Origin of the sequence: Pelagibius sp. CAU 1746 (assembly GCF_039839785.1) — a bacterium.
In the GTDB taxonomy this organism is placed as follows: domain Bacteria; phylum Pseudomonadota; class Alphaproteobacteria; order Kiloniellales; family Kiloniellaceae; genus Pelagibius.
Genome location: NZ_JBDOQT010000001.1, coordinates 167,945 through 1,064,188, shown reverse-complemented (window position 1 = coordinate 1,064,188; position 896,244 = coordinate 167,945). Strand labels below are relative to the sequence as shown.

The following is an 896,244-nucleotide window of genomic DNA, read 5'->3' as shown; positions in this document are numbered from 1 at the left end:
GCTCCAGGGTGCAGGCCGGGGCGAAGAGCGTCAGCGACTTCACCGGCAGCCCCAGTTCCACCAGCACCGGCAGCAGGTGGCCGAGGAAGATGCTGCCGGCGCTGTGGCCGACCAGATGCAGCTCCGCCTTACCCTCCAGCTCCGCGAAGGCGGCGGCGATGCGCGCGGCGGTGTAGCGGGCGCCGCCGTTCGCGTCGGAGGCCCGCATCGCATTGTCCTTCATCTGGCTCCACACCGGCCTGCCCAGGGGCCGCGAGGCCAGTTCCACGCCCTCGTCCAGCAAATCGAAGAAGCGGTCCTTCATCTTGTCGGCCCAACCCTCGAAGCGGCCGCGGCGGAAGGCGTCCTGGACGATGCCTTTCACGGAATCGAGGAAGCCCGTCTCCCACATGAAGTGCAGCGGATAGATCTGGTTGCCGAGGAAGTAGGGCTGCATGGAGGCGATGCGCGAGGCCGAGGCCTTTTCGTTGTTGAGGCCGCCGTGGCAGTAGATGGCCAGCTTCTTGGGGCCGGCCCAGTCCTTGGAGGTTTTCTTGAAACCGCCGAGCACCACCTCGTCGACCTCCGCCTCGTCGCTGGAATAGATGCCGGACTGCGAGAAGCGGCCATCGTTGCCCAGGTTCACGAAGTGCGGGCGGATGGTGTCCAGCACCACCGACTCGTCGGGAATGAAGCCGAACTCCGAGGCGCGGCCGTGCACCAGGGAGCCGCCGTCGGCGAAGCTCAGCGCCGGCACGCCGAGGCGCGCCACCCAGCAGTCGAACGCGTTTTCCAGCCAATCGTCGTAACCGATGTGGCAGAAGCCCTTGGCGCCCCAGCGCGGCCCCCAGGAGTTCTGGATCCAGAAGCCGCGGTCGTCGTAACCGACGATGGCAAAAGCATGGCCGCCGATCTTGGTCTTGCTGTAGGGGATGATCCCGTCATTGCCGACCTGCTGCCAGCCCTCGTGGACCGAGGCGCTGGCGTAGAGAATGCCGGCCTCGGCCAGGGCGGCCTGCATGTTGTTGAGGTAGAGATGGCGCACCCGGTAGTAAGCGCCCAGCGGCTGGTTCAGCGCATTGCGCTGGCGCTGCGGCGTCAGCTTGCCCGGCTTGCGCGCATCGTAGGGCCAGTCGCCCCAGGTGCAGACGCCGTGGCGCGACCAGCCCTTCATGGCGCCGCGGACGGAAGAACCGTCGTAGTTCTCGCCCTGCCACTCGTCGTAGCGCTTGGCCATCTCGTAGAGCATGCGCGCGCTGGCGCCGTTCTCTTTCTTCTTATAGGCGTTACGCCGGGCGGCGGTGAAGTCGGAGCGGTTGTGGTGCAGGAAGTTCACCACCGCGGCCAGGCCGAAGCCCGTGCAGGCGCCTTCCTGCCCCTGGTCCAGGATGACGGGCACGAAGGCGCGGTTGTCGATCCTGAAAGGCAGCTCGAAGAGGCCGCTTTCGTAGACCAAGTCGCGCAGATCGAGAGGATCCTTGACGACGCCCCCATAGGTCTTGCCGTCGCCGTTCTGTGATCTCGGCATCACACACCTCCCCTTCGATGTCTTTGCGGATTGGGAAGAGTGTCCGGTCAATCGCCTTGCGCCGTCAAGCAGCCTAGCGCCAAAGAGCCGCCGCTACCTCTTAAGGAGCGCGAGGAGGCGCTGCGGCTGTGGCGTAAGAACTCCTTCTCTCTCTTCAACGCCGGAGAGCTTTCCGGCTGCCGTGGGCGCGCGATCCCGAACGCCGCACGGAGCGACCGCCGACCCGGGACCCGGGAATCGCCCGACCGTTACGGCGGCACCGTGAATCGGGTTTCTCGACCCTGCCGGACACTCCGGAGCATGACGAAAAAAACGACGGTCGCATGAACCGGGAAGTCGCCGGAATTCCTGGATGGAATCGGGGGCGTGGCAAGCCGGCCGCGGACCTGCGGCCTTTGCGCGCTTGACTCCTCGAGGCCTCGGGCGGCAAATGGCTCCCTGTTCACCGGCGGCGGCAACGTATTAAAAAACCGACAAATTTTAGCTATCGGTCAGGACGCCCGGCCTTCGCAAAAGCGAAGGAAACCTCCGTCGCCAGGGCGCCCGACAGGGTTATCGGCCAAGTTCGCCGCCGACCGCTCCAGGGGGTTGAGCCTTCATGGCTTCTACTGCGAAACAACATTTCTCGGAGCGCGAGCAGCTCCGGTGCTTCGACCTGTTGAACACGCCGATCTGGATCTTCGACGTCGAGCGCCATGCCGTCTGGTGGGCCAACCGCCGCGCCCTGCAATTCTGGCGCGCGCAAAGCCTGGACGAACTTCTGGCGCGCGACTTCGCCAGCGACAGCCCAGCGGTGCGCCAGCGCCTCGCCCAGGTGATCGCCAAGACTCCGCCGGGCGAGGTGGCGAGCGACACCTGGACGCTTTATCCGAACGACACGCCGGTGACGGTCCTGCTGGCGATGACGCCGGTGACCGTCGAGGACGGCCGCGACGCGATGCTGATCGAAAGCTCGGCGCCGCTGGATCTGCACAGCAACGAGGAAGCCCTGCGCCTGCTGGAGGCCACCCGCTACACCTCGCTGATGGTCAGCACTTTCTCGCTGGAAGGCCGCCTGCTGTCACGCAACCCGGCCGCCATCGACACCTTCGGCAAGAGCAACGAGAAGAAGGACGCGGCGGACAACGACCTCGACCGGCAACTCGGCGATCCGCAGGTCGCCGAAGCACTGCGCCAGAGCGTGTCCGGCGGGCATCCCTTCGCGCGCGACCTCAAGGTGCGCACCGCCCAGGGGCCGCGCTGGCATCAGGTACAGGCACAGCGCGGCCGCGACCCGCGCACCGGCGAAGGCGTCATCGTCGTGACGGAGACCGACATCACCGGGCGCGTGCAGGCGGAGGCCCGCCTCGCCAGCCTCAATTCGGAGCTGGAAAAGCGCGTGCGCCAACGCACCGCCGCCCTGGAGCGCAGCAACGAGGAAGCCATCGAAGCCCGCTACGAGGCCGAGCGCGCCAACCGCATCAAGTCCAAGTTCCTGGCCAACATGAGCCACGAGCTGCGCACGCCCTTGAACGCCATTCTCGGCTTCTCGGACATCATCCGCCTCGGCGTCTTCGGCCCGATCAACGAGCGCTACCTGGAGTACGTCACCGACATCAACGCCTCCGCCCTGCATCTGCTGGGCCTGATCGACGGCCTGCTCGACCTGGCCAAGATCGAGGCGGGCAAGATGATGCTGCAGGAATCGGAGCTCGACCTGCGCGCCCTCTTGAATGAGACGCTGCAAATGATCGCCGCCACCAACCAAGGCAATGGCAAGGAGCTGAGGCTGGAATGCCCGCTGCCCGAGGTGCCGCTGCTGGCCGATGCGCGCCTGATAAAGCAGGTGGCGCTGAACCTGCTGTCGAATGCGGCCAAGTTCACGCCGGAACAGGGGTCCATCACGGTTGCGGTGCGCCCGGGCGGGGCCACGGAGAGCGGCGGGGAGAACGGCGGCCTGGAGGTGCGCTTCACCGACAACGGCATCGGCATCGACGCCGGCAAGCTGGACCTGGTGTTCCGCCCCTACGAGCACAACGCCAGCTTCGCCGGCGGCGTGAAGAACACCGGCCTGGGCCTGCCCATCGCCCGCTCCTTCGTCGAGCTGCACGGCGGCTCGCTGCACCTGGAAAGCAAGCTCGGCGAAGGCACCACGGCGGTGCTGCGCCTGCCGGCGGCGCGGGTGCTGACGCGCAGCGCCCCCCTGGCCGGCGCCGGGCGGATGGCGGCGGAGCACTGACGCCCCGCGCCCGGCCCAGCCGGGGGCCGCGGGAGGATTCGCCGGACTAGAGTAGATCAGGGTCGGCCGGAATCGCCGAAGGCGATCCACCGGCCCTGTGAATCCGGTCTAGGTGGCGGCGAGCCTTTCCCGCGCTTCCTTGGCGAGGCGCACCAGCAGCGGCCGCAGTTGCTCGGGGGCGCCCGGCGGCGTTTCGAACCAGAGGCGCTCGACGCGGTCCCCCAGGGCGAGGTCGAGGCCTTCGGGATCGAGGCCGGTCAGCAGCCAATCGCCGGCCGGCGCCCGGCAGAAGGCCCGGGCGTAGAGCGCCACGGCCTCGGCATGATCCGCGTTCATGTGGTCGACCGCGCCGGCTTCGAAGTCCGCCAGCTCTTCCAGGCCGGTCATGTCGATCAGGAGGTCCGCCGGCGTCATCGCGTAGGCCCGCCCGAAACCGCCGTTGAGACTGGCGCGCGCGACCTCCAGGCGCCAGAAACTGAAATCGGGGAAGTCGACGTAGAGCCCGGCCTTGGGGTGGCGGGCCAGGTAGCGCCGCTTCAGGCGTTCGCGCGGCCCCGCCGGCCCGATCCGCCCGGCCCTGCCGATGAGGGTGAGGCGCGGATGGGCGAGCGGATCGCCCTTGCCCGGTTCGCCGAGCAGGATCGAGCAGCGCGGATCCTTCAGCAACGCCTGGGTATGGGCCGAGAGGGTCGAGGTGAGGATGACCGGCGCACCGTCCAGGTCGGTCGCCAGCGCCGTGCGCGTCGCCAGGGGGCCGCCGGTCTCCGGATCCAGGGTCGCCAAGGCGCCGTGGCGGGCGCGGCGCAGCAGGTCCTTCGCCAGCCGCCGCGCCTCGGCGTCGACCGGCAGCAGGGGATCTTTCTTTTTCGCGGGCCGGGCCATGCCGCCACTATAGAACCGGGCCCGGGCGCAGGAAAATCCCGTTCCGCGCATCCACCGGCGGATTGGGCTATACTGGCCGGGACAGAAGACAAGCGAGGCAGTGCATGCGTCCGACGAAGCGCGACGAGCTGATCGACAAGGCGCTGAAGACGTTCTACGCCAACGGCTTCCACGCCACCGGGATGGACCGCCTGGTGGAGGAGACCGGCATTTCCAAGACCTCCATGTACAAATACTTCCAGAGCAAGGAAGCCTTGATCCTCGCGGTGTTGCAGCGCCGCGACACGGAGTTCCGCGACTGGCTGTTCCGGCGCATGAGCAGGCTGGGCAAGACTCCGCGCGGGCAGATGCTGGCCATGTTCGACGCTTTGGAGGAGTGGTTCGAGGAACCGGGTTTCCGCGGCTGCCTTTTCGTCAAGGCGGCCTCCGAGTACCAGGACCCGGAGCACCCCATCCATGCCTTGGCGGCGACCCACAAGGCGCTGATCTACCGCCACCTGCACGGCCTGGCGGTGCAGGGCGGCGCCGGCGATCCGGCCCGGCTGGCCCGCCAGCTCCTGGTGCTGAAGGAAGGCGCCATCGTCGCCGCCCAGGTTGAGGGCTGCCGCGCCGCCGCCGCCCAGGCCAAGGACGCGGCCATGACCCTGCTGGACAACGCCCTGGCCCACTAGGTCCGGTCAAGCAGCGGCGGATCAGCTTTCCGGCTGCGCCACCCTGGAGAGCTGGGCCTCGATGGCCTTGGTCACCTTGGCGGCGGTGGGCTTGGTGGTGGTGGCGAACCAATCGACCAGCGCGCCGTCCGGGCCGATGAGGTACTTGTGGAAATTCCAGCGCGGCTTGGCGGCGAAGCCGAGCTGCGCGGCCGCCCAGCGGTAGAAGGGATGGGCCGCTTCGCCGACCACCTGCTCCTTGCTGGTCAGCGGGAAGTCGACGCTGAAGTTCACCTCGCAGAACTGCTTGATCTCCGCCTCGCTGCCCGGCTCCTGGCCGCCGAAGTCGTTGGAGGGCACGCCGAGCACCACCAGTCCGCGGTCGCGATAACGCTCCCAGACCGCCTGAAGACCTTCGTACTGCGGAGTGAAGCCGCAGCGCGAGGCGGTGTTCACCAGCAGCACCACCTTGCCCTTGAACTGCGACAGCGGCAGCGGCTGGCCCTCGATGGAGGTGAAGGCGAAATCATGGGCCGACGCCGCCGGCTCCGCAGCGGCCGCCGGGCCGCCGAGAGGTCCGGCGGCCAGGGCCAGCAAGGCGAACAACAGCAATCTGGGCGGGGAGATCTTGAACGGGGAGAAGAACATGCGGGGGCTCCGCCGGTTGCGCCTGGGACACCCCATCAGATAGGGCGGAGGGCGGCGGGATCAAATCGCCGCGCCCCGCAGGCCGCGCGGGCTTGCGGCTCAGCCGGCCGGCTCCAGAGCGATCTTGGCGGCGGCGACTTGACCCTGGTCCAGCGCCCGGAAGGCCTCCAGGCCGCCGGCCAGCGGCCGCCGCTCGACCCAGCCCAGCGCACCGAGGCGCCCGGCAGCCAGGGCCGCAAGCGCCTGGGCGAAGTCGGTCATGGTGTAGGTGTAGGTGCCGATGAAGGTCACTTCCTGCAGCGTCATCTTGCGCAGGTCGAGCCCGCCCGCGCCGTCGCCCAGGCCGATGTGCAGGATGACGCCGCCGGGCCGCACCCAGCGCGAGGCGGCCTCGCGCGTCGCCGCGTAGCCGACCGCGTCCATCACCAGGTCGGCGCCCGATTCTCCCGGGTCCTCGCCGGGGTCCGCTGCCTGGGGATCGAAGACCTCGAAACCTTCGGCGGCGACGGTCTCGCGGCGCAGGGCGTTGGTCTCCGCCACCGTCACCCGGGGGCAGCCGAAGGCGCGCAGCGAAAGCGCCGAGAGCAGGCCGATGGCGCCGCCGCCGATGACCAGCGCCCTCGTCTCCGCGAGCGGACGGTGCAGGGCGCGGGCCGCGGTGACGACGCCGTGCCAGGCCGTCGCCGCCGGCTCGGTCAGGGCCGCCTGCACGGAGGAAAGGTCATCGGGCACCGCCAGCAGGTTGCGCTCTGGCGCCGTCACCAACTCGGCGAAGCCGCCGGGGCGGTTCATCGACATCATCTGGCGCGACGGGCAGAGGTTGCCGCGGCCTTCCAGGCAATAGGCGCAGCGCCCGCAGGAGACCAGGGGGTTGATCACCACGCGCCGCCCGGCGCCCGTGCCCTCGACGACGCTACCGACAGCCTCGTGCCCCAGGATCAGCGGCGGCTTGCGGCGCTCGTCCTTGCCGTGAAAGGCATGCATGTCCGAGCCGCAGATGCAGCAGGCCTCGACCCTCAGCAGGGACTCGCCGGCGCCGGGCCGCGGGTCCTCGACCTCGCGGTAATCCAGCGCGCCGGCACCGGTATAGACGAGCGCCTTCATCTCTCCTCTCTCATTTCGCGGTAAAGCCTCCGTCGACGTAGATGACCTGGCCGGTGATGTAGGCAGAGGCGGCGGAAGCCAGGAAGATGGCGATGCCGTCCAGGTCCTCCAGGCGCCCGTTGCGCCCGATGGCGGTCTGCGCCGCCAGGGCGGCGACCCGTTCCTCGTCCTCGAAAACCGCCCCGGTCAGCGCGGTCGGAAAAAAGCCCGGCGCGATGGCGTTGGCGGTGACGCCCGCACCGGACCAGGCCTCGGCCATGGCGCGGGTGAGCTGTGCCACCCCGCCCTTGGAGGCGCCATAGGCCATGCCGTTCGGCATGGCGCGCTCCGACTGCAGCGAGGCGATGTTGATGATGCGCCCGTCGCTCTTGTCCTTCATGCCCGCCACGCAGGCCCGCGCCAGGAAGAAGGGGATGGTTAGGTTGAGGGTGATCGTGCGCTCCCAGCTCTCCGGCGTGATCGCCTCCGGCGCCTCGCGCAGGTTGATGCCGGCGGCATTGACCAGGATGTCGGGCGGCCCGAAGTCGCCGGCGGCCAGCCGCGCCACCTCCTCCATCTCCGCCGGGTCGGCGAGATCGCGGGCCAGGCCCGCCGCCCTGCCGCCGGCCGCCTTGATGGAAGCCACCGCCTCGCTCAACTGCGGCGCACGGCGGGCGACCAGCACCACCGAGGCCCCGGCGCCCGCCAGCGCCTCGCCCAGGCGCCGGCCGATGCCGCTGGAACCGCCGGTGACCAGCGCCACGCGGCCGGAGAGGTCGAAGAGGCCCGGACCGCCCGCCATGCCCTAGGCCGCCGCCGTGTCGAACTTTTCCTCGGGGAAGTACTTCTCCAGGCGGTCGTCGCCGGTGCGCGCGTGCGCCTCCATGCCTTCCAGGCGGGAGATGCGCGCCGTCACCGCCGCCACCTCGCGGTTGGCCTCGCGGGTCATGCGCTGGTAGGTGACGGTCTTGATGAACTTGTGCACCGAGAGCCCGCCGGTGTAGCGCCCTGCGCCCTTGGTCGGCAGGATGTGGTTGGTGCCGGAGCACTTGTCGCCGAAGGCCACGGTGGTTTCCTCGCCCAGGAACAGCGAGCCGTAGTTGGCCAGGTGCTGCAACCACCAGTCCAGGTCTTCGGCCTGCACCTCCAGGTGCTCGGGCGCATAGCGGTCGGAGGCGGCGCAGGCCTCCTCGCGGCTGCCGCAGAGCACCACCTCGCCGTAGTCGCGCCACGCGGCCTCTGCGGCCTTGCGCTGGGTCTCCGGCAGCTTGGCGATGAGTTCCGGCATCAGGGCCATGACGTCCTCGGCCAGCTTGCGGTCGAGCGTGACCAGCCAAGCCGGCGAGTCGGGGCCGTGCTCGGCCTGGCCCACCAGGTCGGAGGCGACGATGCGCGGATCGGCGGTGGCGTCCGCGATCACCAGGATCTCGGTCGGCCCGGCGAAGAGGTCGATGCCGACCTGGCCGAAGAGCATGCGCTTGGCCTCGGCGACGAAGCGGTTGCCCGGTCCCACCAGGATGTCGGCGGGATGGCCGGTGAAGAGACCGTAGGCCATGGCGGCGATCCCCTGCACGCCGCCCAGATTCAGGATGTGGTCGGCGCCGCAGAGGTCCATGGTGTAGAGGATGCCCGGATGGATGCCGCCGTGTTCTGCCGTGGGGACCGAGCAGGCGACGATATTCTCCACGCCCGCGACCTTTGCGGTGGCGATCGACATGATGGCCGAGGCCACGTGGGCATAGCGGCCGCCGGGCACGTAGCAGCCGGCGGTCTTCACCGGGATCAGGCGCTGGCCGGCGAAGAGCCCCGGTGACAGCTCGGTCTCGAAGTCCTGCACCGAATCGCGCTGGCGCTGGGCGAAGTCGCGCACCCGCCGGTAGGCGAAGTCGATATCGGCCTTCAGCTGCGCCGGCACCTTGGCGGCGGCCTTCTCGATGGCCTCGCGGCCGACCAGGATGTCGCCTTCCCACCTGTCCAGCTCGGCGGCGTAGCGGCGCACCCGCGCCTCGCCGCCGCCACGGACCTCCTCCAGCATCTCGGCGACGATACGGCGGGTATCCGCCTCGCCGCTGCTCGGTTGTTTCTCGGCTTTTTTCAGGTACTCGATCGCCATAGCGGCCGCCCCACAAGGTTCTTCGAAAGGTGCATGTAAGCGTTTACATAATATGTGCCGGACAGCCCCTAGAGACAAGGGTTTCCGTGGCTTTCCGCCGTGAAAACCCGACTCAGAGACCGGCCGGACCGGGGATTCTCAGTAGATGGCCCAAAGCGAGAGCGCCGGCACGAAGGCGAGCAGCAGCACCACCGCCAGCATGGACAACACGTAGGGGATGGCGCGCCGCGCAATGCCCATGACCGGCTCCCCGGTCAGCCCCGCCAGGACGAAGAGGTTGAGCCCCAGCGGCGGCGTCACGAAACCGACGCCGAGCGAGGTCACCATGAAAATGCAGAAGTGGATCTCGTTCATGCCGATGCTCTCGGCCAGCGGCAGCATGATCGGCGCCAGGATGACGATGTTGGGCGTGGTCTCCATGACGCAGCCGGCCAGGATGAAGATGCCCAGCATCAGCAGGACGATCATCGTCGGGTCCTCGGTCACGGCGGTGATCGACTGCACGAAGGTCTGCGGCACCTCCAGCGCGGCCAGCGCCTGCGCCAGCGGCAGGGCAAAGGCGATGATCGGCACGATGACGCCGTTCACCTTGGCCGAACTCAAGAGCATCTTGGGGAAGTCGTCCAGGGTCAGCGTGCCCTGCAGCAGGCCGATGACGAGGGTGGTGACCACGGCGACGGCGGCCGCCTCGGTCGGGGTGAAGACGCCGGAGTAGATGCCGCCCAGGATGATGAAGGGGATCATCAGCGCGTACTTGCCGGCCCAGACCGCGCGCAGCCAGCGCTGGAAGGAGAAGGCGATATCGGAGGCTTCGTAGCCGCGCCGCCGGTTGATGACGACGTTGGTCAGCATGATGGAGACCATGATCATCACGCCGGGCACGGCCGCCGCCAGGAACAGGGTCGAGGCGGAGATGCCGAGGATGAGGCCGATGATGATGTAGGCGATCGACGGCGGGATGAGGATGCCCGTGCAGGCCCCGGAAGCGACCAGGGCGCAGGCATAGGGCCGGGGATAACCGGCCTCCACCAGGCGCGCATAGGTGATGCGGCCCACCGCCGCCGCCCCCGCCGCGTCCGAGCCGGAGATGCAGGCGAAGAAACCGCAGCCCAGAATGGTCGACGTGCCGAAGCCCGTCTTGAGGCTGCCCATGGTCGCCTCGGCCACGTCGAGCAGCTTGCCGGAGAGGCCCGAGCGCACCAGCACGTCGCCGGTGAGGATGAACAGCGGAATGGCGATGAGGGCGAAGGTGTCGATGCCGGAGAACAGCGCTTCCCCGAAGAGGGTCAGCGGCAGCACGTCGGTCATGACCAAGAGGCCGATGGCGCCGAAACCCAGCGCCACCCAGACCGGCACGGCGAGGCAGAGCAGCACGACGATGGCCAGGAGCGGCAGGCCGACCTCCCAGCCCAGTTCGGTCGAAGCCTCGGGAATGCCGTAGAGTTGGTACATCTTTCTGCGCGCCCCTAGTCGAACAGCTTGCGGCCGGTGAAATGCGGCCGGCCTTCCCGCAGGTCGCCGATGTCGCGCCAGATCGACTGGCCGAGCCGGATCAGCATGACGGTGAAGCCGAAGGGTACGGCGATGAGAAACCACACGCGCACGATGCGCAGGCCGTCGGTGACGTTGCCGAACTTCCACGACACCAGCACCGGATCGAGCGACCAGTAGATGGCGAAGCAGGCCAGCGCCACCGTCAGCAAGTCGGCGAAGAGATAGACCAGCGCCGCGCCGCGCGGCGGCAGCAGATGGGTGATGACGTCGATACGGATGTGGGCACGGTCGCGCACCGCCACGGCGGCGCCGATCCACACGAGATAGATGAAGGCATAGCGCGCGGTCTCCTCTCCCCAGACCGAGGAATAAAGCAGCGCGAAGCGGCGCACCACCTCGAGGGCGATGACCAGGACGATGAAGCTGTAGAGAAAGAGGAGCAGCCAGCGCTCGGCGTTCTCGTCCAGCCACTTCATGGCCTCACGCATGATCCCCCTCTCGTCCTCTGGCGCTCAAGCCGGATTGGAAGGGGGCGGCTTGCGCCGCCCCCTCGCCGGGTCCAGACATCCGGAGCGTGGCGGCGCTCAGACGTCATGGACGCGGTACATACCATCGGTGTTGGCCGCATCCAGCAGCTTGTTGAAGGTCTCGATCGAGCCGCCGAGTTCCTTCTTCCAATCGTCCCACTCGGCGCGCTGGTGGCCGCCGGCCTCGGCCCAGGCAGCGATCTCGTCGGCGCTGGGCACGTAGTACTGCACCCCGGCCTTGGCCATCTCCGCCATGGCGAAGGCGCGCGAGGCCGGCACCTGCGCCAGATTCTGCTGGAGCGTGACTTCGCTGGCGAACTCGATGCCTTCGCGCACCGCGCTGGGCAGGCTCTTAAGCCATTCCAGATTGCAGGAGTAGACCTGGCTGTCGGGCACCGGCGCGTTGAAGGTGACCCAGGAGAGAATGTCCTTGAAGCCGAAGGCGTAAAGCGCCTCGACCGCCGGGTCGAGCGCGTCGGCCACGCCCTGCTTGATCGCCGCCGGCGTCTCGCCCCAGGCCACCGGCGTCGGATTGGCGCCGATCAGGCGGTAGTACTGCTGCAGGATCTTGGAGCCCGGCACGCGGAACTTGATGCCCTGCAGATCCTCCGGCGTCTTGATCGGGCCGTCGACGCCGCGGCGCAGGGCCGTGGTGCGCGGATCGATGCAGAAGTAGAACAGCGGCTTGAAGCCCTTGGCCTCGACGCGGCTGTTCACCTCCTTGTTCCAGGCATCGGAGGTTACCAGGTTGATGAACTTCTGGTTGGGGCCGACCCAGTAGGGGATGTTGATCAGGTCGACCGCCGGGGCGAAGGGCGCGAAGTTGGAAAGCGAATGCTGCGCCGCCTGGATGGTGCCGGCCTGCACCTTCTCCACCAGCTTGGTGCCGACGCCGAGCTGCCCGCCGGGGGCCAGCTTCACGTAGACGTGGCCGTTGGTCAGGTTCTGGATGTTCTCTTTGAAGTTCAGCTGCATGATCGGATAGGAGCGCGTCGTGCCGATCCGGTAGGCCGTGGCGATGGTCATGGTTTCCTTCGCCGCCGCCTGCCGCTCCTTCTCCTCGGCCGCCGTCTGGGCCAGGGCCGATTCGCTCATCAGCGTGTTGGCGCCGAGGGCGACCAGCGCCGTGGTGGCACCGTAGCGCTTTGCCGTGCGAAAGAACTCGCGGCGTTCCGGCATGCCCAGGGCCGGCAGTTGGCTCTTCTTCTCCATGTCATCTCCTCCCGTTTCTTGGTGGTCGTTCGTTGCCGTTGAAGTCGTTTGGGGCCTAGCCGTCGCCGTCGCGCGAGCCCACCGCCTTTTCACGCGCCAGGGCCGCCAAAGTGAAGCACAGCGCCGAGAACAGCAGCAGCAGGAATTCCGGCACGTCGGGCAGCAGGAAGGGCAGTTCCACCGCAAAGAGGATCTGCGCCTTGCCAAGCAGCACGTTGAGGCAGAACAGTAAGAAAAGCAGCGCGCAAACCCTTATCAGCCAGCGCGCACGCCGGGCGCTGGTCTGGTCGACCACTGGCCTGCGTCCTGACGGACTTTCGGAGTTCGCCGGCATGTCCCATCCCTGGGCAAAGCACCCCGCCGGCCGCTTTGCGCCGCCGCCCAGGGCCTTGCCTTGTTATTCGCCCGGGTGTCCACCCGTCCCCGCACCGCCCCGGCGCGAAGTAAGCGTTTACATTATTGAGCCCAGTTTAGCGAAATGCAGCCCGGTCCTGTCAACCGGGAATCTCGACGAGAGGCACCTCCGCGGTCTTTTTTTGTCTGGTTGACCCGGCCCTTTCCTTGGGAAAAGATGGCCGCGAGCAAGAATGCAACCCGCTACAATCCTGGGGCCACTGTCCCCGCCTGGGGGAAGGGGCTTGAGCAAGCGCTTACAGAAACGCAGCAAACGCAACGAGCAGCCGCCGGCCACCTTGAAGGATGTGGCGGTCCGGGCCGGGGTTTCCACGGCCACCGTCAGCCGCGTCCTCAACGCCCAGGGCAGGGTCAACCGCGAGACCGAGGCCAAGGTGACGGCCGCCGTGGCCGCCCTCGGCTATGTGCCGCACGCCGCCGCGCGCGCCCTGGCCTCGCGCCGCTCGCGCACCATCGGCGCCGTGACCGCCGCCCTCGACAACCCGATCTTCGCCAAAGGCATCCAGGCCCTGGAGCACCGGCTGGAGCAGTCCGGCTACGGCCTGCTGGTGGCGTCTTCCAACTACGAGCCGCAGCGCGAACTCAAACAGGTACGGACCATGGTGGAGCGCGGCATCGACGCCATCATGCTGCAGGGCGACAACCACCTGCCGGAGGTCTACCTGCTGCTTCAGCGCAAGGGCATCCCCTATATCAACACCTGGGTCTACGACGCCGCGGCGCCGCATCCCTGCTGCGGTTTCAACAACGAGACCGCAGGACGCAGCATCGCCGAATACCTGCTGGATCTCGGCCATCGGGAGATCGCCATGGTCGGCGGCATCACCACCGGCAACGACCGGGCGCGCGGCCGCATCAAGGGCGTGCGCACGGCCTTGCAGGCACGCGGCCTGGACCTTCGCCCCGAGCGCCTGGTGGAGCGCCCCTATACCATCAGCGACGGCCGCGACGGACTGCGCGAAATCCTGGCGGCGCCGGGCACGGCCCCGCGTCCCACCGCGGTCATCGGCGGCAACGACCTGCTGGCCATCGGCGTCATCCTGGAGGCCCAGCAGTCCGGCCTGACGGTGCCGGGCGACCTCTCGGTGGCCGGCTTCGACGACATCGAGCTGGCGGCCAACATCGCCCCGGCGCTGACCACCGTCCATGTGCCGGTGGAGGACATCTGCACCCTGGCCGGCGACTTCCTGGTCGCCCGCGTCGAAGGGCGCCCGGCGCGCGACCACCTGGCCCTGGAAGCGCGCCTCGTGGTGCGCCAGTCGACGGCGCGGCCCGGCGGGCGGCGGTGATGCGGCTGCGCGAGACCACCGAGGCCGACCTTCCCGCCATCCAGCAGGTCCACCGACAAGCCTTCGGCCAGGAGGAGGAAGCCGCACTGACCGGCGCCATCCTGGCCGACCCCACGGCCGAGCCGGTGCTCTCGCTGCTCGCGGAAGAAGACGGCGAAGTCCTGGGCCATGTGCTGTTTTCCGGGGCTCGCCTCAGCGATCCGCAGAGCGGCCGCCGGGCCGCCATCCTGGCGCCCTTGGCGGTCGCGCCCGGCGCACAGGGCAAGGGGACCGGCGGCGCGCTGGTCCGGAGCGGACTGGAGCGCCTGCGCGAGGCCGGCGTTACCCTGGTCTTCGTGCTCGGCGACCCCGCCTACTACAACCGCTTCGGCTTCGCGCCCGCGACACCGCAGGGGCTCACGGCGCCCTATAGCCTTCCCAAGGCCTACGCCGAGGCCTGGATGGTGCGGGCCTTGCGCGACGGCGCCCTAGGTGAGGCGCGAGGCAGCGTCATCTGCTGCGACGCGCTGATGCGGCCGGAGCTGTGGCGGGAATAACCGCTAGATCTCAAAAGGTTTGAGCAGACTCACAGGGCCGGTGGATCGCCCTCGGCGATTCCAGCCGGCCCTGATCTGCTCTAGTGCGTTGCGGGCTACTGCGCGGCCAGTTGGAAGGGCTGCTCGGATTTTCCGGCGGCGCCCTTGGCGCCGTCCTCGGGCAGCAGCAGGGACAGCAGCGGCGGAATGATCGCCAGGGTCAGCAGCGCCGAGAGGCTGAGGCCGCCGATCACCACCGAGCCGAGGCCGCGGTAGAGCTCCGAGCCCGCGCCGGGAAAGACCGCCAGCGGCAGCAGGCCGAAAGTCGAGGTCAGGGTCGACATGAAGATCGGCCGGATGCGGTTGCGCGTGGCCTGCAGGATCGCCTCCGAGGAGTCCATGCCGCCACGGCTGTTCTGCAGCGCCTGATCGACCAGCAGGATGGCGTTGTTCACCACGATGCCGATGAGGATGACGAAGCCCAGCATGGTCAGCATGTCGAGCGGCTGGGCGACGTAGGTGTTGAGCGCGGCGAGGCCCAGCAGACCGCCGGCGGTGGCCAGCGGCACCGAGAGCATGATGATCAAGGGATAGACCAGACTCTCGTAGAGGACCGAAATCACCAGATAGACGATGATCAGCGCCACCACCAGGTTGAGCTGCAAGGCGCCCCAGGTTTCCGAGAGATCGTCGGCGGCGCCACTGAGGCTGAGCTTCATGCCGGCGCCGAGGGCCCCGGCCTCCAGCGGGGCCACCACCTGCTCGCGCACCACCTCGATTGCGTCCTGCAGGGGCATCGACTTGGGCGGCGTGATGATCACGGTGATGGCGCGTTCGCGGTCGACGTGCAGGATCTCGGTGGGCCCGCTGGTCAGCTCGATGTCGGCCAGGGAATCGGCGGGCAGCACCAGCCCGGTGCCGGTGACGATGGGCAGGGCGTTGATGCCTTGCGTATTCGTGACCAGCCCCTCCGGCCCCATGAGCGTCACATCGATGCGCCGGCTGCCCAGGTTGACCTCCGCGACGCGGGTGCCGTCGTTCATGGTGTCGATGGAGATCGCCAGATCGCGGGCCGTCAGCTTGGCCTTGGCCAGCCGGCGCAGGTCCGGCGTCACGCGGATCTCGGGCGCGCCCAGCTCCAGGCCCGGATCGACGCGCACCTGCAGCCCGCGGGTGCCGGCGAAGGCCTTCTCGACCAGCTCGTCGGCCTGCCCGGCCACGGCGATGATGTCCTCGATCGCCGGACCGGTCACGTTCAGGTAGATGGTGCGCGAGCCGCCGATGGAGCGCCCGAAGATCGAGGACTGGGAGACGAAGCCCCGGGTGCCCGGGTCCGCCGAGACCGCCTTCTTGAGGATCGGCACCAGTTCGCCGGCGCGGTCGATCTCGGTGGCGCTGGCGCCGACGAACATGATGTTGCGCAGGGCGACGAAGAAGAAGTTCTCGATGTGCGGCGGGTCGCCTTCCTTGGCCGCTCCCTGTGCCTCGCTGAGCCAGTAGGGCCTGGTCGCGGCTTCGATGCGCTCGGCCAGCTCGAAGGTGGTGGCGAGGTTGTAGCCGGGCGGGGGCTGGACGCGGGAGAAGACGAAATTGCGGTTGCCGTCCGGCAGGTAGTCGAGGCGCGGCATGAAGAGATAGGTGGCCAGCGCCGCCCCGCCGCAGATCACCGCCACCACCCCCAGGGCCGCCATGCGGCTGGCGATGACCCGCCGGACGACCGCCAGCACGCCACGCACGAAGAGCCCCGCCAAGGGGTCGATGACCGGCAGGCGGAAACGCTTGGCGAAGTCGTTCTGCGCCGCGCCCTTCGTCTTCCTGGCACCCCCCTTCTTGTTGGCCAGCATCTTGTTCGAGAGCGTGGGGATCACCGTGATGGCGACCAGCAGCGACAGCAACACCGAGACCGAAATGGCCACGGCGATGTCGCGGAACAGCTGGCCCGCCGGCAGGTCGAGCAACAGTATGGGGATGAAGACCACGACGGTGGTCAGCGCCGAGGCCAGAATCGCACCCCAGACCTGGCGCGCGCCTTCGCGCGCCGCCGCGGCCGAATGCGCGCCGCCCTGGCGCAGGCGGAAGATGTTCTCCAGCACCACGATGGCGGCATCGACCACCATGCCCACGGCGAAGGCGATGCCGGCCAGGGAGATGACGTTCAGCGAGCGCCCGACCAGGGCCATGGCCACGAAGGTGGCGATGACCGAGATGGGGATCGAGACCACCACCACCGCCGTGGCGCGCCAGGAGCGCAGGAAGAGCATGAGGATCAGCGCGGCCAGCGCACCGCCGACGAAGATGTTCTGCTCCACCAGTTCGATGGCGGATTTGATGTAGATGGTCTCGTCATAGAATACGACCAGTTCGACCCCTTCGAAGCGCAGCGGCCCTTCGTTCAGCTCGCGCACCGCCCGGCGCAGCCCCTCCATGGTCTCGATGACGTTGGCGCCGCCCTCGCGCACCACGTTGAGGCGGATCATCGGCTGGCCGTTGAAGCGCCGGTTGCTGGTCGGGTCTTCGTAGTCCAGGCGCACCTGGGCGATGTCGCCTACGGTGACGTCGGCCAAGCGTCCGCCGCCGGAGGGCCCGCTGCCCGGGTCGTAGGTGGTCTGCAGCACCACGCTGCGCACCTTCTCCACCGTCGCGGTTTCGGAATCGGTGCGCACGATGTAGCGGCGCTTGCCCTCCTCCACCGCGCCGGCGGTCAGCGTGACGTTGGCGTCGCGCAGGGCCTGCAGCACCCGCGGCACGGTCAGCCCGTAGCCCGCCAGAACCGCAGGTTCGACGATGACCTGCAACTCGCGCGCGCTGCCGCCGGCGTAGTCGACCTGAGAGACGCCGGGCACGCGCTGCAGGCGGTCGGCGACCACGTCCTCGACCAGGTCGCCGTAGGTGTCGATGTCGCGGCTATTGCCGTCCAACCGCGTCATCGCCAGGCGGGCGATGGGCACGTCCTCCGAGCCGGAAGTGCGGATCGAAGGCTCGCCGGCTTCGGCCGGCAGGTCCGAGACGTTGCCCAGCCGGTTGGACACCAGCATGAAGGCGCGGTCCATGTTCTGGCCGATGTTGAACTCCAGGGTGATGCGGCTGCGCCCGAGGTCGGAATCGCTCGACATCTCGGCCACGCCCTCGACCCCGGCGAGTTCCTCTTCCAGGCGGTTGGTGATCTCGCGCTCGACCTCCAGGGGCGAAGCCCCGGACCAGGAGGTGGTGACCTGCAGCACCGGACGGCGCACGTCCGGGGTGAGCTGAATGGGAATGGTCTGCAGGGCGACGAGGCCGAGCGCCAGGACGATGAGCACCCCAGCGGCCACCGCCGTCGGCCGCCTGATCGCGAAACCGATGATATCCATTCAGTTGCTACCCGCCAAAGCCGGCCACCCGAAGCCAGCGCCAAAGATTATGCGGTTGCTTTTCGATCTAGCGCAACGGCTAGCTGCGGCAAGCGGCAGCGCCGGAATCGCGGAAATCCGCCGGTTTCCTTGCAGGTTTGTACGAAGGCGGGGCAGCGGCCATCCCCACCGGCGCAGCCTGCGGCACCGGGGACCTAGTCCGCCGGGTCCGGGATCCAGCCGACGGCGACGGCGCCCTCGACCGGCGGCGCGACGGCGCGCGCGAAGATCGCGCGCTTCAGCTCCGCGGCCTGCCAGTCGGGATGGGCCGCCTTGAGGCGCGCGGCCAGGGCGGCGACGCGCGGCACCGCGAAGCTGGAGCCGGAGCCCTCCGCCGGCTGGCCGTCGAACCCGGTGACGCGGCGGTGTTCCGCCGGCACCAGCAGGTCGACGCTGACCGCGCCCCAGTTGGAGCCGGGCGCCGGGAGGCCCGTGGCATCCGAGGAGGTCACCACGATCATGTTGTCCAGGGACAGGCTGGCCGGATAAAGCGGGCGCCCGCCCGCCCCGCCCCCTCTGGCGTCACGGGCATCGATGTCGCGGCCGTCATTGCCGGCGGAGGCGACGAAAAGCAGCCGCGGATGAGCCCGGGCCGCCGCCTCGAAGGCCAGCCAGTCGGCCTGCTTGGTGCTGCCGAGCGGCAGCATCACCACCGCGGCCCCGGCCTCGGCGGCGGCGGCCACCACGTCGCTCATGCGGGACATGTCCGGACGCGGATAGCGGAAGGGCGCCAGCCGCGCCGCGGGCGCCTCGGCCAGCAACTGACTCGCCACCTCGGTACCGTGGCGGATCGGGAAGAAGGGCGAACGGCTGGTATCGCCGTCGAAGGGCCGCGGGTCCAGGTCCCAGAAGTCGTAGCCCAGGCTGCGCCCCGCCGCGTCGCGGGCCAGGCGCGATGCGATCTGCGGCAGCAGGTAGTTCACGCCGCTGTCGACATGGGCGACGGTCACGCCGCCGCCGGCGCCCGCGCCCGGCGGCGCCGCGGGAACCGGCTCCGGGACTGCCTCGGGAACTGGGGGATCCAGCGGTTCGCGCCCGGCGACGGTCGTCAGGTCGGGCGCCAGCAGCAGCAGTTCGGAGGCGGTGCCGCCGCGATAGCTGAGCGCGCGCGCCAGTTGCAGGACGCAGTCGCCGCCGGTCAAGGCCAACAGCAGCGGGCGGTCGCTGGAAAGCACCCGCGCCTCGATGGCCAGGCGGCGCAGGACGCCGCCGGGCCTGAGCGCCGTCACCTGCAGCGCCAGGTCCGCCGCGCCGTTGACCAGGCGGATCTCGCGCCGCAGCCAGGCCTCCGGCGGCCCCGTCTCCTCGACCTCGCTCAGCAGATAGCCGGGCAGGCGCGTTTCCAGCAGCTCCGGCGCCTCGGCGCCGTCGGGGCAGAGCGCGCCGGCGGCGGCGCGCACCGCCTGCGCGGCCTCGCGGGGCGGCGCCGCGGCGGATGGTCCGGCCAAGACCGTCAGCAAGGCAGCCGCCAGGAACAAGCGGCCGCCACCTCCATCCCGCAGGTATCCCGGCCTGGTGCGGCCGCGCATCGCGCTCTCCGTGCATGAAAGAGACCCGACTTCGCCACAGGCGGCGCGGCGGCACAAGGAGGTTCTATTTGTGCCCGGCAGGCAATGATCCCTTTCCCGAAGGCCGCATTTTCTTTCTCCGCCCAAGGCTCACCTCTAAGACCGCCCTTCTTCCGGGCCCTGAAACAGCCGGCCCGGGCGCCGCCGCCGAGACGAGGAGACAGCCATGACCGGAAGTGCCGCAGCCGTTTTGCCCCGCGAGCCCCAAGCGCCATCCATAGCGGCAGTGACGGCGCCGCTGAATTTCATCGTTCCCCAGGCGGAGAAGCCGGTGCTGGAAAGTTCCGCGCTGACCGGCGGCGCGCCGCGCGAGCTTTTCGCCACCACGGCGCGCGAGGTCGACATCCTGGACCTGCGTCCCTTGGCCGAGTCCTTCTCGCTGGATCGCGAGGGTTTTGTCCTGCGCCAGGCACCGACCGCCGTCGACGACCCCTACGACGACCGGGCCGTCGAGGCGATCTACTATTCCGAGATCGAGGCCCTGCTGAAGCGCGAACTGGGCGCCAGCCGCGTCGCTGTCTTCGACGCCACCCGGCGCTCCGACGCGGCGGCCGGCGCGGCCAACCGCGACGGCGCGCGCGGCCCGGCCGGGCGGGTGCATGTCGACTACACGGCAACCAGCGGCCCGCGCCGCGCGGCGGACGTGCTGGGCAAGAGCGAGATGGCGCGCCTCAGCGCCCAGGGCGCGCGCATTGTGCAGGTCAACGCCTGGCGGCCGATCCGCGGCCCGGTGCAGCGCGCGCCCCTGGCCCTGGCCGACGCCGCCAGCGTGCGGCCCAGGGCGCTGGTCGCCACCGACCAGATCTTCCCCGACCGCGTCGGCGAGATCTATCACCTGGCCTACGAGGAAGGGCAGCGCTGGTTCTACGCGCCGGAGATGACGCGCGAGGAGGTGCTGCTGATCAAGGGTTGGGACAGCCTGGACGACGGGCGGGCCCGCTTCACGCCGCACAGCGCCTTCACGCCGCCGCGGCAGCGCAGCGACGCCCCGCCCCGCGAAAGCATCGAGATCAGAACCTTCGCGGTCATCGAATAGAGCCGCGGCCCCGCGCCTTCAGTCGTGACGGCTGAAGGCGCCGTGCCGGGCGCCGCGCGTCAGCTTGGCGAAGTCCTCCGCCGTCACCTGCAGCAAGGTGGCGTGGTCGCCGCCTTCGAGGTAGGCCTCGGGCTGGCCGGCGAGACTGTCGTCGACCACGGTTTCAAGCCCGTAAGGCGTCCCCATCGGCGGCACCGCGCCCAGCGCGCAGTCGGGAAAGGCATCGGCGACTTCATCCTCGTCGGCCAGCCGCAGCTTGCGGCCGGTCAGGCGCGACAGCCGGTCCATCTCCAGGTGATGCGAAGCGGGGATCACGGCAAGCAAATAGCCTTCGGCATCCTTCACCAGAACACCCTTGGCCACGCAATCTCCCGGAACGTGGCTCGCCTGCGCAGTGCGCGACGCCGAGAGCGTTTTCTCGTGCGTCACGGTCTGGGGCTCGACCCCGTTTTCCCGGAGATAGCTTTGCAGTGTCGACGTGATCGTCATGGTCTTACCCTCCGATCCATTGCGACCTGAAAAGTTTAGAGCCTTTTACGGCCAAATTGAACCATTCTGCCGGAGTGGGTTTGCGGCAAGGTCTAGGGGTTTGGCGCCGGCCATAGCGGCGCTATGGCCAAGGCGAAGGCCGCCGACATTGGTGCAAAACCGCCCGGCCCTTCGGGTTTGCGAGCGGCAGGCGCCCGCTGCGGCGGCAGGCTGGCCCGATGCGCCGTATCGCGCTGCGCCTGTCTCCTGACGGATCGCCGCACCGCTCGCAAACAGAATTGATTCAATTTGACCGTAAAAGGCTCTGGAACCGCCGCAGACGCGAATCAATTGCCGCCGCTGCCGTAGGGGCGGGTCAGCACCTCCAGGAGATGACCGTCGGGGTCGTTGAAGTAGACGCCGCGGCCGCCGTCGTTGTGGTTGATTTCACCGGGGCGCTGCCTGCCCGGGTCGGCCCAGTACACCAGTCCCCGTTCGGCGATGCGCACGAAGACGGCGTCGAAGTCGTCCTCGCCGATCAGGAATGCGTAGTGCTGCGGCGCGACCTCGCCCTCCTTCTCCAGGAAATCGAGTGACACGCCGTTGTCCAGTTCCACCACCAGGAAGTGAGAGAAGGACGCGGGCGCCGGCCGCCCCAGTATCTCGGCCAGGAAGGCGGCCGACTTCCGCTTGTCGTTGCACCAGACGATGGTGTGATTGAGTTCGATGGTCATGGAGACCTCGCTTGGGAAGAGCGCCGCGCGGCCGCGAGCCGTTCTTCGCCATGAATATTGCACAGCTTGGACAAGTAATATAATCGAGCCCCTCCGGATGATCGATACCGGACGGACCTCGACGCCCGTTCCGGCACGACGCAGGTGCGGTATTCTTTGCGACAGAAGGTGGAACATGGCCAACGACAACGACGAATACGTTTACGACGAAGCGACGGGCGAATGGCGTCCGGCCGCGGAGATGGCCGCCGCCGCCGAGGCCGATGAGGCCGCGGTCCGCGATGCCTCCGGAAATATTCTCGCCGACGGCGACTCGGTGACCCTTATCAAGGACCTGAAGGTGAAGGGCGCCAATCAGACCCTGAAGCAGGGCACAGTGATCAAGTCGATCCGCCTCACGGACAACGATCAGGAGATCGACTGCCGCTACGAAGGGATAAAGGGCCTTGTCCTGCGCACGGAGTTTGTCCGAAAGCGCTAAAAGGCCGCCGCCTTTCCGCGCCAAGGCAGCGAGGATCAAGGCCTTGGCATGCCAACCATGGAGGGTGGAAGGATGACTCCCCGGGATCCCGGCGTCCTTGCGCTGATCTGTCTTCTGCTGGGCGCCTGCGCCGCCGATCCCGGGCAGCCGACCGCCAAGGCGCAGACGACGGTCACCGGCGCCCTCACCTACCGGGAGCGTATCGCCCTGCCGCCGGGCGCTACCGCGCGGATCACCTTGAGCGACGTCTCCATCGCCGACCGCGCCGCGCCGCTCTTGGCCGAGCAGTCGATCGACCTCTCCGGACAGCAGGTGCCCATCGACTTCACCCTGGACCTGTCGCGCAGCGATCTCGATCCACGCGGCCGCTACGCGGTGCGCGGCAGCGTCCTCGATGCCCGGGGGCGGCTGCTGTGGACCACCGACACGACGCACCTCATCGATCCCGCGCAGAGCGCCAACCACCTCGGCCCGCTGATGCTGGTGCCCACCGCAGCGGCCGAAGACGCTGCGGCGGCGGATCGCCTGCGCGGCGCCGAATGGCGGGTGGAAGACATCGGCCGGCGCGGCATCGTCGATTTCTCCCGCGTCTCGATGACTTTCGGTGGCGACGGGCGCATCACCGGCCTGACCGGCTGCAACAGCTATTCGCTCACTTACAGGATATCCGGCGGCAGGCTGTCCATCGGACAGGGGGCCAACACGCTGCGCGCCTGCCTGCCGGCCCTGGACGATCAGCAGCGGAGATTCCTGCGGATACTCTCCCAGGTTTCCCGTTTCGAGTTCACCGAGGACGGCGCGCTGATTCTCTCGACGCCGGAGGGCGAGGCCCTGACGGCCCGTCGCTAGATCAGCCGCCGCGCGGCTTGGTCCGCTCGGGAGGGAAGATCAGGGAAATCCGGCTGCCTTCGCCGGGCGTGCTGACGATGCTCAGCCTGCCGCCGTGCGCCTCGATCATGCGCTTGGTCAACGTCAGGCCCAGGCCCGTGCCCTGCTGGGCCTGGGTATAGGAATCGTCGGCGCGGGTGAAGGGCTCCAGCAGATGCGGCACCTGATCCACCGCCATGCCGATCCCATTGTCCGCCACTTCCAGTTCAACACCGCCGCCGGGCCCGACTTCGGCACGCAGCGTCACACGGCCGCCGGCGGGCGTGTATTTCACCGCATTGGAGAGCAGGTTCAGCAACATCTGGCGCAGCACGCGGGCATCGGCCAGCAGCGCCGGCAGCGGCCCGGCCTCCTGCGCCAACTCGATGCTCTTTTCGACCGCCGCCGGGCGCACCAGCCGCAGGCAGGCCTCCGCCATCTCCGCAACATCGACCAGTTCGTCGTCGATTTTCAAACGGCCGACATCCAATGAAGTCATGTCCAGGATGTCGTTGATGATCTCCAGCAACTGCCGGCCGGCGCTGTTCAGGTCGCCCGCGTATTCGACATACTTCTCGTGGCCCAGCGGGCCCAGAAGCTCATCGCGGAAGACTTCAGAGAAGCCGATGATGGCATTCAGGGGCGTGCGCAGCTCGTGGCTGACGTTGGCCAGGAACTGGGACTTGCTGCGGTTCGCCGCATCGGCCTGGATGCGGGCCTCGCGCAGATCCTTCTCACGCTGGATTCGCCGGGAAATGTCGCGGAAAAATCCCACCAGCATCGGCGTGCCGCCGATCACCGTCGGGCGGGCGACGATCTCCACCGGGACGACGAGTCCGCAGGCTGTCTGGATTTCGGCCTCGGGCACCAAGACCCGGCCCTTCTCGATGTGCTCGCGGAACAGCCGGCTATAGGTCTCGCTGGTGCCGCTGGGGTGCAGCTCGGTCTGGTGCAAACCCAGCAGATCTTCCGTGGGGCAGTTGAACAGTTCGGCCGCGCGCGCGTTGACATCGGTAATCCGCCCGCTTTCCGCGTCGGCCAGCAGGATGGCGTCGCTGCAGGCATCCAGGATGGCGCGGTGCTTCTCCTCCGACGTCGCGAGTTGGCGCTGCCACCGACGGCGCTCGGACACGTCGCGCAGGATCGCCGTCACCGCCGGCGCGCCGCGGCGGGCATCACCGTGCTTCAGGATCGTCGCCTCGGCATGAAATTCGCTGCCGTCGCGGCGCCTGCCGATGATCTCGCCACGCTCTCCCATGAAGCGGCTGGCGACGTTCTCGCCGAGGAAACGGTCGAGATGGCGGTGATGACTGTCGCGAAAGCGCGCCGGGATCAGAATATCCAGCGGCTGGCCGACGATGTCGTCCTCGGGATAGCCGAAAGCCATCACTGCCGCGGCGTTGACCAGCACGATGCGGCCGCCGTCGTCGATGGTGATCACCGCTTCGGCCATGTGCTGGAAAATTTCGGAAACCGTAGCGTGGTTACTGTCGGTCATGGCAAAGCACCGGCGCCCAATGACGCTTCACTCTCTTGAGTTCAGGGATATTCGAAGCAAGCATTCACACAAAACCGTTAACGGAGAGATAGCGAAGCGGTCGAAAGACATGTGCGCATCACGTTAGAGCTTCCCGGCAAGGGGAAGCGCCTTCAACGCCAGCTCCTTCAACCCAGCTCCTTCAACATTGTCGTGGCGTGGCCGAACCCGAAGACAGGCCGCAATATGCCGGCCGAGGAGGTCGATTGCGCCTTGAAACCTTGCCGCTCGTAGAGCGCCCGGGCGCGGGGATTGCCGTCGATCACATCGAGGCGGACCCGGCTCAGACCGGACGCCGCCGCATGCCGCTCTATGGCCGCCAGCAGCGCCGTGCCGATGCCGAGACCTCGGGCCCGCGCCTCCACGAAGATCCCGTCCATGAGCAGCGTATTCTCGTCACATGACCGCTCCAGCGCGCCGGCAAGCGCCGCCCGGACAAGGCCCCCCAAAATTCCGTACGCCTTGACCATGCTCGCGAAGGAGCCGCCCACGAAGGCGCCGCTGGGCGTCTTGAAGCCCGCGGCGCCGAGGAAGCGATTGTCGCTGGAAACCGCGCTGACGGCGTAATCGGGGTCCATCACCTGCCGGATGAAGGCCGTCGCCTTGTCTCGAGGCCCGAGCGGATAGCGCAGCTTGCGCGAGAAGGCCTCCCAGTAGCCGGCGACGGCTTGCTCCCGGTGTTCGGGGCGGAGCCCCGCTTCTATCCGGAACCTGGATCTTTCCACCTCTGCCCGCCCCATTGGCCTTGTCTGTCTATCCAGCAATATGGGTACGAAGGGGAGGGCGTGCAATTGAAGCGGCGGCGAATCCGGCAGGCCTTCGGAACCGGCATTGCCGCGTTGGCCGCCGCCGCCGTTTTCCTGCCATTGTAAGATCGCGGCCTCAGCCGATAGTCGTAAGAGTCCATCGCATTCGCGGTGAACGATCCCCCAGTCGTGTCATGATCCTACCCGCTGCGGCGCACGGCCTGCCGAAAGCCGGCCCCTACAAGACGCCATCGATCGGCCAGTTGCCTTGGCACGGGTGGCCTTGGCACGGGTGACCTTGGCACGGCACGCCGGGGTTCTTGATCGTCGGCCGCGACGCCTTCGTCCCCGGCTCAATCGAGAAGATTTGTAGATGGGTCGCAGCCCGCACGCCGCTTGGAAGGCCGAGGGATCGAACCCTCCCGGCAATCTCGCGGGACTCTTCTTGGAAATGGCGGAGAGGGAGGGATTCGAACCCTCGGTACGCTCGCGCGCACAACGGTTTTCGAGACCGCCCCGTTCAACCACTCCGGCACCTCTCCGCAACATCGAGGCGCGGCGGGGGCCTGAGCCGGTCCCGCCGCGAACGGCGCGCCCTTACTAGCGAAGCGCCGCCGCCCTGGCAAGGGCCGCCTGACGCCCCGCGCCTCGGCGATAATGCGCAGGGCGCTGGGACCTCGTATAATGGGTCCCATGCCGCACCGTACCCCAGACACCGCCGCCGGACGAAAGGACCTGCGGGAGATTCCGCTTCATGCGGTGGACGGGCCGGGCGACCTGCTGCGCCTGGAGCCGGCCCGCCTGGCCGCGCTGCTCGCCGCCGCCGAGCGGCGCTACCCCCGGGCCGGAATCGCGCTGGCCGACCACCTGTCCCGGCGCTGGCTGGAGCGCAGCGCCAATCCCTATCTGGCGGAGATCGGACAGGTGGCCGCCGCGCTGGGCCGGCCCGGCGCCCACTTCCTCAACATGAGCTACGAATGGGCCTGCACCTGCAGCGTCGGCCCCACCGCCGACGGCCGCGCCAGCCGCCTGACCCGGGTGCTGGACTGGCCCTTCGAGGGCCTGGGCGCCGAGCTGGTGGCGGCCCGCCAGCGCGGTCCCGCGGGGGAGTGGATCAACATCACCTGGCCGGGCTTTTCCGGCAGCATCCAGGGCCTGGCGCCCGGCCGCTTCGCCGCCGCCTTCAACCAGGCCCCCCTGCGCCGGCGCAGCCCCAGCAAGGCCGTCGACTGGGCCTGCGACCGCTACGGCCTGTGGCGGTCCCGCGCCCTGCCCCCGGCGCATCTGCTGCGCCGGGTCTTCGACGAGGCCCGCGACTTCGCCGCCGCGAAGGCCATGCTGGCGGAGACGCCGCTGGCCCTGCCGGCGATCTTCTCCCTCGCGGGCTGCGGCCCTGACGAGCAGGCGGTGATCGAGCGCCTGGAAGACCATGCGGTCGTGCACCAAGGCCCGCAGGTGGCGGCCAACCACTGGAACGCCGCCGAAATGCCCCGGGCGCGCGCCCGCGGCACCGTCTCCGACCGCCGCGCCGCGGTGATGCGCGACCAGGCCGCGGCGGCGGGCCCCGACCTGGCCTGGCTGCAGCCGCCGGTGCTCAACCCCACCACCCGCCTCGCCCTCTACGCCGAGCCGGCCGGCGGACGCCTGGTTGCCCAGGGCTTCGAGGCTGGGTGTTTCGAGGCTGGGGGTTTCGAGGCCGCCGGTCCGGACCGGGCCGTCGCGGCGACGACGGTCACCGAGATCGCCTGTTAACCCTTTCCGGATGCCGTCCGCCGCCGGGTGCAAGACGCCCGGAAGGCGGGCCGCCAAGGGCCCGGAAAGAGGCGCAAAATAAGGCCAGAATCGCGTTGACAGGGCGGGCGTGAGGGCTATAGTGCGCGCCCATCGACCGTGGCTCCCTGGGCCGCGGCGCTTCATTTTGGGCCTTCCCGGCGGCGGCATCCGCGCCGGAAGGTCTCCAAAGGCTAGAAATTCGGCCGAGAATTAGGCGAGCCCGCGAAAATGTTTGCAGTGATCAAGACCGGCGGCAAGCAGTACAAAGTCGCTAAGGACGACGTGATCGTCGTCGAGAAACTGAATGGCGAGACCGGCGAGGTCGTGGCCTTCGATTCCGTGCTGATGGTCGGCGAAGGCGCCGAGACCAAGGCCGGCGCGCCCTTCGTCGAGGGCGTCTGCGTGGCTGGCGAGGTCATCGAGCAGACCCGCGGCGACAAGGTGCTGGTCTTCAAGAAGAAGCGGCGCCACAACTACCGCCGCACCGCGGGCCATCGCCAGGATCTGACGGTGGTGAAGATCACCGACATCCTGACCGACGGCAAGAAGCCCGCCGCCAAGCCGAAGAAGGCTGCCGCCCCGAAGACGGAAGAGGGCGAGGCCGAAGCCAAGTCCGAGCCGAAGAAGGCCGCCGCCAAGAAGCCGGCGGCGAAGAAGACCGCGACCAAGAAGGCGGCCGGTTCCGAGACCGGGGCGAAGAAGGCGGCTGCCAAGAAGATCGCGACCAAGAAGGCTCCCGCCAAGAAGGCCGCGGCCAAGAAGAAGGACGACTAAGCCATGGCACATAAAAAGGCTGGCGGCAGTTCACGCAACGGACGCGATTCCGCCGGACGCCGCCTCGGCGTCAAGAAGTTCGGTGGCGAGGCCGTGGTGCCCGGCAACATCCTGGTGCGCCAGCGCGGCACCAAGTTCCATCCGGGCCGCAACGTGGGCCTGGGCAAGGACCACACCATCTTCGCCAAGATCGAAGGCGCGGTGACGTTCGAGACCAAGCGCGGCGGCCGGACCTATGTGTCCGTCGATGCCGCTGGGCAGCCGTCGCCGAACGCCGCTGAATAAAACGCCGGTGGGCCCCACCGGGCGCCCATCTGCTAGCAGCCGAGACGAAGGAGGGAGATGGGTCGCCATCTCCCTTTTTCTTTGCCCTCTTCTCCTTGGGCTCGGCAGGAAAGTACTTTTGAGATGACCGTCCGACTGGACACCGAACACCTGATCCTGCGGCCCTTCGAGGCCGAAGACGCCGAGGCCGTCCAGGGCTATGTCGGCCTCTGGGAAGTGGCGCGCATGACCTCGCGTATCCCCCACCCCTATCCGCCGGGCGCGGCGGCGGAATGGATCGCCGGCCACCAGAGCCAGCGCGACAGCGGCCAGGAACACACCTTCTGCCTGGTCCTGAAGGGGGCGAACGACCAGCCCATCGGCGCCGCCTCGCTGCGCTTCCTGGAGAAGGGCAACTGGGAGATCGGCTACGTGCTGGCGCCCGACCATTGGGGCCGCGGCCTCGCCACCGAGGCGGCCAAGGCCCTGGTCGTCCTCGGCTTCGAGAAGTTGGGGGCCGAGGCCTTGCAGTCCGGCCACTTCGCCGACAATCCCGCCTCCGGCCGGGTGCTGGAGAAAACCGGCTTTGCCGCCAACGGCATCGCCCGGCAGTGGAGCGAGGCGCGCCAGGACTTCGTCGACTCCAACCGCTTCCTGCTGACCCGCGAGACCTGGGAGAAAGCACGCCGAGCCGCGGCCGGCGGGAACCCGGAGCCAGGGTCGTGAAGTTCCTCGACGAAGCCAAGATATTCCTCAAGAGCGGCGACGGCGGCAACGGCTGTATGTCCTTCCGCCGCGAGAAGTACGTCGAGTTCGGCGGTCCCGACGGCGGCGACGGCGGACGCGGCGGCGACATCGTCTTCGAGGCGGTGGACAGCCTCAACACCCTCATCGACTTCCGCTACCGCCAGCACTTCAAGGCGCCGCGCGGCGAGGGCGGCAAGGGAAAGAACATGACCGGCGCCGCCGGCAAGGAACTGGTTATCAAGGTGCCCGCCGGCACCCAGGTGATGAGCGAGGACAAGGAGACGGTGCTGGCCGACCTGACAGAGACGGGCCAGCGCCTGGTCTTCCTGAGGGGCGGCGACGGCGGCTTCGGCAACACCCGCTTCAAGTCTTCCACCAACCAGGCGCCGCGCCGCGCCGACCCCGGCTGGCCGGGCGAGGAAATGTGGGTCTGGCTGCGCCTGAAACTGATCGCCGATGCGGGCCTCGTCGGCCTGCCCAATGCCGGCAAGTCGACCTTCCTGTCCGTGGTCTCCCGCGCCAAGCCCAAGATCGGCGACTACCCCTTCACCACCCTGCACCCCAACCTGGGCGTGGTGCGGATCGGCGAGAGCGAGTTCATCGTCGCCGACATCCCCGGCCTCATCGAAGGCGCTCACGAGGGCAGCGGCCTGGGCGACCGCTTCCTGGGCCATATCGAGCGCTGCGGCGTGCTGCTGCATCTGATCGACGGCACCCAGGAGGACGTGGTCGCGGCCTACCGCACCATCCGCGAGGAACTGGCGGCCTACGGCGGCGGCCTGGAGGAGAAGACCGAGGTCATCGGCCTCAACAAGGTCGACGCCCTGGACGAAGAGGAACGCGCCGAAAAGCAGGCGGCGCTGGAGAAGGCGTCCAAGGAACATGGGGGCGGCACCGAGGTGCTGTGCCTCTCCGGAGTCTCGGGCGAGGGCGTCGACGCGGTCCTGGCGAAGCTCCTGACCCACATCGAGGCGGAGCGGCTGAAACGCGCGGAAGACGAGCCCGCGGAAGAAGGCTTCCGGCCATGACCAGCCTGCCCGACCAGGGCCATCACCCCGCCCTTGCCGAGGCGCGCCGCCTGGTGGTGAAGATCGGCTCGGCCCTGCTGGTCGACGACGACGGCCAGATCCGCCGTCCGTGGCTGGACGCGCTGGCCGACGACGTGGCGGCGCTGATGAAGCGCGGCTGCGAGGTGCTGCTGGTCTCCTCCGGCGCCATCGCCGTGGGGCGGCGCCACCTGGGCCTGACCCACAAGGCGCCGCGCCTGGAGGAAAAGCAGGCGGCGGCGGCCACCGGGCAGATCCGCCTGGCCCACGCCTACCAGGAGTCCCTGGCCCGCCACGACATCACGGTGGCGCAGATCCTGCTGACCCTGGAGGACACCGAGGAGCGGCGCCGCCACCTCAACGCCCGCTCCACCCTCAACACCCTGCTGCGCCTCGGCACCCTGCCGGTCATCAACGAGAACGACACCGTCGCCACCACGGAGATCCGGGTCGGCGACAACGACCGCCTGGCCGCCCGCGTCGCCGCCATGCTGGGCTGCGACAGCCTGGTGCTGCTCTCCGACATCGACGGGCTGTACAGCGCCGATCCACGGCAGAGCCCGGAGGCGGCCTTCATCCCCGAGGTCGCCGAGATCACGCCGGAGATCGAGGCCATGGCCGGGGTCGCGCCGACCGGCTATTCCTCCGGCGGCATGGTCACCAAGCTGACCGCGGGCAAGATCGCCACCGGCGCCGGCTGCCGCATGGCGATCGCCGACGGGCGGCGCCTGCATCCCTTGAAGGCCGTCGACGAGGGCGCGCGCTGCACCTGGTTCCTGGCCTCGGTGGAGCCGCGCACGGCACGCAAGCGCTGGATCGCCGGCAGCCTGAAGCCCAGCGGCAGGCTGGTCGTCGACGCCGGCGCCCTGAAGGCGCTGAAAAGCGGCAAGTCGCTGCTGCCCGCCGGGGTCACCGCCGTGGAGGGCCGCTTCGAACGCGGCGACGCGGTGCTGGTCTGCGACCCCGCGGGGCAGGAGGTGGCGCGCGGCCTGGCCGCCTATTCCGCCGCCGACGCACGCCGCATCCTGGGCCACAAGAGCCGTGAAATCGAAGCCATTCTCGGCTACCGTGGCCGGGAAGAGCTGATCCACCGCGACGACTTGGTGGTATCCTAACAGCCTGAAGTTATTGCCTTAAACGGGAGAACCGAGCCATGCCCGCCGAAGCGGCCCTCAAGCAGGAAGACCTCCAGAGCACCATGACGGCGCTCGGCGGGGCGGCCCGCGACGCCGCCGCCAGGCTGGCCCTGGCCGACCCGGAGACCAAGACCCGCGCCCTGAAGGCCGCCGCCGCGGCGATCCGCGCCGGGGCCGACAGGATCGCCGCCGCCAATGCCAAGGATATGGCCGCCGCGCGCACCAAAGGCCTGACCCCGGCCCTGCTGGACCGCCTGGAACTGACGCCCGAGCGCATCGAGGCCATGGCCAAGGGCGTCGAGGAGGTGGCCGAGCTGCCCGACCCCGTGGGCCGCGTGCTGGCCGAGTGGGAGCGCCCCAACGGCCTGAAGATCGCCCGCGTCTCGGTGCCGCTGGGCGTCATCGGCATCATCTACGAAAGCCGGCCCAACGTGACCGCCGACGCCGGCGCGCTGTGCCTGAAATCCGGCAACGCCGCCATCCTGCGCGGCGGCTCCGAGAGTTTCCATTCCTCCGGCGCCATCCTGGACTGCCTGCAGGCCGGGCTGAAGGAAGCCGGCCTGCCCGAGGCCGCCATCCAGCGCATCCCCACCACCGACCGCGCCGCCGTCGGCATCCTGCTGACCATGAGCGACGACGTGGACGTCATCGTGCCGCGCGGCGGCCGGGGCCTGATCGAACGCATCCAGCGCGAAAGCCGCATCCCCGTGTTCAGCCACCTGGACGGCATGGTCCATACCTATGTACACAGCGCCGCCGATCCGGAGATGGCCTTGAGCGTCGTGGTCAACGCCAAGATGCGGCGCACCGGCATCTGCGGGGCGACCGAGACCCTGCTGATCGACGCGGCCCTGGCCGACACCCTGCTGCCCAAGCTGCTGCAAGCGCTGCATCAGGCCGACTGCGCCATCCGCGGCGACGCGGTGGTGCGCCGGGTCATGCCGGAAGCCGAGGCGGCGACGCCCGAGGACTGGGACACCGAGTACCTGGCGCCGATCATCGCGGTGAAGGTGGTCTCCGGACTGGACGAGGCCATCGCCCACGTCAATGCCCACGGCTCCCACCACACCGAGGCCATCGTCACCGGGGACGCCGCCGCCGCGGCCCGCTTCATGAACGAGGTGGACGCCGGTATCGTGATGCACAATGCCTCGACCCAGTTCGCCGACGGCGGCGAATTCGGCATGGGGGCCGAGATCGGCATCTCCACCGGAAAGATGCACGCGCGCGGCCCGGTGGGCGCGGAGCAGTTGACCAGCTACAAGTATAAGGTGCAGGGCCAGGGCCAGATCCGGCCCTAACCCGGGACACCGGCACCGTCCGGCGACACCTTAAACCCGGCCGCCGGAAGCGACGGAGGGGTTTGTACGTTGACATATCTTCTGTGGCCTATTTAGCTTGCCAATTTGGAGAAGGCGCGATATTGCGCCCATGCCGAAGTCAAGACAGCACGTCAAATTCGGCTACTGCAGGGAGACTATTTAATGAACAAAACGCTTAGCACGACCGCGCTCGGCCTGATTCTGGCCGCCAGCGTGACCGCCGCCGCCGAGGCGAAGACCCTGGTCTTCTGCTCGGAAGGCAGCCCGGAGGGTTTCAACCCCTCGCTGTACACCGCCGGCACCACCTTCGACGCCTCCTCGCGCCAGGTGTTCAACAAGCTGGTCGAGTTCACCACCGGCACCACCAACATCGAGCCGGGCTTGGCCGAGTCCTGGGACGTCTCCGACGACGGCCTGGAGTACACCTTCCACCTGCGCAAGGGCGTGAAGTGGCAGACCACCAAGGCCTTCACCCCGTCGCGCGACTTCAACGCCGACGACGTGGTCTATTCCTTCGCCCGCCAGTGGGACAAGAACCATCCCTACCACGGTGTGTCCGGCGGCGCTTACGAGTACTTCAACGGCATGTCGATGCCCGACCTGATCAAGGACATCGTCAAGGTCGACGACTACACCGTGAAGTTCGTGCTCAACCGCCCCGAAGCGCCGATGATCGCCAACCTGGCGATGGACTTCGCCTCCATCCTCTCGGCCGAGTACGCCGACAAGATGATGGACGCCGGCACGCCGGAGAAGGTCGACCTGGAGCCGGTCGGCACCGGTCCCTTCCAGCTCGTCGCTTACCAGAAGGACGCGGTGATCCGCTACAAGGCGCACCCGGACTACTGGCGCGGCAAGGCGGACATCGACAATCTGATCTTCGCCATCACGCCGGACGCCAGCGTGCGCTACCAGAAGCTGAAGGCCGGTGAGTGCCATGTGATGCCCTACCCGAACCCGGCTGACATCGAGGCCATGAAGGCGGATCCGGATGTCAACCTGTTGCAGCAGGAAGGCCTGAACGTCGGCTACCTGGCCTACAACGCGTTGAAGCCGCCCTTCGACAACCCGGCGGTGCGCAAGGCTCTCAACCTGGCCATCAACAAACAGGCCATCATCGACGGCGTCTTCCAGGGTGCGGGTAAAATCGCCAAGAACCCGATTCCGCCGACCATCTGGTCCTACAACGAGGCCACGGTCGACGACGCCTACAATCCGGACACCGCCAAGGCGCTGTTGAAAGAAGCCGGCGTCACCAACCTGAAGACCAAGATCTGGGCGATGCCGGTGCAGCGTCCCTACAACCCCAATGCCCGCCGCATGGCTGAACTGATCCAGGCCGACTGGGCCGCCATCGGCGTCGAGGCGGAGATCGTCAGCTACGAGTGGGGTGAGTACCTGGAGCGCTCCAAGAGCAAGGACCGCGACGGCGCGGTGCTGCTGGGCTGGACCGGCGACAACGGCGATCCCGACAACTTCCTGGCCGTGCTGCTGGGCTGTGACGGCGTCGGCGGCTCCAACCGCGCCCAGTGGTGCCACAAGCCCTTCGAGGATCTGATCCAGAAGGCCAAGACCGTGAGCGACAACGACAAGCGGACGGATCTCTACAAGCAGGCCCAGATCGTGTTCAAGGAGCAGGCCCCTTGGGCGACCATTGCGCACTCGGTCGTCTTCAAGCCGATCCGCAAGGAAGTGAAGAACTTCAAGATCGACCCCTTCGGCGGTCACGTCTTCTACGGCGTCGACATCGAAGAGTAATCCGAGCGTAGAAGTAAGCCGAACGGGAGGAGCCAAAAGCTCCTCCCGTTCGCGCATCGGCACCAGACCAGGATTTCATGCTCCGCCTTCTCGTCACCAAACTCGCGCAGCTGATTCCGACCTTCTTCGGCATCACCGTGCTGTCCTTCGCCTTCATCCGGCTGTTGCCCGGCGATCCGGTGACGCTGCTGGCCGGCGAGCGCGGCGTGACGCCCGAGCGCCACGCCGAACTGATGACCCAGCTCGGTTTCGACAAGCCGATCTGGCAGCAGTATCTCCTCTATGTTGCTGACATCTTCCAGGGTGACCTCGGCAAATCCCTGGTCACCAAGCAGCCGGTGCTGCAGGAGTTCTTCACCCTCTTTCCGGCGACGCTGGAGCTGTCCTTCTGCGCCATCATCTTCGCCACCGTCATCGGCCTGCCCGCCGGTATCATCGCCGCGGTGAAGCGGGGTTCCTGGTTCGACCACACCCTGATGGGCGTCGCGCTGACGGGCTATTCCATGCCGATCTTCTGGTGGGCGCTGATCCTCATCATCCTGTTCTCTACGCCGCCCTTATCGTGGACGCCGGTGTCGGGACGCATCGACATTCTCTACTTCTTCGACCAGCCCACCGGCTTCATGCTGATCGACAGCCTGCTGTCCGGTGAAAAGGGCGCCTTCCGGTCGGCGCTCAGCCACCTGATCCTGCCGACCATCGCGCTGGGCACCATCCCCTTGGCAGTCTTCGCACGCCAGACCCGCTCGGCCATGCTGGAAGTTCTGGGCGAGGACTACGTGCGCACGGCGCGCGCCAAGGGTCTGGCGCCCTGGCGGGTCATCGGCCTGCACGCGCTGCGCAATGCGCTCATCCCGGTCATCACGGTGATCGGCCTTTCCGTCGGCGTGCTGCTGGCGGGCGCCATCCTGACCGAGACCATCTTCGCCTGGCCGGGCATCGGCAAGTGGATGGTCGATTCCATCTCGCGGCGCGACTACCCTTCGGTGCAAGGCGGCCTGCTGTTGATCGCGGCCATCGTAATGATCGTGAACATCGCCGTGGAACTGCTCTACGGACTCATCAACCCGCGTATCCGGCACCGGCGCTAGGGGGAAGAACATGACGGCTCAAGACCCCTCCGTTCAGGCGTCCGGCGCACGGCGCAACATCCGCGCAGAGCGCCTGCGCGAGTTCTGGCATTACTTCTCGGAGAACAACGGCGCCGTCGCCGGACTGGCCGTTGTGGTGGTGCTGATCCTGCTCGCCGTCTTCGCCGACGTTGTGGCGCCGCATTCGCCAATCCATCAATACCGTGGTCACTTTCTCGTACCCCCGGTGTGGATGGAGGGAGGTTCCTGGGAGTTCATCCTCGGCACCGATGCGGTCGGCAGAGATATCCTCTCACGCCTCATTCACGGTGCCCGCTATTCCCTTTACGTCGGGTCCATCGTTATCGCCATCGCCTTCAGCGCCGGTATTACACTGGGCCTTATCGCCGGCTTCTTCCGGGGCACCACGGAAGTCCTCATCGCACGGGCAATGGACATCATCCTCGCTTTCCCGTCGATCCTGCTGGCCCTGGTGCTGGTCACCCTGCTGGGTCCCAGCCTGACCAACGCCATGATCGCCGTCGCTGTCGTGGTGCTGCCCCACTTCGTGCGCCTGACCCGCGCCTCGGTGATCTCCGAGAGCACCCGCGACTACGTGACCTCGGCCAGGGTCGCCGGGGCGCGCCTGCCGCGCCTGATGTTCGTCACCGTGCTGCCCAACTGCATGGCGCCGCTCATCGTGCAGGCGACCCTCAGCTTCTCCACCGCGATCCTCGACGCCGCCGCCCTCGGCTTCCTGGGTCAAGGCGCCCAGCCGCCGACCCCGGAATGGGGCGCCATGCTGGCCGACGCCCGCGAATTCATCACCCGCGCCTGGTGGGTGGTGACCTTCCCGGGCCTCGCCATCCTCATCACCGTTCTCGCCATCAACCTCTTCGGGGACGGGCTGCGCGACGCGCTGGACCCGAAGATGAAGCGTTCGTGAGGTTGGCATGAGCCTGCTCGAGATCCGCAATCTCTCGGTCGACTTCCAGACCGCCCACGGCCTGTTCCGCGCCGTCGATTCCGTCGACCTGGACATCGCCAAGGGCGAACTGGTCGCCATCGTCGGCGAGTCCGGCTCGGGCAAGTCGGTCTCCATGCTGGCGCTCATGGGCCTGCTGCCCTGGACCGCCAAGGTGACCGCCGACCGCCTGGCCTTCGACGGCCGCGACCTCCTGACCATGCCGCCCAAGGAGCGGCGCCAGATCATCGGCAAGGACATGGCGATGATCTTCCAGGAGCCGATGACCTCGCTGAACCCCTGCTTCACCATCGGCTTCCAGATCACCGAATCGCTGAAGACTCATATGGGCGGGTCGCGCGCCGAGCACCGGCGCCGGGCTATCGAACTGCTGGAGCTGGTCGGCATCCCGGCACCGGAGACGCGGCTTTCCGCCTTCCCCCACCAGATGTCCGGCGGGATGAACCAGCGCGTCATGATCGCCATCGCCATCGCCTGCAACCCGCGCCTGCTGATCGCCGACGAGCCGACCACGGCCCTGGACGTCACCATCCAGGCGCAGATCCTGGAGCTGCTGATCGAGCTGCAGCGCGAACGCGACATGGCCCTGGTGTTGATCACCCACGACATGGGCGTGGTCGCCGAGACCGCCCAGCGTGTCACCGTGCAGTACGCCGGCCAGCAGGTCGAAAAGCAGTCGGTCGAGGGCCTCTTCAACGATCCGCATCATCCCTACACGGCCGCCCTGCTGGCCGCCCTGCCGGAGCGCGCCACCTCCAAGCGCCTGCCGTCGATCCCCGGCGTGGTGCCGGGCCAGCTCGACCGGCCCGGCGGCTGCCTCTTCAATCCGCGCTGCGGCTTCGCGACGGATCGCTGCCGCCAGGAGGCGCCGGCCATCAACGGCGGCGCGCTGTGCCACTACCCGCTGAGCCACGGCGTGCCCCAGGGGCATCCGGGGGAACATCCCCAACGCCAGGGAGAAGACGCATGAGCGCCCCCCAGACGAAACGCCCCACAGGACGCCCGACCGGACGCCGGGTGCTCGAGGCCCGCGACCTGGCCCGCCACTACAAGGTCGGCGGCGGGATCTTCTCCGGCGGGGCGACCCTGAAGGCGCTGGACGGCGTCGGCTTCTCGCTGACCGCCGGCAAGACCCTGGCGGTGGTCGGCGAATCCGGCTGCGGCAAGTCGACCCTGGCGCGTCTCGTCACCCTGATCGAGCGGCCGACGGCGGGCCACCTGTTCCTCGGCGACGCCAACGTCACCCAGGCCAAGGGCGAGGAACAGCGCAAGCTGCGCCAGTCCGTGCAGATCGTCTTCCAGGACCCCTACGGCTCGCTGAACCCGCGCCAGAAGATCGGCACCATCCTGGAGGAGCCGCTGCTCATCAACAGGAAGATGTCGGCGGCCGAGCGCCGCGCGGCGGCGGAAGCCATGATGGCGCGCGTCGGCCTGCGCCCCGAGCACTACGAGCGCTACCCGCACATGTTCTCCGGCGGCCAGCGCCAGCGCATCGCCATCGCCCGCGCGCTGATGTTGAACCCGGACATCGTGGTGCTGGACGAGCCGGTCTCGGCCTTGGACGTGTCGATCCAGGCGCAGGTGCTGAACCTGCTGGCCGACCTGCAGGAAGAGTTCGACCTGGCCTACCTCTTCATCTCCCACGACCTCTCGGTAGTGCGCCACATCGCCGACGAGGTCATCGTCATGTACCTGGGCCGTCCGGTGGAACAGGGGCCGCGCGACGCCGTCTTCGCCAATCCGCAGCACCCTTACACCCGCGCCCTGCTGTCGGCCACGCCCAAGGCCGACCCCTCCCAGAGACGCCAGCGCATCAAGCTGTCCGGCGAGTTGCCCTCGCCGCTGAACCCGCCAGGCGGCTGCGCCTTCAACCCGCGCTGCCCCTATGCCAACGAACGCTGCCGCACAGAGCGCCCGTCCCTGCTGGCAACCGGCGGCACGACGGTGGCCTGCCACGCGGTGGAGGAAGGCCGTCTGGAGCCCGAACTCCCGGCCCAGCCCTCCGCCTAAGCCTCGCTTTTCTTTAGGACTTGTCTCCGGCGGCCGCCTGGTTTCTGATCCTGGCGCCATGAAACCGGACGTCGAAATGCCATGACCGCGCCGCTCCCCTGCCTGACCCCGGCGGAGCTTGGCGGCGAGTTGTCCGGGCAGCTGCCGCCGCCGGGCGCCCGCATCGGCCTGCTCGGCGGCTCCTTCAATCCGGCCCACGACGGGCACCGGGAGATCTCCCGCGAGGCGCTGACCCGCCTCGGCCTCGACCGGGTGTGGTGGCTGGTCTCGCCGCAGAACCCCCTGAAATCGCCCGCGGAGATGGCGCCCCTGGCCGAGCGCCTGGCCCGGGCCCGGGCCGCCGCCGGGGACCGCCGCATCCTGGTGACCGGCCTGGAGACCCGCCTGGGCAGCGCCTATACCGCCGACACCCTGCGCGCCCTGACCCACCTGCTGCCGCGGGTCCATTTCGTCTGGCTCATGGGCGCCGATAACTTAATTCAAGTTCATAAATGGCAGGACTGGCCACAAATCTTTAATACCCTACCCGTTGCGGTTTTCGACCGCCCCTCCTATTCTTTAAGAGCGTTGTCAGGTAAGGCGGCGCGTGCTTTTGCCCGGTACCGGCTGAAAGACAGCTCGGCGCGGCGCCTGGCGGAGGCGAGGCCGCCGGCTTGGGCTTTCATCCGTTGCCGCTTGAATCCCCAGTCAGCGACCGAAATCAGGGCCCGCGCGCCGCTGTCCCCGTCTTCTTTGGGGGTAACCGGCGGGCGACTGGCCCCCGGCGACCACAAAGAGGAGAATTAGGGTCATACTCCAAGAGACCAAGGCCCCCCGGGCCGACCTGCAGGACGCTCTCGCCCACAGCCGGCGCCTGCTTTCCGTAGTTCAGTCGTCCCTGGAAGACGACAAGGCGGACGACATCGTCGTCATCGAACTCGCCGACAAATCCAGCATCGCAGATTTCATGGTGATCGCCTCCGGCCGCTCGGCCCGGCAGGTCGGCGCCATGGCCGACCATCTGCGCGAGAAGCTGAAAGCCGAAGGCGTCCACGGCGTTGCCGCGGAAGGGCTGGAGCGTTGCGACTGGGTGCTGATCGACGGCGGTGACGTGATCGTCCACCTGTTCCGGCCTGAGGTGCGCAACTTCTACAATCTGGAGAAGATGTGGGGCGTGAACCTGGCGCCGGCCGGCAGCGAAGCGGAGCTGGGCGCACCGGTGAACTGACGCCTTAGGCAACTGACCCGGGCGAGCGAGAGACGGGCCGCGCCCGAGGGGCTGCCTGAGCCCGGTCAATCCTGGTGCAGGCGCCGGCCCGCGGTGCGGGGGGAAGGATGCGAATTACCCTGGCGGCCGTCGGCCGGAACAAGGCCGGCGCCACGAAGGAGCTTTACGAGCTCTACGCCGCGCGGCTGCGCTGGCGCATCACCCTGAAGGAAGTCGAGGAACGCCGGCCCCTGCCGGCCGAAGCGCTGAAGCAGCAGGAAGGCGAGCTGCTGCTGGCGGCGCTGCCGCAGGGTGCCAGGGTCATTGCCCTGGACGAAGGCGGCAAGGAGATGACCAGCCGCGATTTCGCCGCCCTGCTGGGGCGCTGGCAGGACGAAGGCGTGCAGGACCTGGCCTTCGTGATCGGCGGCGCCGGCGGCCTCTCCCGGGCCACGCGCCAGGCCGCCGACGTCATTCTTTCCTTGGGCCGCATGACCTGGCCCCATATGTTGGTGCGGGGCCTGCTGGCCGAGCAGCTGTTCCGCGCCGAGAGCATCCTCGCCGGACATCCGTACCACCGGGACTGAGCGCCCCCCCGGAGTTGACCGAGACAACCGAGCCGTCAGATTAGCACCATGACCGATACGAACGCCCATCCCGACAAGCCGCGCCCCGTGGTGCTGTGCATCCTGGACGGCTGGGGCCATCGCGAGAGCTGCGAGAACAACGCCATCTGCGAGGGGCCGACGCCGAACCTGGACCGCCTGTTCCAGGAGGAGCCGCACGCCCTGGTCGACGCCTCCGAAGGCGAGGTCGGGCTGCCCAGCGGCCAGATGGGCAACTCCGAGGTCGGCCATATGAACCTGGGCGCCGGGCGCGTGGTGATGCAGGACCTACCGCGCATCGACGCCGCCATCGCCGACGGCAGCTTCGCCGGGAACCCCGTGCTGAGCGAGGCCATCGCCAAGCTGAAGGCCTCCGGCGGCACCGCCCACGTCATGGGCCTGCTGTCGCCCGGCGGCGTGCACTCCCACCAGGACCAGATCGCCTATCTGGCCGAGACCCTGGCCGAGGCCGGCGTGCCGGTGGCGGTCCACGCCTTCCTGGACGGCCGCGACACGCCGCCGCGCAGCGCCCTCGACTATCTGAAGGACTTTCAGAAGAAGGCCCCCAAGGCGACCCTCGCCACCATCTCCGGGCGTTACTACGCCATGGACCGCGACAAGCGCTGGGCGCGGGTCGAGAAGGCCTTCGCCGCCCTGGTGAAGGCCGAGGGCGAGCGGGCCGCCGGCCCCCTGGCCGCCGTCGAGCAGAGCTACGCCGCCGGCACCTCCGACGAGTTCGTGCTGCCCACCATTGTGGGCGACTACGCCGGCATGAAGGACGGCGACGGCCTCTTCATGGCCAACTTCCGCGCCGACCGCGCCCGCGAGATCCTGGCCGCGCTGCTGGATCCGGGCTTCGACGGCTTCGACGCCGGCAGGCGGCCCGCCTTCGCCTGCGCCCTGGGCATGGTGGAGTATTCGACGGAACTGAACGCCTTCCTCACCACCCTCTATCCGCCGGAGGAGCTGACCCAGACCCTGGGCGAGATCGTCGCCGCGGCCGGCAAGAAACAGCTGCGCATCGCCGAGACCGAGAAGTACGCCCACGTCACCTTCTTCTTCAACGGCGGGCGCGAGGCGGTCTTCGACGGCGAGGAGCGCATCCTGGTGCCCTCCCCCGACGTCGCCACCTACGACCTGAAGCCGGAAATGTCGGCGCCGGAAGTGACCGACAGGCTGGTCGAGGCCATCGCCTCCGGCACCTTCGACCTGGTGGTCGTGAACTACGCCAACGGCGACATGGTCGGCCATACCGGCGATCTGGCCGCCGCCATGAAGGCGGTCGCCACCGTCGACACCTGCGTCGGCCGCCTGGCCGAGGCGGTGCGCGCGGCCGGCGGCTGCATCCTGCTGACCGCCGACCACGGCAACGCCGAGCAGATGAGCGACGAGACGACCGGGCAGGCACATACCGCCCACACCATGAACAAGGTGCCGCTGCTGCTGATCAACGGGCCGGAGCGCGCCCGCGACCTCGCCGACGGGCGGCTGGCCGACATCGCGCCGACGCTGCTGGACCTGATGGGCCTGCCCCGCCCCGGCGCCATGACCGGCCGCAGCCTCATCGGCCGCGGCGCGGCGCGCGGCGAGGCGGCCGCGGAATAGCCTTGAGCAGCCACCCCCAGCGGTATCGTGCCTGCCGGACTCTCTCCGGCGCCCTGCTGCCGCTGCTGCTTGCGCTGGGACCGTCGTTCTCCGCCGCGGCCCAGGACCGGAATCAGAACCTGGAAGAGCTGGAGCGCGCCCTGGCCGAGGACAAGGCGCGGGCCCAAGCTCTGGCCGCCGAGGCCGAAGCCCTGGCCACGGAGGTCGAGGCGCTGCGCGCCAAGGCCATCGCCGCCGCCAAGCGCGCCCAGGATCTGGAAAGCGAGATGACGGCGACCGAGCGCCTTCTGGAGGATTTGAAGGCGGAGGAAACCGCCAAAGCCGCGGCCCTGGACGAAAGGCGCAAGCAGCTCGGCCGCACGCTCGGCGCCCTGCAGCGCCTCGCCCTGCAGCCGCCGGAGGCCGCCCTGGCGCGCAGCGAGACGCCCGTCGAGTCCGCCCGCGCCGCCCTGCTGCTGCGGGTCGCCATCCCCAAGCTGGAAGACCAGGCCGCCGCCCTGCGGGCCGAGCTGGGCGACCTGGCGGTGGTGCGCGCGCGCATCTCCATCGAACGCGACGACCTGGCCGCCGCCGCCGCTTCACTGGGCAGCGAGCGCGACCGCCTGACGGCGCTGCTGGGCCGCAAGTCCGAGCTGCAGGAAACCGCCGAGGCCGAGCGCAGCGCCGCCCAGCAGCGCGTCGCCAGGCTGGTCAAGGACGCCCTCGACCTGCGCGAGCTGACGGAGCGGCTGGAGGCCGAGTCCCGCGCCGCGGAGGAGCGCCGCCTGGCCGCCGCGCACCGCCGCCAGGAGCAGTTGCGCCGCGCCGCCGAGCAGGAAGCCGCCCGCCGCGTGGCCCTGGAACGGCAGCAGGCCGAAGCCGCCGCGCGCGCCGCCGCCAAGGCGCAGCAGGCGCGCGAAGCCGCCGAGGCCGCCTCACGGCAAGTTGAACAGGATAACCCACAGGTCGCCCGCCTGACCCGCCCGGCCTCCCTGCGCCCCTTTCCGGAGGCCGGGGCCAGCCTGACGGTGCCGGTGCGCGGCGAGGTCGTGCGGCTCTACGGGCAGGACAGCGATACCCCGGGGTCCACCGACAAGGGAATCTCCATCCGGGCGCGTCCGGGAGCCCAGGTGGTTGCGCCCTTCGACGGGAAAATCGCCTATGCCGGGCCGTTTCGCGGTTATGGGCTTATCTTGATCATCGACCATGGCGGGCGATATCATACGATATTGGCCGGTTTCGATCGGATCGACGCCGTGGTCGGGCAGTGGGTATTGGCCGGCGAGCCGGTCGCGCGGATGGGCGACACGGCAGGCAGCAGCCCGGAGCTGTACTTGGAACTCCGCCGCACAGGGCAGGCCATCAATCCGCTCCCCTGGTTGGCGACAAACGACGACAAGGTGCGAGGTTAATGCGCAAACTCCAGATCGCGGCCATCGTTGCCGCCCTCCTGATCGCTGTGCCGCAGTTTTCGCCGGCGCAGGAAAACTCGTCCGACACCTACCGGCAACTGAAACTGTTCAGCGATGTCTTCGAGCGCGTGCGCGCCGACTACGTCGAGGAAGTGACCGACCAGCAGCTCATCGAGTACGCCATCCAGGGCATGCTCTCCACGCTCGATCCGCACTCCAGTTACCTGAACGCCGAATCCTTCGGCGACATGCGGGTGCAGACCAAGGGCGAGTTCGGCGGCCTGGGTATCGAGGTCACCATGGAAAACGGCTTCGTCAAGGTGGTCTCGCCGATCGACGACACCCCGGCCTTCCGCGCCGGCGTAAAGCCGGGCGACTTCATCACCCACCTGGACGGCGAGCCGATCCTGGGCCTGACTCTGAACGAAGCGGTTGAGAAGATGCGTGGCCCGGTGAACACCGACCTGACGGTGACCATCCGCCGCGAGAGCCAGGAACCCTTCGACCTGACCATCACCCGCGACGTCATCAAGATCCAGTCGGTGCGCAACCGTATCGAGGACAACGTCGGCTACATCCGCGTCACCACCTTCAACCAGCAGACCATGCCGGGCCTGGAAAAGGCCTTCACCGAGATCAAGGCCGAGGCCGGCGGCGACCTGCGCGGCTACATCGTCGACCTGCGCAACAACCCCGGCGGCCTGCTGGATCAGGCGGTCGAGGTCTCCGACGCCTTCATCGAACAAGGCGAGATCGTCTCCACCCGCGGCCGCGTGGCCGAAGATTCCCAGCGTTTCAACGCCACGCCGGGCGACCTGGCCGACGGCCTGCCGGTGGTGGTGCTGATCAACGGCGGTTCGGCCTCGGCCTCGGAGATCGTCGCCGGCGCCCTGCAGGACCATCGCCGCGCCATCGTCATGGGCACCCGCTCCTTCGGTAAGGGCTCGGTCCAGACCATCATCCCGCTGGGCCTCAACGGCGCCATGCGGCTGACCACGGCGCGCTACTTCACGCCCTCCGGCCGCTCCATCCAGGCTCTCGGCATCGACCCGGACATCCTGGTCGAGCAGGCCACGGTAGAGCAGGCCGAGGCGGCGCGCCCCGGGCGCCGCGAAGCCGACCTGCGCGGCGCGCTGACCAATCCCAACGAGCGGAACGGCGTCGGCGAGCAGCCCAGCGACGAGGCAGCGGAAGACAGCCATGTGCTCTCCGAGGCGACGGAGAAGGACTACCAACTGGCCCGCGCCTTCGACCTGTTGCGTGGCCTGGCGCTTTATAATCAGCGGGTCGTGAACTAAAAGGAAGGTTCACATTCGTTGATTCGGCGCGGAGTCGCGCCGCAAGAGGGGCCGGTACCACTTCGATGAAGCCACGTCGCCAATCAGCTTCGCGACGGCAGGGACGCCGCCTGGGCCCAGACCGCCGGTGCGGCGGGCACAGACGGCGCCCGGTCTGAGAACGGCCGGCCTTGGATAGCTTTCTCGCCAACCGAGGCCTGCTGCTGACCGCCTGGTTCGTCGTCCTGGCGGCCCTTGGCGGTGCCCTTGCCCTCGCCTTGTTGCAGCCGCCCCCGGCGCCCCGGACCGAGCCGGTGATCCTTGCCCTGCCCGGAGCGGGCGGCGCGGGAGCGCCGGACAGCGAGGAAGCGGCGGCGCGGCAGGCCGGCGCCGAAGCTCCCTTGCCGGCTCCCGGCCCCGAGCATTCCCCCGCGCCTTCCCCCGAAGCCGGCCCTGAAACGACGGCAGAAACGACGGGCGAGGCGGCGGGCGAAACGCCCCCCGAGGCGGGTAGCCCGCCGGTGCCGCCGCCGGCGGCGAAAGCGGCAGCCCCCGAGGACGAGCCGCGGGAAGCGCCCGAGACGGCGCCCGAGCAGGCCCCGGCCGCCGCCGCGGCCCCGCCGCGGCCCGAACCGGCGGCACCTGCGGAGACAGCGCCCGCAGAGGCGCCAGCCGCCAAGGACCAGGCCGGACCTCCGGCCGGCACTGCAGACGGCGGACAGCCCCCGAAGACGGAGAGCGCCCAGGCGGAGAGCGCCCAGGCGGCACCCGCCGCGGCAGAGCCCGCTCCCGAAAACCCCGCCCCCGAAAGCCCCGCCCCCGAAAGCCCCGCTGCCGGGAGTTCCTCATCCGGGAAAGCCAGCACCGAAGAGGCGGAGGCCGGAGAACCCGATTCGGGACAGGTCGCCGCGATCCCCGTCATCCCGCCGGCGCCGGAGCAGCTGCCCTATTGGGAACGCTACCGCCAGCCCTTCAACATGGCTGACGAGCGCCCGCGCATCGCCGTGGTGCTGACCGGCCTCGGTATCTCCGACGGTGCGACGGAAACAGCGATCAACAGGCTGCCGCCGGCGGTCACGCTCTCCTTCAGCCCCTATACCCGCGGGCTGGAGCGCTGGATCGCCCTGGCACGCTCGCGCGGCCACGAGGTCATGATCGACCTGCCGATGGAGCCCGCGACCTTTCCCAACGAAGACCCGGGCCCGCAGGGGCTTCTGGTGAAGCTCAGTGCCGAGGAGAACCTGGACCGGCTGGACTGGGTGTTGAGCCGCGGCAGCGCCTATGTCGGCGTCGCCGGCGCCCTGGGCTCGCGCTTCACCGCCTCGCGCAGCGCCATGGAACCGATCCTGCAGGACGTGAAGGCGCGCGGCCTGATCTTCCTCGACCGGCGCACGACGCAGGACTCGGTGGTGCCCGAGCTGGCGCGCGAGATCGGCCTGCCCAGGGCGATCAACAACCGCTCGGTCGACGAGCGCCAGGCCAGCCGGGTCGCCATCGACGCCCGCCTGGCGCAGATCGAGCGCATCGCGCTGAGCGAGGGCTATGCCGTCGCCATGGCCCAGCCCTATCCCGTCACTTTGGAGCGCCTGGCCGAATGGGCGACGGAGCTGACGGCGCGCGGCTACGTTATCGCGCCGATATCGGCGCTGGCCGATCAGCAGAAAACCTTCTGAGGACGCGCCCATGCCGAGCCCCGAGGAGATCGCCAAGCTGCCCTACCGGCCCTGCGTCGGCATGCTGCTGCTGAACGGCGACGACAAGGTCTTCGTCGGCCGGCGCATCGACACTGCCAGGGAGGGCGACAACATCTGGCAGATGCCCCAGGGCGGCATCGACGAAGGCGAGACCCCGCAGGAAGCCGTGCTGCGCGAGATGGAGGAGGAGATCGGCACCGCCAAGGCCGAGATCGTCGCCGAAAGCCGCCAGTGGCTGCACTACGACCTGCCCGGCCACCTGGTCGGCAAGGTCTGGAAGGGCCGGTACCGGGGCCAGAAGCAGCGCTGGTTCGCCCTGCGCTTCATGGGACGGGACTCCGACATCGACCTGGCGACCGAGCACCCGGAGTTCGACGCCTGGCAGTGGGTCGAGCTGGAGGACGTGCCGGGCCTGGTCATCCCCTTCAAGCGCGACACCTACCGCGCCGTGGTTTCGGAGTTCCGGGACCTGCTGGGACGGCGCTAGTCGGCTTTCAACCGACCTGGAGCCCACCCCCCTCCTAACCTCCCCCCATCAAGGGGGGAGGGAAAAGCAGAAGGCCAGGTCGGATTCACAGGGCCGGTGGATCGCCTTCGACAATTCCAGCCGACCCTGATCTGCTCGAGGCACAGCAAGTAGTCCCCTCCCCCTTCGATGGGGGAGGGTCAGGGCGGGGGTGACAGCCTTGCGGCCGCCAAGCCGTTCAGTGGCGTTGCGCCTCTGCCTCAGGCCGCGGCCAGCCGGCGGCCGCGCCAGCGGATGAAGCCGAAGGCGGCGCGGGCGGCCAGGCCGGCGGTGCGGCCCTGGGGATTGAGGCCGGCGGCCTTGAAGATCATCGCCACGGCGCGGCGCACCTGCGGCTCGCGGTAACAGGCCATGGCCCGCTTCATATAGGCGCGGCCGTGGATATTGCGATCGTAAGGCGCCGCCGGGTCTTCATTGGCGGCGTAGAAGGCGTAGGCCAGCTCGTCGTCCTCGCTCTCGCCGATGCGGCCCAGCGCGACGGCAAGGCGTTTCCATCTGCCGATGTTCTCCTGCTCCAGGTAGCGGCGCAGGTGGGTGTAGAACAGCTTGTAGTGGCGCAGCTCGTCGGCGGCGATGTGGCGGCAGACCTCGCGCAGCACCGGCTCCTCGGTGGTGGCGCCGATCGAGGCGTAGTAGGAGGAAGTGCCGACCTCGACGATACACCGGGCCACCAGTTCGCCGGAGCGCGAGCCGCGCACGGAATCGGTGGCCTCCAGCGGGATTTGGTAGCCCGCGCGGAAGCGCGCGAAGCTCTCTTCGAAGTCGAAGCTGTCGTCGGCCAGCTTGGCCCAGCGCGCCAGCGCCGCACCGTGCTGGATCTCCTCCTGGGCCCAGGCATCGGCCGCCGCGTGGAACCCGGCGTCGTCGGGAAAGACGTTGCGCAGATAGGTGGCGTAGTCGGCGCTGTTGTACTCGACCATGCTGGCGGCCTTGACGATCTTCACCAGCTCGGGGTCGGCCTTGGCGGGATCGAAGCTGTGCCAGGGGATGTCGTCTAAGGTCCAGTGACCGCCGGTCATCGAAAAGGCTCCGCCAAACGATTAGGGTTCAAACGATCAAAGTCGAAGGGGTTGCGATCCAGGATTGCGGGGAAACCTCAAGGAATCTCTAGCGCCGCCGCGTCCGTGACGCTTTTGCGAAACCGCAGCCTATCTAGAAGACTCTGCCGAATCAACGGCTTCCCGTGAAACAGGCCGCAGGGCACTGAAGCGCAACGGCTTTCCGCCCCGCAGCAATGCGGGGCCCGGGACGTGGGAATCGGGTGAAAGTGCGGGAAAGCCCGGACGGCGGCGATCAGCCGGCCGCCCGCAGCAATTCCTCGGCAACCTTGACCTGACGCTCAGCCGCGGCTTTTTCGCCGGCGTCCTTGGCGTCCAACAGGTCGTCCTTGGCGTTCGAAAGGCGCTGCTCGGCCGCCGCCCGGTCGATCTCGCCGACCGGCAGGGCTTCCTCGGCCAGCACGGTGCAGCGCGCCGGGGTGACCTCGGCGAAGCCGCCGGCGACGAAGATCCGCTCCGTCACGCCGCCGCCGTCGTGCACCTGGATGACGCCGGGACGCAGGGTCGAGATCATCGGCGAGTGGCGTTCGAGAACGCCGAAATCGCCCTCCTCGCCCGGCACCACGACCATGTCGACCTCCTGGGAGAGCAGCAGGCGCTCCGGGGAGACCAGTTCGAATGCGACTTTAGCTTCGGCCATCGTTGCGCCGTCCGTTCGTTATCGAGTCTTTGGCGAAGCGGCCCCTAGGCCGCGTCCGCCGCCAGCTTGCGGGCCTTCTCGACGGCCTGCTCGATCGCGCCGACCATGTAGAAGGCGGCTTCCGGCAGGTGGTCGTACTCGCCCTCGCAGATGCCCTTGAAGCCGCGCACGGTGTCCTCGATGGAAACCTGCACGCCCGGCGATCCGGTGAAGACCTGAGCCACGTCGAAGGGCTGCGACATGAAGCGCTGGATCTTGCGCGCGCGAGCCACGGTCAGCTTGTCTTCTTCCGACAGCTCATCCATGCCCAGGATCGCGATGATGTCCTGCAGGGCCTTGTAGCTCTGCAGGATGCGCTGAACTTCGCGGGCCACGTTGTAGTGCTCCTCGCCGACGACCTGCGGGTCGAGAATACGGCTGGTGGAGTCGAGCGGATCGACGGCCGGGTAGATGCCCAGCTCGGCGATCTGGCGCGACAGCACCGTGGTCGCATCCAAGTGCGAGAAGGAGGTGGCCGGGGCCGGGTCGGTCAGATCGTCGGCCGGCACGTAAATGGCCTGCACCGAGGTGATCGACCCCTTCTTGGTGGTGGTGATGCGCTCCTGCAGGATGCCCATGTCGGTGGCCAGCGTCGGCTGATAACCCACCGCCGAGGGAATGCGGCCGAGCAGGGCCGAGACCTCGGAGCCCGCCTGGGTGAAGCGGAAGATGTTGTCGACGAAGAACAGCACGTCCTGGCCTTCCTCGTCGCGGAAGTACTCCGCCTGGGACAGGCCGGTCAGCGCCACGCGGGCACGCGCGCCCGGCGGCTCGTTCATCTGGCCGAAGACCAGCGCCACCTTGGAGTCGCCCTCCAGGTTGATAACGCCGGACTCGATCATTTCGTGATAGAGGTCGTTGCCCTCGCGGGTCCGCTCGCCGACGCCGGCGAAGACCGAGTAGCCGCCGTGGGTCTTGGCGACGTTGTTGATCAGCTCCTGAATGAGCACCGTCTTGCCCACGCCGGCGCCGCCGAAGAGGCCAATCTTGCCGCCACGGGCGTAAGGGGCCAGCAGGTCGACGACCTTGATGCCGGTGACCAGCATCTCGGCTTCGGTGGACTGGTCGGCGAACTCCGGCGCCTCGCGGTGGATCGGGGCGTTGTGCGAGGCGTTCACCGGGCCGCGCTCGTCGATCGGCTCGCCGATCACGTTGATGATGCGGCCCAGCATCTCCGGACCGACCGGCACGGTGATCGGGCTGCCGGTGTCGGTGACCTCCTGGCCGCGCACCAGACCCTCGGTCGCATCCATGGCGATGGTGCGCACAACGCTATCGCCCAGGTGCTGGCCGACTTCGAGGACCAGACGCTTGCCGTCGTTGGTCGTCTCCAGCGCGTTGAGGATCGGCGGCAGGTCGCCGGTGAACTGCACGTCCACCACCGGGCCCATCACCTGGGTAATCTTGCCAACGAGGTTTGCTGCCATCTTCTTGCTCCTTGGTGCCGGCCGCCCCTTGGGGTCAGCCTGCCGTCCACCGTTACATCGCTTCCTTAGCGGAAATAATTTCGATCAGTTCGCCGGTGATCGCGGCCTGACGCGTGCGGTTGTAGATCAGTGTCAGGTTGTTGATCATGTCGCCGGCGTTGCGCGTCGCGTTGTCCATCGCGGTCATGCGCGCGCCGTGCTCGCTCGCCGCATTCTCCAGCAAGGCCTTGAAAACCTGGATGGAGATGTTGGTCGGCAACAGCGCGGTGAGGATTTCCTCCTCGCCCGGCTCGTACTCGTAGACCGCGCCGTCGAGGCCGTTGCTCTCTTCCCCTTCCTCGGCCTTGGGCGGCGCGAAGGGAATGAGCTGCTGCGGCGTGACGATCTGCGAGATCGCGGAGCGGAACTCCGCGTAGATCATGGTGCAGACGTCGAACTCGCCGGCTTCGAACATGCCGACGACGCGCTCGCCGATGGACGAGGCCTTCTCGAAGTTGAGGGCCGGCTTGGCCACGTCCTCGATGGTATCGACGATCATCGAGCCGTAGTCGCGGCGCAACTGGTCGCGCCCCTTGCGGCCGACGCAGAGGATCTTCACCGTCTTCCCGTCGCTGACGAGACTGCGGATGATCCGCCGCGCCTCGCGCACGATGGAGGTGTTGAAACCGCCGCAGAGACCGCGGTCGGCCGTCGCCACCACGATCAGGTGGGTATCGTCGCTGCCCGTGCCGGCCAGCAGCTTCGGCGCTCCGGCCTGCCCGGCGGCTGCCGCCGCCAGGGAACCCAGCATGCGATCCATGCGCTGGGCATAGGGGCGCGACGCCTGGGCCGCTTCCTCGGCGCGGCGCAGCTTGGCCGCCGCCACCATCTTCATGGCGGAAGTGATCTTACGCGTCGACTTGACGCTGTCGATCCGCACCTTGAGGTCTTTAAGATTCGGCATTCGCCGTGCCCCGCTCCGCTTTTTTTAGTCGGTCGCCCGGTCTGAAATCAGGCCGCGAAGGTTTTCGCGAAGCCGTCGAGGAAGCTCTTCAGCTTCTCGCTCGTCGCGTCGGAGATCGACTGCTCGCTGCGAATGGCCGACAGGATGTCCGTGCCCTCGGCGCGCAGCTTGGCGAGCAGCTGCTGCTCGAAAGCCGTTACCTTGGTGACCGGAACGCCGTCCAGATAGCCGTTCACGCCGGCGAAGATCACCGCCACCTGCTCCTCGACCGCGAGCGGCGAGTATTGCGGCTGCTTCAGCAGCTCGGTCAGGCGCGATCCCCGGGCCAGCAGGCGCTGGGTCGCGGCGTCGAGGTCGGAGGCGAACTGCGAGAAGGCCTCCATCTCGCGGTACTGCGCGAGCTCCAGCTTAATGGTGCCGGCCACCTGCTTCATCGCCTTGATCTGCGCGGCCGAGCCGACGCGGCTGACCGACAGGCCGACGTTCAGCGCCGGGCGGATGCCCTTATAGAAGAGGCCGGTTTCCAGGAAGATCTGGCCGTCGGTGATCGAGATCACGTTGGTCGGAATGTAGGCCGAGACGTCGCCGGCCTGGGTTTCGATGATCGGCAGGGCGGTCAGGCTGCCGTTGCCGGCGGCGTCGCCCATCTTCGCCGCGCGCTCCAGCAGGCGGGAGTGCAGATAGAAGACGTCGCCCGGATAGGCTTCGCGGCCCGGCGGGCGGCGCAGCAGCAGCGACATCTGGCGGTAGGAGACGGCCTGCTTCGACAGATCGTCATAGATGATGACCGCGTGGGTGCCGCTGTCGCGGAAGAACTCGCCCATGGTGCAGCCGGTGTAGGGCGCCAGGAACTGCAGCGGCGCAGGCTCGGAGGCCGTGGCGGCCACGATGATGGAGTATTCCAGCGCGCCGTTGTCTTCCAGGATCTTCACCAGCTTGGCGACGCTGGAGCGCTTTTGGCCGACGGCGACATAGATGCAGTACAGCTTCTTCGACTCGTCGTCGCCCTGGTTGATCGGCTTCTGGTTGATGATGGTGTCGAGCGCGATGGCGGTCTTGCCGGTCTGGCGGTCGCCGATGATCAGCTCGCGCTGGCCGCGGCCGATGGGGATCAGCGCGTCGATAGCCTTGAGGCCGGTCTGCATCGGCTCGTGCACCGACTTGCGCGGGATGATGCCCGGCGCCTTGACCTCGACGCGGCGCCGCTCGGTGCTTTCGATCGGGCCCTTGCCGTCGATCGGGTTGCCCAGCGCGTCGACCACGCGGCCCAGCAGGCCGCGGCCCACCGGCACGTCGACGATCTCGCCGGTCCGCTTGACCGTGTCGCCTTCCTTGATGCCGCGGTCTTCGCCGAAGATCACGACGCCGACGTTGTCGACTTCCAGGTTCAGCGCCATGCCCTTGATGCCGCCGGGGAATTCGACCATCTCACCGGCCTGCACATTGTCGAGGCCGTAGATACGGGCCACGCCGTCACCGACCGAGAGCACCTGCCCCACCTCGGCGACATCCGCCTCGTTGCCGAAGTTTTCGATCTGGTCTTTCAGAATGGCGGAAATTTCCGCGGCGCGGATGTCCATCATCCGACCCCTTTCATGGCGAGTTGAAGTCTTTGCAATTTGCTACGCAGCGAAGAGTCGATCATGCGGCTGCCGACTTTGACGACGAGACCGCCGATCAGCGCCGGATCGACCTTCAGGTCAAGCTGAACCTTACTGCCGACGGCAGAGCGCAGAGCCTCCAGGAGGGCGGCCTGCTGTGCGTCCGACAGGTTGCGGGCGGCGGTCACCTCGGCGGTGATTTCGCCGCGGCGCTGCGCCAGTTCTGAGAGGTAGGCCTCGATCATCGCGGGCAGCGCGAAGAGGCGGTGGTTATCGGCCACCACGAGGACGAAACGGCGGGTCAGTTCCCCGATTCCGGCCCTCTCCATCAGCGCGGTCATGGCCTTGCGCTGCTCCTCACGCGAAAACACCGGGCTGTCGAGCAGCCGGCGCAGATCTTCGCTTTCCGCGATCAACGAACGCAGCGCCTTCAGGTCGTCGGCGACCTGATCCAGCAGCTTCTGCTCGTCGGCTAGATCGAGCAACGCGGAGGCATAGCGCCCCGCCAGGTCGCTCATGCTCGTGATATCACCAGCCAAGCCCGATGTCCTCGAAGTCCTTGTTGACGCCCTGGGTTTACCCCTGCCCGCGCGGCTGGCCCGTTATCAGATGAAACAACGACATCCGGGCCTTACACAGGGCGGGGAAGCCGCCCACGAGCGCGCGTTTGGTATCATAGGAGCCTGGGCGTTGCAAGGCGGGTAGGAGCGACTTTTTGCCACTTTCTCATCAGCGGTTTACGGCGCTTCCCCAGGACGATTTCCGCGGCGTTTCGCGGGGATGTCGCGGGACATCCGGCGGGCCGCTGCCCGCCTCCCGGGCCGGGCCGACTGGCCTCCCGGCAAGGGCATGGATCTGCCGCTTTTTTCATCACTTCCGGCGCCTGCCGCCAAGCCGGGCAGGCCGGCGGCCCCGGCGCACGGCGGCCGACAGCTTCAAAGAAAGCTGTAGGGGTCGATATCGACCTGCAGGCGCACCGCAGAGGGCAGCTTCACCTGGCCCAGCCAGTGGCGCAGCAAAGGCTGCAGGCGAAAGCCGCGCGGCGCCTTGACCAGGAAGCGCCGGCGATGCCGGCCGCGCAGCACCGCCAGGGGCGCCGGCGCCGGACCCAGGACCGTCACGCCCCTATCGCCGCGGGGGGCGGCCTGGGCCAGGGCGCGGGCCGCCTCGTCGACCTGGCGGGCGTCGGGCCCGGAGAGCACCAGGGCTGCCAGACGGCCGAAGGGCGGCAGGCCGGCGGCCCGGCGCGCCGCCGCCTCGGCCTCGAAGAAGGTATCGCGCCCCCGTTCCTCGGCCCCCGCCGCCAGGGCCTGCATCACCGGATGCTCGGGCTCGGCGGTCTGCAGGAAGACCCGCCCGCGGCGTTCGGCGCGCCCGGCCCGCCCTGCGACTTGGTGGAGCAGTTGATAGGTGCGCTCGGCCGCGCGCAGGTCGCCGCCATAGAGGCCGAGGTCGGCGTCGACCACGCCGACCAGCGTCAGATGCGGAAAGTGGTGGCCCTTGGCGACGATCTGGGTGCCGATCAGCAGGTCCACCTCGCGGTCCTGTACCGCACGCACCAACGCTGCGGCCGCTTCCGGCCCCGAGAGGGTGTCGCTGGTCATCATCCCCTGGCGTGCCTGGGGAAAGAGCGCCGCGGCCTCCTCGGCCAGTCGCTCGACCCCGGGTCCACAGGCGGTCAAGGTGCCCTCGGCGCCGCACTCCGGACAGGCCGGCGGCAGGCGCGAGGCATGGCCGCAGTGGTGGCACTGCAACCGCCCGGACAGGCGGTGCTCGACGAGCCAGGCCGTGCAGTTGGGGCACTGCAGGCGGTGGCCGCAGGCCCGGCAGAGGGTGAGCGGCGCATAGCCGCGGCGGTTGAGGAACAGCAGCACCTGCTCCCCGGCGGCCAGGGTCTCGGCGATCGCCTGGCGCAGCGCGCCCGACAGCCAGCCGGGGCCGACCCCCTCCAGCTTCGGCGGCTTGTCCTCGCGCAGGTCGACCAGGGTCACTTCCGGCAGCACCGCGCCGCCGTGGCGCTCCGGCAGGTGCTGCGCCCGGTAGCGGCCCGTCCGCACGTTGTTCAGGGATTCCAGCGACGGCGTGGCCGAGACCAGCACCGCCGGGACCGCGCCCAGTTGCGCGCGCACCACCGCCATGTCGCGGGCGTGGTAGGTGACGCCGTCCTCCTGCTTGAACGCGCTCTCGTGCTCCTCGTCGACCACCAGCAGGCCGAGGTCGGGATAGGGCAGGAAGAGCGCCGAGCGCGCGCCCACCACCACCGGGGCCTTGCCCTGGGCCGTGGCGCGCCAGGTGGCGCGGCGCTGCGCCGAGGTCAGGTCGGAGTGCCACAGCGCCGGGGCGACGCCGAAGCGCCTCTCGAAACGCTCCAGCCATTGCGCCGAGAGCGCGATCTCCGGCAGCAGGACCAGGGCCTGGCGCCCGGCGGCGAGGGCCGCGGCGATCGCCTCGAAATAGACCTCGGTCTTGCCCGATCCGGTGACGCCGTCCAGCAGGGTGACGGAAAAGGCTCCTTCCTTCACCGTCTCGCGCAGGGCATCGGCGGCCGCGGCCTGCTGCACGGACAGCGCCGGGCCCGGGTGTGCCGGATCGGGTGCCTCGAAGGCCGGCTCCCGGATCAGTTCCACCTCCTCCAGAACGCCCGCCTCGGCGAGGCCCTTGACCACCGAGGTGCCGACGCCGGCGGCCTGGGCCAGCTCCGCCAGGCTGCGCGCCGGCCCCTCTTCCAGCTCCGCCAGCACCCGCTTGCGCGCCGGCGTGAGGCGCAGCCCTTCCGCACTTGACGCCTCGTCCCGCCGATAGAGCGTGATGGGGCGCGGCGGCTCCAGCGCCGAGGGCGAGGACAGCGCCATGCGCAGCACCGCGCCCGGCGCGGCCAGGGTGTAGTCGGCAACCCAGGCGAGGAAGCGGCGCGCCACCTCGGTCAGCGGCGGCACCGGACAAACCTCGAGAACCGGGCGCAGCTTTTCCAGCGGCACCTCCTTGCTGCCGGCAGCCTCGCCCCCGGCAGGCGAGGCGTCCAGCGGCTGGTCCCAGACCACGCCGGCCAGCTCGCGCTGGCCCAGCGGCACCCGAACGACGCTGCCCGCTTGAACCGGCGTTTCCTCGGCCAGCTCCGGCGGCACCAAATAGTCGTAGGGCCCGGTCAGCGGCAGCGGCAGCAACACCGCGACGCGGCACGCCTGTCCCTCCTCGGGAACAAGGTCGAGCGGCAGGGTGGCAGTGCTGGTATGGCGGTCTGGCATCCGCTACACTCTAACGACGCCGGCAGGGGCGGCCAACGCCCGGCTGCGGCGCCCTTGCAGGTTCCTATTCGATGCAGGCACGCCCGCTGGCGACGCAGCGGAGCGGCGAGGGCATAGAGGCAAGAAGGACAAACCCGGTAGCATGAAATTCTTTATCGACACCGCCGACATCGCGGAGATCCGCGACCTGGCCGAGACCGGACTGGTCGACGGCATCACCACCAACCCCTCGCTGGTCGCCAAGAGCGGCCGTGACTTCTTCGAGGTGCTGAAGGAGATCTGCGAGGTGGTTCCCGGCCCGGTCAGCGCCGAGGTCACCGCCACCGACTTCGAGAACATGCTGAGCGAGGGCCACGCCCTGGCGAAGCTGGCCGACAACATCGCGGTCAAGGTGCCGCTGACGGTCGACGGCCTGAAGACCTGCAAGGCATTGAGCGACGACGGCATCAAGGTCAACGTGACGCTGTGCTTCTCCGCCGCCCAGGCGATCCTCGCGGCCAAGGCGGGCGCCGCCTTCATCTCGCCCTTCGTCGGGCGACTGGACGACACCGGCGCCGACGGCCTGCAGCTCATCGCCGAGATCGTCGAGATCTACAACGCCTATCCCGAGTTCCAGACCGAGGTGCTGGTCGCCTCCGTGCGCCACGTCGGCCACGTGATCGAATCGGCGAAGATGGGCGCCGACGTCGCCACCATCCCGCCGGCGGTGCTGCGCGCCATGTACAAGCATCCGCTGACCGACAAGGGACTCGACGCCTTCCTCGCCGACTGGGCCAAGACCGGCCAGAGCATTCTGGGCAAGGACGAACGCCGCAGTGCCTGAGAAGGAAATGCCCGGGAAAGAGGTTTCCAAGACCGCCGCCGGCGCCGGCAAGGCCGGGAGCAAGACCGGTGAAGGCAGAGCGGCCGCCGGGCCGGCGCAGCCGGTCTCCGGCGACCAGGTGGCCGCCTACCTGCGCCGCCATCCCGCATTCCTGGCCGATCACCCGGATCTTCTGGACGTCCTGACGCCGCCGGCGCGCGACTGCGGCGCCGGCGTCGTCGACCTGCAGCAGTTCATGGTGCAGCGCCTGCGCGGCGAACTGAACGACATGGCACAACTGCGCGACGACCTGGTCGCCACCGGCCGCAGCAACCTGGCCACTCAAAGCCGGGTGCACGAGGCCATCCTGGCGCTCTTACGCGCGCGCAGCTTCGCGGAGTTCGTCGAGACCATCACCACCGACCTGGCGGTGATCCTGGACCTGGACGTGGTGACCATCGGCGTCGAGCAGGCCGCCGAGGGCGTCACCTGGAAGCCCACCGCCGGCGTCTATTGCCTGGAGACGGGCAGCGTCGACGCCCTGCTGGGGCCGAACGGCAACCTGCTGCTGCGCGAAGACGTCGCCGGCGACCCGGCGATCTTCGACGGCGCCGCCGGGCTGGTGCGCTCCGACGCGCTGATCCGCCTGAAGATCAGCGACAACACGCCGCCGGCGCTGCTGGCGCTGGGCTCGCGCCAGAGCGGCGCCTTCCATGCCGGCCAGGGCACGGAGCTGCTGGCCTTCCTCTCCCGCGTGCTGGAGGTCACCTTCCGCAAATGGCTGCACCTGCCGAGCGAAAGCTGAACCCAAGAGCACGGTCGGGGAAGACCCCGACCGCCGCCGCCTTTCCCGCCGCTGGGGACCTGCAGGCGGCGCTGCGCGACTGGCAAGCCTGGCTGCGGGACGAAAAGCGGGCCTCGCCGCACACCTGTCTGGCCTACCAGCGCGACCTCGCCCACTTCCTTGCCTTCACGATGGAACACCTGGGCCAGGCGCCGGCGCTGGCCGACCTCGCCCGCCTCACCACCGGCGATTTCCGCGCCTGGCTGGCCGCGCGCGCCGGCGCCGGCCTTGAGCGGACCTCCACCGCCCGGGCGCTGTCCAGCCTGCGCGGCTTCTTCGGCTGGCTGAAGCGCCGCAGCCTGGCCGAGAACACGGCGCTGGCCGCGCTGAGCACGCCGAAGGTGCCGAAAGCCGTGCCCAAGGCGCTGACCGCCGCCGAGGCCGAGGAGGCCATCGCCACGGTGGCGGAGCTCAGCGACGACGACTGGATCGGCAAGCGCGACGTCGCCGTGCTGCTGCTGCTCTACGGCTGCGGCCTGCGCATCGGCGAGGCGCTGGGCCTGACCCGCGCCATGGCGCCCAAGGCCGGTCAGGACTCCCTGCTGGTCACCGGCAAGGGCAACAAGCAGCGCATGGTGCCGCTGCTGCCCGTCGTGCGCGAGGCCATCGCCGACTACCTGGCCGCCTGCCCCTTTCCGCAGGACGGCGACGCGCCGTTGTTTTTCGGCAAGCGCGGCGGCCCGCTGGGGGCCCGGCAGGTGCAGCAGCGGATGCGCGACCTGCGCCTGCTGCTCGGCCTGCCGGAAAGCGCGACGCCGCACGCCCTGCGCCACTCCTTCGCCACCCACCTGCTGGCCGGCGGCGGCGACCTGCGCGCCATTCAGGAACTGCTGGGACACGCCTCCCTGGCCTCCACCCAGCGCTACACCGAGGTTGACGTGGCCGGCCTATTGGAAGTCTACGACCGGGCGCATCCGCGGGCGCAAAAACGCTAAGCGCCGCCGCGCCGGCGCTGAAAAAGCCAGCGCTCCATCTCCGGGACGAAACGCACCTCTTGGAATCCGAACTTCGCGAGAACGCGGCAAGAGGCCGTGTTCTCGGGCCGGGCGAAAGCCCGGACCTCCGCCAACTGCAGGACGTCGTCGGCGATGCGGAGAGAGGCTGCGACCAGTTCGCTGGCATAGCCCTGCCCCCAGACGTCGGGATGGAGGCTGTAGCCAATCTCTATACCCCAGCCGGGATCGAAGGGATCTTCATAAAGCCCACCCCAGCCGACGGTGCGGCCGTCAGCCTTGTCGATCACGGCCCAGGGCGCGCAGCCGTCGCGGCGCCGGCGCCGCTCGTGGACCGCGATGCGGCGCCGGCACTGTCGCAGCGAGCGATCGACGTGGGTGTGGCGCATCGCTTCGGCATCGCCGAGAAACACAAAAAGCGCCGGCACATCCGCTAACCGCGGCGGGCGCAGCAACAGCCGCGGCGTCTCAAGTTCCATGGCAAAATCAGCCCCTCGTCGTATAGGGGAAGCTTGGCATGGAATTGCGCCATCTGGTTGAGAAATCTGCTCTTTCGAGAAAAATCGTCGATCAGGCTACACGTTTCGGCCAGATGAACCGTATAAGCTACGACACCGACAGAGATCCGCAGGCAATCCAGTAAGGAGAGATCGCCCCATGGTCCGTATTCTGGCAGCCGTCCTCATCCTGCTGCTCGCCGCCGCCGGCCCCGCGCTGGCCCAGGGCAAGAGCAACGGCAAGGGCAAGGGCAACGGCAATCCCGGCAAGCCCAACGACGGCATGGCGACCGAAGACGTTGTCGAAGGCGTGACCGCCGGCGTGCTCGGCGCCGTGCTCGGCGACGACGAAAAGCGGATCATCCGCGACTATTTCGGCGAGCACCCCAAGGCCGCCGGCAAGGTGAAAGAACTGCCCCCGGGCATCCGCAAGAAGATCGCCCGCGGCGGCACCATGCCGCCGGGCATCGCAAAGCAGGTCCTGCCCGACGGCCTGCACCGCCAGTTGCCGCAGCGCGACGGCTACGGCTACGAGATCGTCGGCACCGACGTGGTGCTGGTCGAGAACGCCACCCGCGTGGTCGTCGACGTGCTGAGAGACGTGCTGCGCGGCAACTGACCCCAGAGCGACCCAATAGGAACGCGGCCGCCCGGTGATCGCCGGGCGGCCGTTTTCCATTCAAGGCGGGGATACCTTCCCGCCCGCTTCACGCTCCGCCGCGGCGGCCCAACAGAAAAAGCACAAGCGGGCCGGTCAGCACGCCGAGGCCGAGCAGGCCGAAAGCCAGGCCCCAGGCCAGGCCGGCGCCGCTGCCGCCGCCCAGGTCCAGCACCACGCCGAAGGCCAGCGGGGCGACGAAGCCGCTGCCGAAGCCGAGCAGGGAGTGCAGCGCCATGGTCGCGCCGCGGCGCTCCGGCGTGGCGGCGATGACCGTGCCGGCGGTCAGGGCGCCGGAGTCGGCCATGACGACGCAGCCGTAGACCACCAGCAGCACGCCCAGCAGCCAGAGCGGCGCGGCGGCCAGGAAGCCGATGACCAGGGAGATGGCACCCGAGGCGATCATGAAGCCGGCGATGGAGCGCCGCCGCCCGAAGGCGGTGGCGATCTCATTGCCGAGAATCGAGGCCGGCATGCCGATCAGCAGGATCACCGTCGCCACCTGGGTCGGCGTCCAGGGCCCGGCGGCGAGCTCCGGCTGCCGGGCGAAGACGAAGACCAGGAAGGCGACCAGCCAGGCGCGGAAGCCGAAGAGTTCCCAGATGTGCGCCGCATAGCCCAGGGTGTAGGCCAGCGCCGCGCGGTTGCGCAGCACCGGGCGGAAGTCGAAAAGACCCGCCTCCTGAGGCGGCGCGGAGCGGCGCGGCAGGGGGCGCACGAAGGCGGCGACCAGCACGAAGGAGAGAAAGGAGCCGAGGGCGGCGGCGAAAAAGGCGGCGGGCCAGCCCGCCAGGGCCTCGGCCTCGCCGGCCACCAGCACCGACAGGCTGGCGCCGATGCCGAAGAAGGCGGTGTAGACCGCCACCGCGCGCGGCCGGCGGCGCTCGTCCAGGCGGTCGGAGAGGAGCTTCAGGCCCACCATGTAGGTGCCGGCCAGGCCGACGCCGCCCAGCATCCGGAAGGCCATGGCCGTCCACAACCCCTCGGCCAGGAGCGCAAAGCCCAGCGCGGCCAGACCGCCCAGCAGGCAGGAGGCGAGATAGACCCGGCGCGCGTCCAGGCGGTCGGTCACCGTGACCAGCAGCGGCACCGCCGCCGCGTAGCCGGCGTAGTAGATGCCGCTGATCCAGCCGGCCTCCGTGCCGCTGAGCCCCCAAAGCGGCTGAAACACCGGGATCAACGCCGGGAAAGCGGCGTTGTTCAACATGCCCAGCACCTGGGTGGCGCAGAGCAGCGCCACCAGGCCCCAACCGCGCGCCTTGTCCTGACTCCCGCTTGCTTGCGTCATCCGTCCCCGGCCGAACCGCCGCCAAGAGACGCCGGCACGAAAAGTTTAGCCATTGCCCGCCCCGCAAGGCGCTGAAGGCTGTTATACTCCGCGCCATGACTCCCGCACTCGTTATCTTCGATTGCGATGGCGTTCTCGTCGACAGCGAAGCCATCGCCAACCGCGTCATGGCCGAAGCCATTTCCGCGGCCGGCCTCCCCATCACCTACGAGGAATGCCGCGCGCGCTTCGTCGGCGGCACCCTGCAGCGAGTGATCGACACGGTGGAGCAGTGGCGCGGCAAGCCGCTGCCGCCGGGCTGGAAGGAAGACTTCGAGACCCGGCGCAACGCGGCTTTCCGGCGCGAACTGAAGGCGGTGCCCGGTGCAGCGGTGGCGGTGGAGACCATTCGCAACGGCGGCACGCCGGTCTGCGTCGCCTCCTCCGGCTCTCTCGAGAAGATAAACCTGACCCTGGGGCTGACCGGGTTGAAGGCCTACTTCGGCGACAACCTCTTCTCCGCCGCTATGGTGGCGCAGGGCAAGCCGGCGCCGGATATCTTCCTCTACGCCGCCGAGCAGATGGGCCAGGTGCCGGAGAACTGCGTGGTGGTGGAGGACAGCCTGCTGGGCGTCACCGCCGCCGTCGCCGCCGGCATGCGGGTGTTGGCCTATACCGCCGAGGCCGAAGCCGACGCCCTGAAGGCTGCCGGCGGCCAGCCCTTCGACGACATGGCCGCACTGCCGGAGCTGATCGGCATCACGCCGGCCCTCAACCCGGTCGAGTAGCCCGCCGGAAACGGGCCGCGCGTCAGGAGTGGATGGCGCGGCCGTCGGCGGCCAGGGCGGCTTCCTTCACCGCTTCGCCCATCGAGGGGTGGGAATGGCAGGTGCGGGCGATATCCTCGGCCGAACCGCCGAACTCCATGATGGTGACGCATTCGGCCAAAATGTCGCCGGCCAGGGGCCCGACGATGTGCACGCCCAGTACCTTGTCCGTGCGCTTGTCGGCCAGCACCTTCACCACGCCGTCGGTGTCGCCCACGGCGCGGGCGCGGCTGTTGGCCATGAAGGAGAACTTGCCGACCTTGTAGTCGATGCCGGCTTCCTTCAACTGCTCCTCGGTCTTGCCGACGCCGGCCACCTCCGGCCAGGTGTAGACCACGCCGGGCACCAGGTTGTAGTCGATGTGGCTCTTCTGGCCGGTCATGCGCTCCACCGCGACGACGCCGTCCTCCTCGGCCTTGTGGGCCAGCATGGGGCCGGGCACGCAGTCGCCGATGGCGTAGATGCCGTCGACCGAGGTCTTGAAGTTCTCGTCGACCTGGATGACGCCGCGGTTGTCCATGGCAACGCCCAGCTCCTTGAGGCCCAGTCCCTCGGTGAAGGGCCGCCGCCCGATGGCGACCAGCACCACGTCGGTCTTCAGTTCCTCCGCCTCGCCGCCCTTGGCCGGCTCCAAGGCGAGCGTCACGCCGCCTTTGCCGTTCTTGGCGCCGGTCACCTTGGTGCCCAGCTTGAACTTCAGGCCCTGCTTGCCGAGGATGCGCTGGGTCTGCTTGGCGATGTCGCCGTCCATGCCCGGCAGGATGCGGTCGAGGAACTCCACCACCGTCACCTCGGCGCCCAGGCGCGACCACACCGAGCCCATCTCCAGGCCGATGACGCCGGCGCCGATCACCACCATCTGCCCCGGCACCTTGTCGAGGGCCAGCGCGCCGGTGGAGGTGACCACCTGCTTCTCGTCGGTCTCGACGCCGGGCAGTGGCGTCGACTCGGAACCCGTGGCGATGAGGATGTTCTTGGCGGAGAGGGTTTCCTCGCCGCCGTCGGCCAGCTTCACCTTGACGCTGCCCGCGGCGGGGATCGATCCCCAGCCCTTCACGTAGTCGACCTTGTTCTTCTTGAACAGCATCTCGATGCCTTTGGTCAGGCCCTTCACGACCTCGTCCTTGCGCGCCATCATCGCAGCCACGTCGAGGGCCAGGCCCTCCACCTTGATGCCGTGCCCGGCGAAGTGCCTGGCCGCGTCGGCATACTTCTCGGAGGACTGGAGCAGCGCCTTGGAAGGAATGCAGCCGACGTTGAGGCAGGTGCCGCCCAGCGCGCCGCGCCCCTCGACGCAGGCCGTCTTCATGCCGAGCTGCGCGGCGCGGATCGCGGCCACATAGCCGCCGGGACCGCCGCCGATCACCACCAGGTCGTACTGCTTGTCGCTCATGATGTCTTCTTCCTCGGGCGCGCTGGGACAGGAGTAGTCCGGAATTGCGCCCAACATGCCGCAGCCGCCCCGAAGGAACAAGACTGCAGGGGCGGCGCAAGGGACGCAACAGCCATTCGCCCTTTGCGTGGGTCTGGTCTAAGCTGCCCATAGCACAGATCGGCAAGCAGTGAGCCCATGGAGTCTCCAATAACCAGGCAGCATGACAAGAAAGCCCTCTATCTCGGCTGCACCCGTTTTCTGTCACTCGATCCGCCTCCCGGTCCCAAGGAGACCTTGGCCGGGCTCGCCGCCTACCTCCCTGATGGCACTGCCGCGGACCATTACGGCGGCGGTGCTTTGCTGGAAGGCTTCGAGCAGCGGATCGCCGATTTGCTCGGCAAGCCGGCAGCGGTCTTCGGGCCGAGCGGCAAAATGCTGCAAAACGCAGCGCTCCGGGTCTGGGCCGACCGCGCCGGGCAGCGCAGTGTCGCGCTCCATCCCCAGTGCCATATTGCCGCCGACGAGGCGGACGCCTACCGCGAGGTCTTTGGCTTGGAGCCTGTCTGGCTGGGAGAAAGGGAGAGGCTGCCAGGCACTGCCGACCTAGAGGCCATCATCTCCCCCCTGGGGGCCGTGACTCTCGAGCTGCCGCTGCGGAACATCGGCTGCCGCCTGCACCCTTGGGGAGAACTGGAGGCCTTTGCCGCTCTCTGCCGCGCGCGGAGCGTCCCATTTCACGCCGACGCGGCACGCCTGTGGGAAAGCCAACCCTTCTACTGCCGCAGCCATGCCGAGATTGCCGGGCTTTTCGATTCGCTTTACGTTTCTTTCTACAAAGGGCTCGGTGGGTTGGCGGGCGGCGCGCTGGCTGGCCCGGAAGACCTGGTCGAGGAAGTACGGATTTGGCAGCAGCGCTGCGGGGGTCGGTTGCGCCGCCTCTTCCCCTACATCGCCTCAGCCCTACAAGGGCTCGACCAGCGCCTGGAGCGCATGCCGCTCTATCACGAGAAGGCCAAGGTTATCGCCGCTGCTCTTGCCAGACTGCCCGGGGTAGTCGTTACCCCCGACCCGCCACAGGCCAATGCCTTCCATGTCACCCTGGAAACCGCCGGGGGCGATCTCATGGAAGCCGCCCTCGACGTCGCCGCCGAGAGCGGATTCTGGTTCTTCGACGAGCCGCTGGAGTCTCCGGACGAAGGGCTCGGGCGCTTCGAAATCACCATCCGCGAAAGCGCCATGCCCCTCAGCGAGACGGAAATCACCGAAGCTGTTCGGCATCTGCAGCAGGCGCTTGTGCAGCGGCGGCGGCCTGCACCAGGCGCGGCCTGACAGCCGGCTCAGCGCAGGGACATGAGGCGGATCGTTGTGCGGGGGTCGTCCTGGTAGACCGGGCCCCCGGCCGGGTCGAGCCCGACGTCGCGCAACTGCGCGGGCGTCAGCGCCGCCAGGGCGCGCCGGGTGGCCGCGCGGCGCAGATAGCGCAGCAGATAGTCGGAGATCGGGGCCGGCGTCGAAGGCCGGCAGGGGCTGGCGGTGAAAATCGCGGTGTTGGCCATGGTTTTGCTCCGGGTTCAGGGGTCTGTGCTTCTCGGCGACGGTCTTGAGGATCGCCCTAGGGCGTTTGAAGAGAGGGCTGCCTGGCGGGAAAGGCCGGTGAAAAATCATGACCGCTGCGTGAAATTTGCGTAAAATCGACCTGGAGCGCCGCCCCACGCCCCGATCTGCAAAGGTCTCGCACATGCCCCTCGCCCTGTTCGGCGGCATCACCGTCACCACCCCGGCCGGCGCAGCCGTCGCCCTGCCGACCCGCAAGACCGCCCTGGTTCTGGCGGTGCTCGCCCTTCAGGCCGACAAGGGCGCAACCCGCGACGCCCTGGTGGAGTGGATCTGGCCGGAACGCGCCGAGGGCCAAGGCAAGTCCAGCCTGCGCCAGGCCCTGACCGCCATCCGCAAGGCCCTGCCGGCGGTTTTGGACGGCGCCGCCCTGGAGACCGAGCAGGACACGGTAAAGCTGAACGGAGGGGAGGACCTCATCGACCTGCGCCGTTTCGAGCAGCAAGCACGGGCGGGCGGACGCGGCGCCCTGGCCGAAGCCGCCGCCCTCTACCGCGGAGAACTGCTGGAGGGCATCCCGCTCAACGGGCCGCTGGAAAACACCGTGGCCGCACTGCGCGCTCAGTTGCGCCACGAGGCGCTCCATCTGGCCGAGCGTTTGAGCGAAGAGGCCGGGCTATCGAAAAGCGAGCGGGCTGCCTGTGAAGCTTTGGCGAACCGGCTGCTGGCCACGGACCCGGCGGCCGAGGCGGCGCACCGCGCCCTCATCCGCCTGCGCCTCGCCGAAGTCCAGCCCAACGCCGCGCGCCGGCAGCTGGAACGTTGCGTGGAGGCGGTGCAGCGTGAACTCGGCGTCGCCCCCGAGGCCCAGACCCTGGCTCTGCTGGAAACCGGCGGCCCGGCGCCCGGCCGCGGCGCAACGGCCGGTGACGCGGCGTCCGCAGCGCCGAAGTCCACGCCGGGCCCGGCCGACCCCCCCGCCGCCGACCGGCACGGCCAGCCCAGCGTCGTGGTCATGCCCTTCGACGACCTGGGCGGCCGGGAGGGCGACTTCTTCGCCGACGGCGTGGTCGAGGAAATCACCTCGGCCCTGTCGCGCATCAAGGACTTCTTCGTCATCGCCCGGCAGTCGGCCTTCACCTACAAGGGCCGCTTCGTCGACGTGCGTGAGGTCGGGCGCGACCTCGGCGTGCGCTACGCGGTGGAAGGCACCGTGCGGCGCGGCGGCGAGCGGGTGCGCATCACCGTGCAGCTTGTGGAGACGGAAAGCGGCCGCCAGCTCTGGTCGGAGCGCTACGAGGACAACCGCTCGGAGCTCTTCGAGCTGCAGGACCGCATCGCCTCTCAGGTGGCCGGCGCCATCAACCCCTCGATCCGCGCCTCGGAGATCGAGCGGGCGAGGCAGACACCGCCGGAGGATCTGCAGGCCTACGACCTGGTGCTGCAGGCCCTGCCGCACTTCTGGGCCCACCGCAAGGAAGACAACCTGAAGGCCCTGAAGCTCTTCGACAGGGCGCTGGAGCGCGATCCGGACTATGGCGTGGCCCTGGCCTTCAAGGCCTGGTGCCATGCCCAGCAGGCCTGCTACCTCTGGACCGGCGACCCGGCACGCGAACGCGCCCAGGCGGTCGCGGCGGCCGAGCAGGCCGCCCTGAAAGTTCAGGACCACGCCACCGCCCTGGCCGCCATCGGCGCCGCTTACGGCATGACCACCACGGACCTGGCGCGCGCCGAGGGCTTTATCGAGCGCAGCCTCGCCCTCGACCCCAACAACGCCTGGGGCTGGATGCGCGCGGGCTGGCAACGGCTCTTCGCAAAGGACTTTAAGACGGCCACCGCGAACTATGAGCGGGCGCTGGCCCTCAGCCCCCTCGACCCCTTCACCTTCAACATGCATTTCGGCCTCTCCATTGCCGAGGCGGAACAGGGCCACTACGAAAAGGCGATCCGGCTGGTCGAGCAGGGGCTGCGCGAGGGACCCGGCGTGACCTGGGCTTACCGCATGCTGGCGGCCTATCACGCGCAGCTGGGCAACATGGAGAAGTCCGCCGAGGCCATGAACCGCTTCCTGCGCCACTATCCGGGGGTGACCATCGAGTTCATGCGCCAGAGCCTGCCGCCCTCCCTGCACGACAGCACGCCCGCCTACTGGGAGGGGATGCGCAAGGCCGGCTTTCCGGAGAAGTAGGGCGGCGGCTCAGTTGAGCAGCGGCCCCTCGTCGCTTTCGGGAAGGCCGGCTTCCTTGCCGGCGGGCAGGGTGAGGTTGAAGCCGGCGCCCTTGGCGGGATCGAGGGGGGCCAGGGTGGCGACGAGGCCGCGGCGCTTCAGGTCCAGCAGGTGGCGGCCGAGACGGCCGAACAGGGTCTCGCCGCTGTCGGGAGTTGCCGGGTCGATGCGCAGCAGCACCGAGCGGCCGACGTCGCGGAAGCGCTGGCGTTCCACCATGCGGTCGACGGAGGCGACGGCGTGGGCCAGGTCCAGGCCGGTCAGGTCCAGCTCGTAGTCGGCCTCGCCCTGGCGGTCGAGCAGACGCTCCAGGCGCCGTCCCTCCGACCCGCTGAGCCCCCCGTCATCGCCCGGGCCGTTGCCGTTCCCGTCGCCCTTGCCGGCCATTACATGCCGATCAAGAGGCGCTGCGGATCCTCGATGGCTTCCTTGACGCGCACCAGGAAGGTGACGGCCTCGCGCCCGTCGATGATGCGGTGGTCGTAGGACAGTGCCAGGTACATCATCGGGCGGATCTCGACCCTGCCGTCCACCGCCACCGGGCGCTGCTGGATCTTGTGCAGCCCCAGGATGCCGGACTGCGGCATGTTGAGGATCGGCGTCGACATCATGGAACCGAAGACGCCGCCGTTGGTGATGGTGAAGGTGCCGCCGGTCATCTCGTCCATGGAAAGCTTGCCGTCGCGGCCCTTGGCGGCCAGTTCGCCCAGCGACTTCTCGATCTCGGCGAAGGACTTCCGGTCGCAGTCGCGCACCACCGGCACCATGAGGCCGTTGGGCGTCGAGACCGCCATGCCGATGTCGTAGAAGTGGTTGTAGACGATCTCGTCGCCGTCGATGCGCGCGTTGACCGCCGGCAGTTCCTGCAGCGCGCCGACCACCGCCTTGGTGAAGAAGGAAGAGAAGCCGAGCTTCACCCCGTGCTTTTTCTCGAAGGCGTCCTTGTACTGACTGCGCAGGGCCATGACCGCGCTCATGTCGCACTCGTTGAAAGTGGTGAGCATGGCCGCGGTGTTCTGCGCCTCCTTCAGGCGGCGCGCGATGGTCTGGCGCAGCTTGGGCATGCGCACCCGTTCCTCGCGCTTACCGGCAGAGGCCGGCGCGGCGGGCGCCGGGGCGGGCACTGAGGCAGGCGCCGGGGCGGGCGCGGCGGCAGCCGGCGCCTGGGAGCGAAGGGGGGCGGCGAGCGGCCGGCTCTTGCCGTCCAGGAAGTTGACCACGTCTTCCTTGGTCAGGCGGCCGTCCTTGCCGCTGGCCGGGATCACCGCGGGGTCGAGCCCCTTCTCCTCCACCAGCTTGCGTACCGCGGGGCCGAGGTCGCCGACCGCAGAACCCTCCAGGAAGGACATGAGATCGGCCTTGGTGATCTTGCCGCCGGTGCGCTGCGCAGCGGCGGGGTCGAGCGTCTTGGCGTCACCGGGCGCCGACGCCGCGGGCACCGCGGCCTTGGGCGCCGCGGGCACCGCGGCCTTGGGCGCCGCGGGCTGGGGCGCTTCGGATGTGGAAGCCGTGGCTTTGGCGGCGGGCGCGGCCCCGCCCGCAGCACCGGCGGAGAACACGCCGAGCAGGGCGCCGACCTCCACGGTCGCGCCTTCCTCTGCGGCGATGGACTGCAGCGCGCCGGCGGCCGGGGCGTTGACCTCCAGCGTCACCTTGTCGGTCTCCAGCTCGACCAGCGGCTCGTCGGCGGCCGCGGCCTCGCCCGGCTGTTTCAGCCACTTGGCGACCGTCGCCTCGCTGACCGATTCGCCCAGGGTGGGCACCACCAGGCCCATGGCTTTGCCGTTGCCGCCGGCGGCGGCCGGGGCGGCGGGAGCCGGCGCGGGCTCCTCCTCGCGGGCTTCGGCTTTCGGGGATTCCGCTTTCGGCGCAGCGGCCTTGGGCGCAGGCGCGGCGCCCTCGCCTTCGCCGATACGGCCCAGCAGGGCGCCGACTTCGACGTTCTCGCCCTCGCCGGCGATCACCTCCGCCAGCACGCCGGCTGCCGAGGCGTTCACCTCCAGCGTCACCTTGTCGGTCTCCAGCTCGACGAGCGGCTCGTCGACGGCGACGGCCTCGCCCGGCTGCTTCAGCCACTGGGCGACCGTCGCCTCGCTGACCGACTCGCCCAGGGCGGGCACCACGATATCTGTTGCCATTCCTCTCTCACTCTCTCGGGCGGGCGTTTCCAGGGGTCGGCGCGATTACTCGGCGGCCTGGCCTTTGCCCCCCATCCGTGCCTCGGTCTGCACCTTGCGCGATTCGATTCGGCCCATGCGCTTCTTACCCAGCGTGAGGGCATCGTCAAGCAGCGCGGCCTGCTCGTCGACATGGCGCTTGTGGGAACCGGTCGCCGGCGAGGCCGCGGAGGGCCGCCCAGCATAGCGCGGGCGCGGCTTGTCGAAGCCGATACTCTCGGCCACTTCCTCGATGAAGGTGGAAACGAAGGCCCAGGGCCCCATGTTGCGGGGTTCCTCCTGGCACCACACCAGATCGCAGTGCTTGTAGGGCTCCAGTTCCTGGGCCAGTGCGTCCACCGGGAAGGGGTAGAGCTGCTCCAGTCGCAGGAAGTGGATGTCCTTGACGCCGCGCTTCTCGCGCTCCTCCAGCAGGTCGTAGTAGACCTTGCCGGAACAGAGCACCACCTGCTTGGCGTCCTTGGGCGCGCTCGGCACCTTGTCGCAGTAGAGCACCCGGTGGAAGCAGCTTCCCGGGCCGAAGGACTCCAGATCCGAGACGCAGCGCTTGTGGCGCAGCAGCGACTTCGGCGTGAAGACGATCAGCGGCTTGCGGAACTCGCGGTGCAACTGGCGGCGCAGGACATGGAAATAGTTGGCCGGCGTGGTGCAGTTCACGACCTGCAGGTTGTCCTCGGCGCAGAGCTGCAGATAGCGTTCGATGCGCGCCGAGGAGTGCTCCGGCCCCTGCCCCTCGTAACCGTGCGGCAGCAGCATGACCACGCCCGAGAGGCGCAGCCACTTGGACTCGCCCGAGGCGATGAACTGATCGATGATGATCTGCGCGCCATTGGAGAAGTCGCCGAACTGCGCTTCCCAAGCCACCAGGGCACGCGGCTCGGCCAGGGAGTAGCCGTACTCGAAGCCCAGCACCGCCAACTCGCTGAGCGGCGAGTCGACGATCTCCAGGCGCGCCTGGTCGTCGCGCAGATGGGCCAAGGGCTTGTAGGTTTCCTCGGTCTTCTGGTCGATCAGCGCGGCATGGCGCTGCGAGAAGGTGCCGCGGTTGCTGTCCTGGCCGGAGAGGCGGACCGGATGGCCCTCCACCAGCAGGGTGCCGAAGGCCAGCGCCTCGGCGGTCGCCCAGTCGATATCCTTGCCGGTCTCGATCATCTTGCGCTTGGCGTCGAGCTGGCGCTGGATCTTGCGGTTGAGGTTGAAGTCGGCGGGCACCTTGGTCAGGCCCAGGCCGACCTCTTTCAGCACTTCCGGCGCCACCGCGGTCTTGCCGCGCCGCGGATCGAAGCCGCGCGCCACGTCGAGACCTGTCCAGGCGCCCTCCAGCCAGTCGGCCTTGTTGGGCTTGTAGGCCTTGGCGGTCTGGAAATCCTGCTCCAGACGGTCGTTCCACTCGGTGAAATCGCCGTCGACCTCGTCCTGAGTGCAGGTGCTCTCCTCGACCAGCTTCTGCCCATAGACCTGGCGCACCGTGCGGTGCTTGCCGATCGCCTTGTACATCAGCGGCTGGGTGAAGGCCGGCTCGTCGCCCTCGTTGTGGCCGAAGCGGCGGTAGCAGAACATGTCGATGATGACGTCCTTGTGGAACGTCTGGCGGAACTCCGTGGCGATCCGCGCGACATGGGTCACGGCTTCCGGGTCGTCGCCGTTCACGTGAAAGATCGGCGCCTGGATGATCTTGGCCACATCCGAGCAATAGGGGCCGGAGCGCGAGTTGATCGGATTGGTGGTGAAGCCGATCTGGTTGTTGACGATGAAGTGGATGGTGCCGCCGATGCGGTAGCCCTTCAGCTCGGAAAGATCGAGCGTCTCCGGCACCAGGCCCTGGCCCGCGAAGGCTGCGTCGCCGTGCATCAGCAGCGCCATGACCTCACTGCGGTCCTTGTACTTGCCCTGCTCCTGCTTGGCGCGGACCTTGCCGACCACCACCGGGTTCACCGCTTCAAGGTGCGAGGGGTTGGCGGTCAGCGAGAGGTGAATGCTGTTGCCGTCGAACTCGCGGTCCGAGGAGGTGCCCAGATGGTATTTCACGTCGCCCGACCCGCCGACGTCCTCGGGGTGGGCGGCACCGCCCTCGAACTCCGAGAAGATCGCCTGGAAGGGCTTGCCCATGAAGTTGGCCAGCACGTTGAGGCGGCCGCGGTGGGGCATGCCGATGACCACCTCTTTGAGGCCGAGCTGGCCGCCGCGCTTGAGGATCTGCTCCAGCGCCGGGATCATCGACTCGCCGCCGTCCAGCCCGAATCGCTTGGTGCCGGTGTACTTCTTGTTGAGGAACTGCTCGAAGGCCTCCGCCGCGGTCAGGCGCTCCAGAATGGCGCGCTTGCCGTTGACGGTGAAGTCCGGCTGGTTGCGGATCGATTCGATGCGCTCCTGGATCCAGGCCTTCTGCGCCGGGTCCTGGATGTGCATGAACTCGACGCCGATCGGCCCGCAGTAGGTGGCGCGCACGACTTCGACGATCTTGCGCAGCGAGGCGGTTTCCAGCCCCAGCACGTTGTCGATGAAGATCGGGCGGTCCATGTCCGCCTCGGTGAAGCCGTAGCTGCGCGGATCGAGCTCCGGATGAGGCTCGATCTTCTTCAGGCCGAGGGGATCGAGGTCGGCTTCCAGGTGCCCGCGCACGCGGTAGGCGCGGATGAGCATGAGAGCACGGATCGAATCCAGGGTCGCGGCCCGCACGCTGGCGTCGTTGACGTCCGCTCTCTCGGCCCCCGCCGCCAGGCCGGCCGCCGAAACAGAGCCCGCGGCAACGGCTACGGCGGCGCCAGGGGCGCCGCCGTTCAGCTTCTCGATCACCGCTCTGGCTTCGTCATCCAGGTCTGCGAAGAAGCTCCTCCACTCTTCGTCCAGAGATCCCGGATCCTGGATGAACTTGTGGTAGAGATCCGCAAGCATAGCCGCCTGGGATTCCGAATAGATCGTCATAGCCTTTCCCGGCCTGGGCCGGGCGAACCCAACCCCAGGCCGCCTTCCGCGTGTGGTGCTGCTAGCCCATAGCCTGCAGCATGGTCGAACCAAGACTGGCCGGTGAATCCGCCACCAGGAAACCGGCCGACTTAAGCGCTTCGATCTTGTCGCCGGCGCCGCCCTTGCCGCCGGCGATGATCGCCCCGGCATGGCCCATCCGGCGGCCCGGAGGCGCCGTAACGCCGGCGATGAAACCACAGATAGGTTTCTTAACCTTTGACGCCCGGTAGAATTCCGCGGCCTCTTCCTCTGCCGTTCCGCCGATTTCACCGATCATGATGATACCTTCGGTCTTGGGATCGGCAAGGAAGGCCTCCAGGCAATCGATGAAATTGGTGCCGTTCACCGGGTCGCCGCCGATGCCCACGCAGGTGGTCTGCCCCAGGCCGGCGGCCGTGGTCTGGGCCACGGCTTCATAGGTAAGCGTTCCTGAGCGCGATACCACCCCGATCTTGCCGGCCGAGTGGATATGGCCCGGCATGATGCCGATCTTGCACTCGTCCGGGGTGATGATGCCCGGGCAGTTCGGGCCGATGAGCCGCGAGGAGGACCCGGCGAGGGCGCGCTTCACCTTCACCATGTCGAGCACGGGAATGCCCTCGGTGATGCAGACGATGAGCTCGACCTCCGCGTCGATAGCCTCCAGGATGGCGTCACCCGCGAAGGGCGGCGGCACATAGATGACGCTGGCATTCGCGGCGGTCTTTTCAACCGCCTCGGCGACCGTGTCGTAGACCGGAAGGTCCAGATGGGTGGAGCCGCCCTTGCCCGGGGTCACGCCGCCGACCATCTTGGTGCCGTAGGCGATGGCCTGCTCGGAGTGGAAGGTGCCCTGGGCGCCGGTGAAGCCCTGGCAGATGACCTTGGTGTTCTTGTCGACCATCACGGACATTAGGCAGCCTCCCGCACGGCCTTGACCACCTTCTCGGCGGCATCGGCCAGATTGTCGGCAGAGACGATCGGCAGGCCCGAGTCGGCCAGGATCTTCTTGCCCAATTCCACGTTGGTTCCCTCCAGGCGCACCACCAGCGGCACGTGCAGTTCCACTTCCTTGGCCGCCGCGACCACGCCTTCGGCGATCACGTCGCAGCGCATGATGCCGCCGAAGATGTTGACCAGGATGCCCTCGACGTTGGGATCGGAGAGGATGATCTTGAAGGCCGCGGTGACCCGTTCCTTGGTAGCGCCGCCGCCGACATCCAGGAAGTTCGCCGGCTCGCTGCCGTACAGCTTGATGATGTCCATGGTGGCCATGGCCAGGCCGGCGCCGTTGACCATGCAGCCGACCTGCCCGTCGAGCTTGATGTAGTTCAGCTCGTGCTTGGCGGCCTCCAGCTCCATGGCGTCTTCTTCGTCCTCGTCGCGCATCTCGGCCACGTCCTTGTGACGGAACAGCGCGTTGTCGTCGAAGTTCATCTTGGCGTCCAGGGCGATGACCTCGCCGCCGCCGGTCACCACCAGCGGGTTGATCTCGACGATGGAGGCGTCCAGGGCGATGAAGGCGTTGTACATGGCCATCATGAACTTCACCGCCGCGGAGACCTGCTTGCCCTCCAGACCCAGGCCGAAGGCGATCTTGCGGCCGTGGAAGGGCATGAAGCCGGTGGCCGGATCGATGGCCAGCTTCAGGATCTTCTCCGGATGGGCCGCCGCGACCTCCTCGATCTCCATGCCGCCCTCGGTGGAGGCCATGAGGGTCACCCGGCTGGTCGCCCGGTCGATCAGCATGCCGAGATAGAGCTCGCGGGCGATGTCGCAGCCTTCCTCGATATAGAGGCGCTTGACCTCCTTGCCCGCCGGGCCGGTCTGCTTGGTGACCAGGGTGTGCCCCAGCATCTTGCCGGCGTTGGCCTTGACCTCGGCGACGGACTTCACGACGCGCACGCCGCCCGGTCCTTCCGGATCGTCCTGGAACCGGCCGGCGCCGCGGCCGCCGGCATGGATCTGGGATTTAACGACCCAGAGCGACCCGCCCAGATCGTTTGCCGCTTTCTCGGCTTCCTCAGGCGTAAAAGCAACCGCCCCCCGGGGCACCGCTACACCGTACTTCGCCAACAGGCTCTTGGCCTGATACTCATGGATGTTCATTGACCGTCGCTTCAGTTTGGTTGGTGAAGATCAGGCATACCGGACAGGGCATTCCCAAGTGTTGTTCATGTAATCGCGTGAAACCCGCGCCGTCCCCCGCAATCCTCCGGCGCTTTCGCCGGATCCTCATTCAGGCCGGCGCAAGCGCCGGGATCGCTGTGTTCGAGCAGTGTCCGGGACCCGCGTTACCTTACCACCACGCACCCCCAGCGCAACCAGGCGAAAGCCTTGAAAAGTGCCGTTTTTCGGTCCGAAATTCGGCCCAGTTCCGGGCTTTATTTCAATCCAGTTGCGACAGACCTCTTGTTTCCCAACTACTTCTTCTTCGCTGCTTTCTTACTGGTCTTTTTAGTTGACGACTTCTTTGCGCCGGCCTTGCCCGCGGCCTTCATCATGCCCTTGCAGGTGTCGACCAGGCCGGAGACGGCGGCCACGGACTTGTCGAGCATCTTCTGCTCGGATTTGTTGAGATCCAGTTCGACGATGCGCTCGACGCCCTTGGCGCCCAGCACCACCGGCACGCCGACGTAGAGGTTCTTGATACCGTACTGGCCGCTCAGGTGAGCGGCGCAGGGCAGCACCCGCTTCTTGTCCTTCAGGTAGGACTCGGCCATGAGGATGGCCGAGGAGGCCGGCGCATAGAAGGCCGAGCCGGTCTTCAGCAGGCCGACGATCTCGGCGCCGCCGTCGCGGGTGCGCTGGACGATCTGGTCCAGGCGGTCCTTCTTCAGCCAGCCCATCTTGATGAGGTCCGGCAGCGGGACGCCGGCGACGGTGGAGTAGCGCGGCATCGGCACCATGGTGTCGCCGTGGCCGCCCAGCACGAAGGCGCTGACGTCCTCCACGGAGACGTTCATCTCCTCGGCCAGGAAGTAACGGAAGCGTGCCGAGTCCAGCACGCCGGCCATGCCGACCACCTTGTGGGCGGGCAGGCCGCTGGCCTGCTGCAGCACCCAGACCATGGCGTCGAGGGGATTGGTGATGCAGATCACGAAGGCGTTGGGGCAGTTCTTCCGGATGCCCTCGCCCACCGCGTTCATCACCTTGATGTTGATGGCCAGCAGGTCGTCGCGGCTCATGCCCGGCTTGCGCGCGACGCCGGCGGTGACGATGACCACGTCGGCGCCCTTGATCGCCTTGTAGTCGCTGGCGCCGACGAACTTCGCGTCGTAGGCCTCCACCGGGGTCGACTCGGCCAGATCCAGCGCCTTGCCCTGCGGCACGCCGTCGATGATGTCGAAGAGGACGACGTCACCCAGTTCCTTCAAGCCGGCGAGCAACGCCAGGGTACCGCCGATATTGCCGGCGCCGACCAGCGCGATCTTATTGCGAGCCATGTTTTTCGTTTCCCCCATCGGTGAGAGCGGTCGAGAAAAGGAAGCCGTCCGAGGGCTCCCGAGAGAACCTGTTGGGCACCGCGGGGCGCGGTCTTTCGTTGCGCTGCGGCATCGCCCGGTTTCCTAGCGCGATTCAGCAGCCGTCGCAAGGCGACAGGGCCAGGAATTTGCAGATGCGAAACCCCAGGGCGGCAAATCGGCCTTCCTCAGGTCATATGCGCCTTGGCGATATAGTCGGCCGAGCGCATTTCCTGCAGGCGGCTGACCGTGCGCTGGAATTCCACCGCCCCGTCGCCGGAGGAATAGAGGCGCTCCGGCGGCGCCTCGGCGGAGACCACCAGCTTCACCCGGTGCTCGTAGAGGGCGTCGATCAGGGTCATGAAGCGCCGCGCCTCGTTGCGCTTCGCCGCCGAGAGCTGCGGCACGCCCGACAGCACCACCGTGTGGAACAGCCCGGCGATGGCCAGGTAGTCGCCCGGCCCCAGGGGCCGTTCGCACAGCCCGGCGAAGGAAAAACGCGCCACGCCGCGCGCGGCCAGCGGCACCGGGATCTCGCGGCCCTTGTAGATGACCTGGTCCGGTGCCGCCGCCGCGCCTTCCGTCAGCTCGGCGAAGGCCTTGTCCAGGGCCGCCTCGGCGCGCGGCCCCAGGGGCGCGTGGTAGGCGGTGATGTCCTTCAGGCGCTTGAGGCGGTAATCGACGCCGCTGTCGAGTTCGAGAACGTCCAGGCGCCGCTTCACCAGCGCGATGAAGGGCTCGAAGCGATCGCGCTGCAGGCCGCCCTCGTAGAGACGGCCCGGGGGCCAGTTGGAGGTGGCGACGACCACCACGCCCTTGTCGAAGAGAGTCTCGAAGAGACGTCCCAGGATCATGGCGTCGGCGATGTTGACGACGTGGAACTCGTCGAAGCAGAGCAGCCAGGCCTCCTCGGCCAAGGCCCCGGCGATCACCGGCAGCGGGTCGCCCTTGTCCTTGTTGGCCGGGTCCTGGCGCCAGGCGTGCAGGCGGTCCTGGACCTCCTGCATGAAGGCGTGGAAGTGCACCCGGCGCTTCTTCTCCAAGGGCGCCGTGTCGAAGAAGATGTCCATCAGCATGGACTTGCCGGTGCCGACGCTGCCGAAGATGTAGAGGCCCTGGGGCGGCTCCTCGCGGCGCCGCGCCAGGCCCAGACGCGCCTTCCAGCCGCCACCGCCGCCGGCCGGCCGGTAGCCGCGCAGGGCGTTGTGCAGGGACTGCAGCTTCTCCGCCGCCAGTTCCTGGCCGGGGTCGTGGCGCAGATCGCCCTCGCGGCGCCGCGCGCGGTAGGCCGCCAGCGGTCCGTCAGGCGTGTCCGATTCCGGTCTTGCACCCTGCCCCATGGCGCCGTTGTTTAAGCCAAAGCCGCCCGCAGGGGAAGAGCCAGCCCCCAAGGCCAGCCCCGGCGCCGGGGACCGACGCAGTCCCCTAACGCCCGCCCGTCACGCGCAGCACGGCGCCGTTGGTGAAGGAGGCCTTCCCGCTCAGCAGCCAGAGCACCGCCTCGGCGATCTCCTCGGGCTCGCCCGGGCGGCCCATGGGTGTCTGCGGCGGCAGGGTCTCCAGGCGGTCGGGCAGGCCGGAATCGGCGTGCAGCTCGGTGCGGATGAGGCCGGGAGCCACGGCATTGACGCGCAGGCCGTCGCGCGCGTTCTCCTGCGCCAGGCCCAGGGTCAGGGTGTCCACCGCGGCCTTGGAGGCGGCATACCAGACGAAGGTGTCGGCGCTGCCCAGGGTCGCGGCGCCGGAGGAGATGTTGACGATGGCCCCGCCCCGGCCGCCGTGGCGCCGGGCCATGCGCCGAACCGCCGCCTGGCAGCACCACATGACACCCAGCACGTTCAGTTCGATGACGTCGCGCAGGGTCTGCGCGGACGCCTCTTCCAGCTTGCCGGCGCGCCCGGTGATGCCGGCGTTGTTGACCAGAGCCCCCAGCGGCGGCAGCGCCGCGTCGACAGCGGCGAACAGCCTTTCCACTTCCTCCTGGCGCGCGACGTCGGCCTGCAGCGCCACGGCCCGGCCGCCGGCACTTTCGATCTCCTCGACCACCGCCTCGGCGGCCGCGGCGTCGCTGCGGTAGTTGACGCAGACCGCGTAGCCGGCGGCCGCCCCCAGCCGCGCCACGGCGGCGCCGATGCCCCGGCCGCCGCCGGTCACCAAGAGCGTTTCCGCCATCGCAGCGCCTCCCCTCGCTATTCCGCGGCGGCTTGCGGCCGCGCCCCGCGCGCTCTCAACAGCACCAGCAGATTGCCCATCATCACCAGGGCGACCCCGGCCAGCGCCGTGGGCGTCCAGACATAGTCTTCCACCACCGTCGAGATGGCCAGGGCGACCAGGGGGAAGAGCACCGTGGCGTAGGCCGCGCGGTCGGCGCCGATGCGCCCCAGCAGCGTGAGGTAGGCGCCGAAGGCGAGCACCGAGCCGCAGAGCGCCAGATAGAGCAGGCCGCCCAGGTAGGCCGGCGCGGTGTCGAGAATGAAGGGAGCGCCGCCGAGCAGCGCCAGCAGGTACATGCCGGCGGCGCCGTAGGCCATGCCCCAGGCGTTGCAGGACAGCACCGGCAGGCCGAGCATCTGGGCCCGCGCCGAGGCGATGTTGCCGAGCGAGAAGCACAGCGTACCGGCCAGCGCCAGCAGCAGCCCCAGGCTGCCGTCGTCGGCGAGGTCGAAGCGGCTGACCTCCGGCCAGAACAGCACGACGATGCCCGCGACCCCCAGGCTCGCGGCGGCTAGGGTGCGCGGCGCCGCGCGGCGGCCCAGGAGGATGCGCCCGTTGATGATGTTCATCACCACCGTCATCGAGAAGACCACCGCCAGCAGGCCGGAGGTCACGAAGGCGGCCGCCCGGTAGAAGAAATAGAAATTGAAGGAGAACATGCAGATCCCCATGGCCGCCATCAGCAGATGGACGCGCAGGCCGAAGCCGAGCCGCTGGCGCGCGGCGCGCGCCCAGAGGAACACGACGGCGGCGGCCAGCGTGAAGCGGTAGGCGACGGAGACCTCCGGCGCCACCGGCCCGACCTGGTACTTCATGACGATCCAGGTCGTGCCCCAGATCAGCACCGTGGCGCCGTAGAGTCCCAGGTCGAAGAAAGGCGAGTTGCGCATGGGCGGGGCGCTTTTCCGCGGGCTTGGCTGGTCGTGACAGGTTTGGAGCCCGCAGCGGAGAGAAAAGGCCGCGGCGGGTGGCGGCAGCATAGCCCGGCCCCGGAAAGACCGACAACAAAAGCATTGTCCGCCGACAATGCGCCCGCCACCATTGCGCCTCCTGTCACCGGCAAGACGGCACCATGTCCCTGGTTCTCTATGAAAGGCTTTGCGCCGACGACCGGCGGCCCAGCCCCTTCTGCTGGCGCGCGCGCCTGGCCTTGGCCCACAAGGGCCTGACGCCGGAGCTCCGCGCGATCGGGTTCACCGAAAGCGAGGAGGTCGCCTTCAGCGGCCAGGCCGAAGTGCCGGTGCTGATCGACGGCGACGCGGTGGTCCACGACAGCTGGGCCATCGCCTGCCACCTGGAGGATGCCTATCCAGAGGCGCCCAGCCTCTTCGACGGGCCCGGCGGCCGGGCCCTGTCGCGCCTGGTCAATCACTGGGTGGATCACAGCCTGCAGCGCGCCCTGGCGCCGATCCTCTCCCCCTATCTGCTGGCGAGCGTGCGGCCCGAAGACCGCGCCTACTACCGCCGCAGCCGGGAGACCCAGTTCGGGATGACCATGGAGCAGCTCGCAGTGCGCCGTCCGGCACTGCTGGAGGCCCTGCACCCGGTGCTGGAGCCGCTGCGCCAGAGGCTGGCCGAGACGTCCTTCCTCTGCGGCGAACGTCCCGCCTATGCCGACTATCTCGTCTTTGGGGAATTCCAGCTCGCGCGCTCGGTCTGCGACGTCGATCTCCTGGGCGCCGACGAGGGGGCGCTGCGCGGCTGGCGGAGCTGCATGCTGGATCTCCACGGCGGCCTGGCCCGTTCGGTCACGGCCTTCGAGACCGCAGCCTAGAGGTTCGCGGCCTAGAGCTTCCCGGCCTAGAGATTCACGGCCTGGAGGTCCGCCGCGCCGCCGCGGCGGCTCAGACCACCGGGTCCTCGGCGAGCAGCACCGGCACCGTGCTCCAGCCTTCGCCGGAACTCACCAGGCAGGTCGGGCCGTTGGGGATGGTCACGATGATGGTCCAGCTTCCCGAAGGACTGGCCAGCACTTCCAACAGGCTGCCGGTCGCGGTGACGCCCCGGCTGACCGGCTGCTCCTCGTAGCGGCTGGACAGGCGCTCGAGCACGGCCTCGCGCGCGCCGCAGGTCGAGGGCTCGGCGGCAGCGGCCGGGGCCGGCTGGCCGACGAGGGCCAGGATCGCGGCCAAACCCAGAAAGACCGCCGAAACCGGAGCGGCAGCGGCCGCCAAACGGCGGCGGACGTCGCGGGATGACTGGGTCTTGGACATGGCTTGGCCTCCTCTTCCTCACCTCCGGCGCAGCATCTCGAGACAAAAGCCGGCGGCGGAGCGCCCGGATGGCCCGGGCTTCGGGTGTCACTATCCCTTGGTCGCGGAAAAGGCGCGGTGGGTTTTGCCACACGGCAAAAAAAAATTCCTTCTCAGGAAAACAAACCTACTTCGCGCCGTTGCCGGAGGAAGGCCGCCTCATTCGGCGGCGTTTTCCACCGAGGCGGCAAAGCGCCGCTCCATCTCGCGGCGGCAGGCGACGGTGGCGTCGCCGGCATCGACGATCACGTCCTTCCAGGTGAGGCTCTGACCGCGGGGCACCGGGCGGGCCAGCTTCACGCCCTGGGCGAGGCCCAGCGGCAGCCCGCCGGCGGCCAGGGACTCCGCGGCCGGGCAGAGCTTGCCCCAGACCGTGTAGCCGCCCTCGCCGTCCAGCGTCTCGCCGGCCTTGAGGTCGCGCTTGGCCGTGGCCACCACGTCGCCGCGCCAGTCGCGCGCCGTGCCGGTGGCCTGGCCGTGCAGCGCGGCCTGCGCCACCGAGATGCCGAGTTCCAGCCCGATCAGGTGATAGGGCTTGTACATCGCGGCATAGCGGCCGCTGCTGTCGGTCGCGAGGCCGTACTCCCGGAAACAGCGCCGCGCATAGGCGGTCGGCGCCTCGAAGACCACATAGACGCCCCAGCGCAGGTCGCGTTCGATGGCGCGGCCGTCGCGCTCCAGGCTGGAGATCACCTCGACCTGCCCCTTGTGGGCCAGCACGCCGCCCTCGCTCAGCGGCTTCAGCACCTCGGCCAGGTCGTCGCAGGACACCGGCGGGAACTCCAGGCCGCCGGCCGCCGGCGCCAGGGCGCAGGCGTTGGCCACGGCGGCCATCTCGATGGCCGACTTGGTGCCGTCCATGAAGGAGTTGAACATCTGCGCGTTCATGCCGCCCTTGGCTGCCTCCTCGGCGGTGATGCCGTAGTGATCCCAGACGTCGTCGGGCGTCAGATCGTGGTAGCTGGGCAGGTACTTGGTGCCCTTGCCGGCGGCGACGACCTGAAAGCCGCAGGTCCGCGCCCAGTCCACCATCTCGGCGATCAGCGCCGGCTGGTCGCCGTAGGCGAGGCTGTAGACCAGGCCCGCCTCCCGCGCCTCGGCCGCCAGCAGCGGTCCGGCCAGGGCGTCGGCCTCCACGTTGACCATGACCATGTGCTTGCCGCTCTTCCGGGCGAGGCGCGCGTGGCGGATGCCGGCGGGCGGATGGCCGGTGGCATCGATGACGACCTCGATCTCCGGCGCCGCGAAAACCGCCGCCGCGTCGTCGGTCACCCAGGTGGTGGCGTCCTTCAGGGCGTCGCCCAGGCCGCCGGCGCCATACTGTTCCGCCGGCCAGCCGGTGGCCTGCAGCGATTGCCGCGCCTTTTCGACGTTCAGGTCGGCGACGATGGCGACATGGAACCCGGGGGTGAGCCGCGCCTGAGCCAGGAACATGGAGCCGAACTTGCCGGCGCCGATGAGGGCGACGCGGATCGGGCGGTTCTCGGCGGCGCGCGCCTGGAGAAGGTGGTGCAGGTTCATGAGGCTTCCTTACCGCGCGACTCTTGAGCTGCGGCCAGCGCGCTGAGGCAGTCGTCGGCCAAGGGCTCGATGGGGGTGAAGTCACGGTGGGCCACCCACTCCGGGCGTTGGAAACGGCGGATGTGGTTGTCCACGTGACAGAGGCTCAGATAGACGATGGTGCGGCCCCAGGGGCTGATGTTGGGCGGGCTGGCGTGCACCAGGTTGCAGTGGAACATCAGCACCGAGCCGGCCGGGCCGGTCGGCGCAACGACGCCCCCCGCCTCGGCCAGGCGCGTCACCGTCTCGCGGTCCAGCGTCCACAACGGGTAGGAGGTGGTCTCCAGGTCGTGCCCGGCGGCCTGGACGCCCTGTTTGTGGCTGCGCGGGATGAAGATCAGCGGCCCGTTGGCGGCGGTCACCTCGTCCAGGAAGACCGAGATGTTCATGGCCCGCGGCTCCGGCATCTCGTCGTCGCGCGCCCAGGTGCCGTAGTCCTGATGCCACTGCCAGACCTCGCCGTCGAAGGCCGCCTTGGCGTTGACCTTGTACTGGTGCAGGTAGACCGGGCCGTCGAGGATCTGCATCACCGGCTCCACCAGGCGCGGGTGCAGCCCCAGGCAGCGGAAAGGCTCGCTGTAGCTTTGCGCGGCGAAGGCGGTGCGCGGCACGCCGGAGCTTTCGCGCCAGACCTCCTCGCGGTCCAGTCCGTAGACCCGTGCCGCCTCCCGACGCAGCAGGGCGGTTTCCTCTTCCGAGAAGACGCCGGGCAGGAAGAGATAGCCTTCGCGGTCGAATTCCTCGAGTTGTGCGGGACTGAGTTTCATGGCGGCGCTCCTCCATCGACCGGCGGCCTGTCTGATCCGCCGGGATCTGCCGTGTCGCCTCTTCCGGGCCCTGGCTCCGATTAGCTTTCCGCAGCCGCCCACGCTTGGCAACCGCGTTTCGGGAATGCGAGACCTTTCCATTCGGCATGGGGGCCGCTATCTAAAGAGGTGAACAAAACCCCAGGATGAAAGAGGCGGAGAATGGACGAAGAAGTCTTCAACATGGAACTGCGCAAGTTCCTGAAGAAGGTCGGCGTGACCTCCCAGCGCGAGATCGAGAACGCCGTGCGCGCGGCCCTGGAAGGCGGCAAGCTGAAAGGTTCCGAGACCCTGAAGGTGAAGGCCGTGCTCTCCATCGAGGGCCTGGACCTCAGCCACGACATCGACGGCGAGATCAAGCTCGGCTGAAGCCCTTCCGTCCGGCGCTCACCACAGCGCCGGCTTGGCCACCATCAGGACGATGACGACGGCGAGGCAGCCGAAGCCGACCCAGCCGAGCCGCACCCAGAGCCGGAAGCGGTTGAGGAAGGCCTCGGGCAGCCCGCTGTTGCTGCGCAGGGCCAGCGCCGCCAGCTTCGCCATGTCGATCTGCAGCGCCACCACCACCAGCCAGGCGACGCCGGCAACGCCGTAGAGCAGGTAGCTGACGAGGAGCCAAGGCTCGGCGTAGCCGTAGCCGGCGAGGTGGACCAACCACAGGCCGCTCGCCGGCTGCAGCACCGCCGCCGGCGTCGTGAACAGCCAGTCGGCCAGCACCACCTGGCGGGCGACGCGGGCGATGCCCGCGACGTCGGCGCTGCGGCAGGCCGTGTACATCTGAAAAGCGGTGCCCAGCCCGACGCCGTACAGCACGATGGCACTGACGATGTGCAGGCCCCTGGCGACCAGATAGGCATCGGGCAGATAGGCTTCGGGCAGATAGACGTCCATCAGCGCTCCTCCGCCAAGATGCCCTGCACCAGAACCAGCACGAGGATCGGCAGGTTCTTCACAAGCGGCCCGAAAGGATCGCCCCAGAGGTGCGGCGCGATGACGGTGAGCACGAATGTGTAGCCGACGATCACGGCGAGTTGTACGGCAAGGGTCGCACGCGGCCGCCAGTTCGCGGCGAGAAGCCCCGCGATGGCGAGATCCAGCAGCGCCGCGGCCAGGGCCAAGGCCGTAGCGAGAACCGGCGGAAAACCTGCAGCGCCCAGCAGCGGCACGGCGAAGGTGCCCATCGTCCACAGACCGAGCAGGCCCGAAACCAGCCACAGCAGCACCAGCACCGCCCGCAGCAGCGGGCGCAGCAGGTAGAGGCGGGCGTGCCAGAGGTCCTGGGTCTGGGCCGGGCGGCGGCGCAGGCTTTCGGCCAGGGTAGCGGGCCGGAAGCCGATGGTCTCGATGAAGCCGGTCTCCTGGCCGACGTTGCCGTATTCGATCTGCTTCAGCGAGGTGGTGGTGAGCGGGCCGCGCCCGAAAAGATCACCCAGGCGGCACAGCAAGCGGACGAGCGCCAGGGGGATGTGCAGCGGGCGCGCCGGCGGACGGCCCAGCCAGGCGCGGTAGCGGGCAACAATGTCTTTCACCGTCTCGGCCTGTGGCCCCACCGGCTCCAAGGTGCGCCGCGCCAGGTCGGCGCGCGTCAGGCACTCCAAGACGGTCCTGGCGAGGTCTTCGACGTGCAGCGGCCGGAAGGCCTGCCCGCCCCGGCCCACCAGCGGCGTGACGAAGGGGAAGACCGCCAGGGCGCGCAGCATGGCGGTGCCGCCGTAGGCGCCCTCGCCGTAGATCAGCGAGGGGCGCAGCACCACCCAGTCGAGGTCGAGGCCGCGCAGGTGGTCGTCGGCCTGCTTCTTGGTGCGGGCGTAGTCGGTGCCCGCCGCGTCGTCGGCGCTGATGGCGGAGATCTGGATGACCCGCCTCACCCCGGCTTCCAGACAGGCATTGTAGAGCGCCGCCGGGGCCAGGTGGTGGATCGCCGCCATGTCCTGGCCGCGCCCGCCCTGCAGCACCCCCGCGCAGTTGATGACGGCGTCCACGCCGGCCAGGCGCGGCCGCCAGTCCGCCGGCGTGACGTCTCGGTTCAAGTCGGCGGCGACGGTTTCGATATCGGGAAAGCGCGCCGCCAGTGCCGCCGGATCGCGCACGGCGGCGACGACCTCATGCCCCGCCGCGATCAGCGCGGCGGTCAGATGGGCGCCGATGAACCCGTTGGCGCCGGTCAGCAGAACACGCATGGAGCCCCCCAGGAACCACTTCCAGGGAGTCTAACCCCAAACTACGCGCCCCCCAACTCAATCAAGGGCAAAGGCGGGCGGCAGGGGCAGGTTCTTTTCCGCCATGACCTGGCGGGCGCGGTCGGGATAGTCGGTGATGATGCCGTCGACGCCCAGGTCGATGAGCGAGGCCATGTCGGCGGGGTCGTTCACCGTCCAGACCACGACGCGCAGGCCCAGCTTCTGCGCCTCCTTCAGGTCCGCCGCGGTGAGGTCGCGGTAATAGGGCGACCAGACGGCGCCGCCGGCGCGGGCGACGGCCTGCGGCGGGGTCACCTCCGCCCAGTCGATGTCGAGACCGGCCAGCCAGGGCGAGGGTGCGGGGCCGCCGCGCCCCAGGTTGTCGAGCCACTTCTGCTCGGCGGTCAGGTAAACCGTCGCAATCCCCGGGGCGTGCTTCTGCACCGCCTGCAGCGTGCGCCAGTCGAAAGACTGCACCGCCGCGCGCCCGGTGACGCCGGCATCCTTCAACACAGCGATCAACGCCTCGGCGAAGGCTTGCGGGTCCGGGGACTCCTCCGGGGCCTGCGGCGAAATCTTGGTTTCGATGTTGTAGCGGATGATCCCGCCGGAAACCTCCTCGGCGCGGGCCAGCACCTCGGCCAGGGCCGGAATGCGCACCCCGTCCAGACGCGCCTGCTCGGGATAGCGCTCGGCCACGCGGCTGCCCGGCTTGGCGCTGCCGATGTCGTAGGCGGCGAGCTCGGCGGCGGTGAGCGAGAGGATCGCCGGAGGCGCCTCCATCGCAATCCACACCCCCGCCGCGTCGCGGGTGCGCGGCGGCGACAGAAGGCGGTCGTGATGCACCACGACCACGCCGTCGGCGGTCATCACCGTATCCAACTCCAGGGTGGTGACGCCCAGGGCCAAGGCCTTCTCGAAGGCCGGCAGGCTGTTCTCCGGCATCAGGCCGCGCGCGCCGCGGTGGCCCTGCAAATCGAAAGAGGGCCGATCGAAACCTTGCGGCTGCGGCGCGCGGGGGAAGATCACCGTGGCGAGGCCGGCGGCCAACAGCAGCAGGGTAAAGGCGATCCAGAAGCGCGAGCCGCCGGAAAGGCCCGATTTGCGTTTTGGGGGCCTCGATTTGGCGATCTTGTCCAGCTTCCGCGTCATGGGGCTCCCGCTATCCCTTGTCCTCCAGCGCCCGGCGCATCCAGGCGCCGGTCTGGCGCACGAGCGGCGCCTCGGCTTTTTCCAGCACCGCCGTGGCGGCGGCGAACTGGCCCGCGGTCTTATTTTGACTGAGCTTGGCCTTGGCTTCCAGCCGGCTCACGGGAATTTCAAAGGCGACCAGGCCGCGCTGCATCCCGGCCAGGAACTTCTCCGTCAGCCCGGCGGTGGACCAGGCGGGATCGAGCCCGGCCTCCTGGGTCGCCACCAAGCGGTCGAGCAGGGCGCGCACCCGCGCCGGCTCCTCGATCACCTTGGGCAGGCCGTAGGCGTGCACGGCGACGTAGTTCCAGGTCGGCACGTTGGGCGGGCCCGCACCGTACCAGGCCGGCGAGATGTAGGCGTGCGGCCCCTGGAAGATCACCAAGGCCTCCTGTCCCGCTTCGGCCAGCTTCTCGAAGTCGCGCCACTGCGCATTGGGCCGCGCCATATGCGACAGCAGGGTGCCCTGCTCCCCGCGCCCGGGATCGTAGAGGAACGGCAGGTGGGTCGCCTGCGGCACACCCTCGGGCGCCGTCACCAGCAGGGCGAAGTCATAGTCCCGAATGACCTCGGCGATGCGCTGCGGATCGTTCAGGCGGAAAGCCTCGGGAACGTACATGGCAAGTCATCCGTCACTGATAGGAGCGGCAAAGCTTAGGCGGCGGCGCGGCGCCGCGAAAGAGCCAGTCTAACCTTGCTCGGGCGGTCCACTCGCCACCCTTGCCGCCTTGGCCGGACCGGCTACCAGCCGGTAAAGCAGCACCGTCGTCACGGCGTAGATGAGGCTGAAGGGCAGCAGATTGCCGTCGGCCAAGTCGCGGTCCTCCAGCAGCACCCCCACCATCTGCCCGCCGAGCAGCAGAGGAACGAGGGCCAGGAGCAGTCCCCGCACACCCGGCAGCAGGCGGCAGGCCAGCGGGATCAGCGCCGCCAAGGCGACGGCGAAGACCATCAGTTCGGGGTTCGCGAGGGGGATCAGCAGAAGCGCCGGGTGCGAGAGGATGCCCGCGGCGAGGACGGTGGCCAGCGCGCCGCAGCCCCCCGCCAGAATGACGGCGACAACGATTCGAATGTTCATCGCGAAAGGTTAGTCGAGAGCGGACAGCGCCGCCAGCCGCCTTGTCATGAGGCGCGGCCGCCCGCCACCAGGCGATGAACGATCAGCGCGGTCAGCGCGTAGACGAAGGTCAGCGCCAGCAGCACCTGCCAGGCCAGCAGGGTCTCGCCGCCGAGCTTGGAGGCGGCGGCCGGCGCCACGGTCAGCGCCACCAGCGCCAGGAAGGCGCCCCGGGCATCGGGCAGGAAGCGGTAGATTACCGGCAGCGGCAGGGCGAAGAAGACGCCGACCAGGTAGAACCCGGGCTTCGCCAGCAGCTCCAGTTGCGCCGGATCGACGAAGAGCGCGGCGGCCAGCGCGTAGGCGGCCATGCCGGCGACGCCGGCCAGCAGCAGGGCGAGAGCGGTCCTGGGAGTCATGCTCTAGTGATACGGCGCTTGAGCGGCAAAGGCCAGCACGCCGCAGCGAAGACTCAGCCCTTGCGCTCGACCATGAGCTTCTTGATCTCGGCGATGGCTTTGGCCGGATTGAGGCTCTTCGGGCAGGTCTTGGTGCAGTTCATGATGGTGTGGCAGCGGTACAGCCGGAAGGGATCTTCCAGCTGGTCGAGCCGCTCGCCGGTCGCCTCGTCGCGGCTGTCGGCGATCCAGCGGTAGGCCTGCAGCAGGATGGCCGGGCCCAGGTAGCGGTCGCCGTTCCACCAGTAGCTGGGGCAGGAGGTCGAGCAGGAGAAGCAGAGGATGCACTCCCAGAGGCCGTCCAGCCGGGCGCGCTCCTCCGGGCTCTGCAGGCGCTCGCGCTCCGGCGCCGGCGTCTCGGCCTTCAGCCAGGGCTCGATGGAGGCGTACTGCGCGTAGACGTGGGTCAGGTCGGGCACCAGGTCCTTCACCACCGGCATGTGCGGCAGGGGATAGACCTTCACCTCGCCGTCGACGTCGCTCAGGTACTTGGTGCAGGCCAGCGTGTTGGTGCCGTCGATGTTCATGGCGCAGGAGCCGCAGACGCCCTCGCGGCAGGAGCGCCGGAAGGTCAGCGTCGGATCGATCTCGTTCTTGATCTTGATCAGCGCGTCCAGGACCATCGGCCCGCAACTGTCGACATCGACCTCGAAGGTATCGACCTTCGGATTCTCGCCGTCGTCCGGGTTCCAGCGGTAGACCCGGAAGGTCTTGGTGTTCTTGGCGGCTTCCGGCTTGGGCCAGGACTTGCCGGCGCCGATCTTGGAATTTGCGGGAAGGGCGAACTCGACCATCGGATTCTTTCTCTTGCGGGCTCTCGCGGGCTCTCTTCAGTACAGCGCTCTTAGTAGACCCGCGCCTTGGGCGGGAAGGTCTGCACTTCGTTGGTCAGGGTGTTGAGGTGGACCGGCCGGTCGCCGAAGCTGACGTTGCCGTCCTCGCCGCACCACACCAAGGTGTGCTTCATCCAGTTCTGGTCGTCGCGGTCCGGGTAATCCTCGCGGGCGTGGGCGCCGCGGCTCTCCGTGCGGTTGGCCGCCGACTCCATGGTCACCTTGGCCTGGAACATCAGGTTGTCGAGCTCCAGGGTCTCGACCAGGTCGGAGTTCCAGATCAGGGTGCGGTCGCTGACCTTCACTTCGGGGCGCTTGGCCCAGGCGGCCGTCAGCTTCTCGGCGCCCTCGGCCAGCGATTCGCCGGTGCGGAACACGGCGGCATGGGACTGCATGGCGCGCTGCATCTCGTCGCGCAGCGCCGCGGTGGGCACCTCGCCGTCGGCGTGGCGCAGGCGGTCGAAGCGGTCCAGCGCTTCGTCGCCGGCGCCGGTCTGCAGCGGCGCCTGCTTCTCGCCGGGGGTCAGGATCTCGGCGCAGCGCTTGGCGGCGGAACGGCCGAAGACCACGAGATCGAGCAGCGAGTTGGAGCCCAGGCGGTTGGCGCCGTGCACCGACACGCAGGCCGCCTCGCCGATGGCCATGAGGCCCGGCACCACGGTGTCGGGGTTGCCGTCCTTCAGGGTCACCGCTTCGCCGCTGTAGAGCGCCGGAATGCCGCCCATGTTGTAGTGACAGGTCGGGATGACCGGGATCGGTTCCTTGGTCACGTCGACGCCGGCGAAGATGCGCGCCGACTCCGAAATGCCCGGCAGGCGCTGGTGCAGCAGTTCCGGCGCCAAGTGCTCCAGGTGCAGGTGGATGTGATCCTTGTGCTCGCCGACGCCGCGGCCGTCGCGGATCTCCATGGTCATGGCGCGCGAGACGACGTCGCGGCTGGCCAGGTCCTTGGCCGAGGGTGCGTAGCGTTCCATGAAGCGCTCGCCCTCGGAGTTGGTCAGGTAACCGCCCTCGCCGCGCGCGCCCTCGGTGATGAGGCAGCCGGCGCCGTAGATGCCCGTCGGGTGGAACTGCACGAACTCCATGTCCTGCAGCGGCAGGCCGGCGCGCAGCACCATGGCGTTGCCGTCGCCGGTCTGGGTGTGGGCGCCGGTGCAGGAGAAATAAACCCGCCCGTAGCCGCCCGTCGCGATGATCACCATCTGCGAGCGGAAGCGGTGGATGGTGCCGTCATCCAGATTCCAGGCCATGAGGCCGCGGCAGACGCCGTCCTCCATGATCAGGTCGAGGGCGAAGTATTCGATGTAGAACTCGGCGTGCTGGCGCAGGCTCTGCTGGTAGAGCGTGTGCAGCATGGCGTGGCCGGTGCGGTCGGCCGCCGCGCAGGTGCGCTGGGCGATGCCCTCGCCGAAGTGGGTGGTCATGCCGCCGAAGGGGCGCTGGTAGATCTTGCCGTCCTCGGTGCGGCTGAACGGCATGCCGTAGTGTTCCAGCTCCAGGATCGCCGGCACGGCCTCGCGCACCATGTATTCGATGGCGTCCTGGTCGCCCAGCCAGTCGGAGCCCTTCACCGTGTCGTACATATGCCAGCGCCAGTCGTCCTCGCCCATGTTGCCGAGCGAGGCGGAGACGCCGCCCTGCGCCGCCACGGTATGGCTGCGCGTCGGGAAGACCTTGGAGATGCAGGCGGTCTTCAGGCCGGCCTCGGCCAGGCCCAGGGTCGCGCGCAGGCCGGCGCCGCCGGCGCCCACCACCACCACGTCGTAGGTGTGATCGATGACTTCGTAGGACTTGGTCATAACTGGAGCCTTACGCGCGGGTGAAGAGCAGGGTCAGGACCGAAAGTACGGCCGAGAGGCTGAGCACGACGGTCAGCGCCTTGACGAAGAGCAGCAGGGCGATCTTCGCGCCTTCGCCGTGGACGTAGTCCTCGATGACGACCTGCAGGCCCAGGGCCGCGTGATAGAAAGTCGCGACGATCAGCAGGATCAGCAGGCCGGCAACCACCGGCGAGGCGATCCAGGCGGCGACGGCCGCGTAGTCGGCGCCGATCAGGCTCACCACCGCGCCCACGAACCAGATGGTCAGCGGAATGAGCGCCAGCGCGGTGAGACGCTGCGCCCACCAGTGGCCGGTGCCGTCCTTGGCGGAGCCGAGGCCGCGCACGCGGCCGAGCGGAGAACGCAGGTTCGGTTGATCGTTCATGGGCTCAGGCTCCCCCCATCATGGCATAACCCAGCGCCCAGGTCGCCAGGGTCAGCACCACCGAGGCGCCGACGGCCATCCAGCCGCTGCGCGTCGCGGCCTCGATCTCGAAGCCGTAGCCAGCGTCCCACACCAGGTGCCGGATGCCGTTGCAGAGATGATAGAAGAGCGCGAAGCTCCAGCCGAACAGCAGCAGCCGTCCGACGAAGGAACCGATCAGGCCCTGGGCGGTGGCGAAAGCCTCCGGCCCGGACGCGGCGGCCACCAGCCAATAGGTCAGCAGCAGGGTGCCGAGGGCCAGCGCCACGCCGGTCAGCCGGTGCAGGATCGAAAGTGTCGAGGTGATCTGCGGACGGTAGACCTGCAGATGCGGCGAAAGGGGCCGGTTGGACGAGATCATGCGCTACCTTCGGGCTCGATGCCTGTTTCTTCTGCCGGACTGCTTGAGGTTCCGCGCCGAACGGACGCAAGTCTAGTGGGGAACGCTCAAGAGGGACTTAGTCTTATCGCTGGCGTGTGATTTAGACCGCAGCGCAACATAAGTCAACGCGAGGCCCCGCCCCCACCCCAAGTCCCGGCCTCAAGTCCCAGGCCGCCGACAGACCCCTCCACCTGCCCGGTTTCCTGCGCCGCAGCCGCGCCGCCCCCAACCTTCGGGCGAAGGCCCGCCAGCGTGCCGCAACGCCAAAGATAACCCCGCCGCCGGCCGCCTGTGGATAGAGTTGTGGGCAAGATGTGAAGGATATGTGTGCTTTAAACGAAACTATACACAAGAATTTCCCGTTCGCCGGCAATTTTCTATTGTCGCTCTCGGCGTTTCGGGCGAGCATTTTCCTGCACGTGAAAGCGCCGGAACACGGCGGGTGCGGCCCTCTCCAAGAGCTTCGGCTCCACGGAGATGCAACTCGGAGGGCCAGGGACTTTCGGGTCCCCGGTCCGGACGGGAAGCAGCGGTCTCGGGGGAGCTTCGGTTCCTCCCGGCCTTCGGAAAGACGGATTTTCGGATCGGTCCCCTTCGAAGGTGCAGCGGCCCTCGGGCCGGAGATCGACCGGCTGCGGCGATCCCTTCGGGGATCCCGATAGCCGGTTGGGGACGCCCTGATCGCGATCCGGGGACGGAAGGCTTCTTCGGGAGTTGTCCGTCCGGCACCGGAAGCCGGGTTGCCCTGCAGATCCCGGGTTTCGGATGGGAGGTGCCGGTCGTCCTTCGACCCCGCACTTTCCGGCGATGGCGGCGCCCCTTCCCCGTGTCGGGGCGCCCGCCAGTCCGGGACCACGCAGCTTCCTCGCGAAGCTGCAGGACGGTCTCATCGGCCAAGGAAGGCATCCGCAAGGACGCCGACCAGGCCCGGAAGGCCGCCGCGCAAGCGGAGGTTTTTCGGAGACCCGATGACGGGAGGCGTGCTTCGCGCAGCCGCCCCGTGCGGAAAAAGATCCCCCGGGATCCCAACCGCGCCCCGGACAGGCCCGAACCGGCCCGCGGAGGCTTGCCTCTTAAGGAAGGTCCGGGGTGTTCGCTGGAAGTCGGAACTGGAGGCGCCGAACGGCCCGCCCGGGTGGGTTCGCTCCCTTCGGGGAGGTCAGCGATCTCGCTGCGCTTTATCGGTCACGCCAGGCCCGGTATCCGCGCGCGAATGCTGATCAAGAAGTCACTCGCCGCCGCGATCACGCTGAGCTGGATCCAGCTCTTGAGGCGTCGGGTAGTGCCCTCTCTTCCGGGGTACGCCGCAACGGGGGTCTCCCCCGCTGCACCCGGCGCCTCACTCATTACAGCAGCGATTCTGCCGTTTCAACTAAATTTTGTGGCCGTGCCGCGAAACCGCACCAGATGTCGGTGTGGGCGACTCGGGATCACACCCTTCGAGACGCGCTGCTGCGCAGCGCTCCTCAGGGTGAGGCCTGCACATGACTCTCATACTGAGGAGGCGCGCCAGCGCCGTCTCGAAGCATGTGACGCCGCGCCGAATCTAGCGCGGCAGCAGCACCGTGTAGTCGAGATCCAGCACCACCGCCGGGTCGTAGCGCAGCTTGCCGCCCTCGCCGGCCGCCTTATAGGGGAAGTCGGCGCAGGCGCGGTCCTTGGTCGCCACCGTGCGCAGGCGCAAGGCGCCGAGGTCGCTGCGCCCCGGCAGTTCCAGCCTGTCGAGCACTTCCGACCAGGCGTAGATGGTGTCGCCGGCGAAGCTGGGCGCGGCGTGGCTGCCGGCGTTGATCGCGGCGACCTTCACCGCGTTGCCCAGGCCGTTAAAGCTCAGTGCCCGGGCCAGAGAAATAATGTGGCCGCCATAGACGATGCGCCGGCCGAAGCGGCCCCGGCTTTCGACGTGCTGGTTGAAGTGGACGCGCGCGGTGTTCTGGTAGAGGCGCGTCGCAAGCTGATGCTCGGCCTCCTCGATGGTCATGGCGTCGCCGTGGTCGATCTTCTCGCCCACTGCGTAGTCGCCCCAGCGGTGCGGACTGCCCGCCGCCGACATGTCGAACTTGGAAAAGTCGAGGCCCTCGGGTACCGCGAGGTCTTCGGGCGCCACGGCCTCGGGCAGGTCCGGCAGCACCGGCTCCGGCGCCGGCGCGCTCTCGTCGCGCTTTCGCACCATGACCCAGCGCGTGTACTCCATCACCGCCGCGCCGCGCTGGTTCACGCCGCGGCTGCGCACGTAGACCACGCCGGTCTTACCGTTGGAGTTCTCCTTCAGGCCCACCACCTCGCTCTCGCTCGACAGGGTGTCGCCGGGATAGACCGGCTCCAGGAAGCGGCCGCCGGCATAGCCCAGGTTGGCGACGGCGTTCAGCGACACGTCGGGCACCGTCTTGCCGAAGACCACGTGGAAGGCCAGCAGGTCGTCGACCGGCGCCTGGAGCAGGCCGCAGGCCTGGGCGAAGGCGTCGGAGGACTGCAGCGCGAAGCGCCCGCCGTAGAGCGCGGTGTAGAGCGCCTGGTCGCCCGCCGTCACGGTGCGCGGCGTGGCGTGCTTCAGCACCTGGCCGAGGCGGAAATCCTCGAAGAAATTGCCCCGATTGTTTTTGGGATCGCTCTTCGACATCTTACGCCGCCGCCTCGAGTTCCTTGATGGCCTCGGAGAGCCCGACCAGGCGCTGGGCGTTTTCCACGTGCAGGTTCTCGATCAGCTTGCCGTCGACCACGACCACGCCCTTGCCTTGCGCCGTGGCTTCGGCATGGGCAGCGATGATCTTGTGCGACCAGTCGATCTCCTCCTGCGAGGGGGCGAAGACCTCGTTGGCCTTGGCGATGGTCTTGGGGTGGATCAGCGTCTTGCCGTCGAAGCCCAGTTCCTTGCCCTGGCGGCAGGAGGCGGCGAAGCCGGCGTCGTCGGAAAGGTCCAGGTGCACGCCGTCGGTGATGGCGATACCGTAGGCGCGCGCCGCCAGGATGCAGAGGCCGAGGCTGGTCAGCACCGGAAGCCTTTCAGGCGTGTGCGCGGCCTGCAGGTCCTTCACCAGGTCGGAGGTGCCCATGACCAGGCAGGTGATGCGCTTGGAGGCGCCGGCCACTTCCTGGGCGTTCAGCATGCCGAGCGGGGTTTCCATCATGCACTGGATGCCCATGGTCGCCGGCGCGCCGGCCGCGTCCATCAAGGCTTCCAGCTCGTGGATCATGGCCGCGGTCTCGACCTTCGGCAGCAGGATGGCGTCGGCGCCGGAGGCCGCCATGGCCTTCACGTCGTCCTTGCCCCAGGGGCTGTCCAGCGGGTTCACCCGCACGGCGATCTCGCGCTTGCCGTAGCCGCCCTCCTTCAGCGCGGCGGCGATCTGCGCGCGCGCGGTCTCCTTGGCGTCCGGCGCCACGGCGTCTTCCAGGTCCAGGATCAGGCCGTCGGCCGGCAGGCTGCGGCCCTTTTCCAGGGCGCGGGCGTTGGAGCCGGGCATGTAGAGGACGGAACGGCGCGGGCTGGCGGCGGTCATGTGCGGTATCTCCCAGCGTGGTCTTGTTCGGCCGCCCACGGGCGCGTTTTCCGCACCTGCGAACGCGACAGGCGACTATAAACGATGGCCGGCCTGTGGCAAGCTGCCGCCCGCCGGGAGCCCGCAAACCGGCGGAAAGCAGGCAAAGGCGCCCGATGAACGTGATCTCCATCCAGTCCCACGTCGCCTACGGCCATGTCGGCAACTCGGCGGCGGTCTTCGCGCTGCAGCGCCTCGGGATCGAGGTCTGGCCGGTCCACACGGTGCAGTTCTCCAACCACACCGGCTACCCGGACTTCCAAGGCCAGGTCTTCGCCGCCCAGGAGATCGCCCGGGTGATCGACGGCCTGGAGGCGCGCGGGGCGCTGGCGCGCTGCGACGCCTTGTTGTCCGGCTACGTGGGCGACCCGGCCCTGGGGGAAGTGATCCTCGACGCCGCGGCCCGCATCCGCGCCGCCAATCCCAAGGCGCTATGGACCTGCGACCCGGTGATGGGCGACCACGGCAAGGGCCTCTTCGTGCGCGAGGGCGTGCCCGATTTCATGACCTGCAAGGCCCTGCCCGCCGCGGACGTCGTCACCCCCAACCTCTTCGAGTTGGAGATCCTGGCCGGGCGGAAGCTTCGCGACCTGGCGGAGATCCGCGCCGCCGCCGAGGGATTGCTGGCCCCCGCGCAGGGCCGGGGCCCGCAGGCCATGCTGATCACCAGCCTTGCCGCGGACGAGGGCGAAGTGGCGATGCTGGCGGCGAGCGCGGAAGGCTCCTGGCGCGTCGCCTGCCCGCGCCTGCCGATCACGCCCAACGGCGCCGGCGACGCGGTGGCCGCTCTCTTCCTGGGCTTCTATCTGAAAAGCGGATCGCTGCCCGAGGCCCTGGGCCGGGCCGCCTCGGCGATCTTCGAGGTGCTCGAGACCACCTTGGAGACCGGCGAGGAGGAACTGCAGCTCGTCGCCGCCCAGGACTGCCTGGAAACCCCGCGGCGGACGTTCACAGTGGAGACTTGCTAGTCCATGACGCTCACCTTTCGGCAGATGATCCCCGGCGACATCCCCGCGGCGCTGGACGTGCGCTTCTCGACGGTGGAGAACGCCATCACCCTGGAGGAACTGGACCGGGGCTACGGCATCACCCCGGCCTCCCTGGCGGCGAGCCTGGAAGCCGACGTCCGCGGCTGGCTCTGCGAGGACGGCGGCCGGGCGGTCGGCTTCGCCATGGCCGACCGCTCGAACGGCGAGATCCAGGTCGTGGCGGTCCGGCCCAGCCACGAGGGCCGGGGCATCGGCAAAGCCCTGTTGGAGCGTGTCACGGAGTGGCTGTTCGACAACGGTTACAGCGAAATCTGGCTGGGCGCGAATCCCGACCCGGCGGTCCGTGCTTCCGGCTTCTACAAGAAATACGGCTGGCGCCGGACGGGCGTCATAAAACGCGGCGACGAAGTGCTCAAACTGCGCAAAGCGGACCGTGTCGGGTGATCGCCCCCCCCCAGCTCACGACCCCTAACTCACGACCCCTAACTCACGACCCCTAACTCACGACTTGGCAGCGGCGCCACAGCACCGGCTCGCCGCCTTCGGTCGACACCAGGATCTCCTCCTCGTTCAACTGGCGCATGGCAATCGCCTGGCCGGCGCCGGGATCGCCGGGCGGCACGACGTAGGAGAAGGTATGGCGCCGATAGTCGCCGGTGGTCTGCGTGCCCGCCGGGGTGACGATGATGGACCCGGCGATGCTGAAGTGCGCCGCCTCGGTGGTGGAGCACCAGTCGCCGTCGATGGCGTCGGCCAGCGCCGGAGAGGCCGGCACGGCGAAGAGGACGGCGAGGAAGACGCTTCTTACGATAGACTGAACGGACATCGCCGCCTCCCGCTTCGTGAGAACCCGACAACCGTTTCCGTGACCCGGCAAGGAGTATAACCCGAAACGGCGGCCCGGCAGGCAGCAGAAAGCGGATGGCAGAAAGCGGGCGGCAGAAAGCGGGCGGCGAGAGAAGGCCGCAGCCGCCGCGTCAGGCGATGGCCATGTCCACTTCGCGGTGGCGGCCGAGCTGGCCCATCCAGTCATGGAAGCGCGGGTCGCGCTTCAGCTGCCAGCCGTAGTGGCGCTTCAACGCCGCGACCAGGCGGCCGCCGCGGCCCAACTGCTCGTCGGCATAGCCGACCATGACGGAGTTCGGCCAGGCCCGCGGCCGGATTTCCCTCAAGCGTTCGAATATCCGTTCTTCCGCGTCCTCGGCATGGACCTGCGCCAGCAGCGACAGCATCGCCGCGGTCGAACGCGACACCCCCATGTAGCAATGGACCAGCAGATGGCCGTCTTCCCGCGCATCGCGCGAGGCCGCCAGCTCCTCGCCGAAATGCAGGATCTCGGCGACATGCTCGGGTGTCGGCATGATCTTGCCCTCGGCCGGATCGATGATGTCGTGGAACCTCATGATCTTGCGGTGATGGTCGTCGAAAGCCTCGAAGGCCTCGATGTCGGGCCAGCCGGGATCGATCAGCGTCAGCACATGGGTCACGTTGCTTGCGGCGTGCTCCGGCAGTTCTTCGACGCCGCAGACGGTCAGGACGGAAAGAGCGATGGGTTTCATACGCGGCCTTCTTTCAGCGGAACGGCGGTTCTTCGGAAACCGCTTCAGTGGTCGGAACGGTGCAGAACCTTGTCAGCCAGGCCGGTGTCGTAGGCCAGGGCTTCGGCGGTGAGCAAGGCCCCCATGGGGAACATGGAACGCAGCAGGCCCTTGCGCTCCAGCACCGCGAAGACGTTGGGGTTGGCGAGCCCGCTGGCGTCGCGCCCCAGCACCACGGCGTCGCCGACATGGAAATGGTCGCCGTGGGCCGCCGGAAAGTTGGAGACGAAGACGCTGCCTTCCTCGTCGCCGGGCTGGGCATGGTTGGGGCTGCGCGCCATCTGCTGCAGCAGCGTCAAGGTCTTGAGCTGCAGGGTGTTGAGCTTCAGCGGGTTCTTCTTGGCCATGTCCGAATGGTTCCTTCTTCGGCTTCACGCCCGGCGGCTGGCGCCGGCGAGCAGGCCGGCGGCGGCCAGCAGCAAGCCACCGGTGATGCGGTTCATCCAGCTCGCGCGATCGCGCAGCAGCGGCGCGAAGCACTTGCCGGAGACGACGTAAACCAGTGCCGCGAAGACCTCGCCCACCAGGAAGGTCGCGCCCATGACCGCGAACTGCGGCAGGGCCGGCTCGCCCGGCACCAGAAACTGCGGGAAGATGGCGGTGAAGATGAGGATCGCCTTGGGATTGCCCGCGGCGACCAGGAACTCCTTGCGCGCCAGCTCGCCCAGCGAAGACGTCTTCTCCGGAGCCTCGCCGCCGAAGGAAACGCCGCCGCCGGCGCGCAGCGCCTTGACGCCCAGATAGACCAGGTAGGCGACGCCCGCCCACTTGATGACCTGGAAGGCCAGCTCGGAGGCCGCCAGCACCGCGCCCAGGCCGACGGCGGCGATCGCGATCATCACCGCGAAGGCGGCGATGCGCCCGCCGACCGCAACCAATGAAGCGGCGACGCCGTAGCGCAGGCCGTTGGTCAGCGCCATGAGGTTGTTGGCGCCCGGCGAAAGGCACAGCAGCACCGCCGCCGCCAGGAAAACCGACCAGGCATCGAAAGTCATGGCCTCTGTTCCGAAAAAGACTGCCGGGCACGCGCAGCGGCGTGCCCGGCGCAACGTCCGGCCTGGTTAGGCAGGAACCTTCAGGTAATCGTTCACCAGAGTTTCGCCGATCTGCACGGCGTTGAGCGCCGCGCCCTTGCGCAGGTTGTCGGCGACCACCCAGATCGACAGGCCGTGCTCCACCGTGGGGTCGCTGCGGATGCGGCTGACATAGATGCTGTCCTCGCCAGCGGACTCCTGCGGCGTGACATAGCCCTCGTCCGCTCGGTGGTCGATGACGATGCAGCCGGGCTGGGCCTTCAGCGCCGCGCGGGCCGCGTCCTCGTCGATGGGGTTCTCGAACTCGATGTTGATCGCCTCGGCGTGGCCGACGAAGACCGGCACGCGCACGCAGGTGGCGTGCACCTTGATCGCGGGGTCGAGGATCTTCTTGGTCTCCACCACCATCTTCCACTCCTCCTTGGTGGAGCCGTCGTCCATGAAGACGTCGATGTGGGGGATGACGTTGAAGGCGATCTGCTTGGTGAACTGCTCGGGCTTCACCGGCTCGTTCACGTAGATGCCGCGGGTCTGGTTGAACAGCTCGTCCATGCCTTCCTTGCCGGCGCCCGAGACCGACTGGTAGGTGGCAACCACGACGCGCTTGATCTTGGCCAGGTCATGCAGCGGCTTCAGCGCCACCATCATCTGGATGGTCGAGCAGTTGGGGTTGGCGATGATGTTCTTCTTGGCATAGCCGGCCAGGGCCTGGGGATTCACCTCCGGCACCACCAGCGGCACGTCCGGGTCCATGCGGAACTGCGAGGTGTTGTCGATGACCACGGCCCCGGCCTTGCCGGCCTTGGGCGAATACTCGGCGGAGATCTTGGCGCCGGGCGAGGAGAACACCAGGTCGGTGCCCTTGAAGTCGTAGGTCGCCAGGTTCTGCACCTTGACGGTATCGTCCTCGCCGAAGGAGACCTCGCTGCCCACCGAGCGCTCGGAGGCCAGGGCCACGATGTCGTCGATGGGGAAATCGCGTTCGGCCAGCGTCTTCATCATCTCGCGGCCGACGGCGCCCGTCGCGCCCACTACTGCTACTTTGTATCCCATGTCCTCTTACCTATTCATGCCTTTCGCATTTTCAGCTGTTATGCTTCTCCGGCGTCAGCCGGCTCTGAAACCCTTGGCCCCGAGATGACTCGAAGCTCCTCCGTCCGCTCCGGCAGCTACCGCGAGTTTTGGCCGCGCTATCTGGGCGAACACCGCCGCGCGGCGACCCGCGCCCTGCACTACGCCGGCACCTGCCTCGGCCTCTTCCTGCTCGCCGGAGCCGTCGCCGCCGGCGACTGGCGTCTGGCGGCGGCCGGGCTGATCTGCGGCTACGCCTTCGCCTGGGCCGCCCACGCCTTCGTCGAGCGCAACCGGCCGGCCACCTTCACCCACCCCTGGTGGTCCTTCATCAGCGACTTCCGGATGCTCTTCACATGGTTGGCCGGCGGCCGGCCCGCAAGCCGCAGCCAGCCAGCGCGCCGCCAGGAGCGCGAATAAGCTTCCTTCGCTTTCGCCTGATTGTTTTCCGCCTGGGAGCCCCCCTAAGGAGAAAGGCCGCCCAGAGGGACGGCCTTTCGTAACGTCCATGGGGTCTCGCGCCTAGTTCGGAGCAGTCGTCGTAGTGGTGGTGGTCACCGGAGTGGACTGCTCGGCGTCTGCGGTAACGATCGGTTTGGAGGTGCTCTGAACGGACTGGACATGGCCAGCACACTCCGCGGCGGCAATCCCCGCGAAGCCGACGACACCAGCCGCGGCCATAAGGGCGGTAAGGGTCTTCTTCATTGCACAATCTCCCACCGGAGCTTTCGGTTAGCTGCGGACTTTAGTCGGCCTGCCCCGCTCCGTCAATTGACGGATTCGTGACGCCGCCGCCCCCAGCGCCCCCCGAGCGGCCTTCAGCCCTGGGATTCCGCGACTCTCAGGCCGCGCGTTGATCGAGAGCGGCCAGGATGGCGTCGCCCATCTCGCTGGTGGAAACCACCGGCTGGCCCGGCTTGGCGATATCGCCGGTGCGCTTGCCCGCGGCCAGCACGTCCTGCACCGCCTGCTCGATGAGATCGGCGTCGTCGCCCAGGTCGAAGGAGTAGCGCAGCATCATGGCGAAGCTGAGCAGGGTGGCCAGCGGATTGGCCTTGTTCTGGCCGGCGATGTCCGGGGCCGAACCGTGTACCGGCTCGTAGAGCGCCATGCGGCGGCCCGCGGCGTCCGCCGCGCCCAGGGAGGCCGAAGGCAGCATGCCCAGCGAGCCGGTCAGCATGGCCGCGGCGTCCGACAGGATGTCGCCGAAAAGGTTGTCGGTGACGATGACGTCGAACTGCTTGGGGTTGCGGACCAGCTGCATGGCGCAGTTGTCGGCGTACATGTGGCTGAGCTCGACCTCCGGGAACTCGGCGGCGCCCAGCTTGGTCACCTCCTCGCGCCACAGCACGCCGGACTCCATGACGTTGGCCTTCTCCACCGAGCAGAGGCGGTTGCCGCGCTTCTTGGCCAGGTCGAAGGCGACGCGGGCGACGCGCTGGATCTCCGGCGTGGTGTAGACCTGGGTGTTGATGCCGCGGCGGGTGCCGTCGGGCAAGTCCTCGATGCCGCGCGGCTCGCCGAAGTAGATGCCGCCGGTCAGCTCACGCACGATCATGATGTCGAGGCCGGAGACCAGTTCCGGCTTCAGCGCCGAGGCGTCGACCAGGGCATCGAAGCAGAGCGCGGGGCGCAGGTTGGCGAAGAGCACCATGTCCTTGCGCAGCCGCAGCAGGCCGCGCTCCGGCTTTTGGGCGAAGGGCAGGTCGTCCCATTTCGGCCCGCCGACGGCGCCCAGCAGCACCGCGTCGGAGTTCATCGCCTTTTCCACCGTGGCGTCGCTGACCGGCGCGCCCTCGGCGTCGATGGCGGCGCCGCCGACCAGGCCCTCGTCGATGTCGAAACCGACCGAGCGGCGCTTGTCCATCCAGTCGACGACCCGGCGCACCTGGGTCATGGCCTCCGGGCCGATGCCGTCGCCGGCCAGGATCAAAAGCTTCTTGTTGGACGCCATCTTTCGCGTCTCCTCCCTAACGAATGTCGGCCCTCGCGGCCCGTGGATACCGAATGCCGGCCCGAGGCGGGCCGTGCGAATGCAATGACGGGGAAGCGGCGGCCGGACACGGCCGCCCGCCCTTCGTGGTGGAACCCCTCAGGCCCAGGGCTGGGCCGTCTTCCGCTTCTCCTCGAAGGCGGCGATCTTGTCTTCCTTCTGCAAGGTCAGGCCGATGTCGTCCAGGCCGTTCAGCAGGCAGTGCTTGCGGAAGGGATCGATGTCGAACTTGATGGTGCCGCCGTCGGGGCCGGTGATCTCCTGCTTCTCCAGGTCCACCGTGACGATGGCGTTGGCGCCGCGCGAGGCGTCGTCCATCAGCAGGTCCACCTGCTCCTGCGGCAGGGCGATGGGCAGGATGCCGTTCTTGAAGCAGTTGTTGTAGAAGATGTCGGCGAAGCTGGGCGCGATGACGCAGCGGATGCCGGCGTCGAGCAGCGCCCAGGGCGCGTGCTCGCGGCTGGAGCCGCAGCCGAAGTTCTCCCCGGTCACCAGGATCTGGGTGTTCCGGTAGGCCGGCTGGTCGAGCACGAAGCCATCCTTCGCCTCGCCGTTCTCGTCGAAGCGCATCTCGTAGAACAATCCCTTGGAAAGCCCGGTGCGCTGCACCGTCTTCAGGAACTGCTTCGGGATGATCATATCGGTGTCGATATTGACCAGAGGCATGGGGGCAGCGACCCCGGTGAGGGTAGTGAACTTTTCCATCGATCCGCATCTCCTTGGGCGGCGGCCCGCCGCACGCCGGCCGCCCTCGGCTGGAGCGGCGGCGGCGTCGGGTGCCGGAGGCGGATCATAGAAAATCCCGCGCAAAGGTCAAAACCTTGCTGCGCAGGACCGCCGCAAGCTGAAGGGGCCAGCAAAGAATGGTATTTCGGAGAGACCGGAAGGCCGACCTTTAGGCCCTGGGTCCTAAGGACTCAGGAGCCCCAGTAGCGCACCCGGCCGGTGTCGACGTGGACGAAGCCCGACTTGCTGTACAGGCCGACGCCGCCGACCTGCAGGGCGCGCGCCGTCTTGTGCAGGGCCTTGAGGTCGCGCTCGGGCAGGCGGATGTCCGTGGCCATGCCGCGCATGTGCAGGGAGCGCTTGGCCACGCCGTTGCTGTTGGAGGCCAGCGTGGCGTTGGTCTTGGGCGAACGGTAGCCGGAAATCAGCTCGAAGGGGGCCTTGCTGTCCATCCGCCGGCGCAGGGCGTAGAGCAGGTCCAGCAGCTTGGGGTCCATCTCCCAGACCTCCCCTGTGCGCCAGTCGCGCAGCGCGTGGTTCAGCCGCTGCAGCCCCTCGGGCTGGAGGATGCCGTCGCGCAGATAGGTCGCGCCGACTTCTTCCCCGGTGTGCAGGTTGTGGAAATCGAGGCTGCGCGTGCCCGGCAGTTCCTTGGCCGCGAAAGCCAGATCGGGAAGCAGGGTCACGGTGGAGAGGGCCGCGGCCCCCGCGGCAGTGCCGGTGAGAAAACGGCGGCGCGTCAGCGCGCCCGTCAGCAAGGAAGGGGAAGCCTTCAGGTCCATGCCGCCTCAGGTCCTCTTTTCAGCGGGTCCGGTTTTGTTCCGCCCCCAGATTGCGCCCACAATCACGAACGGAGCGTTAACGAATTACACAATTTGCCGAGTCGAGGCAACGCGGCAGGGAAAATCCGCTGAAATCCTGGCCTCCGCCATCATCGTGCGCAGGCAGTAGACCTGAGCTTTCCGGCAGCAATAAGGCGAAAAAGCCGGGAAATGGTTAACGCCGGAGGAAGGCTCCGCGCCGCCCGCGGTCAGCGCAGCCGGCCCGCGCGCGAGCCCGAGAGCGCCCGGACCAGGGCCGCGTCGCGTTCGTAGATGTCGCTGCGGAAGTGCACGCTGCCGTCCTTGTTGACCCAGGAGGTCAGGTAGGTGATGTGCACCGGCAGCGGCTCGCTCAAGGTGACGATGGTGCGTTCGCCCGAGGCGATGGCCTCCTCGATGCGCGCCCGGTCCCAGCCCTGGGTGGCGGACAGCACGTGTTCGGCCAGCAGCGGCGGGTTCTGCACCCGGATGCAGCCGTGGCTGAAGGCGCGCTCGGCGCGGCTGAACAGCGACTTGGCCGGGGTGTCGTGCAGATAGATGTTGAAGCGGTTGGGGAACATGAACTTCACCCGTCCCAGCGCATTGCCCTCGCCGGAGTCCTGGCGGATCTTGTAGGGAAAGCTCGCCTTGCTGACCTGCGACCAGTCGATGGACCGCGGGTCGATCACCGTGGCCCCGCTGCTCCAGTCGCTGAACAGCACGTAGTTGTTCTGCGACAGATAGGAGACGTCCTGCTGGATCTTCGGCAGCAGTTCGTTGCGCGCGATCGAGGGCGGCACGTTCCAGTAGGGATTGATCTCCACATAGGTCATGACGTGGCTGAAGATCGGCGTGCGGTGGAAGGGCTTGCCGACGACCACCGGCATATCCAGCAGGGTCCTGGGTTCGTCGACCAGCTTCAGCAGGAAGTCGGCGAGGTTGACGAAGATGTAGCGCTGCCCCAGGTCGTCGGGCATCCAGCGCCGCCGCTCCAGGTTCAGGATCATCTGCTCGATGCGCCTTTCGATGGGCACGTTGAGCTCGGCCAGGGTCTTCGGCCCCACCGCGCCGTCCTGGGCCAGGCCGTGGCGGTACTGCATCCACTTGACCGCCGTCTCCATCTGGGCGTCGTAGAAGTTCGCATCGCCGCCGTTGGCCGCCAGGTCGTTCTGCGGCTTCAGGTCGCCGACCAGGCGCAGACGCTGGCGCAGCAGCCCGACGCGCGGGTCGCTCATGCCCGGCTTCAGGGTGTCGCCCTCGGGGATCGGCTGCCAGCCGCCCTGCAGGGCCAGGGCCCGGTATTCGGCCAGCGCCACCTTCTGACGGTCGTAGCGTACCGTCTGCGGCCGGTAGGCATCGATGAAGCTGTCGAGATCGCCGGCCTCGGAGGCCGCGGTCAGAACGTCGGCTTTCTGCACCTCCTCACGGAAGACGAAGAGCTCCGGGTCGGCGACGTGCGGCGTGGTACGGCCCTGGCCCAGATCGGCGGCGTAGCGCACCAGCCCGAGGCTCAGCAGCACCTCGAGGCGGGCGAGGTCTTCCGTCGCCGTGGCGCCCAGCAGCGCCTTCACCTGCCCGGCGCGGTAGTCGGCGGGGTCGAGGCCGTCCAGGTCGGCGGCGATCAGCAGGTCGGAGAGCTTTTCCGCGCGCGGCCCGGCGGCGTCATCCAGTATCCACAGCGGACGATGCGCCCGCGCCCGGTAGAACCGCTCCAGCACCGTGAGGGTCTGAACCTCATCGTCGGTGCCGGCGGCGGCGATGCCGCTGCTCAATTCCCGGGACAACGCCAGCGGCAAGGCCTCGGCAGCCGCGGGACGCGGCCCCAGCGTCACGGCACCGGCGGCCAGAACCATCACCACCAAAGAGAAAACCCACGCGGCCTTGCGCAGCATGATCGCTCGTTCCCTTCATTTCCACGCGGCGGAACAACTCCGCCCTATAGGATCACAGCGGCCGCTTCCATGCCACCCCGGCTCCGGCAACCTAAAGGCGCAAACGGCCGGAAACCGCCGGCTCATTGGGAGTAGCGCCATATCGAACAGGGCGACACCACCGGCAGCAAGGACGGTCGCACCCTCTACCGGCGCAGCTCCTCACCGACCGTCAACTCGGCCGCGAGGTCATGGGCGTCGTGCAGGGCGGGTCGATATCGGGGCACTTGGGGCGGCAGAGAGGAATGGTTATATGACAGAGTGGCGCTGACGATTTTATTGGCCCGACGCGTCGCCAAAGCTAGCGCATCCCCAGAGACTGCGTCGTTTGGAAATTTTCACGATACCGCAACGGGCTTAACCCCAACCTGCGCTGGAAAACACTGCGCATCTGCTCTGGAGTGCCGAAACCGCAGTCAAATGCTATCGCTTTAAGCGCGAAGTCGGTTGCTTCAAGTAGATTCCGGGCATGATCCAGACGAATGCTTTCGATGAAATCGTGTGGAGTGATGCCAAGCTCTTTTACAAAAAGCCTGGCCATGGTGCGCGTGCTCGTTCCGGCAATGGAGGCAAGGCGTTCCACCGGAAATGGCTCGCTCAAATGCTCAATGACATAGGCTTGAACTTTACCCAAAGGTGTCATTGGATCACTTGATGGCAGCAGTAGCGGGCTGAATTGGGATTGACCGCCTTGGCGCTGAGCTACGACCACCAAGCGTTTTGCGCAAGCAAGAGCGACCTGTTCGCCGTGATCTTCTCTAACAAGCGCTAACGCAAGGTCGATGCCCGCTGTTACACCGGCCGAAGTCACAAGACGACCATCGCGAGCAAATATACGATCATGCTCGACGCGAGCCGCAGGAAACTTATTCTGGAGACTGTCGGCATTCTGCCAGTGCGTTGTAACAAGTCGGCCGTCGAGCAATCCGGCATGGCCAAGGATGAACGCGCCCGTACATATTGAACCGTATCGTTCTGCCCGTACGCCCCACTCTTGAAGCCAAGCCACCATGCTTTCATCACGGTGGCGCTCCGCCAAGGTCGGCCCACCGGCAACAAGAACAGTATGAAAAACACGGGCCGCCTCTTCGAAACTGCAGTGCGCAGCTAAAGACATCCCGTTGGAGCCTTGGATGAGCGCAGTTGTTTCGGCAAGAACCAGACAACGATAGCCATCGTCTTCGTTCAAAAAGCGATTTGCTTCCGCGAAGACATCAAGTGGTCCTGCAACATCGAGGCACTGCACCCCCTCATGGATGATCAGTGCAACGTCTTTTGTCGGCATAACCACCCTCCTGCCGTCGCAACCATCCCCGAATAGGGGCTGGGCAGGATATATATCCAACATGGCAGAAAATCCACGGTCGCCATGATTGCAGCCAACAAGACTCCTCTCGATAACGACCTAAGCCACACAAGGGCGATCCCTCGCATGCGCCACGGCACGGTCCGTGGACTGTCGGACGCCCTTCTTGATAGGAGAGGAATGATGGCTGACACTTTTCGCTCTGCGAGCGTCAACGGAATAGCGGTCCCCGATAGCTACCTTGGCCGCGCCATTACCGAGTTTGTTCGAGATACTGAAAGCGAGCTCCTGTTCAATCATTCCAGCCGCGTCTTCTTTTTTGGCGCGCTTGCCGGACAGCAGCGGAACCTCACCTGCAACCTCGAACTGCTTTATGCGGCGACGATGTTTCATGATATCGGGCTTATGCCTTCGCACAGCAGCGAGAACCTCCGCTTCGAAGTCGATGGCGCCAATGCTGCGCGCGCCTTTCTTCAAAGCTACAATGTTGATCCATCAGATATTGAAAAAGTCTGGACCGGCATCGCGCTGCACACCACTCCCGGTGTACCCGAGTTTATGCATCCGGTGGTGGCGCTGACCACGGCGGGCGTGGAGATGGATGTGCTCGGCCTGACCTACGATCAGTACTCCGATAGTATTCGCGATGCAGTCGTTGCTGCATTTCCGAGAGCGCCGCACTTCAAGGAAGACATCATTCAAGCATTCTACGACGGGATCAAACACAAGCCCCACACAACGTTTGGAAACGTTAAGGCCGACGTGATCGCAGACAAAAGCCCAGATTTCCATTACGGAAATTTCTGCTCCGTCATCCGCTGTTCTCACTGGGAGGCTTAGCTCATTGGGGTCAGTCGATGGATCGGAAAGCGTGACTATTGCGTGGACGGCCAGCGTCCTTGATGGACTGCCACCGGGAAGTTCCTACATCGCTCGGAGGCCCTATTTCCATGGCATCTTGGGAGTAGCGCCATCCGGCGCCGTCGGGCGGCACGGGCCCTAGCCGCCTCGCCGGTTGATGGGATAGCCGCTTGCGGGCCCCCGCCACGGCTGGATCAGCATGCGGTCGAGCCAGAGATCGCGGCGCGTGCGGAACTGCTCGATGCCGATGGTCATGGCCTCGTGGCCATCGCGCGGCTGGTCCCGGTAGGTGCCGAGCAGCCGGTCCCACCAGGGCAGATTGAAGCCGAAGTTGCTGTTGGTCTCGTCCGGGTGGATGGAGTGGTGGACCCGGTGCATGTCGGGGGTCACGACGACCCGGCGCAGCACGCGGTCCAGCGCCGGCGGCAGCTTGAGGTTCGAATGATTGAACATGGCCGTGGCGTTCAGCAGCACCTCGAAGACCAGCACGGCCACGGCCGGCGGCCCCAACGCAGCGACCACGGCGAGCTTGATACCCATCGACAGCAGGATCTCGAGCGGATGAAAGCGCAGGCCGGTGGTGACGTCGAATTCCAGGTCGGCATGGTGCATGCGGTGCAGCCGCCACAGCGCCGGCACGGCGTGGAACATCACGTGCTGCAGATAGATGGCGAGGTCCAGCAGCACCACCGAGGCGATGAAGGCGAGCCAGCCCGGAACCTCGAAGACGTTGAAGAAGCCCCAGCCGCGCGCCTCGGCCGTCAGGGCCAAACCCACGGCGACCACCGGAAAGACGAGGCGCAGGATCACGGTATCGAGCACGACGATGCCGAGGTTGCCGGTCCAGCGGAGGAGGCGCGGGATCTCGCGCCGGCGGCGCGGCAGCGCCGCTTCGGCCAGCGCCAGGATTCCCAGTACGCCCAGGAACAAGGCGATTCGCAGTATGGCTTCGTTGGCCAGCAGGAAGTCGGTCATGGCCGTCCTTGCCGGCGCAGCGCCGGAGCTCCCGCTACAGGTCCCGCACGTCGGTGAGGTGGCCCTTCACCGCCGCCGCCGCCGCCATGCCGGGGCTCACCAGGTGGGTGCGCCCGCCGCGGCCCTGGCGTCCTTCGAAGTTGCGGTTGGAGGTGGAGGCGCAGCGCTCGCCCGGCTGCAGCCGGTCGGCGTTCATCGCCAGGCACATGGAACAGCCCGGCTCGCGCCATTCGAAGCCGGCCTCCAGGAAGACCTTGTCCAAGCCCTCCTGCTCGGCCTGCTCCTTCACCAGGCCGGAGCCCGGCACGACCAGGGCCTGCACGCCCTCGGCCACCTTGCGGCCCTCGGCCACCGCCGCCGCCTCGCGCAGATCCTCGATGCGCCCGTTGGTGCAGGAGCCGACGAAGACCTTGTCGATCCTGATGTCGGTGACCGGCATGTCGGCTTGCAGGCCCATGTATTCCAGAGCGCGGATCATGGCCTGGCGCTTGTTCTCGTCGCGCGCCGATTCAGGGTTGGGCACGCGCCCGGTGACCGCCACCACGTCCTCGGGGCTGGTGCCCCAGGTGACCTGCGGATCGATCTCGGAGACCGCGAGGGCGATTTCCTTGTCGTAGCGCGCACCCTCGTCGGAAGGCAGCGAGCGCCAATAGGTCAGCGCCTGTTCGAAGGCGCCGGCCTTGGGAGCCATGGCGCGGCCCTTGACGTAGTCGAAGGTGGTTTCGTCCGGCGCGATGAGCCCGGCCCGGGCGCCGCCCTCGATCGACATGTTACAGACCGTCATGCGGCCTTCCATGGAGAGGTCGCGGACCGCCTGGCCGGCGTACTCGATGACGTGGCCGGTGCCGCCGGCGGTGCCGATCTTGCCGATGATCGCGAGGATCAGATCCTTGGCGGTGATGCCGAGCGGCAGGGCGCCCTCGACCGTGATGCGCATGTTCTTGGCCGGCGACTGGATCAGCGTCTGGGTGGCCAGCACATGCTCCACCTCGGAGGTGCCGATGCCGAAGGCCAGCGCACCGAAGGCGCCGTGGGTGGCGGTGTGGCTGTCGCCGCAGACGATGGTCATGCCCGGCAGGGTGAAGCCCTGCTCCGGGCCGATGATGTGGACGATGCCCTGGCGGTGGTCGTTCATGTCGAAGATCGGCACGCCGAAGTCGGCGCAGTTCTTCTCCAGCGTCTCGACCTGGATACGGCTTTCCTCGTCTTCGATGCCCTTGGAGCGGTCGGTGGTCGGCACGTTATGGTCCGGCACCGCCAGCGTCGCCTCGGGGTGGCGCACCTTGCGCCCGGCCAGGCGCAATCCCTCGAAGGCCTGGGGCGAGGTCACCTCGTGAACCAGGTGGCGGTCGATGTAGATCAGGCAGGTCCCGTCATCCTGGCGCTCCACCACATGGCTGTCCCAGATCTTGTCAAATAGCGTACGCGGCGCGGACATCTCTCTCGTTCCTTACGTTGCCTGCCTGGCCTCGGTGCCAGCCTGATTATCCCTTTCGGCCTTCGCCCGAACGACCGGGCGCGAGCGGGGCGGGAGCATAGCGCCCCACCGGCAGACAGAAAAGAGCCCGCCCGGTCGAAAAGCGCGGCGATGCGGCCCTCCGAAACGAAAGGAGCCCGCCGGCCTGCTGATGAAAAGCAGGCGGGCAGGCCCCCCGAAAGACGTCTCGGACCCGCGCCCGGCGAGGGCGCCCGGCCGGAAAGGCGTTAGCCCTCGGCCTTCGCCGCCTTGCTTCTCTCGGCCTTGGCCTGGGCGGCTTCCTCGCGCGCCGCGGCCTCCAGCTTGCCGCTGTGGCCGGTGGTCTGCTCGCGGATGCGCGCGGCCTTACCGGTGCGGCCCCGCAGGTAGTAGAGCTTGGCGCGGCGCACGTCGCCGCGGCGCACCACCTCGATGGAGTCGATCCGCGGGCTGTAGAGCGGGAAGACGCGCTCGACGCCTTCGCCGTAGGACAGCTTGCGCACGGTGAAGGCCGAGTTCAGGCCGCGGTTGCGGCGCGCGATGCAGACGCCCTCGAAAGCCTGGATGCGCTCGCGCGTGCCCTCGACAACCTTCACGTTGACGCGCAGGGTGTCGCCCGGAGCGAAGACCGGCGGCTCGCCCTCGGCGGTCAGCTTGCCAATCTGCTCGCTCTCGATCTGTTCGATGAGGTTCATGACTCTCTATCCTTACTGTCGCCGGCGCGTCAGCCCCGGCCCTTCGTGTAGCGCGCCCAGAGATCCGGGCGGCGCAGTTTCGTAATCTCCTCCGCCCGGGCCCGGCGCCACTGGCGGACTTTCTCGTGATGCCCGGAGGTCAAGACCTCGGGCACCTTGCGGCCCTGCCACTCGGCGGGCCGCGTGTAGAGGGGATACTCCAGCAGCCCCTCGAAACCTTCCGCCCCGAACGACTCCTCGTCCGGGCTGGTCACGTTCCCCATGACGCCCGGCAGCAGACGGACGACCGCGTCCATCAACACCAGGGCCGCCGGTTCGCCGCCGGACAGGATGTAGTCGCCGACGGAAACCTCCAGGACGTCGCGGGCCTCCAGGACCCGTTGATCGACCCCCTCGTAGCGGCCGCAGAGCAAGGTGACACCCGGCCCCGCCGCCAAATCCCGCACCAGGTCCTGCGTCAGCAGGCGCCCCCGGGGCGAGAGGTAGATGACCGGCGCCTTCCCGACCGTCGCCCGGTCATCCGAACTGTCTTCCGGCGCCCACTTCTGCGCGGCGGCGGCCAGGGCCGTATCCACCACGTCGGGGCGCATCACCATGCCGGCGCCGCCCCCAAAGGGGGCATCGTCGACGCTGCGGTGTTTATCGCGCGCGAAATCCCGGATGTCCAGGACGTCGAGCGACCAGATCCCGCCCTCCAGGGCCTTGCCCGCGAGGCTCTGCCCCAGGGGCCCCGGAAACATCTCCGGGAAGATCGTCAGGACCACCGAGCGCCATGCAGCCATGGGACCTCGCAACCACTCTTCCGGCCCGACAAAACTCCCCGGCGGGCGCACACAACCGCCGAAGCGGCGCTTTATGACCTCCGGGACCGGTTTTGTCCAGCCTTTCCAAGGTCCGGCGCGGCACTTTCCGAGCCCCGGAACTTAACCCCGGAGAAGTTAAGTTTCAGGCTCTTCCTCCGCTCCCGGCCGCGCGCCTTCCGGCGGCACCTCGATCTCCGCCGGCGGCAGCGCCACCAGGCGCCCGCCGGCGATATCCACCTCCGGCACCACGGCCCGGGTGAAGGCCAGCAGCAGGGTCTTCCCGCCGCCCTTGCCGTCTCCCTTGCGCACGACCTCCAGGAAGTCGCCGGCGCCGTAGTTCTCCACCGCCGCCACCTTGCCCAGTTCCCGGCCTTCCGGGTCCTCGACGCTGAGGCCGATCAGGTCGGCGTGGTAGAAGGTCTCCTCCTCCGCCAGCGCCGGCAGGGCCGAGCGTTCGACGTAGAGCTCGGTGCCGTGCAGGGCCTGGGCCGCGTCGCGGTCGCCGACCCCCTCGACCTTCGCCAGCACCACGTCCCGCTTGCCGGGGGCCGGACCGGTCACCTGCAGCGTCCAGCGGCGCCTGCCGGCCTTGTCGCTGACCGGGCCGTAGGCCGCCACGTCCTCGGGGGCTTCGGTGAAGGTCTTGACCTTCACCAGGCCGCGCACGCCGTGCGCGCCGACCATGACCCCCAAGCAGACGAGATCGGGGCCTGCGCGGTCCTCAGCCATCGGCCCGGGCCTCTCCCCGAACGGGCACGCCGGCCGCTACTCGGCCTTGGCTTCCTCTTCGGCCGCAGCCTCTTCCGCAGGGGCCTCTTCCGCAGGGGCCTCTTCCGCAGGGGCTTCCTCGGCGGGCGCCGCGGCCTCGGCCGCCGCTGCTTCCTCGGCCGCCTTCTTGGCCTCTTCGGCCTCGGCCGCGCGCTCCTGCGCCTTCTGGCCCGGCAGGTGCTTCTTGGTCTGCTTCGGGATGTGGCGCGCCGGACCCAGGTCGACGGCGGCCAGGAAGCGGGTCACACGGTCGCTCGGCGTGGCGCCGACCGACAGCCAATGCTTGGCGCGCTCGGTGTTCAGCACCACGCGCTCCGGATGGTCCTTGGCCAGCATCGGGTTGTAGGAGCCGATGCGCTCGATGAAGCGGCCGTCGCGCGGGCTGCGCGAGTCGGCGACGACGATGCGGTAGTAGGGGCGCTTCTTGGCGCCGCCGCGGGACAAACGGATCTTCAGGGACATTCTGTTACTCGCTTTCTGATCGGATGGTCTTCTGTGTCTCGTGAGGTTTCTCTATGGCATCAACCGAAGGGATTTCCGCCGCCCAGCAGGCCGCCAAGCCCGCCGCGCATCATGCCCTTCTTGCCCATCTTCTGGACCCGCTTCATCACGCGGGTCGCGTCCTTGTGCTGCTTCAGCAGCTTGTTCACTTCCTGCACCGTGGTGCCCGAGCCGGCGGCGATGCGCTGCTTGCGCGAGGCCTTGATGATCTCCGGCTTCTGGCGTTCCTTGGGTGTCATGGAGGACAGCACCGCCAACTGGCGCTTGACCATGCCGTCGTCGACCTTGGCGTTCTTGATCTGCTGCATCTGCGCCGAGTTCATGCCCGGCAGCATGCCCATCATGCTGGAGAGGCCGCCCATCTTCTGCATCTGCTGAAGCTGCTTGGCGAAGTCGTCCAGGTCGAAGGTGCCCTTCTGCAGCTTCTTGGCCAGCTTCTCGGCCTCTTCGGCCTCGATGGTCTCGGCCGCCTTCTCGACCAGGGAGACCACGTCGCCCATGCCGAGGATGCGCGAGGCCACGCGGTCCGGGTGGAAGCCCTCCAGGGCGTCGAGCTTCTCGCCGACGCCGATCAGCTTGATGGGGCAGCCGGTGACCGCGCGCATGGACAAGGCCGCGCCGCCGCGCGCATCGCCGTCGACGCGGGTCAGCACGATGCCGGTGAGGTCGACCCGCTCCTTGAAGGCGCTGGCCACGGTGACCGCGTCCTGGCCGGTCATGGCGTCGGCGACCAGCAGGCTCTCGTGCGGCTTGGCGGCGTCGCGCACCGCCGCCACCTCGGCCATCAGCTCCTCGTCGATGGCCAGGCGCCCGGCAGTGTCGAGCATGACCACGTCGTAGCCTTCCAGGGCGCCGGTCTGCATGGCGCGCTTGGCGATGGCCACCGGCGGCTCGCCGGGGACGATGGGCAGGGTGGCGACGAAGGCCTGCTCGCCCAGGACCTTCAACTGCTCCTGCGCAGCCGGGCGGCGCACATCGAGGGAGGCCATGAGGACCTTCTTCTTCTCGCGCTCCTGCAGGCGCTTGGCGATCTTGGCGCAGCTGGTGGTCTTGCCGGAGCCCTGCAGGCCGACCAGCATGATGCCGACCGGCGCCGTGGCGCGCAGGTCGATGCCGACGCTCTCGCTGCCCAGGGTCTCGATCAGGTGGTCGTGGACGATCTTGACGACCATCTGGCCCGGGGTGACGGAGCGCAGGACCTCCTGGCCGACCGCCTTCTCGCGCACACCCTCGACGAAGTCCTTCACCACCGGCAGGGCGACGTCGGCCTCCAAGAGGGCCACGCGCACCTCGCGCAGGGCGGCCGTGACGTCCGCCTCGCTGAGCGCGCCGCGGCGCGTCAGCTTGTCGAAAACGCCTGAAAGCCGTTCTTGAAGGCTATCGAACATCGGGTGTCAGTCAGTCCTGAATTACATCAAATCGCCAACGCACTTCGCGCCAGTGCGCGAAACTCGCGGACTGGCGGGGCCGCCCCAAGCGGATGGGGCTTTGAGCCGGTCAAGTCACCTTGGCCTGAATGGCGCGGAACTTAAGGGGCCGGGAGCCCAAGGTCAAGCCCGGGAATCCGGCCAAAACCCGGATCCCGAGACGAAAACGGCCGCCCTTACCTGGCCCCCGGACGAATGACGGGCGGCGAAAGCCCCGGAAACGAAAGCGGCCGCCCTTGCCTGGCTCCCCAGACAAAAGATAAGGCGGCGGACCGCCGCCAAACGAAAACGGCCGCCCTTACCTGGGCGGCCGGATCGAAAAGCTTTTCGGTCTTTTCAGGACTGTCGGCTTTGGAGCTTAGTCAGCGGCCTGAATGTTCACCGCCTTGGGGCCGCGCGGGTCGGCCTGGACTTCGAAGCTCACCTTCTGGCCTTCGACCAGCGGGCCCATGCCCGAACGCTCGACGGCGGAGATGTGGACGAAAACGTCCTTGGAGCCGTCCTCGGGCGCGATGAAACCAAAGCCCTTGGTGGTGTTAAAAAATTTCACGGTTCCCGTGATCATGGTCTGGGTCTTCCTTCGAACTTCAACGTAGTGCGTCCCGGAACATTGCCGCCCGGGCCGGGTGAAGACACAAAAATGTCGGGGAAGACTCAGGGACGGACGTTCATCGATGTAGGCCAAGAGCCTGGAGCGATGTACCGAGCCTGCGGCTTCTGACCTTCCGTGTCCGTCACCGCGTTAACACCTAGAGTGAGACGCGACGGAAATCAACATGAATCACGCTATTTTTATCCGCTAATCCAAGCGGATAAAGCCACTTTTTTGCCCCATGGCGAAGCAGAAGCCCCGGATTCCCCCACGAATCGCGTCCGTAGAGCATCGCACACCGGGAACAACCTTTCCGCTAGAACACCCTGCCGAGCGCGCGAAGAGGCCGGGACGACGCCGCCCCGGCCCCTGCCCGCTGCATGCTATTGCGTGTTCTGCTGCCCGTTCCGGGGCGCCGCCCGGCGCTCGGCCAGGGCCAGGCGCAGGTCGCGGACCATAGCCTCAACTTCGCCGGTCAGGTTCTCCACCGCGCGGACTTCGGCCTCGCCGCGGGCCTGCGCCTGCACCGCCGAGCTGTTGCCGGAGGTGGTGAGGCGGTAGCTGGGCTGGGCCGAGGTCGCCGAGGCGGTGCCGTAGGTATAGCCATTGCGCACGTCGACCAGCACCGCCTGGGCGGCCCCCTCGGCTTTCACGTCCTCGGTGGGCAGGAAGAAGCCGATCAGGGCGACCTTGGTGATGGCGAGCACGTTGTCGGTGCCCTCGGAGCTGCCGAAGGTTTCGTAGATCAGCACCGCGTCGACGTGCTGGCGCGCCGCGCCCAGGCGGATGCGGCGGACCGTCTCCGCGAGGCCGCTGCGGTAGGTCCGGCCCCCATCCCGCTGGTCGACCGCCCGCTCGGCCGGCGTGGCCAGGGCGCTGATCAGCGGCGAAATCGGCACGAACTCGCCGTAGCCGCTGCCCAGGCGCTCGGCAAGACCGCGCCAGGCCGCCGCTTCTGCCGCCGGCACCGGCACCAGCCCGCCCCGGTCGATGCGCGCCAGGCCCAGGCGGGCCGGGAAGCGCAGTTGCGGCTCGACATTGGCCGCCGCGGCGATCTCGGCGTCGACGGACCCGGCGGGCCCTGCGTAGGCGCCCGCAGGCGCCGCCTCGGGGCCGGAAGCCGCCGCCGGGGTGCCGTAGCCGTCCAGATAGCGCGTGCCGGAGGTGGTCTGGATCTGGTTGGCGCAGCCGGCGAGCAGGGCGACGAGGCCGGCCGTCACGGCCCCCCTTGCTGCCAGCGAAATCAAACGTTTCATAGTCATCTACTCCCCCTTGGATCGGCGCGCGGCCCCCTGCCCGCGCGCGATACGTCATCGTGACGCCACAAACGCGCGGTAAGAGGGCGGGAGCGTGGCGGTTTTGGGGCAGAACGCGCAGGACAGCCCAGCGCCGGTCTCCCTGGACTTATCGGCCCCCGCGGCCATATAACCCCGCTATGAGCAGCCGCCCCTTCATCAAGATGCACGGGCTGGGCAACGACTTCGTGGTCGTGGACGCCCGGACCGAGCCCTTCGCGCTGACGGACGCCCTGGCCAAGGCCATCGCCGACCGCCGCGAGGGCGTGGGCTGCGACCAGCTGCTGATCCTGGAGCCGCCGGCGAACGGCAGCGCCGACGTCTTCCTGCGCATCCGCAACCACGACGGCGGCGAAGTCGGGGCCTGCGGCAACGGCACGCGCTGCGTCGCCGCCCTGGTCATGGGCGAGCTGGGGCGCGAGGCGATCACCATCGAGACCAACGCGGGCCTGCTGCGGGCCAAGGCCGCCGGACCCGGACTCGTGACCGTGGACATGGGCGAGGCGCGGCTCGGCTGGCAGGACATCCCGCTCGCGGAAGAGCGCGACACCCTGCATCTCGGCATCGACAACGGCCCCCTGGCCGACCCGGTGGGCGTCAGCATGGGCAACCCCCACGCGGTCTTCTTCGTCGAGGGCGTGGAGAAGCTGCCGCTGGCGGAACTGGGCCCGGCCCTGGAGCACCATCCCCTCTTCCCCGAGCGCGCCAACATCGGCGCCGCCGAAGTCATCGGCGAGGACAAGCTGCGCCTGCGCGTCTGGGAGCGTGGCGTCGGCGAGACCCGCGCCTGCGGCACCGGCGCCTGCGCCGCCGCCGTGGCCGCCGCGCGCCGCGGCCTGACCGGCCGCAAGGTGGAAGTCGTGCTGACCGGCGGGCCGCTGACCATCGAGTGGCTGGAGAACGGCCACGTGGAGATGACCGGCCCGGTCGCGACCTCCTTCCACGGCGTGCTGAACGGGGAGTTCCTGGCGTGACGTCTCCCCAGAACAACGGACCGCGCATCCTCACCTTCGGCTGCCGCCTCAACGCCTATGAGTCGGAGGTCATGCGCGGCCACGCCGAGGCGGCGGGGCTAGAAGACGCGATCATCGTCAATACCTGCGCCGTCACCGGCGAGGCCGAGCGCCAGGCGCGCCAGGCGATCCGCAAGGCACGGCGCGAGAACCCCGAGGCGCGCATCATCGTCACCGGCTGCGCCGCGCAGATCGACCCCGCGGGCTTCGCCGCCATGACCGAGGTCGACCGCGTTCTCGGCAACGAGGAAAAGCTGAAGGCAGAGTCCTTTCTCGATGAAGACGCGCCGCGCGTTTCGGTGAACGACATCATGGCCGTCACCGAGACGGCGCCGCAGCTCATCGACGGTTTCGCCGAGCGCACCCGCGCCTTCGTGCAGGTGCAGCAGGGCTGCGATCACCGCTGCACCTTCTGCATCATCCCCTACGGCCGCGGCAACAGCCGCTCGGTGCCGCTGGGCGAGGTGGTGCGCCAGGTGCGCAATCTCGTCGACCAGGGCACCGCCGAAGTGGTGCTCACCGGCGTCGACGTCACTTCTTATGGCGGCGACCTGCCGGGCCAGCCGAAGCTGGGCCAGATGGTCCGCCGCCTGCTGGCCCAGGTGCCGGACTTGCAGCGCTTGCGCCTCTCCTCCATCGACGCCATCGAACTGGACCCGGACCTGAAGCGCCTGGTCGCCGAGGAGCCGCGCCTCATGCCGCACCTGCACCTCTCGCTGCAGGCCGGCGACGACATGATCCTGAAGCGCATGAAGCGCCGCCATTCGCGCGCCGAGGCCGTGGCGCTTTGCGAAGAGCTGCGGGCGCTGCGCCCCGACGTCGTCTTCGGCGCCGACCTCATCGCCGGCTTCCCGACCGAGACCGAGGCGATGTTCGAGAACTCCCTGAAACTGGTCGAGGACTGCGGGCTCACCTACCTGCACGTCTTCCCCTATTCGGCGCGCAAGGGCACCCCGGCGGCGAAGATGCCGCAGCTGCCCATGGCGGTGCGCAAGGAACGCGCGGGGCGGCTGCGCAGCGCCGGCGACGCGGCCCTGGACCGCTTCCTCGAGTCACAGGTCGGGCGGACGGCCTCCGTCCTCATCGAAAAGCAGGAGACCGACGGACGCTTCCTCGGCCGCAGCGAGACCTTCGCGCCGGTGCTGCTCGACAGCGCCGAGATCGGCGCCGTCGTCGAGGTGACCGTCACCGGGCGCGAGGGCGACAACCTGCTTGCGGCACCCCTGCAACACAAGCTATCCCCCGCAGCGTGAGCGATACGACCCAAGAGAAAAAAGGCGGCTGGTTCCAGCGCCTGAAGACGGGCCTGACCCGCTCGTCCTCCAAGCTGGGCGACGGCATCTCCGGCATCTTCACCAAGCGCAAGCTGGACGACCAGGCGCTGGAGGAACTGGAAGAGCTGCTGATCACCGCCGACCTGGGCGTGACCACGGCGGCGAAGCTAACCGCCGACCTGGCCAAGACCCGCTTCGACAAGCAGGTCGACCCGCAGGAGGTGCGCGAGGCCCTGGCCGCCGACATCGCCGGTATCCTGGAGCCGGTGGCCCGGCCCCTGGCGCTCGACCCGGCGAAGAAGCCCAACGTGGTGCTGGTGGTCGGCGTCAACGGCTCCGGCAAGACCACGACCATCGGCAAGCTGGCGACCCACTACCGCCGCGAAGGATTGTCCGTGCGTCTCGCCGCCGGCGACACCTTCCGCGCCGCCGCCATCGAGCAGTTGAAGATCTGGGGCGAGCGCAGCGGCTGCGCCGTGGTCGCCGGCAAGCAGGGCGCCGATGCGGCGGGCCTCGCCTTCGAGGCGGTGGAGCAGGCCAAGGCCGCCGGCGACGACCTGCTGCTGATCGACACTGCCGGGCGCCTGCACAACAGGGCCGAGCTCATGGCCGAGCTGCAGAAGGTCGCCCGCGTCATCAAGAAGGTCGAGCCCGAGGCGCCGCACCACGTGGTGCTGGTGCTCGACGCCACCACCGGCCAGAACGCGCTGACCCAGGTCGGCACCTTCAAGGAGTTGGTCGAGGTCACCGGCCTGGTCGTCACCAAGCTGGACGGCTCGGCGCGCGGCGGCGTGCTGGTCGCCCTGGCCGAGAAGTTCGGCCTGCCGGTCCACGTGATCGGCGTCGGCGAAGGCGCCGAGGACTTCCGCCCCTTCACCGCCCGCGACTTCGCCCGCGCCCTGGTCGGCCTGGATCAGAACAAGTAGCTGCTCGAACGAGCGATTGACCTCGTGCTTCGAGACGCGCGCTGCCGCGCGTTACTCCCCCGTCGTCACCCTCGGGCTTGACCCGAGGGTCCAGGGCCATCCGCGCAGACGCCGCCCTGGATGCTCGGGTCAAGCCCGAGCATGACGAAATGAGGGAAGGCGCACGATCCCGCGAAGGCTGCTTAGGCCGCCGCCTCAAACGGCGTTCTCGGACCCGGCGGGATCAGCGCGGGGTTGGTGACGCCCAGGTCGTCGTAGTAGTGGCGCTTCACGTGGTTCAGCTTCACCGTCGCGGCGACACCGGGCCCGGCGTAGAGGCGCTGCGTATGCGCCGCCAGCTTCGGGTAGTCCGACAGGCGTTTCAGGTTCACCTTCAAGGCGCCGGCATAGACCGCGTCAAGGCGCACCAGCGTCGGGAACAGCAGCCAATCCGCCTCGGTGGCCCAGTTGCCCAGCAGGTAGGGCCGGTCGTCGCCGAGCAGGCCTTCCAGATGGTCGAGGGCGGCGAAGAACTCCGCGACCGCGGCATCGAAGGACTCCTGGTCGGCGGCGAAGCCCGCCTTGTAGACGCCGCCGTTCACCTTGCGGCGGATGAAGCCGCCCAGGGCGTCGATGTCGTCGCGCAGGCGCGCCGGGTAAAACGTCAGGTCGCTATCGCGCAGGCCGGCGAAACCAAGGTCCAGCATGCGCATGATGTCGGCGGATTCGGTGCTGACGATGGTCTTGGTCTCGCTGTCCCAGAGCACCGGCACCGTCACCTTGCCGGTGAAATCCGGCGCCGCCTTCACGTAAAGCTGCCACAGCGCGTCGAGGCCGTTCGCGCCGTCTTCCGTCACTTCGGGAAAGCAGGGATCGGGTGTGAAGGTCCAGCCGCCGGGGCCGCTCCAGCGCGGATGCGCCACCCACATGGGGAGAACCTCCTCCAGGCCCAGCAATGCGCGGTAGAGGATGGCGCGATGGGCGAAGGGGCAGGCGTAGGAAACGTAGAGGTGATAGCGCCCGGCCCTGGCGGGAAAGGCCGCGGCCGGATCGGCGTTGACCCAGCGGAGGAAGAGACCCTCGGGCTGGGCCGCGCGGGCGGCGTCATAGGCGGCGCGGTCTTCGACGGGCGAATGCCAGACGCCGTTGATCAGGGCTTTCATGTTCTTGTTCCTTCCGAAAAAGAAGGGCCGCGCGCCGCCGATGCTTTGGGGGAAAGCAGGGGGACCGGCAGCACGCGGCCCCGTTTGGTCCGCTTGAGGTGTTCCCGCGTGTGACGGGCAAGGCCTGCCTTGGAAGGGCGCTTCAGGCCGACGCCTTCTGGGCCGCCCGCTGCGACGCGGTCAGCGGCAGATTCACCGCATGGGCGCCGGCGCCCAGCAGGGCCTGCACGCCGAGGGCGACGATGAGAAAGACCGGGTACTCCCAGCCGCCGCCCTCGTTGGAGAAGACCCAGCCGTTGCCGGAATGGAACCAGACGGCGCCGATCAGCACCGGCAGAACGCCCAGGGCGACGAGGCGCACCTGGATGCCGAGGATGAGGGCGATGCCGCCGACGACCTCCGCCAGGATGGTCAGGTAGGCGAAGCTGCCGGGCAGGCCGATGGATTCGTAGAAGCCCACGGTGCCGGGAACGGTGAAGACGATGACCTTCAGCACCAGGCTGTGGGCCAGAAACATGAGCCCCAGGGCGACCCGCAGGACGAGGGCGGCGTAAGGGGCGGTTTTGCTATCGATCATGAGATTTCTCCTCTTCGCGCGCGCCTCCGCTGGCGGAAGATCGCGTCGGCTGGTCGTGCGAAGAGAGATATGATTTGCCTTTGCGCACGTCGATAACCAAAATAAACAAACCTTCATTGCATTAATGCAAACAACCAAAACCCGCGGCCGCCGCCCATGACCCCCACGCCCGACATCACCGGCGACCTGCGCACTCTCCTGGCCATCGCCCGCGAGGGGACCCTGGCCGGCGCGGCGCGGCGCCTGCGGGTCAACCACTCCACGGTGTTCCGCCGCCTGGCCGCCATCGAGGGCCGGCTCGGCGCCCGCCTCTTCGAGCGCCAGGGCGGCAGCTACGTCACCACCGCGGCCGGCGAGGATCTGCTGCGCACCGCCGAGCGGGTCGAGGCCGAGGTGGAGGCGCTGGAGCGCCGGCTCAGCGGCCAGGACCTGAGACTGACCGGCAGCCTGCGTCTCACCGCGCCGGACGACCTCGCCGAAGTCATGATCATGCCGGCGCTCGGCGACTTCACCGCGCGCTATCCCGACATCACGGTTGAACTAATCGTCGACAACCGCATGCTGAACCTGACCCGCCGCGAAGCCGATGTCGCGCTGCGCCCCACGCGCCGCCCGCCGGAGACCCTGGCCGGGCGCCGCGTCGCGGGGGTCGCCAGCGCGGTCTACGCCGCCGCCGCACTTGTGCCGCCGGACGCGGAAACGCGAGACCGAGAGCACTGGGCCGGGCAGCGCTGGATCGCCTGGGAGGAAGGCGCCGGCCCGCCGGCCGCGGCGCGCTGGATCGCCGAGAACACCGACCGCCACGACATCGGCTTCCGCTCCAACTCCCTGCTCAACCAGGCCGGCGCGGCGCGCGCCGGGCTCGGCCTGGCGCTGCTGCCTTGCTTCCTCGGCGACGGCAATCCTGCACTGCGGCGGCTCGGCGCGCCGATTCCCGCCCTCGATACCGAGCTCTGGCTGCTGACCCATCCCGACCTGCAGCGCACCGCGCGCATCCGCGTCCTCTTGGACCTGCTCTACGAGTCGCTGCGCCGGCAGCGCGCACTCCTGGAAGGCGAGCGCGCGGGGGCACCGGCTTCTTGAAGCAGGCGCCCCCGCGCCTCATCTAAAGCCGCAGCAGCCAGGACCGGGAAGGGGAGCAACGGCGTGACGGAAAATCCGACGGCGGCGGCGCAGCCGCAACAGGCGGCGCCTTCCCGCCTTCAGGGCTTCATCGAGTCGGTGGCCTTCCAGCGCAGCATCACCATCCTGATCCTGCTCAACGCGGCCATCCTGGGCCTGGAGACGTCACCCCGCGCCATGGCGGCGGCCGGCGGCCTGCTGGTTGCGCTCGACCGCCTCATCATCGCCGTCTTCGCCGCCGAGATCCTGCTGAAGCTCTGGACCTACCGCCGCCGCTTCTTCGCCGACCCCTGGAACCTCTTCGACTTCGCCGTCGTGGCCATCAGCCTGGTGCCCGCCTCCGCCGCCTTCTCGGTGCTGAGGGCGCTGCGCGTGCTGCGGGTGCTGCGCCTGGTCTCCGTCGTGCCTTCGATGCGCAAGGTGGTGCAGGCGCTGCTGGGGGCGATCCCCGGCATGGCCTCCATCGTCGCGCTGCTGGCGCTGCTCTATTACGTCTTCTCGGTGATGGCGACCAAGCTGTTCGGCAGCGCCTTTCCGGAGTGGTTCGGCAGCATCGGCGCCGCGGCCTACTCGCTGTTCCAGATCATGACGCTGGAGAGTTGGTCCATGGGCATCGTGCGCCCGGTCATGGAGGTCTATCCCCTGGCCTGGGCCTTCTTCGTGCCCTTCATCCTCATTACCAGCTTCGCCGTGCTGAACCTCTTCATCGCCATCATCGTCAACGCCATGCAGAGCCAGCATGACGCCGAGAACCAGCAGGCGCTGGCCGAGTTCAGCCGGCAATCGCACGGCGACGCGCAGCGCCTGGAAGACGACCTGAAAGAGCTTCGCGCAGAGCTGCGGACGGTCCGCCGGCTGCTGGAGGATCAGCGCTCCGGCGAGACGCCTTCGCGCAGCCGTTCCTCGAAGGTGGCCTCGGAGTCCGCGCAAGGCCGGTAGATCGACAGGGCATAGGCGACCGCGCCGTCTCCCTTCAGGACGGCCCGCGCCGGATTGACCTCCAGGTGCCGGCGCACCACATCCAGCAATTCCTCCACGGTCTCGTCGCCCTTTAGGCAGGCCTGCAGCCCGTCGATGCGCGCCGAGGCGCCGCCCAGCATATCGGCCACCGCCATGACATAGCCGGCGCAGCGCGCCCGATCCGCGGGCTCGGCCGACTTGCAGTCCTCCAGCAGCTCGGCGCCGCTGCGGTAGCGCGGCTGTTCGTGGGCGAAGAGAGGGTCGGCTGACCGCGCCGGCGCGCTGAGGCCTGCGCACAGCAACAGCCCGAGGACGAAGGGCGCGAACCGGTTTCTGCAGTCTGTCATGGCGCGGTCTCCTTCGGCTTTCCGTTTCCGGCAGCACAGGCCGCTAGGGATGGCTGAACCCGCCATCCTCCCCTGGAGGATTGCCGCGCGGCGCGAAGACCCGCTGGTCCCTTACGGCGCGGTAGTCCTTGAGTGCCCAGTGTACCGAGGGAAAGGCGAGTTGGTCCCAGGGAATGTCCCGCCAGTCGAAAAGGTCCAGCTCCAGCGTCTCCGGCCCCGCCGCCACCTGCGGCGAGGTCAGGCGCGCCCGGAAGATCAGTTGAACCTGCGAGATTCGCGGGATCGAATAGACCGCCAGCAACTGGTCGATCTCCAGGCGGGCCCGCGCCTCCTCCCAGGCTTCGCGGCGCGCGCCCTCTTCCGCCCGCTCGTTCAACTCCATGTAGCCGGCCGGCAGGGTCCAGAACCCCCGCCGCGGCTCGATGGCGCGCCGGCACAGCAATATCCGGCCCTCCCAGGCGGCGACCGAGCCGACGACGATCTTGGGATTCTCGTAGTTGATGAAGCCGCAGTCGGCGCAGACCAGCCGCGGGCGGTCGTCGCCCTCCGGCACCCGTTGCTCGAAACGCGCGCCCGTCGCGCCGCCGGCGGCGGGAGTTGTCGCGAAATCGTCGGAAGCGCCCATGGCGTCATGGTGGCCCAGGGCGGGCGGCACGACAAGAAAGCGCGGGAAAAAAGACGCAGCCCGGACGCGGGGAAGCGGTCAGACCTTGAGGTCGACGAAGCTGCCGCGCGGAATGGTCTTGGCGACCCCCAGGTCAATCCCCGGGTCAATCCCCGGGTCAGTCCCCAGGCTGGCCGCCGGATCGGAGCCGGCTCCCTCGGCTGCCGGCACCGGCCCCGCCGCCACGGGCGCGGCGGCCACGGCTCCGGCCTTCGGCCCCGCAGGAGCGCCCGGCGACTCGACGCCCAGGGCCTTCATCATGGCCAGGGAAAGCGTGGAGAAAGTGGCGGATCCGGTTTGCATGAGCCCAGTATTTTCGCTCGCCGGTTAATGCCGCGTGAATCCCTCGACCGTAAAAATACTCGTTAAAGTGGAAACAATAATCATTCCTTCATTCAACTTAATCACAATTACTAAGCAGAGATTTCCGAAACCTACGGACCTCGGTTTTCCCGCCCGCAATTCGGCGAACCTCCAAATTCGGCCTTAAACTTTTGACAAGAAAAGATTATTTTGACATCGATCGAGATCGCAGGCGGCGCCCGAAATGGCGGCTGCCGCCCAGCCACAGCATTCGCCGAGGCCTAATTCCTTGCAGGACGATGATTACTTTACCGGGTCCAAGGCAAACCCCTAGAAGAAATAAAGATCAAACTTCACATTGTTTTTACCTTAATTTACTATTTCTTGCGGGGGAGCGGTCGTCTTGTCCGAATCGCTAAAGGGGACCCGGGGAAGACAACACGTCGCCGGGCCTGTGGTTGGGGTTCTCATGGTGAGGCTCCGGCACGGATCGGACCGGGCGGCCGGGGAAATCGGGAAGAGCTGAATGAACGATCAGGATCAGGATCTTCATTCTCTGTTACAGCTTGCGCTGGACAAGTCGATTGAGGGTCGCGAACAGCTGACGACGCGCATCGCTCAGTTGTCCCTCGAGCGCGAGCACATGCTGAGCGATCAGGAACGCGACCTGATGTTCGACATCCTCGACAAGCTGATCCACGAATTCGAGGTTCCGATCCGCCAGCGGCTGGCCGAGCGCCTGTCCCGCAACGCGGCGGCCCCCCACGCCCTGATCGTCGCCCTGGCCAACGACGAATTCGCCGTCGCCCAGCCGGTGCTGCTGCGCTCCACCCTGCTGTCGGACGAGGAGCTGATCCGCATCATTCAGCACCGCAGCCGCCAGCATCAGATCGCCATCGCCCGCCGCCGCGACCTCAGCGAGGCCGTGTCCGACGAACTGGTCAACACCCAGGACAGCGACGTGATCACCGCCCTGCTGGAGAATCAAAGCGCGCGCATCTCCAAGGCCACCCTGGCCTATCTGGCAGAGCAGGCCGAGCATATCGACAGCTACCAGGAACCGCTGGTGCGCCGCCAGGACCTGACCGCCGAGTTGGCGGCCCGCCTCTACTGGGTCGTCGCCGCCAGCCTGCGCGGCGAGATCCTGCAGAACTACGACATTCACCCCACCGCCCTGGACGACGCCCTGGAAGGCAGCGTCCTGGACAGCGTGGAGGACTATCGCAACGGCAACGGTCCGAGCGATAACTTGGAGAAGACCGCCGGCGAGCTGGCGCGGTCCATGGCGGCCGAGCGCCCCGTCAACGCCGCGCTGCTGATCAAGACGCTGCGCCAGGGGCAGGTGCCGCTCTTCGAGGCGCTGTTCGAGGAGTGGACCGGGATTGCAATGCCACGGCGCGCCGAGGTGCTCTACGGCCCGGGCGGCGAGGGCCTGGCGATCGCCAGCCTGGCCATGGGGGTTTCGAAGCAGGACTTCGCCACGCTGTTCCTGTTGAGCCGCAGCGCCGGCTCCGGCGGGCAGAAAACCTCGCCCGGCGACCTGGCGCGGGCGACGCGGCTGTTCGACAGAACCAAGCGCGAGGACGCCCAGCACGTGCTGCGCAGTTGGCAGCGCGATCCCGGATTCCAGGCCGCGGTACAGGATCTGGAAATGAACAAGACACGACGTACGGGCATCAAAGAAGGCAGGGGTTAAACGGGGCCGGTGACGACGGATGTAGGCAAACCCAAGATGGTGGCACGCAACGCCGAGTCCGGCGGGGCGCCGAAAGCGGTGTCTCTGCCCAAGGCTCCGGCGATGGAGCCCGCCAGCCACAGCCAGAACCTCGAGGAGCTTCTGGGTATCCTGCAGAACGAACTGCTGGAGGAAGGGCCGCCGACCTGTATCCTGGACGGCGACGGCTCGGTGATCTACGCCAACAGGGGCTACCACAAGATCGCCGAGGCCCTGGCCGCGGCCGACGCGGCGCCGACCCCAACCACACTCGGCCTGCTGCCGCAGGGCGGCGACGCCACGCCTCTCGCCGTCAGCCAGGAACACAAACTGATCATCGACGGCCGCACCGAATACTACCGCGCCAAGCGCCGGCCGATCCGCGGCACCGACGGCGGCCTGCGGGCCACCGCCGTGGTCTATGAGCCGACCACCAAACTGAAGGCCACGGCCACCGCCCTGGTGCAGGCCACCACGCGGCTGGACGACACCACGCGGCTGGTCTCCGACTGGGTGTGGGAAACCGACCGGGACCTGACCCTTACCTTCGTCTCGCCGCGCGTTCACGACGCGCTGGGCTATCACCCGCGGGAAATCATCGGCCGCTCGCTGAACGACCTGCCGCTCGAGCGCACGCCCAAGCTGCTGTCCCTGACCACCAGCGAACGCCACACCCCCTTCCGCGACGTCGAGATCGAGGTCAAGCACCGCAACGGCGAGGCGCTGCTGTTCCGGCTCAACGGCCTGCCGGTCTACTGCCCGGACAGCGGCAACTTCCTCGGCTACCGCGGCACGGCGGAGAACATCACCGCCCTGCGCCAGCGCGAGGACGCGCTGATCAGCGCCAAGGAGAGCGCCGAACTGGCCAACCGCGCCAAGACCGAGTTCCTGGCCAACATGAGCCACGAACTGCGCACCCCGCTGAACGCCGTCATCGGCTTCTCCGAGATCATGGAGAGCGAACTTCTGGGGCCGCTGGGCAGCGCCCAGTACAAGAGCTATGCCGCCGACATCCACGAGAGCGCGCAACACCTGCTGACCCTGATCAACGACATACTCGACGTCGCCAAGATCGAAGCCGGCGCCCACGAATTGCGCGACGAGGAGGTCTGCCCCTACGACATCGTCAGCGCCGTCGAACGCCTGGTCGCCGAACGCGCCAAGCGCGCGGCGCTGAGACTTTCGACGAACCTGCCGGAGGGCCTGCCGCGCCTCAGGGCCGACGAGCGCAAGCTGAAGCAGGTGCTGCTGAACCTCATGTCCAACGCCATCAAGTTCACGCCCGAGCAAGGCCACGTCGACCTGGCCGCGCACCGGGGCGTCGACGGCAGCTTCATCTTCGAGGTGAGCGACACCGGCATCGGCATCGCGGCGGAGGACATTCCCCGCGCCTTCGCCCCCTTCGAGCAGGTCGACAGCCGCCTCAGCCGTCAGTTCGAAGGCACCGGCCTGGGCCTGCCGCTTTCCGACGGCTTCGTGAAGCTGCACGGCGGCAGCCTGAAGCTGGAAAGCCAGCCCGGCGTCGGCACCAAGGCCATCGTCCGCCTGCCCCCCAACCGGGTTATCTGAACGCCGCGTCCTACATTGGAGTCACGGAGACGGCGGATCGCCTTCGGCGAGTCCGGCCCACCCTGATCTGCTCTAGCCGCCGTCCGGCCCGCCGTCCAGGCCGCCACCCAGCCCGCTGCCGAGCCCGGCGAGCAGCCGTCGCAACTCGGCGGCGCGCACGGGCTTGGCGACGACGCCCGCCATATCCAGGGAATGGGCCTCCCCCAAGAGCCGCGCCGCGTCGCGGATGCGCGGATCGAAACCGCTCATCAGCAAGATCCGGGCGCGGCTGCGCTGCTTGGCCAGGAAGCGCAGAAGCTCAATCCCGTCCGTCCCGGGCATCACCAGATCGAGGATCACGACCTGCGGGTCGACTTGCCGGTAGAGCGAACCGAAGTCTTCCGCATCGGTGGTGAAATGCATCGAGTAACCGAGCTCCTCGGCAATATGCCGGACGAAGGCGCCGATAGCCGCCTCGTCGTCACACATGAGCAGTCGCGGTGCGATCATGAACCATCTTCCTCGAACCGGAAAACCTCGCGCAGCTTGCGCGCCAGATCTTTCTTTCTATAGGGCTTGCTGAGCAGAATGCCGGCCAGGGCGGAGCCATGCCCGTTTTCCAGAGCCGCCTCCGCGTAGCCGGAGGTGAAGAGAACTTTCAGACCGGGACGCAACAGCCGTGCCTTCTCGGCCAGCACCGGCCCGGACATACCGCCCGGCATGACGACGTCGGTGAACAGCAGATCGATACCGTCATCGCCGGCCAGAAGCTTCAGCGCCGCCGGACCGTCGCCGGCCTCGACCACCTCGAAACCGAAACTGCGCAGGTTGTCGACTGCCACCTTGCGGACCTGCGCACTGTCCTCGACGACCAGGACCTTGGCGTCGAAGCGCACACTTTCGACATCCGGCGCGCGCGGCGCCGCCGCACCCACTTCCTTCCGGCCGGCGGAGGGCAGATAGAGCCTCACCGTCGTGCCGTGCCCAAGCTCGCTATAGATCTTCACGTGCCCGCCCGACTGCTTGGCATAGCCGTAGATCATGCTGAGGCCCAGCCCGGTTCCCTTCCCCTGCTCTTTGGTGGTGAAGAAGGGTTCGAAGACCTTGTCCAGATTGCTTTCCGCGATGCCGCTGCCGTTGTCGGAGACCGCCAGCATGACGTAGTCTCCGGGCGCGACCTCAACGTTCCGGGCGGCGTAATCGGCGTCCAGCGATTTGTTCGCCGTCTCGATGGTCAAGGTTCCGCCATCAGGCATGGCGTCCCGTGCGTTGATCGCCAGGTTGGCAAAGGCCGATTCGAATTGTGCCGGGTCGGCGTAGGCCGCGCGGAGATCCTCCGCGAACCTCGTTTCGATGGTCAGCCCCTCACCCAGCGTCCGGCGCAACAGCCCTATGGTGTCGCGCAGCCGTAGGTTCACGTCAAAGGCCTTGGGCTCCAACGGCTGGCGGCGCGAGAAGGCAAGAAGCTGGCGCGTCAAGCCGGCGCCCCGCAGGCTGGCGTCGAGCGCCTGCTGTGCCAGTTCCGCCTCCCGCCCCTCTTCGCCGAGGCTCTCGATCAAGAGATCGAGATTGCCGATCGCGACCGTCAGCAGGTTGTTGAAATCGTGCGCCAGCCCACCGGTCAACTGCCCCACCGCCTCGATCCGCTGGGCGTGATGCAACTGGGCCTCCAGCGCCTTCCTCTGGGTAATGTCCTCTTGGATACTGATGAAGTGCGTGATGCGCCCTTCGTCGTTGCGGATTGGCGCGATAGTGGTCGACACCGAAATCAGGCTGCCGTCCTTGCAGCGGTTCTGGAACTCGCCATGCCAGTCCCGACCGGCGCGGATCGTCTGCCAAAGGCGCGCGGCGGCCTCGTCACTCAACTTGCCGGACTTCCATAGCGAGGGACGTTGGCCGATCACTTCCCCCGCGCTGAAGCCCATGCGCTGCAGCAGGCTGGTGTTGGCGTACTCTATGACTCCTTCCGCATCGGTCATGACGATCAGGTTCGCGCTGTGGTCCACCGCATGGGAGAGCTTGCGCAGCGTCTCCTCGCTGCGCTTGCGCTCGCTGATATCGCGGATCACCACCATGAAGGTGGTCTTGCCGTCTTCTTCCAGCCTGCTGACCGCAGCCTCGACGGGAAATTCCTCTCCGTTCTTGCGGCGCGCGGATATCTCGATGTGGTCGCCAACCTTCGGCGGCGGACTGGATTTCCCTTCGGGGTGCTTCGGGCGGCAATGGCGCGCGATCACGTAGGGCGCCGGCAGCAGGAGGTCCAGCGACTTGCCCAGCATCTCCTGAGGGCCGTGGCCGAAGAGCGCCTCGGCCGCGCGGTTGTAGACGGTGATCCGCCACTGCCCGTCCGTCGCGATGATGGCGTCCGGCGCCATCGCGAGAATTTCCTGGAACCGCCTTTCGGCCATGGCCCGCTCGGCGCGGTCGCGTGCCTGCTCGCGGCGGGCCTCAGCCTCGCGAAGCTCCCGCTCGATGGCCGGCACCAGGCGCTTCAGGCGATCCTTGACGATATAGTCCTGCGCACCCGCCCTCATGCCTTCGACCGCCATCTCCTCCGTGAGGGTCCCCGAGACGAAGATGAAAGGTATGTCGAGGCCGCGTTCGCGCAGCATGGCCAAGGCCACCAGGCCGTTGAAAGTGGGCATGGTGTAGTCGCAGAGGATCACCTCCCAGGGCTGGCTGTCCAGGGCCTCGGCGAAAGCCTCCGCAGAGGAAACGCGGCGGCACTGGGGGTCGTACCCGCCGCGCTTGAGTTCCCAGATCTGCAGGTCCGCGTCGTCCGCCGAATCTTCGACGAGAAGCACGCGTATCGGCTTGCCCATTCAGGTATCCTCCGACCGTCAGCCCGGCTGGCGTTGCGGAGTCTCGTTGAGCAGCAGCCAATAGAGCCCGAGTTGACGGGCGGCCGCCAGGAATTCGTCGAAGTTGACCGGCTTGCGCACATAGCTGTTGGCGCCCAGGCTGTAGCCCTCCACGATATCCTGTTCCTCCTTCGACGACGTCAGGATCACCACCGGCAGCAGCCGCGTGCGCTCGTCGGCACGTATTTGCCGCAGGACCTCCAGGCCGCTCACCTTGGGCAGATTGAGGTCCAGCAGAACCACCTGCGGCAAACCGGCGGGGTCGCGGCCCTGGTAGGCCTTCCGGGCGAAGAGATAATCGAGCGCCTCCGATCCGTCGCGCGCCACCACCACTTCGTTGCGGATGTTGTTCTTGGCAAATGCGCGAAGGGCTAAAGCCTCGTCGTCGGGATTGTCTTCCACCAACAGGATGACTTTCGGGGACATCGCTTAACCTCTGCCAAATCTTTGGTCCAAAGTGAAATAGAAGGTCGCACCCTCGCCGACCTCGCTTTCAGCCCAAATGTCGCCGCCATGGCGGCGCAGAATACGCAGCACGGTGGCCAGTCCGATGCCCGTACCGGCGAAGCTCTGGTCGTCATGCAAGCGCTGAAACGGCTGAAACAGCTTCTCGGCATAGGCCATATCGAAGCCGGCGCCGTTGTCGCGGACGAAATAGTGGGTCACGCCGTCATGCACGCCGCAGCCGAACTCGATGCGCGCCGGCGTCTTCCGCGCCGTGAACTTCCAGGCGTTGCCCAGAAGGTTCTCGATGGCGATCCGCAGCAAGCGGACGTCGCCCCTGGCCGCCACAGACCCGTCGATGACGAAATCGGCCAGGCGATCGGGCTCGCGCGCGCTGAGATCCTGCACCACGGCCTGCGCGATGGCGCCGAGATCGACATCCTGCGGATTCATCTCGCTGCGGGTAACGCGCGACAACATGATGAGGTCGTCGATCAGCAGGCCCATGCGCTGGGCCGCCCGGCGCACGCGGTTGAGATAGTCCCGCCCTTCCTCACCCAGTTGCTCGGCGTAGTCTTCCACCAACGCCTGGCTGAAGCCGTCGATGGCGCGCAGCGGCGCGCGCAGGTCATGGGAGACCGAGTAGCTGAAAGCCTCGAGTTCCTGGTTCACCGCGGTCAATTCGTTGTTGTCGCGGACCAGCCGCTGGTTCAGTTCCTCGATCTCGTGATGGATCCGCCGTTGCTCGGTAACGTCGCGCACGGCGGCGATGATCAGCGCGCCTTCTTCCATGTCCACCGGCGACAGACTGATCTCCACCGGAAACTCGCTGCCGTCGGCCCTCTGTCCGAAGAGTTCCTGCCCTTCACCCATGGGGCGCGTGCGCGGCTCCGCCGCAAAAGCCCTGCGGCGGCTGACATGGCCGCTGCGGAAGCGTTCGGGGACCAGGGCCTCGACCGGCTGCCCCACCAAGTCGTCACGGGAATAGCCGAACAGCCGCTCCGTCTGCGCATTGACCAAAACGATGCGTCCCTCGGCATCGGCGATGACCACGGCATCTGGGGCCGCTTCCAGCAGCGCCCGGAAATGGTTCTCGCGCGCGACGCTGCGCGGTTTCACAGTCCACCTTCCCGGCGGCGGGGCGCCCAGGCGGAACGGCTCGCGCGGCGGCGGGCACCGGGATCGGTGGATGCGCCATCAACCTGCGCCGGCACGAAGTGACCTAACGATGTGCCTTGCGCCCTTCGTCCTTCGAACACAAACACCTCAAAAAATACACTCTGCAAACTCTCCGGGCTCTTCTGGCGGAGGGAACAGATTCACCATCGCCGCACATCCCTGCCTGCCGCATCGGACTCACCCCCGGCGCGCAGGCCCGATGCCTCCCGCCAGCCAGGCGGGTATTCTGACCCAGCATCCGAGTCGTTTTCTAGAGAATTTTGTCCGCATAGCGGCATTGCGCGGATAGCTGTGGTCGAAAACCACCGAAATAGTTAGCTTTACCACCGATGAGCGCCCGCGACGATTGGTTCAAAAAGACCGACTCAAATACTCAGCATTCCCAGGCCTTCGGTTCTCCACGCGCGGCCGCGCTGGCCGGAATGCGCGACAGCGTCGGCGTGCCGATGCTGGTGCTGGGCTCCTCCTACCTGGGGTTCGGCTCTCTGGTGGAGGGGGCCGGCCTCAGCGTCTGGCTGGGGATCTTCTCCACCTTCACCGGCTGGGCGCTGCCCGGTCAGATCGTGGTGATCGAGCTCTACAGTCTCGGCAGTTCCCTTCTGGTGGTGGCGGCGGCGGTGGCCATGACCAATGCCCGCCTGCTTCCCATGACCGTCACCCTCATGCCCTATCTGCGCGCGCCGGGCACGCCGCGCTGGCGCTACTATCTCGTCTCCCACTTCGTCGCCGTGACCGCCTGGGCGGCGGCCATGCGACTCTGCCCGCGCCTGCCGGAGAACCAGCGCCTGCCGTACTTCGCCGGCTTCGGCGTCGCCCTCTGGTCCATGTGCCTGGTGACCACCGCCGCCGGCTATTACCTGGCCGGCGGGCTGCCGGGCTTCGTCACCCTGGGCCTGGTGTTCCTCAACCCCATCTACTTCATGCTGGTCTTCGTCGCCGACGCCCGCCACCGCGCGCGTATGCTGGCGCTGGTCCTGGGCGCCCTGCTCGGCCCGCCGCTGCACCTGCTTTCCGCCGACTGGGGCCTGCCCGTCACCGGCGTGGTGGCCGGCAGTCTCGCCTTCGGGGCCGACCTGCTGCTGCCGTCCAAGACGAGAGGCGGCGGCCGTGCCTGAGAACGCAGCTATGAACGCCCCGCTTTGGGCCCTGACCCTGATGATCGTCGGCGCGCTGGCGACCTATTTCTGGCGCGCCTTCGGCGTCGCGCTCTCCGGGCGCATCGACACCGCCAGCCGCCTCTTCGAATGGGTCACCTGCGTCGCCTATGCCCTGCTGGCCGGCCTCATCGCCCGCATGATCCTGCTGCCCAACGGCCCCCTGGCCGAAGCCGCCTCGCCGGACCGCATCGCCGCGGCGGTCGTCGCCCTGGCCATCTTCTTCCTCACCCGCCGCAACATCGGCCTGGGCGTGGCCGCCGGGGCTGGCGCGCTGGTGCTGATGAGCTGGGGCCGCGGCCTCTTCTAGCGCTTCCGCCCGGGCCGCCGGCGCCTGGCGCCCTTGCGCCCGGCCGGGGTGCGCCCTATACCCAAGGGAGCACGTCGCCCCCTTGGAGGCACACAGCGGAGCTAAGCGGCCCAGGCGTATGACCTCTCTTCTCGACAGCTTGCTCGCACCGGTCGGTAGCGAAACCTTCTTCCGGGACTACTTCGGCAAGAAGCACCTGCACGTGAAGGGCACGCCGGAGCGCAGCGCCGCGATCATGACCCTGGCGGGGCTCAACTCGCTCATGTCGATGACCTCCGTCTGGTCGCCGCAGACCCTGAAGCTGGTCATGGACCGCAATCCGGTGCCGGTGCCCGATTACTGCACGCGCACCCTGGCGCTGGGCGGCGACGGCAGCGCGCTGCGCCCCGACCCGGACCTGGTGCAGGACTGGATCGGCAAGGGCGCCTCGGTGGTATTGAACGACATCGACGCCCTGGCGCCGGGTGTGCGCCAGTTCGCCAACGAACTGCAGGAGGCGACCGGCGGCAGGAGCCAGGCCAACGTCTACTTCTCGATGTCGCAGCACCAGGCCTTCGGACCGCACTGCGACGTACACGAGGTCTTCGCCGTGCACTGCAACGGCGAAAAGGTCTGGAACATCTACGAGAACCGCGAAGATACGCCGATCAACCACCCCAGCTTCCAGTTCGGCGACAGCGAAAGGGAGCGCCGCGCCGGCGAAGTGGCGGAGAAAGTGCTGATGCAGCCGGGCGACCTGCTCTACATTCCGCGCGGCCTCTATCACGACGCCCTGGCCTCGGAGAACGGCGCCCTGCACATCGCCTTCGGCGTCACCCTGCCCAAGCCGCTGGACCTGCTGGGCATCATCTGGGAAGCGGCGGTGCTGGACCCGGAGCTGCGCGCCGACCTGCCGCACAAGGCCGACGACGAGGCGCTGGGCAAACTCTTGAAGAAGATCGGCAAGAAGGCCGAGCAGATCCTCGCCGGCAAGGCCGCGCGGCAGGCCGCCGTGAAAGCGGTCGAAGACTGGCCCTACGAATTCAAGAGCTACGACCTGGTGAACCAGGTGAAGATTCCCTGCGCCCCGGCCCTCGCGCGACAGACAAGTCAGGCCGCCGGCGCGGGCGAGAGCTACCGCGTCAGCAAGACCGTGCGCGTGGTGCAGCAGAACGGCCGCCCGGTCCTCACCGACGGCAAGCAGCACGTCGAGGTGCCGGGCGACATCGCCAGCCAGGTCAGCTTCATCATGAGCCGCGACACGGTGAGCGCCGCGGCGCTGAAGTCTCAGTTTCCCGAGATGACCGAGGCCGCCGTCGCCGAGCTGATCCAGAACATGAAGGCCATGCGCGCCATCGGCTAGTATCTCTTCCCCGCCCTCGGCGAGGGAGGGGCCCAAGCAAAAGCGGGGGGATGAGAGGGAACGAGGCAACTCTATCGTCAAAGGCCCGGCAAGACTGCTGCCTCCTCGCCCGGCTTCGGCTAAACTCGCCTCGCTCGCCAAGCCCACGCACCCCTCGCCCGAGAGGGGAGAGGAAAGGAAGAAGTGATCACCGGTGACGTGAACCTGCCTCTCATCCTGCTGGCCGCGCTGATCGCGACCGGAAGCCCCGGCCCGGCGACCCTGGCCATCGCGGGCACCTCCATGGCCTCCGGCCGGCGCTATGGCCTGGCCCTTGCCGCCGGCGTCACCACCGGCTCGCTCACCTGGTCCATCGCCGCGGCGGCGGGCCTCAGCGTCGTCATGCTGGCCAACGCCTGGGCCTTCGAGGCGATGCGCTACCTCGGCGCCGCCTACCTGATCTTCCTGGCCGTGAAGTCGGCGCGCTCGGCCCTCAAGCCCGACGCCCCGGCGGCGACGAAGATCCTCGCCCCGACGCTGACCGCGGCCTACCGGCGCGGCCTGCTGCTGCATCTGACCAACCCGAAGGCGATCCTCTTCTTCGGTTCGCTCTACGCGGTCGGCGTGCCGGCGGGATCTTCGCCCGCCACCCTGGCCGTGGTCATCGCCGCCATCGGCATCCAGAGCCTCGTCGTCTTCCACGGCTACGCCCTGCTGTTCTCCAGTCCGCCGATGACCGCCGGCTACGCCAAGCTGCGCCGCTGGTTCGAAGCGGTCTTCGCCGTCGCCTTCGCCGCCGCCGGCATCAAGATCCTGACCGCGCGGCTGAACTAGCCTGCCCCGCTCCCGCAAGGGGAGCGGGGATACGATCAGGCCACGCTTTCCAGCACCATCGCACCAGACGGGACGTCACAAGAACGCCCGCCCGATCGTCAATGGGGGAGCAATCAACCACGGACAAGGCATAGGCATGCAAAGAACGACCCTATTCCGACCGGCAACAGCAATGGGAGTGATGTCAATCATGCTGATCTCGGCTTCATCGGACGCGAGCGCCCAGGAAACCAAAGCCACGACCGCCATCGTCAACCCCGCAGGCCTCTACGACCCAGCCCCGAACGGATACAGCCACGCGGTCGTCGCCACGGGCGGCAGCCGTATCGCCTATATCGCCGGCCAAGGGGGCGAAGACGCGAACGGCAAGCTGTCGCCGCAATTCTCGGATCAGGTCGAACAGGCCTATGCCAACCTGCGCAGCGCGCTCGACGCCGTGGGTGCGAAGCCCGGCCAGGTCACGAAGATCACGACCTATGTCGTCGACTACGACCAATCCAAACTCGGTGCGATGACTGAGGCCGTGAAGCAGACCTTCGGCGACGCCTTGCCGGCGCAGACCCTCGTGCCCGTGCCGCGCCTCGCCCTCGATGGGATGCTCTTCGAGGTCGATGCCGTGGCCGTTCTCGACTAGGGCCGATCAGGGCCGGCGGGAACCGCCGAAGGCGATCCATCGGCTCTGTGAAGCTGCTCTATGCCTTCGAGATCGATCGGATTCACACGATTGGACGGGGCCACATTGCGGCTCCGTCCAATCGTGATCCGACCTAGATCAAGCCGCGTCTTCCAGGGCCTTCACGCCGGGCAGGGTCTTGCCTTCGAGCCATTCCAGGAAGGCGCCGCCCGCCGTCGAAACGTAGGAGAAGTCGTCGATCGCCCCGGCGTGGGCCAGCGCCGCCACGGTGTCGCCGCCGCCGGCCACGGTCAGCAGCTTGCCGTCCCTGGTCAGCTTGGCCGCCGCCTGGGCCACCGCGTTGGTCGCCGCGTCGAAGGGCGGAATTTCAAAAGCCCCCAAGGGTCCGTTCCACACCAGGGTGGCGCAGGCCGCCAGGCGCTTGGCCAGATGCTCGGCCGTCGCCGGGCCGCAGTCGAGGATCATCTTGTCCGCCGGCACCGCCTTCACCGAGACCGTCTCGTTGGCGGCGCCGGCCTTGAACTCGCCGGCCACCACCGCGTCGGTCGGCAGCACCACGTCGCAGCCGGCGGCCTTGGCCTTGGCGAGGATGTCTCTCGCCGTCTCCGCCAGGTCGTGCTCGCAGAGCGACTTGCCGACGTCTACGCCGACGGCGTTCAGGAAAGTGTTGGCCATGCCGCCGCCGATCACCAGCACGTCGACCTTGGCCACCAGGTTGCCCAGCAGGTCGAGCTTGGTGGAGATCTTGGCGCCGCCGACGATGGCCGCCACCGGCCGCTTCGGCTTTTCCAGCGCCGCGGCCAGATGCTCCAGTTCCGCCTGCATAAGGCGCCCGGCCGCCGCCGGCAGCAGGCGCGCCACGCCCTCGGTGGAGGCATGGGCGCGGTGCGCGGCGGAGAAGGCGTCGCTCACATAGGCATCGCCCAGCGCCGCCAGGGCCTCGGCGAAGTCCGGGTCGTTGGCCTCCTCGCCCGCATGGAAGCGCAGATTCTCCAGCAGGGCGACGCCACCGTCCTTCAAACCCTTGGCGACCGCCTCGGCGGGCGCGCCGATGCAGTCTTCGGCGAAGGCGACCTCCTGGCCCAGCACCTGGGAGACGGCGGGCACAAGCGGCTTCAGCGACATCTCCGGGTTCGGCTTGCCCTTGGGCCGGCCGAAGTGGGAGAGCAGCAAGACCTTGGCGCCCTTGGCCGTCAGGTCCCGGATGGTCGGCGCCGCGCGCTCGATGCGCGTCGCGTCCGTGACCTTACCGTCGGCCATGGGCACGTTGAAGTCGACGCGGAGCAGCACGGTCTTGCCGGCGACATCCAGGTCGTCGAGGGTCTTGAACTTCGGCATCGGGGGCCTCGCTGAGATTAACGGGACGGCGCGCCTTCAGGCAGCTCTTAGTCGGTCGAGCGGGCCGGAGTTTCGCCAAAAGCCGCGCCGCGGGCAAGCGGCGCGGCGGCAATCAGGCCATCGCGGCGGCCGCTTGACCTTCCAGGTGCTGGACCAATTCGGCCGGCAGCGCGAGACGGCCGGCCAGGGCCTCCAGATAGGCCTGCTCCATCGGATGATCGGGATCTATGGCGATGCGCGAGGCCAGCCACAGCTCGGCGGCCTGTTCCGGCCCCTGGGCGAGCCCGGCGATGTCCTGCAGGCTGGGGGGCTTGGCCAGGGCGTCGAAGACGAAGCCCTTGGCCTCTGCATCCAGCGGCAACTGGCCGACCTTGTCGAAGATGGTCTTTTGCTCCTCGGGGCCGATGTGGCCGTCGGCATTGGCGGCCGCGATCATGGCCAGCACCAGCGCCAGCTCGAAGGGGCGCCCGTCATTGGCCGGCGCGGTTTCCGGCAAGAACCTGGAACCCGCCGGCGGCGGCGCGCCGGGGAGTGTCGCCGGAGCCGGCGCGGCGCCTGCCTGCGGCGCCTGCTTGCCGGCCTGCCAGTTCTGGTAGGCCTTGAAGGCCAGCGCGCCGAGCACCGCCGCGCCACCGTAGCCCACGGCGCCGCCGGCCAGCTTGCCGACGGTCTTGCGCGCCTTCTTGCTGCCGATCAGAAGCCCCAGCACGCCGCCGGCGGCGAGCCCGCCAGCCACACCGCCCATGCCGCTGCCGGCCAGCCTTTCCTTTGCGCTGTCCACCATGCCGCCGGCCGACCGGCCGGCCTGGGGGCCGAGAAACTGTTCAAGAAGACTCTGGGGATTCATCGACTCTCTCTCCGCTCTCTTGCGTTCGAGAGATCAGATAGGAACGCGCGGCGCCGGCCGCAATCGAAAGCGGACGTCAGACCGCCTGCCCCGCCGCGTGGCCGGAGGACCAGGCCCACTGGAAATTGTAGCCGCCGAGCCAGCCGGTAACGTCCAGGCACTCGCCGATGAAGTAGAGGCCGGGAACCGACTTCGCCTCGAAGGTCTTGGAGGAGATCCCGTCGGTGTCGACGCCGCCGGCCGTCACCTCCGCGGTGCGGTAGCCCTCGGTGCCGCCGGGCTTCAGGCGCCAGCGGTTCAGCCTCTCGCCCACCTGGCGCAGCTTCTTGTCGGAGAGGTCGGCCAGGCGTCCGTCGATGCCCGCCTCCTCGCAGATCATCGCCGCGAGGCGGCGCGGCAGCCATTCCGACAGCAGGTTGTGCAGTTCCAGTTTCGGCTTGTCGCCGCGCGCTTGGCGCAGTTCCGCGAAGGCGTCGCGGCCGGGCAGCAGGTCGACAACGATCTCCTGGCCCGGCCGCCAGTAGCTGGAGATCTGCAGGATCGCCGGGCCGCTGAGGCCCCGGTGGGTGAAAAGCAGCGCTTCGCGGAATGACACCTTGCCGCAGGACACCACCGCCTCGGCGGAGACGCCGCTCAAGGGTTTCAGTTGCTCCAGCACCAGCGGGTCGAAGGTAAAGGGCACCAGCGCCGGGCGCGGCGGCACCACCTGGAGGCCGAACTGTTCCGCCAAGTCATAGGCGAAACCGGTCGCGCCCATCTTCGGGATCGACGGTCCGCCGGTGGCGACCACCAGGGACTCACAGTCAAAGTCGCCCTTGTCCGTCGCGACCTGGAAGCGCGCCTCGCGCCGCTCGACCCGCGTCACCGCCGTCTCCGCCATCAACTCGACGCCGGCCGCCGCGCAGTCGCCCAGCAGCAGATCGATGATCTGCTGCGAAGAACCGTCGCAGAACAGCTGGCCCAGCGTCTTCTCGTGCCAGGCGATGCCCGCGGCCTCGACCCGCGCGAGGAAGTCCTGCTGGGTGTAGCGCTTCAGCGCCGAGACGCAGAAGCGCGGATTGTCGGAGAGGTAGTTCGCCGGGGCGCAATGGAGGTTGGTGAAGTTGCAGCGCCCGCCGCCGGAGATGCGGATCTTCTCCGCCGGCTTCTTCGATTTCTCGATCACCAGCACCGCGCGGCCGCGCCGCCCCGCCTCGATGGCGGCCATGAGGCCGGCAGCCCCGGCGCCGAGGATGATGACATCGAAGCTGCGCAAGTCGTCACTCCACCGGATAGGGGCCTTCAGCGAAGACCTCGGCGTGGTAGCTCTTGGAGCCGATCTCGCGCGCCAGCGCGCTACCAAGCGGGCGGCCCGCTGCCAGATCCGCGACGACCTGGGCGAAGTCGTACGTTGGGCGCCAGCCCAGCTCGTCGCGCGCCTTGGCGTTCACGTAGACCCGGTCGAGGGACGGAAACATCCGCCAACCGTGCGCGGCATAGAGGTTTTCGTAGGCCGGCACAAGGCGGCGCACCACTGCGGCAGCATCGCGGCGCAGCTCAGGCAGATCATCGGGCCCGAAGGGCGTAGTCGCGCTGACGATGTAGCGCCCGAAGCCAAGGGCCGCGGCGCGTTCGGCCGCCAGCAGGTGCACCGTCACCGCATCCTCGATGTCGACCCGGCGCGCCAGGAACTCGTTCGCCTTGACGTTGGCATCCGCATAGCCGTCCCGCATCGCCGGGCTGTCGTCGGGCTCCGGAAAGAAGCGCGACGTCCGCAGCACCACGACCGGCAGGCCGAAACGGCGATGGAAAAGCTGGCACAGATTCTCGGCCGCCGTCTTGGTGACGCCGTAGATGTTCTTCGGCACCGGCGCCACCTCCTCGGTGATCCAGGCCGCGGGCTCACCGGGCGGCGGCACCAGAGCATCACCGAAAACGCTGGTGGTGCTGGTGAAGACGAAGGCCCCGACGCCCGCCTCCACCGCTTCTTCCAACAGGTTCAAGGTGCCGGTGATGTTGGTGTCGATGAAGTCCTGGCGGCTGTGCGTCGCCACATGAGGCTTGTGCAGCGTGGCCGCATGATAGACCGTCGCAACGTCCCGCAAGCAGCGACGGACGAAGGCCCGGTCGGTCAGCGAACCTTGCCGGGTCGTACAGGGCGAGGCAAGGATGTCCAGGCCCTCGACCTGGTCCCCGCGCTGCCGCAGGCTGCGCACCAGCGCCTCGCCCAGATAACCTGCGCTGCCTGTAACCAGTACTTTCATTGCAACTCTGCGTTCCAGGGAAACCGGACCCGCACCATGACCGAAACACACGCCGACGACCAGAGTCTGCTGCAAGCCTTGCGCCGTGAGTTGACCGCCTGTGCCAAGGCGGGCGAGACGGTCACCTATCAGGACCTGGCCTGGCGCGTCGCCTTTCCCGGCCCCCATGCCATCCACCGCCTGACCGAACTGCTGGAGGCCCTGGTGCGCGACGACCATGCCGCCGGGCGGCCGCTGCTGGCGGCCCTGGCGGTCAGCCGGGCGCAGAGGAACGCCGCGGGCGACGGCATCCCGGGCCGCGGCTTCTTCCAGCTTCTGAACCAACTGGGCCGCTATGCGGGGCCCGACCAGGGGCCCGAGGCCGCCGCTTGCCATGCGCGCGAATTGCAGGACGCCCTGGCCTACTGGCGCTGACGCTTTACTTGACATGCGGTCGCAACCGGCGTTTTAATCCCGGCCCTCGGGGGTCCGCGATCTCCCCGTCAGGCGGCCAGTCCGAAACGGTGTGCCCAAGAATCGCGTTCTGGTCCTGCTTGAAGGAAGGAACGCGCATGCCTGACCAAACGCTGATATCACCACAAGAACTTTTCGACCGCCTCGGCAGCGCCGGCGCGCCGCGCGTTATCGATGCGCGCATCGAGGAGGATCTCGCCGCCGACCCCCGCCGGCTTCCCACGGCCCTCAACCGCCCCGGCCTCGCCGCCGCAGAGTGGGCTGCCGAATTTGCGGGCGAAGAGGCCGTCGTCTACTGCGAGCGCGGGCTGAAGATCAGCCAGGGCGCCGCCGCCTGGCTGCGGCACGCGGGCGCCCGGGCGATGGTTCTGGAAGGCGGCTTCCAGGGCTGGATCGCCGCCGGCCTGCCGCTGATCCCGCAAGACCGACTGCCACCGCGCGACGCGCAGGGCCGCACCCTCTGGGTCACCCGCGCCAGGCCGAAGGTCGACCGCCTGGCCTGCCCCTGGCTGATCCGCCGCTTCGTCGACCCCGATGCGGTCTTCCTCTACGTCGCGCCGTCTGAGGTGGCGGCGGTGGCCGAGCGCTTCGGCGCCGCGGCCTTCGACATCGACGGCGCCTTCTGGGGTCACCGCGGCGAGGGCTGCAGCTTCGACACCATGGTCGAGGAGCTCGGCCTCGCCACCCCGGCGCTGGAGCGCCTCGCCACCGTGGTGCGCGGCGCCGACACCGGGCGGCCGGAACTGGCGGCGGAGTCCGCCGGACTGCGCGCCGCCTGCCTGGGCCTGTCGCGGCGCCACGCGGACGATCTGGCGCAGCTCGAGGCCGCCATGGCACTCTACGACGCCTTCTATCTCTGGGCCCGCGACGCGGCGGCCGAGACCCAAGGCCGGCCGCGCGCCGCGCAGGAGATCCGCCATGCCCAGTAGCACCTCAGCCCTGGAAACCGAACGCCTCGGCGCCGACGGCCGCGCCTGGCCCAGCTTCGGCGAGGCCGTCGCGGTCTGGGGCCGCGTGGCGGCGCTGAGCTTCGGCGGGCCGGCCGGGCAGATCGCGGTGATGCACCGCATCCTGGTGGAGGAGAAGCGCTGGCTCGGCGAGGCGCGTTTCCTGCACGCGCTGAACTTCTGCATGCTGCTGCCCGGCCCGGAGGCCCAGCAACTCGCCGTCTATATCGGCTGGCTGCTGCACCGCACCGCCGGCGGCCTGATGGCCGGCCTGCTCTTCGTGCTGCCGGGCATGCTCGCCATCATGGGGCTCAGCGTGATCTACGCGCTCTACGGCAACCTCGGCGCGGTGGCGGCGCTGTTCTTCGGGCTCAAGGCGGCGGTGCTCGCCATCGTGCTGCAGGCGGTGGTGCGCATCGGCCGGCGCGCCCTGAAGAACCCGGTCATGGTGGGGCTGGCGGCGGCTTCCTTCGTCGCCATCTTCGGCTTCGCGGTGCCCTTCCCCGCCATCATCCTGGGCGCCGGCCTGATCGGCGCCCTGGGCGCGATGAGCGGCCTGAGGGCCTTTGCCGGCGGCGGCGGCCATGGCACCGTCGGCAGCAGCCAGGTGGACGACGCCCAGACCATCCTGGGCGTGGAGGTCCCCGGCCACGCACAACCCGCGCGCCGGCGCACGCTGAAGGTCGCGGCGCTGCTGCTGTTCCTCTGGCTGGCGCCGACCGCGGCGCTGCTCGCGCTGCTGGGGCCGGACAACGTGTTCAGCGACATCGCGCTGTTCTTCAGCCAGATGGCGGTGGTGACCTTCGGCGGCGCCTATGCCGTGCTGGCCTACGTCGCCCAGGCGGCGGTCGACACCTACGGCTGGCTGGCCCCCGGCGAGATGCTGGACGGGCTCGGCATGGCGGAGACCACGCCGGGGCCGCTGATCATGGTGACCCAGTTCGTCGGCTTCATGGGCGCCTTCCGCGATCCCGGCGGCCTGACGCCGCTGGCCGCCGGGGTGCTGGGCGCGCTCCTGACCACCTGGGTCACCTTCGCGCCCTGCTTCCTGTGGATCTTCCTGGGTGCGCCCTACATCGAGCGGCTGCGCGGCAACCCGGCGCTGTCGGCGGCGCTGACCGCGATCACCGCCGCCGTGGTCGGAGTCATCCTGAACCTGGCGCTATGGTTCGCCCTGCACGTGGTCTTCCGCGAGGTCGTGCCCTTCCAGCACTTCGGCCTGGACCTCTCCCGGCCGGTGCTCACCTCCATCGACTGGGCGGCGGCGGCCCTGGCCGCGGCCGCGCTGCTTGCCGTGTTCCGCCTTCGGGTCGGCACGGGGCTGCTTCTGACCGCCGCCGCAGTGACAGGGCTGGCACTGCACGCCGCGGGCATCGTGGCGCCCTAGAGCCCAGTCGCGCGCCACGGGTCCGCCGTGCCATACTGCGGGGACCGGAAGGAGATCCCTATCATGGCCGCCGAGCCCGCAAGACGCCGTACCCCCGACAAACCCGGCAGGCAGCGCCTGGCGCGCGGGGAGCGGCGCCGGCACTTGCTGCAGGCGGCTGCGGAGTTCTTCGCCGAAGCCGGCTTCGAGGGCACGACGCGGGCGCTCGCCGAACGGCTCGGCGTCACCCAGGCGCTTATCTACCGCTACTTCCGCTCCAAGCAGGAGCTGATCGACGCCGTACTGGCGGAAGTCTTCGGCGAGCGCTGGAAGCCCGAATGGGACACTCTGCTGGCGGATACCGAGAGGCCGCTGGAAGAGCGCCTTGCCGATTTCTACATTGCCTATCATGCCCAGAGCACCGCACTTTCCATGCGGCTCTTCGTACGCAGCGGACTGGACGGGCAATCACTTCCCGGTCGCCACGGCGCCCGCCTGACCGAGCGCATCTTCGCCCCGGTGATAGCCGCGCTGCGCAGCGAAGCCCGCCTTCCCGGGCTATCCGAGAAGAAGATGATGCGCGGCGAGCGGGAGTTGGCCATGACGCTGCACGGCGCCGTGGTCTTCCTCGGCATTCGCCGTCACGTCTATCAGATGCCCATGCCGAAGTCCGTCGACGATGTCATCCGCCTGCAGGTGGAGACCTTCGTCGCCGGCGCACGGCAGTCGATCGTGAAGCTTCACGCAGCCGCCGCGGACTCCGGCCTGGCGGTGCCGCAATTGACGCCGCGGCGGCGGCGCGGATAGAGGCCCCCGCATCTGCGGCTTGCGTGCGGAGGTGAGGTTAAGCCGGTACCGCGGCGGAGAAATCTCCTCATGTTGAGGCGCAGCGGCAGGCGCGCCTCATCGCCCTGCGGGCAGGCCCCGTCTCAGCGCTTCAGGTCATCGACGTATTTAAAGAACGTGAAGGTGTAGTCGCGTTCGGCGCGCGACTGGTGGCAGTTGAAGCAGCCTTCGTAGCGTGCCGGATCACTGTGCTTCAGCTTGCCGGTCGCATCGTACCAGGCGTAATCCCAGTCGCCGTTGCGCTTGCCGGCCGGGAAGGCCGCGCCCCAGCCCGTCCGCTTCTCCATGACGAAGACGTTCCGAACTTCCGGCGCGGCGATGAAGCGGCCCTCGGCGTCACGCCGGGGCGTCTCGCCGTCCAGTTCGGCGGGATGGTCCTCCATCACCAGCACCGTGCCATCGGGCAGTGGCGCGCCGGCCTGCGCCGCCTCAAGCGCCGCCGGGTTCACGTAGAAGAAGCGCTTCGTCTTGCGGTCCGGGCGGTCGATGTCCAGATAGCGCACGAAGGTATCCTGGTAGCCGGCCGGAAAGGCGACACGCTCGGGACCGGCCGCGGCGCCGCTGGCCGACAATAAAAGACCCGCCAGAACCAGCGCCATGGTGCGTTTCATCCTCACCTCCCTCATGGCTTGACCTGCACCGCAAGGCGCATCGCCGAATGGATGACGCATTCCACCTCGAACGCGCCGGCCTTGCCGAGAGGCAGTTCGGAACTGCTGCCCGGCGCCTGCTTGCCCAGATCGACGCCATGGCCGGCGGTCGGCACGAAGACGTTGTGATCGACGGCATCATCGTTGAGGAAGACGAGACGGTCGCCGACCCGCGCTTCGACCTTCGCCGGCACATAATTGGCGCCCTCCATCCGCACGGTGACCTCGGCCGCCTGCGCGGCGACAGGCGCGGCGGCAAGCAAGACAGCGAAACTGACAGACGGATATCGGCGCATGACGGGACTCCCCAAATGGGCCTTGGAGAGGGGAGCTTCGATCTGCGTTGCATAAGTTGTCAATTGACAACTTAGTGATGTTGCATCGCAGCGGCGCGGTCGCCTGCCGGGCGCGGCGGCTTGGCGATACTGAGAAGAGCAGCCTGGAGCCGTCGCGCAGTTGCGGCGGTTGGGCGGCGCAGGCCGCTCAGCCCATCGCCGCGGTCTCCTTGGAATCGCGGTGGCTCACCTTGTCGAGGTGCAGCGTCACCAGCGCGGTGCCGATCCAGGCGGCGTTGTAGAGGACGCCGCAGAGCAGCATGAGCTCGCCCGGCAGCGGCCCGATGGCCGCGCGCTCCACCAGCTCGGTGAGACCGCTGACCGGCACCGGATGGATGACGATCTTGCCTGAATAGGCAACGGTCTGGATCAGCAGGATCCAGACGTAGTTGCGGCGCAGGCGGCGGCCGACCGCGCGCAGGAAAGAGATATGATAGTGTGGTGTTAGATAGTCCGCCGCCAGGGTGTCCTGCCAGCCTTCTTCGGTGTGCAGATCGCCCTCGCGCAGCATGGGGGCGTAGAAGTGCGTCTCCATCCAGCGCGCCCTGGCCCGCCAGACGTTGAAGTAGCGGTAACGCCGGGCCTCCAGGATCAGGAACAGCGTCACCAGGATGCCGACGAGGACCAGCGGCACCGGCGAGGCCTCCCTGGAGGAAAAGGTGATGGACAGGGCGATGCCCAGGGTCACCACCGACCAGTTGGTCGTGTTGTCCAGGCGGGTGCGCCAGATGGTGCTGCGGTAGACCTCGGCCCTATAGAGGTGCGCCAGCGCGCCGATGTCGGCGGTGCTGAAGCTGCGGGGCTGCTCCGTCGTCTCTGCCAAGGGCGTAACCACGGTATTCCTCCCCTTCATCGTTGTTCTTGCGGGCAAGCTTAGCACCCTTCCCCGAAAGCGCGGAATCGACGGGGCGGCGCAGTGGCGCTAAGGTGTGCGCCGCCGAGACGGCGGGAATCGAGAGATCATGCTGCACGACATCAGGGGATTGCCGCAGACCGCGGCCAGCGCCGAGGCCCTGCGCGCCTTCGACGCCACGGTGGAAGCCTACCTGAGCTTTCAACTGGCCACCGGCGACCGGCTGAAGGAAACCCTGACCCTGGATCCCGGCATGCCTCTGGCGCACTGCCTGAAAGGCTGTTTCCTGCTGCTCTTCGCCAAGCGCGACCTCGCCGCCCGCGCCGCCAAGGCGCTGGCCGACGCCACGGCAGCCGGCGAGCGGAACGGCCTGACGCGGCGCGAGACGGACCACCTGACGGCGCTGGACACCTGGCTGAGCGGCGACATGCAGGCCGCGGCCGCCTGCTATGACGCCATCTTGATCGACCATCCGCTGGACATCGTGGCCTTGAAGCTGGCGCAGTACCTGCACTTCTACCTGGGCGACGCGCCGGCCATGCGCGGCTCCGTCACGCGGCCTTTTTACGCCTGGGACGACGACGTGCCCGGCTACGGCTACCTGCTGGGCCTGAAGGCCTTCGCCCTGGAAGAGTCCGGCGACTACGCCGGCGCCGAGGCCGCCGGTCGCGAAGCCGTGGAGATCAATCCCGTCGACATCTGGGCGGCCCACGCCGTGGCCCACGTCATGGAGATGCAGGACCGCGCGGCAGAGGGCGCCTCCTGGATCGACGGGCTGGAGACCGCCTGGGGCGGCTGCAACAACTTCGCCTACCACGTCTACTGGCACCGCTGCCTCTTCCTGCTGGACCAGGGCCGTGTCGAGGAGGTGCTGGCGCACTACGACGGCAAGGTGCGTGGCGACCGTTCCGAGGACTACCTCGACATCTCCAACGCCGTCGCCCTGCTGTGGCGCCTGCAGCAGCGCGGCATCGAGGTGGGCGACCGCTGGGACGAACTGGCCGACAAGGCGGCGGTCCTGGGCCGCGACCACATGCTGATCTTCGCCGACGCCCACTATGTCATGGCGCTGGCCGCCAAGCAGCGCGGCGGCGAGGCCAAGGCCCTGCTGGACAGCCTGGCCCGCTTCGCCGGCGGAGACGGGACCGAGGCGGAGGTCGCGCGCGACATCGGCCTGCCGCTGGGCGAGGCCATCCTGGCCCATGCCGCCGGACGCTACGGCGAGGCGGTGGAGACCCTGCTGCCGCACCGCCGGGCGCTGAAGCGCCTGGGCGGCAGCCACGCCCAGCGCGACCTCTTCGAGCAACTGCTGATCGACGCGGCGGTCAAGGCCGGCCGCGCAGCGGTCGCCCGCGCCCTGCTGTCGGAGCGCGCCGAGACCCGCCGGGCCAACGCCTGGAACCGCGAGATGACAGCCGCGGCGGCACAACTGGCCGCGCAGTGAGAACGACACCATTCGGAAGGAAAAGACCCCATGCCCCGGCCCAAGGACCATCATTATCAGGCCAAGCTGACCTGGACCGGCAGCGCCGGCGGCGGCACCACCGACTACCGTAGCTACTCGCGCGAATACCGCGTCGACTTCCAGGACAAGCCCTCCCTGACCGGGTCGGCCGACCCGGCCTTCCGCGGCGACCCCAAGTTGCACAATCCCGAGGACCTTCTGGTGGTGGCGCTGTCATCCTGTCACATGCTGTCCTACCTGGCACTGGCGTCCCTGGAGGGACTGGAAGTCGTCGCCTACGAGGATCAAGCCTCCGGCACCATGCAGCAGGAGGGCCGCGGCGGACGCTTTACCGAGGTCATTCTGCGCCCCCGTGTGGTCCTGGCCCCCGGCAGCGACCTGGCGCGGGGCGAGGCCCTGCACGAGGACGCCCATGCCACCTGCTTCATCGCCAATTCCGTGAACTTCCCGGTCCGCCACGAAGCCGAGATCTCCTGCGCCTAACCCGCTTGATCCCTGGCGAATGCCGAAGCCAGGCGACAGACTCCGGGCTTAGGCTATGATAAGACGGTCAAAACGGCGATGAGGGGGGCCGGAATGCCATACTGCAGCCGGCGGAGAGCGACGTGAGCGCCGCAGAGGATCTGGACCTCGACGGCGGACCCGCCTCCGCGCTGAAGCTGCGGCGCGAAGGCGAGACCCTGCGCCTGGAGTTCGCCGGCCCCTGGACCACCCGCGAACTGGCGCGCCATGACGACGCCCTGCGCAGCCTGGACCTGCAGGGCGCACGGGCGGCGGTGGTCGATCTGAGCGCCTGCAGCGCCATCGACAGCGCCGGGGCCTGGGTGCTGGACCGGACGCTGGGCGACCTGAAGCGCCGCGGCGCCGAGGTCTCCCTGGTCGGCAGCTCGCCGGCGATCGAGACCCTGCTGGGCACCGTCGCCAGAAAGCACATCGAGCTGCCGCCGCCGCCCCGTCCAGACAACCCGATCATCGCCATCACCCTGCGCCTGGGGCGGGAAACCGTCCGCATCGGGCGCGAGGGCACCGAGTTGCTGTCCTTCCTCGGGCTCACGGTCATCGTCTTCCTGCGCTCGCTGATGATGCCCTGGCGCATCCGCCTGGTGCCGCTGATCGCCCACATGGAGCAGACCGGCCTCAACGCCCTGCCCATCGTCGGGCTGATCTCCTTCCTCGTCGGCGTGGTACTGGCCTACCAGGGCGCCGACCAGCTTGCGCGCTTCGGGGCGCAGATCTTCACCGTCAACCTGGTCGCCATCGGCGTGCTGCGCGAGATGGGCATCCTGCTCACCGCCATCATCGTGGCCGGGCGTTCCGGGTCCTCCTTCACCGCGCAGATCGGCACCATGAAGGTGAACGAGGAGGTCGACGCCATGCAGACCCTGGGGCTCGACCCCATGGAGGTCCTGGTCATGCCGCGCGTCTTCGCGCTGGTGCTGGTGCTGCCGCTGCTGACCTTCTACGCGGATCTCATGGGCCTCTTGGGCGGCGCGGTCATGGCGACCGTGGTGCTGGACATCTCCTTCTTCCAGTTCGTGCGCCAGCTCAGCGACGCCGTCACCCTCTGGACCTTCTGGGTCGGCATCATCAAGGCCCCGCTCTTCGCCTTCATCATCGGCATGATCGGCTGCTATGAGGGTCTGCAGGTCTCGCGCAGCGCCGAGTCCGTCGGCCGCCAGACCACCCGCGCCGTGGTCGAGTCGATCTTCCTGGTCATCGTGCTCGACGCCCTCCTGTCGATCTTCTTCTCGATCATCGGGGTCTGACCATGAGCGACTCCGAGATGCGGAACGGCAGCGGGCAGGCCAGCCCGGATCAGATCGGTTCGGGCCGAATCCGCCGTGGTGAAGAGGTCCTCTCGGTCACCGGCCTGCGGACCCAGTTCGGCCCGGCGGTGATCCACGACAACCTGGATTTCTCGGTGCGCGCCGGCGAGGTCATGGGCGTGGTCGGCGGTTCGGGCACCGGCAAGTCGGTGCTGATCCGCACCATCATCGGACTCAACAAGCCCCGCGCCGGCAGGATCGTGCTCTTCGGCCAGGACGTCGCCGCCCTGTCTCCGCGCGAATGGCGCGCCATGCAGTCGCGCTGGGGCGTGCTGTTCCAGGACGGGGCGCTGTTCTCCTCGCTCACCGTGGCGCAGAACATCGAAGTCCCGATGAAGGAGCACAGCGACTTGCCCCCGGCGCTGCGCCGGGAACTGATTGAGGTGAAGATCGCCATGGTCGGCCTGCCGCCGGACGCCGCCCATAAATTCCCGGCCGAGCTGTCCGGCGGCATGCGCAAACGCGCCGGCCTGGCCCGCGCCCTGGCGCTGGACGCCGACATCCTGTTCCTCGACGAGCCGACGGCCGGACTGGACCCCATCGGCGCGGCGAACTTCGACGGCCTGATCGGCGACCTGCAGCGCGCCCTGGGCCTCACCGTGGTCATGGTCACCCATGATCTCGACTCGCTCTACGCCATCTGCGACCGGGTGTCCGTCCTGGTGGACAAACGTGTTAAGGTGGGCACCATCGAAGAACTGATGCGCGAGCCGGACCCCTGGATCCAGGAGTACTTCGGCGGCCCGCGCGGGCGCGCCGCCGCGACGAGCGCGGGACAGGGCGAGGGACACGCCGGCGGGCACGCCGCGCCGGAACACGGGGTTTAGGAAGGGGCATCCGAAAGAGGTCATGGAGACACGCGCCAACTACATCATGGTCGGCTTCTTCGTGCTGCTGCTGGCCTTCGGCCTGCTCGGCTTCGTGCTGTGGCTCGCCAAATTCCAGTTCGAGCAGGAGTTCGCCCGTTACGACATCGTCTTCGAGAGCACGGTGACGGGCCTGAAGGAAGGCAGCGCCGTGCGCTATAGCGGCGTGCGCGTCGGCGAGGTCATTTCCGTCGACCTCGACCCCGACCGTCCGACGGCCATCCGCGTCACCATCGAGGTGCAGAAGCGCACGCCGGTGCGCGCCGACAGCAAGGCGACCCTGGAACTGGAAGGCCTGACCGGCGGGCGCTACGTGCAACTGACCGGCGGCTCGCCCGGATCGCCGCCGCTCGAACCGCCGCCGGGGCGCGCGGTGGCCGAGATCTCCGCCGGCACGTCCTCCTTCGAGCAGGTGCTGGAGGACGCACCGGAGATTCTGGAAAACGTCAACATCCTGCTGCTGCGCGCCCAAGCCCTGCTCAGCGAGCGCAACCTGAAAAACGTCGAGCAACTGATCGCCAACCTGACCGCTGTCACGGGCGCCATCGCCGAGAACCGGGACGACATCGACGCGCTGATCGACAACGCGGCCCTGACCATGGAGAACCTGCGCGACGCCACCGGCAGCCTGGAAACCATGGCGGCCTCCATGGACAGCAACGTCACCCGCCTGACCGAGCGCGCCGACGCCACCATGGCCGCCTTCGAGGACATGGCCGGCGGCATCGACCGCGAAGTGACCCTGACAGCCGAGGACGCGCGCGGACTCATCGCCAGTCTGCAGGTGACCGCCAAGAACCTGAGCGGCGCGACCAACGAGCTGCAGGCCATGATCGCCGAGAACCGCGAGCCGATCCGCGACTTCTCGAACACCGGCCTTTACGAGCTGACCAACCTGCTGACCGAGGCCCGGGACCTGATCGTCGTGCTCAACCGCGTCACCACCGAGGTCCAGCGCGACCCGGCCCGTTTCATCTTCGGAGATCAGCAGCAAGGCTATGAGGCAGAGCAAGGCTATGGCGGACAATAAAGCTGACACCCCCTTGACGGGCCTGGAGCCCCAGGCCGACCGGCAGCCGGGCTGCGGGCGGCGCAGTTTGCTGCGCGCCGCCGCCGCCTTGCCGGTGATCGCCCTGGCGCCGGGCTGCAGCCTGCCGGTTCCGGGCCAGGGCCCACCGCCGGAGCTGTACCGCCTGACCCCCAAGAGCACCTTCCGCGGCGACCTGCCCCAGGCGAACTGGCAGTTGATCCTGGAGACGCCGATCGCCAATGCCGGGCTCAACACTACCCGTATCGCCCTGCAGCGCCGGCCGACGCAGTTGGAATACTACGCCCGTTCCGGCTGGGCCGACCGCGCGCCGGTCATGATCCAGACCCTGATGATCGAATCCTTCGAGAATTCCGAGAAGATCGTCTCCATCGGGCGCGAGTCCGTCGGCCTGCGCGCCGATTTCATCCTCAAGTCCGAACTGCGCGAACTGGAAGCGGTCTACGACAACGGCGGGCCGCCGGAGGCCTGGGTCGGCCTCAACGCCAAGCTGGTGCAGATGCCGCGGCGCACCATCGTCGCTTCGCAGTCCTTCGAGAGCCGGATCGCCGCGGAGGCCGACAACCTTCCCGTGATCATCGACGCTTTCGACCAGGCCCTGGGCAAGGTGCTGCGCCAACTGGTCGAATGGACCCTGGTCGAGGGTGACCAGGCCATCCGCCGCCCGCGCTCCTGACCCTTTGCGGGCAGCGCCCTCGGCCGGGACCCCCGTAACTTAACACCCGTGGTAAACGAAAGGTTGCCATTAGGAAAAAGCTTACCTTTTCCTGGCAGGCTCGGAGGGTCACCAGTTAAGGGGTTCTCCACGACATGACTGAAATCAACGACCTGCGGGAGCGAGTCGAGGCGGCCGAACAGCGGTTTGGCCTGATGGATGAACAGCAGCGGCACTACAGCGAGCGCGTGATCGGCCTGATCGAGACGATCGAGGCACAGCTCGCCGCGGCGCGCAGCGAGATCGAGAGCCAGATCGCGGAGAACCAGCGCCTCTCCCAGGAGAACGAGGAACTGCGCGGCATGCTGCACTCGGTCTTGCAGTCGATCGAGCAGAAAACCTTCACCGAAACCCTGCAGAACCTGGAGTCCCGGGTCTGCGCCCTGGTGGAGGGCGCGGGCGCCCGGACAGCCGGCGCCGCGGCGCCCGAAACGGTGCAGGAAGAGGAAGCCCCCGACCTGGAAGCCCCCGACCTGGAAGCCCCCGACCTGGAAGCCGTCGTGGAGCCGGAGGAGCCGGCCGGCGAGGAGGCCGAGTCTCCGCTGATTATCGAGGCGGCGCCCGACGAGGAAGCGGAAGCCGAGGCGGCGGAGATGTTCGAGACGACCGACGAAGCCTCCGCAGAGGATGCCGCCGCGGAAGACATGACGGCTGAAGAGATGGCCGATGACGACGTGACCGGTGACGACATGGCCGGTGACGACATGGCCGGTGACGACGTGGCCGGTGACGACATGGCCGGTGACGACGTGGCCGGCGACGACGTGGCAACCGGGGAGACGATGGCCGAGGAGGCCGTGGCAGAGGCGGCCCCCGGGGAAGCGGACATGGAAGGCGCCGCCGAAGCTGTAGGCGAAGAAGACGAGGCGGGCGACGTCGACATGGCCCCCATGGCCGCCGTGGCCGAGAGCGACATCGCCGAGCCCTTCGAGACCACCCCGGAAGCGGCGATGGAGGACGTGGCCTTCGAGGACGACCCCATGGCCCTGGCCGAGAGCGATGATGAAGCCGAAGGCGGCGGGACCGTGGCATCGGAGATGGCCGTCCCTGAGCCCGAGATGGCCGAGCCCGAGGTGATGGACGCCGGCACCGCCGAAATCGAGGCCCCCGAAATCGAGGCTGCCGAAATCGAGGCTGCCGAAATCGAGGCCCCCGAGGCCGAGATGGCGGAGCTGACGGAGAGTGAGGCCCAGGACGAGACCCAGGACGAGGGCGCCCCGACGGTGAAGGAGATCATCCGCCGGGTCGGCGACCTGGCGCGGGAGCTGGAAAAGGCCGAGGCGCAGCGCAAGGCGTCCCTGAGCGGCGCGGCCGCGGCAGATGCCGGCGAAGCCCCGGCTGCGAGCGGAGATCCGGACGAGATGTCCGACGCGCCGCCGCTGGATCACGCCGCCAACGGCTGACGCCGGAGCCCGGACCCCTGGAAGCGGAGCGGCCCCCTGCGGGGCCGCTTCTTTTTTGGGCGACAGCCGGGGCGGTTACGGGCTATCACCGGGGCCGGCCCGCAATCCCCGGAAGATCCGATGACCGCTCCACAGATCGACTTCGCCTGGGGCCGCGCCGGTCTGGCGGCGCTGCTCGACAGCTGCGATGTCTTCATCATCCTCGACGTGCTGTGCTTCACCACCTCCGTCGACGTGGCCGTCGCCCACGGCGCCGAGGTGCTGCCCTTCCCGCTGGAAAAGTACGGCGCCGACGAAGCGGCACGCCGCGGCGAGGCGGTGCTGGCCAAGCCGCGCGCCGAGGCCGCGGGCGGGCCCAGCCTGTCGCCCGCCTCCCTGCGCAGCCTCGCGCCGGGCACGCGCCTGCTGCTGCCTTCGCCCAATGGATCGGCGCTCTCGGCCATGGTGCGGGAAAAGCGCGCCTTCGCCGCCAGCCTGCGCAACGCCACCGCCCTGGCCGCGGCGGTGCAGGACGCAGCGGCGCAGGGCGCGGGGGGACGCATCGCTGTCATCGCCGGCGGCGAGCACTGGCCCGGCGGCGCCCTGCGCCCGGCCATCGAGGACCTGTTGGGCGCCGGCGCCGTCATCGCCCGCCTGCAAGGCCGCCTCACTGCCGAGGCCCGGGCCGCCAAGGCCGGCTACCTGGAGCTGAAGAGCGAGATTCCGCAAACCCTGCGCGGCAGCCGCTCCGGGCGGGAGCTCATCGCCGCGGGGTTCTCGGAGGACGTCGAACTGGCGGCCCAGGAAGACGTCAGCGCGACCGTACCGGCCCTGGTCGACGGCCGCTACGTCGATAGCGCGAGGTCAGCTCGCGGCGGCTAGCTGCGCCAGCGCAGGGTGCATTCCTTGATGGGGTTCTCGAAGGGGCGGCCTTCCTCGGCGGCGCGCAGCCATTCCCGCTTCAGACGGTAAAACCACTTGGCCTGGGTGTCGGCGTCGTCGATCAGCATGAGGCTGGGATCGTGCGCCAGACCCTCCTGCTGCATGTCGACCACGCGGCGGTCCTGGGTCAGGAAGACGTTGGCGAGATAGCGCGCCAGCGGCTTCAGGGGAGCCGTCCAGGGCAGCGTCCAGTAGAGCGCCTGATGCACCACGGTCTGGCTGTCGTTGATCGGCGTGATCGCGGTCAGGCCCGCGGCGCGGTGCTTGTCGCCGTCGATCAGCTCGACGCGCAGGCCCGGCAGGGCGTAGCTGATCTCGGTGGTCACGCCCCTGCCGAGCAGGTGATAGACCCGGTTCTGCGGCGGCAGCGCATGGCGCTTCATGCGCCAGCCCAGCGGCGCCGGCTCAAAGTGCTTTTCCTTGAGACGCAGCTTGGTGGCGTTCTTCTTCCACCACCAGGAGGTATGCACGAAGGCGGCGTGGGTCGGGTCCATGAGGCCGAAGGCGGCATGGTCGGCCGAGCAGTCGAAGACCTGGGAGATCGAGACCTGCGGCGCGGCCTTGCCGAAGTTCGGCAGCTCCGGCGGCGCCGGCAGGTCCTCCAGGTCGGCGCGCGGCAGGCGCGCGGACTTCTCCGGCAGGTAGACCCAGATGTTGCCCTGCACCTCGCGGCAGGGATAGGCGCCGCAGCGGATGCGGCTGACATCCATTTCCTGCCCCGGCGTCAGGGAGGGGATCTCCGTGCAGCGGCCGTCGGCGCCGAAGCGCCAGCCGTGATAGCAGCAGGCCACCTCGGCGCCGTCGAAGCTGCCGTGGGACAGCGGAATGCCCCGGTGCGGGCAGATGTCGCGCAGCGCGAAGACCTCGCCGCCGCCGCCGCGGCAGATCAGCACCGGCTCGCCCAGCAGAGTGAGGCCGGTCTTGCCGCCGCGCGGCAGATCCCTGCCCGGCAGGGCCAGGTACCAGAAGTTCCGCAGAAGCGGCTGCGCGGTTTCCAGCATCGCTCTCTCTCGTTCGCGTCGGGGCCTGACATACACCATCGCCACCGCCGATGCGAGGGGGCCGATGCGAGGGGCCGATGCGAGGGGGGGCCGCCTTGCCGCCGGGCGGCGGCCTCCCCATATCTCCTCCATGACGACCCCTCGCACCGGGCGCGACGTCGTGCCCTATACCGCGCCGGAGGACCCGAAGAACCAGGACCCGCGCGTGCTGCGGCGCAACGCGGACAAGGTGGAGCGGGGTTTCTGGGTGAAGCTGCGGCGCAGCCTCGGACAGGTGCCTTTCCTGGAGGAGGCGGTCAGCGCCTATTACTGCGCCTTCGACCCGCGCACCCCGCGCCCGGTAAAGGCCATGCTGCTGGCCGCCCTGGCCTACTTCGTGGTGCCCAGCGACATGATCCCCGATTTCGTCGCCGGCCTGGGCTTCACCGACGACGCGACGGTGCTCTTCGCCACCCTGCGGATCGTCTCCGGCCACATCAACGAGCGCCACCGCGACGCGGCCCGCCACCGCCTCGCCGCGCTCGGCCTGCGCGGGCCCGCCGCCGCGGCGCAAACCGCCGACCCGGAACAGGGTAGGGAGTCCTGAACCCGGCCTAGGGCCGGCGCGGCCCGTCCTCAGGCTGCCGGGGCGGCGGCGCGCCGCCCGCCGCCCACCGCGCCTGCGTCTGGGCTGCCTCCCGCCGGGCGGTGTAGAACGCCGCGCCGACGATGACCGCCGCCCCGACCAAGGTCCAGAGCCCCGGCAGTTCGGAAAAGAAGTAAAAGCCGATCAGGCCCGCGAGCAGCAGTTTCAGGTAGTCGAAAGGCGCGACGAAACTGGCCTCGCCCGCCCGGTAGGCGCGGATGATCATGGCCTGGGAGGCAACCCCCAAGGCGCCGACCGCCACCAGAAGACCCCATTGCTCCAGGCTGGGCGGCCTCCAGGTGAGGAAGGCCGGCAGTGCCGTGACCCCCAGCGACATGAGGCAGAAATAGGTTAGCATGGTGGTATGGCTCTCGCCCGCCGGCAGCCGCTTCACCAGGATCACCGCCAGCGCGATGCCGAAGACCGAGGTCAGCGCCACGAGGGCTGCCGGATCGAAGGCCGCCGCGCCGGGGCGCATCATGATGAGCACGCCGATGAAGCCTACCGCCGTGGCGAGCCAGCGCCGCCAGCGCACGGCCTCGCCCAGAACCAGCACCGCGAGAAGGGTGACGAAAAGCGGCTGGGTGAAGCTCAGCGCCATGAACTCGGCCAGCGGCAACTGTCCCACCGCGTAGAAGCCGCAGATCATGGCGGCGGCGCCCGAGAAGGCGCGCAGCCCATGGATGCCGGGGTGACGGGTGCGCAGGGCGCCCGGCCCGGCGCGCAGCAGAAAGGGCAGAACCAAGGCGAAGGAGAAGAGCGCGCGGGCGAAGGCGACCTGGAAGACGTCGAGCCCCCCGCTTCCCGCGTGGCCCGCCACCAAGGTCTTCACCACCGCGGAATTGACGGTGAAGCCCAGGCTGGCGGCGATCATCCACAGGGCGCCGCGATGATTGGGCGACAGTCGCAGCCAGGCTCCGGAGATCCGCGCCGCGGCGGCTCCGTAGAGCCCGCCCCGGCCATGCCCCTTCCCTTCGGTCATGGACGGCCCTGGACCGACTCCGCACCGGCCCGCAACGTCGGCCGCTCGCGCGCCACCCGCGCCTCGCGCTGGGCGATGTAGATGGCGGCCCCGGCGATGACCGCCGCACCGACCCAGGTCCAGACGTCGGGCACTTCGTCGAACAGCAGGAACCCGATGACCGCGACGAAGGGCAGGCGCGCGTAGTCGAAAGGCATGATGGCGGAAGCATCGGAGCGGGCGAAGGCGCGGGTGAAAAAGATGTGCGCCGTCACCGCGCAGGCGCCGATGAACAGGCCGAGACCCAGTTCCGGCAGGGTCGGCCAGCGCCAGACGAAAAGCGCCGGCACCAGGGAGAGCGGTGTCAGCAGCAGGTTCATGTAAAGGACGACGGTCGCCGGCGCCTCGCTGCGCGACAGCGATTTCACGAAGAGCACCGAGACCGCCATGAAACCGGCGGCGACCACCGGCAGGGCCATGACCGGCGTGATTTCGACGAAGCCCGGCCGGACAATGATGACCACGCCCAGGAAGCCGATCGCCGTGGCGGTCCAGCGCCGGGCGCGCACCACCTCGCCCAGAACCAGCGCCGCCCCGGCGGTGGCGAAGAACGGCACCGTGAAGTTCAGCGCCACCGCCTCGGCCAGCGGCAGGTAAGCCACGGCGGAGAACCAGCACAGCATGGCGCTGAGGCCGAAGGCGGCGCGCCAGAAGTGAGTCTTCAGGCGCTCCGTCTTGAGCCCCACCCGCCCGTGGCGCGCCAGCCAAGGCAGCATAATGCCGAGCGCGAAGACATTGCGGAAGAAGGCGATCTGAAAGGGGTGCATGCCCCCCGCCCCCTCAGAGGCGGTGCCGTCGCCCAGCAGGCGGATGGCTCCGTTCATGACGGCAAAGAGAAAGGCGGCCGCGATCATATAGACCGCGCCCTGCAGCGGCGCGGAGAGCGGACGGCCGCGCGGGAAGAAGGACCGAGAGGAAGACATTCGCCGGCCATCTTAGGGTCAGGCCGAATCCGTCACCACCCCCAGGGTTGCAGGACAGCCATGCGGCGCGGCGCGAACGCCGGCAGCGCGCGCTTGCAATCTTGCCGAGGCGCGGCATAAACCAGACCGGCAGCCCCTCGGGGCACCGGGCACGCCTTACGCCACCCAGGGATGCTCTGGGAGTAATTGGGGGAGAACCCGGGGAGCGATCCCTGGATCGGCGCAGGGCGCTTGGCCATACTGGCGTCCCGGAACCGACAGCAGAACCACGGGCCTCGCTCCGCCGCCGGGGCGGCGCGCCCCGAGCGGCGACAAGAGACTACTGGGAGATCAAGATGACCGGACCGCTGTGGCAGCCTTCCGAAGCGCGGGTCGCGGAAGCCAACCTGACCGCCTTCATCGCCTGGCTGAAGTGGGAACAGGGCCTGGACTTCGCCGGCTACGACGACCTTTACGCCTGGTCCGTCAGCGAGCTGGAAAAGTTCTGGACCGCGGTCTGGGACTTCTGCGGCGTCATCGCCGACCCCGAACGCGGACCCGTGGCGGTCAAGGCCGACAAGATGCCCGGCGCGGCTTTCTTTCCGGAGGCCAAGCTCAACTTCGCCGAGAACCTGCTGCGCCACGCCCTGAACACCCCGGGCGACGACAGCGACGCCCTGGTGTTCTGGGGCGAGGACAAGGCGAAGCGCCGCCTCTCCCACCGGGAGCTCTACGAGCAGGTCTCCCGCACCGCCCAGGCGCTGGCCGCCGAGGGCGTCGGCCCCGGCGACCGGGTCGCCGGCTTCATGCCCAACATGCCGGAAACGGTCGTCGCCATGCTGGCGGCCGCCTCGCTGGGCGCGGTGTGGTCCTCCTGCTCGCCGGACTTCGGCGTGCAGGGCGTGCTGGACCGCTTCGGCCAGATCGAGCCCAAGGTGCTGTTCTGCCCCGACGGCTACTACTACAACGGCAAGACCATCGACTCGCGCCCGCGCATCGCCGAGTTCACCGCCCAGCTCCCGAGCCTGAAGAAGATCGTCGTCGTGCCCTATATCGGCGCGTCCGACGTCTCTTCGATCGACCGGGCGGTCACCCTGGACGATTTCGTCGCGCCCTTCCCGGCCGGCGAGATCGCCTTCACGCGCATGCCCTTCAACGCGCCGCTCTACATCATGTTCTCCAGCGGCACCACGGGGAAGCCGAAGTGCATCGTGCACGGCATCGGCGGCACGCTGCTTCAGCATCTGAAGGAACTCATTCTGCAGTGCGACGTGAAGCCCGGCGACCGCGTCTTCTACTTCACCACCTGCGGCTGGATGATGTGGAACTGGCTGGTCTCGGCGCTGGCCGCGGAGGCGACGCTGCTGCTCTACGACGGCTCGCCTTTCGCGCCCGACGGCAACATCCTCTTCGATTTCGCCGACGCCGAGAAAATGACGCTGTTCGGAACCTCGGCGAAATACATCGACGCGCTCAACAAGGCCGGGCTCGACCCCAAGTCGACCCACGACCTTTCCAGCGTGAGGCTGATGACCTCCACCGGCTCGCCCCTGGTGCCCGAGGGCTTCGACTACGTCTACCAGCACGTCAAGGACGACATCTGCCTGTCGTCCATCGCCGGCGGCACCGACATCATCTCCTGCTTTCTCGGCGGCAACCCCATCGGCCCGGTATGGCGCGGCGAAATCCAGCGCCGCTGCCTGGGCATGGCGGTCGAGGTCTACGACGACGACGGCAAGCCGCTGCGCGGCGAGAAGGGCGAGCTGGTCTGCGTGAAGCCCTTCCCCTGCATGCCCATCGGCTTCTGGAACGACCCCGACGGCGCGCGCTACCGCGCCGCCTACTTCGAGACCTATCCCAACATCTGGCACCACGGCGACTTCGTGGAGCTGACCGAGCACGAGGGCATCGTCGTCTACGGCCGCTCCGACGCGACCCTGAACCCCGGCGGCGTGCGCATCGGCACGGCGGAGATCTACCGCCAGGTGGAAAAGCTGGAGGAGGTCGAGGAGGCCATCGTCATCGGCCAGGACTGGGAAGGCGACGTGCGCGTCGTGCTCTTCGTCAAGCTGCGCCCCGGCGTTGTGCTGGACGACGCGCTGACCGCGCGCATCAAGACGCAGATCCGCAACGGCTGCACGCCGCGCCACGTGCCGGCCAAGGTGGTGCAGGTGGCCGACATCCCGCGCACCAAGAGCGGCAAGATCGTCGAGCTGGCGGTGCGCGACGTGGTGCACGGCCGCCAGGTGAAGAACAAGGAAGCGCTCGCCAACCCGGAAGCCCTGGATCTCTACAAGGGGCTGCCGGAGTTGAGCGCCTGACGCCCCGCGAATGGCCGCGTTCCCGCAGCCGCCCCTGACCCCGCCGCTGAACCCGGTGGCGGCGGCGCTCGAGCCCTCGAAGATCGTCGAGGTCTGGCAGATGGGCTTCGAGATCGAAGACCTCATCGCGCTCTACGTCGGCGAGGGCGACGAGCCCACCCCCGCCTTCATCAGCGAGGCGGCGAGCCGCGCCCTGCGCGAAGGCCATACCTATTACACGCCCAAGCACGGCCTGCCCGCGCTGCGCCGGGCGCTCACCGCCTATCTGGCGCGCCACTTCGGCGCCGCCGTCGGGGAGGAGCGAGTGACCGTCACCTCCTCCGGCATGAACGCCATCATGCTGACCCTGCAGGCGGTGCTGACCGCCGGGGCCAACCTGGTGGCGCCGACGCCGGTCTGGCCCAACGTGCTCTCGGCCGCCCGCATCGCCGGCGGCGAGGTGCGAACGGTGCCCATGACGGTGCTGCCCGAAGGGGGCGTGGCGCTGGACCTGGAGCGTCTCTTCGCGGCCTGCGACGACAAGACGGCGGCGATCTTCCTGGTCTCCCCCTCCAACCCGACGGGCTGGGTGATCAGCGAGGCCGAGCAGCAGGCCGTCCTCGACTTCTGCCGCCGGCGCGGCATCTGGCTGATCGCCGACGAGGTCTACCACCGCTTCGTCTTCGACCCGGCGCGCTTTCCCAGCGGGGTCGCGCCCTCCTTCCTGCAGCTCGCCGCGCCCGAGGATCCTCTGGTGGTGGTCAACTCCTTCTCCAAGGCCTGGTGCATGACCGGCTGGCGCCAGGGCTGGCTGGTCCACCCCGCCGCGCTGGGGGCCGTGTTGGGCAACCTCATCGAGTACAACACTTCCGGCGGGCAGAGCTTTCTGCAGCACGGCTGTCTGGCCGCCCTCACCGAGGGCGAGCCTTTCGTGGAGGCCCTGGTGGCGCGCTGCGGCCAGGCCGCCGAGCTGGTGTTCCAGGGCTTGGCGGCCCTGCCCCGGGTCAGCCTGGCGCGCCCGGCCGGGTCCTTCTACTGCTTCTTCCGGGTCGAGGGGGTCGACGACAGCCTGGCCTTCGCCAAGCGGATTCTGACCGAGACCGGCGTCGGCCTGGCCCCCGGATCGGCCTTCGGGCCGGGCGGCGAGGGGCACTTGAGGCTCTGTTTCGCCGGCTCGCCGCAGCGTTTAGGCGAAGCTTTGGAGCGCCTCCGACCCGTTTTGTCCTGAACGCGACAACACATTGAAATTGTTAAGGTAAAATGAAATTGAGCTATGCTGCCGCTGCATAGTTCTCCTGATCAGGCGGCATTTGTCTCCCTGCATATAAAGGCCTATCTCCCCCTCAAGAGATTGGGATAACCGGTGGCCCGGGTGGAGCGTTGGCTTGCAGGCAACGCCGAGAGCGGACCGCCAAGACAAAGGAGACAGGACCATGGCCAACATGATCTACACGGCTCGTCCTTACATGCCCGGCCAGGCGGTCGTGGGCCTGCTGGGCCGCGCCCTCATGGCCGCTTACGATTTCGCTCTCGACCTGCGCGACGCCTACGTGGCCGAACGCAAGGCCCAGAAGCTGATTCAGGCGACGCGTCACCTGGACAGCCGCCTGCTGCGCGACATCGGTCTGGAGCACGGCGCCAGCTAAGGAGGTCATCCCCCGGTCCGGCCCTGGATGCCGGACCCCGGGACGCGACAGCCACGAGATAGAGGGCGGCCCCTGGCGGGCCGCCCTTTGCTTTTGCGCGCAAGGGCCCGTTCCCGGATCGGAGGCCCTCAGGGCGCGTAGCGGATCAGCAGATGGTTGAGGCCGCCCAGCACCTGGTAGAGCTGGTCGAACTGGGCCTTGAAGTGATCCCAGTCCTGGCGCGGATCGAGCTGCTCCAACGCCTTCTGAATCTCGCCCAGGGTGGTGTTGCCGTCGATCCAGGGCAGCACCGCGGTGGCCAGACGCGGCAAAGGGAACTTCAGCGCCAGGCCATCGAACTCCCCCTTCAGCATCAGGTCGCGCTGCACCGCCTTGGCGAGCTGCGCGCCGTCGAGCACGCGCAAGACAGGGATGGCCTCCGGCCCGTCCGGCCAGGCCAGGGTGTCGGCGGCCGGGCGTCTGGAGACATAGAAGACGTGGGTCTTCAGGTTGCCGGCCAGCTTCTCGGCGACGGCGGCACGGCCTTCCGGCGAGAGGCCGGCGAGCTGGCGCAGCAGCACCGGATCCTTCAGGTAGGTCGCGGGATCGTAGCGCAGCGGCTCGATGAAGGAGATCAGGTTGAGACCGGCGCCGCGCAGCAGTTCGGCGATCTCCTCCACCTTGTAGGAACGGTCCTGGCTATGCAGCAGCAGGTCGACAAGTTCGGCGTCGCTGCCGCTGTGGTCGCGCAGCACCGGGTTCCGCGCGAAGAGGTTGGTCGCCGGCAGATTGTTCAGCAGGCGCCGCGCGTGGCTCACCTGCTCGCCCAGCGGGCGGTCGCCGGCCAGCTTGCGCAGCACCTCCTGCAGGGCATAGACGCCGCTGCGGCCATAGGTGCCGTAGACCATGATCCCCATGCCGCCGTCCGGGGCCAGCGCCCCGGTCAGCGCCGCCAGGCCCGCCTCCGGCTCGGCCAGGTGGTGCAGCACGCCGCAGCAGTCGATGTAGTCGAAGCTCCCCAGGTCGAGCCCGGCGAGGTCGAGCAGGGAGCCGGTGACGAAGCGGATGTTGGTGAGCTTGCGGGCGGCCGCGCGCGCCTCGGCGATCTTGCGCGACGCCGCCGAGAGGTCCAGGTAGACCACCTCCCCCGCCGTTCCCCCCGGCCCGGCCGCATCGGCGAGCTGCTGGGCCAGCATGATGGTGGCGTCGCCGGTCCCGCCGCCGGCCACCAGGGCGCGGAAGGGCCGGGTGAAATCGCGCCGCCCGCCGAAGAGATAATGGTTCACCTCGCGCAGATTGCTCGGCGAACCGACGATCAGGCGCTTGGCTTCGTCGGCGGGGTCGCGCGAGGGGTAGGGATAGGCTTCGTACTGGTCGCGAACGCTGTCGGTCATGGCTTCTTCGATGGCGGGAAGGGCGTGCGCCGAGGCATCCCTCTCCTCGGCCCCCGGAACGGGGAGTTTAGGCCGCGCCGGTGGTGAGGACCACCTTGCCGGTGGAGCGCCGTTCCAGCAGCAATGTCATGGCCTCGGCGGCCCGGGGAAGGTCAAGCTTGTGTGAAACGTGTGGCCTGAGAAGGCCCGCCTCGACCCAGTCGAACAACTCGCGGAATTCCTCGGCCAAGCGCGCCGGCGCGTGCTTGCGGTAGGATCCCCAGTAGACCCCCATGACCGCAACGTTCTTCACCAGCAGGATGTTGGCCGGGATCTGCGGCACGCGCCCGGCGGCGAAGCCGATGACCAGCAGGCGCCCCGACCAGGCGATGCAGCGCAGGGACGCGTCGAAGACATCGCCGCCGACGGGATCGAAGACCACGTCGGCGCCCTTGCCACCGGTGATCTCCTTGACCCTTTCGCGGATGTCCTCTTCGCGGTAATCGATCAGATGGTCGGCGCCGTGCGCTTCCGCCACGGCCAGCTTGTCGGCCCCGCCCGCGGTGGCGATCACCGTGGCGCCGATGGCCTTGCCGATCTCCACCGCAGCCAAGCCGACGCCGCCGGCCGCGCCATGCACCAGCAGCACTTCGCCGGGCCGCAGGCCGGCGTGCCAGCGCAGCGCGCAGTGCGCGGTGCCGTAGGTGATGGGAAAGCCCGCCGCCTCGGCCCAGCCGAAGCGCGCGGTATCGAGGCTGTCGGGCAGCGCGAAGACATCGCCGGCGCGCGCCAGCGCCGCCTCGGCGTAGCCGCCGAAGTCGGTCAGGGCCATGACGCGCTGGCCCTCGCTCAGGCCACCGACCCCGGCCCCCAGGGCGCGCAGACGGCCCGCGACCTCCAGGCCCGGCGAAAAGGGAAATTCCGGTTTCTCCTGGTACTTGCCGGCGATCATCAGCGTGTCGGCGAAGTTGACGCCGGCGGCGGCGACGTCGATCAGCACCTGGCCGGGTCCCGGCTCCGGCAGTGGGCGGTCTTCCAGGGCCAGGGTTTCAGGGCCGCCCCAGGCGCGGCAGGTCATGGCTCGCATGTCGCTTGGACCTCAAGTCGGATCGGGGAGCGTCGAACTAGAAGGGGATGTCCGCCGCGGGACGGATCTCGCCCACGGTGAGCCCGGCGCGGTTCAGCACCGGCGCGGTGAGGAGGCCGCCCAGTGCGGCGGCTTGGTCTTCGCCGAGAATTCCGAAGTGGCTGAGCAGGCGTCCCATGAGAATCTCCGCCGCGCGCCCGGCACCGTCGTCGACCTTGATGGCGGCCCCCAGGCCCAGCTCCGGAAAGGCGGCGCAGTAGACACCCTCGGCGCCGGTCTTGATCAGCGCCCTCTCCCCTGTCAGCTCCATCACCCGGGTGTCGAAGCAGCCGGTCCCCGACACCATGAAGGGATGCGCCGCCACCGCCTTGCGGATGCGCGCGCAGGCCGCCTGGCGCGGCTCCGGCTGGTCGTCGGGCGCGCCCAAACGCGCCATGGCAAGGGCCATGTTGCCGAGCGGGATGCCGATCACCGGGATGCCGCAGCCGTCGACGCCGCGCGGCGCAGCGGAGAGGTCGAGGCCGGTCATGGCCTCCAGCACGCCGAGGATTCGCTGCTGCACCGGATGCTCGTACTTCACGTAGCCTGCGGTCGGCGCGCCCAGGTGCTTCGCCAGAGTGAGGAAGCCGCTGTGCTTGCCAGAGCAGTTGTTGTGCGCCTGGGTGGCCGCGCCGCCGGCGGCCAGCAGTTCGATCAGCGCCGGTTCGTAGCCCGGCAGCTGCGGCCCGCACTCCAGATCGTCGACGGAAAGCCCGAGGCGCGCGAGCCAGCCCGTGGCCGTCTCCACGTGGCGCGGCTCCCCTTTGTGGCTGGCGCAGGCCAGCGCCAGCTCGGCCTCGGAAACGTCGAAGGCGTCGGCGGCGCCGCTTTCCACCAAGGCGATGGCCTGCAGCGACTTGATCGCCGAGCGCGCATAGACCGGGCGCTCATGGCCGCCGGCGGACAGCGCCACCTTGCCTTCGACATCGACCACCGCCAGGGCGGCGCGGTGGCGGCTTTCCACCTGGCCGCCGCGGGTCACCTCCACCAGCAGAGGATTGGCGGCGGCACTTTCGGTCGAGGGAAGGTCAGAAGACATCGCTTGAGATCGTCAATTTCGGAGGAGCTTCGGGGGTGCCGCGGGCGGCGAAGCAGCTTGCCTCCCCGGCCCTGGCCATGCAAGTTCTCCCGCCATGCGAGGATACTTTGCCATCGGCGCCGAACGGATCAGCAAGCCCATGAACCTGGGCGCCCTGATGCGCTCCGCCCACGCCTTTGGGGCCAGCTTCTTCTTCACCATCGAGCCGGCCTTCAACGCCCAGGAGGTGAAGCTCTCCGACACCTCCGATGCGGCCAAGCACCTGCCGCTCTACACCTATCGGTCGGTCGCGGAGCTGACGCTGCCGCGCGGCTGCGCCCTGGTCGGGGTGGAACTGACCGAGGACGCGGTGGAATTGCCCTCCTTCTTCCACCCCCAGGCCGCGGCCTACGTGCTGGGGCCGGAGCGCGGCAGCCTGTCGCCGGAGCTGCAGGCGCGCTGCGACCACCTGGTGAAGATCCCGACCAGGTTCTGCGTCAACGTCGGCACCGCCGGGGCCATCGTCATGTACGACCGCCTGATCAGCCAGGGCCGCTTCGCCCGCCGCGCGGTCAACCCCCGCGCCACGCCCGAGCCCCTGCCCAAGCATGTGCAGGGCGCCCAGGTCATCCGCACGAAAAAGGACGGCTGAGACAGCCGCCCGGCCGCCACAACGCCGGCTACGAAGCACTTTCGCAGAAGCGTTCCGGACCACCGCTTCCGGGAAGCCGTCAGATACTGGCAACGTGCGTGTCGTTGGCCGGCTTCAGCGGGCCGTCCAGGTAGACGAGGCAGAGACAGCCTTCGCCCGGAAGCCCCACCGGCGTGTGGGTGATGCGGGCATCGACGATCCAGGCATCCCCCCGCTCGTAGCTGCCGTTGTCATCGGCAAAGCCGCCCTGGACGATCACCGTGGCCTCGATGCCGGCGTGGCTGTGGCGCGGCGCCGAGGCACCCGGCGCGAGGCGCACCAGGGCGACCTCGACACCCGGCGGCCAAGCTCCGGCAGCGGCCGAGCGGGCCGGCCGCAGAGGCGTCGACTCCACCCCCGGCGCCAGCGGCTGCCAATCCAGGCTCTCCAGCGCATCGCCGAGATAGGCACGCAGCGGCGGCGGCAGCAGGCCATCGCCGCCCTCCTGCCCCGACTCCAACCCCGACTCCAGCCCCGACTCCAGCCCCGACTCCGGCGCCACCCCGCCGGCGGCCCGGGGATCAACGAATCGGGGATCGGCAGCCCGGCAGGCCGGGCAAAGCGACAGGTGAGTGGCCACCAGGATCGCCAGTCCCTCCGGCAGGCTGCCGGCGGCGTAGCCGAGCAGCAGTGCCCGGTCGAAATGATAGCGCGGCAAGCGTGCAGGCTCGGTCATGTCTCTGCACGCTCCCGGGCGCTCCCCGCCGGGGCGTTCCCCGTCAGGACGTTCGGCGCCTTGCGCAGGCGGCCCGACGGCCGCTCGGCCCCCTGGGCGCGCCGCCCTCGGGCCTGGTTCTCGAAATAGGCCATCCTGACCAACTCCGCCTGTTCTTCCGGCAAGACCTTGCCGGCCTCAGCCGCCAGCCCCCGCTCCGGGGGTCCCGCCACCGCCGCCTCCGAACGAGCCGCCCCCCGAATGGGCCGGGGCCGAATGAACCGGGGCCGAATGGGCCGGGACCTCGTGGGGTCCCCGGGCCGCGCGGACGCGGCCATCCGGCAAAATCGGCGGTCCTCCAAACGGGGGGTGGCGGCGCGGCTGCTCAATCCTATAATATCCGCCATGCTCAAGAATAACATCCCATCACCGCGGACCATGCTGCCAAGACATCTCTCATCCCTGCTCGCGCCCCTGCTTGTCGCCTGCGCCTTCTCGGCCGGCCTGCCGGCCGGCGAGGCCCGGGCCCAGTCGATCGAGCGGCTCGGCGACTACTCGAACTGGAGCGCCTTCAAGTACCTGGAGGACGGCAAGCCGATCTGCTTCATGGCCAGCGAACCCACCAAGGCCGAGGGGAACTACTCCAAGCGCGGCGAGATTCACGCCATGGTGACCCACCGCCCCGGCGACAACCGGATCGACGAGGTCAGCATCCAGGCCGGCTATCCCTACAAGGAAGGCGCGCCGGTGGAAGTGCAGATCGGGTCCATGAAACTGCGCCTCTTCACCGAGCGGGAGTCCGCCTGGACGGTGGACAAGGACACCGACAAGAAGCTGGTGCAGGCCATGATCAAGGGCAGCACCATGACCGTCCAGGGCACCTCCGCGCGCGGCAACAACACCAAGGACACCTACTCGCTGTCCGGCTTCACCCGGGCCTACCAGGCGATCAGCCAGGCCTGCGGGCTGTAGAGCAGATCAGGGCCGGCCGGATTCGCCTCAGGCGATCCCCCAAGGCTCAATGGGACCCTGTGAATCTGCTCTATACTATTGGGATAGATCGGATTCACACGGTTCGATCTAGGCGGCGCCGATCCGGGGGCTCCACGGGGGCTCGTTGAGGGCCTGCCGGGCCGCAAAGGGCTGGTTTTAACCTTGCGAAGGGCCTATCTAACGCCCCATGAGCCAGCATGCCGAAGCCTTCGCCCCGCCCCCTGAAGCCTCAGGAAACGCCAGGGGGGCCGCCCACGACGGGAAACGCAACCTCGTCGGGCTGTCGCGCGAGCAGCTTGCGGCCGAACTGGCCGCCCTGGGCGAGAAGCCCTTCCGCGCCAAGCAGCTATGGCACTGGATCTATCACCGCGGGGTTACCGACTTCGCGGAGATGACCAATCTGGCCAAGGATTTCCGCGCCCGCCTGGCCGAGACCCACGAGGTGCGCCGGCCCGAGGTGGCGGTGGCCCAGGTTTCCAAGGACGGCACCCGCAAGTGGCTGCTGCGCCTGGCCGACGGCCAGGAGGTGGAGACGGTCTACATCCCCGAGGAAGACCGCGGCACGCTCTGCGTCTCCAGCCAGGTCGGCTGCACCCTGACCTGCAAGTTCTGCCACACCGGCACCCAGCGCCTGGTGCGCAACCTCTCGCCGGCCGAGATCGTCGGCCAGATCATGGTGGCGCGCGACGGCCTGGGCGAATGGCCCGGGGACGATTCTGGGGCCCCGGCCGAAGGCCGCCTCATCACCAACATCGTGCTCATGGGCATGGGCGAGCCGCTCTACAACTACGTCAACGTGGCCACGGCGATGAAGATCGCCATGGACCACGAAGGTCTCTCGGTCTCCAAGCGCAAGATCACCCTGTCGACCTCCGGCGTGGTGCCGGAGATGGAGCGCTGCGGGCGCGAGCTGGATGTGAACCTTGCCGTCTCGCTGCACGCGACCGACGACAAGACCCGCGACCACATCATGCCGATCAACAAGAAGTATCCGCTGAAGATGCTGCTGGAGGCCTGCCGTACCTATCCCGGCACCCACAACGCCCGGCGCATCACCTTCGAGTACGTCATGCTGAAGGGCGTGAACGACAGCGAGGAGGACGCGCGGCGCCTGATCAAGCTGCTGAAGGGCATCCCGGCCAAGGTGAACCTCATCCCCTTCAACCCCTGGCCCGGCAGCTTCTTCGAGTGTTCCAGCAAGGCGACCATCACGCGCTTTGCCGACATCCTCTCGGCCGCGCACATCTCCAGCCCCGTGCGGGCGACCCGCGGCGAGGATATCCTGGCCGCCTGCGGCCAGCTCAAGTCCGCCTCCGAACGCAAGAAGAAGAGCGAGCGCGAGACGGCGGCCCCACCAGAAGCTCGACCCTAGTTCCGCGGCGAATGCCGAGCCAGCCCCCACTCCCCTTAGATGTCCCGGTTCTTGGCAAAAATGCAATCTCGACCTAAGATTGCTGTCATACGATTCAGTATCAACCGTGGATCGGGGTCGTTTTGGGTTTCCATACCGGTGACTTCCTTACCGATATAGCCATCGATACCGCCATTTTGGCGGTTCTGTTCCTTTTTCCTCTCTGGCGCATTTTCTTCCGCACCGGGATGAACCCGGCGACATCTCTTCTTATCCTCATCCCTTTCGCCGGGTGGCTGGTAGTCGTGTTGTTGCTCGCCTTCGCAAGGTGGCCCAACGGCAGGACCGAGGAAGCTCCGGAGCCGCCGCAATGAGCGAAGGCCTTCTCATTGCTCTGTTGATCAATCTGCCGGTAATTGCGTTCTTGGTGGGCCTTCATGCGCCCATTGCCAAGCGGGCGGGATTCTCCGGCTGGTGGTGTTTGGCCATGCTGGTTCCCGGGGTGAACGTAATCGTCGTATGGCTCTTTGCCTTCATCCGCTGGCCGAAGCTGGACGGGCCCGAAGGCGCAGAAGAAGGGGCCGCCCGGCCCTGAGGCATCCGCCTTGCCCTAACCCGCTCTTTGCCTATACTCCGCGCGGATTTCCAGTCAGAGGCTCTTCTCCACCATGTCCGACATCAAGAAAGTCGTGCTCGCCTATTCCGGCGGCCTCGATACCTCCGTCATCCTGAAATGGCTGCAGACCACCTACAACTGCGAGGTGGTGACCTTCACCGCCGACCTGGGCCAGGGCGAGGAGCTGGAGCCGGCCCGCAAAAAGGCGGAGATGCTGGGCATCAAGCCCGAGAACATCTACATCGAGGACCTGCGCGAAGTCTTCGTGCGCGACTACGTCTTCCCGATGTTCCGCGCCAACGCGGTCTACGAGGGCGTCTACCTGCTGGGCACCTCCATCGCCCGGCCGCTGATCTCCAAGCGCCAGATCGAGATCGCCCGGGAGACCGGGGCCGACGCCGTGTGCCACGGCGCCACCGGCAAGGGCAACGACCAGGTGCGCTTCGAGCTGGGCTACTACGCCCTCAACCCGGACATCCACGTCATCGCCCCCTGGCGCGAGTGGGACCTGAACAGCCGCACCAAGCTGATCGACTTCGCCGAGAAGCACCAGATCCCCATCGCCAAGGACAAGCGCGGCGAAGCGCCCTTCTCGGTCGACGCCAACCTGCTGCACATCTCCGCCGAGGGGAAGGTGCTGGAGGATCCCTGGGACGCGCCGGAGGAATACGTCTTCTCGCGCAGCGTCTCGCCGGAGGAGGCGCCGGACCGGCCGACCGTCATCACCATCGATTTCGAGAAGGGCGACCCGGTGGCCGTCGACGGCGAGGCGCTGTCGCCCGCCGCCCTGCTGACCCGCCTCAACAAGCTGGCCGGCGACAACGGCATCGGCCGCCTGGACCTGGTGGAGAACCGCTTCGTCGGCATGAAGAGCCGCGGCGTCTACGAGACCCCGGGCGGCACCATCCTGCTGACCGCCCACCGGGCCATGGAGTCCATCACCCTCGACCGCGGCGCCGCCCACCTGAAGGACGAGCTGATGCCGCGCTATGCCGAGCTGATCTACAACGGCTTCTGGTGGTCGCCGGAGCGCGAGATGCTGCAGGCGCTGATCGACAGGAGCCAGGAAAAGGTCAACGGCTCGGTGCGCCTGAAGCTCTACAAGGGCAACGTCATCGTCGAGGGCCGCAAGTCGCCGGACTCGCTCTACTCCATGGAGCACGTGACCTTCGAGGAGGACACGGTCTACGACCAGCGCGACGCGGCCGGCTTCATCAAGCTGAACGCCCTGCGCCTGCGCCTGCTGAACCGCCAGAAGCGCTAGAGCCGCAGACTCGCAGACCCGCAGGGCCTCAAAACCTCGAAAAAGGGACGGTTACTCCTGGGGGGCGTCGCCACCCTCGGGGGCCGGCTGGCCGAAATTGGCCTCGCCGGTGGGATCGGTCTCGACCCGCTGCGCCATGACCTCGAAGGCCTGGGCGTTGTTGTCCATGTGCTCCTTCAGGGGCGGGTTCTGCTCGCCCACGGAACGGAAGAAACCGGCGGCGTCACGCAGCAGGCGCGCAGCAATTTCAGCATTGGTAGCCATCGTTGCTCCAAATCAAAGTCGTTCGCAATAAATAGGGATTGGTCTCGGCGGCAAGTCTAACATGCCCGCAAAGGCCCTGTCGCCCCTAAGGCGAAGATTTTCGCGGGATATCTGCCGGCTAGCCCAGCAGCGCCCGCAGCGCCACCACCGCCAGGCAGCCCCCGGCCACCGCGACGATCAGCGGCAGGCGCAGCGCCAGAAGGACCGTCAGCAAGGCTGCGCCGCTTTCTGCTGCGCCGGTGGCGAAGGCCATGGGCGCGATGATGGCGGTGAGAATGGCGCCGGGCACCGCCTCCAGGGCGCTGGCCATGCGCCCGGTGACGGTCCTGCGGCGCACCAGCCAGTAGCCGAAGATGCGCGTGAAGTAGGTCGAGGCCGCCATGGCCAGGATGGCCGCCAGGCTGAGGGGATCAAGCTGCATTGCCGCCCTCCCCGGCCGTCTCGCGATAGCGCTCCGGCACTTCGGGCGGGGGCTGGAAGGCGCCGACGAGCGTGCCCGCCAGACCGCCGAGGGCGATGTACCAGACCCCCGGCAGCAGGGCGTGGGCGGCGACGGCGACCAGGGCGCTGGCCAGCCAGGGGGCGAAGCTGCGCTTGCCCTTCCACAGGCTGACCAGCAAGGTCAGGAAGACTGCGGTGAAGGCGAAATCGAGGCCGTAGCGCGCCGGGTCCCGCAGCACGCCGCCGAAGATCGTCCCCAGGGTGGTACAGGCGATCCAGCCGAAGTACAGCGGCAGGGCGAGGCCCAGATAGTAGGCCGGGGTCACCCGCCCCTGGTTGGGCGTCTTGGCCGCGCGCTTCAGGGCGAAGGCCCAGTTTTCGTCGGCCATGAAATGCAGGCCGCCGTAGATCTGCCCGCGGCTCCAGCCCTTGAGGAAGGGCGCCAGGGCCGCCCCCATCAGCACGTGGCGCAGGTTCACCATGAGGGCCGTCGCACCCAGCAGGACGATGCCGGGCGGCGAGGTCCAGATCTCCACCGCCACGAACTGCGAGGCCCCGGCAAAGACAGTGGCGCTCATGATGGCCACCTCGAGCGGGGAGAGGCCCTTCTGCGCCGCCAGGGTGCCGAACAGCAGGCCGTAGACCACCACCGCCACCAGCAGCGGCAGAATGGTCAAAACTCCGGCCGTAAATTCACCGCCGCTTTCCTTGTGCGTCATACCGCTCCCCGGATGGGATTTGCGAAAGCGGCCAAGGTGGCGCTTCGGCGCGCGCCGGTCTTGCATGAAATTGCGCCCTTCGGGCCCCGCAGCCGAATTCGCCAAAAAGAAGAATTGTTGTCACAATAATTCTCCTGTGACGCCGGCCCTATAGCCGCTAGGCTCGCTGGAATCGCGGTCAAACTGCAGCGGCTTGCGGCTCAAGGGGGTGCTGTAGAGATGGTGATGTCCGAAATCTCCGTCGAGCGCGTGGCAGAGGCGATCGAACACTATCTGTCGACAGGCCGCGGCAAGGCCGCGATCGCCAAGGCGCTGGATTTCGAGGTCAAGGATCTGCAGGTGCGCCGCTCCCCTGCGGAATCCGACCTGCCGATGGAGGAACTGCGCCTTACCCTGCGCTACTGGCAGACCCTGCCTCAGGTCGGCCGGGTGGCGAACGTCATGAAGATCGAGCCCTTCGAACTGCGCCGGGCGCTCGGCTACCTCATGCTGATCGACGTCGGCCAGGGCGCGGCCGACTTCCGCTATGCGCTCTATGGGACCAAGATCGCGAAAGTCGCCGGCTTCGACATGACCGGCAAGACGGTGTGGGATATCGCCACCTCCTCGACCGTGCAGACCTTCTTCGCCGCCTGCTACATGGCGGTTCGCGCCCGGCCCTGCCCGGTCTATACGGTGCACAAGGCGCCGCCGCAGATCACCGCCAGCCATTGGCACCGGCTGATCCTGCCGCTTGGCGAGGGTGGAGAGGTGAGGCGCTTCCTGGTCTGCAACACGCCGATCCAGCACGGCCAGCTCGTCTGACCCCGTCTCGTCCCGGTCGCCGCCGGCACGGCCCCCGGGAAGCGCCGCATCCTTCAGGCGGCGGCGCGCGTCCCCCGGCGGTATTGGCCGGGCGTGGTGCCGGTGCAGCCCTTGAAGGCGCGCGAGAAGTGGCTCTGGTCGTAGAAGCCGCAGGCCAGCGCCACTTCGCTGAGCGGCTCGTCGCCGCCCAGCAGCAGCTTGGCGGCGGCGATCCTGCGATGGGTCAGATAGGCGTGGGGCGTGACCCCGACCTCGCGGCGGAAGGCGCGCAGGAAATGATAGCGGCTGAGCCGCGCGGCCCCGGCCAGATCGTCAAGGGTCAGGTCTTGCATATAAAGATCGTCGATAAGGCTCCTGGCCCGGCGGATCGGCCCCGGTTCCTGGCCCGGGCGGCGGGCGCGCGGCGCGCTGACGCTGTGGCGGCCGACCATGAGGGCCAGCGCCGCGGTGAAGGTCTCGTCGACCGCCAGCTTGTGCGCGCCCGCCTGGACATGGGCCTCCATGAGGACGTGCGCCTCGCCGAGGAGCGCGACGGCCTCCGGGTCGTCCATCACGGCCTCGCGGAAAGCGGGGAAGCCCGCCGGGCGGTCCTCCAGCTCGTCGGCGATGTCCTGCATCAGCGCCACCGAGGGGTAGATCATGCGGTAGGCGAAGCCCTCGTCGGCCGGAGCGCCGTCGTGCAATTCATCGGGATTGACCGCCACCAGGCTGCCGGCCGGCGCCACGTGACGGACACCGCGGTAGGTGAAGGCCTCGGCGCCGCCGACGATGACGCCCAGCGCGAAGGTGTCATGCACATGGGGGGCGTAAGCATGGCGGTAGAAGCGCGCCGTCAGGCACTCCAGGTCGTCGAAGCGCTTCTCGCGCCAGAAGCAGACGGAATCCGCCCCCCGGCGCGGGGCCGCGGCGTTTCCCGGTGGCTCCTGCCGTTCCCCGGCCGAGCGGGCATAGGCTGTCTGCTGGTCGATCGCCATGGCCCCAGTCTAGCCGATGCCGGCCCGCCGGCCTTGCAGGAAATTGCCGGGGCGCGAAGGCGACGGCCCGGCCCGGCGGCGCTGGAGCAGATCGGGGTCGGCTGGACTCGCCGAAGGCGATCCGCCGGCCTCGTGACGCTGCTCAATACCTTTGAGATAGATCGGATTCACACGATCAGAGCGGCAGCGGCGAGACCCCGATGAAGCCCCGGTGGAGGTGCAGCAGGGCGGCGTAGACCGCCAGGCCCAGCAGCGGGCGCCACCAGCCGATGCCGCGCCAATCCACCACCGTGCGGCGGCTCAGGACGGCGCCGAAGGGCAGCACGCTGGTGGTCAGCTTCATCGGCCCCCAGGCCGCGCCCAGGCCGGCCTCGCGGCGCTGGTCGATGTGACGCATACCGCCGAAGCTGAGCACGGCAATGCCGCCCATCATCACCATGGAAGCGAAATCGCCGTTGGCCAGCAGATGCGACAGGGCCCAGAGCCCGGTCCCCCAAAGAAAGGGGTGGCGGGTGATGGAGAGGATGCCCACGGCGGGCGAGCCCGGAGCGCCGTCGAGAAAGCGCTCGCCGCCCACCATGGTCGGGCCCGGACTGGTGAGCCCGGCAACCAGCAGCACGGCCGCCAGCGGCATGACCAGCAGCGGCACCCAGGCGAAGGCCGGCGCCGGAGTCCAGACGGCCAGAAAGGGCGCGCTGCGGTAAGACAGGATCATCCAGAAGAGGGCCGCTCCCATGAGCGCCGAATAGGACAGACGGAAGCCTTGAACACCCAGGCGCTGCGCCAGAAAGGGGCGGATCGGCCGGGCGGAGAGCAGGAAATGGCCGCCCACGAAGGCAAGGGTGGCGGCCACCAGGGAATTCGTCGCATCGAGCATCCCCCGCACTATGGTCAGCGGCCGCGCCGCCGTCCAGCGCAGATCGCCCTCTCGGATATGGCCCCGGGCCGGCGGCTATGCTAAGCAGCCGCCCCCGCAAAGAGATCGAAGCGATGACCGAGAACGAAGAAACCAGGCCCGATCCGGTGGCCTTGAAGATCCTGGAGCTGCTGCAGGACGGCGGCCCTGATCATACGGTGAGCCCCGACGACGTGGCCCGTGCCTTCGCCGAAACCCGGCGCAAGAAGAGCGACCCGCCCGACGTCTGGCGGCGCTACATGAACGCCGTGCGCCAGCAGGCGGTGCACCTGGCCCGCGCCGGCCGGATCGTCATCCTGCGCCGCGGCGAGCCGCAGGACCCCCACGCCCCCATCAAGGGCCTGATCCGCCTCGGCCTGCCGAAGTAGAAGAACGCAGCAACGACGCTCGACGGTCAGGCTGTCACCCCCACCCTAACCCTCCCCCATCAAAGGGGGAGGGAATGACTTTCCTGCGGCAGCTCCAACTGCCCCTCCCGCCTTGATGGGGGGAGGTTGGGAGGGGGGTGGCTCTCGGTCTGTTCGAGTGAGTCTAACCCAACTCCGGCGCCGGGATGCCCGCCTGGCGGCAGGCGGCGGTCACGGTGTTGGCCAGCAGCACGGCGATGGTCATGGGGCCGACGCCGCCGGGCACCGGGGTGATGGCGCCGGCGACCGCCGCCGCCTCGTCGAAGGCCACGTCGCCGACCAGGCGGGTCTTGCCGCCACCTGCGTCGATGCGGTTGATGCCGACATCGATGACGGTGGCGCCGGGCTTCACCCAGTCGCCCTTCACCATCTCCGGGCGGCCGACGGCGGCGACCAGGATGTCGGCGCCGCGGCAGACGGCGGGCAGGTCCTTGGTGCGGCTGTGGGCGACGGTGACGGTGCAACTCTCGGCCAGGAGGAGCTGGGCCATGGGCTTGCCGACGATGTTGGAGCGGCCGACCACCACGGCGTTCAAGCCCGAGAGGTCGCCCAGGCGGTCCTTCAGCAGCATGAGGCAGCCCAGCGGCGTGCAGGGCACCAGCGGCGCCTCGGCCCCCTTGCCCCCGGTCATCAAGCGCCCGGCGTTGATCACGTGGAAGCCGTCGACGTCCTTATCGGGGTCGATGGCGGCGATCACCGTCTGGCTGTCGATCTGCGGCGGCAGGGGAAGCTGCACCAGGATGCCGTGCACGGCGGGATCGGCGTTGAGCTCCGCCACCTTGGCCAGCAGAGTCTCCTGGCTGGCCGAGGCGTCGAGCTTGTGCTCGAAGGAGTTCATGCCGGCCTCGAGGGTCTGCTTGCCCTTGGAGCGCACGTAGACCTGGCTGGCCGGATCCTCGCCCACCAGCACCACGGCGAGGCCCGGGGTCAGCCCCTGCTCGGCTTTCAGTTTCTCGACCGCGGCGGCGACACGGCCGCGCAGGCCGGCGGCGAAGGCCTTGCCGTCGATGAGGGCGGCGCCCCCTTGCGTCTCTCCGGCAGGAACTGCGGTGCTGCTCACGATTGCTTACTCCCTCTGCTTGTCAGTTACGGCGGCGCCAGTTCATCCGAGCCGGCCGGCCGGCACCCTTCCGATTGCGCCGCCGGCTGGTCCAGGCCCGTCAGCCCCCACCCTTCAACCCAGGCTCTTCAATCCAGCCCCTTCAATCCAGACCGGCCAGCCAGTCTTCGAGATCCCGCCGCAGCGCCGCCGGGTCGCCGGCCACCGCCAGGGTCTTGCGCCGGTCGCTCTGTCCGGCCACCAGGCTCAAGGCCGACTTCGGCAGCTTCCAGGTTTTGGCCAGCAGCTTGATCAGCGCGGCGTTGGCCTTGCCGCCCTCCGGCGGCTCGGTGACCCGGAGCTTCAGGACCGCCGCGCCGTCGTCCAGCACCACGACGCCGTCAACCTTGGCCCGGCTGGCCCCCGGCTGCAGGCGCAGCTCGACCAGCAGGCAGTCCCTGCCATCGCGGAAGGGGCCGCCCCGAGAAAGCTCAGAGATGACCGCCTCCTTACAGCCCGCTTTGGAAGAGCGCTATCCGAATGTTCTGCAGCACCATCTGCAAGAAATAGATGACGAGGATCAGGATGATCGGCGAAATGTCGATGCCGCCCAGGTTGGGCATGAAGCGGCGGATGGGCCTGAGCGCCGGTTCCGTCACACGCCAGAGGAACTCGCCAACCATGGACACCACCTGATTGCGGGTGTTGAGCACGCCGAAGTGCACCAGCCACGACAGGATCGCCGAAGCGATCACCATCCAGATATAGATGTCGAGGGCAACCATGACGATAAGAATGAGGGGGTCCAGAATGATCATCGGCCGGCTTTTCAACCCCTAAGCTGAAGGACGGAAAGACTTCGGAAACCAGTGGCCGCTACCCTACCCAGCGCTTGGGCCGGAGACAAGCAGCCGAACCACCCGGAAAAGCCGGGAACAGGCTGGGAATCGGGCGGTCAACGCACCGCTTGACAGGACAGGGCCTTGTCCACATTATCCGCCCGCCCGAGGTTGATTTCCCGTGAAATCGGCCTTCGGTCCATCCCATGCCCGGCGAATTGCCGCCGCGGCGCCCAGTTGTGGGGCTGTAGCTCAGATGGGAGAGCGTCGCGTTCGCAATGCGAAGGTCAGGGGTTCGATTCCCCTCAGCTCCACCAACTCCCCCTCTTGAAGACAGCGGCGACTTGCAACGACGGCGGCCCCGTACGGCAACCGGCCCCGAGCGGATTCCGCCCAGCCCGCGCCGGCCCGGCGCCCTGATCGCCGAAAGCGACGTCACAAGACGGCGCGCCCGCTCGTCATTTCTGGAGAGTCCCTGCCCGCGTCGGCGGGGCGCACCAGAAGAGGAGCCCAAGACCATGTCCACCCCAGTCCTAAAGTCCCGTCGCCGCCGTGCCGCCTGCGCGACCGTCGTCCTGCTTGCCGCCCTGCCGGCTCTCACCCTCCTGAAACCCGCAGCGGGCGAAACCCCAGGCGCTCAGGTGGCGCCCGTAGGATCACACGACCTGGGCAACGTGCCGGGCAAGAAGCTGACCGCGGTGGTCGTGACCTACCCGCCGGGCGGCAACTCGCCCGCCCACCATCACGCCGGCAGTGTCTTCGCCTTCGTGCTGTCGGGGGAGATTCGCTCGCAGGTCTCGGCGGACGGGCCGGTGAAGGTCTACAAGGCCGGCGAAAGCTTCTTCGAGCCGCCGGGCAGCCGCCACCTGGTCAGCGCCAACGCCAGCGCCACCGAAGAAGCCAGTCTGCTGGCCGTCTTCGTCGCCGAAACCGGCGCAACCCTGACCACTTTCGACGAGTAAGCGGCCGGGCTTGCTCAGGGCGTGCGGATCTTGTGGGTGAAACGCAGGATGACGAACTCGGCCGGGCGCAGCGGCGCCACCCCGACCAGGACGATGAGGCGTCCCTTGTCGATATCGTCCTGGGTCATGGTCGCGCCCAGGCCCACGGCGACCGTGAAGGCCTCTTCCGGCTTGGCGCCCTGAAAGGCGCCTTGCCGCCAGAGCGCGTGGAGGAAGTTCTCGATCGAGGCTTTCAAACCGGCCCAGGTGGCGGGCTCGTTAGGCTCGAAAACCGCCCACTGGGTGCCCGCGTGGATCGACTGCTCGAGAAAGATGAAGAGACGGCGGACGTTGACGTAGCGGTACTCGTTGTCGTTGCCGGCCAGGGTGCGGGCGCCCCAGACCAGGGTGCCGCGCCCGGCGAACTTGCGGATCGCGTTGACCGACTTGCCGCCGGCGGGATCGACGTTCAGCGCCTCCTGGAAACCGTCGCTCACCGTCACCGCGGGGCCGCTCACTCCGGCCAGCGCGTCGTTGCCCGCCGGCGCCTTCCAGACGCCCCGCGTGGCGTCGGTGCGGGCGTAGAGGCCGGCGACCGCGCCCGACGGGGGCACCGTGGCATAGGCACGCTTCAGAAACCGCCGGACCGCGTCGTAAACCTCCGGCTCCCGCCTGGCGAGGGCGAGCCGGCGGTCGTCGAGAGGTCGTCCGGCGGCGGCGCCCCGCTGCCGCCGGCTCTCGCGGCCATCCTTGGCCACGGTGACGACCTCGAAGCGTTTCAGCATTACGCGGGCTTCGGTGGTGCGCAGCGGCAGACGGCTTTCCAGGTAGGGAAAATAAGCGGCGCCGAACTGCCTCTGCCGGCCTCCGCCAAGGCGGGCACGGAAATCGGCCTCGACCGCCGCCAGGTCGTCAGTGCCGCCCGGCAGGGCGCCCGGAACCTCGGCGACGGTGAAGCGGTCGCGCGTTTTGGCGCAGGCGTCCAGCGCCGCCTGCAACACCACCGCGTAGTCCGCCGCGTTCAGCTTCACCGCATCGGACAGGACCAATAGCGTCGGCCCCTTGATCTTCTTCAGCTCGGCAAGCGCGGCCAGGAAGTCGTCCGCGCTCGCCCGGCCGTAGCGCCCCAGGGAATAGACGAAACAGCGCCCACCACCGTTCCTGAAATAGAGCTGCAGCGCGTAGTTCATGAAGTGGCGCGGGACGCTGCGCCGGCGCGGCCAGTCGACCTCGACACCCAGCAGCCGGCCACGGGCGTCGACGCGCTTTTCCACGGTCAGCGTCACCGGATGGATCGGCGCCTCGCCGAAGTGCGCCTGGTAGTCGCGCAGCGCGGCGACCTCGACGGCGCTGCCGGTCAGGTCCTCCCTCTGCGGTCCCTGGGCCTTCTCGGTGTAGCCGATGAAGACGGGAACGGCGGTTTCCACCGGCACGATGGGCCGTGCCCCGCCGGGGACCTCTTCGACATAGACTCCCGGAGCGAGATATTCCGGCATCGGACACCTCCTCCCGTCAGGCTGCCTGGCGAAGCTTGCCTTTGTCCTTGGCCTTGCCGGAGACATCCTCGCGCGGGCGCAGGTGGGCGAACCAGCGCCGCTCCAGCAGCTTGAAGCCGCCGACGATAAGGAAAGTGAGGCAGAGGTAGAGCGCCGCCACCGACAGGAAGGCCTCGTAGGGGCTGAAGTAGCGCGAGTTGACGATGCGCGCCGCGCCGGTCAGATCGACGATGGTGATGACGCTGGCGATCGCCGAGCCGTGCAGCATGAAGATGACCTCGTTGGAGTAGGCGGGCAGGGCGCGGCGGAAGGCGCTGGGCAGGATGACCCGGGTGTAGGTCTGCGCCTTCGACATGCCGCAGGCGCGCGCCGCCTCGATCTCGCCGTAAGGCGTGCCGTCGATGGCGCCCTTGATGATCTCCGTGGTGTAGGCCGCCGTGTTGAGCGTGAAAGCAAAGAGCGCGTACCAGTAGGCGTCGCGCAGGAAGTCGACTTCGCGGCTGAGCTCGATCATGAACTGCAGCTGGCCCAGGCCGTAATAGATCAGGAACATCTGCACCAGCAGCGGCGTACCGCGGAAGAAGTAGGTGAAAGACCAGACCGGAAGATTCACCAGCGGATTGCTGGAGGTCCGCAGGATCGCCAAGGGAATCGCCATGGCCAGGCCGATCACCAGGGAAGCGGACACCAGCTTCACCGTCGTCACCAGCCCTTCCAGGTAGAGGTCGTAGTTCTCCAGGATCGGCCCGAAGTCCATGGCTCAGACCCTCCGCACGCCGACGCTGTAGCGTCTCTCGGCCCAACGCAGCCCCCAGATCGAGACGGTGGTGAAGGCCAGGAAGACGAAGGCCACGAAGAGATAGAAGACGAAGGGCTGGCGCGTCGAACCGCCGGCCTGCCCGGCACGGAACACCATCTCGTTCAGACCGATGACGGCGACCAGGGCGGTCGACTTCATCAGCACCAGCCAGTTGTTGCCGATGCCCGGCAGCGCGTGGCGCATCATCTGCGGTATCAGGATGCGCGAGAAGACCTGCACCCTGGTCATGCCGTAGGCGTAACCGGCCTCCAGCAGCCCGACGGGCACCGCCAGGAACGCGCCGCGGAAGGTCTCGCCCATATAGGCGCCGAAGATGAAGCCGATGGTGAGCGTTCCCGCGACGAAGGGATTGATGTCGATGTAATCCCAATCGAAGTAGGCGCCGATGGCGTTCACCGTCACCTGGCCTCCGAAGTAGATCAGCAGCATCATCACCAGGTCGGGCACACCGCGGATCACGGTAGTGTAGACGCTGGCGAGCGAGAGGGCGAGGCGCGACTTGGACAGCTTGGCCGCGGCGGTCACCAAGCCAAGCACGATGGCGATGAGCGCGGAGAGAATCGACACCGACACGGTGACCAGCGCTCCTTCGAGCAGGAACGGCAAGCGGGCGATCAGCTCGTCCATTGCTCTTCCACTTCCTCTCCCTCGCCAGAAAGAAAGACGCCACCGCCGGCGATACGACGGTGGCGTTCTCTCAAACGGACATCAAGGCTGCCTTAGCTGCCGTAGACGTCGAAATCGAAGTACTTGTCCTGAATGGCCTTGTACTTTCCGTTGGCGCGGATCGCCTCGATGGCCTGATTGAACATCTCGCGCAGGTCGTCTTCGCCCTTGCGCAGGGCGATGCCGGCGCCGTCGCCGAAGTACTTCGGATCGCTGAAGTCCGGCCCCACGAACTCGTAGGCCTTGCCGTCGTCGGTATCCAGGAAGCCGCCCTGGATGGCCACGGAGTCGGCCAGCAGCAGATCGAGGCGCCCGGCGACCATGTCGAGATAGGCCTCGTCCTGGGTGCCGTAGCGCTTCACCTCGACCTCGTCGCCGTAAACTTCGGTCACGAAGTTGTCGTGGATGGTGGCGCGCTGCACGCCCACGGTCTTGCCCTTCAGGCCGTCCTTGGTGATCTCGATGCTCGAGCCCTTCTTGCGCACGAACTTGGCCGGGGTGTTGTAGTACTTGTTGGTGAAGTCGACCTTTTCCTTACGCTCCGGCGTGATCGACATCGAAGCGACGATGGCGTCGTACTTGCGCGCCTGCAGCGCCGGAATGATGCCGTCCCAGTCCTGGGTCACCAGCTCGCACTCCACCTTCATCTGATCGCAGAGCGCGTTGGCGATGTCGATGTCGAAGCCGACCAGCTTGCCATCCGCCGTCACTTCGCTGAACGGGGGATAGGCGCCTTCGACGCCGATGCGAACCTTCTTCCATTCCTTGGCGTCGGCCTGGATCGCCCCCAGGGACGAGCCGATGGCCAAAGCGGCGACGAAGACCGCGGAGAAAATCTTTTTCACGAGTTGCCTCCATTTGCTTTTTCGATTTTGATTTTGTCCTGAACGGACGATGAAGGACAGCCGGTCATTTCAAGGTGCCCTCCAAGAACTGTCTGAAACGCGCCGAGCGCGGAGCGGTAAAGACCTCCTGCGGCGGCCCCTGCTCTTCGACGCGGCCTTCATGCAGGAAGACCGTCTCGCTGGAGACCTCGCGTGCGAAGCCCATTTCGTGCGTGACCACGATCATGGTGCGGCCTTCCTCCGCAAGACGGCGGATGACCCGCAGCACCTCGCCCACGAGTTCCGGGTCCAGGGCCGAGGTCGGTTCGTCGAACAGCATCACCGCCGGATCCATGGCCAGCGCGCGGGCGATGGCGACGCGCTGCTGCTGGCCGCCGGAAAGGTGCGCGGGATAGTAGTCGCGGCGGTCGTAGAGGCCGACCTTCTGCAGGATCTCGCCGGCGTAGTCGATCGCCTCGGCCTTGGGCCGCTTCAGCACGTGGACCGGCGCTTCGATGACGTTCTGCAGGACCGTCATATGGGACCAGAGATTGAAGCTCTGGAACACCATGGCCAGGCGCGCGCGGATGCGCCGGATCTGTTCGCGGTCCTCGGCCTCCAGCCCGCCGCCGTACTTGGCCGGCTTCAGGCGCAGTTCCTCCCCCGCGACGACGATGCGCCCGGCGTTGGGCCGCTCCAGCAGGTTGAGGCAGCGCAGGAAGGTGCTCTTGCCGGAGCCGGAGGAGCCCAGCATGGCGATGACGTCGCCTTCACGCGCGGTCAAGGAAACGCCCTTCAGAACCTCCAGGTCCCCGAAGGATTTGTGAATATTTTCCGCAACCAGTGCCGCCGTGGCGGCAGCCGACCCGGACAACTGGTCCGCTAACACCAAACCCTTAAACCCCCTGTGGGATGCGCCTATTGCTGGCGCTTTGGCCTCGACGGTACGGCAGGCCTTTCACGATGCCAAGGAAAAGGTGCCGTCCGGGCGCGGCCTGGCGGGCGCCAGGCCGGCGAAGCCTCGGCGATCGGCGGCGCAAGGCCGGAATTTCCCGCCCCGGTGCCGAAACCGCCCGCCGGCGCGCTAGGGCAGTTCCCGGCGCAGGCCTTCCAGGCGCTCGCTCAGCCCGGCGCGCTCGGGCGCCCCCTCCGGCAGGACGGCGATCTGGGCCTCCGCGGCGGCCAGCGCCTCCTTTGCCTCGTCGGGCTCACCCAGCACCAGGTGAGCACGGGCCAGGCGCAGCCATCCGTCCGCATCCGCCGGGTCCGCGGCCAGGCGATCGGCCAGGCGCGCGACCATGGCGCGAATGAATTGCTGGCGCTCCTCCACCGACATCTCCTGGGCCGCTTCCACGTCGGCGGCCGAGGGCCCGGGCGCGGCGCCGGCAGGCGGCGCTTCCTGCGGCCCCTGGGGCCGCGCGGCGAGGACCGGCGGCTCGATGCCCGCCTCCTGGGCCGCCTGAGCGACCTGTCGGCGCAGCAGGCCGAGCATCGGCGAGTCGGCCGGCAGGTCCTCGGCAAGCCCCTTCCAGACCCCTATGGCCCCCTCCAGCCGCCCGTCCTGCGCCATGGCGAGGCCGGCGTAGTAGCGCGCGCGGGCGTTGCCCGGGTCGGCCTCGATGGCGGCGGCGAAGGCGAGGCGCGCCGCCTGCCCGACGCGGCCCTTGTCCTGGGCGACGAGGCTCTCTCCCAGGGCGGCGTGCAGGGCGCCGGGCGCCGGCCCCTGCTTCTCGACCTCGGCGATGGCGGCGCGGTAGACCTCCGCCGCCTGGCCGAAGCGGCCGGTGCGGGCATAGACCTGGGCCAGGATCAGCCGGCTTTCGATGTCCTGCGGCACCGCTTCGATGCGCTCGAGCAGGCGCTTTTCCAGCAGCCCGACTTCGAGCGGGCCGCCGGGATCGCGCCCGGCCAGCGGCAGGCCCGGCAGGTCCGGCGTGCCGAGATGCAGGTAGAGACCAAGCCCGACCGCCGGTGGCAGGGCCACGATCAGCAGCACGGCCAGGCGGCGCCAGGTGGCACCGCTTGTCCCGCCATCGCGCCTTGCGGCGCCCCGGGAAGCGCCGTCCTCGGTCTGAAGCAGACGGCGCCCGATTTCCCGGCGCGCCGCTTCGGCCTCGTCCTTGTCGATCAATCCGCGTTCGAGGTCCTGCTCCAACTCGGCGAGCTGGTCGCGGTAGACCGTGCGGTCGTAGTCGGCCGCAGCCGGCGCGGCGGCGCCCTTGCGCAGCAGCGGCCACAGCAGCGCGACGACCAGCAACGCGGCCATCGCGGCGGCGAGGATCCAGAACATCATTCTTTAGTCGGGTCCTCTTCGTCGAGCAGGCGGGCGAGGCGCACTTCCTCCTCGGCGCTGAGGCGCGGCGGCTGCGCCGGCGCGGCGCGGAGCTGCCGGAAGTAGACGAAGACGCCCAGCGCGCCGAGCGCCAGCATCACGAAGGGGCCGAACCACAGCAGATAGGTGGTGGGCTTCATCGGCGGGCGCAGCAGCACGTAATCGCCGTAGCGCGCCACCAGGTAGTCGAGCACCTGCCGGTCGCTGTCGCCGGCGACCAGACGCTCGCGCACCAGCAAGCGCAGTTCGCGCGCGATCTCCGCATTGGAGGAATCGATGGACTCGTTCTGGCAGACGACGCAGCGGATCTCGGCGGAAAGGTCGCGGGCCCGCTGCTCCAGCACCGGATCGTCCAACACCTCGTCCGGCTCAACGGCCCCCGCGGCGCCCGCCAGCAGCAGCGGCAGAACGCACGCCAGCGTTTTCAGGAGGCCGTGCCTCATGAGCGCAGCTCCTCCAGCAGCGGCTTGACCTGACGCTCGATCACATCGGGCACCAGGGGGCCGCGGTGGTGATAGCGGATGCGCCCTTCGCGGTCGACGACGAAGGTCTCCGGCACGCCGGTCACGCCCCATTCCACGGCGGCGCGGCCGGGGTCGGCGCCGATACGGGTGTAGGGATTGCCCAACTCGGCCAGCCAGGCGGCGGCGTCCTCCGGCTTGTCGCGGTGGTTGATGCCGTAAAGCGGCACGCCGGTCTCCTCCGCCAGGTCGGTGAGGAAGGCGTGTTCGGCGCGGCAGGGCACGCACCAGGAGGCGAAGAAGTTCACCAGCACCACCTGGCCCTTGCCCAGATCGGCGGTGGCCAGACCCGGAACGCCGACCCCCGGCACCGCCGCGAGGTCGAAGCCGGGAGTCGGCCTGTCGATCATCACGGTGGGGATGTTCTTCGGATCGCGCTCCGGCCCCAAGCCCCAAAGGAAATAGCCGGCCACCACCAGGAAGATGAGCACGGGCAGCAGGAAAAGAAGACGCTTCGTCATGGAACGATGATCCGCCGTCGGTTACGCCGCGGCCGGGCGCGTGGTGGATTTGCTCTGGCGGCGCGGCGCGCCGACGCGCAGGCGCCGGTCGCTGAGCGAGATCAGCCCGCCGGCCATCAGGGCCAGGCAGCCGATCCAGATCCAGGGGACCAGCGGTTCGTGATAGACGCGCACCGTCCAGCCGCCCTGGCCGTCGGCGTCGCCGATCACCGCATAGAGATCGGCGAACAGGGTGGTGCGGATCGCGGCCTCCGTGGTCGGCATGGCCCTCACCTGATAGACGCGCTTCTCGGGAAACATCTGGGCGATCTCTTCGCCGCCGCGGGTCACCGTGAAGCGGGCGCGCTCGGCCTTGTAGTTGGGCCCGTCCAGCTTGCCGACGCCCTCGAAGAGCAGGCTGTAACCCGCGATCTCGATGCTTTCGCCGGGCCTGAGGTTGGTCACCACCTCCTGCTTCCAGACCGAGGAACCGATCATCCCGGCCATGGCGACGGCCAGGCCCGCGTGGGCCAGCGTCACGCCGTGGGCGGCGCGCGGCAGGCTGCGGGCGCGGCGCCAGGAGTCGCCCGGCCTCGCCCGGAACAGCTTGACCCTGTCGGCCCATTCCACTAGGGCGCCGAAGAACAGCCAGGCGGCGAGGCCCATGGCGGCCACCGCCAGGATCGGCCCGCCGCTCTCGAGGTACCAGGTCAGCCCCGCAACCAGCAGCGCCGCAAGCGCGGCCAGTTTCAGGCGCAGCAGCGCAGCGGCCAGGTCGGCGCGCTTCCAAGGCAGCATGGGGCCGATGGCCATGAGAAAAATCAGCGGCACCATGAGCGGCACGAAGGTGGCGTTGAAGAAAGGCGGGCCGACCGACACCTTGGAGCCGTCCAGCGCCTCCAGGAACAGCGGGTACAGCGTGCCCAGAAAGACCGCGGCGCAGGCGGCGGCGAGAAAGAGGTTGTTGATCACCATGCCGCCCTCGCGGCTGATCGGCGCGAAGAGGCCGCCGGCCTTGAGCGAGGGCGCGCGCAGGGCAAAGAGGGTGAGCGAACCGCCGATAGCGATGGCCAGGAGCAGCAGAATGAAGAAGCCGCGCTCGGGGTCGGTGGCGAAGGCGTGCACCGAGGTGATGACGCCGGAGCGCACGATGAAAGTGCCGATCAGCGACAGCGAGAAGGTGAGAATGGCCAGCAGGATGGTCCAGACCTTCAGCGCGTTGCGCTTCTCGACCACGATGGCGGAGTGCAGCAGCGCCGTGCCCAGCAGCCAGGGCATGAAGGAGACGTTCTCCACGGGATCCCAGAACCACCAGCCGCCCCAGCCCAGTTCGTAGTAAGCCCACCAGGAACCCAGCGCGATGCCGCCGGTGAGAAACGACCAGGCGAGCAGCGTCCAGGGCCGTACCCAGCGCGCCCAGGCGGCGTCCACCTTGCCCTCGATCAAGGCGGCGATGGCGAAGGAAAAGGCCAGGGAAAAGCCGACGTAGCCGGCGTAGAGCATGGGCGGATGGAAGGCCAGCCCCGGGTCCTGAAGCAGCGGGTTCAGATCCTCGCCGTCCAAGGGCGCCGGGAAGACGCGCTCGAAGGGGTTGGAGGTGAAGAGCGTGAAGGCCATGAAGCCGATGCCGATCCAGGCCTGCACGCCCAGGACCCGCGCCCGCAGGCTGGGCGGCAGGTTGCCGCCGAAGACCGCCACCGCCGAGCCGAAGAGCGCGAGGATCAGGATCCACAGGAGCATGGAGCCCTCGTGGTTGCCCCAAACGCCGGTGATCTTGTAGAGCAGCGGTTTCGCCGAGTGCGAGTTCTGCACCACGTTCAGGACGGAAAAGTCGGATGTGACGTAGGCATTGGTCAGCGCGCAGAAGGCGAAGACCACCAGGAAGAGCTGGGCGACGGCGGCGGGACCGGCGAGCGCCATCCAGGCGGCATGGCCGCGCGCCGCGCCGATCATCGGCAGGCTGCCCTGCACCAGAGCCGCGGCCAGGGCCAGGATCAGCGCGAAGTGCCCCAATTCGATGATCATTGGGCGCCCTCCGCCGTTTCACTGCCCTGCCACTGTCCGGACTCCTTCAGCGCGTCGACGACTTCGCGCGGCAGGTAGTTCTCGTCGTGCTTGGCCAGCACCTCGCGGGCCAGGAAGGTGCCGTCGGTCCCCATGTTGCCGACGGTGATCACGCCCTGCCCTTCGCGAAACAGGTCCGGCAGGATGCCCCGATAGCTGACCGGCACCGATTGGGCGCCGTCGGTGATCCGGAAGGTGACGCTGAGCCCGTCGGTGGACTTCAGCACCGTGCCCTCCTCCACCAGGCCGCCCAGGCGGATGCCGCGCTCGGGCGGCGGCGGCGAGGCGGCGATCTGGCTGGGGCTCTGGAAGAGGTCGAGATTGTCATCGAGGGCCGTCAGCACCAGGGCCGTGGCGCCGCCGAAGACCAGCAGCGCGGCGACGACGATATAGAGGCGGCGGCGCTTGCGGGTCATGGCCGGGCCTCCCGCGGGCCAGCGTCCGGCTGCGGCGACTGCTCCCGGGCGGCGGGTTCCTCCTGCGCGGGGCGCTGGCGGCGCTGACGCTGGGCGCCACGCGCCTCCAGCTCGGCCAGGCGGCGCTGCCGGCTGTGCAGTTGACGCAGGGTCGCGACCAGCAGGCCGGCCATGATCACCAGCGTCACGACCAGCGAGGGCCAGACGAAGGCGGCGTAGCCGCCCATATCCAAAAATGCCGTCGTTTCCTTCATCCCTCTCCCGTCCGGGACCTTCCCGGCCCTTCTCGCGGGGCGGCGCCGCCGTTGCCGGCGGCGGCCGTCGAGGCCCAAATCTAGGGGCTCGACCCCGCGGCGTCAGTCTCTATTCGCATGAGTGCGACCGAATCGCGCAGCTTCCTTCGTGGTTAGATCCCTCTAGCCCCGTGCCGTCTGTCCTTGAACCTCGGCCGCCTTCACCGTCGCCAGGTCGAGGGCGCGCAGGCGCGCGGCGATCAGTTCGCTCTTGATGCGCAGCAGAGCGATGGTGAGGTAGTAGAGCTTGAAGCCCACCGCGACGATCAGCAGCGGCCACAGCATCGAGGGGTGAATGGTCGGGCCGTCCAGGCGCATCACGCTGGCCGGCTGGTGCAGGGTCGACCACCAGTCGACCGAGAACTTGATGATCGGGATGTTCACCACCCCCACCAGGGCCAGGATCGCCGCCGCGCGGTAGCCGCGCTGGCTGTCCTCGAAGGCGTTCAGCAGCGCCATGTGGCCGAGGTAGAGGAAGAACAGGATCAGCATCGAGGTCAGGCGCCCGTCCCACTCCCACCAGGTGCCCCACATGGGCCGGCCCCAGAGCGAGCCCGTGACCAGGGTAAGGAAGGCGAAGCCGGCGCCGACCGGCGAGGAGGCCTTGGCCGCCAGGTCGGCCAGGGGATGGCGCCAGATCAGCGCCACGGCGCTGGCCACGGCGATGGCGACATAGATGAACATGGCCATCCAGGCCGAGGGCACGTGGACGTACATGATGCGCACGCTCTCGCCCTGCTGGTAGTCCGCCGGGGCCTCGAAGAGCGCCAGATAGAAGCCGACGCCCAGCGCCACCACCGCGCCGGCGGCGGCGAAAGGCAGGACGCGGTCGGCAAGGCGGGTGAAGCGCGCCGGATTTGCGAAGCGGTGCATAGCTGCTTTCCTAAAGGCCCCCTCTATTTAGTGCCTTGAGCCAAGTCATGCCAGCACTGGGAAACCGCGCGCGCGCCCTGAAAATCATCCCCAATAGGATTTTGATCCGGGACCGGGAGTTCGCCGGCTGTCCTGCGGCTACTCCACCGCCTGGCGGAGGGCGGCGGCCCCGGCCAGGGGGGTGATCACCAGCATGACCAGCAGCACCGCGCCGAGCAGCAGCAGGTGCGGGCGCGCCGTCAGCCCCAGCAGGGCCGCGTCCGTGGCCCCGACCCCGAAAATCAGCGCCGGGACATAAAGCGGCAGCACCAGCAGCGGGATCAGCACCCCGCCGCGCCGCGCCCCCAGGGTCAGCGCCGCGCCGACCGCGCCGACCAGGCTGAGGGTCGGCGTGCCGAGCAGCATGGCCAGCAGCAGCACGCCGAGGCCCGAGAGATCCATATTGAAGAGAATGGCGAGGAGCGGCGCCGCGGCGATCAGCGGCACACCGGTGGTCAGCCAGTGGGCCAGCACCTTGCCCAGCACGGCCAGTTCCAGCGGCAGGGGGGAGAGCAGCAGTTGTTCCAGGCTGCCGTCCTCGAAGTCGGCGAGGAAGAGGCGCTCCAGCGACAGCAGCACGGCGAGCAGCGCCACCACCCAGATGATGCCCGGGGCGATGCGCGCCAGCAGGTTGGGCTCCGGCCCGACGCCGAAGGGGAAGAGCGCCGCGGTGAGCACGAAGAACAGCACCGCCAGCCAGGCGTCGGCGCTCTGGCGCAGCGCCAGGCGCAGGTCGCGGGCGACGATGAGCGCCAAGCCCCTCATGATGACTTCTCCCTCACCATACCATCTCCGGCAAAGGCGGCGGCGCCAGGGCGTCCATGGAAAGACGGAGCGGTTCGGTGAGGTGCAGCGCCGTATGGGTCGCCACCACCACCCGGCCGCCGCCGGCGCGGTGCGCGGCGATGGCCTGGGCCAGGCGTTCCACCGAGGCGTGATCGAGACCGACCGAGGGTTCGTCCAGCAGCCAGAGGTCCGCGGGCGCGGCGACCAGGCGCGCCAGCGCCAGACGGCGGCGCTGGCCGGCGGAGAGCAGGCGGCCCGGCACGGCGGCCAGCTCGGTCAGGGCGAAACGCTCCAGCGCGTCGTCCAGGGCGGCTTCACCCCCCCTGAGATCGGCCCAGAACCGCAGGTTCTCGGTGACGTTCAGCACCGGCTTCACCGCGTCGAGATGGCCCAGGTAGTGCAGCCGCTCGGCATGCTCCTCCGGCGCCTCGGCGATCGCCCGGCCGCCCCACAGCAGTTCGCCGGCGGCCGGCTTCAGCAGGCCGCCCATGAGGCGCAGCAGGCTGGATTTGCCCGAGCCGTTGGGTCCGGTCAGCAGCAAGGCCCCGCCCGGCGGCAGATTGAAGGAGAGGTCGGCGAAGACATCGCGGCCGCCGCGCCGGCAGTGCAGGGATCGACCTTCGAAGTTCGCCATGAGGTGGGTGGACCGAAGTGGATGGGCCGCAGTGGTTGGATCGTCGGGAGGGTCCGCCGGCGGCCGCGGAGAGAGGCCGCAGGCGCACAGCAAACCGAGGCCAGGGGTATAGCAGATCGGCGGCGCGGCGCACCAGCCGCACGCGGCAGGGGTCCAGCCACACCGGATCCGAATAAGTGCGGATATGAATTTCTTCCGGTGGTTGATACCGAAAATTAACCACAAAGGCCCAGACTGGTGACCTGCCCGGACCCCGGGCGGAGGTTCTGAGAACAGCCCCAAGAGGCCCTCGCGATGTCGGCAAGACCCATCATTCTGGCCGAAGACAACGACACCCTGCGGCGCATGTACGCCGACATGCTGGAATCCGCGGGCTTCAGCGTCATGAAGGTCGCCGACGGCGAAAAGGCCATCGGCATGCTGCACAAGGTGTCCAACCCGCAGCTCATCATTCTCGACGTCATGATGCCGCGCCTGGACGGGATCGAGACCTGTGCGCGGATCCGCAAGATGCAGGGCCTGCACCCCTCGCCCATCCTCTTCCTCTCCGCTCTCGACAACCCCGACACCATCCTGGAGTGCCTGCAGGCCGGCGGCGACGACTACCTGGTGAAGTCGGCGCCCATGACCGAGATCCTGGAGCGGGTGCAGTTCTGGTCGCGCAGAGGGTCCTCCGACGAAGGCTCCGAACGGCGCAAGAAAGCCATCAGGGAACTGCAGGCCCTTTCCGAGGAATGCAACGGCGCCGACGCCATCCAGGTGGTCGAGGAGATCACCGCCGAACAGGCAACGGTCAACGAGCTGGCCTCCTTCATCGGCACCCACAGCGCCGGCTTCGGCGAGGAAGAACCCACCATCTTCCGCTTCGGCTATGTGGTCGGCCTGGTCCATGCCTGCGTGCAGCAGGACATGCAGAACGAAGGCCGCTTCAACCGCTTCCTGCGCAACCTCATCTACAAAACCAACCTGGTCGACCGCCAGGAGATCGACGCCATGCTCGACAACTACGAGCGCATCGCCAGCCAGAGCCAGTTCCAGAAGGGCTGGATGCGCGGCCGCGACGACGCCCCCAAGGTGGGTCTCGGCGGCTTCGGCGAACAACCGGCATAGCGGCGGAGCGCAGGGCCTGATGAACGGCACCGAGACGATCCTGCTGCCCGCCTGGGTGTTGATCGGCGGCGCCGGCCTCGGCCTCCTCCTTGGCGCCCTGCTCACCGCCCAACTGCTCTTCGCGCGGCGCCAGGCCCTGCGCCTGGACGCCCTGACGGCAGCACTTGACGGCGGCGGCGGCGCGGAGGCACAGGCCGGCCCGAACCTGCAAAAGCGGCTCGACGAGGCCCTGGCCGGCCTGCGCCAGGCCAGCGAGCAGGCGCTGCGCGCGGACCAGGCCAACGAGGCCAAATCCGCCTTCCTGGCGCGCATGAGCCACGAACTGCGCACGCCGCTGAGCGCCATCATCGGCTTCGCCGAGATGATCGAGCAGCAGTCCATGGGGCCCATCGGCAATCTGAAATACAGCGGCTACGCCACCGACATTCGCCAGTCGGGCCAGCATCTGCTGGGCATCATCAACGACATCCTCGACCTGTCGAAGGTCGAGTCCGGCCGTGAGACGCTGCACGAGAGCGTCATCGAGCCGGCGGCGCTGATCTCGAACGTCGAGGTGCTGTTGAACGGACGCCCGCAGGACGCCGGCGTCGCCTTGAGGTTCGACTGTCCCGAGGGCTTGCCGGCGGTCAAGGCCGACAAGCGGCGGCTGACGCAGATCCTGGTGAACCTGCTGGCCAACGCCATCAAGTTCACGCCCGAGGGCGGCACCGTGATGCTGCGCTGCTGGGCCACCGAGGGCAGCGGCTTCGTGTTCCAGGCCGTCGACAACGGCGTCGGCATCGCGCGCGAGGACATTCCGCAGGCGCTGGCCGTCTTCGGCCAGGTCGGCAAGCTGCCCGAGCAGGAGGCCAAGGGCACCGGCCTGGGACTGCCGCTGGCCAAGGCTCTGGCCGAGCTGCACGGCGGCACCCTGGATCTGCAAAGCGAGCTGGGCAAGGGCACCACCGTGACCCTGCGCCTGCCCGCCCACCGCATCGTCGCGCGGCGCGGTGCGGAAGGCGCCGCCGCCTGACCGCCAAAGCACGGGAATGCCGAACCGCCGAGTTCAACCCTGCGGCCCGTGTTAACGGGGGCCGCCGCGCAGGCCCCTGCTTCACGACAATGAATTGGACAAAAAAAGCGGGCGGTCCCGCTTGGCTTGGGGTACGCAACCGCCCGTAGTTGGAGCTTTCCGGAGAAAAACGTTTCCGGAGAAATTCGGGGCGGCCGCGCTTGGTCGGGGCAGTCGGCCGCCCCTTAGTACCAGCCATTTCGGGGCATCTATCGAGGCAGGCTGGGCTCCTCTACAGAGAGGGGAAGTCTCCGTGAGTATCAAGATAGGTGGCGAAGGTGTCGGCTTCTGGCCGCAAATGCGGCGATATTGTGATTTTTCGCCTGCCGCGAAACCCCTTGTTTCTGCGGCTTCACGGCGGGGGCCCGCTGCGGCTAAAATCGCCGCCATGAGCCCTTTCCGCACCCTCGCAGCCCTGCTTGCCGGTCTGCTCCTGGCGGCCTGCGCCGCCGCCCCGCCAACGCAAGGCCCGGCGCCGGCGACAGGGAACGGCGACGCCGCCGGGACAGGCGTGCGGGCGGTGGAGGCCTATTACGCCTACGAAGGCCTGCCGGCGGGCTGGCGGCTGGATTCGGTGACCGCCCGCGACGACGGCGTCCTCGTCATGGTGGGGCTTTCCGACCGCCTCTGGGCCTATGAGCGGGCACTGCCGGGCGGCGCCCGGCCCGCCTTCTTCTCCGCCATCTGCCCGGCGCTGCGCCATCCGGTCTGGGAGCTCATCGGCAGCCGGAAGGACATCGTCATCGAGGCGCGCGACCGCCCGCAGTCCAGCTTTCACGTCTCCTGCCGCAAACACGCGCCCAAGGGCGCCTGAGGCTGCGGATCAGTCGTAGCTGCGCTGGTCGTCGATGACCTTGCCGTCGTTGGGCAGGCTACCCGGCGCGACCAGTTCCACCGCGCCCTTCAGCTTGCAGGCCTCCTGCAGGCTGGCGGCGATAGCCTCGCCCAGAGCCTCATCGCCCCCCGAGACTTCGCAGTGCAGGATCATGGCGTCGCTGTCGTCCTGGCGGATCACCACCAGGCGGGCGCGGGCGATCTCGCGGTGGCGCTTCAGCACCGCCGCCACCTGGGCCGGCTGCACGAACATGCCCTTCACCTTGGCCGCCTGGTCGGCGCGGCCCATCCAGCCCTTGATGCGCGGCGCCGTGCGTCCGCAGGGGCTGGCCCCCGGCAGGATCGCCGAAAGGTCGCCGGTGGCGAAGCGGATCAGCGGATAGTCGGGATTGAGGGTGGTCACGACCACCTCGCCCACCTCGCCCTCGGGCAGCGGATCGCCGGTGCCGGGGCGCAGGATCTCGACGATGATGTGCTCGTCCAGGATCATGCCCTCGCGGGCTTCCGACTCGTAGGCGATGAGGCCCAGGTCGGCGGTGGCGTAGCATTGCAGCACCGCGACTCCGCGCTCGGCATAGGCTTGGCGCATCTGCGGGAAGAGCGCGCCGCCGGAGACCAGCGCCCGGGTGATGGAACCGCAGTCGACGCCCAGTTCGTCGCCCTTGTCGAGCAGCACCTTCAGGAAGTCCGGCGTGCCGGTGTAGCCGGAGGGCCGGAAGTGGGCGATGGCCTGGACCTGCTGCTCCGAGTTGCCGACGCCGCCGGGCACCACGGCGCAGCCCAGGCTGCGCGCCGCGCCGTCCAGCATCCAGCCGCCCGGCGTCAGGTGGTAGGCGAAACAGTTGTGCACCACGTCGCCGGGGCGGAAGCCGGCGGCGAAGAGAGCGCGTTCCAGGCGCCAGAAGCCGGCCCGCGCGGTGTCGAATTCGTAGATCGGACCCGGCGAGGCGAAGAGGTGCGCCGCCTGCCCGGCCGCCCCCTCCTTTCCCAGGGCCGCAAGGCCGCCGAAGGGCGGCGCCGCCGCCTGGCGCTCCATGAGGTCGGACTTGCGGGTGACCGGCAGGGCGGCCAGGGCGGCACGGCTCATCACCTCGGCGGGCTCGACCCCGGCCAGGATCTCGCCATAGCCCGGCGCCCTGGTTTTGGCGTGATCGATCTGCGCCGGCAGCGCCGCCAGAAGGGCCGCCTCGCGGTCTTGCGGCGCGCGGGTTTCGAGCGTGTCGAAGTATTCCATGGCAGCAGCCTAGACCCGCACCGGCGTCAGAGCCAGCGCTTGCGGCGCTTGTAGTGCTTCACGTCGCGGTAGGACTTACGCCCGCCGGCGGAGAGGCCGAGGTAGAATTCCTTCACGTCCTCGTTCTCGCGCAGCTTGTTCGCGTCGCCGTCCAACACCACGCGGCCGCTTTCCAGGATATAGCCGTAGCGCGCGTAGCGCAGCGCCACGTTGGTGTTCTGCTCGGCCAGCAGGAAGGACACGCCCTCCTCCTCGTTCAGCCGCTTGACCGTCTCGAAGATGCCCTCGACAAGCTGCGGGGCGAGACCCATGGAGGGCTCGTCGAGCAGGATCATCTTGGGCCGGCTCATCAGCGCGCGGCCGATGGCGCACATCTGCTGCTCGCCGCCTGAGGTGTAGCCGGCCATGGATCCGCGCCGTTCCTTCAGGCGCGGGAAGTAGGCGTAGACCATCTCCAGGTCGGCCTGCACCGCACCGCGCCCGTCGGCGCGCGTGTAGGCGCCGGTGAGGAGGTTTTCCTCGATGGTCAGGTGCTCGAAGCAATGGCGGCCTTCCATGACCTGCACCACGCCCGACTTCACCAGGTCGTTGGGGGTCAGCGCGTCGACGCGCCTGCCCTCGAATTCGATGGAGCCCTTGGTGACCTCGCCGCGCTCGGCGCGCAGCAGGTTGGAGATCGCCTTCAGGGTCGTCGTCTTGCCGGCGCCGTTGGCGCCCAGCAGGGCCACGATGCCGCCCAGCGGCACCTCCAGGGAGACGCCCTTGAGCACCAGGATGACGTGGTCGTAGATCACCTCGATGTTGTTCACCGAGAGAATCGGCGCGCCGGGGGCGCTGTCCGGGGCGGGCTGGGTCAGACTGGCGGCGTCGCTCATGGCATCTGGCAATCGCTAGAGAGTGAGAGGTTCCCGGGGCTTGGGGGCGCGGGGGCGGTCCGCTGGACCGCCCCCTTGCCTCGAAGGTCCCCCAAACGGCTTCGGGGGTGCGGAAAACGCACGCCGTATCAGCTGCAGCTGCGCGGCGTGATGCCCTTCTCCTTGGCGTACTGGGCCGCCGATGCCTCGTAGGCCGGACGCAGGGCGTCGCGATTCGGAGAGATAAAGTCCGTGATCGCTTGCCACTTGGAGCCGTCCCACTGCTGCACCAGGGCGGAGCCGCCGCCCTCGTGGTCGGCGCAGGTGATCTTCACCGGACCGAGCAGGCCGGACATTCCGGCCGCGTCGATCGCCTCCTGGGTGATGTCGAGATGCTCCATGCCCCATTGGATCTGCTCGCCGGTCAGCGGCTTCACCCCGAACTCGCTCTGGGCGATGCGGATCGCCTCGGTGTAGAAGAAGGCATTCACCAGGGCGCGGTTGTAGAGCACCGTGCCGATGTTGGCCTTGTCGGCGACGCCCTTGCCGTCGGCATGCATCTTCTCGATGTCCTTGAAGACCGGCGCCGAGGTGCCGACGCCGGTGATGTTCAGCGACTTGTAGCCCTTGGCCGAATCGCCGGCGGGGGTCACATCCGCCTCGGCCCCGGACCACCAGACTCCGACGAATTTCTCCATCGGAAAGCCGACGGCGGCCGCTTCCTTGATGGCCGTGGAGTTCATCACGCCCCAGCCCCACATGAAGACCCAGTCCGGACGCAGCTGACGGCCGATCTGCAGCCAGGTCGCCTTCTGCTCCAGGCCGGGATGGGCGACCGGATAGGCCGAGAACTGGAAGCCCTCTTCCTTGGAGAGACGCTCCAGGGTCGCGATCGGCTCCTTGCCGTAGGCGGAGTCGTGATAGACCAGGGCGATCTTCTTGCCCTTCAGGCTGCCGCCGGACTCCTTCTTGGCGTACTGCACCATCACGTCGGCGCCGGCCCAATAGGTGATCGGCATGGTGAAGACGTAGGGGAAGACCGTGCCGTCGGAAGCGTCGGCGCGGCCGTAACCCATGGAGAGAACCGGAACCTTGTCGTTGGTGGCACGGTCGATCAGCGCATAGGTGATGCCGGTCGAGTAGGGATTGACGACACTGGCGCCGGTCGGGCCGTTGCCCTTCAGGCGCTCGTAGCATTCCACGCCGCGGTCGTTGTTGTACTGGGTCTCGCACTCTTCCCAGGAATACTTGACGCCGTTGATGCCGCCGTCGCGCGTGTTGACGAGCTGCATATAGTCGTTGAAGCCGTCGGCGATGGGAATGCCGTTCGGCGCATAGGGGCCGGTGCGATAGACCAGCAGCGGCACGAACTGTTCCTGTGCGGCCGCCAGTCCCGGCAGGGCAAGGGAGCCCGCCAGCATCGCCGCGCCGAGGGTAGCGAGGCCAAACTTCTTAAAACTCATCCTAAGTTCCTCCCGGTTTTTTCGCCCTTTCCAAGGGCTTGGTTATTCGATCCTAGGCTAACATCGCCCCCTGCCGCTGGCCAGCGGCGGCGCGAAGACAGATCAATAGGGGAACGGCCAGAGCCGCAGCTTCTCCTTGCCGATCTGCCACAGCCGGGCCAGGCCGTGCGGTTCGACGATGAGGAAGAAGATGATGAGCGCGCCGAAAATCATGAACTCCAGATGCGAGACCAGCTCGACCGAGATGTGCAGGCCGAGGGCCGCCGGCGCGTTATTCAAGAGGATCGGCAGCAGCACGATGAAGGCCGCGCCCAGGAAGGAGCCGAGGATCGAGCCCAGCCCCCCGATGATGACCATGAAGAGCACCTGGAAGGAGCGGTCGATCTGGAAGGCCAGCGCCTCCACCGAGCCGGTGTAGACGAAGGCCCAGAGCGCGCCTGAGATGCCGATGTAGAAGGAGCTGATTGCGAAGGCCGAGAGCTTGGCCCAGAGCGGCCGGATGCCGATGATCTCCGCGGCGATGTCCATGTCGCGGATCGCCATCCAGGACCGCCCGGTGCGGCTGCGCACCAGGTTCTTGGCGACCAGCGCCAGAACGGCGACGAAGACCAGCAGGAAGACGTACTTGGTGGCCGGGCTGGCCTCGTTTCCGGTGACGAAGTAACCCGGGAGCACTTCCAGCGGCGGCGCCGAGATGACCCCGGAAGGGCTGTAGTTCGTCCACCAGGGAAACTTGTTGAACACCCACACCAGGAAGAACTGCGCGGCCAGGGTGGCGACGGCCAGATAGAAGCCCTTGATGCGCAGGGAGGGCAGGCCGAAGAGCACGCCGACGCCGGCGGTGCCGAGCCCCGCCAAGAGGAAGACCACGACCACGTGCAGTTCGGGAAAGGCCGTGGCCAGCTTGTAGGAAAAGAAGGCGCCGCAGGCCATGAAGCCGCCGGTGCCCAGCGAGAGCTGGCCGCAGTAGCCGGTCAGCAGGTTCAGCCCCAGGGCCGCCATGGCGAAGACCAGGAAGGGGACGAAGATGGTGGTGAGGAAGTAGTCGTTGGCCAGCGCCGGCACCGCGAAGAGCGCGACGAGACCGAGCAGCAGCAGGCCGAGGCGGTCCTGGCGGATGGGAAAGATCGCCTGGTCGGCGCCGTAGCTGGTCTTGAACTGTCCGGCTTCGCGATAAAACATGGTGTCTAGATCCGCTCTATGATCTTTTCGCCGAACAGGCCCTGCGGCCGGAACAGCAGGAAGCCCAGCGCCAGCATGTAGGCGAACCAGTCCTGCACCGCCCCGCCGACCAGCGGGCCGAGGAAGACCTCCGCCACCTGCTCGCCGGCGCCGATGATGAGGCCGCCGACGATGGCCCCGGGGATCGAAGTGAAGCCGCCGAGGATCAGCACCGGCAACGCCTTCAGCGCGATCAGCGCCAGGGAGAACTGCACGCCCGCCTTGGAGCCCCACATGATGCCGGCGACCAGCGCGACGATGCCGGCCACCGACCAGACGATGGCCCAGATGGTCTTTAGCGGAATGCCGACCGAAAGTGCCGCCTGATGGTCGTCGGCCACCGCGCGCAGGGCGCGGCCGACCCGGGTGTACTGAAAGAAAACCGCCAGCACCGCGACCAGGGCGGCGCCCACCAAGGCGGCCACAAGGTCGAAGGAGTTTATCTGAATGCCGTATTCGAAGACGCCGGTGAGGATCGTTATCCCGTCCTTCGGAATGCCGATGTCCAGGACCTTCACGTCGGAGCCCCACAACAACTGCCCGAAGCCGTCGAGGAAGTAGAAGATGCCGATGGTGGCCATGAAGAGGATGATGTGCGGCTGGTTCACCATGGGCCGCAGCACCGCCTTCTCAATAACGATGGCCAGCACCACCATGGCCGCGGCGGCCAGGATGAAGGCCAGGGTCCAGTGCAGGCCCATCTCGATGAAACCAACCATGGTCAGCGCGGCGAAGAGCACCATGGAGCCCTGGGCGAAGTTGAAGACACCCGAGGCCTTGAAGATCAGCACGAAGCCCAGCGCCACCAGGGAGTAGAGCACGCCCTGCAGCAGGCCGGCGGTCAGGACCTCCAGGTAAAACGCCCAATCGAAGAACAGGGAACTGCTCAGCATTGCCATTCCCTGCAGGCCGAGACCGATGGCGGCGATCAGCAGCGGCACCAGCAGCACCCAAGCCCCGACACGCATGGCTGAAGCATTCATCCCGGCATCTCCCTAATGACTGACGCCGAGGTAGGCATCGATGACGTCCTGGTTGGCGCGCACCTCGTCGGGCGAGCCGTCGGCCAGCTTGCGGCCGTAGTCGAGCACCACCACCCGGTCGGAGATGTCCATCACCACGCCCATGTCATGCTCGATGAGGGCGATGGTGGTGCCGAACTCGTCGTTCACGTCGAGGATGAAGCGGCACATGTCCTCCTTCTCCTCCACGTTCATGCCGGCCATGGGCTCGTCGAGCAGCAGCAGGTCCGGCTCCATGGCCAGCGCCCGGGCCAGCTCGACGCGCTTCTGCAGGCCGTAGGGCAGACGCCCCACCGGCGTCTTGCGGATTGCCTCGATCTCCAGGAAGTCGATGATCTTCTCCACCACCTCGCGGTGCTCGATCTCCTCGCGCTGGTTGGCGCCCCAGTAGAGCGCCTGCAGGAAGATGTTGCTTTTCATCTTCAAGACGCGCCCGGTCATGATGTTGTCCAGGGTCGACATGCCCTTGAACAGCGCCACGTTCTGGAAGGTGCGCGCGATGCCCTGCTTGGCGGCCAGGTGCGGGCGCATGGCCCGGCGCTCGGCGCCGCGGAACATGATGCGGCCCTGCTGGGGGTGGTAGAAGCCGTTGATGACGTTCAGCATCGAGGTCTTGCCGGCGCCGTTGGGGCCGATGATGGCGAGGACCTCGTGCTCGCGGATCTCGAAGGAAATGTCGGTCAGCGCCTTCACGCCGCCGAAGGACAGCGTGATGTTGTCGACCTTCAGCAAGGTGTCGCCGATTTGCTTGTCGCCGTAGGTCATACGCCACGCCCCCTGCTCAACACACCGCTTGTCATGCTCGGGCTTGACCCGAGCATCCATCCCGACGCTTCACCCCTCCGTGCGGAGGGCACCATGGACCCTCGGGTCAAGCCCGAGGGTGACAGCCGTGGAAAGGCAGGCGTCTTGCGATGCCGGGCGGAAATGGAGAGAAGCACCATCACCGTCAGCTCGCTTTCTGCATGGCCGGGCTCACGGGCGCGGTTTCGACGTCGACGATCCGCAGGTCGGCCTTGATCATGCCCTTGCGGCCATCCTCGAAGGTGACCTCGGTCTCGATGTAGGCGCTGTCGGCGCCGGAATAGAGTGCTTCGATCAGCGGCTGGTAGCGCTCGGCGATGAAGCCGCGGCGCACCTTGCGGGTGCGCGTCAGCTCGCCGTCGTCGGCATCCAGCTCCTTGTGCAGCACCAGGAAGCGGCGGATCTGGCTGCTCGCCAGCCGCGGGTCCGCGGCCAGGTCGCGGTTAACCCGCTCGATGTGAGCTTTGATGGTCTGGATGACCTGCGGGTGCTCTGCCAGCTCCTGGTAGCTGGCATAGGGCACGTTGTTGCGTTCCGCCCAACTGCCGACCGCCACCAGGTCGATGTTGATGAAGGCGGCGCAGAAGTCACGCTCGTGGCCGAAAGCCACCGCTTCCTTGATGTCGGGGAAGAACTTCAGCTTGTTCTCCACGTACTTCGGCGCGAAGAGCCCGCCGTCGTTGAGGCGCCCGACATCCTTGGCGCGGTCGATGATCTTGAGGTGGCCGTTGTCGTCGAAGAAGCCGGCGTCGCCGGTGAGCACCCAGCCGTCGGGCGTCTTGGTCTCGGCCGTGGCTTCCGGGTTCTTGAAGTACTCGACGAAGACGCCGGGGCTGCGGAACATCACCTCGCCGCTTTCGGCGATCTTGATCTCCACGTCGATGGCCGGCTTGCCGACGGTGTCGGCGGCGATCTCGCCGTCGGGCTGGATGGTGATGAAGACACTCGCCTCGGTCGAGCCGTAGAGCTGCTTCAAGTTCACGCCCAGCGCGCGGTAGAAGTCGAAGATGTCGGGGCCGATGGCCTCGCCCGCCGTGTAGGCCAGGCGGATGCGGGTGAAGCCCAGGGTATTCTTCAGGGGGCCGTAGACCAGCAGGTTGCCGAGGGCATAGAGCAGGCGGTCGCCGGCGCTCACCGGTTTCTTGTCCAGAATGCGCGTGCCGCAGCGCCGGGCGACCTCCATGAAATAGCGGAACATCCGGCGCTTCAGCCAGCCGGCGTCCTCCATGCGGATCATCACCGTGGTCAGGATGTTCTCGAAAATCCGCGGCGGCGCGAAGAAATAGGTCGGCCCCAGCTCGCGCAGATCCTGCATCACCGTGGCGCTGGATTCCGGGCAGGCGACGCAGAAGCCGGCGACGTAACTCTGGCCGTAGGAAAAGATATGATCGCCGACCCAGGCCATGGGCAGATAGGCCATGGTCTCCTCGGCGGCCGTCAGATGCTCCAGCCTCACGCCGTTGGCCGCCGTCTTGATGACGTTGTCGAAGCTGAGGATCACGCCCTTCGGCTTGCCGGTGGTGCCGGAGGTATAGAGGATGATCGCCGTGTCGGCGCCTTTGCTCTTGGCGATCTCCCGGTCGTAGAATTCGCCGTGGATCTTGTTGTAGTCGCGCCCATCGGACTGCACCGCGTCGAAGTGATGCAGAAAGGGCTGCGTGTAGTGGCGCATGCCGCGCGGCTCATCGTAGACGATCTGTTCCAGCCGTGGACAGCGCTCCTTCACTTCCAGCAGCTTGTCGACCTGCTCCTGGTCCTCGACCACGGCAAAGCGCGCCTCGGCGTGCTCCATCACGTAGGTCATCTCCTCGGCCACGGAGTCCTGGTACAGCGGCACCGGCACCGCGCCGATGGCCTGCACTGCGGTCATGGTCCAGTAGAGACGCGGACGGTTGTCGCCGACGATGGCAACCTTGTCGCCGCGCTGAACGCCCAAATTGAACAGTCCCGCGGCGAGATCGCGAATCTCTTCGGCGACCCGGCCCCAGGTGTAGGTCTGCCAGATGCCGAAGTCCTTTTCGCGGATCGACGGCGCGCCGGGCCGCGTCTTGCGCTGATACTCCAGCAGCTTGGGAAAAGTGTCGATGTCCGGCGGCGGCATCCCCTCGGTCCTGGGCGCCGCGCTCATGGCCTGACGCTCCGTCGGGCCGACGATCCGTTGCGGCGCTGCGCAGACGCCGCTTCGGCGCCCCGGCGGGGCGCCAGTTTCGCGCACAGCTCCGATGGTTGCACCATCACGTAGCCGAGCCTCCCTTGTTGCTTTCCGTTTTTCGTTCGTTTTGTTGCGGGTTTTCCCGCCCGGAAAGCTGTAAAAGCCTATGCGGTCTTTGACCGAAAAATCAATACTCTAGGGCTGGGTTGCCGGCGCGTCCTCCCAGAACGCGCGGGGGTCCTAAGCTCCCGAGATAACCTCCCCTCTTGTAACTGTCTCCTTCGCTCCTCGCCCGCAGCCCAATTTCCAGAGATGGGCCCTACTTCATGGTGGGGATCGAGAACTCCGCACCTTCCTTGACGCCGGAGGGCCAGCGCGAGGTCACCGTTTTGGTCCGCGTGTAGAAGCGGAAGCCGTCGGGGCCGTGCTGGTTCAGGTCGCCGAAGCCGGAGGCCTTCCAGCCGCCGAAGGTGTAGTAGGCCAGCGGCACCGGGATCGGCACATTGACGCCGACCATGCCGACGTTGATGCGATCGCAGAAATCCCGCGCCGTGTCGCCGTCGCGCGTGAAGATCGCCGTGCCGTTGCCATAAGGGTTGTTCATCGTCAGGTCGAGGGCATCGTCGTAAGCCTTGGCGCGCACCACCGAGAGCACCGGGCCGAAGATCTCTTCCTTGTAGATGTCCATGTCGGTGGTCACCTTGTCGAAGAGGCATCCGCCAATGAAGAAGCCGTTCTCGTAGCCCTGCATGGAGAAACCGCGGCCGTCGACGGCCAGCTCGGCGCCCTGGGCCACGCCGCTGTCGACCAGCCCCTTGACGCGGTCGCGCGCCGCGGCGGTGACCAGCGGGCCCATGTCGACGTCGTCGCCGGCGGTGTAGGGGCCGATCTTCAGGCTCTCGACCCGCGGGATGAGACGTTCCATCAGGGCGTCGGCGGTTTTCTCGCCGACCGGCACGGCCACGGAGATGGCCATGCAACGCTCGCCCGCCGCGCCGTAGCCGGCGCCGATCAGAGCGTCGACCGTCTGGTCCAGGTCGGCGTCGGGCATGACGATCATGTGGTTCTTGGCGCCGCCGAAACACTGCACGCGCTTTCCGTTGGCGCAGCCGCGGGTATAGACGTACTCGGCGATCGGCGTCGAGCCGACGAAGCCGACGGCCATGATGTCCGGATGGTCGAGGATCGCGTCCACCGCCCCCTTGTCGCCGTTGACGACGTTGAGGATGCCGGCGGGCAGGCCCGCCTCCATCATCAGCTCGGCCAGCATCAGCGGCACCGAGGGATCGCGCTCCGAAGGCTTCAGGATGAAGGCGTTGCCCGCGGCGATGGCCGGGCAGAACTTCCACATCGGGATCATCGCCGGAAAGTTGAACGGCGTGATGCCCGCCACCACGCCCAACGGCTGGCGCACCGAGTAGATGTCGATGCCGGGGCCGGCGTTGCCGGTGTACTCGCCCTTCAGGTGGTGCGGGACGCCGAAACAGAACTCGGCGACCTCGAGGCCGCGGATCACGTCGCCCTTGGCGTCGGGGAAGGTCTTGCCGTGCTCGCGCGACAGCGCCTCGGCCAGCTTGTCCATGTCGCGGTGCAGCAGCTCGACGAACTTCATCAGCACCCGCGCGCGGCGCTGCGGGTTCACCGCGGCCCAGGCCGGCTGGGCTTCCTTGGCGTTGGCGACGGCGGCGGCCATCTCCTCTTCGCTGGCCAGCGGCACCAGCTTCTCGGCCTCGCCGGTCGCAGGATTGAAAACCTCGGCCGTACGTCCGCTCGTCCCCTTGACGTGCTTGCCGCCAATGAAGTGTGTGAGTTCCTGCACCTTGGCTGTCCTCCCGACTGCGCTGCGACCGTTTGCGCCGCGCCTGCCCGGCGCGCCCGGCTTCAATTCACCTGCGATCTCTCGATCCGCCAAAACAGCGGCTGTCTTGCGTAGTACATTCTTCTATGCGCCTAAACCGCCATTTTGTCATTTTCATTTTGCATTTCTGCAACAATGCGGCGAGCATAGATCGCAAGAACGCAAAGATTATAGCAGATCGGGGCCGGCTGAAATCGCCGCGGGCGACCCTTCGGCCCCGTGAACCTGCTCCCGACGATTGCAGTAGACCGGAGTTACCCAGCCCGATGGAACCGGCGGCCGGCGCCGCCAGGCTGAGGCCCGATCCGGCAGAAGGCGAGACGATGCGCTGGGACGACTTGAAGTTCTTTCTCGCGGTGGCGCGGACCGGGCAGCTGACCACCGCCGCCAAGGGCCTGAAGGTCGACAACGCCACCGTGGCGCGGCGCATCCGCGCCCTGGAGACCGACCTGGACGCCCAGCTTTTCGACCGCAATCCAAAGGGCTACAGCCTGACCGACATGGGCCAGCGCCTGCTGCCCTCGGCCGAGGCCATGGAGGTCACCACCCTGCAGGCCCAGGCCCAGGTGCAGGGCCGCGACGAGTCGCTGGAGGGCGTGGTGCGCCTGGGCGCTCCCGACGGCTTCGGCAGCTTCTTCCTGGCCCCGCGCATTCACAAGCTGGCGCGGCGCCATCCCAAGCTGGAGCTGCAGCTTGTGGCCATGCCGCGAATCTTCAGCCTGGCCAAGCGCGAGGCCGACCTGACCATCGCGGTCACCCGGCCGACCTCCGGGCGCCTGCTGGCCGCCAAGCTCACCGACTATCAGCTGCGGCTCTACGCGGCGCCCGACTACCTGAAGGAGAACCCGCCGATCCGCGGCCTGGAGGATCTGTCCCACCACGCTATGATCGGTTACATCCCGGACCTGATCTTCGATCCCAAGCTGGACTACATGCCCAACTTCGGGCGCAAGGTGGTGCCGCAGATTTCCAGCTCCAACCTCATCGCCCAGCTCTACGCCACCCTGGCCGGCGCCGGCATCTGCATCCTGCCCGACTTCCTGGCGGGCCAGCAGAGCGGTCTGCAGCCGGTGCTGCGCAAGACCTTCTCCCTGACCCGCACCTTCTGGATCGTCTCCCACGAGAACACCGCCGCCCTGCGCCGCATCCGCGAGACCATCGACTTCATCAAGGACGAGGTGCGCGAGAACAAGGATATCTTCTAGTCGTCCCGTTACCTTAGCTCCCGCGATGCCCTCAGAAGCCATGCCCTCGGAAACCGTCGCCTCCTCCGCCCGCGAGAATCTCTTCCTCGATCTCTCCCTGCCGAACGGCGAGCTGCGCCTATCCGCCCGGCGCATCGGCGATGCCGGCCGGGGTCCGACCCTGGTGTTCCTGCACGAGGCGCTGGGCTCCATCGGCCAGTGGAAGGGATTTCCCGAAGACCTGGCCGCCGCCAGCGGCCTGCCGGCGCTGGTCTACGAGCGCCAGGGCCACGGCCGCTCCGCGCCGCTCACCCTGCCGCGCCCGGGCGACTACCTGCGCCACGAGGCCGAGGTGGTGCTGCCCGCGGTGCTGGCCGCAAGCGGCATCGAGCATCCAGTCCTCTTCGGCCACAGCGACGGAGCCACTATCGCCCTGATGTGCGCCGCCGCCTTTCCGGAGCAGGTGGCCGCCTGCATCGTGCTGGCCCCGCATGTGACGGTCGAGGAGGTGACCCTGGCCGGCATCCGCGCCGCCGAGGCCGACCCGCGGGCCCCGGAGATCCGCCGCCGCCTCGCCCGCTATCACGGCGACGGCGCCGAGGACCTGTGGCGCGCCTGGACCGAAACCTGGCTGCGCCCGGGCTTCGACGCCTGCGAGATGCGCGCCGATCTGCCCCGCATCGCCTGCCCCGTCCTGGCGATCCAGGGCGAGGACGACGCCTACGGCAGCGCCGACCAGATCGCCCTCATCGCCGCTGGGACCGCTGGGGCCGCCGGGGCCGCCGGTCCGGTGGAGACCGTCTTCCTGCCCGCTTGCGGCCACCAGCCCCACCTGGAGCAGCGCCCGGCGGTGCTGGAAGCCGCCGGCGCCTTCCTGGCCCGGGCTATCTGAGTCAAAGGGGGCTGACCGCCCGGCCCTGGAACCGACGGGGCCTCACCCCCCGGAAGCCGCGACTTTCCGGGGGGTCTGATCCCCGTAAAACGGCATGGACAAGTCGCTGGCGGCGAGTATTTTATCGCCCATATTCCCAAACGTGAGCTCCCGCGAGACGGTCGCAACCGGTCGCGGGGCACGCCGGTACCCCAGCCTGCCGCAACTGCCAAACCGGCAGAGACGGTAGGAAGGTTTTCCGGCGGCCCAACGCAACCGAAGGAGAGATGCTCATGCCTTCCAAAGATACCCTGAAGACCCGCCGCGACCTCGAGGTCGGCGGCAAGACCTACAGCTACTACAGCCTGGAGGCCGCGGCCGCCGAGATCGGCGACGTCTCCCGCCTGCCCTATTCCATGAAGGTGCTGCTGGAGAACCTGCTGCGCTACGAGGACGGCAACAGCGTCACGGTCGACGACATCCGCGCCATCGGCCAGTGGCTGAAGGACAAGCGCTCCGACCGCGAGATCGCCTACCGTCCGGCCCGCGTGCTGCTGCAGGACTTCACCGGCGTGCCCGCCGTGGTCGACCTGGCCGCCATGCGCGAGGCGCTGGAGAAGCTGGGCGGCGACCCCAAGAAGATCAATCCGCTGTCGCCGGTCGACTTGGTCATCGACCACTCGGTCATGGTCGACAACTACGGCAGCGACGACGCCTTCAAGAAGAACGTGGAGATGGAGTTCGAGCGCAACGGCGAGCGCTACTCCTTCCTGCGCTGGGGCCAGACCGCCTTCGACAACTTCCGCGTCGTGCCGCCGGGCACCGGCATCTGCCACCAGGTCAATCTCGAGTATCTTTCCCAGGTGGTCTGGACCAAGGACGAGGACGGCAAGACCGTCGCCTATCCGGATACCCTGGTCGGCACCGACAGCCACACCACCATGGTCAACGGCCTTTCCGTGCTGGGCTGGGGCGTCGGCGGCATCGAGGCCGAAGCGGCCATGCTGGGCCAGCCGGTCTCCATGCTGATCCCCGAGGTCGTCGGCTTCAAGCTGACCGGCCGGATGAAGGAAGGCACCACCGCCACCGACCTGGTGCTGACCGTGGTGCAGATGCTGCGCGCCAAGGGCGTGGTCGGCAAGTTCGTCGAGTTCTACGGCGACGGCCTGGACCACCTGTCCCTGGCCGACCAGGCGACCATCGGCAACATGGCCCCGGAATACGGCGCCACCTGCGGCATCTTCCCGGTCGACGAGGAGACCATCCGCTACCTGACCTTCACCAGCCGCGACCCGGAGCGCGTGGCGCTGGTCGAAGCCTACGCCAAGGCCCAGGGCATGTGGCGCGACTCCTCGACCCCCGACCCGGTCTTCACCGACACCCTGGGGCTGGACCTCGGCAGCGTCGAGCCCAGCCTGGCCGGCCCCAAGCGCCCGCAGGACCGCGTTGCCCTGTCCGGCGTCAAGGCCTCGGCGGAGAAGGCCCTGGCCGACATGGGCGGCGGCGAGTCGCAGCCCCTGGCCGGCCCTTCAGGAAGCAATGGGGACGAGACCTTGGACCCGGCTGACGTGGTCATCGCCGCCATCACCTCCTGCACCAACACCTCGAATCCCGCGGTGCTGGTCGCCGCCGGCCTGCTGGCCAAGAAGGCCAATGAGAAGGGCCTGACCCGCAAGCCCTGGGTCAAGACCTCGCTGGCGCCGGGCAGCCAAGTGGTGACCGACTACCTGGAGGCCGCCGGCCTGCAGGAGCATCTCGACGCCCTGGGCTTCGAGCTGGTGGGCTACGGCTGCACCACCTGCATCGGCAACTCCGGCCCCCTCGACGCGCCGGTCCAGGACGCCATCGACAAGGGCAATCTCTCTGTCTCGGCGGTGATCTCCGGCAACCGCAACTTCGAGGGCCGCGTCCACCCCATGGTGAAGCTGAACTACCTGGCTTCGCCGCCGCTGGTGGTCGCCTATGCCATCGCCGGCTCGCTGAAGGTCGATCTGCTGAACGATCCGCTGGGCAACGACAAGGACGGCAACCCGGTCTTCCTGAAGGACATCTGGCCCTCCAACCAGGAGATCAGCCAGGTGATCGGCGACGTGCTGACCCCGGCCATGTTCAAGGCGCGCTATTCCAACGTCTTCGAGGGCCCGGAGGAGTGGCGCCAGATCGACGCCGGTTCCGGCATGACCTACCTGTGGAACTCCGCCTCGACCTACGTGCAGTATCCGCCGTTCTTCGAGGAAATGAAGGCGGAGCCCGAGGCGGTGGGCGACATCACCGGCGCCCGCGCCCTGGCCAAGCTGGGCGATTCGATCACCACCGACCACATCTCCCCGGCCGGCTCCATCAAGAAGGAGAGCCCGGCCGGCGACTACCTGCTGCAACACCAGGTGCGCCCGCTGGAGTTCAACTCCTACGGCGCGCGGCGCGGCAACCACCAGGTCATGATGCGCGGGACCTTCGCCAACATCCGCATCAAGAACGAGATGGTGCCGGGCGTCGAGGGCGGCTTCACCAGGCACCTGCCCGGCGGCGAGACCATGCCGATCTACGACGCGGCCATGAAGTACGCCGAGGAGGGCGTGCCGCTGGTGGTCATCGGCGGCAAGGAGTACGGCACCGGCTCCTCGCGCGACTGGGCGGCCAAGGGCACGCGCCTGCTGGGCATCAAGGCGGTGATCGTGGAAAGCTTCGAGCGCATCCACCGCTCCAACCTGGTGGGCATGGGCGTGCTGCCGCTGCAGTTCACCGGCGGCGCCAGCCGCGAGAGCCTGAAGCTGACCGGCGAGGAGACCTTCGACGTCACCGGCGTGGCCGGGGGCATCAAGCCGCGCATGGAGCTGACGCTGACCATCCACCGCCCGGACGGCTCGTCGGAGCAGGTGCCGGTGCTCTGCCGCATCGATACCGCCGACGAGGTGGAGTACTACAAGAACGGCGGCATCCTGCACTACGTGCTGCGCAACCTGATGAAGGCGGCATAAGCCGGGCCTTCACAGGCCCGCTACAAAACGGGCGCCCAAAACGAGAAAGGCCCCTGCCGACGGCAGGGGCCTTTTTCATTGGAGCCAAGAAGGCTCCGGAAGCCTGAAGCAGCTTACTTCAGCTTCTTGGAATGCTTGGCGGCCTCGTCCTTCAGCGCCTTGCCGGCGGTGAAGCGCGGCTGCAGGGTCGCGGGCTTGGCCTTGAAGGTCATGGCCTCGCCGGTGAAGGGGTTGGTGCCCTTGCGCGCCTTGGTCGCCGGCTTAAAGCGCATCTTGAGACGCCCGAGGTGGCCCATCGGCACGCTGCCCGGCACGGTCTTCTTGGTGTCCTTCAGCGCAAGATCCGACATGACCGGCCAGAGCGCATCGAGGAGCTTGCTGGCGTCCCGGCGGCTGAACTCGCCCCACTGATCGCCGAGTGCCTTGGTCAAAGCCTTGGCGTAGGCGTCGGCCAGTTGCGTCTTCGTCACTGTCATACTCTTTTCCCCAAATGTGATCCCGGTGAAATGCGGGAGTGGTCTGAACATTGCCGGTGATGGCGGATGCGGCCTGCTTACGTAGGTTAGGGTTAATGAATCGTTAAGGGAAGCACTGAAACGCGCAAAGACCGCCGGCGGCGGCCGGTGTGCTTCTTTTTTGTGCCGGGAAATACGGGACTGACGCTTCGCGGCCGAAGCCGCTAACGCTTCACAGGGTCTTGGGCAAAGCCCTGGGCAGGGACTTGAGCAGTGGCCTGGGCGGCGGCGCGGCGGACCTGCGAGAGGAAGCGGTCGAAGACCTGCGCGGTGGCGCGGTTCAGGGCGACGATGGAGGCTTCCACCGACCCGTCCTCCGCCGGCTCCTCGGCGCTGAAGGTCTCCACCACCAGCACCCGGTCGTCGGTCAGCCGCAGCAGGGCCAACTCGATCTCCACGAAAACCCTGGGCGGCCCGCCGCCGAGCAGCCGCTCAAGCCGCCGCACCTTGCCGCTGACCTGGTAGTCGGCGCGGATGCGCACGTCGGGCGTGACCACCTGGCTGCAGATGCCGCTGCGCCGCAGGTAGGTCACCATCTGGTCCTGAAGCATGCGCGGCGGCGCGTCGTTCCAATAGTGGTAGCTGTGCTGCTGCAGCTCGTAGGATTCGCCGCTCTCGCTGTACAGCAGCGGGCGTTCGCGCAGCAGGCCGTCGGCCTGCAGCAGCTCCACCGTCATGATCCCGGCCAACGGCACCCCGGCGGCGCCCTGCTCGGGAGTCGGCACCAGCAGGCGGTAGTAGTGGTCGCGCGGCACCGGCGGCGCCGAGCCGAGGCAGCCGGCCAGGAGCGGCGCGGCGCAGGCGAGAAGGATCAGGCGCTTCATCAGTTGTCCCCCCGTGACCGGGAGCTGGTGGCCCGGGAATTGGCAGACGGCGTCTCGACGCGCACTTCCTCGGGCGCCGAGCCGCCCAGCAGCAGGCTCGGGTTCTGCCGGATCAGCCGGCTGAATTCGTTCATATTGCGGGACGTGCCCGCCAGGTTGTGATTGATGCTGTCGATGTTCTGGGCGATGGAGCGCAGGATGTAGCGGGTGTCGTCGAGGGCGGCGTTGACGTTGCCCTGGTTGTTGTCGACGACGTCCTCCAGCGCGGTCACGATGCCGTCGAGCTGGACCAGCGTCCCCCGCACCGTCTGGGTGATGGCGACCAGATCCTGGGAGACCGTATTCACGTTCTCCACCGTCTGCTGCACCTCCGCCACGTTGCGCTCCGAAAGGAGCTGCTGCACCGAGGCGAGGGTGACGTTCAGCTCCCGCAGGAAGGCCTGCAGCTCGCCGGTGATCTCCGGCACCCGCCCGCGGGTGTCCTCGGCCACGGCGTTGAGCGAACCGATCATCGGCGCCACGCCGTCGTCGAGCAGGTGGTTGGCGTTGTCGACCAAGGCGGTCAGCCTGTCGAGCAGCGGCTTCAGGCCCTCGCGCGACAGCTCGTTCACCTGGCCGGCGACGCTGGCCATGGCGGCGAACATGTCGGCGGCCGGGGCCGAAGCCATGCGGGCGCCCGGCTGCAGCGCGGTGGCGGCGCTGCCGCGCTGGATCTCCACCGTCTTGGCGCCGAGGAACTGGGAGCTATGGATCCGCGCCACGCTGTCGGCGGGGATGACGAAGCCCTCCTCGACCGAGACCTCGAGCAGGAAGACCGTGGCGCCGTCCTCGACGATGGGCTCGATGGACTCGACCTGGCCGACGGGAAAGCCCTCGTAGCGCACCTGGGTGCCGAACTTCACGTCGGCGACATTGTCGAAGACGAGGGAGTAGCTGTCGCGCGGGCCCGTGCCGCCGCTGAGCAGCACCGTCGCGCCGATGGCCGCCGCCACCATGGCGGTGACGAAACCGCCGACGGCGGCGTAGTTCAATCCCTGATGCCGCATGATTCTATACCGCTCCCGCGTCTTGGTTCTTGCCGCCCGATCCGGCGACAGGCGGATGGAGGCCGTCCGCAGGCCCCGCCTCGCCGGTGAGCCGCCGGAGGTAGGCCTCTGCATCCACCTCGGCGCTTTCCGCACGGCGGTTGAGAAGGTTCTGGATACGCGGGTTGCCGGAGCGCCGGATACCCGCGACGTCGTCGACCAGGAGGATGCGCCCCTGGTCCAGCACCGTGATGCGGTCGGCGATCTTGAAGGCGCTTTCCAGTTCGTGAGTCACCACGACGATGGACATGTTCATGGCCTCGCGCAGCTTCAGGATGAGGTCATCCAGCGCCGAGGAAACGGCCGGATCCAGGCCGGCCGAAGGCTCGTCGAAGAACAGCAGCGCCGGGTCCATGACGATGGCCCGCGCCACGGCCGCGCGCTTGACCATGCCGCCGGACAGCTCGGCCGGCATCAGCGCCCCGGCCCCGGCGAGGTTCACCACCTCCAGCTTCAGGCGGGCCATGATCTCCATGGTCTTGCGGTCCAGCCGCGTGTGCTCGCGCAGCGGCAGCATGATGTTGTCGAGCACGTTCATGGAGCTGAACAGCGCGCCGCCCTGAAAGGCGACGCCGATGCGCCGGCGCAGGCGCTGCAGCTCCCTGACCGGGGCGCCGGCGATGTCCGTGCCCAGCAGCTCGACGCGGCCGGCGGTCGGGCGCATGAGGCCGACCAGATGGCGCAGCAGGGTCGACTTGCCGGAGCCGCTGCCGCCCATGATCACCATGATCTCGCCCGGTGCCACCGTCAGATCGATATCGTGCAGCACCTGCCGGGCGCCGTAGTGCGCCTGCAGGCCCTGGACCCGGACGACCGCGTCCCGGGTCGTCTCCAGCAGCGGGGTTTCCTGAGCGACGGCTGCCATGGGCCTACCCCGCGGTCACGACGAAGGCGAAGATCATGTCGACCACGATGATCGCGGCGATGGACTGCACCACGGCGCGGGTGGTGCGCCGGCCGACGCCTTCGGCACCGCCGTCGGCCAGGGCGCCGTTGACCGCCGAGACCAGCGCCACCAGCGCGGCGAAGAGCACGCTCTTGCCCAAGCCGTGCGCCAGGTCGTTGACGGAGAGCGAGGCCACCACGTCGGCGGCGTAGGCGGCGAGGCTGATGTCCAGCTCCGCGGTGACGAAGAGACCGGCGGCGCCGAGCGCGACGATGTTCGCCCACATGGTCAGGCAGGGCACCACGATCATCATGGCGAAGAGCGCCGGCGCCACGAGGAAGCGCACCGGCGAGACGCCGATGACGCGCAGGGCGTCGACCTCCTGGTTGATCATCATGGTGCTGAAGCGCGCCGCCAGCGCCGAGCCCGAACGCCCGGCGACGAGGATGCCGACGATCAGCGGCGCGAACTCCCGCACCACCGAGAGCGCGATGCCCACCGTGGCGAAGGACTCGGCGCCGAAGAGCCCCAGGCTGTAGAGGCTCTGGATCGCCAGCATCATGCCGATGGTCGCTGCCAGGACGGTGGCGATGGGCAGGGCCTCGACGCCGATCTGCATCATCTGCGCGACCACCGCGGCAAGGCGCACCGGCTGGCGGCGCGCCGGGCCGAGCACGGCCCAGAGCACGGCTTCCAAAAAAAGCGCGCCGGCGAAGCCGACTTCCTCCGCGCCGCGCGCGACGCCCTTGCCGATACCTTCCGCGACCCGCTGCATTGCCGGCTCCTAGGCTTCGCCCGCCAGGGCGGTGGCGAGGTCCGGATGGATCGCGAAGACCGTGTCGAGGCGCGCCAGCTCGAAGACGCGCAAGGCCTGGGGACTGACCGCCACGAGGCAGAGGCCGGTGCCGCGCTGCTTGGCCCACTGCAGGGCCTCGACCAGGCTGGCGATTCCGGAGCTGTCGATGTAGGTCACCGCCGAGAGGTCGACGAGGACGTCCTTGCTGCGCTTCACGCAGTCGAGCAGCAGGCGCCGCGCCTCCGGCGCCCGGTCCAGGTCGATCTCTCCGGTGAGGCTCACCACCAGATTGCCGTTCACTTCACGGACCGCTTCGCTCATTTGGAGGGATCCTTTTTCTTGGACATCTGCAGCACGTTGCCGACTCCGCTGGGCGAGCGCCCGAAGTCCGTGGTGTCCATCAGGTTCTGGATGAAGTAGGTGCCGAGGCCGCCTGGCCGGAGGTCGCGCAGCGCGCGCGGCTGGACCGCCGCGGGCGCGACGGCCGGGCCGAAGTCGGTGACGCGCAGGATGATGCTGTCCGCGTTCTGCAGGATGTCGAGCAGGATGGGACCGTCGCCGCGGCCCTCGTAGGCATGCAGGATGACGTTCTGGCAGGCCTCGCCCACCGCCAGCACGATGTCGTGGGCGCCCGCCTCGTCGAAGCCGCAGAAACGCGCGGCGCTGCGCACCAGGTCGCGCACCATGACCATGCGGTCGCTGCGCGCCGGAATGCGCAGCTCCAGCAGGTATTCCGCCTCGGGCGTGGTGACGGCCACCGCGGTCATGGCGCCTCCTGCCGCCGGGCGGGCGCCTCGAGGCCGGCCTCCGCGGAGACCCAGGAATCGTCGATGGCCAGCACCGTCAGGTCGTCGCGGGCTTCCCAGCCGCCGTCCTGATCCAGGGTCGCCAGCAGCGCTTCCAGGCGCTGGGCGAGCGGCGCCTCGGCCAGGGACTCGATGAGCAGGACCAAGCCGTCGACGCCCAGTTCCTCGCCGCTCTCGTAGCGGTATTCGGTGAGGCCGTCGGAGAAGACGTAGAGCTCGCCGCCGTCGAGGTCGATATGCTCCTCGCGCGGCCGGTTGGACGGCAACATGCCGAGCGGCGGCATCGAGGCCTCGAAGGAAGCGTAGCTGCGGTCGCGGCGGCGCAGCAGCGGGGGCTGGTGCCCGGCGTTGGCCAGGCAGACCTTGCCGTTGGCGAGCCAGTAGTGGCCGGCGACCATGGTCACGAACATGCCGCGCGAGGCGGTCTCGAAAAGCTCGGCGTTGATGGCTTCCAGCAGGTCGCCCGGGGCGTCGATGCGCTTGCCCAGGCAGCGGAAGAGGCTGATGGTCTTGGCCATCAACAGGGCGGCGTTCAGGCCCTTGCCGGAGACGTCGCCCAAGGCGAAGGCGATGCGCGCCTCGTCGAGGCGGTAGAAATCGAAGAAGTCCCCGGACAGCTTGCGCGCCGGCAGGTTGACGCCCCAGATCGGCTGGTGCCCGGCGGTGCATTGCGGCTGCAGGCTCTGCTGCAGATCCGCCGCCATCTCCAGGCTGCCGCTGAGCTGCCTCTGCTCGGCAAGGCGTTCGCGCAGCGCGGCATTGGCCAGGGCGAGCTCGGAGATCCCGCGCAGCGCCCGGTCAAAGGCCTTGCCGCCCGGCTGCGGCGACGCCGCCAGGGCGGCATCCAGCAGGGCGGCGGGATCGCCCGCCGCCGCCAGGCGTCTGCTCAGATCGCCCAGAAACTCCAATTGTCCGGAGAGGCCTTCACCGGACTGCCCGGCGGCCTCGACGTTTCGCTGTTCCGACATTGCCCCGGCGCGTACTGCTGACCCTCGTGCGGCAGGCATGCGTGCTGCAGGCGTGCTGCGCCGGCGATTTTACTTTCCAGAGGTTAACCTTCCCTTTGGGCCCGCCTCCTCGGCAAGGACGTCGCGGAAAATACAACTTTAGAGCGTAGTTTCGGGAGAAGCTGCCGCGGAGACTTGCCCGGCGCGCGCTAAAGCAAGCGATCGCTGGCCCAGAGAACCGCCTGCGAGGCGCCATAGGTCATCGACACCAGGGCGCAGAGGAAGCCGGCGACGGCAAAGGCCGGGCGTTCGGAGGCACCGATGATGCTGATCAGGCGCTGCAGGGCCGGCGAAGCGAGTTGCAGGATGCGCAGGAGGAAGGCCGAACCGACGAAGCAAATCCACAGGAACGACGTGACGTAGGTCGAAACCCCCAGGATGACCAGGAATCCGCCGATCCCCATCAGGTCGTCGACCGGCGTGAAATCCGGTTCGCCCAGCAGATCGAGCAGCGGCTCGAAGATATCCCCATGGCTCTCGGCGAAGCTGAAGATGACGCCGACGGTCAGGGCGTAGATCAGGGTGGTGAGCAGCAAATCCAACAGCGACAGGAAGAGGATTCCCAGGAAGCCGCGCCCCTGGCTCCACCGCATGATCCAGAAGGTTTCCTGCAGAGAAAGGAAGTCGGCGATGAGGTTGATGACCGTCAGGACCACCATTCCGCTGGCCATGCCGCGCAGCAGAATATGGAAGCCGGGCTCGGCGAAGATCTGCAGCACGTAGGCGACCAGCACCATGGCCAGCAGGGTGGAAAGAAACGAGGCCACCAGGCGGCGGCGCGAGAAGAAGCGCGCCCCGTAGATTGCCTTGAAGAGGCCGAGGAACCATTGATTGGACGCTTCGGTCGCGGCGAAGACGTCGAGCTCCCTGAAGCGGCCGCGGAGTTCCTTGGTCGCCTTGCGCCACTTGCTCACCTCTTCCTCGGTCAACAGGAAATCCACGGCGAAGGCGAGGAAGAGAATGAGCAGCAGGGTCATGACCAGGAAGACCATGGCTCAGCTCCCCCCCGCGCCGGCGGCCCCGGCAGGGCTATCGCCCCCCTCGCCGCCGAAGAAACGCTGGCTGATCTGCTTGGCCGCGTTGATCGACTGAATGAAGGCGGGCCAGCCGAACCCGGCGCCCAGCGCCAGCAGTGTGCTGCCGCCGTCGCTGCCCACGAAGTGGCCGACGCCGCTGCCGGTGACGGTGTAGAGGACGGAGTAAACCAACACCCTGAACCGGAGGCTTCCCGAACTGCGCAGGCGGTTGCCCCAATAGAGCACCTGATGCCCCCCGGCGCCGATGCAACCGGCGAGGCCGTGCTCCCCGGCGTAAAGCGCCAGGAACTCCCACAATGTCAGATCCGCGGCCGCTTCCATCGGCCTTCTTCCCCACCTTTTGGGAGGTCCTCTCCTTGGAAGATCCTCTCCCCCGGGCCGCAAAGGCGAATCCGCCGGCGACCGTCCCGCCTCAAGCATACAACAGCGCTCTTTCGGGGAAACCCCGCAAGGGGGCTACCGCCAAAGGATAGGGCCGGGCTCCGCCGCGGCTCACCCAAGGCGGACTATCCGGCCAGCGCGCCGAGCGATGCCGGCAGGCTCTCGATCGTCCCGCCGCTGAGCCGGAACAGCGCGTCCTGGGGTTCGGCCATCTTGAAGACATCCCCGCTGGGCGCACCGCTGTAGAGCGCGCGCAGGACGCGCCCGGCGAGGCCGTGGCTGACGACGATGAGCCGCGCGTCTTCCGGTTGCTCGGCAAGCCAGGCGCCGACCCGTTCGGCCACCAGCGCGTAGCTCTCGCCGCCGGGCACCCGATAGTTCCACTTGTCGGCCTCGCGGGCCCGCCACTCGTCGGGATGGAGGTCCTCGACCTCAGCGAAAATCTCACCCTCCCAGGAGCCGAAACCGTGCTCCATGAGGCGCGGCTCCTCGACGATCTCCGCCGGGTCGCTGCCGATGACCGCGGCGACGCAGCGCGCCGTGGCCAGCGTCCGGCCCAGGGGACTGGAGACCAGGGTGAACCCGGACGCCTCGCCGGCCGCCCGGCGCAGCGCCCCGCCCATGGCCACCGCCTGGGAAAGGCCGCGTTCGGTCAAGGGCGAATCACGGTGGCCCTGCAGCCGCCCCTCGCGGTTCCATTCGGTTTCGCCGTGCCGCAGGAGATAGATCATCGCGAGAATCCTGATGAAGAGGCCCTGAAGGAGCGCTGAAGAAGCCCTAAGGAAGAAGGAGTCCGGCACGGGCGGCCGCACCCCCCACGCGCTCCGCGCGTCGCAAGGGGCGTCAAACCAATTGCCAGTGGCATCCCGGCCATGTCCTACAACATCTTGAGGGAACTTGCAGCTTTCCGTTAGGATCGCCGCGCCGTTCTCCGGGGGCCGCACCTTGCGGCCGCGCGCGGCACCCCAACGAACGAGGCTATGGCTCCGCTGCCGCTATGACTCTCCTGACGGTCACGCATACGACGGTCTACCGCTACCGCAGGCCGGTACGCTTCGGCGAGCACCGCCTGATGTTCCGCCCGCGCGACAGCCACGACCTGCGCCTGGCCGAATCGGCCCTGACCATCTCGCCGGCGGCGGAGGTGCGCTGGATGCACGACGTCTTCTCCAACTCCATCGCCATCGCCTCCTTCGAGGAGGCGGCCGAGGAACTGCGCTTCGAGAGCCGCATCGTCATCGAGCACTTCGGCCTGGAGAACCCGGATTTCGTCATCGAGCCCTACGCCCAGACCTACCCCTTCAGCTATCCGGCCGAGGAGATTGCGGACCTGGGGCGTTCCGTGGAGCGGGACTACCCGGACCCGGAGCGCAAGATCGACGCCTGGGCGAAGGGGTTTCTCAACGGCGGCGGACAGGTCGGCACCCAGGATTTGCTGGTCAACATCACCAAGGCGATCCACGAAGGGTTCAGCTACTCCCGGCGCTATTCCCTGGGGACCCAGACGCCCGTGGAGACCCTGGAGAAGGGCGCCGGCACCTGCCGCGATCTGGCGATGTTCATGATGGGCGCGGTGCGCGCCCTGGGCCTGGCGGCGCGCTTCGTCTCCGGCTACCTCTACGATCCGGCGCTGGACGAGACCCTGCCCGGCGGCGCGGTCCAGGACGCAAAGCCGGACGATCCGATCCGCGGCGCCGGCGACACCCACGCCTGGGTGCAGGTCTACCTGCCCGGCGCCGGCTGGGTGGAGTTCGATCCGACCAACGGCCTGGTCGGCGGCGCCAACCTGATCCGCGTCGCCGTGGCGCGCGAACCCTTCCAGGCGGTGCCCCTGCAGGGTACCTACTACGGCACCGCCGAAGATTTCATCGACATGGACGTCGAGGTCCGCGTGGTCCGCGGCGGCTAAGGCCGCAGGAATTCCGTCCGCGATCAAGGCAATATCCTGACCGGACCGTCACCCGAACGTGACTGGCCCGTGAGCGTGGAACTCCGTAACGTTCTTCCCCATGAACCCACGACCCTTTACGCCGCGATCCTCCTCACGCCGAAACCCCGCGCTCAGCGTCTTGAGCGCCCTGGCCCTGGCCGCCGCGGCGGGCCTCGCCCTCTGGGTGGCGGAACCGGCCCGCGAGAGCCAAGCCGCCGCCGAGGACAACCAGCCGCTGCAACTGGCCGAGGGCACGGGCGCCAAGCGCCCCGTGGTGGTGGAGCTCTATACCTCCCAGGGCTGCAGCTCCTGCCCGCCGGCCGACGAGCTGCTGGGCGAGCTGGCGGCGCAACCGGGCGTCCTGGCCTTGTCGTTCCACGTCGACTACTGGGACTACATCGGCTGGAAAGATCCCTTCGCCGCCGCGCAGTACACCGAGCGCCAGCGCGACTACGCCGCCAAGCTGGGCCTGCGCTACATCTACACGCCGCAGATCGTGGTGGACGGGCGTCACGACGTGGTGGGCAGCAAGCGCCGCGCCGTCGCCCGCGCCATCGAGGACTCCGCCAAGAGCGCGGCGGCCGTGACCGTGACCCTGGACGAGAGCGACGGCGGCCGGGTGCTGCTCTCCGCCGGAACCGCGCCGGCCGGCGGCGCCACGGTGTGGCTGGTCACCTTCGACGACAGCCACCGTACCGACGTGGCGCGTGGCGAGAACAGCGGCCGCGCGCTGACCAACAGCAACGTGGTGCGCGAGCTGACGGCCCTGGGGAGTTGGGCCGGCGAAGAAAAGAGCTTCCCGCTGGACCTGGCCGCCGCCCGCGCCGAGGGCCGCGGCGGCTGTGCCGTCATCGTGCAGCAGGGCCGCGGCGGACCGATCATCGGCGCCGCGATGATCGACCTGGACGGCGCGGAGGGATAGTGCCGCGCGCAAGCGCCGACACCCATGACCGGCCGAACACCTGCCCTACACACTCTAAGTTTGCCCTGCCCACTCCAATCGTCACCCTCGGGCGTAACCCGAGGGTCCAGGGCAAGCGCTCCGTCACCTGCCCCTGGATCCTGGCTCGCGCTCGCTGCTGCCCGCTTGGCCGGGATGACATCCTGAGTGGACTAAGGGGAGGCTGAGTGGACTAAGGGGAGGCTGAGTGGACTAAGGGGAGGCTGAGTGGACTAAGGAGAGGCGCGCGCTAACCCGCCAGCAGTCCCTTTTCCACCAGCTTGGAGAGACGTTGCGAGAAGGCCGCCGCATCGGGCAGCGGCTCGCCCTCGATGATGCGCGCCTGATCGAGCAGCAGCCAAGCCGCGTCCTCCACCGTCTGGCCCGCGCCGTCCTTGCCGACCTGCCCGGCCAGCGCCTTGACCAGCGCGTGGCCGGGATTGACCTCCAGGATGCGCGAGGACGTCGTGTCGAGTTGGTGCTGCGCTTTCAGCATCCGTTCGAGATGCATGTCGAGGTCGCCGTCGTCGGCGACCAGGCAGACCGGGCTGGAGGTCAGGCGCTTGGAGGCGCGCACGTCCTTCACCGCGTCTTTCAGCGTCAGCTTCACGAAGGCGATGAGGGAATCGATCGCCGGGTCGGCCGCTTCCTTCTTGTCCTCTTCGCCCTCTTTCTTTTCGCCCTCGTCGCCGATCTTCTCCAGGTCGACGCCGCCGCGGGTCACCGACTTGAAGGGCTTGCCGTCGTAGCCGGGCACGGTGGAGAGCCAGAAGTCGTCGACCGGGTCGCTCAGGAGCAGCACTTCGACGCCCTTGGCGGCGAAACCTTCGAGCTGCGGACTCTTCGCCAGCGCCTCGGGGTCGTCGCCGGTGATGGTGAAGATCGCCTCCTGGCCCGGCTTCATCTCCTTCACGTAGTCGGCGAGGCTCACCAGTCCGTCGCGGGTGGTGGAGCGGAAACGCGCCAGCTCCAGCAGATTCTCGCGCTGCTGGCCGTCCTCGTAGAGGCCTTCCTTCAGCACCGCGCCGAAGGCGTTCCAGAAGGTGGCATAGTCCTCGGGCGCCTTCTCCGCCTTCTTCTTCAGTTCGCCCAGCACCTTCTTGCAGATCGCCTGGCGGATCTTGGCGAGGCGCGGATTGTTCTGCAGCAGCTCGCGGCTGACGTTCAGTGGCAGGTCCTCGGTATCGACGATGCCGCGCAGGAAACGCAGATAGGGCGGCAGCAACTCCGAGCAGTCGTCGGTGATGAAGACGCGCTTCACGTAGAGGCGCACGCCGGCCTTGCGGTCGGGGTGGAAGAGGTCGAAGGGCTTCTGCGAGGGAATGAACAGCAGGCCGGTGTATTCCATCACGCCCTCGGCCTTGAAGTGCAGGCGCAGCCAGGGGTCGTCGAAGGTGTGGCCGACGTGGTGATAGAACTCCTTGTATTGCTCCTCGGTGATCTCGCTCTTGGGCCGGGTCCACAGCGCCGAGGCGGCGTTCAGGGTCTCGTCGGCCTCGTCTTCCTTCCTCGACTCCAGCACCACCGGCACGGCGATGTGGTCGGAGTAGGTGGCGACGATCCGGCGCAGGCGCGCGGGGTCGAGATACTCCGTATCCGCCTCGCGCAGGTGCAGGACGATGCGGGTGCCGCGTGCCGGGGCGTCGGCCTCCTCGGCGACGGTGAATTCGCCCTTGCCGTCGGAGCTCCACTTCCAGCCCTTGTCCTCGCCGGCGCGGCGGGTCGAGACCTCGACCTTCTCGGCCACCATGAAGGCCGAGTAGAAGCCGACGCCGAACTGGCCGATCAGGTTGGCGCCCTCGGCCTTGCTCTCCAGCTGCTGGACGAAGGCGGCGGTGCCGGAGCGCGCGATGGTGCCGAGATTCTCGATCAGCTCCTCGCGGTTCATGCCGATGCCGTTGTCGGCGACTGTCAGGGTCTTGGCGGCGGGGTCGGCCTTGAGGCGGATCTTGAAGGAGGTGTCGTCACCCAAGAGGTCCGATTGCGTGAGCGCCGCGTGGCGCAGCCGGTCGCAGGCGTCGGAGGCGTTGGAGATCAGCTCCCGGAGGAAGATCTCCTTCTCCGAGTAAAGCGAGTGGGCGACGATGTCGAGAAGCCTGCTGACCTCGGCCTGAAAGCTAAGATGTTCTTCCGCCATTACCTTTCCGTCCGTCTCTTGCTGTCCTTCTGTATCCCCCTGGCGCGGCTGGGTTTCCAGGGGGCGCGGTCTCCGGCGATCCCTTGCTGTCCAGGGGTATCGGGGCCGCGACCGCGTGACATATGTGCGCAATCCATGTTGACTGCAAGTCTCTTGGCCGCCCGGACGGGGCACGCAGGGAGCCGGAAGGGGGAGCGGACGCCATGGCGGAAGAGCGCAAGACGGCGGAGCGGGCGAAAGAGCGCGCGGAGATGCTGCGCCTCATCGACGCGGAGGTCGCCGAGACCGCGCACTGGCTGGGCAAGGACAAGCTGGACCCGCGGGTCCGCGAGGCCCTGGCCCGCACCCCGCGCCACGCCTTCGTCCCGCGCATGGAAGAGGCCTATGCCTACGAGAACCAGCCGCTGCCCATCGGCCTGGGCCAGACCATCTCCCAGCCCTATATCGTCGCCATCATGACCGACCAGGCGAATATCGGGCCGGGCAGCCGGGTGCTGGAGGTCGGCACCGGCTCCGGCTACCAGGCGGCGGTGCTGGCCGAACTGGGCTGCGAGGTCTGGTCCATCGAGACGGTGCCGGAGCTGGCCGAGGCGGCCGCAAAGCGCCTGAAGGAGCTGGGCTACGGCAAGGTGCACTGCCGCCGGGGCGACGGCGCCAAGGGCTGGCCGGAGGCGGCGCCCTTCGACGCCATTCTGGTGACCGCCGCGGCCACCGCCATCCCGCCGGCCCTGATCGACCAGTTGAAGCACGGCGGGCGCATGATCATCCCGCTGGGGCCGCCCGACGGCGCCATCCGCTTCACCTCCACCCAGGACCTTCTGCGCATCGAGAAGGCCGGGGACGGCAGCGTGACGAAGCAAGTCGTCCTGCCGGTCGCCTTCGTGCCGTTGATCACGCCGCCCGAAGACGCCGCCCGGGAGGAGAATGGGGGCGAGGACTAAGCCCCCAAGAACCGACCCGAAATCGTCACGCTTCTGCCATAGGAATTCCCAAGGGAACACTTGCAATGGGGCGATAAAGCCCCGATTCTCTGAGGTATTATGTCGCTCTTCGCGCAAGGCCGTGTGACCGCCGTCCTCGGCCCCACCAATACCGGCAAGACCTATCTGGCGATCGACCGCATGCTCGGCCATTCGAGCGGCATGATCGGCTTTCCCTTGCGCCTGCTGGCCCGCGAGAACTACGACCGCATCGTGAAGATCAAGGGCGCGGCGCAGGTCGCGCTGGTCACCGGCGAGGAAAAGATTCTGCCGCCGGGCGCGCGCTATTTCTGCTGCACGGTGGAGTCCATGCCGGTCGACCGCCCGGTCTCCTTCCTGGCGGTGGACGAGATCCAGCTCTGCGCCGACCCGGAGCGCGGCCACGTCTTCACCGACCGCCTGCTGCACGCCCGGGGGCTGGCCGAAACCATGTTCCTGGGCGCCGAGACCATCCGCCCGGTGCTGCAGAAACTGGTGCCGGAGGCCGAGTTCGTCACCCGGCCGCGGTTTTCCACGCTCACCTACACCGGCCCGCAGAAGCTGACGCGGCTGCCGCCGCGCTCGGCCGTGGTCGCCTTCTCCGCCGCCGAGGTCTACGCCACCGCCGAGCTGCTGCGCCGCCAGCGCGGCGGCACCGCCGTGGTGCTGGGCGCGCTCAGCCCGCGCACCCGTAACGCCCAGGTCGCCCTCTTCGAGGCCGGGGAGGTCGACTACCTGGTGGCCACCGACGCCATCGGCATGGGCCTGAACCTGGACCTGGACCACGTCGCCTTCGCGCGCCTGCGCAAGTTCGACGGGCGCGGCCGGCGGCGGCTGACCGCCCCGGAGATCGGCCAGATCGCCGGGCGTGCCGGGCGCCACATGAGCGACGGCACCTTCGGCACCACCAGCGAGATCGGCCCCCTGAGCGAGGAGCTGGTCGAGGCGGTGGAGAACCACAGTTTCGACCCCATCTCCTTTGTGCACTGGCGCAACGTCGAGCTGGACTTCCGCGACCCGGCCAGCCTGTTGAAGAGCCTGGACCGCCATCCGCCGCGGCCCGAGCTGCTGCTGGTGCGCAACGCCGAGGACCAGATGGCGCTGGCCACCCTGGCGCACGACCCGGAGATCGGCCAGCTCGCCACCTCGGCCGATTCCGTGGCCCTGCTGTGGGAGGTCTGCCAGGTGCCGGACTTCCGCAAGATCCTGTCCGACCACCACGTCCAGCTTCTCTCGCAGATCTACACGCGGCTGATGCGCAACGACCTGCGGCTGCCGGAGGACTGGGTCGGCGGCCAGCTTCAGCGACTGGACCGTATCGACGGCGACATCGACCACCTGATCCAGCGCATCGCCCATGTGCGCACCTGGACCTACATCACCCACCGCGGCGACTGGCTGGAGGACAACGGGCACTGGCAGGGCCGCGCCCGCGCCATAGAGGACTCGCTGTCGGATGCCCTGCACGAGCGCCTGACCCAACGCTTCGTCGACCGCCGCACGGCGGTGCTGGTACGCCGCCTGCGCGGCGAGGGCGAGCTGATCGGCGCAGTGCGCAAGAGCGGCGAGGTGCTGGTCGAGGGCGAGTTCGTCGGCCGCCTGCAGGGCTTCAACTTCCAGCCCGACGAGGAAGTGACGGGCGAGGACGCACGCCCCCTGCTGACCGCGGCGCGGCGCGCGCTGACCGGCGAGATCCCCCGGCGGATCAAACAATTGGAGCAGGACAACGACGGCGCCTTCACCCTGGTGGAGGACAAGCTGGCCTGGCGCGGCACTCCCTTCGCACGCCTGGCCGCCGGCGACACCGTGCTGACGCCGCGCATCGAGGTGCTGGCCAGCGACTTCCTGGACGGGCCCGCCCGCGAGCGCCTGCGCAAGCGCGCCATCGCCTGGCTCAGCCGCCATATCCGAAACCAGCTAAAGCCGCTCTTCGCCGCCCAGTCGGCCGAACTGACCGCACCGGGCCGCGGCCTGCTGTTCCAGCTCGTCGAGGCCCTGGGCACCCTGCCGCGCCGGCCGCTGAAGGAGCAGCTCGCCGCGCTCACCAAGGCCGACCGCAAGGCTCTGGCGGCGCTGGGCGTGCGCCTGGGTGCGGTCAGCCTGTTCCTGCCCAAGCTGCAGCAGCCGCGCATTCTGGCGCTGCGCGCGCGGCTCTGGTCGATCCGCCAGGGCTGCCCCCTGCCCGCGCTGCCGCAGGAGGGCGCCAAGACCTTCGACCTGGCCGCCGGGCCGGGCGAAACCTATGCCGGCGTGCCGAAGCTGGAAGACTTTTGCCACGCCATCGGCTACCGCCGGGTGACGCGCAAGAGCGGCCCGGCATTGGCGGTGCGCGCCGACGTACTGGAGCGCCTGTCGCGCGAAGTCTTCAAGCGGGCAACGACGGAACCCAAAGCCCCGGCGCCTGATACCGAGCCGGCGGAGGACGCGGCGGCGACGGCAGAGGCGCCTCCTGCCGAGACTCCCGAGGTCGAGGTGGCCCAAGTTGAGGAAGCTGGGGTCGAGGAAGCTGGGGTCGAGGAAGCCAAGGCCGAGAAGCCCAAGTCCGAGAAGACCAAGTCCGAGAAGACCAAGGCCGAAAGGAAACCGCGGAAGAACCTCCCCATCGTCGCCGACGCGGCGCTCTGCGCGCTTGCCGACTGCAGCGAGGCGGATATGGAAGCGCTGCTCTTCGCGCTCGGCTATCGCCGCCAGGGCAGCCGCGACGGCGTCACCACCTTCGTGCGCAAGGGCCCCCGAAAAGACAGGGGTAAGGACGGGGGCAAGGAAAGCGCCGCCCGCCGGAAGGCGAAGCCCAAGGCGCGCGGCGAGCCCGGCGCGGAGGCCCCGGCCGAAGCGCACGGCAAGGCCCGGCCCAAGAGCAAAGGCAAGCCCAGGGACAAGGGCCCCCGGGACAGGGGGAAGGGCAAGCTGCTGGACAAGGCGGCCATCGCCGCGCGCAAGGCGCGCCAGGAGGAAGCCCGCCGGCGCGAGGAAAAGCGCATGGCCGACTCGCCCTTCGCGATCCTCAAGCAACTCTCGCTCGGCGGCGAATGAGCGACGCCGGCAGCCCTCAGGACAGCGCCAACCCGGCGAGCCCCGATCAAGCCAGCCTGCGCGCCGACAAGTGGCTGTGGTTCGCCCGCTTCTTCAAGAGCCGCAGCCTCGCCACCCAGATCTGTCAGGCCGGCAAGCTGCGCCTCTCCGGCCAGGGCGTGATCAAGGCCCACACCAAGGTGAAGGTGGGCGACGTCCTGACCTTTCCCCAGGCGCGCCACATCCGCGTCATCAAGGTGCTGGCGCTCGGCACCCGCCGCGGCCCGGCCAGCGAAGCGCAGGCGCTCTACGAAGACCTGAAGCCGCCGGAAGCCGAAAGCCGCCTGCCCAAGGGCACGCCCGACGCCCTCGCTACGGCGCAACGCGAGCCGGGGAGCGGCCGCCCCACCAAGCGCGACCGCCGCGCCTTGGAGAAGCTGCGCGACAACGAATAGAGTGCGCTTGCGCGATACGGAATAGGGCGCGTTTGCGCAAGGAAGACTGAAGCCGCGCTTCCCCGCCGCTGGGGGCTCTCCTAAGATGGCGCATGCCCGACGCCGCCGCCCTTGCCGCCATCGCCGCCGTCTTCCTGCTCGCCGGCACGGTGAAGGGGGTGGTCGGCTTCGGCCTGCCCACCGTCGCCCTGGCGCTGCTGGCCGTCGCGTTCGGCGTGCCGCAGGCCATGGCCCTGATGCTGGCGCCGGCTTTCGTCTCCAATATCTGGCAGTCGGTCGCCGGCGGCGGCGCGGTTCAGGTGCTGCGCCGCATCTGGCCCTTTCTGCTGGCCGCCGGCCTCTTCATCTTTCTGGGCGCCCTGGCGCTGACGCGCGTCGACCTGCGCTGGCTCTCCGCCCTGCTGGGCGCCGTGCTGATCGTCTACGCAGCGGTCAGTCTCGCCGGGCTGCACTTGCGCCTCACCGCCAGGCAGGCCCGCTGGGCCGGCCCCCTGATCGGCGCGGTGAACGGCGTGCTGACCGGCATGACGGGATCCTACGTAGTGCCTGGCGTGCTCTACCTGCAGGGCATCGGCCTGCCCCGCGACCAGCTGATCCAGGCCATGGGCATGCTGTTCCTCACCTCCACCCTGGCGCTGGGCCTGGCGCTGGGCGGCAACGACCTGCTGAACGCCGAACTGGGCCTGCTGTCCGCCGCGGCTCTGGCGCCGGCCCTGATCGGCATGGCGCTGGGCCAGAGGCTGCGCCGGCGCCTGCCGGAGCCGCTGTTCCGCAAGGTCTTCTTCGCCGCGCTGCTGCTGCTCGGCGCCTACATCATCGCCCGCGCGCTGTGAGGCTGGCGCGCCAGACCCTTTGCTGAGGCCTAAAGCTTGTCGCGCAGCGAGTAGTACAGCATGCCGACGACGAGGCTGGGCCAGCGCAGCAAGGCGCCGCCGGGAAAGCGCGGCGTCGGGATCTCGGCGAAGACGTCGAAACGCTCGGCCTGGCCGGCGATGGCTTCCGCGATGACCTTGCCCGCCAGCGTGGTCAGGGCCACGCCCTGCCCCGAGAAGCCCTGGGCATAGAAAACGTCCTTCTCCAGACGCCCGAAGGCCGGAAGGCGGTTCATGGTGATGGCCACCTTGCCGCCCCAGGCATAGTCGACGGCGACGTCGGCCAGTTGCGGAAAGACGCGCAGCATGCATTTGCGCACCAGCCCGGCGATATCCCGCGGATAGTTCATGCGATAGCTCTCGCCGCCGCCGAACAGCAGGCGGTGGTCGGCGGAGAAGCGGTAATAGTCGATCACGTATTTGCTGTCGGCCACCGCCGCGTCGTTGGCGATGAGGGTACGGGCGCGGGTCTCGCCCAGCGGTTCCGTCGCGATGACGAAATTGTTGATCGGCATGATGGTGGAGGTGATCGGCGGCGCCAGCTTGTCCAGGTGGCCGTTGCAGGCCAGCACCAGAAAGCCGGCCGACACCCGGCCCGCGGCCGTGCGCACCGCCGGCTTGCCGTCCCGCCGGACGATCTCCAGCGCCGGCGACATTTCGTGGATCGCCGCCCCCGCCTGCCGCGCCGCCCGGGCGAGCCCGAGGACGTAGTTCAGCGGATGCAGGTGCCCGGCGTCCGTGTCCAGCGCGCCGCCGTGGTAGCCGTCGCAGGCGACCAGCTCGCGCAGTTCCTCGCGGCTGAGCGCGCGGATGTGCTGGTAGCCGTAGTCGTCGCGCAGGGATCGCGCGTGGTCCTGCATCTCCTTGGCGTGCGACGGCTTGATGCCGGCGTGAATGATGCCCGGTTTCAGGTCGCAGGCGATGCCGTGGCGGGCGATGCGCTGTTTCACCAGCGCCTTCGACTCCTCGCCCAGTTCCCACAGCAGGCGCGCGCGGTCCTTGCCGACGATCTTTTCCATGCTTTCCGGATCGACGCGCTGGCCGCCGGAAAGCTGTCCGCCGTTGCGCCCGGAGGCGCCCCAGCCGACGCGCTGGGCCTCCAGCACCACCACCTTGTAGCCGCGCTCGGCCAGGTGGAGAGCCGTGGCGATGCCGGTAAAGCCGCCACCGACGACGCAGACGTCGCAGGCGACCTCGCCCTCCAGCGGCGGGGCGGTGTGCAGCTCCCTGGCGGTGGCCACGTAGTAGGAGCGGGGATAGGGCGGGATCGGCTGCGGCGTGCTCACGGTCAATTCGGCTTTCTCGGCATCCGGCGCTTCTAGCTTTGCTTGACGAACCAGACGGCCAGGTTGTTGGCGGGCAGCTCGGCGATCCGCGGCGCGGCGAAGCCGGCCCCGGCCGCCAGTGCGGCCACGGCCTCCAGGTCGCGCACCCCCCAGGCCGGGTTGCGGGCACGCAGTGAGGCGTCGAAGGCCTCGTTCGAGGGGGCGGTATGGGCGCCGCCGCGTTTGAACGGCCCGTAGAGGAAGAGGCCGCCGCCCGCGTTCAGAACCCGCGACGCCCCGGCGACCAGACCCTCGGCCGCCGGCCAGGGCGCGATGTGGATCATGTTGCAGCAGACCACCGCGTCGACGGGCCCGTCCAGCGGCCCGGCCGGCGCCAGCCAGTCCGGCCGGGTGGCGTCGAGGTCGAGCGGCGGCGCCAGGCTGCCGGGGCCGCCGGCCGCCAGATGGTCGTCGCGGTAGGCGGCGATGCTGGCCCGGCTTGCCGGCTCCGGATCGCTGGGCAGCCAGATCAATCCGGGAAAGCGGCCCGCGAAGTAGAGCGCGTGCTCGCCGCTGCCGCTGGCCACCTCCAGCACCCGCCCGCCGGCCTGGACCTCGGGCGGCAGCCATGTGGCCAGGACCTGCGCGATCGGCACGCGGTTGCGCTGCGTCGCGGGCGCGTGCAGATGGCCGCCGCCGGAAATCCCGCCCGGTTCCCCGGCCGGGTTCCCACGCGTTTTCGCACTGGGCGGAACGCTGTTGTCGGACATGCTCTGGGCCTTTCGATCAGACGCTAGCTATGCCAGGGCCCCAGGGTCCGGGCAAGGCCCAAAGACCGCAAGTTCCCTGGGGTTGCACGCCCTGGCGGGTGGTGATAACCAGTGCCGTGCTTCAGAAACTGAAAGCTTTATGGGGCGAACGTTCGGGCGCGGACAACGCGGCCGGCGGCCACGCCGACAAGCTGCAGCTGGCGACCGCCGCGCTGCTGATCGAAGCCGCCGAGATGGACGCCGACTTCGGTGCCGAGGAGCGGGCCACGATCACCGAACTGGTGGAGCGCCGCTTCGGCCTCAGCGCCGAGGAGAGCCGGGCGCTGGTCCGGGCGGCCAGCGACAAGGTTCAGCAGTCGGTCGAGGTCTTCGGCTTCACTCGTGAGATCAAGAACGCCTTCTCGCCGGAAGAGCGGATCGAGATGATGGAAATGCTGTGGGAAGTCGCCTACGCCGACGGCGCGCTGCACGACCTCGAGGCGAACCTGATGCGTCGCCTGGCCGGTCTGCTGCACGTCAGCGACCGCGACAGCGGACTGGCGCGTAAGCGCGTGCTGACCCGGCTAGGCCTGGAGGACTGACCCGCCGGCGGCCGGCGAAGGGCCGCGGGGCCGTTGGAAAGACAACTGCTGGAGTGCCGCCGCCGGGCGGACGCATGAGGAGAGTGAAGTCGATGACCTATGTCGTCACCGAAGCCTGCATCAAGTGCAAGTACATGGATTGTGTCGAAGTCTGCCCCGTGGACTGCTTCTACGAGGGGGAGAACATGCTTGTGATCCACCCCGACGAGTGCATCGACTGCGGCGTCTGCGAGCCGGAGTGCCCGCCCGAGGCCATCGTGCCCGATACCGACCCTCAGGCGGAAACCTGGCTGGAGTTGAACCGGGACTACTCGGACAACAAGTGGCCGAACATCACCCGCAAGGGCGAGGCGCCGGCCGACGCCGACGCGCACCGCGACGAGGCCGACAAGTATAAGAAATACTTCTCCGACAAGCCCGGCAATACCGACGGCTGAATGCGGCAGAAGAGCGCCGCAGACCCGGTGCCGGGCCGCAATAGCGCTGGGATTAAAGTCTTTAGTTAATTCCTGTGGATCAAATCACCGGGGGCCGCGGTATTAACCACCGCGGCCCTTGCTGCCGCTGAGTCCCAGTGTTTCCAAGAAAAACAACGTCCTTTCGCAACTGCGGTAGTTGTTTTTCCACAGCCTGTGTGATAAATTAGTTACATGAAAACCTGAGCAACAGCGGCGCGCCGTCGGGAAGCCGATGGCGCGGTTGTTCGTTTCGTCTCCCGTTCTTGCGTAAGGACCGCCAAGGGGCCGCGCGGGGACGGAAAGGATGTGGCGGCCTCCGGGCATCCCGCGGGTGGGGCTTGGCGGCCAAGACGGCGACCTGGCATTGCGCAGTGAGCGCATCGCGCTGTGCGACGGTCCTGGACAGGCGGTGAGGATATTTTCGGTCGGGCGTGACATTCCGTAGAGGGGGTGCCTCGAGCGAACCAGATGCCGATTGGAGAGAGAGCGGAGCATGGCAAAGAGCGAATACGGTGAAGGCGATTACGTAGTTTACCCGACCCACGGCGTCGGCCGTGTGCTGGGGATCGAGACGCAGGAAGTCGGCGACATTACTCTCGACCTGATCGTCATCAAGTTCGAAAAGGACCGCATGACCCTGCGGGTGCCGGTGGAAAAGGCCGCGAATTCCGGCCTGCGCAAGCTGTCCAGCCGCAAGATGATGGACACCGCGCTGACCACCCTGAAGGGGCGCAGCCGCGCCAAGCGCACCATGTGGAGCCGCCGCGCGCAGGAATACGAAGCCAAGATCAATTCCGGCGATCCGGTGTCCATCGCCGAGGTGGTGCGCGACCTGCACCGCAGCGCCGACCAGCCGGATCAGTCCTACAGCGAACGCCAGATGTATCAGGCGGCTCTCGACCGCCTGGCCCGCGAGCTGGCCGCCGTCGAGAAGATCGACGAAACCGCCGCGGCCCTGAAGCTGGAAAAGATGCTCGCCGCCTAAGCGCGACCACGCGACCTTCGGCAACCGCCCTGTTCTCGCAAGCGAGAGCAGGGCGGTTTCTTTAGGGCCAGCCCCCTCCTTCACAGCAAATTGTCCCCGACAAAACCGGCGAATCGTGAGACTCTGCCGGCGGGGTCACCAACCATCCGAGGATCGAGCGCCGCCACTATGGGGGATCGGCAAAAGTTCACGATTCTGCGCAGTATCCGGCGTGGCGCTCCCCACCGGGTCTGGGCGGTCTCCTCCATTCACGGCGAGGTCGAGGCGCTGAACCGGCTGCACCGCGAACTGACCGGGCGCCTGCGCTACGGCGACCGCCTGGTCTATCTGGGCAACCTGATCGGGCGCGGCCCGGCGGTGACCGCCACGCTGGACGCCCTGCTGCGGTTCCGCAGCCTCTTCATGGCGCGGCCCGACGCCTTTGCCTGCGACGTCGTGCATCTGCGCGGCAGCCAGGAGGAGATGTGGCAGAAGCTGCTGCAGTTGCAGTTCGCCACCGACCCCCGGGCGGTGTTGCAGTGGATGCTGGACCAGGGCGTCGCCGCCACGCTGGAGTCCTACGGCTTCAGCCCGGCCGAGGGGTTGCGCGAAGCCGCCGCCGGCCCACGCCAGCTGACCCGCTGGACCAGCGCCCTGCGCCAGGGCATCCAGGACCACCCCGGCCACTGGCAGCTGCTGGGCGGGCTGCGCCGCGCCGCCTACAGCCCGCCGCCGGGCCAGGAGTCCGGACCCTCCCCCCAGGGCCTGCTGTTCGTCAACGCCGGCCTGGACCCCGACCGTCCGCTGGAGGCGCAGAAGGACAGCTTCTGGTGGGGCAGCAGCGGTTTTTCCGGCCTCGCCACCCCCTATGCCGGCTACCGCCGGGTGGTGCGCGGCTTCTGCCCGCAACATCCCGGCCTGGAGCTGGGGGATTTCACGGCCACCGTCGACGCCGGCTGCGGCTTCGGCGGCCCGCTGCTGGCCGCCTGCTTCACCGAGCAAGGCGAGCTGATCGAGCAGATCGAAGCCTAATCGCAGGTTAGCTGTGCGTTTCCCGCAACCCCTACCGCGATTCGGCCACCCGGATTCACAACTTAATCGGGAGTTCGCAATCAACAAATCGCGAGCCGTGTGGTGATCCATAGCCAAGTTGCCTAGGCATGCCCTAGTGTAATGGTCGGGTAATTGCCGGGAGGCCCGTCGCGGGGGGCCACGCCGGGCGCAGCACTTTGGGAGACGGCAAGCATGCCTCAATTCGAAGACTCGCAGGCTCAGAGGGCCCAGGCCCGGTTCATCCGGCAGTCCATGGCCGAGCCCCTGCTTTCCCGCGACAGGGAATACCACCTCGCCCGGTCCTGGCGCGAAGACGGCAACGAGGATTCCCTGCAGGAGCTGATCCGCGCCTACACGCGCCTGGTGGTCTCCCTGGCCGCCAAGTTCCGCAACTACGGCCTGCCGATGAGCGACCTGATCCAGGAAGGCACGCTGGGCCTGCTGCAGGCCGCCAGCCGCTTCGAGCCGGAGCGCAACGTCCGCTTTTCGACCTACGCCTCCTGGTGGATCCGCTCGGCCATGCAGGACTTCATCCTGCGCAACTGGTCGATCGTGCGCACCGGCACCACGGCATCGCAGAAGACCTTGTTCTTCAACTTCCGCCGCCTGCGCGCGCGCATCGAGGAAGCCTCGGGCCGCCCCTTCGACGACGACGGCCGTCAGGCCGTCGCCGAGGAGCTCTCGGTGCCGCTGGCCGACGTGAACCACATGGAAGGCCGCCTGGCCGTTGCCGACCAATCGCTGAACGTGCGCATCGGCGAGGACGGCGAGACCGAATGGCAGGACCAATTGACCGACGAGCGCGCCAATCCGGAAGACCTGGTGATCTCCATCCACGACGGCCTGACCCGCAGCGAGTGGATCGAGCAGGCCCTGCTGGAACTGAGCCAGCGCGAGCAGGCCATCATCCGCGCCCGCCGCCTGAGCGACGACTCGGCGACCCTGGAGGAGTTGGGCCAGGCTCTCGGCGTCAGCAAGGAGCGGGTGCGCCAGCTCGAGCAGCGCGCGCTGCAGAAGATGAAGAGCCTGCTGCTGGAGCGGGTCGGCCGCCCGGCGGACTTGTTCGCGGAAGTCTGAGAGATCGGACTTGTTCGCGGAAATCTGAGAGAACGGACCTCTTCGCGGAGTCCTAGGGGAGCGGACCGCCGCCGCCAGGCGCGGGCGGCACCCCTTCGCCGCGCAGCCGGAAGACGCTGATCTTGCCGGCGCGCCCGCGCATCTGGTGCGCCCCCAGATCCTCCACCCGCCAGGCCGGGCCCAGCAGTTCGCGCGTCGCCTCCGACAGCAGGATGGTCGCCGCCTGCCCGTCGGCCCCGGCCTCCTTGCCGAAGGCTTCCAGCCGGTTGGCGACGTTCACCGTGTCCCCGATCAAGGTGTAGTTCACCCGTCCCGGCGCGCCGATGTTGCCGACGATGGCCGGGCCGGAGTGGATGCCGATGCGGATACGCACCGGCGGCAGACCCTCCGCCGTCCGCGCGCGGTTGTCGCGTTTCAGCGCCGCGTCGATGGCCAGCGCCGCCCGGCAGGCACGCTCGCCGTGATCCGGCTGGTCGTCCGGCGCGCCCCAGAAGGCCATGACGGAATCGCCGATGTACTTGTCGAGGGTGCCGCCGGTGGCCTCGATCTCGGCGGCCAGCAAAGCGAAGTGGTGGTTCAGGAAATCGGCCGTCTCGCGCGGCGTCAGCGCCTGGCTGGCGGCGGTGAAGCCGACGATGTCGGTGAAGATCACCGTGACCTGCCGCTCCTCCGACTCGACGCCGCCCTCGCCAAGCTGGATAAGCCGCAGCACCAGGCTGCGCGGCACGTAGGTCTCGAACCAGCGCAGGCCGGAGAGCATGGAGTTGAAGGCCCCGGCGGCGCTGTCGAGCTCGCGAAAGGCGCTGCCCTTGGCCGGAAGCACGCTGCGGAAATCGAAGGTGCTGACCGCCCGTGCCGCCTCCGCCAAGTCGCGCACCGGCCGCGCGATCTTGCGGCCCAGCACCACCGCGATAAGCAGGGACAGCACCAGGATGGTCAGCCCGACCCAGCTCGCCAGCACCAGACGGTCGGTCTCCGAGGAATCGATCTCGCTGCCGCGGACGTAGACCCCCATATAGAGCTGCCGGGGGCCGTAGCCGCCGACGACCCGGTAGAGGTAGTAGACCTCATCGTCCGGCAGGGGACGCCAATGGCCGAGCAGCGAGCCGTTGAAACCTTTCAGCAGGTCCAAGGGCCGCCGGTCGTCGCTCCACAAGGCCGCAAGCAGAGGGTCGCCGATTTCGTCCAGGCCCGGCAGCGGCTTGTCGGAATCCAGTCCCAGTCCCTTGCCGCCGTCGATCAGGGCGGGGTCCGCCAGCACCTTGTCGCGCCCATAGAGGATGAAGGGATGGACCCCGGTCTGCAGGGCGTAGTTGTCGACGAAGATCGACAGGGCCTGCACCGAGACCACGGAGGAGACGACGCCGATGTAGCGCCCCTGGTGGACGACCGGCGTGGTCACGGCCAAGTGCGGCTGCTGCAGCGAAGGCACCCAGAAAACCCCGCCCCACTGCGTGGGCGTTTCGCTGCTGGTCGCAGCGACCAGCCGCCGGATCTCCGGGTCGCTCTCCGACTTCTCGTAGAGGCGCAGGATGCCGTCGGCGTCGCGGCCGACCCGCAGCGACCAACCCTCCTGCGTGAAGAACCCCATGCCGGTGACCTGCGGCGCGGCGGCCAGCGCCCCCAGCATGGCATCGCCCAACTGGCCGCGGTCGCCGGGATCGATGTCGCCCTCCGCAATGATCCGGGCAAGAAACTCCGACTGGTCGCGCGCCGCGCCCAGATGGATGTCGATCCGGTCGATAAGGCCGGCGACCGCCGCATCGGCGGTCTGGCGCAGCAGGGCGACGGTGTTCTTCTGTGCCGTGCCGAGCGCGACAAGCAGGACCGCCGAGACCGCCACCAGCACCAGCAGCCCGAAGCCGGAGATCAGCACCCCGGCGATGGTCGGCCGCCAGCCGCGGCAGGCCGCCGCTTCACGCGCTCTGCGGTTGGCCGCGCCGCCGCCGGATGCTGGTTCGGTCATGCAGGGGCGCCTATTCGACCACGATCTTGACTTTGTCCCCGGCCCGCAGCGCCGAGTCCCGGCTGAGGCCGTTGAGCACCAGGAAGCGCTGCAGGTTCTCCGCGCCGAAGGGCATGCGCGCGGCGATGCGCGAGGCCGTATCGCCGGACTGCACCTGGTAGATGCGGAGGCGCCGCGGCTTCAGGGCCGCGGCCTCGGCGTCGGAGAGCTTGCGGAAGCTGTAGGTGGTCTCGCGGAACGGGCGGTTCAGAGCCGCCGTGCGGTCGGAGGCGGAGAGGAAGAGGAAGCGGTAGATGACGCGGCTGTCGTAGCGCACCGCCAGCAGGCGGTAATCCTTGCCGTTGCCGGAGAGCGTGCCGGTCGCCGCCGGCATGCCGTTGATGGTGAGCGCCTCGACGCCGCCGAGGCTCACCTTGGCGCCCCAGACCCGCGTCAGATAGTCGGTCATCGAACCGCTGTAGGGCTTGGGCGCGCGGTCGAACTGGATCGCCGCCTTGCCTTCCCCGTCGCGCGCGATGACCGCCTGGGGCTGGTTGTAGAGGCGGAAGCCGGCCGGCACCTCGAAGGCGAACTTCAGCTTGGGATGGGCGAAGCTGCGGCCGCGGATGTAGCCCTCGTCCGCCTTGTCGCCGTAGATCATGCCGTCGATCTTGCTGAAGTAGAGGTTCCGCGCCACCAGCGGTTCGTCGACCGGCTGCGCGCCGGACTGCGCCAGGGCGCGTTCGATGCGGTCGGCGGTGCGCGGATGGGTCTGCATGATGTTGAAGGCGTCGGCCTTTTCCGGCTGGCCGGCGAGCTCCGCTTCCAGGCGGCTGTGCGCCTGGAGTTGCGTGAGGAAGCCGGCCATGCCCGCGGTGTCGTAGCCGGCGCGCGCCAGATAGCGCCCGCCCAGCATGTCCGACTCGAACTCCTGGTCGCGCGAATAGCTGCGCAGCACCAGCGCGCCCACGGCGCCGCCGGCCTGCGCGGCCTCGCCGCCCAGCAGCACGCCCAGGCCGACCCCGGCGATGTTGGCGGCCACGGTCTGGCCGTAGCGCTCTGCGGTGTGGCGCGCCGTCACGTGGCCGATCTCGTGACCCAGCACGCCGGCCAGCTCCGCCTCGCTGTTGGCCAGGGCCAGCAGCCCGCGCGTCACGTAGACGTAGCCGCCGGGCAGGGCGAAGGCATTGACGATGGGGGTGTCGAGGATGGTGAAGGTGAAGTCGAGGTCGGGGCGCTCGGAGGTCTTGGCCAGAAAGTCGCCGACGCTGGTCACGTAGCGGTTCAGTTCCGGATCGGCGTAGGCGCCGCCGTACTCGGCGACCACCTTGGGGTGCTGCTCGCGGCCCATCTCCGCCTCGCCCTCCTCGGAGAGGCCGCCGGTGAAGATGGTGCGCCCGGTGCCCGGCGCGGTGGCGCAGGCCGCCAGCAGCGGCAGCAGCAGCAGCGCGGCGATCAGGCCGCGCAGCCGGCCCAGCTTCGAGAAGCCGGACATCAAGAAGCCGGACATCAAGAAGCCGGGCCCCAAGAAACCGGCTTGCGAAAAGAGGGTGCGGAGCAAAGCGATCATCAGTCTTCCAGCTCTTCGATCTGTTCCGGGTGGGTCACGCCGATCATCGGTCCGTTGCGCTGCTTCAGCCAGCCGCGCACGCGCACCCTTTTGCCTTCGTAGCCTTCGGGGTCGATGCGCGCCTCCTCGAACGCCCGCCGCGCGCGGTGGTCGAGAGCGATGGTGAAGTCGCTGCGCCAGTCCGCGCCGAAGTTCAGGTAGGTATTGCGCCCGCCGCGTCCAACCGCCGACACGCGGCCTTCGACCAGCTCGAAGCCGCCGAGCCAGCGCCCCGCCTCCTCGGCGCTGCGCACCGCATAGTAGGGATCGGCCCAGATGCCGCGCCGCGCCGCCCGCGCCTCGCGTTCCAGGGCCAGCATCTCGGCGACCAGCGCCCGGTTGTCGGAAAAGCTGTAGACCCGCGCCAGGCCGGCCTTCAGGATCTCGCCCTGGATCCAGCGGCCCTCGGCGTCGAAAAGATGGGCCAGAACCCGGCCGTGGCGGTCGCCGCGCCGCCCGCCGAAGCCCAGCGAGAGCGTCTTGCCCAGGGTGAGGTCCTCCAGGAAGGCCTGGGCCTCGGGCGACAGCGGCCAGGCCTCGAAACCGGCGCGCCCCAGCGGCAGCTTCGGCGCCTGGATGCCGACCAGGCGGATTTCCCGGCCGTCCCGCAGGATCAGGGTGTCGCCGTCGACGACATCGACCACGTCGCCGCCCGCGGCCGGTTCCAGGGCGTTGAAAAAGGCCGCCGGCATCTCGGCGCGGGCCGGCAAAGCCGCGAAAAGCGGGGCCGGCAGCAGCAGCAGAATGGCCAGAAGGGCGGGACCGAAACGCGACATGGCGGCGAGTTTAGCAGGGCGCCGCGGCCGGGGCTAAGCCGGAAGAAGAGTTGGCAGTGCCGGGGCCGCTGCGATATGAGGGTAGAGAGGGGGAGCCGAAAAACCCATGGACCCAGCCCGCCCGATGCTTGCACAAGACCTGTTTCCGCCGACCGAGCCCTTCGCCGAGGGCCGGATCGACCTGGACGGCCACCACACCATGTACTGGGAGGTTTCCGGCAACCCGGAAGGCCGCCCGGTGGTCTTCCTGCACGGCGGCCCGGGGGCCGGGGCCGGGCCGGACCACCGCCGCTTCTTCGACCCGCGCCACTACAAGATCGTGGTCTTCGACCAGCGCGGCGCCGGGCGCTCGACGCCGCTGGGCTCCCTGGAGAACAACACCACCCAAGACCTCATCGCCGACATGGAGCGGCTGCGCAACCACCTGGGCATCATGCGCTGGCACGTCTTCGGCGGCTCCTGGGGCTCGACCCTGGCGCTGGCCTACGCCCAGACCCACCCGGAGCGCACCTCGGCGCTGATCCTGCGCGGCATCTTCCTGGGCGGCAAGGCGGAGGTCGACTGGTTCCTCTACGGCATGGGCCGCATCTATCCGGAGCACTGGCGCAACTTCGTCGCCTCCATCCCGCCGTCCGAGCGCAAGGACCTCATGGCCGCCTACGAGAAGCGCCTGAACGACCCCAACCCCAAGGTCCACCTGCCCGCCGCCCGCGCCTGGAGCGTCTACGAGGGCAGCTGCTCGACCCTGCTGCCCAGCCCGCAGACCGTGGCCGCCTTCGGCGAGGAGCGCCACGCCCTGGGCTTGGCGCGCATCGAGGCGCACTACTTCAAGCACGGCGTCTTCCTGGAGGAAGGCGCGCTGATCAAGGGCGTCAACCGCATCCGCAACATCCCGGCGACCATCATCCAGGGCCGCTACGACATCGTCTGCCCCATCACCACCGCCGACGCCCTGCACCAGGCCTGGCCCGAGGCCGACTACATGGTCATCCCCGACGCCGGCCACTCGGCCATGGAGCCCGGCATCCGCCGCGCCCTGGTCGCCGCGACCGAGCGCTACAAGGCGGTGGAATAGGGACGCCGCGACCCTTCGAGACGCTTGCTGGCGCAAGCTCCTCAGGGTGAGGCCCAGGCAGAACCTCATGCTGAGGAGCCCCGAAGGGGCGTCTCGAAGCAGGGGAAGCCGCCACGATCCGCCCCGCATTGCCTAATCCGGCGCTATGGCCTATCAAGAAGCGGCGTTTTCCGGCCCGAAAGCCGGGAAAACGCCGCTTGGCTGGCCCCGTAGCTCAGTTGGATAGAGCGACAGATTCCTAATCTGTAGGTCGCAGGTTCGAATCCTGCCGGGGTCACCACCCTTCGCCCTGCGGGCTTCGGGTGGCAAGCCACCCGGTGCCGCATCTTGGGCGAAGGCGTGTCCGCCGAAACTTCAGCGCAGGCGGGCTGCTTGCAGTTCGTTGTTTCGTCATCATTCCCTCCCTCCCCCGGAGCCTTGCCATGGCCCCCGACCCCACCACCGTCGCCAGCGCCGTGGCCGAGATCGAGGCGGCCTTCGGCGATCTGACGCCGCCGGGCGACGGTGCCCTGCTGCATCCGCGCTGCAGGGACGACAACGACATCGCCGAGTTCTACGGCGCGCCGCGCTGGCAGGACCTGCCGGGCGACCTTCTGGTGCGCAACTACGCCGCGCCCTCCTTCTTCAGTGCCGCCGGCTTCCGCTATTACCTGCCGGCCTTCATGGTGTGGTCGCTGCAGAACGCCGAGAGCCCGGAATACCTGGCCGAGGCGACCCTGCGCGCCTTCGATCCGGGCCCGCAAAGCGACCCGCTGCACGCCTTCCAGGCCTCCAAGTTCGCCCTTTTCGACAGCGCCCAGCGCCGGGCGGTGGCGGCCTTCCTGGAGGCATTGCGCGGCGAGGGCGAGCTGGGCGAGATCGCCGAAGAAGCGCTGAAGTACTGGAAATGACACGGGAAAGGATGGCGCGGAGGGCCGCCGATCCGCGCTAGACTGGCCGCCCCGACCGAATCCGCCAGGAGGCCGCCCCATGAAGACGGAAGTCAGCTTCCGCTCCGCGCGGTTCCGCCCCTACCTGCCCGAGGACTGCCAGGTCAATCCCGGGCGCTACGGCGCCGAGCTGGCCTACTGGCTGTCGCGCGAGCTGGCAGGGCGCGGCGTCGTCACCTCCTACCCCAACTTCGAGGACTGGGGCTGGTTCCTGGAATACATCACCGAGGCGGGCGAGGAGTACTGGCTGTGCTGCGGCAACGAGGAGGACAGCGACGAGCGCTGGGTCTGCTTCCTGGAGCCCAAGGGCCGGGGCCTCTTCGGCCAGAAGAAGGCGGTGCCGGAGCACGCGGCCCCGCTGATGGAGGCCCTGGGGCAGGCACTGGAGGCCGAGCCCGGTGTCGAAGACCTGGCCTGGAGCGACGAGCCGGGGGAGCCGGAGTAAGGCTCCTGCGCGAAAGGCCCGGCGCGACAACTTGACCGCAGACGGCGCGGAACGCCGCCGCTAAGCTCCCGGCCATGCGCAGTCTCTGGATCCTGATCGGCCTGCTGGGCCTCGCCGCGGTGGCGCTGGGTGCCTACGGCAGCCACGGCAGCGCTTTTGCCGACGCCGACCGCCAGCGCGTCTTCGAGGTCGCGCTGCGCTATCACCTGGCGCACCTGCCGGCCCTCGGCCTGGCCGCCCTGATCGGCAGCCTGAACCCGGCGGCGGCGCGCCGCGCCGGCATCGCCGGGACGCTGTTTCTGGCCGGCATGGCGCTGTTCTGCGGCTCGCTCTACCTGAAAGGCCTGGGCATCGCCGAGCTGACCAACCCCACGGCGCCGCTGGGCGGCGGCCTGCTGATGGCCGGCTGGCTGGCGCTGGCCTGGGCCGGGCTCGGCCTGCTGCGGCGCTGAGGCGCCCTTTCCCGCCCCCCGTCTTCCCCCTCTCTCGTCAAGAGGGGGCGGCTCTGCTATAGAGCCCCCGCAATTTCAGGACGGGCCGCCCCCGGCATAGGGCGGGCGGCAAGACAGACGAGAGGAACGCAGTTATGGACGTGAAGGGGCTTGCAGCGATCGTGACCGGCGGCGGGTCGGGCCTGGGCGCGGAGACCGCCCGGCACCTGGCGGCGGCCGGGGCCAAGGTGACGGTGCTGGACGTGAACATCGAGGCCGTCGAAGAGGTGGCCAAGGAGATCGGCGGCCTGGGCCTGACCTGCGACGTGGGCAGCGCCGAGGCGGCGGAGACCGCGGTTGCCGAGGCCCGTGCCGCCCACGGCCCCTGCCGCGTGCTGGTGAACTGCGCCGGCATCGCCCCGGCCAAGCGCATCGTCGGGCGCGACGGCCCCATGCCGCTGGAGAACTTCGAGCAGGTCATCCGCGTGAACCTGATCGGCAGCTTCAACCTGCTGCGCCTCTGCGCCGCCGACATGCTGGGCAACGACCCGGTGAACGACGACGGCGAGCGCGGCGTCGTCATCTCCACCGCCTCCATCGCCGCCGTCGAGGGCCAGTTGGGCCAGGTCGCCTATGCCGCCTCCAAGGCCGGCATCATGGGCATGATGCTGCCGGCGGCCCGCGAATTCGCCAAGAACGGCGTGCGCGTGCTGACCATCGCCCCGGGCCTGATCGGCACCCCGCTGCTGCTGAACATGCCCCAGGAGGTGCAGGACAACCTGGCCGGCCAAGTGCCCTTCCCGCACCGCTTCGGCCACCCGGCCGAGTACGCCAAGCTGGTCCTGCACATCTGCGACAACACCATGCTGAACGCCGACACCATCCGCCTGGACGGCGCCATGCGGATGCAGTAGGGGCGCTGCCGCCCGTCGGACGCCCCACCCCCCTCCTAACCTCCCCCCATCAAGGGGGGAGGGATTTGATTGAAGCCCCTCCATAAATGATCCCCTCCCCCTTGATGGGGGAGGGTCAGGGTGGGGGTGACTCCCGGTGTTGACATAGTGGTTTCCAGGGGGCTTCACGGCCCCACCCCTCAGACGCTAAGCTTCCGCCAAGCAAGAAGAACATCTTGGAGGAAGCCATGCCGGGCGAAGCCGCGCCGCAGAGCGGTTCATCGATCTACAAGCACATCGCCCCGCGCCCGCTGTGCGGCGCGCTGGGCGCCGAGATCGCCGGGATCGACCTGTCTCAACCCTTGAGCGACGAGGTTTTCGCCGAGATCGAGGCGGCCTTCCACGAGCACATCGTGCTGGTCTTCCCGGATCAGGACTGGACGCCGGGCCAGCAGGTCGCCTTCACCGCGCGCTTCGGCCCGGTGGAGGAGCATCCCCTGAAATCGCGCCCCGGACTGCCGGAGCACCCGGAGGTGCTGGTGCTGGTGAACAAGCCCGGCAACCGCGGCCCGCGTAACGACATCTGGCACAGCGACATCTCCTTCGACGAGACGCCGCCGCTGGGCTCCGTGCTCTACGGCCTGCAGGTGCCCGAGGGCTACGGCGACACCATGTTCTGCAACATGATCGCCGCCTACGCCAACCTCTCCCCCAAGCTGCAGGAAGTGCTGCGCCCCCTGCGCGCGCTGCATTCCGCCGCCGGCCTCGCCGCGCGCAACAACGCCGGCGACACCAACGCCAACGCCATCGCCCAGGTGCCCGACCCGGTTTCACACCCGGTGGTGCGCACCCATCCGGGCAGCGGCAAGCTGGCGCTCTACGTCAACCCCTGGTTCACCCAGTGCTTCGAGGGCATGACCGCGGAGGAGAGCCGCCCGCTGCTCGACTTCCTGGCCGCCGAGGCGACCCGGCCGGAGAACGTCTACCGCCACCGCTGGCGCCAGAAGGACGTGATCATGTGGGACAACCGCGCGGCCATGCACTACGCCGTGCGCGACTACGACGAAAACCGGATCCGCGTCATGCACCGGACCACGGCGCTGGGCGACCGGCCGGTGTAGGTCGCGGACGAGCAGCGCAGACTGCAACGATACCCCCCCACCCTAACCCTCCCCCACAAGGGGGGAGGGAAAGTCGTCGCAGCACAGCTATCCCCTCCCCCTTGACGGGGGAGGGTTAGGGAGGGGGTGAAGGCCTCACTCGGCGAACTTGTCGATGCGCTTGGCGAGCTTCACGTCGAGGTCGGAAAGGCCGTCGCAGTCGTGGGTCGTCAGGGTGATCTCCACCCGGTTGTAGACGTTGAACCACTCCGGGTGGTGATTGAGCTTCTCGGCCGCCAAGGCGACCCGGTTCATGAAGCCCCAGGCCTGGCTGAAAGTCTTGAACCGAAATGTCTTTTTTAAGGCATCCCGGCCCTCCACCAGCGCCCATCCGGGCAACTCCTCCGGCAAGGCGGAGCGCGCCTCGCCGCTTAACCTTTCCGCCATCAAGACCTCCAGAAAAACGAAATCACTCAAGTAAGGTTAACCGAAGTTGACTCTGCTTGGACTCCCGGTCAAGCCGCGCTAGGGTGACCTTCAACAGGACGCGAAATTGGGAACGGTTATGGCACAAATGCACGATGTCGGGCGTTACACGACACCGCCAGAAACCCAGCACTTGGAAGCGCTGGCCCGGGAGGCTTATGCCGAAATCCCGGAAGAGCTGCGCCAGGCGCTGGGCAACGTGGTGATCCGTGTGCTCGACTTCCCCGACGACGACACGTTGGAGGAGATGGACTGCGAGTCGCCCTTCGATCTGCTGGGCCTCTACCGCGGCGTCGACCTGCAGAACAAGTCGTCGCTGGACGTGCCCGACGATCTGGACATGATCTACCTCTACCGCCGCCCGATCCTCGACTACTGGTGCGACAGCGGCGAGGATCTGGCCGAGGTGGTCAAGCACGTGCTGGTGCACGAGATCGGCCACCACTTCGGTTTCTCCGACGACGACATGGACCGTATCGAGCGCACGGTCTGAACGAAGCGCAGAAGTCTGAACGACGCACGGCCCGCCCTCACCGGCGGGCCGTTTTCTTTTGGGACGAACACACCGCCTTCTCCGTTTTCTCCACGGTCACCCTCGGGCTTGACCCGAGGGTCCATGGGCGACACCCGGCGCAAACCTCTCAAATGGATCCTCGCATCAAGTGCGAGGATGACAGTCGGAGGTATGGCAAAGTCAGTGCGCCCGTTCCTGCTCTACGCCGGACAGCAGCTTCGGCGAAACAGATGACGGCTGCGCAGCAGGCGCAGGCAGAAACCGGAAAGCAGCAACGTGAGCAAGTTCCCGGCGGAGATCTTCATGCACATGATGGTCATCCTTCCGCGGCGACGAAGCCCAGGGCCTGTTTCGCGGTGCGCAGCGTGTGCTTGCGCCTCAGCGGCTCGTTGAGGAAGCGGTTCACCGCGGCCAGCATCGCCGGCACCCAGGGCGCGTCCGGCGCCGCCGTCACCTCGGCCTTCACCGCAGTGAGCAGCTTCACCAGGTGGATCGAGACGATGTACTCGAACCTGCCGTGGTCCAGCACCCCCTTCAGAGACCCATCGAGAAAGGCCTGCGGATCCTCCACCCGCCAGGGCGACTCGTCGAGGGCCTTGTCGACGAAGCCGGCGTTGCGGCCGACGAAGCAGCCGATCTGCAGCAGGCCCTGCGGCCAGAACTGCGGATGGCGGCCGCAGAGCGTGCGCACCGCGTTGGCGAAGGTGAGGGCGTGGGTGAAGTCGAGCCAGCTCACGTTCAGCGACACCGGCTTGTCGCTCGCGAACATGATGTCCATGTCGAAATGCAGGAACTGCCAGCAGGCCGCGCCGAGGAGCGCATCGTAGAGCGCGCGCCGGTCGCCGGAGGAGGCGTTCACCCGCGCCAGCACCTTGGGCACCGAAAGGCCCAGCAGGTCGTTCGCCCCGATCGCTTGCTTTCCCTGCCCGTCCCAGGCCGCCAGCGCGGGCCCATAGGCGCGGAACTCCGGGATCAAATCCTCGCGCGTCGCATAAACCAGGGAGCGCACGAGGCTGAGCAGCAGCGGCTCGGCCGCCTCGGGTCCCAGGCGGTCGAGAAGCTCGCCGGTCTTCTGCACGTAGATGGCGGCATGGCCGAAGTCCTGGTAGTGGGCCAGCGCCGCCTCGGCCAGGGCCGGCTCCAGGTCGCGGAAGGTCAGGCCCGCACCCAGCGCGCCGCGCAGCCGCGCGACGGCGGCGGCTTCGTCCTCCGCCTCGATGGCGGCGACGAAGGCCCCGGCATCGTAGGGCAGGCTTTCCTGCGGGTAGGGATAGGCCGGCTCGCGCAGCGTGTCCCAGGCCAGGTGGCCGACGATCTCCACCAGGGGCACCAGGCGCTCGGCCTCGCCGGCGGCGTAGTCGTCGCGGATCGCCAGCCAGTCGGCGGCGCCGGCCTGCGCGTGACTGCAGCCGAACTCGAAGCGCTCGGCGGTCCAGGAAAAGGCGGCGCGCAGGGCGTCCAGCGGGTCGGCGCCCGCCTTCTGCAGGCGGGAGATCTCGCGCGCCATGCGGTCGTACTCGTGGCGGCGGAAAGAATCGCGCAGGCTGTTCAGCGCCGCGGCCGCCACCTCCCCGGCCGGCGGATCGGCGATGTCGACCCAGACCTCGCCGTCGATGATCTCGACCGGGTAGCGGCGCAACTTGTCGCCGCCCACCAGGGTCTCGCCCCCGGCCAGGTCGAATTTCCAGTTGTGCCAGTTGCAGGTGAGGATGCAGCCCTTATCAAGGCTGCCTTCCATCAGGGGATAGCCCTCGTGAGGGCAGCGGTTGTTGCAAGCGAAGACACCCGCCGCGCCGGCGAAGACGGCGATCTGCTTGCCTTCGGCCTTGAAGAGGTGGCGCCCCTTTTCCAGCAGTTCTTCCAGCGGGGCGACGTGAACCAGCGACGAGGCGCTTTCCTCAGCTACAGCCGTGGGGGGCAGGGCCATGGACATATCTCCTCCACCTACTTTCGAAAGTATTTTCTTTCGAAATACCCTAAGCCCGAGTCTTGTGTTTCTCAAGAAAAAACTTTAGAAAGACTCCATGAGCAACCGTAACGCCGTTCCGGCGGAAAAGCGCAGCCGCCGCGCCCTGATCGACAGCCTGAAGCAGGACGGCCCGCAGGACGCCGCCAGCCTGGCCCGCCGCCTGGGCGTCTCCGCCATGGCCGTGCGCCAGCACCTCTACGACCTGGAGGCCGAGGGCCTGGTGACCCACGAGGCCGAGGCGCGGCCCGCCGGTCCCAAGAAGACCGGCCGCCCGGCCAAGCTCTGGGCGCTGACCCCCGCCGCCGACCGCTTCTTTCCCGACGGCCATGCCGACTTCACCGTCGGCCTGATCAACTCCATGAAGCAGGTCTTCGGCCCGGAAGGACTGGACAAGCTGCTGCAGCTGCGCGCCAAGGAGCAGACCGCCAGCTACCGCGCGCGCATGGACAAGCAGCCGAGCCTGCCGAAGAAGCTGCAGGCGCTGGCCGAGATCCGCACCGCCGAGGGCTACATGGCCGAGGTGCAGAAAGCGAACGGCGGCTACCTGCTGATCGAAAACCACTGCCCGGTCTGCTCGGCCGCGGCGGCCTGCACCGGCCTCTGCAACATGGAGCTGGAGGTCTTCCGCAAATCGCTGGGCCGCGGCTTCAAGGTGGAGCGCAGCGACCACATCCTGGCCGGCGCGCGGCGCTGCGCCTACCTGGTGACCCGCAAGGACTGAGCCAGATTATTTCCGGTCATTGGCTTTAAATGGAGGGGGAGTCACCCCCACCCTAACCCTCCCCCATCCAAGGGGGAGGGAACGGTTTGTTGCGATGTCTTTCAGATCATCCCTCCCCCCTTGATGGGGGGAGTTAGGAGGGGGGTGAAGTGCGCAAGCGGCAAATGCCCAGCTAAGCCACCAAGCGCTTCACCCGCTTGCGCAACTCCGGCAGCAGGTCTTCCTCGAACCAGGGGTTCTTCTTCAGCCAGACGGTGTTGCGCCAGCTCGGGTGCGGCAGGGGCAGAAAATCCGGCAGGGCGTCGCGCCAGTGGCGCACGGTCTCGGTCAGGGTCTTCTGCCGGCGTTTGCCGAGATAGTGTTTTTGCGCATACATGCCCACCAGCAAGGTCAGCTCCACCTTGCGCAGCCCGGCGCGCAGCGGCTCGTGCCACAGCGGCGCGCACTCCGGGCGCGGCGGCTTGTCGCCGCCCTTGGCGTCGACGCCGGGATAGCAGAACCCCATGGGCACGATGGCCACTCTGGTCTCGTCGTAGAAGACCTCCTCGGGGATCCGCAGCCAGTCGCGCAGCCGCTCGCCGGAACGGTCGTTCCAGGGAATGCCCGTCTCGTGAACGCGTGTGCCCGGCGCCTGACCGACGATGAGCAGCCGTGCGCTGGGCGCCGCGCGCACCACCGGGCGTGGGCCCAGCGGCAGGTGTTCTTCGCAGGCCCGGCAGGCGCGCGCCGCGGCGACGATCTCTTCCAACGTCCGCTCGGGCGACTTGTCAGGCACGGGAGCCGCTGCTTCTCAAAATCTCGTCGACAAAGGCCGGCACCTCCAGGCTGGCCGGACCGTGATGGCACTCGGCGAAGAGGGAGGCGCCCTCCGAGGGCTCCAGATTCACCTCCACCGTGTGGGCCCGCCCATTGCCCCGCGCTTCGGCGACGAATCCCGCGGCCGGATAGACGTTGCCGGAAGTGCCGATGGAGACGAAGAGGTCGCAGGCCGCCAGGGCGTCGTAGATGCGGTCCATCTCGAAGGGCATCTCGCCGAACCACACCACGTCGACGCGCAGCGCGCCCTGGGCCCCGCAGGCCGGGCAGCGGCTGTCGCGGGACATCGGTTCGCGCCAGGGGCTGGCCTCTCCGCAGACCAGGCAGCGCGCCTTCAACAGCTCGCCGTGCATGTGGATGAGGTTCTTCGAACCGGCGCGCTCGTGCAGGTCGTCGATGTTCTGGGTGACCAGCAGCACCTCGCCCGGCCACTCGGCCTCCAGGCGGGCCAGGGCGGCATGGGCGGCGTTGGGCCGCACCTCCGCCGTCAACAGGGTCTCGCGGCGGTGATTGTAGAAGGCATGGACCCTGTCGGGGTCGCGGGCGAAGGCCTCCGGCGTCGCCACGTCCTCGATGCGCACGCGCGCCCAGAGCCCCTCCGGATCGCGGAAGGTGTCGAGCCCGGATTCCTTGGAGATCCCCGCTCCTGTCAGGATAACGATACGCCGGCTGTCCATACCTGGCTGACGGTCTTGGTCCCTGGGTTCGCCGCGCGGCGGCCTGCGGTTGCGTGACGCGAGGAGCGATGATAGACGAAACCCCGGTCCGGGATACAGCCACATCGTCGTGACCGGCGGTTTCGCCGTCGGCCAGCCAGCTTTGGAGGGCGCGTGACCTACAGAATTCTCACCGTCTGCACCGGCAACATCTGCCGCTCGCCCTCGGCCGAAGTCATCTTGCGCGACCACTTGGCCGCCGCCGGCCTGGGCGGGACGGTGGAGGTCGATTCCGCCGGCACCTTCGACTACCACGTCGGCGAGCCGCCCTCCGAGCCGGCCGTCCGCCTTGCGGCCAAGCGCGGCTACGACCTCTCGCCGCTGCGCGCGCGTGAAGTGGCGCCACAGGACTTCACCACCTTCGACCTGATCCTGGCCATGGACCGCGGCCACCTGCGCAAGCTCACCGCCCTGCAGCCGCCGGGCTCGACCAGCCGCCTCGATCTCTACCTGGAAGTGCTGCCGGAAGCCGGCATCGACGTGGCCGACCCCTACTACGGCGGCGATGCCGATTACGCCGCCATGCTGGACGTCATCGAAGCCGCCGCGCCGGCCTGGGTCGCCCGGCTCCGCGAAGAGCTGCTGGAACGGTCGTGACTCTGGGCGCGGCGGTGGCGGCGGCCTGCGGCGCGGAACCGCTGCGCGCCACGCCGCTGATCGGCGGCTGCATCGCCGAGGTCTACCGCCTGGACTTCGCGGACCGTCCGCCCCTGGTCGCCAAAGTCGCCGCCCCCAACGATGCCGGTGGCGGCCTCGCCATCGAAGGCTTCATGCTCGACTACCTGGCGGAGCACTCGGCCCTGCCGGTGCCGGCGACGCGCCATGTCAGCGAAGACCTGCTGCTCATGGATTTTATCGATCACCGGCCCGGACACGGCACAGCCGCCGAGGTCGACGCCGCCGAGCGCCTCGCCGCGCTGCACGGCATCACCGCGCGGGAGTATGGCTTTGAGCGCGATACGGTGATCGGCGCCCTGCCGCAGCCCAATCCCTGGACCGAGAACTGGTGCGACTTCTACCGCGAGCGGCGCCTGCTGACGATGGGCCTGGTCGCGCGGGAGTCCGGGCGTCTGCCGGCGGAGACCCACCGCCACTTGGAGCGTTTTTGCCTGCAGCTCGAGAACTTCATCGACCAGCCGCCGGCCCCCGGCCTGGTGCACGGCGACGTGTGGAGCGGAAACGTGCTGTTCGGCCCAGAAAAGGACGGGGGCCGCGTCGCCGCCTTCATCGACCCGGCGATCTACTACGCCGACCCGGAGGTGGAGATCGCCTACATCGAGCTGCTGTCGACCTTCGGCGCCGCCTTTCACCGCCGCTACCGCGAGCTGCGGCCCCTGCGGCCGGGCTACGATGAAGGCCGGCGCGACGTCTACAACCTCTTCCCGCTGCTGGTCCACACGGAGATCTGTGGACCCCCCTATGCGCAAATGGTGCAGGACATCCTGAGCCGCTACGGGTAGGTATGAGGATGACCAACACTTCCAGCACCGCCGCCGCCGACGAGCGGGTCGGCCTCGGGATCGGCTGCGCCGTGATCGGCATGCTCGGCATGGCGATCATGGACACCTGCGCCAAGTTCCTGGGCGAAGGCTACGCCGTCAGTCAGATCGTGCTGGTGCGCAACGGCATCGGAGCCCTGGCGGTCTTCGCCTACGTGATCGTCTCGGGTGCCGGCCTGTCCAGCCTGACACCCCGGCGGCCCGGACTCTTGGCCCTGCGCAGCCTCTTGAACATCGCCGCCGCCTTCCTGTTCTTCACCGGGCTGCGCTATCTGCCGCTGGCCGACGCCTTCGCCGTGGTCTTTGCCGCGCCGCTGTTCATCACCGCACTGTCGGTGCCGGTGCTGGGCGAGCACGTCGGCCTCCGCCGCTGGGCCGCAGTCGCCATCGGCTTCCTGGGTGTCCTCGTCGTCGTGCAGCCGGGCACCACCAGCTTCCGCGTCGAGGCCTTGCTGCCGCTCTCCGCCGCCATGGCCTATGCCCTCTCCATGCTGGTCGGGCGCAAGCTGACCCGCGACCTCTCCACCGCCGCCATCATGTTCTGGCCCAGCGTCGCCGCCGTCCTGGTCACGGCGGTAATGATGCCGGCCCAGTGGCAGACCCCCGGCCTGCCGGACTTCGGCGTCTTCCTGCTGATGGGAATCATCGGCACCGCCGGCATGTCGCTCATCACCCAGGGCTACCGCCACGCCCCGGCGGCGGTCATCGCGCCCTTCGACTACACGGTGCTGGTTTGGGGCGTGATCTTCGGCTGGGCCATATGGGGCGACATCCCGGCGCCCAATGTCTGGGCCGGCGCCGCCATCCTGGTCGCCAGCGGCCTCTACATCCTGCACCGCGAGACCCGCAAGCCCAAGCCGGTGCAGCCGCCCGCCGGCCCCCTGGGCCCGACGTCCTGAGGGCTAGTCCAGCGGGTAGACCGCTTCGGGCGAGTAGATCGCGCCCTCGTGGGAGAGGTAGCTGGAATAGAGCGTGAAGCCCGTCACCTCGAAAGGGGGCGCGCGGAAGAGCGAGCGTTCCGAGAAATAATCCCTCAGCTTCTCGCCGGGGTGCGACCTGAAGCGCGCCAGGGTGACGTGCGGCTTGAACTTGCGTTTTTCCGGCGGCTGGCCGGCGCGGCGCACCGCCTGCTCGACCTTGGACTGCAGGCGCTCCAGCGTCTCGTTGGGCTCGACCCCGACCCAGACCGAGCGCAGACGCCGGTCGTCGCCGAAGTCCCCGACCCCCGCCAGGGTCAGCGCGAAGCGCCGGCAGCGGATGCCGGAGAGCGCGGCGTCGATGTCCTCGGCCTCGTCGCCGTCCACCTCGCCGATGAAGCGCAGGGTGAGATGCAGGTTCTCCGGCGCCACCCAGCGCGCGCCCGGCAGCCCGCAGGCGAGACCGGAGAGTCTGTCGCGCAGGTCGTCGGGCAGGGAGAGGGCTACGAAGAGTCGCATGGCTGAAAGAACCTGTTGCCGAGAAGGGCCGCAAGAAAGCGAAAACGATTGGCAGGACGCCGACCCCGGGCCGGGCCGTCAGGGGCAGGGGTAGGTGTAGACCTTGTGGATCGCCTCGATGGCTTCCAGCGTCTCCTCGTCGAGGCTCACTTTGGCAGCCTCGATGTTGGTCTTCAACTGCGTCATTTTCGTGGCGCCGATGATCGCCGAGGTGAGGAAAGGCCGCGACAGCACGAAGGCCAGCGCCAGCTGCGCCGGGTCGAGCCCCCGCTCCCTGGCCAGCTCCACATAGGCCGCCGTGGCGGCGTCGGACTGCGGGCCCTGGTAGCGGACGTTCTCCGGCCACAGCCGGCGGCGCGAGCCTTCCGGCCGCTGGCCGCCCAGGTACTTGCCGGTCAGCGTGCCGGCGGCCAGCGGCGCATAGGCCAAGAGGCCGAGGTCCTCGCGCATCGCGATCTCGGCCATGCGGGTTTCGAAGCTGCGGTTGAGGAAGCTGTAGGGGTTCTGCACCGAGGCCATGCGCGGCCCCTTGCCCTGCTCCGCCGCGGCAAGGAAGCGCATGGCGCCCCAGGGGTTCTCGTTGGACAGGCCGACATGGCGCACCTTGCCGGCCTTCACCACCGCGTCCAGGGCCTCCAGGGTTTCCTCGACCGGCGTCTCCTCGGCGCCGTCCTCGTGCGTGTAGGCCAGGCTGCTGAAGTCGTTGGTCGCGCGGTCGGGCCAGTGCAGCTGATAGAGGTCGATGTAGTCGGTCTTGAGGCGCTTCAGGCTGGTCTCCACCGCGGCGGCGATGTGCTTCCTGTTGAACCGCGTCTCGCCGCCGCGGATGTAGTGGAAGCGCTTGGGGTTGGGGCCGACGATCTTGGTGGCGATCGTCACCTTGTCGCGCTTCCCGCGCGCGGCCAGCCAGTTGCCGATGATCTCCTCGGTGCGCCCGTAGCTGTCCTCCTTGGTGGGGACGGGATACATCTCGGCGGTGTCGATGAAGTTCACGCCCTGGTCGAGGGCGTAGTCCATCTGCTCAAAACCTTCGTCCTGCGTGTTCTGGACGCCCCAGGTCATGCTTCCCAGGCAGATGGCGCTGACCTTGATGCCGGTGCGGCCGAGCGGACGGTATTCCATGATGTTCCCCTTCAGGCAAAAAAGCAGCGCCGCGAGGCCTCGTCGCGAGGACGGCGCTGGAATCGAAGACTTCGCTAAAGCAGCAGCGTGAGCACGCCAGTGTAGCCGTAGAGCCGGTTGTTGCTGATCTCGCCGTTGGCGAAGAAGCCGGTGAGCGGCATATCCCCGAACGTCTCGCGGATCAACCTCAGCTCTTCGGAGTGCGGGCCGAAAAGATGGCGCCCGCGCGCCACGCAGGAGAAGTAGAGCGCCCCGCGCGGCGCGCCGCCGGCGCGTTCGCGCAGGTCTTCCAGCATGCGCTTCAGGTCGGCGCGCGCGGTCTGGTGGTCGCGCCGGCAGAAGCCCAGGCGGTCGCCCGGCCTCACCTCGGCGCCGATCTGCAGCCAGCCGCGTTCGAGGTCGAGGCCGATAATGTTACGAACCAGGTAGTCGCCGGTATCGCTGCCCGGGATCGGCAGGGCGGCTAAGATATAGCCGCCGATGCGGCGCAGGTCGCGCGCCAGCAGCTCGCCCACGTCCTCGCGCAGCACGTCGAGCGCCGGCCGGCCATCCAGGGCGGAGACGATGCCGGGCCCCTCCACCGACGTCACCTCGTGGTTGCCGCCGATCGGGGCGCAGCCCTGGGACAGGCCGGTCACCGCCATCTGCCGGGAGCTGAAGAGAACGCCGGAGACGCCGCCCTCGCAGAGCTCGCCGGCGACCTGGGGGAAGCCGTCGCCCGAGGCGGTAAGCCCGCCGACCAGAAAGGCGGAGCTGGCCTCGGCCAGATCTCCGACGATCCCCGCGATGGCAGGATTGCGCGGGTCGCCGTGAACCACGCCCAGCATGGGCCGATGCCGGTCGATCCAATCGCCGTGAACGCGGGAGAAGCCTTCCAGGCCGCCGCGCGGGGCCTCGGCGACCGTCGCGAAACTGCGGAAGCCGTCTTCCGGCAGCGCCGCGACCAGCAGGGAGAGGGCCGGGCGGTCGTAGAACTCCACGCCGCTGGCCATCACCCCCTCGCCGACGGTGCCGACCCAGTGCCGGATTCCGCTGCGCTCGCGCAGGAAGGTGACGATGCTGCCCAGACTTTCCGACAGCGAATCGGTGGCATAGACGAAGCCGAGGTTGGCGCCTTCCGGCAGCTCGCCCAAGGCCTCCAGACAGCCCTTGACCAGCGGCCCCCAGGCGTCGGGCGCGGCGTCCTCGGACTCCTCCAGCGCCGCGTGGGCGGCCTTGTAGCGTCCCGCGCGCAGGGACCCGCTTTCCAGGAGAGAGGATGCCGCCATCCGTGGCGCCTCAGTTCCCGGCGTCCGGGCGCTGGGCCAGATCGCGGGCCTCGAGCAGCCGGACCACGTGCGGCTTGATGCGCTTGACGATCTCCGCCACGCCCTCGGCGTTGGGGTGGATGCCGTCCGCCTGATTGAGGGAAGGGTCCATCGCCACGCCGTCCAGGAAGAAGGGATAGAAGGGAGCGTCGTACTTCTTGGCCAGGCGCGGGTAAACGGCGTTGAAGGCTTCGCCGTACTCGCGGCCCAGGTTGGGCGGCGCCAGCATCCCGGCAATGAGCACCGGCAGCCCCTCCTCGGTGAAGCGCGCCATGATGGCGTCCAGGTTGTCGAAGGTCGCTTGCGGGTCGAGGCCGCGCAGGCCGTCGTTGGCACCCAGTTCCAGGATCACCGCGTCGGGGTCGTCGGCCAGCGCCCAGTCGAGCCGGGCGAGACCGCCGGCGGTGGTATCGCCGGAGTTGCCGGCGTTCATGACCTCCACGTTCAGGCCCTCGGCCCGCAGTGCAGCTTCGAGCTGCTCCGGGAAGGTCTCGCCCGCGGGCAGGCCATAGCCGTGGGTCAGGCTGTCGCCGTAGGCCATGAGCCGCACCGGCTCCGCCGCCGCGGCCGCGCTGCCCGCGAGCAGCGCCGCCAGCAGGGCGAGGGCCCGGCCCGTCGTTCGCAAGCAAGCGGTCTGTCGGGAGAAACGCATTCTACACTCTGGCCACGGAGAGAGCGCCCCACCGCGGGGCCTTGCTGGAGGAATCTTGGATTTTCAAGAGGTAAGGCCTCAGCGTCCGCGGATCAAGCGGCCGGCGGCCACCTTCTCCCTTCGCGCCGCCACCGCCGGCCGCCGCCAAAGCCCCGCGCGGGGACCGCAACACGTTGAATTTCCCGGCAATCGGGCCATATGGCATCAAGGCCGCCTAACGGAAGTGATCATGAGCCTGCGCGATTCCACAAGCATCCCCCAACCGGCCGCCCCGGCCCCGCGATCCGATCCCGAAACCGCGATGATTGTTCTGGCCGGGGTCGAACTCACCCTGCCCTCGGCCGCCGGTCCGGTGCACATCCTGCGCGGCCTCGACCTCTGCGTCGGGCGCGGCGAAACGGTGAGCGTGGTCGGCCCCTCGGGCTCCGGCAAGTCCTCCATGATGATGATCATGGCCGGCCTGGAGCGCGCCAGCAAAGGCGAGGTGGCGGTCGCCGGCACCCGCTTCAACGGCCTGGACGAGGATTCCCTGGCCCGCTTCCGCCGCGACGCCGTGGGCATCGTGTTCCAGGACTTCCACCTGGTGCCGACCATGACGGCGCTGGAGAACGTCGCCATTCCCCTGGAGTTCGCCGGCCGCGCCGACGCCTTCGCCCGCGCCGCCCAATGCCTGGAGGCGGTCGGCCTGGGCCACCGTCTGACCCACTATCCCGGCCAGCTCTCCGGCGGCGAGCAGCAGCGCACGGCGCTGGCCCGCGCCTTCGCCGCGGGGCCGGACCTGCTGCTGGCCGACGAGCCCACCGGCAACCTGGACGGCGAAACCGGCCAGCAGATCATCGAGCTGCTGTTCCGGCTGCAGGCCGAGCACGGCACCACCCTGGTGCTGATCACCCACGACCCGCAGCTCGCCAGGCGTTGCGCGCGCTCGGTGAAGCTGCTCGACGGCCTCATCGTCGGCGACGAGACCAACGGCGGCGCAACCCTGTGAGCGCCGCGGCCGAGCGCGGCGCCGCCGGTCCGGCCGCGCCAAGTCAGGGCCCCTGGCCGCTGGCCCTGCGCCTGGCGCGGCGCGAGCTGCGCGGCGGCCTGAGGGGGTTCCGCATCTTCCTCGCCTGCCTGACCCTGGGCGTCGCGGCCATTGCCGGTGTCGGTTCGGTTTCCGAATCCATGCTGGCGGGCCTGCAGCGCGACGGACGCATCCTCTTGGGCGGCGACATGGACCTGCGCCTCACCCACGTCGCGGCCGGCCCCGAGCAGCTGGCCTTCCTGAACGGCCGCGCCGCCGTCTCGCGCGTCGCCGAGATGCGCGCCATGGCCCGCGGCCAAACGGCGGACTCGCGCCGCGTACTGGTGGAACTGCGCGCCGTCGATAGCCTCTATCCGCTGTTCGGCGCCGTCGAGATGACTCCGGCGCCGGGCTTTTCCGACGACCTCGGCGCGGCCCTGGCCAAACGGGCCGGTCCGGACGGCAAGGAGCATTGGGGCGCGGCGATCGACCGCAGCCTGCTGCGCCGCCTGGAGGTCGCGCCCGGCGCCCTGGTGCGGGTCGGCGACATCGACTACCGCATCGCCGCCGTGCTGGAGCGCGAGCCCGACCGCACCTCGCGCGCCTTCACCCTGGGGCCCACCTTCATGGTCGCCCATGACAGCCTGGCCGACACCGGCCTGGTGCAGCCCGGCAGCCTGATCCAGCACCACTACCGCCTGCGCCTCGATGAGGGGGTGAGTCCCGCCGCCATGCGCGCCGCCCTGGGCGAGGCCTTTCCGGAGGCCGGCTGGCGCATCCGCGACACCACCGAGGCCGCCCCCGGCATCGGCCGCTTCATCAACCGCCTGACCCTCTTCCTGACGCTGGTCGGCCTCACCGCGCTGCTGGTCGGCGGCGTCGGCGTCGGCAACGCGGTGCGCAGCTACCTGGACGGCAAGACCGCGACCATCGCCACGCTGAAATGCCTGGGCGCCCCCGGCCGCCTGATCTTCCAGGTCTACATGGCGCAGATCCTGGCCCTCGCCCTGATCGGCATCGTCATCGGCCTGGTCCTCGGCGCGGCCTCCACCTATATCGCCGCCGGCGTGGTCGGCGACGCCCTGGGCTGGGAAGCCGAGCTCGGTCTCTACCCGCTGCCGCTCTTGACCGCCGCCGCGTTCGGCCTGCTGACCGCGGTCACCTTCTCGCTGTGGCCGCTGGCGCGCGCGCAGAGCGTCGCCGCCGCCAGCCTGTTCCGCGACCTGGTGACCCCGGCCTCGGCCCGGATCACCGCCAGCACGCTGGCGGCGCTGACCGTCTTCGGCGGCCTGCTGGCGGGCCTGGCCATCCTCACCGCCGCCGACCGCTTTCTGGCGGTCTGGTTCGTGATCGGCGCCGTCGGCGCGCTGCTGCTGTTCCGCCTGGCGGCCTTGGGCATCATGACCCTGGCCCGCCGCCTGCCGCGCCCGCGCCGGCCCGGCCTGCGCCTGGCGCTCGCCAATCTGCACCGTCCCGGCGCGCCCACCGGCTCCGTCGTCATGTCGCTGGGCCTCGGGCTCACCGTGCTGGTCGCCATCGCGCTGATCGAGGGCAATCTCTCGCGCCAGGTGCGCCAGAGCCTGCCCGAAGAGGCCCCCGGCTTCTACTTCATCGACATCCAGCCCGACCAGGTGGACGACTTCAATGCGCTGGTCACCGGTTTTCCCGGCGTCAAGGAGGTGGAGCGGATGCCCATGCTGCGCGGGCGCATCGCCGCGGTGAACGGGGTGCCGCCGTCCGAGCTGCAGATCCCCGGCGAAGTGAAATGGGTCTTCCGGGGCGACCGCGGCCTGACCTGGATGCGCGCGCCGCGCGCGATCGACAAGATCACCGCCGGCGAATGGTGGCCGCCCGATTACGACGGCAAGCCGCTCGTCTCCCTGCACGACGAGGTCGGCCGGGCGCTGGGCATCGGCCCCGGCGATACCTTGACCATCAACATCCTGGGCCGCGACGTCGAGGTGACCATCGCCAACCTGCGCGAGGTCGATTGGGCGCGCCTGTCGATGAACTTCGTGATGATCTTCTCGCCCGGCCTGCTGGAGCGGGCGCCGCAGAGCCACATTGCCACGGTGAAGGCCGAGGCCGCCGCCGAGGATGCGTTGGAAATCGCCGTCACCGACCGCTTCATCAACGTCTCCTCGATCCGCGTCAAGGAGGCCCTGGAGCAGGTCGGCGAGCTGATCGGCCAGATCGCCGTCGCCGTGCGCGCCATCGCCGCCGTGGCCCTGGTGGCCGGCGTGCTGGTGCTGGCCGGGGCCGTCGCCGCCGGACACCAGCGGCGGGTCTACGACGCCGTGGTGCTGAAGGTGCTGGGCGCGACGCGGCGCGGCGTCGCCCAGACCTTCCTGCTGGAATACGGCCTGCTGGGGCTGGTCACCGCCACCATCGCCGCGGCCGTCGGTACCCTGGCGGCCTTCCTGGTGCTGACCGAGGTCATGCGCGCCGACTTCGTCTTCCTCCCCGGGGCGGTGATCGCCACCGCCCTGCTGGCCACGGCGATTACCGTCGGTTTCGGCTTCGCCGGCACTTGGCGCGCCCTGGGCCAGAAAGCCGCCCCCCTGCTGCGCAACGAGTAGCCTTGCGGCGGGGCGCCGGCGCCGGAAGCGGCAAAGCTGAAACCACAGATGGGAACTGTGGTTCAGCGGCTTGAATTCGCAGCAAAATTTACGCACAAGCCATGCGAAAATCGGTTGATTCGGCCTCCCCACCTGCCAATATTAGGGACGAGTTCTCTGGGCTGGCGTGGCCCGTTGACCGCGCCTTGGAACGAAAGGGTTTTTTCAGATGGCTCTCGGTGACCGCAGATACATGTCGCAGACCCAGGCGCAGACGCGCGCCGGCGAATACGATGAGGGCCTGCGCAAGTACATGCTGGGCGTGTACAACTACATGGCCATCGCCATGGGCATCACCGGCCTGGTCGCCTTCGCGACCGCCCAAAGCCCGGCGCTGCTGCAGGCGATCTACGGCACGCCGCTGCAATGGGTCGTCATGCTGGCGCCGCTCGGCTTCGTGCTGTTCCTGTCGATGCGCGTCCACAAGATGTCCGCCTCGGCCGCGCAGCTTACCTTCTGGGTATTCTCCGCCGTGATGGGACTGTCGCTGGCTTACATCTTCATTGCCTATACCGGCGCCTCGGTCGCGCGGATGTTTTTCATCACCGCCGGCGCCTTCGCGGGCCTCAGCCTGTTCGGCTATACCACCAAGAAGGATCTGTCCGGCATGGGCAGCTTCCTGATGATGGGCCTGATCGGCATCATCATCGCCTCGCTGGTGAACCTGTTCCTGCAGTCGCCGGCGATGATGTGGGTCATCTCGGTGGTCGGCGTGCTGGTCTTCGCGGGTCTGACCGCCTATGACACCCAGCAGATCAAGAACATGTACTACGCCGCCGACAGCGGCGAGGTCGCGACCAAGAAGTCGATCATGGGCGCCCTGCGTCTCTACCTCGACTTCCTCAACATGTTCCTCTTCCTGCTGCAGCTCTTCGGCAACCGCAACTAAGCGCCGCCGAGCAGCGATCTGGACGAAGACGAAGGCCCGGGAGATACTCCCGGGCCTTCTGCTTTGCGAAGCCCACAGAAAGATGGCGGCCACCCGATGCGGCGGGCCCGGCCGCAGCCCGAGATAGCGAACCTTGCCCCCCACCCACTCCCTTGCCCCCGCCCGCACGACCCAGGGCATCGCCCTGATGACGCTGGCCATGCTGTCGATCCCGGTTTGCGACGGCCTGGCGAAGTATCTCAGCACCGGCTATTCGCCGCTGTTCATCAGTTGGGCGCGCTATGCCGTCGCCTGCCTCATCGTCCTGCCGGTGGCGGTGGGCGCCCACGGCCCGCGGATATTTCCGGCGGAGCAGCGCGTCTTCCACCTGCTGCGGACGGTGTTTCTGGTGACGGCGATGACGCTCTACTTCCTGGCCGTCGCGGAGATCCAGCTTGCCACGGCCATCAGCGCCTTCTTCGTGGCGCCGATCATCGCCATGGCGCTGTCCATCGCCGTGCTGCGCGAACGCATGACCTGGCGCAAGGGCCTGAGCCTGGCCATGGGATTCGCGGGGTCCCTGGTCATCCTGCGCCCCGGCGGAACCCTGGAGCCCGGCATCCTGCTTGCCCTCGGCGCCGGCCTGTTCTTCGCGATCTACATGATCGCCACGCGGCAGGCTTCGCAGGCCAGCGATCCGATCAAGACGCTGACCTTCCAATGCGTCGTGGGGATGGTGCTGCTCAGCCCGCAGGCGCTGCTGACCTGGACGCTGCCCAGCCAGGCCGACCTGCTGTTCTTCGCCGGGCTGGGGTTGTTCTCCGCGTTCAGCCATTTCCTGTCGATCGCCGCGTTCCGGCTCGCCGACGCCTCGACGCTTTCGCCGCTGGTCTATCTGGAGCTGGTCGGATCGGCAGCCATCGGCTTTCTGGCCTTCGGAGACCTGCCCGGCCCGGCAACGGTGGTCGGCGCCGCCCTGATCGTCACGGCGGGACTGATTCTGCTGCAGCGGCGCAAGACCGTGGCCGAAACCCTCTAGCGGCGCCAGGAAGCCGACGCGGTCAGATGCAGCGCCCGCCGTCGACTTCCAGAGTGACGCCGGTGAGGAACTCCGCTTCGTCGGACGCCAGGAAGGCGGCGGCGTGGGCGATGTCCTTGGGCGTGGAGAACCGGCCCAGCGGAATGGTGGCCTCGAACCGCTTGCGGTTCTCCGGCGTGTCCGGCACCCCCATGAAGGTCTCCATCAAGGCGGTCTCGCCGATCACCGGACAGATGGCGTTGACGCGGATATTGTCGGGCGCCAGTTCCACCGCCATGGACTTGGTCAGCACGTTCACCGCCCCCTTGGAGGAATTGTAGACCGTAAGGCCGGGGCGCGGCCGCAGCGCGGCCGTCGAGCTGGTGTTGATGATGCAGCCGCCGCCCTGGGCGCGCAGCAGGGGAATGGCCTCCAGCGCCGCCAGGTAGATGGCCTTCACGTTGACGGCGTAGATGAGGTCGAATTCCTCCTCGCTCACCTCGGTCATCGGTTTGTTCTTGTGGGCGACGCCGGCGTTGTTGACCAGCACGTCGAGACGTCCGTAGGTATCCAGCGCGGCGCGCATCATGGTCGCCACGTCGGCCTTGTCGGTCACATCCGCCTTGAGGCCGATGGCCGCGCCGCCGTCCCGGTCGATCTCCGCCGCGACCGCCTCCGCCGACCCGCCGTCGATGTCCGCCAGCACCACACGCCCGCCCTCGGCCGCGAAGAGCCGCGCGATGCCGGCGCCGAAGCCCGACCCGGCGCCGGTCACCACCGCCACCTTTCCCTGAAGCCGCATAGCCGTCTCCTCCCCAGAACGCCGTTCTTCCCGCGGAGCCGCGTCGGCGCCCTTTGGCGCCCATTGGCGCCCATTGGCGCATTGAACCACGATCGGGACGGCGCCGCTATCGCTGCCCGCCGCCGGGACGCCGCAACGCGGCGAGCGGCGCGGCGCTCCCCGCCGCCCAAGGCGGTCCGCGGAACGATCCGGGGTGAGCTTACAGGATGCTGTCGCTGAAGCCCGGCGGGCTCCAGCCGGCGCGCCAGTCCTCCAGCGGCACCACGTGGGCGGCGCGGCCGTTGTCCTCGAACCAGCTGTCGACGGCATAGATCCGCTTGGTCTTCAGCTCCTCGATGACGGCGGTCTGGTGCGGCCAGGCGCCGTCGATCAGCGCCCCGCGCCCGGCCCAGCCTTCGAGTTTGTGCCACTTCAGATAGCCGGCCTTGGCCAGCAACGTCAGGTAGACCGACGTGTTGGTGGTCTCGTCGACGCAATCGAACTGGTCGTTGCCGCTCATGGCGTTGAAGGTGCCGCCGCGGTCTTTGGAGGTCCCGGCCTTGCGCCCCACTTCGGTTTCCAGAAGGCCGATGGCCGTGGCGATGCGCCCGCGCTCGATGGCGGCGCTGGCGGCCGGTTCGGCGAAGAGGTCGGCCACCGGATCCCATTCCAGCGGGGTGAGGCCGACCTGCGAACGCAGGCGGCAGCCGTGGCCGTGGCAGATGGTGAAGGCGTCGATCCTGGGCCCGGCGACCTCGCGCTCGGCCATCATCTGGTCGTACTTGCCGCCCGGCGTCGAGCAGGCGGCCAGCGCGGCGGCCATGGCCGCCGCCAGCAGGCCGGCGAGCAGCAGTGGTCGCCTTACGGGTCTGAAAGCCATAAACGGATCCCCTTCCGGTCCCCAGATTTGCGCCGCATTTAACCACCCGGCGCAAGGAAGCGCAAAACAACTGAGGTGTTACCGGGCCGCGGGCGGAGGCGCCGGCCGCCGTTTCGTGCTTTACTCCCGATCGGCGGGTCGAGGACGGCCGGCGGGCCACAAGGAGGGAGACCACTCATGCGCTGGAGCAGGCGCCGCGAGGCTTTTCGCGCCATTTTCGCCGGAGACCGCTGTGTCCACCCCGGCTCCGTGTTCGATCCGCTCTCGGTGCGCATCGCCGAGGAACTGGGCTTCGAGGCCGGCATGTTCGCCGGCTCCGTCGCCTCGCTGACGGTGCTGGGCGCGCCCGACCTCATCGTCCTCACGCTCAGCGAGTTCGCCGAACAGGCCTACCGCATCAACCGCGCGGGCGAACTGCCGCTGATGGTCGACGCCGACCACGGCTACGGCAACGCCCTGAACGTCACCCGGACGGTGGAGGAACTGGAGACCGCCGGCGTCGCCGGGCTGTCCATCGAGGACACGGCGCTGCCGCAGCCCTTCGGCGCGGCGGGCAGGACGCAGCTCATCTCCGTCGAGGAAGGCGCCGGCAAGATGCGCGCGGCGCTGGCCGGGCGGCGCGACCCCAAGCTGATGATCTTCGGACGCACCTCGGCAGCCTCCGTCACCGACGCTGACGACGCGGCAAGGCGCAGCGCCGCCTATGAGGCCGCCGGCGTCGACGCCATCTTCCTGGTCGGCGTGAAGACCAAGGCGCAACTGGAGACGGTGCGAGCTGCGGTGAAGCTGCCGCTCATGATCGGCGGCGCGGGGCCGGAGATCATGGATCTCGACTACCTCTCCGGCATGGGCGTGCGGATCTGCCTGCAGAGCCACGCGCCCTTCATGGCCGCGGTACAGGCGGTCTACGATACCCTGAAAGCGCTGCGCGAAGGGACCGCGCCCAAGGACCTGCAGGGCGTCGCCCCGCCGGAGTTGATGAAGCGCCTGACCCGCGACGCCGACTACAAGGCGCGCATGGAGGATTGGCTGGGCTGAACGGAAGGAGAGGAATGGTGCCGCCTGGGTGACTTGAACACCCGACCCTCGCATTACGAATGCGATGCTCTACCAGCTGAGCTAAGGCGGCACTGCGGCCGGATTCCTTGAAAAGCGGAAAATCCGGCGGTTCCTGGGCGCGGACATTACGGCGAAGCCGCGCTGCGCGCAAGTCCCGACACTTCCTGCCGGAACCCTCCTCTTAGCTAAGGCTTCCGCCTTAAGCCAGGGTTAACGCTCGGCGCATTCGGCGCACGGCCTTCCCCAGCAACCTATCGGCGCGGCGGCAAATAGCCTTCCACCGCCGCGGCCTCGGAATCGTCGCCCTCCTCCTCGGCCACGGGCTTGGGCGCCGCCGGGGCGGAGCCGTCGCCGGCCGCCTGCGGTTCGGCCGGCTTCACCCGGTCCGGCGGGCCCGGCAGCGGCGTCACTGCCGGCAGGCCCCTGGACGGCGTATCGGCCGCCGGCGAGCCGGCGAGCCGGCCGCTCTCGGGCGGCGCCTTGACCGAGCCGGGCGGCGCCTTGGCGGCGATCTGCAGCACCTCGCCGCCGCCCAGGCTGACCGGGCCGACATGGCGCGGCACCCGCCAGGTGAGGCTGTCGAAGCTGCCGCAGGCCCCGCAGTCGGCGCTCCAGTCCGTCGCCACGGCACCGCAGGAGCCGCAGACCCAGGCCGGATCCGGCGGCGCCGCGGCAGCGCGCTCCAGCCAGCGCCGCGCCGTCGCGGTGTCCTTGTGCTCGGCCTCCTCCAGGCGCGCCATGAGGCGGCAGACCCGGGCGCGCGGCGGATCCTCGCCTTCCAGCTTCACCAGCGCGCCGAGGTGACGCCGCGCCTCGCCCCAGAGTTCGGCCTCCAGGTTGGCTTCGGCCAACGCCAGATGGCTTTCGCGATGCGTGGGATTGAGCACCGCCAGTTTGGTAAAGCGCTTCACCTGCTCCAACGGCTTGGCCTCCGGCGCGGCGTCCCGGTAGACCGCCGCCAGCTCGGCGCTGGGCGTGCGCGGCCAGGACCGCTCGACCACCTTGGCCGCCTCGCGCCAGGCCTTGCGCTCCACCGCCAGGCGCGCGTGCAGCAGCGCCGCGGCCAGCAGGTCGGGAGCGCTGCGATCGGCCAGGCGCGACTGGGTGAAGGCCTCCTCCTTCTGGCCCTCGGCCAGCAGGCGGTGGGCCTTGGCCAGGGTGATGACGGCGCCCTTGTGCTCGGCCTCGGCCTTGTCCATCGCCTTGATCTTCACCGCCTGCTTCAGCGCCCGGGCGGCGCCGTCCAGGTCGCCGGTGCGCTCGCTGAGCTGGAAGAGGTTGGTCACCACCCAGGGTGTCTTGGGCCGCATGGCATGGGCCTGGCGCACGTAGCCGAGGGCGCGCTCGTTGTCGCCGGCGCGCAGCGCCTGCATGAGCAGGCCGCGCAAGCCCAGGAAGCGGGTTTCCGGCTTCTCCAGCATGGCGTTGAAGTACTTCTCGGCCGCCTTCTCGTCGCCGCCGAGCTGCGCCGCCTGGGCGGAGAGCAGCAGCGTGATGGGCGGATCCTCCAGCAGCTCGTCGGCCTTGCGCGACCAGCGCGCGGCCTCCTGCGCGTCGCCGGCGGCCACCGCGACCATGCCCTGGCTCAGCGCCTTGTAGCCGCGCTTGCGGCGGCCCGAGGCCAGCGCCTGGCCGATGCGCCCGGGCGTGCCCAGGACGGCACGGACGATGCGGTAGAGCAGGACGACGGCGGCGGAAAAGACGATGGCGGCGATGATCAGGAAGCCGATCGGCGGCTCCAGGCGGTAGCCCAGCCACTCGATGGACACCTGCCCGGGATTCTGCGCCAGCCAATAGGTGGCGAGAATGGCGGCGGCGGCGAGAACCGCAAAAACGATGGCGCGGCGCATGGTTCAGCCGCCCGCCAAGGTGGAAAAGCGCTGCGATACCAGGGCGCCCAGAGTACTGACCGCGCGGTCGGCGGCGAGGCGCGCCTCGGCCTCGGCACGCCACTTGGCCGCCGCTTCCGCCGCCGCGCCGTCCAGCCCATCCAGCTCCGCCAGGGCCCCGGCGAGATCGCCGTTGTTGAGCTTCACCTCGGCGCGCGCGGCCACCGCCGTCGGCTCGGCTCCTTCGACCAGCCCCACCGGGCGCAGGTTCACCGCCTCGGCCATGCGGCGCAGCACACCCGCCGACCAGCCCTCGCTTTCCTTGCCGACCTCGATGGCGGCGATGCGGCGCGCCACGTCGGGGAACCCGGCCTGCAGGTCGAGAAGACTGGGCAGGCCCGCCGAGGCGCGGCGCTCCAGGGGTGCGATCACCGCATCCAGAGCCGGGTCTTCGCCGGCCAGGTTCTGCAGCATGGCGAGCGGCTGATCGTAGGGGCCGGACCCGCGCAGCGCGTCGCGCAGCTGCAGCATGGCCAGCAGCATCAGGGTTTCGCGGCTGCCCGGCGCGGCCTCGCGCGCCGCCGCGGCGGCGCCCAGCGCGTCCTCGGCTTCGGTCAGGCGCTTGGCCAGATCCGACTGGGCGGCGAGCAGGTCGTCGAGGCGCTGGGCTTCGCTGGTGAGGCGGCTGGAAAGCTCGGGCGAGGGTGCGCCGGCCTGGCTGCGCAGCGACGAGAACTCCTGCTCCAGGGCCGCCAGCCGGTCGGTCAGGCGCGCCATCTGGCCGTTGAGGGACTCCAGGGCGGCGCGGGTATCCGGATCCTGGCCGCCGCCTTGGGAGACGGCGGATTCCACTGTGGCCAGGCGCTCGCTGAGGCCGGAGAGCGCGGCCGAATTGTCCGCCGGAATCGCCGCCTGCAAATCGTCCAGGCGGGTTTCCAGGGCCGCCAGAGCCTCTGCCGTCGCCCCGGCCTGGGCGCCGGCCGCACCGTCGATGAAACCGATCCAGTAAGGCCGCGTGTAGACCGTCGCCGCGGCCACGCCGGCGGCGAGCGCCACGCCCAGGACGAGGCCCGGCAGGACACCGCCCCGGCGCTGCGGCGCCGGGGCCGCCGCTTTCGGGGAGTCGGACTTGGACGCCGCCGAGGCCGCGGACATGCCGCCCGTCTTGGCCTCCGGCTTGCCGCCAGCTTTCTCGCCAGCTTTCTCGCCAGCTTTCTCGCCAGCTTTCTCGCCAGCTTTCTCTGGGGCCTTGTTGGGGGCCGTCTCGGACTGCTTGCCGGCGGGTTTCATTTCAGCGGGGTCTTTGTCGGCCACTGAGGTTGCCTTTCCTTCGATCACCTGCGGCTGCGCCGGCGCGCCTTCACTGGGCGCCGATGCCCGCAGCACCGCGGGATCGATGTTGATGGAGTTCTTCTGCGCGGCGGCGCGGATCTGGTCGTGCCGGTTGGCGGGAATCGCGCTGCGCTCCTTCCAGCCCTGCACGGTGGACACCGCCAGCCCCAACTGCTTGGCCATCGGGCGGATGCCGCCGAAAGCCTCGATGATGCTCAACGCCGGCGCCGCTTCCGGCGGCTGCGCCGTGGTGTGCTCGTCCGTGTCTTTGCCGTCGGATGCCGTCATGGTTCCCGCGTGTCGTACCTTCCCTTTGGTCCCGTCCCTGCGCCCTGCTCCGGAACGCCGGGTCGTACGCCCCTTTGTACGCCTCCGGCGCGTACGTTGCAGCGCAAAATTATATCCGCGGCCCGCGTTCACCCGCCAGGGCGTCGAGGGCGGCCAGGAGAGACTCCTGTTCGGGCCGCGCCGCGACCACCCTGCGTGCCCAGGCAAGCCCCGAAATCTGCGCCGCGACGGCCTCGCTGAGGCAGATCGCGGTCACCGCGCGGCAGGCGTGCGACAGTTTCGCGGCCGCGACCAAGCTAACAAAGGCGGCGGCCGTCCGCGGCGAGAAAAATGTGGCTGCATCGATCAACCCTTCGTTGAGCGCAGAGGTACAGGCCGCGCTGAGGGCCGGCACCGGGCGGGCGTCGTAGAGCACCGCGCGCAGCACCGTGAAGCCGGCCGCCGCCAGAGTGCCTTGCAGGTCGCCGGCCGGCTTGCTGGCGGCGGAGTGCAGCAGCGGTCCCGCCGCCGGATCGAGGCGGGCCACCACCAGGGCCGCCAGATCGTCGACGTCGCCGGCCGCCGAGGTGACCTGCGTGAAGCCCAGGTCGCGGCATTCGGCGGCACTGGCATCGCCCACGGCGAAGACCGGCAGGTCGCGGCGCGCGTCCTGCGCGGCGAAGGCGCGCGCGCCGTTGGCGCTGGTGATGAGCAGCGCCTGCGCGGCGGCGTGGCCCGGCGGCCAATCAACCTCGCCGCGCGGGGCGATGGTCAACAGCGGCTCCTGCAGGACCGCGTGGCCGCGCGCCTCCAGCGCCGCCACCAGGGCGGCGGCATCCTCACGCGGCCGGGTGACAAGGATGCGCATCCCCGCGGCTTCCCTCAATGCCCCGTGATGACGGCGAAGAACTCTGGTCCCCCGGCGGCCTTCAGCCGTTCGCCCAGATCCTTGCCGAGGGCGGCCGCCCTTTCCACGGGGCCGGAGATCTCCGCGGCATGCACCTTGGTGCCGTCCGGCAGAGCGACGAGGCCGCGCAGGCGCAGGGTCTTGCCGCCGTCGCCCAGCTCCGCCAGGCCGGCGATCGGCGTCTTGCAGGAGCCGTCCAGTTCCGCCAGGAAGGCGCGCTCCGCCGTCACCCGCGCGGTGGTCTCGGCACAGGAGATGGCGTCGAGCCAGGCCCGCGCGCGCGCGTCGTCGGCACGGATTTCCAGGCCGATGGCGCCTTGACCGACCGCCGGCAGCATTTCTTCCGGCTCCAGCGCGCCGGTGATCTTGTCGGCCTCGCCCAGGCGTTTCAGTCCGGCCACCGCGAGCAGCGTCGCATCGACCTCGCCCGCCGCCAGCTTGCGCAGGCGCGTCGCCACGTTGCCGCGGAAGTTCACGACCTTCAGGTCGGGACGCGCGGCGAGAATCTGCGCCTGCCGGCGCAGCGAGGCGCTGCCCACCACCGCACCCAGCGGCAGGTCGGAAAGGCGCGGCCCGTGCGGCGAGAAGAAGGCGTCGCGCACATCCTCGCGCGGCAGCATATGCTCGACCGTCAGGCCGTCGGGCAGCCAGGTCGGCACATCCTTCATGGAATGCACGGCGGCGTCGATCTCTCCCGCCAGCAGCCCCTCTTCGATCTCCTTGGTGAAGAGGCCCTTGCCGCCGATCTCCGAAAGGGCGCGGTCCTGGATCTTGTCGCCGGTGGTCTTGATGGCGACGACGGCGACGGCGCTCTCGCCGGCCAGCTCGGGATGGGCCTCGCCCAGGCGGCGGCGCACTTCATGGGCCTGGGCCAGGGCCAGCGGCGAGCCTCGGGTGCCGAGGCGCAGAAGAGGTTCCTTGCTCATGGCGCTATGCTTTAGAGCATGCGCGCGGGGAAGAAAACCGCCCTGCTCGCGGCCATAGCCATTTCGCCATCGAGGCAGTAATGTCCGCACGCCATGACGAAGCCGTCCGAAGATTTGCCTGAAAACCTCGTGGTCCTGGGCATCGAGACCTCCTGCGACGAAACCGCCGCCGCGGTGGTCAGCGGCGCCGGCGCGGCCCCCGGCGAAATCAGGTCCAACCTGGTGCTGTCGCAGCTCGACGAGCACCGCCCCTACGGCGGCGTGGTGCCGGAGATCGCCGCGCGCAGCCACATGGACCACATCGACCGCCTGGTCGAAGAGGCCATGGAGCAGGCCGGCCTGACCTTTGCCGAACTGGACGGCATCGCCGCCACGGCGGGGCCCGGCCTCATCGGCGGCGTCTTCGTCGGGGTCATGACCGCCAAGGCCATCGCCCTGGCCTGGGAGAAGCCCTTCCTGGCGGTGAACCACCTGGAGGGCCACGCGCTGAGCGTGCGCCTCAGCGACGGCATCGGCTTCCCCTACCTGCTGCTGCTGGTCTCCGGCGGCCACTGTCAGCTTCTGGCGGTGGAGGGGGTCGGCCGCTACCGCCGCCTGGGCGGCACCATCGACGACGCCCTGGGCGAGGCCTTCGACAAGACGGCGAAGCTGCTGGGCCTCGGCTATCCCGGCGGCCCGGCGGTGGAGCAGGCGGCCGAGTACGGCAACCCGGAAGCCTTCGACCTGCCGCGCCCCATGCTGGGGCGCCCTGGGCTCGACTTCTCCTTCTCGGGCCTCAAGACCGCCCTGCGCCACGCCGCCGAAAAGGCCGGCGTGCTGGGCGGCGGCGGGAACGATCAGACCCGCGCCGATCTCGCCGCCTCCTTCCAGGCCGCGGCCGGCGACATCCTGGCCGAGCGCTGCACCAAGGCGTTGGAAACATTCCAGCAGGACTACGGCACCGCCGGACCACTGGTGGTGGCCGGCGGCGTCGCCGCCAACCGCAGCCTGCGCGCGCGCCTGGAGAGTGTCGCCGCCGCGGCCGGCAGCCGCCTGGTGGCGCCGCCGCCGAAGCTCTGCACCGACAACGCGGCGATGATCGCCTGGGCCGGGGTCGAGCGCCTGGCCTTGGGACTCACCGACCCCCTCGACTTCGCGGCGCGTCCGCGCTGGCCGCTGGAGAGCCTGAGCGCGCATGGCTGAAGCGCCGCTCACGGCCGCCCCCCTGACCATCGCCCCCCTGACCATCGCCGTCGTGGGCGCCGGCGCCTGGGGCAGCGCCCTGGCGCACGTCTGCTGCGGCCCGCAGAAGAACAGCGGCGACCGCGTGCTGCTGTGGGGCCGCGATGCCGAACTGGTCGCCACCTTGAACGCACGCCACGAGAATCCAGCCTACCTGCCGGGCATTCCCTTGGCCGAGGCGATCGAGGCGACCGACAGCCTTGCCGACCTGGCGGCCGCCGGGCTCTGCCTACTGGTGGTGCCGGCCCAGGCGCTGCGCGAGGTCGCCGGGGAACTGGCGGGCGTGCTGCAGCCCGACGTGCCGGTGGTGCTCTGCGCCAAGGGCATCGAGGCGGAGAGCGGCAAGCTGATGACCGAAGTCGCCGCCGAGGTTCTGCCCGGACGGCCCCTGGCGGTGCTTTCCGGCCCGACCTTCGCCGCCGAGGTGGCCCGCGGCCTGCCCACCGCCGTGACCCTGGCCAGCGGGGACCGGGACCTCGCCGCGCGCCTGGCGGTGACGCTGGGCAGCCGCAGCTTCCGCCCCTACCTTTCCGACGACCCGCTGGGCGCCGAGATCGCCGGGGCGGTGAAGAACGTGCTGGCCATCGCCTGCGGCATCGTCGCCGGGCGGGCGCTGGGCGACAACGCGCGCGCCGCGCTGATCACCCGTGGCCTGGCCGAGATGTCGCGCCTGGTGCTGGCGCGCGGCGGCAAACCGGAGACGCTGATGGGCCTGGCCGGCCTGGGCGACCTGACGCTGACCTGCACGGCGACCCAGTCGCGCAACTACAGCTTCGGCGTGGCGCTGGGCCGCGGCGACGACGTGGCGGCCGCGATAGCAGCCAGCCGGGGTGTGGTGGAGGGCCGCTTCTCGGCCGCCGCGACCTTGGCCATGGCCCGGACCTTCGATGTGGAGCTGCCGATCTGCGCGGCGGTGGACGCCGTGGTCAACCACGGCGCCGCGTTGGACGAGACCATCGCCGCCCTGCTGGCGCGGCCTTTCAAGGCCGAGGGCTTTTCGGCATAGTGTCGCGCGCCGCCGCGAGCCCCGCGGTTCAACATCACACCTCTTGGCGTTCCGGGGAGAGCCTGCCATGAATTTCATTCTCTATTGCCTCGACAAGCCAGGGCACGGCCAGGTCCGCGCCGACAACCGCCCGGCGCACCTCGACTACCTGAAGAGCAAGCTGGATCAGATCGTCATCGCCGGGCCCATGACCAGCGACGCGGGCGACGCCGTGCTGGGCAGCATGCTGGTGATCGAAGCCGCCGACCGCGCCGAGGCCGAGGCCTTTGCCGCGTCGGACCCTTACGCCAAGGCCGGCCTCTTCGAGAGCGTGACCATCAACGCCTACAAGAAGGTGCTGCCCTGATGGCCTACTGGTTGATGAAGTCGGAACCCGGCACCTGGTCCTGGGACGACCAGGTGAAGGCCAAGACCACCGGCTGGGACGGGGTGCGCAACTATCAGGCCTCCAACAACATGAAGGCCATGGAACTGGGCGACCTCGCCTTCTTCTATCATTCGGTGAACGAGAAACGCATCGTCGGCATCGTCGAGGTGGTGAAGCTCTACTACCCGGACCCGACCGACGAGAGCGGACGCTTCGGCATGGTCGACGTGAAGGCGGTGCGCCCCTTCGTCGAGCCGGTGACCCTGGCGCAGATCAAGGCCGAGCCGCGCCTGCAGGACCTGGCCCTGGTGCGCCAGTCGCGCCTTTCCGTGCTGCCGGTCGGCAAGGCGGAGTGGGCGCTGATCTGCAAGATGGGCAAGACCCCGCAAAAGTAAGCTTCCCCCGATGACCCATCCACCCCAATGAGCCACCCCTTGGCCGGCACCGCGCTCTGCCGTCTCGAGGAGATCGAGGACGGCGAGGGCCGCGGCTTCGAGATCGGCGCCGGGGCGCAAGCCCTGTCGCTCTTCGTCGTGCGCGAGGGCGAGGCCGCCTATGCCTACGTCAACGCCTGCCCCCACCAGGGCACGCCGCTGGACTGGGGCGGCTTCGACGGCTCCGGCGGCCGCTTTGTCAGCGAGGCCAGCGGCAACATCCTCTGCGCCACCCACGGCGCGGAATTCCGGCTGGAGGACGGCACCTGCCTGGTCGGCCCCTGCCTGGGGGCCAAGCTGCAGCCGGCCGCGGTCACCCGGGACCCGGACGGGCTGCTGCGCTTCCAGGGCCTGGGCAAGGCGCCGGACCGCTCTTAAGGCCTGGACGGCTGGCAAGGCCTTGTTTTCAAGGGCCGTTGCGGAAATAATCGCGGCAAGTCCAAGAAGACGGCAGAAGGGCAGCAGGCCGTCCAGTCTTTTCGAACCTAGCAGGGAGGCCGGTCGTTCCATGTCCGAAAACTCAGTATTCCCCGTGCCCGCAGAAATGGCCGAAAACGCCTGGTGCGACGAAGCGGGCTACTTCAAGCTCTATGAGCAGTCGATCGCCGACCCGGAGGCCTTCTGGGGCGAGCACGGCAAGCGCATTCACTGGTTCAAGCCCTTCACCCAGGTGAAGGACGTGAACTACGGTCCCGGCGAGGTCTCCATCAAGTGGTTCGCCGACGGCACCACCAATGCCTGCTACAACTGCGTCGACCGGCACCTGCCCGCCAAGAAGGACGACACCGCCATCATCTGGGAGGGGGACAGCCCTTCCGAGCACAAACACATCAGCTACGGCGAGCTCTACGAGAACGTCTGCCGCCTGGCCAACGCCCTGAAGGCGCGCGGGGTCAAGAAGGGCGACCGGGTCACCATCTACATGCCGATGATCCCGGAAGCGGCCTACGCCATGCTGGCCTGCGCGCGCATCGGCGCCATTCATTCCGTGGTCTTCGGCGGCTTCTCGCCCGATGCCCTGGCCGGGCGCATCCTGGACTGCGAATCCAACTGCGTCATCACCGCCGACGAGGGTCTGCGCGGCGGCCGCAAGGTGCCGCTGAAGGCGAACTGCGATGCGGCGCTGAAGGACTGCCCCGGCGTCGAGACCGTCTTCGTCGTGCGCCGCACCGGCGGCAGCATCGGCTGGGAGGACGGCCGCGACGTCTGGTACCACGAGGCCTGCGCCGCGGCGAGCGACGACTGCCCGGCCGAGGAACTGGACGCCGAAACGCCGCTCTTCATCCTCTACACCTCCGGGTCGACCGGCAAACCGAAGGGCGTGCTGCACACCACCGGCGGCTACACGGTCTACGCCGCCATGACGCACCAGTACGTCTTCGACTACCACGACGGCGACGTCTACTGGTGCACCGCTGACGTCGGCTGGGTCACGGGGCACAGCTACATCGTCTACGGCCCCTTGGCCAACGGCGCCACCACGCTGATGTTCGAGGGCGTGCCGAACTACCCCGACGCCTCGCGCTTCTGGGAAGTCTGCGACAAGCACAAGGTCACCATCTTCTACACCGCGCCGACGGCGATCCGCGCGCTGATGCGCGAGGGCGAAGGCCCGGTAAAGAAGACCAAGCGTTCCTCGCTGCGCCTGCTGGGCTCGGTCGGCGAGCCGATCAATCCGGAAGCCTGGCTGTGGTACCACAACGTGGTCGGCGACGGGCGCTGCCCCATCGTCGACACCTGGTGGCAGACCGAGACCGGCGGCATCCTGATCACGCCGCTGCCCGGAGCCACGCCCTTGAAGCCCGGCTCGGCCACGCGCCCCTTCTTCGGCGTGCGCCCCGTGATCGTCGATGCCGACGGCAAGCACCTGGAAGGCGCCACCGAGGGCAACCTCTGCATCGCCGACTCCTGGCCCGGCCAGATGCGCACGGTCTACGGCGACCACGAGCGTTTCATACAGACCTACTTCGCCACCTATCCCGGCAAGTACTTCACCGGCGACGGCTGCCGGCGCGACGCCGACGGCTACTACTGGATCACGGGCCGCGTCGACGACGTCATCAACGTCTCCGGCCACCGCATGGGTACCGCCGAGGTGGAGAGCGCCCTCGTCGCCCACGAGAAGGTCGCCGAGTCCGCGGTGGTCGGCTACCCGCACGACATCAAGGGCCAGGGCATCTACGCCTACGTCACCCTGAACGCCGGCGAAGAACCGAGCGACGACCTGCGCAAGGAACTGGTGCAGTGGGTGCGCAAGGAGATCGGCCCCATCGCCTCGCCGGACCTGATCCAGTGGGCGCCGGGCCTGCCGAAGACGCGCTCCGGCAAGATCATGCGCCGCATCCTGCGCAAGATCGCCGAGAACGACTATTCCAATCTGGGAGACACCTCCACGCTGGCCGACCCCGGCGTGGTCGACGACCTGATCGACAACCGCATGAACCGAAGCTGACCGCTTCCGCCATCGCGGCAGGAACGAAAGCCGGCCCCTCATGCAGGGGCCGGCTTTTTCTTTGCCCGCTTCCCGTTTCCAGCCGCGGGGGGCTTTGCTAACCTCCCTACCGCCTTTGGGAAGGGGAAAGTCTGGTGGAAAAGCGCGGCGCGAGAACGTCCCGGCGGGGAGCGACAGGCAGGCTGGCCGTCCTGGCGGCGGCGCTGGCCCTGGCGGCCTGCGCCGGCGAAGCGCCGGACGACGGCAGCGGCCGGCCGATCAACTTCCCGCGGGAGTCCCAGGCCATCGACCTGGCGGAGACCGACCTGACCCTGCCGCTGGACAGCCCGCTGGAGATCAACGCCGTCAGCGAGCGCGTCGGCGAAGGCCAAGTCTTCGAGAACATCTACGCGTTCCACAAGGTCAAAGGCTACCTGCGCAGCTCCCGCGTGATCTTCGGCCACTTCAGCGCCAAGACCTCGCGCAGCCTGCGCCACCAGGGCTTCTTCGAGGCCTTCGCCGGCGACCGCCTCTCGGCGCGGCGGGAAGACGCGCGGGCCCTCGGCCCCATCTACCGTTTCCAGAACGGCGACAGCCACACCCAGGGCTTCTACGCCGTCACTGAGGAAGTCACTCTTCTCGACCGCTGCTTCGTCGCGCGCGTCGGCTTCCTGCTGGTCGACTACGCCAGCGTGAAGCGCGAGCCGGATTCCGTCGACACCATCGTCGAGGTGTTCCTTTGCGGTGAGCTGCCGCCGCAGCAGGTGCTGCTGGATTTCCTCGCCCAAGTAAAAACCGTCGACGACCGCGAAGCCTACCGCCGCAAACTCTCCAAGCGCGCCATCGGGACGATCTGATTCAGTTTGCGCCCCGCAGCGCCTCGCCCAACCGCCTAGCGCCACGCTCGATCTCGCCTTCCGGCACCGCGGCGTAGCCGAGCAGCAGGCCCTGACTCCGACTCCCCCTGGCCGGCTTCCCCATGAAGTAGTCGCTGAGCGGCGACACGGCGACGCCGGCCTCGGCCGCCTTCGCCGCACAGCGCTGGTCGTCGAGGCGCCGTGACAGTTCCGGCGTCGGCCAGGCCATGAGGTGCAGGCCGGCGTCGTCGGCCGGCACCTGCAGCAGACCGTCCAGGTGGCGCTGCGCCGCCGCCACCAGCGCCTCTTGCCGCGCGGCGTAGAGCCGGCGCATGCGGCGCACGTGGGTGGCGAAGTGGCCTTCCTCGATGAAGGCGGCGAGCACCGGCTGCAGCACCACCGTCGGCTGGGTGCCCAGCGCGCTCTGCGCCGCGCTGGCCGCGTCGACCAGGCTCTCCGGCACCACCAGATAGCCGATGCGGATGGAGGGGAAGAGCACCTTGGAGAAGGAGCCGACGTAGATCACCCGCGCCGCCTCTTCACGCCCCCCTTCTTGACGGCTGGCCGCGAGACTGAAGAGCGAAGCCAGGGGCCGCCCCGCGTAGCGGTACTCGCTGTCGTAGTCGTCCTCCAGGATCCAGGCGCCGGCCGCGCGCGCCCATTCCAGCAGCTCCAGGCGGCGGGCCAGCGACATGGTGGTGCCCAGGGGATAGTGATGGGTCGGGGTGACGATGGCCGCGCGGGCGCCCGGCGCACACCGCCGCCCTTGCGAGACCATCAGGCCTTCACCGTCCAAGGGGACCGGCACCGCGTCGGCGGCGGCGGCGATCAGCGGGCCGCGGATGCCGGGGTAGCCGGGCTCCTCGATCCACACCTTGTCGCCCGGCTCCAGCAGCAATTGGATCATCATGTCGAGCGCCTGCTGCGCGCCCGTGGTGACGATCACCTGGCGCCAGTCGCAGGTCATGCCGCGGAAAGTGGCGAGGTAGCGGGCGATGGCCTCGCGCAGGGCCTGGAGCCCGGCGGGCGTGCCGAGGCGCAGCAGGCTGGCCGAGGGATGGCGCCAGAGGCGGCCATGCAGCCGCGTCCAGATGCCGAAGGGGAACTCCAAGGTCTCCGGAATGCCCGGCAGGAAGGCGCGCTCCGGCCCGTGACGGCGGCGTCGCAGCGCGGTGAGGGCGCTCCCGCGCGCCGAGAGCAGGGTTTCGGGATCTTCCGTCCGGACCGCGACCTCGCCTTTTTGCGGCCGCGCCGGGGCCAGGCCCAAAAGGTCTTCCGGCAGCACCCGGCAGACGAAGGTGCCGGAGCCGGCCTGGCCTTCCAGGTAGCCCTCGCTCAAGAGCTGGTCGAAGGCGCTGACCACGGTGTTGCGCGAGCAGCCGAGCTCCGCCGCCAGGGCGCGGCTGGAGGGCAGGCGGCTGCCCGGCGCCAGGCCGCCGGCGAGGATCACCTCGCGCAGCTGGCCGTAGAGCTGCTGCTGCAGGGCGGTGGCCGAGCCCCGGTCCAGCGCCAGGGACAAGAGAGGCGTGCGGCGGCGGCCGGGCAGCGGCGCCGCTTTCCCGTGAGCGTATGCCGGGCGGGCGGTCATGGCGGGGATCCTGAAGCGGTACTGCAAAAAATCAGAAAGCGGATCTTTTTACCGAACCACTATGGCCCTAGCTTGCCCGCCGTACCACCGAAAAGACCGCTCCGGACCCGACCATGACGACGCCCAGCCTGGACTTTCCACCGACCGACCATACCCGTATCAAGCGGTCCCGCGAGCGCGCCCGCTATGACCGCGAGACGGTCCACGCCATCCTCGACGCCGGCCTGCTGTGCCATGTCGGCTACGTCATCGACGGCCAGCCCTACGTGACGCCGACCGCCTATTGGCGCAAGGAGGACCGCGTCTACTGGCACGGCTCCTCGGCCAGCAGGATGCTGCGCCACCTGAAGGCCGGACCACGCGTCTGCTTCACCGTGTCATTGATGGACGGCCTGGTGCTGGCGCGCTCGGGCTTCCACACCTCGGTGAACTACCGCTCGGTCATGGCCTTCGGCGAGGCCGAGGTGGTCGAGGATCCGCTGGAGAAGCTGGTGGCGCTGGAGGACATGATGGAGCGCATCGTCCCCGGGCGCTGGCCCGAGCTAAAGCCGCCGACGGCGCAGGAGCTGAAGGCCACCACCGTGGTCTCCCTGAAGCTGGAGGAGGTCGCCGCCAAGGTGCGCGACGGCGGCGCCAACGACGAGCCGGAGGACCTGGACCTGGGCGTCTGGGCCGGCGTGGTACCGACCGCGACGGTCATCGGCGCGCCGCGCGACAATCCGGACCTGAAAGCGGGGATCGCGCAGCCGGAGAACCTGGGACTGATCAGCATCGGCTGAGCGGCGGCTTCATGCGTCGAGACGGCGCTGACGCGCCGCCTCAGCATGAAGTCGCAATTCTCCCGCCTCACCCTTGCGGGAAGCGCGATTGCCGCAGCACGCGCCAAGGGTTATCAGCGGGTATGACCGAGAAAGCCCAGACAGATCCCGCCACCGCGGCGCGCAAGCGCCCCGGCCCGGGCGGACCGCGTGGCGAGTTGCACGGCCTCGCCGCCTCGGGGCTCTTCGTCGTGCTGTGGAGTACCGGCTTCATCGGCGCCAAGCTGGGCCTGCCGGATGCCGAACCGCTGACCTTCCTGACCCTGCGCTTCGCGCTCGCGGCCCTGCTGCTGCTCTGCCTCGCCCTGGCCACCCGCGCGCCCTGGCCGCGCAGTCCGGGCCAGGCCCTGCATCTCTGCGTCGCCGGGGTGCTGCTGCACGCGGTCTACCTGGGCGGCGTCTTCTCCGCCATCTCCCTGGGGGTGGAAGCCGGGATCTCCGCCTTGATCGTCGGCACCCAGCCGGTGCTGGTGGCCGCGCTGGCAGGCCCGCTGCTGGGCGAAAAGGTGACGCGTCGGCAGTGGCTGGGCCTGCTGCTGGCCATCGCCGGCGTCACGCTGGTGGTCTGGCGCAAGCTGGAGGCCGGCTACGGCACCCCGGGCGGCGTGATGCTCTGTCTGCTGGGGCTCTGCGGCATCACCTTGGCAACGCTCTACCAGAAACGGTTTTGCGGCACGGTGCCGCTGCGCAGCGGTTCGGTGATCCAGTATGCCGCCGCCGCGCTGGCCTGCGGCCTCGGCGTGCTGCTCTTCGAAGACGGGCGGGTGACTTGGAGCGGCGAATTCGCCTTCGCCCTGGCCTGGCTGACCCTGGTGCTGTCCTTGGGCGCGGTCATGCTGCTCTATTGGCTGATCCAACGCGGCGAGGCGGCCCGCGTCTCCAGCCTGTTCTTCCTGGTGCCGCCGGTCACCGCCCTGCTCGCCTGGCCGCTGTTCGGAGAGACCTTCGGTCCCCTGGCGCTGACCGGCATGGTGGTGACGGCCGCCGGCGTGGCGCTGGTCAATCTGGAAAAGAAAGGCTGAGGGAAATCGCGCCCCGGGGCTGCAGGCGGCTTAGAAGTCGACGCAGATGCCCTTGCGCTCCCAGTCGCCGTAACGCGTCGGCTCCGGCCCGCTGGGGCCGCCCAGTTCCTTGGGCTTCTTGCCATCTACTTTCAGCGCGCCCTTGGTCGCAGTCCTGGTCGCAGTCTCGGCCGCGTCCTTCTGCGCCTCCTGCAGAGGTTCCACGGGCGCCTGGCGCGGCTTGGGCTGGCGGGCGGTGAACTTGCCCTTGGCGTTGTGGCTCATGGCCCCTTATATGGCACCGCCGAGGCCCACCGCCAAGTCTTGAAGCGCCCCGCGCCACCGCCTACCTGATGGAAGCAGAAGAACGGCAACCCCTTGGGACTCCCCGGATTTCAAGACCCTGAGCAACCTGGCATGAGCTGTCTGGCATGAACTCTTTGCGCACCGCTATCCTGATGGCGGCCATGACCGGCCTCTTCCTCGCCGTCGGCTTCCTGCTGGGCGGCACCGGCGGGATGATCATCGCCCTGCTGGTGGCCGTCGCCATGAATGCCTTCGCCTACTGGAACGCCGACAAGATGGTGCTGCGCATGTACCGCGCGCGCCAGGTCGACCGCGCGAGCGCCCCGACCCTGGTGGGCATCGTCGAGCAGTTGGCCGACAACGCCGGCCTGCCCATGCCGCGCGTCTACATCATCGACGACCCGCAGCCCAATGCCTTCGCCACCGGGCGCAACCCGGAGAACGCGGCGGTGGCCGCCACCACCGGCCTGCTGAAGCGGCTGACCGCCGAGGAAGTCGCCGGCGTCATGGCGCACGAACTGGCGCACGTGAAGAACCGCGATACGCTGACCATGACCATCACCGCGACCATCGCCGGCGCGGTCTCCATGCTGGCCAACTTCGGCCTCTTCTTCGGCGACAACCGCAACAACCCGCTGGGCATCTTCGGGGCCATCCTGATCATGATCCTGGCGCCGCTGGCCGCCGCCCTGGTGCAGATGGCGATCTCGCGCACCCGCGAGTACGCCGCCGACCGCGCCGGGGCCGAGATCTGCGGCCAGCCGCTGTGGCTCGCCTCGGCCCTGGAGAAGATCGAGCGCGCGGCGCGCGGCATCGACAACCGCACCGCCGAGAGCAACCCGGCGACGGCGCATATGTTCATCATCAACCCGCTGCACGCCCACAACATGGACGGCCTCTTCACCACCCACCCGCGCACCGCCAACCGCATCGCCCGCCTGCGTGAGCTGGCCGCCGAGATGGGCCGGGCCGCCCCGCCCAGATCACGCCCCTGGGGCTGATTGCTGTCAGACGCTTGCAGTTGCGGGGGCGAGGCCTTACAGCCTAGCGCCATGACCCAGAACCCCAAGCGTCCCGGCAGCGGGAACCTCGACGTCCGGGGCCTGAACGCCCGCAAGACCGCCCTCGCCCTGCTGCGCGAGGTGCTGGACCAGGGCCGCCCGCTGGACGAGGCCCTGGCCGCCAATCCCTATATCGCCAAGCTGGAGGCGCGCGACCGCGCCTTCGCCCGGCTGCTGCTGGCCACGGTGCTGCGCCGCCTGGGCCAAATCGACGCCGCCCTGGCCGGCTGCCTCGACCGGCCGATCAAGGCCAAGGACGTGATGCTGCAGCACATCCTGCGCCTGGGCGCGGTGCAGCTGCTGTTCCTGGAAACCCCGCCCCACGCGGCGGTCAGCACCGCCCTCGACCTGGCCAAGGGCCCGCGCCTGGCCGGGCAGCGCGGCCTGCTGAACGCGGTGCTGCGCCGCCTGTCGCGCGAGGGCAAGGAGATCGTCGCCGCGCAGGACGCCGAACGCCTCAACACCCCGGACTGGCTGTGGCAGCCCTGGGCCGCCGCCTACGGCGAAGCCACGGCGCGCGCCATCGCGGAGGCCCACCTGGGCGAGCCGCCGCTGGACCTGACCTGCAAGAACAACCCCGAAACCTGGGTGGAGAAACTGAACGCCGAGCTGCTGCCCGGCGGCAGCTTGCGTCTCACCGCCGGCCAGGGCGACGTGGCGCGCCTGCCCGGCTACGCCGAAGGGGCCTGGTGGGTGCAGGACGCCGCCGCCGCCCTGCCCGCGCGCCTGCTGGGCGAGATTTCCGGCAAGACGGTCATCGACCTCTGCGCCGCGCCCGGCGGCAAGACCGCGCAGCTCGCCGCCGCGGGCGCCGAGGTCATCGCGGTGGAGCGTGCCGAGGGCCGCCTGAAGCGACTGCAAGAGAATCTACAACGCCTGAAACTGGGCGCCGCCACGGTGGCCGCCGACGCCGCCGCCTGGCAGCCGCCGGCCCCGGCCGACGCGGTGCTGCTGGACGCGCCCTGCTCGGCCACCGGCACGCTGCGCCGCCACCCGGACATCGCCTGGCTGAAGGATGGCCGGGACGTCGCCGGGCTGATCCGCGCCCAGGATAGGCTGCTGGCCCAGGCGGTAGAGATGGTGAAGCCGGGCGGTCTGCTGGTCTACGCGGTCTGTTCGCTGCAGCCCGAGGAAGGGCCCGAGCGCATCGCCGCCCTGCTGGCATCGGACGCCCCGGTCGAGCGCGTGGCGGTGACGCCCGCCGAGCTGCCCGGCCTGGAAGCCGCGATCACCCCGGAGGGCGACCTGCGCACCCTGCCCTGCCACTGGGCGGAGAGAGGCGGGCTCGACGGATTCTACGCCTGCCGCCTGCGCCGCCTTTGAAGCTCTCCCCCTAGCTCTCCCGCTCGGTCACGATGGCCGGCGGGATGACGATCAGCAGGGTGTTGTTGTCGCCGCGATAAACCTTGCCGATCATCAGCTTACGGATCTGCGGGATCTGCTCCAGCATGTCGACGCCCACATCGGTCAGCGACTCCGCCTGCTCCGGCGCGGTCGCCAGCGCGACGTCGAGCGCAGAGGCCTCGCCCAGCAGCATGCGGTTGATGATGGGAACCGTCCCCAGAGCGGCGAGTTTCCCTGGATCGACCTGCTTAACCTCGGCCTTGCCCTTGGGGACGTACTGATACTCGCCGTTGAAGACGATGATGTCGAAGTCCTCCAGGCGCCGCTCGCCCTTCAGGGCCACCGCCACGTTGCCGTCGCCGGTACGGTAGACCGAGCCGACCTCCAGCGATTTCACGAAGTGGTTGGCATTATAGGTCGTCGCGAAGACGCTGCCGAACAGCCCACCGATGCCGTCGCGGCTCTGGCTGGTGCGGCTGATACCTTGATTCATCTGCACTATGTAGGTGAGCTTCCGCATCATCAGAACGATGTAGACCGCCCGCATCTGCGCATTGCTGTTCAGCAGAATCGGCAGGACGGTCATGGCGGACACCGAGGGCGCGCGGCCGCCTTCGCCGGCGCCGCCGCCGTTGTCGCGCGCCCAGGCGCCGGCGGGTGTTTGCAGGACCAGCGCGGCCGTCATAACGGCCACGATAAAGACTCGCTTGAACATGGATTTGGCTCCTCTCCCTGGAAGCTGGATCGATGGCTCGATGGCTCGATGGTTCGGGTGGATCGGTCTCGCGGGCGACAGGTCTAGGCAGGCATCACTCCGCCCCGTCGCCGGCGATGATCGAAGGCCGGATGAACAGGATCAGCTCGTCGTCGTAGTCGTGCACGCTGCCGCGGAAGAACTGCCGCAGCAGCGGCACGTCGGCCAGCACCGGGCTGTTCTCCTGCACCTCCGGCAGCGACGTGGCGGTGAGGCCGCGCAGCACGGTCGTCGTGGCCTCCGGAGCCTGACCGTTGGCGGCCTGCCGAACCGAGGGAAGCTCGCCGAGATCGCCGAGATCGAGCGTCGAGGCCGCGGCGGAGTCCCATGATCCGGTCGGCGTGGCGCGGTACTTGCCGTTGACGACGCCGAGCCCGCTGTCGTCGACAGCGACCTCGTCGCCGATGAAGGCAACGAGGCTTCCGTTGCCGGTGCTGTAGACCGTGCCGACGCGGTTGCCGTCGTTCAGATCATCGGCCCGCAAGGGACGGCCGAAGAGGCTGCCCAGCAGCGGCACCTCGCTGACGTCGACGCGGTCCAGGTTCTCGAAATCGATACCGAAGCGGGTTTGCTTGATGGCGATGAAGCGGGTCTGGATGACGACGATGTTACGGATGTCTTCCCGGAGGCCGCCGCCCCGGGTGAGCGCAATGTAGTGCCGCTCCGGCATCTCGTGGCGCGACTGGGTGTCCCTGCCTTCGTTGCCGTCATTGCCGCCCTCTTCGCCTGCCGCGCCGGACGCCGCGAATGCCAGCAGCAGCGCCGCCACGACCGCGACGGCGCTCCGCCGCAAGGCGTGCGCGCGCAGGCTGTCTCGGATTTCCCCCATGCAGTCGACCCTCCCCCAAGGGTGCCGTGCCGCGATGATAGCAGATTTTGCCGCGCCGCGGGCACCCAAGGGCCGGGCGGGGCGCCGGCTACCCCCTTTGTGTGCGCTTCGCCGCCTCCGGATGTCTAAAGAGGGGCCGCAGGGCCTTCGGCTTGCGGGGGCGGGGCCTTGCTGATACCTAGAAAGCGCAAGCGCCATCACCTTACGAACGAAGCGGGACTCGCGCCCTATGCAGCAAGCCGTGCGGATCGCCCCCTCCATCCTGGCCGCCGATTTCGCCCGCATGGGCGAGGAAGTCCGCGCCGTCGCCGAGGCCGGCGCCGACTACATCCATGTCGACGTCATGGACGGGCACTTCGTGCCGAACATCACCCTGGGCCCCGACATGGTCGCGGCGCTGAGGCCCTACACCGACAAGATCTTCGACGTGCACCTGATGATCTCGCCCATCGACCCCTATATCGAGGCCTTCGCCGAGGCCGGCGCCGACATCATCACCGTCCACCCGGAAGCCGGGGCCCACCTGCACCGCACCCTGCAGTTGATCAAGAGCCTGGGCAAGAAGGCCGGCGTCTCCCTCAATCCCGGCACGCCGGCTGACGCGGTCGATCCCGTCATCGGCGACGTCGACCTGATCCTCTGCATGAGCGTCAACCCCGGTTTCGGCGGCCAGAGCTTCATCCCGGGCAGCCTGGCCAAGATCGAGGCCCTGCGCCGCAAGATCGACGACAGCGGCCGGGACATCGACCTGGAGGTCGACGGCGGCATCAACGCCGAGACCGCGCCCCAGGCCATCGCCGCAGGCGCCGACGTATTGGTGGCCGGCAGCGCCACCTTCAAGGGGGGGCCGCAGGCCTACGCCGGCAACATCCGGCGGCTGCGCGGCGAAGGCTGACACCGCGTGGCGGAGCCGCCGCAGACCACGCGGCGCCTGACATTGAGAGAACGGGCATCAGGGGACCGGCGTGAGGAGACCGCAGTGAGGAGACTGCAGTGAGGAGACTGGCGTGAGGAGACTGGCGTGAGGAGGCTGGCGTGAGTCCGGGCGAAGGTCTCATGGCGAGCGGCAAAACGGGAACCGGAAAGGCGCAGAAGCACCGCGGCGGCCGGCGCGGCGGCGCGCTGGGCCGCGGCCTCGAGCGCATCGAAGCCTGGACCGCCCTGCCCCGCAGCCTGGCCCTGGGGCGCCTCGCCTATCTCATGAAACGCCCGCTCTTCGCGCTGCCGCAGATGCCCGGGCCCTGGCGCGGCAATCCGCCGGCCGCCGCGGTCCTGGCACCGCCGGACCCCTGGCCCGGCAACGCCCAGCGCGGCGGCGCCATCCTGGACGACAGCTTTCACTTCCTGGGCCGCAGCCTGATCAAGCCGGCGCCGCCGTGGAACCCGGTGGGGGTCGAACGGGCCTGGCTGGAGGCGTTGCACGGCTTTTCCTGGTTGCGCGACCTGCGCGCCGCCGGCGGCGACAACGCCCGGCGCAAGGCCCGCGCCCTGGTCGGCGACTGGATGGAGGCCAACCGCGCCTGGACGCCGGTCGCCTGGCATCCGGTGGTGACCGGCAGCCGCCTCGCCCACTGGCTCAGCCAGTACGAGTTCTTCGCCGCCAGCGCCGAGATGGAGTTCCGCCAGCGCCTGCTGGCCTCGGCCGCGCGCCAGGCGCGCCACTTGGCCGCCGTGCTGCCGGCGGGCCTGAGCGGCGCCGGCCTGGTCAGCGCCGCCAAGGGCCTCTGCATGGCCGGGCTCTGCCTGCCCGACGGGACGCCCTGGCTCAACCGCGGCCTGGCCCTGCTGGCCGCGGCCCTGGAAGCGCAGATCCTGCCCGACGGCGGCCAGCGCGAGCGCAGCCCGGCGCTGCTGCTGTCGGTCCTGCGCGACTGCATCGACCTGCGCGCCGCCCTGCTGGCCGCGGGCAGGGAAGTGCCCGCCGACCTGGGCCTGCGCATCGAGGGGATGGCCGCCATGCTGCGCCTGCTGCAGCACGGCGACGGCGGCCTGGCGCTGTTCAACGGCGCCAACGAGGGCGAGGACCTGCAGATCGGCCTGGTGCTGCAGCGCGCGGCCAGCGGCAAGGGTCCGCTGCTCAGCGCACCCGCCAGCGGCTTCCAGCGCCTGCAGGCCGGGCGCAGCCTGGTGCTGGTCGACAGCGGCCGCCCGCCGCCGCCGGGCTACGACGCCCAGGCCCATGCCGGCACCTTGAGCCTGGAGATGTCGGTCGGACGCGAGCGCCTGATCGTCAACTGCGGCGCCCAGACGGGAAGCGCCGGAACCGCGGGTGCGGGGGATTGGGCCGCGGCCCAGCGCAGCACCGCCGCGCATTCCACCCTCACCGTGGCGGACACCAACTCTTCCGAGGTCTTCACCGGTGGCGGCCTCGGCGCGCGCCGCGCCAACGTCACCTGCCGGCGCCACGAGGACGAGGGCAGCGTCTGGCTGGAAGCCAGCCACGACGGCTATCAGCCGATCTTCGGCGTCACCCACCACCGCCGGCTCTACCTCTCCGCCAACGGCGACGACCTGCGCGGCGAAGACCGGCTGAGCCGCGAGGCGGAGGGGACGCCGAAGGAGAGAGCGCCGCGCGATTTCGCCATCCGCTTCCACCTGCATCCGGAGGTTCAGGCCATGGCGGCCCAGGACGGCCGTTCGGTGGTGCTGCGCCTGCCCAAGGGCGGCGGCTGGCGCCTGCGCAGCGCCGGCGCCGCGGTGGCGCTGGAGCCCAGCGTCTACCTGGGCCAGCCGGGCCAGGTGCGCCGCAGCCAGCAGATCGTGCTCAGCGGCAGCCTCGGCGACGGCGAGGCCACGGTGAAATGGGCCCTGCAGCGCCTGGAAAGCGCCCGCTGAGATGCTCGCCGCGCAATCGCCGCACGTCGTCGCCGGCCTTCAATGGCTGATCCTGGCGGCCCTGTTGACGGCGCTGGCGAGCTGGGCGGCAAGCGGCGCGGTGCTGCGCCTGCTGCTGCGCTGGCGCGTCGTCGACCGGCCCAACCACCGCAGCAGCCACGACCGTCCGAAGCCGCGCGGCGGCGGCTTGGCGGTGGTGCCCGTCGCCCTCGCCGCCTGGATCGTCGCGGGCCTGGCCACGCAGACCGCCGGAACCGCGTTTTGGCATGCCATTGCGGGGGCCGTGGTGCTGGCCGCCATTTCCTGGGCCGATGATCTGAAGTCACGGCCCGCCAGCCTGCGCCTGGGTATCCAGATCGCCGCCGTGGTCTTCGGCCTCTGGGCGCTGGCGCCCGACCAACTGGTGTTTCAGGGGCTGCTGCCGCTGCCCGCCGACCGGATACTGACCGCCTTGGCCTGGCTGTGGTTCGTGAACCTCTTCAACTTCATGGACGGCATCGACGGCATCACCGCGGTGGAAACCGCCAGCATCGGCGGCGGCCTCTGCGCGGCCGCCCTGCTGCTGATGCAGCCGCCCCCCGAGGCTTTCCGGGGCGCTGCACTGGCCGCGGCCGCTCTGGGGTTTCTCTACTGGAACTGGGCGCCCTCGCGGATCTTCCTGGGCGACGTCGGCTCGGTGCCGCTGGGCTATCTGCTCGGCTGGCTGCTGATTCTCTCCGCCGCGGCCGGGCAGTGGCCCGTGGCCCTGATCCTGCCGCTCTACTACCTGGCCGACGCCACCTGGACCCTGGGCAGGCGGGCGCTGCGGCGCGAGAGGGTCTGGCAGGCGCACCGGGAACATTTCTACCAGCGCGCGGTGCAACGGGGCTTCAGCCACGCCGCCGTCGCCGGGCGCATCGCTCTCTGCAACGGCGTCCTGATCGCCCTGGCGCTCTATGCCGCCGGCAGCGAAAACCCCGCCGCCCCCTGGATCGCCTTGGGGCTTGCCTTGCTTGCGGTTATCTTCCTTCTGGTTATGCTTGCCCGGCAGAGGCCGCCGGCGCCGCGCACATGAGGATCGGCCGGGCCGATGCCGCCGTTTCGGGCGGAAAGCATAAGGTTCTGGACCTGAAAGCATGAAATTGGGCTCCTCGAAGTTTCCCCGCCAGCTCGTCGCCTTCCTGCACGACCTGGCGATGGCGGCGGCGGCCTTCATGATCGCCCTGCTGCTGCGCCTGGGAAACGAAGCCTGGTCCTCGCTCCTGACGACGCTGTGGCCGTCCATGCTGCTGTTCACCGCGGTCTGCGGCGTAGTCTTCCTGACCACCGGCCTGTACCGCGGCGTCTGGCGCTACGCCTCGATGAACGACCTGGTGGCGATCATCAAGGCGGTCAGCCTGTCGCTCGCGGTCTTCCTGCCGCTGACCTTCCTGGTCACGCGCCTGGACAGCCTGCCGCGCTCCTGGCTGGTGATCAGCTGGTTCGTGCTGATCTTCCTGCTCGGCGCGCCGCGCATGCTCTACCGCGTGTTCAAGGACCAGGGCTTCCGGCACCTGCTGGAACGCGACCGCCACCGCCGCGTGCCGGTGCTGCTGGTCGGCGCGGGCGACGCCGCCGAGACCTTCATCCGCGAAATGGCGCGCGACCGCGACGGCCCCTTCGAGGTGCTGGGCACCATCGACGAGAAGGGCACGCGCATCGGCCGCAAGATCCATGGCGTGCCGGTGCTGGGCCAGTTGAGCGACCTGCCGGAGGTCTTCCAGCATCTGGCCAAGCGCCAGCGCAAGCCGCAGCGCGTGATCCTGACCAAGCCGCTGGAGCGCGACGAGGTCGACTTCGTGCTGGAGACTGCCGACGGCCAGGGCGCCACCGTCGCCCGCCTGCCGCGGCTGACCGATTTCAGCGGCGGCGTTGAAGAACGCCTGCAGATCCGTCCCATCGCCATCGAGGACCTGCTGGGCCGCACCCAGACCAAGCTGGACCGTCCGGCCATGCAGCGCCTGATCGAGGGGCGGCGGGTGCTGGTGACCGGGGCCGGCGGCTCCATCGGCAGCGAGCTGGCGCGCCAGATCGCCGCCTTCACGCCGGCGCAGATCACCCTGTTCGATGCCTCGGAATTCAACCTCTATTCCATCGACATGGAGCTGGGCGAGCGCTTCGCCGAGGTGCCGCGCCTGGCCCTGATCGGCGACGTGCGCGACCGCACGCGCGTCGAACGCCTCTTCGCCGAGGCCAAGCCCGATCTGGTGTTTCACGCCGCGGCCCTGAAGCACGTCCCCATGGTGGAGTTCAATCCCCTGGAGGGTCTGCACACCAACGTGCTGGGCACGCGCAACGTCGCCGACGCCTGCCGGCGCAGCGGCGTCGCCGCCATGGTGCTGGTCTCCACCGACAAGGCGGTCAACCCGCCCAACGTCATGGGCGCCAGCAAGCGCCTGGCCGAGAGCTACTGCCAGGCGCAGGATCTGCTGCGCCAATCCGGCGGCAATGCGTCGGAAGGTGGCACGCGCTTCGTCACGGTGCGCTTCGGCAACGTGCTCGGCTCGACCGGCTCCGTGGTGCCGCTGTTCCAGCGCCAGCTCGCGGGCGGCGGGCCGCTGACCGTCACCCACCCGGAGATGACGCGCTACTTCATGACCATCCGCGAGGCGGTGGAGCTGGTGCTGCAGGCCTCGGCGCTGGGCACCGAGAGCCCGCCCCGGGAAGCCGGGCGCATCTACGTGCTGGACATGGGCGAGCCGGTGAAGATCGTCGACCTGGCGCGCCAGATGATCCGCCTGGCGGGCCTGAAGCCCGATAAGGACGTGGAGATCCGCTTCACCGGCCTGCGTCCCGGCGAGAAGCTGCACGAGGAGCTGTTCCATGGCAACGAGGCGCTGATGCCGACCAGCCATCCGGGCCTGCACCTTGCCACGCCGCGCACCGCCGACGCCGAGCTGCTGGGCCGCAACCTGGACGAACTGGCGGGCCTCATCCGGCAGGGCGAGCAGGAGGAGGCGCTGCGCCTGCTGCAACGTCTGGTGCCGGAGTTCCGCGGCGGCCGCGCGGACGATCGCCGCAGTGCCGCCGCCGGCGCCTGACCCCCGCACTTGACCATTCCCGCCGCGCCACTTACACAGCGCGGCATTCGTTCCATACCATTCCGAACCCACGTTCGGTCCACCGCCTAGGACAACCGCCTGCAGGGGAGCAGCCCACCTATGCCTGTCGACACGCCCACGCCGATCAAGCGCGCGCTCATTTCGGTCTCCGACAAGACGGGCCTGGCCGACTTCGGCCGCTTCCTGGCCGGCCAGGGAGTCGAGATCCTGTCGACCGGCGGCTCCGCCAAGGCGCTGGCCGAGGCCGGCGTAGCGGTGGTGGAAGTGGCCGCCCACACCGGCTTTCCGGAGATCATGGGCGGCCGGGTGAAAACCCTGCACCCGACGATCCACGGCGGCATCCTGGCGCGGCGCGACGACGAGGGTCACGTCGCGGCCATGCGGGAGCACGGCATCGCCGGCATCGACATGGTGGTCTCCAACCTCTACCCCTTCGAGGCGACGCTGGCCTCGGGCGCCGACTACGACACCTGCGTCGAGAACATCGACATCGGCGGCCCGGCCATGGTGCGCGCCTCGGCCAAGAACCACGACTTCGTCACCATCGTCACCGACCCGGCCGACTACGCCGAGGTGCAGGCGGAGATGACCGCCAACAACGGCGCGGTCGGCGCCACCCTGCGCCGGCGCTTGGCCAAGACCGCCTTCGGCCACACCGCCGCCTACGACGCCATGATCGCCGGCTGGCTGGCGAAGGAACAAGGCGAGGCCTTCCCCGAGCGCCTGATCTTGTCCGGCCGCAAGACGCAGGATCTGCGCTACGGCGAGAACCCGCATCAGCAGGCCGCCGCCTATGCCGCCGGCCCGGCGCGCCCCGGCGTGATCGGCGCCACCCAGCTGCAGGGCAAGGAGCTGAGCTACAACAATCTGAACGACACCAACGCCGCTTTCGAGCTGGTCGCCGAGTTCGAAGCGCCGACCGTCGCCATCATCAAGCACGCCAACCCCTGCGGCGTGGCCAGCCGCGACAGCCTGTCCGCGGCCTACGCCGAGGCCCTGGCCTGCGATCCGGTCAGCGCCTTCGGCGGCATCATCGCCGTCAACCGCAGCCTCGACGCCGCCACCGCCGAAGAGGTCGCCAAGCTCTTCGCCGAGGTGGTCATCGCCCCCGAGGTCGACGAGGCCGCCAAGGCGGTGCTGGCATCGAAGAAGAACCTGCGCCTGCTGGTCACCGGCGCCCTGCCCGACCCCTCCGAGCCGGGCATGGTGACGATGCCGCTGGCCGGCGGCTTCCTGGCCCAGAGCCGCGACAACGGGCGCCTGGACCCGGCGGCGCTGAAGGTCGTCACCAGGCGTCAGCCGAGCGAGCGCGAGCTGGCCGACATGATCTTCGCATTCCGCGTCGCCAAGCACGTGAAGTCCAACGCCATCGTCTATGTCCGCGACGGCGCCACCGTCGGGGTCGGCGCCGGCCAGATGAGCCGCGTCGACTCCTCGCGCATCGCCGCCTGGAAGGCGCGCGAGGCCGCGCCGGAAGGCCAGACGCCGAAGACCGAGGGTTCGGTCGTCGCCTCCGACGCCTTCTTCCCCTTCGCCGACGGGCTGCTGGCCGCGGTCGAGGCCGGCGCCACGGCGGTGATCCAGCCGGGCGGGTCGATGCGCGACGAAGAGGTGATCGCGGCCGCGGACGAGGCGGGCCTGGCGATGGTCTTCACCGGCATGCGCCACTTCCGCCATTAGGATGATTACCCGGGAGTATTCCCGGCGGCTTTGTGGCAGGCTTTAGGGTGATGTTCAGGCTTGGCCGCTATCGTCGCGCCAGGAGACCCGAACGATAACGGAGTCGGCGGCGGTTCCGCCGCCCGGCTCACCGAGCCTCGAGTGGCCAAGGCCTGTCATGCCGAAACTGAAGTGGGACAGCATCAACGTCCTGGTGGTGGACGACAACGCCTTTATCCGCAATCTCATCATCTCGACGCTCCGCGTCCTGGGCCTGACCAACATCACCGACATGGGCAGCGCCCGCGAGGCGGTCGACCGGCTGAAGCTCAGCCGCAAGGATCCGGCGGGCGCGGGCATCGGCAGCATCGACATCATCTTTTCCGACTTCGTCATGGCGCAGGTCGACGGCCTGCTGTTCCTGCGCTGGGTGCGCACCAGCAAGGACGCGCCCGACCGCTTCACGCCTTTCGTCATGGTTTCCGGCGCCGCCGACCAGGAAGCCGTCGAGGCCGCCCGCGACGCCGGACTGACGGAGTTTCTGGCCAAGCCCTTTTCGGCCAAGTCCCTGAGCGACCGCGTGCTGGAGGTGATCAAAAATCCCCGCCAGTTCGTCCTGGCTCCGGGGTATTTCGGTCCCGACCGGCGGCGCCAGGAGCGGCCGACGCTGTGGAGCGCCGGCGATGAAGCGAGCGGCGGGGGCGGCAAGGACCGCCGCACCACCAAGGCGTCGGAGATCCAGGTGATCCATGCCTTTTCCAACGTCCGCACGCTGCGCGACGACGTGCGCGCCATCTATTTCAGGCCGGCCAACCGCCTGCGCGACAAACTGGGCCCCAACGCGCTGCGCGGCCAGATCGACTTCGATCCCCTGGTCATCCAGGCGGCCGAGACCAAGGTTCAGGAGCTGGTCGGCGACTACTCTGTCTGGGTGCAGCGCTACGTGGAACAGATCACCGCCGCCTATCGCGCCCTCTCCCGCAAGGACGGCGCCAGCCACAAGCATCTGCTGACCATCAACGCCGTCGCCCACGAGCTGCGCGGCCAGGGCGGCATCTTCGACTACCCCCTGATCACCTCTTTCGGAAAGACCCTCTGCGAGGCGACGTCCGACAGCGGCGTCGAGATCACCGAGAACCGGCTGAGACTGCTGGAAGCCCACATCGACGCGATCCGCCTGGTCTTCACCAAGCAGGTCCGGGGCAGCGGCGGCGACGTCGGCGCAGCCCTGCTGAAGGACATCGAAACCGCGGTGAAGAAGTACAGCGAACCGCGCAAGCCGAAAGCGCGCAGCTAACGCAGGGCCCCTACATCAAGGGCGTGCAGAGCCGGGAGTCTTTTCTCTCTCATAGCGGTAATTGACGCCCAGTAAGCACCTACAAATTGTAGGCAATTTTTCATACATTCGAACTAAGTTGGACAGGAAGTCCTTCGCGCCGCCGCCTCGATGCGCGGCGGTGCGTCGTCGGATCATTCCAAGTGGTATTCGTCGCGCGCCAATACCCCGGGAGCCGCGTTCCTTCCCCGCCGAGTATTTCATGCCGCAGCCCCCAGGGTCATCATGCTGAAGCTGAATTGGGACAACATCACCATCCTGGTGGTGGACGACAACACCTTCATGCGCAACCTCATCGTCTCCACCCTGCGCATGCTCGGCATCGGCAATATCGTCGCCCGCTCTTCGGCCACCGCGGCCATCGAGTCGCTCAGCGAAAGCCGGCGCAACCCGATCGGCGCCGGCTTCGGCACCGTCGACATCGTTCTCTCCGATTTCGTGATGGAGGAGGTGGACGGCGCCCTCTTCCTGCGCTGGGTCCGCACCAGCAAGCAGGCGCCCGACCGCTTCGTGCCTTTCGTCATGCTCTCGGGCGCCGCCGACCAGCGCATCGTCGAAGCGGCGCGCGACGCCGGCGTGTCGGAGTTCCTGGCCAAGCCGTTCTCCGCCAAGAGCCTGGGCGACCGGATCCTGGAGGTCATCAAGAATCCGCGCCAGTACGTGCTGGCCCCCGGCTACTTCGGCCCCGACCGGCGCCGCCAGGACCGGCCGGCGAACTGGGGCTATACCGGCGACTACAGCCAGCCGGAGAAGAACCGCCGCGTCACCGAAGCCTCGCAGATTCAGGTGATCCACGCCCGCGCCAACATCCGCAGCCTGCGCGACAACGTACGCGCCATCTACTTCCGCCCGGCCAACCGGCTGCGCGACAAGCTGGGCACCAACGCTTTGCGCGGCCAGATCGACTTCGACCCGCTGGTCATCCAGGCGGCCGAAAACCGCATCCAGGAGATGGTCGGCGACTACGCCGTCTGGGTGAAGACCTACCTCGACACCATGACGAAATCATACAAGGCGCTGGTGAAGAGAGAGGAAGAACCCAAGCAGCACATCGTCAACATCAACCAGATCGCCCACGAGCTGCGCGGCCAGGGCGGCATCTTCGACTACCCCCTGATCACCTCCTTCGGCAAGTCGCTCCACGACGCGACGCTGGACAGCCGCGGCAAGGTGACCGACAACCGGCTGAAGCTGATCGAGGCGCACATCGACGCCCTGCGCGTGGTCTTCAACAAGCAGGTGCGGGGCGATGGCGGCAAGGTCGGCGCCGAGTTGCTGCAGGACATCGAGCGGGCGGTGAAGAAGTACAGCGAAGGCCCCACCAGCGGCCCGATCTGAGCGCCGCCGCCGCGCGGCGTTTCATTCGGCGAAGCGCTCGACCAGAAAATCGACGAAGCTGCGCACCCTGGCGGAGAGATGCCGCCCCGGCGGATAGACCGCGTGGATGGCGCTGTCGGGCCAGTGGTGCGTGGGCAGGATGCGCTGCAGGCGCCCGGCCTTGAGGTCCGGCCCGATGATCCACAACGGCAACAATACAATCCCCAGGCCCGAGAGCGCCGCCTCGCGCAGCATCATCGGGTTGTTGGTCTCCAGCTTGCCGCTCACGGAAACGAAGCTTTCCTGTCCCGCTTCGTCGACTAGGCGCCAGTCGTGGCGCTGGGCCCGGTAGGTGTAAATGAGGCAGTCGTGCCCCGCGAGATCCTCCGGGCGCTCCGGCGTGGGGCGGCCGGCCAGATAGGCCGGCGCCGCGGCGAGCACCCGCCGGTTGGCGGCCAGGCGGCGGCCGACGAGACTGGAATCCTCCAGGTCGCCGATGCGCAAGGCGAGGTCGAAACCCTCCTCGACCATGTTCACGAAGCGGTCGTTGAGGTCGATTTCCAGCGTCACCTCGGGGTGGCGGGCAATGTAGTCGGGCAAAGCCGGCAGGAGGTGCAGGATGCCGAAGGCCGTCGGCAAAGTGACGCGCAGCCGCCCACGCGGCACCGCCTTCAGGCTGGAAACGCTTTGGGCGGCGTCCTCGAGGTCGGCCAGGATACGGCTTGCGCGCTCGTAGAAGGCGGCGCCCTCCTCGGTCAGGCCGAGGCGGCGGGTGGTGCGGTTGAAGAGCCGCACCGAGAGGCGGTCCTCCAGGCGGCCGATCTGCTTGCTGACCGCCGAGGGGGTCAGATCCAGCGCCCGCGCCGCGGCCGAGAAGCTGCCTTCCCGCACCACCCGCACAAAGATCGGAAGTCCTTCCAGCGTGTCGCTCTGCATCGAATTCTTTCCATAGAGGAACAGATCATATTCTATTTCGATGAATTATCAATTCAGCGGAACGCCTGTAGCTTCTGAATCCGCCCATTCCGGCCAGAAGGAGTCCCGCTCATGTCCGTTCATCCGTCCGCTCATCGCCCCGCATTCCGGCAGCCCGGCCCGGCGGCACCGACGAGCCGGGCCGAGACCGAACGCCTGGTGGCCCGCGGCCGCCGCCTGCAGGGAGAAGCGCTGCGCGCGGGCTTCCGCGGGGTCTTCCGGCACCTCGTGGGAGGCTGCAGCCTGCGGGCCCTGCGTCTCAACGGATCGCGCCAGCCCTGCTGCTGAAGAACGGACCTAGAGCAGACCAGGGTCGGCGGGAATCGCCCAAGACGATCCACCGGCCCTGTGACCCTGCTCGACGCCTTTGAGATAGACCGGATTCACACGATGATCCGATCTAAGGCGCCGGGCGCTGCGGATCGCGGATGCTCCACATCAGCACCAGCCCGGCCAGGAAGAAGACCAGGATCGTCGCCATACCGACGCGCTGGCTGTCGGCCCAGACCGTGACCCAGCCGACCAGCGCCGGGCCGAGGAAGGCCGTCACCTTGCCGGAGAGCGCGTAGAGCCCGAAGAACTCCGCGTGCAGCTGCGGCGGCGCGATGCGCGCCATGAAGGAGCGGCTGGCGGTCTGCGCCGGGCCAATGAAGGCGCCGATGCCGCAGCCCAGCAGGTAGAACCACAACTGGCTTTCGACCAGCAGGATGGCGCCGCCCAGCAGGATCAAGGCCGCCACCGAAAAGAGGATGGTGAACTTGGCGCCCACCAGGTCGTCGATCCAGGCAAAGGCGAAGGCGCCGAGGCCGGCGGTGACGTTCAGCAGGATGCCGAAGATCAGGATCTCCTTGAAGCTCATGCCGAAGCTGCCGGCGGCGTAGATGCCGCCGAAAGCGAAGAGGGTGTTGAGCCCGTCGGTGTAGAGCATGCGCGCCAGCAGGAAGCGGCCGGTCTGGCGCTGCTCGGGCAGCAGCTTCAGGGTACGCCACAGGCTGGCCAGGCCCTCGCGCACCGCGCGCCCGGTCTGAAAGGGCGGCGCAGACTCGCGCACCACGGCGAAGAGCGGCAAGGCGAAGACCGCGAACCACAGGCCGACGAAGGGGCCGGTGATGCGGAGCTCCTCCGCACGCTGCTTGTCGAGGCCGAAAAGCGGCGTCTCCGGCAGCACGAAGAGGAACAGGCAGGCCGCCAGGCAGGCGATGCCGCCGACGTAGCCCAGCCCGCCGGCCCAGCCCGACAGCCGCCCCAGGTGGCTCTTCGGCGCGACCTCCGGCAGCATGGCGTTGTAGAAAACGTGGCCGAACTCGAAGGCCGTGTTGCCGACGGCGACCAGCAGCAGGGCCGGAACTACGAAGCCCGGGTCGGGCTCGATCCACCACAGCCCCGCCGCGCAGAAGATGGCGACCAGCGAGAAGAACCCGATCCAGGGCTTGCGCCCGCCGCCCTGGTCGGCGATGGCGCCGAAGATCGGCGCCATGACCGCGAGGACGACACCTGAGAGCGAGAGCATGAGACCCCACTGCCCGGTGCCGGCTTCCGGCGTCTCGGCCACGGCGCGGGCAAAGTAGGTGGCGGTGACGAAGGTGATGATCACCGTCGGGTAGGAGGAGTTGGCCCAGTCGTAGAGACACCAGGCGACGGCGGCGGCGCGGCGGCCGCGCCAGCGCAGCGGGTCGGCCGCCTGGTCCGAGGAGGCTGGTGCACCGGAAACCATCTGAAACCTCCCCGACGGCCGCGGCGGAGCGCGGCGAACCAAGTGAATGCGCCCTGAGATCAGGGGCTAGCAGCTTTCTCGGCAGCGCTCAAGCGGTGTAGGCTGCCCAGTCAGAGTCATCACAGCCAGAGTCATCACAGCGCGAGGACCCCCAATGCTGATCGTCACCACCGATGGGATCGAAGGCAAGAAGGTCGCCGAATACCTGGGCATCGTCTCCGGCGACTGCATCGTCGGCGCCAACGTGTTCCGCGACGTCTTCGCCCGGGTGCGCGATGTGGTGGGCGGGCGCGCCGGCGGCTACGAGGCGGCGCTGCGCGGCGCCAAGGAGCACGCCATCGAGGACATGATCGCCGAGGCCGAGGCGGCCGGCGCCGACGCCGTGGTCGCGGTCGACCTGGACTACGAGGTGGTCGGCGATTCCATGCTGATGGTCTCGGCCAACGGCACCGCCGTCAAGCTGGGTTAGGATGAAGTTCGGCTAAACCCGGCCCCTCATCCCGACACCATCGACTTGAGCTGGCGGTTGGCCACCGCCAGCATGGCGAAGTCCGGCGTGCCGGAGGCCTTGAGTTCCTCCAGCAATTGCTCGGTGCGCGCCACCAGCGGCGCGCGGCTTTCCGACCAGGCGGCGATGATCTTGTCGGTTGCCGCCTTGGCCTTGCTCTTGGCCGAACCGCTGCCGTTCAGGACCCGCGTGGTCAGCTCGCTCTGATGGCCGTAGAAGTCGTCGATGATGGCCGTCACCGCCAGCTTGTCCCAGGCGGTGTCGGTGGGCAGCGACTCGGCCGAGCGCCGCAGCCAGTCGAAGCCGAAGCGGTAGCCGATGGTGTAGTAGGCCTCGGCGACCATCTCCACCGGCAGCTTCAGGTTGCCGGCGATGCGCACCACGTCGCAGACCGGCTTCAACAGGGCGAGGCTGGCGACGCGGTGCGCCAGGGCCTGGGGCGCCCCCTGCTCGACGAGTTGCGCCGTGCGCTGGCCGAGCAGTTCGATATCGGCCTTGGAGAGCAGAGAATCGAGACACCCGATCAGCGTGGCAACGCCTTCGCCAAAGCGGTCGATCTCGGCGGCGATGTCGAGGGGCATGCCCATCTCGCGCAGGAACCACACGGTCTCGCGCTCGATCAGGCGGCCGCATTCGACCAGCATGCGCGACTGCACCAGGGCCGGTGCCTTGTTGTCCAGCGCCTCGATCTGCGCCCAGATCTCGCGCATGCCGAAGATCTCGCGGGCGATGACGTAGGCCTTCACCACCTCTTCGGGCGGCATTCCGGTCTTTTCGCGCACCTCGTGCACGAAGTTGATGCCGACGCGGTTGATCAGGTCGTTGCTGACCACAGTCACCACGATCTCCCGCTTCAGCCGGTGGCGTTCGATCTGCTTCGAATAGGGCGCGCGCAGCGGCTTGGGAAAGTAGGTCTCCAGGTCGGCGGCGAAATAGACGTCGTCCGGCAGGTCGGACCGCAGAAGATCATCGTAGAGCACCAGCTTGGAGTAGGACAGCAGCACCGCGATCTCGGCCCTGGTCAGGCCCTCGCCGCGCTTCATGCGCTCCAGCACCTCCTCGTCGTCGGGAAGGTATTCGATGCGGCGGTTCAGCAGGCCTTCCTTCTCCAGCGCGCGCATGAAGCGCGCGAAGCGGTCCAGCAGGTGCCCGCCGAGTTGATGGGTGACGGTGATGGCCTGGCTCTGCAGGTAGTTGTCGCGCAGGCACTGTTCGCCGACCTCGTCGGTCATCTTCTCCAGCAGCTTGTCGCGTTGAACCCGGGTCATTTCGCCGGCCTGCTCGACGTCGCCCAGCAGAATCTTGATGTTGACCTCGTGGTCGGAGCAATCGACGCCGGCGGAGTTGTCGATGAAGTCCGTATTGCAGCGTCCGCCGGCTTCGCCGTACTCGATGCGGCCCAATTGGGTGACGCCCAGGTTGGCGCCTTCGCCGATCACCTTGGCGCGCACCAGCTTGCCGTTGACGCGCAGTGCGTCGTTGGCGCGGTCGCCGACGTCGACGTTGCTCTCCTCGCCGGCTTTGATGTAGGTGCCGATGCCGCCGAACCACAGCAGCTCCACCTCGGCCAGGAGCAAAGCCTGTATCAGTTCGTTGGGCGTGACGCTGTCCTTGGCAATGCCGAAGGCGCGCTTCATTTCAGGCGTCACCTTGATGGATTTGGCGCTGCGCTCGAAAACGCCGCCGCCCTTGGAAATGAGCTCCGCATTGTAGTCGGTCCAGGCCGAGCGCGGCAGCTTGAACAGGCGGTTGCGCTCGGCCCAGCCGCGCGCCGGATCGGGCGTCGGATCGACGAAGATGTGCATGTGGTTGAAGGCGCCGATCAGCGCGATGTGCTTGGACAGCAGCATGCCGTTGCCGAAAACGTCGCCCGACATGTCGCCGCAGCCGACGCAGGTGAAGTCTTCCTTCTGGCAGTCCTTGCCCAGTTCGCGGAAGTGGCGCTTGACCGACTCCCAGGCGCCGCGCGCCGTGATGCCCATCTTCTTGTGGTCGTAGCCGGCCGAGCCGCCGGAGGCGAAGGCGTCGTCCAGCCAGAAACCGTAATCGGCGGAGACGCCGTTTGCGATGTCGGAGAAGGTCGCCGTCCCCTTGTCGGCGGCGACCACCAGGTAGGGATCGTCGGCGTCGTAGCGCGTCACCTTCTTCGGCGGCACGACGCGGCCGCGCTTCAGGTTGTCGGTGATGTCCAGCAGGCCGCGAATGAAGGTCTTGTAGCATTCGATGCCGGCGGCCAGGAAGGCCTCGCGGCCCGCTTCCGGAGGCGGCGGCTGCTTCATGACGAAGCCGCCCTTGGAGCCGACCGGAACGATGACCGTGTTCTTCACCTGCTGCGCCTTGACCAGACCCAGCACTTCGGTCCGGAAGTCTTCCAGGCGGTCGGACCAACGCAGGCCGCCGCGCGCCACCATGCCGAAACGCAGGTGCACGCCTTCCACCGCCGGGCTGTAGACGAAGATCTCGCGCAGCGGCTGGGGCTGCGGCAGCTCCTCGATGGCGCGCGAGTCGAACTTGAATGAACAGTAGGTCTTCTCGCTGCCGTCGGCGGCAGGTTGGAAGAAGTTGGTGCGCAGCGTGGAGAGAATGAGGTTCAGGTAGCGGCGGATGATGCGGTCCTCGTCCAGGTTGGAGACCTGATCGAGCTGCCGGTGAATCTCCGCCACCAGTTTCTTGACGAGCCTTTGCGAGCCCTTCTCTGCGGCCGGGTCGAAGCGCGCGATGAAGAGGTCGACCAGATTGCGCGCCAGCTTGGCGTTGCGCGTCAGGGTCGCCTCCATGTAATCCTGGCTGAAGGGGATGCGCGCCTGGCGCAAGTACTTGCAATAGGCCCGCAGCACGATGACCTCGCGCGCCGTCAATCCGGCGTGCAGAACCAGCTTGTTGAAGCCGTCGTCTTCCATGCGGCTGTGCCAGACGCGGGCGAAGGCCTCGTGAAAGGCGTCGCGCACGGCCCCCAGGTCGATCGGCACCTCGCCTTCCGTGACCATGTCGAAGTCGTGGATCCAGACCGGCGAGTCCACCTCGGCCAGCTCGATGTCATAGGGCACCTCGCCGATTACCTTGAGCCCCATGTTCTCCAGCATCGGCAGGATGTCCGACAGCGGCACCGGTTCGCCAAGCACGTAGATCTTGAAGTGCAGGACATGGGCCGCCGCGCCTTCGGGGCAGTAGAGGTGCATCGCCAGGTCGCCGCTGGAGGTCGCCTCGTCGATGCTCTGGATGTCGCAGACCGCGGTCTGCGGAGAGAAGTGGCGCTGATAGCTGGGCGGGAAGGCCCGCTCGTAGCGCCTGAACGCCCGGATCCCGCGCTGCTCGCCCAACTCCGAGACCAGCGCCTCCTCCAGCAGGTCGGACCAAGACCGCGACGCCTCCTCCAGACGGGCTTCCAGGTGCGGCAGCTTTACGGCTGGAATCTTTCCCGGCTTGGTGCGGATGATGACATGCAGGCGGGCCAGCGCCTCGTCGCTCATCTGCGCCGAGAAACTGGTGCAGTGGCCGTCGTAGGCCGCCGCCAGCAAGGTCTGCATCCTGCGCCGCAGGCTGGTGTCGTAGCGGTCGCGCGGCACGTAGACCATGCAGGAGACGAAACGTTCGAAAGGGTCGTGGCGCACGAAGAGCGCCGTGCGCTGGCGTTCCTGCAGGTGCAGTACGCCGACGGCGATCTGGTGCAGTTCCTCGACGGAGATCTGGAACAGCTCGTCGCGCGGATAGTTTTCCAGGATGTGCGTCAGCGCCTTACCGTCGTGACTGCGCGGCGAGAAGCCGGAAAGCTGCAACACGGCGTCGACCTTCTGGCGCAGCAGAGGGATCTCGCTCGGCGAGCGCGAGTAGGCCATGGAGGTGAAGAGGCCGACGAAAAGCCGCTCCCCGGTCACGTTGCCGGCGTCGTCGAAGGTCTTGACGGCGATGGTGTCCAGGTGCACGGCGCGATGGACGGTGGCGCGGTGGTTGCCCTTGGTGATGCGCAGAAGCTGCGGCTGGCGCACGAAGTCGCGCACCTCCGGCGGCAGCTTGCCGAGATTGCGCAGGCCGTCGAAGACCCGCACTTCCGGATCGCGCAGCACGCCGAGGCCGCGCGCCTTGTGGATCTTGGTGACCGCATTGCCGCCGCGGCCCTGAAAGCTGAACTCGCGGTAGCCCAGGTAGGTGAAGTGATCGTCGTCCATCCACCGGAGGAACTCCAGGCCCTCGGCGATTTCCGCCACCGGCAGCACCGGCGGCTTGGTCTCCAGGCCCTTGATCACCTCGCGGCAGCGTTCGCGCATCACCGCCCAGTCCTCGACCGCCGCACGGACATCCCGCAAGACGGCCTCGATGCGCGCCGCGATCTCGGCCAGACGCTTGTCCGGCTGTTCGCTGATCTGGATCTGCATCGCCGATTCGCCGCCCGGCGCCGGGGTTCCGGGCCCGGCCTTCGCCGCCCGCTTGGCCTTGGGGTCGATCAGCTCGACCAGCTTGCCCTTGACGTCACGGCGCAGACTGACGATGGGGTGGATGACCAGGCGCACGTCGATTTCATTGCGGTTGATCTCCGCGGTCACGGAGTCAACGAGGAACGGCATGTCGTCGTTGATGATCTCGATGATGCTGTGCGGCGATTCCCAGCCGTGGGTTTGCGGATCGGGGTTGTAGGCGCGCACGCTGGCCTTGCCCGGACTGCGCTGCTGCAGGCTGTCCCACATCGCCAGCGCCCCGCCGGCCAGATTGTCGGCCGACTCGCCGCGCAGGTCGCTGGGCGGGACGTTCGCGAAGAACTGCCGCACGAAGACCTCCGCGCGCTTGGCCTTGGCCGCGCTCAGACGCTTGCCGACCGCCTGCACGATCTGGCCGATGAGTCGGGACCGCGCTTGCGCGCTCTTGTCTGCCATGACGTTTCCTTCTGCCCCAGTTTCTTGACCTACCCGCTTTGCCGCCGGCGCCATGAGTCGCCCCGGCGGCGGCACCGACCGCCGCGTTGCGATTCAAGCCACCTGGATCACAAGCTAAACCATTCCCGCACCGAAATCTAAGGGGCGAAAGCGCCGCGGCGGGAGAAGCCGGTGGAAAACCGCCCGCGCCGCCCACCGGGCGCGCCGCCCGGCTCCGCCGCGGTCCGGCCGGAACCGTTTCGTTGAATCCCGGCCCTTTCCAATCCCGCCGGATGCCCTAAGTTCCTGTACGGGTGTCCGCGACGGCGGGCCGCAAGAAGAAGGGCCGGCCGGGAGCGCCGCAGCAGGGACGTTTTGGCAGCATGGACGTTTTAAACGACATCCTCGACACCCTGGAACTGAAGGGCGCGCTCTATTTCCGCACCGATTTCTCCAGCCCCTGGGCCGTCGCCGTGCCCGACTATGCGCAGGCGGCGCGTTTTCATCTGGTGATCCAGGGAAGCTGTCACGTCCGTCTCGCCTCCGGCGCCGCGGTGGACCTCAGCCCCGGCGACCTGGTGCTGATCCCGCGCGGGCGCGGCCATGTGCTGGCCGACAGCGCGCAGCGCCAGGCCACCGACCTGGAGACGGTGCTGAAGGACAGCGGCTACGGCGGCGAAGGCGCCTTGGTCGTCGGCCAGGGCGACCCGCGGGCCTCGACCCAGATGGTCTGCGGCCACTTCACCTTCCGCGCCGCCGCCGAGCATCCACTGCTGCGCGCACTGCCGGAATCCCTGGTGATCACCGCCGCCATGCGGGCGCGCGAGCCCTGGCTGGACGAAGTGCTGCGCCTGGTGGCGCGGCGGGTGTTCGCCGAGGAGATCGGCAGCGCCGCCGCGGTCACGCGCCTGTCGGAAATCGTCTTCATCGAGGTCTTGCGGATCGGCGTCGAGCAGTGCGAGGAACTGAAGCGCATCGTCGATGCCTTCCGCGACCGCCAGATCGGCCGCGCTCTGCAACTCATCCACGCCCAGCCGGGCGATACCTGGACCGTCGACCGCCTGGCCGCCGAGGCCGGCATGTCGCGCAGCCGCTTCGCCGAACGCTTCAGCGCCCTGGTCGGGCAGGGCCCCATGGCCTATCTGGCCGACTGGCGCCTGCAGAAGGCCCTGGCGCTGCTGGAGCGGGGGCCGGCCAGCAGCGTGCAGCAGGTGGCCAGCCAGACCGGCTATAAGTCGCCGGCCGCCTTCAGCCGTGCCTTCACCGGCAAGTTCGGGGTCGCGCCCTCCGCCTACAGGCGCCGCACCGCCTGAGAGCCCTTCTGACGATTCTTTGCAGATCGTCCCGAATAGGCTGCCGTTTGTCCCGCTTTTTCCTGCGCGGATTGATCTATAGTCCTGCCCGACCCAATTTCCCCCTGTCGGCTGAAAAACGCCTCTGAGCTATGCCAGACAGGGGGGACCGCCCGTCCCGCGCGCCGCCGACCGCGCGGCGGGCAAGGCATCCCCTTACCCTCAAGGAAAGGAAAACCAGATGCCCCGCAAACTGCTTCTCACCAGCGTCGCCCTGCTCACGGCCGTGGCCGCGGGCTGCGCCTCTGCCGACGAGAAGGCCATGAACGACCTGGAGATCGCTCATACGGCCTACACCGCCGGTAACCTGGATATCCGCTATGCGCACTTGGCGCTGGCCGTGTCGGAAAACCAGATGGTGCGCGACTTCGCCGCCACCATGATCCGCGACCACACCGCGGTGAACGACGAGGCCGTGGCGCTGATCACCAAGCTGAACGTGACGCCCCAGGACAACGACCTGAGCCAGGCCCTGGTCAAGGGGGCTTCGGAAAAGCGCGCCGAGCTGATCGCCCTCAAAGGCCATGCTTTCGACTGCGCCTATGCCACCAACGAGCTGGGCTACCATCAGGTCGTCAACCAGACCGTCGAGGGCAGCTTCATTCCCCAGGCCACGGTACCGGAGCTGAAGAGCCTGCTGTCCGACGCGCTGGTGACCTTCAAGGTTCACGAAGGCCATGCCGAGAGCATGGTCACTTCGCTGAACTGCGGCTGAGTCATGGCGCGCACCGCCGTCACGGCGCTGCTCGCCCTGCTGTTCGCCGGGCTGGCGTTGGGAGGGCTCTCGGGCTCTTCCGGCGCCACCGGCGGCGGAGCGTCCCAGCTGCACCGCGTGGTCATCGAACGCTTCACCTTCCAGCCGCAACGCCTGGAGGTGCGGCCCGGCGACAGCGTCGAATGGGTGAACCGGGATCTCGCCCCGCATACCGCAAGCGCCGAAGACGGCGACTGGGACAGCGGCGAGCTCTCCAAGGAAGCCACCTTTCGCACCACCTTCAGCAGCGCCGGAGACTTCGCTTACTTCTGCGCCTTCCATCCCATGATGCGCGGCGAGATCGTCGTCGCACCCTGACCTCCCCCTCTCCAATCATAGGAAAACGACCATGACCCTGATCGATCATGCCAGCGTCGGCGTGCCCGACATCGCGGCCGCCCGCAAGTTCTACGACCCGCTGATGAAGGCCTTGGGCTGTGACTGCCTGGCCGCCCTCGACGGGCTTGCCGCCTACGGCACCACCGTGCCGCAGTTCGTCATCATCCTGCCCTTCGACAAGCAGGCGGCCAGCGCCGGCAACGGCACCCACATCTGCTTCGCCGCCGCCAGCCGCGAAGCGGTGGACGCCTTCTCGAAGGCCGCCCTGGACAACGGCGGCAGCGACGAAGGCGCGCCGGGCCCGCGCCCGGGCTACCCCAAGGCGGACGTCTATGCCGCCTTCGTGCGCGATCCCTTCGGCAACAAGCTGGAAGCCATCCACAACGGCTTCACCGCCTGACGGCGGCAGGGGGCTTCACCGCCTGACGGCGGCAGGGGGCTTCACCGCCTGACGGCGGCAGGGGGCTTCACCGCCTGACGGCGGCAGGAGCCTTGCCCCCTAAGGCCTGACTGAAGAGGTGGAGCTAGAAGCTCTCGACCCAGGGGCGCAGCTCCACCTCCCAGGTCCAGGCCGAGCGATGCTGGCGTGCCGCCTGGAAATAGGTCTCCGCGATGGCATCGGGGTCCAGCAGGGCGTCGCGGCCGTCATCGGGACGCGCCGCCGAGCGGATGCCGCCGTCGATGACGAAATGAACCACGTGAAGTCCCTGGGGCTGCAGCTCGCGGGCGAGCGACTGGGCAAGGCCCCGCAGGCCGAACTTGCCCATGGCGAAGGGCGCCGATCGCGGATAGCCCTTCACGCTGGCCGAGGCGCCGGTCAGCAGGATGGTGCCGCTGCCGCGCTCCAGCATCGGCGGCACCACGGCGTTGCAGACCAGATAGCCGCCGTAGCACGACACCAGCAGGGCCCGCTTCACCGCTTCGGGGTCGAGCTCCGTGAAAGGGCCGCGCTCGCGGCCTGAGGCATTGAAGAGCACCACATCCGGCACGCCCAGGTCCCGCGCCACCGCCCCTGCCATGGCGTCTACGCTCGCGCGCTCCGTGACGTCGCAGGGATAGGTCCCGGCATTCAGCTCGGCGGCCAGCGCGGCCAGCTTGTCGGTGTTGCGCGCCGCCAGCGCGATCCGCGCGCCATCCTTGGCGAAGCGCCGCGCCACCGAGGCGCTGAGCCCCTCTCCGGCGCCCACGATGAGAACGGTTTCGGCCATCGCTCAATCCTCCTTTCACATTGCGGCGGGGAAAAGCCGGGACGGGCCTTTGACGCGTCTCGGCCTCGCATTGCGCCGTCATCTCAATATCTAGGGGGCCGTGGCCCTCAGACCAGGGCTGTGTGCAACCGCCGGCCGCGGCAAATATATATATCGGGCACGATCAAATCGTGTAACAGATGCAGGATCGCCTCCTGGCGACGCCTGCGCCGCCTCCCAACCAGGCCTGCGCACCATCGGCCCGGGCCGTCATTCGAGGACGAGACGACGCGAAGGAAGAACGCCATGGCCGCGAAGAATAGCAACCCTCTGGAACTGGAAAGACAATTCTGCTTTGCCGTCTATTCGACGGCGCACGCGCTGAACCGCGCCTATAAGCCGCTGCTGGACCGCCTGGGCGTGACCTACCCGCAGTATCTCGTCCTGCTGGCGCTGTGGGAGGAGGACGGCCGCAGCGTCGGCAGCCTGGGCACTCAGTTGATGCTGGACTCCAGCACCCTGACGCCGCTGCTGAAGCGCATGGAGGCCGCCGGCCTGCTGCGCCGCGAGCGCAGCCGCGAGGACGAGCGGCAGGTTACCATCCGCCTGGCACCGAAGGGCCGGCGGCTGCGCGAGAAGGCAAAGACGGTGCCGAAGGCAGTCCAGGCCGCAACGCAATGCAGCGCCCGTGAGCTGGACCGGCTGCGCGAGCGCGTCGCGGCGGTGCGCGACGCCATCCTGGAGACGGTGGAGACGGATTAGGCAATCACCCCTTGGGCCGGATGCGCTGCAGCAGATCCCAGACCGGGATCGCGCTCAGGCCGCCGATGACCCCGGCGACGTAAGGCGGCAGGGCGAAACCGAAGACGGCGTTCCAGATCAGGCCGGCGATGTAGCTCGCCGCCAGCATCACCAGGATCGTGATGAGAAGACGCTGCCAGAGCGGCAGGCGTGGCTGGGACATGACATGACCTCTCGGCGGGAAAGGGGCCTTCTTTGTCCGACGCTTTGCCCCTTCCTGTCAAACGGGGCCTGTCAAACGACCTTGCAGGCTGGAACGGGGCCGGCATGGCAATCGCCGCGCCCGCGCCTATATCTTGGAGTCTTCCCGCCGCGCGAGGCCCCATGCCGCAAGACACCGCACCGCCCCTGCCCAGCTTCTTCGTGCCGCACGGCGCCGGCCCCTGCTTCTTCATGGACTGGTCGCCGCCGGACGCCTGGGACCGCATGGCCGCCTATCTGCGCGGGCTGGCCGCCGGGCTGCCGGCACGGCCAAAGGCGGTGCTGGTGGTCTCCGCCCACTGGCTGGCGCCGGCCTTCACCGTCACCAGCGCCGCCGCGCCGGAGCTGATCTTCGACTACTACGGCTTTCCGCCGCACACCTATCAGCTGACCTATCCGGCCCCGGGCGATCCGGCGCTGGCCGCGCGGATCGCCGCCCTGCTGCAGGACGCGGGGCTGCCCGCCGCCGAGGACGACAAGCGCGGCTTCGATCACGGCGTCTTCATTCCGCTGAAGCTGGTCCTGCCCGAGGCCGATGTGCCGGTGGTGGCGCTGTCTCTGCGCGCCGACCTGGACCCGGCCGCGCACCTGGCCGCCGGGCGCGCCCTGGCGCCGCTGCGCGGGGAAGGCGTGCTGATCCTCGGCTCGGGCATGAGTTTCCACAACATGCGCGGCTACGGCGATCCGCGCTTCACCGCGCCCTCGGAGAGCTTCGACGCCTGGCTGACGGAGCATGCCGCCGACCCGGCGGCCCGCGCGCAGGCGCTGGCGGCCTGGACCGAGGCCCCGGGCGGCCTGGAATCCCACCCACGCGGGCAGGAGGAACACCTGCTGCCCCTCATGGTCGCGGCCGGCGCCGGCGGCCCCGGGCGGCGCGACTTCACCGACCGGGTCATGGACGTGGCGCTCTCGGCCTTCCGCTTCGACTGACCTCCCGCCAACCCCGCCCGGCGCATAGCCGCCCTGCGTCGCGCGGACGGTGCAAAGACGGGTCAAGTCGTGCTATCGAACCGCCGCATCATAAGCGTGCGGCCGGGAAAGGCCGTGTTCGCAACAGGGCCTGTTCTGGGAGTTCCACCGTGACCGAGACCATCTGCATTTCCCCCGTCGACAACAGCGAAGTCGCGCGCCGCCCGGTGGCCGGCGACGGCCAGGTGGAGGCGGCCTTCTCGCAGGCCCGCCGAGCCCAGCGCGACTGGGCACGCCTGCCCATCGCCGAGCGCGCGCGCTACTGCAACGCGCTGACCGACGCCATGCTGGCCATGAAGGACGACATCATCCCGGAGCTGGCCTGGCAGATGGGCCGTCCGGTGAGGTTCGGCGCCGGCGAGCTGGGCGGCTTCGAGGAGCGCGCCCGCGGCATGATCGGCATCGCCGAGCAGTCCCTCGCCCCGGTGGTCCCCGACCCCAAGGACGGCTTCAAGCGCTACATCAAGCGCGAGCCCCTGGGCGTGGTGCTGACCATCGCACCCTGGAACTTTCCCTACCTGACGGCGGTGAACTCCATCGTCCCGGCGCTGATGGCCGGCAACGCCGTGGTGCTGAAGCACGCCGCCCAGACGCTGCTGGTGGGCGAGCGCTTCCAGCAGGCCGCCGACAAGGCGGGCCTGCCCGAAGGCCTCTTCACCAACCTCTGCCTCAGCCACGGCCAGGTGAGCAAGATCATCGCCGCGCGCCTCGCCGACCAGGTGAACTTCACCGGCTCGGTCGAGGCCGGCAAGGTGATCGAGCAGGCCGCCGCCGGCCAGTTCATCGGCGTCGGGCTGGAGCTCGGCGGCAAGGACCCGGCCTACGTGCGCGCCGACGCCGACATCGACTTCGCCGCCGAGAACATCATGGACGGCGCCTTCTTCAATTCCGGCCAGTCGTGCTGCGGCATCGAGCGCGTCTACGTGCACGACAGCCTCTTCGACCCCTTCGTCGAGAAGTTCGTCGAGCTGACCCGCGGCTATGTGCTGGGCGATCCGCTGGACCCCGAGACCACCCTCGGGCCCATGGTGAAGACCTCGGCCGCCGACTTCGTGCGCGGCCAGATCGCCGCCGCCGTGCAGGCCGGCGCCACCGCCCACCTGGACCCCCGGGATTTCGCGGCCAACAAGGACGGCACGCCTTACCTGGCCCCGCAGGTGCTGACGGGCGTCACCCACGACATGTCGGTGATGCGGGACGAGAGCTTCGGCCCGGTGGTCGGCATCATGAAGGTCTCCGGCGACGAGGAAGCCGTGCGCCTGATGAACGATTCCGACTTCGGCCTGACCGCCTCGATCTGGACCCGGGACCTGGCCGCGGCGGAGGCCATCGGCGGCGAGGTCGCGACCGGCACGGTGTTCATGAACCGCGCCGACTACCTGGACCCCATGCTGGCCTGGACCGGCGTGAAGGACACCGGACGCGGCGCCACCCTGTCCCAGGTCGGCTACGAGATGCTGACCCGGCCCAAGTCCTTCCATCTGCGCCATACGGCGTAGATCAAGAATACAGTCTTATTCGTCGGCAACACTGCGGGGATCGAAGGGCAGGTCGCCCAGCTCACGCTGGGTCATCGCCCGCAGAGCCGGATGGGCCAGAGGATCGCGCCGCCAGTCGGCCTCGCAGGCGGTCCGCGGGGTGCACCGCGGCCGTCCAGGGAAGCCGGGCCAGCGCAGCCAGGGGATCTGAATGCTCCAAACCATGGCTATAATTTTCTAATAGACCTATACCTATTTCACTGCCGTTTTTCACTGAACCTCTATAGATTTTCTATATGAGTGAGCTGTCGCGCCTGCATCTCAACGCGCTCCGGGCGGTGGAGGCCGCCGGCCGCCTGGGCAGCCTGACCGCCGCCGCCGAGGAGCTGGGCGTGTCCCTGGGCGCGGTCAGCCAGCAGGTGCTGAAGGCCGAGGCCCAGCTGGGCCAGGCCGTCTTCGTCCGCGGCCCCAAGGGCCTGGAGCCGACCGCCTTCGGCGGCCAGGTGCTGGCACACCTGCATGAGGGCTTCCGTCACCTGACCGCGGCGGCGGCGCTGGGCCGCGACGAGACGGCCAACACCCTCACCGTCTCTGTGCCGCCGATCCTGGCCGCCAAATGGCTGGTCCCGCGTCTCAGCCGCTTCACCAAACGGGCACCGGAACTGAGGCTGCGCATCGACGCCTCCACCGGGCTGACCGACCTGGACCACGCCGGCATCGACCTGGCGGTGCGGATCGGCAGCGGCAGCTGGCCCGGCGTCACGGTGGCGCACCTGCTGGACCAGGTGGTGTTCCCCCTGTGCAGCCCGGCGCTCGCCGAATCCCTGACCCGGCCCGAGGACCTGGCCCGGATTCCGGTGCTGCGCGACCGTGGCGCCATGTTCACCTGGGAGGCCTGGCTGGCGCCGGAGGGGCTGAGCGGCCTGGAGCTGACCGAGGGGCCGCTCTACTCGGACGCCGGCCTCTGCCTGCAGGCGGCCATCGCCGGGCAAGGCGTCTTCCTGGCTTGGCCGACCCTGGCCGCCTATGCCCTCGCCGAGGGCCAGCTGGTGGCGCCCTTTCCCGGCCGCCACAAGACCGGCTACGCCTATTGGCTGGTGACTTCGGCGCAGCGCCCGAAGGCCGCCAAGGTGCAGAAGTTCGAGGCCTGGCTGCGCGAGGAATTCGCCGCCTTCGCCGAAGATGATGAAGCGCCCTGAGCCCCGGGCCGGAGATCACCCCGAAACGCAAAAGGCGGCCCGAAGGCCGCCTCTTTTGCATCTGCCCTCTCCCGAAGGAGGGGAATTGGAGCGGGCGATGAGATTCGAACTCACGACCCCAACCTTGGCAAGGTTGTGCTCTACCCCTGAGCTACGCCCGCACCGGAAGCGGGGAAATACCCGCTTTCTGAGGACTTTGCAAGCCCCTCTTTGAAGGGACTGCAGGCCACCCGCGAAGGGGCCGGAGGCCAGACTAGGCGCTGAGTGCTACCCAAGGCTTAAGGGCCCGGAAAACAGGGCGAAAGCGGCTGAAAATCGCCCCGGCCCGTGCCCCGCAGGGTGACAAAGAGGCGCCAGTCTGCTACGGCCCCAGGCGACGAACGGCTCAAGAAAAAGGCTCCGGAAGAGGTGGAAGATCATGCCCGAGACTGAGAGCGCCACGGACGCGCTGCCGACCTCGCCCGAGGCGCTGCTGGCGCGCCTGGACGAGCTGGGCATCGCGGCGCGGACCGTGGCCCACCCGCCGGTCTACACGGTGGAAGAAGCCAAGGCCCTGCGCGGCGAGCTGCCCGGCGCCCACATCAAGAACCTCTTCCTGCGCAACAAGAAGGGCAGGATGTGGCTGGTCACCTGCCTGGAGGACCGTGAGGTCGACCTGAAGGCCCTGGGACAGCGCCTGGAGGCGGGCCGCTTCTCCTTCGGCAGCGCCGAGCGCCTGATGACCTATCTGGGCGTGCTGCCCGGTTCGGTGACACCCTTCGCGGTGACCAACGACAAGGGCTGCGAGGTCACCATGGTGCTGGACAGCGGCGTCATGGAGAGGGGGCCCGTAAACTGCCACCCGCTGGTCAACACCATGACCACCGCCGTCTCTCCGGAGGACCTGATCCGCTTCCTGGAGGCCGAGGGCCACGCGCCCCTAATGTTGGATATGGGCGGCGCCGGCTAGCACCGGACACCCTTGCGGGCGGGTGGGCTTGCCCTCGGACCCGAAAGCCGCCATTTATGGTGTGGAACTGCCCGCAGCGGCCGGAAAATCCGGCGGCGGGCCTCAAATCAGCAGGCAGGACGGAAGACAAGCATGGAACCGATCATCGGCGGACCGAACGGCCCTGGCGGCCCTGGAGCCCCGGCGCAAGCCGGCGCCGACGTTATCAAGGACAGCGATCAGCAGGCCTTCGCCCAGGACGTCATCGACGCCTCCATGACGGCGCCGGTCATCGTCGACTTCTGGGCCCCCTGGTGCGGTCCCTGCAAGCAACTGGGCCCGATGCTGGAGAGCGCGGTCAGAGCCGCCGGCGGCGCCGTGCGCATGGTCAAGATCAACGTCGACGAAAACCAGCAGCTTGCCGCCCAGCTGCGCATCCAGTCGATCCCCACGGTCTACGCCTTCTTCCAGGGCCAGCCGGTCGACGGCTTCCAGGGCGCGCAGCCGGAAAGCGAGATCAAGGCCTTCGTCGAGCGCCTGCGCAAGGCCGGCGCCGCGGGCCAGGGGCCGAGCCCCATCGAGCAGGCCATCGAGCAGGCCCAGGGCGCGCTGGAAGCCGGCGAGGCCGACACCGCCGCGGCCATCTTCGGCCAGGTCCTGCAGCACGACGCGGAGAACGCCGAGGCCCTGGCCGGGCTGATCGCCTGCTACCTGGCCAAGGGCGAACTGGAAACCGCACGCGAGGTCTACGAAGGCCTGGACGACAAGCTGCGCGCCAACCCCGCCTTCGCCTCCGTCGCCGCGCAGATCAATCTGCAGGAGCAGGCCGCCGAGGCCGGCGAGATCCCGGCGCTGATGGAAAAGGTCGCCGCCGACCACAACGACCATCAGGCGCGCTTCGACCTGGCCATGGCCCTGCAAGGCGCCAACCAGCGCCAGGCCGCCGCCGACGAGCTGCTGGAGATCATCCGCCGCGACCGCAACTGGAACGAAGAGGGCGCGCGCAAGCAGTTGGTCACCCTCTTCGAAGCTTGGGGCCCGACCGACCCGCTGACCATCGAAACCCGGCGGCGCCTGTCGTCCCTGCTGTTCGCCTGACCCCGCTTTGGCATAGCCAGATGTTGTTATGAGCCGCACCGCCTTCGATCCCGCTTTCGAGGACCTGCCGAAAGTTCTGCCGATCTTTCCGCTGGACGGCGTGCTGCTGCTGCCCGGAGGACGCCTGCCGCTCAACATCTTCGAACCGCGCTATCTGGCGATGTTCGACGACGCCATGGCGAGCAACCGGCTGATCGGCATGATCCAGCCCTGCGACGAATGCCGCGGCGAGAAAGCGCCGAAGGTCTACGAGACCGGCTGCGTCGGCCGCGTGACCTCCTTCAACGAAACCGACGACGGCCGCTACCTGGTGACGCTGTCGGGCCTGATCCGCTTCGACGTGGCGCGCGAGCTGCCGGCCGGCAGCTACCGACTGGTGGAGCCGGACTACGCGCGCTTCGCCGAGGACATGGAAGAAGACAAGGGCGAGATCGACCGCGAGCGCCTGATGAAGGTCTTGAACGCCTACTTCGAGGCCAACTCCATCGAAGGCGACTGGGAGGCCATCGAACAGACCAGCGACGAGCGCCTGGTGACTTCGCTGGCGATGATCTGTCCGCTGGGTGCGCCGGAGAAGCAGGCGCTGCTGGAGTCCATGACGCTGACCGAGCGCGCCGAGGCGCTGACCGCCATCATGGAAATGGCCACCCACGACCACGACGGCGCCACCGAAACCAAGCACCACTGACCGCAAGTCCCCGCGGAGATATCAGGAACAGGCCCATGACCCACACCGTCGATCCGAAGCTGCTGGAAATCCTGGTCTGCCCGCTGACCAAGGGGCCGCTGGAATACGATGCCGAAGCCCAGGAGCTGATCAGCCGACAGGCGCACCTGGCCTACCCGATCCGCGACGGCATTCCGATCATGCTGGTCGACGAGGCCCGCCAGATCGATGACTGACGGGGCGGCGAGCAACGGGGCGGCGGGCGGCGGCAAGACCCTGCGGGAAGAGGCCGCCCAGGACTTCGACACCGAGCACTGGCCGACGGAAATCCGCTACAGCGCCGCGGACAAGACGCTGCATGTCGCCTTCGACAACGGCGCGGCCTTCGCCTACCCGGCCGAGCTGCTGCGCGTCGAAAGCCCCTCGGCCGAAGTGCAGGGCCACGGGGCCGGACAGAAGCAGACCGTCGCCGGACGCCGCCACGTCGGCATCATGGAGATCGTGCCGGTGGGCAACTACGCGGTGCGCATCAAGTTCGACGACCTGCACGACAGCGGCATCTTCTCCTGGCAGTACCTCTACCGCCTGGGCCGCGACAAGGACGCCCTGTGGCAGGCCTACCTCGAGTCCCTGGAAGCGCGCGGCTTAAGCCGCGACCCCTGACAACCAGACCTGAACGCTGGCCTGATTCCGCCGCCCGCCGCGTCGCGGGAGGGCAAGACTGGCCCGCCCCCTGTGCCAAGCTGAGGCGCCGCTTCAGTCAGGAGGGAAAGCCAAATCATGGCGCCCGACAGCCTGCGTCCCGAGAGCCTAACACACAGCCCCGTCGATCTGCCGGCGCTGCGCGCCTGGCGCCTCGATCGCCTGCGCGAAGAGCTGAAGGCGCGCGACTATGCCGGCGCCCTGCTCTACGACCCCATCAACGTCCGCTATGCCTGCGACGCCCGCAACATGGCGGTGTGGTGCCTGCACAACGCCGTGCGCTATGTCTTCGTGCCGACAGAGGGGCCGCTGGTGCTCTTCGACTTCCACAACTGCGGCCACCTCTCCGCCGGCAACGAGGTCATCGCCGAGGTGCGCCCGGCCATCGCCTGGCATTACTTCGCCGCCGCGGAGCGCGGCGCGGAGCTGGCCGGGCGCTGGGCGGCGGAGATCGCCGGGCTGGTCGCGTGCCACGGCGGCGGCAACCGGCGCCTTGCCGTCGACAAGTGCGACTTCCGCGGCATCGACGCGCTGCGCGCCCAAGGCGTCGCGGTCTGCGACGGCCAGGAAGTGCTGGAGCGCGCGCGCCGCCTGAAAGGGCCGCAGGAGATCGCCTGCCTGCGCGCCTCGGTTGCCGTCTGCGCCGAGGCCATGGGCGCGATGCGCGCGGCCCTGACCCCCGGCATGAGCGAGAACGAGCTGTGGTCGATCCTGAACCAGGTAAACGCCGCGCGCGGCGGCGAGTGGATCGAGACAAGGCTGCTGGCCGCCGGCGGGCGCAGCAATCCCTGGTTCCACGAATGCGGCGAGGGGATCATCGAGGCCGGAGACATGGTCAGCTTCGACAGCGACATGATCGGCCCCCACGGCTACTGCGCCGACGTTTCGCGCGCCTTCCTCTGCGGCGACGGCAGGCCCCGCGACGAACAACGCCGCCTCTATCGCCTAGCCGCCGAGCAAATCCACTTCAACATGGACTTGCTGCGGCCCGGCCTCGGCTACCGCGAACTGGCCGAGCGCGCCTGGAAGCTGCCGGCGAGCTGCCAGGCCAACCGCTATTCCGTCGTGGTGCACGGCGTCGGGCTCTGCGACGAGTACCCCTCCGTGGTCTATCTGCAGGACTACGACGCCGCCGGCTATGACGGCGTCTTCGAGGCCGGCATGGCGGTCTGCGTCGAGAGCTACATCGGCGAGGAAGGCGGCCACGAAGGCGTCAAACTGGAGCAGCAGGTGCTGATCACCGAGACCGGTGTGGAGCTGCTGTCGACCTTCCCCCTGGAAGAGGCGTTGCTGGGCCGCGAGATCTAGAGGGCTCCGCCCTTCATCCCCTTTTACTAAAGGGACTCGCCCTTCACCAGGCGCGGCAGGTCGCCGACCAGGCCCATGGCGTGGCGCATGAAGAAGCGCTTCAGCGGCGGCACGCGGTCGACCGCGGCGAGGCCCAGGTCGCGCAGCAGACGCAGCGGCGGCAGGTCGTTGGAGAACAGCCGATTCAGGGAATCCGTCGCGGCGATGAGCGCCATGTTGTCGAAGCGCCGCCAGCGCTGGTAGCGCTCCAGCACCGTGGCGTCGCCGATGTCGAGGCCGAGGCGGCGGGCATCGACGATGCATTCGGCCAGCGCCGCCACGTCGCGCAGGCCGAGGTTCAGGCCCTGCCCGGCGATGGGGTGGATGCCGTGCGCCGCGTCGCCGATCAGCGCCAGGCGCGTGTCGATATAGCGCTCGGCGTGCAGCAGCGACAGCGGGTAGGACCAGCGCCGCCCGCCCCACAGCGACAGCCGGCCCAGGGAGTCGCCGAAGCGGCGCTGCAGTTCCGCAGCGAAGGCCGCATCGTCCAGCGCCATCATGGCCGGGATCAGGCGGCGCTTTTCGGTCCACACCAGCGAGGAGCGGTGAACCGGCTTGCCGCTCTCGTCGGGCGCGTCGGTCATCGGCAGCAGCGCGAAGGGACCCGAGGGCAGGAAGTGCTCGTGCGCCACGCCGTGGTGCGGCCGGCTGTGGGCGACGGTGGCGACGATGCCCGTCTGGCCGTAGTCGATCTCCATCGCCTTGATGCCCGCCGCCTCGCGCTGCGCCGAGCGGCGCCCGTCGGCGGCGACCAGCAGGCGCGCCTTGATCAGCGCGCCGTCGGCCAGGCGCGCTTCAACGCCGCCCTGCCGGCGCGTCACCTCGGCAAGCTGCGCCGGGGCGCGCAGATCAAGCGCCTTCAACGCCCGCACGCGGTCCAGGCAGGCGCGGCGGATCGCCGTGTTTTCGACGATGTGGCCCAGCGGCCGGGCCGCCGCCGGATCCGCGGCCACGTCCCCGCTGGCGAAGTGCAGGTGCAGAGCCGAGGCGCCGCCCCGCCGCAAGGTACCTAACCGTCCGTCGGAGATGCGGATGTCGAGGATCGGCGCCGCCGCCGGCAGCATGCCCGGCCACAGCCCCAGCACCTCCAAGGCCTGCTGCGAACCGCGGGCGATGGCCGAGGAGCGGCCGTCGAAGGCTTCCTCGCGGAACAGCGCCGGGTCCTGGTGATCGACGGCCACCACCTCCAGGCCGGCCTCGGCCAGGGCCACGGCGAAGGTCAGGCCGACCATGCCGCCCCCGACGACCAGCACTTCGACATCCCGCGCCGCCGTTTTCGAGGCTGCCTCGCCCTGTGCCATGATTTCCTTCCTTTCCCGCAGAGACCGCAGCTTTACGCCCCGGGGCGGGCTTGTCCAGACACCGCTTGTCGCAGGCCGCCGCGCGCCCCCTTGCGCCGGCCCGCGGCGTTAGAATGCACATTTTTTAATCATGCTGTGATTTGTGCACAACAATTCATCTTACCTGATCGCGATTGCCGGCCCGGCGTGTTGGTGGGAGTCGCCCGGAACGGTGGATTCCCGCCGTTTTCCCGCCGCCGGTGCCATTTGGCACGCTTCTTGACTCTGCAAGGTCCGGGAGCCGGCGTTTTTTGGGCGGCGGCACAGCTATCTGGGTTCGGCCCGGCGGGCGGCACAACTGCACCGGGGACCGCCTGGAGCTCACCGGTGCGACAGCGGAAGAGGGGATACCGGCGCATGAAGATGGTGATGGCCATCATCAAGCCGTTCAAGCTGGATGATGTGAGAGAAGCCCTCACGGGGATTGGAATCGAAGGCCTGACGGTCAGCGAAGTGAAAGGCTACGGCCGCCAGAAGGGTCAGACCGAAATCTACCGCGGCGCGGAGTACTCGGTGAACTTTCTTCCCAAGGTGAAGATCGAGGTCGCCGTGTCCGACGACACCGTCGGGCAGGTGGTGGAGACCATTCAGAACTCGGCCAATACCGGCCGGATCGGGGATGGAAAAATCTTTGTTCTCGACGTCGGCCACGCCGTGCGCATCCGCACCGGCGAGACCAACTCCGAGGCTCTGTAGGAGGGATTCAGGGATATGAAAGTCATGGGTACTTCTCTTGGCCGCGTGTCGGGCGGCCGCAGGCTTGGCCTGGCGGGCCTGGCCGCCGCAGCCGTGCTGGCCGCCAGCGCGCCGGCCCGCGCGGAGGTCTCCGCCGAGACGGCCTTCGTCTTCAACACCTTTTCGTTCCTGGTGAGCGGCTTCCTGGTCATGTGGATGGCCGCCGGTTTCGCGATGCTGGAATCCGGGCTGGTGCGCACCAAGAACACCGCCACCATCTGCCTGAAGAACATCGCGCTCTATTCGGTCGCCGGCATCATGTACTACGTCATCGGCTACAACCTGATGTACGTCGATGTCTCGGGCTTCATCGGCTCCTTCAGCCTGCTCTACAACACCAGCCCCGCGGAACTGGCCCTGCTGGGCGCCGACGAGGCGACGCCGGAGCTGATCGCTGCGGTGACCGACAACGGCTACTCGGTGATGTCCGACTGGTTCTTCCAGATGGTCTTCGTCGCCACGGCGGCCTCGATCGTCTCCGGCACCCTGGCCGAACGCATCAAGTACTGGCCCTTCATGATCTTCGTGGTCATCCTGACCGCCTTCCTCTACCCGATCCAGGGCTCCTGGACCTGGGGCGGCGGCTGGCTCAGCGCCATGGGCTTCTCCGACTTCGCCGGCTCGACCATCGTCCACTCCGTGGGCGGCTGGGCGGCGTTGACCGGCGCCGTCATCCTGGGCCCCCGCAAGGGCAAGTTCGGCGCCGACGGCTCGGTCCACCCGATGCCGGGCGCCAACCTGCCGCTGGCGACCCTGGGCACCTTCATCCTGTGGCTCGGCTGGTTCGGCTTCAACGGCGGCTCGCAGCTCGCCCTGGGCTCGGCCCTCGACGCCGCGGCCATGGCCATCGTCTACGTCAACACCAACATGGCCGCCTGCGCCGGCGTGGTCGCCGCGATGGCGCTGACCCAGATCATCTACAAAAAGATCGACCTGACCATGGCGCTGAACGGCGCCATCGCCGGCCTGGTCGCGATCACCGCCGGCCCGGACCTGCAGAACCACTTCCTGTCGATCGTCGTCGGCGGCATCGGCGGCGCGCTGGTGGTCTTCGCCGTGCCGCTGATCGACAAGCTGAAAATCGACGACGTGGTCGGCGCCATCTCCGCCCACCTGGTGGCCGGCGTCTGGGGCACCCTCGCGGTCGGCATCTTCGGCTCCGGCAGCCTGGTGACGCAGGTCGTCGGAATCGCCGCCGTCGGCGTCTTCATGATCGTCACCAGCACCATCGTCTGGCTGAGTCTGAAGCACACGGTCGGCATCCGCGTCGACGAGGAGGCCGAGGAGATGGGCCTCGACAAGGCGGAGCTGGGGATGGAGGCCTATCCCGAGTTCGGCCACGGTTCGCAATCGCTTTAGAGGGACTTCCCTCTAACCGGGTTTCACCGAAACCCGTCCGATAATCGGCTTCCTGCTGGAATACGATTATCCTCTGCCAAGACTGGGCCTGGGAGCCATCGCTCCCAGGCCCTCTTTTTTGCCCGTTTTTTCGCCGCATTTCGGCACTAGCCTGGCCTTTCCCCCGCGTCCGGGCCGCGGCCGCCAAGGCTTGTCGCGCCTAGGCCGCACGGATAGAATCCGGTGGAGTCGTTTGCGTTCTGTACCCTCGTGCAACGAGGCGCCGCGCCGCCGTGGACATCGCCACCGGCTTAGGCAGCCCGGCCGACGACGCCCCCACCGGGAAATCGGGGGAGAAATCCCGGGAGCAGCTCCAGGAAACCATTCGGAACCGACGCGTCTTGTCCGATCGCCGCAGTTTTCAAGCCTTCCACCCCTTCGCCAGGTTGAGCCGCCTGCTGGACTCCCATCCCGCGGGCCACGACAGGCCGATCCTGCTGTCCATCGGCGAGCCGAAGAACCAGCCCCCGGCCTTCGTGACCGAGGAGATCGCCGCCGCGGCGACGAAATGGTCGAGCTATCCGCCGCCGCGCGGCACCCCGCAATACAACGGCGCCTGCGCCGACTGGCTGACCCGGCGCTACGGCCTGCCCCGGGGCATGATCGACCCGCAACGCCACGTCCTGCCGCTGCCGGGCAGCCGCGAGGGCCTGTTCTTCGCCGTGCTGTCGGCGGTGCAGGACCACCAAGGCGCCGCGCCGCCGGTCGTCCTCATGCCCAATCCCTTCTACCACGTCTACGCCGGCGCGGCCGTGGCCATGAGCGCCGAGCCGGTCTTCGTGCCGGCGACCGCCGAGACCGGCTTCATGCCGGACTACGGCGCGCTCGATCCCGCGCTGCTGGACCGCGCGGTCTTCTGCTTCCTGAACTCCCCGGCCAACCCCCAGGGCGCGGCGGCGGACCGCGGCTACCTGGCCCGCCTCGTCGCGCTGGCGCGCCGCCACGACTTCATCGTCGCTTTCGACGAATGCTATGCGGAGATCTACGACACCACGCCGCCGGCCGGGGTCCTGGAAGTCGTCGCCGAGAGCGGCGGCGCGCTGGACCACGTCCTGGCTTTCCACTCTCTCTCCAAGCGGTCCTCGGCGCCGGGGCTGCGCTGCGGTTTCGCCGCCGGCGACCCCGCCCTGATCGACAAGCTGGACGCCGCCCTGCGCGTCGGCGGCGCCGGCGTGTCCCTGCCGATCCTCGCCGCCGGCACCCGGCTGTGGCGCGAGGAGGCCCACGTCGAGGCCAACCGCGACTACTACCGCCGCAACTTCGCGCTGGCCGAGCGCATCCTCGGCAACCGCTTCGGCTTCCGCAAACCCGATGGCGGCTTCTTCCTGTGGCTCGACGTCGGCGACGGCGAGGCCGCGGCGCTGAAGCTGTGGCGCGAGGCCGGCGTGCGCGTCGTGCCCGGCGGCTACATGAGCGAGCCCGGCCCCGACGGCGTCAATCCCGGGGCGCGCTACATCCGCGTCGCCCTGGTCTACGACGCCGCGACCACCGAGGAAGGCCTGAACCGCATCGTCGAAGTTCTTGGCGACGGGGTGCCGGAGGATGGGGCGCCGGGCGACGGCACGGCGGCCGGGCGCGCCGCGCCGCAGACTGCGGCGGCGGAGGGCTAGGCCATGGTTCTGCGCTCCAACAGCTCCCCCCGCGAAGGGCGCACCACGCTGCTGCCCAGCGGCACCAACGAGTTCTTCAGGAAGCGCGCCATCGAACTGGGCGGCGGCATCCTCTCGGTCTTCGCCTTCGCGCTGCTGCTCGCCTGCCTGACCTACGACCCGCGGGACCCGTCGTGGAACGATTCAACCGGCGGAGCCGTAAGCAACCCGCTGGGGGTCTTCGGCTCCTACAGCGCCGACGTCATGATGCAGTCCCTCGGCATGGCCGCCCTGCTGGCGCCGCTGGTGCTCTTCGCCTGGGGCTGGCGTCTGCTGCGCGAACGCCGGCTGCCGACACGCTGGTGGTGGCGCCTGGCCGCCTTCCCCGCCGGCCTCGTCGCACTGGCCATGGCGCTCGAGTCCTTCCCGCGCCCGGGCACCTGGCCGCTGGACAACAAGCTGGGCGGCTTCGTCGGCAACCTGGCGCTGGGACAGATCCATGACCTGACGGCACTGCCGGTCTGGCTGCTGGCCCTCATCGCCTTCCCGCTCGGCCTCGCCGCGCTGTTCTTCGCCCTGGGCCTGACGCCGGCGGAGTGGCGTCTGCTGCGCGGCGGCGCGGCCTGGGTCTTCGGCGGCGCGCGCCGCGGCCTGATCAGCGCCATGGAACGCCAGAAAGCCGTCGAGCCGGGCGAGGCGCGGGCCGCCGCCCGGCGTCAGCGCCGCGAGCCGATCCTGGACGAAGACATGGAGGACGACGGCGGCGACACCCTGGCCCCGGCCCTGCGCCGGGCGGCCGCGCGCGCCGACGACGAGGAAGACGCCGAGCTGATCGCCGCGCCGCGCAAGAAGGCCACGCCCGGCAAGCGCGCCAGGTCGGCCGCCCAGGGACGCCTCGACCTGGGCCCGACCGGCGTCTACGAAACGCCGCCGCTGACCTTGCTGGACCTGCCCAAGGGCGCCGGCAGGGGCGAGGGCCTGAACCGCGACGCCTTGGAGAAGAACGCCCGCCTGCTGGAGACGGTGCTGGAGGACTTCGGCGTGCGCGGCGAGATCGTCAAGGTGCGCCCCGGCCCGGTGGTCACCCGCTACGAGCTGGAGCCGGCGCCGGGCACCAAGACCAGCCGCGTGATCGGCCTGGCCGACGACATCGCCCGCTCCATGAGCGCGGTCTCGGTGCGCGTCGCCGTGGTGCCGGGCGACAGCGTCATTGGCATCGAACTGCCCAACGCCAAGCGCGAGACGGTCTACCTGCGCGAGCTGCTGGCGGCGGAGGACTACGAGAAGAACAGCGGCAAGCTGCCGCTGGTTCTGGGCAAGGACATCGGCGGCAATCCCTCGCTGGTCGACCTGGCGCGCATGCCCCACCTGCTGGTCGCCGGTACCACCGGTTCGGGCAAATCGGTGGCGATCAACGCCATGATCCTGTCGCTGCTCTACCGCCTGGGTCCCGACCGCTGCAAGTTCATCATGGTCGACCCCAAGATGCTGGAGCTGTCCGTCTACGACGGCATTCCGCACCTGCTGGCCCCGGTGGTGACCGAGGCCAAGAAGGCCGTGGTGGCGCTGAAGTGGACGGTGCGCGAAATGGAGGAGCGCTACCGCGCCATGTCGCGCCTGGGCGTGCGCAACCTGGAGGGCTACAACGCGCGCGTCGAGGAGGCACGGCGCAAGGGCGAGGTGCTGACCCGCAAGGTGCAGACCGGCTTCGACCCGGAGACCGGCCAGCCGATCCACGAAGAAGAACCCTTCGACCTGGAGCCGCTGCCGCTGATCGTGGTGGTGGTCGACGAACTGGCCGACCTCATGCTGGTCGCCGGCAAGGACGTGGAGGCGGCGATCCAGCGCCTGGCGCAGATGGCGCGCGCCGCCGGCATCCACCTGATCGTCGCGACCCAGCGCCCTTCGGTGGACGTCATCACCGGCACCATCAAGGCGAACTTCCCGACGCGTATTTCCTTTCACGTGACCTCGAAGATCGACAGCCGCACCATCCTGGGCGAGCAGGGCGCCGAGCAGCTTCTGGGCCAGGGCGATATGCTTTACATGGCCCAGGGCGGGCGCATCCTGCGCGTGCACGGGCCGCTGGTCACCGACCAGGAAGTCGAAGACGTGGTCGCCTTCTTGAAAAAGCAGGGGGAGCCTTCCTACATCGAAGCCATCACCGACGAGGGCGAGATGGATCTCGACGGCGGTGGCGGCGGCGGCGGCCTGGGCGGCGAGAGCAGCGGCGACGACCTCTACGACCGGGCGGTGGCGGTGGTGCTGCAGCACCGCAAGGCCTCGACCAGCTTCGTGCAGCGTCACCTGCAGATCGGCTACAACCGCGCCGCGCGCATCATCGAACGCATGGAGGCCGAAGGTTTGATCTCAGCAGCGAACCACGTGGGCAAGCGCGAAGTGCTGCCGCCGGGCGGCGGCGAGGTATGACGGCGCGCACAGATCTGCGCCGGCGTCTGCTGGGCGCCTTGGGCGCCGCTGCGCTGCTGCTGGGAGCCGCCCCGGCGGGCCTGGCCGAAAGCCGCGCGCAGACCGCCGCGCTGTCGCCCGACGACGTCGCCGCGGTGAGCCGCGTCGAGCGCTATCTGAACGAGATCCAGACCATGCAGGCGCGCTTCGTGCAGGTCTCCTCCAACGGCGCCTACGCCGAGGGCGAGGTCTACCTGGACCGGCCCGGGCACCTGCGCTTCGACTACGACCCGCCGACCCCGGTGCTGATGATCGCCAACGGCTTGTCGCTGCTCTACTACGACAAGGAACTGAAGGAGGCGACTTTCCTGCCGCTGTGGGAAACGCCCCTATGGTTCCTGATCCGCGAGGAAGTGCGCCTGGACGAGAACGTCGAGATCGTCGCCATCGAGGAAGCGCTGGGCACCCTGCGCCTGACCCTGCGCGACGCCGACACGCCGGACGGCGGCGCAGTCACTCTCATCTTCAGCGACGACCCCTTGATCCTGAAGAAGTGGGAGATCACCGATCCCCAGGGCATCGAGACGCAGGTGTCGCTGGTCAATCCGGTCTTCGGCGTGGAGGTCGATCCCGACCTCTTCAAGACCGGCGACCTGGAAGTCTGGCAGGGCGGCAGGAACCAGGACCGCTAGGCCGCCACACCGCCCCGCAAGGACAGCGAGACGGCCCCTCCCTTTATGGAGGGGCCGATTTTGCTTTTCGGATCTGCGTGGCTTGGCGGAACCGCTTAGAAGTTAAAGCCGTACTTATTGTTGGTCTCCTTGATCTCGGCGACCGCGTTGTTGTGGTCGGCGAAAAGCAGGATGCGGTCGCCGGGGCGCGCCCGCTTGTTCAGCTCGACCTTCACCCAGACGAACTGGCCGGCCTTGATCGGCGGAACCGGCGTCGTGGCCGCGCCCGAGTTACCGTTGGCCATGTTCACGCTTTGCAGCAGGGCACCCGGGGCATTGGCGGCGCCCGCGTTCTTCACCTGGACCATGAACTGGTTGGTCGTACCGCCGATGGCGCTGGCATGCAGGATCAGGAAGTCCGGCTTGGGGGCCTGCTTCTGAAAAGTCGGCGCGGGCGGGGTCGGCTGCTGCGGCTTGACGCGGGTCTGAGCCGAAGCATCGACGGCGGAAGCCAGGGCAATAGCGCCCATCAGCGCCAGGGTCACGATACGCATTGAATTTTTCCTCTGGTTGATTTTCAGCGGCGGCATTGCCTGTTATGGAGTGGTAGTCGCCGGCGCCGCCGGGAGGGTTCAAAAAAAAATTTCTCGCGGGACCCGGAAAGCCTCCGGGCCGGCGCGAGAGGCGGCGGAGAAGGCTGCCGGCCCTCCCCGGCCCTTCGGGGAAAAGCGCGAAGCGGCAGAGGGGATGCAACCCTGCCCCGCAGGTTGGGCGCTTGTCAGGGCCACCGCCCGGCGCTACCTAATTCGCCATGACGAAAGCCTCTCCCCTGCCGCTGGTCGGCGTTCCGGCCTGCGTGCGCGACGTCGACGGCCAGCCGTTCCACACGGTGGGCGACAAGTACGTCCGCGCCCTGGCGATCTCCGCCGGCGTCGCGCCGCTGATGATCCCCTCGCTGGGCGAGGATCTGTTGGAGCTGCGCCGCCTGCTGCGCAGCTTGGACGGCGTGATGATGACCGGCAGCCCCTCGAACGTGCACCCCAGCCACTACGGCCAGGTGGAAACGCCCGAGGCCGAGCCTTTCGACCCGGCGCGCGACGCCACCAGCCTGGCGCTGATCCGCTTGGCCATCGAGGAGGGCGTGCCCCTGCTGGTGATCTGCCGCGGCTTCCAGGAGCTGAACGTCGCCCTGGGCGGCACGCTGCACGCGCGCGTCCACGAGGTTCAGGGCCGCATGGACCACCGCCGCCCCCAGCACCCCGAGCTGGACGTGCAGTACGGCCCGCGCCATCCCGTGAAGCTGCGTGCCGGCGGCCCCTTCGCGGCCCTGGCCGAGGCGGCGGGGATCGGAGGCGAGCTGATGGTCAATTCCCTGCACTGGCAGGCACTGGATCGCATCGCCGAGCGGCTGGTCATCGAAGCCGAGGCCGAGGACGGCACGCCGGAGGCGGTCAGCGTGAAGGACGCCAAGGCCTTTGCCCTGGGCGTGCAGTGGCACCCCGAATACAAGGCCTGGGAGAACCCCTTTTCGCGCCAGCTCTTCGAGGCTTTTGGCGCCGCGGCGCGGGCCCGTGCGGCGGGCCGGCCTTCCGACGACGTCTTTCCGCTGGCGGCCCTGGGACAGGCCTGAGCCGGCGTCCGGATAGGCCGCGAAAGGACCACCCCGCAGCGCCCCTTCGGCCTCGGCGGAGCGGACGCCGCCTTGAGGTAAAGGGGGCTTTCGCGGGACCGGCGGCTGCCATGCAGAAATTCGGCCGCCGCCATGCAGAAGTGAGATTGTAAAGCGGGCAAGCGCACCTAAATTAAAGCTAACAGCTGGCGCCGCAAAGGCGCCGGCCACTGCGGAAGGATGCATTCCCCTGCCTTCCTTTCGCTTCTCCGCGGAGAAATGGAACGCCCGGATCCCCCCCGACCGGGCGTTCCACCGTTTTCGGCCCTCATCCGCCCTTCATCACCGTCGAAAAGCCCGCCGCCGGCTTCATTCCATCGGGCAAAAGCTCTACCCTGGCCAGCCGCCGCGGTGGCCGGAAAGGGACGTCATTTCCGTTCCGGAATGAAAAATCGAATTCGTTTCGCATCCGTAACACAATTCCTTCCCGCCTGGAGTCCTTCCATGCCGCTTCGCATCGCCACCTGGAACGTCAACTCGGTCCGCCAGCGCCTCGATCACCTGGCGCGCTTCTGCGAGCGCTACGAGCCGGACGTGCTCTGCCTGCAGGAGATCAAGGTGCAGACCGAGGACTTCCCGCTGGAGAAGCTCCAGGACATGGGCTTCCCCCATGCCGTGGTTCACGGCCAGAAGGGCTATAACGGGGTCGCCATACTGTCGCGCCGCCGCATCGCCGCGCCGCGCAAAGAGGTCTGGTGCGCGCGCGACGACTGCCGCCACGCCGCGGTGACCGTGGGCGGCATCGAGCTGCATAACTTCTATGTCCCGGCCGGCGGCGACGTTCCGGACCCGAAACAGAATGACAAGTTCGCCCACAAGCTCCAGTTCCTCGGCGAGATGGCGGCCTGGGCGCAGAAGGACAAGCTCGCCGAGCGCAAGGCGGTGATCGTCGGCGACCTGAACGTCGCCCCGTTGGAGCACGATGTCTGGAATCACAAGCGCCTGCGCCGCAACGTCGGCCATACGCCGGTGGAGGCCGAGCACATGGCCCGGCTCTGGGCGGCCGGCGGCCTGACCGACGTCGCCCGTTATTTTGTTCCGGAACCGGAACCGCTTTACACCTGGTGGGGCTACCGCTTCGCCCAGTCGGTGGCCAAGAACTACGGCTGGCGCCTGGATCACGTCCTGGTCACGCCGCCTTTGAAGAACCGCCTGAAATCATTGGAGATCGTTCGGGAGACACGGACCTGGGAAAAGCCCTCGGACCACGTGCCGGTCGTTCTGGACCTGAAATGATCGGCAGCCCGGCGGCCCGTACGTACGGCTGGTGCAGATCAGGGCCGGCCGGCATCGCCCAAGGCAGATCCACCGGCCCTGTGAATCTGCTCTATGTCGTTGAAATAGATCGGATTCACACGATGTGGCGGAACCGCCCCGTGGCGCCGCCTATTCGTGATCCGATCTAGCTGGCCGCCCCGGACCAGAGGTACATGAAATAGCGCCCGGCCTGTACGCCCGGCGGCAGCGGCAGGATCTCGGCCTGGGGCAGATTTAGTTGCTGATCCGAAACGATGACGCCCCCGGGCGCCATCACGGCGGGCAGGCGGGCGGAGATCATCGCCGCCGTCTCGGCATCCCGGACCGGGTCGCCGCTGCCCAGGTCGGCGTGCACCAGGGCTACCGCGCCGGCAAAACGCTGCGCCGCCGCCGCCAGGGTCTCGGCGATGTCGCCCTTCCGCAGGTGCGCCGCATCGGGAATGCAATCGGGGTGGGCCGAAACCTGGCGCTCGAAGACGAAGATCTCGCGCTCGGGACAGGCCTCGCGCAGGTGGTCATAGGTCCGGCCGTTGCCCAGACCGAGCTCGAAAACCGGCCCGGGGAGCTCGGCCACCATGGCAACGGCGCGGTTGAGGCAATCCCGCTGGGCCTGGAGGCGGCGGAGAAAGCTGTCGAGACGGCTCACCGCGCCGCCTGGACTTCGCGCAGTTGGGCCGTGGTCTGTTCCAGGCGGTGCGCCAGCACGCGCATCACCTCGACCCCCATTTCGGGGAAGTCCATGAGCATGCGGAAGAAGAGGTCCGCGGTGATGCGCAGGGTCGTCAGCTCGGTGGCCGCCTGCACCGTGGCCGTGCGCGGGATATCGCAGAGAATGGCGATCTCGCCGATGATCTCGTTTTCCGAGAGGGACGCGACGCGCAGCGGGCCGTTGGCCGCGTTGATCAGCACGTCGGCGGTTCCCCGAAGGACGATAAAGGCGGCATCCCCCCTTTCCCCCTGCTGGAACAGCGTCTGCCCCGGTTTGTAGGTCACGCGCTCGCTGGCGAAGGCCATCAGCTTCAGCTTCGCCGGGTCGATCTTCGCGAAGATCGGAATGCGCCGCAGGATATCCACTTCCTGATCGATGCTCATTTCCTGCTCCCTCGTACCTTCCCTGTTTGCGGACCCGTTTTCCTGAACCCTGGGGTCCTGTTTTCGCGGCCGCCGCGCAGGGGGGCGGCCCGGTTGCGATGCCCTCGCCTATTCCGCCGCGACCAAGTCCTTGAAGGCCGACTCGCGCTGGGTCAGCTCGCCGTAGCTGCCCTGTTCGACCAGGCGACCGTCGCGCATGACGAGGATGGTGTCAAAAAGCGACGCCAGCTCCGGGCGGTGCAGCACCCAGATGACGCCCTGCCCCTGGCGCAGATCGAGGAGACGCTCGACCAGCCGGTGCTGCCCGGCGCCGTCCATGGCCGCCGCGGCCTCGTTGATGATCAGCAGGTCGGGGCGTTTCAGCAGCGCCCGGGCCAGGGCCAGCTTCTGGCGCTGGATGGCGCTGAGGCGCACGCCGCCCAGGCCGACGTTGTAGTCCAGGCCGGCCTCGATCACGGTTTCGCGCAGACCGAGATCGTCCAGCACCTCGGCCAGGGTGTCGCCGATGATCTGCTCGGCGCCGGCCTGGCCGAAGGCGAGGCGGCCGAAAAGGATGTTGTCCTGCAGCGAAGCGGCCGCGTTGTAGGCGTCGGCGCGATAGAACTCCACCGCGTCGGGCAGATCGCGCTCCAGACGCTCGGCCAGGCGCTGACGCGCGGCGACCAGGCGTTCGGCCATGTCGCCGTCGACCAGGCCCAGGCGGTGGCGCGCCTCGACGTAGTTGAAAGGCAGGCCGAGCAGCAGCTCGCGCGCCGCCTCGTCGAGCGCGTCGACGCCGGAGCTTTCCACCCGCGTGACGATGGTGCGGAACTCCGGCAGGTCGTCGTCGCTGATGAAGCTGAACTGCTCGAAGAAAGGGTGGCCCGGCGGCAAGTCGGCGAAGATCTCGACCATCGTCTTGGCGATGGTGACGCCCATGCCGATGAAGGCGTCGGTCAGCCCGGCGTCGCGCAGCACGGCGGCGACGACGGCGTTCTGGGCCAGCGCCTTGGAAGCGAATTCGGGGCTTCGCGGCGTGCCGAACAGCAGGTTTTCGGCGACGCTGGCGTTGCCGTTGTAGCTGTCGGCTTCGAAGCGCACCACCAGGTCGTCATTGCCGCTGGACTGCAGGCGTTCGATCAGCGCGGCGCGCGCCATCAGGATGCTCTCGGCGACCCCCGGGCTGCGCTCGGGGTCGATGGTACCGGTCAGCCCGAAGCGATAGGCATCGCCCTTCAGGTCGACCACGGCCAAGACCTCCAGCAGGCGGGCGTTGATGTCCTGCGGACCTTCGGCGCCCGCGGCCGCGTAGTCGATCCAGTCGGCGTTGATATCGAGGTCCGGGTTGCCGGCGCGCCTGGCCTCCACCAGGTCGTCGTGGCTGATCGCCCGTTCGGGATCGGCCGGCCGCAGCGGGCGGTGCTTCAGGCCGTAGAGCAGGTTGTCGCGCAGCGAGCCCGGGAAATGGTAGGCGCTGGGCCCGACATAGGCCATGCGCCGACCGGTCACCGCCGTGGGCAGGCGCTCGATGTCGCGGCCGTCGATGCGCAGGCTGCCGGAGCTGGGCCAGACCAGGCCCGAAAGCATGTAGCTGAGCTGCTCGGTGCCGCTGCCGCTGGGGCCGACGATGGCGACGTGCTGGGTGACGTCGATGGTGAAATTCACCGCGCGCACCAGCGGCTGGTCGGCGTCGTCCAGCAGCGTCAGTGCCGATGCGGTGATCTGACCGCTGAGCGGCGGCCCGGCATCGTTGTCCGTCGACTGCTGCGTCGCGTCGATGAGCTGCGGCGGCTGGAACTGGCCGATGACCTGCTCGTACTTGATTTGCACGTCGAGGCGCTGCTGGTCCCAGTCGATCATCTCCTTGATCGGCGAGGGCAGATCCTTATAGGCGGCGATGACGGCGACAAGGGCGCCGATGTCGAGGTGGCCGGAGATCGCCAGCAGCCCGCCGCCGGCGTAGAACACGAAGGGGGTGACCTGGGCCAGCAGGTTGTTGAGGAACTTGACGAAGAACTTCCGCTGATAGATTTCGTAGCGGATCTTGAAGATGCGCCCCAGGCGCGAGGCCAGGTCGGCGCGCTCGTAGTTGGTGGCGTCGTTGGCCTGCACCTCCACTCCGCCGTCGATGATCTCCCCGATACGCCCGGCGAGCTGGCGCGCGGTGAGCTGACGCTCGCGGCCCAGCACCAGGATGCGCCGGCGCAGCCGGGGGATGAGGAAGGACTGGAACATCACCACGCCTGCCGCCACCAGCCCGAGCCAGAACGACTGCACCATGATGAACAGCATGGCCGTGGCCGCCTGGCCGCCGAGAAACAGGGGCGTGGCGAAGGCGTCGCCGATGAAGCCGCCCAGCGGCTCCACCTCGTCCTTGATCATGGTGGCCATTTCCGACGGCTTCACCCGCTTCAGGTGCGGCAGCGGAAAGCGCAGGATGCGGTCGGCGAGTTCGAAGCGCAGGCGGCGCAGCAGGCGCTCGCCCATGCGGCCCTTGCGGGTGTTGATCACCAGCTTGAACATGCCGTTGACCATGACCAGCGCCAGGAAGGAGAAGCTGAGCCCCAGCAGCATGTCCCGCTGCACCAGGTCGATGCCGTCGAAAAGGGTGACGGGAGCGCCGAAGAGCGTTTCGCCGTAAGGTAGATCGATCCGGAAAAGGGCCTGGGTCGAACCCGGAGATTCGAAGCCCTGGCCCTGGATGCCCTCATTGACGATCTGCTTCGGCAGATTGAGGGAAAAGTAGTAGAAGGGCAGGGATGTCACCACCAGCAGCAGGATAATCAGCTGCTCGGCCCGGCTGTGGCGCCATACGTACTTGAAAATATTCGGTTCCATGGACCCTCGTTGCCGGGTGGCGGCGAGGCCCGCCCCTGCAGGCGCCGCCGGACGTGCGAACTTCGCAACTTAGTCCATGATCCGCCGGAAATGAAACATTCTGGACTCCGCATGGGAGGCCCGAAACCGCCGGAGTGTCCCGGGAAGGATACGTCAGAGCGCTCTTCCGGCCCGCGCGCCCCTGTGCCATAGTCGCCGCGGCAGACCGCGAAGAGGGAGATGGCGGCATGCAGGACGGCCGGAGAGGCAAGCGCGTCCTTATCTACAGCCATGACAGCTTCGGTCTGGGCCACCTGCGGCGCTGCCGCGAGATCGCCCATACCCTGGCGGAGGCACAGCGCTCGCTTTCGGTGCTGATCCTCTCCGGCTCGCCGATCATCGGCTCTTTCGATTTCCGCTCGCGCGTGGATTTCGTGCGCGTGCCGGGCGTGATCAAACTGCGCAACGGCGACTATACCTCCCTGGCGCTGCACATCGACGTCGAGCAGACCATGGCCATGCGCGCCTCGATCATCGAGCACACCGCCGAGGCCTTCGAGCCCGACCTCTTCATCGTCGACAAGGAGCCCCTGGGCCTGCGCGGCGAGGTGGAGGGCACGCTGGCCATGCTGCGCGAGCGCGGCACCCCTTGCGTCCTGGGCCTGCGCGACGTGATGGACGAACCCGGCCTGCTGGCGCCGGAGTGGGAACGCAAGCAGGTGGTGCCGGCCCTGCAGCGCTATTTCGACGACATCTGGGTCTACGGGCTGCCGCAGGTCTGCGATCCCCTGGAAGGCATCGAGCTGCCGGATTCGGTGCGCAAAAAGATGACCTACACCGGCTATCTGAAGCGCAGCCTGCCGAAGGTCAGCCCCCATGTCCCGCTGGAGAAGATCGAGGACCCCTTCCTGCTGGTCACCGTCGGCGGCGGCGGCGACGGCGAAGCCATCATCGACTGGGTGCTGCGCGCCTACGAGAGCGACCCCAAGCTGCCGCACCCGGCGCTGCTGGTGCTCGGCCCCTTCATGAAGGGCGAAGCGCAAAGCGATTTCCAGGCCCGCGCCGCGCAGTTGGACAACGTCGAGGCCGTTACTTTCGAGACCCACCTGGAAAGCCTGATGGACCGCGCCATCGGCGTGGTCTGCATGGGCGGCTACAACACCTTCTGCGAGGTGCTGTCCTTCGACAAGCGCGCCGTGGTGATCCCGCGCTCCATGCCGCGCAGGGAACAGCTCATCCGCGCATCGCGCGCCCAGGACCTGGGGCTGGTGCAGATGCTGCGCGACGACGGCACCCGCGACGCCCACCTCATGGCCACGGCGCTGCGCAACCTGCCGCAGCAGCGCCGGCCGTCGGAGGTGGTGGTGCCGGGCCTGCTGGACGGCCCGAAAAACGTCGTGCGCCTGGCGGAATACTGGCTGGAGCACGGCGCGAGCCAGCTCAGCGTCGCCGAAACCCCGACCACCGGCCGGCTGTGACAGCAGCCTAGGTGACCGCCGCATGACTCAGGAACACGACAGGCCGCAAGGACGGAGCCTGCGAGGCCACGGCGCCGCGGCGGTCATCCTCAAGGGCTACCCGCGCCTCTCGGAGACCTTCATCGCCCAGGAGATTCTGGCCCTGGAGCGCCGCGGTTTCACCCTGCGACTCGTCTCCCTGCGCCATCCCACCGACCGCAGGCGCCATCCGGTGCATGACGAAATCCGCGCCCCGGTCAGCTACCTGCCCGAATACCTCTACCAGGAGCCGCTGCGCGTCCTGCGCGGCTGGTGGCGGGCCCGGCGCCTGCCCGGCTACCCGGCGGCATGGCGCGCCTTCCGGCGCGACCTGCGGCGCGATCTGACGCCGAACCGCCTGCGCCGCTTCGGCCAAGCCTGCGTGCTGGCCGCCGAGCTGCCGGCCGAGGTTACCTGGCTCTACGCTCATTTCCTGCATACCCCCGCCTCGGTGGCGCGCTATACCGCGCTGATGACCGGCCTGCCCTGGAGCGTCTCCGCCCACGCCAAGGACATCTGGACCATCCCGGACTGGGAGAAGCGCGAGAAGCTGGCCGAGGCCGAGTGGCTGGTGACCTGCACCCACTTCGGCGCCGAGCATCTGCGCAGCCTGACACCAGTCCCCCGGCGCGTCCGCCTGCTCTACCACGGCCTCGACCTTGCCCGCTTCGCCGCGGCGCCGCGCCCGGCGGGCCTGCGCGACGGCAGCGACCCGGCGGAGCCGGTGCGCCTGCTCTCGGTGGGCCGGGCGGTCGAGAAAAAGGGCTACGACGTGCTGCTGCGGGCGCTGGCCAGGCTGCCCGAGGGCCTGCACTGGCGCCTGACCCATATCGGCGGCGGCCCGCTGCGCACGGCGCTGGAGCGCCAGGCGGCCGCCCTGGGCCTTGACGGACGCATCGCCTGGATGGGCAGCCAGGCCCAGGAGGAGGTCCTGCAGCAATACCTTGCGGCCGACCTCTTCGTGCTGGCCAGCCGCATCGCCGGCGACGGCGACCGCGACGGCCTGCCCAACGTGCTGATGGAGGCGCAGAGCCAGGGGCTCGCCTGCCTGGCCACGCGGGTGGCAGCCATTCCCGAGCTGATCGAGGACCGGCGCAGCGGCGCCCTGGTGCCGCCCGACGACCCCGAGGCCCTGGCCGCCGCCCTGGCCCGCCTGATCGCCGCGCCGGCCGAACGGCGGCGGCTGGGCGACGCGGGACAGCAGCGCATCCGGGCGGATTTTGATATGAAGGGCGGCATCGACGTCCTGGCGGGGCTGCTGCCGGCACCCCTCGGGCGCCAAGCCGCCGAATAACCCGCCCCTTATCCAAGAGAGCTTGTCCCGGACCACCATGCGCATCGCGTTCTATGCCCCTTTGAAACCGCCGACCCACCCCAACCCTTCGGGCGACCGGCAGATGGCGCGCATGTTCGTTCAGGCGCTGGAGCAGGCCGGGCACGAGGTGGAGCTGGCCAGCCGTCTGCGCAGCCGCGAGGCCGAGGGCGACGGCCGGCGCCAGGCCCGCCTGCAGGCGCTGGGCGCCAAGCTCGCCGACCGCCTCATCCGCCGCTACAAGAAGCTTCCCGCGCGCCGCCGCCCGCAGCTGTGGTTCACCTATCACCTCTACTACAAGGCGCCGGACTGGATCGGGCCCAAGGTGGCCAAGGCCTTGAAGATCCCCTACGTGGTTGCGGAAGCCTCGGTCGCCTACAAGCGGGCCGACGGCCCCTGGGCGGCGGGCCACAAGGCGGTGCTGGCGGCGCTGGAACAGGCGGCGGCGGTCATCACCCTCAACCCCTTGGACGCCAAGCTGATCCCCGACCCGGCCAAGGTGCATCTGCTGAAACCCTTCATCGACACCGCGCCTTTCGAAGCGGTGCGGCCGCTGCGCGAGGACTATCGGGCGGTGCTGGCCAGCGAGCAGCACCTGGACCCCGAGCAGCCCTGGCTGCTGGCCGCGGCGATGATGCGCCCGGGCGACAAGCTGAAGTCCTATCAGATCCTGGCCCAGGCGCTGCGCGCCATCCCGGACGTTCCCTGGCAGCTGGTGGTGGCCGGCGAAGGCCAGGCCTACGACGCGGTGGTCCAGGCCTTCACCTGGGCGATGCCGGCGCGGGTGCGTTTCCTGGGGCTGGTGCAGCCGGAGGTCATGCCGGCGCTCTACGCCGCCTGCGACCTGCTGGTCTGGCCGGCGGTGAACGAAGCCTTCGGCATGGCCCTGCTGGAGGCCCAGGCCGCCGGCATCCCCGTGGTCGCCGGGCGCAGCCCGGGGGTCGAGAACGTGGTCGCCGAAGGCGTCACCGGCTATCTCGCCGATCCGGGCCTGGCCACCTTCGCCGCCAGCGTGCGCGAAATGCTGTCCCAGAAGGCGAGCCGCATTGCCATGGGCAAGGCCGCCCCCAAAGTGATCGCCGAGCAGCACAGCCTGAGCGCCGCCGCCAGGCGGCTCAACACCATCCTGGCCGAAGCGAGCAACCCTTGAGCCGCCTGCTGCTGATCCGCCACGGCCCCACCGCCTGGAACGAGGCCGGGCGCATCCAGGGGCGCAGCGACCCGCCGCTGTCGCCGGCCGGGCGCGCCGAGGTGGAAAGCTGGCGGCTGCCGCCCGAAGCCGAAGGCGCCCGCTGGATCTGCAGCCCGCTGACCCGCGCCCGCGCCACCGCCGAGATCCTGCACGGCGCGCCGGTGCACAGCGAAGCGCTGCTGATCGAGACCGACTGGGGCGCCTGGGAGGGCCGCACCCTGGCCGAGCTGCGCGACGAGCTGGGCCCCGAGATGGCCGACAACGAGGCCCGCGGCCTGGACTTCCGCCCGCCCGGCGGCGAGAGCCCGCGCGACGTGCAGCAGCGGGTGCGGCCCCTGCTGGCGAAGCTGGCCCAAGAGACCTCCGGAACCGTGATCGCGGTGACCCACAAAGGCGTCATCCGCGCGGTCTATGCCCTGGCCAGCGGCTGGGACATGCGCGACAAGCCGCCGGTGAAGCTGCGCAACGGCTGCGCCCAGGGCTTCACCCTGGCCGCCGGCGGCCGGCCCGAGATCGACAGCCTCAATCTGCCGCTGCAAGCCTCATGACCGAACGCGCCCCCGAACGAGCCGACGTCCTGCTCTACGTCCAGCACCTGCTCGGCATCGGCCACATCCGCCGCGCCGCGGTGCTGGCCCGCGCCTTCCAGCGGGCCGGGCTGAAGGTGGTCTTCGTCACCGGCGGCTGGCCGGTGACCGGGCTGGGCCTGGACGGCATCGAAGTCGTGCAGCTGCCCCCGGCGCGCACCCAGGACGAAAGCTTCGCCGTCATCCTGGACGAGCACGACCGGCCGATCGACGAAGCCTGGAAGGCGCGGCGCCGCGCGCTGCTGCTGGAAGTCTACCGCCGCTGCCGCCCGCGGGCGGTGATGATCGAGCTCTATCCCTTCGGGCGCCGCAAGATGCGCTTCGAGCTGGACCCCCTGATCGAGGCGGCCCGCGCCGACAGCCCGCCGGCGCTGATCGCCTGCTCTCTGCGCGACATCGTCAACCGGCCGGAGCGCGCGGAGAAGACCGCCTGGATGGTCGACCGCTTCACTCGGCTCTTCGACATCGTCTACATGCACGGCGACCCGCGCTTCTTCCGCCTGGAGGACAGTTTCCCGGAGAGCGACGCGGTGGCCGAGCGCCTGCACTACACCGGCTACGTGACCGAGGCCGGCCGGGCCGCCGCCGCGGCGCGGCAGTCGGACGACACCACGGGGCGCGGCGAGGTTGTCGTTTCCGCCGGCGGCGGCGCGGTGGGCGCGGCGCTGCTGCGCACGGCCCTGGCGGCACGCGCACTGTCGCCCCTGGCCGAGGCGCCCTGGCGCCTGCTGATCGGCCCCAACATGCCCGAGACCGATTTCCGGGCCATCGCCGAGGCGGCCCCGGCAGGAGTGATCGTGGAACGCGCGCGGCCCGACTTCGTGGCTCTGCTGAGCCGCGCCCGGCTGTCGATCAGCCAGGGCGGCTACAACACCCTGATGGAGGTGCTGGCCACCGGCGTGCCGGCGGTCATCGTGCCCTTCGCCGGCGGCAGCGAAACCGAGCAGACCCAGCGCGCGGAGGTGCTGGCGGCGAACGACCTGATCACCGTCGTCGCCGAGGACGGCCTCTCCCCCGCCGCCCTGGCCGCCGGCATCGCCCGGGCGCTGGCCCAGGGCGGCGCCCACGGAAAAACCCCTTTCGAGCTGGACGGCGCCGCGGAGACCGCGCGGCATCTCATCGGCCGGATGAAGGAAGCCGCCGAATGACGGCAGGAACGACGGAACACGCGGCCTGGACGGCCCTGGAGACGGAACTGGACGCCTGGGCGGCGGCCGGGCGCGCGGCGGAAGTCTGGTGGCGCGACGACGACGCGGCCGCCCCCTCCCCGGCGCTGGAGCGGCTGCTGGAGCTGGCCGCCCGCCAGGCCGCGCCCCTGGCTCTGGCGGTGATTCCCGCCAAGGCGGAGGATGCCCTGGCCCGGCTCCTGGACGGCCGGCGGGCCGACATCGCCGTCTTCCAGCATGGCTTTGCCCATGCCAATCATGCCGGCGGCCTTGCGCAGCGGGGCGCCAAGAAGTGCGAGCTGGTCGACCCCGCGGCGCGCCCGGCGGTGCTGGACGAACTGCGCCGCGGTCGCGAGAGCCTGTCCCGGCGCTTCGGCCGGCGCTTCCTGCCGGTGCTGGTGCCGCCGTGGAACCGCATCGCCGCGGCGCTGCTGCCGCGCCTGCCGGACCTCGGCTTCACCGGGCTTTCCTGCTACCAGGCCCGCGCCGCCGCCGAGGCGGCCCCGGGCCTCACCCAGGTGAACTGCCATCTGGACCTGATGCAGTGGCGGCCAGAACGCCGTTTCCTGGGGGCCGAGGCCGCGCTGGGCCTGCTGAGCGGGCACCTGGCGGCCAAGCGGGAGGGCCGGGCCGACCCCGGCGAGCCCAGCGGCATCCTCAGCCACCACGCGGTGCACGACGGCGCGGCCTGGGACTTCCTGGGCGAGCTGCTGGCCCGCCTCGCAGGGCACCGCGCCGTCCGCCTCGCGCCGCCGGCGGCCGTCTTCACGCGGGAGGTGGCGGGATGAAGCTGCTTCGCTATCCGCCGCGCGCGCTCTACGGCGACTATCTGCGCAGCACCGCCGGCGCCTTCGTCGGCTTCGGGGTGCTGCTCGCGGTGCCGCCGGGACCGGTCGTGCTGGTCATATTCGGCTCCGTGGCCGCGCTTTTCACCATTTTCGGCCTGCGCACCGTCCACCGCCACAAACTGCGGGTGGCCGTCACCGAGGACGAGATCGCCTGCCGCGGCGCCACGACCAAGGTCATGCCCTGGGACGAAATCGAGGCCATGAAGCTGCGCTATTTCGGGTCCCGGCGCGGCAAGCGGCGGCCGCGGAGCGGCGGGTTCATGCAATTGACGCTGAAAGGCGGAGGCGGCGCCATGACCTTCGAATCCTCCCTGGAGGACTTCGGCTGGCTGGCCGGGCGGGCCGCCGCCGCCATGCGGGCGCGGGGCCTGGCGCTGGACCCGGCGACCGGCAGCAACCTCATCGAGCTGGGGATCGACCCGGCCGGTGAGGACGAGGACCGGGAAGGCGGAGAACCCGGCAAAAGGGGGTAGCGGCGGCGCGGGATCACCTGACGGGTGCGATTCACCGCCAAACGTCCTATAAACGCAGCGCGGGCCTACGAAAAACCTACAAGTAGAACCGGCGGGATTTGACAGGGGACAGGGAACGAAGGTGCGGGACCTGCTGCGCATAAGGGATCTGCGGATCAGCTTCGATCTGCCGGAAGGCCGGCTCGAAGCGGTGCGCGGCGTCAGTTTCCGGGTGCCCCAGGGCAAGACCGTCGCCTTGGTCGGCGAGTCGGGTTCCGGCAAGTCGGTGGTCAGCCAGGCGATCATGGGGATCCTGCCGCGCAGCGCGCGCATCGACGCCGGACGCATCCTGTTCCACGACCCCGTGCTGGCGGCCGACCGTGCCGAGACCATGATCGACATCGCCGGGCTGCACCCCGAGAGCGCCGAGATGCGTTCGATCCGCGGCGGGCGCATCTCCATCATCTTCCAGGAGCCCATGACCTCGCTGTCGCCGGTCCACACCGTCGGCAACCAGATCTGCGAGGCCCTGCACCTGCATCGCAAGGTCGGCGAGGCCGAGGGCCGGGCCCTGGTCACGGACATGCTGCGCCTGGTCGGCTTCCCCGACCCGGAAAAGGCGATGAAGACCTATCCCTTCGAGCTGTCCGGCGGCCTGCGCCAGCGCGCCATGATCGCCATGGCCCTGGTCTGCCGTCCGGCGCTGCTGATCGCCGACGAGCCGACCACCGCGCTGGACGTCACCATCCAGGCGCAGATCCTGAAGCTGATCAAGGACCTGCAGGCCGAGTTGGGCATGGCGGTGCTGATCATCACCCACGACCTGGGCGTGGTGGCCAACGTCGCCGACGAGGTGGTGGTAATGTACCACGGCGAAGTCATGGAACGCGGCGCCCTGGAGGACATCTTCCACGATCCGCAGCACCCCTACCTGAAAGCCCTGCTGCGCGCGGTGCCGCGCTTCCACATGAAGCCCGGCGAGCGCCTGGTGCCGATCCGGGAAATCCGGCAGCGCGACGACAGCGCCTTCCTGGGCAAGAACAAGGCGCACGACAATCACGGCGGCGGCACCCTGCTGAAGGTGGAGCACGTCAGCAAGAACTTCACCATCCGCAAGGCCGGCCTGTTCAACAGCGACAAGGACGGCAGCCTGCTGGCGGTCGACGACGTCAGCTTCACGGTCCGGCGCGGCGAATGCCTGGGGCTGGTCGGCGAGAGCGGCTGCGGCAAGACCACCCTGTCGAAAATGATCATGCGCGCGCTGCAGCCGGACAGCGGCAGCATCGTCTTCATGGATCGGGAGGCCGGCGAGACCGACGTGCTGCGACTGGCCGGAGACGATCTCATGGCCTTCCGCCGCAAGATCCAGTTCGTCTTCCAGGACCCCTTCTCCTCCCTGAACCCGCGCATGACCGTGGGCGACATCCTGGCCGAGCCGCTGCTGATCCACGGGATCGGCACGCCGGCCGAGCGCCGCGGGATCGTCGAGGAACTGATGGGGGTCGTCGGCCTCAACCGCAACCATATCCGGCGCTATCCGCACAGTTTCTCCGGCGGCCAGCGCCAGCGCATCGGCATCGCCCGCGCCCTGGCCCTGCATCCGCAGTTGGTGATCTGCGACGAGCCGGTCTCCGCCCTCGACGTATCGATTCAGGCGCAGGTGCTGAACCTGCTGAAGGATCTGCAACGCAACCTGGGCCTCACCTACATCTTCATCAGCCACAATCTGGCAGTGGTCGACTACATCGCCGACCGTATCGCCGTGATGTGCCGCGGCCGGCTGGTCGAGGTGGCGCCGCGCGCGCAGCTTTTCCGCGCGCCGATCCATCCCTACACCAAGGCCCTGCTGGCCGCCGTGCCCGAGCCGAGCCTGGACCAGCGCCTCGACCTCACGGCGCTGATGCAGGGCCGCGCCTCCGAACCCGCGGCCTGGCCCGAGCCCTTCCGCATCAGCGGCGACAGCCGCCTGGCCATGATCGAACTGGGCGAAGGACATTTCGTGCGCGCCCAGGAAGAAGCCAGCGAGGAGCTGGCCCACCGCTACGGAGAGATCCTGTCCTCTCTCACATCACCGCAGAAAGCCGAAGTCTGATCTCATGCTGAGCTATTTCGCCCGCCGCCTCCTGGTGATGATCCCGACCCTGCTGGTGATCAGCCTGGTGGTCTTCGTCATCATCCAGCTGCCGCCGGGCGACTATCTGGAAACGCTGATCAGCGAGATGCAGGCCCAAGGCGAGAACGTCGACCCGGCGCGCATCGCCTTCCTGCGCGAGCAGTACGGCCTCGACCGGCCGCTGATCGAACAGTACTGGGTCTGGCTCCTCGGCCTGCTGCACGGCGACCTCGGCTATTCCTTCGAGTTCGAGCTGCCGGTCATCGACGTGATCGGCGACCGCTTCTGGTTCACCGCCCTGCTGGCCCTTTCCACCACGCTGTTCACCTATATCGTCTCCTTCCCCATCGGCATCTACTCGGCGGTGCGTCAGTACTCCGCGGGCGACTACGCGGCGACCTTCGTCGGCTACTTCGGCCTGGCGATGCCGAACTTCCTCTTCGCCCTGGTTCTGCTCCACTACGCCAACGTCTGGTTCGACCTGTCGATCGGCGGCCTTATGGACCCCAAGTATCTCGACGCCCCCTGGTCCCTGGACAAGGCGATCTCGGTGATGAACCACCTGTGGATCCCGATGATCGTCATCGGCACCTCCAACACGGCGGCGATGATCCGGCGGCTGCGTGCCAACATGCTGGACGAGCTGCAGAAGCAGTACGTGGTGACGGCGCGCGCCAAGGGCCTGTCGCCGGTGAAAGCGATCCTGAAGTATCCGCTGCGCATGTCGCTGAACCACTTCATCGCCGACATCGGCCAGATCCTGCCCGCGGTGATCTCCGGCGCCGCCCTGGTCTCCGTGGTCATGGACCTGCCGACCAACGGGCCGCTGCTGCTGCGCTCCCTGCAAAGCCAGGACATGTACCTGGCCGGCGCCTTCCTGATGTTCGAAGCGGTGCTGGTGGTGATCGGCGTCTTCGTCTCCGACGTGCTGCTGGCGCTTCTGGATCCGCGTATCCGTCTGGGCGAGGGAGCGACGAAATGAGCGACCGCGAACTCCTGCCCGGCGAACGGCTGGATCACTACGTCAACGAGGCGCCTTTCGATCCCTATCGGGTCGAAAAGCTGACGCCGCAGCAGGAGCGCTACTATCAGGCCAGCGAGTGGCGCATCATGTGGTGGCGCTTCTGCCGCCACCGCGTCGCGCTGTGGTCCGGCATATTCCTGTTGCTGGTCTACGCCACCGTCGTCGTCTGCGAGTTCGTCGCGCCCTACAACCTGCACAGCCGCGACATCAAGCACATCTACGCGCCGCCGCAGGCGCTGCACCTGTTCCATGAGGGCGAGTTCGTCGGCCCCTTCGTCTACGGTTTCGACACCGAGATGGACATGGAGAGACTGCAGCGCGTCTACAAGCCGAACACCGACAAGGTGCAGCCCCTGCGCTTCTTCTGCCGCGGCGACGCCTACAAGTTCTGGGGCCAGTTCGAGGCGGACCTGCACCTCTTCTGCCCCGCCGAGCGCGGCACCGCCTTCCTCTTCGGCACCGACCGCCTGGGCCGGGACATGCTGAGCCGCATCGTCTACGGCGCGCGCATCTCGCTCACCATCGGCCTCATCGCCGTCGCCATCTCCTTCGTGCTCGGCGTCGCCATCGGCGGGGCCGCCGGCTACTTCGGCGGTTTCGTCGACGCCCTCACGCTGCGCTCCATCGAGATCATCCGCTCCTTCCCGGAGATCCCGCTGTTCATGACCCTCTCGGCGCTGCTGCCGGTGACCTGGAGCCCCATCGGCGTCTTCGCCGGCATTTCGGTCATCATCGGCTTCCTGGAGTGGCCCGGCCTCGCCCGCGCCGTGCGCGCCAAGATCCTGTCATTGCGCGAGGAAGACTTCACCACCGCCGCGCAGCTCATGGGCGCCTCGCCGGCCCGCATCATCGGGCGCCACCTGCTGCCCAGTTTCACCAGCCACCTGATCGCCTCGGTGACGCTGGCGATTCCCACCGCGATCCTGGGCGAAACCGCGCTGTCCTTCCTCGGCATCGGGCTGCGCGCGCCGGTCACCTCCTGGGGCGTGGTCTTGAACGAGGCGCAGGACATCAGCGTGGTCGCGATCTTCCCCTGGCTGATGCTGCCGGTGGTGCCGCTGTTCCTGGTGGTGCTGGCCTTCAACTTCCTGGGCGACGGCCTGCGCGACGCCGCCGACCCCTACAAGTAAGACCTCATCCAGGGCGCGATAATCGCCCGGCGCCCTTAGGGCGCGATAACCACCCGGCGCCCTTAGGGCGCGATAACCACGAGATCAAGCGGCGCGTCGACCCCGGCCACCTCGACCGCCGCGGCCTGCGGCTTGTCCGACGCCGGCGCATAACCCTGGGCGATCGCCTTTTCGTAGCTGGCGCGGTCGCAGAGCGCGCGCACGCCGAGTTCCTTGTTGTGCTTCTCCAGCTTGGCCGAGAGGTTCACCGCCTCGCCGATGACGGTGTACTCAAGCCGGGTGTCGTCGCCCACGGCGCCGAAGAGGATCGCACCGGTGGCCACGGCGCCGTTGACCTGCGGGCAACTTCGCCCCGCCAGCGCGCATTCCCTCTGCCACTCGGCCGCGGCGGCGACGATGTCCTCCAATGCGCGCAGAGCGTCTGCGGCGTAGCTCTCGGAAGGCTGCGCCGCGCCGAAGGTCGCCAGGATCCCGTCGCCGAGGAACTTGTCGATGCTGCCGCCGTGGCGTTGGATCACCGGCACCATGCGTTGCTGGTATTCGTGGAGCAGGCGCATGACCTCCTCCGGCGGCGCGGCGGCGGCCAGGCGGGTGAAGCCGCGCATGTCGAGATTGAGGATCGCCGCTTCGCGCATCTCGCCGCTGCCGGCGCGAATCCGGTCTTCGGCGCCGGTGATGCGCTCGGCGATTTCCGGCGCGAAGAAACGCGACAGCTCGCGCGCCGCGCTGCCTTCGGCGGTGGCGCGCACCAGCAGGCCCTTGGCGCGGGCGAGCGCCGCGGCGATGAGCGCGGTGACCACTAGGATGGAGATGATCTTGTCGAACTCCGCGCCCAGCAGCACCGTGTTGGAGGTGAGATAGGCGACGTAGTCGCGGGTGATCATGGTATCGGCGGGGTCGGCGTAGACCACGTAGGCGATGAGCGCGCCCCAGCCGAGCGCGGCCAGCAGGCCGGCGAGCACGACGAAGCGGGCGTCGAAGCGCAGCGCCCGCAGCGCGATGAAGATGAAGACGTAGAGCAGCGTCGGCGCCTTCAGATAGAACGACGGCGGCTGCATGTACTGAATGTGGAACGACCAGATCAACACCATCAGGAGAGTGATGTCGACGAAGACCGAGGCGGCCAGCGCCCAGTCCGGCAGGCGGCCGAGATGCGCCCAGGCGGCGCGGATCAGCGTCAGCGCCAGATAGATGCCGAGCGCCCAGGGCACCGGTGCGAAGTCCAGCTCTTCGGGTTTCGGCGACAGAAAGTAGAGCGTGCCGAAAGTCAGCACGATACCCAGCTGCACCCAGGAAATGAGGCGCTCCGTCGCGTCCTCCTGGGCGCGCACCGCCGCGCGTACCCGCTCCGGCAGGCCGGCCTCCGGATCCTTGCGCCACCAGCTCAACATGCCGTCTTCCTCTTCGCCCCTCGCCCCCGGCGCACCCGCAGGCATGGCCGGGCCGCCGCGCTGGACCGGATATGGCGGCGGCGGCCCTTCACCTGCACGTCACTTCTGCGTGACCGGCGGGCGCCGCCGCGGCCTGCCGCAGCGTGAGACGTTCACGGGTGTAGAACGAGGCCTTCCTGGGCCACCACCGTACCGGGCCGCAGGGCCGTCGCCTGCTCCGCCACCCGATCCATAAAGGCATCTTCGTGGCCGGGGTCGTGGTGGAAGATGACCAGCCGCTCGGCCCCGGCCTTGTCGCAGAGGCGCACGCCCTCCTGCCAGGTGGAATGGCCCCAGTTGCGGTACTTGGGGAACTCCTCATCGGTATAGGTGCTGTCGTAGATCACCAGGTTGGCGCCTTCGATCAGCTCCAGAATGTTGCGGTCGGGCTTGCCCTCGACGTGCTCGGTATCGGTGATGTAGCAGATCGACCGGCCGGCGAAGTCGATGCGGTAGCCCGTGGCGCCGTTGGGGTGATTGAGCGGCGCGGTGGCGAGACGCACGCCGGGCTTGGGCTCCAGTACGTCGCCGGCGGTGAAGTCATGGAAAGTGACGTTGGCCGCGAAGATCTTCGGCGGCACGGGAAACAGCGGTGCGTTCATGAACTGCACCAGCACGTCGTGCAGGGTGAGTTCCGGCACCAGATGGCCGGCCCACAGGCGGATGCGGTTGCGCTTGTCGAACAGCGGCGCGAAGAACGGCAGACCGACGATGTGGTCGTGATGGGTGTGGGTCAGGAAAATGTCGGCTTCCAGGGCGCCGTTCTCGCAGAGCTGCTTGCCGAGCGGACGCAGGCCGGTGCCGGCATCGAAGATCAGCAGCTTGTCGCCGCAGCGCACCTCCAGGCAGGAGGTATTCCCGCCGTATCGCAAATAGCTGTCGCCTGGACAGGAGATCGAACCGCGGGTGCCCCAGAAACGAACAAAAAAATCAGAACCGTTCTGCAAAATGCCAGTATCCCTTTGGCCCGACACTCTATATCAAGGCCTGACAATCTAGGCCCGATTGCCCGGCCGGCCAGTAGAACCTCTTTGCGATAATTGCGGTACTCTAACCTCTTGACCGAGAACGCCCCAACGAAATTTGGGCCGCTCCCGAAGCCGCCCCTAAGGCCACTGGGCGCCCTGGCGTGAGCGCCGCGCCGCGGACCGGACTGACCCTTGTGGCGCTGGGTCTCGCCCTCGTCGTCTATGCCGCCTTCAGCCAGTTCAAGCTTCCAGTTGTCCTGCCGGTAATGTTGGACACCTATGGTTATGGGCGGGTGCTGGCCGGCGGCTTCATGTCGATCTTCGCCGTCTTCGGCATCCTGCTGTCGGTGCCCATCGGCCGCCTGGTCGCCCGGCGCGGCGCGCTGCGGCTGGTCATGGCGGCCCTGCCTCTCATGGGCCTGGGCACCGCCGTCTGCCTGCTGGCGCCGGAATCCGGAACGGTGATGCTGGTCGGGCGCGGCCTGGAAGGCGCCGCCTTCGCCACCCTGGCGGTGGCGGGCCCGGCGCTGGCGACCGCCAATGCTGCGCCACAGCATCGCGCCCTGGTGATCGGCCTGATCGCCGCCTGGATGCCCAGCGGGCAACTGATCGCCACGCTGCTCGGCCCTCTGGCCCTCCACACCACCGGCTGGCGGGGCCTCTGGTGGGTCGGGCTGCTGCTCGCCGCGCTGCTGGCCGCCTGGACCTTCGTCATGCTGCGCAGCGGGCCGCGCGGGACCACGCGGCGCGCCGGCGACGGCGCCGCGCCGGCGGCGGCCTGGACCGGCACGCAGTGGCTCTCGCTGCTCCTGACCGGCGGCGCCTTCATGCTGTGGAGCGGGCAGTATCTCGCCTACATGACCTGGCTGCCGGCCTATCTGGTGGAGGAGCAGGGCCTGGCCGTCGACAGCGCGCTCTACGGCTATCTGATCCCGGTCGTGCTGGTCGGGGTTTTCAACATCGCCACCGGCATCCTGCTGCAGCGCGGCCGCAAGCCGCAGCACCTGCTGTTCGGCGCCGTGGTCATCCAGGCGGGAATCTGGTGGCTGCTGCCGGTGACCGGCAGCGGTGCGAGCGGGATCGTCTCCTTGGTCGTCTACGGCGTGACCTCGGGCATCGCGCCGACTTGCCTTTTCGCGCTGTCGGCGCATCTGGTGGCCAACCCGAACGAAACCGCGCGCGCCTTCGGCGTCACCATGACCGGGCGCAACCTGGGTGTTCTGGGAGGGCCGCTACTGCTGGCCCTGGCGGTCGAGTTGAGCGGCGGCTGGCTGGCCGGCAGCCTGCTCTTCGCCGGCCTCACCACCCTGGCGGTTGCGGTCTGCGGCCTGCTGCTGGTCATCGTGCCGCGCGTCGAAGCGCAGCAGCGACATCCGGCGACGGGCGCCGCGGGTTAGCGCGCCCGGCAAAAGGCCTCAGGGAACGAGGCGGTAGCCGCCCGGTTCGGTCACGAGAATCTCGGCCGACGAGGGATCTTCCTCGATCTTCTGACGCAGCCGGTAGACGTGGGTTTCCAGGGTGTGGGTGGTGACCCCGGCGTTGTAGCCCCAGACCTCCCCCAACAGCTTATCGCGTCCGACGACGGCATCCCCGCTGCGGTAGAGGTACTTCAGGATCGAGGTTTCCTTCTCGGTCAGGCGCACCTTCTTCTTCGACTCGCCGTGGGTCAGCAGCTTGGCGCTGGGGCGGAAGGTGTAGGGGCCGATGGTGAAGACCGCGTCCTCGCTCTGTTCGTGCTGGCGCAGTTGCGCGCGCATGCGCGCCAGCAGCACGCCCAGGCGAAAGGGCTTCGTCACGTAGTCGTTGGCGCCGGCGTCGAGGGCCAGGATGGTGTCGGCGTCGGACTCCGCGGCGGTCAACATGATAATCGGCGACTTGACCCCGCCGCGCCGCATCAGGCGGCAGACCTCGCGCCCATCCATGTCGGGCAGCCCCACATCCAGCAGGATGAGGTCGTAATAGTCGGCCTTGGCCTTGTCCATGCCCTCGGCGGCGTTCGCCGCTTCGGTCGTGTCGAACTCTTCGTGCAGCCGCAGCTGCTCGCTCAATGAGTGGCGAAGCGCCTCGTCATCGTCGATCAAAAGGATTTTCTTGCCGCTTGCGCCGGTCATCTGCGACATCCGATTCCCAAACCCACCCGAAACCTGTGATTTCCTCAGATAGCACCGCTACCCCCGGGGTTCAAGGCAACCCCCGGTGGAGAGACTGCTGCACCGCAATATGAAGGGCGTGATCGCACTGCGCCAGAGCGTCGACCGCGCTGAAGTGATGCAGCCCGGTCATGTCCACCTCGCCCAGCGGCAGGCCGCGCGCCTGCCAGGCGGCGGCGTACTCGGCGTGCTGGCGCAGGAACTCGCTGGTCTCTTCCGAGCCCACGGCGAGCAGCAGCGGCGGCGCCCCGCCAGGCCGGCCGGCGGCCGGCAGGCAGTGCAAGGGGCTCCAAGGTGCGGCTTCATCAGCAGCGATGTGCAGAACCTCGTTGTGATAGCTGAGCCGGATGGGCTCCAGGTCGTAGACGCCGGAGATCGAACAGCCGCCAGCCAGCAGCCCGGCGGGCAGCCCCGCCTCGAAGGCCGGCCAGTCGGTGGAAACCGCCATGGCCGCCAGGTGGCCGCCGGCCGAATGCCCGGCCACGACGATGCGGGCCGGGTCGACGCCATAGGCGCCGGCGTGGCGGTGGAGCCAAACCAGGGCGCGCCGCGTTTGGGCGATCATCTCGCCGATCGTCGCCGCCGGCGCCAGACCGTAGTTCAGACTGGCGAAAGCGACGCCGCTGTCGACGAAAGCCGGCGCCATGTAGCTGTAGTCGCCCTTGTCGAGCGCCTGCCAGTAGCCGCCGTGGATGAAGACCAGCAGCGGGGTGCCGTCAGCGCCCTCCACGGGAAAGAGGTCGAGGCGCTCGGCGGGACCGTCGCCGTAGGCCAGGTCGAGATGGGCGGAGAGGCGGTCGCGCACGGCGGCGCTGTCGCGCGCCCAGCGTTCGAAGAACTGCGGATGCTCCGGCCAGCGCGCGCGCAGGTTCAGCTCGCCGTCCAGCGCCGCCTGGTCATAGTCTCGAAACACCGGAATACTGCCGTTCTCTTCGCTCGCCATGGGTCAGGTCCTCTCCCCCTTCGGTCGCCGGCCTCTGCACTCCGGACATCAGGTTCCGTCCGGCGGCCCGCAGACTCATTCCGCCACCGAAACGCTGGCGTTTTCCGGCGGCGGCACTTATGTGTTGCGTGGAACGGCGTCCCGCCCCCCTTCGCAGGGTTCGGGGATGCCCGGGCGGCGCCACCGTGACACAGGGCCGCCCGGCCCGTAAAGTGACTATCGAGACCCCGGCGAGACCCCGGCGAGACCCCAGCCAAGCAATGCAGCAACCCGCCAAGACCCCGAAAACGCTAGACGCCGCCGTGCTTCAGACGGTGGAGCGCGCACTCGCCGAGTTGCGCCGCGGGGCCAGCGTGGTGCTGCACGACTGGTCCGGACAGGGCGCCGTCGTGCAGGCCGCCGAGGAGGCCACGCCGGAAGGCCTGGCGGCGCTCGCCAAGCTGACCGGCACCGAGCCGATGCTGCTGCTCACCGCGCGCCGCGCGCAGGCCCTGGGGTTGCCGGAAGCCGAAGGCTTGATCGCCAGCGGCGGCGTCATGGCGCTGGCCCTGGAGGAGCAGAGGGCCGAGAGCATCCGCGCCCTGGCCGACCCGACCAGCCCGCAGGACGCCGCCCTGCGGCCGCGCCGGATCGTGACGGCCCCGGCGGGCCTCGACGTTGCCGCGGTGGAGTTGACCAAACTGGCCCGCCTGCTGCCCGCCGCCCTGCTGGCACCCCTGCCGAAGCAGCCGGTGCAGAGCCCGGTCGCCTGGGCCGACGCCCGCGACCTCATGGCGGTCTCGGCGGCCAATGTGACCGAATACCGCTACGCCGCCGCGCGCGGCCTGACCCAGGTGGCCAACGCCGCCGTGCCGCTGGCCGGAGCCGAGCAGGCCCGCATCGTCGCCTTCCGCCCCGACGACGGCGGCATGGAGCACCTGGCAATCATCGTCGGCGAGCCCAAGGCCGACGAGCCGCTGCTGCTGCGGCTGCATTCGGAGTGCTTCACCGGCGACCTGTTGGGCTCGCTGCGCTGCGACTGCGGCGACCAGCTGCGCGGCGCCATCCAGGCCATGGCCGAGGCCGGCGCCGGCATCGTACTGTACCTGATGCAGGAAGGCCGCGGCATCGGCCTGGTCAACAAGCTGCGCGCCTATACCCTGCAGGACCGCGGCGCCGACACCCTGGACGCCAACGAGCAGCTCGGCTTCGACGCCGACGAGCGGGTCTACCTGCCGGCCGCTCAGATGCTGCACCACCTGGGCTTCCGCAAGGTGCGGCTGATGACCAACAATCCGCAAAAAGTCGCCGCGCTGGCCCGCTTCGGCATCGCGGTGGAGGAGCGGGTCGAGCACAGCTTCCCCTCCAACGCCCACAACGACTTCTACCTGGCCACCAAGGCGGCCCGCTTCGGCCACCTGTTCTAGCCGCGCCGCGCAGGTTGGGCGGCAATTCTCGCCCGCCGCCGCGCCTCCGCACCGGGCAGATGCTGCCTGAAGCGCCGGAGCGCTACGAATAACCTCTTGATAAAGCATCATAACGGCCTCTGGCCCGCTTCTTGCTGATAAAGCGGTCGGAGGATCTATGGTCGATTTGGAATTCGTTGGCGATTATCGCAACCCGCAGAAGCTCACTGCGCGGCAGCGCGAGCTCGGCTTCGATGGGCAGAGCGACGGCGACTTCTCCTTCGACGACTTCCTCGACATCATCAATCCGCTGCAGCACATCCCGCTCGTCTCCACCCTCTACCGCGAGATCACCGGCGACGAGATCGGCCCTGCCGCCCGCATCCTGGGCGATACCCTGTTCGGCGGGCCCTCCGGCTTCATCGCCGCCGCCGCCAATGCCTTCTACGAGGAAGTCGCTGGGGAAGACTTCGGCGCAAGCGTTCTGGCCTTCTTCGGCGGCGAAGAGAAGGCCGCCGATCAGCAGTTTGCGGGCAGCGACGTTCCCGGCGGCGGGGCCGCTTCCGATCCGGCGGCCGCCGTCCCGGCCGGGCTGGTGATTCCGGCCGCCGCGCCTCTCGCCACCGCAGCGGGGCCCGCCACGGCCCCCATGCCGCACAGCGGCAGCCCAAGCCACAGCCCGAACTCCGGCGTGAGTTCGGGCGAGCTGCCGCCTGCGGAGGAGTCCGCCATGACGGGCATGCTGACGGGACAGGACGCTCTGAACGCCTTGTTCAACGACCTGCGCCGCAGCCCGGCGGCGGGCCCGGCGATGCCGACGGCCGCCGGCACAGCCGAAGCGATGCCGCTGCCGCAGCGCGGGTCCGCCGCGAAGTCCTATCCTTTACCGCCGCGCGCCCAGCCGCCCGCTCCAGCGCCTGAGCGCAGGGCCGAAGCCGCCTCGCATCCGCTGATCATGGCCCAAGGTGCGGCGGAGGCCGACGTGGCCCAGCGCATGATGGACGCCCTCGACAAGTACCGCCTGATGAGCCAGGCCGGCGGTTCCCCTGACGCCGCGAGCCCCGCCGACAAGCCCGAAGAGGCCGCCTGGCGCCGCGACCCGGATCCAAACGATCCCTGGCGGTTCGATCCGGCAGTCCCGCCCGGCGGCTCGTGAGGTGCTTTGCGCGGGCGCCTGATCGTGTGAATCCGATCTATCTTTCAGGCATCGAGCAGAGTTACGGGGCCGGTGGATCGCCTTGGGCGATTCCCACCGACCCTGATCTGCCCTAAGAGATAACCCCTGGCCGGGCGCAGCCCGCCGCGGTTAGGCTGGCAGCCATGCCGGCCGATTCTGAAACACCGTCATCACCGGACCTGACCCCGCCGGGCCTGGCCCCGCCGGACCTGAGGGTCCGCGTCAGCCAAGGCGAGGCCTGGGCTCAGTGGGGCGACCGCAGTTTTCGCTGCGCCATCGGCCGCGGCGCCATCGCCCGGAAAAAACACGAAGGCGATGGCATCACGCCGGTGGGGCGCTGGCCGATCCGCCGCGTGCTCTACCGCGCCGACCGGGTGGCGGCGCCCGAAACCTCGTTCGACTGCGCTGCCATCGGCGCCGACGACGGCTGGTGCGACGACCCGGCGGATCCGGCCTATAACCGGCCGGTGCGCCTGCCCTATGCCGCCAGCCACGAGCGCATGACCCGCGACGACGGTCTCTACGACGTGGTCGTGGTGCTGGGCCACAACGACGATCCCGTGGTGCCCGGGGCCGGCAGCGCCATCTTCCTGCATGTGGCGCGTGAGGACTATGGGCCCACCGAGGGCTGCGTCGCCTTGGCGTTGCCGGATCTGCTGGAGGTGCTGCGAACCGCCGCGGCCGGCAGCGCGGTGAAGGTGCTGGCGCCCCGCGAGACATGACCGGAGCCGGCGCAGACCTTTGCCCGCAGCTTTTTTCGCATTGAACGCAGTCACCAATTGCCGGCGCCTTGCATAGCGCCCAAATAGCGCAGAGAGACCATCAGGAGGCTGAGCCATGGAGCGACGGCTTGGACACGGCCGAAGCGGCCGCAGATCGGGCGGATCGAGGATATCCCTAGGCCTGGCCGCGGCCGGCCTGCTCGGCCTGGCGGGCTGCGCGGCGACCGGCGCCGGCGGCGCCACCGTCTACTTCACCGACTTCACCGCGGGTTACGTCCCGGTCAGCGTTGCCGCCGCCGGGCCGCTGCTGGTGGAGACCTACGGCGGCCCGGGGCCGAACCTGACCCAGGAGGCGGTGTCGTCGGCCACGGTTCAGGGGCTGCGCCGCTACGGCCCGCCGTGGATGCCGCGCAACTACACTGCCAACCCGCAAGACGTGGCGCGTCCCGCCTATCTGCTGCGTATCGCCTACGGCGTGCCCAAGAGCTTCAACGGCCGAACGCTCTGCGCCCCGGAGATGGGTGCTGCCGCCCTGGAGGCCGCGCGCGGAGCGGCGGACAAGGACGCAACTCGGACCTTGGCCGGCCTGTGCCGCGGCAGCCGGGCCGTGGCCTATGCCGAGGGGTCGCCCGGCGTCAATCCGGACATCGGCGGGGAGCGTTTCGCGGAGTTCGTGGGCCTGCTGGGGCGCAAATTGATGCCGCGCCGCAATCCGGTGACCGAGGACGACTGCATCTGGCGACGCTGCGACTAAATCGGATCACGATTAGACGATAGGGAAGGCAGTGCACTCAGTCCCGCGCGGGGCGCGCGCCGAAGATCCCAGTGCCGACCCGCACCAGCGTCGCCCCGAAGCGCACCGCCGTCTCGTAGTCGCCGCTCATGCCCATTGAGAGGCCGTCCAGGCCGTTGCGCCGGGCGATCTCGCGCAGGAAGGCGAAGTGCAGCGACGGCTCCTCGTCGACCGGCGGGATGCACATGAGGCCGCGGACATCGAGGCCGAGGTCGCGGCACTCGGCGACGAAGGCGTCGGCCGCCGCCGGAGCGATGCCGGCCTTCTGCGGCTCCTCGCCGGTATTCACCTGGATGTAGCAGGCCGGCGCCGCGCCCAGCTTCGCCGCCTCCTTGGCGAGGGCGCGAGCCAGTTTGGGGCGATCCACCGTCTCGATCACATTGAAGAGCCGCAGCGCATCCGTCACCTTGTTGGTCTGCAGCGGGCCGATGAGGTGCAGGCGCAGGTCCGGATGCGCGGCCTTCAAGGCCGGAAACTTGCTTTGCGCTTCCTGTACCCGGTTCTCGCCGAAGACGGTCTGACCGGCGGCGAGGGCCAGCTCGACCGATGCGGCCGGATGCACCTTGCTGACCGCCACCAACGTCACCTCGGCAGGGTCGCGTCCGGCTTCCTTCGCGGCGGCGGCGATGCGCCCGCGCACGTCTTCCAGACGATCGGCGATAGCGTTGTGCTGGGGCTCGGCCATGGGTCGCTGTTCTCTTCGGTCTTGGGCCTGATGATAGTGGCGGCGGGAGAGGCCTATAAGTAGCCGAAACGCTTCATCTGCGCGGCGTGGTCCTGCTCGATGCGGGCAACCTGTTCGGGCGTCAGCTTTTCGCGCCAGCCGCCCGACCGCCCTGAGCGGAAAAAGCGTTCGCTGTGTATCGAGCGTTCCGCGAAACCTTCGCTGTCCTCGAGTCTTTGTAGCTGATCGAAAGCAGAAAACTCCATCGCCTTTCTGATACGCGCGGAATCGCTGGCGATGCCGAAATGCCGGGCGACGCGGCCGAATTGATCCAGGGGATCAGCCAGCAAATCCTCGTAACGCACGACGAAGATTCCCGGATGGTTCCACTTGGTCCAGGACTCGACGTGGTTGGACCAGCTGCTCTGGCGCTCATGGACGATGAGCCCGGCCATCGGCGCACAGGTCCCCTGCGGATCGTCCATGTAGGCGATCGTCTCCTCCAGGGTCTTGCCGAAATGGTCGGCGGCGGAGATCGCCACGTCGCGCGGGTCGCGGATGATGTAGACCGCACCGAAGGTCGCCTTCATGGAAATGATCGGGTGGCCGAAATCCTCTCCCAAGTAGCTGTGGGTCTTCATCGGCACAATGTTCTTGTTGAGTGCGACGACCCGTTCCTGGGCGCGGGTGCGCAGCGGCGCGATCTCCTTGGGCTCCAACTCGGCGACGGGCTTGTCGGTGAAAGGCTTGAACCACATTTCCGCCGGCTCGCCGGGGCAGAGGTCTCCAATCTGTTTCAGCGGCAGCGGCTCCGCGGGATCGGAGATGAGATTGGCCAGAAAGGCGCGCATCCAGGTGTTGCCGGACTTGGGATAGGAGGCCAGCCAGAGAATACCGGGCACCGTCAGGAAACCTTCTGCTGCTGCGCGAGCTCCGGAGGCAGGTAGCCGAAGCGGCGCATCTGCACGGCGTGGTCCCGTTCGATGGCGGCCACCTGACCGGCGCTCAGCTTGTCGCGCCAGCCCCCGGATCGCCCGGAGCGGAAGAAGCGCTGGCTGTTCACCGACTTCTCGATGAAGCCGGTTTCCGCCTCCTGCTTCTGCAGGGTCTTGAAGGATGAGAAAGCCACGGCCTGCTCGATCCTTGCATCGTCGTTGGTGATTCCCAGCTTGCGCGCGACGCCTCCGAAAACGCCGATCGGGTCGGCGAGCATATCCTCGTAGCGCAGCACCTGCAGCGGCGTATGCTTCCAGGAGGTCCAGGACTTCACGTGTTCCGACCAACTGCTCATGCGCTCGTAGACGGTGTTGCCCGGAAGGCCGCGGCCCCGTGTGGTCTTGTCGTTCATCATCTCGATCGCCTGGTCGACCGTCAGGCCGTAGTGGTCGGCGGCGGAGAGCACCACGTCGCGGGGGTCGCGGACGATATAGATGACGCCCATGGTGGCCTTTACGGAGATCGTCGGATAACCGTAATCCTTGCCGCAAAAACTGTGCGTTTTCATCGGGATGATGTTCTTGTTCAGGCGCACGGCCTGTTCCTGGGCCTTGGTGCGCAGGGCCGCGATTTTCTTGTCGCTCAGTTCGCTGACCGGCTTGGAGGCCACGGGCTTGAACCAGACCTCGTTGGGTTCGCTGGAGCAGACCTCGTTGATGCGCCGCAGCGGCAGCGGTTCCGGCTCGTTCAGAATCAGGTTGGCCAGGAAGACCCGCATCCAGGTGTTGCCGGACTTCGGATAGGAAGCGAGCCAGAGTATGCCTGACATGACGTGTCTTGAACCCTGTAAGTGATACGAGTGACGGGCTGTCGAGGCCGGCCCGAAGCCGCGGGCCGCCGCGGCTCCCGGCAAAGCGGCCGGCCCGCCGCCCTCCCTCTAGGCAAATGCGCCCCAGGATGCAAGGGTCACGGCGCCGAGGGTTAACGAGGCGTTTAGAATTCGCCTTTTAGGAGTTGTTGCTTGGATCTAAATAACGCATAAGGCGCAGACTCGCTCTACATCGGGGCGGCAACCGCCGCGCCGAAGTCGTTGGGTTCGCGGCTAAAACACTCACTGTTGCCGAGAAAACACAGTGTGTCGGAAAAACAACTTAACAGCGCTGCCAAGCCTTGCGATCCGCAGCACAGCCTAGTACCAACAGGACATCCCGTGGCTTGGGGTACCCACAATAGACACCGTATTTGGAGCTTTTCGGATGAAAAACGTTTTGATGGCGAGCAGCGCCATTGTCGGGGCCGCGGCCCTGGTGGCCAGCCCGGCTGCCGCGCAGGAGCTCGAGCTGTCTGGCTTCCAGCAGTTCATGGCCTCCGGTGGTGACTCTGACTTCGATTCTTCGGATCGTGGCTTTGCCTTCTCGACGAACACGGAAGTGCACGTCAAGGGCTCGATCATGGCCGACAACGGCATCACCTTCGGCTTCCGCGTGGAGTTCGAGGCTGATCCCACCAGCGATACCAATGGTCAGTCGGACACCGTTGCTGACGAAAACAGCATCTGGGCGTCGGGCAACTTCGGTAAGATCGAGTTCGGCAACAACGACGGCGCCGAAGACACCTTCATGGTCAACGGCTCGAACTCCGGCGTTGATTACGGCGGCGTCGGCAACCCGACCTCGAACTTCCTGAGCTCGGCCTACACCGGCCTGGTCCGCACCTCGGTGGACTTCGTCGGTGGCGTCGATACTTCGGACGCGACGAAGATCACCTACACCACGCCGAACTTCAACGGCTTCAGCGCCGGCCTCAGCTACACGCCGGATACGTCCGACGGCAGCGATGGCAACCGCTTCAACAATGCTGATTCCTCCGGCGTTCACGACAACATTGGCATCGGCTTGGGCTATGACGGCGAGTTCAACGGCGTCGGCATCGAGCTCGGCCTCGTTGGCGCCTTCGGCCAGGTCGACGCTGAGCCCGAAGATACCGTCTACGGTATCGGCGGTGGCGCGGCGATCAGCTTCTCCGGCTTCACCATCGCGGCCGGCGCTGTCTGGGACGACCTTGACGGCAACGGCGGCGAAGGCTACGCGGTCGACCTGGGCATCGGTTATGCGACCGGCCCGTGGAACTTCTCGATCAACGGCATCTACGCCAATGACGAGATCGAGATTTCCGGTGTCGAGCTGAGCGACGTCGATCTGCTGGGTGGTTCGGCCAACGTCAGCTACAACCTCGCTCCGGGCGTGAGCGTGTTCCTGACCGGCTTCGTCGGTGAGGAAGATGGTGACGTCCTCGGCGTTGACGTTAACAACGACATCGTTGCGGTCACCAGCGGCTTGAAGCTCTCCTTCTAAGCCAAGACCCTACGACGTCAGTCGTTTGATGGGGCGGCACCTTCGGGTGCCGCCCCATTTCTTTTGGCCCTCCCCGAGCCGCCCCCGGTGACGGCCCGACTGCCCCAGGCGGGCGCCCCCCCCCCAAGGGCCAAGGATTTGGCCCCATTTCTCTTTTGCCCGCTTCTGGGCCCTATGATATCTACTCGAAGGAGATTTCGCGGCCGCCGTCGCTGAGGAGACGCGGAGCGGTCGCCCTTTGCAGCACGCAGGGACATGGAAACGATGAAACCGACCGCCTTTGGGACGACCCTTGGCAAGAATTTCGCCACCTGGCGCTGGCTGACCCTTGGCCTGGCGCTGACCGTCGCCGGCTGCGGCCTGGGCGGCGAAGCCAAATACCGCGACGAAACGGCGGAAAAGTACGAGGAAACGCGCGGGTCGGTCCTCGGCAACGACCGCATCGGCATCAACAACGATGCGGACCGTCCGGACGCCAGCGGCGGCGATTCAGGTATCGGCGTTAATTCCTATCTGTGGCGCGCCTCTCTGGACACCGTTTCCTTCATGCCATTGGCCTCGGCCGATCCCTTCGGCGGGGTGATCATCACCGACTGGTATTCGCCGCCGGAATCGACCAACGAGCGGTTCAAGATCAACGTCTACATTCTCGGCCGCGACCTGCGTGCCGACGGGGTGCGCGCGGCCGTCTTCCGCCAGCTGCGCGACCCGCAAAGCGGCAGCTGGATCGACGCCTCGATCGAGCAGCAGACCCCGACCGACATCGAGAACGCCATCTTGACCAAGGCGCGCCAGCTCCGCATCGCCTCGAGCCAATAGGCCAGCGGCCCGGCGGGGTCCAGCCGGCGGCGGTTCCGGAGCCGGCGCTCTCCTTCCACTTCGCTGCTGCCCGCGCCCGGGCGCCGGCGCACGTCAGCTTCACGGCGGGGCTCCATCCGCCACAAAATTCACGACCTGAGATGAGCCGTTACAACGCCAAGGAAACCGAGGAGAAGTGGCAGAAGCGCTGGGAAGACGCGCGCTGCTTCGCCGTCGAGGAGGACCCTTCCCGGGAAAAATACTACGTCCTGGAGATGTTCCCCTACCCCTCCGGCAAGATCCACATGGGCCACGTGCGCAACTACACGATCGGCGATGTGGTGGCCCGTTACAAGAAGGCCAAGGGCTTCAACGTCCTGCACCCCATGGGCTGGGACGCCTTCGGCCTGCCGGCGGAGAACGCCGCCATGGAGCGAGGCGTCCATCCGGCGAGCTGGACCTACGACAACATCGCGACCATGCGCGATCAGCTGAAGCTGATGGGCCTGTCCCTCGATTGGGACCGCGAGATCGCCACCTGCCATCCCGGCTATTACGCTCAGCAGCAGCGCCTCTTCGTCGAGATGATGAAGAAGGATCTGGTCTACCGGAAGGAATCTTCGGTCAACTGGGACCCCGTCGACCAGACCGTCCTGGCCAACGAGCAGGTCATCGACGGCAAGGGCTGGCGCTCGGGCGCGCCCATCGAACGGCGCAAGCTGTCGCAATGGTTCTTCAGGATCACCGCCTTTTCCGACGAGTTGCTGGCCGCCCTCGACGGGCTGGAGCGCTGGCCGGAGAAGGTGCGCCTGATGCAGCGCAATTGGATCGGCCGCTCCGAGGGCGCGACCGTCCGTTTCGAGATCACCAATCACTCCGGAGGCCGCCACGACCGCCTGACGGTCTTCACCACGCGTCCGGACACTCTGTTCGGCGCCTCTTTCTGCGCCATTGCAGCGAATCACCCCTTGGCCGCGGAGATCGCAGAGACCAACCCGGAGGCCGCGGCCTTCATCGCCGAGTGCAACCGCCTGGGCACCAGCGAGGAAGCCATCGAGACGGCGGAGAAGCAGGGTTTCGACACCGGCCTCACCGTGCAACACCCCTTCGTGGCGGATCTGCAGCTGCCCGTCTACATCGCCAACTTCGTGCTGATGGAATACGGCAGCGGCGCCATCTTCGGCTGTCCTGCGCACGACCAGCGCGACCTGGACTTCGCGCGCAAGTACAAGCTGCCGGTGATCCCGGTGGTGTTGCCGCCGGACGCCGACGCGGCGACCTTCGAAGTGGGCGACGAGGCCTTCACTGGCGACGGCAAGGCCTTCAACTCCGGCTTCCTGGACGGGCTGGGCGTGGCCGAGGCCAAGCGCGCGGCGATCGACAAGCTGGCCGCACAGGGCGATGGCGAAGGCACCATCCAGTATCGCCTGCGCGACTGGGGTATCTCGCGCCAGCGCTACTGGGGCTGTCCGATTCCGGTGATCCACTGCGCCGGGTGCGGCCCACAGGGGGTGCCGGCCGAGGATCTGCCGGTACGGCTGCCCGACGACGTGACCTTCAACCGCCCGGGCAATCCGTTGGTGCATCACCCGACGTGGAAGCACACCACCTGCCCCAAGTGCGGCGGCGCGGCGGAGCGCGACACCGACACCATGGACACCTTCGTCGATTCCTCCTGGTACTTCGCACGCTTCTGCAGCCCGCGCGCCGAAGCGCCGTTGGAGCGTGGCGCCGTGGACTACTGGTTGCCGGTCGACCAGTACATCGGCGGCATCGAGCACGCGATCCTGCATCTGCTCTACGCGCGTTTCTTCACCCGCGCCCTGGCCGAGGTGGGATATGTCGGGGTGGCCGAGCCCTTTGCCGGCCTGTTTACCCAGGGCATGGTGTGCCACGAGACCTACAAGGACAGCGACGGAAAGTGGCTGTTCCCCGAGGAGGTCGAAAAGACCGCCGACGGCGGTGCGCGTCTGGTCGAAGGCGGCGCGCCGGTGTCGGTCGGCCGCGCCGAGAAGATGAGCAAGTCGAAGCGCAACGTCGTCGACCCCGAAGCCATCATCGGCACCTATGGCGCCGACACCGCGCGCTGGTTCATGCTGTCGGATTCGCCGCCCGAACGCGACATGGAATGGACGGACGCCGGCGTTGAAGGCGCCTGGCGCTTCACCCAGCGTCTGTGGCGGCTGGTGAACGAGAACCTGGAGAACCTGCCGCCGGTCGGCGCGCCCTTGCCGGGCGACCTCTCCGACGCCGCGGTCGAGCTGCGACGCGCGGTGCACAAGACCGTCGATGCCTGCAGCGACGACCTGGAGCAGTTCCGTTTCAATCGCGCCGTGGCGCGGATTTACGAGTTGGCCAACAGCCTGGCCGCCTTCAAGGCGGCCGACGCCGCAGGGCTCTGGGCGTTGCGCGAGGGCTTGGAGCTCGTCGTGCGCCTGATCGGCCCGATGATGCCGCACCTGGCCGAAGAGCTTTGGGCGCAGCTCGGGCACGACGGTTACCTGGTCGATGCGCCATGGCCCACGGCGGTTGCCGAGCTGGTGAGCGACGAGAAAGCCACACTGGCGGTTCAGGTCAACGGCAAGAAACGTGCTACCATCAGTCTGTCGGTCGACGCGGCGGAAGAGGATGCCAAATCGGCGGCGCTGGCCGAGCCGGCCGTGCAACGCGCGATGGACGGCAAGGCAGCGCGAAAGGTCATCGTTGTAAAGAACCGGATCGTCAATGTCGTGGTCTAGAAGAACGATTTGCAGTTTGGGCTTGGGCACCATTGCGACGGCCGCCATCGGCGGGCTGAGCGGTTGCGGCTTCCAGCCGCTGAACGCAAGGCAGGACGATGGAGGCTCGGTGTCCGCCAACCTGTCGACGGTGCGCATCGAGCCGCTGCGCGACCGCGTCGGGCAGCAGATGCATAACTTCCTGCGCGATCGGCTCAATCCTCAAGGGCAGCCGGTGTCGCCGAGCTACCGACTGGCCGTGCAGTTGACGGAGTCCTTGAGTGAACTGGGCGTGCGCCGCGACGAGACGGCGACGCGTGCCAACCTGCGCATCGACGCCAAGTTTTCGCTGTTCGATTTCGGCGGCGGCGAAGCGCTCTTTTCCGGAAGCTCCAGTTCCACCACGAGCTATGACATCTTGGAAAATCCCTTCGCCACCACGGTGTCGGAAGAAGACGCGCGCGACCGGGCGCTTGGCGAAGTCGCGGACGACATTCAAACCCGCCTGTCGATCTACTTCTCCTCAACGTAACCGCGGAGCGGGACGACGGTGAAGCTGAACGCGAAGCAGGCCGAAAGCTTTGTGCGATCTCCCGATCCGGCGGTACGCGCGGTCCTGCTGTACGGTCCCGACGCGGGCTTGCGCCGGGAGCGCAGTGCTGCGTTGCTGGCGAAGATCGTCGACGATCCGGCCGATCCCTTTGCCGTCAGTGAGTTGACCGGCGCGCAGTTGGCCGAGGATCCGGCTCGGCTGGCCGATGAGGCGGCGGCGCTGGTGTTCGGCGGTGGTCGGCGCTTCGTACGCGTACGCGATGCCGGCGACAAGGCGACCGCGACGGTAAAGGACTTTCTGTCGGGATCGCCGGGCGACGCCTTCGTGGTCATCGAGGCCGACGATCTGCCGGCGCGCTCGACTTTGCGCAAGCTCTTCGAAAGCGACAAAGCGGCAGCGGCTCTTGCCTGTTACCACGATGACAGCCGCAGCCTGGAGGCGGTGGTGCGGAGTTTTTTTGCCGATGCCGGGTTGGCGATCGGTCGGGATGCCGTCGCCTTCTTGAGCGCGCACCTTGGCGGAGACCGCGAGTTGACCCGGCGGGAGCTGGAGAAGGTGCTGCTGTTCAAGGGCGCCGGCACCGGCGAGGTGACGCTGCAGGACGTCGAGATCTGTGTCGGGGATTCGGCGCTGCTCAGCCTGGACGACGTCGCCTTGGCGACTGGCGCCGGGAATCTTCCGGCGCTGGAGCGCGCAGTGGCGCGCAGTTTCACGGAGGGCAACTCACCGATCAGCCTGCTGCGGGCGGCAGCGCGGCACTTTCAGAGAATTCATGCGGTGGCCGGTGCCGGCGGCGCGGTGGACGATGCGATGAAACGCCTGCGTCCGCCGGTGTTCTGGAAGACGGCCGCTGCGTTCAAGGCCCAGGCTGAGGCTTGGCGCCCGGCGCAGCTCGCCCGCGCCTTGGAAAGACTGCTGGAAGCCGAGGCGGCCTGCAAGCGCACCGGGGCGCCGGCGGAAACCCTGGCTTCGCGGGCGCTGCTGGAGATCGCCGCCAACGCGCCGGGACGCCGGCGGCGCGCCGGCTGATTCTGCGGAGAGTTCTCTGCCTGATCGGGATCAGGTGTTGGCCGGCGGCATCTGGTTCAGCCGATGCAGGACATCGTCCAACTGCTCCAGGGTCCGGTAGTGAATGGTCAGCGAACCGCCATTGCCCTGAAAGTTGATGCTCACCTTAAGACCCAGCAGGGCGGTGAGATCGCGCTCCAACGCCAAGGTGTCGGTGTCCTTGCCCTTGTCGGCGTCGGCCGGCTTGGCCGCCTTGGGTCCGGAGGGGGCGGCCTTGGCGCTCTGCACCAGCTTTTCGGCCTGACGCACGTTGAGGCCGCGGCTGATGATCTTTTGGGCCAGCTCCTCGGCGTCGTCGCAGCCGATGAGGGTGCGGGCATGACCGGCGGTCAGCTTGCCTTCGTCCAGCAGCAGTTTCACGCCCTCGGGCAGACCCAGCAGGCGCAGGGTGTTGGCGATGTGGCTGCGGCTCTTGCCCAGGGTGCGGGCCAGGTCTTCCTGGGTATGCTGGAACTCGTCGATCAGACGTTTGTAACCCTCGGCCTCTTCCAATGGGGTCAGGTCTTGCCGTTGGATATTCTCGACAATCGCCAGTTCGAGAGATTCGGCGTCGGTGAGATCGCGGATGAGAACCGGAACTTCGTGCAGCTTGGCGATCTGGGCGGCGCGCCAGCGGCGTTCGCCGGCGACGATTTCGAACTCGTTGGGCCGGTCCGCCAGGCGGCGCACAAGGATGGGCTGCAGAATACCTTGGGCCTTGATCGACTCCGCCAGGGCGTTGACCGCGGCTTCGTCGAAATGATGGCGTGGCTGGAAACGCCCCGGGCGCAGGTGCTCGATCGGCACGGTCTTGGTGGAGCGCACCTTGTCGAGCGAGGCGTAGTCCTCGTTCTCTTCGCCAAAAAGGGCGGCCAGGCCGCGGCCCAGATTGGTGCGCTTGGCGTGATCCGATGATGGCCCGTCAGTCATGTCGCAGTCTTCCCCATCCCGGCCGAGACCTCCCCCGCATGCGGGCGCCTCCCGGGATCTCGCAGCATCGCGGCGCTTACGCGCAGGCCCCTTCAGCCCGCCATGGCGCCATCGGTTTCATTCCGCTATCGGAATGAATAAATACATGGTTCACCGAAAGAGTCTAGCCTAGGACGCCAGAGCCGGCTCGCCGGCCAGGTCGTTCTCCCGCTGCAGGATCTCCCGCGCCAAGCGGATGTATGCCTGGGCGCCGGCGCAACGCATGTCGTACAGCAGCACCGGCTTGCCGTGGGACGGCGCTTCTGAAACCCGCACGTTTCGGGGGATCATGGTCTTGTAGACCCGGTCGCCGAGATACTCGCGCACATCGGCGGCGACCATCTCGCAGAGATTGTTGCGGCGGTCGAACATGGTCAGCACCACGCCCTGCAGCGTCAGAGCCTGGTTGAGCCCGCGGCGTACGCGGTCGATCGTCCGCATCAGGTGGCTGAGGCCTTCCAGGGCATAGAACTCCGCCTGCAGGGGCACCAGCACGGAGTCCGCCGAGACCAAGGCGTTGAGGGTCAGCAGGCCCAGGGCCGGCGGACAATCGATGATCACGAAGTCGTACTTGCCGCGGGCGGCCTGGATCGCATTGCGCAGCCGGTACTCGCGCTGCGGCACGTCGATCAGTTCCAGCTCGGCGCCCGAGAGATCGACGCCCGAAGGCACGATGTCCATGCCCGGCACCAGGGTCTTGGTCACTGCCTCGGCGATCGGCATGGCGTCGAGCAGCACCTGATAGACGCTGTGGCTGCGCTGATCGCTCGCCACGCCCAAGCCGGTGCTGGCATTGCCCTGCGGGTCCATGTCGATGATCAGGACCTGCTTGCCGCAGGCGGCCAGAGCCGTCGCCAGGTTGACCGTCGTCGTGGTCTTGCCGACCCCGCCCTTCTGATTGGCGACAGCAAGAACGCGGGTCGCGGCCGAAGTTGGCGGGATCGACCCACGCTCCGGACTGGCTTCAATATGTTGTAGGTTCAAGACGCTCCATCCCCAAGAGATAGAAGTTTGAGACGCAAGATTGAACCCTCGGGATCTGTCTCGCTCTCAAAGCGGTCTATCTGCAGTCTCCACTTTTTGCCCGCCTCGGTCAATTCTTCATCGACCCGTCTGCCCTTGAGAAAGAGCCCGACAGCGGCTTTATCCCCACCTTTCGGCACCAGGAATCGCTCCGTCAGGGCCAGCAGCCGCGGCAGAGGCGCGAAGGCGCGGCAGGTCACCACGTCGACGGCGGGCAGCGCCGCCGCCAGCGCCGGACTCTCCACGCGCAGGGGATGGATCTCCACCGGCGCGCCGGTGACCCGCGCCACCTCCCGCAGGAACTGCGCCTTGCGCTGGTCCGCCTCCACCAGATGCACCACGCCGCAGCCCAGCAACGCCAGCACCATCCCCGGAAAGCCGGCGCCCGCACCGACATCGAGAATAACCCGCCCCTCAGGACCAGGCGTCTCCGGCAGGTGGTCGCGCAACTGGGCGGAGTCGAGGAAGTGACGGCGCCAGAGATCGTCCAGCGATCTTGGACTCACCAAGTTGATGGCGGCGTTCCATTTGGCGAGAAGGGCCGCATAGCCGAGGAACCTGTCCAGTGTTTCACGTGAAACAGCGAGACGATCCCGAAATTCCTCTGGGCTCAACGGCGTAGCTGCACCGCCCTTGGCAGCGGACATCCCCTGCCCTCAGGCCGCCGAGGGCCGCGACGGCGCGGCAGCCGCGGCACCGCGCTTCTTCACATGCCGCAGCAAGGCCATAATTGCTGCCGGCGTCACGCCGGGGATTCGCGCCGCCGATCCCAGGGTCGCCGGCCGGCTCGTGGTTAATACCTGCCTGATTTCATTGGAGAGACCGCCCACTGCGGCGTAGTCGAGGTCGGCCGGCAATTCCAGCGCTTCGTCCTTGCGGAAGGCGCGGACGTCGGCGTCCTGCCGGGCCAGATACCCCTGATACCGGCCCTCGATCTCGATCTGCCGCGCCACTGCCGGCTCCAGAGACCGCAGCTCCGGCCAGATTTCCGCGAGGCCAGCCACGTCCAGCGCCGGGTAGCGCAGCAGTTCGAAGGCACTGCGCCGTACGCCGTCCTGATTGATGGCGACCCCGGCCGCCGCCAGGCTGTTGGGAGTCGCCGTCAGGGACTCAGCCAGGGCCCGCCCCGCCTCCAGCGCCGCCATGCGGGCCTCGAAGACCGCGCGCCGGGCCGGACCGACGCAGCCCAGTTCGAGCCCCTGGCCGGTCAGGCGCTGATCGGCGTTGTCGGCCCGCAGCCGCAGACGGTACTCGGCCCGGCTGGTGAACATGCGGTAGGGTTCGCTGACGCCGCGGCTCACCAGATCGTCGATGAGGACGCCGATGTAGGCCTCCGCACGGTCGACGACGAAAGGCTCCCGGGTGCCGCCGGCCCGCAATGCGGCGTTGAGGCCGGCGATCAGCCCTTGGGCCGCCGCCTCCTCGTAGCCGGTGGTGCCGTTGATCTGCCCTGCCAGAAACAGCCCCGGCAGGCGCCGGGTCTCCAGGGACACCTTCAACTCGCGTGGGTCGACGTAGTCGTACTCGATGGCATAGCCCGGCTGCAGCATCACCGCGGCCTCGAGGCCCGGGATGGTCTTCAGCAGGGCGAGCTGCACGTCCTTGGGCAGCGAGGTGGAAATGCCGTTGGGATAGACCGTCGGATCGTCCAGCCCTTCCGGCTCCAGGAAGATCTGGTGCTGGCCGCGCTCAGCGAAGCGCACCACCTTGTCCTCGATCGACGGGCAGTAGCGCGGTCCGACGCTCTCGATCTGGCCGGAATAGAGCGGCGCCCGGTCCAGGTTGTCGCGGATCAGCGCGTGGCCGGCTTCGGTCGTTGCGGTGATATGGCAGCTCACCTGCGGCCGGGTGATGGCCGCCGTCAGGCTCGAAAAGGGCTCCGGGTCCAGGTCGCCGGGCTGCTCGGACAGGCCCGCATAGTCGATGGTGCGGCCGTCAAGGCGCGGCGGCGTGCCCGTCTTCAGCCGTCCGAGGGCGAAGCCGGCCCGCGCCAAGGTCGCGGCCAGGCCGACGGCCGGCGCCTCGCCGACCCGCCCGGCGGGGATCCGCTCCTCGCCGATATGGATGAGCCCGCGCAGGAACGTGCCGGTGGTGAGCACCACCGCAGCGGCCCGCAGCTCCTGCCCCGCCGCCGTCACCACCCCGCAGCAGACCCCGCCGTCACCGATCACCAGGTCTTCCACCGCCGCCTCGACGACGGTCAGGCCCGCCTGCCCGGCAAGCGCCTCCTGCATGGCCTGGCGGTAGAGCGCCCGATCCGCCTGGGCGCGCGGTCCGCGCACGGCCGGTCCCTTGCTGGCGTTGAGCATGCGGAACTGAATCCCGGCGGCATCCGCCACCCGGCCCATGAGTCCGTCGAGGGCATCGATCTCGCGCACCAGATGGCCCTTGCCGAGACCGCCGATGGCCGGATTGCAGGACATGATGCCGATACTGTCGCGGCGGTGAGTGACCAGCGCCGTGCGCGCACCCAGGCGCGCTGCAGCCGCCGCGGCTTCGCAGCCGGCGTGTCCGCCGCCCACGACGATCACATCAAAGGTCTTGGTCTCAGCCATGACTGCCCCAGTTGGGTCCGGCCATCCTCACGTTGCCGCGGGTTATAGCAGGCCGCCGGCCCCGATCAAGACCGGAACAGGCGGCCTCGCGGCCCAGCGGCATCCCCTACCGCCCCTCGGTGCCGGCAATGTTTCACGTGAAACATCTAGTAGGACCCCCTACTACTTGCCGATACAGAAGTCAGAGAACACAATATCTAGTAGGTCTTCCACGTCGACCCGCCCCGTCACCCGGCCCAACGCCCGCAGCGCAAGCCGCAACTCCTCGGCCACCAGTTCGGGCAACTCCGCCGACCGCCCCCGCGCCAAGGCCTCCAGACAATCCTCCAGCGCGCGGCGGTGACGATGCCGGGTGATGGCCGCCGCGGCCTCGGCACCGCCGAAGCTCTCCCCCGCCAGGGACACCAGCCGCTCCAGCACCTGGTCGAGGCCAGTCCCCGTCTTGGCCGACACGGCGATCGGATCCCAGTCGCCGAGCCGCCGGCCCAGCCCTCGCACCGCCTCGGGCGCGCAGAGATCGGCTTTGTTCAGCAGCACCAGGGAGCGGCTGTCGTGCAAGGCCGCCACTCCGTCCAGCACCGCTTCGTCGCTGAGCGCCGCGTCCAGATCGACCAGCAGCAGCTTGATGTCGGCGCGTTCGGCGCGCTCGCGGGCCCGCGCCATCCCCGCCCGCTCGATGGCCGCTTGCGGTTCGTCGGCCTTCTCCAGGGCGCGCAGCCCGGCGGTATCGGCCAGCGTCACCGGGTAACCGCCCAGGTCCAGGTGCACCTCGACGATGTCGCGGGTGGTCCCGGCCGTTTCCGAAACGATGGCCACGTCGCGCCGCGCCAGGGCGTTCAGCAGCGACGACTTGCCGGCATTGGGCGCGCCGAGAATCACCGCAGAAAGCCCCTCGCGCAACCGCTCGCCGCGATGCCGGTCGTCCAGCGCCGCGGCGATCTCGGCCGCCACGGCCTCCGCCTCCCCCAGCGCCGCCGCCCCGAGATCCTCGGGCAGCTCCTCCTCGACGAAATCGATGGCCGCCTCGAAGTGCGCCAGCACCCGGGTCAGCCGCGCCGCCCAGTCGCCGATCCGCCGCGCCAGGCCGCCCTCCATCTGACGCAGGGCCTGGCGGCGCTGAGCCTCGGTCTCCGCGTCGATGAGGTCGGCCAAGCCTTCGACGGCGCTCAGGTCCAACTTGCCGTTGTCGAAGGCGCGCCGCGTGAACTCGCCGGCTTCGGCCGGGCGCAGCCCGGGCTGCCCCGCCAAGGCCTCCAGCGCCGCCGCCACCACGGCGCGTCCGCCGTGCAGCTGCAGCTCGCCCAGGTCCTCGCCGGTAAAACTGGCCGGGCCGGGAAACCACAGCAGCAGGCCGTGGTCGATCACGCTTCCCGCCGCCGGATCCATGATGCGCCGCAGCACGGCCCGGCGCGGCTCGGGCAGCGGATCGCCGGCCAGCGCGCGCAGCGCGGCACCGCTTTGCGGTCCGGAAATCCGGATCACCGCGACACCCGCGCGGCCCGGCGCCGTGGAGGGCGCGAAAATGGTCTCGTCGGTCATGACATTGCGGGCCTCTGGGGCCTTCTGAAGACTCTGCGTCCGGCGGCGGCCTTGCGCTATTCGTCCGGCGGCGTCTCGTCGCCGGGCTTCAGCATCAGGCGGGCCACCCGGCCGCCCTGCAACAGATGCGTCTGCAGGATCTCCTCGGCATCCTCGATGCTGCGATAGTGATACCAGACGCCTTCGGGATAGATCACCATGACCGGACCCAGCTCGCAGCGGTCGAGGCAGCCGGACTGGTTGATGCGCACACCCTCCAGGCCCAGTTCCTTGGCGCGCGCCTTCAGATAATTGCGCAGGCGCACCGATCCCTTCTCCTTGCAGCAGCCGCGCTCGTGTCCCGGCGGGCGCTCGTTCATGCAGCAGAAGACATGGCAGCGGAAATAGGGATCCGGATCGTTCCGGGCGCCTGTCCCGGCATCCCGGTTCAGGACCTCCTTTTTCACGGTATCATCCATAACTTATTGTTTTTCCTCTTTCTTTCCAGCTCCTCCGCTGGACATCTGGGCCCAGAAAGCCTTCTGCAGCTGCTCCCAGCCCTGCAGCCCGGCCGGCAACCAGGTCTTGAAGAGCTGCTCCGGTTCCATGGCCTGCAGGTTGGCCATCATCCGCTTCTGCAGTTCGGCCATCAGCGCCTCCTGCATCGGCGCCACGTCCGGCAGGCCCAGAAAGGCGCGCGCTTCCTCCGGCGTGCACTCAATATCGATGTGAATCTTCATCGCCGTCGCCCTTCCCTGCATGAGATCCCCGGAACGCAACTCTGCGGCAGGCGCATCCGGGGACTGCGTTCCCCGCGTCCGGCCACGACAAACCCATTCAGCATTTGTGGTTGAGCCACCAAGGGCCTACGGCCCATATAGGAAATCCGAGACTACATGCCAGCCACCGGCCGCCGCAATCCCCCCGGGCAGAATCCAGGGGCGGCAGCCTTATCCGCACGGCCTCACGGCGCAGCGCCGAGAAGGGACACATCCGCATATGGCCGAGGCCGACGCCCCCCGGACCGAGTCCTCCCAAACCGGCGGCAACCGCCTGGGCGGGGAGACCAGCCCCTACCTGCTGCAGCACCGCGACAACCCCGTCGCCTGGCGGCCTTGGGGCGAGGCGGCCTTCGCCGAGGCCCGCGCGAGCGGGCGGCCGGTCCTGCTCTCCGTCGGCTACGCCGCCTGTCACTGGTGCCACGTCATGGCCCACGAGAGCTTCGAAGATCCGGACATCGCCGCGCTGATGAACGAGCTCTTCGTCAACATCAAGGTCGACCGCGAGGAACGCCCGGACGTTGACAGCATCTATCAGTCCGCTTTGGCGCTGCTCGGCGAGCACGGCGGCTGGCCGCTCACCATGTTCCTCACGCCCGAGGGCGAACCCTTCTGGGGCGGCACCTACTTCCCGCCGGAGCCGCGCTACGGCCGCCCGGGCTTTCCCCAGGTCCTGAGGGCGGTGGCGGAGATCTACGCCAACGACAAACCGCGCATCGAGAAGAACACCACGGCGCTGAAGGACGCACTGAGCAAGCTGTCGCGCAACCACCGCGGCGACGCCATTGCGCAGAGCGCCCTCGACCAGGTGGCCGGGCGTCTGCTGGGCGAGGTCGACCAGGCCAACGGCGGCATCGGCGGCGCGCCCAAGTTTCCGCAGCCCAATGTCCTGAAGCTGCTGTGGCGCGCCTGGAAGCGCAACGGCGATCCGGCTCAGCGCGACGCCGTCGACCTGACCATGACCAAGATGGCTCAAGGCGGCATCTACGATCATCTGGGCGGCGGCTTTGCCCGCTATACCGTCGACGCCTACTGGCTGGTGCCGCACTTCGAGAAGATGCTCTACGACAACGCCCAGTTGCTCGAGGTGCTGACCTGGCTGTGGCAGGACACGCGCAACCCCCTCTACGAGCAGCGGGCGCGCGAGACCGTCGGCTGGGTGCTGCGCGAGATGATCGCCGACGGCGACGGCAGCGGCAGCGCACCTTGCGGCGCCTTCGCGGCCAGCCTGGACGCCGACAGCGAAGGCGAGGAAGGCAAGTTCTACGTCTGGAGCGCCGAAGAGATCGACGCCCTGCTCGGCGCCGATGCCGGCCTCTTCATGCAACACTACGACGTGCGCCCCGGCGGCAACTGGGAAGGCAAGACCATCCTCAACCGCTCGGCCGCCCCGGGCCTGGCCGACGCCGCAACCGAAGCCAGGCTCGCCGCCTGCCGGGAGAAGCTGCTGGCGGCGCGCAGCCAACGGGTCTGGCCGGGCTGGGACGACAAGGTCCTGGCCGACTGGAACGGCCTGATGATCGCCGCCCTGGCCGAGGCGGCGCCGGTCTTCGGCGAAGCCGCCTGGCTCGACGCGGCCGAGACCGCCTTCGCGTTCGTCGCCACGCAGATGGCGCGCGACGGCCGGCTCTGCCATGCCTGGCGCCACGGCCGGCTGAACCACCCGGCGACCCTGGACGACTACGCCAACATGGCAGCCGCCGCCGTTTCCCTCCACGAGGCGACCGGCAAGGCCGCCTACCTGGCCCAGGCCGAGGCCTGGTGCGAGACCCTGGACCGGCATTACTGGGACGCCGCCAACGGCGGCTACTTCCTGACCGCCGACGACGCCTCCGGCCTCATCGTCCGCACCAAGACGGCCTACGACAGCGCCACGCCGTCCGGCAACGGCACCATCCTCGCGGTTCTCGCGCGCCTCTTCTATCTGACCGGCAAGGCCGCCTACCGGGAGCGGGCCGAGGCTCTGGCCACCGCCTTCTCGGGCGAACTGCTGCGCAATTTCTTTCCTCTGGCCAGCCTCCTGAACGGTGCCGAGATCCTGGAAAACGCCCTGCAGATCGTCATCGTCGGCCCACGCGGGGCGGCCGAAACCGACACCCTGGTGGAAACGGTCACCCGCCACTGCCTGCCCAACCGGGTCTTGCAGGTGCTGAGCCCCGAGGACGATCTGCCGCCGGGCCACCCCGCCGCCGGCAAGGGCCAGGCCGGCGGGAAAGCCACGGCTTATGTCTGCCGCGGACCGAACTGCTCCCTGCCGATGACCGACGCCGACGCCCTTGCCGAAGCCCTCGCCCCGCGCGAAGATCGTGCATGACCCGTCATCGCCTCACCGTCCAGACCGACAGCGGCCCGGTGATCCTCACCGAGGAAGATGGCGCCATCGTCGCCGTGACCTGGCATAGACCGGGGCGCAGTGCCGCGCCTCCGCAGGAACCCGGGACGACTCCCTTGCTGCACGACGCAGCGCAGCAACTGCGCGACTACTTCGCCGGCGCGCGCCGGCAATTCGACCTGCCGCTGAAGCCGCGCGGCAGCGAATTCCACCGCGCGGTGTGGCGTGAGATGCTGGCCATTCCCTACGGCCAGACCAAATCCTACGGAGACCTGGCAAAGGCGACCGGCAGCATCGCGCGCGCCGTCGGCACCGCCTGCGGCGCCAACCCCATTCCGATCTTCATTCCCTGCCACCGCGTGCTCGCCGCCGACCGGCAGCTCGGCGGCTTCTCCGGCGGCGAGGGGCCCGAGACCAAGGCCTTCCTCCTGACCCTGGAAGGCGCCTGGCCGGTGCAGCACGCCCTGCCTCTCTAACACATTCCCGGCACCGGCGCCGTCCGGCACTGCGCCGGGTCCGGCTTTCGGCTAGGCTGGAGCAGATCAGGGTCCGATGGACTCGCCGAGGGCGATCCAACTACCCTGTGAGTCCGCTCTATGCTTTTGAGTGAGACCGGATTCACAGGTTCAGTCGGCAAGATGTAGCGGCGGCCGGCAGGATGCCTCCAAGCGGCCAAGACCGATGCACAAACCGATGCGCAACAAGGGAAGCAAACAAGGGAAAGGCCATGGCTGAACTCACCATCAAAGTGCCCGGCGGCAGCTTCAACGCCTACCTGGCTGTGCCCAGGCAATTGGACGCGGCACCCGGTGTCGTCGTCGCCCAGGAAATCTTCGGCGTCAATCGGGTCATGCGCGAAACCTGCGACTGGCTCGCCAGCCAGGGCTTCGTCGCCATCTGCCCCGATCTTTTCTGGCGTATCCAGCCGGGCATCGACATCACCGACAAGACCAAGGCGGAATGGGACCGCGCCTTCGAACTCTTCAACCTCTTCGACGTCGACAAGGGCATCGAAGACATGAAAGCGGCCTTGGCGGCGCTGCGCGTCCACGACGCCTGCACCGGCAAGGTCGGCTCCGTGGGCTACTGCCTGGGCGGCAAGATCGCGTTCCTGATGGCGACACGCTCGGACACCGACGCCAGCGTCGGCTACTACGGCGTCGGCCTCGGCGACCTGCTGGGCGAAGCCGGCAACATCTCCAAGCCGCTGATGCTGCACGTCGCCGAGAAGGACCAGTTCTCCTCGGCGGAGGAGATCGCCAAGGTGACCGACACCCTCGCCTCCCACGCCAATGTCACCGTCAACGTTTACGGCGGCCAGGACCACGCCTTCGCGCGCCCGGGCGGCGAACACTACAACCAGGCGGCGGCGACCCTCGCCAACGGCCGCACCGTCGCTTTCTTCAAGGAGCATCTCGCTTGATGGTCAAGGCAATCCGCATTCACGCACCCGGCGGCCCCGAGGTCCTGAAATACGAAGACGTGGAAGTGCCGGCCCCCGGGCCCGGCGAGGTGCTGCTGCAGCAGAAAGCCTGCGGCTTGAACTACATCGACGTCTATCACCGCATGGGCGCCTACCCGCTGCCCTACCCGGCCGCCATCGGCATGGAAGGCATGGGCGTGGTCGAAGCCGTCGGCGGCGGCGTCGAGGCCTTCAAGCCCGGTGACCGCGTCGCCTATGCCGACATGCCGCCGGGCGCCTATGCCGAGGCGCGGATCATGCCGTGGCACCGCCTGGTGAAGCTGCCCGACAGCATCGACGACCGGACCGCCGCGGCCATGATGCTGCAGGGCATGACGGTGGAATATCTCATCCGCCGCACCTTCAAGGTTCAGAAGGGCGACACGGTGCTGTTCCATGCCGCCGCCGGCGGCGTCGGCCTCATCGCCTGCCAGTGGCTGAACCACATCGGCGCCACGGTGATCGGCACGGTGGGCTCGGACGAGAAGGCCGAGCTCGCCAAGGCGCATGGCTGCGACCACACGATCAACTATCGCGAAGAGAATTTCGTGGAGCGCGTGAAGGAACTGACCGACGGCAAGGGCGTCCCCGTCGTCTACGATTCCGTCGGCAAGGACACCTTCGAGGGCTCGCTCGACTGTCTCAAGCCGCGCGGCATGATGGTGCTCTTCGGCGCCGCCTCCGGCCCCGCGCCCTCGATAGACCCGAACCTGCTGAACAAGAAAGGCTGCCTCTACCTCACGCGCCCCAGCCTCATGGTCTACAACAAGGAGCGCGCGGAGCTCGAGGCCTGCGCCTCGGCGCTCTTCGAGGTGGTGACCTCCGGCAAGGTGAAGATCGAGGTGAACCAGACCTATCCCTTGAGCGAAACCGCCCAGGCGCACCGCGATCTGGAGGCGCGCAAGACCACCGGCTCCACCGTGCTGCTGCCGTAGGGGCTGCTGCCGTAACGAAGAAGGAACAGGAAATGGCCAAGGGATACTGGATCGCGCACGTCGACGTGCATGATGCCGAGGCTTACAAGAAGTACATCGCGGCCAACGCGGAGGCTTTCAAAGAATATGGCGCGCGCTTCCTGGTGCGCGCCGGCCAGTCCGAAACCGTCGAGGGCAGCGCGCGCAGCCGCAACGTGGTGATCGAGTTTCCCAGCTACGACGCGGCGCTGGCCTGCTACCGCTCGCCGGCCTATCGGAAGGCGATTGCCTTCCGCCAGGACGCGTCGCAAGGCGACCTCGTCATCGTCGAAGGCTACGACGGCCCGCAGCCGGGCGACTGATCCGCGACCCGCAGCCGCAAGACGTGAAAAACCCGGAGCGGGATATTCGCTCCGGGTTTTCTTTGTGCGCGATCTTCTCGCGAACGAACGATTCCGGACTACTGGTTCATTGAATCGAAGAAATCCTGGTTGGTCTTCTGGTGCTTCAGCTTGTCGACCAGGAAGTCGATGGAATCGGTGACGCCCATCGGCATGAGGATGCGGCGCAGCACCCACATCTTCGACAGGGTGCCCTTGTCCACCAGCAGCTCTTCCTTGCGGGTGCCGGACTTGCCGATGTCGATCGCCGGGAAGGTGCGCTTGTCGGCCAGCTTGCGGTCGAGGACGATTTCGCTGTTACCGGTGCCCTTGAACTCTTCGAAGATGACTTCGTCCATGCGGCTGCCGGTGTCGATCAGCGCGGTGGCGATGATGGTCAGCGAACCGCCTTCCTCGATGTTGCGCGCCGCGCCGAAGAAGCGCTTGGGGCGCTGCAGCGCGTTGGCGTCGACACCGCCGGTCAGCACCTTGCCCGAGGACGGCACCACGGTGTTGTAGGCGCGCGCCAGGCGGGTGATGGAGTCCAGCAGGATCACCACGTCCTTCTTGTGCTCGACCAGGCGCTTGGCCTTCTCGATCACCATCTCGGCGACCTGCACGTGGCGCTGCGCCGGCTCGTCGAAGGTGGAACTCACCACCTCGCCCTGGACCGAGCGGTCCATGTCGGTCACTTCCTCCGGGCGCTCGTCGATGAGCAGCACGATGAGGAAGATCTCCGGATGGTTCTTGGCGATGGACTGGGCGATGTTCTGCAGGATCATCGTCTTGCCGGTGCGCGGCGGGGCGACGATGAGGGCGCGCTGGCCCTTGCCGATCGGCGCCGTCAGGTCGATGACCCGCGGCGTCAGATCCTTGATGGTCGGATCCTCGACTTCCAGCTTGATGCGGTCGTCCGGATAGAGCGGCGTCAGGTTGTCGAAGTTGATGCGGTGGCGCGAGTTCTCCGGCGGATCGAAGTTGATCTGGCTGACCTTCAGCAGGGCGAAGTAGCGCTCGCCGTCCTTGGGCGAGCGGATCTGCCCTTCCACCGTGTCGCCGGTGCGCAGGCCGAAGCGGCGCACCTGGCTGGGGCTCACGTAGATATCGTCCGGCCCGGCCAGATAGTTCGACTCGGGCGAGCGCAGGAAGCCGAAGCCGTCCTGCAGGATCTCCAGCACCCCGCCGCCGTAGATCGGCTGGTCGTTGTCGGCCAGGTGCTTAAGGATCGCGAACATCATGTCCTGCTTGCGCAGGGTGCTCGCGTTCTCGATTTCCAGTTCCTCGGCAAAGGCCAAGAGATCGGCCGGACTCTTGGCTTTCAGTTCTTGAAGGTTCATGGGCGCTTACGCCTGTGCTCGCATTAGTCGGAAAGGGGAAGGTTTTTGGATCGGGCCTGGACCAGAGCGCTTGCTGCTAGAGAAGGTGCCAGGAATGCGGGATAAATCCGCAGAGCGGGGAAGGTTTGTAAACTGCAGCCTACGCTTGGCTGGTTACCTATTCGTTAACCATATATGGGACGGACGTTGCCGGACGGCAAGGTTCAGAAGATTCCAGAGCGTTAATGCAAGGCGGCGCGGAAGTCAAGCGGCGGGAGCCGGCAATTCGACGGCACCGGCCGGCGCGGTCAGAACGGCTTCACCACCGCCAGGACCACGATCCCGACCATGAGGACCGCCGGCACCTCGTTCATGATGCGGTAGAAACGCTCGGAATGCCGGTTGGCGTCGGCCTCGAAGGCCTTGCGCCAGCGCGCCGCCATCATGTGCAGGACCGTCAGGACCACCAGCAGGCTCGCCTTGACGTGGAACCAGCCGCCATGCCAGGCCTCGATGTTCATCATCAGCATCAGACCCAGGCCCCAGGCCAGGATCATCGAGGGGTTCATGATGCCGCGCAGCAGGCGGCGCTCCATCACTTTGAAGGTCTCGGACTGCACCGAGCCCGGCTCCGCCTGGCAATGGTAGACGAAAAGCCGCGGCAGGTAGAGGAAGCCGGCCATCCACGAAATCACCGCCAGGATGTGCACCGCCTTGACCCAAAGATAGGCCTCGCCCAGAAATCCTGCCATAACCCTCTGAAGTCCCTTGTATTATTGTTTCAGGAGCCCGCCGCCTGGGGGCAGCCGCGCCACTGCGCCGGGCAGAGGCGCCCCCCCGCCTGCGAACAGACGGGCCGCTCCGACCCGGTGGCGGCGACCACCAGCTCGCCCAGGCCCTCGATGAAGGACGCATCGGCCATGACCGTCGGCACCCGAAGATAGCCCGCCGCCCCGGCCTTCTCCGCCAGCTCCCGGTACTCGATGTCCAGCTCCACCAGGGTCTCCGAGTGCTCGGAGACGAAGGCGATCGGCACCACGATGATGCTGCGTTCCTCCCGCGCCGCCCTCTCGATCTCCTCGTCGGTCGCCGGGCCGATCCATTCCAGAGGACCGACGCGGCTCTGATAGCAGACCTGGTAGTCCAGGTTCACCTCGCCCAGGCGGCGTACCACCGCGGCGACGCTGCGCTCCACCTGCCACTGGTAGGGATCGCCCTGTTCGACGATTTTCTTCGGCAGTCCATGGGCGGAGAACAGCACACGCGGCGGCTTTTCCTGACCGGCTTCCCGCAAGGCGTCGCGAAGGCGCTCCACGACCGCCTCCACGAAACCGGCCTCTTCCGGGTAGCAGCAGACGGCGCGGCTCGGCGCCGTCACGCCCGCCGCCTCGGCCTCGCGCTGCCATTCCTTCAGGGACGACGCCGAGGTTGTGGTCGAGTACTGCGGATAAAGCGGCAGCAGGATCACCTGATCCGGCGCGAAAGCGGCCACCTGTCGAGCCGTCTCCTTTGCCCGCGGATGCCAGTAACGCATGGCGATGAAGACATTCACCTCGCCCAGGCCGCGTTCCTTCAGCACCTTGGCCAGGGCCTCCGCTTGAATTTCCGTGTTGGGCAGCAGCGGCGAGCCACCGCCCATCTCCCGATAGATCTCCTCGGCCACCGGCGCGCGCTTCCTGGAAATGACCTTGGCGAGCAGCCAGCGCAGCGGCAGCGGCAGGCGGATGATCGCGGGGTCAAAGAAGAGATTGAACAAGAAGGGCCGTACGGCTTCCCGGCGATCGGGCCCGCCGAGGTTGAACAGCACCACCGCCGTCTTGCTCATGCCGCGCCCTCGTTCACCATCCGCCGGCGCCCGGCCAGGCACGGATCTGCTCCATCAGTTGGGCGACGTGCTCCGGCGGGGTCTGCGGCACGATGCCATGACCCAGGTTGAAAACGAAGGGACCGCCGGACAGCTCCCGCAGGATCGTCTCCACAGCCGCGCGCTGGCTCTCGCCGCCGGCAACCAGCGCCAGGGGATCGAGATTACCCTGAACGCAGACCTTGGGCTGAAGCACCTCCCGCGCCCAACCCAGCGGCACGGTGGTATCGAGACCCAGGGCATCGGCTCCGCTCTCGGCGGCATAGGTCTGGTAGAGCAGCCCCGCTCCGCGCGGAAACAGGATCACCGGAACGCCGGGCCGCTCCGCCTTCAGACGCTTCACCAGCGCCTTGGCCGGCTCCAGGCACCAGCGCCGCAGCTGCGCCTCCGGCCAGACCCCGGCCCAGGAATCGAAGATCTGCACCGCCTCGGCGCCGGCATCGATCTGAGCGATCAGGTAATCGCCGGTCGCCGCCACCAAGAGATCGATGAGACGCTGCATGGCTTCCGGATCGCCGTAGGCCCAGCGCTTGCCCGCGGCGAAGTCCTTGCTGGAACCGCCTTCCAGCATATAACTGGCGACCGTCCAGGGCGCTCCGGCGAAACCGATCAGCGTGGTCTCTGCCGGCAACTCGCGGCTCAGACGCGCGACGGTCCGATAGACCGGCGCCAGGCGCTCGTGTAGGGCCGCAGGGTCCAGGCGGTCGAGGTCCGAAGCTTCTTCCAGCGCTTCCAGGCGCGGCCCGACGCCTTCCTCGAACCAGACCTTCTGCCCCAAGGCGTGGGGCACCACCAGGATGTCGGAGAACAGGATCGCCGCGTCGAAGCCATAGCGCCGGATCGGCTGCAGCGTCACTTCCACCGCGTAGTCCGGGGTGTAGCAGAGATCGAGAAACCCCTCCGCCCTGGCCCGCAGTTCCCGGTATTCCGGCAGATAGCGCCCGGCCTGGCGCATCAGCCATACCGGCGGCCGCGCCAGGGTTTCGCCCCGCAGGGCGCGCAGCATGGTCTTTTCGGCGTTGCGAGAGGTTTCGGGAGCTTGGGTCATCGAAATCAGGGTCTGCAATCCGTTCTTGCCGCTGTCTTTCCGGAGGTCTCAAGGCCCGACAAGATGGACTTTTCCGCGGTCCGAGCAAACCCCCCTTCTTCCTAAAAGATTTATTAAAAAGCTTAGGGTGATTGTTGTTGATCCCTGTGAATCCTGGGGATTGCCGATGACCTGTGGATTATCCCGCGAGTCTTCCGCAGGTCCGCCGCGGTGTTCTCTACCTGTGGGCGGATGACGGCAAAAACCAGGATGATCCCATGCCTTGCGCCAAATCCGCCGGCAGGGGATAACGGGGAAAAGAACGAGAGACAGGCGTTCTATCCCAAAGCGGCGCGGCCTGTGGGGCGAAACTGTCCGGAACCAAAGAATGCTCTGGAGCACTGCGAGGCAGAGGTGAGGGATTTTTCCGCGAAGCGGATTGAAGGGCGGTTTGTCCCCGCAATTCGCACGAACAAGGCATTTCATGCACAGCCGTTTCGGGGCCTCGGCGGGTTTCTCCCTGCGCTGGAGTCGGCTGCATGACGGTTCATCATATGCACCTCGTTTCCGATGCGACGGGCGAGACCATCAACTCCGTCGCACGCGCTTGCCTGGTTCAATTCGGCGGCGTCGAACCGATCGAGCATGTCTGGAGCCTGGTGCGTACCCGCGGCATGATGACCAAGGTCCTGCAGGGTATCGAGGCCAGCCCCGGCCCGGTGCTTTACACCATGGTGAACCGCGAACTGCGCGACCAGCTCACCTCCTGCTGCGCCTCGCTGGGCCTGCCCTGCATTCCGGTCCTGGATCCGGTGATCCACGCACTCGCCAACTATTTCGGCGTCGAGATCCGCGGCACGCCCGGGCTGCAGCACGTGCTCGACGCGGAATACTTCAGCCGCATGGACGCCATGACCTTCGCCCTGGCCCATGACGACGGCCAGCACTGCAGCGACATCGACAAGGCGGACATCATCCTGGTCGGCGTGTCGCGCACCTCGAAGACGCCGACCTGCATGTATCTGGCGAACCGCGGCATCAAGGCCGCCAACGTGCCGGTGGTGCCCGGCTGCCCCATGCCCGAGGAACTGCTGCACGCCAGGGGCCCGCTCATCGTCGGGCTCACCAAGGAGGCGAGCAGCCTGGTTCAGGTGCGCCAGAACCGCCTGCGCATGCTGACCGACGACAGGCAGGAAACCGACTACGTGAACCTGGAGGCGGTGCGCCAGGAGATCGCCCAGGCGCGGCGATTCTGCGTCGAGCACGGCTGGCCTCTGATCGACGTCACCCGCCGCTCCATCGAGGAAACCGCGGCGACCATCATGAACTACTACGCCAAGCACGTCGGCGCGGAGGCGTGATGGCGGGAGGTGCGGAAGGTCCGGCCACTCTTATGGCCGCCGCACCGCCGCCGCTGGTGCTGGCCTCGGCCAGCGCGGCGCGCGCGCAGATGCTGCAATCCGCCGGGCTGGACGTGCATCTCCAGGCCGCCGCGGTGGACGAGGACGGCGTGAAGGCCTCCCTCAGGGCCGAGGGCGCGACGCCGGCCCAGGTGGCCGAAACCCTGGCCGAGTTGAAGGCGCGGCGCGTGGCGGCGAAGCATCCCGGCGCCTTGGTCATCGGCGCCGACCAGATGCTCTCCTGCAACGATGTCTGGTTCGACAAGCCGCCCGACCGCGACCACGCCGCCGCTCAACTCCGGGCGCTCAGCGGCAAGACCCATAGCCTCTGGACCGCCGTCTGCGTGGTGCGCGACGGGACCCGCATGTGGCACCACAACGCCGCTGCCCACCTGACCATGCGCAAGCTCAGCGACGCTTTTATCGAGGCCTACCTGACAGCTTCCGGCCCCACGGTCACTGCCTGCGTCGGCGCTTATCGGCTCGAGGGCCTGGGGGCGCAGCTCTTCGACGTGGTCGAGGGCGACTTCTTCACCGTGCTGGGCCTGCCGCTGCTAGCGCTGCTCGACTTCCTCCGATTGAACAAGGCCCTGCCGACATGACCGTCTCGCTTCTCCCCCTCTCCGGCAAAGCGAAGGTCGCGGGGCTCATCGGCTGGCCGGTTTCGCACTCGCGCTCGCCGCGGCTGCACGGCTACTGGCTGGCCGAGCACGGCATCGACGGCGCCTACGTGCCCCTGCCGGTGCAGCCCGACAGGGTGGAGGCCGCGGTGCGCGGCCTGGCCGCCGCCGGCCTGCGCGGCGTGAACGTCACCATACCGCACAAGCAGACGGTGCTGGCGCTTTGCGACGAGGTGGACGACACCGCCCGGCGCATCGGCGCGGCCAACCTGCTGACCTTCGACGGCGAGAAGATACGCGGCGCCAATACCGATGCCTTCGGATTCATGGAGAACCTCAAGGCGGGCTCGCCCGGCTTCGACGCCAGCCGGGCCCCGGCGGTGCTGTTGGGCGCCGGCGGCGGCGCGCGCGCCGTGGCCGTGGGCCTGCTCGACGCCGGCCTGCCCGAACTGCGCCTGTGCAACCGCAACCGCGCGCGCGCCGAGCGCCTGGCGGAAGATCTCGGCAGTTCGGCAAGGGTCGTCCCCTGGGAGGATCGCGGTGCAGCGCTGGCCGGCGCCGGCCTGCTGGTCAATTCCACCAGCCTGGGAATGAGCGGTCAGCCGGCGCTCGAACTGTCCCTCGACGGCCTGGACTCCGCGGCCGTGGTTTCCGATCTGGTCTACAGTCCGCTGGAGACGCCGTTACTGGCGGCCGCACGCGCCAAGGGCTGTACGGCCGTCGACGGCCTCGGGATGCTGCTGCACCAGGGCCGGCCCTGCTTCGCCGCCTGGTTCGGTCCCGATCCCCGGGTAACGCCGGAGCTGCGCAGCTACGTGCTGGGGGGGGACTAGTGGCCGGGCCGGGCGCCATGCTGGTCGTCGGGCTGACGGGGTCCATCGGTATGGGCAAGACGACCGCCGCCACCATGCTGCGGCGCCTCGGCCTGCCGGTTCACGAGGCCGATGCGGCCGTTCACCGGCTGATGGCGCGTGGCGGCGCGGCGGTGGACACCGTGGCGGCCGCCTTTCCCGGTGTCGACAAGGACGGCGCCATCGACCGCGGCCGCCTGGCGGCGAAGGTCCTGGGCGATCCCGCCGCCTTGAGCCGGCTGGAAGGCATTCTCCACCCCCTCGTCCGCGCCGAGGCGCAGGCCTTCCTCGCCAGGCAGGCCCGCCAGCACCGGCCGCTGGCGGTGCTCGACATCCCTTTGCTGTTCGAGACCGGCGGCGATGCCCTCTGCGACGCGGTTATCGTGGTCTCGGCCCCGCCGGCGGTTCAGCGCGCCCGGGTGCTCGCCCGCCCGGGCATGACCGAGGCGAAGCTGCAGGCCGTGCTCGAGCGACAGATGCCGGACGCGGAAAAGCGCCGGCGCGCCGATTTCGTGGTGCAGACGGGCCTGACCAAGGGCCACAGCTTGCGCCAGCTCACGGCCATCGTCACACTGCTGCGGGAAGAAGCCCGGCGCCGCCGCCGGCGCAAATCGGGAAACCGTCCGGGAAAACGTCATGCGTGAAATCGTTCTCGACACCGAAACCACCGGCCTGGACCCGGCGGCCGGCCACCGCATTGTCGAGATCGCGGGGCTGGAATTGCTGCACCACATTCCGACCGGGCGGACCTATCGCGAGTACATCAACCCGGAACGCGACATGCCGGAAGAGGCCGAGCGCATTCACGGCCTCAGCGAGGACTTCCTGAAGGACAAGCCGGTCTTCTCGGAGGTTGCCCAGAGCTTCCTCGACTTCATCGGCGACGCCAAGCTGGTCATCCACAACGCCAGCTTCGACATGAAGTTCCTCAATGCCGAACTGCGGGACGCGGGCCACGAGCGGCTTTCCATGGAGCGCGCCATCGACACCGTCGCCCTGGCGCGGGAGCGTTTTCCCGGTGCCCAGGTAAATCTCGATGCGCTCTGCCGGCGCTTCGAGATCGACAATTCGGCGCGCACCTTTCACGGCGCGCTGCTGGACTGCGAGCTGCTGGCGGAGGTCTACCTGGAACTGCGCGGCGGCCGTCAGCCGGGCCTGGTGCTGGAAAGCCAGCGCAAGACGGTCCGCGCCGCCGCCCCCGTCAATCGCGAGGTACGGCCGCCGCGGCCCCACGCGGCCAGCCCTGGGGAAAAGGCCGCGCACGAAGCCATGCTGGAAAAACTGAGCGACCCGCTCTGGCGCGCCTGATCGCCGTGCGGGAACTCAGCCCCGTCTCCAGCCCCGTCCTCAACCCTGTCCGTTGGCTCCGTTCGCGGGGGTTTCTTCGCCGCCCTTCTCGGCGGCGGCCTCCGCCGGCTTGCGGCTCATGTAGAGCTGGGCGAAGTCTATCGGCCCCATCATCAGCGGCGGGAAGCCGCCGTCGCGGGTGTCGTCGGCCAGGATGGCGCGGGCGAAGGGGAAGAGGTGACGCGGCACCTCGATCATGATCAGGTGTTCGCGCAGCTGCTCGGTCAGGTCGGCGCCCAGGCTCACCACCGCGGCGTAGTCGAGCTCCACCAGAAAGGCCGCGGTATCGCCGATCTTGGCCTCGGCGCGCAGCGACAGCACGACTTCGTAGACCTGATCCTGAAGCTGCGTCGGAGTCACGTCGACGCTGACGTTGATGTCGGGCTTGCCGGATCGCATGCTGCCGTAGATGCCCGGCGCATTGGGGTTCTCGAAGGAGTGGTCCTTCACGTACTGGGTGTTGATGGTCAGCTGCGGCTGAGCGGCTTCTTCGGCCATATCCGGCTCCTTTGATCGCGAGGCGGCTTGGCTATCACGGATCGCCCAGGGAAACAACGGGGCGCGGCAGCCGCCGGGCGCGCCTTGCCGCGGCCTCAGAAGGCCGGGGCGGCCGCTCCGCCGACCGGATCGAAACGCAGGGCGACGCCATTGCCCACCGCTTCGCCGGTCAGACCGCGGATGAAGCCCCAGTGGCTCACCACCAGCAGTCCGTCCCAGGCGTTCTCCGCCAAGTGGCTGTCTCGAAAGCCGCGGCAACGCTCGGCCAGGGCGGTTTCGCTCTCCTCGTCTTCCGGCCACCAGCGTTCCGGCAGGTCGCCGAAGCTGAACCGCGGCCAGCGGCGGGCCAGTTCCGCGCGGTGGCTGCCCACGTCGCAGGAGAAGGAATAGCGCTCGCGCACCCGGGGATCGATGCTGACCGGCAGGCCCAGGGCCTCGGCGATGATCTCGGCGGTGTGCAGGGTGCGCCAATAGGGGCTGGCGACGATGCGCCGGACGCCGCAGTTGGCCAGGCTTTCGCCGGCCGCCCGGGCCTGGCGCTCGCCCTCCTCGGTCAGGCGCGGGTCGACGATCCCCGGGTCGATGCGGGTCTTGGCGAAATGAACGTTGAAGTGGGACTGCCCATGGCGCACCAGGATCACCGGCCAAGCCTCCTCAGGTCCGAGGCGTTCCGGCCGTCTTCGCCGTCCTTGCCGCCGTCCGAGGAAAGGTCTTCGTAGTCGCCGTCGATCACCGGACCGCGTCCAGGGCCCTGACGGGGGCCCTGCCGGGGGCCGCCGCCTCGCGAATCGTCCCTCCCCGGACCATCGGGCCGGACCTCGACCCCGTCGACGAAGACCCGGGCTTCGCCGCGCGCGGCCTTGGCGGCGATATGGCGGGCGATCATCAGGCGCAGCAGTTCGCGTGCCGGCGGGACGAACAAAAGCAGACCGATCGCATCGGTGACGAAGCCCGGCACCAGCAGCAGCGCGCCGGCCAGCACCAGGCAGACCCCTTCGAACATCTCGCGGGCCGGCAGCTGGCCCTGGTCCATCTGGGCGCGGGCGCGCGTCAGCGCGGCCAGGCCCTGGGTGCGCAGCAGCAGGGACCCGGCCAGGGCCGTGGCGACGGTGGCGGCGATGGTCGGCCAGACGCCGATCGCCTCGCCGACCTGGATGAAGACCGCGACTTCCAGCAGCGGCAGGCCTATAAAGAGGGCCAGGAGAATGAGGGCCATACTTGCTCTTTCCCTACCAATTACCTACATAATGCGCATCACCCGGCGGCAATGCCAGCCGGACCGCGGCCGTGCCCGCCCCGGGTTGCCTTTATGGGCGCGCCTCAACGATTGTGAACGGATGAGCGACGGCACTTTCATAGAAATAGTCATTCTCGCTGCAGTCGCAGCCTTTTTTATCCTCAAGCTCCGTTCGGTGTTGGGTAAGCGGACCGGTCACGAGAAACGACCGGACTTTGATCCTTTCACCCAGGCCGAGGATCGTAAGGGCGAGAGCGGCGACGACAAGGTGGTCCAGCTTCCCGACCGGGCCGGTGACCGCGGGACCGGGCGGCCCCTGGCCGAGGACGAGGTCTTCGAGGCCGCGCGCGAGGAAGCCGAGGCGCCCGAGGAGGAGATCGCCGACACCCCCCTGGCCGCCGGCATCACCCAGATCAGGCTCGCCGACCGCGATTTCGATCCGCGCCAGTTCGTTTCCGGCGCGCGCGCCGCCTTCGAGATGATCATCGGCGCCTTCGCCCAGGGCGACGTGAAGACCCTGCGCCCGCTGCTGGCCAACGAGGTCTACGACGACTTCGCCGGCGCCATCAAGGAGCGCGAGGAGAACAAGGAAACCCTGGAAACGACGCTGATCGGCATCACCTCGGCCGAGATCATCGAGGCCGAGATGCAGCAGAAGACGGCTTTCGTGACCGTGAAGTTCGTCTCCGAGCAGGTCAACGTGACCCGCGACGCCGAGGGCCGCATCGTCGACGGCGATCCCAACCATGTCGCCAAGGTCACCGACATCTGGACCTTCGCCCGCAACACCCGCAGCCGCGACCCCAACTGGGCGCTGGTTGCCAGCCGCAGCCCCAACTGAGCCCCGCCCGATGGGCCGCATCGGGACCGGAATGAAAGCCGCGCCGCTGGCCGGCGCCTTGCTGTTGGCGGGGCTGCTGGCCGCCTGCGAACGCGAGGCGCCGCCGGAAAAGCCCGCCGAACCGCCGAAAGCCGAGGTTGAACTGCCGCCGGCGGAACCCACCCTGCTTTTGGAGCCGGTGGGCTTCGCGGCCCTGCCCGGCTGGGAGGCGGACGAGGTGGCCGCCGCCCTGCCGGCGCTGACCCGTTCCTGCGGGCGCTTGCTGGCGCAGCCCGACGGCCGGGCGGTAGGACCAGATGCCCTGGCCGGCACTGTCGCCGACTGGCGCGGCCCCTGCGCGGCTCTGCGGCAGATCCCGGCGGGCGACGATCCCAAAGTGCTGGATGCGGCGCTGCGTCAGATCCTGGAACGGCATTTCCAGCCCTTCGCCGTTTCCAACGCAGGCAAGCGCGAGGGCCTCTTCACCGGTTATTACGAAGCCGAATTGAAAGCCGCCGCCGGCCCCGACGCCCCCGGCGCGACGCCGCTCTACCGGGTGCCCGACGATCTGGTGACCGTCGACCTCGCGCTTTTCCGCGCCGATCTGCGCGGCGAGAGGCTGGTCGGCCGGGTCCGGGACGGCCGCCTGGTGCCCTACATGACCCGCAAGGAGATCGATGCCGGGGCGCTCGCCGGGCGCGGGCTGGAGCTGGTCTGGGCGGCCGACCCGGTGGACGCCTTCTTCCTGCACGTCCAGGGGTCGGGCCGCGTGGTCTTCCCCGACGGCCGGGTCACGCGGGTCGGCTTCGCCGGCTCCAACGGCCACGCCTTCTACGCCATCGGCCGGGCCCTGATCGACGAGGGCGCCATCGACCGCAAGAGCGCCTCCATGCAGAAGATCCGCGACTGGCTGCGCGCCAACCCGGAAAAGGCCAAGGAGGTGATGCAGCGCAACGCCCGTTACATCTTCTTCCGCGAGATCACCGGCGAAGGCCCCATCGGCGCCCAGGGCGTACCCCTGACGCCGGGCCGCAGCCTGGCGGTGGACTCTTCCCTGCTGCCGCTGGGCGTGCCGCTCTACCTCGACACCACCTGGCCGGCTTCGGACCGGCCGCTGCGCCGCCTCATGGTCGCCCAGGATGTCGGCAGCGCCATCAAGGGCGCGGTGCGCGGCGACTTCTTCTGGGGCTCCGGCGAGCCGGCACTGGAGCAGGCCGGGCGCATGAAGCAGCGCGGCACCTACTACCTCTTCCTGCCCAAGGCCGTTGCCGAGCGCCGCAAGACCGCGAGCTGACGCGCCTCTCGCGCGAATTCACCTGTCTTCTTGAACGAGACGCGCGCATCGCGCCTAGCCAAAGGGGCGAGCGGGCCGCTAAAAAGAGCGTATTGCGCGCGCCAAGGCCGCGACCGCCCGCGGCGCGAAACGATGGTTGTCAGGTTCGGACGGGGATTGGGAATGGAGTCTTTTTGGCACGGGTTTGCGGCCTTGGCGATGATCGGTGCCGTGGCGTCGGGGTGCAGCGGCAACTCCGATGCCTCCCGCTCGCTGACCTTCGATGCGACGAGCGATACGGCAATCGTCATCCTGGGAACCAATGTGACGCGCGAGCAGCAGGAGGAGATCAGGGCCGGCAGGAGCTTCTCGACCTTCTGGGTGGAATACGATCCCGTCACCAAGCGCCTGGTTCCCGATGGCGCAACCTTCGAGACCTCCATCGTGGCCAGCGCCTTCTCGGATGAACCGGCCTATCTCAAGCCGACGGTCTCCGTCCTGCAGGTCCGGCCCGGAGACTATGCGCTCATCGGGGCCGGGTTTCCCCACCTGATGAGCACTTTTGTTCGTTCCAAGGACGGGCTGAAGGATGACAAAGGCAGGGGCCAGTCCTGGCACTTCACCGTCGACCCGCGGCTGCACATCGATCCTTCCGCCGAGGTAAGCCGCAACAATCACCTCTTTTCCGTCGCGGCGGGCGAAGTCCTCTACGTCGGGCACTTCGAGTTCGTGAAGTGGGACTACATCGACAGCCTCCGGGGGATCAACTACTTCCAGGACGAAGCCGCAGCCCGTCAGGCGCTGTCGGCCTATCCGAAAATTTCCGGGGTGATGAGGACCTTCGATCCCGCCAAGCCCCCGCAAGAGGTGCGGCGATGGTGAAACCGTTGGCACGCGCGAATCTGTTGAAGGGAGCTCTGGCTGTCGCTCTGCTTTTGGGCGCCGCGGCCTGCGGTGCCCCGGCGATGCTCGACCGCACCAGCCACTTCGACGCCGCCAGCGACAAGGCGATCGTCCTTCTCGGTGGCGGCATCGTCTGGGCGGAAGACTTCCGTGACCCGGACAGGAGCCTGACTCTCCACTGGCAGGAGTTCGACCCCGAGACCCTGCGTCTGGTGCCGGGCGGCAAGGGCTTTGCCAGCCTGATCCGCGATTCCGTCCGGCTGCATCGCGGCGATCCCTATCCGCCAGCCCGGGTGCAGCAAATAGATCCGGGCACCTATGCCCTGGTCGCGGCCGGAACGGGCCAGTTCAAGACCCTGTATGTCGCGCAGCAACAGCGCTATCGGAACAAGTGGGGGCTGACTTGGGACAAGGACTCCTACATTGACCCCCTGGAATACATCGATCCTCAGGCGAAGTTGGTCTATGGGCAGAATTCTCTCTTCTCCGTCCAAGCGGGCCAGATCGTCTATCTGGGCCACTTCGAATTCTTCCGCGGCAGCAAATACCTGGGCAGCTTGGCGGGGCCGCGGCGATTTGAGGACATAGCTGCGGCGCGGGCGGCCCTTGCGGCCTATCCGGGAATTTCCGGCCCGATGATCGTCGCCGATCCAGCCAAGCAGCCCCAGTTTCCCCAGTCCACATCGCGGTGACGCCTCTCTAACAGCCTCCCGCCGCTTGCTTTTCCCAAGTGGTAATACCATTATCCCCGAAAGCCCCAAGGGCTGGATTTGGGAGGATCATTCATGGCTGATGCATCGCTGGCCGAGGGGCATCCGCGCGTCGGACTTTTCGTGACCTGTCTGGTGGACCTGATGCGCCCCTCCGTCGGTTTTGCGGCGGTGAAGCTGCTGGAGCGGGCGGGCTGCAGGGTGGAGGTGCCGCAGGCCCAGACCTGCTGCGGCCAGCCGGCCTACAACTCCGGCGACCGGGCCGACACCCGGGCGATCGCGGAGCAGACCATCAAGGCTTTCGAGGGCTTCGACTACGTGGTGGCGCCCTCGGGCTCCTGCGCGGCCATGATCCGCGAGCACTACCCCAGCCTCTTCGAGAAAGATGCGCAGATGCAGGCGGCGGCCGAGGACCTGGCCGGGCGGACCTGGGAACTGGTCTCCTTCCTCACCGACGTGCGCGGCCTGGCCCGGGTCGACTCCCGCTTCGAGGGCAAGGTCACCTACCACGATTCCTGCTCCGGCCTGCGCGAGCTCGGCGTCCAGGCCCAGCCGCGCAAACTTCTCGGCACCATTGCCGGGGTGGAGCTGACCGAGATGGTGGAGCACGACGTCTGCTGCGGCTTCGGCGGCACCTTCTGCGTGAAGTATCCGGACATCTCCAACAAGATCGTGACATCCAAGACCGACAACATCATCGCGACCGGCGCCGGCACCCTGCTGGCCGGCGACCTGGGTTGCCTCATGAACATGGCCGGCAAGCTGCAGCGGCGCGGCGCGGACGTGGAGGTGCGCCACGTGGCCGAGGTGCTGGCCGACATGATCGATCAGCCGCCCATCGGTGAAGCCGGGGCTGGCGGTGCGGCCGGCGAAGGGAGCGACTGAGCGCCATGCAGAGCACTTCCCACGCCTTCAAGGACAACGCCCGCGCGGCGCTCGCCAACCAGACGCTGCAGAAGGCGATGAAGCACGTGAAGACCGGCTTCATCGACAAGCGCGCCAAGGCCCGCGCCCGCCTGCCGGAGTTCGATGCCCTGCGCGACGAGGCGCGCGACATCAAGAACCATACCCTGGCCAACCTGGATTTCTATCTGGAGCGCTACGAGGAGAAGGTGACCGCCAGCGGCGGCCAGGTCCACTGGGCCGCCACCGCCGAGGATGCGGTCAAGGCGGTGCTCGACATCTGCCGGCGCGTCGAGGCCAAGGTGGTGACCAAGGGCAAGTCGATGATCTCCGAGGAGATCGCCCTCAACCAGGCCCTGGAGACCGCCGGGCTGGAGGTGGTCGAGACCGACCTCGGCGAATACATCATCCAGCTGCGCAAGGAACCGCCGAGCCACATCATCGCGCCGGCGGTGCATCTGACCAAGGAACAGGTGGAGGCCGACTTCCGCCACCATCACACCGAGCTGCCCTCCGAGCGCCAGCTCAGCGAGCCGGTGCAGCTGGTGGCCGAGGCGCGGCGGATGCTGCGCCGCCGCTTCCTGGAGGCCGACGTCGGCATCACTGGCGCCAACTTCCTGGTGGCCGAGACCGGAACCTCGATCATCGTCACCAACGAAGGCAACGGCGATCTGACACAGACCCTGCCGCGGGTCCACATCGTGGTCGCCAGCCTGGAGAAGGTGGTCCCCAACCTGGAGGACGCCAGCACCATCCTGCGCGTCCTGGCGCGCTCGGCCACCGGCCAGGAGTTCTCTTCCTACACCACGCTCTCCACCGGGCCGCGCCGTCCGGACGACCTGGACGGGCCGGAGGAGTACCACGTCATCCTGCTCGACAACGGGCGCTCCAACATGCTGGGCGGCGACTTCCAGGACATGCTGCGCTGTATCCGCTGCGGCGCCTGCATGAACCACTGCCCGGTCTATCACGCGGTCGGCGGCCACGCTTACGGCTGGGTCTATCCCGGCCCCATGGGCTCGGTGCTGACGCCCAACCTGATCGGCGTCGACGAGGCCGGCCACCTGCCCAATGCCTCCACCTTCTGCGGGCGCTGCGAGGCGGTCTGCCCCATGCGCATCCCCTTGCCGAAGATGATGCGCCATTGGCGCGAGCGCGAGTTCGAACGCCACCTCTCCCCGCCGGCGGTGCGCTTCGGGCTCGGCCTCTGGGCCTTCGTCGCCCGCCGGCCCAGGCTCTACCACTTCCTCACCGGCTGGCAGGCGCGCCTGCTGGCTCATTTCGGGCGCGCGCGCGGGCGCTTCGATGCCCTGCCGCTGCTGCGCGGCTGGACCAAGCACCGCGATTTCCCGGCGCCCGAGGGCAAGACCTTCCAGCAGCTCTGGGCCCAGCAGCAGCAAGCAGGGCGGCAGAAAGAGAAAGTGGCCCGATGAGCGGTTCCAAGCAGCAGATCCTGGCGGCGGTGCGCCGTTCCCTGCGCCGCGAACGGCCGGACGAGGCGACGCGCGCCGAGTTGGAGCAGCGCCTCGCCGCGCCGCGGCCCAACCTGGTGCCGCAGCGTGCCCAGGTTTCCCACGCCGAGCAACTCGACCTGCTCGAGAAGATGTTGAACGAGGTCTCGGCGACAGTGGTGCGCCTGGATGACGAGGCCGAGGTGCCCCGGGCGGTGGCCGACTACTTGAAGAACGAGAACCTGCCGTCGCAGGTCCGCATGGCGCCGCGCGACGACCTGCGCAAGCTGCCCTGGGACGGCCAGCCGCTGCTGGAGATCGCCGAAGGCATCGCTACGGCCGAGGATGCGACTTCGGTCACCGGCGCCTTCGCGGGGATCGCCGAGACCGGCACCCTGATGATGGCCTCGGGCCCCGAGGCGCCGATCACCCTCAACTTCCTGCCCGAGAACCACATCGTGGTGCTGCGCGCCTCCCAGGTGACCGGCACCTACGAGGAGGCCTGGGTGCGGCTGCGCGAACGGGCCGGGCCGGGCGAGATGCCGCGCGCGGTCAACATGATCACCGGCCCCTCGCGGTCCGGCGACATCGAGCAGACCATCCTGCTGGGCGCGCACGGTCCGCGCCGCCTGCACGTGCTGCTGGTCGACGACCGCGACGCGGCCGCGGGCTGAGGCGGCCCGAAGTGGCGGCGGCCCGGCTGAGGGTGAAGGGGCGATGAGCGGCAAGCGCAAAGGGCCTCCCCTTTCGTCCGAGGATCGGCGCCTCTGGCGGCATGTGGCGGGGCAGATCAAGCCGCTCACCGGGCGCGACCGGCTCCATTCGCGTGCCGTCGAGCTGCTGCAGGACGCGGCGGCGCCGGCCGCGGAATCCCCGGCCGGCAAGCCCAAGCGCCGCGCCGCGGCGACCGCGCCGCAGCCTCCCGCGCCGGCCGCGCTCTCGTCCCGGCCCCGCCCGCAGCAGGATCTGACCCACGGCAGCCGCGCCGATATCGACCGCCGCAAGGCCGAACGCCTCAGCCGCGGCAAGCTGCCCATCGAGGCGACCCTAGATCTGCACGGGCTGCGTCAGGCCGAGGCGCACCGCCGCCTGGAGCGCTTCCTGGCCGAGAGCCAGGCCGCCGGCAAGCGCTGCGTCCTCATCGTCACCGGCAAGGGCCTGCACAAGGAGGAGGGCGGCGTGCTGCGCGCCAACGTGCCGCGCTGGCTGAACGAGGCGCCCAACCGGGCGAAGGTTCTGTCCTTCGACTATGCCCAGCAGAAGCACGGCGGCACCGGCGCCCTCTACGTGTTGCTGCGCCGCCGCCGCTGAATTCCCGCGCCGCCCCGCCCTCTTTCGCGCCGGAACGAGGAATCGCCTTCCGTTGCGGAACCCGCTAAACTGTGATCCGGTTATGCGCCAGGCAATTTCGTCTGGGTGACAGCGGGGTCTGCCATGCCGCACCTGAAAGGGTCCTGTCACTGCGGCGCCGTCACGTTCTCCGTGTTTTCACGCGCCGCGGTGCCCTACATGCGCTGCTACTGCTCGATCTGCCGCAAGACGGCGGGCGGGGGCGGCTATGCCATCAATCTGTCGGGCGTCTACGCGACCCTGAAGGTCGAGGGCGAGGAACACGTCAGCGTCTACCAGGCGCGCGGCGCCGGCGGGGCCGGACCGGACGAGCCCAGTCCGGCGCGCCGCCACTTCTGCAAGCACTGCGGCTCGGCGCTCTATGCCTACGATCCGCGCTGGCCGGAGCTGGTGCACCCCTTCGCCTCGGCCATCGACACGCCCCTGCCCGCGGCGCCGGAGAGTGTCTTCATCATGCTGGATTCCAAGCCGGGCTGGGTGAAGCTGCCGCCCGAGGCCAAGAGCGCCAACCGTTACGCCGAATACCCCGAAGAATCCCTGGCCGAGTGGCACCAGGCCCACGGCCTCTATGACCAGTCCGAGCCCGGTGACCAATAAATGACTCCTTTTGGGGAAAAGCTGCGCGCCATCCGCGCCGCCCGCGGCCTGGCGCTGAAGGACATGGCCGCCGGCCTGCAGGTCTCGCCGGCCTATCTCTCGGCCATGGAGCACGGCCGCCGCGGCAAGCCGAGCCGCCGCTTCGTGCACCGGGTCTGCCAGTTTCTCGGCATCATCTGGGACGAGGCGGAGGAACTGCAGCAGCTCGCCGACCTGTCGCATCCGCGCGTGGTGGTGGACACCGCGGGCCTCAGCGCCAAGGCGACCCTGCTGGCCAACCTGCTGGCCGAACGCGTCTCGGCGATGGACGAGACTTCGCTGGAGCGGCTGCTGGAGCAGGTCGATCCGGCCGGCAACTGGCGCGGGGCGCTGGCGAAAACCGGCGGCGAAGGCGGGGAGGACTGAGGCTCCCGATGATCCGCCCTGGCGACGCCGGCAGGATTCCCGAACCGCAGCTGCGCGACCTCTATCTCTATTGGATCGGGAAGAAGGATGGCCGGGCTTGGCCGGCGGGCGGCGACATCGACACCGCCGAACTCGGCCCGCTGCTGCCTTACGTGATGCTGGTCGACGTGCTGCAGGACGGGCGCCGCTTCCGCTTCCGCCTGGTCGGCGCCGACGTCGCCATCGGCGTCGACCCGACCGGCAAGCTGCAGCACGAGGAACTGCCCGAAGGGATCTACCGCGACCACATCACCGCCCTCTTCAGGCGCGGCGCGGCCGGTCCCGGGGCGCTCTACAGCCGCAGCGCCTACGGCTATACGGAGATCGAGGGGCCGCGCGGCATCAGCCGCCTCTTCATGCCGCTGGCCAGCGACGGGCGGACCGTCGACATGATGCTGGTCGGCCAGACCGCCGAGCGCAGCCTCAGCCAGGGCCAGTCGGCCTGGAAGGCCAACCCGCCGACCATCACCGAAGAGATCGAGTTCCGCCTGTTGTGAGCGCCCGGCGAAAACCGTCTGGCGCCTCGATTGACCTCGTGCCTCGAGACGCCCGCCGGCGCTCGCTCCTCGGCATGAGGCCGATCAGTCCATGCTCCCGACCTCACCCTGAGGAGGCGCTTTAGCGCCGTCTCGAAGGGTGGACAGCCGGCTCGAGGCTGTTTTCTGCAACGAGCCAGCTTTCAGAGAATGAACTTCGAGAGGTCGGCGTTCTTGGCCAGCTCGCCGACGCGTTCGCGCACCATCGCCGCGTCGATGACGATGGTCTCGCCGCCGCGGTCGGTGGCGGTGAAGGAGATCTCTTCCAGCAGCTTTTCCAGCACCGTGTGCAGGCGCCGCGCGCCGATGTTCTCCACCGAGGAATTGATCTCGGCGGAGAGGTCTGCCAGGGCGTCGATGGCCTCCTCGGCGAAGTCGAGGGTCACCTCCTCGGTCTCCATCAGCGCCTTGTACTGGCGGATCAGGCTGTTCTCCGGCTCGGTGAGGATGCGCTTGAAGTCGTCGCGGCTGAGGGCGTCCAGCTCCACGCGGATCGGCAGGCGGCCCTGCAGCTCGGCCAGCATGTCCGAGGGCTTGGCCATGTGGAAGGCGCCCGAGGCGATGAACAGCACGTGGTCGGTGCGCACCGGCCCGTGCTTGGTCGCCACCGTGGTGCCCTCGATCAGCGGCAGCAGGTCGCGCTGAACGCCTTCGCGCGAGACGTCCGCGCCGCCGCGTTCGGCGCGCGCGGTGATCTTGTCGATCTCGTCCAGGAAGACGATGCCGTTCTGCTCCACCGAGGTGATGGCGCCGTTGATCACGGCCTCCTCGTCCAGCAGCTTGTCGCTCTCCTCGGCGATCAGCACATCATAGGACTCGGCCACGCTCATGCGGCGCTTCTTGGTGCGCCCGCCCATGGCCTTGCCGAAGATGTCGCCCAGATTGAGCATGCCCATGGAAGCGCCGGGCATGCCGGGAATCTCCATGGTCGGAAGCTGCATGCCGGCGCTGTCCTGCACCTCGACCTCGACCTCCTTGGCGTCCAGCTCGCCCTGGCGCAGCATGGTGCGGAACTTCTGGCGGGTGTCGGCGCTGGCGTTCTCGCCGACCAGGGCGTTGAGCACCCGCTCCTCGGCGTGCAGCTCGGCCTGGGCCTTGACCTGCTGGCGCTGGCGCTCGCGGGTCATGTGAATGGCGGCCTCGGTCAGGTCGCGGATGATCTGCTCGACATCGCGGCCGACGTAGCCGACCTCGGTGAACTTGGTGGCCTCGACCTTGATGAAGGGCGCCTGGGCCAGCTTGGCCAGGCGGCGCGCGATCTCGGTCTTGCCGACGCCGGTCGGGCCGATCATCAGGATATTCTTGGGCAACACCTCCTCGCGCAGCTCCTCGGGAAGCTGCTGGCGGCGCCAGCGGTTGCGCAGGGCGATGGCGACCGCGCGCTTGGCGTCGTTCTGGCCGACGATGAATCGATCCAGCTCCGAAACGATCTCGCGCGGGGTGAAGAAGGACGAGGAGGTCGTGGAGGTACTTTCGGTCATGGCGCTCCGAGCCTCAGGCCTTTGAGTCGCCGCTGCCGGTGGAAGCGGCGCTGCTGGGCAGGCTCTCGATGGTGATGTTTTCGTTCGTATAGATACAGATGTCGCCGGCGATCTTCATGGCCTTGCGGGCGATGGCCTCGGCGTCCAGGCCGTCGACGTCGATCAGGGCGCGCGCGGCCGACAGGGCGAAGGATCCGCCCGAGCCGATGCCGATCAGGCCGTCCTCCGGCTCCAGCACGTCGCCGTTTCCGGTCAGCACCAGCGAGGTGGTGCCGTCGGCCACGGCCATCATGGCTTCCAGCCGGCGCAGGTAGCGGTCGGTGCGCCAGTCCTTGGCCAGCTCCACGCAGGCCCGGGTCAGCTGGTGGGGATAGGTCTCCAGCTTTGCTTCCAGGCGCTCGAAGAGGGTGAAGGCGTCGGCCGTGGCCCCGGCGAAACCGGCGATCACGTTGCCCTTGCCCAGCGGGCGGACCTTGCGGGCGTTGGACTTCATGACCGTGTTGCCGAAACTGACCTGGCCGTCGCCGGCCACCACGACCTTGTCGCCCTTGCGGACCGAGAGGATGGTGGTGCCGTGCCACTGTTGGGGGGAATTGTCTGACATGGACTGTCAGATGGGCGAAACGGGCGGCCGGGTCAAGCCGGATTTCAGGTCCGACATCCCGGCGGACCGCGGAAAATGGCGGCTTTTCCCCGCTTCGAAGGGGCCGTGATCGGCGCTGGCGTCCCCCCGCCCTTCCTGATAAAACGGCGCCTTCGTTGAAAGACCTGTCAGCCAAAGGACCCGCTTTCGGGCGGTCGGAACGATATGCGCCGGGCAACCATTGAGCGAAACACCCAGGAAACCAGGATCATCGCCACGATCGATCTGGACGGCACGGGCGCCTACCAGGTCTCGACCGGCATCGGTTTCCTCGACCACATGCTCGAGCAGCTTTCGCGCCACAGCCTGATCGACATCACGCTGAAGGCCGAGGGCGACCTGCATATCGACTACCACCACACCACCGAGGACAGCGGCATCGCCCTGGGCCAGGCCTTTTCCCAGGCGCTGGGCGAGCGCAAGGGCATTTGGCGCTACGGTTCGGCTCTCATCCCCATGGACGAGACGCTGACCCGGGTGGCGCTGGACGCTTCCAACCGGCCCTACCTGGTCTGGAAGGTGGACTTCAACCGCGACAAGCTCGGCACCATGGACACCGAGCTGTTCAAGGAGTGGTTCCAGGCCTTCGCCCAGAACGCCGGCTTGACGCTGCACGTGGAGAACCTCTACGGCACCAACAACCACCATATCGTCGAGTCCTGCTTCAAGGCCCTGGCCCGCGCGCTGCGCGAAGCCATCCAGATCGACCCGCGCAAGGCCGACGCCGTGCCGTCGACCAAGGGCTCCCTCTAGACGGTCCCCTTAGAACGGGCGGCTCTTCCGGAAAACGGCGGCCGCCCCGGATCGCCAAACGCAAGGATCAAGAAGGTCTCCCATGACCGTTGCGATCATCGACTATGGCTCGGGCAACCTGCGTTCGGCCGCCAAGTCCCTGGAGCGCGCCGCCGCCGAGGCGGGCGGCGGTCCGGTGCTGGTGACCGACGACCCCGAGGCCCTGCGCCGCGCCGACCGGGTGGTGCTGCCGGGCGTCGGCGCCTTCGCCGACTGCCGCCGTGGCCTCTATGCGGTGCCGGGCATGGTCGAGGCGCTGGAGGAAATGGTGATCCAGCGGGCGCACCCCTTCCTCGGCATCTGCGTGGGCATGCAGCTTATGGCCACGCGCGGGCTGGAGCACGGCGAGCACCAAGGCTTCGGCTGGATCCCCGGCGACGTGGTGGCTCTGGATCCGGCGCCCCAACCTGAGTCGGAAGCGCCGCTGAAAGTGCCGCACATGGGCTGGAATGCGCTGAACCTGCGTGACAGGACTCATCCCCTGGTAGCAGGTTTCGGCGGGACACCCTATGTGTACTTCGTGCACAGCTATCACCTGCGTCCGACCCACGAGGCCCAGTTGCTGGCCAGCGTCGACTACGGCGGGCCGGTGACCGCCATGGTGGCGCACGACAACCTGGCCGGAACCCAGTTCCACCCGGAGAAGAGCCAAAGTGCGGGTCTCCGGCTGCTCGCGAATTTCTTGAGGTGGAGTCCATGACCGTGAACGATTCGAGCGCAAGCATCACCATGGATCGCTTGACCGGTTTTCACGGACCGGACCTGCACGACCTCTGCGACGCGGCCGACGCAGCGATCCAGCACGGCGGCGGCTTCGGCTGGCTGACCCCGCCGCCGCGCCAGACCATGGAGGCCTATTGGCGCGGCGTGCTGCTGGTGCCGGAGCGCGAGCTCTTCGTCGGCCGCCTGGACGGCACCATCGCCGGTTCGGCCCAGCTGGTGCGCCCGCCGCGCAACAACGAGGCCCAGAGCCTGACCGGCCAGCTCACCACCTTCTTCGTGGCGCCCTGGGCGCGCGGTCATGGCCTCGCCCCGGCGCTGGTCGCCCGCGTCGAGGAAGCCGCCCGAACCAACGGCCTGCGCGTCTTGAACCTGGACGTGCGCGAGACCCAATCCCGCGCCATCGAGGTGGTGGAGGAAGCCGGCTTCGTGCGCTGGGGCACCCATCCCCACTACGCCTGGGTCGAGGACCGCTGGGTCACCGGCTACTATTACTACAAGGACCTGCACGGCAACGGCGCCCTCCCCGAAGGGACGGCTCCGCAAGACGCCTAGGACGACGAGCGATGATCCTCTTCCCCGCCATCGACCTGAAAGACGGCCAGGCCGTGCGCCTGCTGCGCGGCGAGATGGAGAGCGCCACGGTTTTCAACGACGACCCGGCGGCCCAGGCCAGGAGTTTCGTCGAGGCCGGCTTCCAGTGGCTGCACCTGGTCGACCTGAACGGCGCCTTCGAGGGCAAGCCGGTGAACGCGCCCGCCGTCGAGGCGATCCTCAAGGCTATCGACATTCCCGCGCAGCTGGGCGGCGGCATCCGCGACATGGCAACCATCGAGCGCTGGCTCGACCTGGGCCTGCGGCGCGTCATCCTCGGCACCGTCGCGGTGAAGAACCCCGGGCTGGTGCGCGAAGCCTGCCGCGCCTTCCCCGGCCAGGTGGTCCTGGGCATCGACGCGCGCGGCGGCAAGGTCGCGACCGAAGGCTGGGCCGAGGTCAGCGAGATCGAGGCCCTGGACCTGGCGCGCCGCTTCGAGGACGCCGGGGCCGCGGCCATCGTCTACACCGACATCGAGCGCGACGGCGCGCTGCAGGGCGCCAACGTGGAAGCGACCCGCGCCCTTGCCGAAGCGCTGGAGACGCCGGTTATCGCCTCGGGTGGCGTCGCTTCTCTGGACGACCTCGCCGCCTTGCTCGCCATCGAGGACTCGGGCATCGAGGGCGTGATCTCGGGCCGCGCGATCTACGACGGGCGGCTCGATCCGGCGGCGGCGCTGGCGCTGCTGGCCGGCCCGCAGAGTGGAGCCGCCTAGATGCTCTCCGTGCGCGTCATCCCCTGCTTGGACGTGAAGGACGGCCGCGTGGTCAAGGGCGTGAACTTCGTCGGCCTGCGCGACGCCGGCGATCCCGTCGAGCAGGCCCAGGTCTACGACGCCGCCGGCGCCGACGAGCTCTGCTTTCTCGACATCACCGCCAGTCACGAGGACCGCGGCATCCTGCTCGACGTGGTGCAGCGCACCGCCGAGCACTGCTTCATGCCGCTGACCGTGGGCGGCGGCGTGCGCACTCTGGAGGACATCCGCCGGCTCCTGCTGGCCGGCGCCGACAAGGTCTCCATCAACACCGCCGCCGTGCACAACCCGGACTTCGTGCGCGAGGCGGCGGAGAAGTTCGGCAGCCAGTGCATCGTCGTCGCCGTCGATGCGAAGTCCGTGGGACCGGAGAAGTTCGAGATCTTCACCCACGGCGGGCGCAAGGAAACCGGCATCGACGCGGTGGAGTGGTCGCGGCGCATGTGCGCGCTCGGCGCCGGCGAGATCCTGCTCACCTCCATGGACCGCGACGGCACCAAGGAAGGCTATAACCTGCCCCTGACCCGCGCGGTCTCCGACGCGGTGCCGGTGCCGGTCATCGCCTCGGGCGGCGTCGGCACCCTGGAGCATTTGGCCGAGGGTGTCATCGAAGGTCATGCCTCGGCCGTGCTGGCCGCTTCCATCTTCCACTTCGGCACCTACTCCATCGCCGAGGCCAAGGCCTGCCTCGCCGCGCACGGCCTGCCCGTGCGTCCGGTCGAACCGCAGGCCGCCTAGAGAAAGACGAAGGTCATGTCCAAGGATGCTCTGAACGGTTCGCTTCTCGATGCGCTCTACCGGGTGATCGAAAGCCGCCGCGGCGCCGATCCGGAAAGCTCCTACACCGCGAAGCTGCTGCACCGCGGCCCGGCCAAGATCTGCCAGAAGGTCGGCGAGGAAGCGGTGGAGACCATCATCGAGGGCGCGCAGGGCCGCAAGGATGGCGTGGTCGGCGAGTCCGCCGACCTGCTGTATCACCTCTTGGTGCTCTGGGCGGCCAACGGCGTGAAACCGGCCGATGTCTGGGCGGCGCTGGAAGCGCGTCAGGGCACTTCCGGCCTTGCCGAGAAAGCATCGCGCACGAAAGAATAGTGCGCGACTTAATTGGAGAGAAGCGTCATGGCCTACGACGACGGCAACATCTTTGCAAAGATCCTGCGCGGTGAGATTCCCTGCAACAAGGTCTACGAGGACGATCACGTCCTAGCCTTTCACGACATCCAGCCGCAAACCAAGGTGCATGTGCTGGTCATTCCCAAGGGCGCCTACGTCTCCTTCGCGGACTTCTCGGAAAAGGCCTCGGAGGCTGAGATCACCGGCTTCTTCCGCGCCGCGGGCAGGATCGCCAGGGACCTGGGCCTCGACGGCGACGGCTACCGCATCCTCGCCAACACCGGCGTCCACGGTCACCAGGAGGTGCCGCACTTCCACCTCCACCTCTTCGGCGGCCAGCCTCTCGGCTACATGATCAAGCCGCCGCAGGTATGAGGAGCTTCGGATGGACACGCCGCTCGCAGCGAAAGCGCATCTCTTGACGGATTTCCGGGTGGCCAGTGGCAAGGCCACGCTGGAGGGTGTCGAAGCCGACGGTGCCGCCGGTCCCGCCGCGGTCTTCCTGCACGCCGGCGTCGCCGACAAGCGCATGTGGGAGGCGCAGCTCGCCGCGCTTGCCGGGTCGCGCCGCGCCGTTGCCTACGACCGCCGCGGCTTCGGAGCTACACGCTACAGTCCCGAGATCTTCTCCCAGGTCGACGACCTGTTGGCGGTGCTGGACCAGCGTGGCATCGACAGGGCCGTGCTGGTGGGCTGCTCCCAGGGCGGGCGCATCGCCATCGACTTTGCTCTCACCTACCCGGACCGCGTGGCCGGCCTCTTTCTGGTCGCTCCGGCGGTGACCGGCGCACCTTCGCCGGAGGATTTCCCGCCGCCGGTCGAGGCGCTGCTGCAGCTGATGGAGGAAGCCGAGGAGGACGAAGACCTCGAGCGCCTGAACCTCCTGGAAGCCTGGATGTGGCTCGACGGTCCGGGCAGCGAGGAAGGCCGCGTCGGCGGCGCGCTGCGCGAGCTCTTCCTGACCATGAACGGCGCGGCGCTCTATGCCGAGGATCCGGGGCGCGAGACCAACCCCGCCGCCTTTCCGGTGGCCTACTCCCGCCTCGCCGACCTGCAGACGCCGGCCCAGGTGATCTGGGGCGACGGCGACTTTCCGCATATCCAGCAGCGTTGCGTCCACCTGGTCCAGGCCCTGCCCCAGGCAACCGGCAGCGTCATCCCCGGCACCGCCCACCTGCCCAACCTGGAACAGCCGGAAGCCTTCAACGAAAGCCTGCGGGATTTCCTGGAAGGGCTTTGACACCACTTGTCATGCTCGGGCTTGACCCGAGCATCCATTGACCCGCGACTGGGTGGTGGCACCATGGACCCTCGGGTCAAGCCCGAGGGTGACGACGTGGTTGCGGTGCTGCTGCGCCTTTAGATTCCGCCCGAAGGCCCCACCTCCACCTTGCGCCAGAACACGTAGTGCGTTCCGGTGCGCGGCGTCTCGAAAAGCGCGCCGATGGCCTGGAAGCCGTGGCGCTCATAGAAGGTCTGCGCGACGGTGCGCCCGTTGCACCACACGACGGCGCCGTCCTCGCCGCGCGCCGCCAGCCGCCGGGCCAGTTCCTCGACACCGAATTCCAGAACCCGGCCGCCGAGACCCTTTCCTTGCACTGAAGGGTCGCTCGCCATACCACGCAGGCGCCATTGCGCGGGGCCGAAGACCTCGGTGTAGTCCGGCTGCGCCTCGGCCATGAAGCCGGCGGTGCTGACCACCTTTCCACCCTGCAGCGCGCCGACATGGAAATGATCGTCCGCTGCGATATAGGGCGCCGCCGCTTCGGCCGGCGTCATCCAGGGGCGCAGCACGGCGCGGCGCAGTTCGAAGGTCTCGTCGAGACCGACGAGCTGGATGGAGGTGTCGGCGGAGGTATCTGGCAGGGTCATGCCGCTGCCTTTAGCGCGGAACGCGGCACGCCGCAATCGCCTTGGCTTCGCGGGGCGGGTCCGTCGGCGGCGTCCCGCCGCGACCTGCCGCTTTTCCGAAATATCGAAAGGCCGCCAGCAGATTTCCCGCGAAGGTTGGAAAAGGCGCACTTGATGGCCCGGAACGCCGCCCTGCCGGTTGCCTGCCGTGCCGTGCGGCGACAGAATCGTGTTGTTTGGGACCGGAGGGGGACGGCGTGATGGCGCGACCCGGCGACAAGGGACCGACGGGCGGGGACGTAAGGCTGGCGCGCTCAGAGGGCGCGGCCGGCCCTGTCGAGATCACCTCGCGGCGGATCGAGGAGCTGAGCTCTCCACGCCTCAGAGAAACTTTCGCGATCTGGGGGGCCAAATGCGGCGGCCCGGAGCGGCTGCCCGCCGCCGGCGGCTTCGACATCCTCGATTACCGCCCTGTCATAGGAAATCTCAACCTGCTCGATGTGGAAAGGGATCCGCTCGACTTCGTCTTCCGGGTCCATTCGGCCAACGGCGCCACCTACGTCGGCCGCGACCTGACGGGGCGCTCGATCGAGGACTACCCCAACCCCGAATACCGCGACTTCGTGCGGGCGGTCTTCACCCAGGCCACCTTGTCCAGGCAGCCCGTGATCCTCATCGAGGAGCTTCTGACCGCCGACAACCGCCGCATGAGCTGGGAAGGCCTCGTCCTGCCGCTGCAGGACGATGGCGGCGAGGTCACGCGCCTGATCGTCGCTTTCGAAATCATGAACTGAGGCGGGCCGGAAGAGAGTCTAGCGGCCGAGGGCGTCGCCGGCCTTGTTCATTGCGCCGCTGGCCGCCTCGCCCAGGTTCTTCATCGACTCCGTGACCGAGGACCCGCTGCCGGCGCTGGAAGACGCGCCGGCGCGATCGGCGAAGTAAGCCTCGATCTCGGCGCGGTACAGGATGCCGCCGACGACCAGGGCGGCGGCGAGGCAGAGCATCAGAAATTTCATGACGGCCTCCGGCCCTAATTCTGCGCCGCCCGGAAGGCTTTGTCATGCCGCAAGGATTGAGGTGCTTCGGCGCAGGCCTGCGCCCTCACCGCCCCGGCAGCGTTCTGCGATAGGTCAGCGCCTCGGCGATCTGCGGGCGGCGGACGGCCTCGGCGCCTTCAAGATCCGCCAGGGTGCGGGCGACGCGCAGGACGCGGTGGTAGCCGCGGGCGGAGAGCTTTAGCGCCTCGGCGGCCTGGGTCAGCAGCTCGCGGCCCTCGGCGTCGGGCGCGGCGATCTCCTCCAGCAGCCGGCCGTCGGCTTCGGCGTTGGTCCGCGGGCGGCTCTCTTCCGGCAGGTTTGCAAAGCGCGCGCTCTGGCGGGCGCGGGCGGCGGCGACACGCGCGGCGACCACGGCGGAGTCCTCCGCCGGCGGCGGCAGCGAAAGGTCGGCGGCGCTGACCGCCGGCACGTCCACGTGCAGATCGATGCGGTCGAACAGCGGGCCGGAGATCTTGGCCTGGTAGTCGGCGGCGCAGCGCGGCGCGCGGGCGCAGGCGCGTGAGGGATCGTCCAGGTAGCCGCAGCGGCAGGGGTTCATGGCGGCGACGAGCTGCACGCGCGCCGGATAGGTCACATGCGCGTTGGCGCGGGCGACGGAGACGCGGCCCGCCTCCAGCGGCTGGCGCAGGGCCTCCAGGGCGCCGCGCTGGAACTCCGGCAGCTCGTCGAGGAACAGCACGCCCAGGTGGGCCAGCGAGATCTCTCCCGGCCTGGCCCGCAGGCCCCCACCCGCGAGAGCGGGCAAGGAGGCCGAGTGGTGCGGGTCGCGGAAGGGGCGCTGGCGCAGCAGCTTGCCGCCGGTGAGATTCCCGGCGACGGAATGGATCATCGAGACTTCCAGCGCCTCGGCGGGGGAGAGCGGCGGCAGGATGCCGGGCAGGCGCGCGGCCAGCATCGACTTGCCCGCCCCCGGCGGCCCCGCCATCAGCAGGTTGTGGCCGCCAGCGGCCGCGATTTCGAGCGCTCGCTTGGCGCTCTCCTGCCCCTTGATGTCCTTCAGGTCCGGGCCGCCCGGCTCCATTTCCTGCAGGGCGGGCGCCGGGGGCGTGAGCACCTGGCTGCCCTTGAAGTGGTTCACCAGGGCGAGCAGCGAGGCCGGGGCCAGGACCTCCAGCCCCTCGGCCCAGGCCGCCTCGCCGCCCTGGGCGGCCGGGCAGATCAGGCCGCGTTCGCGGGTCAGGGCGTGGATCGCCGCCGGCAGCACCCCGGCGACCGGGGAGATGCGGGCGTCGAGCGACAGCTCGCCCAGCGCCGTGTAGCCGGCCAGCTCGTCGCCCGGCAGCACCCCCATGGCGGTCAAGAGGCCGAGGGCGATGGGCAGGTCGAAGTGGCTACCTTCCTTCTGCAGGTCGGCGGGGGCCAGGTTCACGGTGATGCGCTTGGGCGGCAGGGCGAGGCCCAGGGCCGAGAGCGCCGCGCGCACCCGCTCGCGGCTCTCGGCCACCGCCTTGTCGGGCAGGCCGACCAGGGTGAAGGCCGGCAGGCCGTTGCCCATCTGCACCTGAACGTCGATGTCCAGGACGTCGACCCCGGCAAAGGCGACAGTGGTGATGCGGGCGGTCATGGCCAATGCTGCAGGGCCAGCCACCACCCCGCTTCCAGCCGGCGTCGATAGAATACGATCTCAGTCCCCATCTGAGCGTCATCCAGCGAATCGACGATTTGCTCCCGATGTTGAGGCGCCCCAAACACGAACTTCTTGTAGTCGGCGTCTCCGGCCCAACCGACACTCCAATATTCGATCGACACTTCACATTGGTTGTTTGCGTCGACTACCGCTTGCACTCCCTTGGCGTCGATCTGCTCGAACAGGGCGTAATATCGGCCCCGCTCTGCATCACTGACCATTGGGCGGGACCACTCCGGGTCCATCATGACCACCTGAGAGCGCAGGATCTCTTGAGCGGAACCTATGTCTGCTTCCAATCCGTCGCGGCGGGTCTTCTCGCAAATCCTCATGCGGATTTCCTCGAAAGCAGACCTTTGAGCCTTAAACAGATCGATCATCTGTTGATCCGATGGCGGAGTGTTGTCGCACCCGGCCAGCAGGGCTGCGAGGGCGAGAATCCAGACAATGTCGAAGCCGCGTTTCATCATGGGACGATCTTGTCCGGACATTTCGACCATCCCATGGCGAAGGCGGGCCTCTTTCGCTGGCTTCCTGTCGGCCGCGCCGGCTTCCCCAAGGTTCTGGAAAGGGGCGGGATGGTCAATCATAGGTAGAAGCCGCCGCGCGGCCAAAGAGATTTCCTCCTGCCCCGGGCGGAGCGGAAGAATCTTTTGCGGTTCTCTGCCAAACTGTCACAGATCAATCATGGTTAACGCTGCGGAAGCTATGTTAGCGTCCGTAGTGTTACGGCTGTCGGGGAGTTCCGCCCCTCGCCTTTGCCGCGCGGCCGCCCGCAGGGGAACCGCAGCATGCCGGCAGGGCCGAAGCGGGGAACGCAGCCGAGGTTTGGGACTTTTCTTGAAAGCTGGGGGGACCAGAGAGGACCGGCGCGCCGCGCCGGCCGAGTGCAACCCTATGGACGCAGGAGACTGCTCGAGATGGCCAGCACCCCTACCCCGAACGAACCCACCACCAAGAAGGCCGGGTCGGCCAAGGTGGCGCCGAAGAAGGCCGCGCCGAAGGCCTTTGCCAAGACGGCGCCTGTTGAGAGCCCGGGCCAGATCATCGCCGAACGCTACCGCGACACCGCCTACGAGGCCCTGGTCGGCAGGAACGGCGAGAACGTCTCGGCGGTGATGAGCGCCGGCGAGGCCGTGCTGGCCGGCATGGCCGAGGTCAGCCAGGAGATGATGACCTTCGCCGGCGACCGGCTGCGCCAGGACATGGAGGTCGCCGAGGACTTCGCCCGCTCCAAGTCGCCGGAGGAGCTGTTCGAGAAGCAGTGCTCTTTCGCCCAGCGTGCCGCCGAGCAGTACGCCGCGGAGACCAGCAAGCTGATCGCCATGTTCGCACGCATCCAGCAGTCCTGCTGGGCGCCCGTGCGCGAGCGCACCAAGGAAACCCTGCACGGCCTGAACGGCGAGGAAGAAGAAGCCGGGAAATAGGCTGCGGGGGTTCACCCCCACCCTAGCCCTCCCCCATCAAGGGGGAGGGGATGTCTTGTTGAATTTGCTCAAAATCAGTTCCTCCCCCCTTTGATGGGGGGAGGTTAGGAGGGGGGTGAGCGCCCTACACGCTCGGTGTCGTGTGGCCGGCGCCGTAGCGCTTCTCGATGACGTCCCAGATCTGCGCTTCCAGGCAGACGTCGTCGAAGCGGTTGATCTCCTGCAGGCCGGTCGGCGAGGTGACGTTGATCTCGGTCATGTAGTCGCCGATGACGTCGATGCCGACGAAGATCAGGCCGCGCTCCTGCAGGGTCGGGCCGATGGCCTCGCAGATTTCCATCTCGCGTCCGGTCAGCTTGGCCGGCTCCGCGCGGCCGCCGGCGTGCATGTTGGAGCGCGCCTCCCCCTTGGCCGGCACCCGGTTGATGGCGCCGGCCGGGTGGCCGTCGATCAGGATGATGCGCTTGTCGCCCTGGCGCACCTCGGGCAGGTAGCGCTGCACGATGATGGGCTCGCGGTAGAGATCGGTGAAGAGCTCCAGCAGCGCGTTCAGGTTCTCGTCCTCGGGCCCCAGGTGGAAGACGCCGGCGCCGCCGTTGCCGAACAGCGGCTTGACGATGATGTCGCGGTGCTCGGCGCGGAAGGCCTCGACCTCGCGCTTGTCGCTGGTAATCAGCGTCGGCGGCATGAGCTCGGGGAAGTGGGTGACGAAGAGTTTCTCCGGCGCGTTGCGCACGTGGACCGGGTCGTTCACCACCAGGGTTTCCGGATGCACGTGCTCCAGCAGGTGCGTCGCGGTGATGTAGGACATATCGAAGGGCGGGTCCTGGCGCATCAGCACCACGTCCACCGTCGCCAGGTCGACGCTCTGCGGGCCTCCCAGGGTGAAGTGGTTGCCCTTCTCCCGGCGCACCTCCAAGGGCTGCATCCGCGCGTAGACGCGGCTGTCCTTCAGGCTCAGGTGCTGCGGCAGATAGTGGAAGAGGCCGTGGCCGCGGCGCTGCGCCTCCAGCGCTAGGACGAAGGTGCTGTCTCCCTCGATGTCGATGGCCTCGATGGGGTCCATCTGAATGGCGACCGCCAGACTCATTTCTCGATTCCCGTTCGTTGTCTTTCGAAGGTCAGTTGAGCTGCGTGCGCAACTGCGCCAGCAGCTCGGCGATTTCCGCGCGCCCCGGCTCCGGCCCGGACAGCTCCAGATAATGCTCGAAGGCCATGATGGCCGCACGCATGTTGTCGAAGTGGGAGTGCAGGATCCCCGCCTCGCGCCACAGCTCCGACCGGTCGGGGGCGATCATCAGCATCGACTCCAGGACCTCCAGGGCCTCGCCGGAGCGCTCCTCCCGGATGAGGCGCAGCTTGATGTTGTTCTGCAGGCGCAAGAGGATGTCGCGGCTGCCCAGCGGCGCGGTGTGCTCGGGCCTCAGCTCGGCGTCGCTGCCGGCCATGACCTTCAGCATGGCGCGCAGCGCCGCGGCGTCGCGCGTCTCGCCGCCATTGAAGGGGTCGATGATGAGGCGCTGCCCGCCGAAGTCGAGGCGCAGCAGAAAGTGGCCGGGGAAACCGAGCCCGCACATCTCCCAGCCCTGGGCGCGGGCGGCGTGCAGGTAGAGGATGCCGAGCGCGACCGGAAGCCCGCGGCGCCGGTCGATCACCCGCATCAGGTTGGCGTTCATCAGGTCGTCGTAGGTTTCGCTGTCGCCCTGGTAGCCGTAGCGCTCCACCAGCACCGCGTTGAGTACCGCCGCGCGCCGGACCAGCGAAGTCTCCGCGCCTTCCCTCGCCGCCATGTCTGCGACGTCGCGCTCCAACAGCGTGAGGTGATGGTGGTAGCGTTCCAGCCCCAACTGCGGCCGGTCCAGCGCCGCCAGCAGCAGGCCGGCCCGGGCGATGTCGATCTCCGTATCTTCCTGACCGCCGACGCGGCGCAGCCGGCTTTCCAGATCCCGGCGGTTGCTTGCGCTCGACCAACTCATGAGAAGTTTCGGGGCTCGCTGCTGAGGTTCACAAAAGCGGTATCACGAATGCCGCGCCGGGTCGTCCTTCAACAGGACGTAGCTGACGACGCGGCGCACGTAGGCGATGTCCTTGGCATGACCGACCACCCGGTCCAGCTCGGCCTGCGACTGCGCCACGCCCATCAGGTAGATCACCTGGTTCACGGTTTCGACGGAATAATCGATGGAAGAAACATCCCGGTCGAAAAGCAGGGTAGTCTCCAATTCCGTCGTGATCCAGGTGTCGCGGGCGGCGTTGGACAGGGTGGAGGTGTCGTTGATCTCGATCTCGTTGATCACCTCGCGCACGCCCGGCGCCTGCCAGGCCAGGCGCACCGCCTCGATGCGCTGTTCGGGCAGGCCGACGTTGCCGCTCAACAGAACCCGGCCTTCCTGCACCTGAAGGTTCACCTTGCGGAAGATATCCTCGTCGGCCCGGAACCAGAGGTCGTTGATGGCGATGCGGATTTCGGTGTCGGCGACACTGCGGCGGAAGCCCTTTTCCGTCTGTGCCGCGGTGGCGCCGACCGCGGCGCCGCCGGCGGCGGTCCCCCAGAAGGTGCAGCCGCCGAGGGCGAGCAGCGGCAGCAGCGCGAAAAGGGCAAGGAAGGAACGGCGAAGACTCATGAAGGGCGGCCACCTCGCGGGTCGGGAATTTCCGAAGAGTCGCTGTGCCTGGCGCAGGGCCGGGCGGCGCTGGGATCGTGAGAGCGTTCTAATGACTGCCTTCGTATTAAGGCAAGCCCACCGGCATGGAATCCTTGGGGCTAGAAGGTGTCGGCCTTCCAGGCGTCCTTGATATGGTGCGGCAGGCGCCGCGGCACCAGCAGCAAGGCGTCGAAGCGCAGCTCCAGCCGCGCCAGCTCCGGGCGGCGCTGCAGGTAGGCCTGGGCGGCGTGCACCACCCGGCGCTGCTGACGGCGGCGGATCGCCTCGCCGGCCTCCACCAGCTTCGCCCGGCGTTTCACCTCGACGATGGCCAGGGTGCGGCCGCGCCGCGCGATGAGGTCGATTTCCCCCACCGGGACGCGAAAGCCCCGCTCCAGGATGCGGTAACCCTGCAGGCGCAGCCACCAGGCGGCGATGAGCTCGGCGCGCCGGCCCCGCGCGTAGGCGAGACGGCGGCCGGCGCGGGTCATGACTCGCCACCTTCTTCTTTTGGGCCGCCCTCTTTGGCCAGCTCCAGCGCGCGGGCGTAGACTTGCCGGCGGGGCAGACCGCTGGCCGCGGCCACCGTGGCGGCGGCGTCGCGCAGGCTGGCATGGGCGAGGGCGCCGGTGAGCGCGCGGTCCAGATCGAAGTCCTCCTCCGCCGCGCCCTCGGCGGGGGGACCGACGACGATGACGATCTCGCCGCGCGGCGGCCCGGCCTCGCCGTAGTGGGCGGCCAGTTCCGCCAGAGATCCGCGCCGCACCTCTTCGTGCAGCTTGGTCAGCTCACGCGCGACGGCCGCCGCCCGCGGGCCCAGCGCCACGGCCATGTCGGCCAGGCAGGCGGCGACGCGCGAGGCGCCTTCGAAGAAGATCAGGCTGGCGTCCAGCGCGCGCAGGCCCTGCAGCGCCTGGCGGCGCGCCGCGCCCCTGGGCGGCAGGAAGCCGCCGAAGAAGAAGCGGTCGCTGGGCAGGCCGGAGAGCTGCAGCGCCACCAGCGGCGCGGAGGGCCCGGGCAGCGCCGTCACGGCCAGGTTCTCGGCGATGGCTTCGCGCACCAGCTTGAAGCCGGGGTCGGAGACCAGCGGCGTGCCGGCGTCGGAGACCAGGGCGACGGCCTCGCCCGCCGTCACCGCGTCCAGCAGGCGGCGGCGCTCGCGCGCGCCGCTGTGGTCGTGATAGGCGGTCAGCGGCGTGGCGATGCCCTCGGCGCTCAGCAGTTTGCGGGTGACCCGGGTGTCCTCGCAGGCAATGCGGTCGGCGCGGCGCAGCACGTCGAGGGCGCGCCGGCTGATGTCCCCCAGGTTGCCGATCGGCGTCGCCACCAGGTACAGCCCGGCGGCCAGGCCTGCTTCGGCGCCCTCTTTCCGCTCCACTTCCGGGGCCCCTTCGGGGGCCTGCGGCGGTTTACTTCGCGACGCCGCCTCGTTAGGCTCAGCGCTCTCCGTGATAGATGGATGGGTCTTTGGTTTTGCTGACATCAGGGCCGCACCGGGGCTTTGCGCCGAAAGCTGTTGGGTTTCTGGGGTGGCGGTCTTTGCTTGTGGCGGGGCTGGCCTTCACGCTGGCCGCCTGCGCCTCGCCCAGCGTACCCACGCCGGAGCCGGAGGCGCAACCGCCGAACGTGCCCGAGGTGCCGCAGGCCGGGGAGACCGGCACGCCGCCCGAAGAGCCCTTGCCCGAGGCGACCGAAGAAACGGTCGCCGAGCCCCGGCAGGTCAAGGTCGGCTTGCTGCTGCCGCTGAGCGGCGCGCGCGCCGATGTCGGCCAGGCGATCCTCAACGCCGCCCAGCTCGCCCTCTTCGAGCTGGCCGGCGATCGCTTCGCCCTGGTGATCCGCGATACCCGCGGCACGCCCCAGGGCGCCGCCGCCGCCGCCCAGGCGGTCTTGGACGAAGGCGCCTCGCTGATTCTCGGTCCGCTGTTCTCGACCTCCGCCCAGGCGGTGCAGCCGGTGGCCGCCGCGGCTGCAGTGCCGATGATCACCTTCTCCAACAACACCGCCATCGCCGGCCCCGAAACCTTCGTCATGGGCGTGACCCCGAGCACCCAGGTGAACCGGGTCGTCGACTACGCCGCGGCCCAGGGGCTCAGGCGCTTTGCCGTGCTGGCGCCGGAGAACGAATACGGCAACGTGGTGGTGCGCGCCCTGCAGGAGGCGGTGTTCCGCAACGCCGTGGAGCTCAGCCGCGTGGTCTACTACGACCCGCGCACGACGGACATTTCCGCCGAGGTCCAGGTGCTCGCCGACTTCAACCAGCGCCGCGCCGCCGCCGAGGCGCAGCGCCGCGACCTGGAAGGCCGGACCGACGAGGCGGCCCAGCGCGCCCTGCAGCGCCTGCGGGGCGTGGAAACCGTGGGCCTGCTGCCCTTCGACGCCATCCTGTTGCCGGCCAGCGGCCAGCAGCTGCTCTCGGTGGCGCCGCTGCTGGCCTATTACGATGTGGACCCGGCGGAGGTGCGCTTTCTCGGCACGGCGTTGTGGGAGGATCCGACGCTCCTGCGCGAGCCGACCCTGCAGGGCGGCTGGTTTCCGGCCCCGCCGCCGGCCCTGTGGAACACCTTTCGCAAGCGCTATGAAGACAGTTTCGGCGACAAGCCGCCGCGCGTCGCCTCGCTGGGCTACGACGCCGTGGCGCTGGCCGCCGTCCTGGAACAGCGCGCCGCTGCCGGCGGTTCCTTCCTGCCTTACTCGGTGGAGGACATCACCCAGGCGCTGGGCTTCGCCGGCATCGACGGCATCTTCCGCTTCCTGCCCAGCGGCGAGGTGCAGCGCGGCCTGGCGGTCCTGGAGATCCGGCAAGCCGGGTTCATCGAGCGCGACCCCGCGCCGCGCGCCTTCCCCGCCGGCATCAACTAGAGAGACCTAACCCAGCAGGTAGCCCAGCAGGGCGTCGAGGCGCTGGCGTCCGGCGGCGGTGGCGCGCAGGCCGGCCGCGTCGACTTCCAGATAGCCCTCCCCGGCAAGCTGCTGCAGCCGTTCCGCCGGCAGCAGCTCCTCCGGCCCCGCGCCCAGCTCGCGCTGCAGGGCGGCGCGGGAAATGCCCTCGGTGAGCCGCAGGCCCATCATCACCATCTCGGCAAGGCGCTGCTCGGGCGTGACGGCCTCGGCCTGGCGCCAGCCGTGGCCCTGGCGCTCCACCAGGTCGAGCCAGGCTTCCGGGGCGCGGTGCTCGCGAGTCGCCCGCTTGGCGCCGTCGAAGGTCAGGCGGCCGTGGGCGCCGGGGCCGACGCCGGCGTAGTCGCCGTAGCGCCAGTAGGTCAGGTTGTGGCGGCACTCGGCCCCGGGGCGGGCGTGGTTGGAGATCTCGTAGGCCGGCAGCCCGGCCTCTTCCAACTGCCGGGCGGTGGCCTCGAACAGCGCCGCCGCGGCTTCTTCCTCCGGCAGGATGAGCTCGCCGCGCCGCCAAGCGCCGTGGAAGACCGTGCCTTCCTCGATGGTCAGTTGGTAGAGCGAGATGTGTTCCGGCCCCAACGCCAGCGCCTCGGCCAGCTCGGCCTGCCAGGCCGCGGGGCTCTGGCCGGGCCGGGCATAGATCAGGTCGAAGGAGAGGCGCGGGAAGGCGGCGCGCGCCAGCTCCAGGGCGCCCAGCGCCTCGGCGGCGGAGTGCTGGCGGCCGAGGAACTTCAGCGCTTCGTCGTTCAGGGCCTGCACGCCCAGCGACAGGCGGTTGACCCCGGCCCGCGCGAAGCCGGCGAAGCTCTCCGCCTCCGCCGAGGTCGGGTTGGCCTCCAGGGTGATCTCGGTGCCGGGGGCGAGGCCCCACAGCGCGTCGATCTTATCGATCACGGCGGCCACGGTCTCCGGCGGCATCAGCGACGGCGTGCCGCCGCCGAAGAAGACCGAAGTGACCTCACGCGGTCCACTCTTCTCCGCCGCGTGCTCCAGGCCGGCCAGCAGGGCGGCCCGCCAGCGCTCCTGGTCGACGGCCTCGCGCACGTGGCTGTTGAAGTCGCAGTAGGGGCACTTGGACCGGCAGAAGGGCCAGTGCAGGTAGACACCGAAGCCCGCCTTGGCGGCGCCAGTCATGACCTCAGACCTTTTCCAGCAGGGCCTCGGCCAGCAGTTCGAAGGCCCGGGCGCGGTGGCTCATCCGTTCCTTCTTGTCCGGGTCCATCTCGCCGAAGGTGATGTCGAAGCCCTTGGGCTGGAACATGGGGTCGAAGCCGAAGCCGCGCGTGCCGCGGATCGGCCAGACCAGCGTGCCTTCCACGCGGCCCTCGTAGGAGGCCGTCTCGAAGATACCGCCCTGGCCGTCCGGCCAGGCGACCGAAAGGTTGCAGCAGAAGACGCCGCGGCGGTCCGGGCTGTCGCCCAGTTCCTCGTGCACCCGCTTCATGGCGACGAAGAAGTCGCGCCCGGGCCCGGCCCAGCGCGCGGTGAAGATGCCCGGCTGGCCGTTCAGGGCCGGCACTTCCAGGCCGGAATCGTCGGCGATGGCCGGCAGGCCGGTGGCCACGCAGGCGGCGCGGGCCTTGAGGACGGCGTTTTCCTGGAAGGTGGTTCCGGTCTCCTCCGGCTCCGGCAGGCCCAGGTCGCCGGCCGAGAGCACCTCCAGGCCGAAAGGCGCCAAGAGGGCGGCGTTCTCGCGGTACTTGCCCTTGTTGTGGGTCGCCAGCACCAGCTTGTCGCCGGGTTGAAAAGGGCGCGGGGACATCTTCTCCTCTTTCGGGCCTCTCTCGGGCCTCTCTCTTCGGCTTTTCCTGCTCAGGCCAGGCCCAGGGCCTTGGCCTGGTGGCCGCAGAGCTCCTTCACACCCTGCTCGGCCAGGTTCAGCAGCTCCTCGAACTGCTGGCGGCTGAAGGGTGTCTCCTCGGCGGTGCCCTGCACCTCGACCACGCCGCCCGCGGCGGTGAGCACGAAGTTGGCGTCGGCCTGGGCGGTGGAGTCCTCGGCGTAGTCCAGGTCCAGCACTTCCTTGCCTTCGAAGATGCCGCAGGACACGGCGGCGACCTGGTCGGTGAAGGGCAGCGCCTCGATGGCGCCGATGTCCTTCAGGTGCTGGAAGGCCAGATGCAGGGCCACGTAGCCGCCGGTGATGGCGGCGGTGCGGGTGCCGCCGTCGGCCTGGATGACGTCGCAGTCGACGCGCACCTGGCGCTCGCCGAAGGCGGTCAGATCGGTGACGGCGCGCAGCGAGCGGCCGATCAGGCGCTGGATCTCCTGGGTGCGCCCGCTCTGCTTGCCGCGCGCGGCCTCGCGGTCGGTGCGGCTGCCGGTGGAGCGCGGCAGCATGCCGTACTCGGCCGTCACCCAGCCGCGCCCGGAGTTGCGCAGCCAGGGCGGAATGGATTCCTCTATGGAGGCGGTGCAGAGCACGTGGGTGTCGCCGAAGCGCGCCAGGCAGGAGCCCTCGGCGTACTTGTTGACGTTGGTCTCCAGCACGATGGGGCGGAGTTGGTCGACGCTACGGCCGGAAGGACGCATGAAATCTACCTCTTTGGGGCCCCTTCGGGGCGCTTGCGGCGGGAATTGGGCTGCGGGGGCACCGTTTCGGGACCCTCCGGCGGCGCGCAAGCTAGACCATGCGGCCCCCAACGTCCAGTTGGCGGAGGCTCCGCAGGCGAATTCGCGCCTTGCGGCCCGCGTTGACCCCCGCCCGGGGCCTCACTACATTCCGAGAGTAATGACCAAACCGCTCGACGCCGCCGCCAAAGCCGCAGCCCTCCGGGGCCTCAACGACCGTTCGCGCGAGGTTCTGCGGCACATCGTGGACGCCTACGTGGATACCGGCGCCCCCGTCGGCTCGCGCACGCTTTCGCGCAGCCTCGGGCTGGGGCTGTCGCCGGCGACCATCCGCAACGTCATGGCGGACCTGGAGGATCTCGGCCTGCTCTTCGCGCCGCATACCTCCGCCGGGCGGCTGCCCACCGACATGGGCCTGCGCCTCTTCGTCGACGGCCTTTTGGAGATCGGCAACCTGACCCAGGACGAGCGCGCGCACATCGAGGGCCAGGTCGCCGCCGAGGGCCGCTCGCTCTCCGAGGTGCTGGAAGAAGCTTCGGAGACCATCTCCGGCCTGTCGCGCTGCGCCGGCCTGGTGGTGGCGCCCAAGCTCAGCGATCCCTTGAAGCACATCGAGTTCGTCTCGCTCGGCCCCGGGCGCGCCCTGGTGGTGCTCATCTCGGTTTCCGGCGTGGTCGAGAACCGCATCATCGACGTGCCGGCCGGCCTGCCCGCCTCCTCCCTGGTGGAGGCCAGCAACTACCTCTCCGCGCGCCTGACCGGGCGCACCCTGGAAGAGGCGCATACCGACATCTTGAAGGAGCTGGAGCAGCAGCGCGCCGAGCTGGACCAGCTCACCTCGCGGGTCATCGAGCGCGGCCTGGCGAGCTGGGGCGGTAGCCAGGGCGGCAAGAGCGGCGCCCTCATCCTGCGCGGACAGTCGCAGCTGCTGGAGGACGTGACCGCGCTGGAGGACCTGGAGCGCATCCGCCAGCTCTTCGCCCTGCTGGAAACCAAGGACGCCCTCATCCGGCTGCTGGACCTCACCGGCGGGGCGGAAGGCGTGCAGATCTTCATCGGCGCGGAGAACGAGCTCTTCGGCCTGGCCGGCTGCTCGATGGTCATTGCGCCCTACAGCAATTCACAGCAGAAGGTCGTCGGCGCCATCGGCGTCATCGGCCCGACGCGCATCGACTATGCCCGCATCATCCCCATGGTCGACTACACAGCCAAGGTGATCGGCCGGCTGGTCGGGTGACCCCGCGCCGCCCGCCGCGATCACTTCCCAAGGAACGACAAGCGTAAGTTTGGAAAGGAGCAGCCGTCCCGTGATGGCTCAGGACAAGAAGCAGGACCAGGAAAGCGGCCCCGAGGCCGAAGATCAAACGACCGCCGCCGGCCCCGCGGACAGCAGCCCGGCGGACAGCAGCCCGGTGGACACCAGCGACGAACCGCTGGTCGATCTCTCCAACATGAAGCGCGCTCACGACCTGTCGCCGGACGAAGATCCGGTGACGGTGCTGGAAGGCGAGGTGGCCTCGCTGAAGGATCAGCTGCTGCGCGCCATGGCGGAGACGGAAAACGTGCGCCGCCGCGCCCAGCGCGAGCGCGAGGACGGCGTGAAGTACGCCGCCGCCGCGGTGGTGAAGGACTTGCTGGGCGTCGCCGACAACCTGCAGCGCGCGCTGGAGAGCGTGCCGGAAGAGCTGGCCGAGCAGAACGAGCCGGTGAAGAACCTGCGTCTCGGCGTCGAGATGACCCAGAAGGAGCTGCAGACCGTCTTCGAGCGCCACAACATCCGGGTGATCGAGCCCCTGGGCGAAAAGCTCGATCCGCACCTGCACGAAGCCATGTTCGAGGTCGAGGATCCTGACAAGCCCGCGGGCACGGTGGTGCAGGTGATCCAGGCCGGCTATCGCCTGCACGACCGCCTGCTGCGCCCGGCCCGCGTCGGCATCTCCAAGGGTGGGGCCCGGTCGAATGGCGGGTCGAATGGCACGCCCGAAGGCGACGCCGAGCCCGGCGGCACCGTCGACACCTCGGCCTGATCCTGCTGACAGCGCCTCGCCCTTCGAGACGGGCCGTCCGGCCCTCCTCAGGGTGAGGCTTGAGCCTGAAATGTCGGCCTCATGCTGAGGAGCGAGCGAAAGCGAGCGTCTCGAAGCACGAGGTCGACTCTCCCCGATGCCCTCAGCCGGCCTCCCCCGCCGGGCGCGTGACCCGGCGCAGGGTGAGGTTGATGCGCCCGCCATCCGGCCAACCGTTCTGGGCGAGCAGGCGGCTGGAGCCGCCAAGCACCCGGTCGACGCCGTGGTAGGCGCGCCGCGCCGCGCCGCTGAGTATCATTACGTCACCGGAATGAAGCTTCAGGGAGCGCGTCGGCCCCCGGCGTTGGGCTCCGCCCAGGCGAAACACCGCGGAATCGCCCAGGGAGAGCGAGACCACCGGGGCGGCGAAGGTCTCCTCGTCCTCGTCCCGGTGCAGGCCCATGCGGGCCTCGGGCTCGTAGAAATTGATCAGGCAGCACTCGGGCCCGGCGGGATAGTCCGCCACCTCGGCCCAGATCCGCTCCATCGCCGCCGGGATCGCCGGCCAGGGCTGCCCGGTCTTCGGGTGGTGCGTGACGTAGCGGTAGCCCGTTTTGTCGGAAAACCAGCCGTGGCTGCCGGCGTTGGTCATGCGCACCGAAAAGGGCCGGCCGCTCCTGGGCATGGTCGGGCGGTAGAGCGGCGCTTCGGCCAGCAGGGCGCGCAGCTCGGCCACCAGGGCGGCCTGGGCCTCGGCGTCGAGATAGCCCGGCAGATAGCGGAAACCCTCGGCGAATTCGGCTTCGGTCATCGCGGCTCAGTCCCGCTCCTTCTCCCGCCGGCGCGCGGCGCGGCGGCCCAGCAGGCGGAAGACCCAGTAGAGCGCCAGGCAGAGCACCGCCATGCCCAGGCCGGCATTGGCCAGGGCGCGGCTGCCGAAGAGCGCTTCGCCGGTCAGGGTGACGAGCGCCCCGACGATCACGCTGGCGGCCAGAACCGCCAGGATCATGCGGTAGAGGGCATCCTGCCGGGGGTCCGGCGGCGGGTCTTCAGAGGACCGGCGGTTTTCCGGGGGTTCGGGCATGGGTTCTGCTTTCGTTGCCTCTGGCGCGGCGGCCGGCGGCCCGTTACCCCCCGAAAACAGGGCTTTAGGGCCTGAAATCTGCCCCCTTTGCGACTTGCAGCGGGGCGCTGGCTGCTTATATAAGCCCAGAACCCATGGTCATGAACTCTCATTGGCGGGGATCCGCCGGGCGGTGCCGTTGCAGCGGGCTGCCCAAGGGGTCTGCTGATCGAAGTGAGGAGCAAAGATGAGTAAGGTAATCGGTATCGACCTCGGCACGACGAACTCCTGTGTCGCGGTCATGGATGGCAAGGACGCCAAGGTCATCGAGAATGCCGAGGGCGCGCGCACCACGCCGTCGATGGTCGCCCTGACGGACTCCGGCGAGCGGCTCGTCGGCCAGCCGGCCAAGCGCCAGGCGGTGACCAATCCGGAGAACACGCTGTTCGCCATCAAGCGCCTGATCGGACGGCGCTTCGACGATCCCATGACGAAGAAGGACATGGGTCTCGTCCCCTACAAGATCATCAATCACGACGGCGACGCCTGGGTCGAAGGGCAGAGCAAGGAATACAGCCCCAGCCAGATTTCCGCCTTCATCCTGCAGAAGATGAAGGAGACGGCGGAGAGCTATCTGGGCGAGCCGGTGACCGAAGCGGTGATCACCGTGCCCGCCTACTTCAACGATTCCCAGCGCCAAGCCACCAAGGACGCCGGCAAGATCGCCGGCCTCGACGTGCTGCGCATCATCAACGAGCCGACCGCGGCGGCGCTGGCCTACGGCCTGGACAGGCAGGGCTCCGGCACCATCGTGGTCTACGACCTGGGCGGCGGCACCTTCGACGTCTCGGTGCTGGAGATCGGCGACGGCGTCTTCGAGGTGAAGTCGACCAACGGCGACACCTTCCTGGGCGGCGAGGACTTCGACGCGCGCATCATCGACTATCTGGCCGACCAGTTCAAAAACGAGCAGGGCATCGACCTGCGCCAGGACAAGCTGGCCCTGCAGCGCCTGAAGGAAGAGGCGGAGAAGGCCAAGATCGAGCTGTCCTCGGCCAACCAGACCGAGATCAATCTGCCCTTCATCACCGCCGACGCCTCCGGGCCCAAGCACCTGAACATCAAGCTGTCGCGCGCCAAGCTGGAATCCCTGGTCGACGACCTGGTCGCCCGCACCATGGGCCCGGTGAAGGCCGCCCTGAAGGACGCCGGCGTCTCGCCGGGCGAGATCCAGGACATCATCATGGTCGGCGGCATGACCCGCATGCCGAAGGTCTTCGAGACGGTGAAGTCCTTCTTCGGCAAGGACCCGCACCGCGGCGTGAACCCCGACGAGGTGGTGGCCATCGGCGCGGCCATCCAGGGCGGCGTCCTGAAGGGCGACGTGAAGGACGTGCTGCTGCTGGACGTGACGCCGCTGTCGCTGGGCATCGAGACCCTGGGCGGCGTGATGACCAAGCTGATCGACCGCAACACCACCATCCCCACCAAGAAGAGCCAGGTCTTCTCCACCGCCGAGGACAACCAGCAGGCGGTGACCATCCGGGTCTTCCAGGGCGAGCGCGAGATGGCGGCGGATAACAAGCTGCTGGGCCAGTTCGACCTGGTCGGTATTCCCTCGGCGCCGCGCGGCGTGCCGCAGATCGAGGTCACCTTCGACATTGACGCCAACGGCATCGTCAACGTCGGTGCCAAGGACAAGGCGACCGGCAAGGAGCAGACCATCCGCATCCAGGCCTCCGGCGGTCTCAGCGACGACGAGATCGAGAACATGGTCAAGGACGCCGAGGCCAACGCCGAGAAGGACAAGGCGCGGCGCGCGCTGGTGGAAGCGAGGAACCATGCGGAATCGCTGATCCACACCACCGAGAAGACGCTTGCCGAGGCCGGCGACAAGGTCGCCGCCGCCGACAAGTCCGCGGCCGAGGCGGCGATCGCCGAGTTGAAGATCGCGGCCGAAGGCGAGGATGTCGAGGCGATCAACGCCAAGATGCAGGCCTTGCAGGAAGTCTCCATGAAGATCGGCCAGGCCCTCTACGAACAGGGTAACGCCGAGGCTTCCGGCGAGGCTGCCGGTGCCGGCGGCGATGCGGCCGGCGAGAGCGAGACCGCGCAGGGCGACGACACGGTCGTCGACGCCGACTTCGAAGAAGTCGACGACGACAAGAAGGGTCAGGCCTAAAGAGCGCCGGTCATGACGAAGCAGGCCGGACAGAGGCGACCGCTGCGCTCATCGCGCCCGCCCCTGTCCGGCCTTTTCTTTGTCGGTGATCCGTGCGAAGGGCTGGACGTGCGACCCGAGCTGTGGGGGCAGCAGACGAAGCCGTGAAAGACTATTACGAAACACTGGGCGTGGCGCGCGATGCCGATGCCGGCGCGCTGAAATCCGCCTACCGCAAGCTGGCCATGCAGTATCACCCGGACCGCAATCCGGGAGATGCCGAGGCCGAGGCGAAGTTCAAGGAAATCAACGAAGCCTACGAGATCCTGAAGGACTCGGACAAGCGGGCGGCCTATGACCGCTTCGGCCACGACGCCTTCGCCAACGGCGGCGGCGGTCATCCGGGCGCCGGCGGCTTCGGCGGATTCTCCGCCGGCGGCTTCGCCGATATCTTCGATGAGATGTTCGGCGACCTCATGGGCGGACGGCGCGGCAACGCCGCGGCGCGCGGGTCCGACCTGCGCTACAACATGGAAATCTCGCTGGAGGACGCTTTCCACGGCAAGACCGCACAGATCCGCGTGCCGACCTCGGTCACCTGCGACGATTGCAGCGGTACTGGCGCGGAAGGCGGCGCCCAGCCGGTCTCCTGCCAGACATGCAGCGGCAATGGGCGCGTGCGCGCCCAGCAGGGCTTCTTCACCATCGAGCGCACCTGCCCCGCCTGCCAGGGCGCGGGCCAGGTGATCGACAAGCCCTGCCGCTCCTGCGAAGGCGCCGGGCGCGTACACCGCGAGAAGTCGCTGCAGGTGAACATCCCCGAGGGCGTCGAGGACGGCACCCGCATCCGTCTCGCCGGCGAGGGCGAGGCCGGGATGCGCGGCGCGCCGCCGGGCGACCTCTACATCTTCCTCTCGGTGGCGCCCCATCGCCTGTTCCAGCGCGACGGCGCCAACATCTACTGCCGCGTGCCGCTGCCCATGACCACGGCGGCGCTGGGCGGCGCGGTGGAGGTGCCGACCATCTCCGGCGGCCGCGCCAAGATCACCGTGCCCGCCGGCACCCAGACCAACCAGCAGTTCCGCCTCAAGGGCAAGGGCATGCCGGTGCTGCGCTCCAAGGCCGTGGGCGACATGTACGTCGAAGTCGGGGTCGAGACGCCGGTCAACATGACCAAGCGCCAGAAGGAGCTGCTGAAGGAGTTCGAGGAAGCCGGCGAAGGCCGCGACACCTCGCCCGAGTCCTCCGGCTTCTTCGCCCGGGTGAAGGACTTCTGGGAAGACCTGACGGACTAAACCGTCATCGCCGCTTCGTTTTCTCGTCGACGCGCTTCTGGAAGGAGGCGGCGGTGACGACGACGCGTTCGTGCCGGCCCTCGCCGATCAGGTCCATCTCGTCGCGCGCCTCGACGGCGAAGAGCAGCTTGCGCCCCTGAACCTCGACCAGCCTGGCTTCCGCCTTCACCGTCATGCCGACCGGCGTCGCCGCGATGTGCGTCACGTCCAGGTGCGTGCCCAGCGACTGCTTGCCCTCGGGCAGCAGGTGCTCGACGGCGGCCAGCGCGGCCTCCTCGATCAGGGTGATCATCTTCGGCGTCGCCAGCACGGCGATGCGCCCGGAGCCGATGCGCGGCGCGGTGTCGCTGGTGCCCACCACCATCTCCGCGTGGCCGGTCAGTCCAGGTTCGATCTTCTCCAAGAGGTCATCCTTCTTCGGGGGGCGGGCCGCGGAGTCTATCCAGAAATTTCAGAAAACGCCCGCTCTTTCATAGGCTTGGTCTAACTGCCGGACCAGAGGGCGTCACTCGAAAGTGACGCTCAATCCTTCCAGGCCCAGGTCGCCGTAGTCGGAGGTCCAGGTCTCCCCCGGCGCGACGGGCCAGGCGTCGGTGATGGTGCCGGTGGTGACGGTCTCCCCGGCGGCCAGCGGCGGGAACTGCGGCAGCGTCGCCAGCACGCGGGCCAGGTCGGCCAGTGCCAGGGCCGGGCTGCCCAACACGTTGGCGCCGACGCCGCGGTCGACCGCCTCGCCGCCACGCGCGAGCGTCGCCTCGAAGCTCGGCAGCAGGGCGGCGATCTCCGCCCGGTTGTCCTCGGTGACCGGCAGCGGCCTGCCGACGACGAGGGCGCCGTGCAGGCCGAAGGCCGCGGTGCAGTCGGGCGCCTTGAAGCGCCAGCCGGGGAAGTGGCACTGCACGATCTCGAAGCCCGGCGCGATGGACTCGACGCTGGCCAGAACGTCCAAGGGGTCCTCGCTCACCGGCACCGGGCCGGCGAGCTTGAACACCACCTCGGGCTCCAGGCGCGGCTGCACGAAGCCGTGCAGCGCCAGCCTTGCCTCGCCGCCCGTGGCCTGGTGCACCGTATGCGCCCAGATATGCGCGCACATGGGCTGGGAGACGTTGTAGCGCGGCCAGAGGGTGCGGTTGGTGAAGCCGATCTTGCGCCCCACCGCCTGCCAGCCCTGGGCGCGCCGCCGCGCTTCGATCTCGGCGAGGACGGCGTAGGCCCGTTCCACGGTGAAATCCGGCTGCGTGGCGGTGACCGGCTCCACCAGGGCCGCCGCATCGTAAGCGGCGATCAGCCGTCCGGCGACGTCCCGCAGCTCTGCGTCTTTGTCGGCCATCGCTGCCTTTCCTTTCTTCAGCCCTGCCGCGGCAGGTAGTCGTCCGACCACTTGAGCGTCGCGTTGAAAGAGATGCTCACCCGCTTTTCGTCGGACAGGTTGGGGTGGACGAAGTGCAGCAGAAAGGCCGGCCATAGCAGCAGGTCGCCGGCCTGCGGGCGGTGGGTGAACTCGGCCTCGATCTGCGCATCGTCGCGGATCGCCGTCATGTTGGCCAGGCCGCGCGGGTCGTAGAAGGTGATGGCGCCGGGGCGCAGGTCCGGCCGGTTGTCCGGCAGCGCCTCCCCGGCCGGCGGCATTGCCACGTAGTAGGTGCCGCTCAGATAGGCGTGGGGGTGATTGTGCGGGTCGTGGTAGTCGCCGCGCCGGTTCACGTTGGCCCAGCCCTGCAGGCTCCAGTTCACCGGGTAGGTCAGCCCCGCGTGCTTCAGATAGTCGATGATGGTCTTATTGATGCAGTCGCGCAGCCAGCCGATGGCCGGGTTGTCGACGGTCAGGATGTTGCCGGAGCGGTAATCGGTGGTGAAGTCCTGCTTTCCCTCGCCGGTCTTCCCGGCCTCCATCGCGCTCACCAGGCGCAGCAGCTCGACGTTGGCCAGGTCGTGGCTCGGCAGGCTGCGGCGCAGCAGGGTCGTCGGCCAGAGCTGGGCGAAGCCGTCGGAATCGAAACTCGGCGCGGGCATGGCAGGGCCTTCCTGGACGCGGCAGGGGGAACCGCCGCGAGCAAGCCACCGCCCGGCCCCGGCGTCAAGGTCCCGGCGGCAAGTGCCGCCCCTTGGGGGCGCCCTGGCGCCTTTGTCGCCGGCACCAGGCATGCTAAACCGGCGGGCAAGCAAGAGATGTCCTTTGGAGAGGCGCGATGACTCCCCCCTTCCGCGTGGCCGTGGTCGGCTGCGCCGGCCGCATGGGCCGCATGAACCTGACGACCATTCACGCGACCGAGGGCTGCGTCATTGCCGGCGGCAGCGACCAGCCGGGCAGCCCGGCCGTCGGCGCCGACATCGGCAGCCTGATCGGTGTCGATCCGCTGGGCGTCACCGTCACCGACGATCCGGTGGAGCTCTTCGCCCGGGCCGATGCGGTGATCGACTTCACGACGCCCGAGGCGACCCGCCGCCACGCCGGGCTGGCCGCCCAGGCCGAAGTGGTCTACGTGGTCGGCACCACCGGCCTGACGCCCGAGGACCAGGCGGTCATCGACCAGGCGGCGATCCAGACCGTGGTCGTCCAGTCCGCCAACATGAGCCTGGGGGTGAACCTGCTGCAGATCCTCACCGAGCAGGTGGCCAAGGCGCTGGACGCGGACTACGACATCGAGATCGTCGAGATGCACCACCGCCACAAGGTGGACTCGCCCTCGGGCACGGCGCTGATGCTGGGGCAGGCCGCCGCCGCCGGACGTGGCGTGAACCTGGATGATGTGGCCTGCAAGGCGCGCGACGGCCAGGTCGGCGCAAGGCCGCGCGGCGAGATCGGTTTCGCGACCCTGCGCGGCGGCGACGTGCCGGGCGAGCACTCGGTGATCTTCGCCGCCGAGGGCGAGCGCCTGGAGCTGAGCCACAAGGCCGGCAGCCGCGGGATCTTCGCCAAGGGTGCGCTGAAGGCGGCGCTCTGGGGGCGCGGCCGCCACCCGGGGCTCTATTCCATGCGGGACGTGCTGGGGCTGGCGGACTGAGCGGGGCTCAGGCGGGCCGGCAGGCGGCGCGGGCGCGCACCAGCGCCGCGCGCAGGGCCTCGGCCACCTCGGCGCGCTCCTCCTTGGTCAGGAAGCTGCCGATGGCAAGACTCTGCCCGTGGGAGCGCAGCACCAGTGGGCTGTCGTGGCGCGGCGGGTCGGCCAGATCGACCTGCAGCCAGTAGGGTTGGAACTCCCAGCAGCGGCTGCGGCCGCCGGGCCAGGTGCGCCGCACGGTCAATGTCCGGGGCGTCAGCTGCAAGGTCTCGACCATCCGGCCGCTGCGGTAGCTGGCCTTGAAGGCCAGGTAGATCAGCAGCACGTCGGCGCCCAGGAAGCCGATCACCGGCCAGGCCCCGGCCAGCCAGAAAGCCAGGCCGCCGGTGAAGCTGATGGCGCAGACGCCGGCCATGAGCAGCAGAAAACCGCGCGGCGAGAGGCTGCGGTGCGGGCGCAGTTCGGCGTCGAAGAGGGTCTTGTCCCGGGCCTCGGGCGGCGGGTTGTCGCCCGGGGCGCGGGAGGGGCCGCAGGGCGCTTCGACGGGTGCGGGTCGGCAGATGGCGGTCATGTAAACAATATAGGCGGGGGCCGGATGCTCTTCAAACGAGGCGGCCCACTAGATCGGATTCACGGGGCCGATGGATCGCCTTGGGCGATTCCAGCCGACCCTGATCTGCTCTAGCCGTCATCGAGCCACACTCAAGTCTTACTTTCGGAGTCGATCCGGCTACACTCGCCCGCTTGAGAAGAGCAGCGGGAAGCCCAAGAACACGCAATGAAAAAAGCCGATATCGTCACCTTCTTCGACCGCCTCGCCGCGGCCATGCCGGAACCCAAGGGCGAGCTGGAATACGTGAATTCCTATACCCTGCTGGTGGCCGTGGTGCTCTCGGCCCAGGCCACCGACGTGGGCGTCAACAAGGCGACGGGCCCGCTGTTCCAGAAGGTCACCACGCCCGGGCAGATGCTGGACCTCGGCGAGGCGGGGCTGAAGGACTACATCAAGACCATCGGCCTGTTCAATTCCAAGGCCAAGAACGTCATCGCCCTGTCGCAGGCGCTGATCGCCGAGCACGGTGGCCAGGTGCCGGCCGACCGCGATGCCCTGGAGAAGCTGGCCGGCGTCGGCCGCAAGACCGCCAACGTGGTGATGAACATTGCCTTCGGCGCGCCGACCATCGCCGTCGATACCCACATCTTCCGGGTCTCCAACCGCACCGGGCTCGCCCCCGGCAAGACGGTGCTGGCGGTGGAGCAGAAGCTGGAGAAGGTGGTGCCGCCGGACCGCAAGCTGCACGCCCACCACTGGCTGATCCTGCACGGGCGCTACGTCTGCAAGGCGCGCAAGCCCGACTGCTTTGCCTGCGTGGTCGCCGATCTCTGTGCCTTCAAGGGCAAGACGACCCTGGAGGCGCCGGCCCCGAGAAAGACAGCGGCCAAGAAGACAGCGGCGAAGAAGACAGTGAAAAAGAAGAAGCCGGCCCCGAAGAAACCGGCGAAAGCCAGGAAAGCCGCGGTGCGGAAGAGCTAGGAGGTCAGCTGACCGGCGCGGCTTGGCGGGCGCGCAGCAGCTTGTTGAGGCAGGGGCGCGCCTCCTGCACGGCGGCGGAGGCTTCGTCGCGGGCCTCCAGGTAGGAGACGGTGTAGCGCTGGCCCGCCGCATAGAGCACCACGTCGAAGACGCAGCCCTGGGCGCTGTACTGCCAGATCTCGGCCGGGTCCTCGCGGCGGATCAGTGCCGGGTCGCCCAGCAGGGCCGCGACGCCGCCACGGTCCAGGCCCATCAGTTGGTCGGGGTCGTCGTCGATCGGCGGCTCCGGCGCGCGCCGCGTGACCTGCGGTGCGGGCTCGCGCGCCGCCGGGCTCGCGAGCGCGGGGGCCGCTTTGGGCGCTGGCGCCGGAGAGGAAACCGAGGTCTGGGGTGGATCGTTGCGGGCGGTCTGGCAGGCACTCACCGTCAGGGCGGTGACGACCAGCAGGGCGGAGGATCGCAGCAGGCGGTTCATGGGGCTTTTCGTCGCTCGCAGGATTTCAGCCGAGGCGGCTCTTGCTCTCGGGGTCGTTGGCATGGGCCAGCTTGGGTCCCTCGCCGTGCGCCGGACGGCCATCCAGCCGGCCAACCTGGACCGCGCCGTCAAGGCTGTCAATGTCGCCGGAAAGCCGCGCGCCGCGCGCCATTTCCAGTTCGGCATAGCGGATCTTGCCGCTGACCCGCCCGGTCGGGGTGATGCTCAGGGTGCCGGTGACGGTCAGTTCGCCCTCGAAGGTGCCGCTGACCTCGCAGTCCTCGACCTTGGCATTGCCCTTGAACAGGCCGGGTTCGCTGATTTCCAGGCTGTGGCTGTCGCTGAGATCGGCTTCCACCTTGCCCTCGACCACCAGCTTCTCGCAGGTCTTGATCTCGCCGGCCAGGCAGATCTCGCGGCCGACCACCAGCTTGCGGCCCTCGACGCCGCTGGGCAGGCGTCCTTCCGGGCGCCGTGCCGGGGCCTTGCCGCCACTGCCGCCGGCGCCGCCACTGCCCGGGGGCGTGGACTTGACGGCCGCGGCTGCGTTGGACAGCCCTGTCTGGGGCCGCGCCAGGGTCTCCTCGCCCCCCGGCGGCACGCCCGCCTCCGCCAGATTCGGCGCGGCGGGTTCGCTGGGAGAGGTGGGACCTTTGCGTTTGCCAAACATAGACTGTCCTTTCCGGTTGCCCCGCCCGATATCGGCGGCCCCTGGCGGCCCCCTGGAGAGCGGGCCGGCCCGGCTGTGGCTCCGCAGTCTAGGGCGCAACCCTTACGATATGGTTGGCGCCCGTTAAGGCTGGCGGCGCCGTCCGGCGGCGCTGCGGGCGCACTAGACGGTCCGGCGCCGCAGATCCTCGAAGGTGTGCAGCATGAAGGCGGTGGCGATGATCGGCGTGATCAGGTTGACCAGGGGGATGGTCAGCAGAAAGGTGATGGCCGCCCCCGCCAGGATCACGCGGCCCCGGTTGTCGCGCCGCAGCCGCTTGGTCGCCGCCAGGTCGAGACGCCGGGCGGCCACCATCTCGAAGTACTCCCGCCCCAGCAGATAGCCGTTCAGCAGGTAGAACAGCAGCAGGTTGAGCGGCGGAATCCATATCAGGATCAAGTAAAGCGGCAGCACGAGTAAATTAAGTATTAACGTTATCAGAACGAATATGACGTTGCCGAGCAGCGCTTCGGCGAGCGGCTGTTCGCGCGCCGGCGGCAGCTCCGGGTAGTAGCGGCGCTCCACGGCCTGGGCGATGTCGTCCAGCAGCATCGCCATGATCGAGACCATGACCGCGGGAAACAGGAAGAAAGAGGCGACGGCGATGGCGCCGATGGCGGCGATGTCGACCAGCCACTGCAGGGTGTCGACCCAAAAGCCCTCTCCGGTCCAGTCGCGCAGCCAGGCGACCAGCCATTCCCCGGCCCAGTCCAGGGCGAACCAGGAGGCCAGCCAGACCACCACGAAGGTGACGGCCGAATACAGCAGCGAACGGTTGAAGACCCGCCGGAAGGCCGGATCGAAGGATTGGCTGAAGGCGCGGGAGAGGGATTTGAACATGATGGAGGTATTTAACCCTCCTTGGAGCCCCCTACAAGGTGCGTCGGGCTTGCCGAGGCGGCGCTTGGCCGCTAAAAGGGGCCGCGTCGCCAGGGTCTTCGCGCGATTTGGCAGCAGTGCGAAGCGGCACCTGAGAGGGCGGAGCGGGCCAGTGAGCTGTGCCTGCCGGAGGCCGCCCCTCCCCCGCGGGGGATTTCCCGGGGCGGCGGCTTTTCGCTCCACGGCACCACTTAAGACATACGGTTTTTCATGACTGCACAGACCCTCGACGTCGTGACCATCGGCAATGCCCTGGTCGACGTTCTCGCCAAGGCCGAAGACTCCTTCCTGGAAACCCACGGCATCCCTAAGGGCAGCATGACCCTGATCGACGAGCCGCGCGCCCTGCACCTCTATGACGCCATGGGCCCGGCGGTCGAGGTCTCCGGCGGCTCGGCCGGCAACACGGCGGCGGGGATCGCTTCTCTGGGCGGCAAGGCGGCCTTCCTGGGCAAGGTGCGCGACGACCAGCTGGGCGCCATCTTCACCCACGACATCCGCGCCACCGGCGTCGCCTTCGACGTGCCCCACGCCGGCAGCGGCCCGGCCACCGGGCGCTCCATGATCCTGGTGACCCCCGACGCCCACCGTTCCATGAACACCTTCTTGGGCGCTGCCGTGGAATTCGGCCCCGACGACGTGATCGACGCCCAGGTGCAGGCCGCCGCCGTCACCTATATGGAGGGCTACCTCTGGGACTCGCCCACGGCCAAGGCGGCCTTCCTGAAGGCGGCGCGGCTGGCCCACGCCGCGGGACGCAGGATCTCCCTCACCCTTTCCGACCCCTTCCTCGTCAACCGCTACAAGGACGAACTGAAGGACTTCATGGAGAAGCACGTCGACATCGTCTTCGCCAATGAAGAAGAGGTCTGCAGTCTCTATGACGCCACCGACTTCGACACCGCCCTGCAATGCGTGCGCGCCCACTGCGACGTGGCGGCCCTGACCCGCAGCGAGAAGGGCGCGGTCATCGTTGCCGGCGAGGAAGTCCACGTGGTCGACGCCGCTCCGGTCAAGGAAGTGGTGGACACCACCGGCGCCGGCGACCTCTTCGCCGCCGGTTTCCTCTACGGCATTACCAACGGCCAGTCCCTTTACGACAGCGGGCGCATCGGCGCCCTCGCCGCCGCCGAGGTGATCTCCCACGTCGGCGCGCGCCCGGAGCGGACCCTCGCGGACCTGGTGGCCGCGCAGCTCGGGCCGGCGCAGGCGAAGCGGGCATGAGGCCCCTTCAGCCGATCCTCTTTCCAGAAAGCAGAACGACAGCATGACGGTTCAGGCCAGTAACATTCGCAATATTGCGATCATCGCCCACGTCGACCACGGCAAGACGACCCTTGTCGACGAGCTGCTGAAGCAGTCCGGCACCTATCACAGCCATCAGCAGGTGACCGAGCGGGCGATGGACTCCAACGACCTGGAGCGCGAACGCGGCATCACCATCCTCGCCAAGTGCACGGCGGTCACCTGGGGCGACGTCAAGATCAACATCGTCGACACGCCCGGCCACGCCGACTTCGGCGGCGAGGTGGAGCGCATCCTCTCCATGGTCGACGGCGTCCTGCTGCTGGTCGACGCGGCCGAAGGCCCCATGCCGCAGACCAAGTTCGTCACCGCCAAGGCGCTGGCCCGCGGCCTCAAGCCCATCGTGGTGGTCAATAAGGCCGACAAGCCCGACGCCCGCCCGCACTGGGTGCACGACCAGGTCTTCGACCTCTTCGTGGCGCTGGAGGCCTCCGACGAGCAGCTCGATTTCCCCACCCTCTTCGCCTCGGCCAAGCAGGGCTGGGCCGTCGCCGACCTGGAGGAGGAGCGCAAGGACCTGCACCAGCTCTTCGACCTCATCGTCAAGCACGTGCAGCCGCCGGTGGCCGACCCCGAGGCGCCCTTCGCCATGCTGGCGACGACGCTGGAGGCCGACAACTTCCTGGGCCGCATCCTCACTGGGCGGGTCTACAGCGGCACCGCCAAGATCAACATGCCGGTGAAGGTGCTGCGCCGCGACGGCAAGGTGCTGACTGGCGGGCGGCTGACCAAGCTGCTGTCCTTCGACGGCCTGAAGCGCGAGCCGGTGGAGGAAGCCGCGGCGGGCGACATCGTCGCCATCGCCGGCCTGGCCGAGGCCACCGTGGCCGACACCATCGCCGCGCCGGAATTTCCCGAAGCCCTGGAATCGCAGCCCATCGACCCGCCGACGCTGGCCATGACCTTCTCGGTGAACGACTCGCCGCTGGCCGGCCAGGAAGGCGACAAGGTCACCTCGCGCATGATCCGCGACCGGCTGATGCGCGAGGCCGAGGGCAACGTCGCCATCCGCATCACCGAGACCGAGGACAAGGACGCCTTCGAGGTGGCCGGGCGCGGCGAGCTGCAGCTCGGCGTCCTGATCGAGACCATGCGCCGCGAGGGCTTCGAGCTGTCGATCTCGCGCCCGCGCGTGCTGTTCCGCAACGATCCCGAAAGCGGCCAGCGCCTGGAGCCGATCGAAGAGGTCCAGGTCGACGTGGACGACGACTACTCCGGCGTGGTGGTGGAGAAGATGGGCCTGCGCAAGGCCGAGCTGATCGACATGCGGCCCTCGGGCGGCGGCAAGACGCGCGTCACCTTCCTGGCGCCGGCGCGCGGCCTCATCGGCTATCACGGCGAGTTCCTGACCGACACCCGCGGCACCGGCATCATGAACCGGGTGTTCCACAGCTACGCCCCCTACAAGGGCCCGATCCAGGGCCGGCGCAACGGCGTGCTGATCTCCAACGGCACCGGCAAGGCGGTGCCCTATGCCCTGTGGAACCTGGAGGAACGCGGCGAGATCTTCATCGACCCGGGCAAGCCGGTCTACGAAGGCATGGTGATCGGCGAGCACAGCCGCGGCAACGACCTGGAAGTGAACCCGATGAAGGCCAAGCAGCTCACCAACATGCGCGCCTCCGGCAAGGACGAGGCCGTGCGCCTCACCCCGCCGCGCGTCATGTCGCTGGAGCAGGCTTTGGCCTATATTGCCGACGACGAGCTGGTGGAGGTGACGCCCAAGTCGATCCGCCTGCGCAAGCGCCTGCTCGACCCGCACGCGCGCAAGAAGGAGAGCCGGCTGAAGGATGCCGTCTGAGGAAACAGTAAGCAGGCCCAGGCGATCCTGGGCGGAGGCTTTCGAGGTCTACCTGCACCCGCGCGTCATCGGGATGCTGTTCCTCGGCTTCTCCGCCGGCCTGCCCTTCCTGCTGCTGTTCTCGACGCTGTCGCTGTGGCTGCGTGACGCCGAGGTCACCCGCACTTCGGTGGGCTTCTTCGCCTGGGTCGGCATCACCTTCTCGATCAAGGTTTTCTGGGCGCCGGTCATCGACCATCTGCCCGTTCCTCTGTTGACCCGCCTCCTGGGCAAGCGGCGGAGCTGGATGCTGGTCGGGCAGCTCGGTGTTATCGCCGGCCTGATCGCGATTGCCGTCATAAACTTGCAGGCCGTGCCCGCGATCGCCGAGGGGACGGGTGTCGTCACGCCGGTATCGCCGGACCGCTTCTGGGTGATCTGCGTGGCGCTGGCGGCCCTGCTGGTCGCCTTTTCCTCGGCGACTCAGGACGTGGCGCTCGACGCCTACCGTATCGAAGCGGCGCCGGACGACCTGCAGGGCGGCATGGCCGCGACCTATCAGCTCGGCTATCGCATCGGCCTCCTCGCCGCCGGCGCCGGCGCCCTCTACCTCGCCGACTTCTGGTCCTGGCAGGTTTCCTACAGTGTCATGGCTGCCCTGATGCTGGTGGGTATGGTCACGGTGTTCGTCATCAGGGAACCGGAATCGAGCCGCCCGGCGGGGGCGATCTTCCAGGAAGACCACGTCGCTCATTACATGGAAGGTCTCGGCGACCTGTCCGAACGTCAGCGCCGTCTGCTCGGGTGGTTCTATGGCGCCGTGGTTTGCCCGTTTCAGGACTTCTTTCAGCGCAATGGCATCTTTGCCTTCGTGATTCTCGGCTTCATTTCGGTCTACCGCCTCAGCGACATCACCATGGGGGTGATGGCGAACGTCTTCTATGACGACATGGGCTTCACGAAGCTCGACATTGCCAACGTCAGCAAGACCTTCGGCATCTTCGTGAGCATTGGCGGCGCCTTGTTGGGGGGCATCCTGGTCGCGCGCTATGGCATCATGATGATCCTGTTCCTCGGCGCGGTCTTGGTCGCTCTTACAAACCTGTTGTTCGCCTGGTTGGCGACACAGGGGCCCGATGTTTGGTTCCTTGCGATGACCATTTCGGCCGATAATCTTTCGGCCGGCATCGCGGGCACGGCCTTCATCGCTTATCTCTCCAGCCTGACGAACCGGAACTTCACGGCGACGCAGTACGCGCTCTTCTCGTCGCTCTTCACGCTCTTCGGCAAGTTCGTCGCGGGTTTCTCCGGCGCCATCGTCGATGCCGAGGGCTATGTCTTCTTCTTCATCTACGCCTCGATCCTCGGCATTCCGGCGATTTTGCTCGTGCTTTATCTCATGTACCATCAGCGGCACAAGGAACGTCTCCTTTCGGCATCCCGCGAGGCGGTACATGAGCAAAGCGACTGACTCAAAAATCGAGATCCACTCCGGTGACATCACCAAACTGGAGGTCGACGCCATTGTGAACGCGGCCAACTCCCGGCTGCAGCCGGGTGGCGGCGTCTGCGGCGCCATCCACCGCGCGGCGGGCCGCAACCTGCGGGAAGCCTGCGAGAAGATCGGCCGCTGCAAGACCGGCGATGCTGTCGCGACCGACGGCTATGAGCTGAAGGCGAAGTACGTGATCCACACCGTCGGCCCGGTGTGGCGCGGCGGCAAGCAGAACGAGGACGGCCTTCTCGCCTCCTGCTACCGCACCTCCTTGAAGATCGCCAGGCAGATCGGCGCGCGCTCGGTCGCCTTCCCGGCCATCTCCACCGGCATCTACGCCTTCCCCCTGGAGCGGGCGACGCAGATCGCCGTGGCCACGGTGCGCGACTTCCTGGCCCAGGAGCAAGAGTCGGACGAGGCCGTCGACAAGGTGGTCTTCTGCACCTTCGGGGCGGAGGCCGAGGCGGCCTACCGCAAGGAACTCGGCCGCTGACCCGCGCCCCGGCTGATCCAGATCATCGTGCCGTCATCCTGGCGTGATAGCCTGAGGGCCATTGCAATGCTGCGTTCCCGAAAGAGCTTCAGGACCTTCCGCCGGTGACCATCCGCAATCTCGACGCCCTCTTCAAGCCGCGCTCCATTGCCCTGGTGGGCGGCAGCCGGCGTGACGGCTCCCTGGGGGCGGTGCTGGCGCGCAACCTTTTCCATGGCGGCTTCGAGGGGCCGATCCTGCCCCTGCACCGCAAGCACGAGAGCCTGGAGGGGGTGCTGGCCTATCCCTCGGTGGAGGCGCTGCCGCTGGCGCCGGATTTGGCGATCATCGCCACCCCGCCGGACAGCGTTCCCCAGCTCATCGCCGATTTCGCCGCCCGCGGCACCCGCGCCGCGGTGGTCATCACCGCCGGCGTCGGCGACGGCGACGGCGGCGGGTTGCGCCAGCGGATGCTGGACGCGGCGCGGCCCCACCTTCTGCGCATCGTCGGGCCCAACTGCCTGGGCATGATGGTGCCGGCCCTCGGCATCAACGCCAGTTTCAGCCACATCGCGCCGCTGCCCGGCGACCTCGCCTTCGTCACCCAGTCCGGCGCCATGGTCACGGCCATGCTGGACTGGGCGACGCCGCGCGGCATCGGCTTCTCCAAGGTCGTCTCTCTGGGTGACAAGGCCGACGTGGATTTCGGCGACCTGCTCGACTACCTGGCCATGGACCCCGAGACCAAGTCGATCCTGCTCTACGTGGAGTCGATCAGCCACGCCCGCAAGTTCATGTCGGCGGCGCGCATCGCCGCGCGCAACAAGCCGGTCATCGTCATCAAGGGCGGCCGCTTTGCCGAGGGTGCGAAGGCTGCCGCCTCCCATACCGGGGCGCTGGCCGGGGCCGACGCGGTCTACGACGCGGTCTTCGCGCGCGCCGGCATGCTGCGCGTCTATTCCCTGGAGGAGCTGTTCGATGCGGCCGAGACCCTGGCAAACTATGCGGCCGCCAGCTCCACGCGCCGCGGCGACTCCCGCCTCGCCATCCTCACCAACGGCGGCGGCCTGGGGGTGCTGGCGACCGATGCGCTGATCGAAGGGGGCGGCAAGCTGGCCGAGCTGGCGCCGGAGACCGTCGCCGCACTGGACAAGCACCTGCCGGCGACCTGGAGTCGCGCCAACCCCGTCGACATCATCGGCGACGCCCCGGGCTCGCGCTACAAGGCGGCGATGGCGGCCCTGCTGCGCGACCCGAACAGCGACGCCGTGCTGGCCATGCACTGCCCCGTCGCCGTCGCCGATCCTAACGAGGCGGCCCAGGCGGTGATCGAAGCCCGTGCCGAAAGCGAGCAAAGCCATCACCGTCCGGTTCTCGCCGCCTGGGTCGGCGAACAGGCGGTGGGCGAGGCGCGCCGGTCCTTCGCGGAACACCGTCTGCCCCACTACCCGACGCCGGAACAGGCGGTGCGCGCCTTCATGCATCTGGAACGCTACCGTCACGCCCAATCGCTGCTGATGCGGGTGCCGCCCTCGGTGCCGGAGAGCGCGGCGCCGGACACCGCCCTGGTGCGCAAACTCGCCGCCACGGCAATCGGCGAAGGCCGCGAGTGGCTGAACGAGGCCGAAGCCAAGCAGGCGCTGGCGGCCTACGGAATCCCGGTGCTGCCGGCCGAGGTGGTGGCGACGCCCGGGGAAGCCGGCGCGGCCGCCGCGCGGATCGGCGGGCCGGTGGCGCTGAAGATCCTGTCGCGCGACATCACCCACAAGAGCGACCTGGGCGGCGTGGCGCTGGACCTGGAAGGCGCCGAGGCGGTCGAGCGGGCGGCCGAGGCCATGCTGAAGCGCATCGCCAAGGCGGCCCCCAAGGCGCGCCTGCAGGGCTTCACGGTGCAGGCCATGTGCCGCCGCCCCCAGGCCGAGGAGCTGATCCTCGGCGTGGTCGACGACGCGCAGTTCGGTCCGGTCATGCTGTTCGGCCAGGGTGGCACTGCCGTGGAGGTGATCAAGGACAAGGCGCTGGCCCTGCCGCCGCTGGACCCGGTGCTGGCCGAGGCGATGATGCAGCAGACCCGGGTCTACAAGCTGCTGCAGGGTTACCGCGACCGCCCGCCCGCCGCCATCGCAGAGGTCGCCGCCTGCCTCGTCCGCCTGTCGCAGCTCATCATCGACGTGGCCGAGATCACGGAAGTCGACATCAATCCCCTGCTGGCCGACAGCGAGGGCGTCATCGCCCTGGATGCCCGCATCCGCCTCGCTGGCGCCTCTCTCGGCGAAGAGGCCGGCAGGCTCTGCGGCGCCGACCGCTTGGCGATCCGTCCTTATCCCAAGGCGTTGGAGCAGACCTTCGCCCTGCCGGACGGGCAAAAGATCTTCCTGCGCCCGCTGCGCCCCGAGGATGCCGAGGCCCTGCGCGAAGGTTTTCGGCACATGGATCCGGAAGACGTGCGCATGCGCTTTTTCGCGCAGATGCGCGAGATGCCGCCGGACTTGGCGGCACGCCTCACGCAGCTCGACTACGACCGCGAAATGGCGCTGGCCGCCTTCCCGGCGCCAGGCGAGGACCACAGCGCCAAGGGCGGAGACCGCGGCGGCCTGGGCGTGGTGCGACTGGTCGCCGACCCGGACAACCAGCGCGCCGAGTTCGCCATCGCCATCCGCTCCGACGCCAAGGGCCGCGGCCTGGGCCGCGCGCTGATGGAGCGCATCATGGACTTCGCGGTGAGGCGGGGCCTCAGCGAAGTTTGGGGCGACGTGCTGGCCGACAACGCGCGCATGTTGGCGCTCTGCGACGAGCTGGGCTTTCAACGCGGCGCACCGGAAGACGGCATAATCCGCGTCCGCCGCCCGCTGCGCGAGTAACTGCTCGGAGATTGCGGTGCATCCTTCGAGATGGCGCTGCCGCGCCTCCTCAGGATGAGGCAGGAGCTTAGTTGACCTCATGCTGAGGAGTGAGCGTCAGCGAGCGTCTCGAAGCACGAGGTCATTCAGGCACTGGGCCGGTCGAGGGAGTAGCCGGCCGAGCGCACGGTGCGGATCAGATCCTCCTCGCCGCTTTGGTTCAGCGCCTTGCGCAGCCGGCGGATGTGGACGTCGACGGTGCGCGGCTCCACGTAGACGTCGCGGCCCCAGACCGAATCCAGAAGCTGCTCGCGGGTGAAGACGCGACCGGGGTGTTGCATCAGGTGGCGCAGCAGGCGGAACTCCGTCGGGCCCAGATGGATGTCCTGGCCATTGCGTTTGACGCGGTGCGCCGCCAGGTCCATGGCCAGGTCCTCGAAGGTCAGCATCTCGCTGCTCAGCTCCGGCTTGCTCCGGCGCAGCACCGCGTTGACGCGTGCGATCATCTCCGCCGGCGAGAAGGGCTTGGTGATGTAGTCGTCGCAACCGCTGTCCAGCCCGCGCAGCTTGTCGCTCTCCTCGCCGCGCGCCGTCAACATGATGATCGGCACGCGCTTGGTTTCCGATTTGCTGCGCAACTGCCGGCAAACCTCGATGCCGGACATCAGCGGCAGCATCCAGTCCAGCAGGATCAGGTCCGGCACCTCTTCGGCGGCCGCCACAAGGGCCTCCTCGCCGTCGCCCGCGGTGTTTATGCGGAAGCCCGCACTTTCAAGGTTGTAGCGCAGCATCGTGACCAGGGCCTCCTGGTCCTCGACGATCAGGACAAGAGGTTTCATGCGCCCTCCCCGTCTTCCGTGCCGCCTTCCTCAACGTCTTCCGGATTCATGATCTGGAAACTGGAGAGGTCGTTCTTCGGGCGGCCGCCTTGGATGCGCTTTCCGGTCGTAAGATAGTGTGTCGTCTCGGCGATGTTAGTGGCGTGATCGCCGATGCGCTCGATGTTCTTGGCAATGAACAGCAAATGCGTGCAGGGCGTGATGTTGCGCGGGTCTTCCATCATGTAGGTGAGGAGCTCGCGGAACAGCGCCGTGTACATCTCGTCGACCTCTTCGTCGCGGTGCCAGACGTCGATCGCGCGGTTGGGGTCGTGGTTGGCGTAGGCGTCGAGCACGTCCTTGATGATCGCCTGCACCAGCTTGGCCATGCGCGGGATGGAGCGCGTCGCCTCGTGGGGCGCAAGCTGGTTGAGGGCCAAGGTGCGCTTGGCGACGTTCTTGGCATAGTCGCCGATGCGCTCCAGGTCGCTCGAAATCTTCAGCGCCGAAATCACTTCGCGCAGATCGTTGGCCATGGGCTGGCGCAGCGCCAGGGTGCGCACCGCGTTCTCGTCCAGCTCCAGGTCCATCTCGTCGATGGCCTCGTCACCCGCGACCACCTTCTGCGCCAGCTCCGAATCGCGGCGCGCCAGAGCGTCGATCGCATTGGCCATCTGGGCCTCGGCGAGACCGCCCATGCGCAGCACGATGGCGTTGAGTTGCTGCAGTTCCTCGTCGAAGGATTTGACGATGTGGTTGGCGCTCATGCTTGCCTGCCCTTCGCGTCTCGTGTTTGTCCAGGGGTCAGCCGAAGCGGCCGGTGATGTAGCCCTGGGTGCGCTCGTCGCGCGGGTTGGTGAACAACTGCTCGGTGTCCCCGACCTCGACCAGGACGCCCAGATGGAAGAAGGCGGTGCGCTGCGAAACGCGCGCGGCCTGCTGCAAGGAGTGGGTGACGATGACGATGGTGAAGTTCTGCCGCAGCTCGTCGATCAGTTCTTCGATCTTCGCCGTCGCGATGGGATCCAGGGCCGAGCAGGGCTCGTCCATCAGGATCACTTCCGGGTTCACGGCGATGGCGCGGGCGATGCAAAGGCGCTGCTGCTGGCCGCCGGACAGGCCGGTCCCCGGCGCCTGCAGGCGGTCCTTCACCTCGTCCCAGAGCCCGGCCTTCATGAGGCTGAGCTCCACAATGCCGTCCAGTTCCGCTTTGGTCTCGGCGATGCCGTGCAGGCGCGGCCCGTAGGCGATATTGTCGTAAATCGACTTGGGAAAGGGATTCGGCTTCTGAAACACCATGCCGACGCGCGCGCGCAGCTGCACCACGTCCAGGCCGCTGCGGTAGATGTCGACATCGTCCAGGGTGATCTCCCCTTCCACGCGGCAGGTGTCGATCACGTCGTTCATGCGGTTGAGGCAGCGCAGGAAGGTCGACTTCCCGCAGCCTGAAGGACCGATCAGGGAGATGACCTGGTTCTCGCCGATCTCCAGATCGACGTCTTTCAATGCCTTGGTGTCGCCGTAGTAGACCGATACCCCGCGGGCGCTGATCTTCGCCGTGCCGTCCGGCGCCGCGGCGGGGATTTCCGATTGGAGAACTGCTTCCATGATGTCTTCCCTTTCCTGGAACCGCTTCGTCGTCGGCCTGCCGGCTACCACTTCCGTTCGAAGCGCTTGCGCAGCAGAACGGCCAGGGCGTTCATAACGATAAGGAAGGCCAGCAGCACCATGATGGCGCCGTTGGTCTTCTCCATGAAGGCGCGCTCCGGAGAGTCCGCCCAAAGATAGATCTGGACCGGCAGCACCGTCGCCGGATCGGTGACGCCCCCGGGCACGTCCACGATGAAGGCGACCATGCCGATCATCAGCAGCGGCGCGGTCTCGCCCAGCGCCTGGGCCATGCCGATGATGGTGCCGGTCATGATGCCGGGCAGCGCGAGCGGCAGCACGTGGTGCGTGACCACCTGCAGCGGCGAGGCGCCGATGCCCAGAGCGGCTTCGCGGATCGACGGCGGCACCGCTTTCAGCGCGGCGCGCCCGGCGATGATGATGGTCGGCAGGGTCATCAGCGCCAGAACCATGCCGCCCACCAGCGGCGCCGAGCGCGGCAGGCCGAAGGTCCCCAGAAAGACCGCCAGGCCCAGCAGGCCGAAGATGATCGAGGGCACCGCGGCCAGGTTGTTGATGTTGACCTCGATCAAATCGGTCCAGCGGTTCTTGGGCGCGAACTCTTCCAGGTAGACCGCCGAGAGCACGCCCACCGGAAAAGTCAGCAGCAGAGTGACCAGCAGGGTGTAGGCGGAACCGACGACCGCTCCCCAGATGCCCGCCTGCTCCGGTTCGCGCGAGTCGCCGGAGGTGAGGAACGCGCTGTTGAACCGCAGCTCGACCCCGCCGCGCGACTCCAGGGACTCGATCCAACGGATTTCGTTGTCCTTGACGCGGCGGTCGCTCTCCGGCAAGCGGCGGTCGATGGCGCCCTTGATCAGGCTGTCGACGTCGTCGGAGGAACGCATCCACAGTGTCTGCGTGGTGCCGATCAGCGCGGGATCGGCCACCACCTGGTCGCGCACGTCGTAGCCCGCGGCGCTGGACACCAGGCCGTAGAGCTTCAGCTTGTCGCGGCGCCCGGTCACCTCGGGGAACATCTCGCGCAGTGCCTGCTTCACCAGGCCCTGGTAGTCGGCGGAATGAAGGGTTTGCGGGTCGCGGTCGCCCTGCGGGTCGATGGCCTGGGCGTCGAGATGAACGGGGATCGCCAGGTAGGTCTGCTGAAAGGCGGTGTAGCCGTTCGATACGATGGTGCCGATCAGCAGGCCCAGGATGCTCAGCGCGGCGACGATGGCCGAAATGCCGTAGAGGCGGAAGCGCCGCTCGGCGGCGTAGCGCCGCTTCAGGCGCGCTTCCGAAAGATCGGCGCGGCGCAGGGTGGGCATCGTGCTCTCAGTCATACTTCTCTCGATATTTCCGGACCACGTGCAGTGCGACCACGTTGAGCGCCAGGGTGACGGTGAAGAGCACCAGGCCCAGGGCGAAGGCGGCCAGGGTCTTGGCGCTGTCGAACTCCTGGTCGCCGACCAGCAGCGTGACGATCTGCACGGTGACCGTGGTGACCGCTTCCAGGGGGTTGGCGGTCAGGTTGGCGGCCAGGCCGGCGGCCATGACCACGATCATGGTCTCGCCGATGGCGCGGCTCATGGCCAGCAGCAGGCTGCCGACGATGCCCGGCAGGGCCGCCGGAAAGATCACCTGCTTGATGGTCTCCGAGCGGGTGGCGCCCAGGGCGTAGGCGCCGTCGCGCAGGGAACGCGGCACGGCGTTCATCACGTCGTCGCTCAGCGAGGAGACGAAGGGAATGATCATGATGCCCATCACCGCGCCGGCGGCCAGCGCCGATTCCGACGAAACGTTCAGACCCAGGGCCTCACCGGTATTGCGGATGAAGGGCGCGACGGTCAGGGCGGCGAAGAAGCCGTAGACCACCGTCGGCACGCCGGCGAGGATCTCCAGCATCGGCTTCACCGTGGCGCGCACCTTCGGCGGCGCGTACTCGGACATGTAGATGGCGGAGAAGAGGCCGATGGGCACCGCCACGCACATGGCGATGAAAGTGATCATCAGGGTGCCGGCGAGAAGCGGCACCGCCCCGAAAGCGCCGGAGGAGCCCACCTGGTCCTCGCGCAGGGCCGTCTGCGGGCTCCAGTTGAGGCCGAAGAGAAACTCCGTGAGCGGCACGCGGGCGAAGAAGCGGTAGGCCTCGAAGGCCAGCGACAGCACGATCCCGATGGTGGTCAGGATGGCGATGGTCGAGGCGACCACCATCAGCACGGACACCGTGCGCTCGACCAGGTTGCGCGCGCGCAGGCCCGGAGCGATGCGCCGGCGTGCGTAGGTCAGGCCCAGAACGGCGAGGGAGATGGCGGCGACCGCCATGGCGGCGTTGCCGATCTGGCGCACCGACCGGTAACTGTCGGCGGCCGCCTGCAGCGCCGGATCGACGTCGCGGCTGACGATGTTGCCGGAGGCCAGGTTCTCGATATCGGTGATCAAGAGGGACAGGCGGTCGGCCGGCAGGTCGCGGGCGTCGGCGGGCAGGTTTGCGACCAGCAGCCACTGGGCGACCTGCGGCTCGGCGATCAGCCAGACCGCCATCAGCAGCAGGCTGGGGATGCCGCACCACAGGGCGACGTAGAGGCCGTAGTACTGCGGGCGGGAATGCAGGGTCGACGGGTGGCCGCCGCTGACCGTCCGCGCGCGGCGCCGGCCGAAGGCATAACCGGCGGAGGAAAGAACCAGCAGAACGGCGATGAGAAGAAAGCTATTCATGTCGGTCCGTTAAGTCGCGGTCTTGCGGGGCGGCGGCGTTTCCCCGAAAACGCCTGAAAAAAAATCGAAGGGCGGAAGAGAGCTCAAAAGAAGACCTGGAAAGAGGGACGTTAGCCAAGCGGGAACGGGCTGCCGGCGGCGACGGCTCCGCCGCCGGCAGATATTTTCGCCCTACATGGACAGCGGCGCGAAGCCGTTGGCCGCGTCATGCATGGCCTTGCGGTCGGCATCCGGCAGCGGGATCAGGCCCTTCTCCACCAGGTAACCGTCTTCGCCCCAGGCCTTTTCCGAGGTGAACTCGGCGACGTATTCCCTGATGCCGGGGATGGTGCCGGCATGCTCCTGCTTCACATAGAAGTAGAGCGAGCGGGAAACGCCGTAGTCGCCCGAGGCGATGTTCTCGAACTCCGGCGCCACGCCCTCGACGATGGAACCGTGCAGCTTGTCGGCGTTCTGATCCAGGAAGCTGAAGCCGAAGATCCCCAGGGCGACCGGATTGGCTTCCAGCTTCTGGACGATCAGGTTGTCGTTCTCGCCGGCCTCGACGAAGGCGCCGTCTTCGCGCAGCGCATGGGCGACCTGCTTGAAGCCGGCCTTGTCGAGGGCCTCGATCTCCGGGAATTCCTTCGCGGCCTCTTCCATCACCAGCTCGACGAAGGCGTCGCGGGTGCCGCTGGTCGGCGGCGGGCCCAGTACCTCGATCTTCTCGTTCGGCAGCGAGGAGTCGATCTGGTTCCAGTTGGTGTAGGGGTTGGCGACCAGCTTGCCGTCGACCGGCACCTGCTTGGCCAGCGCCAGGAAGATCTGCTTCTTGGTCAAGTCGAACTGCGGGGCCGACTTGGCGTTCGCCATGACGATGCCGTCGTAGCCGACCTTCACCTCGGTCACGGTGATGCCGTTCTTGGTGCAGGTCTCGAACTCGGATTTCTTCATGCGCCGCGAGGCGTTGGTGATGTCCGGGTGCTCCGTGCCGACGCCGGCGCAGAACAGCTTTATGCCGCCGCCCGAGCCGGTGCTCTCGACGACGGGCGTCTTGAAGCTGGTGCTGCGGCCGAAGTTCTCGGCAACGGCCGTGGAGAAGGGGAACACCGTCGAGGAACCGACGATACGGATCTGGTCACGCGCCTCGGCCAGGGCCGGCGCCGTCAAAACCAGGCCGGCAACGGCCGCCACGGCAAACTTGTTCTTGATCACGGGGATTACCTCCGCTGAATGCCCATAGATGAAACTCTGTCGCACTGCTTAAACCGCCGGCGTCCGGACCATCTCTGCGATGGCCGGCCGGAGGGCCGCAATGCCCCTGCCGGCCTCGTGCCGGCGGCGCCAACCTAGGGCTCCTCGGCGATGCTATTACTACAGTTAGATGACAGTTCCATGACAACCGCCGCCGGGGCGGGGAAAACCCGCCGGAGGCGCGAAATTCATCCAGCGATTTTCGGGTCTTGGCCGCCTCGCCGGAAAGATTCTGCGGAACTTTTCTTATGACGCCTTGGGGGCGTCCAGGGTCGCCGCGGCTTCCGCCGCCGAGGGCAGATAGACCGAGAAGGTGGCGCCCTCGCCGGGCCGGCTCTCGATTTCCAGCGCCCCGCGGTGCCGGTTGACGATGTGCTTGACGATGGCCAGCCCCAGGCCGGTGCCGCCCAGGCGGCGCGAGCGCCGGCTATCGACCCGGTAGAAGCGCTCGGTCAGGCGCGGGATGTGCTCGCGCCCGATGCCCTCGCCCTCGTTGGACACCGATATCTTCAGCCCGGCGCGGCCCAGCCGCCGCTCCCCGGCCCCGTCTTTCGCCAGGCGGCGGGCGGCGACATGGACCACCGTGCCGTCGTCGCCGTACTTCACCGCGTTGTCCAGCAGGTTCTGGAACACCTGGGTCAGCTCGTCACGGTCGCCGATGGCTGGGGGCAGGTTCCCGGCCGCGATCTCGATGCGCATGCCGCGCCGCGCCGCCTCCAGCTCCAGGGTCGAGGCGACGGAGCGCAGGATTTGCGCGATGTCGCTCCGGCTCGAGGGTGCGCTGTGCTCCTGCAGTTCGATGCGCGACAGGGACAGCAGGTCGTCCACCAGCCGCGACATGCGGTGCGACTGCTCCTCCATGATCTTCAGGAAGCGGTCCCTGGCTTCGGCGTCTTCGCGGGCCGGGCCGCGCAGGGTCTCGATGAAGCCGATCAGGCTGGTCAGCGGCGTGCGCAGTTCGTGCGAGACGTTGGCGACGAAATCGGCGCGCATGCGTTCGCTCTGCTTGATCCCGGTCAGATCGTAGAGCGCGATCATCACGCAGGCGCGCTCGCCCGCGGCGCCGGGCAGGCGCAGCACCCTGGCCGCCATGGCGCGCTCGACCTTGCCGGGGATCGGGAACTCCACGCTCTCCTGTCCGCCGCCCTCCAGCACCGCGTCGACGGCGGCCAGCAGCGCCGGGTTGCGGAACCCCAGCGCCAGGTCGCGCCCCGCCAGATCCCGGGCCAGGTCATGGCCCAGCAGCGCCTCGGCCGCCGGGTTGAGGCGCTGCACCCGGCGGTCCTCGGCCACCAGGATCAAGGGGTCCGGCAGGCCGGCCAGCACCGCGGCGTTGAGCGCCATGGTGTCTTTCAGGTCGCGGCGTCTTGCGCGCTGCTCGCGGGCGGTCTCGGCGATGGCTTCCGCCAAGCCCGGCGACAGCAGATCGCCGCCCGAGGGCGCACCCGGCAGGGGGCTGTCGTCGCCGGCCTCGCGCAGGCGGCTCAGGTAGCCGGTCAGGGTCTCCAGGCGGCGGAAGTGGCGGTTCAGCATGACCATTGTCAGCGCCAGCGCCGCCGCGGCGGCCAGGCCGGCGGCCAGGGGAGGCAGGAGGCCGAGGAGCGTCAGCGCCGCCAGCACCAGGGCGCAGGGCAGCCACAGCACCGCGGCGGCGATCGGCAGGCGGCCCCATCCCGGTGCGGCCGCGGCCTGCGCCGCCGGGCTATCGCCTGCGGCCGCCGTCCTGTCAGCCCCGCTTTGCGGCGCCTCTTCGCTCATGCCGGTTTCCTGCCTGCCGGACAAATCCAGGGCGCGAGTCTAGCACGCCCGCCCGCCCGGTTGCGCGTGAAGCTTTTGCAACGGCCTCAGTCCGGGTCGGCAATGTAGCGTTTGATGTAGCGGTGCATCAGCCAATAGACCAGGACCATGGTGCCCGTGGTCGCCACGAGGAGAATTCCCTGTCCCACCGGATCCGCCTTGAGGAGTTGTGGAACCTGGAAGAAGAACGAGAAAACGATCATCAGAACCAGTAGCACCACGCCCCAGGCGCGAAAGGCGGTCAGCGTCCAAGGCCTCATGCGCCACAGGCCCACGGCGGTCGCCCCTGCCGTGACCGCGTAAGCGACCGCCAGAACAGTGAAGTACGCCGGCCAGCCGATCCCGGCGGCAGGGAAGACCATTGCATTGCCGATGGCCGACAAAGTCAGCCAGCCCATCAGCAGGCTCAGCAGGGTGGCGCCCAGCGGGCGCTTGCGGTGTGGCCGCTCCGGGTTTTCGCGGTCCGTCACCGCGGGTCTCTTCGTCCGGAGGAGTTTCGGCGCATCCTAGTCGCCCGCTTCCGCCTCGTAGGCCGCCAGGGCCGCGGCGGTGACCAGGTCGTTCACCGTGGCGCCGAGCTGGACCACCTGGGCGGGCTTTTCCAGGCCCATGAGGATCGGCCCGATCACCGTGCCGCCGCCGCTCTGCTGCATCAGCTTGGCGGTGATGTTGGCGCTGTGCAGGCCCGGCATGACCAGCACGTTGGCCGGCCCGGAGAGGCGGCAGACGGGATACATCTCCTGCATCAGGGAATAGTTGAGCGCGACGTTGGCCTGCATCTCGCCGTCGTATTCGAAGTCCGGCTCGCGCAGGTCGAGCAGCTGCACCGCGTCGCGGATGCGCTGGGCCGAAGGGTGCCAGGGGTTGCCGAAGTTGGAATAGGACAGCAGCGCCACGCGCGGCTCGTGGCCTAGGGCGCGCGCCGCGGCGGCGGCCTGCATGGCGATGTCGGCCAGCTGCTCGCCGTCGGGCAGTTCATGCACCGAGGTGTCGGCGATGAAGATGGAGCGCCCGCGCATCACCAGGATCGACAGGCCGATGACCCGGCGCTTGGACTTGGGCGAGATGGCGCGGCGGATGTCCTGGTAGGCGACGCCGAAGCTGCGGGTCAGGCCGGTGACCATGGCGTCGGCCTCGCCGCAGGCCACCATGCAGGCGGCGAAGACGTTGCGGTTCTGGTTGGCCATGCGCTGGCAGTCGCGGCGCAGCTTGCCCTGGCGCCCGAGACGTTCGTAGAGGAAGTCGACGTAGCGCGCGTTGTTCTTGGACAGGCGCGCGTTGTGGATTTCCAGGCTGGAGCTCTCCAGGCCGATCGACTTCATGGTCTCCAGCACGCGCTCCTCGCGCCCGACCAGTACCGGCGTGCCGTAGCCGGCCTGCTGGAAGGCCAGGGCCGCGCGGATGGTGCGCTCCTCCTCGCCCTCGGCGAAGACCACACGCTTGGGGTTCTTCTCGACCTTGTCGAAGATGCGCTGCAGGCTGGAGGCCGTGGGGTCGAGGCGCGCCGAGAGCTGCTGCTCGTAGGCCTTCAGGTCCTCGATCGGCTTGCGCGCCACGCCGCTTTTCATGGCCGCCTCGGCGACCGCCTTGGGCACGGCGACGATGAGGCGCGGGTCGAAGGGCGCCGGGATGATGTAGTTGCGGCCGTAGCGCAGCGTCTTGCTGTCGTAGGCGCGGGCCACTTCGTCGGGCACGTCCTCGCGGGCCAGCTCGGCCAGGGCCTCGGCGGCGGCGATCTTCATCTCCATGTTGATGGCCGAGGCGCGCACGTCCAGCGCCCCGCGAAAGATGTAGGGGAAACCCAGGACGTTATTGATCTGGTTGGGGTAGTCGGAGCGTCCGGTGGCGACGATGGCGTCGCCGCGCAGCTCGGCCACCTCTTCCGGGGTGATCTCCGGGTCCGGGTTGGCCATGGCGAAGATGATCGGCTGCTCGGCCATGGAGGTGATCATCTCCGGCGTGAAGGCGCCCTTCGCCGAGAGGCCCATGCAGACGTCGGCGCCCTTGAAGGCGTCCTCCAAGGTGCGCGCCTCGGTCTTCACCGCGTGCGCCGATTTCCACTGGTTCATGCCCTCGCCGCGCCCTTCGTAGATGACGCCGCGGGTGTCGCAGAGCAGCACCCGGTCGTGCGGCACGCCCATGGCCTTGATCAGCTCGGCGCAGGCGATGCCGGCCGCCCCGGCGCCGTTGATCACCACTTTGACCTCGGCGATGTTGCGCCCGGTCAGGGCCAGGGCGTTGATGAAGCCGGCGGTAGTGATGATGGCGGTGCCGTGCTGGTCGTCGTGGAACACCGGGATGTCCATCAGCTCCTTCAGGCGCGCCTCGATGATGAAGCACTCCGGGGCCTTGATGTCCTCCAGGTTCACGCCGCCCCAGGACTTGCCGAGGAAGCGCACGCAGTTGACGAACTCCTCGACGTCGCGGGTGTCGACTTCCAGGTCGATGCCGTCGACGTCGGCGAAGCGCTTGAAGAGGACCGCCTTGCCCTCCATCACCGGCTTGGCCGCCTGGGCGCCCAGGTCGCCCAGGCCCAGCACCGCGGTGCCGTTGGACACGATGGCGACGATGTTGCCCTTGGCCGTGTAGTCGAAGGCCTTGGTCTCGTCCTCGTAGATCTTCAGGCAGGGCGCGGCGACGCCGGGCGAGTAGGCCAGCGACAGGTCGCGCTGGGTGGTCAGCGGTTTGGTGGCCTGGATCTCGAACTTGCCGGGCCGGCCGCAGGCATGCAGCTCCAAGGCTTCCTGATCCGTAATGCGGTCCTTCTTCATGGTCTTTGCTCCCTGCGGCGGCCCGGATGCTGCGGTGAGTTCGGAGGTCATGCTGCCTCCTGCGGCAGACCTCCCCACGCCCGCAAGGTCGGGCGCTCGGCTCAGGGCCTTGATTTTCTGTGAACTTTAGTGAGCGCTTGCCGGATCGTCAAAGGACCCCGTGCCGCCGTTCCCGCTGCCTGCCCCCTATTTCACATGGCGGTGGACCGCAGCGGCGCCGTGCTCGGCGAGCAGGGCCTCGACGCTGGCCGCCTGGGCCTCGTCCTCGACCCGGACCCAAAGCAGGATGGCGCCGGCTTCCAGGGCGCGGGCAAAGTCCTCGGTATGGGGGGTGGCCCGCACCTCGTCCAGCAGTTCCACCAGGGCGGCGCCGGTCAGGCCGGCGGCCATGGCCCCGGCCACCGCCGCGCCGATGGGGCCGGAGGCGATGGCGATCAGGCCGGCGGCGGTCAGCGGGCCGACGTAGTTGATCTCGCCCACCATTCCGGCCAGGGTCTCCTGCCAGGCCTCGCTGGGGCTGCCGGCGGCGCTCAGCGATTCATGGGTGTCGAGAACCGAAAGATCGTCGTGGCCGAAGCCGGCCTCCCCCAGGGCCTTCACTGCGGCGCTGAAGCTCTCCTTTGTGGAAAAGTTGCCTGCGATCTCGACCGTCACGTCGTCGCCGAACCGTCCGATACTCTCCGCCACCTTGTAGGTCTCCTCGAAAAAATCCAGGCCGCAGGCCGCTTTACGGCGCGGCCCTGGGCCTCAACTCGGCCCGCGACGTCGGCCGCGGGCCTCGATTGCGATCACTCCGCCCCCGGCCGGCCATGGCCTTGCCCCGGCAACGGGGGACTGTGATACCCTCGGGCAAAGTAAAGCTTACCGATCCATGACCACACAAGCCGTGACTTCCCGGGCAGCGACCGCCGAACCCTCAGATGCTGGCGCCAAGCCAGCGGCCAAGACCGCCGCGCCGTCTCCCGCACTCCCGGGTGTGACGCCGATGATGGCCCAGTACCTGGAGATCAAGCAGGCCCATCCCGGCTGCCTGCTGTTCTACCGCATGGGCGACTTCTACGAGCTGTTCTTCGAGGACGCGGAGCAGGCCTCGGCGGCCCTCGACATCGCGCTGACCAAGCGCGGCCAGCACCTGGGCCAGGACATCCCCATGTGCGGCGTGCCGGTGCACTCGGCCGAGGGCTACCTCTCGCGCCTCATCCGCAAGGGCTTCAAGGTCGCCATCTGCGAGCAGATGGAGGACCCCGCAGAGGCCAAGAAGCGCGGCAGCAAATCGGTGGTGAAGCGCGACGTGGTGCGGGTGGTGACGCCCGGCACCATCACCGAAGACGAACTGCTGGACGCCCGCGCCCACAACTACCTGGCCGCCCTGGCCGAGGCCGGCGGCGGCCTGGGACTGGCTTGGCTCGACATCTCCACCGGCGTCTTCCAGGCCCAGCCCGTGGCGCCCGAGACCCTGGCCGCCACCCTGGCGCGGCTCGCCCCCGGCGAGCTGATCCTGGCCGAGCGCCTGCTGGAGAAGCCGGACGCCTTCGAAGCCTTCGGCGCGCTGAAGGACCGCCTGACGCCCCTGCCCGGCGCGCGCTTCGACAGCGCCAACGGCACCAAGCGCCTGGAGGAGACGTTCCAGGTCAAGGCGCTGGACGCCTTCGGCGCCTTCAGCCGGGCCGAGCTGGCCGCCGCCGGGGCCCTGCTCGACTACGTCACCCTGACCCAGAAGGGCCGCCTGCCGCGGCTTCTGCCGCCGCGCCGCCTCGCCCTCGGCGCGGTCATGGAGATCGACGCGGCGACCCGGCGCAATCTGGAGCTGACCGAGGCCTTGAGCGGCGGGCGCGCGGGCTCCCTGCTCGCCACCATCGACCGCACGGTGACCGGCGCCGGGGCGCGCCTGCTGGCGACGCGCCTTTCGACGCCGCTGACCGACCCGGCGGCCATATCCGGGCGTCACGACCTCGTCGCCCACTTCCTTGAGGCCGCGAACCTGCGGCAGGATTTGCGCGCGCGTCTGCGCCGCTGCCCGGACATAGAGCGTGCGCTCTCCCGGCTCAGCCTGGGGCGCGGCGGCCCGCGCGACCTGGCGGCGATCCGCGACGCGCTCGCCGTGGCGGGAGAACTGCGCGGCCTGCTGCAGCAGAACGGCGAGGCGCCGGCGCTGCTGGCCGAGGCGATCCGCGATCTCGGGCTTCACGACACCCTGGTCGGCCGCCTGGCCCGCGCCCTGGCGCCGGAGCCGCCGATGCAGGCGCGCGACGGCGGCGCCATCGCGGCGGGCTACGACGCGGCCCTGGACGCGCTGCGCGCCCTGCGCGACGACAGCCGTAAATTGATCGCCGGGCTGCAGAAGAACTACGCCGAAGCCAGCGGCGTGACCTCCCTGAAGATCAAGCACAACAACGTGCTCGGCTACTTCATCGAGGTGACGCCGACTCACGCCGACAAGATCGCGACGGGCGGCGACAGCCCCTTCATCCACCGCCAGACCCTGGCCTCGGCGAAGCGCTTTTCCACCGTCGAGCTGTCGGAGCTGGAACAGAAGATCGCCTCGGCCGCCGAGCGCGCCCTGTCGCTGGAGCTGCAGATCTTCCAGGACCTCGTTGGCGAGGTGCTGGGCCGCGCCGAGGTCATCGCAACGGCGGCCCGCGCCCTGGCCGAACTGGACGTGGCCGCGGCCCTGGCCGAGCTGGCCGAGGCCCAGCGCTGGTGCCGCCCGAAGATCGACGCCACCACCGCCTTCCACATCACCGGCGGGCGCCACCCGGTGGTGGAGGCGGCGCTGGCCGCCGCGCAGAAGGGCCGCTTCGTCGCCAACGACTGCTGGCTGGAAGACGGGGACGATGGGCCCGAGGGAAATGGCGGCCGCCTGTGGCTCGTCACCGGCCCCAACATGGCCGGCAAGTCGACCTTCCTGCGCCAGAACGCCCTCATCGCCGTGCTGGCCCAGATGGGCAGCTACGTGCCCGCCGAGGCCGCCCACATCGGCGTGGTCGACCGCCTGTTCAGCCGCGTCGGCGCCGCCGACGACCTGGCGCGCGGGCGCTCCACCTTCATGGTGGAGATGGTCGAGACCGCGGCCATCCTGAACCAGGCGGGCCCCCGCGCCCTGGTGATCCTGGACGAGATCGGCCGCGGCACCGCGACCTTCGACGGCCTCTCCATCGCCTGGGCCTGCCTGGAGCATCTGCACGAGGTGAACGGCTGCCGCGCCCTCTTCGCCACCCACTACCACGAGCTGACCAGCCTGACGGCCAAGCTCGACTCCCTGGCCTGCCACTCCATGCGGGTGAAGGAATGGCAGGGCGACGTGGTCTTCCTGCACGAGGTGACGGCCGGCGCCGCCGACCGTTCCTACGGCATCCACGTGGCCAAGCTGGCGGGCCTGCCCAAGGCGGCGGTGGCCCGCGCCGAGACGGTGCTGGCCAGCCTGGAGCAGGGCGAGCAGGCCGGCGCCTTGACGCGCCTCGCCGACGACCTGCCGCTCTTCGCCGCCACCGCGGCCAAGGCGGCCGAGCCGGACACCAAGGAAAGCGCGGTGGAGGCGGTGCTCGGTGAGATCAACCCCGACGATCTCAGCCCCCGCGAGGCCCTGGAACTGCTCTACCGCCTGAAGAAACTATCCGCAGACTAGCCGGGCGTAGCGGCCGGGTCTTCGAGCGGCGGCAAGCCGTCTTCCGGTGTTGGCGCAAGCGCCCAGATCCTCGAAGCGGAGATGGCGGACGATGATGGCATGGTTCCTGGGGGCGTTCTGCAGCGAGGGGCGATCATGCCCGGCGTGACCACTGCGGCCTGCCGAGGCTGCCGCAGTGGTCTCGTTCAACAGCTTTTCGTCTTTAGAGCTATTCGTTGACCTTCCCCGGAAGGCTGAGATCCCCGGAGGCGACGTCGAAAACATCGACGACGCAAAGCAGGGGCGCGTGGACACTCTCGTTGATCCTCAGCCCCGCGGTGACGCCGTCGAAAGCGGCCGTCTCGACCACCGCGATGTCGTCGAAAGCGACCTTCACCTCGAGCGTGTCTCCGGCAATGACCGGGTCCCAGCCCGGGCTGTCTATCAGGATCGGCAGTTGCGGCCAGGTCTTCGGCAGTCGCGGCTTCGACCCGGCCGGAATGTCGACCACCGCCAGCGCGCCGGGGCCGCAGGATTCGTTGGGTGCGAGAACGACCCAATGACTGTGCCAGAGCTCGCCGTCGTTGCCGGTTTGGCCGTCGCCGTTTTCGTCATAGAGCGGGGTGTCGTCGAAATCCGGGTGCGACGTCACGGCCAGGGCGAGGATGCCCGCCTTCTTCTCGAAGCCGACTTCATAGGGGTCGATGCTGGTGGGCCAGACATAGGAGAAGACGGAGCTTCCCGCCAGCTTGCCGCTGGCGGCGGGGCGGGAGGCGCCGGCCGCGCCCGACACGCCCATGTGGAAGGTCGCGATACTGTCCGCGGTGGCGACCTTGGCGTGGACGATATCGAATTGCGCGGCGGTTTTCGCGGAGCTGGGTGCGGAGATTCCACCGTCGCCGTGGGCCAAGGCGGTGCCGGCAGCCGACCCGGCGACAATGAAGGCGATGGCGGCGGCCAGGGGCAAGGCGATCGGGCGGTGGCTGAATCCCAAGGGGTATGTCATAGTTTGTGGGTCTCCTGTCTCTGCAGAGGTGGGTTGGACGATTTGGGGCGCTCCGGCCGTTGCTGCGGCCGGGGCGCCTTTCTATTCAGCCCCGTTTTCGGCAGCGAAGCGCTGCCAGCCCGAGGCCGCGACGGCTGTTTCCGCCGCTTCGTGTTCACCGCAGTCGAGGCGCAGCTCGGCCTCGCCGAAAGCGGCGTCCACAAAGGCGCAGTGATGCGGTGTCTCTGAATGGGGATGGGCGTTGGGTCGGAAGTAGCGGCAGGTAAGGCACATGCGTTGAACCGGGATGGCGCCGGCGGTTTGCAGGTCCCGGATGATCTTGGTCAGGGCGCGAAGCACGGTGGCCTGCTCTTGCAGCGAGAGGCTTTCGAGTGCGCGCTCCATTTGCTGCGGCCAGAGCGACAGTTCTTCCGCAGCGCGCTGACCCTTTAGGGTCGGCTGGAGTCGTCGCGCACGCGCGTCGGCGGGATCGCTGGTCTTGCGCAGCAGGCCTTTGCGGACCAGGGCGTTGACGGAATCGCTGGCGGTGGCCTGGGTGACTCCGGTTTCGGCGGCCAGGGCGCCGAGGCGCGCCGGCCCCCGCTGCGCCAGGTAAATCAGGATCTGGCTTTGGGTCGGGGTCAGGCGCGCCGCCTCTGCCTGACGCCATTGGCCGGCCCGCAGAAAAGTGGCGATTCGGGAAAACCCGGTGGCGATCTGTGCCGTGCTGTTTTTTGTCCTGGAAGTCACGGGCTTCTCCTCTTCGAAGGGCAATATAGATAGGAGTCCTAAATAAAACAAGCCTGATCGCAATGGCATGGAAAAGGGCCGTTCATGGGGCTTCTATCGCTCCGGTGGCGGCGCCGGCACGGTGACTTGGCGGACCTCACCCAATTGATCGCGATAGCGCAGCACGATGCGCCAGCCGCGATAGCCGGCGGCATAGGCGGCGGGGTCGGGGATGGGGATCTCCCCGGTCAGGCGCTGGCTGCGCTCGACCCGCCCGCTGCCGCGGAAGAGATAGCCGAGAGAGATGTAAGGACGCACCCCGCTGGAGGAGCCGCCGGTGGCGCCGACCGCAACGCCCGGCCCCGCGTTACCGCCGCTGGCGGTCTCGCGCGTGGAAAGTTCGCGCTCGCGCGCCTGGGTGGCGCCGCCGGCCGGGTCGATCAGCAGCAGCTCGGTGACGGCGCGCCCGGGAGGGATATTGTCCACCGTCACCGTCAGCGCCTGGCCGACGGCCCGCGAGGAGATGTGCATGGGCCGTGGGGCGTCGTCCCGCGGCGCGCAGGCGCCGAGCGCCGAGACCGCGAGCAGCAGGGCAGCCATTGTAGGTCTGCGAAGGAGTCTTAAGACGTAGCTGAGGATCTGTGTCATAGTTTTTGCCAGGTCAGCCGCAGCGGCGCGGGTTTCTGAGCGGGTCTTCCGACAATATAATGCGTTGCATAGTGTGCCGCAGAGCCTGCCGCTCCGGCAGGCAGGCCTGGACAAGCGCCCGGGAAGAGCCGATGTGAAGGCCTGAGGACATCGGCGCCGGTCCCGGAAGACCGGGGCGACCAAAGGATAGCATGACCAGTTCCGCCGACATTGCCGCGCCCGGCGGCACCGCCGCCGCGCTGCCGCCCGAAGAGGCGCTGGCCGAGGCGTCGGGCGCGCAGATCGACAATCCGCGCAGCATCGTCAACCGCCGCAGGCTGATGGCGGGCCTGGGCGAGATCTTCGATGAAGTTCCCGCCGGCCCCAGGCAGCGCGCCGCCGTGCTGGCGCTGCTGAAGCAGGCGCTGGCCGCCGGCCGCGCCGAGGTGCGGCGCCGTTTCGAGGAAGAGGCCGTCAACGGCACGGCGACGGTGCGCGCCGAATCCTACCTGGTCGATCAGATCATTCGCGTGGTCTACGACCACGTCAGCCAGCGCCTCTATCCCATCGCCAATCCTTCCACCGGCGAGCGCCTGTCGCTGGTCGCCGTCGGCGGCTACGGGCGCGGCGAGCTGGCGCCGCAGTCGGACATCGACCTGCTGTTTCTGCTGCCCTACAAGCTGACCCCGCGCAGCGAGCAGGTGGTGGAAGAAATCCTCTATCTGCTGTGGGACATGGGTTTCAAGGTCGGCCACGCCACGCGGACGGTGAACGAGTGCATCCGGCTGGCCAAGGGCGACATCACCATCTGCACCGCACTGCTGGAGGCGCGCTGGCTGTGGGGCGACCAGGCGCTCTATCGCGAGATGCGCCAGCGCTTCCACAAGGACGTGCAGGCCGGCGGCGGCGCCAAGTTCATCGAGGCCAAGCTGGCCGAGCGCAAGTCGCGCCACGACCGCTTCGGCGGCTCGCGCTACGCGCTGGAGCCCAACATCAAGGAGGGCAAGGGCGGCCTGCGCGATCTGCACACCCTCTTCTGGATGGCCAAGTTCCTCTACAACGTTGACGACATTTCGACCTTGGTGCAGCGCAAGGTCTTCACCGCCGCCGAGGTGCAGCGTTTCGACAAGGCGCTGAACTTCCTGTGGAGCCTGCGCTGTCATATGCACTACATCTCCGGGCGCGCCGACGAGCGGCTGACCTTCGACATGCAGAAGGAGATCGCGCCGCGCATGGGCTTCACCCCGCACGGCGGACTGATGGACGTCGAGCGCTTCATGAAGCGCTACTTCCTCATCGCCAAGGAAGTCGGCGACCTGACCCGCATCTTCTGCGCCGTCATCGAGGCCGAGCACAACCGCCGTTCGCGCTTCCGCCTGCCGGCGCTGCGCCGGCGCCGCAAGATCGAGGGTTTCGGCCTGGAGGGCGACCGCCTCACCGTCTCCGACCCGGAGGTTTTCAGCGAGAACCCGGTGGAGATGCTGCGCATCTTCCAGGTCGCGCAGAAGCACGATCTGGATATCCACCCGGAGACGCTGCGCGGCATCACGCGCAAGCTGAAGCACATCGACAAGAACCTGCGCGCCGACCCCAAGGCCAACGCGATCTTCCTCGACATGCTGACCTCGGAGAAGGACCCGGAGACGACGCTGCGCCGCCTCAACGAGGCCGGCGTCTTCGGCCGCTTCCTGCGGGCCTTCGGGCGTGTCGTCGCGCAGATGCAGTACAACATGTATCACTCCTACACGGTGGACGAGCACACCATCTTCGCCATCGGCATCCTGCACGCCATCGAGCAGGGCGACCTGGCCGAGGCGGCGCCGATCGCCACCGAGGTGGTGCACAAGGTCCTCTCCCGGCGCGTGCTCTACATGGCGGTGCTGCTGCACGACATCGCCAAGGGGCGCGGCGGAGACCATTCGGAGCTGGGCGCCAAGGTGGCGGCCAAGGTCTGCCCGCGCCTCGGCCTCGACGAGGCGGAGACCGAGACCGTGTCCTGGCTGGTGCTGCACCACCTGGCCATGAGCGACACCGCCTTCAAGCGCGACATCGACGATCCCAAGACCATCCGCGACTTCGCCGACCTGGTGCAGTCGCCCGAGCGTCTGCGCCTGCTGCTGGTCCTGACCGTCGCCGACATCCGCGCCGTCGGTCCCAACGTGTGGAACGCCTGGAAGGCGGCGCTGCTGCGCGATCTCTACTGGCGCACGGAATCGGTGCTTGGCGGCGGCCTCGCCGCCAAGGGCCGCGACGCCCGCGTGAAGGCCGCCAAGGAAACGCTGAAGGAGAAACTGAAGCAGTCGGGCTGGACGCAGAAGGACATCGCCGCCCACCTGCGCCGCGGCTATCCCTCCTACTGGAGCGGTCTCGACTCCGACAGCCACCTGCGCCACGCGCATCTGGTGCGCGAGGCCGAACTCTCGGGCGCGCCGCTGACCGTCGACACGCGCATCGACCGCTACCGCGAAGCCACGGAGGTCACGGTCTACACTCCCGACCATCCCGGGCTGTTCAGCCGCATCGCCGGGGCCATGGCGGTGGCCGGCGCCTCGATCACCGCGGCGCGCATCTTCACGCTGTCCAACGGCATGGCGCTGGATTCCTTCTATGTGGAGGACGTCCAGGGCGGCCCGTTCGGCCAGCCGGGCAAGCTGGCGCGTCTCTCCTCGGCCATCGAGCAGTCCCTGGCCGGGCGCCTGCGCCCGCTGCAGGAGCTCAAGGCCCAGCAGTCGCCGATCCCCAGCCGCTTCAAGGTCTTCAAGGTCTCCCCGCGCGTCCTCATCGACAACAAGGCGAGCCGCAGCCACACGGTGATCGAAGTGAACGGCCGCGACCGCCCCGGCCTGCTCTATCTCGTCACCATGACGCTGACCAAGCTGGACCTGATCATCAAGTCGGCGCGCATCGCCACCTTCGGCGAACGCGCGGTCGATGTTTTCTACGTGCAGAACGCACTGGGCGCCAAGATCGAGAACAGGCAGAAGCTGCGCAGCATCGAGAAGAAGCTGCTGGCGGTCTTCGAGGAAAGCGACTGCGCGCCAAGCAAGGTGGATGGGGCCAAGAAGGATGCGGCGAAGAAGGTGACCCGCAAGTCCGTGCGCAAGGCAGCGGCCAAGAAGGCCGTCGCGAACAAGGAAGCCGCCAGGAAGGAAGCCGCCAAGAAGGCGGCGTCGAAGAAGGCCGCCGCCACCAGGGCCGGCGCCCGCAAGACCGTCGATCGCGCCGCCCCGCCCCGCAAGGCGCGTTAGCCGCCACCACCACCAGGGCCGGCGCCTGCGTCTTTCGTGCTTTGCAGTTTCGCCACATTTCTCTAAGACCTTTCGGGCATGAGCCTCGTTCGTTCCGTCGCCACCGTCGGGGGCTATACCGGCATCAGCCGCATCCTCGGCTTCGTGCGCGACATCCTGATCGCCAACGCGGTCGGCGCCAGCCCTGTGGCCGACGCCTTCTTCGCGGCCTTCCGCCTGCCCAATCTGTTCCGCCGGCTCTTCGCCGAGGGCGCCTTCAACGCCGCCTTCGTGCCGCTTTTCGCCCGCCGCCTGGAGCAGGAGGGGGAGGCTGAGGCCCGGCGCTTCGCCGAGCAGGCCCTCTCGGTGCTGGTCACCGGCCTCTTGATCCTCTTGGCGCTCTGCATGGCGGGGATGCCCTGGTTCATCTACGTCATCGGCTCGGGCTTCTCGCAGACTCCGGAGAAGCTGGCGCTGGCCGTGGAGCTGTCGCGCATCACCTTTCCCTACCTGCTGTTCATGGCGGTGGTGGCGCTCCTCAGCGGCATCCTCAACTCGCTCTACCGCTTCGCGGCGGCGGCGGCGGCGCCGATCCTGCTGAACGTCATCTTCATCGCCGCCCTGATCGTCGTGCTGCCCTTCACCGGGGCGCCGGGCCACGTCATGGCCTGGGCGGTCTGCGTCTCCGGCGCCGCGCAGTTCGTCTTTCTGGTGATCGCGGCCAAGCGCGCGGGCATGGCGCTGCGCTTCCCGCGCCCGCGCCTCACGCCGGGGGTGCGCCGCCTGCTGGTGCTCATGGCGCCGGGCCTGCTCTCGGCCGGGGCGCTGCAGATCAACATCTTCGTCGGCTCCTCCATCGCCTCCTGGCAGGAGGGCGCCTTCTCCTTCCTCTACTACGCCGACCGGGTCTACCAGTTGCCCCTGGGCCTCATCGGCATCGCCATCGGCATCGTCCTCTTGCCCGACATGGCCCGGAAGCTGCGCGCCGGCAACGAGGACCAGGCCATGCACAGCCTGAACCGCGGCCTGGAGTTCGCGCTGCTGCTGACCCTGCCGGCGACCGTGGCGCTCATCGTCATCGCCGGCCCGATCATCGGCGGCCTGTTCCAGCACGGCCGCTTCGGGGCCACCGACGCGGCGGCCACGGCGGCCGCCCTGGTCGCCTTCGCCTGGGGCTTGCCGGCCTATGTGCTGGTGAAGATCCTGCAGCCGGCCTTCTACGCCCGCGAGGACACGGTGACGCCCTTTCGCTATTCCGTGGTCTCGGTGGTCGCCAACATCGTCCTCAGCCTGGCGCTGTTCTGGCAGTTCCGCCACGTCGGCATCGCCCTGGCCACCACCCTGGCGGCCTGGCTGAACACCGGGCTGCTGATACTTTCCCTGCGGCGCTACGGCTTTTGGGCGCTGGACCGGCGCTTCCGCGCCCGCCTGCCGCGCATCGCCGCGGCGTCGCTGGGCATGGGCGCGGCGCTCTGGGGCCTCCAGTGGGCGACGGCGGCGTTTTTCGACGGAGACCGTTTCGTCGAACGGGCGATCGCCCTGGCGGTTCTGGTGGCGGCGGGCCTGGCCGTCTATGGGGCGCTGGCCTTCGGACTCGGCGCCGTCACGCGGTCCGATCTGGCGGGATCCCTGCGCCGCAAGGCCAAGGACGGCGGCGGCGCGGCGGCGGGATAGTGCGGCGGCGCGCGCTGAGACCTTGACCCTCCCGGTCCGGCCAGCGATAACCCCGGCTGCGCCGCGGCCCTCCCCTCACGGTTTCGGGGGCCGCCCACTGTCCAGTGAACATCACAGCTAAAACCATGAAACGGATCTTTTCGGGCGTTCAGCCCTCGGGCAATCTGCACCTCGGCAACTATCTGGGGGCCATCAGGAACTTCGTGGCCCTACAGAACGACTTCGACTGCATCTACTGCGTCGTCGACCAGCACGCCATTACCCTGTGGCAGGAACCCGAAGTGCTGCGCCAGCGCACCCGCGAGGTGACCGCGGGCTACCTGGCGGCCGGCATCGATCCGAAGACGTCGGTCATCTTCAACCAGTCGCAGGTCGCCGCGCATTCGCAGCTCGCCTGGGTGTTCAACTGCGTGGCCCGCATCGGCTGGCTGAACCGCATGACCCAGTTCAAGGACAAGGCGGGCAAGAACCGCGAGAAGGCGTCCTCCGGGCTCTATGTCTATCCCAACCTCATGGCCGCCGACATCCTGGTCTACAAGGCGACGCACGTCCCGGTGGGAGAAGACCAGAAGCAGCACCTGGAGCTGACCCGCGACGTCGCCCAGAAGTTCAACAACGACTACGGCGTCGACTGTTTTCCCATCGTCGAGCCGTTGATCCAGGGCGCCGCGACCCGGGTCATGTCGCTGCGCGACGGCGCCAAGAAGATGAGCAGCTCCGATGCTTCGGACGCCGCGCGCATCAACATGACCGACGACGCCGACGCGGTGGCCAAGAAGATCCGCCGCGCCACCAGCGACTCCGAATTCCTGCCCGACGCCTCGGTCGTCGGACCGGACGGCCAGTTCACCGCGGAGTTCCGCCAAGCCCGCCCGGAGGCGGCCAACCTGATGACCATCTTCGCCGCCCTGAAGGGCGAGGAGCTCTCCCAGGCGGTGGCGGAATTCGAGGGCAAGGGCTTCGCCGACCTGAAGAAGGCGCTGACCGACGTGGCCGTCGCCAGCCTCGGCCACATGGGCGCCGAGATGAAACGGATGGTGAACGACAGCCACTACGTCGACTCCGTGCTGCGTGACGGCGCCGAGCGGGCCCAGGCTCTTGCCGAGCCGATCATCAAGGAAGTCTATGATATCGTGGGCTTTCTCCGGCCCTAAGCGCCCCGGCGGCGGGGCCCCGGCGTGGGGCCCGGCGCCGACGCGCAGGCAAGAGGAAGATTGCGCGGCCTTGCCTGCCGGTGGCAGGATTCGCCCGCACGGACGCCTCGTTAGATAAGAACCGCCAAAGGAACCCCCGCATGGCCGACGTCCCTCCGTCGACGACCAGCCACCCCGCCGCTGAAACGCCAGCCGACGAGGCCGCCGCGAAGCACCGCGAGAACCGCGTTTTCCTGGTGGTGGTCGACGAAACCGAGGAAATGCGCGTCGCCCTGCGCTTCGCCGCCCTGCGGGCACGCAGCACCGGGGGCAAGGTCGCCATGCTCTACGTGGTCGAGCCCTCGGATTTCCAGCACTGGATGTCGGTCGGCGACCTGATGCGCGAGGAGGCCCGCACCGAGGCCGAGCAGGTGCTGCAGCGCCTGGCGACCGAGGTCAGCGAGCTGGCCGGATCCCTGCCGGTGCTCTATGTGCGCGAGGGCGACCGCCGCGACGAACTGCTGGCGCTGCTGGACGAGGAGCCCAACATCTCGATCCTGGTGCTGGGCGCCTCCACCGGCAAGCGCGGGCCCGGCCCCCTCGTATCGGCCATGACCGGTAAGTTCTTGGGACGCCTGCACATTCCCGTGACCATCGTGCCGGATTCCATGACCGTCGAAGACATCGACGCAGTGACCTGACGCGGCCGGACCCGCCGGCCCCCGCCATATCTTGACTAAAGCTGACCGAATTGGTCAGATTTGGATCTTGGCGCTTGAAGCTGGGCTCTCCGGAGCCCAGATTGAGCGTGAAGCCTTGAGGAGACAGCGTCCCATGTTCATTCAGACCGAACAGACCCCCAACCCGGCGACCTTGAAGTTCCTGCCGGGGCGCGAGGTACTCGCCGAGGGCACGGCCAACTTCACCTCCGCGGAGGACGCGGCGCGCTCGCCGCTTGCCGAACGCCTCTTCGCGGTCGAGGGCGTGGTCGGCGTCTTCTTCGGCACCGATTTCGTCTCCGTCACCAAGGAAGACTCGCGCGAATGGTACCTGCTGAAGCCGGCCATCCTCGGCGTCGTCATGGAGCACTTCACCGCCGGCCGTCCGGTCATGCTGGAAGACGCAGCTTCGGGCGATGAGGGTCACAGCGAGTCCGGCGAGGACAGCGAGGTGGTCAGCCAGATCAAGGAACTGCTCGACACCCGCGTGCGCCCGGCGGTGGCCCAGGACGGCGGCGACATCGTGTTCCGCGGTTTCGACAAGGGCGTCGTCTATCTGCACATGCAGGGCGCCTGCCAGGGGTGCCCCAGTTCGACCGCCACCTTGAAGATGGGGATCGAGAACATGCTGCGGCACTACATTCCCGAGGTCGTCGAGGTCCGCCCCGTTCTCTGAGGGACCGCGCCTTTTCCATCTCCCACATTGCTGACGCCGTCATCGCGGTTTTCTCCCGGCCGCGCCGGGGCCGGACCGCCGTGCCCCGCGGCAAGCGCTTGAAAAAACGAAACTTGCGCCGGCCGGCCGCCCGGCCGGTGAATGCCGCGGCCCCGCCCCTTCGATAACGGAATCTTCGCGAAGCCGGCCTAGGCTTGTCTCCCGATCGGGACGGCACGGCGAATATCCACAACAAGCGAGGCGCAGCGGCGATGGTGGCACAGGTGGCGGCGAAGGTCGCTGAATGGCAACCGGTAGTGGAGCGCTACGCCAGACTGGGGAATCGTCATCTGGCGGGCCGCGTGGTCCTGCTTTGCGGGCTCTTCGGAGTCTTTCTGCTGGCGGCCCTGCGGTTCGGAGCCGAGCCCCTGCCCCGTTCGGCCTGGCAGGAACTGGGCCTGGCCAGCGAGGCCCCGGCGTTGCGCCGAATCTATGTCCGCGACGCGGAGAACCTGGTCCGGATCTTCGCCGACAGCGGCTACCGTCTGGAGGCCGTGAAGAACGGCGCGCCGGTACCGCGCCTTTCCGTCACCGCCCTGCCGCGCGACATGGAGGCCGTCTCCGACAGCGAGGCGCGCAAGCGCCTTTTTCTGCGCACCCTGCTGCCGCTGGTGCTGCAGGTCAACGCGGAGCTGCGTCAGGCGCGCGCCAAGGTGATCGCCGCCCTGGACGCCCGGGCGGCGGGCCGCCTGGGCGCCACGGACGCGCTCTGGCTCGACAGCGTCGCCGAATGGTATGGCGCCGCGCCGGGCGACGCCGCCGATCTTTTGAGCCGTATCGACGCGGTGCCGCCCAGCCTGGCGCTGGCCCAGGCCGCCCAGGAAAGCGGCTGGGGCACCTCGCGCTTCGCGCTTCGCGCCAACGCGCTCTTCGGCCAGCGTAGTTGGGGCGACGACGCCGAAGGCCTGAGGCCGGCCGCGGCGGCCCGGCGCGACTTCAAGGTGCGTGGCTTTCCCGACCTGATGAGCGCGGTGCGCGCCTACCTGCACAACCTGAACAGCCATCGCGCCTACCAGGATCTGCGCCAACGCCGTGCGCGGGCGCGGGCGCTGGGCACGCCGCTGCACGCCCTTAATCTGGTGGGCGGCCTCAAGAGCTATTCCGAGGAAGGTCAGTCCTACGTGCTCGCGCTCAGCGAACTCATCACCAGCAATGGCCTGCAGGCCCTGGACGGCGCGAAGCTCGGGAAGCTCGCCCCGGGGCAATAGCGTCAGGGCGCCGCGGCCTTCGCCACCACGAACTGGGTTCCGAACCAGCGCCAGCGGCCGCTGGCGTCGCGCAGGGTGCAGTTGATGCGCACCCGCCCGGCGGGCAGCGGCGCGGCGAAGCGCAGCTCGATACGCTGATCCAGCTTCATGACCTCCGGCGCGCCCGTTGAGGCGAAGCAGTCGAGGCCGCTCAGGTTGCCCAGGTCCGCGGTCACCGTGAAGCCGAAGTTGGGCGGATTCCGCCCGGCCTCGCCGACGCTCATGTCGGCCGGGGTGATCTCGCCCACCGGCAGCGGCAGGGCGTTGGTCACCAGCCGGAAGCGGTCCATGTCGCCGTAAGCCTCGTTCAGCGGAAAGCGCGGCAGGGTGAAACGGTCGCTCGTCTCGCCCAGGGCGCCGGAGTGCTGGCCGAAGGCCGCCGTGAAGCCGGCGTCGATCACGACCTGGCGCAGCGCCAGGCTGGCCTCGCCATAGGGATAGGCGAAGATGGTCGGTACCGCGCCCAGCTCGGCCGTGAAACGCCGGCTGGCCTGGTCCAGGTCGGCGCGTTGTTCGGCCGGGCTCTGCCAGGCCATGTGGGCGTGGCCATGGCCATGATGGCCAATGGTCACCAGCGGGTCGGCGGCCATCTCGCGCAGCTGCGCCCAGCTCATGTAGCCGGGCAGGCCCAGGTCCAACGGCTCGGTGGAGGCGAAGACGGTGACCGGCAGTCCGGCCGCTTTGAGGCGCGGCCAGGCCTCCCGGTAGACCGAGATCGCGGCGTCGTCGATGGTGATCGCGACGCTGCGTTCGGGCAGGGCGGCGCCGCTGGCGAGCCGCGCCAGGATGTCGGGCAGCGCCAGGACCCGGTACCTGCCCGAAGTCAGTTCGGCCAAGTGGGCCTCGAACTGCTCCAGGCGCACCGAGGTGGACGGCAGGCTGTCCTCGCCGAAGCGGTGGTACATCAGGACCGCCGCACCGCTGTCGGCGGACTGCCGTGAGGGGGCCTCTTGGGCCGCCGCCAGGGGCGTGGCGCCCAGCCAGAGCGTTCCCGCCAGCCAGAGCGTTCCCATCAGGCAAAGCGCAGGCGCCAGGCGGCGCGCCTGGGCTTGGGCTGCGTGGCTGTGAACGATGCGTCGCATGGCTGCTTTCTCCGTCGGCCTTTTTGGGCGACTTGTCCTGGCTGGCACTGCCCTGGCGGCCGCGCCCGGCGATCCGGCGCGGCAGGGCGGACTTGCCGGTCCCGGCGCCGGCGGCCAAGCTGGGCCGGTCCGACGCGATCCCGGGGCCGGTTCCTCACCCTTGGGGCCTCCGGGGCGGCCGGCGGCAACCGCGGCGTGCAGAGCGTGGCGAGTGGAGCTTAAGAAAGGAATAAGGCTGTGAACGAATTCTTGAGCGATACCGGCCTGGACAAGATTTTTCGCCAAGCCCGCACCCACACGGCCTGGTGCGGCGAGACGGTCAGCGACGTGCTCCTGGAAGCGGTCTACGATCTCGCCAAGATGGGGCCGACCAGCATGAACGGCTGTCCGCTGCGGGTCGCCTTCCTTCGCAGCGGGGCGGCCAAGGAGAAGCTCCGCCCCTGCCTCAGCGCCGGCAACGTCGAGCAGACCATGGCCGCGCCGGTCACCGCCATCATCGCCTACGACCTGGCCTTCTACGAGTGGCTCCCCAAGCTGGCGCCGCGCCGCGACGGGGCCAAGATCTTCGGCGGCAAGGAGGCGCTGATCCAGGAAACGGCGATGCGCAACGGCAGCCTGCAGGGCGCCTACTTCATCATAGCCGCCCGCGCGCTGGGGCTGGACTGCGGGCCCATGTCGGGTTTCAGCCGCGCCAAGGTCGACGCGGCCTTCTTCGCCGGCACCACCTGGCGCTCCAACTTCCTGTGCAACCTGGGTCACGGCGATCCCGCGGCGCTGCGCCCGCGCGCGGCACGGCTGGACTTCGACGAGGCCTGCCGGTTGCTATAACCCGGCCCGGCGCTATAACCCGGGGATAGGCTTGCGGCGGATGCCCGCTCTGCGCACTTCAGGCGGCCATGAGGGGGCGTGGCGCGGCGGCGTCGGTCAGCAGAGGAAAGCGCTGAGGCTCGAAGAGTTGATAATGCCACCATTCGAAACGGTTCCAGTCCCATCCGGCCGCGGTCATCAGGCCCAGCAGCAGGGCGCGGTTGCGCTGCACCTCCGCCGGCAGGTCGCTGCGCGCATGGTGCGAGGCGGCGGTGAAGTCGTCGAAGGGCGTGCCCATGTCCAGCTCCTTGCCGCCGGCCGCCTCCACCAGCGTCAGGTCGACGGCGATGCCCCGCGAATGGCAAGAGCCGACGCGCGGGTCGGCGACGAATTCGGGATCGGGGAAGACCTCCCACAGCCGCCACTGCGCCTCCACCGGGCGGAAGGCGTCGAAGATCTTGAGCCGCAGGCCGAGCGGCGCGGCCAGCGCGCAGGCGCGTTGCAGCGCCGCCGCGGCCTCCGGGTGGAGCTGCGCCTCGGCGCGGGCATAGATGCATTTGCCAGTGACGTTGTCCTGGGTGGCGTAGGCCAAGGCGATGTCCAGATCGAAATCCGGCGTGTGCAGGGAAACGAGGCTCATGGAGGAAGGGGTCTCCGCAAAGGCGATCGGGTCGGCGCTCCTGTTAGCACGCGGCGCGGCGCTCCGGATAGTCCGCGATGAAGGAAGGCGCCACGAAGACCGAGGTGTCGGCACTGCTGGCCATGGACGCGGCAGGGGGCTCCTGCTCGGTGGCGCTCTGGGCGGAAGGCGGCATCGCTGCCCGCCGCTTCAGTGCCATGGCGCGCGGCCAATCGGAGCGCCTGGTGCCCATGATCGGCGAGGTGATGGACGAATGGGGCGGCGGCTTCTCCGGGCTCGATGCCCTGGCGGTGACCACCGGCCCGGGCGGCTTCACCGGGGTGCGCATCGGCCTTGCCACCGCGCGCGGCCTGGCTTTGGCCCGCCGCCTGCCTTTGATCGGCGTCTCCTCCTTCGAGGTGGCGGCGGCGGCCGCGAGCGCGCCGGAGCGCGCCGGCCGGCGGGTCCTGGCGGTGCTCGATTCCAAGCGCAACGAGGTTTTCGCCCAGCTTTTCGACGAGGCACTCGCGGAGATCGGGTCGCCCTTGGAGACCGCGCTGGCCGATCTGGCGGCGGCCCTGCCCCCCGGCGGCGGGCCCCTGGTGCTGACCGGCGACGTGGCGCCGCGGGCTTTGGCGGCGCTGCAGGCGGCCGGACAGGGCGATGCGGTGCTGGCCGCCGCCGCGGGACCGGCCGATGCGGCTTTGCTGGCCGAGCGCGCGGCGCTGCGCGACCCGGCGGCGGCGGGGCCGGTGCAGCCCGTCTACCTGCGCCCGCCGGACGTGACCCCGCCCAAGCCGCCGTCCGGCGCGGGCCGGGACCCGGCGGCGTGACGGCCGCCACGATCCGGCCGGCCGGTCCCTGCGATGTGGCGTTGCTGGCCGAGTTGTACCGCCGCTGCTTCGATCCCGCGGCGGGCGGGGCCTTCGCGGGGACGCCGTGGAGCGCGCGCTCCCTGGCCGAGGTCATGGCCCTGCCGGGCGCGTTCTGCCTGCTGGCGACGACGGAGGGCCCGGAGGGCAGGGAACCGGCGGGTTTCCTGCTGGCCCAGGTGCTCTTCCACGACGCCGAGCTTCTGACCCTGGGGGTGCTGCCGGAGCGCCGCCGGAGCGGGCTGGGCGGCCGCCTGCTGCAGGCCGCCCTGGCGGAGTCGGCGCGCCGCGGGGCCGGGCGGATGACCCTGGAGGTGGCGGAGAGCAACGCCGTGGCCCAGGCGCTCTACCGCGCCGCCGGCTTCGCTGAGGCCGGCCGGCGTAGGAATTATTACCGATTGGCCGGCGACGGGAGCCTGGATGCCGTGGTCCTCGCGCGCGATCTGGAGGGCCCGGAAAATCCTCCCAGCGCCCGCTGAGCGGCCCGGCGCGGCGGTTTTGGTAATGCGCGGGAGTTTTTGCGAAGCATTTCTAACTAAATGAAGGCGAGTGAAATTAGGCCGATTACAGTACTAAAAGGCATTTTTGCTGTTTCTGACTATTGTTTTTTCTGTTCAATAATGTTGATTCTTGCTTGTGGAGTTTTTATATAAGCCACAGGGATTTCGAGGAGTTGAATAGGTCAATGTCCGATCAAGCGAAGCAAAGCGAATTGCTTTCTTTGACGACAAACATCGTCGCAGCACATGTTTCCAATAATTCTGTCGCGGTCGCGGACCTGCCGATGATTATACGCGACGTTTACGAAACGCTTTCCAATGTCGGGACGACGCGGGAGCGGGAGCCCGAGCGTCCTTCCCCGGCGGTGCCGATCAAGAAATCGGTCACCCCGGAATACATCGTCTGCCTGGAAGACGGTAAGAAGCTTAAGATGCTGAAGCGGCACCTCAAGACCGCTTACGATATGTCGCCGGAAGACTATCGGGAGCGTTGGGGGCTGCCGGCCGACTATCCCATGGTGGCGCCGAACTATGCCAAGCAGCGCAGCAAGCTGGCCAAGCAGATCGGCCTGGGGACGCGCGCGCGCCGCAAGGGATGAACGATAGCGCCCCCCGGCAGTGGGGCGGCGACGGAGAACGGCGCCTCCGCCATTAGGCGGGCGGCGCTTTTTCCGTTATAATCCGGGTTTCGGTCCGACGCGCCCCGCGCGGCGGGCCGTCAGGACGCTTAGATAGGGTATGACAGGGCTTGGTTTCGGTTATGGGCGATCGCCTGGAAAAGCTGTGCGTCGAAAAGGGTCTGAAGATGACCGAGCAGCGCCGCGTCATCGCGCGCGTGCTGTCGGAGTCGACGGACCATCCCGATGTGGAACTCGTCTATCAGCGCGCCATCGAGCGCGATCCGCGCATCTCCATCGCCACGGTCTATCGCACGGTCAAGCTCTTCGAGGAGGCCAGCATCCTGGAGCGGCACGACTTCGGCGATGGCCGAGCCCGCTACGAGGAGCGCCCCGAAGAGCATCACGACCACCTGATCGACGTGAAGACCGGTGAAGTCGTGGAGTTCTCCAACGAGGAGATCGAGCGCCTCCAGGCCGAGGTGGCCAAGGCGCTGGGCTACCGCTTGGTCGATCACCGCCTGGAACTTTACGGCGTGCGGATCGACAAGCGCGACGAAGACGGTAAAGCCGGCAACAACGCCTGAGGTCCCCAGCGTCACCCCGTGAAGGGGCGGCATCCGGCGCCTTGAGGCCGGGACTTCGGGAAGGGAGCAATATGAGTCTCGCGGAAGCGAAATCGGACCGCCCCGTCGACGTCGCCGTCGGCAACCTGCGTATCCGCCTGGCCGAGGACGCGGCCGAGATCCGCGCCGCCCAGGCCCTGCGCTATCGTGTGTTCTACGAAAGCATGGCCGCCAAGCCGACGCCGGAGATGGCGGCGGCGCGGCGGGATTTCGATTCCTTCGATGACTACTGCGATCACCTGCTGGTCTTCGACGAAGACCGCGGCAGCGGCCCCGGCGCGGTGGTCGGGACCTACCGCGTGATGCGGCGCGAGGGCGCGGCCAGGCGCGGCCAGTTCTATTCCAGCGACGAATACGAGATCGACAACCTGACGGCCTATCCGGGCGAGATCCTGGAACTGGGACGGTCCTGCGTCGACCCGACCTTCCGCAGCGGCGCCACCATGCAGTTGCTGTGGCGCGGCATCGCCGAATACGTCTTCTACTACGACATTTCCATCATGTTCGGCTGCGCCAGCCTGCCGGGGACCGACCCGCAGGAGCTGCGCATGCCGCTGGCCTATCTCCACCATCACCACCTGGCCCCGCCGGCGCTGCGCGCCCGCGCGGTGGCCGATCGCTATGTCGCCATGGACCTGCTGCCGCCCGAACAAGTCGATATCGTCCGGGCGCGCCAGGCGCTGCCGCCGCTGATCAAGGGCTACCTGCGCCTCGGCGGCTTCGTCGGCGACGGCGCCGTGGTCGACTGGGAATTCGGCACCACCGACGTCTGCATCGTGGTGAAGACCGATCTGGTGACCGAGAAATACCGTCGCCACTACACGCGCGACGACCAGGCCGGTGGCGCGGACGGCGACGGCAAAGCATCTGGTGGAGGGGCATGACGGCACCCAGCATCGGCTCGCCGACCACCGCCCTTGTCCGCCTGCTGGCCTACGCCGGCCTCACCCTTGCCTTGATGCCGGTCCAGTCGCTCGCCGTGGCTCTGGCCTGGCCGCTGCGCAAGCGGTTGCCGCAGTGGTACCACAGGCAGACCTGCCGGATCCTCGGCATCCGGATCGAATGCCATGGCCGCCGGGCGCGCCGGCACCCGACGCTCTATGTCGCCAACCACGTGTCCTATCTGGACATCGAGGTTCTGGGGGCGCTGCTCAGGGCTTCCTTCGTGGCCAAGGCCGAGGTCGCGACCTGGCCGTTCTTCTCCTGGCTGGCAAAGCTGCAGGAGACGGTTTTCGTGGAGCGCCGGGTACAGCGCGCCGCCGAGCACCGCGACGAGATGGCCCGCCGGCTGGACGCGGGCGACGACCTGATCCTCTTTCCCGAGGGCACCTCGGGCGACGGCAACGGGATCCTGGCCTTCAAGAGCGCGCTGTTCTCGGTCGCGGAGCGCCGGCCGCACGGCCAGGCCCTGACCGTGCAGCCGGTGTCGGTCAGCTACACAAGACTCGACGGACTGCCCCTGGGCCGCTATCTAAGGCCGTTTTTCGCCTGGTACGGCGATATGGAACTGGGCAACCACCTCTGGCACGCCATCAGCCTGGGCCGGGTGACGGTGGTGGTGGAGTTCCACGAGCCGGTGACGATCGATCAGTTCGGATCGCGCAAGGCCCTGAGCGATCATTGTTATGGAGTGGTGGCGCGCGGCGTGGCGGCGGCCCTCGCCGGGCAGCGCCAGCCCGCGCTGCCCGCCCCCGGCGGGTCCGGGCAGGGCGCCGTGACGGCGGCGTGACGGGGTGGAGCGGTTGAAAGTTGGAATGCCGATGGCAAGGGAACGGGAAGGCGCAAAGGTGACGGAGCGGATGGACGGCAAGGCGAAGAAGCGGCTGTTCATAAAGACCTACGGCTGTCAGATGAACGTCTATGATTCGACGCGCATGGCCGACGTGCTGGCGCCGCTCGGCTATGAGGCGGTGGACAGCCCGCGCGGCGCCGACATGGTGATCCTCAATACCTGCCATATCCGCGAGAAGGCGGCGGAGAAGGTCTTTTCCGAGCTCGGCCGCCTGCGCGTCTTCAAGCAGGAGCGCGCGGAGGCCGGCGGCGAGATGCTGCTGGCCGTGGCCGGCTGCGTCGCCCAGGCGGAGGGTGAGGAGATCCTGCGCCGCGCCCCGCAGGTCGACCTGGTCTTCGGGCCGCAGACCTATCACCGCCTGCCGGAGCTGGTGGCCAAGACCGCGCGGGCCGGCGCCAAGCACGAGGGGCGCGGGCGCGGGGTGCTGGACATCGACTTCCCCGAGGAATCCAAGTTCGACCATCTGCCCGAAGAAACCGTTCCCCAGGGGGCGGCGGCCTTCGTTTCGGTGCAGGAAGGCTGCGACAAGTTCTGCAGCTTCTGCGTCGTGCCCTACACCCGCGGCGCCGAATATTCGCGCCCGGCCGCGGCGGTGCTTGATGAGGCGCGCCGCCTGGCGGCGGCGGGGGTGCAGGAAATCACCCTGCTGGGCCAGAACGTCAACGCCTACCACGGCGAAGCACCAGGGGCTTCAGGGGACGGCCGCACTTGGTCGCTGGGCCGGCTGATCCGTGCCCTGGCGGAGATCGACGGCCTGACGCGCCTGCGCTACACCACCTCACACCCCCTCGACATGGACGACGAACTGATCGCCGCCCACGGCGAGGTGGAGAAGCTGATGCCCTATCTGCACCTGCCGGTGCAGTCGGGCTCCGACCGCATTCTGGCGGCCATGAACCGGCGCCACAGCGCGGCGGACTATCTGAAGATCGTCGAGCGGCTGCGCAAGGCGCGGCCGGACCTGGCATTGTCCTCCGACTTCATCGTCGGCTTCCCCGGCGAGAGCGAGGCAGACTTCGCAGCCACCCTGAAACTGGTGAACGAGGTCGGCTACGCCCAGGCCTATTCCTTCAAGTACAGCCCGCGCCCCGGCACCCCTGCCTCCGTGGAGGAGGCCCAGCTTTCCGAAGCGGTCAAGGCCGAGCGTCTGGCCGGGCTGCAGCAATTGCTGGGCGAACAGGCCCTGGCCTTCAATTCCACCTGCGTGGGGCGCGACCTGCCGGTGCTGCTGGAGCGCCCCGGCCGCAAGCCGGGCCAACTGGTCGGGCGCAGCCCCTACATGCAGGCGGTGCACGTCGCGGTGCCGGAGGTGGCGCTGCGGCGCCTCACCGGGACCGTGATGCCCGTACGTATCGACGCCGCCCACACCAACAGTCTGACCGGCCGGCCGATCGTCGGCGCGGGGGTCGGCGGCGCGGGGGGCGTCGACGAGGCGGCGGCCTCTCCGCTTTCCCCGGGCCCCAAATCGCCCATGGCTCCCACGGCCTCCACGGCAAGGATCACAGCTTGAGCTCGGACAGTCTCCCCGGCGTCACGTCAGGCCAGGCCGGCGAAGCGACCTACATCCAGTTCGACGACAACTCTCTGTTGCCGCTGCTCTACGGCGAGCACGACCAGAACCTGCTGCGCATCGAACAGCAGCTCGGCGTCAGCCTGGCCTCGCGCGGCAACCGCCTGGCCATTTCCGGCCCCGCGGAGTCCGTCGAGGTGGCGAACGCGGCCCTGACGGCGCTCTACCAGCGCCTGAAGAAGGGGCTCGACGTCGGCGACGGCGAGGTCGACGCGGTGGTCCGCATGGCCACCCAGGCGCCGGCTGAGGAGAGCGGCCACGAGGCGGTGCGCGCCATCCATGCCGACGACCTGGCGATCAGCACCCGAAAGCGCCGCCTGACGCCGCGCTCGCCGGGGCAGAAGTCCTACATTCAGGCGCTGCGCAGCCACGAGCTGGTCTTCGGCATCGGCCCGGCGGGCACCGGCAAGACCTACCTGGCCGCGGCCATGGCCGTTTCCATGCTGATCGAGGGCGCGGTGGAGCGCATCATCCTCTCGCGCCCGGCGGTGGAGGCGGGCGAGCGCCTGGGCTTCCTGCCCGGCGACCTGCACGAAAAGGTCGACCCCTACCTGCGCCCGCTCTACGACGCGCTCTACGACATGCTGCCGGCCAATCAGGTCGCCAGCCGCATCGCCAACGGCGAGATCGAGGTGGCGCCCCTCGCCTTCATGCGTGGGCGCACCCTGTCCAACGCCTTCATCATCCTCGACGAGGCGCAGAACACCACGCCGGTGCAGATGAAGATGGCGCTGACCCGCCTGGGCGAGAACAGCCGCATGGTGGTGACCGGCGATCTGTCGCAGATCGACCTGCCGCGCGGCGCCCCTTCGGGGTTGCGCGAGGCGGCCGACATCCTGGCCAATATGGACGGCGTGGCCTTCGTGCAGTTCACGGCGGCCGACGTGGTGCGACATTCCCTGGTGACTCGGATCGTGCGCGCCTATGCTGCCCATGATGCTGGCAAGACTGGAGAAGGAGACCTCTTCGGCGGGGACAAATAGTCCGTTTGGGCGGCGCCTTCCGCAGGCGGCGCCCCGGCAGTCCCGCGCTCCGCGGAACCATGAGCGACGACCCTGGAAGTAGTAGCTTGGAAATCGCCGTGTCGGTCACCGACCCGGCCTGGTTGGATGCCGTCGGCGACCTGGAGTTGCGGGCAAGGACGGCGGTGCGCACGGCCCTGAAACGCGCGGCCCCCGCATTGCTGGAGGCCGGTCCGCTGGAAATCTCCACGGTCTTTGCCGACGACGCCGCGCAGCGGATCCTGAACCGCGACTGGCGCGGCAAGGATCGCCCGACCAACGTTCTGTCCTTTCCCAATATGGACGAGGCGCCCGCTGCGCGCGCGGCCGGGACCGACGGCCCGCCGCGGCTGCTGGGCGACGTCGTCCTGGCGCGGGAAACGGTGCTGGGCGAGGCGGCCGAACAGGGCAAGAGCCCGGCCGACCATGTCACCCACCTGCTGGTCCACGGCCTGCTGCACCTGCTGGGTCACGACCACGAAACCGCGGCGGAGGCGGAGGCGATGGAAGCCCTGGAAAGGGAGATCCTCGGCGCGCTGGACATCGCCGATCCCTACGCCCCCCAAACGGCCGGGCAAGCCGCGCCGGAGGCAAGTCATGGCTGATTCCTCCAGCAGCCGCGTCGGACGCGGCAACGGCCATGCCGGGCCGGGGCTGTGGCAGCGCTTCCGCAACTTCCTGAAAGGCCGCCAGGGCGAGGCGCACCTGCGCGAGACCCTGGAAGAGATCATCGACGAGATCAAGGAGGTCGAGGGCGAAGAAGAGAACGCCCAGCCGATCTCCAGCGACGAGCGCGTCATGCTCTCGAACATCCTGCGCCTGCGCCACCTCACCGCCTACGACGTCATGGTGCCGCGCGCCGACATCGTCGCCGTCGACCTGGACACGCCGATCGACGAACTGATCGACTTGATGAGCGGCGCCGGCCACTCGCGCCTGCCGGTCTACCGCGACACCCTGGACGAGGTGGTGGGCATCGTCCATATCAAGGACGTGCTGCACCACATGAAGGACGGCGCCGACGCGCGGCCCTTCGATCTGGTCGATCTGGTGCGCCGCATACTGGTGGTGGCGCCCTCCATGCGCGTGCTCGATCTGCTGCTGGAGATGCGCCTGTCGCGTGTCCACATGGCGCTGGTGGTCGATGAATTCGGCGGCATCGACGGCCTCATCACCATCGAGGACCTGGTCGAGGAGATCGTCGGCGAAATCGAGGACGAACACGACGTCGCCGTCGGCCCGAAGCTGATCGAGCGGCCCGACGGCAGTCTCATCGCCGACGCCCGCACGACCATCGAGGAGTTCGAGGACAAGGTCGGCCCGGTGCTCTCCGAAGAGGAGCACGACGAGGACATCGACACCTTGGGCGGGCTCCTGTTCTCCCTGGCCGGCCGCGTGCCGGACCGCGGCGAACTGGTGAAGCACCCGCCCAGCGGCATCACCTTCGAGGTGCTGGAGGCCGACCCGCGCCGGGTCAAGCGCCTGCGCCTGCGCAACGTCGCCTCGCGCCCAGCCGACGACGGCGGCGAGAGCCGATGATCGCCGCGGACAAGGCGGCCGCGGCGGCGCGGCCGCTGCGGATGGCGTACGTCCTGGGCGGCCTCGCCGGCTGGCGCCGTCTGCTCGCGGCGGCGCTCTGCGGTGCCCTGGCGGCGGCGGCGCTGCCGCCCTTCTATCTCTTTCCCCTGCTGCTGCCGGCCTTCGTCGCCGTCTTCTGGATGCTGGAGGGTGCCTCCGGCGGCCGTCAGGCGGCGCTGACCGGCTGGGCTTTCGGTACCGGGCATTTCGCTGCCGGACTCTACTGGGTCGGGATCGCTTTTCTGGTCGATGCCGATCGCTTCGGCTGGGTCATGCCCTTCGCCGTGGCCGGCCTCGCCGCCGGCCTGGCGCTCTTTCCCGCGCTCAGCTTCTGGTGCGCCTGGCTGGCGCGGGAGCGCTTCCGGCTTTCCGGCGTCGCCCTAGTCCTGGCTTTCGCCGCCGCCTGGCTGGTCGGCGAGGGCCTGCGTGCCTGGATCCTCACCGGCTTTCCCTGGAATCTGCTCGGCACGGTCTGGGCTTTTTCGGCGGCGCCGTTGCAACTCGCCGCTTACGGCGGGGTCTGGCTGCTGAGCCTGATCACCGTCGCCGCGGCGGCGGCGCCGGCGCTGCTGGCCGACCCGCGGGGGCGTTCGCCGCGCGGCCTCGCCGCGGTGGCGCTGCTGGTGCTGCTGCCGGCGCTGTCCTGGGGATTCGGGGCCTGGCGGCTCGCCGCCGCGCCGGCGCCGGGCAGCGCCGTCGTGGAGGATGTGCGCCTGCGCCTGGTGCAACCCGCCATCCCCCAGGCGCTGAAGTGGCGCGCCGACCGCAAGGCCGCCAATCTGCGCCTTCAGGCCGAGCTGTCGCTGGCGCCCGGCTACGAGGACCGCACGGTGATCATCTGGCCCGAGACGGCGGTGCCCTACCTGCTGGCCGCCGAGCCGCGCCTGCGCGAGGAGCTGGCCGGCATCGTGCCGCCAGGCGGCTATCTCATCGCCGGGGCGCCGCGGGTGGCGCCGGAGGATCCTCAGGGCGACATCTGGAATTCGCTGCACGCCCTGGACGGACAGGGCGCGATCGTCGCCACCTACGACAAGGCGCACCTGGTGCCCTTCGGCGAATACACGCCGCTGCGCTCGCTGCTCGGGATCGCCAAGCTCACCGCCGGCGCGCGCGATTTCACCGCGGGCCCGGGCCCGCAAACCCTCGCCCTGCCCGGCCTGCCGGCCTTCTCGCCGCTGATCTGCTACGAGGTCATCTTTCCCGGCGCGGTGAAGCCGGGCCCGGAGGCGCCCGGGGCGCCGGGGCCGCGATGGCTGCTGAATCTCACCAACGACGCCTGGTTCGGCGATTCCTCCGGCCCATACCAACATTTTGCCGCCGCCCGTCTGCGGGCGGTTGAAGAAGGTCTCCCGGTAGTTCGCGCAGCAAACAATGGAATTTCAGCGGTAATCGATTCCTACGGGCGAGTTATCGATCGAATCAATCTCAATGATCGCGGTATTTTGGATGTTAGCCTACCCGAAGCTGCTATAGAGCCCACGATCTATTCTTATGCGAGTAACCTATTGTATTTGATTGAACTGCTTTTCATTACGTGTGTTATATTTGTGGCGCGGCGTTTTATTTGATAGCTTAGGACCTCTAGGGCTTGACGAATCAACTAGGTGTTGGCATACATCGGTATGCCTTTAGTCCTACGGTTCTAACTATATCCTTCACATGAGGTGAGATGCGGATGGCGCGACGCGGCATGCCGCCGGGTGACCGCCCGCTTGGCGGACCCAATCCGGTTGATGTTCATGTCGGCAGCAGAGTCCGTTTACGGCGGACGCTTCTCGGCATGAGCCAGGAAAAGCTCGGCGAGGCCATTGGCCTCACTTTTCAACAGGTTCAGAAGTACGAACGGGGAGCCAACCGGGTCGGCGCCAGCCGCCTGTTCGATCTGTCGCGCGTCCTCGACGTGCCGGTCGGCTTCTTTTTCGACGAGATGCCCGACGACGTGGCGGCCAGCTCGCCCGCGCAGGCGCCGGGCCGCGATCAGCCGCCGCCCGAGCAGGAACTGGATCCGATGGTGAAGCGCGAGACGCTGGAGCTGGTGCGGGCTTACTACAAGATCGACGAGCCCAGCGTACGCAAGCGCCTGTTCGAGATGACCAAAGCTTTGGCCGCGGCGAGCGGCGCCGCCATGGTGCCGAAGCCCGAGGACTAGGCGCCTCCTTACTTCCCGGAATCGAAAAACCTTTCGTTTGGCAGCGGCGTGCAAGTGTTCTTGCATTTGCGCTTGCGCGTCGCTATTCCCACCGGGCTTAGTCCAAAACCCTTGGCCCGAACGGCGGGAGCATCGCAGTGCGCAACGGCAACTACCTCTTCACCAGCGAATCCGTTTCGGAAGGACATCCGGATAAGGTCTGCGATCGGATTTCCGATGCGATTGTCGACACCTATCTGACGCACGACCCCCATGCGCGCGTCGCCGTGGAGACTCTCGCGACCACCAACCGGGTGGTGCTGGCCGGTGAGGTGCGCGGCCCCGAGGACGTCACCAAAGAGGTCATGGAGCAGGTCGTGCGCGCCGCGGTGAAGGAAATCGGCTACGAGCAGGACGGTTTCCACTGGAGCCGGATGATGGTTGAGAACTACGTCCATGCCCAGTCCGTCGACATCGCCCAGGGCGTCGACGCCGCGGGCAACAAGGACGAAGGCGCCGGCGACCAGGGCATCATGTTCGGCTACGCCTGCCGCGAGACCGAGAGCCTCATGCCGGCGCCGATCCATCTCTCCCACTCCATCCTGCGCTCGCTGGCCGAAGCGCGGCACTCCGGCGCCGAGCCGGGCCTCGGCCCCGACTCCAAGAGCCAGGTGACGCTGGAATACGTCGACGGCAAGCCCGTGCGCGCCACCTCCATCGTGGTCTCCACCCAGCACAGCGGCGATCTGGACCAGGACGAGGTGCGCGAGATCGTGCGCCCGCACGTGGTCAACGTGCTGCCCGCAGGCTGGATGTGCCCGGAAGAGGAGTTCTACGTGAACCCCACCGGCCGCTTCGTCATCGGCGGCCCGGATGGCGACACCGGCCTGACCGGGCGCAAGATCATCGTCGACACCTACGGCGGCGCGGCTCCGCACGGCGGTGGCGCCTTCTCCGGCAAGGACCCGACCAAGGTGGACCGCTCCGCCGCCTACGCGGCGCGCTACCTGGCCAAGAACGTGGTGGCCGCCGATCTGGCCGATCACTGCACCATCCAGTTGTCCTACGCCATCGGCGTCTCCAAGCCGCTGTCGGTCTACGTCGACACCCAGGGCAGCGGTAAGGTGGACGAGGACAAGCTGTCCAAGGCGTTGCAGGAGATGATGGACCTCTCGCCCCGCGGCATCCGTGAGCACCTGCAGTTGTCGCGGCCGATCTACGCGCGGACCGCGGCCTACGGGCACTTCGGCCGCGCGGCCGATCCGGACGGCGGTTTCTCCTGGGAGCGCACGGATCTGGTCGACGGCCTGCGCAGCGCCTTCGGAGCCTGATTCGGGGCTCTTCTCTCCGGGATCGCGGGACTATGGCGGCGCGGCGTAACATCTACGGCCGCCGGCAGGGCCGGCCGTTGCGCGCCGGGCGCAAGGCCCTGCTCGAGGCGGCCTTGCCGCGCCTGGAGATCGCCTTGCCGGCCGACGGCCGTCCGCTGTCTCCGGGAATGCTCTTCGATCCGCTTCCGGAAAGGCTGTTCCTGGAAATCGGGTTCGGCGGCGGCGAGCATCTGGCCTGGCAGGCGGCCCACAATCCCGGCACCGCCTTCATCGGTGCGGAGTACTTCGTCACCGGCGTCGCCACCCTGCTCGGCCAGCTCCAGGAGCAGGGCACTGAAGTGCCGCTGCGTCTCTACATCGGCGATGCCCGCGACCTCATGGAGCGGCTGCCCGACGCGGTTCTCGACCGGGTCTTCATTCTCTTTCCCGACCCCTGGCCCAAGGCCCGTCATCACAAACGCCGGCTGATCCAGCGCGAAACCCTGGATCTGCTGGCGCGGCTGCTGAAGGACGGCGGCGAGTTGCGCTTCGCCACCGACGATCCGGGCTACCTTTCCTGGGCCCTGCAGCGGCTCAGCGATCATCCGGCCTTCGCCTGGCAGGTCGCCGGCCCCGACGACTGGCGGCGTCGGCCCGACGACTGGCCGCCGACCCGCTATGAGGCCAAAGCCTTGAAGGCCGGCCGCCGCCCCGCTTACCTGCGTCTGCTGCGCCGGCCCCGGTCGGGCGCCGCGGAGTAACCGGGTTTCGGGTTAAACTTGCCCGCGGAAAGCCGCGATCTGCCTGCGCCGCTCCCCGGCGAGACACGGAGATAGGCCTTGCAGGCTGCGGGCTTCGGGCGTACAGTCCGCCTCAGTCAAGGTGGCGGTATCAGGGTAACAGATATCGTCGGGCTACCGAGCGGTGGGCCTCTGGCCCGCCTTTTTTATTACGTAATCCTGGAGCGGAGGACGGGTGTGTCCCAAGCCTTGAAAGGGGCTTCCTCAGGGCTGGCCGAAACCAGCGGCCGCGGTCCCGCCAAGACCGGCGGCAAGACCAGCGCCAAGACCAGCGAAGGCAAGGCGGCGGAGGTCGAGCGCCTGATCGCCCCGGCGGTCGAGGCGATGGGCTATGACATCGTGCGTGTGCTGCTGTCCGGCGGTGACCGCCTGTCTCTGCAGATCATGGCGGAGCGGCGTAGCGACGGCGGCATGAACGTGGACGATTGCGCCGAGATCAGCCGCGCCGCGGCGGCGATCCTCGACGTCGAGGATCCGATCGACAGCGCCTACACCCTGGAGGTCAGCTCGCCCGGCCTGGACCGGCCGCTGACCCGGCTTGCCGACTTCGACCGCTTCGCCGGCTTCGAGGCGAAGGTCGAGATGCAGATGCCGGTCGATGGCCGCCGCCGCTTCCGCGGGCGCCTGATCGGCGTGCGTGACGAGAACATTTTGCTGGCCTGCGAAGAGGGCGAGACCGCCCTGCCCTTCGAGGGAATGCTGAAGGCCAAACTGGTGATTACCGACGACCTGATCGCCGCCAGCAGCCCCAAGGCTGCCGCGGACGGCCAGGCCGAAACGGACTGACAACGAGACTTCTTGGGAACGAGACGAGCTATGGATACCAGCGCTCTTGCACGAACCGAACTTCTCCAGGTCGCCGATGCGGTGGCGCGTGAGAAGTCGATCGAGCGTGATGAGGTTCTAGAGGCGATGGAGCAGGCTATTTCGAAGGCCGGCCGCGCCAAGTACGGCCACGAGCACGACATTCGCGCGGAGATCGACCGCAAGTCCGGCGAGGTCCGCCTGCGCCGCTACCGCGAGGTCGCCGACGAGGTGGAGAACGAGTTCACCCAGATCCAGACCAAGGACGCCCAGGCGCGCCAGGACGGGATCAACGTCGGCGAGTTCATCATCGAAGAGCTGCCGCCGATCGATCTGGGCCGCATCGCCGCCCAGACCGCCAAGCAGGTTATCGTCCAGAAGGTCCGCGAGGCCGAGCGCAAGCGCCAGCACGAGGAATACAAGGACCGCGTCGGCGAGGTGGTCAACGGCATCGTCAAGCGTAACGAGTTCGGCAACGTCACCGTCGACCTGGGCCGCGCCGAGGCGCTGATGCGCCGCGACGAGACCCTGCCGCGGGAATCCTTCCGCACCGGCGACCGGGTGCGCGCCTACATCTACGACGTGCGCGAGGAGCCGCGCGGCCCGCAGATCTTCCTGTCGCGCAGCCATCCGCAGTTCATGGCCAAGCTCTTCGCCCAGGAAGTGCCGGAGATCTACGACGGCATCATCGAGCTGAAGGCCGTGGCCCGCGACCCGGGCAGCCGCGCCAAGATCGCCGTGATTTCCTACGACAGCTCCATCGACCCGGTCGGCGCCTGCGTGGGCATGCGCGGCAGCCGCGTGCAGGCCGTGGTCAGCGAGTTGCAGGGCGAGAAGATCGACATCATCCCCTGGTCCGAAGACACCGCGACCTTCGTGGTCAACGCCCTGGCCCCGGCTGAGGTCTCCAAGGTGGTTCTGGACGAGGACGCCCACCGCATCGAGGTGGTGGTGCCCGACGACCAGCTCTCCCTGGCCATCGGCCGGCGCGGTCAGAACGTGCGCCTCGCCTCCATCCTGACCGGCTGGGACATCGACATCATGACCGAGGAGACGGAATCCCGCCGCCGTCAGGAGGAATTCCGCGCCCGCTCGCAGATGTTCATCGACGCCCTTGATGTCGACGACGTCATTGCCCACCTGCTGGTGACGGAAGGCTTCACCGCTCTGGAGCAGGTGGCCTTCGTCCCCGTCGAGGAACTGGCGCAGATCGAGGGCTTCGACGAGGAAGTCGCCGAGGAGCTGCGCGCCCGGGCCCGCGCCCACCTGGAGGAAGTCGACCGCTACAACGAGGAGCGGCGGCGCGAACTGGGCGTTTCCGACGAGCTGGGCGAGCTGGAGGGCGTCACCCCGACCATGCTGGTGACCCTCGGCGAGCAGGGGGTCAAGACCTTGGACGACCTGGCCGATCTGGCGGCCGACGAGCTGCGCTTCGCCCTGTCGAGCCAGCGCGGCGAGCACAACCTGGAAGGCATGGCCTCTCTGGAGGAAGCCGAGATCGATCGGGTGCTGCAAGGCAGCGCCATGACCCAGGACGAGGCCAACGCCATCATCATGGCGGCGCGCGCGCACTGGTTCGATGACGAGCCCCAGGAAGAAGGCGCCGGGGAAGGCGAGGCTGAAACGGGCGCCGAGGGCGCCGGGACGGAGGACTGAGCTGACGGGAATGGCGGCAACGGCGCGACACGGCCAGGAGGCGAAGCCGGCCCGCAAGAGCGGGGCGGCCAAGCATCGGCGCGGCGCCGGGCAGGACCCGGCGGCGCCGGAGCGCCGCTGCCTTGCCAGCGGCCGGGTGCTGCCCAAGGCGGAGTTGCTGCGCTTTGTCGTCGGCCCGGACGGTGTCGTGGTGCCGGATCTCGCCGGGCGGCTGCCCGGCCGGGGTTTGTGGTTGCAGGCCCGCCGCGATATGATGGACAAAGCCTGTACGCGGAACCTCTTTGCCAAGGCGGCGAAGAGGCAAGTTCGTGTGCCCGAGGATATGCCCCGGCGGGTCGAGGAACTGCTGCTGAAGCGGTGCCTGGATTTGCTGGGTTTGGCCCGTCGCGCCGGCGCGGTGTCGGCGGGATTCGAAAAGGTTCGATCTGCCCTGCGCGCCGGGGAGGTCGCCCTGCTGGTGCAGGCGGACGACGCCGCGGCCGATGGCCGGGACAAGGTCCGGGCCCTGGCGCGGGCTGTTGGTCCGAAGGTCCCCATCATGGAGTTCTGCGGTGCAGCGGAACTGGGGGCCGCGGTCGGCCGCGAGGCGGCGGTGCACGTCGTTGTCGCGCCGGGCCGCTTCGCCGAGAGTTTGACGAGAGAGATTCAGCGCCTTGCCGCACTGCGCGGTACGGCGGATCAAGGAACCGGGGTTGGGCGCCCCACCGAAGGTGAGCGCTAGAGGACATGACGAGTAAAGAAGAAACAGAAGCCAAGCGGCCGTTGAAGCTGAACCGTCCGGGGAAGCTGCAACTGAAGAAAACGGTCGAAACCGGCCAGGTGCGCCAGAGCTTCAGCCATGGCCGCTCCAAGGCGGTAACGGTCGAGGTCAAGCGCAGCCGCACCTTCGAGCGCGGCTCGTCCGGCCGCATGAAGGAAGTCACCGAGGCGGCGGCCGAGGCGGAGAAGGTGCTGGCGGAGACGCCGCCGCCGGTTCAGCCCGAGGCCGAGGCCGAGGACAAGACGCCCAAGCGCAACCTCTCCGCCGAGGAGCGCGCCAGCCGCGCCCGCGCCCTGGAGGTCGCCCGCGAGGAAGAGGCCGCCCGCAAGGAGCGCGAGGCCGAGGAAGCCGAGCGCCGCGCCGAGCAGGCCAAACGCGCCGCCGAGGAGCGCGCCCGCCGCGAGGCCGAGGAAGAGGCCGCCCGCAAGCTGGCGGACGAGGAAGACGCCCGTAAGGCTGCGGCCGCCGCCGCCGCGCCGGCGGCTCCCGAGCCCGCCCCGGCGGCCGAGGAGCCCGAGGTGCGCCCGGCCAAGCCGGCTGCCAAGCCCGCGGCCAAGGAAGCCAAGGACGAAGAAGAGGCGCCCGCCCGCGCCAAGGCCCGCAAGGGCACCGGCGTGGCCCCCGCGAAACCGGCGCCGAGCCGCAGCCGCGGCGAGCCGCGCCGGCGCGCCGGCAAGCTGACCATCAACCAGGCGCTCGATGGCCAGGAAGGGCGCCAGCGCTCCCTCGCCGCCATGAAGCGCCAGCGCGAGAAGCAGATGCGCGCGGCCAGCGGCCAGCAGCCGCACCAGCCGCCGCAGAAGGTGGTGCGCGAGGTGGTGGTGCCCGAGATTCTCACGGTGCAGGAGCTGGCCAACCGCATGGCCACGCGCGGCGCCGAGGTGGTGAAGACGCTGATGAAGCTGGGCGTCATGGCCACCATCAACCAGTCGATCGATGCCGACACCGCCGAGCTGGTGGTCGAGGAATTCGGCCACAAGGTGAAGCGCGTCTCCGCCGCCGACGTGGAAATCGGCATGCGCGGCGCCGACGACAGTCCAGAGGACATGGCCCAGCGCCCGCCGGTGGTGACCATCATGGGGCACGTCGACCACGGCAAGACCTCGCTGCTGGACGCCCTGCGGGAGACCGACGTGGTGGCCGGCGAAGCCGGCGGCATCACCCAGCATATCGGTGCCTACCAGGTGCGCCTGGCCTCCGGCGACCGCATCACCTTCATCGACACGCCGGGCCACGCCGCCTTCACCGAAATGCGCCTGCGCGGCGCCACGGTGACCGACATCGTGATCCTGGTCGTGGCCGCCGACGACGGCATCAAGGAGCAGACGGTCGAGGCGATCAATCACGCCAAGGCCGCCGCGGTGCCGATCATCGTCGCCATCAACAAGATCGACAAGCCGGGGGCCGATCCGGCCCGCGTGAAGCAGGAGCTGCTGCAGCACGAGCTGATCACCGAAGACCTGGGCGGCGATATCCTGGCCATCGAGGTCTCGGCGCTGCAGAAGACCGGCCTCGACAAGCTCGAGGAAGCGATTCTGCTGCAGGCCGAACTGCTGGAGCTGAGGGCCAACCCGGCGCGCCCGGCCGAGGGCGTCATCATCGAGGCCAAGCTGGAGCGCGGCCGCGGGTCGGTCGCCACCGTGCTGGTGCAGCGCGGCACCTTGAAGGTCGGGGACGTCTTCGTCGCCGGCAGCGAGTGGGGCCGCGTGCGCGCCCTGGTCAACGAGCGCGACGAACAGGTCGAGGAAGCCGGACCGGCGACGCCGGTTGAGGTTCTGGGCCTCAACGGAACGCCGTCGGCCGGTGACGATTTCACGGTCATGGAGGACGAAGGCCGCGCCCGCGAGATCGCCGAGTACCGCCAGCGCAGCCGCCGCGAGAAGGAAATCGCCGCCACCGGCCGGGGCACCCTGGAACAGATGATGAGCCGCATCAAGGAAGGCGAAGCCTCCGAGCTGCCGGTCGTCGTCAAGTCCGACGTGCACGGCTCCATGGAAGCGATCATCAGCTCCCTGGACAAGCTGGCGACCGACGAGGTCAAGGTGCGCGTGCTGCACAGCGGCGTCGGCGGCATCAACGAGTCCGACGTCACGCTGGCCGGCGCCACCGGCGCGATGATCATCGCCTTCAACGTGCGCGCCAATCCGCAGGCCCGCCAGATGGCGCGCCGCGACAACGTCGACATCCGCTACTACTCGATCATCTATAACGTGGTCGATGACGTGAAGGCGGCGCTGAGCGGCCTGCTGTCGCCGACGCAGCAGGAGAATTTCCTGGGCTATGCGGAGATCCGCGAGGTCTTCTCGAACTCCAAGGTCGGCAAGGTGGCCGGCTGCATGATCACCGAGGGTATGGTCAAACGCGGCGCCAAGGTGCGGTTGCTGCGCGACAACGTGGTCATTCACGACGGCACGCTGAAGACGCTGCGGCGCTTCAAGGACGAGGTGAAGGAAGTGAAGGAAGGCTACGAGTGCGGTATGGCCTTCGAGAACTACACCGACATCCAGGTCGGCGACCAGATCGAGTGCTACGAGATCGAAGAGGTCGCCCGGGAACTGTAAGCCTCGGGCAGGGCCGGCGGAGACGCCGCCGGCCGCCCAGGCCCGGAGTTGGTCCCGGCATCTAGTCCCGGAATCCAGTCATGGCTCTATCGCGAGGCGCCAAGGGGCGCGGCAAATCCGGACATAAGCCCGCACAGGGCCGAAGCCAGCGCCAACTTCGGGTCGGCGAGGAGCTGCGCCATGCCCTCTCGCAGGTGCTGGCGCGCGGCGAACTGCGCGACCCCCATTTGGCCGAGGTCAACCTGACGGTGACGGAGGTGCGGGTCAGCCCGGACCTGAAGAACGCCACGGCCTTCGTGGTGCCGCTGGGCGGCGGCAACCTGGAAGGCATCGTCGCGGCGCTGAACCATGCCGCCAGTTTCCTGCGCGGCCAGCTCGGCCACGAGGTGCGGCTTCGCTTCACGCCGCGGCTGTCGTTCCAGGCCGACCGCTCCTTCGACGAGGCCGCCCACATCAACGAGATCCTGCATCACCCCAAGGTCCTGCAGGACGTTCATCCCGAGGATCTCCCCGACGGCGGCGAGAGCGATCCCGATGGCCAGTGAGGCGCCTCCCAGCGGCAACCCTCCGGGCGGCAAGAAGGGTCTGGCGGTCAACGGCTGGCTGGTGATCGACAAGCCGCTGGGCCTGACCTCCACCCAGGTGGTCGGCCGGGTGCGCCGCATCCTCAAACCGCGCAAGGTCGGCCACGGCGGCACCCTGGACCCCCTGGCCAGCGGCCTGCTGCCCATCGCCCTGGGCGAGGCCACCAAGACGGTTTCCTACGTGATGGACGGCCGCAAGAGCTACCGCTTCACCCTGCGCTGGGGCCAGGCGACGGAGACCGACGACGCCGAGGGCAAGGTGATCGAGGAGCACCCGCACCGCCCGGGCGAAGAAGAGATCCGCGCCGTGCTGCCGCGCTTTACCGGCGAGATCGAGCAGATTCCGCCGCTCTATTCGGCCATCAAGGTGGGCGGCCAGCGCGCCTACGACCTGGCCCGCGCCCAGGCCGACTTCGAGCTGAAGCCGCGCAAGGTCACGGTCCACGCCATCACCCTGGAGGCCATGCCGGACCGCGACCACGCGGTTTTCGAGGTCCACTGCGGCAAGGGCACTTATATGCGTTCCCTGGCGCGCGACCTGGGGCGGGCGACCGGAACCGTCGCCCACATCGTAGAGTTGCGAAGATTAACCGTGGGGCCGTTTACTGAGGCCGACGCGATTTCGCTGGATTCCCTGGAATCAATGGGGCATAGTCCCGCCGCCTTGGAGCAGGTGCTCCCGGTGGAGACAGCGCTGGACGACATCCCGGCGCTGGATCTTTCCGAGACCGAGGCGAACCGCCTGCGTTGCGGGCAGGCCGTGTCCATGGTGGCGCGCGCCAACCGCGATCGCATCAGCGAGCTCAGCAACGGATCCATCGTCTTTACCACAACCGGCGGCAAGCCGGTGGCGCTGGCCCGTTACGAAGCAGGCGACATCCGTCCGGTCCGGGTTCTGAACCTTTAGTTTAATGGAGACATAGCGATGTCGATCACTGCCGAGCGCAAGACTGCGCTGGTCGAAGAGTATGGCACCCACACCGGTGACACGGGCTCGCCCGAGGTCCAGGTCGCGATCCTCACCGAGCGGATCACCAACCTCACCGAGCATCTCAAGACTCATAAGAAGGATTTCCACTCGCGCCGCGGCCTGTTGGTCATGGTCGGTCAACGCCGGCGCCTGCTGGACTACGTGAAGAGCAAGGACAAGTCCCGTTACGAGGGCCTGATCCAGCGCTTGGGCTTGCGCCGTTAAGGCCAGGACCTGAAGGAACCGTGCCGCGGCGCCGTCGTCTTGCCCAGGCCAGGGGCGGCGCCGTGGAAACGGACGAATGGACGGAATGAACGTAAGTGACATCGTGACAACGCCGGCACGATGGTCTTTTGAGGGCCGGGCCGACGTAAGGGGCGTTCAGGGGAAGATCCCCGGGACGGGCGCCCTTTGCGCGGGTCCGGCGCTTTGCTATCTGGCAAATACCGACCGGCGCTAGGTTGGAAGGACCTAAAAGAATGTTTGATATACATAAGCAGGAAATCGAGTGGGGCGGGCGCAAGCTGACCCTGGAAACCGGCCGCATCGCGCGCCAGGCCAACGGCGCCGTGCTGGCGACCTACGGCGAGACCGTGGTGCTCTGCACCGCCGTCGGCGAGTCCGCGCCGCGCCCGGGCATGGATTTCTTTCCGCTCACCGTGAACTACCAGGAGAAGACCTTTGCCGCGGGCAAGATCCCCGGCGGCTTCTTCAAGCGCGAGGGCCGGCCTTCGGAGAAGGAAACCCTGACCTCCCGCCTCATCGACCGGCCGATCCGCCCGCTCTTCGCCAAGGGCTACAAGAACGAGACTCAGGTGATCTGCACCGTGCTGAGCCACGACATGGAGAACGACCCCGATGTCGTCGCCATGGTCGGCGCCTCGGCCGCGCTTACCATTTCCGGCCTGCCCTTCCTGGGTCCGATCGGTGGTGCGCGCGTCGGCTACAAGGACGGCGAGTACATCCTGAACCCGCTGATGGACGAGATGGAGGACTCCGCCCTCGACCTGGTCCTGGCGGGCACCCGCGAGGGCGTGCTGATGGTCGAGTCCGAGGCCCATGAGCTTTCCGAAGAGATCATGCTGGGCGCGGTGGCCTTCGGTCACGAGCAGATGGGGCCGGTCATCGACGGCATCATCGCCTTGGCCGAGCGCTGCGCGAAGGAGCCGATGGAGGTTCCGGCCCCGGCCCCCGAGGTCGAAGAGGTCAAGAGCAAGCTCATTGCCGGCGGCATCATGGACAAGCTGGCCGAGGCCTATACCGAGGTCGACAAGCTGGCCCGCCAGTCCAAGGTCGCCGCGGTGCGCGAGGGCGCCGTCGAGAACCTCAGCGACGAGGAAAAGGAAGTTGCTTCCGGACTCTTCAAGTCGCTGGAAGCCGACGTCGTGCGCGGCAACATCCTGAAGGGTACCAAGCGTATCGACGGGCGTTCCACCACGGACATCCGCCCGATCCTGGCGGAGGTCGGCGTTTTGCCGCTGACCCACGGCTCGGCGCTTTTCACCCGCGGCGAAACCCAGGCCCTGGTGACCACCACGCTGGGTACCGGCCAGGACGAGCAGCTCATCGATTCCCTGGAAGGCAGCTACCGCGAACACTTCATGCTGCACTACAACTTCCCGCCCTATTCGGTGGGTGAGTGCAGTTTCCGCCTGGCCCCGGGCCGGCGCGAGATCGGCCACGGTAAGCTGGCCTGGCGTGCCGTCCGGCCGCTGCTGCCGACCAAGGAAGACTTCCCCTACACCATCCGCGTGGTTTCCGAGATCACCGAGTCCAACGGCTCCTCCTCCATGGCGACGGTCTGCGGCTCCTCGCTGGCGCTGATGGATGCCGGCGTACCGCTGGCCCGGCCGGTGGCGGGCATCGCCATGGGCTTGATCAAGGAAGGCGACGACTACGCCGTGCTGTCCGACATCCTGGGCGACGAGGATCACCTCGGCGACATGGACTTCAAGGTGGCCGGCACCGAAGCCGGCATCACCTCGCTGCAGATGGACATCAAGATCACCTCGATCACCAAGGAGATCATGGAAGTTGCGCTCAATCAGGCCAAGGGTGGGCGCCTGCACATTCTCGGCGAGATGAACAAGGCCCTGACCTCGGCGCGCGAAGGCGTGTCTGAGAACGCCCCGCGCATCACCGTGATCACCATCCCCAAGGACAAGATCCGCGACGTGATCGGCACCGGCGGCAAGGTCATCCGTGAGATCTGCGAGGAGACCGGCGCCAAGATCGACATCGAGGACGACGGCACCGTGAAGGTCGCCGCGGTCGATCAGGACCAGGGCCAGGCGGCGCTGGATTGGATCAAGTCCATCGTGGCGGAGCCGGAAGTCGGCGTGATCTACAACGGCAAGGTCGTGAAGGTCGTCGACTTCGGCGCCTTCGTGAACTTCCTGGGTCCGCGCGACGGTTTGGTGCATATCAGCGAGCTGGCGCCCGAGCGCGTCAACACCGTGACCGACGTGGTCAAGGAAGGCGACGCGGTGAAGGTGAAGTGCATCGGCATGGACCGCGGCAAGGTGAAGCTGTCCATGAAGCGCGTGGACCAGGAGACCGGCGAGGACCTGGAGGCCAAGGCCAGCTAAGGTCTCGGCGCTTCATTCGGGAATACGGGCCGGCGGCGGGGTGATGGCGACATGACCTCTCCGCCGGCTTTTTCTTTGCGGCTCCCGAGAGTCATGGGCCACCGCGGCGCCAAGGCCTTGGCGCCGGAGAACACCCTGGCCTCGATGAGGGCCGCCGCCGCGGCCGGCGTCACCTGGGTCGAGTTCGACGTGATGCTGACCGGCGACGGCCAGCCGGTGCTGTTCCACGACGATACCTTGCGGCGCACCACCGGCGCCGAGGGCGAGATGGCCCGGACGCCGCTCGCCGTCGTGCGCGGCCTCGACGCCACCCGGCACTTCACGCAGAAGTACAGCAAGGCCGCCGGCCTGCGTTTCCGGGGGCAGCCCGAATGCCGGGTGCCGAGCCTGGAGGAGACCGCCGCCTGCCTGCTGGAGCTCGGCCTCACCCCCAATGTCGAGATCAAGCCGACGAAGGGCCTGGCCGTCGAAACGGCCGAGACGGCGCTGACCCGGCTGCGGAAACTCTGGCCGGCCGACCGGCCCGCGCCGCTGATCAGCAGCTTCGAGCGCGCGTCCCTGGCGGCGGCGAAGCGTGTTGCGCCGGACTGGCCGCGCGGCCTGCTGGCCGAGGAGTTTCCCGCCGACTGGCGCCAGGCCATGGCGGAGCTGGATTGCGTCTCGATGCACCTGTACTGGCGGCGCACCCGCCGCGCCGACGTGGCGGCGGTGAAGGCCGCGGGCTATGCCTTTGCGGTCTATACCGTGAACGGGGTAAGGGCCGGCCGGCGGCTGCTCGACAAGGGCGTCGACTGCCTCATCACCGACCGTCCGGACTTGCTGGTCCCGGCTCTGGGCTGATCCGGGGAGAAAACCGGGAAGCGCCTACTCGCCCGAGCGGCTCATGCGCCCCGGTGAGGGGATGCCGACGATATTGTAGCCGCCGTCGACGTAATGCACTTCGCCGGTGACGCCCTTGGACAGGTCGGAAGCGAGGTAGAGCCCGGCCGAGCCGACCTCTTCCAGCAGCACGTTGCGCTTCAGCGGCGCATGGTCGCGGTTCCAGCCGAAGACGAAGCGCGCGTCGCCGATGGCCGAGCCGGCCAGGGTGCGCATGGGCCCGGCGGAGATGGCGTTCACGCGAATCCCCTGCTCGCCCAGGTCGGCGGCCAGATAGCGCACGCTGGCCTCCAGCGCCGCCTTGGCCACCCCCATGACGTTGTAGTTGGGGGTCACCCGCTCGGCGCCCAGATAGGTCAGCGTCATCAGGCTGCCGCCGTTGGGCATGATCGCCGCGGCCTGGCGCGCCACGGCGGTGAAGGAATAGCAGGAAATCGACAGGGTGCGGCGGAAGTTGGCGCGGCTGGTGTTGAGATAGCGGCCCTTCAGCTCTTCCTTGTCGGAATAGGCGATGGCGTGGACCACGAAGTCGACGGTCCCCCAGCCCTTGCCCAGTTCGTCGAAGGCGCCTGCGACCTCGCTTTCCTGCTCGACGTCGCAGGGCAGTACCGTCTGGGAGCCGACCGAGGCCGCCAAGGGCCGCACGCGGCGCTCGAAGGCCGCGCCCTGGTAGGTGAAGGCGAGTTCGGCGCCGTGGTCGTGAAGGGATTTGGCGATACCCCAAGCGATGGAGTGGTCGTTGGCCACCCCCATGATCAGGCCGCGCTTGCCGGCCATCAACCCAGCCATTTACCGAGCCCGCCCTCTATCTCTCGAAGCGTTTGAAGGCAAGGCTGGCGTTGGTGCCGCCGAAGCCGAAGCTGTTGGACATGACGCAGTTGAGCTGCACGTTGTCTTCCAACTCGCGCACGATCGGCATGCCCTCGGCCTCGGGATCGAGAGTCTCGATGTTCGCCGAAGCGGCGACGAAATTGTTGTCCATCATCAGCAGCGAGTAGATCGCTTCGTGCACGCCGGTGGCGCCCTGCGAGTGGCCGGTAAGCGACTTGGTGGAGGACACCCGCGGCATGTCCGCGCCGAAAACCTCGCGGATCGCGTTCAGCTCGGTGACATCGCCGACCGGCGTCGAGGTGCCGTGGGCGTTGATGTAGTCGACCGGCGTGTTGCCCAGGCCCTGCATGGCCAGGCGCATGCACCGCGCCGCGCCCTCGCCGGAGGGCGCCACCATGTCGGCGCCGTCGGAGGTCGCGGCATAGGCGGCCACCTCGCCGTAGATCTTGGCGCCGCGCGCCTTGGCGTGCTCCAGTTCCTCCAGCACGACGACGCCGCCGCCGCCGGAGATGACGAAGCCGTCGCGGTCCTTGTCGTAGGCGCGACTGGCGCGCTGCGGCGTGTCGTTGTAGCCGCTGGACAGCGCGCCCATGGCGTCGAAGAGCACCGTCAGCGTCCAGTGCAGCTCCTCGCCGCCGCCGGCGAAGACGATGTCCTGCTTGCCCAACTGGATCAGCTCGGCGCCGTTGCCCACGCAATGCGCGGAGGTCGAACAGGCCGAAGAGATGGAATAGCTGAGGCCCTTGATCTTGAAGGCCGTGGCCAGGTTCGCCGAGTTGGTCGACGACATGCAGCGCGGCACCATGTAGGGGCCGACCCGCTTGGGGCCCTTGGTGCGCGCCAGGTCCGCCGCCTCGACCTGGTTGGAGGTCGAGGGACCGCCGGAGCCCATGACCAGGCCGCTGCGCTCGTGCGAGATCTCCGCCTCGGTCAGGCCGGCATCGGCGATGGCTTCGCGCATGGCGACGTAGTTGTAGGCCGCGCCATCGCCCATGAACCGCCTGGTCTTGCGATCGATGTGATCGTCCAGATTGATGTTCAAGGAGCCATGGACATGGCTGCGAAAGCCCATTTCCGCATAGGTATCGCAAAACTCGATACCCGAGCGACCGGTCCGCAAAGCGTCGATCACCTCGGCCTTGTTGTTGCCGATGCTGGAGACGATGCCTATGCCGGTGACAGCGACTCGGCGCATATAAAACCTGTCCGTCCTGCGACTGTGGTACTGGTGTTTCTAGGTTCGACTGTCCGGCCTGGGGCGTGCCGCGCCCGCCTCAGGCGCTTTGAAAGAGTCCCACCTTCAGATCCTTGGCTTCGTAGATCGGCTTGCCGTCGGCCTTCATGATCCCGTCGGCGATGCCCAGGACCAGCCGGCCCATGCGCACCCGCTTCAGGTCCAGTTGATAGCTCACCATCTTCACCGTCGGCGTCACCATCTCGCTGAACTTGACCTCGCCGACGCCCAGCGCCCGCCCGCGCCCCGGGGCGCCGAGCCAGCCGAGGAAGAAGCCGAGGAGCTGCCAAAGGGAGTCGAGGCCCAGGCATCCCGGCATGACCGGATCGCCCTCGAAATGGCAATCGAAGAACCAGAGATCGGGCTTGATATCCATTTCGGCCACGATTTGGCCTTTGCCGTGCTCGCCGCCGTCTTCGCGAATTTCGGTGATGCGATCGAACATCAGCATCGGCGGCAGGGGCAGTTGCGCATTACCAGGACCGAAGAGCTTACCGTGCGCACACTTCAGCAGATCTTCGTAAGGAAAACTGTTCTTTCGCTCGGTCAATAGATCCACCCAGTCCGGCACTCGTTCCTATCGATCGGCAGCCCCGGCGGGTCCGGGACCTTCGCTGTGCTGCCGACCCTCTTCGCTTTCCCGTGGCCGCCTCCGCGGAACCGCCGTTTCCTAAAGATAGGCAGTCCCCGGAACGACACCACGACAAAAAGCGTTGCCGCACGAATTCCCCTGGCGTCCAGAGGAGTTCCGGCCAACGCCTCGCGAACTATAGCATAGGAGAAGGGCTGTCAAACAGCTTCGCATGGCGTGCGAAGTGAGCTGCGCCCCGGCTCCGTTCCCTCCAGGCCTCGCGGCGTCCTCGCCCGCCCGGGGGACGCGCGGGCTCCCGCCCACCGCGCCGCCGCCGCTTGCGGAAACGGGGCTGCGCCTGACCCGCCATGGTTAATGGCCGGCGCGGCGACGATAGAATTTCCCTGATATTTAAACTTGTTCCAAAGAAGTTGACATAAGACTGTAATTGCCACTTTAATTCCGGCAGCCGAGATCTACATATCGGGATGCAATGACCAAGGATCGTCCCTACAGCGCGCTGGTCCAGCGCCTCAAGGTGTCTGGCCTGCGCCCGACCCGCCAGCGGCTGGCTCTGGCCAAGCTTCTGTTCGAGGCGCCGGGAGGCTGCGACCGCCACATCACGGCGGAGCAGTTGCACGCCGAGGCGGTCGCCGAGAACGTGCGGGTTTCGCTCGCCACCATCTACAACAGCCTGCACCAGTTCACCGAGGCCGGGCTGCTGCGCGAGGTGGTGGTGGAGTCCGGACGCTCCTACTTCGACACCAACGTCACCGAGCACCACCATTTCTATTTCGAGGACAGCGGCCGCTTGCAGGACATTCCGGGCGAGATGGTGCGGCTCGAAAACCTGCCGCCGGCGCCCGCCGGCGCCAAGGTGGCCCGCGTCGACGTCATCATCCGGGTCAATGAGCGCGGCGAATAACGCTGCTTCGCCCATACCTTAAAAATCTCATTAGAATTGTTCTAAATAATTGACAGGCCTCCGCCGGAGGTCTATTTAGTCTCTCGTGAAGGGGCGCCTTCCGGCCGCAGTTCTGGCGTCGGACAAGGCGGAGAAGCCCCGATAACAGGATCGAAAATCTCACCTACAGGAGAGACAAAGCCATGTCGCTTAAGAACTCGAAGACCGAAGCCAATCTCAAGGAAGCCTTCGCGGGAGAGAGCCAGGCCAACCGCCGCTATCTCTACTTCGCGCAGAAGGCCGACATCGAGGGTTACAACGATGTTGCCGCGGTCTTCCGTTCGACCGCCGAGGGCGAGACCGGCCACGCGCACGGTCACCTGCAGTACCTCGAGGAAGTCGGCGACCCCGCGACCGGCGAGCCGATCGGCGACACCACGCTGAACCTCAAGTCCGCCATCGCCGGCGAGACCCACGAGTACACCGACATGTACCCCGGCATGGCCCGCACGGCCCGCGAGGAAGGTTTCGACGAAATCGCCGACTGGTTCGAGACCCTGGCGAAGGCTGAGAAAAGCCACGCCGGCCGCTTCCAGAAGGCCCTCGACACGATGGCCTGATCCGGGGCCTGATCCGGCTGCGGGATCGGGGAGGCGTCACGCCGCGACGCGCCGTCTCTCCGCTCCTCTCCGGATCTCTCGTGTAAGTGCAGGACTGGAGCGGCGGTTCGCCGCGAAGGGGCCGCCGCGCCAGCCCCTGCGACTTGCAGCGTAAGGAAAACATCCATTCATTCAGTCCGGCGCCCGCCGGTCCGTTCTGCGCGACATCAGCGAGGGGAAGTCATGAGCGAAGGTGGTTTGAATGCCCCGGTGCGTCACCCGATCGACTGGAACGATCCGGATTTCTACGACTGGGACAAGCTGAACGCCGAGGTCGAGCGGGTCTTCGACATCTGCCACGGCTGCCGGCGCTGCTTCAATCTCTGCGACTCCTTTCCGCGCCTCTTCGACCTTATCGACGAGTCGGAGACCGGCGAACTGGATAGCGTCGACAAGGCCGACTACAAGCCCGTCGTCGACGCCTGCACGCTGTGCGACATGTGCTTCATGGTGAGCTGCCCCTACGTGCCGCCCCATGAGTTCAACATCGACTTCCCGCACCTCATGCTGCGCTACCGCGCCGCCGAGCGGAAGCGCGGCCACGTCGACGGCCGCGTCGAGCAGCTCACCAAGACCGACCGCAACGGCAAGCTGGCCGGCATGGCGCCGGGGCTGGTGAACTGGGCCGGCGACACCAAGAACAAGCTGACGCGCCCGATCATGGAGAAGGTCGCCGACGTGCACCGCGAGGCCGACCTGCCGAAGTTCCACGGCAAGACCTTCGCCCTGCGCGCCAAGGACGACGTCCCGGCGGTCAATCCCGACGCCCCGGCCAAGGGCCGCAAGGTGGCCTTCTACGCCACCTGCTTCGTGAACTACAACAACCCGGACATCGGCGCCGCCGCCCGCAAGGTGCTGGCCAAGAACGGCGTCGAGACCGAGGTCGTCTATCCCTCCTGCTGCGGCATGCCGCAGCTCGAGCAGGGCGACATCGAGAAGGTCGCCGAGTCCGCCAGGCGCGTCTCCGCCGAGCTCTGCGAGTGGGTCGACAAGGGCTACGACATCGTCGCGCTGACGCCGTCCTGCGCGCTGATGCTGAAGTTCGAGTGGCCGCTGATTCTGCCGGACAACGACACGGTGAAGAAGCTCTCGCAGCATACCTTCGACATCACCGAGTACGTGGTCGACATCGCCAAGAAGGAAGGCCTGGCCGAGGGCCTGGGCACCCTGGAAGGCGGCGTCGCCCTGCACATGGCCTGCCACGCCCGCGCCCAGAACATCGGCGCCAAGGCCGCGGAGATGCTGCGCCTCATGCCCGAGGCCGACGTGAAGGTCGTCGAGCGCTGCTCGGGCCACGGCGGCTCCTGGGGCGTGCTGAAGGAGAATTTCGACACCGCCATCAAGGTCGGGCGCACCGCGGCACGGCAGACCGCGCAGGCCGGCAAGGCCTACGTGGCCTCCGAGTGCCCGCTGGCGGGTCAGCACATCCTGCAGGGCATCGACCGCCTGCAGATGGAGAACAAACCCGAGGTCGCGCGCAGCTACCACCCCATCGAGCTCTTCGCCAAGGCCTACGGCCTGGCCGACTAGGCCGAAGGGGGGGCGGGCCCGCGCCGCCGGCCTCAAATAGAGAGGAGCTGAACGAGATGAGCACCGGACTTGCCATGAAGAAAGAGATCACCCGCGAAGACATTCTTCCGATGGCGGCCTACGAGGCCGAGCGCCGCGAGCTGCGCCGCGACCTCGTCGCCAAGAAGAAGTTCCGCCGCCAGGACATCGGCCCGGTCTGCACCTTTTATTTCGAGAACTACGAGACCATGTGGGCCCAGGTCCACGAGATGCTCTACATCGAAAAGGGCGGCGAGGAGCAGATCGCCGACGAGCTCAGCGCCTACAACCCGCTGATCCCGCAGGGCCGCGAACTGGTCGCCACGGTGATGTTCGAGATCGACGACGCCCAGCGCCGCAAGACCTTCCTCGCCAAGCTGGGCGGCATCGAGGAGACGGCCTTCTTCGAGATCGACGGCGAGCGCATCGCCGGCACGCCGGAAGACGACGTGGACCGCACCACCGCCGACGGCAAGGCCTCCTCGGTGCAGTTCATCCACTTCCCCTTCACCGACGCCCAGGCCGAAAAGTTCAAGGCTCCGGGAACCCGCGTCATCCTGGGTTTCACTCACCCGGAATACGCCCACATGACCATCCTCTCCGAGGACGCGCGGGGCGCCCTGGCCCAGGACTTCGACTGAAGGGTCTCGTAACGAGGCCGGTTGCCCCGTCGGGGCGGTGCACCAGCGCCGCCACTTCTCCAATCGTCATGCTCGGGCTTGACCCGAGCATCCATGGTTCCGCCGCCCCTGCGCCGGCAAAATGGACCCTCGGGTCAAGCCCGAGGGTGACAGGAAAAGTGACCGCTCCGCTGTCGCGACGGGTTACCAGGCTCGGAGAAGCCAGGTAACAGCGGCTTCCTTCCTTATTCCACCTTCTCGCCGGGATAGAGGCCGTAGAAGGCGCCGCGCTCCAGCCAGCCGCTGTAGCCGCCGACGCCGACTTCGCACCAGTCGGTCTCGCAGCGTTCCAGCACTCCCACCACCCCGGCGTCGACCAGGGCCACGCCGGGGGCTCCGGCCTCCGGGCGGCGGCGCAGGGTGTGGCGCTTGCCGGTGATCAGGATGCCGCGCCGGCCCTGGACCATGGACTGGTGCACCCAACCCTCGGTGCCCTGCCAGTCGCGGATGCGCCGCCAGGTGTCGAACTCGTCGATGATCTCCACCGGCAGGCCGGCGCGGTGGTAGACCCAGTCGATGGGGTAGCGGATGCCGGGGCCGATGCGCAGGTTCACCTCGTCGGCGCGCAGGGTCACGAAACGCGGCAGCGGCAGACCCGTGCGCCCCGGCGGCGCCGGGCGGCCCTGCGCCTGGGATCCTGCTCCCCCGCTCCCGGCAGCGCTCCCGGCGGCTTCCTGCGGCCAGGCAGGGGCGCTCCAGCCCCAAATCAGCAGGACGGTGAAGAGCGCGCTCCAGGCGAAGGCGGCCAGCGGAAGAAGCCTCGGCATGTTTTCCTCCTACCCCTCGCCCGGGCGCCGGGTCAAGACGGCCCGGCCGCCGGCCCCGCCCTGCCCCCGGAATATCCGCGGCCCGGTCCGGCGGCGCCCCGGAAAGTGGGCTGTCCCCTGGACAAGCCGCCGCCCCGCCTGCTATGGCAAGGCGCGAACCCCGGGGACGCCGGAGGCTTGGCCGGTCCCGCGGGCTTTCATGCTCTACGCCCATCGCATGGTCATGACCGTGGCCTTCCCGGCCCGCAGTTCGAGTTAGGAAGCAATGCCCCATAAGAAGGTCCGCGTTATCGTCACCCGCCGGCTGCCCGACGTCATCGAGACGCGGATGATGGAGCTCTTCGACTGTCATCTGAACATCGAGGACAAGCCGATGAGCCAAGCGCAGCTCATCGAGGCGGTGAAGCAGGCGGAGGTTCTGGTGCCGACGGTGACCGATCGCATCGACGCGTCGGTGCTGTCCCAGGCCGGCCCGCAGCTGAAGCTGATCGCTTCCTTCGGCACCGGCGTCGACCACATCGACCTGAAGACGGCGCGCCAGCGCGGCATCACCGTGACCAACACCCCGGGCGTGCTGACCGAGGATACCGCGGACATGACCATGGCGCTGATCCTCTCGGTGCCGCGGCGCCTGGCCGAGGGCGAGCGCCTGGTGCGCACCGGCGAGTGGCAGGGCTGGGCGCCCACCGGCATGCTCGGCCACCGGGTGAACGGGAAGCGTTTGGGCATCATCGGCATGGGCCGCATCGGCAGCGCCGTGGCGCGCCGGGCCAAGGGCTTCGGCATGTCGATCCACTATCACAACCGCCGGCGCGTGCACCCCTCGGTGGAGGAGGAGCTGGAGGCGACCTACTGGGAGAGCCTGGACCAGATGCTGTCCCGCATGGACATCATCTCCATCAACTGCCCGCACACCCCGGCCACCTTCCACCTGCTCTCGGCGCGCCGCCTCAAGCTGCTGCGCGAGGACGCCTACATCGTCAACACCTCGCGCGGCGAGGTGGTGGACGAGAACGCCCTGACCCGCGCCCTGGAAGCCGGGGAGATCGCCGGCGCCGGCCTCGACGTCTTCGAGCACGAGCCGGCGGTCAATCCCAAGCTGATCCGCCTCGACAACGTGGTGCTGCTTCCGCACATGGGCTCGGCCACCATCGAGGGGCGCATCGCCATGGGCGAGAAGGTCATCATCTCCATCAAGACCTTCGTCGACGGCCACACCCCGCCGGACCGCGTCCTGGAGACGATGTTCTAAGCGGCCTTTCCGGCACTGCTGCGTTCCAACTACTGTACCGGGCCAATCAATGCGCCGGGTCAATCAATGCACCGGACAGGGGCCGTCTCGGGTGATGTTATGCACCTGGATGCCGCCGCCGGCGATGGCTTCCTCGGCCGCCTCGGCGGCGGCTTCCATCTGCGGGGTGATGAGGCGCAGGTTGTCGTCGTCGATGACCCAGTCCAGGCCGCCCTCGGCCAGGCCCATGACCTGGAGGCCGGGCTGCCAGGTGCCGTCCAGCGCGGTGACGAAGTTGTCGTAGACCACGTTGTCGACGCGCTTGCGCATGGAGGTCAGCACCTTGCCGGGATGCAGGCCGTTCTGGTTGGAGTCCGTGCCGATGCCCAGGACGCCCGCGTCGGCCGCCGCCTGCAGCACGCCGATGCCGGTGCCGCCGGCCGCCTGGATGATGACATCCGCGCCCTGCTCGATCTGGGAGCGCGCCAGCTCGCCGCCGCGCACAGGGTCGCTCCAGGCCGCCGGCGTCGGCCCGGTCATGTTGACCAGCACCTTCACCTTGGGATCGGCGCTGCGCGCGCCCTGGATGTAGCCGCAGGCGAACTTGCGGATCAGGGGGATGTCCATGCCGCCGACGAAGCCGATGGTGCCGGTCTTGGAAGCCATGGCCGCCAGGATACCCACCACGTAGGACCCTTCCTCTTCCCGGAACGCCACGGACTGCACGTTGGGCGCCTCGACGACGCTGTCGACGATGGCGAAGCGGGTTTTCGGAAACTGCGGGGCTACTTTCGCCAAAGCCGAGGCGTGGGTGAAGCCGATGGCAACGATGGGCGAGAAGCCGCGCTGGGCGAAGTTGCGCAGCGCCTGCTCGCTCTGCGCCTGGTTGGCGATCTCGAACTCCGCGTAGTCCTTGCCGGTCTCCTCCTTGAAGCGCTGGGCGCCGTTGTAGGCGGCCTCGTTGAAGGAGCCGTCGAACTTGCCGCCGACGGAATAGACGACGGCGGGTTTTGCGACGGCTACGGAGGCAAAGAGGCCGAGCAGAGCGGCGAGCAGGATCGGACGGCAGGTCAAGCGGCGGCTCCCGGAGCGGCAGGTGACAAGGTCTTGGACTCTAGGCGATTTTCGAAGCAGCCGGAAGACAGTGCCCTTCAAAGGTTGAGTCTGTCTTTAGCATATGCAACCATTGAGGGGCGTTCTATTGCGGGCAAGATTCTGGGGCGAGAGATGCAGTTGGGCCAAGCCGAGTCGCTAGTGTCGTTCCGCTTCTAGCAATAGCCCAGCCGTTGCCATACGATTCGGGCGTCGGTTAGTCATGTGGCGGTGATTCCCAGTGCATCTGTCCGACACCAGACGAAATTTGCGCAGGGTTCTGAACAAAGCTTATGTCGAGAGAGCAAATCCCTGTCACTGCACGTTTGATTACCTGGGCTCGTGAGCGAGCAGGGATTTCGATTGAGGAGGCATCAAAAACTTTCAAGAAGATTGAAGCTTGGGAGGACATCGAGAACGACATCTTTCCGACCTACGTGCAGTTGGAGCAGCTCTCGGAACGGTTCAAAGTACCAATCGCAGTTTTCTTTTTTCCTGAACCGCCTGCGGTTCCCCCTATTCGCGAATCATTTCGCACTCTTCCAGATCAGCAATTCGACGGTATTCCTAGTCAAGTTCGCCTCCTGCTGCGCAAAGCCAAGGCGCTGCAACTAAACCTTGTCGAACTGAATCAAGGAACTAACCCGGCTGATCGTCTGATCTCGCATGACTTAGGGTTCCCTACAAACGTCGAGGTCACCGAGATGGCCGAGCAAGTACGGGCTTACTTGGGCGTCTCATTGGAACAACAGTGCGCATGGCAAGATGACGACACCGCATTGGCGAACTGGCGTGACACTCTTGGCGAGGTAGGGATATCGGTCTTCAAGGACGCATTCCGAGTTCCAGAATACTCGGGATTCTGCCTGTACGATGACGTGTTTCCGGTGATCTATGCCAACAATAGCGTGGCCAAGACGCGGCAAATTTTCACGCTATTCCATGAACTTGCGCATTTGCTTTTTCATACGAGTGGGATCGACACTTTCGAAGATAGCTATATACCCGACTTGGCGAACGACGCGAGACGCATCGAGATTCTTTGCAATCGTTTTTCTGCGCAGTTCCTCATTCCTGATGAGGCATTTGAGAACACGCTTCAGGGCAAACCAGCATCGGAGGAAACGGCTGCCGAAATTGCAGCACATTTCCACGTTAGCCGAGAGGTGGTTTTTCGGAAGTTCCTCGACCGCGGCCTTATTGAACAGGCTGCTTACACTGAAGCTGCTACTGAATGGGCCGCTCAACGTGGAGGTGGCGGAGGAGGCAATTGGTACAACACAAAGATCGCCTATCTCGGACGCGACTACATCGGGCTTGCATTCAAGCAGTTTCACTCAAACCGGATTGATGAGACTCAGCTTGCTGAGTATCTCGATACTAAGCCTCGGAACCTAGCCGTTCTCGAAGAGTATTTTGCGCGAGGCAGTGTGTGAGCTACGTCTTTGACACGTCTGCCTTCTCACCACTGTTTCGGAACTTCTACCGAGGCAGGTTTCCGTCGCTCTGGCGCGAGTATGACGAACTAGTCGCCGATGGGCGCATTGTTTCCACGCGAGAAGTTCATCGTGAGATAGAAGACGGTCCAATAGAAAGCCTTAGGGGTTGGGCCAACGAGAATATGAACCTTTTCCCGCCCCCGACGGCTGCGCAAGGCGCATTTGTTGGTGAGATATATAGGGTTCCGCACTTCCAGCAGAACATCGAACTGCAAAAGATACTGAAGGGCGGGAAGAACGCGGATCCATTTGTGATTGCGAGGGCGCAAGTCGACGAAAGAACGGTAGTAACATCGGAAGCATTGAGGCCAAACGCCTCGAAGATTCCAAACATTTGCGAGCATTTTGGCATCAACTGGCTGACCCTAGAAGGGTTCATGGAAGCTGAGGACTGGGAATTCTAGGCTACTACCGGACTCAAACTAGCTTCCTCATTTCCGGCTGCTGGAGCTGGAGTAAATCGCAGCCCTAAACCGCGCAGAGCGGTTCGCCGGTCCGGTAGTCCACGGTCTTCAAGTCGCGGATCGTCGCCTGGGAGCCGCAGAGGGCGCAGTCGGGGTCGCGCGGCACGCTCACCTTGCGGAAGGTGGTCTCCAGGGAATCGAAGAGCACAAGGCTTCCGGCCAGGGAGGTGCCGATGCCGAGGATCTCCTTCACCACCTCGTTGGCCTGCAGCGCGCCCAGGGTCCCGGCCAGGGCGCCAAGGACTCCCACATCGGCGCAGCTTTCCTTGGGGTCGCCGGGCTGCGGGCCGAAGAGGCAACGGTAGCAGGGTGTCCCGCCGTCGTGGGCCTTAAAGGTGGAGAGCTGGCCGTCGAAGCGCATGATGGCGGCGGAGACCAGGGTCTTGCCCGCCAGGTAGCAGGCGTCGTTGGCCAGATAGCGGGTCGGGAAGTTGTCGGAGCCGTCGGCCACCAGGTCGTAGCGCGAAATCAGGTCCAGGGCGTTGTCCGGCGAAAGGCGCTGGCCCAGCGCCTCGACCGTCACTTCGGGATTGATCTCGGCGATGCGGCGGCGCGCCGACTCGACCTTGGCCATGCCGACGTTGGCGGTGTCGTGCAGCACCTGGCGCTGCAGGTTGGAGAGGTCGACCACGTCGTCGTCGACGATGCCCAGGGTGCCGACGCCGGCGGCGGCGAGGTAGAGCAGCAGCGGCGAGCCGAGGCCGCCGGCGCCGATCACCAGCACCCGGGCCTTCAGCAGCTTTTCCTGGCCCTCTTCGCCGATCTCCGGCAGCACCAGGTGGCGCGCGTAGCGGTCGATCTGGTCGTCGCTGAAATCCATGGGGCGAAGTCTAGCGTCTTGAGCCGGTTGGACAAAGGGGGTGTGAGGCGGTGGCGCTCGGACGTCTCCGCTACTGGGTCGTCACCCTCGGGCTTGACCCGAGGGTCCATGTCTCAGCTTGCGCCGGTCCGGTGCGGCCTTGGCATGGATGCTCGGGTCAAGCCCGAGCATGACAACGAAAATGAACTCCTTACAGCCCCTCGAAGAGCGCGGTGGAGAGGTAGCGTTCGGCGAAGGACGGCAGGATGGCGACGATCAGCTTGCCTTCCATTTCCGGGCGCTCGCCGATCTCCATGGCCGCGCAGAGGGCGGCGCCGGAGGAGATTCCGATGGGCAGGCCCTCCAGGGCGGCCGCCTTGCGCGCCATGCGGAAGGCGGTGTCGTTGCCGATGGGCAGAACCTCGTCGATCAGGCCGGTGTCCAGGTTGTTGGGAATGAAGCCGGGGCCGATGCCCTGGATCTTGTGCGGGCCGGGCTGGCCGCCGGAGATCACCGGGCTGTCCTCCGGCTCCACCGCGACCATCTTCACGCTGGGCTTGCGCGCCTTCAGGACGCGGCCGACGCCGGTCAGCGTGCCGCCGGTGCCGACGCCGGAGACGACGACGTCCACCTTGCCCCCGGTGTCGCGCCAGATCTCCTCCGCCGTGGTGCGCTCGTGGACCGCCGGGTTGGCCGGGTTGTTGAACTGCTGCGGCATGACGGCGCCGGGATTCTCGGCCAGGATCTCCTCGGCCTTGGCCAGGGCGCCGGTCATGCCCTTGGCGCCGTCGGTCAGCACCAACTCGGCGCCCAGCAGGCGCAGCATCTTGCGGCGCTCCTGCGACATGGTCTCCGGCATGGTGAGGATCAGGCGGTAGCCCTTGGCGGCGCAGACGAAGGCCAGCGCGATGCCGGTGTTGCCGCTGGTCGGCTCGACGATCATGCCGCCTTCCTTCAGCTTGCCCTCGCGCTCCAGCGCCTCGACCATGGCCAGGCCGATACGGTCTTTCACCGAAGCCAGCGGATTGAAGAACTCGCACTTGCCGGCAACGTCGGCCTTGACGCCGTAGGCGGCGGCCAGCCTTTTCACGCGCACGATGGGCGTCGCGCCGATGGTGTCGAGGATGGAGTCGTAGACCCTGCCGCGGAATTCGCCCGTCTCTTGGGCGCGGGCCTCTGCCTTTGCTGCTTCCATGGTGCGCCGTCCGTTCCCTGAAGTGGTGCGTCTTGACGTTTTTCAGATGGGCAAGCCATCGGGTCCTCAGATGGGCAAGCCATCCGGGCTCTGCAATTCAAATGGTGAAATCGGTGATCTGCCGGGCCTCGCTGGTGATCCCCTCTTCGCGCGCCTTCTCGCAGAGCTCCTCGACCGTCATGTTGTCGAAGCGTTCCATCATCTGGCGCTGCATATCCCGCCAGATGGGCCGCAGCACCTTCACGCCCAGCTCGGAGCCTTCGGTATCGGCGGCCGGATCGCTGGTGCCTTCCAGTTGCCGCACGACGCGGATGATTTCCCCGACCGAAATGCGCCGGCGTTCGCGTGCCAGGCGGTAGCCGCCTTTCGGTCCGCGCTGGCCGGAGAGGATGTCGTGGTGCACGAGCTGCTGCAGCACCTGCTCCAGGTAGCGCCGCGGGATGCCCTGGCGGCGCGAGATGTCGGTGGAGCGCACCGGGCCGGCGCCGGCGTGATAGGCGATGTCGACCACGGCCTCGATGGCGAAGAGCAGTTTCTTGGAAAGTCTCAGCATGGTTCAGTCACCCGCTGCGGCATTGTTCGTCTGCGAGGCGATGCCGGTCGACCCGAAACCCCCGGCGCCCCGCGCGCTTTCCTCCAGGTCGTCGCTCACCGACCAGGCGACGCGGGCATAGGCCGCCACCACCATCTGGGCGATGCGGCTGCCGCGTTCGATGACGAAGGGCCGGTCGCCGTGGTTGATCAGGATCACGCCTACCTCGCCGCGATAGTCGGCATCGATGGTGCCCGGGGCGTTCAGCACCGTGACGCCCTGCTTCAAGGCCAGGCCGGAGCGCGGGCGCACCTGCGCCTCGGTGCCCGGCGGCAGGGCGATGGCGATGCCGGTGGGGATGAGCCGGCGTTCGCCCGGGGCCAGCGTCACCGTCTCCTCGACGGCGGCCAGCAGGTCCATGCCGGCGGAATCGCTGGTGGCATAGGCGGGCAGGCTGAGGTCGGCGGCGTGGTCGAGGCGCTTGATGGCAACGCTGAGAGCGGTCATGTCGGTCTACGCGGTCCCTGTCAGGTTCTTGTCGTTCTTCGTCTTGTTTAGCGTCCGAGGGTCGCGGCGATCTGACGGCAGAGGCGCTCGGCCACCTCCGTCTTGGTCATTCGCGGCCAGTCGTCCACACCCTCGGCGGTGATCAGGTGGATCAGGTTGTCGTCGCCGCCGAAGGTCGCCGTGCCCGGCGCCACGTCGTTGGCGAGGATCCAGTCGCAGCCCTTGCGCGTCAGCTTGGCGCGGCCCTGCTCGACCACCTTCTCGGTTTCGGCGGCGAAGCCGACCACCAGGCTGGGGCGCTCCGGGCCTGCCTGCGACAGCTCGGCCAGGATGTCCGGGTTCTGCGTCAGCTCCAGGGCGGCGGCAACGCCGTTGTCCTTCTTGAGCTTTTGCTGGGCCGCGGCGGCGGCGCGCCAGTCGGCCACGGCAGCGGCGCAGACCGCGATCTCCACCGGCAGGGCGGCGCGGCAGGCGGCCAGCATCTCCTGCGCGGTCTCCACGTGTACGGTCTTCAGGCCCTCGGGGTCCGGCAACCCGCTGGGGCCGGAGACCAGGGTGGTCTCGGCGCCGTGGCGCGCCAGGGCGGTGGCGATGGCGTGGCCCTGCTTGCCGGAGGAGCGGTTGGCGATATAGCGCACCGGGTCGATGGGCTCGTGGGTCGGCCCGCTGGTCACCAGGGCGCGCAGGCCGCTCAAGGGTCCCGCGCCGGTTTTGGCTGCGCCGAGGCTGGCCTCGATGGCAGCGAGAATTTCTTGCGGCTCGGCCATGCGTCCGAAGCCGTACTCGCCGCAGGCCATGTCGCCCTCGTTGGGACCGACGGTGAGGATGCCGCGCTGCTTCAGGGTGGCGATGTTCGCCCGGGTCGCCGGATGCTCCCACATGCGCACGTTCATCGCCGGGGCGGCCAGCACCGGCTTGTCGGTGGCCAGCAGCGCGGTGGAGGCCAGATCGTCGGCGCGGCCCTGGGCCATCTTGGCCAGCAGGTCGGCGCTGGCCGGCGCCACCACCAGCAGGTCGGCGTCGCGCGACAGCTGAATGTGGCCCATCTCCGCCTCGTCGGTGAGGTCGAAGAGCTCGCCGTAGACCTTGTCGCCGCTCAACGCCGAGAGCGACAGCGGCGTCACGAACTGGGCTCCGGCCCGGGTCAGCACGCAGCGCACCGCCGCGCCCTTTTCCTTCAGGCGGCGGATCAGCTCCAAAGATTTATAGGCGGCGATTCCTCCCGAGACGATCAGGAGAACCCGTTTTCCGGTCAGCACGGCGGTAAAACTCTTATTTTACGGCAATGAAACGTGAATAACCTAGGGATTCGCCTGCTCGAAGGCAAGCAAAGTGCGATTCTGACGGTTTTACAGCCGATTAGAAGAGAGCGGCCAGGGCGATGGCCAGGGCCGCGACGGCCACGGGCAAGGCCCAGCGCCCCAGATTCCCGCCCGGACGGTTGGTGAGGCGCGCGATGGTTTCCGGGTGCAGGCGGATGCGCCCGGCGGCCAACTCCTCGGTGGCGCGCTCCAGGTTGTCGGCCAGGACGGGGAGCTGGCGCAGCCCGTGCAGCACGTCCGCCACGCCCTCGCGCAGGCGCGCCTCGGGGCCGCGGTTCTCGCGCATCCAGGCGTCGATCAGGGGCTGGGCCAGGGTCCAGATGTTGAGCGAGGGGTCGAGGCTGCGGCTCACGCCTTCGGCCATCAGCATGTTCTTCTGCAAGAGCAGCAACTGCGGCTGCACCGGCAGCTCGAAGGACTCGGTGAGGCGCAGGAGCTGCGCCAGCAGCCGCGCGAAGGAAATCTCGTTCAGCGGCCGCCCGGCGATGGGCTCGCAGACCGAGCGCAGCGCCTGGGCGAAGACGTCCAGGTCGGGGCCCCCGGGACGCACCTGCGGCAGGTAGCCGGCCTCCATGTAGACCGCGGCCAGGCGATGGTAGTCGCCGTCCAGGGTGGCGATCAGCATGTCCGCCAGGTGGCGCCGGGTGCGCCAGTCCATGCGTCCCATGATGCCGAAGTCGACGGCCAGGATGTTGCCCTCGCGGTCGACCCACATGTTGCCGGGGTGCTGGTCGCCGTGGAAGAAGCCGTCGCGGAAGACCTGGTTGAAGAAGATGCCCGCCGCCTTGGTCAGGACGTCGGTCAGGTCGTGTCCGGCGGCTTGCAGCGCGGCGCGGTCGTCCATGGGAATGCCGCTGACCCGCGACATGGTCAGCACCCGGCGCGAGGACCGCCGCCAGTCGATGGCCGGGACGTTGTAGGTCGGATCCCCGGCGAAGTTCTCCGCCAGTTCCGAGGCCGCGGCGCCTTCCATGCGCAGGTCCATCTCCAGGCGCACGGTGTTCTCGAAGACGCCCACCGCCTCGACCGGGCGGAAGCGGCGCAGCTTCGGCTGGGTCGTCTCGATCACCTCGGCGACCCAGTAGAAAAACTCCAGGTCGCGGTCGAAGGCCTTTTCGATGCCGGGCCGCAGGACCTTCACGGCCACCTGTCGCGGCTCGCGCTGACGGTCCTCGGCGTCCCCGCCCTCTTCTTCCCTGGGGTCCGGGGCCACGGTGGCGTGGTGGACCTGGGCGATGGAGGCGGCGGAAACCGGGTCCGCGTCGAAGGAAAGGAACAGCTCCTCGACCGGCCGGCCCAGCTCCTCCTCGATGATCTCGCGCGCCAGCGCCGTGTCGAAGGGCGGCAGATGGTCCTGCAGCTCCGCCAGGTCCAGGGCGATCTGCTCGCCCACCAGGTCGGCGCGGGTGGAGAGGGCCTGGCCCAGTTTGATGAAGCTCGGTCCCATCTCGGTGAGGGCGCGGGCCAGTTTCTCGCCGGGCCGGCCCTCCGCCTGGCGGCGCGAGAAGCGGCGGGCGAACCAGACGAGACCCGGCGCCACGCCCATCTCCTCCAACGGCGCCAGGGCGTCGTGGCGCGCCAGAGTGCGGGCGATGCGCTGGAAGCGCAGCAGGGACCGGAGTGTACGAAGCATGATTGTCGCTGTTTCGGTTAAATGCGCCAGCCGGAATGCAGCGCGGCGATCCCGCCGGAGAGATTGCGGTAGCGGACCTGGGACAGCCCGGCCGCGCCCATCATCTGGACGAGCTCCTCCTGTGGCGGAAAGCGGCGGATCGACTCCGCCAGATAAAGGTAGGACTCGCGGTCTCCGGCGACGGCGGCGCCCATGGCCGGCAGCACTTTGAAGGAGTACTGGTCGTAGAGGTCGGCGAAGACCGGCAGGACAACGCGGCTGAACTCCAGGCAGAGGAATCGACCGCCGGGCTTCAGCACCCGGCGCGCCTCGGCCAGCGCCCGGTCGATGTGGGTGACGTTCCTCAGGCCGAAGGCAATGGTGTAGGCGGTGACCGAGCGGTCGGGCAGCGGCAGGCGCTCGGCATCACCGCAGACCCAGGAGAGGCCCTGCAGCCGCCCCTGGTCGAGGGCGCGGTCGCGGCCCACAGCCAGCATGTCGGCCGTCAGGTCGCAGACGACGACGTGACCTTCTCCGGGAAGGCCTTGTTTTTCCAGGCGGTCCAGGACGCGAAAGGCGATGTCGCCGGTGCCGCCGGCGGTGTCCAGCAGCTCGATGCCCGGGCGCGGGTTCAGCCAGTCGACCATGGACGTTTTCCACAGCCGGTGGATACCTCCGGACATGAGGTCGTTCATCAGATCGTAGCGGCTGGCCACGGACTGGAAGACGCCGCGCACCAGCGAAGCCTTGTCCCCCTCGTCGACCTCGCGGTAGCCGAAATGGGTCTTGCCGGCGTCGTCTTCGGCGGCCTCTCGCGGCGGCCCGGAAACTTTGTTTGCGTTCATCGCGCGGACCATAGCGCGGGCCGCGGCGGCGCGCTACTCTGCGCGCCATTTCGCCGCGCCCCCCTGTCTAGCCGGATTTGTCCCGAGATGCCCGAGTTGCCCGAAGTCGAGACCGTGGTGCGCGGCCTGCGCCCGAAACTGGAGGGCCGCCGCCTGAAGCGGGTCGAGCAGCGCCGCCCGGATCTGCGCTTTCCCTTGCCGGCGGACTTCGCCAAGCGCCTGACCGGCCTGCGGGTGGAGCGCATCGGGCGGCGCGCCAAGTACATGCTGGTGTCCTTGGACGACGGTCAAGTGCTGCTCTGCCACCTGGGCATGTCCGGGCGCATGACGATCGTCGAGCCGCCGGCCCGAAAAGGACCGAGGGGCGGCCCGCGTCCGCCGCTGGACAAGCACGACCACGTGATCTTCACCACCGACGCCGGGGTGGAGGTCCGCTTCAACGACGCCCGGCGCTTCGGGATCATGGACCTGGTGGACGCCGACGCGCTGGAAACCCACCCCCTGCTGCGCGACCTGGGGCCGGAGCCGCTGGGCAACGACTTCAACGGCCCCGGCCTGGCCGCGGCCCTGAAGGGCAAGCGCTCGCCGATCAAGGCGGCGCTGCTGGATCAGCGCGTGGTGGCCGGGCTCGGCAATATTTATGTCTGCGAGGCGTTCTATTTCGCGGGAATCTCGCCGCGCCGCCAGGCCTATACGGTGCAGGGCGCGCGCGCGGAGAAGCTGGCGGCGGCGGTGCGCCAGGTGCTGACCCGCGCCATCGAGGCCGGCGGTTCCTCCCTGCGCGACTACGTGCAGGCCGACGGCGAACTCGGCTACTTCCAGCACGAATGGTCGGTCTATGGCCGCGAGGGCGAGCCCTGCAAGGCCTGCGGCGCAGCGATCAAGCGCCTGGTGCAGAGCGGGCGCTCCACCTTCTATTGCTCGCATTGCCAACGATGAGACGGGACCGGGCGCGCGAGGATTCTGTTTCCCTGGGCGCGGCTCTGGGGTAGGAAACCGCCATGCTTCGCGCGCCGCTGCACCGCCGTCTTCTCGCCACCCTGCTGGCGCTGGCCCTGCTTGCGCCCGCTGCGCCGCTTCTGGCGCAGGGGAGCGACGGTTCCGGGGACGGTTACGTTGCCGGCATTCCCGACCTGCCGCTGATGCCCGGCTTGCAGTCGCTGCCCGACAGCGGCCTTGTCTTCGATAAACCGGGCGGGCGCATCGTCGAAGCCTTCGCCGCGGGCGAGGTGACGGCGCCGGCGGTGCACGGCTTCTACGACCGGACGCTGCCGCAGCTCGGCTGGCGGCGCGAAGCGGCGGGCGCCTATCTGCGCGAGGGCGAACGGCTGAGGCTCGATCTCAGCGAGGAGGCCGGCCGCCTCACCGTTCAGTTCAGGCTGTCGCCGCAGTAGGAATCCCGTCACGGGGGAATTGTCGCCGATTCGGCACAGCGGTGGCGCGAAGATGCCGCCGGGCGCGATCAAGAGAGGTAGGAAGGAAGAGGCCATGAGCTACCAGAACATCACCGTGGAGAAAGAAGACGGCGTCGGCATCGTCACCCTCAACCGCCCCAAGGCGCTCAACGCTCTGTGCAAGGCGCTGATCGAGGACCTGGGGCGGGCGCTGGACGATCTGGAAGGCGACGACTCCATCGGCTGCATCCTCATCACCGGCTCCGAGAAGGCCTTCGCCGCCGGCGCCGACATCAAGGAGATGAAGGACAAGACCTATCAGCAGGCCTATGCCGAGGATTTCATCACCGTGGGCTGGGAGCGCCTTGCGCAGACGCGCAAGCCGGTGATCGCGGCGGTGGCGGGTTACGCCCTGGGCGGCGGCTGCGAGATCGCCATGATGTGCGATTTCATCCTGGCCGCCGACACCGCCAAGTTCGGCCAGCCGGAGATCACCATCGGCACCATTCCCGGCTCCGGCGGCACCCAGCGTCTCACCCGCTTCGTCGGCAAGTCCAAGGCCATGGAGCTGTGCCTGACCGGACGCATGATGGACGCCGAGGAGGCCGAACGGGCCGGTCTGGTGGCGCGTGTCATTCCGGCAGCGGATCTTTTGGCCGAGGCCAAGAAGACCGCCGCGAAGATCGCCGGGCTGTCGCGGCCGGTGGTGATGATGGCCAAGGAGGCGGTCAACCGGGCCTACGAGACCACCCTGGCCGAGGGTATCAAGTTCGAGCGCCGGGTGTTTCACAGCACCTTCGCCTTGGAAGACCAGAAGGAAGGCATGACCGCCTTCGCCGAGAAGCGCGCCCCGGCCTGGAAGCACCGCTGAGGAGAGCCGTCGGCGGGACGCCGCCGTTAACCCTGATTTCCCGCGATTCCGCGCCGCTCGCCGGGGTGTGAAAGGCGGCTTGACGAGGCTGGGGCCGGGGGCTATAACCCCGCCTTCCTCATGCACTGAGTACGAAGTTTTAAGCACATGGCAAACCATCAATCTGCCAAGAAGCGGATCCGTCGCAACGCCCGCCGCGCCGTCGTCAACGGCGCGCGCGTCAGCCGCATTCGCACCCACGTGAAGGCGGTGGAACTGGCGATCGCCAGCGGCGACAAGACGGCGGCCCAGACCGCGCTGAAGGCGGCCCAGCCGGAGTTGGCCCGCGGCGTGCGCAGCGGCGTCCTGCCGAAGAACACGGCGTCGCGCAAGATGTCGCGCCTCTCGGCCCGCGTCAAAGCCATCGGCTGATTCCGCATCCGCCCGGAAAAATCCGGGACTGGAACGATGCCGCGCCTTCCTGGAAGAGGGCGCGGTTTTTCGTGTTTGCGCTTCGGCTTTCGCCCGATCTTCCGATCGCTCCGGAGTGTTGCAGATCGGTCGGCGGGCCAAAAAAAAACCCGTTCCCCATTCGATCCGCTTGTCACCCGAAGTCTATGCGGGTACATTAACATTATCGCGCTTGGGGGTTCTGAGTAAGAAGTTCTAGGAAAAAGCAAAATAAAAAGTCGCGCCGATCAAGTAATTCCTGAAATGAATTATTGATTTCGCCACGGGCGTGGCAGGGGCCGGACGTTTCTCTAGGCCGCCGTTGTTTTTTTCCGACCCGCCTGGCTCTTGGAGCCCCTCCTAAGCCGATCGCTGGAATAACTAATGACGAACGAGGTTGCTGGCCACGTCATGGACGATGCTTGTGCTTTCGCGGAGTTTTACCTCTGGCAAATGATGTGCGGAGATAGGGTCGCAGTGCACACGCCGCTTGGGGGGATGGTCTAAGATGGTTGGTGGTGACGGTGAGGCGACGGTCATCGAGCAATGGGGTCGGGTGCGAGGGCGTTTGCGAGCGGAGGTCGGCGAGGCGGCTTACCGTTCTTGGCTGAAGCCGCTGACTCTTGCGGGATCGCGTAACGGAAAGCTTCGACTCGCAGTGCCGACGCGCTTCATGCGCGATTGGGTTGCGAGCAACTATGCCGAACGTCTGGGCGCTTTGTGGAACGAAGAAGACCCCGACATCGGCGGTATCGAAATCGTGGTGCAGCCGCCGGCGCGCCCGACTCCGAAACCGGGCGCGGGGGCGCCGCTTGTCGGCGGTGCCGCCGAAACGCGCGGTAGCGTGCAGGCGACGAATGGCGCGGCAATGGCAAAGGCCTGCGAGGTTGCGGCCCTTGCTCCGGCAGGCGCGAGACCGGCGGCCGCCGCAGCAGTGCGCGCGACGACTGGCGGCGCTGCTCTGGAGAGCGGCATGCGCGAAGACATTTCCGCACCCCTGGACCCGCGCTTTACCTTCGACAACTTCGTCGTCGGCAAGCCGAACGAGTTGGCCTATGCCGCGGCGCGGCGCGTTGCGGAGGCGCCGAGCGCGCCTTTCAACCCACTGTTCCTTTACGGCGGCGTCGGCCTTGGCAAGACGCACCTGATGCACGCCATCGGCCTGCACATCAAGAAGCAGTCTCCCGAACGGCGCATCATCTATCTCTCCGCCGAAAAGTTCATGTATCAGTTCGTGCGCGCGCTGCGCACGAAGGACACCATGGCCTTCAAGGAGCAGTTCCGTTCCGTCGACGTGCTGATGATCGACGACGTGCAGTTCATCGGTGGCCGCGAGGCGACGCAGGAAGAGTTCTTCCATACCTTCAACGCGCTGGTCGACCAGAACCGCCAGGTCATCATCTCTGCCGACAAGAGCCCCAGCGATCTGGAGGGCGTCGAGGAGCGCATGCGCTCGCGCCTCGGCTGGGGCCTGGTGGCGGACATTCACCCCACGACCTACGAGTTGCGTCTCGGCATCCTGCAGGCCAAGGCCGAGCAGTCGAGCACCGACATTCCGGTGAAGGTTCTGGAGTTCCTGGCGCACAAGATCACCTCGAACGTGCGCGAGCTGGAGGGCGCCCTGAACCGCATCATGGCGCACGCCACCCTGGTGGGCCGCCCGATCACCCTGGAGACCACCCAGGAGGTTCTGCACGACCTGCTCAGGGCCAACGACCGCCGGGTCACCATCGAGGAGATCCAAAAGCGCGTCTCGGCCCACTTCAATGTGCGTATCGCCGACATGCACTCGGCCCGCCGGGCCCGCGCCGTGGCCCGGCCGCGCCAGGTGGCCATGTATCTCTCCAAACAGCTGACCTCCCGCTCGCTGCCGGAAATCGGCCGCAAGTTCGGGGGGCGCGACCACACCACGGTGATGCACGCCGTGCGCAAGGTCGAGGAGCTGAAGGCCACCGATTCCAGCTTCGCCGAGGACGTGGAGCTGCTGCGGCGCATGCTGGAGGCCTGAAACCGGCCCTCCGGAATGGCTTTCGTCGCTCCGGCGCCGCTTTTCGGCCTTTCCGGAGCGGGAAAAGCCAGCCAAAAGAATCGCTTAGCGGCTGCACCCGCCGACCCTGGCAAAAGGGGCGGCGGGGAGCCCTCAAGTGCGCTTAAAGCTTACGTTTTCGCCCTTCCATGCTATACTCGGCGACCGCGCTGCGGAGCCGCATTTCCGGGCTCCGGCGCGCGGTGCCGATGGGCCCTGAAACCGCTGACGGCCGCTGGCGTGGCGTCGTGGAATCCGGGGCCGCGCGGGCCCCGATCCGGGGTCCCCATCGCAAGCTCGCATACCAAGGACCTGCGTACAGAAAAAGGGGGGCTGAAACGCCCCCGCATGGCACCCAAGAGAACGATCAACATCATTGCCTGAAGGCCAAGCGTCCCATCATGAAGCTGACCATTGAACGCGCTGCGCTCCTCAAATCCCTCACGCACGTGCAAAGCGTCGTGGAACGCCGCAACACCATTCCGATCCTGTCCAACGTGCTGATCGAGGCCGACGGCGCCTCGCTGTCGCTGACCGCCACGGACATGGACCTGACGGTGATCGACAAGATTTCCGCGGAGGTCGGCCAGCCGGGCGCGACCACGGCGCCGGCGCATACGCTCTACGACATCGTGCGCAAGCTGCCCGAGGGCTCGCAGGTGGAGATCGAGGCCGGCGGCGACGATGCGCGCCTGAAGCTGCAGGCCGGGCGTTCGGTCTTCACCCTGTCGACGCTGCCGCGCGAGGACTTTCCGGCGACCAACAGCGACGACCTGCCGCAGCGCTTCACCCTGCAGGCCGGCGAGCTGAAGACCCTGATCGACCGTACGCGCTTCGCCATCTCCACCGAGGAGACGCGCTACTATCTCAACGGCATCTTCCTGCACGCCGCCCAGAGCAATTCCCTGCCGGTGCTGCGCGCCGTGGCCACCGACGGTCACCGCCTGGCGCGGGTCGAAATGCCGCTGCCCGACGCCGCCAAGGACATGCCGGGCGTCATCGTGCCGCGCAAGACCGTGGGCGAGCTGCGCCGCCTCGTCGAGGGTGTCGACGATCCGGTGGAGATCGCCCTGTCGGACACCAAGATCCGTTTCGCCTTCGGCCCCACGGTGCTGACCTCGAAGCTGATCGACGGCACCTTCCCGGATTACGAAAGGGTCATTCCCGCCGGCAACGACAAGGTCCTGGAAGTGGACTGCAAATCCTTCGCCGAGGCGGTGGACCGTGTCTCCACCATCTCCTCGGAAAAGAGCCGCGCGGTGAAGATGGCGGTGAACAACGGCGCCTTGACGCTCTCCGCCAACAGCCCGGAAAACGGCACCGCCGTGGAAGAACTGGAGATCGACTACGACGGCGCCGGCATCGAGATCGGCTTCAATTCGCGCTATCTGCTGGATATCGCCCAGCAGATCGAGGGCGAGGCCGCGCAGTTCACCATGGCCGACCCCGCTTCGCCGACCATCGTGCGCGAGGTGGCCGACAGCAGCGCCCTCTACGTGCTGATGCCGATGCGCGTGTAAGCCGGGGCCCGGGATGAGCATTCGCCGTCACAACCAACGCCGCTCCTCTTGCTGAGCTCCGCCGCCTTCGGCGATGCGGAGCCCGGCGCCGTGTCGCAGCGCATGACCGAAACCGGTGTCTGGCTGAGCCGCCTCGTGGTGTCGCAGTTCCGTTGCTATGCCAGGGCCGAGCTGGATCTGACCGCGGCGCCGGTGGTGCTGACCGGCCCCAACGGCGCCGGCAAGACCAACCTGCTGGAAGCGATCTCCTTTCTCTCGCCGGGGCGGGGTCTGCGGCGGGCGCGCCTCGGCGAGATCGACCGCGCCCCGCCCGGCGAGCGGCCGTCCAATCCCTGGGCGGTGGCCGCCACCGTCATGACGCCGCAGGGGCCGCGCGACGTGGGCAGCGGCCGCGATCCCGGTCAGAATGCCGATGCCCAGAACGGCTTTGGGCGCGAGCGGAGGCTGGTGAAGGTCGACGGCGCCGCTGCGCGCGGCCAGCAGTCCCTGGCGGAGATCCTCTCGGTGGTCTGGCTGACGCCGCAGATGGACGGCCTGTTCCGTGAAAGCGCCGGCGGCCGGCGGCGTTTCCTCGACCGCCTGGTCTACGGCTTCGACCCGGAGCACTCGGCGCGCTGCAATGCCTATGAACATGCCCTGCGCGAGCGTGCGCGCCTCTTGAAGAGCGGCCGCGGCGATGCGGCCTGGCTGGTCTCGCTGGAGGAGTCCATGGCGACGCGCGGCGTCGCCATCGCCGCCGCGCGGCTCGACATGGTCGAGCGCCTGCAGCAGGCCTGCGACGGCGCCGAGGGGCCCTTCCCCAAGGTCGACCTGGAACTGGAAGGCACGGTGGAGGATTTGCTGCGGCGTGGCCCGGCCCTGGCCGCCGAGGACGCCTTGCGTGACGGCCTGGCGGACAGCCGCCGCCAGGATGCCGAGGCGGGCGGCGCCGGCCTGGGGCCGCACCGCAGCGACCTGCAGGCCACCCACAAGGCCAAGGGCGTGGCCGCCGCGCTGTGCTCGACGGGCGAACAGAAGGCATTGCTGATCGCCATCCTGATGGCCTATGCGCGCCTGCTGACGCTGGAACGCGGGGCGGCGCCCCTGCTGCTGCTGGACGAGGTGGCGGCGCATCTGGACGCCGCGCGCCGTGCCGCGCTCTACGAGGAGATCCTCGATCTCGGTGCCCAGGCCTGGCTGACCGGCACGGACGCCGCCGATTTCGAGGGCCTGCAAGGCCGGGCCCAGTTCTTTGCCATCAACGACGGGGCGATCCGTCCCGCGGGCGCGGCCTGAGGCCGTTCCCCCCGATACACGATGAAGAAACCAGGTTTGCAATGAGCAACGACGAGAAGCCGATCGAAACGGGCCCTGAGTCCAAGGGCAAGACCCCGGAGGATGCCGCCTACGGCGCGGAATCCATCAAGGTGCTGCGCGGCCTGGAGGCCGTGCGCAAACGCCCGGGCATGTACATCGGCGACACCGATGACGGCTCGGGCCTGCACCATATGGTCTACGAGGTGGTGGATAACGCCATCGACGAGGCCTTGGCGGGACACTGCGATACCGTGACGGTGGTTCTGAACGGCGACGGTTCGGTCACCGTCGGCGACAACGGGCGCGGCATCCCCGTGGACATCCATGCCGAAGAAGGGGTCTCGGCGGCCGAGGTCATCATGACCCAGTTGCATGCCGGCGGTAAGTTCGACCAGAACTCCTACAAGGTGTCGGGCGGGCTGCACGGCGTCGGCGTCTCGGTGGTCAATGCGCTTTCCGAATGGCTGGAGCTGACCATCTGGCGCAACGGTCAGGAGCACTGGATGCGTTTCGTCAACGGCGACGCCGAGGCGCCGCTGGCGGTGCGCGGTACGGCGGAAGGCAAGTCCGGCACGCAGATCACCTTCATGCCGTCGGACAAGATCTTCACCATGACGGAGTTCGATTTCTCGACGCTGGAGCACCGCCTGCGCGAGCTGGCCTTCCTGAACTCCGGCGTGCACATGGAGCTGACCGACGCGCGCAGCGCCGAGCCCAAGCAAGTCGACCTGCATTACGAAGGCGGACTGGTGGCTTTCGTGAACTATCTCGACCGCACCAAGACCGCGCTGATCGAGCCGCCGATCACCATGGCGGCGGAACGCGACGGCCTTACCGTCGAGGTGGCGCTGCAATGGACCGACAGCTATCACGAGACGGTGCTCTGCTTCACCAACAACATTCCGCAGCGTGACGGCGGCACCCACCTGGCCGGTTTCCGCGCCGCGCTGACGCGGCAGATCAACAGCTATGCGACCAGCAGCGGTCTCCTGAAGAAGGAGAAGGTGGCGCTGACCGGAGACGACGCGCGCGAAGGCCTGACCTGCGTCCTCTCGGTGAAGGTGCCGGACCCGAAATTCTCCAGCCAGACCAAGGACAAGCTGGTGTCCTCCGAGGTGCGGCCCATCGTCGAGTCGGTGGTCAACGAGCGCCTGGATCAATTCTTCGAGGAACACCCGCAGGAGGCGCGGCGCATCGTCGGCAAGGTGGTCGAGGCGGCCGCGGCCCGCGAGGCGGCGCGCAAGGCCCGCGAGCTGACCCGGCGCAAGGGCGCGCTGGACATCTCCTCCCTGCCCGGCAAGCTGGCCGACTGTCAGGAACGCGATCCTGCCAAGTCGGAACTCTTCATCGTCGAGGGCGACTCGGCCGGCGGCTCGGCCAAGCAGGGCCGCGACCGCAAGAACCAGGCGATCCTGCCGCTGCGCGGCAAGATCCTGAACGTGGAGCGCGCGCGCTTCGACAAGATGCTGTCGTCGCAGGAAATCGGCACGCTGATCACCGCGCTGGGCACCGGCATCGGGCGCGACGAGTTCAACATCGACAAGCTGCGCTACCACAAGATCATCATCATGACGGACGCCGACGTCGACGGCAGCCACATCCGGACGCTTTTGCTGACCTTCTTCTTCCGGCAGATGCCGGAACTGGTCGAGCGCGGCTACCTCTATATCGCACAGCCGCCGCTGTACCGGGCCAAGCGCGGGGAATCGCTGCGCTACCTGAAAGGCGACCGCGAGATGGAGGACTATCTCATCGACAGCGGCCTGAAGGACGCGGTGCTGACACACGCGGACGAAGGCCAGATCGCCGGTGGCGATCTTCGTCTGAGGGTCGAGCGCGCGGTGCGCGCGCGCCATCTGATGGAGCCGCTGATCCGCAAGGTCGGCAACCCCGACGTGGTCGAGCAGGCGGCGATCTCCCGCGTTTTGAACGCGGAACGAATGCATGACGAGGCCGAATTGGCCGAAGCCGCACAGTATATTGCGCGGCGGCTCGACACCTTGGCGCCGGAGCACGAAAAAGGCTGGCAGGGCGACTCCCTGCCCGACGGCGGCCTGCGTTTCAGCCGCACCCTGCGCGGCGTCACGGAAGAGCGCGTCATTGACGGCCCGCTGATCCGCACCAGCGAGGCGCGGCGACTCGACGAAATGGGTGACGAACTGCAGGCGGCCTACCTTCTGCCCGGGGACCTGACCTCCAAGGACAAGACCTTCCGCATCACCGGCCCGATCAGCCTCGCCGGCGCGATCTTCGAGCTCGGCCGCAAGGGCGTCAGCGTCGCGCGCTACAAGGGGTTGGGCGAGATGAACCCCGAACAGCTCTGGGAAACAACCCTCGATCCAAACGTGCGCGCCTTGTTGCAAGTCAGGGTGGCGCATGCCGACGAGGCGGAGGATGTCTTCTCCACGCTGATGGGCGACGTGGTGGAGCCGCGCCGCGATTTCATCCAGCAACATGCGCTGGAGGTGGCGAATCTCGACGTTTGAGGCAGGGCCGCGCAGATCTCTGCGGCTCAGGACCTGCGCCTTAAGATTGCCACTATCCGCGCCGAGGGGATTTGTGGTGCGGCGCGTCGGATTTCTCTATCTATAGGGACATGGCGGAAAAGAATCGCGCCACGAAGAGCCGGCCGGGAGAGGCCGGCGGCAGTCGCAAGTCCACCGTGGCGGCCCGCTCGCCGAAAGGCGGCGGCCGGCGGTCCGCAGGCGGCCGCGGAGGCGGACCCACATCCAAGGCAACCCGGAAACGCAGGGCGGTGCGTGCCGCCGGGCTGCTGCGCCGTGTCGTCACCTGGGGGCTGGTGGCGGCCATCTGGTGCGGCGTGGTGCTGTCCGGCGTCTTGGCCTGGTATGCTTACGACCTGCCCGATATCGGCGAAATCGAGAAGCTGACGCGGCGGCCGAACGTCACGCTGCTGGCCGCCGACGGCACCCGCCTAGCCTCCTTCGGCGACCGCTTCGGTGCGACGCGCGGCCTGCGCGAACTGCCGCCGCACCTGCCGCATGCGGTGATCGCGGTGGAGGACCGGCGTTTCTACGACCACGGCGGCATCGATTTCCGCGGCCTGCTGCGTGCGATGTACGTGAACATCCGCGACGGGCGCATCTCCCAGGGCGGTTCGACCCTCACCCAGCAGCTCGCCAAGAACCTCTTCCTCACTTCCGAGCGCACCCTGAAGCGCAAGATCCAAGAGGTCATGCTGGCCTATTGGCTGGAACACCGTCTCACCAAGGACCAGATTCTCACGATTTATCTGAACCGGGTCTACCTCGGCGCGGGCACCTACGGCGTCGATGCCGCCGCGCGCCATTACTACGGCAAGCCGGCGACGCGGGTCAGCCTCTACGAGGCGGCCCTGCTGGCGGGGCTGTTGAAGGCGCCCTCGCGGCTCAACCCGACGCGAGATCCCGCCGGCGCCGACCAGCGCGCGGTCCTGGTGCTGCAGACCATGGTCGAAGCGGGCTTCATCACCCGGGACGAGGCCGATGCCGCCGTCGCCCAGAAGACGGCGGCGCGCGCCGCCCGTGACGACATCGCGCCCTATTTCGCGGACTGGATCCTGGCCCAGGTGCGCGACTACCTGGGCGGCATCGACGAAGACGTTCGGGTCGTGACCACCCTCGATCCGTCGGCGCAGACCGTCGCCCGTCAGGAGCTGGCCAGGATCCTCGATGAGGAAGGCGCCGCGCGCGGCGCCGGCCAGGCGGCGCTCGTCAGTCTCGCCCCCGACGGCGCCGTCCGCGCCCTGGTCGGCGGGCGGGATTACGGCGACAGCCAGTTCAATCGCGTCACCCAGGCGCTGCGCCAGCCGGGCTCGGCCTTCAAGGCCTTCGTCTATCTCGCCGGCCTGGAAGCGGGTCTCACCCCCGACAGCCAGGTGAAGGACGCCCCGGTGCGCGTCGGCAAGTGGGCGCCGGGCAACTACGGCGGACGCTATTACGGAGAGGTCACGCTGCGCGAGTCCTTCGCCCGCTCGATGAACTCCGTCGCCGTTCGCGTGACCCAGAAAGTCGGGCCCAAAACCGTGGCGGCGACGGCCCGGCGCCTCGGCATTTCCAGCGAGCTTCGGCCCACCGGCGGCATCGCGCTGGGCGCCTCCGAGGTGACGCTGCTGGAACTGACCGGCGCCTACGCCGCCTTCGCCAACCAGGGCCGGCGGGTCACGCCCTACGGCATCACCGAAATCCGCGATGCGCAGGGACAGCTCCTGTTCCAGCGCGACCGGACGCCCGGCGACACGGTGGTCTCGGCCGGCCATCTGGCGCAGATGGCCAACATGATGTCGGCCACCGTGGTCTGGGGCACCGGCAAGGCGGCCCAGCCGGGCCGCGCCGCCGCCGGCAAGACCGGCACCAGCCAGGATTTCCGCGACGCCTGGTTCGTCGGCTACACCGCCGAGCTGGTGACCGGCGTGTGGTTCGGCAACGACGACGGCGCGCCGATGCAGAAGGTCACCGGCGGCTCCCTGCCGGCGCGGCTGTGGGGCCGCTTCATGAAACGCAATCTGGACGGCTTGCCGCAGCGTCCGCTGCCCGGCGGCGGCGAGCTTGTCGCCCAGTCGCAGGACGACAGCATCGGTGGATTCATCGGCCGCATCCTCAAAGGCCTCACCGCCGAGAAGCCGGCGGCCCAGCGCCCGGCCAAGCCGGCCGCGCCCGCGGCCCGCCAGCAGGACGACAAGCCGTTCTGGAAACGCGAGGACCAGCGGGACTGAGCCGGTGCCGCATTCTGGCCGAACGTCAGCGCCGGGCCGGGATATCAGTCCCCCGCCGCCGGACGCGGGGCGGGATGCACCACCAGCCAGTAGGCCAGCGCGCCGCCCAGGGAGACCAGCGCGATGGCCGCCATCATGGCCAAAGCCGACTCGCCGCTGCCGTGGCCCACGGCGATCCCGACCAGGGCGGCGAGCCCCATCTGGAAGAAGCCGAGCAGCGCCGAGGCCGAACCCGCCATCTGCGGAAAGGGGCCGATGGCGCCGGCCTGGGCGTTGGGCATGGCCAGGCCGGTGCCGGCCATGAAGACCATGACCGGGCCGACGATGCCGGGCACGGTGACGATGCCGGCGAGATAGAGCGCGATGCCGGCGAGGCCTCCCGCCACCTGCACCGCGGTGCCGATCTGCACCATGCGCTCCAGCCCCAGCCTCACCGTCAGCCGGCCGGAGAGGAAGGTGCCGATCATGTAGCCGACCACAATGGCCGCGAAGCAGAAGCCGTAGACGTCCGGGGTCAGGCCCAGGAGGCCGATCAGCACGAAGGAGGAGCCGGAGATGAAGGAAAAGATGCCGGAATAGGTGCAGGCGGTGACCATTACGTAGCCCAGGTAGCTGCGGTGGCGCAGCAGGGCGCGGTAGTTGCCCAGGATGTGGCCCGGCCGGGTGGCGTCGGGGCTCTTCCACTGGTTGGTCTCCGGCAGGGTCACCAGCGCCGCGGCCAGGGTCGTGGCGGCGAAGAGGCCCAGCACCGCGAAGTTGGCGCGCCAGCCGAACCAGACCTCCAGAAAGCCGCCCAGGATCGGCCCGAAGGCGGGCGCCATCGCCATCGCCATACCCATGTAGGACAGCATGCGCGCCGCCCGCTCGCGCCCGTAGATGTCGCGCACCACGGCGCGGCCCAGCACCGGGCCGACGCAGGCGCCGACGGCCTGGAAGAAGCGGGCCAGGATCAGCATCTCGATGCCGCTCGCGAAGGCGCAGACCAGGGTCGCCAGCAGATAGAGCGCCAGCCCGCCCAGGATCACCGGGCGGCGCCCGAAGCGGTCGGACAGCGGGCCGTAGGCGAGCTGGCTGACGGCGAAGCCGGCCAGGAAGACCGAAAGCGTGAGCTGCACCTCGGCGTTGGCGACGCCGAAGTCGCGGCCGATGGCCGGCAGCGAAGGCAGGTAGAGGTCGGTGGAGATCGGCCCCAGGGCGACCATGGCGGTCAGCAGGACGGAGACGATCAGGCTCTCGGCGCGCGCCATGGAAACTCCGGTGAGCGGGCCAGCGGCGGAACTGGTCCGGAAAGCTTGGGCGAAAGTGGATGTTTACGGGGAGGACCCGCCTCCGCTTATAGTCGCCGCAGGCAAGTGCCCGCAAGGAAAGCCACCGCGAGATGAGCCGCCACTAGAAAAGCCAAGAGACCCGGCAGATGACCGAAAGCGAAAAGCCCCCCTTCCCCGATGCCGACACCTACGGGCGTTCGCTGACCGGCTTCGGCGTGAACATCCTGGTGCGCGACGTGGCGGCGATGCTCGCCTTCCTGACCGAGGTGCTGGGGGTGGAGGCGGTCTACGCCGAGCGCGACTTCGCGGTCTGCCGCCACGGCGGCCAGGAGTGGATGCTGCACTCGGACGCCAGCTACCACGCCAACCCCCTGCTGGCGCTGACCGGCGACGGGGCGATCCGCGGCGCCGGGCTGGAGCTCCGGCTCTACGGCGTCGACCCGGCGGCGGCGGCGGCGCGGGCCGAGGCGGCGGGGCACAGCGTGCTGCAGCAGCCGACCGACAAGCCGCACGGCCTTCGCGAGGCCTACATCGCCGGGCCCGACGGCTATGTCTGGGTGCCCTCCATGCACAAGAAGAAGGGCGGCTGAGGCAATCAAACAAAGCTGTCATGCTCGGGCTTGTCCCGAGCATCCAGGGTTGCCGCTCCGTCACTTGCCCCCTGAAGCTCTTGGGGACCCTCGGATCAAGTCCGAGGGTGACAGTCGGATTGGGGGGGGGTCAGCCGTAGCGCCAGAGTTCGTTGGCGTTGCGGCGCAGCCAGATCTTGGCGCCGCTCATGTCCTCGCTGAGCCGGCCGGCCAGCTTCCAGAAGCGCTGGGAGTGGTCCAGGTGGACCAGATGCGCCACCTCGTGGGCGACGACGTAGTCCAGCACCACTTCCGGGGCCAGGATCAGGCGCCAGGAGAAGTTGAGGTCGCCGTCGGAGTTGCAGGAGCCCCAGCGGCTGCGGGTATCGCGCAGGCTGAGGCGCCCGAGGCGCCGCTCGATGCGCGCGGCCTTGTCGCGGGCGCGCGCGCCGATCTCCGCGCGGGCCTCGCGCCTCAGGAAGTCGCCCAGGCGCCGCGGCAGATGTTCGGGCTGGCCCGAGACGCGCAGCAGGCCGGGTTCGCGGATCACGCCGCCGCGCGCGGCCGGGTCGTGGGCGATGATGTGGCTCTCGCCCAGCAGCGGGATCACCGCGCCGTCGGCGAAGGGGATGCGCTCGGGCACTTTTTCCAGGTGTTTCAGGATCCAGCCGCTGTTGCGCTCGGCGAAGGCGACGGCCTCGTGGATCGGCGTGCGGTTGGGCAGGACGAGTCGCACGCCGTTGCCTTCGGGCGTCAGCCGCAGGGTAATGCGCCGGGCCTGCGGGTGGCGCCTGAGTTCCAGCGGCACCTCCCGCTCCCCGAGCCGCAGGCTGCGCGGCGCATCCAGTCTGAGAGCCATGGACTCTCTATATCCCGGCGACTCCGAAGGCGGCAAGGCTTCGCCCCCGCCGGGCAGGGGCGGCGCCGGCTGGCGATGGGCATCGGCGCCGTGCTAGTTTGCCCGCCGGCGACGATTCCGGCCGCCTTGTCAGGGTGTTATGCGCTTGGATTCGATTTCTTTTGAGACTGCGCCCGGTCCGGCGACCGCACGGGAACCTAGGATCGGGATCGGCCACAACGAGGGGCCGCCGCTGGTGGAATCCCAGTGGCACCTGGCCGCCTGGCGGATGGCCCACAAGCAGGCCTGGGACAACCCGCCCGTCGAGGTGGTGCGCCGCCGCCTGAAGCGCGCCCAGGCGCTCGGCATGAGCTACCGCGAGTACACCCTGGAGATCCTGGAGCGCGGCCGCTACCTGTGAGCGGCTTTCCAGGACAGGTGGCTTCAGCCGGATAGGGTGTCACCCCCTCCCTAACCCTCCCCCATCCAAGGGGGAGGGAAGGTTCTTTCTGGGGGCGCCGAAAAGACATTCCTCCCCCCCTTGACGGGGGGAGGTTAGGAGGGGGGTGAAGGCGCGAAGCGCCGGGCTCCCTACTCCGGGTGCTCGGCCTCGCCTTCCAGGAGGGCCGCTTTGCGCTCCAGGCCCCAGCGGTAGCCGCCCAGGCCGCCGTCCTCGCGCAAGGCGCGGTGGCAGGGGATGACCAGGGAGACCGGGTTGGTGGCGCAGGCGCGGCCGACGGCGCGCTGGGCGCGCGGCGCGCCGAGGATCTCGGCGATCTCGGAATAGGTGCGGGTCTCGCCGCAGGGGATGGCGATCAGCTCGTTCCATACCCGGCGCTGGAAGGCGGTGGCGCGCACGTCGAGGGGCAGTTCCGCGTGCGGGATCTTGCCTTCCAGGAAGTCGATGACCAGGGAGACCGACTGGGCGATGGAATGCTGGTCGCGGGTGATGCTCTCGGCCCGGGGAAACTCCTGCGCCAGTTCCTCGACCAGCAGGGCGTCGTCGTCGCCCAGGCTGAGGAAGCAGAGCCCCTTGGCGGTGGCGGCCACCAGCAGGCGGCCCAGCGGCGAGGCGACGATGTCGTAGACGATGACCGCCCCCTTGCCACCCTTGGCGTAGGAGGCCGGGGTCATGCCCAGCATGCGCTCGGCGCGCTCGTAGACGCGGCTGGAGGAGCCGTAGCCGGCGCCGTAGGTGGCCTGGGCGACGGACTCGCCGTCTTTCAATTGCTTGCGGAAGGCGGCGTTGCGCCTTGCGTCGGCGTAGTCGCGCGGGCTGACGCCCATGACCCGCTTGAAGAGGCGCTGCAGGTGCCAGGGGCTCACGTCAAGTTGATGGCTGATCTCCGCCAGGGTCAGGCGTTCGCCCTCCTGTGCGTCGATCAGGCCGCAGGCCCGGCGCACCAGCTCCAGTTGCCGGGCCGAAGCCTTGGCCTGGGGTTTCGCCGCGCTCCTGGCTTTGTGCATATCCATCGCCTTTTTCTCTCTCCTGCCGGTAACCGCCAATCTCGGGTGCCATGTTAGCGGGCGCCGGGATTTCCGCTCTATCCGAAGCTTGCGCGGCCCGATCCGGTGGATAACTCCGCAGTTTTTCTATTTTTTCGCTAGGCGAACAGCTTCATTGTCATATAGTCGCAACAAAACAATCAAAAGAGTATCGCGACGGGCCGTTAGCTTTGCGCGTCATTGCGCGGCCCCTCTGGGGGATTCGAGTCGCACGAACTAGGGAGAACCTCTCATGCGTTTGAATCGCAAAGTTATCACCTGGGCCGCTGCCGCGGCCTTCGCCGGCAGCCTGCCCCAGGCTGCACTGGCCGCCACGGAGATCGAATGGTGGCATGCCATGGGCGGCAAGCTGGGTGAGAAAGTCAACGAAATCGCCGAGGGCTTCAACGCCTCGCAGGGCGATTACGTCCTCAAGCCCGTCTACAAGGGCAATTACACCGAGACCATGACCGCCGCCATCGCCGCCTTCCGCGCCAAGCAGCAGCCGGTGATCGTGCAGGTCTTCGAGGTCGGCACCGCCTCCATGATGGGCGCCAAGGGCGCCGTCAAGCCGGTCTACGAGCTGATGAAGGAGACGGGCGAGCCTTTCGATCCGAAGAACTATCTCTCCTCCGTCACCGGCTACTACACCGATAGCGACGGCAACATGCTGTCGATGCCCTTCAACAGCTCCACCCCGGTGCTCTACTACAACAAGACCGCTTTCCAGAAGGCGGGCCTGGATCCGAACACCCCGCCGGCGACCTGGCCGGAAGTGGAAGCCGCGGCGAAGAAGCTGCAGGCCGCCGGCTACGCCTGCGGTTTCACCACGGGCTGGCAGTCCTGGGTGCAGCTGGAGAACTTCAGCGCCTGGCACAACATTCCCTTCGCCACCAAGGCCAACGGCTTCGAGGGCGTCGACACCGAGCTGGCCTTCAACAGCCCGCTGCACGTGAAACACATCTCCACCCTGGCGACCTGGCAGAAAGACAAGATCTTCGACTACGGCGGCCGCCGCTCGGATTCGGCGCCGAAGTTCTATAACCAGGAATGCGGGATGTACATGAACTCCTCGGCGGCCTACGCGGGCGTGAAGGCCAACGCCAAGGGCTTCGAATTCGGCGTCGGCCAGCTGCCTTACTGGCCGGAGGCCGGCAAGCCGCAGAATTCCATCATTGGCGGCGCCACTCTCTGGGTGCTGACCGGCCATTCGGACGAGGAATACAAGGGCGTCGCCAAGTTCTTCTCCTACCTCTCCTCCGCGGAAGTGCAGGCCGACTGGCACCAGTTCACCGGCTATCTGCCGATCACCCATGCGGCGGCCAAGCTGACCAAGGAGCAGGGCTTCTACGCCGCGAATCCGGGCACCGACGTGGCGATCGTGCAGATGACCGCGAAGGAACCGACCGCCAACTCCAAGGGCCTGCGTCTCGGCAACATGGTCCAGATCCGCGATGTGATCAACGAGGAGCTGGAGGCCATCTGGAACGGTAGCAAGACCGCCCAGGAAGGCCTCGACGAAGCGGTGGAGCGCGGCAACGCGCTGCTGCGCAAGTTCGAAAAGACCGCCAACTAAGCGGCTTTTCCCGCTAGGACGGCCGGCCGGGATTCCCGGCCGGCTTTCCGCATTTCGGGTATCGGCTTCCCATGCAGCACAAACGCGTGATCTTCCAGGGACGGGTTCTGCCCTATTTCCTGGTCCTGCCGCAACTCGTCGTCACGCTGGTCTTCTTCATTTGGCCAGCGTCCCAGGCGCTTTACCAGTCGGTCCTGCTGGAGGATCCCTTCGGCTTCGGCTCGACCTTCGTCTGGCTCGACAACTTTGCGGACCTCTTCGCTGACCCCAGCTATCTGGGGTCCTTTAAGACCACCGTCGTCTTCAGCGTCGGCGTCACCACGCTTTCGATGGTCGCCGCTCTGGTCCTGGCGGCCATGGCCGACCGCGTGGTGCGCGGCGCCATGGCCTACAAGACGCTGCTGATCTGGCCCTATGCCGTGGCTCCCGCCGTGGCCGGCGTGCTGTGGTGGTTCATTTTCAACCCCACGATCGGCGTTTTCGCCTACGCCCTGCAGCAGCTTGGCTACGACTGGAACCACTTTCTCAACGGCACCGATGCCATGGCTCTGGTCATCATCGCCGCGTCGTGGAAGCAGATCAGCTACAACTTCCTGTTCTTCCTGGCCGGCATGCAGGCGATTCCCAAGTCGCTGATCGAGGCCGCGGCCATCGACGGCGCCGGTCCGGTGAAACGATTCTGGACCATCGTCTTCCCGTTGCTGTCGCCGACCACCTTCTTCCTGCTGGTGGTCAACGTGGTCTATGCCTTCTTCGAGACCTTCGGCATCGTTCACGCCACCACGTCGGGCGGTCCGGCCCAGTCGACCAATATCCTGGTCTTCAAGGTCTATAACGACGGCTTCGTCGGCCTCGACCTCGGCGGTTCGGCCGCTCAGTCGGTGATTCTCATGGTGATCGTCATCGCGCTGACGGTGGTCCAGTTCCGCTACATCGAACGCAAGGTGCAATACTGATGATCGAAAATCGCCCGATCGTCACCCTGATCACACACATCGTGCTGCTGCTCGGCGTGATGGCCGTCGCCTTTCCCATCTGGCTGGCCTTCGTCGCCTCGACCTATCCGGTGGAGGGACTGGTCTCCGGAGTGCTGCCGCTGACGCCCGGCGACCGCTTCTGGGAGAATTATGGATCGGCCCTGACCGGCGGGGTCGAGGCGGCGGGCAGTCCGCCGGTGCTGCTGATGATGGCCAACAGCCTGATCATGGCCCTGGCCATCGCCATCGGCAAGATCGCCATCTCGATCATCTCGGCCTACGCCATCGTCTATTTCAGCTTCCCTTTCCGCGCCACGGCCTTCTGGATCATTTTCATGACCCTGATGCTTCCCGTGGAGGTGCGCATCCTGCCGACCTACGAGGTGGTGGCGAACCTGGGAATGCTGGACACCTATTCCGGGCTGGCCATTCCGCTCATCGCCTCGGCGACGGCGACCTTCCTCTTCCGTCAGTTCTTCCTGACCATCCCGGACGAACTGCTGGAGGCGGCGCGGGTCGACGGCGCCGGCGCGCTGCGTTTCTTCTGGGACGTGGTGCTGCCGCTGTCCCGCACCAACATCGCCGCCCTCTTCGTCATCCTCTTCATCTACGGCTGGAACCAGTACCTCTGGCCGCTGCTGGTGACCACGGACGAGTCCTACTACACCATCGTCATGGGCATTCAGCGCATGGTCGCGGTGCCGGACTCGGAGCCGCTGTGGCACCTCATCATGGCCACCGCGATCCTGGCGATGATCCCGCCGGTTTTCGTGGTGGTGGCTATGCAGCGGCTCTTCGTCAAGGGCCTGGTGGAAACCGAAAAATAAAGAACGAAAGACTCCCATGGCAGAGATATCCCTGCGCAACGTGAAAAAGAGCTATGGCAACAACGCCGTCATCCACGGTGTTTCCGTCGACATCGCCGACGGCGAATTCATCGTCATCGTCGGCCCCTCGGGCTGCGGCAAGTCGACGCTTCTACGCATGATCGCCGGGCTGGAGGTGATCACCGAAGGCGAGATCGCCATCGGCGATCGCGTGGTCAACAATCTGGAGCCCAAGGACCGTGACATCGCCATGGTGTTCCAGAACTACGCCCTCTACCCGCATATGACGGTCTACGACAACATGGCCTATGGCCTGAAGATCGCCCGCAAGTCGAAAGCCGAGATCGACGCCCGTGTGAACGAGGCGGCGGGCATCCTCGAACTGGAGGAACTGCTGCAACGCAAGCCGCGCCAGCTTTCCGGCGGCCAGCGCCAGCGCGTCGCCATGGGCCGGGCGATCGTGCGCCAGCCCGCGGCCTTCCTTTTCGACGAACCGCTGTCCAACCTGGACGCCAAGCTGCGGGTGCAGATGCGCCTGGAAATCAAGCGTCTGCAACGCCGCCTCGGCACCACCTCGGTCTATGTCACTCACGATCAGGTGGAGGCCATGACCATGGCCGACCGCCTCATCGTCATGAACGCGGGCAACGCCGAACAGGTCGATTCGCCCATGGCGGTCTACGAGCGTCCGGCCAGCCTTTTCGTCGCCGGGTTCATCGGCTCGCCGGCCATGAACTTCCTGCCGGCGGAAATCGCCGCCGACGGCGCCACCGCGGCGCTCGCCGGCGGCAGCCACGTCCGCCTGCCGTCCGGGGGGCTTTCCAGCTTGGCCGGGCGCCGTGTCACCTTGGGCGTGCGTCCGGAGCATCTGCATCCGGCCGGCGAGGGTGAAGCGACTTTCGCGTTGCAGTCGCAACTTGTGGAGACTCTGGGGGCCGACACCCTGGTGCACGGTACGCTGGGCGGCGACGGTTCGGGAGAGACTTTGACCCTGCGCCTGGGCGGCAATGCGCAATTGCGCGAAGGGCAGAGCCTGGGGCTGGCCGCCGATCCCGGCGAGTTGCACTTCTTCGACCCTGAGAGCGGCCGGCGCATCGCCGACTTGTAGGCGGCTGCACACCCTTCGAGACGCGTGCTGCGCAGGTGCCTCAGGGTGAGGCGTGAATTTGCCCGGATCTCATGCCGAGGACGGCCGAAGGCCCGTCTCGATGCCTGCGCCCAGCTTGCAGGTCAGCTTCCCGCCGCCAGCGCCGGGTCGACCTGCTCGGCCAGGCCCTTGGCGATGTCGTCGGCGGTGCTGGCATGGGTGTAGTGCGTCAGGTAGCCGCCGTCCGGGCCCATGAGGTAGATGATGGAGGAATGGTCCATCAGATAGTCGCTGGACCCCTGCTCCGTCACCTTCTGGTAGTAGATGCGATAGACCTTGGCGGCGAGGGCGACCTCTTCCGGCGTGCCGGTCAGTGCCATGAGGCGCGGGTGGAAGTGCTGGGCGTAGGCGGCCATCGCTTCCGTGGTGTCGCGTTCCGGGTCGATGGTGATGAAGATGGGCCGCACCGCCGCCGCCTTGTCCGGCGCACTCTCGGCCAGCAGGTCGAGCCCCTGGGTCATGGCGCTGAGCGAGGTCGGGCAGACGTCCGGGCAATAGGTGTAGCCGAAGTAGATCAGGCTGTAGGTCCCCACGAGGTCCGCTTCGCTGCGGCGCTCGCCGTTCTGGTCCGTCAGCGTGAAGGCGCCGCCGATCAGCGCTCTGCCGGCCGGCTCTCCTTGCTGGCTGACGATGCCGCTGCGCTGAAGAGTGCTCCAGAGAGTAAAGCCGGCGCCGGCCAGCACCAGGCCGAGCACTGCGATCAGCACGAGACGGGTTTTTATGGACATGGGAACCTCGACAAGCTCGGGGGTGAGCAGCGGAATGGCGGAGGAGTATTCTACTCACATAGGCGATGCGGGCGGCCGCGGCAATGCGGCCGCCTGTCGCGGCCCGGCCCTGATCCGATCTAGGGCAGAAGCTCGCGCAGGCCGTCGGCCTGGGTGTTGGTGAACTTGCGGTCGATGACGATGTTCTTCGGCGTCGCGCCCAGGGCGTAATACTCATGATTCAACGACGTCCGCTCGAAGATCTTGGCGCCCTCCAGGGCGCCGCCGCCGAACAGGCCGACCGACTTGGAAAAGGCGTAGATGTCGGAGGTGAAGTCGGTGGTGCGCGAGGCCTCGACGCCGCGGCCCATGGGGCCGACGGAGATCGACGCGTCGGCGCCCAGCTTGAATTCGCTGGACAGTATGGCGTCCACCGCCTTGTCGCTCATCAGCACGAAGACCACTTCCTTGACCTCGCCGCCGATCTGCAGGCCGATGGAGCCGGCGCCCAGGGTGTAGAAGGCCGGCGGCGACCAGCTGCCGTCGGTGCCGCGCGCCAGGAACACGCCGGTTCCGCCTTCGGCGCCGATGATGAAGCCGCCCTTGACGAGTTGCGGCACAATGTAGATCCCCTTGGCGCCGCGGATGAACTTCGGCAGCTCGAAGAAATCCTTGTCGGCCATCAGGCGGTCGACGGTCAGGCGGGCCTCGGTGACCAGGGCTTCCGGCTCGGTCTCGGCCTGGACCGGACCGGCCCAGGCGAGCAGCGGCGCCAGCAGGAGGGCGGCGAGCCGGGCGTGAAACCTTGAGGCGGTGCGAAGGGTCGCTGAAGCAATCATTCGGTCAACCTTCCTGGGTTTTGTCCTTGCTGAAGTGTTTCCTGCACGGCGGCAGTTCCAACTGGGACCGCCGGGCCTGGAGTTTTCTTCCCCCGGCGTGTCTCGCGCCTAGGCCGCGTGCTGCGCGCGGACGTTCACCTGAGCGATACGCCACGCGCCGCCCAATTCTCCCTCCGGGCGGTCCCTTCCCGGCACCGTCTCCGTGGCGAAGTGGTCCAGCCGCGTCAGCGCGCAGTTGTCGACCGAGAAGGCCAGAGCCTGCTCCGGCGTGACGCCGAGAGCATGGCCCAAGGCCGCGCGAATCGGCCCGCCATGACTGACGCAGACGATATCGCGCCCCGCGTGGCGTCGGGTCAAGGCCGCGATGGCCTCGCCCACGCGGGCGCTGACGGCGGCGAAGCTCTCGCCGCCCGGCGGCACCTCCTCGGCGGGCGCCAGCCAAAAGCGATGCCAGGCGCCGCTGCGCTGGGCGGCCAGTTCGTCGTGGGTCAGGCCCTGCCAGTCGCCGAAGTCCTGCTCGGCCAGGCGCGCCTCGACCTCGAAATCCGCCGGCACGGCGGCGTGGTGGCGGGCGATGGCCTCGGCGGTGGCGCGGGTACGGCCCAGCGGCGTCACCACCCAGGCCGCGTCGTCGGGCAGCCGCGCGGCGAGGCCGCGGAACACGGCCTCGTCGCCGCAGTCGCAGGGCACATCCTGGTTGCCGTAGACAAGCCCGGCATGGCTGGTTACCGGGGCGTGGCGAATCCACCACCAGCGGGTCGTGGTCATCAAATTCCTCCTGAAAGACTTGCGCAGGCGACCAGCAGCACCGCCGCCTCGCCAAGCTGCTGGGCGGCGCCCAGCACGTCGCCGGTGACGCCGCCGATCTGGCGCCGGGCCTGCAGCGCCAGCCCGCCCTGTAGCACGGCGACGGCAAGGACCGCCACCAGCGCGCGGGCCGGATCCAGCAGCAGCGCGGCGGCCGTCACGCCGATCGCCAATGCTGCCAGGGCGTCGGCGCCGCCGGGCCGTCCGGTGGCCGCGGCCAGTCCGTCGCTGCGGGCCTGCGGCAGCGCCCACATGACCGGCGCCAGGCCGGCGCGCGACAGGCTGTGGGCGGCGATCAGCGCCGCCGCCGCGCCACAAGGCCCGGCGGGAGACGCGGCGATGACGGCCAGGCTGCCGCCGCGCGCCGTCAGCACCAGGACCAGCGCCAGCACCCCGTAGCTGCCGATGCGGCTGTCGCGCATGATGGCCAGCTTGCGCGCCCGGTCGCCGCCGCCGCCGAAACCGTCGGCGACATCGGCCAGGCCGTCCTCGTGCAGGGCGCCGGTGATCAGGATGGAGAGGGCCAGCGCGGCCAGCGCGGCGGCGAAGGGCGGCAGCGCCAGCCAGTCCGCCACCGCGAACCCCAGGGCGGCGATGAGACCGATGCCGGCGCCGACCAGGGGGTAGCAGCGGCTGGCGTGGCTCGCGCGCGCTTCCGGCGCCCCCTGCGGTGTTTGCGGCAGGGACGGGCGCGGCAGGGGCAGGCGGGTCAGCAGGCGCGCGGCCTCCAGCAGATCGGCGCCCCAGGCGCGCGGCGAAAAGAAACCGGAAATGGAGGGGAAATGCATCTTGCGTCGCTTAGCCGCTGTTGAGGGTCGTCCGGAAAACGACCCCTGCCTCTGGTTTGCCTTCTTGTATCAGCCAGTTATAAGTCATCTCACCGGCCCGGCCCAGGACCGCGGAAGAATGTTCCCTCTGGCCGGTTCCCTGCCGCGCAACGGCTGCTCAGGAGGTTATTTCATATGGCGGCTGCCGAGGACATAGGAAGCCTTGAGGAAATCCGCGATCTGCTGAAGGCGCTCCCGGAGGCGGATGCGGAAGCCGAAGAGATCGCGCGCGAGCGCCAGGCGCAACTGACCAAGCCGGCCGGCTCGCTGGGCCGCCTGGAGGAGTTGGCGGTCTGGCTGGCGACCTGGCAGGGCCGCAATCCGCCTTCGGTCGACCGTCCCTACACGGCGGTCTTCGCCGGCAACCATGGAATCGCCGCCAAGGGGGTTTCGGCTTACCCGCCCGAAGTCACCGCGCAGATGGTGCAGAACTTCATCGAGGGCGGGGCGGCGGTGAACCAGCTCTGCAGCCTCGCCAACGCCGATCTGCGCGTCTACGAGATGGCGCTGGAGGAGCCGACCGGCGACATCTCCGAAGAGCCCGCCATGTCCGAGGAAGACTGCGCGCGGGCCATGGCCTACGGCATGATGGCGGTGGAGTCGGGCATCGACGTCCTGGCGCTGGGCGAGATGGGCATCGGCAACACCACTTCGGCGGCGGCGCTGTGCCACGGGTTGTTCGGCGGCGCGGCGGCGGACTGGGTGGGCGCCGGCACCGGCATCGACGAGGCGCGCCGGGCGGAAAAGACGGCCCTGGTGGAAAAGGCGGTGGCCCTGCACAAGGGCGTTCTGGACGACCCCCTGCAGGTGCTGCGCTGTCTGGGCGGGCGCGAGCTGGCGGCCATCGCCGGGGCCATCCTGGCCGCCCGCATGGCCCGGACTCCGGTGATGCTTGACGGCTATGCCTGCACCGCGGCGGCGGCGGTGCTCCATGCTCTCGACCCCAAGGCGTTGGATCACTGCCAGGTCTCCCACATGTCCGCCGAGCCGGGCCACAAGCGCCTGCTGGCGCGCATCGGCATGCGCCCGCTGGTCGACCTGGACATGCGCCTGGGAGAAGCCTCGGGGGCCATGGTCGCCGTCCTGCTGCTGAAGGCTGCGGTGGCCTGCCACAGCGGCATGGCCACCTTCGCCGACGCCGGGGTCTCCGGTCCCAGTGAAAACGAGTGATATTCCAATAGATTAGGACCGTATCGGCTGGGGTCTTGCCATTTCGCCGCCGACGGCGAAACTCTGGGTCATGGCCGAGACGCAAACCCTAGATCCGGGGCGGACCGCCGGGGTCGCCGCGACCCAGCAGGGCCGCCTGCGGCTCAGGACCCTGGTGCTGATCCGCTGGATCGCCCTGTTCGGGCAGGCCACCAGCCTGGCGGTGGTCCACTTCGGCCTGGGGTATGCGATCCCTTTCATTCCGGCCATGGCGGTGATCGCCGCCTCGGGCGCCCTCAATGTGGTGATCACGCTCGCCCGGCCCACGGCGACCTGGGTGAGCGACCGCGAGGCCTTCTGGAACCTCTGCTTCGACCTGGTGTTGCTGGCCGCCCTGCTGTGCCTGACCGGCGGCCTGCAGAACCCCTTCTCGATCCTTATCCTGGCGCCGGTGGTGATTTCCGGCTGGGCGCTGTCGCGGCGCAGCACCCTGGTCCTTTCGGCCATTGCGGTCTGCCTCGCCTCTTTCCTGGCGGTCTGGTACCTGCCCCTGCCCTGGGCCGAGCCCGGCATCCTGCTGTCGCCGACCTACATCGCGGGCGTGTGGACGGCCTTGGTCATTGCCGTGATCTTCATCGCTTCCTATGTCTCTTCCGTGGCCCAGGAAAGTCAGCGCATGTCGCAGGCCCTGACGGCCTCGCAGTTCGCCCTCGCGCGCGAGCAGCAGCTTTCGGCCCTGGGCGGTCTCGCCGCCGCGGCGGCGCACGAGTTGGGCACGCCGCTGGGCACGATCGCGGTGGTGGCGCGCGAGCTGCAACGCGAGCTGCCGGCGGACTCGCCGCTGCGCGAGGACGTGGAGTTGTTGCACGCCGAATCGCTGCGCTGCCGCTCGATCCTCGCGGGGCTGGCCGAGCGCCCCGCCGGCGACGACGGATCGCCTTATCATCAGCTGCCCATGGTGGCGCTGGTCGAGGCGGCGGCCGCGCCGCACCGGCGTGAGGGCGTGGAGCTGGAGATCACCGCCGCGCCCGCGGTGGACAGCAGCGCGCCGCAGCCCACGGTGACGCGCAATGCCGAGGTGCTGCACGGCGTCGGCACGCTGATCCAGAACGCGGTGCAGTTCGCCCGGCATCAGGTGCTGGTGGAACTGACCTGGGACGAGGAATCGGTGATGCTGCGCATCGCCGACGACGGACCGGGGTTCGACGTCACGGTACTCAGCCGTCTCGGCGAGCCCTACTATTCCACGGGCGCCCGCGCGCGGCGGCGCGGCGGGGAGCAACACATGGGCCTCGGCATCTTTATCGCCCGCACGCTGCTGGCCCATCACGGGGCGACCTTGGAACTTTCGAACGACGTCGCGGGCGGCGCCGTGGTGGAGATCCGCTGGCCGCGCAGCCGCCTGGAAGTGGTCCAGGCACCGCGAGATGGCGGCCCGATGGCCGGCCAAGGAAAGACGGCCTAGGGATCCCGGAATTTATGGAAAGGGAAGTGAGGAAGGCGGTATGACAGGTCACTCGGAGCCGCGTGAGGAGACCCGGGAAAGCTGCGATCCCCAGAGTGGTGGGGACTCCCGGGATAAGGAGGCCTCCTTGCCCGAGGCGGCGCCGCGAGAGCTGCTGATCGTCGACGACGACCAGCGGTTCTGCGACCGGCTGGCGCGGGCCATGGAGCGGCGCGGCTTTGCGGTACAAACCGCCTACAGCGTCGCCGACGGCCTGGCGCTGGCGCGCCGCCTCGCGCCCAGCCACGCGGTGGTCGATCTGCGCCTGGAGGACGGCTCCGGCCTGGAGGTGGTGCAAGGCCTGCGCGAGGCGCGTGAGGACGCGCGTATCATCGTGCTCACCGGCTACGGCAACATCGCCACGGCGGTGGCGGCGGTGAAGGTCGGGGCGACCGACTATCTGCCCAAGCCCGCCGACGCCGACCAGGTCGAAGCGGCGCTCCTGGAACGGGGCGAGGCCTTGCCGCCGCCGCCCTGCAACCCCATGTCCGCCGACCGGGTGCGCTGGGAGCATATCCAACGGGTCTACGAGCAGTGCGATCGCAACGTTTCCGAGACGGCGCGGCGCCTGCGCATGCACCGGCGCACGCTGCAGCGCATCCTGGCCAAGTACGCACCGCGCAACTGAGCGGCGTTGCTCCAGGCGTTTTTCGGAAGAGGTCTATCTTGGTTTGTTAGAGCAACTTGTCCGCGTCCATCCGGACGCGGGTTGCTCTAGGCGCCGGTGGCCGTCTGCGGCTGACCGGCGGTGCGGCGCTGGCGGGTCATCGCCGCGGCGAGGCGTTCGGCCGCTTCCTCGCGGCTGATCTTCTCTTTCAGCAGATGATCCAGGAAATAGCCCTGGAACAGCGAGATGCCGAGCTCGTGGCCCAGTTCGATAGCGTCGTCGGTCTCACAGCGCATCATGATGATACGGCGTGGATTGGTGTCTTCGATCGACTTGCGCAGATGCTCGCCGTCCTTGCCTTCCAGTTGCTGGCGCAGTTGCGGCGTCCAATGCAGCTTCATCAGCTCGAAGCCGAGCATGCGGCGGTCGACGAAAGGCAGCGACAGCGTCGTCAGTCCGTCCAGGCAGATGCGGTAGCCACGGTCGAGCAGGAACTCGCGGGCGAAGAGGAAGCGCGGGATGTCCGCGAAGACGTCGACCATCTGCAATTCGATGACGATGGTGTTGCGCCGCTCCTTGTCGAGCAGTGCGTCGAATTCCAGGAATCGCGGCGACAGCACACTGGCGATATTGATGTTGAGGCTGAAAGAGCGCTTCAGTGTCGAATCGTCGTTTCTCGTCAGCCAGGCGAGCATACGCTCGTCCAGCTTGGTGGTCAGGTACTGGAACAGCCAGCGGTCGGAGCACAGATTCTGGTCCGGCAGCAGCGCCTGCTGCAGCGCGCCGATGGAAGTGAAGAGTTCGTAAAACAGCGGTTGCGGCCGGCCGGTCTCCCCCACTTCGCAGATCGCCTGCCGGCTGGTCATGGTCGAGAGGTCGGCCTGGGCGATGGCTTTTTGGATGGCGGCCAGGTTGCTGAGGTCCAGCGGCTTGCCGGGGCCGTTGCCGCGGCGCTGCGTGCGCGCCTTCAGGTCTTGCTCGGCGCGCTGCTCGATCAGGGTCTGGACCTGCGCGATCAGCTCCTCGAACTGCGTATCCAGGTTGAAGTAGGTGCAGAACTCCTGCTGCGCCTCGGCCTCGTCGGCGAAGAAGGGGTCGTCGCTCAGGACCTGCCCCACCCGGGCCAGCGCCTCGTCCATCTTGGTCAGCGCGCCGCGCGGATAGACGACGAAGAGATCGGTGTTGAATAGGGGGAAAAGGCTCGCCTCCGCCTTCTTGGCCTCGCGGGCCATCATGGTGCGCACCACGTCCAGGCATTCGGGAAGCTGCAGGAAGGTCATCAGCTTCGAGAGATGGATCTGGACGGCGAAGGTGTCGCCGCGGGACCGCTCCAGGCGCTTGATGTGGTTCAGCAGGGCTTGTTCCTGCAAGCGCGGTTGCTGGCTAGATCCTGACGTCATCTTCGAAAATGGCTCCCGAGGTGGCGGTTCGCTTCGTTGAACCCCTTGAGAGCTTAGGGACTTGTCGCTTTCGATTTGGTTAACTCTCTCTTTGCGCATTCCGGCGAGGGCGGTATTTCTGACCGGACTGCGCGAATTCCGCGGTTTCGCTTGCCTGGTTTCGCGCGATCCAGTAGGGCAACGGCCGGGGCAGGTGGTCAGAGCAAGCTTTTTAGTCGAACACAGACCAATCTATTCAACCTTGCGTCCCCGAATCGAGCGACAATGGCAGGCAGCTATGGACAAGAAATCGGACAGCGGCGGAATGCCCTCCCCAGGCCCTGAACGTTCGGACCTGGCCGCCGCGCTGGAGCGCCTCGCCGGGGTGCCGGTCCTGGTGCTGGGCGACATCATGCTGGACCGCTTCGTCTACGGCACTGTCGAGCGCATCTCGCCGGAAGCGCCGATCCCGGTGCTGCGCATCGCCCAGGAAAGCGCGATGCTGGGCGGAGCCGGCAACGTGCTGCGCAACCTGGCGGCGCTGGGCGCGCGGCCGCACGGCATCGCCGTGGTCGGAGAGGACGCGGCCGGGGCCGAGGTCGAGGAGTTGGCGCGGACCTGCCTGGAGCCGGTGGCGGGCGAGATCGAGTTGCTGCGCACGCCAGCGCGCCGCACCACCATGAAGGACCGCTTCATCGCCGCCGGCCAACAGCTGCTGAGGGTCGACCGCGACCCGGAGGGCGGCCTCGACGCCGAGACCAAGGCCAGGGTGAAGACGGCGGCCTTGGCGGCCGTGGCCAAGGCCTCGGCGGTCATCATCTCCGACTACGGCAAGGGTCTGCTGGACGAGGCGCTGATCGCCGCCGTGGTGGCCGCGGCAGGCGCGCACGGCTGCCCGGTCGTCGTCGATCCCAAGGGCCGCGACTTCGCCCGCTACCGCGGCGCCGCCTGGGTGACGCCCAACCGCCGCGAACTGGCCGAGGCCAGCGGCCTGGCCACCGGCGACGGCGACGCCGTGGCGGCGGCGGCGCGCAAAGTCATCGCCGAGGCCGGCGTCGCCGCGGTGCTGGCCACGCGCAGCGAACAAGGCATGACCCTCGCCACGGACGCGGGCGTCCACCACCTGAAGGCCGAGGCGCGGGAGGTCTATGACGTTTCCGGCGCCGGCGACACCGTGGTCGCCACCTTCGCCGCCGCACTTGGCGCGGGCCTGGACGCCGTGACCGCGGCGCAGCTCGCCAACGTGGCGGCGGCCATCGTGGTCGGCAAGCTGGGCACCGCCGTGGCCCGGCCGGGCGAGATCCTGCACGCGCTGCACGCCTCCGACCTGCTGGCCGCCGAGGCCAAGGTGGCCGACCTGGACAGCCTCGGCGAGCAGGTCGCGCAGTGGCGCAAGGCGGGCCTCAAGATCGGTTTCACCAACGGCTGCTTCGACCTGCTGCATCCGGGCCACGTCTCGCTGCTGGAGCAGGCGCGCGCCGCCTGCGACCGCCTTATCGTCGGCCTCAACAGCGACGCCTCGGTGCGCCGGCTCAAGGGCGAGACGCGTCCGGTGCAGGGCGAGGCCGCGCGGGCCGCGGTGCTGGCCTCGCTGGCCAGCGTCAGCCGCGTCGTGCTCTTCGGCGAGGACACGCCGCTGGCGCTGATCGAGGCACTGAAGCCCGATGTGCTGGTCAAGGGCGCCGACTACAGCGTCGAGCAGGTGGTGGGCGCCGACATCGTGCAGGCCTATGGCGGCAAGGTCGTGCTGGCCGAGCTGTCGCCGGGCCATTCCACCACGGCGACCATCGCACGCCTGAACGGCGGCTGAGCTTCTCTCTGTTTCAGAAACTCTCGAGCGCGCCCGGCAGGGCATCCGGGTCGGTCAGGCCTTGCAGGCGCTGGGCGGCGAGCTGCGCGAACTGCAGCACCAGGGCGCGTCGCCGCGCGGCGTTGAGGGTGAATTCGCCAGACTCGCGGATCACCGTGGCGCCGTAGCCGTCGGCGACCATCAGCCCCTGGTCCGTGGGAATCAGCTCCTGGGGGAAGCTCTCCGGCACCGCGAAGTAGAAGTAATCGCAGTAGTCCAGATAGTCCGGCCACTTCCGGTCGGTCCGGAAGTCCTCCACGCTCGACTTGATCTCGACGATGGTGATGCGGCTCTTGGCGTCGAGGCAGAAAAGGTCGGCGCGCCGGCCCGAGCGCAGCGTGAATTCAGGCAGGCTCACCAGGCCGTGAGCGGCGAAGCTGCGGGTCAGGCCGCGGGCGATCAGCCCGGCGGCGTTGGTGCGGGTCAGCTCGGCGGCCGGATCGGCGGCCATCATGGCGAGGTGGCTGTTCGGTGGGACCGGCATGGCCCGAGCATAGCCCGGCACCCCCCGGCTGTCATTCGGGGCCGGCCATCATGTTGACGCCCTCATGCCAAAGGCGCCGGGGGCAAGGGACTTAAAGGATGGCTTGCAGCAGCAGCGCAGCGCCGGCCGCCGGCAGCGCCCACAGCGCGGCGGTGATGGCATAGCCCAGAAGGTTGAAGGAGCCGGAGATCGCTCCCTCGGCGTGGAGCCGGCCGAAGGTGCGTCGTTCGCGCCCCAGCAGCAGCACCAGGTAGTAGCGGCGCCGGCCGATCGGCAGGGAGCGGCGGACCTCGACCGCGTGCTGGGCCATGCCGCGGGCTCCGAACATCGCCTTGATCGCTTCGCGCTGCTCATGCGTGAAGGTCTCGGCGACGCGCGGGTCGATGCGCTTGAAATAGTGGTCGATAAAGGGGTCGCGCGAGGCGTGGGAGGCGTCTGCTGCGGCAGCGGAGGCGGCGGGGAGATGAACGGCGCCTTGGTTGATTTCTTCCGGCGTCGCGGTCTGCTGGAACATGGGCCTTGCTCCCTGCCATCTGTCGTTGCTTGACCGGAGATTGTCACAGCAGCTTTTAAGAAGCTCTTAAGCGCTCTCAAAAATTTCGCGCAAATCCAAGGCGTTCAGCAGGGTTTTCGCGGCATTGAGGCGGCTCCCGGCGCGGCGCGGCGCCGCTTGGCGTTGATTCCGGCCGACTTCACAAACGGCGGAGTTGGGCCGTCCGGCAGGGTGCAATCGCCCCGCCGAGCCCCTATATTTGCCACTCAAGATCACGTCGCGTGTTGGAGGTTTCTCGAGATGGCGCCATCCCCGCCGGAGAGCGGGCCTGAAACGGGCTCAGGGGCTTCTGGCTCCGAAACCGGTCCGGGGGGAGACTCCCGGCCCGGCCCAGACGCCGGCCGGCCGGCAGGGCCGAAGGCGGGCCCGTCGTGGCTGCGCCAGCTCGTCGACTATGGCCCCCTGGCGGCCTTCTTCGCGGTCTATTGGCTGGCCGACCTGACCTCTGCGACGGTGGCCATCATGGTGGCCACCGCCGTGGCCCTGGTGCTGGCCCTGGCGATCGAGCGGCGGGTGCCGCCGATGCCGGTTGTGACGGCGGTCATCGTCGGCGTTTTCGGCGGCCTGACGCTGTGGCTGGACGACGATACCTTCATCAAGATGAAGCCGACGATCGTGCAGCTTATCTTCGCGGCGGTGCTCTTCGGCGGGCTGCTGTTCAAGCGGCCGCTGCTGAAGCCGCTGCTGGGCACGGCCTGGCCGCTGGATGACGAAGGCTGGCACAAACTGTCGTTCCGCTTCGCCCTCTTCTTCCTCGTCATGGCGGCCTTGAACGAGGCCGTCTGGCGTACCCAGTCGACGGACTTCTGGGTGACCTTCAAGGTATTCGGAATACTCGTCCTCACCTTCGTCTTCGTCGCCTCCCAGATCTATTTCATGCGGGCGCATATGCCTGCCTTCGGCGAGCCGCCGGAGGATGCGAAGAACCGCCAGGAAGCGGACTGAACCTCTCCGCACCTGCGGCGGTCCGCGGCTGCGCCCGCTTGTCCCGGGCTTCGTCCGATCGGGCTACCCCCTTGGGGCGATTGACCCTGGGCGCAGGCGCTTCTCATACTTCAAGTAGCGAGCCCCGTGATGAAGCTGTGTGGGGGGTCCCTTCGGGAGGTGCCTTCGGGGCGGCGCTATAGGGCCGCCGTTGTGCGAGGGCATCTTGGACAGGGGACAGTGCATGGGGCCAGACACCAGCGCGATCGTTCAGGCCTTCACGGTGGGTACGCCGCGGGACCGGCAGGCCGTTCTTGCCGCCTTGCCGGCGACCATGACCCGCGACGTCGCCTTGCAGCTCGCCGGCTCCGACGAACCCAGCATCGCCGTGGTGGCGCTGGACCAGGTGACCGCCGACCACGTCGGCGCCCGTGACCCCGAGACCAGCCTGGCGCTGGCGCTGGCCTGCTATCAGGTCTGCCGGCGGCTCTTCGACCGCTACGGCGCCGGTCCGGCGCAGGTTTACGTGAACACCGCCGGGCGCAGCGCCCACTTCGCCGTCACCGCCCTGCGCAGCAACGGCGACTACGCCAGCGTCCTGGAGCTGCTGGATGAGGCCTTGCCGTGGCTGGAAGATGCCCGGCACCGCAGCCATCTGACCGACCTCATCATCGCCCGCATCGAAGCCTGTCTGGAACTCAAGCGGCACCGGGAGGCGGCGGCGCTGCTCGCCGCGGTGCCCGAGGAACTGCGCGCCCAGGATGTGCGCTTCGCCTCCCTGCGTTTGCGCCTGGAGCCTCAGACTCAGCGGGATTGAGGGAGCGGCGGCGTGCCGCCCGGCGGAGCGATCCGCCGTTTCAGAGGGTTCCCTCTTCCGAAGCCCGGTCTCCGGCGGCCAGCTTGCCGGCCCGCGGGCCGGGGGTCTTGCCCCGAGGCGGACCGGGGCGTCAGTTGAGCTGGCTGGCGAGCTGGGCCAGGGTGTGGCGCTGTCCGTCGGTCAGCGCGCCGTCGTCGATGGAGGCGACGCGCTCGATCATCTCCAGGAACTGGTCCTTCTCGGCCTCGGACAGCTTGCCTTCCAGATTGCGGGCCAGGCGGCGGACCGCTTCGTCCATGTTGGCCGACTGCTGCACCAGCCAACGGCCGTAGGCGCCGATCTGCGCAGCCTCGGCCGCGTCGGTCCGGAAGGCGCGGCGGCACTCCTCGGAAATCGCCTCGACCTCGGCGCGGCCGATGCCGCCTTCCATCTTGGCGAAGGCGGCGAGGACGCCGGCGGCGGCCAGGCGCGGATCGTCAATGCCGTCGAGCGGATTGGCGTTGGCCTTGCGGCGATAGCCGAAGCGGCGCAGGGCGGAGCGGATGTCGTCGGCGGTGTCCATCAGCTCGCCGGCCGCGCGCGCCGCCATGTGGGCGCGCCACAGCCAGACCCCGATACCGGCGGCGATCCCCAGGACCGCCAGAACAATGTGCATAGCCGCCTCCGCCCGCGAAGCCCCGCCGGGCACCCTGAAACCGGATCAAGGATTGCCCAGACGGCGCCGAATCTCAATCGGAGATTGGTGTGAGGAGGTGCAATAACACGCAGGCGGACAGGTCCGCCCGCTCGGTCGGCCTCTTTAGCCTTGCGGGGCGATGAACTCGACGCGGATGCCGCCGGGGATGGCGCACATCATGTGACGTATGGCGCTGCCGCCCAGGGATTCCGGCGCGAACTCGATGGCGACGCCCTCGCTCGCGGCCAGCTTGCGGTGCAGGGTCTCCAAGGCTGCGCCGCTTTCGACCTGCAGGGCCAGGTGGTGCAGGCCGATGGCGTTCTTGCGGTCGAAAGGCTGGGCATTTTGCGGGTCCGCCGCCTGCCACAGGGTGACCATGATGGTGCCGTCGGAAACGAAGACGGCAGGATAGTCCGGCTTTTCGCCGACCTGAGTGAAGCCCAGGACATCGAGGAAGAAGGCGCGGGCCTGGGGCAGGTCCGGCACCGTCAGGCCGACGTGATGGACGCCACTGGTCAAGGGGGGCGTGGCGGGTGATCCGGCGGTTTCGGTCATCGGTCAATTCTCCTTGGTTTTCGGGTCGAGGCAGCGGCCTCCGGCACGCCGCCCCTTCCCCTAGAGAATTCCGCTATCAGACAGAAGCGGGAGAAATGGAAAGTCTTTATTCCTGGTATAGGAATAATGAAGTGAAAGACCCCGGCCCTCGCGGATGCCGGGCGCCACAACCGCCCCCCGCGCGGTTGACAAAGGCCTCCCGACGCAGCCCCATGCGGTGCCGCGCGAAACCGGGGAGCGGACGATTGTCGACCGGCGAACGCCTGGAAGGTTTTTCGACGGAAACAAGAGGATTTCTCCGCATTGTCGGATCTGCTGCGGGTGGTCAGCGAGGCCCCGCCGGCGGCGGAGGAAGTCCGGCCCCTGGCCGAACGGCCGCTCGACGCCTTCATGCTGTGCAGCTTCAACGTGACGACTCCCTCCGTGGAGGAGTTGAGGGCACACTACGCCAAGACGGCGAGCCCCATGGTCAAGGTGATCGACGAGGTCTACGGGACCGGGCTGCTGCTGCGCAACGCCTCCATACTGGCGCTCTTCCTGGACTCCTTTCAGCGCCACTTCGGCACGCCGCTGATCCTCAATCGTCCCATGTCCCAGGCGGATCGCGCGGCCCTGCTGGTGCTGTCCTGCATAGATCTGCGCATCCGCCTGGACCGCCGCCTGAAAACCCTCGCCGGACTGGCGCGGCTGGATCCGGAGTTGCGCATGGTCGTTACCCTGGACCCGAAGGCCGGCACCTTGTGCCGGGGCTGGAGCGGCGCCCCAATATCGAGCTGCTGGGCAGAATCGAAGCCGCCCGCGCGCGCCGGATCGTCCTCGAGTCCAAGTTCGCCGTCAACGTGACGCCGACCTACACCGCCACCGCTTTCGTGACCGAGCGGGTGAGCAACGCCATGCTGCTGGGCTGTTGCGTGATCTCCGACAAGAACAGCCACCTGGCCGGACGCTTCGCCGAGGGCCGGGAGCTTCTCTTCATGGACGACTGCGATCCTTCGGCCCTGGCCCCCTACTTCCGCGAGCGTCTCGACGGGGCCCAGGCCATCGCCGAGGCCGGCCGCCACAAGGCGTTGACGGAGTTCGCCACCGCAAACCTTGCCGACGACCTCATCGAAGTCATGCAAGAAGCGTTGTAGGGCCGGGCTTTTCGCACTTTAGGGATTTTTGGCGCACCCGACAGGATTCGAACCTGTGGCCTTCGCCTTCGGAGGTAACGCCTACACGATGACGTTTCGACGGAACGGTCCGTCAGACATGGCGGCTCTTGTACCATGTCAGCGTGAGATTGAGACGATCGATGATTTGAAAGACGAAGTCGAGGCCCTTTGGAAGGCGGGATGAAACGGGCCTTTGGCGTATGAAATTGAACGGCAGCATTGGTCAGGGCAAGTTTCGCTGGACTGGCGCATTTTTTACGCTTCGGCACATGCAGCTTTCCCCGTCTATTTGGGTGGCCTTATCCTCGACGCTGCGATGCAGGCACCGGCAATCGTTGTCGTCCTTGCCTTGCAGCACAGAGCCACCCTTCGTTCTGACCGACCCTCTTTCAAGTGGTTCGCAACGGCTGGCGATCATCATTGCGCGGGCGAGAATGTTGAGCATCACTTATGCCTCCGGTGCTGCCGGTTCCACTCGGCCGTTTCTCAGGCTGGCGAGTGTCAGGCCGTAGATGCACGCCACGACGATTACCAACGCCACAACCTGATAGGGCGCGATATCATCGCCAAGGAATGGCACGGCAAGAACCATCGTCAGGGCAGGCCATGGCGTGGTGATCGAGCTGGCCAGCGACACGTCGATATGGCGCACTGCGTAGAACCAGACGATCAGCTCAAGGAAGTAGACCAAGCCCATGATCGCCGACATCGTTTGGAAGATTGCACCGACGCCCAAGGGAATTCCTGCCGGCACCACGACAGCCAGAATGACCAGAAGGAAAAGCGCCGAGACCGCAACTCGGAAGAACGTCACCTGCGCAGGCGTGACGGGCGTGTTGCTCAGTTCCTCCTTTATGATGACATGTGCGATGCTCCACAGCAGGGGCACCCCGAGCGAGACCAAGAACCATGGGGACAGACCCGACATCATGAACGTGCCGCCCGTGCCGAGGTAGTAGAGCGAGCCGATCAGCACAGTGGTCAGGGCCAGCTCGACGGCGGTCTTGCGGCGCTTGAGAAATAGGGATTCCCAGAGGATCGCGAACAACGGATAGGCCTGGATCGCGACGGCCGCGTTCGCCGCCCCGGCTTTTTCGACACCGAGGACGTAGAGATAGGTCGAGAGACCGAACAGTGTCCCCGTGAACAGCGCGACGAGGATCATCCGGCCCCGTTCGCGGCGGGATAGATGAAGGCCGAAAATCCCCCTGGTCCCGCTGCGCATCTCCCAAACGAAAAGAGGCGCTGCGAACACGACCTGCCAGACGGACAGCGCAAAGGCGAAACTGAGCGCCCCTACATCGGCGGCACGAAGGTTCGAGATGATCGGCATGATGCCGAGCAGAATGAGGCTGACGAGGGAGAGGGCGATGCCTTTCCCCGCTGATGGAGACAAAAGCGCCATAGCGGAGGTCCATAAATTGCATTGACCTATACACGAATTGCATTCATGAATGAATGAGTGCAATAGAAAGATTGATCTGATGGCAATTTGGGTGCCCGACCTGTCGGACCGAGACGGCCCGAAGTATCTCCGGATCGTCGAGGCTATGGCGGAAGACATCGCGACGGGCCGATTGCCGGCCGGGATGCGTCTTCCGCCACACCGTGAGCTGGCATATCAACTCGGCATATCGCCAAACACGACCAGCCGGGCTTACGCCGAGGCCGTGAAACGGGCGCTCCTAAAAGGCGAGGTTGGCCGTGGGACGTTCGTGCGGTCGGCCAGCGCCGAACCAGCGCAAGCCGAGCCCGAGACACTGCGCCGGACTGACAGCGGGCCGACTGACCTTTCCCGCAATCTGCCGATGCCGGGGTTTTCCGAGCCGCACATTCGTCGTGTGATGTCAGATATCGCGAGTGACGCAGGTTTGCGGTCTCTGCTGGACTACCAGACCGATAGGGACCTCGTGCATCACCGCGAGGCTGGTCAGATGTGGCTTGCGACCTGCGGTGTGGATGCAGACCTTGAATGCGTCATCCCGGTCATCGGTGGGCAGCATGGAATATTGAGCATCTTGATGGCGCTGTTGCAGCCTGGCGATCTGTTGCTGGCCGAGGCTCTGACATACACCCCAATTCTCGCCATGGCGGCGCGTCTTGATCTTCAAACGGGGGCCGTCGCGATGGACGCCGAGGGCGTGGTGCCGGAGTCGTTCGAAACATGGTGCCGTGAGGCAAACCCGAAGGCCTTCTATCTGACCCCGACCTTGCAGGCGCCTACGACGATAACGCTGTCCGAGGCACGACGGTTGAGGATCGCGGAAATCGCCGACCGATACGGCGTAGTTCTGATCGAAGACGATGTGTTCGGACCGCTCAAGCGCGGCAAGCCAGCACCTATCGTGCAGGCGGCACCGGACACAACCATCTACGTGACCAGTCTGTCCAAGACCGTCGCGCCCGGATTGCGTGTAGGCTTCTTGAAGACCCCTGGAAAGTTCGCACCCGCGCTGCATCAATCGGTGAACTTGAGCGTGTGGATGGCGCCCCCTATGACATTGGAGGTGGCCAGTCGGTTGGTTAGGGACGGTACGGCAGTCAAGCTTACCGAATGTCAGCAGCGTGCCGCCTTGCACCGCCAGCAGCTTGTGCAGCGCGCCCTAGGGGGCAACGCGATCCCGGATGTTTCAGAGGGCTTTCACGTCTGGATGCCACTGCCGGAAGGATGGCGTGCCGATGCATTCAGCGCGGAGTGCGCGCGCCTGGGCGTTCGGGTCAGTGAGGGGCGCAGTTTCGCGATGAATGTGGGGGATGCACCGGAAGCCATCCGCATTTGCGTCAGTCACGAGCCGAACGAAGACCGCCTTAAACGCGGCCTCGCAACTATATCCGGCGTGTTGCAGCAAAAGCCGAGTGGAACGTCACTGGTGATCTGAACAGCGATTGGCGTAGGTGCAAAAACAGCCGTTCGCTGCGAAAGACTGCTTCGCTTACATATACGATCTGATTTAGCGATATGACGGAAAGTCAGCTTTACCTGACGTCTTGGCTGAGGGGAAGTGGCGGACCCGACAGGATTCGAACCTGTGACCTCTGCCTTCGGAGGGCAGCGCTCTATCCAGCTGAGCTACGGGTCCCCGTGAGGGGGGCCGGCCGGCCCCTCTTGGAACGGCGGGACAATACTGCAAGAACCCGAGGGGCGCAAAGGGCTTTGCGGGGGCCGGTCGCCGCGGATTTCAGCAGGCGGCGGCGTCGCAGGCCGTGGCGGCGGTCTCGTCGCCGGCCGCTTTTCCAGCTCCGTCTTCGCCCTCTAGCGCGGCGGCGGCGGTTTCCTCGGCGCCGGAGGGCAGCGGCGCGGCCCGGTCGCGGGTCCAGGCGGCGATGTCGTCGATCACGGTCTGGGCCTGTAGATCGCGCAGCAGCATGTGCCAGCCCTCGCGATAGAGGGCGAAGCGCCGGCGGGCCGGGGTCTGGGCGGCGGTCCCCGGCGGCAGGCCACGCCAGAACGCCATCACCGGCTCGGCCGGCACCACCTCGTCCTTCTCGCCGTAAAGCAGCAGCGCCGGGGTCTCCACCTTGGGCGCGGAGGCCAGGGCGGCATCCATGAGGTTTACCAGGCCATAGATCGCATCGGTCCGCGTCTCCTTGATGAACAGCGGGTCGCGGCCCAGGGCGCGCAGCATTTCGATGTTGTCGGAGGCCTGGATGCCCAGGCCCCGGCCGGTGAACTTCGCCCAGGGGAAGAGCCGCGCGCCGAGCCACAGGGCGGCGCGCTGGTGGAACGGCATGGTCGAGCGCGCCCAGACCGCCGGGGCGGCCAGGATCACGCCGTCGGCCCCGGTCACCGCCGGGGGGGCGTCGGGCCGGGCCAGGGCGGCGAGGATCACCGCTCCGCCCATCGACTCGCCCAGCAGATAGAGCGGCAGCCCGGGGTGGCGGTGGCGCAGCAGCGCCGCGGCCTCGCCCAGATCGCCGGTCAGCACGTCGGTCCCGGCCCAGAACCCGCGGTGCGGCGCCTCGCCGAAGCCGCGCTGGTCGTAGGCGTAGACGAGCAGGCCCTTGGCGGCCAGCGCCGGGCCGGACTCGGCGAAGGCGTGGCTGTAGTCGTTGAAGCCGTGGAGGGCGAGGACGACGCCGCGCGGCTCGCCGTCTTCGGGCTGCCAGGACCGCAGCGGCAGCGCGGTTCCGTCGGCGGTGACGAAGGCCGCTTCGGTGAAGGCCGCTGCGGTGAGGCCGGTCGCGGCCAGGCCGGGCCCCGGCGGGGCCAGGCGCGGCGCGCAGGCACCCAGGGTCAGCAAGGGGATCAGCAGCAGGGCCGCCAGGCCCAGGTTGGCCAAGCGGGGTTTGGCGGCGCGGGAAGCCTCAGGCCGCCGCATCGTCGCCGCTTTTGGCCCTGGCGGCGGAGCCTTCGGGCGGTGTGTCGTGCGCGCCGCGGGTGAGCTGCAGGAAGATGTCCTCCAGGTCGGCTTCCTCGGTCGACATGTCGATCACCGAGAGCCCGGCCGCGCAGACGGCGTCCAGGATCTGCGGCACCGGGCTGTCGCTGGCGTGGTAGTGGAACAACAGGCGCCGCCGCCCGGTCTGCTCCGGGTTGAAGGCGGCGAGGGAGTCCGGCACGCCGTCCAGCTCACGGTCGAAGATCAGGGTCAGGGCCTTGTTGTCGACGCGCGCCAGCAGGCTTTCGGTGTCGTCGCAGGCGATCACCTTGCCATGGTTGATGATGGCGATGCGGTCGCAGAGTTCCTCAGCCTCTTCCAGGTAATGCGTGGTCAGCAGCACCGTGGTGCCGGCGCGGTTCAGTTCGCGCACGTTGGCCCAGAGCTGCTGGCGCAGCTCGATGTCGACGCCGGCGGTCGGCTCGTCGAGCACCAGCACGGGCGGCTGATGCACCATGGCCTTGGCCACCATGAGGCGCCGTCGCATGCCGCCGGACAGCGTGCGGGCATAGGCCTCCGCCTTGTCGGCCAGGCCCATGGCGGCGAGGATCCGGTCGCTCATGCGCTCGGCCGGCGGCACGCCGTAGAGCCCGGCCTGCAGCTCCAGCAGCTCGCGCGGCGTGAAGAAGGGGTCGATGTTCAGTTCCTGCGGCACCACGCCGATGGCCGCGCGCGCCTGGCGCGGGTTGGCGTCGATGTCGTAGCCCCAGATGCTGGCGCTGCCCGCGGTCTTATTGACCAGGCCGGCCAGGATGTTGATCAGGGTCGACTTGCCGGCGCCGTTGGGGCCCAGCAGGCCGAAGAGGGAACCGCGCGGAATGTTCAGGTCGACGGCGCTCAGAGCGGTCTTGGCCGGGGCCTTGCCGCTGGCCTTGTAAGTCTTGGTCAGGCCCTGCACGGAAACCGCCATCTCGGGCAAGGCCGCGATGGCCGCGGCGTCGCGCGCCGTACCGGCGGTTGCGGCTGCCGGCCCCGGCACCACGCGGACGTGCCGGTCGCCGCCGGCGGGAGGAGAGGTGTCGCTGCTCATCTTTGCCTTTTCTGGTCTTCCCGGATCGCCTTCGGGGCGCGGCCCTGCGGCGGCGCCGTGGCCGGGATGCGGCGGCCATGGGTAGCACCGGCCCCCCCAACGGTCAATGTGACGGTCGATGCGGGGGCCAACGCGGGGCCAAGAGGCCTCTTGCGCCGCCGCGCAGGGGCGCGAAACCGCCGTTCTCGGCCTCGTTATCTGCCTCCGAGGCCGGAAAAGCGCCGCCGCGCGGCGCCGGGCGCGGGCTCCGGGGGCCTGTGCTAAGCTCTTTCGCCCGCTTCGCCGTCAGTGCTATCCCCAAGGTATGAGCCGTCCGCCCGAATCCCGGTCTCCGTTCCGCAGCCTGCCCAGCGCCCATGCCTCCGTGGCCTGGCCGGCGCTGCCCGGCCCGGGCCCGGCACTGACCGCGTCCCTGCTGCAACAACTGGAGGAGAGCCAGTGGCTGGCGCCGGAGGAGCTCCGGGCCCGCCAACTGCTTCAGGCGGGCGCCCTGCTCGACCACGCCTACCGTCACTTGCCGTTCTACCGCGACCGCCTGGCTCTGGCCGGCCACCTGCCCGGCAAGGTGCCTACCCCGGAGGTTTGGGCCAATATCCCGGTATTGAGCAGGGCGGACCTGCAGCGCGCGGGCGCGGCGCTGTTCAGCCCGGCGGTGCCGGAGCGGCACGGGAAGACCTACGAGCTCACCACCAGCGGGTCCACCGGGCGGCCGATCACGGCGCGCGGCACGGCTATGACGCAGCTCTTCTACGACGTGCTCACGCTGCGCGAGCACCTGTGGCACCGGCGGGATTTCAGCGGCACCCTGGCGGCGATCCGCGCTCTTCCCAACGACGTCGCCGGCTACCCCGAGGGCGCCCGCGGCGACTCCTGGGGCCGGTCGATGCGCGGCCTGTTCGACACCGGCCCCGGCGTCATGCTGTCGGTCGTCGCCCGTGTCGAGGAACAGCTCGACTGGCTGCAGCGCCAGCAGCCCGACTACCTGCTGATCTATCCCTCGGCGCTGCGCGATCTGCTGCTGCTCTGCAAGGAGCGGGGCGTCGCCTTGGCGAAGCTGCGGGAAGTGCGCACGCTCTCCGAGGCTCTGCCGGCGGCGACGCGGGAGCTGTGCCGCGAGGTCTGGGGTCTCAAGGTCATCGACATGTACAGCACCCAGGAGGCGGGCTATCTCGCCCTCCAGTGTCCGGATCACGAGCACTACCACGCCCAGTCGGAGTCCGTGCTGCTGGAGGTGATCGACGAGGCCGGGCAGCCCTGCGCTCCCGGTGAGGTGGGCCAGGTGGTGGTGACGCCGCTTGTCAACTTCGCCATGCCGATGATCCGCTATGCCGTCGGTGATTTGGCGGAGGTCGGCGAAGTCTGCTCCTGCGGGCGCGGCCTGCCGGTGCTCAAACGCGTTCTCGGGCGCGTCCGCGACATGCTGGTCTATCCCGACGGCCGCAAGGCCTGGGCCCTGATGGGCGAGTTCAATTATTCGCAGTTCCCCGAGGTCCGGCAGTTTCAGGCCATCCAGCATGGCGTCGACGACATCGAGTTGAAGATCGTCGCCGACCGGCGCCTGACCGGAATCGAGGAAGGCAAGCTCATCGAGTGGTTCCGCTATCGCAGCCAGCACGACTTCCCCATCAGGGTGACCTACCACGAGGAGATCCCGCGCGGGCCCGGCGGCAAGTTCCAGGACTTCCGCTGCGACGTTACGGAGGCGCAGGTGCGGGAGCTGCGGGAGCGAAAGGCGTGAACCCGCCGGCCGCGCGGGGCGGCGGCGTCGGGAAGCCGATGCCCCTGCCCCTGCCCACGGGCGACCCGGCCACCGTCTGGCCGGCGTTGCCGCGTCCCGGGGTGGCGCTGACGGCGGCGCTGCTGCAGCAGCTCGACCGCAGCCAGTGGTGGCCGCCCGGGGAGCTGCGCCGCCAGCAGTTCCGCCAGGCCGCGGCGCTGTTGGATCATGCCTGGCGCCATGTGCCCTTCTACCGGGAACGTCTGGCCGGGGCGGGCTTTCATCCCGGAACGGCGTTGACGCCCCGGGTCTGGTCCCGCATCCCGGCGCTGCGCCGCGGCGAGCTGCAGCAGGCCGGAGAAGCGCTGGCGAGCCCGGTCGTGCCGCCGCGCCATGGCGAGGTCCACGAGACCAGCTCCAGCGGCTCGACCGGCCAGGTGGTGACGGTCCGCGGCACGCAGCTCACGCAGCTCGTGTGGGAGGCGCTCACCCTGCGCGACCATCTCTCGCAGCGGCGCGATCCCCGCGGCCGGCTCGCCGCCATCCGGCCCTATCCGGCGGGTGCCGCCGACTATCCGCAGGGTGCCTTGGCGAAGGACTGGGGCAGTTCGGCTTCGGGTCTCTTCCCCGGCGGGCCCTGCAACATGCTGAACATCAACACCACCGCGCCGCAGCAGGCCGAGTGGCTGTTGCGGGTCAGGCCGGCCTATCTGCTGACCTATCCTTCGACCCTGCGCGAGCTGCTGCTCCACTGCCGGGAGCAGGCGATCACGATCCCCGGACTCCGGGAGGTGCGCACCCTCTCCGAGACCCTGCCGCCGGAGACGCGGGACTTGTGCCGTGAGGTCTGGGGGCTGCCCATCGTCGACGGCTACAGTTGCCAGGAGACCGGCCTGCTGGCGCTGCAATGCCCCGAGCAGGAGCACTACCATGTGCAGGGCGAGGCGGTGCTCCTGGAGGTGCTGAACGAGGCCGGCGAGGCCTGCGGCCCCGGCGAGGCCGGCGAAGTGGTGATCACTTCGCTGATGAACTTCGCCATGCCGTTGATTCGCTATGCCCTGGGCGATATGGCCGAGGTTGGGCCGCCCTGCCCCTGCGGACGCGGCCTGCCGGTGTTGAGCCGCGTGCTGGGGCGGCAGCGCAACACGCTGAGGTATCCCGACGGCCGGCGCGGCTGGCCGATGATGGGCGACATCTTCCACGCCGGGGTGGCGGGCATCCGCCAGTACCAGATCCTCCAGCACGGCCTGGACGACATCGAGATGAAGCTGGCCACGGCGGCGCCCCTGGGTGCCGAGGACGAGGCCAAGCTGCGGGAATGGCTGCACTTCCGCAGCGGCTACCCCTTTAAGGTGCGCTTCAGCTACGCGGCCGGGATCCCGCGCGGGCCCAGCGGCAAGTTCGAGACCTTCATCAGCCGGATTCCGGCGGAAAACATCGCAAAACAGAAAGATTGAACCCTGGCGCGGCGGCGCTATCATCGCGCCCAGCCAATTCCCTGCCGGAGACGACCCCCATGGCTCAGCAGCCGCCTGAAATCATCGACGTGGACACCCCTAAGGTTGCCTGCGACGGCGGCAAGGGCCCGCTCGGCCATCCGCGCGTCTTCCTCAATATGGAAGGCAAGGGCCAGATCGACTGCCCCTACTGCGGGCGCCGCTTCGTGCTGAAGCAGGGCGCGGCGGCGGAATAGGGCCGCCGAACAGTCAGCAGCTGTCAGCTTTCCGGCTGCTAGGCGCTCGACTTCGCCGGGGGGCTCCGGCATTCTCCGGGGCATGACGCAAGCCCCCTACAAACACCTCTATCTGGTCGACGGCTCCGGCTACATCTTCCGGGCCTACTTCGCCATTCCGCCGCGCAACACCTCCGACGGCACGCCCACCAACGCCACCTTCGGTTTCACCAACATGCTGGTGAAGCTGCTGCGCGACAGCGATGCCGATGCCATCGCCGTGATCTTCGACAAGTCGGGCAAGACCTTCCGCAACGAGATCTACCCGGAGTACAAGGCGCACCGGCCTGAGCCGCCGGAGGATCTGATCCCGCAGTTCGCGGCGATCCGCGAGGCGACCCGGGCCTTCAACCTGCCCTGCATCGAGCTGCAGAACTACGAGGCCGACGACCTCATCGCCACCTACGCCCGCCTGGCCAGGGAAGCGGGGATCGAGGTTACGGTGGTGTCCTCCGACAAGGACCTCATGCAGCTGGTCGACGGCGGCATCGCCATGCTCGACCCCATGAAGGACCGCAAGATCGGCTACGACGAGGTGAAGGAAAAGTTCGGCGTGACGCCGGACAAGGTGGTCGACGTGCAGGCCCTGGCCGGGGATTCCACCGACAACGTGCCCGGCGTTCCCGGCATCGGCGTGAAGACCGCCGCCCAACTCATCGAGGAATACGGCGACCTGGAATCCCTGCTGGCGCGCGCCGGGGAGATCAAGCAGCCCAAGCGCCGCGAGAAGCTGATCGAGAACGCCGAGCTGGCGCGCATCTCCAAGCAGCTCGTGACCCTGGACCGGAATGCCCCGGTCGAGGTCGACCTGACGACCTTCGGCCTCAAGCAGCCGGAGCCCGACGATCTGCGCGCCTTCCTGGAGCGCTACGAGTTCCGCTCCCTGCTGCGCCGCCTCTCCGACCAGCTGGGCGGCGGCGAGGAGAGCGCGACGCCGGTGGAAGCGGCGCCGGAGTCCGCCGAGGAAGCCGCCTACGAGCTGGTGCAGGATATGGCCGCCCTGGAGCGTTGGGTGGCGGCGGCGCAGGCGCGCGGCATCGTTGCGGTGGATACCGAGACCACTTCGCTCGACCCCCTGGCGGCGGAGCTGGTGGGCGTCTCGCTGTCGACCGCGCCGGGCCAAGCGTGCTATGTCCCGCTGGGCCACAAGGCGGCGGATACCAACGACGGCGGCCTGGACTTCGGCGGCGCCGCCGAGGCGCCGAAGCAGATCCCCCTGAAGAAGGCCATCGCCGCGCTGAAACCGCTGCTGGAGGATCCCGGCGTCCTCAAGGTCGGCCAGAACATCAAGTACGACCTGCTGGTCTTCGCCCGCCAGGGCATCTCCGTGGCGCCCGTCGATGACACCATGCTGCTGTCCTACGTGGTCGAAGGCGGCCTGCACGGCCACGGCATGGACGAATTGGCGCAGCTTCACCTCGACTACCAGACCATCAAGTTCAAGGAGGTCGCCGGCAGCGGCAAGAACCAGGTGACCTTCGACAAGGTGCCGCTCGACAAGGCGCTGGACTACGCCGCCGAGGACGCGGACATCACCCTGCGCCTCTACGAGGTGCTGAAGCCGCGCCTGGTCAGCGACCGCCTGACCACGGTCTACGAGACCATCGAGCGGCCCCTGGTGCAGGTGCTGGCGGAGATGGAGCTGACCGGCATCAAGGTCGACCGCGCCACCTTGCACCGCATGTCCAACGACTTCGCCAAGCGCATCGACGAGCTGCAGAAGCAGATCTACAAGCTGGCCGGGCGCGAGTTCACCATCGGCTCGCCCAAGCAGCTGGGCGAGATCCTCTTCGACGAGATGTCCCTGCCCGGCGGCAAGAAGGGCAAGTCCGGCGCCTACGCTACCGGTGCGGACATCCTGGAAGGCCTCGCCAATCAGGGCCACGACCTGCCGGCCCGCGTGCTGGACTGGCGTCAGGTGTCGAAACTGAAAAGCACCTATACCGACGCCCTGCAGACCCAGATCAACGAGGAGACGGGGCGCGTCCACACATCGTACTCGCAGGCCGTGGCCTCCACCGGGCGCCTCTCGTCCAACGATCCCAACCTGCAGAACATCCCGGTGCGCACCGAGGAAGGCCGCAAGATCCGCACCGCCTTCGTCGCCGAGAAGGACCACGTGCTGCTGTCGGTGGACTACAGCCAGATCGAGCTGCGCCTCACCGCGCATATCGCCGAGGTCGACGCACTGAAGCAGGCCTTCCACGAGGGCCAGGACATCCACGCCATCACCGCCTCGCAGGTTTTCGGCGTGCCCGTCGAGGGCATGGACCCCATGACCCGCCGCAAGGCCAAGGCGATCAATTTCGGCATCATCTACGGCATCTCCGCCTTCGGCCTGGCGCAGAACCTCGGCATTGCCCAGGGCGAGGCCAAGGCCTACATCGATGCCTACTTCGAGCGCTATCCCGGCATCCGCGCCTACATGGACAAGATGAAGAAGGCGGCGCGCGAGCAGGGCTTCGTCACCACGCTCTTCGGGCGCAAGATCCACGTGCCGGGCATCAAGGACAAGAACCCGGCCCGGCGCAGCTTCTCCGAGCGCGCGGCCATCAACGCGCCGATCCAGGGCACGGCGGCGGACATCATCAAGCGCGCCATGATCCGCGTGCCCCCGGCGCTGGAAGACGCCAAGCTCGGCGCGCGCATGCTGCTGCAGGTGCACGACGAACTGCTGCTCGAAGTGCCGAAGGCGGAGGTCGAGGAGACCTCCGCCCTGGTGCGCGAGGTGATGGAGAACGCCTGCGCGCCGGCGGTCGAGCTCTCGGTGCCGCTCACCGCCGACGCCGGCACCGGCGCCAACTGGGCCGAGGCGCATTAAGGGGGAGGTCATGGAACCGCAGCGGCCAGAGCTCCAACTTCTCTCCACCCTCACCTGCCCGCACTGCGGCCACGCGGAGACGGAGACCATGCCGAGCGACGCCTGCCAGTGGTTCTACGACTGCAAGGGCTGCGGCGCGGTCCTGAAGCCGAAACCGGGCGACTGCTGCGTCTTCTGCTCCTACGCCACGGTCCCCTGCCCGCCCAAGCAGTCGGGCGACGACTGCTGCGGCACGGGCTGAGGCCCGGCGATGAGCCGCATCCTGCCCGCGCCCAAGCGCGACTTCATCGGCCTGGACGGCAAGGTGCACCTGGCGGCGGGCGGCGAGCCGCCGCTGCTGACGAAGCACCGCGAGGCCTTCGAGGCTTTCGCCCGCGACAAGGCGAGGGGCTACGACGGCTACTGGACCCACTGGAAGGTGGATGACGAGGTGCGTGGGCAGATCGCGCGGATGATGCGCCTGGAGGCGGGCGACATCGCCCTGCTGGGCAACGCCTCCGACGGCATCATGTCTGTCGTCTCCGGCTTCGACTGGAAGCCTGGCGACAGGGTGGTGGCGCCGGAACTGGACTACGCTTCCGGGCGCTACGCCTTCGCCAGCCTGAAGCGCCTGGGCGTCGAGGCGGCCATGGTCCCGGCGCGCGGCTGGGTCTTGAGCGAGGACGATCTGCTGGCCGCCTGCGACGAACGCACGCGCCTGGTCTACGCCAGCCAGGTCAATGCGCTGACCGGCCAGCACCTCGACCTGGAGAAGCTCTCGGCGGGTCTCAACGGCAAAGGCGTTGCCTTGATGGTCGACGCCAGCCACGCCTTCGGCGCGGTGCCGCTGCGCGGCGACCTCTGCGATTTCCTGGTGACGGCCTGCTACAAGTTCGCCCTCGGCATCCACGAAGGCATCCTCGGCTGGAACCGCCGCCGCCAGCCGGATTTCATGCCGGGCGGCGCCGGCTGGTCGTCCGCTGAACCCGGCGCGACGCCCGCCGACTATGTGATGAAGCCGGACGCGCGGCGCTTCGAATACGGCAATGCCGGGCACCTGGGCGCCTACCTGCTGCGCGAGTCTCTCGCCTACCTGGAGAGTTTCGGCATGGAGGCCATCGCCGCGCACAACCGCGCCCTGGCGGAACAACTCATCGCGGGCCTGACCCGCCTGGGCCTGGAAGTCATGACCCCGGCGGGCAAAGCGAACCACGCCGGTAATGTCTGCTTCGTCTGTCCCGACCCTGAAGCCGTGATGCGCCGCGCGGCGCAAGACGATATTCTCATCTGGGCAGACAATGGGCGGGTGCGCGTTTCCGTGCACCTCTTCACGACGCAGGAGGACGTGGAGCGGTTCATGGACCGCCTGCCCATCTATCTGCAATGAGATTTGGCGTAAGGGAGACGGCATGGCCGAGGCATGGCTGAAGCAGTCGATACGGCAGCTTTATACCGGCAGCAGCAAGGTGGCGACGCGCTTCCGTTATGGTCTCATTGCCTTCGACCTCGCGACCATCGCCTTCTTCGTGGCGACAGCGCCGGACTTTCCGACGCCCTTCATCCTCGCCGCCGACTTCGTCATCGGCCTGGTCATCCTGGCCGACTTCCTGGCGCGCCTCTGGATCGCCCCGAGGAAGCTGCAGATGCTGCGGCAACTCTACACCCTGGCCGACATCCTGGTGATCCTGACGCTGCTGCTGGCGCCCTTCCTGACGACGAACTTCGCCTTCCTGCGGGTGCTGCGCGCCCTGCGCCTGCTGCACTCCTACCACGTGCTGCGCGACCTGAGGCGCGAGACCGCGTTCTTCCGCCGCAACGAGGACGTGGTCGTCGCCTGCGTGAACCTCGGCGTCTTCATCTTCGTCACCACGGCCCTGGTCTTCACCATGGAGCACCGGCAGAACCCGGACATCGTCACCTATCTCGACGCGCTCTACTTCACTGTGGCGACGCTGACCACCACCGGGTTCGGCGACATTACCATGAAGGACGAGTTCGGGCGCCTGCTGGCGGTGGTCATCATGGTGGTGGGGGTTGCCCTCTTCCTGCGCCTGGCGCAGACCATCTTCCAACCGCGCAAGATCCGTTACACCTGTCCGGACTGCGGCCTGACGCGCCACGATCCCGACGCGGTGCATTGCAAGCACTGCGGGCGCACCATCAAGATCGAGACCGAGGGCACCGGCTAGCGCCCGCGCGGCTAGCCGTCCGCCGCCGGCTTGAGGATGCGCAGGAAGCCCTGGGCCGCCTTGTCGAAGCGGTCCAGGTCGTCCAGGCTGAGGGCCATCACCATGGCGCCCTCCAGCAGGGAAATCAGATGATCCGCCAGCGCCTGCGGGGGGCCGCGGAATTCGATCTCCCCGGCGGCGCGGCCGTCTTTCAGAACCTCGACCAGCCAGTCCTCGCAGAGCTTGAAGAAGGCGCGGACCTCGGCATTGACCTCCTCGGGCAGGCTGCCCCGCTCGGCGGCCAGCACGCCGCAAAGGCAGAGGCGCTGTTCGGTCAGCGTGCGGCGGAACAGGGCGATGAAGCACTTCAGCCGTTTCGGCGCCGCTGTCTGGCGCCGCCGCACCTCGGCCAGTTCTTCGCCGAAGAGCCTGCGGTAGCGCGCGACCAGGACGACGCCCAGGTCGCCCTTGCTGGGGAAGTGGTAGTGGATGCTCGCCGACTTGATGCCGATGGCCTGGGCGATGTCGCGGAAACTGAAGCCGTTGTAACCGCGCGTCTGAATCAGCTCCTGCGCGACGTCCAGCACCCTCTCGGCGGTGAGTCCCGACACCTTGGTCATTCCCCCCTAATCGTCCCCTCCCGAATCAGCCTCCGCGACGGAGTATAGGCATTGCGCCGGAACTAAAAAAGCAAACGGCCCGCCCCGCCGCCGGCGGGAACGGGCCGCTGCCGGTTTCTGCGCCTGGTCAGGCCGCGGGGCGGATGCCGGCGGCCACCACGTCGTCGTCGACGTAGCTTTCGAACTGCTTGAAGTTGGCCTCGAAACGCTGGGTCAGGTCGCGCACCGTGGTGTCGTAAGCCTGCTTGTCGTTCCAGGTGTTGCGCGGGTTCAGCACCTCGGCGGGCACGTCCGGGCAGGCCTCCGGCATCAGCAGGCCGAACTGCGGATGCTTGGCCGCGGCGATCCGGTCGAGCGCACCGCTGAGCGCCGCGCGCACCATCGAGCGGGTATAGGCGATTTTCATGCGCTCACCCGTGCCGTAGGCGCCGCCGGTCCAGCCGGTGTTGACCAGCCAGCAGTTGGCGCCGGTGGCGGCCATCTTGTCGCCCAGCATCTTGGCGTAGACCGAGGGGTGCCGCGGCATGAAGGGCGCGCCGAAGCAGGTCGAGAAGGTGGCCGAGGGCTCGGCGCCCATGCCCTTCTCCGTGCCGGCGACGCGCGCTGTGTAGCCGGAGAGGAAATGGTACATGGCCTGCTCCGGCGTCAGCTTCGAGATCGGCGGCAGCACGCCGAAGGCGTCGGCGGTCAGCATGACGATGTTCTTCGGCTGGCCGCCCTGCCCGCTCTTCACCACGTTGGGGATGAAGTCCAGCGGATAGCTGGCGCGGGTGTTCTCGGTATAGCGGTTGTCGTCCAGGTCCAGCCGCCGGGTGATGGGGTCGATGACCACGTTCTCGAGCACCGTGCCGAAGCGCCCGGTGGTGGCGTGGATCTCCGGTTCGGCCTGGGGGTCCAGGCGGATCACCTTGGCGTAGCAGCCGCCCTCGAAGTTGAAGACGCCGCCCGCCGACCAGCCGTGCTCGTCGTCGCCGATCAGATGGCGGCTGGTGTCGGCGGAGAGCGTCGTCTTGCCGGTGCCCGAGAGGCCGAAGAAGATCGCCGTGTCGCCGCCCGGCCCGATGTTGGCCGAGCAGTGCATCGGCAGTACGCCGCGTTCGGGCAGCAGGTAGTTGAGGATCGAGAAGACCGATTTCTTGATCTCGCCGGCATAGACGGTGCCGCCGATCAGCACCGTGCGCCGTGCGAAGCTGACCACGATGAAGCTCTCGCTGTTGGTGCCGTCGGTCTCCGGGTCGGCGTGCAGGAAGGGCGCGTGCAGCACGGTGAACTGCGGCTGGAAGCCGCCCAGCTCGCTCTCCGGCGGCTGGAGGAACATGTTGCGGGTGAAGAGGGAGTGCCAGGCGCTCTCGCTGACCACGCGCACCGGCAGGCGGTAGGCGGGGTCGGCGCCGGCGTAGACGTCCTGCACGAAGACGTCGCGGTCCTTCAGGTAGTCGGCCAGCTTGGCGTGCAGGCGCTCGAATCCGGCCTCGTCGATGGCGACGTTGACGCTGCCCCACCAGATGTCGCCCTCGGTCTCGGCCTCGCGGACGATGAACTTGTCGTTGGGCGAACGTCCCGTGTGCTTGCCGGTCAGCACCACCAGGGCGCCGCCCTCGGCGAGCTGGCCTTCGCCGCGCTTCAGGGTTTCCTCATAGAGGGCGGCGGTCTCGAGGTTCCAATACGCGGTACGAAGATCTTTCAGGCCGTGCTGATCCAGGCCGTTCCGGCTGACGGCTTTGCCGACGTTATCCAATGCTCTGTCCTCCCGAGCGTTTTCCGTGTCCTTCGCTTTTTCCGGCCGGCGCTGCGGCCGCGCCCCGTTTCGGGGTCGTTGCGGGGGCTCGAGGAGCCTCCCGTAGACGTGCCTCTTACCCTGCTGCCCAAGGAGGGTGACCGGCAGAGAAATAGTCGGTTCCGCCAGGCTTGGCCATGCCGATTATGTGACTTTTGCGGCCCGGGAGTCTTCCCTTTGCGAGGCCGCTCCCGATGATTCTTTGCGGCCGGTCTCACGCTCAATCCGGCTTCTGCCGGGCGGCCTCGCCCAGCAGGCCGTGCTTGCGCAGGCGGTTGCGCAACTGGTCGTAGGTGAGGCCGAGCTGGCGGGCGGTGGCGCGCTGGTTGTAGCGTTGCGCCGCCAGGGCCTGGCTCAGCAGGTCGTGCTCCACCCGTTTCATCGCCTCGCGCAGGTCGAAGGCCCGCAAGGGGTCGGAGAGGATGCCGCCCAGCGGCGCCTTCTCCCCTGCGCCCTTCGGACGGTCGGCCTCCGGGACGGCTGTTTCCCGCGCCGGCGCCGCGCCGCCCGCTGCAGGGGACCAGGGGCTGGCGAAGGGGTCGAGCGCCACGGCGTCGATCTCCTCATCGGGCGTGCCGCGCGCCACCGAGCGTTCCACCGTGTTGCGCAGTTCGCGCACGTTGCCGGGCCAGTCGTGGGCCTGCAGTTGTTCCATCGCCGCCTCGGAGAAGCCGGGGAATTGCGGCCAGTCCAGCTCGTTGGCCATTTCGCGCCCGAAATGAAGCGCCAGCAGAGGGATGTCGTCCGGGCGCGCGCGCAGCGGCGGCAGGGTGACGACCTCGAAGGCCAGCCGGTCCAGCAGGTCGGCCCGGAAACGGCCCGCGGCGGCGGCGGCCGGCAGGTCCTCGTTGGTGGCGCCGATGACCCGCACGTCGACCTCCAGGGTGGCGTTGCCGCCGACCCGCTCGAAGGCGCCGTACTCGATGGCGCGCAGCAGCTTTTCCTGCACCGCGGGACTGGAGGAGGCGATTTCGTCCAGGAACAGGCTGCCGCCGTCGGCGATCTCGAAGCGCCCGGCCCGCCGCTTCGCCGCGCCGGTGAAGGCGCCGGCCTCGTGGCCGAAGAGCTCGGTCTCCAGCAGGCTCTCGGCCAGGGCTGCGCAGTTCAGCTTCACAAAGGGGCCGTCCCAGCGCCGCGACAGGAAGTGCAGGCGCGCGGCCACCAATTCCTTGCCGGTGCCGCGCTCGCCGATGACCAGCACTGGCCGGTCGAGCGGCGCCACGCGGGAGATTTGCTCGGCCAGCGCCATGAAGGCGGAGGATTCGCCCAGCAAGGGCGGAAGGTCGGTCATAGCCATCGTGTAAATATAGCGATGGATTAGTAGAAAACACCAATAAACAGTATTTGTGACGGTGTACGTGGTGCCCGCATAGATCGACCGCTCCGGAATTTATCAATCTAAATCAATGAGTTGATGTTGAGGTTCGGATTTGGCACGCGGCTTGCCAATAGACCTGGTGAAAGGCGCCAGCTTGTTGGGGCCTCAAGCCACGAGACAGAAAGACGGGGACGCGATGAGCCGTTGGAACGACACGTCAGACAGGTTTGATTCAGGGCGCAAGGCCGGGAGCGGTCAGGACTTCGGCCGCTGGGTCGAGCGGACCCGCGGCTACCTGAAGAGCCGCACCGCCGACCACTGGCTGATGTTCGCCGGCGGCCTGCTGATTGGCGCGCTGCTGGGCTAGGAACGCAAGACCTGACCCTAAATAGCGGCACCTCGCTCTTGTGAAGAGCCGCCGCAACACCGAGATAACCGAGAGCAAGCGACAAGGATCGAGACCGATGGGTATCTTCTCCCGCCTCACCGACATCATCAATTCCAACCTCAACTCCATCCTCGACCGGGCCGAAGACCCGCAGAAGATCATCCGCCTGGTGATCCAGGAGATGGAGGACACCCTGGTGGAGGTGCGCTCCACCGCCGCCAAGACCATCGCCGAGAAGAAGGAAAGCGCCCGCAAGCTGGGCCGCCTGGAGGAGGCGCAGCGGAATTGGGAGGAGAAGGCCGAGCTGGCGCTGTCCAAGGGCCGCGAGGACCTGGCCAAGGGCGCCCTGGTGGAGAAGGCCAAGATGGCCGAGGCAGCGGCGCTGCTGAAGGAGGAGTTGGAGGAGCTCGACGCCATGCTGGCCCAGGGCGAAGCCGACATCGCCAAGCTGGAGAGCAAGCTGCGCGAAGCCAAGGCCAAGCAGCAGGCGCTGACCGCCCGCCACGAGACCGCTTCCTCGCGCCTCAAGGTGCGCCGCAACCTCTACGACGGCCGCGTCGACGAGGCCTTCGCTCGCTTCGAGCAGGTGGAGAAGAAGCTGGACCAGGCCGAGGGCGAGGTCGAGGCTTTCGACCTGGGCCGGGGCAAGTCCCTGGCCGAGGAGATTTCCGAGCTGGCCGCCGAGTCCGCCATCGAGGACGAACTGGCGGCGCTGAAAGCGAAGGTCGCCGCCGGCAAGGCCGCCGCCAAGGCGGCTCCCAAGGCAGAAAGCGAGTAACGGGCCGGCCGGTCCCAGGAGCGTAGAGGTCTATGGATTACAACGCATTAGGTATCATCTTCCTGGCCGTGGTGGCGCCGATCTGGATCATCGCCCACTACACCACGCGCTGGAAGGCGACCAAGGCGCTGTCGAGTGACGAGGAGCAGCTCCTGGAGGAGTTGTGGAAGAGCTCGGAGCGCATGGAGCAGCGCATCAACGCGCTGGAACGCATCCTCGATGCCGAGGTGACCGACTGGAGGAAGCAGCTGTGATGAGCCCGCGCCCCAGCCACTGCCGCCCGCGCGGCCAGAACCCTCACGCCGAGGGCGGGAGCCGGCCGGGCTGCGGTTCCGGCGGCCCGCGGCCGAGCCGCCTCTACCGCAACACCGAGCGCGGCAAAATCTTCGGCGTCTGTGCCGGGCTGGCCGACTATTTCGGCATCAGCGTCTTCGTGGTGCGTATCGCTGCGGTGATCGCGCTGTTCGTCTTCACCATGCCGACGCTGGTCTGTTACTTCCTGGCCGCCCTGCTGATCAGCAAGGCGCCCGAGTACCACTACGAGTCGGACGCGGAGAAGGAGTTCTGGCGCCAGGTGCGCGTGAAGCCCAGCGAGAGCCTGTCGCGCCTGCGCCACCGCTACCGCGAGCAGGAACAGCGCATCCGCAACATGGAAGCCTTCGTGACCTCCTCGGAGGCCAAGCTGCACCGCGCCTTCCGCGACCTCGAAGCCTGAGTTTAACCCCTAAGTCCCTGACAAACCTTATTTTGCTGCGCAGCCCGGAATTCCATGCTGCGCAGCATTTTTGTGCGGCTCAGCCGCAGCAGGCCTTGTCCGGGTCGCCGGTCCGTGCGGCCGCTTCGGCAGGCCCGGTACCGCAGGCTACATCGGCGCAGCAGGCCGAGGCGGCAGCTTCCTCGCGCGCGTTCTCCCCATAGACCGTGATCTCGCCGTGGGAACGGAAGGTCTCCCAGGCGATGCCCTGAGGGTCGTTGACCCAGGCCTTGTCGGAGCGGGCATAGCAGCAGGCTGCGTCCTTCTGCTCCAGCAGCTCGGCGCCGGAGGCGGCCAGCCGCCCGGCGACCTCTTCCAACTCCTCGGCGTCGTCCACCTGGATGCCCAGGTGGTCCAGGCCGGAGTTGCGGGCGCGCTTGGAGAGGGCGAAGTTCACCCGCGGGTCGTCCAGCGCCCACTTCGCGTAGTCGTCCTTCAGCACGCTGGGCGCGGTTCCGAAGAGGACCGAATAGAAGCCGACGGACTTGTCCAGGTCGTCGACGCTGATGTGAACGTGCAGGCGCTTCATGCTTCGGGCTCCTTTCCTGCGGCCATGGCGGGTCCTGCGGTCATGGCGGGCGTCCGGCAGCCGCTGCGGCAACAGTTCTCCGTCAGATAGCCGACGAGGCCGCGCATGGTGGCGAAGTCGGCGGCGTAGATCAGCGAGCGTCCGGCGCGCCGGCAGGTGACCAGCCGCGCCCGGCGCAGTTCCTTCAGGTGAAACGACAGGGTCGCCGCCGGCAGTCCCAGGCGCGCGCCCACGTCGCCGGCCGCCATGCCGGCCGGGCCTTCCGCCACCAACAGGCGGAAGATGTCCAGTCGCGTCTCCTGGGCCAGAGCCGCAAGGCCGCTGAGGATGTTTTCTTTTTCCATATTTCCAATAATATAGAAATATAACCCCGCGTCAAGTCGGACGCGGCGGAAAGATTTCGGGGCGCGCGCCTCACGACGGAAGCAGGAGCAGCGGCGGCGCTTGCGCCGCGCCGCTTCGTCAAAGCTGCACGCCGGCCGCTCGAGCACACAAGTGGCAAGGTCATTGGCACGCCCTTAATTCGCCCTTAACCAAGACGATGCTATTCCCCAGACGAGCGGAACTGCGCCCTCCGTCGGAATCCATCCTTGGTGCCGGGAGTTCTATGATCGGGTTTTCAGTCTCGGCTACGATTTGGGGGTCGCTGATTGGCGCCTCGGTGCTCTTCGCGGCGCTCGCCTACCTGCGCGCCATGCCGGGCGCGCCGCCTGGGGTGGGGTACTGGACCCTCGGCTTCGGGCTCTGGGTACTGCGCCTGGGCAGCTATCTCGCCGACGGCTATTTCAATCCCGCCCTCCATACCTTTCTGAATGAATCCCTGCAGGTCTCGGCGTCCCTGCTGCTGATGGCGGGCACCCTGAGCTTCGTCGGCCGCGCCGTTCCGGTCAGGATTTTCGCCTACATGCTCGCCGCCGCCGGGCTATGGGCGGCCTTCACCGCCTTCGTCATCGACAATTTCATGCTGCGCAGCATTCCGCTCTATTTCGCCTCCGGCGCCGCACTCTCCTATGCTGGCTTGTGCCTGCTGCGCAGCCGCCAGAACGAGGCCCTGGCGGCGGGCCGGCTCGTCGGTTTCGCCCTGCTGGCCTGGGGGCTGCACAAGTTCGACTATCCCTGGCTGCGGCCGGTCGAATGGTTCGCGCCCTTCGGCTACCTGATCTCCCAGTCGCTCGCCATGTTCAGCGCCGTCGGCCTGCTGCTGCTCTCCGCCGGCCACCAGCGCGGCAGAGCCAAGCAGGCCGAGGAAAAGCACGAGCAGAGCCGCGAGCATCTGGCGACGCTCAACCAGCTTCTGCAGGTTTCCCTCGGCAACGCTCCCCTGGAAAAACAGCTTTCCCAAGCCCTGGACATCATCATCGCCGCGCCCTGGCTCTCCGTCGAGCCGCGCGGCGGCATCTTCCTGTCGAAGGACGCGCGGCTGGGCCTGACGGCCGAGAACGACGCCGCTTCGGCGCAGGACCCGATCTGCGCTCCGGTGGCCTTCGGCGCCTGCCTCTGCGACCGCACCGCCAGCGGCCAGACCTTCACCTGTGCGGCCCAGAGGGGCGACCTCCACGACATTCGCCAGGAGAGCGACGCGCGGCGGGGCCACTACACGGTGCCGATCGTCTCCAATGCCGAAACTCTGGGCGCGCTGCTGCTCTACCTCCCCGAGGGGCGGGAACGCGACGAGCCCGAGGCCAACCACCTGCGCGCCGTCGCCGACGTCCTGGCCGGCATGATCGTGCGCAAGAGCGCCGAGGCGGAGTTGCGGGCCAGCCGCAGCCGCCTGGTGGAGGCGCAACGCATCGCCCGTGTCGGCAGTTGGGAAACCGACCTTCGCCACGGCGCCTCGATCTGGTCCGACGAGGAGTTCCGGATCCTCGGCTACGAGCCGGGCGCGGTCGAAGCCTCCTACGAGGCCTTCCTCGACTGCGTTCACCCCGACGACAAGGCGGCGGTGAACCGCGCCATGGACGCCATCGCGCGGCAGGACTTCTATATGGTCGACCACCGCGTGGTCCATCCGGACGGCACTGTCCTCTACGTGAGCGAACTGGCAGAGGTGGTGCGCGACTCCGCGGGCCTGCCCATCAAGCTGATCGGCACCACTCAGGACGTGACCGAGGACAAGGTCGCCGAAATGGCGCTGATGAGAGCCAAGCGAGGCGCCGAAGCGGCGAACCAGGCCAAGTCGGCCTTCCTGGCGACCATGAGCCACGAGCTGCGCACGCCGCTCAACGCCATCATCGGCTTCGCCCAACTGCTCGAGCGTCAGTTGGAAGGGCCGGCGAAGGTGAGCAAGTACAGCGAGTATATCGGCCACATCCGCGAGAGCGGCGAACACCTGCTCGCGGTCATCAACGACATTCTGGACCTCTCGCGCGTCGAAGCCGGCCAGTCGGCCTTGAGCGAGAGCGCGATCGACATTGCCGAGCTGGTGCAGCGCACCACGACCCTTATGGAAGCCAAGGCGCGCAGCGGCGGATTGGCGCTGCGCCTGCGGCTCGCCGACGGCCTGCCGCTGCTGCGCGGCGACGAACGCGCCCTGAAGCAGGTGTTGCTGAACCTGGTGGCCAACGCGCTGAAGTTCACCGAGCGCGGCGGCGAAGTCTCCGTGGAGTTGAGCCTCAGCGGGGAAGAGCTGGTGCTGGCGGTGCGCGACAGCGGCATCGGCATCGCCGAGAAGGACCACGAGCGGATCTTCGAACCCTTCGTCCAGGCCGAAAGCGCCTTCAGCCGCCGCTATGAGGGGACCGGCCTCGGCCTGCCGCTGGTGAAGTCGCTGGTGGAGATGCACGGCGGGCGCATCGCCTTGGAAAGCGCGCCGGGCCAGGGCACCTTGGTCAGCGTCTTCTTCCCGGCCGAGCGGCTGCTGGCGGCGAAGGCGGAAACGGCGGCGCCGCGCCGGCCGGAAGCCCGCAGCATCGGCTGAACCCGCCGTCCTCCACAGCCCTTTTTCGCCGGGGAATTGATCCCCATCTATCCAGAAAATGCCGCAAAAAGGCCACAGTCCCCGGCCAGCCTTGTCCCCATCGTGGCTTCCCGTCGATCCGGCGGCGGAGGTGCGAGAGCGGGGGAAAGCGGCGGCCGCCGCGCGACCCACTGGCGGCTTGCCGCCGGGGCCGGGGTCTGCTTACGTGCCCGGGCGCGTCCAGGCAGGACCTGCGTCTGCGCGGAAGACGGGCGCTTTCCGCCGCGATCTGGTCTAATTGAGAGGGGTTCCCAGAAGCCCAGTGCCCACTATCAGGATTAGGAGCATCATGAGATCGACTTTTCGGTCGTACCCGCTAGGAGCCGCGCGCGGCGCGATGTGGTGCATCGGGCAAGCGCGGCGACGCGGCGGGGGCGGAGCGAAAAGCGACCCTGCGGGCGGCCGGGCGCGGCCCGTGGACGTTGTCGCGCCGGCTTGCCGATGCCCCACATCGCCTGCACCGGCGCTCCTAGCCACGGGACGCCCCCGGCCGTCTCATGACGCTCCTAATCCTGATAGTGGGTACTAGCCCATGCAAGACACCATCGCCCTGGTCGACGACGACCGCAATATCCTGACTTCGGTCTCCATCGCCCTGGAGGCGGAGGGGTTCAAGGTCCGCACCTACAACGACGGCGCCGAGGCGCTGCGCGGCATCTCCGCCAGCCCGGTCGACCTGGCGGTTCTCGACATCAAGATGCCCCGCATGGACGGCATGGAGTTGCTCGGCCATCTGCGCAAGTCCTCCAACCTGCCGATCATCTTCCTGACCTCGAAGGACGACGAGATCGACGAGGTGCTGGGCCTGCGCATGGGCGCCGACGACTACATCACCAAGCCCTTCTCCCAGCGCCTGCTGATCGAACGCATCCGCGCGCTGCTGCGCCGCGAGAAGGGCGGCGAGGACGGCGCGGTTCCCGGCGAGGCGCCGGAGGCGCCCCTGGTGCGCGGCGAACTCACCCTCGACCCGGCGCGCCATCTCTGCTCCTGGAAGGGCGAGCGCATCAACCTCACGGTCACCGAGTTCCTGATCCTCAAGGCCTTGGCGCAGCGCCCCGGCCACGTGAAGAACCGCGACCAGCTCATGGACGCCGCCTACGGCGAGTCCGTCTACGTCGATGACCGCACCATCGACAGTCATATCAAGCGGCTGCGGAAAAAGTTTCGCGATATCGACGACAGCTTCCAGCAGATCGAAACGCTGTACGGTGTCGGCTATCGCTACCGGGAAGCCTAGGGTCCCGATTTGAAGGCCGTCAGACGATGAGCCTCGAAAGCCAAAGCGGCCGCGTTCTGCTGCGCCGGAACGGCAGGGCCGGAGGCGCCGCGGGTCGCGCGGCGGAAACGCCGGCGGACGCCGCGCCTCATGCCGAGGGCGCGCCGCCGCGTCCGGCCCGGCGCCGGCCGCGTGGCTGGCGCTCGCCGCTGACCCGGCGCATCCTCACCATCAATGTTCTGGTCCTGCTGATCCCGGTGCTGGGCCTCATGCACCTGGACCAGTACCGCGACAGCCTCATCGCTGCCGAGATCGACTCCCTGCGCATCCAGGGACGCGCCTTCTCGCTGTCGCTCGGCTCCACGGCGGTGGTCGCCACCCAGGTGGGCGACGAGCGCCTGCTGCCGGAAGTGACCCGCAATCTCATGCGCGTGCTGCTGGTGGACACCGGCGTGCGCGCGCGCATCTTCGCGCGGTCCGGCGAGATCCTGGCCGACAGCTTCGTGCTGGGTGGGCCCGGCGGGCAGGTCCAGGTGCAAGCCCTGCCGCCCCAGGGCGAGGGCGGTCTCGGCCTGCTGCGCCGCCTGCTGAACCTCGCTGTCCAGTGGATCCCCGGCAAAGACAAATTTCCGATCTACCAGGAATCGCGCGAGCAGAAGGCGCTCGACTACGCGGAGGTTCTGGGCGCCCTGAGCGGGCAGAGCCCCGGCATGGTGCGCGTCGACCGCCAGGGCCGCCTGGTGCTCTCCGTCGCCGTCCCGGTGCAACGCTACCGTCAGGTGCTGGGCGCGCTGATGCTGTCGAAAGACGGCGCCGTGGTGGACGCGGCGGTGGACGACCGGCGCCGCGACATCCTTATCGTCTGCGGCGTCGCCTTCGGCGTCACGGTGCTGCTGTCGTTCTACCTGGCCGGCACCATCGCCCGGCCGATCCGCCGCCTCGCCATGGCCGCCGACCAGGTGCGCTCCGGCAAGGGCCGCCAGTACGAGCTGCCGGACTTTACCCGCCGTGGTGACGAGATCGGCGATCTGTCGGATTCGCTGCGCGCCATGACCGAAGCGCTCTGGGCGCGGCTCGACGCCATAGAGGCCTTCGCTGCCGACGTGGCGCACGAGATCAAGAACCCGCTGACCTCCCTGCGCAGCGCGGTGGAGACCGTCGCGCGGGTCGAGGACCCGGAGCAGCAGAAGAAGCTGATGTCGATCATCCTCGACGACGTGCATCGTCTCGACCGTCTGATCAGCGACATCTCCGACGCCTCGCGCCTGGACGCGGAGCTGTCGCGCGCGGAAATGGAAGCGGTCGACGTCGGCGAGCTGCTGCGCGCCCTGGTGTCGGTGCAGGAAGCCGTCGAGCGGGAGGGCGCGCCGCGCTTCACGCTCGACGTGCTGGATCACCAGGACCTCTCGGTCCCCGGCATCGAGGGGCGTCTGGGGCAGATCTTCCGCAACCTCATCAGCAATGCCATCACCTTCTCGCCGCCGGGCGGCGTGATCCGCCTCTCGGCGCAGCGCCAGGCCGGCGAGGTGGTGGTGGCGATCTCCGACGAAGGCCCCGGCATTCCCGAGGGCAAGCTGGAGGCGGTCTTCCAGCGCTTCTATACCGAGCGCCCGGCGGGCGAGAAGTTCGGCACCCATTCCGGCCTGGGGCTTTCCATCTCCAAGCAGATCGTCGAAGCCCACGGCGGCGTCATCAAGGCGGAGAACCGCCGCGGCCCCGGTGGCGAGGTCTGCGGCGCCAGCTTCGTGGTGCGCCTGCCGGCCGAAACAGATTAGGCGTGCCGGCGATGGGCGCGGGGCAGAGGACCGAGGAGACGGCCGCCGGCCTGATCCACGCCACTGCGGTGGCCGCTGCCGATCCGGAGGGGGGCTGTTGGGCGGTGCTGCTGCGCGGCGCCCCGGGCGCCGGCAAGTCGGATCTGGCGCTGCGGCTCATCGACCGCGGCGCGGTTCTCGTCAGCGACGACCAGACCCGCGTGGAAGCCCGCGACGGCCGCCTGCTGGCCGGGCCGCCCGAAACCATCGCCGGCAAGCTGGAGGTGCGTGGCCTCGGCATCGTCGAGCAGCCCTATCGCCAGGGCGTCCCTGTCGCCCTGCTGGTCGACCTCAAGCCCGCGGCGCAGATCGAGCGCCTGCCGTCGGAGGCTCACGAAACCATCGCGGGCGTGCGCCTGCAGCGCATCGATCTCGATCCGGCGCAGCTCTCCGCGCCGGAGAAGCTGCGCCTTGCCTTGCACCGCGCGGCGACGCTTATAATGTGCGCCGCGGCGGGAGAGGGGTCCCGGCCTGGGGAAACAATGAACGACGACATCCCGATTCAGAAGGCCGCCGGCGCCGCGTCGCAGCCGGAGCCCGGGCCGACGCCGCCGGAGGGCAGCATCCGCCTGGTGCTGGTCACCGGCATGTCCGGCGCCGGCCGCTCGACGGCGCTGCGCGTGCTGGAGGACGAGGGCTACGAAGCCATCGACAACCTGCCGCTCAGCCTGCTCGATGCGGTGGTGAACGAGGTCGGCCTGCAACGCCCCATCGCCGTTGGCGTCGATATCCGCACCCGTGACTTCGCGGTCGGCCCGGTGCTGGAGCAGATCGACCGCCTGGCCGCCGACCCGCGCTTCGCCATCACCCTGCTCTTCGTCGATTGCGAGGACGAGGTGCTGGGCCGCCGCTTCACCGAGACGCGGCGGCGCCATCCCCTGGCCCAGGGACGTCCGGTGGCCGACGGCATCGCGGCGGAGCGCCGCCTGGTCGCCCCCCTGCGCGAGCGTGCCGACATGATGATCGATTCCTCCTCCCTGACGCCGGCCGATTTCCGCCAGCGGCTGCTCGGCCGCTTCGGCCTGGCCGCCACGCCGGGCATGTCGGTCTTCGTCACCTCCTTTTCCTTCCGCCAGGGGCTGCCGCGCGAGGCGGACCTGGTCTTCGACGTGCGCTTTCTCGCCAATCCCCATTACGACCCGGATCTGAAGCCGCTCAGCGGGCGGGACGACGCGGTGGGGGCCTACGTGGAGCGCGATCCCGGCTTCGCGCCCTTCTTCACGCAGCTGACGGCCATGCTGGGCGGCCTGCTGCCGCGCTATGAACGCGAAGGGAAGAGTTATCTGACCGTCGCCGTGGGCTGCACCGGCGGGCGCCATCGCTCGGTCTTCGTCGCCGAGCGCCTGGCCGCCTGGCTGGGCGCCGGCGGCCGCCAAGTGCATCTGGCGCACCGCGATATCGCGCGCGATCCGGCCCGCGCGGCGGGGCACCAGTGAGGCCCCGGTGATGCCGTAGCGACGCCTGGACAAGGCCCGGTTGAGGCCGGAGGCGGGATTCCGGCTTCGCGGGCGGGGGGTGTTGACCCGGGGCCGCGATTAGGCCCTTATCATGGCCGGAGAACACGCAGGACCAGCGCACCCCCGGCGAAATGCCGGGGTTTTGCGCAGTCAGGCAGGGAGTTTGGGATGATCGGTCTCGTCTTGGTAACCCATGGGCGGCTCGCGGTAGAGTTCGTCCAGGCTCTCGAGCACGTTGTCGGGCCGCAGGAGAACGTCACGGCAATCTGCATCGGGCCCGAAGACGACATGGAGCAGCGCCGCCAGGACATCATCGACGCGGTGGAGAAGGCCGACGAAGGCGACGGGGTGGTGCTGCTGACGGACATGTTCGGCGGCACGCCGTCCAACCTGGCGATCTCCGTGCTCGACAAGGGCCAGGTCGAGGTCATCGCCGGCATCAACCTGCCCATGCTGATCAAGCTGACGGGGCTGCGCAGCAGCGCCACCCTGGCCGAAGCGGTCACCCAGGCCCAGCTCGCCGGACGCAAGTACATCAACGTCGCCTCGCAGCTTCTCGACGCGGACAAGGAATGACCGAGGAATTGCAAGACCCCGCGGCGCCGGCGGGCGCGGCTCAGGAAACCGGGGCGGAGGTCACCGCGCGGCGGCGCCTGACCATCTGCAACCAGAAGGGCCTGCACGCCCGCGCCGCCGCCAAGTTCGTGAAGCTGGCCGAGAGCTTCGACGCCCAGATCACGGTGGTGAAGGGCGAGACGAGGGTTTCCGGCTGTTCGATCATGGGCCTGATGATGCTGGCCGCCGGACCGGGTTGTGAGATCGACGTCGAAGCCTCGGGGCCCGGCGCCGGAACTGCAGTAGATGCGCTGGCGCGGCTGGTCGCCGGCAAGTTCGATGAAGACGGATAAGAAGAGCAAGAAGCGTAGAGAGGAACTGGTACTCGAAGGGCTCGGCGTCGCGCCCGGCGTGGCCATCGGGCCTGCGCATGTGCGCGAGGCCGGCGACCTGCAGGTGCCCGAGTACCAGATCCCCAGCAGCCGGGTGAAGGCCGAGAAGGCGCGCCTGGGCGACGCCATCGACAAGGCGCTGCGCCAGGTCGGCAAGCTGAAGGCGAAAGCCCTGGGCATCCACGGCCTGGCCGCCGAGGAGTTGGGCTACCTCCTGGAAGCGCACCTGCAGATGCTGAACTCCAGCCGTCTGGTCGGCGGCATCGAGCGGCGCATCGACAGCGACCGGCGCAACGCCGAGTCTGCGGTCAGGGCCGAGATTTCCGCCATCGCCCAGGAATTCGAGGCCATGGAGGACAGCTACCTGAGTGCGCGCGCGGAAGACGTGCGCGAGGTCGGCCACCGCATCCTGCGTTGCCTCACCGATGCGGCCTATCACGGCTTCGGCGGCCTGGAGAAAGGCAGCATCGTCATCGCCGAGGAGATCTCGCCCGCCGACACCGCCCTCATGGACCCGCGCCGGATCGGCGGCTTCGCCTGCGTGCTGGGCGGTGCCGAGGGCCATACGGCGATCATGGCGCGCTCGCTGGGCATGCCGGCGGTGGTCGGCGTGCCCGACCTGCTGCCGACCGTGCGCAGCGGCGACCAGCTCATCGTCGACGGCAGCAACGGCCTGGTCATCGTCAATCCGACCGCCCGCCGCCTGGCCGGCTACGAGCGGCGCCTCAAGGACATGGCGCGCGAGGCCCGCGTGCTGGCCCGCCTGCGCGATGTCCCCGCCGAGACCCGCGACGGCCAGCGCATCACCCTGCAGGTCAACATGGAACTGCCGCGCGAGCTGGAACAGACCGTGGAGACGGGCGCCGAAGGCATCGGGCTGCTGCGCACCGAGTTCATGTACATGAACCGCGCCGACCTGCCGGGCGAGGAGGAGCAGTACGAGGCCCTGGCCAAGATCGTGAAGGCCATGCGGGGCAGCCCGGTTACGGTGCGCACCCTGGACGTGGGCGGCGAGAAGCTGGCCACCTCCCTGGGCGAGCACCTGGGCGAGGCGGCCAATCCGGCGCTCGGACTGCGCGCCATCCGCCTGTCCCTGAAGGAGCCCAAGCTGCTGCGTCCGCAGTTGGCCGCCATGCTGCGCGCCGGCGCCCTCGGTCCCCTGCGTATCCTGCTGCCGATGATCACCACCCCGGGCGAGATCCGGGCGGTGCGCAAGGAGCTGGAGAAGACCGCCCGGCGGCTGACACGCCGCGGCCTCGCCATCGCCGATCCCCTGCCGCCGGTCGGTGTGATGATCGAGGTGCCGGGCGCCGCCCTGGCCGCCGATTCCCTGGCCCAGTCGGCGGATTTCTTCGCCATCGGCACCAACGACCTGACCATGTATACCCTGGCCATCGACCGTGGCGAGGAGCAGGTGGCCCACCTCTTCAACCCTCTGCATCCGGCGGTGCTGCGGCTCATCCAGTTCACCGTCGAGGCGGCGCTGAGGGCCCGCATCCCGGTCTCGGTCTGCGGTGAGATCGCCGGCGATCCGCGCTTCACCGCCTTGCTGTTGGGCCTGGGGGTGCGTGAGCTGTCGATGACCGCCAAGGCCCTGCCGCGGGTCAAGAGCCGCATCCTCTCCATCGACATGCACGCCGCCGGCCGCCGGGCCATGATGATCATGGAGCAGGTCGACAGCGGCCGCATCGCCGCCCTGCTCGACGATTTCAACGAAACGGCGAGCTGACGCGGGCCTCTTCTCCCGCTCCCGGCCTTGCGGCTTGGCGCGCGGGCTGATACATGAGCCGCTCAATTCTTGACTGGGCGCGCTCGGCGCCGGGCCGGCGGCACTCCCCCGGACCCGGCAGTAGGGCCGGACCCGACAGTAGGGACAGTAGGATGGACAGCATGGCGGACTTCACCGATTACGTGGTGGCGGATATCTCCCTGGCCGATTGGGGCCGCAAGGAACTGGACATCGCCGAGACGGAGATGCCGGGCCTCATGGCCCTACGCGAGGAATACGGCCCGTCGCAGCCGCTGAAGGGCGCCAGGATCGCCGGCTCGCTGCACATGACGATCCAGACCGCCTGCCTGATCGAGACCCTGCAGGCCCTGGGGGCCGAGGTCCGCTGGGCCTCCTGCAACGTCTTTTCGACCCAGGACCACGCCGCCGCGGCCATCGCCGCCACCGGCACCCCCGTCTTCGCCTTCAAGGGCGAGAGCCTGACCGAATACTGGGACTTCACCCACCGCATCTTCGAATGGCATGACGGCGGCACGCCGAACATGATCCTCGACGACGGCGGCGATGCCACCCTGCTGATCCACCTGGGCATGAAGGCCGAGAAAGACATCTCGGTCCTCGACAATCCGGGCAACGAGGAAGAAGAAGCCCTCTTCGCCGCCATCAAGAAGCGCGTCGCCGAAAAGCCGGGCTGGTATTCGGAGCTCGGCAAGGCGATCCGCGGCGTCACCGAGGAGACCACCACCGGCGTCCACCGCCTCTACGAGATGCAGAAGGCCGGCACCTTGCTGTTCCCGGCCATCAACGTGAACGACTCGGTGACCAAATCGAAGTTCGACAACAAGTACGGCTGCCGCGAGAGCCTGGTGGACGCCATCCGCCGCGGCACCGACGTGATGATGGCCGGCAAGGTGGCGACGGTCGCCGGCTTCGGCGACGTCGGCAAGGGCTCGGCCGAATCCCTGCGCAGCGCCGGCTGCCGCGTGCTGGTGACCGAGGCCGACCCGATCTGCGCCCTGCAGGCCGCCATGGAAGGCTTCGAGGTGGTGACCATGGAGCAGGCAGCTCCGCAGGCGGATATCTTCGTCACCGCGACCGGCAACGTCGACGTCATCACCGTCGACCACATGCGCGCCATGAAGGACCGGGCCATCGTCTGCAACATCGGGCACTTCGATTCCGAGATCCAGGTCGGCGCCCTGCGCAATTTCAAGTGGGACAACATCAAGCCGCAGGTCGACCAGATCGAGTTCCCCGACGGCAAGAAGATCATTCTGCTGGCCGAAGGCCGCCTGGTGAACCTGGGCGTGGCCACCGGCCACCCGAGCTTCGTCATGAGCGCCTCCTTCACCAACCAGGTGCTGGCACAGATGGAGCTCTGGAGCAGCGCGGAGAAGTACGGCAAGACCGTCGCCGTGCTGCCCAAGCACCTGGACGAGAAGGTGGCGGCGCTGCACCTGGAGAAGGTCGGCGCCCAGATCACCAAGCTCAGCCAGAAGCAGGCCGACTACATCGGCGTCACCGTCGAGGGCCCCTTCAAGCCCGAGCACTACCGCTACTGAGGCGGTTTCCCGCGGCGGGCGGCGGCCTTGCTTGCCGCTCGCGTGGCTTCGGCATAGACTCTCCGGCTGTGAGAGGGGTCTCGACAGAGCGCCGGCCTGGCCGGCGGGGCGGCGGCACGGCGGTCTTCGCGGCAGCGGAGACGGCGGCGGGCCGTGTCGACGGCCGCGCAGACCATCGGGCCGGGCGCCGCGGAGGACCGGATGCTTGAGGCAGGCGGGCTGCTCTGGCCCTTGCTTCTTCTTGTTTCCCTCATTGCCCTGGGCTTCTGCTTCAGGTCCGTCTTCACCCTACGCAAGGCCCTGGAGGCCAGCGAAGCCGAGGCCTTGCTATCGGACGGCCGCGCCAAGGCCCTGACCGGCACCCTGGCCGCGGCGCCCTGGCCGCGGGTCTCGGTCGGCGCCGGCAGCACGCCCGCCGCCGCGCCGGCGGCCGCCGCGCTGCTCGGCCTGCCGCCGGAGACGCCCGTCGGCGAGCAAGACCTGCTCGACGCCCTCGACAGCGGCGCCCGGTCGCAGCTTGAGGCGGCGCTGCGGGAGTTGCAGAGCAGCGGCACCGGTTTCGATCTGGACGCCCGCCTCAAGGATGGCAGCCGCCTGCTGGTGTTGCGCGGGCGCCGCCCGTCCGGCGCTCCCGGGACCGTGTGGCTGGAGGACCGTTCGGCCGCGGCGCGCCGGGAAGCCTCCTTGAAGGCCGAGGCCAAGCACCTGCGGGCGGTCGTCGACTGCCTGCCCATGGCCCTGTGGCTGCGCGACGGCGCCGGCAGGCTGACCGACTGCAACCGCTTCTACGCCCAGGCAGTGGACGGAGAGGTGGAGGCGGTGGTGAAAGAGGGCGCGGAGCTGCTGGGACGCGCCAAGGCGGCCGCGGCCCAGGCCCTGGCGGCGAGGGCGCGCGAGAAGGGCGAGCCCTGCAGCGACAGCCACCACGTGGTCATGGGCGGCGCGCGCCACCTGCTGGAGGTCTTCGAGTTGCCCTTCGGCAAGGACGGGACCCTGGGCCTGGCCTTCGACCGGACCCAGTTGGAGGAGGTCCAGGCGGAGCTTGGCCGGCATATCCGCGTGCAGTCGGAGATGCTGGAGAACCTCTCCACCGCCATCGCCATCTACGGGCGCGATCTGAATCTCATGTTCTTCAACACCGCCTATGCGCGGCTGTGGGAACTGGACGAGGATTTCCTGCAGCAGAAACCGCACCTCGGCGACGTGCTGGAGGCCTTGCGCGAGCGCCGGCGCTTCCCCGAGTATCCGAACTTCCCGGCCTACAAGCGCGAGGTGCTGCAGAAGTACGCGACCCTCATCGCCCAGGAAGAGGAACTGGTGCACCTGCCCGACGGCAGCACCCTGCGCATGGTGGTCACGCCCCACCCCTTCGGCGGCATCCTGCTGTCCTATGAGGACGTGACCGACCGCCTGGCGCTGGAGCGCAGTTACAACACCCTCACCGAGGTGCAGCGCGAGACCATCGACAACCTCTATGAAGGCGTCGCTGTCTACGGCGCCGACGGCCGGCTGAAGCTGTTCAACCCGGGGCTCTGCCAGATGTGGCACCTGGACCCGGAGATGCTGCATGCCGAACCGCACGTGCGCGACGTGCTGGTCCAGGCGCGCCAGCTCTTCGACGTGTCCGACGAAGACTGGCCCGGCTACGCCGAGCAGATCATCGCCCGCACCACCGACCCCGATTCCCGCAGCGGGCGCGTCGAGCGCAGCGACGGTTCCGCCATCGACTGGGCCCAGGTGCCGCTGCCCGACGGCGGCGTGCTGTTCAGCTACGTCGACGTGACCGACACCCTGCGCGTCGAGCGCGCCCTCATCGAGCGCAATGAGGCGCTGGAGACCGCCGACCGCCTGAAGTCGGAATTCATCGCCAACATCTCCTACGAGCTGCGCACCCCCCTGAACGCCATCATCGGCTTCGCCGAGGTGCTGGAGAATCAGTTCTTCGGCGAGCTGAACGAGCGCCAGCTCGAATACAGCCACGCCATCGTGCAGTCGTCGCAGCAGCTCATCGCGCTGATCAACGACATTCTCGACCTGGCCTCCATCGAGGCCGGCTACCTGCAGCTCGACCTGCAGCCGACGGACGTTCATTCTCTGCTGGAATCGATCTTCACCCTGGGCCGCGAGCGCGCGCACAGCCGCAGTATCGAGTTGAAACTGGTCTGCGACGAGGAGGCCGGCGAACTGCTGGCCGACGGCCGCCGCCTGCGCCAGGCGCTCTTCAACCTGCTGTCCAATGCCCTGAAGTTCACCAAGGAGGGCGGCGAGGTGACGATCTCCGCCCAGCGCCTGCCTGACGAGATGCTGCTGGAAGTCTCGGATACCGGCATCGGCATTCCGGAAGAGGACCGCGAGCGGGTTTTCGGCAGGTTCGAGCGCGGCTCTCTGGAGACGCGCCAGAGCGGCGCCGGCCTCGGCCTTTCGCTGGTGAAGAGCCTCATCGAGCTGCACGGCGGCCGGGTGGAGCTGGACTCCTACGTCGGCGGCGGCACGCGCGTCATTTGCCACGTGCCGCTGGCGCAGGTGCCGCTGGACAGCGGCGGCGAGGGCGCGATCGACCGCGACGTCGCCGAATAGGCAAGCAGAGCAGAACGGCGAAACGCCCATGCTTCGAGACGGCTGCTGCGCAGCCTTCTCGGCATGAGGCCGAAGACGCAGGCGGACTGCCTCACCCTGAGGAGCGGGCCGGGAGGCCCGCGTCTCGATGGGGGATCGAGGCGGAGTGGAGGGGCCGCCGCTACTCGGCCGCCGTCCCGCTCTCCGGCACGCCCTTGGTGGTGGAGTATTCCCAGTGCAGCGCCTCGCCCGGATAGACCAGGGGGCGGATGGCGTGGGCGGCCACGGCCGCCTCCGAGAAGCCGGTGAGGATCAGCTTCAGCTTGCCCTGGTAGTGGGCGATATCGCCGATGGCGAAGATGCCCGCGGCGCTGGTCTCGCTGCTCGCCGGGTTGACGGTGATGTGATGGTGGTCGAGTTGCAGGCCCCAGTCGGCGATCGGGCCCAGGTTCATGGAGAGGCCGAAGAAGGGCAGCAGGCAGTCGGCCGGCAGCAGCTTACGCAAGCCGCTCATGTCGGCCAGCTGGACCCCCGTCAACTGCCGGCCGTCACCTTCCAGCGCGGCGAGCTGATAGGGGATCACCAGCTCGATCTTGCCGCTCTCGGCCAGGCGGTGCAGGCGCTCGACGCTTTCCGGCGCGGCGCGGAACTTGGGCCGCCGATGGACCACGTAGACCTTCTCCGCCAGCTCGGCCAGCGAGATCGCCCAGTCGACGGCGGAATCGCCGCCGCCGGCGATGACCACGCGCCGGCCGCGAAAGCTCTCGCGGCGCTGCACCAGGTAGTGGACCGAGGTGCCTTCATAGTCTTCGATGCCGGCCAGCGGCGGGCGGTTCGGGCCGAAGGCGCCGCAGCCGGCGGCAATGACGACGGCGGTGGCGTCGATCACCGTGCCTGCCGAAGTGGTGAGTCGCCAGCAGCCCTCCTCGAGCCGTTCCAGGCCGGTCACCTGCTGGCCCAGATGGTAGGCCGGCTCGAAGGGCGCGGCCTGCTCGGCCAAGCGGTCGACCAGGTCCTGGGCCATGACCTGGGGATAGCCGGGGATGTCGTAGATCGGCTTTTCCGGGTAGAGCGCCGCGCACTGGCCGCCGATCACCTCCAGGGTGTCGATGACCCGGCAGCGCATTTTCAGCATGCCGCACTCGAAAATGGCGAAGAGGCCGACCGGGCCGGCGCCGATGACGGCCACGTCGGTCGTCAGAGGGGTGCCCGTCGAAGGGACGCCTGTCGAAGGGGTTGGGGCGGAGGGGGCGTCGGAGGAGGGGCTGTGATCCGCCAAGAGGCTTCTCCCTTGCGGGCCGGGACTTCGGCCCTGGATTTCTCAGGGTTTCTCGCGCCCCGTACCGCCGGGGTCTGTCGCAGGGGCCTAACATGGCGAGGCTTGCCCGCCAATACAAGCCGCGGCGCGACGGTTGCCGCCGCCCGGAGTGCCAGCTAAAACAGCCCGCAGATGATGACCGCGACTCCCAGGCCTTCGGCGCGCGCCCTGCCACTGACCTTGCCGCTGCCCGCTCTCGAGGCGACCGAGCGGCTGGGCCGCGCCCTGGCGGCGCTGCTGCGCCCCGGCGACGTGGTGGCCCTCCATGGCGATCTCGGAGCCGGCAAGACGGCGCTGGCCCGCGCCTTGATCCGCGCCCTGCCGGGCCGGCCGGGCAATCCCGTCAGTGCGGCGGAAGAGGAGGTGCCGAGCCCGACCTTCACCCTGGTGCAGATCTACGACCGCGATCCGGCGCCGGTCTGGCACTTCGACCTCTACCGCATCGAGGATCCGGCGGAGATCCGCGAACTGGGCCTCTCCGAAGCGCTGGCCGAGGGCATCACCCTCATCGAGTGGCCGGAGCGCCTGGGCGGGCGGCTGCCGGCCGGAGCGCTCTCCGTCACCCTCAGCTACCGAGAGGACGCCGGGGGGAGCGAGGGCGCGCGCGAGGCGCGCCTGGACGGCGCCGGCGACTGGCCCGAACGCCTGGCGGAGCTGCACCTCTGATGGGCGGCCGCGAAGACCTCCTGCGCAGCTTCCTGGACAAGGCCGGCTGGGGCGATGCCGAGCGCAGGGTGCTGGCGGCCGATGCCTCCTTCCGGCGCTACGACCGCTTGACCCGCGGCGCCGAGACGGCGGTGCTGATGGACGCGCCGCCGCCGCAGGAAAACGTCGACATCTTCGATTTTCTCGCCGGCTGTCTGGACGAAATCGGCCTCAGCGCGCCGCAGACGCTGGCCATCGACCGCGCGGCCGGCTTTCTGCTGCTGGAGGATTTCGGCAACACCACCTTCACCCGCGCGCTGGCCGAGGGCGCCGACGAGGCGGAGCTTTACCGCCTGGCGACCGACACGCTGGTCGCGCTGCACCAGGGCTGGTGGGTGGAATCCGCGAAGATTCCACCCTACGACGAGGAGAAGCTGCTGACCGAGGCAGCCCTGCTGGTCGACTGGTACTTGCCGGCGCTGACCGGGCGCGAGGCTTCGGCGGCGCAGCGCGAGTCCTATCTGGCCGCCTGGCGCGAGGTCATGCCGGATATGCTGCCCCCTCCGGAGCGCGTGCCGCACAAGCTGGTGCTGCGCGATTACCATGTCGACAACCTCATGGTGCTGGAGGGCCGCGAGGGCGTCGCGTGCTGCGGCCTGCTGGATTTCCAGGACGGCGTCATCGGCCCCGTCAGCTACGACCTGGTCTCCCTGCTGGAGGACGCGCGCCGCGACGTCTCCGAAGCGGTGGTGACGGAGATGCTGGAACGCTACTACGCCGGGATGCGTCACGAGATCGACCGCTGGGCCTTCACCGCGTCCTATTACGCTCTCGGCGCGCAGCGCAACGCCAAGATCATCGGCATTTTCACGCGGCTGTCGCGCCGCGACGGCAAGCACGGCTACCTGCGGCACCTTCCGCGCGTCTGGCGCCTGCTGGAAGGCGACCTGCAGCAGCCGGTGCTGGCGCCGGTAAAGGACTGGTTCGACCGCGAGGTTCCCGCCGCCCTGCGCGGCCTTCCCGCAAACCCCGATGAAGATGCCGCTACGCAAGAGGAAACGAAGGTATGACCGATACGCCCAAGACCGCCATGATCCTCGCGGCGGGACTCGGTCAGCGGATGCGCCCGATCACCGATAGCCTGCCCAAGCCGCTCATCGAGGTGCGCGGCCGGGCGATGCTGGACACCATCCTCGACCGCCTGGAGGAGGCCGGCATCGAGAAGGTGGTGGTGAATCTGCATTACCTGGGCGAGATGATCGAGAGTCACCTGAAGGGCCGGGGCGGGCCGCAGATCGTTTTCTCCAAGGAAGAAGACCTGCTGGAGACCGGAGGCGGCGTCACCAAGGCCCTGCCGCTGCTGGGTGCCGGGCCGTTCCTCGTGCTGAACGGCGACGTCTGCTGGCTCGACGGGCTGACCCCGGCGCTGCAACGCCTCGGCGCGGCTTGGAACGAAGAGGAGATGGACGCGCTGCTGCTGCTGCACCCGACCTGCAGCGCCTTCGGCTACGAGGGGCTGGGCGACTACTTCATGGATCCGGCGGGCCGCCTGCGCCGCCGCCTGGAACGGCAGATCGCTCCCTTCATCTACGCCGGCATCCAGATCCTGCATCCGCGTCTCTTTGAGGGCGCGCCCGCCGGTTCCTTCTCGCTCAACAAACTCTACGACAAGGCGCAGGAGGCCGAGCGCCTCTGGGGCCTGCGTCACGACGGCGAGTGGTATCACGTCGGCACGCCGGCGGAGCTCTGCGCCGTCGAGGATGCGCTCCATCATCTCGCGGCCTTCTCGGGTCAGCGTTAGCGCCATGCCCGCCGCGCCGGCCGTCTTCACGATCCCCGCCGGTCAGCCCTTTGTCGATGCCCTGGCCGCCGGTCTGCTGCGGCGCTACGGGGACAGCCCGGACCGGCTCGCCGCCGCCACGGTGCTGCTGCCCACGCGGCGTGCCTGCCGCTCCCTGCAGGCGGCGTTCCTGCGCGCTTCCGGCGGCGCGCCGCTGCTGCTGCCGCGCCTGCTGCCGCTGGGCGATCTCGATCCCGAGGAACTGCTCTTCGAGGCCTCCTTCCTCGGCGGCGAGGCCGAAGCGGCCCTGCCGCCCGCCATCTCCGCCGTGCAGCGGCAGCTGCTGCTGGCCTCCTGCATCCTGACCCACAGCCGCGCCGTGGCCGCCGAGGCCGGCAGCCGCCCGATGAGCGAGGACCAGGCGATCCGCCTCGGTGCCGAGCTGGCGCGGCTGCTCGACCAGGTGGAGACGGAAGGGCTGGATTTCGCCGCCCTGGCGGGGCTGGTGCCCGAGGACTATGCCGGGCACTGGCAGATCACCCTGGAGTTCCTCACCATCGTCACCGAGGAGTGGCCGAAGATCCTGGAGGCCCTGGGCTGCATCGGGCCGGCCGAGCGCCGGCGGCGCCTGGCCGAGCTGCAGGCGGCGGCCTGGGCGCGCCGGCCGCCCGCCGACCCGGTGATCGCCGCCGGCTCCACCGGCTCCATTCCGGCCACCGCCGAGCTGCTGAAGACCGTCGCCGGCCTGCCTCAGGGGGCGGTGCTGCTGCCGGGCCTCGACCTGGAAAGCGATGCCGAGACCTGGAACGAAATCCGCCGCGACCCCAGCCATCCGCAACACGGCATGGCCCAACTGCTCGACCGGCTGGGCATCGGCCGCGATGCGGTGACGCCCTGGGAGCGGGATTCGGTGCCGCAGGTCGACGCGGCGCGCGCCCGCTTCGCCGACCTGGCCCTGCGCCCGCCCGGCGCCACCGCGCGTTGGCATCAGGAGAACGCCGGCGACTTCGCGGCGGCCCTGGACGGCGTGCAGCGCGTCGACTGCGCCGATCCGGGCGAGGAGGCTTTGGTCATCTCCCTGCTGCTGCGCCGCCGGGTGGAAACGCCGGCCACTACCGCGGCGCTCGTCACCCCCGACCGCGACCTCGCGCGCCGCGTCGCCACAAACCTCAAACGCTGGGGCATCGAGGTCGACGACTCCGCGGGGCGCAGCCTCGCCAATACTCCGCCCGGCGTCTTCCTGCGCCTGACCGCCGCCATGGCGGCCGAACGCTTCGCGCCGGTGGCCTTGCTCGCCGCCTTGAAGCATCCGCTGGCCGCCGGCGGGGAGGCTCCTGCGGCCTTCCGCCGCCACGTGCGTACGCTGGAGCTGGCGGTGCTGCGCGGCGCCCGTCCGGCCGCCGGGCTGGACGGCCTGCGCAAGGCGCTGGTCGAGGCCGGGGCGGACAAGGGACTTCTGAAATGGTTCGACCGCCTGGCCGCCGAGCTGGCGCCCTTCGTCGAGGCGCTGGGCGGCGGCTCCGGCGAGCGGCGTCGGGGCGAAGCCACGCGGCTCAGCGATTTGGTCGACGCGCACTTGGCCGCCGCCGAGGCCTTGGCGGCCAGCGACAAGGAGAGCGGGGCGGAGCGGCTCTGGGCCGGCGACGCCGGGGAGGCGGCGGCGGCCTTCGCGGCGGAACTGCGCGAGGCGGCGCTGGCGACCCCGGTTTCCAAGGGGCTGCACTATCCGGCGGCGCTGGAGGCGCTGATGGCCGGGCGCGCGGTGCGGCCGCGCTATGGGCTGCATCCGCGCGTCGCCATCCTCGGGCCGCTGGAAGCGCGCCTGCAACATGCCGACGTCCTGGTGCTGGGCGGCCTCAACGAGGGCACCTGGCCGGCGGCGGTCGATCCCGGCCCCTGGCTCAGTCGCCCCATGCAGACGGCCTTCGGGCTGCCGCTGCCCGAACGGCGCATCGGCCTGGCCGCGCACGATTTCTTCCAGGGCTTCTGCGCGCCCCGGGTCTACCTGATCCGCGCCGAGCGGGCCGAGGGCGCGCCCACGGTGCCGGCGCGCTGGCTGCGGCGCATCGACGCCCTGCGCGAAGGTCTCGGCCTGGCCGCCGACCTGCATGCGGAGGAGACGCAGCTCAAGGCCTGGGCCGCGGCGCTCGACGCGCCGGCCGCCGTCGTGCCCCAGCCGCCGCCGCTGCCCTGCCCGCCGGTCGAGGCGCGCCCGCGGAAGCTCTCGGTGACGCGCATCGAGACCTGGATGGGCGATCCCTACGCGCTCTACGCCCGCGAGATCCTGCGTCTCAGGCCCCTCGACCCGCTCGATGCCGATCCCGGCGCGGCCGAGCGCGGCACGCTGGTGCACGCGGCGCTGGAGCGCTTCCTCGAGGAGTTTCCGGGCAAGCCGCCGGCCAATGCCCATGAGCGGCTCATCGAGATCGGCGCCGATGTTTTCCAGGTGATCAGCGCCAAACCGGGCGTCTTCGCTTTCTGGTGGCCGCGCTTCCTGCGCGTGGCCCGGTGGTTCCTGTCGGAGGAGCAGGCGCGCCGCCCCGCCGTCGCCGGCAGCTTCGTGGAAGTTACCGGGGAGCTGGTGATCGAGGTGCCCCACGCGCCCTTCATCCTCACCGCCAAGGCCGACCGCATCGACCGCATGACCGACGGTTCCTTGGAGATCATCGACTACAAGACCGGCGCGCCGCCGGACAAGAAGAAGGTCGACCGCGGCTTTGCCCCGCAGTTGCCCCTGGAAGCGGCGATCGCTCTGGCGGGCGGCTTCGAGGGCCTGCCCCAAGGTCCGGTCGGCAGCCTCGCCTTCTGGCGGCTCTCCGGCGGCACGCCTCCGGGCGAGGTGCAGGCCGCCAGCAAGTCCGACCCCGCTGCCCTGGCCGCCCAGGCGCTGGAGGGGCTGCAGCGCCTGGTCGCCGAGTTCGACAATCCCGCGACGCCCTATGCCTGCCGGCCGCGCCCGGAACTGGCGCCGCGCTTCAACGACTACGACCACCTCTCGCGTCTCGCCGAATGGGCGGTGGGGCCCGAGGACTCATGAGGTGCGGGTCATGAGCACGGCGGCGGAAAAGATCATCGCGGAAGCGACGGCCAGGCAGCGCGAGGCGGCGGACCCGGCGGCCTCGGTCTGGGTCTCGGCCTCGGCGGGCAGCGGCAAGACCAAGGTGCTGGTCGACCGCGTCCTGAGCCTGCTGCTGCGCGGCAGCGAGCCCGGCAAGATCCTCTGCCTCACCTTCACCAAGGCGGCGGCGGCGGAGATGGCCAATCGCCTCTCCGCACGCCTTGCCGCCTGGGTCACGGCGGAAGAAGGCGCGCTGCGCGCCGGCCTGGAGGAGCTGACCGGCGGACCGGTCGACGACGATCTGCTGCCGCGCGCCCGCGCCCTCTTCGCCCGCGTCCTCGACACCCCCGGCGGCATCAAGATCCAGACCATCCACGCCTTCTGCCAGGCGCTGCTCGGGCGCTTCCCCTTGGAGGCCGGGGTCGCGCCCAACGCCAAGGTGCTGGACGAACACGAGGCCGCCGACCTGCTGGAGACCGCGCGGGTCGAGGTGCTGGCCGAGGCGCTCGAGGGCCAGGGCCGCCTCTCGGACGCCATCGGCGTGCTCATCGCCCACCTGCAGGAGGAACGCTTCACCGAGGTGGTGCAGCAGCTCATCCACGAGCGTGGACGCCTCGGCGAACTCATTGAGGCGCGCGGCGGCGTCGACCGCCTGGGCGAGGCGGTCTTCGCGCTGCTGGGCGTCGACCCCGCCGAGACGCCGGAGGGCGTCACCGCCGCCGCCTGTGCCGAAGGCGCCTTCGACCGCGCCGGGCTGAAGCTGGCGATGGAGGCCTGGTCCAACAGCTCGGATGCGGAAAAGAAAAAGGGCGCTTCGCTGGCGGACTGGCTGGCGGCGGACCCTCCGGCGCGCGGCGAGGCTCTCGAGGCCTACTGCGGCCTCTTCCTGACCGGCGAAGGCAAGCCGCGCCAAAGGCTGATCAACAAGAAGCCTGCCGAAGATTTCCCCGGTGCCCTGGAGGCTTTGCAGAACGAGGCCGAGCGCCTGGTCCTGGTGGCGGAGAAGCGCAACGCCATCACCGTGGCGCGGGCGACGCGCGCGCTGCTGGTGCTCGGCGACGCCGTCATCAAGGCCTACCAGCGCCACAAGGAAGCGCGGGTTCTGCTCGACTACGACGACCTCATCCACTTCTCGGCGAAGCTGCTGGCGCGCCAGGGCGGCGTCTCCTGGGTGCTGTTCAAGCTGGACGGCGGCCTCGACCATCTGCTGGTCGACGAGGCGCAGGACACGAGCCCGGAGCAGTGGCGCATCGTCGAGATGCTGACCTCCGAGTTCTTCGCCGGCGAGGGCGCGCACGAGAGTCGCGAGGAAACCCTGCGCACGGTCTTCGCCGTCGGCGATCCCAAGCAGTCGATCTATTCCTTCCAGGGCGCCGACCCGGCGGAGTTCCAGCGGCTGCGCGACCTCTTCCGCCTGCGCGCGCAGCAGGCGCGGCACACTTGGCGCCCGGTCTCCCTGGCGGTCTCCTTCCGCTCCACCGAGGCGGTGCTGCGCACCGTGGATGCGGTCTTCGCCGCCGCCGAGGCGCAGGACGGCGTGCTGTTCGGCGAGTCGGAGATCCGTCATCTGGCCAAACGCCTGGGCGAGGCCGGACAGGTCGAGCTCTGGCCGCCGGCCCCGCCGGCCGAGGCCGAGGAGCTGGAGTCCTGGGCCCTGCCGCTGCCGGGACGCAGCGACAGCCCGGCGCCGCTGCGTCTCGCCCGCCTGGTCGCCCGGCGCATCTGGTATTGGACCCAGGCGCCCGAAGGCGCCGGCGACCCGGCCTGCCAACTGACCGCGAAGGACCGGCGCATGCGGCCGGGCGACGTGATGATCCTGGTGCGCCGGCGCAACAGCTTCATCACCGAGCTGGTGCGCGAACTGAAGACCCTCGGCGTGCCGGTGGCCGGCGTCGACCGCATGCGCCTGACCGAGCAGCTCGCGGTCATGGACGTCATGGCGCTGGGCCGGGTGCTGCTGCTGCCCGAAGACGACCTGACCCTTGCCTGCGTCTTGAAGGGGCCCTTCATCGGCTTCGGCGAAGACCAGCTATTCCGGTTGGCCCACGGCCGCGGCCGCAAGAGCCTGTGGCAGCGCCTCAGCGAAATGGCGCCGGAAAACGAAGCCTTCGCCGCGGCACGGCGTTTCCTGGAAGACCTCGCCGGACAGGCCGATTACGTGGCGCCCTTCGAGCTTTACTCCGGCCTCCTGGGCGCCGGGCGTGGGCGCGAGAAGATCCTGGGCCGCCTCGGCCCCGACGCCGCCGATCCGCTGGACGAGTTCCTCTCCCTGGCTCTGGCCTACGAGCGCGAGAACGCCCCCTCGCTGGAAGGCTTCCTGCATTGGCTTGCCGCCGGCGAGCTGGAGATCAAGCGCGACCTGGAGCAGGAGCACGGCGCGGTACGCCTCATGACCGTGCACGGCTCCAAGGGACTGGAGGCGCCGGTGGTGATCCTGCCCGACACCCTGCAGCTGCCCGCCGCCGGCGACGGCCTGCTGTGGGTCGACGACGGGAAGGCCAAGGCGTCCGGCACAGCGTCCCTCGCCGTCTGGCCGGTGAAGCGCGACTACGACCTGCCGCTGCTGGGCGAGGCGCGCGCCGCGCGCAAGCGTGCCCAGGAACAGGAATACCGCCGCCTGCTCTACGTCGCGCTGACCCGCGCCCAGGACCGGCTCTATCTCTGTGGCTGGCTGACCCGCAACGCGCCGCCGCAGGGCAACTGGTACCAGCTCGTCGAGAACGCCCTCGCGCGCCTGGCCGAGGGGGGAGAGGCCGAGGCCGTCGACTTCGACTTCACCGCTGATTTGGGGGCCGAAGGCTGGGCCGGCCCGGGCTGGCGTCTGGCGCGCCCGCAGACGGCCCCGGTGGCGGCCCCGGTGGTGGTTGAGGCCGCGCCGGAAGAGGCCGCCGAAGCAGCTCCGGAGGTCCTGGCGGAAACCCTGCCTGGTTGGGCGCGGCAGCCCGCGCCGCCCGAGCCCGCACCGCCGCAGCCCCTGGCGCCTTCGCGCCCGGCGGAGGCCGAGCCGCCGTCGCGCTCGCCGCTCGGCCCGGATTCGGGCCGCCGTTTCCGCCGCGGCCTCCTGATCCACCGGCTGCTGCAGTCCCTGCCCGATCTGGCCGCGCCGGAGCGTGCCGCCGCCGGGCGGTCTTTCCTCGCCAGCCCGCTGCACGGCCTGGCGGACGACCAGCAGGCGGAGATCCTGGCGGAGGTGCTCAAGGTGCTGGAAGCGCCGGAGTTGGCGCCGCTGTTCGGCCCCGGCAGCCGGGCCGAGGTGCCGCTGGCCGGGCTGGTGGAGACCGTCGCCGGGCCGCAGGCGATCGCCGGCCAGGTGGATCGCCTCCTGGTAGAAAACGGTTCGGTCTCGCTCATCGATTTCAAGAGCCAGCGGCCGGCCCCCGAGGCGCCGGAAGATGTTCCCAGCCTCTACCTGAGGCAGATGGCGGCCTACCGGGCGCTGCTGGCGCGGATCTATCCGGGGCGCGCGATTCGCAGCTATCTTCTGTGGACGGATCAACCCCGTCTCATGCAACTCAGCGATGCGCTGCTGAGGGATTACGCGCCTTGACGCTCCGGTGCGGCGCTCCCTACATTGAAGCCAAGATCAGACGGACCTTGGGGCCAGCCCGGCTCCTCGGCAGCACCGCTAAAGAGGTGAGTTTCTATGAGCACTAGAGCGACCAGCGACGGTACGTTCGAACAGGATGTCCTGCAGGCCGCGGGGCCTGTTCTCGTTGATTTCTGGGCCGAATGGTGCGGACCCTGCAAGATGATCGCGCCTGCGCTGGAAGAGATTGCGGAGGAAATGGACGGCCGTGTCACGGTCGCCAAGATCAATATCGACGACAACCCGAACACGCCGCAAAAGTACGGCGTGCGCGGCATTCCGACCCTCATGCTGTTCAAGGACGGCCAGGTGGCGGCGACCAAGGTCGGCGCGGTCGGCAAGGGACAGTTGCTGGAATGGGTTGAATCCGTCGTCTGACACCCTAAATGACAGGGTGTAACGAGGTAAGTTAGCTTCCAAATACGGTATTCCCCCGACTAGTAAGGTATCCCCCCGAAAGATGCCCCAAAACTCCGCCGGAGAAATCCGGCGGAGTTTTTCTTTGTTTGCGGACTCAGCCCGGACTTTCCAATGCGATGACGTTTCGCAATAGTTTAAGAAGTCCGGGCTACGCTTGCCGCCTTCATGATGCGGTGCTTGACAGGGCGCCGCCGAGTGCCGAAGGTCCGCGCTCGTCTCGTTCTTAGAGTCGCGAAAATCAAGAACCGGTCAGGTGAGAAGGTCTTCTTCGTGGGAAAAGAAAAATACAACTGTTTGAAGTGCCCCGGGTATTGCTGTTCCTACCCGAACATTCATGCCAAGCCGAAGGACATCAGGCGGCTGGCGGAGCATTTCAAGGTGAGCGAGGAAGAGGCTGAGAAGCGCTACACCGAGAAGGGCTTCAAGGAGAAGGGGATGAAGAAGGCCCCGCGGGTGCTGCGCCACCAGAAGGACGAGCACTTCGGCAGCATCTGCTGGTTCTTCGACACCGACAAGCGCCGCTGCACCATCTATGAGGCGCGCCCCGAGATCTGCCGCGAGTATCCCGGCCGCAAGCGCTGCGGCTACTACGAGTTCCTGAAGTTCGAGCGCGACGCCCAGGAAGATCCGGACTACATCGCCATCACCAACAACTACTGACGCAATCGCCGTCGGCGTGTTGCCGCTACCTCTCTCCTTGTTGGATGGTCACCCTCGGGCTTGACCCGAGGGTCCATGGTGCCCTCTGCACCACTCGGCGAAGCGGCGGAATGGAGGCTCGGGTCAAGCCCGAGCATGACGAGCGGGCATCAGGATCGACAGCCCAGCGTCGATAGACTATTTGCCCGGCGCCTACCCGTTCTCGCTCAGCACGTGGCCGGCCAGGTAGAGCGAGCCGCAGATGAGAATGCGGTGCGGCTTGCCGCTTCCCGGTTCGATTCCCTCTTGGGCCAGGCGCTGCACGGCCGTCAGGACCGAGGCCGCCGGGGCGGCGTCGATCCCTGCAGTCCGTGCATGCCCGGCGGCGGCCTCGGCGGAGAGGCTGGCCGCCTCGCCGGGGATGCGCACCGCCTGCAGCGCGCGGGTCAGCGGCGCCAGGGCCTCCAGGTAGCCGGCGGCCACCTTGGTGTCGAGCATGCCGTAGACCAGGTCCAGCGGCCGGCACGCTTCGCCTTCCATCCACTCTTCCTTCAGCGTCGCGGCCAGGGCCTGCCCGGCGGCGGGATTGTGCCCGCCGTCCAGCCACAGCTCCCAGCCCTGGGGTAACGCGTCGACCAGGGGACCCTTGGTCAGGCGCTGCAGGCGCGCCGGCCAGTTGGCGCCGGCGACGCCCTTGGCGATGGCCGCACCGTCGAGGCCGAACTCTCCGAGCTGCGCGGCGCAGGCCACGGCCAGGGCGGCGTTGACGATCTGGTGGCTGCCCAGCAGGCCCGGCTTCGGCAATTCGCGAACGCCGTTCGCGTCTTCATAGCGAAAGCCTCCGGGCGTCGTTGCGAAAGCCCAGTCGCGGCCGTGGGCGAAGAACGGCGCGCCGATTTCGTTGGCGCGCGCCTCCAGCACTTCGAGTGCCGCGGGCTCCTGCGGGCCGGTGACGCAGGTCACGCCCGGCTTCATGATGCCTGCCTTCTCCCGCGCGATGCCTTCCAGCGACGGACCCAGGAACTGCTGGTGGTCGAGGGCGACCGGGGTGATGGCCGTGAGGCGCGGCCGGCCGACGACGTTGGTGGCGTCCAGGCGCCCGCCCAGGCCGGTCTCCAGCAGCAGAATGTCGGCCGGATCGTCCGCGAAGGCGAGGAAGGCGGCGGCGGTGGTGACCTCGAAGAAAGTGATGGGCTCGGGGCCGTTGACCGCCTCGCAGCGCTCCAGGAGGGCGATCAGCGCCGCCTCGTCGATGAGTCCGCCGGTCAGGCGGATGCGCTCGTGGAAGCGCACCAGGTGCGGCGAGGTGTAGACCTGCACACGCTTGTCGGCGGCTTCCAGCATGGCGCGCAGGAAGGCCAGCAGCGAGCCCTTGCCGTTGGTGCCGGCAACATGGACCACGGGGGCCAGGCGCGCCTCGGGATGGCCGAGGCGGTCGAGCAGGCGCTCGACGCGGCCGAGCGAGAGATCGATGACCTTGGGGTGAAGACGGGTCAGGCGGTCGAGGACCGCGTCGCTGGTCTTGCCGGCACTGACGGCAGGCGCGTCGATCACGAGAAGGGGTCGCTCCGCAGAGGGCTCACTTGGCTTCGCCTGGGCTTACTTGCGGGGGCTGTCGCCCTCGCCGGCGTCGGCTTTGGTTTTCTCGGGCTCGGCGTTCTCAGCCTCGGCCTTGGGGGCCGGCGGAACATCGACCGCGGGCTCGGGCTTGCGGGCGGGGCCCTTCTTGCCGTCGCTCAACGGCACCACCTCGGCCGTGGGTGTCTTGTCGCGCAGCAGGCCCAGGACGGTCACCAGCGTGTCGCGCAGCTCGCCGCGCCGCACCACCATGTCGACCATGCCGTGGTCCAGCAGGTACTCGGCGCTCTGGAAGCCTTCGGGCAGGGACTCGCGGATGGTCTCCTCGATGACGCGCTTGCCGGCGAAGCCGATGGTGGCGCCGGGCTCGGACAGTGCGATGTCGCCCAGCATGGCGAAGGAGGCGGAGACGCCGCCGGTGGTGGGGTCGGTCAGCACCACGATATAGGGCAGGCCCGCGTCCTTGACCATCTCCACGGCGACGACGGAGCGCGGCATCTGCATGAGCGAGAGGATGCCCTCCTGCATGCGCGCGCCGCCGGAGGCGGGAATGACGATCAGCGCGGCTTCCTGAATCACCGCCAGGCGGGCGGCGGCCAGCAGGCCCTCGCCCACGGTGATGCCCATGGAGCCGCCCATGAAGGCGAAGTTGAAGACCGCGATGACGGTCGGCTTGCCGCCCATCTCCCCGTGCGCCACGACGATGGCCTCGTCGGCGCCGTTCTTGGCCTGGGCTTCGCGCAGACGTTCGGTGTAGCGCTTGCGGTCGCGGAACTTCAGCGGATCGTGCGGCACCTCGGGCAGCTCGATGACCTTGAAGGTGGCGTCGTCGAACAGCATCTCGAGGCGGCGGCGCGCCGGAATGCGCATGTGGTAGCCGCAGTGCGGGCAGACGCGCAGGTTGCTCTCCAGCTCGCGGTGGAAGATCATCTGCCCGCAGCTGGAACACTTCTCCCAGAGATTGTCCGGCACCTCGGGCTTCTGCACCAGGGCGCGGATCTTCGGCCTGACGTAGTTGGTGATCCAGTTCATGGGCGGGTCGCTCTCCCCCTTGTTCCCAACCGATTGTTACGCGGCGCGATTGCCGCGGACGCCGTTGGCCAAGGAGTCTACCAGGGCCAGCACCTTGGCCGCCAGACCGGGTTTCGCCTTGCCGTCCGCATCCAGTTCCGCCTTCACCACGTCGACGATGGCCGAGCCGACGACCGCGCCGTCGGCGACGCCGGAAATGGCGGCGGCCTGCTCCGGCGTGCGGATGCCGAAGCCGACGGCGATCGGCAGCCCGGTGTGGCGGCGCAGCCGCGTCACTGCTTCGCGCACCTGCTCCGTCGGCACCGCGGCGGTGCCGGTGATGCCCATGATGGAGACGTAGTAGACGAAGCCGCTGGTGTTGTTGAGCACCACCGGCAGGCGCTTGTCGTCGGTGGTGGGCGTCGCCAGGCGGATCCAGTGGATGCCCGCATCCAGCGCCGGCAGGCAGAGCTCCGTGTCCTCTTCCGGCGGCAGGTCGACGATGATCAGGCCGTCGACCCCGGCCACCTTGGCGTCCTTCACGAAGCGGTCGACGCCGTAGCTGTAGATGGGGTTGTAGTAGCCCATGAGGATGATGGGCGTGTCGCCGTCGTCCTTGCGGAACTCGCGCACCATCGTCAGCGTCTTGGTGAGCGTCATGCCGGCCTTCAGCGCGCGCAGGGAGGACGCCTGGATCGGCGGGCCCTCGGCCATGGGATCGGAGAAGGGCATGCCTAGCTCGATCAGGTCGGCGCCGGCGCCCGGCAGGCCTTTGACGATCTCCAGCGAGGTGTCGTAGTCCGGATCGCCGGCGGTGACGAAGGTGACCAGCGCGCCCCGGCCTTCGGCCTTCACCGCGGCGAAGCGCTTCTCGATACGACTCGCTTCACTCACAGTTCGACTCCCAGGGCCTGGGCGACGGTGAAGACGTCCTTGTCGCCGCGCCCGCACATGTTCATGACGATGATCCGGTCGCGGTCCATCTGCGGGGCCAGCTTGCGCACGTAGGCCAGCGCGTGGGCCGGCTCCAGCGCCGGGATGATGCCCTCGACGCGCGAACAGAACTGGAAGGCCTCCAGCGCTTCCTGGTCTGTGGCAGAGACGTAGTTGGCGCGCCCGCTTTCGTGCAGCCAGGAATGCTCCGGTCCGATGCCGGGGTAGTCCAGGCCGGCGGAGATCGAATGGGCGTCCTGAATCTGGCCGTCGTCGTCCTGCAGCAGGTAGGTGCGGTTGCCGTGCAGCACGCCGGGGCGCCCGCCGGTCAGCGAGGCCGCGTGCTCGCCCGTGGGGATGCCGTGGCCCGCCGCCTCGACGCCGTAGATGGCCACGTCCTTGTCGTCCAGGAAAGGATGGAACAGGCCGATGGCGTTGGAGCCGCCGCCGATGCAGGCGACCAGGGCGTCGGGCAGGCGGCCTTCGGCCTCCATGATCTGCTCGCGGGTCTCGCGCCCGATGATCGACTGGAAGTCGCGCACCATGGCCGGGTAGGGGTGCGGGCCGGCCGCGGTGCCGATGATGTAGAAGGTGTTCTCGACGTTGGCGACCCAGTCGCGCAGGGCGTCGTTCATGGCGTCCTTCAGGGTGCCGGTGCCGCTGGTCACCGGCTTCACCTCGGCGCCCAGCAGCTTCATGCGGAAGACGTTGGGGGCCTGGCGTTCGATGTCGGTGGCGCCCATGTAGACCACGCAAGGCAGGTCGAAGAGCGCGCAGAAGGTGGCGGTGGCGACGCCGTGCTGGCCGGCCCCGGTCTCGGCGATGATGCGGGTCTTGCCCATGCGCCTGGCCAGCAGGATCTGGCCCAGCACGTTGTTGGCCTTGTGCGAGCCGGTGTGGTTCAGCTCGTCGCGCTTGAAGTAGACCTTGGCGCCCTTGTCGGAGGGCGCGCCCTTGCGCAGCTCCTCGGTCAGGCGCTCGGCGAAGTAGAGCGGGCTCGGCCGGCCGACGTAGTGCTTGGCGTAGTAGTCGTAGTCGCTCTGGAAGCTCGGGTCCTGGCGGGCGGCGGTGTAGGCCTTCTCCACGTCCAGGATCAGCGGCATCAGCGTCTCTGCGACGAAGCGGCCGCCGAAAATGCCGAAATGGCCAGCCTCGTCGGGGCCGCCACGGTAGGTGTTGAGCGTCTCCATGGGGGACGTCCTGTCCTTCAAAATGCGTTTTGCCGTTGGCGAAGGGCGGACTTTGCCCGATTAGGGCCGTCTCCGCAATGCCCGGAAAGCGCGGTTTTCCGCCTTTCAGGGACCGCTAAAGCGCCCGGCAGGCCTCCAGGAAGGCCTTGATCTTGGCCGGGTTCTTCCGCCCCGGCGCGTCTTCCACGCCGGAGGAGACGTCGACCGCCGGGGCGCCGGAGATCTCCACCGCCCGGGCGACGTTTTCGGGCGTGAGGCCGCCGGCCAGCATCCAGGGCAGCGGCCAGGTCGTCCCGGCCAGGATGGTCCAGTCGAAGGCGACGGCATTGCCGCCCGGCAGGGGGTTTTCCATGTCCTCCGGCGGCTTGGCGTCGAACAGCAGGCGTTCGGCCACGTCCAGATAGGGCTCGACGGCCTCCAGGTCGCCGGCCTGGCGCAGCTTCACCACCTTCATGACCGGCAGCCCGAAGCGCGCCTTCACCTCGGCGACCCGCGCCGGGCTCTCGGCCCCGTGCAGTTGCAGCAGGTCGAGGGGGACCTGCTTCAGGATGGCTTCAATGGTGGCGTCGTCGGCGTCGACCAGCAGGCCGGTCTTCACCACCCCTTGCGGCACCATCGCCGCCAGGGGCGCGGCCTGGGCGGGCGTCAGCGCGCGTGGGCTCGGCGGATAGAACACCAGCCCGACGAAGGCGGCCCCGCCCTCGATCGCGGCGGTCATGGCCTCCGGCGTCGAGAGGCCGCAGATTTTCACCTGAACGGTCATAGCGGCGGGATTAGCGCCGCTCGGGCGCGCGGAGTCAACCGGGTCAGTCGAAACGCTCCACGATGGCCTTGTCGGGCGGCGGCACCCAGCCGGTGCAGCGGCGGAAAGCGACGGCGACGATGGCCAGGTAGGCGGCCTCCAGCGGCCAGGTCACGACGTAGAAGCCGATCCAGATGAAGGCCTGGACAAAAGTATGAGGGATGACCGCCAGGGCGTGGGCGAGGGTGCTCAGCAGGATGAGCGGAATGAAGACGACAACGAACTGGGCGCCGAACAGCGCCAAGCCCGATCCGGAGCTGTGGCGCCAGGCAAGCGTCAGGCTGTAGGACTCGCCGGCGGCCACTGCCGGATAGACGAAGGAAAAGCGCAGCTTCACGAAAGCGATTGCGAGGAAGGCCGCCCAGTACTCGAGCCCCGGTGCGGCAAGGCTATCGGGTGCCTCTTCCAGATAGCCGCGCCCGAATTGCAGCGCCAGGTCGAAGAGGGCGATGACGAGCGTGTAGAGGGCGAAGCGCCGGTAATCCGGCGTCAAGGGAGGAAAGGCGCGGACGGCTTTGCGTTCGCCCAATAGCAGCAGCCGCAGCCAGCCGACGGCGAAGAGCACCCAGATGAGGTTCAGGCAAAGCAGTCTCACTGCGTCGTAGAACGGCGTTCCCCAGAAGGTCGCCGCCAGCGCGAAGTCGGCCGCCATGCTGAGCAGCAGCGGCCAGAGCGCGAGCTTGGCCATGGCGCCCAGGTTGCCGGCCACCAGGCCGAGGCCCTCGACGACCGTCGGCCAGAGCTGAAGCTGCGCGACCGGTGCGGGCGGCGGTCCCTGAGTGCTCATTCGAAGCGCTCGAGGATTTCCTCGCGCGGGCCGCCCCAGCCGCTGAGCTGGGTGTAGGCGGAGGCATAAGCGGCGACGATCAGGCCGCAGCCGGCATAGGAGACCACGATGCTCCATGTCAGGCTCGGCAGGCTCGCCAGGATTGTGTCCATCACGCTGGCGCCCGGAATGATCTCTACGGTGCCGCCGATGTTGATGTTGATGTCGCTGCGAAGAACGAGCCCGCCGACAATGCCGGTGAGCACCATGAAGAAGAGCACGGCGAGAATGACGCCAAGGAGTTTCAGGCCGACGCCCCGGGAAAGGCGCCAGGAGCCGGCGAGGCCGAGACGCCGGTCAATCGAGAGCGCCGGGAACACGAGACTGAGGCGTGCGACGACGTACAGCGCGAGGAGGAAGAGGGCGATACCGAGCAGCAGGAATCCGTTGCCCAGGCTTGTGCCCAAACCGCTGCCGTAACCGGCGGCGGAGATGCCGGACGAAACCAGCACGAGAAGGATGATAGGGATCACCACGACAAGCAGCATCAGCAGGGTGTAACCGAGATACGAAAAAGTTCGGCGCCCGAGCAGCCGATGCGACAGCAGGCCCAAGGCCTCCTCGCCGAGCAGCGCGCGGTTCAAGGCGACGCCGAGAATCGCAAAGGGCAGCAGGTCGAGGGCGATGAAGATGAGATCGCTGGCTGGAATGAAGAGTCCGCTGGGGATCTTCAGAACCCCGATGGCGAGCGAGAGCGCGAAGGGAATCGCGGCCAACCCGGCGAACTGCCTGAAGCTGCCGAAAACACCCTCATGCGCGGCGCTGATCGCCGTCCAGAAGCTGATCTGCCGTTTTTTCGCCGTCGAACCCGCCTGGGACATCTGCCTTCTGCCTCTCCGCAAAGTGGTATCAACCATAACGATAGCAGGCGGCCCGGAACTCAACCAAGCGAAAGGGCGACGATCCGGCGAGGCAGCCTCAGGACGAGGAGCTGTCGTCCCCGGCATCGTCGGACGGCACGGGCGGGCGCGCCGCCGGCACCCAGCCGGTGCAGGTGCGGAAAGCCAGGGCGACGATGCTGTAGAGCACCGCCAGTACGCCCATGGTCAGGGCCTCGGCGGTCATCTTTACCGACAGAGTCGCCAGCGGTGAAACCGCGAGATCCTCGCCCGGGCCCCTGATCTCGCTGACGCGGGCTTCGGGGGCGCCCGCCGCGCCGGCCTGTAGCGCCGCCATATCATAGAGGGAGACACCGAGCAGCGCCACGAACAGCAGGCTGACGATCATCGTGACGGCCAGCATCAGCGGCAGCCCGGCGAGCAGCAGCAGCACGGTCAGCCGCCCGCCCTGGCCCTGGGAGTGACGCCAGGCGTAGCCGGGGCCGTAAGGCTCCGCCACCGCGATGGCCGGGAAGAGGAAGGCAAAGCGGGTGCCGACGTAGAGCAGCAGGATGATGGCCAGCGCAGGGGGCAGAGGCGCGATCTTGGTCAGAGCCGCCCCCAGTGCCGTCAGACCCCCGCCCAGCGCCAGGCCGGCGCCGAGAAACAGCCAGTGGCGCCGGTCCCAGCCGAGGGTCGGCCTCACCACGCCTTGCGGCCCCTGCAGGATCACCCGGTACCAGTTCACGCCGAAGTGGGTGTAGGCGACGAGCGGTGCCGCTATCGCCAGCAGCAATCCGAAGGGACCGGTCGGCAGGAAGAGGGCGATGACGTTCGCCGCGGCGAGCAGCAGCAGACCGCCCAGGGCGGCCCGCAGCAGCAGCGCGGGGTCGCGGAAGGTGACGGCGAAGGCGGCGATCAGGGTCTCCCAGATCACCACGGTGGCGATCGGCCCCTCGGGCGGGCCGCCCGGGTGTGCCCGGTCTTCGCTGGTCACGCCGTCGTCCCGCCGCCAGGCTCAGGCATCGACCGCGGCCGCGTCCAGGTCGGCGGCGATGCGCCGAGCCGCGGCCAGGGGGTCCTCGGCGGCGGCGATCGGCCGGCCGATGACGATATAGTCGGCGCCGGCGGCCACCGCATCTTCGGGCGTCATGATGCGTTTCTGGTCGCCCGCCGCCGCCCAGGTGGGACGGATACCCGGCACCACCAGCAGGAAGTCCGGCCCGCAGACCTGGCGCAGCAGGGCGATCTCGCGCGGCGAGCAGACGACGCCGTCCAGGCCGCTGTTCTGGGCCAGGCGGGCGAGGCGTTCGACCTGGGCCTCGGGCGGGCCCATCTGGCCGACCTCCTCCAGGTCCTTGGCGTCCAGGCTGGTCAGCACGGTGACGCCGATCACCTGGGGCCGCTCGACGCCCAGGTCTTCGGCCGCCTCGCGCGCCGCCTCGGCCGCCGCGCTCATCATGGCGCGCCCGCCGGAGGCGTGGACGTTGACGATCTTGGGGCGCAGGTGCACGGCGGCGCGGACGGCGCCGGCCACGGTGTTGGGGATGTCGTGGAACTTCAGGTCCAGGAACAGCGGCGCCCCGCCCGCGGCCATGCGCACTCCGTCGGGCCCCTGCGCGGTGAACAGCTCCTTGCCGATCTTCACCCCGCCGACGCTGCCGACCAGGGTCTTGGCCAGGTGGGCGGCCTTGTCGATGTCCGGCGTGTCGAGGCCGACGAAGATGCGCTCATGGGGTTTCAGGTCTCTGCTCATGCGGCACGTGCTCCTTTGCTTGTCCGGCTGTGTCTCAATCGCGGGTCAGGCTCTGGTGGCGGCCCTCGGCCCAGAGCTTGAAGTCCTTGAAGGCGGTCTCGCCGGTGGCGGTGCGCGCCAGTTGCTCGCCCATCAGGGCGCCGAACTTGAACATATGGCCGGTGCAGCCGCCGATCAGCAGCACTGGACCGTTGCTCTCGGTCACGAAGCGCTCGTCCGGCGCGATGGCGTAGGGGCAGACCTGGCCGCGCAGCACCTTGTAGTCGTCGAAGTCGCGCAGCAGCGGCCGGAAGGCGCCGGCGACTTCAGCGGCTTCGCCGTCGCCCAGGGGGTCGAGCTTGTCGGGATCGCCCGGCCGGCGGTGCTGGCCGCAACCGAATTTCAGTTCGGTGCCGCCGGCCGGCGGTGCCGCGTAGATGTCCACGTCGTTCAACAGATGCACCATGACCGGCGCCCTGTTCCAGGCCTCGGCGTAGGCCTCGGGCGGATCCATATAGGCGACCACCTGGCGGTGCGGCACGGCGCGGCGCTTCAGTTCAGGGAAGAGCTTGGCGGTCCAGGCGCCGGCGGCCACGACGATGGCATCGGCGCTTTCGCGCTTGCCGTTTTCCAGAGTGACCGCGCCGGCCGCCGGATCGACGCCGACGATGCGGGTTTCGTCGCGCAGCATCACTCCGCGGCGGCCCAGGTCGCGGATCAGCGCCTCGACGATGCGGGACGCGAACAGCAGGCCGCCGGTCTCGTTGTGCAGGCCCCAGACGTTGTCCGGCACCTCCATGAAGGGGCAGAGCGCCTCGATCTGCTTCTTGTCCAGGGTGGCGTAGTCGAGGCTCAGGTGGTCGAGGGTCTGGCGCGACAGGTCGGCCCAGTCGCCCTCCTCGCTCGACAGGGCCAGGCTGCCGACCTCGGCGTAGTGGGATTCGCCCAGGTCGTCCCACATCCGCCGCCAGGCCTTCAGCGCGTCGACGACCATGGCGCAATAGCCGATCTGGTCGGCGTAGGGCAGCCGGATCAGGCGGTGCTGGTCGTAGGAGGCGCCGCCGTCGTGAGGCAGCGGCCCCTGCTCGAACAGCAGCGCCTCGTGGCCGCCGCGCGCCAGGGCCCAGGCCGTCGACAGGCCGACGATACCGCCCCCGATGATGATGATTTTCATTGGCTCTGCACCTTTCTGACCCGGCGCCGGCGGGCCCGGCCGGGCGGCGCCGGATCCTGCATAGCGCCGGGGCGGCCCGAAATCCAGTGCCGGAAGTCGGCGGCAGCCATGCGCCGAGCCGCCACCTGGTCGGGCCGGCCGCCGGCCGGCGGTTCGCCGAGGGCTCGAATGCGGGGCCTTGGCCGGTTAGATCCGGCGTGATTTCGCACCGAGACGGCCGACAGGCCCCGGCGCCGCGATGCCACGCCCTTGTGTCAGGCGCGCTCGTAGACGAGCTGCGCGGCGGCCAGATCCTCGATCGCGCTGCCCACCGACTTGAAAAGCGTGATCTGATCGTAGTAGCGCCTGCCACTGCGCTCGCCGCGCGTCAGTTCCGGAAGGTCGCCGGCGATGTCGTCGAGGGCCAGGGCACCGGAGGCCACCGCCTGCACGATGTCGCCGCCCTCCGTGGTGGCGCCGGCCCGGGTGTCGACGAAGACACGGGCGCGGCGCAGGGTCTCGTCGTCGCTCTCGCGCATGTCCGGACGGAACGCCCCCACCAGGTCGACGTGGGTGCCGGGCTGCAGCCAGTCGCCGAGGACCAGCGGCTGCTTCGACAGGGTGGCGCAGGAGATGACGTGGGCGCCGCGCACCGCGGCCTCCAGGTCGGCGGTCCAATCGACGCGGAAGTCGCGGCGGTTCATGCGCTTGGCCAGTTTCGCCGCCTTCTTCGGATCGCGCCCCCAGATCAGGACGTTGCAGATCGGCCTGACGGCGGCATGGGCGAGAATGAGCTGAGGCGCCAAGGCGCCGGTGCCGATCATCAGCAGGCGCTCCGAATCCGGGCGCGAGAGATAGCTGGAGGCCAGCGCGGAGGCGCCGGCGGTGCGCTTGACGGTCAGCTTGGGCCCGTCGATCAGCGCCAAGGGCGCCCCGGTCTTGCCGTCCAGCAAGACGTAGATGCCCATGACCGCCGGCAGCGAGCGTTCGCCGTTGTCGGGGAAGACCGTGACCATCTTCACGCCGATGTGGCGGCCGGCCTGCCAGGCCGGCATGAGCAGCAGGGTCGCGGGCGTGCGGCCCGCCACCTCGATGTCGTGGTGATGGCGTGGCGGCGCCTCGACGTCGCGGCGGAAGGCCTGGCGCAGGCGTTCGACAAGACTGGGGTAGTCCAGCGCGGCCTCGATCTCCGAAGCGGCGATGACGCGCATGGGGAAGCTAGTTCCCGCCGGAGACCGCTTTGATGCCGGGCGCCGCGAGCCGCGGCGCGCCGCCTTCCGCCGCCGGGCCCGCGGGCCGCGGGCCCGCGGCGGCGGACCGTTTCAGCTCAACCAGTTCCCGCTCCAGGATGGCGGCGCGTTGCTGGGCCCGGCGGGCGCGGGCGCGGGCGGCGCCGAAGCGCAGCCACATGAGGAAGGCGCCGACCAGGAAGCCGGCCAGCAGGCAGCCCAGGGCCACCAGGGCGAAGGGCGCGTTGATCTGGTACTCGAAGGGCCAGAAGTCGATGGTCACGCCCTGCAGGTTCGCCGAGGTGAAGGTCGCGAAGACGATCAGGAACAGGACGGTGACGATCAGGTAGATGTAATGCACGAGCGCAACTGTGGTTTGGGTTCAGGGCCGAGAGTCCGACTCTAGAGCCTTCCACGGTCAGATTGAAGCAATTCCGATTCCGGCGGAGAAACGGTCCGCCCGGACTCAGCGGTTGTTCAGGCGTTCGCGCAGCTGCTTGCCGGTCTTGAAGAAGGGGACGTGCTTTTCCGAGACGTGTACGGCGGTGCCCGTGCGCGGGTTGCGGCCGACCCGGGCCTCGCGCCGCTTCACCGAGAAGGCGCCGAAACCACGCAGTTCGACCCTGTCTCCCCGGGAGAGCGCTTCGCTGATCTCGTCGAAGATCGTGGTGACGATACGTTCCACGTCACGATGGTAGAGGTGCGGATTCATATCCGCGATATGCTGAATCAGTTCGGATTTCGTCATAGCGACATCGTTCCCCTGCCGATCCACGACGTGGCCGGCGTCCCCATCCCGTTTCACCTCCCGCAGGACACGATCCGCCGCCGTTTATCAACTGGGTTTCGGCGGGAAATCTTGTACTTTTGTTTTCCCCTGCCGCGGTCGTATCGCGCTGCCCTTGCCGCTTCCGGAGCAATGCCCGGACCGCAAGTGGGGGAAACGTTGCCAGAGGAACGGTCGGGCGTCAAGGGTAAGTCTTTCAGAACAAACGTTTTTTCGATGAATGCGGAGGATCGGAAAATCACCGGAAGCGCAAGGATTCCATGCGTTTTCGCGGAGCCCGCGCATTTGCCGGCGCAAAAGAAAACGGCCCGCCGGGCAACCGGCGGGCCGTTCTTCTTCTGATCTCTCTCGGCGGACGGCCGGACCTTCCAGCCCCGGCCGCCCTCCGTGCAAGGCTCGTCGGACTTAGTCGTCCTTCTTGTCCTCGCTCTCGGCCTTGGCCCGGGCCTCCGAGATGGCCGCGCCCAGGATGTCGCCCAGGCTGGCGCCGGACTCGGTGGAGCCGTACTCGGCCACCGCTTCCTTCTCTTCGGCGATCTCGCGCTGCTTGATCGACAGGGCGATCTTGCGGGTCTTGGGGTCGATGGCGGTGATGCGCGCGTCGACCTTCTCGCCCACGGCGAAGCGGCTCGGGTTCTGTTCGCTGCGGTCGCGCGACAGTTCGGCCTTGCGGATGAAGCCGATGGCGCCGTCGCCGATCTGCACCTCGATGCCGTTGTCGGTGACCTGGTGCACCGTGCAGGTCACCACGTCGCCCTTCTTCAGGTTCTCCGTGGAGCCGGCGAAGGGATCCTCGCCGAGCTGCTTGATGCCCAGGCTGACGCGCTCCTTCTCGACGTCGACGTCCAGCACCTTGACCTTGACGTTGTCGGCCTTGTTGTACTCCTTGACCGCTTCCTCGCCGGACAGGCTCCAATCCAGATCGGAGAGGTGGACCATGCCGTCGATCTCGCCGGGCAGGCCGACGAAGAGGCCGAACTCGGTGATGTTCTTGATCTCGCCTTCCAACTCGCTGCCCACCGGATAGTTCTCGAGGAACGCTTCCCAGGGGTTGTTGCCGCACTGCTTGAGGCCCAGGGAGATGCGACGCTTCTGCTCGTCGACGTCGAGGATCATGACCTCGACCTCCTGGGAGGTGGAGACGATCTTGCCCGGGTGGACGTTCTTCTTGGTCCAGCTCATCTCGGAGACGTGGACCAGGCCCTCGATGCCCGCCTCCAGCTCCACGAAGGCGCCGTAGTCGGTGATGTTGGTAACGCGGCCGGTGAACTTGGTGCCGACCGGGTACTTGACGGAAACGCCTTCCCAGGGATCGGCCTCGAGCTGCTTCATGCCCAGGCTGATGCGCTGGGTCTCCGGGTTGAAGCGGATCACCTGCACCTGGACCTGCTGGCCGATGGACAGCACCTCGGTCGGGTGGTTGATGCGCTTCCAGGAGATGTCGGTGACGTGCAGCAGGCCGTCGACGCCGCCCAGGTCCACGAAGGCGCCATAGTCGGTGATGTTCTTCACCACGCCGGTCAGGACCTGGCCTTCCTTCAGGTTGGCCACCAACTCCGAACGCTGCTCGGCGCGGGTTTCCTCCAGCACGGCGCGGCGCGACACCACGATGTTGCCGCGCGAACGGTCCATCTTGAGGATCTGGAACGGCTGCGGGGTGCCCATCAGCGGGCTGACGTCGCGCACCGGACGGATGTCCACCTGGCTGCCGGGCAGGAAGGCCACGGCGCCGGAAAGGTCCACGGTGAAGCCACCCTTGACGCGGCCGAAGATGGTGCCGGTCACCCGCTCGTTGCTGGCGAAAGCCTTGGCCAACTGGGTCCAGGCTTCCTCGCGCTTGGCCTTCTCACGGCTCAGCATGGCCTCGCCGTTCTTGTTCTCCATGCGCTCCAGGTAGACCTCGACCTCGTCGCCGGCCTTGAGTTCCGGCATCTGGCCGGCCTCGGCGAATTCCTTGAGGGCGACGCGCCCTTCAGACTTCAAGCCAACGTCGACGACGGCGGTGTCGCCATCGATCGCGACGATGGTGCCGCGAAGGACTTTTCCTTCGAGGCCGTCTTCAGTGCCGAGGGATTCATCGAGCAGGGCCGCAAAGCTCTCTTTGGCGGCGGTTTCGGTGGTGGCTGCTTCAGCCATGTAGTTGGTCCTTTCGTTCGTGCACTATCCAGGCCGGGCGGTTTGCCGCCGGTCTTCCCGGGACCATCCCGGGCGGTCTGTCTTGCGGGGCTTGGCATTCGAAGCAGGCCGAAAAGGCTCGGTCCTGCCTTTGAACAACGGGATCGTCAGTTTTCCTGAAACCGTTCCTGGTCGCGCCGCCGGGCGATTTCCGCCATGGCGAACTCGAAGGCCTGATCGGCATCCATACCGCTCGTATCAAGCCGTACCGCGTCTTCCGCGGCTTTCAAGGGAGCGGTCGCCCGCCCGCTGTCGCGCGCATCCCTTTCGCGCAAGTCCTGCAAAACGCGGGCGTATATACTCTTCTCGCCCCGTTCAAGCAACTCTTTATGCCGCCTCTCGGCGCGGGCCTCAACCGAAGCAGTTAGGAACAATTTCACATCGGCCTCCGGACAGACCACGGTGCCGATGTCGCGGCCGTCCAGCACCGCCCCGCGCCGGGCGCCGCCGGGGCCTGCCGGAGGGCGGGCGGCGAAGCCGCGCTGGAAGTCCAGCAGGGCGGCGCGCACCGCGGGGATCGCCGCCACCTGGGAGGCCGCCTGGCCCACGTCCTCGCGGCGCAGGTCGTCGCGCTCCAGGTCGGCGGGGGTCAGGTCGCGGGCCATCGCGGCGGCGGTTTCCGGGTCCTGCGGGTCGCCGCCGGCGGCCAGGATGCGGGCCGCCACGGCGCGGTAGATGGAGCCGGTGTCCAGGTAGGCGTAGTTCAGCTCGGCGGCCAGGCGGCGCGCCAGCGTGCCCTTGCCGGCGGCCACCGGTCCGTCGACGGCGATGATCATGACAAGCCGCTCATGATTCGGCGATCTCCGCCCCCAGGCCGGTCATCAGCGCGGTGAAATCCGGGAAGGAGGTGGCGATGGGGGTCATGTCGTCGATCTGCACCGGGCGCTCGGCGGCCAGCCCCAGCACCAGGAAGCTCATGGCGATGCGGTGGTCCAGCTCGGTCTTGATGGCCTCGTTGTTGCCGCCGCGCGGGCGCCCGCCGGCGCCCTGGACCACCAGGGTTTCCGGGCGTTCCTCCACCTCGACGCCGCACAGCGCCAGGCCGCGGGCGGTGGTGGCCAGGCGGTCGCTCTCCTTGACCCGCAGCTCGCCCAGGCCGTGCATCACCGTGCGCCCCTCGGCCACGGCGGCGGCCATGGCCAGCACCGGGTATTCGTCGATCATCGAGGGCGCGCGCTCGGCCGGCACCTCGACCCCCGTCAGGCGGCTGCCGCGCACCAGCAGGTCGGCGACCGGCTCGCCGCCCTCCTCGCGGGCGTTCTCCAGGGTGATGTCGCCGCCCATCTCCTTGAGGGTGGTGATGAGGCCGCTGCGCTGCGGGTTCATGCCGACGGCTTCCAGCCGCACCTCCGATCCCTCCAGCAGCAGCGCCGCCACCAGGGGGAAGGCCGCCGAGGAGGGGTCGGCCGGCACCAGCACATGCCGGCCGGCCAGCTCCGGCTGACCGGTGAGCAGGATCTCCTGCGCCGGGTGGCCCTCGTCGTCGATCTCGCGGCTCACCACCTCGGCCCCGAAATGGCGCAGCATGCGCTCGCTGTGGTCGCGGGTCGCCTCGCGCTCCACCACCCGGGTGGTGCCCGGCGTGTTGAGGCCGGCCAGCAGCACGGCGGACTTCACCTGGGCCGAGGGTACCGGCAGGCGGTAGTCCAGCGGCAGGGGGTCGCGCGCGCCGATCACGGTCAGCGGCAGGCGCCCGCCCTCGCGGGCGATGAAGGTGGCCCCGCAGGCCGACAGCGGCTCGGTGACCCGCGCCATGGGGCGGCGGCGCAGCGAGGCGTCGCCGGTCAGCACGGCGGTCAGCGGATGGCTGGCCAGGATGCCCAGCAGCAGGCGCGCGCCGGTGCCGGAGTTGCCCATGTCCAGCACGTCCTCCGGCTCGGCGAGCGCCCCCACGCCGCGCCCCCAGACGTGCCAGCGCCCCTCGCCGTCGCGGGTGATCTCGGCGCCCAGGGCGCGCATCGCCTCGGCGGTGCGCAGCACGTCCTCGCCCTCCAGCAGGCCGTCGATGGTGGTCTCGCCGACCGCCAGGCCGCCGAACATCAGCGCCCGGTGCGAAATGGACTTGTCGCCGGGCAGGCGCAGGCTGCCCGAGAGCGCGTCGCTCGGCTTGGCTGTCATGGGTTTCACTGAACTGGGCTTCCTTGTTGCGGTCGGTCGGGGCGGGCGCGGCGCGCCGTCGTCGGTCCCCCCTCGGGGAGCGTCAATTACCTTTTGACAGCGATGCACGATCATGGCAATTGCCACGCCCAGCTTGTGAACTGCAAGACCTTTGGATGGAGGATCGCGCTGGTGGCTAATCCGAAATGGGGAACCAAGCGCATTTGTCAGAGCTGTCAGGCGAAGTTCTACGACCTGCAGAAGTCACCGATCGTCTGCCCGTCCTGCGGCGCCGAATTCGATCCCGAAGCCCTCTTGAAGTCGCGCCGCGGCCGCGCCGCGCCCAAACCGGAGGCCGCGCCCAAGCCGAAGAAGGCCAAGGCCGCGCCGGTGGGTGACGACGACGAGGACAGCGACGCCGAGGACGACGACGAATTCGACATCGACGATGCCGAGGCGGATGCCGCCGTGGGCGACGACGACGACGAGGATTTCATCGAGGATACCTCGGACCTGGGCGACGACGACGACATGAGCGACGTGGTCGTCGGTGACGACGACAAGGAAGACACCTGACGGTGGATAAGGCGGGCCCGTTAGGACAAGAGTAAGGCTTCGGCCCGATACTCGCGTCCCCGCCTGGCCCAGGCCCGGTCCCCGGCTCGGACCCTGGCCCGGCGGGGCCGAAAAGGCACGGAAAACGAACCCTTTCGGGGCGCGCAATTTTTCCTTGCCTTGACCGGGCGGGATACCTAATTTCCCGCATCACGCCGCCGGGCGACGCAGCTAACCGATAGGTTCGGGCGCCGGCGGTTCCCATGGGGCCGTAGCTCAGTTGGGAGAGCGCTACAATGGCATTGTAGAGGTCGTCGGTTCGATTCCGTCCGGCTCCACCAGTTTCCAAAACCCCCGGTCCGGCGGCCGGGGGTTTTGCTTTTCGCAGCGCCTGCCGCCTTGCCCAAACCCCGCCTTTGCCCTATTCGGAAGCCCGGTCAATTCAGGTAGGGAAGCTCCTTCATGTCCAATCGCAAGCACCGCATCGCCGTGATCCCCGGCGACGGCATCGGCAAGGAAGTCATTCCGGTCGGCCAGCGCGCCGCCGAGGCGGTGGCCGGCAAGCACGGCTTCACGCTGGAGTGGCAGGACTTCGACTGGTCCTGCGAGCGCTATGCCGAGACCGGAGCGATGATGCCCGAGGACGGCATCGCCCAGGTGAAGGAGTTCGATGCCATCTACCTGGGCGCGGTCGGCTTTCCCGGCGTGGCCGACCACGTCTCCCTCTGGGGCCTCTTGATCCCGCTGCGCCGCGAGCTGGACCTCTACGCCAACGTGCGCCCGGTGCGCCTGCTGCGCGGCATGACCTCGCCGCTGGCCGGGCGCGGGCCGGAAGACATCGACTTCATCGTGGTGCGCGAGAACGTGGAGGGCGAGTACTCCAACATCGGCGGGCGCGCCTACCAGGACAGCGACCAAGAGATGGTCTCGCAGCTCTCGGTCTTCACCCGGCGCGGCACCGACCGCATCCTGGAATACGCCTTCGAGCTGGCCAAGAAACGCAAGCGCCGCCACGTCACCTCGGCCACCAAGTCCAACGGCATCGTCCACACCATGCCCTATTGGGACGAGCGCTTCGCCGCCATGGCCAAGAACTACCCGGACATCGGGACGGCGCAGTACCACATCGACATCCTGACCGCCCACTTCGTGCAGCACCCGGACTGGTTCGACGTGGTGGTGGCCTCCAACCTGTTCGGCGATATCCTCTCCGACCTCGGGCCCGCGGTGGCCGGCTCCATCGGCATCGCCCCGGCGGCCAACCTCAACCCGCCGCGCGACTTCCCCTCGCTCTTCGAGCCGGTGCACGGCTCGGCCCCGGACATCGCCGGCAAGGGCGTGGCCAACCCCATCGCCGCTGTCTGGACCGCCGCCATGATGCTGGAGCATCTGGGCGAGGGCGCGGCGGCACAGGAGCTGGAGGCGGCCATCGAGACGGTGCTGGAGGATCCCGCCGCGCGCACCCGCGACCTGGGCGGCACGGCCGACACCCGGGCCTGCGGCGAGGCGGTGCTGAAGGCGCTGGCTTAGGCGGCGTCTTGACCTTCCCCTTGCTGGAACCCCCAGCCTTGCCGGGCAAGGACAAGCGGAAGGCAGGACCGAGGTGCGGAAATCCCGCGTGATCGTCATCGCCGTGGCCGTGCTGATCGCCGTCGGCACCGCTGCGGCCTATACCCTGAACCCTCTCGGCGGTCTCTTCGGCTCGGGGGGCGGCGGGGCCGGCATGGACCCCGGCGACCCCGACAAGGTGGCGCTCGGCGCCCAGGTCTATGCGGCGAACTGCGCCTCCTGCCACGGCGCCAACCTGGAGGGCCAGCCGAACTGGCGCCAGCGCAAGGCCGACGGCCGCCTGCCCGCTCCCCCGCACGACGTCAGCGGCCACACCTGGCACCACCCCGACGCGCAGCTCTTCGCGCTCACCAAGCAAGGGCCGGCGGCACTGGCCGGCGGCGGCTACCAGAGCGACATGCCGGGCTACGCCGGGACCCTCAGCGACGCCGAGATCTGGGCGGTGCTCTCCTACATCAAGAGCCGCTGGCCGCGCGAGGTGCAGGTCCGCCACGACGGGATATCGCAGCAGTAGACCGCGCGAGCGCGGCGCCCCGCCGCCGATCCGTCTTGCCGCCGATACGGGCGGAGATACATTCTTCCAACCCAACTCGCGGCCTTCCAACCCAACTCGCGGCCTTCCAACCCAACTCGCGGCCTTCCAACCCAACTCGCGGCCTTCCAACCCAACTCGCGGCCCTCCAACCCAACTCGCGGCGCGGCCGGGACGCCGGGGCTTTGATCGGGCCCGGCGCGCGCCTAAACTTCCCGGCGCCGCGCCCTCCCGAGGAGACTCCATGCCGCGCATCGTCGCCGAAACAACTTCCTGGCAGACCGCCCCGCGCGTCCTGCCGCCCGGCCACGCGGTCTTCGCCATCGGCGATGTGCACGCCCACGCCGACCACCTGCGCTGCCTGCAGGAGTGCATCTCCGAGATCATCGCCCGCGAGCTGATCGGGCAGGCGGCGGTCAGCGTGGTGTGGCTCGGCGACTACGTCGACCGCGGCTGGCAGCCGCTGGAAACCCTGGACCTGGTGGCCGCGGGCCTCGGCCGGCCGGGGGTGGAGGAAATCCGCCTGCTCGGCAACCACGAGGTCTACCTGATCGAGGCCGCCAGCGGGAAAGACGTGAGCCTGGCGCGACTGCTCAACTGGTGGCGCTTCGGCGGTGCCGAGACCCTGAAGACCCTGGCGCCGCAGGCGCACATCGAGCGGCCGGAGGAACTGTCCGCCGCGCTTCGCGAGAGCCTGGGCGAGGTTCGCCTGGATTTCCTGCGCGGGCTGGCGCTGCGCCATCGCATCGGCGACTACCTCTTCGTCCACGCCGGGCTCAACCCCGGGCGTTCGCTGGAGGCGCAGGAGGAGCAGGATCTGCTGTGGATCCGCGAGCCCTTTCTCGGCGGCCACGACTGGCCGCATCCCGTGACCGTGGTCCATGGCCACACGCCGGAGGGGCCCACCGCCCTGCCCCACCGCATCGGCGTCGACAGCGGCGTCTTCGACAGCGGCCGGCTGAGCGCAGTCGAGCTGCGGGACGATCGGCTGCGCTTTATTTCCGCGCAAGATAAAGACTAGTAGATTCAGATGCTTGATTATTATTTGCGCCCCTGGCGCAGGCGTGGAAGAGGCCGGCTTTTTAAGCAAGCCCTAAGGGTTTGGGACTTAGAATTACGCCGGAAACCCAGTTAGAGCGCCTTGAAGATCCCTGACGATCCTCCGGTCCAGCGATTTTGCCGGGACCGATTCCCTGGGGACCGATCCTCTGGGGGTCGATCCTCTGGGGGGCCCTCTGCGGCAGCGAGGCCGGCCACGCGGCCGGACGGGGAAAGGCACTGATGGTGCAGGCCAAGGAAAACCGGAACGTCGAGCTCGTTCTCAGCGAGGCCGAGCAGCTTCGCGAGCAGCGCGACCGCTTCCTCGCCTTTGCCTTCGCCAGTTCCGATCTGCTGCTGGAAGTCGGAGACGACAGCCTGATCCGCTATGCCGTGGGCGCCACCAACCAGCTTCTCGGCGGGTCGCCGCAGGAGGTCGTCGGCCAGGGTTGGCTCGACCTCTTCGTCGAGGAGGACCGCCCGCTGCTGGTCGCCAAGATCGGCAATCTGGCTCCCGGTAAGCGCTGCGGCCCGGTCCTGGTTTCGGTGCGCCCGGTCCAGGCGAGCTCCGGGCGCGCGACGGGCGGCGGCCGCCGCCTGCCGGAGACCATGAAAGTGGTGTTCAGCGCCTGCCGCATCCCCGACCATGAAGACGTCATCTACTGTACCGTCACCGTGGCCAACATCGCCCAGGCCAAGGCCGCCCGCGCCACGGCGCAGCGCAGCGACAACGGGCTGCTGGACCGCGCCGCCTTCGAAGAGGCGGCGGTGGAGACCCTGGAGGCGGCGCGGGCTGCCGGCCAGGATGTCGAGATCACCTTCATCGAGTTCGTCGGCGCCGCGGGGTTCCGCGAGCGTCTGGGGGGCGAGCGCTGGAAGGCCTTCTACGCCGATGCCGGAAACGTGCTGCGCGACGGCGCCATCGATGCCGATTCGGCGGGCGCCATCGCCGACGACCGCTTCGGCTTCGTGCACCCGGCCGGTGCCTCGGTCGGCAGCGAAATACGCCGTCAGCTCGACGAACTGGCCCGCGCTTTCGACCCGACCGGCGCCGGCCTGACGGTGGAGGAGGCCACTGTTGCCGCCTCCGCCGGAGAGCTGACCAGCGAAGAGGCCGCCCAGGCGCTGGTCTATACCATCAACAAGGTCGCCGCCCAGGGCACCGCCAATCTCGCCGCCGGCAACCTGGCCGCCTCCTTCCACGAGCAGGTGATGGAGACCCAGGACCGCATCGCCGCCTTCAAGGCGGTGGTCGCCGCAAACCGCTTCGACTTCGCCTTTCAGCCCATCGTCGACCTGGAGAGCCGCGAGATTTCCCATTTCGAGGCCCTGACCCGCTTCGCTCACGGCGAGTCGCCCTACCAGACCATCGTCTTCGCCGAGGACGTGGGGCTGATCCAGGACTTCGACATGGCCTGCTGCCGCCGCGCCATCGCCTTCATGGCCGAGCGCGCCGAGAGCTCGCCGATCAATCTGGCGGTCAACCTCTCCGGGCTGTCGCTGCAGAACGACACCTTCGTCGAGACTCTCATGGCGCTGCTGGGGCAGCACGGCAAGCTGGCCGGGCGCCTGATGTTCGAGGCCACGGAGTCCTCGCGCATGCACGACCTGGAACGGGTCAGCCGGGTTTTCCAGGCCATGAAGAAGCTGGGCTTTTCCATGTGCCTGGACGATTTCGGCGCCGGTGCCGCGTCGTTCCAGTACCTGCGCGCGCTGGAAGTCGACTACGTGAAGATCGACGGCACCTATACCCGCCGGCTGCTGTCGTCGGACCGCGACAGCCTGATGCTGCGCAATCTCTGCGACCTCTGCGCCGACCTCAAGGTGAAGACCATCGCCGAGATGGTCGAGCTGAACGACCAGATCGGCAAGCTGCGCAGCCTGGGCGTTCACCTGGGCCAGGGCTACCTGCTGGGCCAGCCGGCGCCGCAGCCGGTCTTCGCGCGGCCGCCGGCGCGGGCCCGCGCGGCTTCCGGCGACTGATTCCCGCCGCCCTTCCCGACGCTCCGGCGCCTCTCGCGAAGGGCGCGGCCCATTGCAACTTCAGGTTAGATGCCTTGGCTTGATTGGGGGTCCCGGGACCCCCATTTATGATGAGGCGGCGCCGCTCTTCGGGCCGCTGGCGGACGGACGACCCTCTGGTGTCCGGGCCGTGCAACGCAGGAAAGCCTTGCTCAAAGAGGAGGAGGTTCCTTAGTCCATGACCCGTTTGTCACTCTTCAACAGCCCGCTGCTGCTCGGATTCGAGCCCTTTGAGCAGGCCATCGACCGCATTTCCAAGACCGCGGACGGATACCCGCCCTACAATGTCGAGCAGATCGGCGAGAACCGGCTGCGCATCACCTTGGCGGTCGCCGGTTTCACCGAAGACGACCTCTCGGTCCAGATCGAGGACAAGCAGCTGGTGATCCGCGGCAGGCAGGCCGACGATCCCGAGCGCGTCTATCTGCACCGGGGCATCGCCGCGCGCCAGTTCCAACGCAGCTTCGTGCTGGCCGAGGGCATCGAGATCACCGGCGCCCGTCTGGAACGCGGCTTGCTCCATATCGATCTGGAGCGCCCGCTGGTCGAGCCCAAGGTCCGCACCATCAAGATCGACACCCAGGACCGCGCAAACGGCGAAAGCCCGATCATCCAAGATGTTCGCCAGGACTAACAGGCGGAAGGAAAATCAATGAACCAGCAGGTCACCTTCACCGGACTGTCGCCGCAGGACTTCCTGTTGCTCGGCATCAACGATGTCGCCTACGTGAAGAAGGGGCGCCAAGACGATCACGATGTCTACGTGATCCACTCCGCCGACGGCGCCGAGATCACCACGCTGGCCGACCACGATGTCGCCTTCGCGGCGGTGCGCCAGAACGGCATGGAGCCGCTGAGCGTGCACTGACGCGAGAGCCTCCGCCCGACCGAAACGAAAGGGCCGCTTCCCTGCCGGGAAGCGGCCTTTTTTCGTCCGCGGCGGCCGCGCCGTTTCAGGCGGCGTGGCTGGCCGGGCTCTGGGTCAGCAGGGCGTAGATGGCCTCTCCGCTGTCGGTGCCGCGCAGCTTGTCGCAGACCGCGCGGTCGCGGAACAGGCGTGAAACCCGTGCCAGGGCTTTCAGGTGGTCGGCTCCGGCGGTCTCGGGCGCCAGCAGCACGAAGATCAGGTCCACCGGCTGCTCGTCGATGGCGTCGAAGTCGATCGGCGTCTCCAGGCGGGCGAAAAGGCCATAGAGGCGGTCCAGCTCCGGCAGTTTGCCGTGCGGGATGCCGATGCCGTGGCCGACGCCGGTGGTGCCCAGGCGCTCACGCTCCATCAGTACTTCGAAGAGCGCCCGTTCGGGCTGCCCCGTGAACTCGGCGGCCTTCTTGGCCAGTTCCTGAAGAGCCTGCTTCTTGCTGGTGACGCGCAGGTTCGCGATCACGCTCTCAGGTAGGATCAGATCGGAAATATCCATCAGCTACTCTATAGATCCTCGTCCGGTCACTCCCCGCGGTTTCCACGCGGGTCGATCCAGCCGATGTTTCCGTCGCTTCGCTGGTAGATCATGTTCAGGCCGCCGTGCGCGCTGTTGCGAAACATCATCGCGGGCAGGTTCCCCAGGTCCATGCGCATGACAGCTTCGCTGACCGTAAGCGTCGGAATCTCTGTTGTCATTTCAGCAACCACGGCCGGTTGGCCGTCGGCGCTGCTCTCTTCTCCTGAATCGTCCGGGCCCTCTCCGGCCAGGATATACTGCTGCGCGGGTAGCGGGGCTCCCTCCGCAGGCTTCGCATTGTGATCCCGCAGGCGGCGTTTATACCGACGCAGTCGCTTCGACAGTCGGTCCGCCGCCGCATCGAATGCGGGATAAGGTTCGTTCGCCTCCCCTTGGGCTTCCAAATGTATGCCGCGGCCCACATGGGCCGAAACCACGGCGCGGTAGAGGTGCGCATCCCGCGATAGCGTTACGATGACCTCGATCGCATCCCCGAAGTATTTGTCGAGAATCCGCGAGAGGCTTTCATTAACATGCGTTCGCAGCGCGTCACCGACGTCCAGCTGCTTTCCCTTAACGGAGAGCTGCATAACCGCTTTTGTGGATTGAAACGAGGTGGCTGACCACCTTCACAGCATGCCCTATAGCCAAGGCGGGCGCAACATAGAGACGGCCCCAGGTGAAGTCAATAGCCTGTCTCGGGGCGCCTCTTCTGCCCATAGCGGCAGATAAGATTATAATATAATCAATAAGTTAGAGATGATTGGTCAGGACCGCCTTATCCCGGCGCCGCTGCACGGAGGAGGGGATTCTCATGGCCTCGCGGTACTTGGCCACCGTACGGCGGGCGATGTCCACGCCGTCTTTGCGCAGCAGTTCCACGATGGTGTCGTCGGAGAGGATCTTCTTGCTGCTTTCTCCGTCGATCAGCAGCTTGATCCGGTGGCGTACCGCCTCGGCGGAGTGGGCCGTGCCGTCCGACCCGGCGATGGCCGCGGTGAAGAAGTATTTCAACTCGAAGGTGCCGCGCGGGGTGGCGATGTATTTGTTCGATGTCACCCGGCTGACCGTCGATTCGTGCATCTCGATCTCGGTGGCGATGTCGCGCAGCGTCAGCGGCTTCATGTGCTCGACGCCGCGGCGGAAGAAGGCGTCCTGCTGGCGCACGATCTCGCTGGCCACCTTCAGGATGGTGGTGGCGCGCTGGTGCAGCGCCTTGACCAGCCAGTTGGCCGACTGCAGGCGCTCGTTGAGGTAGTCGCGCTCTTTCTTCGAGCGCAGCGAGCCCGAGATCTGCGCGTAGTAGTCCGAGTTAACCAGCACGCGCGGCACGGTCTCGCTGTTCAGCTCGACGATCCAGCCGCCTTTGCGGTCCGGGCGCATCAGCACGTCGGGCACCACCGGCTGCGCCGCCTCGCCCTCGAAGGAGAAGGCCGGGCGCGGGTCCAGCGCCTTGATCTCGGCGATCATGTCGGCCAGGTCTTCCTGGTCGACGCCGCAGATCTTGCGCAGCTTGGCATGGTCGCGCTTGGCCAGCAGCTCCAGGTTCTCCACCAAGGCCTGCATGGCGGGATCGTAGCGGTCCCGGTCCTTCAGCTGCAGCGCCAGGCATTCGGCCAGAGAGCGGGCGAAGATACCGGTCGGCTCGAAACCCTGCATCACCGCCAGCACCGCTTCCAGGCGTTCGCGCGCGCAGCCGAGCTGGCCAGCCAGCTCATCCAGGTCGCCGACCAGGTAGCCGCTTTCGTCCAGCTGGTCGATCAGGCAGACGCCGATGGCGCGCTCGGTGGGGTCGAAGATTTCCAGGTGCAGCTGGTCGGTCAGGTGCTGGCGCAGGGTGACCGATTCGGAAAGCCGCTGCTCCAGGGAGAAGTCGTTCTCGTCGCCGCCGCCTGCGCGGCCACGCTGGGCGAAAGCGGGCTCAGCGCCGGGGCCTTCCCAGGAGGCGCTGCCGGTGTAGACGTTGTCGTAGTCGGTATCCAGCGGTTCGTCGCCGGCCGAGGGAAGCTGCTCGGCGGTGGAGCGTTCCAGGGAGTCCGGGTCGGGCGGGGAGTCGAGATCGGGTGTGTCGTAGTTGGAGGCCGAGTCGTCGCCCCCTGTATCAGAAGCGTGCGCAAAGTCGTCCCGCTGGTCGGGAGAGGGTCCCTCCAGCAAGCTGTCGTTTGCGCCTTCGTCGCGGTCGAGCAGCGGGTTCTGCTCGAGCTCCCGGTCCACTTCCGCCGCAAGTTCCAGGTTGGAAAGCTGCAGCAGCTTGATCGCCTGCTGCAGCTGCGGCGTCATGACCAGAGATTGGCGCTGGCGCAGTTCCAATCTTTGTGTCGCCGCCATATCGCTTAACCTTTTAGAGGCTAAACCTTTCGCCCAGGTAAACGCGGCGGACATCCTCGTGCGCGACGATCTCGTCGGGCGCGCCCTCCATCAACACCACGCCGTCGTGGATGATGTAGGCACGGTCGACGATCTCCAGCGTTTCGCGCACGTTATGATCGGTGATCAGCACACCGATGCCGCGGTCCTTCAGGTGAGAGACCAAGTCGCGGATGTCACCCACAGCGATGGGGTCGATGCCGGCCAGGGGTTCGTCCAGCAGGATGAAGGCCGGCTGCGAGGCCAGGGCGCGGGCGATCTCGACGCGCCGCCGCTCGCCGCCCGACAGCGCCACCGCCGGGGTGCGCCGCAGATGGGTGATGGAAAATTCGGCCAGCAGGTTCTCCAGCGCCACTTCGCGCTTCTCGCGGACCGGCTCGATGACCTCCAGCACGCCGCGGATGTTCTGCTCCACGGTCAGGCCGCGGAAGATGGAGGCCTCCTGCGGCAGGTAGCCGATGCCCAGCCGGGCGCGGCGGTACATCGGCATGTCGGTGATGTCGTGGCCGTCCAGCGTGACCCAGCCATAGTCGGGCGAGATGAGGCCGGTGACGATGTAGAAACAGGTGGTCTTGCCGGCGCCGTTGGGCCCCAGCAGGCCGACCGCCTCGCCGCGCTGCAGCGACAGGGTGACGCCGCGCAGCACCGGGCGCTTCTTGAAGCTCTTGCCCAGGTTGACCGCCATCAGGCCGACGTTGTCGGTGACCAGCCGCGGCCCTTCGCCGGTTCCGGCGCCCTGCTCTCCGGTGCCTGGCCTCCCGGCGGCGCCGTCGCTTATCTTCTGCGTTTCATCGGCCAAATCGAACTATCCCAATCTGTGCAGTCCCCCTGGCGATGCGGGAACCGCGTCACCAACCTACTGGGTGCCGCCCGCCTCCGGCGCGTCCTGGCCGGAAGCTTTCTCTTCCGCTTCCTTGGTCGCGCGCGGCAGCACCAGGGCCTTCACCTGCCTGGGCTTCTCCTTGCTGCCCGGCGGTGCGCCAAGCAGCCTGCTGACGCCCGTCGCCATGTTGACCTCCGCGTAGTCGCCGTCCAACTGGTTCTCGCCCTGGGTGATCTTCACGTCGCCCGCCAGGGTCGCCAACTCGCGGTCTACATAATACACGCCTTCGCGCCCGCGCGCGTATTCCTTCGCGGTCATGATCTCGACGTTGCCGGCGGCGTCGATGCGCCGGACTTCGAGATTGCCGCTGGCGTTCTCCTCGAAGTTGGCGGTCAGGACGTCGGCCTTGATCTGCTTGTCCTCGTGGGTCGCATGCGCCTTGCCCCGGGCCACGGCCTTGCGCTGGCCCTCCCAGTATTCCAGGCTGTCGCGCGCCGTCACCACGTCCTCCTCGCTGACCAGGCGCAGATCGTCGCCGGTCATGATGAAGACCTTCTCGGCCAGTTTGTACTGCCCCTTGTCGCCGAAGACCGTGCCCTCCGGGGAATTGATGCGCACGTTGCCGGAGGCTTCCAGCAGGTAGATCTCGCTGCCGCCGCCCTGGGAGAAGAGCGAGTCCTCGCCGTCCGACTTCTCCTCGCGCTCCCGGTAATAGGCGGTCAGGACGTCGGCCAGCACTTCGACCTCGCCGCTGGCGGCGCGGGCGTTGCCGCGTGCGACATAGGTCTTGTCGTTGCGGTTCCACTCGATGCCGTCCTCGGCGTTGATCTCCAGCGGCTGGTCGCTTTCGCGCAGCTCGGCGGCCGTCGTCTGCGCGGCCGCCGGGCGCAGCGGCACGGAGGCGAGGCCGGCGGCCAGCGCGATGGCCAGCGCGCCCGTCAGAGCGGCGGCCAGCAAGGCGCCCTCCGCCGGAAGCAAAGGCGGTCGAACCGCCAGGCGCGGTGCGGCGGTCATTGGGTCGCCTCCTGGGGCTTGGTCACTTCTTCGGCGGGGCCCGCGGCGCCTTTTCCTTCTGACAATTTTTCCTTGGCCTCCGGGTAGATGAGCAGCCGGCTCTTGCCGGTGAAGACGATGATCTGGCCGCGTTCGCGCAGGCGGAAACCCTCGGACTCCAGCTCGCCGGAAGGGCCGGCGCCGCTGACCGCGGCATCTCCGGCGGCCGAGCCGTCGTTCAGGTCGATGGTCGCCTCCTCGGTGACGATGTCGAAGCCCTTGTCGTGGGTCAGATGCACCTTGCCGGTCAGATCCAGGGTTTCCGCTTTGCGGTCGTAGTGCCCGACACGCGCGGAAAGCGCCACGAGGTCGCCCTCGGCGGTCTCGATGTCGGCCTTGGGGTGCTGCAGCTCCACCATGTCCTCGTTTTCCGGCGACTGGGTGGCCAGGTCGGCGGCGACGGTGAAGGGCTGGTTGTTCTCGTCCACGCCGCTGTAGCGGGCGTTCAGCATGTTCAGGGTCTTGGCATGGTCGCGGGCGATCTTCGCGAAGTCGAGGCCCGAGCGGCTGACGTCCGGCATGAGCTGCGGCCAGGCGATGACCAGCAGCACCAGGCCGGCGGCCAGCGCCGGCAGCACCAGCTTCATGGAGCTGACGAAAAGACTGTAGCTGTTCCGCCCGGACAGGCGGGGCGGCTGGCGCCCCCGGTCGTCGTTGCGCGGCGGGGGCGGCGGTGCCTTCGCGCCGCCGCGCGCCGTCGCGGGAGAGGAGTGGACCACGGTTTCCGCCACCTTCGCCGCCCGCTCGCTCAGACCACGCCTGCGCGCAGGCAATCGTGCATGTGGAGAATGCCGACGGGCCGCTCGGCGGGGCCGTTCTCGTCGACGACGAAGACGCAGAGGAAGGGCGGCGTGGAGGTGTTCATGAACCCCACGGCTTCCGCCGCCAGGGCATTGGCGCGGATGGTGCGCGGCTTCGGCGTCATGATGTCGGCCGCCTTCAGGGCCAGGATGTCCTTGTCCATGTGCCGGCGCAGGTCGCCGTCGGTAATGATGCCCAGCAGGCGCCGCTTGTCGTCGACGATGCCGACGCAGCCGAAATGGCCGGCGGTCATGACCAGGATCGCCTCGGACATCAGGGTCTCGGGGCCGCACAGCGGCAGGTCGTCGGGGCCGTGCATCAGGTCGGAAACCCGCAGCAGGCGTTTGCCCAGCGCGCCGCCCGGATGGAATACCTTGAAGTCGCTGCTGGAAAAGCCCTTGCGTTCCAGCAAGGCCACCGCCAGGGCATCGCCCAGGGCCAGCATCATGGTGGTCGAGGTCGTCGGCGCCTGGGTCACGGCGCAAGCCTCCGGCACGCCCTGTGCCGCCGAGGGCACGATCAGGGCGATGTCGGCGGCCTTGGCCAGGGCGCTGTCGGCGCGCGCGGTCATGGCCACCAGTGCAATGCCGAAGCGCTTGGCGTAGGTGATGATGTCGCTGAGTTCGGCGGTGTTGCCGGAGTTGGACAGGGCGATCACCGCGTCCTTGTCGGTGATCATGCCCAGGTCGCCGTGGCTGGCCTCGCCGGGGTGGACGAACTGCGCGGGGGTGCCGGTCGAGGCCAGGGTCGCCGCGATCTTACGCGCCACATGGCCGCTCTTGCCCATGCCGGTGACGATGACGCGGCCTTCGACCTTGGCCAGGCGGGCCACCGCCTCGACGAAGCCGCCGTCCAGGCCGGCGGCGAGCGTCATCAGGGCCTTGGCCTCGACTTCGAGCACGCGGCGCGCCACGGCCAGATCCGCGGCGCTTTCAGGCCTGTCGGAGCCCGCCTGCCTGTCCGCTTCCAATGTTGACTTCATGCCATCTCTTCTCATGGGGGCTTGGCCGCTGCCACGGGCGCGCCGCCGGATCGTTTCCGCCGGTCCGGCCTGGCGTGCCCGCGCGACATCCCCCTTGCCACACTTCGCAGGGCCGCCGACAGACTAGCACAGTCGGCCCCGCGCCTTAAAAGCCCCAAAAAGCCCGACCTGCCACCCCTGCGAACGTCCCGAGTGACGACCTGGGCGACGACCTGGGCGAGGGTCCTGTCCGGGGCGCTCCCGAGAGGACCATCCACGAAAGGTTCTCCAGGGTCAATCCGTCCGCCGCGGATGGGGCCGGCCCGGTCTAATGGGCGAAAATGTCGATGTCGTTCCAACCGGCGATGTCGAGCGCCGCGCGCGTCGGCAGGAACCGGAAGCAGGCCTGAGCCAGCTCCGCGCGCCCTTCGCGCGCCAACATGACGTCTAACTTGGCGCGCAGTTGGTGCAGATACAAGACATCGGAAGCCGCGTAGGCGAGCTGCTCCTGGCTCAGTTCCGCCGTGCCCCAGTCCGAAGACTGCTGCTGCTTGGAGATTTCCACCCCCAGGAGCTCGCGGCAGAGATCCTTCAGGCCATGGCGGTCGGTATAGGTGCGCACCAGCTTGGAGGCGATCTTGGTGCAATAGACCGGAGTGCAATCAACGCCGAGGTAGCGGCGGATCGCCGCCACGTCGAAGCGGGCGAAGTGGAATATCTTGGTCACCCCCGGGTCGCTCAACAGCGCCTTGAGGTTGGGGGCGTCGTAGCTTCCCAAGGGAAACTGCACCAGGTGGCAGACCCCGTCGCCGGCGGAAAGCTGCAGCAGGCACAGCCGGTCGCGCGACAGGTCCAGGCCCATGGTCTCGCTGTCGACGGCGACGCTGTCGCCCAGCGTGAGGCCGGCCGGCAGATCGCCCTGGTGGAGATGAATTTCAGGAGGTGCCACGGGGTGTATCTGCCTTGGGAAGGTCTTTGGGAAAAAGTCGGGCGAATCCTACGGTCGCGGGCCCTGGGAGTAGCCCGCCGCCCAACATAGGCGGTCAATTGAGGCTGTCAACTTGATCCCAGGCTTTGTATATATCGCCCGCAGGCGGCCCCCGGGACCGGAGACGGCTGCGGCCGGGTTTCCGGGGACCGCGGGCAGAAGATTTTCAGCATCTGGAGAGGCGGGCATGAGCGCCAAACGTGGGGGCATCGTTACGGTTTTCGGCGGCTCGGGCTTTATCGGGCGCTACGTCGTGCAGCGCCTGGCGCGCGAGGGCTGGGCGGTCCGCGTGGCGGTGCGCCATCCGGGGCGCGCGGCCTTCCTGAAGCCGCTGGGCGAGGTCGGCCAGATCACGCCCCTCTGCGTGCCGCTGCAGGATCCCGCGGCGGTCGCCGCGGCGCTGGACGGCGCCGATGCGGCGGTCAACCTGACCGGCATTCTCTTTGAAAGCGGCCGGCAGAAGTTCCAGGCGGTCCACGCCGAGGGCGCCCAGACCATCGCCAAGGCCGCGGCCGCGGCCGGCTGCGGCGCGCTGGTGCACGTCTCGGCCATCGGCGCCGGGCCCGAGGCGCCGGCCGCCTATGCCCGTTCCAAGGGCGAGGGCGAGGCGGCGGTGCGCGCGGCCTATCCGGAGGCCGTCATCCTGCGCCCCAGCGTGGTCTTCGGCCCCGAGGACGGCTTCTTCAACCGCTTCGCCGAGATGGCGCGCTTCTCGCCGGTCTTACCGCTGATCGGCGGCGGCAAGACCCGCTTCCAGCCGGTCTACGTGGGCGACGTGGCCCGCGCGGTGGTGGCGGCACTGGGCGACCCGGGCTGCCGCGGCAAGGTCTACGAACTGGGCGGCCCCAAGACCTATACCTTCAAGCAGCTGCTGGAACTGCTGCTGAAGACCATCGGGCGCAAGCGGGCGCTGGTGAACCTGCCTTTCGGTCTGGCGCGCCTGGAGGCGGCCTTTCTGGAGCTGCTGCCCGTGCCGCCGCTGACCCGCGACCAGGTCACCCTGCTGCAGCGCGACAACGTGGTCACGCCGGGCGCGGCGACCCTGGCCGATCTGGGCATCGAGGCCACGGCGCCGGAAGCGGTGATTCCCGGTTATCTCGACAAGTACCGCCCGGGCGGGCGCTACAACAGCCCGGGCGCCGTCTGACCTGCTCTAGGCGCCGCCGGCGCCGTAGACCCACCACAGCAGCAGGCTGCCCAAGAGGATGCGGTAGACCACGAAGGGTGTGAAGGACGCCCGCCGCAACCAGCCGATCATCAGCACGATGGCCAGCAGCGCCACGGCGAAAGACAGCACGGCACCCACCAGGGCCTCGTGGCCCAGGATCATGTTGCCGCTTTCATAGAGGTCGTAGCCCGCCAGACTGCCGGCGCCGAGGATCGCGGGGATCGCCAGCAGCAGGGAGAAGCGCGCCGCCTCGACCCGCTCGAACCCCAGCGCGCGGGCCGCCGTCATGGTGATGCCGGAACGGCTGGTGCCGGGGATCAAGGCCAGCACCTGGGCCAGGCCGATCAGCAGGCCAGCGGTGAAGGGCATGTGGTCGATGCGCCGGAAGGTCATGGCGGCGCGGTCGGCGACGAACAGCACGATGCCGAAGCCGATGGTCGCCCAGGCAACCACCGCGGTATCGCGCAGGATGGCGGTGATCTGGTCCTTGAACAGGCCGCCGACCAGGATCAGCGGCAGCGTGCCGACGATCACCAGGGCCGCGAGGCGCGCACCGGGAGTCCAGCGGCCGACCGCCAGGCGGGCGATGCCGCCGGCCATCTGGCCGATCTCGCGCCAGGCGTAGAGGCAGACCGCCGCCAGGGTGCCGACGTGAACCGCGATATCCAGCGTCAGGCGGTCCGCGGCGGCCTGCTCGACGCCGCTCATCTGGGCTGCGTCGAAGGCTTCCCAGGCCAGCACCAGGTGCCCGGAGGAGGAGATCGGCAGGAATTCGGTGATGCCTTGAACGATGGCCAGGATAACGACGTGCAGCAGCGACAAGGGTGGGTTCCGGTGGCGGTTGTCGGTCGGTTGCGGGCGCGGGGCGGCGTCCGGCGGCTTATAGCATCCCTTGGTTAACGATCCCATTGGGCAATTTAGTACCAAGTCGGGACTAAATATTCGAAACGCTATCGCGGCGTCGTCCATTTTCTGCTAAGAAGCAGAGGTGCTTGGGCAATATGGGTCAAAAATATTGTCCTATTTTGGGTTTTTTCCTCGCAAGCTGCCGGGGCTTCGTCTATAGACGGGCGCTCCGGTTGAGTTGGAGCGGCCTTCCGTGGAGGGCGTCTCCGACACGGGCGCGGGCATCGCCGCCGGGGCCGCGTCTGCCTTTTAGGCGGGGGCCCTGCCGCCGGAAACGAAGCAAGCGCCGCCGCCAGGCCCGGCCTGGGTTCCGCCGGAACGACGATCCGGCAGGGCCCGGCAGGACCGGGCAGAGGGGCGGCAAGGATCGATTGAGAGAGTTCAGGGACGTAAAGCCTATGGCCAACCGGATGTTGCAGTTCGTCAAGCTCGCGCGCGCCATGCCGGAGAAGCGCGGCGCCGAGGAGCGCCGCCGCGACTTCGACGAGATCTACGACGAGTTCGATCCCGAGGCGGCGTCCAAGCAGGCCAGCCGCTGCTCCCAATGCGGCGTGCCCTTCTGCCAGGTGCATTGCCCGCTGCACAACAACATCCCCGACTGGCTGATGCTCACGGCGGAGGGCCGCCTGCAGGAGGCCTACGAGACCGCGCAGGCGACCAACAACTTCCCTGAGATCTGCGGGCGCATCTGTCCGCAGGATCGGCTCTGCGAGGGCAACTGCGTCATCGAGCAGGCCGGCCACGGCACGGTCACCATCGGCTCGGTGGAGAAGTACATCACCGACACCGCCTGGGAGCAGGGCTGGGTCAAGCCGGTCAAGCCGCTGCGCGAGCGCGCGCAGTCTGTCGGCATCGTCGGCGCCGGCCCGGGCGGCCTGGCCGCGGCGGAGCAGTTGCGCCGCAAGGGCTACCAGGTGCACGTCTACGACCGCTACGACCGGGTCGGCGGCCTGCTGATCTACGGCATTCCCAGCTTCAAGCTGGAGAAGGAAGTGGTCGAGCGCCGCGCGGACCTGCTGGAGCGGGGCGGCGTGCAGTTCCACCTCAACACCGACGTCGGCGGGGCCGAGAGCTTCGCCGCCCTGCGCCGCAAGCACGACGCGGTGCTGGTCGCCACCGGCGTCTACAAGGCGCGCGACATCAAGGTGCCGGGCAGCGGACTGGGCAACATCCTCCCGGCCATGGATTTCCTCACCGCCTCCAACCGCAAGGGTCTGGGCGATGCGGTGCCGGCCTTCGACGACGGCACCCTGGACGCCAAGGACAAGGCGGTGGTGGTCATCGGCGGCGGCGACACCGCCATGGACTGCGTGCGCACCGCCGTGCGCCAGGGCGCCAAGTCGGTGAAGTGCCTCTACCGCCGCGACCGCGCCAACATGCCGGGCTCGCAGCGCGAGGTGGCCAATGCCGAGGAGGAAGGCGTCGACTTCCTCTGGCTGTCGGCGCCCGAGGCCTTTCTCGGCGACGGCAGGGTGACCGCAGTGCGCGCCCAGCGCGTGCACCTGGGCATGCCCGACGCCACCGGCCGCCAGACGCCGCAGGTCATCGAGGGCTCCAGCTTCACGGTGGAGGCCGACATGGTGATCAAGGCGTTGGGCTTCGATCCGGAGGACCTGCCCAAGCTGTTCGACACCGAGGGCTTGGAGGTCACGCGCTGGGGCACCGTGCTGACCGATTTCAAGACCAAGATGACCTCGTTGGACGGCGTCTTCGCCGCCGGCGACATCGTGCGCGGCGCCTCGCTGGTGGTCTGGGCGGTGCGCGACGGCCGCGACGCCGCCGAGCAGATGCACAACTACATCCAGGCCAAGGCGGGTGCTTCCGCCGTGGCGGCCGAGTAAGCCCAGAAGAAGTCCCTGGGGGAGAGAAGATCATGACGGAACAAAAGCCCCTCACGCCCGCCGGGCAGTGCGACGACTACGTGGCCGCCTGGAAGCGCAACGCCGAGAAGCTCTCCAGCCAGGGCCTCTACGACCCCCGTGACGAGCACGACGCCTGCGGCGTCGGCCTGGTCGCGTCCCTGGACGGCACCCCGCGCCGCGACGTGGTGGTGGCCGGCATCGAGGCGCTGAAGGCGGTCTGGCACCGCGGCGCCGTGGACGCCGACGGCAAGACCGGCGACGGCGCCGGCATCCACCTGCAGATCCCGCAGGACTTCTTCCGCGAACACGTGGCGCGCACCGGCCACGAGCCGGGCGACGAGACCCTGGCCGTCGGCATGGTCTTCCTGCCGCGCACCGACTTCGGCGCGCAGGAGCGCTGCCGCGTGCTGGTCGAGCGCGAAATCCTGAATTTCGGCTACCGGATCTACGGTTGGCGCCAGGTGCCGGTGAACACCGAGATCGTCGGCGAGAAGGCCAACGCCACGCGCCCGGAGATCGAGCAGGTGATGATCGCCAACTCGCGCGGCGTGCCCGATCCGCAGTTCGAGATCGACCTCTACATCATCCGCCGGCGCATCGAGAAGGCGGCGGAGCTGGAATCGATCCAGGACTTCTACATCTGCTCGCTGTCCTGCCGCTCGGTGATCTACAAGGGCATGTTCCTGGCCGAGCAGCTTTCGACCTTCTATCCGGATCTGCTGGACGACCGTTTCGCCTCCAACTTCGTCATCTTCCACCAGCGCTACTCGACCAACACCTTCCCGACCTGGCGCCTGGCCCAGCCCTTCCGCATCCTCGCGCATAACGGCGAGATCAACACCCTGAAGGGCAACGTGAACTGGATGCAGGCCCACGAGTGCCGCATGGCCTCGGAGACCTTCGCCGATCACGTGGAGGACCTGAAGCCGGTGATCTCGGCCGGCCTGTCGGATTCCGCCGCGCTCGACGCGGTGGCCGAACTGATGGTGCGCGCCGGGCGCGACCTGCCGATGGTCAAGACCATGTTGATCCCCGAGGCCTGGGGCCAGGACCCCTCGCTGCCGCCGGCCCACCGCGATCTCTACAGCTACTGCAACGCGGTGATGGAGCCCTGGGACGGCCCGGCCGCGGTCTGCGGCTTCGGCGGGCGCTGGGCGGTCGCCGGGCTGGACCGCAACGGTCTGCGCCCCCTGCGCTACACCATCACCAACGACGGCCTGCTCTTCGCCGGCTCGGAAACCGGCATGGTGCGTATCGAGGAGCACGACGTCGTCGAGAAGGGCCGCCTCGGCCCGGGCCAGATGATCGCCGTCGACCTGCTGGAGGGCAAGCTCTACCACGACCGCGAGATCAAGGATCACCTGGCCGGCCAGAAGCCCTTCGGCGAGTGGATCGCCAACGTCACCTCCATCGACGACCTGCTGCGCCCCGACCATGGAGAGCCGAGCCGCTGGGAAGGCGAGGAGCTGCGCCGCCGCCAGCTCACCTACGGCCTGACCATGGAAGACCTGGAGCTGATCCTCCATCCCATGGTCGACGACGCCAAGGAGGCTGTCGGCTCCATGGGCGACGACACGCCGCTGGCGGTGCTGTCGGACCGCTACCGCGGCATGCACCACTTCTTCCGCCAGAACTTCAGCCAGGTCACCAACCCGCCGATCGACTCCCTGCGCGAACGCCGGGTCATGACCTTGAAGACGCGCCTCGGCAACCTGGGCAACATCCTGGACGAGGACGAGGCGCAGCTGCGCCTGCTGCAGCTCGAATCGCCGGTGCTCTCCAATGCCGAGTTCGAGGCCATGGTGCAGCACATGGGCGATGCCGTGGCGACCATCGACTGCACCTTCCCGGCCGGCGGCGGCGAGAGCGCGCTGTCGGAAGCGCTGGACCGTATCCGCCAGGAGGCGGAAAACGCCGTGCGCGAGGGCTGCGAGCATGTGGTGCTGAGCGACGAGACCGTCGGACGCGACAGTGTCGCCGTCCCGATGATCCTCGCCACGGGCGCGGTGCACACCCACCTTGTCCGGCAGAAGCTGCGCACCTTCGTGTCGCTGAACGTGCGTTCCGGCGAATGCCTGGACACGCACTATTTCGCGGTGCTGATCGGCGTCGGCGCGACCACGGTGAACGCCTACCTGGCGCAGGAATCGATCGCCGACCGGCACCGGCGCGGCCTCTTCGGCGACCGTCCGCTGGAGGACTGCGTGCAGCGCTACATCAAGGCGGTGGACGACGGCCTCCTGAAGATCATGTCGAAGATGGGCATCGCGGTCATCTCCTCCTACCGCGGCGGCTGCAACTTCGAAGCGCTCGGCCTGTCGCGCACCCTGGTCGACGAGTTCTTCATGCCCATGCCCTCGCGCCTGTCGGGCATCGGTCTCATGGGCATCGAGGAAAAGGTCCTGGCGCTGCACGAGCGCGCCTGGAGCGAAGACTTCGTGGCCCTGCCGGTGGGCGGATTCTACCGCTACCGCCGCGGCGGCGAGAGCCATTCCTGGGAAGCCGGCCTGATCCACACCCTTCAGCATGCGGTGGCGACGGACTCCTACACCACCTACCGCAAGTTCTCCGAGGGCGTGCACAACCAGCCGCCCAACACCCTGCGCGACCTGCTGGACTTCAAGGTCGACGGTGTGGCTCCGGTGCCGATCGAGGAGGTCGAATCGATCACCGCGATCCGCAAGCGCTTCGTGACGCCCGGCATGTCGCTGGGGGCCCTCTCGCCGGAGGCGCACGGCACCCTCAACATCGCCATGAACCGCATCGGCGCGAAGTCCGATTCCGGCGAAGGCGGCGAGGACCCGCAGCGCTTCACGCCGCATCCCAATGGCGACAACGAGAATTCCGCCATCAAGCAGGTCGCCTCCGGACGCTTCGGCGTCACCGCGGAGTACCTGAACCAGTGCCGCGAGATCGAGATCAAGGTGGCCCAGGGCGCCAAGCCCGGCGAGGGCGGCCAGCTGCCCGGCTTCAAGGTGACGGAGATGATCGCCAAGCTGCGCCACTCGACGCCGGGCGTGATGCTGATCTCGCCGCCGCCGCACCACGACATCTATTCGATCGAGGATCTGGCGCAGCTCATCTACGACCTGAAGCAGATCAACCCCGACGCCAAGGTCTGCGTGAAGCTGGTGGCGCGCTCGGGTATCGGCACCATCGCCGCCGGCGTCGCCAAGGCCAAGGCCGACGTGATCCTGATCTCCGGCAACTCCGGGGGCACCGGTGCCTCGCCGCAGACCTCCATCAAGTTCGCCGGCGTGCCCTGGGAGATGGGCCTTTCGGAGGTCAGCCAGGTGCTGACCCTGAACCGCCTGCGCCACAACGTGACCCTGCGCACCGACGGTGGCCTCAAGACCGGCCGCGACGTGGTCATCGCCGCCATGCTGGGCGCCGAGGAGTTCGGCATCGGCACCGCCTCGCTGGTCGCCATGGGCTGCATCATGGTGCGTCAGTGCCACTCCAACACCTGCCCGGTGGGCGTCTGCGTGCAGGACGAGGCGCTGCGCAAGAAGTTCACCGGCACGCCGGAGAAGGTGGTCAATCTCTTCAGCTTCATCGCCGAGGAGGTGCGCGAGATCCTGGCCCGCCTTGGCGTGCGCAGCCTCAACGAGATCATCGGCCGCACCGACCTGCTGGCCCAGGTCAGCCGCGGCGCCGAGCATCTCGACGACCTGGATCTGAACCCGCTGCTGGTGCAGGCCGATGCCGGCGAGTTCCCGACCTACTGCACCCTCTTGGGCCGCAACGAGGTGCCGGAGACCCTGGATGCCCAGATCATCGCCGACGCCAAGCCGCTGTTCGAGGACGGCGAGAAGATGCAGTTGCAGTATTCGATCCGCAACACGCACCGCGCCATCGGCACCAAGATGTCGTCGCTGATCACCCGGCGCTTCGGCATGAAGGGGCTGAACCCCGGCCACGTCACCGTGCGCCTGCGCGGCTCGGCCGGCCAGTCGCTCGGCGCCTTCGCGGTGCAGGGCCTGAAGCTGGAAGTCTTCGGCGACGCCAACGACTATGTCGGCAAGGGCCTTTCTGGCGGCGAGATCGTGGTGCGGCCGCTGACCTCCAGTCCGCTGGCCAGCAACGAGAACACCATCATCGGCAACACGGTGCTCTACGGCGCCACCGGCGGCAAGCTCTTCGCCGCCGGCCAGGCGGGCGAGCGCTTCTGCGTACGCAACTCCGCCGCCGTCGCGGTGGTCGAGGGCTGCGGCTCCAACGGCTGCGAGTACATGACCGGCGGCGTCGCCGTCATCCTCGGCTCGGTAGGTTCCAACTTCGCGGCCGGCATGTCCGGCGGCATGGCCTTCGTCTACGACCTGGACGACAAGCTGCCGGAGCGCATCAATCCGGAGAGCGTCATCCATCAGCGTATCGAGACGGACTACTGGGAGGCGCAGCTGCGCGAGCTGATCAGCGAGCACTGGCGCGAGACTCAGTCGGCCTTCGCCCAGCAGCTTCTGGTCGACTGGGCGCATGAGAAAGGCCGCTTCTGGCAGGTGGTGCCGCGCGAGATGCTGGAGCGCTTGGCGCATCCGGTGACCCGCGAGGCGGCGGCGGCCGCCGGCGACTAGCCGGAGCGGCCGCGGCATGGCGGAAACCGGGGGAGCGGGGATCGTGCTGCGGCCGACGCGCCCGGACGACATCGATTTCGTGCTCGCCCTGGAAGCCCGGCCGGACTATGGCGCCTTCATTCTGCGCTGGAGCCGCGAAGAGCACCTGGCGGCCCTGGACGATACGGACCGGCGCCACCTGATGATCTGCGGCGCCGCGGAGGAACCGCTGGGATTCGTTCTCCTGGCCGGCCTGGCCAAGGGAGGCGGGCGCATCGAACTGCTGCGCATTGCCCTGGACCGGCCCGGCAAGGGCACCGGCGGAACCGCGCTTTCCGCCCTCGCCGCCCATGTTTTCGGCGATCTCGGCGCACAGTCGCTCTGGCTCGACGTCTTCGAGGACAACACGCGCGCCCAGCGTGCCTACCGCCGCGCCGGTTTCACCGAGGACCGGGGCGCGCGGCCGATGGCGCAGCGCAACGGCGAGGAGCTGCCGCTGGTGGTCATGACCCTGACGCGCGCGGCCTTCGCCGAAACGGAGAAGGCGCGCGCCGGCCTGCGCCGCTAAAGGCTACTGTTCAGGCCCAGGCGCTGCCCGTATAGTCCGCGGCCATGCGCCAGCTCTATCACATCGCCATCGATCCGGGCTGCCGGGCCATTCGCGTCATGCTGGCCGAGAAGGGCCTGGACTGCGAGTTGCGCACCGAGAAGGTGTGGGAGCGGCGCGAGGTCTTCCTGCGCCTGAACCCGGCGGGGCAGGTGCCGGTCTTCATCGACGAGGACGGCACCACCATCGCCGGCACCGCGGTCATCGCCGAATACCTGGAGGAGGTCCACCCCGAGCCGACGCTGCTGGGCCGCGATCCCATCGACCGTGCCGAAGTGCGGCGCCTGGCCGAGTGGTTCGGCGGGAAGTTCCACCGCGAGGTCACGGCCAATTTGGTGGACGAGAAGATCATGAAGCGCTTCCTGAAGCTCGGCACGCCGAACTCCGGGGCGATCCGCGCCGGCCTGGCCAACATCCACTACCACCTGGAATACATCGCCTGGCTCTGCGACCGGCGCCGCTGGCTGGCCGGCGAGGCCTTCTCGCGCGCCGACATCATTGCGGCGGCGGAACTCTCCGCCGTCGACTACCTGGGCGACGTGCCCTGGCACGACCACAGCGGCGCCAAGGATTGGTACGCCCGGGTGAAGTCGCGCCCCAGCTTCCGCGCCATCCTGGCCGATCACATCTCCGGTGTGCAGCCGCCCAAGCACTACGCCGACCTGGATTTTTAAGGGGTTTTGCCCCCGCATGGTTGTCATGCCCGGGCTTGACCCGAGCATCCATCCTTCGGCTCGCAGGAACGGCGTAAGCGGCACCCCAAGTCCTTCTGGGGACCCTCGGGTCAAGCCCGAGGGTGACATCAGGAGTCATTCCACCTTCACGTCCAGCTTGGCCAGGTTGGCCTGGGCGGCCTGCGCGGTGGGGCTGTCGGGGGCGAGGCGGGCAGCCTGCAGCCAGTCTTCCCGGGCTCCGGCCTCATCGCCGGCCAGGCGGCGAAGATTGCCGCGCTCCAGGTGCCCCTCGGCGTTGCCGGGATCGAGATTCAGGGCGGTCTCGACGTCGGCCAGGGCCGCCTGCGGCTGGCCGAGGTAGCGGTGGGCGCTGGCGCGCAGCACCAGGATGTCGGACCGGTTGGGGGCGTGGGACAGGGCCCGGTCCAGGTCGTCCACGGCGGCGGTGAAGTTGCCGACGCTGGCGGCGGTGACGGCGCGGTCGACCAGCAGCTCGATGTTGTTGGGCTGGCGCGCCAGGGCCGCGGTCTGCACCGCATAGGCGCGGTCGACCTCGCCGGCCTCCAGCCAGGCCTGGGCCGCCTGGATCAGGATCGGGATCTGCAGGTGGGCATAGGCGGGCTCCAGGCTGGCGGCCAGGGTCTCCAACTCGTCGGCGGCGACCTCGTAGTGGCCGAGGCGCATCAGGGCCACGGCGGCGCAGTGGCGCGCCGGGTCGCTGCCGCCCAGGTCGGTCCAGGTCTGGGCCGCCTCGACGGCTTCGTCGGGCGCGGTCTCGGCCAGCTCCATGCAGGCGCGGTACTGGGCCGCGTGTTCCAGCTCGCCGCCCTGGGCGCGAGCCGGAGCCGCCGGGTTCAGCGCCAGCGCCGTTGCCAAGGCTGCTGCCAACAGGGCTGGGCTTGCCGTCTTTGCCAGGAAGGTCATATCTCTCGCGGGCCCGATGTCTTGCTGGTCATCCGCCTCGCGGCCGCTCTAAGGTGCGGACCCCGAAGGGGCGGTGAAGCCGTCGTTTCATCTATAGAAGAGAAGACCCTCTAAAGAAAGCAGGGCCAAAGCAAGCGGGAGAGACAGGAGCCAAGATGACCGAGACCGCCACGTCTTTCAGGCTGTTCTGCTTCGGTTTCGGGTTCAGCGCCCGGGCGCTGGTGCGTCGACTTCTTGAAGCGCAAGGGACCGAGGCGGACTGGACGGTGGCCGGCACCACGCGCTCGCGCGAAAACGCGGCGGAACTGCGCGCGGCCGGGGTCGAGGCCTACCTCTTCGACCGTACCCATCCGCTGGATCCGGCGGCGCTTCAGGGCACCACGCACCTGCTGGTCAGCGTCGCCCCGGACGACCCAGATGATGGGAAGGGGGCCGACCCGGTGCTGGACTGCCACGCGGAGGATATTGCCGCGCTGCCGGCGCTGAGGTGGATCGGCTATCTCTCCACCACCGGCGTCTACGGCGACTGGCAGGGCGCCGAGGTGGACGAGACCTCGGAGTTGCGCGGCGCCAAGGGGCGCAACCTCAGGCGCATCGCCGCCGAGGCCGCCTGGCTGGAACTGCAGGCGGAAAGGGGGCTGCCGGTCCATGTCTTCCGCCTGGCCGGCATCTACGGGCCGGGGCGCAATGTTCTGGACCAGGTGCGCGCCGGGCGCGCCCGGCGCATCGACCAGCCGGGGCACCTGTTCAGCCGCATCCACGTGGACGACATCGCCAAGACGCTGCAGGCCTCCATGGCCCGGCCGTGTCCGGGGCGCGTCTACAACGTCTGCGACGACGAGCCGGCCTCCGCCGCCGAGGTCACGGCCTATGCCTGCGAGCTGCTGGGGGTCACGCCGCCGCCGCCGATCCCCCTGGAACAGGCCGGGCTGTCGCCCATGGCCCTCAGCTTCTGGGAAGACAACCGCCTGGTCTCCAACCGGCGGCTGCACGAGGAACTGGGCGTCACCCTGGACTACCCCGACTACCGCGCCGGCCTGAAGGCGATCCTGGCGGAGGAACAGGCCGGAGAGGTACCCCATTCGCGCGAGTAGATAATACTTTGGGGCAACTGGCACGTGAGTTCGTCCTGACCTAGGATGATACTCGGCTGCAAGGAGCAGTGTGATCGGCGGGAGGATCCCCCGCTCTGCCGAGCCGGTCCGGCGCGGAGGACTTGCGCCATGGTTCTGTTCGACTCGCTTCTCGCTTTCGCGCTCACCCTCGCCGCCCTGGCGACGGTCGTCACCCTGCTGCTGGAATTCGCGATCCGGGTCTGCGGCGTGAAGCGCAAGGGCCAGGTCGAACTCTTCAAGAAGCTTCTGGAGACCGAGACCGTCAAGGGACTGCTGCCCGATGCGGCGGCGTCGCGGTGGGACGTGGTCAAGAACATCCTGCAGAATCCTTTCGCCGCCAAAGGAATGGCATCGACCGAGGGCGAGCAGGGATATCGCGGCACGGCCGCACAGGGCATCTATCGCGAGGTGTCGCTGGAGCACGTCCTGCGCCGCCTTCTGGAGACGGACGCGGCGAAGGGTCTGATCGCGGACACCAAGGAGGAACTGGAGCCGAAGCTCCATAAGATTGCGCGCAAGTACGATGAGTTGAGTTCAGCCCTCGGCGCGGAGTTCAAGCGCCATGCCCAGTGGTGGTCGATCGCCGTCGGCATCGCCCTTGCCGTCGTCATGAACGCCGACGGCGCGCGCCTGCTGCAGACCTATCTGCAGGACAATGACCTGCGTAACGCCGTGATCGAAAAGGTGTCTCTGCCGGAGACGCCGGGTGACGCGGCCGGTGGCGGCACATCGGGTGGCGGCACATCGGGCGGAGATGTCTCCGGTGACGGCGCCTCCGATCGCACGCCACAGGACGCCTTGGAGGACTTGAGCCGGCAACTCGCCCTGATCAACGAGCTGGCGCTGCCGCTCGGCAACGGCTATTTCCCGCATTGCCTCGCGCTGTCGGAAGAGGAGCGGGAGGCTTCGGCCGACCCGCTGTGCCGTCCGAAGGGCCCCTCCGCCGGGTTTTCGACATGGTTGAGCTGGATCCTCAAGGTGGGCCTGACCGGCGTTCTCATCGGCCTGGGGGCGCCGTTCTGGTACGACGTCGCCCGGCGACTCGCGGCGGTGCGCTCGGCCTTTCAGGGAACCCCCTCCAGCGAGGAACGCCATCGCGGCGCCGACGGCGCGACCGACCAGGAAGCCCGCGACGATCTGATCGAGCGCATCGCCAAGGACGCGGCGACCGGAACGGCCAAGAGGACCGGCGGGAACGGCGGCGCGGCCCCCGCGCCTGGAGGGTCTCCCGCCTAGCCGCGCGGTGCCGAGAGCTCCTCGATGATGCGTTCCATCCGCGCGAGATCCTCCGGCGCGGACAGGCGGTGTGCCGCCGCTTTCACCAGGGTCACTTCCACATCGGCGCTTTCCAGGGCCTCGGCCAGGCGCAGGCTGGTCTGCCAGGGCACGTCGGCGTCGGCCATGCCGTGGAGCAGCCGCACGGGGCAGGTGATGGGGATGGGGCCGTTCAGCAGCAGGTGGTCGCGGCCCTCCTCGATCAGCCGGTAGGTGATGCGGTAGGGCGCCGCGCTGTACTCCGAGGGCCGGTCGATGTGGCCGGCGCTCTGCAACACCCGGCGCTGCTCGGGCGTGGCGCGCCCCCAGATCAGGTCCTCGGTGAAGTCGGGCGCCGGGGCGATGCCGATCAGGCCGGCGACGCGCCCGGGCCGCGCGCGCGCCGCGAGCAGGGCGATCCAGCCGCCCATGGAGGAGCCGATGAGGATCTGCGGCCCCTCGCTCGCCTCGTCCAGCACCGCCAGGGCGTCGCCCAGCCAGTCGCCGATGGTGGCGTCTTCGAAGCGGCCGGAGGACTGGCCGTGGCCGCGGTAGTCGAAACGCAGGAAATCGCGGTCTTCGCGCCGGGCATAAGCTTCCAGGGCCAGGGCCTTGGTGCCGCTCATGTCCGACATGAAACCGCCGAAGAAGATCAGGCCCGGCGGCGCGGCGACGCCCTTCCTGGCTTTTCCCGCCGCGGTCCTGTAATAGGCCAGGACGGTCCCGTCCTCACGGGTTAAACTTCGTGGCGGGTCGACCGGCACATCGGATTGCGGCATGCTAACTCGCAATAAAGGGTTTCTGTGGCAACCAGTTCTGTGGCATGAGCCTGCGATGCAACGGCAACAGCAAGGACTATGAGCGTTCCAGACGTTAACATCGGCGTTACGGAGGTCGAAAGGGCCGCGGTCAGCGACGGCCCGGTGGTGCTGCAGATCGTGCCCAGCCTGGTGACGGGCGGCGCCGAGCGCGGCACCGTGGAAATCGCCGCCGCCATCGTCGCTTCGGGCGGCACCGCCATCGTCGCCTCCGAGGGCGGGCCGATGGAGAACGACCTGAAGCGCGCCGGCGCCCTGCACCTGAAGTTGCCGGTGGCCTCCAAGAACCCCGTCGTCATGTACCGCAACATCGCGCGGCTGGAGCGCATCATCGAAAGCTACAAGGTCGATGTCGTGCACGTGCGCTCGCGCGCGCCGGCCTGGTCGGCCAAGCTCGCCTGCCAGCGCAGTGGCGCCCACTTCATCACCACCTTCCACGCGCCCTACAACTTCACCAACGCCATCAAGAAGCGCTACAACCAGGTCATGACCGAGGGCGAGCGGGTCATCGCCATCTCCGAGTTCATCGCCGATCACGTGCGCCGGAACTACAACGTCGACCCGGCGCGCCTGCGTGTGATCCACCGCGGCATCGATATCGCGCGCTTCGACCCCGACCGGGTCTCGGCGGAACGCATGATCCAGCTCACCGGCCGCTGGCGCCTGCCCGACGGCGTGCCGCTGATCCTCATGCCGGGACGCCTCAGCCGCTGGAAGGGACAGGCCGTGCTGCTGGAGGCCCTGACCCACCTGCGCGACATCGACTACCGCTGCGTCCTGGTCGGCTCCGACCAGGGCCGTGTCGGCTACCGGCGGGAACTGGAAGCCCTGATCGACAAGTACGAGCTCGACGCCCGCGCCTCGATCATGGACGAGTGCAACGACATGCCGGCGGCTTACATGCTCTCCGACGTGGTGGTCTCGGCCTCCACCGATCCCGAGGGCTTCGGCCGGGTGGTGGGCGAGGCCCAGGCCATGGGACGCCCGGTCGTGGCCAGCGACCACGGCGGCGCCCGCGAGCAGCTCATTTCCGGGCGCACCGGGTTCCTCTTCCCCTCGGGCGATGCCAAGGCCCTGGCCGAGGGGCTGCGCAAGGCGCTGTCCCTGGCGCCGGAGGCGCGGGCCCAGTTGCACGACGAGGCCATCGCCCGGGTGCGGGCCGAATTCTCCAAGGACCAGATGTGCGCGCGTACCCTGGCCATCTACCGCGAGGTCCTGCGCGCCGGGGCCGGCCGGCGGGCTGCCCGAACTTGACGGGCTCCGGGGTTCGCCCGGGGCCTTACCGCTGACGGCACCCCCGCCTTGTGGACCTCGGGGGCCTGCTTGACAGCCCTTGTAATCCTTCTAAAGTCCCCCCGCTTTCTAACAGGACCCGGATTTCCGGGATTTGGCATGGCAGTCACGACGCAAAGCAATCTCTCGATCACCCTTCCCGACGGCTCCACGCGCGGCTACGACGGTCCGGTCACCGGTGCCGAAATCGCCGCCTCCATCGGGCCCGGTCTCGCCAAGGCCGCCTTGGCCGTGAAGGTCGACGGCGCGCTGCGGGACCTTTCGCGGCCCATCGAGCGGGATGCGGCGGTGGAGATCGTGACCGCCGGCCACGAGGACAGCCTGGAACTGCTGCGCCACGACTGCGCCCACGTGCTGGCCGAGGCGGTGCAGGAACTCTACCCCGGCACCCAGGTGACCTTCGGCCCGGCCATCGAGAACGGCTTCTACTACGATTTCGCCCGCGAGGTGCCCTTCACGCCCGACGACCTGGTGGCGATCGAGAAGCGCATGCACGAGATCGTCGACCGCAACGAGGAGATCGTCCGCGAGGTCTGGGCGCGCGATGACGCGATCCGCTATTTCTCGGAGATCGGCGAGAAATACAAGGCCGAGCACATCGAGACCCTGCCGGACGACGTGGAGATCTCGATCTACCGCCAGGGCGGCTGGCTGGACCTCTGCATCGGCCCCCACCTGCCCTCGACGGGCAAGCTGGGCCATGCCTTCAAGCTGACCAAGATTTCCGGCGCCTATTGGCGCGGCGATGCCCGCAACGAGCAGCTACAACGCATCTACGGCACCTGCTGGGAGACGGAAAAGCAGCTCAAGGCCTACCTCACCATGCTGGAGGAGGCCGAAAAGCGCGACCACCGGCGCCTGGGGCGGGAGATGAACCTGTTCCACATGCAGGAGGAGGCCGCCGGCTCCGTCTTCTGGCACCCCAAGGGCTGGACCCTCTACCGCACGGTGGAGCGCTACATGCGCCAGCGTCTGGAGGCGGCTGGCTATGTCGAGGTGAAGACGCCGCAGCTCATCGACCGCTCGCTGTGGGAGGCCTCGGGCCATTGGGAAAAGTTCCACGAGCACATGTTCATCGCCGAGTCCGAGGACCGCTCCCTGGCGGTGAAGCCGATGAACTGCCCGGGCCACGTCCAGATCTTCAAGCAGGGCCTCACCAGCTACCGCGACCTGCCGCTGCGCATGGCCGAGTTCGGCTCCTGCCACCGCAACGAGCCCTCGGGCGCGCTGCACGGCATGATGCGGGTGCGCGCCTTCACCCAGGACGACGCCCACATCTTCTGCACGCCGGACCAGATCAACAGCGAGACGGTGATCTTCTGCGACCTGCTGCGGACCATCTACCGCGACTTCGGGTTCGACGAGTTGGTGGTGAAGTTCTCCGACCGCCCGGCGGTGCGCGCCGGCGACGACGCCACCTGGGACAAGGCCGAGCAGGCCCTGAAGGACGCGGTCCAGGAGGCCGGGCTGGACTACACCCTGAACCCCGGCGAAGGCGCCTTCTACGGGCCCAAGCTGGAGTTCGTGCTGCGCGACGCCATCGGCCGCGACTGGCAGTGCGGCACCTTCCAGGTCGATTTCGTGCTGCCCGAGCGCCTGGGCGCCAACTACATCGGCGAGGACGGCGAGAAGCACCGGCCGGTCATGCTGCACCGGGCGATCCTCGGCTCCTTCGAGCGTTTCCTGGCCATCCTCATCGAGCAGTACGCCGGGCGCTTCCCGCTCTGGTTGGCCCCGCAGCAGGCGGTGGTGGCGACCATCACTTCGGACGCCAACGGCTATGCCGAAGAGGTGCGGGCGGCTTTCGCGGCGGCCGGCCTGCGCGTCGCCACTGATTTGCGGAATGAGAAAATCAACTATAAGGTGCGCGAACATTCCCTGGCCAAGGTGCCTGTCATCGCCGTGGTCGGGCGCCGCGAGGCCGAGGAAGGAAAGGTCGCCTTGCGCCGCTTGGGCAGCAAGGATCAAGAGGTCCTTGCGCTCGGCGAAGCAGTGGCTAGGATCAGGGAAGAAGCAGCAGTTCCGGGTGCAGACGCGCCGCGGGGCCAATTGCTGTAGGTACGATGCGTTGATGCAGCAGATTTCGGGGGGCCGCGGACCGGGGCAAGCTCGGAAGCGCCCAGCCGGAGAAATGGGGAGGTCGCCGCTCTTGGCGGTGGGACCAGGGAAAAGCCTGAAAGGGACCCCCTATAACGGGAATAAGGAGCTTAAGCGATAGCACGCCCACCCTTTGACGCCACGCCGTCGCGCGACGGACCGCGTGTCAACGACATGATTACGTCGCCCCAAGTACGCCTAGTCGACCAGGATGGAGAGCAGGTCGGCGTCGTTACGATCGCCGATGCGCTGCGCCGCGCCGAGGATGCGGGACTGGACCTCATGGAGGTCTCGCCCAACGCCGATCCGCCGGTCTGCAAGATTCTCGACTACGGCCGCTTCCGCTACGAGGCCCAGAAGAAGAAGAACGAGGCCCGCAAAAAGCAGAAGGTCATCGAGGTCAAGGAGATCAAGATGCGCCCCAACATCGACACCCACGACTACGAGGTGAAGATGCGGGCCATCCACCGCTTCATCGACGAAGGCGACAAGGTCAAGGTGACCATGCGCTTTCGCGGCCGCGAGATGGTCCATCAGGACCTCGGCAAGCAGGTGCTCGACCGTGTCCGCGAGGAGATGGAAGAGAAAGCCAAGGTGGAGCAGTTCCCCAAGATCGAAGGCCGCCAGATGACCATGGTGATGGCGCCGCGCTGAGCGGCCCTCCCGTCTGAGCGCCCCCAGGGGCCGTCTCGGGGCGTGTTTCGTTAACCGCTTCTGCTGGAAAAGACCGGAAATCCAAGGATTTCTGCGGGTTCCGGGCGTGTGTGAGTCCCTTGCAATCCCCCCTCTGGGGGGCTATAACCCCGCGTTCTCATAGTGAGCGGTCCGGCGAAAGGGCATGCCCAGCCGCTCCAAGTGTCTCGTTTCGTTCGGAAAGGATGCAAAATGCCCAAGCTGAAGAATAAGTCCGGGGCCAAGAAGCGTTTCCGCTTCACCGCCACCGGCAAGGTCAAGTTCAAGCACTCGGGCAAGCGCCACATGATGCGCCGCCGCCCTCAGAAGATGATCCGCAGCACGCGCGCCATGAGCACCTTGAGCGATGCCGACGCCAAGATCGTCAAGCGCAACTTCCTGATTTACGCGAAGTAAGGGAGGCGACGACATGGCACGAGTAAAGCGGGGCGTCACCACGCACGCCCGTCACCAGAAGGTTATGAAGCGCGCCAAGGGCTACCGTGGCCGCGGCAAGAACGTCTACACCGTTGCGGTCGAGCGGGTCGAGAAGGGCCTGCAGTACGCCTATCGCGACCGCCGCGTTAAGAAGCGCAATTTCCGCTCCCTGTGGATCCAGCGCATCAACGCCGGCGCCCGCCTTCACGGCCTCACCTATTCCCAGTTTATGAACGGCATCAAGCGGGCCGGCATCGAGCTCGACCGCAAGGTGTTGTCCGACCTGGCGGTGCGTGAGCCCGAAGCCTTTAAGTCCCTGGTGGAGCAGGCGAAGGCCGCCCAGGCGTAAGCCTGGCGCCCCGAGCATTCCGGTAAACCAGTGACCCCCGTCCGCTAGAGGCGCGCCCGCCCGGGCAAGCACAGGGCAGCGGCGCGCCGGACGGGGCGGCAGAGGCGGATCGATGGAGAACCTCGAGGAACTGCAGAACAGCCTTCTGGATCGCGTGGCCGCGGCCGGTGATCTGGAAGCGCTGGAGTCTTTGCGCGTGGCCGCGCTGGGTAAGAAGGGCGAGGTCACCCAGCGCCTGAAGAGCCTGGGCGGCCTGTCGCCCGACGAGCGCAAGGAAGCCGGCCAGCGCCTCAACAAGGTCAAGGAAGCGGTCGCCGAGGCCCTGGAGGCCCGGCGCTCCGACCTGGAGGAGAGCGCCCTGGAGGCGCGCCTGGCCCGGGAGGCCGTGGACGTCACCCTGCCGGCGCGCGCGGCGGAGGCCGGCCGCATCCACCCGATCAGCCAGACCTTCGAGGAGCTGACGGCGATCTTCGGCGAGATGGGCTTCTCCGTCGCCGAGGGCCCGCACATCGAGGACGACTTCCACAACTTCACCGCCCTGAACATCCCCGAGGTGCATCCCGCGCGCCAGGAGATGGACACCTTCTACATGCAGCCGGCGGCCGACGGCTCCCGCAAGGTGCTGCGCACCCACACCTCACCGGTGCAGATCCGCACCATGCTGTCGCAGAAGCCGCCGATCCGCATCATCGTGCCGGGCCGCACCTTCCGCGCCGACCACGACGCCACCCACTCGCCGATGTTCCATCAGGTCGAGGGGCTGGTGATCGACAAGGCGAGCCACATGGGCCACCTGAAGGGCACGCTGACGGCCTTCTGCCGCGCCTTCTTCGGCGTCGACGACCTGCCGCTGCGCTTCCGGCCCAGCTATTTCCCCTTCACCGAGCCCTCCGCCGAGGTCGACATCGGCTGCAGCCGGGAGGGCGGCGAGCTGAAGATCGGCCCGGGCAAGGACTGGCTGGAGATCCTCGGCTGCGGCATGGTCCACCCCAAGGTGCTGGCCAACTGCGGCATCGACCCCGAGGAGTACCAGGGCTTCGCCTTCGGCATGGGGATCGAGCGCATCGCCATGCTGAAGTACGGCTTCCCGGACCTGCGCATCTTCTTCGAGTCCGACCTGCGCTGGCTGAAGCACTATGGCTTCGTGCCGCTGGAGGTCCCCTCCATGGTCCGCGGGATGTAGAGGGGGGATGTAGCGTCATGAAGTTCACGCTGAGCTGGCTGAAAGACCACCTGGAAACCGAGGCCTCCCTGAAGGAGATCACCGACAAGCTGTCGATGATCGGCCTGGAGGTCGAGGGCGTGGAGGACCGCGCCGAGACCCTGAGGCCCTTCACCGTGGCCTACGTGAAGGAGGCGCGTCCGCACCCCAACGCCGACCGTCTGCGCGTCTGCATCGTCGACACCGGCAGCGAAGAGGTGCAGGTCGTCTGCGGCGCGCCCAACGCGCGCACGGGCATGAAGGGCGTCTTCGCCCCCGTCGGCAGCTATGTCCCCGGCATCGACCTGACCTTGAAGGCCGGCAAGATCCGCGGCGAGGCCTCCAACGGCATGCTGGTCTCCGAGCGCGAGATGGGCCTTTCCGACGAGCATGAGGGCATCATCGACCTGCCGGAGGACGCCCCCCTGGGCGCGTCCTTCGCCGAGGTCGCGGGCCTCAACGACCCGGTCATCGAGATCGCCATCACGCCGAACCGCGGCGACTGCCTGGGCGTGCGCGGCGTCGCCCGCGACCTGGTGGCCGCCGGTCTGGGCAGGCTGAAGCCCTTCGACACCACGCGCCAGGCGGGCAGCTTCGAGAGCCCCATCAAGTGGCAGCGCGACCTGCCGGCCGACCGCCAGGACGCCTGCCCCTTCGTCGCCGGGCGCTATTTCCGCGGCGTGAAGAACGGCCCCAGCCCCGACTGGATGCAGGAGCGCCTGCGCGCCATCGGCCTCAGGCCCATCTCGGCGCTGGTCGACATCACCAACTACGTGACCTTCGACCTGGGCCGGCCGCTGCACGTCTTCGACGCCGACAAGGTGAAGGGCGACGTGGTCATGCGCTTCGCCGAGCCGGGTGCCGAGATCCTGGCCCTGGACGGCGACACCTACACCCTGGATGCCGAGATGGTGGCCATTCACGACGACAACGGGCCCGAGGGCATCGGCGGCGTCATGGGCGGCGAGCTTTCGGGCTGCCAGGAGGACACCACCAACGTCTTCCTCGAGGTGGCGCTCTTCGACCCGGACATGGTGGCCCGGACCGGCCGCAAGCTGGGCATCCATTCCGACGCCCGCTTCCGCTTCGAGCGCGGCCTGGACCCGCAGTCGGCGGTCTGGGGTGTGGACGTGGCCACGCGCCTGATCCTGGAGCTCTGCGGCGGTGAGGCCAGCGAGCCGGTGAGCGCCGGCGAGATCCCGCCGGAGACGCGGCGTGTCACCCTGCGCCCGGCCCGGGTGGCCGAGTTGGGGGGCATGGAGGTGGCGCCGGACCGCCAGGCCGAGATTCTGGAGCGCCTGGGCTTCCAGGTGGCGCGGGAAAACGGCGCCCTCGCCGCGGTGCCGCCGAGCTGGCGTCCCGACGTGGAGTCCGAGGCCTGCCTGGTCGAGGAGGTCATGCGCATCCACGGCTACGACGACATTCCCGAGGTCGAGCTGCCGCGCGACAGCTACCTGCCGCGCGCGGTGCTGACTCCGGCGCAGCGCCGCGTCTCGGCGGCGCGCACGGCGCTGGTCTGGCGCGGCATGCTGGAGGGCGTGACCTTCTCCTTCGTCTCCTCCAAGGAGGCGGCGCTGTTCGGCGGCGGCGCCGAGGCCCTGCGCCTGGCCAACCCGATTTCCGCCGACCTGGACGTCATGCGGCCGACGCCGCTGGCCAATCTCGCCACCGCTGCCGTGCGCAACGCCGACCGCGGCTATGGCGACCTGGCGCTCTTTGAGGTCGGCCCGCAGTACCTCGACGACACGCCGGACGGCCAGTCGACGGTGGCCGCCGGCCTGCGCGCCGGCGACGTCCAGCCGCGCCACTGGGCCGGCGGGGCCCGGCCGGCCGACGTCTTCGACGCCAAGGGCGATGCCGAAGCGGTGCTGGGCGCCTGCGAGGCGCCGGTGGAGAACCTGCAGGTCACCCGCGACGCGCCGGGCTGGTACCATCCCGGGCGCTCCGGCGTGCTGCGCCTCGGCCCCAAGGTGCTGGCCCAGTTCGGCGAACTGCACCCGCGGGTGCTGAAGGCCCTGGACCTGAAGGGCCCGGCGGTGGCCTTCGAGGTCTTCCTCGACGCCGTTCCGCTGCCGCGCGCCGGCAAGCAGAAGCGCGCCCTGCTGGAGCTTTCGCCCTTCCAGCCGGTGTCGCGCGACTTCGCCTTCCTGGTCGACGAGGAGGTGCCGGCGGAAAAGGTGCTGCGCGCCGCGCGCGGCGCCGACAAGGCGCTGATCGCCGGGGTCTCTCTGTTCGACGTCTATCAGGGCAAGGGCGTGGAGCCGGGCAAGAAGTCGCTGGCCATCGCCGTCACGCTGCAGCCGCGCGAGGCGACGCTGACCGATCAGGAGATCGAGGCGGTGGCGGAGAAGGTGGTGGCCCAGGTCACCAAGGCCACGGGCGGCACCCTCAGGGGCTGAGGGGGCAGCCCCTCGGCGAGGCGGCTGTGGGGCGGCGGTTCCGCTGTTCAGCGGGCCAGGCGGTACTCGCTTTCCGTGCAGCGGGCCCAAAGCTCGTCGGCCTTGCGGGCCCGTTCGACCAATTCCTTGGCCAGCTTGATATTACCGGCGGCTTCCGCCCGCGCGGCCAGCGCCCAAGTCATCGCGGCATATTCGCGTGCCTCGGCTTCGCTGATTCTCCGGTCCATAGTGAATTTTCCCTGCCCATCAACGGGATACGGCGACAAACGGCAGAGTCGGTCCAGTGTGGTTAACGAAAGGTTAAAAAGCACTTACCTGTGGTATTTGGGCACTTAGAGTTGCAGGAATGCAACAGCTGCTGGGCCGGGCGGCGTGGGCGCGAGAGGAAGACAAAGAAAAGGCCCGGTCCTTTGCGGACCGGGCCTGACTTTGATCTCGTGGCCGTTTGTCGGAGGGGGCGCTGCCGGCTGATCGACCTATCGCCTGGGCGCCGCCCGCGACCGTATCGGGAGCTTATGCCTCAGGTGCTGTACCACTGCATGCAGATGCGCGGGCCCTGATGTGCCTTGTTGCTCGCCTTGGTCTGGCGAATCGTCTTGTTGATGAAAGCCTCCAGCTCGCGGATGTGATGTTCCGGCACGCCGTGGCGGATCAGGTAAGCGCGCGACTTGCGGGCGTTCTTGTCGTAGGTCGCGACGTCCTTCTTACCCATCGCCTCGTAGGCTTTCACCATGCAGTAGTTCTGCTGGTACCAGCGGGCTTCGTTGCGCGCCGCCGCTGCGGGGGACGTCGTCGCCGCGAAGACGGCGCCTGCGATCGCAACACAGGCTGCCAAGCGAAGACCGCCACCCACGGATGTCAAATAACTTCCCATGAAACCTCTCCGCATCGTTCGTCCTCAGTGTACTGAGGCATGCGATTCTCCGTACCCCGCGTTGAGATTCAGTGAAGAATCGAGACAATGCACCCCAAATTCCGGGTAGATTATCAAAAATGCCCGGATACTCAAAGCTGAAGAAATCGGGGTTTCCCGGAGCGCGGCGTCAGAATTCGGGTGGTGGAACTGGCCGAGGGCTGCCAATGAAGCTCGACGCCGCGTTCGGCAAGAAAATCTTCCGCGGCCTGACGGGCCTCCGCGTGGGTCCTGGCGGTGCCCTGGCCGAAGCGGACGCCGCCCTGCGCGCCCTCGGCCTGGCGGCCTTGCTCGTAGCGGTAGGTTACCGTCCAGCGAAACAGCCGCTCTCCCCGCTCATGGGTAAGGTTGGACATCTCGCGCCACGGCTCGATGAGGATGTTGTGGCTCTTCACCTGGATCTTCTTCCTTCTTAACTGACGTCCCCTGACAACTGGCGTCGGAGAGCTAACACGACGTATCGCCCCGGTTGTGTGACGACTTCGAGACAATTTCAGGCCATGGCGGCGCGAGCCTTCCCGGAGAAGGCCCGCGGGCGGCGCTCCGGCGGCAGGCGACGGGAAGCGTTGATTAGCCGGGCGGCGCACCCTATCTTCCTGCGCGCCGAAACCGTTCCGGCGGCCCGGGGGCGATTTCCCGGGGCCCTATTTCCGAGGCAGTCCGCAAGCCAGCATGACCGAACTTTCCCATATCCGTAATTTCGCGATCATCGCCCATATCGACCACGGCAAATCGACCCTGGCCGACCGGCTGATCCAGCTCTGCGGGGGCCTCAGCGACCGCGAGATGAAGGAGCAGGTGCTCGACTCGATGGAGCTGGAGCGCGAGCGCGGCATCACCATCAAGGCTCAGACCGTGCGCCTCAACTACACGGCCCAGGACGGCCAGGTCTACGAGCTGAACCTCATCGACACCCCGGGCCACGTGGACTTCTCCTACGAGGTCAGCCGCTCGCTGGCGGCCTGCGAGGGCTCGCTGCTGCTGGTCGATGCCTCCCAGGGGGTCGAGGCGCAGACCCTGGCCAACGTCTACCTGGCCATCGACAACGACCACGAGATCATCCCGGTCCTCAACAAGGTGGACCTGCCGGCGGCCGAGCCGGAGCGGGTGAAGGAGCAGATCGAGGAAGTCATCGGCATCGACGCCTCCGAGGCTCTGGAAATCTCCGCCAAGACCGGAAAGGGCGTGGCCGAGGTGCTGGAGGCCCTGGTCCAGCGCCTGCCGGCGCCCAAGGGCGACGCGGCCGCGCCCCTGAAAGCCATGCTGGTGGACTCCTGGTACGACACCTACCTGGGCGTCATCGCCCTGGTGCGGGTCATCGACGGCAAGCTGACCCCGGGCATGAAGATCCGCATGATGGGCAGCGGCGCCACCCACCTGGTGGACAAGGTCGGCGCCTTCACGCCCAAGATGGTGAACCTGAAGGAGCTCGGCCCCGGCGAGCTGGGCTTCATCAACGCCTCCATCAAGTCGGTGGCCGACTGCAACGTCGGCGACACCATCACCGACGAGCGCCGCCCGGCGGAAAAGCCGCTGCCCGGCTTCAAGCCCTCGGTGCCGGTGGTGTTCTGCGGCCTCTTTCCGGTGGACGCCGCCGACTACGAGGACCTGCGCGATTCCCTGGCCAAGCTGGCGCTCAACGACTCTTCCTTCCTGTACGAGGCGGAGAGCAGCGCGGCGCTGGGTTTCGGCTTCCGCTGCGGCTTCCTGGGCCTGCTCCACCTGGAAATCGTGCAGGAGCGCCTGGAGCGCGAATTCGATCTGGACCTGGTCACCACCGCGCCCTCGGTGGTCTACAAGATCCACATGACCAACGGCGACCTGATCGAGCTGCACAATCCCGCCGACATGCCCGACGTGGTGAAGATCGACCGCATCGAGGAGCCCTGGATCAAGGCCACCATCCTGGTGCCCGACGAGTTCCTGGGACCGATCCTGAAGCTCTGCGAGGACCGCCGCGGCGAGCAGATCGACCTGACCTATGCCGGCGCGCGCGCCATGCTTGTCTACCGCCTGCCGCTGAACGAGGTGGTCTTCGACTTCTACGACCGCCTGAAATCGGTCTCGCGCGGCTATGCCAGCTTCGACTACCAGATCGAGGAGTACCGCGAGAGCGACCTGGTGAAGGTCTCCATCCTGGTGAACCAGGAGCCGGTGGACTCCCTCGCCATCATCGTCCACCGCGGCCAGGCGGAAAATCGCGGCCGCATGCTCTGCGAGCGTCTGAAAGGACTGATCCCGCGCCAGCTCTTCAAGATCGCCATCCAGGCGGCGATCGGCGGCAAGGTCATCGCCCGTGAGACCATCTCGGCCCTGCGCAAGGACGTCACCGCCAAGTGCTACGGCGGCGACATCACGCGTAAGAGAAAGCTTCTGGAAAAGCAGAAGGCCGGCAAGAAGCGCATGCGCCAGGTCGGCAACGTGGAGATCCCGCAGTCCGCCTTCCTGGCGGCGCTGAAGATGAGCGACAACTAAGCCGCGCTTGGCTCGCTAGTTCGGTTCCGGTCCACTCGGTTCGCCGGCGAAGCGGCGTCTATTTCTTGCCGCTGAAGCGGTGTCTATTTCTTGCCGCTGAAGCGGCGGGGCGTGCGTCCGCCGCCCCAGCGCCGGAACAGCAGCAGGAGGACGACGCCCGGCACCACGAAGACAGCTACCGCCGGCCACAGCAGCGCGGGTGCGAAGACGTTGTCCCAGAGGTCGACGGAAATCCGGCGCTCGATGCCGGCCTGCAGGGTGTTGAGGGTGGCGCTGCCCAGGGCCTGGTCGATCTCGAACCAGCGCTGGCCCAGCACGGCAAAGCCCCAGGCGCCGTTGTCGAGCGACGAGACGGCGTCCCAGCCCAGCAGCACCAGGGCGCAGAACAGCAATAGCCAGCCGATGACGCGGCCTACGATCATCCAATCCCCCCAATTCCGGCCACCGCGTTGGCCGGAACGTCCCGGATTCTCTGCCCCGCGCTGCCGCGGGACGTTCCGGGTTCGGCTCCGGCGGCCGCAGGCGGCCCCGAAAGACGCGATAGTAGCAGCCGTGGGGGGCTACGGCCAACCTCCGGGCGAGACTGTGCCCGCTCACAAGGCCTTGAAGCGGCCGTGCGGCTGCGGGGCGGTCCGGAAAGGCGCTGGGCGGCGCGGGGTGTGGAAGGCGTTGCATCGGGGGCCGGGCTCGGCTAGTTTCCCGCCCGCGCGCCCCTCGGAGAGCTCGGCGCGGGTCCGGCTCACCCCCGATTTACGGATGTGAAACCCGGCTCCGCTAAGACCCCTTGGGAATATAGGGGCCGTGCTGAGGAGAGGTGGCCGAGTGGCTTAAGGCGCACGCCTGGAACGCGTGTGGGCGGGAAACCGCCTCGTGGGTTCGAATCCCACCCTCTCCGCCACCCTACGCCTTCGGCTTCGGGTGGCAGGCCACTTAGGTGGACTGACACCTGAAGGCGTTTAGGGGTAGGAGTGTCTCCCGAAGCTCCGAGAGGAGCGCAGGGAGACTGGGCCATGACGTGGTATGTCTACTTCCTAAAGCTCTGCAACGACGACACCTACGTTGGGTCGACCAACGATCTGCGGCGCAGAGTCGATTCGCACCAACGTGGTCAGGTTCGCTCGACGAAGCCATTGCAGCCGATTGAGTTGAAGTGCTACGTGGCTGTACCGACGGAAAGCCATGCCCGCGAGCTAGAGACGTATTTCAAATCAGGCTCCGGCAAGGCGTTTGCCAAGAAGCGCTTCTTGTCGTGACCGCCGTCAAACCCACCCTCTCCGCCACTTCCAAGAAGAGTCCCGCGAGATTGCCGGGAGGGTTCGGCCCCTCAGCCTCTGAGCGATGCGCGGGCCGCCGATGCGCCTGCCTGCCTGGCGCGGCATTCACTGCGCGTCTGGCGAGGCATTCGCTCCGGCGCGCCGCCGCCACCGGCCGGCATAGGGCAACACGAACATGTAGAGGCCGGTGAGCAGGAGCAGGGCGAGGGGCAGCAAGGCCAGAAGGCCGATCCAGAGGTCCGGCTCTTCCTGCCCCATGGCGGCGATGTTGATGATCACGGCAAGGGTGAAGGCGATCGACAGCCAGCGATGGGCCTGCCGGATCCATTTGTTCAGATTCAATGAGACCTCCTGTAGCGGCGAATAAAGCGGCGCCGGCGTCAGTCCAAAGCCGCCAGAACCTGCTCCAGTTTCGTGAAGAACCTCGGCCACCCGGCCTTTGCGCCGTGGTAGTAGCGGGGATGGTCCGGCCGGAAGCCGGTCTGCTCCATGCGCAGGCGCGTCCCCGTGCTCGTCGGGGTGAGAGTCCAGGTGACGACGCTTTCGAGTTCCCCGGATGTCCAGGTGTAAGCCAGCGTCCGGTTCGGTTCGACGGCCAGGACCCGGCATTCGACCCTGCCCCAGTCGAAGCTGAGGTCGAAACGGTGGTCCGGGACGGGCTTGAAGTCGTTTTTCATCAACCACTCCTCGATCAGGTGCGGTTGCGTCAGGGCGCGCCAGATTTTTTGCGGGGGGTGGGCGATGTCGCGTTCGACAACAACCGAAAGCGTCTCGCTTGAAGCTTGCTTCATTGATCCATCCTGTTCAGCAGAGTCTCGAGGTCGTCGAAACGGCCGTCCCAGAATGCGGCCATTTGCTTTGTCCAGTCGGCCAGCGGGCCCAGGGCGCCGGGCCGCGCGCTGTAGTGCGCCTGACGCCCCGCGTGGCGATGGCGCACAAGTCCCGCCTGCTTCAGCACGGCGAGGTGCTTTGAGACGGCCGGCTGCGACACCTCGGCGGAAGCCGTCAAGGCCCCGACGGTCTGCTCTCCTTCGCGGCACAAGCGCTCGAAGAGGGCCCGCCGCGTCGGATCGGCCAGCGCCTTGAACAGGGCATCGTGAGTCGGCGGCATTTCAATTCATAACTCCGTGGTTATTCATTGATTAATAACCATCGAGTTATGGATCGGTCAAGAGGCAAGGTGGCGCGCTAGGAATGCCGAGGCTGCCGATGTGGGGCGGTCCAGTGCGCCTACACCAGCTCCGCGGGGATCAGGCCGCGCAGGGAGTTGCCGAGAAGGACCGCCTCGGCGTTGCGCAATTCGTCCAGGGTGAGGCGCCGCTCCATCGCTTCGCCGCTCTCCAGAAGTTCTTCGCGCAGGATGCCGGGCAGCAGGCCGCAGGCCAGCGGCGGGGTGATCAGCTTTCCCTCCAGGCGCGCGAAGACGTTGGTGATGGTGCCCTCGCAGACCTCGCCGGCCCGGTTCAGGAAGATCGCCTCGTCGATGTCCGCCGGCAAAGCTGCCCGGGTCTCGTCGTAGAGCCGGCGCTGGGTGGTCTTCACCTGCAGCCAGGGGTCCTCGGCGGCGAGACGCTCGGGGCTCACCGTCGCGCGCCAACGCGCCGGGGCGTCGCCCAGGGGGGTCACCGCAACCTCGGCCCGTCCCTGCCGGTCGAGGGTGAGGCGGCAGCGCAGGGCGGGCGCTGGGGCCGCCGCGACCGCACCGCCAAGCGCCGCTTCGCAGGCCGCGCGGTCGAAGACAATGCGCAGCTCCGCGCAGGTCCGCCCGGCGCGGGCCAGGTGTCGCGCCAAGCGGTGGAAGCCCGCCCCGGACTCCCAGCGCAGCGTCTCGATGACCTTCAGTCCGGCCGGCGCAAGTTGGTAAAGCGGGCTTTCCACAAAGCCTCCTCGTACTCGGCCGGGCCGGTGCTGTCGTAGACCACGCCGCCGCCGACATTCAGCGTCACCGCGCCGTCGTCGAACAGCGAGAGGGTGCGGATCGCGACGTTGAAGGCGGCCGAACCGTCCGGCGCCGCCCAGCCGACAGCGCCACAATAGGCATCCCGCGCCTGCGGCTCCAGCTCGCGCAGAATTTCCATGGCCCGCACTTTGGGCGCGCCGGTGACCGAGCCGCAGGGAAAGAGCGCCTGCAGCAGCTCGGGCAGGCCGATGCCCTCGTTAAGCCGGGCGCGCACCAGCGAGGTCATCTGATGCACCGTGGCGTAGTCCTCCACGGTGAAGAGTTCAGGAACCTCGACGCTGCCGATCCGCGCCACGCGGCCGATGTCGTTGCGCAGCAGGTCGACGATCATCAGGTTCTCGGCCCGGTTCTTGGGGTCGCTGCGCAGGAAGTCGGCCAGCGCGCGGTCCTCTTCAGGCGTGCGCCCGCGCGGCGTGGTGCCTTTCATGGGGCGGGTCTCGATCTTCCCCTCTGCGTCCACCCGGAAGAACAGCTCCGGCGAGCGCGACAGCAGCAGCGGTCCCGCGCCCAAGGCGACCAGGGCGCCGTGGCGCACCGGTTGCAGACGGGAGAGGGCGGCGTAGAGGCCCAGGGGCGTTCCCTCATAGCGCGCGCTCATGGGAAAGGTGAGGTTGGCCTGGTAGATGTCCCCGGCGGCGATATAGGCCGCCACCCGGTCGAAGGCGGCCAGGTACTCCGCTTGCGACCACTTCGGCTGCGGGGCGGAGAGGCGTGCGTCCGCCTCTTCGCGCCGGGCTGTCGTCAGCAGGGTCTCGGCCGTTTGCTCGTCGGGGCCGTCGAAGATGCCGAAGCAGAGCAGCGGCTGGCGGCGGGCTTCCGGCAGCAACGGCGCCAGCTTGGGCTCCAGCAGGTAGCCGAGCTCGTAGCTGCAGGCGCCGGCCAGCCACAGGCCGTCGTCGCGGGCTTGGCGCAGCGCCGCCAGGGCGGCCGGCACCTCTGCGGCGGACCAGGCGACGATCAGCCGCCGCGGCTCGGCGAAGAGCGCGGGACGGTCCGCCGGACCGGCGTCGAAGAGGACAAAGCGTTGTGGCACAGTCCCTTATCTCCGGCAGGGCCGGCTCTGGCAACCGGTGAATCGGCCCGGAATCCGAACCATCGGAGAAGGCAATCACAATAGGACCCGGCCGCGTCGGGGGGAATTCCATCTGCGGCCCGGAATGGCGCAGACCTGCCATGCGTGGCCCCGGCGCCGCTTGCCGGGCGACCGGGGCGGGCCTAACTTTATCGGGTTGCAACTCTAATGGCTGGACCTGCCCCCATGACCCTACGCCACGGCCGGGAATACCTGGCGATCCCCGGTCCCACCAACGTGCCGGACGCGGTGCTGAATGCCATGCACCGCCCAGCGGTCGAGATCTACACGGGCCCGCTGCTGGAGATCACCAGCAGTTGCCTGGAGGACCTGAAGCGCCTCTTCGCCACCACGACCGGACGCAGCTACATTTATGCCGCCAACGGCCATGGCGCCTGGGAGGCTGCACTGACAAACACCCTGTCGCGTGGCGACAAGGTGCTGGTGCTGGGCAGCGGCCGCTTCGCCACCTTGTGGGGCGACATGGCCGCCTTCGTCGGTATCGAGGTCGAGGAACTGTCCTTCGGCTTCCGCAATGCCGTCGACCCGGCCGCCGTCGAGGCGCGCCTCAAGGCCGACCGCGCCGGGGAGATCAAGGCCGTTCTCATGGTCCAGGTCGACACCGCCTCCAGCGTGATGAACGACGTGGCCGCGGTGGGCCGCGCCATCCAGGCGGCGGGCCACGGCGCCCTCTTCATGGTCGACGCCATCGCCTCGCTGGCCACCATGCCGTTCGAGATGGATGCCTGGGGCGTCGACGTCGCCGTCACCGGCTCGCAGAAGGGGCTCATGTGCCCTCCGGGTCTGGGCTTCAACGCCGCCGGCCCGCGCGCGCGGGCGGCGCATCAGCGCGCTGGGCTGCGCACGGCCTACTGGGACTGGACCAAGCGCGACGGCGCGCAGCACTATGAGAAGTACTGCGGCACCCCGCCCGAGCATCTGCTCTTCGGTCTGCGTCAAGCCATCGACCTGCTCTTCGAGGAAGGCCTGGAAGCGGTCTTCGAACGCCACCGCCTGCTGGCCGAGGCGACGCGCCGCGCCGTCGCGGTCTGGGGCGAGGGCGGCGCCCTGGATCTGAACATCGTGGCCCCCTCCGCGCGCAGCAACTCCGTCACCAGCGTCCGCACCGAGGGCATCGACCCCCAGGTGTTGCGCGACTACTGCAGCGAGGTTTGCGGCGTCATGCTGGGCGAGGGGATCGGGGAGCTCTCCGGAAAGGGACTCCGCATTGCGCACATGGGCCACGTCAGCGGCGCGATGATGCTGGGCACTCTGGGATCGATCGAAACCGCCCTTGGTGCGCTGGACATCCCTCACAGCAAGGGCGGAGTGCAGGCCGCCGTCGACTTCCTGGCCGGGGCCGTTTCTGCCGCGCCTGCCGAGGCTGGCCTGCGCAACGCCGGCGCTTAGCATTTCGCCTTCATCGCGTGAGTGCTGTGAGCGCTCCCGCCCCGACCAGCCAGCCCGCGCCGAATCGGTGCGCGACCCGGATATGCCGGGGGTTGCGAAGGTGGTGTGAAAGCGTCCCGCCCAGCAGGATCCAGGCGGCGTTGCTGATCACGATCAGACCCAGGAAGGTTGCCTCAATGACCACGATCTGAGGCAGTATCGGTTGGCTGGCCGAGATGAACTGCGGCAGGAAAGCCACAAAGAAAACGATGTCTTTAGGGTTCAGCGCCGTCACCATGAAGGCGTCACAAAAAGCCTTCTTTCGGCTGTATCCCTGCGTCGACTTTGCGGTCGCCGTCGCATCGCTCCGCCACAGTTTGATGCCGAGCCAGACCAAATAGCCGGCGCCAGCGAGCTTCAGGATCATGAAAAGCGATGCCGAGGCGGACAACACGGCCCCGGCGCCGAGCAGTGATACCGTCATGGCGGTGAAGTCGCCCAGCAAGACGCCGGGGACAGCGGCGGCGGCGGCCTTGCGCCCGTATCCCAGCGTATAGCCCAGCAGCAGCATCACCACCGGCCCGGGAACGGCGAGTAGCGCGGCGCTGGCGCCGACGAAGGCGATCCAAAGGTGAAGTTCCATAGCGGCCATCCAGAAGTAAATCTACGATCACGTAGCATTTTATCTCATAATATCAGTTTCTAAGCGGTGGAAATTTTTCCAAAGTGAAAGTAAAACTACGGTATGATATGGAATCGGATGCCGTCTCTCGCGGCTCTTCGGGGGTTCGATGCAGTAGCGCGCCACGGTAGCTATTCCGCTGCCGCGGCGGCCCTCAACGTGACCGAGGCGGCGCTCCGTCAGCACGTGCGAAAGCTGGAAGCCGATCTCGGGCAGGGTCTTGTCGAGCGGCGCGGTCGCGGGATCGAACTCACCGAGGCCGGGCGCGCCTTTGCCGGGTCCACCCGCAAGGCCTTCGACACGCTTTTCGCCGCGGTCGAGGACATGATCGGCGATGATGCCCGCCGGCCTCTGAAGCTTGCCCTGACACCGGCCTTCGCGGAGAACTGGCTGATGCCTCGGCTGGGAGAGTTTTGGGCCAGACATCCCGAGATCGAGCTTGAACTGGTGCCAAGCTTGCGGCTGGAGGATTTGCGTGCCGGACGCTTTGACATGGCAATCCGCTATGGTGAGGGCAACTGGCCGGGCTTGGACAGCGTGCACCTCGCTTCTGCTGAATACACGGTGGTGGCGCGGCCGGAAGTTGCCCGTGCCCATGCGGTCCGCGACATTGCCGACCTAAGAAAGCTCTCCTGGCTGTTCGAGTCCGGCCGCCAGGAGCACCGACTCTGGGCGGACGCACGCGGCATCGACTTCGACGCCGAGCACTACCGGCACTACCCGACCAACTCGCTGGTGCTCTCTGCGCTTCGTGCGGGACAGGGGGTCTCCTTGCAAGCCCGTGCCCTGATCCAACGCGACCTCGACGCGGGTATTCTTACCGAAATGTATTCGGAGCCGCGTGGCGCACTGGGGTATTACGTCGTCACCCATTCAATGCCGCGCCCGCTGGCGCGAACGTTCATAGCTTGGCTCGTGGAGGAGGCTTGAGGACGCAGCCTCCCGGGACGACTACCAGCTTCCGCCGCCACCGCCACCGCCGCCGCCGCCCGAGGAGCCTCCACCCGAGGAGCCGCTGGAACTGCCGCTGCTGCTCGGCCGCGTCGCGGCGGTGCTGAGCGTGCTGCTGAGCCCCGAGGCCAGACCGCCGGCGGCGCGGGAGAGATCGGGCAGTCCCCGGCTGTCGCGCGAGCGGTACCAGCGCCGCTGGCGCTGCACGGCGGCTTCCTGGGCCGCGGCGCTGGCGCTGGCGGTGAAGCGCGCGCTCCATTCCTTCTCCACCCCCAGCGCCATGGCGTAGGGCAGGTGGTGCTCGAACAACTCCACCGTCATTTCCGGCTCGGCCGTCAGCATGTTGAGGCGGTCCTTCTCGGCCACCGTGAGGTAGAGCAGGTAGCCCTCGATCCGGTCCAGCATGTCGCGGCCTAGGCGCGTCGGCGCCTTCAGCAGGAACCAGAACAGTGTCAGGTTGGCGAGGTGGGCGATGACCAGCAGCGCCAGCGGCAGCCCGAAGATGTCCCAGGTGAAGTAGAGAGCGGCGAGACCGGGCACCATGAAGGGGAGGATGAAGGCCAGCATGATGACCGCGCCCCAGGACAGCTTCGTCTCGCCGCGCAGCACCGCGGCCAGGTCCCAGACGATCTGCCGGGCGATGAGCACTACGGGGATGGAGAAGACGAGGCCGAAGACACCGCCCAGGCCGATGAAGGGCAGCAGGTCCAGGCTGCCGGCCTGGATCAGCAGGCCGCCGACCGCGCTGGCCACCGCCAGCAGCACGCCCAGGAACCAGAACCCCATGTTGTGGCGGAAGTAGACCTTGTCGTACTCGCGGCCCAGCACATCGCCGATGCGCTTGACCGCCGTACCGATCGCCGCCGTGTACTTGGGCCTGATGACCGTGCTTTCCTGGTCGCCGGGGAACATCGCCTCCATGACCGCCGCCTCTCCGGGCGGCAGCGTCTCGGCCGAGCTCTTCTCCGGCTTCCGGGTCACGGTGTAGGTGCTGCCCTTCTCGTCGATGGTCAGCCGCCCCTTGATGGCGAGGCTGGTCAAGGCGACGGTGAAGGCCTTGGTCTTGCCGAAGGCCTCGCCCTTGGCGGCGGCCCAGACGTAGCCGGTGGCCGCCGGCGAGAGGCCGTCGGGGGCCTCGAACAGCGGGATGATGACACCGGCCTCCGGATCGCGGCCCACCCGGTTCCACTGGAGCAGGAAATAGAAGAAGACGGCGACGAGTCCGAGGAAGGCGACCAGCGGGCCGAGGTTGTCGAGCAGGCCGCGGCTCAGCTTTCCGCCAAAGCTCGGCTCCGCCACGTAGCCCTTGGGAAAGGCCACCGCGACCGTCAGGCCTTCACCGGGCGCCAAGGTACGGGTGGTGGCGAAGAAGACCGCGCCCGCGGGCGTCACCTCTTCGATGTAGTCCTTGCCGTCGTCGCCGGCATAGCCGGTATAGCCGGCGGTCTGCCGGGCCACGGCGCCCGGCGGCAGGTGAATGGTTGCCTCGGCGCGGTCGATGGGATGCGCCCAGTCGTTGCCGGTGACGTTCCAATAGACCTCGTCGCGGTTGCTGTGGAAGAACAGTTGCCGGTCGGTGCGGTAGACAATGCGGTAGTGGTGGACGCCTTCTCGCAGCAGCAGGTTCTCGCGCCCGATGCGCAGGCGCACGCCGGCGGGCCCCTCGATCAGGACATAGGGCTCGGCCGCGCCGTTCTTGGTCACCTCCAGCACCTCGAAGCCGACCGTGTCGCGCAGCCCCAGGAAGCCGCTGTAGGTGGTGGGGAAGTCGCGGTAGATGCCGTGCTTCTGACTGCCGGGCGTGACCAGGAAGTCGATTTCCTCGGTCACCAGGAAGTCGCCGCTTTCCTCCACCACGATGTCGGCCGCGAAACGCGGGATGCGGTCCGGGTTTTCCTCCTGGGCGCCGGCGGGTGGCGCCAGGCAGGCCCCGAGAAGGCTTAGGGCCGAAAGGCTCAGCAGCAGGGCGATGAGGGGGAGATGCCGTTGGAGGCGCATGAGAAATCTCCGGGCCGGGCGGCTACCAGCTGCCGCCGCCGCCGCCGCCACCGCCGCCGCCCGAGGAGCCGCCGCCGGAAGACGAGCTCTTGCTGGGTGGGGTCGAGGCGCTGGACAGCGTGCGGCTGAGCCCGCCGGCCAGGGCCGGGGCCATGCTGGCGAAGCTGCGGTGGCCGGTCCTGGAGCGGTACCAGCGGCGGCCGCTTTCGGCGGCCTGCTGGACCGCGGCGCTGGCGTTCTCGGTGAAGCGGCGGGTCCACGGCTCCTCGACGCCCAGCGCCATGGCGTAGGGCAGGTGATGCTCGAAGAGGTCCAGGGTCATCTCCGGCTCCGCGGTCAGCATGTTGAGCCGGTCGGCCTCGGCGACAGAGAGGTAGAGGCGGTAGCCTTCGATCTCGTCACGCAGGACACGACCCAGGCGGGTGGGGGCCTTCATGAGGAACCAGAACAGCACGGCGAGGAAAATGTAGAGGCCCACCAGCAGCGCCATCAGCAGGCCGAACTCCTGGAAGATCAGGTAGACCGATCCCAGGGCCGGGATGAAGAAGGGCAGGATGAAGACGCTGCCGAAGATCGTGCCGGCCAGGTTCTTGGTGTCGCCGCTCAGGGCCGCCGCCCACAGCGGCGCCAGTTTGTAGGCGATCAGCGCGGCGGGCGTGGTGAAACCGCCGATGAAGACGATGCCGAAGGCGACCATGAAGAGGAACTCGATATCGCCGAACTGCAGGGTCAGCGCCGCGGCGATGCCGGCCAGGGCGAGCGCCACGCCGCCCAGCCAGATCCAGGTGTTGTGGCGGAAGTAGGCTTTGGCGTGTTCGCGCTTCAGGGCCGCCATCACCTTGTCGGCGGCGGCACCGATCTTGGAATCGTAGGCACGCTCAATCTCCACCCTCTCGTTGCCCAGCGGGAAGAGCCGCGACAGCGCGGCCGCCTCGCCGCCCGGCAGGCGCGCGGCGGTCTGTCCCTCCGCCTGGGGCCGGCCTTCCAGGATGTAGGTCTTGCCGTCCTCTTCGATGGTCAGCCGCCCCTTGATGGCCAGGCTGGTCAGCGCGACGGTGAATGCCTGGGCGGTCGGCAGGGTGGTGCCGCGGCAGCGCGCCCAGACGTAGCCCGTACCCGCCGGGGAGAGGCCGCGCGGCGCCTCGAAGCGCGGCACGATGACGCCGCCCTCGGGGTCGCGGCCGACGGCGCGCCATTGCAGGAAAAAGTAGACGAAGACCGCCAGCAGGCCGATGCCGCCGACCAGCAGGCCGAGGTTGTCGTGCAGAGCGGCGGCCAGGCGGTCGCCGCTGCCCGGTTCCGGCACGAAGCCCTTGGGGAAGGCGACGACGATGGTCAGGCCCTCGCCGGGCTGCAGCGTCCGCGAGGTGGCGAAGGTGACGGCGCCGTCGCCGCTGCGGCCCTCGGTGGCTTCCCGGCCATCCTCGCCGGCGTAGCCGGTGAAGGCCTTGGTGTCGACCACCGGCGCGCCGGCCGGTGGATAGACCGTCGCCTCGGCGCGGTCGATGGGGTGGGCCCAGTCGTTGCCGGTGACGTTCCAATAGACCTCGTCGGCCTCCGCGTCGAAGAAGATCTGGCGGCTGGTGCGGTAGGTCAGGCTGTAGCGGTGGGTGCCCTCGCCGATCAGCACGTCGGCGGCGCCGATGCGGATGCGTATGCCGGCGCCGGCCTGCTGCACGATATAGGGCTCCGCCCGGCCGTTGCGCGTCACCCCCAGCAGCTCGAAGCCGACTCTTGTGTTGAGCCCCAGGGCGTCGCGGTAGGTGGTGGGGAAGTCGCGGTAGATGCCGTGCTTCTCGCTGCCGGGCATGACCAGGAAATCGATTTCCTCGGTCACCGTCAGATCGCCGTTGTCCTCCACCACGATGGTGGCGGCGAAGCGCGGGATGCGGTCGTTGTCCTCCTGGGCGGTGGCCGGCGCGGCCAGGAGCAGCAGGGCGAGCAGCGCGCCGAGCGCGCGCCGCAGGCAGAGGCCGGTCATGTGCCGCCCTCCCCGAAGCGGACCTCCGGCAGCGCGCGGTCGGCGGCGCTGTCCACCTCATAATACTCGGCCTCCATGAAGCCGAAGCGCTGGGCGACGAGGTTGCTGGGGAAGGACCCGATCAGGGTGTTGAGGTTGCGCACCGAGCCGTTGTAGTAGCGCCGGGCCATCTGGATATGGTTCTCGATGTCGCTCAACTCTTCCTGCAGGGCCAGATAGTTGTTGGAGGCCTTCAGGTCAGGGTAGTTCTCGGCCACGGCGAAGAGATGCCCCAGGGCGCCGCCGAGGCGCGATTCCACCGCGGCGCGGGCACCGGCCGGGGCGTTCCCGGCGGCCAGGGCCTGGCCGCGCAACTCGGTCAGTTCTTCCAGGGTGCGGCGCTCGTGGCTGGTATAGGCCTTCACCGTCTCCACCAGGTTGGGGATCAGGTTGGAGCGCCGCTTGAGCTGGACGTCGATACCGCTCCAGCCCTCTTCGGTCTGCTGCTTGCGGGCGACCAGGCGGTTGTAGATCAGTACCGCCCAGATCAGCGCCAGCACGGCAAGCCCGACAAGGGCGCCGATTACGGTTCCAAGTGGCATCGGGTTCTCCCACCCCTGAAGTAAACGCCCGGACCTGCGGGCAAGCGTCCGCGGACCGGCCTTTGCCGGTCGTCTCTGGGTAGTCGCCGGGACGGCGGGGAAGGTTCAATCATGGTTCCGCCCGCTCCACCCGCTCCGCCTTGCGGTAGGCGAGGATGCGATCCCAGCACCAGTCCGGCGTCCAGGACATGATGACCAGCAGGTCGCCTGCTTCCGCCAGATCCAGGCCCCTGTCGACGGCGTCCCTGTAGTACTCGACCATGGGCGCGTTCTCCGGCGCCACCCCGCGCGCCACCAGGGCGGCGTGAAGGCGCCTGGTGATCTCGGCGGCGGGGATGCCGCGCACATCCTCGAAGATGTCTGTGCTCTCGCTTGAGCGTGAGCAGACGAAGGTGTCGAACTTGCCGGCGATGATGTCGGCGACCCTTTCGATGTGGCGGGCGTGGCGGTTGCCGATGCCGGTCAGCACGGCGATGCGCCGTCCCGTTACGTCCATGGCGCCGAGAGCTTCGCAGAGCGCGGCGACGCCGTCGGGGTTGTGGGCGCGGTCGAAGACCACCTTGAAGGGGTGGCCTTCGTAGATGTTGAGGCGGCCGGGGTTGCAGGCGTTGTCGCTTGCGAAGCCGGTCAGGGCCTTGGCGATGCCCTCCCGCGACAGTCCCAGACCGTGAGCCAGTCCGATGGCGGCCATCGCATTCTGGATGTTGTGCTTCGCCGCACCGCCCAAGGTGGCCGGAATCTCCTTGACCTTCATGACGGGCTCGCTGGCCTCGCTGGAGTGCAGCAGGATGAGTTGATCGCCGGCTTGGCCATCCAGGCTGATTGCCGCCCCGCCCCTGGCCAAGTGGTCTCGCAATGCTTGGTTCAGGGGCTTCATGGAAACCAGGCAAACCTGCGCCGGCGCCTTGAGGTCCGCCAGGGCCAGGCAGCGCGGGTCGTCGGCGTTGAGCACCGCGAGCCTGCACGCCGCCTCGATGACGCGGCCCTTGATTCTCGCCAGATCCTCCAAGCTCTCGATGCCGTCGGCGCCGACGTGGTCGTCGGCGATGTTGAGGACAGCGCCCACGTCGCACCAGTCGAAGGCCATGCCGCCCTTCACGATGCCGCCGCGCGACGTCTCCAGGACGGCGGCCTCCACCGAGGGGTCGCGCAGCAGCACCTGGGCGCCGCTCATGCCGGCCACGTCGCCTTTCGCGACCATCTGGCCGTCGATGGTGACGCCATCCGTGGTCACCGCGCCGATGCAGCCGACGCCGATCTCGGCGCCGGCCCGGCGCAGGATGTGGGCCGTCATGCGCGTGGTCGTGGTCTTGCCGTTGGTGCCGGTGACCGCGGCGATGGGGATGCGGCCGTTGCTCCGGCCGGGAAACAGCCGGTCGACGATCGGCCCCACGACGTCGCGCGCCACGCCCGAGGCCTGGGCCGCGACCAGATGCGGGCGCAGGCCGGGGGAATAGTTGATTTCGCAGATGGCGCCGCCGGCGACGCGGTAGGAGCGCGAGATGTCGGGCGTCAGGAAGTCGACCCCCGCCACGTCCAGCCCGGAAACGCGCGCCGCGCGCTCCAGCATCAGGCGGTTGTCGGGGTGGATGCGGTCGGTCACGTCGATCGCGGTGCCGCCGGTGGAGATATTGGCGGTACCGCGCAGCGTGACCACCTCGCCCTTGGGCGGCACGCTGTCGCTGCTGTAGCCGCGCTTCTCCAGCATCCGCAGGGCTTCGCGGTCCAGTTCCAGGCGGTTCATCAGACGGTTGAAGCCGGTGCCGCGCTGCGGGTCCTCGTTCACCTCCGCCAGCAGCTCGGCGATGGTCCGCTGCCCGTCGCCGGTCACGGCGCCGGGGACGCGCCGCGCGGCGGCGACGATGCGGCCGCCGACCACCAGGACCCTGTGATCGAAGCCGGCAATGTAGCTCTCGACAACCACTTCGGGATGGTTCTGGCGGGCGACGACAAAGGCCTCGGCGACGGCCTGGTCGCCTTCGAGCTGCACGCTGACACCCTTGCCCTTGCCTCCGCGCGCCGGCTTCACGACGACGGGATAGCCCAGAGTCCTGGCCGCGCGCACGGCCGTTTCCTTGTCCTGCACGGCGATCTGCCGGGGGACCGGCAGAAGCACCTGCGAGAAGATGCGGTTGGTGGTGGCCTTGTCGCTTTGGAACAGCGCGGCGGTGTTGGAGACCCTGTCGGTGACGGTCTCGCGGGTCCGCTGCAGGAAGCGGCCCTGGCCGAACTGCACCACACGCAGCTTGCGGTCGGCGACGAACCAGGGGATGTCGCGGCGCTGCGCTTCCTCGATCAGAGCCAGCGCCGTCTGATCCAACTGGGTTCTCTCCGCGGCCTTCCGGAAGTTGCTCAGCACCGTCCCGCCGTCGATCGGCTCCTGGTACTGGTGGGCGGGCCGCATTTCCGGCGGCAGCAGGCTCAGCGCGATGATCACGCCGCCCTTGCCGGCCAGCACGCCGATCTCGGGGTCGTCGTAGTGGAAGAAAATGTCCTGAACCTCGGCACCGTTATCCTGGCCGCCGTCTTCTTGCCTTGCCGGGCGCCGGCGCAGGGCGGCGGGCTTCGGCGCTCCGCCGGGGCGGCGCTGCAGTTCGGTGGCGATGCGCCCGGCGACATAGGCCAGCGGCAGGCCCGGCGGGCGGCGCAACTCGGCGATGAAGCCGCCGGGTTCCTCGGTGATGCTGGGGTGCTCGGCCAGGCCCGGCAGCAGCTTCAGCAGCGCCTTGGTGGGTTCGGGCGAGACGCTGTCGTCGGGCCAGCTCTGCGGTCCTTCGATGGTCACTCGGATGTGGACCAGCGGAATCGCCGCAATCTCGTTCGGGCCCGCATAGGCGCGGGCCTTGGTTATTCTCATGTCCGCTATTCGCTGTTTCCCCGCCTCGGGGCAGCATAGCGGCAGGGAACAGGCCCGACCAAGCGCAATTGGGGGCGCCTCCCCGGCCGGATAGGGGCAGGCCGCGCCCGCCCGCCGCCGCCTGCCGGGGCATTTCCGCCGTGGCGGCGGCGGGGAATTGCCTTAAGGTAACGCCCGGTTTCCCTTGGCGCGGTCGCCCATCGGTCTAGGTTTCTCTACCGGTGCAGTCATGTTTGCATAGTCGAAGGGGGATGTTGCCGATGCGGCGGTTCTTTTCAGCTCTGATCTTCGTGTCTGCCTTGCTGCCGGCGGGACCGGCCGGCGCCCAGACCCCGCTGCAGCTCGGCGACGAGCCGCTGCCTGACGTTCCGCCGCAGAACCGCAGCGGCCTGCCGGTCGACCTGGAACTGGTGCTGTTGGCGGACTCCACGGGCTCCATCGACGACCGGGAGATCTTTTTCCAGCGCCGGGGCTATGCCGACGCCATCCTGCATCCCGATATCCTCTCGGCCATTTCCCTGGGCCATGAGCGCAAGATCGCCATCACCTACGTGGAATGGGGCGATGCCTCCTCGCAGGAGGTGGTGGTGCCCTGGACCATCATCGACGGCCAGGGCGCGGCGGCCAACTTCGCCGAAGCATTGATGGAGACGCCGCGCCGCGCTTTCGGACGCAATGCCATCGGCTCGGCCATCTTCTACGCCCACTTGACGATCGAGAGTAACAACATCAACGGTTTCCGCCGGGTGATCGACATTTCCGGCGACTCGGCCAATTCCTGGGGCGGGGTCCCGCTGGAGGCGGCGCGCCAGGCCGCCATCGCCGCCGACATCGTCATCAACGGCCTCGCCATCCTGTGCCGCGACTGCAGCGGCCGTCCGGTCTTCTACGACCTGGAGGAGGCCTACGAGCGCGACATCATCGGCGGGCCGGCCGCTTTCGTGGTCACCGCCGACGACATGGAGTCCTTCGCCGACGCGGTGCGTAAGAAGCTGCTGCTGGAGATCGCGGCCGTGCCCGACGAGCGGACCTTCCGCCAGCGCCTGGCCCAGGCCCGTGGCGGGGCCGCGCCACAGCGGGCCATCGACTGAGTCCGTCTATTCTATCGTCACCCTTGGGCTTGACCCGAGGGTCCAGGGCGGCCATTCGTGCGCCTGCCCTGGATGCTCGGATCAAGTCCGAGCATGACAGCCGTGTGGTTGCGGAGGTCCAGCTCAGGGCGTCAGCGGCACTTGCTCGCCGTGCTCGGCGATCATGCGGTCGATCTCGGCCAGGGCGAAGGCGGCGAGCTGGCGCTGGGCGGCCTGGGCTTCGGGGTCGTCGTCCTCCAGGTCGCCGATGACCAGGATGTTCTCGTCGTTAAGGCGGTTGGCCGGGTCGGTGTAGTTGAAGCTGCCGGCGATGATCACCGCGCCGTCGATGACCATCAGCTTGTGATGCAGCTTGCCCAGGCCGTGCTTGCGCGAGGCGAGGAAGGCCTCGCCGCCGCCGTCGGCCACCATGCGGGTCGCCGCCCAGTCGCGGTTGCCCTGGCCGGCGTCGAAGATGCCGCGGATGCGCAGTCCGCCCTTGGCCATGGCCACCAGGGCGTCGTCGATGCCGGAGGACTGGGCGAAGGTGAAGATGGCGAAATCGACGCGGTCCTTTGCCTTCAGGATCTGCTTCATGATCTCCATCTCCGGCGCGTGGTCCGGCGCGAAGAGGGCGCGTACGGTGATGCCGGCGACGCGGTTGTTGCGCGGCGAGGGTTCGTGGCGGTTGCGGACCTTGCCGAAGGTGCCCTGCCAGATCTCCGCGAACTCGGCGTCGTACTCGTTGCAGACCCACTGGTCGTGCACGATGACGACGTGGTTCAGGTTCTTCTTGCTGGCATGGCTGCCCACGCCCGTCGGCGTGAAGTTGGTGGAGCCGGTCAGCAGCGCCCGGCCCGGCTTGCCGCTGTCGCGCACGATGAACTTCTGATGGAAGATGTCGGGGTTATAGTCGGTGCGCGCGTCGATGTTGGCGCGCAGCATGGCGGCGAAAAGGTTGCGGTTCTCCTCGTCTTCCCCGCCTACCGCGAAGGGATCGGCGGGCGGGTTGCCGGCGCGCAGGTAGTCCTGCTCCAGCACCAGCCGCACCCGCACGCCGCGCTGCTTGGCGCGGATCAGGGCGGTGGCGATGGAGAGGGACTCGATCTCCTGCACCGCGACGTCCAGGCTGGTCTCCGCAGCGTCGATGAAGCCGACGATGACCTGCTCCAGGTCGTCGGGGGCGCCCAGGCTGGACGGCCCCATGTGCAGTTCCAGGCGTTCGTTCAGGATGAACGGCATGGCCTCTCCCCTCCTCTGCTGCCCCTTGGCACGATAATGTTACCGCAACGGCGGAAGCCCGCCGCACAAGTTTAAGGGCGAAGAGAGGGGGCAAAGGGGGTGCCCCGGCCCGCCAGGGCGGGTAGCATCCGGCCCGCCAGGGCGGGTAGCATCCAGTCCGCCAGGGCGGCTAGCATGCGTCCGGATGCGGCGGTTTTCCAGGAGAGAGGATTGATGAGACTGTGAGTGACAGCGTGAACGATTTCATTGCCGGCCTGCCGAAAGCCGAGCTGCACCTGCATATCGAGGGCTCGCTGGAGCCCGAGATGATGGTGGCCCTGGCCGCGCGCAACGGCGTGACCCTTCCCTATGCCGACGTCGAGGCGCTGCGCGCCGCCTACAGCTTCACCCGGCTGCAGGACTTTCTCGACCTCTATTACCAAGGTATGTCGGTGCTGCAGAACGAGCAGGACTTCTACGACCTGACCCTGGCCTACCTGCGCCGCGTGGCCGAGGACAACGTACGCCACGTGGAGATCTTCTTCGATCCCCAGGGCCATACCGACCGCGGCCTCGCCTTCGGGACGGTGTTCAACGGCATCGAGCGGGCGTTGAAAGACGGCGAGAAGGAACTGGGCATCACCTGGAAGATCATTCTCTGCTTCCTGCGCCACCTCCCCGCCGAGGCCGCCATGGCGACCCTGGAGCAGGCGCTGCCCTACAAGGACCGTATCGTCGGCGTCGGCCTCGATTCCTCGGAGAAGGGCCACCCGCCGATGAAGTTCAAGGCGGTCTTCGACCGGGCGCGGGCAGAAGGCTTCCTGACCGTCGCCCATGCCGGGGAGGAAGGTCCGCCCGACTACGTCTGGTCGGCGCTGAACGACCTGCATGTTTCGCGCATCGACCACGGCAACCGCGCCCTGGAGGATCCCGAGTTGGTGGAAGAGCTGGCCAGGCGCAGGATGCCGCTGACCGTCTGCCCGCTCTCCAACCTGCGCCTGCGCGTGGTCGAGGACATGACGGCCCACCCCCTGAAGATGATGCTGGACCGCGGCCTCTTCGTCACCGTGAACTCCGACGACCCGGCCTACTTCGGCGGCTACATGAACGACAACTACGCCGCCGTGCGCCAGGCTCTGGGCCTCAGCGAGGAAGAACTGGCGCTGATCGCCCGCAACTCCTTCGAGGCCTCCTTCCTGGACGACGCAACCAAGGCGAAGTACGTGGCGGAGGTCGAGAGTTATTCAGCGAAGGCGAATTGAAAGTAGGTGAAGATGCCAGTCGCGGCTGACTTCAGATACTTTTCTCACGGCGCATCACTTCACGGAACATGTGCAGCATATTCTGGGTGGGTGGCTCAGCCGACTTGTCGAAGCCAATGCCGTCGGGAGCAAGGGCGTGCATGAGATCGGTAATGGTCACGTTCTCCAGCAGCTTTCCGGTTTCCTGCGAATCTGCAGCAACGAGGTACAGCGCCTGTGCGCGAGCGCGATAGAATCCTTGGAGACGTTGTAGATAGCGATAGCGATTGACCACAATCTGAACTAGGTAAATCAAGAGGGCCACCACGGCGATACGCGTTGCGATTCGGCTTGCCCATCGCAGTTCGTCCGCGTCCGTAAGAGCTTTGGCGAGCTGTGTCGCTCCTGCCTCAACCTTTTCAAGAGTATCCTTCTGCCGATCAACAGCTCTGTCCGTATCGGCGTGGAGACTATCGATGCGTTTCTCGGAGTCGCTGTTGCTCAGCCATGCGGCCAGCGTGTCGTTTGCCTTGTTGAGGAGCGCCGCAGTCCCCGGCGGATACAGTCGTCCCTCTTGGGACAGATCATCTGCCATCTGACGTAGCGTTATTTGGATTCCTTCGGGAGAGTCGGTTTGGGAACCCTCACGCAGCCGATCTATCCAGAGGGCATCGCTACCGGGAGGCGCCCAACGCCCACGCCAAATTTCGGTCAAGGATGAAGCATAGATAGCGCCATCGTGCGCCACAGCTAGGTTCAATCCGAAATAAACGTCGATTGGGGAAACGGATTCCACAAAACCTGTTGTCCAGTCTTGTCCGTTTTTCGAACTGATAATGGATGAACTTACCTTATTAGCGCCAATGGCGGCACTGGTACCAATAGCGACCAGCGTTTCTGAGGGTGTGATTGCCACCGAGCTAATCTGCCCCCTGAGGGGGCGGCCGTCGTTGTCAGTGAGATGAAGAACGGTAGTCCAGACGCGACCGTCCTCCGACCGGAAGAACTTGATATCGGTTTTTTCTCCAGTGCCTTTGTCACTGAGCGCAATTAGGGAGCCATCCGGCGCTTCCACCAAAGCGGTCATCCACCCCTTGAGACGGCTGCCATTGGCATCGACCGGAGAAACTGGAGTCCATGAATGTCCATCTTCTGATTGCAGCGTTAGCATCCAATCGACACCGTCGATCTTTTCAGTGCCTACCGCGATTAAGGGTGCGATCGAAGTAGACTTGATCTCGCTGATCCAGCCTGTGATCGGCTCTCCGTTACCACGTTGGACGGCTAGAGAAGCCCACTCCTCGCCGTTTTCGGAGCGAAGAACCGCAATGGATCGGCCTTCATCATTTCCGAAAGTACCTCCAATAATCAGCGCATCGTCGGGGGCTTGGGCAATTCTCCTTGGAACTACATTCAGCCTCTCGCCCTCTGTGGTCGTAGGCCGGATGATTGACCAATCGCGACTGTTGTCTGAGCGCAGGATTACCAAATGCGAATTGGTCCTTGCGGAGGCACTCCTGAGCGAGCTGCGATTAGTTGATCCTAGAGCTTTGTCACTGCCAATCTCGGCGCCGACGGCGAAAATCCTGCCGTCGCGCATCTCAAGTATGTCGTACAGCGCTCCGTCTGGTGTCTCACCGGATCCTTTGGTGATGTCGATAGGTGAGAAGGATTCGCCGTCAGCTGATCGCAATAAGTATATATTGCCCTGGCCGAGAAAGTTGATTCCGGGACCTGCTACCAGCAGCGACCCGTTGGAAATAACCTCCAATGTGCCAATGCTTGAGCGCAGCGAGGTGCTATGGACCGGTTCCCAGACGGACATGGGAGCCCTTAGGGCAGTGGAAGCTTCTTCGAGCATCCGGAGCGAATTTTGGGAGAGCTGGCTCAGCTTGTTGCGGACGGCTTGTAGATCTGTCGCAAGAGTATCGCGTTGAGCTGTCGATTCAGCTACCTGGGATATGAGTCGCTGGACTGCGGCCCTTACGCCTTGGAGCTTCTCAACGGCAGGTGATCCGCTGAAGGTCCTGCTGGCCCAGAAATCGATCTGCCCAATCAGGGGCGGCAGCACCAGTAGCAGCGCCAGGCCGATCATGACGATGAGGACAATGAGGCGGAACTGGCGTGATGCCTCGGTGCCGAGCGATTCGGCCCGTTGTTCGCACCACTTGGCGATTTCCCTCACGCCTGGGAGTGGGCCAGTCACTTGCTGAGCAAGAGCCATTGAGAGCCTCAAGTTCTCCCGAGAATGCCCGCATAGGAAGTATTGTGCCGTTTACCTAACAATGCAAAGTAATCGAAGGCGCTTTGGTGTTAGTCGGTGCCTCGTTTGAGGAACCGTGAAGACGCGACAGGGGAAGCAAGAATTGGATGGAATGAGAATTCGGCCGGAAACCGCCGGGCGCTGCTCCCAAGGAGGGAAAAGCGAGCGCCCGGCGGCTCCGGCCGAAGGTTGCCGGTCCCCCCGGTGTCTTGAGGGGGGGTCGCAGGGGTCCGGGAGGACCGGCGGGATGCTTCGGTGTTTGTCGCAGACCCTTCGAGGCGGCGGCTTCGCCGCCTCCTCAGGATGAGGTGTCGGGGTGGGCCTCACCCTGAGGAGCCTGCGGCAGCAGGCGTCTCGAAGCATGGGCCGCGAGACGCCCGAACTTCACTCACTCCGCGGCGGCCGCGGCGTCGCCCTTGAACTCGACGCCCAGGGCCTTGGCGACGCCGGCGCCGTAGGCCGGGTCGGCGCGGTGGAAGTGCACCAACTGGCGCTGGACGATCTCCTCGGGCACGCCCTGCATGGCCGCGGCGATGTTGCTGAACAGGCGCTGCTGCTGTCCGGCATCCATCAGGCGGAAGAGGTTGCCCGGCTGGGTGTAGTCGTCGTTGCCGTCGCGGTGGTTATAGCGCTCGGCATCGCCGGAGATCTTCAGCGGCGGCTCGGCGTAGCTCTCGTCCTGCTTCGGGCCGTCAAAGGAGTTCGGCTCGTAGTAGGCGTCCGGGGTGGGGTTGTTGGCGAAGAAGCGCATCGGCCCGTCCTTGTGGTAGTGGCGGACCGGGCACTTCGGCGCGTTGACCGGCAGGGCCTCGTAGTGGGTGCCCAGGCGGTAGCGGTGCGCGTCGGCGTAGGAGAAGATGCGCGCCTGCAGCATCTTGTCCGGCGAGAAGCCGATGCCCGGCACGACGTTGGAGGGCGAGAAGGCGGCCTGCTCGATCTCCGCGAAGTAGTTGTCCGGGTTGCGGTTCAGCTCCATGACGCCGACCTCGATCAGCGGGTAGTCGCCGTGCGGCCACACCTTGGTCAGGTCGAAGGGGTTGTAGGGCGTCTTCCCGGCCTCGGTCTCCGGCATGACCTGCACGTAGACCATCCACTGCGGGAAGTCGCCGTTCTCGATGGAGGAATAGAGATCCTCCTGGGTCGACTCGCGGGTTCTGCCGACGATTTCTTCGGCCTCCGCATTGGTCCAGTGCTTGTGGCCCTGCCGGGTCTTGAAGTGGAACTTCACCCAGAAGCGCTCGCCGTCCTTGTTGATGAAGGAGTAGGTGTGCGAGCCGTAGCCGTTCATGTGGCGCACGGTCTGCGGCAGGCCGCGGTCGGACATCAGGATGGTCACCTGGTGCAGGCTCTCCGGCGACAGCGACCAGAAGTCCCACATGGCCGTGGCCGAGCGCAGGTTGGTGCGCGGATGGCGCTTCTGGGTGTGGATGAAGTCCGGGAATTTGTAGGGATCGCGGATGAAGAAGACCGGCGTGTTGTTGCCGACCAGGTCCCAGTTGCCTTCCTCGGTGTAGAACTTCAGGGCGAAGCCGCGCACGTCGCGCTCGGCGTCCGCCGCGCCCTGCTCGCCGGCCACGGTGGAGAAGCGGGCGATCATCTTCGTCGCCTTGCCGATCTGCGAGAAGATCCCGGCGCGGGTGTATTTCGTGATGTCCTGGGTCACCGTGAAGGTGCCGAAAGCGCCCCAGCCCTTGGCGTGGACCGTGCGCTCGGGGATGCGCTCGCGGTTCTGGTGCGCCAGCTTCTCGATCAGCTGATAGTCCTGCATCAGGACCGGGCCGCGCGGCCCGGCGGTCATCGAATTCTGGTTGTCGGAGATCGGCGCGCCTGCCGAGGTCGTCAGGGTCTTCTTGTCAGCCATCGAAGTCCTCCTTGGGGGTGGGATCGAAGTCGGGGGCGGCTGCCGCGCCGGTCCCGTTTTTTTCATTTGGAATTTTTCTAATTTAAATTGGAGTGGAGGATGCGTAAAATCGATTGTTTCAATCATATTGATCGGCAATATCTATTATGTGGTCCTATCAGCCAAGGGAGCCTTCGGAGGATGAACCTGCGTGACCTGCGCTACGTGGTGGCGGTGGCCGAGGAGCGGCATTTCGGCCGCGCCGCCGAGCGCTGCCACGTCAGCCAGCCGACCCTCAGCGGCCAGCTCCGCAAGCTGGAGGAAAGCCTCGGCGTCACCCTCTTCGAGCGCAGCAGCCGCTCGGTGGCGGTGACGCCGCTGGGCGCTCAGATCGTCGCCCACGCCCGCCTGGCGCTGGAACAGGCGGCACGCATCGAGGAAATCGCCCGCGCCCGGCGCGACCCTATGGCGGGGCCTCTGCGCCTGGGCGTCATCCCCACGGTCAGTCCCTACCTCATGCCCCTGGTGCTGGGGCCGCTGAAGCAGCGCTGCCCGGCGCTGACGCCGGTGCTGGTGGAGGAGATGACCGCGGGCCTGCTGGAGCGTCTCGCGGCGCACGAGATCGACGCGGCGGTGCTGGCGACCGCGCCCGATGCCCCGGAGCTGACCTCCATCCCGCTGTTCGACGAACCTTTCTGGGTCGCCTATCCGAAGGGCCACCCCTTGGATGCCCTGGCCGAAATCGCCGAGGCCGACCTGGCCGAGGTCGACCTGCTGCTGCTGACAGACGGCCACTGCCTGCGCGACCAGGTGCTGAAGGTCTGTACCCGCCCGGGCAAGGAAAGCGGCCCCAAGGCCGAGGGGCGCTTCGCCGACCTGCGCGCCTCCAGCCTGGAGACCCTGTTGAACATGGTGGCCGCGGGCTTCGGCTGCACCCTGGTGCCGGCCCTGGCGGTCGAGCGTCCGCACCCCGGCATCGTGGCGCGGCCCCTGAAGCTGGCGACGGCGGCCCGCCCGGTCGCGCTCTGGTACCGCCGCTCCTTTCCACAGCCGCGCCTTGTGGAGGCCCTGGCCGAGGTCATCTTTACCGTGCTGCCAGACACGGTCGAGCCGCCTCCGCTAGCGGCCGGGACTACGGTCTAATAAACAATCCACGTGCATTCGCTGTGTAGTTCTGGAAGACTTTCGTAGGCATCCGATTGTCTGCTTTCCACGCGAAAGGACGCGCACCGCCGTGGACGAGGGTGAGAGGCTGGGGGAAGTTCTCGCAGCGGTCGAAGATTCGAACCTGCCGCCCCTGACGCTGCAACGCTTCCAGCCGGAGGAGGAGAGCGAAGCCCTTTCGGACTTCGCGGCCATCGTAGATCTTTGGCGCGAACGGCGCGGCGGCGCGGCCGTGCCCGACTGGAACGACATGGACTTCTCGGATTTCCGCGGCTGGCACGCACAGCTTATGCTCAGCAAGTTCGAAACCGACGAGCCTGACCCGACTTTCCGCCTGGCCGGCGAGAGGGTGACGGAGCTGCTGGGGTTTCCGATGCAGAACCACCGTTTCAGCGAACTGGCGCCGCGCTTCTATGCCCTGCAGTTCCGCGACCATTTCCGCGAGATACGGAACGAAGGGCTGATCGGTCTCACGTCCGGCAAGCTGCCGGCCAAGGGGCGCGCCCACATCTTCCTGCGCATCCTCGAACTCCCCTTTCGTGACGGCGGCGACAAGGTGGAGCGCATCCTCCACGTCCTCTCCAAGGCCGTGGCCTAGCCGCGATCGCCGAAGACCGGGACCCCGCGGTCCACCCCGTCCTCTCCCTCGCGAGCGCGGCGGTGCGGGATCGAAGCCCCCGTCTCCCCCGAACCCTTCCGAAGTCAACGTCGCGCCCGCCGGCCGCGTCCATCTTGGAAATCGAAGAAGTCGCCGGCCGGCGATTCGAACGGCACGCAGAGGTAGTACAGCCATGCCGTGTATTCGCTATTGTAATTCTTGCCGCGACTAACGATCTTCAATCTCTATTAACGCTTGTATGTTGAAATTTTCCTGCACCACCAGAAGCTTAGAGGGAAATCGGCCTTTGCCGACAAAAGCGCAGTTGGCCCAGGAGCTTGAGAGGCTCCGGCGGCGCGTGGAGGAGGTTGAGCAGCTTGCAACCGAGCGCTCCCAGGCCGATGCCGCATTGCGCGAGAGCGAGGCCCGCCTGCGCGACTTCGCCGCCGCCGCCTCCGACTGGTTCTGGGAGATGGACGCGGACCTGCGCTTCTCCTTCATGTCCGACCGGCTGCGCGAGGTCACCGGCGTCGATCCGGAAAGCACCCTCGGCAAGACCCGCCAGGAAATCGGCGCCGGCGACACCGATCGCGACAAGTGGGAAGCCCATCTCGAGGATCTGAAGGCGCATCGCGCCTTTCGCGACTTTCGCTACGTCTACGTCAGCGACGCGGGCGACCGGCAGTATTGGTCGATCAGCGGGGTGCCGCTGTTCGACGACGACGGCGCCTTCCTCGGCTACCGCGGCACCGGGCGCAACCTGACCGAAGAATACCGTGCCCGCCGCATGGCCTTCGAGGCGCAGGATCTGCTGTTGCAGGCGATCGAGCATTTTTCCTCGGCGGTGGCGCTGTTCGACAGCGAGGACCGCCTGCTGCTGTTCAACGACAGCTACGTCGATATCTTCGGCCAGGCGGCATCCTCCATCGGCCCCGGCATGACCTTCGAGGAGCTGGCGCGGCTGCAGGTCAAGAACGGGATGATCCCCGCCGCCGCGGGCCGCGAGGAAGCGTGGATCGCCGAGCGCGTCAGCCGGCATCGCAACCCGGTCGAAGAATTCGAGATGGAACGCGTCGACGGGCGCTGGTTCCGCCTGCGCGAGGAGCGCACCGGCAACGGCGGCATCTTTCTGACCGCCACCGACGTCAGCGAAACCAAGATCATCGAGCGGACCGAGCGCGAACTCCGCGATCGCCTGCGCGCCGTCATCGACCACCTGCCCGCCGGTCTGGTGCTGAAGGACCAGAACGGTGTCTATCTGCTGGCCAACCAGCAGTTCGGGGAGCTCTACGGCCTGCGAAGCAGCGACATCATCGGCCAGTGCGCCCACGACCACTTCCCGGCCGCGGAGGCCGATGTGACCAACGCCCAGGATCGCACGGTGCTGCGCACCGGCATTCCCATGGAAGCGGAGATGGAGGTGACGCGGCGCGACGGGGGCAAGGTCTTCTCCATGATCACCCGTTTTCCGGTGCTGGACTCCTCGGGGCACGCCATCGGCATCGGCGGCATCCACATGAACATCAGCGAGATCAAGGAGAAGGAGCAGCAGTTGCGCGTCGCCCGCGACGAGGCCGAACGCGCCAACCACGCCAAGTCGGCCTTCCTCGCGAACATGAGCCACGAGCTGCGCACCCCCTTGAACGCCATCATCGGCTTCTCGGAGATCATGGAGCAGGGCCTCTTCGGCCCTCTCGGCAGTCCGCAGTACCGCGGGTATGCCGAGGACATCCGCCGCAGCGCCAGTCACCTGCTGTCCATCATCAGCGACATCCTCGATCTCTCCAAGATCGAGGCCGGGCGCATGGAACTGCATGAGGAACTCTTCGACGTCGCTTCGGTGGTGCAGTCCTGCCAGACCATCGTGAAGGAATCCGCCGCCAACGCCGGCCTGACGCTGCGCACCCTGCTGCCCGACGACCTGCCCTCGCTCTATGCCGACAAGCGCTCGGTGCGCCAGATCCTGCTCAACCTGCTGTCCAACGCCATCAAGTTCACGCCCAGGGGCGGCGGGGTCGTTGTCGAGGCGCGGCGGGAACCGGGCGGCCAGCTGGCGCTCGTCGTGCGCGACACCGGCATCGGCATGTCGGCCGACGACATCGAGATCGTGGTGCAGCCCTTCGGCCAGGTGGAAAGCGCTCACACGCGCAGTCACGACGGTACCGGCCTGGGCCTGCCGATCACCCGGTCGCTGGCCGAGATGCACGGCGGCTCCATGGCCATCGAGAGCGAGGTGGGCCGGGGGTCGTCGATCACCGTGCGCTTCCCCGCCGAGCGCGTGGGCGTGGAAAGCCTCTATCCGGCCGCTCCGGGCCGCAGGACGGCCTGAGCGCCCTGTTGCCGGCCCCCTAGAGCGGCCAGAACACCAGGATGACCGGCACCGCCACGGCGATGACCAGGATTTCCAGCGGCAGCCCCATGCGCCAGTAGTCGCCGAAGCGGTAGCCGCCGGGTCCCAGGATGAGGGCGTTGTTCTGGTGGCCGATGGGCGTCAGGAAGGCGCAGGAAGCCGCCACGGCGACGGCCATGAGGAAGGGGTCGGGGTCGACCCCCAGGCGCTGGGCGATGGTGGCGGCGATGGGCGCCATGACCACGGCGGTGGCCGCGTTGTTCAGGATGTCGGACAGGGTCATGGTCACCACCATGACGATGACCAGCACCGCCGCGGCCGGCAGGCCGGCGGTCAGGGTCAGCACCGCGTCGGCGACCAGCGACGTGGCGCCGGTGGTCTGCAGCGCACCGCCCACGGGAATCAGCGCGCCCAGCAGCACGATCACCGACCAGTCGATGCCGTCGTAGAGTTCGCGCACGTTCATCAGGTCCGTGGCCACCAGCGCCACGATGGCGATGCCGAAGGCGATGTGGATCGGCAGCAGGCCAAAGCTGGCGGCGGCGACGGCGGCGGCGAAGATGGCGATCACGGCCGGGCCCTTGCCGCGCTTGCCGAAATGCAGTTCGCGCTCGGCCAGCGGCAGGAAGCCGAAGGCCGGCACCAGGTCGGCCAGTTGCTCTCCCTCGCCGTGCAGCAGCAGCACGTCGCCGGGACGGATGCGGAAGGAGCGCAGGCGCCCGTGGAAGGGCTGGCCCTGGCGCGAGACGCCCAGCAGGGTGACGCCGCGGCGGGCGAAGAGCCGCAGCGAGCCGGCCAGGCGGCCGTCCAGGCGCGAGCCCGGCGCCACCACGACTTCCATCAGGGTGGCGTCGGAGGATTTTTCCCGCGGCTCCACGCCGGAGGCCTCGCCGCCGATCTCCAGGCCCAGCTTACTGACGAACTTGTCGATTTCCTCCGGCGCCGCCTCGATCTTCAGGATATCGCCGGCGCGCAGCTGCTTGCGCGTCGCCGGGGGATAGGCGCGGTCGCCGCGGATCTGGTCCATGATCACCGCGTCGATGTCCTCGGTCATCTCGTCGATCTCGCGCAGCGTCTTGCCGATGTTGGGGTTGTCTTCCGGCACCGTCGCTTCGGTCACGTATTTCTCGATGTCGAAAAGCTCGTCCTTGGCGCGCGCGCCGGCGCGCTGCGGCACCAGACGCCAGCCGATCAGGGCGACGAAGACCACCCCGGCCAGGGCGATGGCCAGGCCGACGGGGGTGTAGTCGAACATGTGGAAGGGGTCGCCGGTCAGTTCGCCGCGGTAGCTGGCGACGATGATGTTGGGCGGCGTGCCGATCAGCGTGATGAGGCCGCCCAGCATGGAGCCGAAGGACAGAGGCATGAGCAGCAGACTGGGCGAGCGGGCCGCCTTGCGCGCCGATTCGATGGCCATGGGCATGAGGATGCCCAGCGCGCCGACGTTGTTCATCACCGCCGACATGGCCGCCGCCAGCCCGGCGAGAGCGCCGACATGGGTCGTGGTGTTGTCCGCGGCCGGGCGCACGATCCGGGTCAGACGGTCGATGGCCCCGGTGCCCGAGAGCACGCGGCTCAGCACCAGCACGGCGGCGACGGTGATGGTGGCCGGATGCGCGAAGCCGTTGAAAGCCTCCCCGGACGGCACCAGGCCCAGGGCCACGCAGGCCATCAGGCTGGCGAAGGCCACCACGTCGTAGCGCCAGCGGCCCCAGACCAGCAGGCCGAAAAGCGCCAGCAGGATCGCGAAGAGCAGGGCCTGGTCGCCGGTCATACCTTCCGGGGTGATGGTTTGCGGGGTCACGGCGCGGTTCGGCTCCCTGGAGGTGGCTGCCGCGGCGCCCGCGTCTGCCCGGCCCCGCGGATTCGGATACCCGATTGTGTCATCGCCGCTGCGCTGCCGCAAAATCATATGCGGGGGGACGCCCGGCGGCCCTGGCCGCCCGGAGGGCGTCGCGCGCCGCGGGTCGTCCGGTTATGCTTAACGCAACCTTAACGCCGGCCTTTCACGCTGTCTCACAACGCCGTGAGAGGCCTTTTGCCACGCTGCGGAGTATGCCTATCTGTGCTTTGAGCGCAAAGGACAGCAGGCGCGACAGCTTAGGAAACAGCATGTCCAAGACCATAGAGGCCGATATCTGTGTCATCGGCGCCGGCTCCGGCGGACTGTCGGTGGCGGCCGGCGCGTCCCAGATGGGCGCACGGGTGGTGCTGGTCGAAAAGGGCAAAATGGGCGGCGACTGCCTGAACTACGGCTGCGTCCCCTCCAAGGCGCTGATCGCCGCGGCCGCGGCGGCCGACAAGGTGCGCCATGCCGGCCGCTTCGGCGTCAACGGCCATGAACCGGCGGTCGACTTTCCGGCGGTGCGCGATCATCTGCGCAGCGTCATCGCCGCCATCGCGCCGCACGATTCGGTCGAACGCTTCGAGGGCCTGGGCGTCACCGTCATCCAGGCGGCCGCCCGCTTCACCGGCGCGCGCGAGCTGCAGGCCGGTGAGGCCCGGGTGAAGGCCAAGCGCTTCGTCGTCGCCACCGGCTCCACCGCCGCGGTGCCGCCGATCCCCGGCCTGGAAGGCGTGCACTACCTGACCAACGAGACCGTCTTCGAGCTGGCCGAGCGGCCCGAGCATCTCATCGTCATCGGCGGCGGTCCGATCGGGGCCGAACTGGCCCAGGCGCAGCGCCGTCTCGGTGCGCGCGTCTCGCTGCTGGAGATGGACCGGGTCCTGGCCAAGGACGATCCGGAGATCACCGCGGTTGCCCGCCGCCGCCTGGAAGAGGACGGCGTCGAGATTCACGAGGGCGTCGCCGTGAAGGAAGTGATGCCGGAAGGCAACGGCATCGCCGTGGTCCTGCAGAAAGACGGCGCCGAGACCCGGCTTGCCGGCTCCCACCTGCTCGTCGCCGCCGGCCGCAAGGCCAACGTCGACGGCCTGGGCCTGGAAGCGGCTGGCGTTGCCTACACGTCCCGCGGCATCGAGGTGGACAGGCGCCTGCGCAGCAGCAACAAGCGCATTTTCGCGGTCGGCGACGTGGCCCTGGTCGAGGGGCTCGGCGTCTATCAGTTCACTCACGTCGCCGGCTATCACGCCGGCATCGTCATCCGCAATGCGCTGTTCCGCCTTCCGGCCAAGGTCGACTACAAGGCCCTGCCCCGGGTCATCTATACCGATCCGGAGATCGCCCACGTCGGTCTCACAGAAGCCGAGGCGCGGGAGATTCATGGCGGCAAGGTGCGGGTTCTGACCTCGCCCTTCGCCGAGAACGATCGCGCCCGCGCCGAACGCGCCACAGAGGGACTGGTGAAAGTGGTGGTCGGCGCGCGCGGCCGTATCCTCGGCGCCTCCATCGTCGGCCTGCACGCCGGCGAACTGCTGCAGCCCTGGGTGCTGGCCATAGACGGGGGCCTCAAGATCGGCGCGCTCGCCGGCATGATCGCGCCCTATCCCACGCTGGGCGAGGCGAACAAGCGCGCGGCCGGCAGCTACTACACCCCCAGCCTGTTCGGCGAGCGCACGAAGAAGATCGTGCGCTTCCTGCTGCGCTTCGGCTGAGCGGCAAGTGAAAGGTCGGGCATGAGCAATTCAAACCGGACGGAGACGATGCCGGGTGGCGGCAGCAGAGGCAGGTCCGCCCTCAGACGCCTGCTGCCGCTGGCCGTCCTGGCGGCGGCCTTCGCCGTGGCGCTGGGCTTTCAGGAACACTTCAGCATCGAGGTGCTGCGCGAACATCGCGGCCTGCTGAACGCCTTCGTGGCCGACAACGCCGCCGCCGCCGCCCTGGCCTTCATGACGCTCTATGCCGCGACCACCCTGCTTTCGCTGCCGGTGGGCGCGGTGCTGACCGTCGCCGGCGGTTTTCTCTTTGGCGTCGCCTTGGGCACCCTCTACGTGGTGGTGGGGGCCACCCTGGGCGCCACGGCCCTCTTCATCGTCGCGCGCAGCACGCTGGGCGGCCTGCTGCGGGCCAAGGCCGGGCCTTTCCTGCAGCGCATGGAAGCGGGCTTCCGTGAAAACGCCCTCAGCTACATGCTGGTGCTGCGCCTGATCCCGCTCTTTCCGTTCTTTATCGTCAACCTCGTTCCGGCTTTTCTCGGCGTCTCCCTGCGCATCTACGTCGTCGGCACCTTCATCGGCATCATTCCCGGCACCCTGGTCTTCATTCTGGCCGGCGCCGGGCTGGGCTCGGTCTTCGATCAGGGCGGCGCCTTCACGGTGGAGAACGTGCTGACGCCGCAGATCATCGCCGGCCTTGTCGGCCTGTCGCTGCTCTCGCTGCTGCCGGTGGTCTACAAGCACGTCAAGGCGCGCCGTTCGGCCGCCTGATCTTTTGCGCCTCTTTGATCCGGCGTTCAGGCTTGATATATCTGAATGATCGAGCGGGCCCCCGCTTCAGAGATCTTGAGGCTTGCCCCAATCCGACAGCCCCGGACCTCGCGGCGGCGCGACTCCGTTTCAGCGAGACTTCAGGGGAGAAGCGTCATGTCGCCAGCACCGACTCCGGCAGCCAATGCCTCGATAGCGAAGGACCCCACGGCCAGGGCCTCCGTGGCCAAGGCTTCGCCGAAGCGGCGCGGCCTCCGGGCCGCGCTGCCGGATCTTGCGCTGCCGGGTCTTGCACTGCCGGGTCTTGCGCTACTGGCCCTGGCCGCTGCACTGGCCGTGGGCCAGGCCGCCGCGCAGGACATCCGCTTTTTCCGCATCGGCACCGGCTCCACCGCCGGCACCTACTTTCCCGTCGGCGGGCTAATCGCCAGCGCCATCTCCAGCCCGCCGGGCAGCCGCGACTGCGAGCGCGGCGGAAGCTGCGGCGTGCCGGGGCTGGTGGCGGTCGCCCAGTCGACCCGCGGTTCGGTCGACAACGTGCGTCAGATCCAGGAAGGCACTCTCGAATCCGGCTTCAGCCAGTCCGACGTGGCCTATTGGGCCTACTACGGCGACGAGCTGTTCCTGGACGGCGGGCCGCTGACCTCGCTGCGCGCCCTTGCCAACCTCTACCCGGAAACCATTCACCTCGTGGTGCGCAGCGACTCCGGCATCGGCAGCGTGGCCGACCTGAAAGGCAAGAAGATCTCCCTCGACCGGCCGGGCTCGGGCACGCGCGTCGACGCCTTGCTGGTGCTGCGCGCCTGGGGATTGGAGGCCAAGGATCTGGAGGTCTTCTCGCTGGCCTCCGGCGCCGCCGCCGACGCCCTGCGCGAGGCCGAGATCGACGGCTTCTTCTTCGTCGCCGGCACGCCGGCGGCCGCGGTCCTGGAGCTGGCGGAGGAGGCGCTGGTCGACCTGGTGCCGCTCACCGGGCCGGAGGCCGACAAGCTGCTGGGCGACCGGCCCTTCTTCGGCCGGCAGACCGTTCCGGTCGGCACCTATCCCGGTATTCCTGCCGTCGAGACGCTCTCCGTCGGCGCTCAATGGATCGTCTCCGAGCAGGTGCCGGAGCAGGAGGTCTACGAGATCACCCGCGCCCTCTGGCACCCCAGCACGCGCCAGCTTCTGGACAAGGGCCACCCCAAGGGCCGCCAGATCTTGCTGGAGAAGGCGCTGGACGGCCTCGGCATTCCACTGCATCCCGGCGCCGCGCGCTACTACCGCGAGGCCGGCATGCTGCCCTAGAGCAGGTCAGGGCCGGCTGGACTCGCCAAAGGCGATCCACCGACCCCGTAAATCTGCTCTATACCTTTGACCTGGACCGGGGCGTAGGGCTCAGTCGAAGTCGATCACCCAGGGTTCTTCGGCCGCCGCGGCACTCCACTCCTGCATCCAGGGATGGGCGGTCACCGCCGCGCAGTAGGCCTCGCAGACCGCGTCCAGCGTCACGTCGTAGGTGCGAAAGCGCGTCACCACCGGGGCGTAGAAGGCATCGGCGATGCAGAAGTCCCCGAAGAGAAAGTCTCCGCCGCCGCCGAAGTTTGCGCGGCAGTCCCGCCAGATATCGCAGATCCGGCCGATGTCGGCCTGCGTCTCGGCGCCGATCCTATGGCCGGGATGGTGCCTGCCGAGGTCCATGGGCAGGTCGCGGCGCAGGGCCGGGAAGCCGGAATGCATCTCCGCGGTGACGCTGCGCGCCACCTGCCGCGCCCTGGCCCCGGCGGGCCAGAGGCCCTTGTCCGGGAAGCGCTCGGCCAGGGTCTCGGCGATGGCGAGACTGTCCCAGATCGGCTCGTCGTCCGCGATCAGGGTGGGGACTTTCCCGGTCGGGCTGTGCTTCAGGATCTCCGCGCGGGTCTCGGGCCGGCGCAGCGGGATCACCACCTCGGTGACGTCGAGGCCCGCCTGGCGGACCGGTAGCCAGCCGCGCAGCGACCAGGAGGAGTAGGTCTTGTTGCCCAAGATCAGTTTGGGGATCAGGGTGTAGCCGGTCATCTTCCGTGCCTTTGTTCGTCTGCGCGCGTTGCCGTCCGCATCCTGCGGGTCGACAGGGCGGCAATTTAGCGCAAATATGCGCGCGCCGCGCAAGCCTGCCGTGGCGCCTGACCCCATGAGTTCCCCCCACCCAGGAGCCGACCCTTGGCCAGTACCGCTTATCTTGTTGCCGATGACGAAGCCCATGCCGATGAAGCTACGCCGATCGCCGCCGTCACGCGGGAGGCTTATGAGGACTGGCTGAAGGACCGGGAGGCGCCGCAGCGCAATTGGATCTCGGCCAGCGGCTTCCGCGCCCAGCCGGGCGCCTTCTGCCTGCTGCCCGGCGAAAACGGCGCGCTGGCGCAGGTGCTGCTGGTGATCGACGGCGAGGAGGCGATCTGGTCTTTCGCCGGCCTGCCCGCCGCCCTGCCGCCCGGGGTCTACCGGCTGGACCAGGGATTGAGGCCGGGGCTCGCCTCGCGGGCGGCGCTGGGCTGGGCGCTGGGCAGCTACAGCTTCACCCGCTACAAGGAAAACCCCCGCGAGTACCCGTGCCTGGTCTGGCCCAAGTCGGCCGACCGGGACCAGGTCAGCCACACCGCCGAGGCCATCGGCCTGGTGCGCGATCTGGTCAACACGCCGGCCGCCGACATGGGCCCGGCACAGCTCGCCGAGGCCGCGCGCGAACTGGCCAAGCGGCACCGCGGCAAGTGCACGGTGCTGGTCGGCGACACCTTGCTGAAGCGCAACTACCCGGCGATCCATGCGGTGGGCAGGGCCGCCGCCGAGGAACCGCGCCTCATCGACCTGCGCTGGGGCACGAAGGGCCCCAAGGTGACGCTGGTCGGCAAGGGCGTCTGCTTCGACTCCGGCGGCCTGGACCTGAAGCCCGCCGCGGGCATGAAGCTGATGAAGAAGGACATGGGCGGTGCCGCCCATGTGCTGGGCCTGGCGTCGCTGATCATGGCCGAGAAGCTGCCGCTGCGCCTGCGGGTGCTGGTGCCGGCGGTGGAGAATGCCGTCTCCGGCAACGCCTTCCGGCCGCTGGACGTGCTGCAGACCCGCAAGGGCCTGACCGTCGAAGTGGGCAACACCGATGCCGAAGGGCGTCTCATTCTCTGCGATGCCCTGGCGGAGGCCGACGGCGAGAAGCCCGATCTGCTGATCGATTTCGCGACCCTGACCGGCGCTGCGCGCGTGGCGCTCGGCCCCGACCTGCCGGCCTTGTTCAGCAACGACGACAAGCTGGCCGGGCTGATCCTGCGCCACAGCGCGGCCGAGGGCGATCCGGTCTGGCGTCTGCCGCTGTTCAAGGGTTATCGCCCTGGATTGGAGAGCAAGGTCGCCGACCTGAACAACATTTCCAACAGCCCTTATGGCGGCGCCATCACCGCCGCCTTGTTCCTGGAGAACTTCGTCAGTCCGGGCACCCCTTGGGCGCACATCGATATCATGGCCTGGAACATCGCAACGCGGCCGGGCCGCCCGGAAGGCGGCGAGGCCATGGGCCTGCGCGCCGTCTACGCCGCCATCGTCGAGCTGACACGGCGCAGCAGCAAAAAAGGCTGAGCGTCGCCGCGATCCGTCCTACTTCGGCAGGGGCCCTACTGCTCGAGACACTGGGGGTCGCCGCAGGCCGCCTGGCAGTTCCGCATGACCCGCTCCTGGTCCATGAGGCTGCAGGCGAAGGTCTTGGCGAAGTCGATCGCGGCGACGCGGCACATCTCCGTGCGGTAGGGCACGGGGATGCTCGACGAACGGCTGGTTTCCGGGCAGGTGATGGTGGCGTTGAAGGTGTTCAGCGCACCGCCGCCTGAAGAGCCCTGGGATGAACCGCCGCTGCTGCTGCCGCCACTGCTCGACCGGGCGGCGGTGGCGTAGCGCTCCTGCAGGTTGGCGAGGGCGTTGGGGCCGTTGCCGTTGAACACGTCGGAGACCAGGGCGCCACCGATCTCCATCTGCGCCGCGCTGGGGATATCCGCGGTGGCGATCACCGCGGCGCCGTCGGTGTAGGCGGTGAGTCCCTGTGCTTTGTGGTCTTGCCAGTGGCCCAAGCGCGCCCCGTAGCTGAAGATCTCGTCCCAGGTCTTTTTGAACTGGGTCGCGCCGAAACCGTTCAGCCTGTCGCCGCGGAACGCGCCGATAACGGTCACTAGGCGCGCTTCCGGCGGGTCGGATACCTTCAGGCCGAAGCCGTGCATCGCCGCGTCGCTGCGGATGTCGCCTTAGTAGAACCAGCGGCTGCCAGACGAGGTCGACCTGTTTCGTCAGCGCGCGGTTGCAGGGCATCATGTAGATCAGCCGGTCGGCGGCGCTCGATCCGCCCTCCGGCGTCTCCACAAAAAGCGAAACCACCCCGTGCTTGGCGACGCAGAGAAAGTGGTCCCCGTCGCTGGCCGAGGCGCCGGGCAGGATGGCGGAGGGATAGAAGTGATCGATCACCTCCACCTCGCCGTTGCCGCAGGTGTAGTGGATGCGCACCCCGCCGAGCGCCAGCGGCTCCTTGCCGGTATTGACGACGGTCCAGGTGACGATGACGGCTTCCTGCAGCTTGGAAAAGCGGGGCTTGGCGGATACGCCCCCGGGCCAGTCGCCGGCGAAGCCGGGTAGCGGCGCAAGCCGGAAACCCAAGACAGGCAGAACAGGTAAGCGACCAGAGAAAGACAAAGAACAGACGACCCGGCCCCCGAGAAGGGGCGAATACAATCATGGTCACAGATTTGGTTTAAGGGTTGAGGGCCGGGACTGGGGGAAAGCCGGCCGGCGGGCTTGCGCCCGCAGGATGGCTCCGGCAGAATTCATTTCGTTTCTGAAACGACAACGAGAGCCCTCATGGCCTCCGCCCCAACGCCGCCCGGCGGTTCCGCCGCCGGTCCGTCCTCCGCGCCCTCGCTGCAGCCCAGCCAGGCTTTGGCGCTGTGGCATACGGTGCTGGTCACGGGGCTCAACCGCGCGCTGCCGGACCTTACCACGCGCCAGTTCGCGCTGTTCCTCCAGGTCTACCTCGCACCGCAGCCGCACACCGTGCGCGGCCTGGCCAAGACCCTCAATATGTCGAAGCCGGCGGTGACCCGTGCCGTCGACCGTCTGGAAAAGCTGGACTTCGTGCGCCGCAAGACCGACGAGCAGGACAAGCGCTCGGTGCTGGTTCAGCGGAGCGTCAAGGGCTCGGTCTTCCTGCGCGAGTTCGCCGACATGGCCTGCGTCGCGTCGCGGCGTCTCGGCGGCGCATGAGGCCCGCGTTGCGGGGCGGCCCGTTTCTCGCCGGGCACGACTGGATCGTCGCGCCGCAACACGCCGGGACCCTTGATTCCCGCAGGCCGGACCCTATCTGACGTTCAGGAGGACGACCTCCCCGATTTTCGGCAATTCATTCGGGACGGCCCGAGCATGGTGAGCATCATGTCTTGGGCTTTTTTGATTCTGGCCGGTTTCCTCGAAGTCGTCTGGGCGGTTGCGATGAAGGAATCGCGGGGCTTCACGCGCGCGACGCCGACGCTGATCATGCTAGGCGCGATGATCGGCTCCTTCGGCCTGCTTGCGCTGGCGATGCGCAGCCTGCCGCTCGGCACAGCCTACCTGATCTGGACCGGCATCGGCGCCGTCGGCGCCTTCGCGGCCGGTGTCTGGCTTCTCGGTGAAACGCTCACGATCCAGCGCGCCGTCGCGGCCCTGCTCATCGTGGCCGGCATGGTGACGATGAAGCTCTCGTAAGCGGCCCGGGCGCGGGCGGGGCCTCCGCCCGGCGGTCCTTCCGCCGGGACGAAGGGTCAGTAGCCCCGATTCATGTCGACCACGTGCTGCAACGCCTCGCCGGCCTCCAGGCGCTGGATGTTGGCGACCACGACGCGCACCGCGCTCTCCGGCACCGTCATGCTGGCGATGTGCGGTGTGATGACGACGCGGGGGTGCTCCCAGAAGGGGTGCTCCTCCGGCAGCGGCTCCTCGCGGAAGACGTCCAGGGTGGCGCCGCCGATCTGGCCGCTTTCCAGCGCCTCCAGCAGGTCTTCTTCCACCAGGTGGCCGCCGCGCCCGGCATTGATGACGGCGGCCCCGGCGGGCAGCTTGGCGAAGGTCTCGGCGTTCAGGATGCTCTCGGTCTCCGGCGTCAGCGGCAGCAGGCAGACCAGGATGTCGGTGCCGGCCAGGAACTCGTCGAAGCCGCCGATGCCGTGAAAGCAGGTGACGCCGCTGATCGTCTTGGGGCTGCGGCTCCAGCCGGCCAGCCGGAAGCCGAAAGGCTTCAGTTTCTCCAGCGCGTCGCGGCCCAGCACGCCGAGCCCCAGCACGCCCACCTGGCGCGCCTCCGCGGGCAGTTGCAGCAGCTCTTCCCAGACCTTCTCGCGGCGTTGCGCGGCGTAGTCCAGCATGAAGCGGTGGTGGCTCATCGCCGCCCAGACGACGTACTCCGACATGCCGGCGGTGAGCCCTGGCTCGACCATGCGCACCACCGGCACGCCTTGGGGCAGGTCCGGGTCGCTGGCCAGGTGATCGATACCGGCGCCGACGGAGAAGATGGCCTTCAGGTTGGGATAGTGCTTCAGCTCGCCCTCCGGCGGCTGCCACACCAGGGCGTAGTCGATCTCGGCCGGATCGCCTTCGTAGGGCCAGGTGTAGACCTTCAACTCGGGGAAGTTGGCGGCCAGAGCCTCGGCCCAGGCGGTGCCGCGGTCGATGTCGGTCTTGATGAGAAGTGCCACGGAAATCCTGTCGGCTGCAGAAGAAAACTCAGGTGGAGACGACGCCTTCGACGGCTTCCAGTTCGAAAGCCGCTTTCATCAGCGCCTGGGTGTAGGCTTCGGCGGGGGCGTCAAAAATCTGCTCGGCGCTGCCCTGTTCCACCACCCGGCCGTCGCGCATGACGATGACCTCGTCGGCCAGGGCGCGGACGACCTTCAGGTCGTGGCTGATGAACATATAGGCCAGGTTGTGGCGTTGCTGCAACTCGCGCAGCAGGTCGACGATCTGCGCCTGTACCGACATGTCGAGGGCGGAGGTCGGCTCGTCCAGCACCACGAAGCGCGGTTTCAGCACCATGGCGCGGGCGACGGCGATGCGCTGGCGCTGCCCGCCCGAGAATTCGTGGGGATAGCGATGGCGGCTTTCGGGGTCCAGGCCCACTTCCTCCAGGGCCTCGACGATCATCGCCTCGCGCTCCGCCTCGTCGGCGCCCATGTTGTGGACCTTCAGGCCCTCGGCGACGATCTGGCCGACCGAGAGGCGCGGACTGAGCGAGCCGTAAGGATCCTGAAAGACGATCTGCATGGAGCGGCGCAGCGGGCGCAGTTCTTTCGAGCCCAGCCCCTGGATGGTCCTGCCGTCGAACTGGATGGCGCCCTGGGACGACAGCAGGCGCAGCAGCGCCAAGCCCAGGGTGGTCTTGCCGGAGCCGCTTTCGCCGACCACGCCCACGGTGTGGCCCTGGCGCACGGTGACGGAAATGCCGTCGACGGCGCGCACGTAGTCGACGGTGCGCTTCAGCACGCCCTTCTTGATCGGGAAGTAGACCTTCACGTCCTCGCCCTGCATCACCACCGGCGCGTCGGGCGCCGCGCCGATCGGCCGGCCTTTGGGTTCGGCGGCCAGCAGGCGCTGGGTATAGGGATGCTGCGCGTGCTCGAAGATCTGTTTTTCGTCGCCCTGTTCGACGATCTCGCCCTGGGTCATGACGCAGACCTTGTCGGCCATCTTGCGCACGATGCCCAGGTCGTGGGTGATCAGCAGCAGGGCCATGCCGAGCTTCTGCTGCAGCTCCTTCAAGAGCTTCAGGATCTGCGCCTGGATGGTGACGTCCAGGGCCGTGGTCGGCTCGTCGGCGATCAGCAGGTCCGGCTCGTTGGCCAGCGCCATGGCGATCATCACGCGCTGGCGCTGGCCGCCGGAAAGTTCGTGCGGAAAAGCCGAGAGGCGCTTGACCGCGTCGGGAATGCCGACCAGCTTCAAGAGTTCCAGGGTCCGCGCCCGCGCCTGGTCCTTGGACATGCCCTTGTGCAGGAACAGCGTCTCGTTGATCTGCTTTTCCACCGTGTGCAGTGGATTGAGCGAGGTCATGGGTTCCTGGAAGATCATCGAGATCTGATCGCCGCGCACCTGGCGCAGCTCGCGGGGCGTCGCTCCCATCAGCTCGCGGCCCTTGAACCGGACCGAGCTGCCTTTGGTGTGGGTTGCGGCGGGATAGGGCAGCAGCTGCAGGATCGACAGCGCGGTCACCGACTTGCCGGAGCCGCTCTCGCCCACCAGGGCCACGGTTTCGCCGCGGGCAATGTCGAGGGACACGTTCTTGACCGCGGCGACCTTGCCTTGCTCGCCCCGGAAGTTGACCCCCAGGCTGGCGATCTGCAGCAAGGGGGTGCTGCTCTCCATAGCGGTCCCGGTCATCACTCCGCTCCCATCCGCGCCGGACGAGGCGCCTCCGGCGCGCGCGAGTCGCCGGTGCTGTCCTCGGGTGGCGGCGCGGCGAAGAGCTTGCGCGGATCAAAGGCGTCGCGCACCGCCTCGCCGATAAAGATCAGCAGCGACAGCATGAGGCCGATAACGAAGAAGCCGGTGAGGCCCAGCCAGGGCGCCTGGATGTTGGCCTTGCCCTGGGCCAGCAGGTCGCCGAGCGAAGCCGAGCCCGGTGGCAGGCCGATACCGAGGAAGTCGAGGGAGGTCAGCACGGTGACCGAGCCGGCCAGGGTGAAGGGCATGAAAGTGAGGGTGGCCACCATGGCGTTGGGCAGGACGTGGCGGAACATGATCAGTCCGTTGCCGAGCCCCAGCGCCCGCGCGGCGCGCACGTAGTCCAGGTTGCGGGTCTTGAGAAACTCGGCCCGCACCACGCCGACGAAACCGATCCAGGAGAACAGGAGAAGGACCAGCAGCAGCCACCAGAAGTTCGGCTCGATCACCGAGGCGATGATGATGAGGATGTAGAGCTGCGGCATGGAGGACCAGATTTCTATGAAGCGCTGGGCGAGCAGGTCGATCCAGCCGCCGTAGAATCCCTGGATGGCTCCGGCCGAGACGCCGATGAGCGCCGACACGATGGTCAGCGTGAAACCGAAAAGCACCGAGATGCGGAAGCCGTAGATGGTGCGGGCGACGACGTCGCGGGCCTGGTCGTCGGTGCCCAGCCAGTGGACGGCGTCGGGCGGTGTCGGCGCCGGGGCGGGCAGGTTCCAGGCCACGGTACGGTGGTCGAAGCGCACGACCGGCCACAGCATCCAGCCCTTTTGATCGATCAGGTCCTGGACGTAGGGATCGGTATAGTCGGCTTCCGTCGGCAAGGTGCCGCCGAAGGTGGTCTCGGGATAGAAACGGAGAATCGGCGAATGAAGCTCGCCGTCGTAGACCACCAGGAAAGGCTTGTCGTTGGCGATGACCTCGGCGAAGAGGGTCACGACAAAGAGGACCAGGAAGACCCAGAAGGACCAGTAGCCGCGGCGGTTGGCCTTGAAGTTGGCGAGGCGGCGGCGGTTGATCGGCGAAAGGCGGAAGGCGAGGGCCATGCTTCAGGTCTCCCGCGTCTCGAAGTCGATCCGCGGATCGATCAGGGTGTAGGTCAGGTCCGTGACAAGGCCCATGAGCAGCCCGAAGAGAGTGAAGAAGTAGAGCGTGCCCAGCACGATGGGATAGTCGCGGTTGAACACGGCCTCGAAGCCCAGCAGCCCGAGGCCGTCGAGCGAGAAGATCACCTCGATCAGGACGTTGCCGGTGAACAGCAGGCCGATAAGGACTGCCGGAAAGCCCGACACCACGATCAGCATGGCGTTGCGGAAGACATGTCCATAGAGGACCCTCCGCTCCGCCAGGCCCTTGGCCCGGGCGGTGACGACATACTGCTGACCGATCTGGTCGAGGAAGGAGTTCTTGGTCAGCATGGTGAGGCCGGCGAAGCCGCCGATCGACAAGGCCAGGATCGGCAGCACCAGGTGCCAGAGATAGTCCAGCACCTTCTCGTAGAGGGGCAGAGTTTCCCAGCCCACGGAGGTCAGACCGCTAAGCGGAAAGAGGTCGAAATAGACGCCGCCGGCAAAGACGACGAGCAGCAGCACGGCAAAGAGGAAGCCCGGTATGGCCGTGGCAACCACCACCACGGCGGAGGTCCAGATGTCGAAGCGCGAGCCGTCGCGCACGGCCTTGGCCACGCCCAGGGGAATGGCAACGAGGTAGATGATCAGGACCGACCAGAGTCCCAAAGAGATCGACACCGGCATCTTGCTCAGCATCAGCTCGACCACCGACTGGTCGCGGAAGAAGGAATCGCCGAAGTCGAAGACCAGGTAGTTGCGCATCATCAGGAAGAAGCGCTCGTGCATCGGCTTGTCGAGCCCGAACTGCTTCTCCAGGTCGGCGATGAAAGCCGGGTCGAGCCCCTGGGCGCCGCGGTAGGTGCCGCGCGGGCCTTCCCCCGTTACCTGGGCGCCGCCGCCGGTTTGAGCCGAGATCTCCGAGCTGCCGCTGCGGGTTACGCGTTCTGTGATGGCGGCGCCCTCGCCGGTCAGCTCGGCGATGATCTGTTCGACCGGACCGCCGGGCAGGAACTGCAGGATCACGAAGTTGATCAGCATGATCACGAAGAGGGTCGGCACCAGAAGCACCAGGCGGCGAACGATGTAAGCGATCATGACTCGATCACCGCGGTTGCCTCTTTCCGGCGGCGGCCGCTGACCTTGATTGCGAACCAGGTTGCCGCGATCAGCACCAGGAAGAACGACAGTCCCAGAAGCTTGCGGGCGTCGAAGTCCGCCGTCTGCTGGCCGTCGTCGTCGATGGAGGTGCCGCCGCCGGGCAGGGCCGTGGCCAGGGCCTGTGCCTTGGCCTCGTCGTACCACCAGAAGGCGGTGGAGGTGCCGTTCTTGGGCGGTTCGGGCGGATAGTCGAACTTGTCCCAGTAGAGGATGCGGTCGCTCTGCAGGTGCCAGGCCGGGATCACGTAGAAGCCCCAGAGCAAGGCCCGATCGAGCGCCCGGGTGCGGTAGATCAGCTCCTCGCGGCTCGGCGCCTGGATTACGAGCTCGATCAGTTCGTCGATGACCGGATCGGTGATGCCCGCGAGATTGCGCGAGCCCGGCGATTCGGCGGCGGTGCTCGACCAGAAATCGCGCTGCTCGTTGCCCGGCGAGTCCGACTGTCCCCAGCCCCTGGAAATCATGTCGAAGTCCTTGGAGCGATAGCGATTGATGTACTGCGAGGAGTCCACCAGCCGCACCTTCATGTCGATGCCGATACGCCTCAGGTTGCGCGCCATGGGCAGCACGATGCGCTGGAAGTCGGTGCTGACCAGCAGGAACTCGAAGGCGAAGGGGCGTCCGGAATCGACGTTACGCAGCACGCCTTCGTCGTCGACCTTCCAGCCCGCCTCTCCCAGCAGCTTCAGGGCCTTGACCAGGTTTTCGCGCGGCCAGCCGCTGCCGTCGGTAACGGGGACGGAAAAGACTTCGGTGAAGACCTCCTCCGGCAGTTTGCCGCGATAGGGCGATAGAATCTCGAGCTCGCGGCCCTCGGGGAGCCCTCTGGAAGCCAGCTCGGAGTTCTCGAAGTAACTGTTGTTGCGGGTGTACTGCCCGAAGAAGAGGGTCGGATTGGTCCACTCGAAATCGAAGGCGTAGCTCAACGCCTCGCGCACCTTGGGGTCCTTGAACAGGGTCCGGCGCGTATTGAAGATGAAGGCCTGCATCCCCGTAGGCCGCTGATGGGGAAAGGCGACCTTCTTCAGCCAGCCCTTGCGTACCGCCGGAATGTCGTAGTCCAGCGCCCAGGCCTTGGCTTGGGTTTCCTGGTGGTAGTCCAGCGCGCCGGATTTGAGCGCCTGACGGATCACCGTCGCGTCGCGGAAAAAGCTGGTCCGGATGCGGTGGAAATTGTCCTGGCCGCGGTTGACCGGCAGATCCCTTGCCCAATAGTCCTCGACCCTTTCCCGCACCACGAAGCGCCCCGGTTCCCATTCGACGATGCGATAGGGGCCGGAGGTCAGCGGCGGTTCCAGGGTGGTGCTTTCGAAGTCGCGGTCCTCCCAGTAGTGCTTGGGCAGGATCGGCAACTGACCGGCAATCAGCGGCAGTTCGCGGTTCTCCTTCTCCGCGAAGGTGAATTTCACGGACCGCTGCCCGACTTTTTCCGCGCGCTCGATCGATCCGTAGTAGAAGCGATAGAACGGCTGGCCCTTCTCCTTGAGCATCTGGAGGGAAAAGATCACGTCTTCCGGCGTGACGGGCTCGCCGTCGTGCCAGCGTGCCTCCGGCCTCAGATGGAAGATCACCCAGGAGCGGTCTTCCGGCCACTCCAGCGTTTCGCAAATCAGGCAGTATTCGGTGAAAGCTTCGTCGAAGCTGCCTATCAGCAGAGTGTCGCCTCCGGGGGAAACGGCCCTGCCTTTGGATATCCAAGGATTGAAGGAATCGAAGGTCCCTTCCGCGGCGGTGTGGATGGCGCCACCCTTGGGCGCGTCCGGGTTCACGTAGTCGAAGTGCTGGAAGTCCGCCGGATATTTCGGCTCGCCGTGCATGGCGATGGCGTGGGATCTGTAGACCTTCTGTTCCTGGGCCGGTTCCTGGGCGGCGGCCGGGGCGGCGGCCCAGGGAGCGGCAAGGATCGCCGACAGCGCCGTGGCGACGGCGCAGCTCGCAAGGATTTGGCGCAAAGGCGGCATCACTTCCAATAGCTGGACCCTGTTCGTCCCCGACTTGGTTACGGCCCGGGTTTCCCCCGGTGTCACGTTCGGGATTCTTGCCCCAATTCTAGACGGAACTGGCGGGCGAATCCGCAGATAACAAGCCTCCTCGCTGAGAAGTTATGGCGAATCAGGCGCTTTGCAGCAAGGAAATCGCTTGGTCGTGGCAGCGCCGGTCGCCGGCGCAGAGCACCCGCCCGTCGGTTTCCAGGCTGGTCGGGCGGCCCTGCCAGTCGGTCATGATGCCGCCGGCGCCGGTGATGATGGGGGCGTGGGCCAGGTGGTCGTAGGGCGCCAGGTCCGCCTCGACGACGATGTCGCTGAAACCGCTGGCCAGCAGGCCGTAGTTGAAGCAGTCGCCGCCGTAGAGGGTCAGCTTGGCGGCCCGGCGCAGGCGGTCGAAGGCCGGGGCGTCGGCGCCCGCGAACATCTCGGGCGCGGTGGCCAGCACCGTGGCCGAGCCAAGGCCGGCGCAGGGGCGCACCCGGGCCTCCCGCGCGCCCTTGCGGTCGGTGAAGGTGGTGGCGTGGCCGCTGGCGCCCAGCCAGCGCTCCTCCAGGATCGGCATGTCGATGAGGCCCAGGATCGGCCGGCCGCCCTGCAGCAGGGCGACGAGGCAACCGAAGAGGGGGTTGCCGGTGATGAAGCGCTTGGTGCCGTCGATGGGGTCCAGCACCCAGACGAACTCGGCCTGCGGGTTCTCGACGCCGAACTCCTCGCCGTGGATGCCGTGGTCCGGGTGGGCGGCGGCGATGAGCTCGCGCATCGCCGTCTCGGCCTCGCGGTCGGCCCGGGTTACCGGGCTTTCGTCGGCCTTGTCCTCGACCGGCAGATCTTCACGGAAGTGACGTTGGGCGACGGCACGCGCGGCCACGGCCAAACGGCCGGCGAGATCCAGGAATTCCTCGGGGCAATGCTGGGCGCTCACCGGGGTCGCCGCGCTCGCAAGGAGCTGCGCGCTCCTCGTCCTACTCGGGCAGCGGGGCCGGATTGCCGCTCAGGGTGCGCAGCCAGGCCACGAGATCGGCCCGGTCGCCCGCTTTCTTCAGGCCGGCGAAGGACATCTTGGTGCCCGGGGCGAAGTCCTTCGGCTTGGCCAGGAAGGCGTTCAGGTGCTCGTAGGTCCAGGTCTCGCCCGACATCCCGGCCAGGTCGTCGGAATAGCCGAAGCCCTCATGCGTGCCGATCGGCCGGTTCACCAGGTCGTAGAGGTTCGGGCCCACCTTGTTGGGGCCGCCTTCGTCGAAGGAATGGCAGGCGGTGCACTTCTTGGCCACCTTCTCGCCGGCGGCCGGATCGGCGGCGGCCAGCAGCGGAACGATGGGCTCCAGGCTCGGGCCTTCGTCGGCCGGCGCGGCTTCGGCGGGGCCGCCCTCGCTGACCGCGACCACGTAGGAATTCTCTTCCAGCTCCACTTGGGGGTGGTAGAGCAATTCGGCCACGAAGCCGGAGAGCATGGCGACAACGCCGGCCGTCAGGACGGCGGCGGCGATCTTATTCGATTCCAACGACGAAGCCATTGATAAGCCCTTGCATCCCTTCTGAACTGCGCCGGACAATAGCGGCGCGAGACTGCGCTTTCAATAGTCCCTCCGGCTGGCCCCTGCAAGGCCCAGGATCGGAGTTGCGCCGGCGGGTCCGCTTCGCAAAACCGGCGGTTTCTTGCTTCGCGGCGCGAAAAGTCGGTTTCTTTTCCCGCTTTCCCGGCCCTAAGCTGCGCCGGCCGGCCCCCGCAGGCGTCAACCGCCGCGGCCAGCGGTCCGGCGCCCGAACCACTTGCTCCTTCTTTGTCCTGTTCCGAAGCTGCCGATGACCGCTGTCCCGCAAGACCCCAAGACCCTCCCAACGAACCCGATCGTCATGATTCCGGCGCGTCTCGCCTCGACGCGGCTGCCCGACAAACCCCTGGCCGACATCGGCGGCGCGCCCATGATCGTCCATGTCTGGCGCCGGGCCATGGAGGCGGACGTGGGCCCGGTGGTGGTGGCCTGCGCCGAGGAGGCCATCGCCGAGGCGGTGAGCGCCGCCGGCGGGCGGGCGGTGTTGACCGATCCGGCCCACGCCAGCGGCTCCGACCGCATCTTCGAGGCCCTGCGGCAAGTCGATCCCGAAGGCCGCCACGACGCGGTGGTCAACCTGCAGGGCGACCTGCCGACCCTGGACCCGGCGCTGGTGCGAGCGGTGCTGCGGCCCCTGGCCGAGGGGCCGGCGGACGTCGCCACCCTGGTGGTGGAGATCACGGAACCCGAGGAGCGCAGCAATCCCAACGTAGTGAAAGCGGCGGTCAGCTTCGCGGAGGGTGCCGCAAGCGCCCGGGCGCTCTACTTCAGCCGCTGCCCGGTGCCCTGGGACGGCGGCGACGCCGGCCTGCCGCTCTACCACCACATCGGCATCTACGCTTACCGGCGCCCGGCGCTGGAACGCTTCGTCGCCCTGCCGCCCTCGCCGTTGGAGCTGCGCGAGAAGCTGGAGCAGCTGCGCGCCCTGGAGGCGGGGATGCGCATCGACGCGGCCCGCGTTGACACCCTTCCCCTGGGTGTCGATACTCCCGCCGACCTGGAGCGGGCGCGGGCCTTGCTGGCGACCGCTTAGGGTCTGTTTTCCTTGAATTTTCCGGGATGCCCGCAGGCATCCGCCGGATCCGCGACAGAGAAGGCCGCACCCTATGTCAGAGGCCACCAAGCAGGCGGCGTCAGAGAACGTCATTGCCTTTCAGGGCGTCCCCGGCGCCTATTCCGACATGGCCTGCCGGGCCGCCATGCCCGAGATGACCACCCTGCCCTGCGCCTCCTTCGAGGATACCTTCGCGGCCGTGACCTCCGGGCGCGCGCGCTATGCCATGATCCCGATCGAGAACTCCAGCGCCGGGCGCGTGGCGGACATCCACCACCTGCTGCCGGGCTCGGGCCTCCATATCATCGGCGAGCACTTCCAGAAGGTCGAGCACCAGCTCCTGGCGCCCCAGGGCGCCACCATGGACAGCATCGAGACGGTGCACAGCCATGTGCAGGCGCTTTCCCAGTGCCGCGAATACACCCGCCGCCAGGGGATGAAGCCGGTGGTTCACGCCGACACCGCCGGCGCCGCCAAGGAAGTGGCCGAACTGGGCGACCCGAGCCGCGCGGCCGTCGCCTCGGCCCTGGCCGGGGAGATCTACGGCCTGCAGGTGCTGGACGCCAACGTCCAGGACATCCCGCACAACACCACGCGCTTCATCATCATGTCGAAGGAGCCGATCGACCCGCCCCACGACGGCACGCCGGTGATCACCACCTTCGTGTTTCGCGTGCGCTCGGTGCCGGCGGCGCTCTACAAGGCGCTGGGCGGCTTCGCCACCAACGGAGTCAACATCACCAAGCTGGAAAGCTACATCATCGACGGCAGCTTCACGGTGGCTCAGTTCTACGCCGACATCGAGGGCCACCCGGAAGACCGTATGGTGCGTTTGGCCCTGGAGGAACTCAGCTTCTTCTCCCGCGAGGTGAAGATCCTCGGCGTCTATCCGGCCAACGACTTCCGCGGCACCGTCAACGGCGACGACTGACGCAGTTCCTGCTTCCACATAGTCAACCGTCATGCTCGGGCTTGTCCCGAGCATCCAGGGCAGGCGATGTGGCGTTTGCCCCTGGACCCTCGGCACAAGGCCGAGGGTGACGACCGAGGTGGCGCCTAACCTTCTTCCAGCCAGTCCTCGATCAGGCGGCGAGCGATGGAATCGCGCCGCGGCAGCTTGAAGGTCTCGTCCTCGGGAGAATTCAGCAGGTCCTCGCGGCTGTACCACCCGGCACTCTCGATCTCCTCGGGGGCCAGGCGCAGCGCTCCGCGGTCGGCGCGGGCGTGGAAGCCCAGCATGATGGAGGAGGGAAAAGGCCAGGGCTGGGACGAGTGGTAATCGATGTCCGCCACGGCGACCTTCAGGCCGACCTCTTCCCAGATCTCGCGGGCGACGGCTTCCTCCAGGCTCTCGCCCGGTTCGACGAAACCGGCCAGGGTGGAGTGCATGCCCGGCGGCCAGACCGCCTGACGGCCCAGCAGGCAGCGGCCGGCGCCGTCGTGGACCAGCATGATCACCGCCGGGTCGGTGCGCGGAAAGTGCACGGCATTGCACCGGGGATCGGAGCAGCGGCGCTGGTGGCCGCCCTTCTCGCTGACCGTCGGCGCGCCGCAGACTCCGCAGAAGCCGTGGCGCGCGTGCCAGTGGGCGAGGCCGCGGGCATAGGCCAGGATGGCGCTCTCCTCGCGGTCCATGATCGGACCGACCTGGCGCAGGTCGCGGAAGGCCGCGGCGGCGCCGCCCAGCGGCTCGACCTCGGGTTCCTCAAGGTGCGACAGATCGACGGCCAGGTAGACGGTTTCCTCCCGCAGGCCCAGGAAGACCGGGGTCCCGGCGGTCTCAATCAGGGCCTCGATCTCGGCGCGCTCCAGCCACACCGCCTCGGCGTCGCCGGCGACGAGATGCAGACTGCGCCACAGCGGAACCACCCGGGCGTGCGGATCGGCCAGCAGTCCGGCCAGCCGCTCGGTGTCGCCGCGCAGATGGTCCGCGCGGTCCAGCGGCACTCCGGCGTAGAAGTTGATCCTGGTGGGCTTGAGAGGGGGCATGGCGGCCAAGTTGGCACGGTCCCGACGCGGCGGCAATCGCGATGTCCGCCCGCCCTTGGACCCGCTGGACAAACCCGAGGATGACAAGAGGAGAAGGCGGCCGGGGGCGGTCGCGCACCCCGCGCTTCCCGACCCGCGTAGTTGTCGGTGACGGCCCGATGAGTCAGGCTTCCAGAAAGCGGAAGGAAAGTGCATGCGAAGACGCCAGGTCCTGAAACTGCTGGGCGGCGGCACGGCGGGCCTCGGGCTCGGGACTCTCGGCGCCATCCCCGCCGCGCGGGCTTGCGACCTGTTCCCCAGGCAGCACGCTTGGCGTTTCCTGGTGCTGCGTCACGGCAACGTGATCGGCGAACATCTCTTCACTTTTTCGCGCCGCCCTTCGAAAGGGGGCGGCGATTTCGTGGTCGAGGTCGCCATCGACATCGCCGTCGACCTGTTGGGCGTCACCCTCTTCCGCTTTACCCACCGCGCCGAGGAAGTCTGGCGCGAGGGCTGGCTGCACTCCCTGATCTCCGCCACCGACGACGACGGCGCCCTCTGGCGGCTGGAGTCGCAGCGCCGCGACGGCGCCCTGCGCGGCAAGGTCAACGACGTTCCCTTCGACGTCTCCGGCTTCGTCGTTCCGGCCAGCCTCTGGCACCGCGACACGCCCAGGACCCAGGCCCTGTTCGGCACCATCGACGGGCGGGTGAAGGTGGTGCGCAGCGAGGCCCTGGGCGAGGAAGCGGTCAAGGTTGGCGGGGACCGGGTCCAGGCCCGCCATTACCGCCTGACCGGGCAACTGGAGCGCGACATCTGGTACGGTCCGGACTGCGGCCTGGCCCGCGTGGCTTTTCCGGCCCGCGATGGCTCGCTCATCACCCTCGAGCGCCAGTAGGAGGGGGCGGGAAACCCCGGAATTCCGCCGAAAATTCTTTTCATGGGGAATCCGGGGGGAGGTCTTGTGCCGGAGGCTCCGATACCCGATATTGGGGACGGGAGGTTGGCGGCGGACGGACCACTCGCCAACCCGGTCAGGTCCGGAAGGAAGCAGCCGTAACGAGATTCCGGTCCGGGTCGCTGTTCCAATCTCCCACCTGATCCGCCGCCCTCCTAGGATCTCTCTCCCGACCCTGTTTTCCCCAGCCATACGGCCGCACCGTCTTTGCCTCGGCGTCTTTGCCGGATAGACTGCCTGCCATGAGCGAAGCCCCCAGCGAAAGTGATCCCAAGGGCCTCCCCGAGAGTCAGGGGGGCGAGAAGAACGGGGGCGAGAGCCTCTACCGGGTGCTGGCGCGCAAGTACCGCCCCTCGACCTTCGCGGACCTGGTGGGCCAGGAAGCCCTGGTCCGCACCCTCACCAACGCCATCGACACCGGCCGCCTGGCGCACGCCTTCATCCTCACCGGCGTGCGCGGCGTCGGCAAGACGACCACGGCGCGGATCATCGCACGGGCGCTGAACTGCGTCGGGCCGGACGGCCAGGGCGGGCCGACGCCGGAGCCCTGCGGCGTCTGCGCGCAGTGCACCGCCATCGCCCAGGACCGCCACGTCGACGTCATGGAGATGGACGCAGCCAGCCGGACCGGCGTCGCCGACATCCGCGAGCTGATCGAGGGCGTGCGCTACCGCCCGGTGCAGGCGCGCTACAAGATCTACATCATCGACGAAGTGCACATGCTCTCCAACAGCGCCTTCAACGCCTTGTTGAAGACCTTGGAGGAGCCGCCGGAGCACGTGGTCTTCATCTTCGCGACGACGGAAATCCGCAAGGTTCCGGTGACGGTGCTGTCGCGCTGCCAGCGCTTCGACCTGCGCCGCCTGACCCAGGACGATCTGCAGGGTCTCTTCTCGCGCATCGTCGAGAAGGAAGGCGTCACGGTGGAGCCCGAGGCCCTGGCGATGATCGCGCGGGCCGCCGACGGCTCGGCGCGCGACGGCCTCTCCCTTCTGGACCAGGCCATTGCCCTGGGCGGCGGCACCGTGGTCGAGGCCGGGCAGGTCCAGGGCATGCTGGGCCTCGCCGACCGGGCGCGCATCTTCGACCTCTTCGGCAGCCTGGTTGCCGGCAAGGTGCCGGAGAGCCTGGATATCCTGGGTGATCTCTACGCCGCCGGGGCCGATCCCGCCGTGGTCATGCAGGACTTGCTGGAACTGGCGCACTTCCTGACGCGGGCCAAGCTGGTGCCGCAGACCCTGGAGGCGCCGGGCCAGCCGGAGACCGAGCGCCTGCGCGGGCGCGAGCTCTCGGAGAAAATGAGCCTCGCTTCCCTGGCAAGGCTCTGGCAGATGCTGCTGAAAGGGCTGGGCGAGGTGCAGAGCGCGCCGGTGCCGCTGCAGGCCGCCGAGATGGCGCTGATCCGCCTGGCCTACGTCAGCGACCTGCCGACGCCGGGCGAGTTGGTGGAGCGCCTGAGCGGCGCCGCGGCTTCGGCGCCGGCCTCCGGCCCCGCGCAGAGCGCGGCGCCGGCCCCGGGTAATGGAGGCGCGCCGGTCGAGGCGCGCGCCGGATATGAAATGAGCGGGCCCGCCCCCACGGACAGCGGGCCGCGGGCCGCTCTGGCGCGGGCGCTGCCCGAGGGTTTGCCCCAGGGCTTGCCCGACGAACTGCCCGATGAGTTGGTCGTGCCGCGCTACGAACCCCTGGAGGAACCGCCGGCACCGGCCGCGCAGGCGTCGGAGACGCCGCAGCCGCGCGGTTTCGCGGAGGCCGTGGCCCTGGTGCGCGACAGCGGCGAAAGCATCCTCGCCAACCACCTGATGAACGACGTCCACCTGGTGCGCTTCGTGCCGGGGCGCATCGAAATGCGCGTGACCGAAGCGGCGCCGCCCAATCTGGCGCCCCGCTTCGGGGCGGTGCTGGAAAAGGCCTGCGGCAACCGCTGGGTCATTACCATCTCTCAGGAGGCGGGCGATGCCACCCTGCGCGAGCAGCAGAACGCCGCGGAGGCCGAGAAGCGCGCCGCGGTGATGCGGCACCCGCTTGTGCAGGCGGTGATCGAAAACTTTCCCGACGCCAAACTGGTGGCCCGCCGTGACAGAGTCGAAGCGGAGCGGGCCGAGGCGGCGCCGGGCGACAAGACAGATTCTGATAGAGGAGCAGACGAGGGATGAAGAACCTGGGCCAGATGATGAAGCAGGCGCAGGCGATGCAGGCCAAGATGGCCGAGATGCAGGAAAAGCTGGGACAGCTCGAAGTTTCCGGCCAGGCCGGCGCCGGCATGGTGACGGCCACCCTGAACGGCAAGTCGGAGCTGCGCGGGCTGAAGATCGATCCCGCGCTGGTCGACCCGAACGAGGTGGAAGTCCTGGAAGACCTGATCGTCGCCGCCGTCAACGACGCCAAGGCCAAGGTGGAGGTCAAGGTCGCCGAGGAGATGCGGCAGGTCACCGGCGGCCTGGATCTGCCGGCCGGTATGAAGCTGCCCTTCTGATCCGCCCCCGACGCCTCCCCGCCGTCATGATCGCCCCAAGATGATTGCCTCTCGATGATCGCTGGCGACCTCGAACGTCTCATCCAACTGCTGTCGCGCCTGCCGGGGCTCGGCCCGCGTTCGGCGCGGCGCGCCGTCCTGCACCTGATGAAGAAGCGCGAGGCGCTGATGCTGCCGCTGGCCGAGGCCATGGCCCGGGCCGCGGAGTCGGTGACGCTCTGCTCGGTCTGCGGCAGCCTGGACAGCCAGGACCCCTGCGGCATCTGCCGCGACCCCAGGCGCGACCCCAAGCTGCTCTGCGTGGTGGAGGAGGTGGCCGACCTCTGGGCGTTGGAGCGCTCCGGCGCCTTCAAAGGGGCCTACCACGTGCTGGGCGGCACTCTCTCGGCCATCGACGGGCGCGGGCCGGAACAGCTCAACATGGGCCGGCTGCTGGAGCGCGCGACCGGGCAGGAGAGCGCGGTGGAGGAAGTCATCCTGGCGCTTTCGGCCACCGTCGACGGCCAGACCACGGCGCATTACATTTCCGAGCGCCTGGCCGGCGGCGGGGGAGGCAGGCGCGGCGTCAAGGTGTCCCGCCTGGCCCACGGCGTGCCGGTGGGCGGCGAGCTGGACTATCTGGACGACGGCACCCTGACGGCGGCCTTGAAGGCGCGCCGCCCGGCCTGACCGCCCTTCCCGTGGCCACGCCGACACCACGTTCTCGCCGCAATCCTGGGGCAGGATGCGCCCGACACGTCGATGAATGCCGCCGAGCAGCCCGCTACAGGAGATCCGGCCTATGCTTTCCCCCCGCCTGCAAGCCTCAGCCCTCGTTGTGACCTTGATGGCCGCGCTGCCGTCCTGGGCCGCCGCCCAGGAAGTTCCGGTGACGGCGGAGAGCCGCCGGGCGCTGACCTTGACGGTCTACAACCAGAACCTCGGCTTGGTGAGCGAAAGCCGGCGGGTCGACCTGCCGGCCGGCGAGAGCCTGCTGGCCATCGAGGACGTACCGCGGCAGTTGCAGCCGGAAACCGTGCTGCTGGCCGCGCCGGGCCTGCAGGTCATCGAGCAGAGCCTGGCCGCCGATCTGCTGACGCCGCAGCGCCTGCTGGAGGCCTCCCTGGGGCAGAAGGTGCAGTTCATCCGCATCCACCCGGAAACCGGAGAAGACATCGTGGAGGAGGGCCGGGTGCTGTCGCTGGCCAACGGCATGGTGCTGCAGTTCGGTGACCGCATCGAGATCAGCCCGCCGGGCCGCATCGCCTTCAACGGGCTGCCGGCGGGCCTGCGCAGTGAACCGGCATTGCTGGCCCGCGTGTTTCCCGGCCAGGCCGGGCCCAGCGACCTGCAGATCGATTACCTGACCGGCGGTCTTTCCTGGCGCGCCGACTACGTGGCGCGGCTGAATGCCGCCTCCGACCGTCTCGACCTCCAGGCCCTGGTCACCCTTACCAACGCCACCGACAGCAATTTCGACGGCGCGACCCTGCGCCTGGTGGCGGGCGAGGTCAATCAGGCCGTCTCCGCGCCGCGCCCGATGCTGGGGGCCATGGCGATGCAGGAAGCCGACGTCGCCCGCATGGCGCCGGCGCCGGCGATGTCGAAGGCCGTGGCCGCCGCCGACCGTTACGTCTACGCCCTGCAGCGCCCGGTGACCCTGCGGCGCGGCGAGACCAAGCAGATCCCGCTGATGAGCGCACAGAACGTAAAGGTCCTCCGCGAATTCCGCTTCGAAGGGTTGGTCAACGGTCATCCGCAGATGGAGGAGATCGGTCCGGTGAACGCCGCCCTGATCCTGGAACTGGAAAACGATCCCGATCTCGGCCTGGGCGCGCCGCTGCCCGCCGGCACCGTGCGCGTCTATGGGCCGGCCCAAAGCGGCGCGCGGGGCGCCTCGGGGACCGGCGTCGATGCGACCCTCTTCCTCGGCGCCGACAGCCTCGACCACACGCCGGAGGGCGAGAAGGCCCGGCTCGGCCTCGGCGAGGCCTTCGACGTCACCGCCCGGGCCAAGCGCACGGTCTTCGAGCGGCTGTCCGACCGCAGCTACGAGAGCGGCCAGCAGGTGACGGTGAAGAACGCCAAGGACGAGCCGGTGGAGGTGGTCCTGGCCGGGCAGATGCCCCAGGGCTGGCGGATGCTGGAGCAGAGCGCCGAGCACGAGCAGGACAGCGCCAACCGCCTCTCCTGGCGGCTCACCGTGCCCGCCGGCGGCGAGGCGACGCTCACCTACCGCATCCGGGTAGCGAACTAAGAATTAGGCAAAATCGAGTTAATTAAAGCAGCGACCATGGCCGGAATCCGCAAAATTCTGCCGATTTCAGTAATTAACTCGATTTAGCTTAACTTGGAGTCCTCGACATTTCCTGCCGTCACCCTCGGGCTTGACCCGAGGGTCCATGGTGGTAGCGAGTTCGGGCATTCCCCATGGATGCTCGGATCAAGTCCGAGCATGACAATCGAGCAAGCGGATGGGAGCTGCGACCGCCTCCACCGGCTCCGCTTACCTGCGCCGGCGCTCAGTGCGTGGTGGGGGCGCCCAGGTGCGGCGGCGGCGGGGCGACCTGCTCGGCCTCGCGTTCGGCCTCTTCCAGTTCCAGCTCGCCGATCTTCTCGCCGCGGCTGAGCACCTTGTTGGCCGAGGTGCGGATGTCCTGGATGTCGCGGGAGGCCTGGTCGAAGTGGGTCTCCAGCTTGCCGACCCGCTTATCCAGGCGCAGCACGTCCTCCATCATCTTGCCGACCTCGGTCTGGATAATGGCGGCCTGCTCGCGCATCCGCACGTCCTTCAGCACCGCGCGCACGGTGTTGAGCGTGGCCATCAGGGTGGTGGGCGAGACGATCCACACCCGCGCCCTGTAGGATTCCTCGACCACGGCGCGGAAGTTGGCGTGCAGCTCGGCGTAGACCGCCTCGCTGGGCAGGAACAGGAGCGCCGATTCCGCCGTCTCGCCGGGAATGATGTAGCGTTCCGCAATGTCCTTCACGTGGCGGCGGACATCGGCGGCGAAGGCGCGCTTGGCCGGGACGGCCAGGGCCTCGTCGCTGCCGGCGTTGCGCAGCGCCTCGTAGCTCTCCAAGGGAAACTTGGAGTCGATGGCGATGGCCCCCGGCGGATTGGGCAGCCGCAGCAGGCAGTCGGCGCGCTTGCCGTTCTTCATGGTCACCTGGAAGTCGTAGGCCGAGGGCGGCAAGGTGGCTTCCACCAAATCGCGTAGCTGGATCTCGCCGAAGGCGCCGCGCGCCTGCTTGTTGCCCAGAATTTCCTGCAATCCCACCATCTGGGTGGAGAGCTCGTTCAAATTCTGCTGCGCCTTGTCGATGACCGCCAGGCGCTCGCGCAGGTCGGCCAGGGCCGTCTGGTGCTTGGTCGACGTCTCGGTGAGCCGCTCGCCCACCTGCTTGGAGAAGCCCTGCAGGCGGTCGTCGACGGCCTTGATGACCACCCGTTCCTGGTTCTGCAGGCGCTCGACGATGGTGTTCTGCACCGCGTTCTGGCTTTCCGCCATCTGGGCGAGACGCCCGGTCAGCGCCGCCAACTCCGGATTCTCCCGGGGCTGCTCCGCCGGCTTGGGCCGCAGCAGCAGTCCGGCGACGGCGCCGAGCGCCAGCGCGGCCACGGCGACGGCGAGGATGAGCACAAGGTCCATGGGCCCGACTCCAGTGAGAGGAACAGAACGCGAATCCGAACCTAGCACAGATGCCGTGGAGGGGGCCAACGCGGCGCGGCGGGGCGGCGCTGATTTGCTTGACCCCGGCTGTTTCTCGCCATACCTACAGGGCCATGGCACTCCTCCCCATCATCACCGCGCCCGATCCGCGCCTGAAGAAGGCCTGCGCGCCGGTCGAGGCCGTGGACGACGAGGTCCGCCGGCTCATGGACGACATGCTGGAGACCATGTACGCGGCGCCGGGCATCGGCTTGGCCGCGCCCCAGGTCAGCGTGCTGAAGCGCATCATCGTGGTCGACATCTCCGGCGAGGAAGAGGAAGAGAAGGCCCCGCTCTTCATGGCCAATCCGGAGCTGGTGGCGGTCTCCGACGACGACGCCGCCTACGAGGAAGGCTGCCTCTCCCTGCCCGAACACTATGGCGAGGTGATCCGCCCGGCCAATATCCGGGTGCGTTACCTGGACCGCGAGAACGAGATCCGCGAACTGGAGGCCGACGGTCTGCTGGCCACCTGCATCCAGCATGAGATGGACCATCTGGACGGCATTCTCTTCGTCGACCACCTGACGGCGCTGAAGCGCAACATGATCCTGCGCAAGCTCTTGAAGGCCAAGAAGTCCAACACCCCCCTGGCCAGCTACGCCACGGTCTGAGGGCCGCGCCGCGATGCCTTTGCGTCCCAAGTCGTTAAGGGTCGCCTTCATGGGCACGCCCGATTTCTCCGTCCCCACCCTGAAAGCCCTGGCCGCAGCCGGCCACGAGATCGCCGCCGTTTACTCGCAGCCGCCGCGCCCGGCCGGGCGCGGGCAGAAGGCGCGTCCCTCGCCGGTGCAGGCCTATGCCGAGAGCCAGGGTTGGCGGGTCCGCACGCCCACCTCCCTCAAGACGCCCGAAGCCCAGGCGGATTTCGCCGCCCTCGATCTCGACGTCGCCGTGGTGGTGGCCTACGGCCTCATCCTGCCGCAGGCGATCCTCGACGCCCCGCGCCTCGGCTGCGTCAACGTCCATGCCTCGCTGCTGCCGCGCTGGCGCGGCGCCGCGCCGATCCAGCGCGCCCTCCTGGCCGGCGACGACGAGACCGGCGTCACCATCATGCAGATGGAGGCGGGTCTCGACACCGGCCCCATGCTGCTGAAACGCCGCCTGCCGATCACGGCGGAGACCTCCGCTCAGGACCTGCACGACGCGTTGGCCGAACTGGGCGCGGGGCTGATCAACGAGGCCCTGGACGGACTCGAGGGCGGGACGCTGCCGGCGACCCCGCAGCCGGACCGAGGCGTGACCTACGCCGAGAAGCTGGATAAGACCGAAGGACGCCTCGACTGGTCCGACAGCGCCGCCGCCCTGGGGCGCCGCATCCGCGCCTTGACCCCCTGGCCCGGCGCCTTCTTCGAGATCGAGGGGGCGAAAGGCCGCGAGCGGGTGAAGGTACTGCAGGCGGAAGTGCGCGACGCCAAGGGCGCGCCCGGCACGGTGCTGGACGATCAGGCGACCATCGCCTGCGGCGCGGGGGCGCTGCGCCTTAAGAGAGTGCAGCGCGCGGGCAAGGCGCCGATGGCCGCCGAGGCCTGGCTGCGCGGGTTCGACCTGCCCGCCGGAACGGTGTTGCCGTGACCCGTTATAAGATCATCGTCGAATACGATGGTGGCGGCTTCGTCGGCTGGCAGCGCCAGGCCAACGGCCCTTCCGTGCAGGCGGCGCTGGAGCAGGCGATCCACGGCTTCTGCGGCGAGACGGTGCTGGTGGAAGGCGCCGGGCGCACCGACGCCGGGGTGCATGCTCTCGGCCAGGCGGCGCACTTCGACCTGGCCAAGGACCTGGACAAGGAAACGGGCGCCGATACGGTGATGAAGGCGCTGAACTTTCACCTCAAGCCGGCGCCGGTGGCGGTGCTGGCCGCCGAGGCCGTGAGCGACGACTTTCACGCGCGCTTTTCCGCCGTCCGCCGCGCCTACCTCTATCGCATCGTCAACCGCCGCGCGCCCCTGGCGCTGGAGCGCGGGCGCGCCTGGTTCGTGCCGCAGCCGCTCGATGCCGAAGCGATGCACGCGGCGGCGCAGGTGCTGGTCGGCCACCACGACTTCACCTCCTTCCGCGCCAGCGAGTGCCAGGCCAAGTCGCCGGTGAAGACCCTGGACGTGCTCTCCGTGCAGCGCGACGGCGAGCTGATCGAAGTGCGCGCCGGGGCGCGCTCCTTCCTGCACCACCAGGTACGCAACTTCGTCGGCTCCTTGAAGCTGGTCGGCGAAGGCAAGTGGACCGCCGACGATCTGCGGGCGGCGCTGGAGGCGCGCGACCGCGCGGCGGCGGGGCCGACGGCGCCGGCGGCCGGGCTTTACCTTACCGAAGTCGGCTATCCGCCGAGCGCGCCGCAGCGGGCGCAGCCGCCAGGCCGGATCAGCCGATCAGCACCGCAACGAAGCTGACGACGAAGAACTCGATCACGATCTGCAGGACCAGGAAGCCGGCGGCCGCGCCGCTGCTGATGTCGAGGCAGGTCTTGGTGAGGAACCAGATGTATCCGAGCATATAGCCGCCGCCGAGCAGGACCAGCAGGGCCACGATCCCGGGCGAGAGGGCGCCGCCAATTGCAAGGAGCATCATCAGCAGGCTCAGGTGGGACGTGATGACCGTCGACCAGTTCTTGGCCGAGAGGAAGCGGAAAAAGGCGCGCTCGCGGCCGATAGCCTGGCAGATGTGGTAGGCGACGACCGGGAATACCGTCCAGATCAGGCTATAGGTGAGGATGTCGGCCAAGGCGGTCAAGACGGTGAATTCGTGGTGCGCCACCATCTCCTCCGGCGCCAGCGGATAGCGCAGGAAATAGGCCGGCGCCACCAGCACGGCGGCAAAGAAGGACCGTAGAGCCGCGCTCCGCGATTCGTCGAAGTACTGCGCGCCGGCGGCGTCGAAACGCGCCAGCTTCAAGGCACCGTACATTTTGTAGAAGACTTCCTGCCGGCTGGGGATCATCGCGGGTGATAGCGTTCCAGGACCGCGCGGTAGATGGCGGTGAGACGTTCCAGATGCTCCAGCGGCACCTGCTCGTCGACCTTGTGGGCGGTGGCGTTCAACAGACCGAGTTCGGCCACCGTGCAATGATCCTTGATGAAGCGCGCGTCGGAAGTGCCGCCGGTGGTGCCCAGCTCCGGTGCCTTGCCGGTCACCGAGGCGACCGCCTCCGACACCAGCTTGGACCAGGGGCCCGGCGGGCAGAGGAAGGATTCGCCGGAAACCCGGATCGAGAGTTCGTAGTCGGCGCCGCGGCTGCGGTCGATGGCCTTGTCGAAGCGCTCGCGCAGCCAGGTTTCCACCGAGGCGCTGGAATGGATGTTGTTGAAGCGCACGTTGAACAGAGCCGTCGCCTTGGCCGGGATGACGTTGGTCACCGGATTGCCGACGTCGACGGAGGTGAGCTGCAGGCTCGACGGAGGGAAGTGCGCGTTGCCGTCGTCCAGCGCTTCGCTGACCACGGCGTTCAGCATGCGGGCCAGGTGGTGCAGCGGATTGTCGGCCAGTTGCGGATAGGCGGTGTGCCCCTGCGTGCCGGTGACGGTGAGCACGGCGTTGAGGCTGCCGCGCCGGCCGATCTTCACCATGTCGGCCAGGGCCTCGTTGCTGGTCGGCTCGCCGACCAGGCAGGCATCCAGCGTTTCTCCCCGTTCCTTCAGCCAGCGCAGCACCTTGCGGGTGCCGTTGACGGCGTCGCCTTCCTCGTCGCCGGTGATCAGCAGCGAGATGGAGCCCTGCGGGCGGCCTTCGCTGAGATAACCGCTTACCGCTGAAACGAAGGCGGCGATGGAGCCCTTCATGTCGACCGCGCCACGCCCATAGAGCACGCCGCCGCGCTCCTCGGCGGCGAAGGGGCCGCTGCTCCAGGCGGCGCTGTCGCCGGCCGGTACCACGTCGGTATGGCCGGCGTAGCAGAGGTTGGGGCCGGATTCGCCGAAGCGGGCATAAAGGTTGTCCGTCTCCGGCGCGCCCTCCTCGGCGAAGGGCAGGCGATGGCAGGTGAAGCCGAGCTTCTCCAGCACCGACTGCAGCAGGTCCAGGGCGCCGCCTTCGACCGGCGTCACGCTGGGGCAGCGGATCAGCGCCTGTGCCAGTTCCAGCGTATCGAGCTTACCTGCCGCCATCCCAGTCAAAGAACCTTCCCCGTTGCCGCTTTAGGTCCGCAGCAGCTCGTTGATCGAGGTCTTGGAGCGGGTCTTCTCGTCGACCCGCTTGATGATTACCGCGCAGTAAAGACTCGGACCCGGGCTGCCGTCCGGCAAGGGTTTTCCGGGCAGGCTGCCGGGCACCACCACGGAGTAGGCCGGCACGCGGCCCATGTGGACTTCGCCGGTCTCGCGGTCGACGATCTTCGTGGAGGCGCCGATGAAGACGCCCATGGAGAGCACCGAGCCCTCTTCCACCACCACGCCCTCGACCACTTCGGAGCGCGCGCCGATGAAGCAGTTGTCCTCGATGATCACCGGGCCGGCCTGCAGCGGCTCCAGGACGCCGCCGATGCCGGCGCCGCCGGAGAGGTGCACGTTCTTGCCGATCTGCGCGCAGGAGCCGACGGTGGCCCAGGTGTCGACCATGGTGCCGCTGTCGACGCGGGCGCCCAGGTTGACGAAGGAGGGCATCAGCACCACGCCGGGCGCGATATAGGCGGAATGGCGTACCACGCAGTTGGGCACGGCGCGGAAGCCGGCGTCGCGGAAGCGGTTCTCGCCCCAGCCGGCGAACTTGGAGGGCACCTTGTCCCACCAGCTGGTGTTCTCGCCCGGGCCGCCGGGGATCGGCGCCATGTCGTTCAGGCGGAAGGACAGCAGCACCGCCTTCTTCAGCCACTGGTGGACCTCCCAGCCCCCGGCGCCCTTTTCGGCCACCCGGTAGGTGCCGTCGTCCAGGCCGGCCAGGGCGGTGGTGACGGCCTCGCGAACCTCGCCACCTGTCTCCAGGGTGACGTTATCGCGCGCTTCCCAGGCATCTTCGATGATGCCCTTCAACTGTTCTGTCTGCATGGGATCCCGTAAGGCTGCTTCAGGCGTGTTTTGCGGCATTGCGCGGGTCGGAAGATGAGGGAGGGTCGCCGCCGTGTCAATGTCCCCCTGGCGCCGCCCGGGCGGCGCGGAGGGTTGGGTTCCGGGCGCTTCCAGGGTTAAGCGGGGATTAAAAATCCGGGGCCGCCAAAATGCCGTTGCGCATTGCGGTAAACCCTGAAAATGACACGGCTATTTAAGGGCATATTAAGGGCGAAAGGCGCAGATTTGCGGTCTTGAGAGAGATGCAATCATGACCGCAAAGAGTGGCTCCATGGCTCAATCGCCGGCGGTGGGCGATCCGCCTGACGCGCGCGACGCGGCAGCGGACTATCGGCGGCTGGTCGACGAGACTCAGCCCGGTGGCCTGCTGTCCGCCGGGGGCGCCTTCGCGCACTTTCCGGGCGCTGTTCTCATCGCCGGGCACAACGGCATCGTGCTCGGCGCCAACGATCAGGCCGAAGCCATCGCCCAAATCCTTCATGCCGGCCGGCACGAGGAACTGCGGGCGGCCATCCAGGCCGCGTTGGGCGGCATCAGCGCCCAGGTCAATCCCCTTGTGGTTTCGGCAGGCCAGCCCAAAGCCGGCGAAGTGCCCGAGCGCGCCCCGGTTGAGCGGGCCCCGGTTGAGCGCGCCTATGACGTCGTGGTGCTGCCCTGGGCCGATGGCACGGCCGCGCTGCTGCTGGGCCGCGACGTGACACTGGAGCGTTCCCTGCGCGCCGCCCTGGTGGAATCGCGCCAGCGCTACAAGGATCTGGTCGAGATTTCCAACGATTTTGCCTGGGAAACCGACGCCCAAGGGCGCTTCGTCTTCGTCTCGCCGCGCGGCGCGCTGGGCTACGAAGCGGCCGAACTGGTCGGCCGGCCGGCTGGGGAGCTGCTGCTGGACGCGGAGTCCGGCGGCAGCGGGGCCGAAACCTCGCCCTTCACCGCGCATACCGTGGTCGAGGAGTCGGAAGTGTGGGTGCGCAGCCGCGACGGCGCCCATCTCTGCCTGCTGTCGACGGCCCTGCCGCTCACTTCGGAGGCGGGGGACTGGATCGGCGCGCGCGGCGTTTGCAGAGATGTCACCAGTCTACGCTGCCACGAGGCCGATCTGGCCGAGGCGCGCAATCGCGAACGGCTCTTCTCCTACATCGTCAACATGGTGCGCCGCGAGCTGGAGCCGGCGCGCATGTTGAGCGCCACTGCCGAGGCACTGATGCCCGCTCTGGCGCTGACCGGGATATCCATCCACGCCCTGGTGGATGGCGCAGACGGGCAGCGCAAGCTGGGCAGCGCCTTGGCCCAGGCCGGACGGCCCGCGGCGCCGGACGACCTGCGTGCCCTGGTGGCCCGGCTCACCGCCGATCAGCAGGCGGTGGAGCTGGAAGATGCCGGCGGCGGGCTGTTGCTGCGGGCCACGCGCTATCGAGACGAGATCAACGGCCTGCTCTGCGCCCGTCGCAGCGGCGTCGGAGCCGGACCCGCTTCCGGGGCGGGATGGAGCGTCGAGGATCGTGGCCTCTTCGACAACATCGCCGGCCAGGTCGGCCTCGCCATCGAGCAACTCGCCCGCCAGACGGAAATGGAGGTGCTCTCCATGACCGATCCGCTGACCGGCCTGCACAACCGGCGCGGCTTCGTCGAGAGCCTGGAGCAGCATCTGGGCGAGGATGCCAAGTCCCTGCGGCCGGGCGCCCTGTTCTACATCGACCTGGACAATTTCAAACAGGTCAACGACACCCACGGCCATCAGACCGGGGACGAGGCGCTGCTCGACGTGGCGGCGCTGCTGAAGGAGCATATCCGCGGCGGCGATCTGGCCGCGCGTCTGGGCGGTGACGAATTCGCGCTGTTCCTGGGCGGCATGGAGCGCCAAGGCGCCGAGCGCAAGGCCGAGCTGATGCTGAAGGCGGCGGAGCGGCTGCGCGGCTACTCCGGCGACGACCATCACCTCCTCGGTTTCTCCTTGGGCGTCGCCATCTACGACCCGCGCACCGGGGAAGGACTCGATTCGCTGCTGCGCCGGGCCGACGAGGCGATGTACGGTGCCAAGCGGGCGGGCAAGCATTCCCTCAACTTCGCCCCCGACTACGACCGCCGCGCGAAGGGCCAGGGCTGATGCTGGGTCTCGGGCGCAAGAAGCTGCCGGACAGCCTCTCCTACGAGGAGAGTCGGGAGCTGGCGCAGAACGGCTCGGACAAGACGCGCGCCGACCTCGCCGCGCGCATCGATCTGCGCCCGGAAGTGCTCTACTTCCTGGCCGAGGATCCCTCTTCGGAGGTGCGCCGTCGAATCGCCGCCAACGCCAAGGCGCCGCGCCAGGCCGATTTGATCCTGGCCCGCGACGCCGACGAGGCGGTGCGCGCCGAACTGGCGTCCAAGGTCGCCAAGTTGACCGCTCCCGAAGGGCGCGACGCCCAGGAAAAGGCGCAACGCTTCGTCGAACAGACCCTGGAGGTGCTGGCGCGCGACCAGGCCACCCGGGTGCGCCAGATCCTCGCCGAAGCGCTGAAGTCGGTGGCCCACGCGCCGCCGCAGGTGATCCGGCGCCTGGCGCACGATGCCGAGGACGTCGTGGCCTGTCCGATCCTGGAGTTCTCGCCGCTGCTGAGCGACGAGGACCTGCTGGAGATCATCGCTTCCTCCGGCGTCTCCAGCCGCCTCTGTGCGATTTCCCGCCGCGCCAACCTGGGCGAAGCCATCTCCGACGCCATCGTTCAGCGCAACGACCGCAACGCAGTGACGGAACTGCTGGCCAACGGCTCGGCGCAGATCCGCGAAGAGACGCTGGACAGCCTGATCGATGCCTCGATGACCGAGACGGCCTGGCAGCCGCCCCTGGTCGCCCGCCCGGCGCTGCCGGCCGGCGCGGTCAAGAAGCTGGCCGGCTTTGTCGCCGACTCCCTCTTGAAGAAGCTGCAGAGCCGCAGCGACCTGGACCGCCGGACCGCCGAGGCCGTGGCCGAGGTGGTGCGCCAGCGCATCGAAGAGGGCGCGGCCGGCGCCGCCGATCCCGCCGCCGAGGTCGCCAAGCTGAAGAAGGCCGGCAAGCTGAACAGTGAAACGGTCGGTGACGCGGTGCTGGCGGGCAAGCGCGACTTCGTGCGCCATGCCCTGGCCCTCATGGCGGGGGTGGATGTCGATTTCGTCGACCGGGTATTGCAGGGGCATTCGGCCAAGGGCATCACCGCCTTGGCCTGGAAGGCCGGCTGCTCGATGCGCGTCGCCATGCAGTTGCAGACCAACATGGGCGGCGTTCCGCCGGCCAAGGCGCTGCACGCCCGCAACGGCGATTTCCCGCTGTCCGTCGAGGAAATGGAATGGCAGCTCGACTTCTTCGCCAGCCTCGGCCAGGAAAGCGCCTGAACAGGCCCTGAAATCAAGCACCGCTGCAGGGGTATTGTGCGTCCTTCGAGACGTCCGTCCGGACGTGCGTCCGGACGGCCTCCTCAGGATGAGGACGCATTAGTGATGGCATAAGGAAAGAGCCTCATGCTGCGGAGCCCGCGTGAGCGGGCGTCTCGAAGCACGCAGGGCTGCGATCCGGCGGGCCTGCTTCCGAAGCGGACTCAGCGGTAGATCAGGGTGCCGATGCCGCCGCCGGTGAAGATCTCCAGCAGCATGGAGTGAGGCACGCGGCCGTCCAGGATGACCGCCGCTTCGACGCCGTTGTTGACCGCCTTCACGCAGGTTTCCAGCTTCGGGATCATGCCGCCGGTGATGGTGCCGTCCTTCTCCAGCGCCTCGACCTGGGCGGTGTTCAACTCCTGGACCAGTTCGCCGTCCTTGTCCAGCACGCCGCTGACGTCGGTCAACATCAGCAGGCGCGAGGCACCCGCCGCCGCGGCCACCGCGCCGGCCACGGTGTCGGCGTTGATGTTGTAGGTCTCGCCGGCCGGGCCGACGCCGATCGGCGCGATCACCGGAATGATGTCCGACTGCTGCAGAGAGAAGAGGATCTTGGGGTCGATCATGGTCGGCTCGCCGACGAAACCCAGGTCGAGTACCTTTTCGATGTTGGAATCCGGGTCTCGCTTGGTGCGGCGCAGCTTCTGCGCCTGGATCAGGTTGCCGTCCTTGCCGGACAGGCCGACGGCCCGCCCGCCGGCCGCGTTGATGGCGCTGACGATGGACTTGTTGATGGTGCCCGAGAGGACCATCTCCACCACCTCGACGGTCTTGGCGTCGGTGACGCGCAGGCCGTCGATGAACTCGCTCTTGACCTCCAGGCGCTCCAGCATGCGGCCGATCTGCGGCCCGCCGCCGTGCACCACGATGGGATTGATGCCGACCTGCTTCAAGAGCGCGATGTCGCTGGCGAAGAGCGAGGCCAGCTCCTCGTCCACCATGGCGTGGCCGCCGTACTTGATGACGAAGGTCTTGCCGTTGTAGCGGCGCATGAAAGGCAGGGCCTCGGTGATGGTCCGGGCCGTGCGCAGCCAGTGCTTGGTGTCGCTGATGCTCTTCTGCGTCATCCGTGAAATCCTAGTTCTCCCGCTTGCGCCTCGGGTGACGGGCCGCGGTCACTTTACCTTCAGGCGGCCGGTTCGGCCAGCGCCGCCAGGGCCGCGCGCAGTTCAGGCAGGCCGGCGCCGGTTTCCGCCGAGGTGGGCAGGCAGAGCGGATGTGCCGCCGGATGCCGGGCGACGGACTCCTGGGTCTCTTCAATCAGGCGTTTCAGCGGGCCGGGTTTCACCTTGTCGGCCTTGGTCAGCACGATCTGGTAGGAGACGGCATCGTTGTCCAGTTCCTCCATGACCTGCAGGTCGCTGCTCTTCAGGCCGTGGCGCGCATCGACCAGCAGGCAGACCCGGCGCAGCTGCGGTCGCCCGCGCAGGTAGCCGCGGGTCAACTGGGTCCAGCGCGCGATGTCGGTCTTGGAGGCGCGGGCATAGCCGTAGCCCGGCAGGTCCACCAGGATCAGCCGCCCGCCGAGACTGAAGAAGTTCAGCAGGCGCGTGCGCCCCGGCGTGTTGGAGGCGCGCGCCAGGTTCTTGCGGCCGGTGAGCGCGTTCAGCAGGCTCGACTTGCCGACGTTGGAGCGCCCGGCGAAGGCGACCTCGGCGGCGCCCAGCGGCGGCAGGTCGTTCTCGTCGGCGGCCGAGATCAGGAAAGTGCATTCCCCGGCGAAGAGAAGCCGCCCTGTTTCCAGGGCGGCTCTTTCTTCTTCACTTGGTATCGCGTCGGTCATGGGGTCTCAGTCACCAGAGGAACTGGCACCAAAGAGGCTGGCGCCAAAGGAGCCGGCGGCCTCATTCTTCCTGCTCGTCCGGCTTCTTCTTCGACCCGCCGCCGATCGGCACGCCCTGGCGCTTCATGATGAAGGCCTGCTGGGCCATGGAAAGCATGTTGTTCCAGGTCCAGTAGATCACCAGGCCGGCCGGGAAGGTCGACAGCAGGAAGGTGAAGATCACCGGCATCATCAGGAAGACCTTGGCCTGCACCGGATCGGGCGGCTGCGGGTTCAGTTTCTGCTGCAGGAACATGGAGATGCCCATGAGCAGCGGCCAGACGCCGATGTTGAGGACGTGCAGCATGCCCAGTTCCGGAGCGTCCCAGGGGAACAGGCCGAAACCGTTGAGGATCGTGGTCGGATCGGGCGCCGAGAGGTCGTGAATCCAGCCGAAGAAGGGCGCGTGGCGCATCTCGATGGTGACGAACATCACCTTGTAGAGCGCGAAGAACACCGGGATCTGGATGACGATCGGCAGGCAGCCCGACAGCGGGTTGGCCCCTTCCTTCTTGTACAGCGCCATCATTTCCTGGTTCAGGCGCTGCTTGTCCTCGCCGAAGCGCTCGCGCAGCTCCATCATCTTGGGCTGCAGCTTGCGCATCTTGGCCATCGACTTATAGGACTTGTTGGCCAGCGGGAAGAAGACCAGCTTGATCGCTACCGTGAGCAGCAGGATGGCGATGCCGAAGTTGCCGACCTGCGCGTGCAGCCAGTGCAGCGCCCAGAAGATCGGCTTGGTGAGGAAGTAGAACCAGCCGAAGTCGACCGTCAGGTCGAAATTGGCGATCCCGAATTTCTCCTGGTACTGCTCCAGCAGCGGCACCCGCTTGGCGCCGGCGAAAAGACGGCTGGTGATCTCCTGGCTGGCGCCGGCGGCCACGATGCTGGCCGGGTAGAGGAAGTCCGTCTGAAAACGGTCGCGCCCGTTCGGCTGCGAATAGACAAAGCGCGTGTCGACATCGATGTCCTGGTCCGGCACCAGGGCGGCCAGCCAGTACTTGTCGGTGATGCCGATCCAACCCCCGGTCGTCTCTATGTCGGTCACCACCTGCTGGCCCTGGTACTGGTCCTTCAGGTCGTCGTAGTCGATCTCGTGCAGGTCTTCGCCCAGCCAGCCGATCGGGCCTTCGTGCAGGATGTAGAAACCGAGGATCTGCGGGATTCCGGTCCGCGAGATCAGGCCAAAGGGCGCGAGTTCGACGTCGGCCTGCCCGTTGTTGACGACGCGCTGCGTCACGGTGAAGAGATAGTTCTCGTCGACCGCGATGGTCTGCTCGAAGACCAGGCCCTCGCCGTTGTCCCAGCTGAGGGTCAGCGGGGAGGCCGGCGTCAGAGTGCCGCCTTCGGCGCGCCACAGGCTGTTGGCATCGGGCAACGTGACGTTGCTTCCCGGTTTGGCAGCCCAGCCGAAGCTGGAGAAATAGGGCCGTGCGGAGCCTTCCGGAGAGAGCAGCGCGATGGGCGCGCTGTCCGCGTCCAGGGTCTCGTGGTAGTCGGTGAGAATCAGATCGTCGAGGCGCGCGCCGCGTAGGGCGATGGAACCGCGCAGCTTGGGCGTCTCGATCGAAACCCGCGGGCTCACGCCGATGACATCGTCGCGCGACTGCCCGACCGGGGCGCCGCCCAGGCTGGGTGTGCCCGGCATGCTGGGCGCGCTGCCGGGCACGGGGGTTCCGTCCGGCGCGGTCTGGGCCTGCTGCTGCTGCTCGGGGGTCGGCTCGGGCGGGGTCGCCGGCGGGAACAGGAACTGGAAGCCGAAGAGAATAGCCATCGACAGGACGATCGCGAGGATAAGGTTACGCTGTTCCATTAGACTCGAAGGGCTCCCGGGGGACGGACCTCAGCGGCCCGGTTGGTGATCCAGATGGCGACAGTCCGGGCAAAGACCAAGCCCGGAGTTCTCTTCAGGCGCGGATTTTGCGGTCCGCTCCGACGCCGGGCCCGCGGCCGGGTCCGGCACCGGGTCGTAGCCCAGGCCGCCCCAGGGGTGGCAACGGGCGATCCGGCCCAGCGCCAGCCAGCCGCCCCTCAGGGGGCCGTGGTGGAGGACCGCTTGGCGGGCGTAGTCGGAGCAGGAGGGGAAATAGCGGCAGCTCGGCGGAAACATCGGTGAGACCAGCAGTTGATAGCCGCGGATCAGGGCCAGCAGGACGAAGCTCCCGAGCTTCATGGCGGCCTTCATTGAGATGCCTCCTTGCGCGCTTCCCCTTTGGCGGGGCGGCGCTTTCCGTCTCTCGGGCCGCCGCGTCCGCCGTGGCGCTCGATCTTCTCGATCGCCTGTTCCAGGTCGCGGCGCAGCGCGTCATAGGGCCGCGTCAGTGTCGCGGCGCGGCCGATGACCACATAATCCGTACCGCTCCGGCCGTGCTCGGCGAATATCTCCGCCGCCGCGGCCCTGAGGCGCCGCTTCACGCGGTTGCGCGCGACGGCGTTGCCGACCTTGCGGGTGACCGTGAAGCCGACCCGCACCTCCGCTTCCTCGTTATCCTTCCGGGCCTCGGCCGGGCGCGCATCGGGCGCCGCCCGGTCATCGCCGGGTTGGCGCCTCGCTGCTTGCAGGACGAGGCCGGGCGTGACCCACTTGCGCCGGGCCGCCGCGACCTTGAGGAATTGGGGCCGTGTCTTGAGCCGCCCTACGGTCGGCATCATGACACTTAGGCGGAAAGGCGCTTGCGGCCCTTGGCACGCCGACGGGCAAGAACGCGACGCCCGCCAACGGTTCCCTTACGTGCGCGGAACCCGTGGCGGCGCTTGCGAACCAGCACACTGGGCTGATAGGTGCGCTTCACGGCTGTACTCCAATATCAGGCTGAATCTCGAATTGACGGGGCTGTATAAGGGTGGGCTTGGGCTCTGTCAACGACCGGCAGGGCCGGGAGCTGCTGATTCTCGCCTTCCCCGGCCCGGCCGGCTCACACCCTCTTGACTGGCTGTCGCGGCGGCCTGCGGTTAAAAACGCTGTCTTGCCCGGTTTTCCGCCGTTTTTGGCCCGTTGGGGGAAGACCGGCCGCGGGGCGCCGGCGAATTGTCTGTTAAGGTCCCCTTTACCCTCTTTGCGGCGCCCTGTCCCCCGCCGCGACCACGGAAGGAGCCCGATGAGCCAGCCGTCCCCCAGCACTCCCGAACCGGACCGGAACGGTTCCGGCCCCCGGTCCGGCCCCGATGGGGCCCCGGTCCGGGGGGCGGCCTGGCGGCGTTTCCTGCCGCTGCTGGCACTGGCCGCCGGGCTGCTGGTCTTCCTGGCCCTGGGGGGGCACCGCTACGTCGCCCTGGACATCTTGGAGGAACACCGCGAGGCCCTGCTGGCGCTGGTCGCCGATCACGCCGTCCTGGCGCCGCTGGTCTTCATTGGGGCCTATGCGGTGATGGCGGCCTTCTCGATCCCGGGCGCCGCCATCATGACCGTGGCCGGCGGTTTTCTCTTCGGCATTCTGGGCGGGGCCGCCTGCTCCGTGGTCGGGGCGACGCTGGGCGCCATTGCGCTGTTCCTGGCCGCCCGCACGGCGCTGGGCGGCCTGCTGCGCGACCGCGCCGGCGCCGCCGTCAACCGCATGAGCGCCGGGTTCCGCGAGAACGCGCTCAGCTACCTGCTGGTGCTGCGCCTCATCCCCCTCTTTCCTTTCTGGCTCGTCAACCTGGTGCCGGCGCTGGTCGGCGTTCCCCTCAAGGTCTTCGCCCTCGGGACCTTCGTCGGCATCATCCCCGGCTCGCTGGTCTACGCCGCGGTGGGCAACGGCCTGGGCGCCTTTTTCGAAGCCGGGGAGACCGCCGACATCGAAAGTGCCCTCTACCAGCCCGAGGTATTGCTGCCTATCGTCGCGTTGGTCGTCCTGTCGCTGGCGCCGGTGGTCTACAAAAAGGTGAAGAGCCGCAGGAACGGCGCGACCCGCCGATAGCCGCGCTCCTCGCGAGGCCGCCGGGCGCGGGGCGGGCGCTTGCGCTCACCGGAGTTTCACAGGAAGTTGAAGCGGATCGCAGGACCGTGATTCGAGATTGAACGGCCTGCTGCGCAATGTTGTCTCACCGGCGCCGGCCGCGTTCAGCGAGCCGGCGCGACAGAGTGAGAGCTTCTCTCCCCGGGGCGATCCCCCAAGAGACGGCTTGATGAGACCGAACATGACTGGAGGCAAGTAAGATGCTGAAGAAAACCCTGGTGGCGCTGAGTGTCGCGACCGTTTCCACTGGCGCCGTCGCCCTGCCGCTCGCGGCCACCGCTGCCGACCTGCCGGTACAGATCGCGGCCTGCAATCCCTGCAGCCCCTGCGCCGCGGCGGCGGCCTGCAATCCCTGCAGCCCCTGCGCGGCCAAGAAGCCGATCAATCCGTGCAACCCCTGCGCGGCGGCCAACCCTTGTGCTGCGGCCAACCCCTGCGCGGCGGCCAACCCCTGCAACCCCTGCGCCGCCAAGAGCAACTAAGGCCGCGCAGCAAGACTTTGCGAACCAGCGCCCGCCGATTGCCGGAAATGCCCCCTTCCGGTGCGGCGGGCGCTGCGTTTTCCGGCGGGCCTTCCCGGGGGCCCCGCCGTGCCGATTCCCGTCCGGGCGGCCGGCATGCTATAAGCCCGGCTATGTTGGGCCACAGATCTCCGGGGAACAGTCTAAGGCTGCCGCCCCTCACCAAGAGCCTTTCGGCCAAGCTTCTGCTCTTGACCATCGCCTTCGTCATGCTGGCGGAGGTGCTGATCTACGCCCCTTCGATCGGACGTATGCGCCTGGTTTACCTGCAGGAACGCCTGGCCGCCGCGCACCTGTCGATCTTGGCGCTGGAGGCCACCCCCGACAACATGGTCAGCAAGGAGATGGAAGTCGAGCTGCTGCAGCACGTCGGCGCCTACACCGTCGCGCTGGCCAAGCCGGGGGCCGGCAAGCTGATGCTCATGGTGGAGACGCCCGAGGATGTCGACGCCACCTACGACCTGCGCGAAGCCAGCTTCTTCGGCCTGATCCGCGACGCGGTGGTGACCTTGATGGTGCCGGAGAACCGCCTGCTGCGCATCATCGGCATCTCCCCCAAGGACTCGAACGTCCTGGTCGAGGTGGTGATGGACGAGGCGCCGCTGCGCCGCGCGATGCTCGACTACTCCTGGCGGATCCTCGCCCTTTCGCTGGTGATCTCCATGTTCACCGCCGCACTGGTCTATCTCAGCCTGCATTTGATGATGGTGCGGCCCATGCGCCGCATCACCGAAAGCATGGCCGCCTTCCGCGCCAATCCCGAAGTGGTCGCCGAAGCGCTGCCGGCCTCGGAGCGCGGCGACGAGATCGGCATCGCCCAGCGCGAACTGGTGAACATGCAGCAGGGGCTGCGCGCTGCCCTGCTGCAGAAGACGCGCCTCGCCGCGCTGGGCACTGCCGTGACCAAGGTCAATCACGACCTGCGCAACATCCTGGCCACCGCCAGCCTGATCTCCGACCGTCTGGGCAAGAGCGGCGATCCCGCCGTGCGCTCCATGGCTCCCAGCCTGGTGGGGGCCATCGACCGGGCCCTGCACCTCTGCGCCCAGACCCTGCAGTTCACCCGCGAAGGGCCGGTCCAGCTCGACCTGCAGAGCTTCGACCTGCGCGACCTGCTGACTGAGGTGCGTGAAGCCCTGGCCGGGATCGGCAGCGGCCGGGACGGCCTGGCCAACGAAATAGACCGCGGGTTTTCCCTGGAGGCCGACCGCGAGCAGCTGTACCGCGTGTTCTTCAATCTGACCCGCAACGCGCTGGAGGCCGGCGCCGCAGAGGTACGCGTGGAGGCGCGCCCGGTGCGCGATTTCCTGGTCATCGACGTGGAAGACAACGGCCCGGGCATGCCGGAGGCCGCCAAGCAGAACATCTTCAAGCCCTTCGCCGCCTCGGCGCGCGAGGGCGGCACGGGCCTGGGCCTTTCCATCGCCCAGGACATCATGCGCGCCCACGGCGGCGACATCCGCCTGGAGCGTTCCGGGCCGGAGGGTACGTTGTTCCGCCTGGTCCTGCCGCTGCGCCAGGCCGGCGCCCAGCCGACCGCCAAGGCGAGCTGATCCACCTCGTCTCCGAAGGTCGCACCTGGATCGCTCCCGTCACCCTCGGACTTGGTCCGAGGGTCCATGAGGTCGCACCCCGAAAGCTCATCCGTGGATGCTCCGGTCAAGCCCGAGCATGACGACGGAGTTGGTCAGTCCAGCGCCAGGATCTGCGCTTTCAGGTAGGCGCTTTCCGGCAGGGCCGGGTGGACCGGATGATCCGGCGCGGCCCCGGAGGTGCGCAGGATGCGGCCCCGGCGGCCGGCGTCCATGAGCCCGCGCTTCACCTGCTCGGCGAAACTCTCCAGGTCGGCGTGGTGCGAGCAGGACGCCGCCAGCAGATAGCCGCCCTCGGCCACCAGCGGCGCCGCCAGGCGCACCATCTTGCGGTAGCCCTTGAGGCCCTGGGCCGTGTCTTTCTTGGTCTTGACGAAGGCCGGCGGGTCGACGACGACCAGGCCGTAGGTCTCCCCTGCCTGGGCCTGGCGCTGCAGTTCCTGGAACACCTCCGCCTTCACGAAGCGGCAGCGCCCGGCGACGCCGTTGGCTTCGGCCGCCCGGGCGGCCAGATCGAGGGCGCCCTGCGAGCGGTCGACCGAGACGACCTCGCTGGCCCCGGCCAGGGCCGCCTGCACGGTGAAGCCGCCGGCGAAGGCGTAGCAGTCGAGGACGCGGGCATCCTTGGCCAGCCGCGCCGCCCAGGCGCGGTTGTCGCGCTGGTCGTAGAACCAGCCGGTCTTCTGGCCGCCGGTCAGATCGGCGAAGAAGCGCGCGCCGTTCTCCTCCAGCGTCACCGGGCCGTCCAGGCTGCCCTGCACCACCTCGACGTAGTCGTCGAGCTGTTCCAGCTTGCGCACGGCGCCGTCGTTGCGCAGGACGACGGTCTCCGGCGCGACCACCTCGTTCAGCGCCTCGAGCAGCAGCGGCGTGAGGCGCTCCATGCCGGCGGTGTTGACCTGCAGGCAGAGCGCCGCGCCGAAGCGGTCGATGATGACGCCCGGCAGGCCGTCCGCCTCGGCATGGACCAGACGATAGTAGGGCGCGCCGATCAGGCGTTCGCGGATATCCAGGGCCCGCTTCAGGCGTCCGGCCAGGAAATCCTTGTCGATAGGCTGGGTCTCGTCGCGGCTCAGTACCCTTGCGGCGATCAGCGGGTGACGGTTGAAGAAGGCCGTCGCCCGGTAGCTCCCCTTGCGGTCGCAGAGCCGCACCAGCCCGCCCGGCGGCACCGCCTTGGCGGCGGCGTCCATCTCCACCTCGTTGGAATAGACCCAGGGATGGCCGCGGCCGAGGCGCTTCTCGCCGTGCGGCTTCAAAGCAACGCTCGGCAGCTCGGCAGGGGGGCTGTGGGGGGCTTGGGGCATCGCCGCGCAGTCTAGTCGGTGACGGGGTGACTGCAAGACCGCTTTGCCCGCCGCCTTCGCGGCCCTATTCGGACAAGACGACGCCTTCGCGGCCCTATTCGGACAAGACGACGCCTTCGCGGCCCTATTCGGACAAGACGACGCCTTCGCGGCCCTATTCGGACAAGACGACGCCTTCGCGTCGGGGATCGGCGCCGCCCTCCAGGCCTCCCCCCTGTGGCCCGTTGGCGATCCGGCGGATGCCGTGCAGGCCGCTGGTCATGCCGCGGATATTGACCTCGTGGCCCAGGGCTTCCAGCTCTGCCTTGGCGGCCTCGATGCCGGTGCCCTCCTCCAGATCGGTGGCGCCGTTGCGGTTGACGAAGTTGGGCAGGGCGACCGCCTGCTGCATGGTCAGGCTCCAGTCCAGGGCAGCGATGATTGCCTTGGTGGTGTAGCCGATGATGCGGCTGCCGCCGGGCGAGCCGATGGCCATGACGAAGCGGCCGTCGCCGTCCAGCACCAGGGTCGGAGACATGGAGCTGCGCGGCCGTTTGCCCGGCTGTACGCGGTTGGCCACCGGCCGGCCGTCCACCGAGGGCCGGAAGGAGAAATCGGTGAGCTCGTTGTTCAGCAGGAAGCCGCGCACCATGACGCGCGCGCCGAAGGCGCTTTCGATGGAAGCGGTCATGGACACCGCGTTGCCTTCGGCATCGACCACGGAGAGGTGCGAGGTGGAGGGCGGGTTGAGCTGCGCCGGGCTGTGCGCCTGCGGCGTCCGCAGCCCGGGGCTGGCCTGGCCCATGCTGGCCGCCGGGTCGATGAGCACCGCGCGGGCGGCGAGGTACAGCGGGTCGAGCAGCCGGTCCACCGGCACCTCGACGAAGTCGCTGTCCGCCAGGAAGCGGTTGCGGTCGGCGAAGGCCAGGCGCGAGGCCTCGGCGACCAAGTGGATCGCTTCTGCGCCCGGGCTCTCGCCGGGCGCCGGCGCCAGGGCGGCGAGATCGAAGGCCTCCAGCAGCTTCAGGGTCTGCAGCACGGCGACGCCGCCGGACGTCGGCGGCGGCATGCCGCAGACCGTCCAGCGCCGGTAGGGCAGGCAGAGAGGCTCGCGCCGCTTGGCATGGTAGCCGCGCAGGTCCGGATAGCTCAGCAGGCCGGGATTGTCCGCCGCGCCGCGCACGGCGTTGACGATGTCCAGCGCCACCCAGCCCTTGTAGAAGGCATCGGCGCCGCGCTGGGCGACAAGGCGCAGGGTGTCGGCATAGTCCTGGTTCTTCAGCAGGTGGCCGACCGGCAGCGGATTGCCGCCGGCGTCGTGGAAGTAGGCCGCCGTCGCCGGGTAGCGTTTCAGATATTTGTCCGCGGCGATCAGCGCGTGCAGGCGCGGCGAGACGGCGAAGCCCTCCTCGGCCAGGCGGATCGCCGGTTGGAACAGGCTGGACCAGGCCAGTTTGCCGTGGTCGCGATGGGCGGCCTCCAGCATGCGCAGCAGGCCGGGCGTGCCGACCGAGCGGCCGCCGACCACCGCGTCCCAGAAGGCCAGGGGCTCGCCCGCAGCATCCAGGAACAGCGCTTCGTCGGCGGCGGAGGGCGCGGTCTCGCGGCCGTCGTAGGCCGATACCGCGCGCGCGGCGGCGTCGTAGTGCAGCAGGAAGGCGCCGCCGCCGATGCCGGAGGACTGCGGTTCCACCAGGCCCAGCACCAGCTCGGCGGCGATGGCCGCATCGATGGCGGATCCGCCCTGGCGCAGCATGGCCATGCCGGCTTCGGCGGCCAGCGGATTGGCGGCGGTGACCATCTGGCGCGGCGGTGCGGGCGCGGGCTCCTCCAGAAGGGTACAGGCGGCCAGGGCCGGCAGCCCCAGCAGTGCCAGCAGCCCCAGCAGGAAGGGGGCGGGACGGCGGTGCAGCGGTTTCAGAGGCTTGGCGGCGGCGGGTGTCATGGTGCGGTCTCCCCGAATGGCGTTCGTGGCGGCACGCGCGATGGCGGGCAACGGGCGGGAACGTGGCGTTCCGGCCAGCGTCGAGATGGGGGACCATCATCGGTCCTCGGGGAAGGCTTGGCCAGGGATAGATTGGGCTGGGGCGCTACCGCCTTAGAGGCCGGTTCAGAGGTTGGCGGGCAGCAGCTTGCACATGTGCAGGCCCTCGATCCGGTGACCGCGCTCGAAGAGCACCGAACACAGCCAGCCGTCGTCGCTGCGCCGGTCGGTGGAGGGAATGCTGGTGTGGACCGCGGAGCAGCCGTGACGCCGGGCGATCTTTTCCAGGCCGGCTTCCAGCGCCCGCGCCACGTTGCCCTGGTCGACGATGTCCAGGGCGCTGAAATGATCGGCCAGCAAGATCGGGCCATGCACCAGATCGTGTGACAGCAGGAAGGCCGCGATGGCGACGATGCAGCCCTGCTCGTTGCGGACGATTAGGATTCCAGTCCCTTTCTCGGACCCTTGTGCGATGCGCTGGCTGGCGAAACTGCGCCAAGCGTCCAGATTGGCGTCCGGGCAGATGGTGCGGATCAGCGGGAAGGCCTGGTCGACCTCTGCCTGCGACAGTAAACTGACATTGAGTTTTCGCACCAAACGAGTCACCTTATTCACAGCTGGGACGCGCCTTTTTCCGAGACGTGGGGATCGACCGAACATTTACGCTTTGTCGGCCTTAAGATTGGCGTTCGTCGCCGTGCGGCGTCGTTGATCCACATCAAATGGAAAAGGCGGAAAACCTTGCTGCGCCGATGGGGGAGGGCGAAGCGGGGACGCTGTTGACTGTCGTTGCTTGGAGTATGGGTGGGAGATGACGGTTTTCGATTATGACCGAGTGAGCAAGCTGGCCCCCGCGGTGGCGCGGGAGCGCAGCGAGGCTTCGCCCTGCGCCGCCTGTACCGTCCGGGGCATGACCATCTGCGCGCCGCTGGACTCGAACGAGCTGGCTCAGGTCTCGGCCCTCATGACCTCGGTGGAGTTGCAGGCCGGCGCGCCTCTGTTCGACGAGGGCGAAGACGCCGGCAACGTCTATAACCTCACCTCCGGCACCCTCAAGGTCTACAAGCTGCTGCCCGACGGCCGCCGCCAGGTGACGGGCTTTCTCTTCGGCGGCGATTTCCTGGGCCTTGCCACCCAGGACACCTACGCCTTCAGCGCCGAGGCGGTGACGTCCTGCCTGCTGTGCCGCTTCCCGCGCCACAAGCTGGAAGACCTCATGCAGCGCATGCCGAAGATCGAGCAGCGCCTGCTGAGCATCGCCAGCAACGAGTTGGCGGCGGCGCAGGAGCAGATGTTGCTGTTGGGCCGCAAGACGGCGCGGGAGAAGATCGCGTCCTTCCTGCTGATGCTGGCCAAGCGCGCCAAGCAGCGCGGCCAGCCGGAGAATCCCGTTTCGGTGCCGATGAGCCGCACCGACATCGGCGACTATCTGGGGTTGACCACCGAAACCGTGAGCCGGACCTTCACGCAGCTAAAACAGCAGGGCATCATCAACCTGATGCCCAATCATCAGGTGAAGCTGGCCCGGTGCGAGGAGCTGGAGGAGATCGCCGGCGGCTATTGAGCCGGCACGACCGCGTGCCCCTCCAGGGCGCATCAGGCCCAGAAGGATGCGCCGAAGGCGATCCTTCTACCTTGTGATTCCGAACTAGCGCGGCGTCTGGATGATCGGCGGCACCGACATCAGCGCCGTGTCCCAGGGAAACAGGATCCAGGTGTCCTGGCTGACCTCGGTCACGAAGCTGTCGACCAGAGGGCGGCCGGCGGGTTTGGCGTAGACCGTGGCGAAATGCGCCTTGGGCATCAGTTCGCGCACTTTGCGGGCGGTCTTGCCCGTATCCACCAGGTCGTCGATCAGCAGCCAGCCTTCACTGTCGTGCTCGACGCCCTTCAAGACGTCCAGGTCGCCCTGGGAGCGGTCGTCGCGGTAGCTGACGATGCAGATGGTGTCGATCAGGCGGACGTCCAGTTCGCGGGCGATGACGGCGGCGGGTACCAGCCCGCCGCGGGTGATGGCGGCGATGCCCTTGAAGGGGCCTTGCGCGACCAGCCGCCAGGCAAGGGCGCGGGAATCGCGGTGGAGCTGGTCCCAGGAAACGGGGAAAGTCTTCTGTTCGCCGGCGGTCATGATTTTGGGCCACCCTCTTCTTCTATTGCAGGCTTCTTGTTCGCGGCAGCTGTCCCTGAGGGGGCGCCGATTCGAAGCGGGGATTAAAGCGGAAGTCGCCGCCGCCGTCTAAAGGCTTTTCGCGCGCCGCCGGCCCCGGGGGCGTCTAGATCGGATTCACAGGCATAGAGCAGGTTCACAGGGCCGCTGGATCGCCTTCGGCGATTCCGGCCGGCCCTGATCTGCTCTAGCTGCTCACTTCACCGGTGCGGACCAGCTGCACCGCGGCGATCCGCCAGCCGCCGTCGGGTTGCCGCTCCATGGTGTAGAGGGCGATGACGGCCTGCCCGTCGGGCCCGACGAAGCGGACCGCCTGACCGGTCTTGCCGTCGATGATGCGCGCATCGAGGAACTCCACCGAGCGCGGACGGTAGACCGGCTGGTAGCCGCCGCGCACCATGGCCGTGAAGTTCTCCACCGTGCCGAACAGTTCGCGCAGCCGCGGCGTGGCATAGGAAAAGGCGCGCGGCCAGTCGTCCGCCTGGAAGGCATCGAGCTGGGCCCGGATGGTGTCGACTATCGCCCGTTCGTCGCCGGCTGCGGGCCGTTGGATCTCCTGAGCCCCGGCAACGGCGGGAGCGAGGGCCGCCGGCGCGGCGCAGAGCAGGGCGAGGGCGAGGCAGTGGCGGAAAAGGCGGGTCATAGGGGTCTCCCTGAGGTGCTTAAGCGGCAGGGCCTGCAGGGAAAGCTAGGGCGACGCCGGGCCGAGGCCAGCCCGCTTCCGGAACGGCGGCCCGAAAAGCGACAGGCCGGCCCCGTTTCCGGAGCCGGCCTGGAGGACCTTGGATGCCGCGAGGTTCAGCGGACGTAGATGTGCACCTCATTGACCTGGGCGGCCGGGCTGGAGGTCGCCGAGAGCGTCATGCGGTCAGCGGGCAGGCCCATGTTGGTGAGGGTGCGCAGCACGTTCTCCGCGTTGCGGCGCGACCGGTTGGTGTCCAGTGCGACACGCGCGGAGTCGCCGCCTGCCGGGGCCACAGCGACGATGTCGAAGGCGGCATTGGGGCGGCGCTCCAGGGCCGCGCCCACCACGGTGAAGAGCGCCTGCTCGTACTGCGGGTTCTCGCGGTCGAAGCGGATCACCGCCAGGGGTTGGCGGCTGCCGACCTGGTTGGCAGCGCCGCCGGCCGGGGCCGGAGCCGGCACGCCGTAGGCGCGGTTGGCCAGGCTGCCGCCGATATACTCGCCGTTGTCGATGGCGACCTGCATGGCGGTCAGGTTCAGGCGCTCGTTGGCGAAGTAGTTCTGCGTGCGCGCGATGTCGTCGCTCAGCTCGTTGAGCAGGCGGTCGATGACCACCACGGTCTTGTTGACCTCGTCCTCCAAGACGGCGAGCTGACGGTGGTCTTCCTCGATGGCGCCGCGCAGCTCGAAGGTGGTGCTGGTGGATTCGAGCAGGAAGGCGGACAGCGAGGCGGTGGCCGAAACCTGACTGGCCAGGGTGTTGAGGGCGGCGATGGAGGCGCCGACCTGCTGCAGTTCGGCCTGGGCCTGATTCCACTGGGCCACCAGTTCCGGATTGCCGGGAGTGGTGCCGACCTGCAGGCGGGCGTTCATCGCCGCTTTCAGGGAGTGGTAGTTGCCGGCGAACTGGCGCGCCGAAATGCGCAGGCTCTGCAACTGGTCGTTTTCGGCCTTGAGCTGGCTCTGCAGCTTCAGCAGGTCGTCGCGCAGCGCTTTGATCTTCTGGCCGACCACGGTGCCGGTGGGGCGCATGTTGCTGACGGTGGGCGGCTCGAAAACCGTCGTTCCCAGGATCTCCGGCGCGGGCGCGGCGGGAACCGTCGACGCCGGGGCGGTCTCTACACTGGCGGGCTGGCTGGCCGCGGAAGTCTCGGCCTGTGGCGCCGGGGTGCCGCTGCTGACGGGCTTCTTATCTTCCTGAGGGGCGGCGCAGCCCGCCACGAACAGAAGCGCGCCGATGACGACAGCGGTCCGGCGAAAGGGCAACAAGTGTCTGCTCGACATAGAGAATTCCGTACAGATTTCCGAGACAGCTTAATATTAGAAGTGCTCACATATTAACTATGTAAGTCTTTACAGAGTCTTGCTATCCCGCCCCCCTCGAACGATTGCGAGATAGTAGAGTATGGATTCTGGGGGTACAAGTGCCATTTCCTTATGGTTGAGCGCGTCCGGCCGGGTGTTTCAGGGTTGGAAATCCTCGCTTTTTCGCTCCCTTCGAAGGCCTTGCAAGGGGCGGGGGCTTCGAGTAATGTCCGGCCTCTTCGCGGCGGCGGTCCCGCCTCCGCGCCGCTTCTAGCGGCTTTGATGTGCGCCCGTAGCTCAATTGGATAGAGCACCTGACTACGGATCAGGAGGTTGGGAGTTCGAATCTTCCCGGGCGCGCCACAATCCCCCGAAAATCAAAGAGAAAACGACCGAGGAAAGAGAGCGGTTTCCTCTTTTCTCGCAAGTGGTTTCCTCAATTCCCGATTCGTTCCGACCCCAGGTTCCAGGTCCGTTCTGAAACTGAGGTGGGTCTTCTGGTGGCCGCTGCGGCTTCTGAGCATGCGGCTGTGGTACGGGCGATGGGGTAAGGGGCACATCGCCGGTCGCCGGCTGATGCCCTCTAGGGCTGTACGGCGAGCACAGGGGTCTCGCTGATTTCACCCAGGAGATCACCGAAGAGATCACGGACATCCCCGAGCGCCTCACCCCTGCATCGACTACGCGGCCATGGCGCGAGACTCGGAGTAGTCATGAAGGATCGTCTCGACCGCGCTCCCTCGCAATGCAGAACCGATCCCTCTAAGGGTCGTGCGCGACAACGCTACCCCCGCATCAATCGCGTCGAGCTATGCAACAAATCGTCTTGCGGCACATCAGAATATGAATTGTACGCATCAGAAGCGCGCTATGGCGCAACGAAGCGCATGGGATGAGTATGGACCACTTCTCAATCGTGCAGGCGCTGTGCCGCGCGGCGATAGCCGACGCGTCGCCGGCCCTGAGCAAGAAAATCGAACGTCTGCGTGACACCTTGGCCGAGGACAGGGAGGTGAAGCAGGCGGGTGCGCTGACGAACATTCTGACTGCGGTGGACCGCACGAAGGAGCTTTACCGAGCCGTATCGAGCGTTCGAAGGCGCAGGTCCGCGGCGAGGTCCTGACCAGCTAAGCGCTCGTTCCGGTCGATCGCGAGGCGGCTGCTGCGCTGGCGGAGGTGATCTTCCCGGCGGATATTCAGCCGGCCGCGCCCCTCTTCAATCCGGCGGTGAGCCAGGCCATTGAGACGTTCATCGAGGAATGGGCGAATTTTGAGGCCCTGTCCGAGATTGATATCTGGTCGCCGAGGACTTGCCTCATTTACGGAGCCCCCGGCGCAGGCAAGACCTGGTTGGCGTTGTGGATGGCTCAGCAGCTCGATTTACCGATCGTTCAGGTCAAGTTGGACGGTCTCGTGTCGTCCTTTTTGGGCACGACGGCGTGCCAATCCTCTTTTTCGCGCTCAAACCGCAATCTTTTAAGAAGTTTGGGCACCGGGAGACCGCCGGCGTACTACGAGCGCTGTACAGGCAAGCAGTGCGATGGAGGCGCCGAGCCATGGCAACCCATCCTGCGCGTCGCCCAGCGTTGCAGTGAAAGACAATGCAGCGCAGAGCCCGACAGACAGGCGAACTGGGGTCGACAACGGTTGGCGCCAGTACCCATAGATTGAGATTGGAACCAGGACAAACAGCAGAAGTCCGACGGCGAAATCGAAGCAGACCTCGCCCAGGGAGGGATCGAGGAGGCTGGAAAAGGCGAACATGAAGGGGATGATGTAGAGCGCCTTGGCCATCTTCACGCATTCCCAGCCGGTTCTCATCGGGGGAGCTTCGGCAATACGCGCGCCAACGAAAGCAGTCATGCAGATTGGCGGTGTGATCGTCGAATCCTGGGCGAACCAGAAGATCACCAGGTGCGCTGCCAGGACGGAAAGACCGAGCTCCTGAAGCGCGCCGGCCCCCAAGGCGGCTATGATCACATACGATGCCGTGACCGGGAGCCCCATGCCGATAACATAAGACATCAACCCCAGCAGGATGATCGCGATCACGGCGGAACCGCCGGAATAGTCAATTAGGATCGAGGTAATCTTTGTCAGCAATCCGGTATGGACTGTCACCGCATAGATAATCGCGGCGCTGGCAAGAAGGGCGGAGATCGTGATTGCAACGCGCGTACCGGCCTCAAGGGCAGTTAGTAACTGCTTCCAGTGCATACGGGTGTTCTGGCGCAAGTAGCTGATCGCCAGAGTCATAACCACGCAGGCCGCGCTTGCGAAGAACGGAGTGTACTGCAGAACCATAAGGACGATCAGGATGATCACTGGGAGGAAGATGTGCCCGCCCTGCAGTACGACTTCTGAGAGGCGCGGCAGCTCATCGCGCGGCAGGCCGACCATGCCGCGCTCGGCTGCTTTTATGTCTGCGTAAAAGTAGACTGCGACGTAGTAGAGGAGCGCCGGTGCTATGGAGTAGAACAGAATCTCCACCAAGGGGATATTGGTGAGGCTCGCCATGATGAAGATGCCGGTACCCATCAGCGGCGGCATTAGGCCGCCGCCGACAGATGAGACCACTTCAATGGCAGCGGCTTCGTAGTTACGGAAGCCCAGCCGCTTCATCATAGGAATCGTCATTGTCCCGGTCGTCGAGACATTTGAGATCGAGCTGCCGGAAAGCATGCCCATTAGTGCGCTGGATACCACCGCAACCTTGGCCGGCCCACCCCGCCTGTGGCCCGCGACAGCCGCCGCGAGATCGGTAAAGACCCTGTCGCCTCCGCTGACCCGTAGGAAGACCCCGAACAGCAGGAACGTGAAGATATAGGTCGCCATGAGTCCGGTAATGAAATTGAAAATGCCTTCGGCATCCATGTACATGGTCTCGATGAAATCCGGGATCGACATGCCGCCGTGTTCCAGGACTCCAGGCCAGTAGGGGCCTGTTAGCGCGTAGCCGATGAAGAGCAGATTCAGGAATACGATGGTTGGTCCGACGGTACGGCGCGTGGCCTCAAAAATCGTGACGAGGGCAATGCAACCGAAGATGAAGTCGCTCCAGGGCACGGGATCATAGCCGACATAGCGGTCGAGCCAGGCATCGGCGCGATAGAAGGCCCAGGCGAAGGCGGCGGCGGAGGAGATCGCCAGCCCCCAGTCAACAAGGCTCGGGCGCGCACGGCTGCTGCTTTTCAGCGCCGGGTAGAGCAACATGGTCAGCGGCAGCGTGAACATCAGATGCAGTCCACGCGTTTTCACTTCGCCGATGGTAATGGTGAAGGCAAAGTACAGGGTGATCAGCGTAAGGGTGATGCAGGTGACGGCTACACCGATGCGGAGCCAACCACTTGTCACACGTTGCTCTTGAGGGAAGATCTTTTGCCGAAGTTCTTCGGTGGCGCTATCGAACATGGAACCAGTTCCGTGGGGCGGCTGTTGGAAAGTCAATCAAAAAAGGGGTGGCCGTCGTGAAACCGCCACCCCTCACTGAAAACTACTGAGGTGCTGAGCTACATCCAGCCGCGTTCTTTATAGTATTTGACGGCGCCGGGATGGGTCGGAATCGGATGTCCTACAGGAAGGTCCTCCGGCTTCCACTGCTTGAAGCCGGCATAAGCCGCGATCAAACGTTCGTGGTTTTCTGCCATTTCCTTGACCATGAGGTAGACGATCTCGTCGTCCATGTCGGCGGTCGTGAAGATAATGGTCGAGAGGTTGAGGGATTTGACCGGTTCGTCCTGGCCGTCATAAGTGCCAGCGGGGATCACGGAAGGGACATAGCCCCACTTTGCCACCATTTTCTCGAGCACGGGGTCAGGCAGGGCGAGGACCTTGCCGGAGCGAGCGGTTATCGCTTGGCGCAAGTCGTTGGAGTTCATGCCCACCGTGTTGGTATAGATGTCCAGTTGGCGGTTTTGAAAGGCATCGACCAGGCCCTGCTGGGCGCCTTCGACGACATTGCTGCCCTGCGCCTCCAGAGTTTCGTAGTTGTAGCCGTATTCCATCAGGATCTTTTCGATGGCGAAGTGATTTGACGACCCCTTCTGGCCGACGCCGATGCTGACGGTCGCACCATCCTTCAGCTTTGACAGCACATCGATATCGACGTCCCCGGCCAGCACGAGATGCACCGTGTTCGCGACCACGTTCGCAACAGCGCGGAGGTTGTCGAAACCCTTGTTCTTGAAGACTTCATTATCGCCTACATAAGCCAACTTCAGGAACGGTCCGTAGGAAAGCCCGAACTCAGCCTTGTTTGCACCGACGGCAAGTGGGTTGCCGATGGCGCCCTTGCCGGGAATGGTGCTGACCGGTTGGCCGTCGTAGTGCGAGTTCACCATTTCTGAAACCGCTGCAGCGGTCGGATACCAAGTTCCGGTGGGACCACCGGAAATGAAGGTCGCGGCCTTGTGGGTCTTTTCCTGGGCCACGGCGTTCTGGCCGCCGGCGAGCGTCAGCGCGACGATGGTTCCCGCAGCAAAAACTAGCCCCTTTTTCAGTCTCATTCGATGTCTCCCTGTTGATCCTGCTTCCGGCGAGCTGCCGCCGAAGATGGAAGCGACCCAACGCCGGCGCACCTCGAGCGCCGGTGAAGCGCACAGGCAACTCTACTAATATTGTTTTATATGTCAAACGGTGTTTTGTATAAGATCAGAAGCGGCCGCAGTCGACCTTGATGCGGTCGCCAGTTACGGAGGCCGAGGCGTCGGAGGCCAGGAACAGTGCGGCAGTGCCGACTTCCCGCGGGTCGACCCAGCGCTTCAGGGCGGAAACGCTGGTGTAATTCTCTTCGACGATGGCCTCTACGCTGCGCCCCTCGGCTTCGGCGCGCCGGGCCAGGACTCTGTCCATCAATTCGCCGGAAACGGCTCCCGGGCAGAGCGCGTTGACTCGTACGCCGGCCGGGCCGACCTCGCGGGCGATGGCTTCGGTCATGCCGAGAAGCGCAAACTTGGTGGCCGAATAGGCCGAGCGCATGGGATAACCCTGAAGGCCCATCAGCGACGACATGTTGATGATGGATCCTCGGCCAGCCTCGCACATAACTCGGGCCGCCACCTTGAGACAGTTCAGCGCACCGAAGAGGTTTAGTTCTACGCAAGCCCGGAAGGCTTCGAGATCCATCTCGGCCACGGGCATCACCGGGCCGCTCATGCCGGCATTGTTCACCAGGATGTCGACCCGGCCGGTCTTGGCGGCGGCTTGTGAGAAGAGCGCCTCTACCTGGTCATAACAGGTCACGTCACATTGCACCGCCAAACCGCCATTTCGGGCGGCAACGTCAGTGATCGTTTTGCTATTTCGCCCCGCGACGACGACATGGGCACCTGCCTCGGCAAAAACGCCGGCGACCGCTGCTCCGATGCCGCTGCCGCCGCCCGTAATGATCGCCGTTTTGCCGTCGAGACGGTAGGAGGTCTGGTTCACAGGCATTGCTCCATTGATCAGGTTGTTGCTTCGAAGACTCGCGCAGGGTCGAACAGAGGCCTCTCGGGTTCGCGACCGAGGATGAAATCACCCATCAGCTCTGAGATGTAGGGCCCGATAGTGTAGCCACCGCGTACGCAACCCAGGACAAAGGCGCCCGGCACGCCGGGCAGCGCGCCGGCCAGGGGATAGAAATCAGGGACATTGGCTTCGAAACCGGTCCAGCTACGCAGGATCCGCAACCGTCGAAGGCCTGGAACTGCATACTGGGCCAGCGCGAGATTGGGGACCAAAGTACCGAGATCGATCCGGCCACGGCCTTCCCGGGGGGAGCCCTGGCCCTGCCAGCCGCCGCCGATCAGAACCGTGCCATTGGCTTTTTGCTTCAGAGTCAGCAGGCCGGTCGCATGGCCGACTACCGTATTCACAAGCCGCGGGCCCCGCTCGGTCACCGATACGGTGTTGATCCGGGCCCGGACCGGCAGATCGACCCCCAGCATTTTGGTCACGTCTTGCAGCCAGCCGCCGCAGGCCAGCAGCAAACGCCGCGAAGAGACTTCACCGTGGCTGGTCCTCAAGGTGAATCCCTGCTCGAAGGGCTCTATCGCGGTGACTGCAGAGTGCTCCCGATAGGGAATCTGCGCAGCGAGAAGGCGCGCCCGGTAGTAGCGTCCGGTCAAACTGGAGTTGGCATAGCCGTCCTTGGCGCACCAACTCGCCGCTACCACTTGCTGGCATAGTCCGGGTTCCCGCTTGGCGAGGTCGCTCGGCGCTACGAACTCGATCGGTGCCCCGGCTTCGGCTTTGAGCGCCATACGCTCGTGAAGAAGATTCGCTTCGCGCTCGTTGAAGGCAAGGGTATAGCCGCCGGTTTCGCGGTACCCGACGGCGTCCCCTAAGGCCGCCCAGCGGCGGTGTCCCTCCAGCGCATAGGGCATGAGCTTTACCCGCTTGATCTGCAGGCTAAGTGTGCCGGCGTTCACCCCCGATGCGCCTTGCCCGAGGTCACCCCGCTCGATCACGATGGCCCGCATACCCCCTTCACTCAGGCGCAACGCCGTTGCGCAACCGAGAATCCCACCGCCGACTACGGCTATATCGTACGACGGAGTCACAGCGGCGCCGGCGCGGGGATGGGCAAGGCTTCGTAGTCGAATTCACCCGCCAGGGCTGCAACCGGAACCGGGCGAAGCGGCGGCCGTGCGGTGGCCAGGCCCATTTCCGTGGGGGTCTTGCCGGACAATCGACATGCGAGGGCAGTGGCGGTCTCTGTGCAGTACCGGCCCCCGCAAGGACCCATGCCGCACCGCGTCCCCGACTTCAGGGCGTTCGGCATAAGTCCCCCGCTGATCATCTCTGCTTCCAGAGCGCCGCGCGTCACACCTTCGCAGCGGCAGACGAGCGTGTCCGCGCTGATTTGGTCCAGCACGCCTTCCCGCATGATCGAGAGGGAAGTCATCGCCATGCCGAAGCGGGCGGCCGTCTTGAGCTTCGCCTGCAGAGGTCTGCTGCGCTCTTGCAGCAGTTCTTCAGACAGCAGTCCGAAGTCCCAGGCGGCGGCCAGCGCCGCGAGTCGGCCGCGCAGTACTGCTGCCGCCGCACCTTGAATGCCGGCGCCATCCCCAGCAGCGTAGAGTCCCTTCACCGTTGTGCGTCCGGCAGGATCCAGGCGCGGTACCCAGCCACCCTGATTCTCATCCAGGCGATGCTCTGCCCCCAACAAACGTGTCGCCTCCACCACGGGTGTCAGGCCGTGGCCGAGGCAGACCGCGTCGGCAGAAACATCGCGTGTCATCTCGCCGGAGGGCGCCCAGTTGGAATCGACGGGACCAATGTCGACCTTTTCCACGGAATTGGTGCCGTGGATCTGGCGGACGCCATGGCCAAAGAGGATCGGCACGCCTTTCGTTTTCAGGCGGGCGGCCCAGCCGATGCCACGTACCAGGAGATCGGGGCGGGCCGACATGGCCGGCAGCCGCCGCCACCAGTCGCTCACCCGGTTGAGGTCCACCACGGCTGACACCGTGCCGCCAAGGCGCAATATCTCGTGGGCTACGAAGAACAGCAGCGGGCCGGAGCCTGCTACCACGACGCGTCGGCCAGGCGGCCTAAGGTGCTCTTTCATCAATGCTGTGGCGGCGGCGAGCCCTATGACTCCGGGCATGGTCCAGCCAGGCAGTGGTACGACCCGCTCCCGGGCGCCACCTGCCAGCAGCAGAGCCGGTGCCACATGGATAGAATTGTCACGGGCCGTGGCCGCTCCCAGGCGGAAGCCCCCATCCCGGCGCTCAACCTGCCAGACCCGGGCGCCGGTGAAGCAGTCGACTGCAGAAGCTGCAAGCCGGGCCCGCAGTTCGCCGCCTTGGCGGTCTTCCGGCGTCGGTGGTGCGGCGAGGATGGCATCGCACTTCGCGCGCCATACTTGGCCGCCGGCTTTGGCCTGTTCGTCAAACAGCTTTACGCTGAAGCCCAGCGCCGCGGCCTCAATCGCAGCGGAAGCGCCGGCCGGCCCGGCCCCGACAATCATCAGCGACGGGGAGGTCATTTCACCTGCGCCTTGCCGTAGCGCAGGCGCCGCGCTTCGAGCCCTTGAGAGATCGGCGTGCGGCAGGCTTCAACATAGGCACCATCGATTTCGACCAGGCATTCCTGGCAAAGGCCCATGTAACAGAAGGCGCCACGCGGCCGGCGGTCTTCCGGCCCGTCGCGCAGATGGTGAATACCGTTGGCCAAGAGCGCGGCGGCAAGGCTCTCGCCGGCCGGCGCCTCATAGGTCGCACCATCGAAGCGGAACCCGACAGGCTTGGCGCGGGCAATGCCGCCCCCGGGCTTGTTGCCGGGTTTCATCGTGTTTCGATGCCTAAGGCGTTGAGGGAACTGCGCAGCCCTGCAATCTGGGCCGGATCCAAAGCCAGAACCGGATCGCGCGGGACGCCTGCGGGCTGGCCGATGAGGTTTAGCGCAGCTTTGAAGGCGGCCGGCCAGGTGCCGAGCCCCATCAGCAGTTCGTAGACCGTAGTGAGCTTGATATGAAGTTCACCATGCTCTCTGCCGGGGGCCGTCTTCGCGAGGTCCACCAGCCGGCCTGCGGCAGCCCCGAGGAGTTCCGGTCCGGTTGCAATGAAGCCCTTGGCGCCGAGAGCCAGGCCGGGAAGAATGTAGTGGCAGGGACCGATCATGATTGAGAGGCGCTCGCGGAATTTGTCGAGCAGGTGGCTGTGGTGAAAGAAATCCCTGTGGCTTTCCTTGATGCCGATTACCGGAGCGATTTGCATCACGGCGTCAAGATCTTCAAGGCCGAGGGAGTAGCCTACGCGGCGCGGCGAATTGTAGAGGACAATCGGCAGGTCGATTTCCTTTGAAACGGATTCGTAGCGCCGGAGAATCTCGCCACGGCTGCCCTTTAAGACATAGGTGGGCGGCATCATCAGCAAAGCTTGCGCACCGTTCGCTGCAGCCTCGCGAGCGTAGGCGAGGCTGCCGTCCAGAGTCGGCGCGGAACAGCCGGTCATGATCCAGGCCCTGCCCCGGGCCACGTCTCTGGCGCGTGCCGTGAGCCGGCCGCGTTCGTTGGCGGAGAGCGCCCAGCTCTCGCCATTGTCGCCGGCGACGCAGATGCCGGTAGCGCCGAGGCCGATGAGCCATTCGACCATGGCGCAGTAATCGTCTTCCAGGATTTCGCCATCGTTGGAAAAAGGCGTCACCACGGCGGGCACGAAGCCATGGAGGTCGTCTTTGGTCATATGGGGCATCAAGGTTTCCATTGCTCGAGAGGAACGCGATAGAGAGAGCCGCTGTCGGCTTCTACGATCACCAGGTTGTCGTTTCGGTCGAAGGCGACGCTGGTGGTGGAGAGGCCGTCCGGGGTGCGGATTTCCGTGACGGCATCGCCGCGTGGATCGAAAATGAAGGCTCTTCCGGCCTGTGCCTGAGCCAAGGCAAGGAAGCCGTCTGCGGTTATCGCCAGGCCGTCCGGGCCAAGTCCGCCAGAAAGCTGAATATAAATGCCCACCATCGGCGGTGTTTCTGCGCCCTCCGTTTTGAGCCGCCAGACCGCGTTGGCGCGGGTTACCGCAAGGTAAAGGAGCACGCCGTCCGGACTGATCACCAAGCCGTTCGGATAGGGAATGGTTTCCAGCACCCGCTCGACCTTGCCGTCGGGCCGGCGCCGGTAGAGCCGGCCGCGCGGGTCCGAGAGGCTGGACCGTCCGCTGTCTGTGAACCAGATGTCGCCTTGGTCAGAAACTGTGACATCGGACAGGCCCAGAAAGGGCTCCCGGCCATCGTCGGCGGCAAGGACCTCGAGGGTCCCGTTGTCCGGGTCCAAGGCCAGAAGTCCCTTGGAGTAGTCGACGACGGCGAAGCGGCCATCTGGCATTGGCCGCAGCGAGTGAGGTTCGCCATCGTAGGAGAAAGCGAGGTCCCAGTCCCCATCCTGGTGGACGCGGAATATGCGGCCGTAGGGTACATCGGCGACCCAGAGGCTGCCGTCCGCCGCAAACACCGGTCCTTCTAGAAAGGAGTGCATCTGCTTCCCGGGCCGGGTCATGCTTGCCCAGGGGCTGGGTGGCCCGAGGTGGCGGAACTCGGCCGGGAGCCTGGTGAAGGCTTCCGCAACCAAGATACGCAGGTTAGGTCTCATGCGACAGCGCCCTCCGACCGGAAGGCGTCGATCTCTGCGCTGGAATAGCCGATGCCCTTCAAAATCTCATCGGTATGCTCGCCGAACGCCGGCGCAGGGCTATCGAGCCGCGGCCCATCCTCCAGGAAGTCGAAGGCAGCGACGGGGACGGTCGTTTCACGCCCTGAGTCGCCCGGGGGCCTTTGCAGCAAGCGGCGATGGGCAAGTTGCGGGTCCGCCAAGGCTTCATCCAGGCCACGTACCCGTTCGGCCGGAATGCCCGCCTCGTGGAAGATGTTCATCCAATCCTGGGCGCTGCGGCTTAGCAGTTTGCGGGCAAGCACCTGGCGCATGACGGTGGCGGCGCCCCAGAGGTCCGGCCAAGTCTCGAGCGCCGCAAGAGCAGGCTCGTCCAGCAGGTCCCAGAGCCTCTTGTTCTGGCGGAAATTGAATGCGCCAAGCATCAGCTTTCCATCGGCAGTGTCATAGCAGCCGATACCCGCCTCCGCGGGTTTCTCGGGTCCTGCCGCCTCCGAGAGGTGGCCGGTCACTTCGGGACCCGCCAGCATCAGGGCGCAGTCCAGCATGGCGCAGTCGATATGGGTGCCCTTGCCGTCCCGGCCGCGTCGAAAGAGGGCGGCGGCGATGGCGAAGGCGGCGTTCATTCCGGCGCTGTAGTCGACATAGGAGGCCGCCGTCTTTTGGTCGCCGGAGCGCGCCATGATGCCGGATGCTGCCTGAATGACGTTGTCATAGGCGTTGACGCTGGCGCGGGGACCGCGTTGTCCGAAACCGGTCAGGGAACAGTAAATGATATCGGGTTTGAGCTGCTGCACCGCGTCGTAGCCGAATCCCAACGCCGCCAGAGCCTGTACCCGATAATTCTCCAGGAAGACGTCGCTGTCGGCGATGAGGCGGCGCAGTACTTCGGCGCCCTTGGCCTTCTCAAGGTCCAATGCGATGGCCCGCTTGTTGCCGCCTTGGGTTTCGTAGGTGAGGCCCAGTCCGGCGGCATTGCGTTGGTCATCGAGGCCCCGCCCACGGGTGGCGTCCGGCGCATTGACCGGCTCGACCTTGATCACATCGGCGCCAAGCACTGCCAACTGGTAAGCCGCAAAAGGGCCGGCCAGGACATGGGTCAGGTCCAGCACTCTCACCCCCTCGAAGGGTCGGGTCATAGATCGTCCTCAGCTACCCCGGGAAAGCAGGCCCTTCGTTCGAAGGGTGCAAATGCCAACTTGTTTTTTATATCAACGTCTGTTTTGTATATCAACGAACTTGACCGCTGGAGAGATATCTTATGAGCGCCGTGTTTCACCGAGACCTGTCGGCTGATCTGCCTGTGATCGACCGCGGCGACGGTGTCTATCTGATTGATTCGACGGGTAAGCGATACCTCGATGCATCCGGCGGTGCGGCAGTTTCCTGCCTTGGGCACAATCATTCTAGGGTGATCGATCGACTCGGTGAACAGTTGGCCAAGGTCTCCTTCGCTCATACTTCTTTTTTCACCAATGCGCCGGCGGAAGAACTTGCCGACGACCTCGTCGCTAGGGCCCCGAAGGGTTTCGGAAGCGGCCGGGCAATGTTCCTTGGCTCTGGGTCGGAAGCAATGGAAGCCGCGCTCAAGCTGGCACGGCAGTATTTTCTGGAACGTGATGAGCCCCGGCGGAACCGTTTCATCGCCCGTCGCATGGCCTACCACGGCAACACGCTGGGTGCCCTCTCGGTTGGTGGCCATATGCAACGTAGGGAGCCCTACGCACCACTACTGCTGGACGTTGGCCGGGTTTCGCCCTGTTTTGCCTATCGTTTCAAGCAACAAGCCGAGTCTGATGAGGACTATGCCTATCGGCTCGTTCAGGAATTGGACACCGAGATCCGGCGCATCGGACCGGAAGAGGTGGCGGCCTTCGTTGTCGAGCCTATATCCGGCGCTTCGCTCGGCTGCGTCCCGCCGGTTCCTGGCTACTTCCAGGGAGTCAGAGAAGTTTGCGACCGCTACGGAATTTTGCTGATTGCCGACGAGGTCATGTGTGGCATCGGCCGCACGGGCAGCTTCTATGCCCTGGAGCAGGAAGGCGTAGCGCCCGACATCATCACCGTCGCCAAGGGGCTGGGCGCGGGCTATCAGCCGATTGCCGCCGTATTGGCTTCGGAGGGCGTTGTGGGGGCGATCCAAGGAGGCAGCGGCGTCCTGGCCAATGGTCACACATATATGAGCCATGCCGTTGCCTGTGCCGGCGCGCTGGCCGTTCTCAATGTCATCGATGAGGAAAACCTGGTCGAGCGCGTAGGGACTCAAGGGCGTCTGCTGGACGCTGTGCTCCGCAGCCGCTTCGGCCAGCACCCCAACGTGGGTGACATCAGGGGGCGCGGGCTCTTTGTTGCCTTGGAACTGGTCCAGGACCGGGAAACCAAGACGCCTTTCCCTGAAGCATTGCGCCTAGCAACGACGATAAAGTCGATAGCCCGGGATTGTGGGCTGATTTGCTACCCCTCCAGCGGTTGTGCAGACGGCGTCAGCGGCGACCATGTGTTGCTTGCGCCTCCCTATATCGTGGATGACAGCCAGATCGAAGAGATCGGCGAGAAGCTGGAAGTGGTCTTGGCACGTGCGCTTGAACGCTGGCACAAGGAGGGCTGAGCCGCCATGGCCGGTAAGACCATCGTTACTTGTGCCGTTACAGGAAACCTGACGCGCCGCGAACAGCATCCGGGATTGCCGGTCACGCCTGAAGAGATCGCAGCGGCCGCGCTTGGTGCTGCACGCGCCGGCGCCGCTGTGGTCCATCTGCACGCGCGGGATCCGGAGACCGGCCGAGGCTCGATGAAGTTCGAGTACTACAAAGAGATCGTCGAGCGGATCCGCTCCGAGAACCGAGAACTCATCCTGAACCTGACGACAGGTGAGGGAGGCCGCTTCGTGCCGGGTCTTGAAGATCCTCTGGTGCCGGACCCACGTTCGACCCTCTGCGCGCCAGAGTTACGTGTGTCGCATGTCGAGCGCCTGAAACCTGAGATCTGCACGCTCGATTTCAATACCATGTGGTCGGGAGAGGCGGCCGTTATCAACAGCCCCCGCAACCTGGAGATTATGGCGCAGCGGATCTACTCCGCAGGGGTCACACCGGAAATCGAACTCTTCGATTCGGGCGACCTCCATATGATGAAGGATTTTCTGGAGAGGGGGATTCTGAAGGCGCCGCTGATGGTCCAGATGGTTTTGGGGACGAGGTTCGGAGCGGTCGCCAGTCCTCAGACCATGTCATATCTCGTGTCGCAACTGCCTGCAGGTGCGATCTGGGCAGCCTTCGGTATCGGTCGGATGGAGTTCCCTATGGTCGCGCAAGCCTGGTTGCTTGGCGGCCATGTCCGAGTTGGGATGGAAGACAATCTCTATATTGCCCGCGGAGAACTGGTTCGCGACAACGCCCAGCTCGTCGAACGGGCCGTGTCAATAGTCGAATCGCTGGGTGGCGCCATCGCTTCGCCGCAGGAAGCGCGCGAAATTCTCATGCTCTCAGGTAGTCCGTCAGGCAACATAGCCAAGGCGGCGGGAGATTGACATGGCCGCTGCCCGGACCTTCGAGACGTAATCGCTCTCCATGCGTTCGGCTTCGAAGGCCGAGGCCGGTCCGGAGATATCGATCGCGGCGATGATCTTGCCGTTGCGGTCGAGGACGGGCGCCGATATGGAACAGCCGCCTTGCTCGGCAATACCTTGGCTCACGACAACACCGTGGGCAGCGGCCTGGCTCACCGCATGAAGCAATTGCTCGGTGTTAGTTGGTGTTTTCTCGGTGAGGCGTTTGAAGGTTGCTCCTTCATAGCGTGCGGCGAGCTCGCGGCTTGGCAGGTCAGACAGCATCAGCCAGCCAAGCGGCGATGCATGGGCCGGAATCCTGGTTCCGACGTTTACGTTGCTCAGAAATCCCGACCTCGACTGGACACAGTCGAGGAACAACACCTCTTGCTTCTCTAGAATTGCAAGGTGTGCGGAAATGCCGGTCTCGTCGCGCAGATCTTCAAGATCGGCCCTGGCGGTAGTGATGATGTCCTGCGACGCTAAGTAGGAGAAGCCGAGGTTCAGCACGCGCGCGCCAAGTTTGAAGTTTCGGCCATCATCCGTGCTTTCCGCAAAACCCATGTATTTCAACGTATAGATCAGGCGAAAGGCTGAAGAGCGACTGACGTCAAGCGCGCGCGCAATCTCGCTTACCGTCAGCGGCTTTTCTTCGGCCGCGAGGATTTCCAGAACGCGAAGGCCGCGAAACAATCCAGGCACGAAGTAGATGTCGTGATTCTTGTGCTTGGCAGGTGCGTCCATGAAACCCTCGACGATGACAGGCGGTGGCGAGTGCCCGTGCGCGTCTTGGGCCGCCCCGTCACTCAGTGTTTATATACAAAACGCCAGCCCTGTCGTCACCCCAACAAGTTGCAGGTCTTGAAATTTTACGGTAGCCGGCCGGGGTAGGGTCCTGCGCGGATAGCCCGGGATTGAGGCCGCCAAGGCCAACAGGGGCGGCCAACTGGCTCAGTCCCCGGCCGCAAGCCGAAATTATTTGGCTGGGCATTTGAAACGTCGCTTTGGCGCTATTAAACGGACTTGGATTGGTGGCTCGCACAATGGCGGCTCACGGCACTAGGCCGACATGGCGCCAGGCGCGCTGGAATGTCTGTTCTTGGATGCAGAGGGGACCTCGGCTGGGGAGCGAATTGTGCACCCAAAGAGGCCCAAACTGGTTTCCACTCCGGTCGATAAGCCATTGGGACAATTGAGAGGGAATGAGAGACTGAAAGTGGAAACCACTTTTCGGCAACTCGTTGATATCATAAAGAGAATGGCGAATTTCGGGCATCGTCGCTTCTGACTACGGATCAGGAGGTTGGGAGTTCGAATCTTCCCGGGCGCGCCATAATCCCCCGAAACTGCAGACAAGACCGCCGCCTCGGAAAGCCTCCGCTTCCCGTTCCTTCCGGATTCGTTTCAGGCGCGGTCTCCAGGTCCTCGCCGACAGCGGGGAGGACTCTTCGATCGATCGTCCCGCTACTCCGGTCATGGCCGGCGCGGCCACGGGCGATGCGGTGTCCGATAGGGCGCCAGCGGCGGCAGCCGATGTGACCGCTGGTGCGGGCAGAAGGCCCGCGGCCGGGGAACCCTTATGCAACCGGGCGACGCGGCGGAAGCCCGCCACCCAGGACGCCCTTTAACGCGGGAAAGGAAAGGGGGCCGGCATCGCAGGTTGCAGGCCGGTAACCGGTAAGGTCCGCTCCTTGTCACAGGTCCGCCGCGGCGGCTTGCCCTCACCCCTTAGGGGCCGTGCCCGATGTCGGCCCGGGCACCCCTCTCCATAAAACCGGCCAAAGCCAGCGATAAAGATGGTTAAGCCCGGTTCATCTCAGCTTTCCGCATAAGCCGGAAGCCGGGATGGGGCGGCGCCGGAGGGCCGGGCAAGCGCCAATTGGGGTTGAATTTATTCATTAAATTGAAAGCAAAGGTACTCAGACTCGCTCTGCGGTTCCGCGTCGCCAACGGCGACGAGCGGAACCGCTGCGATGGCCTCCTGGGAAAAGCAGCCGCCTCAACTGGGGATTGCTCCGAATGATGACCGCCCGACGTGTCCTGGTCGTGGATCTGGATGGAACGTTGGTCCACACCGACATGCTCTTCGAGACCTTCTGGGCGGCCTTCGCGAAGAACTGGGCCACGCCCTTCCTGGCTGTCCGGAGCTTTGCCAGGGGGCGCGCGGCCTTGAAGCGAAAGCTCTGCGAGTTGGGCGCCGTCGACATTGCCTCCCTTCCCTACAATGAAGGTGTGATTGGCTACGTCCGGCGCTGGCGCGCCGAGGGCGGGCGCGCGGCCCTCGTCACCGCCAGCGACCGGACTCTGGCCGAGGAGGTCGCCTCGCATCTGGGGATCTTCGACGAGGTCCACGGCTCCGACGGCGAAACCAACCTGAAGGGAACGCAGAAAGCCGAATTTCTCGAAGAGCGTTTCGGGCACGAGGGGTTCGTCTACATCGGCGATGCCGCGGCCGACATTCCGGTGTGGGAGAAGGCCGAGAAAGCGGTGACGGTGAACCTGCCACGCGCCGTCAAGGCGCGGGTGGACGCCCTGGGGCGCGATGCAGAACACCTGGTCAGCCGCGTTCCCTCGATCAAACCCTATGTGAAGGCGCTGCGCGTCCATCAATGGCTGAAGAACCTGCTGGTCTTCGTGCCGATGATGACGGCGCATCAATTCAACCTGGCGGCCCTCGGCCATTCGCTGCTCGCCTTCATCGCCTTCAGCTTCGTCGCCTCCAGCGTCTACGTGCTCAACGACCTGCTGGACCTTTCGTCGGACCGCGCGCATCCGCGCAACCGCAACCGGCCCTTCGCCTCGGGCACGATTCCGATCGGCAGCGGCGTCTGGCTGGCGCCGCTTCTGCTGCTGGACGGCCTCGCCATCGCTTCCCTCCTCGGCGAGAGCTTTCTGCTCGTGCTGGCGGCCTACTATGCGGCGACCCTGAGCTATTCCCTGTACTTCAAGCGCCGGATCGTGATCGACATCTGCCTGCTTGCGGGCCTCTACACGATGCGGATCATCGCCGGCGCGACGGCGACGGGAATTACCCTGTCGGTCTGGCTGCTCGCCTTCTCGATTTTCTTCTTCTTCGCCCTGGCCGCGGTGAAGCGGCAGGCGGAGTTGGTGAACAGCCTGCCCAAGGGCGAGGGCCAGGCGCTCGGCCGCGGCTACCGCGCCGAGGACTTGCCATTGATCTGCAACACGGCCTTGGCCGCCGGCTTCGTCTCCGTCCTGGTCATGGCGCTTTACGTGAATTCGCCGGCGGTACTGGAACTCTACGGCTATCCCCAGGCCCTTTGGGGTGTCTGTCTGGTTCTGCTCTATTGGATCAGCCGCATCGTGATGGTGACCCACCGGGGGCAGATGCACGACGACCCGGTGGTCTTCGCCGTCCGCGACTCGACCAGCCTGCTGTGCCTGCTGATCATCCTCGCCTTCGCGGCCGGAGGCATGGTGCTGTGAGCTTCTGGTCTCTCCTCCTGCGTTATGCCTTTTTCGCGGTCCTCGCCACCGTGGCGAACCTCGCGGTCCAGCGCGCCGTTCTGGCCTCGGCGGGCCAAGGCGCGGGCCTCTTGCCGGCGCTGATCTTCGGTACCGCCGCGGGGCTGCTCGTGAAGTACACGCTCGACAAGCGCTGGATCTTCTACGACACCTCCGGCGGGCTGCGCTCCCATGGCCGCAAGTTCACGCTCTACACCGCCATGGGGATCTTCACGACCGCCATCTTCTGGGGCACGGAGACGGCGTTCTGGCTGATCTGGCGCAGTGACGCCCTGCGCGAACTCGGGGCCGTTCTGGGTCTGGCGGTGGGCTACGCGGTGAAGTACCACCTGGACCGGCGCCTGGTGTTCACACGGGCGCGCGCCGCCGAAGGGGGCCGGGCATGATCCTCTCGGGTTGGGGGCGTTTTCCCCGGCAGGACTGCCGCGTGACCCGCCCGCGCGGAGAGGCCGGTCTGAAAGACCTGGTCGCCGCCGGCGGACTGATCGCCCGGGGCAACGGCCGCGCCTATGGGGACAGCGCGCTCAGCCGGCGCAATACCGTCGACATGCGCGGCTTCAATCGCTTGCTCGCCTTCGATCCCGAGAGTGGCCGGCTCACCGCCGAGGCGGGAGTGCTGCTCCAGGACGTCATCTCGGTCTTCCTGCCGCGGGGCTGGTTCCCGGCGGTGACGCCCGGCACCAAGTACGTGACCCTGGGCGGCATGATCGCCGCCGACGTGCACGGCAAGAACCATCACAAGGATGGGTCCTTCGGTGCCTTCGTGGACTGGATCGACGTCATGGGTCGGGACGGGGAGGTGCGGCGCTGCAGCCGGGACCGGGAAGCCGAGCTTTTCGGCTGGACTCTGGGCGGCATGGGCCTCACCGGGGTCATTCTGCGCGCGGCCTTCCGGCTGCGCCCGGTGGACTCCGCCTGGATTCGGCAGACCGCCATTCCCACGGCGAACCTGGCCGAGACGATGAAGTGCTTCTCCGACCACCGGACGGCGACCTACGCCGTCGCCTGGGTCGACTGCCTGGCCGGCGGTGGCGGGCTCGGGCGCTCTCTCGTTCTGCTGGGCGAGCACGCGCGTCGCGAGGAACTGCCGGCGAAGAAGCGCCAGGCGCCCTATGCGGTCCCGGCGAGACGCCGCCTGAGCCTGCCCTTCGAGGTGCCGGACTTCCTTCTGAACAGCCTGACCCTGCGCGCCTTCAATACCTTCTACTATCACCGGGGCCGGCAGGGCGCGGGGGAACGGCTGGTCGACTGGGACAGCTTCTTCTATCCCCTGGATAGCCTGCTCGGCTGGAACCGTATCTACGGCCGCCGCGGTTTCGCCCAGTTCCAATGCGTCCTGCCGCTGGAGCGTTCGCAGGCGGGATTGAGCGCCCTCCTGGAGGCGACGTCGCGGGCGGGACGGGGCTCGTTCCTGGCGGTCCTCAAACGCCTCGGGCGCCAGGAGAGCCGCATCTCCTTTCCCATGGAGGGTTACACCCTGGCCCTGGACTTTCCCATCTCGCCCGGCGCGCAGCGCCTGCTGGCGGAGCTGGACCGCATCGCCATCGACCACGGCGGGCGCTTCTACCTTGCCAAGGACGGGCGGATGCCGGCGCAGACCCTGCACCGGGCCGACCCGAGGGCGGAAATCTTCCGCGCGCGCCGCGAAGGGTTGGGACTTGCGGAGGTCTTCGCCTCCGCCCAATCGGAAAGGCTGCGCCTATGACGGCCGAACCCGTTCTGATCATCGGCGGCCGCTCCGACATCGGCCGGGCCGTCGCGCACCGCTTCGCCGCGGCCGGCCACCCGATCCAACTCGCCGCACGCGGTGCCGCCGGCCTCGCCCCCGACAAGGCGGACATCGAGCTGCGCCATGACGTGGCCGTTACCCTGCACGAACTCGACGTGCTGGCGCCGGAAAGCTTCGACGGTTTCATCGACGGTCTGGGTGATTTGCCCGGTGTCGCGATTTGCGCGGTGGGCGTCCTGGGGGAGCAGGCGGTCTGCGAGCGCGACCACGGGGCGGCCGCCCTGGTGATGCGCAGCAATTACGAAGGGCCCGCCGCGATCCTGGCGGCGCTGGCCAACCGCTTCGAGGCCCGGGGCAGCGGGGCGCTGGTCGGTATCAGTTCGGTCGCGGGCGAGCGGGGCCGCGCGGCGAACTATATCTATGGTTCCGCCAAAGCGGGTTTCACGGCCTTCCTCTCGGGGCTGAGAAACCGGCTGGCGCGCAAAGGCGTGCACGTGGTGACCGTGCTGCCGGGCTTCGTCGCCACCAGGATGACTGACGGAATGGATCTGCCGAAGCGGCTGACGGCCACTCCCGAAGCGGTCGCGACCGCCGTCGAGGCGGCCCTGCGCCGCAGGAGGGACGTGGTCTACGTGAAACCGGTCTGGGCGCTTGTCATGATGGCGATCCGGACCATACCGGAAGGGATATTCAAGGGAATGCGGATATGAGGCGGGCCGTCGCCCTGCCGCTTTTCGCCGCAACCTTCCTTGTCCTGCTGGCGAGCTTCCATCTGTTTTCCAGGATCACGGTGGACGATGCCTTCATAACCTGGCGCTACGGAAAGAACCTCGTCGAGCACGGCGTCTGGGGCTACAACCCGACCGCCTTCGACCTCACGCAGGCCTACACCAATCCCATCTATGCCTTGGCCTCCATTCTTCCGGCGGCCCTGGGCATGGACGTGGTGCTCTTCTTCAAGCTGGTTTCGCTCGCCCTGCTGGCCGGCTTCGTTGCCATCTTCTGCCGCCTCTCGCGGGACAAGACCCTGGGCCTGTTTCTGGCCCTCCTTTTCGCGGCCCTTCCGGCGACCATCGTGCATGGCTTTGCCGGGCTCGAAACTTTTCTCTATGTCGCCGCGCTCGGCTTCCTTTTCATCGCGGTCGCCAAGGGAGATCTCCGGGCCGCGACCCTCCTCTCGGCGCTGCTCGTTCTGACGCGGCCCGAGGCCTGGCTGCTGGTCGGGCTGGTGCCCGCGCAGTTCTTTCTGATGGCGCTGCTGGATGCTTGGGGGCGGGGGGAGGGTCTGCGCGCCGTCTTTCGCTGGCGAAGACTGTGGCCCGTGGTTTCTGCGCAGGCCTTTCTGCTGCTGTTCTTCGGCGCCTACGCCGCTTTCCACTACGCCCATTTCGGCGATGTGCTGCCCAACACCTTCTATGTGAAGTCGGCAGCGGCCTTCAATCTCTATACTTTCGTGTCCCTTTCGATTCTTCTCTTGCCCCTGCTGGGCCTGGTCCCGGCCGGTCAGGGGCGTGTGGCCTTCTTTGCCGTGCTGCTGTTCGCACCGATCATCTACACCTATTCGACCTCGCCGCTGCAGATGAACTACGTGGCGCGCTTCTCCTATCATCTCTTCGCACCGATCTATATCCTCTGTGCCTGGCTTGCGGCTTCGCCCGGGCCGGCGGTGCCGAAGCGCAAAATCGGCGGGCCGGCGCCCGCGGAAAACAGATCCGGCGCAGCTTGGCCCATGACCGCGATTTCGATCGCCTCGCTGGCCGTTTTCGCATTGATATCGACGCGGCCGGCCCATCTCACGCAGATGATGAACAATTACCCCCATGCCTTGCAGGCCAACGCGGTGCTGGGAAGGTCGCTGGCGGAACTGCATGCGGCCGGCGCCGTCCGGTCGTTCTCGCTCGGCGATGCCGGTATCGTCGCCTTCCAGTCGGGCATGGTCGCGCTCGACAATATCGGCCTGGGCAGCGCCCTGGTGGCGCGCAACGGGGTCACCGAAACGGTGGTCGACAGCTACGCGCCCGACGTCATCGTCTTCCACTCGCGTCCGGGCCGTATCCGTTTGGCATACTATGGCCAGGAAGTCCTGTTTCGCTGGGCCGAACGGCACAACTACCGCTTTCTCTGCGAAATCTTCCTGAACCCCAATTACACCCTGCGTGTCTACACGGGCCTGGAGCTGAAGGGTCTTGCCAGGGCCTGCACCCTCAGCCAGCGGGCGAACAACCTGCCGCAGGCGGAGTTTCTGAAGACGCACTTCTTCCGTCCGCCGTGGCGCTTCTGGCGGGAGTGACCGAGAGGCGTCGAGGGCGCGCGTTGCAGCTTGCCGCCGGGTGAGGCGGCGAACGATCCGGCCGGAGAGAACCGTCCTTCCGCTTTCCGCATCCGGTGTCCCCACTTCCCGATGGGCCTCGACCGCACGTTCCGGCCTGGCCCTGAAAGCTGGATTGGCGCCTCCTCCGGGCGGCTTCGACCGCGCCTCGAATCCTTGACTCCAAAAAAATGGAAAAGTAGAACTTATTTGTCCGGACAAATAAGTTCGCACGCAAGATGAATTTGTGAACGAGGGACATGAACCTCTACCAAACTGCGGCCTTCCACGCTCTGAGACGGCCCGGCAAGACGGCAATCGTCGACGGCCGTTCCACCTTCACCTTTGGCGATCTGACGCAGCGCGCGCAGGAGCTGGCCGCATTCCTCGAAGGCAAGGGCGTCGGAAGGGGGGATCGTGTTTGCGTGCTGATGCACAACTCGATCGATCAGGTCGCGCTGTATCATGCCACCGCTTTGACGGGCTTCATCCTGGTGCCGGTGAATTCCCGTTACGATGCCGAGGCCTTGATCCACGTCGTGTCGGACTGCACGCCGCGCGTCGTGCTCTACGAAGATGATTTCGCCGCGGTCGTGGGCGCGGCCCGTTCCGCCGTGAAGGGGCCCGGACCGGAGTGGCTGGCGGTCTCCGACGAGCCGCCCCGCGGATCGCCTGCCTTCCCCGCGCTGACCAGGCGTTTCGGGGCCGTGTCGCCCGACGATGTGGCATTGATCCTGTACACCTCAGGGACCACGTCGCTGCCCAAGGGGGCCATGCTGACCCATGGAAATCTTGTCTGGAATTCAATCAATTATCTGGTTGAACTGGGAATATCGGCGGAGAGCCGAGCCATTTTGGCGACACCGCTGTTTCACATCGGCGGCTTCGGCGTCCTCAACGGACCCGTCCTCTACGCCGGCGGTTCGCTGCAGGTGGTTCCGAAGTTCACACCGGACAAGGTGATCGAATCGCTCGATACGGCTCAGCCGACACACCTTTTCCTTCTTTCGACGATGTGGGTGGCGCTGACCGACAGCGAAACCTTTCGCGGGCGGCGCTATGCCGACGTTGCCTATATCCAGACCGCGGCAGCACCCTTGAGCGCCTGGCGCCAGGAGATCATTCGCCAGGTTTTCCCCAACGCCGAATTCGGATGGGGTTTCGGGATGACGGAAACCTGCGTGACGACGATCAAGAACCGCTACACCCAGGAGATTCTGGATCACCCCGGGTCCATGGGCTACGTGTGGCGCCATGTGGCCTACCGCGTCGCCGATGCCGATGGCAGGGTCGCGGACCCCGTCGGAAACCGCGGTGAGCTGCAGGTCAAGGGCCCGACCGTCTTTGCTGGCTATTGGAACGATCCCCAGGCGACAGCCGCCGCTTTTACGCAAGACGGCTGGCTGCGCACCGGCGATCTCCTGAGCTTCGACCAGGATGGTTTCGCCTCCTTCCGCGGACGCAGCAAGGACATGGTGAAGACCGGTGGCGAGAACGTCGCGGCGCTCGAAGTCGAGAACTGCCTGGCCGAGCATCCCGAAGTAACCGAGTCGGCCGTTTTCGGGCTGCCGCATGAATACTGGGGCGAAGAGCTCGTCGCGGCCGTGGTGCCGAAGCCGGGTACGGAACCCGATCCCGGCGCGCTGCGCGAACACTGCCGCTCCAGGCTCAGCGCGTTCAAGGTGCCGAAGCGCATATTCATCGTCGAGAACCTGCCGCATTCCGCTTCGGGGAAGATACAGAAATTCCGCCTGCGCGAGCGGTTCGACGACGCAAAAGATCAGATCGAAGAAGGAAAGAGCGCATGAGCTGGCGGTCGGTAGAGATTGAGCGGGCGGACGGTGTCGCGGTGCTTCGCATCGATAGGGGCGGCAGCCGCAATGCCTTGAGCCAGGAGCTGATTGCCGAGCTGGGGCAGGCGGTCTCGCAACTGGCGGACGATCCGGATATCCGGGCGGTGGTGTTCGCCGGAACCCGTGAAGCCTTTTCGGCGGGCATCGACCTCAAGGATCCGAAAAAATGGCAGGATGAAGAGCTTCCCCTCTTCATGCGCCGCGAGATCGCCTTTCGCGGGGCGCGCCTCTGTGCCGCCATCGAAGCGATGCCGCAGATCACCATAGCGGCGATCGAGGGGCTCGCCGTCGGCGCCGGCGTGGCGATCGCCATCGCCTGCGACTGGCGGGTTCTCGCCCGCGACGCCTACCTCTGGCTGCCCGAGATCAAGCTGGGCCTCAATCTCAGTTGGGGCGCGGTCCCCCGTCTCACCACGCTTGCCGGACCGGCCAGGGCCAAGCGCGCGCTCTTGCTGTGCGAAAAGCTGTCTGCGGACGACGCCCTCGAATGGGGGCTGGCCGATTGGGTGAGCGACCCGGGCGCTGCGGAGACGGTGGCAAGGGACATCGCCGGCACCATCGCCGCTCTGCCTCCCACGCCGGTTCGCATCAGCAAGGAAGCAGTCAATGCCGTGGCAACGGCGCTGCACCGGACCGCCGTATACGCCGACGGCGATCAAGGGCTGGTTTGCCGCGACAGCGCGGAAGCGCGCGACGCGCGGGCGAAGTTCGCGCGCTGACGGGGCGGCGCGCGGCAAGGCCGGCGTCGCTGCCGCCGTGGCTGTGGACAATCGATGGGGACCGGTTGCCACTCACGGCTGAGGCGGTGAGGACGGTTTAATCCCTAAGGCTCGCATCGCCCGCCACGTCCGTGCTCCTGAACGGCCGCTGGGGCTTTTGCGGCGACCTCCCAAGCTACAAATCGTTCCGCCGCGGCGAAGAGCGATTGACAATTTTATATGTCCGGACATAATAACCGTGCGAAATTGACCGGGGGTTGACCGATGACGGCCGATGACACGAGGGACTGCTCCTCAGAGCGTGGCGCCTGGCGCGCGCTCGTTGAGAAGACCGTTGCCCGCATTCGCGAAATCGAGAGCGGCGGCCCCCTGACCCGCGACATGCTCCAGCGCATCCGCGCGGAGCTGCTGACCCTCAGTAAGCATCCGGAGTGTTTCTCCGACGAAGAGTTTCCGCCGCCGGAAGACGGCCAGGGAGACCGCCTCTACTGCCTCTCGCTGGACGATGGCGACAGGCGCGCCCTCTACCTGAACAAGGGCGGCGCGAACAAGAACACGCCCCCGCACGACCACACGACCTGGGCCGTCGTGATCGGCATTGTCGGTGAGGAGCACAACCGCTTCTACGAACGTGAAGACGATGGCCGGGAGCCGGGCCGCGCCAGGTTGCGCGTCGCGGGTGAGTTCACGGTCGAGCCGGGCACGGGGGTTTGCCTCATGCCGGATGACATCCACTCCATTCATATGGACGGGCCGGACATCAAGACGATGATCCATATGTACGGCCGCTCCCTGCCCAGCCTGACCGAGCGCGTACAGTACGACCTGGCCACGGGCGAGTTCCGGGTGTTCCCCGCGCACCCCAACATCACCATGATGGCCTGAAGGCGCGCGCGAGATGACCCCAGCCGACCTGCACAGCCAGCTCACCGGCGACCGGGAAGTCGCCCTGGTCGACGTCCGTGAAGAGGGTGAATTCGGCGCCGAGCACCTGCTCCTGGCGGTCAATGTCCCGCTGGGCAGGATCGAGACCGAGTTCGCCCGCCTGGTGCCGCGCAAAGCGGTCCGCATTGTCCTCTGCGATGACGGCGGCGGCGAGGCCGTGCGGGCGGAAGCTCTTCTGAAAGACGCCGGCTACAGCGACGTCAGCCGGCTCGATGGCGGCGTCGCTGCGTGGAAGCAGGCCGGCTTCATGGTGTTCAGCGGCGTCAACGTTCCCTCGAAGGCTTTTGGCGAACTGGTCGAACATGCCGAGGGCACGCCCCACATCGAGGCGCGGGCGCTGATGGAGCGGCTGCGGGCGGGGGAAAAGGTGGTGATCGTCGACAGCCGCCCCATGGACGAATATCGCGTGATGAACATCCCGGGCAGCACGAACATGCCCGGCGCCGAGTTGGTTTATCGCATCAAGACGCTGGCTCCCGATCCGCAGACGACGGTTGTCGTCAACTGTGCGGGCCGCACGCGCTCCATCATCGGGGCCCAGTCGCTTCGCAATGCCGGCCTGGAGAACCCGGTCCTGGCGCTGAAGAACGGCACCATGGGCTGGCACCTGAGCGGCCTCGAGCTTGAGCAGGGAGCGGAGCGAATTGCGCCGGCTCCCGGCGCGGCCCAGCTGGCCTGGGCGCAGGAGGCCGCCGCCGGCGTCGCGCGCCGCTTCGGCGTCGAGGAGGTCGATGCCGAGACCGTGGCGCGCTGGCGCGGCCCCGAGGCCGGCCGGACCTGCTTTCTCCTGGATACGCGCTCGCCCGAAGATTACGAGGCGGGCCACGTCCCCGGCGCCCTGTCCGCGCCCGGCGGCCAGCTGGTCCAGGCCACCGACAGCTACGTCGGCGTCCGAAACGCGCGGTTGGTCCTTCTGGACGATGACGCTGTGCGCGCGCCCATGACCGCGAGCTGGCTGAAGCAGATGGGCTGGGGCGAAACCTACACGGCACGGATGTCGGCCTTCGGGGCGCGCCGGGAGTCGGGCGCGGCGCCGGCCGAGCCCTTGATTGCGCCGCCCTCCGTGAAGACCGTGGAGCCCGCCGAGCTGGCGCGGCAATTGGAAGCCGGTGACGTGGTTGTCGTGGATATCGCGGACAGCCTTACCTTCGGCGCCAAGCACATTCCGGGGGCGTACTGGGCCGTGCGCTCGCGCTTCGAGCAAGAAGCCGGCGCGTTGCCTGAGAGCCGCCGCTATGTCGTCACCAGCGGGGACGGCCTGCTGGCGCGCTTCGCCGCGCCGGAGCTCGCACGGTGCCTGCAATCAGAGGTTCATGCCCTGGCGGGCGGCACCCAGGCTTGGGAGTCGGAAGGGCGCGCGATGCAGGCGGGCGCCGAGCGGCTGGTCTCCACGCCGAACGACGTCTTTTACCGGCCCTACGATCGGCGCCACGGCGTCGAGGAGGCGATGAAGGATTACCTGCGCTGGGAAGTGGATCTGGTCAACCGGCTGGATGCGGACGGAACGCTCCGGTTTCCGACATTCGGGCGGTGAAGTGCCCCTGCTCGGTAACGCAGGGGGAATGTTCGAACAATAATGTGAAAGGAAGGGAAATGTTGGCGAGGCTATTTGTTGGTGGTGTGGCGTCTCTCGCGGCGGCCGGCGCACTTTTCGGTGCCACCGCAGCGGAGGCAGGACCGGCGCTGGACAAGATCAGCGAGCGCGGCAAGATGGCTGTGTGCAGCAAGGTGGACTACCGGCCCTTTGGGTACCGCGACACCGACGGCACGCCGATCGGGCTGGAGCACGATTTGATCTCCGACGTCCAGCTGCGGCTCGAAAAGAAGCTCGGCAAAGAGATCGAAGTCGAGCGAATTCCGGTGATCGCGGCGAACCGCATTCAGTTTCTCGAGGGCGGCAAGTGCGACCTCCTGATCGCGACGATGACCGACAAGCCGGAACGGCGTCAGACCGTCGCCATCGTCGAGCCGAATTACTATTCCTCCGGCGTCAACGTCATGGCTCTGAAGTCGGTCAAGATCGAGGCCTGGGACGACATTAAAGGCCAGCGTCTCTGCAGCAGCCAGGGCGCTTTCTGGAACAAGGACCTGCAGCGGAAGTACAACCTCGATCTGCTCACCTTCGCGGGTATCGCAGAGACGGAGCAGGCCTTGCGGGACGGACGCTGCATCGGCCTCCTGACCGATGACTCCCTGGCGACCTCGCGCTTGAAGGACGACCGTTGGGGCGATTTCGAGCTCAAGGTCGACACGATCATGGATGCCTCCTGGGGCGCGGCCATTCAGAAGGGCGACGAGGAGTTCTACGCCCTCATGTCCGAGACGATTGCCGACTGGCACCGCAGCGGCAAGATCACCGAGCTCGAGAACAAATGGGGCATCAAGCCGACGCCTTGGGCTAAGCGGATGCACGAGCAGTACAAGAATATGTAGTCCTCTGGGTCTCTCAACTGCGTGGGTGGCCCCGCGGCGGAACTAGTGCGCCCGGTGCCGCCCACGATTTGCCGATCTGCCGCGGCAGATCGCTGGCGGATGCATCTATCCGGAGGATACTGTGGAGACTATCGGCCAATTCTTCTATCGGCTGAACGAAGACTACGGAATCAATTTCCCTGTCTTCTACGACGCCTGGGAATTCTGGCGCTTCGCCGAAGGCATCGTGACGACGCTCGAGCTGTCGGTCATATGCGTCGTCATGTCGCTGGTCGTCGGCCTGGTCGGCTCCTGGCTGCAGGGCGCCGCCTTCGCGCCCATCCGCTGGCTGGTCTATGCCTACATCCAGTTCTTTCGGAACACGCCGCCTCTGGCGCAGCTCTACTTCTTCTACTTCGGTTTGGGGTCGATCATGCCCCGTGTCGTCAATGACATGGGCGTTCCGCAGGCAATCCTCGGCAATTACGAATGGGCGGTCATTTCACTGACGCTCTTTGCCGGCGCGTTCAATATCGAAATCTTCCGGTCCGGGATCGAAGCCGTCCCCACGACCACGGTGGAAGCGGCCCGCGCGCTCGGCTACAGCCGCCTGAAGTCCTACATTCACGTGATCTTCCCCCTGGCGATCAGGATCTGCATGCCGGGCCTGACCAACAATCTCGTCAACCTTCTGAAGACGACAGCCATCGCCTATGCCATCGGCGTTTCGGAAGTTCTCTATGTCGCCAATCAGATCTGGGCCGTCGAGTTCAACGTCCCCGAGATGATGAACCTCGTCCTCATAACCTATCTCATTATCGTCAGCTCCTTCGTGCGCCTAACGACCGTGGTGTCGAGACGCATGCGGGTCCCCGGATTCAATTGGTAGGGGCGGCAGATGCATAACTCCTCGACAACCCCCAAGCTCGGCCGCGGGCAGCCCATGCCGGTGGTGGGGGCGCCCCCGAAAGAGCGCCTCTTCTGCCGCTACACCGGCCTGCCGTTCACGCGGATCACGCTATGGCACGGCTGCATCCTGCTGGTCACTCTGCTGTTGATGGCTTCCGGTGCGGCCGCTGCGACGCAGACGGACGAATTGAGCGTGCTCGGCACCCTGATCAAGTGGACGCCGCTGCTGTTCCAGGGATTTCTGCTGAATCTGCTCATGAGCGCCCTGGCCATGGGCATCGGCACCGCGATCGGCGTCTTCCTGGGGCTCGCGCAGATCTCCCTGATGCCTCCGGTGCGCACCAGTTCCTGGCTGCTCACGCAGCTGCTTCGAAACAGCCCCTGGCTGGTGACCCTGTTCTATGTGATGTACCTGATCCCCTTCGAGTTCGAGGTGTTCGGGGTCCTCGTGATAATGCCGGACTGGGTAAAGGCGACCTTCGGCCTCTCGCTCCCCGTTCTCGCCAATGTGTCGGAGATCGTCCGCGGCGGCATCCAGTCAATCCCGGAAACGCAGTGGGAAGCGTCCACCTCGCTCGCTTTCTCGCGCAAGCAGACGCTTTGGATGATCGTCATCCCGCAGTGTCTGAAGCGGATGCTTCCGCCGTGGATGAACCTCTATGCCATCGTGACCATGGCCACGGTCTTGGGCAACATCGTCGGCGTCTCCGAGGCTCTGACCCTGACCCGGGATATCCTCGCTTCCGAGGCCAAGACCGACATGCTTCTCCCGATGTACGGCTACATCCTCGTCTTCTTCTTCCTCTACATCTACCCGATCTCGCGCCTGACCATCTATTTGGAGCGCAAGTGGACGGTCAAAGGCTAGCAGCAGGGAGTCCTCTATGGCCAAGCAACTCGGCGATCTGCAGGTATCTATCTCGGATGTTCACAAGTCCTATGGTGCGCTGGAGGTTCTGAAAGGTGTCTCCCTCGACGTGCGCAGGGGGGAGGTGATCTGCGTGATCGGCCCATCGGGCTCCGGCAAGTCGACCTTGCTGCGGTGCATCAACGCGCTGGTGCCGATCAACAGCGGCTCGATCAAGGTCTGCGGAATCGAGGTCAACGACTCCGACGTCGACGAACTGGCACTCCGCCGCCGGGTCGGAATGGTGTTTCAGAGCTACAATCTGTTTCCGCACCGCACGGCGCTGCAGAACATCATGATGGCGCCGATCCATGTGCTGAAGCAGGACAAGGCGGAAGTCGAGGAGCGGGCGCGCCGCCTCATCGCCAAGGTGAGGCTGGAGGGCAAAGAGGACGCCTACCCGGGCGAGCTGTCCGGGGGGCAGCAGCAGCGTGTGGCCATTGCCCGAAGCCTGGCCATGAACCCCGAGGTCATGATGTTCGACGAAGTGACCGCGGCGTTGGACCCGGAAACGGTCAAGGAGGTGCTGCGCACCATCCACGAACTGGCCGACGAGGGCATGACCTGCATCCTCGTGACCCATGAAATGGGGTTCGCGCGGGAAGTCGCGGATCATGTCTACTTCACCGACCGGGGCGTTATCGTGGAACACGGGCCGCCACGGGAGTTCTTCGCCAACGCGAGCGATCCGCGCACTCAGGAGTTCCTGGGTCAGATTCTTTAGGCGCGGCAATGGTGTCGGCGACAAGGAAGGTTTTCTAGAGGGCCATGCGGTATTCCATCGGGGCGCTTGCTCGCAATGCGCTGAACGGGCATCGCCACTGGCCGCGGGCCTGGCGCGATGCCGAGCCGCGCGACCGCTACGACGTGATCATCGTTGGCGGCGGCGGACACGGGCTGGCGACCGCCTACTATCTCGCGAAGCGCCACGGCCTGCGCCGGGTGGCGGTACTTGAGCGCGGCTGGATCGGCGGCGGCAATACCGGCCGGAACACCACCATCGTTCGGTCGAACTACTTCCTCCGGGTGAATTCGAATTTCTATGAGCACTCCCTGAAGCTCTGGGAGGGGCTGACCGCGGAGCTCAACTTCAACCTCATGTTCAGCCAGCGCGGAGTCGTCAATCTCTGCCACAGTCAGGCGGAGTTGGAGGGTTTCGTTCGGCGCTACAACTCCAACCGCCTGAACGGGGTTGACGGCGAGGTCCTGACGCTGGCGGACTTGCGGCGCCTCCTGCCCGACCTGGACCTCTCCCCGGATGCGCGTTTTCCGGTCGTCGGCGGAGTCATTCAGGCCCGCGGCGGCGTCGCCCGCCACGATGCCGTGGCCTGGGGCTATGCGCGGGCCGCCGACGCCCTGGGTGTCGACATCGTGCAGAACTGCGAGGTCACAGGCTTCGATCTCGGCGATGACGGTATGCGCGGCGTCATAACGACACGCGGCCGTGTCGCGGCCGATAAAGTCGCGATTGCCGTCGCGGGGAACAGCAGCGAAGTGGCCCGGCTGGCCGGCCTGAGGCTGCCCATCGAGAGTCATCTGCTGCAGGCGATGGTCACGGAACCCGTCAAGCCGCTGCTCGACCATGTGGTTTCGTCCGGCGCCTATCACGTTTACATCAGCCAGACCGACAAGGGTGAGCTGGTGATCGGCGGTGCGTTGGACGGCTACAACTCCTATTCCCAGCGCGGCCGCTTTTCGAGGATCGAGCAACTTGCCGCGTCCGCGGTGGATCTCTTTCCGAGGATCCGGCGGTTGCGGCTGATGCGGAAATGGTCCGGCACCGTGGATATGACGATGGACGGCAGTCCGATCATCGGAAAGACCCCCGTTGACGGGCTCTACCTCAATGGCGGCTGGTGCTATGGCGGCTTCAAGGCGACCCCTGCATCCGGCTGGTGTTTTGCCCACACCATCGCCGAGGACGAACCCCACGGCCTGAATGCGGCCTACAGTCTCGATCGCTTCTCCAGCGGCAGGCTGATCAACGAGCGGGGCGCCGGAAACCGGCCCGGCGCGCATTAGGAGACGGCGGCGATGATGGTGATAGCGTGCCCCTTTTGCGGGCCACGGCCGGAGATCGAGTTTTCCTACGGCGGCGATGCGTCGCTGTCCCGGCCTCCCGAAGACGGGAAGCAGGAGGCGTACCTCGACTATCTCTATCTGAGGGACAATCCCAGGGGATGGCACGAGGAACTTTGGGTGCATCGCCATGGCTGCGGAGCATGGATCTCCCTGCGCCGCCACACGGTGACCCACGAGATCGGCACCTGCCGCTACGCCGGCGATGCCCGCCGTCCCGGCGGCGGGGAGGAGCAGGGGCGATGAGCGCGGTACGGCAAGCGAGCGGCGGCCTGCTGATCGACAGGAACAGGCCTCTTTCCTTCACCTTCGATGGCCGGCGCTTTTCGGGATTCGCCGGAGATACGCTGGCTTCGGCCCTGCTAGCCAGCGACGTGCATCTCTTCGGGCGCAGCTTCAAATACCACCGGCCCCGCGGCGTCATGACCCTTGGAAGCGACGAACCCTGCGCGCTCGTCGAACTTGGCGAGGATGGTGCGCGGGAACCCAATACCCGCGCAACCCAGGTGGAACTGCACGACGGCCTGGTTGCGAGCAGCCAGAACAGGTGGCCCTCGCTCGGCGCCGACGTCTTCTCCGTCCTCGACCGTTTCCCGTCGCTTCTGCCGGCGGGCTTCTATTACAAGACCTTCATGGCCCCCAAGGGGATGTGGCCCCTGTATGAGCGGTTTATCCGACGGATGGCGGGGCTTGGCCGGGCGGCGGAGCACATCGATCCCGCCCGCTACGAGAAGTCCTTCGCGCACTGCGATGTCCTGGTGATCGGGGGGGGCGCCGCGGGGCTGTCGGCTGCCCTTGCCGCAGGGCACGCCGGGGCCCGGGTGATCCTTGCGGACGATCAGCCCAGGATGGGGCTGGGGCTGCTCGGTCGCGAAGGCAGCATCGACGGCGGGCAGCCCTTCGACTGGGCGCGCAGGAGCGAGGAAGAGCTGGCGGCCATGCCGAACGTCCGGCTGCTGCGGCGCTCGACGGTGACGGGGTGCTATGAGGACAATCTTCTGACGATCGTCCAGCAGGTCCAGCCGGATGTGCTCTTCGGACAGGCGCCGCAAGCCAGGCAGCGACTTTGGAAAGTGCGCGCCCGCCAGGTGGTGCTCGCGGCCGGCGCCTTCGAGCGGCCGCTCCTCTTCGCGAACAACGACCGCCCGGGGATCATGCTGTCCAGCGCGGTCGTCGGATATCTCGACCGCTACGGGGTGGCGGTGGGTCAGAAGGCGGTTGTCGCCACCAGTCACGACGGCGGCTATCTCGACGCCTGCCGCCTCGCGGATCGAGGTCTGGGCGTCGCGGCGGTGGCCGATACCCGCGCCAGCGCGCCCGACTGGGCGGCGGCCATGCTCAAGAAGCGCGGCATCGAGGCACTCAGGGGTTGGGCCGTTGTCGACGCCGATGGCGGGCGCGACGGCCTCAGGGCGCTCTGGGTCCAGGATCGGGAGACGGGAAAGCGGCGGCGGCTGCCCTGTGACGTCGCGGCGCTGTCCGGTGGGTGGACGCCCAGCGTTCATCTCTACGCGCACACGCGCACTCCCCTGGCCTTCGACGATCGTCTCCAGGCCTTCCTTCCCGGTGAAGATCTTCCAGGCTTCAGGACCGCCGGCGCTTGCCGCGGGAACTTCGGCCTTGCCGCCGCCGTATCCGACGGCCAGGCCGCGGGAACCGCGGCCGCAGCGGCCTGCGGCCATACGCGGCGGCCCCCGCCGCTGCGCGCGGAGGATGGCCACCCCTGCGGGGTTCCGGCGCCGGCATCCGTCTGCGGCACGGCGAAGGAAAAGCGCGCTTTTGTCGATTTCCAGAACGACGTTACGGCCGGTGACATCCGCCTCGCGGTCCGGGAGGGCTATGAAGCGCCCGAGCATCTCAAGCGCTATACCACCCTGGGGATGGGAACGGACCAAGGTAAGCTGGGGAACTTGAACGGGCTCGCGGTTCTTGCTCACGCCCGCGGGATGCCGCTCGGCGGCCTCGGCCCGACGACATTTCGCCCGCCCTTCGTTCCCACGACGCTGGGGGCGCTCATCGGCGCCGACGGCGGAGACCACGCCCATCCGCTGCGGCGGACGGCCGCGCATCGCCTGCACGAGGAGGCTGGCGCGACCTGGCTGAACGCGGGGCTTTGGAAACGGCCGCAATTCTATCGCCGGGCGGGCGAGAGCGATTTGGATGCCGTCAACCGCGAAGTTCGCACCGTGCGTTCGGGCGTCGGCATTGTCGACGTGTCGACGCTGGGTAAGCTCGACATCCAGGGACCCGATGCCCTGGACCTGGTCGAGCGGGTTTACATGAACGGGTTCCGGACTCTGAAGGCGGGCAAGGGGCGCTACGGCGTCATGCTGCGGGAAGACGGAATGATCTTCGACGACGGCGTCACCATGCGGCTGGCCGAGAATCACTTCCTGATGAGCACGACGACGGGGCAAGTCCAGGCGGTCTACGAGCACATGACACGTCTGCTGGAGACGGAGTGGCAGCAGCTCGACGCTTTCGTGACCGACGTCACCGAGAACTGGTTCGCTTGTGCGCTGGTCGGGCCCGCAGCGCGCGCCGTGCTCGAAAGGCTCGCTCCCGATACCGACCTGACGCCTGAAACCCTGCCCTTCATGGCCTGCACGCAAGGAACGGTCGCCGGCATCCCGGCGCGGATCTTCCGGATCAGCTTTTCCGGCGAGCTGTCGTTCGAGATCAACGTGCCGAGCGATTACGGCCCGGCGCTCTGGAGTGCCTTGCTGGACGCCGGACGCCCCGAGGGTCTTATTCACTACGGTGTCGAGTCCATGGGTGTGATGCGGATCGAAAAGGGCTACTTCGTGGTCGGTCGGGAGGCCGACGGCCGCACCACGCCGGACGATCTCGGGCTTGGCCGCATGGCCAGCCGGAAGAAAAACTACATCGGCCGGCCGGCGCTGGACGTCCCGGCCTACACGGAAGACGGCCGCCGGCAACTGGTCGGCGTTGTCACGGCGGATCAGGAGGAACGCATTCCGCTCGGTGCGCACCTGGTGGCGCCGCCGGAGGCCGGTGGCGCCGGCCTTTCCCTCGGCTATGTCACCTCCCAGGCGTTCAGCCCCACCCTGGGGCGGCACGTGGCGCTGGCATTGTTGGAAAACGGCCGTTCGCGTAAAGGGGAGCGGCTGTATGCCGCCTCGCCCACGGCGGGACGGCGGGTGGCGGTAGAGGTGACCGAGCCGGTATTCGTAGATCCCGAAGGAAAGCGACTCCATGGCTAGCACCGCCGTTCCCGAAAGCCCACTCTTCGGCATGGCTGTCGAGGAGGCCGCCGCGGCAACGTCAGGCGGCCAAGCAAGGGCAACTCTCCGGTCCTTGCCGTTCTATGGCAAGTTCCTGCTGAAGGGGCGGATCGAAGACGCGGCCTTTGCGTCCGCGATCGAGCGGGCGACCGGGATGCAACCGCCGTCGGGCCGCGCGGTGATGGCTCGACCGCTCCAAGCGGATGGCGGCGGCACCGGCGCATCGACCGGGGATCTGCTGCTGTTTCGATCGTCACCGAAATGCTGGATGCTGATCTCGCCGCCGGCCGCCCGCGAAGGGATGGCCGCAGGCCTTCGGACCTCCTTTGCCCTGGCAGCGGAGCCGCACGCGGTCAGAGGAGGCTGGGTCGACATGAGCGCCGGGCTCCACCTCCTGTCTCTCGAGGGGGACCAGGCGGCGGCATTGCTGGAACGGGGCTGTCCGCTCGACCTCGACGACGCGGACTTTCCTCCGGGCGCCGCCGCTCGCAGCCTGTTCGGGCCGTACGCGATCGCTCTCGTGCGGCGCACCGCGGGGTACTGGCTCCTCATCGACCGCAGCTATGCCCGGTCGTTCGTGGATTACCTGCTGGATCTGGGCGCTCCCTTCGCGATCCGCTATGCGGAACGCGGGGAGACTGCCTAGGCCGGAACGGCCTGCTGGACGGCCCGCAACCGGTCGAAGCCGCACTCCAGGTCGTGGATGAGGTCGCGCGGATCCTCCAGGCCGATATGGAAGCGCAGGACCGGACCAAGCGGTTCCCAGCGCGTCGCGCTGCGCAGGTCTTCCGGATGCATCGGCAGGACCAGGCTCTCGAAACCGCCCCAACTGGCGCCCAATCCGAAGAAGCGCAGTCCGTCGACCATGGCGGCGACGGCCGCTTCCGAGCAGGGGCGCAGAACGACGGAGAACAGTCCGCAAGCGCCCAGGAAATCCCGCTTCCACAGTCGGTGGCCGTCGGCGCCGGGAAGCGCCGGATAGAGCACCTGTTCGACGAGAGGATGACCCGTCAGCCAATTTGCCACTTCCAAGGCGTGCGCCTGATGCATGCGCAGCCGGGCTTCGATGGTCCGCAGGCCGCGAAGCGCTAGGAAGCAGTCGTCCGGCCCCGCGCAGAGGCCGAGCAGCATGGCATTCGACTTGACCGTGCGGTAGTGATCCTCTTTCGCGACGACAAGGCCGAGCATGAGGTCCGAATGGCCGCCGATATATTTGGTGGCGGCGTGGATGGAGACGTCGACGCCCTTCTCGAAGGACTTGAAGAAGCAGGGCGTTCCCCAGGTATTGTCCATCAGAACCGTCAGGCCACGCCGATGGGCGAGGGCACTGATCGCGGGAACATCCTGCATTTCGAAGGTCTGCGATCCCGGCGACTCCAAATAGACGAGCCGGGTGTTCTCCTGGATCAGCGGCTCCAGTTCCGCGGTGAGATGGGGGTCGAAGTAGGTGACGGACACGCCGTAGCCGGTGAGAAACTGGTCGCAGAACTTTCGGGCGGGGCCGTAGACGTTGTCGACCATGAGGATGTGATCCCCGGATTTGGCGAAGGCCGTGATGGCGGCGGCGATCGCAGCGAGTCCCGAAGGCAGCGCGATCGAGCGGTCACCGCCTTCCAACTCGGCGACGGCATCCTCCAGCGCATAGCTGGTGGGGGTGCCGATACGGCCGTAGGTTACGTTGTTGAAGCGATCCTGCCGCGCCTTGTTCATCGCGGAGATCGAGGGGAACGTGATGGTGGAGGCGTGATAGACCGGCGGATTGACCGCGCCCGAATGAGCTTCAGGATCTCGTCCGGCATGGGCGATGATCGTCGAATCTTTGAGGCGCCGGTCTCTATTCGTCTGCTGTTCCATTATCGGTCCCATGCAATCAAGGATGGCTGTCCAGGTCCATCGCTGTTATTATGTCCGTACAAAAGAAGTGTTGTCGAGAGAAGGACCGAAGTCAACGGACATGAGAGCTGAGCGCTTCATCTGAGTCGCCGGATAACCGGCCGGGAAGCAGGGTCGCTGCTCCCGGAGGTTGATTCGGGCGGCAAAGGCATGAATGTTTGTTCATCCGCGCGGCGTTGTCTTTAGAATCCCGCGGTAACGGCATTTCGAAAACCAGCCGAGACTGTTGTCAGATGAAGAAAAAAGAAGAAAACAAGAAGCTTTTTGAAGGCGTTATTCAAACTCTCCTGAAGCGGATAGAAAAAGGGAAATACAAGGTGGGGGACACGCTCCCGCCGGAAATGGAGTTATGCAAGGAGTTCGGAGTCAGCAGGTTCACAATTCGCAACGCGATGAAGAACCTGGAGGAATGGGGGATGATCGAACGGCGCAAGCGCGCCGGAACCCAGGTGACGGCGAGGGCGCCGTTGCCGCGCTATGGGTTGTCTCTGCAGACCACCACCGAACTGCTGCAGTATCTGGAAGAGACCGACCTGCACGTCGTGTCGCGCAAGGCAGCCACCAAGAGAGAACTGAACAGTTTCTTGCCGTCCGATTCGGGGGGGAAGTGGTGGAAGGTCGAGACGTATCGCACGCCGCCCGATTCCGAGACGCCCCTTTCGTGGACCGACATCTTCATTCACGACGACTATTCCGGCATTCTGGAGCATATCGGCACGCGGCCCGGCGCCACCTATACCTTGCTGGAGGAGCTCTACGGAGAGCCGCCCTCGGTTATCCGGCAGGAACTCTCCGGCACACTGATCCCCGGGCGCATGGCGAAGGTGCTGAACCTGAGCGCCGGCACCGCGGTGCTGAAGATACTGCGGCGGTTCTACAATGCCGACGACCGGCTCGTCGAAGTGGCCATCAGCTACTATCCCGAGGGGAAATTCGCCTACGTTATCGATTTGAAGCGGCAGGATCTGCTCCACGCTTCCTCGTAACCCCGCCGGCCGCTGCCGGCGGCCGGGCACAGCCTTCTCCCCTTCGCCCCCCGAATAGAAGGACGTGCCAATGAAGCCGACCGCAGGTGACAGCAGCATCCGGATCAGCAGGCGGCATCTGCCGGATGCCACGCAGATCGCCCTGCTCGAAATCGACTACCCGCCATTGAACGTCGGATCCCAGCCGATGCGCGCGGAGCTGTTGCGGGCGATCGAGGGGCTGGAGGGCGGCGGCGACCTTGCCGGGCTGATCCTGACCGGAGCGAATGGCAACTTCGTTGCCGGCGCCGACATCCGGGAGTTCGACGCGCCGCCCCGTCCGCCGCATCTCGGCGATATCATCGCTGCCCTCGAATCCTTTCCCCACCCGGTGGTGGCCGCAATAGACGGCGCGGCCCTGGGCGGGGGATTCGAGCTGGCATTGGGGTGCGACGCGCGGGTCGCTTCGCCGCGGGCCGTCGTCGGGCTGCCGGAGGTGACTTTGGGGCTGATCCCCGGAGCCGGCGGAACGCAGCGTCTGCCTCGGCTGGTCGGCGTCGCCAGGGCGATCTCGCTGATTGCCGCGGGACGCCGGCTGCGTGCCTCGGATGCCGCAGCGGAGGGATTGGTCGATGCCGTGGCGGAAGGCGACCTGATCTCGGCCGCGGTGGACTTCCTGCGCTCCATGGGCGGAAAGAAGCGGACCCTCTTGGCGCGGCCGGTTGTCGAGGACGCCCCCGAGGCGGTCGCCGAAGCGGAGGCCGAAGCGCTGCGCCGGGGCAAGGGCGCGGCGGCCGTGGCTGAAGCGATCGCCGCGGTCAAGGCGGCGGCTGGGACGGATCCGCAAACCGCTCTTGCCGCCGAGCGCGAGGCGTCGTTGAGGCTGCGCCTGGGCCCGGAGAGCAAGGCGCTTCGCTATCTGTTCCTCGCCGAACGTGCGGCGGTCAAGACGCCGGCGGACACGGCTCTGCAAAGCATCCGGACCGTGGGCGTGATCGGCGGCGGGCGCATGGGAAAGGGCATCGTCCTGGCTCTGGCGACGCGAGGCCTGGAGGTCCGGCTGGTGGAGCAGGATGAGGCGCACCTCGCCACGGCCATGTCGGGCCTGCGCCAGATGGTGGAGGAACTGGAGGCGCGAAAGAAGACAAGCTCGGCCAGCCGGCTTCTGCAGGCCATACGGCCCGGAGACCTGGCGGCGCTCGCCGAGTGCGATCTCGTCGTCGAGGCGATTGTCGAGGACATGGACGCCAAGCGAGATCTGTTTGCCCGGCTGGACAACATTGTCCGGCCGGACGCGATCCTCGCCAGCAATACCTCCTATCTGAATATCGACGAGCTTGCCGCCCGAACCGCCCGCCCGCAGCGGGTGGCCGGGCTTCACTTTTTCAATCCGGCCCATGTCATGAGACTGGTCGAGGTGGTTCGCGGAGCGCGCACCGCGCCGCAGGTGGTCGCCAGCCTGCGGGCGCTGGGCAAGCGCCTTGGGAAGGTTCCCGTTGTCGCCGGCGTGGGCGAAGGCTTTATCGGGAACCGGATTTTCAGCGCCTACCGCAGGCATTGCGAATTTCTGCTGGAAGAGGGTGCCCTGCCCGAGACGGTGGATCGCGCGATGCGGGACTTCGGCATGGCCATGGGGCCCTTCGCGGTGTTCGATTTGGCCGGGCTGGACATCGCCTGGGCGGCCCGCAAGCGCCTCGCCGGCAGCCGCGACCCGCGCGCCCGCTACGTGGATATCCCCGACTGGCTGTGCGAAGCGGGGCGGTTCGGGCGCAAGACCGGCAAAGGCTGGTATGACTACACGGACGATTCGCGCGGGAGGCCCGACCCGGAGGTGACCGCGCTGATCGAATCGGCCTCGCGGGAGAAGGGACTCTCGCGGAGGGCCATCTCCGGCGACGAGATCCAATCCCGGCTCCTCGCGGCGATCGTCAACGAGGCGGCTTGGGTTCTGGCTGAGGGTATCGCGGAGTGTCCGGCGGACATCGACTTGGCGATGGTTCACGGCTACGGCTTTCCGGCCCTCAAGGGCGGGCCGCTGCATTTCGCCGCCCGGCAACCTCGCGAAGCCTTCCTCGAGTCGGTGTCGGCGATGGCGCAAGCCGGAGGCGTGGGGGTCGAGGTCGCGCCCGGCCTCGCCGCAGTCCTGGACCGCTCGGCTCCCTAAGCCGGCCGCGCCCGGGCCAGACCTCCTGATCCTCTTCTCTGATGGAGCCGGTGCCGCCCGGTGGTGCCGGAGGCGGGCCGGCAGGGGTATTCGGATACCCGATCCTTCGTGACGGACTGCGGCCCTGCCGGCGGCCGCCTTCGGCCTATCTAACCGCGTGGCGTCCCGGCGGGGCTCATGGCGATGCTGTGGGGCCGGCTCCTCCTGCCCCGGCGCGGCGTTCTTCAGAAAAAACCAGCTCTTGGGTTCGGGACCGTCTATCGTTTAGACGGTATCGCTGTCCCTGCGTGACGTTCGGACAAGCCAGGACATTCATCTCGCCCACGGAGATCACCGGTGAGAAATCTAAGTCACCTAAGATATTTCGACGCGGTCTGCCAGGCGCGTTCCATCCGCCAGGCCGCGGAGGCCCTGAATGTCGCCCAGTCGGCGGTGAGCCGGCAGATCAAGAACCTGGAGGATGAAATCGGCATGCCGCTGTTCATCCGCCACCCCCGCGGCGTCCGCCTGACCGACGCCGGAGTCATTCTGGCGAAGTATACGCGCAGCACCATGCTGAACATGGACCGCATGAGCTCCGAGATCGACGATCTGCGCGCCCTGCGCCGCGGCACGATCAAGCTCTGCACCGTGGAGGCCGGTCTCATCGATATCGTGCCGGCGGTGGTCGCAGCCTACCGGTCAAAGTACCCGGCGGTGAAGATTGCCGTCTCGACGCGCGGGACCCAGGGTGTCGTGGACGCCATCCTGGAGGACGAGGCCGACCTGGGCCTCGCCTTCAACGCTCCCTTCCATCCTGAAATCACCTCGCTGGCCCGCCGGCAGCAGCAGCTCTACGCTACGGTTTCCCCCAGCCACCCCCTCGCCAAGCTCAAGAAGATCAAGCTGGCGGAATTGCTCAAGCACGATATCGCCCTGCCGGAAACGTCCTTCGGAATCCGCCAGCTTGTGGACGATATCCTCCACCGCTCCGAGGCCTATATCGAACCCGTTCTGACCACGGATTCGATCCAGATGCTCGTCAACTTCGCGCGCATGGATCTCGGCGTCGCGTTCCTGCCGTATTTCGCCATCAAGGGCAACCTCGCCGCCGGGCAGGTCCAAGCCATCCCCATTGCCGACATCCCCGCGCGAAACGCCAGGGTCGAGATCATCGCCCACAAGGGCCGGCGCCTGCCCATTCCGGCCGAAGAGTTTCTTCAGGAACTGAACACGGCCTTCAAGCAGCTTTAGCGCCGGCGGCGCCGGAAGAGGCCTTCCGGCGTGCGAATAGCGATCTAATAAAGGCAACGGCAATTTCTGATAATTGCTCTTGTTGGATCATTGGGGGCGACCTACCGTCGTGCAGTCCGAGGGGCGGCGCCGCCAAGGGGCCAGCAGTTCCAAGGATATCCAAGCGCAGGAAACGCCAAGTGGATTGCGGCGGCTCGTCCCGTTTTCCCCTGCGGCAGGCCACGTCGCGGCTGTCGCCAGCGCGGTTTCCGAGCGCCGTCGTCAGTCACCAGCCGCGCGCGGCAGATTAATCAACGATAGGCATAGCAAGACCCATGCAAACCGATGCCAGGCCGAAGTCCTCCGACAGCCAGCAGTTCGACACCATCCGCTGCCCCTTCGATGGGCAGGAAGTGGGGCGGATGCCGATCGCCGACGATGCCGCCGTGGAAAGCGCGATCCAGCGGGCCGAGCGGGCTTACCAGATCATGCGGAGGCTGCCGCGCTTCGTGCGGGCGGATATCCTGGCGCGCACGGCGGACCTGATTCAGGCCCGGCGAAAGGAGTTCGTCGACCTCATCGCCCGGGAGGCCGGCAAGCCGCTCTACGATGCCGAGGGCGAGGTGTCGCGCGCTACCTTCAACCTGCGCAATGCGGCCCATGAGGCCGGCAGCTTCGCCGGCGTCGAGGTTCCCCTCGATGTCGACGGCAGCGTCTTCGAATACCAGAGCACGCTCGTCGACGGCAGTCCCCTGGATCTCGCCAAAGCCGACTTCGAAGTGCTGGCGGCCTCTCGCCGCCGCGTCGGCCTGGCGCGCCGCTTCCCGATCGGGCCGATCCTCGCCATCACGCCGTTCAACTTCCCCCTGAACCTGGTGGTTCACAAGGTGGCGCCGGCGCTGGCGGTGGGCAACAGCGTGGTCATCAAGCCGGCGCCGCAAACGCCGCTGACCTCCCTGCTGCTGCAGGAAGTCCTTGTCGAGGCGGGCCTGCCGGAAGACGCAATCGGCGTGGTGCACTGCCCGGTGCCGCTTGCCGAAAAGATGGTGCGCGACGAGCGCTTTTCCATGGTCACCTTTACCGGCAGCGCCAAGGTCGGCTGGCACATCAAGAACCTTGCCGGGCGCAAGAAGGTGGCGCTGGAGTTGGGCGGCAATGGCGCCGTCGTGGTGGCCCGCGATGCCGATCTCGACTTCGCGGCGGCGCGCTGCGTGCGCGGCGGCGTGGTCTACGGCGGCCAGTACTGCATCGGCGTTCAGCGTATCCTGGTGGAGCGGCCCGTCTACGACGCCTTCCGGGAGAAGCTGCTGGCGCGTATCGGCGCTTGCAAGGTGGGAAATCCCCTGGAGAAAGGGATTGACGTCGGGCCGGTCATCGACAGCGGGTCGGCCGACCGCATCGAGATGTGGATCAACGAGGCCACGGGCCAGGGGGCAAAGGTGGCCGCAGGCGGAACGCGTGACGGCAACGTCATCCTGCCGACGATCCTCGAGGAGACCTCCGCGGACATGCTGGTCGAACGCGAAGAGATCTTCGGGCCGGTGATGACGCTCAACCCTATCGACTCGGTGGACGAAGGCGTCAGGCGTGCGAACGATAGCCGCTACGGCCTGCAGGGCGGCCTCTTCACCAACGACATACGGGCGGCTTTCAAGGCGCTTGAGGATTGGGATGTCGGCGGTCTGATGATCAACGACGTACCGATCTACAGGATCGACAACATGCCTTTCGGCGGCTGGAAGGATTCCGGTTTCGGGCGCGAGGGAACGCGCTTCGCCATGGAAGAAATGAGTGATATCAAGTTCTTGATGGTAAACTACAGCTAAGTCCTGGTTGGACGGTCTGGGGTGATCCGGGCGAGGAGCGGGAGAGGAAGACGGTGGCGAATACGGTTTTCAGGAATGTGAGGATTTTCGACGGCCTCAACGACTCGCTGTATCCCGGCGAGGTCGAGGTGCAGGGCAACCGTATCCTCAGCGTCGCCAAGGGGGGCGAGGAGCTCTCGATCGAAGGCAAGACCGTCGTCGACGGCGGCGGGGCCACGCTGATGCCCGGTTTGGTCAACACTCACGGCCATCTGACCTACCCGGCGGTCACCACCCTGGAAGAGATGGGGCGGATGCCGGTCGAAGAAAACCTCATGGAGTCCGTCTACAACGCCAAGCTGGTTCTGGACTTCGGCTTCACTGCGGTGGTCAGCGGCGCGTCGGGGAAGCCCAGGCTCGACATCGTCCTGCGGAACGAAATCAACCGAGGACGGATTCCGGGGCCGCGCATGCTGGCGGCGTCGCCGGAGATGACCGTGTCGGGCGGCTTGGCGGATGCCAATGTCTGGGAACGCGAGGTGCCGGCGAACGGCCTGGTGGCGGATACGCCCGATGAATTCCGCAAGCTCGTGCGCTTGATGATGCGCGAGGGCGTCAACATCATCAAGTTCAACAATTCCGGCGATTCCTTCTGCTATCCGCGGGTCGGCTCGGTCATCAACCCGATGACCCCGGAAGAGGTGCGGGCGATCTGCGAGACGACGAACAACCTGGGTGGGCGGCTCGCCGCCCATGCGCACGCCGACAGCTCGGTCCTGCAGTGCATCGAATACGGCGTCGAGTTCATTTACCACGCCACCTTCGTGACCGACCGTACCATCGAGGCGCTGGAGAAAGCCAAGGGCAAGCACTACGTCACCCCGGCTTTCGGCTTGCGCTACAATATGCACTTCGAGGGCGCGCCCTGGGGCATAACCCAGGAGGTCTCGGAAAAGATCGGCAACAAGCGCGAGTTCGACGCGACCATCGTGAACATGATCAAGATGCGCGAGGCCGGCATCAAGGTTCTGCCGTTTGGCGACTACGGGTTCAAGATGATCCCCTTGGGCACCGATTCACGGGACCTGCAGCACTTCGTGAATTACTTCGGCTTCGCCCCCTGGGAAGCCCTGCGCGCCGCCACGGCCTACGGCGGCGAAGCCTATGGCGTCGACAAGCTGGGGCAGGTGAAGGCGGGCTACCTGGCGGACCTGCTGATGATCGACGGCGATCCGGTTCGGGATCTCAGCCTGCTGCTGGATCGCGACCGCATCGTGATGATCATGAAGGACGGGGCCTATCACAAGCCCCTGCCGGAGAACTGGGGCGAATCGGCGGAGGCCGCCGCCCGCGCTTGAGGGCGAAGCCGGCCGCGGCGCTTAGCTTTCCGGCGGCGCTGCGCCGTAGCCCAAGTGAGTCGCGTAGGCTTCGAAAGCGGCATCGTCCAGCAGCCGGCGGGCCAGCAGCCAGTTTGCGCTGTCCTCGCCGCAGGTCCAGCGAAAACGCTCCCGCGGCGCCGCGATCATGCGCCGCAGGGTGTCGCTGACGTTGTCCGGTGAACTGATGCTTTGCGCCAGACCGGCGGGCGCGGGGCGGTCCAGCCGCTCCGCGTAGGGCGATGTCTCGGGCACCCGCAGCCTGCGCTGGGCATCCTTCTTGCCGGAGAAGGGCGTGTCGATCAATCCGGGTTGCAGCAGGTTGACGGTCACGCCGAAGGGCGCGAGCTCGTAGCGCATGGCCTCGCTCATTGCCTCGACGGCGAACTTCGTCGCGCAATAGCCCCCGTAGACCGGTAGCGCCGCCGCGCCGAGGGCCGAGCCGACGTTGATGATCTGCCCGTGCCCGCGCTGCCGCATTCCCGGCGCGACCGCCTGGTAGAGCCGCAGGATGCCGGCGACGTTGAGATCGAACGCGGCCTTCAGGTCGTCGATATCCAGTTCCTCCATCGACCCCAGGCAGGGTCCGCCAGCGTTGTTGATCAGCACGTCGGGCAGTCCGCCCTCCGCCGTCAAGGTCCGAACGCCGTCGGTGACGGAGGGCGTCTCTGTGACGTCCATGAGCAAGACGGAGAGCCTGCCGCCGGCTTCGGCGCGCAGGCGCGCGGCGTCCTCCGTACGGCGAACCGTGGCGGTGACGCTGTGCCCGTCTTGTGAAAGACGCAGGGCCGCGGCGCGGCCGAGGCCGGACGAGCAGCCGGTGATCAGGATGCGGGTCATGCGCCGGCGGCGCCGCCGCCCCCATCCCTGTCCCCGTCCCCGTCCCGGTCCGCCGCTGCGAAGGTCAGGTGCTCGCAAACCACGCTGTCTTGCGATAGCGCCTCCGGACTTCCCTGGGTGACGATGCGGCCCTTATCCATGACATAGCCGCGGCTGGAGGCGAGCATCGCGAACTTGAGGTTCTGTTCGACCAGGAACACCGCCAGGTGCTGTTCGGCGGCGACCCGCTTTATGATCTCGCGGATCTCCTGAACGATCGACGGCTGGATGCCCTCGGAAGGTTCGTCGAGCAGCAGCAGGCGCGGGTTGCCGGCCAGCGCGCGTCCGATGGCCAGCATCTGCTGCTCGCCGCCGCTCAGCGTTCCGGCATTCTGCCCCAGGCGTTCCCGCAGAATGGGAAAGTACTCGAAGACGATGTCGTTGGCGGCACTGAACTTGCCTTTGCCGCCGATCAGCGTTCCGGCGCGCAGGTTCTCTGCGACGGTCAGCTCCGGGAACACCATGCGCCCCTGCGGCACGTAGGCGAGCCCGAGGTGCGCCCGCGCGAAGCTCGACCGGCGCGAAATGTCCTGGCCATCGAACCGGATGCGTCCGCGGCGGTTGGGCAGGATCCCCATCAGGGCGCGCATCAGCGTGGTCTTGCCCACCCCGTTGCGCCCGAGCAGGCAAACGACCTCCTGCGGGTCGACGGTGATCGTCACGCCTTCGCAAACCAGGCTCTCACCGTAGGTGACGTCGATATCCTCTACCTCCAGGAGCATCAGGCATCCTCTCCCAGGTAAACGCGCCGTACGGCCTCGTCGGCGGCGATTTCTTCGAATTTGCCTTCGCGCAGCACTTCGCCGCGATACAGCACCGTCACTTGGGTGTCGAGGCGGCGGACAAAGGCGATGTCGTGCTCGATGACGACCGCGGTGCGGTCCCGGAACACGTCCAGGATGATGTCCGCGGTCTCCGCGGTCTCGGAGAGGGTCATGCCGGCGGTGGGCTCGTCCAGCAGAACCAGCCGCGGATCGTTCAGCATCACCATACCGATCTCCAGCCACTGCTTTTGCCCGTGCGACAGCTTGCTGGCGGGCAACTGCCGCTGCCCGGCAAGCCGGATGCTTCTCAAAACGTCCTCTGCGCGGTCTTCCAGGGCCGAATTGACCCGGGACGAGAAGAGCCGTCCCGGGGCCCAGTGGCCGGTGCCGGCGACGATGAGGTTGTCCCACACGTTCATTTCTTCGAAGACCGTCGGCGACTGGAACTTGCGGCCGATGCCGAGCCGGTTGATCTCGTCGACCCGCAGCCTGCCGATGTCCCGGCCCTGGAAGGCGATGACGCCGCCATCGGGCTTCAACTGGCCGGTGATCAGGTTGAACAGCGTCGTCTTTCCGGTTCCGTTGGGGCCGATAATGCAGCGCAGTTCCTGCGCCTCCACCTTCAGGTCCAGATTGGTGAAGATGGACAGACCGCCGAAGCTCTTTCTCAAGCCTTTGATGTCGAGCATGGCCGGTCTATTCCTTTTCCAGGCGCAGGGCGGCGAAGCCGCGGCGGGCCCAGCGGGTCTGCACCAGGCCGACCACGCCGCCCGGCCAGAACAGGACGACCAGAATGAAGAACAGGCCGACGATCAGCAGCCATAGCGTGGCGAAGGAGTCCGACAGCATGGTCTGCAGATAGTTGACGACCAGGGCGCCGACAAAGGCACCGATCAGCGTGCCCCGGCCGCCGACGGCGACCCAGACCAGGACCGACGCCGACATCATCACGCCGATCAGGTCGGGGGAGATGAAGCCGATGGGAACGTAGAGCACGCCGCTGAGGCCGGCCATGCCGCAGGCGATGGTGAAGATCACCAGCTTCAGGAAAGGGACGTTGTAGCCCATGAAGGCGGCGCGCACTTCGTTCTCGCGAATGGCGCCGATGGCGCGGCCGAAGTTGCTCCGCACGAGCCAGCGGGCAAGGGCCAGGCAGACGACGCTGCTTAGGACCGCGGCGTAGTACGACACCATGGGATCGTACCAGCTGACCTCCCAGAGGCCGGGAATGCCCAGGGTCGGCGTCTGATAGCTGTAGAGCCCGTTCAGGCCGCCGGTGATGCCGCCGTTCACGATGATGATGGAATGCGCCGCCCCGGTCAGGGCCAGTGTGACGACGCCGAAGAACACTCCGGATACACGTCCGTAGAACAACAGGTAGCCAAGGCCGAGGGCCAGCAGGGCCGGCACCAGGACGCCGCCGATGACCGCAAGGTAAGTGGCCCCCGGCAGCGCCACGAACTTCAGGATGATCCCCATGGAGTAGGCGCCGGTGCCGAAGAATATGGCGTGGCCGAAGTTCACGATCCCCGAGTAGCCCCAAATGAGGTCGAGGCTGAGGGCGAAGATGCCGAACACCAGGAACTTCGCGAGCAGGCCCGACTGGTAGTCGCTGGCGAAGAGAGGGAAGGCCAGGAGAAACAGCAGCACGAGGCTGGCCGCTGCGCGCTGGACCTTCGATAAACGTTGGGTCTGGGTCATGGTCAGCGCCGCCCCCCGGTGATGCCTTGCGGCCGGATGCGGATCAGCACGATGGCGAAGAGCACCACCAGGATCTGCGCCACCACCGGCCTGAGGAAGAAGGAAAGGGTTGCTTCGGCGCCGCCGATCGCCACGCCGCCGGCGATCGCCCCATAGAGGTGTCCGATGCCGCCAACGATGACGACCAGGAAGGCGCGCGAGAGATACTCCAGGCCCATCTCCGGATTCACGACGATCAGCGGGCTCATGATCGCGCCGGCGAAGCCGACCATGGCGGCTGCGATGGCGAAGGCCCAGAGATCGGTCTGCGCAGTGTTCACGCCCAGGGAGGCGGCGGTCGTGCGATCCGCGATGACCATGCGGATGCGCAGGCCGAAGTCGCTGCGGAAGTACAGCAGGAAGGTGCCAGCCAGTACGGCGCAGGTCACCACGATGATGAACAGGCGATAGGTCGGGTAGCTGATGCCGAAGATATCCGTGCTGCCGGTGATGATCGACCCGGACATCATCTGCCCGGAGCCATAGATTAGGCGCATGATCTGGCGAATGACGATGGAAAGCCCCCAGGTGGCCAGCAAGGTGTCCAGCGGGCGGCGGTAGAGCGGGCGGATGATCGTCTGCTGGGCGGCGATGCCGACCAGGCCGACAACCAGCGGCGCGGCGGCGATACCCCACCAGGGTGAGACGCCCAGGCTGGAGGCGGTGGCGACGCAGTAAGCGCCGAGCATGAAAAACTCGCCGTGCGCGAGGTTGATCACGCCGAGCATGCCGAAAATGACGGCCAGGCCCAAGGAGACGAGAATGAGAATGGTGGCGATACTCAGCCCGTTGAGGAGCTGAATGACGAGGGAGTCCATAGGTGCCTCGGTAAAGCAGTCTTAAGTGTCGCGCGCCGCGGGAGGATCGATGCCTCCCGCGGCGCGTCGCAGGCAGCCAATTATACCGAGCAATCGGTGTCCGCGGCGACCTTGCCGAAGTCTTTCAGAATATCGAATCCGCCGTCGGCGCGGACTTCGGCGATGATCTGATGCAGGGCGGCATGATTGCTCTTGCCGTCAATCGAGATTTCACCCTGGGGAGCCTGGAAGCTGACGCTGCCGAGAGCGTCGACGGTCTTCTCGATGTCCAGGGTACCGGCCTTCTCAGCCGCCAGCTTCCACACGTAGACGCTGTCGTAGAGGGCCTCGCCCATGTTGTTGAGCACCGCATCCTGGCCGAAGCGTTGCTTGAAGGCGCCGACGAAGGCGCGGTTGACCGGGTTGTCCTGCTCCATCAGATAGGAAACCGAGCAGTGCATGCCCTTGCGCAGTTCCGGCTCGAAGGCCGGGGTGTACATCTCGTCCATCAGCGTCGCGGCGACGGCGATGTCGTCGAAGCCGAAGTCGTAGAACTGCTTCAGGCAGGCGACGAGGCCGTTGCCCCCGATGAAGGGGAAGAACACGTCGGGCTTGGACTGCTTGACCCGCTGGATGATCGACGACCAGTCGCTCTGGTCGAAGGGCACGAATTCCTTGCCGACCAGTTTGCCGCCGTGCTTGGCGAGCAGCTTTTCGATGTAGGCGATGGAAACCTGGGGCCAGTTGTAGTCCTGTCCGACGCAATAGATGTTGGGGCCGAATTTTTCCATCAGGAAGGGAATGAAGAAATCCAGCTGCTGGTTGGGAATGGCGCCCATCGAAACGAAGTAGCGCCCGCAGGAGGTCGAGCTTTCCCAATATGTCGGGTAGAAGTAGGGCACCCGATAGCGTTCGGCTATGTTGGCGGCCAAGGCCGCGCGCACGCTGGAATAGACCACGCCGAACAGCGCCTTCACCCCGTCCCGCTGCACCAGCTTGTTGCCCTTCTGGATGACCGCGTCCGTGCTGGTGGCGTCGTCCTCGGAAATCATCTCCAGCTGGCGCCCTAGAACGCCGCCGCTCTCGTTGATCTGCTCCACGGCCAGGGTCATGCACTGCTGCATCATCGGGCCCCAGATCGAGCCCGGGCCGGTGAGGTGGAAGAGACCGCCCAGCTTCACCGGCTCTTCGCCGCGTGCCGAGATGATCCAGGGGCCGCCCATGACGGACCCGGCGACGGCGGTACCGCCGACGATCCGGCCGAATTGACGCCGCGAAAGACTGTTCTTCTTACTGCCCATTGATTCTGCCTCCTGTTTAGTCAGTTCGATAGTGTTTGAGTTGCCTGATCTCGTTCGCGCGCTCGCCCGCGTCGGTCATTGCGGATGGTGGTTGGGAGTCGCGGACAAGGCGTCGGCGTCAGCGGGCCAGTCCGGACAGAAACTGCTCAACGGTCCTGATGAATGCCTCGGGGTGTGAGAGCATGTAGAGATGGGCCGCTTCCGGTTCCTCGTGATAGAGGGCCCCCGGAATGGCATGAGCCAGCTCGCGCCCAAGGATGGGAGTCGCCAGGATGTCCTCGGCGCCGGTGACGACAAGGCTGGGGGCGGCGACCGCGCCGAGGCGGCCGGTCACGTCGAAGGTGCGGCAGAAGTCGAGCTGGCGAACGTAGCCGACGGGATCGGGGGGAGAGTCGCGAAAGGCTTTTTCAATGCGTGCGATCGTTTCGGCGTCGCGGCGGAAACTGCGCGGCGAGAAGAGGAACATCAGCGCCAGCGAGAAATGGGCCTCCATGCCCAGTTCCCCGATCAGCTTGCTGCGGACCTGCCACATGCGTTCCGTCCAACCGTCGGACGCCGCATAGCTGGACGCCAGGACCATGGAACGCAGGCGCTCCGGGTGACGCAGCGCGAACTCCTGAGCGATCATCCCGCCGAAGGAAATTCCGATCACATCCGCCGCTTCGACATCCGCATCGTCCATCACCGCGGCGAGATCGCCGGCGAGCATCGCGCCGTCGTAGGGCTGGTCGGGTTTGTCGCTCTGCCCGGCGCCGCGCGGGTCGACCGTAATCACCCGGTGGGAGCGGGACAGGATCTCGCTGATCTGCGAGAGCTGGCGGGCGCTGCCGCCGAGTCCGGGAATCAGAACCAGAGGCTCCCCGCCGCCTTCGACGGAGTAGTGAAGTCGACAACCGTTACTTGAGGCGAAGGCCATGGAGAAGCTCTGTCCGATAAGTTGGAGGCCGCGCATCCGGCAGCCACGAGTTGTGACCGGAACTTCGCCTCGTCGACCTGTTGTTTGGCATTGAATTTGGCCACTTTTCCAGTCGACCTGCTCGCCAGTCCAGGGTCAGGCTAGCTCAACGATGCGATCTGACAAGAGCAATATATAGACGGTAGGGTTGCTTAAATTAGAACGCGTGCCCGGCGCCGGAAGCAGCCGGATCGGCGCTGCGTTTGGGCGGATCGGGTTAGGAAATGGTGATCGGCGCGCTGCCGCCGTTGACCAAGGTCTGCCATAGGCTCAAGGCGGTCAACATGGAGGTCTTCGGGTTGGAGGGCGATGCCTTGCCCGCGACTTCAAGCCGAATGCGCCCGAAGGCGCCGTGAAATTCCAGCTCGTGCACATTGGCCTCCGCGTGTGGGTCGGCGACCAGCGTGACGCGTGTCTTCTCGAAGCCGACCCCCGCGAGCGCGACGGTCGCGGCGACATTGGCGTTCTTGGGATAGTCGCGCGCGGCGTCCCGCGCGTTGCCTTCGAAGAAGGTTTCCGCCTTCGTCAGCGCGGCAAGGTCGAGCAGGGTTTCCGCCGGCGTGCCGCTCCAGGCCTTGGCGGGCTTTCGCCCGCGATAGACGACCTCGAAGAGCTCCGCGCCCAGGGCCGCGGTGAGGCCGTCCATCCCGGCGATGGCGCCGGAAGGAATCATGATGCGGCCCCGATGCCGCTTGACGCTGGCGCGCATCCTCGCCTCGAATTCGCGATCGGCGAAGGCGCCCGCCGAAACCGCGACCAGGTCGCAGCCCGCCGCGAGAATCTCCTCACCGTACTGCGCCAGAGCTTGTTGACCGGCGCATTCGACGACGATGTCGGGGCTCAGTTTCAGCAGATCGGCGACCCTGTCCACGGCCCGATAACGGCCCGCGAGGATGTCGCCGGCGGCCGGAAGGCGGCCTTGACGCACCATCACTCCGACGCATTCCAGGCTGTTTTCCCCGGCCGTGTCGAACTTCTGAAGGATGGTTTGCGCAATGCCGCCGAGACCGATCACTGCGATACGCTTGGCGCCGGCTTTCTCTGGGCGTGGAGCTTCGGAAAGAGTCATGAGCGTCGTCCGGAAGGGGGATGTCGGCGGGAGGCGGGGGAGGGGCCGTCGACGCGACGGCTGCCGGAACCGCCCTGACGAGGGGCGGATCCTAGGGCAGCCGGATGGGGCAGGGCAAGGCAGTTCGCGAACTGCGGCCGGTTCGGCGCGGCGGCGCTGGCGCCGAGTTCCGATCGGGGTGGACTTTGCCCGTTCCGCCGGGACGCTTCCCGTCGCGCCGCGCTGCCAGCCTTGTCGCAGCTAGCCGTCGCCGTCCATGGCGTCTTTGAGGTCCGGTGCCCAATAGGCGATGACCGATTTGATGTGCTGCCGCATCGTCTCGGCGGCCTCGTCGGCGCGCCCGCCGGCAATCGCCTCGAAGATGGCCCGGTGCTGTTCGCGGCCCGGCCCCCTGCCATGCTCGTTGGCGGCGGTCGCTCCGGCGCGATGGGCGTTCCCGAAGGTGAAGCGATGCATATGCAGGCAGCACCGGCGGAGGATCGGTTCGAGCGCGTGCATGCCGGAGGCGCGGAAAATCGCCAGGTGGAACTCCCGGTCGAGGTCGCTCTTGGCATAGGAGTCCAAGCGGTCTTCGGCGGCTTCGAGTTCCTGGAGCAGGGCGGCGATCTCATCCAGCTTCGCAGGGTCGGCGATCGGCGTCGCCACCTTGATCCCCGTCGTCTCGATTTCGATGCGGATCTGGGCCATCTGGGCGGCCTCGGCCGCCGAGGTGTCGGAGACGGCCGTCCCCTGATACCCCCGCCTCGTCACCAGGCCGTCCTGCTCAAGACGCATCAGCGCCTCGCGCACCGGCCCCTGGCTGCAGCCCATGGCGCCGCCGATCTGCTGTTCGATGAGGGCGTCGCCGGTCTTCAACTCGCGCAGCAGTATCGCGCGCTTGAGGGCGTGATAGACCGCGTTGCCTTTCCGCTGCCGGTTCAGCCTCCAAGGGCTCTCGCCGAGTATCTGTGCGATCTCAGTCACGTATTGACAGGAATCCAGAGCTGTCTAAGATTATTAATATTGATAATAATAACGCGTCGAATTGGGCGCGGCAAGCCTCGCTCTACATGACGCTTGGCGATACGGGAGACGGGTTTTCAGATGCAGCAAGGCTGGCGCCTGGCGGTCGACGGTGGCCGTGTCGCGCAGTGGGATGTCACCGGCCCGGCGGGTCCGGAGGGCTGCGTCCGGCGCCGGCGGCGGTGGGCGCTGCGATCTTCGGGTGGACCGAAGCATGTCCTCTGACGCTGCGCCGAACCCTGCCGCTCTGCTGGCGGTCGAGGGCCTGACGCTGCGCGTCAAGGGCGCCGCTGCCACTATCGTCGACGGCGTTTCCTTTGCCGTCGCGCCGGGGGAGACCCTCTGCATCGTGGGGGAGAGCGGCTGCGGAAAATCGATGACCGCGCTGTCTGTCATGGGGCTGCTGCCCATGCCGCCGATCGAGCTGGTTGCCGGCCGGGCGGTGTTCGATGGCCAGGACCTGCTGCGCCTGGCGCCGCGGCAGATGAGCGAGATTCGGGGCGACCGCATCTCGATGATCTTTCAGGAGCCGATGACCTCGCTGAACCCGGTCTACCGTATCGGCGACCAGATCGCCGAGGTCGTGCTGCGCCACCGCGCCGTTTCGCGCAGCGCGGCGCGGGCCAGGGCGCTGGAGATGTTGGAGCGCGCGCGGATTCCCGCGGCCGCACAGCGCCTCGACGAGTATCCGCATCAACTCTCCGGCGGCATGCGACAGCGGGTGATGATCGCCATGGCCCTGGCCAACGACCCGGCTCTGCTGATCGCCGACGAGCCGACCACGGCCTTGGACGTCACCATCCAGGCGCAGATCCTGGACCTGATCCGCAACCTGCAGCGCGAGAGCGGCACGGCGCTGATCATGATCACCCACGACCTGGGGGTGGTGGCTGAAATCGCCAACCGCGTCGCCGTGATGTATGCCGGCCATATCGTGGAGCAGGGTCCGGTCGACGCCATCTTCGACGATCCCCAGCACCCCTACACCATCGGGCTGATGAACTCCGTGCCCTCGCTGGGCGGGCGGCGCGGCCGCTTGACCACGATCCCCGGCATGGTTCCGCTGATGGACGCCATGCCGGCGGGCTGCCGCTTCGCGCCGCGGTGTCCCTTCGCCACCCCGGTCTGCAGCGAGGCGGCGCCGGCGCTGCGGAACATCGCGAGCGGGCACGGCGTCGCCTGCGTTCACGCACCCCTGGAAGCCGCTTTCGCGGAGGCGGCGTCATGAGCGGCGGGACCCCGGAGGCCGGCATCATCCTGGAGACCCGTGAGGTCAGCCGCCACTTCGGCGGCAAGGCGACCTGGTTCGGGGAGAAACGCGTCGTGCGGGCCGTCGATGGCGTCACCCTTGCCATCCGGCGCGGCGAAACTCTGGCCGTGGTGGGAGAAAGCGGCTGCGGAAAGTCGACCCTGGCGCGGCTGCTGGTGCGGCTGATCCGCCCGACCGCCGGCCAGGTGCTGTACCAGGACCGCGATATCGGTTCGCTTTCCGAGGCGGAAATGCGCGGCCTGCGCCGGGACCTGCAGTTCGTCTTTCAGGACCCCTTTTCCTCCCTGAACCCGCGTATGACGGTGGGCGCCCTCATCGAGGAACCCTTGCGCGTTCATGGACTGGGAACCAAGGCCGAGCGTCGCCGGCGCGTCGGCGAGCTGCTGCGGCGCGTCGGTCTTAGCCCGGATTTCGCGGGGCGCTACCCGCATGAGTTCTCCGGCGGCCAGCGCCAGCGCATCGGCATCGCCCGGGCGCTGGCCAGCGGCCCCAAGGTGCTGATCGGCGACGAGCCGGTCTCGGCGCTGGACGTTTCGATCCAGGCACAGGTCATCAACCTTCTCGAGGATCTGAAGGAAGAATTCGACCTGACCCTGATCCTCATCGCCCATGACCTGGCCGTGATCCGTCACATGAGCGATCGCGTGGCCGTCATGTATCTTGGCGAGATCGTCGAGTTGGCCGAGACCGACGCCCTCTACGCCCAACCACTGCATCCCTACACCCAAGCGCTGATGCGGGCGATCCCGGTGCCGTCGCCGGAAGGACGCGCCATGGAAGCGGGCCTGGCCGGCGACGTGCCCTCGCCCCTCGCGCCGCCGCCGGGCTGCCGTTTCCATACGCGTTGCCCCTTGGCGACGCCGCTCTGCGCCGAGCGCAAGCCTGCCCTGGCCGACACCGGCGCCGGCCGCTTCGTATCCTGCCACCACTGGCAGGAGGCGGCGAAGGCGGCCCCGGCGCCGCGCCTGGAGGCGCCCCGCTCGGCCGCCACCGAGCGGCGTTTTCAGTTGTATCGGGAGAGAAGTGAACAACAAGAAAGGCTTCGGTCAGCCGCGGCTGCCGGGTCGCAATCACTCAGAGGAGAACCGCAGAATGCATAAGTACCTTTTTGCTGCGCTGCTCGCCGGCAGCGCCCTGGCCTCACCCCTTGCGGCAGGCTCCGTCCTGGCCGCAGACCTGCGTATCGGCCTGCAGGAAGACCCGGACGTGCTCGACCCCGATCAGTCGCGCACCTTCGTCGGCCGCATCGTCTATGCTTCGCTGTGCGACAAGCTGGTCGACATCACGCCCGACCTGGAGATCGTTCCGCAACTCGCCGCGGGCTGGTCGTGGTCGGGTGACGGCAAGACGCTCACCATGGACCTGCGCGAGGGCGTCACCTTCCATGACGGGACGCCCTTCAATGCCGAAGCGGTGGTCGCCAATATCGACCGCTCCAAGAACCTGCCGGAGAGCCGCCGCAAGAGCGAGGTGAAGTCGATTCAGAGCGTCGCCGCGACCGGCCCCTATCAGGTGCAGTTCACCCTGGCGCAGCCGGATGCGACCCTGATCGCCCAGCTCGCCGACCGGGCCGGCATGATGCTCTCGCCCACCGCCACGGCGGCGGCCGGCGCCGACTTCGGCAACAACCCGGTCTGCTCCGGCCCCTTCAAGTTCGTCGAGCGCGTGCAGCAGGACCGTATCGTTCTGGAGAAGTTCGCCGACTACTGGAACGCCGCGGCGATCCACTTCGACAAGGTGACCTTCCTGCCGATCCCGGACACCACGGTGCGCCTCGCCAATCTGCGCGCCGGCGATCTCGACATGCTGGAGCGTCTCGCCGCCACCGATGCGGCTTCCGTGAAGAAGGACGGCAGCCTGCAGTACGCCGAGGCGGTCAGCCTGGGCTATCAGGGCATCACCGTGAACATCGGCAATGGCGATCGCGCGAACAATCCCTTCGGCCAGGATGCGCGGCTGCGCCGGGCCTTCGAGCTCTCCATCGACCGTGAGGCCCTCAACCAGGTGGTCTTCGAAGGCGCCTTCGCCGCCGGCAATCAGTCCTTTCCGTCGAACAGCCCCTGGTACAACCGGGAGGTATCGATCCCGGCGCGCGACATAGAGAAAGCCAAGGCGCTGATGAAAGAGGCCGGGTACGAGACGCTCGACCTTGAAGTTCAGGTCGCCAACAATCCGGTGCAGACCCAGGTCATGCAGGTGGTTCAGGCCATGGCCGCCGAGGCCGGCTTCAACGTCAAGCTGAAGTCCATGGAGTTCGCCAGCCTGCTCTCCGATCAGTCGGCCGGCAACTACCAGGCCAGCCAGATCGGCTGGTCGGGCCGTGTCGACCCGGACGGCAATATCCACCAGTTCATGACCTGCAAGGGCGGCATCAACGACTCGAAGTACTGCAATCCGGAGGTCGACAAGCTGCTGGACGCCGCGCGCACCAGCACCGACAACGCCGAGCGTAAGTCGAACTACGACGCGGCCCGGAAGATCCTCGCGCAGGATCTGCCGATCATCTACCTCTACCACCAGACCTGGATCTGGGCCCTGGACAACAAGGTCGAGGGTTTCGTCGCCTATCCCGACGGAATGATCCGTCTGGAGAACGTAAAGTTCAAATCGTAACCCGGCAGGGGCCCGGCATCCGCCGGGCCCCGCCCATTGCACGTCGATCGAGCCATGCTGTCCTACATCGTCAGACGCTTCGCCATCGCGGTACCGACCTTGATTCTGGTGTCGGTCTTCGTCTTCTCCCTGCAGAAGCTGCTGCCGGGCGATCCCGCGTTGATCATGGCGGGCGAGGAACGGGATCCTGCTTCGATCGAGTACATCCGCGAGAAATTCCATCTCAATGAGCCCATCGTGGCGCAGTACGCCTACTGGGTTCAGGACGCCCTGCAAGGCGACCTCGGCGTCTCGCTGCGCACCAGCCAGCCGGTGCTTGACCTGATCGGCGACAAGCTGCCGGTCACCATCCAGCTCGCCGCCATGGCGCTCTTCATCGCCTTCGCCATCGGCGTGCCGGCCGGCATCCTGTCGGCGGTGAAGAAAGGCACGGTGATCGACTACGCCGCCAATGTCGTGGCGCTCTCCGGCCTCTCCATTCCCAATTTCTGGCTCGGCATCATGCTGATACTTCTGGTCTCGGTACAGCTCGGCTGGCTGCCGGCCTCGGGCTACGAATCGCCTTTCGTCGATCCGCTGCGCTCCCTGGAGACCATGATCATGCCGGCCTTCGTGCTGGGCACCGGCCTGGCGGCAACCTTGATGCGCCACACCCGTTCGGCCATGCTGGGCGTCTTGAAGGCCGATTATGTGCGCACGGCCAGGGCGAAGGGCGTGCGAGAGCTGCCGGTTATCGTCAAGCACGCCTTCCGCAATGCCCTGCTGCCGGTGGTGACCTTGAGCGCGCTGCTGTTCGGCGAACTGCTGGGGGGCGCGGTTCTGACCGAGCAGATCTTCACCATCCCCGGTTTCGGCAAGCTGATCGTCGACGCCGTCTTCACCCGCGACTACGCGGTCGTCCAGGGGGTGGTGCTCTGCGCCGCGGCGGGCGTCATCCTGGTCAATCTGGTGGCCGATGTCCTCTACTTCGTCGTCAACCCGCGCATGAGGGAGTCGCTATGAGCGCCGCCAGCGAAACCGCAGGGCCGGCAGCCCTGCGCTACCGGACCGGCAGCCGCGCCTGGCGGAAACTGCGCGCTCACCGCAGTGCGCTGATCGGCGCCGTCATCGTGACCTTCTTCGTCGTCGTCGCGCTGCTGGCGCCGCTGTTGCCGATCGCGGACCCCGCGGCGACGAGCTGGTCGGCGGTGCGCAAGCCGCCTTCTCCGGAATACCTCATGGGTACGGACGAAATCGGCCGCGACATCTTCTCGCGCATGATCTGGGGCGCCCGCGCCTCGCTCATCGCCGGCGTCATTTCCGTCTTGCTTGCGGTGGCGCTGGGCGTGCCCTTCGGACTCGTCGCCGGCTACTTCGGCGGCTGGATCGATCAGGCGATCTCCCGCGTCACCGACGCCCTGCTGGCCATGCCTTTCCTGATCATGGCCGTTGCCCTGGCGGCCTTCCTCGGGCCCAGTCTCACCAACGCGATGATCGCCATCGGCCTTTCGGCCATGCCGATCTTCGTGCGCCTTACGCGCGGGCAGGTGCTGAGCGTGAAGACCGAAGACTATGTCGAAGGCGCGCGCGCCATCGGCCTCAGCCATCCCGCCATCATGTTGCGCTATATCCTGCCCAACGTCTTCGCACCGGTACTGGTACAGGCGACGCTGACCATTGCCACGGCGATCATCCTGGAGGCCGCCCTGTCCTTCCTCGGCCTCGGACAGCAGCCGCCGGCACCGAGCTGGGGCTCCATGCTGAACGTGGCGAAGAATTTTCTGACCCAGGCTCCCTGGATGGCCTGGTGGCCGGGCGCGGCGATCTTTCTCGTGGTGCTGGGTTTCAATCTTCTGGGCGATGGCCTGCGCGACGCTCTCGACCCGCGGGAGGCCTGATCCGGGCTCTGTCCGGCTATTCTCGAACTTGCTTTTTCTTAGGATGTGAAATGTCTGATTTTACCACGCGGCCGGAGATTGCCGGCACCTTCGGCGTCGTCGCCTCGACCCACTGGATCGCCTCCGCGGTCGGAATGCGCATCCTGGAGCGCGGCGGCAACGCCTTCGATGCCGCCGTGGCCACCGGTTTCGCGCTGCAGATCGTCGAGCCGCACCTCAACGGCCCCGGTGGCGACATGCCGGCGATCGTCTACAGCGTGGCCAGGGACAAGGTCGAGGTTATCTGCGGCCAGGGTCCGGCGCCCGCGGCGGCCACTCTCGACCGCTATCGTGCGGAGGGGCTGGATCTCATTCCCGGTTCCGGCTTACTGGCCACGGTGGTCCCCGGCGCCTTCGACGCCTGGATGCTGATGCTGCGCGACTACGGCAGCATGAGCCTGCGCGACGTGCTGGAGCCGGCGATCCACTATGCCGAGCACGGCCACCCGCTGCTGCCGCGTGTCGCGGAAACCATCGCCGGCCTTGCCGATTTCTTCCGCGCCGAGTGGCCCAGCTCGGCGGCGGCCTGGCTGCCGGGCGGCGCGGCGCCGGCGGCGCACAGCCTGTTCCGCAATCCGGTGCTGGCGGAGACCTGGAAACGCCTGCTGCGCGAGGCGGAGAGCGCTTCCGGCCGCGAGGCCCAGATCCAGAAGGCGCGCGATACCTTCTACCGCGGCTTCATCGCCGAGGCGGTGGACGGTTTCTTCCGTACGGCCGAACTGAAGGATGGGCATCAGCTCGAAGGGAGGCACGGCGGCGTTCTGGCCGGCGACGACTTGGCCGCCTACAGCGCCAGCGTCGAGGCGCCGCAGACCTATGACTACCACGGCTGGACGCTCTGCAAGACGGGCCCCTGGGGGCAGGGGCCGGTATTGCTGCAGGCCTTGGCGCTGCTGAAGGGGTTCGACCTAGCCGCGCTCGACCCGGCGGGGCCCGAGTTCATCCATCTGGTGGTCGAGGCGATGAAGCTGGCTTATGCCGACCGCGAGATCTACTACGGCGATCCTGCCTTCGCGGAAGTGCCGATGGCGCAACTGTTGTCGGACGACTACAACGATCAACGGCGCGGTCTCATCTCCGAGCGCGCCTCGCTCGAGCTGCGCCCCGGGGCCTTGCCGGGTTACGAGGACCAGCTTGCCCGAACCATGGCGGTGATCGAGGCCGCCGGCATCTCGCAGACCGGCGTCTACGAGCCGACCATGGCGCACCTCGCGGAGAAGCCAGAGGTCGAGGCGCCGGGCGATACGGTCCACATCGACGTCATCGACCGTTGGGGCAACATGGTCTCGACCACGCCCTCGGGCGGCTGGCTGCAATCCTCGCCCACGATCCCGGGGCTCGGCTTCCAGATGAACTCGCGTGCCCAGATGTTCTGGCTGACCGAGGGGCTGCCGACCTCCCTGGCTCCCGGCAAGCGCCCGCGGACCACACTGACGCCCAGCCTCGCCCTTTTCGAAGGGCGTCCGGCCTTCGTTTTCGGCACGCCGGGCGGAGATCAGCAGGACCAGTGGCAACTGCCCTTCTTCCTGCGCGTCGTCCACCACGGGCTGAACCTGCAGGAGGCCATCGATCTGCCGCTGTTCCACACCACCCACTTCCCGGCCTCGTTCTATCCGCGCCAACGTCAACCGGGTCATATCATGATCGAGGAGACGGTCGGCCCGTCGGCACTTGAGGCCCTGCGCCAGCGCGGTCATTCCGTGGAGGAAGCCGAGCCCTGGTCCGTCGGCCGCCTCACCGGTGCCCGCCGCGAGGCCGACGGTGTGCTGAAGGCCGCGGCGACGCCGCGGCTCATGCAGGCCTATGCCGTGGGCCGCTAGGCGGAGAGAAAGGAGACTGCGATGACCTATTCCATCGTCGCCCGCGATGCCGGGACGGGAGCCTATGGCGTTGCCGTGGCCAGCCGCTTTTTCGCCGTCGGCGCCCTGGTGCCGCATCTGCGCGGCGGTGCCGGCGCCATCGCCACCCAGGCCCTCATCAACCCGATCTACGGCGCCCGGGGAATCGATCTGCTTGCCCGGGGTCAAAGCGCCGAAGAGACCTTGCAGGCCATCACCGGAGAGGACGCCGGACGGCAGCAGCGCCAGGTCCATCTGATCGATGCGCAGGGCCGCGGCGCCGCCTTCACCGGCGATCGATGCGTCGATTGGGCCGGGCACTTGATGGCCGAGGGTGTTTCGGTGGCCGGCAACATGCTGGCGGGGCCGGAGGTGGTGGAGGCAACGCTGCGCGCCTATACGAAGAACGCGGCGCTGCCCTTCGTCGAACGCCTGCTGACGGCCATGGAAGCGGGCGAGGCGGCCGGCGGCGACCGGCGCGGCAAGCAGTCGGCGGCCTTGAAGATCGTCCGGGGCGAGGCCTATCCCTGGATCGATATTCGCGCCGACGATCATGCCGATCCCCTGCCGGAGCTGCGGCGCCTCTATGCGGTCGCGCAGGAGCGCTTTCTGCTGTTCGCCGAACTTCTGCCGACGGCGGACAATCTTTCCGGCGTGCGCGACCGCAGCGAGGTGGACCGCCGTATTGCCGATCTGGAGGCGGCGCGGCGCGCGGAGGGCCGGGCGTCGGCGTCCTTCGCCACGGGCAGTCCCGTCGCGCCTCCCAGGGGCGCCTGAACGCGATTGATTTTTTGGGTGGGGAGATCCGGTTGCGGACCCTTCGGTTCCGCTCTCTCCGGGCCCGCTGCGGGGAAGTCCCCCGCCGGGGCGATCCTTTGCCGAGAGCTCGGCGGGAGAGCGGCTGCCTGCGCCGCCGGCCTGGCGCAGGCAACCTGCTTGGTGTCATTGCTCCGCCGCTGCGCCGCGGTCCCGGCCGTTGCGGCGCGTGACCCCCGGCGTGACGCCTGGGGCCGCGGTCTCCCCCGGCCTCAGACCGCCTCGACGTGATCGGCGAGGTCGATCCAGATGGTCTTGGTCTCGGTGTACTGATTGTGGGCCTGGAACGAGTTGTCCCGGCCGCCGAAGCCTGACATCTTGAAGCCGCCGAAGGGCGTCGTGATATCGCCCTCGCCGTAGCAATTGACCGTCACGGTACCGGCCTGGATGGCCCGGGCGTAGCGATGGGCCCGCGTCACGCTGGACGTGAAGAGCGAAGCCTGCAGGCCATAGTCGGAGTCGTTGGCGAGGTTGACGGCCTCGTCCGGGGTCTCGACGGTCATGACCGAGAGCACCGGGCCGAAGATCTCGTCGGTCGCCACCGACATGCCGGCGGTCACGCCGTCGAAGATCGTCGGTGCCATGTAGACGCCTTTGCCGTCGTCGATCGGCTCTCCGCCGACGACGACCTCGGCGCCTTCCTTCTTGCCGGCCTCGACGAAACCCATGACCCGGTCGAGATGCTCCTTGGTGACCATGGCGCCGAGATGATTTTGAGGGTCGAGAGGGTAGCCTGTCTTCCACTCCCGGGCGCGCGCGACGATCTTGGCCATCAGTTCGTCCTTGATGCCGCGCTGGACGATGAGCCGGGAGTTGGCCGTGCAGTTCTCGCCCATGTTCCAGAACACCGCGTGCGTCACCTGCTGCGCGACGTAATCGAGGTTCTCGGCGTCATCGAGGACGATGGAAGGGCTCTTGCCGCCGAGTTCCAGAACGATCCGCTTCAGGTTGCTCTGGGCGGAGTATTCCAGGAACTTGCGGCCGATCTCCGTGGACCCGGTGAAGGAGATGGCGTTGACGTCGCGGTGCAGGCCGAGCGCCTGTCCGGCCGTGTGCCCGTAGCCCGTGACCACGTTGAGCACGCCGGGAGGGACGCCGGCCTCGAGCGCCAGTTCGGCCAGCCGCAGGGCCGTCATGTTGGTCTGCTCGGCGGGCTTGACGACGATGCTGTTGCCCGCCGCCAGGGCCGGGCCGAGCTTCCAGGACAGCGTCCCCAGCGGAAAATTCCAGGGAACCACGCAGCCCACCACGCCGATCGGTTCGCGAACGATCATGCCGACGGCGTCGCTGCCCGAGGGCGAAAGCTCGTCGTAGATCTTGTCGGCGGTCTCGGCGTGCCACTTGAGGGTGTGGATGGTGTCGGGCAGGTCTCCGCCGACGCAGTCGGAGATCGGCTTGCCGCTTTCGACGCTTTCGAGAACGGCCAGCTCCCTCTCGTGCCGCGTCAGCAGCTTGCAGAGCCGTATCATGATCTCCTTGCGCTCTGCGGGGTGCAGGCGCGACCAGTCGCCGCGCTCGAAGGCTTCGCGCGCCTTGGTCACAGCGAAATCGACATCCTCGGCCTCGCAGGCGGCGATCTCGGCGATGACCTCGCCGGTCGCCGGGTTGACCGTGGGCATGACGGAGCCGCTCTTGGCCGGCATGAACTTGCCGTCGACGAAGGCCTGCGTGGGCCACTTGATGGTATTGGCGATGGATTGATAGTCGTCGCGGGTCAGGAGTTCGGACATCTCTTCCTCTTCGGTTTCCGGATGGGAGTCGTGACGGTGGATCAGGCGGCCTTGGCCTTCCGGCCGGAACCGTCAGCGAGAATCTGGGCGACACCGGTCCGCGCGGTCTCCATGACCTGGCGCATGCGCCGCTTGAGCTCCTTTTCGAGGGGGCGCAGGGGCTGGCGGGCGCCGCCCGCGGGCAGCCCTTGCAGTTCGCAGCCGTACTTGACGCACTGGATGAACTTTCCGCCGCGTTCCAGGGTGCTCATGGTCGGCAGCAGGGCGGACATGATCCGGCGGCCTTTGACGAAATCGCCCTCCTCGACGCAAACCCGATACAGCGCGATGGTTTCGTCGATCAGGCAATTGGCGGCGGCGCAGACCCAGCTCTGGGCGCCCCAGGCGAAGAACTCGAGGGCCTGGTCGTCGGCGCCGCAACTCAACTGAAGGTGCTGGAAATCGCGCGCCAGCAGATGCAGCCGGTCGATCTCCCCGCTGCTCTCCTTGATCGCCTGAACGTTGCGGCTGCGGCCGACGCGGGACAGGAACTCCTCGCCCATCATCGCGCCGGTGCGGCCGGGGTAGTTGTAGAGCATGATCGGCAGGTCGGCGGTGTGATCGATCTCCAGGACGTGGCTTGCCAGCTCCCGATCGGTGGGCTGGGAGTAGGGCGGCGCCGCCACGAGCAAGCCGTCGGCTCCGGCATCCCGCGCCGCGCGGGCGTAGGCCGCCGCGCCCGCGGTCGTCATGTCATTGACGCCGGCCAGCCAGGGGACACGCGTGCCGATGATGTCCGAGGCCCAGGCGAACTGCTGCAGGCGCTCCTCCTTGGAGAGCGCGTAGACCTCGCCGGTCGTGCCGCCCACGATCAGCCCATGGACGCCGCGGCTGATCAGATGGTCGACCATCTGAGCCCACTGATCCCGGTTCAGCGAAAGATCCGGGTTGAAGGGTGTGATCACGGGGACGTAGATGCCTCGAAACTGCATGGCTTTGCTCCTAACAGGGCGAACCGACCTCCGAGCTGTCGTCTTCGGTACGGCTTTTCAGATGGTTATCGAACGGACAGCCACTCCGGCGTGCCGTTCTTTCCCGCGGCGCTGCGATTCATGAAGAAGATGGCCAGGAGAACCAGCCCGAGCGACACGAGCCCGATGGCCGTGAAGATCGCATTCACGCTTGGCGTGAAGCCGAACCGCATCTGGTTCCAGACGTAAACCGGCAGGGTCGGCTCGATTCCGGTCAGGAACAGCGATACGATCACCTCGTCGACCGAGAGCGTGAAGCCCAGCAGGCCGCCGCCGATCACGGCGGACCGTATCATCGGGAAGAGAACGTAGCGGAAGGTCTGGACGTAGTTCGCGCCGAGATCCATGGAGGCCTGCACGTAGGACGGATCCAAACGCTTGAGGCGCGACAGCACGATCAGCATCATCACCGGCATGACGAAAGTCGAGTGCCCGACGACGACCCGTGGAATGCCGGGCTCGATGCCGACGAACTGGCAGGCGATGACCATGGAAATGCCGAGTACGATCCCGGGGATGGCGACCGGCATGGCGAGCAGGCCCTGGATCGCGCCGGCCCAGCGAATGCGCAGGTAGGCGAACAGCATGGCGAAGCCGACCCCGGCGACCAGGGCCACGCCGACGGTGATGCCGGCGACCAGCAGGGTGCGCTGAAAGGCTTCGATCAGACCGCTGTCGCCAATCAGCTCGACATACCACCGCATCGTGAACCCGCCGAGCGGCATGGCTTGAATCTCGGAGTCGTTGAAGGAAAAGACGCCGATGATCAGGAGCGGCAGGTAGAGGTAGACATAGGGCAGCAGGAGGAGAACCTTGGCGCCGAGGCTCTTGACGAGGCCGCCGAGGCTACGGTCCGGCTGCCGGGGAGGGGCGCCCGCGCCGGCATCGACATCCTGCAGGATGCCTCTTCCCCGCGAGAAATAGGTGACAGCGAGCAAGACCAGAGAGACCGCCATCATCAGCACGATCGCCATCGCCGATCCATAGGGCCAGTTTCCGGCCAGGCCGAACTGGGAGGCGACGACCATCCCGACCATGGTGCCGTCGAGGCCGCCGACCATGGTCGGTGTCAGGTAGTCGCCGACGGCCAGCAGGAAGGCCAGGCAGAAGCCGATCGCGACGCCCTGCTTCGAGAGCGGCCATACGACATGCAGCAGGGTCCGGAACGGCGTCGCTCCGTTGTCGTAGGAGGCTTCCAGCAGGCTGTTGGGGACGCGCTCCAGTGCGGTGTAGGCGGAAATGAAGACGTAGGGGATCGCCATGTAGGTCAAGGCCAGGATGACGGCGAAGCGCGTATAGAGAAAAGCGTCGCTGGGAGCGTCGAGGAGTCCGAGGTTGACGAGGAAGGAGTTCAGGACGCCGTTTTCACCCAGTATGATCCGCCAGGCGAAGGCCCGGATGAGGAGGCTGACCCAGAGCGGGATGACGACCAGCATGACCGCCAGAAGCTTGTAGCGGCCGAGATGCCGGCTGACATAGTAGGCCAGGGGGTAGGCGACCAGCGTCGCGAGGGATGCCGCCGCAAGCGCCGTCAGGATGGTCCGCAGGATCAGCAGCCGGACCGTGTCGGAACCGAGCGCGCGTGCGTAGTTGGCGAGGGAGAATTCATAGACCAGCACGCCGCCGGAGGAAGACAGGAAGCTGGTGGCGAACAGCAGGATGTTCGGCGCGATGACGAGCGCGGCGAGCCAGAAGTATAGCGGTGCGGCCGGCAAACGGCGCAACACGCCGGCGGCGGGGCGGGCCGGCGCCGGGCGCACCGTTTCCTTGGCCGCCGCCTCAGTCATCAAGCAGGACCAGGTCCGAGGCGTTCATGCCGATCTTCACTTTCTCGCCACGCTTGAAGATGCCGTCCCGCTTCGAGCGTGCGAGCGCGGTCAGCTTGAGATCGAGCGCCGAAAGCACGTACTCGACATTGCTGCCGAGGAACAGCACGTCCTCGACGACCCCGTCGATCACGGCGTCGGCCTCCAAAGGCGCCTGTGCGGCGGCCAGTGCAATCGCTTCATAGCGGAGCGCGATCCGGCGTTGGCCCTCCGCCGTTCCGGCCGGAGACGGCAGCGCGGCGGCGCCAAAGCTGATCGTGCCGCCGGCGATCGTGGATTGGATGATGTTCGCCTGGCCGATGAAATCGGCGACGAAGGAATTGTGCGGGGCGTAGTAGACGTCCCAAGGGGTCCCGATCTGCTCGACCCGTCCCTCGCTCATCACGGCGAGGCGGTCGGACATGGACAGGGCCTCACCCTGATCGTGGGTCACGTAGACGAAGGTGATGCCGAGATCGCGCTGAAGGTTGACCAGTACGACCTGCATCTGCTGGCGGAGCTTGAGGTCGAGCGCGCCGAGCGGCTCGTCGAGCAGCAGCACTTTCGGCCGCCCGACGATCGCGCGCGCGAGAGCAATGCGCTGGCGCTGCCCGCCGGAGAGCATGTGCGGCAAACGGTCCTCGTAGCCGTTCATGCTGACCAGTTCCAGCGCTTCGCCGACTTTTTGGGCGGCGCGGCCGCCGCTCTCTTTCGCCATCTTCAGCGGATAGGCGACGTTCTGCTGCACGGTCATGTGCGGGAACAGCGCGTAACTCTGAAAGACCGTGTTCACGTTGCGCCTGTAGGGCGGCTTCCGGGTAACGTCGGCGCCGCTGATTTCGACGCTGCCGCTGTCCGGCATCTCGAATCCGGCGATCAGCCGGAGCGTGGTGGTTTTCCCGGACCCGCTGGGCCCGAGCAACGAGAAGAACTCTCCTGCGCCGATATCGAGGTCGGTCGGCATCAGTGCCGGGGGCGAATCGGGAGAGTAGCTGCGGGAAACCCCGCGGAGCCGAACGATCGGCTCCGCGGGTGCCCGACCCTCAATCTTCGAGAGTTCGTCCAAGGTCACTTTCCCCTCAGAGGGTGCCGGCTTTGAAATCGTTCCAGACCTCGAGCCTGCGGTCGATATCTTCGGGCGGCTGGAACACGACCATCTTGTCCCAGAAGCCATCCTGAGCCTGGTCTGCGATATTCGTTTTCTTGATGACCTCTCCGGACAGGCCGGCGCCCTCTGCGACCTCCGCGGACAGAACGCCGTTGTTGAGCGAAAACTCCGTCATGCGGACCTGCCATTCGGGGGTCAGGTTCGCGTCGATGAAGGAGTAGACCTCCGGGCGGTTGCCCTGTTCGGTCACGACGGAACAGTCGATCCAGGTTGGCGTGCCTTCGTCGGGGAACGAGTAGGCGAAGGGCAGCCCCTTGGCCTGCAGGTCGTTGACGATGGCGATGTTCTGGCAGTATCCGATCACCGCCTCGCCGGAAGCATAGATGTTGGTCGCGTCGTCGAAGCCGCGGGCGATGGTGCGGACCTGAGGGCGAAGCGCCTTGAGCGCCTTGCGCACTTCTTCGAATTCCTTGTCCGACATGTTGAACGGATCGGCGGCCCCGACATAGAGCGCGATCATCGGGATGGTGATGTAGGCATCGTCAAACATGTTGACCTTGCCTTTGTACTTCTTGTCCCAAAGCGCGGCCCAGGTTAGGGGCTCGCCGTCGGTGGCGCGCTTGTCGTACATCAGCGGCTGGGTGCCCCAGTTATAGGGAATGCCCCACAGCTTGCCGCCGACCGTGCATTTTTCTTCCCACCCCATCGTCTTGCTGACGTTCTTGCGATTGGGAACCTGCGCCGCGTCGAAGGGTGCGATCAGCCCGGCGTCGATGTAGCGTGGGAAGGAGCCGGTATCGAAGTACAGGACATCCGCCTTCACCGAGCCGGAGCGGGTCTGTGCATACATCTCGTCAACCGAACCGGTGTTGACGACGTTGACCTTGACGCCGGAGGCCTGCTGATAGGCCTGGACCCAGTCGGGCTCGTGGTAGGTCTCCCAGGTAAACAGAGTGACCTCGCTCGCGGCCATCGACTTGCCGCCGGACAACGCGCCGAAACTCAGGGCCAGGGCGCTGCCCGCCCCCAGTTGCAAGGCCCGGCGCCGGCTGATTGCGCCCCGGGCCCAGGCGGGATCAGTTTTTTGGATCGTCATTCGTTGTACCTCCGTTGTTCAACCTCTTCGAGGGTCCGATTCAGTTCGGATCAGCTCCTAGGATGGCGCGGGTGCGCTCGTGCGAGATTGCTTTTAATTATTTGTTATTGCTTGATTTTCTCATGGGGCATTTGATTTTCTTGACAACAGTATACAAACTGTATTTTATTTTACAATGATCTTTTATCCAAAAGACCACGCTTGGGCGCCATCGATCCTGCAATCGCCGGTGTATACTGGGTTAACCCCGGTTGAACCTCGCCCAGGAGCAAATCGATGACGACGGCGCTGGAACGAAAGGCTGGCAAAGCCCCCACGACGAAGACGAAGTCGCGGGGCGGCAGCGCACAGCGGGTGTACGAAGTGCTCAGGAAGGAGATCCTCGAGCTCGAGCTCCAGCCTGGCGCGCTGCTGGAGGAAGCCACGCTCGGGGCCCGCTTCGGTATGTCGCGCGTGCCCGTACGCGAAGCGCTGATCCGCCTGTCGTCGGAAGGCCTGGTGACCACGCTTCCCAACAAGAACACGCTCGTCTCGCCGCTGAACCTGGAAGGCTTTCCGGAGTACATCGACGCGTTGGACGTGATCCAGCGGATCACGACCCGCTTGGCCGCGGTGTGTCGAACAGAGGAAGACCTCGACCGGATCAGGCGCCGCCAGGACGAGTTCGAGGCGGCGATCGCGGGCCGCGACGTGCTGGCGATGATCGAGGCGAACCGCAATTTTCATATCGCCATCGCCAATGCCGGCAAGAATCGGTATTTCACCGATTACCTGACCCGGCTGCTGGACGAGGGGCGTCGAATCCAGCGTATCTACTTCAGGTCCTTCGACGATTGGCTGCCGCCGGAATTCAACGACGAGCACGTGCAGATCCTCAATGCGATCGAAGACCGGAATGCCGACCTGGCCGAAAAGCGCGCCCACGAGCACGCCGGTCAGGTCAGCGACCGATTCCTGAGCTGTCTCGGCGTCCGCCGAACGGCCGATTTCAAAGTTTCTTCTTCCAGCTCCGATTGACGTGGCGCCGCGACCCTGCCGCGGGGTCGCAGAGCCAGGCCGGTCCGGAGTTTCGGAGGAATCCGAAGACCGGAGGCCGGCGTTGTCACGTCAAGAGACATTCGATTACGTTGTTGTGGGTGCGGGCTCGGCGGGCTGCGTCATGGCCGCGCGCCTTTCGGAGGTGCCGAGCAACAGGGTTCTGCTGATCGAGGCCGGGGGAAGCGACCGCAGCCCGATGGTCCAAATGCCGGCCGCGCTCGCCCTGCCGCTGCACAGCAAGACGTTGAACTGGGCGTTCGAGAGCGAGCCGGAGCCCGGCCTGAACGGCCAGCGGATCGACCAGCCCCGGGGCCGCTGCCTGGGCGGGTCCTCCTCCATCAACGGTATGGTCTTCGTGCGCGGCAATCGCCGCGACTTCGATCGCTGGGCCTTGTCGGGGCTGACGGATTGGTCCTACGACAAATGTCTCCCCTACTTCAGGAAAATGGAGAGCTTCGACGGCGGCGACGATGCCTACAGAGGCAGAAGCGGCCCCCTGGCGGTGTCCCGGGCCAAGGCGGAAAACCCGCTCTACCAGGCATTCCTGGAGGCGGGTCAACAGGCGGGCGAGCCGCTGAACGACGACCCCAACGGCGCCGAGCAGGAGGGAGTCAATGTCGCCCAAAGCACGACTTTCCGGGGGCGCCGAAGCAGCACCTCCAACGCCTATCTGCGCGGAGCCCGCGGGCGGCCCAACCTCGAGATACGCACCAACGCCCTGGTGACAGGCCTCGAAACGTCCGGGAACCGTGTCACCGGCGTGAAGCTGTCGAAGAACGGCGCGCAGAGCCGTGTCGAGGCGGCGCGCGAAGTCATCCTCTGCGCGGGCGCTTTCGGGTCTCCGCAGCTGATGATGCTTTCCGGGATCGGCCCCCGGGACCATCTGAGGCAGCACGATATCGAGGTCAAGCTGGACCTGCCCGGGGTCGGCCAGTCGCTCCAGGATCATCTGGTCGTTTTCATTCAGCACCACATTCGCAAACCGGTCTCGCCGGCCAGTCAGCTAGGTCCGTTCGGCCGCTATATGGTCGCCGCGCGGTGGCTGCTGACGAAGGGCGGGTTGGGCGCCACCAACCACTTCGAGGTCGGCGGCTTCATCAAGAGCAGTCCGGAGGTGGACTACGTCAACATGCAGTATGAATTCCTGCCCATGCTCGGAGAATTCCATCAGGGCAGCCCCTCCGTCATGCACGGCTTTCAGTATTTCATGAGCCTGATGCGCCCCGAAAGCACGGGCTCGGTTTCGCTTCGGTCGCGCGACCCCGCAGCCAAGCCGGTCATCCGTTTCAACTTCCTCAGTCATCAGAGCGAGGTTCGCCAGCTTATCGACGGCATCCGGCGGACCCGCGAGGTGATCCGTCAGCCGGCCTGGGACGAACTGCGCGGCGACGAGACCGGGCCGGGCGCCGGCGCGGCCAGCGACTCCGAGATCGAGGCCTGGATACGGGCCTCCGGCTACAGCGGCTATCACGCCTCCTGCACCTGCCGGATGGGGGCGGACGACCTCGCCGTCACCGACGCCGAAGGCCGGGTGCACGGCATGGAGGGGCTGCGCGTCGCCGACGCCTCCATCTTCCCGAGGATCATTACCGGCAACACCAATGCGCCAACCATCATGGCCGCCGAGAAGATCGCAGACGCCATTCGCGGCGAGACGGTGCGATCTGCCTGACAGAAACGGAAAGCGATTATGAAGATCAAGACTATCAAGGTTTACCAGGTCGACCTGCCGCTGCACGAGGGTCAGTACAACTGGTCGGGCGGCAAGTCCGTCCAGACTTTCGACTCGACGGTCGTCCTCATCGAGACCGACGAGGGGCTCAGCGGAATCGGAGAGTCCTGCCCGCTTGGCCCGGTCTATTTGCCGTCCTACGCCGCCGGCGTCAGGACCGGCATCAAGGAACTGGCGCCGCAGCTCATCGGCGACGATCCGACCCAGGTTTCGGTCATGTCGCGCAAGATGGACGCCCTGCTGAAGGGACACCCCTACGTCAAGTCCGCGATCGACGTGGCCTGCTGGGATATCCTCGGCAAGTCGGCCGGCCGCCCGGTCGTTTCGCTGCTCGGCGGCCGCGACGGCGAGGCCGTTCGCCTGTATCGGGCGATCTCGCAGGAAGACCCCGAGATCATGGCCAGGAAGGTCAAAGGCTACAAAGACGAAGGCTATACCTGTTTCCAGCTCAAGGTCGGCGGCGATCCGGACACCGATATCGAGCGTATCCACGCGGTCCGCGACATGCTCGATTCCAGCGACGTTCTGGTCGCCGACGCCAACACCGGCTGGAAGCTGCATGCCGCAAAGCGCGTCGTCTCGGCGGTCAGGAAGCTCGATGTCTACATCGAGCAGCCCTGCGAAACCTATGAGGAATGCCTCAGCGTTCGCGAGCATACGGACCTGCCGTTCGTGCTCGATGAAAATATCGACAGCCTGGAGATGGTGCTCCGCGCGGTTGCCGACCGCGCCATGGATGCGGTGAACATCAAGATCAGCAAACTGGGCGGCCTGACCAAGGCGCGGCTCGTCCGGGATCTGCTCTGTCCGCTCGGCATCGCCTTGACCATTGAAGATACCTGGGGCGGCGACATCGTCACCGCGTCCATCGCCCATCTCGCCCATTCGACGCCCTCCGGCAACCGCCTGACGTCGACTGACTTCAACAGCTATGTGACGCATGATCTCGCCGAGAACGCACCCAGGCGGGTAGACGGCTTCATGCAGGCGCCCGGCCGGCCCGGCCTCGGCATCGATCTGATTCCGGAGGCCGTTGGCGAACCGGTCATGGTGTTCAGCTAGGTCGATCCCGCAGGCGTTCCTCTTTGCGGCGCCGTCCGGGATTGCCGCTTGGGCGACGGCGGGATGTTTTGAAGCGGTGCCGCTGGCGGTCTCACGCCAACGGTACCCAAGTTCGCTTCCGGGAGGAGTCCGGCGTCAGCGGATGCTTAAGGTCCGCTCAGGCGCCTCCGGTTGTGCGGCTCGGAGAACGCCGGCCGCTTTCCGGGCCCTCGCCTAGAGCAGATCTGGGCCGGCTGGAATCGCCCAAGGCGATCCGCCGGCCCTGTGACTCTGCTCTACACCTTTGAGATCGATCGGGGTCACACGATTAGGCGGTGCCTGCGCGATTCGCGCGCAAGCGGGCATCGACCGTGGCGACGATCTCGTCGACCTCCGCAAGCTGCAGGCCCCGTTGCTTGGCCAGGATGTGGATCAGCTTGTCGACGCGCTCGACGTCCCGGGCCCCCGCATCGAGGGCGCGCGCGACCGACGACGGCTTGGCAAGCCCCTTGGCGGCATTGGCGTACTTCTCGAAAGGCACGAGATCTTCCGGCGCGGCCCCCAGTTCGACGCAGAGATTGCAGACCCAGTCGAAGACCTTGCGCGACGTCTCCACGTCGCCGTGCACCGCCTCGCGGATCGGGCGCACGCTGTCCGGGCCGACGCAGCGATAGTTGCCGGTAAGCAGCATCGCCCACTTCGCCAGGGGGACATAGAGGGAGTCATGCACGCGCAGCTTGACCGGCAATTCCACCTTGCCGTCCTCGGTATCGAAGCGGATCGCGTCGATGCTCGCCTCGATGTCGCGCAGCATCCTGGTGTGCTGTTCGGATTCGAAGGGCGCCGCCTTGAAGTTCGTCGGCAGGCTGACCTGCAGCACGTTGAGGGACTCCTCGGGCGGCCGAAAGGCCTGAGGGTCGGGGCTGACCAGGGTCATGAGCGACGGATCCAAGGCATCCCAGATGCTGGCATCGGTGTAGCACTCCCGCAGCGCCTCGGTATCCAGCCCCGGAATGCGCGCGAGGAAGGTCTTGGGCGGCATGTTCATGATGGACAGGCAGGGAACTTTCGCCTTCGCCGCGGCGGCGAGCAGGCCCCGCGGTCCGTCGGCGCGGTATTGCGGCTCCTGCATTGCCAGGGCCATCAGGTCGTAGTCGGCGGGATCGACCTGGTCGGTCGTCGCCGCGTTCAGCTTGCCCGGCAAGTTGCGCGAGTCGATCTCGACAAGGCCTTCGCGGCCCTTCACCGGCATCCGCACTCTGGTGCCCTCGGCGTTGATCAGTTCGGCTTCTTCCGGAAGGCACACAAGCGTGGCGTTGTGCCCTGCCAGCGACAGCTTCGTCGCCAACAGAGAACCATAGGAAGCGCCGAGGATAAGTACGTTGTAACTGGCTGAAGCCATCAAAACTCTCCCAACCCATTAAGTCTGCGCGGCGCCGAGGCGCCGGTTCGGTCTCGTTGTTTATGACAGGACGCCCATGAACCTCGTCGATGTGGATTCAACTGGCGTCGGCCGCATCGGCACCTTTGGCGATGCGGTATTCTTCCCGGATCGCCTGAATGACGATCGTGCTGGTTTCGTGAAGGTGGTCACGGAGCAACTCGCTCAACCTCTCGCCGTCGCGCTGGGCGAGGGCGGTCATGATCTCCTCGTGTTCCTTCGCCGACTCGTCCCACCGCGACTGCGAGAAGTTGGCGGTATAGCGGGCGCGCCGGATCTTGCCATGATAACGCTCGTAGTCGGCCGCCAGGAAGCGGTTTCCTGTGTAGATTGCGAGCTTCAGGTGGATCTTCTGGTTCAGATCAAAGTAGTCTTTTCTGAGCCCGTCGCAATGCATGGCCAGCATTCTGCGGTGCAGGTCCTGCAGTTCTTCGATCTGAGCGCCGGTGGCGCGGGCCGCGGCCAGTCTCCCGACTTGGGTTTCCAGGCCTTCCATCATCTCGAAGATTGCCTGCACGTCTTCGATGGTGATGTCCGTGACCACCGCGCCCAAGCTGGGCATCAGCTTCAGCAGCCCTTCCGACGCCAGAACCTTGATCGCCTCGCGCAAGGGGGTGCGCGAAATCCCCAGTTCGGCACAGAGCGAGGGCTCGTCGATGCGCTGGCCGGGGGGCAGCGACCGGTCCACGATCATCTCACGCAGGACGGCAACCGTCTCGTCGTGCAGGGACATCCGACGGATGGTCCGGCGCGAGCCGGGGGTCCGGGACCGCGGGCTAGGGGGCATTCTTGGCTCTCGAGTTTTCAACCGGGCACGCAATTGCTGACGGCCGGTGGGATTAACTGCGCTCGCAAATTATGGTGTGAGCACCAAATTTGAATTGCGTCATTATAAATTCATAATTATGAATTATCAAGCTTGCCGCCGGCCCGAATCCCGCCGGAAGGAGCGACGCATCGCCGCCCCGGTCTCCATAAGCCGCAGTGCCCCCGCAGCGCAAGGCGATCGAGGCGCTCGCCGGCGTCGGCCCGGGCCGGCCGGTTCGAATCCGTTCGACCGGGCGCCGCAAGGGGGCTCGGCAGAGCGAGCGGCGCAGGCCGATGACGCCGCGGTCCTCACTCTGGGGGCAGGGGCCGCCGCGACCCGGCGGCATAACGACAATCCGGTGGTGGAGGCGATGCCTTGAGAATTCTGTTGATCAATCCGAACACCAGCAGCGGCGTTACGGCGCGCCTCCACGCCGCCGCCGCCAACGTCGCCGCTCCCGGTACGGAAATCGTACCTGTGACCGCGTCCAAGGGCGTTCCTTACATTTCCACAAGGGCCGAGGAAATCGTCGGCGGCCATGCCGTGCTGGAAATTCTTTCCGAGGAAAGCACGCAGGCTGACGGCGCGATCATCGCGGCCTTCGGCGACCCGGGTCTGGGCGGCGCGAGGGAGCTGTTCGACATTCCCGTCGTCGGGCTGGCCGAAGCGGGCATGGCCACGGCAACGATGCTTGGCCGCAACTTCAGTATCGTCACTTTCGCGACATCGCTCGGATCCTGGTACCAGGAATGCGTCGATTGGCACAAATTCTCGAGCCGCTGCGTCAGCATCCGGGCGCTCGACAAGCCCTTCAAATCGATCGACGACGTCAGCGAGGAAAAGGAAGACCTGCTTGCCGAACTCGCCAACACGGCGGTATCGGAAGACGGGGCGGACGTGGTGGTCCTGGCCGGCGCGCCTCTCGCCCTCCTGGCGTCGCGCATCCGCGACCGGGTCCCGGTCCCCCTGGTCGACTGCGCCGAGGCGGCGATCAAGCAGATGGAGCTGCTGGTGACGCTGAAGTTCCGCAAGGCGGCGGCCGGAAACTTCCGGCGGCCCGTGGCGAAAAGCTCTCTCGGATTGAGCGCGTCCCTCTCGGCGCGGCTGGCCCACCAGGATGTTTCTTAGAAGGCTGGACCGCCGGCCCATCGCGGTTCCGTGAAGGCCGGGTTCTCTGGCCGGGGGCGCCGGAACCCGGCAGCTCGGCGGCGGGCTTTCCGGGGGCGGACCGGCGGGACCAGCGTCCGCAAGAAATGCGATAATCAGCTAGATATTTCCGATTGTGTCGTGATAAGAGGCTGTCCTATCGGAGGAAGCCTGTCGAAATGAAATCAAAGCCGATGGTCAGGGGGGCTGGCCGAAACGGGAGCTTCAAGGGCCGACCGTCGCTGCACGACGAATTGGTCGCCACCGTGCGCGATATGATCCTGGAAGGCGAGCTCGCGCCGGGGACACGGATTCCCGAAGTGGCCATTTGCGAGCAACTGGGGGTGTCCCGGACGCCGCTCCGCGAGGCGCTCAAGGTCTTGGCCTCGGAGGGGCTTGTCGTGCTCCTGCCGCGCCGTGGCAGCATGGTCTCGGAAGTCAGCGTCGAGGAAATCTCGGCGGTGTTCGAGGTCATGGCGTCGTTGGAGGCGCTGATCGGCGAGTTGATTGTCGAGCGCGCGACCGAGGCCGACATTGCCGAGCTCGACAAGATGCACGCCAAGATGATGGCGGCCCACAGCGACGGAAATCGGACGGCGTATTTCCGGCAGAACCAGAAAATCCACTACCGCCTGGCCAGCCTGGCCCGCAATCCCGTCCTCGAGAGCACCTACGAGACCTATTCCAGGAAAATTATGCGCGGCCGCTCCGTCGCCAACCTGGACCAGTTTCGCTGGGACGAATCGGCGAGAGAGCACGAGGGCATCATGGAGGCCCTGCGGAAGAGGAACGGAAGGCTTCTCGCGGAGCGCATGAAGGAGCACAGCGAACTGACGGCGAAGTTCGTGGTGGACATTCTCGGCCATCATTCGGACAGCAGCATCTCTCCGGCCGAACCGTAGGGACCCTATCGCCGCCTGATCGGGGAGGGCGGCCCGATCGGCTTAGGTCAAGCGGCTGCGGGGGCCGCTTTTTTTATGCGCCCGCTTTCCTTGGAAAGGCGTCCGTGGAGGCTTCCCGCGGCGCGGCGCGCGCGCCCCGATCGATGGCCGGAACTCCGGACCGTGTCTTCGCGGCGCCGTGTCGTCCTGACTCCTTCGTCCCCGGAGTTGGTGTTCTGGTCAATAATATCGTTTAATAATATCATGTTACGATTTTTATAATTAAATATTATTGATTATAATGAACCTGGCCTGCTATTGGTGGCGCAGAAAAGATAAGACAGGCGCCGGCACGGCGCCCGGACATCGGGGAGGCGTCGACGTGGCGGACAGGCAGGAACAGTACGATCTCGTCATCCGGGATGTGGATATTCTGACCGGCGACCGCGATCAGTCCGTGATCCGCGAAGGCTATCTGGCCGTCAAGGGCGGGCGGCTGGCCGCTCTCGGGCCGGTCGGCGGACTTGCGGCGGAGGCAGTGGCCGCGCGGACGATTTCGCTGCCGGGCCGCGTCGCGACGCCCGGCTTCATCAATGTCCATACCCATGCCATCTTGTCGATGGTCCGTGGCGTTGCCGAAGACATGGGGTTTGCCCCCGCCTATACGCCGGGCGTGCCGCACGGCCATGACGTGACGCCCGATGAAGCCGTGGCGCTCGGCCGCCTGGGCGCGCTGGAAGCCATGATGTTCGGCTCCACGCTCATCAACGACACCTACGTGCATCAGGACCTGACCTTGCCGGCCATGGCGGGGGTCGGATTGCGGGTCTATGCCTGCGGCCGGATACATGACGTCGATTTCTCGCGGGTGCACGAGCAGATCTGGGAGGTCGATCCCAAGATCGGCGAACGGACTCTCGGCTTGGCGGTCGATCTCGCCGAGAAGTATCACGGAGCCGACAACGGGCGGATGGGTGTCCAATTGGCCGCACATGCGCCCGATACCTGCTCGCGCGAGCTTCTGTGCGCGATCCGCGACCTGCGTGATGAAAAGGGGCTTCGCGTCACCTCCCATCTGTCGCAAAGCGGTATCGAGGTGGAGCGCATTCTGGAGCGCGAAGGGATGCGTCCGCCTGAATTTCTGGAGGATATCGGGCTCCTGGACGACCGCCTTCTCGCCGCGCACTGCATTTTTGTGGACGACGCCGATATCAGGCGGATCGGCGCCGCCGGCGTCAACGCCATCAACATCGCCAAGGGCAACGCGACGGGCGGCACCATGGCGCCGACGACCGAGCTGCGCCGGGCGGGGGCGAACCTGACGCTCGCGACCGACAATATGCATGCCGACATGGTCGAGGTGATGCGCTGGGCCCTCTGCGTCGGACGCCTGAAGGAGCAGCGGGTGACGGAGTTCTGGCAACCGGAGACGGTTTTCCGGATGGCGACCATGAACGGCGCGAAAGCGATGGGCCTGGACTCGGAGATCGGGTCGCTCGAGGCCGGCAAGCGCGCCGACCTGGTGCTGTTCGATTTCCGGCAGCCGCACCTGACGCCGAAGCTGGATCTGCTCGGCAACCTCGTCCACACCGGCCAGGGCCGCGACGTCGAGATGGTGATCGTCGAAGGGGACATCGTGGTCGAGGACGGCAGGCCGACCAAGGTCGATCCGGCCGAGATCATTCGCGATGCCGAGAATGCGGCACAGGCGCTTTGGCGGCGTGCGCGGGATGAAGTCTAACTGGTCAACCCCGTTAATTATCAATGACTTAAATACGTTTATCCGGGAGAAGTCATTGGAAACAAATCTAATCTTGCATTTATAATTATGAATTACTTATTATGAGCCTGTCGGCCATCGCTTGCCGGCCAAGCCGTACGAACAAAACGATGCGGCGTGAAATCTTCAGCACTACGGGGCTTGCGTCATGTTCTTCGAAAATCACGCACATCCGTCACCCGGCCTTCGCGGTCGCTCCGGTTTTTCGCCGGGCCGCGCCGCGCTTCGGGATGCCGTGTGCCTGACTGACGGTTGCCTTCAACTCAACCGGATTGCACCGGCCACTTGGCCGCTGTGACGGGGCGTATCCGGGGCCGCTGAGGCCCGCGGTGCGGCCCGTTCGAGTTTGAATTCGGAAAGCTAAGGGAGACAAGATCAGGATGTTTGGATTTCTAAAGCGGCAAAAAGCCTCTCGATTCGTCAGCGCCGTGGCGCTGTGTGCGGCTGGCGCGATGACTGTCGGAGCGGTGTCCGAAGCCTCGGCGGCGGAACGTCTGCGCATCGCCGGAAACTTTCCCCTGGAGCACACCGCGACCGGGGCGATGAAGATCTTCAAGGAAGAGCTGGAAAAGCAAACGAATGGCGAGGTGGTGGCCGACCTCTTCCCCGCCATGCAGTTGGGTGGCGCGCAGGAGAACGTCGACCAGGTCCGCTCGGGCACCATCTTCGCGGTGTTCACCAGCATCGCCTATTTCACCCGCACCGTGCCGGAACTGGATGCGGTGAACCTGCCGTTCCTGTTTTCCTCCCGTGACGTCGCGTTCAAGGTCATGGACGGCCAGGTTGGGCGGACCTTCGACGCCAAGCTGGCGGAGAAAGGCTTCGAGAACCTCGGTTACATGGAACTCGGCTTCCGCCACGTGACGAACAATGTCCGTCCCTTGAAGACCATCGATGACTTCCAGGGCCTCAAGATCCGCTTGCAGCCGAGCGAGACCCATATCGCGTCCTTCCGCGCCGTGGGCGCCAACCCGACGGCGATGGACATCAAGGAGGTCTACTCGGCCCTGCAGCAGGGCGTTCTGGACGGTCAGGAGAATCCTTACAACATCATCGCCACCCGCCGCTTCGACGAAGTGCAGGCCCACCTCTCCGACAGCGGCCATTTCTTCGACTTCATCAATGTCGTCGCCAACAAGCGCAAGTTCGACAAGTTGAAGCCGGAGTGGCAGCAGGCCATCCGCGACGCCATGGCCAAAGCCGTGGCCTGGCAGCGCAAGACCGCCGCCGATCAGGACCTGGAGCGCCGCGACGAACTGGTCAAGCGCGGCATGACCTTCACGCCGATCTCGCTGGAAACCCGCCAGGCGCTTCGTGAGGCGACCAAGGATATCGTCAACCAGGTGCGCGACCGCGTCGGCGGCACCATCGTCGACGATGTTCTGGAATCGGTTAAGGCCGCCGAAGCCGGTTGACCGCGGCTGCCTGCGGATGGGGGACGGCCTCCCGGCCGTCCCCACCCTTCCACGGAGAAAACCGAAAATGCTGCGCCGTATGCTTGAGCGAATAGACCGGGTGTCCCACTGGGCGATCGTGCTCGTCATGGGCGGCATGGCGTCGATCGTGTCGATCCAGGTGCTGTTCCGTTACGTCTTCAACTACTCGATCGATTCGGCGGACGAACTCTCCCGCCTCTTCTTCGTCTGGTCGATCTTTCTCTCCATTCCGCACGGCGTGCGGTTCGGTATACACGTCGGTATCGACCTGCTGGTCAGAAACCTGGACGAAGCGGTCAAGGACAAGCTGGGGCGCTCCCTCAACGCGGTGTCGGCCGTCTTGATGGGTTTCGTCTTCGTCATCGGCTGGCAGGCGACCATGGATAAATGGCCGGAGCTCATGCCGACCCTGCCGGTTTCCGCCGGGCTTTACTATGTGGCGGTGGTCATCTGCGCCGGGCACTCGTTCCTGCACCTTGTCTACCTGGCGTGGCACGGCAACGGCGCCTGGGACGCGGCACAAAACGCCGACGAAATGGTGTCCTGATGACGGCTGTAGTTCTCATCCTTTTCTGCGTGCTCGCAGCGGTTGGAATGCCGCTCGCCTTTGCGCTCGGTATGGCGTCGCTCGGCGCGCTCTGGTACGCGGATATCGAGCTGACGGTGCTCGCCCAGCGCATGATGCATGCCGTCGACAGCTTTCCGCTGATGGCCATTCCCCTTTTCATGCTGGCTGGCGAGGTCATGCTCAAGGCGGGGATCATTCATCGTCTGATCGACTTCGCGAATGCGCTCGTCGGCCGGGTTCATGGCGGTCTCGCCCATGTGACGATCCTCTCCGGCATGTTCCTAGCGTCGGTCAGCGGCGCGGCGGTGGCCAGCGCCAGCGCGCTGGGCAACACCCTGGTGCCGGCGCTGCGTAAGCACTACGACGACGACTATTCCAGCGCGGTCGTCGCATCGGCCGCGAACCTGGGTCCCGTGATTCCGCCGAGCAACGCCATGATCGTCTATGCCCTCATGGCCGGCTCCAGCGTCTCCGTCGGCGGCCTCTTCATGGCCGGCATCGTCCCCGGAATCATTCTGACCGTGGGATTCATGGTGATTGCGACCGTCGTCTCGCGCCGCCGCGGCTACGAGCTGACCGGCAAGCGGTTCAGCCTTCGCGAAGTGGTCAGTCAGGGTCGCAAGGCGTTCATCATCGTCCTGATGCCGATCCTGGTGGTCGGCGGCATCGTGATCGGCGTCTTCACGGCGACCGAAGGTGCGGCCATTGCGGTGGTCTACTCGGTGTTCGTCGGGTTCTTCGTTACGCGCACCCTCAAGCTCAGCGATCTTCCCGGGTGCCTGTTCCGCGGCGCCGTCACCGCCTCCATGGTGGGGGCGCTCATCGCGTTCGCGTCGGCGGTGACCTTCGTCTTCACGATCGACCTCGTGCCGCAGCAGCTCTCGGACCTTCTGCAGTCGATCACCTCCGATCCCCTGACCTATATCCTGTTGGTCATGGTGTTGCTGATCGTCGTCGGCATGCTGGTGGAATCGAATGCGGCCTATATCATGCTTGTGCCGCTCTTTGCGCCGGTTGCGCTCAGCTTTGCGATCGACCCGCTCTATTTCGGGTTCCTGTTCATGTACAACCTGGTCATCGGCATGATGACCCCGCCGGTCGGAGTCCTGCTCTTCGTCATGTGCGGGATCACCAAAATTCCGATGACTTCTCTGATCAGCGCCGTGTGGCCCTATGTAATCTGGCAGTTCGTCGTGCTGGCCCTTTGCATGATCTTCCCCGATCTCGTGCTGGCATTGCCGCGGTTCCTGGGTTTCTAGTCTTTAAGGCAGCCGTTGGGGCGAATTAGAAGAGGATAAGTAAGAGTATGAAGAGCAGAAAACTTCTGGGGATGCTCACGCCGTCGTCGAACACGGTCCTGGAGCCAATGTCCTCGGCTATCGTCTCGGACTGCCCGGATATCACCGTACATTTTGGCCGCTTCAAGGTGACGGAGATATCTGCCAGGAAAGAAGCGCTCGAACAGTTCGATACCGCCCCTATGATCGCCGCCGCCAAGCTGCTGGCCGATGCCAAGGTGCAGTCCATTTGCTGGAACGGCACCTCGGCCGGATGGCTGGGTTTCGATTCGGACAGGCGTCTCTGTAACGAGATCACGGCCAGCACCGGGATTCCGGCGACGACCTCGGTCCTCGCCATGGCGCAGGCCTTCCGCGCGCAGGGGGCCGACCGAATCGGCCTGGTGACACCCTATCTGGACGAGATTCAGGAGCGGGTGGTTTCGACCTTTGCGAAGGAAGGCTTCGAATGCGTATCCGAGCGGCATCTCAACGATCCCGGCAACTTCTCTTTCTCAGAGATTTCGGAAGATACCATTGCCGGGATGGTGCGCGAAGTCGCCCGTGACAAGCCGCAGGCGATCACCATCTTCTGTACCAACCTGCGCGGCGCGCGGATCGTGCCGCAACTCGAAGCGGAAATCGGGATACCGATCTTCGATACCGTATCGCTGGCAATCTGGAGTGGATTGCGCCTGATCGGCGAGCCCACGAACCGAATCAAGGGTTGGGGCCAGTTGTTCGAGCTGGGTGATGATGCACCGGAAAGCATGCGAGCCGCGATCTGACGCGGCTTTGGCGAAAGGGGCCGACTCCGATGAAGGAATTTGATGTCGTCATCCGCAATGGAACCGTCGCCACGGCCGGCGATACGATGTCGTGCGACATCGGCATCGACGGCGGGAAGGTGGCGGCCTTGGGCGTCTCCTTGCCCGAGGGGCGCAGCGAGATCGACGCCACCGGCCTGATCGTGACGCCCGGCGGCGTGGATGCGCACTGCCATCTCGATCAACCGATGGGCGACGGTTCCGAAATGGCCGACGACTTCGAAAGCGGAACGCTGTCCGCGGCTTTTGGAGGAACGACGACGGTCATCCCCTTCGCCTGCCAGATGAAGGGCCAGACGCTTCGCGCCGCGGTGACGGACTATCACGAGCGGGCCAAGGGCAAGGCTTATGTCGACTATGCCTTCCACCTGATCGTCTCGGACGTCAATGAAAGCGTCCTGGGCCAGGAGCTTCCGGCGCTTATCGAGGACGGCTACACGTCGTTCAAGATCTATATGACCTACGACGACCTGAAGCTGGACGACAAGGACATCCTGGACGTACTGGCCGTCGCCAAACGCGAGGGCGGCATGACCATGATACATGCCGAGAACTCCGACTGCATCAAGTGGCTGACCGAACAGTTGGTGGCGGCCGGCTGCACCAGCCCGAAGTATCACGCGGCGTCGCGCCCGGCGCCGGTCGAGCGCGAGGCGACGCACCGGGCGGTCACTTTGGCCGAGATCGTCGACGTGCCGGCGCTCATCGTGCATGTGTCCGGGGAGGAAGCGATCCGGCAGATCCGCGAAGGGCAGGCGCGCGGCGCCCGCATTCTGGGGGAGACCTGCCCCCAGTATCTCTTCCTGACGGCGGACGACCTGGACCTCGACGGCTTTGAAGGCGCCAAGTACATCTGCTCGCCGCCGCCACGCGACAAGTCCAACCAGGACGCCGTCTGGAAAGCGCTTCAGAGCGGCGTCTTCCAGGTCTTTTCCTCCGATCACGCGCCCTTCAGGTTCGACGACCGGAAGGGCAAGAAGCTGAAAGGCGATCATGCCTGCTTCAATCACGTGCCCAATGGCATTCCGGGCCTCGAAACGCGTATGCCGCTGTTGTTTTCAGAAGGCGTGATGAAGGGGCGGATCGACCTCCAGAGGTTTGTGCAGTTGACGGCCACGGAGCCGGCGCGGGTCTACGGCCTGTATCCCCGTAAAGGCACCATCGCGGTCGGCGCCGATGCCGACATCGTGGCGTGGGATCCCAAGCGCGAGGTCACGCTGACCAATGGCCTTTTGCATCACAACGTCGACTATACGCCCTATGCCGGCAAGGTTCTGACGGGCTGGCCCGTTCTGACGATGTCGCGGGGCGAGGTGGTGTGTAGGAACGGCGACCTCGTGGCGCAGAAAGGCCGCGGCGCCTTCCTGCCGTGCGACCGGCCCGAGTACGTGAAAGCGAACCGCGTCGCTTAGACGGCGGTCAGGGGAAACGGTAATGCCCGATAGCACGAGGACCAGAATAAACAGCGATGTATGGGTGGCGCTCTGCGCACTCGCATCGGGCGCCTTCGTCCTGTTCAGCATACCGGCGCAGGTCTCGGGGGAGAGCATTCTCGCAGTGGCCGATATGGGATCGAGCGCCTTCTTCCCGGCCATCGCCGGGATATTCATGCTGATTTGCGGCGGTGTGCTGCTCTTCAAGACGGTCGTGGCGCAAGGGATCCTCGTTCCGGTGCCCGACGACCCGGCGGCGCCGACCGACTTCAGGCGAACGCTGTCCGTGTTCGCGCTGTTCCTGATCTATCTCTTCGCGATCGAAACGCTGGGCATGATGGTGTCGTCAGTCGCCCTGATTGCCGTCATGGCCCTCATTCTCCAGTACGAGAACAAGAAGTTCATTGTGATAAGCGCGGTGGTTTTCCCGGTCCTCGTTTATGTGCTCTTCGAGCGCATCCTGAGAATCCTCCTGCCGCACGGAGTGCTGTTCTGAGATGTTCGATCTGATCCTTCAGGGCCTGGAACTGATTGCCAATCCGGTCAGCATCGGCGCGGCCCTGGCCGGTCTCGCGGCGGGCATCCTCGTCGGCGGACTGCCCGGTCTGACCGCGACCATGGCCGTTGCCGTTCTGGCGCCCTTCACCTTCCTCATGGATGCCACGATCGGTATCCCGTTCCTGCTCGGCGTATACAAGGGCGCGATCTACGGCGGCTCGATCCCCGCCATCGTGATCAACACCCCGGGGACCGCCGCCGCCGCGGCTACGGCCATCGACGGCCATATTCTCGCAAAGCGCGGTCAGGCGCGGCGCGCGCTCGAAATGAGCCTCTACGCCTCCGTCATCGGCGACATGCTGGCGACATTGGTGCTGATCTTCGTCGCGGCGCCGCTGGCGACCATTGCGTTGAAGTTCAGCTCGCCGGAATTCACGATGCTGTTCCTGTTTTCCTTGACCATGGTTGCCGCGGTCAGCGGCGACAGCCTCGTCAAGGGTCTCATCAGTACCGCGCTGGGGATCGGCCTGGCGATCGTCGGCCTCGACCCCATGTCCGGGCAGATGCGGTTCACCTTCGGCAACTTGGACCTCATGGGCGGGGTGTCGCTGGTGCCGCTGCTGATCGGGATGTTCGCCCTCAGTGAAGTACTGCTGCAGGCGGAGCAGGGCGTGCGCAAGCTGGATGTCGCCGGCCTGGAGGCAAACGAGAAGGGCGCGTCCTGGCAGGACGTCAAGTCGTCGCTTCGCACCATTGTCAGGTCGTCGGGAGTCGGCATCGCTCTGGGCGCGCTTCCGGGCTTGGGTGCGGAAATTTCCTGCTGGATCGCCTACGGGCTCGCGCGCAAGAGGTCGAAGAAACCGCAGGAGTTCGGCAAGGGGTCGATCGAAGGCGTCGCCGCGGCGGAGGCCGGCAACAATGCCGTCTGTCCGGCGGCGCTGATCCCCATGCTGGTGTTCGGGATCCCCGGCGACACCATTACGGCGGTTCTCCTGGGCGCCTTCATGGCGCAGGGCCTGCTGCCGGGGCCGCTGCTTTTCCAGAAGCACGGCGACGTGCTGTATGGGCTTTTTGCCTTGCTGGTCTTCACCAACATACTCCTCGTCTTCTTCGGTTACTTCGCGATTCGATACCTGCGGCGGATCGCGCTGATCCCGGGTGGGCTGCTGTATCCCGTGGTGACGGTGATGTGCTTTGCCGGCGCCTTCGCCGTGAATTCCAGCTTCTTCGATCTGATCATCATGGTGGCCGGTGGCGCCGGCGGGTACCTGATGCGCAAGACCGGAGTACCGATCCCCCCGCTGGTCATCGCGATGCTCCTCGCGCCGGGCCTGGAGAACGCGCTTCGCCAGTCGCTCGCGTTCTCGGACGGCAACCTCCTGGTCTTCGTCAGCCGTCCCATCAGCGCCGGAATTTTCGCCTTGCTCGTCGGCGCGTTCGTGCTGGCCGGCTACGCCGCCTGGAAGAAACGCAAAGCGAAGGAAACGCCCCGTCGACCGGTGGCGGAAGAATCACAATCACTAACCAATGGAGGCTAAAATGCGAAAACTTGGAAGCTTGGTTCTGGGAGCACTTCTAGCGGGCGTCGCGGTGGCGCCGGCCTTGGCCGAAAGTTTTCCGGACAAGCCGATCCGCTTCGTCACGCCGTATCCGCCGGGCGGCTCGCACTCCCTGCATGCCGGTATCATCACCACCGTCGCGGAACCCTACTTCGGCCAGCCCATGATCTCCGTGATCCGGGCCGGCGGCGGCGGTGCCGTCGCCGCGGCGCAGATCGCGCAGGGTGAGGCCGACGGATACACCATCCTGTTCGGCGATCCGACCATCAATTCGCTTCGCCCGCAGGTGGAAGACCTTCCCTACAATGTCGACGATTTCGTTCCGGTCGCGCGCATCAACTATTCGCCAGCCGTCTTCGTTGCCTCCAACGATGCGCCCTTCGACGACCTCAAGGGCATGGTCGAGTACGCCAAGCAGAATCCCGACAAGCTGGTCTACAGCTCCGACAACGTCAACGGCTTCACCTATGTGGCGTTCGAAATGCTGAAGCTCAAGAGCGGCACCAAGATGAAGGGCATCACCTTCGGCGGCGGCGGGCCTGCCATCGCGCAGCTTCTCGGCGGCAACACCATGGCCTATGCCGGTGCGCCGAGCGTCGTCGGCGAGCACATCAAGGGCGGCAAGGTGAAGGCCATCTGCGCGACGGACCTGGAGCGTTGGGAAACGCTGCCGGATGTCCCGACCTGCAAGGAAGCCGGTTACGACATCGTGTGGCACTTCTGGCGCGGCGCCCTGGTGAAAAAGGGTGTGTCCGAGGACAAGATCAAGGTTCTTAGTGACGGCTTTGCCAAGTTGGTGGAAGACGAGGGATTCGGGCGCCTGATCGGAAAGATCAATTCGCGGATTGGTTTCCTCGGTTATAAGGAGTTCGGCGAGCTGCTTGCGCGTGAGCAGAAGGAACTCAAGGAACTCTACGCACAAATTGAAAAATAACTCCCTGAAGTGGAAAATCCTGGGCGGAGGGTGTTTTTCTCCCTCCGCCCGCTTTTTTTTCAGGAACGAGGTTAGGGACAAAGGGTGCAGCCGCCGACTTTCACTCTGATCGGGTGTCGATTGCTTGAGTTCGATGCCGTCGATGCACGCGCCGACTCCTTCGATATCGAGATTGCCGACGATACCATTTCCGACGTTCGCCCGTCAGGCGAGCGCGCCCCCCGGGGCGAGGCGGTCGATGCGCAGAACTGCCTGGTGACGCCGGGGCTGATCAACGGACATCATCACTCCCACGAGCATTTCCACAAAGGCCGTTACGACAACCTGCCGCTCGAACTCTGGATGAACTACATGCGGCCGCCGGAGCCGCTGCCGCTGACGCCGCGGGACGTATACCTCCGCACCATGGTCGGTGCCGTCGAGGCGCTCCGCAGCGGGACGACGACGCTGATCGACGATCTGAACGTGAGTCCGGTCCTGCGTCCGGACCACGTCGAGGCGGCCTTTCGGGCCTACGAAGATATCGGCATCCGGTCCCTTGTCGGCATCAGCCTTTTCGATAAGCCCTTCTACCGGGCGATGCCTTTCGTGGAGGAAGAGTTTCCGCCCGGCCTGCAGGCCAGGCTGGCGTCGGGCCCTTCCACCCCGCCGGAGGAGGTTCTGGCCTTCGCCCGCGAACTCGCCGCGGCGCGCCATCCCCGCGACAACCGGGTCGGCTACATCGTTGCGCCTTCGGCGCCGCAGCGATGCAGCGACGAATTCCTGATGAAGACCCGGGCCCTTGCCGACGAGTTCGGCCTTCCGGCGATGATCCACGTGCATGAGACCCGCCTGCAGGCCGTGACGGCTCAGGAGTTCTACGGCAAGACGATGATCGCTCATCTGTCCGACCTGGGATTCCTGAAGAACGACACGAGCCTCATCCATGCCGTGTGGCTGACGCCCGGCGACATCGGGCTTCTGGCCGACTCGGGAACCAGCGTGCAGCACAATCCCACCAGCAACCTGAAGCTCGGCTCGGGGGTTGCTCCGGTCCGCGCTTTGCTCGATGCCGGTGTGAATGTCAGCCTGGGGACGGACGGCTGCGGGTCGACCGAGACATTGAACATGCTGCGGACGGTCAACATGGCGGCTTTGGTCAACAAGCTGCGCGGCGGCGACCGGAAGCGTTGGGTCGGAGCCAGAGAGGCCTGGCGGGCCGGGACGGTCGGCGGCGCTGCGGCCATCGGCCTCGGCGACCGCCTGGGCCGGGTCGCCGCCGGATACCGCGCCGATCTGGCGGTCTACAACCTTTCCTCGATCCCCTTTGCGCCGCTCAACAATCCGCTGCATCAGCTGGTCTTCGCGGCGGACAGCGCGGCACTGAAACATGTCTACGTTGGCGGCGAACCGGTCCTCTACGACGGCAAGCTGACCAAGGTCGACGAGGCGGCCTTGATCGCGGAGATCGGCGATCGGCACCGCTCGCTCGTTCCCCTGATCGCGGAATCCGAAGCCAAGGTCGACGAGATCCGCGCGGCCTATGAGAGGATCTGCGCCCGCTGCGAGGCTTTGGAGATCCCCGAGGAGACCCTGCCGGCGAAAATCCGGTAACGGGAAGCCGCCGTCAGGCCTGCCGGAGGGCTTCTTCCGGGTCCTCCGGCGGCAGGGGCGGGCGGCCCAGGATCATATCGGCCGCCTTCTCGCCGATCATCAGCGCGGGCGCGTTGGTGTTGGCGGCGGGCATGGTCGGCATGATGGAGGTGTCGGCGACCCTCAGTCCCTCCGTGCCGTGCACGCGCAACTGGCTGTTGACGACGGTGTCGGGGCGTTCGGCGGGGCCCATGCGGCAGCTTCCCATGGGGTGATAGGTGGTGTTTCCGGTCTGGCGCGCGTGCTCCAGAAGGTCTTCGTCGCTCTGCACCCCGGCGCCCGGCCAGAGCTCGGCATCGACGTAGCGCGCGAAGGGCGGGCTCTGCATCAGCCTCCGGCCGAGGCGCATCGCGGCGACGATCGCCCTGCGGTCCTCCTCCTCGGCCAGATAGTTCGGCTGGAAGACCGGCTGCTCGAAGGGATCGGCGGAGCGGGCGCGGACATGGCCGCTGCTCCGCGGCCGCTGCTGCCAGCAGCCGACGGTGGCGCCGGGAAAGCTGTCCAGCCCGGCCCACACCCCGGCGGGGTAGCTGGCGGGGGTGAAGGACACCTGGATATCCCCGCAGGACAGCGCCGGGTCGGACTTCCAGAAGCAGTAGACCAGGGTCGGGGTCAGGGCCAGGGCGCCGCGCCGGGTGAGGGCGTAGCGGGCGATTTCCTTGACGATGCCGAGGCCGCGGACCCGGTCGTTGATCGTCGGCAGGCCGCTCATCCGCGCGACCATGCGGGCGGCGAAATGGTCGCGCAGGTTCTCGCCGACCGCGGCCAGCGGCTGGACCACGGGAACGCCGATGCGGTTCAACAACTCCGGCGCGCCGATCCCTGAGATCTGCAGCAGCTGCGGTGACGCGATGGCGCCGCCGCAGAGGATGACCTCCCGTCTTGCCCGGACCACTTCGTCCCTTCCGCTGCGCCGGTAGCGGACGCCGGTCGCGCGGCGTCCCTCGAAGAGGATCCCGGTCGCCTGGGCGCCGGTGCGCAGGTCCAGGTTGTCGCGGCCGCGCAGGGGATGAAGGAAGGAGCGGGCGGGGCTGACCCGGCGGCCGCGGTGGATGCTGCGCTGGACGTAGGAGATGCCTTCCTGGACTGCGCCGTTGTAGTCGGGATTGCGCAAGATGCCCAGGGCCTCGGCCGCGTCCATGAAGGCCTCGCAGAGCGGATCGGCTTCGTCGATGTCGGTGACGACGAAGGGGCCTTGGCGGCCCCGGTAGCGGTCGTCGCCGCTGCCGATGCGCCGCTCGCTGCGCTTGAAGTAGGGGAGGACGTCGCGGTAGCCCCATCCCGGATTGCCCTGCGCCGCCCAGGCGTCGAAGTCGCTGCGGTGGCCGCGGGTGTAGACATGCCCGTTGATCGAACCCGAACCGCCCAGGGTCTTGCCTCGGGACTGGATGAGGCTGCGCCCCGCGGTTCCCCAGCTTGGCTCGGTCCGGTACATCCAGTTGATGGCCGGATTGGAGAGCGTGTAGACCACGGCGGCCGGGATATGAATGAAGGGATGGCGGTCCGGCGGCCCGGCCTCCAGCACGCAGACCGTCGCCTTGCCGCTCTCCGCGAGGCGGCCGGCGACCACGGAGCCGGTGGACCCGGCGCCGATGACGACGTAGTCGAAAGCGTCGGCCATGTCAGAGCCTGATGCCGACGTTTTTCGTCTGGACGTAGCCAAGCAGGGCCTCCTGCCCCTTCTCGCGCCCATAGCCGGAGCGCTTGGTGCCGCCAAAGGGCGTCTCGACGCCGCCGGCCCACCACTCGTTCACATAGACCTGGCCGGCGACCAGGCGGTCGGCGGTCCAATGGGCCAGGCGCAGGCTGCGCGTGTAGACCCCGGCGGCCAGACCGTAGTCGGTTCCGTTGGCGATCGCCACCGCTTCTTCCGGCGTGTCGAAGGGAATGACCACGGCCACCGGGCCGAAGAACTCTTCCTGGGCGATACGCATCCGGGGGCGGACGTCGGTGAAGATGGTCGGCTTCATGAAGTGTCCGGGCCGGTCCGCCAGGCGCGAGCCCCCCGCCGCGAGCGTCGCCCCTTCGTCCAGGCCGGCCCGGCAGAGAGCCTCCACACGCTCCAACTGCTTTGCCGAGATGAGGGGCCCCATGTCGCAGCCCTCGCTGCCCGGTCCGACGCTGCGTGCGGCCGCCTCCGCCTTGAAGCGCGCCACGAAGTCGTCGTGGACCGAGCGATGAACGATGAGCCGGGAGCCGGCTGAACAGATCTGGCCGGCATGGTGGAAGATTCCCCTGGCGGCGCTGCCGGCCGCCTGTTCCAGGTCGGCGTCTTCGTAGACGATGCCGGCCGATTTTCCGCCCAGCTCCATCACGCAGGGAATGACGCGCTCGGCGGCGGCGCGCAGGACGCTCTTTCCGGTTTCGACCGAGCCGGTGAAGACGATGTGGTCGATGTCCCGATGCGCCGCCAGGGCCGCGCCGGCATCGTGACCGTAGCCGCAGATGATGTTGACCGCGCCCGGCGGAACTCCCACCTGCTCGCAGGCTTCGGCGAAGAGGAACAGGCTGAGGGGCGAGTCCTCCGGGGACTTCAGGACCACGGTGTTGCCGGTGATCAGGGCGCAGGCGACGGAGCGGGCGCCGACGGGCAGGGGGCCGTTCCAGGGGACGATCTGGGCGGAAACGCCGAAGGGGGCGTGGATGGTGTAATCCAGCAGGCCCTCGCCAAGCGGAATCTGGCGCCCTTCGAGCTTGTCCGCCATGCCGCCGTAGTAGCGGAGATAGCGCTGGGTCAGGGCGACTTCGGCGCGCCCAGCGGCCAGGGTCTTGCCGTTGTCGAGACACTCGATGGTGGCGATCTCTTCCACCCTCTCGCCCAGTTTGTCGGCAAGCCGGCTTATCAGATCGCCCCGTTCGGACGGCCGCATCGCGGCCAGGGCGCGGTTTTCGAAACAGCGCCGGGCCGCGGCGACCGCCCGGTCGACGTCGGCGGGAACCGCGCGGGCGACCTCGGCGATGGGTTCCGCCGTGGCCGGGTCGCTGACGGCGATGCGCCCGCCGTCGGCGCCGTCGACCCACTCCCCGCCGATGAAGTTTTTCCAGTAGGATCTGATGTGGTTCATTCTGCTATCCTTCGGGCGGGTCGGCCATGGCGGCGCGACGGTCGTGCTTGGAGCCGCCATCATCGTGGCAAGGGGAAGCGCTGGCGAATGCCGATTGCCGATCACGCTATGCCGCATTCGTATGCCTTTGCCGGACAGGCCGGCGGGCTTGCGGCTGGCGCTACGGGCGCGGGTAATAGAGTTCTGGTTCGGAATATTTAATATGGAAATCAAGTGGTTGGAGGACTTCTTGTCCTTGGTCGACACCCGTAATTTTTCGCGGTCGGCCGAAGAGCGCTTCACCACCCAGCCGGCATTCAGCCGGCGCATCAAGGGCCTGGAAGAATGGCTCGGCGCCACCTTGTTCGACCGCAGCAAGCACCCCATCGCCCTGACTCCAGCGGGCGAGCAGTTCCGTCCGATCGCCGAGGAAGTCCTGCGCCGGCTGCTCCAGGGACGTGAAGACGTCCGCCAGACCAGCGAGAACATCGAGAGCGTCATCGTCTTCTCGGCGACGCACAGCCTGTCGCTGACATTCTTCCCGAGCTGGATCAAGCGCATCGAGGAAGGGGCGGGCGTGCTGCGCACCCGCCTCGACTCCAACCAGGTCGCCAACTGCGTGCAGGCCCTGCTGCGCGGCGAGTGCCACTTCATGCTCTGCCATACGCACCCTCTGGTGGAAGTCTCGCTGTCCGACGAGTTTTTCACCTCCCTTAAGGTCGGCGAGGACCGCCTGCTGCCGGTTTCGGCGCCGGCGCCCGAGGGGGGGCCGGTCCATGCGCTCCCGGGGTGCCGGGAACTGCCCGTGTCGTACCTTGCCTATTCCGATACCTCGGCGATCGGCCGGGCGGTCGAACTGGTGATGGCCGGCCGGCCGCAGAAGCCGGTTCTGAACCGGGTTTTCGAATCGCACCTGGCCGGCGTGCTCAAGACGATGTGCCAGGAAGGCCGCGGCCTGGCCTGGTTGCCGGAAAGTCAGATCGAGGATGCCATGAATGCCGGCAAGCTCGTGCTTGCGGGCGAGGAGTCCTGGGGCATCCCGGTGGATATCCGGCTGTTCCGCTCGGTCGATCCCCTGCCGCGGGCCGCCGAGGAGTTTTGGGCCCTGCTGCCGGGCGATGCCGAAAGGGCATCGGACTAGGCTTAGCTTGCATTGGTTGCGCCCGCCGCCCCGTTCTAAGGTCAGGAGTACCGATGACAGCGAGGGCAGGAACGAATGACGGGCAAGACTCCCAGGCGTGTTGCAATTCTCGGGTTGATGCTGGAGAGCAACCGTTTTGCGCCCGCAACGACAAAGTCCGACTATCTGAACCGTGTCTACCTGGTCGGCCGGGACATTCTCCGCGACCTGGAAAGCGCCGACCCTCAGCTGCCTGCCGAGATCCGCGGCTTCGTGTCTCACATGAACGCCAAGTGCGATTGGATGCCGGTGCCGATCCTGGTCGGCCTGGTCGAGGCCGGCGGTCCCATCGACCATGCCTTCTTCCAGCACAACCTGGAGGAGATGAAGCGCCGCCTCGAGGCCGAGATGCCGTTGGACGCGGTCTATGTGTCCAACCACGGCGCCATGGTCACGACGGAGAACGGCGACCCGGACGGCGAGATTCTATCGATGATCCGCGGGGTCGTCGGGCCCGAGGTGCCGGTGGTGGCGACCCTGGACCTGCACGGCAACGTCTCCGAGCGCATGGTCGAAGCCGCCGACGTTCTGGTCGCCTATCGCACCAACCCGCACGTCGACATGCGCGAACGCGGCATGGAGGCGGCCGGCATCGTGATCGAGATGTTTGCCGGCATGCGGCCGAAGGCGGCGCTCCTGCGTTTGCCGCTGGTGCCGCCAACCGTGACGCTTCTGACCGAAGCGGGCCCCTATGCCGACATCATCGACTATGGCCAGACCCTCGTAAGCGATGACATCGTAAACGTTTCGGTTCTGGGCGGCTTCGCCTACAGCGATACGCCGAAGAACGGTCTCGCGATCGTCGTTACCGCCAGTTCCTCGGGCGACCGTGCCCGCGAGGTGGCCCTTCGGATCGCGGAAAAGGCCTGGGCCGACCACCGGCGCTACCGGCCGAGCCTCACGCCGCTGGACGAAGCCGTCTCCAGGGTCCTGGCCGCCGGGCGCGATCCCGGCTTGCCGGCGCTGATCCTGGCGGACGTTGCCGACAATCCGGGGGGCGGCGGCAACGGCAATACCATGTGGATACTGGAAGCCCTTCACGACGCTGGCGCGCGCGACGTCATCGTCGGCATCATCTACGATCCGGCCCTGGCCGCGGAGGCGCACGATCTGGGCGAAGGCGCGGCCTTCCGGGCGGTCTTCAACCGTGTCGAGCCCGATGAGTTCTCCCGCCGTTTCGAGGCGGAGGCGACGGTGGTCCGGCTCAAGGACGGGGACTGTGTCGGGCGCCGGGGCTTCTACGCCCGGCGCCGCATGAACCTTGGGCCGACGGCGCTGCTCGATCTCGGCGGGATTCGGGTGGTCGTCGTATCGATCCGCACCCAATGCGCCGACCCGGTGTTCTTGGAGATGATGGGCCTGGATATCGCCCAGGCACGGGCCGTCGTCGTCAAGTCCCGGGGACACTTCCGGGCCGGCTTCGACGAGTTCTTCGCGGCCGAGCAGGTGGTGGAGGTCGACGCGCCGGGCCTGACGTCGCCCGTGCTCTCGCGTTTCGACTTCAAGCACCTTCCGCGGCCCGCCTTTCCCATCGACGAGCAGGCCGAATGGTCGCCGGTGGACCTGGCCGCGAGCTGAAAATCGTTCGCAGCGGTGGGAAAGCTGCGTTGGTGTGAATGACTTCGCCGCACTATACGCCTACGGCATCGGCCTATCAGGTCTTCGCATTCGCCATGCGGGCACGATGGACTTAGCCTAGCAAACGAGGACACGGGAAATGCGTCCGTCACATTGGAAATCCGAAAGGCTCAAGACGATGAAAAAACTCATCACGCGGACCCTGGCCGTCGCCGCCGCCGCCGCCGTCCTCGGCGCGGCAGCTCCATCGGTCGCCAAGACGATCAAGTTCGGGATGAACGCGCCACAGGGCGACAATCCGGAATGGAATGCGCTGGTCGCCTTCAAGAATCACGTCGAGTACAAGACCGAAGGGGGCATCGAGGTGAAGCTGTTCCCCAGCGCGCAGCTCGGCGCCGAGCGCGCCTGCGCCGAACAGGTTCAGCAGGGCGCCGTGGAGGTCTGCCTGGTCGACACCGGCGCGCTGGCCGGATTCTACAACGACATCCAGGTGCTCTCCATTCCCTATCTCTTCAAGTCCTCGGCCCACGCCTGGGCGGTGTTCGACAGCCCCTTCTTCAAGGACCTGGCGGAGAACATGCGCAAGGACACCGGCATCCGGGTGATGTCCTGGGGTGAGAACGGGTTTCGGGATTTCACCAACAACGTCCGCCCGATCCGGAGTCCGGAAGACCTCAAGGGCCTGAAGATGCGGGTGATGGAAAGCCCGGTGTTCATCCGCTTCGTCGAATCCTTCGGCGCGGCCGCTACGCCGATGCCGGGCTCGGAGATCATCATGGCGGCCAAGCAGGGCGTGATCGACGGCCAGGAAAATCCGGCCCAGGTCAACTACGACTACAACCTGATGGACGTGCAGAAGTACATGTCCACCGACGAGCACATCTTGGGCGTTCATGCCTATATCATCAGCGACAAGTTCTTCGAAGGGCTCAGCGACGATGAGAAGGCGATCGTGCTGGAGGCCGCCACCCTGGCCGCCCGTGTGGAGAACACGCAGAAGCTGGCCGGCGCCAAGAAGTACATCGAACTGATCAAAGCCAAGGGGGTCGAGGTTCACATGACCACCATGGCCGAGAAGGCGGCCTTCGCGGAGGTCTCTCAGGAGCCGGTGCTCGCCTACCTGCGCGAGCAGGTCGGGGCCGACCTTGTGCAGGCTCTACTCGATACGGCCGGGTCCTATGAGGCCGGCCTCTACGGCAACTAGGGCGTAGCGGGCGAAACAGACGCGGGGAGCGGGCCCGGCCCCTTCCCGCGTCTTGCCCTTCCGGAACGGTTTTGCCGTCCGGGCCATGGCGGCGCCGACAAGTGCGACGGAGAACGATGTCGGGAATTCCTAAGCAGCGGCGGCGGCGCCTGACGGGAGGGTCGCGGTGAACAAGCGGGCGTTCCGACTGGGCCTGAGGCTGGCGAACCTGACGGAGATCCTGGCGGCGATTCTTCTGGTCGCCGTCATCGCCATGAACCTGGCGCAGGTGTTTTTCCGCTACGTGCTGGTCGATCCTCTGTCATGGTCCGAAGAGACCATGCGTTACTCCACCACCTGGATGGTCTTCCTTGCCGCCGGTCCCGCCTTGTTCCGTGGCGAGCACATGGTCATCAACCTGTTCAGCGACTTGCGCTCGGCGGGGCTCCGGCGGCTGGCGCAGCGTGCCGTGCTGATTTGTATTGGCGCCTTCTGCGTCCTGCTGATGTGGCAGGGTTTCCCCGCCGCCATCGACAACATGCGCCAGGTCTCGCCGGCGGTCCGCATCCCCATGACGATCCCCTACCTCGCCATACCGGTCGGGGCCACGCTCATGCTTATCAAGGTGGCTTGCCTGATGTTCTTGCCGGATGGGGCTTTCGCCAGCGAAGACTCCGAGGAGAAGCGGCCGTGATCGCGATGGCTATAGCCTTCGTTGCGATGCTCCTGCTCGGCGTGCCGATCGTCTTCGCGTTGGGGATCGCCGGGGCCGTCGGGCTTTGGGCGCTGGACCTCGACCTGATCTCGGTTCCGACGCGCCTCTTCACCGGCATGGACAACTTCGTCCTGCTGGCCGCTCCGTTCTATATCTTCGCCGGCGAAGTCATGAACCGCGGGGGCATAACCTCGCGCCTGATCCGCCTCGCCGGCCTCGTCACGAGAGGCGTCCCCGGCGGGACCGCCTATGCCAACGTCTCCTCGTCGGTGCTTTTTGCCGGCATCTCCGGCGCGGCCGTGGCGGACACGGCGGCCCTCGGCCAGGTCTTCATCAAGGGAATGCCGGAAGAAGGCTACGACAAGAACTATGCCGCGGCCGTGACCATCGCCTCCTCCATCATCGGCCCGATCATTCCACCCTCGGTCATCATGATCATCTATGCGGCTGTGACCCGCATTTCGGTCATCGACCTCTTCATCGCGGGAATCGTCCCCGGCCTTATGCTGGCCGGGTCGATGTGGCTGCTGATCTGGCTGCAGGCGCGCGGGGAGCGGCTGCCGCGGTCGATCCACAAGGTCGACAAGGGCGAGCTGCCGGTCTTGCTGCGCGACGGGCTCCTGGTGATGGGACTGCCGGCCCTGATCGTGGGCGGCACGCTCTCGGGCATGTTCACCGCCACCGAGGCCGGCGGCGTCGCCGTGGTCTACGCCCTGTTCATCTCCTGGTTCGTGTTCCGGAGCCTCGACCTGGCGGAGCTCTGGGATGCCCTGCGGCGCAGCGCCCGCATCACGGCAACGGTCTATCTGGTGATCGCGGCCGCGACCGTGGTGTCCTACGTTCTGACGATCGGCGGCATCGCGATGTGGGTGCAGGACTTCGCGATCCTCTTTACCGGCAATCCCACGCTCTTCATGATGGCGCTGGCCTTCGTTCTGCTGCTGGTCGGGACGTTCCTGGAACCGGGCGCTGCCATCGTGCTCATCGTCCCGATGCTGATGCCGGTGGTGTCGGGAATGGGAATCGACCCGATGCAGTTCGCGATGGTCGTTATCCTGACCCTGACCCTCGGGCTGATCACGCCGCCGGTCGGCGTCTGTCTTTTCGTCGCTTGCCGCATTGCGGACAGCCCCGTCTTCCCGATCGTCCGGGCGGTGTTCCCCTTTCTCGTCGCAGAGATCGGCGTGGTCGTCCTTCTGGTGCTGGTGCCCGAGCTCTCCTCGCTTCTCCCGGCATTGCTGAAATGATGCGCTGCGGCGCCATCCGTACTCCACGAGGTTTGAACGAATGCTGGTGATTTCCGAGCAGCTCGCACGTGAACTGGTCTCCGTCGAGGACGCCATCCGCAGCGTCGAGGATGTCTTTGCCGCCATGGCGCGCGGCGAGGCGCGCAACTATCCCGTGGTGCGCGAGGTCGTCGGCCACCAGGACGCGGTCTATGGGGTGAAGACGGGCTGCGACCTCTCGGCCCCCATCCTCGGCCTGAAGGCCGGGGGCTATTGGCCGCACAATGCCGCGCGCGGCCTGGGCAACCACCAGTCGTCCACGCTGCTCTTCGATCCCGAGACCGGGCGCGCCGTGGCGCTGGTGAGCGCCAACTACCTGACGGCCGTCCGCACCGGAGCCTCCAGCGCCATCGCCACCAAGCGATTGTCGCGCCCGGACTCCAAGGTGCTGGGCATCATCGGTGCCGGCGTGCAGGCGGAGTACCAGTTAAAGGCGACCCTGGCGGTGCGCGAGCTGTCGGAGGTTCATGCCTGGGATCCTTCGGCGGAAAATCTGGAGAGGTTCGGCCGCATCGTCACCGGCCTCGGTCTGCGCTTCGTCGCGGAAGAGGATCGCCGGGCCGCGGTGGCCGCGGCCGACGTGCTGATCACCGTGACGCCTTCGCAGACGGCGTTGGTGGAAAAGGACTGGGTGCGGCCGGGAACGCACATCAGCGCCATGGGCTGCGACACCAAAGGCAAGCAGGAACTGGACCCCGGCCTGGTCGCTTGCGCGGCCCTCTTCGTCGACGAAGCCGGGCAGTCTCTCAGTATCGGCGAACTCCAGCACGCCTTCGCCGGCGGTCTGATCACGGAGGACGCGATCCGGGGCACGATCGGGCAGGTTATCGAGGGGCGGTGCGACGGCCGCCGGGACGATCAGGAGATCACGATCTTCGACGGAACCGGCGTGGCCCTGCAGGACCTCGTCGTCGCCGAGCTTGCGGCGCGGATGGCGCGGGAAAAAGGCGTCGCCGTCCGCGTGGATTACTAGATCGGATCGCGATGAGGCGGAACCACGGGGGTGGTTCCGCCTCATCGTGCGAATCTGCTCTGGAAGAGCCCTTTTCGGGTGCGGCGCCTACCAGCCGTTGGTGCGGGGCCAGACGGCCACGATTTCCTCGCCGTCGCCGTGCTCGCTGTCGACGACGTAGTACTCGCCGTACATGGCGCCCGTCATGCAGATGTGGTTCGGATAGACCCGCAGGCGCGCCCCGACCGGCAGGCTATCCGCCGGCGTGTCCTCGGTCAGTACGATCTGCCCATGCTCCTGGTAGACCTTGCCGACGTGCAACTGGGGGGCCAGGGGGCGGCCGTCCAGACCGGCCACCAGGCCGAAGCCGATATCGTTCGGAGTGTCTTGCGTGCTGCGGTCCTTCGACAGGGCCAGGGCGCCGGCATCGATCAACAGGCGCCCCAGGGGCGCGCGGTGGCTGATGACCTCCGTTATCACCGAAACCGCCAGGTCGGAGACCGCGCAGGAACCGATCTGCGCCTGGAACATGTCGCCGAACATGTAGACGCCCGGACGCATCTCCGTGACGCCCTCCAGGCCGCGCGCGTGCAGGGCCGTCGGGGTCGAGCCCACGCTGACGGTCGGGCAGGCGATTTCCAGCATCCGGATTCGCTCGGCGGCGGTCACCGCGGCGGCGCGCTCGGCTTCGGCCACCTCCTCGATCTCGGCAAGGCTGCGGCAGCCGTAGGAGTGTCCGGCGTGGCTCATGACCCCGGCGAGGGCGGCCTTGGGGGAGCGATCGATCAGCTCGGCGATCTTGAGCATCTCCGGGCTGTCCGCATAGACGCCCGAGCGGCCTTCGCCGCAATCGATTTCGATCAGTACGTGAAAGGTATGGTCCAGCTCCTGGCCCTTGGCGTCGATGGCCCGGGCCACCTCGACGCTGTCGGTGATCACGGTCACGCGGGCGCCCCGGTTCTGGATCGCGGCGACCCGCTCCAGCTTGTCGGGGACGATGCTGACGGCATAGTGCACATCGGCAATCCCGTGGCGCACGAAATACTCGGCTTCCTTCAAGGTGGAAACCGCGATGCCGCCCGCTTGGCCTTCCAGGGCGAGCCGCGCCACGTCGATGGACTTGGAGGTCTTCAGGTGCGGCCGCAAGGCCACGCCGTGCCGCCGCGCGGCCTCCGCCATGCGCTGGATGTTTCTGACGAGTTTCGCCCGGTCGAGGACCAGCGACGGCGTGGGCAGATCTGTGATTCTCATCGATTGAACACCGGGTACTGATGGCAGCGCAGCGGCGGGCAAGGGGGCGTCAGCGCCCAGCCCCAGACCAAGTTAAGTAACGTGCTGGCGCCAAACCAATGCTCGTTTCGTCTAATGCGATGCGCAGAACGAATGGGGCTGCGCGGACCGCTGGCCGGCAGGACGAAAGCGGCGCCGCTTTGGAACGGCGCCGCCTTTGGGAGAGGCCTGTGAGGCCGCGTCGGGCCGGGAAGGGGGCGGAGGACTCCGCCGGTCATCCGAGGGGTTTGTAGGCGACGACCTCGATCTCGATCTTGGCGTCGATCATCAGGCGGGATTCCACGGTCGAACGCGCCGGCGGGTTGTCCGGGAAATACTTCGCATAGGTCGCGTTGAAGCGACCGAAGTCGCGCGCGTCGGCAAGCCAGACGGTGGTCTTGACGATGTCTCCCAGGCCGCAGTCGGCCTCCTTGAGGACGGCTTCGACATTCCGCATGACCTGATCGGTCTGCGCCTCGATGCCGCCATCCAGCAGGCGGCCGTTCTGGTCGAAGGCGACCTGGCCCGAGACGAAGATGAAGTCGCCGGCCCTGAAAGCCTTGGAGAAGGGGAGTTTCTGGTCGCTGATGCCGCCGATGGCTTGCTTGGTCATGGCTACCTCTTTTCGGGAACTAGAAGAATGTGCGAATCATCGACACGACGTTGTAGTCGTCGTCGACGATCGCTACGGCCTGCCATTTGTCGAAGGTCAGGCAGGGATGCGAGATGCCGAAGGACACCATGTCGCCGACGCTAAGCGGAGAGTCGTCCGGCACATCCATGAACAGGTGCTGGTCGTTGATCTCCACGCACTCGTGTCCCTGGGACAGCTCCTGTGGAGAGCGATGGCTGCCGGGACGGAACCAGGCCGCCGGCCTGGGCAGGCCGGCGTCGTAGCTGCAGTCCCTTTTACCGAGGATGAGAAAGACGCGGTTGGTCTCGGGCCGCGACTGGACGTAGGCCCAGACCTCCAGGGCAGGGCGGAGGGGGCTGCCGATATCGCGCACGACCTGCGAGCGTTCGTGCATCTGCCGGGCGAAGTTGTCGTACATGATCGAATCGTGGGTGAGATAGCAGCCCGAGCGGATCACGACGTACTTTTCGCGGTCGAACTCCAGTTCGTTGAAGATCTCGGCGACGATGTCGTAGAAGGCGGAACCCCCGGCGGTCAGGATCACCGGGCCCGGGGCCAGGAGGCCCTCCGCCTCGCAGCGCTTGGCGATGTCGCCCAGGAAGCGCAGGAAAGCGGCGACGCGCTTCGCCGCCGCCACAGGGTCCGGGTCGGCGATGATCCCTTCGAAGCCCTCGACGCCGCGCAGGGCGAGCAGCGGGGCGTGAGCGCCCACGGCGCGCGATACGGCCAGGGCCTCGTCCAGGTCGCGGCAGCCGGTCCGGGCGCCTTGGAGTCCGCCTTCGATCAGCACCTGGAGGGGGCGGGAGAGGCCGCGTTCGCGCGCCGCCCGGGCGAGCGACTCGACGCCCTCCACCGAATCCACCAGGCAATAGAAGTCGAAGTCCGGATCCTTCTCCAGTTCGTCCAGGACGTAGCGGATTGCCTGCTTTCCGACCAACTGGTTGGCGAGAAGGATCCGTCCGATGCCGAAGCGCCGCGCCGCCTGGACCTGCTGGATGGTCGCCAGGGTGATGCCCCAGGCGCCGTCGCGCAGCTGGCGATGGAACAGCTGAGGACTCATGGTGGTCTTGCCATGGGGGGCCAAGAGGACACCGCTGGCCGCCAGGAACGCCTTCATCCACGCGCTGTTGTGCTCGATGGCCGATTCCTTCAGGACCGCGACGGGAAGCGGCAGGTCTTCGGCGAGCAGGTTCCAGCCCAGGCCGCCGGCATCCGCGATGCGGAAGGGGGGCTGGCCGCCGGGAACGCCTTTGAGCGTGTCGTCCAGAAGCAGGTTGTCGAGGCAGTCTTCGGCCATGGCGGCTTTTCCTGTTGTTCGGGCGGGGGCGCCGGGGGAGTCCTCCGCCCGGCGCGCTGGGGGATGCTTACAGTACCGCGCCTCTCGCCGCGACCGGCCAAATGGATTCGACCCGGCCGTTGCGCAGCCCGATGATCCAGTCATGCAGGTTGACCGCGGGATCGCAGTGGCCCGGGATCAGCATGACCGTCTCGCCCAGTTGCGGGCGCTGGTGCGGCCCGTGAAAGCGGATGTTGCAGTGCTCGTCGGCGGCCGCCAGAACTTCGGCGCCCGGCATGGCATGGACGCCCGGAAGCCCCGCGTCCGTGGTGTAGGCCTTCAGGCCGGCGTCGGTCACGGCGCGATCGGGCTCCGGCGTGCTCAGCACCGTCGACTTGATGAAAAGGCTTTGGGTGAAATCATCCGCCTGGCGGCCTTCCGCATCCAGGTTCAGGGAATAGTCGCGGTCCAGGAAGACGTAGGATCCGACCTGCAGCTCGTTGTAGACGCCGCTGGCCGTTTCGAAGGGATAGGTCCCCGTGCCCGCGCCGCCGATGATGTCGCACTCCAGGCCTTCCGCGGCCAGCAAGGCGCAGGTCTGCTCGACAAGGGCCGAGGCGGCTTCGATCGTCTGCTGCCGCTCTTCGTAGGTCCGCTGGTGCTGGGCGCGGCCGTGATAGGCCTGGATGCCGCCGAAGCGCAGGTTTTTCGCCGCGGCGATCTCCCGCGCGAGGGCCACCGCGGGCTCTCCCGGCTGAACGCCGCAGCGGTGGGAGCCGACGTCGATCTCCACCAGCACCGAAAGGGTGGTGTCGAAATTCCGGGCGGCGGCGTCGAGCTCGCGCAGATTGTCCGAGTGATCGGCGCAGACCGCGACCTTGATGCGCCGGGCGAGAGCCACCAGGCGGTTGAGTTTACGCTCCCCAACGATCTGATTGGTAATCAGAATGTCAGTGATGCCGCCTTCGGCCAGCGATTCCGCCTCTGTGACCTTCTGGCAGCAGACGCCAACGGCGCCGAGTTCGACCTGCTTGCGCGCGATCGCCGGGCATTTGTGCGACTTCGCGTGGGGCCGCAGCCGGATGCCCTTGTCTTTCGCGAAGGCGGCCATGCGCCGCAGGTTTTCTTCCAGAATGTCGAGCTCAACGACCAACGCGGGCGTGTCGATGTCTTCCCATCTGTCGCCGATTCTGGCCGCGGGGCAAGTGGTCATCAGGGGTGTTCCTTATGTGTGGCTGGCGGCCGCGCAAGCGGCAGTGCCGGTTGGATTGACGGGTTTTCCGCCGAAGCATGACGCCGGGGCAAGGATCGCGCCCTTTCTTCGCCGGGGGCGGCTTACTCCTTGGGCGCCGCAACGGGCGGGGTGTCCGGATATTGCCTCACCTGACTTCAAGGGCCTTATGCAATCTTTGCATCAGGCAATCAATATAAGGCATTCGCCCCGAAGGGCTGTTCGGCGTAGCGTCGTGTTGCTCAAAAGGGCGTTGAACGAAAAAAATAGAAATCGGACGGCGTTATCGTTGCCCGGCAGGGGAGAGTCGCATTGGGATTGGCAGAATGCTTCCGTCTTGAAGGGAAGAAGCTCTTCATCACGGGCGGAAGCCGGGGGCTGGGCCGGGAGATGGCCCTGGCCATCGCCGAAGCGGGAGCCGACGTGGCCCTTGCGGCGCGCGATGCGGTCAGCCTAAAGAGTGTCGCTGAGGAAATTCGCGCTCTTGGCAGACAAGCCTGGACCTTTCCCGCGGATATCGGCGACCCTCAGGCCTGCCAGGACGCCTGCGAGAAGGCGCTCCGCGACGCCGGCCCCTTCGACATCCTGATTAACAACGTCGGCGGCCGCCGGAGCAACGTGCCGGTCGAGCAGCAGTCTCTGGCGCAATGGCAGGAACTGATCGATCTCAACCTGACGAGCGCCTTCGTGTGCTGTAAGGTGATCGGCGGTGCGATGATTGAAAGAGGCCGGGGGGGGCGGGTCATCAACATCTCGTCGATCAACGGCGTGATTGCGGGGCGGAATATCGCCGGGCGGCATTATGAGACGGCCAAGGCCGGGATTATCCAACTGACGCGCAGCCTGGCGGTCGACTGGGCGCCGCATCGCATCACCGTCAATGCCATCTGTCCGGGAATCTTTGCGACCGAGCCAAACAAGGCCTGGGCCGAGAAGCACCCGGAAATCATCGAGTCCTACGTCAGCAACATTCCTCTGGGCGAGCTGGGGGCCCCCGAAGATCTCGGGCCTCTGGCCGTGTACCTGGCCAGCGACGCCTCGCGCTACATGACCGGGGCTTCCCTGGTCATAGACGGCGGATATACTTGTTGGTAGGAGTGCTAAGGGCGCCGTGCGAATTGCTGGCCGAGCGTGCGGCGCCGAAGAAGAATAGAAGGGTCCGAATCGGGATCGAAGAACCGGGAAAGGCAGAAAACATGCTAAGACGATTCAGAAATTTGCTTCGCGGCGCGGCTTTCGCGGCGCTGTCGGTAGTGGTGTCCTCGCAGGCTATGGCCGCGGGGACGCTGCGCTATGCGACCATTGGCGAGCCGCCCAGCCTGGATGTGCACGTTGGCACGGCCACCATCGCCGCGACCATCGGCCAGCACATGTTCGAGACGCTCTACGCCTTCGACTCGAAGTTCGAGCCGCAGCCGCTCCTGGCCAGTGGCGAGAAGCTGGAAGACGGCGATCGCACCATCATCATTTCCCTGCGCCAGGGCGTGACGTTCCACAACGGCAAGGAACTGACCGCAGAGGATGTCGTGGCGTCGCTCAAGCGCTGGGGCGAGCACGGTGCGCGCGGAAAGCTGCTCATGGCCAACGCGGTCTCGGTCGAGGCCAGCGGGAAGTACGAAGTCACGCTCAAGCTCTCCGAGCCCAACGGCGCCTGGAAGAGCATGATGGCCTTCCCGAACGGCGGACCGGTGATTTATCCGGCCGACATCGTCTCGGCCGCCGGGGGCAACCCGATCGCGCCCGAGAACTACATCGGCACCGGTCCTTTCCGCTTCAAGGAATGGCGCGCCAACCGCTATGTCGAGCTGGTCAAGTACGACGACTACAAGGGGCTCGAGTCGCCGGCTGACGGTTATGCCGGAGCGCGCGTCGCCGAGGTCGATGCCGTGCGCTTCATTCCGGTGCCGGACGTCGGGACCCGTGTCAGCGGTATCCAGGCGGGCGACTACGACTATGCAGAGTTCATCTCGGGGGACCTCTACGAGACCCTCAAGAACGACTCTTCGGTGCGGATCCACCTTAGCGGCGCGCCGATCTTCGGTCTCGTCTTCATGAATTCGAAGCAAGGCCTGCTGAAGGACAACCACCTGCTGCGCCGGGCGATTCAGACCGCGCTCAACAAGGAAGAGGCGCTGCGCGTGTCGGTCGGCCAGGAAGAGCTCTGGGATGCCAACGGCTCCTTCTTCCCCAAGGGCAACATCTGGTATTCCGAATCGGGCGCCGAGGCCTACAGCGAGGGCGATCCGGAGAAAGCCAAGAAGATGGCCGAAGAGGCGGGCTACGACGGTACTCCGATCAAGCTCCTCGTTTCGACCAACTACAAGACGCACTTCGATCAGGCCACGGTGTTCACCCGTCAGTTGGCGGACGCCGGCATCAACGTGCAGATGGTGGTGGTCGACTGGGCCACGCTGCTGAAGAAGCGGGCGCAGCCGGACCAGTGGGACATGTTCGTCACTCACCACGGCAACATTCCCGACCCGATCCTGCTGACGGCCCTGAACGACAGCTATCCCGGATGGTGGGTCACCGACGAGAAGACCAGCCTCAAGGCTCAGTTCACCGGCACTTCCGACCTGAACGCGCGCCGCGAGGCCTGGTCGAAGCTGCAGGCCCTCATCTACGAGCAGGTGCCGACCATGAAGGTGGGCGATGTCTACTCCTACAACATCGCCTCGCCGGGCCTGAAGGGTATCGGCGACAGCACCTTGATCTGGCCGCACTTCTGGGGCGTTTCCAAGTGAATGCTCGCTGGGATTGACCTCCGAAAATGTGGCTTTATGTCCTGAAGAGAACCGGCGCGGCCGCTGCCACACTGTTGGCCGCGTCGGTTATCATCTTTCTCTTCATCCACCTTATTCCCGGCGACCCGATCTATGTGTTGCTGGGCGATGAGGCGACGCCCGATCAGGTCGAGGCACTGCGTACCCGCCTCGGCCTCGACCAGTCGTTGCTGGTCCAGTACGTCAACTGGGTCAGCAACGTGCTGCGGGGCGATTTCGGCACCTCGATCTTCTTTCAGGCCCCGGTGACGACCGTCATCCTGGACGGCGCCGAGACCAGTCTGCTGCTGGCCGGCATCACCATGGTGTGGATCATCCTGATCGGCGTTCCCGTCGGTGTTCTGGCCGCGATGCGCCAGGGGACCTGGATCGACCAGGGCCTGTCGGGGATGGCGATGTTCATGGCCTCGATCCCGACGTTCTGGGTCGGCCTCTACTTCATCCTGATCTTCGCCGCCTGGCTGGGCTGGCTGCCCAGTTCGGGCTATCCTTCGATCTTCGAAGAGGGCGGGCTGGCCAACCTGCGCTACCTGCTGCTGCCCAGCTTGACGCTGGCGGCGCCCAATGCGGCCCTCATCCTGCGCCTGACCCGCGCCAGCATGCTGGACGTCGCACGCGAAGACTACATCCGCACCGCCCGCGCCAAGGGGATCAGCCCGCAGCGCGTGGTCGTCCGGCATATCCTGCGCAATTCGCTGCTGGCCGTGGTCTCGGCTTTCGGGTTCACCCTGGCGGCCCTGATCTCCGAAGCCGTCGTGACCGAGACCGTCTTCGCCCTGCCGGGCGTCGGGCGGATGGTCGTGCAGTCGATCCTGCGCCGCGACTATCCGGTGATCCAGGGCGTCATCCTGGTGATCGTCTCGCTCTATCTGATCATCAATCTGCTGGTGGACATTTCCTATCGCTACCTCGACCCACGGGTGGAACTCGAGTGAAAGAGCATATCCATTCTTGGCTGTCGCCGTTTCTCGCGCGGCCCCTGGCCCTCGGCGGCCTGGTGCTGCTGGCGGTCGTCATCGTGCTGGCGCTCCTGGCCGAGTACATCGCGCCTTTCGGCCCCGCCGATATCGAGCCCATCAATCGCCTCAGTCCGCCGAACTGGACTCATTGGTTCGGCACCGACCATTTCGGGCGTGACACCCTCAGCCGCGTGATACACGGGTCCCGTCTGGCCTTGCTCATCGGGGTCGGGGTCGTCGCCTTCGCCTTGGTGACGGGCGTGCCCATCGGCATCGTCTCGGCGCTGTTCCCGAAGCTGGGGCGGGTGCTGATGCGCGTCGTCGATGTCATGATGGCCTTTCCCTCGCTGCTGCTCGCCCTCGGCCTGATCGTGATCCTGGGGCAAAGCGTGGCCAACGCCATCATCGCCATCGGCGTCATCTATCTGACGACCACGGCCCGAATCACCTATGGCGTGACGCTGCGTCTGCGTGAGGAGACCTATGTCGAGGCGGCCCGCAGCATGGGGTCGGGGACGCTGTGGCTCATCGGCAAGCATATCCTGCCGAACATGGTGTCGCCGCTGCTCGTGCAGGCGAGCTTCGTGTTCGCCTTCGCCCAGCTCGGGGCCGCTGCTCTGGATTTTCTTGGGTTGGGCGCGCCGCCGGAGATTCCCAGTTGGGGGAACATGCTGGCGGAATCGCGCATCTATATCACCCGAGCGCCGTGGCTCCTGTTCTTCCCCGGCATGATGATTGTCCTGACGGCCTTTTCCCTGAACCTGGTCGGTGACGTGTTGCGAGACAGACTGGACCCCCGCTTCCGCGAAGTGTTGGGGAACAGGCAGAGGAAGTAAGACATGTTGAAAGTCCGCGATCTCGTCATTTCGCTCCAGACCGCCGGGGCAAGCCTGCCGATCGTGTCGTCGATTTCCTTCGACATCGACCGCGGAGAGGTGCTGGGCCTCGTCGGCGAGTCGGGCTGCGGCAAGAGCATGACCTCGCTGGCGGTGATGGGCCTGCTGCCACAGCCGCAGGTGCAGGTTTCGGCGGGCCGTATCGAACTCGACGGCGTCGATATTACGGCGATGCCGCCGCATCGCCGCGTCGAGGCCGGCTGCGGCGGCGTGGCGATGATCTTTCAGGAGCCGATGACCTCGCTCAACCCGGTGCTCCGCATCGGCGAGCAGATCGAGGAAGCGATCCGGGTGCATGACCGGACGAGCGGCCGCGAGCTGCGCGACCGGGCCAGGGAACTGCTCGATCTGGTGCGGATTCCGGATGCCGCGCTGCAGCTCAACGCCTATCCTCATGAGTTGTCGGGGGGCATGCGCCAGCGCGTCATGATCGCCATCGCCTTGGCCTGCCGCCCCCAGGTGCTGATTGCCGACGAGCCGACCACCGCCTTGGACGTGACGGTTCAGCTGCAGATCCTGAGCCTGCTGCGGGAGCTTTGCGACGAACTCGACATGGCGGTCCTCTTCATAACGCACGACCTGGGCGTCGTGGCCCAGTTGGCCGACCGCGTCGCGGTCATGTATGCCGGCCGGATCGTCGAGACGGGCGCCGTCCATATACTGTTCCAGAACCCCGTTCACCCTTACACCCATGGTTTGATGTCCTGCGTTCCCGATCCTGGGGCCGGGCACGACAGGCTGCTGACCATTCCCGGTCAGGCGCCCAAACCCGGCGAGATCAAGGACGGCTGCGCCTTCGCGCCAAGATGCTCCTATGCGCGCGGCGACTGCCGGCAGGGCCGGGTGCCGCAGGCCGACGTCGCGTCCGGTCACTGGGCGCTCTGCCATTTCCCGCTTCTCGAGGGAGGTGCGTGATGGCACAGGATGCCATTCTCGAAGTTCGTAACCTGATCACCTCCTTCACCGCCAAGCGGGCCGGTACGAAGTACCGCATCAGGGCGGTCGACGACGTATCCTTTTCGGTCTATCCGGGCGAGGTGCTCGGCATCGTCGGCGAGACGGGCTGCGGCAAGACGACGGTCGGCCGCAGTATCCTGCGCCTGGAAACCGCGCAGAGCGGCTCCGTCCTTCTGAAGGGACGCGATATCCTGACTGAGGGAAGCCGTACGCTGCGGGCGCTGCGCCTGAAGATCAGGATGGTCTTTCAAGACCCCTTTGCCTCCCTGAATCCGCGCCGCAGCGTCGGAGATTCGGTCGCCGAGACGGGGGACATCCACGGAGTCTTCAAAAACCGCAGCGAGCGCCGCGAGCTTGTTGCCGAGGCCTTGACGCAGGTGGGGCTGGACCCTTCCTTCGCGTCGCGCTTCCCGCATGAACTGAGCGGCGGCCAGCGGCAGCGCGTGGGGATCGCCCGGGCCATTCTTCCGCCGCCGGATCTGATCATCGCCGACGAGCCGGTCTCGGCCCTCGACGTTTCGGTGCAGGCGCAGGTGCTGAACCTTCTGGCCGACCTGAAGGAGAGGATGGGCCTGACCATGCTCTTCATCTCTCACGACCTCGGTGTGGTCGGCCAGGTCAGCGACCGCGTCGCGGTGATGTACATGGGGCACCTGGTCGAGATCGCCCAGAGCAAGGATCTCTTCGCCGAGCCGCTGCATCCCTACACGAAGCTGCTGATCGCCTCGGTGCCAAAGCTGGATCCGTCTCAGCGCATCAAGGGCGGCCTTGAGAAGAGCGAGCCGCCGAGCCGCTTTGAGCAACTGGCCGGCTGCCCCTTCTATGGACGCTGCCCCATCGCCTCGGAGCGCTGCCGGGACGACCGGCCGCCGCTGCGGCCCTTCGCCGGCGACCGCCTCGCCGCCTGCCACAATATCTGAATCTGAACGCCGGTCCGGACGGCCTGTTTCGCCCAGGGGCGCTCAGATCTGCGTGACGCCGCGGTCGCGCACGCTTTCCATCGAAACGAAGGTGGAGGTGGAGGCGACGTGGGGCAGGCGCGAGATGCTCTCGCTCAGCACCCGGCGGTAGTCGCCAATATCGCGGGTGCGCACCTTCACGAGATAGTCGAAGCCGCCGGCGATCATGTGGCATTCCTCCACCTCTGCGATCTGCCGAACCGCCGCGTTGAAGGCCTGCAGCGCCTTCTCGCGGGTATCGGCCAGGCGCACCTCCAGAAAGGCCACGTGTTCCAGGCCCAGGCGCCCGGCCGAAAACTCGGCGCGGTAGCCGGTGATCACGCCCTCCGCCTCCAGGCGCTTCACGCGGGCAGTGACCGGGGTTTTCGACAGGCCGACTTTCTGGCCGAGATCGATCATTGAGATTCGCGCGTTTCGCGCCAACTCGTTGAGGATGGCGCGGTCGATCCGGTCGAGCCTGGGCGGGGCGGTGTCCGTCAATGTTATTTGCCTGTTATATGATCAAAAATTAGACGAATTACCTAGTTTATAAGAATATTCAGGCAAAAGGAATGGTTAGTGCTCTCTAATATGGGCTGACCAAACTTGGGCCGATAGGCCGAAAACGGGGCGGGCGAAGATGATTGACCTCGATCCGAGATGGGATGCAAACAAGCGGCGCGACGAGGCCGACGTCTTGCAGGTCTTGACCGAGGAGGCGGCCCTAGATAGCGGCGCGCGTGCGACGATCGTCGACCGCGCCGCCGCGCTGGTGGAGCGGATCCGCACTCGGGCGCGCCCGGGCCTGATGGATGTCTTCCTCGCCGAGTACGGGTTGTCGACCGACGAGGGCGTGGCCCTCATGTGCCTGGCCGAGGCGCTGCTGCGCGTTCCCGATGCCGAGACCATCGACGCCCTGATCGAGGACAAGATCGCCCCTTCGGACTGGAGCCGCCACATCGGTCATTCCTCCTCGCCGTTGGTCAACGCCTCCACCTGGGGGCTGCTGCTGACCGGCAAGGTGCTGGAGACCGACCGGCCGGGCATCGCAGGCACCCTGCGCGGCATGATCCGGCGTCTCGGCGAACCCGTCATCCGCACCGCCGTCGGCCAGGCGATGCGCGAGATGGGCCGCCAGTTCGTGCTGGGCCAGGACATAGAAGCGGCGATGACGCGCGCGCAGGGCAAGGAAGAAAAAGGCTTCACCTATTCCTACGACATGCTGGGCGAGGCCGCGATGACGCGGGGTGACGCGGCGCGCTACGCCCAGGCCTACTCGGAGGCCATCTCCGCCATCTCCGGCGCCTGCGCCGCTTCGGAGATCGCGGCCAATCCGGGCATCTCGGTCAAGCTCTCGGCGCTGCATCCGCGCTACGAGGTGGCCAAGACCGCCAGGATCATGGACGAGCTGGTGCCGGTGGTCCGCGACCTCGCGCGCAAGGCCGCGCAGGCGGGCATGGGCCTCAACATCGACGCCGAGGAGGCCGACCGCCTGGGCCTGTCGCTGAAGGTGATCGAGGCGGTGCTGGCCGATCCCGCGCTCGCCGGCTGGGACGGCTTCGGCGTCGTGGTCCAGGCTTACGGCCGCCGTGCGCCGGACGTGATCGACGGCCTCTACGACATGGCCCAGCGTCACGACCGGCGCCTCATGGTGCGGCTGGTGAAGGGGGCCTATTGGGACACGGAGATCAAGCACGCCCAGGTCGAGGGGCTGGCGGACTTCCCGGTCTTCACCCGCAAGGCCGCCACCGACGTCAGCTACCTGGGCAACGCGCGCAAGCTGTTGAAGCTCACCGACCGCCTCTATCCGCAATTCGCCACCCACAACGCCCACACCGTGGCCGCGATCCTCGAAATGGCGAAGGGCCGGGATACCTCCGCCTTCGAATTTCAACGCCTGCACGGCATGGGCGAGGCGCTGCACGATATCGTTCATGCCGAGGAAGGCACGCGCTGCCGCATCTACGCGCCGGTCGGCGCCCACCGCGACCTGCTCGCCTACCTGGTGCGCCGGCTTCTGGAGAACGGCGCCAACTCCTCCTTCGTGAACCAGATCGTCGACCAAAACGTGCCGGCCCGCGCGGTGGCGGCCTGCCCCTTCGAGGCGCTGCAGGGCGCGCCGGGCCGCTTCGAGCCGGTGGTCAGGACCGGACCGGAGATCTTCGCGCCCGAGCGACTGAACGCGCGCGGCTTCGACCTCTTCGACGTTACGGAACTGGCGCGGATCGAGGCGGCGCGCCGGCCCCTCGCGCCTTGGCGCGTCGAACCGCTGCTCGCCGGCCCCGTGAAGGGCGGAGAGGTGGAGGCCGCCCGCAACCCCGCCACCGGCGCGGTCATCGGCGAGGTCGTCAGGGCCAGTGAAGCGGATGTGGCGACGGCCTTGGCGTCGGCGCGGCCGTGGGATGCGCCGGCGGCCGAACGTGCCGCCGTCCTGCGCCGCGCCTCGGACCTCTACGAACGCGACTTCGGCGAGATCTTCGCGCTGCTGGCGAGCGAGGCCGGCAAGACGCTGGCCGATGCGGTGGCGGAGCTGCGGGAAGCGGTCGATTTCCTGCGCTACTACGCCGGCGAGGCCGAGAACCTGGCGGGACCGCCGCGCGGAGTCTTCACCTGCATCAGTCCCTGGAACTTCCCGTTGGCCATCTTCAGCGGACAGATCGCCGCCGCGCTGGCCGCCGGCAACGGCGTACTGGCCAAGCCCGCGGAGGCGACGCCGGCCATCGCCGCCTGGGGCGTCCGGCGGCTGCACGAGGCCGGGGTTCCACGATCGGCGCTGCAGTTTCTTCCCGGCAGGGGCGGAGTGGTGGGCGCGGCGCTCACCGCCGATCCCCGGGTGAACGGCGTGGCCTTCACCGGCTCCACCGCGACCGCGCGGACCATCCAGCGCAGTCTCGCTCAACACCTCGAACCCGGCACGCCGCTGATCGCCGAGACCGGCGGGCTCAACGCCATGATCGTCGACAGCACGTCGCTGCCCGAGCAGGCGGTGCGCGACATCGTGGCCTCCGCCTTTCAGTCCGCCGGCCAGCGCTGCTCGGCGCTGCGCTGCCTCTACGTCCAGGAGGATACCGCCGATAGCCTGCGCGACATGCTCGTCGGCGCGATGCGGGAGCTGGAATTGGGAGATCCCTGGCGGCTCTCCACCGATGTCGGGCCGGTCATCACGGCGGCGGCGCAGGCCGATATTTCAACCTATGTCGCTGAGGCCGAGGCGGAGGGCCGCCTGATCCACCGTCTCGAGGCGCCGGCGCAGGGGCATTTCGTGGCGCCGGCGCTGATCGCGGTCGAGGGGATCGGCGATCTGGAGCGCGAGGTCTTCGGCCCGGTGCTGCATCTGGCGAGCTTCAAAGCGCGGGAACTCGACCGGGTCATCGCGGCGGTCAACGCGACCGGCTATGGCCTGACCTTCGGCCTGCACACGCGTATCGACGACCGGGTCCAGAAGATCGCCGACACGGTGCTCGCCGGAAACATCTACGCCAACCGCAATCAGATCGGCGCCATCGTCGGGTCCCAGCCTTTCGGCGGCGAGGGGCTTTCCGGCACCGGGCCCAAGGCCGGCGGCCCGAACTACCTGCCGCGCTTCACGCGCCGGCCGGCGGTAAGGCACGACTTCGAAAAGGACCTGCCCGCCGACCCTGCACGGGTTGCCTCGGCGCTGACGGCGCCGCAGGAACAGGCGGCGGTCTGGTCGCGGCTCCTGCCGGGCCCCACCGGCGAGTTGAACCGGCTGTTCGCCTATCCTCGCCCGCCCGTACTCTGCCTCGGGCCGGGCGCGGCGGCCGCGCGCGACCAGGTCGCGGCGATCGAGCTGCTCGGTGGCCGGGCCGTGGCGGTGGCGGGGCGGCTGGCGCCCGAGAGTCTTGCCAAGCTGCCGCCCTTCGGCGCCGTCGTCTGGTGGGGCGACGAAGCCTCGGCCCGCAGCTACGCGCTGGCTCTGGCGGAACGCGAAGGGCCGATCGTACCGCTGGTCACCGGCCGGCCCGATACCGCCCATGCTCTCTTCGAACGCCATCTCTGCGTCGACACCACCGCGTCGGGCGGCAACGCCGCGCTTCTCGCCGGCGGCATGACTCCCTGACCGGGCCCGGCGCCGGCAGGCTGCCGGCGCCGGGTCTTTCCCCGCACCCACGATGCCGGCGGAGTGGCGAAGTTGCCGCTTTCGGAGTCCGGCGCTTGACCAAAGTCAATTACAAGCGGCCGAAACCTGCCTGAATGGAGAGGCGGTTGGAATCGCACGCCGGACTCCTGCAGGCGCCCGTCGTGACGCCCGCTGACGCGGGTGTAGCCGCCGCGGCCTGTGCCTGCTGCGTGGCGGCCGCTTCGCCGGAGGGGGCGGCTGTCCTGACACTGATCCTGAGGGGGGATGAGAATGAACGACAGCGACACAGCGGAAACGGGTGGCGGCGAGACGGCGAAACAGGAGCCGGTGCCGGTCATGCAACGCGTTCTCGACAACCCTTTCCTCCTGCTCTTCCTCGGCGTCACGATCCCCGCTGTCCTCTACATCGTCTGGGGCGTGATGGAGGTGGCTTCCGTCCCCATAGCCAACTAGCGGCATTTCTTTTCGCGAGGCAGCATCATGGCCGTTACCCCACCGACAAACCGCCTCTGGTGGAAGGAACCGATCCACGGCACCGAGCTGGGCTGGATCATCATCGCCTTCCTCTGGGGCCTCTTCATGTTCTTCTTCATGATCGCCTGGCATTTCATCGGCGAGCAGAACCTCTCGACCGAGACCTACCGTATCCGGCCGGAAAGTTATGTGGAGAAGGTTGAAGCCTTTGCCGAGGAGTATCAGGCCGTCGGAGCGGACGGCCAGCCGCTGGAGGAAGAGGGTGTGCCGGTGGTGCGCCCGCCGGCCGGCGGCGATGCCTACATCGTTGCCCGCCTGTGGGAGTTCTGGCCGATTCTGGAGCTGCAGAAGGGACAGAGCTACCGCATTCACCTGTCGTCGGCGGACTGGCAGCACGGCTTCTCCCTGCAGCCGACCAACATCAATATCTCGGTCCATCCGGGCTACGAGCACGTCTTGACGCTGACGCCGACTGACAGCGGCGTCTTCGGCATCATCTGCAACGAATTCTGCGGCATCGGTCATCACACGATGACAGGGCGCATCCGCGTCGTCGAGTAAGGGGTAAGGGCATGACCACGATTGAAGAAGGCGCCTTCGCGGCCCCCGGCGTTGAAGCCAATTATCGCACCTGCCGCTTCACGGGCCTGAGGGTCGAACGTAACGCAGAACTGCTGATCCGCGTGAACGCGGTGGCGGCGGTGGTCTTCCTGGCGCTGGGCGGGCTGATGGGCCTTCTGGTGGCCCTGACGCGCTGGCCGGCGGTCCAACTGCTGCCGGCGGAACTCTTCTATCTCGTGCTGACCGGACACGGCGCCAACGTGCTGCTGTTCTGGATCATCTTCTTCGAGATCGCGGTGCTCTACTTCGCTTCCGCCGTGCTGCTGGGGGCGCGGCTCGCCACGCCGCGTTTCGCCTGGCTTTCCTTCATCTTGATGATCGTCGGCGCGGTCATGGCGAACTACGCGGTGCTGCGCGGCGACTCCTCCGTCATGTTCACCTCCTATCCGCCGATGATGGCATCGCAGTGGTTCTATCTATCGCTGATCATCTTCGCGGTGGGGGCGCTGATCGGCGTCATGGTGTTCTTCGGAACCTTGGTGGTGGCGAAGGCCGAGCGGACCTATGACGGTTCGGTGCCGCTGGTCACCTTCGGCGCGATCACGGCCGGCATCATCGCGGTCTTCACCCTGGCCTCGGGCGCCATCATCCTGATCCCCACCTGGCTGTGGTCGGTCGGTCTGGTCTCCGAGATCGATTCGCTGATGTACAAGGTCGTGTGGTGGGGCATGGGGCACTCTTCGCAGCAGATCAACGTCTCGGCTCATGTTGCCATCTGGTACGCCATCGGCGCCCTGGTCGTCGGCGCGCGGCCGCTGTCGGAGAAGGTCAGCCGCATGGCCTTCTTCATGTACATTCTCTTCCTGCAGCTCGCCTCCGCCCACCATCTGCTGGCCGAGCCGGGCATGAGCTCCACATGGAAGATCGTCAACACCAGCTACATGATGTATCTGGCGGTCATGGGATCAATGGTCCACGGCCTGACGGTGCCCGGATCGATCGAGGCGGCGCAGCGCCGCAACGGCTTCACGCGCGGCGCCTTCGAATGGCTGACCAAGGCGCCCTGGGGCAATCCGGCCTTTTCCGGCATGTTCCTCTCGCTGGTGATGTTCGGCTTCATCGGCGGAATCTCCGGTGTCGTGCTGGGCACCGAACAGCTCAACGTGCTGATGCACAACACCATCTACGTCCCCGGACATTTCCACGGCACGGTGGTCGCCGGCACGACGCTGGCCTTCATGGCGATGACCTATCTGGTGGTGCCCCTGATCTTTCAGCGCGACATCATATGGCCGGGGCTGGCGCGCTGGCAGCCCTACCTCTTCGGTCTCGGCGCCGGCGGTATTTCGCTCTTCATGATGGGGGCGGGAACGCTGGGCGTCGCGCGCCGCCATTGGGACATGGCCCTGACCGACGCGGCCCATGCCTTCGAATTCGCGCCGGGGGCCTATCTGATGATGGGGCTGAACGGAATCTCGGCGATCCTGGCCGCCGTCGGCGGAATCATCTTCATCGTTGTGGTCGTCGCTTCGATCCTCGCGGGGCCGCGGCTCGACCGTCCGGGGGCCAAGCTCGTCTTCCCGCTGCACGACAAGGGACGCGAAGCGGTATCGCAGTACGGCAGTGAAGGCACGTTGAAGCTGCCTGGCACGATCATCCTCGTCGCCATCTTCTTCACCGCCTTCGTGCTCTACTACTTCGTGAACTGGAAGTATCTGTCCGAGCTTTGGCTGTTCCACTGAGACAAGGGAGAGCCCTGCCATGATCGTTGCGCTCAGGATGACCGTTTCGATCCTCAAACTGCGGATCGGTTCTTTCGTGGCCCTGGCGGCGCTGATCGGAATCCTGACCGGCGGCCCGGCCTTGGGTCCGCTGGAGGCCATGGTCTTCGCCGTCGCGGTGCTGGGAGCCTCCGGCGCGGCGGGAGCCTTCAACCAGTACCTCGAGCGCGACAGCGACCGCTTCATGAGGCGCACCCGCAACCGCCCCTTCGCCAAGGGAACGCTGAAGGCGGGGGCGATCTGGCCGGTCACCTTCACCGCTCTGCTGGCCGCCTCGCTGCTCATGGCCTACTCGGTGGGCGGTACCCTGGCCAGCGTTCTGGTGTTCTCGGGCGCCGCGACCTACGGCCTCGTCTACACCGTGTGGCTGAAGAAGCGCACCGTGTGGAACGTGGTGATCGGCGGGGCCGCGGGCAGTTTCGCCGTGCTCGCCGGAGCCGCTGCGGCGGCGGCGCCGACGGAGCCGGTGATCGGCCCGATACCGGTGGTTCTGGCGACCGTTCTCTTCCTCTGGACCCCGCCGCATTTCTGGAGTCTCGCGGCCGCCCGGAGCGAAGATTACCGCGACGCCCGGGTGCCGATGCTGCCGGTGGTCACCGAGCCGGGGTTCTGGGGGCCGACCATCTTCAGCCATGTGGCGGCGCTGGTGGCCTTGTCCTTCCTGCCGCTCTTGCTCGGCATGGGGCCGGTCTACGGGCTCTTCGCCGCGGCCGGCGGGCTGCCTTTCCTGCGGGCGAGCTGGCGTCTGATGCGCCGGCCGGACCGCCACCTGGCGATGGCGACCTTCCGCGCCTCGCTGCTGCAGTTTGCCCTGCTCGCTCTAGGTGTGATCCTGGACGAGGGCGTCCGATGGGCCTTCTGAACGGGGGACGGTCGAGAGGGGGCGTCTTGCTGGCGGCGGCGGCGGGGACTGTCTGGTTCCTCGCCGCTGCGGCCCCGGCGCCCGCGGCCGAGCCCAAGCTGGACGCGCGCGCCGCTTACGAGCGCAGCCAGGCCGCGATTGGCGGCAGCGTCGGGGAGCATGTGCTGACCGACCAAGATGGCTTGCCTCTGGCACTGGCGGAGCTGCGCGGGCGGCCTCTCGTGATCTCCCTGGTCTTCACGAGCTGCAGTACGGTCTGCCCGATCACCACCGACCATCTGCGCGATGCCGTCGTCGAAGCGCGCCGGGCGCTGGGGCCGCGGAGCTTTGCGGTTCTGACCTTTGGCTTCGATGCCGGCCGGGACCGTCCGGCGCAGCTCGCCGCCTTCGCCAACACCCACCGCCTGGAGGGCATCGAAGACTGGCACCTTGCCAGCGCCGACAGCGATACGACGGAAGAGCTGCTGGCGGAGCTGGGCTTTAGCTGGCGGGCGGCGGCCGGCGGCTTCGATCACGTGACCCAAACCTCGATCCTGGACGCCGAGGGACGGGTCTACCGGCAGGTCTATGGCGAGACCTTCCCGCTGCCGGTGCTCATGGAACCTTTGAAAGACCTGGTGCTGGGCAGAGTCACCCGGTCCCTGGCACCGGACGACCTCTGGGACCGGGTCGCCTTCCTCTGCACGGTCTACAATCCGCTGACCGGGGCCTACCGCTTCGACTACGGTATCTTTTTCGGCATCTTCTTCGGCGGTCTGTCGCTACTGATCACCGGCATCGTTATCCTGCGCCTCTGGCTGGGCAATCGCCGCTTCGCCAAGTCGGGGCGCGCGACATAATGGCGGGACTTCGTTTCGCGCTGCGCCGCGGCTTCGACCGGGTCGAACGCGGCCTCGACCGGTTGTTCGGGCCCGATTGGAATCCGCTGTCCAGCCTCGGGTCGTTGGGATGGTTCCTGTTCTGGATCGTCGCGGGCACGGGGATCTATCTCTTCATTTTCTTCGATACCGGCGTGGTGGATGCCTATACTTCGGTGCAATGGCTGACCGAAGACCACTGGTTCCATGCCGGGGTCGCCCGCAGCCTGCACCGCTACGCCTCGGACCTCATGGTCGTGGTAATGCTGCTCCACCTGCTGCGCGAGTTCGTTTTCGACCGCTATCGGGGGCGGCGCTGGTTTTCCTGGATCACCGGTGTGCCGGTGCTGTGGTTCGTCTATCTTTCGGGCATTACCGGCTATTGGCTGGTGTGGGACGAGTTGGCGCAGTACGTGGCCCTGACAACCACCGAACTGCTGGATGCCCTGCCGGTCTTCGCCGAGCCCATCGCGCGCAATTTCCTGACGCCGGACAGCCTCTCCAGCCGCTTCTTCACGCTGATGGTGTTCCTGCACATCGCCATTCCGCTGCTGCTTCTGCTCGTCATGTGGATCCATATCCAGCGCATCAGCCAGGCCCGCACCAAGCCGCCGCGCGGTCTCTCCGTGCTGACCTTGGGCGCGCTCGTCGCGGCGTCGTTTATGGTGCCGGCGACGTCCCAGGCGCCCGCCGACCTGGCGACGGTGCCCGCCCGCGTCGGCATCGACTGGTTCCTGCTCGGCCTCTATCCGGTCATAGAATTGGTGCCGGCGGGCGTCATCTGGACCGGGGCCCTGATTTTCACTCTGGTGCTGGTCGGCCTGCCATGGTTGCCTCCGCGTCGCGAGGCGCCGGCTGCCGCGGTGACACTGGATCACTGCAACGGCTGCGCACGATGCGTCGCCGACTGTCCCTACTCGGCGATTACCCTGGTGCCGCGCAGCGACGGCGCGCCCTTTCCGCTGGAGGTGGAAGTCAATGCGGAGCGCTGCGTGGCCTGCGGCATCTGCATGGGGGCCTGTCCTTCCTCGACTCCGTTCCGCCGCTCGGGCGACCTGATCACAGGCATCGACCTTCCGGCGTTTTCCCTGGCCGAGCTGCGCGCGCAGGCGATCGAGGCGGCGGCCGGCCTGTCGGGGCCGGGACGCGTTCTCACCCTGGCCTGCGCCCACGGCGCCGGCGGACGGCCCGAGGCAGGCCGCATCGTCCTGCCTTGCGTCGCCATGGCGCCGCCCTCGCTGCTGGATTTCATTGTCAGCCGCGGTCTCGCCGACGGCGTATGTATCGCCGGCTGCGCGGAACGCGAATGCTGGAACCGCTTGGGCGGCGAATGGATGCGCCAGCGCATCGCCCGCCAGCGCGACCCCTTCCTGCGCGAGCGGGTGCCGCGCGAACGCCTGCAAGTGATTTGGGCCGGGCCCAGCGAAGGGGCCAGGCTGCGGCGGGAGGCCGCCGCCTTCGCCGCGCAACTCGCCGAGCAGCCGTCCTATGACAAGGTGCGTCCGCTGAGCCGGGACGAGGCGGCGAGAAGTGCGGCAGGCAGCCAGCGGGAGTTCGCCGAATGAAGGGCCGTTTGCATCATCTGCTGCTGGGGGGAATGACCATGCTGGCGTTGTCGCTCGGCGTCGCCGTGCTCTCGGCGGCGCCCGCTTGGCAGAGCCTTCCCGCCGGGACGGCCTTGCTGCGGGTCAGCTTCACCCACAGCGGCGAGCGTAACTGCCGCGATCGGACGCCGGAGGAGCTGGCGGAGCTGCCGCCCAACATGCGTCTCTCCAAGGTCTGCGACCGCCGCCGGCCGCCGGTCTACGTCGAACTGGACATCGACGGCGCCACGGTTCTGGCCGAGGAACTGCCGGCGCGCGGTATCGCCGGCAGCGGCCCCTCGCGCATCTACCGGCGCTTCCCCTTGCCGGCGGGGCGGCACGACATCGCCGTGCGCTTGCGCGACAACCCGGCAACGAAAGACTTCGACTACGCCGCCGCGACGCAGGTGACGCTGGCTCCGGCCCAGAGTTTCGTCATCGATTTCCGCCCGGAAACGGGCGGCTTTGTGTTCAAGTGAGCCGACGGGAGGCCGCCATGGCTCCGATCGAATGGAAGCCCGAGTACAGTGTCGGCGATCCGGCGGTGGACCATGAGCACCGCCAGCTCATCGACCTGGTGAACCGCACGGCCGGCGCGATCCTGGAGCGCCGTCCGGAGGCCGACGTCGAGCGCGGCTTCGGCGACCTGCTGCGCGCCATCTCGGCGCACTTCGCGTTGGAGGAGCGGCAGATGCGCGAGGCGCGCTACGACGCGTTTTCAGAGCACAAGGCCGACCACGAACGGCTGCTGGACGCCCTGCGCGATCTCATGGATGACGCGGCGGTCACGCCCGAGGCTTCGATCGACCGCCTCGTGGCCACGCTGGAGGCCTGGTTTTCCGAGCACTTCCGGGTCCACGATTCGCGGCTTCACCGCGCCCTGGGCCCGCATCCGCAGGCCTAGAGGTTCCCTCTGCCGGGCCTGCCTCTTCGCCTTTCACGAATTCTTCGAGCGAATCCAACTGGTTGAATGTCGCGCCTTGCCGAGCACGCTTGACTGGTGTTGATTCACCTCAATGCCGCGGCGCAATAAACGGGGTACCTCTTGCCGCGAGAACGAGGGGGATAGGCCATGCGACCTAACGAGGACTGGCGTATCGCCAAGGAGTCGATGCTTCTGGCCAGTGTGCCCGACCAGCTCCTTGACACCATTCTTTCCCAGACCGAGATCCGCACCTTCGCACGGGGCGCGACGATCTTCTTGCAGGGCGAGCCCGCGGAGCACGTCTATATCGTGCTCGAAGGCTGGGTGAAGCTCTTTCGTATTTCGCAGAACGGTGCGGAGGCCGTGGTCGGCGTCTTCACCAAGGGCCAGAGTTTCGGGGAGGCCGCGGCCTTTCGGCACGACGTCTATCCGGTCGGCGCCGAGGCTGTAACGGACTGCCGGGCCATGCCGGTGAATGCCGGCTTGATCCTGGAGCTCATGAAGCCTCATCCGGAACTTTGCACGGCGATGCTCGCCTCGACCTTCCAGCACCTGCATGCTCTCGTGGCCCAGGTCGAGCAGTTGAAGGCGCACACCGGCGCTCAGCGGGTGGCCGAGTTCCTGCTCGAGCTCTGTCCCGTCGAGGAAGGCGGCTGCGCCGTTACCTTGCCTTATGACAAGGTGCTGATCGCGGGCCGCCTGGGCATGAAGCCCGAGAGCCTCTCCCGCTCCTTTGCGCGCTTGAAGGAGGTCGGGGTCACCGTCAACCAGAATCACGCGGCCATCGCAGACGTGGCGGCGCTGCGCGCCTATGTGGTCGAGGACCCTGCAATGGCTTGGAGCCGCGCCCAGTGAGCGCGCGCCTGGAAGCGGTGCTCTCCGCGATCGACGCCGCCAACGCGGCCGACCCGACGGCGGAAGGCGAGGGCGCGCAGAAGGGGCCTGCCGCCTTGCTTTACGGGCAACGCATGTCGTCGGAGCTGTCGCGGGTCTGTCCGCAGGCGTCGGAGCTGCTGCAGATCGCTGCCCGTGGCCAGCATATCGAGCGTTGGAAGATGCCGCGCGCTTCGCATCCCGAGGGCCGCGTCGGCTATCTCGCCTGGCGCAAGGCCCAGGCGGCCTTTCATGCCGAGCGGGTGGCCGGGCTGATGGCGCAGGCCGGCTATGCGGCGGACGACTGCCGGCGGGTCGCCGCGATGCTGCGTAAGGAAAGGCTGAAGCAAGACGCGGAGGTGCAGATGCTGGAAGATGTCATCTGCCTCGTCTTTCTGCGCTGGTACTTCGCGGACTTCGCCGAAGGGCGCGACGCCGGACAGATTGCCGGGATCGTCACCAAGACCGCCCGCAAGATGTCCGCAGAGGGCCGCGCCCGGGTCGCGGCCGAGTTCGATCTGTCCGACCACCTGGCCCGGGCGCTGGCCGTCTAGCCCCCGCGCCGGCGGTGCCCTCTACGTCCTTTTCGAGTGACCCCTATTCGAACTGCTTGAGATAGGCGATGACGTCCTCGCGCTCGTCGTCCTTGCGCAGGCCGGCGAAGGTCATCTTGGTGCCGGGGATCAGGTCCTTGGGCTTCTTCAGATAGGCATCGAGGTTGTCTTCGGACCACACCATGCCCTCGGCCGACTTCTCCTTGAAGGCGTCGGAATACTTGAAATCCTCGACCATGCCGACGGTCGCGCCGACGATGCCGTTGAGCTGCGGGCCGACCTTGTTCTTGGCGTCTTCGCCGACCGCATGGCAGGCCTTGCACTTCCTGAAGACTTTTTCGCCCTTCTCCGCGTCGCCGTCGGCCAGGGCCGGAGTGGCGAAACAGGCGAGGGCGGTGGCAAGGACGGTAATCTTCAGTCTCCGCATAGTATGTTCTCCTTGAATTGAGTCCGATTAGTGAAGAGCTTCGAGTGAGCTGCCGGGCTGCGCGGCCAGCGCCGCGGCGATGGCTTCCCGGGAAAGCAGGCAGCAGGCGGTCGACAGACCGTCGGCGAGCGCGGCCCGCTCCGCGGAGACGGCGACCAGCCGCCAGCGCCCTCCGGGTTCGCCGCTGCGCGGATCGAGAATGTGTCCGATGCGCCCCGCAGGGTCGAGGAAGGTACCGAGCGGCGCGGAGGTGGCCAGGCAGCGTTCGCTCAGGCGTACCTCGCGGACGATGCGGCCTCCGGGCAAGCTGATGCCGGCCCGCCAGGGACTGCCGTCCGGCCGCCGGCCCCGCGCCGCGATCTCGCCCATGTCGACCAGCACGTCCCGCAGTCCGAAACTGCGCAGCAGCGCCGCGACGCGGTCGGCCACGTATCCCTGGGCGATTCCGTTGAAGGTCAGGGCCATGCCCGGCCGGGTGAAGCGCAGCGCGCCCGGTGAAATCTCGAGATGTTGCCAGCCGCAGCGGGCGCGGGCCTGGGCGAGATCGCCGGCCGCCGGGCGGCGGTTCTCCGCCGCGGCGGTGGCGTGCAGCAGCCACAGCGGCTGAATCGTCGGGTCGAAGGCGCCGCCGGTTGCCCGCTGCAGCCGGCCCGACAGTTCGAGCAGTTCGAGGAACTCCTCGGGCGGCGCCGTCAGCCGGCCCTCGGCGTTCAAGCGGGTCAGCAGGGAATCTGGGCGGTAGAGGCTGAAGAGGCCTTCCATGCGCTCGATTTCCTCCTGGACCGCGCCGAAGACCTGTCCCGCCTCGGCATCGTGCACCCCGACGAGGGTCATCGAGGCCTGGGCGCCCAAGGCCGCACCGCGCCAGCGCGCGACCGGCCGGGCGGCGCGCGCGGCGGCCGGCAAGGCTGCTGCAGCGGCCGAGATGGCCAGGAAGCGGCGCCGGCTCAGGCTTCGGTTCGACACAGGTGGCACGGCGGTGATCGGTCCTTGTTGGCGTGGAAACTCTGGCGGCTCAGGCTGACTGTCACCTTGACCATAGTCAAGACAGCCTTGGTCACGAAGTGGGGACTTCGGGGTTCATGCGTGCCAGGCGGCGTTTCAGGATCGTGCAGCTATTCGCGTCATGATAGATCATTTGGCAACGCAGGCAGAGCACGCATTCGTTCGGGTTGATTCGACCGAGCGTATCGATGGCGCCGACGGTGCAGAGTTTCTCGCAGAGCCTGCATTCGCGGCCGCATTGCGGGCGCCGGTTCAGCCAGTCGAAGAGCTTCAGCTTCGCCGGAATGGCCAAGGCCGCGCCCAGAGGGCAGAGATAGCGGCAGTAAAAGCGCTCGATGAACAGGCCGGCGAAAAGAATGGCCGCGACGAAGAGCACGAAAGGCCAGGCCCGCACGAAGAGCATCGACATCGCCGTCTTGAAGGGCTCCACCTCGGCCAGCACGAGGGCTTGCTCCATTGAGTAGAACGACAGGCCAAGAATTGCCACGAAAAGTGTGTATTTGATGACCCAGAGACGCTCCTGCACCACCTGCGGAACCTGAATCTGAGGCACCGAGAGGCGCTGGGCGATCTCGTTGGTCAGTTCCTGCAGCGCCCCGAAGGGGCAGAGCCAGCCGCAGAAGACGCCGCGGCCCCAGAACAACAAGCCCAGCGCGACGAAGCTCCAGAGCATGAAGACGACCGGCTCGATCAGGAAGGTTTCCCACTGAAAGCCGCTCAGGAGCGATTGCACGAAGGCGATGACGTGGACCACCGAGAGCTGGCCGCCGGCGATCCAGCCCAGCCAGACCAGTGTCACGCTCAGAAAGCCGATGCGGCCCCAGCGCCAGAGGCGGGGGCGCCGCACGAAGGACTGCTGCAGGAACAGGATCAGCGCCAGCACCGTCAGCATCGCGCCGACTCCGGCGACCTCGAAGCGCTTGCGCTCCCAGGCGCTGACCCACAGGGGTTCGACCTCCGCCATCGGCGCGGCCGCTCGCACGAAGGCTGCGGGCAGGGCGTAGTCGAGGGGAACCCGCAAGGCGACTTCGCCGCTCTCCGTCTCGCGCGTGGCGGTCACCTCGATGGTGAAGGGCCGGGTCGGGTCGAAGGCGCCGCTGGGCAGGCGGAACAGGCTCAGTTCCTTGAAGTCCGGCGCGCCCGCCGCGGCCAGGCCGTCGAGGCGGACGTAGTTTTCCGCCCGTATTTCCAGGCTCCGGCCGTCCTGGACCACGCGCAGCCGCTCGAAGACGCCGCTGCGCCGCCAGGCCGTGCCGCGGTGCGACTGCAGGCCGCTGGACGCGACGAAGAGCGCCGCTTCCTGCGCGGAGAGGCCGGCCACCGCCCGCGAGAATGCCTGTTGGCCCAGAAGGTTGCGGCCGATCGTCGGCGGATCGAGTAGGGCCGTCCAGAGATCGATGAAGGGGCCCTCGCCCTCCGGCGGCGGCACCTTGGCGCCGCCGAGCGCGGCGCGGGCCTGGCTGAGGGTGACGGTGGTATGGGTCAAGGCGCCCATCGCCTGCAGCTCGTCCCAGGTTTTCGGCGCGAAGTGCAGGCGGTCGAGCGTGGCGCCGCCGGCCGCGCTGCGCGCCAGGGCGACGGTGCGCGCCGTGCGCAGGATGGAATCCCGGATGACGCCGCTGGATACGGTGGCCCGGGCGATCACGTCGGGCACCGCCGCGCCGCCGGTCTCGGCGGGCGGGCGGGTCAGGTCGATGCCGGAAAAGCTGCTGATGTAACGCGCGATGTCCGCGGTCGAGATGCCGAGCGTCAGAATGGGTTCGTTGTGGCGCACCAACTGCGCCCCGGCGATCTTGCCCGCCTCGGTGACCGCCACCAGAATATCGATGGGTCGCCCGGAATAGCCGACCGAGCGGGAGATTTCCCAGGTCGAGGCGATGTAGCCAACCGGGCCCTCGGGCGCGCTGACCGACCAGCCGGGAACGCCTTCGTCCTCGCGAAGCAGGCGCAGGGGCGTATCGCTGCCGAAGAGGCGCGCCGCGAGTGCCGGATCGGGTTCCACCTGCGTCGGCGGAGCTGCCCACGGCAGTTCGGCGGCGGCCGGCGCCGCAACGATCATGGTGGGGACGGCAAGGGCTACGCACGCCACCAGGAAGGCCCGGAACAGCCGCATCGGTTACTCCACATCCGTTCCGCAAATTTGCTGGGATAGGGCGCACGCTGCCTTAACGAAAGTCAAGGCAGCGTTGGAGACCCCCTGCCTATTCTCCTCCCAGCCCCACCGGTGCAATGGAGAGACGGGCATGCACATCCCTTGCGAAACGCGGAAAATAGCACTTCTCGCCGGCGTCCTGCTGCCGCTGGCCTTCTCAACCTCTGCCGCCTTGGCGCAGGACAAGCCGAAGGAGCACGGCGACTCGCCGGCCGCGGCTTACGAACCCAGCATGACGACGCTGGGACAGATCAACGTGGAGATTCCGGGACGCAAGCCCGGCGATCCGGTGATCACGCCTTCGGAGTTTCAGGCAGCTTCGACGATTTACTTCGAGCGCTGCGCCGGCTGCCACGGCGTGCTGCGCAAGGGAGCGACCGGCAAGCCGCTGACCACCGACATCACGCGCGGGCTCGGCTACCAGCATCTGATCGATTTCATCACCTACGGCTCGCCCGCCGGCATGCCGAACTGGGGCACCTCCGGCGAGCTGACCGATGAGCAGGTCGACGTCATGGCGCGCTACCTGCTGATCGAGCCTCCCTCGCCGCCGGAATTCGGAATGCCGGAGATGCGGGCGACCTGGAAGGTGGTGGTGGCGCCCGACAAGCGTCCGACCAAGAAGATGAACGACATCGACATCGACAATCTCTTCTCGGTCACCCTGCGCGACGCCGGCCAGATCGCCCTGATCGACGGTGCGACCTACAAAATCCATACCGTCATCGATACCGGCTATGCGGTTCACATCTCGCGCATTTCCGCCTCCGGGCGTTATCTCTACGTCATCGGCCGCGACGCGCTGATCAATATGATCGACCTCTGGATGGACCCGCCGGCGACGGTGGCCCAGATCAAGGTCGGTGCCGAGGCGCGCTCGGTCGAGACCTCCAAGATGAAGGGTTGGGAAGATAAGTACGCCATAGCGGGCAGCTACTGGCCGCCGCAGTACGTGATCATGGATGGCGACACGCTGGAGCCGCAGAAGATCGTCTCGACCCGCGGTATGATCTACGACACCCAGGAATTCCATCCCGAACCGCGTGTCGCCGCGATCGTGGCGTCGCACTACCGGCCGGAGTTCATCGTGAACGTAAAGGAGACCGGCAAGATTCTGCTGGTCGACTACTCGGACATCAGGAACCTGCAGGTGACGGAGATCGAGGCCGAGCGCTTCCTGCACGACGGCGGCTTCGACTCCAGCAAACGCTACTTCCTGACGGCGGCCAACGCGCGCGGCAAGATCGCCGTCATCGATACCAAGGAAGGCTCGCTGACCGCACTGCTGGAAAGCGGCGGCACCACGCCGCACCCGGGGCGCGGCGCCAACCTGGCGCATCCGACCTACGGTCCGGTCTGGGCGACCTCCCACCTGGGCGACGAGACGGTCGCCCTGATCGGCACGGACCCGGAGGGGCATCCCGACCAGGCCTGGAAGGTGGTGCAGCAGCTCTATGCCCTGGGCGGCGGCTCGCTGTTCGTCAAGTCGCACCCCAATTCCAAGCACCTCTACGTCGACGCGCCGCTCAATCCGGAGGCCGATGTCTCGGGGTCGATCGCGGTCTTCAACGTCGACGACCTGACCCAGGAAGAGCCGGAATACACCGTTCTGCCGATCGTGGAATGGGCCGGCATCGCCGAGGGCCAACCCCGCGTGGTGCAGGGCGAGTTCAACAAGGATGGCGACGAAATCTGGTTCTCGGTGTGGAACGCCCGCGACCTGGAATCGGCGATCGTCATCATCGACGACAAGACGCTTGAATTGAAGCACGTCATCAAGGACCCGCGGCTGGTCACGCCGACCGGCAAGTTCAACGTCTTCAATACCCGGCGGGACGTCTACTGACCTGCCTCCCTGGAGGGGCGGCCATTCAGGCATGGCCGCCCCCCTTCAAGGCGGTTGTCATGGGACCTAGGTAGGGAGGAGGCGATGAGGAAGCCGGGTCAGGTGTTTCTCGTGGGCGCCGGGCCGGGCGACCCGGAGCTGCTGACTCTGAAGGCGGCGCGCATCCTCTGCCAGGCGCAGGCCGTGGTCTACGACCGCTTGGTGTCGGAGGAAGTGCTGGAGCTGTCGCCGCCGCTGGCGCGTCTCGTTCCGGTGGGCAAGGCGCCGAAGTCCCATCCGGTGCCCCAGGAGCGGATCAATCAAATCCTGATCGAATTGGCCTCCGAGGGTCTGACGGTCGTGCGCCTGAAAGGCGGCGACCCGATGGTCTTCGGCCGCGGCTCCGAAGAGGCGGCGGCCCTGAGGGCTGCCGGCATTCCCTTCGAAATCGTGCCGGGCATCACCGCGGCCCAGGGCGCGGCGGCGGCGACCGCGGTCCCCTTGACGCACCGCGGCTTGGCAAGCGGCGTCCGCTACGTCACCGGACACTGCCGCGAGGATCGCCCGCTCGACCTCGACTGGGCGGGGCTCGCGGACCCGCAGACCACCCTCGTCGTCTACATGGGGGCCGGCGCCATTGCCGAGATCGCCGGGCGGCTGCTCGGCGAGGGCTTGCCCGCCGCGCACCCGGTCATGGCGGTCGCCGGCGCGACGACACCCCACGAACGGCGGCTGGTTTCCAGCCTCGGAGAGATCGCCGGGGATGCGGCGCGGGCGTCGCTGCGCGGGCCGGTCCTCTTCGTGATCGGCGAAGTGGTGTCTCTCTACCGCAGCCGCCCCGAGGCGATCGTGACCTTGCTCGCCAGCAGGCCGCGGAAGGGCGCGGCCTATGCGTGAGGCCTTGCCGCTCCTGCTGGCCTTCGGTCTCGCCGCGGGACCGGCCACGGCGGCGGAGCTCGCACCCGGCCGGGCGGCGGAGCTGGAACGCCTGGTGCTGCAGGATTGCGGCTCCTGCCACGGCCTGACGCTGAAGGGCGGGCTCGGCTCGGACCTGCGGCCGGAAAGCCTCGCGGGCAAGCCGGTGGAAACTTTGACCGCCATCGTCCTGGACGGAGTGCCGGGCACGCCGATGCCGCCCTGGCGCCCTCTTCTCAGTGAAGAGGAAGCACGTTGGATCGCCAACTACCTGCTGAATGGAGGCGTCAGATGATCCGCTTAACGGCCGCTCTTTGCCTGGTTTCGGCGCTGCTGCCTTGGGCGGCGCAGGCCGACACGCTGCGCGCCACCGGCGATCTGGGCGTGGTGGTGGAGCGGGCGAGCGGATCGCTGCTCGTCGTCGACCAATCGGACCGTGCGGCCATCGGCCGCGTGGAAGGGCTGGGCGACCTGTCGCACGCTTCCGTCGTTTTCTCGCCGGACGAGCGCTACGCCTACGTCTTCGGCCGCGACGGCGGCCTCAGCAAGGTCGACATCCTGACCCAGAGCTTGGCCGCCCGGGTGCTGCAGTCGGGCAATGCCATCGGCGGAGCGATCTCCGACGACGGCCGCCTGGTCGCGGTGTCGAACTACGAACCGGGCGGGGTGCGGGTTTTCGACGCTGCCACTTTGGACATGGTGGCGGATATCCCGACCGGCTCGAAAACCATCGGGCTGGTGGATGCGCCCGGCCGGCGCTTCGTCTTCACCCTCTGGGATGCGGGCGAGACCTGGATCGCCGACTTTTCCGGCGGTGAGGCGGCGACGACCCCGCCGGCAATTACCCGCGTCGAGGGGATCGGCCGTAATCCCTACGACGCGCTCATCACCGCCGATGGGCGGCGCTACATCGCCGGGCTGTTCGGCGAGGACGGTCTGACGGCCCTCGATCTCTGGCAGCAGCCGCCGGTCCCGCGGCGCATTCTCGCCGGCTACGGCCGCGGCGAGGATCCCCTGCCGGTATACAAGATGCCGCATCTCGAAGGCTGGGCTCTGGCGGGCGAACGCTTCGTGCTGCCTGCGGTCGGCCGGCACGAGGTGCTCTGGATCGACTCGCGCAGCCTGAAGGAGGTCGGCCGCACCAAGGTTCACGGCCAGCCGGTCTTCGCCGTCGCGCGGCCGGACGGGCAGCAGGTCTGGGTGAACTTCGCCCATCCCCTCAACGATACCGTGGAGGTGATCGACACGCCCTCCGGCGAGGTCATTCATCGGCTGACCCCGGGACCGGCGGTTCTGCATATGGAGTTCACGCCACGCGGGCACGAGGTCTGGGTCTCGGTGCGCGACGCCGGCAGGATCGACATCTACGACACGCGCAGTTTCGAGAAACTGGGCGAGGTCGCCGCCGAATCGCCTTCGGGCATCTTCTTCACCGCGCGCGCCCATCGGACAGGGCTTTAGGCCATGAGCCCGATACTCGACGCCCTCGACCGTGCGCTGCTTGACGGCTGGCAGAGGGACTTTCCCTTGATCCCGCGCCCCTTCGCCGAAATCGGGCGCCGTCTGGAAATACCGGAGGAGGAGGTGCTGGGTCGCTTGCGCCGGCTCTCGGAGGCGGGGGCGATCAGCCGCATCGGCGCGACCTGCCGGCCCAATACCGCCGGGGCCAGCACGCTGGCGGCGGTGGCGGCCCCGGAATTCCGCATCGACGAGATCGCGGAGATCATCGGGGCGGAGCCGGGCGTGAACCACTCCTACCTGCGGGAGAACGACTGGAACATTTGGTTCGTGGCGACCGGGCCGGACCGCGACCACGTGGAGTCGACGCTGGCCCGCATTCATCGCCGCACCGGTCTGGAGGTGCTGGATCTGCCGCTGGTGCGTCCCTTCAATATCAGCCTCGCCTTCGCGCTCGACGGGCCGGGGCGCCTGCCGCCGGCGCGCGAGGACGTCGACGCGGGCGTGCTGCTGCCGGGCGACAGGGAGATCATGCAGGGACTGTCCAGCGGCCTGCCCATCGTGGCTTGCCCCTTCGCCGCCTTGGCGCGCGACCTGGACCGGCCGGAGGAAGAGGTGCTGGCGCGCATTGCCGCGCTGGCGGCGGCGGGCGTCCTCTCCCGCATCGGCGTGATCTTGCGTCACCGGGCGCTCGGCTGGCGCTCCAACGCCATGGTGGTGTGGGACCTGCCGCCCGAAGAGGCCGAACGGATCGGTCCGATGCTGGCTGCGGTGCCGGGGGTGACGCTGTGCTATCAGCGCCGCCCGGCCGGCCGGGTTTGGCCCTACACCCTCTACTGCATGATCCATGCGCGCTCGCGGCAGGAAGCCATCGCCGTCCTCGACCGCGCCTGCGAGGAGACCGGCCTGGCCGGAGTGCCGCACGAGGTGCTCTTCAGCCTGCGCTGTTTCAAGCAGACCGGCGCCATGGTGGCGCCCTCGGCCGGAGCGGCGGCATGACACGTCCGCTCTATCGCCCCGACGCGGTGGACCGCCGCATCATCAACGACCTGCAGGAGGGCTTCCCCCTGTCGCCGCGGCCCTTCGCCGAAGCCGCGGCGCGGCTGGGCCTGGGGGAGGAAGAGCTGATTTCGCGGCTGGGGAACCTGCGCCGGCGCGGCGCGATCACCCGCTTCGGCCCCTTCATCGATGCCGCCGCCATGGGAGGGGCCTTCTGCCTCTGCGCCATGGCGGTGCCGCGGGATCGCTTCGATGCGGTCGCCGAACAGGTCAACGCCTTTGCCGAGGTCGCCCACAACTACGAACGCCAGCATTCCCTCAACATGTGGTTCGTGCTGGCCACGGAGCGGCCGGAGCAGATTGAGGCGGCGGCACAGGCGATTGAGGAGGCCACCGGCCTGGAGGTGCTGCGCTTTCCCAAGCTGGAAGAGTTCTTCATCGGATTCAGGGTGACGGCATGACTCTCGACGCGACCGAACGCCGGATCATCGAGGCGACCCAGGCGGGCCTGCCGCTGTCGCCGGCGCCCTACGCCGAAGTTGCGGCCGGGCTCGGGCTCGAGGAGCGCGAGGTCATCGACCGCCTGGCGGCCCTGCAGGCGCGCGGCGTCGTCCGCCGTATCGGCATCGCGCCCAATCACTATGCCCTGGGCATGGTGGCCAACGGCATGTCGGTCTGGGACGTCGAGGATCCCGCCGCCAGCGAGCTCGGCGCAGAGGTCGGAAATCTCGACTTCGTCTCTCACTGCTACCTGCGGCCCCGCGCCCTGCCGCAGTGGCCCTACAACCTCTTCGCCATGGTCCACGGCAGAAGCCGCGAGGAGGTCGAGGAGAAGCGCGGACGGATCGCCGCCCTGCTCGGCGCGGCCTGCCGGCAAAGCGACATTCTCTATTCGACCCGGATACTCAAGAAGACCGGCCTCAGGATCGGCCGGCAAGGGAAGGCCTGATGTTCCGTCTGTCCCACTACATGCGCCAGCTCGTGGTGCCGACGCCGCCGCGCCGCCGCAAGGGCGCGGTCAAGCCGGTGGTGATCTGGAATCTGACCCGGCGCTGCAACCTGCGCTGCCGCCACTGCTATTCCGTCTCCGCCGACGTCGACTTTCCGGGCGAGCTCAGCCATGAGCAGGCCATGGGCGTGCTGGAAGATCTCGGCGCCTTCGGCATTCCGGCGCTGATCCTCTCCGGCGGCGAACCGCTGGACCGCAAGGATCTCTTCGAGATCGCGGCGCGGGCGCGTGAGATGAAGCTCTACCTGGCGCTTTCCAGCAACGGCACCCGCATCGTCGGGGAAGCCGCCGACCGCGTCGCCGAGATCGGTTTCGACTACGTCGGCATCAGCCTCGACGGCATCGGCGCCACCAACGACTGGTTCCGCGGCCAGGAGGGCGCCTTCGAGCAAGGCCTCGCCGGCGTGCGCGCCTGCAAGGAACGCGGTGTGAAGGTCGGCCTGCGCTTCACATTGACCGAGGACAATGGCGCCCAGCTGCCCGATCTGCTGGACCTCACCGAGGCCGAGGGGGTCGACAAGTTCTATCTCTCGCACCTGGTCTATGCCGGCCGCGGCGACAAGCACCGCGGCGCCGACGCGAGCTGGCGGCGCTCGCGCGACGCCATGGACCTGCTGATCGAGCGGGCCTGGACGGCGGCCGAGGCCGGCGATCCGCTGGAGATCGTGACCGGCAACAACGACGCCGACGCCGTCTACTTCCTGCAGTGGGCGGCGCGGCGGTTCCCGGCCGACAAGGTCGCCCACCTGCGCGCCCATCTGGCGGCCTGGGGCGGCAATTCCTCGGGCGTCGGCGTGGCCAATATCGACCCGCAGGGCAGAGTCCATCCCGACACCTACTGGTCGGACTACACCATCGGCAACGTGAAGCAGCACAAGTTCTCCGAGCTGTGGACCGGAAGCGATCCCATGCTGGCGCAACTCCGCCGGCGTCCGCGCCCGCTCAAGGGGCGCTGCGGGGCCTGCGCCTACCAGGACGTCTGCGGCGGCAACACCCGCATCCGGGCGCTGCAGCTCACCGGCGATCCCTGGGCCGAGGATCCCGCCTGCTACATGGCCGACGCGGAGATCGGCGTCGAGTCCGAGCAGCGGCTGACCGTCACACCTTTCCGCGGGAAGAGCCATGATCCGGCGCATCGCTTCCTCTAGCCTGCTCGCAGCGGCTCTCGGCTGCGCATTGGCCGCTGCTGCGGCCGCCGAGCCTTCGGGCCCGGCGCTGTATGAAGAACACTGCGCGGCTTGCCACGGCGCCGACCGGCTGGGCGGCACCGGCCCGGCCTTGATCCCGGAGTCGCTGTCGCGCCTGCGCGGCGCCAAGCTCACCTCGACCATCGCCGAAGGCCGGGCCGCGACGCAGATGCCGGCCTTCGCCGGCCAGCTCTCCGAGGAGGAGATCGCCGCCCTGGCCGCCTTCGTGCGGGTTCCGCTGGCCGAGGTGCCTGTCTGGAGGACGGAACAGATCGCGGCCAGCCGCAGCTTCGTTCCGGATTACTCGCCGGCCGAGGCCCCGGTCTTCCAAGCCGACCCCCTGAACCTCTTCCTGGTGGTGGAGACGGGCGACCATCACGTCAGCGTGCTGGACGGCGATGGCTTCACGGTGATGGACCGCTTTGCGACGCCCTTTGCCGTTCATGGCGGACCCAAGTTCACGCCCGACGGCCGTTTCGTCTTCATCATGTCGCGCGACGGCTGGGTCCAGAAGTACGACCTCTGGAGCCTGGCGGAAGTCGGCCGGGTGCGCGCCGGGCTCAACAGCCGCAACATCGCGATTTCAAAGGACGGCCTGCACCTGGCGGTCGCCAACTACCTGCCGCGCACTCTGACGATCCTTTCGACCCGTGACCTCGCGGTCGAGCGGATCTTCGACGTGGCGGCCAAGGACGGCACGACTTCGCGGGTTTCGGCGGTCTATCAGGCGCCGCAACGCGACAGTTTCATCCTCGCCCTGAAGGACGCACCGGAGGTTTGGGAGATCTCCACCGATCCCAAGGCGGCTGCCGTCTACGAAGGCTACGTCCACAGCTACGAGAAGGGCATGGTCGAGGCGCTGCCGACCTCCGAGGGCCTCTTCGCCCTGCGCCGCATCGAGGTGTCGGAACCCATCGACGACTTCTTCTTCACGCCCGACTACCGCAACCTCATCGGCGCCTCGCGCGACGGCGCGCGCGGCGTCGTCGTCAACCTGACGGTGGGGCGCGAGATCGCCGAGCTGCCCTTGCCGGGCCTGCCGCACTTGGGCTCCGGCATCTCCTGGCTGCGTGACGGGCACCGGGTCATGGCGACTCCGCACCTGAAGGAGCCGCGCCTGACCGTCATCGATATCGAAAGCTGGGGTGTGGTCGACACCATCGAGACGCTGGGCCCCGGCTTCTTTCTGCGCAGCCACGAGAATTCGCCCTACGTCTGGTCCGACGTCTTCTTCGGGCCCAACCGCGACGTCATGCACGTCATCGACAAGCAGAGCCTGAAGATCGTGAGGACGCTGCGCCCCGTATCCGGCGCCACCGTCGCGCACGTTGAGTTCGACCGCGACGGCCGTCACGCCTTGGTCAGCGTCTGGGAGGACGAGGGTGCGGTCATCGTCTATGACGCCGCGACGCTGGAAGAGGTGAAACGCCTGCCGATGCGCAAGCCCTCTGGGAAGTACAATGTCTGGAACAAGATCACTTTCTCGGATGGCACCAGCCACTGAGCGGCGGAGCGCCCTGCTGGTCGCCCATGGGTCGCCCTCGGCGCCGGCCGGGCCGGAGCGGACGATAGGGGCGCTGGCGCAACGGGTGGCATCTCTGCTGCCCGGCGTCACGGTCGGTGGCGCGACCTTGGCCGCGCCCGGCGCGCTGGAGGCGGCGCTGGCCGCCCTGCCGTCCGCGCCGCCGCTGATCTTTCCGGTCTTCATGTCGGACGGCTGGTTCGTCCGAGTGAAGCTGCCGCAGCGCGTCGGCCGGGTCTGTGGCGAACCCTTCGAGACCCTGCGGCCGCTGGGCCTCGATCCGGCACTGCACCGGCTCTGCCTGGACTATGCCTCGCAGGCCGCGCGGGCCGCCGGGCTGTCTCCCGGGCGGACCACCCTGCTGTTGGCCGCTCATGGCTCGCCGGGCGACTCCGCCCCGCGCGAGGCGGTTGCCGCGGCACTGCGCGTCATTGCCGGGGCGGGGGTGTTCCGCGCCGTGCGGCCCGGCTTTCTCGACCAGGCGCCCTACCTTGAGGAGGCGGCGCGGATCGATGGCCCTGCGGTCTGCCTGCCGTTCTTCGCCGGGCGCGCCGGGCATGTCGAGGACGACGTCCCGCGGGCTCTCGCCGCCGCCGGTTTCGACGGTCTGCAGCTCGACGCCGTCGGCCATCATGACGGGGTCGCGGCGATCGTCGCCGCGGCGCTGGCGGCGCGGGCCAAACGGCGCGCGGCCTGATGGCGCGCGGCGAGGCGGAACCGGCCGGGGGAAGGGGCATGTCGAAGGGAGACGAAGCGGGCGCAAGCGCCTCTGCCGAAGCGGGAACGGCGCTGTTGCGCGCCGGGTTCCGGGCCTTTTTCTTTGCCGCGGGCGTCTGGGCCGCGGCGGCGGTGGCGTTGTGGCTCTTCGTCTTCTGGGGCAGCGTTCCGCTGCCGACCGCCTTCGGCTATACCGCCTGGCACGCTCATGAGATGATTTTCGGCTACGCCGGCGCGGTGATCGCCGGGTTCCTCCTGACCGCGATCCCCAACTGGACCGGACGCCCGATGCTGCGGGGCCTGCCTCTGGCGTTGCTGTTCTGCGCCTGGATCGCCGGCCGCCTTGCCGTCGCCGGCTCGGCGCTCACCGGGCCGCTGGCCGCCGCCGCCATCGACCTCGCCTTTTTGGCCGGGCTTCTTGCCGTTGCCTTGCGAGAGATACTGGCAGGGCGCAACTGGCGCAACCTGCCCATGCCGCTGGCGCTGCTTCTGCTCTTCGCCGCCAACCTCCTGACGCACCTGCAGGCCGCCGGTCTGGCGGAGACGGGGCCCCCGGGCGAGCGGATGGGCATCGGCGTGGTGGTGATGCTCATCAGCCTGATCGGCGGGCGGGTCATTCCCGGCTTTACCCGCAACTGGCTCGTGGCGCGGGGCGCGGCGGCGCTGCCCGCCGGCTTCGGGCGCGTCGACCGGTTCTGTCTGCTGATCACCGCGGCGGGGCTCGGCCTGTGGATTCTTTCGCCGGACCTTCCGCTGACCGGCGCAGCGTTGCTCGCCGCCGGCATCATGAATCTGGTTCGCCTGGCGCGCTGGCGGGGGCAGGCGACGCTGGCGGAACCGCTGGTCTGGAGCCTGCATCTGGGATTTGCATGGCTGCCCCTGGGCTTCGGCTTGCTCGGTCTGGGCGTCCTGCTGCCCGGGGCTCTGCCGGCAAGCGCGGGGGTCCACGCGCTGACCGCGGGAGCCATCGGCGGCATGACCGTCGCGGTGATGACCCGCGCGACTCTTGGGCACAGCGGCCGGGCCTTGACGGCGGATCGCTGGACCATGACGATCTATCTGGGGGTCGCGGCTTCGGCGGCTTTGCGGACGGCCGCGCCTCTGGCCGATGCGGCCTATGTGTCCCTGCTCTGGGCCTCCGGTCTTGTCTGGATCGCCGCCTTCGTGCTCTTTGCCTTCCGCTATGGCCGGATCCATCTCGCCGATTGACGCCCGCGAGGCGTGGCTCAAGCCGCGGACCAAGCAGCCAAGGGGGCGAGTCGAAGCAGGCCCCGCTCCGGCAAGAAGTTCGCTCCCGGGCGGCGGTGCCTCGGCCGGAACCGCGGCCTTGCAAGGGGGGCATCGCAATGCGCCTGCGTGAAGTCACTCTCCATCGCGTCGACCTGCCCTTGACGGCGCCTTGTTGTTTGCCTTGCGGCACCTTTGAAAGCCTGGAGCCGCTGCTGGTGGAAGTCCGCGACGAGGACGGAGCGGTTGGCTGGGGCGAGCAGCATATCCTGCCGGGCTCCAGCGCCGAGACGCGCGAGGGCGGCTGGGCCTTCGCGCGGGACCTGGCCGAACAGGTGGCCGGGATGGAAACGGGGCAGGCCAAGAAGCGTATCCTCGCCCGTGCCGGGGAAAGCAGGGCCGCGGCCACGGCCCTGGTCACCGCCATCGAAATGCTCGAAGGCGCCGAACGGCTGGTCAACAGGCGCGAGCGGCGCTTTCGGCTGCCCGCGGCTTTCGACGCCACCGGGCGCGGCGCCATCGCGGAGGAAGTGGAGCAGCGGCTGGCGCAGGGCTTCCGCACTTTCAAGATAGAGGTCGGCAGGAACCTGGCGGAGGACATCAGGCGGCTGATCTGGATACAGGAGGAACTCGCCGGGCGGGCGACGCTGCGCATCGACGCCAAGGGAGCCTACAGCCGCGCGGCGGGCTGCTGCTTCGCCGCCGCCATCGATCCGGAGGGCGTGGAACTCTTCGAGCAGCCTTGCGCCGCCGGGGATTGGCAAGCGAACGCGGCAGTGGCCGCCGTGTCGCGCGTGCCGCTGATGCTGGATGAGTCGATCCGCTCCCTGACCGACATTGACCGCGCCGCCGCCATCGAGGGTATCGGTTTCTGTAAGGTGAAGCTGAAACGTTTCGGCTCCCTGGCCGCTTTGGAGCAGGCGATCGGTTATCTCCAGGCCAAGGGGCTGGCCGCCGTTGCGGGCGACGGGCTGGGCGCCGAGATCGATTGCTGGATGGAGGCGCGCGTCGCCGACGGCCTGATCGGCAAGGCCGGCGAGTTCAACGGCTTTCTGAAGATCCGCCCGGAGGCCCGCCTGCTGGCCGAGCCGCTGCCCTTTACGGCCGGCGAGATCGTTCTCCCTGCCGGCTGGTGGCCGGAGATCGATCGCCAAAGGTTGCGGTTGCGCTGCTTGCAGAGGCATCGCTTCGCGGCGCCCCGCGCCTGAGCGCGGCGGCGGAAGATGCTGGTGCGGCAATGACGTCTGCTGCATTGTGGTCGCTCCTGGAGGCGCTCGGAGCAGGGCGGAATGGACTATACGGTCGGCGGTGCGAACATTGTCGTTCTGGCAGTCGCCGTCTGGTTTGCCGGTACCTTCATCAACCGGAAGGTCGCCTTCCTGGAGCGTTACAGTATTCCGGTCGCCGTCACCGGGGGGCTGCTGTGCAGCCTGGCGGTCGCGGCCATCTACTACGTCTTTGACGTCACCATTCATTTCGATACCCGCCTGCGCGACCTGCTGCTGCTGGTGTTCTTCTCCACCATCGGCCTCTCGGCGCGGCTGAGCCTCCTGAAACAGGGCGGCTCGGCGCTGGTCGTGCTGCTGGTTGCAGCCGCCGTCCTGCTGATTCTGCAAAACGCCACCGGTGTCCTGCTCGCCCTGGCCTTCGATGAGCATCCCGGCTACGGCCTCTTCGGCGGCAGCGTCTCCCTGGCCGGCGGGCACGGCACCGCGATCGCCTGGGGCGCCGTGGCGGAGGAGGCGGGATTGCAGGGTGCCCGGGAAATCGGCATCGCCTTCGCCACTTTCGGTCTGATTGCCGGCGGCCTCCTCGGCGGCCCCATCGCCGAGCGGCTGATTAAGCGGAACGGTTTGCAGGCGGTCTGCCGGAAGGAGTCCGAGGGCGGCGCGGCCGCGACGGCCGAACCTGCGGTGGCGCGGGGCCTGCCGCCGATCTCCTCGACTCTGGGCATGCTGCTGCTGCTCGCCGTCTGCGTGGAGGCGGGCGACTTGGTGAACCAGTTCCTCTTTTCGCACGGCGTCACCCTGCCGGGTTTCCTGACCGCCATGCTGGTGGGCATCGTTCTCGTCAACGGTGCCGACCTGCTGGAGATCAGGCTCGACCCGGTGACGCGCGAACGCGCCTCCGAGCTGAGCTTGCAGCTCTTCCTGGCCATGAGCCTGATGAGCATGCAGCTCTGGGTTCTGGCCGGGGCGATGGGGCCGATCCTGCTGGCGCTCTTCGCCCAAATGGCGGTCATCACCCTCTTTGCCGTCTTCATCGTCTTCCGGGCGATGGGCGGGACCTACGATGCTGCCGTCGTCGCCGCAGGCTTCTCCGGACTGGGTATGGGCGCGACGCCGGTCGGCATCGCCAATATGAACGCCGTGACCGAGAAATACGGCCCCTCTCCGAAAGCTTTTCTGGTGGTGCCCCTTGTCGGCGCCTTCTTCCTCGACCTCTTGAACGCGCTCGTTATCAAGGCCTTCCTCGGCATGGAGTTCATGCAGGGCTTCTGAGCGGCCTCCCGCCTTGACGGAAGCTATTGTATTCGCTTGTATACCGTTACTGATGCTTGGCGCCGGCCCCGGATGCCGGCGGTTTCTGGGCTCTCCAAGGGAAACTTCGCTTTATGACCCAAACGGCCATCCCGTTCCTCTTCATGCGCGGCGGCACCTCGCGTGGCCCCTATTTCAAGCGCGCCGACCTGCCGGAGGATCTCGATACCCTCTCCCAGGTGCTGATCGCCGCCGTGGGCGCCGGCCACCCGTTGAACATCGATGGCATCGGCGGCGGCGCCGCGGTGACCACCAAGGTCGTCATGCTGAGCCGCTCCGAGCGCGAGGACGCCGACATCGACTACTTCTTCGGTCAGGTGGCGGTGGAGGAGCGCCTGGTCGATTACAAGCCGACCTGCGGGAACATGCTCTCCGGCGTCGGGCCGGCCTCAATCGAGCTGGGCCTCTTCGCGCCCGCCGACGGCGAGACCCGCATCCGCATCCACGCCGTCAATACCGGCGCCCTGGTCGAAGCCGTGGTCCAGACGCCCGGCGGCAAGGTGGTATACGAAGGTGAGGCGGCGATCGACGGTGTGCCCGGCACCGCGGCCCCGGTGCTGCTGAACTTCATGGATGTGGTGGGCTCCAGTTGCGGTGCCTTGCTGCCCACCGGCAAGTTGCGCCAGGAGATCGACGGCATCGAGGTGACCTGCATGGACGTTGCCATGCCCATGGTTATCGCGCGGGCCGCGGACTTCGGCCTCACCGGCTATGAGACCCGCGAGGAACTGGACGCCAACAAGGATTTCTACGCGCGCATGGAGCCGATCCGCCGTAAGGCCGGAGAGATGATGGGCTTGGGCGACGTCTCCAAGTCGGTGACCCCGAAATTCGGCATCCTCTCCAAGGCGCGCGAGGGCGGCACTGTCTCGGCGCGCTACTTCATGCCCTGGAACTGCCACCCCAGCATGGCGGTGACCGGCTCCCAGTGCCTGGCCTCCTGCGCGCTGACCCCCGGCACCGTGGCCGAGGGCCTGGCCGAGCCGGCGGAAGGGCAGCCGGCGGTGGTCACCATCGAGCACGCCTCCGGCCGGATCGACGTCACCGTCGACTACGAGATGAAAGGGGAAGCCTTCGAGCTGCGCTCGGCCGGGCTGCTGCGGACGGCGCGGCTGCTGGCCCGCGGCGAGATCTATGTGCCCGGCGCCGTCTGGGCGGGCTGAGCGGGTTCCGGGAAAAGTCACGTGCTTCAAGGTCTTGGATGGCTTGAGCCGCATCGAATAATATTGTATACAAAAGAATACAAATAAGCGGGAGAGATAGAGGTGGCCGTGCCGCGCGCCCAAAAGACCGCCGTCCCCGCGCCCGAGGCGCTGCAGGGCAAGACCGCCTACCAGCGGCTGCTGGACGAGATCGCCTCCGGCACCTTGCTGCCGGGCACCCGGCTGCGCGAGGTCGAACTGGCCAACCGCCTGGGCATCAGCCGCACGCCGGTGCGCGACGCCATCCGGCAGTTGGAGGCCGACGGCTTGGTCGTCCACGTGCCGAGGGTCGGCGCCGCCATCCGCACCCTCGACTATGCCGAGGTGATGGAGCTCTACGAGATGCGCGCGGTGCTGGAAGGCACCGCCGCGCGGCTGGCGGCCCGCGCCGCCTCCGATGTCGAGATCGCCGAGCTGGAAACTCTGAACGGGGAGCTGCGCGCCGCCGAGGGCGACGGCCTCAAGAGCTACGCGCTCAACAAGCAGTTCCACCGCACGCTGCTCGACGCGGCCCGCAACCGATACCTGACCCGGTCGGTGAACAGCCTGGAAAAGACGCTGCTGATCCTCGGGCGCTCGACGCTTTCCGAATCGGACCGCGTGCGCGAGGCCGTGGCCGAGCATGCGGAGGTTCTGGACGCCCTGCGCGCCCGTGACGCCGCCAAGGCCGAAGAGGTCATGCGCCGGCATATCGAGGCGGCGCACCGCGCCCGCCTGCGCCAGCTGCGCGCCGTCGTGCAGGCGGTGCCGTGATTTTCTCCATGCTGCCTAGTACCTGCGCAGATCCCTGCCGCCCACTCAGGCCGTCATCCCGGCCAAGCGAGCGGCAGCGAGCGCGAGCGGGGATCCAGGGGCAAGTGCTCGAGCGGTTGCCCTGGACCCTCGGGTCAAGCCCGAGGGTGACCGCAACAATTGTTGGCGCCGCCGTCGCGACTGCCGCCGGCGATGGGGGCGCAGGCCAGCCCGATGCCTAGTGAAATGGCCGACAGATCCCTGGTCGAGACCACCTGGGACGTGGTGGTGGTGGGCGGCGGCAACGCGGCGCTCTGCGCCGCCATCACGGCGGCGGAGAAGGGCGCTTCCGTGCTGATCCTCGAAGGCGCGCCGAAGCCCTACCGCGGCGGCAACAGCCGCCACACCCGCAACTTCCGCTGCATGCATCGCGATCCACTCTCTGTGCTGACCGAGGCCTACGAGGAAGAAGAATACTTCCGGGATCTTCTGGTGGTGACCAAGGGCAAGACCGACGAGGGCCTCGCCCGCCTGGCCATCCGCGAGTCCGAAGCCTGCCTGCCCTGGATGGAGGCTCACGGCGTGCGCTTCCAGCCTTCGCTGTCCGGCACGCTCTCCCTGTCGCGGACCAACGCCTTCTTCCTGGGCGGCGGCAAGGCCCTGGTCAACGCCTACTACAACACGGCGGAGGACTTGGGCGTGCGCGCCGTCTACGAGGCGCAGGTCGTCCACGTCGGGATCGAGGACGGCCGCTTCACCCATGTGGAGGTCGAACTGGGCGGCGAGACGTTGCGGATCGCGGGCAAGGCCGCGGTGTTGGCCGCCGGCGGCTTCCAGGCCGACATCGACTGGCTGGCGCGCGCCTGGGGGCCCTCGGCGCGCAACTTCCTGATCCGCGGCACGCCCTACAACAGGGGCGTGGTGCTGAAGGACCTGCTGGACCAGGGCGCGGAGAGCATCGGCGATCCGACCCAGTGCCACGCCGTCGCCATCGACGGCCGCGCGCCGAAGTACGACGGCGGCATCGCCACGCGCATCGACTGCGTGCCCTTCTCCATCGTCGTGAACAAGGACGGCCGGCGCTTCTACGATGAAGGCGAGGACGTCTGGCCGAAGCGCTATGCCATCTGGGGGCGGCTGGTGGCGGCGCAACCCGACCAGATGGCCTACGCGATCATCGACCACAAGAGCATCGATCTCTTCATGCCCACGGTCTTCCCGCCGGAAAAGGCGGAAACGATTGAGGGCTTGGCCCGGCGCCTGGGCCTGCCGGTGCCGGCGCTGAAGCAGACGGTCGAGGATTTCAACAAGGCCTGCCGGGAGGGCGTCTTTCATCCGACCGAGCTGGACGGGCTGGCGACCGAAGGGGTTGCGCCGGAGAAGACCAACTGGGCGCGTCCCCTCGATACGCCGCCCTACTACGGCTACCTGCTGCGCCCCGGCGTCACTTTTACCTACCTGGGCCTGAAGGTCGACGAGACCGCGCGGGTCACAGCGCCCGAAGGCGTTGGGGACGGCCGCTACGCCAATATCTGGGCGGCCGGCGAGATCATGGCGGGCAACGTGCTGGGCGAGGGCTATCTCGCCGGTTTCGGCATGACCATCGGCACCGTCTTCGGGCGCATCGCCGGCAGGGAGGCGGCTGACCATGTCCTCTGAGGCCACGACTCCTTCGCTCCTGCAGTTCGCCGGCGACGCGGAAGGCGAGGCCGCCATCGCCGAGGCGCGCCGCCAGATTGAGATCTGCAATGCCTGCCGCTACTGCGAGGGCTTCTGCGCGGTCTTCCCGGCGATGACGCGGCAGAAGGCCTTCGCCGACGGCGACATGATCCAGCTCGCCAACCTCTGCCACAACTGCCGGGGCTGCTACTACTCCTGCCAGTATTCCGCGCCGCACGAGTTCGATCTCAACGTGCCCGCTGCCCTGGCGGCGGTGCGCCAGGATAGCTGGACGCGCAGCGCCTGGCCCGCGGCCCTGGGCCGCGTCTTCCACCGCCACGGCGTGGCGGTCGCGGCGGCGCTGGTCGCCGGCTTCGCCGTCCTGCTGCTGCTCATCCAGGCGCTGCGCCCGGAGGCGGGGCAGGGCTTCTATGCCTTCCTGTCGCACAACGCCATGGTCGCGATCTTCCTGCCGGCCTTCCTGCTGCCGCTGGCCGCGCTGGCGGTGGGCTTGCGGCGCTATTGGCGCGAGGTCGGCGGAGCGCCGTTGCGCGGCCGTCACCTGGCGGCGGCCTTCAAGGACGCGGCGGTGCTGCGCAACCTCGACGGCGGCCAGGGGCAGGGCTGTAATTTCGAGAAGGGCGACCGCTATTCCAACGAGCGGCGTTTCGCCCACCAGGCGACGCTCTACGGCTTCCTGCTGTGCTTCGCCGCGACCAGCGTCGCGACGCTGATGCACTACCTCTTCGACATGCCGGCGCCTTACGGCCTCTTCAGCCTGCCCAAGCTGTTCGGCCTTTCCGGCGGTATCCTGTTGTGCCTCGGCACCCTGCGCCTCGCCATGCTAAAGACCCGGGGCGCGCGCGCGCTGGGTGCGCCGGGCGTCTGGGGCGGCGAGATGGCCTTCGTGCTGCTGCTGTTCTTCGTCAGCCTCTCGGGCCTGGTGCTCTACGCGGCCAATAGCACTACAGCCGTTCCCTGGCTGCTGGCGCTGCACCTGGGGTCCGTGCTCGCTTTTTTCCTGCTGACGCCGTACTCCAAAATGGTGCACGGCTTCTACCGCCTGGCGGCGCTGGCCCGTGAGGCGCAGCAGCGTGCTGCGAAGTCCTGAGCCTCCCCGGTGACCGCTCAGGGCCATTGGTCCGGCCGCCGGCGGGTGTCCGGCCCCGATCCCAGGGGCGGCATGACAGGCGGGAAAGCCGGCGTTAGATTCTTCCGTTAAGCCGGACAATACGGCACTGCGGATCACGGGGAGGGTAAGGCAACATGCAGGAACAGCTTTTCTTCAACATCGACAAGTCCGATGGCGGGGTTCACCGCGAACTCGCCCCCGGCATCACCACGACGGTCTTTTCCGGAGAGCACGCACAGATCTCCATCGTCCGCTTCGCGGCGGGTGCCAAGGGGACGCTGCATCATCACCCCGAGGAACAGTGGGGCCACTGTCTTTCCGGCTCCGGCCTGCGCTTTCAGGGCGAGGAAGAGGTGGCGGTGAAGCCGGGCGATTTCTGGCGCACGCCGGGTGGATTGCCGCACACCATGGTCGCGGGCGACGAGGGCATGGTGGTCATGGACATTTTCGCGCCGCCGCGCAAGGCCTACAGGGAAGCCGGCAGCGGCTTTGCGGTGGAGGACGGCTAGATCTGCGCCCCGGCCGGAGGTTCCGAAGAATGACGGATGAACGGGATAAGCACGACACCGCGACGGTCGCGCGCGAAGAACTGCTGCGCCTTGCCGAGGCGGCGCTGACCGCCGCCGGAGCGTCCCCACGCCACGCCGCCTTGAGCGCCGATATCCTGGTGGAAGGCGATCTCATGGGGCTCGGCACCCATGGCGTGTTGCGCGTCCTGCTCTACAGCGAGCGTCTGCGCCTGGGCGGCATCGCCGCCGACGCCGAAATCACGGTGGAGCGCAAGACGCCGTCGCTGGCGCTGGTCGACGGGGGTAATGGCCTCGGCCCGGCGGTGGCCATGGCCGGGCTGGACGCCGGTTTCGAGATGGCGGCGGAAAGCGGGCTTGCCTATGTCGGCTGCCGCAACTCCAATCACCTGGGCGCGCTGGCCCCCTATGCGCTGAAGGCCTGCGAGAAGGGACTGGTGCTGCTTTGCGGCACCAACGCCTCCACCACCATTGCGCCCTGGGGCGGGCGCGAAGCGCGCCTCGGCAACAACCCCCTCTGCATCGCCGCGCCCTGCCCCCCTTCGGCCGGCGATGGCGCGCCGCACTTCATCCTCGACATGGCGATGAGCGTTGCGGCGCGCGGCAAGATTCGCAAGGCGCGCGACGAAGGCACCGCCATTCCCGAAGGCTGGGCGGTGGATGCCGCCGGCCGGCCGACCAGCGACCCGGTGGCGGCCCTGGAAGGCTTCCTCCTGCCCTTCGGCGGGCACAAGGGTTCGGGATTGTCCCAGGCGGTCGACCTGCTTTCCGGCGTGCTGACCGGCGCGCGTTTCCTCACCGATATCTCGCCCTGGACCGATTATCCGGAGCGCGCCTGCGGGACCGGCCACTTCTTCCTGTTGCTCGATCCCGCCCGCCTGCTCGGCGCCGAGCAGTATGCGGCCGCGGTGGAGCGCTTCCGCCGCCTGATCCGCGAGACCCCGCCGGCCGATCCGGCGCAGCCGGTGCAGATTCCCGGCGAGCGCGAGCAACTGCGCCGCGCCGAGGCCTTGGAAAAGGGGATCGTTCTGCCCGCCGGCCTCTTGGCCAAGATCGAGGCCCTGGCGTCGGGGAATCCGCTCTAAGCCGAAGCCGCCTGCGCCTCGGCGTCGGCGGCGCTCCATTCCCGCGTGATGGCCTTCAGCTCCGCCAGCAGGGCGGCCTGAACCTGGGTCGGTTTCCAGTCGTGCCGCAGGGTGGCCACGATGGTGCGCTGCAATTCGGGCAGTTCGAGGTCGACCGCCGTCAGCAGCCCGGCCTCCAGTTCCGGGGCGATCTGATGGCGCGACAGCACGGTCAGGCGGTCGCTCTCCAGCAGCAGGCCGCGCACCGAGGCCTGCGAGCCGGTTTCGACCAGGCCTTGTGCATGCTGTGCGCCGGCCCGGTCCAGCAAGGCGTTGCAGCTCCGCCGCGTCGGTGTCCCCTCGCGCGGCAAGATCCAGGGGAAGCGCGCCAGGTCCGCGAGCGACGTCACGCCCTTGGCCAGCAGGGGATGATCGGCGCGGGCGACGACCGCCAAGCGGTCCTCGAACAGCAAGTCTTCGACCACATCGTCGGTGGGCAGCGGGCGTCCGGCGCTCACCACGAGATCCAGGTCGCCGGCCCTCAACCCGTGCAGCAGTTGATCGTAGGTGCCGTCCTGGATCAGGAAGTTCGCATCGGGAAAGGCGCGGCTGGCGCGCGCGACCGCCCGCGGCACCAGCTCCGTGCGGCCCAGTGCCAGGGCGCCGATGGCGACCCGGCCCTGGTGCCGGCCGCGGGCTTCGTCCAGGTCGTCGGCGACCAGGTCGATTTCCCTCAGGATCAGGCCGACAGAGGTGGCGAAATCGGCGCCGCCCCGGGTCGGTGCCAGGCCCAGGCTCGTTTGCTCCAGCAGGTCGACGCCGAGCACGTCCTGCAACTGCCGCACGGCGCGGTGCACGGAAGGTTGAGAAATTCCCAGGCGCTTGGCGCCGGCCTTGAAGCCGCCGGCGCGCGCCGTCGCCACGAAGGCGTCGAGTTGCGACAGGGTCAGCATGCGGTCGGGCAGGGCGCCGCCGCGGCCGCTCCCGCGTGCGGCGCAGACGCGCTGGGTCGCCGAACGCAGCCGTTCCAGTGCCCGGTCGATGCGCTCCACCGCCACCCGGCCCAGGTCGGTCGGGTAGACGCCGGTGGTGCCGCGCTCCAGCAGGCGGCAGCCGTAATGGATCTCCATCCGGGCCACGGCCTGGCTGACGGCGGATTGCGTGACGCGCGCCACTTCCGCCGCCCGGCTGATGTTGCCTTCGCGCACCGCCAGGCTGAAGGCCCGCAGATGACGCAGGTTCGGCCGGTTCGCGCGGATTGTTTGATCGCTCATGAATAGCAACATGTAATGCTTCGATCAGTGAATTTCTTATACAACACAGGCGTTGACGGCAATACTGCCCGGCGACACAGGAATTGCGTTTCAGGAGGAGTTAATGGCTGGGCAGTCCGCTTTGGTCGTCAGTGCGCACGCCGCTGATTTCGTATGGCGCGCGGGAGGGGCCATCGCCCTGCATGCGGCCAAGGGCGATGCGGTGACCATCGTATGCCTGTCTTTTGGCGAGCGCGGCGAGTCCGCCAAGCTGTGGAAGCAGCCGGGCATGACCCTGGACCGGGTGAAGGACGCCCGCCGCAAGGAGGCCGAGGCCGCCGCCAAGGCGCTGAACGCCCACGACATCGAGTTCTTCGACCTGGGCGACTATCCGCTGGTCGCCGGCCCCGAGGCCAAGGAGCGCCTGGTCGACACCATGCGGCGGGTGCAGCCTTCCTTCCTGCTGAGTCATTCCAAGGCCGACCCCTACAACGGCGACCATCCCTACGCCACCCAGGTGACGCTGGAGTGCCGATCGACGGCCCAGGCCTGGGGCCACAAGCCGGGCGAGAAGGTGCTGGGCGCGCCGCAGCTCTATCTCTTCGAACCGCACCAGACCGAGCAATGCGACTGGCGCCCGGATACCATCCTCGACATCACCGACGTCTGGGAGCAGAAATGGGCAGCCATCCAGTGCATGGAGGGCCAGGAGCACCTCTGGAGCTATTACACCAACGTGGCCGCAAACCGCGCCAACCAGTTCCGCCGCAACTCCGGCGGCCAGGCTGGCGGCCGCCCGGCCAAGTATGCCGAGGCTTTCCAGTCGATCTTCCCGCGCACGGTCGACGGCTTGTGAGAGGCGGCGCGCTGTGAGGGAGAACGAAGGATGAGCAACATTGTCGTCACCAACTGCCCGCGTGCCGAGCGTGCCATCGTCGACGGCCTGGCGGCCTGCGGCGTCGCTACGGTGCACGAGGCCCAGGGCCGCAAGGGCCTGATGCAGAGCTACATGCGCCCGATCTATCCGGGCGCGCGGGTGGCGGGCTGTGCCGTCACCGCCTCCATGGCGCCTGCCGACAACTGGATGATCCACGTCGCCGTGGAGCAATGCCAGGAAGGCGACATCGTTGTCGCCGCGCCGACCTCGCCCGGCGATCAGGGCTTTTTCGGCGAGTTGCTGGGGCAGGCGCTGCTGGCGCGCAGGGTGCGTGCCTTGATCATCGACGCCGGCACCCGCGATACGTCCGACCTGACGAAGCTGGGTTTCCCGGTGTGGTCGAAGGCGGTCTCGGCCCAGGGCACCGTGAAGGAGACTCTCGGCTCTGTGAATGTCCCTGTCATCTGCGCGGGCGCCGCGGTGGCGCCGGGCGATGTGATCGTCGCCGACGACGACGGTGTCTGCGTGGTCAAACGCGAGGAAGCCGAGGTGGTGCTGGCGGCGGCCCGCGCCCGCGAGGAAAAGGAGGACGACACCCGCGCCCGGCTCAAGGCCGGCGAGTTGAGTCTCGATATCTACGGGATGCGCGCGCGCCTGGCGGACAAGGGTCTGAAGTACGTCGACTATGCGGACTACGCTGCCGGCAGGACGGAGGGCTGAAGCCTTGCGCGGGGTTCCTTGCACCTTGATGCGCGGCGGCACGTCGAAGGGCGCCTATTTCCTGGCCGGCGATCTGCCGCAGGATCCGGCTGCACGCGACGCGCTGCTGCTGGCGGTCATGGGGTCGCCGGACCCGCGCCAGATCGACGGCATCGGCGGCGCCGACCCCCTGACCAGCAAGGTCGCCATCGTCCAGCGCTCGGCGCGCCCCGGCATCGACGTCGATTACCTCTTCGCCCAGGTCTTCGTTGACGAGGCCCGCGTCGGCTACGGCCAGAACTGCGGCAACATCCTGGCCGGGGTCGGCTACTTCGCCATCGAGAAGGGGCTGGTGCCCGCCGCCGACCCGGTCACCCCCGTCACCATCTACCTGTCCAACAGCGGCCAGACCGCGGTCGCCGAGATCGCCACGCCCGGCGGCAAGCCGAGCTACCGGGGCGAGGCTCAGATCGACGGCGTGCCGGGCAGCGCCGCGCCGGTGCCCTTGAGTTTCACCGACGCCGCCGGCTCCACCTGCGGCGCCTTGCTGCCGACCGGCAACGCGGTGGACGAAGTCGCGGGCGCGAGGGTCACGCTGATCGACAACGGCATGCCGGTGGTGGTGATGCTGGCCTCCGACATGGGAATCAGCGGCGAGGAGACGCGCGAGGAGCTGGATGCCAACGGCAAGCTCAAGGCGCGCCTGGAGGAGATTCGCCTGGCCGCCGGCCCCTTGATGAACCTGGGCGACGTCGCCGAGCAGACCGTTCCCAAGATGACCATGGTCTCGGCGCCGCGCCACGGCGGCTGCGTTTCCACCCGCACCTTCATTCCGCACCGCTGTCACGCCACCATCGGCGTCTTCGGCGCCATCAGCGTGGCCACGGCCTGTCTGTTGCCCGGCTCGCCCGCATCGGAGGTGGCCGCGATCCCCGAAGGCGCCTCGAAGACGCTGGCGGTCGAGCATCCCGGCGGCGCGCTCGACGTGATTGTCGAGGTCGACGAGGGCAACGCACCGCCGCAGATCAAACGCGCCGCTTTTCTGCGCACCGCCCGCAAGCTCTTCGAGGGCCGGGTCTTCGCCCGCGACGCAGGCTAGTTTCCGGTCAGTGACGGCAAAGAAAGCCCCCGGGCGCCGTTGAGGCGGCGGCCCGGGGGTTTCGTTGTTCTGCTTGCAGCGGCGCTTACGTCAGCGGCCAGGGCAGGCGCACGAACTCCTGCAGCAGACCCGGCGGAAAGTCGCGGCCCAGGGTGCCGGCCAGGAAGCAGATGAAGCCGATGGCGATGGCCGTCAGGATGACGGTCCGCAGCCATGACACCTGCGCGCGGACGCGCAGGAAGGTGAGGAAGAAGATCGTCGCCGCCAGGATGAAGCCCAGGAGACCGGACAGCACCAGCAGGTAGGCGAACCAGCCCAGTGTCGCCCAGAGGCCGTGCGGCGCGCTGGCGTCCTCGCCGCCGCGCTCGAAGTCGGCGAAGATCGCGTTGTTCTCGGGGACGCGCATCATCTGGATCAACAATGCGAAGCCGCAGACCAGGGTCACCGCGCCGACCGTCACCGGGAAGATCTTGTCGCCGACCCGGCCGATGCCCAGGGCGTCGAACCAGGCGACCAGCAGATAGCCGAGGATGCAGATCAAGAAGACCAGCGGTGCGCGCTTGCCGCCGGTCGGCGGCGTGTCGGACCCCAGGATGTGCTTGCCCTGGCGGATGCCGATGATGACCGAAACGACGATCAGCAGCAGAATCACCAGCACGATGGGCGAGGCGACGTACTCCAGGCCGTCCATGAAGCCCTGACGGAAGCGTGCGCCGGCAATCTGGTTGGCCATGTTGGAGAAGGCCTCGGCCTGGGCCGAGAGCACGAAGCCGATCAGGAAGGCCGGGCGCGAAAACTCGAAGCGGCGCAGGAAGATGCCCAGCACGCCGATGGCCATCAGCGCCGCCAGGTCGCCCAGCGACTGGCGCGACTGGAAGGCGGCGAAGGCAATGACCATGAAGAGGAAGGGGGCGACCAAAGTGAAGCGGATGGTCGTCAGCTTGGCGATCTGGTTGGACAGCGCGATGCACAGCCCGGCGCCCAGCACGTTGGCGATGGCCAGCGACCAGACGATCGTATAGGTGATGTCCAGGTTGTGGCGCACCATGTGCGGGCCGGGATCGTAACCCAGCAGGGCGATGCCGCCCAGGAAGACGGCCATGCTGCCCGAGCCGGGGATGCCGAAGATCAGCGTCGGCACCAGGCCACCGCCTTCCTTGGCGTTGTTTGAGGACTCGGGGCCGATGACGCCGCGGATCTCGCCCTTGCCGAAGCGGCTCTTGTCCTTCGTCGACTGCACGGTGAAACCGTAGGCGATCCAGTCCACGACTGAGCCGCCGAGGCCCGGAATGACCCCCACCAGCACGCCGATGGCGGAGCAGCGGATGGACAGCCAGATGTTGCGCCACCAGTCGCGCACGCCGTCGATCCAGCCCTTGCCCAGGCCGCCGGTCTTGGAGATTGCGCGGTCCTGGCGCAGCAGGGCGACGATCTCGGGAATGGCGAAGATGCCCAGGCCGACGATGACCAGGGAGAAGCCGTCGATCAGGTAGGGGATGTCGTAGGTCGCCATGCGCAGGCTGCCACCGGCGGCCGCTTCGCCGATGGTGCCGACCATCAGGCCCAGGCCCGCGGCGACCACGCCCTTCAGCGGGATGCGACCGGCCAGGATCGCCACCATCGACAAGCCGAGGATGGTGATCATCAGCATCTCCGGCAGACCGAAGGCGAGGATCAGGGGGCGGGCGATGAGGATGAAGAACGTCAGGACGCAGGCGCCCAGGATGCCGCCGAACAGCGAGGAGGCGAAGGCGGCGGAAAGCGCCCGCGCGGCTTCGCCCTTCTTGGACAGCGGAAAGCCGTCCAGCACCGTCGCCTGGCTCGCGGTGGAGCCGGGGATGCCGAGCAGCACCGAGGCGAAGGTGTCGGAGGTGGGGACCACGGCGATGAGGCCGACCATGAGCGCCAGGCCGGACACCGGATCCATGCCGAAGATGAAGGGCAGGACCAGAGACAGCCCGGCGATCCCGCCCAAACCCGGGAAGACCCCGACCGAAAGGCCCAGGAGAACGCCGATGAACAGGAACATCAGCTGTTCGGGTTGAAGAATAAGAGTCACCGCCTCGCCGAGGGCGGGCAGTGCGGTCCCGATCAGATCCATGGATTAATCTTCACGCAAGAGGCGCACCGGCCCCACCCGGGGGTGGGGCCGATCGCCGATGCCGCGGCTACTGCAGCGAAACGTCGTAGTCCGCCTTCAGCCAGTCGATCACGAACTGCTTGGCCGAAGGTGGGACAGTGGTTGCCAGCTTCTTCGCGTTGTTGGCAGCCTTGCCGGTCATCTGCGGATCCTTGCCCAGGGTCTTCTCAGCCATCTGCTGGAAGTCAGAGCGGGCGAGGATCTTCTTGAAGGCGGCCTCATAGCCGTCGACAACCTCCTTGGGGGCGGTCTTGGGCAGGAACACCATCTTCTGGGCCGGGAAGCCGGCGATGAAGAAGGCCTTCCAGGCGTCCCAGGCGTCGCCCTTGGTCTCGCAGGCCGCCGTCTTCTCGCAGACCTCCTTGAAGGTCGGGATGTCCGGGAAGGTGGGATCACGCACGATGTTGCCGTCGTCGTCCAGCGAGCCCCAGGTCATCATCGGCACGGCCAGGCCCTGCTCGACCATCGGCACGACGCTGCGCAGATAGGCCGGCGAGGTCTGGTAGTCGATGTTGGCTTCGCCGCGCTCGAACATCAGGCGGCCGTCGCCCCGGCCCTCGATGCCGAAGACCGGCACCACCTTCATGCCCAGCATCTTCCAGGCCAGGTTGGCGACCAGATCCAGGCGCGTGGCGCCCTGGCTGCCCCAGATGAAATCGATGTCGCCCAGGTCGTCGGCGTCGCCGTCGAAGCGCTTGGCGATGTCGGGCGGCAGGTAGCTGACGCCGCCGACGCCGGAGGCCAGCACGACCTGCCAGTCGTTGTATTCGTAGCGCACGCGCGGGTCGCCCAGCAGGTAGGGGAACTGGGTCGAGCCGGAGGAGCCGAAGATCAGCGTGCCGTCGGCGGTATCCTGCTCCTGGAACCAGTTGGCGCCCTTGGTCGAGCCGGCACCGGGGCGATAGCGCACCACGACGGTGGGATTGCCGGGCAGCGCCTCGCTGAGCAGCGGCGCGTAGAAGTTCGCCCAGCGTGCGGAGCCGCCGGATTCCGAGAAGGGAATCACGAATTCGACCGTCTTGCCCTCCAGGTTGAGTCCGTCGCCGGCGGCAAAGGCCTGGGTTGAAACGGCTGCGGCGGCCGCGAGGCCGAATGCCACCCCACAGGTGGTCTTGAAAACAGACATATTGTCCTCCCTCGAGTGAATCCCGCCCCAAAAGGCGTTGACGTGCCTTGAGTTGTCCGGTGCGTGCTGCCCGGTTGAACTCACCTTAATGAGGTCTGTTCCTTGCGCCAAGCACTCAGGGATTACTTATGTGCGATGCCTATTACTTTCGTGTGCAATGACTTCCTGGCCCTGGCGGGGGCATGGCGGGTTGAGTTCTAATGGCCGGCGCAGCGCGGCCATTTGCGATTTCCGGCCCCTGCCTGCCGACCTCTTGCTTGCCGACCCTTGCCTGAAGGACCCTTCCCCATGGCCATGCCGCAGGAAGCCCCCAAGATCGATTGTCCGCCCGAGGAATGGGAGATGCGCGTCGACCTCGCCGCCGCCTTCCGCCTGGTCGACCACTACGGCTGGTCGGACCTGCTGGCCACGCACCTCTCGGCGCGGGTGCCGGGGCCGGAGGATCACTTTCTCATCAACCCCTTCGGGCTGATGTTCGACGAGATCACCGCCTCCAGCCTTGTGAAGGTGGATCAGGAGGGCGGTATCCTCTCGCCGACGGACTACAGCATCAATCCGGCGGGCTTCGTCATCCACGGCGCCATCCATATGGCGCGGCCGGACGTCGCCTGCGTGATCCACACCCATACCCGCGCCGGCACCGGCGTTGCGACCCAGAAAGACGGGTTGCTGCCGATCACCCAGCACGCCATGGCGGTGATCGCCCAGACCGGCTATCACGACTACCAAGGAATCGCCACCGACCTCGACGAGCGCGAGAGCATCGTGCGCGACTTGGGCGACAACAACGTGCTGATCCTGCGCAACCACGGGCTCCTGACCGTCGGGCGCAGCACGGGCGAAGCTTTCATGTGGATGTACCGGGCCGAGCGCGCCTGCTACATGCAGCTTGCCTTCCAGCAGTCGGGCGCCGAGCTGAACCCCATCCCCGAGGAGGTGCAGCGCACCACCATCGAGCGCAACAGGTTCAACAACTCCGAAAAGGGCTATCGTCCCATCGGCAAGGTCGAGTGGCCGGCGCTGCGCCGCAAGCTCGATCGCATCGACCCCTCCTACAAGGACTGATGCGCAAAGGACGGATGTTCCCCTCAGGCAGGAGGCTCTGTTCGCGAACTCAAGGGAGAGGCCGCAAGGACCCTTTCCCTTTTTCTCGCTGCGTGGACCGGACCGCCTGGATCGGATCACGATTAGACGGAAACGCAATGCGGTCCCGTCCGATCGTGTGAATCCGATCTATCCAATAAGGTATAGAGCAGATTCACAGGACCGATGGATCGCCTTCGGCGATTCCGGCCGACCCTGATCCGCTCTAGCGGTAGGGCGAACGCTGCGGGCGCACCAACATCTCGGTGACGCAGGCGTTGGCCGGCAGGGTGACGGCCAGGGCCGCCATCTCGGCGATGTCCTCGACCTGAACGCATTTTGCGGGATCCAGCCGTTCCGGGTTGGTCATGGCGGTATTGACGAAGCCGGGGTGCAGCAGGGTCACGCGTACGCCGTCCTCGCGGACCTCCTCGAAAAGCGCCTTGGCGAAGCCTTCCAGGCCGTGCCGGCCCGCGCAGTGGGCGGCCATCTTCGCCATCCCGATTTTGGCGTACATGCCGCAGAGATAGAGATAGGCGCCCTGGGCGGCGCGTACCGCCGGCAAGGTCAGGGCCGTCAGGCGCATGGGCGCATGGAGAATGCCCGCCAGGGTGCGGTCCCACTCCTCGAAGCTCTCGGGCGCCGTCGGCACGGAGCGGCCGCCGGCCGCCGTCCAAACCACCGCGTCCAGGCGGCCGCCGCGCCCGGCCCAGTCCGCCAGGGCGGCGACCTGGACGGGGTCCGTCAGTTCCGCCTGGAAGCTCTCGCCCGAGCCTCCGGCTCCGGCTACTGCCGCCAAAGTCTCGGCCAGGGCGTCTTCCTTGCGCCCATGGGCCAGGATGTTCCAGCCATCGGCGGCGAGGCGGACGGCGATGCCCCTGCCGATTCCGCCGCTGCCGCCAACGATCAAAGCCCGCTTGGACATGGCTGTGGCTCCCCGTCTGTTTGAAAGAATCACTATGGCACGGTGGCGAGGATCGGTGTTACTCGCGAAGGCGGCGTCCGAATGCCCGAGACAACCCGCCCTGGCTGCCTGTTCCTGGCTGCCTGTTCCTGGCTGCCTGTTCCTGGCTGGGGCCCTGGCCGGGGCCGGGTTCAGGTGTCCGGCGCGGCCTTGCGGGGAAAGGCCCTTTCCATGGCCTCGACCGTGGGGAAGGCGTCGTCGACGAGGCCGTCTTTCAGCCCCTGTCCGGCAGCCCAGGCGATGCGTCTGGCCGCGGCCTCGGCCATCATGGGCTCGATCCCCATATCGCGCAGCATGGTCGCCGCTTCGGTCATCTCCGCCGCGCGGCGCGTGCCGTGCAGGGCGCTGCGCGATGTGAGGTAGCGCGCCCGCTCCGGCCAGTCGAGGCCCGGCAGGCTCGGCTGCAGGGATTCCAGAACCCGCTGGGAGGCGCCGAACTGACTGGCTGCCGCGACGCACTCCAGGAACAGCGCCTCGACGCCCTTGATCATGATGGAGCGCAGCATCTTGGTGGCCGAAGCGGCGCCCAGGGTCGCGCCGCCGTCTTCGACATTGAAGCCGAGGGCCGCCAGCTTCGCCGTGGCGCGCGCCGCCTCGGGGCCGCAGAGCAGGATCGGCACCCTGTGGCCGTGCTTGGGCACGGGTGAAAGGATGGCGCCGTCAAGCACGCTGCAGCCGCTGGCTTTCAGGGCTTCGGCGACGTCCAGCTTGGTGCGCGGCGCCGCGGAGTTGAGGTCGACGTAGATCCGGCCGGGCTTCATGCTGGGCGCCGCGGCCTTGGCCACGGCGACCGCCTGCTTGGCGACCACGGTGGAGAGCACGATCTCGCCGGCGCCTACGGCCGGGCCCAGGTCGTCGTGGCAGACCGCGTTCAGGGCCGCGGCGGTGGCGCGCATGTCCGTGCTGTCGTCGTCCTTGAAACGGATGTCCCAGAGATGGATCTCCAGCGTGGGGTTTTCCTCGCGCAGGCCAGCCACCATGGCCCGGCCGGCCTCGCCGAAGCCGATGAAGGTCAGGGCCTTGGGCGCGGTGTCGTGCTGCTCGCTCATGTCGCTCCTCCGGATGAGTCCAGGATATAGGGCCGCCGGAGGACGGGCGAGCCGGCAGTCGCCGCCTGCCTAGAAATTCTGTGCCGCGGCGATAAGAAACGCGTGCGGCGGCGCTTCGTGCAGGCGCTAGCTCTTCGCGGCGCGGGACTTGTTGTGGCGCCGCGCCTCCTGTTGGGCCAGCGCGACGAAACGCCGGGCGGCGGCCGAGTGGTCCGTCTTGCGCGCGACGAGGCGGATCGGCGCCGCCAGGCCCGGCACCGCGCCGAGCGGGCGGTAGACGATGGATTCCGGCTGCAGCCCGGACAGCGAGCGCGGCACTAGGGTGACGCCCAGGCCCGCCGCCACCAGGTTTAGGGTTGCGGTGATGCGCGGCGCTTCCTGCTCGGTGCGCGGCGTGAAGCCGGCGGTGCGGCAGGCGCCGACGATAGCGTCGTAGAGGCCGGGACCGGAGGCGCGGCGGTAGAGGATGAAGGGCTCGGCCGCCAGGGCCTCCAGGCGCAGCGGCCGGCGCGAGGCGGTGGCCAGGCGATGATCTGCCGGTAGCGCCGCCACCATCGGTTCTTCCAACAGGTCGTGGAGCGTCACGCCCTCGCCGGGCGGGATGGCCGGACGGATGAAGGCCACGTCCAGGCGTTCGGCCTGCACCGCCTCGACCAGCTCGGAGGATCCCATCTCCTCAAGGGTCATGATGACCCGGGGATGGCGGCTGCGGAAATCGCGCAGCAGGCGCGTCACGAAGGGGTGAAAGGGCGAAGACGCGGTGAAGCCCACCGCCAGCCGGCCGAGTTCGCCGCGCGCCGTGTGGCGTGCCCGCAGCAGGGCGCCCTCGACTTCTCCCAGGATGCGGCGTGCGTCTTCCAGCAGGCTTTCGCCGGCCTCCGTCAGTTCCACCCCGCGGGGCTTGCGGCGGAAGAGCTGCACCTCCAGCTCCCCCTCCAGCGCCTTGATCTGCTGACTCAGGGGCGGCTGCTGAATGCCCAGGCGCTCGGCGGCGCGGGTGACGTGGCCTTCCTCGGCCACGGCAACGAAGTAACGCAGGTGGCGCAGGTCCATGACATATCGGTTCGATATGAATAACGGTCTATCAATATATTGGATATCTGCATCCCAGGCCAGTAGTCAGAGGGGGAAATTTCTTTGACGGCAGCCAGGGTCCCGCGCTGCGCCGGCCGGATCGCCGGTATCGAGCATCCGCAGCGGCGCGCGGGGACCGGGAGAAGGAAAGATGGCCTCTCATGCGAAAAGCCAGGACGCGGCGCTGACCGGCGCCCTCTCCGCCGGCGGCACCGGGCGCGGCCTCCTGGCCCGTGCCTGGGCGGCGCTGGGCGCCTGGGTCGCCGCGGTTTTCTTCTGGCGCAGCGTCAGCCGCGCCATTGACCGGCTGTCGTCGCTCAGTGACGCCGACCTCAAGCGTCTGGGCCTTGAGAGAAACGAGATCGTCGCGCGGGTCTATGAAGAAGCCCGCGCCGCGCAGGACCGGCGGGCCGGCGCTGCCGGGCATCCCCGCGGTCTCTAGGCCCAGCGGCGCAGGGCCGTGGCGGCCTCGACCCTCTGACGGGCCAGGGTGACGGCGGCGGCGCGGGGCGCCACTCTGTCGTCGCGGCTGGCCTCCAGCACCGCGCGGGTGTTGCGGCGTACCTTCTCCTCGATGGCGTCGAAGGCCTGGCGCTCGCCGCCGCCGGCAAACTCGACAGCGCCGCAGATGACGCCGCCGGCGTTGGCGATGAAGTCCGGGATGACGAGGACGCCGCGGTCGTGCAGCGCCGCCTCGGCCTCCGCGGTGACGGGAATGTTGGCGCCTTCCACCACCAGCTTCGCTTTCACCTGGTCGACATTGTCCTCGCGGATGACGTCGGGGCGGGCGGCGGGAATCCAGATGTCGCAGTCGACGCCGACCACGGCGTCGCGGTCCAGCTTTTCGCCGGCCGGGTGGTCGCCCAGGTTCCTGCCGGAGTCCTTGAGTGCGGCCAGCGCCTCGATGTCGAGGCCCGCGGGATCGGCGAGCGTCACCTTGGAATCGGCAGCGGCCACCAGAACCGCCCCCTTCTCGGCCAGGAAGCGCGCGGCGTGCCTGCCGACGGAGCCGAAGCCCTGCACCGCGACGCGCGCGCCTTGCAGGTCCAGGTCGCAGAAGCCGCGCGCCACGTCGACGGCGATGCTGAGGCCGAAGCCGGTGGCGCCGATCTCGTCCAGGGGGATGCCGCCCAGGACGGAAGGCAGGCCGACGCAGCGGCCGATCTCGTCGTGGATCCAGGCCATGCAGGTCTCGTCGGTGCCCATGTCCGGTCCGGGGATATAGTCGCTCACCTCGGCGATGGCGGCGGCGAAGGCGCGGATCAGCCGTGCCTTTCCTTCCGGCGGCATCCGGGGGTCGCCGACGATCACCGCCTTGCCGCCGCCGTGGCGCAGGTCCGCTGCGGCATTCTTGAAGGTCATGGCGCGGGCCAGGCGGAAGCATTCCTCGGTGGAGACGTCGGGGGCCATGCGCACGCCGCCGATGGCCGGGCCGCGCGCCACGTTGTCGACCACCAGGATGGCGTTGAGGCCGCTGTGGGTCTCGTAGATGTGGATGACCTTGGCGGGGCCCAGATTGTCGCAGAAGCGGAAAGCGTCCTCCATCGGCAGTTCCTCAAGTCATTCCGGCTGTTCGAGATCCCGCACCGCGGTGGCGAGGAAGCGTGAGGCTTCGCCGCCCATCACGGCGCGGTGGTCGAAGGTGAGCGACAGCGGCAGCACGCGGCGCACCGCGAGCCGGCCATCATAGGCCACGGCGCGCTCGGCGATGCGGCCGGCGCCGAGGATCGCCACCTGGGGCGGCAGCACCACCAGGGCCGCGTGGCGGCCGCCGAACATGCCGAAGTTGGAGAGGGTGATGGTCTGGCCGCGCAGTTCCTTCGGCGGCACGCGGCGCGCGCGCACGTCGGCCTTCATGCGCTCGAGGCCCTGGCGCAGGTCGGCGGTGGTGCGCCCGCCGACATCGCGCAGCACCGGCACGAAAAGGCCGTCCTCGGTGTCCATGGCGATGCCCAGGTCGACCCTGTCGTGCAGGCGGCGCCCGGTCTCCATACCCAGGAACCAGGCGTTCAGCGCCGGCTCGGCCGCGCAGCCGGCGACGATGGCGCGCACCAGGCGCAGCGTGGCGTCGCTGCCTTGCGCCCAGGCATGAATGTCGGCCTCTTCCGTCACCGTGGCCGGCACCACCTCGGCATGGGCGCGGGCCATGTTGAGCGCCATGGCCCGGCGCACGCCGCGCAGCGGTTCCGGCGGTCCGGCCGCTCCAATAGCGGCGGCGGCGCGCTCCACGTCGCTGGCCAGCACCGCGCCCTCCGGTCCGCTGGCCGCCACGTGGGAGAGGTCGACGCCCAGGCGCTTGGCCAGGGCGCGCACGGCGGGGGCGGCCTTCACACCGGGGCCGGTCTTCGCCGTCTCGGCTGCGGCGGCTTTCCCGGGCGCGGCCTTCGGCTGTTCCGCCGCCGCGATGCTGCCGACCACGGTGCCCTTGTCTTCGGCGGCCGCGCTCTCGAACTCGACCAGCGGCGCGCCGATCTCGACGATGTCGCCGGGCGCCCCGAAGGTCTTGGCGATGCGTCCGGACTGGGGCGAGGGGATCTCCACCACCGCCTTGTCGGTCTCCACCGAGACCAGGGGCTGGTCGGCCACCACACGGTCGCCGGGCCCGACGTGCCAGGAGACGATTTCCGCATCCTGCAGGCCTTCGCCGAGATCGGGCAGCTTGAAGGTCGTCATGTGTAGGCCAGCGTCTCGCGCGCTTTGCGCAGGATTCGCTGCTCCGTGGGCATGTAGTGGGCTTCCAGGCGCGGCAGCGGCATCACCGTGTCGTAGCCGGCGACGCGCCCGACGGGCGCCAGCAGGTCGACCAGCCCGCGGTCGGCCAGGCCGGCGGCGATCTCGGCGCCGACCCCGCCGCTCAAGGGTGCTTCCTGGACGATGACGCAGCGCCCCGTGCGCGCCACCGAGGCGAGGATGGTGTCCATGTCCAAAGGCTTCAGGGTGGCGACGTCGATCACTTCGGCCTCCTTGCCCTCGGCGGCCAGGGTCTCCGCCGCCGCCAGGGTTTCCCGCAGCATGGCGCCCCAGGAGACCAGGGTCACGTCGCGGCCCTCGCGCAGGGTAAAGCAGGTGTCGAGCGGCAGGGCGCTGCCGTCGTCGCAGACCTCTTCCTTGGTCGCCCGGTAGATGCGTTTGGGCTCCAGGAAAACCACCGGATCGGGATCGCGGATCGCGGCCAGCAGCAGGCCGTAGGCCTTGGCCGGGGAGGAGGGGATCACCACGCGGATGCCGGGGATGTGGGCAAAGAGGGCCTCCATGCTTTCCGAGTGATGCTCCGGCGCGTGGATGCCGCCGCCGTAGGGCGCACGGATCACCATGGGGCAGGAGAGGCGTCCGCGGGTGCGGTTGCGCAGGCGCCCGGCGTGGTTCAGCACCTGGTCGATGGCCGGGTACATGAAGCCCATGAACTGGTACTCGATCACCGGACGGAACCCCTGGGCGCCGAGCCCGACGGCCAGGCCGGTAAAGAGGGACTCCGACAGCGGCGTGTCGATCACCCGCGCCGCGCCGAAGCGCGCGAGCAGCCCCTCGGTGGCGCGGAAGACGCCGCCGTCGATGCCGACGTCCTCGCCCAGCAGCAGCACCGTCTCGTCGTCGCCCATGGCGCGGGCCAGAGCCAGGCGCACGGCTTCGACGAGAGTCAGTTCGCTCATCCTTCTTCACTCTCCGCCGCTGCGTCGCGCTGCGCCCGGAGGGCGGCCGGCAGCTCCGCGTAGAGGTGGTCGAACATGGCCGCCGGCGGCAGAGGGGGAGTCGCGAGGTAGTCTTCCGCCGCCGCCGCGACCTGCGCCGCGCAGTCCTCGATCAGCGCCTCCTCCGCCGCCTTGGTCCAGTGGCCGGCCTCGCCGAGATAGGTCCGCAGGCGGGCGACGGGGTCCTGCTTCCAGCGTGCGCTGACCTCGGCATCGTCGCGGTAGCGGCCGGCGTCGTCCGCCGTGGTGTGGTCGCTGAGGCGGTAGGTCAGGGCCTCGACCAGCGCCGGCCCGCCGCCACGGCGCGCCCGCTCGACGGCCTCGCCCACCACATGGCGCACGGCGATGACGTCGTTGCCGTCGACCTGTGCGCCGGGCATGCCGGCGGCGACGGCTTTCTGCGCCAGGGTTTCCGCCGCGGTCTGCCGCGCGCGCGGCACGGAAATGGCCCACTGGTTGTTGTTGATGACGAAGACCAGCGGCAAGGCCTGCAGGGCGGCGAAGTTCATGGCCTCGTAGACGTCGCCGCGCGAGGTCGCGCCGTCGCCGAAGACGCAGGCCGCCACCCGCGCCTCACCGCGCAGCTTAAAGGCCAGCGCGACGCCGGCGGCGTGGGGCGCTTGCGTTCCGACCGGCACGCAGATCGGAAAGTCCTGGCGCGGTCCGGCATAGTCGCTGCCGCGTTCGTCGCCGCCCCAGTAGAGCAGCAGGTCGGTCATGGCGACGCCGCGCAGGAACTGTGCGCCCTGTTCGCGGAAGGACGGCAGCAGGACGTCTTCCGGGCGCAGGGCATCGCCCAGGCCGACGGCCACCGCCTCCTGGCCCAGGGAGGAGGCGAAGGTGCCGAGCCGCCCCGTGCGCTGCAGCGACACCGCCTTGGCGTCGAAGCTGCGGGTCAGCACCATGGCCTTGTAGAGACGGGTCAGAGTCTCGACGTTCCGGGCGAAGGCGGGCAGCGCGCCCAGAGCCTTGCCCTGCGCGTCCAGGAAGCCGGTATAGTCGATGCTGAAGGACGCAACCTGCGGCATGCCACGGGCGCCTTTCGTTGACGGCGATTCGTTCCCAGCATGACGTTAGGCGGTCCGGCGGGCCACCACATTGACGTGGGTCAAGCGCGTCTTGCGGCGTTGCCCGCAGTCAGCGGTAGAGGTAGATCGGACTGGTCCAGGCCAGCGTGCCGTCCTCCTGCGTCACCCGGATGTAGATCGGGTTGTCGCCCTGGGTGCGCAGTTCGATGCGCCGCGTGAAAGCCATCCTGCGGTGCGGGTTCTCGCCCGGCAGCCGGAAGACCTTCAGGGTGCGCGGCAGCACCCCGCTTTCGTCGAAGACCTCATCCTCCAGGCCGATCTCCTCCAGCGGCAGGCCGCACTTCACCAGCGGCGTCTCGATCTTCAGGGTGCCGCCGTAGGGATCGGCCACCCAGAGGTCGAAGCCGCCGATGTTGCCGGTGGTCAGCGCCCGCCAGGCCAACTCGGTCTCCGAGATCTGGTCCAGGGTCTTGTCGCGGTTGAAGAAGTTGATAGGGCGGGCCGCGGCGATGCTGTTGCCGGAGAGGTGCGCGCGGCCGTCCCAGATGACCTGGCGGAAGCGGCCGCGGTACTCGGCGCCCTCCCAGACGACGCGGATGCGGTCGCCCAGGTCCTGGGCGCCGTAGGGGCGCAGCGTTTCCAGGTGCTCCAGGCCGTTGAAGAGGTCGACCCGCTCGATCGGCGCCGCGGCGGCGATGTCCACCCGCAATTCCACCTCGCCTTCCGGCAGGTGGACGATGTCGCCCATGATCGCCTCGCGCGCCGGCCGGCCTTCGCTGGGGCCGAGGCGCGGATCGTCGTGGTAGAGGGTGCCCTCACCGCCCAGGCTCGCCCGCACATCGATGAAAAGGCGGCCGCCGTGGCCGCCGGTGGTGGCGTAGTGATGGCGCTTGCGCAGGCAGTCGAGGATCGCCGCGCGGCTCAGTTCCTCGGTCAGGAAGCAGGTCAGGCCGCCGACGGCGCCGAACAGCGACGCGCCGGGATAGCTGGCGCCGGGACGCCCCTTGTGGCCGTCGGAGTTGGCGACGATGCCGGTGCGGTAGCCCATCTCGAAGGCGTCCTGCACCAGCCATTCGAAGCTGCCCCAGGAGCTGTGCACCTCCATGGATTTCTCGAAGCGGCCGTCGTGCGCCATCTTCACGTCGGCGTAGCGCCCGCCGCAGTGGGCGTAGCCGACCACGTCCCACTCCTCGTTGTCGGCCAGGGCCTGGAACAGCTCGGCGGCGCTGTTGGCGTCGCTGGCGATGTCGGAGCGGTCCTCGACCAGGGCGTGGGAGGAGCGCCTCAGGGTGCGCCCCTCCTCGGGAAAGTAGATGTTGCGGTCGCCGCCCAGGCCGGTGTTGCCGGACCATTCGTAGCCGGGAACGGTGACGAAGCTGCCGGGCCGGTCGAACTCGGCGCAGAGGGCATCGAGCTCACGCCAGAAAGGCGTGGTGATCTGGAAATCGTTGCCCTGATGGCCGGTGGCGTCCAGGAAGGCGCGGTCGCGGGCGAAGGCGAAGTACTGCCGGGCGCTGCCGGTGCCGATGGTCTCCTCGGACTGGCCGTGCAGGTCGCCCCAGAAGTGCACCAGCGCTGCGTCTTCGACGATCCGTAGGGGATTGGCTTCCGCCGCCAGGCTGCCGTCCTTGTGCAGCAGGCGCAGGCGCAGCTCGCCGGGCGCTGCGACACTCAAGCCCTCCACCGTGGCGGCGAAGGCGCCGGGCGCCAGGCGCAGCGTCTCCGGCAGGCCGTCGACCGGCAGGTTGCTGTCCAGGCGCAGCACCGCGTCGCATTTGTCCGTCGGGTTGCCCCAGAGGTCCTCGGCCTTGATCTTCAGCGCGAAGGGCTCTCCGCAGCGTCTCAGCGTCGGCAGTACGGCGACGAAGCTTTCCGGCGCGCCGGGGACGATGCGGATCGTCGGCTGCTCGGGCAGCGGCTGGTAGCAGTAGGTGGCGATGGGGTCGACCAGGGTGTGGAACTCGAAGCTGTCCTCGCAGAAGGTCTGCAGGCGCATGCCGGGCGAGCCCTGGGAGCGGTCGCCGAAGGTCACCGTGATGGTGTCGCCCTCGCGCAGGAAGCCGCGCACCACCTTTATATAGAGGGTGCGGTCCCAGGGTCGCACGTTGCCCTTGGGGTCGTAGTGGTATTGCAGCACCGCGGAGTTGGAGGCGACGATGGTGGTGTAGTTCGGCCCTTGCGGATTCTCGAACTGCGGGCGGGTCTGGTCGCTGGCGAAGCGGAAGCAGATGCGCAGCGAGCCGGAGTCGTCGATGCCGAACTTGCCGGCGGTGTAGACCAGGGTAAAGGTCTGGTGGCTGCCGGCGACGAAGTCCCCGCCCGGCGTCAGGCTCACCGAGCCCAACTCTTCCGCCGGAATGGCGCCGCGTTGCGGCGTGCTCACCAGGCCGCCGGCCGCGGGCGGCAGGGCGGCATCGTCGGGGCTGCCAAGCGGCTGGTCGGGCACGGGGGTCGTCCTTTCGTCCCTGTCGTCAGGTGGTCAGGTGGTCGGGTCGTCGATCAGCGGGCTGGGCTTGGCCAGGGTCTGCAGGTCGCCGATCTCGGTCAGCCGGATCTCGCGGCCGCTCACTTCCACGCCATAGGGTTTCAGCGTGGCGAAGGCGCGGGACAGGTTCTCCGGCGTCATGCCCAGGAGGGCGGCCAGGGTGCGCTTGTCGATCGGCAACTGCACGATGCCGCCGCGGCCCTGATCGGCCTCGGCCCGCAGCAGGTAGTTGGCCAGACGTTCCACTGCATTGCGCAGCTTGTGGTTCTTCAGGGACTTGACCACGCCGCGGTAGCGGGTTGCCAGCTCGCGCACCACGGCGCGGGCGAAAACGTGGTCGCGGGCGAAAATCGCCCGCACGTTTTCCGATGGCACCATCAGGATCTTGGAACTTTCCACCGTGCGCCCGGACATCAGGTAGGGCGCGTCGCGCAGCACCGCCGCGAGGATGAAGGTCGTGACCGGGCGCGTGATCTCGATGGAGGTCTCGCGTCCGTTGCTGGAGGCGAAGAGCTCCACGCCGCCCTCGACCATGATGTAGAGAAAGTCGGGGGGCTCGCCCTCGGTGATGAGTTGCACTTGCGGCGGGAAGCGCTGCAGGAAGGCCGCTTGCATCAGTTCGTCGAAGTTGGCCTCTGCCATCTCGGCGAAGAGGTCCAGCTCTCGCACCAAGGGTATATCGTTCGACCTCAAGGAAACTCTCCGACTCGCCTGATCCCCACCGTGGCAAGGTAATCTTCGTTTTTGACGTTTATCAAGTCTTCAATTCAAAAATAGTAATTTCACAGTATGAGAAATTTAATCCCAAATAGGAAAAAGATATGCAAATCCTTGTTTCAGCAATGGTTCTACAAAAATTGACCTGCATCAAATAAATCTTGCAGCAGTCTGATGAATATCCCCCCGCCTGGGAGGCCCAGCCTCTCAGCCTGCTTTACTGGTCAGCGGCAGAGGAGGGAATCATGCAGGACCTGCAAGGCGTCACGCCGGGGCAACAGAACAAGGTGCTGGGCATCAGCACCTTTGCCTTCACGGTCTGCTTCGCTGTTTGGACCATCTTTTCCATCATCGGTGTGAAGATCAAACAGGACCTGGGCCTGTCCGATACGGAATTCGGCATCCTGGTCGCCACGCCGATCCTCACGGGCTCCCTGAGCCGCATCTTCCTCGGCATCTGGACGGACCAGTACGGCGGACGCATCGTCTACAGCGCCGTCATGGCCTTGACCGCCGTGGCCGTGTGGCTGCTCTCCACCGTCTCGACCTACGAAATGTTCCTGGTCGCGGCGCTGGGCGTCGGCCTGGCGGGCGGTTCCTTCGCCGTGGGCATCGCCTACGTGTCGCGCTGGTACGAGAAGGAGCGTCAAGGGACGGCGCTCGGCATCTTCGGCATGGGCAACGTCGGCGCCGCAGTGACCAACTTCGGCGCGCCTTTCCTGCTGGTGGCGCTCGGCTGGCAGCAGACGGCGCAGGTCTATGCCGTCATCCTGCTGATCACCGCCGTCCTCTTCTATCTGACGACGCGCGACGATCCGGCCACGGCCCAGCGCAAGGCCCGGGGCGAGAAGCCGAAGTCGGCCTTCATGCAGCTTTCGCCGCTGGCCAAGCTCCAGGTCTGGCGTTTCTCGCTCTACTATTTCTTCGTCTTCGGCGCCTTCGTCGCGCTGGCCCTCTGGCTGCCGCGCTACTACGTCGGCGTCTACGGTCTGGACATCAAGACCGCCGGCATGCTGGCCGCGGCCTACGCCCTGCCGGGCAGCGTCTTCCGCGCCCTCGGCGGCTACCTTTCCGACCGCTACGGTGCCCGCCGGGTGATGTACTGGACCTTCGTCGCCTCGGTCGCGATCTGCTTCTTCCTCAGCTATCCCGCCACCGACTACGTGGTCCAGGGTATCGAGGGACCGATCGCCTTCAATATCACCATCGGTTTGCCGGTCTTCGTCGTCCTGACCGTGGCCCTGGGCTTCTTCATGTCGCTCGGCAAGGCGGCGGTCTACAAGCACATCCCCGTCTACTACCCGGACAACGTCGGCTCGGTCGGCGGCCTGGTCGGCATGATCGGAGGGTTGGGCGGCTTCATCCTGCCGATCTGCTTCGGTGTGATGAACGACGTCATCGGTGTCTGGACCAGCTCCTTCATGCTGCTCTTCGTATTGGTCGGTATCGCGCTCCTTTGGATGCACTTCGCCATCCGGCGCATGGAGCGGGCGGCCTTGGGCGAGGAACTGGCGGGTCTGCCGGAACTGCCTGAGCTGATCTCGCTGCACGGTCCGGAGCACGAGGGTGCGCTCGGCGGCCGTAAGCAGCAGCCGCAAACGCCCTCGGGCCCCAGCCGGCCGATGGAACCGGCGCACTGAAACCGCGTGACTGAGCGGGGCGGGCGCCAAGAGACGGCGCCCGCCTGCGCCAACAAGGATCACAAGCGATGACCACTTCTCATACAGTTGCCACCAGCGGCCACGTCCTGACCGACTGGCATCCCGACGAACCGGACTTCTGGGCCAAGGGCGGCCGCAGGGTCGCCGCCAAGAACCTCTGGATCTCGATTCCCTGCCTGCTGTTGGCCTTCTCCGTCTGGCTGGTGTGGTCGGTCGTGGTCGCCAAGCTGCCGGCCATCGGCTTCGCCTACACCACGGACGAGCTGTTCTGGCTGGCGGCCTTGCCGGGGCTCTCCGGCGCGACCCTGCGCATCTTCTATTCCTTCATGGTGCCGATCTTCGGCGGGCGCCTCTGGACCACGCTGTCCACGGCCTCGCTGCTGATCCCGGCGGTGGGCATCGGCTTCGCCGTGCAGAACCCCGAGACCCCCTACGCGGTCTTCCTGGGCCTGGCGCTGCTCTGCGGCTTCGGCGGCGGCAACTTCGCCTCCTCCATGGCCAACATCTCCTTCTTCTATCCCAAGAAGGAGAAAGGCCATGCCTTGGCGCTCAACGCCGGCCTCGGGAACGCCGGCGTCAGCGTCATGCAGTTCGTGGTGCCCCTGGTCATCACCGCGGGCGTCTTCGGCGCCATCGGCGGCGCGCCGCAGGCCACCAGCGCCGGCGGGCAGCTCTGGCTGCAGAACGCCGGCTTCGTCTGGGTGCCCTTCCTGGTGATCGCCACCCTGGCGGCCTGGTTCGGCATGAACGACATCGCTTCGGCCAAGGCCTCCTTCAAGGAGCAGTCGATCATCTTCCAGCGCAAGCACAACTGGGTCATGTGCATTCTCTACACGGGCACCTTCGGCTCCTTCATCGGCTACTCGGCCGGCTTCCCGCTGCTGGCCAAGACCCAGTTCCCGGAGATCAACTCTCTGCAGTTCGTGTTCCTGGGTCCACTGGTCGGGGCGCTGAGCCGCGCGGCGACGGGCTGGGTCTCCGACAAGTTCGGCGGCGGCCGCGTCACCTTCTGGACCTTTCTGGTGATGATCGTCGCCGTGGCCGGCGTGCTCTTCTTCCTCGGCATCAAGACGCAGCCGGGCGCCTTCTGGGGCTTCTTCGCCATGTTCATGCTGTTGTTCTTCGCCACCGGCGTGGGCAACGCCTCGACCTTCCAGATGATCCCGACGATCCTGCGCCAGGAAGTCGGGCGCCTCATGCCGCAGCTCAGCGAGCAGCAGCATCTGCGCCAGTCCGAGCGGGAATCCGCGGCCATCATCGCCTTCACCTCGGCGATCGCGGCCTACGGCGCCTTCTTCATCCCCAAGGCCTACGGCACCTCCATCTCGCTGACCGGCGGGCCGGAACTGGCGCTCTACTGCTTCATGGCCTTCTACGCGGTCTGCGTGGTCATCACTTGGTTTTACTACACCCGGCGCAACGCCTCCGTGCCCTGCTAAGCCTGCTTTGCAGCGCAGTGGGGACCGCGAGGTCGTTGCCGATAACCGGGAATAAGAACGGAGAGATCAAATGAGCCAATTGCTCGATCGCCTGAATTTTTTCTCCTCTAAGACACGGGGTGAGTTCGCCGATGGGCACGGCATCACCACCGGCGAGGATCGCGGCTGGGAAGACGCCTACCGCAAGCGCTGGCAGCACGACAAGATCGTGCGCTCCACGCACGGCGCCAACTGCACCGGCTCCTGTTCGTGGAAGATCTACGTGAAGGGCGGCATCGTCACCTGGGAGACCCAGCAGACGGACTATCCGCGCACGCGCCCGGATCTGCCAAACCACGAACCCCGCGGCTGCAGCCGCGGGGCCAGCTATAGCTGGTACATGTACTCGGGCAACCGGGTGAAATATCCCCTGGTGCGCGGACGGCTTCTGAAGCTGTGGCGCGAGGCGAGGACGGTCCGTACCCCGGTGGCCGCCTGGGCTTCCATCGTCGAGGATCCGAAGAAGCGGGCGGCCTACACCAGGAAGCGCGGCCTCGGCGGCTTCGTGCGCGCCAAGTGGGAAGAAGTCAACGAGATCATCGCCGCGGCCAACGCCTATACGGCGAAGACCTACGGACCGGACCGGGTCATCGGCTTTTCGCCGATTCCGGCTATGTCCATGGTCTCCTATGCCGCCGGCTCGCGCTATCTGTCTCTCCTGGGCGGCGTCTGCATGTCGTTCTACGACTGGTACTGCGACCTGCCGCCGGCCTCGCCGCAGACCTGGGGCGAGCAGACCGACGTGCCGGAGAGCGCCGACTGGTACAATGCCGGCTTCCTGATGATCTGGGGCTCCAACGTGCCGCAGACCCGCACGCCGGACGCCCACTTCTATACCGAGGTGCGCTACAAGGGAGCCAAGTCCGTGGTGGTGAGCCCGGACTACTCCGAGGCCTCCAAGTTCGCCGACCTCTGGCTGCATCCCAAGCAGGGCACCGACGCGGCGCTGGCCATGGCCATGGGCCACGTCATCCTGCGCGAGTTTCACCTGGACCGCCAGGCCGAGTACTTCGAGGACTACGCCCGGCGCTACACCGACATGCCGATGCTGGTGCGCCTGACGAAGAAGGACGGCCACTACGTGCCGGAGCGCCTGCTGCGCGCCTCCGACCTGGACGGCAAGCTGGGCCAGGAGAACAATCCCGAGTGGAAGACCCTGGCCTTCGACGAGAGCAGCGGCACCATCGTCGCGCCGCAGGGTTCCGTCGGCTTCCGCTGGGGCGAGCAGGGCAAGTGGAACCTGGAGGAGAAGGACGCGCAGGGCCGCGAGGTGAAGCTGCGGCTCAGCCAGATCCTGGACAAGGACCACGACGACGTGGTCGATGTCGGTTTTCCCTACTTCGGCAACCGCGAACACGACCACTTCAAGGGCACCGACCATCCCGACGTGCTGCTGCGCCGGGTGCCGGTGAAGGCGGTGAAGACCGCCGAGGGCGAGGCGCTGATCGCCACGGTCTTCGACCTCTTCGTCGCCAACTACGGCCTCGACCGCGGCCTCGGCGGCCAGCACGTCGCCAAGGATTACGCCGAGAACGTGCCCTACACGCCGGCCTGGGCCGAGGCGATCACCGGCGTGCCGGCCGATCACATCGTTACCGTGGCGCGGGAGTTCGCGGGCAACGCCGAGAAGACCAACGGCCGCTCCATGGTCATCCTCGGTGCCGGTCTGAACCACTGGTACCACATGGACATGAACTACCGGGGGATCATCAATCTCCTGGTGATGTGCGGCTGCGTCGGCCAGTCGGGCGGCGGCTGGTCGCACTACGTCGGCCAGGAGAAGCTGCGACCGCAGACCGGTTGGCTGCCGCTGGCCTTCGCCCTCGACTGGGGACGGCCACCCCGGCACATGAACTCCACCTCCTTCTTCTATGCCCATACCGACCAGTGGCGCTACGAGACCCTGGGGGTCGACGAGATCCTCTCGCCGACGGCGCCGGAGGGGCCCTGGGACGGCGCGCTGATCGACTACAACATCCGCGCCGAGCGCATGGGCTGGCTGCCTTCGGCCCCGCAGCTCCAGACCAATCCCCTTGAGATCGCCAAGGCGGCCTACGAGGCCGGCAAGGACCCCAAGGACTACGTGGTCGATCAGTTGAAGTCCGGCGCTCTCAAGATGTCCTGCGAGGACCCGGACAACCCGGCGAACTGGCCGCGCAACCTCTTCGTCTGGCGCTCCAACCTTCTGGGCTCCTCGGGCAAGGGCCACGAGTACTTCCTGAAGCACCTGCTCGGCACGTCGCACGGCGTTCTGGGCAAGGACCTGGGCGAGGAAGGCGGCACCAAGCCGCAGGAGGCCGTGTGGCACGAGGAAGGGCCGCAAGGAAAGCTCGACCTGCTGGTCACGCTGGACTTCCGCATGTCGACCACCTGCGTCTACTCCGACATCGTGCTGCCGACGGCGACCTGGTACGAGAAGAACGACCTCAACACCTCGGACATGCACCCCTTCATCCACCCGCTGACCTCCGCAGCCGACCCGGCCTGGGAGTGCCGCAGCGATTGGGACATCTACAAGGGCATCGCCAAGAAGTTCTCCGAGATCGCGCCCGAGGTGCTGGGCGTGGAGAAGGACGTGGTCACGGTGCCGATCCTGCACGACACGCCGGCGGAAATGGCCCAGGCGATGGACGTGAAGGACTGGAAGAAGGGCGAGATCGATCCGATCCCCGGCAAGACCATGCCGCAGATTGCGGTGGTCGAGCGTGATTATCCGAACCTCTACAAGCGCTTCACCGCGCTGGGTCCGCTGATGAACAAGCTGGGCAACGGCGGCAAGGGTATCGCCTGGAACACCGAGCACGAGGTCGAGGGCCTCGGCAGGCTGAACGGCGTGGTGGTCGAGGAAGGACCCACCAAGGGCATGCCGCGCATCGAGACCGACATCGACGCCACCGAGGTCATCCTCATGCTGGCGCCGGAGACCAACGGCGAAGTGGCGGTGAAGGCCTGGGAGGCGCTCGGCAAGGCGACGGGGCGTGACCATACGCACCTGGCCGTGCCCAAGGAGGACGAGAAGATCCGCTTCCGGGACGTGGTGGCGCAGCCGCGCAAGATCATCTCCTCGCCGACCTGGTCGGGCCTGGAATCGGAAAAGGTCTGCTACAACGCCGGCTACACCAACGTCCACGAGTTGATCCCCTGGCGCACGCTGACCGGACGCCAGCAGCTCTACCAGGATCATTTGTGGATGCGGGCCTTCGGCGAAGGCTTCTGCGTCTACCGCCCGCCCATCGACACCAAGACCGTGAATCCGGTGATCGCGTCGAAGGACAACGGCAACCCGCAGGTGGTGCTGAACTTCATCACTCCGCACCAGAAGTGGGGCATCCACTCGACCTACACCGACAACCTGCTGATGCTGACGCTCAACCGCGGCGGCCCCGTGGTGTGGATCAGCGAGACCGATGCCGCGAAGGCGGGCATCAAGGACAACGACTGGGTCGAGGCCTACAACACCAACGGTGCCCTGACGGCCCGGGCGGTGGTCTCCCAGCGCATGCACGAAGGCACGATCTTCATGTACCACGCGCAGGAGAAGATCATTAACACCCCGGGCTCGGAGATGACGGGGCAGCGCGGCGGCATCCACAACTCGGTGACCCGCGCGGTGCTGAAGCCGACCCACATGATCGGTGGCTACGCCCAGCAGTCCTATGGTTTCAACTATTACGGCACGGTGGGCTCCAACCGCGACGAGTTCGTCATTGTCCGCAAGATGGACAAGGTCGATTGGCTCGAACGGCCGACCGGCGACGACCAGGAATCCTTCAGTGGGGAGGCGGCAGAATGAAGATCCGCGCACAAATCGGCATGGTGCTGAACCTCGACAAGTGCATCGGGTGTCACACCTGTTCAGTCACTTGTAAGAACGTCTGGACCAACCGAGAAGGCATGGAGTACGCCTGGTTCAACAACGTCGAAACCAAGCCCGGCATCGGTTACCCCAAGGAATGGGAGAACCAGAAGCGCTGGAACGGCGGCTGGGAGCGTACCGGAAACGGCCGCCTGCGGCCCAAGATGGGCCCCAAGTGGCGGGTGCTGGCGAAGATCTTCGCCAACCCCGACCTGCCGGAAATCGACGACTACTACGAGCCCTTCACCTTCGACTACGAGCACCTGCAAAAGGCGCCGGAAGTCCAGGCCTCGCCGACGGCCCGGCCGCGCTCTCTGGTCACCGGCGAGCGCATGGAGAAGATCGAATGGGGCCCGAACTGGGAGGAGATCCTGGGCGGCGAGTTCGAGAAGCGCTCGAAGGACTACAATTTCGAAGGCGTGGAGAAGGAGATCTACGGCGCCTTCGAGAACACCTTCATGATGTATCTGCCGCGTCTCTGCGAGCATTGCCTCAATCCGACCTGCGTCGCGGCCTGCCCCTCGGGCGCCATCTACAAGCGCGAGGAGGACGGTATCGTTCTCATCGACCAGGAGAAATGCCGCGGCTGGCGCATGTGCGTCTCCGGCTGCCCCTACAAGAAGATCTACTACAACTGGTCGAGCGGTAAGTCCGAGAAGTGCATCTTCTGCTATCCGCGCATCGAAGCGGGCCAGCCGACGGTGTGCTCCGAGACCTGCGTCGGGCGCATCCGCTATCTCGGTGTGCTGCTCTACGATGCCGATCGCATCGGCGAGGCCGCGGCGACGCAGGACGAGGGCGACCTCTATCAGGCGCAGCTCGACATCTTCCTCGATCCCAACGATCCCAAGGTGATCGAGCAGGCCCGCGCCGACGGCGTGCCGGAGGCCTGGCTGGAGGCGGCGCGCAAGTCGCCGGTGTGGAAGATGGCGATGGACTGGAAGGTCGCCTTCCCGCTGCACCCGGAATACCGCACCCTTCCCATGGTCTGGTACGTGCCGCCGCTCTCGCCGATCCAGTCGGCCGCCGAGTCCGGCAAGATCGCCTGGGACGACGGATTGCCGGATGTCTCGGCCCTGCGTATCCCGCTGCGCTATCTGGCCAATCTGCTGACCGGCGGCAACGAGGCGCCGGTGGCCGAGGCCCTGCAGCGGATGCTGGGCATGCGCGCCTATATGCGCGCCAAGACCGTCGACGGCGTCGTCGATGAGTCCTTGGCCGAGCGGGTCGGCCTCAACGTGGAGCGCATCGAGGAGATGTACCACGTCATGGCCATCGCCAACTACGAGGACCGCTTCGTCATTCCCACTTCGCACCGCGAGCTTGGTGAGGACGCCTACGACCTGCGCGGCTCCTGCGGCTTCAGCTTCGGCAACGGCTGCTCGAGCGGCGCCAGCGAAACCAACCTCTTCGGCGGCCCCCGCAAGAAGAAGGTGCAGACCCCGACGGAGGTGTTCTGATGGCCAAGACCTTTAAGGTGCTCTCCCTGCTGCTGACCTACCCCGAGGCGGAAATCCAGGAAGCGGCCGGCGAGATGAAGCGGATTCTCACCAGCGAGAAGCTGGTGCCGGCCAACTGCCTGGAAGGGCTGAACCGCCTGCTGGACGAGATCGCCGACGGGGATCCCTACGACCTGCAGGAACGCTACGTCCTGCTGTTCGACCGCTCGCGCTCGCTGTCGCTGCACCTCTTCGAGCACATCCACGGCGAGAGCCGCGACCGCGGCCAGGCCATGGTCGACCTGGCCGAGCACTACGAACAACACGGGCTGGTGCTGAGCGCCAAGGAGTTGCCGGACTTCCTGCCGCTGTTCCTGGAATTCCTCGGCACCCGGCCCTTGCCGGAAGCCCTGGAACTGCTTGAGCAGCCCCTGCACGTCATCGCCGCCCTGGCCGAACGGCTGCGCAAGCGCAAGAGCCCCTACGCCTGGGTCTTGCTGGCCCTGGAGGGCGTCGCCAAGGGAAAGCCCTCCCAGGCGGTGCTGGATGAGCTTCTCGCGGCGCCGGACGAGGACCCCGACGACCTGGAGGCGCTGGACCGCGCCTGGGAGGACCAGCCGGTCACTTTCGGGCCCGGCAGCTCCGGCGGCCCCGGCGTTTCGCCGGGCGGCGGCTGCCCGGCCGTGCGCGACACCCTGGCGCGGATGGACCGTCCCGCCGATAGCAAGCCTTTGTGAGGAGCACGCGTCATGGCTTCCTTCCTCAATACAATGATCTTCGGGATCTACCCCTACATCGCCCTGGCCGTGCTGGCGCTGGGCTCGATCATCCGCTACGACCGCGAGCCCTATACCTGGCGTTCGGGCTCGAGCCAGCTTCTGCGCCGGCGCCAGCTCGTCATGGGCTCGGTGTTGTTCCATGTCGGCGTGCTCATCGTCTTCTTCGGCCATCTGGTGGGCCTGCTGACTCCCATCCAGCTCTTCGACCTCGTCGGCATCAGCCACACCTTCAAGCAGATCATGGCCATCGTGGTCGGCGGCGTAGCGGGCGGCTTTGCCCTGATCGGCGCCACGATGCTGGCGCACCGGCGGCTCTTCGACCCGCGCATCCGCGCGACCTCCAGCTTCGCCGACAACGCCATCATCCTGCTGCTGTGGCTGCAGCTCGCCTTGGGGCTGGCGACCATCCCGATCTCCCTCAACCACCTGGACGGCCACGAGATGGTTACCTTCATGGCCTGGGCGCAGGGGATCTTCACCTTCGACTTCGCCGCGTCGGGCTACATCGCCGAGGCGCATCCGGTCTTCAAGCTGCACCTCTTCCTGGGCCTGACCATCTTCCTGGTCTTTCCCTTCACGCGTCTGGTCCACATGCTGAGCGTGCCGCTGCGCTACTTCTGGCGTCCGGGCTACCAGATCGTGCGCTCCAAGCGGGCACCCGGCGGCATTGGCGCGGAGTAGGGTGATGCAGGACATCCGCATCAACGACACCACCATCGAGTCGGCGGCGGTGCTGGCCGAGGCCCAGCATCACCCCGCCGAGACGCCGGAGGCGGCGCTGGCGGCCGCAGCCACCGCGCTGGCGGTGCGCGAGCTGCTGCTGCAGGAAGCGCGCCGTCAGGGCATCGAAGCCGACCCGCAAAGCGACGGCCAGGGGCGGCGCGAGGCCGAGGAGGACGCTTTGATCCGCGGCCTGCTGGAGGCTGAGGTGACCGTCCCGGAGGCCGATGGCGAGACCTGCCGGCGCTACTTCGACAACAACCGGGCGCGCTTTTGCAGCCCCGACCTCTTCGAGGCGGCGCACATCCTGCTCTCCGCTTCGCCGGAGGACAAGGAGGCCTACGCCAAGGCGGCGGATCAGGCGGAGCGCCTGATCGCCATGCTGCAGTCGAACCCCCGCCTCTTCGCCGAGCTGGCGGGGCAGTTCTCCGCCTGCTCCTCGGCGCAGAACGAGGGACGGCTGGGCCAGGTGGCGCGCGGCGACACGGTGCCGGAGTTCGAAACCTTCCTGGAGAACCTGGAAGAGGGGCAGCTCTGCCCAGTGCCGGTGCGCTCGCGCTATGGCGTTCATGTGCTCCGCCTAGACCGCCGCATCGACGGCCGGGAGCTGCCGTTCGAGGCGGTGGCGGAGACGATCGCCGATCAGTTGCAGGAGGCTTCGTGGCGGCGGGCGGTCGCGCAATACATTCGCGTGCTCGCCGGGCAGGCCGAAATCGAAGGGGTCGCGCTCGACGCGGCGGAAAGCCCGCTGGTGCAATAGTCGACAAGAACAGCGCAAGGGAGGGCGCGATGAATGCCGCACAACGAAGCTCGCCGCAGATCGAACCAGCGTCGGTGGCCTTGCTCAGCGATCCCTTGGATTTCTTCTTCGCCGAGCATTTCCGCCAGCGAAAGCTCTGCAATCTGATCGAGGAAATGGCCCTGGCCGAGACTCTCGACTGGACGTTGACGGCGGAGGTTCTGGATTTCCTGCGCCATGACGCGGCGATGCACGTGCGCGACGAGGAGGAGGATCTCTTCCCCCTGATGCAAGAACGCTGTCCGCCCGAAGACGAGATCGATCGGGTGCTCTCGGCGCTGACAGCCGAGCATGCGGGCGACCGGCATCTGGCCGACATACTGATCGAGGGCCTGGAGAAGGCCTTGGCCGAGGCGCAGCCGCCATCGGCATTTCCCGGACTGCGCGAGGCGATGATCGACTTCGCCCGCAACGAGCGCCGCCACCTGGCGCTGGAGAATTCCGTCTTGCTGCCGCTGGCCCGCCGGCGCCTTTCGGAGGAAGATCTGGTCCGTCTTTCGGCGCGCCTGCTGCGCCGCCGTCAGGAAGACGCACAAGGCGGCGCGGAAAAGGAGAAGACATGACGGGTAGCGAATCGGTTCAGGCCCGGCGCCGGGACTACAGGGGGCCGGCCCTGTTCCGTCAGGGCTTCCGGCCCTTTTTCCTCGGCGCCGGGCTCTGGGCCGCCCTGGCCCTGCCGCTGTGGCTGGGTCAGTTTCTCGGCGTCTTCGAATTGCCGCTGCTCGTCGACCCCCTGGCCTGGCACGCTCACGAAATGATCTTCGGTTTCGCCGGCGCGGTCATCGCCGGTTTCCTGCTGACCGCCGTGCCCAATTGGACGGGACGCCTGCCCGTTCAGGGGGTGGCGCTGGCGGTCCTGGCCGGCACCTGGCTGCTGGGCCGCCTGGCCATGCTGGTCTCCGCCGGGCTCGGCGTCTTGCCCACTGCCGTCCTCGACATGGCTTTTCTGGTGCTGCTGCTGGCGCTGGCCCTGCGCGAGATCGTCGCCGGGCGCAACTGGCGCAACCTGCCGCTGCCCCTGGTCCTCAGCGTCCTGCTGGCCGCCAACCTCATGACCCATCTGGAGGCGGGCGGGATTGCTCTTCCGGGATACCCCGACCTGGGAGCGGCCGGGCAGCGCTTGGGCGTGGCCGCGGTGGTGCTGCTCATCTGCCTGATCGGCGGGCGCATCCTGCCCAGCTTCACCCGCAACTGGCTGGCCAAACGCGGCCAGGATGCCATGCCGGCGCCCTTCGGCGCTTTCGACAAGCTGTGCCTCTTGTCGACCGTGGCGGCTCTCGGCGCCTGGGTGGTGCTGCCGGATCACGCCGTGGTGGGCGGCCTGCTGCTGCTGGCGGGGGTCCTCAATGCCGTGCGGCTGGCCCGCTGGCAGGGACTGCGCAGCCTGCCGGAGCCGCTGCTGTGGAGCCTGCACCTGGCTTTCCTCTGGGTGCCTCTGGGGCTGCTGCTGCTGGCCCTGGGCATTGTGGTGCCGGAGGTGCCGGCGACCACCGCCGGCCTGCACGCCCTGACTGCTGGGGCCATCGGCTCGATGACCCTGGCGGTGATGACCCGGGCCAGCCTGGGGCACAGCGGCCGGGCGTTGACCGCCGATGGCTGGACGACGCTGATCTACCTGATGATCACCGCCGCCGCGGCGCTGCGGGTCGCGGCCTCGCTCGCGCCGGAGGCCTATACCCCCTTGCTGCACGCTTCAGGTGCCTTGTGGACCGCGGCCTTTGCCCTCTTCGTGCTGCGCTACGCGCCGCTCTACCTCTCGGGGCGGCGCGCGCAGGATTGAACGCGCAGGGCCCAGACGCGCAGGGCCTACACCCGCTCCAGGGCGATGGCGATGCCCTGTCCGACGCCGATGCACATGGTGGCCAGAGCCCGCTTGGCGCCGCTCTTCTCGGTGAGCTCCAGCGCCGCCGTGCCGGTGATGCGGGCGCCCGACATGCCGAGCGGGTGGCCGAGCGCGATGGCGCCGCCGTTGGGGTTCACCCGGGGATCGTCGTCGGCGATGCCCAGTTCGCGCAGCACCGCCAGACCTTGGCTGGCGAAGGCTTCGTTCAGCTCGATGACGTCGAAGTCCGTCGGTGCAAGGCCCAGGCGCGCGCAGAGCTTCTGCGTCGCCGGGGCGGGCCCCATGCCCATGATGCGCGGCGGCACACCCGCCGTCGCCGCGCCCAGCACGCGGGCGAAGGGCGTCAGGCCGTGGGTCTTCGCGGCGGCTTCCGAGGCGACGACGAGCGCCGCCGCGCCGTCGTTGACGCCCGAGGCGTTGCCCGCCGTCACCGTGCCGTTCTCGCGGAAGGGCGTGCCCAGCGCGGCCAGTTTCTCCAAGGTGGTCTCGCGCGGATGCTCGTCGGTCTCGACGACGGTCGGCGGCCCTTTGCGGTTGGGGATGGTGACGGCGACGATTTCCTTGGCGAGACGCCCGGCGGCGATGGCCGCCGCCGCCTTCTGCTGGGAGCGCAGGGCGAAGGCGTCCTGGTCCTCGCGGGAGACGCTGTAGTCGGCGGCGACGTTCTCGCCGGTCTCCGGCATGGAGTCGACGCCGTGGGCCTTCTTCATCAGCGGATTGACGAAGCGCCAGCCGATGGTGGTGTCGTAGATCTCCGCGTTGCGCGAAAAGGCCTGGGTGGCTTTCGGCATCACAAAGGGCGCGCGGCTCATGGACTCGACGCCGCCGGCGATCACCAACTCGGCCTCGCCGGCCTTGATCGCCCTTGCCGCCGTGGCGACGGCGTCCATGCCCGATCCGCAGAGCCGGTTGATGGTGGTGCCGGTCACCGCCTCCGGCAGGCCCGCCAGCAGGGCGGACATGCGCGCGACGTTGCGGTTGTCCTCGCCGGCCTGGTTGGCGCAGCCGAAGATGATGTCGTCCACGGCGGCCCAGTCCACCGAAGAACAATGCTCCATCAGCGCCTTCAAGGGAACGGCGCCCAGGTCGTCGGCGCGTACGGACGACAAAGAACCGCCGAAGCGGCCGATGGGGGTGCGCAGATAGGCGCAGAGAAAGGCTTCGGTCATAACGGGTTCCTCAGGCTTTGCCGTGGGCCGCGGCGGTGCGCGCTTTCAGGTCGCGCAGGGTCTTGAGTTCGAGCTCGCTCGGCGGCGGGGTTTCCTCGACAGTCTCGGCGAAGCGTGGAGTCCAGCCGCAGGTTTCGGTGACCTGCTCGCGGGTCGCGCCGGGGTGTAGGGAGGCGACGACGAACTCGCCGCTCTCCGGAGCGGTCTTCCAGACGGCGAGGTCCGTGATCAGCAGCGTCGGCCCCTTGGTGGCGAGGCCCAGCTTCTCGCGCGCCTTGCCGCCTTCGCCGTGGCCGAAGGAGGTGACGAAGTCGATCTTCTCCACCATGCCGCGCTTGGACTGCTTCATGGTGATGAAGATCTGCCCGCAGGAAGAGGCGATCTCCGGCGCGCCGCCGCCGCCGGGCAGGCGCGTCTTCGGCTTGGCGTAGTCGCCGATCACCGTGGTGTTGATGTTGCCGAAGCGGTCCAACTGCGCGGCGCCCAGGAAGCCGATGGTGATGCGCCCGCCCTGCAGCCAGTAGCGGAACATCTCCGGCACCGAGACGGTGGTGACCGCGGTCTCGCAGAGGATGCCGTCGCCGATGGACAGCGGCAGCACGTCCGGCGCGGTGCCGATGGTACCGCTCTCGTAGATCAGGGTGATGTCCGGCGCGTGGGTGAGGCGCGCCACGTTGCAGGCGGCCGAGGGCGCGCCGATGCCGACGAAGCAGACGTCGTCGTTGCCCAGCGCCCGCGCCGCGGCGATGGTCATCATCTCGTCGGCCGTAAAATCTTGGGGGATGAAGTTCTGTTCGGTCATTTCGCGGTCCTCACCTTGGCAACGCGTGCGGTGAAGTCCTCCGGCGTGGCGGCGATCACGTTCTCCTGCATCCAGGCCTGGAAGCGCTCGCGGTCGGCGGCGACCTCGTCCCAGGCCAGGTAGCTCTGGTTGTCGCGCTCGTAGTAGCCGTGGGCGTAGGAGGGATGGGCCCCGCCTGGCACCTGGGCGATGGCGGTGACGGTCCAGTGCGGCAGCACGCAGGAGTTGGGATGCACCCCGGCGAAGTCGTCGACCACCTCTTCCACGGTGACGACGGCGCGCTTTGCAGCCAGCACCGCTTCCTTCTGCACGCCGACGATGCCCTCGATCAGCACGTCGCCCTTCTTGCTGGCCTTTTGGGCGTGGATGACCGCCACGTCGGGCCGCAGCGAGGGTACGGCGGCCAGCACTTCGCCGCTGAAGGGGCAGGTGACCGATTTGATCCTGGGGTTCACCTTGGCCAGGCCGGCGCCCTTGTAGCCGCGGAAGACCGCCAGCGGCAGGCCGGCGGCCCCGGCCTCGTAGGCGTTGGCCATGGCGGCGTGGGAGTGCTCCTCGATCTCCAGCGGCTGCGGCCAGCCGTTCTCCACCGCGTCGCGCAGGCGGCGCAGCAGGCCGACGCCGGGGTTGCCGGCGTAGGAGAAGATCAGCTTTTTCACCAGGCCCATGCCGATCAACTGGTCGTAGATCACGTCGGGGGTCATGCGGATCAGCGTCAGCTCGCCGATGCCCTGCCGGATCACCTCGTGGGCGGCGGCATGGGGGATCAGATGGGTGAAACCCTCGAAGGCCACGCTGTCGCCGGTATGAAGGTTCTCGCTGATCGCCTGGGACAGCGATTGAAAGACGGCCAAGTCATCCTCCCGAAATCTTGCTGGTCCAAGGGCTCCTGTCCCAAATACTCCGGGGCGGCATCCTGGGACGTTTTCTTGCCTATTAGGTCTCAGATCGCCGCTGCCGTCTCAAGCCTGTTTGTGCGATTATTGATATTTGTTCAAATAACGCACATACTGGCTCTTCCAGCAAGGCATCAGGAGGTGACAAAGCGTGCAGAAAGACTGGCTGGCGGACCGGCGGCCGACCGACGTCATGCAGGGCCTGGCCAAGGGCCTGGCCGTGATCGAGGCCTTCCAGGAAGGCGCGACCGGGCTTTCGGTGTCCGACGCGGCCGAGCGCACGGGGCTGGACCGGGCGACGGCGCGGCGCTGCCTCTTGACCCTCAACGCCCTGGGCTATGCCGACTACGACGGCAAGTACTTCCGCCTCGCCCCGCGCACCCTGCGCCTCGGCCACGCCTACTACCGTTCGGCCTCCCTGCCGGCGACGGTGCAGCCCTTCCTGGAAGACCTCTCCCAGGCGACGGGGGAGAGCGCCTCGGTCTCCCTTTTGGACGCCACGGAGGTTATCTACGTGGCCCGCGCCTCGCAGAAGCGGGTCATGGCCATCAACCTGACGCCGGGCAGCCGGCTGCCGGCCTACTGCTCTTCCATGGGGCGGGTGCTGCTGGCGGCGCTGCCGCCGGCCGAGGCGCGCGCGATTCTGGACCGCTCCGAGCGCCGCACCCACACGCCGCACACGGTGACCGACGTGGAGGCGATCATGGAGATCCTGGCCCGGGTCGCCGAACAGGGCTATGCCGGCATCGACCAGGAACTGGAGCTGGGGCTCTGCTCGCTCTCGGTGCCGCTCATCGACAGCGAGGGCCGGGTGGTGGCCGCCATGAACATCGGCGCCAATGTCGCAAGGAGCGCCCTGCCGCAGATGATCGAGCGCTACCTGCCGCAACTCCTGGCCTGCCGCGACCGTTTGCGCCCTCTGCTCGATCCCAGGACATAGACGCGCGATTGCATCGGCGTAGCGCCTATCGACTGGCGGGCGAGTGATTGAACGGTTAATCTTGTCTTCGTTGTCGGTGGCGCCGGCCTCGCGCCAAGTCCCGATCGTTCTCCCTCGACCCGGAAGGGCAGTGCGACCAAGATATGTCTGAATCTCTTCGCACTCCTGCGGAGGCGCCGGCCCAAGCTGCCGGAAACCGCCCGATCGTGGTGGTTTGCCTGTTGGCGGTGATGGTGCTGGAGCTGGCCGCGCGGCTGAGCGGCAGCGCGGCGCTGCAGTTGGGGTCGGACGGCGCGGTCTTCATCTGCGCCCTGGCCGCGGTGCGCGACTACGGCCTGCGGGAGAAATACCTCCTTTCGCTTTGCTCCGTGTTGACGCTGCTGGCGGTTTGGCTGCACCCCGAGCCCGCAGCGGTGCTGTTGTCGGGGCTGGCCCAGGCGAGCTTCCTCATGGCTTTCCTGCTGCTTTTGAACCTGCTGCATGAGGCCGCTGCGACCTCCCCCGCGCTGGCGCGCTGCGGCGACTATCTGACCAAGCAGCCGCCGGGACGGCGCTACTACGCCTTGAATCTGGGCAGCGCGGTCATGGCGGTGCTTTTCAATGTCGGGGTGGTCAGCTTTCTGGTGCCGCTGATCCAGCGCGGCATCGAGCGCGCGCGGCCGGGCGATGCCCTGAACCCGCTCCGCCAGCGCCGCCAGATCAGCGCCATGCTGCGCGGCTTTGCCTGGTGCGTGATCTGGTCGCCCACGGCCATCGCGCCCCTGGCGTTGATGGAGTTGATTCCCGGCACCGACCGGCGGTACTGGATTTTCGTCGGCGCCTGCATCTTCCTCGGTCTTCTGGTGCTCGGCGCTCTGGAAGACCAGATCACCTTTCGCGCCAACAGGCCGAAGGCCGCCGGCCAGGCGCCGGCTTTTCCGCGCGCCGCCTTCATCCGTTTCCTGCTCGCTTGCGCCTGGCTGTTCGGGATGAGCGCGCTGGTCATGTGGCTCACCGGCGAGACCGTGGTCTTCGGGCTGATGATCTCCTGCCCGGTCATGCTGGTGGGCTGGCTGTTGGTGCAGAACCTCGGCGCGCCGCAGGGCGCCTTGGCCGCTGCCGCCCAGCGGCTCGACGTCATCATCTTCACCAAGCTGGCCGGCGCGGCGCCGGTCGCGGTGACCCTGGCCTGCTCCGGTTATCTCGGCCGGGTGACGGCGGCGCTGATCCCGGCGCAGACCTGGGCGCGGTTCCTGGGCCTCGATGCCATGCCCGACTTCGTTTTCCTGTCGCTGCTGCCGGTCTGTATTTCCCTGCTCAGCCTCCTGGCGCTCAGCCCCATCATGACGTCGGTTTTCTTCGGCAGCCTGATCGGCAGCCTGCCGGTGCTGCCTGCCGACCCGACCTTGATCGCACTGGCGATTTCCTGCGGCTGGGCTCTCTCCATGACCTTCTCGCCCTTTTCCACGGTGGTGCTGCTGATCGAGCGCATCAGCGGCATCTCCTCGCGCGACCTTACCTGGAGCTGGAACCTGGGCTTCACCCTCTTGGCCGCCGCCGTCCTGGTTCCGGTTTTCGCCCTCTTGACCGGCGGGCGCTGAGGCGGGCGCCGTTCCCGCCGCCCGGGCTTGTTCCGCCGTCACCCCGGACTCTATGATTGCGGCGTGGAGCCCGACATGACGATCCTGCCTTTCCAGACCCTCTACTTCGAAGACCTCAGCGTCGGCATGACGGAGACCTATTCGAAAACCGTCAGTTCCTCGGATGTGGTCGGTTTCGCCGAGATCACCGGCGACCGCAACCCGATCCACCTGTCCGAGCACTTCGCCGCGCGCACGCCCTTCAAGGGCCGCATTGCCCATGGGCTCTACACGGCCGGGCTGA

847 protein-coding genes, 9 tRNA genes, 1 other RNA gene and 1 pseudogene (2 of these 858 only partly in view) are annotated in these 896,244 nt (G+C 67.8%); 468 read left to right on the top strand and 390 right to left on the bottom strand.

Features of this window, described 5'->3' with window-relative positions; genetic code table 11:
- Positions 1–1,507: the 5' portion of a C1 family peptidase gene (locus AAFN88_RS05060; RefSeq protein WP_347518708.1), read on the bottom strand. 446 nt of this gene lie to the left of the window's left edge; 1,507 of the gene's 1,953 nt are visible here — the first part of the coding sequence; its start codon is at positions 1,505–1,507; its stop codon lies beyond the left edge, outside the window.
- 598 nt (positions 1,508–2,105) lie between these two features.
- Between AAFN88_RS05060 and AAFN88_RS05055 the strand changes: the two genes are divergently transcribed.
- Positions 2,106–3,725: an ATP-binding protein gene (locus tag AAFN88_RS05055; RefSeq protein ID WP_347518706.1), complete on the top strand. Its 1,620-nt coding sequence runs from the start codon at positions 2,106–2,108 to the stop codon at positions 3,723–3,725.
- 108 nt (positions 3,726–3,833) lie between these two features.
- On the opposite strand, the gene AAFN88_RS05050 is transcribed toward AAFN88_RS05055, so the two are convergent.
- Positions 3,834–4,607: a HugZ family protein gene (locus AAFN88_RS05050; RefSeq protein ID WP_347518704.1), complete on the bottom strand. Its 774-nt coding sequence runs from the start codon at positions 4,605–4,607 to the stop codon at positions 3,834–3,836.
- Between the two features lie 104 nt (positions 4,608–4,711).
- Here AAFN88_RS05050 and AAFN88_RS05045 point away from each other — a divergent pair, with 104 nt between their 5' ends.
- Complete coding sequence (locus tag AAFN88_RS05045; protein WP_347518702.1) at positions 4,712–5,278, top strand: TetR family transcriptional regulator; 567 nt, start codon at positions 4,712–4,714, stop codon at positions 5,276–5,278.
- A gap of 21 nt (positions 5,279–5,299) precedes the next feature.
- Here the strand turns inward: AAFN88_RS05045 and AAFN88_RS05040 are convergent, their stop codons facing one another.
- From AAFN88_RS05040 to AAFN88_RS05005, 8 genes are all read right to left on the bottom strand, one after another.
- Complete coding sequence (locus AAFN88_RS05040; RefSeq protein WP_347518700.1) at positions 5,300–5,905, bottom strand: glutathione peroxidase; 606 nt, start codon at positions 5,903–5,905, stop codon at positions 5,300–5,302.
- 99 nt (positions 5,906–6,004) lie between these two features.
- Positions 6,005–7,009 carry an alcohol dehydrogenase catalytic domain-containing protein gene (locus AAFN88_RS05035; protein WP_347518699.1) on the bottom strand — a complete coding sequence of 335 codons (1,005 nt, stop codon included), beginning with the start codon at positions 7,007–7,009 and terminating at the stop codon, positions 6,005–6,007.
- Between the two features lie 10 nt (positions 7,010–7,019).
- Positions 7,020–7,790, bottom strand: coding sequence for an SDR family oxidoreductase (locus AAFN88_RS05030; RefSeq protein WP_347518697.1), 771 nt, complete (start codon positions 7,788–7,790; stop codon positions 7,020–7,022).
- A 3-nt stretch (positions 7,791–7,793) separates the two neighbouring features.
- Positions 7,794–9,101: a histidinol dehydrogenase gene (gene hisD / locus AAFN88_RS05025; RefSeq protein WP_347518695.1), complete on the bottom strand. Its 1,308-nt coding sequence runs from the start codon at positions 9,099–9,101 to the stop codon at positions 7,794–7,796.
- 138 nt (positions 9,102–9,239) lie between these two features.
- The gene (locus tag AAFN88_RS05020; protein WP_347518694.1) at positions 9,240–10,553 is read right to left on the bottom strand and encodes a TRAP transporter large permease; all 1,314 of its coding nucleotides are present in this window, start codon (positions 10,551–10,553) and stop codon (positions 9,240–9,242) included.
- Positions 10,554–10,567: 14 nt separating this feature from the next.
- The gene (locus AAFN88_RS05015) at positions 10,568–11,083 is read right to left on the bottom strand and encodes a TRAP transporter small permease (protein ID WP_347518692.1); all 516 of its coding nucleotides are present in this window, start codon (positions 11,081–11,083) and stop codon (positions 10,568–10,570) included.
- Positions 11,084–11,179: 96 nt separating this feature from the next.
- Positions 11,180–12,334, bottom strand: a complete 1,155-nt coding sequence (locus AAFN88_RS05010; protein ID WP_347518690.1) for a TRAP transporter substrate-binding protein — start codon at positions 12,332–12,334, stop codon at positions 11,180–11,182.
- Between the two features lie 55 nt (positions 12,335–12,389).
- Entirely contained in the window at positions 12,390–12,629 is a 240-nt protein-coding gene (locus tag AAFN88_RS05005; protein WP_347518688.1) for a hypothetical protein, read from the bottom strand.
- Between the two features lie 343 nt (positions 12,630–12,972).
- Between AAFN88_RS05005 and AAFN88_RS05000 the strand changes: the two genes are divergently transcribed.
- On the top strand, positions 12,973–14,037 hold the full coding sequence (locus AAFN88_RS05000) for a substrate-binding domain-containing protein (protein ID WP_347518687.1): 1,065 nt from the start codon (positions 12,973–12,975) through the stop codon (positions 14,035–14,037).
- Positions 14,037–14,573: an N-acetyltransferase gene (locus AAFN88_RS04995; RefSeq protein WP_347518685.1), complete on the top strand. Its 537-nt coding sequence runs from the start codon at positions 14,037–14,039 to the stop codon at positions 14,571–14,573. The genes AAFN88_RS05000 and AAFN88_RS04995 overlap by 1 nt, the downstream gene beginning before the upstream one ends.
- Positions 14,574–14,668: 95 nt before the next feature.
- Here AAFN88_RS04995 and AAFN88_RS04990 read toward each other — a convergent pair whose 3' ends face one another.
- Both AAFN88_RS04990 and AAFN88_RS04985 read right to left on the bottom strand, forming a co-directional pair.
- On the bottom strand, positions 14,669–17,902 hold the full coding sequence (locus AAFN88_RS04990) for an efflux RND transporter permease subunit (RefSeq protein WP_347518683.1): 3,234 nt from the start codon (positions 17,900–17,902) through the stop codon (positions 14,669–14,671).
- 194 nt (positions 17,903–18,096) lie between these two features.
- Positions 18,097–19,419 (bottom strand): S8 family serine peptidase, encoded by a 1,323-nt coding sequence (locus AAFN88_RS04985; protein WP_347518682.1) that lies wholly within the window; start codon positions 19,417–19,419, stop codon positions 18,097–18,099.
- Between the two features lie 256 nt (positions 19,420–19,675).
- On the opposite strand from AAFN88_RS04985, the gene AAFN88_RS04980 reads away from it, so the two are divergent.
- Positions 19,676–20,545: a CmcJ/NvfI family oxidoreductase gene (locus AAFN88_RS04980; RefSeq protein ID WP_347518680.1), complete on the top strand. Its 870-nt coding sequence runs from the start codon at positions 19,676–19,678 to the stop codon at positions 20,543–20,545.
- An 18-nt stretch (positions 20,546–20,563) separates the two neighbouring features.
- Here the strand turns inward: AAFN88_RS04980 and AAFN88_RS04975 are convergent, their stop codons facing one another.
- Positions 20,564–21,034 carry a YbaK/EbsC family protein gene (locus AAFN88_RS04975; protein WP_347518678.1) on the bottom strand — a complete coding sequence of 157 codons (471 nt, stop codon included), beginning with the start codon at positions 21,032–21,034 and terminating at the stop codon, positions 20,564–20,566.
- Positions 21,035–21,360: 326 nt separating this feature from the next.
- A complete protein-coding gene (locus AAFN88_RS04970; RefSeq protein WP_347518676.1) occupies positions 21,361–21,747 on the bottom strand; it encodes a VOC family protein in 387 nt (128 codons plus the stop codon).
- Positions 21,748–21,922: 175 nt separating this feature from the next.
- On the opposite strand from AAFN88_RS04970, the gene AAFN88_RS04965 reads away from it, so the two are divergent.
- Positions 21,923–22,228 carry a zinc ribbon domain-containing protein YjdM gene (locus AAFN88_RS04965; RefSeq protein ID WP_347518674.1) on the top strand — a complete coding sequence of 102 codons (306 nt, stop codon included), beginning with the start codon at positions 21,923–21,925 and terminating at the stop codon, positions 22,226–22,228.
- Between the two features lie 72 nt (positions 22,229–22,300).
- Positions 22,301–23,077 (top strand): YbaY family lipoprotein, encoded by a 777-nt coding sequence (locus tag AAFN88_RS04960; RefSeq protein ID WP_347518673.1) that lies wholly within the window; start codon positions 22,301–22,303, stop codon positions 23,075–23,077.
- A gap of 1 nt (position 23,078) precedes the next feature.
- Here AAFN88_RS04960 and AAFN88_RS04955 read toward each other — a convergent pair whose 3' ends face one another.
- The 3 genes from AAFN88_RS04955 to AAFN88_RS04945 all read right to left on the bottom strand — a co-directional run bounded on the left by AAFN88_RS04955 (position 23,079) and on the right by AAFN88_RS04945 (position 25,920).
- Positions 23,079–24,593 (bottom strand): PAS domain-containing sensor histidine kinase, encoded by a 1,515-nt coding sequence (locus AAFN88_RS04955; protein ID WP_347518672.1) that lies wholly within the window; start codon positions 24,591–24,593, stop codon positions 23,079–23,081.
- A 167-nt stretch (positions 24,594–24,760) separates the two neighbouring features.
- Positions 24,761–25,372 carry a GNAT family N-acetyltransferase gene (locus AAFN88_RS04950; RefSeq protein ID WP_347518671.1) on the bottom strand — a complete coding sequence of 204 codons (612 nt, stop codon included), beginning with the start codon at positions 25,370–25,372 and terminating at the stop codon, positions 24,761–24,763.
- 458 nt (positions 25,373–25,830) lie between these two features.
- Positions 25,831–25,920: transfer RNA gene (locus tag AAFN88_RS04945), tRNA-Ser, on the bottom strand.
- Positions 25,921–26,071: 151 nt separating this feature from the next.
- Here AAFN88_RS04945 and AAFN88_RS04940 point away from each other — a divergent pair.
- The 20 genes from AAFN88_RS04940 (at position 26,072) to AAFN88_RS04845 (ending at position 46,508) form a co-directional block, all read left to right on the top strand.
- Complete coding sequence (locus tag AAFN88_RS04940; RefSeq protein ID WP_347518669.1) at positions 26,072–27,130, top strand: hypothetical protein; 1,059 nt, start codon at positions 26,072–26,074, stop codon at positions 27,128–27,130.
- A 249-nt stretch (positions 27,131–27,379) separates the two neighbouring features.
- Positions 27,380–27,925, top strand: a complete 546-nt coding sequence (gene rplU, locus AAFN88_RS04935; RefSeq protein WP_347518668.1) for a 50S ribosomal protein L21 — start codon at positions 27,380–27,382, stop codon at positions 27,923–27,925.
- A 3-nt stretch (positions 27,926–27,928) separates the two neighbouring features.
- Positions 27,929–28,210, top strand: coding sequence for a 50S ribosomal protein L27 (gene rpmA / locus AAFN88_RS04930; protein ID WP_347518666.1), 282 nt, complete (start codon positions 27,929–27,931; stop codon positions 28,208–28,210).
- 123 nt (positions 28,211–28,333) lie between these two features.
- The gene (locus AAFN88_RS04925; RefSeq protein WP_347518664.1) at positions 28,334–28,915 is read left to right on the top strand and encodes a GNAT family N-acetyltransferase; all 582 of its coding nucleotides are present in this window, start codon (positions 28,334–28,336) and stop codon (positions 28,913–28,915) included.
- On the top strand, positions 28,912–29,964 hold the full coding sequence (gene obgE, locus AAFN88_RS04920) for a GTPase ObgE (RefSeq protein WP_347518662.1): 1,053 nt from the start codon (positions 28,912–28,914) through the stop codon (positions 29,962–29,964). The genes AAFN88_RS04925 and obgE overlap by 4 nt, the downstream gene beginning before the upstream one ends.
- Positions 29,961–31,097: a glutamate 5-kinase gene (gene proB, locus AAFN88_RS04915; protein WP_347518660.1), complete on the top strand. Its 1,137-nt coding sequence runs from the start codon at positions 29,961–29,963 to the stop codon at positions 31,095–31,097. Before obgE ends, proB begins: the two co-directional genes overlap by 4 nt.
- A gap of 38 nt (positions 31,098–31,135) precedes the next feature.
- Positions 31,136–32,419 (top strand): glutamate-5-semialdehyde dehydrogenase, encoded by a 1,284-nt coding sequence (locus AAFN88_RS04910; RefSeq protein ID WP_347518658.1) that lies wholly within the window; start codon positions 31,136–31,138, stop codon positions 32,417–32,419.
- Between the two features lie 183 nt (positions 32,420–32,602).
- Positions 32,603–34,198, top strand: a complete 1,596-nt coding sequence (locus AAFN88_RS04905) for an ABC transporter substrate-binding protein (RefSeq protein ID WP_347518657.1) — start codon at positions 32,603–32,605, stop codon at positions 34,196–34,198.
- 77 nt (positions 34,199–34,275) lie between these two features.
- Positions 34,276–35,289, top strand: a complete 1,014-nt coding sequence (locus AAFN88_RS04900; RefSeq protein ID WP_347518655.1) for an ABC transporter permease subunit — start codon at positions 34,276–34,278, stop codon at positions 35,287–35,289.
- A 10-nt stretch (positions 35,290–35,299) separates the two neighbouring features.
- The gene (locus AAFN88_RS04895; RefSeq protein WP_347518653.1) at positions 35,300–36,214 is read left to right on the top strand and encodes an ABC transporter permease subunit; all 915 of its coding nucleotides are present in this window, start codon (positions 35,300–35,302) and stop codon (positions 36,212–36,214) included.
- A gap of 7 nt (positions 36,215–36,221) precedes the next feature.
- A complete protein-coding gene (locus AAFN88_RS04890; protein ID WP_347518651.1) occupies positions 36,222–37,223 on the top strand; it encodes an ABC transporter ATP-binding protein in 1,002 nt (333 codons plus the stop codon).
- On the top strand, positions 37,220–38,263 hold the full coding sequence (locus AAFN88_RS04885) for a dipeptide ABC transporter ATP-binding protein (protein ID WP_347518649.1): 1,044 nt from the start codon (positions 37,220–37,222) through the stop codon (positions 38,261–38,263). The genes AAFN88_RS04890 and AAFN88_RS04885 overlap by 4 nt, the downstream gene beginning before the upstream one ends.
- 81 nt (positions 38,264–38,344) lie before the next feature.
- Positions 38,345–39,049, top strand: a complete 705-nt coding sequence (locus AAFN88_RS04880; protein ID WP_347518648.1) for a nicotinate-nucleotide adenylyltransferase — start codon at positions 38,345–38,347, stop codon at positions 39,047–39,049.
- Positions 39,045–39,470: a ribosome silencing factor gene (gene rsfS / locus AAFN88_RS04875; protein WP_347521632.1), complete on the top strand. Its 426-nt coding sequence runs from the start codon at positions 39,045–39,047 to the stop codon at positions 39,468–39,470. Before AAFN88_RS04880 ends, rsfS begins: the two co-directional genes overlap by 5 nt.
- 107 nt (positions 39,471–39,577) lie before the next feature.
- Positions 39,578–40,036 carry a 23S rRNA (pseudouridine(1915)-N(3))-methyltransferase RlmH gene (gene rlmH / locus AAFN88_RS04870; RefSeq protein ID WP_347518646.1) on the top strand — a complete coding sequence of 153 codons (459 nt, stop codon included), beginning with the start codon at positions 39,578–39,580 and terminating at the stop codon, positions 40,034–40,036.
- Between the two features lie 48 nt (positions 40,037–40,084).
- Complete coding sequence (gpmI, locus tag AAFN88_RS04865) at positions 40,085–41,659, top strand: 2,3-bisphosphoglycerate-independent phosphoglycerate mutase (RefSeq protein WP_347518645.1); 1,575 nt, start codon at positions 40,085–40,087, stop codon at positions 41,657–41,659.
- 2 nt (positions 41,660–41,661) lie between these two features.
- The gene (locus AAFN88_RS04860) at positions 41,662–43,050 is read left to right on the top strand and encodes a peptidoglycan DD-metalloendopeptidase family protein (protein ID WP_347518644.1); all 1,389 of its coding nucleotides are present in this window, start codon (positions 41,662–41,664) and stop codon (positions 43,048–43,050) included.
- Positions 43,050–44,348 (top strand): S41 family peptidase, encoded by a 1,299-nt coding sequence (locus AAFN88_RS04855; protein ID WP_347518642.1) that lies wholly within the window; start codon positions 43,050–43,052, stop codon positions 44,346–44,348. Before AAFN88_RS04860 ends, AAFN88_RS04855 begins: the two co-directional genes overlap by 1 nt.
- A gap of 170 nt (positions 44,349–44,518) precedes the next feature.
- Entirely contained in the window at positions 44,519–46,000 is a 1,482-nt protein-coding gene (locus tag AAFN88_RS04850) for a divergent polysaccharide deacetylase family protein (RefSeq protein WP_347518640.1), read from the top strand.
- Positions 46,001–46,010: 10 nt separating this feature from the next.
- A complete protein-coding gene (locus tag AAFN88_RS04845; RefSeq protein WP_347518638.1) occupies positions 46,011–46,508 on the top strand; it encodes an RNA pyrophosphohydrolase in 498 nt (165 codons plus the stop codon).
- 239 nt (positions 46,509–46,747) lie between these two features.
- On the opposite strand, the gene AAFN88_RS04840 is transcribed toward AAFN88_RS04845, so the two are convergent.
- The 7 genes from AAFN88_RS04840 to AAFN88_RS04810 form a co-directional block, all read right to left on the bottom strand.
- Positions 46,748–47,566, bottom strand: coding sequence for a ferritin-like domain-containing protein (locus AAFN88_RS04840; RefSeq protein ID WP_347518636.1), 819 nt, complete (start codon positions 47,564–47,566; stop codon positions 46,748–46,750).
- Between the two features lie 274 nt (positions 47,567–47,840).
- On the bottom strand, positions 47,841–48,245 hold the full coding sequence (locus AAFN88_RS04835; RefSeq protein ID WP_347518634.1) for a F0F1 ATP synthase subunit epsilon: 405 nt from the start codon (positions 48,243–48,245) through the stop codon (positions 47,841–47,843).
- A gap of 44 nt (positions 48,246–48,289) precedes the next feature.
- Positions 48,290–49,711, bottom strand: coding sequence for a F0F1 ATP synthase subunit beta (gene atpD, locus AAFN88_RS04830; protein WP_347518632.1), 1,422 nt, complete (start codon positions 49,709–49,711; stop codon positions 48,290–48,292).
- Positions 49,712–49,763: 52 nt separating this feature from the next.
- On the bottom strand, positions 49,764–50,654 hold the full coding sequence (locus AAFN88_RS04825) for a F0F1 ATP synthase subunit gamma (protein WP_347518630.1): 891 nt from the start codon (positions 50,652–50,654) through the stop codon (positions 49,764–49,766).
- Between the two features lie 47 nt (positions 50,655–50,701).
- Positions 50,702–52,234, bottom strand: a complete 1,533-nt coding sequence (gene atpA, locus AAFN88_RS04820) for a F0F1 ATP synthase subunit alpha (RefSeq protein ID WP_347521631.1) — start codon at positions 52,232–52,234, stop codon at positions 50,702–50,704.
- Positions 52,234–52,773: a F0F1 ATP synthase subunit delta gene (locus AAFN88_RS04815; protein WP_347518629.1), complete on the bottom strand. Its 540-nt coding sequence runs from the start codon at positions 52,771–52,773 to the stop codon at positions 52,234–52,236. Before AAFN88_RS04815 ends, atpA begins: the two co-directional genes overlap by 1 nt.
- A gap of 417 nt (positions 52,774–53,190) precedes the next feature.
- Positions 53,191–55,500 (bottom strand): primosomal protein N', encoded by a 2,310-nt coding sequence (locus tag AAFN88_RS04810; RefSeq protein ID WP_347518627.1) that lies wholly within the window; start codon positions 55,498–55,500, stop codon positions 53,191–53,193.
- Positions 55,501–55,642: 142 nt separating this feature from the next.
- Between AAFN88_RS04810 and fsa the strand changes: the two genes are divergently transcribed.
- Genes fsa through AAFN88_RS04795 form a run of 3 tightly spaced genes read left to right on the top strand, consistent with a single transcriptional unit; the run spans position 55,643 to position 58,081 of the window.
- Complete coding sequence (fsa, locus tag AAFN88_RS04805) at positions 55,643–56,323, top strand: fructose-6-phosphate aldolase (RefSeq protein WP_347518625.1); 681 nt, start codon at positions 55,643–55,645, stop codon at positions 56,321–56,323.
- Between the two features lie 7 nt (positions 56,324–56,330).
- Complete coding sequence (locus AAFN88_RS04800) at positions 56,331–57,107, top strand: DUF484 family protein (protein WP_347518623.1); 777 nt, start codon at positions 56,331–56,333, stop codon at positions 57,105–57,107.
- The gene (locus tag AAFN88_RS04795) at positions 57,080–58,081 is read left to right on the top strand and encodes a tyrosine recombinase XerC (protein ID WP_347518622.1); all 1,002 of its coding nucleotides are present in this window, start codon (positions 57,080–57,082) and stop codon (positions 58,079–58,081) included. The genes AAFN88_RS04800 and AAFN88_RS04795 overlap by 28 nt, the downstream gene beginning before the upstream one ends.
- Here the strand turns inward: AAFN88_RS04795 and AAFN88_RS04790 are convergent.
- The gene (locus AAFN88_RS04790; protein ID WP_347518620.1) at positions 58,078–58,578 is read right to left on the bottom strand and encodes a GNAT family N-acetyltransferase; all 501 of its coding nucleotides are present in this window, start codon (positions 58,576–58,578) and stop codon (positions 58,078–58,080) included. The genes AAFN88_RS04795 and AAFN88_RS04790 overlap by 4 nt on opposite strands.
- Before the next feature lie 178 nt (positions 58,579–58,756).
- Between AAFN88_RS04790 and AAFN88_RS04785 the strand changes: the two genes are divergently transcribed.
- A complete protein-coding gene (locus AAFN88_RS04785) occupies positions 58,757–59,215 on the top strand; it encodes an anti-virulence regulator CigR family protein (RefSeq protein ID WP_347518618.1) in 459 nt (152 codons plus the stop codon).
- Positions 59,216–59,303: 88 nt separating this feature from the next.
- On the opposite strand, the gene AAFN88_RS04780 is transcribed toward AAFN88_RS04785, so the two are convergent.
- On the bottom strand, positions 59,304–60,542 hold the full coding sequence (locus tag AAFN88_RS04780) for an MFS transporter (RefSeq protein ID WP_347518617.1): 1,239 nt from the start codon (positions 60,540–60,542) through the stop codon (positions 59,304–59,306).
- Between the two features lie 95 nt (positions 60,543–60,637).
- On the opposite strand from AAFN88_RS04780, the gene AAFN88_RS04775 reads away from it, so the two are divergent.
- On the top strand, positions 60,638–61,309 hold the full coding sequence (locus tag AAFN88_RS04775) for an HAD family hydrolase (protein ID WP_347518615.1): 672 nt from the start codon (positions 60,638–60,640) through the stop codon (positions 61,307–61,309).
- 22 nt (positions 61,310–61,331) lie between these two features.
- Here AAFN88_RS04775 and lpdA read toward each other — a convergent pair whose 3' ends face one another.
- Positions 61,332–62,741 (bottom strand): dihydrolipoyl dehydrogenase, encoded by a 1,410-nt coding sequence (gene lpdA, locus AAFN88_RS04770; protein ID WP_347518613.1) that lies wholly within the window; start codon positions 62,739–62,741, stop codon positions 61,332–61,334.
- A 276-nt stretch (positions 62,742–63,017) separates the two neighbouring features.
- Here lpdA and AAFN88_RS04765 point away from each other — a divergent pair, with 276 nt between their 5' ends.
- Positions 63,018–64,052: a beta-eliminating lyase-related protein gene (locus AAFN88_RS04765; protein ID WP_347518612.1), complete on the top strand. Its 1,035-nt coding sequence runs from the start codon at positions 63,018–63,020 to the stop codon at positions 64,050–64,052.
- Between the two features lie 8 nt (positions 64,053–64,060).
- Here the strand turns inward: AAFN88_RS04765 and AAFN88_RS04760 are convergent, their stop codons facing one another.
- Positions 64,061–64,279, bottom strand: a complete 219-nt coding sequence (locus AAFN88_RS04760) for a DUF1127 domain-containing protein (RefSeq protein ID WP_347518610.1) — start codon at positions 64,277–64,279, stop codon at positions 64,061–64,063.
- 182 nt (positions 64,280–64,461) lie between these two features.
- On the opposite strand from AAFN88_RS04760, the gene AAFN88_RS04755 reads away from it, so the two are divergent.
- Entirely contained in the window at positions 64,462–66,465 is a 2,004-nt protein-coding gene (locus AAFN88_RS04755) for a tetratricopeptide repeat protein (protein ID WP_347518608.1), read from the top strand.
- Between the two features lie 9 nt (positions 66,466–66,474).
- Here AAFN88_RS04755 and AAFN88_RS04750 read toward each other — a convergent pair whose 3' ends face one another.
- The 9 genes from AAFN88_RS04750 to AAFN88_RS04710 form a co-directional block, all read right to left on the bottom strand.
- Positions 66,475–66,891 carry a hypothetical protein gene (locus tag AAFN88_RS04750; RefSeq protein ID WP_347518607.1) on the bottom strand — a complete coding sequence of 139 codons (417 nt, stop codon included), beginning with the start codon at positions 66,889–66,891 and terminating at the stop codon, positions 66,475–66,477.
- Entirely contained in the window at positions 66,891–68,642 is a 1,752-nt protein-coding gene (gene odhB / locus AAFN88_RS04745) for a 2-oxoglutarate dehydrogenase complex dihydrolipoyllysine-residue succinyltransferase (protein ID WP_347518605.1), read from the bottom strand. The genes AAFN88_RS04750 and odhB overlap by 1 nt, the downstream gene beginning before the upstream one ends.
- Before the next feature lie 45 nt (positions 68,643–68,687).
- Positions 68,688–71,606, bottom strand: coding sequence for a 2-oxoglutarate dehydrogenase E1 component (locus AAFN88_RS04740; RefSeq protein ID WP_347518603.1), 2,919 nt, complete (start codon positions 71,604–71,606; stop codon positions 68,688–68,690).
- Between the two features lie 61 nt (positions 71,607–71,667).
- Positions 71,668–72,540, bottom strand: coding sequence for a succinate--CoA ligase subunit alpha (sucD, locus tag AAFN88_RS04735; RefSeq protein WP_347518601.1), 873 nt, complete (start codon positions 72,538–72,540; stop codon positions 71,668–71,670).
- Positions 72,540–73,736 carry an ADP-forming succinate--CoA ligase subunit beta gene (gene sucC, locus AAFN88_RS04730; protein ID WP_347518600.1) on the bottom strand — a complete coding sequence of 399 codons (1,197 nt, stop codon included), beginning with the start codon at positions 73,734–73,736 and terminating at the stop codon, positions 72,540–72,542. Before sucC ends, sucD begins: the two co-directional genes overlap by 1 nt.
- Before the next feature lie 314 nt (positions 73,737–74,050).
- Complete coding sequence (mdh, locus tag AAFN88_RS04725; protein ID WP_347518599.1) at positions 74,051–75,073, bottom strand: malate dehydrogenase; 1,023 nt, start codon at positions 75,071–75,073, stop codon at positions 74,051–74,053.
- Positions 75,074–75,279: 206 nt separating this feature from the next.
- Positions 75,280–76,431 (bottom strand): cell division protein ZapE, encoded by a 1,152-nt coding sequence (gene zapE / locus AAFN88_RS04720; RefSeq protein ID WP_347518596.1) that lies wholly within the window; start codon positions 76,429–76,431, stop codon positions 75,280–75,282.
- An 85-nt stretch (positions 76,432–76,516) separates the two neighbouring features.
- Positions 76,517–77,263 carry an SDR family oxidoreductase gene (locus AAFN88_RS04715; RefSeq protein WP_347518595.1) on the bottom strand — a complete coding sequence of 249 codons (747 nt, stop codon included), beginning with the start codon at positions 77,261–77,263 and terminating at the stop codon, positions 76,517–76,519.
- Positions 77,264–77,280: 17 nt separating this feature from the next.
- Positions 77,281–78,195, bottom strand: a complete 915-nt coding sequence (locus AAFN88_RS04710; RefSeq protein ID WP_347518593.1) for a DMT family transporter — start codon at positions 78,193–78,195, stop codon at positions 77,281–77,283.
- Positions 78,196–78,377: 182 nt separating this feature from the next.
- On the opposite strand from AAFN88_RS04710, the gene AAFN88_RS04705 reads away from it, so the two are divergent.
- Complete coding sequence (locus tag AAFN88_RS04705; RefSeq protein ID WP_347518591.1) at positions 78,378–79,079, top strand: glutathione S-transferase N-terminal domain-containing protein; 702 nt, start codon at positions 78,378–78,380, stop codon at positions 79,077–79,079.
- A 70-nt stretch (positions 79,080–79,149) separates the two neighbouring features.
- Here AAFN88_RS04705 and AAFN88_RS04700 read toward each other — a convergent pair whose 3' ends face one another.
- The 3 genes from AAFN88_RS04700 to AAFN88_RS04690 form a co-directional block, all read right to left on the bottom strand.
- On the bottom strand, positions 79,150–79,518 hold the full coding sequence (locus AAFN88_RS04700; RefSeq protein WP_347518590.1) for a hypothetical protein: 369 nt from the start codon (positions 79,516–79,518) through the stop codon (positions 79,150–79,152).
- 198 nt (positions 79,519–79,716) lie between these two features.
- Positions 79,717–81,078: an SAF domain-containing protein gene (locus AAFN88_RS04695; RefSeq protein WP_347518588.1), complete on the bottom strand. Its 1,362-nt coding sequence runs from the start codon at positions 81,076–81,078 to the stop codon at positions 79,717–79,719.
- On the bottom strand, positions 81,075–81,884 hold the full coding sequence (locus AAFN88_RS04690) for a phytanoyl-CoA dioxygenase family protein (RefSeq protein WP_347518586.1): 810 nt from the start codon (positions 81,882–81,884) through the stop codon (positions 81,075–81,077). Before AAFN88_RS04690 ends, AAFN88_RS04695 begins: the two co-directional genes overlap by 4 nt.
- Before the next feature lie 201 nt (positions 81,885–82,085).
- Here AAFN88_RS04690 and AAFN88_RS04685 point away from each other — a divergent pair, with 201 nt between their 5' ends.
- The gene (locus AAFN88_RS04685) at positions 82,086–82,292 is read left to right on the top strand and encodes a DUF6494 family protein (protein ID WP_193367069.1); all 207 of its coding nucleotides are present in this window, start codon (positions 82,086–82,088) and stop codon (positions 82,290–82,292) included.
- 18 nt (positions 82,293–82,310) lie between these two features.
- Here the strand turns inward: AAFN88_RS04685 and AAFN88_RS04680 are convergent, their stop codons facing one another.
- The 12 genes from AAFN88_RS04680 to AAFN88_RS04625 all read right to left on the bottom strand — a co-directional run bounded on the left by AAFN88_RS04680 (position 82,311) and on the right by AAFN88_RS04625 (position 93,768).
- Complete coding sequence (locus tag AAFN88_RS04680; protein ID WP_347518584.1) at positions 82,311–82,814, bottom strand: DUF2269 domain-containing protein; 504 nt, start codon at positions 82,812–82,814, stop codon at positions 82,311–82,313.
- Positions 82,814–84,103 carry an NAD(P)H-binding protein gene (locus tag AAFN88_RS04675; protein ID WP_347518582.1) on the bottom strand — a complete coding sequence of 430 codons (1,290 nt, stop codon included), beginning with the start codon at positions 84,101–84,103 and terminating at the stop codon, positions 82,814–82,816. Before AAFN88_RS04675 ends, AAFN88_RS04680 begins: the two co-directional genes overlap by 1 nt.
- Before the next feature lie 57 nt (positions 84,104–84,160).
- Positions 84,161–85,255, bottom strand: coding sequence for a glycerophosphodiester phosphodiesterase (locus AAFN88_RS04670; RefSeq protein ID WP_347518580.1), 1,095 nt, complete (start codon positions 85,253–85,255; stop codon positions 84,161–84,163).
- A 10-nt stretch (positions 85,256–85,265) separates the two neighbouring features.
- Positions 85,266–85,913, bottom strand: coding sequence for an FMN-binding negative transcriptional regulator (locus AAFN88_RS04665; protein WP_347518579.1), 648 nt, complete (start codon positions 85,911–85,913; stop codon positions 85,266–85,268).
- A gap of 69 nt (positions 85,914–85,982) precedes the next feature.
- Positions 85,983–86,372: a hypothetical protein gene (locus AAFN88_RS04660; RefSeq protein ID WP_347518577.1), complete on the bottom strand. Its 390-nt coding sequence runs from the start codon at positions 86,370–86,372 to the stop codon at positions 85,983–85,985.
- A 44-nt stretch (positions 86,373–86,416) separates the two neighbouring features.
- Positions 86,417–86,770, bottom strand: coding sequence for a hypothetical protein (locus AAFN88_RS04655; RefSeq protein WP_347518575.1), 354 nt, complete (start codon positions 86,768–86,770; stop codon positions 86,417–86,419).
- A gap of 53 nt (positions 86,771–86,823) precedes the next feature.
- A complete protein-coding gene (locus AAFN88_RS04650; RefSeq protein ID WP_347518573.1) occupies positions 86,824–87,603 on the bottom strand; it encodes a succinate dehydrogenase iron-sulfur subunit in 780 nt (259 codons plus the stop codon).
- A gap of 50 nt (positions 87,604–87,653) precedes the next feature.
- A complete protein-coding gene (gene sdhA, locus AAFN88_RS04645) occupies positions 87,654–89,441 on the bottom strand; it encodes a succinate dehydrogenase flavoprotein subunit (RefSeq protein WP_347518571.1) in 1,788 nt (595 codons plus the stop codon).
- Positions 89,442–89,451: 10 nt separating this feature from the next.
- Positions 89,452–89,847, bottom strand: a complete 396-nt coding sequence (gene sdhD, locus AAFN88_RS04640) for a succinate dehydrogenase, hydrophobic membrane anchor protein (RefSeq protein ID WP_347518569.1) — start codon at positions 89,845–89,847, stop codon at positions 89,452–89,454.
- Between the two features lie 4 nt (positions 89,848–89,851).
- Entirely contained in the window at positions 89,852–90,247 is a 396-nt protein-coding gene (gene sdhC / locus AAFN88_RS04635) for a succinate dehydrogenase, cytochrome b556 subunit (protein WP_347518568.1), read from the bottom strand.
- A 1,567-nt stretch (positions 90,248–91,814) separates the two neighbouring features.
- Positions 91,815–92,888 (bottom strand): MaoC family dehydratase, encoded by a 1,074-nt coding sequence (locus AAFN88_RS04630; RefSeq protein WP_347518567.1) that lies wholly within the window; start codon positions 92,886–92,888, stop codon positions 91,815–91,817.
- 1 nt (position 92,889) lies between these two features.
- A complete protein-coding gene (locus AAFN88_RS04625) occupies positions 92,890–93,768 on the bottom strand; it encodes a CoA ester lyase (RefSeq protein WP_347518566.1) in 879 nt (292 codons plus the stop codon).
- A gap of 155 nt (positions 93,769–93,923) precedes the next feature.
- Here AAFN88_RS04625 and pdxY point away from each other — a divergent pair, with 155 nt between their 5' ends.
- Positions 93,924–94,775 (top strand): pyridoxal kinase PdxY, encoded by an 852-nt coding sequence (pdxY, locus tag AAFN88_RS04620; RefSeq protein ID WP_347518565.1) that lies wholly within the window; start codon positions 93,924–93,926, stop codon positions 94,773–94,775.
- A gap of 3 nt (positions 94,776–94,778) precedes the next feature.
- On the top strand, positions 94,779–95,240 hold the full coding sequence (locus AAFN88_RS04615; protein WP_347518564.1) for a GNAT family N-acetyltransferase: 462 nt from the start codon (positions 94,779–94,781) through the stop codon (positions 95,238–95,240).
- Between the two features lie 52 nt (positions 95,241–95,292).
- On the opposite strand, the gene AAFN88_RS04610 is transcribed toward AAFN88_RS04615, so the two are convergent.
- The 5 genes from AAFN88_RS04610 to AAFN88_RS04590 form a co-directional block, all read right to left on the bottom strand.
- On the bottom strand, positions 95,293–95,622 hold the full coding sequence (locus AAFN88_RS04610; RefSeq protein WP_347518562.1) for a hypothetical protein: 330 nt from the start codon (positions 95,620–95,622) through the stop codon (positions 95,293–95,295).
- Between the two features lie 151 nt (positions 95,623–95,773).
- Complete coding sequence (locus AAFN88_RS04605; RefSeq protein WP_347518561.1) at positions 95,774–96,355, bottom strand: protein-tyrosine phosphatase family protein; 582 nt, start codon at positions 96,353–96,355, stop codon at positions 95,774–95,776.
- A gap of 44 nt (positions 96,356–96,399) precedes the next feature.
- The gene (locus tag AAFN88_RS04600; protein WP_347518560.1) at positions 96,400–96,741 is read right to left on the bottom strand and encodes a hypothetical protein; all 342 of its coding nucleotides are present in this window, start codon (positions 96,739–96,741) and stop codon (positions 96,400–96,402) included.
- A 24-nt stretch (positions 96,742–96,765) separates the two neighbouring features.
- Positions 96,766–97,389, bottom strand: coding sequence for a LysE family transporter (locus AAFN88_RS04595; RefSeq protein ID WP_347518558.1), 624 nt, complete (start codon positions 97,387–97,389; stop codon positions 96,766–96,768).
- A gap of 66 nt (positions 97,390–97,455) precedes the next feature.
- The gene (locus AAFN88_RS04590) at positions 97,456–98,481 is read right to left on the bottom strand and encodes an aspartate-semialdehyde dehydrogenase (RefSeq protein ID WP_347518556.1); all 1,026 of its coding nucleotides are present in this window, start codon (positions 98,479–98,481) and stop codon (positions 97,456–97,458) included.
- A gap of 84 nt (positions 98,482–98,565) precedes the next feature.
- On the opposite strand from AAFN88_RS04590, the gene AAFN88_RS04585 reads away from it, so the two are divergent.
- A complete protein-coding gene (locus AAFN88_RS04585) occupies positions 98,566–98,919 on the top strand; it encodes a DUF962 domain-containing protein (protein WP_347518554.1) in 354 nt (117 codons plus the stop codon).
- Positions 98,920–99,021: 102 nt separating this feature from the next.
- On the opposite strand, the gene AAFN88_RS04580 is transcribed toward AAFN88_RS04585, so the two are convergent.
- The 6 genes from AAFN88_RS04580 to AAFN88_RS04555 form a co-directional block, all read right to left on the bottom strand.
- On the bottom strand, positions 99,022–99,204 hold the full coding sequence (locus AAFN88_RS04580; RefSeq protein ID WP_347518553.1) for a hypothetical protein: 183 nt from the start codon (positions 99,202–99,204) through the stop codon (positions 99,022–99,024).
- 136 nt (positions 99,205–99,340) lie between these two features.
- Entirely contained in the window at positions 99,341–100,453 is a 1,113-nt protein-coding gene (gene leuB, locus AAFN88_RS04575) for a 3-isopropylmalate dehydrogenase (protein ID WP_347518552.1), read from the bottom strand.
- A 138-nt stretch (positions 100,454–100,591) separates the two neighbouring features.
- Positions 100,592–101,197: a 3-isopropylmalate dehydratase small subunit gene (gene leuD / locus AAFN88_RS04570; RefSeq protein ID WP_347518550.1), complete on the bottom strand. Its 606-nt coding sequence runs from the start codon at positions 101,195–101,197 to the stop codon at positions 100,592–100,594.
- Positions 101,198–101,409: 212 nt separating this feature from the next.
- The gene (locus tag AAFN88_RS04565) at positions 101,410–102,000 is read right to left on the bottom strand and encodes a DUF882 domain-containing protein (RefSeq protein WP_347518549.1); all 591 of its coding nucleotides are present in this window, start codon (positions 101,998–102,000) and stop codon (positions 101,410–101,412) included.
- Between the two features lie 248 nt (positions 102,001–102,248).
- Entirely contained in the window at positions 102,249–103,910 is a 1,662-nt protein-coding gene (locus AAFN88_RS04560; RefSeq protein WP_347518547.1) for a L,D-transpeptidase family protein, read from the bottom strand.
- 340 nt (positions 103,911–104,250) lie between these two features.
- A complete protein-coding gene (locus tag AAFN88_RS04555) occupies positions 104,251–105,234 on the bottom strand; it encodes a GlxA family transcriptional regulator (protein ID WP_347518545.1) in 984 nt (327 codons plus the stop codon).
- Between the two features lie 204 nt (positions 105,235–105,438).
- On the opposite strand from AAFN88_RS04555, the gene AAFN88_RS04550 reads away from it, so the two are divergent.
- Entirely contained in the window at positions 105,439–106,095 is a 657-nt protein-coding gene (locus tag AAFN88_RS04550) for an HD domain-containing protein (RefSeq protein ID WP_347518543.1), read from the top strand.
- A gap of 159 nt (positions 106,096–106,254) precedes the next feature.
- Here AAFN88_RS04550 and AAFN88_RS04545 read toward each other — a convergent pair whose 3' ends face one another.
- From AAFN88_RS04545 to AAFN88_RS04505, 9 genes are all read right to left on the bottom strand, one after another.
- Positions 106,255–107,091 carry a sterol desaturase family protein gene (locus AAFN88_RS04545; RefSeq protein ID WP_347518542.1) on the bottom strand — a complete coding sequence of 279 codons (837 nt, stop codon included), beginning with the start codon at positions 107,089–107,091 and terminating at the stop codon, positions 106,255–106,257.
- A gap of 34 nt (positions 107,092–107,125) precedes the next feature.
- Positions 107,126–108,529 (bottom strand): 3-isopropylmalate dehydratase large subunit, encoded by a 1,404-nt coding sequence (gene leuC / locus AAFN88_RS04540; RefSeq protein ID WP_347518540.1) that lies wholly within the window; start codon positions 108,527–108,529, stop codon positions 107,126–107,128.
- A 266-nt stretch (positions 108,530–108,795) separates the two neighbouring features.
- Positions 108,796–109,242 carry a 50S ribosomal protein L19 gene (gene rplS, locus AAFN88_RS04535; protein WP_347518538.1) on the bottom strand — a complete coding sequence of 149 codons (447 nt, stop codon included), beginning with the start codon at positions 109,240–109,242 and terminating at the stop codon, positions 108,796–108,798.
- Between the two features lie 29 nt (positions 109,243–109,271).
- On the bottom strand, positions 109,272–110,024 hold the full coding sequence (gene trmD / locus AAFN88_RS04530) for a tRNA (guanosine(37)-N1)-methyltransferase TrmD (RefSeq protein ID WP_347518537.1): 753 nt from the start codon (positions 110,022–110,024) through the stop codon (positions 109,272–109,274).
- A gap of 156 nt (positions 110,025–110,180) precedes the next feature.
- Complete coding sequence (gene rimM / locus AAFN88_RS04525; RefSeq protein WP_347518535.1) at positions 110,181–110,774, bottom strand: ribosome maturation factor RimM; 594 nt, start codon at positions 110,772–110,774, stop codon at positions 110,181–110,183.
- A gap of 36 nt (positions 110,775–110,810) precedes the next feature.
- On the bottom strand, positions 110,811–111,275 hold the full coding sequence (gene rpsP, locus AAFN88_RS04520; protein WP_347518533.1) for a 30S ribosomal protein S16: 465 nt from the start codon (positions 111,273–111,275) through the stop codon (positions 110,811–110,813).
- Positions 111,276–111,334: 59 nt separating this feature from the next.
- The gene (ffh, locus tag AAFN88_RS04515) at positions 111,335–112,702 is read right to left on the bottom strand and encodes a signal recognition particle protein (protein WP_347518532.1); all 1,368 of its coding nucleotides are present in this window, start codon (positions 112,700–112,702) and stop codon (positions 111,335–111,337) included.
- Positions 112,703–113,099: 397 nt separating this feature from the next.
- On the bottom strand, positions 113,100–113,306 hold the full coding sequence (locus tag AAFN88_RS04510; RefSeq protein WP_193367037.1) for a cold-shock protein: 207 nt from the start codon (positions 113,304–113,306) through the stop codon (positions 113,100–113,102).
- Positions 113,307–113,716: 410 nt separating this feature from the next.
- Positions 113,717–114,589, bottom strand: coding sequence for a hypothetical protein (locus AAFN88_RS04505; RefSeq protein WP_347518531.1), 873 nt, complete (start codon positions 114,587–114,589; stop codon positions 113,717–113,719).
- A 179-nt stretch (positions 114,590–114,768) separates the two neighbouring features.
- Here AAFN88_RS04505 and dapF point away from each other — a divergent pair, with 179 nt between their 5' ends.
- The 3 genes from dapF to ftsY are packed head-to-tail and all read left to right on the top strand — an operon-like array spanning position 114,769 to position 117,841.
- Positions 114,769–115,602, top strand: coding sequence for a diaminopimelate epimerase (gene dapF / locus AAFN88_RS04500; protein ID WP_347518530.1), 834 nt, complete (start codon positions 114,769–114,771; stop codon positions 115,600–115,602).
- Positions 115,599–116,894 (top strand): tRNA (N(6)-L-threonylcarbamoyladenosine(37)-C(2))-methylthiotransferase MtaB, encoded by a 1,296-nt coding sequence (mtaB, locus tag AAFN88_RS04495; RefSeq protein WP_347518528.1) that lies wholly within the window; start codon positions 115,599–115,601, stop codon positions 116,892–116,894. Before dapF ends, mtaB begins: the two co-directional genes overlap by 4 nt.
- Entirely contained in the window at positions 116,891–117,841 is a 951-nt protein-coding gene (ftsY, locus tag AAFN88_RS04490; RefSeq protein WP_347518527.1) for a signal recognition particle-docking protein FtsY, read from the top strand. Before mtaB ends, ftsY begins: the two co-directional genes overlap by 4 nt.
- 182 nt (positions 117,842–118,023) lie before the next feature.
- On the opposite strand, the gene AAFN88_RS04485 is transcribed toward ftsY, so the two are convergent.
- On the bottom strand, positions 118,024–118,983 hold the full coding sequence (locus AAFN88_RS04485) for a glutathione S-transferase C-terminal domain-containing protein (RefSeq protein WP_347518526.1): 960 nt from the start codon (positions 118,981–118,983) through the stop codon (positions 118,024–118,026).
- A 142-nt stretch (positions 118,984–119,125) separates the two neighbouring features.
- The gene (locus tag AAFN88_RS04480; RefSeq protein ID WP_347518525.1) at positions 119,126–119,560 is read right to left on the bottom strand and encodes a DoxX family protein; all 435 of its coding nucleotides are present in this window, start codon (positions 119,558–119,560) and stop codon (positions 119,126–119,128) included.
- 156 nt (positions 119,561–119,716) lie between these two features.
- Here AAFN88_RS04480 and AAFN88_RS04475 point away from each other — a divergent pair, with 156 nt between their 5' ends.
- Both AAFN88_RS04475 and AAFN88_RS04470 read left to right on the top strand, forming a co-directional pair.
- Entirely contained in the window at positions 119,717–120,643 is a 927-nt protein-coding gene (locus tag AAFN88_RS04475; RefSeq protein ID WP_347518524.1) for a LysR family transcriptional regulator, read from the top strand.
- Between the two features lie 63 nt (positions 120,644–120,706).
- Positions 120,707–121,621 (top strand): ion transporter, encoded by a 915-nt coding sequence (locus tag AAFN88_RS04470; RefSeq protein WP_347518523.1) that lies wholly within the window; start codon positions 120,707–120,709, stop codon positions 121,619–121,621.
- Here AAFN88_RS04470 and AAFN88_RS04465 read toward each other — a convergent pair.
- The 3 genes from AAFN88_RS04465 to AAFN88_RS04455 are packed head-to-tail and all read right to left on the bottom strand — an operon-like array spanning position 121,549 to position 122,956.
- The gene (locus AAFN88_RS04465) at positions 121,549–121,989 is read right to left on the bottom strand and encodes a Rap1a/Tai family immunity protein (protein WP_347518522.1); all 441 of its coding nucleotides are present in this window, start codon (positions 121,987–121,989) and stop codon (positions 121,549–121,551) included. The two genes, AAFN88_RS04470 and AAFN88_RS04465, sit on opposite strands and share 73 nt — an antisense overlap.
- A 43-nt stretch (positions 121,990–122,032) precedes the next feature.
- Positions 122,033–122,644: an NUDIX hydrolase gene (locus AAFN88_RS04460; RefSeq protein WP_347518520.1), complete on the bottom strand. Its 612-nt coding sequence runs from the start codon at positions 122,642–122,644 to the stop codon at positions 122,033–122,035.
- 48 nt (positions 122,645–122,692) lie between these two features.
- On the bottom strand, positions 122,693–122,956 hold the full coding sequence (locus tag AAFN88_RS04455) for a hypothetical protein (protein WP_347518518.1): 264 nt from the start codon (positions 122,954–122,956) through the stop codon (positions 122,693–122,695).
- A 526-nt stretch (positions 122,957–123,482) separates the two neighbouring features.
- Here AAFN88_RS04455 and AAFN88_RS04450 point away from each other — a divergent pair.
- Both AAFN88_RS04450 and AAFN88_RS04445 read left to right on the top strand, forming a co-directional pair.
- Positions 123,483–124,652 carry a DUF2336 domain-containing protein gene (locus AAFN88_RS04450; RefSeq protein ID WP_347518516.1) on the top strand — a complete coding sequence of 390 codons (1,170 nt, stop codon included), beginning with the start codon at positions 123,483–123,485 and terminating at the stop codon, positions 124,650–124,652.
- Positions 124,653–124,661: 9 nt separating this feature from the next.
- Positions 124,662–126,239: a PAS domain-containing sensor histidine kinase gene (locus AAFN88_RS04445; protein WP_347518515.1), complete on the top strand. Its 1,578-nt coding sequence runs from the start codon at positions 124,662–124,664 to the stop codon at positions 126,237–126,239.
- 72 nt (positions 126,240–126,311) lie between these two features.
- Here AAFN88_RS04445 and AAFN88_RS04440 read toward each other — a convergent pair whose 3' ends face one another.
- The 4 genes from AAFN88_RS04440 to AAFN88_RS04425 are packed head-to-tail and all read right to left on the bottom strand — an operon-like array spanning position 126,312 to position 130,642.
- Positions 126,312–126,728: a response regulator gene (locus AAFN88_RS04440; protein WP_347518514.1), complete on the bottom strand. Its 417-nt coding sequence runs from the start codon at positions 126,726–126,728 to the stop codon at positions 126,312–126,314.
- Positions 126,725–129,040: a PAS domain S-box protein gene (locus tag AAFN88_RS04435; protein WP_347518512.1), complete on the bottom strand. Its 2,316-nt coding sequence runs from the start codon at positions 129,038–129,040 to the stop codon at positions 126,725–126,727. Before AAFN88_RS04435 ends, AAFN88_RS04440 begins: the two co-directional genes overlap by 4 nt.
- Positions 129,041–129,058: 18 nt before the next feature.
- A complete protein-coding gene (locus AAFN88_RS04430) occupies positions 129,059–129,505 on the bottom strand; it encodes a response regulator (protein WP_347518511.1) in 447 nt (148 codons plus the stop codon).
- Positions 129,506–129,508: 3 nt separating this feature from the next.
- Positions 129,509–130,642 (bottom strand): PAS domain S-box protein, encoded by a 1,134-nt coding sequence (locus AAFN88_RS04425; RefSeq protein WP_347518509.1) that lies wholly within the window; start codon positions 130,640–130,642, stop codon positions 129,509–129,511.
- Between the two features lie 389 nt (positions 130,643–131,031).
- On the opposite strand from AAFN88_RS04425, the gene AAFN88_RS04420 reads away from it, so the two are divergent.
- The 5 genes from AAFN88_RS04420 to AAFN88_RS04400 all read left to right on the top strand — a co-directional run bounded on the left by AAFN88_RS04420 (position 131,032) and on the right by AAFN88_RS04400 (position 134,955).
- A complete protein-coding gene (locus AAFN88_RS04420; protein ID WP_347518507.1) occupies positions 131,032–131,817 on the top strand; it encodes an AzlC family ABC transporter permease in 786 nt (261 codons plus the stop codon).
- 10 nt (positions 131,818–131,827) lie between these two features.
- Positions 131,828–132,166, top strand: a complete 339-nt coding sequence (locus AAFN88_RS04415; RefSeq protein ID WP_347518505.1) for an AzlD domain-containing protein — start codon at positions 131,828–131,830, stop codon at positions 132,164–132,166.
- A 118-nt stretch (positions 132,167–132,284) separates the two neighbouring features.
- Positions 132,285–133,508, top strand: a complete 1,224-nt coding sequence (locus AAFN88_RS04410; RefSeq protein ID WP_347518503.1) for a cupin domain-containing protein — start codon at positions 132,285–132,287, stop codon at positions 133,506–133,508.
- A gap of 183 nt (positions 133,509–133,691) precedes the next feature.
- On the top strand, positions 133,692–134,321 hold the full coding sequence (locus AAFN88_RS04405; RefSeq protein ID WP_347518501.1) for a LysE family transporter: 630 nt from the start codon (positions 133,692–133,694) through the stop codon (positions 134,319–134,321).
- Between the two features lie 190 nt (positions 134,322–134,511).
- Positions 134,512–134,955 (top strand): RidA family protein, encoded by a 444-nt coding sequence (locus tag AAFN88_RS04400; RefSeq protein ID WP_347518499.1) that lies wholly within the window; start codon positions 134,512–134,514, stop codon positions 134,953–134,955.
- Positions 134,956–135,093: 138 nt separating this feature from the next.
- Here the strand turns inward: AAFN88_RS04400 and pgk are convergent, their stop codons facing one another.
- From pgk to AAFN88_RS04380, 4 genes are all read right to left on the bottom strand, one after another.
- On the bottom strand, positions 135,094–136,293 hold the full coding sequence (gene pgk, locus AAFN88_RS04395) for a phosphoglycerate kinase (protein WP_347518498.1): 1,200 nt from the start codon (positions 136,291–136,293) through the stop codon (positions 135,094–135,096).
- A 112-nt stretch (positions 136,294–136,405) separates the two neighbouring features.
- Positions 136,406–137,140, bottom strand: coding sequence for a tellurite resistance TerB family protein (locus AAFN88_RS04390; protein ID WP_347518496.1), 735 nt, complete (start codon positions 137,138–137,140; stop codon positions 136,406–136,408).
- Positions 137,141–137,216: 76 nt separating this feature from the next.
- The gene (locus AAFN88_RS04385; RefSeq protein WP_347518495.1) at positions 137,217–138,395 is read right to left on the bottom strand and encodes an NAD(P)/FAD-dependent oxidoreductase; all 1,179 of its coding nucleotides are present in this window, start codon (positions 138,393–138,395) and stop codon (positions 137,217–137,219) included.
- 4 nt (positions 138,396–138,399) lie between these two features.
- Positions 138,400–139,383, bottom strand: a complete 984-nt coding sequence (locus AAFN88_RS04380) for an NAD(P)-dependent oxidoreductase (protein ID WP_347518493.1) — start codon at positions 139,381–139,383, stop codon at positions 138,400–138,402.
- A 36-nt stretch (positions 139,384–139,419) separates the two neighbouring features.
- Between AAFN88_RS04380 and AAFN88_RS04375 the strand changes: the two genes are divergently transcribed.
- The 4 genes from AAFN88_RS04375 (at position 139,420) to AAFN88_RS04360 (ending at position 142,956) form a co-directional block, all read left to right on the top strand.
- The gene (locus tag AAFN88_RS04375; RefSeq protein ID WP_347518491.1) at positions 139,420–139,797 is read left to right on the top strand and encodes a hypothetical protein; all 378 of its coding nucleotides are present in this window, start codon (positions 139,420–139,422) and stop codon (positions 139,795–139,797) included.
- 137 nt (positions 139,798–139,934) lie between these two features.
- Positions 139,935–140,765: a sulfurtransferase/chromate resistance protein gene (locus tag AAFN88_RS04370; RefSeq protein ID WP_347518489.1), complete on the top strand. Its 831-nt coding sequence runs from the start codon at positions 139,935–139,937 to the stop codon at positions 140,763–140,765.
- On the top strand, positions 140,755–142,170 hold the full coding sequence (chrA, locus tag AAFN88_RS04365) for a chromate efflux transporter (RefSeq protein ID WP_347518487.1): 1,416 nt from the start codon (positions 140,755–140,757) through the stop codon (positions 142,168–142,170). The genes AAFN88_RS04370 and chrA overlap by 11 nt, the downstream gene beginning before the upstream one ends.
- Positions 142,171–142,233: 63 nt before the next feature.
- Entirely contained in the window at positions 142,234–142,956 is a 723-nt protein-coding gene (locus AAFN88_RS04360; RefSeq protein ID WP_347518485.1) for a TetR/AcrR family transcriptional regulator, read from the top strand.
- A 122-nt stretch (positions 142,957–143,078) separates the two neighbouring features.
- Here the strand turns inward: AAFN88_RS04360 and AAFN88_RS04355 are convergent, their stop codons facing one another.
- From AAFN88_RS04355 to AAFN88_RS04345, 3 genes are all read right to left on the bottom strand, one after another.
- Entirely contained in the window at positions 143,079–143,606 is a 528-nt protein-coding gene (locus AAFN88_RS04355) for a cytochrome P460 family protein (protein WP_347518483.1), read from the bottom strand.
- An 11-nt stretch (positions 143,607–143,617) separates the two neighbouring features.
- Complete coding sequence (locus tag AAFN88_RS04350; protein ID WP_347518481.1) at positions 143,618–143,941, bottom strand: hypothetical protein; 324 nt, start codon at positions 143,939–143,941, stop codon at positions 143,618–143,620.
- Positions 143,942–144,128: 187 nt separating this feature from the next.
- Positions 144,129–144,815: a DUF2270 domain-containing protein gene (locus AAFN88_RS04345; RefSeq protein ID WP_347518478.1), complete on the bottom strand. Its 687-nt coding sequence runs from the start codon at positions 144,813–144,815 to the stop codon at positions 144,129–144,131.
- Between the two features lie 127 nt (positions 144,816–144,942).
- Here AAFN88_RS04345 and AAFN88_RS04340 point away from each other — a divergent pair, with 127 nt between their 5' ends.
- The 8 genes from AAFN88_RS04340 (at position 144,943) to AAFN88_RS04305 (ending at position 153,017) form a co-directional block, all read left to right on the top strand.
- Positions 144,943–146,277: a tetratricopeptide repeat protein gene (locus tag AAFN88_RS04340; RefSeq protein WP_347518476.1), complete on the top strand. Its 1,335-nt coding sequence runs from the start codon at positions 144,943–144,945 to the stop codon at positions 146,275–146,277.
- Positions 146,278–146,307: 30 nt separating this feature from the next.
- Positions 146,308–146,781, top strand: a complete 474-nt coding sequence (locus AAFN88_RS04335; protein WP_347518474.1) for an OsmC family protein — start codon at positions 146,308–146,310, stop codon at positions 146,779–146,781.
- 122 nt (positions 146,782–146,903) lie between these two features.
- Entirely contained in the window at positions 146,904–148,064 is a 1,161-nt protein-coding gene (locus AAFN88_RS04330; protein WP_347518472.1) for an MlaE family lipid ABC transporter permease subunit, read from the top strand.
- Between the two features lie 2 nt (positions 148,065–148,066).
- On the top strand, positions 148,067–148,951 hold the full coding sequence (locus AAFN88_RS04325) for an ABC transporter ATP-binding protein (protein ID WP_347518470.1): 885 nt from the start codon (positions 148,067–148,069) through the stop codon (positions 148,949–148,951).
- Positions 148,952–148,973: 22 nt separating this feature from the next.
- Entirely contained in the window at positions 148,974–150,020 is a 1,047-nt protein-coding gene (locus tag AAFN88_RS04320; RefSeq protein WP_347518468.1) for an MlaD family protein, read from the top strand.
- A complete protein-coding gene (locus AAFN88_RS04315) occupies positions 150,007–150,714 on the top strand; it encodes an ABC-type transport auxiliary lipoprotein family protein (RefSeq protein ID WP_347518466.1) in 708 nt (235 codons plus the stop codon). The genes AAFN88_RS04320 and AAFN88_RS04315 overlap by 14 nt, the downstream gene beginning before the upstream one ends.
- 134 nt (positions 150,715–150,848) lie before the next feature.
- Positions 150,849–152,156 carry a hypothetical protein gene (locus AAFN88_RS04310; protein WP_347518464.1) on the top strand — a complete coding sequence of 436 codons (1,308 nt, stop codon included), beginning with the start codon at positions 150,849–150,851 and terminating at the stop codon, positions 152,154–152,156.
- Between the two features lie 120 nt (positions 152,157–152,276).
- Complete coding sequence (locus tag AAFN88_RS04305) at positions 152,277–153,017, top strand: 2-phosphosulfolactate phosphatase (protein WP_347518462.1); 741 nt, start codon at positions 152,277–152,279, stop codon at positions 153,015–153,017.
- On the opposite strand, the gene AAFN88_RS04300 is transcribed toward AAFN88_RS04305, so the two are convergent.
- Positions 153,014–154,078 carry an aromatic ring-hydroxylating dioxygenase subunit alpha gene (locus AAFN88_RS04300; RefSeq protein WP_347518460.1) on the bottom strand — a complete coding sequence of 355 codons (1,065 nt, stop codon included), beginning with the start codon at positions 154,076–154,078 and terminating at the stop codon, positions 153,014–153,016. The genes AAFN88_RS04305 and AAFN88_RS04300 overlap by 4 nt on opposite strands.
- A 130-nt stretch (positions 154,079–154,208) precedes the next feature.
- On the opposite strand from AAFN88_RS04300, the gene AAFN88_RS04295 reads away from it, so the two are divergent.
- Entirely contained in the window at positions 154,209–154,664 is a 456-nt protein-coding gene (locus AAFN88_RS04295) for a YkvA family protein (RefSeq protein ID WP_347518458.1), read from the top strand.
- A gap of 7 nt (positions 154,665–154,671) precedes the next feature.
- Here AAFN88_RS04295 and AAFN88_RS04290 read toward each other — a convergent pair whose 3' ends face one another.
- Both AAFN88_RS04290 and AAFN88_RS04285 read right to left on the bottom strand, forming a co-directional pair.
- Entirely contained in the window at positions 154,672–155,685 is a 1,014-nt protein-coding gene (locus AAFN88_RS04290; protein WP_347518456.1) for a DMT family transporter, read from the bottom strand.
- Positions 155,682–156,647, bottom strand: a complete 966-nt coding sequence (locus tag AAFN88_RS04285; RefSeq protein ID WP_347518454.1) for a DMT family transporter — start codon at positions 156,645–156,647, stop codon at positions 155,682–155,684. Before AAFN88_RS04285 ends, AAFN88_RS04290 begins: the two co-directional genes overlap by 4 nt.
- A 335-nt stretch (positions 156,648–156,982) precedes the next feature.
- On the opposite strand from AAFN88_RS04285, the gene AAFN88_RS04280 reads away from it, so the two are divergent.
- The 3 genes from AAFN88_RS04280 to AAFN88_RS04270 all read left to right on the top strand — a co-directional run bounded on the left by AAFN88_RS04280 (position 156,983) and on the right by AAFN88_RS04270 (position 160,572).
- On the top strand, positions 156,983–158,947 hold the full coding sequence (locus AAFN88_RS04280; protein WP_347518452.1) for an acetoacetate--CoA ligase: 1,965 nt from the start codon (positions 156,983–156,985) through the stop codon (positions 158,945–158,947).
- 10 nt (positions 158,948–158,957) lie between these two features.
- The gene (locus AAFN88_RS04275) at positions 158,958–160,154 is read left to right on the top strand and encodes a pyridoxal phosphate-dependent aminotransferase (RefSeq protein ID WP_347518451.1); all 1,197 of its coding nucleotides are present in this window, start codon (positions 158,958–158,960) and stop codon (positions 160,152–160,154) included.
- Between the two features lie 205 nt (positions 160,155–160,359).
- Positions 160,360–160,572, top strand: a complete 213-nt coding sequence (locus AAFN88_RS04270; RefSeq protein ID WP_347518448.1) for a hypothetical protein — start codon at positions 160,360–160,362, stop codon at positions 160,570–160,572.
- A 128-nt stretch (positions 160,573–160,700) separates the two neighbouring features.
- Here AAFN88_RS04270 and AAFN88_RS04265 read toward each other — a convergent pair whose 3' ends face one another.
- The 3 genes from AAFN88_RS04265 to AAFN88_RS04255 form a co-directional block, all read right to left on the bottom strand.
- Positions 160,701–161,945 (bottom strand): class I SAM-dependent methyltransferase, encoded by a 1,245-nt coding sequence (locus AAFN88_RS04265; RefSeq protein ID WP_347518447.1) that lies wholly within the window; start codon positions 161,943–161,945, stop codon positions 160,701–160,703.
- 67 nt (positions 161,946–162,012) lie between these two features.
- Positions 162,013–163,011: an NADPH:quinone oxidoreductase family protein gene (locus tag AAFN88_RS04260; protein ID WP_347518445.1), complete on the bottom strand. Its 999-nt coding sequence runs from the start codon at positions 163,009–163,011 to the stop codon at positions 162,013–162,015.
- Positions 163,012–163,048: 37 nt separating this feature from the next.
- The gene (locus AAFN88_RS04255; protein WP_347518444.1) at positions 163,049–164,089 is read right to left on the bottom strand and encodes an asparaginase; all 1,041 of its coding nucleotides are present in this window, start codon (positions 164,087–164,089) and stop codon (positions 163,049–163,051) included.
- A 94-nt stretch (positions 164,090–164,183) separates the two neighbouring features.
- On the opposite strand from AAFN88_RS04255, the gene AAFN88_RS04250 reads away from it, so the two are divergent.
- Positions 164,184–164,720: an RNA methyltransferase gene (locus AAFN88_RS04250; RefSeq protein WP_347518443.1), complete on the top strand. Its 537-nt coding sequence runs from the start codon at positions 164,184–164,186 to the stop codon at positions 164,718–164,720.
- Positions 164,721–164,799: 79 nt separating this feature from the next.
- On the opposite strand, the gene AAFN88_RS04245 is transcribed toward AAFN88_RS04250, so the two are convergent.
- Together AAFN88_RS04245 and AAFN88_RS04240 are read right to left on the bottom strand one after the other, a co-directional pair.
- Complete coding sequence (locus AAFN88_RS04245; RefSeq protein ID WP_347518441.1) at positions 164,800–165,435, bottom strand: cupin domain-containing protein; 636 nt, start codon at positions 165,433–165,435, stop codon at positions 164,800–164,802.
- Entirely contained in the window at positions 165,432–165,647 is a 216-nt protein-coding gene (locus AAFN88_RS04240; protein WP_347518439.1) for a hypothetical protein, read from the bottom strand. The genes AAFN88_RS04245 and AAFN88_RS04240 overlap by 4 nt, the downstream gene beginning before the upstream one ends.
- Before the next feature lie 172 nt (positions 165,648–165,819).
- Here AAFN88_RS04240 and AAFN88_RS04235 point away from each other — a divergent pair, with 172 nt between their 5' ends.
- The 5 genes from AAFN88_RS04235 (at position 165,820) to AAFN88_RS04215 (ending at position 169,638) form a co-directional block, all read left to right on the top strand.
- A complete protein-coding gene (locus AAFN88_RS04235; protein WP_347518437.1) occupies positions 165,820–166,386 on the top strand; it encodes an invasion associated locus B family protein in 567 nt (188 codons plus the stop codon).
- A 208-nt stretch (positions 166,387–166,594) separates the two neighbouring features.
- Complete coding sequence (rlmN, locus tag AAFN88_RS04230; protein ID WP_347518436.1) at positions 166,595–167,779, top strand: 23S rRNA (adenine(2503)-C(2))-methyltransferase RlmN; 1,185 nt, start codon at positions 166,595–166,597, stop codon at positions 167,777–167,779.
- A 122-nt stretch (positions 167,780–167,901) separates the two neighbouring features.
- Positions 167,902–168,132 carry a hypothetical protein gene (locus AAFN88_RS04225; RefSeq protein WP_347518434.1) on the top strand — a complete coding sequence of 77 codons (231 nt, stop codon included), beginning with the start codon at positions 167,902–167,904 and terminating at the stop codon, positions 168,130–168,132.
- On the top strand, positions 168,129–168,353 hold the full coding sequence (locus AAFN88_RS04220) for a hypothetical protein (protein WP_347518433.1): 225 nt from the start codon (positions 168,129–168,131) through the stop codon (positions 168,351–168,353). The genes AAFN88_RS04225 and AAFN88_RS04220 overlap by 4 nt, the downstream gene beginning before the upstream one ends.
- A 73-nt stretch (positions 168,354–168,426) precedes the next feature.
- Positions 168,427–169,638, top strand: a complete 1,212-nt coding sequence (locus AAFN88_RS04215) for an argininosuccinate synthase (RefSeq protein WP_347518431.1) — start codon at positions 168,427–168,429, stop codon at positions 169,636–169,638.
- Positions 169,639–169,689: 51 nt separating this feature from the next.
- Here the strand turns inward: AAFN88_RS04215 and AAFN88_RS04210 are convergent, their stop codons facing one another.
- The 3 genes from AAFN88_RS04210 to AAFN88_RS04200 all read right to left on the bottom strand — a co-directional run bounded on the left by AAFN88_RS04210 (position 169,690) and on the right by AAFN88_RS04200 (position 171,062).
- Positions 169,690–169,902 carry a hypothetical protein gene (locus AAFN88_RS04210; protein ID WP_347518429.1) on the bottom strand — a complete coding sequence of 71 codons (213 nt, stop codon included), beginning with the start codon at positions 169,900–169,902 and terminating at the stop codon, positions 169,690–169,692.
- 118 nt (positions 169,903–170,020) lie between these two features.
- Positions 170,021–170,323, bottom strand: coding sequence for an AzlD domain-containing protein (locus tag AAFN88_RS04205; protein WP_347518428.1), 303 nt, complete (start codon positions 170,321–170,323; stop codon positions 170,021–170,023).
- Positions 170,313–171,062 carry an AzlC family ABC transporter permease gene (locus AAFN88_RS04200; RefSeq protein WP_347518426.1) on the bottom strand — a complete coding sequence of 250 codons (750 nt, stop codon included), beginning with the start codon at positions 171,060–171,062 and terminating at the stop codon, positions 170,313–170,315. The genes AAFN88_RS04205 and AAFN88_RS04200 overlap by 11 nt, the downstream gene beginning before the upstream one ends.
- A gap of 225 nt (positions 171,063–171,287) precedes the next feature.
- On the opposite strand from AAFN88_RS04200, the gene AAFN88_RS04195 reads away from it, so the two are divergent.
- Positions 171,288–171,866 carry a PAS domain-containing protein gene (locus AAFN88_RS04195; protein ID WP_347518424.1) on the top strand — a complete coding sequence of 193 codons (579 nt, stop codon included), beginning with the start codon at positions 171,288–171,290 and terminating at the stop codon, positions 171,864–171,866.
- Positions 171,867–171,919: 53 nt separating this feature from the next.
- Here AAFN88_RS04195 and AAFN88_RS04190 read toward each other — a convergent pair whose 3' ends face one another.
- The gene (locus AAFN88_RS04190; RefSeq protein ID WP_347518423.1) at positions 171,920–172,840 is read right to left on the bottom strand and encodes an AraC family transcriptional regulator; all 921 of its coding nucleotides are present in this window, start codon (positions 172,838–172,840) and stop codon (positions 171,920–171,922) included.
- 175 nt (positions 172,841–173,015) lie between these two features.
- A complete protein-coding gene (locus AAFN88_RS04185) occupies positions 173,016–173,717 on the bottom strand; it encodes an NnrU family protein (RefSeq protein ID WP_347518420.1) in 702 nt (233 codons plus the stop codon).
- A gap of 113 nt (positions 173,718–173,830) precedes the next feature.
- On the opposite strand from AAFN88_RS04185, the gene AAFN88_RS04180 reads away from it, so the two are divergent.
- A complete protein-coding gene (locus AAFN88_RS04180; protein WP_347518419.1) occupies positions 173,831–174,124 on the top strand; it encodes a DUF3253 domain-containing protein in 294 nt (97 codons plus the stop codon).
- Positions 174,125–174,287: 163 nt separating this feature from the next.
- Here AAFN88_RS04180 and folD read toward each other — a convergent pair whose 3' ends face one another.
- The 3 genes from folD to AAFN88_RS04165 all read right to left on the bottom strand — a co-directional run bounded on the left by folD (position 174,288) and on the right by AAFN88_RS04165 (position 176,020).
- Positions 174,288–175,223 (bottom strand): bifunctional methylenetetrahydrofolate dehydrogenase/methenyltetrahydrofolate cyclohydrolase FolD, encoded by a 936-nt coding sequence (gene folD, locus AAFN88_RS04175; RefSeq protein WP_347518417.1) that lies wholly within the window; start codon positions 175,221–175,223, stop codon positions 174,288–174,290.
- Between the two features lie 142 nt (positions 175,224–175,365).
- Positions 175,366–175,641 (bottom strand): DUF167 domain-containing protein, encoded by a 276-nt coding sequence (locus AAFN88_RS04170; protein WP_347521630.1) that lies wholly within the window; start codon positions 175,639–175,641, stop codon positions 175,366–175,368.
- A 70-nt stretch (positions 175,642–175,711) separates the two neighbouring features.
- Complete coding sequence (locus tag AAFN88_RS04165) at positions 175,712–176,020, bottom strand: YggT family protein (RefSeq protein WP_347518415.1); 309 nt, start codon at positions 176,018–176,020, stop codon at positions 175,712–175,714.
- A 262-nt stretch (positions 176,021–176,282) separates the two neighbouring features.
- Here AAFN88_RS04165 and AAFN88_RS04160 point away from each other — a divergent pair.
- Positions 176,283–176,358 (top strand) — tRNA-Ala (locus AAFN88_RS04160).
- Between the two features lie 201 nt (positions 176,359–176,559).
- On the top strand, positions 176,560–177,003 hold the full coding sequence (locus tag AAFN88_RS04155) for a cupin domain-containing protein (RefSeq protein WP_347518413.1): 444 nt from the start codon (positions 176,560–176,562) through the stop codon (positions 177,001–177,003).
- A 14-nt stretch (positions 177,004–177,017) separates the two neighbouring features.
- On the opposite strand, the gene AAFN88_RS04150 is transcribed toward AAFN88_RS04155, so the two are convergent.
- The 14 genes from AAFN88_RS04150 to ccmA form a co-directional block, all read right to left on the bottom strand.
- On the bottom strand, positions 177,018–178,478 hold the full coding sequence (locus tag AAFN88_RS04150) for a phage tail sheath C-terminal domain-containing protein (RefSeq protein ID WP_347518410.1): 1,461 nt from the start codon (positions 178,476–178,478) through the stop codon (positions 177,018–177,020).
- Positions 178,479–178,494: 16 nt separating this feature from the next.
- Entirely contained in the window at positions 178,495–179,235 is a 741-nt protein-coding gene (locus AAFN88_RS04145; RefSeq protein WP_347518408.1) for an ABC transporter permease, read from the bottom strand.
- Positions 179,236–179,238: 3 nt separating this feature from the next.
- Positions 179,239–179,925, bottom strand: a complete 687-nt coding sequence (locus tag AAFN88_RS04140; protein ID WP_347518406.1) for an ABC transporter permease — start codon at positions 179,923–179,925, stop codon at positions 179,239–179,241.
- Positions 179,926–180,017: 92 nt separating this feature from the next.
- Positions 180,018–180,809, bottom strand: a complete 792-nt coding sequence (locus AAFN88_RS04135) for an ABC transporter substrate-binding protein (protein ID WP_347518404.1) — start codon at positions 180,807–180,809, stop codon at positions 180,018–180,020.
- A gap of 64 nt (positions 180,810–180,873) precedes the next feature.
- The gene (locus tag AAFN88_RS04130; protein ID WP_347518402.1) at positions 180,874–181,662 is read right to left on the bottom strand and encodes an ATP-binding cassette domain-containing protein; all 789 of its coding nucleotides are present in this window, start codon (positions 181,660–181,662) and stop codon (positions 180,874–180,876) included.
- A 210-nt stretch (positions 181,663–181,872) separates the two neighbouring features.
- A complete protein-coding gene (gene ccmI / locus AAFN88_RS04125) occupies positions 181,873–183,081 on the bottom strand; it encodes a c-type cytochrome biogenesis protein CcmI (RefSeq protein WP_347518400.1) in 1,209 nt (402 codons plus the stop codon).
- A complete protein-coding gene (locus AAFN88_RS04120; protein ID WP_347518398.1) occupies positions 183,078–183,563 on the bottom strand; it encodes a cytochrome c-type biogenesis protein in 486 nt (161 codons plus the stop codon). The genes ccmI and AAFN88_RS04120 overlap by 4 nt, the downstream gene beginning before the upstream one ends.
- A complete protein-coding gene (locus AAFN88_RS04115) occupies positions 183,560–184,102 on the bottom strand; it encodes a DsbE family thiol:disulfide interchange protein (protein WP_347518396.1) in 543 nt (180 codons plus the stop codon). Before AAFN88_RS04115 ends, AAFN88_RS04120 begins: the two co-directional genes overlap by 4 nt.
- A gap of 21 nt (positions 184,103–184,123) precedes the next feature.
- A complete protein-coding gene (locus AAFN88_RS04110; RefSeq protein ID WP_347518395.1) occupies positions 184,124–186,106 on the bottom strand; it encodes a heme lyase CcmF/NrfE family subunit in 1,983 nt (660 codons plus the stop codon).
- Complete coding sequence (gene ccmE, locus AAFN88_RS04105; protein ID WP_347518393.1) at positions 186,103–186,561, bottom strand: cytochrome c maturation protein CcmE; 459 nt, start codon at positions 186,559–186,561, stop codon at positions 186,103–186,105. The genes AAFN88_RS04110 and ccmE overlap by 4 nt, the downstream gene beginning before the upstream one ends.
- Entirely contained in the window at positions 186,558–186,815 is a 258-nt protein-coding gene (ccmD, locus tag AAFN88_RS04100) for a heme exporter protein CcmD (RefSeq protein ID WP_347518392.1), read from the bottom strand. The genes ccmE and ccmD overlap by 4 nt, the downstream gene beginning before the upstream one ends.
- 162 nt (positions 186,816–186,977) lie before the next feature.
- On the bottom strand, positions 186,978–187,727 hold the full coding sequence (locus tag AAFN88_RS04095) for a heme ABC transporter permease (RefSeq protein ID WP_347518391.1): 750 nt from the start codon (positions 187,725–187,727) through the stop codon (positions 186,978–186,980).
- A gap of 138 nt (positions 187,728–187,865) precedes the next feature.
- Positions 187,866–188,531, bottom strand: coding sequence for a heme exporter protein CcmB (gene ccmB / locus AAFN88_RS04090; RefSeq protein WP_347518389.1), 666 nt, complete (start codon positions 188,529–188,531; stop codon positions 187,866–187,868).
- Positions 188,532–188,544: 13 nt separating this feature from the next.
- Positions 188,545–189,186, bottom strand: a complete 642-nt coding sequence (gene ccmA / locus AAFN88_RS04085) for a heme ABC exporter ATP-binding protein CcmA (RefSeq protein ID WP_347518387.1) — start codon at positions 189,184–189,186, stop codon at positions 188,545–188,547.
- 294 nt (positions 189,187–189,480) lie between these two features.
- Here ccmA and AAFN88_RS04080 point away from each other — a divergent pair, with 294 nt between their 5' ends.
- The 3 genes from AAFN88_RS04080 to AAFN88_RS04070 all read left to right on the top strand — a co-directional run bounded on the left by AAFN88_RS04080 (position 189,481) and on the right by AAFN88_RS04070 (position 192,161).
- Complete coding sequence (locus AAFN88_RS04080) at positions 189,481–190,296, top strand: response regulator (RefSeq protein WP_347518385.1); 816 nt, start codon at positions 189,481–189,483, stop codon at positions 190,294–190,296.
- Between the two features lie 19 nt (positions 190,297–190,315).
- Positions 190,316–191,308: an ATP-binding protein gene (locus AAFN88_RS04075; RefSeq protein WP_347518383.1), complete on the top strand. Its 993-nt coding sequence runs from the start codon at positions 190,316–190,318 to the stop codon at positions 191,306–191,308.
- A 427-nt stretch (positions 191,309–191,735) separates the two neighbouring features.
- Positions 191,736–192,161 carry a hypothetical protein gene (locus tag AAFN88_RS04070; RefSeq protein WP_347518381.1) on the top strand — a complete coding sequence of 142 codons (426 nt, stop codon included), beginning with the start codon at positions 191,736–191,738 and terminating at the stop codon, positions 192,159–192,161.
- Positions 192,162–192,170: 9 nt separating this feature from the next.
- Here AAFN88_RS04070 and AAFN88_RS04065 read toward each other — a convergent pair whose 3' ends face one another.
- The 8 genes from AAFN88_RS04065 to AAFN88_RS04030 form a co-directional block, all read right to left on the bottom strand.
- A complete protein-coding gene (locus AAFN88_RS04065; protein ID WP_347518379.1) occupies positions 192,171–193,415 on the bottom strand; it encodes an AMP-binding protein in 1,245 nt (414 codons plus the stop codon).
- Positions 193,416–193,441: 26 nt separating this feature from the next.
- A complete protein-coding gene (locus AAFN88_RS04060; RefSeq protein ID WP_347518378.1) occupies positions 193,442–194,290 on the bottom strand; it encodes an ABC transporter ATP-binding protein in 849 nt (282 codons plus the stop codon).
- Positions 194,291–194,418: 128 nt separating this feature from the next.
- Entirely contained in the window at positions 194,419–195,732 is a 1,314-nt protein-coding gene (locus AAFN88_RS04055; protein WP_347518376.1) for an ABC transporter substrate-binding protein, read from the bottom strand.
- Positions 195,733–195,834: 102 nt separating this feature from the next.
- Positions 195,835–196,914: a branched-chain amino acid ABC transporter permease gene (locus AAFN88_RS04050; protein ID WP_347518375.1), complete on the bottom strand. Its 1,080-nt coding sequence runs from the start codon at positions 196,912–196,914 to the stop codon at positions 195,835–195,837.
- A gap of 5 nt (positions 196,915–196,919) precedes the next feature.
- Positions 196,920–197,936 carry a branched-chain amino acid ABC transporter permease gene (locus tag AAFN88_RS04045; protein WP_347518374.1) on the bottom strand — a complete coding sequence of 339 codons (1,017 nt, stop codon included), beginning with the start codon at positions 197,934–197,936 and terminating at the stop codon, positions 196,920–196,922.
- A gap of 12 nt (positions 197,937–197,948) precedes the next feature.
- Positions 197,949–198,740: an ABC transporter ATP-binding protein gene (locus AAFN88_RS04040; protein ID WP_347518372.1), complete on the bottom strand. Its 792-nt coding sequence runs from the start codon at positions 198,738–198,740 to the stop codon at positions 197,949–197,951.
- Between the two features lie 184 nt (positions 198,741–198,924).
- Positions 198,925–200,907, bottom strand: a complete 1,983-nt coding sequence (locus tag AAFN88_RS04035; protein ID WP_347518371.1) for an AMP-binding protein — start codon at positions 200,905–200,907, stop codon at positions 198,925–198,927.
- A gap of 343 nt (positions 200,908–201,250) precedes the next feature.
- On the bottom strand, positions 201,251–202,750 hold the full coding sequence (locus AAFN88_RS04030; protein ID WP_347518369.1) for a CoA-acylating methylmalonate-semialdehyde dehydrogenase: 1,500 nt from the start codon (positions 202,748–202,750) through the stop codon (positions 201,251–201,253).
- A gap of 305 nt (positions 202,751–203,055) precedes the next feature.
- Between AAFN88_RS04030 and AAFN88_RS04025 the strand changes: the two genes are divergently transcribed.
- The 3 genes from AAFN88_RS04025 (at position 203,056) to acnA (ending at position 207,822) form a co-directional block, all read left to right on the top strand.
- Positions 203,056–203,994 carry a LysR family transcriptional regulator gene (locus AAFN88_RS04025; protein ID WP_347518367.1) on the top strand — a complete coding sequence of 313 codons (939 nt, stop codon included), beginning with the start codon at positions 203,056–203,058 and terminating at the stop codon, positions 203,992–203,994.
- A gap of 40 nt (positions 203,995–204,034) precedes the next feature.
- A complete protein-coding gene (locus tag AAFN88_RS04020; protein WP_347518365.1) occupies positions 204,035–204,865 on the top strand; it encodes an alpha/beta hydrolase in 831 nt (276 codons plus the stop codon).
- 272 nt (positions 204,866–205,137) lie between these two features.
- Entirely contained in the window at positions 205,138–207,822 is a 2,685-nt protein-coding gene (gene acnA, locus AAFN88_RS04015; protein ID WP_347518364.1) for an aconitate hydratase AcnA, read from the top strand.
- Positions 207,823–207,935: 113 nt separating this feature from the next.
- Here acnA and AAFN88_RS04010 read toward each other — a convergent pair whose 3' ends face one another.
- The 11 genes from AAFN88_RS04010 to AAFN88_RS03960 all read right to left on the bottom strand — a co-directional run bounded on the left by AAFN88_RS04010 (position 207,936) and on the right by AAFN88_RS03960 (position 215,890).
- Complete coding sequence (locus AAFN88_RS04010) at positions 207,936–208,298, bottom strand: HU family DNA-binding protein (RefSeq protein ID WP_347518362.1); 363 nt, start codon at positions 208,296–208,298, stop codon at positions 207,936–207,938.
- A gap of 203 nt (positions 208,299–208,501) precedes the next feature.
- On the bottom strand, positions 208,502–209,161 hold the full coding sequence (locus AAFN88_RS04005; protein ID WP_347518360.1) for an ABC-type transport auxiliary lipoprotein family protein: 660 nt from the start codon (positions 209,159–209,161) through the stop codon (positions 208,502–208,504).
- The gene (locus AAFN88_RS04000; protein ID WP_347518358.1) at positions 209,161–210,207 is read right to left on the bottom strand and encodes an MlaD family protein; all 1,047 of its coding nucleotides are present in this window, start codon (positions 210,205–210,207) and stop codon (positions 209,161–209,163) included. The genes AAFN88_RS04005 and AAFN88_RS04000 overlap by 1 nt, the downstream gene beginning before the upstream one ends.
- 4 nt (positions 210,208–210,211) lie before the next feature.
- The gene (locus tag AAFN88_RS03995) at positions 210,212–211,111 is read right to left on the bottom strand and encodes an ATP-binding cassette domain-containing protein (RefSeq protein ID WP_347518356.1); all 900 of its coding nucleotides are present in this window, start codon (positions 211,109–211,111) and stop codon (positions 210,212–210,214) included.
- Between the two features lie 4 nt (positions 211,112–211,115).
- A complete protein-coding gene (locus tag AAFN88_RS03990) occupies positions 211,116–211,907 on the bottom strand; it encodes an ABC transporter permease (protein WP_347518355.1) in 792 nt (263 codons plus the stop codon).
- Positions 211,908–211,916: 9 nt separating this feature from the next.
- Positions 211,917–212,249: an STAS domain-containing protein gene (locus AAFN88_RS03985; RefSeq protein ID WP_347518354.1), complete on the bottom strand. Its 333-nt coding sequence runs from the start codon at positions 212,247–212,249 to the stop codon at positions 211,917–211,919.
- The gene (locus tag AAFN88_RS03980) at positions 212,246–212,695 is read right to left on the bottom strand and encodes an ATP-binding protein (RefSeq protein WP_347518352.1); all 450 of its coding nucleotides are present in this window, start codon (positions 212,693–212,695) and stop codon (positions 212,246–212,248) included. Before AAFN88_RS03980 ends, AAFN88_RS03985 begins: the two co-directional genes overlap by 4 nt.
- The gene (locus AAFN88_RS03975) at positions 212,692–213,702 is read right to left on the bottom strand and encodes a PP2C family protein-serine/threonine phosphatase (RefSeq protein WP_347518351.1); all 1,011 of its coding nucleotides are present in this window, start codon (positions 213,700–213,702) and stop codon (positions 212,692–212,694) included. The genes AAFN88_RS03980 and AAFN88_RS03975 overlap by 4 nt, the downstream gene beginning before the upstream one ends.
- 188 nt (positions 213,703–213,890) lie before the next feature.
- Positions 213,891–214,733 carry a hypothetical protein gene (locus AAFN88_RS03970; RefSeq protein ID WP_347518350.1) on the bottom strand — a complete coding sequence of 281 codons (843 nt, stop codon included), beginning with the start codon at positions 214,731–214,733 and terminating at the stop codon, positions 213,891–213,893.
- 3 nt (positions 214,734–214,736) lie between these two features.
- Positions 214,737–215,099 (bottom strand): hypothetical protein, encoded by a 363-nt coding sequence (locus AAFN88_RS03965; RefSeq protein ID WP_347518348.1) that lies wholly within the window; start codon positions 215,097–215,099, stop codon positions 214,737–214,739.
- 185 nt (positions 215,100–215,284) lie between these two features.
- Positions 215,285–215,890 carry a histidine phosphatase family protein gene (locus tag AAFN88_RS03960; RefSeq protein ID WP_347518346.1) on the bottom strand — a complete coding sequence of 202 codons (606 nt, stop codon included), beginning with the start codon at positions 215,888–215,890 and terminating at the stop codon, positions 215,285–215,287.
- Positions 215,891–216,156: 266 nt separating this feature from the next.
- On the opposite strand from AAFN88_RS03960, the gene AAFN88_RS03955 reads away from it, so the two are divergent.
- Together AAFN88_RS03955 and AAFN88_RS03950 are read left to right on the top strand one after the other, a co-directional pair.
- Positions 216,157–217,068 (top strand): transglutaminase family protein, encoded by a 912-nt coding sequence (locus AAFN88_RS03955; RefSeq protein WP_347518345.1) that lies wholly within the window; start codon positions 216,157–216,159, stop codon positions 217,066–217,068.
- A 160-nt stretch (positions 217,069–217,228) separates the two neighbouring features.
- Positions 217,229–218,011 carry a DUF1223 domain-containing protein gene (locus tag AAFN88_RS03950; protein ID WP_347518343.1) on the top strand — a complete coding sequence of 261 codons (783 nt, stop codon included), beginning with the start codon at positions 217,229–217,231 and terminating at the stop codon, positions 218,009–218,011.
- A 268-nt stretch (positions 218,012–218,279) separates the two neighbouring features.
- Here the strand turns inward: AAFN88_RS03950 and htpG are convergent, their stop codons facing one another.
- Positions 218,280–220,166: a molecular chaperone HtpG gene (gene htpG, locus AAFN88_RS03945; RefSeq protein WP_347518341.1), complete on the bottom strand. Its 1,887-nt coding sequence runs from the start codon at positions 220,164–220,166 to the stop codon at positions 218,280–218,282.
- 203 nt (positions 220,167–220,369) lie between these two features.
- Between htpG and AAFN88_RS03940 the strand changes: the two genes are divergently transcribed.
- From AAFN88_RS03940 to AAFN88_RS03925, 4 genes are all read left to right on the top strand, one after another.
- Positions 220,370–221,107 carry a protein-L-isoaspartate(D-aspartate) O-methyltransferase gene (locus AAFN88_RS03940; protein WP_347518340.1) on the top strand — a complete coding sequence of 246 codons (738 nt, stop codon included), beginning with the start codon at positions 220,370–220,372 and terminating at the stop codon, positions 221,105–221,107.
- A 99-nt stretch (positions 221,108–221,206) separates the two neighbouring features.
- Positions 221,207–224,158, top strand: coding sequence for a helicase-related protein (locus AAFN88_RS03935; protein WP_347518339.1), 2,952 nt, complete (start codon positions 221,207–221,209; stop codon positions 224,156–224,158).
- The gene (locus tag AAFN88_RS03930) at positions 224,155–224,592 is read left to right on the top strand and encodes an RNA-binding S4 domain-containing protein (RefSeq protein WP_347518337.1); all 438 of its coding nucleotides are present in this window, start codon (positions 224,155–224,157) and stop codon (positions 224,590–224,592) included. The genes AAFN88_RS03935 and AAFN88_RS03930 overlap by 4 nt, the downstream gene beginning before the upstream one ends.
- Before the next feature lie 92 nt (positions 224,593–224,684).
- On the top strand, positions 224,685–225,425 hold the full coding sequence (locus AAFN88_RS03925) for a sulfite exporter TauE/SafE family protein (RefSeq protein WP_347518335.1): 741 nt from the start codon (positions 224,685–224,687) through the stop codon (positions 225,423–225,425).
- Positions 225,426–225,454: 29 nt separating this feature from the next.
- On the opposite strand, the gene AAFN88_RS03920 is transcribed toward AAFN88_RS03925, so the two are convergent.
- Both AAFN88_RS03920 and AAFN88_RS03915 read right to left on the bottom strand, forming a co-directional pair.
- Positions 225,455–226,750, bottom strand: coding sequence for an FAD-binding oxidoreductase (locus AAFN88_RS03920; protein ID WP_347521629.1), 1,296 nt, complete (start codon positions 226,748–226,750; stop codon positions 225,455–225,457).
- A gap of 32 nt (positions 226,751–226,782) precedes the next feature.
- On the bottom strand, positions 226,783–227,499 hold the full coding sequence (locus AAFN88_RS03915; RefSeq protein WP_347518333.1) for a DUF938 domain-containing protein: 717 nt from the start codon (positions 227,497–227,499) through the stop codon (positions 226,783–226,785).
- A gap of 116 nt (positions 227,500–227,615) precedes the next feature.
- Between AAFN88_RS03915 and AAFN88_RS03910 the strand changes: the two genes are divergently transcribed.
- The 5 genes from AAFN88_RS03910 to AAFN88_RS03890 all read left to right on the top strand — a co-directional run bounded on the left by AAFN88_RS03910 (position 227,616) and on the right by AAFN88_RS03890 (position 231,632).
- Entirely contained in the window at positions 227,616–228,080 is a 465-nt protein-coding gene (locus tag AAFN88_RS03910; RefSeq protein ID WP_347518331.1) for a TerB family tellurite resistance protein, read from the top strand.
- Positions 228,081–228,172: 92 nt separating this feature from the next.
- On the top strand, positions 228,173–228,517 hold the full coding sequence (gene fdxA, locus AAFN88_RS03905; protein ID WP_347518329.1) for a ferredoxin FdxA: 345 nt from the start codon (positions 228,173–228,175) through the stop codon (positions 228,515–228,517).
- 514 nt (positions 228,518–229,031) lie between these two features.
- Positions 229,032–229,523, top strand: coding sequence for a CarD family transcriptional regulator (locus AAFN88_RS03900; RefSeq protein WP_347518328.1), 492 nt, complete (start codon positions 229,032–229,034; stop codon positions 229,521–229,523).
- 168 nt (positions 229,524–229,691) lie between these two features.
- The gene (locus tag AAFN88_RS03895; protein ID WP_347518326.1) at positions 229,692–230,534 is read left to right on the top strand and encodes a hypothetical protein; all 843 of its coding nucleotides are present in this window, start codon (positions 229,692–229,694) and stop codon (positions 230,532–230,534) included.
- Between the two features lie 213 nt (positions 230,535–230,747).
- On the top strand, positions 230,748–231,632 hold the full coding sequence (locus AAFN88_RS03890) for an RNA polymerase factor sigma-32 (RefSeq protein ID WP_347518324.1): 885 nt from the start codon (positions 230,748–230,750) through the stop codon (positions 231,630–231,632).
- Between the two features lie 52 nt (positions 231,633–231,684).
- Here the strand turns inward: AAFN88_RS03890 and AAFN88_RS03885 are convergent, their stop codons facing one another.
- Genes AAFN88_RS03885 through AAFN88_RS03875 form a run of 3 tightly spaced genes read right to left on the bottom strand, consistent with a single transcriptional unit; the run spans position 231,685 to position 235,962 of the window.
- The gene (locus tag AAFN88_RS03885; protein WP_347518323.1) at positions 231,685–233,598 is read right to left on the bottom strand and encodes an adenylate/guanylate cyclase domain-containing protein; all 1,914 of its coding nucleotides are present in this window, start codon (positions 233,596–233,598) and stop codon (positions 231,685–231,687) included.
- Between the two features lie 10 nt (positions 233,599–233,608).
- A complete protein-coding gene (locus AAFN88_RS03880) occupies positions 233,609–235,087 on the bottom strand; it encodes a M48 family metalloprotease (RefSeq protein WP_347518321.1) in 1,479 nt (492 codons plus the stop codon).
- Between the two features lie 59 nt (positions 235,088–235,146).
- Entirely contained in the window at positions 235,147–235,962 is an 816-nt protein-coding gene (locus tag AAFN88_RS03875; RefSeq protein ID WP_347518319.1) for a thermonuclease family protein, read from the bottom strand.
- 124 nt (positions 235,963–236,086) lie between these two features.
- Here AAFN88_RS03875 and pip point away from each other — a divergent pair, with 124 nt between their 5' ends.
- The 7 genes from pip to AAFN88_RS03840 all read left to right on the top strand — a co-directional run bounded on the left by pip (position 236,087) and on the right by AAFN88_RS03840 (position 240,856).
- Positions 236,087–237,037 carry a prolyl aminopeptidase gene (gene pip, locus AAFN88_RS03870; protein WP_347521628.1) on the top strand — a complete coding sequence of 317 codons (951 nt, stop codon included), beginning with the start codon at positions 236,087–236,089 and terminating at the stop codon, positions 237,035–237,037.
- Positions 237,038–237,240: 203 nt separating this feature from the next.
- A tRNA-Arg gene (locus AAFN88_RS03865) sits at positions 237,241–237,317 on the top strand.
- A 142-nt stretch (positions 237,318–237,459) separates the two neighbouring features.
- Positions 237,460–237,927 carry a DUF6714 family protein gene (locus tag AAFN88_RS03860; protein ID WP_347518318.1) on the top strand — a complete coding sequence of 156 codons (468 nt, stop codon included), beginning with the start codon at positions 237,460–237,462 and terminating at the stop codon, positions 237,925–237,927.
- 79 nt (positions 237,928–238,006) lie between these two features.
- The gene (locus AAFN88_RS03855) at positions 238,007–238,411 is read left to right on the top strand and encodes a hypothetical protein (RefSeq protein ID WP_347518316.1); all 405 of its coding nucleotides are present in this window, start codon (positions 238,007–238,009) and stop codon (positions 238,409–238,411) included.
- Positions 238,412–238,485: 74 nt separating this feature from the next.
- Positions 238,486–238,863: a DUF423 domain-containing protein gene (locus AAFN88_RS03850; protein ID WP_347518315.1), complete on the top strand. Its 378-nt coding sequence runs from the start codon at positions 238,486–238,488 to the stop codon at positions 238,861–238,863.
- Between the two features lie 134 nt (positions 238,864–238,997).
- On the top strand, positions 238,998–239,756 hold the full coding sequence (locus tag AAFN88_RS03845) for an SDR family NAD(P)-dependent oxidoreductase (RefSeq protein WP_347518313.1): 759 nt from the start codon (positions 238,998–239,000) through the stop codon (positions 239,754–239,756).
- Positions 239,757–239,983: 227 nt separating this feature from the next.
- Positions 239,984–240,856, top strand: coding sequence for a TauD/TfdA family dioxygenase (locus tag AAFN88_RS03840; RefSeq protein WP_347518312.1), 873 nt, complete (start codon positions 239,984–239,986; stop codon positions 240,854–240,856).
- Between the two features lie 135 nt (positions 240,857–240,991).
- Here the strand turns inward: AAFN88_RS03840 and AAFN88_RS03835 are convergent, their stop codons facing one another.
- The gene (locus AAFN88_RS03835) at positions 240,992–241,282 is read right to left on the bottom strand and encodes a 4a-hydroxytetrahydrobiopterin dehydratase (RefSeq protein WP_347518311.1); all 291 of its coding nucleotides are present in this window, start codon (positions 241,280–241,282) and stop codon (positions 240,992–240,994) included.
- A 118-nt stretch (positions 241,283–241,400) separates the two neighbouring features.
- Here AAFN88_RS03835 and AAFN88_RS03830 point away from each other — a divergent pair, with 118 nt between their 5' ends.
- Complete coding sequence (locus tag AAFN88_RS03830) at positions 241,401–241,814, top strand: metallopeptidase family protein (RefSeq protein ID WP_347518309.1); 414 nt, start codon at positions 241,401–241,403, stop codon at positions 241,812–241,814.
- A gap of 337 nt (positions 241,815–242,151) precedes the next feature.
- Here the strand turns inward: AAFN88_RS03830 and AAFN88_RS03825 are convergent, their stop codons facing one another.
- Positions 242,152–243,762, bottom strand: coding sequence for a Rieske (2Fe-2S) protein (locus AAFN88_RS03825; RefSeq protein ID WP_347518307.1), 1,611 nt, complete (start codon positions 243,760–243,762; stop codon positions 242,152–242,154).
- Between the two features lie 97 nt (positions 243,763–243,859).
- Between AAFN88_RS03825 and AAFN88_RS03820 the strand changes: the two genes are divergently transcribed.
- Positions 243,860–244,525, top strand: coding sequence for a metalloregulator ArsR/SmtB family transcription factor (locus tag AAFN88_RS03820; protein WP_347518305.1), 666 nt, complete (start codon positions 243,860–243,862; stop codon positions 244,523–244,525).
- A gap of 172 nt (positions 244,526–244,697) precedes the next feature.
- On the opposite strand, the gene AAFN88_RS03815 is transcribed toward AAFN88_RS03820, so the two are convergent.
- Both AAFN88_RS03815 and cobB read right to left on the bottom strand, forming a co-directional pair.
- Positions 244,698–245,300, bottom strand: coding sequence for a uracil-DNA glycosylase family protein (locus AAFN88_RS03815; protein WP_347518303.1), 603 nt, complete (start codon positions 245,298–245,300; stop codon positions 244,698–244,700).
- Positions 245,293–246,123, bottom strand: a complete 831-nt coding sequence (cobB, locus tag AAFN88_RS03810) for a Sir2 family NAD+-dependent deacetylase (RefSeq protein WP_347518301.1) — start codon at positions 246,121–246,123, stop codon at positions 245,293–245,295. The genes AAFN88_RS03815 and cobB overlap by 8 nt, the downstream gene beginning before the upstream one ends.
- 48 nt (positions 246,124–246,171) lie before the next feature.
- On the opposite strand from cobB, the gene AAFN88_RS03805 reads away from it, so the two are divergent.
- The 3 genes from AAFN88_RS03805 to AAFN88_RS03795 are packed head-to-tail and all read left to right on the top strand — an operon-like array spanning position 246,172 to position 248,455.
- Positions 246,172–246,654: a low molecular weight protein-tyrosine-phosphatase gene (locus AAFN88_RS03805; protein WP_347518300.1), complete on the top strand. Its 483-nt coding sequence runs from the start codon at positions 246,172–246,174 to the stop codon at positions 246,652–246,654.
- The gene (locus tag AAFN88_RS03800) at positions 246,651–247,517 is read left to right on the top strand and encodes a fructosamine kinase family protein (protein WP_347518298.1); all 867 of its coding nucleotides are present in this window, start codon (positions 246,651–246,653) and stop codon (positions 247,515–247,517) included. Before AAFN88_RS03805 ends, AAFN88_RS03800 begins: the two co-directional genes overlap by 4 nt.
- An 8-nt stretch (positions 247,518–247,525) precedes the next feature.
- Positions 247,526–248,455 (top strand): DMT family transporter, encoded by a 930-nt coding sequence (locus AAFN88_RS03795; protein ID WP_347518297.1) that lies wholly within the window; start codon positions 247,526–247,528, stop codon positions 248,453–248,455.
- 3 nt (positions 248,456–248,458) lie between these two features.
- Here AAFN88_RS03795 and thpR read toward each other — a convergent pair whose 3' ends face one another.
- The 4 genes from thpR to AAFN88_RS03775 form a co-directional block, all read right to left on the bottom strand.
- Positions 248,459–248,992 carry an RNA 2',3'-cyclic phosphodiesterase gene (gene thpR / locus AAFN88_RS03790; RefSeq protein ID WP_347518295.1) on the bottom strand — a complete coding sequence of 178 codons (534 nt, stop codon included), beginning with the start codon at positions 248,990–248,992 and terminating at the stop codon, positions 248,459–248,461.
- Positions 248,993–249,070: 78 nt separating this feature from the next.
- The gene (locus AAFN88_RS03785) at positions 249,071–250,114 is read right to left on the bottom strand and encodes an NADP(H)-dependent aldo-keto reductase (protein WP_347518293.1); all 1,044 of its coding nucleotides are present in this window, start codon (positions 250,112–250,114) and stop codon (positions 249,071–249,073) included.
- Positions 250,115–250,188: 74 nt separating this feature from the next.
- On the bottom strand, positions 250,189–251,382 hold the full coding sequence (locus tag AAFN88_RS03780; RefSeq protein WP_347518291.1) for an FIST C-terminal domain-containing protein: 1,194 nt from the start codon (positions 251,380–251,382) through the stop codon (positions 250,189–250,191).
- A 10-nt stretch (positions 251,383–251,392) separates the two neighbouring features.
- Positions 251,393–251,962: an arylesterase gene (locus tag AAFN88_RS03775; RefSeq protein WP_347521627.1), complete on the bottom strand. Its 570-nt coding sequence runs from the start codon at positions 251,960–251,962 to the stop codon at positions 251,393–251,395.
- Positions 251,963–252,374: 412 nt separating this feature from the next.
- On the opposite strand from AAFN88_RS03775, the gene AAFN88_RS03770 reads away from it, so the two are divergent.
- From AAFN88_RS03770 to AAFN88_RS03755, 4 genes are all read left to right on the top strand, one after another.
- The gene (locus tag AAFN88_RS03770; RefSeq protein ID WP_347521626.1) at positions 252,375–253,061 is read left to right on the top strand and encodes an ABC transporter ATP-binding protein; all 687 of its coding nucleotides are present in this window, start codon (positions 252,375–252,377) and stop codon (positions 253,059–253,061) included.
- Positions 253,058–255,658, top strand: coding sequence for an FtsX-like permease family protein (locus AAFN88_RS03765; protein ID WP_347518289.1), 2,601 nt, complete (start codon positions 253,058–253,060; stop codon positions 255,656–255,658). The genes AAFN88_RS03770 and AAFN88_RS03765 overlap by 4 nt, the downstream gene beginning before the upstream one ends.
- Positions 255,659–255,866: 208 nt before the next feature.
- Positions 255,867–256,586: a Bax inhibitor-1/YccA family protein gene (locus AAFN88_RS03760; protein ID WP_347518288.1), complete on the top strand. Its 720-nt coding sequence runs from the start codon at positions 255,867–255,869 to the stop codon at positions 256,584–256,586.
- A 133-nt stretch (positions 256,587–256,719) separates the two neighbouring features.
- Positions 256,720–257,604, top strand: coding sequence for a DMT family transporter (locus AAFN88_RS03755; protein ID WP_347518287.1), 885 nt, complete (start codon positions 256,720–256,722; stop codon positions 257,602–257,604).
- Positions 257,605–257,626: 22 nt separating this feature from the next.
- Here AAFN88_RS03755 and AAFN88_RS03750 read toward each other — a convergent pair whose 3' ends face one another.
- Positions 257,627–258,385 (bottom strand): glucose 1-dehydrogenase, encoded by a 759-nt coding sequence (locus tag AAFN88_RS03750; protein ID WP_347518285.1) that lies wholly within the window; start codon positions 258,383–258,385, stop codon positions 257,627–257,629.
- A 199-nt stretch (positions 258,386–258,584) separates the two neighbouring features.
- A complete protein-coding gene (locus AAFN88_RS03745) occupies positions 258,585–259,244 on the bottom strand; it encodes a hypothetical protein (RefSeq protein ID WP_347518284.1) in 660 nt (219 codons plus the stop codon).
- Between the two features lie 177 nt (positions 259,245–259,421).
- Here AAFN88_RS03745 and AAFN88_RS03740 point away from each other — a divergent pair, with 177 nt between their 5' ends.
- Complete coding sequence (locus AAFN88_RS03740) at positions 259,422–260,282, top strand: isocitrate lyase/PEP mutase family protein (protein ID WP_347518283.1); 861 nt, start codon at positions 259,422–259,424, stop codon at positions 260,280–260,282.
- Positions 260,283–260,297: 15 nt separating this feature from the next.
- Here the strand turns inward: AAFN88_RS03740 and AAFN88_RS03735 are convergent.
- The 5 genes from AAFN88_RS03735 to hemC all read right to left on the bottom strand — a co-directional run bounded on the left by AAFN88_RS03735 (position 260,298) and on the right by hemC (position 265,564).
- Positions 260,298–260,373 (bottom strand) — tRNA-Thr (locus tag AAFN88_RS03735).
- Positions 260,374–260,554: 181 nt separating this feature from the next.
- Entirely contained in the window at positions 260,555–262,153 is a 1,599-nt protein-coding gene (locus AAFN88_RS03730; protein ID WP_347518282.1) for a heme biosynthesis HemY N-terminal domain-containing protein, read from the bottom strand.
- A gap of 3 nt (positions 262,154–262,156) precedes the next feature.
- Positions 262,157–263,752: a carph-isopro domain-containing protein gene (locus AAFN88_RS03725; protein WP_347518280.1), complete on the bottom strand. Its 1,596-nt coding sequence runs from the start codon at positions 263,750–263,752 to the stop codon at positions 262,157–262,159.
- A gap of 109 nt (positions 263,753–263,861) precedes the next feature.
- Positions 263,862–264,599: a uroporphyrinogen-III synthase gene (locus AAFN88_RS03720; RefSeq protein WP_347518279.1), complete on the bottom strand. Its 738-nt coding sequence runs from the start codon at positions 264,597–264,599 to the stop codon at positions 263,862–263,864.
- Positions 264,600–264,613: 14 nt separating this feature from the next.
- Entirely contained in the window at positions 264,614–265,564 is a 951-nt protein-coding gene (gene hemC, locus AAFN88_RS03715; RefSeq protein ID WP_347518277.1) for a hydroxymethylbilane synthase, read from the bottom strand.
- Between the two features lie 93 nt (positions 265,565–265,657).
- Between hemC and tsaD the strand changes: the two genes are divergently transcribed.
- The 7 genes from tsaD (at position 265,658) to AAFN88_RS03680 (ending at position 271,880) form a co-directional block, all read left to right on the top strand.
- Complete coding sequence (tsaD, locus tag AAFN88_RS03710; protein WP_347518276.1) at positions 265,658–266,746, top strand: tRNA (adenosine(37)-N6)-threonylcarbamoyltransferase complex transferase subunit TsaD; 1,089 nt, start codon at positions 265,658–265,660, stop codon at positions 266,744–266,746.
- Positions 266,739–267,791, top strand: a complete 1,053-nt coding sequence (locus AAFN88_RS03705; protein WP_347518274.1) for an NAD(P)H-dependent glycerol-3-phosphate dehydrogenase — start codon at positions 266,739–266,741, stop codon at positions 267,789–267,791. The genes tsaD and AAFN88_RS03705 overlap by 8 nt, the downstream gene beginning before the upstream one ends.
- A gap of 67 nt (positions 267,792–267,858) precedes the next feature.
- Entirely contained in the window at positions 267,859–268,137 is a 279-nt protein-coding gene (locus AAFN88_RS03700) for a YciI family protein (RefSeq protein ID WP_347518272.1), read from the top strand.
- On the top strand, positions 268,137–268,553 hold the full coding sequence (locus AAFN88_RS03695) for an EVE domain-containing protein (protein WP_347518270.1): 417 nt from the start codon (positions 268,137–268,139) through the stop codon (positions 268,551–268,553). Before AAFN88_RS03700 ends, AAFN88_RS03695 begins: the two co-directional genes overlap by 1 nt.
- A gap of 27 nt (positions 268,554–268,580) precedes the next feature.
- On the top strand, positions 268,581–268,970 hold the full coding sequence (locus tag AAFN88_RS03690; RefSeq protein WP_347518269.1) for a Rieske (2Fe-2S) protein: 390 nt from the start codon (positions 268,581–268,583) through the stop codon (positions 268,968–268,970).
- Positions 268,971–269,100: 130 nt separating this feature from the next.
- Positions 269,101–271,044 (top strand): acetate--CoA ligase, encoded by a 1,944-nt coding sequence (gene acs, locus AAFN88_RS03685; RefSeq protein ID WP_347518268.1) that lies wholly within the window; start codon positions 269,101–269,103, stop codon positions 271,042–271,044.
- Positions 271,045–271,178: 134 nt separating this feature from the next.
- Positions 271,179–271,880: a hypothetical protein gene (locus AAFN88_RS03680; RefSeq protein ID WP_347518267.1), complete on the top strand. Its 702-nt coding sequence runs from the start codon at positions 271,179–271,181 to the stop codon at positions 271,878–271,880.
- A 1-nt stretch (position 271,881) separates the two neighbouring features.
- Here AAFN88_RS03680 and AAFN88_RS03675 read toward each other — a convergent pair whose 3' ends face one another.
- Positions 271,882–273,468 (bottom strand): PLP-dependent aminotransferase family protein, encoded by a 1,587-nt coding sequence (locus tag AAFN88_RS03675; protein ID WP_347518266.1) that lies wholly within the window; start codon positions 273,466–273,468, stop codon positions 271,882–271,884.
- Between the two features lie 113 nt (positions 273,469–273,581).
- On the opposite strand from AAFN88_RS03675, the gene AAFN88_RS03670 reads away from it, so the two are divergent.
- Both AAFN88_RS03670 and AAFN88_RS03665 read left to right on the top strand, forming a co-directional pair.
- Complete coding sequence (locus AAFN88_RS03670; protein ID WP_347518264.1) at positions 273,582–274,247, top strand: pyridoxamine 5'-phosphate oxidase family protein; 666 nt, start codon at positions 273,582–273,584, stop codon at positions 274,245–274,247.
- A 122-nt stretch (positions 274,248–274,369) separates the two neighbouring features.
- Positions 274,370–275,308, top strand: coding sequence for a DMT family transporter (locus tag AAFN88_RS03665; protein WP_347518262.1), 939 nt, complete (start codon positions 274,370–274,372; stop codon positions 275,306–275,308).
- A gap of 30 nt (positions 275,309–275,338) precedes the next feature.
- Here AAFN88_RS03665 and AAFN88_RS03660 read toward each other — a convergent pair whose 3' ends face one another.
- On the bottom strand, positions 275,339–275,572 hold the full coding sequence (locus tag AAFN88_RS03660; protein ID WP_347518261.1) for a succinate dehydrogenase assembly factor 4: 234 nt from the start codon (positions 275,570–275,572) through the stop codon (positions 275,339–275,341).
- 146 nt (positions 275,573–275,718) lie between these two features.
- Here AAFN88_RS03660 and htpX point away from each other — a divergent pair, with 146 nt between their 5' ends.
- Together htpX and rsmB are read left to right on the top strand one after the other, a co-directional pair.
- Positions 275,719–276,594 (top strand): zinc metalloprotease HtpX, encoded by an 876-nt coding sequence (htpX, locus tag AAFN88_RS03655; protein ID WP_347518259.1) that lies wholly within the window; start codon positions 275,719–275,721, stop codon positions 276,592–276,594.
- 51 nt (positions 276,595–276,645) lie between these two features.
- Positions 276,646–277,977 carry a 16S rRNA (cytosine(967)-C(5))-methyltransferase RsmB gene (rsmB, locus tag AAFN88_RS03650; protein ID WP_347518257.1) on the top strand — a complete coding sequence of 444 codons (1,332 nt, stop codon included), beginning with the start codon at positions 276,646–276,648 and terminating at the stop codon, positions 277,975–277,977.
- Between the two features lie 10 nt (positions 277,978–277,987).
- On the opposite strand, the gene AAFN88_RS03645 is transcribed toward rsmB, so the two are convergent.
- Together AAFN88_RS03645 and AAFN88_RS03640 are read right to left on the bottom strand one after the other, a co-directional pair.
- Complete coding sequence (locus tag AAFN88_RS03645) at positions 277,988–278,713, bottom strand: hypothetical protein (protein WP_347518256.1); 726 nt, start codon at positions 278,711–278,713, stop codon at positions 277,988–277,990.
- Positions 278,714–278,807: 94 nt separating this feature from the next.
- Positions 278,808–279,581, bottom strand: a complete 774-nt coding sequence (locus tag AAFN88_RS03640; RefSeq protein ID WP_347518254.1) for a hypothetical protein — start codon at positions 279,579–279,581, stop codon at positions 278,808–278,810.
- 229 nt (positions 279,582–279,810) lie between these two features.
- Here AAFN88_RS03640 and rpe point away from each other — a divergent pair, with 229 nt between their 5' ends.
- The 7 genes from rpe (at position 279,811) to AAFN88_RS03605 (ending at position 289,829) form a co-directional block, all read left to right on the top strand.
- Positions 279,811–280,476: a ribulose-phosphate 3-epimerase gene (rpe, locus tag AAFN88_RS03635; protein WP_347518252.1), complete on the top strand. Its 666-nt coding sequence runs from the start codon at positions 279,811–279,813 to the stop codon at positions 280,474–280,476.
- 140 nt (positions 280,477–280,616) lie between these two features.
- Positions 280,617–282,416, top strand: a complete 1,800-nt coding sequence (locus AAFN88_RS03630; RefSeq protein WP_347518250.1) for a heparinase II/III family protein — start codon at positions 280,617–280,619, stop codon at positions 282,414–282,416.
- A gap of 1 nt (position 282,417) precedes the next feature.
- Positions 282,418–283,470 (top strand): glycosyltransferase family 4 protein, encoded by a 1,053-nt coding sequence (locus tag AAFN88_RS03625; RefSeq protein WP_347518249.1) that lies wholly within the window; start codon positions 282,418–282,420, stop codon positions 283,468–283,470.
- A gap of 61 nt (positions 283,471–283,531) precedes the next feature.
- Positions 283,532–285,475 carry a nucleoside-diphosphate sugar epimerase/dehydratase gene (locus AAFN88_RS03620; RefSeq protein WP_347518248.1) on the top strand — a complete coding sequence of 648 codons (1,944 nt, stop codon included), beginning with the start codon at positions 283,532–283,534 and terminating at the stop codon, positions 285,473–285,475.
- 120 nt (positions 285,476–285,595) lie between these two features.
- The gene (purH, locus tag AAFN88_RS03615) at positions 285,596–287,176 is read left to right on the top strand and encodes a bifunctional phosphoribosylaminoimidazolecarboxamide formyltransferase/IMP cyclohydrolase (RefSeq protein WP_347518246.1); all 1,581 of its coding nucleotides are present in this window, start codon (positions 285,596–285,598) and stop codon (positions 287,174–287,176) included.
- A 157-nt stretch (positions 287,177–287,333) separates the two neighbouring features.
- Complete coding sequence (locus AAFN88_RS03610; RefSeq protein ID WP_347518245.1) at positions 287,334–288,452, top strand: response regulator; 1,119 nt, start codon at positions 287,334–287,336, stop codon at positions 288,450–288,452.
- Positions 288,453–288,716: 264 nt separating this feature from the next.
- Complete coding sequence (locus tag AAFN88_RS03605; RefSeq protein ID WP_347518243.1) at positions 288,717–289,829, top strand: response regulator; 1,113 nt, start codon at positions 288,717–288,719, stop codon at positions 289,827–289,829.
- Positions 289,830–289,850: 21 nt separating this feature from the next.
- On the opposite strand, the gene AAFN88_RS03600 is transcribed toward AAFN88_RS03605, so the two are convergent.
- Complete coding sequence (locus AAFN88_RS03600) at positions 289,851–290,744, bottom strand: LysR family transcriptional regulator (protein ID WP_347518242.1); 894 nt, start codon at positions 290,742–290,744, stop codon at positions 289,851–289,853.
- Between the two features lie 111 nt (positions 290,745–290,855).
- Here AAFN88_RS03600 and AAFN88_RS03595 point away from each other — a divergent pair, with 111 nt between their 5' ends.
- On the top strand, positions 290,856–291,071 hold the full coding sequence (locus AAFN88_RS03595) for a hypothetical protein (protein WP_347518241.1): 216 nt from the start codon (positions 290,856–290,858) through the stop codon (positions 291,069–291,071).
- Positions 291,072–291,183: 112 nt separating this feature from the next.
- Here AAFN88_RS03595 and AAFN88_RS03590 read toward each other — a convergent pair whose 3' ends face one another.
- Positions 291,184–292,497, bottom strand: coding sequence for an MFS transporter (locus tag AAFN88_RS03590; RefSeq protein WP_347518240.1), 1,314 nt, complete (start codon positions 292,495–292,497; stop codon positions 291,184–291,186).
- Between the two features lie 154 nt (positions 292,498–292,651).
- On the opposite strand from AAFN88_RS03590, the gene AAFN88_RS03585 reads away from it, so the two are divergent.
- A complete protein-coding gene (locus AAFN88_RS03585; RefSeq protein WP_347518238.1) occupies positions 292,652–292,966 on the top strand; it encodes a YbjQ family protein in 315 nt (104 codons plus the stop codon).
- Positions 292,967–292,992: 26 nt separating this feature from the next.
- Here the strand turns inward: AAFN88_RS03585 and AAFN88_RS03580 are convergent, their stop codons facing one another.
- Positions 292,993–297,873, bottom strand: coding sequence for an NAD-glutamate dehydrogenase (locus tag AAFN88_RS03580; protein WP_347518237.1), 4,881 nt, complete (start codon positions 297,871–297,873; stop codon positions 292,993–292,995).
- 362 nt (positions 297,874–298,235) lie between these two features.
- On the opposite strand from AAFN88_RS03580, the gene AAFN88_RS03575 reads away from it, so the two are divergent.
- From AAFN88_RS03575 to AAFN88_RS03560, 4 genes are all read left to right on the top strand, one after another.
- Positions 298,236–299,165, top strand: coding sequence for an AraC family transcriptional regulator (locus AAFN88_RS03575; RefSeq protein ID WP_347518235.1), 930 nt, complete (start codon positions 298,236–298,238; stop codon positions 299,163–299,165).
- Positions 299,166–299,385: 220 nt separating this feature from the next.
- Entirely contained in the window at positions 299,386–299,919 is a 534-nt protein-coding gene (locus AAFN88_RS03570) for a DUF4142 domain-containing protein (RefSeq protein ID WP_347518233.1), read from the top strand.
- A gap of 3 nt (positions 299,920–299,922) precedes the next feature.
- Positions 299,923–300,276, top strand: coding sequence for a cupredoxin family copper-binding protein (locus AAFN88_RS03565; protein ID WP_347518231.1), 354 nt, complete (start codon positions 299,923–299,925; stop codon positions 300,274–300,276).
- 31 nt (positions 300,277–300,307) lie between these two features.
- The gene (locus AAFN88_RS03560; RefSeq protein ID WP_347518229.1) at positions 300,308–300,697 is read left to right on the top strand and encodes a VOC family protein; all 390 of its coding nucleotides are present in this window, start codon (positions 300,308–300,310) and stop codon (positions 300,695–300,697) included.
- A 124-nt stretch (positions 300,698–300,821) separates the two neighbouring features.
- Here AAFN88_RS03560 and AAFN88_RS03555 read toward each other — a convergent pair whose 3' ends face one another.
- Entirely contained in the window at positions 300,822–301,505 is a 684-nt protein-coding gene (locus AAFN88_RS03555) for an SDR family NAD(P)-dependent oxidoreductase (RefSeq protein ID WP_347518227.1), read from the bottom strand.
- 285 nt (positions 301,506–301,790) lie between these two features.
- Between AAFN88_RS03555 and AAFN88_RS03550 the strand changes: the two genes are divergently transcribed.
- Positions 301,791–302,246, top strand: coding sequence for a MarR family transcriptional regulator (locus tag AAFN88_RS03550; protein ID WP_347518225.1), 456 nt, complete (start codon positions 301,791–301,793; stop codon positions 302,244–302,246).
- 4 nt (positions 302,247–302,250) lie between these two features.
- On the opposite strand, the gene AAFN88_RS03545 is transcribed toward AAFN88_RS03550, so the two are convergent.
- Positions 302,251–302,448, bottom strand: a complete 198-nt coding sequence (locus tag AAFN88_RS03545; protein WP_347518224.1) for a hypothetical protein — start codon at positions 302,446–302,448, stop codon at positions 302,251–302,253.
- Positions 302,449–302,609: 161 nt separating this feature from the next.
- Between AAFN88_RS03545 and AAFN88_RS03540 the strand changes: the two genes are divergently transcribed.
- Entirely contained in the window at positions 302,610–303,416 is an 807-nt protein-coding gene (locus AAFN88_RS03540; protein WP_347518222.1) for a class III extradiol ring-cleavage dioxygenase, read from the top strand.
- Positions 303,417–303,565: 149 nt separating this feature from the next.
- A complete protein-coding gene (locus tag AAFN88_RS03535) occupies positions 303,566–304,954 on the top strand; it encodes an aldehyde dehydrogenase family protein (RefSeq protein WP_347518220.1) in 1,389 nt (462 codons plus the stop codon).
- A 15-nt stretch (positions 304,955–304,969) separates the two neighbouring features.
- Here the strand turns inward: AAFN88_RS03535 and AAFN88_RS03530 are convergent, their stop codons facing one another.
- Positions 304,970–305,158 carry a hypothetical protein gene (locus AAFN88_RS03530; protein ID WP_347518218.1) on the bottom strand — a complete coding sequence of 63 codons (189 nt, stop codon included), beginning with the start codon at positions 305,156–305,158 and terminating at the stop codon, positions 304,970–304,972.
- Between the two features lie 71 nt (positions 305,159–305,229).
- Between AAFN88_RS03530 and AAFN88_RS03525 the strand changes: the two genes are divergently transcribed.
- A complete protein-coding gene (locus tag AAFN88_RS03525; protein ID WP_347518216.1) occupies positions 305,230–306,132 on the top strand; it encodes a LysR substrate-binding domain-containing protein in 903 nt (300 codons plus the stop codon).
- A gap of 86 nt (positions 306,133–306,218) precedes the next feature.
- Here the strand turns inward: AAFN88_RS03525 and AAFN88_RS03520 are convergent.
- A tRNA-Gly gene (locus tag AAFN88_RS03520) sits at positions 306,219–306,293 on the bottom strand.
- A 257-nt stretch (positions 306,294–306,550) separates the two neighbouring features.
- Between AAFN88_RS03520 and AAFN88_RS03515 the strand changes: the two genes are divergently transcribed.
- The 6 genes from AAFN88_RS03515 to AAFN88_RS03490 all read left to right on the top strand — a co-directional run bounded on the left by AAFN88_RS03515 (position 306,551) and on the right by AAFN88_RS03490 (position 310,835).
- Entirely contained in the window at positions 306,551–307,081 is a 531-nt protein-coding gene (locus AAFN88_RS03515) for a prolyl-tRNA synthetase associated domain-containing protein (RefSeq protein WP_347518214.1), read from the top strand.
- Positions 307,082–307,213: 132 nt separating this feature from the next.
- The gene (gene trxA / locus AAFN88_RS03510; protein WP_347518212.1) at positions 307,214–308,158 is read left to right on the top strand and encodes a thioredoxin; all 945 of its coding nucleotides are present in this window, start codon (positions 307,214–307,216) and stop codon (positions 308,156–308,158) included.
- A 28-nt stretch (positions 308,159–308,186) separates the two neighbouring features.
- A complete protein-coding gene (locus tag AAFN88_RS03505) occupies positions 308,187–308,846 on the top strand; it encodes an LON peptidase substrate-binding domain-containing protein (RefSeq protein WP_347518211.1) in 660 nt (219 codons plus the stop codon).
- A gap of 35 nt (positions 308,847–308,881) precedes the next feature.
- The gene (locus tag AAFN88_RS03500; protein ID WP_347518209.1) at positions 308,882–309,061 is read left to right on the top strand and encodes a Trm112 family protein; all 180 of its coding nucleotides are present in this window, start codon (positions 308,882–308,884) and stop codon (positions 309,059–309,061) included.
- The gene (locus AAFN88_RS03495; protein WP_347518207.1) at positions 309,054–309,488 is read left to right on the top strand and encodes a DUF971 domain-containing protein; all 435 of its coding nucleotides are present in this window, start codon (positions 309,054–309,056) and stop codon (positions 309,486–309,488) included. The genes AAFN88_RS03500 and AAFN88_RS03495 overlap by 8 nt, the downstream gene beginning before the upstream one ends.
- 117 nt (positions 309,489–309,605) lie before the next feature.
- Positions 309,606–310,835, top strand: a complete 1,230-nt coding sequence (locus AAFN88_RS03490) for a Xaa-Pro peptidase family protein (protein ID WP_347518205.1) — start codon at positions 309,606–309,608, stop codon at positions 310,833–310,835.
- A 26-nt stretch (positions 310,836–310,861) separates the two neighbouring features.
- Here the strand turns inward: AAFN88_RS03490 and AAFN88_RS03485 are convergent, their stop codons facing one another.
- A complete protein-coding gene (locus tag AAFN88_RS03485; RefSeq protein WP_347518203.1) occupies positions 310,862–312,175 on the bottom strand; it encodes a UbiH/UbiF/VisC/COQ6 family ubiquinone biosynthesis hydroxylase in 1,314 nt (437 codons plus the stop codon).
- A 396-nt stretch (positions 312,176–312,571) separates the two neighbouring features.
- Here AAFN88_RS03485 and AAFN88_RS03480 point away from each other — a divergent pair, with 396 nt between their 5' ends.
- The 5 genes from AAFN88_RS03480 to AAFN88_RS03460 all read left to right on the top strand — a co-directional run bounded on the left by AAFN88_RS03480 (position 312,572) and on the right by AAFN88_RS03460 (position 319,037).
- The gene (locus AAFN88_RS03480; protein WP_347518201.1) at positions 312,572–312,910 is read left to right on the top strand and encodes a P-II family nitrogen regulator; all 339 of its coding nucleotides are present in this window, start codon (positions 312,572–312,574) and stop codon (positions 312,908–312,910) included.
- A 24-nt stretch (positions 312,911–312,934) separates the two neighbouring features.
- The gene (gene amt, locus AAFN88_RS03475) at positions 312,935–314,308 is read left to right on the top strand and encodes an ammonium transporter (protein ID WP_347518199.1); all 1,374 of its coding nucleotides are present in this window, start codon (positions 312,935–312,937) and stop codon (positions 314,306–314,308) included.
- Positions 314,309–314,688: 380 nt separating this feature from the next.
- Positions 314,689–315,957, top strand: a complete 1,269-nt coding sequence (locus AAFN88_RS03470) for an aminotransferase class I/II-fold pyridoxal phosphate-dependent enzyme (protein ID WP_347518197.1) — start codon at positions 314,689–314,691, stop codon at positions 315,955–315,957.
- 3 nt (positions 315,958–315,960) lie between these two features.
- Entirely contained in the window at positions 315,961–318,366 is a 2,406-nt protein-coding gene (locus AAFN88_RS03465; RefSeq protein ID WP_347518196.1) for a DNA translocase FtsK 4TM domain-containing protein, read from the top strand.
- Positions 318,363–319,037, top strand: coding sequence for an outer membrane lipoprotein carrier protein LolA (locus AAFN88_RS03460; RefSeq protein WP_347518194.1), 675 nt, complete (start codon positions 318,363–318,365; stop codon positions 319,035–319,037). Before AAFN88_RS03465 ends, AAFN88_RS03460 begins: the two co-directional genes overlap by 4 nt.
- 95 nt (positions 319,038–319,132) lie before the next feature.
- Here the strand turns inward: AAFN88_RS03460 and AAFN88_RS03455 are convergent, their stop codons facing one another.
- A complete protein-coding gene (locus AAFN88_RS03455) occupies positions 319,133–319,570 on the bottom strand; it encodes a CARDB domain-containing protein (RefSeq protein ID WP_347518192.1) in 438 nt (145 codons plus the stop codon).
- Positions 319,571–319,827: 257 nt separating this feature from the next.
- Between AAFN88_RS03455 and AAFN88_RS03450 the strand changes: the two genes are divergently transcribed.
- Together AAFN88_RS03450 and xth are read left to right on the top strand one after the other, a co-directional pair.
- The gene (locus AAFN88_RS03450) at positions 319,828–320,646 is read left to right on the top strand and encodes a gamma-glutamyl-gamma-aminobutyrate hydrolase family protein (protein ID WP_347518190.1); all 819 of its coding nucleotides are present in this window, start codon (positions 319,828–319,830) and stop codon (positions 320,644–320,646) included.
- Between the two features lie 483 nt (positions 320,647–321,129).
- Positions 321,130–321,921 (top strand): exodeoxyribonuclease III, encoded by a 792-nt coding sequence (xth, locus tag AAFN88_RS03445; protein WP_347518188.1) that lies wholly within the window; start codon positions 321,130–321,132, stop codon positions 321,919–321,921.
- 166 nt (positions 321,922–322,087) lie between these two features.
- On the opposite strand, the gene AAFN88_RS03440 is transcribed toward xth, so the two are convergent.
- The 3 genes from AAFN88_RS03440 to AAFN88_RS03430 form a co-directional block, all read right to left on the bottom strand.
- Positions 322,088–322,588 (bottom strand): class I SAM-dependent methyltransferase, encoded by a 501-nt coding sequence (locus tag AAFN88_RS03440; RefSeq protein ID WP_347518186.1) that lies wholly within the window; start codon positions 322,586–322,588, stop codon positions 322,088–322,090.
- On the bottom strand, positions 322,585–323,034 hold the full coding sequence (locus tag AAFN88_RS03435; RefSeq protein ID WP_347518185.1) for a cyclic nucleotide-binding domain-containing protein: 450 nt from the start codon (positions 323,032–323,034) through the stop codon (positions 322,585–322,587). Before AAFN88_RS03435 ends, AAFN88_RS03440 begins: the two co-directional genes overlap by 4 nt.
- A gap of 108 nt (positions 323,035–323,142) precedes the next feature.
- Complete coding sequence (locus AAFN88_RS03430) at positions 323,143–325,851, bottom strand: ATP-binding cassette domain-containing protein (protein ID WP_347518183.1); 2,709 nt, start codon at positions 325,849–325,851, stop codon at positions 323,143–323,145.
- A gap of 227 nt (positions 325,852–326,078) precedes the next feature.
- Here AAFN88_RS03430 and AAFN88_RS03425 point away from each other — a divergent pair, with 227 nt between their 5' ends.
- From AAFN88_RS03425 to AAFN88_RS03380, 10 genes are all read left to right on the top strand, one after another.
- Complete coding sequence (locus tag AAFN88_RS03425) at positions 326,079–327,308, top strand: glycosyltransferase (protein ID WP_347518182.1); 1,230 nt, start codon at positions 326,079–326,081, stop codon at positions 327,306–327,308.
- A 22-nt stretch (positions 327,309–327,330) separates the two neighbouring features.
- On the top strand, positions 327,331–328,620 hold the full coding sequence (locus tag AAFN88_RS03420; protein WP_347518181.1) for a glycosyltransferase: 1,290 nt from the start codon (positions 327,331–327,333) through the stop codon (positions 328,618–328,620).
- A 22-nt stretch (positions 328,621–328,642) separates the two neighbouring features.
- Positions 328,643–329,788, top strand: coding sequence for a glycosyltransferase family 4 protein (locus tag AAFN88_RS03415; RefSeq protein WP_347518180.1), 1,146 nt, complete (start codon positions 328,643–328,645; stop codon positions 329,786–329,788).
- Positions 329,785–330,378, top strand: coding sequence for a histidine phosphatase family protein (locus AAFN88_RS03410; RefSeq protein ID WP_347518178.1), 594 nt, complete (start codon positions 329,785–329,787; stop codon positions 330,376–330,378). Before AAFN88_RS03415 ends, AAFN88_RS03410 begins: the two co-directional genes overlap by 4 nt.
- Positions 330,375–331,565 carry a glycosyltransferase gene (locus tag AAFN88_RS03405; protein ID WP_347518177.1) on the top strand — a complete coding sequence of 397 codons (1,191 nt, stop codon included), beginning with the start codon at positions 330,375–330,377 and terminating at the stop codon, positions 331,563–331,565. Before AAFN88_RS03410 ends, AAFN88_RS03405 begins: the two co-directional genes overlap by 4 nt.
- Positions 331,562–332,371 (top strand): polysaccharide deacetylase family protein, encoded by an 810-nt coding sequence (locus tag AAFN88_RS03400; protein ID WP_347518175.1) that lies wholly within the window; start codon positions 331,562–331,564, stop codon positions 332,369–332,371. Before AAFN88_RS03405 ends, AAFN88_RS03400 begins: the two co-directional genes overlap by 4 nt.
- Positions 332,368–332,904 (top strand): hypothetical protein, encoded by a 537-nt coding sequence (locus AAFN88_RS03395; protein ID WP_347518174.1) that lies wholly within the window; start codon positions 332,368–332,370, stop codon positions 332,902–332,904. The genes AAFN88_RS03400 and AAFN88_RS03395 overlap by 4 nt, the downstream gene beginning before the upstream one ends.
- Before the next feature lie 121 nt (positions 332,905–333,025).
- Positions 333,026–334,975 (top strand): ABC transporter ATP-binding protein, encoded by a 1,950-nt coding sequence (locus tag AAFN88_RS03390; RefSeq protein ID WP_347518172.1) that lies wholly within the window; start codon positions 333,026–333,028, stop codon positions 334,973–334,975.
- A gap of 4 nt (positions 334,976–334,979) precedes the next feature.
- Entirely contained in the window at positions 334,980–335,978 is a 999-nt protein-coding gene (locus AAFN88_RS03385; RefSeq protein WP_347518170.1) for an ABC transporter permease, read from the top strand.
- The gene (locus tag AAFN88_RS03380; protein ID WP_347518169.1) at positions 335,975–337,150 is read left to right on the top strand and encodes an ABC transporter permease; all 1,176 of its coding nucleotides are present in this window, start codon (positions 335,975–335,977) and stop codon (positions 337,148–337,150) included. Before AAFN88_RS03385 ends, AAFN88_RS03380 begins: the two co-directional genes overlap by 4 nt.
- A 62-nt stretch (positions 337,151–337,212) precedes the next feature.
- On the opposite strand, the gene AAFN88_RS03375 is transcribed toward AAFN88_RS03380, so the two are convergent.
- A complete protein-coding gene (locus AAFN88_RS03375) occupies positions 337,213–338,586 on the bottom strand; it encodes an adenylate/guanylate cyclase domain-containing protein (RefSeq protein WP_347518167.1) in 1,374 nt (457 codons plus the stop codon).
- A 107-nt stretch (positions 338,587–338,693) separates the two neighbouring features.
- Positions 338,694–339,452: an MBL fold metallo-hydrolase gene (locus AAFN88_RS03370; RefSeq protein WP_347518165.1), complete on the bottom strand. Its 759-nt coding sequence runs from the start codon at positions 339,450–339,452 to the stop codon at positions 338,694–338,696.
- Positions 339,453–339,709: 257 nt separating this feature from the next.
- Here AAFN88_RS03370 and AAFN88_RS03365 point away from each other — a divergent pair, with 257 nt between their 5' ends.
- Positions 339,710–340,945 carry an MFS transporter gene (locus tag AAFN88_RS03365; RefSeq protein ID WP_347518163.1) on the top strand — a complete coding sequence of 412 codons (1,236 nt, stop codon included), beginning with the start codon at positions 339,710–339,712 and terminating at the stop codon, positions 340,943–340,945.
- Between the two features lie 18 nt (positions 340,946–340,963).
- Here the strand turns inward: AAFN88_RS03365 and AAFN88_RS03360 are convergent, their stop codons facing one another.
- Complete coding sequence (locus AAFN88_RS03360) at positions 340,964–341,659, bottom strand: response regulator transcription factor (RefSeq protein ID WP_347518161.1); 696 nt, start codon at positions 341,657–341,659, stop codon at positions 340,964–340,966.
- Between the two features lie 70 nt (positions 341,660–341,729).
- A complete protein-coding gene (locus tag AAFN88_RS03355; protein ID WP_347518159.1) occupies positions 341,730–342,641 on the bottom strand; it encodes an alpha/beta hydrolase in 912 nt (303 codons plus the stop codon).
- A gap of 260 nt (positions 342,642–342,901) precedes the next feature.
- On the opposite strand from AAFN88_RS03355, the gene ribA reads away from it, so the two are divergent.
- From ribA to AAFN88_RS03335, 4 genes are all read left to right on the top strand, one after another.
- Positions 342,902–344,047, top strand: a complete 1,146-nt coding sequence (gene ribA / locus AAFN88_RS03350) for a GTP cyclohydrolase II (protein WP_347518157.1) — start codon at positions 342,902–342,904, stop codon at positions 344,045–344,047.
- Between the two features lie 157 nt (positions 344,048–344,204).
- Positions 344,205–345,182, top strand: coding sequence for a hypothetical protein (locus AAFN88_RS03345; protein WP_347518155.1), 978 nt, complete (start codon positions 344,205–344,207; stop codon positions 345,180–345,182).
- A gap of 164 nt (positions 345,183–345,346) precedes the next feature.
- Positions 345,347–345,925, top strand: coding sequence for a L,D-transpeptidase family protein (locus AAFN88_RS03340; RefSeq protein WP_347518153.1), 579 nt, complete (start codon positions 345,347–345,349; stop codon positions 345,923–345,925).
- 115 nt (positions 345,926–346,040) lie between these two features.
- The gene (locus AAFN88_RS03335; protein WP_347518152.1) at positions 346,041–346,679 is read left to right on the top strand and encodes a hypothetical protein; all 639 of its coding nucleotides are present in this window, start codon (positions 346,041–346,043) and stop codon (positions 346,677–346,679) included.
- A gap of 37 nt (positions 346,680–346,716) precedes the next feature.
- Here AAFN88_RS03335 and AAFN88_RS03330 read toward each other — a convergent pair whose 3' ends face one another.
- Genes AAFN88_RS03330 through AAFN88_RS03320 form a run of 3 tightly spaced genes read right to left on the bottom strand, consistent with a single transcriptional unit; the run spans position 346,717 to position 349,147 of the window.
- Positions 346,717–347,403, bottom strand: a complete 687-nt coding sequence (locus AAFN88_RS03330; RefSeq protein ID WP_347518151.1) for a YggS family pyridoxal phosphate-dependent enzyme — start codon at positions 347,401–347,403, stop codon at positions 346,717–346,719.
- Between the two features lie 53 nt (positions 347,404–347,456).
- Positions 347,457–348,284: a sulfotransferase domain-containing protein gene (locus tag AAFN88_RS03325; protein ID WP_347518150.1), complete on the bottom strand. Its 828-nt coding sequence runs from the start codon at positions 348,282–348,284 to the stop codon at positions 347,457–347,459.
- Between the two features lie 2 nt (positions 348,285–348,286).
- Complete coding sequence (locus AAFN88_RS03320) at positions 348,287–349,147, bottom strand: sulfotransferase domain-containing protein (RefSeq protein WP_347518149.1); 861 nt, start codon at positions 349,145–349,147, stop codon at positions 348,287–348,289.
- Positions 349,148–349,574: 427 nt separating this feature from the next.
- Between AAFN88_RS03320 and AAFN88_RS03315 the strand changes: the two genes are divergently transcribed.
- The 5 genes from AAFN88_RS03315 to holA all read left to right on the top strand — a co-directional run bounded on the left by AAFN88_RS03315 (position 349,575) and on the right by holA (position 355,769).
- On the top strand, positions 349,575–350,672 hold the full coding sequence (locus AAFN88_RS03315; RefSeq protein ID WP_347518147.1) for a porin: 1,098 nt from the start codon (positions 349,575–349,577) through the stop codon (positions 350,670–350,672).
- A 264-nt stretch (positions 350,673–350,936) separates the two neighbouring features.
- Positions 350,937–351,491 carry a DUF3576 domain-containing protein gene (locus AAFN88_RS03310; protein ID WP_347518146.1) on the top strand — a complete coding sequence of 185 codons (555 nt, stop codon included), beginning with the start codon at positions 350,937–350,939 and terminating at the stop codon, positions 351,489–351,491.
- Positions 351,492–351,631: 140 nt separating this feature from the next.
- Positions 351,632–354,208: a leucine--tRNA ligase gene (gene leuS, locus AAFN88_RS03305; protein WP_347518145.1), complete on the top strand. Its 2,577-nt coding sequence runs from the start codon at positions 351,632–351,634 to the stop codon at positions 354,206–354,208.
- A 22-nt stretch (positions 354,209–354,230) separates the two neighbouring features.
- Positions 354,231–354,719: an LPS assembly lipoprotein LptE gene (gene lptE, locus AAFN88_RS03300; protein ID WP_347518144.1), complete on the top strand. Its 489-nt coding sequence runs from the start codon at positions 354,231–354,233 to the stop codon at positions 354,717–354,719.
- 18 nt (positions 354,720–354,737) lie between these two features.
- Positions 354,738–355,769 (top strand): DNA polymerase III subunit delta, encoded by a 1,032-nt coding sequence (holA, locus tag AAFN88_RS03295; RefSeq protein ID WP_347518142.1) that lies wholly within the window; start codon positions 354,738–354,740, stop codon positions 355,767–355,769.
- A gap of 30 nt (positions 355,770–355,799) precedes the next feature.
- On the opposite strand, the gene AAFN88_RS03290 is transcribed toward holA, so the two are convergent.
- The 7 genes from AAFN88_RS03290 to AAFN88_RS03260 all read right to left on the bottom strand — a co-directional run bounded on the left by AAFN88_RS03290 (position 355,800) and on the right by AAFN88_RS03260 (position 362,592).
- Positions 355,800–356,717, bottom strand: coding sequence for a ParB/RepB/Spo0J family partition protein (locus AAFN88_RS03290; RefSeq protein ID WP_347518140.1), 918 nt, complete (start codon positions 356,715–356,717; stop codon positions 355,800–355,802).
- 168 nt (positions 356,718–356,885) lie between these two features.
- Positions 356,886–357,698, bottom strand: coding sequence for an AAA family ATPase (locus AAFN88_RS03285; RefSeq protein ID WP_347521625.1), 813 nt, complete (start codon positions 357,696–357,698; stop codon positions 356,886–356,888).
- 38 nt (positions 357,699–357,736) lie between these two features.
- A complete protein-coding gene (rsmG, locus tag AAFN88_RS03280; RefSeq protein WP_347521624.1) occupies positions 357,737–358,393 on the bottom strand; it encodes a 16S rRNA (guanine(527)-N(7))-methyltransferase RsmG in 657 nt (218 codons plus the stop codon).
- A gap of 42 nt (positions 358,394–358,435) precedes the next feature.
- Complete coding sequence (mnmG, locus tag AAFN88_RS03275; protein WP_347518138.1) at positions 358,436–360,334, bottom strand: tRNA uridine-5-carboxymethylaminomethyl(34) synthesis enzyme MnmG; 1,899 nt, start codon at positions 360,332–360,334, stop codon at positions 358,436–358,438.
- 162 nt (positions 360,335–360,496) lie between these two features.
- Positions 360,497–361,873, bottom strand: coding sequence for a tRNA uridine-5-carboxymethylaminomethyl(34) synthesis GTPase MnmE (gene mnmE / locus AAFN88_RS03270; protein WP_347518136.1), 1,377 nt, complete (start codon positions 361,871–361,873; stop codon positions 360,497–360,499).
- A gap of 56 nt (positions 361,874–361,929) precedes the next feature.
- Positions 361,930–362,331 carry a (2Fe-2S) ferredoxin domain-containing protein gene (locus tag AAFN88_RS03265; protein ID WP_347518134.1) on the bottom strand — a complete coding sequence of 134 codons (402 nt, stop codon included), beginning with the start codon at positions 362,329–362,331 and terminating at the stop codon, positions 361,930–361,932.
- A gap of 3 nt (positions 362,332–362,334) precedes the next feature.
- A complete protein-coding gene (locus AAFN88_RS03260; RefSeq protein WP_347518132.1) occupies positions 362,335–362,592 on the bottom strand; it encodes a DUF6489 family protein in 258 nt (85 codons plus the stop codon).
- A 259-nt stretch (positions 362,593–362,851) separates the two neighbouring features.
- Between AAFN88_RS03260 and AAFN88_RS03255 the strand changes: the two genes are divergently transcribed.
- From AAFN88_RS03255 to AAFN88_RS03235, 5 genes are all read left to right on the top strand, one after another.
- A complete protein-coding gene (locus tag AAFN88_RS03255) occupies positions 362,852–364,945 on the top strand; it encodes a thioredoxin domain-containing protein (protein WP_347518130.1) in 2,094 nt (697 codons plus the stop codon).
- The gene (locus AAFN88_RS03250) at positions 364,942–365,439 is read left to right on the top strand and encodes a methylated-DNA--[protein]-cysteine S-methyltransferase (RefSeq protein WP_347518128.1); all 498 of its coding nucleotides are present in this window, start codon (positions 364,942–364,944) and stop codon (positions 365,437–365,439) included. The genes AAFN88_RS03255 and AAFN88_RS03250 overlap by 4 nt, the downstream gene beginning before the upstream one ends.
- Positions 365,440–365,690: 251 nt before the next feature.
- On the top strand, positions 365,691–366,386 hold the full coding sequence (locus AAFN88_RS03245; RefSeq protein WP_347518127.1) for a dienelactone hydrolase family protein: 696 nt from the start codon (positions 365,691–365,693) through the stop codon (positions 366,384–366,386).
- On the top strand, positions 366,386–367,360 hold the full coding sequence (locus tag AAFN88_RS03240) for a quinone oxidoreductase (RefSeq protein ID WP_347518125.1): 975 nt from the start codon (positions 366,386–366,388) through the stop codon (positions 367,358–367,360). Before AAFN88_RS03245 ends, AAFN88_RS03240 begins: the two co-directional genes overlap by 1 nt.
- A 32-nt stretch (positions 367,361–367,392) precedes the next feature.
- Positions 367,393–367,701 carry a DUF1330 domain-containing protein gene (locus AAFN88_RS03235; protein WP_347518124.1) on the top strand — a complete coding sequence of 103 codons (309 nt, stop codon included), beginning with the start codon at positions 367,393–367,395 and terminating at the stop codon, positions 367,699–367,701.
- 98 nt (positions 367,702–367,799) lie between these two features.
- Here AAFN88_RS03235 and rho read toward each other — a convergent pair whose 3' ends face one another.
- From rho to hemE, 4 genes are all read right to left on the bottom strand, one after another.
- A complete protein-coding gene (gene rho, locus AAFN88_RS03230) occupies positions 367,800–369,056 on the bottom strand; it encodes a transcription termination factor Rho (RefSeq protein WP_193366781.1) in 1,257 nt (418 codons plus the stop codon).
- A 287-nt stretch (positions 369,057–369,343) separates the two neighbouring features.
- On the bottom strand, positions 369,344–369,787 hold the full coding sequence (gene hemJ, locus AAFN88_RS03225; protein WP_347518121.1) for a protoporphyrinogen oxidase HemJ: 444 nt from the start codon (positions 369,785–369,787) through the stop codon (positions 369,344–369,346).
- Positions 369,788–369,816: 29 nt separating this feature from the next.
- On the bottom strand, positions 369,817–370,860 hold the full coding sequence (gene hemH / locus AAFN88_RS03220; protein ID WP_347518119.1) for a ferrochelatase: 1,044 nt from the start codon (positions 370,858–370,860) through the stop codon (positions 369,817–369,819).
- A gap of 13 nt (positions 370,861–370,873) precedes the next feature.
- A complete protein-coding gene (gene hemE, locus AAFN88_RS03215; protein WP_347518118.1) occupies positions 370,874–371,947 on the bottom strand; it encodes a uroporphyrinogen decarboxylase in 1,074 nt (357 codons plus the stop codon).
- Positions 371,948–372,465: 518 nt separating this feature from the next.
- Between hemE and AAFN88_RS03210 the strand changes: the two genes are divergently transcribed.
- The 5 genes from AAFN88_RS03210 to dnaQ are packed head-to-tail and all read left to right on the top strand — an operon-like array spanning position 372,466 to position 376,105.
- Positions 372,466–373,287: a pyruvate, water dikinase regulatory protein gene (locus tag AAFN88_RS03210; RefSeq protein WP_347518117.1), complete on the top strand. Its 822-nt coding sequence runs from the start codon at positions 372,466–372,468 to the stop codon at positions 373,285–373,287.
- Positions 373,287–373,928 carry a nucleoside triphosphate pyrophosphatase gene (locus tag AAFN88_RS03205; RefSeq protein ID WP_347518115.1) on the top strand — a complete coding sequence of 214 codons (642 nt, stop codon included), beginning with the start codon at positions 373,287–373,289 and terminating at the stop codon, positions 373,926–373,928. Before AAFN88_RS03210 ends, AAFN88_RS03205 begins: the two co-directional genes overlap by 1 nt.
- Complete coding sequence (locus AAFN88_RS03200; protein WP_347518113.1) at positions 373,925–374,779, top strand: shikimate dehydrogenase; 855 nt, start codon at positions 373,925–373,927, stop codon at positions 374,777–374,779. The genes AAFN88_RS03205 and AAFN88_RS03200 overlap by 4 nt, the downstream gene beginning before the upstream one ends.
- A gap of 17 nt (positions 374,780–374,796) precedes the next feature.
- The gene (gene coaE / locus AAFN88_RS03195; RefSeq protein ID WP_347521622.1) at positions 374,797–375,441 is read left to right on the top strand and encodes a dephospho-CoA kinase; all 645 of its coding nucleotides are present in this window, start codon (positions 374,797–374,799) and stop codon (positions 375,439–375,441) included.
- Positions 375,434–376,105 carry a DNA polymerase III subunit epsilon gene (gene dnaQ / locus AAFN88_RS03190; protein WP_347518112.1) on the top strand — a complete coding sequence of 224 codons (672 nt, stop codon included), beginning with the start codon at positions 375,434–375,436 and terminating at the stop codon, positions 376,103–376,105. The genes coaE and dnaQ overlap by 8 nt, the downstream gene beginning before the upstream one ends.
- A 39-nt stretch (positions 376,106–376,144) precedes the next feature.
- Here dnaQ and secB read toward each other — a convergent pair whose 3' ends face one another.
- The 3 genes from secB to AAFN88_RS03175 form a co-directional block, all read right to left on the bottom strand.
- A complete protein-coding gene (gene secB / locus AAFN88_RS03185; RefSeq protein ID WP_347518111.1) occupies positions 376,145–376,642 on the bottom strand; it encodes a protein-export chaperone SecB in 498 nt (165 codons plus the stop codon).
- Between the two features lie 95 nt (positions 376,643–376,737).
- Positions 376,738–377,283, bottom strand: a complete 546-nt coding sequence (locus AAFN88_RS03180) for a histidine phosphatase family protein (protein WP_347518109.1) — start codon at positions 377,281–377,283, stop codon at positions 376,738–376,740.
- Entirely contained in the window at positions 377,280–377,858 is a 579-nt protein-coding gene (locus AAFN88_RS03175; RefSeq protein WP_347518108.1) for an FxsA family protein, read from the bottom strand. The genes AAFN88_RS03180 and AAFN88_RS03175 overlap by 4 nt, the downstream gene beginning before the upstream one ends.
- A 121-nt stretch (positions 377,859–377,979) precedes the next feature.
- On the opposite strand from AAFN88_RS03175, the gene AAFN88_RS03170 reads away from it, so the two are divergent.
- The 11 genes from AAFN88_RS03170 to AAFN88_RS03120 all read left to right on the top strand — a co-directional run bounded on the left by AAFN88_RS03170 (position 377,980) and on the right by AAFN88_RS03120 (position 386,827).
- The gene (locus AAFN88_RS03170; RefSeq protein WP_347518106.1) at positions 377,980–378,720 is read left to right on the top strand and encodes a Tim44/TimA family putative adaptor protein; all 741 of its coding nucleotides are present in this window, start codon (positions 377,980–377,982) and stop codon (positions 378,718–378,720) included.
- Between the two features lie 31 nt (positions 378,721–378,751).
- On the top strand, positions 378,752–379,993 hold the full coding sequence (locus AAFN88_RS03165; RefSeq protein ID WP_347518104.1) for an MltA domain-containing protein: 1,242 nt from the start codon (positions 378,752–378,754) through the stop codon (positions 379,991–379,993).
- A gap of 162 nt (positions 379,994–380,155) precedes the next feature.
- Positions 380,156–380,854 carry a hypothetical protein gene (locus AAFN88_RS03160; RefSeq protein WP_347518102.1) on the top strand — a complete coding sequence of 233 codons (699 nt, stop codon included), beginning with the start codon at positions 380,156–380,158 and terminating at the stop codon, positions 380,852–380,854.
- Entirely contained in the window at positions 380,848–381,567 is a 720-nt protein-coding gene (locus AAFN88_RS03155; RefSeq protein ID WP_347518100.1) for a hypothetical protein, read from the top strand. Before AAFN88_RS03160 ends, AAFN88_RS03155 begins: the two co-directional genes overlap by 7 nt.
- 93 nt (positions 381,568–381,660) lie before the next feature.
- Positions 381,661–382,470 carry a (Fe-S)-binding protein gene (locus tag AAFN88_RS03150; RefSeq protein ID WP_347518098.1) on the top strand — a complete coding sequence of 270 codons (810 nt, stop codon included), beginning with the start codon at positions 381,661–381,663 and terminating at the stop codon, positions 382,468–382,470.
- Between the two features lie 5 nt (positions 382,471–382,475).
- A complete protein-coding gene (locus tag AAFN88_RS03145) occupies positions 382,476–383,921 on the top strand; it encodes a LutB/LldF family L-lactate oxidation iron-sulfur protein (RefSeq protein WP_347518097.1) in 1,446 nt (481 codons plus the stop codon).
- A complete protein-coding gene (locus tag AAFN88_RS03140; RefSeq protein ID WP_347518096.1) occupies positions 383,918–384,613 on the top strand; it encodes a lactate utilization protein in 696 nt (231 codons plus the stop codon). Before AAFN88_RS03145 ends, AAFN88_RS03140 begins: the two co-directional genes overlap by 4 nt.
- A 43-nt stretch (positions 384,614–384,656) precedes the next feature.
- Positions 384,657–385,250, top strand: a complete 594-nt coding sequence (locus tag AAFN88_RS03135; RefSeq protein WP_347518095.1) for a Smr/MutS family protein — start codon at positions 384,657–384,659, stop codon at positions 385,248–385,250.
- 123 nt (positions 385,251–385,373) lie between these two features.
- Positions 385,374–385,886 (top strand): GFA family protein, encoded by a 513-nt coding sequence (locus AAFN88_RS03130; protein ID WP_347518093.1) that lies wholly within the window; start codon positions 385,374–385,376, stop codon positions 385,884–385,886.
- A complete protein-coding gene (locus tag AAFN88_RS03125) occupies positions 385,887–386,291 on the top strand; it encodes a helix-turn-helix domain-containing protein (RefSeq protein ID WP_347518092.1) in 405 nt (134 codons plus the stop codon).
- An 8-nt stretch (positions 386,292–386,299) separates the two neighbouring features.
- The gene (locus AAFN88_RS03120; RefSeq protein WP_347518091.1) at positions 386,300–386,827 is read left to right on the top strand and encodes a PAS domain-containing protein; all 528 of its coding nucleotides are present in this window, start codon (positions 386,300–386,302) and stop codon (positions 386,825–386,827) included.
- 182 nt (positions 386,828–387,009) lie between these two features.
- Here AAFN88_RS03120 and hslU read toward each other — a convergent pair whose 3' ends face one another.
- Both hslU and hslV read right to left on the bottom strand, forming a co-directional pair.
- Entirely contained in the window at positions 387,010–388,347 is a 1,338-nt protein-coding gene (hslU, locus tag AAFN88_RS03115) for an ATP-dependent protease ATPase subunit HslU (RefSeq protein WP_347518089.1), read from the bottom strand.
- A gap of 13 nt (positions 388,348–388,360) precedes the next feature.
- Positions 388,361–388,951: an ATP-dependent protease subunit HslV gene (gene hslV / locus AAFN88_RS03110; RefSeq protein WP_347518087.1), complete on the bottom strand. Its 591-nt coding sequence runs from the start codon at positions 388,949–388,951 to the stop codon at positions 388,361–388,363.
- Between the two features lie 204 nt (positions 388,952–389,155).
- Here hslV and hisB point away from each other — a divergent pair, with 204 nt between their 5' ends.
- The 8 genes from hisB to AAFN88_RS03070 all read left to right on the top strand — a co-directional run bounded on the left by hisB (position 389,156) and on the right by AAFN88_RS03070 (position 394,204).
- Complete coding sequence (gene hisB / locus AAFN88_RS03105; protein ID WP_347518086.1) at positions 389,156–389,743, top strand: imidazoleglycerol-phosphate dehydratase HisB; 588 nt, start codon at positions 389,156–389,158, stop codon at positions 389,741–389,743.
- A gap of 82 nt (positions 389,744–389,825) precedes the next feature.
- Positions 389,826–390,482: an imidazole glycerol phosphate synthase subunit HisH gene (gene hisH / locus AAFN88_RS03100; protein WP_347518085.1), complete on the top strand. Its 657-nt coding sequence runs from the start codon at positions 389,826–389,828 to the stop codon at positions 390,480–390,482.
- The gene (locus tag AAFN88_RS03095; protein ID WP_347518083.1) at positions 390,479–391,057 is read left to right on the top strand and encodes a GNAT family N-acetyltransferase; all 579 of its coding nucleotides are present in this window, start codon (positions 390,479–390,481) and stop codon (positions 391,055–391,057) included. The genes hisH and AAFN88_RS03095 overlap by 4 nt, the downstream gene beginning before the upstream one ends.
- 11 nt (positions 391,058–391,068) lie before the next feature.
- Positions 391,069–391,812, top strand: a complete 744-nt coding sequence (gene hisA, locus AAFN88_RS03090; protein WP_347518081.1) for a 1-(5-phosphoribosyl)-5-[(5-phosphoribosylamino)methylideneamino]imidazole-4-carboxamide isomerase — start codon at positions 391,069–391,071, stop codon at positions 391,810–391,812.
- On the top strand, positions 391,813–392,589 hold the full coding sequence (gene hisF, locus AAFN88_RS03085; protein WP_347518079.1) for an imidazole glycerol phosphate synthase subunit HisF: 777 nt from the start codon (positions 391,813–391,815) through the stop codon (positions 392,587–392,589). It begins immediately after the preceding gene.
- Positions 392,590–392,604: 15 nt separating this feature from the next.
- Complete coding sequence (locus tag AAFN88_RS03080) at positions 392,605–392,943, top strand: phosphoribosyl-ATP diphosphatase (RefSeq protein WP_347518077.1); 339 nt, start codon at positions 392,605–392,607, stop codon at positions 392,941–392,943.
- A 27-nt stretch (positions 392,944–392,970) separates the two neighbouring features.
- Positions 392,971–393,339: a histidine triad nucleotide-binding protein gene (locus tag AAFN88_RS03075; protein WP_347518075.1), complete on the top strand. Its 369-nt coding sequence runs from the start codon at positions 392,971–392,973 to the stop codon at positions 393,337–393,339.
- A 10-nt stretch (positions 393,340–393,349) separates the two neighbouring features.
- Entirely contained in the window at positions 393,350–394,204 is an 855-nt protein-coding gene (locus AAFN88_RS03070) for an alpha/beta hydrolase (protein ID WP_347518074.1), read from the top strand.
- Between the two features lie 119 nt (positions 394,205–394,323).
- Here AAFN88_RS03070 and AAFN88_RS03065 read toward each other — a convergent pair whose 3' ends face one another.
- Positions 394,324–394,836 (bottom strand): GNAT family N-acetyltransferase, encoded by a 513-nt coding sequence (locus tag AAFN88_RS03065; protein ID WP_347518073.1) that lies wholly within the window; start codon positions 394,834–394,836, stop codon positions 394,324–394,326.
- Between the two features lie 239 nt (positions 394,837–395,075).
- Between AAFN88_RS03065 and AAFN88_RS03060 the strand changes: the two genes are divergently transcribed.
- On the top strand, positions 395,076–395,609 hold the full coding sequence (locus AAFN88_RS03060; RefSeq protein WP_347518072.1) for a PAS domain-containing protein: 534 nt from the start codon (positions 395,076–395,078) through the stop codon (positions 395,607–395,609).
- Positions 395,610–395,627: 18 nt separating this feature from the next.
- Here AAFN88_RS03060 and AAFN88_RS03055 read toward each other — a convergent pair whose 3' ends face one another.
- The 3 genes from AAFN88_RS03055 to AAFN88_RS03045 all read right to left on the bottom strand — a co-directional run bounded on the left by AAFN88_RS03055 (position 395,628) and on the right by AAFN88_RS03045 (position 398,090).
- Positions 395,628–395,831 (bottom strand): hypothetical protein, encoded by a 204-nt coding sequence (locus tag AAFN88_RS03055; protein WP_347518071.1) that lies wholly within the window; start codon positions 395,829–395,831, stop codon positions 395,628–395,630.
- An 85-nt stretch (positions 395,832–395,916) separates the two neighbouring features.
- Entirely contained in the window at positions 395,917–397,437 is a 1,521-nt protein-coding gene (locus tag AAFN88_RS03050) for a YifB family Mg chelatase-like AAA ATPase (protein WP_347518069.1), read from the bottom strand.
- On the bottom strand, positions 397,434–398,090 hold the full coding sequence (locus tag AAFN88_RS03045) for a hypothetical protein (protein ID WP_347518068.1): 657 nt from the start codon (positions 398,088–398,090) through the stop codon (positions 397,434–397,436). The genes AAFN88_RS03050 and AAFN88_RS03045 overlap by 4 nt, the downstream gene beginning before the upstream one ends.
- A gap of 330 nt (positions 398,091–398,420) precedes the next feature.
- On the opposite strand from AAFN88_RS03045, the gene AAFN88_RS03040 reads away from it, so the two are divergent.
- Positions 398,421–398,927: a phasin family protein gene (locus AAFN88_RS03040; protein ID WP_347518066.1), complete on the top strand. Its 507-nt coding sequence runs from the start codon at positions 398,421–398,423 to the stop codon at positions 398,925–398,927.
- A gap of 124 nt (positions 398,928–399,051) precedes the next feature.
- On the opposite strand, the gene gshB is transcribed toward AAFN88_RS03040, so the two are convergent.
- The 5 genes from gshB to rsmI all read right to left on the bottom strand — a co-directional run bounded on the left by gshB (position 399,052) and on the right by rsmI (position 402,950).
- Positions 399,052–400,017, bottom strand: a complete 966-nt coding sequence (gene gshB, locus AAFN88_RS03035; RefSeq protein WP_347518064.1) for a glutathione synthase — start codon at positions 400,015–400,017, stop codon at positions 399,052–399,054.
- A gap of 31 nt (positions 400,018–400,048) precedes the next feature.
- Complete coding sequence (locus AAFN88_RS03030; RefSeq protein ID WP_347518063.1) at positions 400,049–400,903, bottom strand: transglutaminase-like domain-containing protein; 855 nt, start codon at positions 400,901–400,903, stop codon at positions 400,049–400,051.
- 42 nt (positions 400,904–400,945) lie between these two features.
- Positions 400,946–401,551 (bottom strand): BON domain-containing protein, encoded by a 606-nt coding sequence (locus AAFN88_RS03025; protein ID WP_347518062.1) that lies wholly within the window; start codon positions 401,549–401,551, stop codon positions 400,946–400,948.
- A 140-nt stretch (positions 401,552–401,691) separates the two neighbouring features.
- Positions 401,692–402,063: a YraN family protein gene (locus tag AAFN88_RS03020; RefSeq protein WP_347518061.1), complete on the bottom strand. Its 372-nt coding sequence runs from the start codon at positions 402,061–402,063 to the stop codon at positions 401,692–401,694.
- On the bottom strand, positions 402,060–402,950 hold the full coding sequence (gene rsmI / locus AAFN88_RS03015) for a 16S rRNA (cytidine(1402)-2'-O)-methyltransferase (protein WP_347518060.1): 891 nt from the start codon (positions 402,948–402,950) through the stop codon (positions 402,060–402,062). Before rsmI ends, AAFN88_RS03020 begins: the two co-directional genes overlap by 4 nt.
- 167 nt (positions 402,951–403,117) lie before the next feature.
- Between rsmI and AAFN88_RS03010 the strand changes: the two genes are divergently transcribed.
- Entirely contained in the window at positions 403,118–404,434 is a 1,317-nt protein-coding gene (locus tag AAFN88_RS03010; RefSeq protein ID WP_347521621.1) for a penicillin-binding protein activator, read from the top strand.
- A gap of 6 nt (positions 404,435–404,440) precedes the next feature.
- On the opposite strand, the gene hemW is transcribed toward AAFN88_RS03010, so the two are convergent.
- From hemW to rph, 3 genes are read right to left on the bottom strand one after another with little or no spacing between them, the layout of a single operon-like run.
- Positions 404,441–405,604 (bottom strand): radical SAM family heme chaperone HemW, encoded by a 1,164-nt coding sequence (gene hemW, locus AAFN88_RS03005; protein ID WP_347518059.1) that lies wholly within the window; start codon positions 405,602–405,604, stop codon positions 404,441–404,443.
- Positions 405,605–405,608: 4 nt separating this feature from the next.
- Complete coding sequence (gene rdgB / locus AAFN88_RS03000) at positions 405,609–406,232, bottom strand: RdgB/HAM1 family non-canonical purine NTP pyrophosphatase (RefSeq protein ID WP_347518057.1); 624 nt, start codon at positions 406,230–406,232, stop codon at positions 405,609–405,611.
- Between the two features lie 50 nt (positions 406,233–406,282).
- The gene (gene rph / locus AAFN88_RS02995; RefSeq protein WP_347518056.1) at positions 406,283–407,002 is read right to left on the bottom strand and encodes a ribonuclease PH; all 720 of its coding nucleotides are present in this window, start codon (positions 407,000–407,002) and stop codon (positions 406,283–406,285) included.
- Positions 407,003–407,201: 199 nt separating this feature from the next.
- On the opposite strand from rph, the gene hrcA reads away from it, so the two are divergent.
- Together hrcA and grpE are read left to right on the top strand one after the other, a co-directional pair.
- Complete coding sequence (hrcA, locus tag AAFN88_RS02990; RefSeq protein WP_347518055.1) at positions 407,202–408,278, top strand: heat-inducible transcriptional repressor HrcA; 1,077 nt, start codon at positions 407,202–407,204, stop codon at positions 408,276–408,278.
- Positions 408,279–408,351: 73 nt separating this feature from the next.
- On the top strand, positions 408,352–409,068 hold the full coding sequence (grpE, locus tag AAFN88_RS02985; RefSeq protein ID WP_347518054.1) for a nucleotide exchange factor GrpE: 717 nt from the start codon (positions 408,352–408,354) through the stop codon (positions 409,066–409,068).
- Positions 409,069–409,210: 142 nt separating this feature from the next.
- Here grpE and AAFN88_RS02980 read toward each other — a convergent pair whose 3' ends face one another.
- Together AAFN88_RS02980 and AAFN88_RS02975 are read right to left on the bottom strand one after the other, a co-directional pair.
- Positions 409,211–409,858, bottom strand: a complete 648-nt coding sequence (locus AAFN88_RS02980; RefSeq protein ID WP_347518053.1) for an alpha-ketoglutarate-dependent dioxygenase AlkB — start codon at positions 409,856–409,858, stop codon at positions 409,211–409,213.
- Positions 409,859–409,864: 6 nt separating this feature from the next.
- Positions 409,865–410,131 carry a hypothetical protein gene (locus tag AAFN88_RS02975; RefSeq protein ID WP_347518052.1) on the bottom strand — a complete coding sequence of 89 codons (267 nt, stop codon included), beginning with the start codon at positions 410,129–410,131 and terminating at the stop codon, positions 409,865–409,867.
- 226 nt (positions 410,132–410,357) lie between these two features.
- Between AAFN88_RS02975 and dnaK the strand changes: the two genes are divergently transcribed.
- Entirely contained in the window at positions 410,358–412,292 is a 1,935-nt protein-coding gene (dnaK, locus tag AAFN88_RS02970) for a molecular chaperone DnaK (RefSeq protein ID WP_347518050.1), read from the top strand.
- Positions 412,293–412,435: 143 nt separating this feature from the next.
- Positions 412,436–413,566, top strand: coding sequence for a molecular chaperone DnaJ (dnaJ, locus tag AAFN88_RS02965; RefSeq protein WP_347518049.1), 1,131 nt, complete (start codon positions 412,436–412,438; stop codon positions 413,564–413,566).
- 4 nt (positions 413,567–413,570) lie between these two features.
- On the opposite strand, the gene AAFN88_RS02960 is transcribed toward dnaJ, so the two are convergent.
- The 3 genes from AAFN88_RS02960 to AAFN88_RS02950 form a co-directional block, all read right to left on the bottom strand.
- Complete coding sequence (locus AAFN88_RS02960; RefSeq protein WP_347518048.1) at positions 413,571–413,969, bottom strand: thioesterase family protein; 399 nt, start codon at positions 413,967–413,969, stop codon at positions 413,571–413,573.
- Between the two features lie 102 nt (positions 413,970–414,071).
- The gene (locus tag AAFN88_RS02955; RefSeq protein WP_347518046.1) at positions 414,072–414,896 is read right to left on the bottom strand and encodes a hypothetical protein; all 825 of its coding nucleotides are present in this window, start codon (positions 414,894–414,896) and stop codon (positions 414,072–414,074) included.
- A 17-nt stretch (positions 414,897–414,913) separates the two neighbouring features.
- On the bottom strand, positions 414,914–415,579 hold the full coding sequence (locus AAFN88_RS02950) for a 2OG-Fe(II) oxygenase family protein (RefSeq protein ID WP_347518044.1): 666 nt from the start codon (positions 415,577–415,579) through the stop codon (positions 414,914–414,916).
- Between the two features lie 176 nt (positions 415,580–415,755).
- Here AAFN88_RS02950 and dapB point away from each other — a divergent pair, with 176 nt between their 5' ends.
- Entirely contained in the window at positions 415,756–416,571 is an 816-nt protein-coding gene (dapB, locus tag AAFN88_RS02945; RefSeq protein ID WP_347518043.1) for a 4-hydroxy-tetrahydrodipicolinate reductase, read from the top strand.
- A gap of 7 nt (positions 416,572–416,578) precedes the next feature.
- Here dapB and AAFN88_RS02940 read toward each other — a convergent pair whose 3' ends face one another.
- Positions 416,579–417,139, bottom strand: a complete 561-nt coding sequence (locus AAFN88_RS02940; protein ID WP_347518042.1) for a DUF2244 domain-containing protein — start codon at positions 417,137–417,139, stop codon at positions 416,579–416,581.
- 207 nt (positions 417,140–417,346) lie between these two features.
- Between AAFN88_RS02940 and nth the strand changes: the two are divergent.
- A pseudogene (gene nth / locus AAFN88_RS02935) lies at positions 417,347–417,970 on the top strand (endonuclease III); the annotation flags it as partial.
- A gap of 136 nt (positions 417,971–418,106) precedes the next feature.
- On the opposite strand, the gene AAFN88_RS02930 reads toward nth, so the two are convergent.
- From AAFN88_RS02930 to AAFN88_RS02920, 3 genes are all read right to left on the bottom strand, one after another.
- On the bottom strand, positions 418,107–418,577 hold the full coding sequence (locus tag AAFN88_RS02930) for a hypothetical protein (protein WP_347518040.1): 471 nt from the start codon (positions 418,575–418,577) through the stop codon (positions 418,107–418,109).
- Between the two features lie 25 nt (positions 418,578–418,602).
- The gene (locus AAFN88_RS02925; RefSeq protein WP_347518038.1) at positions 418,603–419,247 is read right to left on the bottom strand and encodes a polymer-forming cytoskeletal protein; all 645 of its coding nucleotides are present in this window, start codon (positions 419,245–419,247) and stop codon (positions 418,603–418,605) included.
- A 162-nt stretch (positions 419,248–419,409) separates the two neighbouring features.
- Entirely contained in the window at positions 419,410–420,126 is a 717-nt protein-coding gene (locus AAFN88_RS02920) for an EI24 domain-containing protein (RefSeq protein WP_347518036.1), read from the bottom strand.
- A 249-nt stretch (positions 420,127–420,375) separates the two neighbouring features.
- Between AAFN88_RS02920 and AAFN88_RS02915 the strand changes: the two genes are divergently transcribed.
- From AAFN88_RS02915 to AAFN88_RS02895, 5 genes are all read left to right on the top strand, one after another.
- Positions 420,376–421,389, top strand: a complete 1,014-nt coding sequence (locus AAFN88_RS02915; protein ID WP_347518034.1) for an adenosine kinase — start codon at positions 420,376–420,378, stop codon at positions 421,387–421,389.
- Between the two features lie 43 nt (positions 421,390–421,432).
- Complete coding sequence (gene typA, locus AAFN88_RS02910; RefSeq protein ID WP_347518033.1) at positions 421,433–423,271, top strand: translational GTPase TypA; 1,839 nt, start codon at positions 421,433–421,435, stop codon at positions 423,269–423,271.
- A complete protein-coding gene (locus AAFN88_RS02905) occupies positions 423,261–424,721 on the top strand; it encodes an MFS transporter (protein WP_347518032.1) in 1,461 nt (486 codons plus the stop codon). Before typA ends, AAFN88_RS02905 begins: the two co-directional genes overlap by 11 nt.
- A complete protein-coding gene (locus AAFN88_RS02900; protein WP_347518031.1) occupies positions 424,705–425,238 on the top strand; it encodes an O-acetyl-ADP-ribose deacetylase in 534 nt (177 codons plus the stop codon). Before AAFN88_RS02905 ends, AAFN88_RS02900 begins: the two co-directional genes overlap by 17 nt.
- 104 nt (positions 425,239–425,342) lie before the next feature.
- The gene (locus tag AAFN88_RS02895; RefSeq protein ID WP_347518030.1) at positions 425,343–428,078 is read left to right on the top strand and encodes a bifunctional acetate--CoA ligase family protein/GNAT family N-acetyltransferase; all 2,736 of its coding nucleotides are present in this window, start codon (positions 425,343–425,345) and stop codon (positions 428,076–428,078) included.
- A gap of 125 nt (positions 428,079–428,203) precedes the next feature.
- On the opposite strand, the gene phoB is transcribed toward AAFN88_RS02895, so the two are convergent.
- The 10 genes from phoB to AAFN88_RS02845 all read right to left on the bottom strand — a co-directional run bounded on the left by phoB (position 428,204) and on the right by AAFN88_RS02845 (position 439,689).
- The gene (phoB, locus tag AAFN88_RS02890) at positions 428,204–428,896 is read right to left on the bottom strand and encodes a phosphate regulon transcriptional regulator PhoB (RefSeq protein ID WP_347518029.1); all 693 of its coding nucleotides are present in this window, start codon (positions 428,894–428,896) and stop codon (positions 428,204–428,206) included.
- Positions 428,893–429,642, bottom strand: a complete 750-nt coding sequence (gene phoU / locus AAFN88_RS02885) for a phosphate signaling complex protein PhoU (RefSeq protein WP_347518028.1) — start codon at positions 429,640–429,642, stop codon at positions 428,893–428,895. The genes phoB and phoU overlap by 4 nt, the downstream gene beginning before the upstream one ends.
- A 37-nt stretch (positions 429,643–429,679) precedes the next feature.
- Entirely contained in the window at positions 429,680–430,483 is an 804-nt protein-coding gene (gene pstB, locus AAFN88_RS02880; RefSeq protein WP_347518027.1) for a phosphate ABC transporter ATP-binding protein PstB, read from the bottom strand.
- Between the two features lie 44 nt (positions 430,484–430,527).
- On the bottom strand, positions 430,528–431,826 hold the full coding sequence (gene pstA / locus AAFN88_RS02875; protein ID WP_347518026.1) for a phosphate ABC transporter permease PstA: 1,299 nt from the start codon (positions 431,824–431,826) through the stop codon (positions 430,528–430,530).
- Positions 431,819–433,201: a phosphate ABC transporter permease subunit PstC gene (gene pstC / locus AAFN88_RS02870; protein ID WP_347518025.1), complete on the bottom strand. Its 1,383-nt coding sequence runs from the start codon at positions 433,199–433,201 to the stop codon at positions 431,819–431,821. Before pstC ends, pstA begins: the two co-directional genes overlap by 8 nt.
- A 171-nt stretch (positions 433,202–433,372) precedes the next feature.
- Positions 433,373–434,395: a PstS family phosphate ABC transporter substrate-binding protein gene (locus AAFN88_RS02865; protein WP_347518024.1), complete on the bottom strand. Its 1,023-nt coding sequence runs from the start codon at positions 434,393–434,395 to the stop codon at positions 433,373–433,375.
- A 285-nt stretch (positions 434,396–434,680) separates the two neighbouring features.
- On the bottom strand, positions 434,681–436,192 hold the full coding sequence (locus tag AAFN88_RS02860) for an ATP-binding protein (RefSeq protein WP_347518023.1): 1,512 nt from the start codon (positions 436,190–436,192) through the stop codon (positions 434,681–434,683).
- Positions 436,193–436,278: 86 nt separating this feature from the next.
- The gene (locus AAFN88_RS02855; RefSeq protein ID WP_347518022.1) at positions 436,279–436,701 is read right to left on the bottom strand and encodes a hypothetical protein; all 423 of its coding nucleotides are present in this window, start codon (positions 436,699–436,701) and stop codon (positions 436,279–436,281) included.
- A 36-nt stretch (positions 436,702–436,737) separates the two neighbouring features.
- Positions 436,738–439,002, bottom strand: a complete 2,265-nt coding sequence (locus tag AAFN88_RS02850) for an NADP-dependent malic enzyme (RefSeq protein ID WP_347521620.1) — start codon at positions 439,000–439,002, stop codon at positions 436,738–436,740.
- Between the two features lie 186 nt (positions 439,003–439,188).
- Positions 439,189–439,689 (bottom strand): hypothetical protein, encoded by a 501-nt coding sequence (locus AAFN88_RS02845; protein WP_347518021.1) that lies wholly within the window; start codon positions 439,687–439,689, stop codon positions 439,189–439,191.
- Between the two features lie 298 nt (positions 439,690–439,987).
- On the opposite strand from AAFN88_RS02845, the gene mutS reads away from it, so the two are divergent.
- The gene (mutS, locus tag AAFN88_RS02840) at positions 439,988–442,627 is read left to right on the top strand and encodes a DNA mismatch repair protein MutS (protein WP_347518020.1); all 2,640 of its coding nucleotides are present in this window, start codon (positions 439,988–439,990) and stop codon (positions 442,625–442,627) included.
- Between the two features lie 208 nt (positions 442,628–442,835).
- Here the strand turns inward: mutS and AAFN88_RS02835 are convergent, their stop codons facing one another.
- From AAFN88_RS02835 to AAFN88_RS02825, 3 genes are all read right to left on the bottom strand, one after another.
- A complete protein-coding gene (locus tag AAFN88_RS02835) occupies positions 442,836–443,612 on the bottom strand; it encodes a hypothetical protein (RefSeq protein WP_347518018.1) in 777 nt (258 codons plus the stop codon).
- An 81-nt stretch (positions 443,613–443,693) separates the two neighbouring features.
- Entirely contained in the window at positions 443,694–444,365 is a 672-nt protein-coding gene (locus AAFN88_RS02830; RefSeq protein WP_347518016.1) for a MarR family winged helix-turn-helix transcriptional regulator, read from the bottom strand.
- A gap of 69 nt (positions 444,366–444,434) precedes the next feature.
- The gene (locus tag AAFN88_RS02825) at positions 444,435–444,920 is read right to left on the bottom strand and encodes a hypothetical protein (protein WP_347518015.1); all 486 of its coding nucleotides are present in this window, start codon (positions 444,918–444,920) and stop codon (positions 444,435–444,437) included.
- Between the two features lie 239 nt (positions 444,921–445,159).
- Between AAFN88_RS02825 and AAFN88_RS02820 the strand changes: the two genes are divergently transcribed.
- From AAFN88_RS02820 to AAFN88_RS02795, 6 genes are all read left to right on the top strand, one after another.
- On the top strand, positions 445,160–448,195 hold the full coding sequence (locus tag AAFN88_RS02820; protein ID WP_347518014.1) for a [protein-PII] uridylyltransferase: 3,036 nt from the start codon (positions 445,160–445,162) through the stop codon (positions 448,193–448,195).
- A 78-nt stretch (positions 448,196–448,273) separates the two neighbouring features.
- The gene (murJ, locus tag AAFN88_RS02815; RefSeq protein ID WP_347518012.1) at positions 448,274–449,848 is read left to right on the top strand and encodes a murein biosynthesis integral membrane protein MurJ; all 1,575 of its coding nucleotides are present in this window, start codon (positions 448,274–448,276) and stop codon (positions 449,846–449,848) included.
- 125 nt (positions 449,849–449,973) lie between these two features.
- Positions 449,974–451,002 (top strand): tryptophan--tRNA ligase, encoded by a 1,029-nt coding sequence (gene trpS / locus AAFN88_RS02810; RefSeq protein WP_347518010.1) that lies wholly within the window; start codon positions 449,974–449,976, stop codon positions 451,000–451,002.
- Positions 451,003–451,142: 140 nt separating this feature from the next.
- Positions 451,143–451,682, top strand: coding sequence for a universal stress protein (locus AAFN88_RS02805; protein ID WP_347518009.1), 540 nt, complete (start codon positions 451,143–451,145; stop codon positions 451,680–451,682).
- Positions 451,683–451,815: 133 nt separating this feature from the next.
- Entirely contained in the window at positions 451,816–452,376 is a 561-nt protein-coding gene (locus AAFN88_RS02800) for a NifU family protein (protein ID WP_347518007.1), read from the top strand.
- 194 nt (positions 452,377–452,570) lie between these two features.
- Positions 452,571–453,623 carry a glucosaminidase domain-containing protein gene (locus AAFN88_RS02795; protein WP_347518006.1) on the top strand — a complete coding sequence of 351 codons (1,053 nt, stop codon included), beginning with the start codon at positions 452,571–452,573 and terminating at the stop codon, positions 453,621–453,623.
- A 2-nt stretch (positions 453,624–453,625) separates the two neighbouring features.
- Here the strand turns inward: AAFN88_RS02795 and AAFN88_RS02790 are convergent, their stop codons facing one another.
- Complete coding sequence (locus AAFN88_RS02790; RefSeq protein ID WP_347518004.1) at positions 453,626–454,744, bottom strand: polysaccharide deacetylase family protein; 1,119 nt, start codon at positions 454,742–454,744, stop codon at positions 453,626–453,628.
- 237 nt (positions 454,745–454,981) lie between these two features.
- On the opposite strand from AAFN88_RS02790, the gene AAFN88_RS02785 reads away from it, so the two are divergent.
- The gene (locus AAFN88_RS02785; protein ID WP_347518002.1) at positions 454,982–455,572 is read left to right on the top strand and encodes a malonic semialdehyde reductase; all 591 of its coding nucleotides are present in this window, start codon (positions 454,982–454,984) and stop codon (positions 455,570–455,572) included.
- 58 nt (positions 455,573–455,630) lie between these two features.
- On the opposite strand, the gene ddpX is transcribed toward AAFN88_RS02785, so the two are convergent.
- On the bottom strand, positions 455,631–456,191 hold the full coding sequence (gene ddpX / locus AAFN88_RS02780; RefSeq protein ID WP_347518001.1) for a D-alanyl-D-alanine dipeptidase: 561 nt from the start codon (positions 456,189–456,191) through the stop codon (positions 455,631–455,633).
- 77 nt (positions 456,192–456,268) lie between these two features.
- On the opposite strand from ddpX, the gene tsaB reads away from it, so the two are divergent.
- The 23 genes from tsaB to AAFN88_RS02665 all read left to right on the top strand — a co-directional run bounded on the left by tsaB (position 456,269) and on the right by AAFN88_RS02665 (position 479,727).
- Entirely contained in the window at positions 456,269–457,003 is a 735-nt protein-coding gene (tsaB, locus tag AAFN88_RS02775) for a tRNA (adenosine(37)-N6)-threonylcarbamoyltransferase complex dimerization subunit type 1 TsaB (protein ID WP_347518000.1), read from the top strand.
- The gene (locus AAFN88_RS02770; protein ID WP_347517999.1) at positions 457,000–457,521 is read left to right on the top strand and encodes a GNAT family N-acetyltransferase; all 522 of its coding nucleotides are present in this window, start codon (positions 457,000–457,002) and stop codon (positions 457,519–457,521) included. The genes tsaB and AAFN88_RS02770 overlap by 4 nt, the downstream gene beginning before the upstream one ends.
- Positions 457,522–457,727: 206 nt before the next feature.
- Complete coding sequence (locus tag AAFN88_RS02765; protein ID WP_193366688.1) at positions 457,728–458,141, top strand: MucR family transcriptional regulator; 414 nt, start codon at positions 457,728–457,730, stop codon at positions 458,139–458,141.
- Between the two features lie 161 nt (positions 458,142–458,302).
- Positions 458,303–458,746, top strand: coding sequence for a Fur family transcriptional regulator (locus AAFN88_RS02760; protein WP_347517998.1), 444 nt, complete (start codon positions 458,303–458,305; stop codon positions 458,744–458,746).
- 71 nt (positions 458,747–458,817) lie between these two features.
- A complete protein-coding gene (locus tag AAFN88_RS02755) occupies positions 458,818–459,669 on the top strand; it encodes a GNAT family N-acyltransferase (protein ID WP_347517997.1) in 852 nt (283 codons plus the stop codon).
- Positions 459,666–460,514, top strand: a complete 849-nt coding sequence (locus tag AAFN88_RS02750) for a lysophospholipid acyltransferase family protein (RefSeq protein ID WP_347517996.1) — start codon at positions 459,666–459,668, stop codon at positions 460,512–460,514. The genes AAFN88_RS02755 and AAFN88_RS02750 overlap by 4 nt, the downstream gene beginning before the upstream one ends.
- 70 nt (positions 460,515–460,584) lie before the next feature.
- A complete protein-coding gene (gene miaB / locus AAFN88_RS02745) occupies positions 460,585–462,087 on the top strand; it encodes a tRNA (N6-isopentenyl adenosine(37)-C2)-methylthiotransferase MiaB (protein WP_347521619.1) in 1,503 nt (500 codons plus the stop codon).
- The gene (locus AAFN88_RS02740; protein WP_347517995.1) at positions 462,084–463,130 is read left to right on the top strand and encodes a PhoH family protein; all 1,047 of its coding nucleotides are present in this window, start codon (positions 462,084–462,086) and stop codon (positions 463,128–463,130) included. Before miaB ends, AAFN88_RS02740 begins: the two co-directional genes overlap by 4 nt.
- A 59-nt stretch (positions 463,131–463,189) precedes the next feature.
- Positions 463,190–463,753 carry an rRNA maturation RNase YbeY gene (gene ybeY, locus AAFN88_RS02735; protein WP_347517994.1) on the top strand — a complete coding sequence of 188 codons (564 nt, stop codon included), beginning with the start codon at positions 463,190–463,192 and terminating at the stop codon, positions 463,751–463,753.
- Complete coding sequence (locus tag AAFN88_RS02730; protein ID WP_347517993.1) at positions 463,746–464,687, top strand: hemolysin family protein; 942 nt, start codon at positions 463,746–463,748, stop codon at positions 464,685–464,687. Before ybeY ends, AAFN88_RS02730 begins: the two co-directional genes overlap by 8 nt.
- Positions 464,684–466,294: an apolipoprotein N-acyltransferase gene (lnt, locus tag AAFN88_RS02725; protein WP_347517992.1), complete on the top strand. Its 1,611-nt coding sequence runs from the start codon at positions 464,684–464,686 to the stop codon at positions 466,292–466,294. The genes AAFN88_RS02730 and lnt overlap by 4 nt, the downstream gene beginning before the upstream one ends.
- A 107-nt stretch (positions 466,295–466,401) precedes the next feature.
- Positions 466,402–466,875, top strand: coding sequence for a helix-turn-helix transcriptional regulator (locus AAFN88_RS02720; RefSeq protein ID WP_347517991.1), 474 nt, complete (start codon positions 466,402–466,404; stop codon positions 466,873–466,875).
- Between the two features lie 137 nt (positions 466,876–467,012).
- A complete protein-coding gene (gene metK, locus AAFN88_RS02715; RefSeq protein WP_347517990.1) occupies positions 467,013–468,185 on the top strand; it encodes a methionine adenosyltransferase in 1,173 nt (390 codons plus the stop codon).
- A gap of 32 nt (positions 468,186–468,217) precedes the next feature.
- On the top strand, positions 468,218–468,925 hold the full coding sequence (gene trmB, locus AAFN88_RS02710) for a tRNA (guanosine(46)-N7)-methyltransferase TrmB (RefSeq protein WP_347517989.1): 708 nt from the start codon (positions 468,218–468,220) through the stop codon (positions 468,923–468,925).
- 216 nt (positions 468,926–469,141) lie between these two features.
- Entirely contained in the window at positions 469,142–469,750 is a 609-nt protein-coding gene (gene rimP, locus AAFN88_RS02705; protein ID WP_347517988.1) for a ribosome maturation factor RimP, read from the top strand.
- 30 nt (positions 469,751–469,780) lie between these two features.
- On the top strand, positions 469,781–471,424 hold the full coding sequence (nusA, locus tag AAFN88_RS02700) for a transcription termination factor NusA (protein ID WP_347517987.1): 1,644 nt from the start codon (positions 469,781–469,783) through the stop codon (positions 471,422–471,424).
- Positions 471,425–471,434: 10 nt separating this feature from the next.
- Positions 471,435–472,145, top strand: coding sequence for an RNA-binding protein (locus AAFN88_RS02695; RefSeq protein ID WP_347517986.1), 711 nt, complete (start codon positions 471,435–471,437; stop codon positions 472,143–472,145).
- Between the two features lie 5 nt (positions 472,146–472,150).
- Positions 472,151–474,745 carry a translation initiation factor IF-2 gene (infB, locus tag AAFN88_RS02690; protein WP_347517985.1) on the top strand — a complete coding sequence of 865 codons (2,595 nt, stop codon included), beginning with the start codon at positions 472,151–472,153 and terminating at the stop codon, positions 474,743–474,745.
- Between the two features lie 80 nt (positions 474,746–474,825).
- A complete protein-coding gene (rbfA, locus tag AAFN88_RS02685; RefSeq protein WP_347517984.1) occupies positions 474,826–475,290 on the top strand; it encodes a 30S ribosome-binding factor RbfA in 465 nt (154 codons plus the stop codon).
- Entirely contained in the window at positions 475,280–476,236 is a 957-nt protein-coding gene (truB, locus tag AAFN88_RS02680; protein WP_347517983.1) for a tRNA pseudouridine(55) synthase TruB, read from the top strand. The genes rbfA and truB overlap by 11 nt, the downstream gene beginning before the upstream one ends.
- Before the next feature lie 18 nt (positions 476,237–476,254).
- A complete protein-coding gene (gene rpsO / locus AAFN88_RS02675) occupies positions 476,255–476,524 on the top strand; it encodes a 30S ribosomal protein S15 (protein ID WP_193366672.1) in 270 nt (89 codons plus the stop codon).
- Between the two features lie 254 nt (positions 476,525–476,778).
- Positions 476,779–478,887 (top strand): polyribonucleotide nucleotidyltransferase, encoded by a 2,109-nt coding sequence (gene pnp, locus AAFN88_RS02670; RefSeq protein WP_347517982.1) that lies wholly within the window; start codon positions 476,779–476,781, stop codon positions 478,885–478,887.
- A 93-nt stretch (positions 478,888–478,980) separates the two neighbouring features.
- On the top strand, positions 478,981–479,727 hold the full coding sequence (locus AAFN88_RS02665) for a glycerophosphodiester phosphodiesterase family protein (protein ID WP_347517981.1): 747 nt from the start codon (positions 478,981–478,983) through the stop codon (positions 479,725–479,727).
- A 24-nt stretch (positions 479,728–479,751) separates the two neighbouring features.
- Here AAFN88_RS02665 and AAFN88_RS02660 read toward each other — a convergent pair whose 3' ends face one another.
- The 3 genes from AAFN88_RS02660 to fabA all read right to left on the bottom strand — a co-directional run bounded on the left by AAFN88_RS02660 (position 479,752) and on the right by fabA (position 482,381).
- On the bottom strand, positions 479,752–480,555 hold the full coding sequence (locus AAFN88_RS02660; protein WP_347517980.1) for an SDR family oxidoreductase: 804 nt from the start codon (positions 480,553–480,555) through the stop codon (positions 479,752–479,754).
- 16 nt (positions 480,556–480,571) lie between these two features.
- A complete protein-coding gene (fabB, locus tag AAFN88_RS02655) occupies positions 480,572–481,792 on the bottom strand; it encodes a beta-ketoacyl-ACP synthase I (protein ID WP_347517979.1) in 1,221 nt (406 codons plus the stop codon).
- Between the two features lie 79 nt (positions 481,793–481,871).
- On the bottom strand, positions 481,872–482,381 hold the full coding sequence (fabA, locus tag AAFN88_RS02650; protein ID WP_347517978.1) for a 3-hydroxyacyl-[acyl-carrier-protein] dehydratase FabA: 510 nt from the start codon (positions 482,379–482,381) through the stop codon (positions 481,872–481,874).
- A gap of 514 nt (positions 482,382–482,895) precedes the next feature.
- Between fabA and irrA the strand changes: the two genes are divergently transcribed.
- The 4 genes from irrA (at position 482,896) to AAFN88_RS02630 (ending at position 486,154) form a co-directional block, all read left to right on the top strand.
- Complete coding sequence (gene irrA, locus AAFN88_RS02645; protein WP_347517977.1) at positions 482,896–483,327, top strand: iron response transcriptional regulator IrrA; 432 nt, start codon at positions 482,896–482,898, stop codon at positions 483,325–483,327.
- A 182-nt stretch (positions 483,328–483,509) separates the two neighbouring features.
- Positions 483,510–483,926, top strand: a complete 417-nt coding sequence (locus AAFN88_RS02640; RefSeq protein ID WP_347517976.1) for a rubrerythrin family protein — start codon at positions 483,510–483,512, stop codon at positions 483,924–483,926.
- 222 nt (positions 483,927–484,148) lie between these two features.
- Positions 484,149–485,495: a heterodisulfide reductase-related iron-sulfur binding cluster gene (locus tag AAFN88_RS02635; protein ID WP_347517975.1), complete on the top strand. Its 1,347-nt coding sequence runs from the start codon at positions 484,149–484,151 to the stop codon at positions 485,493–485,495.
- A gap of 56 nt (positions 485,496–485,551) precedes the next feature.
- Positions 485,552–486,154 (top strand): DUF3501 family protein, encoded by a 603-nt coding sequence (locus tag AAFN88_RS02630; protein ID WP_347517974.1) that lies wholly within the window; start codon positions 485,552–485,554, stop codon positions 486,152–486,154.
- 224 nt (positions 486,155–486,378) lie between these two features.
- On the opposite strand, the gene AAFN88_RS02625 is transcribed toward AAFN88_RS02630, so the two are convergent.
- Positions 486,379–486,960 (bottom strand): SH3 domain-containing protein, encoded by a 582-nt coding sequence (locus AAFN88_RS02625; protein ID WP_347517973.1) that lies wholly within the window; start codon positions 486,958–486,960, stop codon positions 486,379–486,381.
- 265 nt (positions 486,961–487,225) lie between these two features.
- On the opposite strand from AAFN88_RS02625, the gene AAFN88_RS02620 reads away from it, so the two are divergent.
- Complete coding sequence (locus AAFN88_RS02620; RefSeq protein WP_347517972.1) at positions 487,226–488,212, top strand: D-glycerate dehydrogenase; 987 nt, start codon at positions 487,226–487,228, stop codon at positions 488,210–488,212.
- Between the two features lie 63 nt (positions 488,213–488,275).
- Here the strand turns inward: AAFN88_RS02620 and AAFN88_RS02615 are convergent, their stop codons facing one another.
- Complete coding sequence (locus tag AAFN88_RS02615; RefSeq protein ID WP_347517970.1) at positions 488,276–489,265, bottom strand: BMP family ABC transporter substrate-binding protein; 990 nt, start codon at positions 489,263–489,265, stop codon at positions 488,276–488,278.
- Positions 489,266–489,576: 311 nt separating this feature from the next.
- Here AAFN88_RS02615 and AAFN88_RS02610 point away from each other — a divergent pair, with 311 nt between their 5' ends.
- Together AAFN88_RS02610 and AAFN88_RS02605 are read left to right on the top strand one after the other, a co-directional pair.
- Complete coding sequence (locus AAFN88_RS02610; protein WP_347517969.1) at positions 489,577–490,719, top strand: ImmA/IrrE family metallo-endopeptidase; 1,143 nt, start codon at positions 489,577–489,579, stop codon at positions 490,717–490,719.
- Positions 490,716–491,186 (top strand): PIN domain-containing protein, encoded by a 471-nt coding sequence (locus tag AAFN88_RS02605; protein ID WP_347517968.1) that lies wholly within the window; start codon positions 490,716–490,718, stop codon positions 491,184–491,186. The genes AAFN88_RS02610 and AAFN88_RS02605 overlap by 4 nt, the downstream gene beginning before the upstream one ends.
- Positions 491,187–491,250: 64 nt before the next feature.
- Here AAFN88_RS02605 and AAFN88_RS02600 read toward each other — a convergent pair whose 3' ends face one another.
- The 7 genes from AAFN88_RS02600 to ubiE all read right to left on the bottom strand — a co-directional run bounded on the left by AAFN88_RS02600 (position 491,251) and on the right by ubiE (position 498,058).
- Positions 491,251–492,066, bottom strand: coding sequence for a molybdopterin-synthase adenylyltransferase MoeB (locus AAFN88_RS02600; RefSeq protein ID WP_347517967.1), 816 nt, complete (start codon positions 492,064–492,066; stop codon positions 491,251–491,253).
- A 190-nt stretch (positions 492,067–492,256) separates the two neighbouring features.
- Positions 492,257–493,240 (bottom strand): cysteine synthase A, encoded by a 984-nt coding sequence (gene cysK, locus AAFN88_RS02595; RefSeq protein WP_347517966.1) that lies wholly within the window; start codon positions 493,238–493,240, stop codon positions 492,257–492,259.
- Positions 493,241–493,337: 97 nt separating this feature from the next.
- Complete coding sequence (locus AAFN88_RS02590; protein WP_347517964.1) at positions 493,338–493,793, bottom strand: Rrf2 family transcriptional regulator; 456 nt, start codon at positions 493,791–493,793, stop codon at positions 493,338–493,340.
- A gap of 3 nt (positions 493,794–493,796) precedes the next feature.
- Complete coding sequence (dut, locus tag AAFN88_RS02585) at positions 493,797–494,279, bottom strand: dUTP diphosphatase (RefSeq protein ID WP_347517962.1); 483 nt, start codon at positions 494,277–494,279, stop codon at positions 493,797–493,799.
- Positions 494,280–494,326: 47 nt separating this feature from the next.
- Complete coding sequence (coaBC, locus tag AAFN88_RS02580) at positions 494,327–495,538, bottom strand: bifunctional phosphopantothenoylcysteine decarboxylase/phosphopantothenate--cysteine ligase CoaBC (protein ID WP_347517960.1); 1,212 nt, start codon at positions 495,536–495,538, stop codon at positions 494,327–494,329.
- Between the two features lie 100 nt (positions 495,539–495,638).
- Complete coding sequence (gene ubiB, locus AAFN88_RS02575) at positions 495,639–497,234, bottom strand: 2-polyprenylphenol 6-hydroxylase (protein ID WP_347517958.1); 1,596 nt, start codon at positions 497,232–497,234, stop codon at positions 495,639–495,641.
- A gap of 17 nt (positions 497,235–497,251) precedes the next feature.
- The gene (gene ubiE / locus AAFN88_RS02570) at positions 497,252–498,058 is read right to left on the bottom strand and encodes a bifunctional demethylmenaquinone methyltransferase/2-methoxy-6-polyprenyl-1,4-benzoquinol methylase UbiE (RefSeq protein WP_347517957.1); all 807 of its coding nucleotides are present in this window, start codon (positions 498,056–498,058) and stop codon (positions 497,252–497,254) included.
- Between the two features lie 87 nt (positions 498,059–498,145).
- On the opposite strand from ubiE, the gene mutM reads away from it, so the two are divergent.
- From mutM to AAFN88_RS02525, 9 genes are all read left to right on the top strand, one after another.
- Positions 498,146–498,997: a bifunctional DNA-formamidopyrimidine glycosylase/DNA-(apurinic or apyrimidinic site) lyase gene (mutM, locus tag AAFN88_RS02565; protein WP_347517955.1), complete on the top strand. Its 852-nt coding sequence runs from the start codon at positions 498,146–498,148 to the stop codon at positions 498,995–498,997.
- A gap of 62 nt (positions 498,998–499,059) precedes the next feature.
- Complete coding sequence (locus AAFN88_RS02560; protein WP_347517953.1) at positions 499,060–499,452, top strand: hypothetical protein; 393 nt, start codon at positions 499,060–499,062, stop codon at positions 499,450–499,452.
- 94 nt (positions 499,453–499,546) lie between these two features.
- Positions 499,547–500,323, top strand: a complete 777-nt coding sequence (locus AAFN88_RS02555; protein WP_347517951.1) for an enoyl-CoA hydratase — start codon at positions 499,547–499,549, stop codon at positions 500,321–500,323.
- A 147-nt stretch (positions 500,324–500,470) separates the two neighbouring features.
- The gene (rpsT, locus tag AAFN88_RS02550; RefSeq protein ID WP_347517950.1) at positions 500,471–500,734 is read left to right on the top strand and encodes a 30S ribosomal protein S20; all 264 of its coding nucleotides are present in this window, start codon (positions 500,471–500,473) and stop codon (positions 500,732–500,734) included.
- A gap of 526 nt (positions 500,735–501,260) precedes the next feature.
- Positions 501,261–502,760 (top strand): chromosomal replication initiator protein DnaA, encoded by a 1,500-nt coding sequence (gene dnaA, locus AAFN88_RS02545; protein ID WP_347517948.1) that lies wholly within the window; start codon positions 501,261–501,263, stop codon positions 502,758–502,760.
- 419 nt (positions 502,761–503,179) lie between these two features.
- Positions 503,180–504,298 carry a DNA polymerase III subunit beta gene (dnaN, locus tag AAFN88_RS02540; protein WP_347517946.1) on the top strand — a complete coding sequence of 373 codons (1,119 nt, stop codon included), beginning with the start codon at positions 503,180–503,182 and terminating at the stop codon, positions 504,296–504,298.
- 48 nt (positions 504,299–504,346) lie between these two features.
- On the top strand, positions 504,347–505,573 hold the full coding sequence (gene recF / locus AAFN88_RS02535) for a DNA replication/repair protein RecF (RefSeq protein ID WP_347517944.1): 1,227 nt from the start codon (positions 504,347–504,349) through the stop codon (positions 505,571–505,573).
- A 41-nt stretch (positions 505,574–505,614) separates the two neighbouring features.
- Entirely contained in the window at positions 505,615–508,080 is a 2,466-nt protein-coding gene (gene gyrB / locus AAFN88_RS02530; protein ID WP_347517943.1) for a DNA topoisomerase (ATP-hydrolyzing) subunit B, read from the top strand.
- A gap of 269 nt (positions 508,081–508,349) precedes the next feature.
- Complete coding sequence (locus AAFN88_RS02525; RefSeq protein ID WP_347517942.1) at positions 508,350–510,308, top strand: PBP1A family penicillin-binding protein; 1,959 nt, start codon at positions 508,350–508,352, stop codon at positions 510,306–510,308.
- A gap of 44 nt (positions 510,309–510,352) precedes the next feature.
- Here AAFN88_RS02525 and AAFN88_RS02520 read toward each other — a convergent pair whose 3' ends face one another.
- Positions 510,353–511,555, bottom strand: a complete 1,203-nt coding sequence (locus tag AAFN88_RS02520; RefSeq protein ID WP_347517940.1) for a multidrug effflux MFS transporter — start codon at positions 511,553–511,555, stop codon at positions 510,353–510,355.
- A 167-nt stretch (positions 511,556–511,722) separates the two neighbouring features.
- On the opposite strand from AAFN88_RS02520, the gene AAFN88_RS02515 reads away from it, so the two are divergent.
- Positions 511,723–512,166: a VOC family protein gene (locus tag AAFN88_RS02515; RefSeq protein WP_347517938.1), complete on the top strand. Its 444-nt coding sequence runs from the start codon at positions 511,723–511,725 to the stop codon at positions 512,164–512,166.
- A gap of 130 nt (positions 512,167–512,296) precedes the next feature.
- Here the strand turns inward: AAFN88_RS02515 and AAFN88_RS02510 are convergent, their stop codons facing one another.
- Positions 512,297–513,004, bottom strand: a complete 708-nt coding sequence (locus AAFN88_RS02510; RefSeq protein ID WP_347517937.1) for a SprT family zinc-dependent metalloprotease — start codon at positions 513,002–513,004, stop codon at positions 512,297–512,299.
- Between the two features lie 145 nt (positions 513,005–513,149).
- Between AAFN88_RS02510 and AAFN88_RS02505 the strand changes: the two genes are divergently transcribed.
- Positions 513,150–513,404, top strand: a complete 255-nt coding sequence (locus AAFN88_RS02505) for a hypothetical protein (protein WP_347517935.1) — start codon at positions 513,150–513,152, stop codon at positions 513,402–513,404.
- A gap of 170 nt (positions 513,405–513,574) precedes the next feature.
- Here AAFN88_RS02505 and AAFN88_RS02500 read toward each other — a convergent pair whose 3' ends face one another.
- Positions 513,575–514,456 carry a methylated-DNA--[protein]-cysteine S-methyltransferase gene (locus AAFN88_RS02500; RefSeq protein ID WP_347517934.1) on the bottom strand — a complete coding sequence of 294 codons (882 nt, stop codon included), beginning with the start codon at positions 514,454–514,456 and terminating at the stop codon, positions 513,575–513,577.
- A gap of 265 nt (positions 514,457–514,721) precedes the next feature.
- Here AAFN88_RS02500 and ugpB point away from each other — a divergent pair, with 265 nt between their 5' ends.
- The 4 genes from ugpB to AAFN88_RS02480 all read left to right on the top strand — a co-directional run bounded on the left by ugpB (position 514,722) and on the right by AAFN88_RS02480 (position 518,956).
- On the top strand, positions 514,722–516,044 hold the full coding sequence (ugpB, locus tag AAFN88_RS02495; protein ID WP_347517932.1) for a sn-glycerol-3-phosphate ABC transporter substrate-binding protein UgpB: 1,323 nt from the start codon (positions 514,722–514,724) through the stop codon (positions 516,042–516,044).
- Between the two features lie 71 nt (positions 516,045–516,115).
- Positions 516,116–517,000, top strand: coding sequence for a sn-glycerol-3-phosphate ABC transporter permease UgpA (gene ugpA, locus AAFN88_RS02490; protein WP_347517931.1), 885 nt, complete (start codon positions 516,116–516,118; stop codon positions 516,998–517,000).
- A complete protein-coding gene (gene ugpE / locus AAFN88_RS02485; protein ID WP_347517930.1) occupies positions 517,000–517,848 on the top strand; it encodes a sn-glycerol-3-phosphate ABC transporter permease UgpE in 849 nt (282 codons plus the stop codon). Before ugpA ends, ugpE begins: the two co-directional genes overlap by 1 nt.
- Before the next feature lie 16 nt (positions 517,849–517,864).
- On the top strand, positions 517,865–518,956 hold the full coding sequence (locus AAFN88_RS02480; RefSeq protein WP_347517929.1) for a sn-glycerol-3-phosphate import ATP-binding protein UgpC: 1,092 nt from the start codon (positions 517,865–517,867) through the stop codon (positions 518,954–518,956).
- Positions 518,957–519,078: 122 nt separating this feature from the next.
- Here the strand turns inward: AAFN88_RS02480 and AAFN88_RS02475 are convergent, their stop codons facing one another.
- From AAFN88_RS02475 to AAFN88_RS02460, 4 genes are all read right to left on the bottom strand, one after another.
- A complete protein-coding gene (locus tag AAFN88_RS02475) occupies positions 519,079–519,723 on the bottom strand; it encodes an SCO family protein (RefSeq protein ID WP_347517927.1) in 645 nt (214 codons plus the stop codon).
- Between the two features lie 119 nt (positions 519,724–519,842).
- Positions 519,843–520,541, bottom strand: a complete 699-nt coding sequence (locus AAFN88_RS02470) for a lipid-binding SYLF domain-containing protein (RefSeq protein ID WP_347517925.1) — start codon at positions 520,539–520,541, stop codon at positions 519,843–519,845.
- Positions 520,542–520,649: 108 nt separating this feature from the next.
- Complete coding sequence (locus AAFN88_RS02465; RefSeq protein WP_347517924.1) at positions 520,650–521,309, bottom strand: histidine phosphatase family protein; 660 nt, start codon at positions 521,307–521,309, stop codon at positions 520,650–520,652.
- Positions 521,309–522,136 carry an adenosylcobinamide-GDP ribazoletransferase gene (locus AAFN88_RS02460; protein WP_347517923.1) on the bottom strand — a complete coding sequence of 276 codons (828 nt, stop codon included), beginning with the start codon at positions 522,134–522,136 and terminating at the stop codon, positions 521,309–521,311. Before AAFN88_RS02460 ends, AAFN88_RS02465 begins: the two co-directional genes overlap by 1 nt.
- A gap of 174 nt (positions 522,137–522,310) precedes the next feature.
- Between AAFN88_RS02460 and cobT the strand changes: the two genes are divergently transcribed.
- From cobT to AAFN88_RS02445, 3 genes are all read left to right on the top strand, one after another.
- Positions 522,311–523,345 carry a nicotinate-nucleotide--dimethylbenzimidazole phosphoribosyltransferase gene (gene cobT / locus AAFN88_RS02455; protein WP_347517921.1) on the top strand — a complete coding sequence of 345 codons (1,035 nt, stop codon included), beginning with the start codon at positions 522,311–522,313 and terminating at the stop codon, positions 523,343–523,345.
- A 70-nt stretch (positions 523,346–523,415) separates the two neighbouring features.
- The gene (locus AAFN88_RS02450; protein ID WP_347517920.1) at positions 523,416–524,789 is read left to right on the top strand and encodes an ActS/PrrB/RegB family redox-sensitive histidine kinase; all 1,374 of its coding nucleotides are present in this window, start codon (positions 523,416–523,418) and stop codon (positions 524,787–524,789) included.
- Positions 524,790–524,829: 40 nt separating this feature from the next.
- On the top strand, positions 524,830–525,456 hold the full coding sequence (locus AAFN88_RS02445; RefSeq protein WP_347517918.1) for an ActR/PrrA/RegA family redox response regulator transcription factor: 627 nt from the start codon (positions 524,830–524,832) through the stop codon (positions 525,454–525,456).
- Positions 525,457–525,542: 86 nt separating this feature from the next.
- Here the strand turns inward: AAFN88_RS02445 and AAFN88_RS02440 are convergent, their stop codons facing one another.
- Positions 525,543–526,835, bottom strand: coding sequence for a hypothetical protein (locus tag AAFN88_RS02440; RefSeq protein WP_347517916.1), 1,293 nt, complete (start codon positions 526,833–526,835; stop codon positions 525,543–525,545).
- Positions 526,836–527,139: 304 nt separating this feature from the next.
- On the opposite strand from AAFN88_RS02440, the gene rfaE1 reads away from it, so the two are divergent.
- Positions 527,140–528,624, top strand: coding sequence for a D-glycero-beta-D-manno-heptose-7-phosphate kinase (gene rfaE1 / locus AAFN88_RS02435; RefSeq protein WP_347517915.1), 1,485 nt, complete (start codon positions 527,140–527,142; stop codon positions 528,622–528,624).
- A 13-nt stretch (positions 528,625–528,637) separates the two neighbouring features.
- Here rfaE1 and AAFN88_RS02430 read toward each other — a convergent pair whose 3' ends face one another.
- Together AAFN88_RS02430 and AAFN88_RS02425 are read right to left on the bottom strand one after the other, a co-directional pair.
- Positions 528,638–529,147, bottom strand: a complete 510-nt coding sequence (locus tag AAFN88_RS02430; protein ID WP_347517914.1) for an MmcB family DNA repair protein — start codon at positions 529,145–529,147, stop codon at positions 528,638–528,640.
- A gap of 91 nt (positions 529,148–529,238) precedes the next feature.
- Positions 529,239–529,661: a hypothetical protein gene (locus AAFN88_RS02425; protein WP_347517912.1), complete on the bottom strand. Its 423-nt coding sequence runs from the start codon at positions 529,659–529,661 to the stop codon at positions 529,239–529,241.
- A 279-nt stretch (positions 529,662–529,940) separates the two neighbouring features.
- Here AAFN88_RS02425 and AAFN88_RS02420 point away from each other — a divergent pair, with 279 nt between their 5' ends.
- Both AAFN88_RS02420 and AAFN88_RS02415 read left to right on the top strand, forming a co-directional pair.
- On the top strand, positions 529,941–530,645 hold the full coding sequence (locus AAFN88_RS02420) for a septation protein A (protein ID WP_347517911.1): 705 nt from the start codon (positions 529,941–529,943) through the stop codon (positions 530,643–530,645).
- Between the two features lie 223 nt (positions 530,646–530,868).
- Positions 530,869–531,441 (top strand): hypothetical protein, encoded by a 573-nt coding sequence (locus AAFN88_RS02415; RefSeq protein WP_347517910.1) that lies wholly within the window; start codon positions 530,869–530,871, stop codon positions 531,439–531,441.
- A 130-nt stretch (positions 531,442–531,571) separates the two neighbouring features.
- On the opposite strand, the gene AAFN88_RS02410 is transcribed toward AAFN88_RS02415, so the two are convergent.
- Positions 531,572–532,096, bottom strand: a complete 525-nt coding sequence (locus AAFN88_RS02410) for a TerB family tellurite resistance protein (RefSeq protein ID WP_347517909.1) — start codon at positions 532,094–532,096, stop codon at positions 531,572–531,574.
- A 144-nt stretch (positions 532,097–532,240) separates the two neighbouring features.
- The gene (locus tag AAFN88_RS02405; protein ID WP_347517907.1) at positions 532,241–532,672 is read right to left on the bottom strand and encodes a VOC family protein; all 432 of its coding nucleotides are present in this window, start codon (positions 532,670–532,672) and stop codon (positions 532,241–532,243) included.
- A 303-nt stretch (positions 532,673–532,975) separates the two neighbouring features.
- Between AAFN88_RS02405 and AAFN88_RS02400 the strand changes: the two genes are divergently transcribed.
- Complete coding sequence (locus AAFN88_RS02400; RefSeq protein ID WP_347517906.1) at positions 532,976–533,515, top strand: hypothetical protein; 540 nt, start codon at positions 532,976–532,978, stop codon at positions 533,513–533,515.
- Positions 533,512–533,805: a glycosyltransferase gene (locus tag AAFN88_RS02395; protein WP_347517904.1), complete on the top strand. Its 294-nt coding sequence runs from the start codon at positions 533,512–533,514 to the stop codon at positions 533,803–533,805. The genes AAFN88_RS02400 and AAFN88_RS02395 overlap by 4 nt, the downstream gene beginning before the upstream one ends.
- Before the next feature lie 469 nt (positions 533,806–534,274).
- On the opposite strand, the gene AAFN88_RS02390 is transcribed toward AAFN88_RS02395, so the two are convergent.
- Complete coding sequence (locus AAFN88_RS02390) at positions 534,275–535,231, bottom strand: DMT family transporter (RefSeq protein WP_347517902.1); 957 nt, start codon at positions 535,229–535,231, stop codon at positions 534,275–534,277.
- Positions 535,232–535,310: 79 nt separating this feature from the next.
- Here AAFN88_RS02390 and AAFN88_RS02385 point away from each other — a divergent pair, with 79 nt between their 5' ends.
- Positions 535,311–536,705 (top strand): PLP-dependent aminotransferase family protein, encoded by a 1,395-nt coding sequence (locus AAFN88_RS02385; protein WP_347517900.1) that lies wholly within the window; start codon positions 535,311–535,313, stop codon positions 536,703–536,705.
- A 124-nt stretch (positions 536,706–536,829) separates the two neighbouring features.
- Here AAFN88_RS02385 and AAFN88_RS02380 read toward each other — a convergent pair.
- The 3 genes from AAFN88_RS02380 to AAFN88_RS02370 all read right to left on the bottom strand — a co-directional run bounded on the left by AAFN88_RS02380 (position 536,830) and on the right by AAFN88_RS02370 (position 539,115).
- Positions 536,830–536,906 (bottom strand) — tRNA-Arg (locus AAFN88_RS02380).
- Positions 536,907–537,005: 99 nt separating this feature from the next.
- On the bottom strand, positions 537,006–538,145 hold the full coding sequence (locus AAFN88_RS02375) for a lysophospholipase (RefSeq protein WP_347517899.1): 1,140 nt from the start codon (positions 538,143–538,145) through the stop codon (positions 537,006–537,008).
- On the bottom strand, positions 538,132–539,115 hold the full coding sequence (locus AAFN88_RS02370; protein WP_347521618.1) for an ABC transporter ATP-binding protein: 984 nt from the start codon (positions 539,113–539,115) through the stop codon (positions 538,132–538,134). The genes AAFN88_RS02375 and AAFN88_RS02370 overlap by 14 nt, the downstream gene beginning before the upstream one ends.
- A 424-nt stretch (positions 539,116–539,539) precedes the next feature.
- Here AAFN88_RS02370 and AAFN88_RS02365 point away from each other — a divergent pair, with 424 nt between their 5' ends.
- The 7 genes from AAFN88_RS02365 (at position 539,540) to AAFN88_RS02335 (ending at position 547,673) form a co-directional block, all read left to right on the top strand.
- On the top strand, positions 539,540–540,973 hold the full coding sequence (locus AAFN88_RS02365; RefSeq protein WP_347517898.1) for a hypothetical protein: 1,434 nt from the start codon (positions 539,540–539,542) through the stop codon (positions 540,971–540,973).
- On the top strand, positions 540,970–542,409 hold the full coding sequence (locus AAFN88_RS02360) for a hypothetical protein (protein ID WP_347517897.1): 1,440 nt from the start codon (positions 540,970–540,972) through the stop codon (positions 542,407–542,409). The genes AAFN88_RS02365 and AAFN88_RS02360 overlap by 4 nt, the downstream gene beginning before the upstream one ends.
- A 59-nt stretch (positions 542,410–542,468) precedes the next feature.
- On the top strand, positions 542,469–542,645 hold the full coding sequence (locus AAFN88_RS02355) for a zinc-finger domain-containing protein (protein WP_347517896.1): 177 nt from the start codon (positions 542,469–542,471) through the stop codon (positions 542,643–542,645).
- An 82-nt stretch (positions 542,646–542,727) separates the two neighbouring features.
- Positions 542,728–545,505 (top strand): DNA polymerase I, encoded by a 2,778-nt coding sequence (gene polA, locus AAFN88_RS02350; RefSeq protein ID WP_347517895.1) that lies wholly within the window; start codon positions 542,728–542,730, stop codon positions 545,503–545,505.
- Between the two features lie 10 nt (positions 545,506–545,515).
- Entirely contained in the window at positions 545,516–545,746 is a 231-nt protein-coding gene (locus AAFN88_RS02345; protein WP_347517894.1) for a GDCCVxC domain-containing (seleno)protein, read from the top strand.
- Between the two features lie 9 nt (positions 545,747–545,755).
- Positions 545,756–546,871, top strand: coding sequence for an aminotransferase class V-fold PLP-dependent enzyme (locus tag AAFN88_RS02340; protein WP_347517893.1), 1,116 nt, complete (start codon positions 545,756–545,758; stop codon positions 546,869–546,871).
- Between the two features lie 22 nt (positions 546,872–546,893).
- Complete coding sequence (locus AAFN88_RS02335; protein WP_347517892.1) at positions 546,894–547,673, top strand: ion channel; 780 nt, start codon at positions 546,894–546,896, stop codon at positions 547,671–547,673.
- 11 nt (positions 547,674–547,684) lie between these two features.
- Here the strand turns inward: AAFN88_RS02335 and AAFN88_RS02330 are convergent, their stop codons facing one another.
- The 3 genes from AAFN88_RS02330 to pspF form a co-directional block, all read right to left on the bottom strand.
- Positions 547,685–548,272 carry a TetR/AcrR family transcriptional regulator gene (locus AAFN88_RS02330; RefSeq protein WP_347517891.1) on the bottom strand — a complete coding sequence of 196 codons (588 nt, stop codon included), beginning with the start codon at positions 548,270–548,272 and terminating at the stop codon, positions 547,685–547,687.
- Positions 548,273–548,399: 127 nt separating this feature from the next.
- On the bottom strand, positions 548,400–550,010 hold the full coding sequence (locus AAFN88_RS02325) for a phosphoenolpyruvate carboxykinase (protein WP_347517890.1): 1,611 nt from the start codon (positions 550,008–550,010) through the stop codon (positions 548,400–548,402).
- 259 nt (positions 550,011–550,269) lie between these two features.
- On the bottom strand, positions 550,270–551,340 hold the full coding sequence (gene pspF / locus AAFN88_RS02320; protein WP_347517889.1) for a phage shock protein operon transcriptional activator: 1,071 nt from the start codon (positions 551,338–551,340) through the stop codon (positions 550,270–550,272).
- 223 nt (positions 551,341–551,563) lie between these two features.
- Between pspF and AAFN88_RS02315 the strand changes: the two genes are divergently transcribed.
- From AAFN88_RS02315 to pspC, 4 genes are all read left to right on the top strand, one after another.
- A complete protein-coding gene (locus AAFN88_RS02315) occupies positions 551,564–551,734 on the top strand; it encodes a hypothetical protein (protein WP_347517888.1) in 171 nt (56 codons plus the stop codon).
- A gap of 97 nt (positions 551,735–551,831) precedes the next feature.
- A complete protein-coding gene (pspA, locus tag AAFN88_RS02310; protein WP_347517887.1) occupies positions 551,832–552,533 on the top strand; it encodes a phage shock protein PspA in 702 nt (233 codons plus the stop codon).
- A 32-nt stretch (positions 552,534–552,565) separates the two neighbouring features.
- Positions 552,566–552,787 (top strand): envelope stress response membrane protein PspB, encoded by a 222-nt coding sequence (gene pspB / locus AAFN88_RS02305; RefSeq protein ID WP_347517886.1) that lies wholly within the window; start codon positions 552,566–552,568, stop codon positions 552,785–552,787.
- Positions 552,787–553,248, top strand: a complete 462-nt coding sequence (pspC, locus tag AAFN88_RS02300) for an envelope stress response membrane protein PspC (protein ID WP_347517885.1) — start codon at positions 552,787–552,789, stop codon at positions 553,246–553,248. The genes pspB and pspC overlap by 1 nt, the downstream gene beginning before the upstream one ends.
- Before the next feature lie 79 nt (positions 553,249–553,327).
- Here the strand turns inward: pspC and AAFN88_RS02295 are convergent, their stop codons facing one another.
- Both AAFN88_RS02295 and AAFN88_RS02290 read right to left on the bottom strand, forming a co-directional pair.
- The gene (locus tag AAFN88_RS02295) at positions 553,328–553,816 is read right to left on the bottom strand and encodes an ArsI/CadI family heavy metal resistance metalloenzyme (RefSeq protein ID WP_347517884.1); all 489 of its coding nucleotides are present in this window, start codon (positions 553,814–553,816) and stop codon (positions 553,328–553,330) included.
- Positions 553,813–554,160 (bottom strand): metalloregulator ArsR/SmtB family transcription factor, encoded by a 348-nt coding sequence (locus AAFN88_RS02290; RefSeq protein WP_347517883.1) that lies wholly within the window; start codon positions 554,158–554,160, stop codon positions 553,813–553,815. The genes AAFN88_RS02295 and AAFN88_RS02290 overlap by 4 nt, the downstream gene beginning before the upstream one ends.
- Before the next feature lie 263 nt (positions 554,161–554,423).
- On the opposite strand from AAFN88_RS02290, the gene AAFN88_RS02285 reads away from it, so the two are divergent.
- From AAFN88_RS02285 to AAFN88_RS02245, 9 genes are all read left to right on the top strand, one after another.
- Positions 554,424–556,733 carry an ATP-binding protein gene (locus AAFN88_RS02285; protein ID WP_347517882.1) on the top strand — a complete coding sequence of 770 codons (2,310 nt, stop codon included), beginning with the start codon at positions 554,424–554,426 and terminating at the stop codon, positions 556,731–556,733.
- Positions 556,734–557,304: 571 nt separating this feature from the next.
- Positions 557,305–558,009, top strand: coding sequence for a response regulator transcription factor (locus AAFN88_RS02280; protein ID WP_347517881.1), 705 nt, complete (start codon positions 557,305–557,307; stop codon positions 558,007–558,009).
- A gap of 26 nt (positions 558,010–558,035) precedes the next feature.
- On the top strand, positions 558,036–559,763 hold the full coding sequence (locus AAFN88_RS02275) for a stimulus-sensing domain-containing protein (RefSeq protein ID WP_347517880.1): 1,728 nt from the start codon (positions 558,036–558,038) through the stop codon (positions 559,761–559,763).
- Between the two features lie 11 nt (positions 559,764–559,774).
- Positions 559,775–561,238, top strand: a complete 1,464-nt coding sequence (rapZ, locus tag AAFN88_RS02270) for an RNase adapter RapZ (protein ID WP_347517879.1) — start codon at positions 559,775–559,777, stop codon at positions 561,236–561,238.
- Positions 561,239–561,427: 189 nt separating this feature from the next.
- Positions 561,428–561,835: a PTS sugar transporter subunit IIA gene (locus AAFN88_RS02265; RefSeq protein WP_347517878.1), complete on the top strand. Its 408-nt coding sequence runs from the start codon at positions 561,428–561,430 to the stop codon at positions 561,833–561,835.
- Complete coding sequence (locus AAFN88_RS02260) at positions 561,832–562,167, top strand: HPr family phosphocarrier protein (protein ID WP_347517877.1); 336 nt, start codon at positions 561,832–561,834, stop codon at positions 562,165–562,167. Before AAFN88_RS02265 ends, AAFN88_RS02260 begins: the two co-directional genes overlap by 4 nt.
- Positions 562,154–563,935 (top strand): phosphoenolpyruvate--protein phosphotransferase, encoded by a 1,782-nt coding sequence (gene ptsP / locus AAFN88_RS02255; protein WP_347517876.1) that lies wholly within the window; start codon positions 562,154–562,156, stop codon positions 563,933–563,935. The genes AAFN88_RS02260 and ptsP overlap by 14 nt, the downstream gene beginning before the upstream one ends.
- A 161-nt stretch (positions 563,936–564,096) precedes the next feature.
- Entirely contained in the window at positions 564,097–565,497 is a 1,401-nt protein-coding gene (gene ahcY / locus AAFN88_RS02250; RefSeq protein WP_347517875.1) for an adenosylhomocysteinase, read from the top strand.
- Positions 565,498–565,650: 153 nt separating this feature from the next.
- The gene (locus AAFN88_RS02245) at positions 565,651–568,074 is read left to right on the top strand and encodes an ATP-binding protein (RefSeq protein WP_347517874.1); all 2,424 of its coding nucleotides are present in this window, start codon (positions 565,651–565,653) and stop codon (positions 568,072–568,074) included.
- A 160-nt stretch (positions 568,075–568,234) separates the two neighbouring features.
- On the opposite strand, the gene AAFN88_RS02240 is transcribed toward AAFN88_RS02245, so the two are convergent.
- Positions 568,235–569,254 carry an NAD(P)/FAD-dependent oxidoreductase gene (locus AAFN88_RS02240; RefSeq protein WP_347521617.1) on the bottom strand — a complete coding sequence of 340 codons (1,020 nt, stop codon included), beginning with the start codon at positions 569,252–569,254 and terminating at the stop codon, positions 568,235–568,237.
- A gap of 249 nt (positions 569,255–569,503) precedes the next feature.
- Between AAFN88_RS02240 and tsaE the strand changes: the two genes are divergently transcribed.
- The 7 genes from tsaE (at position 569,504) to AAFN88_RS02205 (ending at position 579,520) form a co-directional block, all read left to right on the top strand.
- Complete coding sequence (gene tsaE, locus AAFN88_RS02235) at positions 569,504–570,037, top strand: tRNA (adenosine(37)-N6)-threonylcarbamoyltransferase complex ATPase subunit type 1 TsaE (protein WP_347517873.1); 534 nt, start codon at positions 569,504–569,506, stop codon at positions 570,035–570,037.
- Positions 570,037–571,086 (top strand): phosphotransferase, encoded by a 1,050-nt coding sequence (locus AAFN88_RS02230; RefSeq protein ID WP_347517872.1) that lies wholly within the window; start codon positions 570,037–570,039, stop codon positions 571,084–571,086. Before tsaE ends, AAFN88_RS02230 begins: the two co-directional genes overlap by 1 nt.
- Positions 571,083–571,817 carry a nucleotidyltransferase family protein gene (locus AAFN88_RS02225; protein ID WP_347517871.1) on the top strand — a complete coding sequence of 245 codons (735 nt, stop codon included), beginning with the start codon at positions 571,083–571,085 and terminating at the stop codon, positions 571,815–571,817. The genes AAFN88_RS02230 and AAFN88_RS02225 overlap by 4 nt, the downstream gene beginning before the upstream one ends.
- A 4-nt stretch (positions 571,818–571,821) precedes the next feature.
- On the top strand, positions 571,822–574,833 hold the full coding sequence (gene addB / locus AAFN88_RS02220; protein WP_347517869.1) for a double-strand break repair protein AddB: 3,012 nt from the start codon (positions 571,822–571,824) through the stop codon (positions 574,831–574,833).
- 10 nt (positions 574,834–574,843) lie between these two features.
- Entirely contained in the window at positions 574,844–578,401 is a 3,558-nt protein-coding gene (gene addA, locus AAFN88_RS02215; protein ID WP_347517868.1) for a double-strand break repair helicase AddA, read from the top strand.
- A 96-nt stretch (positions 578,402–578,497) separates the two neighbouring features.
- Complete coding sequence (trxA, locus tag AAFN88_RS02210) at positions 578,498–578,818, top strand: thioredoxin TrxA (protein WP_347517867.1); 321 nt, start codon at positions 578,498–578,500, stop codon at positions 578,816–578,818.
- A 207-nt stretch (positions 578,819–579,025) separates the two neighbouring features.
- Positions 579,026–579,520 carry a YkgJ family cysteine cluster protein gene (locus AAFN88_RS02205; RefSeq protein WP_347517866.1) on the top strand — a complete coding sequence of 165 codons (495 nt, stop codon included), beginning with the start codon at positions 579,026–579,028 and terminating at the stop codon, positions 579,518–579,520.
- A 192-nt stretch (positions 579,521–579,712) separates the two neighbouring features.
- On the opposite strand, the gene AAFN88_RS02200 is transcribed toward AAFN88_RS02205, so the two are convergent.
- From AAFN88_RS02200 to aroA, 16 genes are all read right to left on the bottom strand, one after another.
- The gene (locus tag AAFN88_RS02200; protein WP_347517865.1) at positions 579,713–581,053 is read right to left on the bottom strand and encodes a folylpolyglutamate synthase/dihydrofolate synthase family protein; all 1,341 of its coding nucleotides are present in this window, start codon (positions 581,051–581,053) and stop codon (positions 579,713–579,715) included.
- A gap of 45 nt (positions 581,054–581,098) precedes the next feature.
- The gene (accD, locus tag AAFN88_RS02195; protein WP_347517864.1) at positions 581,099–582,109 is read right to left on the bottom strand and encodes an acetyl-CoA carboxylase, carboxyltransferase subunit beta; all 1,011 of its coding nucleotides are present in this window, start codon (positions 582,107–582,109) and stop codon (positions 581,099–581,101) included.
- 36 nt (positions 582,110–582,145) lie between these two features.
- Positions 582,146–582,982: a tryptophan synthase subunit alpha gene (gene trpA, locus AAFN88_RS02190; protein WP_347517863.1), complete on the bottom strand. Its 837-nt coding sequence runs from the start codon at positions 582,980–582,982 to the stop codon at positions 582,146–582,148.
- Positions 582,979–584,211 (bottom strand): tryptophan synthase subunit beta, encoded by a 1,233-nt coding sequence (gene trpB / locus AAFN88_RS02185; RefSeq protein ID WP_347517862.1) that lies wholly within the window; start codon positions 584,209–584,211, stop codon positions 582,979–582,981. The genes trpA and trpB overlap by 4 nt, the downstream gene beginning before the upstream one ends.
- A 115-nt stretch (positions 584,212–584,326) precedes the next feature.
- Positions 584,327–584,974: a phosphoribosylanthranilate isomerase gene (locus AAFN88_RS02180; protein ID WP_347517861.1), complete on the bottom strand. Its 648-nt coding sequence runs from the start codon at positions 584,972–584,974 to the stop codon at positions 584,327–584,329.
- 43 nt (positions 584,975–585,017) lie between these two features.
- A complete protein-coding gene (locus tag AAFN88_RS02175; protein WP_347517860.1) occupies positions 585,018–585,800 on the bottom strand; it encodes a hypothetical protein in 783 nt (260 codons plus the stop codon).
- On the bottom strand, positions 585,797–586,660 hold the full coding sequence (locus AAFN88_RS02170; RefSeq protein WP_347517859.1) for a hypothetical protein: 864 nt from the start codon (positions 586,658–586,660) through the stop codon (positions 585,797–585,799). The genes AAFN88_RS02175 and AAFN88_RS02170 overlap by 4 nt, the downstream gene beginning before the upstream one ends.
- A gap of 97 nt (positions 586,661–586,757) precedes the next feature.
- On the bottom strand, positions 586,758–587,654 hold the full coding sequence (locus AAFN88_RS02165; protein WP_347517858.1) for a hypothetical protein: 897 nt from the start codon (positions 587,652–587,654) through the stop codon (positions 586,758–586,760).
- A gap of 21 nt (positions 587,655–587,675) precedes the next feature.
- Entirely contained in the window at positions 587,676–588,413 is a 738-nt protein-coding gene (gene pyrF, locus AAFN88_RS02160) for an orotidine-5'-phosphate decarboxylase (protein ID WP_347517857.1), read from the bottom strand.
- Positions 588,414–588,447: 34 nt separating this feature from the next.
- The gene (locus AAFN88_RS02155) at positions 588,448–589,566 is read right to left on the bottom strand and encodes an FAD-dependent oxidoreductase (protein ID WP_347517856.1); all 1,119 of its coding nucleotides are present in this window, start codon (positions 589,564–589,566) and stop codon (positions 588,448–588,450) included.
- 254 nt (positions 589,567–589,820) lie between these two features.
- The gene (locus AAFN88_RS02150; RefSeq protein ID WP_347517855.1) at positions 589,821–590,756 is read right to left on the bottom strand and encodes an ornithine cyclodeaminase family protein; all 936 of its coding nucleotides are present in this window, start codon (positions 590,754–590,756) and stop codon (positions 589,821–589,823) included.
- A gap of 7 nt (positions 590,757–590,763) precedes the next feature.
- Positions 590,764–591,135, bottom strand: a complete 372-nt coding sequence (locus AAFN88_RS02145) for a LapA family protein (protein WP_347517854.1) — start codon at positions 591,133–591,135, stop codon at positions 590,764–590,766.
- 105 nt (positions 591,136–591,240) lie between these two features.
- Positions 591,241–591,549: an integration host factor subunit beta gene (ihfB, locus tag AAFN88_RS02140; RefSeq protein WP_347521616.1), complete on the bottom strand. Its 309-nt coding sequence runs from the start codon at positions 591,547–591,549 to the stop codon at positions 591,241–591,243.
- A 417-nt stretch (positions 591,550–591,966) separates the two neighbouring features.
- Positions 591,967–593,697 (bottom strand): 30S ribosomal protein S1, encoded by a 1,731-nt coding sequence (gene rpsA, locus AAFN88_RS02135; protein ID WP_347517853.1) that lies wholly within the window; start codon positions 593,695–593,697, stop codon positions 591,967–591,969.
- Between the two features lie 146 nt (positions 593,698–593,843).
- Positions 593,844–594,512, bottom strand: coding sequence for a (d)CMP kinase (cmk, locus tag AAFN88_RS02130; protein ID WP_347517852.1), 669 nt, complete (start codon positions 594,510–594,512; stop codon positions 593,844–593,846).
- A 10-nt stretch (positions 594,513–594,522) separates the two neighbouring features.
- A complete protein-coding gene (aroA, locus tag AAFN88_RS02125) occupies positions 594,523–595,854 on the bottom strand; it encodes a 3-phosphoshikimate 1-carboxyvinyltransferase (protein ID WP_347521614.1) in 1,332 nt (443 codons plus the stop codon).
- Positions 595,855–596,025: 171 nt separating this feature from the next.
- Between aroA and AAFN88_RS02120 the strand changes: the two genes are divergently transcribed.
- The 8 genes from AAFN88_RS02120 to AAFN88_RS02085 all read left to right on the top strand — a co-directional run bounded on the left by AAFN88_RS02120 (position 596,026) and on the right by AAFN88_RS02085 (position 602,417).
- Positions 596,026–596,409 (top strand): TIGR02300 family protein, encoded by a 384-nt coding sequence (locus AAFN88_RS02120; RefSeq protein ID WP_347517851.1) that lies wholly within the window; start codon positions 596,026–596,028, stop codon positions 596,407–596,409.
- A 244-nt stretch (positions 596,410–596,653) separates the two neighbouring features.
- A tRNA-Ala gene (locus AAFN88_RS02115) sits at positions 596,654–596,729 on the top strand.
- 121 nt (positions 596,730–596,850) lie between these two features.
- Positions 596,851–597,918: a tartrate dehydrogenase gene (locus AAFN88_RS02110; RefSeq protein WP_347517850.1), complete on the top strand. Its 1,068-nt coding sequence runs from the start codon at positions 596,851–596,853 to the stop codon at positions 597,916–597,918.
- A gap of 193 nt (positions 597,919–598,111) precedes the next feature.
- Complete coding sequence (locus AAFN88_RS02105) at positions 598,112–598,471, top strand: cytochrome c (RefSeq protein WP_347521612.1); 360 nt, start codon at positions 598,112–598,114, stop codon at positions 598,469–598,471.
- Positions 598,472–598,733: 262 nt separating this feature from the next.
- Positions 598,734–599,510, top strand: coding sequence for a metallophosphoesterase (locus tag AAFN88_RS02100; RefSeq protein WP_347517849.1), 777 nt, complete (start codon positions 598,734–598,736; stop codon positions 599,508–599,510).
- A 260-nt stretch (positions 599,511–599,770) separates the two neighbouring features.
- A complete protein-coding gene (locus AAFN88_RS02095) occupies positions 599,771–601,510 on the top strand; it encodes an EAL domain-containing protein (protein ID WP_347517848.1) in 1,740 nt (579 codons plus the stop codon).
- A 217-nt stretch (positions 601,511–601,727) separates the two neighbouring features.
- On the top strand, positions 601,728–602,183 hold the full coding sequence (locus AAFN88_RS02090) for an Hsp20 family protein (RefSeq protein ID WP_347517847.1): 456 nt from the start codon (positions 601,728–601,730) through the stop codon (positions 602,181–602,183).
- An 18-nt stretch (positions 602,184–602,201) separates the two neighbouring features.
- Positions 602,202–602,417 (top strand): DUF1150 family protein, encoded by a 216-nt coding sequence (locus AAFN88_RS02085; protein WP_347517846.1) that lies wholly within the window; start codon positions 602,202–602,204, stop codon positions 602,415–602,417.
- Positions 602,418–602,502: 85 nt separating this feature from the next.
- Here the strand turns inward: AAFN88_RS02085 and ptsN are convergent, their stop codons facing one another.
- From ptsN to AAFN88_RS02045, 8 genes are all read right to left on the bottom strand, one after another.
- A complete protein-coding gene (ptsN, locus tag AAFN88_RS02080; protein ID WP_347517845.1) occupies positions 602,503–602,967 on the bottom strand; it encodes a PTS IIA-like nitrogen regulatory protein PtsN in 465 nt (154 codons plus the stop codon).
- Between the two features lie 26 nt (positions 602,968–602,993).
- Positions 602,994–603,578: a ribosome-associated translation inhibitor RaiA gene (gene raiA / locus AAFN88_RS02075; protein WP_347517844.1), complete on the bottom strand. Its 585-nt coding sequence runs from the start codon at positions 603,576–603,578 to the stop codon at positions 602,994–602,996.
- A gap of 163 nt (positions 603,579–603,741) precedes the next feature.
- Positions 603,742–605,316 carry an RNA polymerase factor sigma-54 gene (gene rpoN / locus AAFN88_RS02070; RefSeq protein WP_347517842.1) on the bottom strand — a complete coding sequence of 525 codons (1,575 nt, stop codon included), beginning with the start codon at positions 605,314–605,316 and terminating at the stop codon, positions 603,742–603,744.
- Positions 605,317–605,329: 13 nt separating this feature from the next.
- A complete protein-coding gene (gene lptB, locus AAFN88_RS02065) occupies positions 605,330–606,064 on the bottom strand; it encodes an LPS export ABC transporter ATP-binding protein (RefSeq protein WP_347521611.1) in 735 nt (244 codons plus the stop codon).
- A gap of 147 nt (positions 606,065–606,211) precedes the next feature.
- Positions 606,212–607,192 (bottom strand): LptA/OstA family protein, encoded by a 981-nt coding sequence (locus AAFN88_RS02060; RefSeq protein WP_347517841.1) that lies wholly within the window; start codon positions 607,190–607,192, stop codon positions 606,212–606,214.
- Positions 607,189–607,962 carry an LPS export ABC transporter periplasmic protein LptC gene (gene lptC, locus AAFN88_RS02055; RefSeq protein ID WP_347517840.1) on the bottom strand — a complete coding sequence of 258 codons (774 nt, stop codon included), beginning with the start codon at positions 607,960–607,962 and terminating at the stop codon, positions 607,189–607,191. Before lptC ends, AAFN88_RS02060 begins: the two co-directional genes overlap by 4 nt.
- Before the next feature lie 17 nt (positions 607,963–607,979).
- Positions 607,980–609,014: a KpsF/GutQ family sugar-phosphate isomerase gene (locus AAFN88_RS02050; protein WP_347517839.1), complete on the bottom strand. Its 1,035-nt coding sequence runs from the start codon at positions 609,012–609,014 to the stop codon at positions 607,980–607,982.
- Positions 609,015–609,321: 307 nt separating this feature from the next.
- Positions 609,322–609,942, bottom strand: a complete 621-nt coding sequence (locus tag AAFN88_RS02045) for a ribonuclease D (RefSeq protein WP_347517838.1) — start codon at positions 609,940–609,942, stop codon at positions 609,322–609,324.
- A 226-nt stretch (positions 609,943–610,168) separates the two neighbouring features.
- Here AAFN88_RS02045 and AAFN88_RS02040 point away from each other — a divergent pair, with 226 nt between their 5' ends.
- Entirely contained in the window at positions 610,169–611,128 is a 960-nt protein-coding gene (locus tag AAFN88_RS02040; protein ID WP_347517837.1) for a complex I NDUFA9 subunit family protein, read from the top strand.
- A 6-nt stretch (positions 611,129–611,134) separates the two neighbouring features.
- On the opposite strand, the gene AAFN88_RS02035 is transcribed toward AAFN88_RS02040, so the two are convergent.
- Entirely contained in the window at positions 611,135–611,971 is an 837-nt protein-coding gene (locus AAFN88_RS02035) for an undecaprenyl-diphosphate phosphatase (protein ID WP_347517836.1), read from the bottom strand.
- Positions 611,972–612,453: 482 nt separating this feature from the next.
- Here AAFN88_RS02035 and AAFN88_RS02030 point away from each other — a divergent pair, with 482 nt between their 5' ends.
- Genes AAFN88_RS02030 through AAFN88_RS02015 form a run of 4 tightly spaced genes read left to right on the top strand, consistent with a single transcriptional unit; the run spans position 612,454 to position 619,751 of the window.
- Positions 612,454–613,896, top strand: coding sequence for an NAD(P)-dependent oxidoreductase (locus AAFN88_RS02030; RefSeq protein WP_347517835.1), 1,443 nt, complete (start codon positions 612,454–612,456; stop codon positions 613,894–613,896).
- Between the two features lie 32 nt (positions 613,897–613,928).
- The gene (gltB, locus tag AAFN88_RS02025) at positions 613,929–618,491 is read left to right on the top strand and encodes a glutamate synthase large subunit (RefSeq protein ID WP_347517834.1); all 4,563 of its coding nucleotides are present in this window, start codon (positions 613,929–613,931) and stop codon (positions 618,489–618,491) included.
- 16 nt (positions 618,492–618,507) lie between these two features.
- Positions 618,508–619,038 (top strand): GNAT family N-acetyltransferase, encoded by a 531-nt coding sequence (locus AAFN88_RS02020; RefSeq protein WP_347517833.1) that lies wholly within the window; start codon positions 618,508–618,510, stop codon positions 619,036–619,038.
- Positions 619,039–619,082: 44 nt separating this feature from the next.
- On the top strand, positions 619,083–619,751 hold the full coding sequence (locus AAFN88_RS02015) for a glutathione S-transferase family protein (protein ID WP_347517832.1): 669 nt from the start codon (positions 619,083–619,085) through the stop codon (positions 619,749–619,751).
- Positions 619,752–619,886: 135 nt separating this feature from the next.
- On the opposite strand, the gene AAFN88_RS02010 is transcribed toward AAFN88_RS02015, so the two are convergent.
- Positions 619,887–620,675 carry a tetratricopeptide repeat protein gene (locus AAFN88_RS02010; RefSeq protein ID WP_347517831.1) on the bottom strand — a complete coding sequence of 263 codons (789 nt, stop codon included), beginning with the start codon at positions 620,673–620,675 and terminating at the stop codon, positions 619,887–619,889.
- A gap of 155 nt (positions 620,676–620,830) precedes the next feature.
- Here AAFN88_RS02010 and AAFN88_RS02005 point away from each other — a divergent pair, with 155 nt between their 5' ends.
- Both AAFN88_RS02005 and AAFN88_RS02000 read left to right on the top strand, forming a co-directional pair.
- Positions 620,831–621,769 carry an SDR family oxidoreductase gene (locus AAFN88_RS02005; RefSeq protein WP_347517830.1) on the top strand — a complete coding sequence of 313 codons (939 nt, stop codon included), beginning with the start codon at positions 620,831–620,833 and terminating at the stop codon, positions 621,767–621,769.
- Positions 621,770–621,898: 129 nt separating this feature from the next.
- Positions 621,899–623,026, top strand: coding sequence for a hypothetical protein (locus AAFN88_RS02000; protein ID WP_347517829.1), 1,128 nt, complete (start codon positions 621,899–621,901; stop codon positions 623,024–623,026).
- Here AAFN88_RS02000 and AAFN88_RS01995 read toward each other — a convergent pair.
- Positions 623,023–623,823, bottom strand: a complete 801-nt coding sequence (locus AAFN88_RS01995) for an alpha/beta hydrolase (protein WP_347517828.1) — start codon at positions 623,821–623,823, stop codon at positions 623,023–623,025. The genes AAFN88_RS02000 and AAFN88_RS01995 overlap by 4 nt on opposite strands.
- 78 nt (positions 623,824–623,901) lie before the next feature.
- On the opposite strand from AAFN88_RS01995, the gene AAFN88_RS01990 reads away from it, so the two are divergent.
- From AAFN88_RS01990 to pheT, 7 genes are all read left to right on the top strand, one after another.
- A complete protein-coding gene (locus AAFN88_RS01990; protein WP_347517827.1) occupies positions 623,902–625,116 on the top strand; it encodes a glycosyltransferase family 4 protein in 1,215 nt (404 codons plus the stop codon).
- A gap of 138 nt (positions 625,117–625,254) precedes the next feature.
- Positions 625,255–627,213 carry a threonine--tRNA ligase gene (thrS, locus tag AAFN88_RS01985; RefSeq protein ID WP_347517826.1) on the top strand — a complete coding sequence of 653 codons (1,959 nt, stop codon included), beginning with the start codon at positions 625,255–625,257 and terminating at the stop codon, positions 627,211–627,213.
- Between the two features lie 156 nt (positions 627,214–627,369).
- Complete coding sequence (infC, locus tag AAFN88_RS01980; protein WP_347521609.1) at positions 627,370–627,906, top strand: translation initiation factor IF-3; 537 nt, start codon at positions 627,370–627,372, stop codon at positions 627,904–627,906.
- A gap of 231 nt (positions 627,907–628,137) precedes the next feature.
- A complete protein-coding gene (gene rpmI, locus AAFN88_RS01975) occupies positions 628,138–628,341 on the top strand; it encodes a 50S ribosomal protein L35 (RefSeq protein WP_193368895.1) in 204 nt (67 codons plus the stop codon).
- A gap of 13 nt (positions 628,342–628,354) precedes the next feature.
- Positions 628,355–628,711, top strand: a complete 357-nt coding sequence (gene rplT, locus AAFN88_RS01970) for a 50S ribosomal protein L20 (RefSeq protein WP_347517825.1) — start codon at positions 628,355–628,357, stop codon at positions 628,709–628,711.
- Positions 628,712–628,823: 112 nt separating this feature from the next.
- The gene (gene pheS / locus AAFN88_RS01965; protein WP_347517824.1) at positions 628,824–629,894 is read left to right on the top strand and encodes a phenylalanine--tRNA ligase subunit alpha; all 1,071 of its coding nucleotides are present in this window, start codon (positions 628,824–628,826) and stop codon (positions 629,892–629,894) included.
- A 17-nt stretch (positions 629,895–629,911) separates the two neighbouring features.
- The gene (gene pheT, locus AAFN88_RS01960) at positions 629,912–632,311 is read left to right on the top strand and encodes a phenylalanine--tRNA ligase subunit beta (RefSeq protein ID WP_347517823.1); all 2,400 of its coding nucleotides are present in this window, start codon (positions 629,912–629,914) and stop codon (positions 632,309–632,311) included.
- Positions 632,312–632,358: 47 nt separating this feature from the next.
- On the opposite strand, the gene AAFN88_RS01955 is transcribed toward pheT, so the two are convergent.
- The 3 genes from AAFN88_RS01955 to AAFN88_RS01945 all read right to left on the bottom strand — a co-directional run bounded on the left by AAFN88_RS01955 (position 632,359) and on the right by AAFN88_RS01945 (position 633,619).
- A complete protein-coding gene (locus AAFN88_RS01955; protein WP_347517822.1) occupies positions 632,359–632,538 on the bottom strand; it encodes a hypothetical protein in 180 nt (59 codons plus the stop codon).
- 293 nt (positions 632,539–632,831) lie between these two features.
- Positions 632,832–633,146, bottom strand: a complete 315-nt coding sequence (locus AAFN88_RS01950) for a hypothetical protein (protein WP_347517821.1) — start codon at positions 633,144–633,146, stop codon at positions 632,832–632,834.
- 170 nt (positions 633,147–633,316) lie between these two features.
- On the bottom strand, positions 633,317–633,619 hold the full coding sequence (locus tag AAFN88_RS01945; protein ID WP_347517820.1) for a hypothetical protein: 303 nt from the start codon (positions 633,617–633,619) through the stop codon (positions 633,317–633,319).
- Positions 633,620–633,896: 277 nt separating this feature from the next.
- Here AAFN88_RS01945 and lepA point away from each other — a divergent pair, with 277 nt between their 5' ends.
- Positions 633,897–635,699, top strand: coding sequence for a translation elongation factor 4 (gene lepA, locus AAFN88_RS01940; RefSeq protein WP_347517819.1), 1,803 nt, complete (start codon positions 633,897–633,899; stop codon positions 635,697–635,699).
- Between the two features lie 83 nt (positions 635,700–635,782).
- Here lepA and AAFN88_RS01935 read toward each other — a convergent pair whose 3' ends face one another.
- Positions 635,783–636,121, bottom strand: a complete 339-nt coding sequence (locus AAFN88_RS01935) for a hypothetical protein (RefSeq protein ID WP_347517818.1) — start codon at positions 636,119–636,121, stop codon at positions 635,783–635,785.
- A 386-nt stretch (positions 636,122–636,507) separates the two neighbouring features.
- On the opposite strand from AAFN88_RS01935, the gene AAFN88_RS01930 reads away from it, so the two are divergent.
- Together AAFN88_RS01930 and AAFN88_RS01925 are read left to right on the top strand one after the other, a co-directional pair.
- Positions 636,508–636,597: transfer RNA gene (locus AAFN88_RS01930), tRNA-Ser, on the top strand.
- Between the two features lie 112 nt (positions 636,598–636,709).
- Positions 636,710–636,952 carry a GIY-YIG nuclease family protein gene (locus AAFN88_RS01925; protein ID WP_347517817.1) on the top strand — a complete coding sequence of 81 codons (243 nt, stop codon included), beginning with the start codon at positions 636,710–636,712 and terminating at the stop codon, positions 636,950–636,952.
- Between the two features lie 126 nt (positions 636,953–637,078).
- Here AAFN88_RS01925 and AAFN88_RS01920 read toward each other — a convergent pair whose 3' ends face one another.
- The 5 genes from AAFN88_RS01920 to AAFN88_RS01900 all read right to left on the bottom strand — a co-directional run bounded on the left by AAFN88_RS01920 (position 637,079) and on the right by AAFN88_RS01900 (position 639,966).
- A complete protein-coding gene (locus AAFN88_RS01920; protein ID WP_347517816.1) occupies positions 637,079–637,315 on the bottom strand; it encodes a hypothetical protein in 237 nt (78 codons plus the stop codon).
- 38 nt (positions 637,316–637,353) lie between these two features.
- Entirely contained in the window at positions 637,354–637,764 is a 411-nt protein-coding gene (locus AAFN88_RS01915) for an SRPBCC domain-containing protein (protein ID WP_347517815.1), read from the bottom strand.
- Entirely contained in the window at positions 637,761–638,084 is a 324-nt protein-coding gene (locus AAFN88_RS01910) for a metalloregulator ArsR/SmtB family transcription factor (protein ID WP_347517814.1), read from the bottom strand. Before AAFN88_RS01910 ends, AAFN88_RS01915 begins: the two co-directional genes overlap by 4 nt.
- A gap of 119 nt (positions 638,085–638,203) precedes the next feature.
- A complete protein-coding gene (locus AAFN88_RS01905; protein ID WP_347517813.1) occupies positions 638,204–638,851 on the bottom strand; it encodes an aminotransferase class IV family protein in 648 nt (215 codons plus the stop codon).
- On the bottom strand, positions 638,812–639,966 hold the full coding sequence (locus AAFN88_RS01900; protein WP_347517812.1) for an aminodeoxychorismate synthase component I: 1,155 nt from the start codon (positions 639,964–639,966) through the stop codon (positions 638,812–638,814). The genes AAFN88_RS01905 and AAFN88_RS01900 overlap by 40 nt, the downstream gene beginning before the upstream one ends.
- Positions 639,967–640,191: 225 nt before the next feature.
- Here AAFN88_RS01900 and AAFN88_RS01895 point away from each other — a divergent pair, with 225 nt between their 5' ends.
- The gene (locus tag AAFN88_RS01895) at positions 640,192–641,415 is read left to right on the top strand and encodes an aminotransferase class V-fold PLP-dependent enzyme (RefSeq protein WP_347517811.1); all 1,224 of its coding nucleotides are present in this window, start codon (positions 640,192–640,194) and stop codon (positions 641,413–641,415) included.
- Positions 641,416–641,425: 10 nt separating this feature from the next.
- Here the strand turns inward: AAFN88_RS01895 and AAFN88_RS01890 are convergent, their stop codons facing one another.
- Complete coding sequence (locus AAFN88_RS01890; protein WP_347517810.1) at positions 641,426–642,037, bottom strand: LysE family translocator; 612 nt, start codon at positions 642,035–642,037, stop codon at positions 641,426–641,428.
- A 117-nt stretch (positions 642,038–642,154) separates the two neighbouring features.
- Between AAFN88_RS01890 and AAFN88_RS01885 the strand changes: the two genes are divergently transcribed.
- Complete coding sequence (locus AAFN88_RS01885) at positions 642,155–643,006, top strand: LysR family transcriptional regulator (protein ID WP_347517809.1); 852 nt, start codon at positions 642,155–642,157, stop codon at positions 643,004–643,006.
- Positions 643,007–643,027: 21 nt separating this feature from the next.
- Here the strand turns inward: AAFN88_RS01885 and AAFN88_RS01880 are convergent, their stop codons facing one another.
- The 4 genes from AAFN88_RS01880 to AAFN88_RS01865 all read right to left on the bottom strand — a co-directional run bounded on the left by AAFN88_RS01880 (position 643,028) and on the right by AAFN88_RS01865 (position 650,444).
- Complete coding sequence (locus AAFN88_RS01880) at positions 643,028–645,025, bottom strand: DUF2207 domain-containing protein (RefSeq protein ID WP_347517808.1); 1,998 nt, start codon at positions 645,023–645,025, stop codon at positions 643,028–643,030.
- A 22-nt stretch (positions 645,026–645,047) separates the two neighbouring features.
- Positions 645,048–647,006 (bottom strand): DUF2207 domain-containing protein, encoded by a 1,959-nt coding sequence (locus AAFN88_RS01875; RefSeq protein WP_347517807.1) that lies wholly within the window; start codon positions 647,004–647,006, stop codon positions 645,048–645,050.
- Positions 647,003–647,587 (bottom strand): LemA family protein, encoded by a 585-nt coding sequence (locus AAFN88_RS01870; protein ID WP_347517806.1) that lies wholly within the window; start codon positions 647,585–647,587, stop codon positions 647,003–647,005. The genes AAFN88_RS01875 and AAFN88_RS01870 overlap by 4 nt, the downstream gene beginning before the upstream one ends.
- A 109-nt stretch (positions 647,588–647,696) precedes the next feature.
- Positions 647,697–650,444, bottom strand: coding sequence for a Mur ligase family protein (locus tag AAFN88_RS01865; protein ID WP_347517805.1), 2,748 nt, complete (start codon positions 650,442–650,444; stop codon positions 647,697–647,699).
- A gap of 260 nt (positions 650,445–650,704) precedes the next feature.
- Between AAFN88_RS01865 and AAFN88_RS01860 the strand changes: the two genes are divergently transcribed.
- On the top strand, positions 650,705–651,535 hold the full coding sequence (locus AAFN88_RS01860; protein WP_347517804.1) for a DUF1194 domain-containing protein: 831 nt from the start codon (positions 650,705–650,707) through the stop codon (positions 651,533–651,535).
- Positions 651,536–651,658: 123 nt separating this feature from the next.
- On the opposite strand, the gene AAFN88_RS01855 is transcribed toward AAFN88_RS01860, so the two are convergent.
- A complete protein-coding gene (locus tag AAFN88_RS01855; protein ID WP_347517803.1) occupies positions 651,659–652,756 on the bottom strand; it encodes a phospholipase D-like domain-containing protein in 1,098 nt (365 codons plus the stop codon).
- Between the two features lie 221 nt (positions 652,757–652,977).
- Between AAFN88_RS01855 and AAFN88_RS01850 the strand changes: the two genes are divergently transcribed.
- Positions 652,978–653,997 carry an adenosine deaminase gene (locus AAFN88_RS01850; RefSeq protein WP_347517802.1) on the top strand — a complete coding sequence of 340 codons (1,020 nt, stop codon included), beginning with the start codon at positions 652,978–652,980 and terminating at the stop codon, positions 653,995–653,997.
- A 31-nt stretch (positions 653,998–654,028) separates the two neighbouring features.
- On the opposite strand, the gene AAFN88_RS01845 is transcribed toward AAFN88_RS01850, so the two are convergent.
- Both AAFN88_RS01845 and AAFN88_RS01840 read right to left on the bottom strand, forming a co-directional pair.
- On the bottom strand, positions 654,029–656,200 hold the full coding sequence (locus AAFN88_RS01845; RefSeq protein ID WP_347517801.1) for a hypothetical protein: 2,172 nt from the start codon (positions 656,198–656,200) through the stop codon (positions 654,029–654,031).
- A 427-nt stretch (positions 656,201–656,627) separates the two neighbouring features.
- The gene (locus AAFN88_RS01840; protein WP_347517800.1) at positions 656,628–658,100 is read right to left on the bottom strand and encodes a catalase; all 1,473 of its coding nucleotides are present in this window, start codon (positions 658,098–658,100) and stop codon (positions 656,628–656,630) included.
- Between the two features lie 180 nt (positions 658,101–658,280).
- On the opposite strand from AAFN88_RS01840, the gene AAFN88_RS01835 reads away from it, so the two are divergent.
- The 3 genes from AAFN88_RS01835 to AAFN88_RS01825 all read left to right on the top strand — a co-directional run bounded on the left by AAFN88_RS01835 (position 658,281) and on the right by AAFN88_RS01825 (position 662,170).
- Entirely contained in the window at positions 658,281–659,222 is a 942-nt protein-coding gene (locus AAFN88_RS01835) for a LysR substrate-binding domain-containing protein (protein ID WP_347517799.1), read from the top strand.
- A gap of 91 nt (positions 659,223–659,313) precedes the next feature.
- On the top strand, positions 659,314–659,841 hold the full coding sequence (locus AAFN88_RS01830) for a PAS domain-containing protein (protein WP_347517798.1): 528 nt from the start codon (positions 659,314–659,316) through the stop codon (positions 659,839–659,841).
- A gap of 307 nt (positions 659,842–660,148) precedes the next feature.
- Positions 660,149–662,170, top strand: coding sequence for a PAS domain-containing protein (locus AAFN88_RS01825; RefSeq protein ID WP_347517797.1), 2,022 nt, complete (start codon positions 660,149–660,151; stop codon positions 662,168–662,170).
- A gap of 19 nt (positions 662,171–662,189) precedes the next feature.
- On the opposite strand, the gene AAFN88_RS01820 is transcribed toward AAFN88_RS01825, so the two are convergent.
- Entirely contained in the window at positions 662,190–663,995 is a 1,806-nt protein-coding gene (locus tag AAFN88_RS01820) for an SLC13 family permease (protein WP_347517796.1), read from the bottom strand.
- 308 nt (positions 663,996–664,303) lie between these two features.
- Between AAFN88_RS01820 and AAFN88_RS01815 the strand changes: the two genes are divergently transcribed.
- The 3 genes from AAFN88_RS01815 (at position 664,304) to AAFN88_RS01805 (ending at position 667,804) form a co-directional block, all read left to right on the top strand.
- Positions 664,304–665,746 (top strand): FAD-dependent oxidoreductase, encoded by a 1,443-nt coding sequence (locus AAFN88_RS01815; protein WP_347517795.1) that lies wholly within the window; start codon positions 664,304–664,306, stop codon positions 665,744–665,746.
- Between the two features lie 21 nt (positions 665,747–665,767).
- A complete protein-coding gene (locus tag AAFN88_RS01810; RefSeq protein ID WP_347517794.1) occupies positions 665,768–666,517 on the top strand; it encodes a VTT domain-containing protein in 750 nt (249 codons plus the stop codon).
- 156 nt (positions 666,518–666,673) lie between these two features.
- Positions 666,674–667,804, top strand: a complete 1,131-nt coding sequence (locus tag AAFN88_RS01805; RefSeq protein WP_347517793.1) for a TAXI family TRAP transporter solute-binding subunit — start codon at positions 666,674–666,676, stop codon at positions 667,802–667,804.
- A gap of 90 nt (positions 667,805–667,894) precedes the next feature.
- On the opposite strand, the gene AAFN88_RS01800 is transcribed toward AAFN88_RS01805, so the two are convergent.
- On the bottom strand, positions 667,895–668,554 hold the full coding sequence (locus tag AAFN88_RS01800) for a glutathione S-transferase family protein (RefSeq protein WP_347517792.1): 660 nt from the start codon (positions 668,552–668,554) through the stop codon (positions 667,895–667,897).
- A gap of 144 nt (positions 668,555–668,698) precedes the next feature.
- Between AAFN88_RS01800 and AAFN88_RS01795 the strand changes: the two genes are divergently transcribed.
- Positions 668,699–670,105, top strand: a complete 1,407-nt coding sequence (locus AAFN88_RS01795; RefSeq protein WP_347517791.1) for a leucyl aminopeptidase family protein — start codon at positions 668,699–668,701, stop codon at positions 670,103–670,105.
- A gap of 35 nt (positions 670,106–670,140) precedes the next feature.
- On the opposite strand, the gene AAFN88_RS01790 is transcribed toward AAFN88_RS01795, so the two are convergent.
- Complete coding sequence (locus AAFN88_RS01790; RefSeq protein WP_347517790.1) at positions 670,141–670,689, bottom strand: hypothetical protein; 549 nt, start codon at positions 670,687–670,689, stop codon at positions 670,141–670,143.
- Positions 670,690–670,966: 277 nt separating this feature from the next.
- Between AAFN88_RS01790 and AAFN88_RS01785 the strand changes: the two genes are divergently transcribed.
- From AAFN88_RS01785 to AAFN88_RS01775, 3 genes are all read left to right on the top strand, one after another.
- Positions 670,967–671,146 (top strand): hypothetical protein, encoded by a 180-nt coding sequence (locus AAFN88_RS01785; protein ID WP_347517789.1) that lies wholly within the window; start codon positions 670,967–670,969, stop codon positions 671,144–671,146.
- 222 nt (positions 671,147–671,368) lie between these two features.
- A complete protein-coding gene (locus AAFN88_RS01780; protein ID WP_347517788.1) occupies positions 671,369–671,770 on the top strand; it encodes a MarR family transcriptional regulator in 402 nt (133 codons plus the stop codon).
- Positions 671,771–671,938: 168 nt separating this feature from the next.
- On the top strand, positions 671,939–672,250 hold the full coding sequence (locus AAFN88_RS01775; RefSeq protein ID WP_347521608.1) for a multidrug efflux SMR transporter: 312 nt from the start codon (positions 671,939–671,941) through the stop codon (positions 672,248–672,250).
- Positions 672,251–672,306: 56 nt separating this feature from the next.
- Here AAFN88_RS01775 and AAFN88_RS01770 read toward each other — a convergent pair whose 3' ends face one another.
- The 7 genes from AAFN88_RS01770 to AAFN88_RS01740 all read right to left on the bottom strand — a co-directional run bounded on the left by AAFN88_RS01770 (position 672,307) and on the right by AAFN88_RS01740 (position 680,710).
- Positions 672,307–673,236 carry a glyoxylate/hydroxypyruvate reductase A gene (locus AAFN88_RS01770; protein ID WP_347517787.1) on the bottom strand — a complete coding sequence of 310 codons (930 nt, stop codon included), beginning with the start codon at positions 673,234–673,236 and terminating at the stop codon, positions 672,307–672,309.
- A 28-nt stretch (positions 673,237–673,264) separates the two neighbouring features.
- Complete coding sequence (locus AAFN88_RS01765) at positions 673,265–674,914, bottom strand: ABC transporter ATP-binding protein (protein WP_347517786.1); 1,650 nt, start codon at positions 674,912–674,914, stop codon at positions 673,265–673,267.
- Positions 674,914–676,026: an ABC transporter permease gene (locus AAFN88_RS01760; protein ID WP_347517785.1), complete on the bottom strand. Its 1,113-nt coding sequence runs from the start codon at positions 676,024–676,026 to the stop codon at positions 674,914–674,916. Before AAFN88_RS01760 ends, AAFN88_RS01765 begins: the two co-directional genes overlap by 1 nt.
- 3 nt (positions 676,027–676,029) lie before the next feature.
- Positions 676,030–677,145 carry a microcin C ABC transporter permease YejB gene (locus AAFN88_RS01755; RefSeq protein ID WP_347517784.1) on the bottom strand — a complete coding sequence of 372 codons (1,116 nt, stop codon included), beginning with the start codon at positions 677,143–677,145 and terminating at the stop codon, positions 676,030–676,032.
- Entirely contained in the window at positions 677,142–679,160 is a 2,019-nt protein-coding gene (locus AAFN88_RS01750) for an extracellular solute-binding protein (RefSeq protein ID WP_347517783.1), read from the bottom strand. Before AAFN88_RS01750 ends, AAFN88_RS01755 begins: the two co-directional genes overlap by 4 nt.
- A gap of 160 nt (positions 679,161–679,320) precedes the next feature.
- On the bottom strand, positions 679,321–680,118 hold the full coding sequence (hisN, locus tag AAFN88_RS01745; RefSeq protein WP_347517782.1) for a histidinol-phosphatase: 798 nt from the start codon (positions 680,116–680,118) through the stop codon (positions 679,321–679,323).
- A 40-nt stretch (positions 680,119–680,158) separates the two neighbouring features.
- Positions 680,159–680,710 carry a cytochrome c family protein gene (locus AAFN88_RS01740; RefSeq protein ID WP_347517781.1) on the bottom strand — a complete coding sequence of 184 codons (552 nt, stop codon included), beginning with the start codon at positions 680,708–680,710 and terminating at the stop codon, positions 680,159–680,161.
- A gap of 289 nt (positions 680,711–680,999) precedes the next feature.
- On the opposite strand from AAFN88_RS01740, the gene AAFN88_RS01735 reads away from it, so the two are divergent.
- Both AAFN88_RS01735 and AAFN88_RS01730 read left to right on the top strand, forming a co-directional pair.
- Entirely contained in the window at positions 681,000–681,782 is a 783-nt protein-coding gene (locus tag AAFN88_RS01735) for a 3-deoxy-manno-octulosonate cytidylyltransferase (protein WP_347517780.1), read from the top strand.
- A 73-nt stretch (positions 681,783–681,855) separates the two neighbouring features.
- Entirely contained in the window at positions 681,856–682,734 is an 879-nt protein-coding gene (locus AAFN88_RS01730; RefSeq protein ID WP_347517779.1) for a prephenate dehydratase, read from the top strand.
- A gap of 125 nt (positions 682,735–682,859) precedes the next feature.
- Here AAFN88_RS01730 and nudC read toward each other — a convergent pair whose 3' ends face one another.
- Positions 682,860–683,792 (bottom strand): NAD(+) diphosphatase, encoded by a 933-nt coding sequence (gene nudC, locus AAFN88_RS01725; protein WP_347517778.1) that lies wholly within the window; start codon positions 683,790–683,792, stop codon positions 682,860–682,862.
- 193 nt (positions 683,793–683,985) lie between these two features.
- Here nudC and AAFN88_RS01720 point away from each other — a divergent pair, with 193 nt between their 5' ends.
- The 6 genes from AAFN88_RS01720 (at position 683,986) to AAFN88_RS01695 (ending at position 689,441) form a co-directional block, all read left to right on the top strand.
- A complete protein-coding gene (locus tag AAFN88_RS01720; protein WP_347517777.1) occupies positions 683,986–684,669 on the top strand; it encodes a DUF6134 family protein in 684 nt (227 codons plus the stop codon).
- 100 nt (positions 684,670–684,769) lie between these two features.
- An RNA gene (gene ffs, locus AAFN88_RS01715) (signal recognition particle sRNA small type) lies at positions 684,770–684,868 on the top strand.
- 103 nt (positions 684,869–684,971) lie between these two features.
- Positions 684,972–686,885, top strand: a complete 1,914-nt coding sequence (locus AAFN88_RS01710; RefSeq protein ID WP_347517776.1) for a DNA polymerase III subunit gamma/tau — start codon at positions 684,972–684,974, stop codon at positions 686,883–686,885.
- Positions 686,882–687,205: a YbaB/EbfC family nucleoid-associated protein gene (locus AAFN88_RS01705; RefSeq protein WP_347517775.1), complete on the top strand. Its 324-nt coding sequence runs from the start codon at positions 686,882–686,884 to the stop codon at positions 687,203–687,205. The genes AAFN88_RS01710 and AAFN88_RS01705 overlap by 4 nt, the downstream gene beginning before the upstream one ends.
- Before the next feature lie 54 nt (positions 687,206–687,259).
- Positions 687,260–687,874, top strand: coding sequence for a recombination mediator RecR (gene recR, locus AAFN88_RS01700; RefSeq protein WP_347517774.1), 615 nt, complete (start codon positions 687,260–687,262; stop codon positions 687,872–687,874).
- Between the two features lie 112 nt (positions 687,875–687,986).
- Positions 687,987–689,441, top strand: a complete 1,455-nt coding sequence (locus AAFN88_RS01695) for a DUF4139 domain-containing protein (protein WP_347517773.1) — start codon at positions 687,987–687,989, stop codon at positions 689,439–689,441.
- Positions 689,442–689,706: 265 nt separating this feature from the next.
- Here the strand turns inward: AAFN88_RS01695 and AAFN88_RS01690 are convergent, their stop codons facing one another.
- Positions 689,707–690,837: a DNA recombination protein RmuC gene (locus AAFN88_RS01690; RefSeq protein WP_347517772.1), complete on the bottom strand. Its 1,131-nt coding sequence runs from the start codon at positions 690,835–690,837 to the stop codon at positions 689,707–689,709.
- Positions 690,838–690,971: 134 nt separating this feature from the next.
- Here AAFN88_RS01690 and def point away from each other — a divergent pair, with 134 nt between their 5' ends.
- The 3 genes from def to truA are packed head-to-tail and all read left to right on the top strand — an operon-like array spanning position 690,972 to position 693,284.
- Positions 690,972–691,511 (top strand): peptide deformylase, encoded by a 540-nt coding sequence (gene def, locus AAFN88_RS01685; protein ID WP_347517771.1) that lies wholly within the window; start codon positions 690,972–690,974, stop codon positions 691,509–691,511.
- Positions 691,512–691,524: 13 nt separating this feature from the next.
- A complete protein-coding gene (gene fmt, locus AAFN88_RS01680) occupies positions 691,525–692,472 on the top strand; it encodes a methionyl-tRNA formyltransferase (RefSeq protein WP_347517770.1) in 948 nt (315 codons plus the stop codon).
- The gene (gene truA, locus AAFN88_RS01675; protein ID WP_347517769.1) at positions 692,469–693,284 is read left to right on the top strand and encodes a tRNA pseudouridine(38-40) synthase TruA; all 816 of its coding nucleotides are present in this window, start codon (positions 692,469–692,471) and stop codon (positions 693,282–693,284) included. Before fmt ends, truA begins: the two co-directional genes overlap by 4 nt.
- Here the strand turns inward: truA and AAFN88_RS01670 are convergent.
- The 3 genes from AAFN88_RS01670 to dapD are packed head-to-tail and all read right to left on the bottom strand — an operon-like array spanning position 693,256 to position 695,870.
- Entirely contained in the window at positions 693,256–693,798 is a 543-nt protein-coding gene (locus AAFN88_RS01670; protein ID WP_347517768.1) for a hypothetical protein, read from the bottom strand. The two genes, truA and AAFN88_RS01670, sit on opposite strands and share 29 nt — an antisense overlap.
- 29 nt (positions 693,799–693,827) lie before the next feature.
- Positions 693,828–694,994, bottom strand: a complete 1,167-nt coding sequence (gene dapE, locus AAFN88_RS01665) for a succinyl-diaminopimelate desuccinylase (RefSeq protein WP_347517767.1) — start codon at positions 694,992–694,994, stop codon at positions 693,828–693,830.
- Between the two features lie 30 nt (positions 694,995–695,024).
- A complete protein-coding gene (gene dapD / locus AAFN88_RS01660) occupies positions 695,025–695,870 on the bottom strand; it encodes a 2,3,4,5-tetrahydropyridine-2,6-dicarboxylate N-succinyltransferase (protein WP_347517766.1) in 846 nt (281 codons plus the stop codon).
- 271 nt (positions 695,871–696,141) lie between these two features.
- Here dapD and AAFN88_RS01655 point away from each other — a divergent pair, with 271 nt between their 5' ends.
- Together AAFN88_RS01655 and AAFN88_RS01650 are read left to right on the top strand one after the other, a co-directional pair.
- On the top strand, positions 696,142–697,995 hold the full coding sequence (locus tag AAFN88_RS01655; protein WP_347517765.1) for a sensor domain-containing diguanylate cyclase: 1,854 nt from the start codon (positions 696,142–696,144) through the stop codon (positions 697,993–697,995).
- Positions 697,995–699,242: a DUF2336 domain-containing protein gene (locus tag AAFN88_RS01650; protein ID WP_347517764.1), complete on the top strand. Its 1,248-nt coding sequence runs from the start codon at positions 697,995–697,997 to the stop codon at positions 699,240–699,242. The genes AAFN88_RS01655 and AAFN88_RS01650 overlap by 1 nt, the downstream gene beginning before the upstream one ends.
- Positions 699,243–699,445: 203 nt before the next feature.
- Here AAFN88_RS01650 and argB read toward each other — a convergent pair whose 3' ends face one another.
- The 6 genes from argB to rpmH form a co-directional block, all read right to left on the bottom strand.
- Positions 699,446–700,351 (bottom strand): acetylglutamate kinase, encoded by a 906-nt coding sequence (gene argB / locus AAFN88_RS01645; RefSeq protein ID WP_347517763.1) that lies wholly within the window; start codon positions 700,349–700,351, stop codon positions 699,446–699,448.
- Between the two features lie 59 nt (positions 700,352–700,410).
- Positions 700,411–701,067: a ribosome biogenesis GTP-binding protein YihA/YsxC gene (yihA, locus tag AAFN88_RS01640; protein WP_347517762.1), complete on the bottom strand. Its 657-nt coding sequence runs from the start codon at positions 701,065–701,067 to the stop codon at positions 700,411–700,413.
- Between the two features lie 61 nt (positions 701,068–701,128).
- Positions 701,129–702,919 (bottom strand): membrane protein insertase YidC, encoded by a 1,791-nt coding sequence (yidC, locus tag AAFN88_RS01635; RefSeq protein WP_347517761.1) that lies wholly within the window; start codon positions 702,917–702,919, stop codon positions 701,129–701,131.
- A 30-nt stretch (positions 702,920–702,949) separates the two neighbouring features.
- The gene (yidD, locus tag AAFN88_RS01630; protein WP_347517760.1) at positions 702,950–703,291 is read right to left on the bottom strand and encodes a membrane protein insertion efficiency factor YidD; all 342 of its coding nucleotides are present in this window, start codon (positions 703,289–703,291) and stop codon (positions 702,950–702,952) included.
- Positions 703,288–703,758 (bottom strand): ribonuclease P protein component, encoded by a 471-nt coding sequence (gene rnpA, locus AAFN88_RS01625; RefSeq protein ID WP_347517759.1) that lies wholly within the window; start codon positions 703,756–703,758, stop codon positions 703,288–703,290. The genes yidD and rnpA overlap by 4 nt, the downstream gene beginning before the upstream one ends.
- 5 nt (positions 703,759–703,763) lie before the next feature.
- Positions 703,764–703,898, bottom strand: a complete 135-nt coding sequence (rpmH, locus tag AAFN88_RS01620; protein ID WP_167228744.1) for a 50S ribosomal protein L34 — start codon at positions 703,896–703,898, stop codon at positions 703,764–703,766.
- A gap of 306 nt (positions 703,899–704,204) precedes the next feature.
- Here rpmH and AAFN88_RS01615 point away from each other — a divergent pair, with 306 nt between their 5' ends.
- The 3 genes from AAFN88_RS01615 to AAFN88_RS01605 all read left to right on the top strand — a co-directional run bounded on the left by AAFN88_RS01615 (position 704,205) and on the right by AAFN88_RS01605 (position 707,118).
- Entirely contained in the window at positions 704,205–705,005 is an 801-nt protein-coding gene (locus AAFN88_RS01615; RefSeq protein WP_347517758.1) for a TVP38/TMEM64 family protein, read from the top strand.
- A 239-nt stretch (positions 705,006–705,244) separates the two neighbouring features.
- Complete coding sequence (locus tag AAFN88_RS01610; RefSeq protein WP_347517757.1) at positions 705,245–705,526, top strand: hypothetical protein; 282 nt, start codon at positions 705,245–705,247, stop codon at positions 705,524–705,526.
- A 152-nt stretch (positions 705,527–705,678) separates the two neighbouring features.
- Positions 705,679–707,118 carry a HAMP domain-containing sensor histidine kinase gene (locus AAFN88_RS01605; RefSeq protein WP_347517756.1) on the top strand — a complete coding sequence of 480 codons (1,440 nt, stop codon included), beginning with the start codon at positions 705,679–705,681 and terminating at the stop codon, positions 707,116–707,118.
- Positions 707,119–707,252: 134 nt separating this feature from the next.
- Here the strand turns inward: AAFN88_RS01605 and AAFN88_RS01600 are convergent, their stop codons facing one another.
- From AAFN88_RS01600 to AAFN88_RS01590, 3 genes are all read right to left on the bottom strand, one after another.
- Positions 707,253–708,464, bottom strand: coding sequence for a class I SAM-dependent rRNA methyltransferase (locus AAFN88_RS01600; RefSeq protein WP_347517755.1), 1,212 nt, complete (start codon positions 708,462–708,464; stop codon positions 707,253–707,255).
- Positions 708,465–708,618: 154 nt separating this feature from the next.
- Positions 708,619–710,388 (bottom strand): gamma-glutamyltransferase, encoded by a 1,770-nt coding sequence (gene ggt / locus AAFN88_RS01595; RefSeq protein WP_347517754.1) that lies wholly within the window; start codon positions 710,386–710,388, stop codon positions 708,619–708,621.
- A 165-nt stretch (positions 710,389–710,553) separates the two neighbouring features.
- The gene (locus AAFN88_RS01590) at positions 710,554–711,021 is read right to left on the bottom strand and encodes a hypothetical protein (protein ID WP_347517753.1); all 468 of its coding nucleotides are present in this window, start codon (positions 711,019–711,021) and stop codon (positions 710,554–710,556) included.
- A gap of 217 nt (positions 711,022–711,238) precedes the next feature.
- On the opposite strand from AAFN88_RS01590, the gene AAFN88_RS01585 reads away from it, so the two are divergent.
- A complete protein-coding gene (locus AAFN88_RS01585; RefSeq protein ID WP_347517752.1) occupies positions 711,239–711,991 on the top strand; it encodes a cyclic nucleotide-binding domain-containing protein in 753 nt (250 codons plus the stop codon).
- An 84-nt stretch (positions 711,992–712,075) separates the two neighbouring features.
- Here AAFN88_RS01585 and gpt read toward each other — a convergent pair whose 3' ends face one another.
- The 3 genes from gpt to AAFN88_RS01570 all read right to left on the bottom strand — a co-directional run bounded on the left by gpt (position 712,076) and on the right by AAFN88_RS01570 (position 714,562).
- Positions 712,076–712,555 carry a xanthine phosphoribosyltransferase gene (gpt, locus tag AAFN88_RS01580; RefSeq protein WP_347517751.1) on the bottom strand — a complete coding sequence of 160 codons (480 nt, stop codon included), beginning with the start codon at positions 712,553–712,555 and terminating at the stop codon, positions 712,076–712,078.
- Positions 712,556–712,781: 226 nt separating this feature from the next.
- Positions 712,782–713,237: a DUF4864 domain-containing protein gene (locus AAFN88_RS01575; RefSeq protein ID WP_347517750.1), complete on the bottom strand. Its 456-nt coding sequence runs from the start codon at positions 713,235–713,237 to the stop codon at positions 712,782–712,784.
- A gap of 155 nt (positions 713,238–713,392) precedes the next feature.
- Complete coding sequence (locus tag AAFN88_RS01570; RefSeq protein ID WP_347517749.1) at positions 713,393–714,562, bottom strand: hypothetical protein; 1,170 nt, start codon at positions 714,560–714,562, stop codon at positions 713,393–713,395.
- Positions 714,563–714,869: 307 nt separating this feature from the next.
- Between AAFN88_RS01570 and AAFN88_RS01565 the strand changes: the two genes are divergently transcribed.
- A tRNA-Arg gene (locus AAFN88_RS01565) sits at positions 714,870–714,946 on the top strand.
- Positions 714,947–715,481: 535 nt separating this feature from the next.
- Positions 715,482–715,706: a hypothetical protein gene (locus tag AAFN88_RS01560; RefSeq protein WP_347517748.1), complete on the top strand. Its 225-nt coding sequence runs from the start codon at positions 715,482–715,484 to the stop codon at positions 715,704–715,706.
- Positions 715,707–716,059: 353 nt separating this feature from the next.
- Here AAFN88_RS01560 and AAFN88_RS01555 read toward each other — a convergent pair whose 3' ends face one another.
- The 9 genes from AAFN88_RS01555 to AAFN88_RS01515 form a co-directional block, all read right to left on the bottom strand.
- Complete coding sequence (locus AAFN88_RS01555; RefSeq protein WP_347517747.1) at positions 716,060–717,994, bottom strand: TRAP transporter fused permease subunit; 1,935 nt, start codon at positions 717,992–717,994, stop codon at positions 716,060–716,062.
- A gap of 98 nt (positions 717,995–718,092) precedes the next feature.
- Entirely contained in the window at positions 718,093–719,088 is a 996-nt protein-coding gene (locus tag AAFN88_RS01550; RefSeq protein WP_347517746.1) for a TAXI family TRAP transporter solute-binding subunit, read from the bottom strand.
- 145 nt (positions 719,089–719,233) lie between these two features.
- Positions 719,234–720,010: an SDR family oxidoreductase gene (locus AAFN88_RS01545; RefSeq protein ID WP_347517745.1), complete on the bottom strand. Its 777-nt coding sequence runs from the start codon at positions 720,008–720,010 to the stop codon at positions 719,234–719,236.
- 17 nt (positions 720,011–720,027) lie between these two features.
- Positions 720,028–721,125: an FAD-binding oxidoreductase gene (locus tag AAFN88_RS01540; protein WP_347517744.1), complete on the bottom strand. Its 1,098-nt coding sequence runs from the start codon at positions 721,123–721,125 to the stop codon at positions 720,028–720,030.
- The gene (locus AAFN88_RS01535; RefSeq protein ID WP_347517743.1) at positions 721,122–722,555 is read right to left on the bottom strand and encodes an NAD(P)/FAD-dependent oxidoreductase; all 1,434 of its coding nucleotides are present in this window, start codon (positions 722,553–722,555) and stop codon (positions 721,122–721,124) included. Before AAFN88_RS01535 ends, AAFN88_RS01540 begins: the two co-directional genes overlap by 4 nt.
- Positions 722,552–722,857, bottom strand: coding sequence for a (2Fe-2S)-binding protein (locus AAFN88_RS01530; RefSeq protein ID WP_347517742.1), 306 nt, complete (start codon positions 722,855–722,857; stop codon positions 722,552–722,554). Before AAFN88_RS01530 ends, AAFN88_RS01535 begins: the two co-directional genes overlap by 4 nt.
- Positions 722,854–723,753 carry a dihydrodipicolinate synthase family protein gene (locus AAFN88_RS01525; RefSeq protein WP_347517741.1) on the bottom strand — a complete coding sequence of 300 codons (900 nt, stop codon included), beginning with the start codon at positions 723,751–723,753 and terminating at the stop codon, positions 722,854–722,856. The genes AAFN88_RS01530 and AAFN88_RS01525 overlap by 4 nt, the downstream gene beginning before the upstream one ends.
- 8 nt (positions 723,754–723,761) lie before the next feature.
- Positions 723,762–724,652: an SMP-30/gluconolactonase/LRE family protein gene (locus tag AAFN88_RS01520; protein WP_347517740.1), complete on the bottom strand. Its 891-nt coding sequence runs from the start codon at positions 724,650–724,652 to the stop codon at positions 723,762–723,764.
- Positions 724,649–725,782 carry a CaiB/BaiF CoA-transferase family protein gene (locus tag AAFN88_RS01515; RefSeq protein ID WP_347517739.1) on the bottom strand — a complete coding sequence of 378 codons (1,134 nt, stop codon included), beginning with the start codon at positions 725,780–725,782 and terminating at the stop codon, positions 724,649–724,651. The genes AAFN88_RS01520 and AAFN88_RS01515 overlap by 4 nt, the downstream gene beginning before the upstream one ends.
- Positions 725,783–725,931: 149 nt before the next feature.
- Here AAFN88_RS01515 and AAFN88_RS01510 point away from each other — a divergent pair, with 149 nt between their 5' ends.
- Complete coding sequence (locus AAFN88_RS01510) at positions 725,932–727,278, top strand: aspartate aminotransferase family protein (protein WP_347517738.1); 1,347 nt, start codon at positions 725,932–725,934, stop codon at positions 727,276–727,278.
- Positions 727,279–727,284: 6 nt separating this feature from the next.
- A complete protein-coding gene (locus AAFN88_RS01505) occupies positions 727,285–728,199 on the top strand; it encodes a 3-keto-5-aminohexanoate cleavage protein (protein WP_347517737.1) in 915 nt (304 codons plus the stop codon).
- On the opposite strand, the gene AAFN88_RS01500 is transcribed toward AAFN88_RS01505, so the two are convergent.
- Positions 728,167–728,961, bottom strand: a complete 795-nt coding sequence (locus tag AAFN88_RS01500; RefSeq protein ID WP_347517736.1) for an IclR family transcriptional regulator — start codon at positions 728,959–728,961, stop codon at positions 728,167–728,169. The genes AAFN88_RS01505 and AAFN88_RS01500 overlap by 33 nt on opposite strands.
- 1,275 nt (positions 728,962–730,236) lie before the next feature.
- On the opposite strand from AAFN88_RS01500, the gene AAFN88_RS01495 reads away from it, so the two are divergent.
- The 17 genes from AAFN88_RS01495 to AAFN88_RS01415 all read left to right on the top strand — a co-directional run bounded on the left by AAFN88_RS01495 (position 730,237) and on the right by AAFN88_RS01415 (position 749,455).
- Positions 730,237–731,664, top strand: a complete 1,428-nt coding sequence (locus AAFN88_RS01495; protein WP_347517735.1) for a UbiA family prenyltransferase — start codon at positions 730,237–730,239, stop codon at positions 731,662–731,664.
- The gene (locus AAFN88_RS01490; RefSeq protein ID WP_347517734.1) at positions 731,661–732,089 is read left to right on the top strand and encodes a GtrA family protein; all 429 of its coding nucleotides are present in this window, start codon (positions 731,661–731,663) and stop codon (positions 732,087–732,089) included. The genes AAFN88_RS01495 and AAFN88_RS01490 overlap by 4 nt, the downstream gene beginning before the upstream one ends.
- Positions 732,086–733,408: an FAD-binding oxidoreductase gene (locus AAFN88_RS01485; protein WP_347517733.1), complete on the top strand. Its 1,323-nt coding sequence runs from the start codon at positions 732,086–732,088 to the stop codon at positions 733,406–733,408. The genes AAFN88_RS01490 and AAFN88_RS01485 overlap by 4 nt, the downstream gene beginning before the upstream one ends.
- Complete coding sequence (locus tag AAFN88_RS01480) at positions 733,405–734,142, top strand: SDR family oxidoreductase (protein WP_347517732.1); 738 nt, start codon at positions 733,405–733,407, stop codon at positions 734,140–734,142. The genes AAFN88_RS01485 and AAFN88_RS01480 overlap by 4 nt, the downstream gene beginning before the upstream one ends.
- A complete protein-coding gene (locus AAFN88_RS01475) occupies positions 734,139–735,722 on the top strand; it encodes a hypothetical protein (protein ID WP_347517731.1) in 1,584 nt (527 codons plus the stop codon). Before AAFN88_RS01480 ends, AAFN88_RS01475 begins: the two co-directional genes overlap by 4 nt.
- 278 nt (positions 735,723–736,000) lie before the next feature.
- Positions 736,001–737,548, top strand: a complete 1,548-nt coding sequence (locus AAFN88_RS01470; protein ID WP_347517730.1) for an AMP-binding protein — start codon at positions 736,001–736,003, stop codon at positions 737,546–737,548.
- On the top strand, positions 737,545–738,312 hold the full coding sequence (locus tag AAFN88_RS01465; RefSeq protein ID WP_347517729.1) for an enoyl-CoA hydratase/isomerase family protein: 768 nt from the start codon (positions 737,545–737,547) through the stop codon (positions 738,310–738,312). The genes AAFN88_RS01470 and AAFN88_RS01465 overlap by 4 nt, the downstream gene beginning before the upstream one ends.
- A 264-nt stretch (positions 738,313–738,576) precedes the next feature.
- A complete protein-coding gene (locus tag AAFN88_RS01460) occupies positions 738,577–739,197 on the top strand; it encodes a cysteine dioxygenase (RefSeq protein ID WP_347517728.1) in 621 nt (206 codons plus the stop codon).
- 13 nt (positions 739,198–739,210) lie between these two features.
- A complete protein-coding gene (locus AAFN88_RS01455) occupies positions 739,211–740,791 on the top strand; it encodes a rhodanese-like domain-containing protein (protein WP_347517727.1) in 1,581 nt (526 codons plus the stop codon).
- Positions 740,792–740,877: 86 nt separating this feature from the next.
- Positions 740,878–741,690 (top strand): transporter substrate-binding domain-containing protein, encoded by an 813-nt coding sequence (locus AAFN88_RS01450; RefSeq protein ID WP_347517726.1) that lies wholly within the window; start codon positions 740,878–740,880, stop codon positions 741,688–741,690.
- 121 nt (positions 741,691–741,811) lie between these two features.
- Positions 741,812–742,558 carry an amino acid ABC transporter permease gene (locus AAFN88_RS01445; protein WP_347517725.1) on the top strand — a complete coding sequence of 249 codons (747 nt, stop codon included), beginning with the start codon at positions 741,812–741,814 and terminating at the stop codon, positions 742,556–742,558.
- Between the two features lie 9 nt (positions 742,559–742,567).
- Complete coding sequence (locus tag AAFN88_RS01440; RefSeq protein WP_347517724.1) at positions 742,568–743,446, top strand: amino acid ABC transporter permease; 879 nt, start codon at positions 742,568–742,570, stop codon at positions 743,444–743,446.
- Between the two features lie 16 nt (positions 743,447–743,462).
- Positions 743,463–744,209 (top strand): amino acid ABC transporter ATP-binding protein, encoded by a 747-nt coding sequence (locus tag AAFN88_RS01435; RefSeq protein WP_347517723.1) that lies wholly within the window; start codon positions 743,463–743,465, stop codon positions 744,207–744,209.
- 44 nt (positions 744,210–744,253) lie between these two features.
- Positions 744,254–745,507: a sarcosine oxidase subunit beta family protein gene (locus AAFN88_RS01430; RefSeq protein ID WP_347517722.1), complete on the top strand. Its 1,254-nt coding sequence runs from the start codon at positions 744,254–744,256 to the stop codon at positions 745,505–745,507.
- Between the two features lie 12 nt (positions 745,508–745,519).
- The gene (locus AAFN88_RS01425; RefSeq protein WP_347517721.1) at positions 745,520–745,810 is read left to right on the top strand and encodes a sarcosine oxidase subunit delta; all 291 of its coding nucleotides are present in this window, start codon (positions 745,520–745,522) and stop codon (positions 745,808–745,810) included.
- Positions 745,807–748,788 (top strand): sarcosine oxidase subunit alpha family protein, encoded by a 2,982-nt coding sequence (locus tag AAFN88_RS01420; protein WP_347517720.1) that lies wholly within the window; start codon positions 745,807–745,809, stop codon positions 748,786–748,788. The genes AAFN88_RS01425 and AAFN88_RS01420 overlap by 4 nt, the downstream gene beginning before the upstream one ends.
- The gene (locus AAFN88_RS01415; protein WP_347517719.1) at positions 748,781–749,455 is read left to right on the top strand and encodes a sarcosine oxidase subunit gamma family protein; all 675 of its coding nucleotides are present in this window, start codon (positions 748,781–748,783) and stop codon (positions 749,453–749,455) included. Before AAFN88_RS01420 ends, AAFN88_RS01415 begins: the two co-directional genes overlap by 8 nt.
- Here the strand turns inward: AAFN88_RS01415 and metC are convergent.
- Positions 749,452–750,663 (bottom strand): cystathionine beta-lyase, encoded by a 1,212-nt coding sequence (gene metC / locus AAFN88_RS01410; protein WP_347517718.1) that lies wholly within the window; start codon positions 750,661–750,663, stop codon positions 749,452–749,454. The genes AAFN88_RS01415 and metC overlap by 4 nt on opposite strands.
- Positions 750,664–750,935: 272 nt before the next feature.
- Between metC and AAFN88_RS01405 the strand changes: the two genes are divergently transcribed.
- The 5 genes from AAFN88_RS01405 (at position 750,936) to AAFN88_RS01385 (ending at position 758,206) form a co-directional block, all read left to right on the top strand.
- Entirely contained in the window at positions 750,936–751,688 is a 753-nt protein-coding gene (locus AAFN88_RS01405; RefSeq protein ID WP_347517717.1) for a GntR family transcriptional regulator, read from the top strand.
- Between the two features lie 70 nt (positions 751,689–751,758).
- Entirely contained in the window at positions 751,759–753,831 is a 2,073-nt protein-coding gene (locus AAFN88_RS01400) for a 3-hydroxyacyl-CoA dehydrogenase NAD-binding domain-containing protein (protein WP_347517716.1), read from the top strand.
- 336 nt (positions 753,832–754,167) lie between these two features.
- The gene (locus AAFN88_RS01395) at positions 754,168–755,064 is read left to right on the top strand and encodes a LysR family transcriptional regulator (protein ID WP_347517715.1); all 897 of its coding nucleotides are present in this window, start codon (positions 754,168–754,170) and stop codon (positions 755,062–755,064) included.
- 314 nt (positions 755,065–755,378) lie between these two features.
- Complete coding sequence (locus AAFN88_RS01390) at positions 755,379–756,869, top strand: aldehyde dehydrogenase family protein (protein WP_347517714.1); 1,491 nt, start codon at positions 755,379–755,381, stop codon at positions 756,867–756,869.
- A 53-nt stretch (positions 756,870–756,922) separates the two neighbouring features.
- The gene (locus AAFN88_RS01385; protein ID WP_347517713.1) at positions 756,923–758,206 is read left to right on the top strand and encodes an amidohydrolase family protein; all 1,284 of its coding nucleotides are present in this window, start codon (positions 756,923–756,925) and stop codon (positions 758,204–758,206) included.
- A 21-nt stretch (positions 758,207–758,227) separates the two neighbouring features.
- Here the strand turns inward: AAFN88_RS01385 and AAFN88_RS01380 are convergent, their stop codons facing one another.
- The 9 genes from AAFN88_RS01380 to AAFN88_RS01340 all read right to left on the bottom strand — a co-directional run bounded on the left by AAFN88_RS01380 (position 758,228) and on the right by AAFN88_RS01340 (position 766,692).
- Positions 758,228–759,064: an SDR family oxidoreductase gene (locus AAFN88_RS01380; RefSeq protein WP_347517712.1), complete on the bottom strand. Its 837-nt coding sequence runs from the start codon at positions 759,062–759,064 to the stop codon at positions 758,228–758,230.
- Positions 759,061–759,825 (bottom strand): ABC transporter ATP-binding protein, encoded by a 765-nt coding sequence (locus AAFN88_RS01375; protein WP_347517711.1) that lies wholly within the window; start codon positions 759,823–759,825, stop codon positions 759,061–759,063. The genes AAFN88_RS01380 and AAFN88_RS01375 overlap by 4 nt, the downstream gene beginning before the upstream one ends.
- A complete protein-coding gene (locus tag AAFN88_RS01370) occupies positions 759,825–760,556 on the bottom strand; it encodes an ATP-binding cassette domain-containing protein (RefSeq protein WP_347517710.1) in 732 nt (243 codons plus the stop codon). Before AAFN88_RS01370 ends, AAFN88_RS01375 begins: the two co-directional genes overlap by 1 nt.
- Positions 760,557–760,563: 7 nt before the next feature.
- Complete coding sequence (locus AAFN88_RS01365; RefSeq protein WP_347517709.1) at positions 760,564–761,568, bottom strand: hypothetical protein; 1,005 nt, start codon at positions 761,566–761,568, stop codon at positions 760,564–760,566.
- A gap of 2 nt (positions 761,569–761,570) precedes the next feature.
- Positions 761,571–762,425: a hypothetical protein gene (locus AAFN88_RS01360; RefSeq protein WP_347517708.1), complete on the bottom strand. Its 855-nt coding sequence runs from the start codon at positions 762,423–762,425 to the stop codon at positions 761,571–761,573.
- An 80-nt stretch (positions 762,426–762,505) separates the two neighbouring features.
- Positions 762,506–763,705: a substrate-binding protein gene (locus AAFN88_RS01355; protein ID WP_347517707.1), complete on the bottom strand. Its 1,200-nt coding sequence runs from the start codon at positions 763,703–763,705 to the stop codon at positions 762,506–762,508.
- 118 nt (positions 763,706–763,823) lie between these two features.
- Positions 763,824–764,621: an alpha/beta hydrolase gene (locus tag AAFN88_RS01350; RefSeq protein ID WP_347517706.1), complete on the bottom strand. Its 798-nt coding sequence runs from the start codon at positions 764,619–764,621 to the stop codon at positions 763,824–763,826.
- Positions 764,622–764,877: 256 nt separating this feature from the next.
- Positions 764,878–765,675 carry an aspartate dehydrogenase gene (locus AAFN88_RS01345; protein ID WP_347517705.1) on the bottom strand — a complete coding sequence of 266 codons (798 nt, stop codon included), beginning with the start codon at positions 765,673–765,675 and terminating at the stop codon, positions 764,878–764,880.
- A 294-nt stretch (positions 765,676–765,969) separates the two neighbouring features.
- A complete protein-coding gene (locus AAFN88_RS01340) occupies positions 765,970–766,692 on the bottom strand; it encodes a GntR family transcriptional regulator (protein ID WP_347517704.1) in 723 nt (240 codons plus the stop codon).
- A 253-nt stretch (positions 766,693–766,945) separates the two neighbouring features.
- On the opposite strand from AAFN88_RS01340, the gene AAFN88_RS01335 reads away from it, so the two are divergent.
- The 7 genes from AAFN88_RS01335 to AAFN88_RS01305 are packed head-to-tail and all read left to right on the top strand — an operon-like array spanning position 766,946 to position 775,145.
- Positions 766,946–767,959, top strand: coding sequence for an ABC transporter ATP-binding protein (locus tag AAFN88_RS01335; RefSeq protein ID WP_347517703.1), 1,014 nt, complete (start codon positions 766,946–766,948; stop codon positions 767,957–767,959).
- Entirely contained in the window at positions 767,956–769,101 is a 1,146-nt protein-coding gene (locus AAFN88_RS01330) for an oligopeptide/dipeptide ABC transporter ATP-binding protein (protein WP_347517702.1), read from the top strand. The genes AAFN88_RS01335 and AAFN88_RS01330 overlap by 4 nt, the downstream gene beginning before the upstream one ends.
- Positions 769,094–770,614 carry an ABC transporter substrate-binding protein gene (locus AAFN88_RS01325; protein WP_347517701.1) on the top strand — a complete coding sequence of 507 codons (1,521 nt, stop codon included), beginning with the start codon at positions 769,094–769,096 and terminating at the stop codon, positions 770,612–770,614. Before AAFN88_RS01330 ends, AAFN88_RS01325 begins: the two co-directional genes overlap by 8 nt.
- Before the next feature lie 36 nt (positions 770,615–770,650).
- A complete protein-coding gene (locus AAFN88_RS01320) occupies positions 770,651–771,616 on the top strand; it encodes an ABC transporter permease (RefSeq protein WP_347517700.1) in 966 nt (321 codons plus the stop codon).
- A complete protein-coding gene (locus tag AAFN88_RS01315; RefSeq protein ID WP_347517699.1) occupies positions 771,613–772,491 on the top strand; it encodes an ABC transporter permease in 879 nt (292 codons plus the stop codon). The genes AAFN88_RS01320 and AAFN88_RS01315 overlap by 4 nt, the downstream gene beginning before the upstream one ends.
- Before the next feature lie 50 nt (positions 772,492–772,541).
- Complete coding sequence (locus AAFN88_RS01310; protein WP_347517698.1) at positions 772,542–774,350, top strand: gamma-glutamyltransferase family protein; 1,809 nt, start codon at positions 772,542–772,544, stop codon at positions 774,348–774,350.
- Between the two features lie 21 nt (positions 774,351–774,371).
- Positions 774,372–775,145 carry a DUF1028 domain-containing protein gene (locus tag AAFN88_RS01305; protein ID WP_347517697.1) on the top strand — a complete coding sequence of 258 codons (774 nt, stop codon included), beginning with the start codon at positions 774,372–774,374 and terminating at the stop codon, positions 775,143–775,145.
- Positions 775,146–775,396: 251 nt separating this feature from the next.
- Here AAFN88_RS01305 and AAFN88_RS01300 read toward each other — a convergent pair whose 3' ends face one another.
- From AAFN88_RS01300 to AAFN88_RS01280, 5 genes are all read right to left on the bottom strand, one after another.
- Positions 775,397–776,914: an aldehyde dehydrogenase gene (locus AAFN88_RS01300; protein ID WP_347517696.1), complete on the bottom strand. Its 1,518-nt coding sequence runs from the start codon at positions 776,912–776,914 to the stop codon at positions 775,397–775,399.
- Positions 776,915–776,955: 41 nt separating this feature from the next.
- A complete protein-coding gene (locus AAFN88_RS01295; RefSeq protein ID WP_347517695.1) occupies positions 776,956–777,885 on the bottom strand; it encodes a dihydrodipicolinate synthase family protein in 930 nt (309 codons plus the stop codon).
- Positions 777,886–777,950: 65 nt separating this feature from the next.
- Positions 777,951–779,711 (bottom strand): ABC transporter permease subunit, encoded by a 1,761-nt coding sequence (locus AAFN88_RS01290; protein ID WP_347517694.1) that lies wholly within the window; start codon positions 779,709–779,711, stop codon positions 777,951–777,953.
- On the bottom strand, positions 779,704–780,795 hold the full coding sequence (locus tag AAFN88_RS01285; RefSeq protein WP_347517693.1) for an ABC transporter ATP-binding protein: 1,092 nt from the start codon (positions 780,793–780,795) through the stop codon (positions 779,704–779,706). The genes AAFN88_RS01290 and AAFN88_RS01285 overlap by 8 nt, the downstream gene beginning before the upstream one ends.
- Before the next feature lie 13 nt (positions 780,796–780,808).
- Complete coding sequence (locus AAFN88_RS01280) at positions 780,809–781,933, bottom strand: extracellular solute-binding protein (RefSeq protein ID WP_347517692.1); 1,125 nt, start codon at positions 781,931–781,933, stop codon at positions 780,809–780,811.
- Between the two features lie 276 nt (positions 781,934–782,209).
- Here AAFN88_RS01280 and AAFN88_RS01275 point away from each other — a divergent pair, with 276 nt between their 5' ends.
- The 3 genes from AAFN88_RS01275 to AAFN88_RS01265 all read left to right on the top strand — a co-directional run bounded on the left by AAFN88_RS01275 (position 782,210) and on the right by AAFN88_RS01265 (position 785,765).
- The gene (locus AAFN88_RS01275) at positions 782,210–782,950 is read left to right on the top strand and encodes a GntR family transcriptional regulator (RefSeq protein WP_347517691.1); all 741 of its coding nucleotides are present in this window, start codon (positions 782,210–782,212) and stop codon (positions 782,948–782,950) included.
- Positions 782,951–783,032: 82 nt separating this feature from the next.
- Positions 783,033–784,643, top strand: coding sequence for a choline dehydrogenase (locus tag AAFN88_RS01270; protein ID WP_347517690.1), 1,611 nt, complete (start codon positions 783,033–783,035; stop codon positions 784,641–784,643).
- Between the two features lie 18 nt (positions 784,644–784,661).
- A complete protein-coding gene (locus AAFN88_RS01265) occupies positions 784,662–785,765 on the top strand; it encodes a cis-3-hydroxy-L-proline dehydratase (RefSeq protein WP_347517689.1) in 1,104 nt (367 codons plus the stop codon).
- A gap of 307 nt (positions 785,766–786,072) precedes the next feature.
- On the opposite strand, the gene AAFN88_RS01260 is transcribed toward AAFN88_RS01265, so the two are convergent.
- Positions 786,073–787,146, bottom strand: a complete 1,074-nt coding sequence (locus AAFN88_RS01260) for a hypothetical protein (RefSeq protein WP_347517688.1) — start codon at positions 787,144–787,146, stop codon at positions 786,073–786,075.
- A gap of 97 nt (positions 787,147–787,243) precedes the next feature.
- Positions 787,244–787,918 (bottom strand): GntR family transcriptional regulator, encoded by a 675-nt coding sequence (locus tag AAFN88_RS01255; RefSeq protein ID WP_347517687.1) that lies wholly within the window; start codon positions 787,916–787,918, stop codon positions 787,244–787,246.
- A 450-nt stretch (positions 787,919–788,368) separates the two neighbouring features.
- Between AAFN88_RS01255 and AAFN88_RS01250 the strand changes: the two genes are divergently transcribed.
- The 12 genes from AAFN88_RS01250 to AAFN88_RS01195 all read left to right on the top strand — a co-directional run bounded on the left by AAFN88_RS01250 (position 788,369) and on the right by AAFN88_RS01195 (position 801,925).
- On the top strand, positions 788,369–789,121 hold the full coding sequence (locus AAFN88_RS01250) for an aspartate/glutamate racemase family protein (protein WP_347517686.1): 753 nt from the start codon (positions 788,369–788,371) through the stop codon (positions 789,119–789,121).
- 197 nt (positions 789,122–789,318) lie between these two features.
- Entirely contained in the window at positions 789,319–790,041 is a 723-nt protein-coding gene (locus AAFN88_RS01245) for a GntR family transcriptional regulator (protein ID WP_347517685.1), read from the top strand.
- Positions 790,042–790,402: 361 nt separating this feature from the next.
- Entirely contained in the window at positions 790,403–791,761 is a 1,359-nt protein-coding gene (locus tag AAFN88_RS01240) for an amidohydrolase family protein (RefSeq protein WP_347517684.1), read from the top strand.
- Between the two features lie 491 nt (positions 791,762–792,252).
- Complete coding sequence (locus AAFN88_RS01235) at positions 792,253–793,215, top strand: TRAP transporter substrate-binding protein (RefSeq protein ID WP_347517683.1); 963 nt, start codon at positions 792,253–792,255, stop codon at positions 793,213–793,215.
- 79 nt (positions 793,216–793,294) lie between these two features.
- Positions 793,295–793,783 (top strand): TRAP transporter small permease, encoded by a 489-nt coding sequence (locus AAFN88_RS01230; RefSeq protein ID WP_347517682.1) that lies wholly within the window; start codon positions 793,295–793,297, stop codon positions 793,781–793,783.
- A complete protein-coding gene (locus tag AAFN88_RS01225) occupies positions 793,783–795,063 on the top strand; it encodes a TRAP transporter large permease (RefSeq protein ID WP_347517681.1) in 1,281 nt (426 codons plus the stop codon). Before AAFN88_RS01230 ends, AAFN88_RS01225 begins: the two co-directional genes overlap by 1 nt.
- A 47-nt stretch (positions 795,064–795,110) precedes the next feature.
- A complete protein-coding gene (locus tag AAFN88_RS01220) occupies positions 795,111–795,869 on the top strand; it encodes an aspartate/glutamate racemase family protein (RefSeq protein ID WP_347517680.1) in 759 nt (252 codons plus the stop codon).
- A 29-nt stretch (positions 795,870–795,898) separates the two neighbouring features.
- A complete protein-coding gene (gene hydA, locus AAFN88_RS01215; protein ID WP_347517679.1) occupies positions 795,899–797,320 on the top strand; it encodes a dihydropyrimidinase in 1,422 nt (473 codons plus the stop codon).
- Between the two features lie 22 nt (positions 797,321–797,342).
- Entirely contained in the window at positions 797,343–797,837 is a 495-nt protein-coding gene (locus tag AAFN88_RS01210) for a tripartite tricarboxylate transporter TctB family protein (protein WP_347517678.1), read from the top strand.
- A gap of 1 nt (position 797,838) precedes the next feature.
- On the top strand, positions 797,839–799,377 hold the full coding sequence (locus AAFN88_RS01205) for a tripartite tricarboxylate transporter permease (RefSeq protein ID WP_347517677.1): 1,539 nt from the start codon (positions 797,839–797,841) through the stop codon (positions 799,375–799,377).
- A 1-nt stretch (position 799,378) separates the two neighbouring features.
- Positions 799,379–800,332, top strand: coding sequence for a tripartite tricarboxylate transporter substrate binding protein (locus AAFN88_RS01200; protein ID WP_347517676.1), 954 nt, complete (start codon positions 799,379–799,381; stop codon positions 800,330–800,332).
- A gap of 120 nt (positions 800,333–800,452) precedes the next feature.
- Positions 800,453–801,925, top strand: coding sequence for an amidohydrolase family protein (locus AAFN88_RS01195; protein WP_347517675.1), 1,473 nt, complete (start codon positions 800,453–800,455; stop codon positions 801,923–801,925).
- Between the two features lie 13 nt (positions 801,926–801,938).
- On the opposite strand, the gene AAFN88_RS01190 is transcribed toward AAFN88_RS01195, so the two are convergent.
- Together AAFN88_RS01190 and AAFN88_RS01185 are read right to left on the bottom strand one after the other, a co-directional pair.
- Positions 801,939–803,585, bottom strand: a complete 1,647-nt coding sequence (locus AAFN88_RS01190) for a GMC family oxidoreductase N-terminal domain-containing protein (RefSeq protein WP_347517674.1) — start codon at positions 803,583–803,585, stop codon at positions 801,939–801,941.
- Between the two features lies 1 nt (position 803,586).
- On the bottom strand, positions 803,587–805,029 hold the full coding sequence (locus AAFN88_RS01185; protein WP_347517673.1) for an aldehyde dehydrogenase family protein: 1,443 nt from the start codon (positions 805,027–805,029) through the stop codon (positions 803,587–803,589).
- A 202-nt stretch (positions 805,030–805,231) separates the two neighbouring features.
- Between AAFN88_RS01185 and AAFN88_RS01180 the strand changes: the two genes are divergently transcribed.
- The 6 genes from AAFN88_RS01180 (at position 805,232) to AAFN88_RS01155 (ending at position 811,923) form a co-directional block, all read left to right on the top strand.
- Entirely contained in the window at positions 805,232–806,149 is a 918-nt protein-coding gene (locus tag AAFN88_RS01180; protein WP_347517672.1) for a LysR family transcriptional regulator, read from the top strand.
- 75 nt (positions 806,150–806,224) lie between these two features.
- On the top strand, positions 806,225–807,766 hold the full coding sequence (locus AAFN88_RS01175; protein ID WP_347517671.1) for a M81 family metallopeptidase: 1,542 nt from the start codon (positions 806,225–806,227) through the stop codon (positions 807,764–807,766).
- A gap of 178 nt (positions 807,767–807,944) precedes the next feature.
- On the top strand, positions 807,945–808,970 hold the full coding sequence (gene dctP, locus AAFN88_RS01170) for a TRAP transporter substrate-binding protein DctP (protein WP_347517670.1): 1,026 nt from the start codon (positions 807,945–807,947) through the stop codon (positions 808,968–808,970).
- Between the two features lie 166 nt (positions 808,971–809,136).
- Entirely contained in the window at positions 809,137–809,643 is a 507-nt protein-coding gene (locus AAFN88_RS01165; RefSeq protein ID WP_347517669.1) for a TRAP transporter small permease, read from the top strand.
- A 5-nt stretch (positions 809,644–809,648) separates the two neighbouring features.
- Positions 809,649–810,911: a TRAP transporter large permease gene (locus AAFN88_RS01160; protein WP_347521607.1), complete on the top strand. Its 1,263-nt coding sequence runs from the start codon at positions 809,649–809,651 to the stop codon at positions 810,909–810,911.
- A gap of 40 nt (positions 810,912–810,951) precedes the next feature.
- Entirely contained in the window at positions 810,952–811,923 is a 972-nt protein-coding gene (locus tag AAFN88_RS01155) for an ornithine cyclodeaminase family protein (RefSeq protein ID WP_347517668.1), read from the top strand.
- An 87-nt stretch (positions 811,924–812,010) separates the two neighbouring features.
- Here AAFN88_RS01155 and AAFN88_RS01150 read toward each other — a convergent pair whose 3' ends face one another.
- From AAFN88_RS01150 to AAFN88_RS01135, 4 genes are all read right to left on the bottom strand, one after another.
- Complete coding sequence (locus AAFN88_RS01150) at positions 812,011–813,153, bottom strand: alanine racemase (protein WP_347517667.1); 1,143 nt, start codon at positions 813,151–813,153, stop codon at positions 812,011–812,013.
- Positions 813,154–813,406: 253 nt separating this feature from the next.
- On the bottom strand, positions 813,407–813,784 hold the full coding sequence (locus tag AAFN88_RS01145; RefSeq protein ID WP_347517666.1) for a RidA family protein: 378 nt from the start codon (positions 813,782–813,784) through the stop codon (positions 813,407–813,409).
- 19 nt (positions 813,785–813,803) lie between these two features.
- The gene (locus tag AAFN88_RS01140; RefSeq protein WP_347517665.1) at positions 813,804–815,102 is read right to left on the bottom strand and encodes an amino acid deaminase; all 1,299 of its coding nucleotides are present in this window, start codon (positions 815,100–815,102) and stop codon (positions 813,804–813,806) included.
- Positions 815,103–815,169: 67 nt separating this feature from the next.
- Positions 815,170–816,294: a DSD1 family PLP-dependent enzyme gene (locus AAFN88_RS01135; RefSeq protein WP_347517664.1), complete on the bottom strand. Its 1,125-nt coding sequence runs from the start codon at positions 816,292–816,294 to the stop codon at positions 815,170–815,172.
- Between the two features lie 330 nt (positions 816,295–816,624).
- Between AAFN88_RS01135 and AAFN88_RS01130 the strand changes: the two genes are divergently transcribed.
- The 6 genes from AAFN88_RS01130 (at position 816,625) to AAFN88_RS01105 (ending at position 822,827) form a co-directional block, all read left to right on the top strand.
- On the top strand, positions 816,625–817,407 hold the full coding sequence (locus tag AAFN88_RS01130) for an SDR family NAD(P)-dependent oxidoreductase (RefSeq protein ID WP_347517663.1): 783 nt from the start codon (positions 816,625–816,627) through the stop codon (positions 817,405–817,407).
- A 101-nt stretch (positions 817,408–817,508) separates the two neighbouring features.
- Positions 817,509–819,056, top strand: a complete 1,548-nt coding sequence (locus tag AAFN88_RS01125) for an ABC transporter substrate-binding protein (RefSeq protein WP_347517662.1) — start codon at positions 817,509–817,511, stop codon at positions 819,054–819,056.
- 26 nt (positions 819,057–819,082) lie between these two features.
- Positions 819,083–820,030: an ABC transporter permease gene (locus tag AAFN88_RS01120; protein WP_347517661.1), complete on the top strand. Its 948-nt coding sequence runs from the start codon at positions 819,083–819,085 to the stop codon at positions 820,028–820,030.
- On the top strand, positions 820,027–820,890 hold the full coding sequence (locus AAFN88_RS01115; protein ID WP_347517660.1) for an ABC transporter permease: 864 nt from the start codon (positions 820,027–820,029) through the stop codon (positions 820,888–820,890). Before AAFN88_RS01120 ends, AAFN88_RS01115 begins: the two co-directional genes overlap by 4 nt.
- A gap of 3 nt (positions 820,891–820,893) precedes the next feature.
- Positions 820,894–821,865, top strand: coding sequence for an ABC transporter ATP-binding protein (locus tag AAFN88_RS01110; RefSeq protein WP_347517659.1), 972 nt, complete (start codon positions 820,894–820,896; stop codon positions 821,863–821,865).
- A complete protein-coding gene (locus AAFN88_RS01105) occupies positions 821,865–822,827 on the top strand; it encodes an ABC transporter ATP-binding protein (RefSeq protein WP_347517658.1) in 963 nt (320 codons plus the stop codon). Before AAFN88_RS01110 ends, AAFN88_RS01105 begins: the two co-directional genes overlap by 1 nt.
- 42 nt (positions 822,828–822,869) lie before the next feature.
- Here the strand turns inward: AAFN88_RS01105 and AAFN88_RS01100 are convergent, their stop codons facing one another.
- Positions 822,870–823,346, bottom strand: coding sequence for an Lrp/AsnC ligand binding domain-containing protein (locus tag AAFN88_RS01100; protein WP_347517657.1), 477 nt, complete (start codon positions 823,344–823,346; stop codon positions 822,870–822,872).
- A gap of 139 nt (positions 823,347–823,485) precedes the next feature.
- Here AAFN88_RS01100 and putA point away from each other — a divergent pair, with 139 nt between their 5' ends.
- From putA to AAFN88_RS01045, 11 genes are all read left to right on the top strand, one after another.
- Complete coding sequence (putA, locus tag AAFN88_RS01095; RefSeq protein ID WP_347517656.1) at positions 823,486–826,926, top strand: bifunctional proline dehydrogenase/L-glutamate gamma-semialdehyde dehydrogenase PutA; 3,441 nt, start codon at positions 823,486–823,488, stop codon at positions 826,924–826,926.
- A 291-nt stretch (positions 826,927–827,217) separates the two neighbouring features.
- On the top strand, positions 827,218–827,400 hold the full coding sequence (locus tag AAFN88_RS01090; RefSeq protein ID WP_347517655.1) for a hypothetical protein: 183 nt from the start codon (positions 827,218–827,220) through the stop codon (positions 827,398–827,400).
- A 27-nt stretch (positions 827,401–827,427) separates the two neighbouring features.
- Positions 827,428–827,982 (top strand): cytochrome C oxidase subunit II, encoded by a 555-nt coding sequence (locus AAFN88_RS01085; protein WP_347517654.1) that lies wholly within the window; start codon positions 827,428–827,430, stop codon positions 827,980–827,982.
- An 11-nt stretch (positions 827,983–827,993) separates the two neighbouring features.
- Positions 827,994–829,724: a cbb3-type cytochrome c oxidase subunit I gene (locus AAFN88_RS01080; RefSeq protein WP_347517653.1), complete on the top strand. Its 1,731-nt coding sequence runs from the start codon at positions 827,994–827,996 to the stop codon at positions 829,722–829,724.
- A gap of 19 nt (positions 829,725–829,743) precedes the next feature.
- Positions 829,744–830,625: a heme o synthase gene (gene cyoE / locus AAFN88_RS01075; protein WP_347517652.1), complete on the top strand. Its 882-nt coding sequence runs from the start codon at positions 829,744–829,746 to the stop codon at positions 830,623–830,625.
- Positions 830,613–831,464, top strand: a complete 852-nt coding sequence (locus AAFN88_RS01070) for an SCO family protein (RefSeq protein ID WP_347517651.1) — start codon at positions 830,613–830,615, stop codon at positions 831,462–831,464. Before cyoE ends, AAFN88_RS01070 begins: the two co-directional genes overlap by 13 nt.
- Positions 831,464–833,047, top strand: a complete 1,584-nt coding sequence (locus tag AAFN88_RS01065) for a cytochrome b N-terminal domain-containing protein (RefSeq protein WP_347517650.1) — start codon at positions 831,464–831,466, stop codon at positions 833,045–833,047. Before AAFN88_RS01070 ends, AAFN88_RS01065 begins: the two co-directional genes overlap by 1 nt.
- A complete protein-coding gene (locus AAFN88_RS01060; protein WP_347517649.1) occupies positions 833,044–833,544 on the top strand; it encodes a hypothetical protein in 501 nt (166 codons plus the stop codon). The genes AAFN88_RS01065 and AAFN88_RS01060 overlap by 4 nt, the downstream gene beginning before the upstream one ends.
- Before the next feature lie 17 nt (positions 833,545–833,561).
- Positions 833,562–833,969, top strand: coding sequence for a hemerythrin family protein (locus tag AAFN88_RS01055; protein ID WP_347517648.1), 408 nt, complete (start codon positions 833,562–833,564; stop codon positions 833,967–833,969).
- A gap of 168 nt (positions 833,970–834,137) precedes the next feature.
- The gene (locus AAFN88_RS01050) at positions 834,138–834,845 is read left to right on the top strand and encodes a Crp/Fnr family transcriptional regulator (protein WP_347517647.1); all 708 of its coding nucleotides are present in this window, start codon (positions 834,138–834,140) and stop codon (positions 834,843–834,845) included.
- A complete protein-coding gene (locus tag AAFN88_RS01045) occupies positions 834,842–835,417 on the top strand; it encodes a DUF4202 domain-containing protein (protein WP_347517646.1) in 576 nt (191 codons plus the stop codon). Before AAFN88_RS01050 ends, AAFN88_RS01045 begins: the two co-directional genes overlap by 4 nt.
- A gap of 43 nt (positions 835,418–835,460) precedes the next feature.
- Here AAFN88_RS01045 and AAFN88_RS01040 read toward each other — a convergent pair whose 3' ends face one another.
- The 3 genes from AAFN88_RS01040 to AAFN88_RS01030 all read right to left on the bottom strand — a co-directional run bounded on the left by AAFN88_RS01040 (position 835,461) and on the right by AAFN88_RS01030 (position 838,962).
- Complete coding sequence (locus AAFN88_RS01040) at positions 835,461–835,844, bottom strand: cytochrome c family protein (RefSeq protein WP_347517645.1); 384 nt, start codon at positions 835,842–835,844, stop codon at positions 835,461–835,463.
- Positions 835,845–835,871: 27 nt separating this feature from the next.
- Positions 835,872–836,819 carry an FAD:protein FMN transferase gene (locus tag AAFN88_RS01035; protein WP_347517644.1) on the bottom strand — a complete coding sequence of 316 codons (948 nt, stop codon included), beginning with the start codon at positions 836,817–836,819 and terminating at the stop codon, positions 835,872–835,874.
- Positions 836,820–836,901: 82 nt separating this feature from the next.
- Entirely contained in the window at positions 836,902–838,962 is a 2,061-nt protein-coding gene (locus tag AAFN88_RS01030) for a 4Fe-4S binding protein (protein WP_347517643.1), read from the bottom strand.
- A gap of 130 nt (positions 838,963–839,092) precedes the next feature.
- Between AAFN88_RS01030 and AAFN88_RS01025 the strand changes: the two genes are divergently transcribed.
- The 19 genes from AAFN88_RS01025 to AAFN88_RS00935 all read left to right on the top strand — a co-directional run bounded on the left by AAFN88_RS01025 (position 839,093) and on the right by AAFN88_RS00935 (position 858,737).
- Positions 839,093–840,847: a cytochrome D1 domain-containing protein gene (locus tag AAFN88_RS01025; protein ID WP_347517642.1), complete on the top strand. Its 1,755-nt coding sequence runs from the start codon at positions 839,093–839,095 to the stop codon at positions 840,845–840,847.
- 84 nt (positions 840,848–840,931) lie between these two features.
- The gene (cobA, locus tag AAFN88_RS01020) at positions 840,932–841,723 is read left to right on the top strand and encodes a uroporphyrinogen-III C-methyltransferase (RefSeq protein ID WP_347517641.1); all 792 of its coding nucleotides are present in this window, start codon (positions 840,932–840,934) and stop codon (positions 841,721–841,723) included.
- Positions 841,716–842,036 carry a cytochrome c gene (locus AAFN88_RS01015; RefSeq protein ID WP_347517640.1) on the top strand — a complete coding sequence of 107 codons (321 nt, stop codon included), beginning with the start codon at positions 841,716–841,718 and terminating at the stop codon, positions 842,034–842,036. The genes cobA and AAFN88_RS01015 overlap by 8 nt, the downstream gene beginning before the upstream one ends.
- Entirely contained in the window at positions 842,033–843,202 is a 1,170-nt protein-coding gene (locus AAFN88_RS01010; RefSeq protein ID WP_347517639.1) for a cytochrome D1 domain-containing protein, read from the top strand. The genes AAFN88_RS01015 and AAFN88_RS01010 overlap by 4 nt, the downstream gene beginning before the upstream one ends.
- Before the next feature lie 3 nt (positions 843,203–843,205).
- Complete coding sequence (locus AAFN88_RS01005; protein ID WP_347517638.1) at positions 843,206–844,198, top strand: AsnC family transcriptional regulator; 993 nt, start codon at positions 843,206–843,208, stop codon at positions 844,196–844,198.
- Positions 844,195–844,659 (top strand): Lrp/AsnC family transcriptional regulator, encoded by a 465-nt coding sequence (locus AAFN88_RS01000; protein ID WP_347517637.1) that lies wholly within the window; start codon positions 844,195–844,197, stop codon positions 844,657–844,659. Before AAFN88_RS01005 ends, AAFN88_RS01000 begins: the two co-directional genes overlap by 4 nt.
- Entirely contained in the window at positions 844,656–845,147 is a 492-nt protein-coding gene (locus AAFN88_RS00995) for an Lrp/AsnC family transcriptional regulator (RefSeq protein WP_347517636.1), read from the top strand. Before AAFN88_RS01000 ends, AAFN88_RS00995 begins: the two co-directional genes overlap by 4 nt.
- The gene (gene nirJ, locus AAFN88_RS00990; RefSeq protein WP_347517635.1) at positions 845,147–846,355 is read left to right on the top strand and encodes a heme d1 biosynthesis radical SAM protein NirJ; all 1,209 of its coding nucleotides are present in this window, start codon (positions 845,147–845,149) and stop codon (positions 846,353–846,355) included. Before AAFN88_RS00995 ends, nirJ begins: the two co-directional genes overlap by 1 nt.
- Complete coding sequence (locus AAFN88_RS00985) at positions 846,330–847,898, top strand: cytochrome D1 domain-containing protein (RefSeq protein WP_347517634.1); 1,569 nt, start codon at positions 846,330–846,332, stop codon at positions 847,896–847,898. Before nirJ ends, AAFN88_RS00985 begins: the two co-directional genes overlap by 26 nt.
- Positions 847,882–848,613 carry a CbiX/SirB N-terminal domain-containing protein gene (locus AAFN88_RS00980; protein ID WP_347517633.1) on the top strand — a complete coding sequence of 244 codons (732 nt, stop codon included), beginning with the start codon at positions 847,882–847,884 and terminating at the stop codon, positions 848,611–848,613. Before AAFN88_RS00985 ends, AAFN88_RS00980 begins: the two co-directional genes overlap by 17 nt.
- A gap of 38 nt (positions 848,614–848,651) precedes the next feature.
- Positions 848,652–849,842: an NnrS family protein gene (locus tag AAFN88_RS00975; RefSeq protein WP_347517632.1), complete on the top strand. Its 1,191-nt coding sequence runs from the start codon at positions 848,652–848,654 to the stop codon at positions 849,840–849,842.
- 137 nt (positions 849,843–849,979) lie between these two features.
- Entirely contained in the window at positions 849,980–851,068 is a 1,089-nt protein-coding gene (locus tag AAFN88_RS00970; RefSeq protein WP_347517631.1) for a mandelate racemase/muconate lactonizing enzyme family protein, read from the top strand.
- An 81-nt stretch (positions 851,069–851,149) separates the two neighbouring features.
- Positions 851,150–852,361 (top strand): sodium/glutamate symporter, encoded by a 1,212-nt coding sequence (gene gltS, locus AAFN88_RS00965; RefSeq protein ID WP_347517630.1) that lies wholly within the window; start codon positions 851,150–851,152, stop codon positions 852,359–852,361.
- 113 nt (positions 852,362–852,474) lie between these two features.
- A complete protein-coding gene (locus tag AAFN88_RS00960; protein WP_347517629.1) occupies positions 852,475–853,563 on the top strand; it encodes a 4-oxalomesaconate tautomerase in 1,089 nt (362 codons plus the stop codon).
- 102 nt (positions 853,564–853,665) lie between these two features.
- Positions 853,666–854,355, top strand: a complete 690-nt coding sequence (locus AAFN88_RS00955; protein WP_347517628.1) for a GntR family transcriptional regulator — start codon at positions 853,666–853,668, stop codon at positions 854,353–854,355.
- Between the two features lie 225 nt (positions 854,356–854,580).
- Entirely contained in the window at positions 854,581–855,993 is a 1,413-nt protein-coding gene (gene tcuA, locus AAFN88_RS00950; RefSeq protein ID WP_347517627.1) for an FAD-dependent tricarballylate dehydrogenase TcuA, read from the top strand.
- Complete coding sequence (gene tcuB / locus AAFN88_RS00945) at positions 855,983–857,104, top strand: tricarballylate utilization 4Fe-4S protein TcuB (protein ID WP_347517626.1); 1,122 nt, start codon at positions 855,983–855,985, stop codon at positions 857,102–857,104. The genes tcuA and tcuB overlap by 11 nt, the downstream gene beginning before the upstream one ends.
- A 155-nt stretch (positions 857,105–857,259) precedes the next feature.
- On the top strand, positions 857,260–857,634 hold the full coding sequence (locus AAFN88_RS00940; protein ID WP_347517625.1) for a cupin domain-containing protein: 375 nt from the start codon (positions 857,260–857,262) through the stop codon (positions 857,632–857,634).
- A 29-nt stretch (positions 857,635–857,663) separates the two neighbouring features.
- A complete protein-coding gene (locus AAFN88_RS00935) occupies positions 857,664–858,737 on the top strand; it encodes an Ldh family oxidoreductase (RefSeq protein WP_347517624.1) in 1,074 nt (357 codons plus the stop codon).
- On the opposite strand, the gene AAFN88_RS00930 is transcribed toward AAFN88_RS00935, so the two are convergent.
- Positions 858,734–859,990, bottom strand: coding sequence for a LysR family transcriptional regulator (locus AAFN88_RS00930; protein WP_347517623.1), 1,257 nt, complete (start codon positions 859,988–859,990; stop codon positions 858,734–858,736). The genes AAFN88_RS00935 and AAFN88_RS00930 overlap by 4 nt on opposite strands.
- Positions 859,991–860,093: 103 nt before the next feature.
- On the opposite strand from AAFN88_RS00930, the gene AAFN88_RS00925 reads away from it, so the two are divergent.
- The 3 genes from AAFN88_RS00925 to AAFN88_RS00915 are packed head-to-tail and all read left to right on the top strand — an operon-like array spanning position 860,094 to position 862,644.
- Complete coding sequence (locus tag AAFN88_RS00925; protein ID WP_347517622.1) at positions 860,094–860,825, top strand: PIG-L deacetylase family protein; 732 nt, start codon at positions 860,094–860,096, stop codon at positions 860,823–860,825.
- Between the two features lie 30 nt (positions 860,826–860,855).
- Positions 860,856–861,566 (top strand): 4-carboxy-4-hydroxy-2-oxoadipate aldolase/oxaloacetate decarboxylase, encoded by a 711-nt coding sequence (locus AAFN88_RS00920; protein ID WP_347517621.1) that lies wholly within the window; start codon positions 860,856–860,858, stop codon positions 861,564–861,566.
- A gap of 4 nt (positions 861,567–861,570) precedes the next feature.
- Positions 861,571–862,644, top strand: a complete 1,074-nt coding sequence (locus tag AAFN88_RS00915; protein WP_347517620.1) for a 4-oxalomesaconate tautomerase — start codon at positions 861,571–861,573, stop codon at positions 862,642–862,644.
- 85 nt (positions 862,645–862,729) lie between these two features.
- On the opposite strand, the gene AAFN88_RS00910 is transcribed toward AAFN88_RS00915, so the two are convergent.
- Positions 862,730–864,745, bottom strand: coding sequence for a tripartite tricarboxylate transporter permease (locus AAFN88_RS00910; protein ID WP_347517619.1), 2,016 nt, complete (start codon positions 864,743–864,745; stop codon positions 862,730–862,732).
- Positions 864,746–864,812: 67 nt separating this feature from the next.
- On the bottom strand, positions 864,813–865,910 hold the full coding sequence (locus tag AAFN88_RS00905; RefSeq protein ID WP_347517618.1) for a tricarboxylate transporter: 1,098 nt from the start codon (positions 865,908–865,910) through the stop codon (positions 864,813–864,815).
- Between the two features lie 288 nt (positions 865,911–866,198).
- Between AAFN88_RS00905 and AAFN88_RS00900 the strand changes: the two genes are divergently transcribed.
- Positions 866,199–866,975 (top strand): class II aldolase/adducin family protein, encoded by a 777-nt coding sequence (locus AAFN88_RS00900; RefSeq protein ID WP_347517617.1) that lies wholly within the window; start codon positions 866,199–866,201, stop codon positions 866,973–866,975.
- A 244-nt stretch (positions 866,976–867,219) separates the two neighbouring features.
- On the opposite strand, the gene AAFN88_RS00895 is transcribed toward AAFN88_RS00900, so the two are convergent.
- The 3 genes from AAFN88_RS00895 to AAFN88_RS00885 form a co-directional block, all read right to left on the bottom strand.
- Positions 867,220–867,918, bottom strand: a complete 699-nt coding sequence (locus tag AAFN88_RS00895; RefSeq protein WP_347517616.1) for an SDR family oxidoreductase — start codon at positions 867,916–867,918, stop codon at positions 867,220–867,222.
- Positions 867,919–868,088: 170 nt separating this feature from the next.
- On the bottom strand, positions 868,089–869,006 hold the full coding sequence (locus AAFN88_RS00890; RefSeq protein ID WP_347517615.1) for a DUF1932 domain-containing protein: 918 nt from the start codon (positions 869,004–869,006) through the stop codon (positions 868,089–868,091).
- Between the two features lie 126 nt (positions 869,007–869,132).
- A complete protein-coding gene (locus tag AAFN88_RS00885) occupies positions 869,133–870,059 on the bottom strand; it encodes a LysR family transcriptional regulator (protein ID WP_347517614.1) in 927 nt (308 codons plus the stop codon).
- Between the two features lie 172 nt (positions 870,060–870,231).
- On the opposite strand from AAFN88_RS00885, the gene AAFN88_RS00880 reads away from it, so the two are divergent.
- Complete coding sequence (locus AAFN88_RS00880) at positions 870,232–870,522, top strand: hypothetical protein (protein WP_347517613.1); 291 nt, start codon at positions 870,232–870,234, stop codon at positions 870,520–870,522.
- Here the strand turns inward: AAFN88_RS00880 and AAFN88_RS00875 are convergent.
- From AAFN88_RS00875 to AAFN88_RS00850, 6 genes are all read right to left on the bottom strand, one after another.
- Complete coding sequence (locus AAFN88_RS00875) at positions 870,519–871,625, bottom strand: Glu/Leu/Phe/Val dehydrogenase (protein ID WP_347517612.1); 1,107 nt, start codon at positions 871,623–871,625, stop codon at positions 870,519–870,521. The two genes, AAFN88_RS00880 and AAFN88_RS00875, sit on opposite strands and share 4 nt — an antisense overlap.
- Before the next feature lie 15 nt (positions 871,626–871,640).
- The gene (locus AAFN88_RS00870; RefSeq protein WP_347517611.1) at positions 871,641–872,753 is read right to left on the bottom strand and encodes a dihydrolipoamide acetyltransferase family protein; all 1,113 of its coding nucleotides are present in this window, start codon (positions 872,751–872,753) and stop codon (positions 871,641–871,643) included.
- Positions 872,750–873,730, bottom strand: a complete 981-nt coding sequence (locus AAFN88_RS00865; protein ID WP_347517610.1) for an alpha-ketoacid dehydrogenase subunit beta — start codon at positions 873,728–873,730, stop codon at positions 872,750–872,752. Before AAFN88_RS00865 ends, AAFN88_RS00870 begins: the two co-directional genes overlap by 4 nt.
- Positions 873,727–874,797, bottom strand: coding sequence for a pyruvate dehydrogenase (acetyl-transferring) E1 component subunit alpha (gene pdhA / locus AAFN88_RS00860; protein ID WP_347517609.1), 1,071 nt, complete (start codon positions 874,795–874,797; stop codon positions 873,727–873,729). Before pdhA ends, AAFN88_RS00865 begins: the two co-directional genes overlap by 4 nt.
- 109 nt (positions 874,798–874,906) lie before the next feature.
- The gene (locus AAFN88_RS00855) at positions 874,907–877,243 is read right to left on the bottom strand and encodes a hypothetical protein (protein ID WP_347517608.1); all 2,337 of its coding nucleotides are present in this window, start codon (positions 877,241–877,243) and stop codon (positions 874,907–874,909) included.
- Between the two features lie 33 nt (positions 877,244–877,276).
- The gene (locus tag AAFN88_RS00850; protein ID WP_347517607.1) at positions 877,277–877,975 is read right to left on the bottom strand and encodes a cyclic nucleotide-binding domain-containing protein; all 699 of its coding nucleotides are present in this window, start codon (positions 877,973–877,975) and stop codon (positions 877,277–877,279) included.
- A gap of 269 nt (positions 877,976–878,244) precedes the next feature.
- Between AAFN88_RS00850 and AAFN88_RS00845 the strand changes: the two genes are divergently transcribed.
- The 9 genes from AAFN88_RS00845 to AAFN88_RS00805 all read left to right on the top strand — a co-directional run bounded on the left by AAFN88_RS00845 (position 878,245) and on the right by AAFN88_RS00805 (position 890,511).
- Complete coding sequence (locus AAFN88_RS00845; protein ID WP_347517606.1) at positions 878,245–879,639, top strand: nitrate/nitrite transporter; 1,395 nt, start codon at positions 878,245–878,247, stop codon at positions 879,637–879,639.
- A gap of 68 nt (positions 879,640–879,707) precedes the next feature.
- Positions 879,708–881,099: a NarK family nitrate/nitrite MFS transporter gene (locus tag AAFN88_RS00840; RefSeq protein ID WP_347517605.1), complete on the top strand. Its 1,392-nt coding sequence runs from the start codon at positions 879,708–879,710 to the stop codon at positions 881,097–881,099.
- A 70-nt stretch (positions 881,100–881,169) separates the two neighbouring features.
- Entirely contained in the window at positions 881,170–884,931 is a 3,762-nt protein-coding gene (locus AAFN88_RS00835) for a nitrate reductase subunit alpha (RefSeq protein WP_347517604.1), read from the top strand.
- Positions 884,928–886,454 (top strand): nitrate reductase subunit beta, encoded by a 1,527-nt coding sequence (gene narH / locus AAFN88_RS00830; protein ID WP_347517603.1) that lies wholly within the window; start codon positions 884,928–884,930, stop codon positions 886,452–886,454. The genes AAFN88_RS00835 and narH overlap by 4 nt, the downstream gene beginning before the upstream one ends.
- Positions 886,454–887,170, top strand: a complete 717-nt coding sequence (gene narJ, locus AAFN88_RS00825) for a nitrate reductase molybdenum cofactor assembly chaperone (RefSeq protein ID WP_347517602.1) — start codon at positions 886,454–886,456, stop codon at positions 887,168–887,170. The genes narH and narJ overlap by 1 nt, the downstream gene beginning before the upstream one ends.
- A 12-nt stretch (positions 887,171–887,182) precedes the next feature.
- Positions 887,183–887,893, top strand: coding sequence for a respiratory nitrate reductase subunit gamma (gene narI / locus AAFN88_RS00820; protein WP_347517601.1), 711 nt, complete (start codon positions 887,183–887,185; stop codon positions 887,891–887,893).
- Between the two features lie 4 nt (positions 887,894–887,897).
- The gene (locus AAFN88_RS00815; RefSeq protein ID WP_347517600.1) at positions 887,898–888,692 is read left to right on the top strand and encodes a peptidylprolyl isomerase; all 795 of its coding nucleotides are present in this window, start codon (positions 887,898–887,900) and stop codon (positions 888,690–888,692) included.
- A 29-nt stretch (positions 888,693–888,721) separates the two neighbouring features.
- Positions 888,722–889,294 carry a hemerythrin domain-containing protein gene (locus AAFN88_RS00810; protein WP_347517599.1) on the top strand — a complete coding sequence of 191 codons (573 nt, stop codon included), beginning with the start codon at positions 888,722–888,724 and terminating at the stop codon, positions 889,292–889,294.
- Positions 889,291–890,511: an NnrS family protein gene (locus AAFN88_RS00805; RefSeq protein ID WP_347517598.1), complete on the top strand. Its 1,221-nt coding sequence runs from the start codon at positions 889,291–889,293 to the stop codon at positions 890,509–890,511. The genes AAFN88_RS00810 and AAFN88_RS00805 overlap by 4 nt, the downstream gene beginning before the upstream one ends.
- A gap of 26 nt (positions 890,512–890,537) precedes the next feature.
- Here the strand turns inward: AAFN88_RS00805 and pcaF are convergent, their stop codons facing one another.
- The 3 genes from pcaF to AAFN88_RS00790 are packed head-to-tail and all read right to left on the bottom strand — an operon-like array spanning position 890,538 to position 893,399.
- Positions 890,538–891,743, bottom strand: a complete 1,206-nt coding sequence (pcaF, locus tag AAFN88_RS00800; protein ID WP_347517597.1) for a 3-oxoadipyl-CoA thiolase — start codon at positions 891,741–891,743, stop codon at positions 890,538–890,540.
- 10 nt (positions 891,744–891,753) lie between these two features.
- Complete coding sequence (locus tag AAFN88_RS00795) at positions 891,754–892,545, bottom strand: CoA-transferase subunit beta (RefSeq protein ID WP_347517596.1); 792 nt, start codon at positions 892,543–892,545, stop codon at positions 891,754–891,756.
- Entirely contained in the window at positions 892,542–893,399 is an 858-nt protein-coding gene (locus tag AAFN88_RS00790) for a CoA-transferase (RefSeq protein ID WP_347517595.1), read from the bottom strand. The genes AAFN88_RS00795 and AAFN88_RS00790 overlap by 4 nt, the downstream gene beginning before the upstream one ends.
- Before the next feature lie 193 nt (positions 893,400–893,592).
- Between AAFN88_RS00790 and AAFN88_RS00785 the strand changes: the two genes are divergently transcribed.
- The 3 genes from AAFN88_RS00785 to AAFN88_RS00775 form a co-directional block, all read left to right on the top strand.
- On the top strand, positions 893,593–894,381 hold the full coding sequence (locus AAFN88_RS00785; protein WP_347517594.1) for an IclR family transcriptional regulator C-terminal domain-containing protein: 789 nt from the start codon (positions 893,593–893,595) through the stop codon (positions 894,379–894,381).
- Between the two features lie 143 nt (positions 894,382–894,524).
- Positions 894,525–895,961, top strand: a complete 1,437-nt coding sequence (locus AAFN88_RS00780; protein ID WP_347517593.1) for a hypothetical protein — start codon at positions 894,525–894,527, stop codon at positions 895,959–895,961.
- An 81-nt stretch (positions 895,962–896,042) separates the two neighbouring features.
- Positions 896,043–896,244 carry the 5' end (the start) of a MaoC family dehydratase gene (locus tag AAFN88_RS00775; protein WP_347521606.1) on the top strand. Its footprint extends 233 nt past the window's final position, so 202 of the gene's 435 nt are visible here — the first part of the coding sequence; it begins with the start codon at positions 896,043–896,045; its stop codon lies beyond the right edge, outside the window.

Bases quoted from the DNA above. Each gene is read 5' to 3' on its own strand.
- AAFN88_RS04785 (WP_347518618.1), top strand. From the start codon at position 58,757: ATGGTCCGTATTCTGGCAGCCGTCCTCATCCTGCTGCTCGCCGCCGCC.
- AAFN88_RS01005 (WP_347517638.1), top strand. From the start codon at position 843,206: ATGAGCCCGATACTCGACGCCCTCGACCGTGCGCTGCTTGACGGCTGG.
- ugpE (WP_347517930.1), top strand. From the start codon at position 517,000: ATGATCGAAAATCGCCCGATCGTCACCCTGATCACACACATCGTGCTG.
- AAFN88_RS03425 (WP_347518182.1), top strand. From the start codon at position 326,079: ATGCAGGACGGCCGGAGAGGCAAGCGCGTCCTTATCTACAGCCATGAC.
- AAFN88_RS01290 (WP_347517694.1), bottom strand. From the start codon at position 779,711: ATGACTGAGGCGGCGGCCAAGGAAACGGTGCGCCCGGCGCCGGCCCGC.
- AAFN88_RS04430 (WP_347518511.1), bottom strand. From the start codon at position 129,505: ATGTCCCCGAAAGTCATCCTGTTGGTGGAAGACAATCCCGACGACGAG.
- AAFN88_RS03760 (WP_347518288.1), top strand. From the start codon at position 255,867: ATGGCTCTCGGTGACCGCAGATACATGTCGCAGACCCAGGCGCAGACG.
- AAFN88_RS02955 (WP_347518046.1), bottom strand. From the start codon at position 414,896: ATGGCCGACAAAGACGCAGAGCTGCGGGACGTCGCCGGACGGCTGATC.
- AAFN88_RS01870 (WP_347517806.1), bottom strand. From the start codon at position 647,587: ATGCCACTTGGAACCGTAATCGGCGCCCTTGTCGGGCTTGCCGTGCTG.
- AAFN88_RS01025 (WP_347517642.1), top strand. From the start codon at position 839,093: ATGCACATCCCTTGCGAAACGCGGAAAATAGCACTTCTCGCCGGCGTC.
- AAFN88_RS04250 (WP_347518443.1), top strand. From the start codon at position 164,184: ATGCGAGGATACTTTGCCATCGGCGCCGAACGGATCAGCAAGCCCATG.
- AAFN88_RS04270 (WP_347518448.1), top strand. From the start codon at position 160,360: ATGGCCAACATGATCTACACGGCTCGTCCTTACATGCCCGGCCAGGCG.
- AAFN88_RS02500 (WP_347517934.1), bottom strand. From the start codon at position 514,456: ATGGATATGCACAAAGCCAGGAGCGCGGCGAAACCCCAGGCCAAGGCT.
- hemJ (WP_347518121.1), bottom strand. From the start codon at position 369,787: ATGGCAGGATTTCTGGGCGAGGCCTATCTTTGGGTCAAGGCGGTGCAC.
- AAFN88_RS01300 (WP_347517696.1), bottom strand. From the start codon at position 776,914: ATGTCCGAACTCCTGACCCGCGACGACTATCAATCCATCGCCAATACC.
- AAFN88_RS03565 (WP_347518231.1), top strand. From the start codon at position 299,923: ATGGCGCGCACCGCCGTCACGGCGCTGCTCGCCCTGCTGTTCGCCGGG.
- AAFN88_RS03025 (WP_347518062.1), bottom strand. From the start codon at position 401,551: ATGAGTCTTCGCCGTTCCTTCCTTGCCCTTTTCGCGCTGCTGCCGCTG.
- AAFN88_RS04150 (WP_347518410.1), bottom strand. From the start codon at position 178,478: ATGCCGGAATATCTCGCTCCGGGAGTCTATGTCGAAGAGGTCCCCGGC.
- dctP (WP_347517670.1), top strand. From the start codon at position 807,945: ATGAAAAAACTCATCACGCGGACCCTGGCCGTCGCCGCCGCCGCCGCC.
- AAFN88_RS01570 (WP_347517749.1), bottom strand. From the start codon at position 714,562: ATGTCGAGCAGACACTTGTTGCCCTTTCGCCGGACCGCTGTCGTCATC.
- irrA (WP_347517977.1), top strand. From the start codon at position 482,896: ATGACCAAGGATCGTCCCTACAGCGCGCTGGTCCAGCGCCTCAAGGTG.
- xth (WP_347518188.1), top strand. From the start codon at position 321,130: ATGCCGCTTCGCATCGCCACCTGGAACGTCAACTCGGTCCGCCAGCGC.
- AAFN88_RS04155 (WP_347518413.1), top strand. From the start codon at position 176,560: ATGTCCACCCCAGTCCTAAAGTCCCGTCGCCGCCGTGCCGCCTGCGCG.
- AAFN88_RS01040 (WP_347517645.1), bottom strand. From the start codon at position 835,844: ATGCGGAGACTGAAGATTACCGTCCTTGCCACCGCCCTCGCCTGTTTC.
- AAFN88_RS03620 (WP_347518248.1), top strand. From the start codon at position 283,532: ATGAAATTGGGCTCCTCGAAGTTTCCCCGCCAGCTCGTCGCCTTCCTG.
- AAFN88_RS01760 (WP_347517785.1), bottom strand. From the start codon at position 676,026: ATGGCCCTCGCCTTCCGCCTTTCGCCGATCAACCGCCGCCGCCTCGCC.
- AAFN88_RS01245 (WP_347517685.1), top strand. From the start codon at position 789,319: ATGAAATCAAAGCCGATGGTCAGGGGGGCTGGCCGAAACGGGAGCTTC.
- AAFN88_RS01420 (WP_347517720.1), top strand. From the start codon at position 745,807: ATGAGCGCGGTACGGCAAGCGAGCGGCGGCCTGCTGATCGACAGGAAC.
- AAFN88_RS03590 (WP_347518240.1), bottom strand. From the start codon at position 292,497: ATGGTTTCCGGTGCACCAGCCTCCTCGGACCAGGCGGCCGACCCGCTG.
- AAFN88_RS04195 (WP_347518424.1), top strand. From the start codon at position 171,288: ATGTCCGAAATCTCCGTCGAGCGCGTGGCAGAGGCGATCGAACACTAT.
- AAFN88_RS04115 (WP_347518396.1), bottom strand. From the start codon at position 184,102: ATGACGAAGCGTCTTCTTTTCCTGCTGCCCGTGCTCATCTTCCTGGTG.
- hemE (WP_347518118.1), bottom strand. From the start codon at position 371,947: ATGACCCAAGCTCCCGAAACCTCTCGCAACGCCGAAAAGACCATGCTG.
- tcuA (WP_347517627.1), top strand. From the start codon at position 854,581: ATGGCCGACAGATCCCTGGTCGAGACCACCTGGGACGTGGTGGTGGTG.
- AAFN88_RS01800 (WP_347517792.1), bottom strand. From the start codon at position 668,554: ATGACCGGCTACACCCTGATCCCCAAACTGATCTTGGGCAACAAGACC.
- AAFN88_RS03290 (WP_347518140.1), bottom strand. From the start codon at position 356,717: ATGACTGACGGGCCATCATCGGATCACGCCAAGCGCACCAATCTGGGC.
- AAFN88_RS01175 (WP_347517671.1), top strand. From the start codon at position 806,225: ATGACGGGCAAGACTCCCAGGCGTGTTGCAATTCTCGGGTTGATGCTG.
- phoB (WP_347518029.1), bottom strand. From the start codon at position 428,896: ATGAAACCTCTTGTCCTGATCGTCGAGGACCAGGAGGCCCTGGTCACG.
- trmD (WP_347518537.1), bottom strand. From the start codon at position 110,024: ATGGCTGCATGGCGCTCGGTGGTCCTGACGATCTTCCCGGAGATGTTT.
- fabB (WP_347517979.1), bottom strand. From the start codon at position 481,792: ATGCGCCGAGTCGCTGTCACCGGCATAGGCATCGTCTCCAGCATCGGC.
- AAFN88_RS03330 (WP_347518151.1), bottom strand. From the start codon at position 347,403: ATGGCCGAGCCCCAGCACAACGCTATCGCCGATCGTCTGGAAGACGTG.
- AAFN88_RS03835 (WP_347518311.1), bottom strand. From the start codon at position 241,282: ATGGCGGAAAGGTTAAGCGGCGAGGCGCGCTCCGCCTTGCCGGAGGAG.
- AAFN88_RS00835 (WP_347517604.1), top strand. From the start codon at position 881,170: ATGAGCCAATTGCTCGATCGCCTGAATTTTTTCTCCTCTAAGACACGG.
- AAFN88_RS03625 (WP_347518249.1), top strand. From the start codon at position 282,418: ATGCTCGCCGCGCAATCGCCGCACGTCGTCGCCGGCCTTCAATGGCTG.
- AAFN88_RS02230 (WP_347517872.1), top strand. From the start codon at position 570,037: ATGGGCGGCCGCGAAGACCTCCTGCGCAGCTTCCTGGACAAGGCCGGC.
- AAFN88_RS02640 (WP_347517976.1), top strand. From the start codon at position 483,510: ATGTCGCTTAAGAACTCGAAGACCGAAGCCAATCTCAAGGAAGCCTTC.
- AAFN88_RS03940 (WP_347518340.1), top strand. From the start codon at position 220,370: ATGGCGGAAGAGCGCAAGACGGCGGAGCGGGCGAAAGAGCGCGCGGAG.
- AAFN88_RS02285 (WP_347517882.1), top strand. From the start codon at position 554,424: ATGATCGGGTTTTCAGTCTCGGCTACGATTTGGGGGTCGCTGATTGGC.
- gltS (WP_347517630.1), top strand. From the start codon at position 851,150: ATGGACTATACGGTCGGCGGTGCGAACATTGTCGTTCTGGCAGTCGCC.
- AAFN88_RS01860 (WP_347517804.1), top strand. From the start codon at position 650,705: ATGCGGCGGTTCTTTTCAGCTCTGATCTTCGTGTCTGCCTTGCTGCCG.
- AAFN88_RS01525 (WP_347517741.1), bottom strand. From the start codon at position 723,753: ATGACCAAAGACGACCTCCATGGCTTCGTGCCCGCCGTGGTGACGCCT.
- ptsP (WP_347517876.1), top strand. From the start codon at position 562,154: ATGAAGACGGATAAGAAGAGCAAGAAGCGTAGAGAGGAACTGGTACTC.
- AAFN88_RS04615 (WP_347518564.1), top strand. From the start codon at position 94,779: ATGACGCTCACCTTTCGGCAGATGATCCCCGGCGACATCCCCGCGGCG.
- narJ (WP_347517602.1), top strand. From the start codon at position 886,454: ATGGCCAAGACCTTTAAGGTGCTCTCCCTGCTGCTGACCTACCCCGAG.
- AAFN88_RS00805 (WP_347517598.1), top strand. From the start codon at position 889,291: ATGACGGGTAGCGAATCGGTTCAGGCCCGGCGCCGGGACTACAGGGGG.
- AAFN88_RS03670 (WP_347518264.1), top strand. From the start codon at position 273,582: ATGACGACGCCCAGCCTGGACTTTCCACCGACCGACCATACCCGTATC.
- hisF (WP_347518079.1), top strand. From the start codon at position 391,813: ATGCTCTCCGTGCGCGTCATCCCCTGCTTGGACGTGAAGGACGGCCGC.
- AAFN88_RS01330 (WP_347517702.1), top strand. From the start codon at position 767,956: ATGAGCGGCGGGACCCCGGAGGCCGGCATCATCCTGGAGACCCGTGAG.
- AAFN88_RS01205 (WP_347517677.1), top strand. From the start codon at position 797,839: ATGTTCGATCTGATCCTTCAGGGCCTGGAACTGATTGCCAATCCGGTC.
- AAFN88_RS02355 (WP_347517896.1), top strand. From the start codon at position 542,469: ATGGCTCAGCAGCCGCCTGAAATCATCGACGTGGACACCCCTAAGGTT.
- AAFN88_RS04070 (WP_347518381.1), top strand. From the start codon at position 191,736: ATGAGCCCTTTCCGCACCCTCGCAGCCCTGCTTGCCGGTCTGCTCCTG.
- AAFN88_RS03695 (WP_347518270.1), top strand. From the start codon at position 268,137: ATGGCCTACTGGTTGATGAAGTCGGAACCCGGCACCTGGTCCTGGGAC.
- addA (WP_347517868.1), top strand. From the start codon at position 574,844: ATGAGCACGGCGGCGGAAAAGATCATCGCGGAAGCGACGGCCAGGCAG.
- AAFN88_RS03975 (WP_347518351.1), bottom strand. From the start codon at position 213,702: ATGTCGGAACAGCGAAACGTCGAGGCCGCCGGGCAGTCCGGTGAAGGC.
- AAFN88_RS02415 (WP_347517910.1), top strand. From the start codon at position 530,869: ATGGGGCCAGACACCAGCGCGATCGTTCAGGCCTTCACGGTGGGTACG.
- AAFN88_RS05020 (WP_347518694.1), bottom strand. From the start codon at position 10,553: ATGTACCAACTCTACGGCATTCCCGAGGCTTCGACCGAACTGGGCTGG.
- AAFN88_RS04950 (WP_347518671.1), bottom strand. From the start codon at position 25,372: ATGGGGCGGGCAGAGGTGGAAAGATCCAGGTTCCGGATAGAAGCGGGG.
- AAFN88_RS01305 (WP_347517697.1), top strand. From the start codon at position 774,372: ATGACCTATTCCATCGTCGCCCGCGATGCCGGGACGGGAGCCTATGGC.
- AAFN88_RS00875 (WP_347517612.1), bottom strand. From the start codon at position 871,625: ATGGAGGACGCTTTCCGCTTCTGCGACAATCTGGGCCCCGCCAAGGTC.
- AAFN88_RS02175 (WP_347517860.1), bottom strand. From the start codon at position 585,800: ATGAGCACTCAGGGACCGCCGCCCGCACCGGTCGCGCAGCTTCAGCTC.
- AAFN88_RS02975 (WP_347518052.1), bottom strand. From the start codon at position 410,131: ATGCCCGAACCCCCGGAAAACCGCCGGTCCTCTGAAGACCCGCCGCCG.
- AAFN88_RS02520 (WP_347517940.1), bottom strand. From the start codon at position 511,555: ATGGCGCGCGCCGAGAGCCTGATCGTCTCCGTCCTGCTGACCGCCATG.
- AAFN88_RS02475 (WP_347517927.1), bottom strand. From the start codon at position 519,723: ATGTCCATAAAAACCCGTCTCGTGCTGATCGCAGTGCTCGGCCTGGTG.
- AAFN88_RS01610 (WP_347517757.1), top strand. From the start codon at position 705,245: ATGCTGAAGAAAACCCTGGTGGCGCTGAGTGTCGCGACCGTTTCCACT.
- AAFN88_RS01780 (WP_347517788.1), top strand. From the start codon at position 671,369: ATGGCCTCCGCCCCAACGCCGCCCGGCGGTTCCGCCGCCGGTCCGTCC.
- AAFN88_RS04360 (WP_347518485.1), top strand. From the start codon at position 142,234: ATGGCCGCCGAGCCCGCAAGACGCCGTACCCCCGACAAACCCGGCAGG.
- AAFN88_RS04675 (WP_347518582.1), bottom strand. From the start codon at position 84,103: ATGCGTGTTCTGCTGACCGGCGCCAACGGGTTCATCGGCGCCCATCTG.
- aroA (WP_347521614.1), bottom strand. From the start codon at position 595,854: ATGACAGCCAAGCCGAGCGACGCGCTCTCGGGCAGCCTGCGCCTGCCC.
- AAFN88_RS02940 (WP_347518042.1), bottom strand. From the start codon at position 417,139: ATGACCGCCATCTGCCGACCCGCACCCGTCGAAGCGCCCTGCGGCCCC.
- AAFN88_RS01080 (WP_347517653.1), top strand. From the start codon at position 827,994: ATGACCACGATTGAAGAAGGCGCCTTCGCGGCCCCCGGCGTTGAAGCC.
- AAFN88_RS03545 (WP_347518224.1), bottom strand. From the start codon at position 302,448: ATGTCCCAGCCACGCCTGCCGCTCTGGCAGCGTCTTCTCATCACGATC.
- fdxA (WP_347518329.1), top strand. From the start codon at position 228,173: ATGACCTATGTCGTCACCGAAGCCTGCATCAAGTGCAAGTACATGGAT.
- AAFN88_RS03740 (WP_347518283.1), top strand. From the start codon at position 259,422: ATGCGCTGGAGCAGGCGCCGCGAGGCTTTTCGCGCCATTTTCGCCGGA.
- AAFN88_RS03880 (WP_347518321.1), bottom strand. From the start codon at position 235,087: ATGTCCGGCTTCTTGATGTCCGGCTTCTCGAAGCTGGGCCGGCTGCGC.
- AAFN88_RS03830 (WP_347518309.1), top strand. From the start codon at position 241,401: ATGGCACAAATGCACGATGTCGGGCGTTACACGACACCGCCAGAAACC.
- AAFN88_RS03495 (WP_347518207.1), top strand. From the start codon at position 309,054: ATGACTGACGGGGCGGCGAGCAACGGGGCGGCGGGCGGCGGCAAGACC.
- AAFN88_RS04740 (WP_347518603.1), bottom strand. From the start codon at position 71,606: ATGACGATCTATTCGGAATCCCAGGCGGCTATGCTTGCGGATCTCTAC.
- AAFN88_RS02335 (WP_347517892.1), top strand. From the start codon at position 546,894: ATGGCCGAGGCATGGCTGAAGCAGTCGATACGGCAGCTTTATACCGGC.
- AAFN88_RS03875 (WP_347518319.1), bottom strand. From the start codon at position 235,962: ATGTCGCGTTTCGGTCCCGCCCTTCTGGCCATTCTGCTGCTGCTGCCG.
- AAFN88_RS04325 (WP_347518470.1), top strand. From the start codon at position 148,067: ATGAGCGACTCCGAGATGCGGAACGGCAGCGGGCAGGCCAGCCCGGAT.
- AAFN88_RS04660 (WP_347518577.1), bottom strand. From the start codon at position 86,372: ATGAACATTCGAATCGTTGTCGCCGTCATTCTGGCGGGGGGCTGCGGC.
- AAFN88_RS00870 (WP_347517611.1), bottom strand. From the start codon at position 872,753: ATGACGACCTTCAAGCTGCCCGATCTCGGCGAAGGCCTGCAGGATGCG.
- AAFN88_RS03265 (WP_347518134.1), bottom strand. From the start codon at position 362,331: ATGGATGATACCGTGAAAAAGGAGGTCCTGAACCGGGATGCCGGGACA.
- AAFN88_RS04420 (WP_347518507.1), top strand. From the start codon at position 131,032: ATGAGCGCCCGCGACGATTGGTTCAAAAAGACCGACTCAAATACTCAG.
- AAFN88_RS03310 (WP_347518146.1), top strand. From the start codon at position 350,937: ATGAAACCGACCGCCTTTGGGACGACCCTTGGCAAGAATTTCGCCACC.
- AAFN88_RS03165 (WP_347518104.1), top strand. From the start codon at position 378,752: ATGAAAGCCGCGCCGCTGGCCGGCGCCTTGCTGTTGGCGGGGCTGCTG.
- AAFN88_RS01585 (WP_347517752.1), top strand. From the start codon at position 711,239: ATGACGGTTTTCGATTATGACCGAGTGAGCAAGCTGGCCCCCGCGGTG.
- gyrB (WP_347517943.1), top strand. From the start codon at position 505,615: ATGAGCAACGACGAGAAGCCGATCGAAACGGGCCCTGAGTCCAAGGGC.
- AAFN88_RS05050 (WP_347518704.1), bottom strand. From the start codon at position 4,607: ATGGCCCGGCCCGCGAAAAAGAAAGATCCCCTGCTGCCGGTCGACGCC.
- AAFN88_RS04235 (WP_347518437.1), top strand. From the start codon at position 165,820: ATGCTCAAGAATAACATCCCATCACCGCGGACCATGCTGCCAAGACAT.
- AAFN88_RS01210 (WP_347517678.1), top strand. From the start codon at position 797,343: ATGCCCGATAGCACGAGGACCAGAATAAACAGCGATGTATGGGTGGCG.
- AAFN88_RS01670 (WP_347517768.1), bottom strand. From the start codon at position 693,798: ATGTACGGTGCCTTGAAGCTGGCGCGTTTCGACGCCGCCGGCGCGCAG.
- AAFN88_RS01135 (WP_347517664.1), bottom strand. From the start codon at position 816,294: ATGACCACTTGCCCCGCGGCCAGAATCGGCGACAGATGGGAAGACATC.
- AAFN88_RS04185 (WP_347518420.1), bottom strand. From the start codon at position 173,717: ATGCTCGATGCGACGAATTCCCTGGTGGCCGCCACCCTTGCCTTCGTG.
- AAFN88_RS00885 (WP_347517614.1), bottom strand. From the start codon at position 870,059: ATGGACCTGCGCCACCTGCGTTACTTCGTTGCCGTGGCCGAGGAAGGC.
- AAFN88_RS02015 (WP_347517832.1), top strand. From the start codon at position 619,083: ATGCGCCAGCTCTATCACATCGCCATCGATCCGGGCTGCCGGGCCATT.
- AAFN88_RS01840 (WP_347517800.1), bottom strand. From the start codon at position 658,100: ATGGCTGACAAGAAGACCCTGACGACCTCGGCAGGCGCGCCGATCTCC.
- AAFN88_RS04980 (WP_347518680.1), top strand. From the start codon at position 19,676: ATGACCGGAAGTGCCGCAGCCGTTTTGCCCCGCGAGCCCCAAGCGCCA.
- AAFN88_RS02805 (WP_347518009.1), top strand. From the start codon at position 451,143: ATGGCCGACGTCCCTCCGTCGACGACCAGCCACCCCGCCGCTGAAACG.
- tsaD (WP_347518276.1), top strand. From the start codon at position 265,658: ATGACGAAGCCGTCCGAAGATTTGCCTGAAAACCTCGTGGTCCTGGGC.
- rpmI (WP_193368895.1), top strand. From the start codon at position 628,138: ATGCCCAAGCTGAAGAATAAGTCCGGGGCCAAGAAGCGTTTCCGCTTC.
- AAFN88_RS04045 (WP_347518374.1), bottom strand. From the start codon at position 197,936: ATGAATGCTTCAGCCATGCGTGTCGGGGCTTGGGTGCTGCTGGTGCCG.
- AAFN88_RS03140 (WP_347518096.1), top strand. From the start codon at position 383,918: ATGAGCGGTTCCAAGCAGCAGATCCTGGCGGCGGTGCGCCGTTCCCTG.
- AAFN88_RS04295 (WP_347518458.1), top strand. From the start codon at position 154,209: ATGACGACCCCTCGCACCGGGCGCGACGTCGTGCCCTATACCGCGCCG.
- AAFN88_RS05055 (WP_347518706.1), top strand. From the start codon at position 2,106: ATGGCTTCTACTGCGAAACAACATTTCTCGGAGCGCGAGCAGCTCCGG.
- AAFN88_RS04145 (WP_347518408.1), bottom strand. From the start codon at position 179,235: ATGGACTTCGGGCCGATCCTGGAGAACTACGACCTCTACCTGGAAGGG.
- AAFN88_RS02440 (WP_347517916.1), bottom strand. From the start codon at position 526,835: ATGACGTCAGGATCTAGCCAGCAACCGCGCTTGCAGGAACAAGCCCTG.
- mdh (WP_347518599.1), bottom strand. From the start codon at position 75,073: ATGGCTCGCAATAAGATCGCGCTGGTCGGCGCCGGCAATATCGGCGGT.
- AAFN88_RS01505 (WP_347517737.1), top strand. From the start codon at position 727,285: ATGGCCGGTAAGACCATCGTTACTTGTGCCGTTACAGGAAACCTGACG.
- AAFN88_RS01400 (WP_347517716.1), top strand. From the start codon at position 751,759: ATGAAGCCGACCGCAGGTGACAGCAGCATCCGGATCAGCAGGCGGCAT.
- AAFN88_RS03400 (WP_347518175.1), top strand. From the start codon at position 331,562: ATGACGGCAGGAACGACGGAACACGCGGCCTGGACGGCCCTGGAGACG.
- atpD (WP_347518632.1), bottom strand. From the start codon at position 49,711: ATGGCAGCAAACCTCGTTGGCAAGATTACCCAGGTGATGGGCCCGGTG.
- AAFN88_RS02290 (WP_347517883.1), bottom strand. From the start codon at position 554,160: ATGGAAAAAGAAAACATCCTCAGCGGCCTTGCGGCTCTGGCCCAGGAG.
- AAFN88_RS02860 (WP_347518023.1), bottom strand. From the start codon at position 436,192: ATGAGCGAAGAGGCGCCGCAAAGCGGGGCTGACAGGACGGCGGCCGCA.
- AAFN88_RS02050 (WP_347517839.1), bottom strand. From the start codon at position 609,014: ATGAAGTCAACATTGGAAGCGGACAGGCAGGCGGGCTCCGACAGGCCT.
- AAFN88_RS04800 (WP_347518623.1), top strand. From the start codon at position 56,331: ATGCCCGGGAAAGAGGTTTCCAAGACCGCCGCCGGCGCCGGCAAGGCC.
- AAFN88_RS01355 (WP_347517707.1), bottom strand. From the start codon at position 763,705: ATGGGCAGTAAGAAGAACAGTCTTTCGCGGCGTCAATTCGGCCGGATC.
- AAFN88_RS04650 (WP_347518573.1), bottom strand. From the start codon at position 87,603: ATGGTCGAGTTCGCCCTTCCCGCAAATTCCAAGATCGGCGCCGGCAAG.
- AAFN88_RS01225 (WP_347517681.1), top strand. From the start codon at position 793,783: ATGACGGCTGTAGTTCTCATCCTTTTCTGCGTGCTCGCAGCGGTTGGA.
- AAFN88_RS01455 (WP_347517727.1), top strand. From the start codon at position 739,211: ATGACCCCAGCCGACCTGCACAGCCAGCTCACCGGCGACCGGGAAGTC.
- cobA (WP_347517641.1), top strand. From the start codon at position 840,932: ATGAGGAAGCCGGGTCAGGTGTTTCTCGTGGGCGCCGGGCCGGGCGAC.
- AAFN88_RS02225 (WP_347517871.1), top strand. From the start codon at position 571,083: ATGACCGATACGCCCAAGACCGCCATGATCCTCGCGGCGGGACTCGGT.
- dapF (WP_347518530.1), top strand. From the start codon at position 114,769: ATGAGCAGCCGCCCCTTCATCAAGATGCACGGGCTGGGCAACGACTTC.
- AAFN88_RS02510 (WP_347517937.1), bottom strand. From the start codon at position 513,004: ATGGCTCTCAGACTGGATGCGCCGCGCAGCCTGCGGCTCGGGGAGCGG.
- ccmE (WP_347518393.1), bottom strand. From the start codon at position 186,561: ATGACCCGCAAGCGCCGCCGCCTCTATATCGTCGTCGCCGCGCTGCTG.
- AAFN88_RS05045 (WP_347518702.1), top strand. From the start codon at position 4,712: ATGCGTCCGACGAAGCGCGACGAGCTGATCGACAAGGCGCTGAAGACG.
- AAFN88_RS01555 (WP_347517747.1), bottom strand. From the start codon at position 717,994: ATGTTCGATAGCGCCACCGAAGAACTTCGGCAAAAGATCTTCCCTCAA.
- AAFN88_RS04485 (WP_347518526.1), bottom strand. From the start codon at position 118,983: ATGAAAGCCCTGATCAACGGCGTCTGGCATTCGCCCGTCGAAGACCGC.
- polA (WP_347517895.1), top strand. From the start codon at position 542,728: ATGACGCAAGCCCCCTACAAACACCTCTATCTGGTCGACGGCTCCGGC.
- AAFN88_RS02060 (WP_347517841.1), bottom strand. From the start codon at position 607,192: ATGACCGCCGCACCGCGCCTGGCGGTTCGACCGCCTTTGCTTCCGGCG.
- AAFN88_RS04065 (WP_347518379.1), bottom strand. From the start codon at position 193,415: ATGGAATACTTCGACACGCTCGAAACCCGCGCGCCGCAAGACCGCGAG.
- cobT (WP_347517921.1), top strand. From the start codon at position 522,311: ATGGCGGCTGCCGAGGACATAGGAAGCCTTGAGGAAATCCGCGATCTG.
- leuD (WP_347518550.1), bottom strand. From the start codon at position 101,197: ATGGAAAAGTTCACTACCCTCACCGGGGTCGCTGCCCCCATGCCTCTG.
- tsaB (WP_347518000.1), top strand. From the start codon at position 456,269: ATGAAGGAAGGCGCCACGAAGACCGAGGTGTCGGCACTGCTGGCCATG.
- AAFN88_RS01125 (WP_347517662.1), top strand. From the start codon at position 817,509: ATGCTAAGACGATTCAGAAATTTGCTTCGCGGCGCGGCTTTCGCGGCG.
- AAFN88_RS03340 (WP_347518153.1), top strand. From the start codon at position 345,347: ATGCCGGCCGATTCTGAAACACCGTCATCACCGGACCTGACCCCGCCG.
- AAFN88_RS01925 (WP_347517817.1), top strand. From the start codon at position 636,710: ATGACGTGGTATGTCTACTTCCTAAAGCTCTGCAACGACGACACCTAC.
- zapE (WP_347518596.1), bottom strand. From the start codon at position 76,431: ATGGGGCAGGGTGCAAGACCGGAATCGGACACGCCTGACGGACCGCTG.
- AAFN88_RS02915 (WP_347518034.1), top strand. From the start codon at position 420,376: ATGACTGCACAGACCCTCGACGTCGTGACCATCGGCAATGCCCTGGTC.
- amt (WP_347518199.1), top strand. From the start codon at position 312,935: ATGGGTACTTCTCTTGGCCGCGTGTCGGGCGGCCGCAGGCTTGGCCTG.
- AAFN88_RS03460 (WP_347518194.1), top strand. From the start codon at position 318,363: ATGACGGCGCGCACAGATCTGCGCCGGCGTCTGCTGGGCGCCTTGGGC.
- AAFN88_RS04925 (WP_347518664.1), top strand. From the start codon at position 28,334: ATGACCGTCCGACTGGACACCGAACACCTGATCCTGCGGCCCTTCGAG.
- AAFN88_RS03170 (WP_347518106.1), top strand. From the start codon at position 377,980: ATGAGCGACGGCACTTTCATAGAAATAGTCATTCTCGCTGCAGTCGCA.
- AAFN88_RS01855 (WP_347517803.1), bottom strand. From the start codon at position 652,756: ATGCCGTTCATCCTGAACGAACGCCTGGAACTGCACATGGGGCCGTCC.
- AAFN88_RS03465 (WP_347518196.1), top strand. From the start codon at position 315,961: ATGGTTCTGCGCTCCAACAGCTCCCCCCGCGAAGGGCGCACCACGCTG.
- ffh (WP_347518532.1), bottom strand. From the start codon at position 112,702: ATGTTCGATAGCCTTCAAGAACGGCTTTCAGGCGTTTTCGACAAGCTG.
- ybeY (WP_347517994.1), top strand. From the start codon at position 463,190: ATGAGCGACGACCCTGGAAGTAGTAGCTTGGAAATCGCCGTGTCGGTC.
- AAFN88_RS02980 (WP_347518053.1), bottom strand. From the start codon at position 409,858: ATGACCGAAGCCGAATTCGCCGAGGGTTTCCGCTATCTGCCGGGCTAT.
- cysK (WP_347517966.1), bottom strand. From the start codon at position 493,240: ATGGAAGCAGCAAAGGCAGAGGCCCGCGCCCAAGAGACGGGCGAATTC.
- AAFN88_RS04565 (WP_347518549.1), bottom strand. From the start codon at position 102,000: ATGGACCTGAAGGCTTCCCCTTCCTTGCTGACGGGCGCGCTGACGCGC.
- AAFN88_RS03315 (WP_347518147.1), top strand. From the start codon at position 349,575: ATGAAAAACGTTTTGATGGCGAGCAGCGCCATTGTCGGGGCCGCGGCC.
- AAFN88_RS02930 (WP_347518040.1), bottom strand. From the start codon at position 418,577: ATGAACCGCCTGCTGCGATCCTCCGCCCTGCTGGTCGTCACCGCCCTG.
- AAFN88_RS02465 (WP_347517924.1), bottom strand. From the start codon at position 521,309: ATGACCACGACCCGCTGGTGGTGGATTCGCCACGCCCCGGTAACCAGC.
- AAFN88_RS00925 (WP_347517622.1), top strand. From the start codon at position 860,094: ATGGCTGGGCAGTCCGCTTTGGTCGTCAGTGCGCACGCCGCTGATTTC.
- pspC (WP_347517885.1), top strand. From the start codon at position 552,787: ATGAGCCCGCGCCCCAGCCACTGCCGCCCGCGCGGCCAGAACCCTCAC.
- AAFN88_RS03595 (WP_347518241.1), top strand. From the start codon at position 290,856: ATGTCCGTTCATCCGTCCGCTCATCGCCCCGCATTCCGGCAGCCCGGC.
- AAFN88_RS03450 (WP_347518190.1), top strand. From the start codon at position 319,828: ATGACGAAAGCCTCTCCCCTGCCGCTGGTCGGCGTTCCGGCCTGCGTG.
- AAFN88_RS04975 (WP_347518678.1), bottom strand. From the start codon at position 21,034: ATGACGATCACGTCGACACTGCAAAGCTATCTCCGGGAAAACGGGGTC.
- AAFN88_RS01275 (WP_347517691.1), top strand. From the start codon at position 782,210: ATGACGACGGCGCTGGAACGAAAGGCTGGCAAAGCCCCCACGACGAAG.
- AAFN88_RS03505 (WP_347518211.1), top strand. From the start codon at position 308,187: ATGAGCCGCACCGCCTTCGATCCCGCTTTCGAGGACCTGCCGAAAGTT.
- AAFN88_RS01190 (WP_347517674.1), bottom strand. From the start codon at position 803,585: ATGGCCGACGCTTTCGACTACGTCGTCATCGGCGCCGGGTCCACCGGC.
- AAFN88_RS02445 (WP_347517918.1), top strand. From the start codon at position 524,830: ATGACAGGTCACTCGGAGCCGCGTGAGGAGACCCGGGAAAGCTGCGAT.
- AAFN88_RS03795 (WP_347518297.1), top strand. From the start codon at position 247,526: ATGACCAACACTTCCAGCACCGCCGCCGCCGACGAGCGGGTCGGCCTC.
- AAFN88_RS03525 (WP_347518216.1), top strand. From the start codon at position 305,230: ATGAGTGAGCTGTCGCGCCTGCATCTCAACGCGCTCCGGGCGGTGGAG.
- AAFN88_RS04285 (WP_347518454.1), bottom strand. From the start codon at position 156,647: ATGTCTTCCTCTCGGTCCTTCTTCCCGCGCGGCCGTCCGCTCTCCGCG.
- AAFN88_RS04120 (WP_347518398.1), bottom strand. From the start codon at position 183,563: ATGAGGCACGGCCTCCTGAAAACGCTGGCGTGCGTTCTGCCGCTGCTG.
- AAFN88_RS05010 (WP_347518690.1), bottom strand. From the start codon at position 12,334: ATGGAGAAGAAGAGCCAACTGCCGGCCCTGGGCATGCCGGAACGCCGC.
- ddpX (WP_347518001.1), bottom strand. From the start codon at position 456,191: ATGAGCCTCGTTTCCCTGCACACGCCGGATTTCGATCTGGACATCGCC.
- dnaQ (WP_347518112.1), top strand. From the start codon at position 375,434: ATGCGTGAAATCGTTCTCGACACCGAAACCACCGGCCTGGACCCGGCG.
- pip (WP_347521628.1), top strand. From the start codon at position 236,087: ATGCTTGCACAAGACCTGTTTCCGCCGACCGAGCCCTTCGCCGAGGGC.
- odhB (WP_347518605.1), bottom strand. From the start codon at position 68,642: ATGGCAACAGATATCGTGGTGCCCGCCCTGGGCGAGTCGGTCAGCGAG.
- AAFN88_RS02000 (WP_347517829.1), top strand. From the start codon at position 621,899: ATGGTTCTGTTCGACTCGCTTCTCGCTTTCGCGCTCACCCTCGCCGCC.
- AAFN88_RS04060 (WP_347518378.1), bottom strand. From the start codon at position 194,290: ATGAGCGACGCCGCCAGTCTGACCCAGCCCGCCCCGGACAGCGCCCCC.
- AAFN88_RS02170 (WP_347517859.1), bottom strand. From the start codon at position 586,660: ATGTCCCAGGCGGGTTCGACGGCGAAAAAACGGCAGATCAGCTTCTGG.
- AAFN88_RS03500 (WP_347518209.1), top strand. From the start codon at position 308,882: ATGACCCACACCGTCGATCCGAAGCTGCTGGAAATCCTGGTCTGCCCG.
- AAFN88_RS01475 (WP_347517731.1), top strand. From the start codon at position 734,139: ATGAGGCGGGCCGTCGCCCTGCCGCTTTTCGCCGCAACCTTCCTTGTC.
- AAFN88_RS00900 (WP_347517617.1), top strand. From the start codon at position 866,199: ATGGCCATGCCGCAGGAAGCCCCCAAGATCGATTGTCCGCCCGAGGAA.
- AAFN88_RS04605 (WP_347518561.1), bottom strand. From the start codon at position 96,355: ATGAAACCCATCGCTCTTTCCGTCCTGACCGTCTGCGGCGTCGAAGAA.
- AAFN88_RS00970 (WP_347517631.1), top strand. From the start codon at position 849,980: ATGCGCCTGCGTGAAGTCACTCTCCATCGCGTCGACCTGCCCTTGACG.
- hrcA (WP_347518055.1), top strand. From the start codon at position 407,202: ATGACCAAACCGCTCGACGCCGCCGCCAAAGCCGCAGCCCTCCGGGGC.
- AAFN88_RS04695 (WP_347518588.1), bottom strand. From the start codon at position 81,078: ATGAACCTGCACCACCTTCTCCAGGCGCGCGCCGCCGAGAACCGCCCG.
- AAFN88_RS01990 (WP_347517827.1), top strand. From the start codon at position 623,902: ATGAGCGTTCCAGACGTTAACATCGGCGTTACGGAGGTCGAAAGGGCC.
- AAFN88_RS04380 (WP_347518493.1), bottom strand. From the start codon at position 139,383: ATGAAAGTACTGGTTACAGGCAGCGCAGGTTATCTGGGCGAGGCGCTG.
- AAFN88_RS02625 (WP_347517973.1), bottom strand. From the start codon at position 486,960: ATGCCGAGGCTTCTTCCGCTGGCCGCCTTCGCCTGGAGCGCGCTCTTC.
- AAFN88_RS03575 (WP_347518235.1), top strand. From the start codon at position 298,236: ATGGACGTTTTAAACGACATCCTCGACACCCTGGAACTGAAGGGCGCG.
- AAFN88_RS03075 (WP_347518075.1), top strand. From the start codon at position 392,971: ATGGCCTACGACGACGGCAACATCTTTGCAAAGATCCTGCGCGGTGAG.
- AAFN88_RS00930 (WP_347517623.1), bottom strand. From the start codon at position 859,990: ATGAGCGATCAAACAATCCGCGCGAACCGGCCGAACCTGCGTCATCTG.
- AAFN88_RS04255 (WP_347518444.1), bottom strand. From the start codon at position 164,089: ATGTCTTCTGACCTTCCCTCGACCGAAAGTGCCGCCGCCAATCCTCTG.
- ugpA (WP_347517931.1), top strand. From the start codon at position 516,116: ATGCAGCACAAACGCGTGATCTTCCAGGGACGGGTTCTGCCCTATTTC.
- AAFN88_RS03645 (WP_347518256.1), bottom strand. From the start codon at position 278,713: ATGTTCAAGCGAGTCTTTATCGTGGCCGTTATGACGGCCGCGCTGGTC.
- AAFN88_RS01550 (WP_347517746.1), bottom strand. From the start codon at position 719,088: ATGAGACTGAAAAAGGGGCTAGTTTTTGCTGCGGGAACCATCGTCGCG.
- AAFN88_RS01435 (WP_347517723.1), top strand. From the start codon at position 743,463: ATGGCCAAGCAACTCGGCGATCTGCAGGTATCTATCTCGGATGTTCAC.
- AAFN88_RS01140 (WP_347517665.1), bottom strand. From the start codon at position 815,102: ATGGCCGAAGACTGCCTCGACAACCTGCTTCTGGACGACACGCTCAAA.
- AAFN88_RS04390 (WP_347518496.1), bottom strand. From the start codon at position 137,140: ATGAATCCCCAGAGTCTTCTTGAACAGTTTCTCGGCCCCCAGGCCGGC.
- AAFN88_RS03560 (WP_347518229.1), top strand. From the start codon at position 300,308: ATGACCCTGATCGATCATGCCAGCGTCGGCGTGCCCGACATCGCGGCC.
- AAFN88_RS01650 (WP_347517764.1), top strand. From the start codon at position 697,995: ATGCTGGGTCTCGGGCGCAAGAAGCTGCCGGACAGCCTCTCCTACGAG.
- htpX (WP_347518259.1), top strand. From the start codon at position 275,719: ATGAACTCTTTGCGCACCGCTATCCTGATGGCGGCCATGACCGGCCTC.
- infB (WP_347517985.1), top strand. From the start codon at position 472,151: ATGACGAGTAAAGAAGAAACAGAAGCCAAGCGGCCGTTGAAGCTGAAC.
- AAFN88_RS04775 (WP_347518615.1), top strand. From the start codon at position 60,638: ATGACTCCCGCACTCGTTATCTTCGATTGCGATGGCGTTCTCGTCGAC.
- rlmN (WP_347518436.1), top strand. From the start codon at position 166,595: ATGAGCCAGCATGCCGAAGCCTTCGCCCCGCCCCCTGAAGCCTCAGGA.
- AAFN88_RS03530 (WP_347518218.1), bottom strand. From the start codon at position 305,158: ATGGTTTGGAGCATTCAGATCCCCTGGCTGCGCTGGCCCGGCTTCCCT.
- AAFN88_RS01955 (WP_347517822.1), bottom strand. From the start codon at position 632,538: ATGGACCGGAGAATCAGCGAAGCCGAGGCACGCGAATATGCCGCGATG.
- AAFN88_RS01150 (WP_347517667.1), bottom strand. From the start codon at position 813,153: ATGAGAATCACAGATCTGCCCACGCCGTCGCTGGTCCTCGACCGGGCG.
- sdhA (WP_347518571.1), bottom strand. From the start codon at position 89,441: ATGACCAAGTCCTACGAAGTCATCGATCACACCTACGACGTGGTGGTG.
- raiA (WP_347517844.1), bottom strand. From the start codon at position 603,578: ATGCAGCTCTCCGTTAAGGGAAAGCAGCTGGACGTCGGTGACGCGCTG.
- pspA (WP_347517887.1), top strand. From the start codon at position 551,832: ATGGGTATCTTCTCCCGCCTCACCGACATCATCAATTCCAACCTCAAC.
- AAFN88_RS04035 (WP_347518371.1), bottom strand. From the start codon at position 200,907: ATGAGCGCGGCGCCCAGGACCGAGGGGATGCCGCCGCCGGACATCGAC.
- AAFN88_RS02555 (WP_347517951.1), top strand. From the start codon at position 499,547: ATGAGCTACCAGAACATCACCGTGGAGAAAGAAGACGGCGTCGGCATC.
- dut (WP_347517962.1), bottom strand. From the start codon at position 494,279: ATGACCGCTCTCAGCGTTGCCATCAAGCGCCTCGACCACGCCGCCGAC.
- AAFN88_RS04810 (WP_347518627.1), bottom strand. From the start codon at position 55,500: ATGCCAGACCGCCATACCAGCACTGCCACCCTGCCGCTCGACCTTGTT.
- AAFN88_RS03585 (WP_347518238.1), top strand. From the start codon at position 292,652: ATGCTGATCGTCACCACCGATGGGATCGAAGGCAAGAAGGTCGCCGAA.
- AAFN88_RS03430 (WP_347518183.1), bottom strand. From the start codon at position 325,851: ATGGAACCGAATATTTTCAAGTACGTATGGCGCCACAGCCGGGCCGAG.
- AAFN88_RS03690 (WP_347518269.1), top strand. From the start codon at position 268,581: ATGAGCCACCCCTTGGCCGGCACCGCGCTCTGCCGTCTCGAGGAGATC.
- AAFN88_RS04310 (WP_347518464.1), top strand. From the start codon at position 150,849: ATGACTGAAATCAACGACCTGCGGGAGCGAGTCGAGGCGGCCGAACAG.
- AAFN88_RS01155 (WP_347517668.1), top strand. From the start codon at position 810,952: ATGCTGGTGATTTCCGAGCAGCTCGCACGTGAACTGGTCTCCGTCGAG.
- lpdA (WP_347518613.1), bottom strand. From the start codon at position 62,741: ATGAGCGACAAGCAGTACGACCTGGTGGTGATCGGCGGCGGTCCCGGC.
- AAFN88_RS03485 (WP_347518203.1), bottom strand. From the start codon at position 312,175: ATGGCACAGGGCGAGGCAGCCTCGAAAACGGCGGCGCGGGATGTCGAA.
- AAFN88_RS03990 (WP_347518355.1), bottom strand. From the start codon at position 211,907: ATGCAGCGGGTCGCGGAAGGTATCGGCAAGGGCGTCGCGCGCGGCGCG.
- AAFN88_RS01160 (WP_347521607.1), top strand. From the start codon at position 809,649: ATGGCTATAGCCTTCGTTGCGATGCTCCTGCTCGGCGTGCCGATCGTC.
- AAFN88_RS03130 (WP_347518093.1), top strand. From the start codon at position 385,374: ATGCCGCACCTGAAAGGGTCCTGTCACTGCGGCGCCGTCACGTTCTCC.
- AAFN88_RS01315 (WP_347517699.1), top strand. From the start codon at position 771,613: ATGAGCGCCGCCAGCGAAACCGCAGGGCCGGCAGCCCTGCGCTACCGG.
- AAFN88_RS02760 (WP_347517998.1), top strand. From the start codon at position 458,303: ATGGGCGATCGCCTGGAAAAGCTGTGCGTCGAAAAGGGTCTGAAGATG.
- sucD (WP_347518601.1), bottom strand. From the start codon at position 72,540: ATGTCCGTGATGGTCGACAAGAACACCAAGGTCATCTGCCAGGGCTTC.
- AAFN88_RS03845 (WP_347518313.1), top strand. From the start codon at position 238,998: ATGGACGTGAAGGGGCTTGCAGCGATCGTGACCGGCGGCGGGTCGGGC.
- ugpB (WP_347517932.1), top strand. From the start codon at position 514,722: ATGCGTTTGAATCGCAAAGTTATCACCTGGGCCGCTGCCGCGGCCTTC.
- AAFN88_RS01295 (WP_347517695.1), bottom strand. From the start codon at position 777,885: ATGCAGTTTCGAGGCATCTACGTCCCCGTGATCACACCCTTCAACCCG.
- pcaF (WP_347517597.1), bottom strand. From the start codon at position 891,743: ATGACCGAAGCCTTTCTCTGCGCCTATCTGCGCACCCCCATCGGCCGC.
- AAFN88_RS04280 (WP_347518452.1), top strand. From the start codon at position 156,983: ATGACCGGACCGCTGTGGCAGCCTTCCGAAGCGCGGGTCGCGGAAGCC.
- AAFN88_RS00975 (WP_347517632.1), top strand. From the start codon at position 848,652: ATGTCGAAGGGAGACGAAGCGGGCGCAAGCGCCTCTGCCGAAGCGGGA.
- AAFN88_RS04895 (WP_347518653.1), top strand. From the start codon at position 35,300: ATGACGGCTCAAGACCCCTCCGTTCAGGCGTCCGGCGCACGGCGCAAC.
- AAFN88_RS02695 (WP_347517986.1), top strand. From the start codon at position 471,435: ATGGCGGCAACGGCGCGACACGGCCAGGAGGCGAAGCCGGCCCGCAAG.
- AAFN88_RS03150 (WP_347518098.1), top strand. From the start codon at position 381,661: ATGGCTGATGCATCGCTGGCCGAGGGGCATCCGCGCGTCGGACTTTTC.
- AAFN88_RS00865 (WP_347517610.1), bottom strand. From the start codon at position 873,730: ATGAGCGAACTGACTCTCGTCGAAGCCGTGCGCCTGGCTCTGGCCCGC.
- AAFN88_RS03490 (WP_347518205.1), top strand. From the start codon at position 309,606: ATGGCGCCCGACAGCCTGCGTCCCGAGAGCCTAACACACAGCCCCGTC.
- AAFN88_RS03255 (WP_347518130.1), top strand. From the start codon at position 362,852: ATGGCCGAGGCCGACGCCCCCCGGACCGAGTCCTCCCAAACCGGCGGC.
- AAFN88_RS01575 (WP_347517750.1), bottom strand. From the start codon at position 713,237: ATGACCCGCCTTTTCCGCCACTGCCTCGCCCTCGCCCTGCTCTGCGCC.
- AAFN88_RS00935 (WP_347517624.1), top strand. From the start codon at position 857,664: ATGACGGATGAACGGGATAAGCACGACACCGCGACGGTCGCGCGCGAA.
- AAFN88_RS04455 (WP_347518518.1), bottom strand. From the start codon at position 122,956: ATGCAAACCGGATCCGCCACTTTCTCCACGCTTTCCCTGGCCATGATG.
- AAFN88_RS00920 (WP_347517621.1), top strand. From the start codon at position 860,856: ATGAGCAACATTGTCGTCACCAACTGCCCGCGTGCCGAGCGTGCCATC.
- AAFN88_RS02630 (WP_347517974.1), top strand. From the start codon at position 485,552: ATGAGCACCGGACTTGCCATGAAGAAAGAGATCACCCGCGAAGACATT.
- argB (WP_347517763.1), bottom strand. From the start codon at position 700,351: ATGACGCAGAAGAGCATCAGCGACACCAAGCACTGGCTGCGCACGGCC.
- AAFN88_RS04560 (WP_347518547.1), bottom strand. From the start codon at position 103,910: ATGCTGCGCAAGGCCGCGTGGGTTTTCTCTTTGGTGGTGATGGTTCTG.
- AAFN88_RS02340 (WP_347517893.1), top strand. From the start codon at position 545,756: ATGAGCCGCATCCTGCCCGCGCCCAAGCGCGACTTCATCGGCCTGGAC.
- sdhD (WP_347518569.1), bottom strand. From the start codon at position 89,847: ATGAACGATCAACCGAACCTGCGTTCTCCGCTCGGCCGCGTGCGCGGC.
- AAFN88_RS04465 (WP_347518522.1), bottom strand. From the start codon at position 121,989: ATGACAGACTGCAGAAACCGGTTCGCGCCCTTCGTCCTCGGGCTGTTG.
- AAFN88_RS04260 (WP_347518445.1), bottom strand. From the start codon at position 163,011: ATGCGAGCCATGACCTGCCGCGCCTGGGGCGGCCCTGAAACCCTGGCC.
- AAFN88_RS03840 (WP_347518312.1), top strand. From the start codon at position 239,984: ATGCCGGGCGAAGCCGCGCCGCAGAGCGGTTCATCGATCTACAAGCAC.
- ubiB (WP_347517958.1), bottom strand. From the start codon at position 497,234: ATGCTTCGTACACTCCGGTCCCTGCTGCGCTTCCAGCGCATCGCCCGC.
- AAFN88_RS04435 (WP_347518512.1), bottom strand. From the start codon at position 129,040: ATGGGCAAGCCGATACGCGTGCTTCTCGTCGAAGATTCGGCGGACGAC.
- trpS (WP_347518010.1), top strand. From the start codon at position 449,974: ATGAAACGGATCTTTTCGGGCGTTCAGCCCTCGGGCAATCTGCACCTC.
- AAFN88_RS05035 (WP_347518699.1), bottom strand. From the start codon at position 7,009: ATGAAGGCGCTCGTCTATACCGGTGCCGGCGCGCTGGATTACCGCGAG.
- AAFN88_RS03030 (WP_347518063.1), bottom strand. From the start codon at position 400,903: ATGAGTTGGTCGAGCGCAAGCAACCGCCGGGATCTGGAAAGCCGGCTG.
- narH (WP_347517603.1), top strand. From the start codon at position 884,928: ATGAAGATCCGCGCACAAATCGGCATGGTGCTGAACCTCGACAAGTGC.
- acs (WP_347518268.1), top strand. From the start codon at position 269,101: ATGTCCGAAAACTCAGTATTCCCCGTGCCCGCAGAAATGGCCGAAAAC.
- AAFN88_RS01260 (WP_347517688.1), bottom strand. From the start codon at position 787,146: ATGGCTTCAGCCAGTTACAACGTACTTATCCTCGGCGCTTCCTATGGT.
- mutM (WP_347517955.1), top strand. From the start codon at position 498,146: ATGCCCGAGTTGCCCGAAGTCGAGACCGTGGTGCGCGGCCTGCGCCCG.
- AAFN88_RS04245 (WP_347518441.1), bottom strand. From the start codon at position 165,435: ATGACCGAGCCTGCACGCTTGCCGCGCTATCATTTCGACCGGGCACTG.
- AAFN88_RS00905 (WP_347517618.1), bottom strand. From the start codon at position 865,910: ATGTCTGTTTTCAAGACCACCTGTGGGGTGGCATTCGGCCTCGCGGCC.
- AAFN88_RS03200 (WP_347518113.1), top strand. From the start codon at position 373,925: ATGACCGTCTCGCTTCTCCCCCTCTCCGGCAAAGCGAAGGTCGCGGGG.
- AAFN88_RS01710 (WP_347517776.1), top strand. From the start codon at position 684,972: ATGAGCGAAGCCCCCAGCGAAAGTGATCCCAAGGGCCTCCCCGAGAGT.
- AAFN88_RS01500 (WP_347517736.1), bottom strand. From the start codon at position 728,961: ATGGACGCACCTGCCAAGCACAAGAATCACGACATCTACTTCGTGCCT.
- AAFN88_RS01070 (WP_347517651.1), top strand. From the start codon at position 830,613: ATGGGCCTTCTGAACGGGGGACGGTCGAGAGGGGGCGTCTTGCTGGCG.
- AAFN88_RS00810 (WP_347517599.1), top strand. From the start codon at position 888,722: ATGAATGCCGCACAACGAAGCTCGCCGCAGATCGAACCAGCGTCGGTG.
- nusA (WP_347517987.1), top strand. From the start codon at position 469,781: ATGGATACCAGCGCTCTTGCACGAACCGAACTTCTCCAGGTCGCCGAT.
- AAFN88_RS03780 (WP_347518291.1), bottom strand. From the start codon at position 251,382: ATGGCGGCATCCTCTCTCCTGGAAAGCGGGTCCCTGCGCGCGGGACGC.
- AAFN88_RS03855 (WP_347518316.1), top strand. From the start codon at position 238,007: ATGAAGACGGAAGTCAGCTTCCGCTCCGCGCGGTTCCGCCCCTACCTG.
- AAFN88_RS01815 (WP_347517795.1), top strand. From the start codon at position 664,304: ATGTCCAAGACCATAGAGGCCGATATCTGTGTCATCGGCGCCGGCTCC.
- AAFN88_RS02110 (WP_347517850.1), top strand. From the start codon at position 596,851: ATGTCCAATCGCAAGCACCGCATCGCCGTGATCCCCGGCGACGGCATC.
- AAFN88_RS02600 (WP_347517967.1), bottom strand. From the start codon at position 492,066: ATGGATTTCAGCGACGACCAGATCGACCGCTACGCGCGCCACCTGGTG.
- AAFN88_RS01390 (WP_347517714.1), top strand. From the start codon at position 755,379: ATGCAAACCGATGCCAGGCCGAAGTCCTCCGACAGCCAGCAGTTCGAC.
- AAFN88_RS03335 (WP_347518152.1), top strand. From the start codon at position 346,041: ATGGAGCGACGGCTTGGACACGGCCGAAGCGGCCGCAGATCGGGCGGA.
- AAFN88_RS03850 (WP_347518315.1), top strand. From the start codon at position 238,486: ATGCGCAGTCTCTGGATCCTGATCGGCCTGCTGGGCCTCGCCGCGGTG.
- AAFN88_RS01105 (WP_347517658.1), top strand. From the start codon at position 821,865: ATGGCACAGGATGCCATTCTCGAAGTTCGTAACCTGATCACCTCCTTC.
- AAFN88_RS00845 (WP_347517606.1), top strand. From the start codon at position 878,245: ATGCAGGACCTGCAAGGCGTCACGCCGGGGCAACAGAACAAGGTGCTG.
- AAFN88_RS04840 (WP_347518636.1), bottom strand. From the start codon at position 47,566: ATGACCGGCGGTCACTGGACCTTAGACGACATCCCCTGGCACAGCTTC.
- AAFN88_RS04410 (WP_347518503.1), top strand. From the start codon at position 132,285: ATGACCTCTCTTCTCGACAGCTTGCTCGCACCGGTCGGTAGCGAAACC.
- AAFN88_RS02430 (WP_347517914.1), bottom strand. From the start codon at position 529,147: ATGCCGGTCCCACCGAACAGCCACCTCGCCATGATGGCCGCCGATCCG.
- AAFN88_RS03060 (WP_347518072.1), top strand. From the start codon at position 395,076: ATGGCGCGACCCGGCGACAAGGGACCGACGGGCGGGGACGTAAGGCTG.
- AAFN88_RS04665 (WP_347518579.1), bottom strand. From the start codon at position 85,913: ATGTACGTTCCCGAGGCTTTCCGCCTGAACGATCCGCAGCGCATCGCC.
- AAFN88_RS01065 (WP_347517650.1), top strand. From the start codon at position 831,464: ATGGCGGGACTTCGTTTCGCGCTGCGCCGCGGCTTCGACCGGGTCGAA.
- AAFN88_RS04475 (WP_347518524.1), top strand. From the start codon at position 119,717: ATGACCCCCACGCCCGACATCACCGGCGACCTGCGCACTCTCCTGGCC.
- AAFN88_RS01880 (WP_347517808.1), bottom strand. From the start codon at position 645,025: ATGCGCCTCCAACGGCATCTCCCCCTCATCGCCCTGCTGCTGAGCCTT.
- AAFN88_RS01765 (WP_347517786.1), bottom strand. From the start codon at position 674,914: ATGACCGGGACCGCTATGGAGAGCAGCACCCCCTTGCTGCAGATCGCC.
- AAFN88_RS01495 (WP_347517735.1), top strand. From the start codon at position 730,237: ATGATGACCGCCCGACGTGTCCTGGTCGTGGATCTGGATGGAACGTTG.
- AAFN88_RS02900 (WP_347518031.1), top strand. From the start codon at position 424,705: ATGAGCAAAGCGACTGACTCAAAAATCGAGATCCACTCCGGTGACATC.
- hisB (WP_347518086.1), top strand. From the start codon at position 389,156: ATGCGCCGGGCAACCATTGAGCGAAACACCCAGGAAACCAGGATCATC.
- AAFN88_RS01335 (WP_347517703.1), top strand. From the start codon at position 766,946: ATGTCCTCTGACGCTGCGCCGAACCCTGCCGCTCTGCTGGCGGTCGAG.
- AAFN88_RS01690 (WP_347517772.1), bottom strand. From the start codon at position 690,837: ATGGACCTTGTGCTCATCCTCGCCGTCGCCGTGGCCGCGCTGGCGCTC.
- AAFN88_RS02095 (WP_347517848.1), top strand. From the start codon at position 599,771: ATGGTGCAGGCCAAGGAAAACCGGAACGTCGAGCTCGTTCTCAGCGAG.
- AAFN88_RS04545 (WP_347518542.1), bottom strand. From the start codon at position 107,091: ATGACCGACTTCCTGCTGGCCAACGAAGCCATACTGCGAATCGCCTTG.
- AAFN88_RS02620 (WP_347517972.1), top strand. From the start codon at position 487,226: ATGCCCCATAAGAAGGTCCGCGTTATCGTCACCCGCCGGCTGCCCGAC.
- rbfA (WP_347517984.1), top strand. From the start codon at position 474,826: ATGGCTCTATCGCGAGGCGCCAAGGGGCGCGGCAAATCCGGACATAAG.
- AAFN88_RS03250 (WP_347518128.1), top strand. From the start codon at position 364,942: ATGACCCGTCATCGCCTCACCGTCCAGACCGACAGCGGCCCGGTGATC.
- AAFN88_RS03040 (WP_347518066.1), top strand. From the start codon at position 398,421: ATGGCCAGCACCCCTACCCCGAACGAACCCACCACCAAGAAGGCCGGG.
- AAFN88_RS01810 (WP_347517794.1), top strand. From the start codon at position 665,768: ATGAGCAATTCAAACCGGACGGAGACGATGCCGGGTGGCGGCAGCAGA.
- AAFN88_RS04375 (WP_347518491.1), top strand. From the start codon at position 139,420: ATGACCGAAACACACGCCGACGACCAGAGTCTGCTGCAAGCCTTGCGC.
- AAFN88_RS02750 (WP_347517996.1), top strand. From the start codon at position 459,666: ATGACGGCACCCAGCATCGGCTCGCCGACCACCGCCCTTGTCCGCCTG.
- AAFN88_RS01220 (WP_347517680.1), top strand. From the start codon at position 795,111: ATGAAGAGCAGAAAACTTCTGGGGATGCTCACGCCGTCGTCGAACACG.
- AAFN88_RS02365 (WP_347517898.1), top strand. From the start codon at position 539,540: ATGAGCCGTCCGCCCGAATCCCGGTCTCCGTTCCGCAGCCTGCCCAGC.
- AAFN88_RS02265 (WP_347517878.1), top strand. From the start codon at position 561,428: ATGATCGGTCTCGTCTTGGTAACCCATGGGCGGCTCGCGGTAGAGTTC.
- AAFN88_RS03705 (WP_347518274.1), top strand. From the start codon at position 266,739: ATGGCTGAAGCGCCGCTCACGGCCGCCCCCCTGACCATCGCCCCCCTG.
- tcuB (WP_347517626.1), top strand. From the start codon at position 855,983: ATGTCCTCTGAGGCCACGACTCCTTCGCTCCTGCAGTTCGCCGGCGAC.
- AAFN88_RS02180 (WP_347517861.1), bottom strand. From the start codon at position 584,974: ATGACCGTTCAGGTGAAAATCTGCGGCCTCTCGACGCCGGAGGCCATG.
- AAFN88_RS02610 (WP_347517969.1), top strand. From the start codon at position 489,577: ATGTCGAGAGAGCAAATCCCTGTCACTGCACGTTTGATTACCTGGGCT.
- pstB (WP_347518027.1), bottom strand. From the start codon at position 430,483: ATGGAAGCAGTTCTCCAATCGGAAATCCCCGCCGCGGCGCCGGACGGC.
- AAFN88_RS04340 (WP_347518476.1), top strand. From the start codon at position 144,943: ATGCTGCACGACATCAGGGGATTGCCGCAGACCGCGGCCAGCGCCGAG.
- AAFN88_RS01235 (WP_347517683.1), top strand. From the start codon at position 792,253: ATGACTGTCGGAGCGGTGTCCGAAGCCTCGGCGGCGGAACGTCTGCGC.
- AAFN88_RS03820 (WP_347518305.1), top strand. From the start codon at position 243,860: ATGAGCAACCGTAACGCCGTTCCGGCGGAAAAGCGCAGCCGCCGCGCC.
- ribA (WP_347518157.1), top strand. From the start codon at position 342,902: ATGCAGCAACCCGCCAAGACCCCGAAAACGCTAGACGCCGCCGTGCTT.
- AAFN88_RS03160 (WP_347518102.1), top strand. From the start codon at position 380,156: ATGGAGTCTTTTTGGCACGGGTTTGCGGCCTTGGCGATGATCGGTGCC.
- pdxY (WP_347518565.1), top strand. From the start codon at position 93,924: ATGAACGTGATCTCCATCCAGTCCCACGTCGCCTACGGCCATGTCGGC.
- AAFN88_RS03070 (WP_347518074.1), top strand. From the start codon at position 393,350: ATGGACACGCCGCTCGCAGCGAAAGCGCATCTCTTGACGGATTTCCGG.
- rho (WP_193366781.1), bottom strand. From the start codon at position 369,056: ATGAACCTTCAAGAACTGAAAGCCAAGAGTCCGGCCGATCTCTTGGCC.
- AAFN88_RS03320 (WP_347518149.1), bottom strand. From the start codon at position 349,147: ATGTCAGGCATACTCTGGCTCGCTTCCTATCCGAAGTCCGGCAACACC.
- mnmE (WP_347518136.1), bottom strand. From the start codon at position 361,873: ATGACCGACGAGACCATTTTCGCGCCCTCCACGGCGCCGGGCCGCGCG.
- AAFN88_RS02950 (WP_347518044.1), bottom strand. From the start codon at position 415,579: ATGCCCGCGCCGAGTTTCGATTCCGACGGCTTCGCCCAGCTCTGGCCG.
- AAFN88_RS03540 (WP_347518222.1), top strand. From the start codon at position 302,610: ATGCCGCAAGACACCGCACCGCCCCTGCCCAGCTTCTTCGTGCCGCAC.
- pnp (WP_347517982.1), top strand. From the start codon at position 476,779: ATGTTTGATATACATAAGCAGGAAATCGAGTGGGGCGGGCGCAAGCTG.
- AAFN88_RS04940 (WP_347518669.1), top strand. From the start codon at position 26,072: ATGCCGCACCGTACCCCAGACACCGCCGCCGGACGAAAGGACCTGCGG.
- AAFN88_RS02450 (WP_347517920.1), top strand. From the start codon at position 523,416: ATGGCCGAGACGCAAACCCTAGATCCGGGGCGGACCGCCGGGGTCGCC.
- AAFN88_RS01705 (WP_347517775.1), top strand. From the start codon at position 686,882: ATGAAGAACCTGGGCCAGATGATGAAGCAGGCGCAGGCGATGCAGGCC.
- AAFN88_RS04415 (WP_347518505.1), top strand. From the start codon at position 131,828: ATGAACGCCCCGCTTTGGGCCCTGACCCTGATGATCGTCGGCGCGCTG.
- AAFN88_RS04590 (WP_347518556.1), bottom strand. From the start codon at position 98,481: ATGGGATACAAAGTAGCAGTAGTGGGCGCGACGGGCGCCGTCGGCCGC.
- AAFN88_RS04815 (WP_347518629.1), bottom strand. From the start codon at position 52,773: ATGAGCGACCTGGCGGGGCGCTATGCCTCCGCGTTGCTCGATCTAGCC.
- AAFN88_RS04710 (WP_347518593.1), bottom strand. From the start codon at position 78,195: ATGCGCAACTCGCCTTTCTTCGACCTGGGACTCTACGGCGCCACGGTG.
- AAFN88_RS02330 (WP_347517891.1), bottom strand. From the start codon at position 548,272: ATGACCAAGGTGTCGGGACTCACCGCCGAGAGGGTGCTGGACGTCGCG.
- AAFN88_RS02090 (WP_347517847.1), top strand. From the start codon at position 601,728: ATGACCCGTTTGTCACTCTTCAACAGCCCGCTGCTGCTCGGATTCGAG.
- AAFN88_RS01405 (WP_347517717.1), top strand. From the start codon at position 750,936: ATGAAGAAAAAAGAAGAAAACAAGAAGCTTTTTGAAGGCGTTATTCAA.
- AAFN88_RS03480 (WP_347518201.1), top strand. From the start codon at position 312,572: ATGAAGATGGTGATGGCCATCATCAAGCCGTTCAAGCTGGATGATGTG.
- dapE (WP_347517767.1), bottom strand. From the start codon at position 694,994: ATGGCGGCAGGTAAGCTCGATACGCTGGAACTGGCACAGGCGCTGATC.
- pheT (WP_347517823.1), top strand. From the start codon at position 629,912: ATGAAGTTCACGCTGAGCTGGCTGAAAGACCACCTGGAAACCGAGGCC.
- AAFN88_RS01775 (WP_347521608.1), top strand. From the start codon at position 671,939: ATGTCTTGGGCTTTTTTGATTCTGGCCGGTTTCCTCGAAGTCGTCTGG.
- AAFN88_RS01050 (WP_347517647.1), top strand. From the start codon at position 834,138: ATGCGACCTAACGAGGACTGGCGTATCGCCAAGGAGTCGATGCTTCTG.
- AAFN88_RS04600 (WP_347518560.1), bottom strand. From the start codon at position 96,741: ATGGCCAAGAAGAACCCGCTGAAGCTCAACACCCTGCAGCTCAAGACC.
- AAFN88_RS04350 (WP_347518481.1), bottom strand. From the start codon at position 143,941: ATGCGCCGATATCCGTCTGTCAGTTTCGCTGTCTTGCTTGCCGCCGCG.
- pspB (WP_347517886.1), top strand. From the start codon at position 552,566: ATGGATTACAACGCATTAGGTATCATCTTCCTGGCCGTGGTGGCGCCG.
- dnaK (WP_347518050.1), top strand. From the start codon at position 410,358: ATGAGTAAGGTAATCGGTATCGACCTCGGCACGACGAACTCCTGTGTC.
- cobB (WP_347518301.1), bottom strand. From the start codon at position 246,123: ATGTGGCTGTATCCCGGACCGGGGTTTCGTCTATCATCGCTCCTCGCG.
- AAFN88_RS01030 (WP_347517643.1), bottom strand. From the start codon at position 838,962: ATGCGGCTGTTCCGGGCCTTCCTGGTGGCGTGCGTAGCCCTTGCCGTC.
- atpA (WP_347521631.1), bottom strand. From the start codon at position 52,234: ATGGACATCCGCGCCGCGGAAATTTCCGCCATTCTGAAAGACCAGATC.
- AAFN88_RS04630 (WP_347518567.1), bottom strand. From the start codon at position 92,888: ATGTCGAAGAGCGATCCCAAAAACAATCGGGGCAATTTCTTCGAGGAT.
- AAFN88_RS04990 (WP_347518683.1), bottom strand. From the start codon at position 17,902: ATGGATATCATCGGTTTCGCGATCAGGCGGCCGACGGCGGTGGCCGCT.
- AAFN88_RS01370 (WP_347517710.1), bottom strand. From the start codon at position 760,556: ATGCTCGACATCAAAGGCTTGAGAAAGAGCTTCGGCGGTCTGTCCATC.
- AAFN88_RS03730 (WP_347518282.1), bottom strand. From the start codon at position 262,153: ATGCGCCGCGCCATCGTTTTTGCGGTTCTCGCCGCCGCCGCCATTCTC.
- AAFN88_RS01200 (WP_347517676.1), top strand. From the start codon at position 799,379: ATGCGAAAACTTGGAAGCTTGGTTCTGGGAGCACTTCTAGCGGGCGTC.
- AAFN88_RS03050 (WP_347518069.1), bottom strand. From the start codon at position 397,437: ATGACCGCCCGCATCACCACTGTCGCCTTTGCCGGGGTCGACGTCCTG.
- AAFN88_RS03955 (WP_347518345.1), top strand. From the start codon at position 216,157: ATGACTCTCCTGACGGTCACGCATACGACGGTCTACCGCTACCGCAGG.
- AAFN88_RS04305 (WP_347518462.1), top strand. From the start codon at position 152,277: ATGACCGCTCCACAGATCGACTTCGCCTGGGGCCGCGCCGGTCTGGCG.
- dnaA (WP_347517948.1), top strand. From the start codon at position 501,261: ATGGTTGGTGGTGACGGTGAGGCGACGGTCATCGAGCAATGGGGTCGG.
- AAFN88_RS03720 (WP_347518279.1), bottom strand. From the start codon at position 264,599: ATGCGCATCCTTGTCACCCGGCCGCGTGAGGATGCCGCCGCCCTGGTG.
- thpR (WP_347518295.1), bottom strand. From the start codon at position 248,992: ATGCGACTCTTCGTAGCCCTCTCCCTGCCCGACGACCTGCGCGACAGA.
- AAFN88_RS04040 (WP_347518372.1), bottom strand. From the start codon at position 198,740: ATGACCTACGGCGACAAGCAAATCGGCGACACCTTGCTGAAGGTCGAC.
- AAFN88_RS02345 (WP_347517894.1), top strand. From the start codon at position 545,516: ATGGAACCGCAGCGGCCAGAGCTCCAACTTCTCTCCACCCTCACCTGC.
- AAFN88_RS01010 (WP_347517639.1), top strand. From the start codon at position 842,033: ATGATCCGCTTAACGGCCGCTCTTTGCCTGGTTTCGGCGCTGCTGCCT.
- leuB (WP_347518552.1), bottom strand. From the start codon at position 100,453: ATGGCGTCCAACAAGAAGCTTTTGATCCTGGCCGGCGACGGCATCGGC.
- AAFN88_RS04220 (WP_347518433.1), top strand. From the start codon at position 168,129: ATGAGCGAAGGCCTTCTCATTGCTCTGTTGATCAATCTGCCGGTAATT.
- AAFN88_RS03640 (WP_347518254.1), bottom strand. From the start codon at position 279,581: ATGGGGGAAATCCGAGACAGCCTGCGCGCGCACGCCTTGCGGCGGAGC.
- AAFN88_RS03355 (WP_347518159.1), bottom strand. From the start codon at position 342,641: ATGGCGAGCGAAGAGAACGGCAGTATTCCGGTGTTTCGAGACTATGAC.
- cmk (WP_347517852.1), bottom strand. From the start codon at position 594,512: ATGATCATCGCCGTCGACGGACCGGTGGCCGCCGGCAAGGGCACGCTG.
- pheS (WP_347517824.1), top strand. From the start codon at position 628,824: ATGGAGAACCTCGAGGAACTGCAGAACAGCCTTCTGGATCGCGTGGCC.
- AAFN88_RS01425 (WP_347517721.1), top strand. From the start codon at position 745,520: ATGATGGTGATAGCGTGCCCCTTTTGCGGGCCACGGCCGGAGATCGAG.
- AAFN88_RS01480 (WP_347517732.1), top strand. From the start codon at position 733,405: ATGACGGCCGAACCCGTTCTGATCATCGGCGGCCGCTCCGACATCGGC.
- pgk (WP_347518498.1), bottom strand. From the start codon at position 136,293: ATGCCGAAGTTCAAGACCCTCGACGACCTGGATGTCGCCGGCAAGACC.
- AAFN88_RS04210 (WP_347518429.1), bottom strand. From the start codon at position 169,902: ATGGCTACCAATGCTGAAATTGCTGCGCGCCTGCTGCGTGACGCCGCC.
- AAFN88_RS02405 (WP_347517907.1), bottom strand. From the start codon at position 532,672: ATGACCGAAACCGCCGGATCACCCGCCACGCCCCCCTTGACCAGTGGC.
- chrA (WP_347518487.1), top strand. From the start codon at position 140,755: ATGCCCAGTAGCACCTCAGCCCTGGAAACCGAACGCCTCGGCGCCGAC.
- leuS (WP_347518145.1), top strand. From the start codon at position 351,632: ATGAGCCGTTACAACGCCAAGGAAACCGAGGAGAAGTGGCAGAAGCGC.
- AAFN88_RS04685 (WP_193367069.1), top strand. From the start codon at position 82,086: ATGGACGAAGAAGTCTTCAACATGGAACTGCGCAAGTTCCTGAAGAAG.
- AAFN88_RS04140 (WP_347518406.1), bottom strand. From the start codon at position 179,925: ATGGACGAGCTGATCGCCCGCTTGCCGTTCCTGCTCGAAGGAGCGCTG.
- AAFN88_RS03175 (WP_347518108.1), bottom strand. From the start codon at position 377,858: ATGGCCCTCATTCTCCTGGCCCTCTTTATAGGCCTGCCGCTGCTGGAA.
- AAFN88_RS01325 (WP_347517701.1), top strand. From the start codon at position 769,094: ATGCATAAGTACCTTTTTGCTGCGCTGCTCGCCGGCAGCGCCCTGGCC.
- AAFN88_RS05030 (WP_347518697.1), bottom strand. From the start codon at position 7,790: ATGGCGGGCGGTCCGGGCCTCTTCGACCTCTCCGGCCGCGTGGCGCTG.
- hydA (WP_347517679.1), top strand. From the start codon at position 795,899: ATGAAGGAATTTGATGTCGTCATCCGCAATGGAACCGTCGCCACGGCC.
- AAFN88_RS04095 (WP_347518391.1), bottom strand. From the start codon at position 187,727: ATGCACCGCTTCGCAAATCCGGCGCGCTTCACCCGCCTTGCCGACCGC.
- AAFN88_RS05015 (WP_347518692.1), bottom strand. From the start codon at position 11,083: ATGCGTGAGGCCATGAAGTGGCTGGACGAGAACGCCGAGCGCTGGCTG.
- AAFN88_RS05040 (WP_347518700.1), bottom strand. From the start codon at position 5,905: ATGTTCTTCTCCCCGTTCAAGATCTCCCCGCCCAGATTGCTGTTGTTC.
- AAFN88_RS03970 (WP_347518350.1), bottom strand. From the start codon at position 214,733: ATGGTCTTCCTGGTCATGACCCTGCTGCTCATTCTCTTCCTCGCCTTC.
- AAFN88_RS04970 (WP_347518676.1), bottom strand. From the start codon at position 21,747: ATGACCATCGAACTCAATCACACCATCGTCTGGTGCAACGACAAGCGG.
- AAFN88_RS02755 (WP_347517997.1), top strand. From the start codon at position 458,818: ATGAGTCTCGCGGAAGCGAAATCGGACCGCCCCGTCGACGTCGCCGTC.
- AAFN88_RS04550 (WP_347518543.1), top strand. From the start codon at position 105,439: ATGGCTGACACTTTTCGCTCTGCGAGCGTCAACGGAATAGCGGTCCCC.
- AAFN88_RS03095 (WP_347518083.1), top strand. From the start codon at position 390,479: ATGACCGTGAACGATTCGAGCGCAAGCATCACCATGGATCGCTTGACC.
- AAFN88_RS04700 (WP_347518590.1), bottom strand. From the start codon at position 79,518: ATGTCCAAGACCCAGTCATCCCGCGACGTCCGCCGCCGTTTGGCGGCC.
- AAFN88_RS03900 (WP_347518328.1), top strand. From the start codon at position 229,032: ATGGCAAAGAGCGAATACGGTGAAGGCGATTACGTAGTTTACCCGACC.
- AAFN88_RS02920 (WP_347518036.1), bottom strand. From the start codon at position 420,126: ATGTTCAAATCCCTCTCCCGCGCCTTCAGCCAATCCTTCGATCCGGCC.
- AAFN88_RS04715 (WP_347518595.1), bottom strand. From the start codon at position 77,263: ATGGCGGAAACGCTCTTGGTGACCGGCGGCGGCCGGGGCATCGGCGCC.
- AAFN88_RS04510 (WP_193367037.1), bottom strand. From the start codon at position 113,306: ATGATCACGGGAACCGTGAAATTTTTTAACACCACCAAGGGCTTTGGT.
- rplS (WP_347518538.1), bottom strand. From the start codon at position 109,242: ATGAACCTCATCGAACAGATCGAGAGCGAGCAGATTGGCAAGCTGACC.
- AAFN88_RS03960 (WP_347518346.1), bottom strand. From the start codon at position 215,890: ATGATCTATCTCCTGCGGCACGGCGAAACCGAATGGAACCGCGAGGGG.
- AAFN88_RS03600 (WP_347518242.1), bottom strand. From the start codon at position 290,744: ATGCAGAGCGACACGCTGGAAGGACTTCCGATCTTTGTGCGGGTGGTG.
- AAFN88_RS02150 (WP_347517855.1), bottom strand. From the start codon at position 590,756: ATGCGCGTCATCGCCGCTTCGGAGATCGAGGCCGCGCTGGACTACCCC.
- AAFN88_RS01805 (WP_347517793.1), top strand. From the start codon at position 666,674: ATGTCGCCAGCACCGACTCCGGCAGCCAATGCCTCGATAGCGAAGGAC.
- AAFN88_RS03405 (WP_347518177.1), top strand. From the start codon at position 330,375: ATGACCGAACGCGCCCCCGAACGAGCCGACGTCCTGCTCTACGTCCAG.
- AAFN88_RS01605 (WP_347517756.1), top strand. From the start codon at position 705,679: ATGTTGGGCCACAGATCTCCGGGGAACAGTCTAAGGCTGCCGCCCCTC.
- AAFN88_RS02390 (WP_347517902.1), bottom strand. From the start codon at position 535,231: ATGGCGCTTTTGTCTCCATCAGCGGGGAAAGGCATCGCCCTCTCCCTC.
- AAFN88_RS03240 (WP_347518125.1), top strand. From the start codon at position 366,386: ATGGTCAAGGCAATCCGCATTCACGCACCCGGCGGCCCCGAGGTCCTG.
- AAFN88_RS02635 (WP_347517975.1), top strand. From the start codon at position 484,149: ATGAGCGAAGGTGGTTTGAATGCCCCGGTGCGTCACCCGATCGACTGG.
- AAFN88_RS03155 (WP_347518100.1), top strand. From the start codon at position 380,848: ATGGTGAAACCGTTGGCACGCGCGAATCTGTTGAAGGGAGCTCTGGCT.
- AAFN88_RS00780 (WP_347517593.1), top strand. From the start codon at position 894,525: ATGTCTGAATCTCTTCGCACTCCTGCGGAGGCGCCGGCCCAAGCTGCC.
- hisD (WP_347518695.1), bottom strand. From the start codon at position 9,101: ATGGCGATCGAGTACCTGAAAAAAGCCGAGAAACAACCGAGCAGCGGC.
- AAFN88_RS04580 (WP_347518553.1), bottom strand. From the start codon at position 99,204: ATGAAGAAGACCCTTACCGCCCTTATGGCCGCGGCTGGTGTCGTCGGC.
- AAFN88_RS01375 (WP_347517711.1), bottom strand. From the start codon at position 759,825: ATGCTCCTGGAGGTAGAGGATATCGACGTCACCTACGGTGAGAGCCTG.
- AAFN88_RS03135 (WP_347518095.1), top strand. From the start codon at position 384,657: ATGAGCGGCAAGCGCAAAGGGCCTCCCCTTTCGTCCGAGGATCGGCGC.
- AAFN88_RS04905 (WP_347518657.1), top strand. From the start codon at position 32,603: ATGAACAAAACGCTTAGCACGACCGCGCTCGGCCTGATTCTGGCCGCC.
- AAFN88_RS04480 (WP_347518525.1), bottom strand. From the start codon at position 119,560: ATGATCGATAGCAAAACCGCCCCTTACGCCGCCCTCGTCCTGCGGGTC.
- hemC (WP_347518277.1), bottom strand. From the start codon at position 265,564: ATGAGCAAGGAACCTCTTCTGCGCCTCGGCACCCGAGGCTCGCCGCTG.
- AAFN88_RS02660 (WP_347517980.1), bottom strand. From the start codon at position 480,555: ATGGCTGGGTTGATGGCCGGCAAGCGCGGCCTGATCATGGGGGTGGCC.
- putA (WP_347517656.1), top strand. From the start codon at position 823,486: ATGATTGACCTCGATCCGAGATGGGATGCAAACAAGCGGCGCGACGAG.
- AAFN88_RS03555 (WP_347518227.1), bottom strand. From the start codon at position 301,505: ATGGCCGAAACCGTTCTCATCGTGGGCGCCGGAGAGGGGCTCAGCGCC.
- AAFN88_RS01110 (WP_347517659.1), top strand. From the start codon at position 820,894: ATGTTGAAAGTCCGCGATCTCGTCATTTCGCTCCAGACCGCCGGGGCA.
- AAFN88_RS01915 (WP_347517815.1), bottom strand. From the start codon at position 637,764: ATGAAGCAAGCTTCAAGCGAGACGCTTTCGGTTGTTGTCGAACGCGAC.
- rpsA (WP_347517853.1), bottom strand. From the start codon at position 593,697: ATGGCTGAAGCAGCCACCACCGAAACCGCCGCCAAAGAGAGCTTTGCG.
- ccmI (WP_347518400.1), bottom strand. From the start codon at position 183,081: ATGATGTTCTGGATCCTCGCCGCCGCGATGGCCGCGTTGCTGGTCGTC.
- AAFN88_RS01185 (WP_347517673.1), bottom strand. From the start codon at position 805,029: ATGAACCACATCAGATCCTACTGGAAAAACTTCATCGGCGGGGAGTGG.
- truB (WP_347517983.1), top strand. From the start codon at position 475,280: ATGGCCAGTGAGGCGCCTCCCAGCGGCAACCCTCCGGGCGGCAAGAAG.
- sdhC (WP_347518568.1), bottom strand. From the start codon at position 90,247: ATGATCTCGTCCAACCGGCCCCTTTCGCCGCATCTGCAGGTCTACCGT.
- AAFN88_RS03930 (WP_347518337.1), top strand. From the start codon at position 224,155: ATGAGCGACGCCGGCAGCCCTCAGGACAGCGCCAACCCGGCGAGCCCC.
- AAFN88_RS02315 (WP_347517888.1), top strand. From the start codon at position 551,564: ATGAGCCGTTGGAACGACACGTCAGACAGGTTTGATTCAGGGCGCAAG.
- AAFN88_RS04290 (WP_347518456.1), bottom strand. From the start codon at position 155,685: ATGACCGAAGGGAAGGGGCATGGCCGGGGCGGGCTCTACGGAGCCGCC.
- AAFN88_RS01935 (WP_347517818.1), bottom strand. From the start codon at position 636,121: ATGATCGTAGGCCGCGTCATCGGCTGGCTATTGCTGTTCTGCGCCCTG.
- AAFN88_RS00840 (WP_347517605.1), top strand. From the start codon at position 879,708: ATGACCACTTCTCATACAGTTGCCACCAGCGGCCACGTCCTGACCGAC.
- AAFN88_RS03055 (WP_347518071.1), bottom strand. From the start codon at position 395,831: ATGAAATTTCTGATGCTCTGCCTCGCCGCCGCCCTGGTCGTCGGCGGC.
- AAFN88_RS00895 (WP_347517616.1), bottom strand. From the start codon at position 867,918: ATGTCCAAGCGGGCTTTGATCGTTGGCGGCAGCGGCGGAATCGGCAGG.
- AAFN88_RS02470 (WP_347517925.1), bottom strand. From the start codon at position 520,541: ATGATTGCTTCAGCGACCCTTCGCACCGCCTCAAGGTTTCACGCCCGG.
- AAFN88_RS04080 (WP_347518385.1), top strand. From the start codon at position 189,481: ATGTCGGCAAGACCCATCATTCTGGCCGAAGACAACGACACCCTGCGG.
- hslV (WP_347518087.1), bottom strand. From the start codon at position 388,951: ATGTCAGACAATTCCCCCCAACAGTGGCACGGCACCACCATCCTCTCG.
- AAFN88_RS04215 (WP_347518431.1), top strand. From the start codon at position 168,427: ATGTCCGACATCAAGAAAGTCGTGCTCGCCTATTCCGGCGGCCTCGAT.
- AAFN88_RS00795 (WP_347517596.1), bottom strand. From the start codon at position 892,545: ATGACCGAACAGAACTTCATCCCCCAAGATTTTACGGCCGACGAGATG.
- AAFN88_RS04780 (WP_347518617.1), bottom strand. From the start codon at position 60,542: ATGACGCAAGCAAGCGGGAGTCAGGACAAGGCGCGCGGTTGGGGCCTG.
- rplU (WP_347518668.1), top strand. From the start codon at position 27,380: ATGTTTGCAGTGATCAAGACCGGCGGCAAGCAGTACAAAGTCGCTAAG.
- AAFN88_RS03965 (WP_347518348.1), bottom strand. From the start codon at position 215,099: ATGGAAGCGGCCGCGGATCTGACATTGTGGGAGTTCCTGGCGCTTTAC.
- AAFN88_RS00815 (WP_347517600.1), top strand. From the start codon at position 887,898: ATGCAGGACATCCGCATCAACGACACCACCATCGAGTCGGCGGCGGTG.
- AAFN88_RS00995 (WP_347517636.1), top strand. From the start codon at position 844,656: ATGACTCTCGACGCGACCGAACGCCGGATCATCGAGGCGACCCAGGCG.
- AAFN88_RS04020 (WP_347518365.1), top strand. From the start codon at position 204,035: ATGCCCTCGGAAACCGTCGCCTCCTCCGCCCGCGAGAATCTCTTCCTC.
- AAFN88_RS04505 (WP_347518531.1), bottom strand. From the start codon at position 114,589: ATGAAACGTTTGATTTCGCTGGCAGCAAGGGGGGCCGTGACGGCCGGC.
- AAFN88_RS03775 (WP_347521627.1), bottom strand. From the start codon at position 251,962: ATGGCCTACGGCGACAGCCTGACCCACGGCTATGGCCTGCCCGCGGGC.
- ccmD (WP_347518392.1), bottom strand. From the start codon at position 186,815: ATGAAGGAAACGACGGCATTTTTGGATATGGGCGGCTACGCCGCCTTC.
- AAFN88_RS04835 (WP_347518634.1), bottom strand. From the start codon at position 48,245: ATGGCCGAAGCTAAAGTCGCATTCGAACTGGTCTCCCCGGAGCGCCTG.
- AAFN88_RS01280 (WP_347517692.1), bottom strand. From the start codon at position 781,933: ATGACGATCCAAAAAACTGATCCCGCCTGGGCCCGGGGCGCAATCAGC.
- AAFN88_RS02850 (WP_347521620.1), bottom strand. From the start codon at position 439,002: ATGAAGAAGGACCGCATTACGGATCAGGAAGCCTTGGAGCTGCATGCC.
- AAFN88_RS03375 (WP_347518167.1), bottom strand. From the start codon at position 338,586: ATGCCTGCGGGTGCGCCGGGGGCGAGGGGCGAAGAGGAAGACGGCATG.
- AAFN88_RS02820 (WP_347518014.1), top strand. From the start codon at position 445,160: ATGACCAGTTCCGCCGACATTGCCGCGCCCGGCGGCACCGCCGCCGCG.
- ccmB (WP_347518389.1), bottom strand. From the start codon at position 188,531: ATGAGGGGCTTGGCGCTCATCGTCGCCCGCGACCTGCGCCTGGCGCTG.
- AAFN88_RS00960 (WP_347517629.1), top strand. From the start codon at position 852,475: ATGACCCAAACGGCCATCCCGTTCCTCTTCATGCGCGGCGGCACCTCG.
- rplT (WP_347517825.1), top strand. From the start codon at position 628,355: ATGGCACGAGTAAAGCGGGGCGTCACCACGCACGCCCGTCACCAGAAG.
- purH (WP_347518246.1), top strand. From the start codon at position 285,596: ATGCCTGTCGACACGCCCACGCCGATCAAGCGCGCGCTCATTTCGGTC.
- gpt (WP_347517751.1), bottom strand. From the start codon at position 712,555: ATGACCGCCGGCGAACAGAAGACTTTCCCCGTTTCCTGGGACCAGCTC.
- AAFN88_RS04190 (WP_347518423.1), bottom strand. From the start codon at position 172,840: ATGGCGATCGACCAGCAGACAGCCTATGCCCGCTCGGCCGGGGAACGG.
- AAFN88_RS02020 (WP_347517833.1), top strand. From the start codon at position 618,508: ATGGCGGAAACCGGGGGAGCGGGGATCGTGCTGCGGCCGACGCGCCCG.
- AAFN88_RS01360 (WP_347517708.1), bottom strand. From the start codon at position 762,425: ATGGACTCCCTCGTCATTCAGCTCCTCAACGGGCTGAGTATCGCCACC.
- dnaN (WP_347517946.1), top strand. From the start codon at position 503,180: ATGAAGCTGACCATTGAACGCGCTGCGCTCCTCAAATCCCTCACGCAC.
- pstC (WP_347518025.1), bottom strand. From the start codon at position 433,201: ATGAATAGCTTTCTTCTCATCGCCGTTCTGCTGGTTCTTTCCTCCGCC.
- AAFN88_RS00985 (WP_347517634.1), top strand. From the start codon at position 846,330: ATGATCCGGCGCATCGCTTCCTCTAGCCTGCTCGCAGCGGCTCTCGGC.
- AAFN88_RS01720 (WP_347517777.1), top strand. From the start codon at position 683,986: ATGCGAAGACGCCAGGTCCTGAAACTGCTGGGCGGCGGCACGGCGGGC.
- trmB (WP_347517989.1), top strand. From the start codon at position 468,218: ATGGCGGCGCGGCGTAACATCTACGGCCGCCGGCAGGGCCGGCCGTTG.
- AAFN88_RS03925 (WP_347518335.1), top strand. From the start codon at position 224,685: ATGCCCGACGCCGCCGCCCTTGCCGCCATCGCCGCCGTCTTCCTGCTC.
- AAFN88_RS04760 (WP_347518610.1), bottom strand. From the start codon at position 64,279: ATGGCCAACACCGCGATTTTCACCGCCAGCCCCTGCCGGCCTTCGACG.
- AAFN88_RS02385 (WP_347517900.1), top strand. From the start codon at position 535,311: ATGGCAATTTGGGTGCCCGACCTGTCGGACCGAGACGGCCCGAAGTAT.
- AAFN88_RS01350 (WP_347517706.1), bottom strand. From the start codon at position 764,621: ATGGCCTTCGCCTCAAGTAACGGTTGTCGACTTCACTACTCCGTCGAA.
- ubiE (WP_347517957.1), bottom strand. From the start codon at position 498,058: ATGAACGCAAACAAAGTTTCCGGGCCGCCGCGAGAGGCCGCCGAAGAC.
- AAFN88_RS03245 (WP_347518127.1), top strand. From the start codon at position 365,691: ATGGCTGAACTCACCATCAAAGTGCCCGGCGGCAGCTTCAACGCCTAC.
- rpmA (WP_347518666.1), top strand. From the start codon at position 27,929: ATGGCACATAAAAAGGCTGGCGGCAGTTCACGCAACGGACGCGATTCC.
- AAFN88_RS01310 (WP_347517698.1), top strand. From the start codon at position 772,542: ATGTCTGATTTTACCACGCGGCCGGAGATTGCCGGCACCTTCGGCGTC.
- lnt (WP_347517992.1), top strand. From the start codon at position 464,684: ATGATCGCCGCGGACAAGGCGGCCGCGGCGGCGCGGCCGCTGCGGATG.
- trxA (WP_347518212.1), top strand. From the start codon at position 307,214: ATGGAACCGATCATCGGCGGACCGAACGGCCCTGGCGGCCCTGGAGCC.
- hemW (WP_347518059.1), bottom strand. From the start codon at position 405,604: ATGACTGGCGCCGCCAAGGCGGGCTTCGGTGTCTACCTGCACTGGCCC.
- AAFN88_RS02665 (WP_347517981.1), top strand. From the start codon at position 478,981: ATGGGCCACCGCGGCGCCAAGGCCTTGGCGCCGGAGAACACCCTGGCC.
- AAFN88_RS01730 (WP_347517779.1), top strand. From the start codon at position 681,856: ATGTCAGAGGCCACCAAGCAGGCGGCGTCAGAGAACGTCATTGCCTTT.
- AAFN88_RS04900 (WP_347518655.1), top strand. From the start codon at position 34,276: ATGCTCCGCCTTCTCGTCACCAAACTCGCGCAGCTGATTCCGACCTTC.
- AAFN88_RS02155 (WP_347517856.1), bottom strand. From the start codon at position 589,566: ATGAAAATCATCATCATCGGGGGCGGTATCGTCGGCCTGTCGACGGCC.
- AAFN88_RS01440 (WP_347517724.1), top strand. From the start codon at position 742,568: ATGCATAACTCCTCGACAACCCCCAAGCTCGGCCGCGGGCAGCCCATG.
- AAFN88_RS04585 (WP_347518554.1), top strand. From the start codon at position 98,566: ATGACTCGAAGCTCCTCCGTCCGCTCCGGCAGCTACCGCGAGTTTTGG.
- thrS (WP_347517826.1), top strand. From the start codon at position 625,255: ATGGCAGTCACGACGCAAAGCAATCTCTCGATCACCCTTCCCGACGGC.
- rpsT (WP_347517950.1), top strand. From the start codon at position 500,471: ATGGCAAACCATCAATCTGCCAAGAAGCGGATCCGTCGCAACGCCCGC.
- AAFN88_RS02375 (WP_347517899.1), bottom strand. From the start codon at position 538,145: ATGCGGCGGCCTGAGGCTTCCCGCGCCGCCAAACCCCGCTTGGCCAAC.
- AAFN88_RS04750 (WP_347518607.1), bottom strand. From the start codon at position 66,891: ATGGCCGGCAAGGGCGACGGGAACGGCAACGGCCCGGGCGATGACGGG.
- dapB (WP_347518043.1), top strand. From the start codon at position 415,756: ATGACTCCCCCCTTCCGCGTGGCCGTGGTCGGCTGCGCCGGCCGCATG.
- AAFN88_RS03020 (WP_347518061.1), bottom strand. From the start codon at position 402,063: ATGACCCGCGCCGGCCGCCGTCTCGCCTACGCGCGGGGCCGGCGCGCC.
- sucC (WP_347518600.1), bottom strand. From the start codon at position 73,736: ATGAACATCCATGAGTATCAGGCCAAGAGCCTGTTGGCGAAGTACGGT.
- gltB (WP_347517834.1), top strand. From the start codon at position 613,929: ATGACGGAACAAAAGCCCCTCACGCCCGCCGGGCAGTGCGACGACTAC.
- AAFN88_RS03550 (WP_347518225.1), top strand. From the start codon at position 301,791: ATGGCCGCGAAGAATAGCAACCCTCTGGAACTGGAAAGACAATTCTGC.
- AAFN88_RS01230 (WP_347517682.1), top strand. From the start codon at position 793,295: ATGCTTGAGCGAATAGACCGGGTGTCCCACTGGGCGATCGTGCTCGTC.
- mnmG (WP_347518138.1), bottom strand. From the start codon at position 360,334: ATGGCTGAGACCAAGACCTTTGATGTGATCGTCGTGGGCGGCGGACAC.
- AAFN88_RS01485 (WP_347517733.1), top strand. From the start codon at position 732,086: ATGATCCTCTCGGGTTGGGGGCGTTTTCCCCGGCAGGACTGCCGCGTG.
- rph (WP_347518056.1), bottom strand. From the start codon at position 407,002: ATGCGTCCTTCCGGCCGTAGCGTCGACCAACTCCGCCCCATCGTGCTG.
- narI (WP_347517601.1), top strand. From the start codon at position 887,183: ATGGCTTCCTTCCTCAATACAATGATCTTCGGGATCTACCCCTACATC.
- coaE (WP_347521622.1), top strand. From the start codon at position 374,797: ATGCTGGTCGTCGGGCTGACGGGGTCCATCGGTATGGGCAAGACGACC.
- AAFN88_RS03785 (WP_347518293.1), bottom strand. From the start codon at position 250,114: ATGGAATACCGTCCGCTCGGCCGCACCGGCATCAAGGTCAGCGCCATC.
- AAFN88_RS02275 (WP_347517880.1), top strand. From the start codon at position 558,036: ATGAGCCTCGAAAGCCAAAGCGGCCGCGTTCTGCTGCGCCGGAACGGC.
- AAFN88_RS01845 (WP_347517801.1), bottom strand. From the start codon at position 656,200: ATGGCTCTTGCTCAGCAAGTGACTGGCCCACTCCCAGGCGTGAGGGAA.
- AAFN88_RS02835 (WP_347518018.1), bottom strand. From the start codon at position 443,612: ATGACATACCCCTTGGGATTCAGCCACCGCCCGATCGCCTTGCCCCTG.
- AAFN88_RS00880 (WP_347517613.1), top strand. From the start codon at position 870,232: ATGGCCTCTCATGCGAAAAGCCAGGACGCGGCGCTGACCGGCGCCCTC.
- AAFN88_RS01740 (WP_347517781.1), bottom strand. From the start codon at position 680,710: ATGGCTTCGTCGTTGGAATCGAATAAGATCGCCGCCGCCGTCCTGACG.
- AAFN88_RS02085 (WP_347517846.1), top strand. From the start codon at position 602,202: ATGAACCAGCAGGTCACCTTCACCGGACTGTCGCCGCAGGACTTCCTG.
- AAFN88_RS04110 (WP_347518395.1), bottom strand. From the start codon at position 186,106: ATGATCATCGAATTGGGGCACTTCGCGCTGATCCTGGCCCTGGCCGCG.
- AAFN88_RS01755 (WP_347517784.1), bottom strand. From the start codon at position 677,145: ATGATCGCTTACATCGTTCGCCGCCTGGTGCTTCTGGTGCCGACCCTC.
- AAFN88_RS04315 (WP_347518466.1), top strand. From the start codon at position 150,007: ATGGCGGACAATAAAGCTGACACCCCCTTGACGGGCCTGGAGCCCCAG.
- rfaE1 (WP_347517915.1), top strand. From the start codon at position 527,140: ATGCCCTCCCCAGGCCCTGAACGTTCGGACCTGGCCGCCGCGCTGGAG.
- AAFN88_RS02370 (WP_347521618.1), bottom strand. From the start codon at position 539,115: ATGGCGGTTTCCGTGCAGGGCCTGACCAAGACTTACAAGGCCAGCGGC.
- trpB (WP_347517862.1), bottom strand. From the start codon at position 584,211: ATGGAGACGCTCAACACCTACCGTGGCGGCCCCGACGAGGCTGGCCAT.
- AAFN88_RS01520 (WP_347517740.1), bottom strand. From the start codon at position 724,652: ATGAGACCTAACCTGCGTATCTTGGTTGCGGAAGCCTTCACCAGGCTC.
- AAFN88_RS02205 (WP_347517866.1), top strand. From the start codon at position 579,026: ATGATGCGGTGCTTGACAGGGCGCCGCCGAGTGCCGAAGGTCCGCGCT.
- AAFN88_RS01530 (WP_347517742.1), bottom strand. From the start codon at position 722,857: ATGAAACCCGGCAACAAGCCCGGGGGCGGCATTGCCCGCGCCAAGCCT.
- AAFN88_RS00910 (WP_347517619.1), bottom strand. From the start codon at position 864,745: ATGGATCTGATCGGGACCGCACTGCCCGCCCTCGGCGAGGCGGTGACT.
- trxA (WP_347517867.1), top strand. From the start codon at position 578,498: ATGAGCACTAGAGCGACCAGCGACGGTACGTTCGAACAGGATGTCCTG.
- leuC (WP_347518540.1), bottom strand. From the start codon at position 108,529: ATGTCCGCGCCGCGTACGCTATTTGACAAGATCTGGGACAGCCATGTG.
- AAFN88_RS01600 (WP_347517755.1), bottom strand. From the start codon at position 708,464: ATGCCCCAAGCCCCCCACAGCCCCCCTGCCGAGCTGCCGAGCGTTGCT.
- AAFN88_RS02010 (WP_347517831.1), bottom strand. From the start codon at position 620,675: ATGACCTTCCTGGCAAAGACGGCAAGCCCAGCCCTGTTGGCAGCAGCC.
- AAFN88_RS02790 (WP_347518004.1), bottom strand. From the start codon at position 454,744: ATGCGACGCATCGTTCACAGCCACGCAGCCCAAGCCCAGGCGCGCCGC.
- rpsP (WP_347518533.1), bottom strand. From the start codon at position 111,275: ATGTCCCTGAAGATCCGTTTGTCCCGCGGCGGCGCCAAGAAGCGCCCC.
- AAFN88_RS01090 (WP_347517655.1), top strand. From the start codon at position 827,218: ATGAACGACAGCGACACAGCGGAAACGGGTGGCGGCGAGACGGCGAAA.
- AAFN88_RS03570 (WP_347518233.1), top strand. From the start codon at position 299,386: ATGCCCCGCAAACTGCTTCTCACCAGCGTCGCCCTGCTCACGGCCGTG.
- AAFN88_RS04705 (WP_347518591.1), top strand. From the start codon at position 78,378: ATGTCCCTGGTTCTCTATGAAAGGCTTTGCGCCGACGACCGGCGGCCC.
- ptsN (WP_347517845.1), bottom strand. From the start codon at position 602,967: ATGGATATTTCCGATCTGATCCTACCTGAGAGCGTGATCGCGAACCTG.
- AAFN88_RS04200 (WP_347518426.1), bottom strand. From the start codon at position 171,062: ATGACGCACAAGGAAAGCGGCGGTGAATTTACGGCCGGAGTTTTGACC.
- AAFN88_RS03665 (WP_347518262.1), top strand. From the start codon at position 274,370: ATGACCGAGAAAGCCCAGACAGATCCCGCCACCGCGGCGCGCAAGCGC.
- AAFN88_RS02480 (WP_347517929.1), top strand. From the start codon at position 517,865: ATGGCAGAGATATCCCTGCGCAACGTGAAAAAGAGCTATGGCAACAAC.
- AAFN88_RS03385 (WP_347518170.1), top strand. From the start codon at position 334,980: ATGCTGAGCTATTTCGCCCGCCGCCTCCTGGTGATGATCCCGACCCTG.
- AAFN88_RS02425 (WP_347517912.1), bottom strand. From the start codon at position 529,661: ATGTTCCAGCAGACCGCGACGCCGGAAGAAATCAACCAAGGCGCCGTT.
- nudC (WP_347517778.1), bottom strand. From the start codon at position 683,792: ATGCCCCCTCTCAAGCCCACCAGGATCAACTTCTACGCCGGAGTGCCG.
- phoU (WP_347518028.1), bottom strand. From the start codon at position 429,642: ATGAGCGCCAACCACATCGTCAAATCCTTCGACGAGGAACTGCAGCAA.
- AAFN88_RS02005 (WP_347517830.1), top strand. From the start codon at position 620,831: ATGACCGAGACCGCCACGTCTTTCAGGCTGTTCTGCTTCGGTTTCGGG.
- pspF (WP_347517889.1), bottom strand. From the start codon at position 551,340: ATGACCGACCTTCCGCCCTTGCTGGGCGAATCCTCCGCCTTCATGGCG.
- AAFN88_RS01380 (WP_347517712.1), bottom strand. From the start codon at position 759,064: ATGACCCGCATCCTGATCACCGGCTGCTCGTCCGGCCTCGGCCGCGCC.
- rimM (WP_347518535.1), bottom strand. From the start codon at position 110,774: ATGGCTGAGGACCGCGCAGGCCCCGATCTCGTCTGCTTGGGGGTCATG.
- AAFN88_RS04440 (WP_347518514.1), bottom strand. From the start codon at position 126,728: ATGATCGCACCGCGACTGCTCATGTGTGACGACGAGGCGGCTATCGGC.
- AAFN88_RS03080 (WP_347518077.1), top strand. From the start codon at position 392,605: ATGTCCAAGGATGCTCTGAACGGTTCGCTTCTCGATGCGCTCTACCGG.
- AAFN88_RS01255 (WP_347517687.1), bottom strand. From the start codon at position 787,918: ATGTCCCTGCACGACGAGACGGTTGCCGTCCTGCGTGAGATGATCGTG.
- AAFN88_RS01835 (WP_347517799.1), top strand. From the start codon at position 658,281: ATGAACCTGCGTGACCTGCGCTACGTGGTGGCGGTGGCCGAGGAGCGG.
- AAFN88_RS03065 (WP_347518073.1), bottom strand. From the start codon at position 394,836: ATGACCCTGCCAGATACCTCCGCCGACACCTCCATCCAGCTCGTCGGT.
- AAFN88_RS01890 (WP_347517810.1), bottom strand. From the start codon at position 642,037: ATGGAACTTCACCTTTGGATCGCCTTCGTCGGCGCCAGCGCCGCGCTA.
- AAFN88_RS01265 (WP_347517689.1), top strand. From the start codon at position 784,662: ATGAAGATCAAGACTATCAAGGTTTACCAGGTCGACCTGCCGCTGCAC.
- AAFN88_RS03610 (WP_347518245.1), top strand. From the start codon at position 287,334: ATGCCGAAACTGAAGTGGGACAGCATCAACGTCCTGGTGGTGGACGAC.
- pdhA (WP_347517609.1), bottom strand. From the start codon at position 874,797: ATGCCGCAGGTTGCGTCCTTCAGCATCGACTATACCGGCTTCCTGGAC.
- AAFN88_RS04610 (WP_347518562.1), bottom strand. From the start codon at position 95,622: ATGTCCGTTCAGTCTATCGTAAGAAGCGTCTTCCTCGCCGTCCTCTTC.
- AAFN88_RS01120 (WP_347517661.1), top strand. From the start codon at position 819,083: ATGTGGCTTTATGTCCTGAAGAGAACCGGCGCGGCCGCTGCCACACTG.
- AAFN88_RS03895 (WP_347518326.1), top strand. From the start codon at position 229,692: ATGGGGGATCGGCAAAAGTTCACGATTCTGCGCAGTATCCGGCGTGGC.
- AAFN88_RS02420 (WP_347517911.1), top strand. From the start codon at position 529,941: ATGGCGCCATCCCCGCCGGAGAGCGGGCCTGAAACGGGCTCAGGGGCT.
- AAFN88_RS03605 (WP_347518243.1), top strand. From the start codon at position 288,717: ATGCTGAAGCTGAATTGGGACAACATCACCATCCTGGTGGTGGACGAC.
- AAFN88_RS04355 (WP_347518483.1), bottom strand. From the start codon at position 143,606: ATGAAACGCACCATGGCGCTGGTTCTGGCGGGTCTTTTATTGTCGGCC.
- AAFN88_RS03125 (WP_347518092.1), top strand. From the start codon at position 385,887: ATGACTCCTTTTGGGGAAAAGCTGCGCGCCATCCGCGCCGCCCGCGGC.
- hisA (WP_347518081.1), top strand. From the start codon at position 391,069: ATGATCCTCTTCCCCGCCATCGACCTGAAAGACGGCCAGGCCGTGCGC.
- gshB (WP_347518064.1), bottom strand. From the start codon at position 400,017: ATGAGTCTGGCGGTCGCCATTCAGATGGACCCCATCGAGGCCATCGAC.
- AAFN88_RS04010 (WP_347518362.1), bottom strand. From the start codon at position 208,298: ATGACAGTGACGAAGACGCAACTGGCCGACGCCTACGCCAAGGCTTTG.
- AAFN88_RS04890 (WP_347518651.1), top strand. From the start codon at position 36,222: ATGAGCCTGCTCGAGATCCGCAATCTCTCGGTCGACTTCCAGACCGCC.
- rapZ (WP_347517879.1), top strand. From the start codon at position 559,775: ATGGGCGCGGGGCAGAGGACCGAGGAGACGGCCGCCGGCCTGATCCAC.
- rnpA (WP_347517759.1), bottom strand. From the start codon at position 703,758: ATGATGCCGACCGTAGGGCGGCTCAAGACACGGCCCCAATTCCTCAAG.
- AAFN88_RS04555 (WP_347518545.1), bottom strand. From the start codon at position 105,234: ATGCCGACAAAAGACGTTGCACTGATCATCCATGAGGGGGTGCAGTGC.
- AAFN88_RS01365 (WP_347517709.1), bottom strand. From the start codon at position 761,568: ATGACCCAGACCCAACGTTTATCGAAGGTCCAGCGCGCAGCGGCCAGC.
- AAFN88_RS04335 (WP_347518474.1), top strand. From the start codon at position 146,308: ATGCCCCGGCCCAAGGACCATCATTATCAGGCCAAGCTGACCTGGACC.
- AAFN88_RS01865 (WP_347517805.1), bottom strand. From the start codon at position 650,444: ATGAGAATAACCAAGGCCCGCGCCTATGCGGGCCCGAACGAGATTGCG.
- AAFN88_RS03360 (WP_347518161.1), bottom strand. From the start codon at position 341,659: ATGACCGGCGCAAGCGGCAAGAAAATCCTTTTGATCGACGATGACGAG.
- AAFN88_RS04680 (WP_347518584.1), bottom strand. From the start codon at position 82,814: ATGGACGTCTATCTGCCCGAAGCCTATCTGCCCGATGCCTATCTGGTC.
- rpe (WP_347518252.1), top strand. From the start codon at position 279,811: ATGCAGCAAGCCGTGCGGATCGCCCCCTCCATCCTGGCCGCCGATTTC.
- proB (WP_347518660.1), top strand. From the start codon at position 29,961: ATGACCAGCCTGCCCGACCAGGGCCATCACCCCGCCCTTGCCGAGGCG.
- AAFN88_RS02765 (WP_193366688.1), top strand. From the start codon at position 457,728: ATGTCCGATCAAGCGAAGCAAAGCGAATTGCTTTCTTTGACGACAAAC.
- AAFN88_RS04690 (WP_347518586.1), bottom strand. From the start codon at position 81,884: ATGAAACTCAGTCCCGCACAACTCGAGGAATTCGACCGCGAAGGCTAT.
- AAFN88_RS04275 (WP_347518451.1), top strand. From the start codon at position 158,958: ATGGCCGCGTTCCCGCAGCCGCCCCTGACCCCGCCGCTGAACCCGGTG.
- AAFN88_RS02105 (WP_347521612.1), top strand. From the start codon at position 598,112: ATGGACCCCGGCGACCCCGACAAGGTGGCGCTCGGCGCCCAGGTCTAT.
- AAFN88_RS03980 (WP_347518352.1), bottom strand. From the start codon at position 212,695: ATGACCGCGGTGGCCGTCACCACGCCCGAGGCGGAATACCTGCTGGAG.
- AAFN88_RS04165 (WP_347518415.1), bottom strand. From the start codon at position 176,020: ATGATCATTCTGGACCCCCTCATTCTTATCGTCATGGTTGCCCTCGAC.
- rlmH (WP_347518646.1), top strand. From the start codon at position 39,578: ATGCGAATTACCCTGGCGGCCGTCGGCCGGAACAAGGCCGGCGCCACG.
- recR (WP_347517774.1), top strand. From the start codon at position 687,260: ATGATCGCTGGCGACCTCGAACGTCTCATCCAACTGCTGTCGCGCCTG.
- AAFN88_RS03210 (WP_347518117.1), top strand. From the start codon at position 372,466: ATGACGGTTCATCATATGCACCTCGTTTCCGATGCGACGGGCGAGACC.
- AAFN88_RS03675 (WP_347518266.1), bottom strand. From the start codon at position 273,468: ATGACCGCCCGCCCGGCATACGCTCACGGGAAAGCGGCGCCGCTGCCC.
- AAFN88_RS01655 (WP_347517765.1), top strand. From the start codon at position 696,142: ATGACCGCAAAGAGTGGCTCCATGGCTCAATCGCCGGCGGTGGGCGAT.
- AAFN88_RS03205 (WP_347518115.1), top strand. From the start codon at position 373,287: ATGGCGGGAGGTGCGGAAGGTCCGGCCACTCTTATGGCCGCCGCACCG.
- AAFN88_RS03045 (WP_347518068.1), bottom strand. From the start codon at position 398,090: ATGATTGACCATCCCGCCCCTTTCCAGAACCTTGGGGAAGCCGGCGCG.
- AAFN88_RS01695 (WP_347517773.1), top strand. From the start codon at position 687,987: ATGCTTTCCCCCCGCCTGCAAGCCTCAGCCCTCGTTGTGACCTTGATG.
- AAFN88_RS02590 (WP_347517964.1), bottom strand. From the start codon at position 493,793: ATGCTGAGACTTTCCAAGAAACTGCTCTTCGCCATCGAGGCCGTGGTC.
- AAFN88_RS01615 (WP_347517758.1), top strand. From the start codon at position 704,205: ATGAGCCAGCCGTCCCCCAGCACTCCCGAACCGGACCGGAACGGTTCC.
- AAFN88_RS01055 (WP_347517648.1), top strand. From the start codon at position 833,562: ATGGCTCCGATCGAATGGAAGCCCGAGTACAGTGTCGGCGATCCGGCG.
- AAFN88_RS04625 (WP_347518566.1), bottom strand. From the start codon at position 93,768: ATGACCGCCGCCAGCCCGCGCCGTTCCGTCCTCTACATGCCCGGCTCC.
- AAFN88_RS04050 (WP_347518375.1), bottom strand. From the start codon at position 196,914: ATGTTTTATCGCGAAGCCGGACAGTTCAAGACCAGCTACGGCGCCGAC.
- AAFN88_RS04885 (WP_347518649.1), top strand. From the start codon at position 37,220: ATGAGCGCCCCCCAGACGAAACGCCCCACAGGACGCCCGACCGGACGC.
- AAFN88_RS04965 (WP_347518674.1), top strand. From the start codon at position 21,923: ATGGCCAACGACAACGACGAATACGTTTACGACGAAGCGACGGGCGAA.
- AAFN88_RS03120 (WP_347518091.1), top strand. From the start codon at position 386,300: ATGATCCGCCCTGGCGACGCCGGCAGGATTCCCGAACCGCAGCTGCGC.
- AAFN88_RS01415 (WP_347517719.1), top strand. From the start codon at position 748,781: ATGGCTAGCACCGCCGTTCCCGAAAGCCCACTCTTCGGCATGGCTGTC.
- mutS (WP_347518020.1), top strand. From the start codon at position 439,988: ATGATGGCCCAGTACCTGGAGATCAAGCAGGCCCATCCCGGCTGCCTG.
- AAFN88_RS04370 (WP_347518489.1), top strand. From the start codon at position 139,935: ATGCCTGACCAAACGCTGATATCACCACAAGAACTTTTCGACCGCCTC.
- AAFN88_RS03420 (WP_347518181.1), top strand. From the start codon at position 327,331: ATGACTCAGGAACACGACAGGCCGCAAGGACGGAGCCTGCGAGGCCAC.
- AAFN88_RS00940 (WP_347517625.1), top strand. From the start codon at position 857,260: ATGCAGGAACAGCTTTTCTTCAACATCGACAAGTCCGATGGCGGGGTT.
- AAFN88_RS04825 (WP_347518630.1), bottom strand. From the start codon at position 50,654: ATGCCGAATCTTAAAGACCTCAAGGTGCGGATCGACAGCGTCAAGTCG.
- AAFN88_RS03145 (WP_347518097.1), top strand. From the start codon at position 382,476: ATGCAGAGCACTTCCCACGCCTTCAAGGACAACGCCCGCGCGGCGCTC.
- AAFN88_RS03770 (WP_347521626.1), top strand. From the start codon at position 252,375: ATGATTGTTCTGGCCGGGGTCGAACTCACCCTGCCCTCGGCCGCCGGT.
- AAFN88_RS04180 (WP_347518419.1), top strand. From the start codon at position 173,831: ATGACCGAGAACGAAGAAACCAGGCCCGATCCGGTGGCCTTGAAGATC.
- AAFN88_RS02560 (WP_347517953.1), top strand. From the start codon at position 499,060: ATGCTTCGCGCGCCGCTGCACCGCCGTCTTCTCGCCACCCTGCTGGCG.
- dapD (WP_347517766.1), bottom strand. From the start codon at position 695,870: ATGCAGACAGAACAGTTGAAGGGCATCATCGAAGATGCCTGGGAAGCG.
- AAFN88_RS03395 (WP_347518174.1), top strand. From the start codon at position 332,368: ATGAAGCTGCTTCGCTATCCGCCGCGCGCGCTCTACGGCGACTATCTG.
- AAFN88_RS03580 (WP_347518237.1), bottom strand. From the start codon at position 297,873: ATGGCAGACAAGAGCGCGCAAGCGCGGTCCCGACTCATCGGCCAGATC.
- AAFN88_RS01015 (WP_347517640.1), top strand. From the start codon at position 841,716: ATGCGTGAGGCCTTGCCGCTCCTGCTGGCCTTCGGTCTCGCCGCGGGA.
- yidC (WP_347517761.1), bottom strand. From the start codon at position 702,919: ATGGAACAGCGTAACCTTATCCTCGCGATCGTCCTGTCGATGGCTATT.
- AAFN88_RS04845 (WP_347518638.1), top strand. From the start codon at position 46,011: ATGCCGAGCCCCGAGGAGATCGCCAAGCTGCCCTACCGGCCCTGCGTC.
- AAFN88_RS01000 (WP_347517637.1), top strand. From the start codon at position 844,195: ATGACACGTCCGCTCTATCGCCCCGACGCGGTGGACCGCCGCATCATC.
- AAFN88_RS04995 (WP_347518685.1), top strand. From the start codon at position 14,037: ATGCGGCTGCGCGAGACCACCGAGGCCGACCTTCCCGCCATCCAGCAG.
- AAFN88_RS03915 (WP_347518333.1), bottom strand. From the start codon at position 227,499: ATGTCCGACAACAGCGTTCCGCCCAGTGCGAAAACGCGTGGGAACCCG.
- AAFN88_RS03860 (WP_347518318.1), top strand. From the start codon at position 237,460: ATGGCCCCCGACCCCACCACCGTCGCCAGCGCCGTGGCCGAGATCGAG.
- AAFN88_RS04655 (WP_347518575.1), bottom strand. From the start codon at position 86,770: ATGACTCCCAGGACCGCTCTCGCCCTGCTGCTGGCCGGCGTCGCCGGC.
- AAFN88_RS04000 (WP_347518358.1), bottom strand. From the start codon at position 210,207: ATGCGGCATCAGGGATTGAACTACGCCGCCGTCGGCGGTTTCGTCACC.
- AAFN88_RS03985 (WP_347518354.1), bottom strand. From the start codon at position 212,249: ATGAGCGAAGCGGTCCGTGAAGTGAACGGCAATCTGGTGGTGAGCCTC.
- yidD (WP_347517760.1), bottom strand. From the start codon at position 703,291: ATGAAGGCCGCCATGAAGCTCGGGAGCTTCGTCCTGCTGGCCCTGATC.
- rsmB (WP_347518257.1), top strand. From the start codon at position 276,646: ATGACCCAGAACCCCAAGCGTCCCGGCAGCGGGAACCTCGACGTCCGG.
- AAFN88_RS02825 (WP_347518015.1), bottom strand. From the start codon at position 444,920: ATGGCTGCCCTGCTGCTCGCGGTCTCGGCGCTCGGCGCCTGCGCGCCG.
- AAFN88_RS02410 (WP_347517909.1), bottom strand. From the start codon at position 532,096: ATGCACATTGTTCTGGCGGTCCTGGGGATCGCCGCCGGTATCGGGGTC.
- AAFN88_RS04755 (WP_347518608.1), top strand. From the start codon at position 64,462: ATGCCCCTCGCCCTGTTCGGCGGCATCACCGTCACCACCCCGGCCGGC.
- AAFN88_RS01145 (WP_347517666.1), bottom strand. From the start codon at position 813,784: ATGACCAAGCAAGCCATCGGCGGCATCAGCGACCAGAAACTCCCCTTC.
- typA (WP_347518033.1), top strand. From the start codon at position 421,433: ATGACGGTTCAGGCCAGTAACATTCGCAATATTGCGATCATCGCCCAC.
- AAFN88_RS03660 (WP_347518261.1), bottom strand. From the start codon at position 275,572: ATGAGCCACAACGCCAAGGGCAAGTTCACCGCCCGCCAGCCCAAGCCG.
- AAFN88_RS00890 (WP_347517615.1), bottom strand. From the start codon at position 869,006: ATGAGCGAGCAGCACGACACCGCGCCCAAGGCCCTGACCTTCATCGGC.
- def (WP_347517771.1), top strand. From the start codon at position 690,972: ATGGCACTCCTCCCCATCATCACCGCGCCCGATCCGCGCCTGAAGAAG.
- miaB (WP_347521619.1), top strand. From the start codon at position 460,585: ATGGACGGCAAGGCGAAGAAGCGGCTGTTCATAAAGACCTACGGCTGT.
- AAFN88_RS04055 (WP_347518376.1), bottom strand. From the start codon at position 195,732: ATGAGTTTTAAGAAGTTTGGCCTCGCTACCCTCGGCGCGGCGATGCTG.
- rpsO (WP_193366672.1), top strand. From the start codon at position 476,255: ATGTCGATCACTGCCGAGCGCAAGACTGCGCTGGTCGAAGAGTATGGC.
- AAFN88_RS03890 (WP_347518324.1), top strand. From the start codon at position 230,748: ATGCCTCAATTCGAAGACTCGCAGGCTCAGAGGGCCCAGGCCCGGTTC.
- AAFN88_RS01895 (WP_347517811.1), top strand. From the start codon at position 640,192: ATGACCCTACGCCACGGCCGGGAATACCTGGCGATCCCCGGTCCCACC.
- AAFN88_RS04790 (WP_347518620.1), bottom strand. From the start codon at position 58,578: ATGGAACTTGAGACGCCGCGGCTGTTGCTGCGCCCGCCGCGGTTAGCG.
- hslU (WP_347518089.1), bottom strand. From the start codon at position 388,347: ATGACCGAAAGTACCTCCACGACCTCCTCGTCCTTCTTCACCCCGCGC.
- AAFN88_RS04265 (WP_347518447.1), bottom strand. From the start codon at position 161,945: ATGACCGACAGCGTTCGCGACCAGTACGAAGCCTATCCCTACCCCTCG.
- AAFN88_RS04320 (WP_347518468.1), top strand. From the start codon at position 148,974: ATGGAGACACGCGCCAACTACATCATGGTCGGCTTCTTCGTGCTGCTG.
- pstA (WP_347518026.1), bottom strand. From the start codon at position 431,826: ATGACTGAGAGCACGATGCCCACCCTGCGCCGCGCCGATCTTTCGGAA.
- AAFN88_RS03345 (WP_347518155.1), top strand. From the start codon at position 344,205: ATGGTCGATTTGGAATTCGTTGGCGATTATCGCAACCCGCAGAAGCTC.
- rdgB (WP_347518057.1), bottom strand. From the start codon at position 406,232: ATGTCCCCGCGCCCTTTTCAACCCGGCGACAAGCTGGTGCTGGCGACC.
- AAFN88_RS01460 (WP_347517728.1), top strand. From the start codon at position 738,577: ATGACGGCCGATGACACGAGGGACTGCTCCTCAGAGCGTGGCGCCTGG.
- AAFN88_RS02905 (WP_347518032.1), top strand. From the start codon at position 423,261: ATGCCGTCTGAGGAAACAGTAAGCAGGCCCAGGCGATCCTGGGCGGAG.
- AAFN88_RS04075 (WP_347518383.1), top strand. From the start codon at position 190,316: ATGAACGGCACCGAGACGATCCTGCTGCCCGCCTGGGTGTTGATCGGC.
- AAFN88_RS02030 (WP_347517835.1), top strand. From the start codon at position 612,454: ATGGCCAACCGGATGTTGCAGTTCGTCAAGCTCGCGCGCGCCATGCCG.
- AAFN88_RS02040 (WP_347517837.1), top strand. From the start codon at position 610,169: ATGAGCGCCAAACGTGGGGGCATCGTTACGGTTTTCGGCGGCTCGGGC.
- htpG (WP_347518341.1), bottom strand. From the start codon at position 220,166: ATGGCGGAAGAACATCTTAGCTTTCAGGCCGAGGTCAGCAGGCTTCTC.
- AAFN88_RS01910 (WP_347517814.1), bottom strand. From the start codon at position 638,084: ATGCCGCCGACTCACGATGCCCTGTTCAAGGCGCTGGCCGATCCGACG.
- AAFN88_RS01430 (WP_347517722.1), top strand. From the start codon at position 744,254: ATGCGGTATTCCATCGGGGCGCTTGCTCGCAATGCGCTGAACGGGCAT.
- AAFN88_RS03455 (WP_347518192.1), bottom strand. From the start codon at position 319,570: ATGCGTATCGTGACCCTGGCGCTGATGGGCGCTATTGCCCTGGCTTCC.
- AAFN88_RS04910 (WP_347518658.1), top strand. From the start codon at position 31,136: ATGCCCGCCGAAGCGGCCCTCAAGCAGGAAGACCTCCAGAGCACCATG.
- rpoN (WP_347517842.1), bottom strand. From the start codon at position 605,316: ATGGCGGCGACACAAAGATTGGAACTGCGCCAGCGCCAATCTCTGGTC.
- cyoE (WP_347517652.1), top strand. From the start codon at position 829,744: ATGATCGTTGCGCTCAGGATGACCGTTTCGATCCTCAAACTGCGGATC.
- AAFN88_RS04400 (WP_347518499.1), top strand. From the start codon at position 134,512: ATGCTGATCTCGGCTTCATCGGACGCGAGCGCCCAGGAAACCAAAGCC.
- AAFN88_RS04955 (WP_347518672.1), bottom strand. From the start codon at position 24,593: ATGACCGACAGTAACCACGCTACGGTTTCCGAAATTTTCCAGCACATG.
- AAFN88_RS04880 (WP_347518648.1), top strand. From the start codon at position 38,345: ATGACCGCGCCGCTCCCCTGCCTGACCCCGGCGGAGCTTGGCGGCGAG.
- AAFN88_RS01085 (WP_347517654.1), top strand. From the start codon at position 827,428: ATGGCCGTTACCCCACCGACAAACCGCCTCTGGTGGAAGGAACCGATC.
- AAFN88_RS01995 (WP_347517828.1), bottom strand. From the start codon at position 623,823: ATGCCGCAATCCGATGTGCCGGTCGACCCGCCACGAAGTTTAACCCGT.
- AAFN88_RS02515 (WP_347517938.1), top strand. From the start codon at position 511,723: ATGACCGAAAGCGAAAAGCCCCCCTTCCCCGATGCCGACACCTACGGG.
- AAFN88_RS01180 (WP_347517672.1), top strand. From the start codon at position 805,232: ATGGAAATCAAGTGGTTGGAGGACTTCTTGTCCTTGGTCGACACCCGT.
- AAFN88_RS01735 (WP_347517780.1), top strand. From the start codon at position 681,000: ATGACCGCTGTCCCGCAAGACCCCAAGACCCTCCCAACGAACCCGATC.
- yihA (WP_347517762.1), bottom strand. From the start codon at position 701,067: ATGACCGACGCGATACCAAGTGAAGAAGAAAGAGCCGCCCTGGAAACA.
- pyrF (WP_347517857.1), bottom strand. From the start codon at position 588,413: ATGAGCAGAGACCTGAAACCCCATGAGCGCATCTTCGTCGGCCTCGAC.
- AAFN88_RS00980 (WP_347517633.1), top strand. From the start codon at position 847,882: ATGGCACCAGCCACTGAGCGGCGGAGCGCCCTGCTGGTCGCCCATGGG.
- AAFN88_RS02280 (WP_347517881.1), top strand. From the start codon at position 557,305: ATGCAAGACACCATCGCCCTGGTCGACGACGACCGCAATATCCTGACT.
- nirJ (WP_347517635.1), top strand. From the start codon at position 845,147: ATGTTCCGTCTGTCCCACTACATGCGCCAGCTCGTGGTGCCGACGCCG.
- AAFN88_RS02730 (WP_347517993.1), top strand. From the start codon at position 463,746: ATGGCTGATTCCTCCAGCAGCCGCGTCGGACGCGGCAACGGCCATGCC.
- ggt (WP_347517754.1), bottom strand. From the start codon at position 710,388: ATGACACCCGCCGCCGCCAAGCCTCTGAAACCGCTGCACCGCCGTCCC.
- AAFN88_RS04025 (WP_347518367.1), top strand. From the start codon at position 203,056: ATGGAACCGGCGGCCGGCGCCGCCAGGCTGAGGCCCGATCCGGCAGAA.
- tsaE (WP_347517873.1), top strand. From the start codon at position 569,504: ATGATGACCGCGACTCCCAGGCCTTCGGCGCGCGCCCTGCCACTGACC.
- AAFN88_RS02100 (WP_347517849.1), top strand. From the start codon at position 598,734: ATGCCGCGCATCGTCGCCGAAACAACTTCCTGGCAGACCGCCCCGCGC.
- AAFN88_RS03995 (WP_347518356.1), bottom strand. From the start codon at position 211,111: ATGGCAGCCGTCGCTCAGGAAACCCCGCTGCTGGAGACGACCCGGGAC.
- addB (WP_347517869.1), top strand. From the start codon at position 571,822: ATGCCCGCCGCGCCGGCCGTCTTCACGATCCCCGCCGGTCAGCCCTTT.
- AAFN88_RS01465 (WP_347517729.1), top strand. From the start codon at position 737,545: ATGAGCTGGCGGTCGGTAGAGATTGAGCGGGCGGACGGTGTCGCGGTG.
- AAFN88_RS03515 (WP_347518214.1), top strand. From the start codon at position 306,551: ATGCCCGAGACTGAGAGCGCCACGGACGCGCTGCCGACCTCGCCCGAG.
- AAFN88_RS01875 (WP_347517807.1), bottom strand. From the start codon at position 647,006: ATGACCGGCCTCTGCCTGCGGCGCGCGCTCGGCGCGCTGCTCGCCCTG.
- AAFN88_RS04595 (WP_347518558.1), bottom strand. From the start codon at position 97,389: ATGACTTTCGATGCCTGGTCGGTTTTCCTGGCGGCGGCGGTGCTGCTG.
- AAFN88_RS01560 (WP_347517748.1), top strand. From the start codon at position 715,482: ATGGACCACTTCTCAATCGTGCAGGCGCTGTGCCGCGCGGCGATAGCC.
- AAFN88_RS04795 (WP_347518622.1), top strand. From the start codon at position 57,080: ATGGCTGCACCTGCCGAGCGAAAGCTGAACCCAAGAGCACGGTCGGGG.
- AAFN88_RS01060 (WP_347517649.1), top strand. From the start codon at position 833,044: ATGAAGGGCCGTTTGCATCATCTGCTGCTGGGGGGAATGACCATGCTG.
- AAFN88_RS03260 (WP_347518132.1), bottom strand. From the start codon at position 362,592: ATGAAGATTCACATCGATATTGAGTGCACGCCGGAGGAAGCGCGCGCC.
- lepA (WP_347517819.1), top strand. From the start codon at position 633,897: ATGACCGAACTTTCCCATATCCGTAATTTCGCGATCATCGCCCATATC.
- AAFN88_RS03825 (WP_347518307.1), bottom strand. From the start codon at position 243,762: ATGGCCCTGCCCCCCACGGCTGTAGCTGAGGAAAGCGCCTCGTCGCTG.
- ccmA (WP_347518387.1), bottom strand. From the start codon at position 189,186: ATGGCGAACTTCGAAGGTCGATCCCTGCACTGCCGGCGCGGCGGCCGC.
- metC (WP_347517718.1), bottom strand. From the start codon at position 750,663: ATGGAACAGCAGACGAATAGAGACCGGCGCCTCAAAGATTCGACGATC.
- ahcY (WP_347517875.1), top strand. From the start codon at position 564,097: ATGGCGGACTTCACCGATTACGTGGTGGCGGATATCTCCCTGGCCGAT.
- murJ (WP_347518012.1), top strand. From the start codon at position 448,274: ATGAGCCTCGTTCGTTCCGTCGCCACCGTCGGGGGCTATACCGGCATC.
- hemH (WP_347518119.1), bottom strand. From the start codon at position 370,860: ATGAGCAAGACGGCGGTGGTGCTGTTCAACCTCGGCGGGCCCGATCGC.
- AAFN88_RS04960 (WP_347518673.1), top strand. From the start codon at position 22,301: ATGACTCCCCGGGATCCCGGCGTCCTTGCGCTGATCTGTCTTCTGCTG.
- AAFN88_RS02720 (WP_347517991.1), top strand. From the start codon at position 466,402: ATGGCGCGACGCGGCATGCCGCCGGGTGACCGCCCGCTTGGCGGACCC.
- gpmI (WP_347518645.1), top strand. From the start codon at position 40,085: ATGACCGATACGAACGCCCATCCCGACAAGCCGCGCCCCGTGGTGCTG.
- AAFN88_RS04005 (WP_347518360.1), bottom strand. From the start codon at position 209,161: ATGAAGCGCCTGATCCTTCTCGCCTGCGCCGCGCCGCTCCTGGCCGGC.
- AAFN88_RS04205 (WP_347518428.1), bottom strand. From the start codon at position 170,323: ATGCAGCTTGATCCCCTCAGCCTGGCGGCCATCCTGGCCATGGCGGCC.
- AAFN88_RS02925 (WP_347518038.1), bottom strand. From the start codon at position 419,247: ATGTTTGGCAAACGCAAAGGTCCCACCTCTCCCAGCGAACCCGCCGCG.
- AAFN88_RS01470 (WP_347517730.1), top strand. From the start codon at position 736,001: ATGAACCTCTACCAAACTGCGGCCTTCCACGCTCTGAGACGGCCCGGC.
- fsa (WP_347518625.1), top strand. From the start codon at position 55,643: ATGAAATTCTTTATCGACACCGCCGACATCGCGGAGATCCGCGACCTG.
- AAFN88_RS01535 (WP_347517743.1), bottom strand. From the start codon at position 722,555: ATGACCTCCCCGTCGCTGATGATTGTCGGGGCCGGGCCGGCCGGCGCT.
- AAFN88_RS02800 (WP_347518007.1), top strand. From the start codon at position 451,816: ATGTTCATTCAGACCGAACAGACCCCCAACCCGGCGACCTTGAAGTTC.
- acnA (WP_347518364.1), top strand. From the start codon at position 205,138: ATGCCTTCCAAAGATACCCTGAAGACCCGCCGCGACCTCGAGGTCGGC.
- AAFN88_RS03935 (WP_347518339.1), top strand. From the start codon at position 221,207: ATGTCGCTCTTCGCGCAAGGCCGTGTGACCGCCGTCCTCGGCCCCACC.
- AAFN88_RS03435 (WP_347518185.1), bottom strand. From the start codon at position 323,034: ATGAGCATCGATCAGGAAGTGGATATCCTGCGGCGCATTCCGATCTTC.
- accD (WP_347517864.1), bottom strand. From the start codon at position 582,109: ATGAACTGGATCACCAACTACGTCAGGCCGAAGATCCGCGCCCTGGTG.
- AAFN88_RS01885 (WP_347517809.1), top strand. From the start codon at position 642,155: ATGCCGTCTCTCGCGGCTCTTCGGGGGTTCGATGCAGTAGCGCGCCAC.
- AAFN88_RS03750 (WP_347518285.1), bottom strand. From the start codon at position 258,385: ATGCGGCTTCAGGGAAAGGTGGCGGTGGTGACCGGCGCCGGGTCGGGC.
- AAFN88_RS03380 (WP_347518169.1), top strand. From the start codon at position 335,975: ATGAGCGACCGCGAACTCCTGCCCGGCGAACGGCTGGATCACTACGTC.
- AAFN88_RS02260 (WP_347517877.1), top strand. From the start codon at position 561,832: ATGACCGAGGAATTGCAAGACCCCGCGGCGCCGGCGGGCGCGGCTCAG.
- secB (WP_347518111.1), bottom strand. From the start codon at position 376,642: ATGGCCGAAGAAGCCGCTCAGCCGCAGCTGACCATCAACACCCAGTAC.
- AAFN88_RS03725 (WP_347518280.1), bottom strand. From the start codon at position 263,752: ATGACGGCATCCGACGGCAAAGACACGGACGAGCACACCACGGCGCAG.
- AAFN88_RS02295 (WP_347517884.1), bottom strand. From the start codon at position 553,816: ATGAAGCGCCTGCACGTTCACATCAGCGTCGACGACCTGGACAAGTCC.
- AAFN88_RS03885 (WP_347518323.1), bottom strand. From the start codon at position 233,598: ATGACCGAACCAGCATCCGGCGGCGGCGCGGCCAACCGCAGAGCGCGT.
- AAFN88_RS03745 (WP_347518284.1), bottom strand. From the start codon at position 259,244: ATGGCTTTCAGACCCGTAAGGCGACCACTGCTGCTCGCCGGCCTGCTG.
- AAFN88_RS03235 (WP_347518124.1), top strand. From the start codon at position 367,393: ATGGCCAAGGGATACTGGATCGCGCACGTCGACGTGCATGATGCCGAG.
- AAFN88_RS04300 (WP_347518460.1), bottom strand. From the start codon at position 154,078: ATGCTGGAAACCGCGCAGCCGCTTCTGCGGAACTTCTGGTACCTGGCC.
- hisH (WP_347518085.1), top strand. From the start codon at position 389,826: ATGACCGTTGCGATCATCGACTATGGCTCGGGCAACCTGCGTTCGGCC.
- grpE (WP_347518054.1), top strand. From the start codon at position 408,352: ATGGCTCAGGACAAGAAGCAGGACCAGGAAAGCGGCCCCGAGGCCGAA.
- AAFN88_RS03700 (WP_347518272.1), top strand. From the start codon at position 267,859: ATGAATTTCATTCTCTATTGCCTCGACAAGCCAGGGCACGGCCAGGTC.
- AAFN88_RS02460 (WP_347517923.1), bottom strand. From the start codon at position 522,136: ATGCATTTCCCCTCCATTTCCGGTTTCTTTTCGCCGCGCGCCTGGGGC.
- AAFN88_RS04450 (WP_347518516.1), top strand. From the start codon at position 123,483: ATGAACGATCAGGATCAGGATCTTCATTCTCTGTTACAGCTTGCGCTG.
- AAFN88_RS04670 (WP_347518580.1), bottom strand. From the start codon at position 85,255: ATGACGCGGAAGCTGGACAAGATCGCCAAATCGAGGCCCCCAAAACGC.
- fmt (WP_347517770.1), top strand. From the start codon at position 691,525: ATGCCTTTGCGTCCCAAGTCGTTAAGGGTCGCCTTCATGGGCACGCCC.
- AAFN88_RS01510 (WP_347517738.1), top strand. From the start codon at position 725,932: ATGAGCGCCGTGTTTCACCGAGACCTGTCGGCTGATCTGCCTGTGATC.
- AAFN88_RS04855 (WP_347518642.1), top strand. From the start codon at position 43,050: ATGCGCAAACTCCAGATCGCGGCCATCGTTGCCGCCCTCCTGATCGCT.